This window comes from Flavobacterium sp., from assembly GCF_047602195.1.
Classification (GTDB): Bacteria; Bacteroidota; Bacteroidia; order Flavobacteriales; family Flavobacteriaceae; genus Flavobacterium.
Genome location: NZ_JASGHW010000004.1, coordinates 346,028 through 1,268,773, shown reverse-complemented (window position 1 = coordinate 1,268,773; position 922,746 = coordinate 346,028). Strand labels below are relative to the sequence as shown.

Genomic DNA, 922,746 nt, shown 5'->3' with positions numbered 1-922,746 from the left:
TTATCTTTAGCTTTATCATCTTGCAAATAATTAAAGCACTTCTGGTGCTAATGATACAATTTTCATGAATTGCTTTTCACGCAATTCTCTCGCTACCGGACCAAAAACACGTGTTCCTCTCATCTCGCCAGCCGCGTTCAAAAGAACACAAGCATTGTCGTCGAAACGGATGTAAGAACCATCGGCTCTTCTCACTTCTTTCTTGGTACGTACAACAACTGCAGTAGATACCGCTCCTTTTTTTACGTTTCCGTTTGGAGTGGCGTCTTTGATTGATACTACAATTTTATCTCCGACAGAGGCGTAACGACGTTTCGTTCCACCCAAAACACGGATTGTAAGGACTTCCTTCGCTCCAGTGTTGTCTGCTACTTTTAATCTTGATTCCTGTTGTACCATAATTATTTAGCTCTTTCAATGATTTCAACTAATCTCCAACATTTGGTCTTTGACAATGGACGTGTCTCAGAGATACGAACGGTGTCACCGATGTTGCAGTCATTTTTCTCGTCGTGTGCGTGATACTTTTTAGTTTTCAACACGAACTTACCGTATAATGGGTGTTTTACTTTTGTAGTTTGCGCCACCACGATAGACTTGTCCATCTTGTTTGACGTCACAACACCAATTCTTTCTTTTCTTAAATTTCTTTTATCTTCCATTTTGCAGAATACAATTATTGGAGTTCTCTTTTGCTCAGTTCGGTTGCCAATCTTGCAACAGTTCTGCGGACAGTTCTGATTTGCAAAGGATTTTCGATCGGAGAAATCGCGTGGGCCATTTTCAGGTCGCTGTACGTTTTCTTAGTCTGGCTCAATTTTTCCTGCAATTCTGCAACGGAAAGATCTTTAATTTCTTTTTGTTTCATAATGCTTGATATTATGCTTCGAAATCTCTAGCGATGACAAATTTAGTTTTCACTGGGAGCTTTTGTGCAGCAAGACGCAACGCCTCTTTTGCAACGGCCAATGGCACGCCACCCACTTCAAACATAATTTTTCCAGGTTTAACAACAGCTGCCCAATATTCAACAGCACCTTTACCTTTACCCATACGTACCTCAAGAGGCTTCTTGGTGATTGGCTTGTCCGGGAAAATTTTGATCCAAAGTTGTCCTTCACGTTTCATGTAACGGGTTGCAGCGATACGCGCAGCCTCGATTTGGCGTGAAGTCAGGAACATTCCATCTTCGTGTACAGATTTGATTCCGAACATTCCGTTTGAAAGTTCGTGCCCTCTTTGGGAATTTCCTTTCATTCTACCTTTCTGTACCTTGCGGTATTTTGTTCTTTTAGGCTGTAACATTTTCTTTTCTTTTTAAAAAATTACTTTCTTTTACGGTCTCCGCCTTTGCGGTCTTTGTTGAAACCACCTTTACGCTCTCCGCGTGGCGCATCATTTTTACCTCCGGTAGCCGACTTTTGTTTGTCCATACCTACCAGTGGAGAAAGATCTCTTTTTCCGTAAACTTCACCTTTCATGATCCAAACTTTGATACCCATACGACCATAAGTAGTATGCGCTTCAGCCAAAGCGTAATCGATATCGGCTCTGAAAGTTGACAAAGGAATACGTCCTTCTTTGAAACCTTCTGAACGCGCCATCTCAGCCCCGTTCAAACGACCAGAGATCAAGACTTTGATACCTTCAGCGTTCATACGCATAGAGGCAGCGATAGCCATTTTGATTGCTCTTCTGTAAGAAATACGGCTTTCGATCTGACGGGCGATGCTTGATGCAACTAAAAAAGCATCGAGTTCAGGTCTTTTGATTTCGAAGATGTTGATTTGAACTTCTTTGTCGGTAATCTTCTTCAATTCCTCTTTCAACTTGTCTACCTCCTGGCCGCCTTTCCCGATAATGATACCCGGACGTGCAGTGGTGATAGTAACGGTTACAAGTTTCAAAGTTCTTTCGATGATTACTTTTGATACACTCGCTTTAGACAAACGGGCGTGGATGTACTTTCTGATTTTGTAGTCCTCAGCGATTTTGTCGCCGTAGTCATTACCACCAAACCAGTTAGAGTCCCATCCTCTGATGATCCCAAGTCTGTTTCCGATTGGATTTGTCTTTTGTCCCATTTCTCTTAGTTGCTTTGTGTGTTATCTAATTGTCCCAATACGATGGTTACGTGATTAGAACGTTTTCTAATTCTGTGTGCTCTTCCTTGCGGCGCAGGACGAAGTCTTTTCAACATCATTCCTCCGTCAACGCGGATTTCTTTCACGATCAAGCCTGCTTCCGCTACGTTTCCGTCTGCGTTTTTCTGCTCCCAGTTATTGATTGCAGACAACAACAGCTTCTCCAATTTGCGTGAAGCTTCTTTAGTGCTGAATCTCAAGATATTCAGCGCTCTTTCTACCTTCTGACCTCTTACCAAGTCCGCTACCAAGCGCATTTTTCTAGGTGAAGTAGGGCAGTTATTCAACTTTGCGAAAGCAACTTGCTTGTTAGCTTCTTTGATGCCTTCGGCTCTTTCTCTTTTACGAACTCCCATTGCTTCTTATTTTTTACCTTTATTTTTAGCTCCAGCGTGACCACGGAATGATCTTGTTGGTGAAAACTCTCCTAATTTATGTCCTACCATGTTCTCAGTTACATAAACTGGAACGAACTGGCGGCCATTGTGAACTGCGATCGTCTGTCCAACAAAGTCAGGGGTAATCATTGACGCGCGTGACCAAGTCTTTACGACGCCCTTGTTTCCACCTTCGATGTTGTCGAGAACTTTCTTCTCTAATTTATAATGAACGTAAGGTCCTTTTTTTAATGAACGTGCCATGTCTTATTATTTCTTTCTGCGTTCTACAATATACTTATTGCTCGGATTTTGTTTTGCACGGGTTCTGTAACCTTTAGCCGGCAATCCTTTTCTCGAACGTGGATGACCTCCTGATGAACGTCCTTCACCACCACCCATTGGGTGATCGACAGGGTTCATAGCAACTGGTCTTGTTCTTGGTCTTCTGCCCAACCATCTTGTTCTACCAGCCTTACCTGATACGATCAACTGATGGTCAGAGTTAGAAACCGCACCGATCGTCGCTGAACAAGTCAACAAGATCAAACGGGTTTCGCCTGAAGGCATTTTGATTGTAGCGTATTTACCGTCACGCGCCATAAGCTGCGCGAAAGTACCAGCCGAACGAGCGATAACCGCTCCTTGTCCTGGACGCAATTCGATACAAGAAATAACAGTACCCAATGGAATTTTGCTCAGCGGCAAAGTGTTTCCGATTTCCGGTTGCGCGTCTTCGCCAGAAACGATTTTCTGACCTACTTGCAATCCGTTTTGGGCAATGATGTACGTTTTCTCACCATCGGCATAAGCCAACAAAGCGATGAACGCCGTTCTGTTTGGATCGTACTCGATTGATTTTACCGTAGCAGGGATTCCGGCTTTGGTTCTTTTGAAATCGATTACACGATACCTTTGTTTGTGACCACCGCCTGTGTAACGCATGGTCATCTTTCCTTGACTATTTCTACCTCCAGAGTTTTTTATCGGCGCTAACAATGAGCGTTCCGGCTTGTCAGTCGTGATAGTGTCAAAGCTATTCACAACTCTAAATCGCTGACCCGGGGTAATAGGTTTTAATTTTCTAACTGACATGATGCTGCCTTATTTTAGATATTGTTATAAAAATCTATTGTTTCTCCTTCTTGTACTTGAACGATCGCTTTCTTGAAGCTGTTCGTCTTTCCACTGATCAAACCACTTTTAGTGTATTTCGTTGAACGGTCCGGACGTACATTCATAGTGTTCACGGCAACGATCGTTACGCCATAAGCAGCCTCAACAGCTTTCTTAATCTGTACTTTGTTTGCTTTCTTGTCTACTACGAATCCGAAACGGTTGGAAACTTCACTTTCCTTGGTTACTTTTTCAGTTACTATAGGCTTAATTATGATACTCATGTCCTATTTATTTGCTTAAGTTTTCTACAATTCCTTCTAAAGAACCTTCCAAAAGCACTACATTATTTGCATTTAAAATTGCATAAGTGCTTAATTCTGAACTAGTTACGACATTAGAAGCTTTCAAATTGCGCGAGGACAAATATACATTTTTATTTGTATCGCCCAACACTACCAAAGATTTTTTGTTTTCTAACCCTAAAGCTTTCAAAACATTAATGAAATTCTTGGTGCTTGGCGCTTCGAAATTGAAGTCTTCGATCACTACGAGGTTTGACTCTTTGGCTTTGATTGAGAAAGCCGACTTACGGGCCAAACGCTTCAAGTTTTTGTTCAATTTGAAAGAGTAGCTTCTTGGACGTGGTCCGAAAACTGTACCTCCACCTTTGAACAATGGCGACTTCACAGATCCCGCACGTGCTGTACCTGTACCTTTTTGTTTCTTCACTTTACGTGTAGAACCGGTTACTTCGGCACGCTCTTTCGATTTGTGCGTTCCTTGTCTTTGGTTGGCCAAATACTGCTTTACATCTAAGTAAACCGCGTGGTTGTTTGGCTCGATCCCAAAAATATCGTCAGAAAGCTGTACTGTTCTTCCAGTTTCCTTACCGCTGATATTTAAAACTTTTACTTCCATTACTTCTGAATGATTACATAAGAGTTATTGTGTCCAGGAACCGCCCCTTTAACCAAAATAAGGTTTTTGTCGGCGATTACTTTCAACACTCTCAAGTTTTGAACTTTTACATTTTCTCCACCCATTCTTCCAGCCATACGCATTCCTTTGAATACACGTGACGGATAAGAGGATGCTCCTACTGAACCCGGTGCTCTCAAACGGTTGTGCTGACCGTGAGTAGACTGTCCAACACCACCAAAACCGTGACGTTTAACAACACCCTGGAAACCTTTACCTTTGCTAACGCCTTGAACGTCCACAAATTCTCCTTCTTCAAAAACGGTCACATCAAGGATGTCTCCCAATTTTTGTTCTGTTGCGAAATCCTGGAATTCAACGACTTTCTTCTTAGCAACAGTTCCCGCTTTCTTAAAGTGACCCAAAGCCGCTTTTGTGGAATGTTTCTCGTTCTTGTCATCGAAACCAAGTTGCAACGCTTCATACCCGTCAACCTCTTTGGTTCTGACTTGGGTAACGACACATGGTCCAGCTTCGATTACCGTACAAGGAATGTTTTTCCCGTTCTCGTCGAAGATGCTGGTCATGCCGATTTTTCTACCAATTAACCCAGACATAATTATTAATTATTGATTATTAAAAAATTCTTTATTGTTACTTTTAGACATAAGTATAAAGCATCGGAACTCAAAATCCCGATACTTTATACCAAATCTTAAGCGTTTACTTACACTTTGATTTCTACTTCAACTCCACTAGGCAATTCCAGTTTCATCAAAGCATCGATCGTTTTTGAAGACGATGAGTAGATGTCGATCAATCTCTTGTAAGACATCACTTCGAACTGCTCTCTTGCCTTCTTGTTTACGTGCGGCGAACGCAATACGGTAAACAATTTCTTGTGTGTTGGCAAAGGAATTGGGCCAGTTACCACCGCTCCAGTGCTCTTTACTGTTTTTACGATCTTCTCAGACGACTTGTCTACGAGCATGTGATCGTAAGATTTCAATTTTATTCTGATTTTTTGACTCATCTTTTAAAATATTAAGCGGTTACTCCTTTTGCCTTTTTGATTACGGCTTCCGAAATGTTCGAAGGCGTTTCTTCGTAGTGTGAAAACTCCATGGTTGAAGTGGCACGTCCTGAAGACAAAGTTCTCAATGTGGTTACATAACCGAACATTTCCGACAATGGCACGTTGGCCTTGATCGTTTTTGCACCGTTACGGTCACCCATGTCGTTTACTTGTCCACGACGACGGTTCAAGTCACCTACGATATCACCCATGTTTTCTTCTGGAGTGATGACTTCAATTTTCATGATCGGCTCAAGGATGATGGCTCCGGCAGCTTTCGCTACTTCTTTGTAACCCATCTTGGCCGCCAATTCGAAAGAAAGCGCATCCGAATCCACCGCGTGGTACGATCCGTCGAGCAAAGTTACTTTCAAGCTGTCCACCGCATAACCTGCTAAAGGACCTGTTTTCATTGATTCGCGGAAACCTTTTTCAACAGCAGGAATGAATTCCTTAGGAACGTTACCACCTTTTACTTCATTGACGAACTGCAAGCCCATTGGCACTTTTCCGTCAACTTCATCGGCTGGCTCCAAACGGAACACGATGTCACCAAATTTACCACGTCCACCCGATTGTTTCTTGTAAACCTCACGGTGTTGTGCAGACTTAGTGAATGCTTCCTTGTACTCTACCTGAGGCTCACCTTGGTTTACCTCTACTTTGAATTCGCGTTTCATACGGTCTACCAAGATATCGAGGTGAAGCTCACCCATACCCGAGATGATCGTTTGACCTGAAGCCTCATCAGTTCTAACAGTAAACGTTGGATCTTCTTCAGCCAATTTAGCCAAAGCCATACCCATCTTGTCTACGTCAGCCTTCGTTTTAGGCTCGATCGCGATACCGATTACCGGATCAGGGAATTTCATCGATTCGAGGATGATTGGGTGTTTCTCGTCGCACAAGGTATCACCGGTTTTGATGTCCTTGAAACCTACTGCCGCACCAATATCACCTGCCTCGATGTATTCGATTGGGTTTTGCTTGTTGGCGTGCATCTGGTAGATACGAGAGATACGCTCCTTGTTTCCTGAACGCGTGTTCAAGATGTAAGAACCTGCATCCAAACGACCTGAATACGCACGGAAGAACGCCAAACGACCTACGAATGGGTCAGTTGCAATCTTAAATGCCAAAGCCGCGAACGGTTCTTTTACGTCTGGACGACGCAAGATTTTGGTTTGGTCTTCTTCGAGCAAATCAGCATCATCCGGATCGATTCCTTCGATACCTTCTTTGTCCAATGGAGAAGGCAAATATTTACATACGGCGTCCAACATGAATTGAACCCCTTTGTTCTTGAACGATGAACCAGCAATCATCGGGATGATCGCCATGTCGATGGTCGCTGCACGCAAAGCATTGTTGATCTCATCCTCAGTGATTGAATCTGGATCTTCCATGTATTTGTCGAGCAAGCTGTCATCGTAATCAGCTACAGCCTCGATGAGGATGTCTCTGTATTGCTTCACTTCGTCTACCATATCAGCAGGGATGTCAACGATATCGAAAGTAGCGCCTTGTGTTTCATCATGCCATACGATGGCTTGGTTTTTCACGAGGTCAACTACCCCTTTAAAGTCGATTTCATCACCGATAGGCAAAGTGATCGCTACTGCGTTTGATTTCAACATGTCGCGAACTTGTTGACAAACACCCAAGAAGTTCGAACCTTGACGGTCCATCTTGTTTACGAAACCCATACGTGGCACGCGGTATTGATCCGCCAAACGCCAGTTGGTTTCTGATTGTGGCTCCACGCCGTCAACCGCAGAAAACAAGAACACCAATCCGTCGAGTACACGCAATGAACGGTTTACCTCTACGGTAAAATCCACGTGTCCCGGGGTATCGATGATGTTGAAGTGGTAAGCTTTTGAATCAGAAGTCGGTTTGCCTTGATTCGTTGGGAAATTCCACTCACAAGTCGTCGCAGCAGAAGTAATGGTAATACCACGCTCTTGCTCCTGCGCCATCCAGTCCATCGTAGCTGCACCATCGTGCACCTCACCGATTTTGTGTGATTTTCCAGTATAAAAAAGGATACGCTCAGTGGTGGTAGTTTTACCAGCATCAATGTGAGCCGCAATTCCAATGTTTCTAGTGTATTTTAAATCTCTTGCCATTTCTGATTAGAATCTAAAGTGAGAGAATGCTTTGTTTGCTTCAGCCATTTTGTGAGTATCCATACGCTTTTTCACTGCAGCACCTTCTTCTTTGGCAGCAGCCAAAACTTCAGAAGCGAGTTTTTGAGCCATAGACTTCTCATTTCTTCTACGGGCGTAAAGGATCATCCATTTCATCGCCATAGAGATTTTACGGTCTGGTCTGATTTGCATTGGGATTTGGAAGGTAGCTCCACCCACACGACGCGAACGCACTTCTACGTGCGGCATGACGTTGGTCAAGGCATCTTTCCAGATTTCCAATGACGATTTTTCTGCATCTTGCTTTTTGTTCTCTACGATATCCAATGCATCGTAGAATACTTTAAAAGCAGTTGATTTTTTACCGTCCCACATCAAGTTGTTCACGAAACGTGTTACCAATTGGTCGTTAAACCTTGGATCCGGCAAAAGAGGTCTTTTCTTTGCTTGTCTTTTTCTCATGTCTTTTCCTTAAAAGTTTTTAATTACTTTTTCGCTTCTTTAGGGCGTTTTGCACCGTATTTAGATCTTCTTTGCGTTCTTCCAGCAACACCTGACGTATCAAGCGCACCACGAACGATGTGGTATCTAACTCCCGGCAAATCTTTTACCCTTCCACCCCTAACTAATACTATCGAGTGCTCTTGGAGGTTGTGTCCTTCACCTGGAATGTAAGCGTTCACCTCATTACCGTTGGTCAAACGTACACGCGCTACTTTACGCATCGCTGAGTTTGGCTTTTTAGGTGTAGTGGTGTAAACACGCGTACAAACGCCACGTCTTTGCGGACATGAATCCAAAGCAACCGATTTACTCTTCTTAGTTATCTGGGTTCTTCCAGTTCTTACTAATTGTTGAATTGTTGGCATAATGAATACTAAAAATATATTATGTTATAAAAATCCCGCTTTTTACGGGGTTGCAAATGTAGTGATTATTTTGAACGAAACAAATCTTAAAACATTAATTTTCATAACAATTAAATATTTGACCTTCAACCATGTTCAGCAACAACAATTAGGACGGTTTCGACAGGGCCAAAAAACCGCTTTTCAATCCCTTTTATTCCGACAGATTTTTTACCCAGATATGAAACCGGCATTTTTTGCGTTACTTTTATCGAAATTTTAAATGCGAATTGAAAAAGTTTTTTGCGCTTGTTGCCTTTTTTGGGATCGGACATTTTGTTTCGGCCCAAAACCTGTATCTGGGCATTTCGGGAGAAAATGAACGCGAAACCGCCGTTATCGATTCGATCGGATACAACAAACAGCACGAGAACGCCAAATCGATCACCGACGAAACCCAATCGCTTGCCCAAAAGCTATCCCGGCTCGGCTACATCGAAAGCAGGATCGAAGGCCGCGAAAAAACAAACGACTCGACATTTGCCTTCCTGTTCCGGCTTGGCCCCAAAACCAACAGCATCCGCATCTCCATCGGCCGCAGCCCCGATTTGAAAGAATTGGTCGGCGACACCAAAGACAAAGACACGCTCATCATGCCTTATCCTGAAGTCGAATCGTTCATGAACGGCACTTTGGCCAAACTCGAGAAAAAAGGATTCGCGCTGGCCAAACTGCAACTCGTCGACATCAAGAACTCGGGAAATCATTTGGAAGCCCGGCTCCATTTGACACTGAACAAGCAACGCCATCTCAACGACATTGTCATCAACGGTTACGACAAATTTCCCGAAGGACACAAAAAACAGATCAAACGAATGTACCGCAACAAGACCTTCAACCAGGAAAACCTCAAGAAGGTGCACGACGATTTTGAAAAGTTCCGGTTTGTCAAACAGACGAAATATCCCGAAATTCTTTTTCGAGCAGGATTCGACCAAGATTTATGTTTACCTCGAAAAAGCAAAAGCCAATACCTTTGACGGCTTTATCGGATTCTCGAATGGAGAAGACAAAAAAATAAAGCTCAACGGCTATGTCGATTTGGTCCTGAACAACATCCTGAACACGGGCGAGACGTTTACCGTGTATTGGAAAAGCGACGGCAACGACCAGAAAACGTTCAACGCCGCGATCGAACTGCCGTACATTTTCAAAAGTCCGTTCGGGCTCAAGGCGCAACTCAATATCTTCAAACAGGACAGCACTTTTCAGAACACAAAGACCGCGGTCGACCTGGGCTATTTCTTCAATTACAACACGCGTTTGTATTTGGGCTACCAATCGACCGAGTCGAGCGACATCCAAAACCTCAATGCCGCCAACCTGAACGATTTCAAAAACAAGTTTTTTACCGCGAATTTCGAATTCATGGATTTCAAGTCGGATGATTTCCTTTTTCCCGAAAAAACCAAAGCTTTTGTTAAAGCCGGGGTCGGATCGCGCGAATCAAAATTTAACACCAACGACCAGTTTTTCCTTAACGTGGAGTTAAAACACAATGTGTATTTGAATGAAAAAAATATCGTGAATCTCAAAACACAAAATTATTACCTGAGCAGCGACACTTATATTGTCAATGAGCTGTACCGTTTTGGCGGCATCAATTCGATCCGTGGATTCAGCGAAAACAGCCTGCAGGCCAACCTATTTTCTTCAATACTAACCGAGTACCGCTACATCCTGACCCCAGGCATTTACGCACACACCATCATCGACTATGGGTATTTCCAAGACAAAACTTCGGACAACAGTGGAAGCCTGCTCGGACTGGGCTTTGGATTTGGACTACTGACCAAAACCGGACTTTTCAACATCGTCTATGCAAACGGCAGCACCAAAGACCAAGCGATCAAATTGTCGAACTCAATCGTCCATATTAGTTTCAAAACCAATTTTTAAGGATTTTTTTTAAAAATTTTGTAAAAAAAAGTCCGCCTAAGATTAGGAAACTTAACAATAAATTTGGACTTTTGGGGTAACTAATTCAAAATAATTAAAAATGAAACTAAAGTTCAATGGATTTTTAGCACTGCTTCTAGTGCTAATAACGCAAGTCACATTTGCGCAGGACATGAAGGTATCAGGTGTCGTTCAAGACCAGGCCGGATTACCGCTTCCTGGCGTAAATGTTCTCGTTAAAGGGACCACCAACGGTGTTCAGACTGATTTTGATGGAAAATTCCAAATCAATGCAGCACAAGGACAAGTGCTTGTTTTCAGTTTCCTCGGAATGAAAACACAAGAGCGTCCGGCAGCGGCCAACATGACCATCAAATTGGTCGATGATTCGGTACAGCTCGAAGGTGTTGTGATTACTGCTTTGGGTATTTCGAGAGACAAGAAGTCACTCGGATATGCTTCGCAGAAAGTGGATGGTTCTGCAGTCAACACTGTACCAACCAACAACTTCATCAACAACCTTTCTGGAAAAGTGGCTGGTTTGGAAATTCGCAACAACTCTAACTTTGGCGGATCGACCAACATCGTTTTGAGGGGTTCAAAAAGTATCACTGGTAACAACCAGGCTTTGATGGTTGTAGACGGTGTACCTGTCAGCAACACCAACCTCAACAAGTTGGAAGCGGCCAATTCAAGGGTAGGTTTTGACTTTGGTAACTCTACAACGGATATCGACCCGAACAACATTGAATCCATCACCGTACTCAAAGGTGCTGCCGCTACTGCTTTATATGGTAGCCAAGCTGCCAACGGTGCGATTATGATTACTACTAAAAAAGGAAAATTGAATACCGGACTCGGGATTACTTTCAGCTCTACCACTTCAATCGGTAGATACGACAAAAAGACGTTCCCTAAATACCAACACGCTTATGGCGCAAATGGTTACAGCGGTGCAGATGACAGTTTCTACCCTGCTGACGTAGATGGTGATGGCGTTGACGATTTGATCGTAGACATGACTGCCGACTCGTCTTACGGTAATGCTTTTGACCCAAATCTTTCTGTTTACCAATGGAATGCATCAGTTCCAGGCAACCCGAACTACGGCAAAGCAACACCATGGGTTGCTGCCAAAAACGACCCAGGATCATTCTTCCAGGATTCATTTGGAACGGTAAACAACATCAATTTCAACGGAGGTGATGAAAAGAGCACTTACAACTTCAGTTACACCAACAACAACGAAACTGGTATCTTGCCAAACAGCCGACTCAACAAGAACAGCATCAACGGTAACTTCTCAAGAAACCTTGCTGACAACTTGAGAATTACAGCTTTCTCTACTTTTACTGACCAATCAACTGTTGGTAGAAACAGTGTGGGTTATGGAGACAACATCATGGGCGGTTTCAGACAATGGTGGCAAATGAACGTAGACATCAAAGAATTGAAAGATGCCTACATGAGAACCGGCCAAAACTGGACATGGAATATGAATGACCCTTATGGCTTAAATACCGATACAACTGATGATTTCAAGCCTGCTTACTGGAACAACCCCTACTGGGACAGATATGAAAACTACCAATCAGATGACCACACCAGATTAATTACCGGTGGTAACTTGAGCTGGGATGTTACCAAAAACTTGAACTTGTTGGGCAGGGTTACTGTTGAAACTTCTGACGACAGACAAGAATACAGAAAAAATGTAGGCAGCCATGCCGAAGAATTTGGTTTGCAACGTTTGGATGAAACTTCCGGTTACAGATTGTACACCAGACATTTCTTGCAATCGACTTATGATTTCATCGCCACGTACGACTTTACTGCTGGTAAATTCGGCGGTAAGGCTTTGTTGGGTACGACTTTCATCAAGTCTAAAATTGATTCATTCGACGGATCAACAACTGGAGGCCTGATTGTTCCGAGACTTTACACTTTGGCTAACTCTGTCTCTTTCGTTGCGCCAGTAGAATCTGAAATCAGCTTTGAAAAACAAGGTTTCTACGGTCAATTGTCACTCGATTGGGACAAAACGATTTTTGTAGAAGGATCTTACAGAAATGACATCTCTACAGCGTTGCCAACCAACAACAACTCTTACGATTACTACTCTATCGGGGGTAGCTTAATTGTATCCGAGTTGATCAAACAAGATTGGTTGTCTAACTTAAAATTGAGAGCCAATTATGCGGTAGTGGGTAACGACCCTGCTGCTGGATTATTGGGTGCACGTGTCAACAATAGTATCTTGAACGGCAACCTCTTGTTTGGAAACAGTGTTACTTATGTAGATTTCCCTAAATTGAAACCAGAGGAGCAAAAATCAACTGAATTTGGTATTGAAGGTTCCTTGTTCCAAAACAGAGTAACTTTCGATGTTTCCCTCTACAAGAGCAACACCGAAAACCAAATCTTTGAAGTACCGCAATCTACTTCTACCGGATACGGCTTCTCGCTAATCAACGCGGGTGAAATCCAAAACAAAGGGGTCGAAGTTGCTGTGACTCTTACACCAATCAAAACCAACAACTTCAAATGGGACCTCAACCTGAACTGGTCGAAAAACAAAAACGAAGTAGTGTCATTGGATGCAGGACGTAAAAACCTCCAATTGGCTACATTCCAAGGCGGTATGTCATTGAATGCTACAGTAGGTGAACCTTACGGTACTTTCCGTAGTACTGACTATGTGTACGACGCAAGCGGAAACAGAGTGGTTGACGAGGACGGTTACTATTTGACCGATGACGATAAAGTAATCGGTAACATCCAGGCTGATTGGGTTGGAGGTATCTACAACAAATTGACTTACAAAGATTTGTCATTCGGTTTCTTGATCGACATCAAAAAAGGTGGAGATGTTTACTCCCTTGACCAGGCTTTCGGTCAGTACACCGGTTTGTACCAAAGTACGGCAGGACTCAACGACCTTGGTCTTCCTGTCAGAAATTCACTGGATAATGGTGGTGGTATCGTCCTTCCAGGTGTTCACGAAGACGGAACACCAAACACGACCCGTATCGAAGCCAACTACGTTGGTGCTGCTTACGGATACGACATCAACCCGAACAAAGCGTTCATCTATGATGCTTCTTACGTAAAATTGAGAGAAGTAAGTCTGACTTATGCTTTGCCATCTAAGTATTTCGAAGGTGCATTGTTGAAGAGTTTGTCTTTAAGCTTGCTCGGAAACAACCTTTGGATCATCGACAAAAACTTGCCTGATGCAGATCCTGAAGCAGGAGCTTCTTCTGGAAACATACAAGGCTATCAATCAGGGGTAATGCCTACAACAAAGGTTTACTCATTTAATATTAAAGCAAGCTTCTAAAAAAATGAAAAAGATAAAATATACCCTTGCAGCATTGTCACTATTTGTGGCTATGGGCTGTGTTAGCGATGACGAGACCTTTAACGAAAATAAGGACCGTTCATATGAAGTGACGCCGGAAACGCTTATTGCCAATGCGCAAAGAGAATTGTCCGACCAAATGACAACCCCAGAGGTCAACCTGAACCCTTTCAGGTATTTTGACCAATATTGGGCTGCCACACAATATCCGACCGAGTCACGTTACAACCTCACCCAACGTACCGTTCCAGACAACTTGTGGAACAACTTGTTCAGGGATGTTTTGGGTAACCTTGAATCTGCCAAAGGATATGTAAATGCAGAAGCGGCCAGTGATGTAAAGAACAACAGATTGGCCATCATCGAAATCATGCAAGTGTATACTTTCCAAATCCTTGTAGATACTTTCGGTGACATTCCTTACACTGACGCTTTACAGCCAACTCTAGTATTGCCAAGATACGACGACGATGCTGACATCTATCCGAAATTGATTACGCGCCTCGACGCAGCCATCGACAACCTCAACGATGCAGAAGATTCGTTTACTTCCGGAGATATTGTTTACGGTGGCGATGTAGCGAGCTGGAGATTATTTGCCAACTCACTTAAAGTGAAATTGGGCCTTAACATCGCAGATGTAAACGACGGATTGGCAAGAACCACCATCGAAAGCGCGGTTGCTGACGGGGTAATCCTGACCAACGACCAAAATGCTTACTTCGCCTACAGCGGAAATGCTCCTTTCTATAACCCAATCTATGCCCAATTGGTTGCCAGTGACCGTAACGACTTTGTGGCTTCAAAGACGATTGTAGATGCCATGAATACATTGAGCGACCCACGTAGACCAATCTATTTCGGTTTCAAGCCAGGTACTACCGACTATGTCGGAGGCATCAATGGCGCGGCAAACCTCTACCCTAACTTCTCTCCAATGAGCGATCTCATCAAGAGCAACAATTTACCAGGTGTGCTTTTCGAAGCGACCGAACTCAACTTCTACTTGGCCGAAGCTGCCGAAAGAGGTTATGCAGTAGGTGGTACAGCAGAGTCTTACTACAACGCTGCCATCAATGCGTCTTTCGAATACTGGGGAATTGCGGGTGCTGCGGCTGGTTACTTGGCTGACCCTGCTGTAGCCTACGCTACTGCTGCAGGAACTTGGCAAGAGAAAATCGGAAAACAGGCTTGGATTGCTTTCTTCAACAGACCGTTTGAAGGATGGAACAACTACAGAAGATTGGATGTTCCTACTTTGATCGCTCCACCAAACGCAGTGGCTGCCGCTGAAGGCAAAGTGCCAATCCGTTTCACTTACCCAATCAATGAGGCTACTGTAAACGAAGACAATTTACAAGCTGCCATCACTGCCATGGGCGGAAACAAATTGCAAACACGCGTTTTCTGGGATGTTGACTAATTCCTGAAAAAACATAATTCCAAAACCACCAGTTTCCACTGGTGGTTTTTTTATATCTTTGCGCCATGGAAAAAGAACACCAAATTTTCGGCATACGGGCCATCATCGAAGCCATCCAGTCGGGTGCAGCCATCGACAAAGTTTTCATTCAAAAGGACGCTGCAGGCGAACTCATGAAAGACTTGATGAAAGTCATGAAGCGCGCCAATGTCAATTTTTCCTATGTTCCGGTTGAAAAACTCAACCGCCTCACGCCCAACAACCACCAGGGCGCCGTGGCCAGCATTTCCCCTATTCCATTTTACGATCTCGAGACCTTGGTCACAACCGTCTCCGATTCCGGCAAAACACCGCTGTTTTTAATCCTCGACCAATTGTCTGACGCGCGCAATTTCGGGGCCATCATCCGAACAGCCGAATGCACCGGTGTCGATGGCATCATCGTCCAGAAAGCCGGATCCGCACCTGTCAATGGCGACACGGTCAAAACTTCGGCAGGTGCCGTATTTAATGTCCCGATCTGTAAAGTAGAACACATCAAGGATGCGATCTTTTACCTGCAAGGCTCGGGCATCAAAACCGTAGCCGCGACCGAAAAAACCGAGAGTAGCCTCTACGACCTCAACTTCAACGAACCCGTTGCCATCATCATGGGCAGCGAAGACCGCGGCATCAATCCTTCGGTACTCAAAATTGTGGATGAAAAAGCCAAACTCCCGATGTTTGGAACCATCGGCTCACTCAACGTCTCTGTGGCCTGCGGTGCCTTTTTGTACGAAGCCGTACGTCAGCGCAGTTGATTTAAGAAGCATTTTCCCGCTATTCGTTCCAATCTTTATTGCCCATTAGTTTTTGTCATTTCGACCAAAGGAAGACTCGAGCGTCAACGAACTGAGCGAAGCTAAATCTCAAGCGAAGCGACAAGATTACCATATGGCAATAAAAAGGATTTACTACCATCGGGGCTAGGCTTTCTCGTCCGATTCAGGTTTAGGATTCGGAATATAGATGTAGGTAATCTGTACCGGGTTTTGTTCCTCCAGCATTTCAGTTTCGGGTTCAGGTGGTGGCGGAAGATTCACAAAGTTTCCATTCTCGTCAAACCGTTCGAGAAATTTATCGCCCGTCGGGTCAAAATCAGGACGTTCCCAATCGTACTTGATCGGCCGTTGGTACTCAACCGTTTTCATGGTGACGGCAAAAGCGAATCCCGCGATGAGTCCGCCCAAATGGCCTTCCCATGAAATGTTTTTCTCAATATCGGGAAACACATACCAAATCGTACTGCCGTAGACCAACACCACCGCGAGTGACAATGCCACCAGACGGTAATGCTTGGTTCGGATGCCTTTGAAGAAAATAAAGCTCGTGAGCACATAAATCAAACCGCTCGCACCAATGTGGTACGATTCGCGTCCGATGATCCACGTAATCAAGCCCGAAATCAAAATCCCGTAACCAATCACTGACAAGGACTGCTCGCGATAGAAAAACCGCAAAGCCGCCATCAGAATAAAAATCGGGATCGTATTGTTGAACAGGTGTTCCATATTGCCATGGATAAACGGACTGAGCACTACACCGCGCAATCCTTTCGAATGTGCGTGGGTAAATCCCCCACTCGCCCATATCGAGGTTGAAACGCATATCGGCCCAAAAGGCAAGCCACATCGCAAGCACGAAGGCAAACGGCAATAAGATAACGGAAGCGGAAAATTTAAACTGGTTGTCGTTCATGATGGTGCTGGTTGGTTGGCAGCCCGCCATCAAATATACAACCAAATGGTTTTTAATGCTATTTTGTCAGTTGGGTTGTCTGCCCTGGCCCGGATAGAAATGAAAATCCTTTTTATGACCAACGGGAATAAAAAGATTGCAATGAATAGCCGGACACGAGCTCCTAAAAGAGCGAACTGGCAAAGCAATAGCTCCTTAAAATAAACACAAACCCATTTTCAAAATCCAAAAAACCCGTATTTTTACCAAATGGAAGCACCTTTAGCAGAGCGGATCCGCCCGCAGCATCTCGAAGAATACATCAGCCAATTGCACCTCGTCGGGCCACAGGGTTCGCTGACGCAGCAGATCAGCCGTGGCATTGTGCCTTCGCTTATTTTTTGGGGACCGCCCGGCACGGGAAAGACGACTCTGGCGCAGATCATCGCGCAGGAATCGAAACGGCCGTTTTATATTTTGAGTGCGATCAATTCGGGGGTCAAAGACATCCGCGAGGTGATCGACAAGGCCAAGCAGACCGGCGGTTTGTTTACTTCCAAAAACCCCATTTTATTCATCGACGAGATCCACCGTTTCAGCAAATCGCAACAGGATTCACTGCTAGCTGCCGTAGAAAAAGGCTGGGTCACTTTAATTGGCGCGACGACCGAAAATCCGAGTTTTGAGGTGATTCCCGCTTTACTGTCGCGTTGTCAGGTCTACATCCTCAACGCATTTTCGAAGGAAGATCTCGAAGCCCTGCTCGACCGCGCGATGAAAACCGATGTCATTTTGCGCGACAAAAAAATCAAATTAAAGGAAACCGAGGCGTTGCTGCGACTTTCGGGCGGCGATGGACGCAAACTATTGAATATTTTCGAACTCGTCGTAAACGCGTCCGGTGAAGGCCAAATCTTGATCACGAATGAAAAAGTGCTCGGTATCGTACAACAAAATACGGTATTGTATGACAAAACAGGCGAACAACATTACGATATTGTGTCGGCATTCATCAAATCGATGCGCGGCAGCGACCCCAACGGTGCGGTCTATTGGCTCGCCCGAATGATCGAAGGGGGCGAAGACGTCAAGTTCATTGCACGCCGCATGCTGATCCTGGCCAGCGAAGACATCGGCAACGCCAACCCGACGGCACTGATCATGGCCAACAATACCTTCCAGGCGGTTTCGACGATTGGTTATCCCGAAAGCCGGATTATTTTGAGCCAATGTGCCGTTTATCTCGCGACTTCACCCAAAAGCAATTCAACTTACGAGGCCATCGGCAAGGCGCAGCAGCTCGTCAAGCAAACCGGTGATTTACCCGTGCCGCTGCATTTGCGCAACGCACCGACCAAACTGATGAAGGAATTGGGCTATGGCGACGAATACAAATACGCGCACAGCTACGACAACAACTTTGCCGAACAGGAATTCCTGCCCGATGCGATTGCCCATACGCCTTTGTATGTTCCCGGGAACAATTCGAGGGAAAATGGGACGCGCGAGTTTTTAAAAAACCGCTGGAAGAACAAATACGGTTATTAGAATTTGACCGAGACCGGTTCGGAAATGAGTTTTCCTGCTGCGTAATACTCAAACAACCATTTTGCACCGTCTTTGCGCAGCACCCCTTTGGAGGTGTCTTTTTCGGCCAGGAACAAATCCTTTGAGCCGGTGATGTAAATCGTCATGATTTTTTTGGGCGTACTGTCTATGAGTTGGTAACCGTTGAGAATCGGCTGGGCATACAATACCGTTGTCTCCTTTGTCAAATCTGGAGAAGCTACTGGGACAATTTCTGTAGTGACCGACGTGCCGTTATTGGTCGTCTTGACGATTTCACGCTGGACTTCCATCCCCGAACCATTGTATTTGTAACCCAATTCATCAAAGGATTTACCGGCATCACGCAGTGCCAAATTGTACCCCAATTTCCAATCTTTCTCCCTGCTTTTTCCTTCAGCCGAGGTAAACAGGATATTGTTCTTGCAGTCCTTCAAGACAATGGTGAGCTTGATGGTGGTGAAATTGTTGTTCTCAATCACATCGGCGTAAAGCTTGTTGCAATTGTAATTCCGGACCTCATCGGGCATATCGTCCGTATCGAGATAAGTGACGAAACCGTATTTCTGAAGCAATGATTTGGTCAATTCATTCAGGCCGAATTTATTCTGTTCCTTGGCGAAACTGAATTTCGATGGCACGATAACATACTTGTAATCATTCACACTTTGGGCAAATGAAAGTCCCGAAATCAGGAACACCAATAAGAAGGCTAATTTTTTCATGCTACAGATAATTTTTAAGTTGGGATAAATGGCTGACCTGCTTGATGTCCTGTGCCGCCTCGAACGCCTGCTCGCTGAACAAGATCGCATCAAGACCATAATTGAGCGCCCCGCGTACATCGGCTTCGATGCAATCGCCAATCATGATGCTCGATTCCTTTTTGGCGTTGGCCAACTGGAGCGCGTATTCAAAAATAAGCGGATTGGGTTTCTTGACGCCGGCCATTTCTGAATTGGTCACCGTGTCGAAATAATGCCCAATGTTTGAATTGGCGATTTTGCGCTTCTGGATTTCCGAGAAACCATTGGTGATGATGTGCAACCGGTATTTCGGACGCAGGTAGTCGAGCAATTCGATCGTCCCCTCGAACAAATGGTTGTTTTGCGGCAAATAATGGATGTACTCGTCGGCAAGCAAATCGATGAAGGTTTCCGTAGCCTCAAACCCGATCAGGTCAAAAGATTCCTTGAAACGGCCGTGGCGCAATTCGTGGTGCGAAATCTTGTCCATGCGATACCATTCCCAATATTTGTGGTTGATGGGCACATAATGCTTGAGGAATTCGTCAAGGTCGGCGTTGATCTGGTGTTTCTCGAAGATGATTGCAAACGCGAGGGCCGAATTTTTCTCAAAATCCCAAAGCGTATGGTCGAGGTCAAAAAACACATCTGAAATGGCTGCTTTCATGCCGCAAAAATACGGTTTTGAATGTTACGCTCCTCATAAATTTTCGGTCAAATCATGCCTTCGTCGGCAAAGCTGAACCAAGCCGATTCGGTCACGATGACATGGTCAAGGATCTTGATGTCGAGGTTCTCGCCGGCCGTTTTGAGCTTGCGTGTGATATGTCTGTCGGCATCGCTGGGCTTCAAGGCCCCCGACGGATGGTTGTGGCACAGGATAATGGCCGTAGCTCCCATTTCCAAGGCAGTCTTGAACACCAGCCGCACATCGACCAAGGTACCGGTGATGCCACCTTTGCTGAGCTGTGTTTTCGAAATTACTTTGTTGGCATTGTTCAAATAAATGATCCAGAATTCTTCATGCGGCAACTCACCGATGAGCGGCTGCATCATTTCGAAAATACTCCTGCTGGAGCTGATTCGCGGTCGTTCAGGAACTTCTTCGGAGCGCCGACGACGGCTGAGTTCCATCGCGGCCATGATCGCAATTGCCTTGGCTTCCCCGATTCCCTTGAAACTCGTGAGCTGGGCAATCGACAATTTGCCGAGCGCATTGAGGTTGTAATTGACCGACGACAGGATGCGTTGGCCCAATCCGACGGCCGTTTCGTTGCGGCTGCCCGAGCCGATCAGGATGGCAATGAGTTCGGCGTCGCTGAGTGCGGTTTTACCTTTGAGCATGAGCTTTTCTCGTGGGCGGTCGTCTTCGGACCAATGGCGGATGGGAAATGAAGTGTGTTCGGACATGGCGTTTACTTTTTTACGGCTTATAATTTTTGGATGATCGGTTGCGTTATGCATTGACAACCAAACGCTAAGTTATGAAACCAGCCATTATCTTATTGGCATTTTTTCTGTACTTTTTTACGCCCGAGAAAGATTTTTATGCGAAGCTTTCGGATGTGGCCATTGGATTGACCAAACACAAAGTCGAATACGATCCCAAGTATTTTCCGATTTCGTATCCCAATGGCGATGTGCCTGCGAATAAAGGCGTGTGCACCGATGTGGTCATACGAGCCTACCGAAAACTGGGTGTCGATCTGCAAAAGGAAGTGCACCAAGACATGAAGCACCATTTCCGATTGTATCCCAAAATCTGGGGATTGAAGAAAACCGACACCAACATCGACCACCGGCGCGTGCCCAATCTTCAGGTATTTTTTACGCGAAAAGGCAAAAGCCTCGGCGTTTCTGAAACTGCAACCGATTACCAAACCGGAGACCTGGTGACTTGGATGATTGGCGGCAAATTACCTCACATCGGGATTGTGACCGCGCGCAAAACCGCCGATGGCAAACGCCCCCTGATTGTACACAATGTGGGCGCGGGGCAGGTTTTGGAAGATTGTTTGTTTAAGTATGCCATTACCGGACATTACCGGTACGATGGTAAAAACTGATTTATTTTCGCGTGTCAGTGGCTTGATGACCCTTGGCCTGAGAAGAAAAAACAAGCAAAGGCTCCCCTTCTACTTCAATGGCATGGTCATAATACAAACCGAGTTTTTCCAATAGTTTGATCGAACTGCCGTTTTCGGCTTTTGTGGTCGCCAAAACAGTAGGTTTTTCTTTGCCCTGACTTAGTTCGTTGAGAATGGCCCTGGACGCCTCATAAGCATAGCCGCTTTTGGAAAACTCCGGTAAAAATGCAAATCCGATGTCGTGGTGCGCCAGGTAATCGCGTTTGATGTAGGTTATGATTCCTATTTTAGCGTCATCTTCCAAACGCTTGACGACCCAATAGGTAACATTGGGATTTTGCAGGATCCGCTGCAGGTAATTTTTGGCATCTTCCAGATTGTGCACGTTGCGGTCGCCGATGAAAGTGAGCCATCCTTTGGTATTGACCAATTCAAAGATGAATTCGGCATCTGCAGTATCCAATGGTTGTAAACCCAACCGGTCTGTTTTGACAAAGTATCCCTTCATTTTTTTACGCTTTTGAGATTGAACCGATTCCGTGTATTTCAGTTCGGGTTTGCATTAGGGATTGCAGCGGCATCCTTTTGTGTAGTCCCGACACTTTGGGACTACACAAAAGATAAAGCGGAAAGCCCGGCCGCAGGCAACGCCCCAAAAAACTAGGCCGAACGGAGCGAAGCTAAATCAACGTCTTGATTTCATCGAAATTCAGTCCACCGTAGTTGCCCGAACTCATTAAAAGCAACGCAATCTGCTCGGTATCGAACTTGAGGTGGAACAAATATTCCTTGAACGCCGCCGGGTTGGTGTAAATGATCAAATCCTCGCGGTTGAACGCCTTGCCGATTTGCTCGGCGGTGATTTCGTCGAGTTTCTTGATCTTGACGGCATCGGGCGAATAAAATACCACAGCCACATCGGCATGGTCGAGCGCGCCTTCGTATTCCTTGAGAAATTCTGGATTAAGGCTCGAATAGGTATGCAGTTCGAGACAGGCGATGAGTTTCCTGTCGGGGTATTGTTCCTTGACGGCTTTGGTCGTGGCGGCCACTTTACTCGGGGAATGTGCAAAATCCTTATAAGCGACGTTGTTTTGATTCTCGGCGATTTTCTCGAGACGTTTCGATGCGCCCTTGAACGTGGCGATGGCTTCATAGAAATCGGCTTCGTCGACGCCCATCGCCTGGCAGATCCATTTGGCGCCGGCGAGATTATTTAAATTGTGTGCGCCGAAGACTTCGATTGGCATATCGCCTTCGGGGGTTTCGAGCAAGGTCACGCCATTTTTAACCGAATAATTGGGCGTGCTGTATGGAATCTTGCGGATCGGGTTGGTCGCGGCTTCGGCCACACGTTTAACCTCGGGGTCGTTTTCGTTGTAGACGAGCATGCCGCCGTTGGTGATCAATTTGATGAAGGTTTCGAATTGTTCGACATAATTCTCATAGGTCGGAAACACATTGATGTGGTCCCAGGCAATTCCCGAAATGAGTGCGATATTGGGTTGGTACAGATGGAATTTCGGTCGTCGGTCGGTCGGTGACGACAAATATTCGTCGCCTTCAAGCACGATAAAATCGTTGTCTTCGGTTAAATGAACCATCGTATCGAATCCTTTCGAGCTGTGCGCCTACCATATAATCGACTGCGATATTGTGGAAATGCATCACATGTAAAATCATCGAGGTAATCGTCGTTTTGCCGTGCGAACCGCCGATGACGACACGTGTCTTGTTTTTGGATTGTTCGTATAAGAATTCAGGGTACGAATAAATCTTGAGTCCGAGTTCCTGTGCCTTGAGCAATTCGGGGTTGTCGGCCTTGGCGTGCATGCCCAGAATGACCGCTTCGATATCGGAAGTGATTTTTTCGGCAAACCAGCCCATTTCGGCCGGTAACAGACCTTGTTTTTCGAGTCGGGTCTTGGAGGGTTCGAAAATCGCGTCATCGCTTCCGGTGACCTGATAACCTTTGTGGTGCAACGCCAGGGCGAGGTTGTGCATGGCGCTTCCGCCGATGGCTATAAAATGTGTACGCATTTATTGTTTAACTGTTTAATCGTTCAATTGTTTAACCGAATTAACTTTTGGTTTTGTTGTAATCGGCCCAGACGGCTTTGGCTTTCTCGGGCTGGTTCATTTTGTTTTGGTAAAGGTCGGCTAATTTTTGATAGGTTGTTTTGGAATGTCCGATTTCGATGGCTTTCCGGTAGCAGCTTTCAGCCACGGCATAACGCTCGAAATATTCGGCGATGCGTCCTTTGGACAGACAGCCGTCCACCGGGGACAACGCTGCCAGTTCATTGGCATAGCGCGTCGCTTTGGATTCGCTGCCGCCGAAAATACCGGGCAGTTGCAGATACAATTCGACCAAGGCCCAGCGCGCTTCGAGGTGTTTGGGATTGAGTTTGATTGCGCTCAGGAAAGCCGTTTCTATTTCATCAATCATCGTGAGCGCACGCAACCTATTGGCATCATTGGCCATCATGGCTAGGGCGCCGCCGAATTTGTACTGGTAATCTGCGTTTTGGGGGTTGGCCGTTTTCAATTTCCGGTAGCACGAAACCGCCGCATCCCATTTTTTCGTATGGCTATAGATATCCCCGATGTACTCTATTGACTGTAAATGATTTGGATGCGCCTTGAGGTCGTTTTCAAAAAGCGGTTTGGCCTGAAGAAATTTTTGCGCGGCGAACAATTTTTCGGCTTTCTCAAAGTCAGTTTGCGAAAGGACAGAAAATGGCAAAAGCAAAAAGGTCAGAAAAATGAATTTCATATCCGGGATTGAATTCCAAAAATAGCGAATTAAGATTGGATTTTTGAAAAACTGCTCGCGATTTGCTTGAAAAACCTCGTTGAAACGCATTAAAAATCGACGAAAACCATAGGAAAAATCGCTCGCGAAGCCTTATAAATAAAGACTTTATCGTTTTTCTAACACTTTTTGAACAAAAAACTGCAATTAATCGATTATTGGTGTTCGTTGTCTGAAAAATTAGAGTTCCGCAACGATACAAAATAACTTTGTTCCATGATTAATGCAAAAGACCTATGCTTATGAAAAAGAATTACTTACTCTTCGAAAAAACATCAATCATCAATATTAATCACTTAATTTTCAATCTAATGTCGACATTTAAATTTCGTCTGACCTTACTTTTTTCATGCCTTTTTCTTTTGGCAGCCACTTCCAAGGTTTCTGCCGCGGTTGGACTCAGGGGAAGTTCCTCTGCAACGACCAACGGCAACTCGCTCGTCATCAACAAACCAGCCGGTGTCATCACGGGCGACATCATGTTCTTGACGATTTCGCAAAGAGGTTCCAATACCTTGAATGTGCCGGCCCCGGCAGGATGGACACTGATTTCATCCCAGGATTTGGGCGGAGGCACTGACCGAAGGGGAACCATACTTTACCGCATAGCCACGGCTGCTGAAGCAGCAAATTACACCATTGCGCTCGACAATGATTCCAACGGAACGGTCGGCGCAATTGTCGCGTTTTCTGGCGTAAATACCGCTACGCCTTTTGATGTCGCCAATACCGCGATTTCTGTACAAGGCAGTCAAGTTGGTGTAGTTGCTCCTGGCAAAACAACGGTGACGGCCAACGCGGCTGTCGTGATGTTCGGGATGGCCGTAGACAGCTCGCCTACCTTTACTACCGCAGGATGGAACACCACCAATCCCGGTAACTTAACCGAAATATATGATGTACAGAATGCCGGCAGAGCAACCGCTGGGGCCGCTTGGGCAATCAAACCAGCCATCGGCGCAACCGGAAACGGAACCGTTAATATGTCTGGCGCCGAACGCAACGGCGGACTCATAGTCATCTTGCGTCCTGCACTGACTCCCCCAACAGTAACCGGATTATCTCCTAATAATGGATGTGCTGGTACCACACCTACTACAGTAGTCATTACCGGAACCAATTTTACCGGGGCAACCTCCGTAAGTTTCAACGGCACGGCCGCCACGCCATTTACGGTAAACAGCGCCACACAAATCACAACGACTTTACCCGTCGGTGCCACCACCGGAACTGTAAGCGTCACAACGCCTTCGGGCACCGGGACCAGTTCAATCACATTTACCGTAAATCCGGTACCTACTGTGGCCCCGATTACCGGAACATTAACCGTTTGTCCAACGGCCACCACCCCGCTTTCCAGTGCGACCGCCGGCGGTGTTTGGACCAGTGGAAATACAGGAATTGCAACCGTAAACAGCAGTACCGGTTTGGTTACCGGTGTCAGCCCCGGAAATGCCGTAATTACTTATACCGTTACCGGTAACGGATGCAGCAATGCCACTACGGCCACGGTCACTGTGTATTCACCGACAGCGGTTTCCGGTCCATCTTCGGTTTGTATCGGAAGTACGATCCAGATGTTGCCTTCTTCAGGCGGAACATGGGTCAGTAACAATGGCACAGCCGCTTCGATCGACACCAATACCGGAATTGTTACCGGTTTGGCAGGAGGAACCGTCACTTTTACCTTTACCGACAGCACTACCGGATGTTCTTCTACAACAGGAAACGTAACGGTTCTTATCGCTCCAAATGTCACTGCACATCCAAACCCGCAATCGGTTTGTTCAGGAAGTCCGGCGACTTTCAGCATTAGCGCCACAGGTTCCAATCTTACTTACCAATGGTACAAAGGCGCGACACCTTTGGTCAACGGCGGTACGATTTCTGGCGCCTTGACCAATACCCTGCAAATTTCATCTGCCCAATTGTCTGACATCGCCGCCGACTATTATTGTGTGGTGAGTGGCAGTTGTTCGCCTGCGGCCACTTCAAACATCGCCGCGTTGAACGTGACCGAAAGAGTGGTCATCACGGCCCAGCCAGCGGTGAGCCAATCGTTGTGTTCAGGAAATACCGCTACATTCTCAGTGAGCGCCACCGGGGCCGGCCTGACCTATCAATGGTACAATGGCGCAACGCTTTTGGTCAATGGCGGCAACATTTCGGGAGCGACAAGTTCGTCCCTTTCGATCAGCAACCTGACTTCGGGTGATGCTTCGGCCAACTACCACTGTGTCGTTAGCGGCATCAGCCCATGCAACCCTGTCACTTCGAACAACAGCGCACTGATTGTCAATGACGGTCCAATCGTGACCGTACAACCTGCGGTATTGCAAACCGTCTGTGCCGGATCTTCGGTGAGTTTTTCGATTACCGCTACCGGCGGAAGCTTGACCTACCAATGGTACATCGGCGCAACGCCTTTGGCCAATGGCGGCAGCATCAGCGGCGCCACCACACCGACACTGACGATCAATCCGACTGTCCCTTCAGATTCGGCCAACAATTACCGTTGCGTAGTGACCAATGGGTGTGTGTTGCCTGCCAACTCGAACAATGCAGAATTAGTGGTCAATGAACGTCCTTATATTTTCTCTTATACCGCAACAACCTGTAGCGGTGTTGCTTTTGCGATTGCCCCAACGAATGGGGTACCAACCGCTGCAACCATCGTCCCTTCGGCAACCACTTACTCCTGGCCAGCACCTACTGTAACGGGGGGTATGACCGGTGGCAGCGCCGAAAGCGGACAACACGGCATCAGCCAGACGCTCATCAACCCGACCAATACGGCCCAAACCGCCACTTATACGGTGACGCCAACCTCCGGAACTTCAGGAAATTGTGTCGGCACACCTTTTACCATAAGTGTCACTGTAAACCCAACTCCATTTATCGTCAACATGACACGCCAGACTTGTAGCGGCGTCACGTTGACCATTACCCCGGTCAATGGCGGCGGCAACATCGTCCCTGCCGGCACCACTTATTCTTGGAGTGCTCCATCGGTGACTGGCGGTATGACCGGCGGTGCCAGTGGAACCAACCAAGCTTCGATCAGCTTGAACTTGACCAATCCGACCAACACGATGCAGACCGCCACTTATAACGTGACGGCGACTTCGGGGGCTTGTACAGGAAGTACTTTTACCATTGCCGTAAACATCAATCCGAAACCGGATGTCGCGGCAGACCTGGCCACACAAACGATTTGTTCGGGAACGGCCATTTCGGCCATTACCATGAGCAATCCCAATGGTGTTGCCGGAACGATCGATTACAACTGGACCCGTAACAACACGGCCAACGTGACTGGAATGCCTGCTGCTGGAAACGGCGCGGTCATTACGGGCAATTTGACCAATACCACGAATGTACCGCAAACCACAACATTCACACTTACGGCCACTTCAGATGAAGGCTGTATTTCGGATGTGATAACCGTGAGCGTTACCGTTACGCCGATACCTACTGTATCTGCGGCGCCTTCAACGCAAACCGTTTGCTCGGGCAATGCGATTGCAACAATCAATTTCAGCAACCCGAACAATGTTCCCGGAACCACTTACTCGTGGACACGTGACAATGTGGTCAACCTGACCGGAATTGCGGCCAGCGGCACCGGAACCAACATCACTGGAAATTTAACCAACAATACCACTGTACCGCAAACTACAGTGTTTACCATCACGGCAAGTTCCGGAGGTTGCGGCAACAATACGACTACCGTTTCGGTCATCGTCAATCCGAGACCGGACGTAGCGGCCTCTCCTGCCACGCAAACTGTTTGCGGTGGTATCGCGATGACACCAATCCTGATCACCAACCCAAATGCAGTTCCTGGAACGACTTTCAGTTGGACACGCAACAATGCGGCAAACGTGACTGGAATTTTTGCATCGGGAACAGGCACTACCATTACAGGCACGCCAAACAACATCACCAATGTAGACCAAACCGTTACATTCACGATTACTGCGACCCGTGCCGGATGTCCATCGACTGCGGTAACCGTCGACCTCATTGTTCGGCCTAGCCCATTGGCCGTAGCGACTCCTGCCACACTGGGCGTTTGTACCGGCTCTACTGCCAATATCAATTTCAGCACCAGCAACAATGTGGCTGGAACCACTTTCGACTGGACCCGCGACAATGTCGCCAACATCGGTGGCTTACCGGCCAGCGGCAGCGGCAACATCAGCGCCGTGGTGACCAATGCCACCGCAGTAAACCAAGTAACCACATTCACGATTGTTGCCACGGCTCCTAATGGATGCCAACGCACCATCACGGCAACATTGACGGTATATCCGGTCTTGGTGGCTCCAGGAATTGAAGATTCACAGGTGGTTTGTTCGGGATCAAGACCGACGACTTTCTTTATGACGACACCGGTTTCCGGCGGAAATCCATCGGCTTATACTTACCAATGGTACAGCAGTACGACCAGTGCTACCGGACCTTGGACACCAATTGGCGGCGCGACTGGCGCAACTTACCAGCCGCCAACAACCAATGGCGCTACACCAAACACCTGGTACCAGATTGTGGTGACCAGTTGTGCCACTTCGGTGACCAGTAATGCGGTTTCGGTAGTGGTGGCCAACAACAACAACTTCAATTTCTCGATTGATTTTGGAGGTGGAACGGTTTGTTCGGGTGCCAATTTTAATCCGCGTATTTTCTCTTTGCACGGAACCGGCGCTTACATCCGATATACCTGGATTGCAGATCCGGCATACATCAGCCCTACAACAGGCGGACCAATCGGCGATACCGGTTGTCTGTTTGGCCTTTGCTTATCGGATGCCACTTTACCACTGGTGGTGACCAACAATACCAACGCCAACGTAACGACGACCATTTCGATTACGCCTCAGATTTATGATGCAGATACGAATGCATTTATTTGTTCCCTGTCTCCACAAACGACCAACGTAACCATCCGTCCAAGACCGACCGCTACGGCTACGGCTCCAAATTCTTTGATTTGCAGCGGAACCAGCGCCGGTATTTCGGTGACTTCAAATATGACACCAACTTCAGCGATGACATACAGTTGGACCAGAAGTGCCAATGCGAGCGTGACCAGTTCACAGGCAACAGGAACTTCACCAACGGTCGCTACCGGAAACAGTTACACAATCCCGGATGTGTTGACCAACACCAGCGCGGTGAACCAAAACGTAACTTACACCATCACACCTAGCTTATCTCCTAGCGGATGCGCAGGCACACCAACGACAATCACCATTACCGTTTCCCCGCAATTGTTGCCGGGTACCGTTGCAGCCAACCAAACATTGTGCAACGGCGGCGATCCGGTAGCCTTTACACAAACCGTAGCAGCTACAGGCGGCGGAACATTGACTTACCAATGGCAAATGAGCACCACCAGTGCAACTGGTCCGTGGACAGATATTCCAGGTGCGACCGGCTTGACTTACGATTCGGGTGTTATCACACAAACGACTTGGTTTACCCGTGTGGTGACTTCTACCATCAGTGGCATCACTTGCTCCATCGGAAACACCACACCGATCCAGGTATCGCTCAACAATATCGTTCCTGGCGTCATTGCAGGCGACCAAACAATCTGTAACGGCGGCAACCCGAATGCGTTTACCGTACCAACGCCTGCCAGCGGAAGCGGCGCCATTACCTACCAATGGCAAAGCAATACGACCGGATGCGGTGGCACGTTTACCAATATTGGCGTAACTACGGCTACCTATGACGTACCTGCCGGATTATTGGTGACCACTTACTACAGAAGGGCGGCCATCTCTACATTGAACGGCGTGCCTTGTACCGATTACAGCAACTGTGTTACCGTGTATGTAAACAACCTGACCGGCGGAACTGTCGGTTCAGATGAAACACTCTGTGGCAACAACCCTGCAGCGTTTACGGTTATCACACCATCGACCGGATTGGGCACCTTGACGTACCAATGGCAAAGCAACACCACCGGATGCGGCGGAACCTTTACCAATATTCCGAGCGCAACCTCGGCGACCTATGACCCGCCAGCCGGAGTGACCGTCACTACTTATTACAGAAGGATAACCACCTCAACTTTCAACGGTGTCTCTTGTTCAGCCAACAGCAACTGTATTACCGTAACGGCAAACAGTGTCACTGCAGGCTCAATCGGGAACAACCAATCGGTTTGCGGCGGTGGCGATCCGGCAGCCTTTGTCGAATTGTCTCCGGCCAGCGGCACGGCACTCACTTACCAATGGCAGATCAGTACAGCCGGCGGTGCAGGCCCATGGACCGATATTCCTTCGGCTACGGCGGCGACTTATGATCCACCTGGACCATTGACCGTAATCACTTATTACAGACGTCTGGCGATTGCCACCGTCAACAGCTCTAGCTGCTCGGCTCCGTCGAATTTCGTGACCGTGTTCATCAACAACGTAACGCCATCGACCGTTGCAGGCGATCAAACCTTCTGCGGATCGGGCAACCCGGTTGCGTTTACCGTGACGACTCCGGCTACTTTCAACGGCGTTCCGTCTTACCAATGGCAATCGAGTACCGTTGGATGCAGTGGACCGTGGACCAACATCGTCGGCGCCAACAGTGCCACTTATGATGCGCCCGTCATTTCGCAGACCACCTATTACCATGTGATCGCGACATCGACCCTGAACGGTACGCCATGTTCGGCAACGAGCAACTGCATTACGGTAACCAGCAACGGCAAAACGTGGAATGGTTCGGTAAACACCGATTGGAATACGCCAGCCAACTGGACACCGGCAGGTGTTCCGACAGCAATCAACTGCGTAACAATCCCGAATACATTCAACAAGCCTTATGTGCTTGGCGCCAATTTTGTTGCCTATGCTTACTCTTTAAACATTTTGAGCGGCGGAGCCCTCGAAGTGACTTCGTCCAACAGCATTACTGTAACCGATGCAGTTAATGTACAGCCAAGTGGTGGTTTTACCATCCTAAACAACGCAAGTCTGGTACAGATCAACAATGTAGCCAATATCGGAAACATCAATATGGCACGCACTACGCAACCGATGTACCGCTACGATTATACCTATTGGGGTTCTCCGGTAACCTCGGCTTCAGGTTATACTTTGGGAATGCTTTCGCCTCAGACTTTGGCCGACAAATATTTCAGTTGGAATCCGACCAATGCCGGCGGCAATGGCAACTGGGTACCGGAAAGCACCGCAACGGTCATGAATCCGGTTAAAGGATATATTGTCCGTGCGCCGCAAACTTATTCGACAAACCCTACGACAACTCAAGCGTATACCGCTAATTTTGTAGGGGTGCCGAACAACGGTAACATTTCGGTTCCGATTGCCATCGGTACCATGGCCCCAGGTTTGTTCAACGACAAATTGAACCTGCTCGGTAACCCATATCCGTCTGCGGTAGATGCCAATCTGTTCCTGAACCACAGTACCAATGCTTCGTTGATTGATGGTACGATTTATTTCTGGACACACCATTCACCGCCGAGCGCTGCCTATGCGAATCCGTTCTACGGCAATTTCACGTACAATTATACCGCGGGCGACTATGCAACTTATACTTCGCTGGGTGGAACCAATACAGTCCCTGCAGGTTATGGTGGACCAACCCCTAACGGTTACATCGCCGCAGGTCAGGCATTCTTTGTCAAAGGTTTGGCCAACGGAAATGCGATCTTCACCAATGCGATGCGTGTGAGCGGAAACAATGGCGCGTTCTTCAGATCGGCCCAAACCGACAAGCAACGCGTATGGCTCAACCTGGCCAATGCACAGGGTGGATTCAGCCAGACGCTCGTGGGTTATGCCGATGGTGCGACTACCGGTTATGACAGAAGTTTTGACGGCAGTTCATTCAGTGGTAATTTCGTTTCGTTCTACTCGATCTTGGAAGACGAACAGAAACTCACCATCCAGGGACGTCCATTGCCGTTTGAAGTGAACGACCAAGTACCATTGGGTTACAATGCCACTGTAGCCAATACGTACACGATTGGAATCGATCATTTCGACGCCCCATTCGAAGCACAGAACATCTATCTTGAAGATAAGTTGCTCAACGTTATTCATGACCTGAAAGTGGCCCCTTATAGTTTCACCTCTGAGGCCGGAACTTTCAACACCCGTTTCGTATTGCGCTACACCACTACTACATTGGGTGTAACCAACCCTGATGCGGCTGTCGGTCTGATTGCCATCATCGCCAACGAGAAATTGATGGTACAGGCTTCGGAGAACATCAAGCATATAGAAATCTACGATATTTCTGGCAAATTGATCAAGACGTATGATCCGAAATCGACTGCCAAAAAATTCGAATCTGAATTCCATTATGCCGAGGGTATTTACATTGCCAAAATCAGATTGGAAAACGATGCGATTGAAACACGCAAACTCATAAACAGCAAATAGTTATAAACCTATTTTCTTGTTAAAAAAGCCACGCTTCGTCCATTGGAGCGTGGCTTTTTGCATTTCATCGATATTTTTTTCAACAATTGTTTTTTTTGCAATAAATATTCCTATTTTGCGAGTCACTATTTACTTTTTTTAACGTAAATTTGAATATACCACAGAAAATATCCAAAAATGCTAGAATATGAACAACTACTACAAATTCATCAGATTCAGCCTACCTTTATTTTTCCTTTTGCTGTTGGGAAATACCGCTTTTGCACAAACGGTACTCACGTATAACACTGCAAGTCCAGGCGCAGGAACTTGGGTCTGTCCAGCCGGTGTAACCTCCGTTCAGGTAGAAACCTGGGGTGGCGGTGGCGGTGGCGGATATGCCAAGAACACCAATGGCTATGGCGGCGGTGGCGGTGGTGGCGGTGGCTACACTTCGACCAGCGTCTCGGTAGTTCCGGGCACCACCTATTATTACACAATCGCTGCAGGAGGAGCTGGAGGTTTGGCTGCAACCAATACAGCCGCAACCCCTGGAGGCTCAAGCTGTTTTGGAACAGGTGCTGCCTGTACCGGAATATTGAGTTCTGCAGGTGGCGGTACACAAGGAAGCAACGCTATTGTTCCAGCAAGTGCCAATGGTCCTGGCGGGGCAGGAGGTGTCGGTGGAACTTTTAACGGCGGAAATGGCGGAAATGGTGTAAACGCAACCAATGCGACCGGCGGCGGTGGCGGTGGCGGTGGCGGTGCCAGTACAACCGGATTGGGTGGCAACGGTGCCGGAAAAACAGGCGGAACCGGTGCGGCCGTAGGTGGCGGAAATGGTGCCTCAGGCACACAAGGAAGCCCCGGAGCGACCGGAAATGATATTGGCGGCGGTGGATCTGGCGGACACAGGACTGCCGGAAACAACCAAAATGGTGGTGCAGGAGCCGGAGGACAAGTCCGTTTGACCTATACTCTTCCGGGCTGTAGTGCCCCAAGCCAAGCTACCGCATTTGTTTTGGGAACCCCTACCTCAACGACACTTCCAGTCAGTTTCTCGGGTACTGGAAGTGGCTACCTGGTTATTAGTTCTTTGGCCAATACCCCTCCTTCACAACCTGTAAATGGCACAACATATTCTGCGGCCAATATTGCGACTTTGGGCGCCGGGTTCACTTTTGTCCAAAGCGGGGCTTCGACAACCATCGCTTCAAGTGGGCTTAATGGAAATACCCGTTACTATTATTTCATCTATGCCTTCAACGATGCGTCGTGTTCAGGCGGACCTGCTTACAACGCTTCCGGTCCTTTGACCGGGAACGGGGTTACCTGCCCTGCCGTACCGAATACCGTGGGCACAAGCGCAGTGACATCGAGCGGTTTTACGGTCAACTGGACAGCACCTACCGGTGGCTCTGCGGCAACGATTACGTACACCTTGCAAATCACGAGCGATGCGGGTTATTCACTCAACGTGGGCGCCTCGCCTTATACCTTGGGCGCTGCGGCTGTCTCACAAGCCATTGCCGGCCTTGCACCGGGAACCACTTACTATTACAGGATCTTGGCCAATAACGGTTGTTCGAGCACTTATGTTTTGGGTAGCGTAACTACAACTGGCGGCTATTGTTCTTCGACCACATCGACTGGCACGACAAGATACATCAATAACTTTTCGACCTCGGGTGGTATCTCCAACGTCAACAATTCTACTGCATTTTCTACTGGCGGTTATGGAGACTATACCGTATTTTCGGCCTCACAGCTAGCCGGGCAAGCGATCAACTTCTCCGCAAGTTATACGGGCGGAACGTTCGGGTTTGGGATTTGGATCGACTGGAACAGCGACGGTGATTTCTTGGATGCATCCGAAGCCGTTTTTAATTCTGGCGCCTACAATGCTTCCAACACCGGTACTTTTACCGTACCGGCCTGGGCTACCGCGGGAAGCAAAAGGATGCGCGTGAGGGCCGACTGGCTCGCCACTAGTCCGGCTGCCTGCGGAACAATTACTGACGGAGAAACCGAAGATTATACGTTTATCGTGGCCACACCGTTGCCATGCAACACTTTCCCAACTTCTTTCAGCACCAGCAATTTAACCGCGACGACTGTAACCTTGAACTGGGGAGCCCCTTCGCCTGCGCCAAGCAACGGATACGAATACTACCTCTCTACCAGCCCAAGCTCGCCTACCGCAGGAACTACGCCTACGGGAAGCACCGCGGCCGGGGTCACTTCGGTCAACGTTACCGGACTGACCGCCAACACTACTTATTATTGGTGGGTTCGTTCGAACTGCAACGGAACCGACAAAGGATTCTGGGTCGGCCCGGCTTCATTCTATACAGCCTATTGTTCTTCTACTTCTGTGAACACTGGGTATTACATCAGTAATTTTACCATCACCGGCGGAATCACCAATTTCAACAATTCTACAGGTCTTTCCGCTGGCGGTTATGGCAACCATACCGGAATTTCAGCGAGCCAACAGCCGTACAGTTCGGTCAACTTTTCCTCGACTTATTCGGGCGGAACTTTTGGTTTCAACATTTGGATCGACTGGAATGATGATTTGGATTTCAACGATACGGGAGAAAAAGTGTACGGCTCTGGAAGCTACAATGCCTCCAATACTGGAACTTTTGCGGTTCCTGGATCGGCAACCGTTGGTTCGCACCGTATGAGAATCCGTGCCGATTTCAACCAAACCAATCCCGTGGTTTGCGGCCCGATCAACAGTGGGGAAACCGAAGATTATACTTTTACCGTCGTAGCGATGGCTTGCAGCGGAAATCCTTCCAACCTTCCGGCCACCGGTATCGGATTGACTACCGCGACCATCAACTGGACAGCGGGTTCACCGGCTCCAGCCAGCGGTTACCAATACTACTATTCAACCTCGGCTTCTGTCCCGGCTTATTCGACCACGCCTTCGGGGGCGGTAAGCGCCGGAGTATTGACTGCAAATCTTACCGGATTGGCTTCCGGAACGTTGTACCATGTGTGGGTAAGAGCCAATTGCGGCGCCAACCAAGGCGTTTGGGTCGGTCCGTTGACATTCACCACCAATGTGGCCCCTCCGATCACGACAAGCGCGAGCATTTGCCAAGGGGCTGCCAGCAGTGCCGTCAGCGGAACAGCTTCTTGTACGACATTCACCAATTTGGGCAACACCATTAACGGATCCTGGGATGCCACTTCGGATCCAAGAGCGGTTCGTCCATTGATTTTCATTTCCAATTCACCGATTTGTCAATTCGACACGGGTGGGTTGACGGCGAATTATACCGCGCTGAATTTCACCGTCACCGTCACCGGAAGCTATACGTTTACGATGCCTAACACCACCGCCTATGATGCGATGGGTTACATCGTTATCCCACCATTCACGCCAGGGGATTGCTCCAGCGGAACCTGGATTGTAGGCGACGACGACAGCGGCGCGACCACCTTTGAACCTTTAATGACGGCCACCTTGACCGCGGGTACGAGCTATGTGTTGTACACCACTTTGTACTCTGGTTCCGACATCGCCTTGACCAACAATTACACTTGGAATGTTACCGGACCGGGAAGCATCTCTGCACTGGCTTCTGGTGCGTTGCAATGGTACACTGCTCCATCGGGCGGAACACCAATTGCAACCGGTTCCAACTTTAACCCAGTCGGTATTCCTGGTTCAGGGGTAACGAACACCAACACACCGGGCACAACCGTATTCTATGCGGCTTGTTCGGGTTCTCCGGGCATCAGGACTGCTACCAATTACACCATTACCGGACCGACATCGGTGCTTTCTGGCGATGGACCGGTTTGTTCGCCAACAGGAACCTTGATGACCGTTAATTTTACCGGTACCGCGCCTTGGACATTCACTTATTCAGATGGCGTTACACCGGTTACCGTGACCACATCGACCAACCCATACACTTTTACAGTATCGCCTGCAGCGGCTTCCACCTATACCATCACGGCTTTGAGCGATGCCAGTTGTACCGCGATCGCGGCCAACAGAACAGGAAACGGTTATGTGCGTTCGAAAACATGGAACGGAAGCGCAGGAACCGATTGGAACAATACGGCCAACTGGACACCAGGCGGCGTTCCGACCTCGTCGGATTGCGTCGTCATTCCGAATGTGACCAACGACCCGATTGTCAATACCGGGAATGCCTGGGCCTACAACCTTACCGTCCTCAATGGCGGCGTGCTCAACATTGCCAGTAATTATGCCATTACCGTAACCGATGTGGTCAACGTGAATGCAGGCGGAACTTTTGAACTGGCCAATGCCTCGAGCTTGATACAGGTCAACAATGTAGCCAATACCGGAATCATCCGCATGACACGAAATTCCCAGCCGATGTACCGTTACGACTATACTTATTGGGGCTCACCGGTGACACAGGCTTCGAATTACACCTTGGGCATGTTGTCCCCGAACACATTGGCAGACAAGTATTTCAGTTGGATTCCTTATCAAGGCAGCAGTTTTGGAACTTGGTTACACGAAACCTCCGCCTCAGTGATGGATCCGCGCAAAGGATACATCGTCAGGGCACCGCAAACTTTTTCGATGGATCCGGGAACGAAGGCCATTTACCCGGCGTTGTTCATTGGAACGCCAAACAACGGAACCATCAATTGTCCAATCTTGTTCGGAACAATGGGCGCCGGAACCAATAACGACAAGTACAATCTTTTGGGCAATCCGTACCCGTCATCGGTGAGTGCGGCCGCTTTCTTGAACTTGGCCAACAATGCCAATGTAATTGACGGAACCATTTATTTCTGGACACACAATTCGGCCATCAGCGTGGTGTATCCGGATCCATTCTACAATGACTTTGTCTACAACTACACCGGTTCAGATTATGCTTCATGGAACAAACTCGGAGGCGTGGGAACTGCGGCATCTACAGGCGGACCGGCTCCAAATGGCTACATCGGTGCCGGGCAGTCGTTCTTTGTCCGAAGTTTGACTTTCCCTGGCGGAAATGCGATTTTCAACAACAGCATGCGTTCGGCGGCCTACAGCAATACGCAATTCTTCCGTCAGGCGGAAGGAGTCAATCCGCAAACGGCCAATAACGAGGAAGACTTCGAGAAACACAGGCTGTGGCTCAATTTTACCACTGCTTCTACCTTCAGCCAAATCCTGGTAGGCTATGCCGAAGGGGCCACTTATGGCTGGGACCGCGGTTATGATGGTGTTCGCTTTGATTACGAAAACAGCAACTCGCTGTACTCGCTCGTCAATGGGGAACCGCAGGTCATCCAAGGAAGGCCGTTGCCGTTCAATGAATACGACGAAGTACCGCTCGGCTACATCTCGTTGGCCAACAACAGTGAATTTACGGTCCGCATCGACCACTATGACGGGGCTTTTGAAAACCAGAGCATTTACATCGAGGACAAATTGCTCAACGTAATCCACGACCTCAGGCAAAGTGGCTATACGTTTACGACAGCCCAGGGTCGTTTTGACGATCGTTTGGTATTGCGTTACACCAATGCGACATTGAGCAACAACAGTTTTGAGGTGGACGGTGTTTCTGCCTTCATCCACAACCGTACGCTTCATGTTGCCGCTACCGAAAACATTGCCGACATCACTGTGTATGAACTCAACGGAAAACTCGTTAAAACCTACCAAGGTTCGGAAACCAAAGTTTTTGAGGACGATTTCGTATTCGCTACCGGAATTTATTTCGCCAAAATCAAATTGGCCAGCGGGCGCATCGTCAACCAAAAGCTCATGAACAAATAAACCGTTTAAACACCGTTTCCAAAATCCGTTTCGAAAATGAAACGGATTTTTTTTGCCCTGACAGAAATGATTCTTTTAAAAAAGACTTTTTTTTACAACCTTTAGGTGTTCTAAATGCTCTTCGAAAGAAACCCCGTTGGTATGAAAAAAATATTATTTGTCCTCTTATTGAACGCTTCTGCCCTATTCGCACAGCACAACCGCCAGGAATGGGAAAAAGTGACCGCTTTTGAAAACGAAGGAAAAATCCAATCGGCCAATGAAGTCGTGTTGAAAATACACGCCGAAGCGGTCGCCAGCCAAGAGGAGACGCAAATCATCAAGTGTTTTTTTCACCTGGCAAAATACATGAGCTTACGCGAAGAACGCTCGGAAGAACAGATCCTGGACCTGCTCAAAAACGACTTGGCGAATGTTTCAATTCCATCCAAGGCCATCCTGCAACTCATCTATGCCAAGTGTCTGATCAATTATAAAAATGAAAATTGGGGCGAAATCCGCAGCCGGACAGCAATCGATTCGACTGCCTCGAAAGATTTCCTGACCTGGACAATCCAAGATTTTGAAGCGGAAATCAACAGCAGCTACCACAAAATACTAGAAAATGAAACGGTCTTAAAAAAGACATCGCTAACGGCCTACGAACCCTTGTTCAATTATTTTACCGTTGAAAAATTTAAGACGGAAACGTTGTACGAGTTTCTGCTCAAAGAAATGATTGCGAGTAAAGGGCCTGACATCAATTGGTATGATCCGCAAAATGTATCGCCAAGCACGCGCCAACTTTTTGCCAACACCACACAATTCCTGTCACTGCAACCCGATTCCCTGCCCCAGAAAAACCAACCGGTCCTGAAATTATTGCAACTGCTCGAAAAACAGGCGCCAACACCCGAGAACCAATTCCTGCGACTGCTTGCCTGCTACCAAAAAATAACACCAGCCGCGCCCGAATTGATCAAGGCATTGGAACGATTGCAAAAAACGACCACCGATCGGTTCCTGTTGCAAAAAATCCGGTATGAAAAAGTGGTGCTTTACGCCAATCGGGTTTCGAAAAATGAATTTCCCAATGGAAATATCGAGATGGTCAAAATCCTTGACAGCATCATCGCCGAAGACAACCATACCAATGCCTACAAACTCGCCATGGCCAAACGTGGCGAAATCACTTCGAAAAAAATCGCATTCAAGCTCGAGCGTTTCCTTTACAACAACCAACAGTCTCGGGCATTGATCACTTATAAAAACGTCGACAGCATTCGGATTTCTTATTTTAAGATTGACCACAAGACAATGAATCGGCTCGAATCCGATCAAAAGCCCGGCAGTATTTTGGAATCGATTGTCAAAAACAACTTACCGATACGGCGTTTTTCAAAGGCACTGGTCAACAAAAAAGACTATTACGAATATACCACCGAAGCAATCCTGCCACCTGTCGGGACCGGGGTGTACCTGGTTTATTTTGAATGCGATTCAGACAATCAAACGACCAAACCGTTCACTTATGACCTGATCACCGTAACCGATTTGGCCGCATTTGGACTCAGGGAAGCCGATCGGGAAATCTATCAGGTCGTCGACCGGAAAACCGGCAAACCTGTAGCAGATGCCTGGATACAAAACGGCCAACAAAAGGCCAAAACCGACAAAGCCGGGAAGGCCGTTTTTAAAATCAGTCCGAACGACCATCGGGGAACCCCGATCCTTTTTGCAAAAGCAGGTGACACGCTTCGAAATGCGAAGCCCTACATCGGCTATTTCGGCAAGCAAGACGACGAGGAGGAGGAAGAAAAGGTATCGGCCAAAGTTTCTATGTTCACCGATCGCGGCATCTACCGTCCGGGACAAACCGTCCATTTCAAGGGCATTGCGATCCAACAGAAGAAGCACAAAATGAGTACAATTGCGCAACTCAAACTCAAGCTGACCCTCAGCGACCCGCACTACAAGGACCTCAAGACACTCGAGGTCACAACCAATGAATTTGGTTCTTTCTGGGGCGAATTCACCTTGCCCAAAAATGCGGAAACCGGCGGTTACCAGATCGGCCCTGAAGAACCCGATGGTGTCGAAGACGATCCCAAATACAACAAAAGAAAAGACGAACATCCGTTTTGGGATCATGTCGATTTTGACACCGAGGATGCTTTTTTTAATGTGGAAGAATACAAACGTCCGAAGTTTGAGGTCGATTTCGAGACCATCAAAGAAAACCTAATGGTTGGCCAAAAAGCAAGCGTCACAGGAATAGCCAAGGCTTTTGCCGGAAGTATGGTGACCGATGCCGAAGTCCAGTACAGCGTGGTCCGCGACACTTATTATTCTGAAAAGCGATTCTATGGCACAAGAGAGACGGTCGCCACAGGCCAACTCAAGACGGATGCTTCCGGAAAATTCCACATCGATTTTATGGCTACGGCACCTGCGGGTTCCGACAAAAAAAATCGGCCGGTTTATCACTATACTGTCCAGGCGTCGGTAACCGATATCAATGGCGAAACGCACGATGGAAAATTGACTGCAAAGGCCGGCTACCATGCCTTGGAGTTGGGAATCGGCATGGCTGAAAAAGTACGCGCGAACGAAAAAAATACCCTCAAACTCTCCAGCACCAACCTCAACGGCCAACCCATTGCGACCAAAGGGACTATCACGATTTTTTTCCTCCATGCCCCGTCGGCGAAATTCAAGCAACGGATTTGGGAAAGACCCGAATTGGAAGGCATCCCGGATCCAGAATTCGAAAAATTATTTCCTTACGAGCACAACGAAAAGGCAACCGATGCCGTTGGGACATTGCGCCATACCATCAATGTGGATACCGAAAAAGAAAAACTGCTCGCGCTCGATTTTATGGCCAACTACGATTCGGGCGTGTACCGCGCAGAATTTACGGCCAAAGATGCCTGGGGCAACGAAATTACGACAAGCAAGAAATTCATCCTCCAGCAACCGAACGAATGGTTCGACGCCAACGCGATCGTCAGCCTCACCGCCATCAACCCATCTCCAGGCACCGACGGTTTTGTCGAATTGCAAATTACTTCGGTCATCCCTACGCTCTACCTTCACCTCGTGGGGGCGCACAACAACAATAATTTCTTTACCAAGGAAGTCGAACTGCGCGACCACAAAGCCATGGTCAGGATTCCGTTGCCGAAGGATTTTTACGGAAGCGTCAAGATTGGCTGTGAAACCTTTTTTGAAAACGACAGTTATTTCCCGAACCTGGAAGTAAAGGTCCGCCAAAAGAACCAAACATTGACCTTGGAAGCCGAAAGCTTTCGCAATAAAATTGAACCCGGAGCGGTTGAAAAATGGTCGTTCCAATTATCCGGCGACCCAAAATATGCCGCAGAAGTATTGGCCTCGATGTACGACAGCTCGCTCGATCAATTCAGCAGCAGCTATTGGAATCCAATCGAATTCGATGACCGCCATTACAATCCGTTCCTCCAACGCACCGTTTTAGGGATCCAAAAGTTGACGGCCAGAATCCACCAGAACAAGGCAAATCCGGCCGGATACAAGCTTCACAATGAAAGCATCCGGCTCAACTGGTTCGGGTTTCATTTCACACCCGACCCTTTCCAAATCGAGCCAAGCGATGCGTCTATCACCCGAAAATCACCCCAGCCCAGCAACCCCAAACTGGTTTATGGAACCGTCACCGACGTGTTTTCCCCATTGCCTTCGGTAGTGGTCAAGGTCAGGGGAACCGATCGCGCTACCCAAACCGATTTTGACGGTTATTACGAAATTGAAGCCTCACCGGGCGAAGTATTGGTTTTCTCCTTTTTGGGTTTCAGCGACGAATACATGATATTGGGCAGCTCAAAACTGGTCGACATGGACATGCAATCAGATGCCATTGCCGTCGGCGAAGTAGTCGTAACGGCCCAAGGCATCAGCAAGGAGAAAAAAGCGCTGGGCTATGCGGTCGCCGAAACCGATGAACGGACCTACGAAGGAAACGACAATTTGCTGAAAACCTTTACAGGCCGGGTAGCCGGGGTCGCCATTATCGAGGAAGACGATGCTTTGGCAGGGGCGGCTAAAAAAATAATTATCCGCGGCTACAGCACTTCGTCAGGTTCAACCGGAGCGCTCATCGTGATCGACGGGGTCGTTTCGGAAGTAACCGATATGGCGGGAATTATCGATGCCAATGTTGCCTCGATTACCATTCTAAAAGATTTTCAAGCCACCGCTTTGTATGGTTCCAGGGGTGCCAATGGCGTAATACTGGTGACCACCAAAACCGCCGTCAACGAATTGACCCAAGTCAAAGCGCGTACAAACCTTGCTGAAATGGCATTCTTTTATCCCGATTTGCAAACCGACAAGAAAGGACGGTTTTCTTTTAGTTTTACCGCCCCGGAGGCATTGACCGAATGGAAATTCCGCCTGCTTGCCCACAATAAAAAGGCGGAATCCGGATACTTCCAACAGTCGGTTCTCACACAGAAAGACATCATGGTATTGCCGAATTTCCCGAGGTTTTTGCGCGAAAAGGACACCCTAACGCTGACGGTCAAAGTTTCGAATGTAACAGACCAGCCCAAATCGGGCAACGCGCTGCTGCAACTTTTTGATGCCTCGACCATGCGGGCCATCGATGGGCAAACAGCCAACGGCGACAACCTGCGCAATTTCACCATCGTCCCATTCGGCAATACCACCGTCAGTTGGAAAATTGTCGTTCCCGAAGGCGTCCAGGGCATCCAATACAAAGTGCTCGCAAAAGCGGGTCGTTTTTCTGACGGGGAAGAAAACATCCTGCCGGTTCTGAGCAACAGGATGCTGGTCACCGAATCCATCCCGATTTGGGTCAAGGGAAATTCGAAAAAGGAATATGTTTTCGACCACCTCAAAAACAACACTTCGGCCACCCTCCGGAACCAACTGTTCACTTTGGAGTACACCGCCAATCCTATCTGGCTGGCGATCCAATCATTGCCTTACCTGATGGAATATGAGCACGAATGTGCCGAGCAGACCTTTGCGCGTTTTTATGCCAATGCATTGGCTTCGGACATCATCGGCAACCATCCGAAATTGGCTGCGGTATTGGATACTTGGCGCAAAGACGGCCAGTTGGTTTCTGCACTCCAGCGCAACGAAAAGCTACAGTCGATCGTACTTTCAGAAACGCCTTGGCTCAACGATGCACAATCGGAAGAAGAAAAGAAAAAAAGGCTCGCCCTGCTTTTCGATCTCGAAAAAATGAAACAATCCCAACAGGCCACGTTTGATCAACTCAAAAAGAAACAGCTTGCTTCAGGCGCGTTTGCGTGGTTTGCCGGCGGAGGCGAAAGCGAATTCATCACGAGGCACATTTTAGCCGGTCTGGGGCATCTGCAAAAACTCAATACCAAAGGGCTCCCGGCAGAAAAAATAACCGAAATCACCCAAACCGCACTGCCATTTCTCGACGGTAAATTCAATGCTGCGGTTGCATCGCAAAACCAAGCCAAACTGGCCCTTCCGAGAAACCGTTACAGCGAATTGCATTACCTGTACACGAGAAGCTTTTATCTTGCGAAATATCCCGTCAATGAAGGTACCCAAAAGAACATTGACCGGGAACTGCGGGCACTCCAATCGGGTTGGCTCGGTTTATCGTTGTATGAAAAAGGCATGGCAGCCTTGGTGCTGTACCGTTTCGGGGAGGCGCAGACTGCCCACAAAATACTGGCCCACCTCAAGGAAACCGCTTCGACCCATACCGATTGGGGCATGTATTGGAAAGGCAATGATACCGGACACCATTGGTACCAAGCGCCCATTGAGACGCAGGCATTGCTGATCGAAGCCTTTTCCGAAATCAGTCGCGACAACCAAGCGATAGACGAAATGAAAGTCTGGCTCATCAAATCGAAGCAAAACAGGAATTGGCCGACGACGAAATCGACCACCGAAGCCATTTACGCCCTGTTGCTTCAAGGCAGCGATTGGCTCAGCGTAAAGGGCAATACCGAATTCAAGATAGGAAATGAAAAAATCCTGACGCAAAAATTGGCCGACAATGCCGCCGAAGCCGAAACGGGTTACCTCAAACTGAACTGGCAACCCGAAGATATCAAGCCTGAAATGGCGCAATTTTCGATTCAAAACAAATCAACGGTGCCCGGTTACGGCGGAGCGTATTGGCAGTATTTTGAAGATTTGGACCAAATCAAATCGGATGGGAAAAGCGTACTTTCGGTCAAGAAGGAATTGTATATAAAGTCGAATACCAACCAGCATTTGCAACCCATCGGCCAACAGAATCTGCCCAAAATCGGCAGCCTGGTCACGGTCCGCCTGGTCATCACCGCCACGGAAAACATGGAATACGTGCACCTCAAAGACCTGCGCGCTTCCTGCTTTGAACCGGTCGATGTATTGTCTGCTTACCATTGGAACAGCGGCCTGGGCTATTACCAGAGTACACGCGATGCAGCCACGCATTTCTTTTTCGATGCGATTGCCAAAGGAACCTATGTCATCGAATACGACATCCGTGTCAACAATACGGGGAATTTTTCGAATGGCATCAGCACCATCCAAAGCATGTATGCGCCTGAATTTTCGAGCCACACCCAAGGCATCCGCATCCACGTGCCCGAATAGATCAAGAGTATAATCCACAAAAAAAATCCGGCTCAGTTTCCCATGCCGGATTTTTTTTTATGCTAAGTTTCTATCAGATTATTTCGCAATCGTCATCTCGTCTACGATGTGCTTGGCACTCGAGAATTTGTCGATGACCCAAAGCACATAACGGATGTCCACGTTGATGGTTCTTTGCAGATCCTTGTCGAAGATCACGTCGCCGGCCATGGCCTCGATGTTGCCGTCGAAAGCCAAACCGATGAGTTCGCCCTTGCCGTTCAATACCGGTGAACCTGAGTTACCGCCGGTGATGTCGTTGTCGGTCAGGAAGTTCACGTGCATCGAACCGTCTTTGTCCACATAACGGCCAAAATCTTTGGTCTTGTTCATGTCGAGCATTTTGGTCGGCAAATCGAATTCGGCATCGCCTTTTTTGTATTTCTTCACCAGACCGTCCATGGTCGTGTAGTTGTTTACTTTGGCATCGTTGCGTTTATCGGCCGGCAAAGCGCGTACTTTCCCGTAAGTCAGACGCAAGGTCGAGTTCGCATCCGGATACTGGATCGTGTTCAATTTCGATTCCCTCAAACCTTCCACGAGGTTGCGGAACGCCTTGGCGAAATCATTTTCCAACTGCGCCTGCTCGTCCGATTTCTTGCGGAAATGCGTCACAATATCATTCGACATCTGGTACAACGGATCGTTGGCTACCGTTTCTGCATTCGGATTTTTCAAGAACGCCTCAACCGATTGTTTCGAAGCAAACATACTTTTCGCAGTCGCATCGTTGACCCAAGCCGTGAAGTTTCCGCCGTTGGTCGCTTTTTCCTTGGCCACCATCGGAGCCAATCCGTACTCGGCACCTTTGGCCGCATACAAATTCAATTGCGCCGTAAAGATGTCTTTCTCTGCAGGAGCGTAGAATTCGGTGTAGAACGCTTCGAGTTGCTCGTTGATTTTTGGCAACATCTCGGCTCTCTTGGCTTCGTTTTCCTTGCTGTAAGCCATCAAAGCGTTACCCAAGGTCTGTGGCATCAAACCGTAAGCCGAGGTACGGATCATTTGCGTCACGTAGTTGTCGTGGCGCGACTTGATGTTGGTCTTGTCGTAGAAATTGTTGATGGTCGAAACGACGTTGCCGTATTTCTCCTTGTTCTCGGCCTTGTTCGCCCAAGTGTTGAATTTGGCTTCCTGCGCCGCTTTGGTCTTCGCGGTTCCGTGCTTGGTCAGCGCGTCGATCATTCCCTGACGGTTTTTCCAGTAGTTGGCCGTCTGTGCATATTTAGAAGCATACATGAGGTTGACTTTCTCATCCTTGTCCATGTACTTTTTCATGTTGTCCATTCCCGTTTTGGCCCCTTCTACCCAAGCAGGATAAGCATATTTTACGTTCTGCTCGATCCCGTTTGCCGGCATCCAACGGTTGGTTCTTCCCGGATAACCCAAAATCATCGCGAAGTCGTTCTCCTTTACGCCTTTCATGCTCACTGGCAAGTGGTGTTTCGGGTGCAAAGGCACGTTGTTTTCTGAATATTCGGCTGGATTTCCGTCTTTGTCGGCGTAGACGCGGAACATCGAGAAATCGCCGGTGTGGCGTGGCCATTCCCAGTTGTCGGTGTCGCCACCGTATTTTCCGATGCTTTCCGGCGGCGTACCGACCAAACGCACATCTTTGAAATCCTGGTAAACAAAATAGTAATATTCATTGCCTTGGAAGAACGGACGCACCGATACGGTGTATTTTCCGCCTTCGCTGTTTTCTTTTTCAATCGAAGCGATTTCCTGTTGGATCGCCTTGTTTCTTTCGGCCTCGGTCATTTTGTCGTTGACTTTCGACAAGATTCTTTTGGACACATCGTCCATTCTGACGAAGAAACGAACGAACAGCGATTTCGGCTTCATCTCGGCTTTTCTGTTGGCCGCCCAGAAACCATTCTTGAGGTAGTTGTTTTGTTCAGAAGACAACTCGGCAATCGCGTCGTAACCGCAGTGGTGGTTGGTCAGGATCAATCCGTCTTTCGAAATGATTTCCGCGGTACAGCCCCCGTTGAACTGCACGATCGCATCTTTGAGACTGTGGTTGTTGATGCTGTAGATTTCCTCGGCAGTCAACTGTAAGCCCATTTTCTGCATGTCCCTGTGGTTGAGCCTTTCGATAAACATCAGGAACCACATCCCTTCGTCGGCCTTCACGCTCATCGGCAACAGCATGACTGCGGCGATCAGGGAAAAAATAAATTTCTTCATATTGTTTAAGTTGTAAATTAGTTAATACGCGTTAGTAGTCTGCCCAAAATTGATTTTGTTACATTTCGTTGAAAACTAAAGCGCTTTTTCGGATGCGCGAATATAGTTCATTTTGGCGATTGTCAAGAGGAATCGGATAAAAAACGATAACGTTGTAGTTCTTTTTTAACTTTTGTTTTGTTAGCTCCAACGAAGTTATTTCTTTTGATTTATTTTTTACATTTGGAGCAAAACCAAACGATGAGAAAACCATACGCCTTAGTAATTTCGCTTACTTTCGCGAGCCTTGCCACAGCTCAAAATCCGGTGGACCGAGACCCTTCGTTCAACGTGATGGCGATGCCCGAAAACCATTACTTTATCGAAAACCACATCACCGATATCGACCGCCAAACCGACGGCAGACTACTCGTGATTGACTACAAAGTCAACAAATCGCGGTTCGTGCGTTTGGACAACAATGTGCTCGACACCAATTTCAGCACCCATTTTACCGGCGGCGACATCGAACATTTCGTATTGCAGCCCGACGGTAAGATCATCGTTTCAGGCGGACACACTCAATTCACCCAATACGATGGCGTGGATTGCAACAAAATTGTCCGGCTCAACAACGACGGCACACTCGACAATACTTTCGATGTATCCGAACTTCAGGCGTATGCCTATGGCGCCATCAATGACCTGATTTTGCAACCCGATGGCAAGCTCTTGTGCCTGGGGTCTTTCTCGAATAATTTTTCGGATTACCATTACGCGATGCGCCTCAATGCCGACGGAAGTATCGATTCCCCATTAGAAGCCGGACGCGAATTCATGCGCAATACCTTTGCCCCAGACGGCAAGATGGTATGTGTATCCAAAACGGGGGACGATCCGTTTGCGATTGTCCGGTACAATACCGACGGGACACTTGATTCTGGTTTTACACCTTACCCAATCATCGATGCCACATTTGTGGTACAAGCCGATGGCAAAGTGGTGGTCGCCAATTTCGAACCCATCCCATTCAGCAATGCCGTTGCACTCACGGTACGGCGATTGCTCACCAACGGTTCGATTGATCCTTCCTTCCAAACCAGGACTTTTGCGCATTACTACGCTACTTCCTTTAATGGTGTTGCCATCAGGGACATCAAGTTGCAAACCGATGGAAAAATCCTGATCACTGGAAACTTTACCCATTGCGATGGCGCGTACCATTCCGGGGTCATCCGACTCAATACCGACGGCAGCATCGACAATACTTTCCAAACCTTACACGGCCTTGAACCTGGCTTTTCCAATTCGGGAACCGAAAACGCCCACATGGTATTGCAGCCCGACGGCAAGTTAATCATCGCAAGTGATTTCGGTTTGTTCAACAAAGAAACGGTCAACAATATCGTGCGCCTCAACCCTGACGGCAGCCGCGACCAGACACTGCACAATTTCGTCAAGGGATTCAACCAGACAGTCACCCGATCGGTCGTTCAAGCCGATGGCAAGATCATCGCCTCTGGCTATTTTACCGATTACAATGGCCATACCGCCAACCAACTCGCGCGCCTGAATCCTGACGGCAGCTTCGATTCTTCTTTCAATTGCGGATACGGGCCGCGAAAAAACGGAAACCCGACGCATTGGGGCGACTGGCTCACGATACTGCCGCTCTCCGATGGCAAAATCGTCATCGCTGGTTTCCAGATGCTGCATTATGACACAACACCCGTACCCAGGATTGCAAGACTCCATCCGGACGGCAGCCTTGACACGACATTCAATACCGGAACCGGATTCGACATGGAGGTGCATTGTGGTGTTTTACAAGCCGACGGGAAAATGATTTTTGGCGGGTATTTTGAAAATTACAACGGGATCCCTAAACGATTCCTGTTGCGCTTGAATGCTGACGGCTCCCTGGACAATACGTTCAACGTAACCGACTTGTCACTGCCATTTGCGCCGGTCAAAATGCTCCTGCAAACCGACGGAAAGATTGTGGTGCAACTCAGTTCTACCAACCAATTGTTCCGATTCAATACCGATGGTTCGCGCGACACCGGGTTTGTTGCGCCGAGTGGATTTGGGATGTCACACAAACTCAAATGCCTGCAGCCCGACGGCAAACTGATTGTGGCCAACACCAATACCAATGTCGGGGTGACACGGCTCAATCAAAACGGTTCGATAGATACCGGCTTTTCCACTTTTGGTGTATTCCCATTGGAAGTTTCGGATGCGGCTGTAGATTCGGACGGGAAAATAGTGATCTGGGCTTCGGAAAAAATGTTCAGGCTCAACCCCGACGGAACGCCCGACGCCACTTTCGCTACCCCGATCGGGTTCGACCGCGGCGGATTGTACACCCAGTTGCACATCCAGCCCGACGGAAAAATATTGTGTCTTGGGGAATTCCGCACCTTTGAAGGCGAATCGCACAACCGCATCCTACGGTTGATGGGTAATTCGGTTTTGGCCACCACCGATTTCACGGTTTCTGAAACTGCGGGTCTGTATCCGAATCCTGCTTCGAATGTACTGCACATCGCCAAGCCGAAGGACAGCAGCCTTTTGTCGGTCGCCATCCATAATTTACTCGGCCAGCGCGTTATTTTTAAACAAACAGATTTGGAAAATATCGACGTGTCGTCTATGGCAAAAGGCCATTACATTGTCAGGCTGGCCACCGATCGCGGCATGCAAAACCTTAGGTTCATCAAGAACTAAAACAAAAAAGCCTCCCAGTTGCGGAGGCTTTTTTTATGCGTTGAGCAACGTCCAAAGTTTGTCTTTGAGTTCGGTCAAGCCCTGCTGGGCGACAGAAGAAATAAATTGGTACGACATGCCTTTAAAGTCTTTGTCGAGTTGCTTTTTCATCTCGGCCTTGAGTTCCTCGTCGAGCATGTCGCTTTTGGAGATCACGATCATGCGCTCCTTATCGAGAATCTCCGGATTGTAACGACGCAATTCATCAATCAGGATGTCGTATTCTTTCTTGATGTCGGTTGCATCGGCCGGAATCAGGAACAGCAAAATCGAATTGCGCTCGATGTGTCGCAGGAAATAATGCCCAAGCCCCTTTCCTTCGGCCGCGCCTTCAATGATTCCCGGAATATCGGCAATCACAAACGACTGGAAGTCGCGGTAGGCCACAATTCCGAGATTCGGTTTCAAGGTCGTAAACGGATAATCGGCAATCTTGGGCTTGGCTGAAGTAAGCACCGACAACAAGGTCGATTTTCCCGCATTCGGGAAACCCACCAATCCTACATCGGCCAACAATTTGAGTTCAAGCACAATGTCTTTTTCTTCAGGCGGCATGCCAGGCTGCGAATAACGCGGCGTCTGGTTGGTCGAACTGCGGAAATGCCAGTTGCCGAGACCGCCTTTGCCCCCTTGGGCGACGATCCTTTTTTCGCCGTCTTCGGTGATTTCAAACAGGATTTCGTTGGTGTCTTTGTCACGGACGACCGTTCCAAGCGGCACCTCGATGTATTTGTCTTCGCCGTCGGCTCCAGTGGAACGCGCGCTTCCGCCATCTCCACCGTGACCGGCCTTGACGTGCTTGGCGAACTTGAGGTGGAACAACGTCCACAACCCTTTGTTGCCCACAAGATAGACGTGACCGCCCCGGCCGCCGTCACCGCCGTCAGGACCACCTTTTTCGATGAATTTCTCGCGGTGCAGGTGCGTGGAGCCCTTGCCTCCTTTTCCTGAGGAGACGTATATTTTTACGTAGTCTACGAAATTGCCTTCGGTCATTCTTTCTGTTCTTTATTCAAAATTTATCATTCCCCATTCGATTTGAGCGCTAACAAATCAGCGAAACAAATCTTCAATTTTATTCTTTCAACGATCGTACAATCACCTTGTCTATTTTCACTCCGTCCATATCGATTACTTCGAGTTCGAAGTTTTGCCACTGCAATTTCTCGCCTTCTTTCGGGATGTGCGAGAGCTCGGTCATGATGAGCCCGCTGACGGTATTGACCTCATAATCGTTGGTGAGTTCGTCGAGTTCGAAATAGGTCAGGAAATCGTGCAGCGAATAATGGCCGTCGACAATCCAACTGCCGTCTTCGCGTTGCACCAGTTGGAAATCGTCCTTGTAAAATTCGGCCGCATCACCTACGAGTGCCTCGAGAATGTCGTTGAGCGTAATCACCCCTTGAAACACCCCATATTCATCAGAAACAAAAGCGTAATGGATGCCGCTTTTCTTGAAATTCTCAAGCGCCTTGTAAGCTGTCGTGTGTTCGATGATGAACGGCGCATCGGTCATGATCTGCGCAAGGTTGAAATTCTCCTCGCCGAAATGCGCGAATATATTTTTAAGGTTGACCACACCCACAATATCGTCATGGTTGTCTTTGTAGACCGGATAAATCGAGTGCAGTTCCTTGAGCATCAAATCGCGGACGGATTCCTTGTCGGCTTCGAGCGGCAGGAACACGACAGATTTCCTGTGCGTCATTAAAGAGTTGACTTTGCGGTCGCCGATGTGGAACACGCGCTCCACAATGTCCTGCTCGATTTCCTGGATCTCGCCGCCTTCGGTGCCTTCCTTGATGATGGCCTTGATTTCTTCCTCGGTGACTTTGCCGTCGGCTGAGGGCTTGATCATGAGGACTTTCAAGAGCGCCTCGGTAGAAACGGTCAAGAGCCAGATGAACGGCGCGGTGATGATCGAAATCCATTTCATTGGGATCGCAACCGATTTGGCGATTTTCTCCGGATAATTCAAACCGATTCGTTTAGGCAACAGTTCCCCGAGAACGAGTGAGAAAAACGTCAAAACGACAACAACGACACCTACCGCGATGGATTCCGCATAGGGTTTCAACGAAGCGAAACCTTCTACAAAAGTCTGCACGTCGGTCGTGATCTTGTCGCCCGAGAAAATACCCGTCAAGATCCCGATCAAGGTAATTCCGATTTGTACGGTCGACAGGAATTTGTTGGGCGAATTGGCCAGATCGAGTGCGGTCTTGGCGCTCGCGCTGCCTTTCTTGGCGGCATTTTCGAGACGGTTTTTACGCGCCGATATGAGCGCGATTTCGGACATCGAAAACACGCCGTTTAATATGATCAGAAATAATATAATTAGTATCTCCATAGTTCTTTTTTCATCGGAACCCTAGCCCCGATAGTAGTGAAAATCCTTTTTTGCCGTGAGACTTCTCCCTTCGGTCGACACGAGCGTCAGCGAACTGGCGCCAGCAAATGACAACCTGCAAAAAAGATTGCAACGGATAGCGGGAAAATGCTCCTATAAATTGTCAATCACACTGCTCAAACGCTCGGTAATCTCTGCGATCGACCCGATGCCGTTGACGGCGTGAAATTTACCCTGCTTGGTGTAATATTCCATGAGCGGGGCGGTTTTTTCGTTGTATTCCTGGTAACGGTTGCGGATCTTTTCCTCGTCCTGATCGTCGGCACGGCCGCTGGTTTTGCCGCGTTCGAGCAAACGCGCGACGAGGATTTCATCGTCGGCTTCGAGTGCGATGGTGGCGGTATTTTCGCAGCCTTTATCGGCTAAAATTTGGTCCAATGCTTCGGCTTGCGAAATCGTTCTTGGGTAACCGTCGAATAAAAACCCGTTGGCGTCTGGGTTGCAATCTACAGCATCTTTGAGCATTTTGGTCGTGATTTCATCTGGAACCAAATCGCCGCGGTCGATGATTGCCTTGGCCATTTTGCCAAGCTCGGTGCCGTTCTTGATGTTGTGGCGGAAAATATCGCCGGTCGACAAATGCACCAAATTGTATTTTTCTTTTAAGAATTCTGCCTGCGTTCCTTTACCCGCGCCCGGTTTTCCGAATAAAACGATGTTGATCATTTTGAATTATGAATTATTAAAATATGAATTTGACCCGAGGCGCAGCCGAATTGTATGGTGCGCAACGGAATAAGTTAGTCTGCGAGTTGGTAAACTTCCGGCAAGTTCCTGCCGAGACCGTCGTAATCGAGTCCGTAGCCGACGATGAATTTGTTCGGGATGCGGATGCCGATGTAGTCGATCTTGATGTCCTTTTTGTAGGCTTCGGGTTTGAAGAACAGGGTCGCAATCTTGAAATGCTTGACGTTTTGTTGCTTGAACAACGCCTTGAGTTCTTCGATGGTGTTGCCGGTATCGATGATGTCTTCGATGATGACGACGCTCCTGCCGGTTAAATCCTGGTTGAGCCCGATGAGTTGCTTGACTTCGTTGGTGGATTGCGTTCCTTCATAGGAGGCCATTTTGATGAAGCTCACTTCGCACGCATGGCTGTAATGTTTCATGAAATCGGAGACGACCATGAACGCGCCGTTGAGGATTCCGACAAAAATCGGGACTTCATCGGCAAAATCGGCTTCTACCTGGTGCGCCATTTCGGCAATCGCAAAATCGATTTCCTTGGCAGAGATGAACGGAACAAACTGTTTATCGTGTAGTTGTATCACTAGTTTTCAGTTAGAAATAAGTTGCAAATATAAGTTTTAAATGGCGTTGCAGCCAAAGATAAATGTAGTTATTGGTATTTTTTAATTGTGTTAAAAGTGTTTTAATATTCGGGATGCGATTCGAGTGGGTATTTTTATCGTATTTTGCCAAGATCCGCAATCAAAACGCTTCCCTTTTGTACACTTTGTGAAAATCATTAACATTATTTAATGACAATAACGAATTTTAAAACCTATCTTTACAAGATACCAACCCAAAATCTAAAGAGATGAAGACAGCCGATTTAACCATTTTTTACGCAGACGACGATCTCGAGGATTTGGAATTTTTCACCGAAGTGACCAACGCGATCGACCGCGAAATTACCGTCGTAACGCACCAATGCGGGGACGAATTGATTGACGCTTTGCACAATCCGCCGCCATCGCCACACATTATTTTTCTCGACCTCAACATGCCCGGCAGGAATGGCTTCGATGTGCTCGAGGAGCTCAAAACCAGCGAACACCTCAAGGAAATTCCGGTCGTGGTTTTTTCGACTTCAAACGATGAAAAGAACATTGCCAAAAGCCGCGAGCTCGGGGCCAATTATTACCTGCCCAAACTCGGGTCTTATGAGAGTTTCAAGAAATCGATCGAAGACACGTTGAACATTAACTGGAACACTTTCGAACCCACAGCACATAACTTTTTATACAGCGCCTAGCTTTTAACTGATGACAAACGACGCAACGACCAGCACTTTTTTAGACCATTTAAGAACCCGCACAAATACTTCGCATCAAAAACTGGAAAGCCTTCCGGTTTCGGCTTCGATCCTTTCGGAAACGATAACCGTAGCAGATTATGCCCGCTATTTACAATTGATGCATGACGTGGTGCAGCAAACCGAAACCTTGATTTTTCCGATCCTTTCGGATGTGGTTCCCGATTTGGATGCCCGCAGAAAAACACAATTGCTGGAAAATGATTTGGCGTTTATCGGCGCAACGATCCAACCGATGAACCGCGTTTTCGATGCGACCGATTTTTCATTGCCCTTTGCGCTCGGTATCATGTATACGGTAGAAGGTTCGTCGCTGGGCGGCCGTTTCATCCTCAAGAACATCCAGTCGGTTTTGGGGTTTGATGAAAACAATGGCGCCAAATATTTTGCCGGATATGGTAACAAAACGGGCAGCCATTGGAAAAATTTCCTGCACGTCTTGACCGAATATGAGCAACAACACGGCGATTCCGAAGCAATCATCGCGGGCGCGCAATTCGCCTTCGATGCCATACACGATCACTTCTTAACCGCGGGCAGGCATGAAAATTAAGGACATCGTCAACCGCGACATCGTCAACCTGACCAACTGCGACCATGAACCGATTCATATTCCGGGAAGCATCCAGCCACATGGTTTCTTGCTTGGCATTCATCCGGAAAGCCGCAACATTGCTTTTTGCAGCGGCAATGTCGAAACCTATTTGGGGGTTGCGTACCTGCAATTGCTCGACAAAAATTTCGATGCGGTTTTTGGCCCCGAAAGTGCGCAACTCCTGACCCATTACATCCACAACAACCTCATGCTTTCGGCGGCACCGCTCAAGATGGTACTCAACGGAACCACTTTTCAATGCGGATTGCACCACAATGGGAAATTGTACATCCTCGAGGCCGAACCGGTCAGCGACCATAAAAACCTGACCGATGTATACAGCCAAACAGTGCAGTTTGTCTCTTACATGAACAACACGCATACGCTCAAGGACCTCTGCGACCTCGTGGCCAAAGGAACGCGTGAAATTACCGGTTACGACCGTGTGATGGTGTACCGTTTCGACAAGGAATACAACGGGGAAGTTTTTGCCGAAAGTTGCCGCAACGACCTCGAACCGTTTCTCGGATTGCATTACCCGCACACCGATATTCCGCCACAGGCCAGGGAATTGTACCTCAAGAACCTGTTGCGCATTATCGTTGACATCAATTACACACCGGTCCCGATCTACACAATCGACGATACGCCCGGGAAAAACCTCGACATGAGCCTGTCGGTGTTGCGCAGCACCTCGCCGATCCATGTCGAATATTTGCAGAACATGGGCGTTGGCGCGACGCTGACCATTTCGTTGATCCACCGCGGCAAGTTGTGGGGACTCATTGCGTGCCACCATTATTCGCCCAAAAACATTTCACCCGAAATCCGTTTGGCCGCACAGTTGCAGGGACAATTCATTACCTCGCAAATAGAAGTCAGGCAGTCGAATGAGGAATACGAAATTTCGAGAAGGATCAACATTTCACTCGAAAAAATCAACAGCCTGAACCTTCCGCCGATCCACGAATCGTTCAAGATCATCAGCATCAACCCTGATCTGCTCAGGCTTTGCAACGCTGCCGGGGTTTCGCTTTTGATCGGCAATAAATTGTACACCAATGGCCTGACACCTACCGAAACCGAGATCAAGACGCTTTCGGCCTGGCTTTCGGCCCAGGCGCACAACGCGAGTTTCTCGACCGACAAGTTGATCCATTTTTTGCCCGACATGCGGCAGTTGTGCGAAACGGTATCGGGAATCGTCTACCATTCGCTCGGCAACGACAACAACATCATTTGGTACCGGCCTGAAAATTTGACGGAAGTCAACTGGGGCGGCGATCCGAACAAGGCGATCATCAAGGACGAGAAAGGACTGCATCCGCGCAATTCCTTCAATTTATGGAAGCAGATCGTCAAGAACCGCAGCAAGGATTGGTTGCAACCCGAACTCAACGCGGCCGCCAATTTCGCGCACACGTTGCAGAAACAGATCGGTTTGCTGTTGCTCAGCGAGGAAGAAGAAAAGTCGCGCAACCTCAACAACATCCTCAAGGCGACCAATGCCGAACTTGAGAACATCAACTGGATCAGTACGCATGACCTACAGGAACCGCTGCGCAAAATCCAATTGATTTCTTCGCGTTTGCTGACCAAGGAAGACGAGCATTTTTCGGACAGTGCACTCGATGCCTTGCAGCGCATCAACAATTCGGCCAACCGCATGCAGACCTTGCTCATCGACATCCTCAAATACACACGCATCAAGTACACCCAGGACGCTTTTGAACCGACCGATCTCAATGCCGTTCTCGAAGATGTTTTGGCCGATTTCAAGGAAGTCATCCGCGAGAAAAATGCCGAGATTACTTTCGACAGGCTTCCGGTCATCGATGGGATTCCGTTTTTGCTCAAACAGCTTTTTTCGAACATCATCCTCAATTCGCTCAAATATGCCGCGGCGGAAAGGCATCCGGTCATCCGGATTGCGGTCTCAGACAAATTAGAGACGCACCCAGAGGTGAGCCATCCTTGCCATGTCATCCGTTTTGCGGACAACGGCATCGGTTTCAATCCCAAGTACGCCGACAACATCTTCAACATTTTCTCGCGTCTGCACAGCATTGCGGAATATGCCGGTTCGGGCGTGGGCTTGGCGTTGTGCCGCAAAATCATGCAGACCCATGAAGGAGGCATTTGGGCCACCGGTGTGGAAAACGAAGGGGCAACCTTTACTTTACTATTTCCTTGCAAATCAAAAAATTAACTTTTATTTCAAGAATACACGGTATTTTTTAAACTTAATTTAGCATTTGCTTGGTTTGACTAAAAATTCTATAACAATTCAAGAAATTCTTATAACATCGCTCTTGGGCATCGGCAATAGATTTGTGAAATAACTTAATCAAAAATAATTGCCATGAAAAAGATCAAATTAATTCTATGTGTAGTTGCCGCTACAAGTCTCGGATTTGTATCGTGTAACAATGACGACGATTCGGATGCGCCGGTGGTCGTAAATCCGGTTGCGATTGCCGGTACGTATAACCTGACGGCGGCCAACACCGGAAATCCAACCGATTTCAACGAAGACGGCACCGAAAACACCAACCAACTCCTCGAAAGTACCTGTTACGCCGGGAACAAAATGGTATTCAATGCCGACGGTTCTTTTGCCTGGCAGATGAACAACATCCTGGTAGACAGCGGAACCGGTAACTCGGCCTGCGATGACTACCTCGCTTTGGGAACCTGGACACTTGAGAGCGGCACCGGAACCAGCGCGGTAATCAATGTGACTTATGAAGCCGAAAACGGTGAAGATGTCGACATCACGCTCAACAAAACCGGTACAGAATTGCAATGGTATTCCTTGTTGGGTCCTTACCCGGACAAAAATGACGACGGCGGTGCCTTCAACCAGATCGGTGAGTTCGAGTTGTTGTTCACCAAACAGTAAACGCGTTTATTTTTAATAGTGAGGCCCGGATTTTGTCCGGGCTTTTTTATATTTATCATCCCAATCCAATTCTATGGCAGTCAATAAAATGTTGTACCAAAGCATCGCCAACAGCACGGCGCATCGCCCCATTCGCGATTACAACGCCGGTCTTATTTTTGAAAATCCCGAACTTTTGAAGGATTTGATCGCGGTGGCTTTGGACGTATCGGACAAACACCACCACAAAGCCTGCTGGATTTTGGAATTGGTATTGGAACGACACATCGGCTGGCTTTCACCGCATCTCGATGATTTCTGTGCCAAACTGCCCTTGCTCAAACACGATGGAGCGATGCGTTCGATGGCTAAAATTTGCCAATTTGCCGCAGAAAGACATCTTGAGCGCAGGGATTTCCTGAATGAATCGCATCTGAAAAGCATTGCCGAAACCTGTTTTGACTGGTTGATTGGCCAAGCGAAAGTGGCCACGAAAGCCTATGCCATGCGCGCGCTTTACCAAATCGGGAAGTTGCAGGACTGGGTTTATCCCGAACTTCAAAGCATCCTCGAGATGGGTTATCCGGACCACAGCGCGGCCTACAAAGCCGCATCCAAGGACATCTTGCGTCGAATCCGGTAATTTTTAATTTGTTAAAAGTGAATGGGCTTCGATAGTTTTTACGATATTTGGCCAAAATTATACCTATGAAAACATTGAAAAAAATTGGTGCGCTGCTTTTGCTCAGCTTGTCTGTTTCACTTGTTTCGTGCAACAGCGACGACGATGACAACAAACCGATCATTCCAGGCCCTCCAACAGGAACCGACATCCGTTATGAAGTGGAGACTTCGGCCAATATCATTAAAAAAATCCGTTATAAAAAAGGAAACGACCAATTTGCTTTCGGATACAGCACACCCGACTCGCCCAACTCCTGGTTCATGACCATTATCGTTGATTTTGTCGATCAACCCATGACGGCAGAAGCAGAAGTAACCATGAAAAACGATACCGGTTTTGAGCAGAGCTACACTTTCCAGATTTTCGAAGACAATGAGGTCGTAGCGACCGTTTCGGGGGTACTTGAATCTTCGAACGCAGAGATCATCAAGAACATCACCCACGAGGTAGATTATAATCCATAAAAAAAGCCGCTTTTGCGGCTTTTTTTTGTGCCCTAGACTGGACTCGAACCAGCACACCCGGGGGCGCTGCGACCTGAACACAGTGCGTCTACCAATTTCGCCACTAGGGCATTCAGGGAGCACAAAAGTACTACTATTTTCGAGAAAACAAATAGCCTTGGCCAATTTTAGCACAAATAGGTTCGATTCTTAGGTTTATTCCTTTTCGAGTACATTTTTTAGGTTGGACAAACTGGTCTCCATGTCTTTCCCGAGCATCTTCTCGAAATCCATGAAAAGCAACATGATGTTCATCGGGTATTTCATGCCGCTGCTGAAACCCCATACCACCACAGTCGTACCGTTGCCGTCTTCCTTGGTTTCCATCCAGGCATCGGCTTTGCCCTCGAAGGGTTTGATGAACCTAATTTCGTGTTCGATGCGTTGCCCTTCGACCATCGATTTGATTTCCTGTTCGCCTTTGCCGACCTGTTTGTTGTCGCTGTCCCAGGCATAGACAAACCCGACAGTACCGTCGGTGCCGCGCAATTCCTTGCGATGGTTGGGATCGGTCATGAACCATTTGTTGTAGCGCATGGCATTCTGTGTGTGTTTGACAAAATCAAAGACTTCCTGTCTGGATTTGTTGATTGCAATTTGTCGCTGCAACGAATAATTCTTCTTGACAAACATCGCGACGATGAGCACCAACGCGATGAGTCCGCCGACGGTTCCGAGTATGTAAATTACGATTTCCATCTTCGACACTTATTTGGCCGCAAAAACTGCAGTGTAATGGCTTCTGTAAGCGTAAATCAGGAACAAGTTGGCGACCAAAACACCTATGGCTATTGGCAATCCTTCGGGCGCCACCATCGCATGTGTCATAAAAATATTGACCGAAATCGGCAAAATCACCAAATTGGCCAACGGCACGAAACGGCCGATGACAAAGGACAGTCCGCAAATCAACTCAAGCGATTTGACAAGGTTCATCAAATAACCCGAAGCCATCAGACCTTCGGTAAAAGTCTTCAACGAACCGTCAGGCGGTGTTGGCGGCGGCGGGCCGAAAAAATAAAAGCACGAAGCAAAAAGGAACATCAATCCCAGAAGGACGCGAACAATAATCGTTGCAATTCTCATAATTTAAAGGTTTGGTTAGTAATTGTTGTTGGTTTTATTTTAAACGGAAATCGACAATTCTTCAATCTTTTCGAGTGCTTTGTCCCAGGCGACCGACATCATGTCCATCCACTGCTGGTCCATATCGACTTCCACTTTGAGCGTCGTAACGCCATCGCTTTCCGAAAGATAATAATTTTCCCGCGCCCCTTTCATGGCTTTTCCCATTTCGCTGTCTAAATCGTCCTCGCCATTCTTGACCTCGCCGTCGTATTCCATTTCTATCGCCTCGTAAGGTTGTTTGGTCAGGATCCGCCCGACAATTCCGTTGTCGTTGTTGTCGAGAAAGCGCACCTTGTGTCCGACGATCCAGTCGGTTTTGGCATGCGAGCCTTCCATGAATTCGGCCATCCAGATGCGGTTGTAGGCATCCTTCGAGCAATACATTCCACACCTTTTCTTTGGGTGCGGCAATCTCTTTGGTTTTTTCTATCTTTTTCATAATCTGTGTTGTTTATTCGTCGTATTTCATTGCGGGATAACCCAATAATCTTCTCCAAAGCACGAGCTGACCAATAATGTTGGCTTCGCGATAGGTGTCGAACGAAAGCAATTCGAAATGCGTCATCTTCATGCCTTCCATTTCAAAAATACTGTCGACTTTATCCGCGGTTAAATCCAAAAGAATTTCCCGGAGCACCGGCGAAATGCGTTTCCAGTCCTGCACAAAATCGGCCAACGGCGGATAAGATTTACCGTCCTTGATTCCTTGGTGGCCGCGGAACAATTCATGGTGCGTCTGCTCCATTTTGGTTCCAAACCAACCCGCCAACTCAAAGCGTTCCTGCAACATGCTTCCGGCGAGCCACGCCATGTGGTTGGCCTGGGTATCAAGCCTACTTTGCGCCGCATCGTCCGAAATCCCGGCCAGTACTTTCGGATAAAAATCGGTGTGCATATCGTACAAAGCCACCAGTCCATACAGGCGACTGTCTTTTACATGGATTGTTTTCATATGTTGTTTTTAGTGATTTCAATTTCCGACTAAAAAAGAAAATAGCTGTTTTTAAAGTCGAAGATAAAATTACATAATTAGCATCCGCGCAGTAGTGTGTGAAACAGTCATTTATGGAGGTGGATTGCGACAGGTTTTTTGAGGAGCTGTTTCCCGCTTTACACTACAATCTTTTGCGTTCGTTCCTCACGCAAAAGGATTTCCGTTTCAATCGGGGCTATGCTGCCGCAGGCTTTCTTTTGCCTCGCCGCAAAAGAAACAAAAAGGCGGAGCGCCCAAATTACAATCTCAAAAACTACCTCAGGAAACACTCCGCGTACCAAGCCGTTCGCCCTGCGGGCTCAACTCCAGGTACGCTGCCGCTTATTCCTTTCGTTGTTTTTTACGATTCTCATTTAACGGCGCACCAGTTAGGAATTTCATATTTTATTTTTGGCTTTTGCAAAGCGCCAAAAAACCTTCTAAGAACTTCTTTCGAATTGAACGATTTCCCGTTTCAAGCGGACTGGATTTTTCAGTTACCAAATAAACGTTCTTCGTGAGGCCGCGCCATAGATTGCGCAGACGGGCACCTGCTGTTTGAAGATGGCTTAAAAATCAAAAGCTGTTTGAGCCGCAGGCGAGTTCTTTTGATTTAGCCATCAAGAACTAGCAGGTCGCCGAGCAATCAGGCGCCACGCATTTTTGCTTCTTTTGGTGCGAGACAAAAGAAGGCCCTCGCGGCAGCGAAAACCTAACCGAGTGGCCATGCTCGAATTTTTACCTCTTTTATTTCAAGACAAAAGAAGAAGGATTATCTTTGTCCCAACAACACAACACCATGAACTATTTCTCCTCCGATTTCAAACTCGGCATTCTCGGTGGCGGACAGCTTGGCAAAATGCTGCTTTCCGAAACCCGCAAATTCGACATCCAGACCTATGTGCTCGACCCGAGCGAGGAGGCGCCGTGCAAGATTGGCAGCAATGTCTTTGTCAAGGGCAGCCTGACCGATTTCGATACGGTCTATAACTTTGGTCAAATGGTCGATGTGCTGACTTTTGAAATCGAACTCGTCAATGTCGATGCGCTCGAAAAACTCGAAGCCGAAGGCAAAAAAGTCTATCCGTCGCCGCAAACCTTGAGACAAATCCAGAACAAGGGCAAGCAAAAGGATTTTTATGTAGACCACGACATCCCAACCGCGCCGCACGAACGCTTTTTTGACCTCGATGATTTGCAGAAGAAAATCGAGGAAGAAGAAGTCGGTTTGCCGTTTGTCTGGAAAAGCGCCGAATTCGGCTATGATGGCAACGGCGTCAAGGTCGTACGCACCGCAATGGACCTCAGAAACCTGCCGAATGTGGAATGCATCGCCGAGGAAATGGTCCCGTTCAAAAATGAACTCGCCGTGATTGTGGCGCGCAATGTTTCGGGAGAAATCAAGACTTATCCGGTCGTCGAAATGGAATTCCATCCCGAGGCCAACCAGGTCGAATATGTGATATGTCCGGCAAGAATTGACGACAAAGTCGCCGAAAAAGCACGTGCCGTCGCACTCGAAGTCTCTGAAAAATTCAACCATGTCGGATTATTGGCCGTTGAAATGTTCCAGACCGAGAACGATGAGATTCTCGTCAACGAAGTCGCACCGCGCCCGCACAATTCCGGTCACCATACGATTGAAGCCAGCTACACCTCGCAATTCGAAAACCATTTGCGCGCGATATTGGATTTGCCATTGGGCAACACCGACAGCAAAGTCGCCGGCATCATGGTCAATCTTGTTGGAGCAGAAGGATTTTCAGGCCAAGTCGTGTATGAAAACATCGAGAAAATCATGGCCATCGAAGGCGTCACGCCGCACATCTATGGCAAACGCGAGACGCGTCCGTTCCGCAAAATGGGCCATGTCACGATCGTGAACGAAGATATGGCCAAGGCGCGTGAAATTGCAGAAAACGTCAAGAATACGATTAGGGTTATTAGCAAATAAATAATGAGCCGATTAGAAAATTCCCCAAACACCAACAATTTTCAAATTATCTAATTCAAAAATATGAAAGTAGCCATCATCATGGGAAGCATTTCGGACATGCCCGTCATGAAAGACGCCGTCGAGATCCTGCAGCAATTCGGCATCGAGACCGAAGTCGACATTGTTTCGGCACACCGAACTCCTGAAAAATTATTCGATTTCAGCCAAAATGCACATAAACGCGGCATTTCGGTGATCATCGCCGGAGCCGGTGGCGCGGCGCATTTGCCGGGCATGGTCGCGTCGATGTCGCCGTTGCCGGTCATTGGCGTACCGGTCAAGTCGAGCAATTCGATCGACGGATGGGACAGCGTGCTGTCGATCTTGCAGATGCCGGGCGGTGTTCCGGTCGCGACGGTCGCGTTGAACGGTGCGAAAAATGCGGGAATTTTGGCGGCGCAAATCATTGGAAGTCATGACAAAACCGTGCTCGATAAAATCATCGCGTATAAAGAAGGTTTGAAAAATGCGGTCAATGAGGCTTCTGAAAACCTGAAGCGGCCATAATTCTTTTTGTTGAAGTAATTTACAGTTTTTCTGTAGTGGAGATTTGTAGAAAAATTTTATTTTCGCTTCATGGGAAGGGGGCAATGAAGGTTATTCCCAACGGAATAATCCTTATTCTTGCAAACAGATTATCTGTACTTTTTGTTAAAGTTTGATCCCATCATTGAATTTAATTTTTTTACATTTCATTGGGAGCAAATTCCTGCTGTCCGCTGTATCTTTATTGCCATAAAAATGTCAATAAAGGATGCCGCTACCATCAGGGCTAGGCACCGCACCTCATAAATTATGAATCCACTACTTTCAAAATTCAGCACCAAACACGACACCGCGCCATTTTCCAAAATCAAGAACGAAGATTTTCTTCCCGCTTTCTCCGAAAGCATCGCGCGCGCCAAAACAGAAATCGACCAGATTGCCCACAACCCCGAACCGCCCACGTTTGAAAACACGATTGAGGCATTGTCGTTTGCGGGCGATACTTTAGACCGCGTGTCGAATATTTTCTTCAACCTGCATTCGGCCGAAACCAACGACGAGATCCAGAAAATTGCGCAGGAAGTGTCTCCGATGCTCAGTGAATTCAGCAACGACATCCGTTTGAACCCCGAGTTGTTCGCACGCGTCAAGGCGGTTTACGACAACAGATCCAATTTAGATTTATCCCCAGAGCAAACGACTTTGCTCGACAAAAAATACAAAGGTTTTGCCCGAAACGGCGCCAATTTACCCGACGATAAAAAAGAAAAATTGCGCGAAATTGACAAGGAATTGTCAAAATTAAGCCTTGAATTCGGCGAAAACGTTTTGGAAGAAACGCACGATTTCGAACTCCATATTACCGACGCCAACGATTTGGCGGGACTGCCCGAAGGCATTGTTGAAGCGGCCAAGGAAGAAGCCAAGTCACGCGAAAAGGACGGTTGGGTTTTCACTTTGGATTACCCAAGTTACATCCCGTTTGTGACCTATGCCGACAATCGGGAATTGCGTAAAAGAATGGCGATTGCCAATGGCGCGAAAGCTTTCCGCGGCAATCCGCGCGACAACCGTGAAATTGTTTTGAAAATCGCGAAATTGAGACACGAGCGTGCACAATTGCTCGGCTACGACACCCACGCCCATTTTGTGCTCGAGGAACGCATGGCCGAAAGTCCGGCGAAAGTAAAGGCATTTTTACAAGACTTGCTCGAAAAGGCCAAACCTGCCGCCGAACGCGAATTTGCCGAACTCGAGCAATTCGCCAAAGACCTCGATGGCATCGACCGATTGGAAAAATGGGATGGCGCGTATTATTCGGAAAAATTGAAACAGGAACGTTTCAATCTCGATGATGAAAAGCTCAAACCGTATTTCAAACTCGAGAATGTTTTGGAAGGTGCATTTACGGTCGCGAATAAATTATTCGGGTTGACATTCCATGAAACCAACGACATCGACAAATACCACGAAGACGTGATGACTTATGAGGTCAAGGATCTGACCGGTAAACTCGTGGCGGTTTTCTACGCCGATTTCTTTCCGCGCAAAGGCAAGCGCAACGGCGCGTGGATGACGTCATTCAAATCGCAATACATCATTGGCGGCAGCAATGAACGCCCACATGTGTCGATCGTGTGCAATTTCACCAAACCGACCGAAACCAAACCTTCGCTTTTGACTTTCAATGAAGTGACGACTTTGTTCCATGAATTCGGGCATGCTTTGCACGGAATGCTCGCCGACACGACCTACCCTAACCTTTCGGGAACAAGCGTGTATTGGGACTTTGTCGAATTGCCGAGCCAGATTTTCGAGAACTGGTGCTACGAGCCCGAAGCGCTGGCTTTGTTCGCCAAACATTACCAAACGGGCGAAATCATCCCAACCGAATACATTACCAAAATCAAGGAAAGTGCAAGCTTCCAGGAAGGCATGGCTACCTTGCGACAGCTCAGTTTTGGCTTGCTCGACATGGGCTGGCATGGGCAAGATCCGACGGCGATTGCCGACCTCAAGGCGTTCGAGGACGAACAATTCGCTCCAACGAAATTGTATCCCGATGTAGCTGAAAATGCAATGAGCACGGCCTTTTCGCACATCTTCCAAGGCGGTTATTCATCGGGCTATTACAGCTACAAATGGGCCGAGGTACTCGATGCCGATGCCTTTGAATATTTCCAGCAGAACGGCATTTTCAACAGCGAGGTCGCCACCAAATTCAAGGAAAACATTTTATCGAAAGGCGGAACCGAACATCCGATGGTGTTGTACAAACGTTTCCGTGGCAAGGAACCAAAACCGGATGCGTTGTTGAGACGCGCGGGGCTTTTGTAGACACGACTGCGCCTTTAGATTATCGGACACGCTTCGCTTCGGATTTTCAGACAGTCTGATAAATCCGAAGCGAAGCGTTTCTGTAGCGAAGCGTTTCTGTAGCGAAGCGTTTCTGTAGCGAAGCGTTTCTGTAGCGAAGCGTTTCTGTAGCGAAGCGTTTCTGTAGCGAAGCGTTTCTGTAGCGAAGCGTTTCTGTAGCGAAGCGTTTCTGTAGCGAAGCGTTTCTGTAGCGAAGCGTGCCCGCGTTAGCGATTGCAGTGGAAATCCTTTTGCAATCGTAGCAAAGCGAAGATTGTAAAAGATTGGAACGGAAAGCGCGACGGCGGCGCAGCTAGCCGGAACGCCCAAAAAATTACTTCAACCAAATAAACTTTCATTTTTTTTTGAAACTTTAAAAACTTTATATATCTTTGACCCATGCAATTCAATGAAGCCAAAAATAAATTCATCCAGACCTGGGGCGCACTCGGCTCCCAATGGGGCATCAACAAGACGATGGCGCAAATCCATGCGCTGCTGATGGTGTCGCCCGAAGCGGTTTCGATGGAGGAAATCATGGAGGAACTGCACATTTCACGCGGCAATGCGAGTATGAATTTACGCGCACTGATGGATTGGGGCATTGTCTACAAAGAGTTCAAGCAAGGTGAAAGACGCGAGTTTTTTACAGCCGAGAAAGACCTCGATGAACTCGCCGTCAAGATTGCCAAGGAGCGCAGCAAGCGCGAAATCAAACCCGCGCTCAAGGTTTTGAAGGAAGTTTCTTCGATAGCGGGCGACGCTTCTGCCGAGCAAAAACATTTTACCGAACAGACCACCAAACTGTACGATTTCGTGCTCAAGGCCGACAATATGCTCGAAAAAGCCACCGAGATGAACGACAATTGGCTTGGGCGTTTGGTGATTAAAATCATGAAGTAAATAAAAAAATTTAATATAATGTTTCATTTTTTTCTGAAAGTTTAAAATATACAAATATGAAAACACTGGCCAACCAAACCCTGATCTACGATGAAGATTGCCCGCTGTGCCAAGCCTACACTGGGGCATTTGTCAAAACAGGCATGCTCGATCAAAACGGCAGGGCCTCTTTTTGCACGCTGGCACAAAACAAAATCGATTTTGTCGATGTGGAACGTGCGGCAAACGAGATCGCGCTCGTCGACCACGCCAACAAAACGGTTACTTATGGCATCGACAGTTTGTTGAAAGTGATCGGCAATTCGTTTCCGGTGGTGCAGCAAATCGGGAAATTGAAGCCCGTGCATTTGGTGTTGCGCAAACTCTATGCGTTCATTTCGTACAACCGCAAAGTCATTATTCCGGGCAAGCCCAATGACGGCAAGTCTTTGCAATGCACGCCCGATTTCAATTACCGCTACCGCATCGCCTACCTCCTTTTTTCCGTGCTGGTGACCGCTTGGGTTTTGAATGCATATGCGGCCAAAATTGAACTGATCCCGAATGGTGGTCTGGGACGCGAACTGCTGCTGGCTTTCGGACAAATCCTTTTTCAGGCGGTTTTCCTTTTTGAAAAAGACAACAGGGACAAATTGGTTTACGCCGGAAATTTGATGACGGTCTCTTTGATGGGCAGCCTTTTGCTGCTTCCCATTTTAATATTGAATATATGGATTGCATTGCCACAAACGGTCATGCTTTGTTGGTTTGGCTTGACCGTTTTGGCGATGTTTTTCGAGCACTGGCGCCGCGTCCGATTGTTGCAATTGCCCACATTGCTTTGCTTTACTTGGGTTTTGTACCGACTCACCGCCTTGGCATTCCTTTTAAATCTATAAGTCATGAAAAAGATTGTTATCGCCGCCGGAACAGGTTTTTTGGGACAAGTTTTGATCAATTATTTCAAAGGCAAAACCGATGAAATTGTCGTTTTGACCCGCGGTCAATCGGCTTATAAAAACGGTGTCAAATATGTGAACTGGAACGCGACGACTTTCACGGGTTGGGAAAGCGAACTCGAAAATGCCGATGTGTTGATCAACCTCGCCGGGAAATCGGTCGATTGCCGGTACAATGACGCCAACAAAAAAGCCATCCTTGAATCACGTACGGGCAGCACTTCGGTGTTGAACCTGGCCGTGAAAATGTGCCAAAATCCGCCGAAGCATTGGCTCAATTCTTCGACGGCCACGATTTACAGGCATTCAACCGATAAGCAGATGGATGAAACCACCGGCGAAATCGGCGATGACTTTTCGATGAATGTCGCCCAAGCCTGGGAAAAGACTTTTTTCGAAATCGATACGCCGCATACGCTCAAAACGGCCTTGCGTACTTCGATTGTGCTCGGGAAAAAAGGCGGTGCCTTCCTGCCCCTCAAAAATTTAATCCAAATGGGATTCGGCGGCAAACAGGGCAATGGCAGGCAATTCGTAAGCTGGATCCACGAACTCGATTTTGCGCGTGCGGTGGAATTTGTCATCGAGAAACAAATCACCGGCCTGATCAACATCGTCTCCCCGCAACCGATCAGCAATGCCGAATTCATGAAGAAACTGCGCAAAGCTTTACAGGTTCCTGTCGGTTTGGCCATCAGCACAAAAATGCTAGAATTCGGCGCCAAAATCATCGGGACCGAAACCGAACTCGTGCTCAAAAGCCGCAACGTGATTCCCAAACGTTTGCTCGAAAACGGCTTTGTGTTTACTTTTGGCCAAGCCGAAACCGCTTTTAAAGATTTAGCCCAATGACCAAAATCCGTTTGACCACTCGTTTTCATGCGCCGATGGAAAAAGTTTTCGATCGATCTCGCAATATTGACATTCACATGGAATCGGCAATGAAGTCCAAGGAAAAAGCGATTGCAGGCGTAACTTCGGGCATGATCAGCGCCAATGAAACAGTGACTTGGCGCGGCAAACATTTCGGGATGTATTTCACGCACCAAAGCCGCATCACCGAATTCGACCGTCCGCATTATTTTGTGGATGAAATGGAGAAAGGGATGTTCAAATCGTTTCGGCATGAACATCATTTTGAAGAATCGGAAGGCATCACGACAATGACCGATATTTTGACCTATGAAACACCGTACGGCATTTTCGGGAAATTATTCGATCGGTGGTTGCTCAAAAAGCACCTGACGCAATTCCTGATCGGCAGAAACGAATTCATTCAAAAATGTGCTTCAATCTAAAAATACCTTATTTGCTCAAAGCGTTTTGGGTGGCACTCTTGGCCTGCCATTTAAACTTGCTGTACCAAAGCGCAGCTCAGGGTTCGCTGGGAGTTTGGTACGGCGGTGTGTTGTTTTTTCATACGCCGATTTGGTATGTCAGCCTCATGATTACCGATGCTTTCATTCCGGTAAAATGGAACAATCGATGGATTTTAATTGGTTTTGGACTCGGAATTCTTGCTTCCTTTTTTGCAATATGGATTGAAAAAACACAAGCCGATTTTGATTATTTAAAAACGATTTTCCCTGTGGTGGATTTTATATGCTGTGTTTCCATTTTGTCTTTTTGGAGGAACAAACCATTTAACAATTGCAACTGATGTACAAGAAAGTGTTGGCCATCCTTAAAAACAAAATTCCTTTGTTGTTGAAGTTGATAACAATTGCATTCCAATTATCGGTCGCGATGAGTTTGCTGTTGCTATTGTTCGCGGTATTTACGGTTGTCGTATACCATAGTATTGTACATGCCCCTGAACTTTTTTTATCCCTGTATTGGGTTGTCGCTTATGGCACTTTTTACATCATTATTTTTGCCACTATTCCGGGATTTTTTATCGTAGTATCGGGTTATTTTCTGTCGAAATGGAAATGGCAAAAGTCCATCGAAATCAAACCTTATTTGAAGTTATTTCTTTTGAACCTCGTTATTTTATTGGCTGTATTTCTGGTTGCTTGTTTGAATTATTCCAATAGTCTGAATCCGTAAATTCTTTCAAAAAATCCGTTGAAAAACCAACCCGACGAGCCACATCACAATCGGGATACTCTCTGCCCAAAAAGTCGAATAATAGCGGGAACGTTTTTCATGGGCAAAATAAAGAAAGCCGCTCGTGGTAAAGATCACGACAATGTTTCCCACAAACCGCGGAATACTTTCGGTGAGCTGGAACAATTCGAGCAGCAGAAAAATCACCAATAGAAACACGCCTAATTTCTTGGTGTTCTTGACCCCTATTTGCTGCGGAACGGTCTTGAGGTGCGGATCGTCCCAAGCCAAATCAATGATTTCGAAGATAAACAACAGCACGACCACGAGAATGAACCGTTTGGCCGAAACCAACAGGAAATCGGTTGTCCAGTCGATGCCCGCATCGAGCACCGGAAGCGCAACGGTCACCCCGACCCAACACAGCGAAACGATGTAAATCTTGAGCCCCGACCAACTGCGTGCATTGCGTTTGTTCGGAAAAAAGGGCAAGGTGTAGAAAGCGGTCACGAGCAGGCACAGTCCCGAAACAATTTGCGTGAGTGGTTTGAGGTGAAAGAAACAATAGGCCGCACCCCAAAAAGCCACAAAACTGACCGCGATAAAAAGCTTGAGCCGCGTACTCATTTTGGGCCTTCCCGACCGGGCCAAGGCATCGTACTTGACAAAATTGTACCCGACAATCGTCCCGAAAAAACCAAAGCCCGCGGTATACGGATTCGGCAACAGATAAAACAGGAATTCGGTCACGCGGATGAACGCAAAAACAGCCAACGCCACATGGATGCTGCTTTGGATGTAGAAATCTAAAATGCGTTTTAAAACCCCCATTCCGTAAAATTAACCAATCTGTTAATAAGAACGGATTTCTGTTTACAAATTCACAAAAAATGCTGTTAAAAACAGCATCGGATTTGAGATTAATATCTAATTTTACGCCACTTAAAAAACACAACTTTTTATTTGATGAAAACAGACGCTTTTGCCTTAAGACACATCGGTCCGCGTGAAGAAGATTTGCAGCACATGCTCAAAACCATTGGGACGGAAACGATCGATCAACTCATTTACGAAACCCTTCCAGATGATATCCGCCTCAAGGCACCGCTCAATCTCGATCCCGCGCTGACCGAATACGAGTATTTGAACCATATTGCGCAATTGGGCAACAAGAATAAAGTGTTCCAAACTTACATCGGATTGGGTTACCACCAGGCGATTGTTCCTGCGGTCATCCAGAGAAATGTTTTGGAAAATCCGGGATGGTACACGGCTTATACGCCTTACCAAGCAGAGATTGCGCAAGGTCGTCTCGAAGCGATTTTGAACTTCCAAACGATGGTCATCGAACTTACCGGAATGGAAATCGCCAACGCCTCTTTGCTCGATGAAGGCACCGCTGCCGCAGAAGCGATGGCGCTCTTGTTCGACGTGAGAAGCCGCGACCAAAAGAAAAACAACATCAATAAATTCTTCGTTTCGGAAGAAATCCTGCCGCAGACTTTATCGGTGCTCGAAACGCGTGCCACACCAATCGGCGTGGAACTTGTAGTAGGCAACCATGAAAATTTTGATTTTTCGACCGAATTCTTCGGGGCGATGCTGCAATATCCGGGCAAATATGGACAGGTGTACGATTATGCCGGTTTCATCGCTAAAGCGAAATCGAACGAAATCAAAACCGCAGTCGGAGCCGACATCCTGAGCTTGGTGAAATTGACTTCACCGGGTGAAATGGGCGCCGATGTGGTGTTCGGAACCACCCAACGTTTCGGAATTCCACTCGGTTACGGTGGCCCGCACGCAGCCTATTTTGCGACCAAAGACGAATACAAGCGCTCGATGCCGGGCCGTATCATCGGTGTGACGATCGACACCAACGGCAACCGTGCCTTGCGTATGGCGTTGCAGACACGCGAACAGCACATCAAACGCGACAAGGCGACTTCGAATATTTGTACGGCCCAAGTACTTTTGGCGGTTATGGCCGGAATGTATGTCGTTTACCATGGCCCGAAAGGTTTGCAATACATCGCGGGTAAAGTCCACGCTTCGGCAGCGACTTTGGCCAATGCCTTGGAAAAACTCGGATTGTATCAAACCAACACGGCCTATTTCGACACGATTACAGTGAAGGCCGATGCGGTGAAAGTAAAAGCGATTGCCGAAAAGAACGAAATCAATTTCTATTACATCGACAACGAAACGGTTTCGATCGCTTTGAACGAAACGGTATCGATCGCTGACTTGAATAAAATCGCCAACATTTTTGCAGAAGCAACTGGAAAAACGGCGACAAAAATTGAAAACCTGGTCGAAGGCAATTACTTCCCGCAAAGCCTCGAAAGAAACTCGAAATTCCTGCAGGAAGACGTGTTCAACAAATACCATTCGGAAACGGCCTTGATGCGTTACATCAAAATGCTTGAAAGAAAGGATTTGGCGCTCAACCACTCGATGATTTCATTGGGTTCTTGTACGATGAAACTCAACGCTGCGGCCGAAATGCTGCCTTTGAGTATGGCGAATTGGAACAACATTCACCCGTTTGCACCACTCGATCAAGCGCAGGGTTATCAGGAAATGCTTAAGAAATTGGAACACCAACTCAACGTGGTGACCGGTTTTGCCGGAACATCTTTGCAACCGAATTCTGGAGCGCAAGGCGAATACGCCGGTTTGATGGCCATTCGCGCTTACCACCAATCGCGTGGCGACCACCACAGAAACATCGCCTTGATTCCGGCTTCGGCCCACGGAACCAACCCGGCTTCGGCAGCGATGGCAGGCATGGACATCATCGTGACCAAGACTTTGGAAAACGGTAACATCGACGTAGAAGATTTGCGTCAAAAGGCCATCGAACACAAAGACAATCTGTCTTGCTTGATGGTGACTTATCCATCGACACACGGCGTTTACGAAGCCTCGATCATCGAAGTAACCCAAATCATCCACGACAACGGCGGACAGGTTTATATGGACGGTGCAAACATGAACGCACAAGTCGGACTCACCAACCCAGCTACGATCGGCGCCGACGTTTGCCACCTGAACCTGCACAAAACATTTGCGATTCCGCATGGCGGCGGCGGACCTGGCGTGGGCCCAATCTGTGTGGCTCCGCATTTGGTGCCGTTCCTGCCAAGCAACCCGGTGATTCCAACCGGAGGCAGCAGCGCCATCACTGCGATTTCTGCTGCTCCTTGGGGATCGGCTTTGGTTTGTTTGATCTCCTACGGTTACATCACCATGCTCGGCGCAGAAGGCTTGACCAATGTGACCAAAATGGCCATCCTCAATGCGAACTACATGAAGGAAAGATTGTCCGGCCATTACGATACTTTGTACACCGGAGAAATGGGTCGCGCGGCACACGAAATGATCATCGAATGCCGTCCGTTCAAGCAAAAAGGCATCGAAGTAACCGACATCGCCAAACGTCTGATGGACTACGGTTTCCACGCACCGACCGTTTCTTTCCCGGTAGCCGGAACCCTGATGATCGAACCGACCGAAAGCGAAAACCTCGAAGAACTCGACCGTTTCTGCGACGCGATGATCTCGATCAGAAAAGAAATCGAGGCCGCGAACATCGACGACAAAAACAACGTGCTCAAAAATTCACCGCATACTTTGGCGATGGTGACTGCCGATACTTGGGATTTCCCATACACCAGAGAACAAGCGGCTTTCCCATTGGAATACATCGCCGAGAACAAATTCTGGCCAAGCGTCAGACGTGCCGACGATGCCTACGGCGACCGCAACCTGGTTTGCAGTTGTGCACCGATTGAAGCCTATATGGAAAACTAAATACCAATGTCCCGCCCGAAAAGCGGGACATTTTTTTATCATGACAGACATCCAAAACCGTTCAGACCTCGAATTGCTCATGGCCGCTTTTTACGACAAACTGCTCGCTGACGATTCCATCAATTACATTTTTACCGACGTGGCAAAAATCGACCTGCCCGAGCATTTGCCGCACATTGTCGATTTCTGGGAACTCAGCATTTTGCACACGGGCAACTACAAGAAAAATGTCATGCAAGTGCATTTGGACCTGAACCACCAAGAACCATTGACCAGGGCCCATTTCGAAACCTGGCTCGGGCATTTCCACGATGCGGTCGATGAACATTTCTCGGGCCAGAACGCCGAATTGATCAAGACCCGCGCGCTGTCGGTAGCGACCGTAATGCAGATTAAAATGCAACATTCTAACTGAAAAATTCCGATATCTGTTTTTTTGGGTTGCGCTTTTTCCCAATTCCGCAATTTTATATGCATGCATAATTTTTACGCGTTTTCTACGCTATTAATGAGTAACTTAGCACAACTCCTTAAATCTCCACCATGTCAGTTAAAATCACCGGAATCGGCAGTTATATCCCAGAAGTCGTGGTCACCAACATCGACTTCGCCAAACACGTGTTCCTCAACGACGACGGGACGCCTTTCCCGATTCCGAACGAAGAAATCGCAGCCAAATTCAAGAACATTACCGGCATCGAAGAACGCCGTTATGTGACCGAAAACCTGCTTACCTCCGACATCGGCTTTCTCGCTTCACAAAAAGCGATTGCCCACGCCGGCATCGATCCCGAAAAAATAGACTACATCATTTTTGCACACAATTTCGGCGATGTGCGCCACGGTGCGATCCAAACCGATATTTTGCCGAGTCTGGCCACACGCGTCAAACACCAACTCCAAATCAAAAACCCGAAATGTGTCGCCTATGATATTTTGTTCGGTTGCCCGGGCTGGGTCGAAGGTGTGATCCAGGCGCAGGCGTTCATCAAGGCGGGCATGGCCAAATGCTGCCTCGTCATCGGGGCCGAGACTTTGTCGCGCGTGGTCGACATGCACGACCGCGACAGCATGATTTATTCGGATGGTGCGGGGGCATCGATTGTGGAATATTCAGATGAAGACGGCGAAGGCATCCTGGCCCACGCTTCTGCGACTTACGCCTACGACGAAGCCTATTACCTCAATTTCGGCAATTCGTTCAACAAGGAACACGACCCCGATGTGCGCTACATCAAAATGCAGGGCCGAAAAATCTATGAATTCGCGTTGAGCCAAGTTCCCAAAGCGATGAAAGACTGTCTCGACGAAAGCGGCATCGGCATCAGCCAGATCAAGAAGGTGCTGATCCACCAGGCCAACGAAAAAATGGACGAGGCCATCATCCAACGTTTCTACAAACTCTACGGCCAGACGCCGCCCGAGAACATCATGCCGATGAGCATCCACCGCCTGGGCAACAGCAGCGTCGCAACCGTACCAACACTTTTCGATTTACTCGTACACAATGAAATCGAAGGCCACAAAATCGAAAAAGGCGATATTATTTTGCTCGCTTCGGTGGGTTCGGGGATGAATATTAATGCAATCGTTTACAAGTATTGATTTTTTTACAGGAGCTGTTTCCTGCTCTTGCCTTTATCTCTCCGCTGCGCTTCGAGGATACCGGCGCGATCAGGGCTAGCGAATCGGGTGCATCCAAATACTTTGTTATCTTTGCGCAAACCTTTGCCGCTTTGCGGTGAAAAAACTTTTGCGGTAAAACAAAACCATGTACGAAAAAACATTCCCGAACAAACGCTTCAAGCACACGCTTGAATTCTTGCAAAGACACGTTTCAAAATCAGAAACCATACTCGATTTGGGTGTCGAAAATCCGTTTTCGGACATCCTGAAACGCGAAGGCTATTCGGTGCAAAACACGAGCGGCGAAGATTTGGACGTCAACCAGGACGCAATCAAGAACGCCAAAGCCGAAGTCGTGACCGCGTTTGAAATTTTCGAACACCTGCTCAATCCGTACACGGTTCTGGAATCGGTCCAAGCCAATAAATTATTGATTTCTATCCCGATGCGTTTGTGGTTTTCGCCCGCTTACCGCAGCAAAACTGACCCTTGGGACCGCCACTACCACGAATTCGAGGATTGGCAACTCGATTGGCTTTTGGAAAAAACGGGATGGACAATCATCGCGCGTGAAAAATGGACGAATCCGGTCAAGAAAATCGGTTGGCGACCGTTGCTGCGTTATTTCACGAACCGCTATTACATCGTTTACGCAGAAAAAGTAAAATAATGAACTACTGCATCGTCATGCCCGCGCACAACGAATCGGCTTTTCTCAAGCTGACGCTCGATTCGTTGGCCGACCAGACGCTCTTGCCCAAACAAGTGGTAGTTGTCAACGACAACTCGACCGACAATACTGCGGCAATCGCAACCGAATTTGCCGAACAACATCCGTGGGTTTCGCTCGTGAACCAAGCGTCGAAGGCGATTCATTTGCCCGGCAGCAAGGTGATCCTGGCATTCCAGAAAGGACTCGAAACCTTGGACGATTACGACATCATCGTCAAGCTCGACGCCGATTTGGTCTTGCCCGAAGATTATTTCGAAACCGTATTGACTGTTTTTATGGACGACCCGAAAGTCGGAATGGCGGGCGGGTTCGCTTACATCGAGAAAAATGGCGATTGGATTCTTGAAAACCTGACCGACAAAGACCACATCCGCGGGGCGTTCAAGGCGTATCGCAAAGCCTGTTTTGAACAAATCGGCGGACTCAAACCCGCCATGGGCTGGGACACGGTCGATGAATTGCTTGCGAAATTCTACGGTTGGAAAGTCGTCACGGTCCCCGAACTCAAGGTCAAACACCTCAAACCGACGGGCGCCAATTACAACAAGGCCGCGCGTTACAAACAAGGCGAGGCGTTTTATGCGCTCGGATACGGATTTTGGATCACAGTGATTGCCTCGGCCAAACTCGCGATGATGAAGAAAAAACCGTTGTTGTTTTTGGATTATATGAATGGGTTTTGGAAAGCCAAAATGGGGAAATCGGCCATGCTCGTGACCGAAGAACAGGCAAAATTCATCCGCGGGTACCGTTGGAAAAAAATGAAAGGAAAACTATTGGGTTAGCAGGGATGCATTTTTAACTATGTTTATCTAATGATTAATTTATCCGTCTTTATCCGTTCGGCCCTGCTCGATTTAGAAATACCGATTGAATCGTACGATGAATCAAGCGACGTTATTTCTCCTTTTGAATTCCTGGCAGACTTGATGAATGATTTCGTGGACACTTCAAGAATTGACCGCTTAACTAAAATTTGTTCCTTGGTCAATGAAATTTATAGCAATCGTGAAAATTTCAACACCGACATTGAGAACGAAATTCAAATATTGCTCTTTTACAATTTAGAACAAACTACGCTGGAAACGGTGAAGCCCTTGCTGCTGAATGATATTGTTGAATTAGGGAAAGAATATTTGAAAAATGTACAGGGTGACAATTTTGAAGATTTCTGATTGTGCTGCTGACAGCGCATTTACTTAATCACTGGTTTTCAATGGCAGGAAGCTTTATTTCACGATTTATTTCTATCTTCGGTAGCAACAACGCGAAACGTTGAGCGAAATAAATTGGGCTATGAACAGGACTGTCTTCCTTTTTTTTATTGCCATCCTTCTCACCTGCTGTAGAGAAAAGAAAACCGATGCGGTCGTTTCGCAAGACCTAGCAACGACTTCCCTCGATACCATTTCGGGATTTTACAAAACCGAAAAAGACAGCCTCGAAACCGAAGAATGTCCGTTCTCGATCAGGATATACAAAGAAAAGGGTTCGTACCGATACCATCTGCTGACCAATTTGCGCAACCTGAGTGGCAAAGTAAGCTTCGACCGCGGGGAATCGAACGAGGTTTATTTGGTTTTTGAAGGCGTCGAATGGGACGAATACGAAGGCGATATAACCAATGAAACCGACGAAGATGAATCGAACGACGACGAAACCAAGGAAGAATTGGTGTTGCCCACCGAAGTGGAAGCCTTCCTGGGCAAAGACACCTTGACGATCCAAAATACCGGAAACGCAATGAACTATTATGTCAAGATTGGGGAATGCGGCCGAAAATTCATCCACCTGATCAAACAAAAAACAGGCAAACCGACCCCGTCAAACCAACGATAAAACCCAAGTGTATGCATCCAGACACCCAAGCCTATAATGACAAGCAAACCGCCGAAGACCAATCCATCTGCAACGCGTTGGCGCAAATCATCAACCAAAACTTACCCGAAGCCGAAAACAAAATCTGGCATGCGCATCCGGTTTGGTTCTTGGACGGCAACCCGATTGTGGGTTACAGCAAACTCAAGCATTGCGTGCGTTTGTTGTTTTGGAGCGGACAATCGTTCGACGAAGCAGGTTTGCAGAATGAAGGTTCTTTCAAGGCCGCCGAAGCGCGTTATACTTCAGCAGACCAAATTAACGAAACCGATTTGGCACGCTGGCTCGAAAAATCCAAAACGATCCAGTGGGATTATAAGAATATCGTTAAGCGCAAAGGTGTTTTGGAGCGTTTGTAATTCGTTATTCGACATTCAGCGTTCGATATTCGGTATTTTTGAATTTCGAATGTCGATTAACGAATGTTGAATTCTGAAGTTCCGACCGCGTGAGCGATGGCAGCGGCATCCTTTTGCGATCCCGACACTTCGGGATCGCAAAAGATAAAGCGAACAGCGCAACCCGCAGGGGCACGCCCAACAAAAAACTAAAAAACTCCCACCCCAAAACCATAAACTGCAAACTAATCCCTATTTTAGCGTTTATTTTTAAAACATGATGCTCATTCGATATTTATCGCAGATTGGAAGGTATTTTTTGATGTGGAAAGAGATTTTCAACAAACCGACCAAATGGTCTGTGATGAAAGGTCTGATCTTGAAAGAAATCGACGACCTCATTATTGGGTCGCTCGGGATTGTGGCGTTCATTTCGTTCTTTGTGGGCGGGGTTGTGGCCATTCAGACAGCACTCAATTTAACCAATCCTTTGATTCCTAAGTATTTGATCGGTTTTGCGACGCGTCAATCGGTGATCCTCGAATTTGCCCCGACGTTTATCTCGATCGTCATGGCCGGAAAAATGGGCTCGTTCATTACGTCAAGCATTGGAACGATGCGCGTGACCGAACAGATCGACGCGCTCGAAGTCATGGGCGTCAATTCCTTGAATTACCTTGTATTTCCTAAATTGATGGCGCTGCTGCTCTACCCATTTGTCATCGGGATTTCGATGTTCCTCGGGATTTTGGGCGGCTGGATCGCGGCGGTCTACGGCGGATTCGGTTCGAGTGACCAGTTCATCGGCGGGTTGCAGCAGGAATTCATTCCGTTTCATATTGCTTACGCATTCATCAAGACCTTTGTTTTTGCGCTCATTTTGGCCACCGTCCCGTCCTTCCACGGTTATTATATGAAAGGCGGCGCGCTCGAGGTAGGAAAAGCCAGTACGGTCTCGTTTGTGTGGACTTCGGTGACCATCATTTTGATGAATTACATATTAACCCAATTGTTGCTCGCATGATAGAAGTCAAAAACGTCAAGAAATCGTTCAACGGCGTCGAAGTGCTCAAAGGCATCTCGACCGTGTTCGAAACGGGAAAAACCAACCTCATCATCGGCCAATCGGGTTCGGGCAAGACCGTTTTGCTCAAGTCGTTGCTCGGCATCCATACACCCGATTCGGGCCAGATCATTTTCGACGGCCGCGTCTACGCCGATCTCGACAAAGATGAAAAACGCGAATTGCGCACCGAAATCGGTATGGTCTTCCAAGGCTCGGCTTTGTTCGATTCGATGACCGTGGCGCAAAACGTAGGCTTTCCGCTCAAGATGTTCTCGAACAAATCGAAATCGGAGATGGACGACCGCGTCGACTTCGTACTCAAACGCGTCAACCTCATCGATGCGCACCACAAACTGCCTTCGGAAATTTCGGGCGGGATGCAGAAACGCGTCGCCATTGCGCGTGCGATTGTCAACAACCCGAAATATTTGTTTTGCGACGAACCCAACTCGGGGCTCGATCCAAACACTTCGATCCTCATCGACAACCTCATCAAGGAAATCACCGAGGAATACAACATCACCACTGTCATCAACACCCACGACATGAACTCGGTCATGGAAATCGGCGAAAACATCATTTTCCTCAAAAATGGAATCCTCGAATGGCAGGGCACCAAAGACGAAATTTTCCGCGCCGACAACCAAGCGGTCATCGACTTCGTGTATTCGTCGAACCTGTTCAAGAAGGTACGCGAGGCTATGCTCAAAGGATAAAGCCAACGCTGGTTTCAAACAGTCTTGTTTCTTGCAGCGAAGCGGTCTTGGCTCTTGCAACGAAGTGATCTTTTGGGGCGTGCCGGCGAATCAAATTCGCGTTGCAATCAAAATCTTGTGGCCGCCGTCAGGCTGTCCGCTTTAGTCCTCGCTGCGCTGTGGGCTGCCGCTTCCATCCTTCACGCGAGATTCCGCTAAAATTAATACTGAAGGTATTCGAGCACTTTGCCGATCAGGTAGCGTTTTTCTTCTTCACTACCCGAATCGCCCATGTTGTTGTGCGGTACTTTGGAAAAATCGACCCGGATGGCAAATTCACGGCGTTCGGCCTCATTGGGCAATACGCCTTCATCGGCCGGAAAATCGACCGAGCGTATCGTGTAAATCTTGGGTTGCTTGGTCCTTGGCAGCGCCATCCTGCGGTTGTCCAAGGAAATAATCTTGTCGGCCAATTCGGGAAACTTCTGCCCGAGCAGCATGCTGGTGTCGCCGCCGTTCGAATGCCCGATCAAGACCAGTTGGGGAAAATGCAATTCGGGATACCTGATTTTCATCTCTCCCACGACAAAACTGATGTTCTGCACGCCGCGCTCCCAAAACGGCAAACGCACTTCCTGTGGTTTCCCCGAGGTAGGCATCAATTCATCGGTCGGCAATTCATGCTGGATGCTGATTACGAAATAACCCCTGGCCGCCAAAGTCTCGGCGATATAGGAATACTTGAGGTAGTCGCCTCCTTTGTTTTTGCCATAGCCGTGGTTCAGGATGACCGGGATTTTGTTCTGGACATTTTTAGCATTGGAATGGTAAATCGCTATCGGGATTTTGCGGTTGCGCTGCTGGTCGAACAGGGTCAGCGTATCCTGCAGAAGGCTTTTTTGGAAGGGTTCGCGGTCGGGCGTGCAAGAAAAACAGGTCTTGCCCATCAAACCCAAAATCAGAAATAAAAATAAACGCTTGCTCATGCCGTGCAAGTTAAGCGATTTTGGGCATGCCGGATACAGGGACCGCTGTTAAAAAAAGATTATTTTTTACCTCCCTTTATACTTATCGGCCGATCTTGTAGCGAAGCGGCCTTGCAACGAAATGGTCTTGGCTCTTGCGGCCCGGCGGTCTATTGCGTCACATACACCCAACCCGTCTTCTCCTCGCCTGTCTTGAGCTTGATGTAATAATAATAGGTCGCGTCGGGCAACTGGCGGTCGTTTTTGTCCTGCCCGTGCCATTGGTTGGTGTAGTCGTTCTGCTCATAGACGATGTTGCCATAGCGGCTGAAAATCTTGAATTTCAACACGTCGAAACCACTCAGGTCAAACCGTTCGTTTTTGCCGTCGCCGTTCGGGGAAATGCCCGTGGCAATTGAGCAGGCGGTCGTGGCGATGTCGATGGCGTGTGTTGCAGTACAACCCTCGTCGGTAGTGACGGTAAGCACATAATTCCCTTTTTCGGTAATCACCGCGGGGTTGGTTGTGCTTGTAAAATTGTTCGGGCCGTTCCACACAAACGAATCCGATGCGTCAAAGGCTCCCGAAACCGGCACCGCCCTAATCGAATATTGGTTCCCGTTGCACCCTTTTATAAAAGTAAATTCAGGCAACTCCAGCACTTCGACCGTTACACTGGCCGTCGGTGACTGGCAATTACCGATACTGGCTTTGACCGAATAGGTGCCGCTGGCTGCCGTAGTGGCATTGGCGACAACCGGATTTTGCTCGGTAGAGGAAAAATTATTGGGGCCTGTCCACACATAAGTCGCGCCCGGAATCTCCGCCACCGACAACTGGATTGTTTCGGAACTGCACGCCAACGCCGGAATGGCGGCAATGACCGGCATACTTGGCAGCGGATTGAAATGGATCGTGACCTCGGCACTGTCGCTTACGCCACACAAACCATCCACGGTATAACGGAAACGATAGGTTCCGTACGGGATCCCGACCGGCAACCAACTGTGCCCAATCTGCATGCCGCTCGAAGTAATTTCTTCCCAATAACCGCCCGTGGTATAATTTCCGGTCAGTAACGAGAACAGGTCGACGGTTCCCGAACTGCCGCAAATATCGGTCGTCGCATCATTGCCCGCAAACGGGTTGCTGCCCGAAACCGGAATGACATACGAAATGATCTGGTCGGTACACAAACCCGGTTGGGCGGAATAAATCCGCACATAATAAGTCCCCGAATTGGCACTTGTATTAAAAGGCGAAAAATTGAGTTGGCTCGTCGTGCTCAGGATATTGCCGGGATTGTTGCCATTCCACCACTGGTAATTGAGGAAGTCGAATCCCTGCACCGACAATTGCCCATTCTGCCCGTCGCACAACACGCTTTGTGAAATGTGCGGCGGCGGAATCGAATTGTAATCGAACAACCGGTTCACGATGTTCTGGCAAAGGTCACGCACCTGGAAATTGTAGATGCCCGGGGTCAATCCGGTAAAAATGTTCGAGTTGCCGTTGTCCACGAAAAACGGCGCGCCATCCTTGCTCGTGATGTAATAATGCAACGGGGCCAAGCCTTGGGCCACAACTACCACCTGCCCCGGATTGGACACGCAAGGCAGGATTGCCGCATCGATGATGCGCGGCCTTCCCGTGAAGTCAAATTCTTTGATGGGCGTGATGCAAAAAATCATGCTGGCATCGCCGTTGGCAAAATAGCGGTGTGCGCGAATGACCCTGAATTTCCCCACCGAAGCGATGTTCAGGTTGTTGGTGTAATTGGTCAACGGCAGCGCATTGTTGCTGTCGGGTTCGGCGCCGTCTACATAAGACAAGCCCGTAATCGGGTGTTCCCAATGGCCCGAAACGGTATTGTAACGTTGCAGCCAATAGGTGTGCAGCGCAGTTTCATTTGGCGTATAGTTCAGGTCCACATTAAAAGAGCCACAGTTTTCCTGCACCGAGATGTCATCGAGCGTTACCTGGTAACCCGGGATTTCAATGGTTATGGTGCGCTGCCCTTCGCAATTGTCCTGGAGATAAAAAGTATAGATGCCCTGCGGCAAGGAATTCATGTACAATTTCCCTTCGTCATCGATGTTGAAACTGATGTCATACGGCAGCGTTTGCGTAAATCCTGCCGGGGCGGCCATGATTCGGGCCACCGTCAACTCGGCATTTTGGATGGCCAATCGGATCGATCCAAAACCAATCTCGCATCCGCGGATGTAACTGGTCAACACCGGCTGTTGGCCCGACGGCGGAATCGTAATCGTATACTCATACGTATCGAGACACAGGCTCACCACGGTAAAGACGTACGTACCTGCAGGCAAACCCGGCATCACGAAATGACCTTCATTGATATTGAATGAAACATTGTGCGGCAACGGATGATCGTAGGCTGCAGGCGCCGAGGTAATGATCACTTGTGCCACCGGCGAACCATTCTGCCCCGGCATGCTCACCTGCCCAAAACCACAGCTTTGCGGAAGCACCGAATAATTGGGCTCGACATTTTCCTCGATCTCGATCGAACTCACCGACGTCCTGCCGCACCCATCGGTAAGCTGGACCATGTAAACGCCAACGGGAAGACTGTTGTTGTTTGATGACGTATACCTAATCGGCAGATCGGCGTAAGGTCCCGGGTGCGCGGTATTGAACAGCGACGGGTTGAATCCGGCCGGAGTCGAAATAAAACTAACCGAGAACGGCGGTACGTAATTGCATGCCTCGATCTTGATGTTGCGGTCGCAAAGCGACACATCGGTTTGCAGGATCAGGTCGAGGTGTTCATTGATGACGCTGCCGTTGAGCACTTCCACATGGCCACAGGCATCGGTTACCTGAACATCTACCGTATAAGACAGATTGTGGTAAAACGGGATATCGACCAGGAACTCGTCGGGAACCGAAGGGTAATTTTGGCTCAGGACAATATTGGGACCCGATGGCGGATGTATCGTATACTGTATGTTGATCGGAAAAGTGATCGAGCCACCCGGTATCGGGGCGATTGTGGTTTCGAGCGCAATGAGGTCGCAACTGACCAGTTTGCAATCGGGGGTGTTGACCCCGGCGATGTCGAACCCCACATTCGGATTGGATAAGGTATACGCCTGTACCAATGCATCCCCGCAGGCATCGGTCACGCGGATGACATACATTCCCATTGGCAAATCGGCAAAAACATTCGAAGGTTGTGGCGGAACGGTCACGGGGCCCGAAAGGATTTCGTACTGCACCGGATTTCCTTCGGATACATTGACGGTAATCACGCCGTCATTGCAGTTGATGTTCCCCGAAAGTTGGTAGGCCAATTCTTCGATCGTGGTCGTAATCGTCGCGTCCTGCTGCTCAAAATTGGAATCGTTGCCCAAGGTTTGCGTAGCGACGATGCGGTAATTGCCCGCCGACAATCCGTTGACGGTCAAGGCCGAGGTCGACACCACGGGCGTGGTCGTATTGGGAAGCAGGTACACCGCAAAAAGCATATTGGCACCAGGTGTGGTATTGCCTACCGAAAAAGTCAGGGTTCCGTTTCCGGTACAGCTTTCATCGGTAGCGGTCACCTGTAGGGTAAAATCGGTCAATTGGGCAAAAACCGATTGGAACGATAAAAAAAGAACCAACAAAAACCATTTTGGGGAATGCAATCTAATCATATTGTGTTATTTGGTGACGTAAACCCAGCCAGTTCTTTCTTCCCCGGACCGCAGTTTAATGTAATAGTAATAAGTCGCATCCGGAAGTTCGCGTCCTTTAAAATCCTGCCCGTGCCATTGGTTGGTGTAACCGTCCTGTTCGAAAACCATGCGCCCGTAGCGGTTGAAAATCTTGAACTTAAGGATATCGAATCCGGTCAAATCGAACACATCATTGTCGCCGTCATTGTTCGGTGAAATCCCGGTCGGGATCGTGCACCGCGTCGTATTGACCTGAATGGATTGTGACGTTGAACAGCCATCGGTACCTGTAACCGTGAGTTCATAAGTGCCATTCTGCATTCCGGTAATCACGGTCGGATTATCGGTGCTGACGAAATTCTGCGGACCGCTCCAACTGTAAGTCACCACATCGGGATCGAAGTCGTTGCCGACCGGATCAGCCTTGAGCGTATACGCCCCATTTTGGCAAAACTGTGCAATGATAAATTCAGGCGAAGGCGTGACGAGTACATTTGTAGTCGCGCTGGCGGTGCATTCATTGACGGTAATCGTAAGGGTGTATGCGCCGCTGTGCAAGGCCGTGCTGTTTTCGATGACAGGGTTTTGCACATCCGATGTAAAATTGGCCGGTCCTACCCAATGATAGGTTGCCTCCGGAATCGTACTGGCCGTAAACGCAATCGGACCGCCGCTGCACTGCTGCTGATCGACGGTAATGGTCGGTACGGGAGCAAATCCCCTGAAATCGATAGTCAGGGTCGCCTCGTCGAAATCGGTACAGAATCCATCCACGTGGTAACGGAATACATAGGTGCCGTGCGGCAGATTCATCGGAAGCCACATGTGCCCGTTGAGCATGCCGCTGCCCGAGATTTCCTGCCAATAACCGGTTTGGTCAAAAGTGCCGCCGAGTAAGGTAAACAAATCGATCGCTCTGTTGCTGCCGCACAAGGTAATGGTCGCGTCTTGTCCTGCATTGGGGGTGTAAACCGGTGGAATCGTATAAGAAATCGTCGTATCGATGCAAGACAAAGAAGAAGTCGAATAGATCCGTACAAAATAAGTGCCCGGCGTGGTCGTGGCCGAAAACGGGCTGAAATACAATTTGCTCGTCGTACTCAAAATGGTACCCGGGTCGTTGGCATTCCACCATTGGTAACTCAGATAGGAAATGGCCTGTACCGAAAGGTAGCCGTTTTGTCCTTCGCAAAGGTTGAAAGCGGAGATTGCCGGTTCGGAAAGCGAAACGATGTCAAACAGTCGGTTGGCGATATTGCCGCACTGGTCTTCGACCTGGAAATTGTAGATTCCCGGTTCGAGTCCAGAAAACACATTCGAATTGCCATTGTCGACAAAAAAAGGCTGTCCGTCCTTTTCGGTAATGCGGTACTCGAGCGGAAAAGTATCGCCGGCAATGATGAATACCTGCGACACGCCATTGCTGCAAGGAATGCTGTACGCCGATTGGATGCGCAGTTGTCCTGTAAATTCGAATTCCTTGATGACTTCGCTGCAAATCGTCCACAGGTTGCTGCCCGTGGTGTAGACCATATTGGTGCGGATGATCCTGAACTGGCCCAAAACGGCGATGTTGTAATTGACCGCATCGTTCAACAACAGAATCGAATTGATTGCACTAGCCGTTCCCTCGTAATCGACTCCCGTTATCGGGTGTTCCCATACATTGTCTGTGGCATTGTAGCGTTGCAACCAAAATGCCTGTCCATAAGGATTGTTCGGGCTGTAACGCAAATCCAGGTCGAAAGAGCCGCAATTCCCGCGTACGGTAACATCGTTGGCTACAATATGGAAACCGGTAAACGACTGTGTAAAGGTTTGTTCAACGCCACAAGCGTCCCTGGTGTAGAAGGTATAAGTGCCTTCGGGCAAATTGCTCAATGCAAAGGCCCCGTTGCTGTTGATCCCAGAAGTAACATCATGCGGCAATGGGGACGGATAACCTGCCGGTGCCGCCAAAACCATGACTTGGACAAAAGCCCCGTTCAAGGTCGACATCGCAATGGCGCCATATCCGACGCCACAACCCGGCAGCGATGCAAATACCGGCAGCCCTTGGTAAACCATCACCGGAACATTGACATTGACGGGGTATACATTGCCGCAGAAATCGGTCACCGAAAGCACATAATCTCCTGCGATCAATCCCGTGATGTCGCATTGCTTGGGATCGGCGGTGATGAAGGAAGAAGCGTCGAAAGGCAAGTTTCCATTAAAACCGGCCGGCGCGCTGGTAATGACGACCGACGACAAAAACAAACCATCGACCAATTTTATTTTGATCGAACCCGAATTGTTGCGGCATCCGTATTCGTTAAGCCCTTCGGCCTCGATATGCGGTTCCAGTATCTGGATCAGGAAACGGTAATCGGTCTGACAGGTGGTCAGCCCTTCTATGGCGTATTCCCCAGGAGGCAAATCAATCGACAAATTCCCGAACGAATCAATATACGATGCCAAGTTGAACGGCAACGGAAATGGAAATTCAGGGGGTGCCGATGCAATCCAACCCGTCATCAATGGTGTCCCGCCTGTATCAGGCGATGTGACCCTGCCGTGTTTCGGGCAAACCGGATCAACCCTGTAACTGGTCGGACAAATCACGATGCCACAATGGCCCGGAACCGCATTGCCGCACGAATCGGTGACAATCACCTCATAATCGCCCTCCGGCATCTCGTGTTCGGGGGTAGACATGTAAACAATCGGCAGCGTGGTGAACGGACCGGGATGGTTCGGGTTGTGGTTGGCGGGATTGAATCCGGCCGGCGTATCGCCAAAGGTTACGGTATACGGCGGCACGCCTTGGCACACATCGATCGTGATCCCGTTGGGCGGCCCGATGATCGGATCGACCGAGGTCGTCATTCCGCCCAGCATGTCGTTGCCGCTCATCGTAAAAGTATGTCCGCAACTGTCTGCAACCGTGATGTCGCAAGTGTATTCCCCTTCAAAATAAGGGATTTCGCCCGTAACGGTAATTTCGTGGTTGTCGCCCGAAGCGATCATTTGTGTCGCAGTGACCGGCGTACCGCCACCAGGCGGATAGACCGTGTAGGTAATAAAAAGCGGGTAAACGATTTCCATTTCGGGCAGGTTCACATCGCTGTTGATGATAAAACTCGCCAATGTGGTATCGCAGTCGAGCATTTCGCACTGCATCTCAAAACCCGACAAGGTAAGATAGGTAGCGCCAATCAAGGTGTAGGTCTGGACATAAGCATCCCCACAGGTATCGGTCACCCTGATGTTGTAGGTTCCGGCCGAAAGTCCGGTCATCACATTGGAAGTTTGCGGCGGCACAATCACAGGCCCCGAAATGGTTTCATAGGTCGCCACATTGCCCTGCGCCGTCACGGTAATCGTACCATTGGCGCAACTCTCTGGGGTTCCCGTCACCTGAAAGGTCAGCGGGGTGATCTGGTTTAAGATCGTTACATTCTGCTGCTGCGAATTGGTCAGGTTTCCGAGCGTTTGCGTGGCCACGACCAGGTAATCGCCCGACGTCAATCCGGTGAAAGAGGTATCCGATAAGACCGCGATCGGCGTTACGGTATCGGGCAAAAGATAGACCGAATACAGCATCGTTGCACCCGGCGTGGTCCCGGTGGTCTCAAAATTCAGCGCCCCGTTACCGGTACAGGTTTCCTGCGTGACGGCCACGTTCAAGGTGAAATCCGTCAATTGTGCACTAGACCATTGGCCACAGAAAAACAGGATCAAGGCGAGCAGCAAGTTGTTTTTATAAAGTATTTTTTTTGTCATGGGGTATTTCTTTGACGTTCACAATGTAAGAATTTTTCTTGTATAATCTATCGGGTGACATAAACCCAACCCGTTTTTTCTTCGCCTGTCTTTTGGCTGATGTAATAAAAATAGGTCGCATCGGGCAATTCACGGCCGTTCAGGTCTTGTCCATGCCACTGATTGGTATAGTTGTCTTGTTCGAAAACCATGCGCCCGTAACGGTTGAAAACTTTAAATTGGAGCACTTCCATACCGGTTAAATCCAGGACGTCATTTTTATGGTCGCCATTGGGGGAAATTCCGGGCGGGACACTGCAAAAAGTACTGCTGATGTTGACCGATGCTGTAGCGGAACATCCTTCGGCCGTAATGACCGTCACTTGGTAATTTCCGGACGTAGCCCGGGTGATATCGATTGGGTTTTCGGAGGCCGTAAACTGGTTCGGTCCTGTCCAATCGTAGGTCACCGTCGACGGATCGAATGAATTTTCCCGCGGTACGGCGCGCAACTTAAACCGGTTGTTTTCGCAACCGCTTTCAAGTGTCAATTGCGGTAAGGTTCCGACGGTAATTTCGACCGATGAGGATTCCGATTGGCAACCGTTATGGGCCGATTTAACCGTATAAATACCGTTATGGATGGCCGACAAATGTTCAATGACCGGATTTTGTTCATGGGATTCAAAACCGTTGGGACCTGCCCATTGGTAAGTACCAAACGAAATATCGCTGGCCAAAAGCTGCAACGTACCTGCATCGCAAACCGGTGCTTCAAATGATGCCAACGGTGCGTCGGGTTGTGGCTTGATGGTAATATTAACTGTACTCTGGTCAAAGACACCACAGGCACCATTAACGGTATATTGAAATTGGTAACTGCCCACCGCCACCGCCGAACTATCCCACAGATGGCCTTCGAGTGCACCGCTGGCAGTGGTTTCAATCCAGGTTCCCGTGGTGTCGAATCCGCCCGATAATAATTCGAAAAGATCAATGGTTCCTTGGTTGCCGCAATACGATTGGTTTTGTCCCTGCCCCGCGTTGGGAATGGTCGGATTAACATTAATCGCATAATCCTGTGTAAAATCGATACACGAATTGGGATTGCCTTCGTAATAAATCCGGACTTGGTAATTTCCGTTGGAAATGGCCGGGTTGAAATTGGGGAAATTGAGGTGATTTTGCGTGCTTAAAATAACCGACGGATTGTTGCTGTTCCACCATTGGTAACTCAGAAACGGAAACACAGGAACCGTGAGCGAGGCATTTTGTTCCGGGCAGAATCCTGCCGCCGTGACATCCAGGACAGAAGGATTCGAAATATCGAACAAGCTGTTGAGGATGTTGCCACAACCGTCCTCAATCTGGAAATTGTAAATGGCAGGCTGTAATCCGAGGAAAACACTTGACGCACCATTGTTTACAAAAAAGGGCTGCCCGTTTTTGGAAGTGATGCGGTACGTAAGCGGTGCATACCCCTGGGCGATGACCACCGCATCATAGGTACCATTTTCGCAAACGAAAGAATAGACATCTGTGATTTTGGGTCCTACACTGTATTCGAAGGTATAGATCACAAACGGACATTTGAGCGGGGTCTGGCTTCCGGTGACATAAGGCTGGAGCACTTTGACCACCCTGAATGTTCCACTGTATTCTACATTCAGGTTGGAATAATTGTAAAATCCGATGCCGTTGTTGTAATCGAAAACATTCGGCACACCTGGATTGCCGGTAGCCGGATGTCCCCATTGGTTGGTCTGCGGAAACCACTTCTGTAAATAATATTGAAAATCGGATTGACCGTAATTGGTGATGTGCTCCAGGTGAAAAGTAAAAGAAGAACAATTTTCCGTGATGGTTGCCGTCGTTGCCCCGACCATGTAACCGATAACCGGAATGGTGGTAAATACCTCAACACCGCAACCGTCTATGGTTTTAAAAACATAATTGCCAGCCGGAACCGAACCGAAATAAAAGTAATGGCCTGTCATCTGACTGGTGTAATCATGCGGCAAAGCCACTGTGGTGAATGCCGCAGGCGCCGAAACCAACACAATATTGGTAATGGTGTCTTGCCCATAAATTAGCAGCGAACCATAACCGATTTGGCAGCCTGGCCTGTTCCAATAGGTAATATCGCCAGGTGCAGGTGGCGTATGTGAAATGGTAAAAGTTGTACTGTCGGTATGGCCACACGAATCGGTAGCCGTAACCGTATAACTGCCGTTTGGCAAAGGCACATTGGGATTGTAAAACGTGACCGCATTCGGATAATTGGGGTTAAACATAAGCGGATTGAATCCAGCCGGTGCATTGGTAAAGGTATAGGTAACTGCGCCAACCATATCATCGGTACTCAGCACGAGTCGCAATCCGCTGCAACCTACCTGTTGCAACCCCCAGTTGACTTGTGGATTGAGCGGCGATCCGACAATGGGAATGTTGTTGCGCACATAGGTTTCGCCGCAAGCATTGGTAATTGAAATATTATAAGTGTAAGGCTGCGTATAAATCGCGGGGATAGTCGGCCAATTTAAAGACGGAAAGGTCAATGGCGGCCCGGTTGGTGGAAATACTGTAATTGTTCCTGTCATCGGGTAAGCCAACGTATTTCCCGATGGGGCGTAATAAGTTGGATGGAGTATAAAATTATTGCATCCGCTATGCTCTACATATCCATTGCCGATTGTTATTTGAGAACCATAGGAGTTAAGGGTAAAGTTTTGGGCCACACCTTCCCCACAATCATCAAATACACGCAACATATAGCTTCCGCCAGGGAGATTATCAAACACATTCGAAGTTTGCAGCGGACGCGTTACCGGTCCCGAAAAAATCTCATACGAAACAGGATTACCTTCTGTCACATGGATGAATATACGGCCATCATTACCGCAAACTTCAGCTTGTCCCGTCGCATAATAGTCCAATGGATCGATCGTATTGGTAACCACCGCATCCTGTTGTTGCGTATTGCTCAAATTGCCCAACGACTGGGTGGCAATGGTGCGGTAATTTCCGGCGACCAGCCCTGTAAAACTACTCAGTGGCGTTACAGCAATAGGCGTGGTCACATCGGGCAAATGGTATACCCGGTAAAGTATGGTCGCACCCGGCGTGGTGTTGCTTACTTCAAAATTCAGGGTTCCATTGGCTGTACAACTTTCCGTTACAGGCGTGACCTGCAATGTAAAAGGATCCAATTGCGCCCAGCCCGAACCACCCCAAAAAAGAAACCCAATAACCATAACCTTCAGCAGTAGTGTTCTTATCATATCTACCCATTCAAATTTAACTTGTTCTCTCGTGATAAAACAGTGCAAACTATTATAACCCTACTCCCACTTATTATTTGACGCGCATAAAAAAAGGCGGAATCACTTCCGCCTTCTAAACTTATTTCTTCCTTGCCTTACGATTGCTGCGCGAGCGAGGTAATGCGTTTGATGTCCTGTTCTTTGGACTTCGGATAAATGAGCAGCACATCCTGGTTGTCGACGATGATGAAATCGTCCAATCCGTCGATCACGATCAGTTTCTGCGCATCGGTGCGGATGATGTTGTTGCTCGCGTTTTCCAGAATCACTTTGGCATTGACCACGGCATTGTTCTGTTCGTCCTTGTCGAGTTTTTCGTGCAGCGACCCCCAGGTTCCGAGGTCGTTCCAGTCGAAAGTCGCGGGCAAGACGTACACGTTCGTTGCCTTTTCCATCACGGCGTAATCGATCGAGATGTTCTCGGCCGAAGCGTAATTTTGGTTGATGAAATCGACTTCACCTGGCGTATTGTAACGGTCCATTCCTTGCTGGAACAAGGCGTTCATCTGCGGTTGGAATTTCTCGAAAGCCTCGGTGATTGTTTGGGCGCTCCAGATGAAAATTCCGCCGTTCCAAAGAAAATTGCCGCTGGCCAGGAAACTTTTGGCCGTCTCATAATCGGGTTTTTCACGAAACTGGTTCACCTTCTTGATGCGGTTGGCATCGGTCTTGTCGAATTCGATGTAACCAAAACCGGTGTTCGGGAACGTCGGTTGGATGCCCAAAGTCATGAGCGCGTTTTCATTCGAACAGTAATCGAAACACGCCTGCAGGTTTTCGGCAAATGCCTTTTCGTCTTCGATCCAGTGGTCGCTTGGCGCGACGACCATCACGGCATCCGGGTTTTCCTTCTGGATTTTTAAAGACGCGTACAAAATACACGGCGCCGTGTTGCGCATGGCCGGTTCGAGCAAAACCTGTTCAGGTTTGACCATCGGCAACTGGTCGAGCACGATCTGGTTGTATTTTTCGTTGGTCAGGATCAGGATGTTCTCGGCCGGGATCAATTGCGACAAACGGCTGAAGGTTTTCTGGATCAACGTTTGTCCCGATCCGAGCATGTCGTGAAACTGTTTCGGGAAATCGGCGGTACTCACTGGCCAGAACCTCGAGCCTACGCCGCCTGCCATTAGAATGGCGTAATAATTCTTATTCATGTCTTGTTATTTCTGATTCGGTAAAACTTCCACTTCGGCATTGGGGTTGAACAGGTACATGCGCCCGGAACTGATCTCGACACACTCGTAACGCTTGGTCCTGAGCGCGCCCTTCCTGAAAATCTTGCCGTTGTGGATCCTGAACACACTGCCGTAAGGGAGTTCAAAGATATAATTTTTATCGTTGTGTTGGTCGAACTGTTTGAGCGCAAGCGACAAAGTCGCATCGGTGTCGCTGCTGGCCGCCGGATTCTTGAAATGCCGCGCGAGCAAAGGCAACAGTTGCGACGGAAAAATCTCAGGGCGTATGAAGGGCACCATCAACCGTTGGAAGGTATATTTCCACTCTTGCCCATGCGGTTTGATGTGCCTGCCGAATTTTTCAAATGCCACCAGATGCGAGATTTCATGAACGAGCGTAATCAGGAAACGGTATTTGTTCAAACTCGCATTGACCGTGATCTCATGCTTGCCGCTGGGTCCTTTGCGGTAATCGCCGTGGCGCGTGACGCGTTCGTTGACGATCTTGAGGTGCACCTCGTTGGCGACAATCAAATCGAAAACGGGTTTTACGGCGTGTTCGGGTAAATATTTGAGCAGCGTTTCGTTCAAATTTATGGTGTGGTTGAGGAAACCTGCAGCACTTTGCCGTTGTAATATTTGTTTCCGTTTAACGTAAAATCGAAAATATAATGGGCCATTTCAGCAGGTTGGATGGGTGCCTGGTAACCCGGAAACGCCTCGGCGAGCATTTCGGTCTGTACCGAACCCAGCGCCAAAACATTGAACGCAATGCCTTGTTCTCGGTATTCTTCTGCCAGCAATTCTGAAAGCGTGATGACCGCGCCCTTGCTCGAACTGTACGCTGCCAATCCGGCAAATTTCATACTGCCCTGAATGCCGCCCATCGAACTGATCGTCACCACATGGCTGCCCTTGCCCAGATACGGCAGACAAATTCTGGTAAGACTGGCCACGGCAAAAACGTTGACTTTATAAACATTCTCAAAATCTTCCACCGAGGTATTTTCGAACGGTTTGAGCAACAGACTTCCGGCGTTGTGCACGATGGCGTCGATGCGTTTCCATGAAGCCGAAAGGAAATTTTCGACCTGTGCCAAATCTTCGGACTTTGACAAATCGACCGAAAGGCAACTGATGTTGGGATGCTGCAGTAAATCGGGCGTGGTTTTACGCGAAAGGGCCAGGACCTGATGCCCGGCATCGCCCAATTGCAGGGCCAGTGCATGGCCTATTCCACGGCTGGTTCCTGTAACAATGATGTTTTTCATGCTGATGTATTGAGCCGTAAAAATACATATAAAACAAAAAGCACCCCGGTCTTGGGATGCTTTTTCACCAAAAATTACAAAAAAACTATTACCTTAACTATAACATCCAATAAAGCATGAATCCAAGGAATAGATAGACGAAAAAGAAAATGATCTCTATCCGATACATTGTTATAAAAGTTCGCATCATACCCATTCAAGCTAAATTTTCTGTCCAAATAATTTAGTGGTAAAAAAAATTAATTTTGGCGGACGGTACCTAAAAATTATATAACTGCAACATTTGACTTATTAAGTGCTGCGTTTGGGTTTTGAAATACCGGATTTGAAGCGGGTATCTGATTCATTTTTAAACCTTCATATTGATTTTTAAGTTTACTTTTACCAATATTAACCACCACCTGTGAAGAAAATCATCGGACTGTTTTTGTTTCTTTTCGTCGTTTCGGCTTGGGCCCAGACGCCGCACGCGATCAATTACAGCATCGAGGAAGGTTTGCCGTCGTCGAACGTGTATTACGTTTTCCAGGACAGCAAGAGCTACATCTGGTTTGCCACCGATGTGGGCGTGGTCAAATACAACGGCCGTGATTTCATCCATTACAATACCGATGACGGTCTGGCCGACAACGAAGTCTTCCAGATCCACGAAGACCAAAAGGGCCGGCTCTGGTTCCTGACGCTCAACGGCAAGCTCGGTTTTTATGCCAACGGAAAATTCCACAACGAAAAAAACACGCCTTACCTCAAGTCGAAAATGCTCAGCGGGATGCTACAGACGTTTCTTTGCGACTCCAAAGGCACCATCCACATTACCGACCGTATGAGCAATGTGTACCGGCTCGATGCGCAGAACCGCGTATCCGAAACGACGCAATTTGCCTATGCGCCGGGCGGGCTGGTTCCCAATTACCGTGTCATCATGTGCCACCTCGAATCCAAATCGGGCGACATTCGCATGTTCATGAATACCGGGATCAACAACTCCAAAGGCCAATTGCTGCTTTCCTCGGGCAAGGTGGTCCCCGATTTGGTCCGGTCGCGGGTGAGCCAAAACGGCGCAACGGTTTATTTCAATTTCGAGAACCACATTTACCGCATCGACGAGCACCGCATTACCTGGCTTTTTTCGTTGCCCAAGACCAGCGCCGTGATCATTTCGGTCGATGTGGATCCGGTGGGCAATCTGTGGATCGGCACACGAAAGGGCGTTTATTTTTGCCAGATCAAGGACAAGCGTTGGCAATTGCGTCATCTGTTCCCCTCGCTTTCAATCAGCAAAGTGATGCGCGACCGGAACTGCAATTACTGGCTCAGCTCGCTCGAGGCCGGTGCGCTGATGATTCCGGACATGGGCGTCTACAGCAAGGATGCGTTGGCCAATACCAAAATTTCGGTGCTCGATACCGACCTCCAAAAAGACTTGTGGGCCGGCGGTTATGAAGGCAATTATTACCATTTGACGCGCGACAGTGTCCGCGCATACAACATTGGTGCAGGCGACAAGAACATCATCAAGGATTTGCTGTTTACCCCCGAAGGATTTTACGTGACCGGCAACCAATACAGCCTGATACACGTAAAGAATTTCAAGCAAGCCGTCCAGATGGCGGGCAACAGCGTATATGACGACGGGTTGGGCAACGTCTGGTTTGGTACCGTCATTGTACTCAAATGCCCGAAAAAGGTTTTGCATTCCGACCAATGGCAGTCGTTGATTTCCAAGAATTACACCGAATTCCTCAAACTCAACAAACGCACGAATGTGATCGCCGCGGGTGAAAAAAACGATTTATGGCTCGGGACCAATTTTGGGCTCTACAAATACAATCCAACCGATTCGATCATCAATTACACGCAAAACGGCGAAGGGCTCAATGCCAACATCGAAGACCTGTATTTCGACAAACAGCACCGCACGTTGTTGATCGCGAGCAATTCGCAGGGCGTGCTGATCCTAAAAGACGGACACATCATCAGCCATTTTACACGCCGCAACAACCTGAGCAACAACAACGCGCGCGCCATCGCCAAGGCCGGGGCCAACAGTTATTGGATCGGGACCAATACCGGAATCGACAAGCTGTATTTGGCCGATGGAAAATACCACATCCGCAATTTCAATCCTGTGCTGGCCATCGACGACCAAAAAATCAACGACATTGAGGTCATCAACGATACGGTCTATGTCGCGACCGACAACGGGATTCTGTATTTCAACCAGTACAAGGATTTCGAAAACAAGGCCCGTCCCGACATCCACCTGACCGAATTCAGGGTCAACGGCCAACCGAGGCCGTGGGACAAAAAAATCAGCCTGCCGTACAACCAGAACGAATTGACGATTGCCTTCGACGGCATCAGTTTCCTCAACACCCAGCAGTTGCAATACCATTACAAACTCGAGGGCGCCGATGAAATCTGGTTCACGACCACCAATTCGCAGATCAATTACAAGGCGCTCGCTCCCGGCCATTACACGTTTAAGGTCTATGTGACCGATGCGCGCAACAACAAAAGCAAAACGAGCATCATCCGGTTTTCGATCGACACGCCCTGGTGGAAAACCTTGCCTTTTGTGGCGCTTTTCCTGTTGGTCAGTATCGCCATTTTATTGTTCATCTGGCGCATGAGATTGCAAAAGCTCGAACACAAATTCAATTTCGAACGCAAGGCCATCCAGGCCGAACGCGACAAGGCCACGCTCGAGAAGCAGATGATCGAACTCGAACAGAAGGCGCTGCGTTTGCAGATGAATCCGCATTTTATCTTCAATGCCTTGAATACGATCAAAGGCTATTATGCCGAAGGGAACGATGTCAAGGCCAGCGATTACATCTCGAAATTCTCGAAGTTATTGCGCATGCTGCTCGAGAACACCGAACAATTGATCCCGCTCTCGAAGGAAGTCGAAATGTTGCAACTGTACATCGCGCTGACGCAAATCCGCTACAAGGGCAAATTCGATTATGCCATTTCGGTCGATCCCAACCTCAACCCTGACGATACCGCAATTCCGGCCTTGCTGTTGCAACCGATGGTCGAAAATGCCATCATCCACGGATTGGCCCCGAAGAAGGAAAAAGGTTTATTGCAAATCCGGTTTGAGAAAAAAGACCGACAGTTGATTTGTACGGTCACCGACAATGGCATCGGACGATCGGCTTCACAGAAAACCCACAAGGAATACATTTCGAAGGCCACCGAGATCACTTCGGAACGGATCGAATTGCTCGCGACCCGGGAAACCGCCTCGGCCCTATCCATCTTTGACCTCTCCGACAAGGACGGCAACCCGGCGGGCACCGAAGTCTTTATAGCCATTCCACTAACAACAATCTGGTAAATGAAAACACTGATTATCGAAGACGAAGAACAGGCCATTTCGGCCCTGATGGCGGAAATCCAATACCATTGCCCCGAGCTTGAAATCGTGGGCATCGCGCAATCGGTCAAGGACGGCGCCGAGAAAATCCGGATGCTCGAACCCGAACTGGTGTTCCTCGACATCCAGCTTTCGGACGGTCTGGGTTTCGATCTGCTCAACCTGGTCAAGGACAAGCATTTCCATCTGATTTTTACGACGGCTTACAGCCAATATGCGATCAAGGCGATCAAGTTCAGCGCAATCGATTACCTGCTCAAACCGATCGACGGCAACGAATTGCGTGAGGCCGTAAAACGCGCGATCCAAAGCAGCCAGCAGGATTACAAGAAAAAACTCGAGACGTTTTTGCAAAACCAGCTCAATTTCGGGCGCAAGAAAATTGCATTGCCGACCTCGGACGGAATTTCGATTTTCGAACTCGAATCGATCATCCGTTGCTCATCGGAAGGCAACTATACCTGCGTGTATTTTGTGGGCGGCAAGAAAATGCTGTTTGCCAAGACGCTCAAGGAATTTGAGGAAATGCTCGGGCAGTCGGGCTTTGAGCGCGTCCACCATTCGCACATCATCAACCTCGACCATCTGACGAGCTACACGAACAAAGACGGTGGTTATGTGATTTTATCGGACAAAAGCACCGTGCCGGTTTCACAGCGCAAGAAGGCGCAATTGCTCGCGATTTTGAACAATTTCAACGGCTAGCCAAATGACTTCCGAAGCATCCGGAAAACCTACCCCAACACTCCAAAAAGTGTGTATCCTCTTGGGCGGAATCTGTTTTACCCTGCCCTGTATTTTCGTGAGTTTCCACCTCCATTTTTACGAGGCATCGGCGGCCGTTTACCACGAGCAAGTCCACACTGCATTTTTAACCGCCTGGGAACTTTGGGGTTTGAATGCGGCACTCGGAATCGTTGGCGGCGCACTCATGGATTACAGACATCCATGGGTTTCGGCTTTTTCGGGTTTGGTCACGGCTTTGGCAATGACGGGATTCGCCTTCCTGTACCTGTTTTGGCGCGATTCGATTTACAATTATGAAATCGTGTTGATGATTATTTTGGGCAGTATTCCCGGTATTGTTTTGAACGCTTTTCTGCGGGACAAATACGTGTACCATCGGTAAATCATCCGTTTGGGGCCCAATGGTATTTGCGGACGTACAGCACGATTTGGTACAACGCGATCAATAAAAACACCAGCGGAAAAAGATACGGCATAAGGTGTTGCGACAGGAAAGCGCTGCTTCGGCCCACATAATCCAATCCAATCGAAATGCCCGCGATTCCCGCAAACGAACCCATCAACGTTCCCAGTACGTAAAACAATTTGCGGTTGCCGAAAGTCGCCACGTAATTTTGGTTGACGACATACAGATTCCAAGCCGTCCAAAACGGCAATTGCATAAAATTGAGGCTGCTCAATATCAAACCGATGACCAGCGGCGAATGGTCGAAATATCTGCGGAAGAAAACATCCTGCCCGCGTTCATTGCCATTGAGAAAAAACACCACGGCCAACGTCAACATAAATACAATCGAAAAAACCTCGATACCGCGGATTAATTTCTTTTCCGAAGCCAAACGATCGGCAAACAACAAAGTCGCATAAATCACGACCGCCTCGACCGCAATCACGCCCAAGACATACGGCAGCAAAGCATCCCAACCGCGTCGCGCAAAAATCTCATAACCCGCAATATTGAGGTAACCCAATGGCACCGAACCCGCAAAGCTCACCAAAAAACCCACGCCGATGTTCTTGAGCCGTCCCATCAGAAATCGAAAATTTTGTCGCATTGCGCCTGGTGCAAACGGTATTCGGCCATGCCGGTTTTGTGCGACAGGTAAGGCGCGCCGTTCTTGTGGTTCATCACGCTGATTTCATACATGTAACGGATGTGGCGCGAGAGTTCCTTCCATGCGAAAAAAATCGAATGCTTCGGATCGTAGATGTGCGTCGGTTCGCTCGCCGCGCCGTTGAGTTCTACGATCGAAAAATTGTTCCCTTGTTCCAAATCTTGCCAATTGTCGTACATCAAATCCAACCGCCCGAAATAAAAATCGGGTACCTGCAGACAAATTTGATTGATGACGTTTTCCAAAGCGGGGGAATTCCAATGCGAGCCGTCGGTGAATTTCGCCCCGCGCGCGTGGTTGCCATACGGAACGAGATTGACCTTCTCGCCTATTTTCGGAATCTCATCGAGGCGGTTGCCGTATTCGCGTTGCAACGCCTGGAATTGGATTTCGTAGCGCGGGTCTTTGCGGATCAAATCTTCCAAGGTCGATTGCCCGTCGCCGGTCACGATCAGGAATTCCTTGGCGACGATTCCTGTGATTTTGCCTTTGGGCTGGTTCGGGTAACGCACATAAAAAATACCTACTTCGTTCGCATATGGAATCAAATCCTGCAACAGGTAATCGAAATCGGCTTTACGATGATAGGTTTTAAGCTGGGTTTCATTGTTGATTTTCTTGACCGCCGAACCGCGCAAACCGATGTCAGGCTTGACGATGAACGGATATTGGATTTTAGCGATTCCGATTGTTTGCAACACCGCATCGATCGAATCGCCCCAACGCACGAGTTCGGTTTTGGGGTAATGTTCGGGCGGCATCAAGTCGTAAATCTTCTTCTTCGACTCATTAATGAAACCACCGTTTTTGATCGACGGGTTGCAGGCGTTGAAAAAGAAAATCGAACCCGAGCGCAACGCATAAAACGCCCACTGGAAATAAATCGGAACATAGACCAGCTTGAACGGCCAGTATTCCCAATGCGTCAGTTTGTGGAAGAACAGCCTCAAAACTACAGGATTAGAAACGAATGCGCGAATTCCTGTTGGCCGAGCAGATCGTGGTGCAGGAAACTGACCTTGTTGTCCTCGATAACCGTCTGCGTGATGCTGAGCGTCTTGAGGAAACTGCGGTCGATGACGAGTCCGCTTTCGTTGTTGCCTTCCTCGGTGTAGCGGTGGAAATTGAACATTTCGGCTTCGTTGACATCGGGCCTGGTGTCGAGGAATTGTTCGAACCATTGCGCGCGGTTGTCGCGGATGTTCTTCGGATAGAGCGTCGTCGACGACCAGATGTAATTCTTTGCCGGATCAAGCGGTTTCGATTCCTTTTCGGTGCCGTTCCAACGCAGTTGATACAGTTTCTCCTTTTCGTACAACACAATCGTAAACGGTTCGATGTGATCCAAATCAATGCCGTCCCATTCCGCGATGGGCGAATCGGCACTGACGAGATCGAGCACAATCAAGCCGCGGCTTTTGCGGTAAGGCGGTTTCCATTCGTGTCTTTCGGATGCGCCGTTGAGCAAGACGATCGCGTTGGCGTTTTCGGCCACGGCAAACCAGGTTCCGCCCGCTCTTGGATCCTTCGGGAAATACACATTTTTGTTGCCGACCGCATAACATTTGGGTTCGAGCGACGGCCGCACGACTTCCTCATCGCGGTTCGAGGTCAGGATGATTTTATTTTGGGAACGGACGAAACTTACGGTGCACATTGTTTTCTGTATTCGATGGTGGAACGCGCGACCCCAAAGTTTTCATCGACCGAAATTTGCGTGCATTTCAAAAGCGCGACCTTGATCAGCGCCTGGTGGTGGATGCAATGTTCGAGGTTGTACAACAATTCGCGGAAATAATTGCTTTCGATGTCGATTTCGGTTCCGTCGAGCGATTGCTGCAACTGGATGCTCTTGTTCGGGCGGTCGAGCTTGGTCTTGATTTCGTTGATTTTGAGGGCGGCAAATTCGGTACTGCTTTGGATCAGGATGTTGCGCTGCCGCAGGTCGTAATTGACGACTTCGGTGTCGTAATTGTTTTGCAGGCATTGGAACATTTCGATGATGTGCCGCGTGTGTTCGCCTATGGTCGCGTGTCCCAGTTCGTCGCACGGACAGGCATATTCCTTGTCGGAAAGCCGCCCGAGCAAATCGCTGAGTTCGTCGAGGCTGTTTTGGATGGCCGTTATAAGCATGGTCAGATGATTTTGGTTAACGCGCGCACCGTAAATTTAAGCATAAAAACGGTGCGCGACAGGTTTTGATTGACATTTCAAAGTACGGCGATTCAAGCCAATCGGTTTTTATATTTAAAAAGAATCGATTGCAAGATTACCCTGTCGCGGTAGATCAAAATCGCGCAACACAAAAACACGGCCACGGCCAGTATAAAAAGCAAACCGCCGTCGTTCTTGACCGCAATGCCGAGTACGAAAAGGTGCGATACAATGGCGCCCGCAATAATTCCCAATCCCATCAAGGCGCCGTAAACGGTTGTCCTCGGAATCAAAATCAAAACCGAAGCGATCAATTCGCCCACGCCCGAAGCGATCCGTCCGAAAGGTTCCATGCCCAAAGTCGAAAAAATATACACCGATTCTTCGCTTGCGGTGAATTTGAAGAACAAGGTCTGCAACAGGATTACGGCTGCGGCGATTCTTAGCATCCAATCGAATAGTGACTTTTTCATCTCAGTTGATGGTTTTTTTCCAGGTCGCATCGGCTTTCCTTTTGAGGTTCGTCTCGTCCTTGTTCCAATCCTTCAAGGTGTTGTTGAAGAATTTGTTGTAGAACAGGTACAGTTTGCCGTCGGTGATCTTGAAGGTCTCGGGATTGATTTCGACCTTGTCGCCATAGCTGCCCATCGCGTAAGCACACCAGCCACCATATTGTGGTTCGTAGGCCGTCGGGTTTTTGACAAAAAGGTCTTTATCGGCGGTTGAAGCGAAATAGTAGGTTACGCCCTCATACGATGCGGCCATTTCCTTTTTGCCCTTGACGGCCTTGTTCTGTTTGAAATAAGCCACCGGATCATACCCTTGGATGGCGACCTTGTTTTCAAGATTGAAATGTGTCTTGCGTTGCGCCGCCGTTTGTGCAAAAGCCGTGAGGTTGATCAACAATACGGCTACCATAAATAAAATACGTTTGTTCATGATTTTAAATTTTAAATTCCTGAAACAAAAGTAAATCGGGGCTGGAAAGGCTTTTGTCGGCTACCCGACAGATCGTGTAAAAAAGTTAAAAAGCGGCAATATTCGGAATGAAAATTTCCTTGCGCTGGTATTGCAAAAGACCGTCCTGTTCCATCTCGTTGAGCAGTTGCACGGCGGTTTGGCGCGACGTACAGATGATTTGCGCGATGTCGGCCTGCGTCAAATAATTGTCGAGTGTCACCGAATCGCCTTCTTTCTTGCCTTCGCGTTCGGCCCAGTCTTTCAGGAATTGGGACAGCCGTGTTTTGGCATCTTTGGAAACGAGGTTCGCGTAATTGTTCCGCACGCGCTTCATTTTAAGTCCGACGAATTTGGTATACGAGAGCGCGAGATTCGGGTTGCGCAACAATAGATCCTCGAAATCAGACATCAGGAAACTGCAGATCGAAACTTCATCGGTCAATGCCTTGGCGTATTCGTTCGAACCTTTGTCGGGAGCCAAATCGAGTTCACCGAACAAATCGCCTTTCTGGATGATGTCCTTGATGGTTTCGTTTCCGTCTTCATCGACCGAAACGATCTTGATGTTGCCTTTCTTCAACAGGAAAATACGCGGCACATCCGAAGCCGAAAAATACAGGATCTCGCCTTTGCTGGCTTTCTTGAAACCCGTGATGATGCACAATTGCTTGATCTGGCTAAAGCTCAACACGCGGAACAGTTTGTGGTCGCGCAGGTACCAATATTTGAGTTCGTCGTACATTTCGGTTTTCAAATTCCACCTAAAATTAGTCAAAAACTGTTTCGGTTTCTACAGTTTGAGGTGAATTTCCACACAATTCCACAGTTTTTGTTGCAGTTTCAAAAAAGCGCCATTCCTTCTTATCTGCTATAAAACAAGCCATTACAACAAGATTTGGTGTTCTTTTGACTCTTGGCACATTTCTTTCAAATAGACTTACCATCAATGCACAACGAAAAAATGAAAAAGATGAAAAAGTTATTTTTAATACCAGCCCTATTTTTAGGATTCACTTTTGCAGCGAACGCTCAGGAAGTGAAAACAGAAACCAAAACCAAAACTGTCGAAACTACGGTCGTCAAAGACCAAAAAGACTATAAAGAAATCGACCCGGTTTCCGTCAACAACGACGCCTTGAAAACGGTTCTTTCAAAATACAAAGGCCACCAGATCCAGGAAGCCTTCCGCGCTGAAGACGGCGATTACAAATTGGTCTTGAGTAAAGACAATGCCAAAAAAACCGTCTACATTTCGAAAGCCGGTAAAGTCATTAAAGAAGCATAGTTAAGTTAAATTGGGTAATGGAGATTTCTATCTTCAGCATCAAAGGAGGCCATCAGGTCTCCTTTTTTGTTTTCAGATTATAACATTTTTTTACATCTTTACTCAATGTAATGCTTTAAATTTGTTGCTTACCAATTTTACAAACCGCTGATGAGTTCCAAAATCCTGGTCATCGATGACGATACTTCTTTCTGCATCATGCTCAAGACCTTTTTGCAGAAAAAGGGTTACGACGTGACCAATGTATTCAATGCCAACGAGGCGCGTGAAGCCATCAAGAATCAAATTTTTGATGTGGTTTTGACCGACATTCGCCTGCCCGACAGCGACGGCATCGAAATTCTCAAGGCGGTCAAGGAAACCTCATTCGCGACGCAAGTCATCCTGATGACAGGCTACACCGATATCAAAACGGCGGTCAATGCGATGAAAATCGGGGCCTACGATTATGTCGGCAAACCAATCAATCCCGATGAAATCCTGCACACGATCGAGCAGGCACTCAAGAAAACCGACCAGCAAAAGCAAACGCCTTCGGATAAAAAACCTGCGCCGAAACCCGCGGCCAACTCCATTTCCTTCGTCAAAGGCATCAGCTCGCACTCGGACCAATTGCACGAATACATCAGCCTCGTGGCACCAACGAACATGTCGGTTTTAATCATCGGCGACAGCGGCACGGGCAAGGAATACATCGCGCATTCGATCCACAAACAAAGCAAAAGAGCAGCGAGTCCATTCATTGCGGTTGATTGCGGCGCGATCCCGAAAGATTTAGCCTCTAGTGAATTCTTCGGGCACCTCAAAGGTTCGTTCACGGGCGCGGTCAACGACAAGACCGGACATTTCGAAGCGGCCAATGGCGGAACGATTTTCCTCGATGAAGTCGGAAACTTGTCGTATGAAGTCCAAATCCAATTGCTCAGGGCGTTACAGGAAAGAAAAGTAAAACCCGTGGGCAGCAACAACGAAATCAAGGTAGACATCCGTGTCATTGCGGCGACCAACGAAGATTTATCCGAAGCGGTCAAACGCGGCGATTTCCGTGAGGATTTGTACCACCGCCTCAACGAATTCTCGATCATGGTGCCCAAGTTGTCCGAGCGCAAGCACGACATCATGATTTTTGCGAACCACTTTCTGGAATCGGCCAACGATGATCTCGAGAAAAACATCACGGGTTTCAGCAAGGAAGTCACCGATTTGTTCCTGAGCTACGAATGGCCCGGCAATTTGCGCGAGATGAAAAACATCATCAAACGCTCGGTATTGCTGACCAAATCGGATAGGGTTTCGATCGAGGTGTTGCCGCCTGAAATGTTGGCCGAGCCAAAATCCGATCCCGGACTGAATTACACCAAGGGCAACGAAGAAGACGCGATCCGCAACGCACTCGAAAAAGCGAATTTCAACAAAAGCAAGGCCGCCAAATTGCTCGACATCGACCGCAAGACCTTGTACAACAAACTCAAGTTGTACAATATCGATTTGTAATTTACTGCACCTCCAGTTTTAACTTGACCGATAAATTTTCGATGCGTTCGCAAATGTCATCGGCATAATGTTGCATCTGTTCCTTATCAAAATCAAGCGTCCGGTCCTCGATCGGTTCGAGCAATTCCGAAATCGACCAGACTTCCATCTGGCGGAACATCGGAATCATCTTGTGCGCGATATCGGCCATTTGATCCGCATCCATTTCGGCTACGGCCACTTTTAAAATCTGGCAATTCTGCTTCGCGCTGTCGATGAAATTGTCGATGATCATGCGCAAAGCGTTCGGGTCGTTTTGCGTGAACTGGTTCAGGCTCGTCAAATCGAACAGCTTGCCGCCAGATTTGTGTTTGGCGCGCTGGCGGAATTCGGGTTTTTCGTTGCGAAAAATGGCCTTCATCTGCAACAGCAATTCCTCGAGTTGCAACGGTTTGGGGTGGAAAGTCGTAAAACCTTTGCTCAAAAAATCCTCAGGATTCAAATCGCGTTTGCCCGACAAGGCAATGACCGGAATGTGCGCAATCTCTGGATTGTTGTTGTTGCGGATGATGCGCACGAGCTCGAATCCATCGATTTTGGGCATCTGGATGTCGCTCAATATCAAATCGAATGGGGCGCTTTCGAGCAAATCCTTGACTTTCGACGCATCGTTCAAGAGCGTGACTTCGGGCGGATAATTGGCGAACACTTCCTTCATCAACGACAGTTGCATCGCATCGTCGTCGACAATCAGGATTTTTTTGTTTTCGAGAAAACCGGTATCGACCGAAGGCATCGGCTGGTCATTTTTATAACTGCTTTCGGATTTCACGGCTGGAAGCACCACCGTAAAAATCGACCCTTGCCCTTCCTCGCTCTCGAGCGAAATCGTCCCACCGAGCAATTGCAGCATGCGCTGGGCAATCGTGAGCCCAAGTCCGGTACCGCCGAATTTCTTCTCGATCCCGGCATGCGCCTGCGTGAATTCCTTGAACACCGCGTCCTGCTCATTCTTGGCAATCCCGATTCCGGTGTCGATGACCGAGATGACGATGTCGTTGCGGACGATTTTGGCGACGACCTCGACCGAACCTTCCTGCGTAAATTTGATCGCGTTCGAAACCAGGTTCGTCAAAATCTGCTTGATGCGGTACGGATCCGAAATGAAATTGGCGTTGAGTTCTTCCTCTACGTCGCAACGCAGTTCGATGTTTTTGCCCGTCGCATTTTGCTCCAAAGGCTTGCAGATGTTTTCGATCAGGTCCTTGAAATTGAAGCTGACTTTCTCGATCGCGATCTTGTTGTTTTCGAGTTTGGAAAAGTCGAGCAGATCGTTGACCAGTTTGAGAATGTAATGCGACGAATGTTTGATGCTGTCGATGTATTGCTCCTGCTTGCTCGAAATCTCGGTTTTCTTGAGCAGGTCCGAAAAACCGATTACGCTGCCGAGCGGCGTTTGCAGATCGTGCGTGACCGTCGCAAGTAACATTGTTTTGCTGCGCAGCAAATCTTCTTTCTCGTCATTGAGCGTTTCGAGCTGTTGGCGGTATTGCTGGTTTCGGGTCAGGTCGCGCAGGATAATCGCCGCGAATACGATCAGCAATAAAAATGTAGCCGCGCCGATCCAGGCAATCGTTTCGATCGTGTTGTTGATTGCGGTTTTGGATTTGTTGATCTTGGCGTAGGATTTCTGCAGGATTTCCTTTTCGAGTGAAGACAATACGACGCGCAACTGGTCTGAGATGATGCGGTTCTCGTCCTGCAGTTTTTGTTCTTTCTTGAACAATTCGTACTTCATCCTATTGTCGCGGATGATGACCTGCGTGAGCATTTTCTCGATGGCCGAAGTCAATTGTTCGTTTGACACGGGCAATTTACTGAGTGAATCCATCTGGCGTTTGGTGAGTACCGCATTGAGGAATTGCCGCATTTGCGTATTGTTCTTGAACTGGATTGGTTTGACGCGGCGGTTCAGGGAATCCTTGACTTTGGTAATCTGGCCGACGGCGCGGTCGAAGGTATTTTTTTCGTTGTAATAATTGCGGAACAGGATGATCTCGTTGATCGAATGGCGTTTGCGCCTGAGCAGGTCCTGGATCGTATCGAGTTTGCCGAGCTGGGCCGCGTCGCTTTGTTTCTTGATGGCCTCGATCTGTAGGTTGACGCTGTCGAGGATTTTGTTGTAGGCGTCGAAATCCTTGGAAGAACCGGTCAGGATCGAATTGCGGCCCACGGTTTCGGCGGCATACAGATTGGCAATCGCGTTGCTGACCTGTAGGATTTTCTTGTTCTCGGCATTGATGTCTTTCTCGGGCAATGCAATCTTGAGGATTTCGGAGTAGACAAACCAAACCGACACCGCGGCGATGACGAAAAGAAGTAAATAACCGAGAATGACTTTGCCTTTGGTGGAACGTGGTTGCCTCATGTTTTAAAGGTAAGATTTTTTTTGATATGCTTCATGCTGGAATAAGGCGAACTGTTTTAAAAAATGTCCAGTTTTTCTGTAACAGAAGTATATAAAAAAAGAATATTTTTGTTCCATGGGAAGGGGGCAATGAAGGTTATCCCAACAAAATAATTTGGACACCTGACGGCAGAAAATCTGTACTTTTTGTTAAAAAAAATCCCGACTGAAACAATCGGGATTTAAGTTCATTATTTCGAAATTATTCGCTCAAGATGCTTCTCGAAATCACAATCTTTTGGATCTCGGAAGTACCTTCGTAAATCTGTGTGATCTTCGCGTCGCGCATCATTCGTTCCACATGGTATTCGGCCACGTAACCGTTACCACCGTGGATTTGTACTGCTTCGATGGTCGTGTCCATTGCCACTTGCGAGGCATACAATTTGGCCATCGCGCCCGATTGCGAGATGTCTTTTCCAGCGTCTTTTTCAGAAGCGGCCTTGAGGCACAGCATTCTGGCGGCAGTGATGTGCGTCGCCATATCGGCCAATTTGAATGCGATGGCTTGGTGCTTGGAAATTTCCTTGCCAAATGCTTTTCTTTCCTTTGAATATTTGAGCGCCAATTCGTAAGCGCCGGTTGCAATTCCGAGTGCTTGCGACGCGATACCGATTCGACCGCCGTTGAGCACGCTCATCGCGAAATTGAATCCGAAACCTTCGGCACCGATGCGGTTTTCCTTGGGCACTTTTACATCGGTGAACATGAGTGAATGGGTATCGCTGCCACGGATGCCCATTTTCTTTTCTTTGGGCCCGATGTCGAAACCAGCCCAGCCTTTCTCGACGATAAACGCGTTGATGCCTTTGTGGCCTTTTTCGATATCGGTTTGTGCGATGACGATATAGGTCGATGCGGTTGCGCCATTGGTGATCCAGTTTTTGGTTCCGTTGAGTAAATAATGGTCGCCTTTGTCGATCGCGGTGGTTTTTTGTGAAGTCGCATCGGAACCCGCTTCAGGCTCCGACAAACAGAACGCGCCGATGACTTCGCCTTTGGCCAATGGCACGAGGTACTTCATCTTTTGTTCTTCGTTGCAGTATTTTTCGAGCCCGGCGCACACGAGCGAATTGTTGACCGACATCACGACCGCAGCCGAAGCGTCGATCTTGGCAATTTCGGTCATCGCCAGTACATACGAAACGCTGTCGAGTCCCGAACCGCCGTATTTTGGATCCACCATCATGCCTAAAAAGCCCAGTTCGGCCATCATCTTTATTTGCTCTGTCGGAAACTTCGAGTGTTCGTCTCTTTCAATGACGCCCGGAAGCAATTCTGCCTGTGCGAAATCGCGCGCCGCCTGTTGAATCATCAAATGCTCTTCGGTAAGGTTAAAATCCATAATGCTAAAATGAGTGTTATTTTTGTTTGAAAATGTGGGCAAATATAATTTTTTAATTGCGAAATTTTGAATTTTGATGCTTAATTTTGGACGATGTTGAAAGAAAACTATAACGTTATCGGAGTGATGTCGGGTACTTCGCTCGACGGGGTTGACTTGGCCCACATCCGCTTCACCGTTTCCGATGGACAATGGTCGTTTGAAATTCTTGAGAATGAAACGGTTCCGTATTCAGAAGATTGGGTTTCGACTTTAAAAACGGCGGTCGGATTTTCATCGGACGGGCTCCAAAAACTCAATTTTGATTACACCGAATTGCTCGGGAAAATCATTTCCGATTTCATCACCAAAAACCAAGTCGAAAACCTGGACGCGGTTTGTTCGCACGGCCATACGATTTTACACCAACCGCACAACGGTTTGACACTGCAAATCGGCAACTTGCCAGAGATTGCTGAGATTTTAAAACAGAAAGTCGTCTGCGATTTCCGCGTGCAGGATGTGGCTTTGGGCGGTCAGGGCGCGCCTTTGGTGCCAATCGGCGACCGCATTTTGTTTGCCGGTTATGATTACTGCCTCAACCTCGGCGGCTTTTCGAATGTGTCTTTTGAAGCCGACGGCCAGCGCATTGCGTTTGACATTTCGGCCGTCAATACGGTACTCAATTTTTATGCAAACCGGCTGGGCTTGGCCTATGACGACAAAGGAACCATTGCCCGATCAGGAAAATTAAATCCTGAATTGCTGGGCGAATTGAACACGCTCGGTTTCTATCAAAAACCTTATCCCAAATCGCTCGGTTTCGAATACGTCAAGGAAACGATTTTGCCCTTGATGGAACGTTTTGAGATTCCCACCGCAGACCAAATGCATACATTTGTCGAGCACATCACCATCCAAATTGCAGCGGCTTTGCCCCAGAAAAAAGGGAAATTATTGGTCACCGGCGGCGGTGCCTACAACATTTTTTTAGTCGAACGCATGCGGTTTCATTTGCCCGACATGCCAATCATCATCCCCGATGCGAAAATTTTGGAATTCAAGGAAGCGCTGATTTTTGCACTGCTCGGCGTGTTGAAACTTCGGAATGAAATCAATGTGCTCGCTTCGGTTACAGGCGCGAAACACGACCACAGCTCGGGAAAAATTTACAGTTAGTTGACCGGTTTGGTTTCTGCTTCTTCGGCGTTGATGCCCACTGTTGCGATTTGGCTGACCGGAATCACACGCTTGCCCCCAACGATTCTGGATTTCAAGCCAAAAATAGTATCATTCTGCCAATAAACGGTATCAAAATACATCGTTTGCTTTTTACCGTCGAGCGTCGTGACTTTGAAGTTGATGTTTTTTCCACCGTAGAGCCAAACCTCCTGGCCCGATTGATTGACGCATCTGATCTTTTCAAGGCCATTGGAATCGTAACCCGTCCCGATTGAAGCCACATTGTGTGTGCGTTGTACCATCTGATTCTCTTTGAGTTGGCTTACAAAACTCTCTTTCGAAAAGCGTATAACTCGAGCAAGCGGTCAATAATAAAGTCATGGCCAATACGGCCCCTATTTTTTTCATATTTCAATTTTATTCAAAAATACGCATTTCGTCAAAAGAAAAACAAGCTAAAAATCGGGAATTATTAGTTTAAACCGAAGAATCTGCAATTTCTATTTTTTATATTTGCCGAACCAAACCCGAGGCGCGCCGTCCCGAATAGTCGGGAGTATGGAGCGCAGCGAAATAAAATATCAATCAACACAACAATGAAAGCACTCTTACAACAATTCGAAAATAAAGCACCCGAAATCATCTTCAACTGGAAAGATTCTGAAACCGATGCCGAAGGCTGGACGGTCATCAACTCGCTTCGCGGCGGTGCGGCTGGCGGCGGAACACGCATGCGCAAAGGGCTTGATATGAACGAGGTCCTTTCACTGGCCAAAACGATGGAAGTCAAATTCTCGGTTTCGGGCCCGGCGATTGGCGGTGCCAAATCGGGAATCAATTTCGACCCGAACGACCCGCGCAAGGAAGGCGTTCTCAAACGCTGGTACAAAGCCGTGTCTCCTTTGCTCAAAAGCTATTACGGTACCGGCGGCGATTTGAACGTCGATGAAATCCACGAAGTGATCCCGATGACCGAAGAATGCGGCGTCTGGCATCCACAGGAAGGCGTGTTTAACGGCCATTTTCGACCGACCGAAGCCGACAAGATCAACCGCATCGGGCAATTGCGCCAAGGCGTGGTCAAAGTAATCGAAAATCCGGGCTTCTCTCCCGATGTGGCACGCAAATACACTGTGGCCGACATGATCACCGGTTATGGCGTGGCCGAAGCCGTTCGTCATTATTACGACATTTATGGCGGTTCGGTCAAAGGCAAGAAAGCCATCGTACAGGGATTTGGAAATGTCGGTTCGGCAGCGGCATTTTATTTGGCCGAAATGGGCGCGAAAGTAGTCGGAATCATCGACCGCAATGGCGGACTCATCAATGAGAACGGTTTTACTTTTGAAGAAATCCGCACGTTGTTCCTCAATAAAAACGGCAACCAGCTCGTGGCCGACCGCATGATTCCGTTTGAGGAAATCAATGAGAAAATCTGGACCATCGGTGCGGAAATTTTCACCCCTTGTGCCGCTTCGAGATTGGTCACGCAAGATCAGGCCAACAAAATGATCGCTTCGGGGCTCGAAGTGATTTCGTGTGGCGCGAATGTGCCGTTTGCCGACAAGGAAATTTTCTTCGGCCCGACCATGGAAGACATCGACCACAAGGTAAGCCTGATTCCGGATTTCATTTCGAACTGCGGCATGGCGCGTGTGTTTGCCTATTTCATGGAAAAGAAAGTACAGATGACCGACGAGGCGATTTTCTCGGATACGTCTGAAACCATCAAAAACGCGATCGTCAAGGCACACGCGAAAAACCAATCGAAAACCAACATCAGTGCGACCGCTTTTGAAATTGCGCTCAAACAATTGGTGTAGAACAATTTATTTTACTTATTTTCGTTATAGGAACAGGTTAAAATTGCACCCATGACATTCACCCAAATCGAAAACAGGAAACAATCACTGGCGGCCACTTCGGCCATTTTCCTGGTATTGTTTCTATTGCTGTATTTTCTCAAATCGACCAACACCATTGATCTGTCCATGCTCGAAGGCGGTGGCGGCGGTGGCGATGTGGCTGTCAATTTTGGCGACAGCGACTTCGGGTCGGGCGATAATTACACTTCGATGGAAAGTGTCAAATCGGTTCCCAAGCAAACCCAACCGCAAAAATCTTCCGAAAAGGAAATCATCGTCAGCGAAAACGACGATGCGCCGGTGATTGCCAATGTCAAGAAACCGACCGAGAAACCCAAGAAAGAAGAAGATCCGAAACCGGTTGAAAAACCCACACCGAAACCTTCCAAATCAACCACCGATGCTTTGTCGAACCTGCTCAACGGGACCAGTACCGGCGGTGACGGCAACGACAAACAGCCCGGAAACAAAGGAAAATCAAGCGGCGATGCGAACGCTACCGGTTACAACGGCGGTGGCGGATCGGGTACCGGAAGCGGCGGCGGCAATGGATCGGGCCAAGGCATCGGCACCGGAAGCGGCTATGGCTCGGGTTCGGGTGGCGGCTCTGGAAACGGAAACGGCAATTACCAACTCGGCAACCGCAAACCGCTGAGCAAACCCAAACCGAATTACGTTTGTGATGAAGAAGGGATTGTGGTCGTACAGATTTCTGTTGACAAATCGGGTCGTGTGATCAGCGCCAATCCGGGCATCCGTGGAACGACCAACGCGGCCAAGTGTTTGCTTGACCAAGCCAAGATCGCAGCCATGGATACCAAATGGCAATCGGATGATAGCGCACCCGACAAACAGGTCGGTAAAATCATCTACAGCTTCAAGCTCACCGGGAACTAATTCCAGATTACACGATGACTTATACCGAAACGGTCAACTGGATGTTCGCGCAACTTCCGATGTACCAACAACAAGGCGCGTCGGCTTATAAAAAAGATTTGACGAACACCTTGTTGCTCTCGCAACATTTGGGGCATCCTGAGCAAAACCTAAAATTGATCCATGTGGCGGGCACCAACGGCAAAGGCTCGACTTCGCACATGCTCGCTTCCATCCTGCAAGAAGCCGGATACAAAACCGGATTGTACACCTCGCCGCACCTCAAGGATTTTCGCGAACGCATCAAGATCGATGGAAAAGAAATTTCAGAGGATTTCGTCGTTGGTTTTATTGCGCGTAACCAATCCTTTTTTGAGGCTAATGCCCTGAGTTTTTTTGAGATGAGCGTCGGTTTGGCATTCGATTATTTCAGCAAGGAAAAAGTGGATGTTGCCATTATCGAAGTGGGTTTGGGCGGAAGACTCGATTCGACGAACATCATTACACCATTGGTTTCGGTCATTACCAATATCGGTTACGACCATGTTCAATTCCTGGGCAACACCTTAGAATTGATTGCCGCAGAAAAAGCTGGCATCATCAAACCCGGCATTCCTGTTGTGATTGGAGAATACACTTCGGAAACCAAGCCTGTTTTTGAGCAAAAAGCCCAAGCCTGTCATTCGGATATTTATTTTGCTTCCGATTTGGTTCGGGAAGATTATCCGTCGGACATGAAAGGCAATTACCAATTCCACAATAAAAAAACCGTGGTCCAGACCCTTCGCGTTTTACAGGCAAAAAACCAGTTGGCCGTTTCGGAAGAACAAATAAAAAACGGTTTGCAAAATGTGATTCGCCACACCGGCTTGTTGGGCCGTTGGCAACAATTGCAGGACCATCCCAAAGTCATTGCCGATACCGCGCACAACAAAGCCGGACTGGAAATGACGCTTCGTCAGATCCAGGAAAATGAATTCGACCAACTCCACATCGTTTTGGGGGTCGTCAACGACAAGGATTTGGACGAGATTTTACCATTGTTCCCCAAAAATGCGGTGTATTATTTTTGCAGACCCGATATTCCGCGTGGACTCGACGCCCAGCATTTGGCCAGTAAAGCCAGCGGATTTGGTTTAACCGGACAGATATACCATTCGGTTCCAGAAGCTTACCAAAGTGCCTTGCAGCATGCGGCTCCATCGGATTTCATTTACATCGGCGGCAGTACTTTTGTCGTCGCAGAAATTTTATAAAAAAACAATGATTTGTTTGCAATTCCCAAAAACTGCCTTATATTTGCACTCGCATTAAGCAATCAGGGCGATTAGCTCAGTTGGTTCAGAGCATCTGGTTTACACCCAGAGGGTCGGGGGTTCGAATCCCTCATCGCCCACAAGTTTAAAAACAAATGGTTTCAAAAGCCGATAAATCTTATGATTTATCGGCTTTTTGCTTTTAGGCATACTTCAAATTATTCATTCAATCTTATTTCTTAGGAGATAAAATCGAGACCCGAACAGATCAAAAAATAAGGGTCTCGCTAAAATCGCTTAAGCCTTGCAAACACTGGTATTGTCGAACCTATTCACTTACCCGTTTAAAATTTGAACATCTTGTTTGCAATTACTCAGAACAATAAATTGATTAGTAATTAAAAAGGTTACCGCCATGAAAACAAAAATCACTTTGCATTTCTATGCAAAAAAAACCAAAGCTAATGTTGCCGGACTTCTGCCAATTTATATCCGGTTAACTGTCGATGGAGAACGTCTCGAATTTAGTTCCAAAAAGTTTATCGAAAAATCAAAATGGTCTGATGAACTGTCGAAAATGAAAGGCACTTCAGAGGAAGCCCGTTCAATTAATAACTATCTCGATTCTGTAAAATCACAGATAATTGATATTCAAATGACACTCACCCATAAAAGAGAAGCTTTAAATATTGAAAACTTCCGGAAGCGTCTGTTCGATGAAACAGATTCTCAACGAATGCTTTTACCAATTTACAGAGACCACAACAACCGGATTGAAGGATTGCTCGGAAACGGTTACGCGCCTGGCACATTAGAACGATTTAAAATTTCATTGAAACATCTTGAAGAATTCCTATTGTGGAAATTGAATGTAAAAGATATCGCGATTGATAAAATTGATTTCGCATTGATCACTGATTTCGAATTTTATTTGAGGAGCGAAAAAAACTGCAGCAATAATACCGCAGTGAAATACGTCCGCAATTTTAGAAAGATTATTAAAATTTGCCTGAGCAATGATTGGCTTGAAAAAGACCCATTTGTTAAGTATGACGGCAAAATGAAAGAAGTTGAAACGGAATTTCTAACCGAAGAAGAAATCCAAAGCATTTATTCCAAGAAGTTTCGCACACCAAGACTTGAACTGGTACGGGATATTTTTATCTTTTGCTGTTTTACCGGCTTAGCTTACGTTGATGTAAAAGGATTAAAACAAGACCATATTGGAATTGGCATCGACGGCCAAAAGTGGATATTTAAAAATCGACAAAAAACAGATACCAAATCAAAGATACCTTTGCTACCAATTCCCGAAGAATTGATTAAAAAATATGCCTCTCATCCTAAGTGTCTGAATGAAGATCGGGTTTTACCAGTTCTCAGCAATCAAAAAATGAACGGCTATTTAAAAGAGATTGGCGATTTGTGTGAAATTACCAAAGAAATCACTTTTCACATGGCTAGGCATACATTTGCCACCTCAGTAACTTTGACAAATGGAGTTCCAATCGAAAGCGTCAGTAAAATGCTAGGCCATAAAAATATTCAGACTACTCAGCATTACGCTAGAGTTCTGGATAAGAAGGTAAGTGAGGACATGCAAAATTTACGCACAAGATATCAAGGCGGCGGCGTTCTGAAAGCAAGTAGCTAATCTTTTGATGATTATGCTAACAGTATTATGCAGCCATTCCATTGATAAACGTCTCGACAAAGTCAACTATTTTTTTCAATATCTTATCCCCAAGTGTTTTGCGTTGTAACAAACTTGGCTTTTCACCTTGAATTAACTCTAGAACCTCATCCCGCAAAGGTTGGCGTTCAGCGAACAAATAATTTTCAATCAGCCGTTCAGTTTTCTCTGCAGACAAATTCTCTTCATAAACCAAATCATCAAATGCCTTTTGTTGTTGTTCCGACCAGTATTTGTCGAACTCCTCTTGGATATTATCTGTATCTTCAATAATCGGCAAATTCTCTAATATGAATCGTTCGATCAATTCACGCTTACTTCTCAATGTTGTTTCGGTATTCAACAAGTTGAAAATTTCCTGCTCGGTTTTGGCAGTATCGTTCTTCGTTTGGGATTTCAACTTTATCAATAGTTGAATTATATAAGTAACATTTATCTCGTCCCGATGAATCAATTCAAGTTCAAAATCGACATCCTCAAGAATTGAGACCTTTTCCTTCTGATGCTCGTTTTTTACTTTATCGTGTAAATCAAGATACTTGCTTTTAAAATCTTCAAATTGTTGCTCATCCATTTTCAGGTCTTCCCACTGAAAATCGGAAAATGCAGCGAGAATATTTTTAACGCGCATTAAATCCCTGAAGGCTTTGATAAACTCTAACTCGTCTTCTTCAGTTACCAGGTCATCTACACTATCTATAGTTAGAGCCAATGACAGAAGATGTTCAAAGGCATCATCAAATTTTGCAATGTAGTCCTCATAGGGTTTCATAATGATCACCTCGATAGCTTCTTTATTACTAAAAAGCGTAATTGCTTCATCCGTTCGATTTTTGAGATTCCTAAACGTTACTATATTGCCTTGACTTTTTTGCTCGTTAATGATACGATTAGTCCGGCTGTATGCTTGTATCAATCCATGATACTTTAGGTTTTTATCCACGTACAATGTATTGAGCGTCGGACTATCGAATCCTGTAAGAAACATATTCACTACAATCAGGATATCAATTTTTCGCTCTTTTACTTTTTTCGAAATATCATTATAATAGTTATAAAAGCTTTGGCTGTCTCGCGTTGTAAAATTGTCACCAAACATTCTGTTATAATCGCCTATAAATTCCTCAAGCTTTTCACGACTATGTACATTAACTTTGTAATTTGCGTTGGGTTCAGCTGCAACACTCATCTGATCGCCATCGAAATTATCATCAAAGGTGTAAAGCCCATTTGCATCGGCATCTTCTTCATTGCTGCCGTAACTGAAGATAGTCGCGATATTTAGATCATGGAGCCCGGCTTCTTTCTTTTGCTTAAATAAATCAACGTATTTGATCAGCGTATCTACATTGTTCGTGCAGAACATAGCGGTAAAATCCCGATTATGGGTTTTGCGGCCGTGATGAGCAATAATATAATCCGTGATTTTATTTAAGCGCCTGGAATCTTCCATCAATTCCCTGGTATCTATATCTTCAACTTCGATATCAATATTAGTCTCCCTGCCATCTTTGTGTTTATAACGGCCAACGTACTCGACAGAAAATTTCAAAACATTTTCATCTTTAATGGCATCTGTGATAACGTATTTGTGTAAGCAATCTTCAAACAAATCCCTGGTTGTTCTTTTTCCATGTTCGTTTTTCGCAGCATTGTCTGCAAAAATTGGAGTTCCGGTAAATCCAAACATTTGGCTATTGGAAAAAAAAGCCTTGATTCGCTTATGAGTATCGCCGAATTGACTACGATGGCATTCGTCGAAAATGAATACTACGCGCTTGTCTTTTATATCGGCCATTTTTCTTTCGTATTTCAATTTGCTGATGGCAGTATTCAATTTCTGGATAGTCGTAACTATCAGCTTTGAATCTTTCGCTTCGCCTTTTTTATCAACATAAGAACCAATAAATTGTTTGACGAGATTACTGGTATTATCAGTTCCGTCTATGCATCCTTCCTGAAAACTATTAAACTCTTTTGTGGTTTGGTAGTCAAGATCTTTTCGATCGACAACGAATATAACTTTGTGGACTTGTGGCAGCGCCATTAAAATTTGGCTGGCTTTGAAGCTGGTTAAAGTTTTTCCTGAACCTGTCGTATGCCATATATAACCATTCTTTGTCGAATTCTTAACACGTTCAATTAGTGCTTCGACAGCATAATATTGATATGGACGCAGTACCATCGGGATTTTGTATGCCTCATTCAAAACTATGTACTTACAAATCATCTTGCTGATATGACATGGTTCCAAAAACGCATCGGTAAACCCATTGAGAATATTCGAAAGCCTTTTGTTTTCGATATCTGTCCAGTAATAAGTTTGCTTGAATCCTTGTTTGGGGTTATTGGCATAGTATTTTGTATTCACCCCATTGCTTATGACAAAAATCTGTACATATTGAAAGAGTGCAGCGTTCGCTCCAAATGAATGTCGTTGATAGCGGTTAATTTGGTTAAATGCTTCTTTCAACTCAAGTCCCCTGCGCTTCAGTTCTATTTGCACCAAAGGCAATCCGTTGATTAAAATGGTGACGTCGTAACGATTCTTATATTTTCCTTCTTGGCTAATCTGATTAGTGACTTGGTATTGGTTTTGGCACCAATGCTCTATATTGAGAAATTCATAGTAGAGATTTTGACCATTGTCTCGTATAAGATGTTGCTGATGTCGAAGGGTTTTAGATTTTTCGAATACTGAGCCTTTACTTAACGTGTTCAAAACTTTCTCAAATTCGGTATCTGTAAATTTCAGGTTGCCGGTTTTGACCAATGCATTCGAATTGTGTTTTTCCAATTGATGCTTAAGGTTAAGTAGTAAATCTTTTTCATTTTGAAGCAAGAGAAATTGATAACCCAATTTTTGTAATTGTGTTATCAACTTCTCTTCTAGTATTTGCTCAGATTGTTTTGCCATATTTTATTTTATCAACGAGCAGTAAATATAACAGTTTTAACAGTTATTTCAATCCTCGAAACATTTGTTCTATGGCCCTCTTCTTTTGCTCATGGTTTGGATGAACATATAAATTCAGGGTAGTGCTTATATTTGAATGTCCCAATAAAACACTCACTGTTTTATAATCGCATTTACTCTCGATACATCTTGTGGCGAAACTATGTCTAAGTCCATGGAATTTAAGATCTGGAATGTCAAGATTAAATATCAAATTCTTATAGTATGTTCTATAAGTTCTGGGTTCAGTAGGCTTTATATCATTTGTAAGAACAAAAAATGTACTATTTACAACCTTTCTAATTGGCTTCAACATTTTAATCAAGTCTCGACTCATCGGAATTTCGCGAATAGAATTCTTTGTTTTAGGTGTATCTAATATTACTTCCGTCTTGCGAGTATTGCCATCGATCGTGTAGATACGCTGAATCGTTCGCCTGACTCGTATTACACCATTTTCGGTATCGACATCGTCCCAAGTTAAAGCACAGATTTCACCAATTCGCAAACCCGAACTTAAGCAGATGAACACCCCCAAATTCCTGAATGTAAAATGCTTTTCTAGATGCAGCATCAATTTTCTTTGATTAGATCGGCTCAATACTTCAATGTTGTTTGACTCCCGTTTCGTAGGAAATTGTATATCAAGAGCCTTGTGTTCCATCCACTTGTTCTTGATCGCAAATTTCAATATCATCTTTAAGACGATAAGAATATCCTTTACCGTTTTTTGACTCAATCCTTGGTCAATTTTCTTAAACACGAATTTCTGAACCTCTTTTTCGTCAAACGTAAATTTGTCTCCGAATGCAGGCAAAAGATGATTTTCTGTTAAAAGCACATACGCTGAAAAACTAGACTTTTTTACATACATTTTTTTATCTGCTTTCCACAGATGGGTAATTTCTGAAATTGTTTTGTTGTTGTTCATATTTTCTTTTAAGGGTTACTAACCTCAAAGAAAATAAAAGTTGTTTGCAACTTTAGGGAAATTGGATCTTAAAGGTTCCTAATTTGAGATTTCCTGAATTTAGTGATGAATGGAAAACTAAGAAATTGGGGGAAATTGCTACATTTTCAAAAGGAAAAGGAATTTCTAAAAGTGATGTTGAAGAACCCGGAATTACCGAATGTATTAGATACGGCGAACTTTATACACATTACGGTGCAATTATCGACGAAGTCAAATCAAAAACTAATGTTGATATATCAGACCTTGTATTAAGTGAATCGAATGATGTTATTATTCCTGCATCTGGAGAAACAACAATCGATATTGCAACAGCCTCTTGTGTTTTAAAGTCTGGGATTGCATTAGGAAGTGACTTGAATATTATCAAAACTGAGAACAATGGAGTCTTTTTATCTTATTATCTGAACAGCAAGAAGAAAATGGAAATAGCCAATTTAGCCCAAGGAATTTCCGTTGTACATTTGTATTCAAGTCAATTAGCTTCCCTTTCTTTGAGTTTACCAAAGTTTGGTGAACAAAACAAAATTTCTTCCTTTTTGTCTTTACTTGACAAAAGAATTCAAACCCAAAACAAAATAATTAAGGAATTAAGTGTAGTTAAAATTACACTTGCTAAAAACATATTTTCACAACGGCTTAGGTTTAAAGATCAAAACAATAATCAGTTTTCAAATTGGGAGAAAAAAAAACTTGGAGAACTTGGAGAAATTATTAACGGACTCACTTATAGCCCAAAAGATATTAACTCAAAAGGTATTTTAGTACTAAGATCTTCAAATATTCAAAATAGAAGTCTTGCCTTCAACGATAACGTCTATGTAAATACTAAAAAATATAATCCGGTTAAGGAAAATGATATCTTGATTTGTGTTAGAAACGGAAGTAAAAATCTTATCGGAAAGAACGCTTTGATCTGTAAGGATAACGAAGGACTCGCATTCGGGGCATTTATGTCCGTTTACAGAAGTCCATACAATAAATTTATATTTCAATGGTTCGATACTGACGAATATAGAGAGATAGTTAACAGGAATCTAGGCGCTACTATCAATTCGATAAACGGTAGTGACTTAAAGAAAATTTTAATTCATTTTCCAAGTCTGCACGAGCAAACTAAAATTGCAGATTTCCTAGAGGCTGTCGGCTCGAAAATTGAAATTGAAATCCAACTTTTGCGAGAATTAGAAAAGCAGAAAAAGTTTTTATTACATAACATGTTTATATAGAAAACTAGACAAATATTTGTCGTAATAGGTGTTTCTTTTGCTTTTTAAATTGCGCTGAAATGTCTTTTTCAACTTGGATTTTTTGGTCTATTGCAGAAAGAAATTTTGAAATTACATCCTGTTCCTCTAAAAAAGGGACTTGAACTTTTATTTTTTCAATGGTTGTTTTTGACAGACTTGGAACCCCTGATGCCTCATTATACTCCAGCCAATTGATCGTTTGGAAAAGGTAAAAAATGAATTTAGGAATACACGATTGAAAAGAATGCGTATAAAATAAAGTGTCTACAGTCCACATTTTTCCATTGTAGTACATCGGCTTATTTATTGTGCCTTTTCTTCCAATACATACCGTCTCACCATCGTATAAATATTCATTAACAAATGTCATATAACCTCCCGTTCCATAGACGGGGATGGTACCCTCTTTTAAATGCTTATAATCTTTCCCGTTTCCAATTTTCAAAATATCACCGATTTTTGATTCTGACCATTCTGAAAAGTCATTTCCGTTACCGTCCTTGAACCTCAATTGCTGAGAAAATACTTTATTCATTAACGTGGACTTTAATGTTTCTAAACCCTCAATTATTTTGTTTTGGGTTTTGATCCGTTCATCGATAAGTGACAAAAGTGTTCCAATTTTTTCTTGTTCATTTCTGTGAGGAAGAGATAGTTTGAGTCCCCTAATACTCTCAAAATTCAATCCTTCTCGACCACTCCCAGTTTGTAAACTCTTAAAAATGGTTTGGCCTTTATATGAGGAAAATATTGACTGAACAAATCTTGGATAGTATTGTTGTTTTAATCTTATGATACAGACATGTTGATTGACGTTTCCCATTTTGAAATCCTCAGGAACAACGCAACTTCTTCCTAACGATGCCCCTGTAATGTTAAGAAGTATGTCATTAGACCTAACAATACTATTTTTCATTTGGTTATTTACAGATTCTGGAATAAAAACAGAATTGTCTAATTCTAACCGGTCGTTGTTTACATTTTGACTTCGTATAAAAAGTACACCGTCCTTTGTATAAACAGCTTCACCCCCTAGCGGTGTCTTCCCGCTATTGACTTTATTAGCAATTTCCTCCAATTTCTTAGTTTCCCACTCTCCCTCAAATCCAGGAAATCTCAAATTAGGAACCTTTGTAACTTTTTTACCCTGTTCTTCCATTAAATTTTATTAAAATGATTGCTGCCTAGAAAACCAATCCCAGTTCTTTAAAATAAACGTCAATCTCCTTATCCAACCCTGCGCGCTTGGCTTCCAGCTCTTTTATTTCACGCATTACCGCAAAAATATCAATCGGTTCTTCTTCTTCGTAGGTGTTAACATAACGAGGAATGTTAAGATTATAATCATTATCCGCAATATCCTTTAACGATGCCAGATAACTGTACTTTGGTATTACTTTTCTATTTCGGAAGGTATCAACTATCTTGTCGATATGTTCATCACGCAATATATTTTGGGTTTTAACCTTGTCAAACTCTTTGCTCGCATCAATAAATAAAATATCATCCGGATTTTCGCGGCACTTCTTAAATACCAAAATACACGTTGGTATGCTTGTACCATAAAAAACATTCTGTGGTAAGCCAATGACGGCATCTAAATAATTTTTATTTTCAATCAAGTACTTACGAATATGTTGTTCAGCGGCACCCCTGAATAACACCCCATGGGGCAGGACAACTGCCATTATCCCATTTTCCGCCAAATGATAAATCATATGCTGTACGAACGCAAAGTCCGCTTTGCTGGCTGGGGCAAGTTTCCCATATTGGCTAAAACGATCATCCGAAGTAAAAATTGGATTTGCACTCCAATTAGCCGAGAAAGGCGGATTTGCGACAATTGCCTCAAATGGGAGATCGTCTAAATGTTGCGGATGCTCTAAAGTATCTTCCTGTTTTATATCAAATTTTCGATAATGAATGCCGTGCAAAATCATGTTCATCCTTGCAAGGTTGTAGGTCGTGCGATTCATCTCCTGACCGTAAAACATAGCAACATCTTTAACCTCTCTGGCCACCCGCAGAAGTAAAGATCCTGAGCCGCATGTTGGGTCATATACCGATTTCAATTTATGTTTTCCGCTAGTGACAATTTTTGCAAGAATTTTCGAAACCTCTTGTGGAGTGTAAAATTCTCCAGCCTTTTTTCCGGCGCCGCTTGCAAATTGCCCAATTAAATACTCGTATGCATCACCTAAAATATCTAGTTGAGTATGCTCCAGTTTAAAATCAATTTTGTCTAAATGCGATAGTACCTTTGCAATAATTGCATTTCTGGCCTCTGGAGTTTTGCCAAGTTTAGAACTATTCAAATCCATGTCTTCAAAAAGATTTTCGTAGTCTTCCTCGCTATCGGTTCCCATAGTACTCAGTTGAATATTGATGAGAACATTTTGCAAATCTTGCAAAATGAAATTGGTTTTTCGTTCATCGAATTTTTCAACATCCTCATCATTTTCTCCTCTGCCTCGCTTAGTCATTTCAGAGAACAATTCGTCTGGCCTCAAAAAATACCCTAACTTTTCTAAGGCCTCTTCTTTAATAGCTTCAATGAATTCTTCGCTATTTGATTTACCTGGCACAATATCCCTGAATCGAATACCATCCTGTTTAAGTATCTCGTTGGCGAAAATGTCCATCTTTTCGCTGAGATATTTGTAAAAGATAAATCCCAAAATATAGTCGCGAAATTCATCCGCATTCATTTTGCCCCGCAAAGTATTAGCGATATTCCAAAGTTGGGTTTCCAGTACTCTTTTTTGATCCTCACTCATTCAGAATATTTTTTATGGTTTCGTGGCTAAATTACGATTTAAGATTTGGTTATTTTAAAAAGTTGAACTGAAACTATTTCTTCATTTATTGAAAATAAATTTCAATATTTTATTCATCAACCTCATCCATCCTCCTAACCAAAGTATCTCTCAAGGAATTTAAAAATTTAGTCCTCTCCGACTTCCGCGCTCGCATTTCGAAAAACGTCCTGTGAAACTGCCCCAAATCAATATCAAACGTTTCCTCAAAGAACTTTGCAGTTTCTTTTAAGTCTGTGTTGCCATTGTTGAAAACGCCCTCAGCGTGCAACGCATAAATCAATTCGATCAAAGCGACTTTCGAGCCCGTCCATTTTTGAACCTGCCTGTCAGGAATCGAAAACGGCATTGACTTTGTCTCCAGTTTAGACAATTCAGTTTCCAGATAAACCTGCAACATATCATTGGCTAAGATTTTTGCAACCTTGAAATCGTGTGAGGTCGTAAAGCGATTGTCTGCCTGAAAATAAGAACTATCCAACGTCAGCTTTACATCGTATCTGCCACGAACGAAATATTTCTTATCTAAGTGGACACTTCCAGTCCGGAAATATTTATAAAACTCAATATTTTCATTGAAATAGCATTTTAGTTTGGCTAGCTCCGAATTAAAGTATTTGCGCAAATACTTGTTTCCGCCAAATGGTTTATTAGTTTGGATATTATATACGTCATTAAAAAATATCAGCTTGCAGACGAATTGCGGTTTCACGTCTTTAAAGAAATGGATTTCTTCTACCTTGCTATCAAATGCATACTTCAAAAAATAAGTTTTAAGCTGCTCTAAAACCAAAATAGTTGCTTTGATGGAATCTTCGGCAGCCTTAATAGAATCCTTTTCAAGTTCTATAGTCTTCAGCTGCGCAGCTAACCCTTCCAAAAGCCGAGTCGCAAAATCGTTCATAGGGAAAACTGGTAATGTTTGTTCGAACCAAATCTAAAATCAGAAGTTCTGATTTCCAATTCCTCTATCTATCCATTCAGAAATATATTATTGGTCAAAAATAAAGCATTAATTAATCCTGCTATATTCCAAAAGCAACAACGCCTTATCTTTCAAGCAGTTATAATTATCGGTTGTTAGTGAGTTTCAAAGCAGAGGTTTATCTATTGTCGTTGCGATTTTAAAGTATTAATTTCAAACCCGATTTACACGCCGAAGCAGTTTTACACGCCGATCATCCCAACCAGACAATCTATTGACGTGATAAAATTTCTTCGTTTCATCTTTTTCATATTGCTTTTGCCTGCGCAGTTTCTTATCGCGCAGCATAAAGGTTTTAAAATTCCTGACACTCTTAAAACTAAAACCGTTGATTATGTTATTGATCGGCTCGACGAGAATGAAGATGATGAAATTCTTGATTCGCTCTATGCAAATGCGTTCTTATATAAAGCGAAGAGGGCTGGCAACCTAGACAATTTAATTCGCGCATATAATGTGATGATGCACAAGTCCCCGAAGGAATCTTGGCTGAGATACTGCGACAGCATGCTCTCCGTAGCTGCACGTTCTAAACAAGATAAATTAATCGGGACCGCTTACCTCACACGCGGAATAGTTTACAATTCCTTGAAGCAGCAGACAAAGGCGCTTGATGATTATTTGCTCGCAGATAAATTTATCGCTAAGACTGAAGACCTGTATTTAAGACACAAAGCTAAATTTTCAATTGCTCTCGTAAAATATAACTTGGGGTACTACCACGAAGCGATTGCACTACTCCGTGAATGCGAAGCTTATTTCAAGATAAATGAACCCGGACTTCCGCATTTAAGGACATTGCACGCACTTAGCCTTTGTTATATCAAAACTAAAGAATATGCTCTGGTTACCAATATGATTGATATAGGATATCGGGAATCCATAGATATGGAAGAACTGAAAACAATCCCATATTTTAAAAATGCCGAAGGCCGCAATGAGTTTTTCAAGGAGAACTACGTCGTTGCAATCGAGAAGCTGCAACAATCACTACCGCAGATAATAAAGTTTGAAGATTTCATTACGGTATCATCAACATATTATTTTATTGGACGTAGTTACTGGGCGTTAGGTGAAAAAGAGAAAGCCGTTCCATTTTTCAAAAAGGTAGACGAACTATTCCGGCAGGAAAAATTCATTAAAGATGAAGTACTGGAAGCCTATGACCTGTTGGCCCAATATTACGAGGACAAAGGCAATACAGCGGAACAATTAAAATACCTGACCGGCTTGCTAAAAGCCGAAACATTCGTCAGCAAAAATTTCCGCTACCTTTCCGAGAATATGCATCGCGAATACGACTTGAAAAAAATTAAGGACTCGACGGAAGAACTAAAAAGACATCTATTCTTTCGGGACAAACTAGACTTGATATTCGGAATCATCTTTTTACTAGTTTGTATTGTTTTGGGCTTTATAATATGCAAGCAATACCAGCGCCGCAAACTAAGAAGGCAAAAGTTTAAAGGTGTGATTTCACACAAAGACCGCACAGCGTTGCCAATCGTCAGTAAAGACAAAATCGTGGATGGAGACCAGATTATAAAACCTGAAATCATCGAAGCCGTCTCAAAGAAATTGGAAAAGTTTGAGGAAGGCGACGCATTTCTCGACCAGGACTTTAATCTCAATAAAATGGCCGCTATAGTCGATTGCAATACGCGATACACCTCACGGATAATTTGCGAGACCCGCAAGAAAAAATACATCGAATACATAGATGATCTAAGAATTGACTACATAGTCAACCGATTAAAGACCGACAGCAAATACCGCAACTACACAATCAAGGCGCTCACCGAAGAAGCGGGCTTCAAGTCGCCGCAGAAGTTCAAAGAAGCTTTCAAGAAAAATACTGAACTCAATCCGGTTTACTTCATCCGCGAACTCAAAAAGCAAAGTCAGACTAAGAATTGAAATATTTTGCGATAAATCGTACAGAACTTCGGATTTGCTTCTGAAATAAAACAATTCAATCGCAACAAATTTGCGCCATAACAACTTAAATCTAATGTTATGGCAGTCGAAATCATCACACGGGAAGACCTAAACGAATTCCGCACATTACTCCTCAAAGACCTAAAGGAAATCCTTCAAGCGAAACCGCAACAAGCCAAGCAGTGGTTAAAATCAACAGAGGTCAGAAAACTACTGAATATTTCCCCCGGAACGCTCCAGACATTGCGCATAAATAAGACACTGTCTTACACCAAAATCGGCGGCATCATCTACTACGCCCATCAGGATATCGAAAAGCTTCTCGAACTTAACAAAGTAAGTTCAGAACGTACGCTTTTTAATACTAAGTAATTCCCCATGAACTACATTAAGCACCTGACCGGCTTTTTCGATAAAGTCGCCAAAGATAAGCTGTTGAACCCAACACACGTCAGCTTATATATAGCACTGTTCCAATTTTGGAATGTCAATCGTTTCCGCAATCCAATCAGCATTTCCAGGCACGAGATCATGAGGATAAGCAAAATCAGTTCGTTGGCCACCTATCACCGTTGCCTGAAACTTTTGGACTCGCATGGGTATATTAAGTACGAGCCGTCATTCAATCCCTATAGAGGCAGTCATGTGTACTTATTCAATTTTTCAGACGAACTCAAGCCCATTCCACGAAACGAACGTACAGCTACTTCAAATTTTGAACTTCTCGCAGAACAAGTAGCGAACAAGCTTGAAACAACTGACGATACAAGTAATGAACAGGTTAGTGAACAAGCATTAGTACCTTCTATAAACAATACAAACAATACAAACAATACAAACCTTTTAAACGATTCAAACGGCTCAAACTTGGGCGAGTACGCAAAAAAAATTGAAGATGATATTCCAGGTTTTTTAAAAAGCGATACTCAAGAAAAAGAAAAAAGTTCCGCGAAAAAAGAAAAAGAAGAAAGTGCATCGATTTCCCCGCATGAACAGGAAAGCGTCGAGCATGTCCGAAGCCTGTTCTTAGATCAGGCTGAAAAACCGCCCGAACTTATCCCCGATAAACTACAGCGAAGCCCCACGATTGAAGAAGTGCTTATCTACTTCCGTGAACAAAATTATCCGGAACTCGAAGCCAGCAAGTTCTTCAATTACTTCACAAGCATTGGTTGGTTAGTAGGCGGCAAAACGCCTATGGCCGACTGGCCGGCAGCTGCGCGTAACTGGATGATAAACGCTCCAAAATTTACTACCAATGAACGAACAGACAGGACAAAATCCCTCGACACATCAGCAGACAAGGACTATTCAGAGCCACTATAACTATAACGAAGTGTGCTCCTGGATTGAAAGAAAAGGTATTGAATTATACGGTAAGCGCTTTCGGATAATTGAAAATGATTTTCCGGTAGTTTATAAACTCATAGCTTATTTTCTAAAAGATGAACAAGCGGCATTTCAATATAATATTGATTTTGACAAAGGCATTCTGTTAACTGGTCCGGTCGGCTGCGGTAAAACGTCATTGCTGAACATTATGAAATTTCTCGCGCCGGTCGAAAGTAAATTCTCCGTAAAGCCATGTCGCGATATCAGCTTTGAATTCATAAATGACGGTTATGAAATAATCCATCGATATAGCAAAGGAAAACTATATCAATCCGAACCGAAAATTTATTGCTTCGACGATTTGGGCGCCGAGAATAACCTGAAGTATTTCGGGAATGAATGTAACGTGATGGCAGAGATTGTCCTAAGCCGATATGACATTTTCATAAGTAAAAGAATTCCGACACACATAACATCAAACCTGTCTGCTTCCGAAATAGAAACACATTACGGTCTGCGCGTACGAAGTCGTCTGCGCGAAATGGTAAACCTAATTTCTTATGATAAAACAACTAAAGACAAACGATAAAAAAATAAACTCATGAAATCAATAATATTATTTTGGGACTGGATCCGCTATAATGAACACACCCTTAGAAATCTTAGGAATGAAAAACCTGGTGTACAAAAAATGTTTATCTACTGGCTTGATAAGCACTTACACAATTATTGCGAAAATCTGGAAAGCATACTAATGTTTCCGGCAAATGAAAATGAACCGACGCGACTTGTAATTTCGGCGAGCGGTAATCCGGAATATTTCGACCAGGTTACTACTTTGGTCGAGCGCGCACCAATGTTACGAAACTGGAAATTTGTTGCCTTTATTCAACCTTCACAAAGTATTGAGGAAATGGAAGCAGGATTGGATAAGCCTTATGTGTTTAAGGATATAGAATTGAAAGCAAGCGAGCTTAAATTCATGCCTTTTCAATACGACGATTTAAAAAAAATCGATATGATAGTCTATCTAAAGAATTTCACGGTGCATTGCACTAATAAAAATCTTTTGCATGTGGTTTTTATAATTTTACAGGATTTGCTTGGAGAAAAGTCATTGTTTGAAAATCTTAATTTTGTTGAACTTGCTCAACTGCCCGAACAAGAAGATAATGAACTAATTTATTTATATGAATTACAAGCTTTCTTAGATAATTTGATTTCGTTTAAATCGAAAAAAAGGTACTGATTCTTATTAATTGATCTTAATACATTAAGTTATTGGAGCAATTCGATTTCTTCGAGGAATTAATTACTCATTTTGTATATTAGCAATTAATTAAAAGCATTATGACCAATAACCGGCCCTACTTGATCGAAAATAGATTATCTGATATCTTAGCTCTTATTCAAGTTTTGGGACTAGATAAAAGAGGGCATCGTGGAGAAAGTGGTTTGCAGGAGGAATTACAAGGACCTCCAAAATCTGCATTGACATGGACAGAACTTGCAATTGAACACCCCGAATTTTTTAGGGCTGACAAGACGAAAGAACATGGAATTTCTTTAATAGCAAGACACGTAACTGAGCCAAACGAAAATGGTATTCGTGAGTTGTCTTTCGATTTAATTAAAAAGTTGATTGAAATTGCCATTGAGCTTCATGATAGGCAAAAAGAAATGGCTGACAAATGGAAGATATGGCTCCCTATCATTGCAGTAGTTGTTGCAGGATTTGTAAATGTCATTGTTACATTATCGACAAACTCAAGTCATGATCAACCAAATACCAAACAAAATGTTGGGCATAAATCTTGCAATTCTATTGATAAAAAATTTTGTTGCGAGAAAAAGGTTGAAAAAGAATTTTCTATAGCTGAGTAACTCTAAAACTACAAAATTGAATCAAAGGTGAAGTTTTTAATTGTAACAATTTCCACCCCAGAAACTTCAATATTTGTCGGGATAACCTTATTGTTTAAAAAAGCTTCTGCCAAACTTATTAAAGATTTGTAATTCATGCTATACATTATTCCACGTGCGCCATCATATTGACAATTTATACCTCCAAGTATTTGTCCGACAGATAATGCTTTCTCAACATCTTCACGACTTGAAGAATTAAAAGATTGTACCCCATTATATCCTAATTGATTTATTATTCCTGCCGTACACCAATCACCAGCACCGGCACTATCAATTACGTTAGTAACGGCAAAAGAAGGAATCGTCTTCCAATCTTGATTTTCCGCATTCTTCAAACGATATTGCAATCCACCTTTTCCCAACGTTTCGATCTCTAGCTTCGCTTTTGGAGTTGGAAATAATTCTGTATAATTGCTTATTCTATCATGTGAATATTTTATTATATCTGCCAATTCTAGACATTCTGAAAATTGGCTACTGTCATTAATGGAAGATGGCTCAAAAACAATTAAAGAGCCTAAATTTTTATAATATTTTGCCAAATCAATCGAGGATCGAGAAACCCTGTCAAAATAATAAACATCACTAACTTTCTGTTTGAAAACTATTTCACTTACGCTAGAAGATAAAACTGGTTTGTATGAAGGAAGCCAAGTATTAGTATCAGGAATTCTAAATTCGAATTTATGTTTTGGATTACCATTCTTATCCTTTAAGATTCTATGAATTATTATTGGTGTTTTTCCATCTGCTGTATTTGTAATAAGAGAAGTGTTAATATCAAACTTCGACAAATCAAAAAGTAAGTTATCTGTTGCCTTATTATCTGATAAACGAGCTACAGGATATGCATTCCACCCTAAAAATGCCAGTATAGAAAGTACGTTACCGCATGAACCGCCAGCACATAACTTGGCAGGGGTCGTAGGACTGCCATTGAGTATTACGTCTAATGCAACCAGTCCAGAACCAACACAAATCGAGTCTTTATTAGTTATTTTTTTTATCTTAATCATTGTATGGATCTCCGGTCAGCCAAATTACAAAAAGTTCAGATTCCGTTTTCAAATTTCGGACCTTATTTTTATCAATAATATTATATCCTTGAGAGTCAACATTTAGAACACCTATATTATCGCGATCTTCATATGCTGCGAGCAATGTACCTAATGATAATAGCTTGCTAGAGAAAGTGGAAAGTGCTGCCTTACATCCATTAATAACCTGTAGAGAAGTTTTATAATTTTGAACAGCGTTACTTAATTGGATGTATGCTTCAAATGGATTTCTTTCAGAGACATACATTATATTTTGTGGCTCGATAGCCAACTCGTCAAACAACAATTCGTGATATTCAATTAAAATTTCATCTGAACGTCTTGGATTTCTCGAAGGGAATGGGAAGGTTGGGCATATTTCAAATATTCTACTTTTTGCTTCTGTAATTTTACCAAAAGCCTTTCTAACGTGGGAAATTTTATTTTCACCCAAAATTGGAAACCATATTAAAGGCTTATCCAATTCCCCAGTTAATTCAATTTCTCCACCAAATCCGTGCAAGTAGTTGATATCTTCATCTGTTGCACTTTCTTGAATTTGATTATCTATTTCTGCGTGTTCTGCAACGCTCACAAGCAAATTTATTGACCCATTTGCAAATTTGTCAATAAGAGATAGTAATTTTCCAATTAAGGAAAAATAAACCCCACGAGGAAGAGCGCTAATATCAACAATAATATCAGTGTAGCTAGAAATTTCAGAATATTCCGAAATTAAATTTGCTGCCTCTCTGTCGCCAATCCTTCTCTTTTTTTTTCCTTTACTACTCCAAAGCTTTATCTCCTTTGTCACAATCCTTTTACCACTAAGTAGTTCAGATAATTCTTCAATATTTTCGTCAATCAGATCTTGATAGACATGTGAAGCAGAATCTTTTCCCTCATCATATTTAATTAACCAAAATTCGATATTAAGATTCGGACAAATCGATATTAAGTTTTTTAGTGCTAAATTCATTCGCACATCAAAACCCTGACCAAATACGAACAAAATTTTTCGTTGTATATCGCTAAAATGCGTTGACCACATTTCATCGACGGATTGATTTTGCAAGAGAACATAAGGATTCCATCTTTGATTACTCATTTTTTAAGCCATTTGATTAAGTCGTTAGGAGTTTTATGTCGCCAACCACCATAAGTTAATGGTAGTCCGAAATAAATGCAAAGCCAACGGTTTAGGTAGTAAACATGCCAGATTTGACCTTTTTTACCTTGGTTTGTTGTCACAATTTCCAAAAGATTATATGCTACACAAGCGGACAAAACGTTTACCAATGGTAGGTAAATTTCATTCTCAGTCCAAATTGCTTCCGGAATTAGCCTTGCATCATTTACAGGCTTAATCGCAAAGCCATTGACTCCAGGCGAATAAGGAGCGTTTTGCTTAAATGTTTCTTTTTTAGCAAATTCCCCGAGAGCATTTAGAAAGTTTATGGTTTGATCCGCAAATGGAATCAATCTACGCAATTCTTTCCATTTTTGTTGAACAATATTATGTAGAATTTTTTGTTGCTCGGAATCATCAATAGAAACATTTTCGCCAGAGATTTTCTTTGATAGCATTTCCTCGAAAAGTGTTCCTGAAAATGACAGAAACTGCTCGATATTGGAAGATGACGCTTTTACCAAATTGGAAAAGCCAAAATAATATGGCATATTAATCTCTTTTGACAGAAAAAGTAAAGCGGCGGCGGTCACGTCGGAACTAACCTTAACACTGAATTCTTCGACTGCAAGTGGGAACTCAAAAGTCAATTGTTGCTTTCCAAGATTTCTATGGACTATAATCTCAATTTCACTAAGAAGTAAAGCTTTTTGGTACTCCGTCCCTGAAAAATTGCGAGCATATTCAAACCAATCATCAAACTTATTCGTGTATTGCGCTATATCGGCAAACGATGCTAATTTGTTATCAATATACTTAGTTAAACTTTCAGTATATTTTTCTTCATTGAGATTATTATTCAGGTAACTTTGAAAGGAGGAAATATCTTCGGTAGAGATACTAGCCCTTTTATCGGAAATACTACGCAAAATTCTATCAAATTTCCCTGGATGTTTTCTCCAAAAATTTTCCAAATCGATTTCATTGTAGTCCCTTTCTAAATATGATCCTATATTCTCCAATGCATCTAATGCCTCAAGACGTTCAGATATCCAAATGCTGAAATTACCTCGCTTCTCGGCTAGATACTGCTTAAGATGCTTACGTTGGCTCGATGATAACTTATGAGCATCATCTAACATAAATAAAAATCTTGTGCAGATTTGATTTCCGGAAAGCGTGATATTTTCTGGCGTCAAAGCTATTAAGGAAAAAAGTTCATCATGCCCCTCAATTTCATTGTCCTCTAGTGGAAGAAAACTATCAATAGCTTTATATATGTTTCTCTCAATCTTTGATGCCCAGTCATAAAGTAATTTTCCGTTCGTCGGTAAATCGTCTTTAAAATAATTTTCTGAATTATTATATGAAAATTCAATTTCATGTAATTCATCGGGAAATTTTTTATTAGTGAAAGTGCAAATATTACGCAATGTGCTTAACGTAAATCTTGAATTTAATAATGAGAAAAAAAGGCGGTTTTTTTGCCGATCGTTAATATTTAATTCTTCGAGAATCTCATAACTTCTTGTGCAGGGTATTGTTACGCCCAAAACCTCTATTTTATGATTTGTTATTGCATCAATTTTTTTTAAAAAGGTGAACAATTCAATTAAATCTGGAGCAGATTTACTATTTAGTAAGATTTTTAAGCAAGACGGTTCGAAAATCCTTATCAATGAAGATTTTCCCGCCCCAGGAGAACTGTGTATATATAACACATCGTTCCATAACTTCCCAGATAGAAATTTTTCGTTGAGAGACTCTAGCACTAATGGGCTGAAAAGTCTTATAAATCCATCGTCAGAATCAATTTTTTCCGATGCTCGAATTTTAAACGGATTTCTTAATTTGCTGCTCATTACTTGTGTCGTGTTATTCTTGGAAATAATCCCGTAAAACTATTTTTTGGTGAAATATACCACAATAACGGCATTGAGTTGTTTGGACAATTATGTACCAAAACCAGAGGAAGAGCGCATTCATTGTAGCCAAGAAAATAATTTCCATGTTTTGCTTTTTCCCAATGCTCATCAACAATTTCTTTCTCAATATATTTTTTCGACAATTCTATAAAATCTTTATCTTCTACCTCACCAATTTTCACATTATCCTCAATTGTTTGAACAACCTCAATGTTGAAGTTAAATTTATGATTGCTTTGAATTTTCCATTCGGTTATTGCTGTCCGCAATTTATCTACTGATTCATGAGTAGCTATATAGAAAATTATATTAACGTCAATCGTTTCACCCATTTCAACTAAGGAATTTAATGGGGCTTCATTGTCGAAAATATCTTTAATAGTTTTATAGATTTTACCTTTCCGCTCATCGCCTTCCATACGAAAGTAACTTGTTCCGCTGGCAGTAAAATCATCTATTAAGAATATAGTATTATATTTATCCGATACACCGCTTTTTTTAAGATTAGCTATCATATCGTTAACTTTATCACTATTAATTTGATATGTAGGAATAACCTGTTCATTATCTAAATTACTATATCTACGCAATTGGTCGATTCGCGAGCCGTCACTCAACCCAATGAATAAACTGCGCCTAAGAACTTTTGTATAACTTACACTTTTAGTGATTTTATTAATCAGGTAAGGATTTGTTTGCGTTTCAGAAGCAGTTTTTTTAATCAAAAATGGATTTATTCTATCGCTAAAAGTTATGTTAACCAAATGCAGCATTTGATCGTTAGATATAAAAATCAGTCGACGTTTAAAAAAGTCATATGCAACATTTCGCTCGTCGAGTGTTGCAAATTGGCTTAACCATTTTACAAGACTTTCAATAAACCTAGTTCCAATAGAAAACTGTTGGTATTCATTATATTTTAAATTTGATAGTGCTTGTAAAAGTGGGCGTTCCTTACTTAACTCGGTGGAATTCCACATCATAATTTTGGCAAGTAATTTTTCGGCTAACGCAGGTCTCATAATTGAAGTTTAAAATGTTTATCTGCAATCTTTATAGCATCAAAATACTCAATGGTACTTTCGACACCACTGATGCCGATTGACGACAAATTCCAACATGAGTTGGGATCATTGGAAACCTGATCAACACTTAATGAATATTCATTTGAAAGTAACTGATAATCATTCCCAGGAAATTTTCCCATATCTCCTATGCATAAAAACTTTTGACTCATATTTTGTGGCTGCAGGTGCTCTTTACAATAGTCGATAATACTGCTTTTTGAAGTCGACGAAGAAATAATGTCAACCGAATGACTGGATTCTAAAATTTGTATTTGAAATCCGTAACGATTCTTTAAGTAGTCTATCAGAATACTTTTAATAATTTGCGAAACATTTTTATCATTTATGAAAATGGTTATTTGACCATTTCGCAATTCAATATTGGTGAATTTGGAAATTATTGGTTGATTTTTCAGGCATTGCTCTATTTCATCAAAGAGATTGTCCAAATTTTGGGCAATTGGAATTTCAATGTTATCGAGTGAGCCGATTTGTGCACCATTGTAATATCCAATTATAAATTTGTTCCAGTGTTTTTCATTAATAATGTTCTGTAAAACATTTCGAACAGATTGGCCACGACCAGTAACTACGCCAACGACGATACCATGTTCCAAAAAGTAATTTAATTTTTCGGAAATTGCTTCTCGTGGGAAAGTCAAACGTTCAGCTGACGAACATAACGTCCCATCGTAATCTAGCAAAATTCCCTTAAAATTGGCGGCATTCATTTTTTTTATAAAAGCATGGTAAGCGTCTACAAAAAGTGGAACGGCGGTATTGTTTTCATAGTCGGATATCGGCCCGAATTTTCTAGAAATAGCTAACCTGACTTTTTCTGAAAGACTTGAATTGTCACGATAAAATTTTGAATATTTTAGATGATAGAGTTTACTTCCATAATCGGGAACCCCCGGCCTTCCTGGATCAATTTTTTTAACTTGTCCAACAGATTCTACGATAAAAAATGATTTCGCTAACAAATCAATACTTGAATCTGAACCGTTGTATTCCGAAAAAACTTTTAAAACTGGAATCGACGCAGGTAAAAGCGCTAAAGTTCTCTCCGCTATCTCAGTTTCTTTTGGTGTTATGAGTGAAATAACAGCGGACTGGTATGGCTTTTTATCAAACCAATTATGTCTCCCATGGCCAAAGTTTCGGTAATCTGCAATTAAGATATTTCCCAAACCTGCCTCGGAAAACTTTGATTCTAAATCGAGAGCTACGGGTTTACTCCAGCCTGCATATAAGACGATGATTGTAAAATCGCTATATAGCTGACCAGCGAAGTGGGACACATCAGTAATGAACTTTTTGTCGGGTAAAAGAGATTTTATTGATAGTGTTTTACCATAGATTCTTGAAATTATCGTGAAATATGCAATTAATGAATTAGTAGCAAGAAATCCGTCTTTACCTGCGGGGTTATCGAACTCAACAATTTCGGCAATTGAAAAATTCTCGCCTTTTTTCTTTAAAGGTGAATTCAATTTCAAGCACAAACTGATAATCTTCTGTGGTTCAAGTTTTAAAACAGTTTCAAATGCTAGAAGAATGTCAGTGTTTCTACCACCCGCACTGATAAACACAACAGCAATATTTTTATTAATTACAGGCTTTCGATATTGTAATTCTAAAGGCGTTATTTCATCAGCAATTAGTCCTCTATTATTATGGTGTAAAGCGAGGTAACTGCACGCAGAGGACGAACCTCCAGAACCAACAACAAGAATATGATGATTTTTTAGCGCTTGTAAGCTGCCTTCAAAATTTTCTAAAGATATATTTGCTGCCCACGTATATGTTTCTTGAATTCTCTGTAATTCTTGTTTGAACGGTTTTCCCAATGCTATAATTTTCTTTTTGTAAATATATTGTACAAAATGAAATAATAGATCAAGACAGATATTTAATTCTCAACAGAAATTTGTTTGCAATAATAAGACGGCAGCTCTGCATGTTGAAAAATTGAATAGTTATGTTCTAAATTACTCAACGACAAGAAGATTATTGCTAGAAAAAATCATGGAAAAGATACGGGCAATCAATCGGTCTCTCTCCTCATTCACCTTAGTTCCGCCACGCTGCTCCAGTCAGTCGTGCCTCCTTCCGTTCCGCAGTACACTCAAAAAGGCAAATGCAAAAAGCTTTTAAAAAGAAGCACTTTGCATTTGCCTTTTTTCGTCGTGGTCTTCACACGGCTCATTTCGTCGTTCGTCGCGGCTCTGCATCCATAACACCACAACTTCCGCAGGCTACAGTTGCCGTGTTTATGTCTGCCGCCGCTTGTTAATTGGGCGGTTGCCGCCTTGCCCGCGCCATCGGGGTTGGCTCCGCTGCGCTTTGCCCTAAATCAAGGTTAGGCCACGCTGTGGCCAGTCGTTAATTTTTTCCCCGCCGTTTCACGCTCGCAGTACTTCTCTCCACTTCGCAAGCTCCGTTGCGTTCCCGTCCTGCGGTGGCGGGTCAATTGCCGCAACACCGCCGGGCGCTCCTCAAAAAATAAATTCCGCAGGCTACATTTATTTTTCTGCGGTGCTTCGGGGTGTTAGATTGCCCCAGAAACATCGTCGTCACCGGAACGTAATCGGAGCATTCCAAAAAACAAATAAAAGAAAGCGAAGATAAGCTGCGATTTCAAAACATTCGGTTCAAGCCCTACGGGTTAAAATAAAAATCTCCACCCTACAATTTCGCACACGCACAAACAATCTCAAAGTTTAACGTCGTTTTCCGCTTACAGCCATCCCCTAAATAAACCGGGTAGTATTTTGATTTTAAAACCGCTCTTATTTGAAATCTCCGCCTTGATGGATGCCTTTCTTTTTTTCATTTTTTTCTTTTGAAAAAGTCAAATTTAAACATCAAAGCCATGCAGAAAATCAACATCAAGACACACAATCCGAAAAACAATTACGAAAAACCGCATTTCTTTATTCTATCAAAAGGTTATAATAGCGGTAAGCCGTTAGTGCAATCGTGCCCGAATTGCTTTGTATTGGAATTTACAAGCGAACAAGAAAAAGAAAATAACTACTGGCTTGCATACAGCCTTTGGCAGTCAAAGTTTTGGCGTTATTATTTGGTAGGTTCCGTAGTCTTGTTTTTAAGGCTTCACGAGTTTAAGCCTCAATTCATAGCAAAAGGCGAAGCATTACAAAATAGTTACGCCCAGCACATAAAGAATGTCCAGGCGTTAAATCTGTTAGAGGAAAAAGAAATAGAGTTTTCAAAAAATATTGCGCTAATAAAAGAAATGCGCGCTGCAATTTTACACACATACACCAGGATTTAGTCCTGCTGTTGTTCGGATTCCTCTTCTGGAAGCATCGCACGGATTTTATCCAAGAGGTCCATTTCTTCCAATGGAATAATCTCAATTATTTTTTCCAGAACACCGCTAACAGCGCACGGGATATTACGCACATTCCCAACACCTTCGCTGTCCGCTTCTAAAGCGGCAACTGACACTTTAAGGACATCGATTATATACCAACTCAGTTCAGCATAGCTATTTATCGGAATACTCACCTTTCCGTTTCCTTTGCGATGCTTTGATGGCTTTACCACAACAAACGAATTTGCTGCAACGTCCTTTAATTCTTCAATAGTTTTTATTTTCTCTTCCATCAGTCAATCATTTTGATCATTATTTACTTTAACCGGTTCAAGCCTTTCAAGTTCTGCGACCGCTAGCTTATCAGCCCGTTCGACAAATTCATAATATCGATTATTCAAGACTTCATAGTCGTGGTAGGAAACATCATCAATACAGCCGTAGCGAAGCGACGTTGTGCGCCCTGACAAAATCCTTAAAAGCTCCTTGTCTTTATCAGTAGTTCGCGGAAAAATCTCAGCCGTTAGTGGCGTAAAATATTCACAAAGTTCAAAAAGGTAAGGCAGTGTAAAATGATTCGGCATGTAACCGAGGAAAATTCGGATCAGACCGAGACAGGTCTGCTCAATCACAAGACTCATTAAGTAAACATGAATCTTTGTAGCACCGCCGCCGTCGAGTGCCTCGGCTTCCATCAGAAATGTTTTGGTTTTATCACGTTGTGCCCAGTAAATACTTGCCGATGGAATATTTCTAACCGGAATTTCTTCAAATGGCAAAAATGGCGGCTTCAAAGTTTCCTGGAATAACAGCTGACCACGTTGCATGATCTGATAGAAAAAATGTTGTTGGTCGCCTTTTTGCTGCATCAGTGATTTCTTAGATTGCATGATTACCGTTGCCGTGCATCGTCCATCGGTCTGGGATTTAATCTTAAACGAAATATTTCCGGGAACATGGGACTGGAAATCTTTGACAATCAAGAAAAGGTAATAGTGGGTGTTTTGAAAATCAACGGCATTGGTTTCCAAAAGAACGTTTGCAGCCGACCGGCTGACATTGCGCTGACCGATACAATAAAGCGCGGAAATGGCAACAGATTCCGCAACGATTTGCGTAATGAGTTTTAGCGGTTCAGCTTGGTCAATCGTAATAAGCGGACTTTTGGTGCGTGAAAATTCATATTGGCAACGACAAATACATTCTTTGAAAAGCCTACTGACTTCAAAATTTACCCAATCCTTCTTGGCTTCGGCAGCGTCGATAATTTCTTTTGTAAGTTCCGGCATATCGTGGCCATTTTGCACACAGCAGCAGGCTTCGTTAAGCAGTTCCAGCAACTTTATTTCCTTTTCATTTTGATCGTCGAACGTCTTGGCCAATGCTTTAGAAAATTTGCCAACATGATTTTGATGCACTTTTAAATCGTGCTCGACAAGATATTCGCCGGTAAGAAAGTTTGAAGCCGCAATTAACAGCCATCGGATATTTTGGTGAATGTTATACGCCGCCTGTAAATGGTCTTCCTGCCTTTGGTAATATTTGAGGTTTAGTCCAAGAATAAAAGCCGAATTATCTTCTTTGTCAAATTCACTTTTTGCTTTCTTTAAAAACCGTCTCGGCTTTAATTTCTCGACGTAACTAAATTCGTTGGTTTCCGCAGTGCTGTAAACCAAACTGTTTTTAGTGCAGTGCACAGCAAAGAACGGATTGCCGTCTTTCAATTCACCCTTAACCCATTGGGCACTGAAAATCCGGAAAGAAAATTGCGGGAAATCTTCAAACACTTTCCAATAATTTTCATTGAGGTCGTCCCAGGCGTGCGGACTATCCTCACCGATTATGATTAAGATGATACCGGCGTTGAGATCTTCCTCGACGTGTGGCGAAAAATAAATGGTACGAACGGCAGAAAACGCCATTATCAGTTCAATAGCTTTTTCAAGTTCCGCTTGTTGCGGATGATTCTTTGAAATTAAATAGTTGTGGTACATAATTCTTAATTTTGACGTGAAACATATCTGAAAAATTGTATTTTTGTTAAATCACTGCAAGTAAGAAAGACCGTTTTCTGTACCGTATCATTTTGTTCTGTATGCTACACGTATCTTACATTTACAGCGTTCCAAAAACATTTATTACTTTTGAATTATGACACCAACAAAAAACCACATAGGACGAAAAATCAGCCGTATCCGCGAACTACGTGATATGAAACAGGAAGCGCTCGCCCAGGCAATGGGTACAAATCAGCAGGCAATTTCTTTGATGGAAAATAGCGAGACAATTGATGAGGATAAATTGGTTGAGGTGGCGAAGGCACTTGGGGTTAGTCCAGATGCAATTAAGAATTTTTCAGAAGAAAATGTAATTACTTATTTTAATAGCTTCCACGATCACAGCAGTGGGTTCAACACAAACTGTACTTTCAACCCTTTAGATAAGCTTATAGAAGCCTATGAAGAAAATAAAAAGCTTTATGAAAGATTACTAGACGCTGAAAAACGTAGTAAGTAGTCAAAATTGATAAACTTATTTGGCCGAATTTCGGCCTTTTTTTATCTGTATTTTAAATAAAATAACATGGAGGTTAAAAGACTTTGGAAACATATCGAGTTTACAGACAACTGGAAAAATTCCGACACGTCCTTATTAGATGACATAGCACCATCTTGGTTTGCTAGGAGAGAAGTGCTACAAGCTAACTCGAAAGAGTATGATGAATTTCTTAGTAAATTAAAGAGACGTCACGCAATTGAGACTGGTGTTGTCGAACGAATGTATGATATTGACAAGGGAGTGACAGAAACGTTAATTAACGAAGGATTTATTTCGTCACTGGTAAGTCACAATGACACTAACATTCCAAAACAAACTCTTCTAAATCATCTTCAGGATCATCTAGACGCAGTTGACCTTGTTTTTGACATTGTAAGAGAGAATCGACCATTAACAATTAGCTTTATCTGCGAATTACATCAATTGGTAACTCGTCATCAGGAATATGTAGAGGCATTTGATCAATTTGGAAATAAGGTTAACACTCCACTTTTAAAAGGCAGATTCAAACAACTCGAAAACAATCCCGAAAGAGATGGTGTCAAATATTTATATTGTTCTCCAGAACATGTTGGTGCCGAAATGGATAATTTAATAGCCATTTACAATAAACTAAATGATGAAAATGTCAACCCATTAATTATTGCAACTTGGGTTCATCATGCTTTTACTACAATTCATCCATTTCAAGATGGAAATGGCAGAGTTGTAAGGCTTATTGCTAGTCTTATATTTATAAAGAATAATCTTTTCCCGATTACAGTACTACGGGAAGAGGCAAAAGTTAGGTATATACAAGCCTTAGAAGAAGCTGATTTAGATGAGCCTCAAAAATTGATAACATATTTTGCTGAGATACAAAAAAGAAATATAGAAGAAGCTTTGAACATAAAAGAAGTAGATAGCACTTCACTTGATCACGTAACATCCATACTGAAGCAAAAAATAGTTACAAAGCAAAAAGAAAAGGAACAACAACATCAAGAGTTATTAGCAACGAATCGAATGCAGATATTTGACTATTGTTCAACTTTTTTAAATGAATATAAGCATCGTTTGGAATTGGACTTTGATGATGAAATATCGCTATATATTGGTAGTGGAAGACCAGATGATACCACAAAGCAACACTACTACTATGAGCAAATTGTTGGTTACGCAAAAAAACATGACTATTATTTTAACCGAATTTTGCCAAAAGCATATTTTAAATTTGGAATCGAATTTGACAGTAAACGATATGAGTTAGGCATCACTTTACATCACTTTGGCTATGATGACAGTGTAATGGCAATTGGCGCTTTTTTAGAGTTTAAAGGAATCTTGTCTGATGAAGATCGGGACACTACAATACCGTTAGACATTAAACCTCATGTTATCTCTATTAAAGACGATATTCCGTCGAAAGAGAAGAACATTAGAGCACATTTAGAAAATATTTTGACAGTAACTATTGCCCAAATAGCTAGTGAAATATAAAATTAAAAGCCCGATTCTTAATGAATCGGGCTTTGTCACATTTTTAAAACTAGCTGGGTTTACAATGTTGTTTCGTCAAAATTAAAAGTGTATACAACTGATCCACTTTCATTCCGACTGAACTTTCCAACACCAATTAGTTCTGGAAAGTTGGATGTCCAAAAAGGAACTGAGATAGTTTCCTGATTAGAAATTGTAATAGTTTTTGATAGTTTATCTGCTTCTTCCCGACACAATTTCTGCAATTTCTCGAAACTGTCCGTGGTTTTACCACAGCTAATAGAGATATTTGTGCGATCACTTTCTTTTTCCATAATTTGAGATTCATCATTATCTTCTTGCTCGATTTCCCTAATAATCTGCCTAACATCGTCCGTTATAAGATAGCAATCTATTTCCATGTCAAAAATATAGTCTTCAATAACGACTTGTTTAAATATTTCTACTTGAGTTTCTGCGTCGAGTTCTTCTTCATTCATAGCTTGACAGTCGGCAATGTAAAAATCCCAGGCAATTGAATCAATTTTATCTTGATGCTCAAATAGTAATTTCGCAAGTTCCAATTCTGATGCCTCAGTTTTTATGAGGGTAGTCCATTTGTCAAAGCCCGCTATTTTAGCAATAACGTGCTGTGCATTCATAAGAGTGAAATTGTCTTCATCGATACCGAAGTCCGAAATGATATCATAAATTTGAAAGTACGTCCGCGAATAGTCGTACTTAAAACCGCCTTTCGATTTGTCAGCGACAGGGGTTTGGGTCTTAAAATCTCTGTAAAGATTTTTTGCTTGAAGTTTGAAGTAGTCAATAGAATTCATAATATAATCCTTTAATTCAAAGATTATTATCCTGGGATTTTGCGTTCGTATACTTTGGTAGGATAATAAGCTTCGAAGGTTATATTATCTCTAATTATTGGTTGATAAAATCTTTGCACGAACGAGCAGGCACACCAAAAACACCTCGTGAAACAAATGTATGCAATTCAAAATAATTTTCTTTTTTCATCTTCAAATATTTTTCAACAAAAAAGCCTGCATCTCACAGGCTTTGATAATCCGAAAATTACGGTTTAGTAACTAAATTCTTAACTTAACATAAAATTGCTTTTACTTACCTCGTAAACACGCCAATCTATATCTAAAACTTTTGCAATCATTTTTTTCAAACCTTCAAAAGAGTTGCATTTCACGCAATAACCCGATGCACCTGCCGTAAAGGCAGTTTCCATATCTAAATAGCTATTGCTTGTAGTCAACATAACAATTACCAGATTTTGTAAATGATTGTGTCGCCGAATTGCCGATAGGCACTCTAACCCAGTCTGCTTAGGCATATTGATATCTAAAAATATGATATCGGGTAATGGAAACGGGGGAACATATAGAGCATCCATCAATTGAAGACCATCTTCAGAAGTAAATAATTTAGTAGCCGAATTGACTATAGAAAGAGCTTCAGAAAACATTTGCCTGTCATCCGGATCGTCATCAGCTAAATATATGTGTCTTAAATTTATCGACTGCTGGTTGTCCATCGCTATAAAATTTATATGTCAAAAACATAAAGGCAAGAATTTAAAAATCTGCAATGTTTATATAAATAATATAAGCTTTGTAAATCGATAAACGATTGTTTTACATCCCTGAGAGGGTTAATAATTTTGTAAAGATAGTTTAAATTAGATTACGTATCTGAATATTAATGCTTTTTGTTCCAAATAATTAAAAAACCCGCCAATGGCGGGCTTAATAAATCCAGTAAAGGTTACCAATCAAATCCGGATTATTTCTTTCTCACTTTCGTGAGCATCTTCAAAATTAGTGTAGCCGTAAAACTTACAATCGCACCAATTACCGCTAACACGACCGTTTTCAAAATATCTTCCGAATGTAAATTGGGAATGACACTGAGCAGCGTTCCGGCTGCGGTTCCGGTCTTGAGTGAAATGTTAGCTTCCATCGCGTGCATTGTTTTCGACTTCAGGCAAATTCTTGGCAGTGTCCTCAACGGTAATTTGGCTTACTGCTGATAAAACGCCACCGGCTACCGCCGTGTAACCTGCAACAGTTACGATCACCGCTGGCAAAGCCACCGGCGCAGTAAGCAATGCGCCGCTAACGGCGAGCATCGCAAGCCCGATGGTGCGAAGCAACTTAAAAAATTTTGGCGTAGGCGCTTGCGCCCTTTCTGTGATTTTCATGATGATCAATTTAAGATTGAATGATTAAAACTACTTTCTCATTATTTTCTAAACCTTTGTAAACTAAAGCTTTCACGGTCGTACAGGCTTTGCGTGACATCAGCCCTAAACCGGCTCCCGAAATTTTTGTCACCGGTGCAATGCAACCGTTCAATTCCTTCATGGCGTTGTTGGCCGGATGAAATAGTATGCTGCTTCTGCCTTTCACGTTCAAAACCTCGATGTGCCACTGGTACTTCTTCGAGTACCGCTTCCTTAAAAAATATTTCCCTTCGGGAACGCAGGAAACTCTTCGCTCATTCATTTTCCACGGCAGCTCGATCGTGTTACAGATCAGCTTGCCTTCGCATTCGAGTTTTCCGTTTGTTCCGTCCGGGAAATAGTTCCTTTTCAGGATAAGCACCATTTTACAAGCCGCTTACGGTTACCAAAGCGAGCGGGTTAAATGCACCGTTTTTCAACGGGTACATTGCGCCATTCACTTCTTGATAGAACTCAATCCCAAGTGCTAAAAACAGCGGCTTGGTACTCGCGGCCGTAACTTGGTTCGTGTGGCTCACCGCTACGGTCGGTGTAGCATCCCAAGGCAAAATTGCCGTTTCAGATGTGGCCACCGTGAAAACCTCATTCTCAAAATCAATCTCGGCACCGCCGGAGATAATTTTGTAGTGTGTCGTTCCCGATGGCGCAACAATCATGTTTGCCGGGACAAACGGCGCAAGGTCAACCGTAATTTCACCACTTACCCTGTCGATCGCGCCAACAAATGGTGCATACAAGGTAGTTCCAAGTTTTCCGCGCAGGTTGAACTCAAAACCCAAAAGCAATTCGGCTTCGCCGTCAATCACGTTTCGCAGTCCTCTTTCGTTCACCAAATCCGCTTGGATTACTTTTACCATTTTCTGCGTCAGCCTGCTTACCATTCTGCTGTCCGCAGAATTAATTAGCAAGGCTCGCAGCGCCGTTCTGAGCATCTTGCCAGCCTTTCCGGCTCGCCCGAACTCCGCGCCGTTCTCGCGCGTTCTCTGAAATGCAGGATCACTCTCGATTCTGCTTTTCTCAATTCCGCCTTTCTCGCGCACCAGGTGCCCGTCTGCGGAAGTCTTGTAAAAGGTCATACCACCAATGGTTCCCTTCAGCTTGATTATGCCAGTCTGTCTAGCCATAATTTCTACATTTTACGATTAATACTCATTTTCATTCTCGCTCCTCATTTCGATTATCGTTGCAACATAACTTCGACTGATTCGAGAACAAAACTTGCACTAATACGCAACATAAAAAAGCTACCCATGTACCAGAATTACCAAACCGACAAAATTGGCAGCATTCAGCAAAATTGGCGCGTCAATTGTCAAATAAATATTTGCAATTACCTATAAGAAATTTGTTCGCAGAGAAATAGTAGCTACTAACATTTGTGTTAAAAATTTGCGCAAGTATATGCTTGCTTATATATTTGCAAGCATATACTTGCATTTTATGGAAACCAGAAGAGATGTTTATCAGGCAATAGCCGACCCAACGAGGAGAGAAATTATAGGAATTATAGCGCAGCAGCCGATTACTGTTAATGCCATAGCTGAGAAGTTTGATGTTACCCGACAGGCCATTTCATTACATCTAAAAATTCTTTCGGAGTGTGGCTTATTGAGCATAAAGCAATCTGGTCGCGAACGTTTATGCGAAGCGAAACTTGAAAAGTTAAATGAAGTCCACGAATGGGTTCAACAATATCAGAAAATTTGGGCAGGAAAACTGAAAGCGTTGAAGACATTAGTTGAGGAGCAGGATGTAAAATCAGAAAAGAATTTACGATAACAAATGATTAATTTAAAAAAATAAGTAATGGAAAATCAGAGAAATATCAATGAGGTATTTATAGAAGAAACTTTTAACGCAAGAATCGAAAAAGTTTTTCAAGCTTGGACGGATCCTGAAAAGCTAATGAAATGGTACGCACCCGAAGGTTGCGCAATTTCCTTTAATCATATTGAAGTGAAGACTGGAGGAAAATTTCATTCGTGTATTTCAAATCCACAATATGGAGATTGTTGGTGCATTGGGGAATATATAGAGGTGATTCCAAATTCAAAATTGGTTTTTACGATGGTCAATGCTGATGAAATTGGTAATCCGATAAATCCGGTTGATATTGGAATGGATAGCGAATGGCCGGGCGCAACACTAGTAACTGTGACGCTTACGGAAGTTGATGGAAAAACTAAACTTCAGCTTCATCAAACTGTCTCACAGGAATTAGCTAAAAAAACTGGAGCATATCCAAGTTGGCTACAAATGCTGGACAATCTGAATTCGATACTTAATTAATAGCAAACAACAATGAAAAAGATAATTATCTCCTTGACATTAGCAGCATTAATTTTCACATCGTGCAATAATCCTATAACAAAAAGTAACGAAATGAGTGAGCAAAAACAAATTGTAGAAAAATACATGGATGGCTTTCGTGCAACAGACCATCAAAAAATATTATCGTGTTTAACGGATGATGTGATTTGGGAACTACCGGGCTATTATCTTCACCATGGCAAGGCTGCGTTCGATAAAGAGATCGAAAATCCTAATGCTGAAGGCCATCCAGACATTAAAATAATTAGGCTTGTTGAGGAAGGTAATATTGTAATTGCCGAAGGGACAGTAAAAGCTAAGTTTAAAGACGGCAACAAACTTGATGCAGTTTTTTGTGATGTATTTCATTTCACCAACGGCAAAATAAGTAAGCTGACTTCTTATTTAATGTTTAAAAAATAATCATAAGAAATAGTTCTCGACGCGATCTTAACTAATCAGATTAAAATAAGAAGAATGGGATAGTGGTTATAATCAAAGGTAAGCAATCCTAAATTTACCATTGCCGAACTAACTACAATTTTTCTTATTTTTGACCAGTTCTTAGAAATGGAAACTAGTACTTTGAAGAAACTCAAAGCCTAGTCAAAGGTATGGTTAAAGTATGAAAACTATGGGAAGGCGTATATGCATCACCACAAACGACGTAGAACTCGTTACGGGTCAAAGCTATCGCCAAAGTCTTAGACTGTTGCATGAGATCGCAGAGAACCTAAATAAAGCCGTAAAGTTTGTCACTATACGCGAATTCTGTGAATACACGGGATTAAATATTGAACAGGTTGAGAAGACTATATTTGGGTAATTCCGATAAATGCCAAAAGCGGAGAAAATATGCGTCTCCTGAATCCTTGAACACTTCGGAAACCCATTCATTTTTTAGTGTAGTTCTTACCAATTCATTTGGATAATGCGTTACTAATCAGTAAATTTACACCATAAGATTTAGTGATGTTTGCTGCCTGCCGAGGTGCAAAATCGAGACCCTGAGACTTTAAACTTTAGAAAGTATTGATATAAGCGGGTTTAGCCGTTAGGTTCGAATCCCTCATCGCCCACGAAAGTCGAAAACGCAAGTTTTCGACTTTTTTATTTCCAATAAGTATGTCGAAAGTGAACTTTCGTAAACACGTTTGGAAATAAAAAAAGCAAAATCGCCCCAGCGATTTTGGCTTTCGTGCAAGGCAACTCCAAACGGGAACAGCGCAGCTAATCCCTCCTAAAATACTTCCAAAATTGTAATCGCCCCCAGTAATTTTGGCTTTCACGCAAATCCTCTCCAAATGGAACAGCGCAGCTAATGCCTCCCAAAATACTTCCAAATTGTAATCGTCCAATAATTTTGGCTTTTGTACAAGGCAACCCCAAACGAGAACAGCGCAGCCAATCCCTCCCAAAATCAACCCATCCCCTTTTCCAAGTTTCCGAAAATCAAAAAACTGGACTTTTAAACAAAGTAAAATCGGACTTTTAAACAAAGTCCTGCACCTATGGCCTGCCTAATTTTGTCTGCATAAAACAATTAATTTTTTTAATTATGAGACCAGACAATTTTCAAGGGGAACAACAACACCCCATCCATTCAGGATTCAACGCCAATTCTACCGCAAGCGAAGTCATCAACGGGATCGATCTTACGGGAAAAATCGCAATCGTAACCGGCGGCAATTCGGGTATCGGCTTGGAAACGACCAAAGTGCTGGCCCATGCCGGAGCTACAGTAGTCGTTCCAGCCAGGGACATCGAAAAGGCAAGAAAAAACTTGAACGGCCTGGCCAATGTCGAATTGGAATTCATGGATTTAATGGATTTGCAATCCATCGATGCATTCGCGCAGAAATTTATCGCATCCGGAAGGCCGTTGCATTTGCTCATCAACAATGCCGGCATCATGTGGGTGCCGCTGCGCAGGGACAGCCGCGGTATCGAATCCCAATTGGCGACCAACCATTTGGCGCACTTCCAATTGACCGCAAGGCTTTGGCCCGCACTCAAGAAAGCAAAAGGCGCCAGGGTGGTCAATGTATCCTCGCAGGGACACCAGTTCGCCCCGTTCGATTTCGAGGACCCGCATTTCCTGCACCGTGACTATGAAACCCTGAGCGGATACGGTCAATCCAAAACAGCGATGAATTTATTTACTGTCGCGCTCGATGCCAAGGCCAAGCAACACCAAGTGAATGTTTATGCGCTCAATCCGGGGTCGATCGGCGGTACGGAACTGGCCAGGGAAGCTTCACTGGAATTGTTCCAACAGATGGGTTTCTGTGATACCGATGGCCAATTGCTTCCCGAGGTGGCCGCTTCGCTCAAGACCATCCCGCAAGGTGCGGCAACAACTGTTTGGTGCGCGACGAGTCCGTTGCTCGACTCCATTGGCGGTGTGTATTGCGAAGATTCGAATATTGCTGCATTGGCCAACGGTCCCGAGGTAACGCCGGGCGTGAGACCTGATTCCTTGGACCAAGCCCATGCGATGAAACTGTGGTCATTGAGCGAGCACTGGACTGGAATCACCTTCGACGCAGACTGACCGACGACAGCGAATTGTTTCATTCAATTTTTTATTTTTGCATGACAAGTCCATCCAAACCAGATATGGAATACCAGGCCAAATACATCACCGATGACATCAAGCTGTCCTGCTACGACGATAAATTCTTCAAGTCGGACATCATGTTTGAGCACCACATGCTGGTATGGTTCCTCTCGGGCCAAACCAAGATTGTGCAGGCAGACGCTACGTACCTTTTCAAAAAAGGGGATATTTTCCTGATTCCGAGGAACCAACTGGCGACCATCATCAATTACCCTGAGAACGGGGAGCCGCACCAAACGGTGGTCATGCATCTTACCTCCGCAAGGCTCCGGGATTTTTATGCCAAGGTCACAACGGCTTCCAATCCGGTCGGCGTACAGAAAATTTACCGTTACAGCAACCATCCGTTGCTCGAGAGTTTCCTGTCCTCGGTGGTGCCTTATTTCGACCTGCAGTCGCTCCCCGAAAACATCGCTTCGTTAAAGATAACCGAAGCCATCAGCATCCTGCGCAGCATCGATCCCGGAATCGATAACGTACTGGCCAATTTTGAAGAACCCGGAAAAGTAGATTTGGCCCGCTTTATGGACCAGCATTTCATGTTCAACCTTCCTTTGGAAAAATTCAGTTACCTCACGGGCCGCAGCCTGACCACATTCAAAAGGGACTTCAACAAAATATTCCGTACAACTCCGCAACGTTGGCTTACACAAAAACGACTCGAACTGGCGCATTACCAATTTGTCGAAAAGAACAAAAAACCAATCGATGTTTGCTACGAAGTGGGCTTTGAAAACCTATCGCATTTTTCGTTTGCGTTCAAAAAACATTTTGGCTACAGCCCGACGCAGTTGATTGGGAATCTTGCGCGTTAGGGATTACCTCCGGTCAGTTCGGCCACGGGCCTCGGGTGCAGCGGCATCCTTTTGCAACTCCGCTGCGCTTCTTTGCAAAAGATAGAGCGAAAAGCCCGGCGCGACCGCAGGAAGCGCAACGCCCAGAAAACTACAAAAATTCTAGAATCCGTTCCAAGGCCATGCCCCGCGAACCTTTGATCAGAATCGTTTTGTTTTCAAAAGCCGTTTGTTTTAGATGTGCCGCCAGTTCGTCGAAGGTTTCAAAGAAATGGAAATTCGGCTGATCGGTCTTATTGGCATAAAAATCCTTCCCGATAAAATAACAGTTCGCCTGTCCCTGATGGGAAAGCAAACCGACAATGTTTTTGTGCTCGTGCAGGCTTTCCTGTCCGAGCTCAAACATGTCGCCCAGAAACAGCACTTTCTGGTCCTTGCCGAGCTGGAGGAAATTTTCAATCGCCACGGCCATACTGCTTGGGTTGGCGTTGTAGGCATCAAGGATGATTTCGTTGCTGCCTTTGGTGAGCAATTGCGAGCGGTTGTTTTCGGGGATGTAGTTTTCAATCCCGTTTTGGATGGCCTGATCGGTCACGCCAAAATATTTCCCGATGGCTATCGCCGCGTTGATGTTGTTGGCGTTGTACAATCCGATCAAATGCGATTGGATGGAAGTCGTTTCGTAATGGATTTGTACAAATGGATTGGCGCTGATGGAAGTAATACTGACATCGGCATTTGACTTTTGCAAACCAAACGTGAACTTTTTCATGTTGGCCGTTTTCTCTACTTGAATTGCATCTTCGAGATTGACGAACGCCATTTTATCATTGACCGATAAATACGTATACATTTCGCTTTTGCCTTTGATGACGCCTTCGACACCTCCGAAACCTTCGAGATGCGCCTTGCCGAAATTGGTGATGTAACCAAAATCGGGCTGGGCGATTCCGCACAGGAATTCGATTTCTTTTTGGTGGTTGGCGCCCATTTCGACGATGCCGATCTCGGTTTGTGCATTGAAAGACAACAAAGTCAACGGCACACCGATGTGGTTGTTCAGGTTGCCGACCGTGGCTTTGGTTTGGAACTTTTGGGACAGCACGGCGTTGATCAATTCCTTGGTCGTGGTTTTTCCGTTGCTGCCGGTCAGTGCAACGATTGGCAGTTTCAAATAAGTACGATGGAATTGGGCAAGTTCCTGCAAGGCCGTCAAGCTGTCGGAAACCAAAATGGTGCGTGCATCAATCTGGTAATCTGCGTTGTCGATGACCACGTAGGACGCGCCTTTCTCGAGCGCTTCTTGGGCAAAAGTATTGGCGTCGAAGCGTTCGCCTTTGATGGCCACAAATAAGGAATTCGGTTCTATCTTACGTGTATCGATCGATACGGAAGTGCATTGCAGGAATAAGCGGTGCAGGTGTTGGATATCCATCAGGAACGGGTTTAAAAAATAAAAGCCCTAATGAAAGGGCTTTTATGAATATCGTGAAAAATTAGTTTCTCGGTCTTTTCTTTTTGTCGGCTTTAGGACCTACCCTCGACATCGCGCAACGGAAACCGATGTAGTCGGTGGCCATATCCTGCGGGAAGTATCTTCTTTGTGCAGGGTCGAGCCAGTAAGCGCGGTCTCTCCAAGAACCTCCTTTGTAAACACGAACGTTGTCGTTGACCAAAGTGGTTCTTTTCGAAGACTTGTCATACTTTCTAACCATTCCGCCCAAACTGTCTGTTGACACGTTGTGAACCGGTGAATCGTACATTCTGTGCGCTTCTTTGGTTTTAGGGTTGTCTTCTTCCTCGGCTCCACCGAATTTGAAATAACGCGTAGACTGCTTGTCACCATCGCGGTAGTTTCTGTTGTCTGATTTGTCGAAGTTTTGACGCAAGTAAGTTTCTTTTTCATCAACCGGAACCTGAGCGATTTCGCCCGGGAAGTTTCTAGCGATGATTCTACCGTTTGACAAAGTATCGAACACTTGGGTTTCAGCCGTTACGATTTCGGCTTTACCATCTTCACCAATTTTGTTTTTGGTGTAGACGTTACCCCTGTAGTAGTTGAAGTCACTTGCCTCGTCGTCAACGATTGGACGATAGACGTCGGCAACCCATTCTGCTACGTTACCAGCCATGTCATACAATCCGAAGTCGTTTGGCGGATACGATTTTACTTTGTTGGTGATGTCGGCACCGTCGTCAGACCAACCTGCGATTCCACCGTAATCTCCTTTTCCTTGCTTGAAGTTAGCCAATTGGTCACCACGTACCTGACGTTTTCCTGAACGGGTGTAGCTACCAGACCAAGGGTATTTCTTTTGACCTTTGTAGATGTTGTATTCACGTTGTCCTACGTCGGCAGCGGCGGCATATTCCCACTCTGCTTCGGTTGGGAGGCGGTATTCCGGCAAAATCAAACCAGATGAACGCTGTGCGTATACATTTTTAGCTTCTTTAACGTTTCCGTCTTTATCGGCTTTGCCTGGTTTGGCTTTTGAATTTCTTCTTCCTTTGAGTACGATTTCCTCGTCACCACCCATGGTTTTGGTTGGTGCAGCCAAATAGGTTTCGGTGCTGAATGTTTTGTCAGCACTCACCTGGGTTACTTTGGCGTCTTTCTTCAAGTAGCCTTGTTGTTCGAGTGTGTTTTCGTTGACACGATCTGTTCTCCATTTGCTGAATTCAACAGCCTGGATCCAGTTGACACCAACCACCGGATAGCTTGCGTATGCTGGGTGACGCAAGTAGTTGTTGGTCATCGTCTCGTTGTAACCCAAACGGTTTCTCCAAACGAGTGTATCTGGCGAAGCACCTTCGTAGATGTTTTTATAGTTTTCTTGATCTGGCGGGAATACTCTTTTGAGCCAATCCAAATATTCCATGTACATGAGGTTGGTCACCTCTGTCTCATCCATGTAGAAAGACTGTACGTGTTGCTGGTTTGGCGAGTTGTTCCAGTCGTGCATCACGTCATCCTGAACCTTACCCATAGTAAATGTACCGCCTTCTACCATAACCAAACCGGGTCCGGTAGCTTGCTTCTTGAAATTAGAAGCGTATTGGAAACCCCCTTTTTTGTCGTTGATTTTCCAACCTGTAGCAGTTGATGAATTTTTTGAGCTGGATCCTTTACTGCAGCTTGTTACAGTTAAACCAAACACAATTACCAGTGATAGTAAGAGTTTGCCAGCCATAATCTTGTTTACTTTCATACGTTTAGTAGGTAATAAATTTCGTGGCGCAATATAATAATTAACCTTTACATTGCAACACCTTTTTTAAAATAATATTAAATCAGCCTGCTGTTATTAATGAATTCTTTGAGCAACAACGCAAAATTAAAACAAATATTATATAGAATTACATGAAATAATTTATTTTTACTCCCCCGTAATATTTCGTTTTAAACGGCGTTACTTATATCTGATGAAAAAAACATTAACATTCTTTTTGGTCCTTTTTTCCTGGTTTTCTTTTGCACAACAAAGGGGAAATATTGCCATTAACTGGACCGAAAACAGAATCGAAATCATTGGCGAATCCAAAGTCACCCTCCCCCATTTTAACCCTGAAAATTACGCCTATGATGCGGCCGCCAAAGCCCTTTCCTTCAGGATTAAGATTCCACAAACCGCCAAAATAGACGAAAAATCGCTGCAAATCACCGATGTGGTTTACGAAACCCTCACCGCAGCCCAACTCGGCAACCTGTCGACATCCGCCATCCCTACCAAAATCAACGCAACGCTGGTCAACCTGCAGGCACGCGAGAAATTGTCGGTTTTGATTACGCTCTCCCCTATAATTAAGGACGGATCAGGTTTCAAAAAAATAAAATCGTTCACCTATAGTTTCAACCCAAGCCCCGCGCGTGCGATGGCCCCGAGCAATGTCAGCGCCATTTCCAATTCGGTGTTGGCCACCGGCGAATGGTTCCGATTTTATGTCGTGAAGTCGGGCGTCTACCTGATCAACAAATCGTTCCTGCAACAATTGGGCATGAACCCGAACATCATCGATCCGCGGAAAATCAAGATTTATGGCAATGGCGGACGCATGGTTCCACTCAGGAACAATGTGCCCTACCCATTCGACCTGGCCGAAAACGCCATCCAGGTTTCGGGTGAAACCGATGGTTTTTTCAACGACAACGACTTCATCCTGTTCTATGCCGAAGGCGTCGACAACTGGAATGAAGACAGCAAAACCACCAACAACCTTTACACCGACAAGTCCTATTATTATATTACCGTACAGGGCGGCGACGGCAAACGCATCCAGCCCATGCCGCAACCCCCGACCGCCACAGTACCGGTCACCACGTTTGACAATTACCAATACCACGAAGTAGATTTGTACAACCTGGGCCGATTGGGCCGCCGTTGGTTTGGCGAAGAATTCAGTGTCGACAACACGCAGGATTTTGTTTTCAACATTCCCAACGTCGTTACATCCGAACCCGCCACAATCAATGTCTTTACCGGGGCGGTCGCCTTGGCTGCCACTTCGTTCAAGGTAGATGTCAACGGCCAGCAGGTCGGCACCATGGTAGTCGACGGGCTCACCGACAACACCGTGGCCAAAGTAAAAGAACTGACGACCACTTTCCCTGCCACAGAAAACGTCTTGGTCAAACTGACCTACAACAATAATGGTGTACCGAATTCGAAAGCGTACCTCGATTACATCATGATCAAGTCCAAACGCAACCTTCGCGGTTATGGCAAGCAATTCCGTTTCCAATACGACGCATCTGCCACCAGCGATCAATTTGGCGAATACCAATTGACCAATGCCGGCGGCATTAGCCAGGTTTGGGACATCACCAACATCTATGACGTAACCAAAGTCGAGAACAACGGACAAGGCACTTTTGCCTTCAAGGCCGAATTCGGCGAACTGCGCAAATACCTCGCCGTCGACCTGGCCGATGTCTATCTACCGCTTGCCGATGCACAGCCGCGCGTGATCAACCAGAACCTCAAGGGCAGCATCTTCCTCAATTCGCAAGGACAATTGCAGGATGTGGATTATGTCATCGTTGCGCCTTACGCCTTTACGCCACAAGCCGAAAAACTGGCCAACTTTCACCGCAATTATTCCGGAATGAAGGTCAAAGTCGTGGCACTCGAGGCCATTTACCAAGAATTCTCATCGGGAAAACAAGACATCGGCGCCATCCGGAACTTCATGCGCTATGTGTATTTCAACGCCCCGAACGGCAACAAGGTCAAATACCTGAACCTGTTTGGCGATGCTTCGTATGATTTCAAGAACCGCATTTCGGTGTTTTCGAATTTTGTCCCGATTTACCATGCGCTCGACAGCTACACGACCCTGGAAAGCTCTTTCTGTTCGGATGATTTCTTTACGCTCATGGATGACAACGAAGGCTATGTCGACTCTTTTGAAGGCACCGCCGATATTGCCGTGGGACGCATGATCGCAAGTTCCAATTTGCAGGCCGAACAACTCGTGCAAAAGGTCATCGACTACCACGACATCAAATCGTATGGAAGCTGGAGAAACAATTACGTTTCGATTGCCGACGACCCGAGCGCCGATTCTTCGGGCGACGCGCAGTTGCAGCAATACCAAAATGTCCTGGCCGACCGCATCGTTGCCGAAAAGCCATTCATCAATGCCAACAAGATTTTCCTCGACGCTTACGTACAGGAAACATCTTCGGGCGGCGACCGTTACCCAAAAGCCAGACAGGATTTGTTCAATGCCTTTGAACGCGGCGGTTTGGTATTCAATTACCTCGGACACGGCGGCGAAGATGGTTTATCGCAGGAGCGCATCTATGAAAAGTCAGACGGACAGAACCTGTTCAACCGTTACCGTTATCCTTTGTTCATCACGATCACTTGCGAGTTCTCGAGGTTCGACAATCCGATGCGACCGACTGCCGGCGAATACACTTACCTGAACCCGACCGGCGGCGCGATATCGATGATCACGACGGTTCGTGCGATTGCCCAACCTACCGGACAGTCTTTCAACGACAAGCTGGCCCAATACCTGTTTTCGTATGGATCGAATGAATACGTCTCGATTGCCGAAGCGCTTCGTCTGGCCAAAAACGATTTTGCAGGACCGACGCGAATCGTGTTCTACCTTGGCGATCCGGCCTTGATGCTCGCGGTCCCCAAACCAAAAATCAGGCTGACCAAAGTCAACGGCATGCCCATCACCGGACCGATCGACGATTTGAAAGCACTGTCTTTCGTGACGCTTTCGGGCGAAGTGGTCGACGAGGCCGACAACCCGATGCCCAACTATAATGGCGAATTGGCCGTACAGATTTTCGACAAGCAACTCAACCGACAAACACTGCGCAACGACGGCGCCGATGCCGTGGGCGGACCATTCATGCCATTCACCGCCTTGGGCGAAACCATTTTCAAGGGCAATGCGAGCGTGGCCAACGGCCAGTTCGAATTTGGGTTTGTGGTACCAAGAGACATCACGATTCCTGTCGGAAACGGACGTGTGAGTTTTTACGGCAAACGCAACCAGATCCTGCTCGACAAAACCGGTTTCGATACGACGATCAAAGTGGGCGGCATCAACGAGAATGCACCACCGGACAACATCGGGCCGACGGTCAAATTGTACATGAACGACACCAATTTCGTTTCGGGCGGCATCACCAACCAGTCGCCTTTGTTCCTGGCATTCCTTGAAGACGAAAACGGCATCAACACGGCCAGCGGAATCGGGCACGACATCGTGGCGATTTTGGACGGCGATGAAAGCAATCCGTACAAGCTCAACGATTATTACGAAACCGAACTCGACAATTACAAGAAAGGCAAACTCAAGTATCCGTTCCGCAATTTGGCGCTGGGACTACACACCATTACATTCAAGGCATGGGACGTCTACAACAATTTGGTCACGGCCGAAATCCAGTTTATCGTGGTCGGCGATGATAAAATCACGATCAGCAATGTATTGAATTACCCGAATCCGTTTGTCAATTACACCCAATTCTGGTTTACGCACAACAAACCGTTCGAACCGCTCGAAGTGCAGGTGCAGGTATTGACCATCACCGGAAAAGTGGTCTGGACAAAAAACCAGACCGTTGTGACCGAAGGTTTCCTTTCACGCGAAATCAGTTGGGATGGCAAGGATGATTTTGGCGATAAAATCGGGAAAGGCGTCTACATTTATAAACTGACGGTACGGTCGATGCTCACCAACAGCAAGACACATAAATACGAGAAACTTGTAATCCTTTAAGAAAATACTATATTTGTCCAATTATTTAAAATTCTAGAATGAAAAAAATTGCTTTATTATTAATTTGTTTTACAGCAGCGCAGTTCGCCAAGGCACAGGAAGCCGACAGGGTAATCACCACCGGGGTTCCTTTCTTATTGGTTGCCGCAGACGCCCGATCGGCGAGTATGGGCGACCAGGGTGTTGCTACTTCACCGGACGCTTTTTCACAACAATACAACCCTGCAAAATACGCTTTTGCTTCGGAGAAATTCGGAGGTTCTGTGAGCTACACGCCTTACCTGACCGATATCGTCAACGACATTTCCCTGGCGCAAATGACCTTCTACAACCGATTCAACGAAAGAAACGCATTTGCAGCGAGCTTGCGTTATTTTGGTTTGGGCGAAATCGAATTGCGTAAAACCTATGAAGAACAACCCCGCGTCGTAAAGCCGAATGAATTGGCATTCGACGTGTCGTACTCTTTGAAATTGAGCGATCATTTCTCGATGGGTGTGGCTGGGCGTTACATTCGTTCTGCACTCAAAATTCCGGATGAAAATGGCGGGGATGCCAAACCAGCCAGTTCATTTGCGGTTGACATCGCGGGTTATTACCAATCGGAAGAAATTGCCTTCAGCGAATTCAACGGAAAATACAAACTCGGTTTCAACTTCCAGAACCTCGGTCCGAAGATCAGCTACGACACCGATGAGAACGACGACAACTCGAACTTCCTCCCGGCCAACATGAGACTCGGTGGTGCGTTCGATTTCATTCTCGACGATTACAACAAAGTGGCATTGAACCTTGAGGTAACCAAATTGTTGGTGCCGACCCCGCAGGAAATCGATTACAACCAAGATTACAACGGCGATGGCGTGATCGACGACGACGACCGACCATTGGCCCGTCAGAAAAACATCGAAGACTACGAAAGCATCGGCTGGACCTCGGGCATCTTCAAATCCTTTGGCGACGCGCCGGACGGTTTCAGCGAAGAACTCAAAGAATTCACCTATGCGGTAGGCGCCGAATACATGTACCAGGATTCGTTTGCGTTCCGTCTGGGTTACTTCAACGAAAGCCCGGAGAAAGGAGCCAGAAGATTCTTCTCGCTCGGTGCCGGTTTCAAATACAACATCGTAAAAGTAGACGTATCGTACCTGTTCTCTGCTTCTAAAGTGAAAAACCCATTGGAAAACACCTTGCGCTTCTCGCTCAGTTTTGCCTTCGGGGACAAATATGACGAATATTAGAATTTGACAAATACTAACTAAAGAATCCAAATTTCAACCATGAGATTTGGATTTTTTTTCCCTTGTAACGAAATGAACGAAATCACGATCAAAACCACCTTTTCAGTCTTTGAAAACCTAGGCGAGTTACCAACCGACATCCAAGATTTGATGGCGAAAGCTGTTGAAATCCGCAAAAAAGCCTATGCACCCTATTCGCAATTCCGCGTGGGTGCCGCCTTGCTGTTGGACAACGGAACAGTCGTACTGGGTTCGAACCAGGAGAATGCCGCCTATCCATCGGGTCTTTGCGCCGAACGAACGGCGATTTTCCACGCGGGTTCGAATTACCCCGAAGCCAAGATTGTCAAAATGGCGATTTCCGCAGCCTCGGACAACAATCCAACAACCGCTCCCATTCCACCCTGCGGCGCCTGCAGACAATCGATCGCCGAATACGAATTCAAGCAGGATTACCCGATCGAGATTTATTTCATGGGCGAAACGGGCAACATTTACAAATCGGATTCGCTCAAAAATTTACTGCCGCTGACCTTCGACAAGAATTTCCTTTAAATTGGCGAACTGGTCTTGACTTTTTTGATTGCGCGAAAAATAGAAATTTTTGTTTCAGATTTTAGCTTTTTGCACTGCATAGCAGCGCTACGGAGTAAGGAAAAGCTGAAAAAATGAAACACAAAGAGCATTTTACAGCCAATTGAAAAAAGTCAAGACAAGTTCTACAAATTTCTATTTTATTTCCGCACAGGATTCCCTACTTTTGCTTGTCGCAAATTTGTGTGAGGAAACTCTTTTGCGTTGTATAAAAACATAATCTTTAGCTGAAAAAAATCACAAGACGAAATGAAAGAAGTAACAAAAGACGTTTATTTGAAATGGTATGAAGACATGCTGTTTTGGAGAAAATTTGAAGACAAGTTAGCAGCGCTTTACATACAACAAAAAGTAAGAGGATTTCTTCACTTATACAACGGACAGGAAGCCGTTTTGGCCGGTGCCTTGCACGCGATGGATTTATCGAAAGACAAAATGATCACGGCTTACCGGAACCACGTCCAACCGATTGGTATGGGCGTTGACCCGAAAGCGGTCATGGCCGAATTGCTCGGAAAAGTCACCGGAACGTCCAAAGGAATGGGCGGATCGATGCACATCTTCTCTAAAGAACACGGATTTTATGGCGGACACGGAATCGTCGGGGCACAAATCCCGGTGGGTGCCGGAATCGCTTTCGCCGATAAATATTTCGGACGCGATGGCGTGACGTTGACCTACTTCGGGGACGGAGCCGCGCGTCAAGGTTCGTTGCACGAAGCCTTCAACATGGCGATGCTGTGGAAATTGCCGGTCGTATTCATCGTAGAAAACAATGGTTATGCGATGGGAACATCGGTAGAAAGAACCGCCAACCACACCGACATCTGGAAACTGGGTCTGGGTTATGAAATGCCATGCGGTCCGGTAGACGGAATGAACCCGGTCAAAGTAGCCGAAGCGATGGACGAGGCGATTGAACGCGCACGTCGTGGCGACGGACCGACTTTCCTCGAAATGAAAACATACCGTTACCGCGGACACTCGATGTCGGATGCACAATTGTACCGTACCAAAGAGGAAGTCGAAGAATACAAAAAAATCGACCCGATTACCCAAGTGCTCGACATCATCAAGGAAAACAAATATGCCACCGATGCCGAAATCGAGGCCATCGATGAGCGCGTGAAAAACCTGGTCGAGGAATGCGAAAAATTCGCCGAAGACTCACCGTTCCCAGAAGCGCAGCAATTGTACGACGTGGTTTACGAACAAGAAAACTATCCTTTTTTACCTCATAAATTATAATCGATTATGGCAACAGTAGTAACCATGCCGCGCCTGAGCGATACCATGACGGAAGGAACGGTAGCGACCTGGCTTAAAAAAGTAGGCGACAAAATAAACGAAGGCGACATCCTCGCCGAAATCGAAACCGACAAGGCGACGATGGAATTCGAATCGTTCAATTCCGGGACGCTTTTGCACATCGGGATCCAGGAAGGCGAAACCGCCAATGTCGATTCGTTGTTGGCCATCATCGGAAACGAAGGCGAAGACATTTCTGAATTGATCAAGAATGGCGGAGCCGGTGCAGCCAAAACCGAAACCAAAACAGAGGATAAGGCGGAAGCGCCAAAAGCCGAAGCTTCAAAAGAAGAACCCAAAACCGAAGCGCCAGCTTCATCGGGTTTGCCTTCGGGTGTGGTTGTTGTGACCATGCCGCGACTCAGCGACACCATGACCGACGGTACCGTCGCAAAATGGCTCAAGAAAGTAGGCGATAAAATATCCGAAGGCGATATTCTCGCTGAAATCGAAACCGACAAGGCGACGATGGAATTCGAATCGTTCAATTCTGGAACGCTTTTGAAAATCGGCATCAACGAAGGCGAAACCGCTCCGGTGGACAGTTTGCTTGCCATCATCGGCCCGGAAGGAACTGATGTTTCTGGTGTAACCGCAGATGCTAAAGCACCAACCGCTGCCAAATCGGAAGCAAAAGCTGAAGAAGCAAAAGCTTCGGAACCAGCTAAAGAAGAAGAAACCATCAACGTCGTATCTGACGGCAAACGCATTTTCATTTCGCCATTGGCCAAGAAAATTGCCGAGGAAAAAGGCATCAACATTTCACAGGTCAAAGGTTCGGGTGAAAACGGCCGTATCGTCAAAGCCGATATCGAAAACTTCACACCGTCTGCCGCACCAGCACAAGCTGCTCCTGCCGCAACCGCGCAAGCGCCAAGAACCGAAACGCCTGCCGCCCCGGTGAGACCGTTTGTCCCTGCCGGCGAAGAATCGCATGAAGAACACAAGAACTCGCAAATGCGCAAAACGATTGCACGTCGTTTGTCGGAGTCTAAATTTACCGCGCCCGAATACTATCTGACCATCGAAGTAGCAATGGACGACGCGATGAAATCCCGTGCGGTCATCAACACGGTCCCGGATACCAAAGTATCGTTCAACGACATGGTCATCAAGGCTTGTGCGATGGCGTTGCGCAAACACCCGCAAGTCAATTCGCAATGGAAAGACGATGTAACGGTCATCAACCACCACATCCACATCGGTGTAGCGGTAGCGGTAGACGAAGGTTTGCTCGTTCCGGTACTCAAATTCGCCGACCAGATGGGCTTGTCGCAGATTGGCAATACAGTCAAGGATTTGGCTGGAAAAGCAAGAAACAAGAAAATCACGCCGGCCGAAATGGAAGGCTCGACCTTTACGATTTCGAACCTCGGTATGTTTGGGATTTCGGAGTTCACTTCGATCATCAACCAGCCGAACTCTGCGATTTTATCCGTAGGGGCGATTGTCGAAAAACCAGTGGTCAGAAACGGACAAATCGTGGTGGGCAATACCATGAAAGTGACCCTGGCCTGCGACCACAGAACGGTCGATGGAGCCACAGGCGCGCAATTCCTGCAAACGCTCAGGACGTATCTCGAAAATCCGGTGACGATGCTCGCTTAATTTCGAGAATAATCTATAAAACAATCCCGCTTCGTTGTAAAACCTGGCGGGATTTTCTTTTTAACTTGATTTCTATAATTCAATATCGCAGATCATGTCCACAAAAATCCATACCACCGCCTTTCTCGAAGAATTGCGCCGCGAAATTCCATCGACCCGCAAATGCCTCGAAAACCTGACCGACGAAACATTCGATTTCAAACCACACCCAAGTTCGATGGAAATGCGCTACATGGCATTGCTTGTCGCTGAGATTCCGCAATGGATTTACTATATGATCAAGGACGGCGAACTCGATTTTGCGACTTATCCGCAGTTTCAATTTGAAACGACGAAAGAGTTGCTCGCCCACTTTGATGATTGCATCCAAAAAGCCGAATCTGCACTTCAAAACGCTGACGATTCCCTACTTGAAAATAAATTTACGCTCAAACGCGATGGTGTCGAATTGTATTCGTCCCCGCTCAAAATCGACATCCCGACGACGCTCAACCATTGGGTACACCACCGCGGGCAACTCACGGTTTACATGCGCATGAATGAAATCAAGGTACCGTCGATTTACGGGCCATCGGGCGACGATAAGGATTTTAATACTTAATAGTATTGGGGGCGTTGCGCTTCCGGCGGTCGCGCCGGGCTGTTCGTTGCAATCTTTTGTTCCGCTTTGCTTCACAAAAGGATTTTCACTGCCATCCCTAACGTAAACGTTAAATAAACCAATCGCATTTTCGGGACGGATTTTTCTTTTTTATCTTCGTCAGCAAATCCATTTTCATGAGAAAGATAATATTGCTGGTTTTTGCCATCGCGGTAACCGCTTGCCAGAAAAAAGAAACCGCTGTTGAAACGGCCGCTACAAAAACGACCGCCGTAAAAGACACACACACGTTTGCCGAACCCGACAAAGCCGTCGTCAAGCATTTGGACCTCGACATCAAAGTCGATTTTGAGACGCAGACCATTTCAGGAAAAGCATCCTGGACCATCGACAACAAAAGCAAAGGCAATGCAATCATCTTCGATGAAAACACTTTGGAAATCGAAAAAGTGACCTTGGGCGACGAAGAAAAAGAAACGCGATTTTCTTTGGGCAACGAGGTAGAATTCCACGGGAAGCCGCTCCAAATCACCATCGAACCCGGCACGACCAAAGTCAACATCTACTACAAAACCACCAAAGATGCCGTCGCATTGCAATGGCTCACCCCGGTCCAAACCGCCGACAAGAAACACCCTTTCCTATTTTCGCAAGGCGAAAGCGTGTGGTCAAGGACATGGATTCCGTGCCAGGATTCCCCGGCCATCCGTTTTACGTATAACGCCAAAGTGGCCGTTCCCAAAGACTTGATGGCGGTCATGAGTGCGACCAATCCGCAACAGAAAAACAATACCGGAATTTATACCTTCAAACAAGACAAGGCGATTCCATCTTATCTGATGGCGATTGCCGTGGGCGATCTGGCGTTCAAATCCATAGACGAAAGAACCGGCGTTTATGCCGAACCTTCGGTCGTAGACAAAGCCGCCTGGGAATTTGCCGAACTCGGAAAAATGGTGCACGCCGCCGAAAAACTATTCGGTCCGTACCGTTGGGGCCGATACGACGTTTTGGTCTTGCCTCCGAGTTTCCCTTACGGAGGAATGGAAAACCCGAACCTGACTTTCCTTACTCCGGGCGTGATTGCGGGCGACCGTTCACTCACGAGTCTGCTCGCGCACGAACTCGGCCACAGTTGGAGCGGCAACCTGGTCACGAATGCGACTTGGGATGATGTTTGGCTCAACGAAGGTTTTACGACTTATGTCGAGCACCGCATCGGCGAGGCACTTTTTGGCAAGAAAGAAGCCTTGATGCAGGATGTTTTGAGCCGAAAAGTTTTGTCCGATAACATGCAGGATTACGGCCCTAAAAATCCATCGACCCAATTGAAAGTGAATGTGACCGGAAAAAACCCTGATGAATCCTTGAGCGACATTCCATACGAAAAAGGGTATGCCTTTTTGCAAACCGTGGAAAATGCCATCGGTCGTGAAAAGTTTGACGCATTCATCACCGAATATTTCAACAGCCACGCATTCCAATCGATTACCACCGAAGATTTCCTCAAATATTTCAACGAACATTTGATCAAAGGCGATCAAACATTGGCTGATCAAATCAAGGCCGAAGAATGGATTTACCAATCGGATATTCCATCGAACATCACCCAACCGGTCTCGGAAGATTTCAACGCCATCGACCAGATCCAAAAGAACTGGAGAAAAACCGGCGTCAAAGGTTTGTCGGCCAAAATCAAATCGACCAACGAGAAGCAACACTTCATCGATTACCTTCCTGCCGATTTGACCGTGGCCGAAATGACGGCCATCGACAACGAATTCAATTTCACCAAAGGCGGCAATTTTGTCATCAAACGCCAATGGTTTGTGCAGGCCATCCGTCACCAATACCAACCTGCTTATCCGGCCATCGAACAATTTATGGTTGCGACGAGCCGCACAGGTTCGCTACAGACTTTGTACAAGGAAATGGTGAAAACCCCGGAAGGAAAAACCTGGGCGAAGCAAATCTTTGAGAAGGCCAAACCGGGTTATCATTTGACAACTGTCCAGGATTTGCAGAACACTTTGAAGTAGAGGGAAAATTGTCCACCACAAAGCGAAAATACTCCATTTTGGGAGAAAGGTATTCGTCGCAACTTTGTACTGTCAATAAGACGTAACTTAAAAACAGTAAAAAAATGACACGTTTACAACCCATCAACCCAGAAACAGCAACAGGAAAAACCAAAGAATTGTTCAACGCCGTACAAGGAAAATTGGGCGCCGTACCCAATATGATGCGCACCATGGCCAATTCAGATGCCGTACTCGAAGGTTACCTTAATTTAAGCGGCGCTTTGTCCAAAGGAAAAATCAGCAGCAGAACCGGTGAATTGATTGCGCTTGCGGTTTCAGAAAGCAACAATTGTGATTATTGTTTGGCCGCCCACACCTTCATCGGTGAGAAATTGTTGAAAACCGACGCCGCCGTTTTGGAAGCTGCGCGTGCAGGCGAATCATCCGATGCCAAAACCCAAGCGATCTTGAAATTGGCCAAAACATTGGTAAGCAAAGGCGGACTCGTCAATGACGAAGACGTCAACGCCGCCAAAACAGCCGGTGTAACCGATGCCGAAATTGCAGAAACCGTAGCACACGTCGCACTCAATGTGTTGACCAATTACTTCAACAACACCGCCAATACCGAAGTGGATTTTCCAGCAGTCGCTGCGTTGTAATCCAACAAAAAGCTACATCAGGCAGTCGGGTTTCCTGGCTGCCTTTTGCATTTAAACCAACCGATAAAACCTTATATTTGTATATGACGACGACTGCACAAAATGCCTTTACGCTGACCAATCCGCAAAATGGGAACCTCGCTTTCAAGATTTTCAACTTTGAGGACAACAACCATTTCGACCATTTGCAACGCAACAATTATTATTCGCTGATTTGGGTGCGCAAAGGAAAAGGAAAAGTCAAGGCCGATTTTTCGGAGCACCAATTTGAGGAAAATTCGCTGCTCGCGTTTTCGCCTTACCAGCCGTTTATGATTTGCACTTCGGAGAAAATAGAAGGCGTCGCCATTCATTTCCACCCCGATTTTTATTGCATCCACATGCATCAGAAGGAAGTCTCGTGCAACGGCGTCTTGTTCAATAACATCTATCAACCGCCGTATACGAATATCGATGCCGCAGCAGAAGCCACTTTCCAGATGATCACCGACCAGATCAAGACCGAGATGCAACGCTCCGAACTCGCACAATATGACTTATTGATTTCGTATCTCAAAATCATTTTGATCACGGCCTCGCGCCTCAAAACCGAACAATTGCAGCAGCAAACCTCACCAATTCCCGATGCCAAGGAACCTTTTATCCTGCAGAATCTGAAAGACGCGATCGAACACAACTTCAAGACCAAGCATTCGCCGAGCCATTACGCCGACCACCTCAATATTTCAGCAAAAGCACTGGCCAAACTTACCAAAAGCCATTTCAACAAAACATTGACCGATATGATTGCCGAGCGCATCATCATCGAAGCCAAACGCGAATTGTACCTGACCAACAAGGCTGTCAAGGAAATCGCCTATGAATTGGGCTATGAGGACGAGCACTACTTCAGCCGTTTCTTCAAGACCAACGCCGATGTGTCGCCGCAGATGTACCGCGAAACGGTGGGGTTTGCGAAAGGCTCTCCTGATATGATTATTTGATTTTCTTTGGGCGTGCCGGCGCCGTGGCACTACCCGACAAAGATAGAACAGATGAAAACGGCGCCGTCGGGCTTTCCATCCCGAAGCATCGGGACGCGGCACCTTGCTTCCATCCCTCACGCGGGCATCGCTGAAAACACCTGAAAACCAACGGGTTTCCTCCTCTTAATCTCAAATCTCATGCAAACGGCAGCTCATCATTACCCCTGAACAAAAAACAAAAAAGCCTGTCTTTTCAGACAGGCTTCTCAAAAGAAAGGCGGCGACCCGAGGGCGTAGCCCGAATCGCGCCGCACCTATAAAAAAATAAAGCCCAGCTAAAAAGCTGGGCTTCACAAAAGAAAGGCGGCGACATACTCTCCCACAGGATTGCAGTACCATCTGCGCAGGCGGGCTTAACTTCTCTGTTCGGGATGGGAAGAGGTGAGCCCCGCCGCAATAACCACCTTAGGCCGTTACGCGATCGGATTTCGATCACATTATATTGTTGACACACTGGGATAAAGAATATACTTTGGTTTTAGAAAGTTTGCCCCGGGCCTTGCGGCCCGGGTGCGCGTACATAAGCTTACGGGTTATTAGTACTACTCGGCTATGACATTACTGCCTTTACACCTGTAGCCTATCGACGTGGTCATCTCCCACGACCCTTAAAAGAAATCTCATCTTGTGGTGGGTTTCGCGCTTATATGCTTTCAGCGCTTATCCCTTCCCGACGTAGCTACTCTGCGGTGCCCCTGGCGGGACAACAGATACACCAGCGGTCGGTCCAATTCGGTCCTCTCGTACTAGAATCAGATCCACTCAAATTTCTAACGCCCGCAGTAGATAGAGACCGAACTGTCTCACGACGTTCTGAACCCAGCTCGCGTGCCACTTTAATGGGCGAACAGCCCAACCCTTGGGACCTTCTCCAGCCCCAGGATGTGACGAGCCGACATCGAGGTGCCAAACCCCCCCGTCGATATGAGCTCTTGGGGGAGATCAGCCTGTTATCCCCGGCGTACCTTTTATCCTTTGAGCGATGGCCCTTCCATGCGGAACCACCGGATCACTATGCTCTACTTTCGTACCTGATCGACCTGTATGTCTCTCAGTCAAGCTCCCTTATGCCATTGCACTCTACGCACGGTTACCAAGCGTGCTGAGGGAACCTTTAGAAGCCTCCGTTACTCTTTTGGAGGCGACCACCCCAGTCAAACTACCCACCAAGCAATGTCCCCCGCAGTACGGGGTTAGGCTTCAGATAAGCAAAGGGTGGTATTTCAACAATGACTAACCGACGCCTGGCGACGCCGGATCGAAGTCTCCCACCTATCCTACACATCACTTATCCAAAGTCAATACTAAGCTATAGTAAAGGTGCACAGGGTCTTTTCGTCCCACTGCGGGTAAACGGCATCTTCACCGTTACTACAATTTCACCGAGCTCATGGCTGAGACAGTGTCCAGATCGTTACACCATTCGTGCAGGTCGGAACTTACCCGACAAGGAATTTCGCTACCTTAGGACCGTTATAGTTACGGCCGCCGTTTACTGGGGCTTCAATTCAATGCTTCTCCGAAGATAACATCTCCTCTTAACCTTCCAGCACCGGGCAGGTGTCAGGCCCTATACTTCATCTTACGATTTTGCAGAGCCCTGTGTTTTTGATAAACAGTCGCCTGGACCTCTTCACTGCGGCCAGCTTGCGCTGGCGACCTTTCTCCCGAAGTTACAGGTCTATTTTGCCTAATTCCTTAGCCATGAATCTCTCGAGCACCTTAGGATTCTCTCCTCGACTACCTGTGTCGGTTTACGGTACGGGTTGTATCAATCTAAGTTTAGAGGTTTTTCTTGGAAGCCCTTAGGTACACTATCACTTTGTCCGAAGACTCCGTGTACTATCGCATTTCACCATTCCCTACGGATTTGCCTATAAGGAATATAGCTAGGTGCTTCAACGAACTATTCCGTCAGTTCGCGGTACTTTCATCACTCCGTCACCCCATCACAACTGATACAAGTACGGGAATATTAACCCGTTGGCCATCGACTTCCCCTTTCGGGTGCGCCTTAGGACCCGACTAACCCTCAGCTGATTAGCATAGCTGAGGAAACCTTAGTCTTTCGGTGTGCGGGTTTCTCGCCCGCATTATCGTTACTTATGCCTACATTTTCTTTTCCAGAAGGTCCAGCATGGCTCACGCCACACCTTCAGCCCCGCTGGAATGCTCCCCTACCACAGAATAAATTCTATCCATAGCTTCGGTACTACACTTATGCCCGATTATTATCCATGCTCGTCCGCTCGACTAGTGAGCTGTTACGCACTCTTTAAATGAATGGCTGCTTCCAAGCCAACATCCTAGCTGTCTGGGCAGACAAACCTCGTTCTTTCAACTTAGTGTAGATTTTGGGACCTTAGCTGATGGTCTGGGTTCTTTCCCTCTCGGACTTGGACCTTAGCACCCAAGCCCTCACTGCTGGTAATCATTATATAGCATTCGGAGTTTGTCAGGAATTGGTAGGCGGTGAAGCCCCCGCATCCAATCAGTAGCTCTACCTCTATATAACTGTATCCAGCGCTGCACCTAAATGCATTTCGGGGAGTACGAGCTATTTCCGAGTTTGATTGGCCTTTCACCCCTACCCACAGGTCATCCGAAGACTTTTCAACGTCAACCGGTTCGGACCTCCACTGTGTGTTACCACAGCTTCATCCTGCCCATGGGTAGATCACACGGTTTCGCGTCTAACACTACCGACTAAAGCGCCCTATTCAGACTCGCTTTCGCTACGGATCCACATCTTAAATGCTTATCCTTGCCGGCAACGTTAACTCGTAGGCTCATTATGCAAAAGGCACGCCGTCACCCCACGAAAGGGCTCCGACCGCTTGTAGGCGTATGGTTTCAGGATCTGTTTCACTCCGTTATTCACGGTTCTTTTCACCTTTCCCTCACGGTACTGGTTCACTATCGGTCTCTTGCGAGTATTTAGCCTTGGCGGATGGTCCCGCCGGATTCAGACAGGGTTTCACGTGCCCCGCCCTACTCAGGATACCACTATCCATAACATCGCTTACCCATACGGGGCTATCACCCTCTATGGCGAACCTTTCCAGGTCCTTCCGGTTCACTTTGCATGAAATATCGTGGTCCTACAACCCCAGACATGCCGTAACATTTCTGGTTTGGGCTAATCCGCTTTCGCTCGCCACTACTCACGGAATCACTTTTGTTTTCTTCTCCTGCGCCTACTTAGATGTTTCAGTTCAGCGCGTTCGCCCCCTATCGGGTAATGCATCTTCAATGCATTGGGTTGCCCCATTCGGAAATCCCCGGATCAACGCGTGTGTGCCGCTCCCCGAAGCTTATCGCAGCTTATCACGTCCTTCTTCGCCTGCAAGAGCCTAGGCATCCCCCATACGCCCTTATTTTGCTTATTGTACTTTTCGTTGATGGCATCACTGCCACAACTGTGTTCTTTCTACTTTTTGTATTTTCTTATCCCAATATGTCAATGAACTTCTGTCCGTTTGTTTAACCGTTTAGTCGTCGAACCGGTCAACCGATCAAACGATGCCCCGATTAAACAGGACCAGTGGAGAATATCGGAGTCGAACCGATGACCTCCTGCGTGCAAGGCAGGCGCTCTAGCCAGCTGAGCTAATCCCCCATTTCAGATTCCTTCGCAAGAATCCCAAACGATGGAACCCAACCTCCAGAATTTCCTTAACTTAAGTATCAGTAGTCCCGGGCAGACTCGAACTGCCGACCCCTACATTATCAGTGTAGTACTCTAACCAGCTGAGCTACGAGACTCTGTTTTACTTAAATTGTATTTTGAACCAACAGCGAGAGTAAGCAAAAAACGTCTTCATCCAGACAATCAAGGCGTCGTTTCTCTAGAAAGGAGGTGTTCCAGCCGCACCTTCCGGTACGGCTACCTTGTTACGACTTAGCCCTAGTTACCAGTTTTACCCTAGGCAGCTCCTTGCGGTCACCGACTTCAGGCACCCCCAGCTTCCATGGCTTGACGGGCGGTGTGTACAAGGCCCGGGAACGTATTCACCGGATCATGGCTGATATCCGATTACTAGCGATTCCAGCTTCACGGAGTCGAGTTGCAGACTCCGATCCGAACTGTGACCGGCTTTGTAGATTCGCTCCCCCTCGCGGGGTGGCTGCTCTCTGTACCGGCCATTGTAGCACGTGTGTAGCCCAGGGCGTAAGGGCCGTGATGATTTGACGTCATCCCCACCTTCCTCACAGTTTGCACTGGCAGTCTTGCTAGAGTTCCCGACTTGACTCGCTGGCAACTAGCAACAGGGGTTGCGCTCGTTATAGGACTTAACCTGACACCTCACGGCACGAGCTGACGACAACCATGCAGCACCTTGAAAGACGTCCGAAGAAGGGCATGTTTCCACGCCTGTCGTCTCTCATTTAAGCCCTGGTAAGGTTCCTCGCGTATCATCGAATTAAACCACATGCTCCACCGCTTGTGCGGGCCCCCGTCAATTCCTTTGAGTTTCAGGCTTGCGCCCGTACTCCCCAGGTGGGATACTTATCACTTTCGCTTAGCCACTGAAGTTGCCCCCAACAGCTAGTATCCATCGTTTACGGCGTGGACTACCAGGGTATCTAATCCTGTTCGCTACCCACGCTTTCGTCCATCAGCGTCAATCCACTGGTAGTAACCTGCCTTCGCAATTGGTATTCCATGTAATCTCTAAGCATTTCACCGCTACACTACATATTCTAGTTACTTCCCAGTAATTCAAGCCCTGCAGTATCAATGGCAATTTCCCGGTTGAGCCGGGAGATTTCACCACTGACTTACAGGGCCGCCTACGGACCCTTTAAACCCAATGATTCCGGATAACGCTTGGATCCTCCGTATTACCGCGGCTGCTGGCACGGAGTTAGCCGATCCTTATTCTTACGGTACCGTCAAGCCGGTTCACGAACCGGTGTTTCTTCCCGTACAAAAGCAGTTTACAATCCATAGGACCGTCATCCTGCACGCGGCATGGCTGGTTCAGGCTTGCGCCCATTGACCAATATTCCTCACTGCTGCCTCCCGTAGGAGTCTGGTCCGTGTCTCAGTACCAGTGTGGGGGATCTCCCTCTCAGGACCCCTACCCATCATCGTCTTGGTAAGCCGTTACCTTACCAACTAACTAATGGGACGCATGCCCATCTTGAACCGTTGTGACTTTAATAATAATATGATGCCATACTATAATACTATGGGGTATTAATCCAAATTTCTCTGGGCTATCCCCCTGTTCAAGGTAGGTTGCATACGCGTTACGCACCCGTGCGCCGGTCTCAATGGAGCAAGCTCCATCTACCCCTCGACTTGCATGTGTTAAGCCTGCCGCTAGCGTTCATCCTGAGCCAGGATCAAACTCTTCATCGTATATTTTTATATTATTTACGACGTGATTCCTTGACTTAGTCCGATATTCTAACGTATCTTTCTTACTCTCTTTATTTGTTTCAACATCTCTGTTGAAACGGCTGTCAATCCAATATGTCTATGAACGTGTCATTCTTTTTAATCTCGCCATCCTTTCGTTTGGCGGGTGCAAAAGTACAACTTATTTTTTATCAGGCAAGCTTTTTGAAAATATTTTTGAAATTTATTTTCTCCGACCTCAATTCCCGAAAATCAATGAACGTTTTTCTCTTCTGCGGGGTGCAAAGGTAACACTGATTTTTGCTTTTGCAAATTTTTCAGAGCAGAAATCCCCTAAAATTTTCTTAAAAAAACATAACCCTCTGGCGATAAGTTTTTTGGAAGACAAAGTTTTTTCAGATTTGTTGGTTTGCGTGAAGGATCGAGGCAGGCACCGCGTGCAGCCGAGAGCCTGACGGCGCGAAAAAGCTTGAATAAAAAAAGAAATGTGATGCGCCGGCACGCCCAAAAAAACTATTCGAAACGAATCGCCCTAACCGGCGAAATCCTCGTAATAATATAAGACGGGATCAACAGCACCAGCAAACAAACGAGCACCGTGCCGAAGTTAAGCGCCAACACGTAAAACCAATTGAGGTATACGGGCGCCTCGTTAACGTAGTAATTTTCAGGATTGAGCTGGATGAGACCGGTGTATTGCTGGATCAGGATAAGGCCGATGCCGATGAAGTTGCCCCAGAACAGTCCGCGTAAAATCAAATAGAGCGCATTGTACAGAAATACTTTGCGCACGCTCCAGTTGTTGGCGCCGATGGATTTGAGGATGCCGATCATTTGCGTGCGCTCCAATATCAACACCAAAAGCGCGACAACCATGTTGATCGTGGCCACGGCGATCATGACGATCAGAATGACGAGAATGTTGAAATCGAACAACTGCAGCCATTCGAAAATATAATAGTATTTCTCGACAATGGTTTGCGTATCGAGCGTGGAGCCGGTATGCTCGTAAACCTCCTCGCCTTTTTCCTTGATCTTGTTGAAGTTGTCCACAAAAACCTCGAACGCCCCGACTTGATCGGGTTGCCATTTGTTGATGCGTTGCACGTGGCGGATGTCGCCCAATACATAGGCCGCGTCGAATTCCTGGAAACCTGAATTGTAAATGCCCGAAATCCGGAAGACACGCAAATTGGGCAGTTTTGTGTTGTCTTCCTTCATAAAGAAGGTATTGAAACGGTCGCCGGTTTTGAGTTGGAGCCGATCGGCGAGGTATTTCGAAATGATCACGTCGGAGGAAATCTTACCATTTAGATCCGGCAAACGGCCATCGATGATGTACTCTTTGATATTGTCCCATTGGTAATCTTTGCCGACACCTTTGAAGATGATGCCTTCGAAAGCGTTTTCCGTCCTAATAATCCCGGCCTTGCTCGCAACGGCCTGAATGTGACTGATGCCTTTGACCGATGTGAATTTGGGATAAAAATCCTGCCGCGTCGATATCGGTTTGACACTGACCTGCGATTGGTTGTCGTCGTAATTGGCAATAATGATGTGCCCGTTGAAGGCCGACACTTTTTGCCGGATCTTCTGTTGCAGCCCGATTCCCGTCGCCACAGAAACGATCATCATGACCATGCCGATGGCGATGGCAGCAATCGCAATTTTTATAATTGGCGCAGAAATACTACTTTTACGGCCTTTAGCAGTAATCAGTCTCTTGGCGATAAAGTATTCGGGATTCAATTTGCTTTGTCTGTTTGTGTCAAAAATACGGCTTTTCGCCCTGTTCCAAACTGATTTTTGCAGAATTTAATATTAGGGAAAAGCGATTTATGGATTCGGGCACTATTTCACACACTTACATTGCGGCAGCATTCAGGAAAAAAATTTTATGGGCGGTTCTCGTCGTTTCCTTATTGGCCGTATCCTGTAAGACCCCGCAGGTCGCTGCCGGAAGTTCGACCTATTCGGTTCCCGCACTGACGATGGTCAAAAGCAAAGTCAAATCGACCAAGTTCATGACTGGTGCCGATAATATGACCAGCTATTTCGGATTGCTCAAGAACAAAAAAGTCGGCATACTGACCAACCAGTCCGGCCAGATTACCTACGACGCACACTACCTGATCAAGGATTCGGTTTCGCAGAAAGAAGGAATGAAAGCCGTGACGATGCACATAGTCGATTTCATCGTAAGCAATACCGACCTCAACCTGGTCAAAATCTACGCCCCCGAACATGGTTTCCGCGGCGAAGGTGCCGATGGCGAACTCATCGTCGACGGCAAAGACGTCAAGACCGGCCTGCCGATCATTTCACTGTATGGCAACAGTAAAAAACCATCGCCCCAGCAACTCGAAGGCATCGATGTTTTGCTGTTTGATTTGCAGGATGTGGGCACGCGTTTCTACACCTATATATCGTCTTTGCATTATGTGATGGAAGCCTGTGCCGAGAACAACATCGAGCTCATCATATTGGACAGGCCCAATCCAAACGGCAACCTGATCGACGGCCCGATTCTCGAAAAAGAATACAGCAGTTTTGTCGGGATGCACCCGATTCCCGCCGTCCATGGCATGACAATCGGCGAATACGCGCTCATGATCAACGGCGAGAAATGGCTCAAGGATGGCATCCAATGCAAACTGCGCATCGTGCCTTGCGAGAATTACCGACGCGAAATGCCATACAGTTTGCCGGTTCGTCCCTCACCGAATTTGCCCAACGACCAGGCCATCAACCTGTATCCGAGCCTGTGCTTTTTTGAAGGGACGAATGTCAGTATCGGTCGCGGCACCGACAAGCAGTTCCAGATTTACGGCTCGCCTTACCTGACGACCTATTACGAATTCAGTTTTATCCCGGCGCCCAATGCCGGCTCAAAAGAACCGCCGCAAAATGGAAAAATTTGCTGCGGGGAAGATTTGTCGCAGCATCCAAGGATCAACCGTATCGAACTCAAATGGCTTCTGGAAGCGTACCACGAAACCGAACAGCCCGAAAAATTCTTCAATTCCTACTTTACCAAATTGGCTGGAACCAAAATCTTGCAGCAGCAAATTGAAAGCGGGATGACCGAGGAGCAAATCCGCGCAAGCTGGAAACCCGGTCTCGACGCATTCAAGGAAATGCGCAAAAAGTATTTGATTTATCCGGACAGTTTCTTGGTGAGCAGCGAATGATTACAGCGGCAGTCGCTTTTTCATTTCTTCTACAATGTTGTAAGCCGCGGGGCAAATCGCCACATTTTTTAAAGTCAGATTTGAGATTTGCTGGAATTTCTTGCGGTCGGTGTGCGGAAATTCACGACAGGCTTTCGGACGCACTTCATAAATCATACAATAATTTTCGGCATCGAGAAACGTACACGGCACCGATTGCAGCACATAATCGTTGTCTTCATCGATGCGCAAATACTGGTCAATGAACTGCTGCGGTTTTTGCCGGAAGTGTTTGGCAATCCTTTCGATATCGGCGGCGGTAAAAAGCGGCCCGGTGGTTTTGCAGCAATTGGCGCATTGGAGGCAATCGGTGCGCTTGAATTCAGCCTCGTGCAATTCCTGCATCACATAATCGAGATTCTTGGGCGTTTTCTTTTTGAGCTTATCGAAATACTTTTTGTTTTCGTTATGCTTATCTTTGGCCAACTTCGGCAATATGTGGAGTGCTGGTTTCACCCGGCAAAATTACGATTTGAATTTCGAATGTCGATGAACGAATACCAAATTTTGAAACCATTAAGATGAAAGACCTTTTCGGACAAGCGATTCTCGACTATCAAACCAACAACGATCCGCAGGATTTGGTGACCGAAACCAATATTTCGGAAGCCGATGAAATGTCGGTCGCCTATCTGTTCCGGTCTTTTGCCGAAATGCCCAAGATCGAACAAAAAGCGCTGCAATTGTCCAAAGGGAAAGTCCTCGACGTAGGTTGCGGCGCGGGGAGCCACAGCTTGTATTTGCAGGACGAGCGCCAACTGGATGTGGCTGCGATCGACATTTCTGCCAAGGCCGTCGAAGCCTGCCGTCTGCGCGGATTGAACAATGTGCAGCATACAAACCTGATGGATTTCGACGGAACATTCGACACCATTTTGCTGCTGATGAACGGCACGGGAATTTTCGGCAAACTCAAAAACACATCCGCTTACCTGCAAAAACTCAAATCATTGCTCGCTCAAAACGGCCAAATCCTGGTGGACAGCTCAGACATCGTTTACATGTTCGACGAAGACGAAGACGGCGGAAGATGGATTGCTACCGATCGCGATTATTACGGCGAACTCGTTTTTACGGTCACTTACAAAGGCGAAACCGACCCGCCTTTCGATTGGCTCTACCTCGATTTCAATACTTTGCAAAATGCCGCGCATGCCAATGGTTTGCAATGTGAGCTTATAGCCGAAGGCGAACATTATGACTACTTAGCCAAACTTTACGTATGACCCAAACCGAACTCGAAAAACTACAATACCCGATCGGGAAATTTGTAAAACCCGAAGCCATCACTTCGGAAATCCTCGAAAAATGCATCGCCGAAATCGCCGCGTTTCCACAAAAATTGCGTGACGAAACCGAACAACTCGACGAATCGCAACTCGAAACGCCGTACCGTCCGGACGGTTGGACAATCAGACAGCTCATCCACCATTGCGCCGACAGCCACATGAATTGCCTGATCCGCATCAAATGGGCTTTGACCGAAGACCAGCCCACGATCAAATTCTATCACGAAGACCTTTGGGGAAACGGGATCGACAACCGCAGCATGCCGATTGAACCGACCTTGCAGTTACTCGACGGTTTGCATCACCGTCTTGCTTTCATCATGAGCCATCTTTCGGAAACCGAATTGGGTAAATCTTTCGTACATCCTGAACACGGGAAAGTATTTGAACTGCGCGAAATCATCTGCACATATGCCTGGCATGGCAACCATCATTTGGCGCATATCACTTCACTCAAAAGCGCCAAAGGCTGGAACTGACGTGGTAATTATGTAATTTTTTGATTTTTATTAAGAAAACCATTCGGTTAATTTTACCCTATCATTTAACTTAACTCCTACAAACATGAAACAGATTAGACTTTTGGCCTTGGCAGCGATGGTGTTTTTCTTCGGTTGTTCTTCCGATGATGACAAGACCGTAGTCAATGGCGTGGACCGTTCCCCCAATTTGAAAGCAACGGGAAGCAGCGCGAATGATTTTCTATCGGCTGCCAAATACAACACTTTGATCATCGAGGTTTTTTATGTGGAAAATTTCCGCCCGCAGGCCGCAACTTTGGTCAACCTCAAGAATTTTATGGAAAACCGGCTCAACAAACCGGGCGGCATTACCATTATCGAGAAGCAGGTGCCAAGCCTGGGCAATGCGCCTTACGATCTCGACGAAATCGCACAGATCGAAAGTTTGTACCGCACCAAATACAATTACGGCAACATCCTGACCATGTACATGTTCTTTGCCGATGGCGGTGCCACTACCGATACCGATTCTTCGTTTACACTTGGAACCGCTTACCGCAACACCTCTTTTGTGATGTATGAAAGCACGATCAAGAATTTGAGCGACGGCGTGGGTGAACCCAACCGTGTCGATTTGGAAACCACGGTGATCCAACACGAACTCGGGCATTTGCTCGGACTCACAAATTTAGGTTCGCCTATGGTTACCGCACACGAAGACCTTTCGCATCCGAAGCACTGCAGCAACGAAGACTGCCTGATGTATTGGCAAGCCGATGGCAGCAGCCTGCTCGGGATGATGGTGGGCGGTAATTTCCCCGTACTCGACGCGAATTGCCTGGCCGATCTTCAGGCCAATGGTGGAAAATAAAAACAAAAATCCCGGATAAAAACTCCGGGATTTTTTTATTGGATCAAATCGGTGGTGGATTTGATTTCGGTGAGTGCTTGTCGCAGTTTATCGAGATCTTGTTCGGTATTGTAGCCGTTGAGCGAAATACGGATGAAGGTATGCGCGCCGATTTTCATGATCGGGATTTCAATTCTGTACTTTTCGAAAAGGTGTTCCTTGAGTTCGAGCGGCTTTTCGGTACGAATCGGGATGCTGCACATCTGACCCAAAAATTCCGAAGTCACCGGACAAATCGGCTGGGTGCCGAGCAAATCGCAGAAACTTTTGTAATGGTCCAGGATCATTTTCTTGCAACGCTGGGTTTGCGATTTCCAATCGTTGTCCTGCAAGAACTGCAACGCAGCCGGAACAGTCAGGTAAGCCGAGATGTCGCGTGTACCTTGCTGTTCGTGGTAATCGAGAAATTGGCTTTCGCTTGGATTGTCGCTTTCATAACCCCAACTCACCACAAGCGGGTCAAGCATCGGCTGGAACTCCTTTTTGACATACAGGAAGGAGGAGCCCTTGGGCGTCAAAATCCATTTGTGCGCGGTACCGGTGTAAAAGTCCGGGTTGAGATCAGTGAGGTCCAAATCGATATGGCCCGGGACGTGCGCTCCGTCGACAATCGTAATCAGGCCCAATGCTTTGGCCTTGTCGCAAATTTCCTTGACTGGGAAGATCAGCGCCGTCGCACTCGAAATTTGGTTGAGGAAAATCACTTTGGTCTTCGGCGAATAATGGCTCCAGAATTCTTCGAAGGATTTGTTCCTTGGAAACAATCGGCAGCGAAATATTGGCACGGACGTATTTGGCTCCGGTTTTCTTGGAATAGAAATTCCACGTCCGGTCCATGGCACCATATTCGTGGTCGGTGGCCAGGATTTCATCGCCGGGCTTGAGGTCGAGGCTGCGCATGACGGCATTGATGGCGAAGGTCGGGTTGGGCGTAAAGAAAAAATCTGGCGCTGCACAACCGACCATTTGGGCCAGCGCTTCTTTGGATTGTTTGAGATAGCGCGCCGAATTCTTGGTGATGAACTGCACGGGTTCCGATTCGAGTTCACGTTGCCATTGCTGGTAATTTTCAAAAACAGGTTTCGGGCAGGCGCCAAATGATCCGTGGTTGAGATACGTAATCTCGGGATCGAGTAAAAAGTGTGATTTCATTTTTTTTTGATTGAATTGATTTGTGCCAAAAATAAAAAATCCCAAATGATTGTGGTTTTGGGATTTGCTATTCTTCTGTTAAAATTGCGATGGGCAGCGTTTGGAAAACCCTGACGCGTTTGCCGTCTTTGTCTCCTGGAATCCATTTCGGGCCTTCTTCGAGAATTTTGACGGCTTGTTCTCCGGTTCCGAAACCGGCATCGTGGATAATTCTGATATCGGAAAGCGTTCCATCTTTTTCAACAACAAACGACAGAACAACTTTGTCTACGAGAGCGGGTACTTTGGGTTTGGTAATTTTCCCGTTGAAATATTTGTAGCAATTGTCGATGCCTCCGGGAAATTCGGGTTTGGTATCGACGAGTGAATCTTTGTAGATGGTTTCTTCAATGGGGAGTTCGGCGTCTTGGGCAAAAACAATTGCCGCAAACAAATGGAATACTATTAAAAGTGTTTTTTTCATCTATTCTTTTCCAAATTTAATAGGCATTTTAAAAAGCGAACGTACATTTTTTCCGTTCTTTTTGGCTGGAATCCACTTTTCGGATAGACGCAGGACACGTATTATTTCCTGGCCGCTTCCATAGCCCAAATCATTTATAATCTTTATGTCGCCGATACTTCCATCGGTTTCTACAACAAAACTAAAAAGCAATTTGCCTGATAATTTATCGAAATCGGGAATGTCAAAATTTTTGGCAACCATCATTCTGAAAGCATTTCTGCCGCCTGGATAATCCGGTAATTCATCGATTTCTTTGTCATCATAAATATGATCATCAACATCAAGCGCCGGATCATACGCCGGAAGCGTCAACGGAAAAGCATACCGTACTTTTACCTTTTTCATGTTTTGTTTTCCGGGAATCCACTTTTCAGACAACGGCAAAATGCGCTTGGCTTCGTCTGCGGCGCCAAAACCGATGTCGCGCAGGATCCTTACATCGGATACCGCACCTGTGGTATCGATGACAAAATCGACGAGTAGTTTGCCGCCTTTGAAGTCGGTGTGCTTGGCTATCTTGAAATTCTCTGCGATGTATTGATTGAAGAAAGTCATGCCGCCAGGATAAGACGATTTGATTTCGACGGCTTGATAAGTATAAATACTGTCTTTGGGTGGCTGTGCATACAACCCCATCGCTACAAAAATGAATACAAACTGCAGCCGTTTGATCATGATTATCTTTGGGGTGTTATGTTTATAGGCAACGAATACAAACACTTGACTTTTCTGCCGTTTTGTTCCCCGGGACTCCACTGGGGAGATTCGGACAATATGCGTACGGCTTCTTTACCGGTTCCGTGGCCAACATCCCTAAGCACCTTGATGTCTTTGATGTACCCATCGATGTCTACGATGAAACTGACGAATACTTTACCGCTCAGCCCTTTGACATTAGGAACCCTGTAGCTTTTGCCGATGTAATTGTAGAATTCCTGCATTCCGCCCGGAAATTCAGGCTTTACATCTACCCCGGCGAGATTATAGACCTCCCCTTCGCTTGCCGGCCCAATATCCTGCCCGTACATGGTACTCAAAGAAAAACAAAAAAGCAGGCAGAGATAAAGGTGTTTCATCAAATTAAGGAATATTGAGGTACTTATGCGTCTGTAAAGATACACGCCATTTCGGATTATTCATCACATAATCAACAATTAATGGGGTCATTTGTTCTTTTTTGCTCCACTCGGGTTGGAGGAACAGAATCGCATTGGGGTTGACTTTTTCGGCTTGCTCCTCGGCAAAAATGAAATCGTGTTTGTTGTAGATGATGACCTTGAGTTCGTCGGCCTTATCATAAACGGTTTGTGTGGGCAATTTGTTTTTCTTGGGCGACAGACAAATCCAGTCCCAAATCCCGCTCAATGGATAGGCTCCCGAAGTTTCAATGTGAATTCTCCTGTTTTTTTCCTTGAGTTTCTGGGTCAGCAATGACATGTCCCATGTGAGGGGTTCCCCACCTGTCACGACCACAGTGTCGGCGTATTTGGTCGCATTTTCCACAATCATTTCCACACTGGTGGGTGGATGCAGATCGGCGTTCCAGCTTTCCTTGACGTCGCACCAATGGCAGCCTACGTCGCAGCCGCCGATGCGGATGAAATAGGCAGCGGTTCCGGTGTGGAATCCTTCCCCTTGAATAGTGTAGAATTCCTCCATTAAAGGAAGCATGGCCCCTTTTTCCACTGCCGATTGTATTTCTTTTGGTAACATTTCTTGTAATTAAAGTGCAAAGATAGTGAATTGATTTGGCAAACGTAATTGTTGAGACGATTGCCCTAGCCCTGATGGCAGCGGCATCCTTTTGTGGAGTCCCGACGCTTCGGGACGAAACAAAAGATACAGCGGACAGCAGGATAAAGCTCCACCCGAGCGAAGCGAACAGTACGAGGTAAAATAAAAAAACCGATAGCGAACTACCGGTTTTTAAATATGATCAATGCTTTTTATCTTTTGCCGCCTAATGACTTCAAAGATTCGGTCGCGTAGGCATTGGTTGGGTCGAGTGCCAAGGTCTTGTTGAAATATTCGTTGGCTTTGGCTTTGTCAGTGTTGGCGTAGCTTGCCGCGATGTTGTTGTAAGACTCGATGACTTTCGTTTTGTTCTTGTCAAATTCTTCTTTGCCTTTTTCATTGACCACTTTCAAATATTCTTCATAATACTTGATGATGTTTTCTTCGTTCTCGAGCAAACGGTTGGTTCTTGCACGGAAGATGTAGGCATCCTGTGTAGTTGGCGAAGCTTCGATTACTTTTCCGAAAGCGGCATCGGCTTTTTGCAAAGCGACTGGATCTGGTTTGACGACATCTTTTCTGGTGTTGTCGTAATAGATCGAGTTACCAAGGTAGAAATTGTCGAGCAGGTAATTCTTAGAATTCACATTGGTCACCGCAATTTCATAAATCGCCGCTGCTTCCTTGAACAATTTTTGCTCGTAGAATTTCTTGCCTACTTCGCTCAAGTCGCCGGTCATGGTAATTTCCATTTCAACTGATTTCTTGATGTCGGCTACACCGGCATTGAACATTGTTGCATCGACGGTCTTGGTTTCGGCATTGTTGGCTTTTTTCAATTTGGCCAAACCGAGGTACAAATAATCCCTGGCGATGATTTTGTTCGATGGGTTGGCGATAAAGTCCTGAAGTGATTTCAAGGCCACATCGATGTTGCCATTTTCGTAGGCAGAATAACCTAAGTAACGCAAGATTCTTGGGTTGACTTTGTCGATTTGCTTCATCTTTTCGGCTTCCACTTCCAAAGCTTTGTAGTCTTTGGCCAAGATCAGGAAGTCGGCGTGACGCATACGTGACGTTAATGAATAATCGGTCAAAGTCATGTATTTTTCGTAATACGTCAACGCCTGTTTGATGTATTCGTTGTATTTTTTAGGTTCGTTGTTACCCCAGTAGTAGTAGGTTTCCGCGAGCTCTCTGTAGACCGGACCATAGTTCGGGTTGGTCGCAATAACGTCGTTGTAGGCTTTTACGGCTTCGGTATACGCTTTTGCCCCTTTGAGCAAAACACCCAATTGCATTTTGGCGCGGATCAAGGTATTGTCGGCCTGGAACGCGTTGCGGTAAGCAGCGTATGCTTCGTTTTGGTTTTTATCGCCGTAGTAAGCATCACCCAATGCCAATTGCACTTGTGCATCTGCCGGGTTGGCCAATTTGGCTTTGTTCAAAATTTCGATGGCTTTTTTGTAATCGGGCTTATCGGCGCTCATGTAGGCCCTGGCCACATAAACGTACTCCTCGGTGTCTTTCTTCTTGACATCTTTCAAAGCCTGGTCAAAATTGGTTTGTGCACCGGCGGCATTTTTATTGTCGAGTTCGATTTGGCCGAGCCCGATGTAATTCAATTTGGCTCCTTCGGTGGCAGCCATTCCTTTTTGAAAATAGATTTTCGCAGAATCGGCTATGTTTTGCGTCAGATAAACATTCCCCAAAAGAAAAGCGGCACGGCCATTTGAAGGTTTGGCCTGAACAATTGATTTGAGCATTGCTTTTGCTTTTTCATACTGTTCTGCATCGATTGCTTTTTTGGCCTGTTCCAAATCCTGTGCGTGCGTTATTCCTGCCGTGGCTAATAAAGCAAAACTTAAAATCTTTAATCTGTTCATCTTATTCTTATTTATTTTTATTTTTTTCAATTTCCTTTCTGATAAGGATTTTCCTTGAAGGTGTTTTGGCGGGCACCAACCCCGATTTGAGTATGATTCGTTGTCCGATTTCTCCGGCGATGAATGAAGCAAAACCCATCCCCAGCCCGGCATAACCCTGACAATTGACGATGTACAAATCACGTGCCAAAGGGTATTTGCCTTCTGCTATGTCATTTTGGCTTGGAAAAACATAATCCCCCGTTTTACCTTTCACGCTGAGTATGTTTACCTTATCGACAATCGGTTGCATTTTTGGCGCCGGATTCGACAACCAGTTGAGCCCGACTACCCCAATCATTCCATCGTTTTCTGCTACATAGCGGATGGTTTCTTCGTTGGTCTTGAAAGAGAATACTCCTTCGGCTGGAAAAGTCTCAATTCCGGCCAACGCATTCATAAAGCCCGCGGTGCTCGAATTGGGATTGTCAAAAACCAATCCTTTGATGCCCGGTTGCGGTTTCCCATGCAAGACATCCAGCACACTTTGCAAAGTAATGATGGTGTCTTTTACCCCTTTATTGGCAATTAATGCAATGGCATCGGTTGCAAATTTGGTGGTTTTTGGCGTTATTTTCCTTGCTTTGATGGCGTTCTCTTCCTGTGTCGTCAGTTTCCTGGCCAGGATCGCGACACGTGCACTGTCGTTGGCCAACGTTTGGATGACTTCGGCCTCCGATTTTGCCTCGATGGTTATTTTAGCATCGTATTGGCTTTCGAAAACTTCAATCTGTTCTTCAATAATGGGAACCAACGTTTCGTCCACCAGCAGGGTCATCTCGCCTTTGAGAATCGTTTCCTGTTTTGCCTGTTTGTCATTGCAGGTGATTACGCACAATGCAAGCAAAACAAGACCAAATATTTTTGTGGAAATTTTCATGCTATTGTTCACTATTCGACTGGAAAAAACGCAAAAACCTTAGGAACGAATACCCGATCAGCAACACGCCAAAAGCAATTCTGTAGCCTGGCTGCATGTTGAGCGGGAATTTTTTCCAAAAAATGACAATCAACCCTAAAACAAGGTAGACCAAGAAAAACAGAATACCTATAACGAGAAGAAATCGCTCTTTGGGCGATTTCTTCCTGAAATTCTTTTCGGTCTTTTGTAACATTAATTGCTGGCCGTTACGATGTTGATCGGAAGGGAGAAAAGCATCCTAACTTTTTTTCCGTTCTGCTCTCCTGGGTTCCATTTGATCGGGCAAGACTTGATTACTCTTACCGCCTCTTTACCCGTACCGTATCCGATGTCTCTCAATACTTTGATGTCTGTGAGCGACCCATCTTTTTCAACGACGAACGAAACAAACACTTTACCATTGAGTCCTTCCTCGTCAGGCAATTGATAGTTCTTACTGATGTAAGCCCTAAACTTATCAACTCCTCCAGGGAAATCGGCTTTCACCTCAATACCTGCCGCGTTGTAGATGGTGTTGTCTTCTTCGACTACATCTTTAGGTCCGTTTCCAACCGGTTCTACTGTCAATTCTGCATCGGGATCTCCTTTGATGGTTTCTGCACCCAACTTTTTATCGACAATTTCTTTGATTTTCGGCGGTTCTTCAACTACCTCCTCCGCTTTAGCAACCACCGGCTTCACGAATTTCACTTGGTCCACTTTTGGTGGCGGTGGCGGTGGCGGCGGAAGGTTTTCTTTCGGTTTTTCCTTTGGCGGGATTTTAACCGTTACGATTTTCTTATCTAAAGCAGCATCGTCATCGGAAGAGCTGAAATCAATCAGGTCGGCCCACATTGGAATACTAACCAAGAAGGCAAAAACGACGGCACCGATTCCGAACGCTTTCCATGTTACCTTAGGATTGGTCATACGCAATTCGTAGGCGCCGTAACTTTTGTTACGACCTTCGAATACGATGTCCGTCCATGTTCTTTTTAATAAATCTAATTTCATCTTATTTTACTTTTAATTAGATTACTGTGCTGGTGCCGCTTCGGCTGCAGGCGCTTCTGGAGTTGCGGATGACCCGCTTGAAGCACCGGCGTTGTCAACACCAATCAGTTTACTTTCTTCAGGAGCATAATCATTAACGATTGCATAAGTCGGAACATCTACAATCGCCATCTCGTCGAGAATGTCGACCAAATTGCGGTAGGTCGATTTTTTGCTCGGTTTAATAATAACGATGAGTCCTTTGTCTTTATTACCCGTGTACTGAATAACCGCTTCCTTCTGTTTGAGCAATTCCTTGCGGATGCCTTCTTTTCCATAAGCGATTTCTTTCGGGGCCAATTTTGGCGTGGCCAACAATCCCATGTACATTTTCATTTGATTGTTGTCACCCAACAAAATCGTCATCGTACGGTTTTCGTCAACCTTTACGTCTTTGTTTTTGGTAGGATCATCATCTTTGTCCGGCAAACCCAAATCCATGGATTGCGGTTTTGACAGTGAGGTCGTCAACATAAAGAACGTAATGAGCAAGAAAGCCAAATCCACCATCGCGGTCAAATCGACCTTTGAGTTTTGTTTTTTACTTCTTACCTTCTTACTGCCTTTCTTGCCGCCGCCACTGTCGCCGGTATTTAATTCAGCCATTTCTGTATACTTTTATTTAATTAAAAATCTTTTCCTCTTAAACCAGTAACCAAATTGAAGCTATTGATTTTTTGATCCTGTAAAATATCCATAATTTTTCTGATCTGCGGATATTCTTCTTTTGCATCTCCTTTGATAGCGATCTGCAATTCGTTGTCATTCACTTCAATGTTTGCAATCCTGGAATTGTAAATCCATTCTTTGAGCTGGTTGTCCAAAGAGTCTTTTGGAATCCCCGGCTGCAAGCCTAACTTATTTCTTTCAGAACTGGTCATTGCGATGATTTGCTTCAAGTTTTGGACGGGTACACCAAAACCTTCCATCAAGGCAAAACGATTTGCTTCATCTTCAGTAAACGTGATTCCGTATTTTTGCCCCATCAATTCGAGTGCTTTCTTGCGAACTTCTCTCCCTTTGAGGTCATAAAATACTTTTCCTTTACCTACCGTAATCGTAGCCAAATCGCTTTCAGGCAATTTGGTCTGTACAGTAGAGGCCGGCGTATCGACTGGCAATGGTTCTTGTTGCTTTGCTGTGGCGGTCAAAATAAAGAACGTCAACAACAAGAAGGCAACATCACACATCGCGGTCATATCAATAGACGCGGCTTTTTTGGACATTTTTACGTTAGCCATATTTATCTTTTTTATACTTTGCAGAAACTTCGGTCATACCTTAATTATACAACCTCGTGCTTTGCGCGATATTTTAAATTAAATTAGTTCTTCAAAGAACCTCTGAAGTGTCTGTAAGTATTTACGATAGTCGAACCAGCTTCATCGATTGAGTAAGTCAATGTATCGATTTTAGAAGTAAAGAAGTTGTAAACGATAATCGCCAAAGCAGAAGTTGCAATACCTGTAGCGGTGTTGATCAACGCTTCAGAGATACCGTTTGCCAACATCGCCTGGTCAGGAGTACCTGAAGTAGCCAAAGCACCGAACGCCTTGATCATACCTGTTACTGTTCCCAAGAGACCTGCCAATGTACCCAAAGATACCAAGGTAGACAAGATCGTCAAGTTTTTCTCCAACATTGGCATTTCCAATGAAGTAGCTTCTTCGATTTCTTTGTGGATCGTCTCAGCAGCTTCTTCGCTGTTCAAACCTTCTTTTTTAACTTCTTGGTATTTGATCAAAGCAGCTTTGATCGCATTGGCAACAGAACCTTGTTGCTTGTCGCAGTTTGCAATAGCACCGTCAATATCGCCATTCTTAATATTTCCTTGTACATTTTTCATAAACTGGTCCAAGTTTCCTTTTCCAGCCGCCTTGGTGATCACCATGTAGCGCTCAAAAGAGAAAACAATAACCATCAAAAGTAATCCCATCAAAACCGGTACGATTGGTCCTCCTTTGTAAACCATCGCAAGGTAATTTCCTGGTAGCGGGTGCCCTGTGTTTACGCCTCCTTCAAAGTTCGAGCCTGCACCCATGATGAATTGCCAAATAATCCAACCCACAAAAACGCATGCCACAATCACAATTCCAGAGAACATGCTACCTCCTTTTGAACTACTTTCTTTTTTAACGTTTGCCATTTTTTTAATTTTTAATAGTTTTAAATAATTTAAGTAAATTTTAGTTGTAAAAATTTTTGAATAGCAGCAAATTTAATTTTTTAGTTTAAATAAAAAAACTTTTTTTAATTTTATTATGATTAATTTAATCCCTTATTACGTCAGCAATGGCAAGGGTTTCACGATTATTTGAAAAATGTTAAATAAAAGCATAGTTTTATAAACGTTTAAATAATTTTTACAAAAATATGATGGTAATATTTCAATGCAAATCCTTCAAAAATCTTGAACTATTTTTCTTACGGCTAATCATTTTTTAAAATTAAAATAACACTAATTTAACTGCCAAAAATTTGATATTTAAAATTCAATTCTTATCCATTCCCAAACATGAGCAAACAAGATCAATTTACCCAATTAATTACTGACGGTTATGCCTCAAAAGGCGAAAGCATCATCCTGGGCAGTGCCATTCTCGATGGCGAAGCCTTGCCCAATGCACACGTCAAAATCCCACTCAAAACGCTCAACCGGCATGGGCTCATCGCTGGCGCCACTGGAACCGGCAAAACCAAAACCATCCAGGTACTTTCAGAACAACTGTCTTCGTTCGGCATTCCCGTGCTCATGATGGACATCAAGGGTGATTTCAGCGGCATCGCCCAACCTGGAACCGAATTGCCTTTTATCACAGAACGCCATACTAAGATTAATATTCCGTACGAAAGGTTGGGATTCCCTGTCGAATTAATGACCCTGTCCGAACAAAACGGTGTCCGCCTGCGCGCCACGGTTTCCGAATTCGGGCCGGTGCTGTTCTCGCGCATCTTGGGCTTGAACGATGTCCAATCGGGCGTCGTCGCAGTGATTTTCAAATATTGCGACGACAACAAGATGCCGCTCTTGGATTTGAAAGACATCAAAAAAGTCATCAATTACATCACCGAGGAAGGCAAGGACGAAATCGAAGAACACTACGGAAAAATCTCTACCTCGACCACCGGAACCATCCTGCGCAAGATCATCGAACTCGAACAACAGGGCGGCGATCTGTTCTTCGGCGAAATGTCGTTCGACATCAACGACCTGATGCGCATCGATGAAAACGGACGCGGTTATGTCAACATCATCCGACTGACCGACATCCAGGACAAACCCAAATTGTTTTCGACTTTTATGCTGAGCCTTCTGGCCGAGATCTACCAGCAGATGCCCGAACAAGGCGATTCAGGCCAACCCGAACTCGTCATCTTTATCGACGAGGCACACCTCATTTTCAACGAAGCCAGCAAAGCATTATTGGAACAGATCGAAAGCATTGTCAAGCTGATCCGCTCCAAAGGCATCGGGATTTTCTTCGTGACACAGAATCCGATGGATGTGCCGAGTGCCGTCCTGGCCCAGCTCGGACTCAAGGTACAGCACGCGCTTCGAGCTTTTACCGCCAACGACCGAAAAGCCATTAAGATGACCGCCGAAAATTACCCGATCTCGGACTATTATAAAACCGATGAAACGCTTACCAATCTCGGAATCGGCGAAGCGTTGGTCACCGCCTTGAGCGAAAAAGGCACACCGACTCCGCTCGCCGCTACGATGATGCGCGCCCCGATGAGCCGCATGGATGTACTCACCCAGGGCGAAATCGACCAAATCAACGCCCAATCGAAACTGGTCAAGAAATACAGCGAAGTCATCGACCGCGAAAGCGCCTACGAGATGCTCAACAAAAAAATCGAATCGGTCGAACAAGAAGCCGCCGAGCAACAACAGCAACAGGCCGAAGCCAAGGAAGAACGCAAAGCAGCCAACGAACCGATGAGCCAAACGACCAAATCGGTGATTAAAGTTTTGACCAGCGCCACTTTCATTCGCGGGGCTTTCGGAATATTGACCAAATTATTCAAGAAATAATGAAAAGCATCCTCACTATTGGCCTGTTGGTTTTGTCGAACGTGTTCATGACGCTCGCTTGGTACGGCCACCTCAAATTCAAGGAGCTCAAATGGTTTGAAAATGCTGGGCTCATTGCAATCATTTTGATCAGTTGGGGATTGGCTTTATTCGAATATTGTTTTCAGGTACCGGCCAATAAAATCGGGTACCAAGGCAATGGCGGTCCATTTTCCTTGATGCAACTCAAGGTAATCCAAGAAGTCATTACGCTCGTGGTTTTTGTGATTTTCTCGTTGTTGTTTTTCAAGAATGAGACTTTCCGCTGGAACCACGCGATTGGTTTTTGCTTTTTGATCCTCGCGGTTTACTTCATCTTCAAGAAGTAGCTTGATCCGAAAAGTAGGGATTTGCAATGGATAAATGTTGTCTTTTGAAGACAACGCCGATCGAGAATTTGGATGCCTTATTCCGCAATTGTAACTAGCAAAATCAAGAAACATGAGACCTTTTGATGGAACGGTTGATTCTATCGGAACACAAAAACCAGCAAACCCTACAACTGGACCTGTCGAAAAAAGCTTCGGGGATCTACTTCCTGACCATCCAAACCGAGAAAGGAAACCGAACCGAAAAAATCATCAAGCAGTAAAAAAGTCTTGTAAATCCCTATCATTCGGTAGGGATTTTTAATTTTGGGCTGTTATGCATACAATCCAAAACAAATGGTTATGAAACAACTTTACGCTTTTATTTTTTTCACCTTATGCCTTTTTTCCGCGCAAGCGCAAATCGTTACGATCCCAGACATCAAATTCAAAAACGCCTTGATCGATCGTGGAGTGGACACCAACAACGACAACCAAATCCAATTGTCGGAAGCATTGGCCGTCACCAATCTGGACATTACTAATTTTGGTGGGCTGTCAGCCGCGATTACTGACATGACCGGAATCCGTTCGTTTGCCAATCTGCAAGTGCTTGACTGTAGTGCGCACAATTTCACGACGCTCGATGTCAGCGGCATGTCGAATCTGACCTCGCTTAGTTTTGGACAATGTGGTGTCACCAGTGTCAACCTGACCGGCTTGACCAATCTGCAACAAATCGATTTGGTGATGAACCCGATTACTGCTTTGGATTTGAGTGCGCTGACCAACCTTAAATTCGTCCATGCCTATGCCTGCTTCCTGACTTCGCTCAATGTAAACAACCTGAGCCAACTCGAATACCTCAACTGCAGCAGTTGCGATTTGACGGCGTTGGACGTGACAGATTTGGTGAACCTCGTGGATTTGCAATGTGCATGGAATACCATCAGCCATTTAGATTTGACCCACCTGACCAAGCTCAATTCGCTCGATGCCCAAGGCAACCTGTTTTCCACCCTCGATTTGAGCAATGTAACCACACAGGGATCTAATTTTATGGTAGGCGACAATCCCAACCTGACTTCTTTGAATGTAAAAAACGGACGTTTCAATTACCTGAACTGGAGCAATTCGACCAACTGCCCCAACCTGCAATACATCTGTGTCGATGAATCGGAACAACAAAGCGTATTGACCAATTTGCTGCTGGCCGGCGAAACCAACGTAGCCGTCAACACTTATTGCAGCTTCGGGCTCGGCGGCAACCACAACGCCATTGCGGGTACGGTTCGTTATGATTTGTTTGCCGATGGTTGCGATGCGACAGACACGGCGATGCCCAACATCCGGCTCAATGTTTCGGACGGTAGCCAAAGCGGGGCAATTTTCACTAGGAGTGATGGAAGTTACGATCTGTCAGTCAACACCGGAAATTTTACCCTGACGCCCGTACTAGACAATACCAATTTTACGGTGACGCCAACATCGGCCACGGTGAGTTTTAATGTCAGCAACAATCTTACGCAAACGCGCAATTTCTGTCTCACCCCCATCGGTATTGTCTATGAGCCCGAAATTACCTTGCTGCCTTTGAGACCGGCGCGGCCTGGTTTTGACGCGCAATACCGCATCATCTATAAAAACAAAGGCAACCAAATCCTGAGCGGACAGGTCAACCTCAATTTTGATGACAATGTACTTGATTTTCTTATGGCCACAACGACTGCCAACAGCCAATCGGCCCATAACCTGACATGGAATTTCCAAAACCTGTTGCCGTTTGAAACACGCGTCATCGACCTCACGTTCAACCTCAACTCGCCTATGGAAACCCCGCCGGTCAACAACAATGACCTGTTGGTTTTTACCGCAATGATCCAGGTCAACGGACAGGACTCGGCACCGGTAACCGATACTTTTGTGTTTATGCAAACGGTGGTGGGTTCCTACGACCCGAACGACAAAACCTGTCTCGAAGGAACGACCATCAACCCTACAATGATTGGCGATTACCTGAATTATGTCATCCGTTTCCAGAATTCGGGGACATTTGAAGCCGAAAATGTGGTCGTCAAAGATGTAATAGACACGGCTAAATTCGACATCAGTTCGCTGCAACTCACCGGCAGTTCGCATCCGCAGATGACGCGCATCAACGGCAACACGGTCGAGTTCATTTTCGAAGGCATCCATTTGCCGGCCGAACAGGACAACGAACCAGGCAGCCACGGATTTGTCGCGTTTAAAATCAAAACCAAGAACAATTTGACCGTCGGCAGTTCGGTGTCGAACAAGGCCGATATCTTCTTCGACTACAATTTCCCGATCACGACCGAACCGGCGACGAGTGTTTTCAATATCCTGGCACGCGATCAATTTGAAGACCGTTCGGTTACCGTCGCGCCGAATCCGGTCAAGGACCAATTGACCATTAGGGCGAAAGACCAGATCACTTCGATACAACTGTATGACATTCAAGGAAGATTGATCGAAACGGCGATGCAAAATGATAAAATCGTTATCTTTGGTATGCACAAAAATGCTGCGGGCATTTATTTCGTGAAGGTCACGACCGAAAATGGCAGCAGCACTGAAAAGATTATCAAGCAATGACGCTTAAAACTACAACCGCCTTGTTGGCCCTTGGTATGGCTTTGGCCGCTTTTCTTCCGCAAGTACAGCACAGCGCGGTCGATACCAAGGACCAGATCGCCAATGCCGAAAAGGCTTTCAACGAACTCGTGAAAACCAAGGGGATTGCAGAAGGATTCTACCAATTCGCTGCTCCCGAGGCCGTCATCAAACGCGAAAACGACACGCTCATCAAGGGCCGCGACAACATCAGGAAATATTACAGCAATCCGAAACTCAAAAATGCATCGGTGGTCTGGAAACCCGATTTCATCGATGTCTCGAAAGACGGCACGATGGGTTACACTTACGGAAAATACGTTTGGACCATCAAGGACTCGACTGGCAAAGCGACCGATTACAAAGGCGTGTTCCATACGGTCTGGAAAAAACAAACAGACGGATCCTGGAAATACGTCTGGGACTAAACTAAACCAAAGGCCACATGTTACGGATCATTCTTTCACTGCTCGTATTCCAAACCGGATTGGCCCAAACGACCAAGCATGTCCTTTTTCTCGGCAACAGCTATACCGGGGTAAATAATTTGCCGCAATTGTGTGCAGACATGGCCGCTTCGACCGGCAATATGCTCATTCATGACAATTTTACGCCTGGTGGTTATACGTTCGAAGACCATTGGACCGCCACGGTCACTACAACCAAAATCCAACAGGGCAATTGGGATTTTGTCGTACTCCAGGAGCAAAGCCAACGGCCCGCGCTTCCCGATTTCAGTTTGTCGTACATGGTTTACGAGTATGCAACATTGCTCAACAACAAAATCTTGCAATACAATCCGTGCGCGGAAACCGTTTTTTACATGACTTGGGGAAGGAAAAACGGCGACAGCGAATATTGCCCTTATTATACGCCCATGTGTACCTACGAAGGCATGGACGACCGTATTTACAACTGCTACATGACCATGACGCAGGACAATACCGCAGTGGTTTCTCCTGTGGGGGCGGTATGGCGCTACATCCGGACCCATCATCCCGAACTCGAGTTGTATGCCGATGACGGAAGCCATCCTTCGCTGTTGGGTTCCTATGCCGCGGCCTGTACTTTTTACACGGCTTTGTTCCGAAATGACCCGAGCTTGATCACTTATGAAGCCGGACTTGCGCCCGAACAGACCTCCCTGGTCAAGAATGTCGTGAAAATGTTGGTTTACGAGCATTTGTCCGATTGGAAAATCGGGAGTCATGATGCGAAAGCCGATTACACTTTTGCCAGTACGGACGGGATTACTTTTGAATTTGCCAATGCTTCAATCAATGCCCAGGCATACTTATGGGATTTTGGCGACGGACAAACTTCAGAGGCAATCAATCCGGCACATACTTTTGAAAGTCCCGGAAACTACACCGTTATTTTAAACGCAACGAATTGCGGCCAAACCGACATCCGGCAACAAACCATTACGGTGATGATGCAGCGCGATGATTGGACGAACAAAGCCACCAAAATGTATCCGAATCCGGTTTCCGATGCATTGTTCTTTGAAACCCAAAGCAATTTCCTCTCGGTCCAATTGTATGATGTGACCGGAAAAATAATAATCGAAGCGAACAACCTAAAGGACAAACAGTCGATTGATGTCAGCGCGTTGGCAAAAGGCTGTTACCTGATCAGAATCAAAACCGACACGGATCAATTTACCCAAAAACTCATCAAACAATAATGGCCAAGAAATATTTCATCCAGAAAACCCCTTTTGTCGTCCCCACCGATGATGGCAAACTCATCGAAGAACACCACGGCAATGCCACGACGAACAACCGAGAAATCTCGATCGCACACATGGTCGCACCGCCCCATTGGAGCGAACCGTTCCAAACCCCGACGTTTGATGAATACACCTACATCATCAAAGGCAAGAAGCAATTCATCATCGAAGGCGAAACCGTCGTGCTCGAGGCCGGACAATCGATCAAGATCGAAAAAAACGCACGCGTACAATATTCCAATCCGTTTGACCAGCCTTGCGAATACCTGGCCATTTGCCTGCCCGCTTTTTCTATAGAAAACGTTAATAGAGAGCAGTAAACCGCTTTTGCGCCGTACCTTTGTGTTACCAACATTAACACTATGGAAGCCCGTAAACGCATTATTATTGTGGGCGCCGGATTCGCTGGATTACGTCTTGCTCAGCATCTCGAAAACACCCAATACGACGTCCTACTCCTCGACAAAAACAATTTCCACCAATTTCAGCCTTTGATGTACCAGGTCGCCACGGCGCGACTCGAACCGGCCAGTATTTCATTCCCTTTGCGGAAAGTGTTCCAGCACTCCAAAAACGTGCGCATCCGGATTGCCGAAGTGCTTTCGGTCGATATGCAAAACAAAACCTTGCGCACCAATATCGATACCTTTACCTATGATTACCTCGTGATTGCCTTTGGCGCGACGACCAATTATTTTGGAAACGAGCAAATCGAAAAGTTCTCGTTCCCGATGAAATCGGTACCCGAAGCGATCCAATTGCGCAACCGCATTTTGCAGACTTTCGAAGATGCACTCATCATCGATCACAAGGATTTGCAACCGCTCATGAATTTTGTGATCGTCGGCGGTGGCCCCACCGGTGTCGAACTCGCGGGCGCCTTGGCCGAAATGAAAAAGAATGTATTGCCAAAAGATTATCCCGATAAAGATTTCTCCAAACTGACGATTTATTTACTCGAAGGTACGCCGTTCACATTGAACCCGATGAGCGACGACTCGCGCAAATGGTCGCAAAAATACCTCGAGGATTTGGGCGTCATTGTCAAAACCAGTACGATCGTGAGTAATTACGACGGCAAAACCGTCCAACTCCAGAACGGCGAAAGCATCGACAGCCTGAACCTGATCTGGGCGGCCGGTGTGGTGGGCAATACGCTCGATGGTATGCCCAAGGAAAGCCTTACGCGCGGCAATCGCTTCATTGTGGATCGACACAACGAAGTCCAGAATGTACCCGATGTGTATGCAATCGGCGATATTTCGTGGATGACGACGCCAAAATATGTCAACGGCCATCCGCAACTCGCAGCCGTAGCCAACGAACAGGCCGACATCTTGGCCAAGAATTTCAAGGCCAAACTCAAGAATAAATCATTAACTGAATTCGAATACCACGACAAAGGCTCGATGGCGACCGTCGGGAAAAGAAAAGCGGTGGTCGATTTGCCCAAGTTTCATTTCCACGGCGTGTTTGCGTGGCTGACCTGGATGTTCGTGCATTTGATGCTGATCCTGAACCTCAAGAACAAATTGCTCATTTTCATCCAATGGGCGTTCAGTTATTTCAGCAACGACAGTACGCTCAGGATTTTGCTCAAACCCGGTACGAAGAAAGTGGATAATATTCCGGTGGAACGAAAGCTGTAATCTTCGACATTCATTGTTCGTTAATCGGCATTCTGCGGTTCAAGAAATGTCGAATATCGATTAACGAACATCGAATGTTGAAGTTAGCCGGATGCTCTAGCCCGGATGGCAGCGGCATCCTTTTGCGGAGTTTACGAAGCAAAAGATAGAGCGGACAGCCGGAAATGGCTCCTAACGCAACAATTCTAAAATCTTGTTTTCAACCTGTGCACTGTCCCAAATCGTTTCAATATCGGGCAGCAGCATCACCTCATCCATGATCGCTTTTTGCTTGTCGCCAATGGCAAGCGCCTCGGTGTATGGACGGTGGCTGAAGGTTACGCGACTGTAGAGCGGCAACCATTTGTCGGGGTGTTTTTCGGAGAAACGCTTTTCGATGCGTTTGGCCAACAGGAATTTCTCGTCGGCGGTCTTCGAACTCATTTCCATGAAATTGCGGTAGGACAGTTCGGCAATCGCATCGGCGTTGGGCTTACGGCTGTCCTGGTATTTTTCGAAAATGGCCTTCCAGTCGTCGCCGTATTGCTCGATGAATTCCTGCAAGATCGTAATGTCTTCAAAACCGGCATTCATGCCTTGCCCATAAAACGGCACAATCGCGTGACAGGCATCACCAATCAAGGCAACCTTGTCCTCATACGTCCACGGATAGCATTTCATCGTGACCAATGTACTGGTCGGGTTCTTGAAGAAATCTTCGGCCAATTTCGGGATCACGTCGATTGAATCGGGGAAATTCTTTTCAAAAAATGCCTCGACTTTCTGGCGGTCGTTGAGCTGGGCAAACGAATTCTCGCCTTCGAACGGCATGAACAACGTGCAGGTAAAACTGCCGTCCAAATTCGGAAGCGCAATGAGCATGTACTCGCCGCGCGGCCAGATGTGAAATGAATATTTATCAAGTTTGTGCGAACCGTCTGGATTTGCGGGAATATTGAGTTCTTTGTATCCGGTGTTCAAAAATTCCTGTGAATAGTTGAACATGCTTTGGCGCTGCATGCGGTGGCGGATTCTCGAGAACGCACCGTCGGCACCGAAAACCATATCGTATTTGACGTCTTTCCATTCGCCGCGTTCGCTTTCACCGATGTGCAAAGTCGCCTCGGCCAACGAAACATCCCAGATTTTCTGTTCGAAGAAAAATTCCGCACCGGCGGCTTCGGCCAAATCGATCATCTTGCGGTTCAATGTGCCACGCGAAATCGAATAGATGCTTTCACCTTCCTTGCCGTAATGCTGGAAATTGAGTTTGTCCTTGAGGTGGATGGCGCGTTTGTCCATCGGGATCGCAATGCTCCTGACTTCATCGCCCACACCGACACCGTCGAGTGCTTTCCAGCCACGGTCCGACATCGCCAAATTAATCGAACGACCCGAAAACTGGATGGTTCGAATGTCTGGGCTTCGGTCGTAAATGTGTACGGTGTGCCCGCCTTTTCTGAGGTAAATCCCCAAAAGTGACCCGACTAATCCGGATCCGACGATGGCAATGCGAAGGGGTTTTTGCATGAAGCGGTGTTGTGGTTTGCGTGGCAAAATTACGCATTAATCCCTAGAAACGGGAAAATTATGGTTTTTTTTAAGATTTGTCCGAATGTGATTTTTTTACTTCGTACAGTTCGCTTCGCTCGGGTGGGCGTGCCCCTGCGGGTCGCGCTGTCCGTTGCAAGTCCTCGTCCCGAAGTGTCGGGACTGCGGGCTTTCCACTTCCATCGCTCACGCGGGCATCGGTTTCCAAAATAAAAAAGACGGTACATGGCGACCGTCTTTTATAATCTTTTGTATAAAATCAGAAACTTTGAACGTTTCCTTGGGGATGCCCCAAGCCCACCCCGAGGTTCAAGTTAGTTAAAAAGCCGCAAACTCCACGGCAGATACTCTGTAATAAATTGAAAATTATTTTCTATTGAACTGAAGCTTATTCCCCACCGGCAAGCCATTGTTCTTGGCCAAAACGCCACACATGTGGAACAGCATCCGCGCCCCGACGTTTCCGTCCCAGTCGTCTTCGCCTGGCGCGACTTCAACCAAATCAAACCCAATGATTTCCTTTCCGCTTGCAGCCAGTTTACTCAAAAGGTACGCCGCCTGTTCAAACGAAAAACCACCCGGAACCGGCGTTCCCGTATTCGGGCAATACCACGGATACATTCCGTCGATGTCAAAACTGATCGTGACTTTCTGCGGTAACGCAGCGATGATGTTGTCGCATTGCTGGTCCCAGTTCATTCCGGTAAAGGTTTCGGCTTTAAGGTCCCTATCGGTATGCACGACGACGCGGTCTTTGACGGCGATTTCGGCTTCCTGTTCGCAAAAATCGCGGATGCCCACCTGAACGACTTTCGAAATCTGCGGAATCTTCAAGGCGTTGTACATGATCGACGCATGCGAATATTCGAAACCTTCATAAGCGATACGCAAATCCATGTGGGCGTCGAGATGCAAAATTCCGAAGTGGTCATGTTTAGTTGCCAAGGCTTCGTAATAACCCAATGGCGTAGAATGGTCGCCGCCCAACAGCGCAACTTTTTTGCCTTGCGACATCCAATACAACGTACGCTCACGCACCTGATCGTGCAGGTTTCGACACACTTCGTTGATTTTATCCAAATCCGATTGCAATGCAGGGTTTTCAGCCACGACCTGTCCGCCTTCGAGTGCTTCGATGATCGGCTGGGCAAGTTCCTTGTATTTGGCGCTGTCTTCGGCCCATTGGTCGGTTTGTTCGTTAAGGTCGAGGTACATCCCGAGTTTCCACAATTCGGGAAATTCCTGGTGGTGCAAATCGACCTGGAACGAGGCGTCGAGAATGGCTTCGGGTCCTTCGGACGCGCCAGCCCCGTAGCTTACAGTCACTTCCCAAGGTACGGGAATGATGACGATTTCACTTTCATCGGCGGTAAACGGCAAACCAAAAATACTTTGGTCGGCCAAACCCGGTTGCGACGGGTCGAATGCATTTATTTTTTCCTGTTTTGAAGTGTCAAACATGGCGTTTTTTATTTTTTGAATGGAACGCAAAATTAAAAATTATTATCGGGAACTACCGTCAAAATGGGAATTTATTGGGATTAAATAATTCTGTTAAAGATGTTAAAAAAAAGATTATTTTTATGCGGCTGGAACATTTCAGCACAACGCAACTTTTTAAAAATCACTAACCTAAACCAAACTTACAATGAGAAAATTTTTACTCTTTGCAGGCGCTTTTGCTTTTGCACACACGGCATTTGCGCAGGATTACCGCACTTTACAAATCACTTCGGGTTATTCAACCGATGTCATTGCCAATGGCGTCGGGTCGGCATTGCTGTCCACAACCGATTCTTTCGACCTTTCCGAATTTGTGCTCATGAGCGCCGATTACCAATTGCTCAGCACCGATCCCGTCAATAGTTTCGCTTTGCCTGTTTCTGGTTTGATCGACAACCTCGCCACTCCTGGTTTGTCGTACCAACTCGCCCCTTATACGGGAGACAACTCTTTACGTCTGTTGGGGCAATTTGATTCAGGCACTATGAACATCAGCAACGCCGTGCCGTCTACCGCCGTGTATGTCTTGGCGGCCTGCGGCAATGGTTCTGCTACCTTGGGTGGTACGATCCATTTTTCAGACAACACCACACAGGAAATCGCAACCGGGGTTATTCCGGATTGGTTTTTCAGCAACGCTTTGCCGGTTGTGGCTACTGGCTTTGGGCGTGTCGGTCGTATGTCGGACATCGTAGAGAATCCGGCCGGCGACCCGAGATTGTACCAGTTTCAAATCAACATCCTTGCAGAGAACCAAACCAAAACCATCACCAGTATTGACTTCAACAAACAGTCTTTCGAAGAAGGCGTCATCAACATTTTGGCACTCAGCGCACAGGATTTGGGCACTTGTCCGGCGCCAACGCAACTGAATGCTTCGGCAATCACCAACAACACCGCCGCCATTTCGTGGACCGCACCGGTGATTCTTCCAGGCATGGGCTATCAGTATTATCTTTCTGCCAACAGCGTACCGCCGACGGCTTCAACCACACCAACCGACGATACCGACCTGACTTTATTGAACCTTAGCAGTTTGATTACCGGTCAATCTTATTGTGTGTGGGTGCGCTCGCGTTGCGGGGAAACCGATTTCGGGCCTTGGAGCGATTCCATCTGCTTTACCACTGGCCAAACTTCGGGGGTTTACAACGGCGGCGACATCTCGACCACTTATGTCGATTTTGTCGACGTAACCACGACAACAAATTGCCCGGGCGTATTTACGGTAACCGTTCCAGATGGATATGTCGTGACTTCGGTGGCGACTTCGTATGACATGCAAACGGCACTCAACGGCTGGATGTCGGAACAACGTTCCCTATTGGTTTGCAACACCACTGGAGTGACCGAAACCGAAGTAACTTCTGGCGTGGGCGGAACCACCGGAACTTACAGCTATGAACGCAGCGGGCTCGACATTGCCGACGGCGCTACCGGAACTGTAGAATTCGAATTGCGCGCCTGGCGTACTTATGGTGCCGGAGAATGTGATGTCGTCTACAATCGTGTCGTCAATGGCACTTGGACGGTAACCGTCACTTACACGAACCAGCTCATCAAGACCAAAGAATTCGGCGCCGATTCTTTCGCGATTTACCCCAACCCGGCGCATGATGTGGTAAATATTACGGCCAAAGAAAATATTTCAGAAGTGGGCGTTTACAATTTACTCGGCCAACAGGTTTTGCAGAAAAACAATGTAAACAATAACGAAATCCAATTGTCAACAGCAGGCTTGCCCAGTGGAAAGTATCTTGTGAAAATCACTTCCGAAAATGGCGTAACGACCAAATCCATTCTGAAGAATTAAGAAACAAACATCCAAATAATGAAAAAGTCCGTTTTGCAACGGACTTTTTTATGTTTAATGGGAAAGAATGCCTTGTTTGAGGATCTGCCCGAAATCGTACATGTCTTCATACGAACAATACAACGGCACCGGCGCAAGTCGGATGACGTTAGGCTCGCGCCAATCGGTGATGACGCCATTCTTCATCAGGTAGTCGAACAAAGCACGACCTTCACCGTGTAGAAATACCGAGAGTTGCGAGGCGCGTTCTTCGGGATTTGTTGGCGTGATGACTTCAAACGTACTGTCGACTTCCTTGTCGATTTCGTGCAGGATGAATTCGAGGTAGGCCGTAATGTTATTGCGTTTTTCGATCAGCGCGTCCATACCGACTTCGGCAAACATTTCGACCGAAGCGAGATACGGAGCGAGCGACAAAATCGGCAAATTCGAAACCTGCCAGCCGTCGGCACCGTTGACGGGGTCAAAATCGGGTTCCATCTTGAATCGGCGCTCCTTGTTGTGGCCCCACCAACCCGCAAAACGAACCAAGTCTTTGTTGCCGTGGTGCTTTTCGTGGACGAAGCAACCCGAGGCATTTCCGGGCCCCGAGTTCATGTATTTGTAACTGCACCAGGCTGCGAAATCGACGTTCCACTCGTGCAATTCGAGTTTGATGTTTCCGGCGGCGTGTGCGAGATCCCATCCGACTTTCGCTCCGACCTCATGGCCTGCCTTGGTGATTTTTTCGATGTCGAAAACCTGGCCCGTATAATAATTGACGCCGCCAATCAAAACAAGCGCAAGCCCGTCGCCGACTTCATTGATTTTGGCAATGATGTCTTCGTGGCGGATGTTGTGTTCGCCTTCCCGACGCTGAATCTCGACGATCGCATCCTTTGGGTCATAGCCGTGGTGGCGTACCTGCGACTGGATCATGTATTGGTCGCTCGGGAAAGCCTTGGCTTCGCAAAGGATTTTATAGCGCTTGCCCTGTGGCTGGTAAAAAGAAACCATGAGCAAATGCAGGTTGATCGTGAGCGTGTTCATTACGGTCACCTCAGAAGGTTTGGCCCCGACGATTTTACTGAGCGGATTCGCAAATCGTTCGTGGTAATCCCACCACGGTTTCTCGGCATAAAAGTGGCCTTCGACGGCGAGGTTGGCCCAGTCGTCCATCACTTCATCGACAAATGCTTTGGTGCGTTTGGGTTGCAAGCCGAGCGAATTTCCGGTGAAATAAATGACGTTTTTGCCGCCCACTTTGGGAAAGATGAATTCGTTTCTGTATTTCGAGAGCGCGTCCTGTGCATCGAGGCTTCTCGCAAATTCTTTGGTATTTTGGAAGGTCATGTTGTGATTTGTTGTTTGCTCTGCGAATGTAGTTTTTTAAACGCAAAGACGCAAAGATTTGGTTGGGTTGAAAGTACAAACGTCGAATGATTCTCGGGCTCGCGTTAGGGATAGAAGCGGAAAGCCCACAGCGAGGAGGTACGACGAAGCGAGGACTTGCAGCGGATAGCCCGGCCGCAGGCAACGCACAAAAAACAATAAATCAACCGTTTAAACACCGATTTAATCAAAGATTAAAACAAGAATTAGCCGAAAAAATTTCCGGATTCAAAATAATCTTCGTTAACTTTATCCTGCCCTACACTACGCTTTCCAAAAGAGCCCCGAACTTTTGAGGAAGTTTCACATGCATTTACTTAACCAATTTTTATGTTATGAAACATCCCGTTTTCAAAGCCGCCCTATTGCTATGGGGCGCAATCCTGAGTTCCCAATCGCTTTTTTCGCAACCGACTTCGTTCACTTCACGTGGCGTAGGCGGTGGTGGCGCCATGTTCTCGATGGCGATCAATCCGGCCAACGACAACGAGTATTTTGCTTCGTGCGACATGGGCGAATTGTTCCACACCACCGATTTCGGGGCCAATTACACCCAGGTCGACCACCGGCAGATTTGGGGCGGCCATGCGTCTAAGGTGTGTTTTACCTCGACCCCGGGCCTGATGTACACCATCAGTTATGCAGCCGACATGCAACGGCCGATGAAAAGCACCGACGGCGGAACGACCTGGACTGCATTGCCCGGAAACCCAAATAATTACGAAGAATTGTACAGCATCGATGCCGATTTCGACAACCCGAACCGCATCGTTATTTCGTGGTACAACCGCATTTATTTCTCGAGTAACGGTGGGACGAGTTTTACCAGCATCCATACCGCGGCGACCGGCAACGGCATTGTTGTGGGCGGGGTGTTCTTTGACGACAACAACATTTACATCGGGACCAACAACGGCGTTTTGGTGTCGACTAATGGCGGTGCGAATTGGAGCATCGCGGCCTTGACCGGGATTCCGGCTTCGGACCGGATTTGGTCGTTTGCGGGCGCGAAAGTCGGCGGCGTAACCCGTTTCTTTTGCATCACGGGTGCCAATAGTGATATTTATGCCGGCATGCCGGGTTCCGATTATTGGGGATTTCCTACGGGTGTGTATTCGTTGGATTACGGCTCCGGAAATTGGACGCCGAAGATGACCGGAATAAATGTAGCGACCGATTTTCCGATGTTCGTAGGCATGGCCAAGAACGACATCAATACGGTGTATCTCTGTGGAAGCAATTCCAATTCGCGACCGACGGTTTTCAAAACCACGAATGCCGGAACCAATTGGAGCAACACTTTTCTGACGACCAACAACCAAAACATCACCACCGGATGGAGCGGCCATGGCGGCGACCGTCCGTGGAGTTACGGCGAATGTCCGTTTGGCATGGCGGTTTCACCGAACAATGCCAATAAGGTCATTTTTGGCGATTACGGTTTCATCCATAAAACATCGAACGGCGGCACGTCTTGGCAGCAAGCGTATGTGGCCACGCCAACGCAGAATCCGGCAGGTGTGGCAACGCCGCAATTCCATGCGTACCAAAGCAACGGGCTCGAAAATACAACGAGTTGGCAAATGCATTGGACGAGTGCCAATAAAATCTGGTCGTGTTTTTCGGATATCAAAGGCATCAAAAGCGACGACGGCGGTTTGTCGTGGTCGTTCAATTATACGGGGCACAACGCCAATACGAGTTACCGCATCGTCGAACATCCAACGAATGGCAATTTGTTCATGGCGACTTCAAGCATCCACGACATGTACCAAAGTACGCGTTTGGCCGATGAAATCCTGGACCAAAACGACAGCGAAGGCAAAATCGTGTATTCGACGAACCAAGGACAGACTTGGCAGAATTTGCACGTATTCGGGCATCCGGTGTTTTGGATCGCCCTTGATCCGAACAACCCGAACATCGCTTATGCGAGCGTCATCCATTACAACGGCGGTTCGGGCGTAGGCGGCATTTACAAAACGACGAATTTGAATTTGCTCGCGTCCTCGACCTGGACTTTGTTGCCGAATCCACCGCGTACGCAGAAACACCCGGCCTGCATCAATGTGCTCAACGACGGAACGGTCGTCGCTTCCTTTTCGGGGCGCCGCACGGATGACGGCTTCCAGAACAGTTCGGGTGTGTTTGTGTACAACGGCAGTTCGTGGACCGATGTCTCGCATCCGGGCATGCACTATTGGACGAAAGACGTCGTGATTGATCCGAACGATACGGCACAAAACACTTGGTACGTTTGTGTCTTCAGCGGTTGGGGCGGTGCACCGAACGGACTTGGCGGTTTATACAAAACCACGAACCGCGGCACGAGCTGGACCAAACTGACCGGAACGACGATCGACCGTGTGGCTTCGATTACGTTCAACCCGGCCAATGCCAACCAGATTTATTTGACCACCGAAGGACAGGGCTTGTGGATGTGCTCGAACCTCAACAACACAACCCCGACCTTTTCACAAGTGGATTCGTATCCGTTCCAGCAACCCGAGCGTGTGTTCTTCAACCCGTACAACAGCAATGAACTTTGGGTCACGAGCTTTGGCAACGGCATGAAAGTGGGCAGTCTCGCGCCGCTTTCCACAAACGAGAACAAACCCCAAGACAACCGCATTGCGCTTTACCCGAATCCGGCCAGTGGATGGGTCAAAGTGACCACCGGTGCGGAAGTTTTGGTCAACATCAAAATCTACAATTTGGCCGGTTTGCTCGTGGGGGAATTTTCGGAGGCGGAATTTTCGGTAGAAAATCTTTCTTCGGGGATTTATTTGGTGGCGGTCAAAACCGACCACGGCATTTACAATAGGAAATTGATTATGGAATAATTTTTTAGCCACGACCCGACCGCAGCGAACTGGCGAAGCAATTCACGAATTTTCAGAGAATAATTTGAACTAAATTCGTGTATTCGTGACCAATACCCTATTTGTTTGATTAGCGTCTGCGTTAGCGATTGGAGCGACATCCTTTTGCGGAGTTTACGAAGCAAAAGATATAGCGGAAAGCGCGGCCGCAGGCAACGCCCACCCGAGCGAAGCGAACTGTACGAAGTAAAAAAGCAAAGCCACGAATTCACAAATTGTTAATTTAATTCGTGAATTCGTGGCTTATTATTTTAAACCGATGCTTACAAAATCAACATCGCGTCGCCGTAAGAATAAAAACGGTATTGTTCCTTGATCGCTTCCTCGTAGGCTTTTTTCATGAGGTCGTGGCCGATAAAGGCGGAAACCATCATGAGCAAGGTCGATTTTGGCGTGTGGAAATTCGTGATCATGCAATTCGCTACACTGAAATCGTGCGGCGGGAAGATGAACTTGTTCGTCCAACCTTCGTACGGATTGAGCGTCTTGGCCGAAGAAACCGAACTTTCGATCGCACGCATCGAAGTCGTTCCTACCGCGCACACTTTTTTGCGTTTGGCCTTGGCGGCGTTGACGATGTCGCAGGCTTCCTGGGTGATGACGAGTTCCTCAGAATCCATTTTGTGTTTGGACAAATCCTCTACCTCGACCGGGTTGAAGGTTCCGAGACCGACATGCAACGTGATTTCGGCAAAGTTCACGCCTTTGATCTCGAGTCTTTTCAAAAGGTGTTTCGAGAAGTGCAAACCGGCAGTCGGTGCGGCAACAGCGCCTTCTTCCTTGGCGTAGATCGTTTGGTAACGCTCGGCGTCATCTTCGTTGACTTCGCGGTTGATGTATTTGGGAATCGGGGTTTCACCGAGTTCGGTCAATTTGTTGCGGAATTCTTCGTAAGAACCGTCGTAGAGGAAACGCAACGTCCTGCCGCGTGAAGTGGTGTTGTCGATGACTTCTGCCACGAGCGAATCATCGTCGCCGAAATACAATTTGTTTCCGATACGGATTTTACGCGCCGGATCGACGAGTACATCCCAAAGGCGTTGCTCGGAGTTGAGTTCGCGCAACAGGAATACCTCGATTCTGGCTCCGGTTTTTTCCTTGTTTCCGTACAGACGCGCCGGGAACACCTTGGTATTGTTGAGCACCAGGACATCGCCGTCCTCGAAATAATCGATCAGGTCTTTGAACATGCGGTGTTCGATTTTCTTGGTGTCGCGGTGGATGACCATCAGGCGTGATTCGTCACGATTTTCGGCTGGGAATTCTGCGAGAAGTTCTTTGGGTAGGTTAAAGTTGAAGTGTGATAATTTCATAAAACTTTTTTGATGGCTGCAAATATACGATTGTCGACAAGGCGTTGTCAAGTGTTTTTTGAGTTATTTAGTGTCTGAGTACCTGAGTGCCTGAGTTTACTCGCCTTGGGAGATTTTAAAGCCGATGGATTCAAGGTCGTTCCAAAAGTTCGGGTAGGATTTGGAAACGACTTCGGCATATTGGATGACAATCGGGACTTTCAATGCCAGCGGGGCGAAAGCCATGGCCATGCGGTGGTCGTTATAGGTTTCGATTTTGACATCGGGACGGATGGCCGTTGAAGCTTCCAATGTCAGGCGATCGCGGGTGACGGAAACAGTTGCACCCAGTTTGGTCAATTCGTTTTGCAAGGCCGTAAGCCGGTCGGTTTCCTTGATTTTGAGCGTGTGCAATCCGGTGAGTTCACAGCCGATGCCCAATCCGAAACAAGTCACGGCGATGGTTTGGGCGATATCGGGGGTTTCATTGAGATCCAACAGCAAATGCCCCGATACCGGATGCGCCGTTTTTTGGAGCATGATTTTGTTGGAATCGAAAGTCGTCCCTACACCAAAATTCTGGTAGATCTCGGCCAAAGCACGGTCGCCTTGCAGGCTGTTTTCCCCGAAATGGGAAAGCGCAATTGTCGTCCCTATTTCCGACAAGGCAACGATGGAATAAAAGTAAGAAGCCGACGACCAATCCGATTCGACGGCGAGCGCAACGGGTGCCAATACAGAACGATTCGGAACGGTAATGGTGTTTCCCACGAATTCGGTTTGCACCCCAATCTGTCGCAACAATCCCAACGTCATCAAGATGTACGGCATCGAAGTAATCCGGCCGTTTAAAGTCAATTGCAGGCCGTTCCCGAGTTTCGGTGCGATGAGCAGCAAAGCCGTAATGAATTGGCTGCTCACATCGGCCGCAAGCGAAATGTTTCCGCCCAAGAGTTTGCTGCCTTTGATGCGCAGCGGTGGAAATCCTTCCTTTTCGGCATATTCGATAGCCGCACCCAAATGGCGCAACGCATCGACAAGGATTTGGATCGGGCGCTCTTTCATGCGGTCGGAACCGGTCAAGACCACTTCGCGGTTGGGTTGCATCGCAAAATAGGCCGTCAGGAACCGCATGGCTGTTCCGGCGTGGTGGATGTCGATCAGGGAATCGTTTCCTTGAATCGCTTGGCGCATCACTTCGGAATCATCGGCCTCCGAAGTATTTTCGAGGCCGATTTCAGGATACAGCGCCTGCAACAACAGCAAACGGTTCGTTTCCGATTTGGATCCGCCGATTTTTATTTCGGATGCACTGTTGACCCGTGATGCTGCCAGATGCAAGTCCATTATCAATTCTAATTTACTTGAGCTTTTCGTTGTTGTGGTGGCGGTCGTGGTCACGCTGGGTCTTGAGGTCCATTTTTTTGTCGAAAGCCGCCTGCAAGTCGACGCCGGTCTGGTTGGCCAGACAGAGCACCACAAAGACCACATCGGCCAGTTCTTCGCCCAGGTCTTTGTTCTTGTCGCTTTCCTTTTCGGATTGTTCGCCATAGCGACGCGCAATGATGCGCGCCACCTCGCCCACTTCTTCGGTGAGTTGGGCCATATTGGTGAGTTCGTTGAAATAGCGGACGCCGTGGTTCTTGATCCAGCGGTCTACCTCGAGTTGGGCATTTTTGATATCCATTTTTGATGCTTTTTTAGGGACACGGTTCGTTACAAAGATAAGCGTTTCCCCCATCCGAAGCACCGGACCATCCCTTTTTCAAATGCCCGATTCCTTATGCTTTGACCAATACAATCTTTTGGCCTTGGTTCTCAATCATCTTTTGGTAAAACTCCTTGATCACCTCATAATATTCAGCCGGTACGATGGCCGTATTGATATCGGTCGAAATCGTAATCTGGATCTTGTTCCCGGTGTTGGCGATCAGGTATTTGAACAGGCCAATCTCATCGCCGGTCGAAAGATTGATAGCCTTGGGCAGCGATTCCACGGTATAGCCCTCGGGAATTTCGATCGAGATGTTGTATTTCTTTTGCACCGGGTAACCAAAATCGATTGGGTATTCGCGCTTTTCCTGGCGGAAAGGGTTTTCATTTTGTGCCAGGAAAAGCAACGGATCGATATACATTTTGTTGCCGATGATTTCGGTGCTTTTGTTGTCCTTGAATGAATAGCTTTCGACGATTGGTTTGCTCAGTTCATAATCGTTCTCGCGCGTGTAATCAATGATTTCGATGTTGTTGTGGTCATTTTCGAGCGACTCGAGGTAAGCATCCTTTTCCATGCTGCAGTTCTTTTGGCGAAAATCGAGTGCCTTGTGGTCGGTAAGCTGGCAGCGGTATTTGCCTTCGGCATGGCCATCGCCTTTGACGCTGTAGTTCATAAAAACGACATTGCGCGAAACATTTTTGGGCGTCAATTCGATTTCCTGCGAAGTCCCGTCTTTACGGATCAAACGCCCAAACCAGTTCAGGTCGCGCAACGGCAACACATTCGGGACCGCGTATTTCTCGGTGGCGTCGAGCAACAGCATGCCGTCTGGAAATTGGACTGCACAGATGACATAATTATAGGCCGTCAAGTTCGGAAACAATGCAATCCCATTGGAACGCGTACTGACCAGCACCGGGTTGGCATTGAGTCCGGCAAAACGCATCATCGCCGTCAGCATCAGGTTGATTTCACCCACATTTCCCGTTTTGTTTTTGTAGGCCGATTTGACTCCTTCGTCACAGTAATAACTGTAATAACCGTTCCACTTCACGTTGTCCTTGACATGTTTGTAAATGAGGTTGACGCTTTCCTCCTGCGATTTGCCCGCGATGAGTGCCGAGATCTGGTCTTCAAAATAACCCGTTTTCGACAACTCCGGCCCGAAATCTTCGGCCTTGTAGATCGTATTGGTTACCGTCTGCCAATCGGTAGAATAAGTCTTCAACGGCGTATTGGGAAACCGCGTCATCGACAATTCGAAGCCCACGCTGCACGTGTAATTGTTGATGTTATTTACATACATCTCATCTTTCATTGCCGGCAAGTCCTTGGTGGTGTAAATGTTCTGCGTGACATAATAGTCGATCTTGTCCGAATTGAAATTGGTCGTTACCGTACGTCCGTTGTAAAGTCTTTCCTTGCTGTTCAGGACGATGGATTTGTTGATTTTTTCGGAAGTGGTGACCGGTGTCACAAATCCTTTGTAGCTGGGCTGGTAGACAAAATATTCCGGAGTGCTGACTTTGTATTCGGAAAAATCTACCGGGATGGTCGTCTGGAAATTCCAGTCCGCTATTTTCTGGTAATTGGGCGATTTGATGCGGTAAGAAAACTCAATGACCGAGCCTTCCTTGATGGCCGGCATCGTGATTTTCTTTTTGCCCCAATATTTGTTGACTTGTTCCTCGAATTCCCCTTCGCTCTTGAGTTTGGTCTTTACAATTTCACCATTGACCAGGTTGTAGGTCACCGCATCGTCAAAACTGACGCTTTCCCGGTTGTTGCTCGGCAGGTAAAACCGGACTTCCTTGGTCGCCCATTCATAGCCTTCTTTTTTGTAAATCTTGATGCGCGTTTTGACTTCGGTAAACATGATAAAACCTTCGTTTTGGGAATACTCAAAATCGACTTTGCCTTTCTCGAACAAGATGGCGGCTACGGCCGAAGGGTCTTTGGGGTGCTCGGTTTGCTTGAGTTCTTCAAGACTGACTTTACCCAATTCGAACTTTTGGGCGGTCAAGGCGCTGCAAAATACAAGCAGCAAGAGGCAGAAGGTGTTTTTTGAGGTCATGTTATGGGTTTTTCAGTAATACAATTTTTGCGTTGTCTTGTCTGGAGACTTGTTCCATGAAGGACCTGAAGTCTTCGTATTCGGTTTTGGGGTATTGGCCTTCTTTGACAAACAATGTTCTCTTGTAGGTCAAATGCGTGGGGTCTTTTTGGATGATCTCGGTTTTGTATTCGCCAAATTTTCCGGTCAATGCCACTGCCTGCGGAAGTGCCTCAATCGAAAAACCTTGCGGCAATTCTACCGAAATGACATCCTCGTCATAACTGCCGCGGCTGATTTCAAAACCCGTTTTGCGGTTGCGCATTTTTTTGATGCTGTAGCCGTATTGGTTGAACACGTTGATCGGGAACATCATGCGGTTGTTGGAAAGATTGCCGTAATTTTCGGCTTCCATTTCGATCTGCTCGGTAAAACGGACATTCTGCTTGTCATTCTTGAATGCCGGTTTGCTGATCTTGAGGTTGGCGATGTAGTGCCAATAATCTTTGTAATGCGACTCCATTTCGGTAGGCAAATCGTTCTCCAAACCATATTTGTCCACATATTGCGCGCCTTCCGACGCAATGCTCACTTTGCCAAACAACTTGCCGGTCTGCGAAACCGCATAGCTGCCCTCGCTGATTTGCGAATTGATTTTGGCGTTGTACACTTTGGTGCGCACAATTTCACCCCCTTCCGGCTTCACGACGAGCACATCGCGGTCGTCGGTAAATTTGGCCTGACAACCAAACGGGATAACCTGGCTGGTACATTCCAACCAAACGTATTCCTTGCCATTGGGAACCGCGAGCATGGCATGGTTGCCCTGCATCGATACAAAATCGGCCTCGATGTTCTTCTTGTCGGTGTCGCCATAAACAATCGTATAATAAGACGGCACATCCACGGCCTGCAACAGGGCGCGGGTATAATTGGTGAGCGCTTTGCAATCGCCATAGCCCAAACGGTCGACATCCGATGCCGGCATCGGTTTCCAGCCGCCAATCCCTACCTGGATACCGACGTACCTCGATTTTTGCTGGACATAATCGTAAACGATTTGGGCTTTTTTGAGCGGATCGGTTTCGTTGCCTACCAGCGTTTTCATTTTCTGTTTGGTTTCTGCGGGCAATTCGGCCGTTCCGGTCAGGATCTTGTCGGCATACCAAAGCCCGAAATCCTTCCAGCTCGTGGCCGTTCCATCGACGCCCTCGAGGTGAAAATGATTGAGCCCGAACAGGACTTTCGGAAAAATCACATGCGGGGAAAGACTGTAATCCTCGTGTTTCTGTGCAGCGATATGGGTGGCCGTATAACTGATTTCGGTAGCCGAATCATGGGTCTTGGCAATATTGTAAGTCGAAAAATTGGACTCCTTTTTCCGCATGCCGACGTTTTCGGGAAAACGGATCGTAAAAATGCTTTTCTCTACCGAGGCGTGGAAACAATCGATCGGGGTCCAGGACGGTATGAACGCGGTATTGGAAGTCTGGGACTCGCATTCGAAAACAACCGTAAACGGATACTGCACCGGGGTATAATTGAGATAAACCACGCGGAAATCAGAATAAAACGTGCCACCGCCGTTGGGGCTCACATCGATAAAATCCTTTTGTCTGATTTTCTTGAGCTCATTTCCGATCGCGTCATAAATGGTCGCACTGATGTTGCGGATGCTGGTACTCTTGTTGTAATACGAATGCGCCTGGACGGCTTCCATCCCTTTTTCATTGAAGACGGTCACGATGCGTTTTTCCGAGATCCGCATGCTGCGTTGGGATTCGATCGTGATCAAATTTTCAGACAACCTGACCACGGCATTGGCATTTTGCTTCAAGCTGTCCGGGAAAAGCAACGCGGTCAGTTGCCCTTTTTGCGCAAAAAGCCCGTGTCCCATCAGGAAGAAGGCGACGAGGAGTTTGAGGTTCATTTGTTTGTTTTGGTTTGTCCAAAAATAGATTTTTTTTAGAAAACCTTAACGTTTTTTATTCTTTATTTTTGGAATCGATTACAATCGTCACCGGGCCGTCATTGAGCAGTGAAACCTTCATGTCTGCGCCGAAAATCCCGGTATGGATTTTCTTTCCCAAGGCCATTTCCAAAGACGCGTTGAAACGATTGTACATCGGGATCGCATGATCGGGTTTCGACGCCTTGATGTAAGACGGACGGTTGCCTTTCTTGGTAGAAGCGTGTAACGTGAACTGGCTTACCACGAGGATTTCCCCATCGGTATCCTTGACCGAAAGGTTCATCACGCCATCGGCATCGCCAAAAATACGCAGGTTCACCATTTTGTTAACGAGCCAATCGATGTCGGTTTGATCATCGGCATCCTCAATCCCAAGCAAAACCAACAAACCGTTGGCAATCGCCCCGGTGGTTTGTCCGTCTACCGTTACGGAGGCTTGCGCGACGCGTTGCAGCACTACCCTCATTCTGATTTTCGTGTTTGGTCGCTCGCGATGCGGTCGTCGTTGTAGATATCGGTGCGGTAATGTTCGTCGTCCCCTTCGAGGATCTGCAAGTAGCTTTTGTAGCGCGACCATGCAATCTGGTCTTGCTCGAGGGCTTTCTTGATCGCACAATGCGGCTCCTCCTTGTGCAGGCAGTTGTTGAATTTGCATTGGTCCTGCAAACGGAAAAACTCGGGAAAATACCCGCTGATTTCTTCCTTTTCCATATCGACGATACCAAACCCCTTGATGCCCGGCGTGTCGATGATGCGCGCGTCAAATGACAAATCGTACATCTCGGCAAAAGTCGTCGTGTGCTGACCCTGTTTACTCTGTTCCGAAATCACGGTCGTCTTGAGGTCAAGCCCCGGCTCGAGCGCATTGACCAAGGTCGACTTGCCCACACCCGAATGCCCCGAAAACATATTAACGTTCCCGATCATCATTTCCTTGAGTTGGTCCAGCCCTTTCTTCTCGGTCGAGGAAACGCGCAAACACGTATAACCAATCTCTTGGTAAATGTGCTGCAAATACAATTGCTCATCGAGTGTATTTTCATTCAAGGTATCAATCTTGTTGAACACCAAAACCGCCTCGATGCCATAGGCTTCGGCTGTTACGAGAAAACGGTCGATGAAACTCGTCGTCGTGGGCGGATTATCGATCGTGACCAACAGGAACACGCGGTCAATATTAGACGCAATGATGTGGATCTGTTTCGACAGGTTGACCGACTTGCGCACGATGTAATTCTTGCGTTCGTGGATGTGGTGGATCATCCCGGTCGCCGCCTCGGCACTTTCCATCTCAAAATCGACGAGGTCGCCCACCGCAATCGGGTTCGTGCTCTTGATGCCTTTCATGCGGAATTTGCCCTTCATGCGGCATTCGATAAACGCGCCATGCTCGGTCTTTACGGTATACCAACTTCCGGTCGATTTGTAAACGGTTCCTGTCATTGATGGATTTTAGATTTCAGATTGCTGATTTTAGATTTCAGATTGGCTACAAAGATAAAGGTTGTTTCTGAACCAAACTGACTAAATCTGAAATCTAAATTCTTAAATCTAAAATTAGTTACGAATTCATGATCTTGCGCTGGTGGCTGATGCTTTCCTCATGGATGGCCTTAAAAATCCGCAGGATGAATTCTTCGTTCAACCCTTTTTGTTCGCCTTCCAAAATCATTTTTTCGAGTACTTCGTTCCAGCGCTTATTTTGTAAAACCGCAATGTTGTTGGCTTTCTTGAGTGCGCCAATCTGTTCCGCAATTTTCATCCGATGCCCTAAAATCTCCAGCAGTTTGCTGTCGTCAATATCAATGTTCGCACGCAGTTTGAGCATTTCGCTGTTGAAATCTCCAGCCTCGGTCGACAATTGGCGTACGCGCAAATCCTTCAGAATTTGTTTCAAAACCGTTGGCGTTACCTGTTGTTTGGCGTCGCTCCAGGCTTCATCGGGATTGATGTGGGTTTCGATCATGAGTCCGTCATAATTCAAATCGAGCGCCTGCTGTGACACTTCCTGGATCATGTCCCGCCTTCCCGAAATGTGCGATGGGTCACAAATGAGTGGCAAATCGGGAAAACGGCTTTGCAGGTCGATGGCGATCTGCCATTCGGGTGTATTCCTGTATTTGGTTTTCTCATAAGTCGAAAACCCGCGGTGCACCACGCCCAGTTTTTTGATTCCTGCGTTGTACAAACGCTCCACGCCGCCAAGCCACAGCCCTAAATCGGGATTCACGGGGTTCTTGACGAGTACAATTTTATCGGTGTTCGCGAGTGCATCGGCAATCTCCTGCACCGCAAATGGATTGACCGTCGTTCGCGCACCAATCCACAACACATCGATGTCGTGTTCGAGCGCGAGCTTGACATGCGTAGCATTGGCGACCTCAACGGCCATCAATAATCCGGTTTCGGCCTTGGCTTTCTGCAACCATTGGAGCCCGATGGCGCCCACGCCTTCGAATCCGCCCGGGCGGGTGCGCGGTTTCCAGATGCCCGCGCGGTAAATCGTCGCATCAGAATTTTTAAGTTCACGCGCAATCTGCAAAACCTGTTCTTCGGTCTCGGCGCTGCACGGCCCGGCAATTACGAGCGGATGCGGCAGGCTGAAATCATCGAGCCATTTCCGCATTTGTTTGTCGTCCTTCATAGTGTTTGAATCGAACACAAAATTAACGCAAAAAAAAATCCCGGCGGCATCGGGAAATGATAATATTGGCATAAAAAAAGCGCCCCGTCTGGAGCGCTTTTGTATGGAATCGGAAACGATTAGAAATTCTTAGAAATTCCGATGTTTACTGTTCTACCAAAGTTGAAGCCGAAATTAGTACTATCGCCTCCATTGTTGTCATAGCTGATGGAATCAAAGCCTAAACCTCCGAAACTTACATTTAAACCAAAGTTTTTCTTCACATTGATGAAGATTGCTGGTGTAATTTGCGCGTAAAAACCGTTTCCTTTGTTTTCAGTCTCTACAGAGAACGGCGTACCTGGATCTGTAGTGCTTTTCACAGACTGGTAACCTGCATCGAGGTCAGCAAAGAAACCGAAGATTTCCGAAATGTTTCTTGAATAACGGACAAACGGGCCTACTGCAAAATTAGTGTCTTTTGTCTCAGAAGTCACTCTTGTCAAACCGGCATCGGTAGTGGTTTCTGTTTTGTCCATTCCAACATTTCCGGATAAACCAAGTGTCCAGTTGTCTGTGAATTGGTAACCCACTTTTGGCGTGAAGTTAAATTCATTTGTCTTTGTCTCGGATGTTCCTACTTCGTCCTTGTCGGTCGAAAACCCGATGTTGCCTGCAACCAAAATGGTTCCTTTTTGTGCGCTTGCAAAGCTAAACATAGCCAATGCAGCCATTACGAATACTTTTTTCATTTGTTTTGTTTTTAAGTTATTGAATTACTAATACAAAGTTTTAACAAATCCAATTAGGAAAATAAGCCGCGAAAAATAGCTTTTTAACATAGTTATCAACAGTTTTTAACAGATTGTTTATAAGTATGGATTTGCGAAAAACTAATTTTTTGCCAAGAAAAGCGTTTCCAACCAACAGCAAAATGGATTTCTGTTTACATTTGCGGTAAATCTCGGTTTATGTCTATTGAAGTCAGCAACATTTCTAAGCATTACGGCGCACAGAAGGCGCTCGATTCGGTTTCGTTTTCGGTAAAAAAAGGAGAAATTGTCGGTTTTTTGGGTCCGAATGGTGCCGGAAAATCGACGCTGATGAAAATCCTGACGACCTACCTCAGTGCCGATCAGGGCACGGCAACCGTCAACGGAAATGACGTGAATGCGAATCCGAAAGCGGTCCAATTGTCGATCGGCTATCTTCCCGAACACAACCCGTTGTACCTCGATTTGTACGTACGCGAGTATTTGGGTTTCAATGCCGACGTCTATAAAGTGTCCCAATCACGCATCGATGAAGTCATCGAACTGACCGGATTGAAACCCGAAAGCCACAAGAAGATCGGCCAACTCTCGAAAGGTTACCGCCAGCGGGTCGGATTGGCCAATGCGTTGTTGCACAACCCAGAGGTGCTGATCCTCGACGAACCGACCACCGGGCTCGATCCGAACCAATTGGTCGAAATCCGCAACGTGATCAAGAATGCCGGAAAGGACAAAACCGTATTCCTGTCGACGCACATCATGCAGGAAGTCGAGGCGATTTGCGACCGCGTGATCATCATCAACCAGGGCAAAATCGTCAAGGACGAAAAGATCGAACACATCACCAAAGGCCAGGAACAGGTGGTCGAAGTCGAATTTGATTTCCGCATCGAAGAACAGGCCATCGCCAAAATCCCGAACCTTACTTCTTATAAAAATACGCACGACATGGTTTGGGAACTCGCTTTCGAATCGGATGTGGACATGCGACCGGCCGTATTTGATTTTGCGCAGGCCAATGGGTTGAAAATCTTGCAGCTCAATTTGCGCAATAAGAATTTGGAGGCGGTGTTCCGTGAAGTGACTAAGAAATAGATTATCCGATCTTCAGATTGCCGGATGATCGAATGTCAATCTTGGATTAGAAAACCGCTCTGTAGCGAAGCGTTTCTGAAAATCTGATGGTCCGACAATCCTAAAGAAAAATCAACCTCCCTCGGTAATGCTCCACCACATTGACACTCGGCGGATGCGTGACCGAATATACATTGCCCAAACTGTAAATGTCGCCAGTCAAACTTTGCTGCGGATACACATACATCTCGTTGCTGCCGCGGTGGTACAAGTGAATATTTTCGGTCTCGAGTTGCTGCGCATACAGAATCCCGCCCGAAGCGTAGAAAGACACGTCCAAATTCTGGGCTTGGCCCGAAAGATAAAAACGCGACACACTGTTGCAACCCACCGATACATTTCCACCGCCAATGTTCAAGTAAAAATCGCTCGTACCGGTCCCGGAATAAGAATCGTTCGAATCCATCGCATACAAATGCAGGTCGGGATAAGATAAGGTTCCGGCAGAAATGATGGGCTGCTCGGTTTTCGAATACACATCGGTGAGGTTCGGCGCGGTGATGTAGACGACGGTTTGTCCGTAATCGCGCACCCAATTGCAAGTGGTGTTGTCCTCGAGCGAGAGCATGTCGCCGATCAATTTGACTTCGATGTCGCCGATCAGGTTTTCGCCCGAGCGCACTTCGACTTTGTATTCGTCGCCCTGCGCGATGACGAGACCGATGCCTTTGCGCACGATGATTTTGGTAAACACCAAACCGTCGTAGGTTTTGGAAGCCATCTTTCCGGTCGACTTCACGCAATCGCCGGGTTTGTCGCACGAGGCGAGCACCACACAGCACAGTAGTATTTGCAGTAACTTTCTCATAATCGCACGCCCAATCCAAATTCCAAAGCCTCGGCCATAAATCCATGCGTTTTGACGGATAAGGCCGCGAAGATTTTCTTCGACACATAATATTTCATCCCGACGCGGTCATAGACTTCGATGTCGAGTTCCGCCGGATCGTAAATGTAATAGCCGACCTGCGCCTCGATCGAAATGCGGTTGATGAACAATTCGTGTCCGATGAACAAGCCGATGCGTTTGTAGTCGGTGTCGGGATCGATCGGTTCTTCGGGGTACGAAATCGCGCGGTATTCGATGTAGTCTTTGTCGGAAGTCGTCAGGAACAATTCGGCCCCGAGCTGGAACGCGCTCTTGCGCCCGATGCGTTTGTCGGCATAGGCGCTGATGTGGTAAAACGGTTTCTGCCCGCTGCCGATGACCGGGCTTTCATTGACGCCGCCGCGGAACACCATATTGTATTTGATCGGTTCGACGAATTTAACCTTGGCCAAAGTCGTATCGATCTTGCGGTATTGCACTTCGCGGAAATTGTAATTGATGCCCAGGTTGAGCCCAATCGTATTGATGCCCGTGTTCGGCGATTTCATACGCCCGACCGAAAAATGCGTAAAGGTCAATCCGGCCTGGAACCCGAAATTGTCGATCAGGTTTTCTTTGCGGTAATTGATCACGAGCGCGGTATTGGCCATGAACTTCGATCCGAACGCGGTATTCTTGGGATTGGTCACTTTGTCGTACGGATTGGTCACCATCGCCACACCCTGCCCGATCTTGACGCTCAATTGGCGTTGCAGGAAATAAAAATTGTAATGCCCACCAACCGCATAAGCCTTGCCCAGCATCGGATTGCGGAAATCCTGGAACAAGAAGTAACCGCCATAATCGGGGTAATTGTAGACCGCTTCCCATTCCTGGCTGCCGTTGGTCTTGATCGAGACACTCGCCAGAAATCCTTCGGGATGCCCGGTAATCAGGTGTGCCAATTCGGGGGAATGCAACAGGACGTTGCTGCGCAGGTAATTGATGTCAATGGCCGGATATTCGGTCGTGTCCTGGGCAGACAACACACCGAAAAACATTAACAATAAGCCACATACGAATGTTTTCATAATTCCGAATGCGGCAAATATATTCTTTTTCGGTTAATCGTTGATTTTATTTTATACCGTTCGGCCATTCGGCCTCGGGTGTTTAATCGTTTAATCGGAACTTCAATAGAACAATCGGTTAAACGATTAAACGATTTACCGATTAAACAGATGAATGATTGAACCTAAAACACCTCTTGCGCAATCGCCTTAATGTTCTCAGCCTTTCCCATCGAATAATAATGCAATACCGGAATCCCCGCCTTGACGAGTTCCTTACTCTGGGCAATGCACCACTCAATCCCGATTTGGCGTACCGCATCATTGTCTTTGGCCTTGACGACCGACATGATCAAATCGTCGGGCATGTCTACCTTAAAACGGTGCGGAATCAGGTTGAGCTGTTTCTTGGTCGCAATCGGTTTGAGGCCCGGAATGATCGGTACAGTGATGCCCGCCGCGCGAACCTTGGCCACATAATCAAAATATTTCTGGTTGTCGAAAAACATCTGCGTGATAATGTAATTCGCGCCGTTCTTGATCTTCTGCTTGAGGAAATAAATGTCCGAATCCATGCTCGGCGCTTCCATGTGCTTTTCCGGGTAACCCGCTACGCCGATGCAGAAATCGGTCTTGCTCGTGTTCTGCAAATCCGAGTCGAGGTAAATCCCGTTGTTCAGGTTCGAAATCTGCGACACCAATTCGGTCGCATAATGATGCCCTTCCTTCTCGGGCTTGAAATAAATCTCGCTCTTGATCGCATCGCCGCGCAACGCCACCACGTTCTGGATGCCCAAAAAGTCAATATCGATCAGGAAATTCTCGGTGTCTTCCTTCGTAAACCCGCCGCACAAAATATGCGGGATCGCATCGACCTCATATTTGTTCTGGATCGCCGCGCAAATCCCGACCGTCCCGGGACGTTTCTTGACCACTTTCTTCTCGAGCAAACCATTCGGCAATTCCTTGAACTCGATTTCCTCGCGGTGATACGTCACGTCAATAAACGGTGGGTTGAATTCCATAAGCGGATCGATGCTGTCAAAAATCGATTGGATATTCTGCCCTTTCATCGGCGGCAAAATCTCGAAGGAAAATAGGGACTTGCCTTGGGCTTTTTCGATGTGTTCGGTTACTTTCATATTGTTTTTTTGGCCACGAATGCACGAATTTTTTAAATATCTTATGCTGAGAAATTTGTGAATTCGTGGCTATTTTTTTTATTGGGCGTGCCACCGGCGCGCCATGTTTGTTCTTCTATTTTTAATTTATCATGCGCCGCTGTCGCGCTTTCCGCTTTATCTTTTTCGTTTATGCTTCGCGAAAAAGGATGCCGCTTCAATCGCTCACGCAAACCCTCTTTCAACGAAGCGGTCTTTGCTCTTTGTTCTAGCAGCGCAGCGGTCTAATCCGCAATATTCGGCCCTAGCCACCGCGTTGCTTCCTCCACCGAAATTCCGCGGCGCTTCGCATAATCGGCTACCTGATCTTCCTTGATTTTCCCAAGCCCGAAATACTTGCTCTCCGGATTCCCGAAATAATAACCCGATACCGAAGCCGCGGGCCACATCGCCATGCTCTCGGTGAGCGTCACGCCGATGTTTTCTTCCACGTTGAGCAATTGCCAAATCGTCGGTTTCTCGAGATGATCGGGACAGGCCGGATAACCCGGTGCGGGACGAATCCCTTTGTATTCTTCCTCGATCAAATCCTGGTTGCTCAAATTTTCGTCCGAGGCATAACCCCAGATTTCCTTCCTGACTTTCTCGTGCAAATATTCGGCAAAAGCCTCAGCCAAACGGTCGGCCAGCGCCTTGACCATAATCGAGTTGTAGTCGTCGAGGTTTTGTTCAAACTCGGCTGCCCACTGGTCAACGCCAAAACCGGTCGTCACGCAAAATGCGCCCATGTAATCGGTTTTGCCCGAAGACTGGGGCGCCACGAAATCGGCCAGGGCCAAATTCGAAGCGCCTTTGGTCTTCTGTGATTGCTGACGCAAGGTCAAAAAAGTAGTTGGTTGTTGGTTATTGGTTGTTTGTATTTCGATGTCGTCGTCATTTATCGTATTGGCTGGAAAAATGCCATAAATGCCTTTGGCCGTGAATCTTTTCTCGGTCAAAATCTGCGACAACATTTGCTGCGCGTCCTTGAAAACCGAGGTCGCCTGCTCGCCCACCACCTCATCCTGCAAAATCGCGGGATACTTGCCATACAATTCCCAGGTACGGAAAAACGGCGTCCAGTCGATGTAAGGAACGAGCGTTTCCAAATCGACTTCGATGGTTTGCGCGCCAATGACCTTTGGCTTTACGGGATGGTAATTGTCCCAATCGAGCCGCAGTTTGTTGGCCCTTGCCTGTTCGATGGTCAGGAAATTCTTGTCGCGCGAACGGTTCAGGTAGCCTTCGCGCAATTCGTCGTATTCGGTGCGCAAATTTTTGGCATAATCGATTTTGGTATCGGTGTTGAGCAAGTTGCCCGCCACGGTTACCGCGCGCGACGCATCGTTGACATGCACCACGGTTTCGCGGTATTCGGGCGCAATCTTGACGGCGGTATGTGCACGCGAAGTGGTGGCACCGCCAATCATGATCGGAATATTGATGTTGAGTTTGTCGAGTTCCTTGGCGAGATACACCATTTCGTCGAGCGATGGCGTAATGAGTCCGCTGAGTCCGATGATGTCCACATTTTCCTTGATGGCCGCGTCGATGATTTTTTCGGGCGGTACCATCACACCCAAGTCGATGATTTCGTAATTGTTGCAACCCAGTACAACCGAAACGATGTTTTTCCCGATGTCGTGTACATCGCCTTTGACGGTTGCCATGAGGACTTTTCCGGCCGAAGAAGATTTACCGTCTTTTTCGGCTTCGATAAACGGCAACAGATAAGCCACGGCTTTTTTCATCACACGCGCCGATTTGACCACCTGCGGCAGGAACATTTTCCCGCTGCCGAACAAATCGCCCACGACGTTCATGCCATTCATGAGATGGTTTTCGATGACTTCAATTGGGCGGGTCACCGATTGGCGCGCTTCTTCGACATCGGTTTCAATAAACTCGTCGATGCCTTTGACGAGCGCATGCGTCAGTCTTTCCTGCAACGAATGCGAACGCCATTCCTGTGTGACTTTTTCATTGGTTTTGGTTTCGCCCTTGAGCGTTTCGGCGAATTCGAGCAAACGTTCGGTCGCGTCGTCGCGTCGGTTGAGCAAAACGTCTTCGACAAACCTGAGCAAATCCTTTGGGATTTCGTCGTACACTTCGAGCATTTCGGGATTCACGATGCCCATCGTCATGCCGTGGTTGATCGCATGGAACAAGAACGCCGAATGCATCGCCTCACGTACCTTGTCATTGCCGCGGAACGAAAACGACACATTGCTTACGCCTCCAGAAATGTGGGCGTGCGGTAAATTTTCACGGATCCATTTGGTCGCGTTGAAAAAGTCGAGTGCATTGAGTTTGTGCTCATCCATTCCGGTGGCAACCGGGAAAATATTGGGGTCAAAAATGATGTCTTCGGCTGGGAAACCCACTTCATCGACGAGGATGTCATACGATCTTTTGCAGATTTCGATGCGGCGCTCGTAATTGTCGGCCTGGCCCACTTCATCGAAGGCCATTACGATGACGGCCGCGCCATAACGTTTGATCAGTTTCGCGTGGTGGACAAATGCTTCTTTGCCCTCTTTTAAGGAAATCGAATTGACAACACTTTTGCCTTGCACGACCTTGAGTCCGGCTTCGATGATGTCCCATTTCGAGCTGTCGATCATGATCGGGACACGTGCGATATCGGGTTCGGACGCGATCAGGTTGAGAAAAGTCGTCATCGCCTGCACGCCGTCGAGCATGCCTTCGTCCATGTTGATGTCGATGATCTGGGCGCCGCCTTCGACCTGGTTGCGCGCAATGTCGAGCGCTTCTTCGTAGCGTTCTTCTTTGATTAAACGCAAAAATTTTCGCGAGCCGGTCACGTTGGTGCGTTCGCCAACATTGACGAAATTCGTTTCGGGTGTGATGATGAGCGGCTCGAGGCCGGAAAGTTTTAGGTATTTTCTACAGTCTGCGTCTGGCATTTTATTTTTTGTTGGCCACGAATGCACGAATTATTTTAGCGTAAAGCCTTTAAAAATTCGTGCATTCGTGGCTCTTTTTTAAACTTGGTTTTCTAAAATTTTTCGTGGCTCAAATTCGGCAGCGACTTCGGCAATCAATCGGATGTGGTCTGGCGTGGTACCGCAACAACCGCCGATGATGTTGATCAGGTTGTCCTGCAAATACTCGCGGATGAGTTGCTGCATTTCCTCGGGGGTTTGGTCGTATTGCCCAAAAGCGTTAGGAAGCCCGGCGTTGGGATGCGCCGAAATATTCATCGCAGTGTTGCGCGACAATCTTTTGAGATACGGCTTAAGCTGGTCGGCGCCCAGCGCACAATTGAAGCCCACGCTGAGCAAATCAATGTGTTCGATTGAAATCAAAAATGCTTCGACGGTTTGACCGGACAAGGTTCTTCCCGAGGCGTCGGTAATTGTTCCTGAGACCATTACGGGAATATCGAGATTTCTTTCTTCTTTGACTTCCTCAATCGCGAACAAAGCCGCTTTGGCGTTGAGCGTGTCAAATATCGTTTCGACGAGCAACACATCGCAACCGCCGTCGATGAGTGCTTCGACTTGTTCTTTGTAGGCAATCCGCAATTCGTCGAAAGTGATGGCGCGGAAACCCGGATCGTTGACATCGGGTGACATCGAGGCGGTCCGGTTGGTCGGTCCGATCGAGCCGGCAACAAATCGCGGTTTGCTGGGATTTTTGGCTGTGAATGCATCGGCGACTTCGCGTGCGATTTTGGCCGATTCATAGTTGAGTTCGTAAACCAAATCCTCGAGGTGGTAATCGGCCATACCGATGGTCGTCCCCGAAAACGTATTGGTTTCGACGATGTCGGCGCCGGCTTCGAAATATTGGGCGTGGACTTCCCGAATCGCATGCGGTTGGGTAATGGACAGCAAATCGTTGTTGCCCTTGAGCGGGTGTGGAAAATCCTTGAAACGCTCGCCGCGGAAATCTTCCTCGGAGAAGTTGTAGCGTTGCAGCATGGTGCCCATCGCGCCGTCTAGCACGAGGATTCTTTGTTGTATGGCTTTTTCTACTGGTGACATAAATGATGCTTTTGATGTTTAGCCCCGATAGAGCCCAGTATCCTTTTTGCAAAAAAGATACAGGCGAAAGCGGGACAAGACGTGATTGCATGAACAATCGTCTGCTCCTAAATCATAAAAAAGCTATCAAAAAAGTGAGGGAAATCTCGTGGTTATCTGTCTTCGCGGGCGAAGTAGAATGTAGCACCTTCTTTAGGTAAAGGGTTGCTAAGGCTTCAACGGGTCTAGTCCCTCGGCCTTTCGTGATAACAGTCAGTATGTTTATGAACGGGACAAAGTACGGCATTCAATTTTGATTTTACAATAGTAGGGTGCGAAAAATCTGCGATATCGTTATCGTTGTGATTTTTTTTGTATCGCGACTTGTAACATTTTGCAAAACGGCACACCAACCGTTTAAGTTATCCCTTTAAAAATCAAGCTTATGAAAAATTCAAAACTTACTTTGAAATGGCCGCACCTCATTTTCCCGTTTATGGCAGTTTTGGGTGCCATCTACATTGCCAAACGCGGTTTTCAGTTTGGCCAATGGTTGTATGAGGTGTTGCATTAAACTTTGAGCGACACCGACTCCTGTCGTTTGATGTTTTCGGAAATCCGCAAAATGTCCGATAGCACGCCGCGCGCCGTGACCGCTTTTCCGGCTCCTGCCCCTTGAATGACGATGGGATGTTCGCCATAAGACTGCGTATAAATCTCGATCAGGTTGTCGGCGCCCTTGATCTGGCCGAGCGCGGTATGCCGGGGTTCGGAAACCAATTTGACCTCGAGTGTTTTTTCTTTGAGATCGAGCTCGCCGATGTAGCGCAAAACGTGTTCTTCGGGTTGCGTTAACTTGGCGATGCGGTAAGGTTTGTCGAGCAATTCCTTGCTGATGGCATATTGGGCCTTGGTGTTTTTCTCATTGAGGTTGGGGAGCAAAAGGGTGGTGATTTTGATGTCGGGGAATTCGGCATTGAAACCGACTTCGCGTGCCAGGATCAATAGTTTTCTGGCCACATCGTTTCCGGACAGGTCTTCGCGCGAATCGGGCTCGGTCAGGCCCGCTTTTTCTGCTTCTTTCAAAATGGCGGAAAAAGTCAAATCCTCTTGACCAAAGCGGTTGAAAATATAACTCAGCGAGCCCGAGAAAACCCCTCTGATTTTGGTGATATTTTCCCCTGCGGCATGCAAATCGGAAATGGTATTGATGACGGGCAATCCGGCGCCCACATTGGTTTCGTATAAAAACTGCTTGTCAAATTTCTTGAGGTTCCGGCGCAGTTCGGCGTAAAAATCGCCGTGCAAAGTGTTGGCAATCTTATTGGCCGCGACGATGTGGAAACCATTCTGGATCAAAGGAATGTAGGACTGCACGAGTTCCTTGCTCGCCGTGGCATCGACCGCAATCAAGTTGTCGAGTTCTTGGTTTTGGACGTATTCGATGATGTCCTCGATGCGGAACGGAATGGCCGATTGCGCAAAATTGGCTTCCCATTGGTTCTTGACGCCGTCTTTCTCGAAAAACGCCAGGGTCGAATTGGTGATGATTGGGAACCGCAATTCGATGTTGCTGCGTTCGAGGAACAATTGTTGGCTTTCGAGCAGTTGTGAGATGAGCGTACTGCCTACGTTTCCGATTCCGAAAAGGACGATGTTAATTCTGTGTGACATGTTGTGTAGTATTGATGCTGGTGAAAATGGGTGAAATGATTTGGGACAATTGTTCGTATTCGATCAGGAAAGCGTCGTGGCCGTGGACCGATTGGATCTCGTGGTAAAACACATTCGACTTGATCAATTGGAGTACTTCGTAGGTCTGGCGCGTTTCCGATGGGATGAAAAACAAATCGCTATCGACTGCAACCAAATGGATGTCCGATTCAATGCGGGCAGCGGTTTCCAGGAATTTTTCTTTCGCGTGGACGATATTGATCGTGCGCAGCAAATGATTCATGAGTTTGTAAGATGCCAGCCGGAAACGGTTCTGCAATTTGACGCCGTGGTGGATGAGCCAGTCTTCGATATCGAAATGCTGTCCGCTTTTGTTGCGGTTGAATTTACGCCCGAGCGACTGTGGTGTGCGGTATAGCAGCATCGCATGCGCCCGCGCATCGGCTACAGGATTGTCAGAATTGTTGAGGATTTGGTCCTGTACAAACACATTGGCGATGACCCAATCGGTCGCTTTCCAATCGGTCGCGATGGGAATCAGGTGGGCGATACCCGTGGGTTTGAGCGCCGCCATTTCCCAGGCGATGCCGCCGCCAAGACTTCCGCCAATCACGGCAAAAAGGCTTTCCACTTCTAAAATTTGGAGACCTTTCCAAAAAATAGACGCGATGTCCTTGGCCGTAAAATCGCTGTAACCGGCAATCAGGTTGTCGCGGTCGCCATCGTATCCGTTACCCGGAATATTGAACGCCAGGACGGTAAAAACTTTGGTGTCGATGGCTTTACTTTTTCCAATCAGTTCACGCCACCAACCCAGTTTTCCTGAAACATTCGAATTTCCCGTCAGTGCATGGTTGACCAACACGACAGGGGCCGTTCCGATTGGCCTTCCGAAAACCTGGAAAAACAAGGAGATGTCGTGGACTTTTCCATTTTTCAATTCCCAATCGGGAAGCGTTATTTTTTGCAATTCTTTACTCATGTGCTTAATTTTTTTTAACTGCCCCGGCCAAAGAGAACCAGCCGGGACAGTTCCAAACAAACAAAAACAAATATTTTAGGCAGCAATGACTGCTTCCGGGGTCGTGGCTATCGTCACGGAAACCGGCGTTGGATTAATAAGATTGTCCTGTACAGGACATCGGTATTCGACTTGCCGCAACCAATCTTGCAGCTTTTCGGGTGAGGCATCCGATGTGGGTTTGACGACCACGCCGATGTGGTTGAAACCTGCGCGGTTGTGGGTTGGAATCCCATTGTACTTGTCGGTGTCGAGGTCGGCAGAAATCTCCACCTGCAATGACTGCAGGTCGATGTCGAGTTCCTTGGCGACGAGTTTGCCGACTGCGTTGATGCATCCGGCAAATCCGGCGAGGATGTACTCGATCGGGCTCGGGCCTTCGAGGTCGGAGACTTTTGGGTTTTTGCTGATCCTGATGTCGAGGTTTCTGGCCTTGACGATGAATTGTTCATTATTGGTGGCATAGCCCAGGACGTTTACGGTTTTTGTGCTCATGATTTTAGGCGAGTTGAGGGTTCTTAATGTTATGGAATACGGCTTTGAGGTCGGCTTTGAGGTCTTCGATGTCTTCGAGACCGACCGACAGGCGGATCAAGTCCTTGGTCACGCCGGTGGCGATTTGCTGTTCTTCGGACAATTGCTGGTGCGTCGTGCTCGTCGGATGGATGATCAGCGATTTGGTGTCGCCGATGTTGGCGAGCAATGAAAATACCTTGGTTTGGTCGGCTACCTTGCGCGCCGCATCGAAACCGCCTTTGAGCCCGAAGGTCACGATACCGCTTTGTCCTTTGGGCAAATACTGTTGGGCCAGCTCATGGTATCGGCTCGACGGCAAGCCTGGATAATTGACCCAGGCGACTTCTTCCTGTGCTTCGAGCCACTCAGCCAATGCCAACGCATTTTCGGAATGCTTCTGGATTCGCAAGGGCAAAGTTTCCAATCCTTGGATAATCTGAAACGCATTGAACGGACTCAGTGCGCCGCCGAAATCGCGCAACCCTTCGATGCGTACTTTGGCAATAAAGGCCGCATTGCCAAGCGCTTCGTGGTAAACCAATCCGTGGTAGCCTGCCGATGGCGTGGTGAATTCGGGAAATTTTCCGTTGCCCCAATCAAAAGTTCCCGCATCGATAATGGCGCCGCCGAGTGAGGTTCCGTTTCCAGAAATGTATTTCGTCAACGAATGGATGACGATGTTCGCGCCGTGTTCGATTGGATTGAGCAAAAAGGGAGAAGGCACGGTATTGTCTACGATAAATGGCACCTTGAACGCTTGGGCTTCATGGGCAATTGCTTTGAGGTCGAGTACATCGAGCTTGGGGTTTCCGAGCGCTTCGGCAAAAAATACGCGGGTATTTTCCTGCGCAGCCTTCGTGAAATTCGACGGATTCGACGGATCGACAAAGGTGGTCGTGATGCCCAACCGGGGCAACGTCACATTCAAGAGGTTGTAGGTTCCGCCATAGAGGCTGTTCGAGGCGACGATGTGGTCGCCCGATTGCAGCAAAACGAGCAAGGCCGTAGCCAAAGCCGAAGTTCCCGAAGCGGTGACTACTGCGGCGATTCCACCTTCGAGCGCAGCCAGGCGCTGTTCGAGGACATCGTTGGTTGGATTGTTGAGCCGGGTGTAGATGAAACCGGGTTCGGCGAGCCCAAAGAGATTGGCCGCGTGCTGGGCATCGTTGAACACATACGAAGTGGTTTGGTAAATCGGCACGGCGCGTGTTCCTGCATTTTTGGTGACATCGTGTCCGGCATGTAAGGCATTGGTGGCAAATTTTTGTGTACTCATGATTTCTGGATTTTAAAGATTTGTGTTGATTTGAATTCGTGTGAAAAAAAAAGCCCTTTTGGAGGTTTACCAAAAGGGCTTGCAGTTTTGAACTATAACTGGAGATTTAACTCGTTGACCTTTGGCAATAGCGGGTTGGACGCATACACATCATAAAATATTTTTTCATCATTTTGGTTGCTATTGACTTCATTTGGATTTTAGGTTTTCTGATTTGTTTAGGGTTGATTGAAATAAAAAAGCCTCCCGGTTGGCGGAAGGCTTTTGCGATATATTTTTAAATTTAAAAATTATGCAATAGTGCGCTCCGCGGAAAGTTTCCACATCTTACGACACATATAGCACATTGTAAATTTCATTTTTTCTCTGTTTTTGGAGTGACAAACTTCTGAACTATTTTTGGATTTTTCGCAACCCAAAATCAACTTTAACACTTTTTCAAAAATCGGAAAATACAAAAAAGCCCGCCATTGCTGGCGAGCTCATTTTTTGCTTTTTATAAAATTTTAATTTTTAACAATTTTGGCGGTTCCCGAACCTTGATCGGAAATCACTTTGACGCAATAAACCCCCGATGCCAAATCGGCGATGTTGATTTGCATTTCCGAAACTTTGTTTGAAAACTGTTTGATGGTGCGTCCGTTGACATCGGTAACCAAAACCGAGTTGAAGACGGTATTGTCGTTGTTTTTAATGGTCAGTACCTCATTCGCCGGGTTGGGGAAAATTGTAAAATGCCGCTTGAAGAAATCTTCTGTTCCCAACGTACGCTCGATCGAAAACAAATCGACCCCAACAATATTACTGTTGGTTCCTTGCGTTCCGCCATTGGTTACAAAATAGCGCAGCGCAATCTTGCAATCGGTCGGGGCACTCAATCCGCTAATGGTATATTCGTATAACGTCCAGCTTGTCGGGTAACCTGTGGTGGTAAGCGCCTCGTTGATGGTGAGGCAAAGCGTGGTAAAATCACCAACAGAATTGGCCCCCGAAGGCAAAGCGGTGGCAACCCCATTGGTACTGATGCGCATTTCGAGACGGTCCGGAAAAGTTACCGCAACCTGTCCCACCGGCAAACCTACCCGTGAAAAAAACCGAATAACATCGCCGTTTTCCAACGAAATGTTTGGAGAAATCAGCCAATTGCTGATGGTTCCGTTTCCTTGCGCGCTGGCACTGTTGACCATCGCGAAGGACGTTGGATCGCCATTGAAAGCACCGGCATCGAATTGCGTCGTGACCCCTTGCCTCCAGGTACCTATTCCGACCGGTTCGCTTTGATTGGTACGTGTCCAGCCGATACCGGGAACCGTATCAAAGTTTTCGATCAGGATGTATTGTGCATGGGCGGCAACAAAGGAAAACGATAAAGAAAGTACGAGTAATAGTTTTTTCATACGTATGAGGTTTATATTCAGGATGTAAATAAAGCAAATTTTATCCAAAAAACAACAATTCACAAAAAAAGCCTGCCTCATTTTCAAGAGACAGGCTTTCCGATTCGTTTGGAAACGATATTATTTTTTGATGATTTTTGCCGTTCCGGTTCCTTCCGAAGAAGTTACTTTGAGGAAATACATTCCAGCGTTCAAATCACCGATGTTCAATTGTGTATTGGCTACGCCAGCAACATTCATGTTTTTCACCACTCTTCCGTTGATGTCGGTCAATTCCACATGGTTCAAAGTCATGTTGGTTTTTGAGTTCACGTTCAACACATTGTCTGCCGGGTTAGGGAAAACTTGGAAATTAGTAGTAAAGAATTTGTCTGTGCTCAAAGGAGATACCGTTACAGAAACGTTATCGATTTCCATAGTGAACTGATCTGTTACGCCCCAATGTCTGAAGCAAACATACATTTGTCCGCCAAGGAAATCTGACACATCAAGCGTTCTTGTGGTCAAAGTATTTACCCCCGCCAATGACGCTTCGTGGTGTGTAGTGCTTGAAGCCAACATCGTAGCCACATCCGGAGCCGTTCCAATATAGCAAGTATATTGTTCCAAATCCCAAGACGCATCGATGGCCATTACCTGCCAAGACAATTCCACAGTAGCCGTACCAGGGAAGAATCCGCTCAGGTCGATGGCCGGTGAAAATACATAGTTGTTAGGTGTCAAAGGCACCGCTTGCCATGAAGCAGAGCGCAATACTGGTGTTCCTACTGGATTACCGTCGTTGTCCTGGATTTGAACCACACTCCAGTTTCTTCCGTCACCGTCGGCATCCGTTACAGTCCACGGAGTAATGTCTCCGTCATCAAAGTTATCGCTAAACACTACCGTTTGCGCATTTGCGTTAACCAAAGAAGCAAGCATTAAACCTGCGATAAGTAAAGTTTTTTTCATATTTTCTATTTTTGATTAATTTAAGAGCAAATCTAAACAAAAATATCAGAAATAAAAACAAAGCAACCTTTTTTAACGGCTAACCTTGTTAATTTAAGTATTTTACTGTTGCATTCTGAATATTTTTCCCAACACCCCTTGTTCTTATCGAGGGCTTCCAAAAATTAAATCCCGAATTATTTTTTCAATTCGAAAATGGTTTCATACATTTGCCAACGAAAAAATCAAGAGGAAAGATTTGAACTGATTGCAACCTCAGGCACAGCAAGTGTTGTGTCATAAAAATGCTAAAGCAGACCCTTCTCTTTAGCGCATTTGGCGATTCACTTCTTTCCGTTAATTTATAAAAATTCAATTTATTATGGCTTATTTATTTACGTCGGAATCCGTTAGTGAAGGACATCCAGACAAAATTGCCGACCAGATTTCGGATGCTTTAATCGATAACTTTCTCGCTTTTGACGCTACTTCAAAAGTGGCCTGCGAAACTTTGGTAACGACAGGGCAGGTAATTTTGGCCGGCGAAGTAAAATCCAAGACTTACCTCGATGTGCAGCACATTGCGCGCGAAGTGATCCAAAAAATCGGATACACCAAAAGCGAGTACATGTTCGAAGCCAATTCATGTGGTGTGCTTTCGGCCATCCACGAACAATCGGGTGACATCAACCAAGGGGTAGAGCGCGCCAATCCTGAAGACCAGGGTGCAGGCGACCAAGGAATGATGTTCGGTTACGCCACCAATGAAACCGAAGACTACATGCCATTGGCACTCGACCTTTCGCACAAATTGTTGCAGGAGCTCGCGGCTTTGCGTCGTGAGAACAACGAAATCAAATATTTGCGCCCCGATGCCAAGTCGCAGGTGACTTTGGAGTACGACAACAACAACAAACCGACACGCATCGACGCGATCGTGATCTCTACGCAACACGACGATTTCGACGAAGAAGCGACGATGTTGGCCAAAATCAAGAACGACCTGATTTCGATCTTGATCCCGCGCATCATTGCCAAATACCCGCAATATGCCCACTTGTTCAATGACAAGATCCAATACCACATCAACCCGACCGGAAAGTTCGTCATCGGCGGACCACATGGTGACACGGGATTGACCGGAAGAAAAATCATCGTAGACACTTACGGCGGAAAAGGTGCCCACGGCGGCGGCGCTTTCTCAGGAAAAGACCCGAGCAAGGTAGACCGTTCGGCGGCTTACGCAACACGTCACATCGCCAAAAACCTCGTGGCTGCCGGTGTAGCCGATGAAATCCTCGTTCAGGTTTCTTACGCGATCGGCGTAGCCAAACCAATGGGTATTTTCGTCGAGACTTACGGTACTTCGAAAGTAAATTTGACCAACGGTGAAATCGCGAAGAAAGTCGAGAGCATCTTCGACATGCGTCCGTACTTCATCGAGCAACGCCTCAAACTCAGAAACCCAATCTACAGCGAAACGGCTGCATACGGACACATGGGTCGCAAACCCGAAATCGTAACCAAAACCTTTACTTCACCGGGCGGCAACAGCAAAACGGTGGAAGTGGAATTGTTTACTTGGGAGAAGCTGGACTTCGTCGATAAAGTAAAAGCTGAATTTGGATTGTAATAGATTCTAAATCGCATTTGATATTCGAAAGCCTGCATTTAGCGGGCTTTTTTATTTACTTCGTACAGTTTTCGCTTCGCTCGAGTGGGAGCTATTTCCCGCTTTCCGTTGCAATCTTTTACGCTCGTTCCTCGCGCAAAAGGATTTTCACTGCAATCGGGGCTAGTTCTCAACTTTTGCCTCGCCGCAAAAGTTGCAAAAAGGCGGAGCGGCACGCCATCTTCGCTAAAAATCAAATTCGTTTGCTAAGCCAGCCAAACTCGGCTGCGCCTCAAACAGCGGCCGGCTCTTGACGCGCTCTCATTTGATTTTCTTGACGCTCATCTGACGAATGCCGCACCAGTCAGGAATTGTATATTTTATTTTTGGCTTTTTACAAAGCGCCAAAAATCTGCCCAAGAACCTTTACCGTCCAATTGACGACCGACGTCACCTTGACGTTCAAAGCGGAAATTTGATTCGATTTTTACAACTATCGTTCTTCGTGAGGTTGCGCGCTTTGATTGTGGCAGGCGGGCACCTGCCGTTTGAAGATGGCGTAAAAATCAAAAGCTGTCTGAGCGAAGCGAGTTCTTTTGATTTAGCCATCGAAAACGAGCTGGTCGCCGAACGATTGCGCGCCAGGCATTTTTGCTTCTTTTGTTGCCAGACAAAAGAAGGCCCTCGCGGCAGCGATAGCCCCGATTGAAACGGAAATCCTTTTGCATTTGATAGTAAGAGGAGGACTGCCAGCGGCAGTCAGGTAAATCTTGAAATGCAAAAGATTGAAGTGGAAAGCGGGAAACAGCTACAAATTATACTTCAAAGAAAAAATCAAATACCGCGGCTGCACCACATACTGCGACGTGCGCGTCGCAAACTGCGTAAAACTGTCGTCGTTGAGCGAAGTCGTGTTGAGCAAATTCGTCGCCGAAATCTTGTATTCCCACGGGCTGCCTTTCTTTTGGTAGATCAGGCTCGCGCTCAGGAAATCGTATTCGTTCTGGATCGAATCGTCGGAGTTGTTGTAGTGGTAGAATTCGTATTCCGAAACGAGCGAAAACGCCTCAAGGAAATAGTAATCGAGCTTGGCCGATGGGCGTTGCGTGTAAAAAGTCGCCTGCTGGTAATCGTTGACCGTGAGGTTGTATCCGATTTCAAGATTCGGCCAATGCTTGTAATTGGTAGAAAACTTGGCCGTGTAGCCTTGCGTGAACGATTCGGTGGTTTCGGGGATTTCGATCCCGCCAAACGGCACGCGGATGTTGTTGAATTTTGACCAGTTGAGCGCCACATTGACCGATGCTTTGTACTTCCCGAACGAACGTCCGTAATTGGCCACACCGGTCAGCATCCCGTCGGCGAAATAAGCGTTGTAAGGCGTCGAGAATTGGTTGATGTCATCAAAACTCGCACGCGTCTTGACGGCGTCCATGCGACGGCTGTAATTGACGAATCCGAAAATATTCGTGAAGTTGAACATATTGTACTTGAAATACCGCAACGAATGCGTCTGCACCAAGGCGTTTTCGAGCAATCGGTTGCCACGGAACAACGAATTGTAACTGCCGAGCACATAGCCTTCGGCAAGTTTGGATACATCGGTAAATTCGGTCGTCATGGCGTAATTGTAGGTCAGCGATTCCGATTTCTTGATCTGGTAAATCGCATAGACATCGGGCAATACACGAAAGAAATCATCCTTGGTTTTTCCGACCGGGAATTGGGTGTTGTCGGTGCGGTACTGGTGCAGGCTCAAACCGGGATTGAACGTAAACTTGCCCATGATCCATTTGAAATGCAGCCCGAGGAAAACATCGTTGAAACTGTAATCGACGTGGTTTTGCGAGTCATTTCCCTGCGCCGTCGTTTGGTCTTCCAACCGTTGAAACAGATTCGAATCGAAATCCTGCCGCGACCAGGTATCGCCGAGCGTAATATTGAGGTTGCTCTTTGGCGTGAGCATGTAATAATAATCGAACTTGGCATCAATCTTATTGGTCTTGACCAAACGGTCCTGATTGAGGTCGTAACGCGATTGCACCACCGGAAACAATCCTGATTCGGGAAACGGGTTCAAACCCAGATTCGCTTCATAAAACGGATCTTCTTCCTGGTACAAATGCTGCGCCTCGATGGCAAAAACGTGTTTCTCGTTTTTGGTGTAATACAGGTTGAAATTCTGGTTGAACGAAACCGGGTCCTGTTTTTTGGTCGTGTGGATGTATTGGTTGTCGAGGTTGCTCTGCGAAAACAAATCGGTGAATTCATCCTGTTTGGATTTCTTGAGCAAACCGTCATAATCGATCTGCAGCGCGGTGCTTGGCTTGTAACTCGAACTGAGTTTGAACAATCCGAGGTTGCTTTTCTGGTGCGTCGCATCTTGGGTATTTTGCACCGTGACCGCATCGGACTGTTCCAAAAGCGGGAAATTGCGGCGTTCCATCCGTGTCTTGGTTTCGAGTTCGGTCGTGGTCGAGGAAACGATGGCAAACCCGCTCAAACTCCATGCTTTGGTTGGATTGTACGAGAAATTGGTCGCGCCGAATTGCGTCTCGATCTCCTTGGCGCGGTTGTTCCTGAGCAAGGTCAAACCCAAATCGTTCGAACCGATGTTGAACGATGTCCCGCCCTTGCGCATGAGGTTCTTGAAACCGCCCGTAAACTTGAAATAATCCTGCGGCGTAAACGGCAATTCGCCGATGTTGTTGAAGTTGCCGATCAGGTTGATGCTGTATTCGGGGCTGTAATAAAACAATTTGGGATTGATGATGTAGCGGCTCTCGTCGTGCCCCACGCCTATTCCGGCATTCAAATCCCCGAACCAGAAATTCTTCTTGCCTTCCTTAAGCTTGATGTTCATCGCGACGCTTTCCTCATTGTTCTCGAGTCCTTTGAGCGCGCCGATTTCGTTGTAGTTGCGCAACACCTGCACTTTATCGATCGCATCGGCCGGGATGTTCTTGACGCCGAGTTTGGTATCGCCGTCGAAAAAATCCTTGCCTTCGACCATGAGTTTCTGCACCTTTTTGCCTTCAACTTCGACCTGGCCATCGGCATTGACTTCGACCCCAGGCAATTTTTTGAGTACGTCTTCGAGTTTGCGTTCGGTGCCCGATTTGAACGAATCGGCGTTGTAGACAATCGTATCGCCTTTGATCGAAACGGGCATTTCGCGTACGATTTCGACGCCCTGCAATTCCTGGTTTCCGGCTTCGAGCGTGATGTTTTGGGAGAGATTTTCGGATTTCGTCGAAACCGTAATTTCCTTGGTTTGCATCCCGAGGTAACTCACGCGAACCGTATAAGTCGAATGGACTTTGAGCGTAAGCTGGAAACGGCCTTTGTCGTTCGTGATCGCATAGGAATCCATTTCCTTGGTCACCGAATGGACCGCCATCACATTGGCCATCTCAAGCGGCTTGCCGGAATTGTCAAGAATAAATCCGTCGAGTTTGATGTTCTGTGCAAACGAAATTCCCGAAAAGAGGAACAGGAAAAACAACAGCGCTTTTTTCATGACCGCAATTGAAGATTTATTGTCCGATTCGCAATTGCATCCCGCCATTGCGCCCTTGCATTTCGCGCAGTTCTTCCATTTTCTTGAGTACGATTTCGTCGTATTCGGCCTGGGTCACGATCTTGCCGCCCGTTGGTGCCTTGATGACCGCTTTGTCTTTGGGATTGAGTACGATTTTGGAACACAGGATGATGGTTTTTCCGTCATTGGCTTCGAGGATCAGACCCGGCAAGCCCCAATAATTTTCGGGTCCTTGGTTGACCGGAATTTCAGGCGTGTACCAAGCCGTGACGGTCACATTATCGGGAATTTCGATTTCTTCCATGATGCTCGTGGTTTTCTGTTTCCCATCGGTTTGGTTGGTGGTCTTGGAATCTTCTTTCTTGGCGTCTTTCGGACGGAAATTGCGGATGTCCGATTTGCTCGCCGGACGCACCGCCGTGGCCTTGAAACAGGTATAGCCTCCAATTTGTTTGGTCTCCGATTCCATTTTCCATTTGAGCGTCGTGAGCGTGTCTTTTACGAGAAACTCCTTGCCCATGAATTCCTTGTCGACCACATAACTTTTGTCCTTGACATTTTTATAATACGTTCCGCCGCCTCCGGTCATCGAGGTAATCATCTTGAATCCGGGTTGGCCTTGGCCGGGCGCGTCGAGTTTTTCTTCTTCTTTGTAGATCGAACTCGTTTTGTCAAAGTTGAGTATGAAGGTTTTCTCGAACATCTGCTTCATCGCATTTTCGGCCATCGCACGCATTTCGGGCGTGATGTCTTTGTTGCCTTCGAGCCGGGTCTTGAATTCGGAGGTGCTGGTTTTGGATTCGTAGACCGCCATTCCTTGAAAATCCTGCGCCTGGAGGTTCAAAAAAGCAAGTATCGAAAAAGCTAAAAGAAAGAATTGTTTCATGACAAAATCGTTTTTACAAGGCAAATATGACGAATGCGATTGGGTTATGTTACCAAGTTTTTGTTAAAAGATTTGGCTGATTGTTTGGTTTCGAAACGATTCGGCTGTATTTTAGCGAATATGAAAATCCGTTTGTTCCTGTTGCTTTTCTTTGGCGCGCTGGCGACACATGCCCAGCAAAAAATCACCCTGACCGCTTCGGGAACCGAAATGTTGCAGGCCGATGCTTTTGTCGGTTACGACAATTTCGGCGCGTCCTATTTCATCAAGGACAATGTGTTCTGCAAAAAAAACGCTAACAGAATCCTCGAATACAAAAACCTCGCGTTCGGCAAGATCAAGTTGGCCGACATCAAGAATCCGTTGCAGATGGTACTGTTCTACGAGAATTTCAACACGGCGGTTTTGCTCGACAACCAACTCAACGAAACGCAGAAAATCAATTTTTCACAAAACACCGTACCGATTGTCGCACTGACGACCGGAATGGCATCGCAAAATCGTTTGTGGATCTACAACAGCCTGTCGCAGAAAGTGGGTTTGTACGATTATCTCAGGAACGATTACCGCGAAATCACCGTGCCGTTGAGTGTCAAGCCAATCCATTTCAAAACCGATTTCAACTATTTTTATTGGATCGACGAAAAAGGCCAGCGTTATGCCTGCGACATTTACGGCAAGATCACTGCTTACGGAACATTCACCGCGTTTGACGATTTTGCCATCGCCAATGACCGGTGGATTTTGTACACCCGAGCCGACAAACTATATGCTTTCGAGGCCAAAACCGACAAAACATATCCGCTCGACATTGCTGAAAAAACGTTCAAAAGTTTTCAGTACCAAGCCCAAATTTTATCTATTTTTACAACAGAAGGAATTAGCAATTATAAAATCACATTACCGTAATGCACATAGCAGTAGCAGGAAACATTGGCGCAGGAAAAACAACACTCACACGATTACTGGCGAAACAATTCAAATGGGAACCGCATTTTGAAGATGTGGTAGACAATCCGTATCTCGATGACTTTTACCACCAGATGGAGCGCTGGTCGTTCAACCTCCAGATTTACTTCCTCAACAGCCGTTTCAGGCAGATTCTGCAGATCCGTGAAAGCGGCAAGAAAATCATCCAGGACCGGACGATTTACGAAGATGCCCACATTTTCGCGCCCAACCTGCATGCGATGGGACTCATGACCAACCGCGATTTCCAGAACTATTCGTCTTTGTTCGAATTGATGGAATCGCTCGTCGAAGCACCCGATATGCTGATTTACCTCAGAAGCTCAATTCCAAATCTCGTGGCGCAAATCCACAAACGCGGCCGCGATTACGAAAACTCGATTTCGATTGATTATTTGAGCCGCCTCAACGAACGGTACGAGGCTTGGATTCAAACCTACAACAAAGGCAAACTGCTCATCATCGACGTGGACAACATCGATTTTGTGAACAATCCAGAAGATTTGGGAATGATCATGAACAAGATCAACGCGGAATTGAACGGCTTGTTTTGATGAAATACGACCAAATAAAACAATTCCTCACAAAAACCGAAGACCAAACCGACAGCAATGTCCGGAAAATACTCAATGCGCAACAAGCGGATGAATTGCAACAATCGTTTCCCAATCTCCCTTCCGAATACATCGATTATTTAAAAGGAATTGGCGCGGGCAGTTTTTTGCAGAATCGGTTTATGGTGTATGAAAGCCCATTGGACCTGAGCGCTATTGGCCTGAACGAAATTTACCCCTCAGCCTCCCATATTCATTTCTTTGGGGACAATTTCGCAGGGGACTTTGCCGGATTCGATCTGTCCCAAAAAGACAGTTTGGTCATCGAGCTTTGGCACGACACGGGAGAGCTCAACTATACCAACAAAAAATTCCAGTCCTACATCAAGGAACAAATGCAAGACGACGAAAAGGAAACCGCAGTAAAGCCTTGGTGGAAATTTTGGTAATCCAATAATAAAAAAGAAAAGCCCCAGTTTCCTGAGGCTTTTTTATTTGAAGCAATTAGAGTTTTTATTCAATCACAATTTTCCGCACTTCTTTGTGGTCGCCGCTTTGAACAGTCACCAGATAAATTCCGGCTTGTGCGTTATGCATTTGAATACGCTCATTGAAAAGACCGGTGTTTTTATACGATTGCCCAAAGATTTGTCTGCCGCGGATGTCATGCACCGCCACTTTTACTTCCTCGGTTGAATGGTTCTTGAATTCGATGTTGAAATCGCCATTGTTCGGGTTCGGGTACAACGCAAATTCGGTGAATTGGTTTTCGGCCACACCCAATGGCGCCGTGCTGCACACATTGAGACTCCAGTTCAAGATGGCGCCACCGTCTTGGTTGGCGTTGTCTATGACGCGTAAAGTCCAGGTTCCTTCGGTATTTTGTCCGTTGAAAGCCGACAACGCTTCGAATGGAATGATTGTCCCGCCAACAGCCGGATTGTTCGCGCACGCCAAAACCGTTCCCGCATCGTCGAATGTTGCAATCACGTCATTGAGCGCCACATTGCCACATGGGCGGTCCACCAATTTCACTTGTGTTCCTGACGGACTGATCAAAATCACGGTCAGGTCGCGCACCCAAGTATGGTCGATATCAACCGTTACATTGAGGTCCGAAACCACCACGCCGCTTCCCGCAGGAACCACCAAAGTCGAGTTGACCGTTGGCGTACCGGTCGCCGTAATCGCCACAGGCACATTTGTAGAAGGCGTCGTGTTGCAGGCAATCAAACCGGTCTCGAAAGAGAAAGCCGCACTGTAGTCGCCGCTGCATGATGGATTCTTAGGCAAGATTCTCCAATAATAGGTCGTGGCCGCAGCCAAACCTGAAACCTCATAGCTATTGGTGTCCACTGTTTCGGTCATTAAGCCTGTGGTAAACGCCGCATCGGTGGCGATTTGTACCTCGTAAGAAGCCGCATTCGGGTTGGCATCCCAAGCCAAGGTCAACGTCGTTGGTTGCGTAATTGCACCATCGGCTGGAGCCGTCAACACAGATACCGGAAAAGTCTCAGCATACAAGTCATAGTACAATGTCAACGTTTTCACTTCTGAGCCCGCAGTTCCGGTTACCGTCATTTCATAATGCCCTGGTGTTGCACCCGCTGTATTGGCTACGTTAAAAGTAACCTGGCCAGGGCTCACGATCGGGTTCGGCGTAAAGGTCACGCTGGTTCCTGCCGGTTGCCCTGCTACCGTAAAGGTCGTTGGGTTGTTGAATCCGTTCAAGGTATCGTAACCAAAATTGTAGGCCACTTCGGTTCCCTGACAAGCGCTTTGCGTATCGGTTCCACCCACGGCTGAAATCACGAAAGTCGAAGCCGCAGTTGTAATGGTAAAGTTGGCATTGGAGATGTCGTAGAAAATGTGGTTGTGTCCTTTGACCATCACGCGGTTGCTTGTTCCCGGGACATCAGGAAAAACCACGGCTTGCAATCCGTCGTTTGGCACATTGTTGGCCAGTTCGATTGGATAGGTCAAACCGCCATCGGTGGAGAGGAAAATGTCTACGGTCGCTGCATTGACGCCATTGGCTGTCGTGCCGGCCACATTCCAGGTCACATCATAGTTGGTCCCCGCCATAATCGAGAAAGCGGTGTTTGGGGTATTCACTACAAACGGACCAGCCGCAGCCACCGTCGTTACTTTCATGAAATCGGATGAAGTCTGGCCGACTTGCAAATCACGGTCGCGGACGGTCAACACGAAATTGCATTCCCGTGCCACCGAACTGATCGCCTCCGAAGTAATTCCGCTAAAAACTGTAGTGAGCTGGTTGTTGAGTACACGTGCCAAAGGCGGCATGTAACGGCTTGGTGATGGCGTCGGGTCGTAAGACCTCCAGTTAGGACCGCCTGTTTTGGTTGGCGAAGCCTGACTGGCACCTCCGGTTTGTGTCGTGGCCGAATCGTTTTGTTCCCAGCAATACAACAACGCATCGCCATCGGCATCGGTAGCCGATCCGGTCAGGATGTACGGCGTGCTGATCGGGATGATGTAATCGCTTCCGGCATCAACCACCGGCGGTGTATTGGCCAGCGGCGTACGCACCGGGCAACTCTTGCCGACCATATTGTCCTGTACCTGCTTGATGCTCGCATAGACAAAATACGCATCCGAATGGTTGGCGATGTCCTGTGCCGTGATCCCGGCGTAACCCATAATCGTTGAACCCGAACCCGGCTCGACGTTTACGCCCGAACCTTCTACATTGTTCGAAAAGGTGTGGTTTCCACCGAACTGGTGACCCAACTCGTGCGCCACGTAATCGATGTCGAAATTGTCTCCCATCGGGATGCCATCGGCTGGTGAAGTGATGCCGCGTCCTTTTTGGTTGTTGACGCAAACGCAACCGATACAGCCTGCGTTACCGCCACCGCCAGTCGCCCCGAACATGTGTCCGACATCGTAATTGGCTTCACCGATATTGGCCGTCAGGGTTGCCTGCAACTGGTTGTTCCATTGTCCCATCGAAGTATAAGGATCGGTCGCCGCATTGGTATAGATGACCGAAGTGTTGTCGACCATCGTCATGTGGATCGCGAAATCCATCTCAAAAACGCCGTTGACACGGGTCATCGTGGCGTTCATCGCATCGAGCGCATCGGCCACTTCGCCTCCGAAATAGGCTGTATATTCTGCATTGCAGGACAGCGCCAAACGGAACGTCAGCAACTCCTGTGTATTCGAACGGTTCGTTTCACCGTGCACATCGATCGATTTGGCAATCGAAATGTCTTCGGTGGAACAGGTAAATGGCAGACTGCCTTTGTTTCTCGAAGCATTGTAAATGGCATATACGCTGCCGTCTTCCGAATAGGCTTCGATGAACTCGTTGCGCTTTTCGGTACGGAAGACCATCGCCTGGATGCCTTTCGGGCTTACACTCATGCGCACCACCGCTGTTCTATCGTCGATTCCTTTTCCTGCATAAGCGCGGATGTTTGGGAATTGTGCCTGCAGTTCTGGCGTAAAGTTGGAGGCTTTCGAGCATTTCGAAACGCTCGAGTTTGCCTTCGATATTTGGAAGTGAAATAATGACTCCGTTTTGGCGGATCGAAACATTGCGCGCAGGCGCATTTTGCAAAGTCTGCATCAAACCCTGCGGCTCGAGCCGCATGAGTTGGAATTCGGTCGGGAAAGACAGTCTTTCCGTATGTTTGGATGCCTTTAGGTTTCGGTTGGTCACACCCGTCCAGGCTTTATCCGTCTGGGAAAAACCGACCGCCGTGCAAAGCGAAAAGGCAAAGAGTAAAAAGGTTTTCTTCATGGTTGTTATGTTACATTAGTGTTAAGAAACCCAAATGTATCAATTTTTTAACTGCTTTTGGAACCGCCGCGTGTTAAATAAAAAAACCCCGCGAATAGCGGGGCTTTTCCAAATATTATCGAAAGATTATTCTTATTTTATCGAATCGATTTTGGCTTGAACTTCAGCCTCGGTTCCTTTCGAAAGTGAATTTCTCTTCTTTACCGTTGGTATTGATCGAAACGTTTGCCTTCACTTTTCCATCTACATTGGTTTTGTCGACCATGATGCTTTTGGAAACTTCTTCTTTTACGACAGCAGTAGCGGCAGCCATGTGTTCGCAAGTTGGGTTGGTGCAACCTTTGGCCACACACTCTTCTTTGGTCATTGACGTACATTTGCCTTCGGCTGAACAACAAGTAGCCATCGCGTGACCGTCTTTTACAGTGTGGCTTCCGTTACCCAAGATTGGTGCGATAACGAGTCCGATCAAACAAGACAATTTGATCAAGATGTTCATCGACGGACCTGAAGTATCTTTGAATGGATCTCCAACGGTATCTCCGGTTACAGCCGCTTTGTGCGCATCCGAACCTTTGTAAGTCATTTCGCCGTTGATCATGACACCTGCCTCGAAAGATTTCTTGGCGTTGTCCCAAGATCCACCCGCGTTGTTTTGGAACACCGCCCAAAGTACACCAGAAACGGTAACACCGGCCATGTAACCCCCGAGCATTTCAGCAATCAACAAATTGTCGTATCCGAGCAACATCGGCAACAAAACGATAGCAATCGGGAAACCGATGGTGAGTACACCCGGCAACATCATTTCGCGCAAAGCCGCTTTGGTTGAAATCTCTACACATTTTCCGTATTCCGGACGACCTGTTCCTTCCATGATACCTGGAATTTCCTTGAACTGGCGACGTACTTCGTACACCATGTCCATCGCAGCCTTACCAACCGAGTTCATGGCCAAAGCCGAGAACACCACCGGAATCATACCTCCTACGAACAACATCGCCAAAACCGGAGCCTTGAAAATGTTGATTCCGTCGATGCCTGTAAACGTTACGTAAGCCGCGAACAATGCCAATGAAGTCAACGCTGCAGAAGCAATCGCGAAACCTTTTCCGGTTGCAGCGGTTGTGTTACCCACTGAATCCAAGATGTCGGTTCTTGTACGAACTTCTTTTGGCAATTCGCTCATTTCAGCGATACCACCTGCGTTATCCGAAATTGGTCCGAATGCATCGATCGCCAACTGCATCGCAGTAGTTGCCATCATCGCAGAAGCCGCCAAAGCCACACCGTAGAAACCGGCGAAAGCGTAAGACGCCCAGATCGCACCGGCGAACAACAATACCGTTGGGAAAGTCGAGATCATACCTGTAGCCAAACCAGCAATTACGTTGGTTCCGGCACCAGTTGAAGATTTTTGTACAATCGCCAAGACCGGCTTCGTACCCAAACCTGTATAATATTCCGTAACCGATGAAATGACACCGCCTACGACTAAACCTACGATGGTCGCATAGAATACGCGCATCGAAGAAATGTCTTGCAAACCTTCACCGAAGAATTCCATCTTCATCGTTTCAGGCAACATGTATTTAACGAGAACAAAACAAGAAATCGCAGTCAATACGATAGAAACCCAGTTTCCAACGTTGAGTGCACCTTGTACTTGTTTTTCTTTGGCGTCGTTAGAGGAGATTTTCACGAGCATCGTTCCGATGATCGAAAATAAAATTCCGAAACCGGCGATTGCCATCGGCAACAAGATTGGACCGATTCCACCGAAGATGTCGTCGATTTTTCCACCCATATCTTTAATAACATAATTTCCGAGAACCATCGCAGCCAAAACCGTAGCCACATAAGATCCGAACAAATCGGCACCCATACCGGCCACGTCACCTACGTTATCCCCAACGTTATCGGCGATTGTAGCAGGGTTACGCGGATCATCCTCTGGAATACCCGCTTCTACTTTACCTACGAGGTCAGCACCAACGTCGGCCGCTTTGGTATAAATACCACCGCCTACACGCGCAAACAAAGCGATCGATTCCGCTCCGAGAGAGAAACCAGCCAATGTTTCGAGTACGACGGTCATGTCTTCGCCGTTGGTCCAAACACCGCCCATAAAGAAGTTGAAGAAGAAAATGAAGAAAGCGGTCAAGCCCAAAACGGCCAAACCGGCAACACCCAATCCCATTACGGTTCCACCGCCGAAAGAAACTTTCAACGCCTGTGGCAAGCTCGTACGGGCCGCTTGGGTTGTTCTAACATTCGTTTTGGTCGCGATTTTCATCCCCATATTCCCTGCCAAAGCCGAGAAAATGGCACCGAAAATAAACGCGATCACAATCAATAAATGGGTCTTGACGCCCGGCACGAAAGTAATTCCGGCCAACACCACGCTCGCCAATACGACGAAAATGGCCAATAAACGATATTCTGCTTTGAGGAAGGCCAATGCACCTTCGTAGATGTAATCTGAAATTTCTTTCATCTTACCGTCGCCGGCGTCTTGTTTCAAAACCCAGGCTCTTTTGGCTGCCATAAAGAGCAAACCTATTAATGCCATTACTATCGGCACGTAAATCATCATTGATCCCATAAAAGTAATTTTTGTTCTTATTTTAATCGCCTGCAAAAGTAACAAAACATTAACAAAAAACAACTATTGAAAGTGAAATTGTTTGCGCCTGATTTTAAAGCGAATAATCAATTTTGCGGTTGCGCTTGTTCAGGTAATGATGCCACAAAAGATAAGTGGCCATCGAGCGGTAGGGTGCCCAGTTTTGCGCCAGGGTTTCCATGTCTTCCCTGGTATGGATGTCGAGCAATTCCTTGATCGTATTGACCACCGCAATATCGCCGAGCGGAATGATATCGGGCGATTGCAGACAAAACATCAAGTAAATATCAATGGTCCAGTTGCCGATGCCTTTGAGTTGGATCAATTCTTCACGGACGACTTCGGCGGGTTTGTGCGGTAGGCTTTCCAAATCGATGGTTTTGTCGATAACCGCCTGGGCCAGACCCGAAATATAATTCGCTTTCTGACGGCTCACACCGAGTGCACGAAAATCTTCTACCGAAACGCCTGCCAATTGTTCGGGCAGCATTTCAGGAAATTGCATCTTGATTTTATTGAAGGTCGCCTTGGCCGAATCAATCGAAACCTGTTGCTCCAAAATAAGCAATACTAAGGTCTGGAAACCTTGAGGGCGCGACGGAATGTTCGGCACACCGAATGTTTCGATGATGGTTTGGAAGATTTTTTCCTTTTCCGAAAGGAAATCGATTGCTTCTTTCATATTTGTTTTTAGGAGCTATTCCCGCTTTCGCCTTTATCTTTTGCTTCGTAAACTCTGCAAAAGGATACCGGCTCTATCGGGGCTATCGCTGCCGCGAGGGCCTACTTTTGTCTGGCAACAAAAGTAACAAAAATGCCTTGCGCGCAATCGTTCGGCGACCTGCTAATTTTTAAGGCCGAAATTAAAAGAACTCGCTGCGCTCAAACAGCTTTTAATTTTTACGGCCATTTCAAATTGCAGGTACCCGCCTGCCACAATTAAATCGCGCAGCCTCACAAAGAACCTTTGTTGGTAATTGAAAATTTATAGTTCGCTTGAAAACGACACACGAGCGAAGCAAAAAGCTCCTTAGAAATAAAACCCAAACGAACCCTTCACCGCAAATTTCTGCGCATCAGGCATGTTCAAATAACTGCCACGCCAAGAGAAATCGATGCGAAACACCTTGAAAATGTTGCCGATTCCGGCGCTGTATTCCCAATAACCATCTCTTGGCGTCCGGTAAACCAAGCCCGAAGCATTGATGTCCTTGTTCGCTTGGGAGACATCGCCAAAAACACCACGGATACCAATAATCTCCCGCCAATTGAGCTTGCGCAGACCCGGTACGCGCGCGAAAATTTTGCCGTGGAAATTGTGCTCCCATTGAAAAGTAGCGTACTCGTCGGCGACAAATTCGTAGAAATTGAGGTTGCTGAACGTGTTCTCGATCGTAAAATAGGTTTGGTTTCCAGGCACGATGCTCATGAGTCCGAGCGGCACGGTACCAAAGGTTTTCCCGAGTTCGACAATGAAATTACTTCTTCCGATCGGCCCGATCAACCACGGCTGTTTGTAGTACAATTGCACTTTCTGGTAATCGAAATCACTGTCGGCGATGCCTTTGTAACCCGCGGCATAATTGACAAAAATGCGCGTATACGGATTGTCGACTTCGCTGCGCTCCACACCATAACCGACTGTTTTCCTGCCCGGTGTGTAATCGAGTTGGACGGCAGCCTCGAATTGCTTGACGTCGGGGCGTGTGGTCGTATGGGTGTCGTCGGTGTAATAATCGAGACGGAACGTAGGTGAAGCCGATTCGAGCGTGCGGTAGGAAAACTGCGTCCCGAAAACCAAATTCTTCCACGGCTCGATCTCAATCCCGAAAGTCGAGAGGTTGATGTTGGTGAGTTTGCCGTTGCTGCCCGAAGAAAACAACGAGGAGGAAGCGAAACTTCTGCCCAAAACATCATTCGTCGTAGTCAAGCTCGCGCCAATCTGTTCGATGTCGCGCCGATTGCCGCCCGAAATAATCAGTCGCGATTTTTTATCGATCATCCATTTTCCGGAAATGCCGTATTTGAATTTGTTGTCGTCAAAACCATAAGCCGTATAGCCTTGCAGACGCCACGAATCGTTCGGCCCGAAATAGGTCCGCCCGCCCGCGCGGATGCGGTAGCCTTCGACTTCATTGTACCCGAAAGTCGAAAATATCGGCCCGTAATCGAGCTTGAGCGATGGGATTTCGACATAGCCGCTGCCCAAAATCGACACATAATTGTACAGGCGCTGGAATTTCCTGACCGTCTTGAGCGTATCGAGCATCTTGTAGACGCCGGCTTCGTCCTTACTCAGTTTCTCGAAACGATTCTGTTCCCAGAATTCATCCGATTTGAGGTAAGCCGATTCATCGACATAATTGACTTCGGGTTTGTAAAAGTCCTCGGGTTTTTGCCGGTTGAACTTGTGGTTGCGGTAAAAGGTGGTTCGTTTGCCATAAACGCCTTTCGACTTTTCGCGTTTGTTGAGCGCGAAATCACTCATCATGTAATCTTTCGTGAGCAGGAACACCGAATCGTTCAAAACCTCAAATTCCTGTTCGATGTAAATGTCCTTGACCCAATTGATGTTGGCGCTTTTGGTCACCGCCATATTGATGCGCTTGATCGCAAAGGTCGTGTCATTGACCCAAAAATCGCCCTTGAAAGTGAGTTCGTTCTTGCGCCTCGGATAGAACACGATGTTGTAGCACCATTTGTTGTCAATGTAGGCCGTATCGGTCAACACGTAATTGTAGACGTCAATTCCGGTACGCGAGAGCGGGCTCGTAAAACCTTTGTCGAAAAACGTCAGGTAATTGTTGTAGATGTCATAATCGGAATACAAATCCTTGATGAACGCGATGATCTGTTGGTTTTGGCTGAAACCCGAATTCTTGTTGGCCTTGAGGATTTCCTTGACTTTTTTGAGTACGTTGTCGCCGTATACATTCGAGAGCGCTTCGTTGATGAAAATCGGCAGGTAGGTTTTCCCCGTCACATCGGAAGTATCGACCTGGTTGAAGATGAATTCCATGCCCTTGAAAATCCTGTTTTTCATAAAGGCCGAGTCGATCGAGTTCATGTCGAATTCCACCTTCTCGTATTTCTCCATCTGGTACTGGTTGAACATGTACAACCCATTTTTGCGTTTGCGCGCCCAGATTTTGCGCAGGATTTCGAGCGCCGGATTGTCCTTTTTCGACGTTTTCCCGGCATAGACCACGACTTCCTTGAGCTTTTGCCCGCCGCCGAGCTTGACGGTAAAATCGTAGTTGACCGCTTTCGGCAACGGCACTTCCTTGGTTTCAAACCCAACGAACGAAACGATCAAAGCGGTATAGGTTTTATCGGATTCGATATAAAAACGACCATCCTCATTGGTCACGATACCCTGATTCGACCCTTTGAACACCACGTTGGCATACGGCACCGGAAGATTGGTGTCGTCGAGCACGATCCCGCTGACCTTGGTTTGCGACCAGGCAGCAACGGCAAACGCAAAGAAAAAAAGCAGCGCTAACGGCAATCGGTTATTCATAGAGACAAAAAAACTTCACCATTTTTGTGATGAAGTTTCAAATATAGTTATTTCGGTAATTAGAAAATTAGAAAATGTGACAATTAGAAGATTAAAAAATCAAACAATTGGCAAATTCTCTAATTGCTTCATTTTCTAATTATTTTTTATACATCACTTTCTTCACCGCCTTAATCACATCCTGCGCATTCGGCAACCATTCTTTGAGCAAGGTCGGAGAATACGGCGCCGGTGTATCGGCAGTGGTGATGCGTTGGATCGGTGCATCGAGGTAGTCGAAGGCGCGCTCCTGCACCATATAGGTGATTTCCGAAGCGACACTTGCAAACGGCCAAGCTTCTTTCGAGCACCACCAATCGGTTGGTTTTCTTGACCGAGTTGATGATCGCATCGTAATCCATCGGACGCACGGTGCGCAAATCGATCACTTCGACCGAAATATTTTCCTTGGCCAATTCCTCGGCAGCGATTAACGCTTCCTTGATGATTTTTCCGAATGAAACAACGGTTACGTCTTTTCCTTCGTGCTTGATATCGGCGACACCGAGTGGCAACGTGTATTCGCCATCAGGCACCTCACCCTTGTCGCCATACATCTGCTCCGACTCCATAAAGATTACCGGATCGTTGTCACGGATAGCCGACTTCAACAAGCCTTTTGCATCATACGGTGTAGACGGAACAACCACTTTGAGTCCCGGCGTGTTCGCATACCAGTTCTCAAACGCCTGCGAGTGCGTCGCACCCAATTGTCCGGCAGAAGCCGTCGGGCCGCGGAACACCATCGGCATCGGGAATTGTCCGGCCGACATCTGGCGCATTTTCGCCGCGTTGTTGATGATCTGGTCGATACCTACCAAGGAGAAGTTGAACGTCATGAACTCCACAATCGGGCGGTTGCCATTCATGGCCGAACCTACGGCGATTCCCGCAAATCCAAGTTCCGCGATCGGCGTATCGATGACGCGTTTCGGACCGAATTCGTCAAGCATTCCCTTCGAAGCCTTGTACGCCCCGTTGTATTCAGCGACTTCCTCGCCCATTAAATAAACCGATTCGTCGCGGCGCATTTCTTCGCTCATCGCCTCGGCAATCGCTTCCCTGAATTGTATCGTTCTCATATCTGTATCAAATTTTGAAACGCAAAAATAGGAATTAAAAAAGAAATTATAGTCGTGATTTTATCTTTTTTAAGGAGCTGAATCCCGCTTTTCACTGCAATCTTTTCGCTCCGTCCCGACGCTTCGGGACTACGCAAAAAGGATTTCCGTTTCAATCGGGGCTAAAAACCACGCACGAAATCGATTGAAATGGTTAAAATATTATGCATGCATAATACTTTTATTCAAAATTATTTCATACTTTCGCGCCTGAAAACTCTTTTTTAAATCCTAAAAAATGAAAATATTAGTTTGCATCAGCCATGTGCCTGATACTACTTCCAAAATCAATTTTACCAACGGCGACTCCGAATTCGACACCAACGGCGTGCAATTCGTGATCAACCCGAACGACGAATTCGGTTTGACCAGAGCCATCTGGTTCCAAGAGCAACAAGGCGCACACGTCACCGTAGTAAATGTGGGCGGCCCTGATACCGAACCGACCTTGAGAAAAGCACTCGCCATCGGTGCGAACGAAGCGATCCGTGTCAACGCGAACCCAACCGACGGTTTTGCCGTAGCCAAACAATTGGCCGACGTGGTCAAGAACGGCGGTTACGACCTGGTCATCGCCGGAAAAGAATCACTCGACTACAACGGCGGTATGGTTCCGGGCATGATTGCCGGAATCCTGGGCTGTAACTTCGTCAACGGCTGCATCGGCTTGACGGTGGAAGGCACAAGCGCCAAGGCGGTACGTGAAATCGACGGTGGAAAAGAAACCGTGACGACTTCGTTGCCTCTGATCATCGGTGGACAGAAAGGTTTGGTCGAGGAGAAAGATTTGCGCATCCCGAACATGCGTGGCATCATGACCGCAAGAACCAAAGCACTCAACATCGTGGAGCCGGCTGCAACGAACGCCGAAACCAAAGCGGTGAAATTCGAGAAACCGGCCCCGAAATCGGCGGTGAAATTGTTCAGCGCAGACGACATCGACGGATTGGTGAATGCGTTGCACAACGAAGCGAAAGTTATCTAAATTTGGACGATGCCCGCGTTAGGGATTGCAGTGGAAATCCTTTTGCGGCCGCAGCGCAGCGAAGGCCGTAAAAGATTGCAACGAAAAGCCCGACCCGAAGGGACACGAGGCTGATAAGCCGACTGCCCGAAGGGAAACGCCCAAAACATCGATTAAACGATTAAACAATAAACGATTAAACAGAAAAAATATGTCTATCTTAATATATGCAGAATCGGCCGAAGGAAAATTCAAGAAAGTGGCGTTTGAACTCGCCGCCTACGGAAAAAAAGTAGCCGAATCGATGGGAACGACCGTAACGGCGGTAACCATCAATGCCGGAGATGTTTCCGAACTCGGAAAATACGGCGTGGATAAAGTATTGAAAGTGTCCAGCGACAAATTGAACGGATTTACCGCAAAGGCTTATGCCGATGTGATCAAACAAGCCGCAGAGAAAGAAGGCACCAAACTCGTTTTGTTGTCATCGACGACCGACAGTTTGTACCTCGCGCCACTCGTGGCCGTTGGCTTGAACGCCGGTTTCGCTTCGAACGTGGTCGGATTGCCGGTGAGCACATCGCCTTTCCAGGTCAAAAGAAACGCGTTTTCGAACAAGGCGTTCAACATTACGGAGATCAACACCGAGGTAAAAGTCATCGCGCTTGCGAAAAACTCTTACGGTGTTTTTGAAAACAACGGTGCTGCGGCTGCGGAAGATTTTGCTCCAAGCTTGAACGATGCCGATTTTGGCGTGAAGACCGAATCGGTTGACAAAACCACCGGAAAAGTAACCATCGCCGATGCAGAAGTGGTCGTTTCTGGCGGACGCGGCATGAAAGGCCCGGAGAACTGGGGCATGCTCGAGGAATTGGCGGGTGTTTTGGGCGCGGCTACGGCCTGCTCGAAACCGGTATCCGATTTGGGTTGGAGACCGCACAGCGAACACGTTGGACAGACTGGAAAACCAGTAGCGACGAATTTGTACATCGCCGTGGGTATTTCAGGAGCGATCCAGCACATTGCCGGGATCAACTCGTCGAAGGTAAAAGTAGTCATCAACAGCGATGCCGACGCGCCTTTCTTTAAGGTAGCCGATTACGGGATCGTAGGCGATGCTTTCGACATTGTTCCTAAGCTCACGCAAAAATTAAAAGAATTTAAGGCAAACAATTAATATTTTTTTGTAATATTTGCCTTAAGGGCTATCTGGATGGAAAGTTCGGATAGCCTTTTTTGTTTTTTGGGGTTTTGGGATTGGGCAATGTTTCGGGTGAAGGCAAAATCGGCAGTTTTTCTGTAATTGGTATACTGCAAATAATGTTAGCTTCGCTTTAGGGAAGGGGGCAATGAAGTTATACCCCTACAAAACAAAAGCTACAGTTAGTTATAGAAAATCTGTACTTTTTGTTAAAGTTGAATTTCAACAACCATTGTCATCCAACATCAATCCGAAAACTTAATTTTTAGACAAAACATTTTACTTTCAATTAGAGATTGTATTTTTGCAGTATGAGTTTAGTAAAATTAACGATCAAAGGCATTTCGTACAGCCAGACCCAGAACGGGGCGTATGCCTTAATTTTGAATGAAGTCGACGGGGAACGCAAACTCCCGATCGTCATCGGTGCTTTCGAGGCCCAATCCATAGCGATTGCACTCGAAAAGGAAATCAAGCCACCGCGTCCGCTCACGCACGATTTGTTCAAGAATTTCGCCGACCGTTTCGACATTGTCGTCAAGCAGGTCATCATCCATAAATTGGTCGACGGGGTGTTTTATTCGAGCATCATCTGCGAACGCGACAAGATTGAGGAAATCATCGACGCGCGTACTTCCGATGCGATTGCGCTCGCGTTGCGTTTTGCGGCTCCTATTTTCACTTACAAGAACATCCTCGACAAGGCCGGGATTTACCTCAAGGCCAATCCTACCGATACCGACAAGAACCCCGAGGCGATGGACGACGTATTGTCGAATCCCGAAACTTTCGGCATGGAAGAAAGCAACCAAGCCGGCGAAACCTACACCAAACACAGTTTGTCGGAATTGCACGAATTATTGGAAGGCGCCGTCAACGACGAGGATTACGAGAAGGCCGCGAAAATCCGCGATGAAATTTCGAAGCGCGAAGCATAACAAAGTTTAATCGTGGAATCGGTTAATCGTTTAACCGGTATCCGCCAAAATAATTCGATTAAACGATTCAACAATAAAAACAGTTAAACATTTTGGGGCGTGCCACCGCCTGCGCAGGCTCCGGCGCTGTCAGGCTGTTCGCGGTGCACGGCACCTTGCTTCCATCCTTCACGCATCCGCTCCCCATTCCAATTGTTGAAAAACGATGGAAATCTGCATTCCCAAAATCGCTTTTTTAACAAACAAATTAAATACATTCGCATCTGTATTACGATTCAACGATTCAACGATTCAACGATTCAACGATTCAACGATTCAACGATTCAACGATTCAACGATTCAACGATTCAACGATTCAACGATTCAACGATTCAACGATTCAACGATTCAACGATTCAACGATTCAACAAATAAACGATTAACCCAAATGAAACAATACCTCGATCTAGTAAAGCACGTCCTCGAAACCGGAACCCAGAAAGGCGACCGTACCGGCACCGGAACCAAAAGCGTTTTCGGTTACCAGATGCGTTTCGATTTGTCCGAAGGTTTTCCGATGGTCACGACCAAGAAGCTCCATTTGAAATCGATCATCTATGAATTGTTGTGGTTTTTGAAAGGCGACACCAACATCGGCTACCTCAACGAGAACGGCGTCAAGATCTGGGACGAATGGGCCAACGAAAATGGCGAACTCGGTCCGGTGTACGGCCACCAATGGCGCAACTGGAATTCGGAGGAAATCGACCAGATCACTGAAATCATCGAGACGCTCAAGACCAACCCGAACAGCCGACGCATGCTCGTTTCGGCCTGGAATCCTTCGGTTTTGCCCGACACTTCGAAATCGTTCGCCGAGAACGTGGCCAACGGTAAAGTCGCGCTTCCGCCCTGCCATGCGTTCTTCCAATTCTATGTCGCCGACGGTAAATTGTCGTGCCAGTTGTACCAACGCAGCGCCGACATCTTTTTGGGCGTACCGTTCAACATCGCTTCATATGCGCTACTCACGATGATGATCGCACAGGTTTGCGGTTTGCAGCCGGGCGATTTCATCCACACTTTTGGCGATGCGCACATTTACAACAACCACATCGAGCAACTCGAATTGCAGTTGTCGCGCGATCCGCGTCCGTTGCCCAAAATGATTTTGAATCCGGAAATCAAGACTATTTTCGATTTTACTTTTGAAGATTTCACTTTGGTCGATTACGATCCGCATCCCCATATTAAGGGCGCCGTGGCGGTTTAATTTGCTATGAAAAAAATTGTCTTCTTTTTGCTACTTGCTTGGAGCGTTTCGGCACAAAATACCAGTGACCGGAAAATTTACCTCGACTCTACATTTGCAGAAACCACCGAAGACCGTCACCATTTTTATCGCATCGTAACCGACTACCACAAAAAACAATTGACCTACCACATGGTCGATTATTACAAATCGGGAAACATTTACTCCCAATGTTATTCCACCAGCAACAACAAGCAATCCCCGGTTGGCCAGTTGACCAAGTATTACGAAAACGGCAATAAAAAATCGATTTCCAGTTATGAAGACGGCGCCCTTACCGGTGCCTACACGACCTGGCACCAAAACGGCAATCCCGAAATGGAAGGCGAATATATTCCAATCGAAAGCGAAGGGATAAAACGTTCGGTCAAGGAGTCGATGCTCAAAATCAACCAGTTTTGGGACAGCAACAACCAGATCAAAGTAAAGGATGGCCACGGTTATTGCGTGATCGTCCACGACAAAGGCTGCGACGAGGGCAGCGTCAAAAATGGTGTCAAAGACAGCTTGTGGGCGGGCAGCGAGAATTTCAAGTATACGTATGTCGAAAAATACAAGGACGGCAAACTGGTATCCGGTACCAGCGTCGACCAAGACGGACAATATTTTTACACCTCCATCGAAGAACAAGCAGAATATCCTGGTGGCATCATCGCCTTTCCCAAATACGTCCAAAAGAATTTCCGCATTCCCGAGGTGCGCGGACTCAATGGCAAATTGGTCATTAGCTTTGTGATCGAGAAAGATGGTTCGGTTGGCGACATCCGAATCGTCAAAAGCATGGGCGAAGCGGCCGACAATGAAGCTACGCGCGTGGTGTCGGAAAGCCTGGCATGGAAACCGGGCAAAGTCAGGGGACGGAAAATGCGCATACTGTATTCGATTCCCATCAATATTGTAACCCCCGATTAACTTCGATCGGCTCAAGCAAAATGGGCCCGGCGTTCCTAAATCGCATTGACATGGTAAAATTTTTGTTGCTCCATTTCGGCTATTTTGCACTGTATTGCCTGCTGATTCCCAACACAGCAAAGGCACAGGAAGAAAACGACTATGTAATGTACCTCGATACGGTGGGACGTCTGGCGAGTGAAGAACACTATGACTACACCCGCGTGCTCAAAAACTTTTTCAGCCAAGGAAAAGCCTGTGTGGTATTCGACTACTACAAATCGGGACAACGAAAATTAGTGGGCACCTTCTCGGACAAATACCAGATGGTCAAAACGGGCGTCTTCATGACCTATTACGAGAATGGCAAACTGGAGTCGCAAATCAGCTACGAAGACGACCAGCCCGTCGGGAAATGCTATTTTTGGTATGAAAACGGAAGCAAAAAAGCACAATGTGAATTTGTCCAATTAAAAAGCAAAGAATATCCCGTACTTAAAGTGGAGCAATTTTGGTCGCGTATTGCCATTCAACGCGTGGTAGACGGCAAAGGACATTTTCAGGACGAAGACGAAACCTCAGCTTCGGAAGGCGAACTCTACAATGGCTTCAAGCACGGCGAATGGTGGGGCACCGATTACAAAGACGCCTTTACTTTTACCGAGATTTACAACAACGGGGAACTCGTTTCGGGCGTCTCAACCGATTCGATCGGGCAAAAACACCCTTATAAAAAAATCTACATTCCTGCACATCCGGTCAACGGGCTCGATGGACTTTACAACCATCTCGAAACCAAAATGAGGCACCACCAAAAAGGCAAAATGGACCAATTCTTCAGCGCGGTTCCTGTAGGCATCGTCATTGAACCTTCGGGAAAACCCAAGAACATTACCGTGTTGCAACACGTCAACAGCAACCTCAAAAGACAGATCATCAGTTTCATTGCCAGTTATGGCAACTGGGAGCCGGCGGTTTCGCGCGGCATAAAATCGGAAGTTTCGATGATCATCCCCATCTATGTAAGGCTCCAATAAAAAAATCCGCCCAAGGAGCGGATTCTTTATGAGGATGCTAAAGTACTTTTTACAAAGCCAGCACGCTGTTTTCGGCACCGGCAAAATCATTCCATTGGAACGAATCGGCCTCGGGCTCGTTGACGAAAGTACCATCGATGATGTATCTGAATTCGTAAGAGGCTTCTTTGTCGATGTCAAACGTCCCTTTGAAAGTTCCGTTTTTCAATTTTCCCAATTCGCCCGCTTTGGGATCCCAGTTGTTGAAATCGCCCACTACGGCCGCTGCGTTTGCTTCTTTTGCCTCCACGCTAAAAGTTACTTTGCAAACCGGTTTTGTCTTTACAAATTGTTTCTTGATCGCCATAACTATTTCATTGTTAGATTTATGCAGCAAAGTACGTCATTTCAAACCAAAGAAATTAGGCCGCTTTGTAGAATTAGAAAAATAACACTAAGGCTGTTATATTTTTTTTATATCATTAATTTTAAGCAATTTATATTTCGATATTGGAAAAGGAAATCGTTGCCGGAGTAAATTATCCGCAACTGCCCATAGGCTATTTTCAAAATAAATTTTATCTTTAAAACGCAAATTTGTCGCTTATGGAACTCGAACAACACGAACAATACGAATACGCACGCAAAAGGATCTTACAGAAAAAATACCTGTATTATCATTTTGTGGTTTTGGTTCTGGGCAGCCTCGCGATGTTTGCCGCGAATCATTTCATGCACATCGGCGAGCCACACCAATGGTACAAATTGGGCATCAGCGCTTGGGTTTTTATCTTCATTTTGCATTTCATCAACGTCTACATCACCAACCGTTTCATGAACAAGAATTGGGAACGGCAACAAATCGAACGGCTCATCGCACGACAGCAGAACCGCATCAAGGCACTCGAAAACAAACTGGAAGACGACCTCAAAAAATAACACATGATCATCCTCATAGCAGCGGTAGCGCTCAACAACGGACTCGGAAAAGACAACCGAATGATATGGCATTTGCCCGACGATTTCAAACGATTCAAGCGGCTGACGACCGGACACCATATTATTATGGGCCGCAAAACCTTTGAAAGCCTACCCGGTATGCTGCCCAACCGCACACACATCATTGTGACACGCCAAAAGGATTACCATCCCGAAAATACGATTGTGGTGCATTCGATCGAGGAAGCCATCGAATTGATTCCCGAAGGCGAAGACGGTTTTGTCATTGGCGGCGGCGAAATCTACCAACTCGCCTTGCCGCTGGCCGACCAACTCGAAATCACGCGCGTCTATGCGAGCTTTGAAGCCGATGCCTTTTTTCCTGAGATTACAGACCAATGGAAACTCGTCCGGGAAGAACCGCACGCGATCGACGACAAACACGCCTGGGCTTTTACTTTCGAAACCTACCGCCGTAAATAAAAAACATCCGCAGGACGCGGATGTTCTAAACTAAACTTGTAATGTTATCAAAAGCAGCCGGCTCTTTAAAACAGTATCTGGTAAGTTAAAATAAAAATGGCAACCGTCATGATGACTCCAGTGATGAAGATGATGAAGTTGGCCGTTTTTTGAGAATACATCTCAAAAAAACCTTTAATACCAAATACCACAAAGGTACTAAAGATAAAAAAAACTAAAATTTCCATAAACAAATTTAACCCAAAGAAGGTTTGTTTAACCACGCCACTAGTCTCACTTGAAAAGATCGTACTATTGACACTGCTTACAAGAATTAGTGAAATCACAAATGCCAGTATGATCCACTTGACTTCGGCTGCTACGATTCTTGATAACATCTTACAAAAATTTAGTGATTGATTGATGAGTGTAAAATTACATTGGTGGTTCAAGCTGCACAATACCCACTTTTTGGTATATTTTTTTCCTCACTAAATTTGGTTAGCGGCTCACTAAATTTGGTTAGTGGCATTTTGCGAGTGCCTGTCAAACCACTTGAAAACAAAGGATTTTCAAAAAACATAAAGTCGTTTCCTATTCCTTTTCTTTGTACTATATTTGTCGAAAATCCAAAATGTCAAAAAACGTCACTCCATATAAAACGTCGTCACTGAGCAAAAAAGAGCAAGTCGCCCAAATGTTTGACACCATTTCGGGCAATTACGACGGACTCAATCGCGTCATTTCTTTTGGTGTGGATGTCAAGTGGCGCAAGAAGGTTTTGAAGCTCGTTTCGGATAAAAATCCCAAAACCATCCTCGACATTGCCACCGGAACCGGAGACCTCGCGATTTTGATGGCGCAGACCTCGGCCCAAAAAATCATCGGACTCGACATTTCTGCGGGCATGCTCGAGGTGGGCCGCAAAAAAATCGAGGAAAAAAAATTGTCCCACAAAATCGAACTGCTACTCGCCGACTCCGAAAACATGCCCTTCGAAGACAATACCTTCGATGCCATTACTGTGGCATTCGGTGTCCGCAATTTTGAACACCTTGAAGTCGGGCTCGCCGAAATCCTGCGCGTTTTGAAACCGGGCGGTATTTTTGTGATTTTGGAAACGTCCAACCCAACGAAATTTCCATTCAAGCAAGGCTACGTTTTTTACACCAAATTCATCCTGCCGCTGATCGGTAAACTGTTTTCGAAAGACCAGTCGGCTTATGGTTACCTGTCGGAATCGGCATCGGTTTTTCCTTTTGGCGAGGCGTTGAACAATATTTTACGAAAAATTGGGTTTATAGACGTGGTTGCCATGCCGCAGACTTTTGGCGTGGCCACGATTTATGCTGCCTCGAAGAAATAATATGAAGAATATACTCCTTTTAATGGGCTTGTGCCTCGCCCTGACCGTCCACGCACAGCGCAACAACCCGATGCGCATTTTCAGCAAGGACCCGTTGATCAACCTCGAGAATTTCGACAAGCAACGTGTGCATTGGGGTTATTTCCTCGGATTCAATTTTTACGATTACAAATTCGATTACAAAACCGTCGCCCCAGACATCCTGGTCGACCGCACTACCGGATTCAACGTCGGTCTCATCGGCGATTTGCGTTTGCAGGAATACGTGCATTTGCGTTTTGAACCCGGATTGTATTATACCCAGCGCAACCTGACTTTTGCCGGTTTCAGCCGCCAGGCCGATGCCCAGCGCGAAGTCGGGGCGACTTACATCCATTTCCCGTTGTTGCTCAAGTTTTCGGCCTTGCGCACCGGAAACGTGCGTCCCTACTTGACGGGCGGCGTTTCCACGACACTCAACTTATCGAGCAACTCCAAATCGCTCGACGACAACAAACAAGGCCGTTTCCGCGTACAGCAATGGACCAAGAACTATGAACTCGGTTTTGGGGTAGATCTGTATTTGGAGTACTTCAAGTTTTCACCGTCGATCCGCGGCGTTTTTGGCCTGGGCAACGAATTGATCCCGGACAACGACCCGAACAGTCCGTGGACCGGCAACGTCAAGTCGATGAAGACGCGTGCGGTGTTGATCAACTTCGCGTTCCACTAATAAAGTAAGTAAGCCACGAATTTTTAAAATGTAATATTTTAATTCGTGAATTCGTGGCTTATTTTTAGGATCTCCGGAATTCGCTGAGCACAATCGCCGTCGCTGTCGCCACATTCAAGCTTTCTGTTTGCTGTAACTTCCCAAAACGCGGAATGGCGATCCTATTCTTGACGGTTTGTTCAATTTCATACGAAATCCCGTTGGCTTCGTTGCCAAAGATGACAATGCCTTCAGGGGGCAATTTTTCGGAATAGATGTTTTTCCCATCCATGAATGTTCCAAAAACAGGCAGCTTGGTGTTTTCGAGAATCGGTTTCAAATCTATGTAATGGATCGAAACCCGCGCGATCGAGCCCATTGTCGCCTGCACGACCTTGGGGTTGAAAATATCGACGGTCTCGGGCGAACACACCAATTGTTCCACCCCGAACCAATCGCACAAACGCAAAATCGTCCCTAAATTGCCGGGATCGCGGATGTCGTCGAGCGCCACGATGAGTCCTTTTTCTACCAATGGTTTTTGCTTTGGAATCTTGAAAACCGCCAGGCAGTTGTTGGCCGTACTGAGCGCGCTGATTTTGTTGAGTTCGCTTTCGCTGATGCGCGACTTTATGGAAGCCGATACTTCGGGAAACACATCGGCAGTTTCATACAAATGGTACAATTCAAAATCGGATTGCAGCAACTCGCCGATGACTTTCGCGCCTTCGGCAAAAAACAATTCGTTTGCCTGCCGGAACTTTTTTTGCTGCAAAGCCGTTATTAGCTTTATTTGGTTTTTACTAACCATAGAAATAATGTACTTTTGAATTAAATTTTGCGCGTCACTTGAGAAACACGGTTACAAAAATAGCTTTATTTATCCTAACCGGGGTAATTATATCGGCCTGCGATTCCGTGAAAAGGGTTCCCGACGGCAAAAAATTGCTGACCAAAAACCAGATTCTCGTCAACGGCAAAAAGGAAAACGCCGAGAACATCAACAACCTGTTGTACCAAAAACCCAACGGCACCATCCTGGGCTATCGTTTAAGGCTCAATATGTACAACCTCGCGAATCTCAAACACGATTCGACCTATCAGGCCAAATTCACGAGCAACCCGAACAAATACCGCCGCATGTCCAAATTCCTGTCGGCCAAGCAGGTCAATCGTTTGGGACAGTCGTTCTGGTATGCGGGCATCCACAATTTCCTGCGCGACACGGGCGAACCGCCGGTCATCATCGATACCAGCAGCACGCGCAAATCGGTCAAGCGTTTGAAATCGTGGTATTTCAACAACGGTTATTTCAACGCAAAAGCCGGCTTCAAGATCGACACCCTGGCGCCCAAAAAAGCGCGCATCAATTATTTGGTGACCACGGGCAATGCCTTTTTCCTCGATACGATCCGCACCTCGATCCAAACCCCGGCGCTCGATTCGATGTACCAGTCGCGCAAAACCGCTTCGTTCCTTAAGACGGGCAAACAGTACAAGACCGAGGATTTCGAAAGCGAAAGGGGCCGCGTGACGACACATTTCCGCAACAACGGCGTGTACAATTTCCAACAGAACTACATCAACTTCGACATCGATACCCTCAATGGGAATTTCAAGGCGAATGTCGATATGAAAATCAACAATTACACCTATCGCGAAGGCGATTCGGCCAAGACCGAACCGTTTAAGATTTACAAGATCAGCGAAGTCAACATCTTTACCGACTATGACCCGAAAAAAGGCAAGGAAATCACCGCCGACACGCTCAAACGCGTCTACAAGGATTTCAACCTGATCAGCCACAGCAAACTCAAATACCGCCCGAAGGCAATCACAGATGCGGTGTTCATCAACAAAGGCAACCTGTTCGCCGATTTCCGTACGACGCTCACCACGCGCTATTTGAGCAACCTGCGCATCTTCAATTACCCGACGATCCAATACGAAGTCGACAAGCGCGACACGATCAGCAATTCACTGATCGCCAACATTTACCTGACCCCGCGTGACAAATACAGTTTCGGGTACTCGCTCGATTTTACGCATTCGAACATCCAGGATTTCGGGATATCGGGGACGACCTCGTTCTCGATCCGCAATGTATTCAACGGCGCGGAAACCTTCGACATTTCGGCGCGTGGCAACATCGGTTCGTCGCGCGACTTGGCCAATCCCGATGACACCTTTTTCAACGTCTTGGAATATGGGGTCGACATGAAGCTCAATTTCCCGCGCATCTATTTCCCGCTCGGCTTCCTGTTTGACACCGACAAGGTCATCCCCAAAAACATGATCCCTTCCACGACGGTCAGTTTCGGTTTTGCCAAGCAGGAAAATATCGGTCTGGACAAGGAAAATTTTACGGGCGCGATGACCTACAACTGGACCCCGAAGCGGAATTCGAGCGCACGTTTCGATTTGTTCAACATCCAATACGTCAAGAACATCAATGTGGCCAATTATTTCAAGGTCTACAAATCTTCGTACAAAACGCTGAGCACGCTGGCCAATGTCTACAATGCAGATGCATCTTATTTTGAGCCCGGCACCAACGACCTCAAGATCGACGAAGGGACCGACGGTTTCATCAATGACGTGCTTGCGGGCAACATCGCCATGGACGCCTCCGATTTGAAAACGGTCAACAACATCAGCCAAAGACGCGCCCGATTGACCGAGAACAACCTCATTTTTGCCTCGAGTTTTACGTTCAGCAAAACCACCAAGAGCGACATCAACGACGAAAGTTTTTATGCGTTCAAGACCAAGGTCGAGGCGGCCGGAAATACTTTGTCTTTGATTGCTTCGGCTTCGAAAACGCTCGAAAACCAGAACGGGAACAACACCATTTTTGAGGTCGAATATTCCCAATACGCCAAAGGCGAGATCGAATACATCAAGCATTGGGATTTGCGCCGCAAGAAAGTCTTGGCATTTAGAAGTTTTGTGGGGATTGCGATTCCGTATGGCAATTCGAACAGCATTCCGTTTTCGCGCAGTTATTTCGCCGGCGGCTCGAACGACAACCGCGCCTGGCAGGCGTATTCGCTTGGACCGGGAAGCGTGGCCTCGCTCAATGACTTTAATGAAGCCAACCTGAAAATCGCCGTCAGCACCGAATTCCGGTTCAATATTTTTGGGCAATTCAACGGCGCGCTGTTTGCCGATGCGGGCAACATCTGGAACGTGCTCGACAACATCGAGGACGAAAAAGCGGTGTTCAGCGGCATCCAATCCTTGGAAGATACAGCGCTCGGAACCGGTTTTGGTTTCCGCTACGATTTCAACTTTTTTGTGATCCGACTCGATTTCGGATTCAAGACCTATAATCCGGCCGATACCGGTAACAAGAAATGGTTACGCGATTACAATTTCGGGAATTCGGTCGTAAACATTGGGATAAATTATCCTTTCTAGAATCGATTAAATTAGTATTTTTGTAATCCCGAATAGTCGGGATAATTTAAAACCCAACACAATGGCCCACAATATAAAACCCGGTGTCGCGACAGGCGATCAGGTTCAGGAAATCTTCCAATACGCCAAGGAAAAAGGCTTTGCGCTTCCAGCGGTTAACGTAGTCGGATCGAGCACCATCAACGGTGTTTTGGAAACGGCAGCCAAATTAAAATCTCCCGTAATCATCCAATTCTCGAACGGCGGCGCGGCATTCAATGCCGGAAAAGGCTTGTCGAATGAAGGCGAAAGAGCGGCTATCGCAGGTGGAATCGCAGGCGCGAAACACATCCACACTTTGGCCGAAGCTTATGGGGCGACCGTAATCTTGCACACCGACCACTGCGCGAAAAAATTATTGCCTTGGCTCGACGGATTGCTCGACGCCAGTGAAAAGCACTTCGCCGAAACCGGAAAACCATTGTTCAGTTCGCACATGATCGACTTGTCTGAGGAACCGATCGAAGAAAACATCGAAATCTGTAAAAAATACCTCGAAAGAATGAGCAAAATGGGCATGACGCTCGAAATCGAACTCGGGATTACCGGTGGCGAGGAAGACGGCGTGGACAACTCCGATGTGGACAGTTCTAAATTGTACACCCAGCCAGAGGAAGTGGCGTATGCTTACGAAGAATTGATGAAAGTGAGCCCGCGTTTTACGATTGCTGCGGCTTTCGGAAACGTGCACGGCGTGTACAAACCGGGCAACGTCAAGTTGACACCGAAAATCCTCAAAAATTCACAGGATTACGTACAAAACAAATTCAACACAGGAGGCAATCCGGTGGATTTCGTATTCCATGGCGGATCGGGTTCTACCTTGGAGGAAATCCGTGAAGCGATCAGCTATGGCGTGATCAAGATGAACATCGATACCGATTTGCAATTCGCCTACACCGAAGGCATCCGCGACTATATGGTCAACAACATCGACTACCTCAGGACACAAATCGGAAACCCGACCGGAGCCGATGCACCGAACAAGAAAAATTATGACCCAAGAAAATGGGTACGCGAAGGCGAAATGACATTCAACAAACGATTGGAACAAGCATTTGCCGATTTGAATAACGTAAACACCTTATAATTTCAGATTTTTGATTTTAGATTTCAGATTGTTCCACACTGAAATCTAAATTCTGAAATCGCAAATCTAAAATCCAAAACATGGCTTGGTTTAAAAGAACGCAAAAAGGAATCACCACCGCAACCGAAGATAAAAAAGACGTCCCGAAAGGACTTTGGTACAAATCACCTACCGGAAAAATCATAGATGCCGACGAACTTGCGCGCAATCTGTATGTAAGCCCGGAAGACGGTTTCCACGTAAGGATCGGCAGTAAGGAGTATTTCGAAATCTTGTTCGACAACAACGAATTCGAGGAACTCGACAAAAACATGACGGCCAAAGACCCGCTGCATTTTGTGGACACGAAAAAATATTCCGATCGCTTGAAAGAAGCGCAGGAAAAAACCAAACTCAAGGACGCCGTACGCACGGCCGTGGGCAAGTCGAAAGGCAGAGACCTCGTGGTGTGCTGTATGGATTTTGCTTTTATCGGCGGATCGATGGGTGCCGTCGTGGGTGAAAAAATCGCGCGTGGCATCGATTATTCGATCAAGAACAAAGTGCCGTTTGTGATGATTTCCAAATCGGGCGGGGCGCGTATGATGGAAGCCGCTTATTCACTGATGCAGTTGGCCAAGACTTCGGCTAAGTTGGCGCAATTGGCCGAGGCCAAAATCCCGTACATCTCATTGTGTACCGATCCGACGACCGGCGGAACCACGGCTTCGTATGCGATGCTCGGCGATGTCAACATTTCGGAACCGGGTGCTTTGATCGGGTTTGCCGGACCGCGTGTGGTCAAAGACACCACCGGACGCGAATTGCCCGAAGGTTTCCAAACCGCAGAGTTCGTACTCGAGCACGGTTTCCTCGATTTCATTACGCCGAGGAAAGAACTCAAAGACAAGATCAACCTGTACCTCGATTTGATTTTGAATCAGGACATTCGATAAATAAAAATCCCGCCTTTTGAGCGGGATTTTTTTTGACCATTATTTGCGATCAATAATGGATATCGACCTTGATGTCGCCATTGCTTTGCGGCAACCAATCGGCATAGACCGTAGGGCCGATTCCTGAAAAAGTGCCGCTTGCACTGTATCCGAGACTGGTTCGACCGATGTCTTGGCCGCTAGTCGGCGTATAACCGTTAACGTAAAGCTGGGTTCCTACCCAATAAGCAAACCGGGCACTGGGTGCGGCATTCGGATCGGTAATCCCATAAGCTGCAAGTATGTTGGCCCCCGTGTCGGTAACCGATGTCACGCCATTGTCCATATGCCAAGTCGGCACGGCATAGGTACTCGGTGTGGCGCTCGCATAGGAATTATAGGTAATGGTCGTGCCCGAAATGGCCGGTATCAAAACCGAAGACGAATATCCTTTGAACGAAATAAAGTTGTTGGAATTGGGCAAGGCCGAACCTTGTCGTCCATAAATATCCCTAATGTAAACGGCATTCGATGTGTTGTTCTCAAAAATCAATTTATATGATTTAGGTCCAGCATTGGTCACAGGTCCGCCAACGTTACTTTTTTTGCCTGTCTCAGAAATACCTTTCTTGAGCTGCATCTGCCCATTTTCGGGTTCATCTGGCGTACTACAAGAAGTAAAAGAAATAAGGACACAACCGATGGTTACACCAATAATCAATCGGAATAAATGCGTGAATTTTTTCATAATAAAATTTAATTAAATTATACAATAGTGCAGCAAAATCCCGCCTTTTAAGCGGGATTTTTGGGTTTCAATAGTGGTGTTATTTGATCATGACCTGATGGGTTTCGACCACACCATCGATATTGATCTTGACGACGTAGATGCCTTGGTACAACCGCGACACATCCATCACCGCTTGACCGTCAATGATGTCTACACGGCCTTTGGATTGTCCAAGCATATCGTACAATTCGGCGGAAATTCTTGTGCTGTCGTGCAATTCCGGATCGACAAGCGCAATGTTGATGGCGTCATCGGCCGGGTTAGGGAAAATCGCATACCGTTTGCTACTGGCTGTCGGTCCTGATTCGGCAACACCCCTCGGATACTGATAAGTAAATGTTCCGCACAGCTTCACGTCTTGCTCGGTGTAGGATTGCGAGGATCCGCAGGAGTTTGTTACCGTGGCAAGCAATTCGAAATAGCCTACATAATTTTGCGGCAACCTGAAACGGAAATGGTTGTTGCCCATTGCGGTATACGTGATGCCTGGTGGTGTCACAAAACTATAGGTGTAACCTGTAGTTGGGGTCGTGGTGTCAAAATTGACGATTTCAATATAGAGGTAATGCCACGAACCCTCGCAATATTCGACGTTGTCGCGCACCACGTTGAAAGATGGCTTGCCTACAAAAACCGACTTTGTAATGATTGTCCCGCCTACATTGGCCGTAATGGTGGCCATCCCGCTGGTAGTGGACGTGGCGCCCTGGACCGTTACCGTCGTAGCGGTTGAACTTACGATTTGCAGATTTGAGGTAACCGACCAAGTAACTGTCGAACCGGGAATGTGATTTTGCAACGTATACGTTTTGGTTCCGGTAGCGCAAAGCCTGTTATCGCCTACAATAACCGAACAGGAATTGCTCATCAAACTCTGGTAATTGCACTCGATGGTATTGCGCATGCGAACGCCCTGACCAGCCGTAAATGCAGTTTGCGGAGGAATATAAGTACTGTACATGATGTTGCTGGAATTGGACGCAAATGTATCGCAAATTAAATCCAAACAACTTTGGCAATTCGAACTGTTTTCCCCGCCACTGCAGGCATTGCCTTGATTGACGTGACCCAATCCAAATACGTGTCCAATTTCATGCGCCGATACCGTCGTTGCCGCATAGGCGTTTTCGACAAAAACGTTCCCGGCTTGTGCATATCCAATCACAGAGCCCGAAATTTGATTGACCAGATAAAAATCCAACTGGCCAGAGGCACTATTGATGGCTCCCAAACCAGAAAGTTCGGTGTCCTCGAGCGGCGAATTGTATGTGGTACTATTGATGTAGTCATACCCCAAACTCGTTACCGTAATTCCTTGCAAACCAAGTGAATTGTTGATCGCCGTGACCACGCCAGGAAGTTGCAAATAGTCAAATCCGTTGGTTTGGTTATCGTCGCGCACAATGTGGAACTTGACTTTGATGCAATAGGTATTGGTATTGGCCGCATACAAATTGCACAACGGACCACGGCCGGAACCACTAAGGTCTTCCACATAACCGCATGTTTGCCCGTAAGAATAAAAAGACAGGCACATCAACAAAAGCAAAAAAACTTTTTTCATAATAATTGATTTAAAGGTTAAAGAATAGATAATATCAGCCCTGCCCTGTCCCTCCGAAACAGCATTTCGGAGCAACAAAGAAAACATCAGAAAAGCCAAAGGGCAGATCCAATTGCTGAAATAAAAAATGTGGTATTTGAAAAAAGTGCGGAATTCCTGATTTCTGGCAAAACCTTTTCGAATATACTAAAAAAAGTTAAGAAAAATCGTATGTTGAAAAGTTTTCAAACCGATAGGTATTTGATAATGTAAAACTTACACCATTACATCCCCGTGCGGATGGCTTCCACCGGATCCAGTTGCGAGGCCGAAATCGCGGGCAGAATCCCCGACACCAACCCGATGAACGCCGCCAGCGAAGTCCCCAGAACGATGTTGCCCATACTCAACACAAAATTAAAATCGAACGCCTGGGTCAATACCAACGCGATGATCCAAACCAGGAAAATGCCAATGATACCGCCCAATAGCGATAAAATCACGGCTTCAAACAAAAACTGGAACAGGATGAATTTGTTCTTGGCCCCGAGTGATTTTTGGATCCCAATCAAATTCGTACGTTCCTTGACCGACACAAACATGATGTTGGCGATCCCGAATCCGCCCACGAGCAGCGAAAATCCGCTGATGATCCAGCCCACAATGTTGAGTTGGCCCACAATATTGTCTATAAAATCGGTCAATCCCGATAACACATTGACGAAAAAATTGTCCTGATCTTCAGACTTCATGCCGCGCTTGCTCCTCAATTTCTGCGCAATATCGCCCTTGAGCGCCGCCATATCGGTACCCTTCTGGGGCTTGATAATGATCACAGGCAAAGTCGCCTCGTTGTTGTCGCCATACAATTTGCGCAGGAAATTGACGGGAATGAAAGCCGACTGGTCGTCGCCGCCTTCATCGAGTCCGCCGCCGCCCTTTTTCTTCAAGGCCCCAATAACCGTAAAACGCTGCCCATACAAACGCACCGTCTTGCCGATCGGGTCGTAACCATCGAACAGTCCTTTGGCGATTTCATAGCCCAGGATCGTCACGGGCAATCCTGAATTCGATTCGGATTCATTGAAAAAACGGCCATCGGCCAATTCCATGCGCTGGATGTCGACGAATTCGAAAGTGACCGGAACCACATTGACATCGCTGACAGTACGGTCTTCGTATTTGACCGATTCGCGGTTGAAGGCAATCATCTGGAAACTGAGGTAATCGGCGTGGTTGAGTGCCGATTTGAGGTATTGGTATTCCTCATAATTGACTTTGGGAAACTGTTCGTATTTCCATTGCGGCACTTCGGTCGGGCCAAAGGAAACACTGGTCAGGTAAATCGTGTTCTTGTCGAGGCTGCTCAAATCGTCCTTGATTTTCTTGTCGAGCGAATCGACTGCCGCCAGTACGGCGATGATCGAAAAAATCCCAATCGTGACGCCCAGCAACGATAGTGCCGTACGCAATTTATTGGTCCGCAGCGCGTTCATCGCGAAGCTGAAACTTTCCTTGAGCAGGCGGAGGTAGACGAGCATAACTTGGATTTTGCAGACCAAATTTAAGGTTTTAATCGGCAAAAAATGGCTTTGTCCCTACTTCTTTTCGCGTATTTGTGCCGGACCATGGTGATGACCAAAGTCGAATCCGATGCGAAGCGCACCCATCAGCAACACACAAACAATCGAATCATTTGATTCAACAGCCGTCGCCCTGGTTGATTTCGCGCAGGATGTTGGTGAAGGTTTGCCCATCGAACTGGAACGCGCCGCCCGAAGTACCGATCCAAAACCGCCCATCGCGATCTTCCATCAGGCTTTGCACATGCCGGTTGGGCAGCCCTTGTTCGATTGAATAGTTTTGAAACGTCTTCCCATTGTACTGGGTCAAACCACCGCCCGCATGCCCGATCCACAGGTTACCTGTTTTGTCGTGATGGAATGTCCAAATGAAATTGTTGCCCAACCCATCCTTGTCGGTAAAATTCGCAAATGATTTTCCGTCGTATCGCGACAATCCGCCGAAACGCGTCCCGAACCAAAGATTCCCTTGGCGGTCCTGTGTGATGCATTGCACGAAATTATCGCACAGCCCATTTTGCTTTGATAAATTGGCCAATTTCTTGCCGTCGTATCGGTACACGCCATTTCCGTTGGTCCCGAACCAGATGTTTCCGGCTTTGTCTTGAAACAGGCAGTTGACCAGTTTCGGCGCGGGATACGCCATCGGAAAACCCTTGAGGTTGGCTTCGGGCAACGCAAAATGGGTGAACTTTTTTCCGTCGTAACGCGAAACACCGCCTTCGGTCCCGAACCACAAATTGCCCAACCGGTCCTTTAAAATGCCCCACACTTGGTTGTGCGGCAGGCCGTCGTTGGTCGTAAAATTTTGGAATTTTTGGCCGTCGTAACGCGAAACACCATTGTTGGTGGCAAACCACAGGTTGTCGTGGTCATCGGCTACAATGCCGCGAACGGCTTCACCGCCAAATCCGCTGTGCATATCATTCGGATTGTAATAGGTGTAGGTTTTTCCATCGAAACGGCACACCCCATCGCCATTGGTACCAAACCAAATATTCCCGGCTTTGTCTTGAAACATACGCCTGATGTATTGGCTGATTTGGACTTTCTTGATCGGATTGGGCATCGGGCCAATGAAGGGCTTGGTTCCGACAAATACAGAGTCCGATTTTTGGGCAGCGATAGGATCGGTTGCTTGACTTGCTTTTTGTCCGTTGCAAGAAAATACACTCGACAAAACAAACGACAGGCTAACCAAAAATTGCGATTGTTTGAAGATTGAAATGACCATGATTTTTTGATTTAATGATGAAACAAATTCGAATACCGGGAAATCCCATCACAAACCTACAAGCCACCTCGCATTATAACGGCAATTGTGCTGTAAAAAGAAATGTAAATTTTGTAAATTTCACGCATCCCCACACGTACTGATCCAAAAAAGCCTGAATTTTGAACCATGAAACCCAGACACCTTTTCCTGCTCTCGTTGTTGCTTGTGGCCATTTTTGGATTGTTGGCCGTCGACATCAAACGCGACAAACGGTATGATTTGGCCAAACGCGAAATCCTGCTGCGGCAAATCGGGCACCGGATTTTGCTGCATTCGGGCGACAGCATTTCTCGCGTGTTGCCCGTCACCAAACTCCCGGACGAAAAATACCAACTGGTATTCGACAGGCCGTTTACTTTTGAAACCGACACCTTGGTGGACATCGTCCGAAAAACGCTGACTGCTTCGGGCGAGACATCGGGTTATCTGGTCAAGGTGATGGATTGTCCGCAATCGAAAGTGGTCTATGGTTATTCGGTTTCCCAAAACCGACAAGAGGATGTCATTCCGTGCAGCGGCCGCAAACAACAAACCGGTTGCTACGTGATCGCGATTGAATTCCAGGGCCAGCCCTTTGGCGTAAAAACGTATGCCGCCGGACTATCGGCCATCGCCGCGCTGTTGTTGTTCCCGCTGGCAGTGGCACGCTACCGCAAACAAAAATCGGAACCGAAGCCGATGGTTGGCCCCAAAAACCAACACCTTGCGATCGGCCGTCTGTTTTTTGACCCGGATCGAAAGCAATTGCATACCGCAAACCAGGTCATCAACCTCACCTCGAAAGAAAGCAAAATCCTGTACATTTTTGCCCAGCATCCGAACCAGGTCATCGACCGGACCAGGCTTCAAAAAGAAATCTGGGAAGACGACGGCGTCATCGTGGGAAGAAGCCTCGATGTGTTCATCTCCAAACTGCGCAAAAAACTCGAATCGGATCCCAATGTGCAACTGTCCAATATCCATGGAAAAGGCTATAAATTGCAAATTGGCACGACCGAAAAGGGAGATGTAATTTTTTGAAAATATTGTGTCTTGATTGCGTGGTTTTTCCGTGTTAAAAAACTACTTTTGCGCCTTTAATCGCAACAACACAATGAACACGACAAAAACCATCAAATCAGCACTCATTTCGGTCTTCTCGAAAGACGGTCTCGAACCCATCGTCCGCAAATTGCACGAGCAAAACGTCACTTTTTATTCGACGGGCGGCACCGAGGAATTCATCCAAAATATGGGCATTCCGGTTGTTCCGGTCGAAGATGTCACTTCTTACCCATCGATTTTGGGCGGACGCGTCAAGACCCTGCATCCGAAAATCTTCGGCGGCATCCTGAACCGCCAGGATCACGAAGGCGATGTCGCACAGATGACCGAATACGACATTCCGCAGATTGATTTGGTGATTGTCGATTTGTATCCATTCGAAAAGACCGTAGCTTCGGGCGCATCGGAAGCCGATATTATTGAAAAAATCGACATTGGCGGAATTTCATTGATCCGCGCCGCGGCGAAGAATTTCAAGGACACGGTGATCGTGGCATCGGTCGACCAATATGCCGAATTCCTCGGTTTGATTTCTGAACAAAACGGCACGACGACTTTGGAAAACCGCAAATTGTTTGCTACCAAAGCGTTCCACGTTTCGTCGAATTACGATACGGCGATTTTCAATTATTTCAACACCGACGACACTTACTATAAAGCCAGTGTAGCGGGCGGACAGACGTTGCGTTATGGCGAAAACCCGCACCAGAAAGGCTTTTTCTTTGGCGATTTCGAGGCGATGTTCACCAAATTGCACGGCAAGGAATTGTCGTACAACAACCTTCTGGATGTAGATGCAGCAGTCAATTTGATCCTCGAATTCAAAGGCGAAGACCCGACATTTGCGATCTTGAAACACAACAACGCTTGCGGACTCGCACAGCGCAAAACGATGAAGGATGCCTATTTGGACGCTTTGGCTGGCGACCCGACCTCGGCTTTTGGCGGCGTATTGATTGCCAATGGAACAATCGATGCCGCTACCGCGCACGAAATCAACCAATTGTTTTGCGAGGTGGTCATCGCTCCATCTTATGACGACGAGGCGGTCCAAATTCTTGAGGAAAAGAAAAACAGAATTATTTTGGTGCAGCACGAAGTCGAATTGCCTCAACGTCAAGTGAGAACCGCGCTCAATGGTTTGCTGATTCAAGACCGAAACAACGCCACGGACAATAAAGCACAACTAAAAACCGTTACCGTAACGGCCCCAACCAACCAGGAAATCGACGACCTGCTATTCGCCTCGAAAATTTGCAAGAATACCAAATCGAACACGATCGTATTGGCAAAGAACGGGCAACTGATTGCTTCCGGAACCGGACAAACGTCTCGTGTAGACGCGTTGAGACAAGCGATCGAAAAAGCCAAATCATTCGATTTTTCACTGGAAGGCGCCGTGATGGCGAGCGATGCCTTTTTCCCGTTCCCGGATTGCGTAGAGATTGCGCATCATGCCGGAATTACTGCGGTAATCCAACCCGGCGGATCGATCAAGGACGAGCTCAGCATCAATTATTGCAACGAAAACAAAGTGGCGATGGTCTTTACCGGAACGCGTCATTTCAAACATTAAAAAAAGTGATGGTTTCGGACAAAATAAAAGCTGTAAAATCTTTTGCCAGCCTAGAAAAAAGTTTAAATTAGGAGCAACAAATTGTTTAACTTTGTCCGAGATTTTTTTATAAATATTTAAACCCTTAAAAGACTTATGGGATTTTTTGATTTCATGACCGAGGATATCGCGATTGACCTTGGTACCGCAAACACGCTCATCATCCACAACGACAAGGTGGTCATCGACAGTCCGTCGATTGTTGCCCGCGATCGAATCTCGGGAAAAATCATCGCCGTCGGGAAAGAAGCGAACATGATGCAAGGGAAAACGCATGAAAACATCAAAACCATCAGACCTTTGAAAGACGGGGTTATCGCCGATTTCGACGCATCAGAGAAAATGATCTCGATGTTCATCAAGTCGATTCCGGCCTTGAAGAAAAGAATGTTCACGCCGGCACTCCGTATGGTCGTTTGCATTCCATCGGGCATCACCGAAGTGGAAATGCGTGCGGTAAAAGAATCTTGTGAACGCGTGAACGGAAAAGAAGTCTACCTGATCCACGAACCGATGGCTGCGGCAATCGGTATCGGCATCGACATCATGCAACCGAAAGGAAACATGATCGTGGATATCGGCGGGGGTACGACTGAAATCGCGGTCATCGCTTTGGGCGGAATCGTGTGCGACAAATCGGTTAAGATCGCGGGTGACGTGTTTACGAATGACATCGTGTACTACATGAGAACGCAGCACAACTTGTTCGTCGGGGAAAGTACTGCAGAGAAAATCAAGATTACCATCGGTGCGGCTTTGGAAGAACTCGAAACCCCACCAGACGATATGTCGGTTCAAGGTCGTGACTTGCTCACGGGTAAACCGAAACAGGTGGACGTTTCTTACCGCGAAATTGCCAAGGCTTTGGACAAATCGATCCAGCGTATCGAAGATGCGGTCATGGAAACCTTGTCGCAAACGCCGCCGGAACTCGCGGCCGACATCTACAACACGGGGATTTACCTCGCCGGTGGTGGTTCGATGTTGCGCGGACTCGACAAACGTATTTCGCAAAAAACCGACTTGCCGGTGTACATCGCCGAAGATCCATTGCGTGCCGTAGTTCGCGGAACCGGAATGGCGCTTAAAAACATCCCGAAATTCAGAAGCATCCTGATCAAATAAATTGCCGCTTCCCAATTAAACTGAAATGCACGAACCGGATATTGAAGACTGACTCTGAACACTTAAAAAATGCAGCAAATATTTAATTTTATATTTAAAAACAGCTATCGATTGCTGTTTTTGCTGCTTTTGGGCACTTCGTTAGTGCTTACGATCCAGGCGCATTCGTACCACCGGAGCAAGGTGATTTCATCGGCCAATTTCTTGACCGGCGGCGTGTACGAACAAATCAATTCGATCAACGAATATTTCGGCCTCCAAAAGAAAAACGACGAGTTGGCACGTGAAAATGCGCGGCTCAAAAGTTTGCTGTACAATATCAAGGATTCGACGGCCATACAAAGAATTGACAGCATCAAGGGCATCAATAAAATTAACCTGATCACGTCGAAAGTCATCCACAACTCCTACAATACGCACGAAAATTACCTGACGATCAACAGCGGTTCAGCCATGGGCGTCAAACCCGACATGGGCGTAATCAACAGCGCAGGAATTGTGGGAATCGTCGACAAGACGTCGAAAAATTACGCGACAGTGATTTCGATTTTGAACGTCAAGTCGCAGATCAATGCCAAGATCAAGAAATCGAACCACTTCGGGTCTTTGATCTGGAACGGAAAGAATGCCGGTTTTGTCCAATTGATCGACGTGCCGCGTCTGGCTTCGGTGCGCAAAGGCGACACGATCGTGACAGGCGGCCAATCGGTGATTTTCCCGGAGAACATCGGCATCGGAACCATCAGTAAAGTCTATATCGACAACGAAACGAATTACTATACGCTCGACATCCGATTGTTCAATGACATGACCAATCTGGGCCATGTCTACATCATCAAGAGCAAGGACCGCGAAGAAATCATCAACCTCGAAAAACAATCCAAGGCAACCGATGAATAGTGCATTATTGGTCAATATCGCCCGTTTCATTTTGCTGCTCGCGGCGCAGATTCTCATTTTCAACAATGTGAATTTCCTCGGGTACATCAACCCGTATCCGTACATGCTGTTCATCATTTTGTATCCGGTCAACGGCAACAAATACGGATTGCTCGCTTCGAGTTTCTTCCTTGGGATCATCATGGACATGTTCTGCAATTCGGGCGGGGTGCACGCGGCTTCTTGTGTGGCTTTGGCTTATTACCGACCGTATATTTTCAAGTTTTCGTTCGGGCTCAGCTATGAATACCAGACCGTCAAGATCAACGATGTGCTTACGCCGGAACGTTTTTCGTTCATCCTGATTGCCGTGGTCATCCACCACTTTGCGCTGTTTTTGCTCGAAGTATTCCACCTGACTTTCCTTTGGGAAATCCTGCTCAAGACGGTCTTGAGTACGATTTTTACGATATTGATCTGCATCATCATCATTTATCTGATTAAACCGAATAAACGATGAAAAAAACAGTCCCTTTATTTATCCTGATTGGAATTGCAGCATTCGGATTATTCTATTTTTCGAAGGACAATGGTTATGATTTGGGCCAATCGGGCGGCAGCTCCGTCAAAGGCAGCTTTGTTCCCGAACCGCATACCGACTACATTTTCACGACGACTTCTACGCAAACAACCGGTTTCTACATCGTAATTATTGCAGTGGCGTTGACCCTCCTTTTTATTTTCCGCAATAACCTCAAAAGAACATTCCGATGAGAAAAGTATTGCTCCCAACGGTCATCATCATTGGAAGTATCTTTTTGGTGCTGCGGCTTTTTTATTTGCAGATCATCAACGACACCTTCAAGCTCAAGTCGGAGAACAACGCGATCAAGATCCAATACGACTATCCCGAACGCGGCTACATCTATGACCGACACGGTAAATTGCTTGTGGCCAACCAGCCGTCGTATGACATTATGGTGATTCCGCGCGACATCAAGAAAGACATCGACATCAATGAATTTTGCCAGTTGCTCAACATCACACGCAAGGATTACGACCGTATTTTGGACAAAGCCAAAGTGTTCAGTCCACGTCTTCCATCGGTTTTCCTGCCGCAGTTGAACAAGGCCGAATATGCGGCGTTTCAGGAGAAAATCCGCAAGTTTCCGGGGTTCTACATCCAAAAACGCTCACTGCGCGATTACCAGGTCAAATTCGGCGCGAACATTTTTGGTTTCATCACCCAGGCCAGCGAGAAAACAATCAAGAAAAACCCGTATTACAACAGCGGGGATTTGCTTGGGAAACAAGGTGTAGAGGAAAGTTACGAAACGACTTTGCGCGGGATCAAAGGGGTAAAATACATCCAGAAAGACAAGTTCAACCGCGAAATCGGTTCATACAAAGGCGGCGAATTCGATACGATTGCCGTGCAGGGCGAAGACATTACGCTCTCGATCGATGCGACCTTGCAGGAATACGGCGAGCAATTGATGGTGAACAAACGCGGTGGAATTGTTGCGATTGAACCCAAATCGGGCGAAATCCTGGCTTTGGTGACCGCACCGTCCTATGATCCTGCGATTTTGGTCGGCCGACAACGTTCGAGAAATTATACCGCGTTATACAACGATTCGATAGCCAAACCATTGTACGACCGTGGACTTCTGGCCGAATATCCGCCGGGATCGCCATTTAAGATCCTGACCGCCCTGATCGGTTTGCAGGAAGGCGTCATCGACGAGCAGACTTCATTTGTGTGCCACCACGGTTTCAGCTATGCGCGCGGGCGTTTTATGCGTTGCCACTGCCACGGCGGCGTACAGCAGTTGCACCGTGGGATTTATGAATCGTGCAACACTTATTTTGCGAGCACCTACATGAAAACCATCAACAAATATGTGCGCCCCGCAGACGGCGTGGACGTGTGGAGCAAGCACTTGCGCAGCTTTGGTCTCGGGGAATTCATGGGCTACGATTTACCGACGGGCCGACGCGGAAAGGCACCGACTTCCAAAACCTACAAACGCATTTACCCGAATGGCGGCTGGCGTTCGACGGCTATCGTATCCAATGGTATTGGCCAGGGTGAAGTGCTCATGACGCCAATCCAACTCGCCAATATGATGGCGGCCATTGCGAACCGCGGCTATTATTATACGCCCCACATCATCAAGAAAATCGAGGGCGAAAAAATCGACAAGAAGTTTACGACCAAACACCATACGACCGTCGATAAAAAATATTTTGAACCCGTCGTTTCCGGATTGTTTGACGTGTACAACCTCGGGACCGCCCATGCTTTGCGTGTGGAAGGCATCGACATTTGTGGAAAAACCGGAACCGCCGAAAATTACGCCAAGATCAACGGCAAACGGGTCAAATTGCAGGACCACTCGATTTTCGTGGCTTTTGCTCCAAAAGACAACCCCAAGATTGCGCTGGCCGTATTCGTCGAAAATGGTTATTGGGGCGCGCGTTGGGCAGGTCCGATCGCGAGTTTGATGATCGAGAAATACCTGCGTGGGAAAATTACGCGTACCGATCTGGAAAAACGCATGTTCGAAGGCAGCCTGCAATCGGAATACGACAAATATACGGGCCGCAAGGAAACCGATACCCTGTTGCTGACCAAACCGGCCGCACCTAAAGTAATCGACAGCAGCGAAATCGAAAACTAATTGAGATGAAAAACCAAAGCGTAACAAATTACTTGGATTGGATGAGCGTGATCATCTACATCATCATGGTGGTTATGGGTTGGCTCAACATTTATTCGTCCTCGCTTTCTACGGTCGAAGACAGCGTCGTTTTTGACCTCAGTACTTATTACGGCAAACAGCTCATGTACATCGTGCTGACGGTGCCGCTCATTTTCATCATCCTGGCTGTCGACGGAAAATTCTACGAAAAATTCTCGAGCATCATCTTTGGTATCGCCTTGCTTTCGTTGGCGGGATTGTTTGTCTTTGGAAAAACGGTCAAGGGCCAGGCCAACTGGTATTCGTTCGGATCTTTCGGGATCCAGCCTGCCGAGTTTGCCAAAGCCGCTACCGCACTGGCATTGGCAAAATACCTGAGCGACGTGCAGGTCAATCTCAAGGACGTCAACCGTCAGATACAAGCGCTCGGAATTGTCTTTTTACCCGTCGCGTTGATCGCACCGCATGACCCCGGAAGTGCCTTGATTTACAGCATGTTTGTCTTGGTGTTGTACCGCGAAGGTTTGCCGCCTTGGTATTTGTGGACCGGTTTCGTCGCCGTCATCTTGTTCATGTTCTCGCTCATTTTTGAGCCATGGGCCGTGATTTTGATGGCACTCGGCGTGATTGTTTTTGTGTATCTGAAAACCCGTCTCGTGGACCGCAACATCATTGCCAGCGCGATTGTACTGGTACTGGTTTCGGGCTTTGTGTTCTCGGTCGATTATGTGTTCGACAATGTGTTCAAGCAGCACCACCGCGACCGTTTCAATATCTTATTGGGCAAGGAAGTCGACATGAAAGGCATCGGTTACAATACCAACCAGTCGGAAATTGCCATTGGATCGGGCGGTTGGTTTGGCAAGGGTTTCCTCGAAGGCACGCAAACCAAAGGCGGTTTCGTTCCCGAACAGCACACCGATTACATCTTTACGACCGTGGGCGAAGAATGGGGCTTCTTGGGAAGTATGGTCGTGATCGCTTTATTTCTTGGGCTCATTTTCCGTATCATTTATTTGGCCGAACGACAGAAAACCAAATTCAGCCGCGTGTATGGTTATTGTGTCGCGGCAATCCTGTTCATGCACTTTTTCGTCAATATTGCGATGGTCGTGGGCATTTTTCCTACGATTGGGGTTCCGTTGCCGTTCTTCTCGTATGGCGGTTCCGGACTTTGGGGCTTCACGATTTTGCTGTTCATCTTTCTCAAGATGGATGCGAACAAGGTCAATGAGTGGTAATCAGAAACTCCACGCTTTGTAATCTGCGTTTTTCTCGAGTTCATTTTCGATGGCATCCGGCAAGTCGCGGCAAAAATCGATTCCCGTTTTCTTCTCGATCCAATCTACCGGAACCACAAACTCATACAACGGCCGATCGCTGGGCTGGTGCGGTACCAAAAACGCAATCAACTTGGTTTTCCCTTTCGAATCATCGCGGATGATTTTGTAGAAATACGCCGGTACGGCCACTTTTTCGTTGCCGATCGTGGGCAAATGCTCGTTCAGCACGCCGCCCGTAATCACGATTAATTTCCCATTCTTCTGCGCCCAATAACGGGTTTTCTGTTCCAAACGGTTCCAAATCCCATCATTGAATCCATGGCGTTGCGGCGAAATATTGGAAGTGTAAAACGTTTCCTCGAATGCCTTCTTCGAATACTTGCGGTCGCCTGCCGGACACAAATGCCCTTTGTCGAATCCCGATTTCTTGTAGTTGCGCCAATCGGCGGAACCCGTTTTTACTTTGGGGTCCTGAACGAAAAATGGCCGCTTGAAATTGGTTTTTTGGTCGAAATCGGCTGCTTTCAACTCATAGGCCACCCATTCTGCCTGTTCGTATTTCTCGTTGTACGACAACACATAGGAATCGTGTACAATCAATTGGTTGGTCGTCGTCGACTGTAATAGACTGGGCGGTATTGGCGGTTCCGGACGGCTGGCGAGCCCTTGGGAAACCGGTTCCCTATCCTGCTTTTGCTGACAATTCAACAACACACCAAACAAAATCAAAAAACCAATATTTCTCATGGGCTCAAAATAAAAAGCCCCGAAACGATATGGATTCGGGGCCTAATCTTTAGATATTTATTACGGTTTGACCGTATTTTCCTTCTTGAGTGCGACCGTGTTCTTTTTGTTCAGGCTTTTGGCCGGCTGCAAATCGTCGAGTACATTGATGGCTTCTTCCACATAAATGTCTTTTCGAAAGGCTTTCGTGCCATCTGTCGCGTTTTTCCTTGAGCGCCGCGTCGTTCTTCATCGCATCGACTTCATAAGGCAAAGACGAGAATTTGAGCGAATTCTGGTAATCGGTGATCGATTTGTATTTCTTGGCTTTTTCCTCAATGGCCGCCTGTTCTTTCTTGAACTGGTCGATGTTCAGGCTGTAGACATTTTCCTTGTCGCGTTCATTGATCCATTTGGCATTCTCGTCGATGAGCTTGAACTGCGGATTCTCGGCGATGCGCTTGTTGCTGTTGTCGATGGCCTGGTCGAAATTGCCCTGCTTGTTCCAAAATTCGAAAACGGCCGGGTCGATTTTGTCAAACGGCATCGCATTGTCGATGTCGCGCTCGCCCATTTTGAGGTAAGCATATTTGTCCGGCATGACCACATCACTGCTGACGCCTTCGAGTTGGGTCGAACCACCGTTGATTCTATAGAATTTTTGGGTCGTCGTTTTCAACGCACCAAGATCGCCCATCGTGCTGCCGCGAACAAATTGGTTCAGGTCGATCACGTTTTGCACGGTTCCTTTGCCATAGGTTTGCTTGCTGCCGATGATGATGCCACGGCGGTAATCCTGGATCGCTGCCGCCAAAATCTCCGAAGCCGAAGCCGAGAATTCATTGGTCATGATCACCAGTGGACCGTCCCATTGTACACGTTTATCACGGTCGTACAAGACTTCTTTCTTGCGTCCAGCCGATTTGATTTGTACGATCGGGCCTTCCTCGATAAACAAGCCGGCAATATCGACCACGGTCTTGAGCGAACCGCCGCCGTTGTCACGTACGTCCATGATGATGCCCTGTACATTTTCCTTTTTGAGGCGCTCGACTTCGAGTGCGATGTCTTTTCCGGCATCACGCGCGTCGTTGTTCTCAAAATCGATGTAGAATTTCGGCAGGTAGATGATGCCGTACTTGATGCCGTTTTTCTCCACGACACTTGACTTGGCATACGTTTCTTCGATTTCCACGATGTCGCGGATGATGGTATAGATTTTCATCGTCCCGTCTACTTTCTTGACCGTCAAACGCACTTCGGTTCCTTTCGGGCCCTTGATTTTCTTGACCACATCGTCGAGGTGCATCCCGACCACATCGATCGCTTCGCTATTGCCTTGTGCCACTTTGAGAATGATGTCGCCCGATTCGAGTTCTTTGCCTCTCCAAGCCGGACCACCCGAAATCACTTCGGAAATCTCGGTGTAGTCGCCTTTCTTTTGCAGACGTGCCCCGATGCCTTCGAGTTTGCCGCTGATGCTCACGTCGAAGCGCTCTTTTTCATCCGGAGCGAAATAATTCGTATGCGGGTCGAAGCGCGAAGCGATGGCATTGACGAACACCGAGAACCAGTCGTTCTGGTCGAGGTCGTTGATGAAATCGTAGTATTCGTTGAGCGATTTGAGCGAGCTTTCGCGGGTTTCCTTTTCGAGTTCCTCAAAAGATTTCGATTCTACTTTGGCCGCTTCTTTCTCGAAAGCCGCTTCGGATTTTTTCAGTTCGGAGGCAGTTTTGTTGCCTTTCTTGGCCTCGGGCTTGATGCCTTTTTTGAGGTCATCTTGCATCTTGAGCTTGTCGGTCAATGAAGACAGCGTCGACAACTTGATTTGCTTGCGCCATTTTTCCTTGAGTTCAGGGGTCGTTTTGGCAAACGGCAGTTTCTCATAATCGGTGTTGAAATCTTCCTGGATGCTATAATCGAAAGGCTTGTCGAGGATTTCCTTGTAAAAATCCTTGCTTTCGGCGATGCGTTTCATCAATCTTTCATAAGTCAGGTTGAAGAACGTCAGGTCCTTGTTCTTGATCTGGTCGTCGATCTGGGTTTCGTACTTGGCGAATTCATCGATGTCCGACTGCAAGAAGAAACGCTTCGAAGGGTCGAGCGCCTCGATGTAATCTTTGTACACGCCTTTGGAGAATTTGTCGTCCATCGCGGCGGGTTCGTAATGCCCACGCTCGATGACGAAGGTCAACAATTCGAGCAACAATTTGTCTTTCTCCGGGTCGTTTTTCTCTTTGGGGATGAAGCTCCACAATGCCACTGATAATGCGGCCACCACCAACAATAACTTATAATTCCTTTTCATATATGTGAGAATAGCGTTCATTAATTTTCGTCCTAAATGTACACAAAATTACATGCGAAGCATTTGCCTTGCGCCCAATTTTTTGTTAAAGGTACTAAAATAGCAAGTTCGGTGTAAAATTGTTTATTTTTGCGTAACTATTTATAACGGCAGTTTCTTGGATTTAGTCTGAATTTCTTGCCCAACGTTACACCGGGCCGAGCGTTAAAAAACAGTCCTGAGGACTGTTTTAGCGAAGGAGCCAGGCGGCGCGCGGGCTTTTTTAAAAAAATCGCAATTAGAATAACTATACCCTAGCCCCGATAGCAGCGAAAATCCTTTTAAAATTTGCGAAGCGCAGCGGAGAAAATTTTAAAAGATTGTAGCGAATAGCGGGAAAAAGCTTCAAATAAAAATGGCTAAAAAACCTTTCATCTTAGTGACCAACGACGACGGCATCACCGCACCCGGAATCCGCGCGTTGATTGATGTGATGTCACAAATCGGCGACGTTTTGGTCGTTGCACCCGACAGTCCGCAGAGCGCGACGGGACACGCGATTACGATCAACAATACGCTCCACCTCAATAAAATTTCGGAAGAAGGCGCAAAAGTTACCGAATACAGTTGTTCGGGTACGCCGGTCGACTGCGTCAAGTTTGCCGTGGCCGAAATCCTCAAACACAAACCCGATTTGTGCGTTTCGGGGATCAATCACGGGTCGAATTCGTCGATCAATGTGATCTATTCGGGCACGATGAGCGCGGCGGTCGAAGGCGGGATCGAGGGCATTCCGTCAATCGGGTTTTCATTGCTCGACTACGACTGGAACGCCGATTTCGAACAGGTCAAAACCTTTGTCAAGAAAATCGCGCTCGAGGTGTTGGAAAAAGGTTTGCCGCAAGGCACGGTGCTCAACGTAAATTTCCCCAAACTCAAGGAAAAAGAAATCAAGGGCATCAAAATCTGCCGCCAGGCCAAAGCGATCTGGCAGGAGAAATTCGACAAACGCACGACGCCGCAGGGCAAGAATTATTATTGGCTCACGGGTGAGTTCATCAACCTCGAACATGGCGAGGACACCGACGAATGGGCGCTCCAAAACGGTTATGTGTCGGTGGTACCGGTGCAGTTCGACCTGACGGCGCACCATGCGATTCCGCAACTAAACACTTGGAATTTATGAGAAAAATGGATTTGCTGTATGGCGTAATCATCGGTATTGCCTGCTGCTTTTTGGGCAGTTTCCTGTTTATTGTCTTGTTTATGGGAACGGGCCTTAGGGAAGGTTTTTACGCACTCAAGTACCAGGACAACCTTGGCAAACTGATCACACTCGGGGCCGTGTTGAACCTGATCGTATTTTTTGTGTTGCTCAAATACAATAAAGATTTGATGGCACGCGGGGTGATTTTGTCGCTCATTTTGCTGTCGATTTTTACATTGCTGATTTAAATTAGCCACGAATTCACGAATGAAATACGAATACTGTTCTAAAAAATTCGTGCATTTGGGGCCAATAACTTTTTAAGATGAAATACTACATCATAGCAGGCGAAGCCTCGGGCGATTTGCACGGCGCAAACCTTATGAAGTCTTTGTACCAGGAAGACCCGAACGCCGACATCCGGTTCTGGGGCGGCGATTTGATGCAACAGGCCGGCGGCACCTTGGTCAAGCATTACCGCGATTTGGCTTTTATGGGATTTGTCGAAGTGCTGTTCAATTTGCGTACGATCCTGAACAACATCGAAGTCTGCAAGAAAGACATCGAGCAGTTCCAACCCGATGTAATCATTTTCATCGATTATCCGGGCTTCAACATGCGCATTGCCAAATGGGCCAAGGAAAAAGGCATCCCGACGCATTATTACATTTCGCCGCAGATTTGGGCGTGGAAGGAAAACCGCATCAAGGCCATTAAGCGCGATGTGGACAAACTCTATGTAATCCTTCCGTTCGAGAAAGATTTTTACGAGAAAAAACACGGATTTCCGGTGGAATTTGTCGGGCATCCTTTGATTGATGCGATCCATGCACGCACCGAAATTTCTCAGGAGCAATTTATTTCCGAAAATAAACTCGAAGACAAACCGATCATCGCCATTTTGCCCGGAAGCCGCAAACAGGAAATCACCAAGATGTTGTCGGTGATGCTCAGCGTAACCGGCGATTTTCCCGATTACCAATTTGTGATTGCGGGTGCGCCGAGCCAGGAATATGCGTTTTACGAACAATTCTTATCGAACAAAAGCGTGCATTTCATTTCGAACAAAACCTACGATTTATTGAGTCATTCCACCGCAGCGTTGGTGACCTCGGGAACAGCGACTTTGGAAACGGCTTTGTTCAAAGTGCCCGAAGTGGTGTGTTACAAAGGAAGCTGGGCGTCGTACCAGATTGCCAAAAGAATCATCACCTTGAAGTACATTTCGCTCGTCAATTTGATCATGGACAAGGAAGTCGTCAAGGAATTGATCCAGGACGATTGCAACACCAAAAACATCCGGAACGAACTGAAAAAATTGCTCGAACCGCAGTCGCGCCAAAAAATACTGACTGATTACGAGCAACTTGAACAAAAATTAGGCGGTACGGGCGCGAGTGAAAAAACGGCAAAGTTGATCATACGAAACCTGTAATTTTTCCGTTCTAAAATATTTTATTTATTTTTGTCCAAATCTTAAACGTTTTGAAGCAGCTAACCTACTTATTCTTTTTATGTACTCTTTTGGTGAGTTGTAAGCCCACAAGCAACATCATCACTTCCAAGTCGGAAGCCGAAAAGAGAGGCATTTACAGAGCGCCGCAAAACAAAAAAGCGGTAGCCCGAACGAGCACGAGCACTCCGGTGCGCAACGAAAACACACCAGCCACGACACGCAAATCGGTTGCGGCTGCGACGCCCAAAAAATCCACCACCAAAACTGTCCTGAACGAGAAAAATGCCGACGATTACGAAACCGAAGGCGACAATTCGAGCTATGTGGTCAAGCAACTCATCAACACCGCCGAGGCCAATCTGGGCGCAGGTTACCATACCGGCGGCACGAGTCCCGACACCGGATTTGACTGCTCGGGGTTGATGTTCAGCACTTTCAAGAAATTCGACATCACCTTGCCGCGTTCCTCGAACGACATGGCCAAGATTGGCCGCAAGCTCGACCAGGATGAAATCCAGAAAGGCGATTTGATTTTCTTCCGCACCAATGGCCGCAGCGTGATCAACCACGTCGGTATGGTCACCGAAGTATCGGATGACGAAATCAAGTTCATCCATTCGTCCACGCAAAAAGGCGTCATCATCTCCTCTACCAAGGAACCGTATTACGGACGTACTTATGCGCAATGCAATAGAATTATAGTAAATCTGTAATAGCCAAAGATTTAAGTTCGGTACTTTTAGGAAATGAAAGTACTGCAATTTCCATTGGCCAAAATAACAATCTGGTTTGTTGCCGGAATGGCATTCGCGTTTTATGCAGCGCCGAATGCCATTCCGGTTTTTGCTTGTTTGGCGATAGCCTTTGCAGGTTTCGGCATCGCTTTTTACCTTTCAAAAAGGTCTCTTGTCCAACAAATTTACTTTGGAACAGCCACTTATATTTTGGCCTTCAGCATCGGTACCGCCACACTTCTGTTGCATTCCGGCAATCTGGATTCCGACAATTACATTCATCACATCCGAGACAATCAAAGGCAGACACTCGAAGTGGTGTTGCGTGAACGGCCAAAAAGTACAATTTACCGGACTCGCTATGTCGCATTGGTCGAACGGATCGATGGAAAGTCGGTTACGGGAAAAATTCTGGTGAATTTGAATTCTGTCGATTTCAAACAAAATCTGCCAACGGGAACACCTCTCAAGATTGCCGCCAACATCATCAGGCACCAAAAACCAAAGAATCCATCGCAATTCGATTATGGGAAATATTTGGAAAACAAATCGATACTCGCACAGGTTTATGCTGATGCAAACCAAGTTCAAATTGGAAGCCCGCCGACCAAAGATGCGTTTTATCATGCCGACAAAATTCGCAACCGAATCCTACGAAATCTCGAAAAAAGCGGATTGCCGCAAACCGAATTGGCGGTGATTGCCGCGCTGGTTTTGGGCCAGCAGCAAGACATTTCGCCCGAAATCATTCGTGATTATCAATTTGCGGGCGCCGTACATATTCTTTCTGTTTCAGGCTTGCATGTCGGACTGATCCTGATGTTCCTGAATTTCTTGTTGGATTTTTTGCCTAATAACAAAGGAAAATCTTTTCTCAAACTTGCAGTCATAGTACTTTCACTTTGGGGATTTGCAATTTTGGCTGGGCTGTCGCCTTCGGTGGTCCGTTCGGTGACGATGTTTTCGTTTGTAGCGGTTGGGCAACACCTCAAGCGCAAGACCAATGTTTTTCACACTTTATTGGTCTCGATGCTGTTGATTTTGGTATTTGAACCTTCGTTTCTGTTCGATATCGGGTTTCAATTGAGCTATCTCGCCTTGTTCTTTATCCTTTGGCTGCAACCGATGTTGTCTGCCTGGTGGCGGCCCAAATACAAGATCGTGAATTATTTCTGGCAAATCCTGACGGTTTCGTTCGCCGCGCAAATCGGGACATTGCCCTTGAGCATTTATTACTTTCATCAGTTTCCGGGTTTGTTTTTTGTGACCAACCTGGTCGTGATTCCATTACTGAGTGTAGTCATGTTTCTGGGAATCGCTGCAATGATTCCGGCCTGTTTCGCAATAGTCCCGCAATTATTGATCAAATCTTTGGAATGGACTGTCAATTTGTTGAACCAAATAATCCATCGGGTGGCGTCGTTTGAAGATTTCGTCATCCAAGACATTGCCTTGAACCGGTGGATGATGCTCGCTTTATACTTGTTGCTTATCAGTATCATTATTTGGTTGCACCAACCCAATTTCAGGAAGGCGGTTTTACTCTTGGCAAGCCTGTCGATTTTTCAGGCCATTTCAATCGGAACCCATCGGCAGGAAGAAAAGCAGCAGGAATGGACTGTTTTCAATGCACGGAAATCATCTTTGATTGTAGAAAAGAAAGGCCGGAATATCGGTGTTTTTGAAAGTGGGAAAACCAATGAAAAAATCATCCGCGCTTATGCGACAGCCCATTTCACACAGTTCATCCAAAAGAAAAAATTACATCAGGTCGATTATTTCAACGGCCATAAAATCTTGATTGTGGACAGCTTGTCGTTGTATCCAAAAGGAATCAATCCGGATGTGGTCCTGCTTCGACAATCGCCCAAAATCAACCTGGACCGTTTACTGCAAACCATTCATCCCAAAATCATCGTAGCCGATGCGAGCAATTACCGATCGTATGTCAAACGATGGAAAGCGAGCTGCCACAAATACAAAATCCCATTCCATGCAACCGATGAAATGGGATATTTTAAACTTTGAATCGCGTATTTAGCTCTTTTTGGCCGCGGCAGATGGTCCGTTGGTTGCAGCCGCACTGGCCGTAGAGTTGGCCAAAATCTGGTTCGCGCCTTCGAGCCATTTTGATGGACCGCCGGCCACATAGCCTGTGCTTCCAAGTTTGCCCAAATTGGTTTTGCCATCCTTTTTGCTAGGCGTCACGAGCCATACGGTCGGATAACCCCTGACCTCGAACATCTGTTGCAATTGTGCATTCTGTTGTTGGATTTCAGGCTGTTGCGCGGTCCTTCTTGGAAAATCGAGTTCGACCAAGACGACATTTTTCTGTGCCCATTCGGCAAATTCCGGTGTCTTCAACACTTCTTTCTGCAATCGGATGCACCAGCCGCACCAATCGCTTCCGGTAAAGAAAAGCAACAACGGTTTCTTTTCCTTGATGGCTTTATCGGCAGCCGTATTGAGGTTGGTTTCCCAGTAAATGTCTTGTGCCTGGGCAGAAAATGACCCTGCGATGAGCAATAATGCGATAAATATCTTTTTCATAATGCTGAATTTTAGTTGCGCCGTTTAGCAAATATAATACCTAAGGCGATTTATTTGACGCCTTGCATGAGTTTTTTAACGAATGGTGAAATGGCGATCAGTAAAACCCCCGCAACCAGTGCATACAATGCCAATTGGTAATACCCATCGGCATATACGTTGAGCTTCTCGAGGTTGGATGCATTTTCGGAGGCTTCGGCAATGTTCGCACCCAGCAATCCGGCAAAATACTGTCCGTAGGCGCTGGCCAGAAACCACATGCCCATCATGACGGCCTGCAATTTCAACGGCGACAATTTGGTCATGGCCGACATCCCGATTGGCGACAAACACAATTCCCCGAATGTAATGACAAACCAACCGAAAGTAAACAACCCGAGCGAGGTAATGCCTTGTTCGTTGGCGAAAAATTTGGTGTAATAGAAAACGTAAAAACCGCCTGCAAGGAACAAAAAGCCCAAACCGAACTTGACCACCGTATCGGGTTCGATTTTCCGTTTGGCCATCCAAAGCCAGACGAGTCCTACCAAGGTCGCAAAACCAATCACAAACAAAGAGTTCGCCGAGTTGTTGACGCCGTTGGGACTGAGCGTGATCCCCAAAACCTGGTTGTTCAGGTTATTCGCCGCGAACAAACTCAACGAGCCGCCGCTTTGTTCGAAGAAAGCCCAGAAGAAAATCGAAAAGATGATAAAAATCAACGCGGCAAACAATTTCTTGTTTTCGGTCGATGAGAAGTTTTTCATTTCATAAAACAGGTACAAAATCGACGCAGGCCCAATCGTCATCATGAAATAATCGGTGTATTCGGTATTGGCAACCATGATGATGATGACCGGAACAATCACGAGCGAACCGACATAAGTGGCGATTTCCCATATCCTACGTTTTGACTTTTCGAGATTCGGCAGTGGCGTAAGTCCGATTGGTCCGAGGCTTTTTTGCGTTTGCGTAAAGGTCAACAAACTGATGATCATCACTACCGCGGCGAATCCGAAACCTACATTCCAGCGCAAATGTTCCGGGACAATCGATTGCCAAAGCGACCCTTCGGCCACGGCGATACAGATGTACCCGCCGATCAAAGCCCCAAGGTTGACGCCCATGTAAAAGAACGAAAATCCGGCATCGCGACGCGGGTCACCTTCTTTGTAGAGTTGGCCCACCATCGATGAAATATTGGGCTTGAAAAAACCGGTACCCACAATGGTAAAACCAAGACCGGTAAAAAAGAAATTCTTGGGATCGAGCGACAGGATGATGCTGCCGATGATCATGAGCATGCCGCCCCAGAAAAGAGATTTGCGCAACCCGAGGATCTTGTCGGCAAACAAGCCGCCAATAAAGGTAAAGGCATACACCCAAGCTTGGGTTGCGCCGTACTGCAGGTTTGCGATTTTCTCATTCATCCCCAAATGGCTGACCATGAAAACCACGAGCATGCCACGCATCCCGTAGAAACAAAAGCGCTCCCACATTTCGCTGAAAAACAGGTACCACAATTGTTTGGGGTACTTTCCTTTAAAATCCTGAATTTGTTCTAAACCGGTAACGGGTACTTGTTCCATAATTATTTGATGCCTTTCTCGGCCATGACTTTATTGAGTTGTTTGAGCAGCGCGAACATGAGCAAGGTCGCAAACAGGAGCAAACCGAAGTTGACCCAGAAGAAATGGCTCTTGTCTTCATAGGTATCCCACATACTGGCCAATACACCGCTGAGTTTGTTCCCGATTGAAGTCGACAGGAACCAGCCGCCCATCATGAGCGAGGTGATGTTGGTCGGGCTCAGTTTGGACACGACCGACAAGCCCATCGGACTCAGGAACAATTCCCCGATCGTGATGACCCCGTAATTGGCGACGAGCCACCACACGCTGACTTTTTCCGAACCGTTGCCACCGGCCTTGACCGCAGCGACCATAACCAAAACCGAAAGCGCGGAAATCAACAATCCGAATGCAATTTTGGTAGGAGTTGTCGGTTCTTTGTGTCGGCTTCTGAGGTAAGTGAAAAAGGCGACCACGAGCGGCGTCAATAGAATGACCCAGCCCGGATTGATCGACTGGCTCAAATTGGCCGACCAGGTATAAATGGAACTGCCTTCTTCGGGCAACTTTTCTTTATGCACATTGCGGAAATACAACGGATAATCGACGGTCTTGACGACTTTGCCATTTTCCTTTTGGATGCGGAACGCTTCATCGTACAAAGCGACGGAATCTTTTTTATACGCCAAGGTATCGACCAAAACCAACTTCGAACCAATCGTCTGCGAAGTGCCTTCGAGCTGGCGGTCGGTGTATTTGTCGCCCCAGTTGTTGAGCGCCGAACCATTGAGTTTGAATACGGCCCAGAACAAAATGACCACCCCAAAAATGGCGAGTAATGCACCAATCGGGCGTTTGTCTTCGGACTTGGCCTTGAAATATAGACTTGTGTAAAAGAAAATCACCGGAATACAGGCAAAGATAAACGCATCGGTGCTGTCGGATCCGAAGATGTAACTGTCGGGATTCGCATCCGAAGCCACGCCCTTGAGCAACCAACCGATTACGCCAAAAATCACCGAAGGCAACAGGATGAACAATACGATTTTATAAAACGGCATATCGCCGGGCTGTACGCCTTTCTTCTCGGTCTTGTCGCCGTAGTGCTTGGTCCCGAGCAGGAACACGATCACGCCGATGAACATGCCGACACCGGCTGCCATGAATGCATATTTCCATCCGAAAAGGATTTTGAACGCTGCGCCAAAGAAATTGCAGATGAACGCGCCCACATTGATTCCCATGTAGAAAATGTTGTAGCCTTCGTCTTTCTTTTCCTTGTATTGCTCGTCGTTGTAGAAATTGCCGAGCAGCGTCGAGATGTTGGGTTTGAAAAATCCGTTGCCGACAATGACGAGGATCATCGCCGTGTACAGCATCGTATAACTGTGGATGCCCATCATCATGTAGCCCACGCCCATCATGAGCCCGCCGAGCACAATCGATTTTTTATAGCCGAGGTAACGGTCGGCGACCAATCCGCCAATGAATGGCGTTAAAAACACGAGTGCGATGAAGGTGCCGTACAAATCGGAGGATTCTTTTTCGGTCATCGCGAAACCGGCCTCGACGTCTTTGAGATAAAGCGTGAAGATTCCGATCATTAAATAATATCCGAAACGTTCCCACATTTCGGATAAAAATAAATACGGTAAGGCTTTAGGATGCTTGTTCCACATAGGCTTTGATTTAGCGGACGCCGTGCATCATTTTCTTCAAAACCGGCGTGAGCAGGAACAAAATGACCGAAGCGATTCCACACAATACGACGAACACCATAAAGAATTCGTACAGGTTGTGGATTTCAAATCCGGCGAACACAGGATTGGCCGCACTGATCTGGTTTTCCTCGAGCAATTTGAGTTGTTCGGCCGTAGGGGTTACGGCCTTGTCGAGAATCGGTTGCAATTCTATGCCGAGTGATTTGGCTTTTTCGAATTTATCACCTGTAGCCGGCAAAATCGAACCCAAAGTTCCCGACAAGGCATAACCCGCCGCATTCGAAATGAAGAACACGCCATAAGCCAATGAAGCGAAACGTTTTGGTGACAATTTACCCACAAGCGACAAACCAATTGGCGACAAACACAATTCGCCGAATGTCTGGATCAAATACAACAATACCAACCAATAGATGGCGAGCAATCCGGTACTGCCCAAATCTTTAACATTGTGTGCAATGATGAAATAACTCAAGGCGATGAGTGCCAATCCGAAAGACTGTTTCATCGTAGAAATCGGCTCCTTGCCTTTGGCGCGCAGCTTGTCCCAAAGGATTGAGAACGGAACGGCAAACATTACGACAAACAATCCGTTGAAGATTTGCACCATCGAAGCGGGCATGTTCCATCCGAAGAAATTACGGTCGGTTTGGTTATCGGCGATGAACGTCAAAGAAGATCCCGCCTGTTCGAAAGCCGCCCAGAAGAAAATGATAAAGAACGACATGATGTAGATCACCCAAATCCTTTGTGTCTCGACTTTGGTCAAGGTTTTATCAGACAAAATGAGTCCGGCCAAGGTGAGTCCGCTGGCATAAATCATCGGATAGATAATTGTCTTAACCACGTTGTCGCCATCGGTGAAATAACGGATGGCAAAGAACAGTGCAACAAATGCCACTACAGCGCCTACCAATGAAGCGGTTGTAAAATGTGCCTTTTGCGCTTCTCCTTCTTCGTAATCTTCGGCTTCGTTTTTAGATGGCAAACCACCGATTGGTCGACCTTCAGGTGTTACAACATATTTGTTTTTGAGCACATAGAACGTTACGGTTCCGATCATCATCGCAATCGATGCCGCCAAAAAGCCCCATTTAAAAGCGTGGATGTCACGAACACCGCCTGCATCCTTCACGTCGCCCAAAATTGGACAGATGAACTGGCCGAGGAACGCGCCGATGTTGATTCCCATGTAGAAAATCGTAAAGGCCGTATCTAGTTTGGTTTTTTCCTGTTTCGGATACAAACTGCCCACCATCGAGGAAATGTTCGGCTTAAAAAATCCGTTTCCAAAAATGATGATGAAAAGTGCCGTCCACATCAAAGTAGTGGCCAAGCCGATATTGCCTTCGAATACGCTGCCGCTCGCAAAAAGCAACAACTGCCCGATGGCCATCATGGTACCGCCTAATAAAATACAGTTGCGGTTACCGAAAAAACGGTCGGAAATAAAACCGCCCAACAACGGCGTCAGGTAACACAGCCCGAGGAAGCCACCGTAAATCAATGAGGCGTCGGCCTCTTTCATCAACAGGGCGTTGACCATGAATAATGTCAATAAGGCCCGCATTCCGTAGAAGTTGAACCTTTCCCACATTTCGGTACCGAAAAGTACCCAAAGTCCTTTAGGATGTGCTGTTTTTACCTGAGTTTCTGTCATTGTAATTAGTTTTATTTGGTTGGGTTAATCGTTATTATAAATTCTCTTTGATGAAATTCGTCATTTTATTGAACAGTTGGATGCGCGTCTTTCCGCCATAAATTCCGTGGTTTTTATCGGGATAGATTTGCGAATCGAATTGCTTGTTGGCCTGGATCAGCGCCTCCATCATCTGCATCGAATTCTGTACATGCACGTTGTCGTCGCCCGAACCGTGGATCAACAGCAATTTGCCCTTGAGTTTATCCACATGATTGATCGGCGAATTGTCGTCATAACCCGATGGGTTTTCCTGCGGCGTCTGCATGTATCTTTCGGTATAGACCGAATCATAGAAACGCCAGTTCGTCACCGGGGCCACCGCAATGGCCATCTTGAATACGTCGTTGCCTTTGAACAGACAGTTCGACGACATGAATCCGCCGTAAGACCAGCCGAAAATCCCAATGCGCGATTGGTCTACGTATGGATAATTGCCGATTACTTTGGCCGCATCAATCTGGTCTTCGACTTCGTATTTTCCGAGTTGTTTCTGTGTCACTTTTTTGAAAGCCGCGCCTTTGTAACCCGTACCGCGTCCGTCTACGCAAGCCACGAGATAACCTTGTTGGGCGAGCATCTGGAACCAATAATCGTCAGAATTGTTCCAATCGTTGTTCACTTGCTGTGAACCCGGGCCGGAATATTGGTACATGAAAACGGGGTATTTTTTGTTCGGGTCGAAATCCTTTGGTTTGAGGATCCAGGCGTTGAGTTCGTTGCCTTTTTCGGTCTTGAGCACAAAAAACTCCTTCGTCCCCAAATTGTAGTTTTTGAGTTTGGCGGCCAATTCGTCGTTGCCGACGATCGACTGTACCATTTTGCCGTCCTTGGCATTGTTGAGCGTATACGTTGGCGGGATGGTCGCGCTCGAGAATTTGTTGATGTACACATCAAAGCTTGGGCTAAAAGTCGCGTCGTTCGTACCGGTTTGCGATGACAGACGCGTCTTGTTTTTGCCGTCGAGGCCGATGCGGTAAAGGTCGCGATTGATTGATCCGTTTTCGACCGATTGGTAGAAAATCACCTTGTTCTTCTCATCAAAACCATAATAATTGGTCACTTCCCAGTTGCCTTTGGTGACCTGATTCTTGAGTTTTCCGGTTTTGTCGTACACGTAAATATGGTTGAAACCGTCTTTCTCACTCGTCCAGATAAAACTGTTGTCTTTCAAGAAGGTCAGGTTGTCGGTGATGTCTACGTAAGCTTTGTCTTTTTCGTTGAGTACGACTTTGGCCGAACCCGAATTCCCGTCGACGAAAATCAAATCGAGGTTGTCCTGGTGGCGGTTGAGCACTTGAACGCTCAACACATTGGCGTCGTTGGTCCACTTGATTCTCGGAATGTAAAAATCATTGTAGTTGCCCAGGTTGATGTTCTTGGTCGTATTGGTTTTCACATCGTACATCTTTAACGAAACCACCGAGTTCTTTTCGCCCGCTTTCGGATACTTGAACGTTTCCATTTTTGGATACAAATCCTTGTGGAACATACTCATCGAAAATTCGGGCACATCGGTTTCGTCGAATCGGATGAAGGCTATCTTGCTGCCGTCGGCACTCCAATCGAACGCGCGCACAAAAGCGAATTCTTCCTCGTAAACCCAATCGGTGATTCCATTGATGATGCGATTTTTATGTCCATCGGTTGTGATCTCGGTTGTTTTTTTGGACGTGATGTCATAGACGTACAAATTGTTGTCCTTGGCAAAGGCTATCTTCTTTCCGTCAGGCGAAAAAGTCGGTTCTTGAATCGCATAGTCTGCTAATTCGGTCAACTTTTTCGAAGCGATGTCGTACAGAAAATAATTCGCGGTATACGAATGGCGGAAAATCGGTGATGAACCATTGCCGATCAACATCGTTTTTTCATCCGGGCTGAACGAAAAAACATCGATCCCATCGGCGAGTTCCGTGTGGTTTTTCGAATCGATCAGGGTTTCGACTTTCTTGAGCGACGAAAAACTGTACAGATCGACCTGCATGGTCCGCGAACTGCGGTCAAAATTCAATACACAATATTGGTTGGTGTTTTTCATGGACTGCAATTCGTCCATCCCTTTGGCGCGGAACGCACCGGTGTAAATGTCTTCGACCGTAATCTTTTGCTGTGCCAGTACCGATACACACAAAAAGCAAAACAAAGCGGCAATTCTGTTTGGAGTCATAAATTGTTTCATAAGCTAAAAACTGTCAATTTTAGTGAAAATTTTGGATATAACGGCACTTTTATGTGTTAAATGCACGGGCGCCGCAAACATTGCTGTTTGACGCTCGTTTTTGGTTTTGTTACCGTTGCCGACTATTTTTAACCGAACAGGCTGAGTTGCCCGCCTTTATACTGTTCGTACAGCGAAGTGTTGAGTGCCGGAAGCGATTTTCCGGCGAAAAATTTCTTTCTCGCCAGTTGGATTTGCGAGCGTATCATTTGTGCGAATTCGCCTTCACCACGCATGCGGTCGCCCCATCGGCTATCGTTGAGCGTGCCGCCGTGGCATTCCGCGATTTGATGGAGCACTTTGTCCGCGCGGTCGGGCATCGCCTTGCGGATCCAATCGGAGAAGATTTCGCCGATCGCGCCGTTCAAACGCACGACCGTGTAGGCAATCGACGATGCCCCGGCCTCCGAAACGGCTTTGGCCAAAGGCAGAATCTCGTGGCTGTTGATTCCGGGAATAATCGGCGCGAGCATCACATTGACCGGGATACCGTTCTGCGACAAAATCCTGACGGTTTCGAGCCGTTTTTGGATCGTGGTCGTACGCGGTTCAAGCAATTGCCTTGTCTTTTCATTGAGCGAGGTAATCGAGACACTCACGCCTATGAGATTGTCCTTGGCCAATTCGGTCAGGAGATCGAGATCGCGCGTGATCAGTGCATTTTTGGTGATGATTGCGACCGGATGCCGGTATTTGTGGAAGACTTCGAGGCATTGGCGCGTAATCCGGAATTGGCGTTCGGCGGGCTGGTAACAATCGGTGTTGCCCGACATCACGATGGTTTGCGCCTTCCAGTTCTTGCTTTTGAGTTTGTCCTCGAGCAGAATCGGTGCATTTTTCTTGACGAGGATTTTGCGCTCGAAATCAAGCCCCGCGCTGTACCCCCAATATTCATGCGAATTGCGCGCGAAGCAATAAATGCAACCGTGTTCGCAACCTTGGTAAATGTTCATCGAATATTCCATGCCCACATCGGGGCTGTCGACCTTGTTGACGATGGTTTTGGGAAAGACTTCGAGGAAATGCGTGCGGTTGTCATCGGGTTGGTCGCCTTCGACCGCACAATAGTTCAGGAAGTCGTCGAGCATCTCCTGCGCTTCGGCAAAAAACCGGTTCTGCACATTGATTTGCGCACCTCTTCCTTTGATATAGGGGCTTTCTTCTTTCATAAGTGGGTTTTGAAAGTTAGAATTTCGGCGCGTCAAAAAGAAAAATCCGGTGTTAAAAATTGGCCGCTGTTGATAATTTTTTTAAGCCACGAATGCACTAATTTTTATCGAATTGATTCTTAAAAAATTCGTGAATTCGTGGCCAACATAAGTCACTGTATACAATGCAAAAAGTTATCTTTGCAATACAATAATTACCCTTTCAAAAATGAACGACGCTGTTGCCGGATTTTCCAAATGGTCCAAAGAACAAAAAATCGACTGGATTGCCCAAACCTATTTTTCGAATCCCGATGAAGCGGTTTCGCTGATCAAGAATTACTGGAATTCGGATGAAAACCTGCAAAAGCTGCACGATGAATTCATCGAAAATACGATCACCAATTTCTATCTGCCGCTCGGCATCGCGCCCAATTTCCTGATCAACGCGAAATACTACACGGTACCGATGGCGATCGAGGAAAGTTCAGTGGTGGCGGCCGCAGCCAAATCGGCGAAGTTTTGGGCCACACGTGGCGGTTTCAAGACGACGATCATCGGTACCGAAAAAATCGGGCAGGTGCATTTTACATTCAATGGTGAAATCCACAAACTCGAGAAATTCTTTGCCGAAACCAAACCCAAATTCTTTAGCAATACCGAGGAATTGACCAAGAACATGCGCCAACGCGGCGGCGGTATTTCGGATATCGAATTGCGCAACAAAACCGCTTTGATGCCGGGCTATTTCCAACTCCACGCGACGTTCGAAACCAAGGATTCGATGGGCGCCAACTTCATCAATTCGTGTCTCGAGCAATTTGCCAAGACACTGACCGAGGAAGCCGAAAACCACGAGGCATTCTCGAAAGAGGAAAAAAACATCCGCATCGTCATGAGCATTTTGTCGAATTATGTCCCGAATTGTGTGGTGCGCGCCGAAGTCTCGTGCCCGGTTGAAGATTTGGCCGACAAGAGCATCGACAACCCAAAATATTTTGCCGAGAAATTCATCCAGGCCGTTCGCATTGCCGAAGTCGAACCGTTTCGCGCCGTGACGCACAACAAAGGCATCATGAACGGCATCGACGCGGTCGTTTTGGCCACAGGCAACGACTTTCGCGCCATTGAGGCCGGCGTCCATGCGTATGCTTCGAAATCCGGACAGTATTCCAGTTTGTCGCATGCCCAGATCGAGGATGGCATCTTTACATTTTGGCTCGAAGTCCCTTTGGCTTTGGGTACCGTGGGCGGATTGACGTCTTTGCACCCACTCGTAAAAATGGCGTTGCAGATGCTCGAAAAACCATCGGCGGCCGATTTGATGCAGGTCATCGCCTCGGTTGGGTTGGCACAGAATTTTGCGGCTTTGCGTTCGCTGACGACAACCGGAATCCAGGAAGGCCACATGAAAATGCACCTGAACAATATCTTGAACCAATTTGGCGCGACCGAAGACGAGCGCGTGCAAATCAAGAAGCATTTCAAGACGCATGCGGTATCGCATTCGGCGGTGGTGAATTTTATTGAAAGTCTGAGAAAATAGAATGTATTTTCTTTTAACCGAAAAGCCCTAGCCCTGATTGAAGCGGAAATCCTTTTGGGTGTAGCGCAGCGACTCGAGCGAAGCGAACAGGCGCAAGCAAACCCAAAAGATTGCAGCGGAAAGCAGGAATAGCTTCAAAAAAACATGAAACAAACCTTTTACAGCAACGGCAAACTCTTTATCACGGGCGAATATCTCGTACTAGACGGCGCGAAGGCGTTTGCGTTGCCGACGAAATTCGGGCAGGACCTGGTCGTGGAAAACGGCAGTGGAAAAACGATCTGTTGGAAAAGTTTTGACGTCGATGGGAGTCTTTGGTTTGAAGCCGAGCTTCCGCTGGATGCAATCGCCGCCAATCTGAAAACCGACGACGCGGTAAAAAACACGCTGATTGAAATCCTGCATACAGCCGACCGGATGAACCCCGATTTGCTGCAGGCCGAAGGTTATTCGGTGACCACACGCCTGACGTTTCCAAAATTCTGGGGATTGGGCACTTCTTCGACCCTGATCAACAATGTGGCACAATGGTTCGGGATCGATGCTTACCAATTGCTCTGGAGCAGTTTTGGCGGCAGCGGTTACGACATCGCCTGTGCGCAAAATGACGGGGCGCTGGTCTACACCGTTAACAACCGAAACCCAAAAGTCGAATTGGTCGATTTCGAGCCGACATTTGCCAAACAGTTGTATTTCGTTTACCTGAACCAGAAGCAGGACAGCAAATCGGCGATTGCGGCCTACAACGCAAAAAAAGGCAACCTCCAGAATGAAATTGCGCAGGTCGATGCCCTCACCGATCAAATCCTGCGAACCCAAGACCTGCAAACTTTCTGTTCTTTACTGGAACAGCACGAAAATATTCTCAGCGGCATCCTCGAAATGCAAACAATCAAACAACGGTTGTTTCCTGATTTCGTCGGAACCGTCAAAAGCCTGGGTGCCTGGGGCGGCGATTTTGTATTGGCCGTTTCCGAGACCGACCCTACCGGTTATTTTAAGGACAAAGGGTACGACACTGTCATCCGCTATTCCGACATGATTTTATAACAAAAAAAATCCCGAACGAATCGGGATTTTTTTATACGGGTAAAGATGGCTTAGTATTGGAACTCGGCCCTGTTGTCTTTGATTTCTGCTTCTTCTTTGAGCGCAGGGATGACACGGCCTGAATAACCATTTACCTGTGCTTTTACTTTAGCGATGTAATCTTTGTGGTCTTTCAAGGCAGGCGCTTTGGTGATTGCGGTTGGCTTGACCACGAACACACCAGAGTTGCCTTCGATTGGTGCAGACAATTTGTTGGTTCCTGTAGCAAAGGCGGCACCGACTACTTTACGCTCAGGGCCTGCTCCTGGAAGGTTCGCATTCTCGACGGTCATGTCAACGACTTGCTGTACGGTTGAACCTGAGGCTTGCGCGATCGCTTCGAGTGAAGATCCTTTCATTTTGGCCTTGATTTTTTCGGCTTTTTTCTTGTTCTTCAAGATCGGCTCGATCATCGGACGGGCATCGCTAACGGCGGTCAGCCCTTCTTCATTGATTTGCTTCAATTTGGCGATTACGTTCCCTACGTTTGCGATTTCGAAACGTTTCACATCACCTACTTTGGTATCTTTTTCAAAAGCCCATCTTACGATTTGGCGTTGTGCGCCGACGGCTCCGAACATTTCGTCCATGGCTTTTACCTTTACCGATGGATTGACGGTCAAACCGGCTGCCTTGGCTGTTTTTTCGAAATCGCCTTTGGCTGCGTCCATTTCGAATTTCACCGATTGGGTGTATAATTTATCGGTTGTAGCCTCTGAAGGCTCGATCTTTTGCGCGATGGTCGCCAAACGGACCGCATCTTGTTTGTCGGTTACATTGATGATGTGGAAACCAAAATCAGTCTCTACCAAACCAATCGTTCCGATTGGGTTGTTGAACACGAAATCGTTGAATGGTTTGACCATCTGCCCTTGGCTGAAGTAACCGAGGTCACCGCCTTGCTGTGCAGACGAGTCATCTGAATTGGTCAAGGCCAACATGAGGAAAGTCCCTGGATTGGCTTTGACATCGGCCAATAATTTCTCGGCTTTGGCTTTGGCTTCTTCCTTGGTTCTTTTTTCTTTCTTGTTCGGAACCTGTGTACCTTCGTAGCTGATCAAGATGTGGCTGGCTTTGGCTTGTGCCCCGGCCTTTCTGCCCATCGATTTCGAGATGCAGTAGTAGTCGCCACGCATGTAAGGCCCGTACAATTCGCCTGCCGGCAAGTTGAACAACGCTTCTGCATGCTCCGCTGGCAAGGATTGTTTGGTTACGTAAGTGGAATCGTAAGGAATATCGGAATTCTCGTTTACGAAATCAATCGTATTCGGAGCACCTTTGAAACCTGGCAACGTATCATTTTTACCAGTCTCTTTGTTGTATACGACTCTTGAACTGAGCAAACCATTGATCTTGGCCTTGATTTCGTTTTCGTCTTCCGGCGACGGCTTATCCTGGATCAAAACGTATTCTACATCGCGGTTTTCATCGGCTTTGTAGCGCTTCTCGTTTTTCTTCATGTAATCTACGATTTCGGCATCGGTTACCTTGACATCGCTGTCTTTGATGGTCGAGTACAAAACGCCCACATAGTCAAAATTGACTTTGTTCATTTCCATCTCATACTTGAGTTTACCTTCGATTTCAGTGGTAAACATACCGCCTCTGACGAGGTTGTTGTAGATCATGTATTTTGAATTGAGCTCGGCGTCTTTTTCAAGATCCTTCTTGTATTGCTCCTGTTCTGGATTCGATTTGAAATATTCCTTGTATTTGGCTACGTCGAACTGGCCAGCCTCATTTTGGAACATCGGGTTTTGTCCAATGTTGGGATTGTTCTTGAGGGTTTCCAAAAGATGCGCTTCACCGGCACGGATGCCCAATTTTTCAAACTCGGCAGTCAGCAAAGCAATCGAAATCTCTTGGTTCCAGACTTGGTTCACGGCCTGCGTCGGCGTCATGCCTTGTTGTCCGCTTTTTTCAAGGTTGCTTACTTTTACTCGGAATTCGTCAAAAGAAATGTCTTTTCCGTTCACGCTTCCCACGTCTTTGGACATTCTGTTGAACTGCCCGCTCTGGAATAAATCACCAATGATGAATGCTAATAAACAGAATCCGATGACCAATATAAGGAGTAGCGAACGCTGTCTGATTTTTGATAAAACTGCCATTTTTATTATTGTTATTTTTTATTTTCAGTTTGCGAAAATACAATTATCTATTTAATAATAATAACAGTAGCGTTTTATTTTGCAAGAAAAGTGAAATTTTTAAAAAAAATCAACCAGGCAGCGTCATTTTGACCAATTCGATCTTTTTATTGGTGGCTTCCTCGATTGTAAAATGGTAGTCGTCGATGCGGAATTCTTCGCCTTTCTGCGGGATCTCTTTGGTGTGGTTGACGATGTATCCGCCCAAGGTTCCATAAGAGTCGCTTTCAGGAATTTGGAGCTTGTAGGTCTCGTTCAAATATTCGACATCGAGCCGTGTCGAGAACAGCCAGGTGTTTTCGCCCAACTCTTTTTCCATGAGTTCTTCTTCTACCGAATCGTGCTCGTCCTCGATTTCGCCGAACAATTCCTCTACGATGTCTTCGATGGTAATCATGCCCGAGGTGCCGCCGTATTCATCGAGTACGATCGCGACACTTTTGCGTTTCTTGGTGAGCAATTCCATCGCATCCTTGATCAGGATCGTTTCGGGCACGAACTCGACCGAAATCATTGCCGACTTGATCGTGCGCGGTTTCTTGAACAGATCGAACGAATGCACATAGCCCAAAATATCATCGAGCGAATTCTGGTAGACCAGTATTTTGGAATAGCCCGTTTCAATGAACAGCTCGCGCAGTTCGGCCACCGAATCGTAAATCTCCACGGCCGAAATCTCGGTACGCGGCGTCATGATGTCGCGCGCCTTGACGCTAGAGAATTCGAGCGCGTTCTGGAAAATCTGGATCTCTGAATCCATGTCGTCGTGGTCCTCGACGGTGCTCATCTGCTCGGTGATGTAATTGCCCAGTTCGGCTTTGCTGAAAAACAACGGGATTTTGTCGCCTTCGGTCTTGAAGAAAATACGCAAAAGGAAGTTCGAAATCCAAAGGCTAAACGCCGAAATGTAGTAAAACAACAGGTAAAAAAGATAGGCCGGCAGCGCGAAAAACTTGATCAGGCTGTTGGCGTAAATCTGGAAAAACACTTTGGGAATGAACTCAGAAGTGAGCAGCACGATCGCCGAGGAGATCAAAATCTGCACCAGGACCAGCGACACGTCGGTCAATTGCCAACCCAAATTGCCGAGCCAACGCAGTACAATCCCGCCCATGAAAAACCCATAGACGACGAGCGCAATCGTATTGCCGATCAGCATCGAGACGATGAATTGCGACGGATTGGCCGTGAGCTTGGTCAGGATTTGCGAAAGGAAACTGTCCTGTTTCTTTTCGATCTCGAGGTAAATTTTGTTGGAGGAAATGAACGCGATTTCCATTCCCGAAAAAAAGGCGGCTAGTATTAAACACGTGATGATAATACTAATCTCCATCGGTTACTTCTTGTTGCGCTCCTCAAATTTCCTGGCAAATCGCCTGCGGAAGAAAAACATCAAAATGGCCACGACACCAAAGGCAAAAAATACAATCGGGTCCTGTCCGTTGCGCCAATCGTTGATTGCAATGCCGATGAAAACGAATCCGGCAACCAGGTAAACGTATTGGGTCAGTTTTAGGTAATTCATAAGTAGTGTTTATTCGGCTTCGTCGATGCTGCCTTTGATGCGCTGCGAATTCACAATCTTGAAATCTTTGCTAAAATCGATGCCTTCGCCAAACGAAACGCCTTTCGGGTCTGTAAATTTAAACTTTTTTTCGGTAAAAAACCATTCGTTCTTCTGATCGAAGTACAACTGGTCGGTTTCGAGCAACTGCCCGGTTTCATTGGTAATCCTGACATTGCGCTGCAAATCGATGATATCGGTTCCCTTAAAGGTCACGGCATAATCGGCCTTGATGAAGGTTTTCTTGCCCTTGGTATCGAACATCGTCACGTCGACGCCATCGGGAAACTCGGTAAACGGAAACTCGACGGTTGCATAGTCGAGCATCTTCGGGCTCACGAGGATCGATTTGATGCGCCCCGAATCGGTGTACTTGAGGTTGAAGTTGATGGCCTCACCGCTGGGCATGAATTCGGAATAGTTGATTTTCTGGACTTCCTTGAAATTGCTTTCACACGACAGAAGTCCTACGGCCAAAAGGGCCAACAGGATAAAACCGCTGCGAAACCTAAGCAAATTCATGTGCAAATTGTTGTGGCCCAAAGCCCTGCATTAATCGTATTTCCTTCTGATGAACCATTGGTCGTTGAGCGACAAGCTGATGAAAACATTGGTGTAGTTTTCCTCCACGAGATTGGCCTTGGCCGTTCCCCTGCGTCCGTATTCCACTCCAATATTGAGGTTCGAGAATGTTCCGCCCAACGGGAATCCAAAACCACCCGTAAAAGCATAATCCTTGATTTTTTCATCGTTTACGACCAGACCGGTATTCTCATAACGGAATCCGGCGCGGTAGACGACACGGCTGAAATAACTCGAAAACGACATATAATTCGGGATGTAATAACCGCCGAAGCTATACTTGACGCCATTTTCGTAAGACGCATTGGCGATATCGTTGAAGCGGTTGCCGAAGTTGCTGCTTTGCTGCAAAACCACTTCGGTACCGATGAGCCATTTTTTGTCCTGCCCAAAACCGGCGCCTGCCGAAAACTTCGATGGCATCTTGATGGTATTGGTGCTTGTCCTTACGTCGAGAAATTCATTGAAAGGCGGGTCGTAATTTTCGATGTAGTAAATGGTCCCGAAATACCGTTCGTTGTTGAGCTTGAGGTTGCTTTGCGGCGTATAGGCCAGGCTTCCGTAAAAATCGTACTTGTTCTTGATCTTGCGCTTGTACATGGCGCCGAGATTGAAACTAAAACCCGAGAGATCCGATTTATTGATTTCCTGGGTGCCGTATTCCAAGCCCGGAAGATAATTCATACCGATGGTCCGGATTTCGCCGAAATTGTAGGCCGCATCCAAACCAACACTTAAATTGGGTGTGAACTTGTAAGCCGCGCCGAGGAATACTTTGTTGAGTCCGCCCGAACCGCTGTATTTTAAAATCGCGCCTTCCTCGCTTTGCGTCCTGACGCGGTAGCCCACCGAAGAATAAGGCAAAAGTCCAAAAACGGCCCCGAGCTTTTTATTGATCGGCACACCGACGGCCAGGTAATCGAGCGTGGTCCGCTGTGCTTTTTCTTCCCCTTGATAGGTGGTATATTTTCCCGAACTGAAACTGCTTCCGACCGTAAAAGTCGTCAACTTAAGGCTGGAATAAGAGGCCGGATTCTGTAGGTTGATGTGGATGCTATCGGGAAAAACCGACACCCCGCCCATCAGCCTGTTTTCAACTACCCCTTTGAATTTTACATCCCCGATTCCGTAGAAAGAATAAGGCGACGCGGTTCCCTGTTGGGCTGAAGTTGCTAGTGAAAAAAGTACAAATAGGGGTAAGAAAAATCTTTTAATCATTTTTGATTTGATATTGAAAAGTTTGGTTCAGACTTTCAAGCAGAAAATTTGAATGGGCAAATATGGTATTTTTTAATCGTTTAGCCAAAAAATCGGCGTCACCGCCAGTTAAAATTATGATAAAGTTTGGATAGCGTTCCTTGTATTGATTGATGAAACCGTCGATTTCATGCAACATTCCCTGCACGACACCCGAATGGATCGACTCGGCCGTCGAATCCCCGACAAAGTCCTTGGGCGCCGTCTTTTCGAGCAACGGCAAACGCGCCGTAAAATTGTGCAGCGCCTCATACCGCAATCGGATTCCGGGTGAAATGGCCCCGCCGAGATACTGATTTGCCGCATCGACGAAATCATACGTGATGCAAGTACCCGCATCAATCACGAGTCGGGCCTGATCGGGGAAACGCAACACCGCGCCAGCAGCCAAGACCATACGATCGATGCCCAAAGTGGCTGGCGTGGCATACCGGTTCACAAACGGGAAACGGTTTTGGTGCGAGATGAAATGGATGCGTATGTTTTCGAACGACAAAAAAGCGTCCTTTCCTACACTTCCCACCGAAGCGACCGCCAAATCGGTTATTGCCGCATAGGTTTTTAAAATTTTTTCGACATGGGATTGCAATGTTTCTTTTTCAAAAAAAGCAGCCTCGACCAAGGTATCCTGTTCAAAGACAGCATACTTGATTCTGGTGTTTCCGACATCGATCGCTAAAAGCATACACAACGGGTTCAGGCCGCGAAGTTACGAATTGATTTTTTTTAAAATTTGTTTTGGATAAATTAAAAATCGTTCTATATTTGCAGCCGCTAACAACAAGCACGGTACCTTAGCTCAGATGGTAGAGCAATGGACTGAAAATCCATGTGTCCCTGGTTCGATCCCTGGAGGTACCACTGAAACCCGAAACAATTGTTTCGGGTTTTTTGTTTTTACCTATGCATTACTTATATATACTTTACTCGATATCGGCCGATAAGTTCTATGTTGGCGAAACTTATAATGTTTCAGAAAGAATTGCCAAACACAATGAACATCAATACGCCAATTCATTTACAAAAATTGCAAATGACTGGAAACTTGTACTCTCATTTGAATGCCAAAATGAACAAGAAGCGAACTATCTAGAGAAGTTCATCAAGAGAATGAAAAGCAAAACATTTATTCAAAAAATAATTGACAAGCCCGAAATTTTAACCGACATCTTATCCCAAAGATAATATGTGTCCCTGGTTCTCCCGACGCTTCGGGACTGGAGGTACCACTGAAACCCGAAACAATTGTTTCGGGTTTTTTGTTTTTACCTATGCATTACTTATATATACTTTACTCGATATCGGCCGATAAGTTTTATGTTGGCGAAACTTATAATGTTTCAGAAAGAATTGCCAAACACAATGAACATCAATACGCCAATTCATTTACAAAAATTGCAAATGACTGGAAACTTGTACTCTCATTTGAATGCCAAAATGAACAAGAAGCGAACTATCTAGAGAAGTTCATCAAGAGAATGAAAAGCAAAACATTTATTCAAAAAATAATTGACAAGCCCGAAATTTTAACCGACATCTTATCCCAAAGATAATATGTGTCCCTGGTTCTCCCGACGCTTCGGGACTGGAGGTACCACTGAAACCCGAAACAATTGTTTCGGGTTTTTTGTTTTTACCTATGCATTACTTATATATACTTTACTCGATATCGGCCGATAAGTTTTATGTTGGCGAAACTTATAATGTTTCAGAAAGAATTGCCAAACACAATGAACATCAATACGCCAATTCATTTACAAAAATTGCAAATGACTGGAAACTTGTACTCTCATTTGAATGCCAAAATGAACAAGAAGCGAACTATCTAGAGAAGTTCATCAAGAGAATGAAAAGCAAAACATTTATTCAAAAAATAATTGACAAGCCTGAAATTTTAACCGACATCTTATCCCAAAGATAATATGTGTCCCTGGTTCTCCCGACGCTTCGGGACTGGAGGTACCACTGAAACCCGAAACAATTGTTTCGGGTTTTTTGTTTTGCTCTTTTCCCATTTCTTTATTTGGGCGTTGCCACAGGCCCGCGCTTTACTCTGCAATCTTTTACGCTTCACTGCGTTGCGCTGTAAAAGGATTTCCGTTGCAATCGCTAACGCAGGCACCGTCAATCCAATTAATTATTTGATTCTGAAATCGAACCTCAAACTTAAAATAATGTTAAAGCAAATTATCCAGTTAGGATTCCTTACTAATTTTACATCGTAATTTAAAAAACATCCATTATGAAAGTAGCAGTATGGGATACTTATGTAACCAAAACCGACGGCAAGATCATGCATTTCGACATCCTCGCCCCTGACCACCTCAATGACAAAGAACAGATTTACGCCTACGGCAAACAATACCTCGCGACCAAAGGACAGCAAAACAGCACCCTGACCGCGAAGGAATGCCGTTTCTGCCACATCGACCAGGCGCCGGCAGAAATCGAGGCGGCCATCGAAGCCAACGGCTATTACATCATCGAAATGGAAGGTTGCCAGAATTAATGGAACCGATCCGGATTCATGTGCTGCAGCACGTCGCCTTTGAAGAACCCGGCTGCATCCAAACCTGGGCCGATCAGAACCGGCATCCGCTTTCGGTGACGCGGCTGTTCGAAGACCATACCTTGCCCAAACCCGACGATTTCGATTGGCTCATCGTCCTCGGCGGCCCGATGAGTGTCAATGAAACCGATGTTTATCCGTGGCTTGATCCCGAAAAAAGACTGCTCAAAAAAACCATCGATTCGGGAAAAACGGTCATCGGCATCTGTCTTGGCGCCCAGTTGATCGCCTCAGCGCTCGGTTATGCGGTCTACCGCAACAAGGAAACCGAAATTGGATGGTTCCCGATCCAGGCCGAAAGCGACAGCCTGTTGTTCAATGGCACCAAATCGTTCACCGCTTTCCATTGGCACGGCGAGACGTTCGACCTTCCGGCTTCGGCGCAATGGCTGGCCTCGAGCGACGCGTGTACGAATCAGGCTTTTGCGATGGATCGCGTTCTGGGTTTGCAATTTCATCTCGAAGCCACCGTGGATACTGTCTCAAAAATGGTTACTTTTGGACAGCATGAATTGGTTCCCGGGAACTACATCCAATCGGCTGCGGAAATTCTGGAAAAAACCGAATTGCTCGAGGCCAACAACGAGCGGATGTACCGCATCCTCGATCATTTAGCCACAGGAAAACATGTCCATTTTTAACCTCCATACGCAAAACCACGACCTCGAGCACAAGATTGCCGCGGGTTTGGAACGCCTGTCCCAGGTATTCAAAACCTTGTTGTGGGAAAAGGCGAAAACGTATGGGCTCAGTCCAATCCAGATCCAGTTGCTCATTTTCATCCGGTACCACAGTCCCGAAAAGACGACCGTGAGTTACCTGGCCAAGGAATGCAATGTGACCAAATCAACGGTCAGCGATGCGATCAAGGTACTCGAACAAAAAGGACTGATTGCCAAGACAGCCGATGCTTCCGATTCGAGAAGCTACACGATGGCACTGACCGGGACCGGACAGCAGATCGTTTCCGAAACCGAGGACTTTGCCGACCCGATTGCCGCAGCGTTGTCTAAAACCGATGCTTCGGAAAAGGAAATCATCTGGAAAAACCTCTCGGGTTTGATTGCAAGCCTGAACCGGGCGGGCGTGATCAGTGTGCAGCGCAATTGCCAAAGCTGCGTCCATTATGCCGAAAATGGAAACAGGGCGTTCTGCAAGCTCTTGCAACTGCCGCTCGAAACCAAGGACCTGCGCATCGACTGCCCAGAGTTTGAACAAGCCGTGTAAACGTTCACGGTATTTCATCAAAAAATATCGCTTTCGCGGTATTTGAAAATTTTCATTTACATTAATTTATATCAATTATTTGATTTACAATAGGTTAAATCAAAGGCATGTCTATTGTCTTTTCGCAACAACATTCATTAATCCTAAAACACAACACACATGAAAAAAGCATTTTTTTCCCTGAGCCTCTTTTTATTGGCCTATGCGAGCTCGTTTGCCTGCGACAAATGCAAAAACTACGACAACCACAACTTCAAGATCAAATCGGCGTCGGTCAGGCACGATGCCAGCCTCGGCGTGACGATTTGGGAAATCAAGGTCGAAGGCCAGGCCGGGGCCACAACACCCAAACCCGCAGGAAGCCTGAACGGCGCCCCAGTTTTGGGTTATGTTTTTCCGACCACACTACATCCGAGCGATGTGGGTTTCAACAAAACCGACGGTATTCTCGCGCTTGCACTCACTTCGCATCCCGATTTCGACGACAGCCCGCTTTGGGATGAAAGTGCCGACGGCAATTACGACAACGATGGCATCGTCTGGCATCCGCACTGGGTGGTTCTGGTCGAGGACAAACGCGTCGGCGGCGGTTATTCGGTCAAGGAATTCAAGAAAGACGACAAGAGTGTCGTGCTGCCCAAAATCAATCCGGGCATGCCGATGTACATGGACAGCCCGGGTTACAACGTCGTGACGCAAAACAACGCAATCCGCGTGATTGTTCCCGATTACCGCATCAACAACAAAACCGATTTCAAGTTTGACGCGCTGAGCTGCTATATGGAAGTCAGCACAGGCGAAGGCGGCAGCCACGAAGGCGCCGGACCTAAACCGATGCTGGGCGTCTACAAGGTGTACCACATCGCCAGCGGCAACCTGTCGCTTCCGTATTCGGTTAAAAAATAATCTCTCTTTTTGGGTACGGCCGGGCGCGCAACTTCCTTCCATATCTAGCCCGGCCGTTTTAAAAAAATCATAATTCGGCTGCTTTCCCGACGCAAATCGCTAACTTTAGTTCTCTAATCCAATGGAATGAAGAACTACAGGAAGATTGTCATCGGCGTGCTTATTGTCATCACAGCTCTATTTTTATTGGGCATTGGCGTTAATTGCTGGATCAAATACCAATTGCCCGAAATGCTCGCGCAAAAAAACAAATCGCCGTACGCCATTACCTATAAAGACCTCCATTATTCGCTCATCGACGGTTACATCAAGGCCAAAGAAATTACCGTCGCACCCAAAGCGGCGATCAAAGAAAACCAGACCAAGAAAGGCATTTACGCTTCGGTCCATTCGGTCGAAATCAAGGATTTTTCGATTTGGAGCGTGTTGTTGGGCGACCACATCAGCGCACGCAGCATCACGGTGACGAGTCCCGAAATCATCCTGTACAAATCGAATGAAAAGGTCAACCCCAAAAATATCCGACACGAGGTGGTGGCGCCTTTTGAAAAAGTCATTTCGGTTTCGGATGTGTTCCTGTACAACGGGGACGTCAAAATCATCTACACCAAAACCGACAAGGCCATCCTCAATGCGGCCAACATCAACATCCAATTGGAAGGCATTGCCGTAAACGACCAGACGCTCGAAAAGAAAATCCCGTTCTCGTTTGAAAAATACAGCTTCCGTTGCGACAGCCTGTATTACCGCGCCAATCCGTTTTACCATTTTACGACCAAGCAGATTGCGGCGACGCATACCGATCTCAAAATCCACAACTTCAAGATGATTCCCGAATATTCGCGTCGCGAGTTCGTGCGCAAAATCGAGAAGGAAAAAGATTTGTTTGTGGTTTCGGCCCAAGACATCCACCTCAAAAACCTCGATTGGGGATTTGAAAAGGAAGTGTTGTTTGCCAACGTCGGTTCGGTCAACATCGACCAGGCTTCGGCTGATATTTACCGCAATAAACTGCCCGAGGACGACCTCACGAAAAAGCCTTTGTACAACAAATTGTTGCGCGATCTCGATTTCAACCTCAAGGTCGATACGCTCAACGTCCGGAATTCATTGCTCGCCTACGAAGAAGAAAAATCATTCGACAAAGGTTCAGGAAAACTCATCTTCAGTCAGTTTAATTTGACGGCGACCAACATCCGCAGCGGTTTCCGACAAAAGAAAATGGAAGATTTGAAGATCTCGGTCGATTGTAAATTCATGGATGCCTCGCCGATGCACGTCGACTGGCGCCTCAACGTACTCGACAAAACCGACGGTTTCCACATCAAAGGCACCATTGCCAATGTCGATGCCGAACGCGTCAATGCCTTTTCGAAACCGTACATCAACGCGACGACCGAAGGCAAACTCAACAAAGTCCTGTTCAATTTTACCGGAAATGACGAGCGTTCGTATGGCGAATTCGCACTGCAATACGACAACTTCAAGCTTGTGGTGTACCAGAAAAACGACCGCAAGAAGAAAAACAAATTCCTGACGGCAGTGGGTAATTTATTCGTGAAAAACGATTCCAAAGGCGAAATCAAGGGCACCAAGGTCGAGGTCGAACGCATCCCCGAAAAGTCATTCTACAATTTCTTCTGGCGCAACATTGCCGAAGGTCTGCTCAAGATTCTTACCTAGGAATTTTCGGTTCGGGTACGTTGGTCGTATCGGTTGCGGGATCGATCGGTTCGGGCAAAGGCTGTACTTTGGGTTGTGCCTGCGGTTGGTATTGGGTTTCTTCCAAATCTTCCGATTTCCTGCCCAATTTGACTTTCGGATCATCCTTGGTCCCAGTAATGGTCATCGGGATACCGATGATGCCCAGTGGCGGCAATCCCAAACGCATCTTGAGGTTGAGCGCGCCATCGAAACTGGTCTGGCCTTCGATTCTTGGACGGAAACCGGCGACCTTGAACTTGAACCGCTCAATCGTAATGAGGTTGTTTTTGATCGTCGTCTTGATGTCGACTTTCGAAACATCGGGATTCTTGATCGCCTCATTGTTGGTTTCCTTGCTCACGGCGCCAAACATTTTGAAACCCATCATTTTGACTTTGCTGACCGACAATGTTCCGCCGCCAATCAGTGACGGATAAATCGGCTGCATATTGCCGTCGAGTTTTCCGGCCACTTGGTAATCGAGTGAAATGATGCCTTCGGCATTCTCGGCCGCCGAGGCCATTTCGCGGAACAATTTGACTTCGTTGTAGGCGCGTTTGATGTCGAAATCCTTGGCGGCTATCTTGAAATCGAAATCTGCGGTCGCCGCCGATTCGGGTTGGTAGCGTGCATCGAATTTGACGTTGGTGCCAATCAGGTTGAAACCGGTTTCCTTTAAAGCGAGCTGGCCGTTTTGGACCGTCAGGTTTCCTTTGGCCTGTTCCATGGCGAGCCCGTCGAAGTTGACTTTCTGTACATTTGCCGTAAACTGGATGTCTAAATTTTTGGGGATTTGGATGATGCCATTGTTGCCGTTTTTGGCCACAGCCGTACTGTCGGAAGCCGATGGCTTATGCTGTTCAGTGGCCTGCGTCATGAATTCATCGACGTCGATGTAATTCGCCTCGAGCGCAAATTTCCCCTTGAGGATTTCCTTTTCCGAAAGCACATAATTGATCACGTTCTGCATCTGTCCGTTCATCTTGAAATCGGATTGGCCGTAAACCGCGGTGAAATCCCGGAAATCCATTTTGTCCTGGTTAAAGACAAACAAACCTTGCTTGATCACAAAAGGCTTGGGAAAATATTCCGAAGTCGTGCGGATATTCTGGAGCGCCAACGTGCCTTTGTTGTTGAGTTTTTCATATCGCCCATTTGTCGCATCGCTTTGCTTTCCTTTGAACGCGACATCGGCTTTGATGTATCCTTGCAGGTCGAGTCCTTTTTTCGAGAAAACCTTATAGACTTTTGCGACATCGATTTCACCCTTGGCCTTGATGTCGTAGGCCACGTCTTCAAAGTTTTCGAAACTTGCGTTGAGTGCGAACGGCTTGCCTTCAAAATTGAATGAGGCCGGACGGATCACGAGTTTGGTGTCTTTCAAAGCGCCGCTGCCATTGGTCAATGCCGCGACAACATTAATATCTTTGATCGGTGTCGGATAATAAATCGATTGTACCGAGCCGTTTTGCAGCGAAAAATTCCCTTTGGTCACCGGGAAAATATTTTGCGTCTTGTTGTATTTTCCCTTCGAAACGATGTCGGCCTTGAGCAAACCTTTCAAATCCATGTTCTCGATACCGAACGCCTGATCCATCTTCTGCAAATCCATCGAAGCCTGGATGCGCGCATCAACCTGCGGGGTTTGCAATCCCGCCGATTTGACAATGGCCTTGAAATAATCCTTGCCCACATCGAAATAGATCGAATCGAGGTTGACCTGCAGTTTTTCGGTGTCGAGCGACGGCAACTTCGTGTCGAAATTGAGGTAGATGTTCGAAACCGGGAACGGCGCGTTGGTGTATTCGATTTCGCCTTCGCGGATTTTCATGTTGAAGGCCAGATTGGGCTTGCGGTTTTCCGAAGCGATGTATTTGCCCGAAAGCGAAAGCGCGATATCGGTACGCCCCTTGACCTTGGTTTTCTCGAGCCAAGTCACATATTGCGGTGGCAAGGCGGTAAAGAAATCGCTGAGTTTGCTGTCTTTCGAAGCGATGCGGAAATCGAGATCGTAACCGTTTTTGAGGAAATCGAACTTGCCCGTAAACTCGACCGGAAGTTTATTGATTTTTAAATTGTTGTGCTGGAACACAAACGCCAGCGAGTTCGTATTGATTTTGGTGATGAGTTCTGCCTTGACTTTTTTATTCTTGAGGTAATTTTCGCCGCCGAACGCAAAGTCGAGCGAGTCGATTTCGGCTTCGGTCTCAATGTCGAAAATCGCCTGATCTAGGTTTCCCTTTCCCAAATAATTGAATCCTTTGGCATCGATGAGCATTTTGGCCGATTGGTCGTTGTAAACCAAGTGGCTATGGCGGATGTCGATCTTCTCGAGCTTTAGCGAGGTTTCCGAATTGTCGCTGCTTTCCGATTTCGAATCGGAAACATACACGTTGTAATTGGCTTCGCCGCGCTCGTTGACCTTGACGTTCATGAGCGCATTTTCGAGAAAGATCTTGTCGATGTGGATCTTGCTGTCAAACACCAATGACTTGAGGTTGATCCCGAACGCGATTTCATTCGCCGACACCAGCGTTTCATTCGCATACGGTTTCGAGCCCTTGAGCTTGAAATCCTTCAAGGTCAAGGTCAGCGATGGGAAATGGCTGAAAAAAGACAGGTTGGTTTCACTGAAACTGAGCTCGCCGTCGAGCCGCTCGTTGGCAAAATCCTTGACGCTTTGCGCGATTTGTCCCGGAAACAAAATCGGCAGCAAAAACAACAGCAACAGCAATCCGCAGCTAACGATTGCTATTCGTTTTAAGACTTTGACCACCGTGGCTTTAACTGACTTTTTCATGGCGCGAAATTAACAATATCAACGGTTCTAACAAAAGAAACGATACAAAAAGAAAAAAGCCCTTCCGGTTGTGGAAAGGCTTTTTAGAAATAAAATTCAACTAACTCAAAATTTTATTGCTTGATCAGTTTGATGGTTTGGCTGCGGTCGGTCGCATCGGTGAGTTTCACCAAATAGACGCCGCTGGTCAAATCGCTCACATTGTATTCGTACTGGTCGGATTGCGGACCGAAGGTTTTCACCAATTGGCCGGCTACCGAATAAATCTCCAATTTGTTGACGTTGGTATTGACCGTAAAATGGGAAGCCGACGGATTCGGATACAGGCTGATGTTCTTCCTGGTTTCGAACTGGTCGGTGTTCAAGGTCACCGGTTTGTTGCCATACACCAAAAATTGGCCCGGCTGGATGCTGATCGTTGCCGACGTACTGGTCACGGTCAATGGCGTATTGTCCATGAGGTTGTACCAAGTTCCCGTATACGGAAAATCGGGCGTCACACTTTGTACGGCTACCGAATAATTCGACAACACGACCACATTCTTCAATTGCGTGCTCGGCAAAGCATCGTCGTAAATGTAGATGCGTTGTCTGACGTTGTTGCCGTTCGGGCTGATGGCGTAATTGCCCTCGAAAACCGGCTCCTGGATTTTGATCGCGATCAACTTGGCCCAATCATTATAAACCTTGGCGCGGTTCACGTTGGCGAGCCAATTCTCGCTCCATTGCGGCTGCGGCTTGGTGTCGAGTTTGCAATCGCCCGGCGTCGGATCCGATTCGGTGTTGACCGATCCGTTGTTGCAGGTGTAGATCGAAAGCTGCATCCCGAGATCGGCAAAATGCCAGATCATTTTCGGGCCCGGAACCAATAATGAAGTGGCTCCCACAGTCGACATCCTTGTCAACGAATTGTTCAGGTTGTTGAACGGTGGCGCGGCTCCTGCAGCATTGCCATAAGTCATGGCGCTGTACATGATTCTTTCCTTGTCGTGGCTTTCCGGATAGCCCATCACCCTTTTGCCATTGAAACCGGCATGGGCAGTGTGCCCGATCCTGGTGATGTCGCCACCCACGGCATAACCGCCCGCGAGTTGGCTGTAGGCATAGGTCATTTCGGCCCACATCATGACCCCTTTGCTTGGGTTTTCGGTCAAACGGTAATTGGCCCATTCCTTTTCCTCATTGTCCGCGCCCAAGTGTTCGAAAATCACATAGTGGTTCGGGTCGAGGCTCCACGAATAATCGGCGTATTCTTTGAGGACATCGACACGGTCCTGCTGGTAAGAACCCGTACAACCCTCATCGCCACTGGTACAATTCTGGGTAAATCCTTTGGTCAAATCCCAACGAAATCCATCGATGTGGAAATCCTCAACCCAATGCTTGACGACGCGTTTCACATAGTTTTTGGTTCTGGCCTGCTGGTGGTTGAAGTCGTTCCCAACACCATACGCATGCGTGGCGGTTTGGTTGAAATAAGGGTTTTCCGAACTTGGTCCGCCCCAGCCGTCGCCATCGGGATCGTTCATCCACATGCGGTTCATCGGATTGCGGCCGAAAGCATGGTTGAGCGCCACGTCGAGGATCACGGCGATGCCGTTCTGGTGACAGAGGTCGATGAATTCCCTGAATTTGTTTTCGGTACCGTAGAACTTGTCGAGTGCCATGTGGAAAGCGGTGTTGTAGCCCCAGCTTTCGTTGCCTTCGAATTCCATGACCGGCATCAGTTCAATCGCATTGATCTTGAGGTTCTTGAAATAATCGATGCGGTTGATCAAATCCTGGAAATTTCTATTCACGTCAAAATCGCGGATGAGCACTTCATAAACGACGAGGTCTTCTTTTTTGGGTTTGACGAAATTGGTCACCTGCCAATTGTAAGGCGTCTGCCCGGTCTGCAAAACAGTCACTTCGCGTTCCTGTCCGGCCGGATAAGCCGGCAGGTTTGGATAACTCGACGCCGGGATGTATTGGTCGTCAAAAGGGGACAACACCAAAGTCGAATAAGGATCGGCGGTTTTGACCAAGGCCGGGGAATTGGCAATCGGCGTGGCATCGACCACCCAATATTGGTAATGGTAAATCTGCCCCGGGGTTAATCCGGTCAGTTCGAGCCAGAATTTGGTCGACGATGGGTCTTTCTTCATCGCGTAGCTCGTATTCGGCTGGTAATTGTTGAAACTACCGGCGACATAGACGAAATCCTTATTCGGCGCATCGAGCACCAGGGTTGCCTTGGTCGCATCGCCCGAATTGTAATTGATGCCATCGAGTAAAGATGCTGACGGCAATGCCTGCGAAATCGTACCCGGATTGATCATCACGGCAAATCTTCTGGTGAAAGACGTCGCGCCCTGCGTGATTTGCAGTTCATAGGACTTGTTGGTCGTGATGTTCGTATCGGTGAAATTGTACGATGAACCACTGGCCGTATTGATGCTGACGCCATTGGCCAACAGGTTGTAATTGGCACTGCCATTGGTATTGCTCGCCGAAATATTGAGATTTTGTCCCGAATTGATGATTGTGGTGCTGTTGAGCGCGGGTGCATTGAGCGTCGCCTGGAAAGCCCCTACGTTGAGGAAAAAATCGGAGGTCTGTTGCGCGCCATCGGCCGATCGGAACACCACACAGATTTGTGTAATTACGGCCGAGGTCGAAACCCCGAAATAAGTATACAAATCTGGCGAGATGGTCAGCGATTGGCTGTTGCCCGAACCACTCAAGGCCGGTTGCAAGGTATTGTTCCCCCAGTTTCCGATGACATTCTGCCACAGGTTTCCGTTGACGGTCAACCCGATGTGGGCATAAACCGTACCGTTGTAAGTAGCCAGACCAGTACCGGATTTATTGAAATTGATGGTAACCGCCTGGTTGGCTTCAGGAATCGTAGGCACGGTGGTAACCTGTGCAAATCCGCTGATGGCAAACAGCACAAACAAAACGGTCAGGATGGTAATTTTTTTCATTATGGTATTTTTTGATAAAAAAGGGCTGTAAAGAAACAGCCCTTTTTAAAAGTTTAATGCATTTTATTGCGGTGTAAGCGTGTAAGTGTACTCTCTTGGGTTGCTCAAATCAAGCACGATCAAGTAAGTTCCCGCTGTGGTTCCAATGTTTTGGCCGCCGTATTCGAGCGATCCATCTGCGCCACTGTCACCAAAATTGATATCCCATGCGCCGTTGGCCTTGAATTTCAAACCATTGTCCGGTGCCGCCTGGGTAGTCAATGTGGCCACGATAGACCAAGTTTTGGCTACTGGATCGTAAGTCATTGGAAGCATGCCATCCCATCCGTTTGTCGTAGCATTACCTGCGATTCCCCAAACAGTTGGTGTTGCAGAATAAGTCAACGCATCGGTGTCGGCTTTCACATAATAGTACCCGGCTGCTGTAGTACAGTTTACTTCGCCATCAGCTACCAAAGTGTTGGTGAATGTTCCGTCGTCACCCCAGTCCAAAGTACCCCAGTCAAAAGTTCCATCCGGTTTTGGCGAAAGGAATTTGTATTCGCCATCGAGCCACATATAGCCTTCGTAATCGGTTTCGCCGAATCCTGAAGAAGCGAGCAATGGTGCAGTTGGCGGAGACCATCCTTGGTGGTTACCCGGTACGGCAATCGTTGGATTTTCTGTGGTGTAAGGCGTAATGGTAACCGTTACCACGTTTGAATAACCCACTACCGCGTTGATTGACGTTCCCAAAGTCGATTTTACCCTGATGTCTACGTCTGCTTCGGTATACGGTGCAAAATTCGCTGCAATCAATTTCCCGTTGAGTTCAGCTACAGTCAGCGACAAGAAACGGTTGTTGGTAACGCCTGCTTCGATGATGTTTTCGAAGTCGGTTCCAGCCGCTGCCATTTCTACTGTGTAAGATGCTACCGATGGAACACCGTTGTTGACTTGATCCCAAACCAAAGACATTGCGAGATTGTCTTGATTTTGTGGGGTCAATACGAAATCTGAATCTGGTGCCGGGCTTTGCAGATTAAAGCTGGTTCCCGGTGTGATGTTCGGATCGGTATCGTTTTCACAAGCGCCCAATGCGACCAGCATAAAGGCAAAAATTGAGGTTCTTAATATATTTTTCATTTTTAATTAAGTTTAATGTTAGTAACCAGGATTTTGTGTCAAGTTAGGATTGGCCTGTAAAGCCGACAATGGAATAGGGAACAAATTGTAAGTGCTCGAAATGGAAACGCCGTCTTTTACGCCGCCTTTCCACGGCCAGAGGTAAGATCCTCCGGTGAATTTGCCGAAACGGATCAAATCGGTTCTTCGGTGTCCTTCGAAAAGTGAGCTCACGCGCTCTTTCGTCGAGGATGAAATCGAGCGTCAGTTGCGCTTCAGTAATCGCACCGGCGTGTGATCTGTTTCTCACGTCATTGACATAGCCAAGCGCTTCGCTCATGCTGCCGCCCCCGCCTCTCAAAATAGCTTCGGCGCACATCAAATAAGTGTCTGCCAAACGGTACAATGGGAAATCAGTTCCCGAGAAAACCGTAGCGATTGAAGGTGATGCAAAATTGGTGTTTCTGAATTTTACACTTGGATAACCATCGGCCCAAGCTTTGTAATCGGTCATTTCGTAGCTGTGCCCTGATGTCCAGAACAAATGCGCGCGATCGTCCGGAGAAGCTGCAAGTTCTGCGGCATTGGCTCCGAATTTACCGTACCAGGCTTTAGTAGCGCGGTGTCCTTGCCATGCATTGGCACCGCCTCCCGGGTTTCCAAAATCGGTTGGTGTCATGGTCACATCGCTCATACTTCCGTTGACCAAATAAGTCGTGTTGCCATAACTTTGGCTCACCAATGCGTCAGCGATCAATGGATAGATGATTTCGTTTTTGGCATCGGTTACATTGTTGTCTGCAGAAAACACGCTTACGATGTTAGGAGCCAAACTGTAACCCCCTTCGTCAATGACTTTTTTGGTGTACGTGTAAGCGTCATTCCATCTTGCCGTTCCAGTATACACCTGTGCATTCAGGTACAACTTGGCGAGCAACATTCTCACCACCGCTTTGTTGGCGCGGCCGTAACCAATGGTTTGTGGAATAGTGTTCTCGATCGCGAGCAATTCAGACTCGACGTAGTTGAACATTTCCGTACGTGAAGCTTGTGGTTTTGGCACCCCGCTTCCCAAATCTTCTTCGGTTACAAGTACGCCTTTTCCGAAACAATCGATCATGTAGAAATAAGCCAAGGAACGCAGGAAGCGCAATTCGCTTACATATTGTTCTTCATTGTCGACATCCACACGACTCAAGACCGCCAAAATGTTGTTGCACTGTGGCACGGTGTAGTAAACCCTATTGTAGAGGTATCTGAAGAACTTGTTGTTCTCATCCCAACCTGAAGTCGTGGTCAACTGGTCGAGTCCGTTATCGCCCCAACGGTTTTTCATCCCGTCTGCAGAAAACTCCTGCAGGTTGATGATGCCGCGCAGAAATGGCGATTCTCCCGGGTCGTCAGAAATGTCGGAGCTTCCCGGCCCTGTAGGTCCCGAAAGTGCAAATGCGCCGTACATTTTGGACATCAGTCCGTTGATGGCATTTGGGTCCTGCGCCAAAAGTTGGTCCAACGTCAACTCTACTTTTGGTTCCGTATCGAGGTCGCTCGTACAACTGCTTAATAGTAATAAGGATAATCCAAGCCCTATTATATTAATTTTAAATTTTTTCATGGTGTATTTTTTTTAATTAAAAGTCAAGGTTTACACCAAAAGTGTAGACTCTTGGCCTAGGATAAAAGTTGTTGTCCATTCCGTTGAAGTTCTCCGGATCCTGTCCTGAATAATCGGTGATGATGAACAGGTTGCTTGCCGAAGCATAAAGCCTCAAGGTTGATTTTCCAACAAACTTATTGAATTTATAACCCAACGTTACATTTTCGCAACGCAGGAAAGAAGCGTCTTCCAACATGTAATCAGAGAATTGGGTCACCCCATCGTTGAAGTTGGTAATGATCGGGCCATTGTCGCTGTTGTTGATGTCGATGATGTTGTTGAGTGAACCTGCCGTTCCTGCATCTGCCCTGTCGGTGAAACCGGCCACCAATTTCTTGGTGTTGTAGGTTTGGCCGCCCACTTGGCCCCTGAAGCTGCTGGACAAATCGAAGTTCAGGTAATTCATGTTAAATCCGAAACCATAGGTCCAGTTTGGACGCAATGCTTTGTAATAACGGTCTTCGTTGTTGATTTTCCCGTCTCCGTTCAAATCGGATACCGCCCCGATGATGGCTTTCCCGTTGCCATCATACACTTGTTGGAAAACCCAAGCAGAAAAAGGCTGGAAACCAACACCGTGGTAAGCCAAAGTTACGTTGGTTCCGGTAGGCAAATTACCGTCTTTGGCGGCGATTCTGGAGATGCCTTTCAAATCGGTCACTTCGGCATAATTGTACGCCACGTTACCGTTGAACGACAAGTTAAAGTTGTCTTTTTGGATGGCGTTGATATCCAACGCGAGTTCGAAACCTTTGCTTTCGATTTCACCCACATTGCTTACAAAAGTATCCGACAAACCTTGACCCGGAGGCAAAGTATATCTCGACAAAAGGTCTTTGGTGAAGCGCTTGTAAATATCGAAGCTACCGGTGAGGATGTTTCTTTTGAAGAAACCAAAATCAAGTCCGGCATTCAATGTTTCTGAGGTTTCCCAAGTTACGTTTGGATCGTAGTTCTTGGCACTGTAGAGGTTTACGCCTGGGAAATATTGGCTGGTACCGCTTCCCACTTCAAACAATGGACTCGATGGGAAATAGCCCACTTCGCCGCTAATGTCTGAGTTACCCGTTTTACCCCAACCGATTCTCACTTTGAGGTCTTGTACCAAATCGACATTTTTGAGGAATGATTCTTCTTTTACTTTCCACGCCAAGGCTGCCGACGGGAAATAACCCCATTGGTTTTCACTGCCACGGAACAATGAGGAAGCATCAGTCCTGAAAGTACCGGTCAACAGGTATTTGCCAAACAAGTCCATATTTACTCTTGCAAAATAAGACTCGAGCACCAATGGATTGTAGTAACGGTCGTTCGCACTGTACACGCGTTCGCGGATTCCTGTAGCATCCGGGTAACGGTATACTTCTTTGTTTCCGTCATTGACGAAACTTTGATACGAATAACCGGCAGTCACATCTAATTTTTGAAGAATCTCTCCGAACGATTTGTTGTAGTTCAAATAAGAATCCCATGTTTTGTTAGAGAAAGTTTGGTTCTCCAAGTAATTTTTTCCCGGATTAAACACAAAATCGGTCGCACTGTTCAAAGTACGATAAGTCGCGATCGCATTGTCGTAATAAGTTTCACGAATTCTTGATTCGGAAGCATCAAGACCAAGGTTGAGGACCGCGCGCAGTTCAGGCAGGAAATGGAATTTGTAATCAAATTCGATATTCCCCAAGAAACGCAATACGCGTTCCGGTCTTCTGCGTTGCTCCAACACCGCAACCGGGTTCCATGCCCCGTCGATCGTATTGGAATTGGTCAGGTTGGTCGGCTGGTAATAGCCGCCAAATTTTTGGTCGATGGTATAAATTGGCTTGGTCGGATCCATATTGACTACCCCGCCGAGCGAACCATCATTGTCGATGGCATTCTTGTCTGAATAAGAACCTTTGGCATTGACATCGATTTTCAAATGATTGTCGAAGAACGTAGGTGTCATTTTCAACGCGTAGCTGAAGCGCTCATAATCACTTGTCTTTATCAAACCTTGTGTATTGTTGTAACCCAACGAAAAACGGAAAGGAATTTTACCATAAAGATTAGCCCTTGCACTGAAGTTATGGTCAGACGATATCGCCGTACGGAAAACCGCATCCTGCCAATCGGTGTTGTACAAGATACGTCCTTCAATGGCCTCTGTCGCGGGATTATCAATTGTTCCCGTGCCGTCAGGAATACCCAACTCATCGAGGTGGTCCGGATGATAGGTCCGGATGAAGTTCGTGTATTGCTCCCCATCCATCATGTCGAGCTTTCTGCCCACTTTGCTCATCGAAACATTGGAGGAATAATTGAATTGTGGCGTTCCTGAAGTTCCCTTTTTAGTGGTGATAATGAGCACCCCATTCGAAGCCCTCACCCCGTAAATGGCCGTAGCCGATGCATCTTTCAAAACAGAAACACTTTCCACATCGTTCGGGTTGATCAATGTTAACGGGTTGCTGATCCCGGCCGGATTGTCGGCACTGATTGGCACACCATCGATGACAACCAACGGCTTGTTGCTGGCCCCCAAAGAGCCTCCGCCACGAATCCTGATGTTTGGATCGGCATCCGGGGAACCGCCCGAATTGGTAATTCTTACGCCCGCCGCCTTACCAGTCAATAACTGATCGACCGATACGATGGCGCCTTTGTTGAAATCCTTTTCCGTAATCAAGGCCACCGATCCGGTCGCATCCTTTTTACGGACAGACCCGTATCCGACCTGAACCACTACTTCGCCCAACACATTAGCTTCTTCTTCGAGGCTAACTGAAAGGTTTTTTTGTGCGTCATAGGTAACGGTGAAACTCTTGTAGCCGAGATAAGAAAAAACTACCACATCACCCTTTTTTACAGGCAATGAATACTTTCCATCAAAATCGGTTTGGGTACCCGAAGCCGAGCCCTGAATTACCACATTTACCCCCGGAATGGGTTGTTTTGAATTTTTATCGACTACCGTACCGCTTAAAGTGTTCTGAGCCAGCACACTAAAAGGAAGCAGCAGTAATAAAAATAACAACTTTTTGTAAATTGTTTTCATACATTTTGTTTAAGTTAGAATTAGTTTTTTGAGCTTATACTTTATACTTCGAATGTTAAAAATAGTTAAAAAACTGTCCCTTTTTCGTTAACGTTTTCGAAACCCCTACCGAAAACGTTTTCGTGTTGAAAACTTTCCTGAATATACATATTTTTAAGGGAAAAATTTCGATTCATGGAAATAAAATTTACCTTTATTTCGAAAATAATAGTTATCTTTTTCGAATGAAAAGAAAAGTCACCCTCAAACAAATTGCAAAAGAATTAGATGTATCAATTTCAACGGTTTCCAAATCGTTGCGCGACAGCCCCGAAATCAGTGAAGATACACGCCAAAAAGTCCAGGCTTTTGCCAAGCTCTACAACTACAAACCGAACCTGATCGCCTTAAGCCTCAAGAACCGGAAAACCAAGACCATCGGCATCATCATTCCCGAAATCGTGCACCACTTTTTCGCGACCGTCATCAGCGGCATCGAACACGTGGCCAACGAGCACGGCTACAACGTCATGGTCTGCCTTTCGGATGAGTCGTTTGACAAGGAAGTCATCAACATGGAAATGCTCGCCAACGGCAGTATCGACGGCTTTATCCTATCGCTGTCCAAAGAAACCCAGCACAAAAAGGATTTTCACCACATCACCGAGGTCATCAACCAGGGCATGCCCGTGGTCATGTTCGACCGCGTGACCAACGACATCCTGTGCGACAAGGTCATCATCGACGACAACCTCGCGGCCTTCAACGCCGTACAGCAGCTCATCAATAAGGACTTCAAGAAAATAGCGCTGATTACGACCGTCGATTATGTCAGCGTCGGGAAATTGCGTACCGACGGCTACATCAAGGCGCTCAAAAACAACGACCGCAAAGTCGACGACAACCTGATCCTCAAAATAGAAGACATCGAGCATTGCGACGAACCGATCGAGGCACTGTTGGCCAATCATGATCTCGATGCTGTGTTTGCCGTCAACGAATTGTTCGCAGTGACCGCGATCAAGGCCGCCAAAAAACTCGGAAAAAAAGTGCCCGAAGACCTTTCGGTGATCGGTTTTACCGACGGCATCATCTCGAAATATTCGTCCCCGAGCATCACGACGGTTTCGCAAAACGGGATCAAGATGGGCGGAAAAGCGGCCCAGATGCTCATCGACCGACTCGAATCTGAAGACGAGGAAGAAGAACATTACAAGACCGAAGTCATCGAAACGCATCTGGTCCTGCGGGAATCTACGCCAACGTTGTAGTTTGTCGTAACTGTTTTATTTTCAAAAGACAAGATGCTCCAATTTTCGCGTTTCGCAAATGTTAAAATCGCATTCCCGGCTTTTCAAAACGAAAAAGCTATTATATTTACATCCGATTATCAGGGCTTATACTTTACTTCGAAAAAAAAAATAAGTTTTGATAAGCATCGCGCTTATCGTAGATAATTTTAAATTACGATAATGGAAAAGCGTAAATTAGGTTTCTGGGAAATCTGGAACATGAGTTTCGGTTTCTTGGGAATCCAAATGGGTTTTGCCCTTCAGAATGCCAACGCCAGCAGAATACTTCAAACGTTTGGCGCCGATGTCCACGAATTGTCCTGGTTTTGGATCATTGCCCCGCTCATGGGATTGATCGTCCAACCCATCATTGGGCATTACAGCGACAATACTTGGGGCCGTTTCGGTCGAAGAAAACCGTTCTTTTTGGCTGGTGCGTTGCTCGCTTCCGTCGGGCTCATCCTCATGCCGCAAGCCGATATTTTCACCGCCTTTTTACCCGCACTTTGGGTAGGCGCCGGAATGCTCATGATCATGGATGCTTCGTTCAACGTCGCGATGGAACCGTTCCGCGCGCTCGTGGGCGACAACCTCAGAAACGACCAGGCTACCCAAGGTTTTAGCGTACAGACCGCTTTGATCGGATTTGGGGCCGTCATCGGTTCGTGGTTGCCGTATGCGTTGCACAACTGGTGGGGCGTTTCCAATGAAGATCCGGCCGGTGGCGTTCCACAGCATTTGATTTATTCTTTCATTATTGGCGCGGTTTGTCTGGTCATTTCCATATTGGTAACTGTACTGACTACCAAGGAATATTCGCCCGAAGAATTGGCCAAATTTGCAGATGAAAAAGCCAGTGCCGAAGCCATCGCCGCCGAACATGCCGCCGATCCCGAGCCGCATCGCGAAGCCAAACTCATCGACATTTTCGACGACTTCCGCAAAATGCCCACGACGATGCGTCAACTGAGCTGGGTACAGTTTTTCTCCTGGTTCGGACTGTTTGGCATGTGGGTTTTTACGACGCCTGCCATCGCACACCACATTTACGGTTTGCCGGTAGACGACGTCAAAAGCGCCACCTACCAGAAAGCCGGCGACTGGGTCGGGATCCTGTTTGGCATCTACAACGGCGTATCGGCGATTTTTGCCTTCGCGTTGCCTGTAATCGCCAAAAAAATCGGGCGCAAACTCACGCATTCGCTTTCGCTGATCATCGGCGGGATCGGATTGCTTTCGATGTATGTCATGCCCAATGAAAACTGGCTCATCCTTTCCATGTGCTGCATCGGGATTGCCTGGGCGAGCATCCTGGCGATGCCTTACGCGATCTTGGCCGGAGCCATTTCACCCAAGAAAATGGGCGTCTACATGGGGATTTTCAATTTCTTTATCGTAATCCCGCAAATTATCAACGCATTGATCGGCGGCCCGCTGGTCAAATACCTATACCATGACAATGCCATTTTTGCGTTGGTCACCAGCGGCGTGAGCTTTATCATCGCCGCAATATTGGTTGCCAAAGTAAAAGACACAGATGACGTAAAAACAAATTAATGAACAAGAAAGCATTCATATTTGACCTCGACGGCGTGATCGTCGATACGGCCAAATACCATTTTTTGGCGTGGCAGAAAATCGCTGCCGAACTCGGGATTGAATTCACCCCCGAACACAACGAAGAACTCAAGGGCGTGAGCCGCGTGCGCTCGCTCGATTTGATCCTCGAACTCGGCCGCATGACCGCTTCGCAGCAAGACAAGGACCGTTGGCTCAAACAGAAAAACGAGGATTATTTGTCCTATTTGGTGCACATGGACCAAAGCGAAATCCTGCCGGGCGTGTTGCACATTTTGCAATTCCTCAAGGAACACCACCAACCGATTGCACTCGGCTCTGCGAGTAAAAATGCGCGTCCGATCCTCGAAAAAACAGGCATCATCCATTATTTCGATGCGATCGTTGACGGCAACGACGTAACCAATGCCAAACCCGATCCAGAGGTATTCCTCCAAGCAGCCCGACAAATCGGTGCGACGAACCAAAACGCGATCGTGTTTGAAGATTCGGTAGCCGGAATCCAGGCCGCAAACATCGCGGGCATGATCAGCATCGGCATCGGCGAGGCGGGAATCTTGAAAGAAGCCCAGTACAATTTCCCTGATTTCGTACACATCGACACGAGCTTTATCGAATACATCATCAAAAAATAACAATCAGTCAAGACGAAAGTCATAAAGTCGAAAGAACCTTAATCCGGTCAGGAAATACAATAAAATCTTTCCTCTTTCTTCTTTTCTCTTTCCTCTTAAAAAAATTAAAGACATGAACCAGGATTATATCAAACCCGACAATTGGTCGGTTATCGAAGAAGGATTTGATGCAGAACGAGTGAAATCATCCGAAAGCCTGTTTTCCATCGGCAACGGCGCCATGGGACAGCGCGCCAATTTTGAAGAAACCTATTCCGGCGAAACCTTCCAGGGCAGCTACATCGCAGGCATCTATTACCCCGACAAAACCAAAGTGGGCTGGTGGAAAAACGGTTATCCCGAATATTTCGCCAAAGTATTGAACGCCCCGAACTGGATCGGCATCGACATCGAAATCAATGGGGAAAACCTCGATTTGGCCCAATGCCAATCGGTCAGGAATTTCCGCCGCGAACTCAACATGAAACAGGGCTGGTACAACCGCTCGTTTGAGGCGACTTTGCAGAACGGCACCGAGATTTCGGTCAACGTGAACCGCTTCCTGTCGCTCGATCTCGACGAAGTGGGCGTCATCAATTATGAAATCACACCGTTGAACCAGGACGCCAAAATCGTCTTCAAACCGTACCTCGATGCAGGCGTACACAACGAAGACGCTAACTGGGAAGAAAAATTCTGGGAACCACTTGACGTGAAACACAACGGCAATGAGGCGTTTGTAACAGCGCGTACGTTCAAGACGCATTTTACCGTGACGACGTTTATGCAGAATACGTTGCTCAAAAATGGCGAACCGATCGTTGTCTCTCCTGAAAATGTCAACACCAATACAGAAAGAATCGGATTTTCGTACACGGTCAACGCCGCAAAAGGCGAAGTGGCTTCGATCCATAAAATGGGCGGCTACACCGTTTCGATGAACCACGAAGACACCTATGCCGCTGCGCAGCAAGTGATCCAAAAAGCCATCGACAAAGGCTACGAACAATTGTTCGACAACCAAACCTACGCCTGGGCGAAAATCTGGGAGATGAGCGACATCACGATCGAGGGCGATACCAAGGCGCAGCAAGGCATCCGCTTCAATATTTTCCAATTGAACCAGACATACCTGGGCAAGGATTCACGACTCAACATCGGACCGAAAGGGTTTACGGGCGAGAAATACGGCGGCTCGACCTATTGGGACACCGAAGCCTATTGCATCCCGTTTTACATGGCAACCAAAGACCAGAACGTCGCGCGCAGTTTGCTGACGTACCGCTACAATCATCTCGAAAAGGCGATTGAAAATGCGGCCAAGCTCGGTTTTACCAATGGCGCTGCGCTTTATCCGATGGTGACCATGAACGGCGAGGAATGCCACAACGAATGGGAAATCACGTTCGAGGAAATCCACCGCAACGGTGCGATCGCGTTTGCGATTTTCAACTACCACCGCTACACCGGCGATTACAGCTACATCCCTGAAAAAGGTTTGGAAGTCCTGATTGGGATTGCCCGCTTCTGGCACCAACGCGCATCCTATTCAACACACAAAAACCAGTACATGATTCTTGGTGTCACGGGCCCGAACGAATACGAAAACAACGTCAACAACAACTGGTATACGAATTACCTCGCCAAGTGGTGCATCGATTATGCCATCGCGCAGATCGAAAAAGTCAAAGCCGAATACGCCACCGATTACACCAGAATAATGGCCAAGGTCAAACTCGACGATGTAGAAATTTCGCATTGGAAAAAAGTCGCCGACAAAATGTATTTCCCGTATTCCGAAACGCACGACGTGTATTTGCAACAGGACGGCTTCCTCGACAAAGATCTGGTCAAGGTATCCGATCTCGACCGTTCGCAACGTCCGATCAACCAAAAATGGTCGTGGGACAGGATCCTGCGTTCGCCTTACATCAAACAAGCTGATGTTTTACAAGGATTTTATTTCTTCGAAGACCATTTCAGCAAGGAGCAACTCGAGAAACATTTCAATTTCTACGAGCCGTTTACCGTACACGAAAGTTCGCTTTCCCCTTGCGTACACTCGATCCAAGCCGCGGTTTTGGGCAAAATGGACATGGCCTACACATTCTACCTGCGCACTTCCCGACTCGACCTCGACGATTACAACAAGGAAGTCGAGGAAGGACTGCACATCACCTCGATGGCCGGTACCTGGATGAGCATCGTCGAAGGTTTCGGCGGCATGCGCGTCAAGGACGACCAATTGCATTTCGAGCCGCGCATCCCTGAGCAATGGCAAGGCTATTCGTTCAAGATCAATTTCCGCAACCAGATTTTGAAGGTTTCGGTGCACGCGAGCGAAACGAAATTTGAACTCGAAGGCGGTGAAGCGATTGCCGTTTTCGTCAATGGAAAAGCAATAAATGTCGAACCGAATAGTTTGGTGACTGTATAAAAGTTGAAGGGCGCCACGGGCGGGCTGTACGCTTTATCTTTTACGTCCTCCGTCCCGAAGTGTCGGGACTGCGGCCGCAAAAGGATGCCGCTTCCATCCCTGGCGCAATTTTTCGTTCCAATTAACGAATGAATTTTTAATGATGTTCTTCTCACCTTTTGCCTCGCCGCAAAAGTTGCAAAAAGGCGGAGCGCGCAATCGTTCGGCGACCTGCTAATTCTCGATTCGGAAATGAAATGAACTCGCCTTCGGCTCAAACAGTATTTCATTTCTGAGAATCTTTGAAAAAGCAGGTGCCCGCCTGCCACGATTAAAGCGCGCGGTCTCACGAAGAACGCTCGTTGACAATTGAAAAACATTCTTCGCTTGGAACGGCAAATCGTCAATTCCAAAAAACGTTCTTAGAAGGATTTTTGCCGCTGTGCAACAAGGCAAAAATAAAAATATGAGATTCCGCTTAGTTGCGACGTCAAAATAGAATCGTAGAAAACAACGAGAAAGCGCCTGCGAGCGTACGTGGAGTTGAGCCCACAGGGCGAACGGCTTGGTACGCGCAGCCAGCTTCGAGGTAGTTTTCGAGATTGTAATTTGGTCGCTAGGCATTTTTGCTTCTTTTGTCTGGCAACAAAAGAAGAAATAAAACACAACAACATGAAAAAACTACTTCTCCTCCTCGTAACAACCGTTACAATAAACGCTGCAGCGCAGCTCCAAAAAACAGAACCGCCGTTCTGGTATTCCGGTATGCAAAACCCAATTTTGCAAGTGATGTTCTACGGCAAAAACATTTCCCAATACGACGTCTCCGTATCGAACAACATCGTCATCACGAACGTCCAGAAAACCGAAAATCCGAACTATGTTTTCGTCACGATCGACACCAAAAATGTCCCGGCCTCCGATTTCGTGTTCTCGTTCAAGAACAAAAATAAAATAGCGTTCACGCAGAAATATTCGCTCAAAGCACGCAAGAAAGATTCCGCCTTGCGCCAAGGTTTCGATTCTTCCGACATGATTTACCTGATCATGCCCGACCGTTTCGCCAACGGCAACCCGAACAACGACTCGACGCACGACACCGCCGAAAAAGCCGACCGTTCCCAACCGGGTTCGCGCCACGGCGGCGACATCGCAGGCATCGTCAAAAACCTCGATTACCTCAAGGAACTCGGTGCGACCGCTTTGTGGAGCACGCCACTTTGCGAGGACAACGACGCGCGCGGTTCGTACCACGGCTATGGCCAATCGGATGTGTACAAGATCGATCCACGCTACGGCACGAATGACGATTATCTCAAATTGTCTTCCGAATTGCACAAGCGCGACATGAAACTGATCCTCGATTATGTCACGAACCACTGGGGCGACCATTGGATGGTCAAGGATTTGCCGACTTACGACTGGCTGCACCAATTCCCGGGCTACGAACAATCGAATTACCGCATGACGACGCAATTCGACCCGAACACTTCGGCGATCGACCAGAAATATTGCGTCGACGGTTGGTTTGTCAAATCGATGCCCGATTTGAATCAGGCGAATCCGCTCGTGTTGAATTACCTGATCCAAAACGCCATTTGGTGGATCGAATACGCCGACCTCGACGGTTTCCGCGTGGACACCTACAGCTATTGCGACAAGGCCGGCATCGCGAAATGGACCAAAGCGATTACCGACGAATATCCGCATTTCAACATCGCAGGCGAGGTCTGGATGCACGACCAGGCGCAGATGGCCTATTGGCAAAAGGATTCCCAAATCGGGGCAATCCAGCATTACAATTCGCATCTGCCGACCGTGATGGATTTCACGCTGCACGACGCCATTTCATCGGTGTTCAACGAAGACAAAGCCGAATGGGACAAAGGCATGGTCAAGATCTACGAGAATTTCACCAACGACTTTCTGTATCCCGACATCAACAACATCCTGGTTTTTGCCGAAAACCACGACACGAACCGTTTCAACCAGATTTATAAAAATGATTTCAAAAAGTACCAAATGGCGATGACACTCATTGCCACGGTACGCGGCATCCCACAACTGTACTACGGTTCCGAAATCGGGATGGCGGGCGACAAAGGCAAAGGCGATCCCGACATCCGCCACGATTTTCCGGGCGGCTGGGCCGGTGATGCGAACAACGCCTTTACCCGATCTGGTCGAACCCAAGAACAGCAACAATTCTTCGACTTCACCGCGAAACTGTTCAACTGGCGCAAAAACGCGACGGTCATCCACCACGGGAAAACCACGCAGTATTTACCGCAGGACAATGTGTACGTCTATTTCCGTCACAACGAGCAGCAATCGGTCATGGTCGTGTTGAACAATTCGACCGAAACGCGTACCATCAAAACCAATCGTTTTGCTGAAAACATTCGGGATTCCCAATCGGGCAAGGAGGTGATTTCGGGCAAAACGATCGATTTGAAAAGTGACATTTCCATCGAGCCCAAATCGGTTTACATTTTAGAATTGAATTAATTTTTAGGAGCTTTTTCCCGCTGTTCGCCTCTATCTTTTGTCCGCTAAAGAGGCGGAACAAAAGGATGCCGGCTGCCATCGGGGCTAAACGAAGTCTACTGAACGCCTATGAAAATAGATGCTCAGTGAATTAAAAAAACAATCATGCATAAACACTTTTTATTCCTATTCCTTTTTGTCGCCACAACAACGTGGAGCCAAAACGCTCCCGAAGTGTCGGGACGAAAATTCATCGGCCTCAAGCAAAATAAAGGCACGTTCGAAATTGTGGTTTCCGATGGCAAATACCTCATCAAGCCCTATTCGGAAAACATCATAGAAACGACTTTCCTGCCGACCGGGGAAGTGTTCAATCCGGAGTCGCACGCGGTGGTTTTGGCTCCAAAATCAAGTATCGGCAAAACCAAGGAATCGGGCAATCAAATTACCTTGACCACCGCGGGAATCAACGTGGTCATCCAAAAATCCCCATTCCAAATCGCTTACGATTACAAAGGCAAAAACCTGTTTTCCGAGAAAAATGGCTATGTCAAAAAAGATTCCACCGAAACCCTCAATTTCAACATCGATCCATCGGAAGCCTTGTATGGCGGCGGCGCACGTGCGCTCGGGCTCAACCGTCGGGGCAACAAACTCAAGTTGCGCAACCAGGCGCATTACGGTTATGGGGATCGTTCCGAACTGCTCAATTTTACGATGCCGCTCGTGCTTTCGTCTAAGATTTATGCGGTGCATTTCGACAATCCGGCCTTGGGCGAACTCGACCTCGACAGCCAGAAAAACAACACCATCGCTTATGAAACGGTTTCAGGCCGTAAAACCTACCAGGTCATCGCCGCCGACAATTGGACCGACTTGATTTCGAACTATACCCAACTCACCGGAACGCAACCGTTGTTGCCGCGTTGGGCGCTCGGCAATTTCTCGAGCCGTTTTGGCTATCATTCGCAGGAGGAAGTCGAAAAAACGATCAAGAAATTCGAATCCGACCAAATTCCCGTCGATGCGATCATCCTCGATTTGTATTGGTTCGGCAAAAAAATCCAAGGGACTTTGGGCAATCTTGAGTGGGACCGCGAAACCTTCCCGAACCCCGAAAAAATGATGGCCGACCTCAACGCCAAAAACATCAAAACGATCTTGATCACCGAACCGTTCATCCTGACGACTTCCTCGAAATGGCAAGAAGCCGACACCCAAAAAGTCCTCGCGACCGATAAAACCGGCAAATCGGCCGAATTCGATTTCTATTTCGGGCACGGCGGCATCGTCGATGTCTTCAAACCCGAAGGCAGGACCTGGTTTTGGAACATTTACAAGAACCTCGCAAGTCAAGGCGTCGGCGGTTGGTGGGGCGATCTGGGCGAACCCGAAGCATTCCCTTCCAAAGTAATTACAACCAAAGGAAAAGCCAGCTCGGTGCACAATATTTACGGACACCACTGGGCCAAAATGGTGTTCGAAGGTTACCAAAAAGATTTCCCCAATGTGCGGCCATTCATTTTGATGCGTGCCGGTTATTCGGGATCGCAGCGTTACGGTATGGTGCCTTGGAGCGGCGACGTGTCGAGAAGCTGGGGCGGTTTGCAATCGCAACCTGAAATCGCGCTCGAAATGGGGATGCAGGGCATCGGTTTTATGCATTCGGATTTGGGTGGATTTGCGGGCGATTATTTCGACAATGAATTGTATTTGCGCTGGCTGCAATATGGCGTATTCCAACCGATTTTCCGTCCGCATGCGCACGAAGAAGTTGCACCGGAGCCGGTTTACAAAGATGTGGCGACCAAGGCCAAGGCCAAGAAACAGGTCGAATTGCGTTACCAATTGCTGCCGTACAATTATACGCTGGCCTATGAAAACTCGGTTTCGGGAAAACCCTTGATGCGTCCGTTGTTTTTTGAGGAACCGAATAATCCCGCACTTTACAATACTTCCGATTCTTACTTTTGGGGCGATGCGTTTCTCATACATCCGATCACCAAAGCAGGCGTCACCACCGAAACCATCTATTTCCCGAAAGGCAGCAACTGGTTTGACTTTTACACCGGAAACTTTTTTGGCGGCGGCAGGACGGAATCGGTAAAGGTCGCCGAAGACCACATTCCGGTTTACGTGCGCAGCAATGCGTTTGTGCCGATGATCAAGACCATCCGGAACACCTCGGCTTATTCGCTGCAAAACTTCGAGGTACATTTTTATTGGGACCCGATGAAGCCGACGCGTGATTATACGCTCTACAACGACGATGGCCAAACACCGGAAGCCGCAAGCAAAAAACAATCGGAAACGGTTACTTTTTCGTGTCATCCGAAAGACAACATTGTTGCGATTGCCATTGCGAATACCGTCCAAAAGCAATTCAGGGCGACCGACAAAAACATCCTGTTGATTGTCCACAACTTATCGGGGGCCAAAAAAGTGACCGTTAACGGAAAAATCGTTACTTTTAAAGCCGACAACAACCACTTGGAAATTCCAATCACTTTAGAAAAAGGAACCACAAAAGACATCAAAATCGAATTGTAATGAACAAACTCAACGCGCTGTTCCTGCTATTTGCAGCCTGTATAGCCTTGCCGATGAAAGCCCAGAACAACATCCCCGTCCAATCGAACAACCCGTTTGTCTGGGAAGGCGCCAACCTGTATTTCCTGATGACCGACCGATTTGCCAACGGCGACAAGACCAACGACGTCAATTTCGGGCGCAACAAAAAAACGGGCAAATTGCGCGGATTTGAAGGCGGCGATTTGCGCGGCATCATCCAGAAAATCGACGAAGGATATTTCGACAAATTGGGTGTCAATGCGATCTGGTTCACCCCAATCGTCGAACAGATCCACGACGGTGTCGACGAAGGCACCGGGATGACCTATGGTTTCCACGGTTATTGGACGCGCGACTGGACCAACCTCGACCCTAATTTCGGCACCAAAGCCGATTTGAAAGAACTGGTCGAAAAAGCGCACGCGCACGGCATCCGCATCTTGCTCGACGGCGTAATCAACCACACCGGACCGGTCACCGACATCGACACGGTCTGGCCATCGGATTGGGTACGCACCGGACCGCAATGCGATTACAAAACCTTCGAAAACGACCACCGCCTGCACGCTCGTCAAGAATCTGCCCGATGTATTGACCGAAAGCAACGCCAATGTGGCATTGCCCCCATTCCTGGTTGAAAAATGGAAAAAAGAAGGCCGATACGAACAAGAAATGGCTTCGCTCGATGCGTTTTTCCAAAGAACCGGTTATCCGCGTGCACCCAAATACTACATCATCAAATGGCTGACCGATTATATTACTGAATTCGGGATCGACGGTTACCGCGCCGATACGGTCAAGCACACCGATGAAACGGTTTGGGCCGATTTCAAAACACAATGCGAGTACGCGTTTGCCGAATGGAAGAAAAACAATCCGTCGAAAGTGCTCGACAACAATAAATTCTATACGATTGCCGAAGTCTACAACTACGGAATTTCCGCAGGAAAAAACTTCGATTTCGGCGACCGCAAGGTCAATTATTTTGCGCACGGTTTCAACTCGATGATCAACTTCGAATTCAAATGGGACGCACAGCGCGAATACGAATACATCTTTTCGAAATATTCGTCGAAACTCAACATCGAGCTCGACGGCTTCAGCGTCTTGAACTATTTGTCTTCGCATGACGACGGTTCGCCTTTCGACGCCAAACGCGAAAAAAGCACCGAAAGCGCGACCAAACTGCTGTTGTCGCCCGGTGTTTCGCAAATTTATTACGGGGATGAAACCGGTCGTTCACTCGAGATTCCTGGTACCGAAGGTGACGCCACTTTGCGTTCGTTCATGAACTGGGACGAACTGGCCAAAAGCCCAGAAAAACAAAAAGTACTCGCGCATTGGCAGAAATTGGGACAATTCCGCAGAAAGCATCCGTGCATCGGGGCAGGCGTACACCGCCAGATTTCGGCTTCGCCTTACATCTTCAGCCGTGGTTTTGTCAAGGACGATTACCTCGACCGCGCGATCATCGGGCTCGACATGGTCTTGGGCCGCAAGATCATCACGGTTTCCTCGGTCTACAAAGACGGGACGAAATTGCGCGATGCCTATTCCGGAAAGCAATTCACGGTAGACAAAGGCCGCGTGGTTTTCGATTCGGATTTTTCGACGGTATTGCTCGAAAGAAATCAAATAAATTTTCAAGAACGTCTTCCAACCCGAAGGCGTTTTTTATTTTTACAGCATGAAAATCCTCAATATCGGACACCGCGGCGCCAAAGGGCATTTGCCCGAAAACACGCTGGCCAGTTTCCAGAAGGCCATCGACTTGGGCGTGGACGGCATCGAGCTCGATGTGCATTTGAGCAGCGATGGTCAAATCATCGTGATCCACGACGAAACGATCGACCGCACTACGAATGGAAAAGGCGTGGTGAAAGACCTCACTTTGGACGTGCTCAAAACGCATCAGATCGATTTCCAGTTCGAGATTCCGACCTTGGCCGAAGTGTTCGATTTGGTGGGCCGAAAATGCCTGATTAATGTAGAACTCAAAGCCGGCGAAACGGCTGGGCCTGTCGTCGATTTGATTGAAAAATACGTCCTTGAAAAGGGCTGGGATTATTCGGATTTTTTGGTTTCGTCTTTCGATTGGGTGGCCTTGGAAAAGACTCGTGCCTTACACAAAGAGATTCCGATCGGGGTTTTGACGAGCACCGATTTGGATTTGGCCGTCAGCTTTTCCAAAGTAATCCAGGCCGAAACCATCCATCCGTATTTTCATTTGCTGACCGCCGAAAAGGTAAAAGCGATGCAAAGCCAAAACCTCAGGGTATTGGTATGGACCGTCAATGAATTTGCCGATTTGCAACAAATCAAATCGTTTGGTGTGGATGGCATTATTACGGATTTTCCGGATCGGATGTGATCATTTAACCATCAACCTGATGGTTTTTAAAACCTTTGTCCCGGATGCGATTTTAACCCAATAAATCCCGGTCGACAATTGTCCGCTATAATCGAATTGCTGATGGATCTTTAGGCTGCTTGCATGAATTTCATCGGTCGCCATTTCCCGTCCGAGGTTGTCGTAGATTTTCATTTGCATTTGCTGTACATCTGCCGGTACATTTCCACTCAGCACAAAAACGCCGTTGCCTGGATTGGGATACAATGCCCAATCGGCTGTATCGAAAGTTGCTACGCCGAGGGCAATCGTCTTGAACTTGGCGAGATAAAGGTTTTCTGCATTCGGGACCTCAATACCGCCAGTGTTGAGCAGCGGTTGGTGGCTGCCTGCCGTCGCAATCCCATCGGGACTGAAAGTCGAACCGAAAAGGTAGAATTCATCATCTGTCGCTTGAAGACAGCCATGCACCAACTCGACTTCGCTACCGCCATAATAGGAGGTCGAAATGCGGTTGCCATCTGAATCAAAGCGCGCAAAAAAACTGTCTTGGGTACCGCCCGAATAGTTGGTTTTAAAAGCATTTGCCGTGGCCAAGCCTGCAGAACTGTTGGTATTTCCTGACAAGATAATGGAATTTCCCCTGACGCTGAGCCGGCTGAACGAACCGATAAAATCTTCACCGTTACCTCCGAATAATCTACCCCAAACCCGCGTACCGTCGTTTGTGAATTTTTGCAGGAAAATATCTGAAACGCCCGAAATGGTCGTTTGAGGCGCACCCGACGTAGTCAACAAACCGCTGTGATTTTCCAATGAATACCCGGTCATGTAAAAATAATCTCCTTCTACGGCGAGGCTAAACGTGTAAGTCGCTTTTTCATATTCGCCATGCGAAACCGACGCAAAGTAAGTACTCCAGACACGGTTGCCGTTGCTGTCGAATTTGGAGATGAAATTGTCTGAACGTTCGGATTGGTGCGGATTTTCGGTCGCAAAAAAATGCCCATCCTCCACTGGTTCATAGGCCAAACCGGCCACATATAAATTATTGTCGGCGTCCACGTCAATGCCCAAGGGGTTGGCGCCGCCGTAATACGTGCTCCAGATGCGCGCACCATTTTTATTGAATTTGGCGAGGTAACCGTTTTTGGCCAAAATCGAGGTAAACGGCAACGGAAAAGACAGGAAGTTTTCCTGATAAGCGCCTGCCGATGTCACACCGCTTTGGCGTTCGGTCTGTCCGGCAAAATACAGATTGTCCTCATGATCGCAGACAATATCGGTAATCCAACCCGGAAAATAGGTACTCCACAACCTTTGCCCATCGCTGGCGAATTTGACGATGAACCCGATTTGCTCCTCGCCTGGCTGGTCATGCCCAATCATGAAGGCACCCGTAGTGGCCAAATCATTGCTCTCGGTGGTCCCGGCGATGTAGACAGAATCGGTAGAATCTATTGCAATGCCATAGGCGTATTCGAGAAAATCGCCGCCAAAAAAAGTGCTCCACAATACTTCCCCGTCGGAATCGAACTTGACGAGAAACGCATCGCACATTCCTCCCCAGAATTGCGGCTGCAAGGCATCTGCAGAGGCAAATTGACTCAAATAATTGTTCCCGAGTGCACTGCCATAAACGATTCCCAAAACATAAACATTGCCTTGGCTGTCGATGGCAGAATCGGAAGCTTCGAAAATCCTGCCTCCGAAATAGGTGCCCCAAAGCCGCTCCACATCCTGGGCTTGCAGCGAAATCGAACATAGTGCGGCCAAGATTAAAAAGGTAATTTTTTGCATAGCAGTGTTGTTTGGCTTAAAAGTACACAAATATCCACTCATCGTCAACACTTTAACGCATGCCGCATTTCCCAAAAGAATTCGGATATTTGCGCCATGGTTCATCATTACGACATCATCATTGTAGGCGGCGGCGCGGCGGGCTTCTTTACGGCGATCAATATTGCCGAGAAACATCCGAAGTTAAAGATTGCCATTCTCGAACGCGGCAAAGAAGTGCTCGAGAAAGTGCGCATTTCGGGCGGCGGACGTTGCAATGTGACCCACGCCTGTTTCCTCCCGAATGAACTCGCGAAGTTTTACCCGCGCGGTGAAAAGGAATTGCGCGGACCATTCCACCAGTTTGCCTCGGGCGATACGATCGAATGGTTTGACAAACACGGCGTCGAACTCAAGATTGAGGAAGACGGCCGCATGTTTCCGGTGACCGATTCGTCACAGACCATCATCGATTGTTTTCTCAATGCCACCAAAAAACTCGGGATCGAAGTCCACAAAAGCCAAAGCGTCCAGTCGATTTTCAAAAGCGAAAAAGCTTGGAAAATTGATACACAACACGACAATTACAGTTGCGACAAACTGGTCCTGGCCACAGGCAGCAACCCAAAAATGTGGGATTTGCTGCAAAACTTTGGGCATGCGATTGTGTCTCCGGTGCCGTCGTTGTTCACCTTCAACATCAAGGATCCGCGCATCGAGGATTTGCCGGGCGTCTCGGCTTTGGTGACCGTCAAAGTAAAAGACAGCAAACTCAAGACAACCGGGCCGTTATTGGTCACGCATTGGGGCATGAGCGGACCGGCGATCCTCAAATTGTCGGCTTGGGGCGCACGCGAATTGTTCGACCGCAAATACCAGTTTTCGATTGTCGTGAATTGGCTCAACGATTACAACGCGACCGAGGTCGAGGAACAATTGCGTGAAATCAAACGCGAACAGCCCAAAAAAACAGTCCCGAAGAAATCCCCATTCGAACTGCCCAACCGTTTGTGGGAAAGCCTGACGTCCGCTGCGGGCATCGGCAGCGAAACCAAATGGGCCGATTTGTCGAAAGCGCAACTGCAAAAGCTTGCGCTCGAATTGACCCAGGCCACGTTTCAGGTCAACGGCAAAAGCACGTTCAAGGAGGAGTTTGTCACCGCCGGCGGCATCGATTTGAAAGAAATCAACTTCAAGACGATGGAAAGCAAACTGCATCCAAACTTGTATTTTGCAGGCGAAATCGTTAATATTGATGCGATTACGGGCGGGTTCAATTTCCAGAATGCGTGGACGAGCAGCTATTTGTTGGCGCAATCGATCGTTGATGCGGTAGGGTAATTTGGGGCTGGATTGTTTGGTTTTGGTAACCGATTTTCTATGAAAAAATTCCTCGTTTTATTTTCGATATGTTGTTTGGGTACATTGGCACAGGCACAATGTGCTCCCGAACAAAGTGGTTGTGATTATATTTTTAAATTGAGGGATGCTTTCGGCGACGGTTGGAACGGCAATACGATGACGGTTTCGCAGAATTCCGTGCCGGTGGCTGCGCTAAACCTAATTGGCTCTAATATGTTTGATCAAACCGTTACTTTGTGCGACGACACGCCGTTTGAATTGTTTTGGAATGCGGGCGGAAATTTCCCGAGTGAGGTATACATTTCCATCGTGAATCCCGATGGCCAGGTCATTTACAACAAGCCCCGGGGGTATGGCGCGCAAAATTCGCTTTTGTATTCGGGTTTCAACAACTGCGACAATGTGGTGCTGACGGCCTTCCTGGATCAGGACCAAGATGGCATGATGGACCAAGGCGAACCCTTGTTCCCGTATGGCGGATTTACGTACCGCATCAACAATACCGGCAGCTACCATTACATCGACAGTTCGACTGGCACTTACACCTATCAGAACCCGAACGCGTCCAATACCTACGATTTCAGTTTCAGCATCAATCCCGAATTTGCGATGTATTATGCCGCACCACCGGTTTTGTACAATGACTATAGCATTCCAGACGGAAGCGGTATCCACCACCTTTATTTTCCGGTCATGCAAATCCAGGCCAACGCCAATGTGTCGGTTGAAATCGCGACAATTAAGCCCCCGGTTCCGGGCCATGCTTTTAAGCTGGAAATCATCTATACCAATTACGGTTCGCTTCCTACATCGGGAACATTGGACTTTACGCGCGATCCATCGGTGGACTCACCGGGCGCTGTCGGCGGCGTCACCCCTACGCCAACCGGTTTCACTTACAACTATTCGCTTTTGCCATTTGAGACCAAAAGGTTAGATTACTATTTAAACATTCCGCCTATCCCGTATGTGAATTTGGGCGATCTTGTGCACAACTCGATTGTCATCTCTGCAGTGGACGATACCGATGCGACCGACAACACCGACGACCATTACGAAACTGTCGTGGGCTCATGGGATCCGAATGACAAAATAGAAGCGCACGGGCCACAAATTCCGTTCGGGACTTTTGATGCAGCGGAACCGCTGGATTACACGATCCGTTTCCAGAATACCGGAACCGCTTTTGCCTCGAAGGTCAGGATCGAGGACTTGCTCGATGACCAACTCGACCCGGAAAGCGTACGGACCATCAGCGCGAGCCACGATTACATTCTCGAGAGGGTCGACAATAAACTGAGCTGGACGTTTGACCCGATCGAATTGCCGCCGCTGTCAGCCAATGAAGCGCAAAGCCAAGGATTTGTCCATTTCAGCGTTAAATTGAAACCCGGGTTTTCAGCCGGTGACGTGATCCCGAACAGCGCCGCTATTTTTTTCGATACCAATCCGGCCATTACGACCAATGTGTTTGAAACGACTTTTACGCAGACTTTTGGGTTGGATACTTTTGGGGCACAAACCGTTTTGGTGTACCCGAATCCGGCGCACGATGCCTTTGAGGTCAGGCTTTCCAATTCGGGAGAAAGGATTGCATCGGTAAAATTGATGGATGTTTTGGGGAAATCGGTGCGTACTTTTGAAAACGCAGATTCCAATTCATTGAAAGTCGATGTTTCACAACTGTCCAAAGGCGTTTACTTGCTCGAAATCAATACTTCCGATCAGAAAAAGTGGATAAAAAAACTGTTGGTCCAATAGCAATCGCTTTCTTTTTTTCATAACTTTAAATATTGTAATTCAAACACTTAAAGCGATGAAATCGAAAATTACACTTTTGATGCTTGCCCTGATCATTGCATGGGGTTGCACCGAAGAAGACAGCCCGATGACAGACAACAGCAATGTGCCAAATACCGGCAAGCCCGTACGCAATATTCCACAGCAAAATGTCGTGCCCAACAAAGCCTTATTGCTCAAAGTGGATTACCTGACCCAAAGTTTCGAGGGCGGAAAAGAGTTGGTTTTTCCGAACAACCCCAACTTCAATTTGACTTGGGCATACAACCCGCCCATCGATTTTGGCAGCGTCACGCTCGTGTATGCCGATGAAGGCCAACCCATTTTTGAAGGAACCATCGTCTGGATGGGATTGGGCGCGATGTCATATCCGCAGAGCTTGGTGCCGGCTTCCTCGTTTGCCATCGGCGGTGCCTTGCCGATGCCCAACAACAATGCTTTCCTGTTCCTGGATTATTCGCAAACCAATTTCACGGTTCCGTATGCCGCGATTTGGGACGCCATCAAAAACCTGCAGATCGTCGCACAATACCGCGTGAGCAACCCAAACGCGCCGATTCGGATTTTTGTGTATACGCCAAGTGTAGGCGTTGGTAATCCGGCCGATTGGGATTATTTCGTCCTGCTCAAAAATTAACGGTTGAGCCACCACAGCGCGGCATTGAGTATTGTCGCAAAACCGACCCAGGCCAAATAGGGAATGAACAACAGTCCGGCAATTTTGTCGATTTTCTTGAATTGGAGATAGGTTTCGTAAATCAGCAGCAGCAGCAAAATGATTTCGATCAAAGCCAACAGCGGGTTTTTCATCGCAAAAAACAACACCGACCACAACGCATTGAGCGCGAGCTGGACCCAAAAGAACAGCAGCGCTTTTTTGACGTTCTCGCGTTCGAAATCGATGCGGTCCCAAACACGCCCCGCGCCAACACCCATCAAAACATAGAGGAAACTCCACACCGGCGCAAACACCCAATTGGGCGGATTGAACGATGGTTTTTCCAAAGTCGGGAACCAAGTATGGACACCCGATTGTGTGGCATAGCTTGAGATGAAACCCACGCCAAGGCAAGTGGCCACGAAAATGAGTATTTTGAGGTAACGGTTCATGTTTTTGCTGTCAAAGGTACACAAATCTATGCTCGACCTTGTACAAATAAACCATCAAAGGTTTCAACCAAAAAAGTATCTTTGCGTAAAATTTGCAACATGGTCCAAACCCAAGATTTTATTCCGTCGAGCTATTCCCAAACTTCCGATTCCGGACAATTTACCTGGAGCGCGCCGAGCAATATCGCGCTGGTCAAATACTGGGGCAAGAAAGCCAACCAGATTCCGGCCAATCCGTCGGTGAGTTTTACGTTGAGCCATTGCAAAACGATTACGACTTTGGCTTTTGAAAAAAAACAAAACGACGGCAATTTCTCCTTCGATTTGCTTTTCGAAGGAAAACCCAAGGAAGATTTCAAGCCTAAAATTCAAAAATTTCTCGAGCGTGTCGAACCCTACCTCCCCTTTTTGAAGGATTACCATTTTACGATCGATACGCAGAATACGTTTCCGCACAGTTCGGGAATCGCCTCGTCGGCTTCGGGAATGGCGGCATTGGCAGTAAATTTTATGAGTCTGGAAAGATTGCTGAATCCTGAAATGACCGAGGAATATTTTTGTCAGAAAGCGTCTTTCTTGGCAAGATTAGGTTCGGGAAGCGCGTGCCGGAGCGTCAAAGGAAAAGTCGTGGTTTGGGGGGCGCATGCGAATACCGAAACCAGTTCGGATTTGTTCGGGGTCGAATTCCCGAAGGACATCCACCCCAATTTCAACAACTACCAAGACACCATCCTGCTCGTCGACAAAGGCGAAAAACAAGTGTCGAGTACGGTAGGACACGATTTGATGCACGACCATCCGTTTGCCGAAAAGCGATTCGCGCAGGCACATCAAAACCTCGATAAAATCTCCGAAGTGCTGCATAACGGAAACCTCGAAGAATTTGTCAAAATTGTCGAAAGCGAAGCATTGACGTTGCATGCGATGATGATGACCTCGATGCCGTATTTCATCTTGATGAAACCCAACACACTTGAAATCATCAACAAAATCTGGAAGTTCCGAAGCGAAACCAAAATCCCGGTTTGCTTTACGCTCGACGCGGGTGCGAACGTGCATGTGTTGTATCCCGAACAAACCAAAGAACAGGTTTTGGCGTTTATCGAATCGGAATTGGCGATGCATTGCCAGAACAATCAGTATATTGTTGACCAAATGGGATTTGGCGCCGAATTAATTGCGCATTAAAATCAAATTTGTTGTATCTTTACCCAATAAATTAACGCTTCAAACGTTAACACTTTCAACAACCAAAACAAAATGAAAGGACCACTATTCTACTCCAAGATTCTCTTGTTCGGAGAGTACGGAATTATCAAGGATTCCAAAGGTTTATCCATTCCCTATAATTTTTACAACGGCGCGCTCAAGACTTCCGAAAACCCTTCGGAGGAAGCGGTCAAATCGAATGCGAGCTTGAGCCGTTTTGTGCTTTACCTCGAAAACCTGCAAAAGGAACAACCCGAATTGGTCACTTTCGATCTCGAGGCGCTGCACAAAGACGTTGCCTGCGGTATGTATTTCGATTCGAGCATTCCGCAAGGTTATGGCGTAGGTTCGAGTGGTGCGTTGGTCGCGGCGATTTACGACAAATACGCCAAGCATAAAATCACCGTTTTGGAGAATCTGACGCGTGAGAAGTTGCTCCAACTCAAAAATATCTTTGCCCAGATGGAATCGTTTTTCCACGGCAAAAGCTCCGGTCTCGATCCGCTCAACAGTTACCTGAGCATCCCGATTTTGATCAACTCCAAAGACAACATCGAAGCGACCGGCATCCCGACGCAACACGCCACGGGCAAAGGCGCCGTGTTCCTTCTGGATTCTGGCATCGTGGGCGAAACCGCACCGATGGTCAACATTTTTATGGAAAACCTCAAGGACAAAGGATTCCGGGCGATGCTCAAGAACCAATTCGTCAAATATACCGATGCCTGCGTCGAGAATTTCCTGCACGGCGACATGAAATCATTGTTCTCCAATACGAAGAAACTCTCGAAAGTCGTGCTCAACAATTTCAAGCCGATGATTCCCGAAGCCTTCCACGGCGTTTGGCAGCACGGCATCGACACCAATGATTATTACCTCAAATTGTGCGGCTCCGGTGGTGGCGGCTACATCCTCGGATTCGCCGAGGATTTCGACAAGGCCAAAAAGGCTTTGAAAGATTACAAACTCGAAGTCGTTTACCAATTTTAATTAATTAACAATGAATAATGAACAATTAATAATGATGACAGAGCGTCAAAATGTCGACTCAATTATTAATTGTTAATTATTAATTATTCATTAAAAATATGCTGAGCAGAAAGAACAAATTGCTGTTACGAAAAATCGTCAGCCTGTTCTCGGTCGTGCGCGGCTACAACATTCCCGTCATTGTCATTGCGCAGTACCTGTCGGCGATTTTTATCCTGTCGCCCAAAGACACGGGCGCGATGCAGATTCTGCTCGATGCCAATGTATTCATCCTTGTACTTGCTTCTAGTTTGTCGATCGCATCGGGTTACATCATCAACAATTTTTACGATTCCGAAAAGGATTTGATCAACCGCCCACGCAAATCGATGCTCGACCGATTGGTAAGCCAACGCACGAAATTGTATGTGTATTTCTCGCTCAACTTCTTCGTCGCGCTCATTGCATTTTTCATTTCTTGGCGCGTGCTGCTGTTCTTTTCGGTCTATATTTTCCTGATCTGGTTCTATTCGCACAAGCTCAAAAAGTACCCGATTATTGGCAACCTGACCGCATCTTTCCTCGCCGTTTTTCCTTTCTTCGGCATCCTGATTTACTTCTACAAAAAAGAGTTATACCATCCGTATGAAATCGAAACGGGGATTATTTTTGCGCATGCCGCTTTCCTGTATTTGCTGCTGTTGATCCGCGAAATCATCAAGGACCTCGAAAACATCGTCGGCGATTTGGCCAACAATTACCAGACAATTCCCGTGGTGTACGGCGAACGCATTTCCAAGCGCGTCATTACGGTGTTGTGCGCGCTCACTGTTTTTCCGGTGTATGTGTTGACCGACATTTACGACGTCGGCTACATGGACATTTATTTCTACTGCTGCCTCGCCTCGCTCATTTTTTTTGTCATTTACCTGTGGAAATCGAACTCGCGCGACCAATTCCTGCAATTGCACAACCTGCTCAAATTGCTGATTGTGGCGGGCGTTTTTAGCATCATGCTCATTGAGCCGTCGGTGCTCGCGCATGGACAGAAGTATTTGTCGGTGATTCGTTTTTAGGAGCTGGTTCCTGCTGTCCGCTGTATCTTTTATTGCGCTGCGCTCCATAAAAGGATGCCGCTTCCATCAGGGCTAGGGTTCTGATTTACACGACGCGTTTTAGCCCTGATGGAAGCGGCATCCTTTAGTTGCTTTCTTTAAGCAACTAAAGATACAGCGGACAGCAGGAACAAGCTCCCGAAAAAAAACTATCTTTGCACCCTAATTTACGCATTATGAACAAAAAGGACGGCAACAAGAAACCTGGAACCGCGCGTACGAGCGGCCGACCGAATTCGAACAAACCCAAGCCAGCGCTGCCCAAACGCGCACAAGGTCCGAAGAAAGACAAACCTACAACCGAAGGCAGGCCAGCCGCCAGAGGCGCAGCAAAACCTGTAAAGAAAGCCACCGCACCCAAGCAGTCCAAAAACCCGGACGAAATTCGTCTCAATAAATACATCGCCAATTCGGGCGCATGCTCGCGACGCGATGCCGATATTTACATCCAATCCGGGGCCGTCAAAGTCAACGGCGTGCCCGTGACCGAAATGGGCTACAAGGTCAAACCCGGCGATGTGGTCAACTTCGACGGCGCGACGATTACCCCCGAAAGAAAAGAATACATCTTGCTCAACAAGCCCAAGAATTTCACGACCGCTGGCGAAGACGATGCCGAGATGCGCAACGTGCTCGACCTCGTGCGTATGGCGACCACCGTCAAACTCAAGCCGGTTGGGCGCATGGACAAGAACACGACCGGATTGTTATTGTTCACCAACGACAACGACCTGATCACCAAATTTGCCGCAGCCAACCAGAAATCGCACAAGATTTACCAGGTGTCGCTCGACAAAAACCTCAAGTTCGAGGACCTGGAAAAGATTTCCAACGGTGTGACCTTGGACGAGCACCGTTTGTATGTGGATGAAATCAGCTACATCGAAGGCCAGGCCAAAACCGAGATCGGAATCAAGCTGCGCACGGCCAACGTCAAAGTCGTACGCGCCATTTTCGAGGCATTCAAATACAACGTGCTCAAGGTAGACCGCGTCGCGTTTGCCGGACTCACCAAAAAGAACCTGCCGCGCGGCAACTGGCGATTTTTGACCGAACAGGAGGTAATCAACCTCAGAAATATGTAATTTAGCCCAGCCTTTGGGCCACCCAATACGAATCAATCCCAAATCTTTTGGGATTTTTTTATCCGATAAAACTATGACACCACAAGACCTGCAATCGATTGCCATGCGCTGGTTTGAAGCCTTCAACGCACACAACCTCGAAAAACTGTTGTCGCTGTACGATGATGAGGCCCAACACTTCAGTCCGAAACTCAAAATCCGCCAACCCGAAACAGGCGGCCTCGTGATCGGGAAAGATGCGATGCGCCAATGGTGGCAGGATTCATTCGACCGCTTGCCAACCCTGCATTACCAGGTGACTTCACTTACGGCGAGTTCCGACCGCGTATTTATGGAATATGTACGCTCGGTGGCCGGGGAGGAAAAGATGCTCGTGGCCGAAGTATTAGATGTCAAGGACGGAAAAATCATCGCCTCGCGCGTTTACCACGGATAGATTGCATTTTATTGCGTACCTTTAGTTTATCCGCAATGATCCAACAATGATCCATCCGATTCTATTTACCGGACACATGATCGACCGCGCCGATCGCAAGGAGCCGCGTTTTCCGGCCGACAAGGAAATGGGCGTGCGTCGTGCCATATTTACAACGTTGGCCAAGGAACAATTATCCAGTCCTGCGTTGAAAGGAATTGCGGGCGGTGCTTGCGGCGGCGACATGCTGTTTCACGAAGTTTGCCTTGAATTGGGCATTCCATCGGAAATCTACCTTGCTTTTGAACCCGAAGAATTCAAGAAACATTCGGTTTCATTTGCCGGCCCCGATTGGGAAGAACGTTTTGACCGGCTCATCGACCGCCTGCCTTTTCATGTCCTACCAACGCGAAATTCGCAAGACAATGTTTGGGCGGCGACCAATCGTTGGATGCTCGACACCGCGTTAGACATCGGTTCGCAACAAACCACGCTGATGGCGCTGTGGGATGAAAAAAAAGCCGATGGCCCAGGCGGCACCCAAGACATGATCGACACTGCCAAAAACAAAGGAGCCAAAACCTTGGTGCTGCGCATACAGGACATTTGAGATGAAAACAATCGCCTTTTTCTTTTTGATCGCAGGACTGCTGGGATGCCAATCCAAATCAGACCAAGCGCCCATGGCAACCAAAGAATCGGTTGTTCCCGAGAATTACATCTTCTTTCTGCACAATAAATTCCTCGAAACGCACGAGCTCGATCAGGCCGATCCGCAATTCGGGAAGGTGGAATACCTCAAAATCATCGGCGGTTTTAAAAAAGACGGATTCATCGTGCTATCTGAGAAACGAAAACCCCAAACCGATGTCAAATCTTACGCAAAGAAAGTCGTTTCCCAAATCGACAGTTTATTTGAACTGGGCGTAAACCCGAAGCACATTACGGTAATCGGCACTTCAAAAGGCGGTTATATTGCCCAATACGTTTCGACCTATTTGGCCCATCCCAATGTCAATTATGTACTCATCGGTGCGTTCCAGGACAACGACATCACCGAAATCCCCGACATTCAATTGTGTGGAAACATCCTCAATATCTATGAAAAGACTGATTCCTATGGCGTTTCGATGAAGAAAAAAATAGCCCGCGCGCCATTAAAAGTGAAACATTTCGAAGAAATTGAACTTCACACCGGTTTGAGGCATGGTTTTCTCTATCGCGCGATGGACCAATGGATGGTACCGTGCAAAAGATGGGCGCGGCAAGATTACGCTTTGGCAAAATAAAAAAAGCCCTTCTCTCGAAAAGCCTTTTCTGTGCGGATAATAGCCCCGAAGCGTCGGGGGAACCTACACGCCTTTTATAATATAAATAAAAAAGCCCCTTCTTTCCAAGAGGCTTTTCTGTGCGGATAATAGCCCCGAAGCGTCGGGGGAACCTACATGCCTTTTATAATATAAAATAAAAAAGCCCCTTCTTTCCAAGAGGCTTTTCTGTGCGGATAATAGCCCCGAAGTGTCGGGGGAACCTACACGCCTTTTATAATATAAATAAAAAAGCCCCTTCTTTCCAAGAGGCTTTTCTGTGCGGATAATAGCCCCGAAGCGTCGGGGGAACCTACACGCCTTTTATAATATAAATAAAAAAGCCCCTTCTTTCCAAGAGGCTTTTCTGTGCGGATAATAGGACTCGAACCTACACGCCTTGCGGCACCAGATCCTAAGTCTGGCATGTCTACCAATTTCACCATATCCGCGTGAGTGGCTGCAAATATAAGTATAACTTCCAACTTTCAAAGCAAATAATTCAAATTTTGTTTGGGCGGTTTTTTGTACATTTGGTTTTCAGATTAAAATTCAAAAACCACAATGGACAACATTAAATCATACGTTCAGCAGCACAAAGACCGGTTCATCGGCGAGTTGGTTGAACTTTTAAAAATTCCTTCCGTAAGTGCCGACCCAGCCTATTCCCAAGACGTTATCGATACCGCGAATGCCGTCAAAGCCAGCCTTGAAAAAGCGGGCTGCGAGCTCGTCGAAATTTGCGACACGCCGGGCTACCCGATCGTTTACGGCGAGAAAATCATCGATCCAAATTTACCCACGGTTTTGGTGTACGGACATTACGACGTGCAACCGCCAGACCCGATGGATTTGTGGGATTCCCCACCATTCGAACCCGTAATCAAGAAAACCGATATCCATCCCGAAGGGGCCATTTTCGCACGCGGCGCCTGCGACGACAAAGGCCAGATGTACATGCACGTCAAGGCATTGGAATACATGGTGCAATCGAACACTTTGCCTTGCAACGTCAAGTTCATGATCGAGGGCGAGGAAGAAGTCGGCTCGAAAAGTTTGGGCTGGTTCGTAGAGCGCAACCACGACAAGCTCAAAAATGATGTGATCTTGATCTCCGATACGGGCATGATCTCGAACCAGCAACCATCGATTACGACCGGATTGCGCGGCTTGAGTTATGTGGAAGTGGAAGTTACCGGCCCGAACCGCGACCTGCATTCCGGATTGTACGGCGGTGCAGTGGCCAACCCGATCAACATCCTCGCGAAAATGATCGCCTCGATGCACGACGAAAACAACCACATCACGATTCCCGGATTCTACGACAAGGTACAGGAACTCTCTGCCGAAGAAAGAGCCGAAATGGCCAAGGCGCCGTTCGACCTCGACAAATACAAAAAGGCACTCGACCTTAATGACATCTACGGTGAAAAAGGCTATTTGACCAACGAAAGAAATTCGATTCGCCCTACGTTAGACGTTAACGGCATTTGGGGCGGCTATACCGGTGAAGGCGCGAAAACCGTCATCGCCTCCAAAGCCTACGCGAAGATTTCGATGCGTCTGGTTCCGAACCAGGACTGGGAAGAAATCACCGAACTGTTTACCAAACATTTTGAAAATATTGCACCGAGCGGTGTCACGGTCAAAGTCAAGCCACACCATGGCGGACAGGGTTATGTGACGCCAACAGACAGCATCGGTTACCAAGCCGCAGCCAAAGCCTACCAGGATAGTTTTGGCGTCAAGCCGATTCCGGTGCGTTCGGGCGGTTCGATCCCGATTGTGGCCTTGTTCGAGAAAGAACTCAAGAGCAAAACCATCATGATGGGATTCGGGCTAGACAGCGACGCGATCCATTCGCCGAACGAGCATTTCGGGATTTTCAATTATTTGAAAGGCATCGAGACGATTCCGTTGTTTTACAAATATTTTGTGGAACTGAACAAATAAGTACCTCGATTTTTCGCCACGAATGTTCGAATTTAAAATTAATTATTCGCGCATTCGTGGCTTTTATATTTTGCGTTAGGGATGGCAGCGGTATCCTTTTGCAGACATAGCGTAGCGAAGGCGGCAAAAGATAAAGCGTACAGCCCGGCCGCAACAAACAAAAGCCTCATTTTAGACAGAAAGTTTCTGTTGCGGCAACGCCCTACTTGTTCTTTTCCTCAATCCACTTGCCCATATACTTGGTGCTCGCCAGACTGTGGTGGTGCAACATTGCCCCGATGAAATTGCTTTGCCGGTGCTCCGACAGATTGTCTTGCAACCCCAAAATGCGGGCAATAAATGGCTCAGCGAACTTTTCTTTCGCATAACGTTCCTTCACGATTGTTATCCCGTATTGCTGTGATTGTTTCCACAGGTTTTGATCTTGATACAGTTCGACCGCGGCATTTGCGATTTCAGTTACTCCGTCGGCAATCACCCCATTCCATGGTAAATTTCCCGCCATCGATTCTGCTCCAATTGTAGTGGTGATGCTTGGGGTGCCGCATTGCATTGCCTCGAGCAACTTGCCTTTCGCTCCTGCCCCAAAACGGATCGGGGCCAAGACGATTTTGGCATTCCTGACCACTTCGGCTGCATTTTCTGCGCGGCCCATGATGTGGAAATTTTCGGAAGGTTTGTGCAGTTGCAGTACTTTTTGCGACGGATAAGCCCCGAAAATTCTAAGCGAAACATTCGGTAATAATTCGCGAATTCGTGGCCAAATCTCGGCTTTTAAATATTGCACCGTATGCCAATTGGGTTCGTGCAAAAAATTACCGATGAAAATAAAATCTTTCCGGGCTTCGAATTGGGGCCAATCGGCTGGATCAGCAGCTTCGACCAAAAAAGGCAAATAATACAACAACGACGCGTCGACCTTGAAGAAATTTTGGAGCAATTCGATTTCGGTTTCAGAAATCATCAATGACAAATCGCAGCGGAAAATACTCGCGATTTCCCTTTTGGCTACATCCGAAAACAGATCTGCATTCGAAAAGTCGCGGTTTTCCTTGGCGGCCATTTGTCTTGCCTGACGTAAACTGTGCAAGTCTTCGGTATCCAAAATCCGTATGGCATCCGGGCAATTTTGGGCCACGCGCCAGCCGAATTGCTCCTCGGTCATGAAGCGGTCGAACAGCACCATCGTTGGATTGCGTTCTTTTACGAAGGAATCAAAAGAAGCATCGTTGAGTAGAATCGACACTTTTTCGACACCGATGGAAGTTACGTCAAACGCAAATTCACTGTCGGCCGCGGCAGAGGCAAATGTCACTTTCCAACCTTGGCCAAGAAACAATTCGATGAGTTGCAGCATGCGGCTTCCGGCCGCCGATGAATTGGGTTCGGGCCAGACAAAGCCAATGATGAGTACGTTTTGCATGTTGCAAATTAACGAAAAGTTTATTGGGATACAGATACCTAGCCCTGATTGCAGCGAAAATCCTTTTTAAGGATTTTCGGGAGCTTGCGACGGAAATCCTTAAAAAGATTGTAGCGAAAAGCAGGTTCCCGGCTCCTAGAAAACAACTTACTGAATCTAAAACATTTAACACCAGATTGCAACATCCGAAACTTTTTGGCGTTACTTTTGTAAAGTCGACGCCCGATGATTTTCAGGCAGAAGCTCATCAATCACTTTAATCACAAAATCACATGCTCAAACAATTCTTCATCCTGTGTTCCGGGGCCGATAAAAACCTGCTCGAAGGTTGCTCCGAAGGCGAACAGACCAAGTTCGCAGGTATTGGCGCCACCGTTTTCTTTACGGCCGTCATGGCATTCATCGCAAGCGCTTACGCTTTGTTTACGGTTTTCGACAGCATTTATCCGGCCATCGCCTTTGGTTTTGTTTGGGGTTTGCTCATTTTCAATCTTGACCGATTCATCGTTTCGACCATCCGCAAACGCGACAGTTTTTCGGCCGAGTTTTTACAGGCCACGCCACGGATTGCCTTGGCGATCATCATTGCGATCGTGATTTCCAAACCGCTAGAGATCAAGATTTTTGAAAAGGAAATCGATACGGTACTACTTAAGGAGAAAAATGCGATGGCGCTCGCCAACAAAAAACAGGTGTCCTCTTATTTCCAAACCGATCTCGACAAGAACAAGGCCGAAACCGACAGCCTCAAATCGGAAATCGCGAAAAAAGAGAAGGAAGTCAACACGCTTTACGAAACCTACATCGCCGAAGCCGAAGGCACCAAAGGCACGATGAAACTCGGCAAAGGGCCCGTATTCAAGGAGAAAATCGCCAAGCACGATTTGGCCAAATCCGAATTGGATGCACTGCGTAAAACCAACCTGGCCAAAATCGCCGAAAATGAAAAGAAAGGCAAAATGCTTCAGGCCGATCTCGATAAAAAAGTCACCGACACCCAACCCATTATTGATGGTTTCGATGGGCTCATGGCGCGCATCAACGCACTCAACAAACTGCCATGGCTGCCGTCTTTTTTCATCATGCTGTTGTTCCTTGCGATTGAAACTTCGCCGATCATCGCCAAATTGCTGTCCCCGAAAGGCGAATACGATTTCAAGCTCGAGGACATTGAAACGGCCTTAAAAGCGACGATCACACAAGACAAATACCAACGCGACCTGCTTGTCAAAACCAGCGCCCAGATGCACGACCGCGTCTACGCAGACATCGCCGAAGACAAGGAACTCTACAACCTGCAACGCAGTAAGGCCAAGGAATTGCTCGAGTTGCAAGCCAATGGTTTTGTCGAGAAGCAAAAACGGACCTTGTAAAAAGACCATAGAAATTGAATCCGGATCTCGAAAGTCCGGATTTATTTTTTTAATTTTAGGTGACCAAACCACCATTCGATTATGCTGACCCGAAACTTCCTCCGTCTGGCCCTGGCCCTTTTCTTTTGTTTCCAACTCCGCGCACAGGATACGCTTGTCGCTGTCGATACGCTCCAGATGACGCGTTGGGAAATGCTCAAATACGATGGCGTAAGTGTTTGGGGCGGCCTCAAACATGCGTATTCGGCTCCATTTCATTGGAAAAAAGGCAATTGGATCGCTTTTGGTGGCGTCGTGGCCGGTACCGGACTGTTGTGGTTGGCCGATGAAGAAGGCAGCGAATATTTCATGAGACACAGCAACGACATCCCCGAAACCGTGAAAGATGCCGGTTTTTATTTCGGCAAACCGCTGTACAATTATGGGATTACGGGCGGCATCTATGTGGTTGGGATTTTAACCAAAAATCCAAAAATCAGGAAAACGGGCGTATTGCTCATTTCCTCGGCGACGGCCGGCGGATTGATCCAAAGCGTACTCAAAAATGCGACGGGTCGCGCCAGACCGGGTGCGGGCTTGGGCTCGGCTACCTTCGAGCCTTTTTCGAAGGAAGAACGATACCATTCGTTTCCATCGGGCCATACGATTTTGGCCTTTACGACCGCTTATGCGATTTCCAAACAATTTGACAGTTATTGGGTCAAATCGGGTATCTGGGCGCTCGGCATGGTCACGCCGGTTTCGCGTTTGTGGGCCGGTGCGCATTGGCTGTCGGATGTGGGCGTCGGATTGGCCCTCAGTGTGGCCACGGTCGAAAGCATTGACAAATACCTGAACCGCCAACGCAATTACGATCCGGTGATGTCCAAAAAGAAAATCTCGTGGAACATGCAGTTCACTTCCAAAACGATCGGGATCGTGGGCACCTTCTAAATAAAAAATCCAGCGCTTAGGCTGGATCTGTTTTTTCTATTTTCACTTACATGTAGTTCAGGATTTCCTTTTTGAGCGAATCGTATTCGCCTTGCAGGATGAGTCCGTTGTCAAGTAGTTTCTTGTAGTTCTGCAATTTCTCGAACAATTCCTCGCTCGACAATTCGGCCAGGGACTTTTCTTTTTCTGTGGTCACCGCCGGCGACGGATCGGGATGTTGTTTTTCATCGCGGTAGCCCGAAACCGGGATGATTTCGGCGAAGTTGGTCACTTCTTCGGCTTCGATTTCTTCAACCGCCGGTTCTTCCATAAAAGCTATTGGCGTAGGCTGGACCGTTTCTTCTGCAACGGTTCCCGTTTTGATTGTGGCAGCAGCGCCGTTTTTCAAAACCTCCAATTGTTCCTTGGCAAACGTATAAATCTTGCGCGCCTGGATTTTGGGAATGTAATCAATCGATACCTGGATGTCGGTTTGGGTCGAGAATGAAAATTCCGATCCCAAAATATTTTCTTTTACAAAAGTCCCGGCGATGTCTTCCCAAGCGTAATCGGTGAAGTCCATCGACAAGCCAAGGTTTTTGGGCTTGCACATAATAATGCGCTTGTTCGTCAAAACGATGCTGTCTGGAAATACCGTAATCGCCGGCTTTTTCTGTACGCCGATGTAGCCGATTTCCTCGCCTTTCATGAGCAGGTCGTTGAGCTTGGCCGTGATTTTCTCGATCGCTTTCGGGTCCTGTTCTTCGTTGAGGAATTTCTTGAATTGTTCTTTCATTTCCATACTGTCCGATTTTGGTTTAACATTCGGGATAGCTACAAAAGTAAGGCTATTTCTCTAATGCGCCGAGTTCTGCCTGTGCTTTTTTGGTTAAACTTTTCACAACCAAGTTGTAAGAGTCGTCGATCCAACCGCAGATGGTTTTGTCCGATGCGTCGCCGTTGAAAGCGACCGTATTCCAATGCACCTTGCTCATGTGGTAGCCGGGTTGGACCGCATCGTAATCGGCGCGCAATTGCTCGGCTTTTTCGGGATCGCATTTTAAATTGACCGACGGCGACCCGCTTTCCCATTCTTTCATCGAAGACAAGGCAAACATTTTGCCGCCGACTTTGAACACGAGCGTATCCTCATCGAACGGAAAGTGTTCGGTGACGCCTTTTTTGGAAAGGCAATAGTCGAAGTATTGTTGGATGTTCATTTTTTTAATTTATTTGTTTTTTGGGCGTTGCCTGCGGCCCGGGCTTTCCGCTTTTATCTTTTTGTTTGCAACAAAAAGGATAACCGCTGCAATCCCTAACGCACACGTATTCGTTTTCACAGACGTCCGCGTTAGGGATTGAAGCGAAAAGCCCACAGCGAGGAACGAGCGAGGACTTGCAGCGGAAAGCCCGGCCGCAGGCAACGCCCAAATTATCAATTATTTAATCACTTTTTCCATCATTTTCTCGGGATGCGCGAGCGGCGTAAACCCGAATTTCTCGTATAAAAACTGTGCATCGGTCGTGGCCAATCGCCAGATCTTGACCTGCTGCAATGCCGGTTCTTCCATCATGGCTTTGATGAGCAACGACGAATAGCCTTTGCCGCGCTGGCTGGGTGTGACGAACACATCCATGAGGTAGGCAAAAACTACATAATCGGTGACCACACGCGCAAAACCGACCTGCTGGCCATCAACATAAATCCCGAAACAGAACGAAGCGTCGATCGTGGTTTGCACTTCCTCGATCGTGCGGCCGGCCGCCCAGTAAATGTCCTTTAAAAAATCCTGGATGAACGGGACGTCCAATCGCGATTTGTCGGTGGAAACTTCAATCATAAATGTCTTTTTAGAGCCTAGAATCAAGAACCAGGAACCAAGACAGCGAAAAGTCTTGGTTCTTGACCCTGGAAGCGCAGCGGTCTATTGTCTTGAATCGATTGTATACAATACGGGTTTGCTCGGTGTGGCGTCGTTCTCGAAGGACGCGATTTGCAGGTTCAGCATGTAAGCGCCGTCGGGAACCGCATCGGGCACGAAAATCATTTCGGTGATCGTGGCGTCGTGGCGTGCATCGGGGTTGAGTTGGTTCACATCGGTGACGTTCCAGAACGCTTTGTGTGCGAGCAGTTTTCCCTCGTCGCGTTCCTTGTCGACGCTCGGCAGATCGACGAGTAAATGCCGGATCCCGATCTTGCGCATGTAACGCGCCGCTTCCTCGTCGAGGTACGGCGGATTGGTATTCGAATACTTGCGGTGCCGTTTTTCGGTTTCGTTCGGCAGCGTACGCAAGACAAGCGCTTCTGGCGATTTGCCTTCGAGCGCGGCCATGATCTGTATTTTCGTAATTACTTGGTCTTCGTCGTGTTTGTAAGGCCGCAACGTGATGAGTTCGGCCGTAAAGAAGAATGTCTTGAGTGCCTGGTTGATGCTGTAAAAATCGCGTGTAATGTGGCCCAGGCATTCGGTGTGTGTACCGTGTCCGTGCGGGTTGAACTGGATGTTGTTGAAATTGGTCGACGAGCTGCCTTCGGAAACCTTGCCGACCCAGTCGCCGAAACGCACGGGTTCAATGACAGGTTTGTCGATGTACCACGCAATCGGGTTGTCGTCGGTATGGGTCAGCGGAATGGAAATGTCGATCGGTTGCGACAAATCGATGGTATACGTTTGGTGGTTCTGTGTGATTGTTGCTTTCAAAAGAGCGGTTTTGGATGACCAAATTACGCAAATTTCCGATAGTCCTTCTTAAAAAAATCTTATCTTTATTCCTCTAAAATGATGCGTTATGAAAAAATTGATTTTCATTTTGATGCTGGGTTGCGGCGGTTTCGCAAGTGCACAGGACCACCTTTTTTCGCCCGCCAACCGATTCCGCGGCTCCGATTTTCCGGTGACTTTTTCGTTGGGGTTTAAAAGCTATGAATCGCTCGGAAGTTCTTTGTCGGTGTACAGCCCGACTTCGATGCGCACCGAACAATACGTGCCTTACGGAAATGGTTATTCAAAAGTCAACGCTGCACCATTGCCCATGACGCTCAACGGCATCACGACTGATTCGTTCAACCCCAATGGCACGACCGATATGAAATCGGCTTTGGGCATGGGCCTGATCCGTACGATTTTCAAGTTGTAGTTTCAGACGAAAAACAAATCCGAGGCAAGCCCGTCGGCGAGGAATTTTCCTTTGGGCGTGGTGCGTAAAACCCCATTTTCAATCGAAAGCAATCCGTCGGCGACAAACCGTTGGCTTTGCTCAAGCAGATAAGCCAAATATTCTTCCCCGAATTCCTTTTCGAGGCGCTGCAATGAAATTCCCCAAATGGTGCGCAATCCGGTCATGACGGTTTCGTTGTAGCGGTCGGCCACGGTTAGGATTTCGGTTTCGTTCGGCAACTTGTTTTCGGCCAAAGATTTAAGGTACATCGAATTGTTGGCCATGTTCCAACTCCGTGAAACCCCGTCATAACTGTGCGCAGACGGCCCAATCCCGAGGTATTTCTTCCCGAGCCAATAGGCCGAATTGTTGCGCGAGAAAAAACCTTCCTTCCCGAAATTCGACAGTTCATAATGCACAAATCCGTTGGTTTGCAACGTATCGACAAGAATCTGGAAATGCGATTGCGCGACCTCGTCTTTGGGCGCAGCAATTTTTCCGGTCTGGATTAGTTTTTTCAAGGCCGTTTTGGGTTCGACCGTGAGCGCATAACTTGAAATATGTGGGATGTTGTAGGACAATGCCGTTTCGATGTTTTGCCTCCAACGTTCATCGCTCATGCCCGGGATGCCGTAAATCAAATCGATCGAGATGTTGTCGAAATGCCGCGTCGCTTCGGCCAGTGATTGTTGCGCTTCAATTGAATGGTGTGCCCGGTTCATCATGTTCAAATCGTCATCGAAAAACGATTGGATACCGATGCTCAGACGGTTGATTGGTGTATTGGTCAATTCGAGTATTTGACTGGAAGAAAGGTCGTCCGGGTTTGCTTCAAGCGTGATTTCGGGATTTTCGGATACGCTGAAAGTTCGGTAGACGCTTTCGATCAGGAAATTGATTTCACCCACCGACAAAATACTTGGCGTGCCACCGCCGAAGTAGATGGTTTCTATGGTTTCACCGCCCAATTCGTTTTGGCGCAATTGCATTTCATGGGCCAAAGCCGAAACCATCGCTTCCTTGTGCTTCATCGAAGTCGAGAAATGGAAATCGCAATAATGGCAAGCTTGTTTGCAAAAAGGAATATGAATGTAAATCCCAGCCAATTAAGTTTTGCTTGTTATTCGAAATAAACCCAGACAAATTTGAAATTCCCATCGGTTACTTGGATAACATCTGATGGATCATTGGGATTGACAGCGGTAAATTGATACGTGCCGCCGAAAATGCTTTCGACCTTAAGGTTGATGTTGAGCGTTCCCGTACAAACATAATCCGTATACGTCAGAGTGGAAGGATTGAATTTGGAAAGTGTCACCTTATTGGTTGCATCTGTACTGTTAAAGTTATAGGTACCTACCGGAGAGTTGTTTGGTTGGTAATGAATGGCAATTTTATACCCATCGTCGCTGTATCCGTTTCGGGTGACATTGCCGTAAGCAGGACCCGTACCCCTGGTGCTGTTGTAGTTTGTCTGCAGCCATTCGGCCCCATTGATTTTGGCAGAATTCCCAAGGCCAGTAATGGACGGGATGAGATCTTCGTAAGCCATGTCAATAGTGCCATTTACAAATTTGGATTCCGCGGTTATGTCGCCATTGCGGTACACATATCCCGAAAAATAGCCCTTGAACCGTTTTGTCACGTCATTATGTGAAACGATATGGAATTCAAAATAATTGGAACTGAAGTTTGCAAAAGAACTATATGTTTTCTGAAAACTAGGCTGTCCATCCAAGATTCTCATCGTATAATAACCAAAACGTCCCGATTCATGGACGGTGATTTGCCCATAGCCGAACTGAAAGATAAAAAAGCCCTCTGACTTGTATGCTCTTGACCAGGTAGAGAGTGCCTCTCCGTTGATATTCACATTCATTACGGAAGGCTCCGGCGTCACTTCGGCTGCCGGGACATCAATGACAATCACTTCATTTTCATCATCCGACGAACAGGAGAGCAACATGACAAGTGGAAGAATCCAAAATAAAACCCTTGCTTTTTTCATAACGAATGGATTTAAAACTTTTGATAGGACCTGAAAGTTCCATCGGTCACCTGAATGACATCGGATGGATTATTCGGATTGACGGCCGTAAAATTAAATGTTCCTATGTAAGAATAACTTGCCGCCCCGTGGAATTCGCGATAACTGTGCGCGATCGTACCAGTCACATTATAATAATCATAGGTTAGGGTAGCCGTATTGAATTTTGAAAAACGCACATAGTTCCCCGAGCTTTCATTAATAGCATAACTTCCCGGAGTAGTCGTAACGGCAAAATGGGTTTCTATCCTGTAGGCATCCGTCGAAGTGAAAATACTATTTTGTGGTTCGGTCCAAGCCTTCCAGTCAACAGTGTTGAATTTGGCATTGCAGTATTGCGGAACCCCATTGAGCGAAAATTCAGAATTACCTTCGCTTTGACTGTAAACCATCTCCAAGTCCCCGCTGATCGATGTCTTGGCGGAATCGAAAGAAATCGGCAGGGAGCCATTTTGCATATACAAATCCCCTTTCGAAAGTGAGTTTTATTTTCTTGTTGACCTCATCAACCGATACAATTGAAATGTTGAAATAATTGGATGGGAAATTTTTATAATTCCTGTAATAATAAATGCGTGTTACCTGATCTGCAAGGCGTACTGATTTCTGTGTAGCCGAAACCAATTTGCCGTTCAGATCGAAACGCAAAGAAATCTCAGTAGACTCTGGAGAATCCCCAATACCACATTTGGCAAAAATAGCATACGAGTCCGAATTTCTGCTAATAGAGCCAAACCTCATATCGTTCATGTTCAGGTTGTTCAAATCAACCTGGGTGCCATTTACGGTCAAATGAAAGTGCTCGTCGGGTTGTACCGGGGGAAGCGTATTGAAAATGATTGTCGGCTCATTGTCATCGGATGAACAACCGCTAAACAGCAAAGCCAAGGCCATGACAGTAAATATCTTTCTCATCAGCAACAATTTTTAGTAAATATACAATTATTTCTTAACGCGTTCTTCATTTTGCCTAACAAATGCGTCCCAACCCGAATAGCTTTTGCCTGCAGTGATTTTTCCCGAATTGAAGAAATGGCAGACCGCCGCGGCCAAACCATCAGTACTGTCGAGGTTTTTGGGCAATTCCTTGAGGCCGAGCAGTTGCTGGAGCATCTTGGCGACCTGTTCCTTGCTCGCGTTTCCGTTGCCGGTGATGGCCATCTTGATTTTCTTGGGTTCGTATTCGGTAATCGGGATTTGTCTGGACAATCCGGCCGCCATCGCCACCCCTTGGGCACGTCCGAGTTTGAGCATCGATTGGACGTTCTTGCCGAAAAACGGTGCCTCGATCGCAATCTCGTCGGGATGGTGCGTCTCGATGAGTTCGATCGTACGTTCGAAAATAACCTTGAGTTTGGTGTAATGGTCGTCGTATTTGGACAAGATCAGTTCGTTGAGCTGGATGAATTCCATCTTCTTGCTGACGACTTTGATCAGCCCAAAACCCATGATGGTCGTTCCGGGATCGATGCCGAGTATGATGCGTTCTGTTGCCATTTTATTTTACCGCGTTACCGCTTTTCTACCGCAAAGATGCGCAAAGATTTTCGCAAAGTTTAAAAAGTCTTTGCATTCCTTTGCGTTTCTTTGCGGTAAAATCGAATCATGATTGCGATTCCAGACAAAGCTAAACAATTCCTCGTTTCGGCGGCCAAACTTTTGATCGTGGGCGGCGCTTTTTATTTCATCTACGACCAGCTTGCGCACAACGACAAACTCGAATGGGACAAGTTTGTCGCACTTTTCAAGAAAAATTGGAGCCTTGGTGGAATTTTGTTCCTTCTATTGCTCAGTTTCATCAACCGATTTTTGGAGATTTTGAAGTGGCAGAACCTCGTCGGGAGTTTCAAAAAGATTTCGGTGGGCGAAGCCTCGAAACAGGTTTTGGCTGCCTTGACCGCCTCGATTTTTACGCCGAACGGCATCGGTGAATATGCCGGAAAAGCATTGTATTTCGACAAAACCGAAACCAAGAAAATCTTGTTCCTGAACCTGATCAACAACGGCATCCAGATGATTTTGAGTGTCATTTTCGGGGTTTTCGGGTTGTTGTATTTCAATGCCCGTTTTGGCATCATCACGACACGGACGGTAGGGATTATTTTTGGTGTTTTTTGCGTTTTGATTGCGGCTTCGTTCTTCTTCAAGTCGTTTGCGATCAAAGGGTATTCGCTCGAGAAAATCGTCCACAAAATCAACGCGTTGCCCAAAGCCATTCACCGTAAAAACATCCTTTTGGGGATTTCGCGTTACCTTGTGTTCTCGCACCAGTATTATTTTTTGTTCCTCGCCTTCGATGTCGATTTGCCCTATTGGATGCTACTGTCGGTCATCGCGAGCGTCTATTTCCTGGCGTCTTCGCTGCCGACCTTCCAGTTTTTCGACTTCGCGGTCAAAGGTTCGGTCGCGGTTTATTTCTTCTCCTTGTTGGGTGTAAACGAATGGATTGTTATATTTATCAGCACATTGATGTGGCTGCTCAATGTCGTGTTGCCGGTGGTCATCGGCAGTTATTATGTGATGCAATTTAAAACCCGACGCGCATGATCGTTTTTTTTCTCGTTGTTATTTTGGTGTATGCCGTTACGATGGCGCAATTGATTTACGGATTCGGGAAAATCAAGACCTACGTGCCCAAAACCAAAAATCCGCAAACCTATTTCTCGATTGTCGTTCCTTTTAGAAACGAAGCGCAGAATTTACCCGATCTGCTCGACAGTTTCAAAAAATTGGATTACCCGATTGATTTGTTCGAACTGATTCTCGTCGATGATTTCTCCGAAGACAACTCCCAACGCATCGTCTACAATTGGCGCATGGAAAACGGCGCATTCGAATTTACGCTGCTCGAAAACATCAAGATAACAGGCTCACCCAAAAAAGATGCGATTGCGCGCGCGATCCACATCGTCAAGCAGCAATGGGTCGTGACCACCGATGCCGATTGTACTTTCCCGGCCCACTGGCTGCGCACGCTCGACAGTTACATCCAGGAAAACCAAGCTGAAATGCTGATCGGTTCGGTCCAATATACCGACGGCAATTCCTTGATCCGCAACTTCCAGCAACTCGACCTCACCAGTTTACAGGGCGCGACGATGGGCAGTTTCGGGCTCGGGCTCGGATTCATGTGCAACGGCGCGAATTTCGCCTACACCAAGAGTCTGTTCCACGAACTCGGCGGTTTTGCCGGCAACAGCGACAAGGCCACGGGCGACGATGTATTCCTGGTACAAAAAGCCGCGGCCAAACATCCCGAAAAAGTACACTACCTCAAATCGGAAGGCAATATCGTCGTGACCAAACCGCTCAAGAACTGGGGCGCCGTATTCCAGCAACACTCGCGTTGGGCGTCAAAGGCAGGTGCGTACCAAAGCGTGTTTGGGAAAGATTTGGCAGTGATTGTCTTCTTGGGTAATTTGTGTGCTTTGGCAGCGCTCGTTTTTGCGGTTTTGAAACAAATTTCCTGGATTGATTTTGCGATTGTGTTCGGGATCAAATTCTTGATTGATACGATTTTGTTGTACAAAACCAATCAATTCCTGAACAGGAAATGGATGAAGTGGTTGCTGGTAAGCAGCTTGATTTATCCATTTTTTAGTGTTTTGGTGGCGGCGTATGCGGTCTGTTTTGGGTATCGCTGGAAAGGACGTAAGTTTAAATCTTGATCTTTCAACTTTTGCCTCGCCGCAAAAGTTGCAAAAAGGCGTAGCGGCACACCATTTTCGCTAAAAATCAAATTCGTTTGCTAAGCCAGCCAAACTCGGCTGTGCCTCAAACAAAGCCTGGCTTTTAACGCGCACTCATTTGATTTTTTAACGCTCATCTGACGAATGCCGCGCCAAGCAGGAAAGTTCTATTTTATTTTTGGCTTGCCCGCTGCACCAAAAATCCTACTAAGAAACCTTATCGTCCAATTGACGACTGACGCCACCGAAACATCCAAAGCGGAAAATAAACTTTCAATTTAAATAAGAAGTTCTTCGTGAGGTTGCGCGCTTTGATTGCGCAGGCGGGCACCTGCCGTTTGCAGATGGCGTTAAAGCAAATGTTGTTTGAGGCGCAGCCGAGTTTATTTGCTTTAGCCATCAAAAACTGGCAGGTCGCCGAGTAATCGCGCGACACGCCTTTTTGTTTCTTTTGCGGCGAGGCAAAAGAAAGCCTGCGGCAGCATAGCCCCGATAGAGCCGGTATCCTTTTGTGGAGTTTACGGAACAAAAGATAAAGGCGATAGCGGGACCCGAGCTCCAAATAAAAAATATTTGGAGTGAACTGGCGAAGCAAAAAGCTCCTAATGAAAAAATTACCTTCGCTTATTTTTCTTCACCACGTCTAGCGCGACCGGTAAAATAAACTGCGTCTTGACCGGAATGCCGCGCTTGAGTGCCGGATTGATTTCAGGAAAATCGACCAGCCGTGCCTTGATGATGCTGTCGATGGCGGCGTAGTTGTAGGACAGCGAATCGTTGTGCTGCATCTCGAAGGTCATCGTCGCATTGGGCAGAACCGTCACCTTGACGTCGATGGTGTCGAGTTGCGGGTAAACGACCGCGGGCGTATCGACGCTGAGTTTGATTTGGATGAGTTCGGTCAGGTATTGGAAAAAGCATTGTTTTTTTTGTTCCTTGTCGGAGACCGAATCGCACGAAGCCACCGATGGGAATTCATCGACCTGGCTCCAATTGATCGACTGCAGTTCTTTCTCTAGCAGTTCCTTTTCGTCGGGAACCTGTTTGTTGATGTATTGGCAGGCGCCAAAAAACAGCGGAAAAAGTAGCAGTATCGGGATTATTTTTCTCATATTCGTGTCAGGAACAAATGCTGTTTGAGCGGCCTAAAAATACAATTTTAATTTTCAAAAATACTAAAAAATGGATATTGCTTTGTTGCTCATTGGTTTTACCTGCATGATTGTGGGGATTTTTGGCAGTTTCCTGCCCGTGATTCCAGGACCTGGATTGAGTTGGCTCGGGATTTTGTTGTTGTATTTGACCCATGCCGTCCCGATGAATTATTGGATTTTGGGCCTCACGCTGGCCGTTACCGTAGTGGTTTCGGTACTCGATTATTTGATTCCGGCCAAGGGCACGAAAAAATTCGGCGGCAGCAAATATGGGATTTGGGGTACGAACATCGGGCTCATTGTCGGCATTTTTGCACCGATTCCGTTCGGGTTTATCGTCGGGCCTTTTGTGGGTGCTTTCGTGGGCGAACTCATTTACGATTCCAAAGACCACGGTCGTGCGCTCAAGGCGGCGACGGGTTCGTTCATCGGGTTCCTGGCCTCGAGCTTTATGAAATTTGTGATTTGCATGATTTTCCTCGGATTGTTTATCGGCGTGGCGTGGCAGCACCGCGCTTTTTTCTGATCCCGGCCAAACTTTAAGATTTCCTTTACACTAAATCGGGCGTTTTTGTTGTTTGATAGAACCAACCTTAAAACCGGCCGTTATGGGAAAGTCCTTTTTCGACACTTTTTTCTTCCGATTGATTTTGTGCCTTTTGTTCATCCTGATGGTGAGTTATTCGATCAAGGCACAACCACACGAGCACGACGAAGCGTTCCTTTGCAGCTATTACGGCGAATCGATCAACCCGAAAATCACGCTCGCGCCTGCCGAGGCCGGAGCCGAAAAAGTCATCGAAAAAATCCTGGCCGTCGTGGGCCTGCGTCCCAATTTTGAAGTGCGCGCGGCCAATGTCCCGAACGCCGCAGCGGTCATCCTGAAAAACAAGCGCTACATTCTGTACAATCCGAAATTCATTGCGAAAATCAATTATGCCGCCGACAACGATTGGGCAGGCATCAGCATCATCGCGCATGAAATCGGGCACCACCTCAACGGCCATACGTTGCAGTCCGGTGGCAGCCGTCCCAATCTCGAACTCGAAGCCGATGAATTTTCAGGTTTCGTGCTCAACAAGCTCGGCGCCAACAAAGCCGATGCGCAGGCGGCGATGAATGTGGCCGCTTCGCAGAAATCGTCGCATACGCATCCGGCGCGCAAAGACCGTTTGATGGCCATTTCGGATGGTTGGAACAATGCCAGCGGCCAAACCCAGCCGGTTGCCGTCCATAAAACCGCACCCATTTCAAAACCCGCGATGGTGCAAATTCCTGCTCCGGCTTCGCGAAACGACACGGCGCTCGATGAAAGCCATATCGCTTTCGATGTGTTTTTTGACGGCGATGAGAGCGGACAATATTTCATTACGACCCAAGGCAATTTGGTGACCGTCGAAGACGATTCGGTGTATACGATCGGAAGGCTTTCGGAGTCGAACCGACGGGGTTATAAGTTGATGCTGTCGGACAAGCACTACAATTATTTGTACATCGCGCAGAAAGGCGAAATCGTGAACCGCAATGGCCAAAGCGTGGGCTATATCGACACGCATGATTGAAAACATTACCTCTCTTTGACATCAGCCGCAGGTTCCGGATAGGGATTTTGCGGCTTATTTGTTTTTCATCTGCTCGATTTGGTTTCAATCCAAGGATTTTTCCAAGCCCAAGTTGCAGATTATCAGTCGAATTGAACTTGATTGGAATCTTTTTTATAACTTGTAGGCAATAACTTATAAATCCAAACACACTATGAAATTGAAACTGACCCTTGCGGCAGCACTACTCAGTACTGCCCTTTTCGCACAACAACATTATTATGACAATGGAAAAAAAATACCCCTTACCGTCGATCGAAAATTATTGAACATCTGTGTTGATCAGGATTTCGATGTCCAATCGCTTGAGGGCTTGGCTTTTTTAAAGACCACGGTCAATGCAGACCGCAGTGAGTTCCATCAAGATTGGATTGCGGTACAGTTGGCCAAAGAACCCACGCTGCAAGATTATTCGGCACTCGTAGCGCGGCTTCGTAAAATTGCAGGCGTACGTGCGGTAAGTCCTTATTTTTATGACAGCCCGACAATTTCAATCGGAACTTCCAACCTGTTTCACGTCAAGCTCAAAAATGCCGGAGACAGTGCATTATTGGAAAAAGTGGCGCAAAAGCACCATGCATCGGTGCTGGCGCAAAACAAATACATGCCGGAATGGTTTACTTTGCAGGTTGACAAAAAAGCCGATTCGAATGCCGTGGAAATGACCAACGCTTTTTATGAAACCGGGCTTTTTGCTGCGGTCGATCCGGGTTTCATGTTCGATTTCAACACCGCAAAAAATGATCCCGTAGCAGCACCCGGCAACCCAGGCCCGCAAGATCCTCCTTGTACAAATGACCCTGAATATGGCAACCAATGGGGGCTCCGCAATGCCACCAACCTCAGCATAGACATCAATGCGTGCCAAGCCTGGACCGTTTCGGTGGGCACAGGAATCAAGGTGGCCGTAATCGATACGGGAATCAAAACCAATCATGCCGATATTGATGCCAATATCGTGTCGACGCAAAACTTTTCGGGCAACCCGACTGTACCAATCTCCTTACACGGAACCCATGTGGCGGGCATTGTCGGTGCCGAAAAAGGAAACAGTCTTCGGATTGCCGGTGTTGCACCCAATGCCGGTTTAATGAACATCATCAGACCTGACGACCTTACCGCATCCCCTTCGTTGCAATTGGCCAATTGCATTAACTGGGCCTGGCAGAACGGTGCCGATGTCATCAACAATTCATGGGGTGCCTCGGGCAGTTCCCTGAGCAGCCCCCAACTAAACGATGCGCTTGCCGCCGCGTTGGCCTCGGGTAGGGCTGGCAAAGGATGTGTAGTGGTCTTTGCTGCAGGCAACCATGGATCGATTGACTATCCGGGGAATTCCAATGCGAAATTTTTGGTTGTTGGGGCCATTGACAAGAGTGCCAACAGAATGGTTATTGATGCCCCCAACTCTGACGACCTTGGGAACAATCGATCGAATTTGGCGGTTTTCATGAGTTCTGCCATTGGACCGCAACTCGATGTAGTAGGGCCTGGAAGGGCGGTTTTATCACTGGGTATTTCAACCGATAGCAACAACCCCAATAACACCACGACCATGTCTGGCACATCGATGGCCGCACCGCATGTTGCCGGTGTTGCGGCATTGGTATTGGCAGCCAATCCGTGTCTTACCTACCAACAGGTCAATTACGTTATCGAATACACGGCCCAGAAAGTGGGCAATTTTAACTATTTGCCTACCAGCGGCAGACCTTATGGCATTTGGAATAATGAAGCTGGATACGGTTTAGTTGATGCCTATGCCGCAATTTTGCTCGGTCAACAATTAACCTGCGGCTTCATGTACAGACAAGGAGACGAAACGGGTATGGACAGCAAAGAAAACACCAAAGCAGACCGAATTAAAGTTTACCCGAACCCGGTACAATCCATTGTCAACTTTGAAGGCGACGATTTGTCGAAGTACAGCATCAGCATTTACGATCAGAACGGCAATCCGGTCATGGCCAAAGATACGCTGGAAGATTCCATCAATATGGGACAACAGGAAAAAGGCATGTACATTTACATCATCAGCGGAGCCAACGATTACAGGCAAGTCGGAAAGCTTTTAAAAGAATAACCAAGAGTTCGAAACAAATTTAAAACAACCTTCGGGTTGTTTTTTTGTTTCAAGTGAATCATAGCCGCAGCACAGAATACCTATAAAGCAAAAAAGCTATCCACAAAAGTGGAAAGCTTTTCATTGGTCTAACTACTAAACCTGAGGCTTTCGCCTCGAAACAACACAACTATTTTGAATGCTTTTCTTCTTTAAAGTCAGAAACGCATCTGAGGTACTTTTCTTTTTGGAAAGATAATCAATTTAAATGAGACTACCCCCCTTTTTTAGGCAAAAAAAGCACTCTGTTTCCAAAGTGCTTTTCGCTTTTACATTTTTTGCGGTCTGGACGGGACTCGAACCCGCGACCTCCGCCGTGACAGGGCGGCATTCTAACCAACTGAACTACCAAACCTCGCTGTAATGCGGATGCAAATATAGGACAGATTTTTAGATTCGCAAGCGTTTCCGAAAAAAAAATTTTACTTTTTTTAAGGACTTCAGCCAAAGGATTGCTTCTCAACCAAGTAAGTCGTCAAGATTTTTTCGAAATTCGCGCCCACACTGACCGGGACATATTTGATTTTGTTCTGCGCACAGGTCTGCGCGAGCTTTTTGAAGTAGTCCTGTACCTGTTTTTCGTAGGCCGACTTGACGTTATCGGCAAAAATATTGACTTCTTCGCCCGATTCCATGTCGATGAATTTGCGCGGCGCATTGTCAAAATCAAAACTGATTTCGGTTTTTTCATCGATCACATGGAACAACACGACCTTGTGTTTGTCGTGCTTGAGATGCTGCAGCGCGCTGAACAATTTGGCGTCTGCGGCCGCATCGGCGTTCTGGAACATGTCGGTAAACAGGATGATCATCGAACGGCGGTGCATTTTTTCGGCGATTTGGTGCAGGAACGTCACCGTGTCGGTATTCTTGGCCGTTTTCGGACTTTCGAGCAAGGCTTCCAGCTTATTGAGCAGCATGCGGTGGTGGCGGTCGCTGCCCTTTTCGGGTGCATAATACTCGTAATTGTCCGAGTAAACGCTGAGCCCAACCGCATCGCGCTGTTTCTTCAAAAGATTCATCAATACCGCCGAGGCCAGCACCGAAAACCCAATCTTGCTGTAAAAAAAAGGTTCTCCGTTTTCGAGTTTCGGGTAATGCATCGAAGACGAATTGTCGATAATCAAATGGCAACGCAAATTGGTTTCCTCCTCGAAACGCTTGGTGTACAAACGATCGGTCTTGGCAAACAATTTCCAGTCGATGTGTTTGGTGCTCTCGCCCGAATTGTAGGTCTTGTGCTCGGCAAATTCAGCCGAAAATCCGTGAAACGGACTCTTGTGCATGCCCGAAATAAACCCTTCGACGACCTGGTTGGCGAGCAGTTCCAGATGCTGGAAACTCGAAATCTTTTCTATTTGCGATTCAATCTTCATCTGGTAAATGTATTGAAAGATTGAAAGATTAAAAAATTAAAAGATTGCCAAATAAAAAAACAGCCCGAAGACTGTTTAGTTGAGGTCGATTGCTCAACCTCGTTCAATTTGCTTATGATTTATTGTTGGGCGTTGCCGCGGCTTGACAAAAATGCAATCAATCAACATTCGAATAGCCGCGGCCAGGCTTTCCGCTTTATCTTTGGCTCATACTTCGCCAAAGGATGCCGCTGCAATCCTTAACGCAACCCAACTATTTTAAAATTTACCCCTCGATACTAACGGCATTCTTACTTTCAACCAGTTCTTCCAAATCAGTCGAACACCGCCCAACAGTACCAATCCAATTGTTACCATCATTTAATGATTCAAATTGTCAATTAAAATTACTCCTCATACGTTACCAAAATCCTGAACGGTTTCGACAAAATATTCCCCGAATTCCCCGATTTGGTCCAAACCACCACGCTCGTACCATTCACAAAATAATCGTACTCATACCCCGCAGAACCTCCATAGCTGGGTGGCACGCTTGCACTCGCAGTATAATCCACCAGCACGCTTACGCTTAGTATTTTAGAGCTTGTAAGTCCGTGCGCTACTGCGGTTTGAACCCCTTGTGAGGCATTGGTCGTCCCGGTCAGTTTCAAGATCTTGATGGCCGGTGCCGTAGATCCCAATTTGGTAAAGCCGTTCACTTCCAAATCGGCCGTCGGGTTGGTCGTCTTTACGCCCACTTTGGCTGTTGCCGAACCCATGCCCGTCCCATAAATCGTATTGCCAATCGAGAGCTGGTCACTGCCCGTAAGCGATGGCACATTTGCGCCCTTCCCAATGGCGATGTTGTTGCTTCCCGAAGTTTGGTTGTTCATCGCCTCCATCCCGAGCGCGACGTTGTTGCTGCCGGTTTGGTGCCAGTACATGGCCCCGGTTCCGAGTACGGTGTTGCAATTGCCCGATTCATTGGTGAAATACGAATTGACTCCTACCGATACGTTGTAATCGCCTTCGAGGTTGGCATGCAAGGCATCATATCCTACAGCGGTATTCTCCTGGCCGCCGATGTTGAAGAACATCGCACCGTTACCCATCGCGGTATTCCAACTTCCGGTTTTGTTCTTTTGCAATACATTAAAACCAAAGCCCGCATTTTGTTGCCCATCAGAATTCGACGAGATCGAATTGACACCATAAGCCGTATTGTACCAACCCGTATTGTCATAAAGCGAATTGTAACCCGTAGCAGTGTTGTAAGCCCCGGTGACGTTGGTACGCAATGCGTTGGTCCCGATGGCGGTGTTGTACTGTCCGGTCGTATTGTTTTCGAGCGAACTGATCCCTACCCCCACACTGCCTGGAAAAGTATTCTTGAACAATGAATAAGAGCCTACCGCCGTACTGTAATTGCCCGGATTCGCCGCGCTCAGCGCATTGTTTCCAACAGCCACGTTGTGTGTTCCCGTACTGTTGCCCACGAGCGCATCTACGCCCAAGGCCGTATTCAGGGTGCCGATTTGTCCGGCGCGTACATTGTTGCGCTTCAAGATCAAATCCTTGTCGTCGGTCGTTCCAATGAAATGGGTTCCCGGTGTAGTGCCCGCGTTTCCGCTCATGCTCCAGCCCGAGTTGGCCCCGACGCCTTTCCAGGTGGCAGCCGTATTGTCCCAGTAGTAAAAACCCGGTAGTTTAGTGCCCGCGGCTGAAATCAGGTAAACCATCATCCCTTCGTGCTGCGAATTCGGATTAACCGCCGGAAACGCATACACCCTTGGGATGATAATTCCGTCGTTGTTGGCCGGCGTCGCACTATTCGATGCACCAATATGCATTCTGGCAATCGGTATCAAATTTCCTACCCCAACGTTGCCGGTCCCTGAAATGGACAACCGGGTGACATTGCCTCCGGTGCGGAAAATCAGACCATCAGGCATTGGTGGATTGTTGAACACGATGGCACCGTTAGTAGAATTGGCATTGGCACCGAAAATTATACCGGTTTCCTGCGCCGACAATAAACTCAAATAACTATTTTGGTCGTCTTCGAGTGTCAAAGTCGATGCCGGGTTAGGCAACATACCCGAAGCGCCGTTGTAAACATGCAGTTTCGATTGCGGATTCGAAGCCCCGATACCCACATTTCCCGTTCCCTTGATGCGCATGTTTTCAAAAAACGCGGCACTGTGCCCATAACCAAAGGCAATATCGTCGCCCGAGCCACCTGTGTAGAGTTGGAACAAGTAATCCTGTATTCCAATGCCATAATGGTTGCCCGAACTCGCGCCCCACAAACCGATCTTATCGCCAAGCGTATTGCCAAACTGCAACGGATAACCCGGATTAAAATTCCCCAATCCCAAATTGCCTGTCGGCCCAAGCACCATGCGTGTGGTGTTGCCATTGTTACGGAATGCCATACTGTTGGCCGTCAGTGCAGGACTGTTGTAAATTAAGCCGCCGTTGGCTCCATTGCCACTGCTGCCGAACAAAACGCCGGTTTCTGCGGTCGATAAAATGTCGAGATACGAACTCACGTCGCCCTCAAGGGTAGCTGTGGCAAACGCATTGGGCGTCATGCCCGAAGCCCCGGTATAGACATGCAGTTTGGATTGCGGCGTAGCTGTGCCCATCCCGGTTCTTCCCGTGTTGGTAATGCGCATCTGTTCGGTGTTGTTGGTGCGGAAAGCCAACGGTTGGTTGTCGGAAGTCCCGACGAAATCGTTCGTCGGCGTCGTCCCGGAATTACCGGTTACTTCCCATCCTTTGTTCCCCGAAACAGGTGTCCAGATCGCGCCGCTGTTGTCCCAATAATAGAAGCCCGGACGTTTTCCGGCTATCGAGGTGGTCAAATAAACCATCATACCTTGTTGTGCCGCTGTTGGATTGACGGCAGGAAAGGCGTCCACTTTCGGGATAATCAAGCCATCGGTATTGGAAGGCGCGGCCTGATTGCTCGATTTCACTTCCAACTGTGCGGCAGGAGAAGTGGTGTTGATTCCGACTTGGGGGAAGGCACACCAGCTCACGAGAACCAGTGTGATCGTTGCGATAATCTTTTGCATGTGTGTCATTTCAAATTATATTTTGTTGATTGATGGCGCAAAATAAAGGCAACACTTTTTACGAAAAACACGTCGATACACAAACGACATTTTTAAAGTACACACTACTGCTTTTGCATCATTTTTTTGATAAATTTGTTTCATAATTAGTCTTTTATGAAATGGAAGTGTGTCATTGCCGACGATACCGAAATCGATAACCTGACCGTAGTTTCCTACGCCAAACGGTTTCCGTTTTTTGAAATAGTCGGGGCGTTCCAGTCTTCGCAACAAGCCCTCGCCTGCATCGAGAAGAATCCGATTGACGTGATTTTTCTTGACATCGACATGCCCAACCTCAGCGGCATCGAACTGCGCAAAAAAGTCTCGGAAATTCCGGCCTGCGTCTTTATCACTTCACACACCGAGTACGCGATTGAAGGTTTTGAACTCGACGCACTCGATTACATCGTCAAGCCGCTCACTTTCGATCGTTTCCAAAAAACCGTCAAACGCATCGAGGAATTCATGGACATCCGCCAAAAAGCGTCGCTGTTTGATGCATCCATCGGTGGCGATGCGATTTTCATCAAGGAAGGCCATGCCGAAACCAAGGTCAAGATGACCGACATCATCTACCTGGAGGCGCTCAAAAATTACACGTTGATCGTAACTTCCGAGAAAAAACACCGCGTACTGCTCAACATCGGCACCTTGCTCAAGGATGATAATTTCCAGTCGTTCATCAGGGTTCACCGTGGTTTTGCGGTACAGAAACACCTGATCAAGACCATCCGCGCCAACGAAATAGAACTCGAATACACCATCACGATCCCTCTCGGACGTGGCTATAAGGAGAATTTAAACAAGTTGTTATGAGAAAATGGGTAACCCTCCTGCTCCTGTTTTCCCTATCGTTGTCGGCACAACAAAAAAACACCATTGATTCATTGCTCCACGTTTTGCCCAAATTGCGTGAAGATTCAACCAAAGTCGAGGCGTTCAACAGGTTGTCGCTGGCCTATTTCAAGCGCGATTCGGTCAAGGGATTTTCGTATGCGCGAAAAGCTTTGGCCCTGTCCGAGAAAATACAGTGGCAAGACGGCATCGCCCAATCAAATTTTACAATCGGCAAAAACTACGACGCCAATTTCAAGTACGACAAGGCGCTCGATTTCCTAAACAAAGCGGCCCAGCAAACCCGTAACAAAAGGCTGTTGAGCAAAATCCACACGTCCATTGGCGGCGTTCATTTCAATCAGGCCGAATATTCCCATGCACTGGCTGCTTACCATCGGGCACTTAAAATCGACGAGTCGCTCAACGACAAGATGGGCGTAGCCGAAATCTCAATGAACATCGCCAGCATCTACTACAGTATCAAGAATTACCAAAAAGCGGTCTTGTACATCAACAAATCGCTCCGCCAAAAAGTTGATGACCAAGCATTCCTGGCCATGCTCAACCGCAACATTGCGGTGATTTACAACAATATGGGACAACCGCTGAAAGCGCTCGATTATTTCGAGAAAAGCCTTTCGTTTTACCAAAGCGTGCGGGACAATTCGGCTACAGCGAGCGTGCTGTCGGACATTGCGCTGACTTATTATGATCTTGAAGATTATGAAAAAGCAATTGATTACAGCAAACGGTCTTTGCAGGTACCAGTCATTGGTGTACCCGACAAGGTCAACATTTCATTCAGTTATGGCATCATCGGGGATTCGTATACACAAAAGGCGCGTGGACAAAAAAACAACCGTCCGCTTTTGGACAGTGCCGTGGATTACCTGAACAAGGCCATCAAACTCCATCAAGAACTTGACAACATCCGCGGGTTGTATGACGATTACACGAGCCTAACCGAAGCACAACAACTGCAGGGCGACTTCAAAAAAGCGCTTGAAACCTACCAAACTTCGATTACCTTCAAGGATTCAATCTTCAATACCGAGAACAAGGAAACCATTCGCGCCATCGAGGACAAACGCGCCATCGAATTGCGCGACAAGGAACTCAAGATCAACGACCTGCAACTCGAGGCCAACCAACGGCAAAAATGGGCGCTGAGTCTTGGAATCGTATTTCTGGGCGTTATCGGGGGATTGCTGTATTACCAAAGCGCGAGCCGCAAGGAAACCAACCGCCACCTGCATTCGATGAATGCCGACCTCGACCGCGCGAACCACATCAAGACGCGGCTGCTGAGCATCCTGAACCACGATTTGCGCAGCCCGGTCAACAGTTTCATCCACTACATCCAATTCCGTAAGGAATCGCCCGAGTTGCTCGACGAGGCCGCCAAGATCCGCATAGAGAACGCGACTTTGGAATCGGCCAAGAATTTATTGCATTCGATGGAAGACATGCTGCTGTGGTCGAAGGACCAGATGAAGAATTTTGAACCGCAGCCGCAGAAATTCCGTATCCGTACGGTTTTCGAATCGATCGAAAAACACTTCTCGGCCGTGACCGATACGCCGATCCGTTTTGAATCTGACACCGATTTGGAGATCGATACCGACGAGAATTACCTCAAGACCATCATCCGGAACCTGACGGCCAATGCGCTCAATGCGACACGCGAACGGGCCGAACCCCAAATCGTTTGGCGCGCCTGGCAAACCAATGGCCAAACTTTCTTGTCACTCAGCGACAACGGTCCGGGCATGAGCCAGGAAAAGGTTAAGGTGTTGTTTGACCAGGATGAAATCAGCGGGGTCAAGTCGGGGCTGGGCTTGCATTTGGTGCGCGATCTGGCCAAGGCGATCCATTGTAAAATTTCGGTGGAAAGCGGTGGTTCGGGGACGATTTTTACTTTGTCGATGGCGTGAATTGTGGCCTTTGCCTTTGGGAAATCGGTTGCGTTTTTTAATAAGTTAGGACAAGCCTAAACAACTACAGTGATTCAAACAATCAAAAATGAAATCAAAATTTGAGGTTGCCAAATTTGTATGCATAGTAATTTTAGCAATTACCTTCACAAGTTGTGGAACACAAAATAGTTTTATTGTAAAAAAGGATTGTGATACTTTCCAAGATTCAGTTACTGTAAACTATTTTTTAAAACAAGATAGCAATTATTTAAAAAAAAGTTTCTTTTATGTCACTTACACCAAAGAAAATGACAGAATGAAATTATTGAATGTTGAAACAAATAAAATCATAGTGGATTCAATTTTAAAGAACTCGAAAGGAAATCTAATTCCTTTGGCGTTTCTAGAAGAACTGGATATAAATAAAGATTATCTCATATCAATAAATGGTGAAAAGCATAGGCTATTTTCAAGAGATCTTAAAAAATTTAAATTTATTTCATTTGAATATTTATATGACAAGAAGAAATATCTTGTTACTTATACAAACGACCCTAAAAAATATATGTAAACGGCCAGCCACTAACCGGTAATAACCAAATCACATAAAAATGAAACGATCAAAAATTTTTCTAACATTACTTTTAGCAATCGGTTTTTTTAAAACGCATGCCCAATCTACTCACTCAGAAATAGCGCAAATCACAGAGACATTAATGAATTACATTGACGGAACAGCCAATGGCGAACCTGAGAAATTGGTAAAAGCCTTTCATCCGGAATTCAATTTGTACACGGTTGATAAAGATTCGCTTAGAATTAGATCGGGAGAAAAATATATTGCGGGCGTAAAAAAAGGAGAAAAAACAAACAGAATCGGCAGAATTGTTTCGATTGATTTTGAGAAGGACGCCGCCACTGCAAAAGCTGAAATCATCATTCCAGGATGGAGGGTTTTCACAGACTACTTTTTATTGCTCAAATACCAGGGTTCGTGGAAGATTGTCCAAAAGAGTTATACTTGGAGAGAATATCCCAAATCAGAGGAAAAAAAGAAATAGAATGCCATTTTTAAGACTTCAATCTTGAATTTTGCATCGTATTTATAAATTAAAAAAGTCCGGCTTTTCACCGGACTTTCAGCGACTGATTGCATAAAAATATACCACCATTTTCAAAAAAATCAGTTCGCTGTTCGGAGTTTTTGTTCGAGCTCGAGTATTCGTTTTTCGAGTGACTTCATTTGTTCTTTCGAGCCGGCTGTTTTTTTCCTTTTCGGATGCGATGATTTGTTGTTGTTCCTGCATCGCCTTGACCAAAATCGGTACGATGCCGATGTAGTCGATGGCTTTGGTTTGCATGGCATCTTCGCCTGTGGAGACAATTTCGGGGATCACTTTTTCGACTTCCTGCGCGAGCAATCCCAGGTGTGGTTTTTTGGCCGAATCGGCGATGAAATTGTAGCGGAAGGTTTTGAGTTTGCCGATGGTCTCCAATCCATAAGGCAAGGATTTGATGTTTTCCTTGAGGCGTTGGTCCGAGACGTTAAAGAAATTATCGGCATACATGTCGTTGAATGCGACGGCGGCCGTTCCCAAATCATAGATCAGGTTGGCCTGCGGCAGAATATTGCCGAACATCTGCACATCGCCTACGACCCGCACATCGCCACCAAAAAAACCCGAATAACTGCCCGCCTTGTTGACATTGGAGTAAATACCGTAGTGCGTGCCGCCGACTGTCGTCGGAATAGTGACATAATAGCCATATTTGGCACCCGTCCCTGTTGCACTGGCCAGATAACTCGTGTAATTGCCATACATCAAGCCGTTGCCGCTGGTCTCGATCTGGTTCCTGAAACCGTATATCGCGCCCGTGCCCGTTCCCGAAAATTCATTGTACACGCCTTGGTGCACACCGGTTCCGGTATTGGTGATTTCGGTGCGCATGCCATATTGTGCGCCATTTCCGGTTCCTTCGAGTAGTGAATTGACCGCGTAATGCACTCCGTTCCCGTTACCGCTGAGCGTATTGTCTACCGCATAATGTACGGTATCGCTGGTATTGATAATCTGGTTGACCGTTCCGGCCTGAACACCGGTTCCGCCACCGCCGATAAAGTTGTACACCCCTGTGTGGTAACCCGTTCCCGATCCGAGGATGCTGTTGTACATTCCGGAATGGAAACCATTGCTGGTATTGGCAACAAACGTCTCTACGCCAAATTGTGTCCCGGTTCCCGCACCCTGCAACAGCGCGCTGTATCCCATGTGTGAGCCGGTGCCTGCCCCATTCAAAAACACTTGCGAACCCCGATGGTCGTTGTTTCCCGAATTGGTGATTTGCGCCAACAATCCGTATTGTGTTCCTGTCCCTGCGCCGGACATCAGGGTTGAAAAACCGTAGTGTGCGCCGGATCCTGCACCGTCCAATTCGGTACGCGAACCATAATGGATGCCGTTTCCGGTACCGTTCATTTCGGCAAAAAGACCGTAATGGGTACCGTTGGAAGTATTGTTGATGTCGGAATAATGTCCAAATTGCGGACCCGATCCGGTACCATCCATCACACTGACCGAGCCATAATGGATGCCGGTTCCCGAACCCGACAATTCATTGCGTGTGCCGTAATGGTTTTCGTTTCCGGTATTGGTAATAATGTTGAATACCCCATATTGACGGCCCGTACCGGCACCACCCAAGTCGTTCCAAGTCCCGTAATGGTAGCCCACACCCGATCCGCTCAATTCGTTCATTATCCCATAATGGAATCCCGATCCCGTATTGTTGATCATGTTGCGCGTCCCCTGTTGGATACCCGTCCCGGCACCCGTTAAATCGTTGAAAGCCCCATAATGTGCCCCTGTCCCTGCGCTGCTGAGCAGGTTGTAGGATCCGAAATGGGTTCCATTGGCTGTATTTTCGACATGCGAATAATTGCCGTACTGCGGCCCGGTTCCGGCACCATTCATGACGTTGACCGTGCCGTAATGGACGTTGGTTCCCGAACCCGACATTTCATTGCGCGTACCATAATGCACTTCATTGCCCGTATTGCTGACGACATTGTACACGCCGTATTGACGCCCCGTTCCTGCACCCGCCACTTCATTGTAGATTCCAAAATGCAGGCCGCTGCCCAGTCCATTGACCCGGTTGTATGCCCCGAAGTGCCAAGCGTTGCCTGTCCTGCTGATCTCGTTGAACATTCCATATTGTGTTCCCGCAGCCGAACCGAACATTTGCGTCAAGGTGCCATAATGAAAACCCGCGCCAGTACCGTCAAAATAATTGTGCGATCCGATGTGGCTTCCGGCACCACTGGTCGAAAGGTAATTGACCGTCCCGGTTTGCGTTCCTGTCCCAGCTCCAAAAAGTTCGTTGTCCACGCCAATGTGGTTGGCGCTTCCGGTATTGGTAATCATGTTCCTGACGCCGTATTGAATGCCGTTTCCGGTACCCGCGAGGTCGTGGTAACTGCCGTAATGGGCACCGCCTCCCGGGCTCGAATTGGCGATATACGTGCCGTAATGTGTGCCGGTTCCGGTGACGCTCGAATTGATCCAGGTGTAATTCGATGCCAAAATTCCGTTGCCCGCCGCAAAATAATTGTTGAACAAACCGATGTGGTTGCCACCACCCGTGCTTGAAAACTCATTGGCTAGGCCGGTCAAATGCCCGGTACCCGATAGAAATCGGTTTTGCATTCCAGCCTGGCCGCCACTGCCGGTTCCCGAAAGCGTATTGTCAACGCCAAACAGAGTATCCGAAGTGTTGCCCGAAACCAAATTCTGCAACGCCATCTTATTGGCCGCATCACTGGTATTCGACACATAGTCGTTCTTGATGCCCGCGTTGAAGGCCGTAGTCTGCACCTCGAGCGGAAAATCGGCGGTGTTCTTGCCGATGGCTACGTTTCCGGTATGGAACATATCGTCGGTGATCGCATCGGGCGGAACCACCGTCGCTTCCTCATACCAAGCCTTGTCGTTGCCCGAGGTCGTAAACCCGATCCAGTTCAAACTCGGGAAATCCCAATAATAAAAACCGGGTTGTTTGGCCCCGACCGCCGTGGCCAGGTACACCATCATGCCTTGCTGCGTGGCCGTCGGGTTGATGGCGGGAAAGGTATCGACTTTTGGGATGAGCATCCCGTCGGTATTGATTGGTGCGGCCGGATTGCTCGCCCTGACTTCCAATTGCGCGGCCGGTGTGGTGGTGTTGATCCCGACTTGCGCGAAACCAACTGCTGTAAAAAGCATCAATCCCCAATAAGTAATTGCCTTTTTCATGATCTTCGGATTTAATGACCCTCAAAATTCCGCCAATAAACCGCACCGTTACGGCAATTTATACGAACGACATTTATATTATACCAATGACCGTTTACGATTGACGAATATTTGTTATTTTTGGGTAACAAAGCCTCCCAAATGAACCCTTGGAAATGCATCATCGTGGATGACGAAGACGTGGACCGCCTCATGGTGGTATCGTTCGTCAAACGTTTCCCTTCGATAGAAATTGCCGGTATTTATAAATCGGCGGCCGAGGCTTTGGCGGCTTTGCAGAAAGAAAAAATAGACGTGCTGTTCCTCGACATCGACATGCCGGGCGGCAGCGGGCTCGAATTGCGCCAAAAAGCAACCCAGGTTCCGGCCTGTGTTTTCATCACCGGGCACGCGGAGTATGCCGTGGAAAGTTTCGAACTCGACACGCTCGATTTCATCGTCAAGCCACTGCGGTTTGAACGTTTCGAAAAGGCGATGCAGCGCGTCTTGCAATTTCTCGAAATCAAGGAAAAGGCAACGCTGTTCGAGCTCAGTTTTGGCGGCGACCTGATCACAATCAAGGAAGGAAACGAACAATTCAAGGTCAAGCTTTCGGATATTTTGTACCTCGAGGCGCTCAAAGATTACACGCTGTTGGTCACGCCGCAGAAGAAGCATTGCGTATGGTCGAACATCGGGACGCTGCTCAAAAAAGAACCGTTCGATTCGTTCGTGCGCGTGCACAAAAGTTTTGCGGTACAGAAACAATTCGTGGTCAAGACCTCGGCACACGAGATTACGTTGGCCAACCAATCGCAAATCCCGATCGGCCGCAGCTACAAAGAAAACCTAAGCGCTATTTTATGAAAAACTTATTCCTGATTCTCGCCTTGTTGCATTTTGCCCATCTCTTTGGACAACAACGGGCTGACCAGGAATTTGAATCCAGAAGGAACCAGGTCGAGCAACTCGCCTATTCAGACGCCGATGCCGCCTTTGCCAAGGCCAATTCGATTTTAAAAGAGGCCAAGCAATCGCGCTCGGCGGCGAAAATTGCCAAGGCCGAATCGACGATGGCACTCGTCAAGATTTACCTGACCGAACTCGACGACGCCAAAAAACGCAACGAAAAATCACTCCAATACCATCTCAAGAACAACGATGTGGCCGAACTCGCCAACAATTATTTCAATGCGGCCTTGCTTTCGGAACGCCAATCCGATTACGTCCATTCGATCCAGTTTTTCCACAAGGCGATTGCGAATGCCGAAAAAAGCAAGGATTATGTGCTGATCCAAAAAAGTTGCCGCGGGCTGGCGATGTCGTACCTGGACCAGCACAATTTCGACAAGGCGATGGAATATGCGAATAAATCGCTCGCTTACCAAAAATTCCACAAAGACGAGATACAGCGGGCTTTTGCATTGGCTGCCATCGGTGAAGTGTACCGGCTCAAGGGCGATTTACCGAGGGCCAACCGTTATTTTAAATCGGCTTTTGTCAGTTTTGGCGCCATCGGCAATGAATACGGACAGGCTTGGGTACAGACCAATTGGGCACTTTGTTACGCGGACGACCTGATCCGCTTGACGGAAACCTCGATGGAGGCGCAAAAAATCTGGGACCGCACCGCACCCGAAAATACGATGTCGATCATGAATCTGGGCAACATCGGATACAATCTGTGGTACATTTCGCATTACGATACGATCTACAAGCCCAGCAAAAGCCTACTGATTCCCAAAACCCGAAAAGGACTGCTCGACCTGGGAAAGATTTACCTCGAACGCAGTGTGGCGATTGCCCAAAAGAAAAAGAACCGCAATGCGTTGGTCCACCACGGGACGAACCTGGCCGCCGTCTATTATTCGAGCGATGAATACCAAGTAGCCTACCAGCAATTGCACAAAAGTTGGTTACTGGCCGACTCGCTGTATTCGCAGGAAAACAAAAACAAGATTGCCGACCTCGAAAGCGAAAAGGACATCCTGATCCGCGACGAAAAAATCAAGCGCGACAAAATCACGCTCGCCAACAAGGAAAAGCAGAAATGGTACCTGATTGGCGGACTCGCACTATTGGCCGTGATTGGGGTTTTGCTATTCAACCAAAGCCGCAACCGTCAAAAAACCAACGAACAGTTGCGGTCGCTCAACAACGACCTCGACCAGAAAAACGCGGCGCTCGACCAGGCGAACAAAACCAATGCGCGTTTCTTCAGCATCCTGAACCACGATTTGCGCAGCCCGGTCTACAACCTGATCCATTATTTGCATTTGCAGAAAGACAGCCCGGAATTGCTCGATGCCGAAATGAAGCAAAACATCGAGGCCAAGAACATCGCCTCGGCCGAAAACCTGTTGCAGTCGATGGAAGATTTATTGGCGTGGAGCAAAAGCCAAATGGAGAATTTCAGCCCACAGTTTAAGGAGGTCGCCGTTGCCGATTTGTTTTCGGACACCCAAAAGCATTTCTCCAGTTTTGAGAAAGTAACATTGGCCTTCGAAAACCCACAGGATTTGCACCTGAACACCGACGACAATTACCTCAAGACGATTTTACGCAACCTGACCGGAAACGCGATCAAGGCGCTGCGCGAAACCGAAAACCCGACAATCATCTGGAAAGCCTGGCAACAAAATGGACAAACCTTTTTATCGATTTCCGACAACGGCCCTGGCATCAACGACGAACAACTGCGTGCCTTGTACGACGACACCGAAGTGGTCGGCATCCAATCAGGGTTGGGTTTGCATGTAATCCGCGATTTGGCCAAGGTCATCCATTGCACCATTTCGGTCGAATCGAAACCCGGAGCCGGGACCACGTTTGCCTTAACATTTGGCTAATGGCCGAGCCGCTTTTCTAGGGCTTGCAGCCGTGCCTCGAGCCGCTCGATGTGCTTTTGGTACGCCTCGATTATTTGTTGCTGTTCCTGTACGGCCTTGACCAACGGCACGACGAATGAGGCATATTGCACACTGTACAAACCTTTGCCATTTGCAGGCGCCTTGATCCCGTTGAAATCATAACCGATGGATTGCGCCGCCTGTTCGACCTCCTGCGCGATGAAACCCGTTTGTCGAACTTTCTCCAGATCGTACTTGCCTTCCCAATCTTCGAGCGGCTCACCGTACACCAGTTGGTTCTGTTTGTGGATGTCGAGGAAATAAGTCACCGGACGCAATTTTTGGATGAACGCCAATCCCGGAATATCGGCCTTGACGTCTCGTTTGATGCGGCCGTCCGAATAGTTGAAGAAACCCGATTGCCCGCCGATCCAACCCACGCTCGTATTGCCGAGTTCGATGGAATTGCTGCCGCTGCCGACGTGTCCGGCATAATACCCGAACGCGCTGAAATTCGATGGATTGTATCCCATCAAACTGCCCGATTGCCGACCCACCGATGTGTTGTTGCTCCCGAACGCATTGAATTGGCCCGCGAAAATTCCCACCGCGGTATTGCCCTCGCCCGTCATGTTGAGCTCTGCGGCGGCCACCCCGATGGCGGTATTGCGCGCGCCGTTGTTGGTCATGAGTGCATTTCTGCCCACAGCGGTATTCTCGCTGGCCGTCGTATTCACTTGCAAAGCAAAAGTCCCGACGGCCGTGTTCCAACCCGCGGTCGTGTTGCTGTACAACGCCTGGTTGCCGACGGCCGTGTTGTCGTTGCCCGTCGTATTGGAACGCATGCTGCGGTAACCGATTGCCGCGTTGCCGATGCCGCTGGTATTGCCCAACATCGATTCGAAACCCACCGCGGCATTGGCCCAACCATTGGTATTGGCCTGCATGCTGCCCACACCCACGCTCGCATTCTGGTAACCCGATGTATTGGTGTAGAGCGCATTGTCGCCGATGGCCACATTGTGATTCCCGCTGGTGTTGCTGCGCATCGCATACACGCCCAGGGCCACATTGCCGCTGCCTACGGTATTGTTTTGCATCACCTGGAATCCCATGCAAGTGTTGTAGCCGCCAGAGGTATTCGAACGCAACGCATGCGATCCGACGGCGGTATTGTAACTGCCCGTGGTATTCGAATACAGGGCATTGTTGCCGATGGCCGTCACATCGAAACCCGACGTATGGCTGAACAGCGACTCGAAACCGACCGCGGTCAAGTAACCGCCGAATGTATTCGAATACATCGACCGCGATCCGATGGCCACATTGCTTTCGCCGACCGCATTGGTAAACAACGCCTGCCGACCGATGGCTACGTTGTTGCCGCCTGTACTGGTATTGCGCAACGCGCTCGTCCCTATTGCCACATTGAAACTGGCCGTCGTTGCGTTCTGCAAAGCATACGCCCCAATCGAACTGTTCTCGTTGCCTGTGGTGTTGAAATTAAGTGCATAGATGCCGACAGCGGTGTTGTAATTGCCCGCCGTGTTCGCATACAACGAAAGCGTCCCGACGGCGGTATTCTCGACTCCCGTCGTATTCGAAAACAACGACCGATAGCCCAATCCGACCAAAAACGAGCCGCCCGTATTGGCTTGCAAAGATTCGAATCCATAGGCCGAATTGAACCCGCCCGTCGTCGTGTGTTGCAAGGCCGAATAGCCCGAAGCGGTATTGCACATACCCGTCAAATTGTCGTACAACGTATGGCTGCCGAGCGCTGTGTTGCCACTCCCTGTGGTGTTTTTGCGCAACGTATTGGTCCCGAACGCAGAGTTCCCGAAACCATCGGTATTGGCCATCATCGAAAAAGTCCCGAATGCCGCGTTTTGCGAACCTGTTGTATTTGCCGCCATCACGCTGTTGCCAAAAGCGAGGTTAAACGCGCCTGCCGTCGTAGGCGAAAGGGCATCGACGCCAAACGATAGGTTGTTGGCTCCGATACGCGCCGCCTGCAAATTGTCGCGCTTGAAAATGAGATCGTTGTCGTCGGTGGTGCCGATGAAATTCGTCGCCGGATTGGTTCCCGCATCACCCGAAAGTCCCCAGCCTTTTTCACCGCCGATGGTTTTCCAGCTCGCCGTTGGGTTGTCCCAATAGTAAAATCCGGGAGGGTTTGTGCCCGAAGCGGTAGTCAAATACACCAGTAAACTTTGCTGCGCCGCGCTGGGATTGATGGCCGGAAACGCATCGATTTTGGGGATCAAAATCCCGTCGGTCTGGGTGGGACTGGCCTGGTTGGACGAACGGATGTCGAGCTGCGCTTCGGGCGAAGTGGTGTTGATGCCGACCTGTGCGGCCAAAGATTGCGCGGTCAAAATCCAAACAATCGATAGTATTTTTTTGGTGTCCATGGGACAAATCTTAAATGGTTTGATCCAACAAAGTTCTGTATTGCCCCTAGCTGTGATGAAAAAAATAGACGAACAAGCCGATTAATCGACGAATGCGGTCGCGTTAATTTGCTATATTTGGGTAACCAAAAGCTATGGAATACAATTGCCTCATCATTGACGACGACGAAGTAGCGCGGCTCAAAGTGCTGTCGCTGGCGCGGAATTACCCGATGCTTCACATCCTTGGCCATTTCTCGTCGGTACAGGCCGCGATGCCAGTTGTGGAAAAGAACCGCATCGATATTCTGTTCCTCGATATCGACATGCCCAAAACCAGCGGACTCGATTTCCGCAAGACGATGATGGACACGCCGGTCTGCATTTTCATCACCTCGCATCCCGAACATGCCGTGGAAAGTTTCGAACTCGAGGCGCTCGATTTTATCGTCAAGCCGCTTCGGCCGGAGCGTTTCGGACAAACCATGCAGCGCATTACGGAATTTCTGTCCATTAAAAAGAAAGCCGATTTGTACGAATCGAGTTTTGGCGACGACACCATTGTGATCAAGGAAGGCTATGAACAGACGCGCGTCAAGCTGCACGACATCTTGTACCTCGAAGCCCTGAAAGATTACACCCTGCTCGTTACACCGACCAAAAGGCATTGCGTATTCTCGGGCATCGGGAACCTGCTCAAGGAAGATGCCTTCCAGTGGTTTATTCGCGTGCACCGCAGTTATGCCGTGCAGAAACAGTTCGTGCACAAAATCGGGACGCAACAGTTGACGCTGCACAATGGGGTTTCGATTCCGATCGGGCTCAGTTACAAAGACAATTTAATCGGGATTTTATGAGGGGATGGTTTTGTCTTTTGCTGGTTGGAATGGTTTCGGCGCAAAATCCGCAAACGAAAGTCGACTCGCTTTTAAACATCATTGCAAAGACGCAAAACGATACGGTCAAGGCACGCAGCTACCTGCTGATTTTATCCGAATTGCGTTCATCGAATCCGAACAAAGGCTTGCAATATGCCAACGAAGGGTTGAAGATTGTCCAAAAACTTCATTGGGACAAAGGATTTGCGGCCTATTACAACGACATTGGCAATACGTATCACGACCGCGGCAACCATTTGCTCGCGCTCGATTACTACCTCAAATCGATTGCCCATTCCGAAAAATACACCTATCTCAACGCGACGGCCCTGCAAAATGCGGCGGTCATTTACCAAAAGGAACACAATTTCCCGATGGCGATCCGGTACACGAACCACGCGCTCAAAATTGCGGTGGCCAACCGGCACGACGACATCAAGGCCAATTGCTGGACGACTTTCGGACTCATTTACAGCGAGGCCAAGCAACCCAACAAGGCGGCGTTCTATTTCAAGAAAGCGCTCGCGGTCTGGAATGCGCAGCACAACGACCAGAAAAAAGCCGAAACGTTGATGGATCTGGGCGATGTGTCCAAAAACCTGCTTGCCAGGAAAAATTATTATTTGCAGTCCAAAGCGCTTTGGGATTCGATCGATCCGGGTTATCTGCTCGCGGTCTCGAATTTGATGGGTTTGGCCGAAATCAACATCAACCTGGCTTCGAAAGAAAACCTGCGGCTCAAATACACCCCGCAAATTTCGCGGGATACGTTGTTGGCCCAGGCCGAAAAATACCTCAACGAGTCGATTGCCTATTCCAAGCAGTCGAATGTGCGGCAGAACCTGATGTTTGCCTATGGTAAAATGTCCGAAGTCAAATCGCTGCAAAAAGACTTTGAGACGGCACTGCGCTACAACAAACGCAACTACGAAATCTACACCGAAATTTTCTCGCAGGACAACAAGAACAAGATTGCCGAGCTTGAAATCAGGCAAAAACTGCGGCAAAAAGACAGCGAAATCGAGCTCAACCAATTGATCATCGAAACCAACGAACGCCAGAAATGGTATTTGTACATCGGGCTCGGATTGCTTGGCACCATTGGGATTTTGCTGTTTTACCAAAGTTACAGCCGCAAAAAGCTGAACGAGCATCTGCACCAACTCAACGATGAACTCGACGAAGCCAACCAAATCAAGGCGCGGTTTTTTGGCATCCTGAACCACGACCTGCGCAGTCCGGTGGCCAACCTGATCGATTTTTTGCATTTGCAGAAAGACAGCCCGGACCTGCTCGACACCGAATCGAAACAACGCATCGAGCATTCGACCATCAATGCCGCCGAAAACCTGCTCGGTTCGATGGAGGATATTTTGTTGTGGAGCAAAGGCCAGATGGAACATTTCAGCCCGCAGTTTGACGAAGTCCACGCGATGGACTTGTTTGTTTACCTCCAAAATCATTTTGCCGGTTTTGAAACGGTGGAAATGCATTTCGAGGATTTGCAGAACGTTAAAATCCACACCGACGAACATTACCTCAAGACCATCCTGCGCAACCTGACCGGCAATGCGATCAAGGCTCTGGAAGGAACCGAAAATCCGAAAATCGATTGGAAAGCTTGGCGCGACAAAAAGCAGGTTTTCCTATCGGTTACCGACAACGGGCCGGGCGCTTCTGATGCGCAATTCAAGGCGTTGTATGACGATTCCGAAGTGGGCGGCATCCAATCGGGGCTCGGCTTGCATTTGATCCGCGATTTGGCGAAAATCATCCATTGCGAGATCTCGGTCGAATCGAAACCCGGAACCGGCACTACTTTTACCTTGGTTTTCGAATAAAAAAAGGCCCGATACCACTCGAGCCTTTTGCACAAAAAATTGCGTTTCCAAAAAAACTAACTATAAAACTATTTGAGGATTTCTTTCTTCGAAGGGTTTTGCGGTTGCGCCAACTGTCCAAAATGGATGCGGCTTCCCTGCGTCCAAACGCCCTTGCCATTTTGTTGCGTATTGTTTTCGTTGAACATCGCGTCGTTCAGGTTGGCATCGAAATCTTTGTCGAGTACGTCTTTCTGCACGTTTGCCGAAGCGTCGATGCGATCCCCGACGGCAATCCACGAAACCGAAACATTGCTGGTTCCGTTGCCGAGTTCCTTGACGGTGAATCCGTTTTTGTCGACCGATTCGATGTACAATCCGTTGCATTGGCCCATCGGGGAAACCGTCACGACGGGAACATCGCCGAGTAAATTTCTGTAATTCACATCGAAATCAATCCGGGCCGAGCCATTCTGCAAAGTGATTTTCCCTTTTTTGTAGATGACGCTTTCGGTTGAAGTGACGGTATAAGCCGCTGTCTTGGCATTGCCCGTATCGACGAGTTCGATTTGCTTGCCGGCCGTGTATTCGTCGCCGCTGTTGTACGATGCAAACAAATTGCCCGAGCTGATTTGCCCGATGGCGTTGCCTTTGCTCCACGAACCGATTGCACCGCCATAGAATCCGCCGCCGATGGATGATTCCGTATTTTGCTGCGCCATTCTTCCTGTTCCGGTCGTTGTCGATGTCCCATAAACGCCATAAAAATTACCCGAACTGGCACGGTAACCAAGACTCGCCCAATAGACGCCGCCGCTGTGTCCACCTAAAATTCCGCCGCTTCGGTTGAAATCGTTGTCACAATGCCCGGTCGTGCCAAAAGTATAGGCATCACCAAAAAAATTGTAGCCGCCGATGGCACGGTTCGATGTGCTTAGTCCGTAACCTGATCCATCATTTTGCGTATCGCGGGTCCGGTATCCGAAAACGGTTTGCTGGCCGTCACCATTGGCGGTAAGCTGCTGATTGTACACATACAATTTGGTCGTCCCCGGATTGTTGACACCGATGGCCGTATTGCCCGTATGATACATCGAATCGCTGTTCAGGTCGGGTGGTGTGGTCGTTGCCGTTTCATACCAGGCCGCGTCCGCTGATCCCGAATTTTGCCAGGTCGCATTTCCGGTGGCATCCGAAACCAACACGCGTCCTGCCGCTGCACCATTGGTCACTTGTAAGTTGGTCGTTCTGGTTTTTCCGTTGACATCGAGTTTTTCTGTCGGCACCATACCGATTCCGATTTTGGCAGTGGCGGCATTGTTGATATCGGTACCATAAATCGAGTTGCCGATGTTGAGTTGGTTGCTGCCCGTAAGCACCACCGTATTAACGTTTCTTCCGATGGCGATGTTTCCGCTGCCGGCCGTTTGGCCGTACATCGACCAAGCGCCGATTGCAGTGTTGTTGATTCCAGTTTCGATATTGTACAGCGATTGGTATCCAATACCGGTATTATCGTTGCCCGATTGAATTTTGTAGAGTGTGTTTAAGCCCAATGCTGTATTGAAATACCCATCCACATTGTTGTAAAGTGCGGAATATCCGACGGCGGTGTTGTTGTAACCGATGGTGTTTTCGTAAAGTGTGGCACCTCCGACGCATACATTCCAAGTACCTGTTGTATTTTTATACATACTGGAAAAACCAACGGAAACATTAGAATGCCCGGTCGTGTTTTGCAATAAGGTATAATTTCCCATTGCCACATTCCAGCTTCCGCCCGCAGGCGTACCATCATTGTTTTTGTTCAATGCCCCATAGCCCACTGCCGTATTGTGCGAGGCTTCCTTGCTGTTTTGCATCGCATAGGTCCCGAGGGCCGTATTGAACAGACCCGTCGTATTCGCACTCAAGGCACGGTTCCCTACCGCAAGCATGTCCGGCGATTTGTTGTTGTACAAGGCATTGACGCCTATTGCCGTACTGTTGTAACCCACATCGTTGAGGCGCAAGGCACTGGTTCCCACCGCGACGTTCTCTGCCCCGGTATTCATCAAGAGCGCGCTTCCGCCGATGGCCACGTTGTAATTCGAAGCGGTATTGGTTGCCAGTGCATTTTCGCCGAAAGCCGTATTGGCTGTTCCTGTAGCATTGTTGCGCAAAGCACGGTAACCCGAGGCAGTGTTGAGCGTGCCGCTGTTGTTGAGAAAAAGCGATTCTACACCCGAAGCGGTGTTGTAATTTCCGGTCGTATTGGTGAACAGTGCATTGACACCCGTTGCAGTATTGAAATCGGATTTGTTGTGGATGAGCGCATTGAAACCGGTTGCGGTATTGTAACTCCCGATTTGATTGTCCAATAACGAATAGGTTCCGATGGCCGTATTGTACTGCCCGGTCGTATTGCCCGCAGCCGCCTGATGGCCAACGCCGACATTCCCCCAAGCAGTGTTGTAATACAACGCGTTGTTTCCGATGGCGACGTTGCGGTAACCCGTTTGGTTCGTGTAACCCGCATTGACGCCAACGCCCACATTCTCGTAACCCACCGTGTTGTTGACCAAACTGTTGACACCAAATCCCGAATTGAAGTGGCCTGTATTTTTACGCAATGAAAAATTGCCGTATGCACTGTTGTAAGTCCCATCGGCGTTGAGCTCGAGCGTCTGGGTCCCAAAAGCCGAATTGTAAAAACCGCCCGTATTGCCGTACAACGCATTCGATCCGATCGCCGAATTATAATAACCCGTCGTGTTGATCTGCAAAGCACCGTCTCCCATCGCGGTGTTTTGCGTTCCCGTCGTGTTGGCCGTCAAGGTCAGTGTACCGAAAGCAGTATTGAAAATCCCCGTATTGAGCGGGTTGAGCGTGTTGACCCCGAAAGCCGTATTCTGTACCGAAAGTTGTCCGGCGCGCACATTGAAGCGTTTGAAAATGATGTCCTTATCATCGGTCGTGCCCATGAAATTGGTGAGCGGATTGGTGCCTGAATTTCCGGTCAGTTCCCAGCCTTTGGCATCGGCGCCGATTCCAATCCACGAATTGGTCGGGTTGTCCCAATAGTAAAATCCTTTGGGCTTGGACGGCAGGTCGTTGGTCAAAAATACCATCATGCCGTTTTGGTCTGCGGTTGGATTGACGGCTGGAAACGCATCGATCCTGGGCACAAGGATTCCGTCGGTATTGGCCGGGGCGGCCGTATTGGTTGCGGGAATATCGAGTACCGCTTTGGGCGCGGTGGTCCCGATTCCGACTTGTGCCAAGGTGTTGGCTCCAGCAAACAACAGCATCGGGAGCAGTAAACGTGTCTTCATGATATTTTGGTTTAGTTGTGTGACTTTTGATTGTCGGACAAAGGTCTGCCGCATCTGGCTGGAAAAAAACCACCAATAGACAAGCGACATTTTAAATAGACGAATGCAAAAAAGGCCCGGCTTTCACCGGACCCCAGAAACTAAACCAAACCTTCTGTTTCTTGAATTGATTTTAGATTTTAGATTGAAATTGGTATCCACCGATTATACAATTCTGAAATCTGAAATCTGAAATTACTTGACCAAATACCCAAAACCGTGTTTGAGAAAACCACTTCGGGTGACCGATGTCGGGTGACCGAGCACGTCGTATTCGAATGGAATTTCTGCCGTATACGTAACCACATTACTGGTGTTTCGGTTGGTTTGCGTCACCGCATTGTTGGCATTGTAGAACGGTTCAGGCATTTGCGAATAAGGCGCCAACTGCTCGAGTCCAATTTTGTTGTCGTAAAGGAATTCCTTGCTGCCGATGGGTTCACCTGTCCCATAGAAGTTTTCAATCTTTATAATGTTTTTCTTGTCGGCCGTGTAATAATAGGCATTGCGGTAAATGTATTCGCCGTCGCTGTTGAATTGCTTTTCTTCATAACGGTCCGCGAAATAGGTGTATTCGTAGCGTACCTCAACCCAACTGGTCGCCGGATGGTTGCGCTGCTCGCCCGTCAAGGCACCGTTGCTGTTGTACGTGTAGATGGTTTCGCGCATGGCCGAACCGGAGCCGCTGGTCATTTTGACGATTTTTCCGTTGGCGCCCCAAGTAAAAGTTTTGGATTCTGTGCCGCTCATCAGCGAAACCAAGCGGTTGTTGGCGTCGTAGCTAAATTCGGTTTCTTGAAGCACCATCCCGTCGTTCATGTCTGTGATTGTTTCATTGTTCACGAGAAATGTTTGCGTGGGCGCGATTGTTTCTTTGTCGTCGTCGCTGCCGCACGAAATCATCAGTGCGCAGAACAATATTGCGGGTAAAAATTGGATTGTTTTCATAAGATAAGATTTAGTTTTTATACAAAGTGATTTTGCCCGAAGCGGTACCGACGTGGTTGAATTCGCCTTTGTTGTACATCGCGCTCGGCTGTAATTTGATGTTGTTGAATTCGCATTGGATTTCATTGCCGTTGACGTCGAATTTCAAGGTTCCCGACGCATCGTCTGAACTCCAGTCCATTTGATTTTTTTGCGTCACTTCCGAAAATCCGATGTACACGTCGGTGTCGGGTTTTTTGCCTTCGCTCATGAAATCGCTTTTCTTGATCGTGTAGGTTTTGCCTGCCTTCGGATAGTCCTTGGTGTTGAATGAGATCGTGAAAACCTTGGCCGCAACGGTTTGGTCCTGCACCGCGATGATCATCTCGCCGGTGTTGGTCACCCCGCCGCATTTGCCTTCGACGACCAGCGTTTGCGAACCGACCTTGAGTTCGATTTTGCCGTGGCCTTCTTTGGCCGGGACAGATTCGGCCGCTACCGTTTCGGGGGAATCGGCTGTCATCGCCGTACTTTCTTGTTCTTTGCAGGCAGAAAACAAAGCCATGATTGCCAATGCTACGAATAACTTTTTCATTATTTGTAGAATTTAAGCGTTCCTGAAAGCGTTCCGTTTTGGTTCAAAGGCGCCGCGTTGGCCGCATCGGCTTCGAGTAAAATTCCGGACAAATCGGCCGTCACTTCATTGCCGCTCACGACCAAAGTCAATTCGCCCGAGCCTACATAACCATCAAAAGAAGTATAAGTGCCGTTGCTGTTCATCTTGGTAAAATGCATCGTGATTTTTGTCGGATCCTCATCGGTGGCATCGTCGGTGATCGTGTAAGTGGTCGTCGAGGCAGGCAAGGCCGTCAGGTTGGTATCGACCGAAAAGGTCTTGAGCACATCACCTTCCTGGTTCGCCCCCACATAGCCGACGCCGGCCGCATACGCCCAACCGCACGGACCATTGAGTTTGAATTCCGTTCCGCCGGTGGTCGTTAAAGTCACATTGGCCACACCGGTTGGCGCTTGGTAAAAGGGCACATCGTTGTTGTTGTCATCGTCTTTGCTGCAGGCGGTAAACATCCCGATTAGCGCCGCACATAAAATTAGTTTCCGCATCTTTTTTGGTTTTTAAGTTTCTTGAGGCAAAGTTGTGGCAGAAGTCGGTGCGAAAAAATGACCAATAGACCAACAGCATTTTAAATAGACGGGCGACGCGATTCTGTTTATTTTTTTTATACATTTGATAAAGCCTCATCCCAATCATGGCCATTTACAACTGTATCATCATCGACGACGACGAAATTGACCGGCTTACGGTGGTTTCGTTTGCCAAGAAATTTCCCGAACTCAATATCATTGGGGTTTACGACAATGCCGAAGCCGCGCTGCCGATGCTCGACCGAGACGACCTGCACATCTTGTTCCTCGACATCGACATGCCCGAACTCAGCGGCATCGAATTCCGCAAAAAAGCCACACACATTCCGGCCTGTATTTTCATTACCGCGCATCCTGAACACGCCGTGGAAAGTTTCGAGCTCGACACGCTCGATTTTATCGTCAAGCCGCTCAAGCTCGATCGTTTTTCGCAGACCGTGGCGCGCATCCAGGACTATCTCGAACTCAAGCACAAGGCACAGTTGTTTGAGGCCAGCATCGGTGGCGACACGATTTACATCAAGGAAGGCCACGAACAGACCAAGGTGAAACTGCACGATATTTTATACCTCGAAGCACTCAAGGATTACACGAAAATCGTCACGCCGCAGAAACGGCATTGCGTATTGTCGAGCATCGGGGTGCTGCTCAAGGAGAGCAATTTCAATTCGTTCATCCGCGTGCACCGCAGTTATGCCGTGCAGAAACAATACATCAAGAAAATCCTGACCAATGAGGTCTTGCTCAACAACGACGTGTTGATTCCGGTGGGCCGAAGCTACAAGAGCAACCTCAACAACCTGCTTTAATCCTACGAATAATGCGCCAACTGTACCTCCTGTTTTTTTGCTTCTTTGCGACGGGCATTCTGGCACAGGTTCCGAAATCGAAGGATTCGCTGCGCGTTTATTTGAAGACCAAACCACAGGATACGCTGTATGTGCAGGCGCTCAACGAATGGGCATTCCTGATGGTCAAGGACGGCAATTATGATGAGGCGCACCGCTATGTGAAAAAGATCGATGCCTTGTCGCGCAAACTACAGTACGGTTCGGGTTATTACAAGACGATGAACATGCTGGGCATCATCGAATATTCGAAGCAGAACCAGCAAAAGGCGATGGACTATTTTCTCAAGGCCAACGACCTGATCACCAAATACAAGCTCCCGAGAAAGATTTACCAGAATTCACTCAACAACATCGGTATCATTTACAACGATTTGGGCGACCGTGAAAACGCGACGAAATATGCGATGCGGCTGATCAATTACCAGGAAAAGCATCAACTCAAACCGCTCAAATCCTGGCCTTACGAGCAACTCGCCAACAACCTCAAACTCTACAAGAAATTCGACGAGGCATTACAGTATTACAACAAAGCGATGGCGATTGAAAAAGAGGAAAACGATTTCTCGGGCATGGCCATGATCGAGAACGATATCGGAAACCTTTATGACGACCTGGACAAGCAGCCCGAAGCCGCCAAACACTACGAAAGAGGCTTGGCGTTTGCCCGAAAAGACGATTATAAATTGCTCCAGACTGATTTGCTGATCAACCTCGGACGCGTCTTCAAAAAAACAAAACAATACACAAAGGCCGAGCAATATTACCGCGAAGCCGAGCGCATCCTCAAGGAACTCGAAGTGACCATTCCGCTCAAAACCGTTTACCAGAACCTCGGCGATATGTATGTGGTCCAGAAAAAATATGTTCAGGCCAAAGAAGTTTATCTTCAGGCGATTGCAGCTTCCGCAGCCATCGAAGATCCGCAATCATTATTCACCCTTAACGAGGCGCTTGCCGAACTCAGCGAACAAACCGGAAATTACCAAGACGCCTACAAATACAAGGTTGCCGCGGCAGTTTACAACGATTCGATCTTTAAAATCGAAACCTTAAAGAACAGCGAAGAACTGTTGCGCAAATACGAAACCGAAAAGAAAGAACAGGAAATCAAGGCGCTTTCGGCCAAGGACAAAATCAACCGGCTCGAGATCGAGAACGGCAACCGCCAGCGGATTTTCTTCATCATCGGTTTGATCCTGTCGCTGGTGACAGTGGCTTCGCTGATGGTCATCTACCGCAACAAACGCAAAAGCGCACAAATCCTCGAACACAAAAACCAGCAGATGAAGTCGCTCAACGAATGCCTCGAAAAGGCCAATACGACCAAGGCGAAATTGTTCAGCATCATCGGGCACGATCTGCGCAGCCCGATCAGCCAGCTTACGCAGTTCCTCGATTTGCAGCAATCCGAACCCGAACTGTTCAGCCAGGCCGACAAGCAACGGCACAACGAACGCATCAGCGCAGCGGCCGGATCGGTACTCGAAACAATGGAAGATTTGTTGATCTGGTCGAAATCGCAGATGCAGCAGTTTACGGTTTCGAGCGAAAAGTTTGATCTGCCGGAATGCATTCAGAACATCGTCGGGCTCATGCAGGCCGAAATCGACCGGAAATCGATCGTCATCAACACCCAAATCCCCACACATCTGACGTTGCAGTCCGACCGGAACATCCTGACGATCATCATCCGGAACCTGTTGCAGAATGCCGTCAAATATTCGCCCCAGGGCAGCCACATTTCGATCACTGCCACCCAAATGGGCGACAAAACCAACATCAGTATTGCCGACGAAGGCAGCGGCTTGCCCGAACAACTCAAAAATGCGTTTAACCATACGACCGCCATCGACAGCGGCAAATCGGGCCTCGGTTTGACACTCGTCAAGGAAATGGCCGAATTGCTCAATGCCCGCATTGCGATAGAATCGGGGCAAACCCGCGGGACGGTATTTATTATTTCACTCTCAAACTGAACGAAATAACCGGATTTTTGTATATTCACTTTGTCAAATTGCTACCTATGGCCTTTCGAAAAATCCTTCCGTTAATGCTGTGCTGCTTTGTTTTGGCCGCGACCGCACAAAATCTCAAACAGCGCAACATCGATTCACTGATCCAGACGCTTCCCAAAATGAAGGAAGACAAGGAAAAAATCCTGCGGCTCAATACGATTGCGTACCGTTACCAATCGATCGACGCCCAGGCCGGAATGAAATATGCCAAGCAAGCGTTGGCCCTGGCCGAGAAACTCAACGACAACAACGGCAAGGCCGAGGCTTTGCGTATGATCGGTTGGAACTATTCGGTCGATTCGAATGAAAAAGCACTCGCCTATTACCAAAAGGCGCTGACCTTTACCAAAGACAAAGACATCCTGGCGAATCTCTACATGGGCATGGGTTTGATTTACACCTACCAAAGCGATTACAAAAATGCGATGAAATATGACCTGATGGCGCTCAAACTGGCCGAAGAAATCAAGGACGAAAAGCAGATCATCAGCATGAGTTCGAACATCGGGATCATCTATTATGATTTGGGAAATTTCCCGAAGGCGCTCGAATACTACAACAAGGCGCTCGCGGGCAACATCAAGCTCGGCCGAAAAACCGGAATTGCTTACAGCTACGGCAACATCGGTAACGTCTATTCGTCGATGGGTGAAAACGACAAGGCCATCGGCTATTACGAAAAAGCGGCCGCCATCAGCATCGAACTCGGGGATTTGATGAGCAAATCGATGAGTTACAGCGCGATGGGCGACATTTATTTCCAGCAGAAAAAATACGACAAGGCGATGCAGTACGTCAACGAATCGCTCGAGATCAGCCGCAAGATGCAAGACAGCCGCAACATCGCTTACGGTTCGGCCGTCCTTGGTGACATCCAGCTCGAAATGGCCAAATTGCCGCAGTATGCCGCCAAGAAAAAAGAATTGCTGCAAAATGCGATTGCCAACTTCAACGAATCGAGCGCGTTGCAAAAAGAGCAGCAAAGCCTCAAGGATATTTTCACGAATTATGAGCAGATGGCTTTGGCTTACCAGTTATTGGGCAATTACCAGAAGGCGTTCGAATTGAGCCAGCTTTCGATCAAATACAAGGATTCGATCTACAACCAGGACACCAAGGAAACGATCAAGAACCTCGAGGACAAACGCGCGATCGAACTGCGCGACAAGCAAATCCAACTCAACAAGGCCAAACTGCAAAGCAAGGAACGTGAGAAATGGCTGTACATTTCGGGGATTGGATTTTTGCTCGTCATTGCCGGATTGGTTTTTATGCAGAGCCGCAACCGCAAAAAGAACAACGAAAAATTGCTCCAGCTCAACACCGAACTCGATCAGGCCAACAAAGTCAAGGCGCGTTTCTTCAGCATCCTGAACCATGATTTGCGCAGCCCGGTTTCGAGCCTAATCAACTTTTTGCATCTGCAAAAGGAAAGTCCGGATTTACTCGACGCCGATGCCAAAAAACGCATGGAAACCCAAACGATCACCTCGGCCGAGAACCTGCTCGATTCGATGGAGGATTTGCTGTTGTGGAGCAAAGGCCAGATGGAAAATTTCAAGCCGCAACCTACGAATATTGCCGTCCGTTCTATTTTTGACGATTTGCAGAAACACTTTTCGTCGGTCGAAAATGTCAAGATCATTTTTGAAAATCCAGAAAACATCAAAGTGTTCACCGACGAAAATTACCTCAAGACCATTTTGCGCAACCTGACCGGAAACGCCATCAAGGCCCTGGAAAAAACACCAAATGGAACCATCGTCCTCAACGCATTCCAATCCGAAGGCAAAGTCAGGATTGCGGTTTCGGACAACGGACCGGGCGGCACGATGGAGAAATTCCGCGCGCTCTATGACGAGAATCAAGTCGTGGGCATCAAGACGGGATTGGGGTTGCATTTGATCCGTGATTTGGCCAAGGCAATCCATTGTGATATCGTTGTGGATACCAAAGTGGATTCGGGAACAACGTTTACGCTTTCTTTTTAATGATGGACAGAATATCGGCTAAAGCTCACATTCAGGAAACCTGCGGCGAAGGTTGGCTCAACCTTGTCGACATCGCCTTTGACAACCTCCCCGAAGGCATTCAAATCACCGAAGTCTTCCAAAAATGGGCCGGACTGAAAATTGAATTTGAAGGCGAAAACGAATTGTTCGAGGAACTCACCGACCAGATTTATTACATCAGTCAAAAGATGTGTGAGGTTTGTGGCAAAAGTGCAGGTTATACGATTGTTGATGGTTGGGAAACGACTTTGTGCGATATGCATTTTTTGACTATTGAGGCGAAGGAGAAACACCGAAGTTAGCGACAAATTATCTTTACTTTTTTCCTTGATGAAAAAAGTAAACAAAAAAATCAAGGCTGGTTTTCAATTTTTGGCAATTTCTAAAACCACGCTGCGGCCACAGCGAGCCAAGCCGTTCGCCTTGCAGGCTCAACTCCAGGCTCGCCTTCCTTTCGCCCAAGCAGCGTCGTTTTGAAATTGCTGAAAAAATTGAAAAAGGCCACCCTAAATAAGAAGTATTTATTTTCATTTTCGGCTTTTTGCAAAGCGCCAAAAATCCTACTAACAACGTCTTTCGAAGTTTGGACGATTTGTTTCGCCAGTTCGCTACGCTCGTGTTTTGCTCCGAGCGAAACATAAATTTTCAATTACTAGCAAAGGTTCTTCGTGAGGCCGCGCGCTTTAATCGTGGAAGGCGGGCACCTGCAGTTTGAAGATGTCGTAACCCGAGCCGAAGGCGAACTGGCGGAGCAAATCGAAAGCTGTTTGAGCCGAAGGCGAGTTCTTTCGATTTAGACATCGAAAACTAGCAGGTCGCCGAACGATTGCGCGCTACGCATTTTTGTTTCTTTTGTTGCGAGACAAAAGAAAGCCCTCGCGGCAGCATAGCCCCGATTGAAGTGGAAATCCTTTTTGCGTAGTTTACGGAGCAAAAAGATTGAAACGGAAAGCGGGAACTAGCTCCAAAAAAAAAAGCCCAACTTCCGTCGGGCCTTATAAAAATGCAATCTAAATTTCGATTACAACAATGCGTCCAATGAATCTGCATAGGTTTGTTTCGGAGCAACGCCCACTTGTCTGCCTACGACTTCGCCGTTTTTGAAAACCAAAACGGTCGGGATGTTTCTGACCCCATATTTGGCAGCGAATTCCTGGTTGGCGTCTACGTCGACTTTACCGATTACTGCCTTGCCTGCGTATTCTTCGCTGATTTGGTCGATGATCGGACCCACCATACGACAAGGTCCACACCATGCTGCCCAAAAATCAACCATTACAGGCTTATCTGATTTCAATACCACTTCCTCGAAAGTAGCATCTGTTATTGCTTGTGCCATAATTTTATTCTTACTTAAAGTTTGAGCAACAAAATTAGGCATTTAATTTAGAAATTCTGTTATAGAAAAATCAGTTTTGATTATACGATCATAAAAAAATCCAGTCTTTGTATTTTTTTACGGATTGTTGAAAATGACCGCATCCGATTTAAACTTCTGGTCGCCATGGTCAACGACTTCTACAAAATATTCATAGATGTTTCCGGCCTCGGAAGTTTCATCAGTGGAAACCGACGCGCTGTATTGGAACGGCAACATCCGGAAGCCCGAATCGCCGTCCTTGCGAAACAATTTGACGCGCTGCACCTCAGCCGGTTCGATGCCGACGATTTCTATTTGTACTTTTTTGGTCCTCGCATCCTGGCTCAACATCAGTTGGACGCCGCTGGTTTTGGATGCGCTCGTGTTGATGTACACGCTGTTCGACGGTTTCGATTCGAGGCTGGCCGAATCGATTGCCTGCACATAATATTGGTACAACCCTTTTCGCGTGGCGGTTTTGTCGATAAAATTCCCGACGGTGACTTTGGCCGGAGTGACCTTGGCTTTCTGTCCGTCGAAAATGCGGTACACGTCATAACCTGCAATTGCATCAGTTACGACCAAATCCCAGTTGAGTGTAATTTCGGTTCCATTGAGAATCGGTTCTTGCAAGACCGGCGCATCGGGTGCGACGATATCGGGCAATTGCACCCAAGCCGAGGCTTTCGGGCTTTCGTTGAATGCCTTGTCGATCGCGGTGACTTTGTAGATGAATTTGGTTTTGGCTTTCTTCGGAAACGTATCGATAAAAGTAGTTGCGGTTTGTGGCTTGACGTTGAGCAATAACATGCTGTTTTCATCGTCGTCCTTAAGCCCGCGGTAAATGCGGTAGCCTGCCAGATCTTTTTCCGAATTGGCCGCCCATGACATCGTGATCTTGCCGCTTTCGGAACGACTGGTTAACGATTTCGGCATTTCGGGTGCCTCGTGGTCGGGCACAAAAATGCTCGTTTTGACCGATGGCGTTTTGTTGCCCGCCTGGTCTTCGGCTTCGATGTAATATTGCAAAGTCCCGAAGTTGGCCGAAATTTTCTCGCTGTATTGTGTCGTTTTTGCATCCAACAATTGGGCATTGATTTTTTGGAACGTTTTGCCTTTGTCGTCGCTTCTCAAAATGCTGTAGCCTTTGAGGTCTTTGTCGGCCGAAGCGGTCCATTGCATCGCGATTTCGTTTTCCTTTCTTTCGACCTTGAACCCTTTGACGGCAGCCGGCGGCGTTTGGTCTTTGATTTCGACGGTAATTTCCGCGGATTTGCTTTCGGTATTGAGATACGTCACGCCTTTGAGCGCATATTTGTAATTGCCCGGTTTGGGATTTTCTTCGGAATAGGAAACCACATACGCCTTGCCTTCGAGGTTGGCCAAAATCGGTTCGCTGTTGATTTTCGTCCCATTGCGGTACAAATTGTAGCTGATGAATTCCTCGGATGCCTTCCAATCGAAACGTACTTTTTGTTGGTCCTGCTTGACTTTGAAATTGGTCGGTGCCGAAGACAAATCACCCAGAGCAATCTCTGCCGAAACTGCAATTTCCTTTTGCACCTGCATCAGTTTGTATTGGTATTTCTTACCGGTTTCGACGGTTTTGTCCTCAAAGAAAATGCCCATGTGCGCCGCCAATTTATTGTCGAAAACCGCCGCCATCGTGAGCGTGTAATCGGCATAAGCCTGCTTGTTCGGCGTGGTTTCCTTGCTCGTTTTGTATTCGACGTACATCGCGTAGGCGCTGTCTTTGGGGAACGGATTTTTCGACGAATTGAGTTCCGATTTGGCAATGACGGGCGAAGCGACAATCGGTTGGTTGTTGATTTGCTCCCAGTTTCCGCCATTGGCCCTGCGCATCAAATCATACGACGCATTCGGTTCGATTTTTTTCGACAGCCATTTGACACGGATGCTTTTGTCGGCCGAAGCCGTAAACAGTTGAACCTGCTGCGCTTTTGCCGAAAACGCGAACAACACCAATAATATAAGGTTGAATTTGAGTTTCATGGGATCATTTTTTAAAGTGAAATACTGAAGCCGCCGTCCGAAGACCAACGCGCATGCAAGGTAAAATCGGGAATCCATCGGCTCACGTCGCAACGCACCGAGCCTTCGAAAATCACCGGATCGGGCAACGAAACGGTCAGGTTGGCCGCCGCGCCACAGCTTCCGCCGATGCAACCTAAATATTTGACGCAGCCCCTGCCATAGGCGCGACCGTTGAAATAAGCCGTGCCCGTCGCCTGGAACGGTGAATAATGCACATTGATGTCCGCGCCCATCGACGAGGTCAAACGACCTGCCGCCGAAGCCACGCCAAGGTTGAGTCCTTTCCAGCCCGAATCGTAATCTTTCTTGAATCCGAAGCCCAAATCGGTTTTGCTGAAATTGAACCATACGCCGGTCGTGAAACCGCTGCCGCACATGATTTCGGCGGTTATCGGCACTTCGGCCGAACCGACATTGATGTAGAAATCATCGGCCCCGAAATGGAAATTGATGCTGTCTTCATTGGCCTGTCCTTCGTTGAGACAGACGATTTTTTCGACACCGCCCCAAATCTGGCCATGGCCATCGATGAATTTGTCGGCCCAGTTGAGCGATCCGTTGAGGCGTGCCTGCAATAAACCATCGCTGTTGCTGCTTTTGGCCAAGGCCGAGCCCGTCACATAGTAATCGATTTTGTCGAGGCTCCAACCATAAAACTGCGTTTTGACCGTCGCCTTTCCGTGTATTAAAATGCCGCTGTCGAAAGAAGTTCTGAAATCGGCCGTAGCGGCAATCCCGAGCGAATACGCATCGTTGGGCAACATATTGCTGATCTCACCCACATTGTTGAAATCGACCTGCATATGGTACCAGGTTTTGCCGCCGAAACCGTGTGCCTCCACAATTCCCGGAATAATCGGAATCGCAGCGAATCCTTTCTGGTAAAAGGAAAAGAACCAATACGAATACGGTTTGGCCGTTTTTTTCTTGCCCAAAATCATTTTGGCTTCGAGCTGTTTGGCATCGGGTTCCTTGGCTTCGTAGAAACCGCTGAGTTCGAAATAATCGCCCCAGGTTGAATCGCCGGTAACGACCTTGAATCCGCCGCCGAACTTTTGTCCGCCGTCTTCATAAGCACCCTGAACCGCTTTTTTGTCGTCGGTCCATTCGACAGAATTTTCAACGACTGCCGTAGCTACGTCGTAATTGTCATCTTCATTTTCAAAAGCCGGCCCGAAGATGTTTTTAGGCACTTTGGGTGGCCCGGTCGGTGTTGGCGTATTGTTGTAATTGTAGTCGCCCATCGCCGGATTATTGCCTGAACTTTCTGGTTTCGGCTCCTTGCCGTGGTACAGAAATCCAGATTCCTTTTTGCTCGTCGTGCTGATGCCGGGTGCGAGCACGAGATCGCCCGAGAACATAAACTGCACATCGGTCTTGACGTTGCTGCGCTTGATTTTCATCTTGTCGATGCCGAAATCGAAGTTGAAATACTTGGCCCATTGCTTCGTGCCCTCGCAAACCGATTCGGTGTTGGGCGCGAACGAATTGTTGTAGGAAACCGCGCCTTCGGGGTTGATGTACATCTCGCACATATGCAGCGATTTCGATTCGACGCCCTCGTTCTTGTTGCTGCTGATGACCATTGTCGGCGAAATCACGATGGCACTGTTTTCGAGCCTTCCCGAAGACAACGTAATATAAGTTTCTCCTCCGCTTTTATTGAGGAAATATTTCTTGTCGTAATCAAAATCGACATAAATGTTCTGGATTTTCTCACTGTCGATGTCGAGCCCGACCGGCGACCAGTCGTTGATGAACGGCACATAAATGTTGCCCTGCACATACAAGAACACGAGCTTGTTTTTGTTGAGCAGAAAATCCGACTTCTTGAGTTTGGCCGAAAAGCCCGCGATTTCGACCGCATCCTTGACATCAACTTCGCCTTTCTTGTTGTTCGTGTAACCCTTGCCGTTGTTGTAGACATTGTTGAACGCGAAATTGATTGATTTCTCGGTGGTCGAACCCGGTTTTTTGGGCAGATTGATGGTCATGTTGAACTTGTCGAAATTGAGTCCGTCGGGATAATTCTTGAACTTCGCGTCTTCCTCACCCGTGGATGAAAGATGTACATACAATTCGGAAATATTCGCCCAAACCGACGCATCTTTATTCAGTTGCCATTTGACCGGCTGATCCAATTTCGCTGGAAAATTCAAATTTTTCTTGTTCTTGAACGGAAACTGCAAGTTCGTGAAACCACTTCCTGCGCTAGAGGTCGGCGCGGCATTCGGCACCGAAACCGTTCCCGATATATCGAGTTCTCCCGTGAGTCCTTTGATCTTGAGTTTCATGTCGTTAGCACCACAATCGACACTGATGCTGCCATTGCCCATTTCCTCAAATTTTTGTGGTTTGAGCGTGACCGTGCCATCGAATTTGTCGGCAAAAGTCATCTTGATTGGCGTTTCGTTCGATTCGATTTCGTACAGATTCGTCTCTGGCGTTTGCTGCGCTTTGGGTTTGAAGAAATTCGTAAACCATTTGCCGATGACCATTCCTTCGGCGTGGCTCGCATCTTTGGTGATTTTGAACAGTCCGTTCAATTCTATTGTACCTTCGACTTGGGCCGTGATTTTCATCGTGTTGAGTTTGGCCTGGAACGTCCCATCGCAACCCGCGGCGGTTTCTAACATGAACCGGCTCGCGCCGTATAATTTCTTGTAGACTTCCACATCCATCTGGCCTTCGATCGCAACCCATTGTTTTTGTTGGGTTTTGGCGATAATCGCAAAAGGGCGCACTTTCAAATCCTTGAAATACACCTCGATCGGTTTGCCGCCTTCCCAGAGCGTGATTGTCCCCGAACCCGACAATTTGTTCTCGTCTTTGGTCGAAATCGTTTTGACGGCAACATAATAACCGCCCATCATGAATCCTTTGAGTTTGGCCATTTCGCTCGTGTCCTCGATGATTTCATACGACTCGACTTTGCTGCTGTCGACGACAAATCCGTACGAAATCCCGACGACGCGCCAGGCGATTTTGCCGACGCCGTTGGTCCAGGACGGACTCAATTCCATGTACAAATTCTTGGTCTTGCTCGACAAGTAATTGGCTTTTTTCTTGTTGAACAAATTGTCGGGCAGGCTGTTCCAATTGGTGATCGGTTTGCCTTTTTCGTACTCGTTCGTGAATTGGAATTCGTATTCGTGCACGCTCGATTTCTTCGACGATTCCCATTCCAATTTGAGTCCGTAACCCTGTACGATTTTTTTTCCTTGAATGGGCGTAACCAATTTAATGCGGTCGGCAATCGGGGCGTCGACGATTTCATAAATTTCGATACGGCTGCTGTCGACGCTCTTTTTATTGGCATCATAACCGCGGATCCTCCACGCGATTTTGCCTTTGCCGTTCGTCCAGCTTCCGGGCAATTGTTCGCTGAGCTTTTTGCCCAACTCTTTGCGCGCCATGAACGCATCTTTGACCGAAAACAGATTTTCGGGGATTGCATTCCAGTTGGTGATTTTCTGGTCTTGCGTGTAACGGTCGGTAAATTGGAGTTCGTAACCCGCCAAATTGGCCTTGTTTGAGGCACTCCATTGGAATTCCAACCCGTAACCGCTGCTGATTTTCTCGCCCTTGATCGGCTTGATCAGGTTGATGCCGTAAGAAGCCGGGCCGTTTTGCGCGACCGTTGCTTTCTGATAGACAAAACTGCACACTTCACTGTGTCCGTTGTTCTGGAAATTGCTCTTGGCCGAAACCGAAGTCCCGATCGGACTCATCGCCGTGACGCGCCAGGCGTATTTTTTTCCGTCCTTGAATGCCGGTTGCGCCGGTCCGTAGAAAAACGAATAGGCCGTCGTCGTCGTTTCGAAAAAAGCTGGCGTGGTCGCGCTGTTCATCGCCTCATTCGCATTTCTCGTATTCGGAATGAGCTCGACAATCTTGAGCCTGTATTGCGTCCCGACCGGAACACCCGGTGCCGGAAGCCAGGTAAAAATCATGTTCTGCGGCATATTGGCCGTAATCGAAGCCTCGCAACTCGGCGACACCAAAGTCGGTGGATTGATTTGCATGATGTTGATCGGATTGCTGCAACCCGTCGGGGCCGGCTGGCTCAGCGGTTCGTTGCTGCGGTAATCGAGCACTTGAAGGCAAAAAGTATAAGATCCTTCGGGCAATCCATTGCCGCGGTACAAACTGTTTTTGTCGATGCCCGAAACGGTGACGGTGTTCACATCCAAATACGCTTTGAGGTTCGTGCCATTCATCATCTTGACTTGATTGGCCACCAAATGAATCGGTGCCGCCGCCGATCCCGTAGCCGAAGTCGCGACCGTAATGCCGTTGTCACCGGTAATCGTCGCCTTGATCTTCACATCGCGCGTCTGTGTAGACAACAACGTAAAAACAATCTTGCTCGGATTGTTCAGATAATCGGGCAGGTAGGTCGAATAGGGCGGCAAAACCTGCACGTTGACAATCACCTCCTGTGCTGCGACTTTCTGGAACAGCAAGAAGATGCCTAAAATTAAAAGTCTGGTTAGTTTCATAATGATTGATTTTAAAAAGTATAAGTATATCCTAGGTCGATGTTGTATTCGGTGAAAGATTCCGAACTGGGAATCTTGCCCTTGTTGCTCAGGAAATTGAACAGCAAAGTCAGGCCGTGGTGGCTCGTCAGGTTGTAATTGTGCTGCGAAGTGATGTTGAGAATGTCCGCGAACGGATCCGAATTGAGTTCGTGCATCGTATACGAAGCCGACACGCCCGAGTTCAATTTGTTCTGGAAAAACGATTTGTTGGCGCCCAATGAAAATCCGTTGAGGCGGTTCGAATTGAGGCTCGCGTCAAAAACGGTCAGCAAATACGAACCCGTGAGCGTCAACGCGCTTTGATTGAAAATCAGCGAACCCGTGTAATTGAGATTGTCGACCTGGTATTCGGTTTGGGCGGCGGTGTTGCGGTTGCGGTCTTCCATCCATTGACGGTTCGCGATCAGAATGTGCATGTGCGACATCTTTTCCTTGATGAATGTGAGCCGTGGCGACAGCATCGCATTTTGGGAAACATAGGTTTGCTTGAGCTGCTCGTTCGGAATCTTGAGTCCACGCGACTGGTCGGATGAATAATTCGAATACAGTGCATTGATACCGAAAACCGTCCCGGCCGTCCAATCGACGTTGATGTTGCCGATCAGGCGTTTGCTCGTGAACGATTTCTGGTCGAGCAGATTGTCGCGCTGCTGGCCGATGCTGCTGTTGATGCGCAGCGTCGATTTGAATAAATTGAACGATGGTTCGAGCGTGATGTTCTCGACATCGGTCTGGAAATAATACGCGCCCATGCTTTGGTAATCGGGTTCGATGCGTTTGTATTTGACCTTGACCTTGACGTATTTTCCGGCATACCCGAATTCGGTTTGCAGCGCGGTGTAGAAATTACTCGACGTATTCACATTCAATATCGAACTGAACGATTCGGTAAAACCTGGATCATCGCCCGAAAATTGCTCCGAACGCGTATCTCTTGTGACCACGCTTCCGGCCACATCGACATCCCAAAACAAGGTTTCGGTCAATTTGAGTTTGGTCGAAATGCCAAAAACCGCATTTTCCATCGGCAGCACCACGGTTTCCTTCGGGATCGAATCGAGCGAGCTCAAATGGTCGTGTCCTTTGAGGAAAATCAAATCGACGTGGCTCGTCTCGGTACCATATCCGATGCGAGCCGAGTAGCCCGTCCGCTTGAATGCCGGTGTCACGGGTTCGATCGAAGTCACGTCTTCCTCGACGGCGCGGTTCAATCGGCCATACAAAAACCCGAAACGGAATTTCCCCGGATTGAGTTCGATGCCCGCGCCCAAAGCCGTCTGTCCGGCCCAAGTGAAGGGCGACCAGGTGATGTTGGTGTAACCCAAATGCAACTTGACCCATTTGTAACTCGGCGTCACCGAAAACTGGTTGAACGGCTGACGAAATGAACGTTCCTGCTCGCTCACGGTAAACGTAAACGGAATATCGATCCCGTAGATCCTGAAATTCGGGTTTCCGGTCAAATACCACGAAAAATCCTTGCGCCGCGGCGTGATGCCGTCTACATGGTAATTCGAACCGTAAAGCGTAAATGCGCCTGAAAAAACAAAGGGTTTTTCCTGGGCAATGTTCTCGATGTCTTGGGCATTCAACCCGTAAAAAGCGCCAAGCAGAAAAAGCAAAAGGTATTTTTTCATACTGCACAAGATTTAGTTTCTGGTGCAAAGTAGGCGCATAATTGCAAGGTGTAAAACCGCGAATAGACGAGCGGCATTTTAAATAGACGGACGACAGAGGTGATTTTAGATTTGCGATTTCAGATTTTAGATTGGGCGTTCCGTGGCCTCCGTCCCGAAGTGTAGGGACTGCGGCCGCGGCGCGTTTTACGTTACAATCTTTTGAACCTGCTCTGCGTTCCGGCTCAAAAGGATTTTCACTGCAACCGCTAACGCAACCTACAACAAATCAAACATTTTTTGAAAAAAATTATATTTTTATTGTTTATCAATAAATTTTTATTACTATTGCACTGTAATTCTAAATTCTGAAATCATGGAAATTAAAATCAGTTCCAAGCGAATGCTTACTATTTTACATGTAATTTCGTGGATCATCTTCCTCGGATTGTGTGTCGAGGCAGGCAGTTATTTGTTCAATGCGGGTTATGTCTTTTTTGTCACTACAAGCGCGGCCAGCTATTTTGGATTGGCCGGCCTTTACGATTATGACTGGGGTTGGTATTTGGTCATTATTTTCCTGATGACCCTTGTAGGTGTGCTCAAAGCCCTGATGTTCTATTTGACCGTCAGGTTATTCTACCACAATAACCTGGACCTCTCGAATCCTTTTACGGCAACCCTCGGCCGTTTGATTTCAAACTGGGCATATCTGGCTTTTGGAATCGGGTTGTTTTCGAACTTCGGTTTCAATTATTCCGAATGGCTCAACGGACAAGGCGCCCAAATCACCAAAATTCATGAGCATTTCGGTGGCGGCGATGTATGGCTGTTCATGGGGGTCATTTTGTTGGTGATCGCCAATATCTTCAAAAGAGGCATCGAAATCCAATCCGAAAACGAACTAACGATCTAAGCCATGCCTATAGTAGTAAACCTCGACGTGATGATGGCCAAGCGCAAGATGTCGCTCAACGAACTCTCTGAAAAAGTCGATTTGACTTTGTCGAATCTTTCGATATTGAAAACCGGAAAAGCCAAGGCCATCCGTTTTTCAACACTCGAAGCCATCTGTAAAGTATTGGATTGCCAACCCGCTGACATTCTGGAATATGTAGAAAAATAGTCCAAAGGCGCTGCGTGTCTAAAATCAATTGAGCTTGAAGTTGATCTGCAGTTTCTCCAACTCGATCAACAGCTCATTCGAAATGCGGATCTTGAGCTTGCGGCTCGGCATCGACAAACGCGTGATCACTTTGGTTTCCTCGACCTCGGTGGTCACGGTCGTTTCTTCGGTTTCCATATCAACGTCCATGGGCTCCTCGCCTTCTTCGGGTTCGGGAACCGTGGCGGCCACCTCGACCATCTTCTTGATCTTTTCGAGCTCGAGTACCTCGAACGTCACTTGGTGTTCGCCTTTGTTGAGTTGGAACAATTCCGAAAGCCTTGTGATGGTTTCCGTATGTAAATCCTTGATGTTGAAATGGATAATTAGTTTTTTGGCAAAGGCGCCGAGTACATCCTGCAACTGTTTGGCTTCGAGGAACTGGATGCGCGGATCCGATTTCTTGCCCGTTTCACGGTTGACCCAGCCTTCCTTGATCGTCAAGCGCAAGAACACAAAACCATTGGGAGTCAGGAAATGGCGGAACTTGAGGTATTCCTCGTCGAAAATCCTGAACTCGTAACTTTCGTCGTATCCTTTGAGCATGAATGACGCCCAGCCCTTGTTGGTCTTGGTCGTACGGTGCTGGATGTTGGTCACGATACCGCCCACGGTAAGCGTCTTCCCCACGTAAGGTTCCAGATTCTTGAGCGTTTCGAGCTTGGCGTTACAGAAATATTTCATCTCAAACCTGAAATCGTCGAGCGGATGCCCCGAGATGTAAATCCCGACGACTTCTTTCTCGCGCCCAAGTTTCTCCATCGTGCTCCAGTCTTCGCACGGCGGCACGACCGGTTCGGCGATCTGCACCTCGCTGGCCTCGCCAAATAACGAAACCTGCGACGAATTCTCATTTTCCTGGTACTTCGATCCGTAACGCATCGCCTTTTCGAGGAACGTGATGCCGTCGCCTTCGTCATGGAAATATTGCGCACGGTGCGTGTTGTCGAACGTGTCGAAACCACCGGCCAAGGCGAGGTTTTCAAACGCTTTCTTGTTCGCCGCCCGCAAATCGATGCGTTTGGCCAAATCGAAAATCGAACGGTATTTGCCGTCTTTTCGCGAATCGACAATCGTTTGTACCGCGCCGCCGCCCACGCCTTTGATCGCGCCCATTCCGAAACGCACTGCGTAATTTTCGTTTACGGTGAATTTATAATAGGATTCATTCACGCAAGGCCCCAACACTTCGAGTCCCATACGTTTGCATTCTTCCATAAAGAACGACACCTGCTTGATGTCGCTCATGTTGTTCGACAGTACGGCCGCCATGTATTCGGCCGGATAATTCGCTTTCAAGTAAGCCGTTTGGTAAGCGACCCAAGCGTAACAAGTCGAGTGTGATTTATTGAACGCGTACTCGGCGAAGGCTTCCCAGTCTTTCCAGATTTTTTCGAGCACGACGGGATCGTGGCCGTTTTGTTCCGAGGCTTGCCCGATAAACTTCGGTTTCATCTTGTCGAGTACGTCCTTTTGCTTCTTTCCCATCGCCTTACGCAAGACATCGGCGTCGCCTTTGGAAAAGTTGGCGAGTTTCTGCGACAAAAGCATGACCTGCTCTTGGTATACGGTAATCCCGTAGGTTTCCTTGAGCAAATCTTCGCAGGCTTCAAGATCGTAGGTGATTTCTTCCTCGCCGTTCTTGCGTCGGATGAATCCCGGAATGTAAGCAATCGGACCCGGACGGTACAGCGCGTTCATCGCAATCAAATCGGCAAACACCGTCGGACGCAATTCCTTCATGTATTTCTGCATGCCGGGCGATTCGTATTGGAAAATCCCGACCGTTTCACCACGTTGGAACAATTCGTACGTCTTGACATCGTCAAGCGGAAAATTGTCCGGATCGAGCGTTTCGCCTGTCCGGTATTTGACGAGTTTGACCGTGTCTTTGATCAGCGTCAACGTCTTGAGTCCTAGGAAGTCCATCTTCAAAAGACCCGCCGATTCAGCCACCGCGTTGTCGAACTGCGTCACGTACAAATCCGAATCCTTGGCCGTCGTGACGGGAACGAAATTCGTGATGTCATCGGGCGTAATGATGACGCCGCAGGCATGGATTCCGGTGTTTCGGAGCGAGCCTTCGAGTACTTTCGCCTGCTGGATGGTTTCGGCGGCCAACGAATCGTCCTTGGCCATCTCGATCAATTCCTTGACGCGGTCGAATTCTTCCGAACGCAATACCTTCTTGACTTCACCTTCGCTTTCAGAGAGGAAACGGGCCAAATTCCATTTGCCGGGCATCATACCCGGAATCAATTTGGCAATCCTATCGGCTTCGAACAACGGCAAATCGAGTACGCGCGCGGTATCGCGGATCGCCGATTTGGTCGCCATCTTACCATAGGTGATGATTTGCGCGACCTGGTTCGAACCATATTTCTTGATCACATAATCCATGACCGAACCACGTCCCTCGTCATCAAAGTCGATATCGATATCGGGCATCGACACACGATCGGGATTCAGGAAACGCTCAAAGAGTAGGTCGTATTGGATCGGATCGATGTTCGTAATCCCGAGGCAATACGCCACGGCAGAACCCGCCGCCGATCCACGGCCCGGACCCACCGAAACGCCCATTTCGCGTGCCGCAGCGATGAAATCCTGTACGATCAGGAAGTAACCCGGATAACCCGTTTTTTCAATCGTCGCGAGCTCAAAATCGAGGCGTTCGCGTACTTCGGGTGTGAGTCCTTTCGAGCGTGTATCTTTTTTCGGCACCGACATAGGTCAGGTGTTTCAAATATTTGTTTTCGCCGCGTTTGCCGCCGTCTTCGTTGTCCTCGGCAAATTGGAATTCCGCAGGAATGTCGAATTTGGGAAGCAAGACGTCGCGGTAGAGCGAATAGGTTTCAATTTTGTCGACAATTTCACCGATGCTCAGGATCGCTTCGGGCACATTGGCAAACAGTTTTTTCATGTCGGCGGCCGACTTGAAATAGTATTCCTGGTTCGGCAAACCGTAACGATAGCCTCGTCCACGACCGATTGGCGTCGATTGTTTCTCACCGTCCTTGACGCACAGCAAAATGTCGTGCGCATTCGCATCGGGTTGGGCGGCGTAATACGTATTGTTGGTCGCGACCAATTTGACGCCGTGTTTGCGGCCGAGCTCGATCAGCGTTTGGTTGACGCGGTTTTCGTCTTCCTGGTTGTGGCGCATGAGTTCGAGGTAGAAATCTTCGCCGAATTGGGTTTTCCACCAAACGAGTGCTTCCTCGGCCTGGACTTCGCCGATATTGAGGATCTTGCTTGGGATTTCTCCGTAAAGATTGCCCGAAAGCACGATCAAATCTTCCTTGTATTGGGTGATGACATTTTTGTCGATACGCGGCACGTAATAGAATCCATCGGTATACGCAATCGACGACAGTTTCGCAAGGTTGTGGTAGCCTTTCTTGTTCTTGGCCAAAAACACGACCTGGTAGCCGTTGTCCTTGCGCGTGCGGTCTTTGTGGTCCTCGCAGATGTAGAATTCGCAGCCGACTATGGGTTTCATTTCGACACCATCAGGGATTTCGCCTTTTTCTTCGGCTTCCTTGTTCTTGGCGGCGACCGCTTTGTTGTGGTTCATGACCGCGCTCACGAATTGGAACGCGCCCATCATATTGCCGACATCGGTCATCGCGACGGCCGGCATTTTTTCCTTGGCCGCTACCGACACGAGCGCCGGAACCGAAATCGTCGATTGCAAAACCGAAAACTGCGTATGGTTGTGCAAATGCGCAAACACCGCCGATTCTAAATCAACCGATACCGCAGGCCCAGTCGTTTCGACCGTAGGCTGGGTTTGCTGGAAGCTTTCGCGGATTTTGTCCGAAGCCGCCTTGAGGTTGATGTGCCTTAACCCGATGAGTTGGATTTCGTGCGAATTGGCCCGTTGAAATTCTTCAAGGTAACCTGCCGGCACATCGAGTTCTTCCTTGGTGAAGACGCCACGACGGATCAGTTCGAGGAAACAACGTGTAGTCGCCTCGACGTCGGCAGTCGCGTTGTGTGCTTCGGCAAACGGCTTGTTGAATAAATATTGGTGCAATTCGGTCAGCGTCGGCAATTTGAATTTACCGCCACGACCGCCTGGGATCTGTAAAATGTTCGCCGTGACTTCGGTACAGGTGTCGAGCACGGGCTTGACCGCCATGTTCGATTCGACGCCCATGCGGTAGAATTCGCAGCCCATGATGTTGACGTCGAAACCGACGTTCTGTCCGACAATGAATTTGGCCTTTGATAACGCAATGTTGAATTTTTCGAGCACTTCGGCCAGCGGAATGCCATCGGCCTGTGCCAATTCGGTGGAAATCCCGTGGATGCGCTCGGCATCGTATGGAATGTTGAATCCGTCGGGTTGGATCAGGTAATCCTGATGCTCGACGAGTCGGCCCATTTCGTCATGCAACTGCCATGCGATTTGGATCGCACGCGGCCAGTTGGACGTATCGCTAATCGGCGCATCCCAACGCTTGGGCAAACCCGTTGTTTCGGTATCAAAGATTAAATACATAGTTGATTTTGAGGAAGTTGCAATTGAAAAAAATCACAAACTGCAATTGTCAAAAATAACGATTTTAGCGTAGCAAAAAGCATAAGTTATCAACAAAAAACCATTCAGAAACAAGAAATCAATCCCTGCCCTGAATGGTTGTTTCCGAAAAGATTCCGGATCAATTGTATGACTAGTAGCCGCCTCTGCCGCCGCGGTCATATCCGCCGCCGCCACGGTTATTTCCATAACCCCCGCGATCGCCGCGGTTGTTGAAACTTTTTCTCTGGCCCTCTGGTTTCGGTTCCGATTTGTTGACCACGATGGCGCGATTGGAGATCATCGAACCATTGAGTTCTTGGATCGCCTGTTCGGCTTCTTCATCGTTCGGCATTTCGACAAAGCCAAAGCCTTTGCTTCTTCCGGTAAATTTGTCATTGATGATCTTAACGGAATCAACGGTACCGTAGGCCTCAAAAGACGCTCTTAAATCTGCTTCCTCAAGACTGAACGGAAGGCTTCCAACAAAAATATTCATATGTGTAATTTATAGTGTTGAAACAAATATACTTTTAATTATCCCAATGCCGACATCCGTAATGTTAATTCTAAGATAATACTTTGCCGAACCGCAGCAAACCTTGTTTTCATTGGCCTGCCGGTAGAAATAAAAAACCACCCGGCAACCGAGTGGTTCTTGTAGTATTTTAGTCTATTTTATGGTGTCTGGACAACCGGAACTTTATAAAACACGCCGCTTTGAACGTTGACCGTTTCTGGCGCTTCCGATTCGGAATCCTCATTGATCGCATTGAAGCGGAATGTTCCCGAAACATTGACCCCGTCGTATTCGGTAATCACAACTTCGCCATCCCCAATACCGATTGCGGTGCGGTAAATGTATTCACCGCCATCCAAGTTCAAAACATAATGCGCGGTACGGTCAAGACTGGTTCCCAATGCGTAGGTGACATAGGTCGCGTCGTTCTTTGGATTGACAAAAGTAGCCGGCAACGGCACATCGAGCGTCATGGTCTCGATCAGCGTAGTGGAGCTGACCGTCAACGTTTCTGCCCCTATGCTTACTACCGCTTTGGCATCGGTGCCTTTCCAAAAAAGATTGTCTTTAACTCCTTGAAAAACAGCTTGGTTGTTGAATTTAATGTCTTCACTACACGAACCCAGGGCAAAGGCCAGCACAATGAAAGCGACGATTTTTTTCATGTTAAGTAATTTTGAGAGCAACAAAAATAGTTTTTTATGTGACATTTGCTAAATAAAAAGTCATAAAATGACATCGCAAATGTTAATCTTTTGTTTTTAAACTATTTATTTGAACAGCATTAGCATTTTTAAAATTTAATTGTATCTTTGCGCCCTTAATTAACCGGGGTCGAGCACCCCAAATTTAATCACACGATTATGTCTGTAAAAATTAGATTACAAAGACACGGTAAAAAAGGAAAACCTTTTTACTGGGTTGTAGCGGCAGATGCCCGCTCAAAAAGAGATGGTAAATACTTGGAGAAAATCGGTACTTACAATCCAAACACCAATCCTGCCACAATCGACTTGAACCTCGATGCTGCCGTACAATGGTTGCACAATGGGGCCCAACCGACTGACACGGCCAGAGCAATCTTGTCTTACAAAGGAGCTTTGCTGAAACACCACCTCGACGGAGGCGTTCGCAAAGGCGCTTTGACACAAGAGCAAGCCGATGCCAAATTGGCGCAATGGCTCGACGAGAAAGCAGGTAAAGTAGATTCTAAGAAAGAAGGTTTGTCAAAAGCGAAAGCCGATGAAAAAGCCAAAGCTTTGAAAGCCGAAAAAGAAGTGAACGCCAAGCGTGTTGCTGCTGCCGAGGCTGCTGCCAAAGTAGAAGAAGAAGCTGCTGTAGAAGAAGCTCCGGCTGAAGAAGTAGCTGAAGTAGAAACTGCTGCTGAAACTACCGAAGAAGTAGTTGCTGAAGCTACCGAAGAAGCACCTGCTGCCGAAGAAGCTACCGAAGAAAATAACGAAGAAAAAGAAGCTTAATTCCCAAGCGATCCAATGCGTAAAGACGATTGTTTCTATTTGGGCAAGATCGCGAAAAAATTCAGTTTCAAAGGCGAAGTCCTGGTCTATCTAGACACCGACGAGCCCGAGTTATACGAAAATATGGAATCAGTTTTTGTTGAGTTCAACAAAAATCTGGTTCCATTTTTTATTGAACAAAGCAACCTGCACAAAGGCGAATTGTTGCGCGTCAAGTTCGAGGATGTAGATTCCGAAGCAGACGCCGACGAAATCATCGGTTGCGCGGTTTACCTGCCGCTCAAAATGCTGCCCAAACTCGAGGGCAACAAATTTTACTTCCACGAAGTCATCGGTTTTGCCATCGAGGACCAGCGCCTTGGCATAGTCGGTACGATCGAATCGGTCAACGACAGCACCGCCCAACCCTTGTTCGAGGTACGCCGCGATGGCAAAGAATTGCTGATCCCGATGATCGACCACTTTATCGTGGAAGTCGACCGCAAAAACAAGGTCATTAAGATGGATTTGCCGGAAGGATTGGTGGAGATGTATCTTTAATGTTTAATCGGTTAATCGTTAATTTGTTTAACCGTTTTTAGAAGCTTTTTACTTCGTCAGTTCGCTCCAAATATTTTTTATTTGAAGCTGGGTCCTGCTGTCCGCTGTATCTTTTATTTCGCTGCGCTCCCTAAAAGGATGCCGCTTCCATCAGGGCTAGGCACCCGAATCCAAAAGAACAATCTCATTATTAATTATGTTTAAGTTCAAACAATTCTCCATCCAACAAAACCAAACGGCCATGAAAGTCGGCACCGACGGCGTACTGCTCGGCGCCTGGGCAACTATTGACCACGACCCATTTGCGATTCTCGACATCGGCGCCGGAACCGGATTGATTGCCTTGATGCTCGCCCAACGCACCGACGCGGAACAGATTGAAGCTTTGGAAATCGACGCCGACGCGCACGAACAATGTGTGGAAAACTTTGAAAATTCGCCTTGGAACGACCGTTTGTTCTGCTTTCATTCGTCGCTCGACGATTTCATGGACGAACTCGAGGATGAAGCATATGATCTGATTGTCTCTAATCCGCCGTATCATGTCGAGGATTATTTTTCGGGCGACGACAAACGCGATACCGCGAGATTCACGGCGTCCTTGCCCTTTGAAGATTTGTGCGAGGCCGCATCGGTATTGCTTTCGGAAGACGGTATTTTTTGCGTAATCATTCCATTTTCAGCCGAGGAAAATTTCATTTCACTCGCCGCCCAAAACGATTTGTTCCCGATCAAAATCACACGCGTCAAAGGCACGCCAACGACCGAAACCAAAAGGAGCCTGCTCGCGTTTGCAAGAATTTCCATCGAGAATATCCCGACCGACGAACTTGTCATCGAAACCGCACGCCATCAATACACGCCAGAATACATCGCACTCACGAAGGATTTTTACCTCAAGATGTAATCAATTGACATTTCCGATTTCAATCTGCGCATTCGGATCGGTCACAATCGAAGTCAGACCGCTGCCATCCATATTGGCCTTGTAGATAAAGGTTTGGTAGGATGCGTTGGCCGCGAGGAAAAAAATGGTTTGCCCATCGGGTGAAATGCGCGGTGTGGCGTGTTGCGAAGCCCCGTCAAAAATCTTGATTCCGGCCGGCAGCACGATTGGGATTTCGGTTTCGCCCGAGCCATCGTAATTGCAGGTGTAAATCTTGATCGTACTCATGTTGTTCTTGGTGTAAATCACTTTTCCCGTTGCCGCCGGATTGAGCAATTGCTGCTGCGGCGCATCGTCTGAATTCGAACAACTGATCTGGAACAAGATTCCGGCTGCGGCGAAAACCACCAGATAAAGGCTGCTTTGTAGAAAATTTTTCATGGTGCTTTGACGTAATGAATTAATAAATAATTACTTATAAATATAACAACAATTTTAAATTCAAAAACCCGACGTTGATTTGTGTGCGTTAGGGATTGAAGCGTAAATCCTTTTGCGACGTGCAACGGAGTAAAAGATTGCAGCGCAAAGCCCGGCCAGGGCCGAGTGTTAAGAAACAGTCCAGTGGACTGTTTTAGCGAGGAGCCAGCAGGTGCGCTAGCCGGTGTGAAAGGCAACGCCCAAAATTCACCATTCATTATTCATCAAAATTCAATCGTTTTCGTTGGGTAGTTTATATGGTTTACTTACTTTTGCGACGCTTAACAAATGATAATATGAAACCAGATTTATTCCAGGCGCCTGATTACTACAATCTTGACGAATTACTGACAGAGGAACATAAATTGGTACGCGATTCAGCGCGTGCGTGGGTGAAACGCGAGGTATCGCCGATCATCGAAGAATATGCACAAAAGGCGGAATTCCCGAAACAGATCATCAAAGGTCTCGGTGAAATTGGCGGATTCGGGCCATACATCCCGGTAGAATACGGCGGTGCAGGTCTTGACCAGATTTCGTACGGACTCATCATGCAGGAAATTGAAAGAGGCGATTCGGGCGTGCGTTCGACATCGTCTGTGCAATCGTCACTCGTGATGTACCCGATCTGGAAATACGGAAATGAAGAACAAAGAATGAAATATTTGCCCAAGCTCGCTACAGGTGAATGGATCGGCTGCTTCGGCTTGACCGAACCGGACCACGGATCGAACCCGGGCGGCATGACCACCAACTTCAAGGACAAGGGCGACCATTATTTACTCAACGGCGCCAAGATGTGGATCTCGAATGCACCATTCGCAGACATCGCGGTCGTTTGGGCCAAGAATGAAGAAGGCCGCATCCACGGACTCATCGTAGAGCGTGGCATGGAAGGATTCACTACACCAGAGACGCACAACAAATGGTCGTTGCGCGCCTCGGCTACGGGTGAACTTATTTTCGACAACGTGAAAGTGCCGAAAGAAAACTTGTTGCCAAACAAATCAGGATTGGGTGCGCCGCTGGGCTGTCTTGATTCTGCCCGTTATGGAATCGCTTGGGGTGCCATCGGTGCCGCGATGGATTGTTATGACACGGCTTTGCGTTACGCCAAAGAGCGCGTACAGTTCGACAAACCGATTGCCGCTACGCAATTGCAACAAAAGAAACTCGCCGAAATGATCACCGAAATCACCAAAGCACAATTGTTGACCTGGAGACTCGGTGTCCTCAGAAACGAAGGAAAAGCGACATCGGCACAAATCTCGATGGCCAAGAGAAACAACGTGAACATGGCGATCGAAATCGCACGCGAAGCACGCCAGATCTTGGGCGGAATGGGAATTACCGGCGAATATTCGATCATGCGCCACATGATGAACTTAGAGTCGGTGATTACCTACGAAGGCACACACGACATCCATTTGCTCATCACGGGCATGGACATTACAGGTCACGCCGCATTCAAATAAAATATTTAACGGTTAAATTTTATAAAAAAAGCTTCCTTTTCGGGAAGCTTTTTTACTTTTACACCGGAGACCTTTTGGTCGAACCGTATAAAGTAAAAAATTCGAATTGCTATGAACCCCGAATCCATCCACCGCAGCATTGCAGCGCACAAACAGGCGTTGCTGCAACATCCGCTTTATGCCAAAATCCTCACGATCGAGGACCTCAACTGTTTCCTCGAAAACCATGTGTTTGCCGTTTGGGATTTTATGTCGCTGCTCAAGGCGCTGCAGCAGAAATTGACGTGTACGACCACGCCTTGGTTTGCCACCAAGGATTCCGAGACCCGTTACCTGATCAACGAAATTGTCCTGGCCGAAGAATCAGATTTGGCTTTGGACGGCAGGCGTTTGAGCCATTTCGAGATGTACCTCGAGGCGATGAAAGATTCGGGGGCCGATACCGCGATCATCGAAAACTTTATTGCCGAAGTATTTTCTTTGCAGAATATTTTCGTGGCGATCCGCAAAAGCAACCTGCATCCCGACGTGAAGGCATTTCTCGATTTCACCTTCCGCGTGATCGAAGAAGGCAAGCCGCACCAGATTGCCGCAGCCTTTACCTTTGGACGCGAAGACCTGATTCCGGCGATGTTTACCGAAATCCTGCAGAATTTCCAGCACAATTTCCCCGAAACCGATTTGTCGAAACTGATCTATTATTTCGAGCGGCACATTGCACTCGATGCAGATGAACACGGACCAATGGCGATGCAGATGATCGAAAAATTGTGCGGCACAGACGAGAAGAAATGGCGCGAGGTCGAAGCCGTGGCCGTCGAAGCCCTGCAAAAACGCATCTGGCTCTGGAATGCCATCGAGGAGCAAATCCTCATGAAAACCGCGCTGGTGTAAAACCCAGACGGATTTTTCATCGTATACCTTCCAAAGGACAAACCGTACATCCGATGAAAAATGCAATTTGCTTCCTGTTGCTGAGCTTGTTCCTGAATGCGTGTTCGGGTCAGGATGACTATGCGCCATCCTACCAGCAACCACTTCCGGGCCAACCCGAATCCTATGATTACCATTATTTGGCGCTCGGCGACAGTTATACGATTGGGCAAAACGTGTGCGACACTTGTCGCTTTCCGGCGCAGCTTGCCCAACGGCTCGAGGTCGGACTGGGCGTTGCGATCCGGACCGACATCATCGCGCAAACGGGCTGGACGACGACCAATTTGATTTCGAACATCGGCACCCAAAACCCATCGGCCGATTGCGATTTGGTGACATTGCTTATTGGCGTCAATAACCAGTACCAGCACAAACCATTTGCTTTGTACCAACAGGAATTTCCCGAATTGGTCGATACCGCAATCGCTTTGGCCAAAGGCGAAAAATCCCGCGTCATCGTGGTTTCGATTCCCGATTATGCGTACACCCCGTTTGGGCAGGGCAGTTCAAATCCTGAAACGATTTCGGCTGAAATCGACCAATACAATGCGTTTGCTCAAAATTATTGCGCGGCGCAGAATATCGTGTTCGTAAACATCACCGACATCACGCGAAACGGGCTCGAGAACCCGGCACTTGTGGCCTCGGACGGGCTTCATCCTTCAACATTGGCTTATGCACAATTCGTCGAACGGATTTTCCCCAAAGCCATTGTCGCCTTGGGCCAATAAAAAGGGCCACTTTAAAAAGCAGCCCCTTTCCCCCAAAAATATATAAATAAAAATCTTACTGGATGATGAGCTTTTTGCTCTGGGTTCCGATGCGGACCAGGTAAACCCCTTTGGAGAGGTGACCGGTATTGATTGGCGTCTGTTCGGACAATGTGGTCTCGGACACTTTCTGGCCAAGCGCATTGAACAATTCGGCTTTTTGGCCCACGAAATCGCTGTTCACTGCAATCGTCACCACGTCGGATGCCGGGTTCGGATAAACCGCAAAAGTGTCCGATTTGACAAACGAAGTTGTCGCCAATGCGTCTTCGTTGTTCGCATTGAACGTACTGGCCTGGATCACAAAATCGCCCGTCCCGTTTGGAATTCGCGCGTAACCCATATCGACTTGCTGCGCCCCGAAAATGACCTGGTCGACCACATTCATCGCTGCATCGGAAAGCGTCACCGACTCCCCGCTGACCGAAATTTTCCAGGCCGCGTGCAACGGTCCTTCGGCGGCTTCGTTGTCGGCCCATACGATCATGTAGCCGTTGGCCGGAATAACCGAACCGGCCGGGAATTGCCATTTGTCCAGATCGGTGACATCATCCGAAAGATAGAATCCGCTCAGATCGACTTCGATGTCGTTGTTGTTGTACAGTTCGACCCAGTCTTCGTGGTCGCCGGCCTCGTCGATCGCATCGGCGGTGTTGCTCGACAGGATTTCGTTGATCACGACGCCATTGGTCGCAATAGTTTCCTGTACGGTGTAGACGAAAATGTCATGCTCCGCTCCTACTGGCAAATAAGCCGCAGAAAGCGTCGCGTTGTTTGCAATCGCCTCCACATAATAACGCACCAAAGTGTTGGCGGCATAACCCGGAATCTGTGCGCCGTAAACACCATCGGCTGCAGCACCGTCGTTGTGTGCGCCGTCGTCGAACATTTGCGCAACGGTGAAATTGCCCAGCAATCCGGTCGCATAATACAAGTTCACTTTATTAAGTCCGCTGGCATGCGAAACGGTCGTTTGGATGTTGGCCACTTCATTGGCCGTCGGAATCGTGTATTGCGCCATCGCGCTGTTGTAATACGGCGCCGAAGCAATGACCGGCGCCACTTGTGCCACTTCGGTGTTGTTCATGAGGTAATTGCGGCGGTTGGCCACAATCGTTTTCAAGGCCGGGACACCGCTGGTGTATTGGGCAGTCGTGTAAAGTTTCTTTGGGTCGGCGGCAACGAGCGCGCTGATTTGTGTGTTGATTTCGTCGATGATCGCATTGGCGTTGGCCGTCGTGAACGTTTCGTTCAAAATGGTGCGGTAATGCGCGAGATAGCGTTGGCGCAATTCAGGAATCGTCAATAATTTATTGAGCAACGGATAATTGGCATTCGTGACATTTTTGAAAGGCGTCCAACTCGTCGCGGCAGCACTTTCGAAAAGTAGAGTTTCCGTCGTATTCGAGCGGGGTCGTGCGTCCGGTTTCGGGTTCGTAATACACATAATAATCCATCTTGCCTTTCATGACATAGCTGTCGTCATCGGTGAAAATATTTTCGGCAGCCAGGAACCACAACGCGCGGTCGATGTCGATTTTGGTCTTGGTGTTGGTCGTCCAGTTGGCTGCGGTTGTCGTATTGAGCGCCTGGCAGGCATCGACGAGTTTCTGCCACGGATACGAAATATCACTTGACTTCAATGAATAGTAGTTTTTATACGCCAACGTATCGGCGCTGATGTAGTTGAGTCCGGCCGTACCGTCGCCCCAGCCACCGCCAGGTCCGCCACCGGTTTCTTCATTGGTCGCCCGGAAACGTGCGCCGTCGTTGCTTTGGAACCACTGCTCCAGATAGGTTTTGTCCAAGGACTGGATGTTCGGATAGATGCCCCAATCCTGGTTGTTCAGGTACAGATGGATGTAATTGGCCTTGGCGATCGGGATGTATTTGCGCGCCATACGGCAGTACAACACCTCGCGCATGAACGTAGCATCCTGGTGCGCGTTGTTGAATTTGAAGTTCTTGTACCCCATCACGTTTTGGTCCTCGGTCGTGAATTCGGTATCGACTGCAAATGATTTTTTTTGGGAATTCCCGATGGTCGTATAAGAAGTATTGCCACGGAAGCGCACGCCCACATTCGGGTAAGCCGTTCCATCGACGATCATCTCGGCCGGTATTTCGGTTTCACTCTCGTAATTGGCCGTCAACAATGCCCAATAATTGGCCTGGGCAAAATTGAGGTACACATCGCGTACGACGGTGCGGTCGTACATTCCGGTCGGCGCCTGTCCGCCGGTAAACAAGGTGCGCCCGTCTTCGGAATAATAGAGCTCCGACGGAAGCGATTGTGCCGATGACATTGCTGCAACCAACACCGTGATCATAAAATAAATTTGCTTCATTTTGACTATTAGTTAGGCGTCAAAACTATTAAGCCGATTTGGGTTGGCGAAAAAAAATAGGTGAATGCGGCAATTTCTGCGGTAAAATTTTTTGTGTGAATTGTTGATTTTCAGCACCTAACAGATTCACCTCGGAAAAGCGGCCATTTGTCGCAATTTTTTCCTTACTTAGGCATTAATCGATAGTTTTGTCGCAGCACAATCGTTATGTCGAACACTACACGCAACTACACGCTTCACATCCTCTGGATCACGGTTTTCCTGAGCATCCCGATTTTTACCTCGCCTGATTTGGGCCAGCACATGTTTGAGGTCACCGGATTCAAGCGCAATTTTTTGAGCTATTTCCTGCTCGTGGTTTTCTTCTACCTCAATTACTACATCTTCATTCCGAAATATTATTTCCCGAAACGGTATTTCCTATACGGCGCCTTCGTATTTTTCTGTTATGCGATGATTGTGGCGATTCCCGATTTTTTCTTCCCGATGAAATTCATGGGACCGCCGCCATTTGGACCCGGTCATTTCCCCGGAGACCATCCCCCGATGGGGCCACCGCCCGACAGCATTTTCGGCAAACCCGAAGGCGGCTCGATTTTCCAATTTTTATTGGTGTTGATTTTGTCGATCATGTTGCGCACGCGAAACCAACTGCGCATGCTCAACAGCGAAAAACTCAAGGCCGAGGTGTCGTATTTGAAAGCGCAGATCAATCCGCATTTCTTGTTCAACACCTTGAACAGCTTGTATGCGCTCACGATCCAGAAATCGGATGCCGCGCCCGATGCCGTCTTGAAATTGTCGAACATGATGCGTTATGTCGTGACCGAAAGTTCGAACGAACTCGTGCCTTTGGAAAAAGAAATGAATTATATTTCGGATTACATCGACATGCAGAAGCTGCGCATTTCAGAGGAAGACAATCTCGATTATACCATTGCCGGAAGTCCGAAAGGCCATAAGATTGCGCCGCTGGTTGTGATCCCATTCATCGAAAACGCGTTCAAATACGGCGTCAATTCGGAAGAAGACTGGCACATTTCGATTGCGATTGAAATTCGCGAAAAGGAGTTTATCTTAGTGGTCAAAAACAACAAGGTGCGCGTGAACATTTCGGATGCCGAGGCGACTGAACAGGGCATTTACAACACCCAGCAAAGACTCGAGATCATTTATCCCGGGCAACACGAACTGACGATCAAAGACGAACCAAAAACGTTCGACGTTCACCTCAAAATCAACCTGTCATGATTCGAGCGATAGCCTTAGACGACGAGCCGCTGGCCCTTAAAGTGATTGAAAGTTTCTGCGAACGCGTGGGCTACATCCACCTCGAGAAGACCTTTACCAAGACGGCCGAGGCACACAAGTATCTGCGCAAGCAACCCGTCGATTTGATTTTCCTCGACATCCAGATGCCGACGCAGAACGGGATGGAATTCTATGCCGACATCGAACAGAATGTCCAGGTGATTTTTACGACCGCCTTTAGCGAATATGCCGTCGAGGGGTTCAACGTCAACGCAACCGATTACCTGCTCAAGCCTTTTTCATTTGACCGTTTCGTTCAGGCGACCGGCAAAGTCAAGCACATCCATGACTCCAGAAACCAAGGGCAAACTGCCGAACAATACCTGTTCATCCGCGCCGATTACAGCCTCAATAAGATCCTGATTTCGGATATTTCGTTTATCGAAGGGCTCGACGATTACCTCAAGATCCACATTTCGGGTCAGAAAACCATTGTCGCGCGCATGACGATGAAAACGATCCTCGAAAAACTTCCGGCGACCGAATTTGTGCGTGTACACCGTTCATTCATCGTCCCGATTTCCAAAATCGACAAGGTGCGCAACAAGATCATCTACATCGGCGAGGAAGAAATTCCGCTCAGCGCGAGTTATGAAGCGGCCTTTTTGGGGATGATCGGGAAGTAGATTTTGATTGCCGATTTTTCCAGGTTCCTTCTTTTTATCGAACAACTAAAAGTTTAACAATATCTACAGATTTTCTACTTTGAGATACCAATATTATTCCATTGGGATATACTTTCATTGCCCCCTTCCCTAGAAGCGAAGCTATTTATTTTGCACATCAGTCCATTACAGACCCGAGCCCAAAGGGCGAACTGTACGAAGTAAAAAACTGTAATTTCACGAACGCATATGCATTTCCCTTTTCGTGATTCGATTTTTTTTTTTACAAACATTTAAGAAAACGCCCGCTTTTACCGCACAAAATTCCGCATTGGCCTCATAAATTTTTCCGCCTGATCCCCCCTTTATACTTTTATCCCGAACTTAAAATTGACCTGCCATGGAACGGAAAGATTTTTTAAAAGGATTGGGATTGATTGGCCTCGGGACTGCTGCCCTGCCGATCATCAATGCGTGCAACAGCGACGACGACAACAACGACAACAACGTGCCCAACGGCATGGGCAGCGAAACCTGTGACAGTGCGACGACGCCATCGGAAACCGAAGGCCCTTACCCGACGCATTCGCCAAATTCACTCGTCATCAGCGACATCCGCAGCGACCGCCAAGGCATCGACCTGACCGTCCACATCGATGTGGCCAATACTTCCGGAACCGCCGTGGCCGGTGCGCTGGTCGACATCTGGCATTGCGACAAGGATGGCAATTATTCGGAATACAGCGGTTTTACTTCTGCGCATTTCCTACGCGGACGCCAAGCCACCGGCAACAACGGAAGGGCAACCTTCCTGACCAAATTCCCGGGTTGGTACAACGGACGTTCGACACACATCCATGTTCACATTTACAACGCTTCGGGGCAATCGTTGCTCGTGACACAGATCGCTTATCCCGAAGGGGCCGAAAGTGTCGTGGCCACCGTCAATGCCTCACCCGAAAATGGCTACACCAAAGGCATGACCGGCTACACTTACAATGCCGCCGATGGGGTGTTCAGCAATTCGTACCAATGCGAAACCTGTACGATTTCCGGCAGCATCGCCGAAGGATATGTCCAGCAAAGCACCATTATCGTCAACGCCTAAACCCATGACAACGATGCAGCAGCAGATCCAGATTTACAAAGCCGATCTTCGCGGATGTACCGAATCGGAAGTATTCAGAAGGCACGCGACCCTTAATTTTGGGGATTACAAGGAATCGTCGCGCGAGCCTTTTGGCCTGCTGTTGGCATTGAACGACGAAACGCTCGGGGCCGGCAATACCATTTTCCGCCACATCGAAGAAGACACCGATATTTTGATCCTGCCTTTGGTGGGCGGGCTCATTTTCCGCGACAGCTTTGGCAATGAAGAAACCATCGGCACCGAACAGCTCGCGCTATTTTCGGGTGAAAAAGGCAATGCCTACCAATTGACCAATCCGTATAAAAAAGAGTTGGTCAATTATTTGCAGATTTGGATCAAGGGCAGCGCTGCTGATTTCAAGCCGGGTTCTTCTTTGTATGATTTTGATTTTGCCAAACGCAATACATTGGTTCCGATTTTTGGAAACCCCGCAGCGCTGCAACCGCATTCGCAGGCATCGGGATCCATCGGCCTTTTTGACGGAAGAAAAGAAGGTTCGTACACTTTGCGCCAACCCGACCACGGTTTGTTTGTATTTGTGCTCAACGGTGCGTTCGAATGCGACAACCGGCTCATCGAAAGCCGCGACGCGCTTGCCATCGTCAATTCGCAAACGATTGACTTCAAAGCCTTGTCCGAAAATGCGATGCTGCTCGTGATGGAAATGCCATTGCATGCGTAAAACATTGGCATTCACCTCATAAAACACCGTTTTAGCCTCTTATTTTTTTTCAACCCGATTCAACTTTCTAGTTTTGAATCGATTAACCTGACTATTTATGGAACGAAAAGTATTTTTAAGAAACAGCCTCGGATTCCTGGGCATGGCAGTCGCCGCACCTTCATTGTTGCGCGCCAAACCGGCCAATGAACCAAATAACGAAGAAGCACTGGTGTGCAGCGTGACCAATTCGGAAACCGCCGGGCCATTCCCGACGCATACGCCGTCTTCATTGGTAACCGCCGATATCCGCAGCGACCGTACGGGCGTTCTGTTCAACATCGGCATTACGGTCCTCAATACGAACAATGCCTGCAATCCTTTGGCCGGTGCGCTGGTCGACATCTGGCATTGCGACAAGGACGGCAATTATTCGGAATATGGCGGAACGGGCATGCAGCCCACCAACTACACCAATTACCATTTCCTGCGGGGCAGACAGACGACCGATGCCAATGGGCAGGTCAACTTTATTTCTATTTTCCCGGGTTGGTATACCGGACGGGCGACACACATACACGTCCACATTTACAATGCCTCGGGGCAATCCTTGCTCGTCACGCAGATTGCTTTCCCGGAAGGAACCGGAAGTGCCGTGAGTCTTGTCAATGCTTCGACCGAAAATGGCTACACCAAAGGGATGACCGGCTATACCTACAACGCTTCCGACAATGTATTTTCGGACGGTGTGACCAATGAAATGTCGGCGATTACGGGAAGTGTGGCTGCGGGTTATTCGTTGACCCACACGATCAATGTCGCCGGACCTACGCTTGGTTTGGACGATTTGACGGCAGGCAAAAATTCGGTCGGGCAAAATTACCCGAATCCGTTTACCGACCAAACGACCATTCCGCTGGGTCTTTCATCGGCCTCGACCGTCAGCATCCAAATTTTTGACCTCAACGGCAGAGCAATCGGAAACACCATTACCAATGAACTGGCCGCGGGAAACCAAGCCATCACGCTTGACCGGGCGCGTCTTAGACTGAGCAGCGGCTACTACATTTACAAAGTAAAAATCGAAAATGCGGATGGTGTTTTTAACCTCAACAGAAAAATGATCGTGGGCTAAGTCCTTGAAAATTCACCTCTTAAAATTTCCCTTTTACCTCAATTTTTTTTTCGGCCCAATCAAATCGGCTAGTTTTACACCGTTGTGTTTTTGTCATCAACTATTTTTGTTGGAAAAATTTTTGATTGATTGATTATTTTTAGTTGGTTGTTTAAAAAGAGGGAAATTGATTTCCCTCTTTTTTATTTATCTTTATTGTTATGCAAAATGCAAAAATCAGACTGGCTTACCGAATTGTTATCGACGCAAACTCCTCCCTGCTTTGGGACCAATATGTGTTCGAGGATACCTACCACGAATACCTGATGCAACACCAATTGTACAATTCGAAGGAACTTCCCAAACCCACTTTCCGCGAATTGCTGCACGAGAACGAGAAAGCCGATAAATTGCACTACCTCGTGGGCATTGCCGCCCATGGTTACATCCAACAGCTTCAGGGCAAACTGCACCGGGTACCGGACAAACTGGGCAGGAACTTTTTCCCTTTCGAAAATTACCAGCTTGACATTGTCAATACCGACATCAAGGACCGCAGCAAGCACAAAATCGGGCTGACGTTCTTTTCGCCCGTACTGGCATTGATCGATACGGTTGACGATTGTTATTTGGTATCGCAAAGCCTGGAAACCGGCGTGGGGATTGAAACGACGATGTTTGCCTTCCAGCCCAACCTGGCCGTTTGTTATTACGAAAAATAACACATTCACCGCAAAAATTTCGACTTTGGCCTCATTTAACTCTTATTGCTGTTGTATTTGACAGAAAATCAATTATATTCGCAGGCTAAATTTTCAAATCCATACCTGATGAAAATCAACTTTACCCAAAAAGCAACCTTGCTTTTACTCCTGCTGGGCACGGCTTCATTCGCGCAGAACGGCAGAAAAGTTTTCGGAAAAAATGTAGAGAGCATTAACCCTGTCAATGGGAAAATCCGTTGTGTGTCTTCCGAATACGAAAAATCTTTACAGGAAAAATACCCGCAAAGGGCCAGCTCCCAAGAATTCGAAAACTGGATTGCGCCCAAAGTGGCCCAGGTCAAACAGCAAATGGCCAGCGCACGTGGCATTGATGCCGTAGTCACCATTCCGGTGGTCGTCCACGTGATCCACAACGGTGACGCCGTGGGCAGCAACGAGAACATTTCGGATGTCCGCGTACAATCACAGATTACGGTACTGAACCAGGATTTCCGCAAAATGCTCGGCACGCCGGGTTACAACACCAATGCTGTAGGAGCCGATGTGGAAATACAGTTTTGTCTGGCGCAAAGAAAACCGGACGGAACCGCTACCAACGGGATCAACCGTGTACAACGCACACCCGCAAGCTATGCTTCTGAAAGCAGCGTAGAAACGATGAAGGCGGCAACCCAATGGGACCCGACACAATACTTCAACATCTGGGTGGTCTATTTCAGCGATAGCTCAAGTGCCGAAATGTATGGCGTTTTGGGGTATGCCCAATTCCCAAGCAATTCTGGCCTTGGCGGCATGGCACCCAATGGCGGTTCTGCCAATACCGATGGGGTCGTGATCGATTACCGTTGTTTCGGAACGTCTACACTGGCGCCATCTTCGAACTATTTCGACGACTACGACAAAGGACGTACGGCTACGCATGAAATCGGGCATTGCTTCGGACTCATCCACATTTGGGGAGACAACGGCTCTTGTACGGTGAACGCTACCGACAGCGCCAAAGATTTTTGCCCGGATACCCCGGCACAGGCTGAAGAACACTACGATTGTACATCGACCTACAACACTTGTCCATCTGCCCCAGGCAATGACATGACGGCCAACTACATGGATTACACCAACGATACCTGCATGAATATTTTCACGCTCGACCAGAAAGCGAGAATCCTTGCCGTGTTGCAAAATTCACCAAGACGTTCAACGCTTCCGGCCTCTTTGGGTTGTCAGCCGCCTTCATTGGGCACTTCTTCGTTCGAGTTGCTCGAAAGGCATGAACCTGTCTCCGAATCCGGCCAACCAATTCGTAACACTGAACATGCCAACCGGAAACGATTTGCCTGAAGCTTACACAATTTACAACAGTTTGGGTCAGACTGTGGCTTCACAAAAAGTACAAAGCACTTCCAATTTGACGATCAATACCTCGTCATTTGCTAACGGAGTGTACTTCATCCGTGTGACCAAAGAAAACGCATCAAAGACTTTACAGTTCATCAGGAACTAATTTGCGAGCAGACAAACGATAAAAGCGGGATTAATTTCCCGCTTTTTTTATGTCCGTAGGATTCGATTTCCAGATGAATCCGTCGAGCAGGTAATGGGTGAATTGCGGTACCGTGAGCAAAGGCACGAGCAAAAATTGCCATTCGAACAATTGCAGATCGGCCAATGAAAATTGTTCTTTCCAGACCAAAATTTCCCAAAGATATTCCTCAAAAAAAGCGATACCGAGTAAAATCGCGATGTAAAAAACCAAGCCTTTCCATTGCTTGAAATGGTACAACGGGCCGATTTCCTGCGACGATTTTCCATCAATTTCCTTGAGATAGATGAGTGCCATGTACGGAATGCCGTGCGAAACCACATTGAGCAGGGTAAACACCAGATCGTTGTTGAAATGGACGATGCCAAAATACCACGAAAGCGCCGTACCGACGATGATGGCATTTTTGGGGATGTTGAAGTAATGCAATCGGATGGATTGGTACATGGTCCGGATTGCGTAAAAAACCATCACGCCGCAATACACCCAACCCAAAACCGTAAGCAGTTGCCGGTTTTCGAGGCGCCAAAATTCATTGGGCACAAACCAGTTGAACGCACGTGGCGATGATAAAAACCAATACAGCATCGGATAGCCCGTCGCCGAATAAATTACGATATTGTCGATCCAGATGTTGGCCTTCGTTTTGGGTTCCTTGCGCGCATACAGTCGCATGAATCCGTATTGCTGGCGGATGAAATGAAATACCGCCACATAAGCCAAAACCGACCAAAAGACCTGGCTTCCGAAACCAAACAACACCATCCCGACAACCAGGCAAACAATCGGCAATGCAATCAGCAATTTCCGCCTTTTTTGGAATTCGGCCGGCACGAGATAGGTCTTGAACAAAGTCGCGTACACATGCGCCACATCCACAAACACGATCAGGAACAACCAAGTGTAGAACGAATAATCGTTTTCGATTTCGCGCAACCAGCCCTGAAAAACAAACACGATCGCCACGACCAAAAATGACGGCGACAAAATAAACAGGCTGTCGGTTTTGGCCTTATGAATCCAGGGTTGTGTCATGCAAAATGTGGTTTACGACGGCTATGCCTTGGTGGAACGCCTCCTCAAAAATAGAAATCCCCGACAAATCGGAATGTGCAAAATAAATACAACCGTCAATGGGTTGGGCGGCCAACTGTCTTGCCTGTCCAAATAAAAATCCCGGAACCGCACTGATCATGCCATGTCCGAGCAGATGCAGCTCGATCGATTCGGTTAATTTTTCGATATCGGGATGTGCACGCCTTAAATCGTCGAATACGAAGCGCTTCCAATAATCGGCTTTCTTGAGGTACAGGTTCCGCCTGCTTTTGGGAATATCGCCCGTGGAAAAACTCGCGTAATAGGTAATCACCTTCCTGGGCTGCAATTGCGCAAGCGACTGGTGCTGGTCATAGATGTATCCCAATCCCTTGGCGCCATAGATCACATTGTCCCAACACAACGGATAGCTGTAATTGTCGGGCAGATCAGAAACGGTCAACGTCGCGAGCAACCAAGGCGCGTAGTGGAACTGCCGGGCGATGGTCTTGCGGTTTTGCAAAAGGTATTGGTTGACAAACTGCGGCGTGGCCAGGATCACCTTGTCGGCGAGGATTTCCACCGATTGTTTGCGGACATCGTCGAACGCTTTGACGATGGCTTTTCGGTTATCCGAACGCACTTCATACACCAAATGGTTTTGCAGGGTTTTGCCATGGGTGTATTTCTTCAGGTGCGACGCGAGCCGGGCATTGCCTTCGGGCCAGGTCAGTACATTGTCGTTGGCATGCGCCGCCGAATTGTGTTTCCTGCCCGCAAAATAATGGATGCCCGCCCAGGCCGAAATATAATCGATGCCCAAACCGAAATCGTCGCGGCAGCAATAATCGACATAATCGAGCAAAGGTTGGACGGTGAATTGGTTCTGGTCGAGCCACTGCTTCATCGTCCATCGATCGAAACGGCGAATGTCGGCATCCGATGAAGATTGGTCCAACGGAATATCGAACCAGTATTTGCCGTCTGGCCCCCTGCCCTTTTGGTAAAAATCCATCTGGGCAAAGAACCGTTTGAACGCATCATTTTCGGCAACCGAATGGCCAAATTTGGGTTCGAGTCCTTCCTGCCAACTGTTTTTGTAAAACAACCGCTCGTGTGGCGAAAAGGTCAGTTGCTGTTCGTCGAAAACAAGGAAGCCGTCCTGGTAGCCCGTGATGATTTTTTCCTCCTCAAGAAATCGGAGCAATTCGGCATCCTCGCGGTTCGGCAATGGCAAATAATGCGCGCCGAGCGGATATTTGGAATATTGGTTTTCTCCACTGGACGAATTGCCGCCGACATGGTCTTCGAGTTCGAGCAACAGAAAATCGGAAATGCCTTTTTTGGTGAGTTGACGCGCCGCACTGAGTCCCGAAATACCACCGCCTACAATCAGGTACGGAATGCGGATTTGCGAAACGGGCTTGGGGAAATCGGGCGAGCGCAAACGGTGCCCGAGCAAATGATTGGTCCCGGTAAGTTTGATGAGCAAGGTCACGACCTTTTCCTTGCACGCCTGAACCAGTGGTGCCAACAAAATCGCCGCTGCTATGCCCTTGAAGAACGTCCGGCGTGAATTATAGTTTTCCCCATTCTTCATCGAAATAGCGCACTAAAATCTGGTTGTCGAGCCGGTTGACCTCGATGTCTTTCGAGACCATGTCCTTGGAAAAATAGTTCAGTTTCCCGAAATCGTAATTGTAGAAACGCAGTCCGTCTACTTTGCGGTGAACCGTATGGAAATCGGTGGCCGGGTTGTTCGAGGCAATCGTAAAACCCCATTCGCCGAACGACGGCACATAGGCGTGGTAGGCATCGACTTGGGGGAAAATCTGTTTCATCGTCTGGTTGATGCACCAAAAGGATTTGGGTGCGAAATAAGGCGAGGTCGTTTGTACGACCACTATCGCATCGGGTTTGAGCAAATGCTGCAACGTATGGTAAAAATTGACCGAGTACAATTTGCCGAGGCTGTAATTCGACGGATCGGGAAAATCGACCACGACCACATCGTATTGTTCCTTCGCTTCGCGCGCCCAGATGTAGGCATCGCTGTTGCGCACCGTCACTTTGGGGTTGTTGAGCGCGTTGTGGTTGAATCCGGTCAGGATCGTGTTGGTTTCGAACAGTTTGGTCATTCCTGCATCGAGATCGACAAGCGTCACTTTTTTGACGCTCGGGTATTTGAGGATTTCGCGTACCGCCAATCCGTCTCCGCCGCCCATCACGAGTATGTTTTCGGCCTGCCTGGCCATCGACATCGCGGGATGCACGAGCGCCTCGTGGTAGCGGTATTCGTCGGCCGAACTGAATTGCAGGTTGTTATTGAGGTACAAACGGTAATCGCTTTTGTTGTGCGTCAACACGATGCGTTGGTACGGTGTCGTATGCGAATAGATGATGTTCTCGCCATAGAGCTTGCCCTCGGAATATTCCAAAATGGCAGGCGAGAAAATGAAAACGCCCAACAGCAGTACAAAAGAAGTGATGGCCTTGACCTTCAAGACCCAAGGTTTGCGCAGTTCATTTTCGAGCAGGAAACACAACACGATCGCGATACTGATGTTGACCATCCCGAAAAACAATGAGGTGCGCATCACGCCAAGGTACGGCACCAAAACGAGCGGAAACAAAATCGAGGCGAGCAAGGCCCCAATGTAATCGAACGTGAATACATTCGACACCAGATCGCGGAAAGCGACCCTGTCCTTGAGGATGTTCATGAGCAGCGGGATTTCGAGCCCGACGAGGCAACCCGTCACGAACACCAAAAAATAGAGAATGAACTGGAAATAACTGACGCTCTCGAACAGCAAAAATAGCACGACCGAACTCAATCCGCCGACCAGTCCTACCAAAATCTCAATCTCGACAAACGTATTGAGCATGTGGCGTTTGAGGAACTTGGCAAAATAGGAACCGACGCCCATCGAAAACAGATACACGCCGATGATGAAAGAAAACTGCTTGACCGAATCGCCCAAAAGATAACTCGCCAAAGTCCCCGCGACGAGTTCATAAACGAGCCCGCAGGTGGCGATCGTAAAGACGGCCAGCAGCAAAAGGAATTCGAACCTTAGGATTTTCCTACCCATGAATGGCGGCGCTGATGATCATCGAAAGCCCAATGATAAAGGCCCCGAGCACCACAGCCAAGGCTACGTTGTTCTTGTCTACGATTTCTTTCCATGTATTTTCGGGTGTGATCTTTTCTATGATCAGATAGCCGATGAGCAAAATCATGATGCCCAGGAAAGCAAACAATAACGAATTGACGATGGGTTTTAAGGAGAGCATGTCCATAATAGCTGATTTAAATTATTTGTGATAAAAGCGGTTGACCGAGGTACGGCCATGTGGATTGGGGTTGTAATTCTCGGTCTTCTCGCAGTCGCACATGCGGTTGCCCGTGTAGGTGAACACCAGAAATGTGGCATAAAAAGCCAATCCGACGACAATAAGCCACACATTTTGCTTGATGAAACTGATGATATCTTCCATTTATTCTTCGTAAGGTGAATAATCGCTTTCCGACCAGCGTTTCTTTTCAAAATTCAAATTGAGCAGGTACAGGATCAATAAGGTTACCCCCATTATAATGATCGGGAACCAGGCGTTCCACATCGACGGGTTGTTCCAGATGGCCTTGACCTGCATGTAATTGTTCGAGCCGTTTTCGGGCGCCCACATTGGCGTGACGATCAGGTGGTATTTTCCGGCCGTGACCCCACACAGTTGCAGGGTTTCCGATTTATCGCCTTCGCTCCAGCTTTCGCCGCCTTCGTAACCGTGGTAATATTCGACATCCTTGTTGGCGTAGACTTCCTCGTTGGTCAGTTCATTGACAAGCGCCACATCTACGTTGAGCCATGAATTGTCGATGTCCGAATCGACAACGACCGTGAGCGGGGCCGAACCGCCCTGCAACGTAAACGGATTGCTCACAAATTGCCTGTTGTTCGAATCAGTAATCGTGAAAGTGGTTTGCATGACCGTTTCTGCCCTGCGTCCACTGTAAACAAACATATGGGTCACGAAAATCAAAATGGCCACCGAACAAAGTATGATGGCCGCGCTGCGCAAATTGACCAAAAACGGCTGCACGATTCCTGTGCCTACTTTCATGTGCATCGGTCTTCCCAAACCGAAAGCCTTCATGACTTCCCTACGGCTGATGTGTTCCCCAAAGAAAGTCACTTCTTCCTTGCCCATGCGTTCGATCGAAACAATAAAAGGCGGGTTGATGTATTCGATCACGAACACGCCGCCGTCCAACGCCAATTCGACATCAAAGAAACCTTTCGCGCCTACAATATCCACTTTGGTGTGGTGGTAGAGCCGCATGCGAATGTCATCGTGCGTGAGCAATCGCGGCCGGTTCCCGACTTCGTATTTTTCGGGTACTTCCTCGAGAAAAATCCAATGCTCCTCGCTGTCGGACAAATAACGAAAATTCCCCGAAGCGTCCTGGAGCGTGTATTCGGTCCAATAAAAACTGCCATAGGCTTTCTTGACGATGATGCCGACGACGGTATATTCGGTGCCTTTCAAAGTACCTTTTTGGCCCACCTCGAGTCCTTTGGAAAAACTCGTCTGGTGCTGCAGTTTCTTGCCCGCATACACCAGCAACCCATTTTGGTTGGTCCTGAAGACCGACTGGCAATTCGGGCAAACAAAGTGCTTGACCTCGAAAGCGACGTCCAATTTGGTAACGGTATGGCAATGGGAACAAGGTACTTCCATCAGCGTTCAATTTCAAAATCCTTGAGGACGGTGGCTTCAAAATAATCGATGTACGAAGCCATCACCGATCTCACTTTTTCCGAATTGTCCTGCAAGTAATTGCACAGGTACACATCCAAAGTCAACTGCCCAAACTCAGGCCAGGTATGGATGCAAATGTGCGATTCCTTGAGGCAAACCGCAATCGTAAAGCTGCGGTTGTCGAAATCGTGCACGACAAGCCCCACCTGCTCCAAACCGAATCGCTCGAGCACTTTTTGCGTAAATTCCACAAAAGCCTGGCTGTCGGTCAACTTCGCGGCATCGTCTACCTGAAGCGTAACCAATTGGTGCAAACCGGGTGAATAAGGGGTTGGGTTCATGGGGTTGGTCCTTCGAATAGGAAGCGAATGTAAGTATAATTGCGCGATAAAAAAAGAGAACCGCTTATCCTGCCGACAATTTAATATTCGGGCGCGAGCTCAATCTCCAAACCTTCAAGGTTCTCGGTAATCTGGATCTGGCAACCCAGACGGCTGTTCGGTTTGACGTTAAACGCCTCCGACAGCATCGCTTCTTCGTCATCGCCTTTTTCGGGCAATTCGACGTCGTTCAAAATATAGCATTGGCAAGACGCACACATGGCCATGCCGCCGCACACACCAATCGTTCCTTCGGGCGCAATTTCATAGGCTTTGCACAATTCCATGAGGTTCATCGCCATATCGGTCGGCGCTTGTACTTCGTGAAGGTTTCCTTCGCGGTCGGTGATTTTGATTGTTACGTCCATGATGCAAAAGTAATTTTTTAGGAGCTATTTCCCGCTTTCCGTTGCAATCTTTTTGGCTCATACTTCGCCAAAAAGGATTTTCACTGCAATCGGGGCTATGCTGCCGCAAGCTTTCTTTTGTCTGGCAACAAAAGAAACAAAAATGCCCGGCGCTCGATTGCTCGACGACCTGCCAGTTTTTGATGGCTAAAGCAAATGAACTCGGCTGCGCCTCAAACAGCATTTGCTTTAACGCCATCTACAAACGGCAGGTGCCCGCCTGCGCAATCAAAGCGCGCAACCTCACGAAGAACGTTTGTGTAGAATTGAAATTCTCTTTCCGCTTTGTACCGAAAATCGTCCTATTTCCGAAAGAAATTCTTAGGAGGATTTTTGGCGCTTTGCAAAAAGCCAAAAATAAAATATGAAATTACCGACTGGTGCGACTTCGAATTAGAATCGTAAAAAACAACGAACGGAATAAGCGGCAGCGTACCTGGAGTTGAGCCCAAAGGGCGAACGGCTTGGTACGCGGAGCGTTTCCTGAGGTAGTTTTTGAGATTCTAATTTGGGAGCCTCGCCTTTTTGCAATCCCGACGCTTCGGGACGGCGAGGCAAAAGTTGAGAAGCCCACCGCAGCGAAAACAAAAAAGTCCGGTGCAAACCGGACTTTAACAAATATAAAAAAGAAGATTAATCTATAGATTTCACCACCGCTTTCTCCGCTTCTTTCCGCGTCCCATCAAACCCATCAACCCCCGAAACCGTCGTGTATTTCATCACGTACTTTTTCCCTGGGTTCATGCGCTGGTACACGCTCTGGCACATCAAGGTCGCTTCGTGGAAACCGCACAAAATCAGTTTGAGTTTACCCGGATAGGTGTTCACGTCGCCGATGGCGTAGATACCCGGAACGTTGGTTTGGTAATCGAGCGAATTGTCGACCTTGATCGCGTTTTTCTCGATTTCGAGTCCCCAATTGGCGATTGGGCCCAGTTTGGGCGTGAGTCCGAACAACGGGATCAGGTAATCGGTTTCGATTTTCTGGTGCGCGCCTTCGATGTCGATGTCGATCGATTCGAGGTGTTCGGCGCCGTTGAGACCGACGACTTCGGCCGGCGTAACGAGTTTGATCTTTCCTGCGTGCTTGAGTTCCTGTACTTTCTCGACCGAATCGAGCGCGCCGCGGAATTCATTTCTTCTATGGATCAAAGTCACTTCGGAAGCCACGTTCGACAGGAAAATGCTCCAGTCGAGTGCCGAGTCGCCACCACCTGCAATCACGATACGCTTGTTGCGGAACTGCTCGGGGTTTTTGACGAAATACTCGACGCCTTTGTCTTCATAGAATTCGATGTCCTCGATGATCGGTTTACGCGGTTCGAAACTGCCCAATCCGCCTGCAATCGCTACCGAATTGCAATGGATTTTCGTGCCTTTGTCCGAAGTGACGATGAAGGTTCCATCCTCTTGCTTGTCGATGGTTTCGGCGCGTTCGCCCAAAGTGAATCCGGGTTGGAACTGTTTGATCTGTTCCATGAGGTTGTGGACGAGATCGCCGGCCAGGACTTCGGGAAATCCGGGAATGTCGAAAATCGGCTTTTTGGGATAGAGTTCGGCCAACTGTCCGCCCGGCTGCGGCAACGCATCGATGATGTGGCATTTGAGTTTGAGTAATCCGGCTTCGAATACGGCGAACAATCCGGTTGGGCCGGCGCCGATGATGAGTATATCGGTGGTAATCATTTATATTTTGGAATTTCGAAGTTCGAGATTCGTTAATCGGCTTTCGACATTTTGAATGACGAATATTAAACAACGAATGTCGAATATTGAACGGACGGTCGCGTTAGGGATTGCAGCGATTATCCTTTTTGTTCGAAACAAAAAGATAAAAGCGCAAAGCCCGGCCGCAGGCAACGCCCAAATGAGTTATGCAATATTGACAACGGTTTCGATCTGCGGCGCGAACTTCTTGATGGTCGTTTCTACGCCCGCCTTGAGTGTCATTTGATTGACGCTGCACGCGATGCACGCGCCTTCGAGGCGAACGGTGACATGCTTGTCGTCTTCGATCGAGATCAGCGTGATGTCGCCGCCGTCGGATTTGAGGAACGGGCGGATTTCTTCGAGCGCTTTTTCTACGTTGGTGGTTAATTCTTGTGTATTCATGTTTATGAATTTAAAGATTTAAAAATTGAAAGATTAAAAGATTTTGGAACCGATACGATTTTTCAATCTTTTAATCCTTTAATCTTTTAATTATTTCTTCTTCACAGCCGAACAGCCCGCCATTGTCGTGATCTTGATGGCTTCGGTTGGCGGTAGGTTTTCGTTTCTATCGACGACTTCCTGTACGATATTGCGCGTGAGTTCCTCGAATACCGATTCGATGACCGAGGCGGTTTGCAGCGCGGCCGGACGTCCGTAATCGCCGGCTTCGCGGATCGATTGTACGATTGGCACTTCGCCCAGGAATGGCACGTTTAGGTCATCGGCGAGGTTCTTGGCCCCTTCTTTTCCGAAGATGTAATATTTGTTGTTCGGCAATTCTTCGGGCGTGAAATAGGCCATGTTTTCGATGATTCCCAATACGGGAACGTTGATCGCATCTGACATAAACATCGCGACGCCTTTCTTGGCATCGGCCAAGGCCACGGCCTGCGGCGTACTCACGACTACGGCTCCGGTAATCGGCAATGCCTGCATGATCGACAAATGGATGTCGCCCGTGCCTGGTGGCAAATCGATGAGCATGAAGTCAAGCTGGCCCCAATCGGCGTCGAAAATCATTTGATTCAAAGCCTTCGAAGCCATCGGTCCGCGCCAAATCACGGCTTGACTCGGTGCGGTAAAGAACCCGATGGAAAGCATCTTGACTTCGTAGCTTTCGATCGGTTTCATTTTGGAACGGCCGTCGACGGTCGTTGAATTCGGTTTTTCGTTTTCGACGTCGAACATGATCGGCATCGATGGGCCGTAAATATCGGCATCGAGTACGCCCACGTTGAAGCCCATTTTGGCCAAGGTGACGGCTAAATTTGCGGTAACGGTAGATTTACCGACGCCGCCTTTTCCGGAGGCTACGGCAATGATGTTCTTGATTCCGGGAATGGCCTTGCCTTTGATTTGGTTCGGGTTTTCCTTTTCGGGTACTTCGACCTTGATGTTGACCTTGACCTTGATCTCGGGCGAATAGGTTTCGTGGATGAGTTTGCGGATGTCGTCTTCCGCGCGTTTCTTGATGTGCATGGCAGGGGTTGCAATCGTTAAATCCACCACTACCTCATCTCCGAAAGTCAGTACGTTGGTCACGGCGCCGCTCTCGATCATATTTTTTCCTTCGCCAGCAATGGTAATGGTTTCCAGTGCCTTGAGGATTTCTTTTCTGTCTAATTTCATAACTTTTTTTCTGTCTTTATTAAGACTGATTTCAGATTACAAATATAGGGTGAAAAGTTCACAAACAAATGCTAATGGATTGAATTTATTGATGGTTGAATTTTGCTGCTCAAACATCCCAAAACAAAATCAGCAGGCCGAAAACAACCTGCTGATTGACCCAATATAAACTAATAAACTAAACTCCTTATTCGTATTTGAGGTATTTGAGCACATCGATGCGCGTGGCCTGGTACGCCTTGCTCAATACGATGACGATCGTGAGCACACACAGCACGACGAATCCGATCAGGAACGGGACAGCCGTGATTTCGATGCGGTAGGCAAAATCCTCGAGCCATTTCTGCAGGATCATGAACGTGGGCACGAAAGCGACCAAGAATCCGATGATGCAGAACACCAGGTATTGTTTCGACAATTCCTTGAGCAACGATGCGGTTTCGGCGCCGAGTGTTTTGCGGATCGCGATTTCCTTCATGCGTCTTTCGATCGAATAGGACGCTAGCGCAAACAATCCGAACAACGCAATCAGGATCACGACGATGTTGAGCAGCGAGAACAGATTTTTCTGCTTGACGAATTGCTCAAAGGTGCGTGCAAAGGTCTTGTCGACGAAATCGTAGCTGAACGGGTATTCGGTATCGACCTTGCTGCCCCAGAATTTTTCGATCGAAGCGATGGTCTGGTCCATGTTTTCGGGATCGACCTTGACAAAAATATGATTCATGTTGCCCTGCATCCACGAGATGGTTTTGTAGTGGAAAAACATCATCGGTTGGATTTCCTGCTGCGGACCATTGATGTGGAAATCATCGACGATACCAACAATCTTGAGCTTTTTGTCGTTCCATTCGATTTCCTTGCCGAGCGGATTTTTCTCGCCCATCATCGCAAGCGCAGTTTTATTGACCATGATACTGTTGATCGTATCCGAGGCGATCTGCGGCGAAAACGCGCGGCCTTCGACGAGCTTGATCTTCATCATGTCGAGCATGTTGTAATCCATCGCGATGTTCTTGGCCTGGATGTTCGGGCCTTTTTTGTAACTGAATCCCGAGGACGAACTCGCGCCCCAGCCAAAATTGAACGCCCCGGCCGAAACATCCTGTACGCCCTTGATCTTGAGCAATTCTTGCTTGATCGTGGTATAACGTGTAAAATCTTCCTCATTCGGTTTGAACCTAAAATTGACATCGACCACCTGGGCGCCCCTGAAGCCCAAATCTTTGTTCGACATGAATTCGACCTGTTTGTAGACGATGTACGAACCGATGATGAAAAACGCCGCAATCGAAAACTGCAAAATCAGCATGCCGTTGCGCAGCCAAACGCCGCTTTTGCTTCGGCCGAAATTGCCCTTGAGCACTTTGAGCGACTCGAAATTGGCCACATAAATGGCAGGAAAAATCCCAGCCGTAACCAAAACGACGACAAAAATCCCAATCAGTTGCAGGTAAAACTGCGCGCCGACCATCGTCATTTGCTTGTTCAGGAATTCATTGTAATACGGCAGCGACAATTCGACCATCGCCAAGGCGAGCAAAATGGCAAACAACGTCATGAAGGTCGTCTCAAACAAAAATTGCCTGATGATGTTGCCCTTGCTGGCCCCGATGATTTTGCGTACGCCGACTTCCTTGGCGCGTTTGATTGCATTGGCCGTGGCCAGGTTGACATAATTGACAATCGAGAGCACCAAGATCAGCACCGACAGGCCGGCCATGATCACGAGAAACTGGTAATTGCCCACGCCTTCTGGAAATGCATTGTCGACCCTCGAGTGCAGACGCACCTGGGACAACGGCTCGAGATAGGAACGCAGACGGCCATATTTCTTGACGAAAGCCTCGGGCGTCATGCCTTCCTCCTTGGCATATTTGACCGTGCGGTTGAGATAGAAGGCATCCTCGATCCTTTTGGCGATCTTGTCGGCGTCGGCGGGATTTTTGACCTTGACCATCATCCCGAAGTTGAAATTGCCCCATTGGTCCAGGTTTCGCTTGAGGTTGTCCTCCATCAAGGTCACCACGGCTTGCGGCGCCACCGAAGATTTTCCAGGAATACGGTAGATGCCGGTTACGATGTGCGTCCAGTTGCCGCCGTATTGCACCGATTTGCCCATCGGGTCTTCGTCCCCGAAAATACGCTTGGCCGTTTCTTCCGAAAGCACGATGCCGTTTCCACCTTTCAAGGCCGTTTTAGGGTTGCCCTTGAGGAATTCGAACGGGAAATAATCAAAGAAGGTTTCCTGTGTATCGAATACCTTGTCGAGCATTTCCTTCTTGCCTTTGTAGGTGATCATCTCGCTGTAGTAGTTGGCCTGGTAGTAGCACAGGCTTTCCATTTCGGTGGCCGTACTTTTGAGTACCGGCCCGATCGGCGCGACGGTCATCGGCCACAACATGTTGTCACCCACGTCATTGACCACGATGAATACCTTGTCTTTTTCAGGGTTCCATTCATTATAGGAATGTTCCTCGTTCCAGAGCAGGATGGCGAAAATGATCCCGCCGATCCCGATGCTCAACCCCAGTATGTTCAGAATTGAGAACAGCATGTTCTGCCTCAATTGGTACACGAATATTTTGATCCAGTTGAAAATCATGACGGCAGTTGTTTTTTGTTGGGAACCAGTACGGTCCGTATCTCTTTCTTCATGCTACGCGACAAGGTATCCGCAACCGGTGTTGTCTTTTCGGTCTTGATTTCGGTGACCGTTTGCGCACCATCCCCATAAATTTGTCCGAACATCGTAGCCGCGGCGGCGGTAATGGTATAAATGACTTTTCCCATGGCTTAGTTTTTAGCGTCGATGAATACGTCTACGTTGCGTTGGTTTTTCTTCTCCGAAAAGACCACGCCGTCCTTCATATGGATCGTGCGTTGCGAAAACGAAGCGTCGTAATCCGAGTGCGTCACCATCAAGATCGTTGCGCCCTTGGCGTGCAGGTCGGTCAGCAGTTCCATGACCTCGTTGCCGTTTTTGCTGTCGAGGTTTCCGGTCGGCTCATCGGCGAGGATGATTTTGGGATCGGTCACCAAGGCGCGCGCGACGGCCACCCTTTGCTGCTGTCCACCCGAGAGTTGCTGCGGGAAATGTTTGAGCCGGTGCGCGATACCGAGTTTTTCGGCAATCGCCTCGACACGTTGTTTTCTTTCGGACGCCTTGACGTTGTTGTAGATCAGCGGCAATTCGATGTTGTCGAAAACCGACAGCTCGTCGATCAGGTTGAAGTTCTGGAAGATGAACCCGATGTTTTCCTTGCGCACGGCGGCACGGCCCTGTTCCTTGAGCCCGATCATTTCGTTGCCGAGCAAGTGGTAACTTCCGCCCGAGGCGCTGTCGAGCAATCCGATAATATTGAGCAGGGTCGATTTGCCGCAACCCGACGGCCCCATGATCGAAAGGAAATCGCCTTGGTTGATTTGCAGGCTGATGCCGTTGAGCGCCGAGGTTTCTACTTCTTCGGTGCGGAAAACTTTGGTGAGGTTGGAAATGGTGATCATATCGATTGATTGTTTTTTATTGCTGTCATTTATTGTTGGGTCCAGGTACAAGTATACGCGCCGACGGCCTGATTTCCTATAAAACGTACTTTGTATTCTTCGTACACATCGAGGGTCAGCGTGGTTTCTACCGATCCGCTTTTGGCAAAAGTCTTGGTGTACACCACTTCATCTTGGCTGTTGACGACGACCATCTTGATTGCGCCTTCGCCGATGGCGGTTTTGAAATCGAGTTTGATGTCGGTCTGCTTGTCGTACGCGATCAAGGTAACGAAGGTCTCGCCGTCGAATTCGCCAAAGGCTGCCTTGACCGAATTTTGCGCATTGACATTGGCCCAGGAATCCGAAGGCGGTGTCGCGAAATAGGTACCCGAAGCGTGGACTGCCCCGTGGAAATTGTCGTTTGGCCCGCCAATGGCGAAGGCATTTGTAGTCATTGCTAATAAAGCGATTGCGAAGGTTTTGATTGTTGATTTCATGATAATTGATTTTTTAATGTGATTGATTTTGACTGATTAGGTCTTGATGATTGATGTTGGTTGATTAGACCGTTTTGATTGATTTGATTGATGATTGAAACTTACTACTGATATTGATTGTGATTGATTGTGATTGATTGTGATTGATTTGATTGATAATGATTAATTGATTATGACTGATTAATTGAACTCCAAAATTTCCACGTCCTTGAAATCGGCATACGAAGAAGTGACGACTTTGTCCCCGGCTTTCAAACCGTCGAGCACTTCATAGTAATCGGGGTTTTCGCGTCCGGTTTTGATGGTCCTGCGCTCGGCCTTGTTGCCGTTGACCACAAAAATCCATTGGCCGCTGGTTTCGCTGTAAAATTGTCCCCTTGGGATCACGAGCACGGTTTCCTTTTCCGAAAGCGTCAGCTTGACCCCGAAACTCAAACCTTGCTGCAACGTCAATTGTTCTTTGCCGCTAAAGTTGAGTTCGACCTGGAAACGGCCGTTCTTGACTTCCGATACGACTTTGACAACCGACACCTCAAGCATTTGGCCTTTGTAGTCGACCTGTCCTTTTTGCCCGACGGCGATTTTCTGCAAGTAGAATTCATCGACATCGGCGACGAGTTTGTAGCCCGTCATCACATCGATCTTGCCGATGCTTTCGCCCGATTGGTAGGTTTTCCCGAGGATCGGCTCGAACGAGGTCAGGTTGCCCGAAGCCGGCGCCGTGATCAGGAAATTCTTTTTGTTGCTTCTCAAGATTTCGAGGCTTTTCTCCATCGTGGCGATCGAACGGTTGATTTGTCCGATTTGTACTTTATTCGATTGTTTTTCACGTTGGATGCTGAGCTGGATGTTGTTTTTGCGTTGTTCCTGGAACCGCAGGCTTTCCTGGATTGCGTTCCATTCGTTTTTCGAAATCACGCCTTTTTCGAATAACTTTTGATTCAAGTCATGGATTCGCTTCGCGTCGTTGTAATCGTGTTCGATACTGAGCAACTGCTGCGTCAATTGCAATTCCTGGTTGCGGATGTTGAGCTTGCCGGTGTTCAAGTTGTTCATCTGTTCGATGATGGCCGTTTCCTGCGTCATGTAATTGAGTTCGGAATTCGGGTTGTACATCTTGGCCAATGCCTGCCCTTTTTCGACACGGGTGCCGTTCTCGGCAAAAATTTCCTGAACCGATCCGCCTTCGACGATGTTCACGAGCATGGCGTTGAGCGGTTCTACGCGGGCCTGGAACACGGTAAAATCCTCAAAATTTTCCTTGGTGACCGTTTTCACAAGCAGTTCATTTGGGTTGACGTTGAGGCTTTTCTTTTTGGTGATCGAAAAATAAGCCGTGGTCGCAAAGGCCAAAAAAACAACCGCCGCTAGGGTAGCGTATTTAATTTTTTTACTTTTACTTTTGATTACGGTGTCCATGATTCTTAATTATTTTCGAATGCACCTTTAGCAATAGCGTGCCAGAAAAATATAAATTTTTAATTAGCTGATTTTCACTTATTTAAAAATAAATCCAAAATGGAGCAGTGTCCGATAATGAACAGTTTTTGTCCGGTAGTGGACAGTTGTAACCCATGAGAAAAAAACAAGCGTGTATTGTAGTGTGCGACGACCAGGAAGAAATCCAGTTCTCGGCCAAACTCATACTCAAAAAACACTTCGAAACCATACTGACCACGAGCCATCCCAAGCAGCTCTACCAATTCCTTTCCGAGCAAACCGTAGACGTGGTCATGCTCGACATGAACTACCGCATCGGCTTTGAGGACGGACGCGAAGGCATCCATTGGCTCAAGGAAATTGTCACGCATTCGCCGCACACCTGCATCATCTTGATGACCGCCTTCGGCAAAATCGAAACCGCGGTCGAAGGCATCAAGGTCGGCGCATTCGATTATGTGCTCAAACCTTGGGAAAACGAAAAGCTGCTGCAAACCGTAGAAAATGCGTTGGCCGAAAGCCGCCGCAGACAAAAAAAACCAGTTGATTTCGCTTCCGAAAAAGAATATTTCATCGGCACTTCGCCCAAAATCAAGCAGGCTTATTCGGTGGCCGAAAAAGTCGCCAAGACCGATGCCAACGTGTTGCTGCTCGGCGAAAACGGTACCGGAAAATTTGTGTTCGCCTCGCACATCCACCAGCATTCGACACGCAAGGACAAACCGTTCGTCCACGTCGATTTGGGCTCGCTGAGCGAAAATTTGTTCGAAAGCGAACTGTTCGGTTATGCGCGCGGTGCATTTACCGACGCGAAGGTCGACACGGCCGGACGTTTCGAAACCGCTTCGGGCGGCACGATATTTCTGGACGAGATCGGCAACATTCCGCTGCACCTGCAATCGAAATTATTGTCGGTGCTGCAGACCAAAACCGTTACGCGACTCGGCGAAAGCAAACCGCGGCCACTCGATGTGCGCATCATTACCGCAACCAACATCGATATCCACGGTGAGGTGCGCAAGAAACATTTCCGCGAAGATTTGCTGTACCGCATCAATACGATGGAAATCGTGATTCCGCCGTTGCGCGAACGCCAGGGCGACATCCGCTCGATGGCCGAATTCCTCTTGAGACAGACAGGCGAAAAATACAACAACGCCAACCTGACATTCGATGCGCACAACATCGAATGGCTCGACCGTTATCCGTGGCCGGGCAACATCCGCGAGATGGAAAACAAGATCGAACGCGCGGTGATTTTGTCGGACGGCAACCAGATTTCGGTATCGCAGCTCGACATTTTCGATTACCAGCCCGAACCGGACAACGACGAAAACGCTTTGTCGGATTTGGAGAAAACCGCGATCGAAAAATCGCTCGCCAAATATGCCGGAAACATCAGCAAAACTGCTGAAGAACTGGGTTTGTCACGTGCGGCTTTGTACCGCAGAATGGAAAAATACAACTTAAAATAAAGGCCACGAATTCACGATTATAATTTTAAAAATTCGTGAATTCGTGGCGAAACAAATAAATGAAATTCCACAACGCACTATTTGCCCGGGTTTTTTGGCTGCTGTTGCTTATCGCGACCGGCATTTTGCTGCTCGTGCAATCGTATCCGTACAGCGCAATTTTTATTTTGGTGGTTCTTTCGGCATTTTGCGCCGAATTGTATTTCTTTATCCGCAACCGCATGTTGTTTTACGACAAGACGATCCTGTCGATTTTGCACGACGATTTCTCCTCGAATTTCCCGGAAAATTTGCGCAAGGGCAATTACGAAAGCTTGTTCCAGTTGTACGAGACCCTCAAGAAAAAACAATACGAACAAATCTCGCGTGAGCAGGTTTTCACCTCGATCCTGAACAACGTAGACACCGCGATCCTGATCCTTAAAAAAGAAGGCGATGAATGGGATATTTTCCTGATGAACGCCTATTTTTCGACGCTGTTCGGCGTGCCCAAATACCGGCATTGGAAGTATTTGCGCGACAAATTGCCGTCGTTCTGCAACGAAATCGAACACAGTGGTTTTGAGGAAATGAAGACTTCGGTCGACATCAGGATCGACGAGCAGGAATTGCAGACGTTTTCGATCCAGACCTCGAAAACGCAATCGTTCGGGCAGGATTATTATGTGGTTTTGCTCGACAGCATCCAGAAAGTCATCGAGAAAAAAGAGAAACTCGCGTGGATCAACCTGATGAAGGTCATTTCGCATGAATTGATGAATTCGCTCACGCCGATCCGGTCGTTGTCGCAAAGCCTGCAGGATATTTTGCAACAGGAGCATCTCGAACCCGAAGATAGGGAAGACATCCGCCAGAGCCTTTCGACGATCGTCAACCGCAGCAACCATTTGCAGTTTTTCGTCGAGAATTACCGCAAGCTCACGATGTTGCCGACACCCGAAAAACAACCGACCGACCTCAACCAGCTTATCGCCGAATGCATACTCGTGATGAAACCGATGCTCAAACAGGACGGCATTTCGGTCAGCAACGAAATCGACATTCCAGGCTTTGTCCCGGTCGATAAAAAACAGATCGAACAAGTCGTCATCAACTTGCTCACCAACAGTATTTTCGCGGTAAAGGAAAAAGAGGACCGCCAAATTTACCTGTCTTCCAAGATGGAAAACAACCGCATTTTCCTGACGATTTCCGACACCGGAAAAGGCATCGAAAAGGAAATCCGCGACAAGATTTTCCTGCCATTTTTCACCACCAGAAAAGACGGGGCCGGCATCGGATTGACGTTATCCAAAAACATCATCGAAGCACATGGCGGGTATTTGAGTTTTACTTCGGAGGGAGAGAAAACGGAGTTTGTGATTTGTTTGCTGAACTGATCTAGAATTCCAACAGCATATATTTTCGAAGCTCGTTGAAATCCGATTCGATAAAAAAGTCCCTTTGTTTCAAAAATTCCTTGACAATATTTTGGTCGAATTGAGACCTGTTGATGCTTCCTGGGATTTCATTCGAATAGTATATTTTGTCCTGGGAACGAATTTTCACACGTATTTTGGTTTTGAAATCTCCCGCATACTTTAAGATGGCCGCCGCCAAATAATGCTTGGGTAAAATCAAAAAATCGGCATGGCCGGTTCCGCAGGCATAGGGTTCATACAAGAATTCTATCGGTTTCCATATCCCGTCGCTGTCCAACGCTTCTTGGATCATTTCAAGACCGTTATCGGTGAGCCGTTTTTTAACGAGTTGAATGGTATCCGACGCATTGTAAACCAAAACGGGATACGCATTGACCGGTGTCGCCTTTAAAGAATCAATCGTTTTAAAATACGCTTTCATTTTGGGAAATCGGTACAAATCGTAACCAGCTTTCTCAAGCGAATCGAAATCGGGCAAATGCGGCAATTTCAAATTCCGGAACACAAACCCCTTGCTTTGGAAAGCATAAGTCGTGTCGATGAAAATTCTAAAATTGCCTTTGGATGCGGGGTCCTGCCCAAAGTAATTGAAATGCTTTTCGGGTATACTGTATTCATCCTGCATGACAAGTGTATCGCCCGTAAAATTAACCGCCAAAATGGGCGAAGCGCTCTGCAGCATTTCTATAGTACGGATGGTCGTGGCTACAGCAGCACGTTTATCAATAAGACGGGGCCACACGGCCGTGCGTTTTGTCGAACAGCAAACCAGAAACATTCCGGCCATCAGCATTGAAACAAGCCTTCTCATTCCGCAAACCCCGGATTCCAAAAATGCTTCTCAAAATCAACGACCTGGTTGTTTTTTACTTTAACGCCTTCGCTCTCCAGTAATTGTTGCATGAGGTTCGTACCGTCGAAATGGTGCTTGCCCGTGAGCATCCCGATGCGGTTCACGACGCGGTGTGCGGGCACATCTTCGCGCTCGCCCGTGGCATTCATCGCCCAGCCGACCATACGCGCCGAGCGGGCACTGCCGAGCACTTTGGCAATCGCACCATAAGACGTGACTTTGCCGTACGGAATCTGCCGTGCGATGTCGTACACGCGTTCGAAAGAAATGGTCGTTGTCGGGATTCTTAGCCAAAATAATATTCGAGGATGTTGATTAAAGTCAAAACCGAAACCAGCCCGGTGACCGAGCCGATGATGTAATTCATGTTGTACAGGATAAACTGCGTGCGCGATTCCATTTTCTTGAAAAAGGCGATGTAGCAATAAAACGCAAAATAAGCCCCGAAACCCGCCCCGATCACAAAGGTGTAAATGAACCATTTTTCGAACGAAAACAGGTTGTAAGAAGCCAATGTAATGCTGATGAATACATAAAACGGAATCGGGAAAAAGTTGAGTGCCGACAGCAGCATACCCATAAAAAAGCGGCTTTTCTTGCTGTGCAGCTTGATTTCCTTCTTTTCGGGTTTGATCTTGCGCCCGGCCACGAAAAAATAAATCGTGAGTGCGGCAAAAATGGCGAGCCCGACTTCGCGCAGCATGATCACGATTTCGGGATGCTTGTCGATGAAGCGCGCAAACAGCACCGCGATATAGGTTTGGACCAAAACCACCACCGAAGCACCGGCGGCAAACACCAAAGCTTGCGTACGCCCTTCCTTCAGGCTGACTTTGGCGGCCGTCATGTTGATGAGTCCCGGAGGCGTGATTCCAACCGAGGAAGTCAGGAATCCCAAGAACAGCGGCAGCGCGTATCCCATGTTATTTTATTTTGAATCGAATATACGTAATTGCTTTGTTAATTTCCAAATATTGGCTTTCGTAAAACGTCTGGATGCCAGTCACTTCCGCAGGAGCACCTTCATTTTTGTAAATGTTGTGGTTCGCATACAATACTTGGTGGCCTTCGCCGTGCAACAATCCGAGCGTGTAACCATGCATGAATTCGCTGTCGGTCTTGAGGTTCACGACGCCGTCGGACTTCAGGATTTTCTTGTACATCTGCAAAAATTCCGAATTGGTCATGCGGTGTTTGGTGCGTTTGTACTTGATTTGCGGATCGGGGAAGGTAATCCAGATTTCGTCGACTTCGCCCTGGCCGAACAAATGGTCGATGAGTTCGATCTGCGAACGCAGGAAGGCGACGTTTTTCATCCCGGCTTCTTCGGCGGTTTTTGCCCCACGCCAGAAACGCGCGCCTTTGACATCGATGCCGATGAAATTTTTGTTCGGAAATTGCTGTGCGAGCGCGACCGAATATTCACCTTTGCCACAGCCCAGTTCCAAGACGAGCGGATTCTCGTTCTTGAAGAAATCGGCGTTCCATTTGCCTTTGAGCGCAAATTCGCCCGAGGTCACTTCGTCGCGCTTGGGTTGGATCACATTGGAAAACGTCTCGTTCTCCTTAAATCTTTTTAGTTTATTTTTACTTCCCACGATGTAATTTAATATTTTGGCAAAATTAGGGAAATATATAAGACGCGAAATGTTTTTATCTTGCCGATACATTTTTACCACCGATGACCGCTGATCAATCCGACAACAACATTCTGGTCGCCCCGCTCAATTGGGGTTTGGGCCACGCGACGCGCTGCATTCCTATTATTGTGGCCTTGGAAGAAAATGGCTTTACGCCGATTCTGGCTTCCGATGGCGTGGCACTCGCGATGCTGCGCAAGGAATTGCCGCACTTGCAAACCTTGGAATTACCTTCGTATGAAATCGAATACGCCAAGAACGGCGCGAATTTCAAATGGAAAATGCTCAAGAACACACCCAAGATGATCGAGGCTATTTTGAAGGAAAAGAAAATGGTCAAGAAATGGGTCAAGCAATACAACCTGATCGGAATCATTTCGGACAACCGTTTGGGCGTTTTCAGCAAGAAAATCCCGTCGGTGTTCATCACGCACCAGCTCAACGTACTGACCGGAAACACGACCTGGATCTCGAGCAAAATGCACCGTTTCATCATCAAGAAATACACCGAATGCTGGGTGCCCGACCAGGCCGAAAAACCCAACCTGACCGGAAAGCTCGGCCACCTCAAGAACCCCGACGACAGGATCCGTTACCTCGGGCCGCTGAGTCGTTTGCGCAAATTGAACCTCCCGATAAAATACGATTTGATGGTGATCCTTTCGGGGCCCGAACCACAACGCGGCATGCTCGAGGGCCAATTGCGTGAAGATTTGCAACGCTATTCGGGCAACGTCATTTTCATCAGCGGAAAGGTCGAGGCCAAACAGCGCAAGGAAGAAATCGGGAACATCACGCATTACAATTTCATGACAACCGAACAGCTCGAAATCGCGTTCAACGAAAGCGCCAAAGTGCTCTGCCGTTCGGGTTATACGACCGTGATGGATTTGGCCAAACTGGGCAAGAAAGCGTTTTTTATCCCGACGCCGGGGCAATACGAACAGGAATATTTGGCCAAAAAGCTAAAGAAAGATGGATTGGTTCCTTTCGCCAAACAGGAAAATTTTCGCATCGAGAATTTACTCGAAATCGACATTTTCAAAGGATTGCCCGAGATGGAAACCCCGATCCACTGGAAACAATTGTTTGGATTGTTCGAAAAAGAATAGCCTCACAGGCTGTACCGCTGCGGTGCCTTTTCGAGCGTAAACGAAAATTCGGAACCGGTCCCGAACTGGCTTTCCACATAAATCTTCTCGTGGTGCGCCTCGATGATGTGCTTGACGATCGCCAGGCCCAGACCCGAACCGCCCGCATCGCGCGAACCGCTTTTGTCGACGCGGTAAAAACGTTCGAACAGTCGCGAAATATGCTGTTTTTCGATGCCCTCGCCATTGTCGTTGATGCGCACGATCACTTTGTCGTCGGTGATGCTTTCGACGCTGACCTCGGTCGAACCTTTGTCTTTGCCGTATTTGATCGAGTTGACAATGAGATTGATGATGACCTGTTCGATTTTTTCCTGGTCGGCGCGCACCATGATCGGTTTGTTGTAGCGCATGTCGAACAGCAGCAAAATGTCTTTTTTACTCGCTTCCATTTCGAGCAAATCGAACACTTCCTGAATCAGTTTGATGATGTCGAAATCGGTCATCTCGAGATTGAGGTCACCGACTTCGAGCTTCGTGATCATGTCGAGGTCCTGTACGATGTGAATCAATCTTTCGACGCCTTTCTCGGCGCGTTCGAGGTATTTCTTGCGTACGGTTTTGTCGCTCATCGCCCCGTCGAGCAAGGTTGACAGATAACCTTGTACGGTAAATAATGGTGTTTTGAGTTCGTGCGATACATTGCCCAGAAATTCACGCCGGTATTCTTCGCGCACCTTGAGCATCTCGATTTCGAGTTTCTTGTCGGAGGCGAATTTTTTGACCTCGCGCATCAGCGTGGCCATATCGGTCGTCACGGGCTGGTTTCGAAAAGTGGAAGATTCGAGCAAAGAAACGTCGTCGTAGATTTTCTTGACGCGGCGGTAGATGAAATGCTCGACCCGGTATTGGATGACAAAAAAGGAAAATGCGGCGATGGAAACCGCAAAATACAGCACAAATTCCCAAGAAAACGTCAGGAAAAAGTACAATAAAAGAGAAACCAAGCCCGTGGAAAAAAGCGTGATGTAAAGCGAGGACTTTACGGCAAAACGGTAGGTTTTCTTAAAGGTTACATTCATTAAACTTCAAACTTATAGCCGACGCCCTTGATGGTCTTGAAGAAATCGTCACCAATCTTTTCGCGCAGTTTGCGGATGTGGACGTCGATTGTCCTGCCGCCCACGATGACTTCGTTGCCCCAGACTTTGTCGAGGATTTCATCGCGCTTGAAGACTTTTCCGGGCTTTGAGGCCAACAGGTAAAACAATTCGAATTCCTTGCGCGGCAAGACGATTTCGGTGTTTTCCTTGATGATTTTGTATTCTTCGCGGTTGATTTCGATACCGCCGACATTGAGTGTTTCTGAACTTTTTCCGTCGTCGTCTTTTAATCTCCTGAGCAATGCCTTGACTTTGCTGACGAGCAATTTGGGTTTGATCGGCTTGGTGATGTAATCATCGGCACCGGCATCGAAACCGGCCACCTGCGAATAATCTTCGCTTCGGGCGGTCAAAAAGGTAATGATGACGTCTTTGAGTTCGGGCATTTTGCGGATCGCTTCGGTGGCTTCCATACCGTCCATTTCGGGCATCATCACATCCATGATGATCAGTTGCGGATGTTCTTTTTTGGCTTTGGCAATCGCATCCTTGCCATTCTCGGCGGTAACAATCTGGTAACCTTCCTGCGACAAGTTGTAGCCGACGATTTCGAGGATATCCGGTTCGTCGTCTACGAGTAAAATCTTGATGTCTTTTTTCTTCATAATGAGCAGACGTTGGTGTTTGTGGTGCTGGTTTTTTTACGCAGCTTTCATTTTGCGATTGTAAATGTAAATATAAAACAATCTGATAAAAAAACGGTCTTATTGCTGTTAACCGTAATTTAATATGTTAACCATTTGGTAATAATTCCCAAACCAAATAGTAACCCGTGTCTAACACGAACTTTACAACGCGCCCCTTACTTTGCCCCAAAATTAATCTAATCCAGATAATGAAATTCAGACTCTTATTTATTGCATTTTTTATTACTACGCTGACATTTGCCCAAAGCAAAGGTACAATAACGGGGACAATAACAGACAAAGAAGCAAACAATGCGACATTACCATTTGCCAATGCTGTTATTAAAGGGACAACGATCGGTACGTCTACGGATGAAAATGGAAAATACACCCTATCGGTTGATGCAGGTACTTACACCATCGTTTTTAGTTTTTTAGGATATGAAAACGTTGAAGTTCCCGTAACGGTTGTAGCCGGCGAAACTGTAACCATCAATAAAACACTCGGTTCAGGAAGCTACAAGATTGAAGACGTTGTGGTGAAATCGGTTGGTGGACGTGAAAAAGAAACCGCTATTTTATTGGACCAAAAGAAAGCCGTTGAAATCAAACAAAGTATCGGCGCCCAGGAAATGTCGCGCAAAGGGGTTAGCGATGTGGAAGAAGGTCTTACCAAAATTACCGGAATTACCAAAGTAGGTTCGCGCGGATTGTTTGTGCGCGGATTGGAAGACCGTTACAACACCTTATTGATCAACGATTTGGCTTCGCCTACGAATGACCCTTTTAAAAAGACCATTCCACTCAATATCTTTCCGACCGATCTGGTTTCGGTGATTGAAGTGTTCAAAACGTTTAATCCCGATATTTCGGGTGATTTTGCCGGAGGTACTTTTAATATCGTCACTTCTTTGAGTGGTAAAAGCACGACGAAAATCAACATTGGCGCAGGTTACAGAACCAACAACAATCTTAAAAAGTTCCTGACTTCAGAAAACGCAGACAATACCAAAGGGTTTTTCGGACTCAACGGAAAAGACCGTGAATTGCCTGGGATTTTTGGTGACAGACCAACCAATCCGACTTTGACCGCCGCACAATCGAACAATACGTTTAACGATGGCTGGAATGTAAACGAGACGAAAAGTCCGCTCAATACGAGCATTGGCTTTTTGCATTCGGAGAAGTTTGATACCGTAGGCGACAGTCAATTGTCTTACATTTTCTCGCTTAATTTCGACAATGATTACAGAATCAGAAAGGGACTCAACAATGCGATTGATCCGAACGGTGAATATTTGAATAAACTCGATGCTACAGAAAACAGTTATGAAACTTCTGTTTCGTCATTGGTTGGACTCAACTTCAAGACCAATCGCCTAAACCTTTCTTTCAATACGATGTATTTGCGTACGACTGAAAGTACGATTTTGGACCAACGCGGTTTTACGGCAAACAATACGACATCCAACAGTTTTATCCGTACCAATGAATTCAGTTCATCGGATTACATCAACGGACAATTGTTCGGCGAATATGCGCTCACAGAAAACAAAAACCACACGCTAAAGGCAGGCGGATCTTATGCCATAACCAACTACCAATTGCCTGACCGCAAATTTTACAGCGGTAACCTTCAGGACGACGGCAGTGTTTATATTAACTATGGCGCCAACAGTTTCCTCAGACAGTTCTTGGATATTGACGGCAAATCATACTATTCGGACATGCTCGAATACAACTGGAAGTTTGGCCAAAGTGAAGAAAAGAACAATAAGTTGACCATTGGCTACAACGGCAACGCCAATAAGGCGGAAACGTCTTACCGTTTTGTGTACTTGATTCAGCCTGGCGATCTCTTCAAACCTTCCTTCTTGCTGGACCAGGAAAACCTCGACACGCATATTTATGACGACATCGCTGATGGTTATGCCACTTACCGCGAAGGATCGAACGGTTCCTACCAAACCAAGCTAGAGGAATCGACACATGCCGGATATGCGAATTTGTTCCTCAAATTCAACAAGCTCGAAGTAACCGGAGGTATTCGTTTGGAAAACTACAGCCGTGAAATTAAATACAAGTTCAATGACTCCTTTGCAAGGCCGATGAGAGAAAAGAAAATTGAGGAAATGTACCTGTTGCCATCGTTGAACTTAAAGTATGCGATGAATGACGACTCCAACTTGCGCTTTGCGGCTTCGAAAACATACACCAAACCGGTCATCATGGAAGTACTTCCTATTTCGATTGTGAATGCAGACAAGACGAGCCAGCAAGGGAACGAATCGCTTGTGAACAGTGACAATTACAATGTTGACCTCAAATATGAAATCTTCCCGACGGCTAAAGAAATGTTTGCGGTGGGCGTTTTTGGAAAATACCTCGACAACCCGATCGAAAGAACCTTCCGTTCAGAAGCCGGTGGTAGCCAAATTACTTATTTCCTGAATTCAGACAAAGCGGTTTTGTATGGTGCCGAGTTTGAAATGTTGCTCGAATTGGAAAGAATCAGCAAAGGACTTTCAGGATTTTCATTGGGCTTCAACACTTCAATCATGCAAACGAATGTAAAAGTTCCTGAACAAACCTACGACCCGACACAGCAAAAAGTCAGCGAGTCAATCGAAACCCACCGCGACCGTGATTTGCAGGGTGCTTCGAAATGGATCATCAATTCTGATTTGAAATACCAGTTTGATTTCAGCAAAAATTGGAAAAATACGGTTTCTGTTGTTTACTCGTTGTTCGGCAAAAGGATTTACAGCGTTGGAACCGGAGGATTGGACCACATCTACGAGTTGCCGGTAAGTAAACTCGACTTGGTTTGGGGTCATAAACTGGGCGAGCATTTCGACCTCAAGATCGCAATTGACAACATTCTTAATCCAAAGGAGAAATTCGAAATGGGCAACAAATCGGTTGACCGTACCATTATCGTAGACCGATTGCTGCGCAATTACAGCAGCGGGACCAATTTCTCTGTCGGATTAAACTATACTTTTTAATTATTAACTATTAAATATCAACACTTAAATTTAAACTTATGAAACTCAAATTTTTAGCAATGGCTGCTTTTGCAAGTATCTTTTTTGCCTCTTGCTCTGACGACGACAGTACTGATTCGGGAACGCCTATCGTACCGGTTGAAGGAACTATTTCCGGAACTTACACCAGCAACCAAACTTTCGCTTATGGAAACTACAGCCTCGAAGGTGTTGTTAAAGTAAACCCTGGTGTTACTTTGACATTTGACGCAGGTTCTACGATTACTGCCGATGCTACCACAGGCGACAATGCTTTGGTGGTTTTGAAAGGCGGTAAATTGATCATCAACGGTACTGCGGATGCGCCGGTTGTATTTACAGAAGCTTCTAAAATCCCTGGCTCTTGGGCAGGTATCATCATGTATGGTGACGCACCGATCAATGCTTTGGGTGGTGTCTCTACGGCCTTGTCTGAAGATGGAAATTCAATCACTTACGGTGGTTCGGATGCAAGCCACAGCAGCGGTGCTTTGCACTATGTTCGCGTGGAGTATGCTGGTGCAAAATTGGGCGATGGAACCAAAGAAAACAACGCTTTTACTTTTTACGCTGTAGGTTCAGGAACAGTCTTGGATCACTTGGTGGCTTACAAAGGCGCTGATGATGGATATGAATTCTTCGGCGGAACTGTAAGCGCTACTGACCTTGTTGCTTACGGAAACTATGACGATTCTTTCGACTGGCAAGATGGATGGCAAGGCCAAAACAACTCGAACTGGTATGCTTACCAAACGGGTAAAGGCAACTTCGGTATGGAAATCGAAGCTTCAAACAACAACAATTCTTACGGTCCAAAAGTCAACAACATTACTTTGAAAAAAGCGGCCGGAACGGTTACTGAATCTGACGCTGACGTTCAGGTTGACGCTTTCCAATTCAAAAAAGAAGGAAACGGAACTTACAACAACATCATCATCGATGGTTACGGAAACTACACTGTAGGGGCTACGACTTACCAAGGTGCTGCCGTTAAAATTCAAGATGCCAACACCAATACCAACCAAGTAAACAGTGGTAAATTGAAATTGACCAATGTAAAAGTGACCAACACTACCCAGATGTCTCCGGTTGGTGCTACACCAGCCATCATCGTTAACTTCCCTGCTGAAAACTGGACCACTACTTCAGGTGCTACAGGCGCTACAATCACTGGCGGTGCTTGGACAACCGTTAACGGTACAAACCTTTTGCAATAGTTTTTATTGTTGTTTCGATATCAAAGGAGCTTCCCATTGGAGAAGCTCCTTTTTTTTATTGGATATCGCTACCGGATTTGAATCCTAAAAGCATAATATTTTTAAACATAACGGTTTAAATTGCCAATCGTCGTATTTTGGCTTAATATTTGAATTTTATTTTATACTTTTACCAAATCAAATAGTACCATGACAAAAAACTACCTTTATATTGCAGCTTTATTGCTCTGCTTATTCTCTGTGCCTGCTTTGGCGCAGGATGGCAAGCAACCGATAGAAGGTTTGAACTTCTATCCGAACCCTGTGAGCAATGGTAAGATCTACATCACTTCGAAGTCGGCCCTCGACAAGGAAGTTACTATTTTTGATGTGTTGGGAAAAAAAGTCCTCCAGGCGACACTCAATGCCAAGGAACTGAACATTTCCACACTTTCTCCAGGCGTTTACATCATCAAAATCCGGGAAGGCGAAGCAGCCACTACCAGAAAGCTGATTGTCAAGTAATTCCTTTCGGCATTTTCCTGTTAATTAATATTTTTTTTACATCCTATATTTTTTCACTCCGAAAAATAGTTTCTATCTTTGTCACATAATTTAAACATCTAAAAAATGAAAAAACTTTACACTTTATCTTTTACATTCTTGGCAATGGCTGCGTCTTTTGCGCAAACCACTGAGTTCTTTACAGGAACTGGTGCATTATCTGCTAACGGATGGGTTCACCACAGTGGAACCATCAACGACCAGTTGGTTATCCTTACTACACCTGGAGATAGCGGAAACAGCTTGTCATATGCAGGTTTGGCTGCCTCTACAGGTAACCGCACCACTATCGTAGCCGGAAACACCGAAGACATGAACAAAGCTTTGACCGCTCCGATCACGACTACTGCTTACTATTCTGCCTTGATCAAAGTATCTGACAACGTTGGTTTGTTTGACAACACGGTTGCTGGTGATTATTTCTTGTCATTGGGTGGTGCCGTTGGCGCTACAGTAACCACTTTGCCTGCAAGGGTTTATGTACACTTGGGTGGTGCTGATGGAACTGTTAATTTTGGTGTCTTGAACAACTCAGGAGGTACAGCTACACCGTCATTCGCTTCGGCTGACTACAACATCGGAACTACTTATTTCGTAGTTGTAAAGTATGATTTGACTTCTAACACCGCCAGTTTGTTTGTAAACCCAACTCCTGGTGCTGCTGAGCCTGCTGCTACTGCAACCAACGCCACTGGAACAAGTGCTGCTCCTGCTTCTATCTTGAGTATGGTCATCCGTCAAGGTGGTACTGCAACAACTGGAACTGGTAACGTTCAGATCGACGAAATCAGAGTAGCCGACAACTGGGCTGCCGTAACTCCAGCTTCATTGGGCGTTAATGAATACCAAATCGCTGGTTTGAAAGTATATCCAAACCCTGTAAAAGATGGTAACCTGTACATTACTTCAGACAGCAACGATACCAAATCGGTTGTAATCTTTGACGTATTGGGTAAACAAGTGGCAAACACTACCGTTAACAGCCAAGCCATCAATGTATCTCACCTCAACGCTGGTGTTTACATGGTAAAAATCACTGAAGCGGGTAAAACTGCTACTAAGAAATTGGTAATCGAGTAATCGATTCCTACATAAAATCAAGAGCCCCGATTTGCGTCGGGGCTTTTTTATTTTGCGTATTTTTGCAAAAAAAAGTTTGCTCACGCACCACGATATTTTTTCCATTTCCAACCAGAAGCAGTTCGATAAGATTGCGCTCAAGGTCTTTCGTTTCCAATACGAAAACAACCGGGTGTACCGGGAATTCTGCGAGCTGCTCAAAGTAGACAAGCAACAAGTCAAGTCGCTGCAGCAGATTCCGTTCCTGCCCATCCAGTTTTTCAAAAGCCACGAGGTCGTATCGAATAACGATCCCGCCCAAGAAATCTTCACCAGCAGCGGCACAACCGGCACAACCAACAGCCGGCATTTGGTAACCGATGTAAGCTGGTATGAAGAAAGCTACCGCCAAGGTTTTTCAACCTTCTACGGCAATATCGAAGATTATGTCGTGTTGGCCTTGCTGCCGTCCTATCTCGAAAGAAAAGGCTCCTCGCTGATCTATATGGTCGAGGATTTGATCCAAAGAACCAACAACGCCGACAGCGGTTTCTACCTGCACAACCACGATGAATTGATCGAAAAACTTACCGCGCTCGACAAGGCCGGCCAAAATGTGATCCTGATTGGCGTGACCTATGCCCTGCTCGATTTGATCGAGAAACAACCCTTCCAACTCAACCACACCATCATCATGGAAACCGGCGGCATGAAAGGCAAGCGAAAGGAAATGATCCGCGAAGAATTACACGAACAACTTTGCAAAGGCTTTGGCGTGTCGGCCATCCATTCCGAATACGGCATGACCGAACTGTTGTCGCAGGCTTATTCATTGGGCGACGGAATTTTCGAATGCCCGAATTGGATGCAAATCCTCGTCCGCGATACCGAAGATGCGCTGAGCTACGTCGACAATGGCAAAACCGGCGGCATCAATGTGATCGATTTGGCCAACATCCATTCGTGTTCGTTCATCGCCACGCAAGATTTGGGAAAAAAATACGCCGACAATTCGTTTGAAGTATTGGGACGCTTTGACCATTCCGATATACGGGGTTGCAATTTGATGGTACTATGAGAAATTTCGTCTGGACGTTTTGCCTGTTGTCGCTTGCGTTTTCCACCTCCGCACAATCGACGCTCAAAGTCAGCATCGACTCCATCACTACCGATGATTCGCATTCGCTGCGTCGCAAATACAACATCCATTACCACATCGAGAACCGCACCGACAAACCGTTGTCGTTTTTCCTGCATCCGCACACGCTGATTGCCAATGCAGCCAGTTCGATGACCTTGTTCGCAGTATACAAAATCTACCAGAACGACGAATTCCAGGACATGGACGGGCCGTTTTTCCCCAACGTTCCCGAAGCCGCGCAACTCGATAATTTCCCGAACCATAACACGCCAGAAGCACGCGAGTTCATCAAGAAAACCAACGAAAAATACAAGGCCGAATACGACGCGATGATTGCCAATTACCATCAAAACGGCGGCAAAAGTACCGATGAGAAATGGATTATCCGCAACCAGAAATTGCTGCGTTCCAAGATGACCCTGCAGCCGCACCAGAAACAACCATTCGTCATCCTTACCACCTGGGACCGCATCCGCGTGGTCAACAACGGCGACCTCGAATATTACCTCAACGAGAAAGACGCCTTTGAAATCGAAATCGTGCTCGACCTCAAAAAAACATTATTCAAAACCGATTTGTCCGAGACGGAATTTGCGAAAATCAAAAACGACGCGACTTTTATCGAAGGGATTTTTACCTCCAACAAAATGAGGATCAATTTCGGGGAATAAAATAGGCCACGAATTCTCGAATCTTATAAATAATTCGAGAATTCGTGGCCTTCAAATATTTTCTAAGCATTACGCCACGCGTAGCACGAAATAATTTTTCTTCCCGCGCTGCAGCAACACGAATTGGTTGTTGATCAAATCTTTTTCCGTCAACGAAAATCCTTCGGCCACTTTTTCCTTGTTGACCGAAATCGAATTTTCCGCGAGTGCGCGTCTGGCCTCACCGTTCGACTTCAAGAATCCCGATTTTTCGTTGAGCACATCCACGATATCGATTCCTGCCTGAACATCAGCCATTGCAATTTCCGCCTGCGGCACCCCGTCGAAAATCTCCAAAAAAGTCTGGCTGTCGAGCGTCTTGAGTTCTTCCGAAGTCGAATTACCAAACAAAATATTCGATGCCTTGATCGCCTTGTCGAGTTCTTCCTGACCGTGTACGAAAATCGTAATTTCTTCGGCCAATTTGCGTTGCAAGGCACGCAAATGCGCCGCTTCGCGGTGCTGTGAAATCAACACATTGATGACCGATTGGTCGAGGAACGTAAAAATCTTGATGTATTTCTCGGCATCTTCATCCGAAGTGTTGAGCCAGAACTGGTAAAATTTATACACCGAAGTCTTATCGGCATCGAGCCAAATGTTTCCGCCTTCCGATTTTCCGAATTTAGAACCATCCGATTTAGTAATGAGTGGCGTAGTCAGTGCGAACGCCTTGACCTCGGTATTGAGATTCATACGACGCACCAATTCGGTTCCCGTCGTGATGTTGCCCCATTGGTCCGAGCCGCCCATCTGCAGCACACAATTGTAGTGTTTGTGCAAATGGTAGAAATCATACCCTTGGATGAGCTGGTAGGTGAATTCGGTAAACGACATGCCGTCGCCGGCTTCACCGGAAAGTCTTTTCTTGACCGAATCCTTGGCCATCATGTAATTGACGGTAATCCTTTTCCCGACTTCACGCGCAAAATCGATGAACGTGAAATCCTTCATCCAGTCGTAGTTGTTGACCATGATCGGTGCGTTGGCTTCGGTCGAATTGAAATCGAGGAAACGCGACAACACATTTTTGATGCCGGCCACGTTCTTGGCGAGTTGCTCCTCGTTGAGCAAATTGCGCTCATCCGATTTACCCGAAGGATCACCGATCATCCCCGTCGCACCGCCTACCAATGCAATCGGCTGGTGCCCGAAATTCTTCAAATGCGTGAGCAAAATGATCTGCACCATGCTCCCGATATGCAACGAATCGGCCGTCGGATCAAAACCGATATACGCGGTCGTGGCTTCCTTGAGCAGTTGTTCTTCGGTTCCGGGCATGCTGTCGTGGTACAGGCCACGCCATTTGAGTTCTTCGACTAGGTTTTTCATTTTCGTGAATTTGCAGGCAAAGATAACGGAAAGCTTGAAAGTAGAAAAGTTGCAGAGATTCAAAGTTGGAAAGTTTTTTAGGAGCCGGTCCCGACACTTCGGGATGCTGTCCGCTGTATCTTTTACGGCCTCGCTATCGCCCGGCCGCAAAAGGATGCCGCTTCCATCAGGGCTAGGGTTGCGAACTTCGATATTCGTTAATCTGCGGTTTTTCGGTTCAAAAAAATTGAATGATGAATATAGAACAACGAATATTGAACTTTGAAGTTATAACGTTTGCCACTATCTTTACGCTATGATTTTAGTCACAGGCGCCACCGGTTTAGTCGGATCACACCTCACGCTGCATCTGCTGGAAAACAACCGGCAGGTCTGCGCGATTTACCGCAGCAACCATTCGATCCAGAAAACCAGGGCCATATTTGCGCTCTATGGCAAGGAACAGTTGTTCGACCAGATCGATTGGATCGAAGCCGACATCACCGACGTTCCATCACTCGAATTCGCCTTTCGAAATATCGAATACGTTTATCATTGCGCCGCCTGCATCTCATTCGATCCCGCCGACGAGGAACTGTTGCGCAAGGTCAATATCGAAGGTACGGCCAATGTGGTCAATTTCTGTCTCGAATACGGCATCAAGAAATTGTGCCATGTGAGTTCGATTGCCGCGCTCGGCGACCCCAAGGAACACGAAACAATCATCACCGAAGAAACCGAATGGAACCCCGAAAAACCCCATTCCGATTACGCCATCTCTAAATATGGTGCCGAAATGGAAATCTGGCGTGGGCAACAGGAAGGCTTGGAAGTTGTCGTCGTGAATCCGGGCGTCATCCTCGGGCCTTTGTTCTGGGAGAACGGCAGCGGGGAAATCTTTACACGGGTTGCCAACGGTTTACCGTTCTACACCAAAGGAACGACAGGTTTTACTACCGTGAAAGATGTGGTGGCCATCATGGCGAAATTGATGGAAAGCGACATCAACGGCGAACGTTTCACCATTGTATCCAAAAACCTGTCTTTTGAAGAAATGCTGCAGTGGGTCGCCAGCAGTCTCGGTGTCAAACCGCCTTCAATTTATGGCCAGCCGTGGACGACCTCGATCAGTTGGCGTCTGGATTGGCTGTTGTCGCTGCTGGGCAAGAAACGCAAACTGAGCCGGTCGATGGCCCAATCGCTGCACAGCCACAACCACTTCTCGAACGAGCGCATCGGGTTTGCGTTGCATTATACTTTTACCGATCTCAAGCCTTACATCGGGTGGCTCGCGGGTCTGTATCCCAAAAAATAATTATTGGATTTGCGGCGTATTGCCAGCGGAAGCACTCGAAGGCGCCGCGGTTTCGCCATTTTTCCTGGCCAGCGAATCGGCCACTTTACGCTCATTTTCGAGTCTTTCGTTGACCTTGTCGTAAATCTTCTTGTACTTGGCTATTTCGGCAGCATAGTATTGGTTGTTCTGTACGAATTGCAAACTGTCGATGCCGTATTTTTTATAGACGTACTGTGGTGTCGAATTGCCTGTCAGGCCCTGGTCTCTTGACTTCATGGCCTCAATCACCGCAAGGTCGTACAATACGTTGGCCATCGTTCCTTCGTCGAGCAACTTCTCCGGTTTCTCCACTACCTGGTCTTTGCAACTGGCCAGCAATACCATCAGACCCAGTAAAAATGCAACTCTTTTCATAGTTTCAATTATCGGTCAAACAAAAGTCGTTTTCCGCAACGGATGTCCTTTACCTTGAAATTGTTGTAGACCAGTTCTCCGTTGACAAAGGTATGTGTAATTCTCGATTTAAAGTTGACGCCTTCAAAAGGAGACCAACCGCATTTGTACAGGATGTTTTCTTTCTTGACGTTCCAAGGCAATCCTGGATTGACAATCGCCAAGTCGGCATAATAGCCTTCCCGGATAAAGCCGCGCTTCTCGATCTTGAAAATCTTGGCCGGGTTGTGCGCCATTTTCTCGACGATTTTCTCGACCGAAATCTTACCCTGGTGGTGTGCCTCAAACATTGCGACCACCGAATGTTGCACGAGCGGTCCGCCCGACGGCGCCTGGAGGTATTTCTGCTTTTTTTCTTCCAAGGTATGCGGCGCGTGGTCGGTTGCAATGACGTCGATGCGGTCGTCGAGCAAAGCTTCCCACAAGACTTTGCGGTCGTTGGCCGTTTTGACCGCAGGATTCCATTTGATGAAATTGCCCTTGGTCGCATAATCGTCGTTGGTAAACCACAAATGGTGTACGCAAACTTCGGCGGTGATTTTCTTTTCCTCGAGCGGGATTTTATTGGTGAACAATTCCATTTCTTTCGCGGTCGAAAGATGGAAAATATGCAATCTTGCCCCAGTTTTCTTGGCCAATGCAATCGCTTTGGAAGACGACAAATAACACGCTTCCTCACTGCGGATCAAATGGTGCGCAGTCACGGGAATATCTTCGCCGTATTCGGCCTTGAACTTTTCGAGGTTGTCCTTGATCGTTTGCTCGTCCTCGCAATGTACGGCAATCAGCATTTGGGTGCTCGAGAAAATCTTCTCCAAAACCGCTTCATTGTCAACGAGCATATTTCCGGTAGAGGAACCCAGGAAAATCTTGATTCCGGCCACGTTCTTCGGATTGGTTTTGAGGACTTCTTCCAAATTATCATTGGTCGCGCCCATCATGAACGAATAGTTCGCAAATGAGGTTTGCTCGGCAATGTCGTATTTCTGTTGCAGGATTTCCTGTGTCACGGCATTGGGTACCGTGTTGGGCTGCTCGATGAACGAGGTCACGCCACCGGCCACTGCGGCACGCGATTCAGAAGCGATGTCGCCCTTGTGCGTGAGACCGGGTTCGCGAAAATGCACCTGGTCGTCGATCGCGCCCGGAATGAGGTAACTGCCTTCGGCGTCGATGATTTTGGTGGCAGACGATTTGACGCTGATCTTTTCGGCGATTTCTGCGATGAATTCATCCTCGATCAGCACATCGCCTTCGAAAATGGTTCCCTCGTTGACAATCTTGGCATTCTTTATTAAAACCCTGTTCATTATTTGTGGTGCTTTATAATCTTTTGAATAAATGGCTGATGCGCAGTGAAATGACACCAAAAACCGCTTCGGTGATGATGGCGTTGCTCATCTTGGATTGGCCTTTGGTGCGGTCGGTAAAAATAATCGGCACCTCGGTGATCTTAAATTTGTTGACAAAGGCGCGGTATTTCATCTCGATCTGGAACGCATAGCCGATGAATTTGATTTTGTCGAGGTTCATGCTGCGCAGCACTTCGCTTTTGTAACACACGAAACCCGCGGTCGCATCGTGGATTTTCATCCCGGTGATCAATTTGACATAGACCGAGGCGAAATAGGACATCAACACCCGGCTCAATGGCCAGTTGACCACGTTCACACCCGTGACATAACGCGACCCGATCGCCACATCGGCGTTGCCGAAATGACAAGCATCGTATAACTTTTCGAGGTCATTGGGATTGTGCGAGAAATCGGCGTCCATCTCAAAAATGAGCTGGTAATTTCTATCGAGCGCCCATTTGAATCCGTGCACATAAGCGGTCCCGAGCCCGGATTTTTTGGCGCGTTGTTCGAGAAACAGCCGATCGGGAAATTCCCGCTGCAGCAGTTTCACTTTATCGGCGGTATGGTCGGGTGAATTGTCATCTATTATGAGCAAATCGAACGGCTTGTGCAACGAAAGTACCGCACGAACAATACTTTCTATGTTCTCGATTTCGTTATACGTTGGAATAATGACCAGGCTGTCGCTCATTGATGCGCTAAATTTAGGGCAAAAATAAACTTTTTATGGGAGCGGCATCATAATAAAATGATAATAAAGTGCGATTTATTTTTTCGAAAGAATCGGCTACAAGCCACCGTCGGAGAACATAAAAATCACTATTTTTGGCGCATGATGGACCACGTACTTCACCCGCGAACATTGGAGCCCCGAGACTGGGCAACCATCTTATTTATCGTGGCGTTTATCCTCGTGGCTATCGCCAAATCATTTTTCGAGACGCGCTTCAATGAATACCTGCGGCTCATCGTTTCGGACAAATATGTAAAGGTGTATCGCGACAGTTCGAACCTCATGAGCGGGTTTACGATCGTACTTTTTGTGGTGCAATTGCTTTCGCTGGCCTTTTTTGTCCAATTGATCCTGAGCTACTTCGGGTATGTACAGAAAACCGACTGGATCGTGTTCACCCAGATCTTGACTTTTTTGATGGTTTTCGTGCTGTCCAAATTCCTGATTGAGAAGATTATAGCCACCGCTTTCAGCATAGAGGAATTCACCGAACAGTTCAATTTGCAGAAAGTCAGTTACAGAACCTACATCGGCTTGCTTTTGCTACCGATTGACATCATTCTGTTTTATAACGATAATCCATCAAAAATCATTATTTTGCTCATTATTGTTATTGTTTTGACAATAAACATGCTGACTTATCTGGTTTCCCTGAAGAATTATCAAAACTTCTTACTCGGCAAGTTATTTTATTTTATTTTATATCTTTGCGCACTTGAAATAGCGCCCTATTATTTCATGTATTATTGGTTTACGAAAAGTTAGCTATAAGAGAAAATGTCAAATATGAAAGTGAAAACTATTTTGGTGTCACAGCCAGAGCCTAAAGTTGAAAACTCACCATACTTTGAGCTGCAACAAAAGCATAAAGTGAAAGTCGATTTCAGGCCTTTTATCCACGTAGAAGGCGTCAGCGCGAAAGATGTTAGATTGCAGAAAATTGACCTCAATAATTATACTGCCATCATTTTAACGAGCAAGAATTCTGTTGACCATTTTTTCAGGGTCGCCGAAGAAATGCGTTACAAAGTACCTGAAGGGTTGAAATACTTCTGCCAATCGGAAGCCGTTGCGTTTTACCTGCAAAAATATGTGGTTTACAGAAAGCGCAAGATTTATGTCGGCCAGAAAGATTTCGCCGATATGGCGCCACTGATCAAGAAATACAAAGACGAGAAGTTCCTGTTGCCGGCTTCGGACCAGCTCAATGCAGATGTTCCGCCCGTATTGGACAACCTCAAAGTCGATTGGACCGTGGGTACGTTCTACAAAACCGTGATGAGCGATTTGTCGGATTTGGCCGATGTGTATTACGACGTTTTGGCTTTCTTCAGCCCGACCGGGATCAAGTCGCTGTTCAAGAACTTCCCCGATTTCGAACAAAACAATACGCGTATCGCCGTTTTTGGCAGCACGACGCAAAAAGAAGCACTCGAACACGGCCTGCGTATCGATATCCTCGCCCCGACGCCCGAAACACCTTCGATGACGATGGCACTCGAAAAATACATCGCAGAAGCCAACAAAGGAAAATAATGAAGTGAAAATACTTTTATACCGAAAGCCTCAACAATGTTGGGGCTTTTTTATGCTATCCGTAAAAATAATCCGCATAAAAAAAGCGCCATCCTTTCGAACGGCGCTTGGTATGAATCAATAATAACTATTACAATTGCGGCCCGGCTTTCACAAGGCTTTGTCCTTCTTCATTATCGGTGTATTGCGCGAAGTTCTTGATGAACCTGCCGGCAAGATCGGTGGCTTTTTCGGTCCACTCGTTTTCGTTGGCATAGGTTTTTCTTGGATCCAAAATACCTGTATCAACCCCTTCGAGTGAAGTCGGTACCCGGAAATTAAAGACTGGCACCATACTCATTTCTGAGTTTTCAATCGATCCGTCCAAAATGCGGTCGATGATCGCACGCGTATCTTTGATCGAGATTCGCTTTCCGGTTCCGTTCCAACCCGTATTGACCATATAAGCCTGGGCGTTGTGCTCCTCCATTTTCTTGACCAATTCCTTGCCGTATTGTGTCGGATGCAACGACAGGAACGCCTTTCCGAAACAAGCCGAGAAAGTCGGTTGCGGCTCGGTTACCCCGCGCTCGGTTCCGGCCAATTTGGCGGTAAATCCAGAAAGGAAATAGTATTTGGTTTGTTCCGGCGTGAGTTTAGAAACCGGCGGCATAACACCAAAGGCATCGGCCGTAAGGAAGATGACTTTGTTGGCGTGTCCGGCTTTGGAAACCGGCTTCACGATGTTTTCGATGTGGTAGATCGGGTAAGAAACACGCGTGTTTTGCGTAACCGAACCGTCCTTGAAATCGATTTTGCCGTTGGCATCGAGCGTGACGTTTTCGAGCAAAGCGTCTTTCTTGATCGCATTGTAGATGTCCGGTTCATTTTCTTTGCTCAAATCGATGGTTTTGGCGTAGCAACCGCCTTCAAAATTGAAGACCCCGTCGTTGTCCCAACCGTGCTCGTCGTCCCCGATGAGTTCGCGCTTCGGATCGGTAGACAAAGTGGTTTTCCCGGTTCCAGACAATCCGAAGAACACGGCCACGTCACCATTCTTGCCTTTGTTGGCCGAACAGTGCATCGAAGCGATTCCTTGCAACGGCAAGTAGTAGTTCATCATCGAGAACAATCCTTTTTTCATCTCGCCGCCGTACCAGGTTCCGCCGATCAATTGGATTTTCTCGGTCAGGTTAAAGGCGATGTAGGTTTCCGAATTCATGCCATGTGCGGCGAAATCCTTGAAGCCTTTTTTGGAAGCGTTCATCACGACGAAATCAGGCTCGCCATAGGTTTCGAGTTCGGCTTCGGTCGGGCGGATGAACATATTTTTGACGAAATGCGCCTGCCAAGCCACCTCAACGATGAAACGCACTTTCAATCTTGTATTTTCATTGGCACCACAAAAAGTATCGACTACGAACAATCTTTTGCCGGACAATTGGCTTACGGTATTTTCCTTTAGCGCATTCCAGGTCGTTTGTGAAATGGGTTTGTTGTCATTGGGTGCTTTTTCAGACGGCCACCAAAGGGTGTTTTCGGTAACGGCGTCTTTGACGATATATTTATCTTTTGGGGAACGGCCGGTAAAGTCCCCGGTCATTACATTCACTGCTCCAAGCTCGGACAATTGCCCTCGTTCAAAACCAACCAGATTTGGATTCAGTTCTTCTTCATAGAGCAAATCGTATGACGGGTTGTATACGATTTCTTCAACATTTTTAATTCCATACTTTTCTAACGAAATCGATTTCGTAGTTTGAGTGTAATTATCCATAAATTTGAGTTTGTGTTGACACTTATTAAGGGGACAAAAGTAGAAATTAAAATTCGAGTTACATCGATTTCGTTAGAAATTTATGATTTTTTGCGTATCAAATCGATAAAAAGCCAAAACCATGCGACAATCAGTAACAATCCGCCAATTGGGGTGATAATTCCGATGGATTTGAAGTCGATTCCCGATAAATTTTTAGTGGACAATAAATAGATCGAGCCTGAGAAAAAAACCACGCCAACCACTGTCAACCCATAGATTGTTTTCTTGGCTTTTTCAGACACCAATCCGTTCCATCCGACAAGCAACAGAAACAAGGCATGGTACATTTGATACTTGACACCGGTTTCAAAAGCGACGAGTTGTTCGGGTTCAAGCACTTTTTTTAACGCATGCGCGCCAAAGGCTCCGAGGATGATGGCCAGCAATCCTAAAATCGCGGCGGTGGCGGTCATTTTTCTTTCCATGTTGATTGGGTTTTGGATGACAAAGTTACATTTCTATGGTTAACTGACACTGATAAAACTTCGAAATTCATTATTTGTTAATCGATATTCGAAATTCAATTTTTTGAACCGAAGAACCGCGGATTAACGAATAATCAATGTTGAACGATCATGCCTAGCCCGGATCGCAGCGGCATCCTTTTGCTGCTTTCTTTAAGCAGTAAAAGATAAAGCGAAGAGCCGGAAATTGCTCCTAACAAAAAAATAGTACATTTGCACTTTAAAATCAATCAAATGAGAAAACTGCTATTGGCATTTGGCTTGTTGATCGCTAGCCAAGTTTCGGCCCAAGCCGTCAAATCGGGGGAAACTTTTACCTATTCCGCCTCCTATAACATGAGTGGATTGCTGACACCGCTGGCCCAGGTCAAGATGTCAACCGAAACCGTCAAGACTTCCAAAAACACTTTGTTGCACCTGAGCTGCGAGGCGACGACCTTCAGCAAATGGGATTCGTTTTTCAAGATCCGTGACATTTATGAGTCGTATGTGAATCCGGCCAATTTCAAGCCAAGCCTGTACAAGCGCGACATCTTCGAAGGCAAATACACCAAGAAAGAGAAATACCTGTTCAAAGGCAACACGATTTCGAGCACCGTCAAAAAGAAAGGCGCGGCTGAAACCACCAAAAATTTCAGCATTGGCGACAACACCGCCGATGTAGTGACGGTATTGTACAAATTGCGCAATGTCGATTTCAGCAAATTCAAGGTCGGGCAAACCCAGACTTTCACGATCGTATTCGACGAAAAACAAATGACCGTTTCGGCCAAATACATGGGCAAGGAAACCGTCAAAGCCGGCAATTTGGGCAGCAAGGAATGCTACAAGATTTCGATTGCCGCCAAGACCGACAAGCTCAAAGGCGTCGACAAAAACCTGATCTGGCTCACCGCCGATGCGCGTAAAGTGCCGGCACTGATCAAATTCTCGATTCCTGTCGGAACCGGACAATTATCATTAACCAACGCTACCGGAATATAACCATGAGAAAAGTATACAATGTTTTAGCCGTCCTATTTATTGTCATCAGTATTGTATGCGCCATTTTGCCGATGGGCCAAATCGCGTACATTCCCGTTGGATTGGCGCTTATTTTTAGCGGATTGGCCATGTTCATTTCGGAAGGCGCTGCGAAGAAATTCCCAAGAATTTTATTGATTGTATCTGCGATTCTTCTTGTTGTAGTGGTTGCCAGAGCGATGATGCCCGATGAAGTGGCACAAGACACCGAATTCGACCAAAAGAAAATCGAATCCAAAAATGAAGATTTAAAAGACCTCGAGCAGCTCGAAGGTTTAGAATAAAAAGTTAACCGCGAATGCACAAATGATCGTTTAAATTCGTGTATTCGTGGCCATCAAAAATTATGAGAAACATCCTGATTATCGGCGCGGGCCGTTCGGCTTCGTCCCTGATCCAATACCTTTTGAACAAATCGGCTGCAGAAAACCTGCACCTGACCATCGGCGATCTGTCGCTCGAACTCGCGCAGCGCAAAACCAAAAACCATCCGAATGCGACGGCCATTGCGCTCGACATCCACAACGTCGAACAACGCCAGTCTGAAATCCAGAAAGCCGACATCGTCATTTCGATGCTCCCGGCACACATGCACATTGAGGTCGCCAAGGATTGTATCACCTATAAAAAACACATGGTCACGGCCTCTTACATCAGCGATGCGATGCAAAGTCTCGATGCGGCGGCCAAAGAGAACAACCTCGTGTTCATGAACGAAATCGGGCTCGACCCCGGCATCGACCACATGAGCGCAATGAAAATCATCGATGAGATCCGCGACAAGGGCGGCAAGATGATTTTGTTCGAATCGTTCTGCGGTGGGCTCGTCGCCCCGGAATCCGACAACAACCTTTGGAATTACAAGTTCACCTGGGCGCCGCGCAATGTGGTGCTCGCGGGTCAGGGCGGCGCGGCTAAATTCCTACAGGAAGGCACCTATAAATACATTCCGTACCATAAATTGTTCCGGAGAACCGAGTTCCTCGAAGTCGAAGGATACGGCAAATTCGAAGGGTACGCCAACCGCGATTCACTCAAATACCGCAGTGTGTACGGACTCGACGACATCCTGACTTTGTACCGTGGCACGATCCGTCGTGTGGGTTATTCGCGCGCGTGGAATACGTTCGTGCAACTCGGCATGACCGACGATACTTATGTCATCGACGATTCGAAAAACATCAGCTATAGGGAATTCACCAATCTGTTCCTGCCGTACCATCCGAGCGATTCGGTCGAAATCAAGTTGCGTTTACAGCTCGGTATCGAACAGGACGATGTGCTGTGGGACAAATTGCTCGAACTCGATTTGTTCAACCCGCACAAGAAAGTCGGTTTGCCCAATGCGACGCCGGCGCAAATCCTCGAAAAGATATTATCGGATGCCTGGACATTGCAGCCAGACGACAAAGACATGATCGTGATGTACCACAAATTCGGCTACGAATTGAATGGTGTCAAAAAACAAATCGATTCCAAAATGGTGTGCATCGGCGACGACCAAACCTATACCGCCATGGCCAAAACGGTCGGGCTTCCGGTGGCGATGGCGACTTTGCAAATCCTCAACGGCAACATTACCACGCCCGGTGTGCAACTGCCAATCAACCGCGAAGTCTATTTGCCGATCCTGAAAGAACTCGAAACATTCGGTGTCGTGTTTATCGAAAAAGAAGTCCCTTATTTGGGCTACAATCCAGGGCAATTGTAAAACCATGAAAAAACTGTTTCTCTTTTTGGGCCTGATGGCGGCTGCGGCCAATTTTGCCCAGAACAATGACTCGATGGTATCGCTCGACAGCATCTACCGCACGAATTTCCTCGATGGCGTTTTCGAAACCAAAGAAGATTTCGTAAAAGGACGCCGCAAGAACTACGAAATATACCCCAAGGCATTCCGAAAAGACGAACGCTACAAAGACGGCCCGGTCGCCGACCCTGGCAATACGGTCGTTTTTCGCTATAAAAGCAACGACAAGATTGTGCACGACGTATTTGCGGTTTCGTACAACGGGTTCCTGTATTTCGAGGCCGGTTCAATCGTCGTGGACCTGAACCGCAAGGACCGTTTCCAAGGAGGCGGGCGGAATTTTGATTTCGTCAGGGCGTTGATCGGCGGGCAAAACTACATCTATGCCGAATCTGATTTTGCCGATACTTTTGAAATGGCCGGCGTCATGCAAGCGGGCGGTACCCACACCAGCCTACTCCGGAACAAAGGATTTGTATGGGATTTCTGGAAACACGAGTTCAATATTTTCAGGCAGTGCAAGGATTTCAATGCTTTTATTTCTGAGAAAAATCCCGAGGGTGTCCAAAATTGCGAGCAACGCTTGGATCTCTTGTCGGTGCGGAGAGCGATCGAAAAGATCAAATAACAATACCCGACTGTTCTATTTTGTTTCAGATTAAAATCAAATCACTACATTTGATTCCAATCCGAAACCAAGACCGAATGAAAATCAATCCCCTTCAAATCGAAATTGACGATTTGATATTAAGAGGAAATGATATATAGAGGAGAATGTCTAGCAGACATTCGGCTTTAGCCCGGTGGGCTTGAGGTACACAAGCTTTAGCTTGGCTTAAAGTTTTAAAGACCATGAAAGTAAACCAACTTCAAATTGAAATTGACGGCATCGACAAAGAAATCCTGCGTGCCTTGATGGAAGATGCGCGAAAACCCATCCTGCAAATTGCCAATAAAATTGGGATTTCGGGCGCCGCGATCCACCAACGGTTGCGCAAACTCGAACAGGCAGGCGTGATCTCGGGTTCGAAATTTACGGTCAATAACAAGGTACTGGGGTACAGCACGATGGCGTTCGTCGGAATCTATCTCGACAAGGCCGCCAAGAACCTCGAGGCCGTACGCGAGCTAAGGAAAGTCCCCGAAGTGTTGGAATGCCATTACACGACCGGAAATTGGTCGATCCTGATCAAGATCATCTGCCGCGACAACGAACACCTGATGCACCTGCTCAACACCAAAATCCAAGCAATTGAGGGCGTTTCGCGAACCGAGACCTTCATTTCGCTCGATCAGCAGATCGAGAGACAAATCCAATTGTAATGGACACGCAAAAGCCATTCATCGGGAAAACCATTTCGATCCTTTGGTTTTATACCGCCTATGCGGGCGTTATTTATCTGTCAAATATAGTGGCGCCAAAAATTGCCCCGTTGCTGATCCTGTTATTGGTTCCGGTGGGTATTCTCTATTTTGGAATCCACCTGCTGCGCCTTTTTAAAGGGAATCCGTTTTACCTCGAATGCCTCGGCGTCCATTTGCTCTGCTGGATTGCGATGGCCCTTTTGATCAAATTGGAGGTTTTGGTTTTTATGATCCCGATGCATTGAACTCGCCATAAAAAAATCCGCGACTTTCGAGGCGGATTCTTACTTTTTGAATGAGGTTGCTTTAGAAGGCCGAGGCAAATTGCTTGGCAAAATCCTCCAACTTCACTTTCCCCTGTGGTTTTGCACCCGAGGCAAAATAATCTTCCTGCACGATGCCCGAAGCGATGCCTTGCCCCATTTCGAGGTAACCGTCGGCAATCGTTTGTTGCAAACCTGCACCGAGCATGCCGTTCATCGCATCAGCATCCGGGAATTGGATCCAGGACAGTTCAGGTTTCCCTATGGCATTCCCAATCGCCTGGCCGATTTCTGCAAAAGTGCGGACATCGCTCGAAACGTATTCGTGGGACTGGCCCTTGAAATCGAGCGCGAGTAAATGTTGGGCCACAACCGCTGCAATATCCGATGGATGGACGAGCACGAACCTTTCGTCGGCCTGACCGAAATTCGAGCCCATGATGCCTGCATTCTTGATCAAATCGACCATCGAGAAAAGATTCGTGTAGAAATACGACGGACGCAAATGAATGACATCAATATTTAATTGGTCGAGTTGCTTTTCAAGGTATGCCAATCCATTGATCGGACCCGCGCCATACCCCAGATGCGCACCGATACTACTCAATTGAACTACTTTTGGGACACCGCTGTCTTGAATCGCTTGGGTGTAATTGTCGGCGATTTGCCGCATGAACGCCGGCCAGTCCTCGGGTGTCCAGATTGGCGGGATCATGAGATAGACCGCATCGGCACCTTTGAAAGTTTGGGTTAAAAACGCTACGTCATTGACATCTCCAATCGCGGCTTTCGCACCGAGATTTTCGATGGTTTTTTGCTTATTCGCATCACTGCTGATGACAATCACTTCGTGTCCGGCAGCGGTTAAAGCTTGGGCTACCGGCTTGCTGATATTTCCGGTTGAACCGGTCAAAACATATTTCATACTATTTTATTTTAAAATGGTTGTACAAAGTTAAAATTGTACTTACTTTTGTACAAGTACCTACTAAAAAGTATGTGATATGCGAGACATCAAAGAAGCTTCGACCAACAACGACAATAGAAAGCAAATCATCGTGGCCTGCCCCGTCAGTTTTACGCTGGATAAAGTGGGCGGCCGATGGAAACCGTTAATATTGTGGAACCTGCGCTTCGGACAAAAACGCTACAGCGACCTGCGCAAAGCCATCCCGCCGATTACCGAAAAAATGCTCATTCAACATTTAAAACAACTCGAAGCCGACCAACTCGTTACAAGGACAGTCGTTGAAATCATGCCGCCGCATGTGGAATACAAACTCACCGATGCTGCACAGGAATTGCTTCCCGCGCTCGATACTTTGGCGAATTGGGGCTTGAAATACAATCGGGCCGAGCGTTAAGAAAATGTCCTGTGGACATTTTTAGCGAAGGAGCCAGGCGGCGCGGTGGCGATGTTCAAACAAAATCTAATGGATTAGGATAAGCACTAGCCTCGAGTGTAGCAAGTATTCTCGCAGAGATACTGCGGAAAGCAGGAAACAGCTCCAAATAAAAAATCCGCTACAAGAGCGGATTTCTATTTTCAAACGGAAAAAGTTAATCGCGTCTTCCCATATAAATCATGACATAATACAGCAAGGTTCCGAGTGAACCAATCGCCGCTACCACATAAGTCCTGGCGGCCCATTTGAGTGCGTCCTGCGCGCCCGCATGTTCTTCACGGGTGAGCATTCGCTTGTTGTCGAGCCACGCCAAGGCGCGGTTACTCGCGTCGTATTCCACTGGAAGCGTAATGAACGCAAACAAGGTCGTGAGCGCGAACAACACAATTCCAATCAGCAATAATGACGGAAAAGTATTTACAAGCAAAACGCCCGCGAGCAACACCCATTGAATGATGTTGGACGTAAACGATACTACCGGAACGAGTTTCGAACGCATTTCCAACCAACTGTAAGCCGCGGCATGTTGTACCGCGTGCCCGACTTCGTGCGCCGCTACAGCCGCAGCCGCAGCATTTCGTTGATTATAAACCGCTTCACTAAGGTTGACCGTTTTATCGGCCGGGTTGTAGTGATCGGTCAATCGGCCTGGGGTCGAAATCACGCGTACGTCACGGATGCCGTGGTCGGCGAGCATTTTCTCGGCGATTTCCGCACCGCTCATATTGTTCTGCAAATGCAGTTTCGAATAATGGTCAAATTTACTTTGCAATCTTTGGGACACCAGCCAGCTCGCCAGCATGATCGCGCCCATGATAATCCATCCTAAATACATAGTTTTAATTTTTAAGGTTTTAGCTCCGCTCTCCCGACGGTTCGGGACGCCTTTGGCTCGAGTGGTCGTGCGCTTGCCACAAAAGTTGCGCCACGGGTCGTTAATGTCAGGTTAAATGAAATTTTGGCAGTTTTGGTTTTTTTGGGCGTTGCCTAAAGGCCCGCGCTTTTCGTTGCAATCTTTTGTTTCGTAAAACTACACAAAAGGATTTCCACTGCAATCGCTAACGCGGACGTCTGCTTACAAATCCGCCCAGATTCTTATGAGTTGGACCACGAACAAAACAGGCATCACATATTTCAAAATCACGAGCCCCACACCATTTACAAAGTCTCTCCACCAATTGATAATCGCGAGCCCTTTTTGTTTGCGCATTTGAGTAATCACTAAAATCATCAAGCGTGAAGCGCCAAATACAAGGAGTACGAGAAGGCTTTGGATAACTTTTTCCCTAAACTCCACTACCCGACCAAATTGATGATTTTCCCTGGAACGATAATAACTTTATTCGGCGTACGACCTTCAAGCTGCTTGATCGTGCGTTCGTCTTTCATCACAATTTCTTCAATTTCCGCAGCGGTCAGGCTCAAAGGCAAATCAATAGTGAAGCGCATTTTTCCATTGAACGAGACCGGATATTCCTTGTTGCTTTCGACCAAATATTCAGGGTTGAATTTCGGGAACGGTGCACGTGAAATACTTTCCTGGTGCCCCAATTGTTTCCACAATTCCTCAGCGATGTGCGGCGCATAAGGCGACACCAAAACTGCCAACGGTTCGAGAATCGTACGTTCGTGGCAGTTCGTCGCGGTCAGTTCGTTGACGCAAATCATGAACTGCGAAACCGACGTATTGAACGAAAATCCTTCGATGTCTTCCTGTACTTTCTTGATCGTTTTGTGCAACGTTTTTAACGCGTCTTTGCTCGTCGGATTCGAAGTAACGATCAAACCTTTGTCGTCGAAATACAATTTCCACAGCTTTTTAAGGAACCCGAAAACACCCGAAATTCCGGCGGTATTCCATGGCTTGTATTGTTCGAGCGGGCCGAGAAACATTTCGTATAATCTTAGAGTGTCGGCGCCGTATTCGTTGCAAATATCGTCAGGTGTTACGACATTGTATTTGGATTTGGACATTTTTTCGACTTCGCGGGAAACAATGAATTTGCCGTTGTCTTCGGTGATGAATTCGGCATTCTTGAAATCTTCACGCCAATTGGCAAATGCAGCAGTATCGAGTTCATCTGAGGAATTGACCATCGAAACATCAGCATGGATCGGTTGCGTACGACGACCATCGATTTTGCCTTTCGAGACAAAAGTATTCGTGCCTTCGAGTCGGTGCGCAAAAGCCGAAGTCCCCAAAATCATCCCCTGATTGATCAATTTCTTAAACGGTTCTTGCTGATGAATGAATCCACGATCAAACAAGAACTTATTCCAAAAACGGCTGTACAGCAAATGCCCCGTCGCGTGCTCGCTGCCACCGATGTACAAATCGACATTCTGCCAATATTGCTCATCTTCCTTCGAAACGAATTCTTCGGTATTGTGCGGATCCATGTAACGCAGCCAATACCACGAGGATCCCGCCCAGCCCGGCATCGTATTGAGTTCGAGCGGAAAAACGGTTTGGTTATCAATCAAATCATTAGAAACGACTTTATTTTCAGATGTGCTCCACGCCCATTCCTTGGAGTTTCCGAGTGGCGGCTGTCCGTCTTCGGTCGGTAAATATTTTTCGACTTCAGGCAACACGATCGGCAAATGTTTCGCGTCGATCATTTGCGGCAACCCGTTCACGTAGTAAACGGGAAACGGTTCGCCCCAGTAGCGTTGACGGGAAAACACCGCATCGCGCAAACGGTAATTGGTTTTGCCTTTTCCGAGTTGGAGTTTTTCGAGTTCTTCGATCGCTTTCTTCGTCGCATCTTTATAATTCAATCCATTCAGGAAATCTGAATTGGCAATCTTGACGTTGTCTTTCGAGCCATAGGCTTCCTTCGAAATATCGACGCCGTCAAAAATATTCTTGATGGCACCCATGCCGTTCTTGCCCTTGAAGAAATTTGCAAACGCATAATCGCGTTCGTCTCCGCAAGGGACAGCCATCACCGCGCCGGTTCCGTAACCCGCCAAAACATAATCGCCCACCCAAACCGGAATCGGTTCCTTGGTAAACGGATGCTCGGCATAAGCGCCGGTAAATACGCCCGAAATCGTCTTGACATCAGCCATTCTTTCACGCTCGGAACGCTTGGCAGTCGCTTCTACATATTGCTCGACCGACTGTTTCCATTCGGGTGTGGTGATTTTTGAAACAAGTTCATGTTCGGGCGCCAACGTCATAAACGTCACACCGAAAATGGTATCGGGACGCGTTGTAAAGACTTGGATTTCGTGGCCCGAATGTTCGTTGCCGGACAGGAAATGGTCGACTTCGCTTTTATTTTCTTCCGAATCCAAAACTTTGAAAGTCACGAGCGCACCGACCGATTTTCCGATCCAGTTTTCCTGCGCGTCTTTCAAGGATTGTGTCCAATCAATATCTTTCAAGCCATCAAGCAAACGTTGGGCATAAGCCGAAATACGCATGCTCCATTGCGTCATCTTTTTACGGATGACGGGAAAGCCGCCGCGTTCGGAAACGCCGTTGACGATTTCGTCGTTGGCCAAAACGGTTCCGAGACCCGGACACCAGTTGACTTCGGTTTCGGCCAAATAAGTCAGCCTATATTGGAGTAAAATCTGTTCTTGCTTTTCTTTTGAATATGCATTCCATTCATCGGCTGAAAAAATGTCGATATTGTCATCGGAAACCGCATTCACATTGGCGTTGCCGTCTTTTTGGAATTGCTCGATCAAGGTGCAGATGCTTTCGGCCTTATCGGAAGTTTTGTTGTACCACGAATTGAACAATTGGATAAAAATCCACTGTGTCCATTTGTAATAATCGGGCGAGGAAGTGCGCACTTCGCGGTCCCAATCGAATGAAAACCCAATCTTGTCGAGCTGTTCGCGGTAACGCGCGATGTTCTCGCGTGTCGTCTTCTCAGGATGCTGTCCGGTTTGGATCGCATACTGTTCGGCTGGCAATCCAAAACTGTCGTAGCCCTGCGGATGCAATACGTTGAATCCTTTGTGGCGTTTGTAGCGCGCATAAATATCCGAGGCGATGTACCCCAACGGATGCCCGACGTGCAAGCCCGCGCCCGACGGGTACGGAAACATGTCGAGGACGTAATATTTCGGTTTGTCGGAATGGTTGTCGGCGGCGAAGGTTTGGTTTTCGGCCCAGTATTTTTGCCAGTCGGCTTCGATTTCGTTTGGATTGTATTTCATTTTGGATTGTAGATTATAGATTTCTGATTTCTGATTTAGGGTTCAATCTAAAATCTGAAATCTAAAATCTAAAATTGCTGTAACACATTATATTTAGTCGAGTCTCTTAACCCGGCGCGCAAATTTACGCTTTACAGACGAAAATTAAAACTTTGTCCGTTATAAACCGAAATGTTTATTATTTTTACCGCATAATTTCACCTATATGAAACCTTCTTTCGAAAAGTTCCAGAAGCGCAGGCTCATTTCATCTTATTTTTCGGTTGTTTTAAGTATTTTCCTCGTGTTGTTTTTGCTTGGGATTTTGGGATTGTTCGTGATCAACTCGAAACGATTGTCCGACAATTTCAAGGAAGAAATCGCGATGACGGTTTTCTTTAAAAATGAAGCCAACGACAGCGTCATCAGCGCGTTCAAGACGCAACTCGAAGCCGAAAAATTCGTCAAATCGAGCGTGTATGTGAGCAAGGAAGAAGCGGCCAAAAACCACAAGGACATCATCGGCGAAGATTTCATGGAATTCCTCGGGATGAACCCGCTCCAGAACTCGTTCGACATTTACCTCAACTCCGAATACATCAACCCGGAAGGCATCCGCAAAATCGAAAGCACGTTCCGCATGAACGAGATGGTTTCGGATGTGGTCTACGACAAACAGCTCGTGACGCTCGTCAACGACAACATCCAGAAAGTCTCGATGTGGATCCTGATCGTGTGCGGCATCTTCGGACTCATCGCCGTTTTGCTCATCAACAGTTCGATGCGACTGTCGATTTACTCGAACCGTTTCATCATCAAGACGATGCAGATGGTCGGGGCGACCAAATCGTTCATCCGCAAACCGTTTATCTGGCGCAGCATCCGTTTGGGAATCTTGGGTTCTATCCTCGCTATCGCAGCATTGGCGGGCGTTTTGTATTACCTCGACACCAATTATCCCGACCTCGAAATCATGGCCGAACCGGTTTTGGTGGCAGCCGTTTTGGGCGGCGTGTTGCTCGTAGGCATCCTGATTACGTGGATCAGTACGTTTTTTGCGACGACGCGTTTCCTCAACCTCAGGACCGACGACCTGTATTAAAATGATTGTTTAATCGGTTGATCGCTTATTTGTTCAACCGTTCAAAAAATAAATGTGATGGAAAATCAAGAAAACCAACCCGGCTTTTTGTTCGACAAAGCCAACTACAAAATCCTGTTGATTGGGATTGCGGTAATTATCCTCGGTTTCATCCTCATGGCCGGTGGCGGAAGCGACAACCCAGAAGTCTGGAATGATGCCGTTTTTGATTTCCGCAGGATCCGTTTGTCGCCTACTTTGGTGCTGATCGGTTTTGGCATTACGGCCTATTCGATCCTGAAAAACCCGAAAAAATCCGACCATTAGTCAATGAGAAAATGAGATAATTTATTTTCATGGCCATTTTCTAATTTCCTAATTTTCTAATTGACTCATTAATGACCACACTCCAAGCCATCGTTCTGGCCATCATCGAAGGACTGACCGAATTTTTGCCGGTTTCATCGACCGGACACATGATCATCGCCAGTTCTTTTTTCGGGATTGCACAGGACGACTTCACCAAATTGTTTACAATTGTCATCCAACTCGGCGCGATCCTTTCGGTGATTGTGTTGTATTTCAAGCGCTTTTTCCAGACGATGGATTTCTATTTCAAACTCCTGGTCGGATTTATCCCTGCCGTTATTCTCGGTTTATTGCTCAGCGATTTTATCGATGGATTATTGGAAAACCCCGTAACGGTTGCCGTTTCGCTTGTACTCGGCGGATTGGTATTGCTCAAGGTCGACGGCTGGTTCACCGATTCAGAGGAGAAACAATCGACCAATGAAATCAGTTATGCGACCGCTTTTAAAATCGGTTTGTTCCAATGTTTGGCGATGATTCCGGGTGTTTCCAGATCGGGCGCGAGCATTGTGGGCGGTATGGCGCAGAAATTATCGCGTACGACCGCGGCCGAATTTTCCTTTTTTCTTGCGGTTCCGACCATGTTCGGCGCAACGGCCAAAAAGTGTTACGATTACTACAAACATGGGTTGGTTTTGAGCGACGACCAGGTCAATTTACTCATTATCGGGAACGTCGTCGGATTCATTGTCGCGATGCTCGCCATCAAGACATTCATCGGATTCCTGAGCAAAAACGGCTTTAAGGTATTTGGTTACTACCGCATCGTGGCCGGACTCGCGATTCTTGTGATCCATTTCTTTTTCTACAAACTCACGATCATTTAATGACTGCCGAAGATTTTCTCGCCGGGCAAATTTTGCTGATCGACAAACCCTTGCATTGGACCTCTTTCCAGGCGGTCAACAAAATGAAATGGGCGCTCAAGAGCAAGCTTGGCCTCAAGAAAATCAAGATCGGGCATGCCGGAACTTTGGACCCATTGGCTTCGGGATTGCTACTGGTCTGCACCGGAAAAGCCACCAAACAAATTTCCGAACTACAAGGCCAGACCAAAGAATACACCGGTACTTTCTACATCGGCGCCACGACGCCATCCTATGACCTCGAAACCGAAATCAACGAGACTTTCCCGACCGAGCACATCGATGAAAATCTGATCCAGCAAACCATTCAAAAATTCCTGGGCGAAATCGACCAGAAACCACCGATCTTTTCGGCGATCAAGAAAGACGGCAAACGTTTGTATGAACACGCGCGCGCCGGCGAGGAAATCGAAATCGCTTCCCGCAAAACCACTATTTACGAATTCGAGATCACACGCATTGCCTTGCCTGAAATCGATTTTCGCGTGCAATGCAGCAAAGGCACTTACATCCGCTCGCTCGCTTACGACTTTGGAAAAGCATTGGGATCAGGCGCGCATTTGACGGTGTTGCGCCGTACGAAAATTGGGGATTTCGATGTGGAAAATGCAATGGATGTTTTGGCGTTTGTCGACTCGATTGGGTCGGATGCGAACGAACACTAATGCTTTGATTGGAATTAGGTCGCGATTGCCTATGACACTTAAATTTTAACAAAAAGCACAGAAAATCTGTAGCGCAAAATCATCAAAATTTGCTAGGGATAAACCTACTACTTTGCCCCCTACCCTAGAGCCAAAATACACCTTTTTCAAACATACCCCTTACAGAAAAACTGTATTTTCAAGCCACTATCTTTTACAATAAATCAACCGTTCCAATTCCACTATCAAATCGGCGACCTCATTTTGGGTACTGATGCCTTTGTCGCGCAAATACCACAATTGAATTTCGGTCTTGGCGGTTTCATCGATCGTGCCGTATTGGCGTTTGTAGCTCGTGATCAGATCGGTGGCGCCTTTGGGACGCGGACCCCAACTGCCGAGAACATTGTGGGTTTGGTCGAGAATAATGAGTTTGGGAATCGAACGGCTGCCGTTGGTCAGGAATTGGTTCATGAGCGCGTTGTTTTCGTCACGGAACACAATCTTGAGGTCGATGTGGTTTCCAATCAAAGCCATTTGGTTTAAAATCGGCAGGATTTGCGCCGCATCGCCGCACCAGCCTTCAGAAATCACCAGCCACAAATATTTCTTTTTGAGCGACAACAGTTTCTTGATGTTGTCTTCGGAGATGACCGTTTTCTTGTCGAGCCGGTTCATGCGTGCCTCGTTGAGTTCGGTGTAATGCAACAGCGCTTCCGATTGCTGGTCCCCGGAAGATTTTCCTTCCTTGAACAGCTTCGTAACAATGGTCCTGTATTTCGTATAGGAATGGCTCTTGAGCAGGCTTTCGGCAATTGCAATCTTCATCTTCGCTGGCATTTGGTCCTCTTACAAATTTACTACAAAATGCATAAAAACGGTACGCTTTGAGACCGACTTAACATTTTTTAAAATCCTGTTCCCGAAAAACAGAATATCATTATATTTGCACACACATTTGAAAAAGAACAAAACGCCAGATGAAATACAAAAGAATCCTCCTGAAATTAAGCGGCGAAGCATTAATGGGCGACCGTCAATACGGCATCGACCCGGCGCGCTTGGCCGAATATGCCGAAGAAATCAAACAAATCCACGACAAGGGCGTACAGATTGCCATCGTCATCGGAGGCGGAAACATCTTTCGCGGCGTAGCCGGTGCAGCCAACGGCATGGACCGTGTTCAGGGCGATTACATGGGCATGCTCGCGACCGTCATCAACGGGATGGCATTGCAGGGCGCGCTCGAGGACAAAGGCATGCTGACGCGTTTGCAGACGGCCCTCAAAATCGAGGCGATTGCCGAGCCGTACATTAAACGCCGTGCGGTGCGCCACCTCGAAAAAGGACGCATCGTGATTTTTGGTGCTGGAACCGGAAACCCGTATTTCACGACCGATACCGCTGCGGTATTGCGCGGGGTCGAAATCCACGCCGATGTGATTTTGAAAGGCACACGCGTCGATGGCATTTACACCGCCGACCCAGAGAAAGACGCTTCGGCGACGAAGTTCGATTACATCTCGTTTGAGGATGTGATCAAAAAAGGACTCAACGTCATGGACACGACCGCCTTTACGCTGAGCCAGGAAAACCAATTGCCGATCCTCGTGTTCGACATGAACAAGAAAGGCAACCTGACCAAAATTTGCGAAGGCGAAAATATTGGGACGGTCGTCAACGTTTAATGAATTTTCGGGAGCTTTTTCCTGCTGTCCGCTGTATCTTTTTTTTCGAAGAGATCTCGAGGAAACGAGAGAAATCTTAGTTAGAAAAAAAGGATGCCGCTCCCATCAGGGCTAGGGCTTCCCACAGCTAACAACATTCGCCGCAAATCCGAAGTTCGGGAACGCCGAATAGAAATACAAATTTGAATTGTCGCGGCTCGCGCGTGAGGGATTGAGGCAAGGTACCGCGTACCGCCGAAAGCCCGACCCGCAGGGGGCACGCCCAAATAAATAATCCAGAAACAATGGAAGAAATTGATTTTATACTCGACAGCACCGAAGAATCGATGAACGGTTCGCTCGCGCACCTCGAAAAAGAATTTACCAACATCCGTGCAGGAAAAGCCAGCCCGGCGATGATCGGTGGCGTATTCGTGGACTATTACGGATCGGCAACCCCGATTGCACAGGTGGCCAACGTCAATGTGCCCGATGCACGTACGATCACGATCGCGCCTTGGGAAAAGAACATGCTGCATGCGATCGAGAAAGCGATCATGGTGGCCAACATCGGTTTCAACCCGATGAACAACGGCGACCAGATCATCATCAACGTGCCGCCGCTGACCGAGGAACGCCGCCGCGACCTTGTGAAACAAGCCAAATCGGAAGCCGAGGATGCCAAAATCGGGATCCGCAACGCACGCCAGGAAGCCAACAAAGAAATCAAGAAATTGGAGAAAGACGGGCTCTCGGAAGATGTGTGCAAAAACGCCGAGGACGACGTGCAGACCTTGACCAACACCTACATCAAAAAAATTGACGATTTGCTTTCGCTCAAGGAAGCCGAGATTATGAAGGTTTAACTTTCTTTGATAAGAATTAAAAAGGACGCTTTTTCAGCGTCCTTTTTTTTGCGCTGCGCAACCTTCTCAACTTTTGCATCGCCGTCCCGAAGCGTCGGGATTGCAAAAAGGCGAAGCGCCGTCAGGAATCTCTATTTTATTTTTGGCTTTTTTCAAAGCGCCAAAAATTCTCCTAAGAACTTCTTTCGTAGTTCGAACGATTTCCCGTTCCAAGCGAACAACAGATTTTCAATTACCATAAAAGTTCTTCGTGAGACAGCGCGATTCAATCGTGGCAGGCGGGCACCTGCAATTTGAAAAGGTCGTAAAATTGAAAGCTGTTTGAGCGCAGCGAGTTCTTTCAATTTCGGCCTTGAAAATTAGCAGGTCGCCGAACGATAGCGCGCCAGGCATTTTTGCTTCTTTTGTCTGGCAACAAAAGAAGGCCCTCGCGGCAGCGATAGCCCCCGATTGAAGTGGGAATCCTTTTGCGCGAGGAACGAGCGTAAAAGATTGAAACGGAAAGCGGGACACGAGCGAAGCAAACTGGCGAAGCAAAAAGCTCCCAAAAATCCATTTTGTTAAAACCCAAACAGATTTTTTTCATTTTGGCTATCTTTAAACCCAAATTCCCATTTTGCTTTTCTACGAAATCATTTAGATGAGATACGCGTTCCTGTTGTGCTTCTTTTTTACGCTTGCTGCCCAGGCGCAATTGGGCGTAAACGGCATCGTAAAGGACGCCTCGACCAAGAAACCGTTGCCGTTTGCCTCGGTCGCCACCGATTCGGGAATCTACACCATCGCCGATGTGGACGGAAAGTTTACGCTCAACGCCCTGAGCGAAATCCGATCGCTTACCGTATCGTACGTCGGATTTACCTCGGTGCAACTTACGCTTGTACCGACCAAAAAATTCTATACGGTGTACCTGCAACCGCAGGCCAATGAAATCAATGCCGTTTCGGTCTCGAATGACAACCGTGCACTCAACATCATCCGACGTGTGGTGCGCGACCGCAACACCAACAATCCGCAGAAAAAACTCAGCAGTTTTGAACTCAAGGCGTACAACAAATTGGTCATAACGGCCAACCCGGATTCGATCGACGGCCGCATCGATACGGTTTTCACCAAGAAAGCGGGCAAGCCGAAATTTGTCAAGGTCGATTCTTCTGACTACAAATTCAAGAAGGTCATCAAGCAGCAGCATTTGTTCCAGACCGAAAAGGTTTCGGTCTACCAATTCAGCAACCACGCGCTCAAGGAAACAGTTTTGGCCACGAAGATGTCGGGGTTCAAGCGCCCGATTTATGAAATCCTCGCGTTCAATTTGCAGTCGTTTTCGATTTACGATGAGCGCTACGAATTGTTCGAGACCAAATACAACAGCCCGATTTCGGGAGATTCTTTTTTCGATTACAACTTCAAGCTGCTCGACAGCACCCAGATCGAGGGCCGCAAAACCTACATGATCTATTTCAAGAACAAGAAAAAACGAAAGGCCGCCGGTCTCGAGGGTATGCTCTACATCGACAGTGAAAATTATGCCGTCGCCAAGGCCATCATGCGCATCCGGGGCGTGATCGATGTGACCGGTACGCACGAATTCACTTACCTGCCCGAACAACGGTTGTGGTTCCCGGTCCGCAAAAATTTCAGGATCGTCAAGGGCAAAAACGACGACGACATCCGCGTATTGGGCGAAACCCTCAAATTCGATTCGGATGAAAATGCGGCCGAGAACGGCTCGCGTCCCAAAGTCGCTTCCGATTTCACTTATGTGCTGTCGGAAACCAATTATTTCGACATGGAATACAACGTGCCGGTGGTCATGCGCAACCCGTCGATTTACATCGAGGTCAAGGACGACGCCGAGAACAAACCCGAAGTTTTTTGGAACCAATACCGCAAGGACAGCCTCGATTTGCGCAGCCGCAAAACTTATATCGCGCTCGACAGCATCGTCGAAACCGAACGCATTGAAAAACGCTTGCTGCAAGGACGCAAAATCCTCAACGGTTATGTGCCTTTCGGCCCGGTCGATATGGATTTGCGTTACCTGTTGAGCTACAACAATTACGAAGGTTTTCGCGTGGGACTCGGCGGACGGACCAATGAAAAATTCTCGCGCAAGTACCGCATCGATGGTTATACGGCCTATGGCATCAAGGACGGCATGTTCAAGTACAGCCTGGGTTTCAGCGGACGCATCGGGAAATTTTCGAGTTCGTGGATTGGGCTTTCGTATACCGATGACGTACGCGAGATCGGTAGCACTTCTTTTGCGATTGACAAACGGGTGTTCAAATTGTACGATCCGCGCCCGATCAACGTCAGTACTTTTTACCAGCACAAAACCTGGCGTGCCTATCTCGAGACCAAGATCATCCCCAAAACCGAAAGCATCTGGCAGCTCACCTACAGCAACATCGAACCCAAGTTTTTTTACGCCTATACGGTCGATGACAAACTGTACGAACGCTTCACGATGACCACGGCACAGGTCGCGATCCAATGGAATCCGTTCAGCGATTACATGCAGACGCCGCACGGGCGCATCGAAGTCGAAAAACGCTTCCCAAAATTCACCTTCCAATACACACGCGCCTTGCCGCACATTTTGGGCAATGATTTCAATTTCGCCAAAATCGATTTCCGTACCGAATACGAACAGAAATACCTCAACGGACAAAAAACCACCTTGCTGCTCGAGGCCGGCTATGCCTATGGCGATGTCCCGATGACGCACCTCTACAACACCTCGCCGAACAACCTGACCAAGGATCGGCTTATCCAAAGGATTACGATTGCGGGTAAAAATGCCTTCGAGACGATGTATTTCAATGAATTCTTTTCGAGCAAATACGCGATGTTCCAATTCAAGCACAGCTCAAAGCGCCTCACATTTTTGAAGAAAGTGCGGCCGTCATTTGTACTGGTGTCGCGTCTGGCCTATGGCGATCTCGACAAACCCGAACAGCACGTGGGCATCGATTACAAGACGTTGCAGGATGGTTATTTCGAATCCGGACTCGAGATCAACCAGATTTACAGCGGTTTCGGACTCGCGGGCTTCTACCGTTACGGTCCGAACCAGTTGCCGCGATTGGAAGACAACATCGCGGTGAAACTGTCTTTTATCTTAAACCTCGGGTTTTAGCCATTCGGCGACAATCGCAGGATGGTCTGAGATTTTTCGGTCCATCTTGATCATTTGCTGATTAATGGCCCTGCCGCTTACCATCGATTGGCTCACGACGATATGAAGGACCGAATTTTCATTTTTGCCCGTAAGATTGACCAGCGCATTCGAATCGAAAAACGCATTCATCTCCGCGATGGTATTTTTGCTCGGGTAAGGAAATCCCGAAAATGAAATATTGAAATCGCCCGAATAAATGAGGTTGTTGCCCGGGGCCCACTTTTCGATGTCCCTTTTTTGGAATTGCAAATCCTTTTCAAAAAAAGCGCCCCTGCCCCCGAAGCTTCCAATGATGCTTCCATAAAGGACCAAATGACCTAACGGGGTATCGATTTCGCAGCAGATTGCCGTATACGGATCATAGGTTGGCAGTTGTTTTACGATTGGGAATTTACTCCATACCGAAACCCTGTTTTCTCCATCGCGGTACGCTTGGCCGTCGTGAATCGCAGGCAAGGCGGCACTTTGGCAGCAATGGTACTTTTCAAAACGGATGGCGGAATTGGTCTCGGTCAAAAAAACAATATCCGGTTTTATTTTTCCGATCCAATCAATGATGAAAATGTTCTTGGGAGAAACAGGATTGTTTTTGGGTCTTTCGACATTCCAACTCAGGATTTTCATAGGTTCACCAAAATAACCAATGCCAATAAAACAACCGAATGGATGAGGACCGAACCCAGATGATCCCGATTCAGGCACAGCCTGACCAGATTGACCACCGTCAAAATCCCAACCACAAACGGAAGCAACAACATCGGAATGGCGTTGACGCCGGGGCCACAACTAGGGCCGCCCGGAAACAGCCAAAAAAATAAAAAACACACCAAAAAATAACACAGGTAGAAGATTCCCGTCAGGGCGGTATTCCTATTGGCTGGGCTGAGATTTTTAAAAAATGAGTTCACACGCAATAATACCAGTTTTACCGCAAAGTTCCAAAGTTTCACGCAAAGAACGCAAAGCTTTGAAACTTTGCGCAAACTTAGTGTTCTTTGTGGTTAAAAAAACCGATACCCCAAACCGAACGTCCAAATCTGTTCGTCCTTGCTGTCGTAACCGTAATACGGCGCAATGAGCATCACGTTGCGGTATTCGACAATCGGGGAAACCGCGAGCCGCGGCATGGCCTTTTGATCCTGCACGATCAGCGATGGAAATGCGCCTACGCCAATCTTGAATTTGTTGACACGAAATTTAAGGCTCGGCCCACCGACATTAATCCCCAAGGTCTCGCTGCCGTAAGAGACACCGAGCATACCGTCGAAACCAATATCGATTTGCTTTTTCTTTTCAACAGGGGTTTCAGCAGTCGTCTGCGAAAAGGCAAAAGGAGTGACCGATACTGCGGCGAGCAGTACCCAAGTTTTAAAATTAATCATGTTCTTTGAGTTTTAAGGTTTGATAATCAAGACCGATGGCGTATGGTTGAGCCAAATGCTGTGCGAATCGACGAGTTTCTTCCAGCTTTCCAGGCTGATGATCATGAGGTCTTGTTCGTCGAGAAATTCCTTCCTTACGGTTTTGTCGTTCATCACCATGATGTGATTCGGTGCGGTCTGTTCAATCGAACGGATGTTTTCCTTGATCGCCGAATTGTTCTTGATTTCACCCAAAGCATCGAGCACCGTGACTTGCGAACCGTTGTTGTGGATCAATTTCTGTGCGTATTCCATCAGGAACACATCGTCGTTGCCAAACATTGGAAGAAAAATACGGTTGATGTCCTGAAGCTCTTTATCGAGCAAAATCCCAACAGGCATTTTACTTTTGGTCACGATCTGTCGTGTGCGTTCATCGAAAGGCGAATTTTCGAACAGTCCTTCCTTACCCGTAAATTTATCGATAAGTCGGTCGGGATTGATGATGCGCGTCGTAAAACCGAGCACTTTCCCGAGCAACGTCCCTTCGAAAATCGATTGCCCAAGCCCGATGAGCAACAAATCATATTCGCCTTGGTTGGCCGTTTCGACGATGTCGGTATTGATGTCATTCGACGCCTTGAACAAGGTCGTGATTTTCTGGTCGAGATGGTCCGATTCGGCCAAGACGGAACGGAACGTCTTGTTTTCGTATTCCTTGAGATCGAACGTATGCAATTCGGTGCTCAGCGACAGATGCATCGCGGTGATTTGCGTATTGCTCGATTGTTTTTTGACCAGACTGTGCGCCATGCGCAGCAAGGTTTTTCCGCTGTCTGAAGAAGCAAACGAAATCAGGATGCGGTACTTGCTTTTGTTGCTGATCGTCTCAGGCACAATCGATGGTTTATCGCGCCAAATGTAGTTGATCAAATCGAGCGCCGGCCCGGTCATGAACGTCGTCACGAGTGCCATGATGACCATCATCGTAAAGACTTCGGTCGACAACACGCCGAGGTCGTAACCGATGTTGAGCACGACCAGTTCCATGAGTCCACGCGTATTCATGAGTGCGCCGATCGAGAGGCTGTCTTTCCAACTCTGGCCGACGAACTTGGCCGCGAGCATGCTACCGACAAATTTTCCGGTGACCGCAATACCAATAATAATGAGCGTCATTTGCCACAAGGCCGGGTCGCTGATGAGCCCGATTTGCGTGCGCAATCCCGTAAACACGAAGAACAACGGCAACAATAAAATCACCGCCGTATCTTCGACCTTATCGATGATGATGCTGCGGAATTTGCCGCTTTCGGGCATGATCGCCCCAGCCATGAATGCGCCGAACAACGCATGGATTCCGATGATTTCGGACACATAAGCCGAAATAATCAGGGTCAACAGGAAAATCGCCACGACCGGTTTGCTCAAACTTTCGCGTGTCGATTTGAGATCGCCTACGCGTTTCAAGAACGGACGTACCACTTTGAGCATCAAAAACACATACACTATGGCCATCGCGATGATGTACAGCGAACTCGCAAACGAACCCGCCTTGACGATTGCGATGACGGCAGCCAAAATGCACCAGGCCGTGATGTCGTCGGCAGCCGCACAAGTAATGACGACCGCCCCGAGTTTGGTTTTGTGGATGCCGCGTTCCTGCACGATTCTGGCCAAAACCGGAAAGGCCGTAATGCTCATCGCGATTCCCATAAAAAGCGCAAACGAAGCAAACTCGATGGTGGCCGGTGCAAATTGCTCGTAGGTAAAATAGGCAAATCCCACACCGAGTGCAAACGGGATGATGATACTCGCATGGCTGATGACCACCGCATCATGCGCTTTGTTGCGCAGCGCCTTGAGGTCGAGTTCCATCCCGATGACGAACATGAACAAGATCAATCCGATTTGGCTCAAGAACTGTAAATTCCCGAGCGATTCCTTTGGGAACAGCAAAGCCGAAAATTCCGGCCAGTGCATGCCCACGAAAGACGGCCCGAGCAAAATCCCCGCAATCATTTCGCCCACCACAGACGGCTGTCCGATCTTGCGGCATACCCAACCAAAGAACCGCGCCACGAAAATAATCGTCACGATCTGCGCCAATAAAATAGCCAATGGATGCGTCAAATTGTGCTGCATCGACGCAATGAAATCCTGCCAATGCCCACTTTCAAAAGGTTTGTCGGCAATGGTGCGGCCCATTTCGAGCTGCTTGCCTTGCGTCATGATCCAGTACATCAGTGCAGAGAATCCGCCGATGATCGCGATATAAAAAATGGAGTTCTTGAATTTTCCCATGTTTGTTTGGAATGAAAGATTCTTTTCGTGCTGCAAATATGGGCGGTGTTTTGGTGGCGGAAAAACATTTTCAACGCTAATTTCCACTTCGTGTAACAAGCGGGAAAAATATTGTAACAAAGCCTAGCCGTTGACCTTTTCGAGAAAGTCCGGGCGGTATTTTTCACTCAAACCCACCGTAATCGGTTTGCCATTTTTATCGGTGGCCTGCAGCGTGATTTCGTCGTGTGAAAAAAACCGGATTGCAGACAGTGCCAAGATTTCCTTTTTGTTCACGCGGCAAAATCCGTTGGGCGGCAAAACTTCGGACAAGGCATCAAAACTGATGTTCTTGAGCAGCATCACTTGGCCGTCCTGCAGCAAAACCTCTTTGTCACGGCTATCCTGGACGGCGGTTCTAACCAAAATGATTCTGTTGAAATACAGCAACGCCTTGCCCTTATCGGTATTGAACGGAGCAAAACGGTTCACGGCAGGTTTGCGGAACTGCTCGACCGCCTTGCCGACCGCTTTCTGCAACCGCTCCAATTTGACCGGTTTGGTGATGTAATCGACGGCTTTCGAGCTCGAACGCATCGACAGCGTATTCCTTGTAGGCCGTGGTAAAGATCACCAATTTGCCTTGCAGTTTCTGGGCCACGGTCAATCCATCGATGCCGGGCATTTCAATATCGGAAATGAGCAGGTCGAAATCGAGCGCGTCCATTTCGGCAAGCAGTTTTTCAGGGTCGTTGAACGCCTTGATGACTTCGAGTTCGGGCAACTGCTCACACAACATTTTGAGATAAGCCAAGCCTGGCAGCTCATCATCCAGCAGCAAACACTTCAGTTTTGTATCCAAGCAAATTGATTTTTAAATGGGCCGTAAAAATGTCGTTTTCGGTAAACCGTTCGAGTTTGAAATCGTCTTTGTATATGATCTTGAGGCGTTGTTCCAACGTTGTCGATCCGATGCCGCTGTTTTCCTTTTTGAGCGCTTTCTTGTCGGAAATCTTGTTCGAGACCGTCAGCGAAAAAGTGTTGTCGCGGTATTCGAAAACAATCGAGATGAACGCATCGGCGCTTTGCAGGTCGGCGTGTTTGAACGCATTCTCAATGAGGTCGATCGAAATAAGCGGTGCCAACAACGATTGGTCGTACAACGGTTCGTTTTCGTTGATCTTGGTCTTGACCTTGAGTTCGAAAAGCGGACTGACCTTGATCTTGTTGATTTCGATCAGGTTCAATGCAAATTCGATTTCCTCCTTGGGCGAGACAAGTTTTTTCTGGCTTTCGTACAAAATGTAATCGAGCACATTGGCCAGTTTGTCCAACGCAAAATAGGTTTGGTAGGCATGCGACTGGATCGAATTGAGGATGTTCTTGAACAGGTGCGGGTTGAGCCGCGACTCGAGCGTTTCGAGCTGCAGGTCGCCCACTTTCATCTCGAGATTGTAGAACTTCTCGGCGATGGCGTTTTTTTTCTTCTCGGATTCGCGCAAACGAAAAGCCAGCCAACCGACAACGGCCAACAGTCCAATCAAGGCAATAATCAATAACGTTTGGCTTTCCATAAAATTAATGACTGGATACGAATTTGAGCCCGATGATCGACGCGATCAAGGTAGACAAAAAGAAAATACGCCAAAAAGTCGCGGGTTCCTTAAATACAAATACCCCGACCAAAACGGTTCCCACGGCCCCGATTCCCGTCCACACCGCATAAGCCGTCCCGATCGGCAGGGTTTGGGTGGCCTTGTACAATAAAAACATGCTGATCGAAAGGCAAACGAAAAAGCCAACCATCCACAGCGTGGCGGTCGTGCCCGAAGTTTCCTTGGCCTTGCCGAGACAGGAAGCAAAGCCCACTTCGAAGAAACCGGCGATGATGAGTAAGATCCAATTCATGGTTTATGGTTTTAGGATGAGTACCGATGGTATGTTGCTGAGCCAGATGCTTTGCGAGTCGACGAGTTTTTTCCAGCTCTCAAGACTCACAATCATGATGTCCTGTTTGGAAAGGAAGTCCTTTTTCATCGTGCGTTCTTCCATCATCGTGATGTTGATCGGCATTTCTTCCTCCAACGCGAGAATGCTTTCGCCGATTTCGGGATGTTCCTTGACTGCATTGTTCGGATCGACAAAAGTCACATGCGAATTGTTGTTGAAGATGAGTTTCTTGGCAAAATCGACCAGGAACGCATCGCCTTCGGTGAAAATCGGGACAAAAACTTCATCGAGGTTTTCGAGGTTCTTGTCCACGAGTATGCCGACCGGCATTTTGGTTTTGGCTACGATCTGGCGCGTTCTTTCATCGAAAGGCGAATTTTCGAACAAGCCTTCCTTTCCGGTGAATTTATCGATGAGGCGGTCCGGGTTGATGATGCGCGTGGTATAGCCCAGCAATCGGCCGAGCAAGGTGCCCTCGAAAATCGATTGCCCCAATCCGACGAGCAACAAATCGTATTCGCCGTGGTTCGCAATCTCAATGATATCGGCATCGATGTCATTCGACGCCTTGAACAATTTAACGATCGGCTGGTTCAGGTTTTCCGATTCCTGGATCACCGGATTGAAACTCTTGCGTTCGTGTTCCTCGAGGTCGAAGGTGTGCAATTCGTTGCTCAAGGTCAGGTGCATTGCGGTAACGGCAGCCTGGCTGTTTTCTTTTTTGATCAGGCTATTGGCCAAACGCAGCAACGACTTGCCGCGATCGGAATTCCCGAATGATATCAGGACTTTGTACTGGCTTTGTGTCTTGACTTCGGCCGGAATGAATTCGTCCCTGGTCTTGAAAATATAATTGATCAGGTCCAGGGCCGGGCCGGTCATAAAAGTCGTGACAAGCGCCATGATGACCATCATCGTAAACACTTCGGTGGTCAATACGCCAAGGTCGTAACCGATGTTGAGCACGACGAGTTCCATGAGTCCGCGCGTGTTCATGAGCGCCCCGATCGTCAAACTGTCGCGCCAACTCTGGCCCACAAATTTGGCGGCGAGCGCACTTCCGACAAATTTCCCGATGACGGCCACGAGAATGATCAGCGCCGTGACCTTCAACAGGTAAGGATCGCCGATGAGCCCGATTTGCGTACGCAGACCCGTAAAGACAAAGAACAGCGGCAGCAATAAAATGACCGATACGTCTTCGACTTTCTCGATGAAAATGTTGCGGAATTTGGTGTTGTCGGGCATAATCGCACCGGCCATGAATGCCCCGAAAAGCGCGTGGATGCCAATGACCTCGGTGGCGTAGGCCGAAATGATCAACGTTAAAAGGAAGATGGCCACGACCGGTTTGCTCAAACTCGAACGCGAATTCTTGAGCGCGCCGACCCTTTCCAAAAACGGACGCACGACCTTGAGCATGATCAGCACATAACCGATCGACATCGCGATGATGTACAACGAACTCACAAAAGAACCGGCCTTGACAATCGCAATGACGGCGGCCAAGATGCACCAGGCGGTAATGTCGTCGGCGGCGGCGCAGGTGATGACAATGGTGCCGAGCCTGGTTTTATGGATGCCGCGTTCCTGCACGATCCGCGCGAGAACAGGGAAAGCCGTGATGCTCATCGCAATGCCGAGGAACAATCCGAAAGATGCGAATTCGACCCCATCGGGTGCGTATTTGTGGTAGATGAAATAGGCCAGCGCAATCCCTAAAGTAAACGGAAAAATGATACTGGCATGACTGATTACGACCGCGTCGTTGGCTTTGTTTTTCAGGGCTTTGAGATCGAGTTCCATCCCGATGACAAACATGAATAAAATCAATCCGATCTGGCTCAGGAACTGCAAATTGCCGAGCGATTCCTTTGGAAACAACAAGGCCGAATATTCCGGAAAATACATCCCGACAAGCGATGGGCCGAGTACGATTCCGGCGACCATTTCACCAATGACGGTGGGCTGTCCGATTTTTCGGAACATCCAGCCAAAGAAACGCGCCACGAGAATAATCGTGATGATCTGCGCGAGCAAAATGGCCAACGGGTGACCGAGGTTGTGCTGCATCGACGCGAGGAATTCGGACCATTGGTCTTTGCCGTCGGGAACCGTGACATGTCTGCCGTGTTCGAGTATTTTGCCCTTAGAAAGAATCCAGTAAATCAACAGCGAAAAACCACCGGTGATGACAACGTAAAAAATGGAATTCTTGAAATTCTTCATGCAAAAATAAATGAATATGGCTTGGCATCCCGACCGCTCGGGAGCGAAACCAAATATATAAATTATACGGACACAAAAAACCCGTCCGCCAATTTAATGTCCCTTAAAAATCAAGGCGTTTTTTGTAGAAATCTGTAGCCCAAAACTTTTCCTTTTTCTGGTGTTTTGTTTACCTTTGCAACCATTTTTAAAATTATGAAAAAGAGATTCAAGGTCGGTTTTTGGGAAGGCGTTGCCCGAATCATCCTCAAGAACCGCATCACCATACTCACTGCGATTGTCCTGTTGACCGTTGTGCTGGCGCTGCAATGGAAAAACCTCGGCATGACTTACACCGAGGCCAACCTGTTGCCCAAGAAACACATCGCCAACCAACAGTACCAGGAATTCCTCGACCGTTTTGGCGAAGAAGGCAACCTGGTCGTGATCGGCGTCCAGGACGACCGTTTGTTTACCCCGAAAGCGTACGCGGCCTGGAACGAAATGATGGCCTCGCTCAAGAAAAACAAGGAAGTCGACCTCATTATTTCGCTCAAGGACCTCAAGAAATTGCAGAAAGATACCGTGGCCGAGAAGTTCGACCTTGTCCCGCTCATCGATGCAGCCCAGGCCGGCGATGCGTCGTATCTGCAAAAAATCAAGCACGAGCTGTTCCAACGGTTGCCGTTTTACGAAGGTTTGCTCTACAACAAGGAATCGGGCAGTTTCCGTTCGGCGGTCTACATGAACAAGAAAATTGTCAACACGGCGGCACGAAAGGATTTCATCATCCAGAAGCTCGTCCCTGCCGTGAACAAATTTGAGAAAGACACCGGAATCGATCTGCGTGTTTCGGGTATGCCGTACATCCGGACGATCAATGCCGAAGACATGAAAGGCGAAATCGGATTGTTTATCGGTTCGGCCCTGTTCATCGTTTCGCTCATTTTCTTCCTGTTTTTCCGTTCGCACCGCGCGACGTTGATTTCGACAACGATTTTGGTTTTTGGCGTAATGTGGTCGTTCGGCACGCTCGGTTTGTTGCATTACAAGATTACGATTCTGACGGCGATTATTCCACCGCTGATTATCGTCATTGGGATTACCAACTGCATCTTTTTGATCAACAAATACCAGCAGGAAATCAAATTGCACAACAACCAGGCGAAGGCGTTGCAGCGCGTGATTTCGAAAATTGGGGTATCGACCCTGATGACGAATTTGACCGCCGCGACGGGTTTTGCGACATTTATGATTACAGGCAATGAGTTGTTGTTTGAATTCGGTTTGGTGACCTCGATCAACATCATGGGCGTCTATTTGCTCACGCTTTTGATCGTCCCGATCATGTACAGTTTCATGTCGGTTCCAAAGGAAAAGCACCTGTACCACTTGAGCCGTACCTATCTGACTACGCTCACCGACCAGATCGAGTCGATTGTCAAGTACCGACGCAATTACATTTATACCGTTTATGCCATTTTGCTCGTCGTGAGTCTTTTCGGTTTGTCGCGCATGAAAGTGTCGGGCAGTTTGATTGGCGAGATGCCGAAAACCGCCTCGTTCTTTAAGGACATCGTTTTTTATGAAAAGGAATTCCATGGCGTGATGCCGCTCGAGATCATGATCGACACCAAGCGCAAGAAAGGCGTGATGAAACTCTCGACGCTCAAGAAAATGGACGAATTGCAGAAAACCATCGAAGAAATCCCCGAATTGTCCAAACCGGTTTCGATCGTGAACCTCGTCAAATATGCCAAACAGGCTTATTACAACGGCAACCCTGAATATTATGACCTGCCGACCGCACAGGAACAGGCGTTCATTTTGAGCTATGCCAAGAACGCGACCAAGAATTCGAAGGACAACATCATGAAAGCCTATGTCGATTCGACCGGGCAATACACACGCATCACGACTTTTATGCGCGACATCGGTACCGAAGAAATGGCACGTGTCGAAGGCCAACTCCAAAAGAAAATCGACGAGATTTTCCCGAAGGAACGCTTCGAAAGTCACGCTGACCGGAAAGGCACTCGTATTCCAGAAAGGAACGGCCTACCTCGTCGACAACCTCATCGAATCGATCATTTTTGCGATTTTGATGATCGTCGTTTTGATGGCCTATATGTTCCGATCGGTCAAGATGATTGCCGTTTCGCTCATTACGAATATTTTGCCGTTGTGCATCACCTCGGGCATTATGGGCTATATGGGCATTCCGCTCAAACCGTCGACGATTTTGGTGTTCAGTATTGCGTTCGGAATTTCGGTCGACAACGCGATCCAGTTCATGGCCAAATACCGACACGATTTGATTTTGAACAACGGAAAAGTCAAGAAATCGGTCATGAGCGCAATTAGGGAAACCGGAATCAGTACGTTCTACACCTCGATTGTACTCATCTGCGGATTTGCAACCTTTACGTTGTCGAGCTTCAGCGGGACGATTGCACTGGGCGGACTCATCTCGTGTACGCTCACGTTTGCGATGTTTGCCAATTTGATCGTGTTGCCGGCCTTGGTGTTGACCTTTGAGAAAAAACGTCTGCGCAAGGAAGAATTGGTCGACGACGGAATTATTGAGGATTGATACTTCGACATTCGTTGTTTGCTAATCGACATTCCTTTTTCTGAACCGAAGAACCGCAGATTAACGAATAATGAATTTTGAAATATTCACCCTAGCCCGGATAGAAGCGGAAATCCTTTTTTAGGATTGACGAAGCGCAGCGAAGAAAATCCTAAAAAAGATTGGAGCGGATAGCCGGAAATAGCTCCTAAAATAAAATTACAATTATATTTGCACTCTGATTTTCAATCTGAAGGTCTGAAGGTCTGAAGGTCTGAAGGTCTGAAGGTCTGAAGGTCTGAAGGTCTGAAGGTCTGAAGGTCTGAAGGTCTGAAGGTCTGAAGGTCTGAAGGTCTGAAGGTCTGAAGGTCTGAAAATCTGACAATCTGACAATCCTAAAAAAATGAAACATACCAAAGTAAAAGACCTCCTCAGCAGCAGCAAAACCCTGCAGGAAGTGACCGCCAAAGGCTGGGTCCGTACGTTCAGAAACAACCAATTCATCGCGCTCAACGACGGGTCGACGATCCATAATATCCAGTGTGTGGTTGATTTTGAAAATACACCCGAGGAAACTTTGAAACGCATCACGACCGGAGCCGCGGTTTCGGTGTTTGGCGATTTGGTGGAAAGCCAGGGCGCCGGACAGAAATACGAAATCCAGGTCAAGAAGCTCGAAATCCTGGGCGACTCGGATGCCGAGAAATTCCCGATGCAACCCAAGAAACACTCGCTCGAATTCCTACGCGAAAATGCGCATTTGCGTGTCAGAACCAATGCATTCGGCGCAATCATGCGCGTGCGTTCGGTGTTGGCGGCGGCCGTGCACCAATATTTCCAGGAAAAAGGATTTGTGTATGTGAACACGCCGGTCATCACCGGTGCCGATGCAGAAGGCGCGGGCGAAATGTTCCAGGTGACTTCGTTGCCATTGGACAAACTGCCTAAAAATGACGACGGCAGCATCAACTATAAAGAAGACTTCTTCGGGACACATACCAATTTGACCGTTTCGGGACAATTGGAAGGCGAAGCCTATGCGATGGCTTTGGGCCAGATTTACACCTTTGGACCGACATTCCGTGCCGAGAATTCGAATACTTCGCGTCACCTCGCCGAATTCTGGATGATCGAACCCGAAGTCGCGTTCAACGACCTCGACGACAACATGGACCTGGCCGAAGATTTCATCCAGTACGTGATCAAATACGCGATGGACCGTTGCGCCGACGACCTCAAATTCCTCGAAGGCCGCTTGATCGACGAAGAAAAATCGAAACCGCAGGCCGATCGCAGCGAAATGACCTTGCTCGAAAAATTGAACTTCGTATTGGACAACAATTTCAAACGCGTGTCGTATACCGAAGCGATCGACATCCTCAAAGATTCGACCCCGAACAAAAAGAAAAAATTCCAATACCTGATCACCGAATGGGGCGCCGATTTACAAAGTGAACACGAGCGTTATCTGGTCGAGAAACACTTCAAATCACCGGTCATCTTGTTTGATTATCCGGCCAACATCAAGTCGTTCTACATGCGCATGAACGAAGATGGCAAAACCGTGGCCGCGATGGACATCCTGTTCCCGGGCATCGGTGAAATCGTCGGTGGTTCGCAGCGTGAGGAGCGTTACGACGTACTGATCGAAAAGATGCAGAAAATCGGTATCGATGAGAAGCAATTGTGGTGGTACCTCGACACGCGCCGTTTTGGAACCGCGGTCCACTCGGGTTTCGGACTTGGTTTCGAAAGGCTCGTGCTTTTCGTAACAGGCATGACGAACATCCGCGACGTGATTCCGTTTCCGAGAACGCCGGGTAATGCGGAGTTTTAAAACTGCGTTTTGTATCCTTATAATATTCAAAGCCTGACGTTTCGTTGGGCTTTTTTGTTGGGAGCTGTTCCCGCTTTCGCCTTTATCTTTTGCTTCGTAAACTACGCAAAAGGATACCGGCTCTATCGGGGCTATGCTGCCGCAAGCTTTCTTTTGTCTGGCAACAAAAGAAACAAAAATGCCTGGCGCGCGATTGTTCGGCGACCAGCTCGTTTTCGATGGCTAAATCGAAAGAACTCGCTTCGCTCAAACAGCTTTCGATTTTTACGCCATCTTCAAACGGCTGGTACCCGCCTGCCACAATCAAAGCGCGCAACCTCACGAAGAACGTCTGTTCGTAATTTGAAGATTATTCTTCGCTTGGAGCGGTAAATTGTAAAATTCCCGAAAAAACTTTCTTAGAGTGTTTTCGCCTTTTTGCAATCCCGACGCTTCGGGACGGCGAGGCAAAAGTTGAGAAACTAGCCCCGATTGAAGTGGAAATCCTTTTAAAATTTGCGTAACGCAGTGGAGAAAATTTTAAAAGATTGCAGCGAATAGCGGGAACAGCTCCTAAAAAAAATTTTAGTAAATTTGACCATTCAAACGCCACAAAGAAAAAATCATGCTCAAGCAATTCCTCAACCTCAAACTTTCGCAAAAACTCTCGCCGCAGCAAATCCAGCTCATGAAGCTGATCCAACTGCCGACGCAGGCTTTCGAGCAACGGCTCAAGGAGGAAATGAACGAGAATCCGGCTTTGGAGGCGGGCAAAGAGGAAGACGAGGAATACGAAAAGGACGAGTTCGACAACGAGGACGAATACGATGATTTCGACGACAACGAAACGATCGAGGCCGACGAGATCAACATCGACGAATATTTGAGCAACGACGAGACGCCCGATTACAAATTATCGGCGAACAACTACTCGGCCGATGACGAGCAACGCGAATCGCCACTGGCGGCCGGCGTGAGTTTCCACCAGGATCTGCTCAACCAACTCAACACTTTTATCCTGACCGACGAGGAGCGCGAGATTGCGGAATTCCTCGTGGGCAGCATCGACGATATGGGGTACATCCGCCGTTCGATTCCCGACATCGTAGACGACATGGCGTTTACGCAAGGCATTTACACCGATGAGAAAACGGTCGAGCGGATTTTGCATGTGATCCACGAATTGGAACCTTCGGGGGTGGGCGCGCGCGATTTGCAGGAATGCCTGTTGTTGCAGCTCAAACACAAAACCCCGACCGAATCGATTGGTTTGGCTACCGACATCATCGAGCACCAATTCGATGCCTTTTCGAAAAAACACTACGACAAACTCCAACAGAAATATTCGGTTTCGCAGGAACAGCTCAAGAATGCGATCAGCGAAATCGAGAAACTGAACCCCAAACCGGGTGGTGTTTTCGCGGGCAGTACGCGGCTCATCGAACACGTGGTACCCGATTTTACGATCCGTATCGTCGACGGCGAACTCGAACTGACACTCAACGGCAGAAACGCACCGACCTTGCACGTTTCGCGTGATTACCAAGAAATGCTGCAAACCTATAAGGCTTCGCGCGACAAATCGCAGCAACAGAAAGACGCGGTGCAATTCATCAAGCAGAAACTCGATTCGGCCAAATGGTTCATCGACGCGATCCGCCAACGCCAGGAAACCTTGTTCGTGACGATGAACGCGATCATGCATTACCAACAGGAATATTTCCTCGACGGCGATGAAACCAAATTGCGCCCGATGATCTTGAAGGACATCGCCGACATGGTTGGGCTCGATATTTCGACGATTTCGCGTGTGGCCAACAGTAAATATGTCGAAACGCCGTACGGCACGAAACTGATCAAGGAATTCTTCTCGGAGGCGATGAAAAACGACCAAGGCGAAGACGTGTCGACAATTGAAATCAAGAAAATCCTGCAAAACGTCATCGAGGAAGAAGACAAGCGCAAACCGTTGCCCGATGACCAATTGGCCGATATCCTAAAAGAAAAAGGCTACCCGATTGCACGCCGTACGATTGCCAAATACCGTGAACAACTCGAGATTCCGGTGGCGCGGATGCGCAAGAAGATTTAAAGGGTAATTATCGTTTCAATGTAAAATGCCCCTTGAATTCCTTGCCGCTTTGGCGTTTGACCGTAAACCAATAATCGGAGGATGGGAGTTCTTTTCCGTTCAGGGTTCCATCCCAACCTGCACTTTTACCCAAGAAACCGGTGATGATTTTTCCGTAGCGGTCGTAGATTTCAATTTCCATATCAGGTTCGGTCGAACTTAGGATAATGTTCCAGGTATCGTGGTAACCGTCGCCATTGGGCGTGAAATATTTCGGATACATGAGCAGGAATACGTCCTTGAGCGATTTGCTGCAATTGTCTTTGTCGCGCACATGCAACTCGTATTCGCCCATCGGCAAACCGCCAAAATAGGGACTGTCCTGGTAACGGATTCCATCGAGTGAATATTCGTAATTGCCCGTGGCCACGACTTCGATGGCATTGTTGTCGTAGGACCAATCCTCGGTAACTACTGCATATTGTACCGGGAAATTGTTGTTTTCGGCCAATGCCTTGACCCAAAAACTGCCGGTCTCGAAAACAGCCGCTGTAGGTGTTTTCGATGCGTACAAAAATCTCTTTTACACCGCTGGTCATCGGATAGGGAACTGCGAGTGGATTGGCGTCATTTTCCGCATCATTCATACTGTGGTGGAAAGTGATTTCGATGTCTTCGGAATCCTGTCCGTTCAAGATTTGCGGGATTTGACTGTCTAATTGTACCGAACCGGTATGGGCCGTACAAATAATCATGTCCTTGGGTTGGTTGAAATCGGGTTTGGGCGCGACTTGCAGTGCAAACTGAAATACCGAAAAGCAACCGGTCACCGTATTGGTCAACCGCACGCCAACATTGGTATTGCTGCTGGTCGTGTACCAATCGGGAATCGGGCCTGTATTGTTTTGGGCATGCATCAGACTGGAATGGTAACTCAACTGTACATTGGGCTGTAGGCCGATGATTGCCGTCCTGAGCGCACCCAAGTCGAATTGGTTCGCGTTCGGGTCATTTTCGCAATGCACGATTTGCACCGGATCGTTGTAGCCCGGAGCCGCATTGATGACCAGTTGCACCGGAATGGTGACGATCTGGTTGTTGACCAGATTGCGGATGACCACGTAAACGGTTTGTCCGAAAGGAACGGTATTGGTCCATTGCGACGGCAACGGATTGGTATTGTCGTGTGCATTTTGCGCGGTCTCGAAAACCTTGATCTCGAAATCGACCGCCTCATTTTTCCCCGCAGCGCCATACCAATCGTCAGATGCATTTGGGTTGTTCAAGACGGCGGTAAAGGCCATCGGCTGCTGGGTATCGATCTTGTAGAGTTGGAAAGGCGTCACCCCATAAAGCTTCCCGAGTTCGCTGGCCAAGCCAAACGTATTGTCGGGCAGGCTCCCCAAATCGACATGCGAAATGTAGTTGGTATTGCTGTCGACCGTGACTTCATACAACCGGCAACCGCCGTTGATTTTCCAGGCGATGTACATTTTGTCGCGGCACATCACAAAGTCACCCGCCGCCGCTCCTTGTCCGAAATCATGCCACGGATTCATCGTGCCATAGGAGCCATTGGGCATGCGGTAGACCTTGGCATCGAATCCGCCGAGGTAAATATTGTGGTTGCGGTCAAAGGAAAGCGAGGTGATCGCATTGCCGTTGAGTCCCAAATCGATGGTGTTCTGGACCGCACAGCTCGTAGGGTTGAGTTTGTAGATCTTGTCGGTGGCCGCCACATACATATCACCTTCCTGGTTGATGGCGATGTCGAGCATGCCATAACCGCCCAGTCCGGCGCTTCCGTTGCAAATAAATTGGCACTGCGGCGTGTTGTCCATATTGGTGACCAAATGCACCTTGGCCAGGCGCGTGCTGATGTAGATGCCTTCTTGCGTCCCAAACTGGTTGACGTTTTCGTCGAGCACTTGGCTTTGGATCGATTCGAGGTTGATCGAAAGCAACCCATCGCTATCGGTGTCGCAGAATTGAAAAGTATTGGTGGTCGATCTCGCCGTGTTTCTGGGTTCCCCAAGGAGATGATTCGCTGCGCTGCGCTGTCCGGGCATTTGGGCCCACGCCAAAACCGGTAAAAACAGTAGGAATATCTTGAAGGTCAATTTCATTGGGGATGAATTTCGTAACAAATATAATGGCAGTTTTGCGTGGCCGTTCAAATCGGCCGAACTATTAGATAAACTTCACAAAACCACCGACGAACAGCACGCCCGAAAATTATTTTTGAGTAGTTTTGCTAAAAATTGTCCCTCGCCTTGAAAAAGATCCTGCCACTATTCTCTTACCTGTTCCACCCGATTTTCATGCCGCTTTTGGCCGTGTCCTTTTACCTGTTCGCCATCGATAATTATTTCGTGCTTGAACAGAAGCTATTGGTCCTGGTCCAGGTATCGATCATCATGGTGTTCATCCCGCTTTGTTTCTTCTTCCTGCTCAAGACTTTGGGCAAGGTCAACTCGATCATGCTTTCTGATGCCTCGCAACGGCGCATCCCTTTGTTTATCCAAGCATTGCTCATCATCACCCTGATCACCAAAAGCCTGACGCAGGAGGTCGTCCCCGAATTGTTTTATTTCTTTTTGGGTGCCTTGGCCAGTACGGTTGCGGCTTTTGCGCTGTTGTTCGCGGGAATCAAGGCGAGCCTGCACATGGTCGGCATCAGCGCATTGACCGTTTTTGTGATCGGGCTCAACATGCACTACCAATACAATGCGATTGGTCCGATTGCATTTCTGATCCTGATGAACGGAACCGTAGCGGCCTCGCGTCTCGAAATGCAGGCACACACGACAAAAGAACTGCTCATCGGATTCCTCGCAGGCGTGCTGCCGCAGTTGGGATGTTTATATTTTTGGCTATAGGATGTAGAACATCAAACCCAGGTGCAACGGGTTGAGCCCGACCGAACCATTGTTGACCTTCGCCGACGATTGGTAAAACGACGTCAGCCCATAATAGCCGTAGAAATTCCACGTATTGTAGCCCCAGGTCAGGTAAGCGCCCACTTGAAACTTATTGAGGTCGTTGTTGTTGGTCACGGTGATGTCATAATTGGCATCGACATATTTGGCACGTCCCATGGCGAGGTAACTCAACTTTACCCCGGTGTAAATCCGCCAGAATTTGTGGCTTTCGGGCGTCGAGGTGCGCCAGCGGAATTCAATCGGCACATCCACCGTCAATTGTTCGTATTTGTTTTTCTCGTAGGGCGTACCGGTGGCGATGAAATTGTACTGCGCCACATCGTCTGCCTTCGAAACGACCAGGTTCTGGAAATATTTGTTGTAGGAAACACCGAGCCCGACGGCAATAGCGTACGTACGGCGTTTGTTGATCGGCATGTCGCGCAAAAATCCGCCCGTAAAACCCGAGGAAAATTTGTTCTCCGAAACCCCGGCCGGTTTGTTGAGCAGGCGGTTGTAGGTCGCCGCCACGTAAAATTGGTCCTCGCGATAGAGCGAATCGACAGCAATCATGGGCGGTGGCAAGGTGACCGCTGGTTTGTCCTGTGCGAACGTCTTCAATGCCAAAAGAAGAAATAAAACCGGTAGTGGGAAACGCATGTTGATTGTTTTGCGGTCTAAAGTTACGAAAGATTCGCTCATGAACGGCAATTGAATTAAAACACTACCTCAATGGTGGTTCCGTTATCGGGGGTCGAAATGATGCGCAGTTCGCCCTGGAGCGCTTCGGTCCGCGTCTTGATGTTGCGCAGCCCGATGCCGTCCTTGGCCTTGTCCACCTGGAAGCCCACGCCGTTGTCCCAAACCCGGATCGTGATTTTGTCGCCGGTCTTGAGCAGCATGATCAGGCATTTGGCGGCTTTCGAATATTTGTTGACATTTTGGATGGCTTCCTGGATGATGCGGTACACATGGATTTTATCGGCGCCCGAAACCACCGACCAATCGATGTACCGGTCGACCGAAAGATCGAATTCGGTGTTGAAATCATTTTGCTGTGCGTTGACCAGGTTACCCAGGATTTCGGGCAGGTTCTTGTCTTCAAAAAACAGGCTTTGCTGCAAATCATGCGAAACTTTGCGGATTTCCTGTTCGGTTTTTTCGAGTTCACGCACGAGTTCGTTTTTCTTTTCGGTTGAACCCGATTCGAGTTGCATCAAATTGAAGCGCGTCGTAAACACACTGTTGACGATGCCGTCGTGCAGTTCCATCGCAATGCGGTTGCGTTCTTCGTTGCGCGCCGCCTCGGTTTCGTATTGCTGGTTGAGCATGAGCTCGTAGATTTTCTCGTTGGCTTCCTGCTGCTCCTTGACGTAACGCAATTCCTTGTTCTTGGCGCGCAACCTCAGGATCACGAATCCGGTGATGGTCGTCAGCAAAACGAAAAGCGAAACGATGATGATGATCTTGTTGCGGCGCGACAGCAATTGGTTCTGCTCCTCGATCTGGTCGGTTTCGTAAGCGATCCGGGCAAATTTGTTCTGCGTGGCGCGTTCCACATTTTGCACGCTGTCGCTGATCTTGAAATACAGGTCGGAATAATAATCCTTGTTCTTCGAATCGTTCTCGGTCAGCAGCTTGAGCGTTTGGAGCATTTCGGCGCTGACCTTGATTTTGCGCGCCAACTCAAAACCTTCCCTGAAATTCTGCAACGCCCGGGCCGTGTCTTTGCGCAGCAAATAATACTCGCCGATTTTGGTCTTCGAAGAAATAATCCCAGGCAAAACCTCAAGGCTGTCCCTGATGCGCAACGAACGCAACAACAGGCTTTCGATCCTACCATTGTCCCCCGATTTCATTTGGGCATAAGCCAGGTTGCTGAGCAATGCGGCATACAATTCGGGCCATCGCTCGTAGAGGTTTTCGATCTGCAATCCTTGGTTGTAATACCCGATGGCCTTGCCGTATTCTTGCAGGCGTTCATAGATCGTTCCCATATTGTTGTAATGGATGGCACGGTAATAACGCGCATGCTCCACCGGAAAATTGGGTGTCTTTTCGAGTTTCTCGAGTTCGGCAAACGAGCGGTTGAAATACTCGAGCGCCTTTGCATAATCCTGAACCTCCTTGAGGCTCAACGCAATTTTGACGTAACTGTTGTAAATGAGGTACTGGTCGTTGGTGTGCTTGAGCACCTTGAGCGCGCGGATGGCCTGGTTGATGCCTTCGGGAAAATTGCCCGAGTGGTAGAGCACCGTCGACTTGTTCAGGATCGCACGGCCGTAATTGACCGAATCCTTGACCAACCGGTACATCTTTTCGGATTGCAGATAGTACTTGAAAGCACTGTCGGTTTGCATCTCGTTCTGGTAATAATCCCCGATCCACGAAGATGCCTGTGCCCAATCGACCGTATCGTTTTGCTTTTTGGCTTTGGCATAGACCAGTTTGCAGACGTCGAGGTATTTTTGCCTTGCGCCCAATTCTTCGTACCGCGCGGCCACATTGAACAGCAGCGAGCGCCTGAGCGTATCATTGTCGGAGGTGCGCAGCTTGGCAAAAGCCGAATCGATGATCCTTTCCCTGTCTGCTCCCGCTGCCACTGAATCGGCTTTCCTGAACAATTGCTTGACCTCGCGTTGGATCATTACCGGGCTTTCTTCACGGCCGCGACAGCCAATCAGCAGCAAAAGCATACAGCCCGAAAAATATGTGAGGATTTTTGAATTCAATTCGCGAAGGCTAGGGTTAATCAAAAATACATTTTTTATCGACTGTATGTAAAAAAAAGAGCGACCAAAATGATCGCCCTTCAGATAGTGGTATTCGGATTAACCTTTCGGTTTAGTTGGATCGGTTGGTGGTGGCGGATTGTCACCGATTTCTGACGTTGTCAATTTTGGTTTTTGTACTGTAGATGCAAAGGTTGGTGTGGCAATGGCAAAGCAAATAACAATTAATAGCGTTTTCATACGTAAATATTTTAAAAATTAGCAATAGGCATTTTGTAAGCTGCTCCGTGCAGGTTACAGATCGAACTTTCGGGAAGTGTTAGTCCGGGCGAGAATGACACAGGAATGATTTCCTGATTTTCCCCATTCTCAAATTGCGAGTTTTATGGTATTATTTTTCGGTCAACTCACAAGGCAAATTAACAGCGAAAAAACCGTTAAAGCAGCAAAAATGAATGCCGTTGTTGTGAACGACTGTAAGACAGTAGGAAAATGCAAAATCTAAAGGGTGAAATACCTGTTTTGAAAAGCCTTGATTTTAAAGGGATTTCTTAATCAATAGTTAATATTCCGCACAATTGCGTCAATATTTTCCCTGTAGCTAATTGAGAACGGGAGAATTTCATTGTAATTCAGGTAACATTTCGACTTGCTGAAGTGTATTCGCGAAACGTGATTAATGTTGACGATGTAACTTTTGTGGATGCGCAGGAAATAAAAAGGCAAACTGTTCTCAAAATGCTTGAGCGTCTTGTAGGCATTGACCGTCTTGCCGTTGATGAGCCGAATGTCGGTGGTATTGTTGTCGGCCTTAAGGTAAATGATGTCCTGCAAAGCCACGAACTGGTAGTCGCTGTACGATTTGATGCAGATCGTGGAAGCCGTCGTCGGGCTGCACTTCTTCTCAAACTTGAACAGGCATTTCCCGAGCTGGTGCAACTGCAAAGGCTTGAGGATGTAATCGGAAAAACCCGACTGGATTGCCTCGAAAGCATGGTCGGGGGTTTTGGACAGCGCGATCAAATAGGGCATGCTGTCCATATATTGATGCATTTCGGATAGCGCAGCAAAAGATAAACTCTTATCTTTGGGGTCGAATGGAACGCCCATGACCACCAATTGCGGTTTGAGTTTGAAGATTTGGTCCACGGCAATTTCCTCATTCTTGAAAATCCCGGCACAGAAATAATTCGGGAAATTTTCGAACAGTTTGAGCGTCTCATCGATAGCGGCGCTGTTGTTGTCGATAATGAGAAAAGAAAACCGCATACTTGTGTGAAAAATAGTGCAATCTAGCCAAGAACTATTTTTTTTTGGTGCACAAAAACAGCACATTTTGTTAAATTTTGTTTAAGAAATTTTTATGCACGTACTTTTAGCAGACGATCACCCGATGACCATCGAAGGCTATTGCGACGCCCTGCGCAACGAACCGTTCTCGACCTTCCACCCTATTTTTACCAAAGTCTACAACTTCGAAGATGCCTACCATGCGGTCGACAAGAACCCATTCGAACTGGCCATCATCGACAACAGCATGCCCGGTTATGCCGAGGCATCGATCCTTTCGGGGATGGACCTCGCGCTGTTCATCCGCCAAAAGCTACCGAACTGCAAAGTGATCATCATCACCGCGCACACCGAAGTCATCATCGTTTACGATCTGGCCAAGAAAGCGCGTCCCGACGGACTCATCATCAAGAACGATGTCACGCCCGAAAAGCTGCAATTCGCCGTCATGGAAGTACTCAAGGGGAATACCTACCAGAGCCCGCTGGTCAAGAATTGCATCAGCGAAATCTGGAAAAAAGAACTGATGGTCGAAGACTACAACCGCCAGATTTTGTTTTACCTGTCAAAAGGATTCAAGATCAAAGACCTCGAACAAACCATTTACCTGACTTCGAGCGCCATCCAGAAACGCATCAGCCGCATGAAGAAGGCTTTCGACGTTTCCGATGACACGAGCCTGGTCAAGGAAGCCATCCGCCAGGGATTTATTTGATTTTTTGTTATTGTTATTTAGCTTCGCTCAGTTTGGCGTTGCCTCGGGTGGGCGTTGCCTTCGGCCGCGCTTTCCGCTCTATCTTTTTTGCTGTCCCGACATTTCGGGACAGCAAAAAGGATGCCGCTGCAATCGCTAACGCAAACGACCCTAGCACGACCAAAACCTTCAAAAAACCAAAGTTTTAGCTTAAAATTTTAACACTTTTTACGCATTTACAACCTACTTCGTTAAAGGTTGGGCCGCGCGTATACGAGTCCCGATTTTTGTTAGTATTTTTATCACAGTTAAGACAGTTTCTCCCTACGAACTGCTTGATTTTAGCAGATAATTTACCCAATTGCTGCATAAAAATATTGCTGGTGACAGTTATAAACTGTATCGGGAACGTTCAGCTTACGGAAGTGGTACCGGAAGCGCAACCCGAAACAGCCAAAGAAAAAACAGGAAGCAATTCTGGCGAAAGCTCCTGTCTACTTCAGCGGATTGCCGCCACCGGTATAGATTACTCAACTTAGAAGCTCCCAATCGGGAGCTTTCTTTTTTTACTGCTTGACGACTTTGATCGTGGCGCTCCCGTTGTCCCCGAACACTTTGACCGTGTAGACGCCGGCGGCCAGTGAGCCGGTTTTGATTTTGGCATTGCGCCCTTGCGTTTGCTCGACCATCACCTCCTGCCCCATCAGGTTGTAAAGCCGCACTTCGTTGATGTGCTGTTCAGCCGAAAGCAACAGTGTTTCCCGCATCGGATTCGGCCAGGCCTTGAGTGCGAATGCCGCCTCGAAATCTTGTGTAGAAAGGCTTTCGTTGTTGGCCCCGAAAGTAGGCGGTTGGTTGACAAAATTCCCGGTACCGTTCGGAATACGGGCATAGGCCACATTTTCGGTCTGGGCCCCAAAAGTCACCTGATCGATGATCGTCCCGTTCGGATACGACAGGATCACACTTTCCCCGCTCGCCGAGAGTTTGAAATCGGCATGCAGCCCACTTTCGGCCAAATCCTCATCGGCCCAAACCGTCAAATAACCGTGCGGTTCGATGGTGAGTCCGGCTGGGAATTGCCACTTCTGCAAATTGTTCGCATTGTCGGTTAGGTACAGGTTGTCGAGGCTGACCGTGTTGTCGGTGTTGTTGTAGAGTTCGATCCAATCCTCGAATTGTCCGGCCGGATCGGTCGTCCCTGTTGTATTCTGTGCCATGATTTCATTGACCGCCAACTCACCCGCATTGATCGTCGGGTAGGTCGCGTCGAGGCTGTGGAATTCATATTCGGCGCGTTCAGGCGAAAAAGCGCCAATGGAATTGTTTTCGGCATAAATGTAATACTGCAAATAGGCATTGGTCACCGTCACCGAGGCACCGTAGACATTGTCCCCGGCCGCACCGTCGTTGTGTGCGCCATCGTCGAACATCGCCACTTTGGTAAAAACCGATTTGTAGTTGTTCCTAAAACCGAGGAAAACCGCATTGGCATTGGTATTGGCAACCTGCGCCGCAATTGCAATGGTACTGCCTACGGTCGGTGTGGCCACCGAAGGTTGCACATTGGTGATGATCGGTTTCGGTGCCGTGAAATCAGGCAAAGCGTTCAGGAAATTCTTGCGCTGGTTTACTAAATTGGTAATGCCTGGCGCGACCAGGCTGTTGTTGGTCACGATGTCGTTGTCGAGATTGGTCTGGAACGCCCCATAACTGTTGAGCTTGTTCGGATCGGCCTGTACGGCCCCGTCGATCAAAGTCCGCAATGCCTGTGCCTTCGGCAGATAGGAGTTGTTGACGAAATTCTCCTGCAATATCGTATTGAAATGCGCGAGGTACATTCGGCGGTAACGTGTATTGACGAGCAATTTGTTGACGAGTGGGAAAGTGTTGTCGTTCAAGTGCTGGAACGGCGACAACTGCGCCTTGGCGGTCGTATTCTGCAACACGGACGAACCCAAATCGGCGAACACGCCAAACGACATGTTCAAGTCCCACAGTACCGGGTTGAAGCGGCCATTCTCATCTTGGTACAAATAATAATTCTGGTTGAAAATCCCAATATAGCTGTCGATGTTGACCATGATGTTGTTGAAGGCAAGCATCCACAACGTACGGTCGATGTCGAGCTGCGATTCGATGTTCGACACATTGTTGTTGAGCGTATTGGTCAACCCGATGAGTTCGTTCCAGCCCGTATCCGACTTCATGCGGTAAGCCAGGTTGTAATTATTGACATTGTTGCCCCAATGGATCAGAGCCGGCAATTCCTGCAGGCTGTTGACATTGTTCGCACCATTGACGGGCGAGCAGTCAAAAAACGGATGATCGTTCGAATAAAAATGTTTCTGCACGAATTTCTTCGACACCGATTCGACGTTCACATACAGCCCGATCAACACGTCATTGACATACACATTGGCATAATTGCACTGCGGGGCGGCCATGTACTGGCTCAGGATCGAATAGGAAAGCGTTTCGCGCACGAAGGTCGGGTCGAAGATGACATTGCTCAACTTGATGTCGGTGTAACCTTGGTAATCCTGCTCCTGGAATGCATCGAGCTCGATGTGGAACGGGTTTTTCGGAAAGAACGGGATGTACGAGCTGTTGCCCTTGTACTTGACACCGACGTTCTCGAAAGCCGTCCCGTTGATCACGACCGATTCTGCCGGGATGTAATTCTGTGTCGTTTGCTGTTGGACGTTGAGTTGCTGCTCCCAATCGGTTTGGGCAAAGTACAATCGGATTTCCTGGATGCTGTTGGTGTCGTAAAACGACTGTGCCTGTGCGGCGAACATTAAAATCAAAAATGGAAGAACGAGTAATGTTTTTTTCATAGCGGTTTTTTGTTGGTTAACGCTATGTAGAGCATTTATTTTCAATTGGGTTGCGTGAGAATTTCATTTGGCGGATAAAACTTGAAAGACCAATACAACAACATTCATTCGCGAACGCTCGTTTGACGGCCGATCGAAATGATTTCGAGACAAGAGGCAACCAAATCGAAAATTCGCATCCTAAAAAGTAACATTTCGGTTTTGAAACCGACTTAACAGCGAATCATCGTCATCAATCATCATCATCAACAGTCACCAATCATGACAAAAGTATCCTTTATCCAGAAAACAATCCTTATTCTTTTATTGCTGTTCCAATGCACCGTCCACGCGCAATGCTGGAAATCGGTCAGCCCCGGCGCCGACTTTTGCATCGCCATCAAAGAAGACGGCACGCTTTGGTCCTGGGGCAACAACAACAGCGGCCAGCTCGGACTCGGCCACTTTGACAACAAAACCATCCCTACCCGCGTCGGATCGGAAACCGACTGGGAAACCGTTTCCTCGGGCTACGGATTTGTGCTGGCCTTGAAAACCAACGGGACCATCTGGGTATGGGGCCGCAATGATTTTGGGCTCGGGGGCAATCCCGGAAGTCCGACCAATGCACCTTCGCAGGTCGGCAGCGATTCCGACTGGAAATCCATCCACGCCGGTGGCGCCCATTCGTTCGCGATCAAAAACAACGGTACGCTTTGGGGTTGGGGCCGCAACGATTTCGGGCAATTGGGCATCGGTACGTTTGGCCACACCAACATTCCTACCCAAGTGGGAACGCAAACCGATTGGGAAACGGTAGCCGCAGGTACTTTCCATACGCTCGCCGTCAAGACCGACCAGACGCTTTGGTCGTGGGGCTACAATTTCTCGGGACAATTGGGTCAGGGCACGGCCGGTTTCGGCACCGAACTCAACGTCCCAACGCTCATCGCCGCATTGCCGGCCAACGCCTGGAGGTGCATCGCAGCCGGTGGCCGCCACAGCATGGCCATCACCGAAACGGGCAGCCTGTGGATCTGGGGCAACAACAACAATTTTGCGTTGGGGCTCAATGACGGATCATTTTACAAATCCGTGCCGACCCGTTTAGGCAATACCAATAACTGGAAATTCGCGGCCGGCGGCATTGACCATACCTTGGCGATCAAAGAAGACCAAACCTTGTGGGGCTGGGGTGAAAACACCGACGGGCAATTGGGCGATCATTCGACCATCGACCGACCGGCACCTGTACAGGTCGGCGGTATCGGCAATTGGACGCTCGCCGATGGCGGGTTGCAACATTCGTTATTTGTGAAGGACGGAGAAATTTTCACCTCGGGCGGAAACGCTTATGGCGAATTGGGCATCGGCTCGCTCGTGGGCCACAACAACCCGCAACCGGTGGATTGTCCGCAGACTTTGGGCACCAACAGTTACACCCAGTCATACTTTACGGTTTATCCGAATCCGGTCAGGGAAATCCTTACTTTGCATGCACTTGAAGATTTCAAGATCGACCAGATCCAGATCATCGATGTGGCCGGGAAAGTGATTTTGGAGCCCATCGTAACCGAAAAATCCATCGATGTGCAACCGCTCCAAAGTGGTTTCTATTGGCTGATGGTTTTTGCAGAAGGAAAAAAAATCCCGGTAAAATTCATCAAGATTTAATCCTGCCCATAACCGTTCTGACGCAGGGCCAACAAAGCCGCATCGGCCAAAGGCTTGAGCATCGGGACGCTTTTTTCATGGCCTTTGTGCGGTAAGGTTTCGGTCAAAAAATCGAGGTAACGGCAGCCGCATTGGTACAACGCGGGCAGCAATCTTTTTCGGTCGAGAAAAATGGGATCGCCTTTGACGTAATGCCGCGTAACTTCGTCAAGCACATCGGGAAGGATTTCAATCAGGTTGTCTTTGGGCGTATACATCGTGGTTTTCCCATTCATAAAGCCGATGTATTCGAAAGGTTTACCCTCGGCCAATTGCTTCACACCCAAAAAACACAAGATGTGTACGGCATGCGCGATCGAATCCTTGAACGCATAGTGTTGTCCGCCTTCGCCCATGTAAAAACGCCCGACGTGTCTGTTCGTGGGTTCGGAAAGTTCCTCGATCAGGTATTTTTCGGGATGGCTGCGCAATTCGGACTCGAGCACAAAAACAATGTCTTTTTTCCAATCGTAAGGCAACGCCATCAATCCGAATTCCACTTTCATACGTCAAATCTTAAGGCCACCATTGTTTTTCGGCTGCGCCATTTCTGACCGAAAATACCGCCAGATTTTCAATGTCAACTTCATGTTGCTTCAAAGTATCGACTATTGTTTGTACCGCAATTTCAGGGTCATAAACAAAAGGCATTTCATTGAAAAAAGCTTCATCGCAGAAACCGTAATCGCAAAAACCGTTGCCCGATTGTTGCAAGGCAGTGTTCAAGACAGGCTCGATAACTTCAAACCTGAAATGACCCACATCCGAAACCTGCGACAGCGGAAAACGCAACAGCAATTGCCCGCATTTGTCGTTGAAATCGAACACAAAACCATTCTGCCGCGCGATGCGGATCGCCTCATGGTACAACGCTTCCGATTGCGGCCCGATCACATAAAACGAATCGCGGTACTGGCCCAACGGACCATTGAGCGCGACGATTTCGCCGAGGTCTTCGACGATCCAGATGAACTCGGTCGTGCCGTTTTCGAGCGTTTTGTATCCGAAGGCATCCATTTATTCGAACGAGATTTTGCCTTCGTTGAAGTCTTCCGTCTCGTCGACGAAAGCATTGTAGGAACCCCAAACCCATTGGCCGCTCCTAAAAATAAACGACAGGAATCGATAGCTTTTGCTTCTCGGATTGTACAGATAAAGATTGTCGCCTTCTGACGGAATGTAGTCGAAATCGAAACATTGGCGTTGGTTCAATTCTGCTGTAAAATAAGCTTCGGTGAGTTCGGGCGACAGTTCGAAGTCGGGTTCGATGAGCATGCCATCCATGGTAGACAAAGTTTGCCCGACATATCTTTTTAATGTCCATCTGTAATCGTCCGATGTCAGCGGTTTTCCGTGACACGTACACAATTTAAAATGTTGGCCGTTTTGACACATATTAGGAATTGGTTTTAACCGGGAATTTGCGTGCCAGAAAGTTATACAATACGAGTCCGGGAATGATGCCGATGCCGAGCATAATGATCGTTTCGACCAGCTCATAAGAATCGCGCCAACCGATGTACAACATCGTAAAACCGACAATGCTCAAACCGCCGACCAGTCCCGAAATCCCTGCAATCACAAACCGCCTGTATTCCATCATGATGCCGCTGACCATACCGATGATGCCGCTCAAAAGCCAAAATTCCATCGGGCTGAAGCGTAGGAGCGGATTTTCATAGACGTCGGGGGAATTGCCCATCTTTTCAAGTTCAAATCCCATGTTGATCGTGGCGGCGATGTGCAGCAGCAGGAAAATCAAGCATCCGAGAAGGGCTGCTATTCCTTCTATTTTCGAGGGCCTTTTATAGTCGGTTTCTGCGCTCATTGGTGCAAGGTATTTTTTAAAATGTTGGTGTAGACTTGGCGGATCCTGGTCTTGTTTTCTTCGGTTTTGCTTTCTATGGAAACCTTTCCGTCATCCGCGAGCAATAAATTCCCGATGTGGTTGCTGCCGTCGTAGAAATAAATCCGGCCTGCCTTGCCGGTTGTGATTTTGATGCCTTGCTGCATGATCGAATGATACGTGAGGTAAATCGGTTTATCCAACCTTGACGAGCCGTTCACCTTTTCGACCTTTCCCGTTTGGCGGATGTGGTTGCGCAATTGGACGAAATAAGATGCCTGGTAATAATCGGTTGCCTCCAAAACCGGACAGGCATGACTTTGCATTTTCGCGGAACCGATGCCGTTCATCGAAAAGCAAAACAACAGTAAAAATAAATATCGAATCTGCATCAAATCAAGAATTTCCACTATTCCAACCGGCTAAAAATAAAAAAAATTGCACCGGCCGAAAAAAATAAATTATAACTGCAGGCTTTCGGTTTTTATTTGCCGATAATCTCCGTAAATTTATTCGATAAAACTCTCATCTGATTATGCAAGCTTCCGAAAAATTCTCGATCGATACGCTTTTCAAGAACGAAAGCGAGATTCCCCAAAATTTCCAAATCGAAGAAATCCACCAGCGCGAATATTTGTGCGACGGCGAAATGGTTCCATGGCACGGCCCCGTCAGCGAAGTGTATTCGCCCGTGTGCCTACCGACGCCGGACGGCCCGAAACGCAAACTCGTCGGCACTTATCCTTTGGCCACCGAAAAAGAAGCCGAGGCTGCGTTGAATGCGGCCGTCAAAGCCTACGACAACGGCGCGGGCGAATGGCCAACGATGAGCATCGAAGGACGCATCAACTGCATGCACAAATTCGTCTATGGCATGATCGAGCAGCGCGAAATCGTCATTAAATTATTGATGTGGGAAATCGGGAAATCCTACAACGACTCGGCCAAGGAATTTGACCGTACGGTAGAATACATCGTCGCGACCATCGAAGCGTTAAAGGACCTCGACAGACAATCGTCTCGTTTCCAGATCGCCGAAGGCATCATCGGGCAGGTACGCCGATCGCCGCTCGGTGTAGTGCTCAGCATGGGGCCGTTCAATTATCCGCTCAACGAAGTCTTCACGACTTTGATTCCGGCCTTGATCATGGGCAACACGATTTTGTTCAAAGTACCCAAACACGGCATTTTGCTGCATTATCCGTTGCTCAAGGCATTCAAGGAAGCCTTCCCGAAAGGCGTCGTCAATACCATTTATGGACGTGGCGCGGTCGTTACGCCGGGCATCATGCAAAGCGGCAAGATTGACGTTTTGGCATTCATCGGGTCGAGTACGGTGGCCAACAGCCTCAAACGGCACCATCCAAAAAGCAGCCGACTGCGTTCAATTTTGAGCCTCGAGGCCAAGAATGCCGCGATTGTCACCAAAAACGCCGATCTCAAGATTGCCGTCGAGGAATGCATCACCGGCACGCTTTCGTTCAACGGCCAACGCTGTACGGCGCTCAAGATCATTTTCGTACACCGCGACATCGCAGAGCAGTTCATCGAGAAATTCAGCCAAGCGGTTTCTGCGCTCAAGGCCGGATTGCCTTGGGAACCGGGCGTTCAGGTCACGCCTTTGCCCGAGCCCGACAAACCCAATTATCTCAGGCAGTGCATTGAAGATGCGATCGCGCACGGGGCTTCGGTCCGCAATGAAAATGGCGGTGATACGCTCGAATCGTTTGTGTTTCCGGCGGTCGTTTATCCGGTCAACGAGAAGATGAAATTGTACCACGAGGAACAGTTCGGGCCCGTGATCCCGATTGTTCCGTTCGAATCGATCGAGGAGCCGATCCAATACCAGATCCAATCGCCTTACGGTATGCAGGTCAGTATTTTCAGCAACGACGCTCCCGAAATCTCGAGCCTGATCGATCCGTTCGTGAATCTCGTGAGTCGCGTCAACATCAATTGCCAGTCGCAACGCGGCCCTGATGTGTTTCCGTTCACCGGAAGAAAGGACAGCGCCGAAGGCACCTTGTCGGTTTCCGATGCGCTGCGTTCGTTCTCGATCCGTTCGCTCGTGACGACCAAGGCGACCGAGACCAACAAACAACTCATCAACCAGATCGTGCACGACCACAATTCGAATTTCCTGAGTACCGATTACATCTTATAAACCATAAAAACAAAAAGCCCGACTTCGCAGCCGGGCTTTCTTCATCTAAAAAACCATTGTTATTCGATAACAATTTTTCGGTCAGAAACCATTTCGGCCGATTTCACTTTCAAAAGGTAAATGCCTTTCGGTGCGTTTCCTAGATCGATCATTTCGTCTCCCAAAACGGTTTTGCTCAAAATGAGGTTGCCCGAGAAATTGTAGACTTCAACCGCTCTTTTCTCGTTGCCTGGCCAATCGAGTTGGAATTGGCCGTGGCTAGGATTCGGGTATACCTTGAAATCGGCAGTGGTCGTTGGCGCCATTTTCCCGGTTCCGGCATAGCAGTTCCAAGAAATGTCATCGACGATGATTCTGTTGACGCTGTTGCGGATTTCAACCGTTACGTTTCCAGTTACGTTGATGGCCTGTGAGAACAAGGTTGTCGTGTCGGCCGATACCGTGATGTCGCCACCGTATTGTATGCCGTTGACGAATACCTTCATTGTCGAGTTTCCGGTAAACACGCGTTTGTAGTTGAACGTCAAGGTTCCGATTCCGCCTGAAACCACAGTCGTGTTGGTGATCGTTCCGGTTCTTACGGCAATCGCATCGCCGGTCAAATCCTGGTCTGTTCTGGCATCGGTAGCCGACCATGACACCCCGTTGTCGCCCGTCCAAGTGCGGGTAGCGTATGAGCTGGCATTGCTGCCCAGATTAGAGAAGGTTTCGCCTCCGCCGATGCATGGGGCTTCTTCGGTAGTCACTTCGGTTTCCAGCGCCCCTTCCACATAAGCCGGTCCACCGATACAAGCCGTGTTGTTGTAAGCGTATACATTTACGGCATAATTCGTAGCCGAAGTCAATCCTGAAAGCGTGAAAGTAGCCGCCGCACCTACATAAGCCACCGTTCCTGCACCCAAGGTATCGCCCACGAGGTAAACCGTTCCGTTGACCGGAGCCGTTGATGAACCCGTTGAACTGATGACCGCAATATAGCCATCGGCAGTAGCGCCCGTGATTGCTACATCGGCTGAAGTAGCGGTGATGTTATCGGTCGTGATGCTGGCCAATGACATATCCGGGGCCACGCAAGCTTCCAAAGCCGTAGCAGTAAAGTTGATCACACAAGAAGCCTCGTCGGCGTCGTTGCTTTCGATCGTCAAAGTCGATGGCGTATTTCCGGCAGTTGCGCTGTTGAAACGAACCGTTACCACTTGCGTAGACAAAGCCGTTACGGTAAACGGGGCTGTTGGAGAAACAATCGTGTAATTGACCGCATCGCTCAAAGTCAGCGCGCTGATTTCGAGGTCTTCGGTTCCTTTGTTTTCGATCGTGAAAGTCGAATCCACATCCGTATTCACAGCCACTTCACCCAAGGCAATCGTGAAATTGCCACAGGCTTTCAAAGCCGAAGTGTTGTCGAGCAATTGGATTTCCGGACGCTCCGGTGTTTGGTAGCAATCCCAAGCCAGGTCGTCGATGATGACGCGGTTGCCGCTGTTGCGCAATTCCACGGTTACGGGACCAGAAACATCGATGGTTTGGGTGTGGGCCGTTGTCAGGTCAGAAGTTACGGTGATGTCGCTTCCGTATTGGATGCCGTTGACGAATACTTTCAAAGTAGAGTCGCCCGTGAAAACGCGTTTGTAGTTGAAATGCAACGTGCCGATACCGCCCGATACCGCCGTCGTGTTTTTCAAGATTCCCGTACGCAACGCAATCGCGTCGCCGGTCAAATCCTGGTCGGTTCTGGCATCGGTGGCCGACCAAGCGATGCTGTTGTCGCCGGTCCAAGTTCTGGTCGCATACGTGCTTGAATTGCTGCCCAGGTTAGAGAAAGTCTCGCTTCCGCCAAGGCATGGCGCCACTGGGGTCGCAAAATCGGTGCCGATGGAAGTTTCGGTGTAATACAGAGGACCTTCGGTGCAATCTACCGAATTGTATGGGAAAATGTAAACCGCGTAGTCGGTACTTTCGGTCAATCCGCTCAAGGAGAAACTGGCCGCCAATCCGTTGTAAACGACCATTCCACCGCCCAGGGTCATTCCAACTGTATAATTTACGCCATTGGTTGGGTTGGCCGACAAAGCCGCACCGTTGGTCAAGACCGCCAGGTATCGGTCGGCAGTTGCGCCTGTGATGGCAACGTCTGCCGAAGTTGCAAGAATGTTGGTGATTGCCAATTCGGCTGCGTCTACCGTCGGAACCACACAAGGTGCCAAAGCCGTTCCTTCGAGGTTGACGGTACAAGAAGCCTCATTCGAATCGTTGTTGGCAATGGTCAACACCGAAGTCTTGTGGCCAGAACCCGCGCTGTTGAAACGCACCAAGACGATCTGCGAACCCGAAGCCGCAACCGAAAACGGCGCGCTTGGCGACACCACGGTAAAATCGATGGCGTTGCTCAAATTGAGCGCGGAAACATTCAATGCCGAAGTCCCGGTGTTTTTGATGGTAAAGACCGCATCGGTATTGGTCAACATCGGTTGCGCGCCAAAATTGATGTTCAAGGCGCCGCAAGCCTGGTTCACGTTCGAGGCATCGGCCAATTGCAATTCGGGTCCGGAAACCGGTGTTTCGTAGCAAGTCCAGGTTACATCATCCACAATCGTACGGTTCAGGCTGTTCTTGATTTCGATCACGACGTTGCCCGCCACGTTGACTACTTGCGAAAATGGCGTGGTCGTGTCGGCCGAAACCGTGATGTCGCCGCCATACTGGACTCCGTTGACATACACTTTCAAGGTCGAGTTGCCGGTGAAAACCCTTTTGTAGTTGAACGAAAGCGTACCCACGCCGCCTGTTACGGTAGAAGTGTTTTTAAGCGTACTGGTTCTGAGTGCGATGGCATCGCCGGTCAAATCCTGGTCTGTTCGGGCATCGGTAGCCGACCAGGCCACACCGTTGTTTCCGGTCCAGGTCCTGGTGGCATACGAACTCGAGCTGCTGCCCAAGTTGGAAAAAGTTTCGGAACCGCCGCCGATACATTGCGCCGCAACATTCGAACTCATCAGCCCCATGATGGCCGAGAAAGCCACAGCTAAGAAAAATCGTTTTGTAAGCATGATTAATAATTTTTAGGTTGTTGTAATTAATTGGGTTAAGGGATTACCTGCAGGGTTGGATCACTAACAAACCAAAAGTAGCTTTACAATGTTGACAAAATGCGAATTCTACAACAAGGTTTCTTTATCAAATTGAAATAACAAACTAATTATCAATCATTTATATTAACGATTTCATAATCCAATCTTAGCCAAACAAAAAGGCTTCCTTAACAGAAAGCCTTTATCTTATAACAACTGGGGATATTTATCTTTTGAGGGCAAAGTGCGCCTTGAATCTCTTTGGCTCGCCGCTCCTGTTCTGATAAAACAACTCAAACCAATAATCGGTGGACGGCAACGGCCGACCATTGTAGGTGCCATCCCAGCCCGAGGTGTCCGAAGGCTTTAAGGATTTGATCAATTTGCCATAACGGTCAAAGACATAAATTTTAGAATCGCGCTGGTCACCCAATCCGCCGATGTTCCAAAAATCGTTGAATCCATCGCCATTCGGGGTAAAGAAACGCGGGTAATCGAGCAGGAAAACGTCGAACGAATAGTCCGCGCAGCCGTTCAAATCGCGTACCGTTACGGTATGTTCGCCCGCAGCCACGTTGAAGAATTGATTGTTCTGCTGTGTCAATGCTCCGTCGAGTTCGTATTCGAAATGCCCCGAGCCGCCAGTTGCAATCACTGTAATCGTCCCGTCATTGTCGAAATCAACGCCCGTAATCGCTTGGGCCGTGAAACCTTGCAACATGCTTACATTCGCCTGCGCAGCAGCCGTACAGCCTGTCGTTTGGTTGGTTACAAGCACTTCGTAAAGTCCGGGTTGCGTTGCCAAATGCGTATGGGTTGTCGTCGGCAATGGATTTCCGTTCCAGGTCCAGGCAAAAGTATAACCGCTGTTTGGAATGTTGCAATACAGATTGGCCGGATTGATGACATTCCCTGACTGGTCGACGCAAATAAACGCATCCTGCAAAACCGGCTGTGGCAAAGCATCGATGGTAATGGTAAGCGTTGCCGTGGTGGCGCATTGTCCGGCCGTTGGTGAAAAGACATAATTTCCCGAAACCGTATTGCTGACCACAGATGGAGACCACGTTCCAGAAACTCCGTTGGGCGAAACCGCATTCAAAACCGGTGCAACACTTCCTGTACAAAAACGCAGTGCTGTTGGGAAATTGGGAACAGTAGCCGCATTGACCGTCACCGACAAAGTTACCGCACTGGCGCATTGTCCGGCATTGGGCGTAAATGTATAATTCGCCGAAACCGTATTGCTGATGACCGATGGGGTCCAAATTCCCACAATCCCATTCGGAGAAACATTGGCCAAGGCGGGCACTGCACCACCGCTGCAAATCAAGAGTGAGGTCGTAAAATCAGGAACAATTGCATTTTGCACATTTACGTTTAAGGTTGTGCTGTTGGCGCATTGTCCCGCATTGGGCGTAAACACATAATTTCCCGAAACCGTATTGTTGACCACAGATGGAGACCACGTTCCAGAAATTCCATTCGGCGAAATTGCATTTAAAACCGGCGCAACGCTTCCGCTGCAGAGGGTCATTGATGTTGGAAAATCGGGCGTGACCAAATTATTGATCGTGACCACTAGAGTCCGGTTTGTGGCGCATTGCCCGGCATTCGGCGTAAAGACATAACTTCCAGAAACCGAATTGTTGATGACCGATGGATTCCAGGTTCCAGAAATCCCATTGGGTGAAATGGCATCCAAGACCGGTGCTACAGTTCCACTGCACAGTTGGAGTGTCGTTGCAAAATTGGGGGAAATCACCGGATTGACCGTAACATTTAAAATGACGTTGGTGGCACATTGTCCCGCATCGGGCGTAAAGGCATAATGTCCAGAAACCGTGTTGTCGATCACCGAAGGACTCCAGCTTCCGGTAATTCCGTTGGGGGAAATCGGGGACAACACGGGCGCAGTTGTCCCGGCACACAGGGTCAGGTTCGGTGCAAAATCCGGAACCAAACCAGTGGTTACCGTGACTGTTAAGGCAGTCGTATCGGCGCATTGCCCCGGGTTCGGGGTAAATGTATAAGTCCCGTTGGCCGTATTGCTGATGGTAGCCGGACTCCAGGTACCCGAAATCCCATTGGGCGAAACCGAGTTCAGCATCGGCGCAATCGTTCCTTGACACATCACGAGCGTGGTCGCAAAATCGGGTACGGTCAATGGGTTTACCGTCACATTTAAAATCGCCTGGGTTGCACACTGTCCAGCATTGGGCGTAAACGTATAAATGCCATTCGCGGTATTATTGATCGATGACGGAGACCAAGTTCCTGAAATCCCATTGGGCGAAACCAAATTCAAGACCGGTACGGCATCGCCTTGGCACAGTACCAATGTGGTCGCAAAATCTGGGGTTACTGGCAGATTTACCGTCACATTCAACGTGGCATTGGTCGCACACTGGCCTGCGCTGGGTGTAAAAACATACATTCCAGAAACCATATTGCTGATGGCCGGTGGACTCCAGGTTCCCGAAATCCCATTGGGCGACACCGCGTTCAGCATCGGTACGGCATCACCTTGGCACAAAGTCAATACCGAAGTAAAATCTGGGACAATCGGCGGATTCACGGTAACGTTTAAGGTTGTGCCTGTGGCGCATTGACCCGCATTCGGTGTGAAAACATAAATACCCGAAACCGTATTGCTGATGGTCGATGGACTCCAAGTCCCCGAAATCCCATTGGGCGAAACCGCATTCAGGACCGGCACCGCATCGCCTTGGCACAATACAAGTGTTGTCGGAAAATCAGGAATTATTTGTGGATTGACCGTTACATTCAATGTCGTGGGTGTCGCACATTGTCCCATATTCGGCGTAAAAACATACGTCCCAGAAACCGTATTGTTGATGATCGATGGCGACCAACTCCCAGAAATCCCATTCGGAGAAACCGCATTCAAAACCGGGGCCGTGCTTCCGTGGCAAATCTGCAGCGTCGGGGCAAAATCAGGAACCAATGACGCGGTTACCGTAACATTGAGCGTCATCGGATCGGCGCACTGGCCCGCATTGGGTGTAAAAATATAGGCCCCGCTGACGGTGTTGCTGATGCCGGGCGAACTCCAAGTTCCCGAAATGCCGTTCGGGGAAACAGGGTTCAAGGCAGGCGCGGTTTCGCCTTGACACAACGTTAAGGTTGTCGGAAAATTGGGGATAAGACGGGTGTTGACCGTCACCGACAACACCACAATATCGGCGCATTGTCCCGCATTTGGGGTAAACGTATAATTGCCGGTTGCCGTATTGTCGATTGCCGCCGGCGACCAGCTTCCAGCAATCCCGTTGGGGGAAATCGGGTTCAGGGTCGGTGCCGTTTCACCATGGCACAAGGCAATCATCGTGGTAAAATCGGGGGTAATCGGTGTGTTGATGGTTACGGCCAAAGTCACATTGGCGGCACATTGGCCCGGATTGGGCGTAAACTGGTAACTGCCGTTGGCCGTATTGTCGATGGTTGCCGGACTCCAGGTTCCCGAAATTCCATTCGGTGAAGTCGTATTCAAAACGGGCGCCGTTTCCCCATAACAAAGCGAAAGCGCGGTCGCAAAATCAGGGATGATGATGGTGTCCACTTCAAGCTGCGCGGCATTGCTGAGCGCATTGGTGCTCGAAAGAAGTAATCTGGCAATAATACTGGCTGTCATCCAAAGCCGGATTGACCGGATTCACCATAAGCGTTGGCGTATTGGCCCCACTGAAAGGCGCGGCATTGCCCACATTGACCCAAACACCCGAAGCATTGAGCGTTTTCCATTGGTAAGTATAGCTGCCCGGATTGGCCAACGAGACCGAAAATACCGTCGAATTGGTGTCGCAAATCACCGTGCTGTTCGGGCTCACGATGGCCGGTGGATTGTTGGTCGGGACATTGTGCACACCAATGTTGGCGCAGTTTTCCGTAGTCGAAGTGTTCCAGTCGGCCGCATTGAAAACGGGTTTGGGCGCCGTGGCATTGGGGTTCCGGATGACCGAATAACCGACGTTGACCGGCGCGTGTACATTGTCGATCAGCGTGCCGTTGTTGTATAATTCAAATTCGTCGTTCGAATTGAAACCGGTACCATAATGCTGGTTTTCGACAATGGCGCAAGGCGTGGTTCCCGTCCCGATCCCGATCAGGAAAATTCCGCCCGGTGGAATAATCCCGGTCAGGTTGATCGTGTAAAAAGTGCCGCCGCCGATGTCGCCGTAACGCCGGATGGTATAGCCCGAAAGGTTGACGGGGTTGGGCGTTCCGTTGTAAATTTCAATCACGCCGCCATCGCCGGCCTGCGCATCGTAAATCTCTGAAATGTAGATGTCGGAAGAATAATTGGGGGTGGCCAAGGAAACCAGTTTGGTAAAACCGATGCCCGTAAAAGTCTCGCAGGAATTGGTCGTCACGGTGATTTCGCCGGTCGCATTTCCGGCAGGAATATAGGCTTTGATCACGTTGTCGGAAACCACATTGAAACTGGTCGCCGGAATGCCATTGAATTTTACCGCAGAGGTTCCGCTACCCGACAGGAATCCACTACCGTTGATGGTCACCAAAGTATTTTGCGGCCCCGTAATCGGCACCACCGAAGTCACCGTCGAGCCCGTGCAAGATGATGTCACGGTACCATTCAGGGTAAAATCATCTAGCCTGAAAGTCCCGTTTCCGGTATTTCCAGTCAACGAAAGCACCACGGTAACCGTGCCCGTGAGTCCTGTAACCGGGTTGGCCACCGCCGTATTGCCGATCGCCGCTCCTACTGTAGGAACCGTTCCGCCGCCCACATTGGTGCCGTTGATGGTCATGCTCCAGTTTTGTGCACCGAGGTTGCTGCGCATGCGCCAAAAATCGAACGAGGTGACACTGAGCTCAAAATTGGCCGCCACATTGAAGGTCAACGTAATCGTCGCGTTGGCCGCATGGGTCAACCGAATGGCTTCCCCGGCCGAACCCGCCGCACTGGTCCAAGTGCCTGCACTGTTGCTCCAAGAGGAGTTGGACAAATGCGAATTGAAGACGGCTGGCGCCACGGTATAAGGATGCGCCGAAATGGCGGTCGTGCCAAAATTGTGCGAATAGATTTGCGCACTCATTTGTACAGTCGAAAATAGGCACAGAAAAACCGAAAGAAAGAATTTACACAACCCTACTCTGGCTGTTGCGATGGGGTAATTTTTATTGAGCATTCCAGTTTGTTTTAACTCGACAAAATTACGCCATCGGCCTCATCCTGAATTTTTTAAGCGTTTATCAAATGGTTACTAAACAGTCACTTAAAGTTTATTTTAATGTTAAATCGGCTTTAGGAATTTGGTCATTCGGTTGGTATTTACCGGTTCAAATATACCCAGCCCGTCTGGGTTTGGCCATCCGACAATTCGATGGCGTAATAATAGGTGCCGTCGGGCAATTCTTTTCCGTTGCCGGACTGTCCGCTCCACTGATTGGAATAATTCTGTTTGGTGTAGACTTCGGTCCCGTATCGGTTGAAAATGCGCAACTGCACCACACCCATTCCGCCCAAATCGAACCAATCGTTTTTGCCATCGCCATTCGGCGAGATGCCTTTTGGAATCGTACACATCGTGCTGTATACCGTTACGTTGCGCGAGGTTCCACAAGCATCCGGAACAAAGACATGGACCATGAAATTGGTCGGGTAAACCGTTTCCGGATCGACCCAATCAGACACATTGAGCATCGTTTCGTCGCCCAGAAATTGGCCATTGCTGTCCTCCCATCGGTATTGCGCCGTGGCTGGCATTTGGGCATCGGGAACCACTTCGAGGTAGTATTTTCCCTCTTTGCAATATTGCTCGATCTCAAATTTCACGACAGGAACGGTCACTGCCAAAACCACTGCCGAAGCACATTGCCCGTCAAAAGGCGTAAAAATATAATCCGCGCTTTGTTCATTACTGATCATCGGTGGATTCCAGCTTCCGGTGATACCATTCGGTGAAGTAGTATTCAAAATCGGCGCGGTCGCCCCCGCACACAAAGTCAAGGTCGTCTCAAAATTCGGGACGATGCCGCCCGAAACCGTCACCTGCAAAGTAACCGGGCCCGCGCATTGGTTCGGGTTCGGGGTGAAAACATAACTGCCGCTGGTCGTGTTACTGATCGCTGATGGAGTCCAGGTTCCTGTGATGCCGTTGGGTGAAGTCGGGTTCAAAACCGGCGCGGTCGCTCCTGTACACAAAGTCATGCTCGTCGCAAAATTCGGGACGATGCTGTTCGAAACGGTGACCTGCAAAGTAACCAGGCCCGCACATTGGTTCGCATTCGGGGTAAAAATATAACTGCCGCTGGCTGTGTTGCTGATCGTAGATGGGTTCCAAGTTCCTGTGATGCCGTTGGGCGAAGCAGAGTTCAAAACCGGCGCGGTCGCTCCCGTGCACAAGCTCAGGTTCGTAGCAAAATTCGGGACGATGCTGTTCGAAATAGTGACCTGTAAAGTCACCGAAGTCGCACATTGGTTCGGGTTCGGCGTGAAAACATAACTGCCGCTGGCCGTGTTGCTGATTGTTGATGGATTCCAGGTTCCTGTGATGCCGTTGGGCGAAGTCGGGTTTAACACAGGTGCGGTCGTTCCAGTACACAAAGTGAGTGTTGTGGCAAAATTCGGTACGATGCTGTTCGAAATAGTGACCTGTAAAGTCACCGAAGTCGCACATTGGTTCGGGTTCGGGGTGAAAACATAACTGCCGCTGGCTGTGTTGCTGATTGTTGATGGATTCCAGGTTCCCGTGATGCCGTTGGGCGAAATCGGGTTCAGAACCGGTGCGGTCGTTCCTGTACACAAAGTGAGTGTTGTGGCAAAATTTGGGACGATGCCGTTTCCTACAATAATGACGATCTGATCGGTTGTTGTGGCACCGCAACTGTTGGTCGCCGTCAAAGTCAACGTTAGGTTACCACTGTTATTCGGAACGGTGAAATTGGTATTGAGCGCATTCGGGTTGGAAAAAGTGCCGCTAGTTGATGTCCATGAAACCGATTGCTGCCCTTGCGCCGTGCCTGTCAACGAAAGGGTCGCACCTGCGCAGGCATTGAGGGCTGCAGGACCGGCATCGACTGTAAAGGGCGGAACCGGAGCCGAGCATCCGTTGTTGATGTAAGTCGGATTTCCGGCAGGATTGAACAACACGATTGCCCCATCGGCGGCAACGGTGGTACCATTGGGGTCGACGAGCAGGGCGCGGTCATAGCTTACCGTATCGGAACAACTGCCAAAAGCCATCGACAACGTACGCACACCCGTTCCCGAATTGGCGAAATGCCCCGAAGCGGTGGTCGGATTGTTTTGGAACAATATATAATAGGTCTCGGTCAACGCGTCAAAAGAATTGAGCGCGGTATCGAAGTTGAAACTCGTCACGAGAATCACGGTCGCATTGGCCGGAAGTATGCCGTTTGTCGGTTCTACCAATTGTCCACAACCGCCCGCATCGAGAATATCGGCATTGAGTACCGCCACTTTGGAGGCCGTCGTGGCATTCTGCACCAGACCTTGCCATGGGTTGTTGGGCCAATCCACACTGAGGTTGGCTGTATTGAGCGGCGCGTTGCCCACCTTCAACCGCACCATTTCATTGAGTCCTTCCTGGACGCCGCAGGCATCGACAAGGATGCTTTCGATTTGGAAACATTGGGCCAATGCCGAATGCGAAAACAGCAAAAAACAACTTACAAAGAACAACCGACAGCGCGTATTTATACCTTTCATTTTACAGAATTTAAAATCGGCGAAAGGTAGAGCGACGAGTTGAATTGAACCGCAGCCTTAAATTATCAAAAGGTTATTTTTGATTGGCTGTTTCAAAACGGCTTTGCCAATCTAGGGCATTTTCTGTCCAATTTGAGCCTTGTCTTTTCAAAGGCCAATCGACCAAAAACCAATAACATCGGTCAAATACCTGTTTACAATTCGTTAACCATCTGTTAATTCAACTACCTCATTTTCATAACATTGGTGCTCTAGCTTTGCCCAGACCAAAACAATGACTATGAAATTCTTATTCAAATCTTTATGCTTGGCAGGCTTGCTTTTTTCAGGCTTCCAATCGCACGCCCAAATTGCCGTTTGGAATTACGAACCGCAACAAGGCGCACTGGCCACGCCCACGCCGAATACCGGAACCGGAAGCTCGGCCATCATCAACGGCGGCGGCGGTACGATCACCCCAATGGTGCGCACCGGAATGGCAGGTTCGGGTTGTGGCAACCAAAATGGCGTGAACGCTTGGGCATTCGAACCTTTCGACCCGGGATCGCTCAATGAAAGAAACGGCGCGCAGTTCAGTACGAGCACCGCCAATTACCAAAACATCTTTTTTACTTGGGACCAACGTTGGTCAAACACCGCGCCCAACACGGCAAGGTTACAGTATACGACCAACGGCTCGACCTGGACCAATTTTACGATGACGGCGGCCAACACCAGCTATTGCAACGGTTCGATCAATGCCAACGGTTGCTTCGAAACCAATTCCTCGGGCGACCAGTACCGACGCATCAGCGTGAACCTGTCGGCGATTACGGGCCTCAACAACAACCCCAATTTCGGCGTGCGGATTTTGGCCGCGCATTACCAATCGACCGGGCAATTCCGCCAATGCGCGGCTCCGGGTTCGATTGCGGGAACCGCCGGAACTTGGCGTTTCGACAACGTCACGGTCACCGGAACCTTGATGCCGGGGCCGAATCCTTCGGTAATGTCCGGGACAACTTCGACTTGCGTCGGCACAGCAGTCAATATTCGCGTGACCATTACGGGCGGCACGAGTCCGTATACGGTGGTGTACAATGACGGCACTTCGAATTTTACGGTCAACAATTATACGAGCGCGGCCAACATTTCGGTCAATCCTGCATCGACGCGCACCTATACGATTGTTTCGGTTACCGATGCGAACGGACTCACGGGAACAGGCAATTCAGGATCGGCAGTCATTACGGTCAATCCACTGCCGACAGTCACGGCTTCAAACATCACGACCTGTGCGGTCGGCGCGGTTACCTTGACCGGTGGAAGCCCGGCCGGCGGAACGTACAGCATCCCAAATCCGTATTCGGGTGGCACCACCACATTTACGTATACCTATACTAATGCCAACAATTGCACAAAAACCAGTGCGACCTATACCTTTACGAGAAACGTCGCTCCGGCAATCACCGTCCAACCTTCCACGGCGACGCAAACGGTTTGTCAGGGTGAACCCTTTACACCGGTTTCGATTACGGCTACAGGATCGGCTACCTTGACCTACCAATGGTACAGCAACACAACCGCATCGACGACAGGTGGAACGCCTTTGACTACCGCGGCCCAAATCGCCAACGGTTCCAAGACCGCGAGCTACCTTCCTTTGTCAACGACCATTGGAACGCTGTATTATTATGTGGTCGTGACCAACAGTTGCACGAGCATCAAAAGCGCGAATGCCACTGGGGCTTTTACCGTAGTACCGGGAACGGTGGCCGGAACGGTCTCCTCGGACCAGGTCATTTGCGCCGGAAATATTCCGTCCGATTTGACTTTGGGCGGAAATTCGGGAACCGTTGTCAAATGGCAGAAAGCCACCGATGTTGGTTTCACGACAGGAGTACAAGACATCGCCGACACCTCATCTACATTGGCTGGAACGGCAATTGGACCGATTGTACAAACGACTTACATCAGGGCATTGGTGCAGAATGGCAGTTGTTCGGTATTGGCGACCGTGCCGATCCAGATCGAGATCAAATCGACCACCTGGACCGGAACCTGGAGCAATGGCGTGCCCGATTCATCGGTGACGGCCATTTTCGCCGCCGATTACAGCTCGACGGGTGATCTTGCGGCTTGTTCGGCATCGGTGACTTCCGGAAATGTCGTGTTCAATCCGGGGCATACATTGACCTTGCAAAATGCGCTGGCGGTTTCGGGCGGAACATTGACTTTTGAAGACAATGCGAGCCTCGTGCAAATCAACAATACGACGAATTCGGGAAACATCACCTACAAAAGAAACAGCACACCGATGTTGCGTTACGATTTCACTTATTGGTCATCGCCGGTCAACGCCCAGATTTTGGCCAATCTGTCCCCGCAAACTTTGTCCGACAAATACTTCTGGTGGAACACCAGCATCTACAACTGGAGCGCCGTCACCGCACCGGGCATCACGCCGATGGACATCGGGAAAGGTTACATCATCCGGGCACCGCAAACTTTCGACCCGGCATCAACCGCGGTTTTCGAAGGCATTTTCATCGGCAGGCCGAACAATGGCGATTACACTGTCCCAATTGCCGTTTCGGGGGCGAACAACCTCAACCTGCTTGGCAATCCGTATCCGAGTGCCCTGAGCGCCGATGCCTTTATGTCGGATCCGGCCAACGCTGCGGCCATCGGAACCGGAACTTCGATCTATCTGTGGACGCACAATTCGCCGGTATTGAATTACGAATATGCGGCCAACGATTATGCGACCTACAATTTCAGCGGTGGAACCGGAACCGCGGCCGCCATTGCTCCCGGTCTCAACACGAACATCCCGAATGGTTTTATCGCGGCGGGCCAATCGTTTATGATCAAAGGCTTGGCCAACGGAACGGCCACTTTTAAGAACAGCATGCGTGACGGGGCGAACAACAACCAGTTTTTTAGGATGGCGCAAAACCAGAAAGACCGCGTTTGGCTCGAACTCAAAAATGCAAACGGCGCGTACAAGCAAATTCTGGTCGGTTACATCGAAAATGCGACCGATGGTTTGGACCGTGGTTATGATGCCGAGATCATGGAGGCCGGCAACCCGGTTTCGTTTTATTCGACACTCGACAATACCCGATTGACCATTCAAGGCAAGGCACTTCCGTTTGACCCAAACGACCGGATCGCGTTGGGTTACCGTACGAACATCGCCGGGAATTTTGAAATCGATTTGTCGAATTTCGATGATGGCTTCGCCAATCAAAATGTGTATGTGGAAGACCAATTGCTCAACCTGGTCCACAATCTAAAAGACGGTCCGTATGCTTTTGCCACGGCAACCGGCATCTTCGACGATCGATTCGTGCTTCGCTTTACCGATGCGAATCTGGGAACGCAAAATCCCGAAGCGGTTGCCAACGGCATTGTTATCTATAAAAACCAACAGCAGATCGCAATCCATTCTGGTACGGTGCAAATGCAATCGGTCAAAATTTTCGACCTCGCCGGACGCCAATTGCTCGAAAGAAACGACATCCGTTCGAACCAAGTCACTTTGGACGCCATCGCATCGGAACAAGTGCTGTTGGTTCAAATCAAGACCATCGACCAACAAATCATCCATCGAAAAATCATCAATTGAGCTTACTGTACTTTACCTTCATCTCCTCCGAAAGCGACCATTTCCCCGGTCGCTTTTTTAATTTAACCCATTGATAACGTTTTCTTTCCGTTGTTAACCTACTGATAACCTTTTGTTTCCCGGCAGGACAAACGAAGCCGATACTTTTATAGCTCAAAACAATTTAATTATTAAACTATGAAATCAATTTTACGAATGCCCGGCGGCGGTCTCCGATCAAAGACCAATACCGGTAAAAGAAAGATTTCGGCGCGTACCCTGCTGCTGATCCTTTTCTGCTTCATGGGAATGGCGGAGACCGCACACGCCCAAACGCCTTTGGTAGCCGGAGACGCTGCCATTATTGGGTTCAACGCCCAAACCACCGACCGTTTCTCGATCGTGCTTCTCAAAGACATCGCGGCCAACACGGTCATCAACGTGACCGACAACGGCATCCTTTCGGGTGACCTCGGCCGTACGAACGAAGGATTTGTGACCTATACCGCGCCATCGGCCCAAACCAAGGGAACGGTGCTGACCTGGTTCAACGGCATGACGATTGCCGGAACCGGTTGGAGCAGCAACAACCCGACAAACTTTGCGATCAACGGCTCGGGCGACCAGTTGTTTTTGTTCCAGGGATCGACTTCTAACTGGGGCACGCAATCGGGAATCACATTGATTTATGGCGCGAATTTCGGGGTGCCTTTGTCGGCTACTTCGGCCTCGGCCAACACTTTGCAGCCGTCTTCGTTGCCGGCGCCTTACTTTTTGAACGTTCCGACTTCGACCTACTACAACTGTTATTTTGCCAATTCGTCTTCGAGCGCGACCACCGTAACGGTTTCGGGAACACCGGCGCAATTGCTGGCCTTGTTCTCCGACGGTACCAAATGGTTCGGCGGCGGCGGTTCGCAACTCACCTTCCCGACCTGGAACATCACGGTCAACGGCTCCTCGCCTACGATTTCGACGACAGGAGCTTTATCGGCGGTCAGCACGACTTATGGAACCGCTTCGAGCTTTACCTCTTTCTCGGTTTCGGGTTCCAACCTGACCAACAACATCACGATCAACGCACCGACCGGATTCGAGATTTCGAAAACGGTGGGCGGCGCCAGCGGATATGCCACTTCACAAACGCTCAACCAATCCAGCGGAGCCGTTGCGGCAACAACGATTTACGTGCGATTGGCAGCGACCACGCCTTTTGGCTCTTATTCAGGCAACATAACGTTAGCCGCTTCACCGGCTTCGGCCAACGTGGCGACGGTTTCGAGTTCGGTGGCCAAAAAGGGCCTGACCGTAACCGGTGCAACCGGTGTGCATAAAACCTACGACCGAACCAATGCGGCTGCCATCAGCGGCGGAACATTGGTCGGACTCGTCAACAGCGATGTGATCACGCTTTCGGGCGGCGGCACTTTCGCGAGCATTAATGTGGCAACAGGCATTGCGATTACCCCAGCCTTGACCCTCAGCGGTACACGCGCCACAAGCTATAGTTTGACGCAACCCAACGGAATCAGCGCCAACATTACGGCCAAAGATTTGACGATCGCATCGGCTTCGGTCAACAACAAAGTCTACGACGGCAATACCGATGCGACACTTTCGGGGACCTTAACCGGCGTGGTTTCGCCAGATGATGTGGTTTTAAATCCAGTCGTGAGTTTCGACAGCCCGTTTGTAGGGACTGCGATTCCCGTGACTTCTTTTTCCTCGCTTATCGGTGCCGATGTGGACAATTACAATTTGATCCAACCGACCAATCTTTCCGCAAATATTACGGCCAAGGAATTGACAATCTTAAATGCCACGGCACAAAATAAAGTGTTCGATGGCAATACAGACGCCATCATCACCGGAACTTTGTCGGGCATAATCGCTCCCGATGACGTGACGCTCGTAGGAACCGGAACTTTCGCTTCACCGAACGTGGGATTGAACATTCCAGTAACGGCCAATTGCGACATTATAGGCGACATTGCCAATTATACTTTGGTACAACCGACCGGACTCTCGGCCAACATTTCGGCCGGTGCGCTTTTGCCGCAAACCATCACTTTCGATCCTCTGACCGAGGTGGTTTATGGTAGCGCCGATTTCAACCTGACGGCTACGGCCAGCTCCACCTTGACGGTAAGCTACAACAGTTCAGACGAAAATGTGGCGACGGTTTCCGGAACTACCGTAACAATTGTAGGCGTCGGGACAACGACGATTACCGCGACCCAATCGGGCGATCTGACCTATGACGCCGCCGAACCGGTAGCGCAAATTTTGACCGTAACGCCAAAAGAATTGACGATCGCTTCTGCTGTTGCCAATGATAAAATTTACGACGGCAACGATTCTGCGACGGTTTCAGGAACACTTTTCGGAATCGTTGGCACGGATGACGTTTCGTTCATCGGAGCGGCCAACTTTGCAACTGCTTCGGCTGGAACCGACATTGCAGTGATGGCCAATGCGACACTGACAGGAACCGATATCGCCAATTACACCTTGGCGCAACCTTCAGGATTGACCGCTGACATTACGCCAAAAACCTTGACAGTTACTGGCGCAATCGCTTCGGATAAAATATACGACGGCAACGACAACGCCATCCTCAACGGCGCCATCCTCAATGGAATTGTAGGTTCGGATGAGGTGACGGTTTCCGGAAACGGAACCTTCGCTTCTGCGGCCGTGGCCAACAATATCGCAGTAACTGCCGCTTTGGTTTTGGCTGGAAACGATGCCGCCAATTACACCTTGACACAACCAAACGGGTTGACTGCCGATATCACAGCGGCGTCTTTGACCCTGTCGGGCTTGACCGCTGAAAATAAAATCTACGATGCCAATACTTCAGCTACGATTTCAGGAACAGCCGAATTGTCGGGCATCATCGGAGGCGACGACGTGACCGTTTCTGGAACTGCTGTCGGAACGTTCAACAATGAAAATGTAGCCACTGCAAAACCGGTTACCATTTCAGGTTTGACGCTTTCTGGAAACGACGCGGGCAATTATACTTTGTCGGCCACTTCAGGAATTACTGCCGATATCACGGTAAAATCAATCACGATCGCCTCTGCCGTGGCACAGAACAAAGCCTTCGATGGAACAACCGCTGCGACCATTACCGGAACGCTTTCGGGTGTCATCAGTCCAGATGTCGTAACATTGGTCGGAACGGGGACTTTTGCTTCATCGGCTGTGGGTAGCAACATCGCCGTGACATCCACATCGACTTTGGCCGGTATTGATGCACCGAATTATACCATCAACCCACAACCAACCGGTTTGACCGCTAACATTTTAGCCGCACCAACCGTTTTGGCGCAATGGACTTATGAAACTTTGAACGGCGTAATCACCGCACCGACGCCTAACATCGGGACGGGAACTTCTTCACTCGTCGGATCGATGTCGGGATTGAGCTTGGCCACGGGAATGAACACGGCTTCGGGTTGCGGCGCGCAGACTTCAGGAACCAGTGCCTGGGCGGTTGCGACGGCAGCACCGGGAACCAATGAAACCAGCGGCGCACGTTTCAGCACGAGCACCGTGGGTTACCAAAATGTAAAAGTGAGCTGGGAACAACGTTGGTCGAACACCTCTGCCAACACCCTGCGTTTGCAATACACCACCAACGGAACGAACTGGACCAATTTCACGATGACCGATTCGAACACGACCTATTGCCTCGGCAGTCTCAACAACGGCCGTTTCGAAACCAACAGCACGGGCGACCAATACCGCAGGATTTCGGTGGACCTTTCAGCGATTACCGGCGTGAACGACAATGCCAATTTTGGGGTACGAATCGTGGCCGCGACCTATCAAAGCACCGGACAATTCAGACAGGTGCAAACCCCTTCGAGCGTGGCCACCGGCGGAACCTGGCGTTTCGACAACGTCAAGTTTGAAGCGATGCAAATTCCATTGACACCACCGACGGCTTCGGTTTTGAGCGGATCGGCTACCATCTGTGCGGGCAGTGTCACTAATTTATCGGTCGCCATTACCGATGGAACCGCACCTTATGTAATCACTTATACCGACGGTACGAACCAGTTTATCGTTGACGAATACCTGAGCGGCAACCCGATCAGCGTAGAACCGACGCAAACCACGACTTATACACTTGTTGCTGTGGTCGATGCCAATGCGCTCGTGGGAACGGGCAACAGCGGCTCTGCCGTCGTTACGGTCAACCAACAATATCCTTTCTACACCGATGCCGACGGCGATGGTTATGGCGCAGGAACGGCCACCAATATTTGTGCGGTCAATGCCAATACGCCTCCAACGGGGTTTGCGGTATTGAATGGCGATTGCGACGATACAGTGGCCGCCGTCCATCCGAATGCAGTGGAGATTCCATACAACGGCGTCGATGACGACTGCGACGGATCGATCGATGAAACCGGAACGGTGACGACAACTTTACTGGCATCTTCTTGTGGAACGACCCTGGCTTCGATCGGGACTTTGATCGGCATCCAGACCGTGGCCGGACACAACATTACGGGCTACCGGATCCGTGTGACCAATGGCGCACAGGTGCAGGTCATCGAGAAAAATGTACCGCATTTCACGATGCCACAATTCCCGGTATATGCCTATGCAACGACGTATACGGTAGAAATCCAATTGCAACGCGCGGGCATCTGGCAGGCAAGCTGGGGAACGCCGTGTTTCGTCTCTACCCCGGCCATTTTGGAAGAAGGCGGGGCCGCGGCGGTTTCTCCTTCGCAATGTGGCATCGTGTTGCCAAAAATCAACACGCTGATTGCCACGTCCAGCATCCAGGGCGTGACCGGATACCGTTTCCGTGTGACGAACCTGACCGATGTTTCGGGACCAAACGCGGTACAGACCATCGACCGTACGCAAAACTGGTTCAACCTGCAAATGCTTACCCGCTACAACTACGGAACGCTTTACCGCATCGAAGTGGCCGTCAAGACATCGGGCGCTTTCAGCGGATTCGGCTCGCCTTGCGAAGTGACTTCTCCGGCGGCTCCATCATTGGTTAACTGTGGCGGATCGATCGTTTCGGGCACTTCTTATGTGTCGGCCACGAGCGTTTCGGGTGCGACCCAATACCGTTTCCAGATCACCAGACAATCGGATAATGCGGGTGCGACCATCGACCGCGGCACGAACTACTTTATCTTCAATTCGCTTCCGACTTCGGCCTTTACGGCGGGTGCTTTGTATACCATTCGCGTAGCAGTGATGACTTCGGGAACCTGGTCACCGTTTGGCGATGCCTGCGAGATTACGGCTCCGGGCGGAACGGCCAAGGCAATGGCACCGACTTCATCTGTAGCCCAAAATGCATCCGATGTAAAAATCACGGCTTATCCGAACCCGTTCTCTTATGAATTCGGGATTGAGATTACGGCTGCAGATCAAATCGATGCGCAAGTGAAAGTCTATGACATGCTCGGAAGGTTGGTCGAAGCGAACGAAATCAAAACCGCCGATGGCTTAAAATTGGGCAACAATTACCCATCGGGTGTTTACAATGTGATCGTCAGCCAAGGCGAAACCATCCAGACACTGCGCATGGTCAAGAGATAATTGATTTCATCAATTTGTTTTTGTTTAAGACGGGAAAAGGGACAGGTGACTGTCCCTTTTTTATTTGGAATGTTTATTATCTTTAGCATTGGCAACATTCCACTCTTAAAGCGAGAATTCGGTTATTGGTAATTTAAATGAGAACAGATGAATAGTGATTTACCGTTAAATAAAAGAGCAGACGACAAGTTAGGAAGATTTTCATTCGCGACTGAAGTAGCATCAGGTTTGGTCAATTCTTTTAGCGACAATAATGAAAGCATTGTTATAGGAATAAATGGGAATTGGGGTTCGGGAAAATCGACTATAATTAATTTCATCATTAATGAAGTTGAGCGAATTTCTGTCGAGAATGGAAATGAAATCATTGTTATCCGATTCAATCCGTGGATGTTTACAGGTCAAAAAGAACTGCAGAATATTTTTTTGAAAGAAATGCTTTTAAAACTCGAAAGCAACAAAGAGAAATTCAAAGGTATTTCTCAAAAAATAGCAGACTTCTTAAGTCATCTCAACTGGTTGAAATACATACACCAAGGTGCGGGTGAAGCTGTTGCTGATGCAAAGGAATTTCTAGACGGTATAAGCAAGTCTAAAGATGTAGAACAATTGAAAAAAGATATTGATCAAATTCTGATTAATTCCAAAGTTAAATTGTATATAACGATTGATGATATAGACCGGTTGACGCCTTCTGAAATAACCGATATTTTCCAGTTGGTCAAGCTCAACGGAAATTTTGCAAATACTATTTTTCTACTGGCTTATGACCAAGGGGTGGTATTGTCCGCGCTCAAACGCCAATTCGGCGATAATGGAAAAAAGTATATTGAAAAAATTGTTCAAATCGATTATACGTTACCGCCAATATCTAGGCAAAATATTACCCGAATCTTTATTGATAGTTTTAATGATTTGTTTCCACAAGGCGAGTTGCGCGATTTGATTTACAATTTGACTGAAACGATAAAAGACAAGCCGTTCATGCGTTATTTTAAATCACTGCGGGATATTTATCGGTTTAACAATAGTATAAAACTTCGGCTGCCGAGTATTTATTCTGAATTAAACTTAACCGATTTTCTACTGGTTGAAGCGTTAAGAATTTTTGATTACGAAAGTTATGAATTCATTATCGAAAACAAGGATTCTCTTGTTTTTCGTGACAGTGAAACAATTTATGCGGCTTCACCAACACCCAAAACTTCAACAAAAGATTTTATCAATCAAACCCAATTCAACAATACAACGAAAGAAATAATAAACAACCTTTTCTCTACCGGGATCATGAGTTTCTTCGATTCAATCGATTCTAAAGCCCTGATCCGCGACCGCAGGGCAGCCAATCCCAATTATTTTGATCGGTATTTCAATCTTCAACTGAGTTCCTTGGATATTCCGGAACAGGTATTCGATAAGTTTATTAATGAAAGCGACCTAACGGAACAGACTGACATACTCAAAAAAATAACCTCCGAGAAAAAACTATTCGATTTTCTAAATTGGCTAGAGATAAAAAGCCTGAATCAAGAAACTGCCAAAATTGAAAACATGATATTGGCTTGTTTGGGTTTTACCGATTCATTAAAGTATGAAAAGGAATCGTTTTGGGGACTCGACATCAATTTTATGACTTTAATCCGGTTTGCCTCTAAAATGTTAGACCATGAAAAAATTGACAAACGCCGCGATATATTGTTAAAGCACATTTCAAACACCAACAAAGATTACAGCTTCTCGGCATTTTTTATAGCCGACAATTTGCTCTATTCAAAATCCCAATTTGACCAAGACAAATTATCACACAACAACCTTTGGTTTAACATCCTGAACGATGGACTTATTCCGATAGATAAAATTATAGAAAACGAATTTTTTGATCAGGTTAAACGGCATCACGGCAATGCTGCCAAATTTTTATTTGACAAAGTTTTAAAAGATCCAGAGTACCTCAATGATGATGAATTGACCTCAATATTAAGCGTTGTAAAATACAACCACAGCGACTACTATGACGCTAATTTCCCTTCGCTGATTAAAGACAATAAAAACCTCATCAGATTTATTCACATGGTAATGAAACGCAATTCGATGTCTTCGGGAGACCAGATAGGATACCAAGTCGCCAAGTATCAATTTTTTGCCGGGATGGATCTCGAAAACATTAAGGCCCGAATCGAAAACTTCAATTTAGCAGAATACACCGACGATGAGAAAATCATAATAAAAATGTTCCTAAAAGCCTACAAAGATGGATTTCTTGAAAAAAAGTATTACAGCACGACCAACTTAGAATCAATGGAATATTAAACGGTACGCATAAAAAAAGCCCATCCCTAAAGACAGGCTTTCGCGCAAGAACTATATTATAACCCAATTTTATTCAATAATTACTTTGCGGCTTATGCCGTTTGCCGTTTGCAGCAGGTAGATTCCTTTGGAAATGCCGCCCACATTGAGGAACGACGCGTTGTTTTTCTCGGCCACCTTTCGGCCTGAAATATCGTACAATACCACATCGGCCGGACGGCTCAGGTACAGCATTCCGTTATTTGCGGGGTTTGGATACACTTTAAAGTCGCTTTGCGCCTGCATTGGTTCCAAGCCCAACAAGTCGTTGTTGATTTGGTAAACGCTGATCGTCGCGCTGACTTCATTGGCCATCACGATCAATCCTTTGTCAAGCGGGCTGTTTTCGGGTTTGATGTAGATGATGCCCTCCGGCCCCAAATCGCCCTGCATGGCCGTACGATGGTTTTTATAGGAGACAAAAACCGGATGCACCGGATCGGTCACGTCATAGACCATGACCCCGCCGATGCGCTCGAGTGTGATCAACGCATAGGTCGCGCCGTTGATATGGGCGACGGTAATGCCTTCGGGTTCCGGGCCTTTGTTGTCGCTGCGGTTCTTCTTGTTGCTGTTGTCGTTGCTCGCATTGAACAGCACGCCGAATTCGGGATCGGCAGCGGTAATCCGTTCAAAATCATCACCCGAATCGTAGACCAATTCGCCTGTATTTCCATTCCAGATGCTGAACGAACGTGTCCCAAACGCATGGATTTCATCGAAATCGCCATCGCCGTCGAGGTCGCCATCTTGGTTGGTGACGGCCAATCGTCCGAGGTTGTTGTTTTTCTTGAGCAAGGCCGCGTTCGGGAACACGGTCTGATCCAAAACATACGAACCGCTGCCCACTTTTACTTCTTCTTCCAAGGCATCGTATTCGCGTACGTCCCCTTCATTGGCCGTGACCAAATACGGCACGCCATTGACCGTGTAATTCGCAACCGCATCGGGCATGTACATGCCTTTGACGGGCCAGGTCGAAAAGAAAATCTCGGGCGACTGGTCTGAAAAATCAATCGAATTCTGGGCAAGGCTAAAATCTTTGAGCCCAAGCGGATGGATGGCCGTGACCTGGTTCGTGGCCAAATCGATTGTAGCAATCGCGTTGTTTTCCTGCAACGTCACCCAGGCCGTCTGTCCGTTTTCTGAAACCGTGATGTATTCGGGTTCGAAATCCTGTGAAACGGTTGCATTGGGGCCAAAGATGCGCACACCTTGTTGCTTCAGGTTTTCTTTCTGTGCATCGAACGCGTGGAAATCGATCGTCGTGACATTGGCTTGACCGATATTGCCCAGACCGCCGCTCACGTCAATGACCGAAACGCTGCCCTCGGGATCGATCGAATAGTCCGATTTGGGCTGGCCTTCATTGGCCGTCAACACTTTCATGCCATCCGGGGAAAAAGTTACCATATCGGGCAACACGCCGGCTTCGACCACGTGGATGTTGTTTCCGTCGACGTCCATGAACACGACTTTTCCGTTGCCAAAATCGGCCCCTTCGACCGTTGCGGCCACAATGCCATTTTTACAGGCCACGCTCGTCGCACCGATGCCGTAGGCCGACATATCGATGGTCTGCACCGGCGTGATGTTCGATGGGTTGGAAAAATCGAGGATGTGCACTTTGGTCGCCGTCGAATTGAGTACGAACAATCTTTTCGAAACCGGATCGAAAGCCACAATCTCGGCAGAGCCAGAGCCATCGACCGCATAACTGTTCACAAAATCGATGTCGAGTGCGTTGGTCGCCGTCGGGGTATGGTTGTCGTCGTCGAGGATGTAGATTGTTTTATAGGACATGCCCAAAGTCGCGCCATTGGCATCGGTCAATCGGAGTACAAAAAACTTGTCGATGTTGCCATAGGCATTGTCTGTAAGCGACACGGCAATGTTGACCGGTTCGGTGGAATTGGCCGGGAAAACAATCGTTTGGGGCGAAAAGGTGAAATCGGTACCGGCAACGGCATTGCCTATTGCGGGCAAAACCGAAATTTGCGCGGTCACTGCTACGGGCGAGCTGGCCGACAAAGCCACGGCAACCGAAACCGTGCCCGCATTTTCAGCAACAAAATTAAACTCGGAACTGAACGCCAACGACGGCTGTAGGTTGCCGCCTCCGTTGATCGCGAATGGCGTTGCGTTAAACGGCAAATCAGGCGAAATACTGTTGCTGGAATTGTCTCCCGTCGCATTCTCGACTTGCCATTGCGCAGGATTGTTGAGTTGGGCAAGGTAACTGGTTTGGTTCAAACCCGTGCGCGGTCCGCCATAATTGGCGATGTCGGCTCCTTCGGGCAAAACGATGGCAGAAGTACCGGCGGTCAATCCCGTTCCGCTCAAGGTTCCAAAAGCATTGGCGTTGTTGGCAATCGCGGCGAGCAGGGTCGTGGGTATCCTTGGGCCGGTTCCGAGAAAGGCAAACATCGCTTCCTCGTCATTGGACAGACCCCCTGCGTTGTTTTGTGAAATGGTTCCCAATGAAGCGGTCATCCCCGAGCTCACGCTGTTCAAACTGATGACGGTGCCGGCGGGAATGATAGAAGTTCCGGACGACCAGGTAAAATCGCCTTCGTCGGTCCCGAAGGCCGATCCGTTCCATTCGGAGTCGCAGAAATAAATGTTGGTGTTGGCCGGGATGTCCTTGAAGGTGACAAAGGCGAGGTCGTCGTTTCCATCGGCATTGAAGCCTACGAAGGCAAGGTCTCCGGGTGCGGTCAATTGGGCGTAACCCAAACTGGTAAAGCCCATCAATAGGCAGCAGGTAATTTTTAATTTCATGTGTGGTGGTTTAGGAAATTGTGCACACGAAATTAACCAGCCCATCAACAGGACAGATTAGAAGAACTTTATGTTTGGATTAACAAAACAAGACGGGAAGTTTAAGCCAATGTTGGGTTTGTAAGCTTACATTTAAGAACGCAAAGCCAATGTTAGCAAATAAAAAACCTCCGATGCAATCGTACACCGGAGGCTTTTATTTATTCGTTGAAGATTATCGCTTGATGACACGTAGCGTTCTGACTTTCGTCCCTTGGCTCACGATTACACTGTAAACGCCCGACGGATAATTCGCCCCGATTTTCTCGACGCTTACTTCTTCCGATTCCACCGTCCTCGACTCGATCAATCGGCCAAGCATGTCGTATACTTTCCAATCGACCGCTCCGTTGCCCGAGCTGCTCAATTCGATATTGAAATCAGCGGTGAAAGGATTCGGCATCGCCTGCGCCTTGAACCAATCGGTTGTTTCCGATTCGGTTGCAGTCGCAGCCATTGCTTTGGCCGTGCCTCCCGGAGCCGTAATTTCACAGGCATCACCATAAGGCGACCAGGTTCCCGTAGTCATGACGGCCACGCGGACACTGTACAAAGCGCCCGCCGTAAAGGCCGAAGACGGAACCGAATTGAAGATGAAATAATTGGCGTTGCGGTCGATGGTCGTGCTCGCATTGTCCGATTGTCTGGTAATCTGGAAACGGTATTGTGTCGCCCCAGAAACACTGGTTGCGGCTATGGTTTGCGTTCCGGTAAGTGCCACCCCGCCACAGTTCACGAGTGATGGAACCGGTGGCGAAGAAACTTCACACGGTGCGCCGAATCCGCCGTAATTCCCAGTGGTCTTGACGGCCACTTCGATGCGGTAGAGCGTACCATAGTTGTATCGCGTGAGCATTTGGAGGCTGAACCAGTTTTGCGTGCGTTCGATTACTTGGACCGCATTCACTCCAGACGGATCGGTCAGGTTGGTCACGCGATAGCGGTATCCGGTCACGCCAAAAATACTCGTCGTGGCAATGAGGGTATTGATTTTAGGCAACGTAATTCCACATTGCGAAGGCGATACCGAAGCAGCTCCTCCGCTTTCCAAAATCGCAGGCGTCGATAGGAAACAAGGTGTACCCCAACTGGCCTGCCACAATCCGGCACGCTGCAATTGGATCTCGACCATATAAGTCGTCGCATATTCATAGGATTGAAAAGCCATCATGGTAAAATGCGGAACCGTTCTTTCAATGATCTGCACTTGAGACCCATGGGTCAAACGGATTCGGTAACCCGTAATCAACGGGACAGGCAAGGTTTCAATCCCGATAAGCGAACCCATGGCGGCCAACGTACTGCCACAGGAAGAAGGCAATAAGGTGGTGGTAACGGTTCCGTTTTCATCAATCAATCCGTTGCAATTGTCGTCCATACCGTTGAATGGAATCTCAGCCGCATTGGGATGGATGGCCGCAATGGCGTCATTGCAATCGATGGCCGTTAATGCCGACACGTAACCTGAAGGAATCGAATTGCCGTAGCAAACCATTTCGCTGACCCCATTGGTATAGGTATCATTATCGGCATCCACATACAGCAGGGCGGTTTGCCAAGCCGTGTTGTCACCATCGTCGCAGTCGGTATTGTTGGTCACATAACCTGTTGGAACCACACCGGTACAATTGGTTTGCGAAACCGCAGCGTTACCATAACCATCCCCGTCGGCATCGGCATAATAGGTGATGTTTGGCATCACGGTTACCGTTACCGGAGCGATTCCGTTCACATCTGCCGATAGACTGCCATCGATTACCGAAACCAGCGTGTACTGGGTGGTCACGGTTGGTGTTACGTTAATGTTGCCGCCCGAGTGGTAATTGTTGACGGTGTACTGGAGATTCCCATCGGAGTACACGACAGTAAAAGGTCCCGTACTGCCCGTAATCGATACCTGAAGTGCCGTACTTTGTCCCGAACAGATAACCGCCGAACCCGTAAACGCAGCAGTCAGTTCTGCTGCAGTAATGTTGGCCGAAAGCCCACTGGGTTGCATCAATATATAATTGCCCATAGCAGCGCCACCCAAAGTCATCTGTGCCGTGACAGGAATATTATTCCCCACATTGGGCGAACTGAACACGCCTGCATTCGAGGCAATGAACACGTCATCGGGTGAAATCACGCCAAACAAGCTGCCGCTGATCGTAGCTGCCGTCGTACCGTCGTAGATTTTATTGTTGGCGGCCGCACCTGCAATAGTCAAGATTTTCCTGTTGATGTTGGCCGATAATCCGGTAGGTTGTTGCAAAACATAATTGACAGCCGATTCGCCGATCAATGAGATTTGTGCCGTCACCGAAATGTTGTTGCCCACGTTGGGTGAATTAAAGGTTCCTACACCAGGCCCGGAATTGACATCATCCGTACCGAGGACACCATCCAAAATACCGGTAATGATGGTCGCTGCCGTGGTGCCATTGTAAGCTCTACTCAGGGCGAAAGCACCAGACATAGTTAAGGTTCTAGGAATGACGGTAAGCGTCTGAACCACCGGAGTGGCCGGCAGATAGGTTCCGTTTCCTTCTTGGGTCGCAGTGATTTCGACCGTACCGACACCATAAGCGTACACCACGCCATTGTAGACCTCGGCCACGCTTGGATTCGAGCTCGAATAGGATACGCCAAGTCCGGCAGTTGTGGTGGCTGTGAGGTTAAATTGATTACCATAAATGATATCGGCCAATGGATTAAAAATGATTGACTGTGTCTGTGTCGGATTGCTGCTCACCCAGTTGCTCGAATTGCCCAATAACGCAAAATTGTGCAATGTTCCATGGAAATTCCCCGGAATGTTGCTATCGGGTAAGATTGTCAGGCCAGCATTATTGCCGCCCGGAACGCCCACGTTGAAATTGTAGTGGGCCAGCAACCCAGAAGTGGCGTAATTGCCTTCCATATTCGAAACGACTTGCGCTGGATTCAAGGCTGTATTGTACAAACGGATGTTGTCCATCGTTCCCTGAAAATAGGTATTTTCCGATGCGCTTTTCCCGATGGTCATGAAGCGCGCACCTCCATAGAGTATCGCTGAACCTGTAAATGAACCGATGCCAACCAAATTCCCGTTGGCATAAACCCTATAATTATCTGGGGTAACGGTATAAACGATGTGCAGCCATTCGTCAATCGTATAATTGAAATTCGCATCGGCCGTCGTGGTCAACCAGCTTGTCCCATTGCCGATGTCCGCATGAATGGTATTGCCATCCCTGAGCTGGATATCGAAACCGAATTCGCCGCCATTTCGAGTGCTCAACACATGCATCCTTTTAGTCGCGTGCGTCGGCTTGACCCAAGCCTCTACAGTGAAATTGCCTGTCACCGCAGCGGTTTGTACCGGAATGGAAACATAATCGTCAGTGCCGTCGAAATCGAGTACATTGTTGCCCGCCGATGGTTGCGGCAAAACGGTTACTGTGATTGTCCGTGTATTGCCACTACAGGTAGCCGGGGTTACAGTGTAGGTAGTCGTTTCTGTTGGCGTAGCAATGACCGTTGGTCCCGAGGTCGTATCGAGTCCCGTGGCCGGACTCCAGGTGTAACCTGTACTGCCCGAAGCGGTCAAGGTCGTGCTTCCGCCCGGTGCAATAAACAGTTGCGAAGCCGATAGCGTAATGGCCGGAATGACCGTCACCGTGACCTGTTTGGTGGCAATGCAACCGCTGGCCATTTGTCCCGTCACGGTATAAGTCGTGGTTTGTGTCGGATTGGCTGTTACCGACGGCCCGGCGGTGGCATTAAGTCCGGTTGGCGGACTCCAACTGTAACTGACCGCGCCACTGGCCGAAAGTACTGTTGAACTTCCGACACATATTGTAGCAGCCGTGGTGGCCGAAATGCTTTGTACCGTTACGGTAGTTGGCGCGTTGGTTCCCGTACAGCCGTTGGCATCGGTTACGGTTACGGAATAATTGCCCGCCGTGTTGACCGTGATGCTCGGTGTTGTGGCCCCATTCGACCACAGGTAAGTGTTGTAATTGGAAGTCGTAGACCTGTTCGTCCAACTGGCGCCGTTGGGCAAAGCAGAGGTTTGGCCCGTAGCGGTATTCGTCACATTTGAACCGCCGTTTTCATTGAGCGTGAAATTATTGTTCAGTCCGATTGTGCCCGGTGGATAACTGTGGCTCATGCCCGAGCGGATTTGGTTTTGCGTACGCACATAAGGCCACACGCGCAGGTCATCGATGGCACCGTTGAAGAAATTGCCGCCGTTCTGTTTGCCACCGACCCTAAGGTTTGGCGTTGCGATACCTGCGTTCATAGCCGTGCCGCCCGACGCATCGAGATTACCGTTGATGTAGATCCGCAATTGTCCCGAAGTCGATCGCGTCACGGCCACGTGGATCCATTGCCCGGTATTGATGACCGTGTTGGAGATGATGGTGCTCGAAAAATAAGAGCTAAAGATATAATTCCCTACCCCGAACGCCAATCGGTTGCCCACGAGCGAAGTACCAAAATCATTGACCGTACTCGAGGTCGCATCGACGATGCCCTGGCCGTTGTACCAGTTGCTGCCCGAATTTCCGGTTTGCGTCGTCCGGACCCAATATTCAATCGTGAAGTCGCCCAAAAACTGGCGTGGGAAATCAAAATACTGGTTGCCGCCATTGAACTGAATCGCCGGCCCATTGTAATTCGTAGACAAGGTCACCGAACCGTTCTGGCAGATGTTCGTCGTTCCGCTGGCACTGATGACCGGCAACGGCGGAATGTTGGTCGAAAGAACTGCAACAGCCGACACCACGCGGCAGGCATCGGCCGTACCCATGATTTCCACATCATAGCTTCCGGTCACAAGCGAGGCATTACTGATGTTGAGCGTCGGCGTGTTCGTCCCAGAAAAGGTACTGTCGTCTCCAATCCCCGAACCGTTCCTGCGCCACTGGTACGTCACCGCATTTGTGGCCGCCACGCTAAAAGATACTGGAGTACCCGGGCAAACGGTTAACGAATTGGGCTGTTGGGTAATCGTCGGCGGTGTATAGATATTGATGGTTGTCGGATGCGTGACCGTGCCGACCGGATACGTCAATTGTAAAGTCCCCGATAACGCGACACTTCCGGTTTCAATCGTAAGTGAAGTATCGCTGATGCTCGAAATGGTCATGACCGTACTGCCAATTTTGGCTTCGGTGACCGTAGACAATCCCGTACCCGTGACATTGAAATACCAATCGGTACAGACATTCGTCGCGCTTACGGCATCGATGACCAAATTCTCGATTTTGATGAAATTCCCCGCATCGGCCCCGATATCGACCGGTGTCAGTCCCGAGCGTGTCTGGTTGTCAAAATCTGCCGATGGGTGAAAACCACCATCGGTATAACCGCGCGCCTCGACCAAAGTCGGTATGGCCGGATTGATGTGCAGGTTCGGCGGGGTGGCCGTTGGTGCGATAAAATTCGGATCGGCAAACAGGTTCGCTTTTAAATCGCGGTAATTCGTATAGGCCGGGTTGTAATAAATGTCGTAACGTGCTGCCGTGCTGCTGCCCGAAAGGGTTCTGCTGTTGACGAAAACATTGTTGTAGATTTTGTGCATGATCATGGTGGTGCCCGTCATGTAAAAAGCACTTGAAGGGGCATTGCCTACACTTTGCGTTCCACCGATGTAGACACTATTGTTTTCAAAATGTCCCTGGGTGAAAGATGCAGTGCTGTAGTTCGATTTGATTCCCGTGACTTGCGCCGCAGCCGTGTCGCCCGTGAGCGCAATCATATTGTTGAGTACCCTGCTTGGCAAGTGAATCATATCGATACCGGTGACCTGTGCCGATGCGTTCGAAGAAGCCGAAGTCAAGCCATAGATGAAATTGCGTTCGATTTCATTGGAGTCGGTCTGCACCGAAATGTCCTGTTTGACGCCAATAGTCTCGCCCGCAGCGCTTGCATTGCCATTGTGCAGGTTGTAGATTGTGTTGCCCGATATCGGTTTGGCACCATTCGCGCCCACGAAAAGAATCCGCTCGATCCCGACTACACCATTCGTAAGGCCATAACCACTCAGGTTTTGGATCGTATTCGAACTGATGGGTCCGAATTGGTTCGTGGTAGAAATTCCAATAACGGAACTGGCGGCATGCTGCGAATCGTTCCTGAACGACAAAGGCACATCGGCACCGATATAGTTATTGGTACAGGTCATCTGCTGGTTGTTTCCTACTTCCTCCCCGGCATAGCCCACATTGATGCCGTACATAGTGATCGGAATACTCGTTGCGGGCGTATAAGCCTCAAATCCTCCGATGAAATTACTGGTGATGGTAAATTTTCCAGTACGGACGGTCTTGATTCCAAAGATCGTAGTCGCGCCGGTATTGTTGCTGTTGACCTTAATCTTACCTGTACTGATGACGCTTCCGATGGTATTGTTGGTGATGGTCGCCGAGCCCGCAATGATATTGATCCCGGTGAAGTCATGATCGGTGGAAGTCTCCCAGTCGATGCCTTCTACGGTAATGTCCGAGATGATATTTTCATCAATCTTAACCACAAAGGCCGAAGGTCCAGAATACCTGATGGCGTTGTAGACAAGGCATCTTTCATTCGTAATGGGAAATATACCACTACTGGCTTGGCCTCCGATCACATTGTTGGAAATCTCGCTTGCACTACCCACATTATTATTCATGTCAGCCAAATAAATCGGATAAATTAACCTTGACGGATGCGCAAACGATTGGTACATCAGGTTTCCCTTGATTTTGAAAGAACCGGCCATGGTTAACGAAATCGCACCCGAAGTGGTATTGACCGAACCGGGACTATGGCCATAATCGGAAATCAGGTTGTTTTCGATGGTAATATTATTGGGACTTCCGTTTGGGCCGCCTCCCTGAACCTCAATACCCATCTCCGGTAAGTAGAGGTAATTGACACTGCCGATGCGACATCCTGTAATCTGGCAATTTTCGCTGGCACCTCCAACATACACCATCCCGCCGTTACTGTGGCCGGCAATCCAGACAATCCTTTACGATTACATCATCGGTGTTGTAGAATTGGATGGCCCGATAACCGTTATGGTTTACAATACTAAGTTGTTTGTTGTTTCCATCAATCGTGATGTCGTGTGCGTCCCTGAATACGATAGATTCTGCAACTCCGGAGGGAAAGGTAATCGTCCTGGTGCCCGTTCCTGAAGGACGAATCGTAATGGATTGATAGGACGGCGTGTTAAATGTGATTTCGCTCTTTTGGCTTTCCGTAGTATTGCCGGTAATCTCAATAACGATGTTTTGGCCCACATAATGCCCGGCATTGATGCCATTGAAGGCTTCGCGCAAATTGGGATAATTGGTGCTGTTGATCCTGACCTGCGCCGTCAAGGCATTCGAAAAAGCAATAAGGAAAAGTAAAAAGCCTAGTTTTTTGATTAAAGACAATCGTGTAAAGTACTCCATGATGTGTTGTTTGGTTAGTTGAACATGGAGGTTAAGCCGATAAGTGGTTCTGGGGATTGTCCTAAAGCAGGTCATTTTTCAAGACGAAGCCAAACTTAGAACTTTTAAATGATTTTAACAAATATTTGAGAAATCAATAACGAATTTTTAATGGATTCGATTGGGTCCATCGCTCGTCATTTCCCGCCTCTGACCTTCCTTCTCAACGATACAAAAAACAACAACCTTTTTGATTTGTAGGTTTAATTTTATGGAAGCGATTCATCAAGACACCAACAAAAAAGGGTTTTCTGCCTGATGATTTTGTTGTACCGCTGGCACCCGTAACAAATTGGAAAAAATCACAAATCAGCACGAATTCAAGCGATTTTGACCCAAACACACCATTTGAAATCGTTTTCGTTAACATTACATTACCACAACAAAACGCTTTTTTGGGGGTATTTTTGCGCACAACACCTCACTTCACACGGCAATGATGTCCACTACAAATTCAGCACAGGGGTCAATTAAGAATAAAATTAGGAATTGTATAGTTTTTATCACAGTTAAATGTAAAAAACGAAAAAACATTAGGGCTATTTTTATGATTGACGAATTTAGCGTCCTTTTCAACCTAATTGTTCTGTTTTCAAATAAGTTTTATCCCTTTGACTGGTCAATTTGAACGAATAGGTATCGACGCAAAAAACCTATTGATTAATTGATGAGCCAAACCAAAACAAAATTTGCATTTTTGCTTCTACTGTTGTCGCTGGGCGGTTATGCCCAATTGGGATTTTGCCCCGGCAGTAAAGGGGATCCCCTTTTTAGCGAAAATTTTGGAAACGGAACCACTTATGGACCGGCCCTGCCCGCCGGAATCACCACTTACCCATTTGTGACCGGCGCGCCCAACGACGGATTTTACACCTTATATTATCATTCGAGCCTTTACAGCACCTGGCACTATTCATTGGACCATACGCCCGACGCGACCAACGGCCCCAATGGAAAAATGCTGATTGTCAATGCCAATGCCGCCACTTCGGGGGATTTTTACAAGAAGACCGTGACCGGATTGTGCGTCAATACGACTTTCGAATTTTCGGCCTGGCTCATGAATGTGTACAATCCGAATTCCAATTTCTGCGGAGCGGGCCAAATCCCGATCAATGTGCGCTTTGAAATATGGAATGCCACCGAAACAATCCTGTTGGGCTCGGGCAATACAGGAAACATTATGGGCAGCAATGCCCCGCTCTGGCAACAATTCGCACTGGTATTTACAACGGTGAGCGAAACATCGGTGGTTTTGAAAATGAAGAACAACGGTTTGGGCGGTTGTGGAAACGATTTGGCCATCGACGACATTTCGTTCAGCGCCTGCGGCGATTTGACCACGGTTTCGAGTCCATCGGTGGCAGGAACCACTTATACGACCTGTACCAATCCCGTATCGATCCAACTCGACGCCACCACCACAAGCGCCGTACCTTATTTCTACCAATGGCAAACCAGCCCCGACGGCACCACCTGGACCGATATTGCGGGAGCCACCAATGCGACCTATACGACACCCAACTTGAGCACAAAGACCTATTTCAGGGTCAGGGCCGCACAGGATGCCGCCAACCTGAGCAATCTATTTTGCTCGACCGCGTCGAATGTGTTTACCGTAGATGTATTGCCCTCGCCCAGTCCGGCCACGAGCAATGGCAACCAGGTGATTTGCAGCGACCAACCCGTCCCTGCCTTATCGGTAGGGCCGCAACCCGGCGTGGGCGTCAATTGGTACAATGCGGCTACGGGCGGCACGTTGGTACAGGCCAACAGTTTGTCGTATACACCGACCGCAGCAGGTATCTATTATGCGGAAACCTACGACACGACCAGCAATTGCATCGGCAGCCCGAGAACACCGGTTTCGCTCACGATTGTACCCCAGCCCGATGTGAACATTTCGGGAAGCACCACCATGTGTGGCGGAAATACAGCGGTGATCAGCTTCAACGGTACGCCAAACGCCATCGTCACCTATAACAATGGAACCGCAAACCAGACCATCACCTTAAACGCAGCCGGTGTCGCTACACTGACTACGCCCGTATTGACTGCTACGACGACTTATACCTTGGTCAGTGTGGAATCGCCTGTGCTGAATACCTGCATCCGACTCAAGAACAATTCGGTTACCATTACGGTCAACAATACCTCGACAGCCGCAGTTTCAATCGGTTCACCGGTTTGCCAGGGCGGTTCGGCCACACTTACTTTTGTGGGAACGCCCAACGCAACGGTCACCTATTCGGCGGGAAGTACCAACCAGACGGTCACCTTGGACGCCACTGGAAATGCATCGGTAGCCATCCCGAGCGCGACCGCTACTACGGTTTACACCTTAATCAGCGTGACGGTAGGCGGCGTCTGTACGCAAGCCCTTACCCAATCGGTTACGCTGACCGTTGTCCCTTTGCCAACGGCAGCCATTAGTGCCAGCCCCACCACAATCTGTTCAAGCCAAACCAGCACGATCAATTTCACGGGAACGCCGAATGCCGTTGTCACCTATAAAGTAGGCACCGGACCCAACCAGACCATTACGCTGAATGCAACAGGTTCGGCCAGCCTTACCACGCCAGCCCTGACTTCGAATAGCACGTACACCTTGGTCAGTGTCACATCGCCTACGCTGAATACTTGTAGCAGCCCACTCAGCAGCGCAACGACCATCACGGTAAACGCACTACCGACGGCTTCGATTTCGAGCAATGCCCCGGTTTGCAGCGGATCTTCGGCCACGGTTACTTTTAACGGAACGCCGAATGCGACCGTCAATTATTCGGCGGGAAGCGCAGGCCAGACGATTACGTTGAATGCCTCGGGAAATGCTTCGGTAGTGGTGCCCAATGTCACTTCTACTACAAATTATACCTTGATCGATGTCACTTCGCCCGGACCAAACGCTTGTACACGGACGCTTTCGCAATCGATTCCGGTATCGGCGACCACCTTGCCTACGGTTTCAATCAGCGCCAATCCGTTGACGGTTTGCTCAAACCAAACCAGCATGATCCATTTCAGCGGAACCCCTAATGCCGTGGTGACTTATTCCAATGGCAGCGGCAACCAAACGATAACGCTCAATGCCTCGGGCAATGCCTCGACCAGCACCGGACCTTTGTCGACCAATACCACTTACCAGTTGGTAGGCGTGGCATTGGCGGGATGCAACCGCGCGCTCTCGAACTCGGTGACGGTTTCGATCAATCCAACACCCAATGCAACCTACAGCGGAAACCTTGCTTATTGCGACGGCGAACCGATTGCGGTTACTTTGGCTTCGGCCGTAGCCGGAACGATTTTCAATTGGACGGTCACCCAAAACGGGACCAGCGGTGCGGCATCGGGCAGCGGCAACCAGATTAACCAAACCTTGACGTTGACGGGCAGTGCAACAGGAACAGCCACCTATACCGTAACCCCGTCGCTGAGCGGCTGTACGGGAACCCCGATCACCATTACGGTCACGGTACATCCGTTGCCAGTACCACAGATTGTGGACGGCGTGATCTGTACAACCGGTTCGGGCCATAATTCGTATGTGTTGGATACGAACCTGAATCCAGCCAACCACAGTTTCGAATGGTTCTTCGGCGGCAATCCGATTCCGGGCGCCGTGGGAAGCACCTACGCGGCCGACCAAACCGGAATTTATACCGTGATTGCCACCAGCAGCGCGGGTTGTATTTCTGATCCGGTCAATGCGACAGTAGGCGAAATGCCGCAAGGCGAAAGTTTGGTGATCCAGCCTTCGGCAGCTTTCAGCGACGATCCGATGATTCGTGTGACGGTCATTGGCGGTGGCGGACCGTTTTCGTATCAATTGGATGAGGGCGCGTTTCAACCGTCGAATGTATTTTACCAGGTTTCAGCGGGCACCCATACCATTACCGTTATCGATGAATTTTGTACCAATCTCACGGCGACCGTTACGATTTTGGATTATCCCAAATATTTTACCCCAAATGCCGATGGCTATCATGACACTTGGAACATCAAAGGAATCAAGGATGCCGTCATTCGGATTTTTGACCGCTATGGCAAACTGCTCAAGCAGATCAGTCCGGAAGGTTTGGGTTGGGACGGAACCTACAACGGGCGTGTTTTACCATCGACCGATTATTGGTTCACGATTGATTACAATGAGAATGGAGCAAGGAAAACTTTCAAGGCACATTTTGCCATGAAAAGATAATTTTGGCTTAACCGCAAAGTCGGCGTTTTTTTGGACGTTTTGCCGCTGTTGAGCAACCAAATGAAAACGTTGTAGTTTCAACGAAAAGAGAAAAAAACTATACAACAACCATACACAATTGTCGACACACGGTTTCACATTACCGCTTATCGATTTATTTTGAAGGTTTTACGGCAAAAACGGGCATTTTTTAATTTTTTTGGTTGTATAGTTTATATATGTATAATTGCGAATTGTTTAGACATCTTATTTTTTATTTTAGCTTTTGACAAATTTAACTCTAAAAAAATATCATATGAGAAAAATTACTTTACTATCATTATTAACTGTGTTGTTCAATACCACTTTGAGTTATGCACAGCCCACAACTGCAGCTCCAGTTCCCACACGTGCCGCTGCGGATGTGATTTCCATTTACAGCGACTCCTATACCAACGTCGCAACCAATTATGACCCGAACTGGGGCCAATCGGGACACGCACAAGTCAACCCGACCTTCGACCCCGGAAATGGGAATTTTATTTTGGCTTACCCCAACTTTAATTATCAGGGAACAGAGTTGACCACCCAAAATGCGTCGGGAATGGAATTTTTACACATCGACATCTGGACGTCAACGGCTACTGTCGTAAAAGTTTCTCCTATTAATAATGGAACCGGTGTTTCGGAAATTTTGGCCGATGTCACCTTGGTACAAGGCGGATGGAGCAGCGTTGACATCCCGAAAAGCGCTTTCCCGGGAATGACCTGGGATTCGGTTTTCCAAATCAAGTTCGACGGCCAGCAAGGCGTTGTGCCATCGACCATTTACCTCGACAACATTTATTTCTGGAAAACGGCAGCCGCTCCGGGCTCTGATGCTTCTTTGAGCGACTTGAAGGTCAATGGCAACACTTTGCCAGGATTCAATTCTTCGGTAACACAGTACAATTATGAGTTGATTGTAGGTACGACTGCGGTTCCGCAGATTACCTCGGCTACGACTGCCGATGCAGGCGCCACCGTGACCACAATTACACAAGCTTCGGCTATTCCTGGGACTGCGACAGTATTGGTGACTTCACAAAATGGAAACGTGACCAAAACCTACACGATTAATTTCATGGCTACGATTCCGACGCCTTCACCGACACCAACCACACCGAACAACCAAGTGTTGAACATTTACAGCGACACGGGCGGCTTCACCAACAACTGGATCCGCGACTATGCTTTCGGTGGTTACAGTGCCAAAGTAGACCTCGACACCAATGATGCCGTCAATGAGGCAATCAAGATGAATTTTGCCGTGGCCGGCTATGGCGAAGGAACCAACCTGGTGACCAATATTTCTGCCTACAACTGGTTGCACTTTGATTATTTCGCCGATGCGAACTCGAATGAAATCCGATTCATCATCATCGGTAACAACGGTGGGGTAAATGAATATGTATACGAATTGAGAACCGAAGGCAGCAACGGGGTTTTGGTACAAGGATCTTGGCAGAGTGTGAACGTTCCGCTGAGCTTCTTTCGAAGGATTGGGCTTCAACAAGACGACGTTCTTCCAATTCAAATTAGGCACTTCTTCTGATTTGGTCTCTGACATCGTTTATTTCGACAACATCTATTTCTCTGGGGTAGAGCCGACCATGGGCACCACCGATTTCGACAAAGTGGCCTTCAGCACTTATCCGAACCCTACGCAGAACAAATGGAACATCACGGCCACACAAAACATCACTTCGGTAGTATTGTTTGACCTGACCGGAAAACAAATCCAAACTGTACAGCCAAATGACCTGACTGCTGCCATCGATGCATCAGCATTGTCAAGCGGCATCTATTTCGCCAAAGTGTCCACCGAAAGCGGAAACAAAACCGTTAAGCTCGTTAAGAATTAATTCATACTTTTTTTGGAAACAGGCCATTTTGCCAGAATGGCCTGTTTTCTTCTTTTCAATTACAATACTGATCGGCAATTTTCCTACTAAACTATTGCCGATTTAAAATGCCACAGTTATAAAGTTAGCCCCCAAGGTTTACCAAATTGTTTAACCACATCCGTGGATTTTTTTAGATTTTTTACGAAAACGATATAGCATTTTTATGCCGTAACGGAACAGTAAAAGCCTCTTTGTGGTTTCGGCCGCCAAGACAATTAATGAAAAAAATAAACCTAAAAAAACGGGTGCCAGTAAGACCCGTGATTAACTAAAACCACAATGAAAACCAAACAATTATGGAAACATTAAAAAAATTATTTTTGCTCTTTTTCCTGATGAGTATCTCATCGGGATATGCGATCCAGTATTGCGATCATCCGATGACTTCCTCAAACGGGCGTTCGATTACGATCAGTTTTGAACAGCCCAGCACCAACAATTACAAGATCACCGTCAAGTCTGCTGTCAACATGACCGGCATACACGATGGTTGGTTCATGACCATCAATGGCAGCAACAATGTCCAGGTGAAGAACTATGCGGTTTTGAGCGGCGACAGTAAGACGATCACGATCAACTTTACGTCTACTTCAACGCCTGTTCTGTACACGCAGATCCACGTTTTGTTTCCCCCAACGACAGGGGCCGACCTGGCATTGTATCCCGTTCCTTTCAAGCATTACTTGGGGAACTTGTGTGGTGAGCGGCGACCCACCTCCAACTTTCGGCTCATTTACCATTCCTACCAAAGTGCTTGGGGATGCGACTTTTACCATTCCTACGGTAACAACCAACAGTAATGGTGCGATCACTTACACCAGCGGTACCACATCGGTGGCTACCATCGTCAATGGCAACCAAATCCAAATCAATGGAGTTGGTACGTCCATCATCACTTTGAATCAGGCAGCCGATCCCAGCACCTCACACTCTGCCGGAAGCACCACTGCTACACTTACTGTAAACGCTGCTCCACCAAGCACGGCTGCTCCGACTCCACCTGCCAGAAATGCTTGGGATGTGATGTCATTGTACAGCGACGCCTACACGCCAATTTCAGGTGTGTCACACCAACACGGAACCCAGGTTACCATTGCCGGAAACCCGACACGCTACATCGCCAATATGTTGTTGTCGCGAATCGCTTTTCCTACGACCAATTTCTCTCAAATGACCACTTTGCACGTCGATGTGTATTGCGGTACGATCGGCACCATTTGGTTGCAATTTCAAGGCAGCAGCGTGACCAGAACGGTTGCGGCAACAGGCTGGGTAAGCCTTGACGTTCCATTGTCTCAATTCACTGGCTCCTCTATGGCCAGCATCAACTTTTTTGATTTGAACAACCCTACAGGAGCAAACGCCCCTGAAGATAATGTATGGGTAGACAACATCTATTTCTACCGAGCAGCAACCACGCAAGGACCTACATTGGGCGCGTTCACCGTTCCTGCAAAAGTAGTGGGCGATGCCGATTTTACCATCACTCCGCCAACCTCCAACAGCAACGGCGCTTGGTCTTATGCCAGCAGCAATACTGGAGTGGCGACTATCGTTAACGGCAACATGATCCATATCGTAAGCGGCGGAACATCAACCATCACTGCCACTCAAGCGGCAGACGGTCCTTACGGACAAGGGGTGGCTACGGCTACGTTCACCGTGACATTCCCGCCATTGACTACACCAGCGCCAACACCACCGGCCAGGGTAAGCACCGATGTGATTTCGATTTACAGCAACGCGTATACGCCTGCTCCGGGAACCAGAAATTACAACCCGAATTGGGGACAAGCAACAACTGTTACCAATGAAGTCATCTCAGGAGACAATTTGCTGAAATACACCAATTTGAATTACCAAGGAACCGACTTCGGCAGCAACATCGACGCATCTGGAATGTCATTCATCCACATCGATGTGTACAGCCAGAATGAAACTTCGCTCAATTTCTTCCTCATTTCTACCGTAACTGGGGAAAGATCGGTGGCATTGACGCCTATTACACAAAATGGTTGGAACAGTTACGACATCCCATTGACGAGCTACACCTCTCAAGGAGGATTCAGCGCTTCAAGCCTCTACCAATTCAAAATGGTCGGTTCGGGCGGCAAAACCATCTATGTAGACAATATGTATTTCTGGAAACCCGCAGCGGAATTGATCAACCCAACCATTACATTGGGCGACATCAACGCCATGGTAGGCGATGCCGATTTCACCATCAATGCTACTTCTGACAGCCCAGGCGCAATCACATATGGTTCTAACAACAGTGCTGTGGCTACCATCAGCGGAAATACCGTACACATCGTAGGCGCAGGAACAGCAACCATCACCGCCAACCAAGCCGCATCTGGATTGTACAACCCCGGATCAACGACGGCTACCTTGACGGTCACTTATCCGCCATTGACGACTGCCGCACCAACACCTCCGGCCAGAAATGCCTGGGATGTGATTTCTTTGTACAGCAATGCCTACACGCCGCACTCGGAGTTGACTTGGCAAAACCAATCCTCGCTTTCTGATGTACAGTTGGAAGGCAACGATACCAAAAAGATGGAAAATTTCAGCATCGAGATTTTCACGTTTACCCCTGCCAACCTGACCCAGATGCAAACCTTGCACATGGATGTTTATTCGAACGATTGCTCGGCCATGAACATCTGGTTGCTCAACAACGGCGACAGAAACGCGATGATTACGTTGTTGCCTGGCCAATGGAACAGCATCAACATCCCAATGACGACGTATACCAACCAATCATTGAACCCGAACGGTGTGTTCTTCCTCAAATTCGAAAGTTTGAACGGCGCTGGAAAAACCGTTTATGTAGACAACATCTATTTCTTCAGACCGGCCACAGAATTGCCGCCGACGTTGTCCAACTTCAGCATCCCTACCAAAGCTTACAATGATGCTGATTTCGCAATCACGCCGCCTACTTCAGATAGCCCAGGGGCATTCTCTTACACAAGCAGCAACCCATCGGTGGCGACCATCGTCAATGGCAATATGATCCATATTGTTGGCGGCGGAACTTCTACCATCACCGCCAATCAGGCAGCCGACGGTGGCTACGGCGCAGGAAGCATCGCAGCCCAATTCACTGTAACATTCGCGCCTCCTGCCGCTTCACCGGTTCCACCGGCCAGAACGCCAGACAGGGTAATCTCTTTGTTCACAGGAACACCAGCGGTTTACACCAACGCAATCACTCCGGTAAGTGCCGCTTGGTCTGCCGCGACAATGACTGAAATTCCGAATGGAACCAACACCGCTTTGCAGTTGGACAACTTCGGATACTTGGGCTTGACCGATGTGGCCGAGGCACGTGTCAACGTTTCGGGCATGAGCCATTTGCACATCGATTTCTATTTGAATGAGCCTTTGAACGCCAACCCAGCCTTGTCAAGAGTCAATGTATTCTTGTTGGCCAATGGCGATTACCTGTTCCCGGTTTCTAATTTGGCGACAGGATGGAACTCGATCAGCATCCCGATGAGCAATTTCTCGGCCGCCGATTTGACGCAAGCCTGGGGATTGAAACTCGAAAGCATCAACGCTGCGACGCAAATCTACATCGACAACGTGTATTTCAGCAACGAATGCTACACGTACTATGAAGATGCCGACCACGACGGTTACGGAAATCCTGCCGTAACGCAAAACATCTGCGACGGTTCTACGCCTACCGGATGGGTAATGGACAATACCGATTGCAACGATTCAGTGGCATCGATCCACCCGAATGCAGTTGAAATCCCTTACAACGGCGTAGACGACGATTGCGACGGCGCCATCGACGAAACCGGAACCGTAACGACTACTTTGTTGCCTTCTTCTTGCGGAACGACTTTGACTTCTATCGGATCATTGATCGGTATCCAGACCGTAGGCGGACATCAGATCACCGGGTACAGAATCCGTGTGACCAATGGTGCACAAATACAGGTCATCGAGAAAAATGTACCGCATTTCACCATGCCGCAATTCCCATCGTATGCGTATGCGACGACTTACACCGTGGAGATCCAATTGCAACGCGCCGGTCTTTGGCAGGCAAGCTGGGGCGCACCGTGCTTCGTATCGACTCCGGCCATCTTGGAAGAAGGCGGAGCCGCTTCGGTTTCTCCATCACAATGCGGACTCACGATTCCTAAGATCAACACGTTGATCGCCACTACCAGCATCGCCGGTGTTACCGGATACCGTTTCCGCATCACCAATTTGACCGATACTTCCGGCCCGAACCAGGTACAGACCATCGACCGTGTTCAAAACTGGTTCAGCCTGCAAATGCTGACCCGTTACAACTACGGAACGACTTACCGTATCGAGGTGGCCGTTAAGACCACAGGAACTTACGGTGGTTTTGGTGCTCCATGCGAAATCATGTCGCCGCCCGTACCGTCACTGATCAACTGTGGCGGCGTGGCTACTTCTGGAACACAAACCATTGCCGTGGCCAGCGTTTCTGGTGCTACACAATACCGTTTCCAGATCACGAGACAGTCTGACAATGCATCGTCTACCATGGACAGAAGCACAAATTACTTCATCTTCAACTCGTTGCCTACCACCACTTTCACCGCTGGCGCTTTGTACAACGTAAGAGTGGCTGTAATGACTTCGGGTACTTGGTCTCCATTCGGGGATGCTTGTGAAATCACTGCTCCTGGAGGGGTCAGCAGAGGGGTCGCTTCGGATGAAGCTACGACTGCCGAGGCATTCAAATCGAAAGCCTACCCTAACCCGTTCACGACCGATTTCAGCATCGATATCGCAACGCCAAGCCAAGAGAAAGTACAGGTGAGCATCTATGACATGCTCGGCAGATTGATGGAAACTACACAAATGGATGCCGCCGACTTGAGCATGATGAAAGTGGGCGCACAATATCCATCGGGTGTTTATAATGTAATTGTTACACAAGGCTCTTTCGTAAAAACACAAAGAGTCGTTAAAAGATAAATTGGGTTATTAATTAACACACCGCCCAATCAAGGGCGGTGTGCTTAATTTCTTAAAAAAAACGAATACTATGAAAAACTCAAGAAATAAATTAGCAACACTGTTTTTTCTATTTTCAATGGCCGCAATGGCCCAAGTAGGTGTTGGAACCATCACTCCTGCAGCGACGCTTGACGTTACGGCTGCAAACTTGGTAGGAACGACGGTGGATGGGCTTTTAATTCCAAGAGTTTCGAGGTTGCGGGCGCAAACCATGACGGGCACGCCCACTTCAACCATGATTTATGTAAACGACATTACCAACGGAACAGCCGCCGGAACAACGGTCAATGTAACGGCCGTGGGCTTCTATTTCTTCAACGGTACCGTTTGGGAAAGACTGGGCTCGGGTGCGACCAACGCTTGGAATGTCACCGGGAATTCCGGATTATCGGGAACGACCAATTTCTTGGGAACGACCGACAATGTTGACCTGGCTTTCAGGAGAAACAATGCCGCCGCGGGTAAAATCGGCGCGACCAGCACCGGATTTGGTGTCAATGCACTGTCCGCCGGAGTGGCCACCAACAATGCCGCTTTTGGTACAAACGCTTTGGCCCTGAGCACAGGTACTGATAACGTAGCCTTTGGAAATGGTACGCTATCAGCAGTTGTGGGAGGAATCCAAAACACAGGTGTGGGTAATGCCGCTTTGGCCATCAATACCGGAAGTGCCAATACCGCAGTCGGTAATCAGGCGTTGACCTCGAATGGGGCGACCAACAACAACACTGCCGTGGGCTTTCAAGCATTGCGTTTGAATGCCGCCAACAACAATACCGCAGTTGGTTTTCAGGCGTTGACCGCCAATACATCGGCTACCCAAAATACGGCGCTTGGTTTCCAGGCCGCCGCCGCCTTGCAGAATGGTGCCCGCAATACCGCTATCGGCAGCCAGGCGTTGCAGATGAACATCGGCGGGAACGACAATACGGCCATCGGTAATTATGCGCTCGGACGCAACACCGGTTCGAGCAACACGGTCATCGGCCACGAAGCAGAGTTTGGTTCGGGTCTGGCTTTTAACAACACTACCGCCATCGGGTGGCATGCCTTGTTCCAGAATTCAGGGAGCGGCAACACTGCTTTGGGGTACAATGCACTTCAAGGAAACCTTACCGCTATCGGAAATACCGCCATCGGTTCGGGTGCCCTGAACAATGAAACAGGCGCCAACAACACCGCCCTGGGTACCTCCGCCGGATTCGAAAACCAAACAGGGACCAACAACACCTATATCGGATTTGAAGCCGGAAGGTACAATACGTTTGCGACCAACAACAATACATTTCTCGGTTACCAGGCCGGACTCTTTTCAACGGGTTCGTTCAACGTAGCACTCGGTTCGAATACTTTAAAAGCCAATTCCGCTACGGCCAATAACGTCGCCATCGGATACAATGCGCTGACCAGCAATACCGGAACCGGAAACGTCGCGATTGGATACAGTGCGGCTTCTGCCGAAACCGGCTCGAACAAACTCTACATCGAAAACACTTCGGCCAATGCCGACGGCGCCTTGATTTACGGTGAATTCGACAACAACATCGTACGTGTAAACGGAACGATTCAAGTGGGCAACCCTACTGTGGCCGGATATGCTTTCCCTACTGTAAGGGGAACCAACGGACAGGTTTTGCAAACCAACGGCGCCGGTGCCACTTCATGGGTTACCCCGGCTACCGTGACCGAAACCGATCCGCAGGTTTCTTCGACCACGGTCAATTATGTGCCGAGATGGAATGGGACTACGCTTGTTGACGGTGTGATCCGGGACGACAACGCCAACGTGGGTATCGGAACGGTTCCATTGGCGGGCATCCGACTCGATGTGAACGGAAAAACCAGAACCACGAATTTCCAAATGACCAACGGGGCCGCCAACGGTTACATCCTGCAAAGCGATGGTGCCGGCAATGGCGCTTGGGTACAAAACCCACTCAATACGTTGTCGATGGCCAGGGTCAGTTTGGCTGGGCCGCAAACCCTGACGACAGGAGGTTGGCAAAAATTGAATTTCAGCACTGAGGCTTTCGACACCGGTGGTGAATTTGCCGCGGGTCGTTTTACGGCCACCAAGGCTGGTTTTTACCGCGTAAACGCTGCCATGCACACCAACATCCAGAACAACAACAACGGCTATTCGATTGGCATTTATGTCAACAATGCTTTGTACCAGCAAACCGCCGCCGACCATTTCGGGATCGGTACGGTGGAGCGTTCGGTTACTTGCCTGGTGCAATTGGCCGTGGGCGATTACATCGAGGTATTCGCAGAAAACTTTGTCAGTGGCGTAGACGTGGACGGCTATAGCGGAAAGACCATCTTTGAAATTGAACAGATTCGATAATACCAAACAATTCTCAACCAACATTTTTTTTGCTTCTGCATGGAGCTGGATACCGGCTCCATCGGAGGCCCCTTCGGGGGCTTTTTTCCAAAAAAAGAGACCTACTGACAAGGCAATTAGTATAATAAGTCAACCTCTTTAATTATATTGCGCCAAAAACTTTTGGCATGCTCCACACCTACTCGCATTATTTCAACAACTGCAACAGAAACTCATTTGTAAAAATGAAAATCAAATTCGCGTTTATTTGGTTATTGCTCCTCCCTGTTTTGCTGTCCGGGCAGGAATTGGCCCCCATCGTAAAATATGCTCCTGCCAACTACAATGCCGGGAACCAAAACTGGATGATTTCGCAGGATTCGCAACGGTTCCTCTATTTTGCCAACAACGAAGGTTTGCTCGAGTTCAACGGTTCGGCCTGGACACTTTATCCTTCGCCCAATGAAACGATCATCCGATCGGTAAAAGTAGTCGGCGACCGCGTGTACACAGGATGTTACATGGAGTTCGGCTATTGGACGCGCGATGTCAACAACCACCTCAAATACCATTCACTGAGCAGCAAAATCAAAAGCAAGGTGCTGGACGACGAGCAAATCTGGAATATTTTCTCCTACGAACAATGGATGATCTTCCAATCGCTGAACCAGATCCACATCTACGATACCAAGACGGGACAGTTTTCGGTCATTGCGCCAAAAAATGGCGTGCTCAAATCGTTCCAGGCCAACAATTCGATTTATTACCAGGTGGCCAACGAAGGTTTGTATGAGATTGAAAACGGCAAACCCAAGCTGGTCTCGAACCACCCGATTGCGGTTCAGCACAAGATCGTCTCGATCTTTTCGGCCGATGACGGTTTGCTGCTCCAGACCCAGCACAACGGTTTCTTTACCTTGATCAACGGAAACTTCGCGCCTTTCTTTTCGGATGTCGACGAGCAGATCATCAACAGCAGCGTGTACAGTTGCCAGCAATTGTCCGACAAGGGATTTGCCATCGGTACGGTATCCAACGGGGTGTTTATCCTTTCGGCCAATGGGAAATTGCGCTACCACATCACCCAGGACAAAGGGCTCAGCAACAATACCGTTTTGTCGGTCTTTGAAGATGTCGACCAAAACCTGTGGATTGGGCTCGACAACGGCATCAACTGCATCAACCTGCAATCGCCGATCAGGAGCTTTTCGGACAATACAGGGTCTTTGGGAACAGTCTACGCTTCATTGCTCAACAACGGAAAATTGTACATCGGAACCAATCAGGGATTGTTCTACAAAACCTACAACTCCAACGAATCCTTTAAATTCATCGCGGGCACCAAGGGACAGGTCTGGTCGCTGTTTGAATACCAGGGCACCGTATTTTGTGGACACGACTCGGGGACTTTTATCGTTTCGGGTATCAACGCCATCCCTATCTTTGGGGCATCGGGAACCTGGGGATTTGTCAAAATTCCGGGCAAAAATGACCTGTTGCTCCAAGGCAATTATTATGGCATTTCGGTGTTGCAGAAAGTGGGCAACCTGTGGAAGTTCAGGAACAAGATTTCAAAGTTCGATTATTCGTCCAAGCATTTTGAGGTTTCCAGTGCGCGGGATGTCTACATCAGCCACGAATACAAAGGCGTATTCCGCTTCCATCTCGATGAAAATTTCACGAGCTGTTCCGGGCTCACCATGCTCAAGACGCCCAAGAAAGGAAAAAATGCCAGTCTGATCAAGTTCGACAAGAACATCTATTACGCCAGCAAGGAAGGGATTTACGTATTGGATCCCGCCCAAAAAACCTTCCGCAAGGACCAAACCCTGAGCGCCGTTTTCGAAAAGGACGAATACACCTCGGGGAAATTGATTGCCGACAGCTCCAACAAGTTGTGGTTGTTCTCGAAGAATTACATCCATTATTTTACCGTGAGCAAAATCGGCAACCAACTCAAGAAGAACACGATTCCGATCCCGATGTCGCTGACCGGCTCGATGTTGGGCTACGAAAACGTGACGCGGCTCTCGAACTCGATTTTCCTGATCGGCACCACCGATGGCTATTACACGATCAACCTCAATGACCTGCGGTTCAAGAGCAACAGCGTTTCGATTACGAATGTTTCGATCAACAAATTGGACGAAAAGCTCATCAGCCGACCGGTCAAGAGCAATGGCGAATTTGCCTACGATGAAAACAGCATCATCTTGAATTATACCGTTCCGGAATACAACAAATACATCTACACCGAGTACCAATACATCCTCGAAGGCTTGCAGAAAGAATGGAGCGACTGGTCGGCCAAGACATCGGCCAATTTCAAGAACCTGCCGCCCGGGGATTATGTGTTCAAGGTAAGGGCCAAGATTGCCAATTCGAATCCCAAGAACATGGCTTCCTACAGTTTTACGATTCTCAAACCTTGGTATGCGACCACCCTGGCTTTGATCATTTACCTGATTTTGGGTGTGTTGTTGGCGCTTTACATCCACAAAGCCTACAAGGAATTTTACCGCAAGAAGGAACAAAAGCTCATCGAGGAAAACAACCTGTTGCTCGAAATCAAGGAACTCGAAAACGAACAGCGCCTCATGAAACTCAAGAACGAGCAACTCTCGAGCGACGTGGACAGCAAAAACCGCGAACTCGCCGTATCGACGATGAGCTTGATGAAGAAAAACGAATTGCTCGCACTGATCAAGGACGACTTGAAACGGACCAGTACCGAACACGACGACAAGAGCATCAAATCGGTCATCAATACGATCAACGAAAGCATTTCGGAGGACAATTCTTGGACGATTTTCAAAGAAGCGTTCAACAGCGCCGATAATGATTTCTTGAAAAACATCAAACAATTCCATCCTTCGTTGACGCCAAACGATTTAAGGCTTTGTGCCTATTTGAGGCTCAACTTATCCTCGAAGGAAATCGCCCCATTGCTCAATATTTCGGTGCGTAGCGTTGAAGTAAAAAGATATCGTTTGCGTAAAAAAATGGATTTGCCGCACGAAACCAGTGTCGTAGAGTATATTCTATCGATATAGTTGACCCATACGGCTGTAGTTTTAACTATACATTAACTATACAGATCGAAAATTTTGCCCGTAAAACGGTGCTGATTTACCGCTATGGAAGTGGTAGAAACAGTACTGGACAAAGGCTATTGCAAAAATTTGAATCAAAAGTCGTTTTGTATAGTTTCTTTAGACAAACCAATTGATTTGTAGAATTATAAAAAATGTAGTTTTAGCAAATCATTAGTATTTAATTGCAGATTTTATCAAAATCAAAAAAAAACACCCGAGACATTGCCAAATTGTATGCAAGCGATCGGAATGACCCAATCACTAACTCACACCAAACCAAATAAACTTTAAAATGAGAAAACTTTATTTATTACTAACCATTCTTATTTTTTCACCTTCCCTTTTTTCACAAGACGGCAAAGTTGTCGTGGTGAATGGCAGCCAAGGTTCTAAATTGGTCGTCAACGGAAATGATTTTATCGTAAACGGGATGAACTGGGACTACTATCCCATCGGGACCAACTATACATATAGTTTGTGGAACCAATCCGACGATTTCATCAAGCAAGCCCTCGATGAAGAAATGTCGTTGCTCAAGAACATGGGCGTCAACACCATCAGGGTGTATGCAGGCATGCCCAAGAAGTGGATCGAATACATCTATGTGACCCACGGCATTTACACCATGCTCAACCATTCGTTCGGCCGTTACGGTCTGGACATTAACGGCGCATGGAGACCCAACACCGAATATTCGGATCCTGCCGTGCGCGAATTGTTACTCAAGGAAGTCAACCAATTGGCCACCGAATACAAAGACACCAAAGGTTTGCTCCTTTTCTTGTTAGGAAACGAAAACAACTACGGTTTGTTCTGGGACGGTGCCGAAACACAAAACATCCCGATGCCGGAAAGGGTTTCGACCAAACGCGCCGTGGCGATGTACAAATTGTTCAACGAAGCGGCCAAATCGATGAAAAGCATCGACGGTTCGCATCCGATTGCGTTCTGTAACGGAGATTTGATGTACCTCGACATCATCAACCAGGAATGCCAGGATTTTGACATTTTCGCGACCAACGTGTACCGCGGACAAACTTTCGGGGACCTGTTCGAGCGTGTCAAAAGAGAATATGGCAAACCGGTATTGTTCGCCGAATTTGGTGCCGATGCCTTCAACGCCATCACCAACCAGGAAGACCAAACTTCGCAAGCATATTATGTATTGAACCAATGGAAAGAAATCTACCAAAATGCCGCAGGTGTGGGTAAAACCCAAAACGCGCTCGGTGGTTTTACGTTCCAGTTCAGCGACGGCTGGTGGAAATACGGACAAACTTCGGGGCTCGACGTTCACGATTCAAACGCTTCGTGGTCCAATGGTGGTTACATGCGCGATTTCGAGCAAGGCCAGAACAACATGAACGAAGAATGGTTCGGAATCTGTGCCAAAGGCGCCACGAACGCCAAAGGTTTCTATGAATTGTATCCGCGTTCGGCTTATTACGTACTCAAGGAAGCACACAAATTCAACCCCTTCGCGGCAGGCACTTCAGTGTTCACCGTAGACAATTACTTCAACAGCATCCAGATCATGGACGCAACCTTAAGGGCCCGTGGCGACAAAGCGGCCCTGGATGCCCAAAAAGGCAGCAAGATCCGTTTCAGCAAACTCAGGGCTGAATTCACGACCTTCAACACCGGCGGATCATTGATCGACACGCCAGACGAACCCAACCCGAACGTAAACCAATACCCGAACCAATTGGGCTTCGACCACATGCAATCGTTCTATGTGGGCGTAGAGGGCAATCCGGCGCCGAATATGAAGGCCAATGTCGAATTCAACATCTTGGGCAACGTAGCCTTGAACCCGATCGACCAGATTTTCTATGAAAACCGCGGCCGTCCGGTAACGGTGGAAAACAACAACCAGGACATCCGTCTGGATTCGAACAACCGTGTACAGGTGTACAGCGCAAGCTATAGCTGGAACCACAATTTATTCAACCTCAACGGATTCTACAGAACCGGCCACTACCACTGGGGCTACGAAGGCGATTTCTTCGGATTGTACCCAGAGGCGAACTACGGCCCAGCCATCGACACCTACAACGGTATTGCGCCGCTCGGCTTCGAGATGGAAGGCAAGAAATGGTTCAACGGCTTCAAGCTCGCTTTCGGACCACAGCTTTGGTGGGGTGCCAACCCGGCAATTTTGCTCAAGTACTCGAAAAATATCGGGAAATTTGGGGTAACGGGTGTATTCCACGAAGATTTGGAACAAAAAGGCTCGACCGAAAGTTCATTTGCGATTCCGCAGCCTAAAACCAGACGCTTGACCTTGGCCGTGAACCGCAATTTCGGAAAATTCGGAGTCAATGTGGGCGGTATCTGGGCAGGGCAGCCTTTGAACGGCCGCGAATACCAAGTGGTGAGAGGTCCAGAAGACAACCAACAGGTTTACCAATACGAAATTGAAAACAAAGACAACTGGGGTGGAAAAGTAAAATTCACCTATACCGGCGGCAAATTCAACTGGTACGGCCAGGCAGCCGCAATGGGCTTGGTCGCCAACGGTGGCGCCGACTTGACCCAAACCTTTACCGGATGGAGACTCAAGGACAGCGGCAGCGGCAACCAATACAACTTCTTGAGTGGTTTGACCTATACCGTTGGAAAATTGCAGATTGCGCCGAACTTCCTGTGGCAAAAACCGCTTGAAGGCCCGATTGATGCCAACAACGTTCCTGCTCCGGGCAGACCGAGAAACATCCTCGACGATCCATTTGTGGTACGTGCCAACCGCGAACAAGTGGCCGGCGAGCTCTTGCTGACCTACGACCCGACACCGGGCACCTGGATGTACGACTGGGACAGCGACCGTTCGGAAGATTCAAAATTTGCCGTAAGCGCCGGGGTGGTATTCCGCCACTTGCCGACTACACAGGATGCGGCCATCGGTATCTTGCCTGATGGAAGAACCACTTTCGCCTTTGACGGTGCGGCTCCTGCCAAGGATTTGTATGAAGTCAACGCGCGTTTGGTCTCCAAATGGAACAAAAACCTCGGATTCATCATGAACGCCTACACAGGCGACGCCCAAGCCAACGGCAGCGACCCTAGAACAATCCACCGTTATGGCGTGGACTTGCGTATGATCTACAACCAAATCAAATTGAGCACCTTCGTAAAAATCAACGACTGGGGACCATACGATTACCACCGCGATTACAACCTGACTTTCCCGCTCCAATTGATGGCAGATTTGTCGACCGAAATCGGCAAACCGGATTGGTTCGTCCTGCCGGGAACCAGAATCGGTATCCGTGGCACCTGGCGTTCACTCGACCAATATTCGCCAAGATACAACCCAACCCAAATCTTGGGCCCGACTGGAACATGGGAACCAGATCCAACGGCCATCGGCTTCTCTAAAGGAGACGAATGGGAAATCAGAACTTACATTCACATTAACATTGGTAATTAAAAAAATTGAAATATGAAATCAAATTTTAAAACGCATTTGGCTTATCAACTGTCCTTGTGGATTGCTGTATTTGCTGTGATTGGCTGTGAAAACGATGAGGAGGATTTTAAGGAAGCGACCTTTTCCAAAAATCCAGAAGTATTCATCGATACCTTCACGCCCGGATTGATTTATTCGGCCTATGGTGGCGCCGTACCCGATGCTTTCCAGGTCGATTACGAAGTTACCTATAACAACTCTGCGGCTTCGATGCGTTTCGATGTACCGAGTGTCAACGACCCCAAAGGTGCATACGCCGGTGGTTCGTTTTACACCAGCGTAGGGCGCGATTTGACGGGTTATGATGCGCTCACCTTCTGGGCCAAAAGTGACAAGGCCGCTACGATCGATGTGGTCGGTTTCGGGAATGACTTTGGCGCCAACAAATACCAGGCATCGATTTCGGGCATGCCAATCGGCACCGCCTGGAGAAAATACATCATCCCGATTCCTGATGCCGCCAAACTGACGCAGGAAAAAGGCATGTTCTTTATTTCTGAAGGCCCTGAAAACGGAGAAGGTTATACCTTTTATATCGATGAAGTCCGGTTTGAAAGACTCGGTACCATCACACCGCAACAACCGCTCATCTTGAACGGACAGGATGTCGAACAGACTTCCTACGTAGGCGTGACCAACACCATCGACGGATTGGTGACCACGTTTAACATGCCCAACGGCATCAACCAACAGGTCAACGTGACCCCAGCCTATTTTACGTTTGCTTCTTCCAATGCAGGAGTGGCAACGGTCAGTGAAACGGGAATCGTCACCACGGTTGGCCCAGGAACGGCCGAAATTACCGCTACCGTAGGCGGTGTCGAAGCGTTGGGTTCCTTGACCATCAATTCGAATGGAACCTATGAGCATGCGCCTGAGCCTATGGCCGATCCGGCAGATGTCATTTCTGTATTCACCGAAAAGTACCCGAACGTTCCAGTAGACTATTACAATGGTTATTGGGCGCCGTACCAAACCACGCAATCGGCCGACTTTACTGTAGGAACCGATAACGTACTGAATTACACCAACTTCAATTTCGTCGGTATCCAATTTGCCAACCCAACAATCGACGCTTCTGGCATGTCGCATTTGCACGTCAATTTGTTCATTCCGGGCACACTGGCTGCGGGAGCGAATTTCAAGGTCCAATTGGTTGATTTTGGGGCAGACGGTGCCTTTGGCGGCGGAAACGACTCGAATTTTACACTCACCTTTACCGCACCGGTCCTGGTGTCGCAAGATTGGATTACCTTGAACATTCCGTTGGCGAATTTTGCCGGATTGGCAAGCCGTGCCCACCTCGGACAGATCATTTTTGAAGGAGGTAACATCACCAACTTCTACGCAGACAACATCTATTTCCACAACGACGGAAGCGTGATCCCACCGGTACCGACAACCGCAGCACCAACGCCTACTTATCCGGCAGCCGATGTAACCTCGGTTTTCAGCGATGCCTATACCAACATTCCTGGATCTGATTTGAACCCGAACTGGGGACAAGTGACCGTGACTACACAAGTCCCGATTGCCGGGAACAATACGCTCAGATACGGCAACTTGAACTACCAAGGATTGCAACTCGGCGCCAGTACGAATGTATCGGGCAGGAATTTCTTGCACCTCGATTTCTATTCGGCCAACTCGAACGCTTTGAACGTGTACCTGATCAGCCCTGGACCTGTGGAAAGACTGGTTTCGCTTACGGTACCGACCACAGGCGGATGGAACAGCATCGATATTCCGTTGTCGTCATTCGCACCGGTCAACCTCAACGACATAATCCAATTGAAATTTGATGGAAACGGGGACATTTATGTAGACAATATTTTATTCCGAAACTAAAATTCTGCTTCGATTATACAAAACCCCATCGCTGCCTCGGTGACCCTACATCGGGGCGGCTATTCCAAAAGTCTAAAAATTTAAAAAATATCAAATGACCTATTTTTCAAAAAGAACGATTTACAGCAAGCCTTTGGCATTGGGCCTTTTGGCTGCGCTCTCCCTATCCCTGTCGGGTTGCAACGAAGACGACAAACAAGATGTCCCAAAACGCAATTGGCAACTGGTTTGGAGCGACGATTTCAATGGTTCGGCTGGTTCCTTGCCCGATGATTCCAAATGGGGCTACGACCTCGGGAACAACGGCGGCTGGGGTAACCAGGAACTCCAAAGTTACACCAACGATCCGCAGAACGTCTCCCTCGACGGAAAAGGAAATCTTGTCATCACTGCCATCAAGAACGGCAACGCGTTTACCTCTGCCCGCGTCAAGACCCAAAACAAATTCACCAAGGCTTACGGAAGATTCGAAGCCCGTCTCAAAACGCCTTACGGTCCGGGAGTTTGGCCGGCGTTCTGGATGCTGGGTGCCAATGTAAACGAACCGAATGTAGGTTGGCCCAACTGTGGCGAAATCGACATCATGGAAATGCGGGGCCAAGCGCCCAACGTAATCCTCGGAACCATCCATGGACCGGGTTATTCGGCAGGCAACGCGATTTCGGGTTCCTATGCGCTCAAGAACAGCCGTTTCGACCAGGATTACCACGTTTTTGCGGTGGAATGGAGCGAAGGCCAACTCGACTTTTTCTGCGACGGTTTCCTGTACAACCGCATCGAAAAGAAAGATGTACCAGGCCCATGGGTCTACGACCATCCTTTTTACTTGATGCTCAACATCGCCGTGGGCGGTACATTTGCCGGTTTCCCAACCGCGCAGACGCCGTTCCCGCAAAAAATGACCATCGACTACGTAAGGGTATACCAATAATAAGCTGATAATTTAAAAAACTGATAAGTTCCGGAATGCAATGCCCCTGTGTTTGGGTTCGTCATAAATCGAATCGCTAAATGAAAAACTATTATCTATCGATACCGTTCCTTTTACTTTCTTTTTCGGGGATTTCGCAGCAAAAAAGCATTGACCAGCGCGTAAACGAGCTGTTGCAGAAAATGACCATCGAGGAAAAGGTAGGCCAGCTCAACCAATATTCGGGCGACAATACCGTCACCGGACCGCTGACCATCAACCCGAACAAGGAACAGGAAATCAAAGCCGGAAAAATAGGCTCTATGCTCAATATCTTGGGCGCACAGTACACGCGGCAGTACCAGGACTTGGCCATGCAGTCACGACTCAAAATTCCTTTGCTCTTTGGTCTGGATGTCATCCATGGCTACAAAACCACGTTCCCGATCCCTCTGGCCGAAGCGGCTTCGTGGGATTTGGCAGCCATCGAGCTTTCGGCACGTGTCGCGGCACGTGAAGCGGCCTCGAGCGGCATCCATTGGACCTTTGCGCCCATGGTCGACATCTCGCGCGACCCGCGTTGGGGACGTGTCATGGAAGGCGCCGGCGAAGACACTTATCTGGGATCCAAAATCGCCTATGCACGTGTCAAAGGGTTTCAAGGCAGCCAATTGGGCGATGTGACCTCGATCATGGCCTGTGCCAAACACTTTGCGGCTTATGGTGCGGCCATCGGCGGACGCGACTACAATTCGGTCGATATGAGCGAAAGGGCTTTGTGGGAAACCTATCTGCCTCCATTCAAGGCGGCACTCGATGCGGGTGCGGCCACTTTCATGAACTCCTTCAACGACATCAATGGGATTCCGGCCACGGGCAACCAATACATCCAGCGCGACATCCTCAAAGGCAAATGGAATTTCAAGGGCTTTGTCGTTTCCGACTGGAATTCGATCGGCGAAATGATTGCCCACGGTTACAGCAAGGATTCGAAAGAGGCGGCACAGGCGGCCATTACCGCAGGAAGCGACATGGACATGGAGAGCAACGCCTACCGTTTCAACCTCGCGCAACTCGTCAAGGAAGGCAAGGTAGCCGAATCGCTGGTGGATGACGCCGTGAGAAGGGTGCTGCGCAAGAAATTCGAATTGGGATTGTTCGACGATCCTTACCGTTACAGCGATGCCAAACGCCAACAAAAAGAACTCACCAATCCTGAAAACACCAAGGCAGCGCGTGAAATGGCGGCCAAAAGTATTGTTTTGCTCAAAAACGAAAACAAGGTTTTGCCGCTTTCAAAAGAAGCCAAAACCATCGCTTTCATTGGGCCTATGGTCAAGCTCAAACGCGCCAATCACGGTTTTTGGGCGGTAGACCTCAAGGATGTCGACTCCACTTACATCGTTTCGCAATGGGAAGGATTGCAAAGAAAAGTCGGTAAAAACACCAAGTTGCTTTACGCCAAAGGCTGCGGCATCACCGACACCAACAAAGCCGGTTTTAAGGAAGCCATCGATGTGGCCAATCAGGCCGATGTGGTCATCCTGAGCGTGGGCGAAAGACACGACATGAGCGGCGAGGCCAAAAGCCGAAGCACGATCAATCTACCGGGCGTACAGGAAGACCTGATCAAGGAACTGCAAAAGACGGGCAAGCCTATTGTCGTGCTCATCAATGCCGGACGTCCGTTGGTATTCAACTGGACCGCCGACAACATGCCGACGATTGTTTACTCGTGGTGGCTCGGATCGGAAGCGGGCAACGCGATTGCCGATGTGCTTTTTGGCGACTACAACCCATCGGGTAAACTGCCGATGACGTTCCCGCGCAACGAAGGACAAATCCCGATCTATTACAACCATTTGAACACCGGAAGACCGGCCAAGGACGAAAACGATCACATCTATGTTTCGGCCTATACCGACATCAAGAACAGCCCGAAATTTGAGTTCGGTTACGGATTGAGTTACACGACCTTTGCGTATTCCGACCTCAAACTGTCGAAAACCACGGTCCGCAAAAACGAAAACCTAGAGGTGGCCGTCACGGTAACCAACACCGGAAAAATCGCGGGCGAGGAAGTCGTACAATTGTATTTGAAAGACAAAGTGGCTTCGATCGTACGTCCGGTCAAGGAACTCAAAGGATTCCAAAAAATAAAATTAGAAGCCGGTGAAAGCAAAACCGTCCGCTTTACCGTCGACAATGAAAAATTATCTTTCTACCACAACGACCTCGAACTCAGGTCGGAAGCCGGCGAATTCGAACTCATGGTGGGTTCGTCTTCCGAAGACATCCGCCAGAAAAGCAGCTTCGAACTCGTTGAAAACCCGGTAGGAAGCAAGGACGAGAGTAGTTTGGGCTTACCTAAGCCGTAGTTGTATTTTTGAATTAGGAAGTCCCTCTATCGAGGGACTTTTGCTTTACAGTGACCTCATAAAAACAATCCCATGATAAAAATGACCCGTTTTTCCTTATTGCTGCTATTGTTGAGCCTGCCTTGTTTTGCGCAGGTGGATGTGGTGTACAACGACCTGGTCTGGTCGGACGAATTCGACACCAATGGACCGGTCAATGCGGCCAACTGGCACCACCAGACCCAATTGATCAGCGGGGACAGTTGGGCCAATGGCGAACAGCAGCATTACACGAACCTGACGGGAAATTCTTTTGTGGACAACGGTCTGCTCCACATCGTGGCCAAAAGGGAAAACTACACCGACCAGGGCGTGACCAAACAATTCACTTCGGCGCGGCTCAATGCTAAATTTGCGTTCAAGTATGGGCGCGTCGATGTGCGTGCGAAATTGCCGATCAACCAAGGTACTTGGCCAGGCATCTGGATGTTGGGCAAAAATGTCAACGAAGACGGGGCCTATTTCGATGCCCAATACGGTACCGTAAGCTGGCCGGCCTGCGGTGAGATCGACATCATGGAACACGGGATTTTTCCGTCCGAACCCATCAATTATGTACAAAGCACTTTGCATACGCCTTCGTCGCATGGCAATTCGATCAACCACGGCGGTACCATCGCCTCCGATTTGCAGAACAGCTACCATGTCTATTCGATGAATTGGTCGCCCAACCAGATTACCTTTCTTTTGGACGGCGTGGCCTATTACACCTACAACCCGACGGTCAAAAATGCGAGCACCTGGCCTTTCGACGCCGAGCAATACCTGTTGCTCAATGTAGCGATGGGCGGGATTGCAGGCAACATCCCGGGCAATTTCACTCAAGCCTCGATGCAGGTCGATTATGTGCGGGTTTACCAAAATACCGCTCCCGATACGCAGGCACCGACCAATTTCACGGCTGGGCTTGGAACGGTCGGCAGTTCATCGGTACAATTACAACTCAATGCCAACGACAACTCGGGAACAGTGGTTTACACCGTGAACTATGGATCGACGACGCTGACGTTTACCTATCCGGCTGGTACGCCACAAACCGTGACCATTCCGAATCTGGTTCCCAATACCGACTATACTTTTACGGTAACGGCGACCGATCTGGCGGGCAATGCCTTTGCCAATAATCCGATTGTGCTCAACACTACGACAGCCTTCGATTTGAGCTGCTCCGGAACCGACACCGAAGCACAGCAGGGCACGTTCAATACCGGCTACACCTATCAATTTGAAACCATCGGTACCGATGTCAAGATCACCTTCGAGATGCTCGATACCAATCACGTGGGCGTCGTGGGCATCCTGTGGCGACAGAATCCTTTTGCCGAATTCGCGATGGATCACGTTTCGGGGAATAGGTTCACCAAAACCATCACCGGACAAACCCTCGGTTCGACGATCAACTATGCGGTAAAATTTGCCTACGCGGGCGGCTTGGCCGTGACCCAATACTTTTCGTATGTGGTGGGCAACGATTGCATGCTGGGTGTAGAAAAAACCAATGCATTGGCGGGGTTCACGTTTCAAAATCCCGCGCACGGAATGCTGCGTGTGTATTCGGAAAGCCCGATCGATTCGATAGCAATATACAACCTGTTGGGCGCATTGGTCACTTCCAGCACACATTCCAACGAGATTGGACTGCATCATTTGTCCAAAGGAGTGTATTGGATCACCGTGTATTCGGGTACCCAAAAAAGCAGCAAAAAATTGATTGTGGACTAAGCCCCTGCGACAGCAGCAGGAATTACAAATCCTCCATCCGAACCAGGTTGTGCTTGAGCGCATACAAGACCACACCAATGAAGTTTTTGGATTCGGTCTTCTCCATGATTTTTTTTCGGTGGGTCTCGACCGTCCTTACGTTGATGAACAATTTCTCGGCGATTTCCAGGCTGCTGTATTCCTTGCAGGCCATCTGGATCACTTCTATCTCGCGTTTGGTCAGGGCCGCTTCCTGCTTGACCGATTGGTTTTTGTTTTTCTTTTCCCACAGGATCGCCTCGCGGATCACCGCGCCCAATTCCTGCCCGAAATAAAAATCCTTGTCCCGGATGCTAAAGACGGCTTCCTGAAGCTGGTCGGGATTGGAATCTTTTGAAAAATAACCGTGCACCCCGATTTGCATGATCTGGTAAATGGCTTCTTTGGTCGTGAGTTGGGAAACTACGAGGATTTTGACCTCGGGATACAGTTGCCGGACGGTCTTGCAGGTTTCAAAGCCATCCATTTGCGGCATCTGCAGGTCGGTGATCAACAGGTCTATGGGAATGGACTCCATCGATTCGAGAAGTTTCAGCCCGTTTTCGGCCTCGAGCACGACCGATACATTTTCAAAACTATTGAGCAGCCCGGCCAGGCCCTTTCGGAACAGTCGGTGGTCATCTGCAATGGCGATCCTGAGCATCCCTTACATTTTTAGTGTGATGGTAAATTCGTTCCCGTTTGGCACCGGTATTTGTTGCAAGCTGGCGCCTATCGTTTCGAGCCTTGATTTGATGTTTTGCAGTCCGAGACCTTGCGAATTTTTGAGACACTGGGCAAAGTCATAGGGCTTGCCATCATCGGCAATCGTGAGCAACAGCACTCCCGATTCGTCGCGGAGCACAACGCGGCACGTTTTGGCCCCGCTGTATTTGACAATGTTGTTAGCGAATTCCTGGACGACCCGGTACAGCGCATACCACCGCAACGGATCGATGGTCAGTTCAGGTGAAGACGACACCTGGAATGCGATACGTGTTTTTACGGATAACCGCTGGAAATGCTCCTCGAGCGCGGCGGTGAAACCTTGGCTCTCGAGCAATGGCGGCATCAGGTTGTGTGAAATCAAACGGGTATTTTCGAGGGCCTGCACGATGGCTTCGTCCAATTCCTGGAACAAATCGCTGCTGCCGTATTCTTTCTTCAAAATGGAAAGGTAAACCCGCATGGCGCCCAAATCACCGAGCACACTGTCGTGCAAATCGGCCGCGACGCGTTTCCTTTCTTTCATTTCGCTGACGAATGCGGTTTCGAGCATCAGTGCCGCTTCTTTCTTCTTGATCTTAAATAAATGACGCTGATAGGCCAAAACCACAGCGATCAAGCCCAAAGCGAACAACAGCATGATGCAGGTGCCGAGCCAAAAGACAACGTTTATATTTTGCGATCCTTCCAAATCCCTATGATGATTAAAATCCTGAACAGGAAACTAAACCCTACATTCAAAAGCCAAAAATATTGGAAATCACTTCGGCTTTTCAAATAAATCACATGCCCCATCAGGAACAGGAACAAGGTTCCCGTCAAATACAGAAGCATTCCGCCAATGTAATAAAAAAGCGGATTCCCGCCCAAGCTTTTTTCAGTCGGCTGCTGGACGATCTTTAAAAGCCACATGATGCTGTAGACCAGCATACAGACCAATGTAAAAGCCGACAAATATCCGTCGAGCACCAGTTCATTGTGGTCATTGCGGAAAAAGTACAAGGCGGCAAACAAAACCAAATAAGCCGTGGAAAAAATCGTCCACAGGATTTTATGGCCCAACAACTTGAGAAAAAAATAAGAGAGCGTGTAGAATTCAAGCAGCAGGTAAAACGAAAACCAGAAGTTTACATTTCGCTGGAGCAACAGCGTAAAGACCAACTCATAAACCGTCGATAGGGCCAGCAGCAGTATAAACGGAAAAAAATAAAACGTTTCCATACTTTGCCTTTTCCTGTTTGTCGTGAAGACCACCAGCGGAACCATTCCAAGTGCTAGCGTGAAGTGGGTAAAGTATTGAAACATAGCGAATTTAATCCATTAAGCCGCCCGGTGGACAATAAGGCGGACAGGTGTAGAGCCTTTCGATGATGATGCCCTTGTCCATGTCCTGTTGCTGTGCATTGACACCGACGAGTACCTGGTTCATTTTTGACTCTTTATCATTATACCCGTTGTAAATACGGATTCCGATGCATTCCGCTTGGTTGAGGATCAATTCTACATTGACCGATCCTACAAAAAAAGCCGTCACTTCCTGTGGATATTTGGCCTTGAAGGCGTTGATGTACGTCTGGGCTTCTGCTTTACTGATGATGGATCCCGAATTTTGATCTGCTGACATAGTTGATTTATTTGGTTAATAAGCCGAAAGCTACATCAGTTTAAGGCATCAAAAAATACCTGTAAATACGTATTTATCTAGGTATTTATACTGAGAATCCTGACAAATGTACGTATTATGAACACTATTGCTGCTCAGAACGCGAAGTATTTTCTGGCTTTTGTACATTTTGCTTTCCCGACAGTCCCGTTTCATTTGATTGTTATCCAATGGTTTCCAAAATGTTCCCAAGCCACAGCATTGTTCTTGGTATTTACACGTAGGCCGCAACCGCCTGTAAAATCAGTATATCCCGGTACAGTCGAAAAACGACCAACGGCTATATTTGTCTATCACTTCTACACCACTGTTATTCAAGCATTTAATCGCCAGTTAATTTGTAACTAACGGAGTTTGGTTGCCTTCGCCAATTGTCAAAAAGGGTTCTGCAATGGCAAAGTCAACTGGATGGTTTTATTAACCCGAGGAACCCTGCGGCTATCCGATTTTCTATGACTAAGTAACAAGCCATCATGGCGATTTAATTGAACCTTAAAATTTAACCAGTATGAAAAACATTAAAACACACTTTGAGATCAAACTGGCCTTGGCCATTACCCTGCTTTTTGCCACCATTGGCGTGGCACAGCCGGTTATACAAGTACCGGCAACCTGTAATGTAGTCGTGGCGGGTACCGGAGCCGGAGCCGTAACGGGCTTGGGCGGCAGGGTCGGCAACGGCGGAATCGTCACCATGACCGATCCTTTCGATAACAGCGGAGCAAGCGGAAATTTCACGTATGTTCCCAACAGCACTACATTATTAGGATGGACCTTATGGGGTGACATTTCGGTACAGACGGCCAATGTACCACCGGCAGCGGGTGTTTACAGCGCAGGTGCCACTTCTCCGCTTAACATTGAATCTTACAACAGAAGATTGAGGGCTGCGGAAGGACCTACCCCATTATTGCCCACTTCCAACACCAAATGGGGACGCAGCAAAGGCCGTGTTACGGTAACTTACAGTGCCCCGCCGTGCAACAATTCAATCACATTTGAGATTTTCAAGGTTTATACAACGGTTTCGCCAAGTGTAGTTCCGCCCATCATCGGACCTGATTGCGTGGAGCCCAATAAAACCTATACTTATTCGGTTGACCAGATTGCGAGCGACAATGCCGATGATGCAATTGGCTTTGACAAATACTATTGGAGCGGAATTCCTGCCGGGGCATTCGACATCTACAACTCGGCCGATAAAAGTTCGATTACCTTTACTACCGGTGCTACCGTTACGCCGTTTACGCTAACCTGCTGCTACGGACGCGCCAATGTATGGGACGGAGATGCAGGGGGCAGTCACACCACCTGTTCAAACAAAAACATCCGGATTGTCCCTGTGGCACCGACGATAACGCCAACCTTGACACAGGTACCTGCATCCAACTGCGTCGCAACAGGTCTAGCAAGTACTTCCTATTCTTTTCCAGTAGTAGCCGGTGAAACTTATCAGTGGACCTCGACCAATGGTGCATGGATACTGAGCCAATCATTGGTAGGATCGAATTGGGTTTTGAACATCAACTTCAATACCGACAACAACCCGGGTAAACTCACTTTAAAAATCACAAGTGCTTGTAATCCTATTGAATTCAATTACCAAATCAACCGTACGCTTGTGCCAAGTCTGGGCATAGTGGGAACACCTGCTAACGCCTGTCTTACGGCTGCCGCGAATTATTCGTTGCCAACCAGCGCCATCGGAAATTACACCACTTGGACCATCAGCCCGATAGTGGCCAACGGCCCAACGGTAACCAACGGTGTAGCGCCAAACTCATCCACTACCGTAACGCCGGGTACGGCATCGGGCGCTTTCTCGCTTGTCGCCACTTCGCACAGTTCAACGTCTTGTACCTCGAACAACACCAGCATCGCGTTCAATATTCCACCGGCGGCTCCTGTTTTTACAGGGACTTCACCTACTTGCGTGCCTAAGTCGACCGCCGGAATCACTTCGATTTCGGTGACCCCGGTAGCTGCAACGGGCTATGTTTGGGATTTGTCATTGGCTCCGGGATGGTCGATCACGGCCAACCCGAATTCTTCCAACCCGACTTTTACTAGCGGTTCGGCCGGCGCTTCGGTAACCTTGAAGGTGAAGCGTACAGGAACCGGCGGATGCGACAGCGCGCAGGCCAGCTTACTCATCACCTATCTGGTGGTGAATACTTTCCCATCAGCAGGTGGTTTCGACCAATACATTTTAAGCTGCGGAACGGCCTCCTCATGGACCATCAACGGTGCGGCAGCAGTACCTTCAGCTAACGTGATCATTGCCGGCAATGTATTGTTGATCGGCGGTCCTGGCCCGGCTCCTACTTCGGTATGTGCCCTTACGACTTTCAATGGTTCTCCATTGACGATGTGCGCGACCAGTTTCGGTACGCATGGCCTCAGACAGGCCAATCCGAACCAATCGGGCAATACGAAAGACGTGATCAACGGGGTGAAAATATTCCCGAACCCGAACGACGGCAATTTTATGATCCAGGTGGATGCCATCAGGGACAACGCTTCGGCCACGCTCGTCGACCAGAATGGAAAAGAAATCGCCCATTACAGCTTGCATGAAGGGGAAAACAACATCCAACATGCCGGTTTGGCCAAAGGCAGTTATTTCGTAATCCTCAAAGTGGACGGCCAACAGGAAGCCCGACAGATGATGGTAAAATAAGCGCTTTTTTAAGTTGCAGAAAGTTTTGGCCCTTCGCGGTCAAAACTTTCTTATTTTTACCAATCCTAAATCTAATGTTGCCGCTATGAGAAAAAAAATAATTTTATTAACCCTGACGTTATCTGTCTCATTTTCTGCTTTTTCACAGAAAGAACTGTGGTGGCTGTATACCGGTTATAACTCCGATATTCCGGGCTTCCCAGCAAATCATGGAAGCATCCGAAAAGTTGATTTTGACGGGCAAAACGAAACCATCGTACATACGTTCGATTCAATCAACGGAAAACTGCCGTACGAACTTGAAAAGTTGTTTCTCGCTTCCAATGGTAAATTGTATGGCACAGCCTCTAGAGGCGGATTTTCCATACCCAATTCCAGTCTCCATGATGGTGCCGGAGTGTTATTTGAGTATGATTTAATCCTGAATACGTTCAATGTCCTAACCTTTTTTGGAACCGAACCGCTTCCTACGGCAACGGTGCCAAAAGCAGGCGTTATAGAAAATGCGGGAGTCCTTTATGGAACCACTTCGGGATATGGATCCATTTATAAATACAACTTGGTTACAGAAGCCACATCGTTTGGCGCGCAAATACCCAATTTCAATAACCATCAGAACGAAATAACCGGCGAACTTATGAAAGCGACAAACGGGATGATTTATGGCACCACCCGTCGTTTATCGTCATGTCCTGATTCAAGTCCGTTTCTCGGGGCCATTGCAAGATTTAATCCTGCAAACAACTCCTTCACTATTTTACATCCGTTTTACTGCGTACCAACCGAAGAAGGCTGGGCGCCAACAGGGGGCCTCGTCGAAGGCGTAGCCGGAAAACTTTACGGCACGACCGCTTTGGGCGGCATCCATTATGGGGCAACGGCCAATGCCCCTTATGGCAGCGGTATTTTGTTTGAATACAATATTGCCACAAATATGTATACCAAAAAGATAGATTTCGATATAGACACCAATGGCTATTTGCCGGGTCCACTGACCCTTGGCGCCAACGGTAAGTTGTATGGCCTTTTATCAGGATATTACAACGCCCAGACCCCCGAAGGATCGATCATGGGTTCCTTATATGAATACGACATTCCTACCGGCACCATGACGGTACTGCACGATTTCACTTGGGACGAAGCCGGCGGGGCGATGCAAGGTACCTTGCTCAAAGGATCAGACGGCAACCTCTATGGCAGCCACAAACGCGGGATCTTCAGGTTCAATCCGACGACCAATCAGAGCGTTAACATCCTGGAATCTCCCCAGGTCCAGAACCTGATCGAGGTCTGCCGCAAACCCTCGTATCATTTTTTCGAAACCGACACGTTTGAGCCTTGCGTCGACACGCCTTTTTCGTTTGATGTCCAAAACACCAACGCGACTTCGTACGTCTGGAAAAAGAACGACCAAATTGTCCCTTCGCAAACAACCGCCATTTTGAATTTCCCGAGCATCACGGCAGCCGATTCGGGCGATTATGTCTGCGAGATGACCAACGAATGCGGCACGACCGTTACAATGGCACTGCACATCGAGGTGGGTTGTCTCGGCATCGAGGAAATGGCCGCCTACCAAAATAAAATTACGCTGTATCCGAATCCGGCCAAAGACGTTCTCCATGTCAAGTTGCCCCCAAACCATTCGATCAAAGTCGTCCGATGTGCCATCTTCAACATGCTCGGGCAACGGGTTTATGACGATTCCAGCTATGCGTCGATCAACACTTCTTCGTTCAATTCCGGGATTTACCAAGTGGTCTTGAAAACGGACAAAGGCAATTGGGTCGGAAAATTTGTAAAGGAATAACGGGGTTATCCATTGGGCGTGCGCGTCTGCTGGCACGAACAGAGGCAAAGATTTTATCCCAGCAATAACTTTAGGAAGCCATTTAAAACCCCAATTCGTTCCATAGGTATTTGAACGGATTGGGGTTTGTTTCGATCCGACCGCATCGGCCTTATTCCCGAATGGACGAAGGATCCTGCAGTGTCATGCGCGCAATTTCATCCTTGCGTTTGAACGACACGCCTTGGTGTTTCTTGATGTAATCCAAAAGATCGGAGGTCATTTTTACCATCTGCGGAGTTCCGCCAATACGGTCGTGGAAACTGATCGATAGTTGGCGGCGGCTGAATTCACCTTCGAGGTACAATTGATCGAATTCGGCCTTGACCTGGTGGAAGAACTGGTCGGCAGAGAAGTTTTTTCCCTCGATAAGTACAATGTCGTTGCATCGCAAGGTGTAAGGCACCACGGTAAAGTCTTTTGCATTCACCTTGATCAGGAACGGTTCGTCCCGGCTCAAATCGTCGATGTGGTAGGTAAAACCCAATTCCTGTAAGATCTTCAACGTATTTTCGCCGCGCCGGAGCCAATTGGCATTGTAGCCGACGGGGGTAAATCCGGTCACTTTCTTGACGGCTTCGACACCGTCTGCGATGAATTTCTTTTCTTGCTCATACGGCAGGGCATATTGGGAACTCCAACTCATGCCATGCGCCGCGGCTTCGTGCCCTCTTTGCACAATTTCCTTGGCCAGTGCAGGATTCTTGAGCACGGCGGTTCCGACCATGTGCGAGGTCACTTGTACACCGTGCTTGTCCCAATTGTCCAGCATTCTCGGAATACCTTCCTTGTAGCCGTATTGGTACCAGGTCGCCGAAGGCAAATCGACATACCCCTTTTGCATATTTTGCGGGAACGGGCTTTCGGCGTTGTCGGGCTGTCCGCCGGCCTCAAATTGCATCGAGATCGAAACGACCAACCTGGATCCATCCAGCCATTTGCTTTTGGGAGCAGCATGGTCTTTTGCCATTGGGTTATGGGATGAAAGTGCAGAGAGTTGGCTGGTCGCCATTCCCGCGGCGGCAAGGCCAGTTGTCTTGATAAAATCACGTCTTGTGCTCATGATAACTATTGGTTTTAGGGTTTGGTTTTGACAGTACAACTATCGTCATTGCTTGTAGGCTTTTTCCAAAACCGTTGTCTGCTCGTAGAGGTAAAATTTTTTGATCAACCCTTTTTCGACAACGAAATGCAGGGCGACCAACATGCTAAAGTCTTTTCCGCTGTTTTTGAAACGCCGGCCCAATTGGGCAAATACCGCAGCCTGATCGCCATCGACGAGAAAATCCTGAAGCTCAAATTTTTCGTGCCCATCGACAAAATAGGAAAACAGCGTTTCAAAAACCTTGGGGATTTCTGACCGTTGGGTTCGTCTACCGGTCCATGGAAATTGGGTCGATTCGAAAATATACCAGTCGACCTGTTCCGAGAAGCACTGTGCAATCTGATCCGGATTCTTGCTCCCAAACTGTACAAAGAAGTTCTCCACGGCCCTTTTTGTCTCGGTTTCCTGCAAAGCGGTTGGGGTGCCCTGGGCATGGGTCCAATGAAATGCCCAGAGCATCAACCAAATGAATAGCCTCTTTTTCATGTCTTAATGCTTGAGCATTTCGCGCGCATATTGGATCCCGATGCCATACGATCCGCCGTATTGCTGCATCAAATCGTTGACGGGTTTGTAGGTTTCCTGTCTGGCCCAATCGCGTTGCAGTTCAAGGATGTACTGCATCGAGGTCATCGGCCTGGCTCCGGCCTGGATCATGCGCTGTATGGCCATTTCGTGGGCTTCCTCCGAGACATCGCCACAGGCATCGGTGATGATGTACACTTCATACCCTTCGGAAAGCGCCGACAAAACCGGGCCTACGATGCAGACGCTTGTCCAGAGTCCGGCCATGACGATGCGCTTCTTCCCTTTTCCGGTAATGGCCTTGTAGGCATTGAGGTCTTCCCAGGTATTCATGGTTGTGCGGTCGATATAGGTCGACACATCGGGGTAAAATTGCAGTACTTCGGGGAATACCGGACCACTGAACGATTTCTCGGCCACCGTAGTGACCACGGTCGGGACCTTGAAAATTTTGGAGGCGCCCGAAATGATCGCCACATTGGTGCGCAAATGGTCCATCGGGATGTTGTGGGTGGCAAAGGCCATCTGGCCTTCGAAATCGATGAGCAGCAACGAATGGTTCGTTGGATTCAAAAGTGCCGGAGACGGTTTTTGTGCCGAGACCGACAAGGTAGCCAAAGCTACGACTGCAGATAAGATAATTTTTTTCATGATGTAGTTTTTTAAAGTGGTTGAATGTTACATTTAAAATCGAAGTTGCGCGGTCGCTCCCGCAAAAAAGATGTTCTTTCCCGCACCCGAAGCCTGCAGGTAATCGCCGGCTTCAAACCAGGTCGCCTCGACACGGAAATACAGGTATGGATTGGGTTGCCAGATGATTTCGGTTTCGAGCTGCCGCCCGATTTCCTTGCTCGTCGTTGTATCGCCGGGATAAATCAGCGACACATTGGGCGCATAGATTCCATCGTTTGAACTGTACCTCCAGAACAGGTCGTAATCGATGATCCAGTCTATGGTTTTGCTCAGTTCGAAATTGACCGACGGATGCGCATCGACCAAATTCGACGGCCCGATCACCGCAGCCAAGCCGAAATAAGCCCCACGCGGAAAAAGCGGATTGAATGTCCCGAGGGTCTGGTCGCCGGCATTCTTGTCCCCGCTGATGGCTTCGCCCTTGAGCCCGATTTCGGGATGCAGCCATAACTGCTCAAAACGATAGCCCGCATTGAGCGAGGCTGTCCATGCCTTGATGTTTTGGGTTCCGAAACCGCCAAACTGGTAGACCGCCTCGCCGTCATAGCGCCAGTTGCCCGACTTTCCCCACAGCCGCAATCCGACGGAATGGCGCAGTTCCTTGCCCGAACCGTCATTGAACGTGGCATGTGCCCTTTGGTAACCGAGGTAATACAGATCGGCATTTTTAAACAACGGGAACTGGTTGATGACCAGGTAACCGCCCCAAAACTGCTTTTGATCATTAGAGGTGTCGTCGAAAATCCCGTCTTCGGCCAGCACATAATGGCTGTAGAACAGATCGGCAGTATACCGTCCTTTGCTTCCCGACAATTTGATGGCGTCAAAAGACTGGCGGTTGTTTGGCCCTTCCCTGACCGCGATGAGCCTTTGCGAGCCATAGGCCAGTTCCTGTCTTCCGATGCGCAAAAGCAATCGGTTTTGGTCTGCCCCAAATGCCAGATCGGCAAATGCCTGGTGCAACTCGAGCGGATTTTGGTCCACCGGGCTCGGGTTGTTGCGGCCATCGGCATTGCTGCTCTGGAGTTGCACAAAAGCGCGGAAATGGCTTCCGGCGTGAAAATCGGCATGCAACAGGTAACGCGACAAGACATACCCATCGGCATCCTTGGGTTCATCGCCCCAGTTTTCATTCTTGGCGTAGAAATACTGGAACCGGATGTCGCCGCCAAAACTCAGGTAGGTTTTCCGCGTGGCCGACAACGATACAAACTTCATCGTCTTGTACCAATCGTTGTGGACCGTATCGTTTTGAAGCACCGCATAATTCTCATCGTAGCGCAACGGCTTGAAGTTCGGGTACTGTTGCGCCACGGCCAAAGTGGCCATCAACAGCAACGGGAACAGTATCATTTTTTTCATCGGATGTGCATTTTTGTGGTGTTGATTTACCGCTGGTAACCGCCAAAATATTTGACCGGAGACCAGGTTGGGATGACTTCCTCGGCGACGGGCGAAAGCGCCTTGAAATCTTGGGCGGCATACACGACTTTTCCATTGACGATCGTAAGCTCCGATTCGATGTTTCGGATGTCGTCCGGCTGGAGCGAAAAGTAATCGGCAGAAAGTACCGCCAGATCGGCATACATCCCTTTGGCCAGTTTCCCTTTGAGTTGTTCTTCTCCCGAGAACCAGGCGCTGCCCGAGGTATACAACGCGAGCGCGGCAAACTTATCGAGCTGCTGTCCTTTGGGCCAGAACTGCATGCCGCCGAGTGTCTTGCCCGTCAGCAACCAATGCAACGCCATCCACGGATTGTAGGTCGAAATGCGTGTCGCGTCAGTTCCCATGCCTACCGGGATGCCGCTGTCGAGCATTTGGTTGATCGGTGGGATTTGTGTCTTTGGCGTACCGTACAGCTTTTGGTACAATTCCCCCTGGAAATACATCCGGAACTGCACCGCGATACCGCCACCGAGTTTCTTGACGCGTTCGAGTTCAGATGGCGTAATGGTCTCGGCATGGTCGAACAGCCAACGCAGTCCGTTGAACGGCGTGTCCCGGTTGACTTTCTCGAACACGTTGAGCATGCGGTCGATCGATTCGCCATAGGTCGCGTGCAAACGGAACGGCCAACGGTTTTTGACGAGCAAACGGATGATCGGTTCCAAATCGGCTTCCATCTGCTCGGACAGTTCAATGCGCGGTTCGAGGAAATTCTCGAAATCGGCAGCCGAAGCGACGAGGTTTTCCCCTGCACCTTCCTCGGAATAACCGTTGGCCATGAACAGGTTGTCGTTCTTGTTGAGCAGGGTTTCGGATACCCATTTCTCGTAATCCTGCAATTCCTTGCCCTTTTGCTGGGCAAACAAATAGTAGGAAATGCGCAGCGTGAGTTTGCCCTGTTTGGCCAATTCGAGCGAGGTGGCGTAATCGGCCGGGAAATTCTGTCCGCCGCCGGCCGCATCGATCGCGCTGGTGAGCCCAAAACGGTTGAGTTCGCGGTTGAAGTTGATCGAACTGTTGCGCCGTTCTTCCGCATTCAATTTGGTCGTCAAGCCGAGTGTCGTGTAAATGGCCTTGGGCGTTTCCTTGGCAAACATCAAACCGGTCAGCTTGCCGTTGGCATCCAGTTCCAACACGCTGCCCTCATAATGGGTGTCTTTCGTATAACCGAGCGTCTCGATTCCTTTCTGGTTCAGGAATGCCTTGCCGTACAGGTAGGTGATGAAAACCGGTTTGTCCGGGACGGCTTCGTTGATCTCGGCCATCGTGGGTTGTCTTTTTTCGGCGAATTGGAATTCGTTCCAGCCGCCAACGACTTTGATCCATACGCCCGGCGGGGTTCGTGCCGCCTGCTCCTTGAGCATTTCCATCGCGCGTTTGAGCGTTTTTACGCCATCCCACCGCAATTCTGCGTTGTAATTGAGCCCTTCTCGGATGACGTGGATGTGGCTGTCATTGAGTCCCGGGATGATGGTCTTGCCTTGGGCGTCGATGGTTTGGGTCGACGCGCTTTTATAAGTCGCCAACAGGTATTTGGATGTACCGGTCTCGAGGACAAGCCCGTCCTTGATCGCGATGGCTTCCTTGAAATCATTCGGCTGGAGCATCGTCGCGATTTTGGCGTTGTACACGATCAAATCGGCTTTGGGCTGCGCGTATGAAAACAGGGTGAAAAGGACCAGGGTTAAAAATAAATTCTTCATGATTTCCAGGTATTGAAGCAAAACAAGTCAAGGTTATGGGGCTGTAAAAAAGGCAAGCAAATCCTTTTGCACCTGCTCGGTATTTTCCTGTACGATCCAGTGTCCGGCTCCCGCGATTTTCGATTCGCTGACGTTTTCGGCCACCAGTTTGGAATGGTCTTTCAGGAATGCCGCCGCAAAATATTCGCCGCCCATGGCCAGCAGTGGCATTTTGAGCTTGGTCTTCATGAGTTCGACATTGTCTTTTCCATCCTGCGGGAAAGCGCCAAACCAATGGAAAGCACCGGTGGTTGCTCCTTTGACCGAATAGGCCCTGATGAATTCGGCGGTTTCCGCTGCCGTAAACGGATCTTTGACATGCCCTACCATCGGCCAGAAATTGGTCAGGAATTCGGCTTGCTTGCCGTTGACGATTTCGCCCGAGGCCGGCCAAGAGAAGAACCCAAACCACCAGGCCGAGGCCGAAACTTGCGACCATACCGGTTCCACACCGGGCAACAAAGCATCCATGAGCGCCAGTTTTTTGACTTCGGGACCGTATTGCGCCGCATAGGCATAGGCCACCATGAGACCGATGTCGTGCCCGGCCAGGTTGATTTTGTTATAACCGAGGCTTTTGACAAGTTCGTGGATGTCGGAAGCCATCGTCTTTTTGTCGTAGCCCGATTCGGGTTTGTCCGATTCGCCCACACCTCTCAAATCGGGGGCGATGACGGTAAAATGTTTGGAGAGTTCGGGCAGCAGTCGGTTCCACATGTACCAATTTTGGCCAAATCCGTGGACCAATACCAACGGTTCGCCTTTGCCGCCGATGACATAATGGAGTTTGATGCCGTTGACCGATGCGGTCTGGTGCTTGAAATTCGCAGGCGGATCGGCGGGTTGGACCGCTTTGGTTTCAATCGCGGTCGTTTCTTTGGCGTCGGTTGGCGCATGGTCTTTCTTGGTGCAGGCGTTCAGGACCAATAAAGCGGCCAGGATCAGGATTGCAGTAAATCTGCGCATCGGTTGGGAAAATTTTGTTTTCATAATGTGTGGTTTTTGTAATTATAAATTAGGATTGGATTGTCGATTCAATGTTGGGCAAACTGGAGCAATTCGTTGTTGAATTTTTCCATTTCTTCAAGAAACAACGCGTGTCCGCTGTTTTCAAAAACAACGATTTTGGATTTTTTGATGCCTTGGTGGAGTACCTCGGCCAGCTCAAAAGGCACGATCTTGTCCTTCTTGCCGTAAAACAGCGCGGTAGGCACCTTGATCTTGGCCATGTCGGGACGCAAGTCGGCATCGCGCAGCAACAGCAGACATTGTTCGGCCGCATAGGACGAGGCCTGCAGGTTGATGTTGTTGAGCCAGCCACCGATTCCTGCGGGCAGCGCATTCTCGGTCGCCCCGAAAATTCCGCCAAAGACCCCGAGTAATTCCGGGCGGTTGCTGTTGTTGAGCGCCACCATGCCGTTGATGTTTTCGGGCGGCGTGCCATACGGATAATCTGGTCGGCGTGCCCAGGATGGCGCCGCGGCGGCAAACAAAACGAGCTTGCCCACATGGGCGTTGTTGTATTTGGCGGTGTAATGCAGTACGGTTGCGCCACCCATCGAAAATCCACCGAGAACGGCATTCTGGATGTTGAGTTTGTCGAGCACGACCTTGATGTCATCGGCAAACACATCGTAATCGTATTTGCCATAAGGTTTGTCCGAATGCCCGAAACCGCGCAAGGTAATCCCGATCACGCGGAAGCCTTTCTTGACCAGGAACTGGTATTGGTATTCGTACATTTCGTCGCTGAGCGGCCAGCCGTGGATCAATACGATGGGTTGGCCCTGTCCGAGGTCGGTGACGTGGAGCCTGACATTTTTCTCGACCTCGATGTATTCTTCGCGGCCCAAAGCTGCGGGCAATCTGCCGGTGGATTTCTTGTTTTGCGCATCGACCTGAGCCGACTGCATGGCTAAAATCACCACCAGCAATACCATTTTAAAAGAAGTAATTGTTTTCATAAGAATTGGATTGGAGGATTAATAAATCGTTTTTCTGTTGTTCTTCTGCAACCATTGATCGATGTACAGGGCGATTTCCTGCCATCCGGGCTGCCCAAGCACAAAATGGTTGCGTTCGAACTCGGCATAATCGCGTACAGAATCGGCATGGGTGTATTTGGTATAGTTGCTCTTGTTGAGCGAGGCCGGAATTGTGTGATCGGTGCTTCCGGCCACAAACAACATCGGGCGGTGGGGTTTGCCAAAATCGACCTTGGCCGCCGAGGTGGTCGTATCGCGAACGATCCGTTTGGATTCCGGTATTGCGAATTGCTCATATCCTTTTTCCTGCCATTCGAGCGGCATCCCATTGGTAAAGGCATATTGCCATTGCCTGAAATTCATCAGGAAGGTCTTTTGGGCAGAAGTGAAAAGACCGAGCGGCCCCCAGCCCGCGATCAGGAAAGAAAGTTTGAACGTAAAGATTCCTTGTGGCGGAACCGAATGGATGGCCACCACGGCACTGGCCAGACCCCGGTTGTTTAAGATCTGTGCGACCAAGCCGCCTATGGAATGCCCGATAATGATGGGTTTTTCCGGAAGACTGATGGCGACATTCTTGAAGTGTTCGACCAATTGGGCGAGTCGCATCGAGGCCACTTCGGGATCAGGGTGTCGGCTGCGCAATATTTCGGCACAGGCATCTTTGTAGGGCCATGACGGGGCAAGCGTCGTATAGCCTTTGCTTTCAAAAAAGATTTTCCATTCGTCCCAAATGGTGTGGCTCACAAAGGCGCCGGTGATGAAAAGGATGGTTCTTGAATTTTCGGTAGGCATGTTCTTGCTATTTAGAGATTTGCCAAGACCATTAACAACAATGTGCCAAAATTCAATACCTATTGAAAATCAACACGTTAGCTTTATAAATCGTTTTTAAGACGACTCTATGTCGTCGGAAAACGAAATGCAGGCAACGATATATCGTTGGATTGGTCCAATCTTGCCCATTTCAACCGCGGGCTATTGCTGGCCAGTGTATTAAATTGTAAATTGGCTTAGATTTTAGCACAAATGAATACGTTGGCTCCCAGAAACAATTCGGTTTTTTTGTTGGTCCTCTTTATACTGTTGGCATCCGGTTGCCGGCAGTCGGACAAAGCACAGGACTTACAAACCATCACCACCTCCCAAAACCACAGCAGCGATTTGAGCCGCGTCGACTCGCTGTTGGCCCTGAGCAAATCGGCCTTCAAGCCCCAACAACCCTCCACCCCAGCCGCGCTTGACAAATCACATCATCTGGCCCTGCAGGCTTTGGCTTTGAGCAAAAAACTCGGCTACCAAAAAGGCATCGCGCAAAGCCAACTGCAATTGGCCGTGGTCTTGCAGGAAAAGAAAAATTACCAACTGGGCAAAGTGTATGCGGCTTTGGCGGTGAACTCATTCCAGAAAATAGCCGATCCCGACCAATTGGGCGAAGCGTGGGTCATGTATTGGTCGACCAATGTGCTCACGGGCATGCCACTCGACCAAAGACCGCCGTTGCTGCAAAAGGCCGCCGATGCGTTCCACCAATCGGCGAACAAAAAACGTGAAGGCGACTGCTATCGCGAAATGGGTGACATTTACCACATCACAGGAGATGCGGCCAAAGGGATGGATGTATTGAAAAAGGCTTTGCAATTGTACCGTGAGGCGCATTATGAAAGGCTTGCCTATGTATATGATCTGATCGGTTCCACTTATTGCTACCTGGGCGATTACAAGGAAGGCATCGAGTATTATTTCTTGGCCGAAAAGAATGCCATCGCCTTTGGGGAAGATGAATTCCTGTGTACGGTGTACAACCGCATCGGTATAGCCTACATCGAGATGGCCGACATAGACAACTGCCTGCTTTATTATAAAAAATCGCTCGACGTGGCCATCCGTTTCCAGAATATGGAGAACATCGGTATGCTGGTAGAAAATTATGCCGGGGCCTTGGTCAAAAGAAACCGCACGCGTGAGGCATTGGCCTTTGTCAATACCTATGTCGAAAAATACCCGGCCCTACTCGAGTCGACTTCGATGGCCTGGGACGGGATCATGGTCAAGATATACCATTCTTTGGGCAAGCCCGAATTGGCCAAGCGTTACCTGCCTTCGATCGAGAAAAGACTGCAGACCGCGCAAGGCTACGACGAATTGCTGTTGGGCTATCACCTATTGCAGGAAGCCTCGCTTGCCAATCGCGATTTCAAGCGTTTCGAAAAATACCACACCCTTTTCGGGGAATTCTGCCAAAAGCTCGACAAGAAAGTCTTTACGGCCGAGTATTACCATTTCGGATACCTCAGAGATTCGATACAGGGCAATTGTGATTCGGCCTTGAAGAACTTCCACAAATACGTCATCCTGCGGCGCCAGAATTTCAACAGCGCCAAGGCCCACGAAATCAACCAGCTCAACATCCTGTACGAAACCGAGAAAAAGAACAAAGACATCTCGTTGCTCAAAAACGAGGCGGTCAACCAAAAGATCAAGCTCGAAAAGGCCGCCCTGACGCGGAACATCATGTACGGTACCGTATTTTTTCTGGCCGTCATCATTTTCCTGTTGTACAAAGGCTTTCGCATCAAGAAGCGGTCAAACCAGGCGCTCCAGGTCAAGCAGGAGGAGATTACTTCCAAGAACCAATCGCTCGAGAAAGTCATCAAGGAAAAAGAATGGCTGCTGCGCGAAATCCACCACCGCGTCAAGAACAACCTGCACATGGTCGTGGGATTGCTCGCGAGCCAGACCGAATTCCTAAAAGGCAAGGAAGCCGTCGATGCCATTGCGGAAAGCCAACGCCGTGTCGAGGCCATGGCCATGATCCATCAGAAACTCTACCAGTCAGAAAATTTATCGATGATCGATATGCCTTCGTACATCGTGGAACTGACTTCCTACCTCAAGAGTTCGATCAACAACGAAAACATCCGCTTTGCGCTCGATGTCGAAAAAATCCAATTCCCGATATCGCATTCGATTCCCATCGGGTTGATCCTCAACGAAGCCATCACCAATGCGCTCAAATATGCCTTTCCGGACAACCAACCGGGAATCATCCGAATTGTACTCAAAAAACTGCAGGACGATGCTTTCTCGCTGACCATCTCGGACAACGGGATCGGGCTGCCCGAGGATTTCGACCTCCAACAGACCCATACGCTCGGGCTCCAGCTCATCCAAGGGCTCAGCGACGACATCCAGGCGGAACTCAAGATTACTTCTGCCCAAGGAACAAAAATCGAAATGCATTTTTCCATTCCCGACCCAGACATTGCCAACCCTATTTTAAATTGACCCATGGATACCAATACCAAAGTCCTGATCGTTGAAGACCATTTTGTAGAAGCCAATCACCTGCGGATCATGCTCAAAAATGCAGGCTATTCGGTTTCGGGGATTGCGCGCAGTACCGCCGATGCGCGAAAATTGATTGCCGCCGAACGTCCGGGGCTGGTGCTGCTTGATATTTTCCTTTCGGGAAGGGAAACGGGTATCGATCTGGCCAAGGAACTCAAGCAGCAGGGCATCGGGTTCATTTACCTGTCGGCCAACTCGAACGAGGAAATCCTTAACGCGGCCAAAGCCACACACCCCTATGGTTTCCTGGTCAAGCCTTTTAGGGAAAAAGACCTGTTGGTCATGATGCAGATTGCGGGCTACCACCTCGAGCACGGTATAGAGTCGAGCATCAGGAAGGAGCAGTTGTTCCAAAACCAACTCAGGGACATCGCAGGCATCAAGAACGACTGGGAACAGCGGTTGCTCAAAGTGAGCCAGTCGTTGCAGCCGTTGATTCCATTCGACCTGCTGTTGACCGTTTACCGTACGCATGAAAGCCAGGAAGACACCGTGCTGGGTTACCTGCGCACCGGATTCAACGAGTACCGCAAAATAACCATCGATGACCTTCAGGGCCTGTCCAACCTCAAGTCGCACGAGATCAAATTGCTCCAGGAACATTCGGTGCTCGACAATGCCATCACGCTGTATTCGGGCTACTCGTTCCGCAAGGCCACCCAGGAACCCACCATGAAAAGGCTCATTGCCGAACACCTGGGCATGCGGTGCAACCTGACCTTGCCCGTTCCGTTGGCCATCCATGAAAAGGACAAATTCTACATTTCGTTTTTCAGCCGCAAACCCGATGCGCTCGACGAGTCGCATGCCACGATGTGCAGACGGTTGCAGGAGCCTTTGATCTACATGGTCGAGAGCATCCTCGCACAAGACAACAAGGGATTTTCGGGACGCCAAGCCAGCCCGTCGCCCGTCGCCTTTGCATTCGAATCGGGGTTTGAAGGCATCGTGGGGAAAAACCCATTGCTGCTCGAAGTTTTTGACCACATTGCCCAAGTCGCCCCGGCCGACACCACCATCCTGATTACGGGCGAAAGCGGTACGGGCAAGGAACGCATCGCCAGCAGCATCCACCAATTGTCGCCGAGGGCCAAAAAACCATTGGTCAAGATCAATTGTGCGGCCTTGCCGGCCACCTTGATCGAGAGTGAACTTTTCGGGCATGAAAAGGGAGCCTTTACCGGTGCCACCGAACGGCGTGTGGGGAAATTCGAACAGGCACACCAAGGCACCTTGTTCCTTGACGAAATTGGCGAATTGCCGCTTGAAATGCAGGTCAAGCTGCTGCGCGTGCTCCAGGAAAAAGAACTGGAACGACTGGGCGGAAGCGCCTCCATCAAAGTGGACGTACGCATTGTGGCGGCGACCAACCGCAACCTGGAAAAGGAAGTCGCCGAGGGCCGTTTCAGGCTGGATCTGTATTACCGGCTCAATGTCTTCCCGATCCGGTTGCCTGCATTGCGGGAGCGCAAAGACGACATCCCGTTGTTGGCCCATCATTTTGCGTCGATTTACAGCAAGAAAAATGGCAAGACGATCGATCAACTTTCTGATCTTGCGCTTAAAAGCATGCTCTCGTACGATTGGCCCGGCAACATCCGCGAGCTCGAAAACCTGATGGAACGGTCGGTATTGCTCGCCAAGGGAACCGCTATCGAAAGCCTGCCGCTGCCCGAGAATCCGTCACAACCCTACAGCCCCGAAAAAGAGTGGCAGCAGCGTACCATCGAGGAAAACGAACGCCACCACATTATTGCCGCGCTCAATAAATGCAACGGCCGGATACGTGGGGAAAACGGCGCCGCGGCGATTCTTGGGGTTCCGCCTACGACTTTGGCTTCGAAAATGTTGAAATTGGGGATTAAGCGGGGTGGGTATTGATGTTTGGGCGTGCCCCTGCGGGTCGGGCTGTACGCTATATCTTTTGCAATTTCACTGCGTTTTATTGCAAAAGGATGCCGCTGCCATCCCTCACGCGGGGGTACAGATGACGTCGATTGGTTGATTGTACGCCTCCCGTTGCATGGACCTTATATAAAATATCCATGACGAACTCAACTCCGTTACTTTTACCATTTTGTGTTGGTTGTCCTTTTCCTTCTACCTTGATGTGAGAGAAGTGCCTCTGTTTAATAATACATCTATTTTTGTTTTTTTTACCTCAAAGGCTACTTGAATTTTGCCAAATTTGGAGCCATATATTTATAGAATATGGAACTAGAAGATAAACTCACAAAATTTCAATATCTGGATCGTGACATAAGTTGGCTCTCATTCAATGGCAAAGTATTAGATGAAGCTGCTAATTCAAACACCCCTCTTCTCGAACGAATCAAATTCATGTCTATTTTTTCTTCTAATCTTGACGAATTTTACCGCGTTAGAATTCCTGCCCTCAACGCCCTTAAAAAAGTCGGCAAAAACACAAAAAATAACAGTAATGATATTTTGTCTAAAGCGTCCGACATCGTCAATCGTCAACAATCTTACTTCGGTAACATTTTAAGAGAACAAATTCTACCATCACTCGAAAAGGAAAATGTTATACTTTTATATAACGCTATTATTCCAGACAGCCTATTAGATTCTGCTTCAAGATACTTTTTCAATAAACTTTTAGCCTACCTAAAATATACTGAAGTCTTAGAAAATTGCGATTTCTTTCCAGAGAACAACAAGCTCTATTTCATTGCTAAATATTCCTCTGAAAAAAAGCATGGTCATATTTTGATCAATATCCCTTCAGACAAAACAAATCGATTCACATGCCTTTCGGAAAAAGGCATTCACTATATATTGTTCATTGATGACCTCATAAAGTGTTTCATCAAGAATTTATTTCCCGATACTGATATCAAATCAATCCACTCATTCAAGATTACCCGGGATGCAGTATTAGAATTTGACGATGACTACACAGGTGATCTTGCCAAAAAAATGGAAAGAAAGCTAGCAAAACGGGATTACGGTATCGCTACTCGACTACTTTACGACGAAGCAATGCCTGATGAAGTATTTCAACACTTGATACATTCATTAAACTTAAGTAATGCCATAAAGGTTAAGGGTGGTAGTTATCACAATTTAAAAGATTTGGCTCAATTCCCGTACAAAAAACCTAGCTTGGAATATCCTGATTGGCCGTCCAACAAATTGAACAAATATGGCGGTCTTTTACTCGATAACATTAGAAGGAAAGACCTTTTAATCAATCCTCCTTACGATTCTTATGAGACAGTCTTGCGTTTTTTTAACGAGGCGGCAATTCACCCTGATGTTGAATCTCTGTACGTAACACTTTATCGTGTGGCCACTGATTCCATTATTGCCAATTCTTTGATCAGTGCAGCAGCAAATGGTAAGAAAGTTACCGTTATAATAGAACTAAAAGCTAGATTTGACGAAAACAATAATATTAAATGGACAAAACGTTTCCGCGAAGCAGGCATAAAAATAGTTCACAGCCGACCCTCACTTAAGGTACATGCTAAATGTTCATTGATTAAATTTAAAAGGCGCTGTAATCAAAAGCCACTCGCACTCTTGGCCACTGGTAATCTCAATGAAGATACAGCTCGTTTCTACACCGACCATATTTTGCTCACTTCAAACACTCGCCTAACAAAAGAACTTGATTCAGTTTTCAAGTTGCTTCGTAAACAACGACAGGAAACACACAATAGCTTTTCTGGATTTAAAGAACTTTTGGTCGCAAAATCAAATCTACTCGAAAGCTTTATCGCGCTTATTGATAATGAAATTGAGTTTGCCAAATCTGGTTTCGCAGCGTCGATAACCGTTAAATTAAATAATCTCGAAGAAAAGACGTTAATCGACAAACTATACGAAGCATCTCTGGCTGGCGTGAGAATAACACTCATAGTGCGGGGAATATGTGCTTTAGTTCCCGGCATCGATGATTTGAGTCAAAATATTAAAGTTATCCGTATTGTCGGGCGATACCTAGAGCATGGCCGCATTTTTGTCTTCGGCAATAATGGCAATCCAAAAGTATACCTTGGCTCAGCCGACTGGATGAGGCGTAACATTCATCGCCGTATTGAAATATGTTTCCCAATCTATGATCCAGAAATAAAAAGCAGATTGCTACATCTCGTCTCGTTACAATCCAATGCAACAAATTCAATCGAGCAACATCCGCAAGAAGCTATTTATAATTATCTAAAGTAGATTCTTTTGGAAACGTCATATTAATAAAAAGGACAAGTATTAAAGCCATTTGACAATTGCAATACCTTATCTGGGGCGATAGCTTTGCGGAAACGCAATAATCCGCTTCACATGGTCTCAAATGCGAAATACTTTTTCTTTTTATTTTTCCTTCTGTCCAATCTATCTTCAGGACAAGGAATGCAAGTTACTTTAACAGACATAATCACCGCAGCCCTCAAAAAAGATTACAACCTCGCCAATCGCCAACTCGATGTGGAGATGACAATTCTCGACAGGAAAAAGTTAGGAGAAGCCTTTTTACCAAAAGTAGAATTCGGTGCCAAGGATGCTTACCTCCTAAGTTCCTATTTCATTGACTCCCCTGGGCTTTCAATCCCAAGCCTTAATGTAGAGATTGCAGAAGGGAATAATAAATTCACAACCCGTTCCAATTTGCTCGAAGCCGAGCTAGGGATTTCAGCCCTACTCTTTTCTGGTGGCAAAATAACGCACTTAAGACGTGTCTTGACGGAAAAACAAAAAGCCCTTAGTTTTCTTCTCGAAAAAGACCGTCAAGAGCTTATCTCCGAAATTATCTCTGCCTATGATCAATTGGCTTTACTCCGTCAAATACAAATTGTACTCGAGGAGAGCGAGAAACGCTTGGCAACTGATATGAGGACTGCCGATAAAGCTTTAGGATATGGTCTGATTACCAAATATGAGCATCAGAAAATAGAGGTGGCCCAAGCCCAACTAAAAGCACGTCAACTAGATTACCGCGGTAAACTCGAAATCGTCCTTGAATATTTATGGTTAATGACAGATATCGATAAAGCAAAACTTTCCGCAATAACCCCTGAACTATCCCCGGTTAATACACAAACAAACGACCTTTCTGTTTCAAACCGTCCCGAATTACAAGCTTCAGAGGCCGTCGTCGCCGCTTCAGACCATAAAATAAAAGCTGAGAAAACGTGGATTGTGCCAAAACTTCAAGCTGTAACATCACTTAAATATCTTGGCATTTCAAATGGCCATATCAAAAGTCGTGATGCAGTAATTGAAGGTGGAGAACCATTGGATCGCAGCATGCCGGGGTTCGACGTTTTCCCAATGTTCAGTGCAGGTATCGGGCTCAAATGGGACATTTTTGATGCAAATGAAGGCCGCCGGGAAGTCCAAAGAGCACAGATGGAAAAAAACAAAGTACAAAATGATAAAAATGAATTGACAGATAAACTCGAGCTAAACCTCGTTCGTAAACAATCCGATTATCAAGTTGCTTTAAGCAGTATGGAGGTAGGAAAATCCCGCAGGCAAACGGCTTTTAATGCCCTGACACAAGCAACTTCGGAATACAAAACAGGACTAATAAAATCATCCCAATTGATAGAAGCCGAAGAAGACTTTCAAGCCTCCGCCTTAGCTTACATCCAGTCGATTTTCAACCAACGACGTGCCGCAATTGCCTTGCTTCAGGCAACAGGAAAACTTAGTGCCGATTCAATAACCGAATAATAACGATTTATGAAATACCTCTACTTTATCACCGCATCTTTATTCATCTTGCTTGTAGGATGTCATAAAAAAGACTCTTCATTGCATGGCAAAATCAAACGCGAAACCATAGCTTTCTCACCAAAGGTGACCGGAAGGATTTTAAAACTGTACGTGAGCGAGGGTGACTTGGTGAAACCTGGTGATACTTTGGCCATGCTAGATGTTCCGGAAGTAAGCGCAAAGATTGCCCAAGCCAAAGGTGCTGTAAAAGCAACATCCGCACAACACCTTTTGGCCGATAACGGTGTCACAAAAAACCAGATGAAACAACTCCGTGCTAAGTTTGCATCATCCCATGAGCAATATGAATTCGCCCGCAAATCCTATCAGCGCGCGAACAATATGTTTGCTGACAGTTTGATGTCCCCTCAGGCTCACGATGAATATTATGCCAAATATCAAAGCGCCAAAGCCCAATTTGACGCAACGGCCGCAGAACTCAATGAAGCCGAAACAGGCACGCGATTCGAAACGAAAATTGCTACACAAGGCCAGCAAGAGCAAGCCGGAGGTGTTTTGGAAGAAATAGAAGTAGCCTATTCCGAACGTTACGTTATCGCCACAAATTATATGTCTGTCGAAACAATCAGCTTAAGGGAAGGTGAATTGGCTGCCGCTGGTTTCCCTTTATTTAACGGTTACATTCCAAACAGCACATGGTTTCGGTTTACCATCCCCGAAAGCCAGATAAAATCATTTGCAAAAGGTCAGGAAAAAAGTGTAAGAATCCCTTATAATGAACAATCATTCGAAGGCAAAATTGCTGTCATACGGCAAATGCCTCGCTACGCTGATATCACCACTGCTTACCCCGACTATGAAATGGACGATGCGATTTACGAAATTAAAGTCGTGCCCAATGACGTGTTAAAAGCACAATTACTTCTTTATAACGCTACGGTTACCCTAGATAAGCCATAACTATGAAAAATTTTGGCCTTCTTTTCAAGCGAGAGTTCGCAATCTTCCGAAACAACAAGATTTTCCTTATTGCCTTTTTAGGGCTGCCGTTGTTATTGTCACTCACAAACGCTTTCGTGTACCGAAAGGCCAAAATCCGTAATCAACCAATTGTCATTGTTGACAAAGATGACTCGCCATCCAGCCGACAATTTGTACAAATGCTCGCCGATCACAACATCCTTAATCCAGTTTCCGAAGTCCCGGAAACAATCGATTTAAACCAAACCTTGATTAAACACAAGGCGGTGGCAATCGTCGTAATTCCCGATTACTTCGAGGCCAATTTATTGCAGCAACGCAAACCTGAAGTAAATTGCTATCTCAACATGGCCAATACCATATCCTCTGGTGCAGTAAGTGGTGCTGTCAGTATGTGCACAGCAGCAATGAATGCTTCCTTAATAAGCAAAAGCTTACAGAAGAAAGGAATTCCTAGCACAGTTTCAGCAAATTATATGGCAATTAAATCAAATACCTTTTTCGAGTTCAACCGGGGAAGCAATTATTTATATTTTTTATGGCCTGGATTAATTTTCGCTACCCTTCACCAACTATTATTGTTGGCTTTGGCCATCAGCTTTTCAGGTGAAATGGAGGCGGGAACATTCAATTATTCCGGGCTCTTATCTGTTACAGATAAACCATTGCTCCTCATTTTGGTTAAACTTCTTCCCTACTTCTTGATGTCACTTTTTACAATTGGGCTTTATTTTATATTGAGTTTCATTTTTCGTGTACCACTTCCAAAACATCCTGAACTATTATTGTTCTCACAGCTTTTATTGGTCATAGGCGCAACCCTATTGGGAATTTTGTACAGCATACTATTTCCAATACCACTTAAGGCTTCACAGACTTTGATGTCTATTGCAACTCCAGCATTTACTTTATCGGGATTCACATGGCCGGTACATCAAGACCCTTGGATTTTGGCCGCTTTTGGTAAAATAGTCCCACTTACACCCTATCTACGATTGCTTCGGATGACGTTGATACAGGATGCTGACTGGGCAGAATGTCTCCCGCAACTAAAACACCAGACAATATTGATTGTAGTATACTTAATCCTTTCTTGGTGGTTACTTGCTTCCAAAATTAAAAAAGCAAAGAAACAATTGCCTACCAATATTAATCCAACGACCTAATGAATCGGCTTTTAAGATTGCTGAAGCGAGAAGCTCGCCTTTTTTTCTCAAATAAAATCATGGTCGTTTTATATTTAGGCGGTCCAATTTTATATGGAGGGATGTTTGGCTTGGTATATACCAAAGGAAAGTTCGATAATCTGCCAATAGTCATTGTAGACCAAGATTGTTCACCTTCTAGCCGTCAGTTGACCGACATGCTCAAAGATTCCGACCTCTTGCACGTTAATATTCTCAAGCATGATGTTTATGACTTGCGCCGGACCTTTATTGCCGACAGCAACTATGCCGCAGTAATAATACCCTATCAATTTGAGGCCGATTTGCTTCAGGGCCGCCAACCTGAAATCAATGTTTACATCAACAACACCAACTTGATGCCCGCAGGGCACACCAACCGTGGACTTACGGCGGTACTGTCGACATTCAACGCCATGAAGACAGCCAGCGCAGGAAAAAAAACCGAGGCTTTTCATTTGAATACTTTTAGGCTGTTTAATCCATCTTCTAATTATTTTCTTTACATCTGGCCATCTTACTTGGGCATTATCCTGCAATCGGTAGCGATGGTTGTAATGGCGCTCAGTATTTCTGTTGAATTTGAAAAACGTTCGTTTAGACGTTCAGTGCGGGCAGCCAGAAAATCCATAGCCCTGTTTGGATTGACCAAAATAGTATTTTACTTTTTGCTATCAGGTATCAGCCTCTGCGTATATACAATATACTTTTCCCTTTTCAGACAACCTTACCCCGAACATTCCTTACAAGTTGTACTGATCGCAGTTCCATTTGTCTTGACAGCACTTTTAATTGGAATGATTTCAGGGTTGCTATTTCGCTCGCAACTCAAATCACTTCAGTTCCTTATGGTACTTTCAATGCCTGTTTTCATTGCGTCAGGTTACAGTTGGCCGAGTGATCAAAGCAGCGCATTTGCTATTGGTTTTGCCAATCTGTTCCCATATACCCCTTTTGTAAGTGGGTTCCGGATTCTATTGACCGAACACGGTTCGCTACCAGATATATGGCAATACATTCTAATCCAAATCATGCAGCTTTTCATTTATACCATCCTTGCATTTTTGCTCCTCAGGAAAAGAATTGTTGGAAGTACTTACTCCTTACCTAAAAGCAACCCATATAAAAACCTTCTGCCATGAATGAAATTGAGAAGCCCAAAAAGAACAAAAAGCCAAAATTAGAACGAGGGGTAGAGACGCTATTTCGATCTGCTTTGAGCAATCATTCCCAACTGAGTCAAATTGCCGACAATAAAGCCAATATTCTCCTTTCGGTAAATGCCATCATTATTTCCGTGGCGCTTTCATCCTTGGTCCCAAAGCTAAACAATCCAGGTAAAGAGCATTTTTTATTGCCTACGTTCATACTTATTTTTTCCAGTGTTGTTTCAATCATTTTCGCTATCCTATCGACTCGTCCGAAGGTTAGCCACATGCATTTTTCGACAAACGATTTAAACCAACGCAAAGTAAATCTCCTCTTCTTTGGGAATTTCACACACATGCATCTTGAAGATTTCCAGCAAAGACTTCATGAAATGATATATGATCGCGACTACCTTTACGATTCACTCGCCCAAGACCTATTCTTACTGGGAAAAGTACTTCAACACAAATACAGGTTGCTGCGCATGACATATCATGTTTTTATGTTTGGCATAGTGATTTCAGTACTCTCTTTCTTACTGCCTTTCAGCAATCTTTAAAATCCGGACACGATGATTTTGACAACTTAAACAAGCATTCCTCCATTGAATCGTGATTTGAAAAAAAGGAATTTTACAATGGTTAAATCAATCGTTATGTCACAACACAGTCAATACACACATGCCAACGAGATTGTCGAGAAGATCAATCTGATATTGGGCAAATTCGAAGGCTATCGGAGTCTTCATGCCGACGGCCGACTTTATAAAGGTATATTTCGTGCAAATGAGAACGCTTCAAAATATTCTAGGGCGGTACATTTTTCGGGGAATGAAATCCCAGTAAGTATTAGATTTTCAAAGGGCGGCGGCGACCCATATGCACACTTCAATGCAACCGTTGGGATGGCCGTACGTTTCTATCTGCCTGACGGACGCGTAACCAACCTTGTTATGTTGAGCCAAAAACTCTTCATCGCCAACACGGTAGAACAATTCAGGGAATTGCTTGACGCCGGACTCCCGACAGAACCAGGAGGAAAGCCGAACCTTGAGGGGCTCAAAGCATTTCTTGCAAAAAACCCCAACTCCGCAAAGGTATTCCAAATGCGGGCCGAAAGCCCAGCTCCCATCAGCTTTGCAAATACAGAGTTCAATTCTATCCACGCTTTCCTGCTTTCGAACAACAAAAAAGCAGTCACGCCGGTCCGCTTTCATTGGGAACCAACCGATGGAATAAAAGGGCAACCGGTAGAGAACTTATCTGATAAAGATATTCACATCCTTTATGATGAACTTGAAGAGCGTTTGGGTCAACAGCCCGTAACTTTCAATCTTGTTGTAGAATTGGCCGAGTCTGGAGACCCATTAAATGACGCCACAGCACTCTGGCCTGAACAGCGTAAACGTGTCATAATTGGGACGCTCTCCGTAATACATGCGGCTTCAGAAAAAGAATTCGGGGATACTGTCATGAACCACGACCCCACTGCACTAACAGACGGCATAGATGTCACCGACGATCCCATCATCCAAATCCGCCGAGGCGTTTACGAAGTTTCCGCAGCCCAACGCAGCGGCGGATGGCATAACCAATGCCCGTTCGGTTTCGGGCGTGGGTCTAACTAAAAAAAATAAACATGAAATCCATACTTACAAAAGACATAGTTTTTATAACAGGGGCCTTTGTTTCTCACCTTGGTTGGAAAGAGTGGCAGGAATATTTTGAAGCCCATGGCTATAAAACAGCAGCACCGCCATGGCCCTTCAAAGAAGAATCACCACAGGAACTCCGAAAGAAATTCGACAATACCGCCTTAGCGCGGCTAACACTGGATCAATTGGTCAACCATTATGCAAACATTGTCAAGCGTTATCCTCAAAAACCCATCCTGGTTGGACATTCCTTGGGCGGATTGATTGTCCAGATTCTAGTTAACCGTGGGTATGCGGCGGCAGGTGTCGCAATTCACCCAGTTCCTCCAAAAGGCATTGTCCCTTATGAGTTTTCCTTTCTCAAAGGAGCTTGGAAATCACTGGGATTGTTTACGTCCCTTGACAAACCCTACCTCATGTCTTTCAAGGATTTCCAATATGCGTTCGTAAACGGGATGGACTTGAACGACCAAAAAACTGCCTATGAGGAAAATGTCATACCTGAGTCAAAACGTGTTTCACGAGGCGGCCTTACAGATGCAGCTAAGGTTGATTTCAAAAAACAACACGCCCCTTTACTTATAACTGCCGGCTCCGAGGACAATATTATTCCCGCACATTTGAATTATCGCAATTTCAAGCAATATAAGCAAAACGGATCAGTGGTAAACTACAAAGAATTCCCGGGACGAAATCATTTCGTGTTAGGACAACCAACATGGAAAGAAGATGCAGATTTCATACTAGAATGGTTAAACAATTAAAATAAAAATCACATGGAAACAAATGGAATTATCCAAAACGAGCGCACAGCCGAAGAAATCAAGATTTCAAGCCAACCCGACGGGCCAGGTCTGAGGATGGGCAAAAGAGGTGAGTTAACAATGATTGGTAATCTTACCCCAGGTGGTGCCGAACTATTCCGCAAACGATTACCTCAATTCCAAGCAGAATCTAACTATTGGGAAACAAGAGTGGGAACAGTCCAAAATTTCCGGATTGTCATTTTCGATAACGATACTCGTTACATCCTAACAGTAGTATATGACGGCGATTTCGAGCCTTACGTTCGGGATATCGGACAATTTGCAGGACCATGGCTAGACGCAGTTGCGACCGGGGTATTAGAAGACTATCCGGGATCCACTAACCCCGGGATGATCAAATTTGTCAAAGACAGGTTATTACCGGCGGAATTCTTTTGGGCAGCAAATTCAGAGGTAACAGTACGCGACATTATCAAGATGCAAAAACTACATAAATCTTTCGGTGAGGTTTTAGATGCTATGAGTTAATATAGAATGGATATGCCACTAGAACTGGAAAATATTCAAGGAACCGTGCTCCGCAATAGGCCAATGCCGTATTTTGGTTCTTACTTGGTGTTCAGCATCGAAGATCCAAAATCGGCTTATGCCTTGATCGAACGCCTAATCCCACACATCACTTCAGCAGCCGACTGGAATGCGCCGGCCGAAAACGCCTGGATCAACATTGTATTCACCCATGAAGGTCTCAAAAGGTTATGCTTACCCAAAGAAATTCTTGATGGTTTTCCTATTGAATTTAAGCAAGGCATGGCTGCCCGCAAAAGCTTCTTGGGGGACCTAGGTCCTAGCGATCCTGAAAACTGGAATCTACCTCACGGCGGTACCGGATTTCATATCGGCTTGTTCGTGATGGCGGGAACTGAAGTTTTACGTGAAGAAAAAATAAGGATTGGCCAAAAGGCGATCGCTGAACTACCCGGGGTAAAAACCATTTGCCGACTTGAAGTGGGCGTACCGCCAACCCTTCGCGAACATTTCGGATATACCGATGGACTGTCCCGCCCGTTTATTGAAGGAGAGGGTGGAAGTCCACTACCCGGCCAAGAAAAACCATACAAAGCCGGAGAGTTTTTACTGGGTTACATTGATGAAACTGGAAATCTTGCGACTGGACCCGGGCCAGAAGAATTCTGGAAAAACGGAACCTATATATCCATCCGAAAAATTTACCAAAAAGTTCATCTTTTTCGTGAATTCCTAAAGCAGCATGGCCAAACACGGGACGAACAGGAATTCGTCGCCGCTAAAATGATGGGGCGTTGGAGAAGCGGTTGCCCGCTATCTCTTTCTCCCGAGAAAGACAATTTCGAACTGGCACGGGACCCCATGCGTAACAACGATTTCAATTACCTGCATGACGATCCCGATGGAAAGAAAACGCCTTTGGGAAGCCATATCCGCCGTGTAAATCCACGCGACGGCCTCGAAGGCACAAGCACAAACTCAAGAATCCACAAGCTATTAAGGCGTGGCGCGGCCTATGGACCATTGCTCCCTGAGAATGCCACAGAAGACGACGGAGTAGACAGAGGAATTGTTGTGGCTTTCGTCAATGCAAATCCCGGCAGACAATTTGAATTTGTACAGTCTCAATGGGTCAATGACGGTGATTTTATTTCGCAAGGACAAAAAACAGACCCAATAATAGGAAGGCGCGATTTATCAAACGATTACACTTATCCGGCAAAACCAATCCGCAAGCATATTATGGGACTTCCAGATTTCACGGTCACAAAAGGAGGGGAACATGTGTTTCTTCCGGGGATAAATGGTCTTAAGTGGCTGGTTTCCCAATCTAAAGACTTATTCAACAATTAAAATAATATTATGGAATTACAAGGAAAAATAGCAGTGATTACAGGCGGTGCCAGTGGAATTGGGCTCGCACTGGCCGAGCGCTTCATTAAGGAAGGTGCCACTGTGGTCATTTCAGATATCAATGAGAAAGCCTTAAATGAAAAGGCCGCAGAAATAAAAGCCACGCCCATCCCCGCAAATGTAGCCATTGAAGAAGATGTACGCAATCTGGTTGAAAAAACCACCAATCGCTTTGGACGCATTGACATCTTTGTTTCAAATGCCGGGATTGCAAAATTTGGAGGCATCGAGAGTTCAAAAGCTGATTGGGATTTTACCATGGGCGTAAATCTCATGTCGCAAATCTATGCCGCCAAACATGTTCTGCCACAAATGGTTGAAAGAGGAAGCGGTTATTTAGTCAATACGGCTTCGGCAGCGGGCTTGTTGGTCGAATTTCATTCTGTGCTGTACAGCACGAGCAAGCATGCCTGTATCGGATTGGCCGAGTGGCTTGCAGCGACCTACAGTGAGGCCGGAGTCAAGGTCACCGTGGTTTGCCCGGGGCCGGTACGTACACCAATGTCGGTAGGAGTGGCTGCTATGCAAGAAGATGCTATCGAACCCGAAGAATTGGTCAACCAGATCATCGAAGCGATAGAAAAAGAAAAATTCATGGTATCATCACATGAGAAGATTTGGAAATTGTATCAAACAAAAGCGCAGGATTATGACCATTATATCGACTTGTTGACTCAGAGAAGGGCTTATAAACTAGGGCTAGACAAGTAGTAAAATGTAAAAATCTCTTTTGGATATCCTCCAAAAAGAATCAGGATGAGATATTGCTAAAAAGCGGTCTCCCAAACCTTTCTTTTCGGAGGATATTATTATTAAACCTAAACAATTTTATTACTTTTAACTACCAATCCAATCCCTATGGAAAAGCGTAACAAAATCTCTCAACCTTCCGAAACCTCAACCTTCCGTAACAAGGCTGAGAGAGAACTTTTGCTTACGCTAAGCAGACATATGGCTTCGGTCAATCGAAAAGAAGAATTGCTTACACTTTTGAATACACAGGTCCGGAAGGTATTTCCGTACAAGCATTCGAATATTGTACAATTGAATCCCGGCAAAGAAACGTTTTCTGCCTTTTTGACCGATCCCGATTCGGCATCACAAACGCATTCCAGTTATCAAAAATTATTGGTCAACCGCTTTCCTGTTGACGATTGTCTTCTAAAAAAAGTACTCCAACAAGATATGCCCGTTGTGTTGAATCTTTCCGAGGCCAAAAAAAGCAATTGCCTACCCGTATACTTAATACCTGCACAGGAATCGGGTCTTGTCGAAATCGTATCGGTACGATTACAGGTAGATGGGGAAATATTCGGGGTTTTAAGTTTCTTTTCCGATTCAGTCGGACAGTTTGACAATTTCTTGGATACGATTATGGGAATCGCCAGTCAAGTTTCGGTAGCAGTGGCCAATATTGTCGCCTACCAAATCATCCGTAAAAAAGAATCCGAACAACAAACCCTACTCGATTTGAGCCAGAAAATGGCAAAGATTAGGGACAAATCTGAGCTTTTGTCAACGATAAATTCAGAGCTAAAAAAGATTTTTTACTTTGCCTTTAGTACGGTAACCATAATAAACAAAGACAGGGAATCCTTTCGAATGTACCTTTTTGACCCGGACTCACCCTCGAAACAGCATCCTGACTACCAGTCACACATACAAACCCACTACAAGATAAAAGATGGTGTTTATGACCGATTGATTAAATCAGAAGAACCCACCATAACACTTTACGACCAGGTGATCAATATGCCAACTCCGCCTGGCTACGCTAAAATTCACTTTGAATCCGGCGTAAGGGAAGCCATTTCAGTTCCGCTTTTCAACGAGGAACAAGTCTGGGCAGTACTGCATTTCTTTTCAGAATATCCCGGAGGTTTTATCGAGCATCTACCAATTATCAAAGCCATCGGAAGCCAAATTTCAATTGCCGCATACAATGCCATCGCAAACGAGGAAATCTCCGAGCGCGAGCGAGAAAAAGAAATGCTGCTTTCGCTCAGCTATGAAATGGCAAGGATTCGCGACAAAGACAAACTGCTTGCCGTTATCAATACCAAGCTTCGGGATATACTCTATTTTACACACACAAGTGTGCAAGTCATTGATTGGAAAACCGAAACTTTTACCGTTTTCTTCACCGATCCTAATTCCCGTTCGCGCCGTCATCCCGGATTTGATGAAATGGTCACCACACCTTTTCCAATCCATGACGGGGTATTTGACACCTTGATCCAATCCGCAGAAGTAACGATTTCTGATGTAGAGGAAATCAATACCCGTCCAAACGCTCCATCCTATGCGAAAATCCATTTGGCCGTTGGCCTGAAACAGGCCGCATCCATCGCCCTTTTCGGTGAACATGAGGAAATTTTCGGGGTACTGACCTTTTATTCCGATCGTAAAAACGTCTTCACACCCGAGTACAAAAAAATAGTCAAAAGCATTGCAGACCAGATTTCCATAGCGGTATCGAACATAGTGGCACATCAGGATGTCCGCCAACGGGAAAGAGAAAAAGAAAGCCTATTGTCCATCAGCAACGAAATGTCGGCAATTCGGGGAGTTAAGGACCTGAAAAAGGCACTGCCTGCAAAACTTCGGGAAATATTTGGCTTCGAGGATTTGCTGATCACACTTTACGACTCCGAACGTAGTCTGACTGTCCCATTTTTGGTCGATTTTTCAAAACAGCACTCGCTTGGGGAGGCTTTTTTCAATTTAAATAAGTCCGATGCAAATGCAATCGAGATTATCATAAGCGGCGCAGGAAACCCCATATTGAACTTGGAGCAATACCAAGGCAAGAACAATTTTTTTGTACGCTTGAAATCAGCCAATTACAAACAGTTAATCTTTGCCCGTCTACAATCAGGAGGACGTACGATTGGGTTTATATGTTTGCTTTCCATAGACAGCCATAACTTCTCCGAAAACCACCTTTCAATGGTACGGGGAATAGCAGACCAGATTGCGATTGCCATAACCAATATCCTGGCCAATGAACGTATTGTGAGACAACTGGAGGAAATCAATTCATACAAACAACAACTGGAGCAGGAAAACCTTTACCTGCAACAGGAAATAGATACCGTCTACAATTACTCCGAGATTATTGGAAGCGGTCCGGAAATGCAAAAAGTTTATCGGCTGGTTTCACAGGTGGCAGCCACAAACAGTACAGTATTGATTACCGGCGAAACAGGAACAGGAAAAGAACTGGTCGCACGTGCCATACATGATTCCTCGCCGCGAAAAGGAAAATTGATGATTAAAGTCAATTGTGCCGCTTTACCGCCGCAACTTATCGAAAGTGAACTTTTCGGTCATGAACGTGGAAGTTTTACAGGAGCAACCGAACGGCGAATTGGCAAGTTCGAGCTGGCCAATAAGAGTACACTATTTCTTGACGAGATTGGAGAATTACCCCTTGAATTGCAAGTAAAACTGTTACGTGCCCTTCAGGAAAAAGAAATCGAACGTGTAGGCGGACAAAACACAATTCCAGTTGATGTAAGGATTATTGCAGCCACAAACCGCGATTTGCAAAAAGAAGTCTTGGACGGCAAATTCCGCAGCGACCTTTTTTATCGCCTCAATGTGTTCCCTATTGCGCTCCCGCCCCTACGAGAAAGAAAGGAAGACATCCCGTCTTTGGTAACGTTTTTCATTAAGAGATTCTCCAGGAATGGCAAACATCCAGTAACAGGTGTGACACAATCCGTACTCAACTTAATGACAAACTACTCATGGCCGGGCAATGTACGCGAATTGGAGCACCTGATTGAACGCAGCGTACTGTTAGCAGATACCAACCTAATAAAGTCAGTAATTCTTCCTGGAAAGAGGATAAACGGCGACATGCTCCTCCCTGGCAATGAACATTTCGTTATGAAAACAATGCAGCAAATGGAAAGGGACTACCTGCTCCAAGTGCTGCAATATTGCAAAGGAAAAATTCAGGGGCCGGGAGGTGCAGCAGAATTATTGGATATGCCTGGAACAACCTTACACTCACGCTTGAAAAAACTCGGTATCCAAAAAAAGCACTATTCTGAATACTCTTAATTCAATTCCAAGCATTTAAATTTAGCAAAATTTTTACCCGTGGCTTTTTTAAAGAACTTACTGAAATACGCCACATCCTCATACCCCAAATGATAGGCAATTTGCTTCAACCCCATCCCTTCATTCCTTGCCTTGCCTATAGCCTCTTCAAGGATAGCATTATGGATATGATAACTAGCAGTAAAGCCAGATATTCTTTTAATCTTGATATTTAAATAATTAGGAGAGATATGAAGGAGATCCGCATACTCGGAAACCCTTTTAAGTGTCATGAAATTTTTTTTGACAAGATCGATGAATCGGTTTACCAATCGTATGTCCTCGAGTGAGTAAGGGAGAGATACATCATCTATCTCACAATCCCGCGCCATTTGTAAAAGTAAAAGCCTCATCAACCCAGTCATCATTTCGTTGCGGCATATATCTTTTTCAGATTCATATTCCCTCAAAAGTGAACCTAACAAAAGTTGAATCTCGGGGGTTACCGTTGTACATAATTTCTCAGGAACAAGAAAATTGAAAACCCCTAGGCCATCTCCGGTCATAATCATTTCCGTCTGGAGTCTGGCCAAAAATTCCACAGGAAAGTTAAAGATATACCCTCCAGAAACCGTCTTCAAGGCATCTTGAAGTTCTTCAGAACGCAAACAGGTCAGAGTGTTTTGGTTGATCAGGTTTATTGATCCATTGCGTACCGTTTGGATTTCACCGTTTTGTAACCAAAGCAACGAGTAATGGGAGCCTACCTTTGGCAAACAAGAAGGATAATGGGTCGTAACCGATTTGACAGAAAAAGTAAATTTTTGCATGATAGTGTTGTGTTTCAATTGAGAATCCAAACACAATGCCTCTTTTCAAAATATTGAAAATCAAATACTTAAAACCTTTCGCCATTTCAAAATCTACTAAATATCGTAGAAATACGAATATAGCTACGTTATTTCGGATTAAAATTCAATCTTTAACCCTGCACTCACTCTGCCCCCATCCTCAGAGCTAAAAAAAGAAGCGTTTGCAGTGGTAAAGCCCGCAAGGTTAAAAAAGAGCCCACCACCCGGTGTAATATGCCACTTTCTTGAATAATCGTCTTCCAGCCATACCCGTCCATAATCTAAACCTCCAAAGAAGCCCCACTTCACCGGTATAATTCCAGTCCGTAACCGTCCAAGCGAAACCCTTATGTCCGTATTATGGTACAATGCGGTTTTACCGCTAAAGCGTTGCTGCCTCAATCCACGAAGGCCATCACCATCTCCTATAACAGCAGCCTGATAAAACTCATAATTGTCATTGAAAATATGTTTCCCCTTGATTTTCGTTGCAAAGACAACAATTCCACGGCGATCAAGCCTTGTCGTCAGTCTCAACTCGGGATTCAGATATACAAAATTCTTGTTGTCTTCAAAACTTGTCGTGTACCCCACGGTCAATCCGCCGCCAAGCCCATTCCTTGGAAACGACGCATTGTCAAAGTTGTCATATTGGTACGACGCCTCGGCCGAATAAAAGCGCTGATCCTTGAAAATCCTGTCAGGAAAAGAAAAAGAATTTATAAGGCGTCCATCGGTATCCTCGACCTCAATATCCTCAAAACGTAGTCCGAAGCGCAATGAACTACCTCCATAACTCCTGTAAATCAACGAAGGCGCAATATGGATGGTTTGGAGGCGAACCCTGTAATAATCCATATCCCGGTCCCGGTCAAAAACAGTCTCGTTCCCGAACCCGAAAAAATTGTTAGTGTACAAAGGCGAAGTATATCCTGCCGAAACAGCCAGGTTCACATTTTGGAAAACATGGGCAAACTCTCCCTTGTAATTTACTTTTATCCCATTCGTGGCCGTAAAAAAGGACGCTTGCGCCTTGTGCTGCGATGTAAACGGATTGCGTCTTATGTCGTTCACGGTCAAGCTACCGGAAACCCCAATCCCAAAACCATCGTCCGGGTTATAAGCCAGCAATGGCAGATACGAAGGAATCACCTTGCGTCCGGCCATATAATTATACTGGTTCAATTCATAATCATGGTTTAATGTCTTATGTGCCCCGGTCTCGAATACATCATTGTCAGACTTCTGGTCATATATCCTTACCTTTCTTTTATTGGACAGTCGGTATATATCTTGTTTCTTTCCCCCAACAATCTTGATGCAAATCTTTGCCCGCTCTTGCCCCTGCACTTCAAATACATCATTCCCGTCAAGGCCATACAGCCAGATTTCCTTCGTGACTCGTTCATCATAATCAACATCCATGAAGACCGTCTCCCCTTTTTCTTTATCAACCCTATATCCCTTTATGTTTGTCCTGGCATCCGCCAATCGCGTAATTACAAAATGATCATCCTTGTCGGTCCCGGTAATCATCTGGAACGACTTTAGGTTGCGGTACATGTCACCTGCATGTGTCTCAATCTTGTCAATCCGCGCAAGGAATGCATCGCGGATCTGCTTCTGCCGTTTCTTGTCAATTTCCTCAGGAAAATTCAGGAAAGCCCGGTCAACAACTTCGGGGGTCAAGTGCGCCTTAATGTACCGTGCCTCACGTATCCAGTCTTCCTCCGTGTCTTTAACAAGGACAAGCCGGTCCACATCGTCCCCAGCATCATTGAACCAGCGGGTACTCTGGTAGTGACTTTTATACCGTTGCAAAAAGCGAAGCATCGGGTTGAAGGTAGTCAACAATCTCGCAACAAAACCGTCCGTATCACAGAAAGCCTGGTCACGGTCACGAGGAACCGGACTATAAACCGAAGTCCCATCATCCCGTTTGTCTTCAGTCCAACGCCATTGATCGCGGTGGCGGTCAAAATCACCGATAGCGTTGTCAAATAGCCTCGTTCTGATAAAAAGCGATTCGTTTATTTCGTTTTTATCACGCCTTCTCAATTTCTCCAGCAAGTCCTCCGTGCCAATAATTTTGTCATGGAAACCAAAATTAGGCGCATCTCCAAATCCGCTGCCCGCCTGTTCCTCAATAAAATAAACCCCCTCGGCATATTCTTCATTGTATATCCCAAGTGCCTTCTGGCGTGGCAGATAGAACAATTTCGGATTGGGATGGTACAGCCCAATGGCATCCGACAATTCCGGAACGGTCAACGGTGCATAAGGATTGGCGGTAGTCCAACTGTCCCGCAAGACACGGATGAAATAAGTGTTGTTCATGTCCGGCGTGAGATAAAAAGTCTTGAAAAGAAAATATTGCATGAATCGCAAGGCATCTTTCCTCGAATTTCGCAAAGTATATTCCTTGCCGTTCCTGTCGGTCAGCCTAAGCGAGTTGGTTTGATGCCCGCCACCCTTCCGTACCGGTGTCAAACCACCGTACAATGTATCCAGCAGCACCGTCTTGATTTTTACCGGAGTAAGGTAATCCTTCCTGAAATGGTTCCCCCAAAGTAACCTATAGGCTGCCGAGTGATGGAGTTCTTCTTCCGTATAAATGGACTTATATACATACTGCGGGTTTTCCTTTTCATGGTAATCAACCTCAGAAAGGGCTTTATCGGCAGGGAATATTTCTTTCGAAAACACAGCCTTGCTAAAATGGTTCGACGATCCGAACATTTCCAGGAACGAAGAGCCATCAGCATACAGCGATATTTTCGCATAACCTTCCTCGCCCGACCCAAAAACAAGGCTTCCTCCTTTCGGTTTACAAGCCGGCTCGCCTATGCCACTTATCACAACAGGAATATCGTTCTTGACAATATACTGCAAATCCGGCTCCCCTCCCGAGACAAAAATAACGTTGCTGAAACGTCTGGACAAGGTCATGACCCTGTCACTAAAATTCTCATAGTAGTTGTTATTGACCTGGTTGGGGTCAAACCCCAACGAATAGGGATTGCCAAATTTACCCCGGTTAACCGGAGCATGGTACATGGCCACAAAAACGGTTTTCCCTTGGCTTTTCACAATCTCCTGCTCCAGTTTGGTGTAAAACGCATCCTTACTTCGAATATCGCAATCGGCATTAAAGTCCAACAGCCCATCCCAGTCCATCATCGCCCATCGAGAATCCACACAAATCAGGTCCGCCAGCTCATTCAGCTTAGTCTTTTCTATGCCGCAACCGTTTCCAGGCAACCATTTCACACTCTTGATATGATTTGCCGCCTCCTGCTTTTTATAAATCACCGAACCCTCCTCCCAGTCCAGCGGACCCGGCAGCACATATATCTTCGACGGCTCAAATTTCAAGCCGGCCAAACCCGAAAACAAGTTCCCTCCCTCGTTTCCCCCGCTTCCGGTAATCACGACACTGCTAGGTTCTCCTGTCCCCAAGGAGCTACTTATGGCTTGCAGAACGGCACTGCCGTCAACACCACGCGATGAAATTCCGGTAACATACAAAACATGTTGCGGTTTTTTCTCTGCCTCTTGGGCAGCGGCGCAAAAACACGCCAGGATGGCAATACAATATACAATCGCTTTCATCTTCTCCTTTATTAAGTTAATTCCAAAATTTATCATCATAATCAGTCCAGGCATCAATCCCATACAGTATCGCATTGGTCGCATTGATTGAAAGCGCAACAGATACCGAATTCATCTTCGGCCATAAAACCAATGTCTCAAACCGAAAATGGAGCATCAGCTCTTCCTCAAGGAGACTTAAGGATTTCAGCGGATTGGAGCTGTTCGTTGCCAAGCGCAGCAGCCTGCGGTGTCCCGCCAGTGCACGTTTCATGCTTTTATCATTACCGTCCAGAATAGGATACAAATGCATCTCCTCAAGCGCAAACAACTGCCTCAAATGGTTCTCCACAAACCAATCAGAATAAGCCTTGAGCCGTCTGATTTCCACTCCATTCAACAATCCCTTGCGAAGCCGTTGGCAAAACACCACCCCTTCGCTATGGTTCTCCGCCAACGAAATTACGGGCGCAGAAATGATTTCTGGTTTTGGTTTTGTCTTCATTTCGAATTGTATCTATTAAGCAAATACATGTAAGGCTCATATAGATGGTGCCTGAAAAGGCCGCCGGTTGAATCAAACTTATTATGGTATTCCCCATCGGGCACCAAAACAACCGGAACGCCCGCCGGCACATAATTGAAGCTTTTCGCATAGGTCGGTTCCACAAAATCGGGCAACACCCTACACACTTGCCCATACACTTCATTGCCGTAAAATCGAAGGCCAGAATTTGCCGCCGTCGCGTTGTCCGAAACGGTCTGCAAAAAAACCTTGTTGTTAGGGAGCTCAGTAAGGAAAGAGCCGTCAGGCTTAGACGGGGCAGTCATTGGGTTAACCTGATTCAAATCATGCCAGGTCTGCATCCCCATCAGCATTTCAGGAACCCAATCAGAAGTATTCACCACACGGAACGCCTCACCAGAAAAAATATGGTCAAAATCATAGGCATAGTACAAGTTCCCGGGTTTTGGTGCTGCACTCGCATACACCTTCATCCTCAAATCGGGATACTTGCTCTTATAACGATAGTAAAGCAAGGAAGCATTTAGGAACGACAACGCCCCTCCCTGGCTATGTCCAGAGACAACTAGGCGCTCAATTCCTTGAGACAACAGCGATTTAATCACGGGCTCATATTCCCTTACAAGGAAAGCCGTTCCAAGCAGCCAGCCCGCGTGTACAGAAGCATTCTCAAGCTCGGCCAACTTATAATCGAACCAATAGGAATGATCTATTTTCAGTTTGCCCTTTGCCGGCAGCATCGCACCGTAAAAATTCTCCAGCCAACTGTCCTGGTGGTCAATCGTCGCCCTGAGATTAAGAACCGCTGTTTTGTCATCCACCAAATAAACCTCGCAAAGATTCTTGAGCCCCACTTCCTTCGACCTGAAAATTCGCCTGTAAGAACCCTTACGCAATGCGAAATTGTTCTTCTGCGCCATACTGTCCTGTATTCCTATGAAGGAAAGCCAAAGCATATCGGCATACTCGTCCTTGTCAAATCCCAATTTTATATCGGCTGCTTGCGTCTTCTGCTGTCCGAAACTGCAAATGCAAAAGAGAAGGAAAATAAGATAAATATGTTTCATAATTTTCATTTATATACCATGATTATCGTTTAGGGTTCCCTATGATCATCCGCAGCGATTGGTCCTTGGTCACATAAGCCACCACCCAATTGTAAAGCGTCGTGATTTTATTCCTTGTCCTTTGCAGCGAGACCAAATGCACGAAAAGCCACATTGCCCATGCAAAAAAACCACTGAAATGCATGCCCTTTGGCAAATCAACTACGGCCTTGTTCCTGCCAATGATCGCCATACTGCCTTTATCCTTATAAGCGAACACATTCAGCAACCCCCTCCCGTTAAAAATAACACTGAGATTTTTGGCAAGGTTCATCCCTTGCTGCAAAGCCACCTGGGCCACCTGGGGATGCCCATTGGGATATGAGGGGTCGTGGGCCTGTATGCTGGTGTCGCCTATGGCAAATAAATTGGGGAATCCTTCTACTTTATGGAAAGCATCGGCAATCAGTCTCTTGCCCCTTCCATAACATTCGGCCGGTATGCCTTCAATCATGGCACCGCTAACACCCGCCGCCCAAATAAGGGTATTCGTCTCTATTTCAGATCCGTCCCCAAAAACAACCTTACCGTTTTGGTAATCCTTTACCGTCGTGCCCAGCACAATTTTTACCCCAAGCCGCTCAAGTGCCAAGTAGGATGACTTATGTGTTTTTTCGCTCATCGGTTTCAAGACCGAGTCCCCACCATCTACAAGGTAGACCTCAAGCGATACTTTCTGCCTTGCCAGTTCAGGATAATCCTTCGGCAATACGAAACGTTTCATGTCCGAAAGCATTCCTGAAATCTCCACCCCGGTAGGTCCTGCGCCGGCCACCACTACGTTCAGTTGCTTCGGGCAGTCTCCCTCGCCCAATCGTATCGACACACTTTCCATCTGCCTGAACAAATGGTTCTTGAGTGCCAGGGCATCATTTACAGTCTTCATCGGCAATGCATTGGCCTTTATGTTTTCCATTCCGAAATAATTGGTCTCGACACCCGTGGCCAGTACCAAGCAGTCATATTCCAACTTCCCTGTGCTAAGCACGACTGTTTTATTCTTCGGCTCTATCCTCAAGACCTCGCCCATGTGGTAGGTAACATTTTTCCATCCCTGCAACTGCTTGCGGTAAGGATAGCATATGTTCGAGGTTTCAAGATAACCGGTGGCAAGCTGGTACAGCAAGGGCGGAAAAAAATTATAGTTTTCCCTGTCTACAAGGGTTATCCTCACCTTCTTTTCCTTCCTTAGGTTCTTTACGAAGTTCAGCCCCGCAAATCCGCCGCCTATAACTACTATGTGTCTCATCGTTGCCCATTTGAGTCCGCGGAACATCCCGGGACTATACATTACCTACAAATGTACCCCGGCCATGAAGCCACCTCAATTGTCAATTGGCGATAAAAGATGTATTAATTATAAATCCTTGCCGCTTCCTACAAATAAAAAGCCCCGCGATATGCGGGGCTTTTTATTTCAATCGGTGGTCGATCCTTTTCCTAAACGGTGTTCATGCAAAATATCCAGCAACTCAATTTCTTCCAACGGCATCAGTTGTATCGCGAGATCAATCAAACTTGCCGCATTAGAATTTGGGTCGCGCAAATCAGTCCGTGGCAGTTCGTCGCTTTCAAGCACCAGCAAGGACGCTTTCAATATATCCATGACCAGGTATACAAGGCCACAATAGCTGCCTACGTTTATTTTTGCAATTTTGTGTTCGTTGTTCTCTCCTTCCGCTGCGAGCTGTGAGAAGATGTTTGGGAAACGGGTAACATCTTGAAGGAGTTGGAGGTCCCTTTCGGTGGGTTGGGTGGTTGTCGTCATGATACATGGCTTTAAATTTAACTTAGGCTTATAATTTCCAAAGTTTAAAATACAATCTCTTGTAGATAACCATGGCAAGTTGTAACTCACGCAATGGTCATTGTTTTTTACACCCAGCAGAAATTATAAGCCAAAAAATATATCATATGCTATAATCGCGCTAAATTGCAGGTACAAACAAGCTCGCGCCATTTTATCAAACAATACCGCAAACCCGATTGACAAAAATCAAATGAAGAAACAACTAATACTTTTTATCATGCTTGCAACTTGCTCAGCATCCGCACAAGTTGATAAAAATTCCGACCTCTATAAAACCATTCTTGCAAAAGACAGTTTATTATTCGACGTCGGTTTCAATACTTGCGACATCAAGCAGTTTGAAATATTATTGAGCGACAACCTCAAATTCTATCACGACAAAGACGGCATTTCCGATAAAGCCAAATTCCTGACCGATTTAAAGAACGGAATTTGCAACAACCAGGCAAACCGTCAAGCCAAGCGGTTTCTGGTCAAAGAAAGCACAGAAATCTTTCCGCTGTACAAAAATGGCGTCCTCTATGCAGCAGTCCAAAATGGGGAACATCTGTTTTCCGAAAAGCGCGAAACCCAGACAGGAATCGCCAAGTTCACCAACGTTTGGCAAATCGAAAATGGCCAATGGAGACTGGCAGCTTCATTCAGTTTCGACCATCAGGCATATGAAAACAAGAAAATTGAAAATCCGATTTTTGACAATGACACTGCAATCGAAAATTGGCTGAAGGAAAATAAGGTTCCCACATTGGGCATCGGGGTCATTGAAAACGGCAAGCTGCAACAAGTAAAAGTTTTCGGCGAAATTACCCCCGGAACTGCTGCGCCTTATAACACGATTTTCAATGTGGCTTCCTTGACCAAACCCGTGACGGCAATGGTTGCACTAAAACTCATTAGTCTGGGCAAATGGAATCTAGACGAACCGCTTTACAAATATTGGACTGACCCAGATATTGCCAACGACTCCCGAAACAAAAAACTGACCACAAGGTTAATTTTAAGCCACCAGACAGGCTTCCCAAATTGGCGCTGGATGAACGAAAACAAAAAGCTCGACTTCCAATTTGAACCCGGAACAAAATACCAATATTCGGGCGAGGGAATGGAATATTTGCGGAAAGCCTTGGAAAAGAAGTTTAATAAATCACTGCAACAGTTGGCCGACGAACTTATTTTCCTACCATTAAAAATGACCGACACCAAATACGTCTGGGACAAAAATGTCGACACTTCAAGATTGGCGACTGGTTACGATCAAAATGGAAAATCTTATGAAACAGTAAAAAACAAGACGCCAAATGCCGCGGACGACTTACTGACCACCATCGAAGATTACGGAAAGTTTCTGGTAAATGTCATCAATGGCGGCGGGTTGACAAAAAACGTATTCGATGAGATGACCGCAAACCAAGTGGAGACGATAAAAGGAAAGCACTTCGGACTGGGTTTCGAAATCTATGATCTGGGCAACGGAGAAATAGCATTGTCGCACGGCGGTTCCGACCGTGGCGTCCAAACGATTGTATTCATCTTACCGAAAACAAAACAAGGGCTTTTAATCTTTACGAATTCTGATACTGGTGGAAATGTTTATGAAGCCTTAATCAAACATTATTTGGGGGAGAAGGGTAGAAAAATAGTTGATATTGAAATGAAATAAAGACAGGAGTTGACTGCCGGCAAACCGAAACATTATATGCCATTTGGAAGAATCTCCGTACTTTAGAAGAAAAAATGTTCCGACACAAAGGCAAAACAAGAACGCTAAAGCACAATTTAAGGATTGCATCGCTCTTATCCTTTGTCGCTGGAATTGTAAACGTCGCCGGTTTTTTGGCCGTCCAGCGTTTAACGACCAATGTGACAGGACATTTCGCGTATCTCATAGATGAAGTATTCAGGTTAGAAATATGGAAAGGAATTATTTATTTCCTCTACATCTTTTTCTTTTTCTTGGGTTCCTTTACCTCCAATTTTCTTATAGAATGGGTTTCAAGAAAAAACAAAACGTCAAGCTTTACGGTTCCTATTTTTCTCGAAAGCTTAATTTTGTTTTTTGCCTCATTTACAGGTAATTTTCTAATATCTGAAAATCCTGATTTACTTGCTTTCAGTTTGCTTTTCGCAATGGGATTACAAAACTCATTAGTCACAACAATTTCTAATTCTACTGTAAGGACAACCCATTTAACCGGTTTGTTTACAGATTTGGGGATCGAATTGTCGCAACTATTTTTTTATTCTCAGAAAGAGCAGAAACAAAAACTAAATGCATCCATTAGATTAAGACTGACCATCATTAGCTTCTTTTTCTTTGGAGGAATAATTGGAGGCATTTTTTATTCAAGCATGAACCTTTATGTGCTGTCAATCGCCGGGGCAACTTTATTGGTGGCCGTTTTTTATGATACGCTGAAACTAAAAGCAATCCTTTTGAAGAGAAAGGCGAGAAAAAACAGAAATGGCATATAGAGAGGCCAGGTTTGTTTTTAAGTTGTTGAAAGTTGTTTATTTGAAATTTATTATTACCTTAGTTTCAAATATTTAGCTGATTATAAAACAACCCCAAATCTTCCCAAATCAGCAATAAAATCACTAATTTTTGAAAAAGTAGTCTGTTTTCTATGCTGATTGTTGTATAGAGACCACAGTAATAAGCTATAAAATAACCCTAAAACAATTATTATGACTCTTCTCGTAATTTCAATTGCTATCACTGCTATAGCTACTCTGGTTCAGGCTTTTTGGAAAATGGAAACATGGAAACCGCGAGTAATATTTACCGCTATTATTTTATTAGGAACCGTAATTACTTACTTTATAGCAAAGGACGATGCTACCAAAAATGATAAACTCCAAGCCGATGTAGAAAGATCAAATTTATTGTTGCAATCTGCCGATGATCAAATAAAAAGTCAATCGAAAACCATCAGTGCTGGCTTTTCTACCCTTACCTCCCAAATTTCAAGGGAATGCAATAATAAGGCGGTATTAAACAGTGTAAAAAATTTAGAGGCAAACGTACAGCGACTTACCAATAATTCTGAAAATCTTATTTCAGAAGCTTTAGGATTAAATGACAGACAAGGATTCCCTGGAAAAAATAGGGACTTTTATATTGAATTAGGTAATAAAAACGCTGTTGTAATAGATACTAAAAATCAGCTTGCCGTATCTAGTGCTGCACCCGATGAAAATAATAAGGTTACAATAATTATTAATGGCTGGAAACGGGGTTTGGCACCAGGAGAGCAGCTTCATTTCGCAGACGACCAAGGAAATCGAGCCTATTTAGTTTATAAAGGTTTGTATGATAAGAAAATGGTTTTCTTCGTGAAGAACCATTAACAATCATAGAGATAAAGCCAGCCGCTAAATAGAGATTGCCTAGATTTCAGAAGCCAGACGTTTCGATTTCACGAAGAAACATTATCATCGTCAGAACTGAACTCGCTTTGATTGGCCACCGCTCAACGGCCAAACGTCATGAACCATATTAATGCAATATTATGAAGAACATTTCATTTGAATGGACATCTGTTAAAATAACATTTGTACTCGCACTAAATGTATTAATTAGTATAATGTATTGGTTTGCTGTGGTAAAATACAAAGAGACAGCGGATGAAATTGCGAATTCATATCATAGCCGTGATATGATATTGATTAATGCCATTAAAACAACAGATTCAAATGTTCCTGAAATTAAAATCCTCAAATACCAATTTGATTACATACAAAAGGTAAAGAAAACAAACTTGCTCTTAGCACATAGATTTTCCTCATATGGATATGCATTTACAGTGTTCTTGTGCATCGCATCCGTAGTTGGTGGAATCTTGGGATTTTTGTTGCTTAAGAGCGGTTGGGAAAATTCAAAAAACTTTTATTTGAAAGCTTCCTTTTTAATTGCATTTGCATGCTCAACTTTATGTGGCATTTTTCCGAGCGTTTTATCTACCAAGGAGAATGCGGCTAGCAATCTAAGCAAATACAATATATACAATGGTATTCAGGTAGATATTTACAACATTGTTACTGATATGGAAGGGTATTTAAAAAGAAATACTAAGGGTTCACTCGATTCACTTCATATAAAAATATTTAACGTCTCGAAAGCCATTAAAGAAAATCAAGGTGTAGATTATAATTTTGATTTAACAAAAATACCAAAGGAAATAAAACCGCTAAATTAGGGTATCGCTTATCCCCCCTGTTAATATCTCCAACTCAAAAAGTCCCAAATCCACATATCACAAACAAAATAAATCACTATTTTTATCAAATAAATCAACCGTAATAAGTTCAAAACAGTTATAAGCACATAAAATTTTCAATCATGGAAACACAAAAACCAAAACACATTGGAAGGAATATAAGCCGTATTCGTGAATTAAGAGGCATTAAGCAGGAAGCTTTGGCTATTGCTATTGGGGTGAGTCAGCAGACGATCTCTAAGATTGAGCAGAGTGAGAATGTTGAGGAGGAGGTTTTGTTGAAGATTGCGGGGGAGTTGGGGGTTAGTGCGGAGGCGATTAGGAATTTTAGTGAGGAAGCCGTTTTCAATAATATCCAAAACAATCACGAAGGCGCAATCATTAATGACGGGCCAACTGTAAACTACAACTGTACGTTTAATCCTTTGGACAAAGTTGTTGAATTGTACGAACGATTAGTACAAACTGAAAAAGATAAGATAGGGTATTTAGAAAAGTTACTGAATAAGTAAATATCTGTTTATAAATTTATTACGCCTCCAAGTGGAGGTTTTTTTATTTATATTTGACTTCCTTTTCGCTTATCTCGACATAATTGTATAATAATGTCAATCTATTTCAGGGATAAATAAGTTGGGCGATATTTAATCAAAATCATCATACACATGGAATTTCCAAAATCAACAGAATCTATTCCGATAGTTATCGATGAAAATCTTAAGAAGCGAATAACAGAATGGGAAAAGAAAGGTATTTTTTATGGGGCGTTTCCTGTTGTAGGAGATAGTATGACATGCGCGGAATCAGAAAAGTCAATACCAAATGGTTCGAATGTTTTAGCCTATGATTTACAAATTGATTTTAAATCTATTTCAAATAAATGGTTCGATATCCCAATCAATAAGCCGCTAATTATTGCAGGCAAAACATCATTAGGCAAAGATTTCTGCCTATGCAAAACAATAAACTTCTTAGACTTGGTTAATAATAAAGTCTCACTTAGATCATACAATCCAAAATATTATGATCAAATTATCCCAATAACATTTATTACATCTTTATTAAAAATTGAATTAGTTATCAAATAAACATCGCCCAACCCTCGCTAACCAAAATGGCTGGTTTTCTGTGGCTTGAACGTTTGTCCAAACCAAGAAAATATTATCTTAGCGGAGAGAACTCTGCTCCTATTTCCGCCACTTCGGTTAGCGAGCTAACGTTGGTGGCAATGGTAACAACACACATTGGATATGTCCGAAAGAGATTTAAAAGAATACATTGTAAAATTAAATGACCGAAATATTCAGAGACAGCGTGAATCCGGATTTACATTATATGCAGTAGGTGCTGCTATAATATATTGCATGATTTATCTTGTTGAGAATATTACTCTTTTCTATAAAATATTCATTACCGAAAATTTACTTAATGTAGTAATTTTTACAGCAAACATTTTCCAAATATTTATATATATTTTTATTGCATATCAAATATCCACTAGAATAGTTAGGACTACTAAAATATTTCCTTTTCAGAAGCCACTTCGTGTAGATTTCAGTGACTTCTTACTTTTCTTTGCTTTTTTAGTTTTCTTCATTTTGAATTTATTAGGACTACAGCAATATCAAAACATTTCGCACATAATATTTTTGAGTTCTTTTCTAACTATTTCATTGGCTAATATTTTATTTCCTTGGATTATTAAGTTAATACAAGAGTTAGGCTTAATTAAGAAGAAGAAAAAAGGAGAAACAATTGAAGTAATTGACTTTACATATTTTAATTCAGAAGCAACGGAGATGATGAAAAAATCTCTACTCATTTATAGCTCTATATTAATAATTGTAACATCTTTAGCTTGGATAAATTTTAACTTCAAAATTGACTTCAAAGAAATTCCTCCAATTGTAAAATTCACTTTGCATTTTTTTACATTGCTATTACTTTTAAAAATAGGAAGTTCGATTAAAGAGAAACAAGATCATAATATTCTTTTGGAAGATTTTGAGAAAGAGATTTTTTTTGAAAATCTAACAAATGAAAAAATCATGGAAAAATATGAAAATGATTTTGATGGTCTATCTGCTATAAGATGGATCGAAATTAAAGAAAAAGAGGTTTTTGAATTCTTTGAAATTAGAAGAAAAGAGTTTTTAGCCGAAAATTTACGTATTACTGCTATGAGCAATATGGAAAATCTTAACTCAAGTGAATTTAATAGTCGTTTCTATGATGTTATAACCAATCAGTCATCCAGCATAAATTTGACAAAAGATTTTGTGAAAAATTTCAATAACTCTTTTAAGAGTTTGAGAATATTTAGTTCACTAAATGATTATGAAACTGAACGTCTTAACTATTTGCAATCATTATTGAATCAAAAAATATTAAATTACAATCATCAGTACAATAATATTGACAAAAGGCTATCACGATTATCATAGCACACCACTGCCACCAACCGCCGTTTTGCAGCAATTGCTGGGTTTTGTGGTTGCAGGACGTTTTTCTTTACGAAAAAACTTTATCTTCGGCAGAAAGAACTCAGTTCGCTTTGATCAGCAACTGCGCAAAGCGGCCTAACGTTAGTTGTCATTAAACCCAAAAATGACCGGAAATTAAACTTAAACAAAAATATAAATGGAGGAACTATTAACTGAATTGTTCGATGAGTGTGCAGATATTTTTTTAGAAGATGAAGTCGAAAATATTTTGGATGATGTAGCTGAACGAAATCTTTGTGGACGATTAGCAATTCACATGACACCAAAAATCGCTGAATATGGTATTAAAGGCTATTATGCCGATCCTGAATATAATCGTAAACAAGGCGGTCAAGTAAAGACAATTTTAGATGATGAAATGAATATAATAAATATTCAATGCGACCTTATAGTTCATAGTCGAGGTAAAATTATAGGGCAAGATAATTTAATCGCAATTGAAATGAAAAAATCGACAAGACCTGAAGCAGAAAAAGTTGATGATCGAAAAAGACTAAGAGCTATGACGAAAGACCCTAGTGATGATATTTATTCATATGATGGACAGACTCATCCTGAGCATGTATGCGGTTATATAATTGGTGTTTATATGATATTAAATCTCGCACAAAGAACTTGCACTTTCGAGTATTATCAACATGGTAATAAAGTTGCCGAAAGAGTGCAAAAATTTTAGAAATTGGAGACTTGATTTATAAACGGCAGCTAACAGCCTGTAAGCTAATTGCGTTCATTTTTGGTCACAGGAAGTTGTTTCTTCACGAAGAAACTTTTATCTTCGGCAGAAAGAACTCAATCCGCTTGGCCGCGAATTCGCTTACAAGCGAAACGTTATGAGCCATTCATCACGACCTAACTAAATATCACAATGAAAATTTACGACATCTCGATAAGAAATTTTAGAGGAATCCATATTTTAAATAATTTGAAGGTGGGTGATATAAATTCCTTTGTCGGAAAAAATGATGCTGGCAAATCCAATATTTTAAAGGCGCTCGATGCCTTTTTTAATGATAAATTTACTTCTAATTGTGTCTTCAAAGGAATTGCAGAGGGCGAAAAAACTGAAATAACAATTCGATTCGAAACTGCAGAAGTTATCAACCCGTTAGCTTTAGATTCTGAAGGAAAAATTAGTTTGAAAAAAGTGTTTTCATTTTCAGGTGCAGGAAAATTAGTCAAAGATGTGTTTTATAAGTGTAATGACATAAATAGCGATCAATATTCTAATTGTTGGGGAATAAAAGAGGCCGGGATTAATGCTTTTTTGACTTCCTTGAATGTTGAACATTCCCGTTCAGGACGTGGGGTTACAAATATTTCAAAAATTGAGCTTATTGACGAAAGTACTCAAGATTTAGGTCGAATTGAAAAAATACATTCGGCGGAAGAATTTATCGGGAACTTAAAAAAACAGTATGACTTTTTTGAATTACCGGAATATTCACTATTCGACGCAGAACAGGATTTAAATGTCGGCTCTACAAGTTTTCAAGGGCAATTTAAACCAATCGCGACACTTTCATTGCAAAATAATTCAGCACTGACTTCTCAAATAGAAACAAATGTTCAAGATGACTTAGAAACCGAGTTTGGGATAATTACAGGATTAATGCAAAGAAATGTTCCGGAGCTAGAGCGAATAAAACCATCTGTATCTTGCAATTGGTCAGGCTTAGTAAAATTTGATTTATCACTTAAATTTTCAAATGATACATTTGAAATCCCAATTTCCAATAAAGGAACTGGATTCAAGCGCCTTTTAATGGTCGCTTATTTTGAATACCTCGCACAAAAAACAACAAAGAAATATCAAATTTTCGGAATTGAAGAACCGGAAACCTTTTTACATCCAGAATTGCAAAATGACTTGTTAGAATCAATAATTTCATTAGCCGAAAATAGTCAGTTTTTTATAACTACTCATTCTCCAGTTTTTGCTGGCGCGACGAAGAGTTCAAATATTGTAGTTGTAAAAAAAGAGAATGAAATATCTAACTACTTTAATTATGAAAACGAAGATGATATTTTAGATGTAGTAATCAAAGAATTAGGAATTCGGCCAAACTATAATTTGCTGAATGACAATTATAGAAAAGCCGTTTTTGTTGAAGGCAGTGGCGATGTAAAATTTTGGGAAAGAGCATTTACAAAAATTCACGGCGAATTACCTGATGATATATTGATTATTCCTTGTGGTGGTGATCAAGTGGAATTTTTTGTAAATGCTGAACTTTGTAGAAAAATCAATCGAAAATTCATTTTCATTTTGGATTCCGATAGAGGTGCGACAGATTATGCATCTAAATTAGCTAACAAGGCGTTGCTAATTGAAAAAGTAGAGGAACTAGGTGGCGAATTTGAAATCTTAAGAAAAAGAGAGATAGAAAATTACTATTCAAGAGCGGCGATTCAACGAATATTGGGTGATACTTTTATTTTACCTGAAGCATTTGAAATCAATGATTATTCTGATATCAAGGAGGAAATTAAAGTGCATATTCTTGAACCTTCAGGTTTAAATTTTAAAGCCAAGAACAACTTCGCTATTTTTGACGAAATGACAAAAGAGGAATGGTTAGAGTCTGGTGAAATAATCGATGAAAGTACGGATTTAGAAATCATCATTAATAAGATTTTACAAGATTAAACGGCTTATCACCACGGCTAGCAAGATATTAGAAAAAAACAAAACCCCGAAGGAGACTTCGGGGTCACCACAAAAATACATTGTTTTATAGCCCTTACAAAACAACAATGTTTCCCATAAATAAACTGTTCGATGCCTTCTTATGGTCGGCGCTCATGAATACAAGCCAGCACTGCAAACTTTTTCAGCATATAAATAACTTTTCCCCAAGAAAGTTTTATCTTCGATATGACAGGTCCTGTACCTCGACGCTGCAACAAAGGTTAATCACTAATTTTTTACCACAAGTTTCCGAAACTTTCCTGCACCTTAAATTAAAAAATGAAAAAGCCCGGCAAAATAACAGACATCCCAATCGTAACCCTCGACGAAGTCAAGAAATTCGGCGTGCAGGTCGTCAGGTACGATACCGTAGACGAAAGCCATTTTGTCAAGTCGCCGCACAGGGACAAGGATTACCTGTTCGTCTTTGTAAACGAGGGGCACCTTGAATTGTTGGTAGACTTCAAGAGGATATTCATCCCGAGAAAATCCGTCTATTTCATACTACCCGGCCAGATTCACCAGCACATAGGCTCCAGCGTCGATGTCTTTGTAGTCGCCGTCGATTCGCCCCTGGTCAAGAACACCTTTAAGTCGGTATTGCAGGACAGTTGTTTCACGCAAACCCCAACCGAAGTAGACGAACCAAAAGCAAGGCATCTGGAGACTTGCGCCGCACTGCTGTTGGAAATCGTCAAGACGCTCGAAGGCACAAAGCACAGGCAGATCATCAAGCAAGGCATCATCGATGCCATCATCGGCCAGATATCCGAGGAATATGCCCACAAGGGCGCATTGGGCGATGCCAAGGATTCAAGGAATGTCTCGATTACCAAGGATTTCAGGACACTGCTGTTCCGCAAGTACAAGAAAATCAAGAAGCCTTCCGCCTATGCCGATGCCCTGAACATATCCACCGCCTACCTCAACGAGGCCGTCAAGGCAACCTCGGGCTTCACCGTGTCCTACTGGATACAATACATGATAATCGGCGAGGCCAAGCGCCTGCTGTTCTACACCGACAAAAGTGTCAAGCAGATTGCAAGCGAGCTCGGCTTCGACGACTACAACTACTTCAGCCGCATGTTCTCCAAGAATGAGAATATGTCCCCAAACGAATTCCGGAAGAAATACCTCTAATTGTCCATGTTTTCCTGTTTTTAATGCATTGCATCAGGCCGGTGCCGTGACGTCCTTTGCACTATCATTAACTAACATTTAAATCTGATGAAAAGTACAACGATCAAACAGAGCATGAAAAAAGGTGTTTATGCAATCACGCTGGTAATCTCGACGATGACCGGGGGCATAAACGACGCAAATTCCCAAAACGTCAAGAATGTGGTACTCGTCCACGGCGCGTTCGCAGACGGTTCCGGCTACAAGGGAATGTATGAGGAATTAACCAAAAAAGGGTACAACGTAACCATCGTGCAAAACCCACTCACATCATTGGCCGATGATGTCGCGGCGGTCAAGCTCGCACTCGACAAACAGGACGGTCCGGCAATCTTGGCGGGACATTCATGGGGCGGGGCCGTCATAACGCAGGCCGGGAATCATCCTAAAGTGGCCGGTCTCGTCTACATCGCGGCATTCCAGCCCGACAACGGCGAATCTGCCCTGTATTGGTTCCAGACCTTGCCCCCGGCACCCGAAAACGGCGTCCTTCCTCCAGACCAAAACGGCATCGTCTATTATGACAAGGCAAAATACCATTCAGGGTTTTGCGGCGACCTCACAAAAGCAGAATCGGAATTCCTATACGCATCACAGGGTGCATTTTTCGGGGAATGCTTCGCCACAAACATCACCGATGCCGCATGGAGAAGCAAGCCAAGTTTCGGTATCGTAGCTACTGAGGACAAAAGCATCCAGCCCGACATCCAACGCAATATGTACAAGAGGTCAAAAACAAAGGTCACTGAGATTAAGGGAAGCCATGCCGTCTATATCTCCCAGCCTGCTAAAGTCGCAGCCGTGATTATCGAGGCAGCGAAAAGCGTCTCTGCGAAAAAATAACCGCTAAGCAATCTTTACGTCCTGGCCATCTTAAATTGCATGCATGTCAACTTATCTAACTTTAAAGGTCAGGCAGCAAAAAACCCCGAAGTCTCCTTCGGGGTTACCACAAAAAATACATTGTTGCTAGCCCTTACACAACAACAATGTTTCCCATAAATAAACTGTTCGATGCCTTCTTATGGTCGGCACTCACAAACGCCAACCGACAATTTAATTATGGCTATAGAGAATCATAAAGGCGTTAAACGTCGTGATTGAATAAATCTAAAAATGGAATTGCTTGTTCACAGGAAATTTCTTGGCATAAAAAAACCGGAATACTATTCCGGTTATATATTAAAGTGCTGAAATAATTACCCTCTGTACAAAATCGTTTGTGTTGAGGAAAGCTACTTTTTTCTTAAAAATTTCGTCGTTTACGTGCTGACGCAATTTACTGAAACATTCATCTGCAAAAGAATTGGTCACAATATCGACACCTTCGAAATCAAGGTAAACCTTATCGTTCGTCTCGATTTTATCAATAATGGATACACGGACTTCAGCCCCCAAATCTCGCGTACCGAGACTAGAGCCTATCTTTCCGAAGAAGACAGTTGTATCCATGATTATCGACTTTTTGTTTTAAAAACTTACGCAAAGGTATAGCGAATATAGCTAAAAAGCAACACCCCACATATTAAAGTTGTGTTATTCTCGCGCTCCGGCTTCAAACATATCCTCGAACAATTGCTTCTTGTAGTCATAATTTCGGCTCGTAAATTCGGTATAATCGACCGTGACATTGGTATTGATCCTTACGTAAACACTGGTTCCCGGCCAATAGTCGATATCTTTGACCACGGTCTCTTTCTCGCTAACGTTAAGCGACTTGTTGCCCGAAATTATGGTAAGCCAACCTTTATTGAGCTTAACGAAGGTCGAGGTCGCATACAGTCCATGCCCCTGCCCTTTTCCATTGGTCACCCCTTCCTCAATACATTTAAGCATGGCCTCTTCTTCCGAAAAGTTATGCTTTTCATTCAAAGACTGGTGTATCCCAATTCCTGAATCGGAAATGATCAACCGCACTGAGTTAATCGATTCGAAATATTGCGCGGCGACCCACCCCTCCTTTTCCGCCGAATGGTTCAATACATTGTCCAGTATTTCATTGAAGCAATAATCAAGTCCTGTGAATACATTATCATCCATAGAACTTTTTTCCTTTAATACGTTAAGGATATTCTTGAGTACGTCTAACTGGGTCTCTTTTGTATACTTTTGGATTAGGACTGAATTCTTTTCGTCAGCTTGGTCTACATGGAAAGGCAATTGAACTTTGAGGTTCTCAAAAAAATTCATGCTCGCGAGATATTTTACGGGAACAGACTTCTGGTTCGCCAATATTTCGCCCCCAACAGTAAACCCTAATTTTTCCAAATATTTGATGGTGCATAAAAACAACAATGCATAATCCGGATAGATAAAGTCACAATCACCAAAGTCTAAAATAATTTTGGTGTCAGGATGCGCTTTGTATTGGTCAACCAGCGCTTTGCAGGCTGAAACCGTTTTTCTGTGCGATTGGGCTAAATCCTTTGCTGAAATTTTATACTCCATTGCACAAAAACAACAATAATCTTTACTGGCTTTGTGAAGCGTGTTAAATAGTGTTAAAATAAGTGCTTTTGGTTGTAAATTTTGGTGTGGCAATACTCCGTAGATACTTCCTAGATAAGCCGTAGATAAGCCGACCTAAAGCCGACTTTGATTATGTAAAATAGAAAATATTTTTTGGAATGGTTTAGGGATTACCTTCGGTGTTCCCGTTAAAGGGGACTGTCCTGCAAAATGCGCCGTTTGCAACGGCTCCATTTTTTATGGCTTCGCCCTTAAGAAAAGCCTTTGGCCTTTCTACGGCCGTCCCCATAAAAAATGCGCTCCCTAACCGGGAGCGCATTTTACAGCAGAGAGGAAGGGATTCGAACCCTCGATGCCCTTTTGGAGCATACACACTTTCCAGGCGTGCGCCTTCGACCACTCGGCCACCTCTCTAAATCGAGGATGCAAATAACATAAAAAAAGTTCAGTTGGCGAAATTTTGGAAGCCAAATTTTTAAGACAATTCCCCGCGGATCGAGGTTTCGTAAATCGTCTTGAAAACCGCTGGCGCGACTTGTTGCCCGAGCAGGTACATGAGTTTGGTGATGGCGGCTTCGGTGGTGGAATCCTTGCCCGAAATGACGCCAATTTTCTTGAGTGCGGTACTGGTCTCGTATTGCCCCATGCTCACACTGCCACCCGAACATTGGGTCACATTGATCACGTGCAGTCCGTTCTTGATCGCTTTTTTCAAGGCCGAAATGAGCCATTCATCGGTAGGGGCATTGCCCGATCCGTAGGTTTCGAGTACCATGCCCTTGAGGTTCGGCAGGTTGATGATGGCCGACAATACCGCCTCGTTGATACCCGGAAACATCTTGACGATCACGACATTGTCGTCGAGTTCCTTGCGCACGGTAAACGGTTTACCGTTGGCTTTGGCTAAAAACGATTCGTGGTTGATTTTCAAATGCACACCCGATTCGGCTAGTGGCGCATAATTGGGCGAGGCAAATGCATTGAAATGTTCGGCATTGATTTTCGTCGTGCGGTTGCCACGGTAGAGTTTGTATTCGAAGTAGAGGCAGACTTCATTGATCACGGGCTTCCCCTTGTGCTGCAATGACGCAATCTGGATGGCCGTTATGAGATTTTCCTTCGCATCGGTACGCAAGTCGCCGATCGGCAATTGCGAGCCGGTGAACACAACGGGCTTGCCCAGATTTTCGAGCATGAAACTCAAGGCCGAAGCCGAATACGACATCGTATCGGAACCGTGCAGCACCACAAATCCGTCGAACTTTTGGTAATTGTCCTCGATGATCGTCGCGATCTTGACCCATTCCTTTGGGTTCATGTTCGACGAATCGATCGGGTTTTCGAATGAGATCGTCTCGATGTTGCAGTCGAGTTGCTTGAGCTCGGGAATTTTATTGAGGAGTTTGGAAAAGTTGAACGCCTTGAGCGCGCCCGTCTCGAAATCCTTCATCATACCAATGGTTCCGCCGGTATACAGAAGCAGAATGTTGGGCTTAGACTGCATTTTCGTACTTCATTTTATTGATGACCGGATTGGCATACATGGCCAGGAATCCTTGCAACGCGACCGGATTGTCCTCGTCGATGCGCATCTCCAATCGGCGTTCGAAAACCGATTTCTCGTTTTCGGTATAACGGTCGGCAAATTTGTTGGTATTGTGCAGCAAATCGTAGGCGATGTAATTGGTCGGCCACAACTGGTAACTCGACAAAATCGAATCGTCGATGAGCTGCGACAGGGCCTGGATCTGTTTGTTGCTGTTGTCGAATTCTTTTTGGATGCTGTCGATTTCGGTATCGAGGATGTCGCAAACGTGGATGTGGATGCGCTTCTTCTGCCCCATGATTCCGCTGAGCAACGTCATGAAATCCTCGTTCTTTTCCTTGATGTATTTTTCGTTGTTCGCCTCGGCCAGCAGTCGCGGCATCTTTAGCGCATCGGTCGGGTCGTATTCGTACGAAATCGAAACCGGAACGATCTTGAGCTTGCGAAAGTAATCCATCAGGTCGGCCTCATCCGAACCCATCCCAATCATCTTGAGCACGCCCTGCTGGGTCATGTCGTTGCCATCCTTGGTGCGGCCTTCGCGCTGCGCAATCCACACCGAACGGTTTTCGCGCAACAGCAATTGCCCGATGTATTCGCTCATCAACTTGGAACTCGCGAGCAATTCGCGTGGGGACAAACTTCTTTGCACCAGAAAATTGCGGTTCAATTTGGACAACATGAGCAGGAAATTCTTCTTGACCAGGTTGTCGCCGATGGCCGAAGCCGTCATGACCAAACCGTGTTCAAACAGCGAACAGTTGAGCAACGAGGTATCGAGGATGATGTCGCGGTGGTTCGAAATGAACAGATAGGACGTATTGGGCTCGAGCTTTTCAAAACCCGAGGTCGTGAGCCCGTCGGAGCTGCGTTCGAGCACTTTCTGGACCGACCTGTAAATGAAGTTGCACTGGAAATCGCGGATGGAATGCGTACGCTTGAGCTGCTCGGCCCACTGCTCGTCGGGCACGTCGGGAAAAGTAAAATCCATCAGCGCTTTCATCATCGGATGATGGACAATCTTGTGGATCGCGTCGTTTACCTCGGCATCGTAATAAGGACGAATCGCATCGAATCTCTGCATTTCAGGTCTTTTTGGTATGGTATCGACAAAATAACGAAAAGTTATTGAATCTTTTGTTATAAAATTGCAAATACGCAATGCAAAATCACGGTTTTTACAAAAGCCTAAATCCCAAAAACCTGTTTGGAATTTTCGGTCGTCAGCCGCGCGATTTCGGTGACCGGGAGTTGGTAAATCTCCGACAGTTTCTGCGCCACATTGACCACATAGCCGCTTTCGTTGCGCTTGCCGCGGAACGGGACCGGCGCCAGGTAAGGCGCATCGGTCTCAAGCACGAGGTGTTTTAAGTCGATCTGGTGCAAAAACTGGTCGATCTTGCCGTTCTTGAACGTGACCACGCCACCGATGCCGAGTTTCATGCCCAGCGAAATGGCCTGCAATGCCTGCTCATGGGTTCCGGTGAAGCAGTGGAAAATCCCGAACAGTTCGGGCGAACGTTCCGTTTCGAGCACCTCGAAAATCTCATCGAACGCGTCGCGGCAATGGATGTTAATCGGCAATTGGTATTTCTTGGCAAGCTGGATCTGGCGCTTGAAGGCAATTTTCTGGATGTCGAGTGTGGTTTTGTCCCAATACAGATCGATCCCGATTTCGCCCACGGCGTAGAATTTCCGTTTGGCGAGTTCGGTTTCCACGTGCCGCAATTCGGCCTCGAAGGTGTCGGGCTTGACATAGGTGGGATGCAACCCCATCATCAGGAAAATGTTCTCCGGAAATTGCTTTTCCAAATCGTACATCGCATCGGTATAGCCCGAATCGATCGCGGGAATAAAAAAGCGCTTGACGCTTTGGTCGATGGCGCGCAGGATCATCTCGTTTCGGTCATCGGCGAATTCTTCGCTATACAAATGCGTATGGGTGTCGGTCAGGATCATGGGTTTTGGCTTGAGCGGCAAAGGTACGTCTTATTGGCAGAAAAGAAAACCGGCCGCGTAGGGTTTTTAAGCGCCAGACTGTTTACTTTTGTAAGAAAGTAAATCGGACAACCAACCCATTAAACCACAACAGTATGAAACAACGCTACCTTTTCTTTTTATTGTTGATCGGACAACTCGCCCTGGCACAAGACCTGCGATTGTACGAAAACACTTGGTACCTGAGCCAACTGACCCAAAACGGCGCGGACTATTTTCCACCCAGCAACGAAGAAGTCCAGAATGTGCCGTTGTATTTTACCCAAAACATCGAGGGAACGGCCATGGCCTCCAACGTCTGCAATACGGTATTTGGCGTGGCCGAATTCGACGATGCCGAAAGCCTTTGGTATCGGGACTACGCCGTGACGCTGATGATGTGCAACTCGATGAACAACAACAGTTTTGAGGCACAGTACTTTCATTTCTTTACCGGCAATTACCCGAACGATACCTTTACCTACACCATCACCGAAGCCAACCAGGTCCTATCGTTGGTACTGACTTCGCAAAACGGCGACCAGGCTTTTTATTCGAACCAGTTGCTGGCGACCAGGCAATTTGCCCAAAGCAATTTCAGCATCCAGCCGAATCCGGCCAGCGATTACATTGAACTGAAATCGGACAATACCGCCTACAACAACGCGACGGTTGAAGTTTACAATGCACTGGGCGCCAAATGCAAAAGCGAAAAACTTCGGTCGGCCTTGCACCACATGAATGTAGCAGACTTGAGCGCCGGATGGTACGTCATCACTGTAAAATCGGAAACGGAAACCTTTACCGGGAAGTTTCTCAAAAAATAGGCAGGCAGTCCCAACTTTCAGTCGAAATAAATCATACATTCGCAGTAATCGCGCTGTCGGACCAGTGATTTTCTGAAGGCGCGAAACGTTTACTAGCAGTTTCGCATGACATGAAAGACCTTCACGAGATCCTCAAGAAAGAAAAATACCGAAAGATCAAATTCAGGATTACCAAAACGCAGCATTTGCTCATCAGGGCCGAGATCAACGGTGTCAAGGGCAATTTTATCCTCGATACGGGCGCCTCGAACAGTTGCGTCGATTTTTCGGGCGTCGAATTGTTCCACCTCACGGCCGGGCATTCCAAAACCAAGGCGGCGGGCGCCGGTGCCACCGGGATGTTTACGCAACTGGCCAAGGCCAACAAGCTCAAGATCGGGACTTGGAAAGACCATGACTTCAATTTGGTCATTTTCGACCTGTCGCATGTCAACCAGGCCCTGCGCGAATACAAGACCAAGGCGGTACAGGGCATCATTGGCGCCGATGTGCTGCTCAACGGAAGGGCCATCATTGATTATTACAACCATTGTTTGTATTTGAAATAAACCAACATTGCATACTATGAAAAGAAACTACTTTTATTTTTTCATACTGACTTTTTTCTTGCTGTCTCCGCTGCCCATACAGGCACAATGGATGCCTTCTTTTAAATCTGTGAAACAGGATTATTACGCAAGCCGAAGCCTTCCGAAAATGGGAAGGCTTTTTTGTTGGCTTGCAGTAGGGAATCTGAGCGTTGGGCTGTTTTGTAATAAAACCGCTTATGAGAAAAATTTACTTCTTTTTGTTTCTGGCACTCTGCTTTACCCATTTGGCAAATGCCCAGATGGTCGCCGCCTTGGATTACATCTATACATCCACTCCCATCAGTGCCAACGCGATTATAGGCAATGTGTTGTCGAATGATTATTTCAACAATGCGCCCGTTGATGCGTCGCAGGTGATCGTCACGGAAATCGGATCGAATCCCGATGTGCAATTGCTGCCCGACGGTTCGGTCAAAGCACTGCACGACTTTACGCTCGAATCAGGGGCTACCTTTTATTATGAAGTATGCGACATGGCCAATCCGAACAACTGCTCGACCAGTTATTTTGACCTTTGGGTTGTATCGCCGGCGCCGCCATTTGGTCCTGCGCCAACCCTTACGGTGTTAGAGCCGCCTACCTGCAACCATCCGTTTGCGACAATCCAATTGTCTAATTTCCCTTATCCCGCAATCACCACATGGATCGTCTGGCTGGGCAATCAACAAGCCGGATTTGAATATGATGGCTACCAGGAAAACAGTGAAGATGTCATCATTGAAAATGTTCCTGTGGGATTGCTGACCCTATCCGTAGAAGACATTATCGATGGGATTCGCTCCTCGGTGACGCAATTTTACTTGCCCCATCCTTCGTGCGAGCTCAACCTGACTTTCAATGGCACGCTCGTCGACACCAATGCGAACAGCATTACCGATGCGGGCGATGCCATCGACTACCAGTTCACGGTGACCAATGACGGCAGCGTTCCATTGACCAATGTCTATATCGATTCCCCTACACTTACGGTACAGGGCACGGCAATTCCCTTGATGGCTGTAGGTGCCACCGACACAACCTCTTTTACCGCTACCCATGTGCTCACGCAGGATGAAATCCACGCCAATACGGTTGAACACATCGCCACGGTCTATGGCACCGACGGCTCGGTGACCCGAAGCGATTCGTACAACGTCACCACCGCCCTGCAAATTCCTGATGGTTTCAAGATGGTGGTTTTTTTCGATTACAACATGAATGGAATCATGGACAACAATGAACAAGCCCATTCTTCCTATTTCAACATTGGCACTTTTGATTATGAAGTCAACAACGATGGGCAGCTTCACCACATCAGCACTTCAAATACCTCTTTTACGTTTTACGAAACCAACCCCTTGAATACTTATCATTTGTCGTTGAATCTCACCCCGGACTATGCGGCCTATTACCAATCCACAACCGAGTACAACATCACCGTAGCGGCAGGTTCGGGAATCACGACCTATTACTTTCCCGTCTCTTTGATTCCGCATACCGATCTCAAGATTTGGTTGGACGCGCCTTCGTTGGTCCGGCCAGGATTTCCGACAACCCATAAAATACGATACGTCAATATTGGCAATGTCCCCGTTTCTGGCACCATCTCGTATACGCCCGATTCGCGGATGACCATCACCAATACGTCGGTTCCGGTCACTGCGATTCCGGGAGGTTTTACTTTTGCGGTCAACAATTTGTATCCCAACGACACGCAGGAGGTTACCGTTGCTTTGCAGGTTCTGCCGTCTCCTGCCGTCAATATCGGGGATTCGCTTACGTCTACGGCCACCTCGCTCAACCCAAATGCGAGTGCCGTTCAACCGACCCATACCGCGACCAAAGTTCAAGCAGTAAACAGCTCTTACGACCCGAACGACATTACCGAAGCGCGCGGACCGCAAATCCTGCATTCGTCTTTTTCCTCGGCCGATTACCTGACCTACACCATCCGTTTCGAGAATACCGGTAACGCTGAGGCGATCAACATTGAGGTCGACCACCTGCTCGACGGGCTACTCGATGAGAATACTATCCGGGTGCTCGATGCGAGCCACAATTATGTGATGGAACGCGTCGGCAATAATTTGACCTGGACGTTTGGCGGCATCAACCTCGACCCATCGGTGGAAGGCACCGACATCGGGAAAGGTTATATTGTCTTTGAAGTCAAACCCAAGCCGGGTTATGCCGTGGGCGACATCATCCCGGCCAGTGCGAGCATTTATTTCGATTTCAACCCGGCGATTGTCACCGAAACTTTCCACACCGAATTTGTTTCGGCCCTGGCCACCAAGACATTCGAAACCGACGCGGTGAAAGTCTATCCAAATCCTACAAAAAACACACTCCACATTACCCGTAAAAACACCAACATCCAAACCGTGACGGTCACCGACATGCTGGGCAAAACCGTTTTGTCGGCAACGGCAAACCGTCCCGATGTCGCCATTGACTTGGGCGCATTGGCCAAAGGCATGTATCTTGTGAAAATCCGCAGTGGAAACAGCATGCAGACCTTTAAGGTGATCCGTGAGTAATTTAGAATTTGTCCAAAGTGAAGTCACTTATTTTAACTGTCGAAATTATACATATATTTGAGTGTCACCACAAACAAAACCAACAGCACTTTATGAAGAATTTCAACCCTCAACTATTTCTAATAGTCCTTTTTACGGCATGCCTATCGTCCTTAAGCGCCAAAGCCCAAGCATTGGATGCCATCAACGATTATGCGCACCGCACTTTGGGCGATGCCAACGGGATTGTCTACAGCAACGTCCTGTCCAACGACTTCAACGGAACGACCTCACCCGTAGCGCCCAATTTGGTCACGATCACGGTCCTTTCGCAATCGAGTCCGTACGTGAATCTCGTCAACCGAAATGTGGTCACTTCATTTCCCGGCGGGATATTGCAGGCCGGGACTTACACCATCCAGTACCAAATTTGCCGCGTCAACAACCCGTCGATCTGTGACACGGCCATCGCGACCTTGTTCATCAACGATTGTCAGACGACACCCGCACCGCAAATCGCTCTGGTCCCGAATAGTCCTTGTTTGAGCCAAGCCTTCTCTGCAACCGGGCTCCCCGCAGCGGGCTGGATCGCCAAAATCAAGCAAAACGGAAACGCCTACCGCACCCAAACCGGCAGCGGTACCAGTGCAACGCTGAGCACTTTGCCGAGCGGTTCTTATATCGAAGTGGCCGTTGTCGATTTGGCCACGGGTTGCCAATCGCCTTATGTCGGGTTGGAAACACCCAATTATGATTGTGGCATCACCACGGTGATGACCGGCACATTCCAGGATTTCAACAACGATGGCATCGTCAGCCCGGGCGACAAATTCAATTATACCATCCTGCTCACCAACAATATTGGACCAGGCTGGGGCATCGATGATGCGCAACTGACCGGGGGCTTGCCGGCTTCGATTACCTATACGACGACCTTATCGGGCCCTATTCCTCCGGGCGGATCCTATTCGGGTTTTTCCGCGAGTTATACCATCAACCAGGCCGACATCAACCGCGGCTATGTTCATGCCGAATTGGGCATTTATACCTCACACGGCATCCACGATTATTTTGGCAATGCCTCGACCAATACCTGGTTTCCGGTGCTGACACCGACTTCCGCTGTACTTTCGGGCGGCGCTACGATTTGCAATGGGGACAGCGCCAACCTTAGCGTAGCGATCACGGGGGGAACGCCTCCGTTTACGGTCGTGTACAGCGATGGTTCCTCAAATGCAACCGTCTCGAATTACAGCAGCGGCAACCCGATTGCAGTCAACCCTACGGCAAATACCACCTACACCTTGGTATCGGTAACCAGTACCAATGCGACGCCGATTGCCAATCTTTCAGGCACAGCCAACATTAATGTCCAGCAATTGTATCCTTTCTTCGCAGATGCCGATGGCGACGGCTATGGAACCGGCAGTGCTGTCAACCTCTGCGCAGCCGATGCGAATGCCGTTCCGGCAGGGTATTCCCTGATTGGCGGCGATTGTGACGACGACGACAACGACATCAATCCAGAGGCTACCGAAATTTTATACAACGGCATCGATGACAATTGCAGCGGTCAAATGGATGAAGGCCACCAAATTACGACCTCGCTGTTGCCGTCGTTTTGCAACACGACCGTCGCCTCGATGAATACACTGATCGGAATCACGACTTTGGCCCCTGCCGCCGCTTACAATGGCTGGCGGATTAGGTTGACCAATGGAGCCCAGGTGCAAATCATCGAGCGCAATGTCCCGAACTTTTCGCTGGGCCATTTCCCGACTTACAGTTTTGCGACGACTTATACCGTAGAAATTGAACTCAGACGCAACGGCGTTTGGCTCGGCTATTATGGCCCGGCCTGCCAGATTACTTCCCCGGCGGTGGTTTCCAATGGACCCATCGCGCAGATATCGCCTTCGCAATGCGGCATCACCTTGGCGCAAATCAACACTTTGATTGCCACGACCAGTATTGCCGGCGTGACGGGTTACCGTTTCCGCGTGACCAATTTGACCGACACCAGCGGACCGAATGCCGTGCAGACCATTGACCGTACCCAGAATTGGTTCAGCCTTCCGATGCTTACGCGTTACAATTATGGTACGACTTACCGCATCGAGGTGGCACTCAAAATCGGTTCGGGTGTTTTTGGAAATTACGGGACGGCCTGCGAAGTCTCCTCGCCTGCGGTGCCGCAACTCACCAACTGCAATGCAACGGTATCGAACGGGACAAGTTATGTATCGACCAATAGTCTGGGCGGTGTGACGCAATACCGTTTCGAAGTCAAGCGCGCTTCGGACAACGCCACGACCCTGCTCGATAGGAATACTCCTTATTTCATCTTCAATGCGGTGCCAGCGGTTGCCTTTACGGCCGGCGCGCAGTACCATGTCAGGATTGCGGTCATGACCACCGGAACCTGGTCGCCTTATGGGGACGTTTGTACGATTACGGCTCCTGGCTCGGCCGCAAGGCATACAACCGAAGCACAAAACACGATCGCGGCCAAAGCGCATCCGAACCCGTTCAACTCCGGATTCTCATTGGTCACCGATTTGCCGTCCACCGAAAAAGTACAGCTTAAAATTTATGACATGCTGGGCCGTCTCATGGAAACCCAAGAAATCGAAGCTTCAGATTTGCAGTATGCCGTTATAGGCGAACAATATCCGAGCGGGGTGTATAATGTGATCGTCTCGCAAAAAGAGGTGGTCAAGACCATTCGGGTCGTGAAACGATAATTTTAAATAACAGACATAAAAAAATCCCGCTTTTCACGAGCGGGATTTTTTATTTTATATCGATCGGAAATTACAATTCCAATGCTTTCTTCGGATTGTTGTCCATCAACAATTCTGCAGGATTTTCGAGTCCTTCCTTGACGGCTACCAGGAAACCAACCGATTCGCGCCCGTCGATGATGCGGTGGTCGTACGACAACGCAACATACATCATCGGGTGGATTTCTACTTGACCATTGACCGCAATTGGACGCTCGATGATGTTGTGCATCCCGAGGATTCCCGACTGTGGCGGGTTGATGATTGGCGTCGACAACATCGATCCGAAAACACCACCGTTGGAAATGGTAAAGGTTCCGCCGGTCATATCGTCCACGGTGATCTGTCCGTCGCGTGCGCGGATCGCGAGACGCTTGATTTCGGCTTCGATGCCACGGAAAGACAAGCTTTCAGCATTTCTCACGACCGGAACCATCAAGCCTTTCGGTCCTGATACCGCTACGGAAATGTCGCAGAAATCATACGACACTTTCTGGTCACCGTCGATCATCGAATTCACATCCGGGAACAGTTGCAACGCACGTGTTACCGCTTTGGTGAAAAACGACATATAACCGAGTCCGAGTCCGCCGTGCTTGGCTTTGAACGCGTCTTTGTATTCGTTTCTGATTTTGTTGATCGGCGTCATGTTGACTTCGTTGAATGTGGTCAACATCGCCGTTTCGTTTTTCGCAGCGACGAGTCTTTCGGCTACTTTTCTTCTGAGCATCGACAATTTCGTACGCTCTGAACCACGGTTGCCGCCTGTTGGCGTTCCCATCGAGGCCGGTGCATTGACCGCATCGTCTTTGGTGATGCGTCCGCCTTTTCCGGTACCTGAAATGGTTGCCGGATCGACGTTTTTCTCGTCGAGTATTTTTCTGGCTGCCGGCGATGGCGTTCCTGTGGCGTAAGTTGCCGCTGGAGCCGGAGCCGCTTTGGGTTCTTCTTTTTTAGGCTCGGCTTTGGTTGCTTCTGCCTTTGGTTCTTCTTTCTTCGCTTCGGCGGCTGGTGCAGCGCCCGATGGCTTGGCGGCATCGGTGTCGATGAGGCAAACGACCTGGCCTACTTTGACCGCGTCGCCTTCCTCGGCCTTGAGCGTGATGATTCCGGCAGCTTCGGCTGGGAGTTCGAGCGTGGCTTTGTCTGAATCGACTTCGGCGATGGCCTGGTCTTTTTCTACATAATCGCCGTCCTTAACGAGCCATGTTGCGATTTCTACTTCTGTGATTGATTCGCCCGGCGAGGGCACTTTCATTTCGAGAATCATAGATTTTAGTTTTATTGTTCTTGGTTATTCAACGGCCTAGCCCTGATGGAAGCGGCATCCTTTGCGTAGTTTACGAAGCAAAGATACAGCGGAGCAGGTTCCCGGCTCCTAAAGTTAATTAAATAAATTCTTATCAAATACCATCGCAATCGCGGCAGCGTGGCGTTTTTTCGAACGCGCGTAACTTCCGGCCGCCGGTGCGCTGTAAGCCTTGAGGGCCGCGAGACGCAACTTGACTTCGGTGAAATTCATGAGCATGTAACTGTACGCGCCCATGTTGCGCGGCTCTTCCTGCGCCCAAACGTAATCGTCGGCGTTCGGGTAAGACGCGATGATTTCCTTGAGTTGTTCGGTCGGCAATGGGAACAATTGTTCGATGCGAACCAATGCAACGTCGGTGCGTCCGTTGGCTTCGCGTTCGGCCAATAAATCGTAATAGAATTTACCGGTACAGAACACGAGGGTTTTGACCTTTTTCTTGTCGACAGTCGTATCGTCGATCGTTTCCTGGAATTTTCCTTTTGCGAACTCATCGGCGGTGGACACCACGAGCGGATGACGCAGCAAACTTTTCGGCGTGAACACGATGAGCGGTTTGCGGAAGGTCGTTTTCATCTGGCGGCGCAACAAGTGATAGAAGTTGGCCGGGGTCGTACAATTGGCGACGTACATGTTTTCGTTCGCACACATTTGCAGGTAACGCTCCATTCTGGCAGACGAGTGTTCGGCACCTTGGCCTTCGTAACCGTGCGGAAGCAACATCACGAGTCCGTTTTGGTTGTTCCATTTGTCCTCGGCAGCCGAAATATACTGGTCGAGCATGATTTGCGCGCCGTTCGAGAAATCCCCGAACTGGGCTTCCCAGATCGTGAGCGTTTTAGGTGAAGCGAGTGCATAGCCATAATCGAAACCGACTACGCCGTATTCTGACAATAAAGAGTTGTAGATGTGGAATTTGCCTTTGGCTTTCGGAAGCTGTTGGAGCAAAATCACTTCTTCTTCTGAATCTTCGACCTTAACGACGGCGTGACGGTGCGAGAACGTACCGCGTTCTACGTCTTGTCCAGAAATACGCACATCGTAACCTTCGGTCAAGAGTGAGCCGTACGCGAGCAATTCGGCCATGGCCCAGTCGAGTTTGTCGGTATCGAAATACATCGTCTTTCTGTCCGCGATGAGCTTCGTGATTTTGCTGATGAATTTTTTATCCGATGGCAATTCGGTGATGACTTTTGCGATTTCGGTCAGTGCCGCCTTGTCGAAAGTCGTGTCGGTGTGCAGCAACATTTCGGCTTGGTCGGCCTGGTGGAAACCTTGCCATTCGTTTTGCATGAACGGCGTGATGATCGTCAGGTCTTTCTTGCGCGAGGCCTCGAGGTTTTCCTCAAGCACCGCTTTGTATTTGTCTTCCAAACCTTTGACGAAGTTGCCGTCGATGATGCCATCGGCGAGCAATTTTTCGGCGTAAAGGTCGCGTGGATTTTTGTGTTTCGAGATGATCTTGTACAGTTTCGGTTGGGTGAAACGCGGCTCGTCGCCTTCGTTGTGGCCGTATTTACGGTAGCCCAACAGGTCGATGAATACGTCGCTACCGAATTGCATTCTATAGTCCAAAGCAAACAACATTGCGTGAACGACCGCTTCGGTATCGTCGGCGTTGACGTGCAATACCGGTGACAGCGTGACTTTGGCGATGTCGGTACAATAGGTCGATGAACGTGCATCGAGGTAATTGGTCGTAAAACCTACCTGGTTGTTGATCACGATGTGGATCGTTCCGCCCGTTTTGTAACCGTCGAGTTGCGCCATTTGGATGATTTCGTAAACGATTCCCTGACCTGCAACGGCGGCGTCTCCGTGGAGCGCAATCGGCAATACTTTAGAGGCGTCTTCCGGGAAATAACGGTCTTGCTTGGCGCGGGTAATCCCTTCGATCACGGCACCAACGGTTTCGAGGTGCGATGGGTTTGGCGCGAGGTTGATGTTGATCGATTTGCCCGACTTCGTCTTTCTATCCGACGTTAATCCGAGGTGATACTTTACGTCGCCATCGAACAACGCATCGTCGTCATAATCTTTCCCATCGAATTCCGAGAAAATATCCTGGGTATTTTTGCCGAAGATGTTCGCCAGAACGTTGAGACGGCCACGGTGTGCCATTCCCATGACGAATTGTTCTACGCCTTTTTCAGCCGCGGCTTCAATCAAGGCATCGAGTCCCGGAATCAATGATTCGCCGCCTTCGAGCGAGAAACGCTTCTGGCCGACGTATTTGGTGTGGAGGAAATTTTCGAACGAAACCGCCTCGTTGAGTTTTTCTAAAATCTGTTTCTTTTGGTCGTTGTCGAACTTAGGCTGGTTGTCGTTGTACCCGATTTTGTCCTGGATCCATTGGATGACTTCAGGTTTACGGATGTACATGTATTCGACCCCGATCGACTCGCAATAGATTTTATTGAGGTGCCCGAGGATGTCCTTGAGCGTGGTCGGTTCGAGTTTCATGGCTCTTGCCGCGTCGAAAACCGTGTTCAGGTCGGCATCGGACAAACCGTAATTGGCCAAATCCAAAGTAGGCGACCAAATCCTTCTTTCACGCACCGGATTTGTTTTGGTAAACAAGTGGCCACGCGTACGATACGCATCGATCAATTTGAGTACGTTGAATTCCTTTTGCAATTTCTCTGAAATCTGGCTTACATCGGCAGACGAAGCACTGGCGGCCATTTGTTGTGCCGGTGTGCCTACGGGGTATTCGTCGTTGTAAGTGGTGATTCCGAAATCGAAGCCCTGGAGGAAACTTCTCCAGCTCGGCTCGATGCTATCGGGATTCTCTAGATACTGGTGGTATAAATCTTCAAAAAATTCGGTGTGCGCTGCGTTTAAAAAGGAAAACCTGTCCATGATTTAGTTAAAAGTCCTAATGGGTTGAAAAATAGTCCCGCAAAAGTACGACAATTGTGCCACAATTTTAAGTATTTTTAGCATAGATTTATGGTTTAAACTTCAAACTTGCCGCAATGTTTACAAAAGCCTCTTTTTTTGGTTCCTTCAAAACGATTGTCCCTGCATTTTTGCTGCTTTGGAGTTCGGCGGTTTTTTCACAAACCCAGCCAGATTCGATCCGGGCCAAAAGTGATTTTTGGCAGCGGGTACAATTCGGCGGCGGAATCGGCTTGAGCATCGGTTCGGGCTATACCGATATTGCGCTGGCGCCGGGCGCGATCTACAATTTCAACCCCTATGTCGCAGCAGGCGTCGGACTTCAGGGCAGTTACGTGCGCGTCAAGAATGAATACGAATCTTACATTTATGGCGGCAGCTTGATCGGGTTGTTCCGCCCGGTCGAATACGTTCAGCTTTCGTTGGAGCTCGAACAATTGCGCGTCAACACCAGTTTCAGCAATTTTTTCAACCCCGATCCCGCCAACCGCTATCCGGATGACAACTTCTGGAACACGGCCTTGTACATCGGCGCAGGTTATGCGGTCGAAAATGTGACGATCGGCATCCGATACAACCTGTTGTTCGACAGGGACAAGAGCGTGTACAGTGAACCGGTAATGCCTTTCATCCGCGTGTATTTTTGACCATCTGCCCCTTTACTTTTAAATCGTTGTTTTTACAGTAAATTTTTCCACAACCCTTTTGGATTAAGCCAATAAACGTTATATTAGTGCTGGAAAACACATTGATATACAACAACATAAAAGCAATTGCATTCGATTGGCAATCGCATATTCCCATCGCTTATGATCACTCATGCCCTCCAAAGCCAGGTTACTTCAAGGTTTGCCAAGCCGCTAAACATAGGCAGGACATCGTTTCACCTGACAGACAACCGCCCGGAAGCCGTTGCACAGCGAAAATTACAGGACGACATCACCAATACCCGACTTGAAAAAAGTGTCATCCAACGCCGTATTGTCAGCACGCCTATTGCTGCCGGCCCACAAATTTTCATCCGTCGCGGGCGTTCGGGTCCACACAATACGGCTGCAAACAGAATTGCTTTGGCCGCCTTGCGAAACCAACGACTACTCGCGCCAAATCACATAGCGAGAAATGTGAACAATGAATATGAAAACGCCATAGGCGGCGGATTACCGATACCGGCTTGGGTCGCTCCACCCTTGCACATGTCGCATCATATTTCCGACCATACGGTTCAGGATACCGTCGCTACAGCAGCCAACAACGTCAATCTCGGCATGGGAGCCGCCGCATGGGGACCGGTAAACAACATGATTGCCGGCATCGATCCGGCACTTGCCCCGGTTGCGCCTCCTCTTTTATTTATGACTGCTGCCAACCCCGCCCATGCCAATGCCCTCGCAATAGTGGCCGCTTTGGGCGCAGGCCCGATTCCGCACAACCCAGCTTCCCGAGCCACACTTACCAATCTGGCGAGTTCGATTGCCAACAGCCCGATGAACCTTCACCACGGACTGGGCTCGGCCAATATGAGCATCGGCGGCCACGGCGACCCAAACAGCCATGTCAATCCGGTGGCACCTGCGCTGGCCGGGATGCCGGCACTCAACCGGCGACTTTCCTGGCGTTCGAACCAGATGATAAACAACGTTGGTGCAGCGGCGCTCAATTACCGGAGCCACGCAATGGCCATGGCAATGCCTGGCACGGTTGCGAACGCCCAGGCCGGCATGATTCCACCTCCTCCTGCGGGCGCACCCGTTCTGGTGCACAGTTCGGGTTCCAATGCGCATTTCACGACACTTTTGTAGAGCCGCGAACCAAAACGCCATTGTTTGACGGGATAAATCCGGACGCGAAAATTGGTTTTGGGATTCAACCGATAAGAACCTTCGCCGTCTTGGTTCTTTTTGGTCATGAAATGTCTTTGCAAAAGACCTTACCCGGTATCTTTTCAAACAATTTAAGCTCATTTTTTGTGCTTTTGCATTGCTCAAATATGGAAATTATGTAACTTTACATTGAAATCATATAAATTGATGCCGCCCCAATTCGAGACTTTTATTAACAATTTTTTAAGAATCGGCTTATGGAGCAGAAAATTACAATCTTGTATGCAGATGACGATGCCGAGGACTTGATTTTGTTCAAGGAAATTACCGACAAACTCGATTTTGTCGACGTGCATTTGTACCCGAACGGCCAGCAATTATTGGACGCCGCCCAACACGTCACCGACTGTCAACGGCTTATTTTCCTTGACCTCAATATGCCTGTAAAAAACGGATTCGACGTGTTGCAGGAACTCAAAAGACAACCCCAGTGCGCCGGCATCCCGACAATCATCTTGTCGACTTCGAGCGACAGTCGCAACATTTCCCAATCGATGGCACTTGGGGCGAGCATGTACATCACCAAACCGACCGCGTTCAAAACACTCCAGCAAAGCATTGAGTTTGCGATATTCAACGACTGGAAAACGTTTATTCCCTCGGCCAAAAATTTTGTATTGCACCTGGCCTAGTAGTATTTTTCCTTGATGATCTTGAGTTCTTGGTTGACGCTTTTGAGGATTTCCTCGGGCGAAGGTTCTTTGCGGTATTTGACCGAAATACAGAGTTCCGATTCGTCGTTGGACAAGCTGTGCTTGGTCATTACGCCATAGGTGTTCGAGGCAATATTGGTCACGATCGAACCCACCTCGACCAAAACGTTGGTCAAATCCGGAATCCTCGTGCGCAGATCTTCCTCACTCCTTTTGATGATATTGTACAAATCGTTGTGATAATCTTTACTGTTGGCTGCTGCGGTATTAATTGTCACTTTCATGATTTATCCTAAAGTTTTATATCGGTTAAAGTAGGATAAAGTTACTTTCGTGAAAGCCCAGCCGCGTTATCGTTTTAACATTTTTGTTTTTAAAATTTACACCCTGCCGTAACGTTTAGTTTTAAACCGATTGCTTAACTTGCACCATAATCACTGATGCAACAAATTGTGGCTGAACGGCTTTCAGCGTCTAATTAAAAACGGATGAGATGAAAATGACCACCCAAAAAATGGCAACGATATCATTTGTTGCGTTCCTTATCGTTCTTTTGAAATACCTATTGATCAATGAATTGGGGTTCATTCCACCTTACAGCCTCACGCACCGGGCCATCAGTTGGTTTGTAATCCTACCTGTGCTGATAATCGGTTGCAGTTGCTCGGTCGTGGTACTCATTCGCGGCATGCAATCCATCCAAACCCATAGAACGGCGATCTTGCTTTCCATTCCCTTATTGGCATTGACCGTTTATTATCTGTCCTGAGCCATGCGCATCCATTTCCCAAACCACCCGGACAACACGGTCTTTGTGTACCGGCAAGACGAATTATTCTTAAAAATGGAAAGACGGTTCCTGATCGGTTCCAAAAAAACAGGAAAGATCTATACGGGCGATGAGCTGTTGGCCGAAGTATCCGACTTTTTGCTTTCAATCAAAATCCGTCACCAAGCATTGGATACGACCATCAAAATAATATCGAGCAGTCTTTTCCAGACCCGGTTTTCGATTGATGGCGGTTCGATCGTCAAAATAAAGGACAACCCATTTTATTTCGTCAACAAAAAGTACTTTTCAAAAATGTATTGGGACAACAACCTCGTGGCGACCGTCTCGCTGGACAAAGTGTTGGATCCGGACGGCGTGTCGTTGGAAGTAGCGTTTTCAGGAGACATCGAAGAAAAACACCAGCGCTGCCTCATGGTCTGCTACCTGGCCACGGCATTGAATGTAAACATTTGATTGGCCAATCGACCCGCGCGAGGGTTAAAACTTATTGCGGAACCACACTTTCATCCATTCCCTTTTGAGCACGAGGAAAGCGACCTGCTCGGAAAGCGCGACCAAATCGGAGCCGTCGAGTTTCTTGATCTGGTCCTCGGGCACATCGATCACATACAACAGATTGAGGTATTCGGCAAAGCGGTATTGGATCAGGCGGTAAATCTTCTCATGCAACTGCACCTTGAGTTCCTCTGGTTTGGTACTGAGTGGAAAATCGATGGCCTCATTGGCGAGGTTGAAATCCTTGTTGATCTGCTCGATGAGCTTGAGGTACAGGTTTTCGGTCTCGGCTTCGGCCAACAGCGATTCGGTAGTGGAAGGTGCTACAAACATACGGTTGAAATTCTGTTATACTTTGCGGTCCATCAGGTTTTCGCCGAAGGTACGCAACGCCTGCTTCTTGTCCTCTGAAATCTGCATGCGGTTTAGGGTGTCGAAAGCCTTGAGCGTGTATTGTTTGATGGCTTCGCGTGTGGCTTCTGAAGCGCCGGTGGCATTGAAAACAGTCGCCACCGATTGGATCTTCTCGGTGTTGTCGGCCGGTTGGATGGAGTACAAATGCTGCAGTTGTTCGGCCTCGGGTTTTTCGGCAAAAGCCATCGCCTTGAGGTAAAGGTAGGTTTTCTTGTTCTCGATGATGTCGCCACCAATCTGTTTGCCGAAGGTTTCCGGATCACCAAACACATCGAGGTAATCGTCCTGCAATTGGAACGCAATGCCGAGGTACAAACCGAAATCATAAATCAATCGTTTGTTCTCCTCGGAAGTCTCGGCGATGATTGCACCCATCTGCATTGCCGCCCCGACGAGTACGGCGGTTTTGTATTCGATCATCTTGAGGTATTCGGCTATGGTCACGTCCTCGCGGTTTTCGAAATCGACATCCCACTGCTGGCCTTCGCAGACTTCGAGTGCGGTCTTGCTGAACAATTTGGCCAGGTCGCGGAAAATCTCGGGACGGTATTGCTCGAAATATTGGTAGGCCAAAATGAGCATCGCATCACCCGAGAGGATGCCTGTGTTCAAATTCCATTTCTCATGTACGGTTTCCTTGCCGCGGCGCAGCGGCGCATCGTCCATGATGTCGTCGTGTACGAGCGAAAAATTGTGGAATACCTCGACGGCCATCGCAGCCGGGAGCGCTTGTTGGTAATCGCAATCGAATACCTCGGCGGCCATCAGGGTCAAGACCGGACGCATCCTTTTGCCGCCCAATCCCAAAATATAATCGATGGGTTCGTACAGGTTTTGGGGTTGCCTCAGGATGTGCTGCTCCTTGAGATAGGCGATAAAGGCGTCCTGGTATTGCGTAATGGCGAGCATGGAAATAAATTTCGGCTAATTTACAGCATTCGGATTGGATGGCAAACACGGTTCTGGATTCAAATGTTAAAAAATTGTGAATACTTTGGAAACTATTTTGGTATTCAAAGTTTCCAATCTACATTTGCCCCGGAAATTTTAATATTTCCCTAACTGCGAAATGGAAGAAAAAATTATAACCAAAGCCACTGAAATGTTCCTCAAACTGGGATTCAAAAGCGTCACCATGGACGATATTGCGGGTCAGATGGGCATTTCAAAAAAAACGATATATAAATATTTCATTAACAAAGAAGTGCTCATTGAAGAGGCTACGGAAACGATGCACAAGCAATTGCATGTGAAAATCGAAACCATCATGTCTCAGAATCACAATCCGATCCGCGAGAATTTCGAAATCCGCAAGATGTTCAAGAGTATGTTCCAAACCGCCGACACTTCGCCGCTGTACCAACTCAAAAAACACTATCCGCAAATCCATGAAAAAACCATGTGCCGGGAACTCGAGGATTGCTTTTTGTTCCTACGCCAGAACATTGACCGCGGTATCTACCTTGGTTTGTACCGCAAAGACCTCGACATTGAAAACGCCATTAAATTTTATTACATGCTCATTTTTCAGGTCAACGAAAATACCATTTCGGAAAAAGAGACACAGGAACTCGAACTCGCCATTCTAGAATACCACACCCGCGCCATCGCCACCCAAAAGGGCGTCGAAGAATTAGAACGCAACTTAGCCAATTTATAGACAATCCAACAACTTTAATACAATCCATCATCAATGAAATCAACCAGAAGAATAGCACTAATCATGACACTGTGTGTGACGCTGCTGGCCAAGGCACAGGACAAGCCCAAGCAGAGCTACACGTTCAGCCTAGACCAGGCCATTGCGCACGCCATCGAACACAATTATTCGGCAATCAACGCCCAGCGCGACATCACCAAGGCGCAGAAAAAGAAATGGGAAACCACCGCCGCCGGTTTGCCACAGATCAGTGGAAAGCTCGATGTGCAGCATTATTTCGAGTTGCCGATCAGCGTGGCCGACATCAACGGGGACGGCATCAACGAGGAATTCGTCTTCGGAACGCGCAACAGCGCCAATGCCGTGGCCACCTTGAACCAGCTCATTTTCGACGGTTCGTATATCGTGGCCTTGCAGGCTTCGAAGACCTATCTTAAATATTACGAGAATGCCAAGCAGAAATCGAATGTCGATGTACGCGAGATGGTCATCAATGCCTATGGCAACGTTTTGCTGGCCGAGGAAAGCATCGCGATCCTGAACCGCAACAAGACCACGCTCGAGAAAACGCTCAATGACACGCGCGAGACCTTCAAGAATGGCTTGATCGAGGAAGAAAACGTCGAACAGCTCGAAATTACATTGGCCTCGGTCAACTCGAGCCTCAACAATACGACGCGTTTGCTCGACATCGCCTACAAGAACCTCAAGATTACTTTGGGAATCGACCTCAACGACCAACTGACCTTGACCGACAAGCTCGAAAACCTCACGACCAGCAATGTTGACATGGCCTTGGCCAAAGGCGATTTCAATGTGAACAACAACATCGATTATCAGATGGCGCTCAATTTCCAACAGCAACGCCAATTGGAATACAAGCTCGAGCGCAGCAAGGCCCTGCCTTCGCTCAGTGCGTTTGTCAACTATGGTTCTAACGCGTATTCGGCCAAGTTCCCGTTGTTTGATTCCGACCAAAGGTGGTACAATTCGTCCTTGCTCGGCGTGTCGCTCAATGTCCCGATTTTCAGCAGCCTCGCCCGTACGGCGCGTACCCAACAGGCCAAGATTGCGTTCGAGCAGGCATCGACCCAACTCATCGAATCGGAGCAGCGCATCAAATTGCAGTACGAGCAGGCCAAGAGCCAATACGAGTTCAGCATCGAGGAATACGCCACGCAGAAAAACAACCTGCGCCTGGCCGAACGCATCGAAAGGAAACAGCAGGTCAAATTCACCGAAGGGCTTTCGTCGAGCTTTGATTTCAGCGAGGCGCAACGCCAATTGTACACCGCACAGCAAAGCTACCTGCAGTCGATGGTTGACATCATCAACACCAAGGCCGCCTTGGAAAAAGTAACGAACAATTCCAAATAAATCCAACATCAATCACACATAACACATGAGAAAAATAGTTTTATTTACCGCCTTATCCCTACTGCTTGCCGCTTGTTCGAAACAGGACAATGGCAGTGTTGACGCGCTGATCCAGTCGAACAACCTCGAAGGGCTCAAAGCCAAAAGGGCCGCACTTCAGGCCGACATTACCAAGATCGACGAGAAACTCGGCACCTTGGAAAAGAAATCCGACGAAGCACTCGTGAGCGTCCTCAAATTATCGGACACGATTTTCAACCACTTCCTTGAAATCCAAGGAAATGTCGATACCAAGGAAAACCTTGTGATTTACCCGCAGTATTCGGGAACTCTGGTGAGCCTCAATGTCGTAGCCGGACAAAAAGTAACCAAAGGACAGGTCCTGGGCAGGATCGATGACGGCGGTCTGGGCCAACAGGTCGCGCAACTCGAAGCGCAATTGGCTTTGGCCAAAACCACGTACGAAAGACAAAAACGCCTGTGGGACCAAAAGATCGGTTCCGAAATCCAGTACCTACAAGCGCAGACCACGATGGTGAGCCAACAGAAAGCGGTCGCACAAATCAAGGCGCAGTACGCCAAGACGGTCGTTACGGCCCCAATTTCGGGTACGGTCGATGAGATCATCACCGACAAGGGCGAAGTCGTTTCGCCTACACAGGGCATCGTGCGTATCGTCAATTTGTCGAACATGTACATCTCGACTTCGGTTCCGGAATCGTACATCGGCAAACTCAATGTGGGTACGCCGGTGGACATCGAATTGACTTCTTTGGGTAAAAACTATGTGGGCAAGGTGCGCCAGGTGGCCAACAACATCAACCCGAACAACCGTACGTTTGGTATCGAGGTTTCGGTCCCGAACACCGATAAATTGTTGCGTCCGAACCAAGTCGCCAAGCTCAAGGTCATCGACTACACCAATAAAAATACGATCGTCGTTCCGACCAACGTGATCCAACAGGATGCCGAAAACAACAAATTCGTTTTCGTAGCCAACAACATCAACGGCAAAACCGCCACGGCGAAAAAAGCATTGATCAAAGTGGGCCAATCGGCGGGCAACGTCACCGAAATCCTCAGCGGACTCAATGACAACGATGTGATTGTCGTGGAAGGCGCCAACGCGATTTCTGAAGGAATGAAGCTCAATTTCTAAAATAAAGATTGCCGGCCGTTTCCGGATAAATACTCGGGAAACGACCGGCCATCAACCAAAAACCAACAACAATGAGTCACAATAAACACGAATTTGGCATCTCGAGCTGGGCGGTAGACAATCGCGTCACCGTGTACATCTTCACGCTGCTCATCGTCATCACGGGGGTAATTGCCTACATCACGATGCCGCGCGAGGATTTCCCCGAAGTCATCGAAAATAAAATTTACATTTCCTCGGTTTTCCCGGGCAACTCGGCCGAAGACGTCGAGAAACTGATCGTCAAGCCGCTCGAAAAAGAAATCAAGAACATCACCGGCGTCTACAAAATTACCTCGAGCTCGTTCCAGGATTACGGGATGATCGTCGTGGAATTCGACGACGACGTCACGATCGAACAGGCCAAGGAGAAAACAAAAGACAAAGTCGACATCGTCAAGGCCGATACCGATTGGCCGAACCTCGACAACGGCGGAAAAGTGGAACCGAGCGTTTTCGAGCTCAACATTTCGGAAGAAGTGCCGATCTTGAACATCAACCTGCAAGGAAACTACACCACGCAACAGCTCAAGGATTACGGGAAATTGATCCAGGACGATCTCGAAGAAATCGCCGAGGTCAAGAAGGTCGACATCCTCGGGGTGGATGACAAAGAGGTAGAAATCGCCGTCGACATCTTCAAGATGCAGGCCGCGCAGGTTTCGTTCGACGACATCCAGAATGCGGTCAAATACGAAAACATGACGCTTTCGGGCGGTAATTTGATTTCGCAGGGTTCGCGCAACAACATCCGAATCATAGGGGAAATCAAGGATCCGAAGGAACTCGAAGACGTGATTGTCAAATCATACGGTGGAACCGTTTACTTGAAGGACATCGCCACGATCAGTTTCAAGGAAAAGGAAAAAACGACCTATGCGCGCGAAATGGGCAAGGAAGTCGTGATGCTCAACGTCAAGAAACGTTCGAACACCAACATGATTTCGGCCATCGAGCAGGTCAAAGAAAGACTTGAGAAAGCCGAAAGCACCTACCTGCCAAAGGATTTGCAGATCAAACTCACGAGCGACCAATCCTCGCGTGTCGAGCACCAGGTGGATGAATTGTCGAACCACATCATCTTTGGTATCATCCTCGTGATGATCGTGCTCATGTTTACCATGGGACTTCGTAACTCGTTGTTCGTTGGCGCGGCGATTCCGCTCTCGATGCTCATTGCGTTCAGCATTCTGTCGGCTTCTGGACTCACGCTCAACACGATGGTATTATTCGGGCTCGTCATGGGTCTGGGGATGCTCGTGGACGACGGTATTGTGGTCGTCGACAACGTGTTTGCGAATATGAAAAAGGGCATGGACCGATACCACGCCTCGAAGATCGGTATCGGGGAAATCGCCTGGCCGGTTATTTCATCGACGGCGACGACCTTGATGGCGTTCCTGCCGTTCTTGCTTTGGCCTGGAACGATGGGTAAATTCATGAAATATTTCCCGATTACATTGACCGTGACCCTGACCGCATCATTGTTCGTTGCGATGGTCATCAACGCGGCCATGACAGGCGGTTCGATGGACATTGAGGACAAGAACGTCACCAAAAAATCGGCGAAAAGGTACTCGATCATTTTTACTGTTCTCGCCGTCATCTTCGTGATCCTGGGTAACGTATACGACTCGAAAGGCATGCGTGCCATCGGGCATTTGTCGATCATCGCCTTTGTTTTGATGTGGCTGTACCGCATCAAGATTTACCAATGGACACAGGATTTCCAACACGGGTTTTTCCCGAGGATGGAAGAACGTTACAAGCGTTTCCTCAATCGCATCCTGACCGGCGCCACGGCTTGGTGGGCTTTGGTCATCATCATCGGGATGTTGGTTTTGTCTGTAATTTTGGTGGGCGTGTTCCCGAGAAAAGTATTGTTTTTCCCGGACAACATCCCGAACCAGGTCATCGCCTACATCGAATATCCGCAGGGAACCGATATCGAGAAAACCAACAAGGCGACCTTGTTCGTCGAAAAACAATTCATCCAGATCCTCAAGAAATATGTCGACCCGAAAACCGACGAGAATTTCCTCGCCGAATCGATCGTATCGCAGGTCGGTATGGGTGCCGGTAACCCGAACGTCGACGCGGGTTCGCAATCGGAAACACCGTATAAAGGAAAAGTATATGTCAATTTCCGTGAGTTCAAATTCAGACGCGGTTTCAGTACCGCCGATGTACTCGAGGAAATCCGCGCCAAGGTCAAAGGCATTCCGGGCGCTTCGGTTACGGTAGAAAAAGATGCTGCCGGTCCGCCAGCGGGTTACCCGATCAGTATCGAGCTGACCGGTATGGATTATGACGACATGCTCAAGGAAGCGAGCAAGATGATCGCGTTCATCAACTCGAAAAACATTCCAGGGATTGAACGCCTCAATGTAGACGTGAACCGCGACAGTCCGGAGCTTGAAGTCAAGGTGGATCGTGTGAACGCAGGAAGTTTGGGCGTTTCGACAGGCCAACTCGGATTCAACCTGCGCCGTTCGTTGTATGGCCAGGAAATCTCGACCTATAAGGAAGGCGACGACGATTACAACATCGTCATGCGTATGCAGGAAGACCAGCGCAAGAACGAAAGCGTGTTGTTCAACCAATCGCTGACCTTCCGCAACCAGAACAACGGCCAGATTGTACAGGTGCCGATTTCAGGGGTTTCGACCACCGAAAAAACCAATACGTACAGTCAGATCAAACGCAAGAACCAAAAGCGTATCCTGACGATTTACTCGAACGTACTGACCGGTTACAACGGGGACGAGATCACCAAACAGATTGCCACCGATTTGACCAACTATAAAATGCCAAACGGCATCACCTATGGCTTCTCGGGCGTTCAGGAAGAACAGGGCAAAAACCAAAGTTTCTTGATGTATGCCTTGTTCCTCGCACTGGCGGGCATCATGATCATCATCGTGTTGCAGTTCAACTCGGTGTCGAAAACCGTCGTGATCTTGTTTACGGTATTGCTCAGTTTCTCGGGGGTTTTCTACGGCTATGTCATCGCGAACATGGACTTCGTGATCCTGATGACGATGATGGGAATCATCTCGCTCGCGGGGATTGTCGTCAAGAACGGTATCGTATTGATGGACTTCTTCGTACTCTTGCTCGATGCGAAAGTGCATGAAAAAGATGTCAAGTCGCACGATGATTTGACGCTGGACGAGATCAAGGAAGTCATCATCGAATCGGGGAAATCGCGTTTGCGTCCGGTATTGCTCACGGCACTCACTGCGGTTCTCGGACTCATTCCGCTCGCGATCGGACTCAACTTCGACTTCTTCTCGCTGATCACCGATTTGAACCCACACGTATTCATCGGTGGGGACAACGTGATCTTCTGGGGACCATTGGCCTGGACGATCATCTTTGGACTCACCTATGCGACCGTACTCACGCTCGTGATGGTTCCAGTGATGTTTTTCCTCGTCAAACGCACCAAATACTGGTTGCGCGGTGACCGCCACACGTCTAAAGACACCGAAGTCATTTCGGAATAATACAGTTTAACTTCTTCAAACCCGTTCCAAAAGAGCGGGTTTTTTTATGCACTTTCTTACCATAAAATTTCAGGGCTGTGCTTTTTTGGCGTTAAAAAATTGCCGAATCCGCAGCTAAACGATTCGAATATGTTTTTATTTAGAATAATTAAAAATAGACTTGCACGGCTTATATTCAGGGGGTAATTTTGCAGCGAATAAAAACCAAATCTCATTTTTATGCACAAGAATATCCTTGCCGTCCTGATGACCTTGTTTTTCAGCGTCGGTGCATTTGCCCAGCAAACCGCTACGATCAAAGGAAAAATTACCTTGCCTTCCAATGAACACGCCGACAATGTTTCGGTGGCCCTCAAAGGCAGCTCGATTGGAACCGTAACCGACGCCTCTGGCGATTACGAAATCAAAAACCTCAAACCCGGAAATTACCTCTTGCGGGTTTCGCTTGTGGGTTATGAAACCAAAGAAAAAAACCTCACGCTCAAAGCCGGAGAGGAATTAATTGCCAATTTCACGCTCACTGCCAACGCCGAGCAAATCGGGGAAGTCAACGTCAATGGCAAGAATACCTTTGCACGCAAGGAAAGTCGCAGCGTTTCGAAAATGCCGCTCAAGAATATTGAAAACCCCCAAGTCTACACCACCATCAGCAACGAATTGCTCAAGGAGCAGGTCATCACCAATTTCGACGATGCGCTCAAGAATGCGCCCGGCATCACCCAATTGTGGGAATCAACCGGACGCGGTGGCGACGGCGCAGGGTATTTCTCGTTGCGCGGTTTTGCGGTACAGCCGACGATGATCAATGGTTTGCCAGGTTTGACCAACGGCGCACCGGATCCGGCCAACATCGAGCGCATCGAAGTCATCAAAGGGCCATCGGGGACCTTGTATGGCAGCAGCCTGATTTCGTATGGCGGGCTCATCAACATCACGACCAAGAAACCCTACAGTACTTTGGGCGGTGAACTTTCTTACACGACCGGAAGTTACGGACTCAACCGTGTGACGGCCGACATCAATACGCCGCTGAGCAAAGAGGAGAAAATCAATTTCCGACTCAATACGGCTTACCATACGCAAAACAGTTTCCAGGATGCCGGTTTCAGGAAATCGTTCTTCTTCGCGCCTTCGTTGTCTTATGAAGTCAACGACCGCTTGTCATTTCTCGTAAACACTGAGTTCATGCAATCCGAAGGAACAAATCCGACCATGTTGTTCTTCGATAGAAATGCGCCACTGCGTGTACACAATTTCAAGGAATTTGCCTACGATTACAAGCGATCATACACGAGCAACGACATCACGATTGAAACACCGACTTTCAACTTGCAGGCACAGATGAACTACAAATTGTCGGACAACTGGACTTCGCAGACCGCGGTTTCAAGAGGCTCTGCCCAATCGAAAGGATTGTATTCGTATTTGTATGAAAGCAGCCAATACTACCCAGGTTTGACCGAAGGCGTGGTCATGGGCCGCTACATGAGCCACCAAAACGTAACCACTTTGACGACCGATATCCAACAGAATTTTATCGGGGATTTCAAGATCGGCTCGTTGCGCAACCGGATGGTCGTGGGTGTGGATTATTTCACCCGAAATGTCACTGACAACAGCACCGGTTACAGCGGAAACGGTTCGATCTACATCGGAAGCGCTACCGTGGAGAACGTCAACAATTCGGTTTTCGGCATCACCGATCCGGCCTTGTACATCACCACGGGCGACAGCGGCATCTTGTCGGAAACCGCCACCGAAACGATTTTGGCCACTTCACCGGTCAACAATTACAAAACCAAGGAAGAAGTCTACAGCGCCTATGTTTCGGATGTGATCAATTTTACGCCTTCGCTCTCGGCCATGGCGAGTTTGCGCATCGACCGTTTTATCAACAGCGGCGACATCTCTACCGAATCGGACGATTACAACCAGACGGCTTTTTCACCGAAATTCGGTTTGGTCTACCAGCCGATCCTCGACAAGGTATCGGTTTTTGCCAACTACATGAACGGTTTTGTGAACGTAGCCCCGGGCAGCGACCGCATCAACGGCATCCAAGTTCCGAGAACCTACAATCCTGAAAAAGCCAACCAGTTTGAGTTCGGGACTAAGCTCAATTTGCTCAACGATAAATTGACCGCGAGTATCAGTTATTATGACACCAAAGTAGACAACACGGTCTATTCGATCCAATTGCCTTACGTTCCGACCGATGAAAACCCAACACCACCGGCCGGTTATGTCCCGGATGAAGTGTCGTTCCAAAGCGGGGCGCAGCACAACAAAGGTTTCGAGACCGAAATCGTCGCCAACCCGATCAACGGCCTCAACATCGTGGCCGGATACAGCTACAGCAACAGCCGATTGACCGAAGGCGATCCTGATTTCGTAGGGAAAAGACCTGAAAGTGCTGGACCGCGAAACCTCGCCAACCTTTGGGTGAGCTACAAATTCACCGTTGGAAAACTCAACGGACTCGGACTCGGATTCGGTGGGAACTATGCGAGCGAAAACAAGATCATGAACCGCAACTTGGCCGGAGCCTTCACGATCCCAGATTACACGGTCATCAACGCGACGGCGTTCTACGGCATCCGCAACTATTTGCTGTCGTTCAAGCTCGACAATATTGCGAACCGCGAATACTACAACGGCTGGTCTACGGTTACGCCGCAGCAAGCCCGGACCTTCGCGGCCAGTTTTACCTATAAGTTCTAATGACGTTTAAAAAAATCATCAGGGATTTGCACAAATGGCTCGGACTCACCTCCGGGCTTATTGTGTTTATCGTGAGTATCACCGGTTGCCTTTTCTGTTTCCACGACGAGATCAAGGACATCACGCGCAAGGAAATCCGTTTTGTCGAAAACACCGGCAAACCATATTTGCCGCCTTCGGTCTTGCGCGAGAAAGCGCTCAAGGTGATTCCAAACGGGAAATCGGGGCTCGTATTTTATGTAAGTCCGAACCGTTCCGCTGTAGTCTACACCTACAACGACAAAGGCAATTTCTATGTGTTCCTGAATCCGTACACGGGTAAAATCTTGTTCATCGAAGACCCGACGACCGATTTCTTCATCATCGTCGAATACATCCATTTGTATCTGCTGCTGCCGGATTACATCGGCAAACACATCGTTGGGGTATCGACCTTGATTTTCATCTTCATGATGATTTCGGGCATCATCCAATGGTGGCCCAAGAAACGTTCCGATTTGAAGAAAAGGCTCGCCGTGAAATGGTCGGCCAAATGGCGCCGTGTCAATTATGACTGGCACAACATTTCGGGTTTTTATATTGCCATAGTCGCAACGATTATCGCCATTACTGGATTGACGTTTACGTATGACTGGGTGGGCGAAGGGCTTTATTATTCGTTCAATTTGGGCCAAGGCGACAAGACGAAAGAGACCCAGCATCCGGTCATCGACACGACAGCTTTTGCCGCCAACAAAGTGACCGCAGCGGATAAGGCTTTTTTATTCACGCAGAAAAAACACCCCAAACACGAGATGTTCTACGCGGTATTCCCCGAACATAAAAAAGACCCGGTAGAAACGGGCGCTTATCCGTATGCGCTGCGTTTCGACCACCAGAGCAATTACCATTTTCATCCCGAAACCGGAAAACTGCTCACCGCCGAACCGTACGAACACAAAACGCTCGGTTTGAAAGTCAATGAGATGAGCTATGGCATCCACACCGGGCAAATCCTTGACCTGCCAGGCAAGATCATCGCGTTCATCGCGAGTTTGATTGCGGCGGCTTTGCCGGTGACCGGATTTGTGATTTGGTACGGAAGACGCAACAAGAAGAAACCGTCACAAAAAACATTGAAAGTGAAGGCTAAATAAAAAATCGCCACGAATGCACGAATTATTAGTAAGAATTCGTGCATTCGTGGCCAAAAAAAAGCCCGCTCCAAAGGGCGGGCTTTCCTATTTAAAATGCTTTGTTTACTTAATTGCGGTTCGCCAAAGCTTCCTGTTTCCAGTTCTTCACCGATTCGATTTTGTTGTTGCTGTAATTCACTTCGGCCAGGTTGCTCTCGCTAAAGAAAATCCATTTGCCGGTTTTCTCGCCGTTGCTGTACTCACCTACCGATTTTTTATTGCCTTTGGCGTCATAGGCTACCCATTGTCCTTCGAGTTTACCATCTTTGAAAAAACCAGTTTGTTGCACCTGCCCATTTTCAAAATAATACGTCGCTTTGACGAGGTTGCCGTAGGCTTCCAATTTTGGTTCTGATGTTATATTTTGAGCCGAAATCATTCCTGAAACCAGCATCGCTCCAATGATCATGTACTTTTTCATAATGTCGTAGGTTTTAATTGTTTAATAATTCCATAACAAATGTAGCGATGAATTTACAATTAAAAAACTTTTGCTTAACAATTTGGTAACATAGCATGAAAACTTAACATTGGAAATTTAAAAAAACGTCGGTAAGCCTTAGCTGTCGGGCGTTGCCGCGTTTGGAACGAAAATCGTTAAAATCAGGTTTTTGCAACGCGGCCGGGTCGTTCGCTGTAGTTTTTGCCTGAAAAACGGTAAAAGGCTGCCCCGAAACTTCGGAGGCTACCGCTAATGCAGCAACGTATCGAGTTGCTTTTGCAATTCAGGATTGGAAGGGCGATTGGCATGGGTTTCAACAATAATACCGTTGGGGTCAATCAACACATAACGCGGCAACGTCAAAAGACCATAAGCTTTCATAAAATCAGATTGTTCCGCTTGATCGGCGATAAGATGAACTCCACTAAGTTTTTTGTCAGAAACCATTCGTTCCCATTTTTGAATATCGCTTTCTTTATCGACTGAAATACGCAAGAAGACAATGTTGTTATCCCGATATTTTTCTTCCAACGTTTCTAAATAGGTAAATTCCTTTATACACCAACTGCACCAAGTGGCCCAAATGTCAATGTAAACATACTTGCCGGTAAAATCCTCCAGTTTCGTTATACCGCCATTATGATTTCTGTAAGCAAACAAAGGCGATTTTTCTCCTTTGACTGTTGTGGTATTTTTAATCGGTTCATAAATTTTATCCAGATTTTCAAGTACTCTTTTTTCTAATTGATCAATATAGTCCAGCAAAACATCATCAAAGATTTCTTGGCTTAGTTTGGTTTGAATTTTTGTTGCGTGCTCCTCACGCATTTTTAAAAAACCCTTGTAATCTCCCGTGGGCTGAAATCGTGCCTGTTCGATATTGAAAGTCTCATTCTCTAAAATTTGCCATACCAAAAAATTGTTTTCCTTCTCCCCTTTTCCCGTATATTTTAACGTCTTTATAAAGTGTTTGCCATCAATCATCAGTGACAAATCGAATCCTTTTGCAAAATAAATTTCGATCCAATCAGAACCGTCTTCCAAATAATAAATTCCGGGGATCAAATCGAATTTTGCTTTGTAATTGCCATCTTTTGACCGAAGCACTTTACGGAACGATTTATTCATATTGGAAATTTCAATCGAATCACTGTTCGGATTTTCGATATGGACTTTCAATTTCACGGAAACTGTTTGCGCCGAAACGGCAAAGGACAAAAGGAAAAGCAACAGTATTTTCTGCATTTGACGATTGATTGGTTGCGTAAATATAACCGTAATTTAGAAACGAATAACGCCAAGCGGAATCGGGTTGCGCTAGCGATGGAAGCGGCATCCTTTTGCGAAGCCTGCGGAGTAAAAGATAGAGCGGACAGCGCGGGCTGAAAGCAGCGCCATAAAAACAAAACCAATCCCTAGATTATTCACAATTATCAATTAAATTTGCACCCATAAATTTTTCACGATGTACAGAAGTCACCATTGCGGCCAACTCACCGCCGCGCATATCAATCAGGAAGTTACCCTCGCCGGCTGGGTACAAAAATCACGCGACAAAGGTTTCATGAACTGGGTCGATTTGCGCGACCGTTATGGCATCACGCAATTGGTTTTTGACGAAAGCCGTACCGACAAGGCCGTGTTTGAAAAGGCCAAGACGCTCGGGCGCGAATTCGTGATCCAGGCCAAAGGCATCGTGATTGAACGCGAATCCAAGAACCCAAATATGCCGACGGGCGAAATCGAGCTTTTGGTGACCGAACTCAACATCCTCAACGCCGCGCTCACACCGCCGTTTACAATTGAGGACGACACCGATGGCGGCGAGGAAACGCGTATGAAATTCCGTTACCTCGATATTAGAAGGAATCCGGTCAAGAATGCCTTGTTGTGGCGTCATAAAGTGGCGATGGAAGTGCGTAATTATTTGTCGAAACAGGATTTCTGTGAGGTAGAAACGCCTTACCTGATCAAATCGACACCCGAAGGCGCACGCGATTTTATCGTGCCGAGTCGCATGAACCAAGGCCAATTTTACGCCTTGCCGCAATCGCCGCAAACCTTCAAGCAATTGCTCATGGTGGGCGGAATGGACAAATATTTCCAGATCGTGAAATGTTTCCGCGATGAGGATTTGCGCGCCGACCGTCAGCCTGAATTCACGCAGATCGACTGCGAGATGGCGTTCATCGAACAGGAAGACATCCTCGAAATGTTTGAAGGTTTGACGCGTCATTTGCTCAAAGAACTCAAAGGCATCGAGGTTGAGAAATTCCCAAGAATGACCTATGACCATGCGATGAAAACCTATGGAAACGACAAGCCGGACATCCGTTTTGGGATGGAATTCGGCGAACTCAATACGGTGGCCCAGCACAAAGATTTCGGTGTGTTCAATTCGGCCGAACTCGTTGTGGGCATCGCCGCACCGAAATGTGGCGAGATGACGCGCAAGGAAATCGATGCGCTGATCGAATGGGTCAAGCGTCCGCAGATCGGCGCCAGCGGAATGGTGTATGTGAAATGCAACGAAGACGGTACGTATAAATCGTCGGTCGATAAATTCTACGACCAGGACGATCTCAAAAAATGGGCGGAAGCCACAGGCGCGAAAGCCGGAGACATGATTTTCGTGCTTTCGGGTCCGGAGCACAAAACCAGAACACAGCTTTCGGCTTTGCGTATGGAACTTGCGACGCGTCTCGGCCTGAGAAACCCAGACGAATTCGCTCCGCTTTGGGTAGTGGATTTTCCATTGCTCGAACTCGACGAGGAAAGCGGCAGATGGCATGCGATGCACCATCCGTTTACTTCGCCTAAACCGGAAGACATGGACTTGTTGGCCACCGACCCGGGGAAAGTACGCGCCAATGCGTATGACATGGTCTTGAATGGCAACGAAATCGGCGGTGGATCGATCCGTATCCACGACAAGGCGACGCAGCAATTGATGTTCAAATATTTGGGCTTTTCGGAAGAAGAAGCCAAGAACCAGTTCGGCTTCCTGATGGATGCGTTCCAATACGGTGCGCCGCCGCACGGTGGTTTGGCCTTCGGACTCGACCGATTGGTGGCGATTTTGGGCGGACAGGAAACGATTCGTGACTTTATTGCGTTCCCGAAAAACAATTCGGGGCGTGATGTGATGATTGACGCGCCTTCGGCCATTGATGAAAATCAATTAAAAGAATTGAGCATCAAGCTGAATCTGTGATAATTTTTTGCAGGAAATGTGATAAAAAAACGGGAAATTAATAATTTTTAGATTTTTTTAACAACCGCGCATTGTCATGTCAGTTTAAAGTTTACATTTGTAGCATTATAAATTATTATTACAATTACAATGCGTACAGGTACAGTAAAATTTTTCAATGAATCTAAAGGCTACGGATTCATTACAGACGAAGAAACAGGAAAAGACATCTTCGTTCACGCTTCAGGAATCAAAGTGGAGGAAATCCGCGAAGGAGACCGTGTAAGCTATGAAGAGGAAGAAGGAAGAAAAGGAAAAGTGGCTGCTCAGGTGGTCATCCTTGAAAACTAAAATATAGACTTATTTTTGTTGCCTGGAAAAAGCAAGGCGCTCCGCAAAACGGGGCGCTTTTTTTTGCACTAAATTTTGCGATTGTGCTGTTCTGCTGAAAATTATCCAACAGATTTCGGGTTTGTTAAAAAATACCACCGCAAAACCATCTTATTTATAATCAATAAAAATTAGGAATTTACAACGTTGTAGTGCCCATGAAATTATAAAATTTCGTTGCTATTTAATTCTGTAAACTTATCTTTGTGGTTCAAATTTAATCCAGATTTACCACGATATGCAAACGAATCAATTAGATTACCTACCGATTGTCATGCAAATGGGACTCGCGGTCGGATTTGTGGTCATGACCATCATTGTTTCTTCCTTCCTCGGACCCAAAAGAAACTCCAAAAACAAAGACAAATCGTTTGAGTGCGGGATCGAATCGGTCGGTAACGCGCGTATTCCGTTTTCGGTCAAATACTTCCTCGTCGCCATCCTGTTCGTGTTGTTTGACGTAGAGGTGATTTTCATGTATCCATGGGCGGTCAATTTCCGCGAAATGGGCATCGAAGGCTTACTCAAAATGGGCATATTTATCATTTTGCTGCTCGTCGGTTTCTTCTATGTGATGAAGAAAAAAGGACTCGAGTGGGAATAAAATTCTAAGAAATGAGCGACTCTAAAATAAATACCAACGCACCCGCTCCGGAAGGCTATTCCGGTGAAGGTTTTTTTGCAACGAAATTAAGCGATGTAGTCGGACTCGCACGTGCCAATTCGCTTTGGCCGTTGCCGTTTGCGACTTCTTGCTGCGGAATTGAATTCATGGCCACGATGGCTTCGCATTACGATGTGGCGCGTTTCGGATCGGAGCGTATGAGTTTCTCGCCGCGCCAGGCCGACATGCTTTTGGTCATGGGAACGATTGCCAAGAAAATGGCGCCGATCCTGCGCCAGGTTTACGAACAGATGGCCGAACCGCGCTGGGTAATCTCGGTGGGGGCCTGCGCCTGTTCGGGCGGCATCTTCGACACCTATTCGGTTTTGCAGGGCATCGACAAGGTCATTCCGGTAGACGTTTACGTACCGGGCTGCCCGCCAAGACCCGAGCAGATCCTCGACGGCATCATGCGTTTGCAGGACATGGTCAAATCGGAATCGGTTCGCCGTAGAAGCTCGCCAGAATACACAGAATTGTTGGCATCCTATAACATCAAGTAAATCACATGGCTTTAGAAAATTCGGTTATACAGCACACGCTTACAGACCAATTCGGTTCTGCGGTCAGCGATTTCCAACAGATACACGACATCCTTACTTTTGAGGTGGAATCGACTTCCATTTCAGAAGTAATGCTTTTTTTACGCGACAACGCCACGCTGCGTTTCAACTTTCTCACGACGCTTTGCGGCATGCATTTTCCCGATGCGGAAAAGGACCGCCAATTCGCCGTGGTGTACCACATGCACAATTGGATCGACAATGTACGCATCCGCATCAAGTGCTACCTGTCGGCGCCCGAACCCGAAATCGATTCGGTAACCGATTTGTTCCGCAGCGCCAACTGGCAGGAACGCGAAACCTATGATTTCTTCGGAATCGTTTTCAAGGGCCATCCGCAATTGAAACGCATTTTGAACATGGACGAAATGGTGTCGTTCCCGCTGCGCAAGGAATTCCCGCTCGAAGACGGCGGACGCACCGACAAAGACGACCGTTTCTTCGGCCGTACCACAGATAATTGCTAATGAAGTCAACAATATAGAGTATGTCAGACTTATTATTACCACCGGAACTGCGCTACGCAGGCATCATCGAAGCCAGGAAAAATGAGGATGGAAGCGAACTTTCAATCCTGAACCTTGGCCCGACGCACCCGGCCACACACGGGATTTTCCAGAACATCCTCTTGATGGACGGCGAACGCATCCTGGACGGCGAAGGTACCGTGGGTTACATCCACCGCGCCTTTGAAAAAATTGCAGAAAACAGGCCATTCTACCAAATCACCCCACTCACCGACCGCATGAATTACTGCTCGGCGCCCATCAACAATATGGGTTGGTGGATGACCGTGGAAAAAGCCTTGGGCATAGAAGTCCCGAAAAGGGCACAATACTTACGTGTAATCGTGATGGAATTGGCGCGTATCGCCGACCACATCATCTGTAACTCGGTTTTGGCGGTCGATACGGGCGCCTTGACCGGATTCCTTTACGTATTCCAGTACCGCGAGAAGATTTACGAGATCTATGAGGAAATCTGTGGTGCGCGTTTGACGACAAACATGGGAAGATTGGGCGGTTTCGAAAGAGAATGGAGCCCACTCGCCTTCGAGAAACTCAACAAATTGCTTGAGGAATTCCCGCCGATCTGGAAGGATTTCGAAAGCCTGCTCACGAGAAACCGTATTTTCATGGACCGTACGATTAACGTCGGGCCAATCTCAGCCGAGAAAGCGATCAGCTACGGATTTACGGGTCCGAACCTGCGCGCGGCCGGCATCGATTATGACATCCGCATCATGCAGCCGTATTCTTCTTATGAAGATTTCGAGTTTGAAGTACCCGTTGGAAAATCGGGCGATACCTACGACCGTTTCTGCGTACGCAACGAAGAAGTTTGGCAAAGCCTGAGCATCATCCGCCAAGCACTCGCCAAATTGCCCGAAGGGCCGTACCACGCTGATGTGCCGGATTATTATTTGCCACCCAAAGAAGACGTGTACCACAACATGGAAGCGCTCATCTACCACTTTAAGATCATCATGGGAGAAGTCCCGGTTCCGGTCACCGAAGTCTACCACGCGGTAGAAGGCGGCAACGGCGAACTCGGATTTTACTTGACAACCGACGGAAGCCGTACGCCTTACCGCTTGCATTTCCGCCGCCCGTGCTTTATTTATTACCAGGCGTTCAACGACATGGTCAAGGGCCAGATGCTTTCCGATGCGATCGCGACCCTTTCGAGCCTCAACGTGATCGCCGGCGAATTAGACGCTTAAATTATTTATGATTTTAGATTTTAGATTGATGAATTTAAAGAACGACCGCTCCTAAAACATTCAAAATCTGAAATCTGCAATCTAAAATTTGAAATTAAAATGAAACAGTCACACGATATCAAACAAACCATCAACATGACGCCCGAACTGATGGCGCGCATCGAGGAATTGCTGAGCCACTATCCGGCCGACAAGCGCAAATCGGCGTTGTTGCCCATTTTGCACGACGTTCAGGATGCGCACGACAACTGGCTTTCGATTGAGTTGATGGACAAGGTGGCCGAGATCATCGGCATCCAACCGATCGAAGTGTATGAAGTGGTTACTTTCTATACGATGTACAACCAACGCCCAATCGGCAAATACATGTTCGAATTCTGCCAGACTTCGTGCTGTGCGACACGCGGCGTCGAAGATTTGATGGATTACACCTGCAACAAGCTCGGTGTAAAAGTCGGCGAACCCACTCCGGACGGCATGTTCGAAGTACGCGGCGTGGAATGCCTCGGTGCCTGCGGTTACGCCCCGATGATGCAATTGGGTGACGAATTCAAGGAGCACCTGACCAAGGAAAAGATCGACCAGTTGATCCAGGACTGCAAAGACGGAAAAATAAACTTACACTATAAAGTCAATGGGTAAGCAACTATTATTAGAAAAAATCAACGTTCCAGGCATCAAGACCTATGAAGTGTACCGCAAAGAAGGCGGTTATGCTTCGGTGGAGAAAGCCTTAAAAACGATGACGCCCGACGAAGTCGTGAGCCAAGTCAAGGATTCACAGCTCAAAGGCCGTGGCGGCGCGGGTTTCCCGATGGGAATGAAATGGAGTTTCATCGACAAGAAATCGGGCAAGCCGAGACATTTGGTGTGCAACGCCGATGAATCGGAGCCAGGCACGTTCAAGGACCGTTATTTAATGGAATACATTCCGCATCTACTCATCGAAGGAATGATTACGGCGAGCTACGCTCTGGAGGCGAACCTGTCGTACATCTACATCCGCGGTGAATACATGTGGGTTTTCAAGATATTGGAACACGCCATCAAGGAAGCGTATGCTGCGGGCTGGCTCGGAAAAAACATCCTCGGGACCGGTTATGATTTGGACTTGTACGTTCACGTCGGTGCGGGCGCTTACATCTGCGGCGAAGAAACCGCACTGATCGAATCGCTCGAAGGCAAACGCGGCAATCCAAGGATCAAACCGCCATTCCCGGCAATCTCCGGTTTGTGGCAAAATCCAACCGTGGTCAACAATGTCGAATCGATTTCGGCTGTGCCATGGATTGTGATGAATTCGGGTGCCGAATATGCCAAGATCGGAACCGAAAAATCAACCGGAACCAAATTGATCTCGGCTTCGGGACACATTAAAAAACCGGGGGTTTACGAAATCGAGCTCGGGATTTCGGTGTATGATTTCATCAACTCCGATGAATATTGCGGCGGGATGATCGACGACCGACCGCTCAAAGGACTCGTTCCCGGAGGTTCATCGGTACCGATTTTACCCGCACACTTAATTTACAAAACCGCGAACGGCGAAGACCGTTTGATGTCATATGAATCGATGTCCGACGGCGGATTTGCTTCGGGCTCGATGATCGGATCCGGTGGATTCATCGTCTACAACGACACGACCTGTATCGTTCGCAACACCTGGAATTTCTCACGCTTTTACCACCACGAAAGCTGCGGACAATGTTCGCCTTGCCGCGAAGGAACGGGCTGGCTCGAGAAAATTTTGCATAGAATCGAAAACGGTCACGGCCGCGAAGAAGACATCGAATTGCTTTGGGACATCCAACGCAAGATCGAAGGGAACACGATTTGTCCGCTCGGTGATGCTGCGGCATGGCCAGTGGCTGCGGCAATCCGCCATTTCCGTGACGAGTTCGAATACCACGTGCGTTTCCCGGAAAAAATCAAAAACAGAGACCATTTTGTACATGAGCCATTCGAAAAGGTAAAACACCTTGTGGCCAAACAAACCGTATAATTATGAAAGTTACCATAGACGGACAAAGCATAGATGTCGAACCAGGAACTACCATCCTGCAGGCGGCGCGTATGATCGGTGGGGAATCCGTTCCACCGGCGATGTGCTATTATTCCAAACTCAAGGGAAGCGGCGGAAAATGCCGTTGCTGCCTCGTTGAAGTTTCCAAGGGAAGCGACGCCGACCCAAGACCGATGCCCAAACTCGTAGCCTCTTGCGTGACGGGTTGCATGGACGGGATGGAAGTCAACAGCACTGCCTCGGACCGTGTTCAGGAAGCCAGAAAATCGGTGACCGAATTCCTGCTCATCAACCACCCACTCGATTGCCCGGTGTGCGACCAGGCCGGCGAATGCGATTTGCAGAACTTGAGCTTCAAGCACGGAAAATCGCAGACGCGTTTTATCGAAGAAAAAAGGACATTCGAACCCGAAGACATCGGCCCGAACATCCAATTGCATATGAACCGTTGCATCTTGTGCTACCGTTGCGTGATGGTGGCCGACCAACTCACCGACGGACGTGTACACGGCGTCATGGACCGTGGCGACCACTCGAACATTTCGACCTGTATTTCGAAAGCGATCACCAATGAATTCTCCGGAAACATGATCGATGTGTGCCCCGTGGGTGCCTTGACCGACAAGACGTTTAGATTCAAATCGCGTGTTTGGTTCAACAAACCGTTCAACGCGCACCGCGAATGCAAAACGCCTGGCTGTTGCGGCAAAACCACCGTTTGGATGTTCGGTAATGAAATCCAACGTGTGACGGGCAGAAAAGACGAATACCACGAAGTCGAGGAATTCATCTGCAACGAATGTCGTTTCGACAAAAAGGACGTCAAGGATTGGGTCATCGAAGGGCCGCGTAAATTCGAGAAAGATTCGGTGATCAACCAGAACAACTACACGAGAAAACTCGACACCGTGGTCATCGAAACCGAAACCGGTATTTTGAAAGGCCGCGAACAAGACAGAAAGAAAATCAGTATGCGTGAAATTCCTTTGAAAAACGAGGAACAACGCGCCTTTAACGAAGGAAACGTATAATGGATTCAGCGATTATCATAGAAAAAAGCATCTTCATCTTCGCGATTTTCGCGCTGACGATGCTCATGGCGATGTATGCGACGCTTGCCGAACGCAAAGTGGCAGCCTGGCTGCAAGACCGAATCGGGCCGAACCGCGCCGGAAAAGGCGGGATTTTGCAACCGCTGGCCGACGGTCTCAAACTGTTTTCGAAGGAAGAATTTTTACCCGATACACCCAACAAGTTCCTATTCGTTGTAGGCCCGGCCATTTCAATGAGCGTGGCACTGATGACCTCGGCGGTGATTCCGTGGGGCGATAAATTGGAAATTGCGGGACGTACCGTAATCATGCAGGCGACCGATATTGACGTGGCGATGCTGTACGTATTTGGCGTATTGTCGGTTGGGGTGTATGGAATCATGATTGGCGGATGGGCATCGAACAATAAATTCTCTTTGATGAGTGCGATGCGTGCGTCTTCGCAGATGATTTCGTATGAGGTCGCGATGGGCTTGTCGTTGATCGCGTTGATCATGATGACCGGAACACTCAGTTTGCGCGAGATTTCTGCGCAACAGGCCGGCATGAACTGGAACGTATTTTACCAACCCGTTGGTTTTATCATATTCCTGGTGTGTTCGTTTGCCGAGTGCAACCGTACGCCGTTTGACCTGGCCGAATGCGAGGCCGAGCTCATTGGCGGTTACCACACCGAATATTCCTCGATGCGTATGGGATTCTATTTGTTTGCCGAATACGCGAGCATGTTCATCTCGTCGACGATTTTGTCGGTGCTGTATTTCGGCGGTTACAATTACCCGGGCATGGATTGGGCGATTGAACACTGGGGCGTCAATGCCGCGAACCTGATCGGGTTCGGGGTGTTATTCTTCAAGATTTGTTTCTTCATCTTCTTCTACATGTGGGTAAGGTGGACAATCCCGAGGTTCCGTTATGATCAACTCATGCGTTTGGGTTGGAAGATGTTGATTCCGCTGGCGATTGCGAATATTTTCGTGACAGCGATTGTGATTTTGCTCGCGGACGGAAAGTTTTAAATCGTCGAAAGAAACGAGGACTTGTAAATTAGCCCCGATTGCAGCAAGTATCCTTTGAGGTGTAACCGAAAAGATACTGCGGAAAGCGGGACCAAAAGTGAAAAGAAGGGCAATAGTTGTGCTCCTGAAATAAAAAATAATAGCCGGTTTAAGATTCTGAAATCTGAATTCTTAAATCTAAAATCTGAAAAAAATGGCAATAGAAACGATGTCTTTGTCAGGCAGAAAAAAAGAGGTTTCCAACAAAAAGATGACTTTTTTGGAAAGCCTGTACCTGTGGACAATCTTTAAGGGAATGATGATCACCGTGAGCCACTTGTTCAAGCGCAAGGTGACGATCAAGTATCCGGAACAGGTGCGCGAACGCTCGAAAGTGTACCGCGGACAGCATTTGCTCAAGCGCGACGAACAGGGCCGCGAAAACTGTACGGCTTGTGGATTGTGCGCATTGTCGTGTCCGGCCGAGGCCATCACGATGAAAGCCGAGGAGCGCAAACCCAACGAAAAGCATTTGTACCGCGAGGAAAAATATGCGTCGATCTATGAAATCAACATGCTGCGTTGCATTTTCTGCGGATTGTGTGAGGAAGCCTGTCCGAAAGACGCGATTTACCTGACCGAATCGAAAGTGCTCGTGCCGTCGCAATACGACCGTGAGGATTTCATTTTCGGCAAGGACAAATTGGTAATGCCTTTGACCGAGGCGATGAAAAACGCCCAACTTAAAAACGCGAACTAATGTCGGTTATTACTATCTTATTCATCTTACTTTCGGCCGTGGCGGTGGCTTCGGCGTTTATGACGATTTTTTCGAAGAACCCGATCCACAGTGCAATTTACCTCGTGATCTGTTTCTTTTCGATTGCGGGACATTATTTGTTGCTCAATGCGCAGTTTTTGGCGCTCGTACACATCATCGTGTATTCGGGGGCAATCATGATTTTGTTCCTGTTTACGGTCATGCTCATGAACCTCAACAAGGAAGACGAAGTACACAAACCGCGTTTGCAACGCTGGGCGGCAGTGCTGTTCTTTTTCCTGTTGTGCTGTGTGATGATTGCGATTTTCTTCGAATCGAAACCGATTGTCGGTCTATACGATTACACGGGCGTCGATTACCAATCGATCAAGGTATTGGGCCAGGTGCTTTTGGATTCGGAGAACGGATTCATGGTGCCATTCGAATTTGCATCGGTATTGTTGCTTGTGGCGATGATCGGTGCGGTGTTATTGTCTAAAAAAGAAAAATCATAATCATGGGTAATGTATTGAACCAGATTGGTATTGAGAACTATATTTTCCTTTCGGTCATCCTGTTCTGTATCGGGGTGTTCGGGGTGTTGTACCGCAGAAACGCGATCATCGTGTTCATGTCGATTGAGATCATGCTCAACGCGGTGAACCTGTTGTTCGTGGCGTTTTCGACGTATCACCAGGACGCGCAGGGACAGGTTTTCGTATTTTTCTCGATGGCGGTTGCGGCGGCGGAAGTAGCGGTCGGACTCGCGATTTTGGTTTCGATATTCCGAAACCTCGGTTCGATTGATATCGATAATTTAAAAAACTTAAAAGGATAATCTTTCATGGATACCAATTTAGCTTTACTCTTATTACTGGCGCCTTTTGCAGGTTTTTTAATCAATGTGTTCCTTGGGAAGAAACTCGGGCACAACGGTGCGGGCTATCTCGGAACCGCTGCTGTCGTGGTATCTTTCATCGTGACATTGGTTTTTTTCATGAATATCAATGGTACCGGAAAAGCAGTCGAACTCAAATTGTTCGATTGGATTTCGATTAAAAATTTCAAGATAGAATTCGGATTCTTATTGGATCAATTGTCGGTTTTGTGGCTGATGTTCGTCACCGGAATCGGCTCGCTGATCCACCTCTACTCGATCTCGTACATGCATGACGATGAAAACATGCATAAGTTTTTCGCTTATCTGAACCTGTTCGTGTTCTTTATGATTTCGCTCGTGATGGGCAGCAACCTTTTGGTGATGTTCATCGGATGGGAAGGCGTAGGATTGTGTTCGTATTTATTGATCGGATTCTGGTACAAAAACCAGGATTACAACGACGCGGCCAAGAAAGCTTTTATCATGAACCGCATCGGGGATTTGGGATTACTGATTGGAATTTTCATCCTGGCAAGTTTATTCTCTACACTCAATTTCGCCGAAATGAAGGCCATGATCCTGGGCGGAACGCAAAGCGGCAATACGGTTTGGCTCGCTGCGGCAGCATTGGCGTTGTTCATCGGTGCCTGCGGAAAATCGGCACAGATCCCACTCTACACCTGGTTGCCTGATGCGATGGCGGGACCGACACCGGTTTCGGCACTCATCCACGCTGCGACGATGGTGACCGCGGGAATCTTTATGGTGACACGTCTGCATTTCTTGTTTGACTTGGCACCCGTTGTCCAAGATGTGATTGCCGTGGTCGGAGCGTTTACTGCATTGCTTGCAGCAACAATCGGATTGGTTCAAAACGATATTAAAAAAGTACTCGCCTATTCGACCGTTTCACAATTGGGACTCATGTTCCTCGCACTCGGTATGGGCGCGTATGAAGTGGCCGTTTTCCACGTCATCACACATGCTTTCTTTAAAGCTTGTTTGTTCTTGGGCTCAGGTTCGGTCATCCACGCATTGCATGGCGAACAGGACATGAGAAACATGGGCGGTTTGCGCAAGGCGATGCCGATTACATTTATCACCATGTTGGTTTCTTCGCTTGCGATTTCGGGGATTTTTCCATTGGCCGGTTTCTGGTCGAAAGATGAAATTTTGATGGTCGCTTTCCACGGCAACATTTCGCTTTGGGTCATCGGTTCGATCGCGTCGATCATGACGGCATTTTACATGTTCCGATTGATGTACCTGACGTTTTTCAACGATTTCCGCGGAACCGACGAACAAAAACACCATTTGCACGAAAGTCCGGGGTTGATTACATTCCCATTGATCGTACTCGGCATTTTGGCAGCCATCGGCGGATTGATTTCGTTGCCGGGCAACAGTTGGCTCAACCATTATTTGGCACCATTGTTTGCTGAAAAGCAGCACGAAGCGCACCACCTCGGCTCGACCGAATACATGCTCATGGCAGTCGCTACTATCGGCGCGTTGATCGGAATTGGTTATGCTTACGCCAAATACATCAAACAAAGACAATTGCCGGAAACGGATGAAAATATTTCAGGATTCAACAAAGTCCTGTACAACAAATACTATGTCGATGAAGCTTACGAATTGTTGTTCGTCAAACCGATCAACGTCTTGTCGCGCTTTTTCCGCGATTATGTCGAAGCGGCGGTTTCGGGCTTTGTCTTCGGATTGGCCAAAGTGACCAGCGAAGTCGGCTACCAAGGGAAAAAACTCCAGAACGGAAACGTCGGATTTTACCTGTTTGCCTTCGTACTGGGCGTTTGCGCGATTATTTCTTATGTGTTTTTAGCAAAATAATTTTTAAATAATGGATGTATCTTACTTATTGATTATTCTTTTAATTGGTGCACTGGCCACTTATTTTTCGGGTGACAAGCTCGCGGGAAAAGTCGCATTGTTGTTCTCTGTCGCAGCATTTGCCGGTTCACTTTACATACTGAATTTATTTAATGCCGGGCAAAACGTCGATTTCTTCTCGCCGTGGATTTCCCAGCCCAAAATTGCTTTTGCCTTAAAAGCCGACGGATTATCGCTCGCGATGTTGTTGCTCACGACTGCACTGACGCCGTTGATTGTATTTTCCGCATTCGGAAACGACCACAAAAATGCCAAGTCATTCTATGCGCTGATTTTGTTCATGGCCTTTGCGATGGTGGGAACATTTCTCGCCTCCGACGGTTTGCTGTACTACATTTTCTGGGAACTCGCTTTGATTCCAATCTATTTCATCGCGCTGATTTGGGGCAATGGTGACGCCGAGGAACGCAAACGCGCCGTCGTCAAATTCTTCATCTATACTTTTGCCGGTTCGTTGTTCATGCTCACGGCATTCATCTACATGTACCAGCGCGCGGGCAGTTTTATGATTGACGATTTGTACAACATGCGTTTAACCGTCAAAGAACAATTTTGGATTTTCCTAGCGTTTTTCTTGGCCTATGCGATCAAAATCCCGATTATTCCATTCCATACCTGGCAGGCGAAAGTGTACCAAAAAGCGCCGACTGTGGGAACGATGTTGCTTTCGGGAATCATGCTCAAGATGGGACTGTATTCGGTGTTGCGTTGGCAGTTGCCGATCGGTCGCTTTGCTGCGATCAACTTCATGTATATTTTCATCGGACTCAGCATTGCCGGTGTAATTTACGGATCGATTGTCGCGCTGCGTCAAAAAGACCTCAAAAAATTATTGGCCTATTCGTCACTCGCGCACGTCGGACTCATTGCCGCCGGAGCCTACACGCTCACGCTCGACGGACTCCAAGGTGCCGTATTGCAAATGATCGCGCACGGTTTTGTCGTGGTCGGTTTGTTCTTCGCCGCCGAAATCATCTACAGACGATTTGAAACGCGTACCATTGCCGATATGGGCGGCATCCGTTCACAATCTCCGAAATTTACCTCGATGTTTATGATTCTGGTACTCGCTTCGGTTGCGTTGCCGACGACCTTTAACTTCATCGGGGAATTTACCGTATTGTTCAGCCTGTCGCAAATCAATTTGTGGTTTGCCATTATTGGTGGAACGACGATCATCCTCGGTGCGTATTATATGCTCAAGATGTTCCAGAACGTGATGCTGGGTGAAACCAACGCGCGCACCTTTACCGATGTGACTTTTAACGAAGGTGCGGTGCTTGTGATTATCATCGGTGTTTTGTTTTTCTTCGGAATCTATCCGAAACCGATCACCGATCTGATCACGCCAAGCCTCGAAAACATATTAACTTTTGTATACCGAACCAACTAAAAGATGAATACATTAATAGCTATTACAGGATTAGGTGTTGTATGCCTTTTGTTTGAAATCCTAAACTGGAGGAAAGCGATGATCCCGTTTACGATTGCCGGATTGCTGGTGATCCTTGGGCTGTTGGTCGGTGTGCCTGAGTTTGAAAAACCGGGGCATTACTACGGCAACATGATTATGGTCGACCATTTTTCGACCGCGTTCTCTGCCTTGTTCATCGTCCTGACGATTTTCTTGGTGGCCATGAGCCACAATTTCTACAAGAACCACCAGGCCAAGATTTCCGATTTTATTGCGATTAAGATTTTCCTGCTCGCGGGCGCCGTTTCGATGGTGGCCTTTGGCAACCTCGCGATGTTTTTCCTTGGGATTGAAATCCTGTCGATTGCGTTGTACGTCCTTGCCGCCAGCAACCGTTTAAACTTGCGCAGCAACGAAGCCGGGATGAAATACTTCCTGATGGGTTCATTTGCCTCGGGCATCATCCTGTTCGGCATCTGCTTGATTTATGGCGGAATGGGAACCTTTGACGTGGTCGAGATTTCAGAATTGTCACGTTCGGCCGAATTGCCGATCTGGTTCCCGATCGGAATCGTTTTGGTGACCATTGGCATGTTGTTCAAGATTGCCGCCGTACCATTCCATTTCTGGGCGCCCGATGTATACGAAGGATCGCCTGCTTTGACGACGGCTACGATGAGTACGCTCGCCAAAGTAACGGCGATGGCTACCTTATACAAATTGCTTTGCGCGATGAATGCCGATGTCGATACGACCTTCCAAATTGTCATCGTTGCCGTTTCGATCGCCTCGATGACGCTCGGAAACATCATGGCTTTGCGCCAAACGAATGTCAAAAGGATGCTTGCGTTTTCGGGAATTTCACATGCCGGTTTTATGTTGATGGCCTTGCTGAGCCTCAACAATTCTGGCGGTACTTTATTGTATTATGCCGCTGCCTATGCGTTGGCCGGTATTGCCGCGTTCGCCGTGATTTTGTATGTGTGCCGCGACAAGGAAAACGAAGACATGACCTATTTCCACGGTTTGGGCAAGACCAATCCACTCATGGCCGCAATCTTGACCTGTGCGATGTTGTCGATGGCCGGAATTCCCATTTTTTCAGGTTTTTTTGCCAAGTTGGGCTTGTTCAGCCTCACGATCAATTCGGGTTATTTGTACCTCGTAATCATTGCCGTCGTCAGTTCAATCATCAGCGTGGGTTATTATTTCAAGTTGATTTTGGCCATGTACACCAAAGAATCGAACGAGACCCGCACCGCAACGCCTGTTATTTATTATGGTGTCGCGATTACGGCCATTGCATTGAATATATTGCTCGGTTTGTTCCCATCGCTCGTGATGGATGCCATCGGATAAATAATCGAAAAAAGAAAAAGAAAACCACCGCAATGACGGTGGTTTTTTTATGCTTGAATCTTACTCGCTTTTTTTACAGCAACCATCTAGTTTTTCATAGGCCAAGGCGTCGGCCTTGAAATCATCGGCGTCGAAACCGAGTTGGGAAATTCCTGTTTTGATGGTTTCGAGGTTGGTTTTCTTCGGGTCGTAATAAACGGTAATCGTCATCGCCTTTTCATCGAGCTCGTACATCTTGACGCCCTTGATCTTGAGCATGTTCTTTTGGAACAATTGCCCGCAGGTTTCACAGGCTTTGCAATGGTCGCAATACAAGGCCGTTTGGATGACGGCTTTCTCGGTCTTCTTTTGGGCAAAAGCGTTTGCTGCAGTAAGCACCAACAAAAGCATCAATATCGTTCTGACGTTTTTCATGACAATGATTTTGAGCAAATATAGCAAAACCATCGCATAAAAAAACCCGATCGCAATCGGGTTTCAAGTTCAAAAATTTATACAAAACTAATGCCGTAACTTTGGCAAATGTCGCTGACTTTTTCGAGGTCGGGCTGGCCAGGTGGCAATTCGCTTAAGGCTTCGAACATTTCCTCGATACCCGATGGGATAATGGTTACCGAGGCGCGTGCCTTTTGCGTACCGACCACACGGAACGCATGCGGGATTCTTCTCGGCAGGAAAATCATGTCGCCCGCTTTGAGGATTGACGTTTCACCTTGGGTTTCGAATTCCATTTCGCCTTCGAGGATGAAGAAAATTTCGTCCTCGTTGTCGTGCACGTGCATCGGGATGCCCACGCCCGGATCGTTGTAATTTTCTACGATCGTGAAAAGTCCACCGGTGTCTTTTCCTGATAATTTGATGGTTTGGTTGTCGCCGAGAACATTGAGTTTTTGGCCTTCGCCGGCGAGTTGGATTTTGGGATTGGTCTCTACGGAGGCCGCATCGGAAGTGATGTTGTGATTCATGATTGATTGATGATGATTAATGATTGATTACCCGTAAGACGCACGAATTGGTTTTTGTTACAGATTGGAGAAAATTTATGATTTTCGGATGCGTCTTTGAAACGATTCGCCCTAGCCCTGATTGCAGCGGCATCCTTTTGCGGCGTTTACGAAGCAAAAGATACAGCGGAAAGCATCCCGACGCTTCGGGACCGGCTCCCAAAAATTCAATAACATTAACTTTTCCCAAACCGCATAATCCGTAAATTTACCGCATGTACGCACTGGTCGACTGCAATAATTTCTATGCTTCGTGTGAGCGGCTGTTTCGGCCGGACCTCAACGGAAAACCCGTGGCCATTTTGTCGAACAACGACGGCTGTATTATTTCACGCAGCGACGAGGCAAAAGCTTTGGGAATCGATATGGCTGCCCCTGAATTCAAGGTGCGTGACGAATTGCGCGAAAAAGGCGTCACGGTTTTCTCCTCGAATTATCCGTTGTATGGCGATTTGAGCGAACGCGTGATGGAAATCCTGCGGCAGTTTACCCCTTATGTCGAAGTGTACAGCATCGACGAGGCATTCCTCGATTTTGACGGCGTGATCGTTCCCAATGGCGATTTTGATGCGTATGGACTGCAGATGAAAAAACGCATCGCCAAATGGGTCGGCATCCCGGTCTGCGTGGGCGTCGCCCCGACCAAAGCGCTGTCGAAGGTCGCCAACAAGATTGCACGCAAATTCCCCGAAAAGACCGGCGGCGTGTACGTCATCGATACCGAGGAGAAAAGGATCAAGGCGCTCAAATGGACTGCCATCGGCGCGGTTTGGGGTATCGGGCACCGCATGAAAAAGAAAATGGACACGCGGCAAATCAAGACTGCCTACGACTTTATCCAACCACAGCACGAAACCTGGATCAAAAGCATGATGGGCGTGACGGGATTGCGTCTACAGAAAGAACTGCGCGGCGAGCCCGTACTCGAACTGGAGGTTCCGGCCGACAAGAAATGCATCGCCACGACCCGTAGTTTTCCCAAACGCGTCACCGATTTCGATGCGCTGCGCGAACGGGTCTCGACTTTTGCTTCGGTCTGCGCCGAGAAATTGCGTGCGCAAAAATCGTGTTGCCATACCGTGATGGTTTATCTGGGTGTAATGGAAACCGACGAGAAACACTACCGCTCGCATTTCCAGGACATGATCACCTTGCCGTTTGCGACCCAATCGACGTTGACGATTGCCGAAGCGGCCATCAAAATTTTGGCCCAATTGTACCAAAAACACCAGGGTTTGCGTTTTTACAAAGCCGGTGTGGTCGTGACACAATTGATTCCCGAAAACCAAAAGCAGTTTCATTTGTTCGAGGACGAAAACCCGAAGCATCTGGCCTTGATGAAAGCAATTGACCATGTGAATAAAAAAACCGGTGAGCGCAAAATCCGGCTTGGATCGCAGGATGAAAAGACGTGGAACATGAAACAGGAAAAACTCTCGCAGAGCTACACGACAAGATTCGACCAAATCCTTACCGTAAAATGCTGAACAAGAAAGACAACCTGACTTTTTTCAAGCCCGATCTCGAGAGCGGCAACAGCGTCACGAACACCAATCAGGGCGTGTCGGCTGGATTTCCGTCGCCGGCGCTCGATTTTATGCAGGAACGCATCGACCTCAACAAGGCGCTCAGCGAAAATCCATTGGCCACTTTTTTTGTCAAAGTCGATGGCCATTCGATGGTGGATGCGGGCATCAACGACAAAGATGTTTTGGTCGTCGACCGCAGTCTTTCGGCTCAGGACCATTCGATTGCGGTGTGTTTCATCGACGGTGAATTTACGGTCAAACGCATCAAACTCGAAAAAGATGGATTGTGGCTCCTACCCGAAAACACGAACTACAAACCGATTAAAGTCGACGAAAACAACCAGTTCCAAATTTGGGGCATCGTCACTTATGTCATCAAAAAAATATAAAAAAACCTCCCATTGCTGAGAGGTTTTCACCCGAGTAAATACCACTTTACTTGTGTTCGGGCAATCTATCCAAAATATCCTGCAGCTTCTTCTCGTGCTCTTCAAGTTGCTGCTGCAGTTTGCGGTTGGTCTCTAGGAGTTGTTCGTTTTGTTGTTGGAGTGTTTTGATGGCGTTGACCGAGGCGACAAGAATCGGATGCATGTTGAAATTGAGGTAGCCGTCAGCATCCACTCCTACCGCTTCCGGGAAAACCTTTTGCACTTCCTGAGCCGAAAATCCGGCGTATTCTTTCCCAAGTACTTCAGGTTCGAAAATTCTTTCCCCAACATTTTTATAGTTGTAGACAATGGGTTGCAGTTTGCTTATTTCTTCCAATCCTTTGGCGTAGGCACCGTGGATTGTTTTGAGCCGCTCGTCGGAAACCGTGGTCCAGGTTCCCGTCGCGGGTTTGCGGCCTTCGTCGAGCGTAAGCTGTAATTGTCCGCCGGGTGCGATCGTCCCGATACCCAAATCTCCATTGGCCGTGAGCGTCATGCGCGTCACATTTCCACCGACGCGAAATTGAAATCCGCTGGCCACGTTGACATTATTGAAAACCATCCCGCCGCGTATCGAACCGGCGCTTGTCCCGAACAACAATCCGCTTTCGTTGGCGGCCGGCGTCAGGAAATGCTGGTAGGCCGCATCGTCGTCCTCAATCACGAATCGGGAATTGATATTGGGAACTGTTCCGCTTTCACCGGCAAAAAGATGCAGCATCGCTTCGGGTGCAGAAATACCGAACCCGATGTTTCCTTCATGCGTGATGCGCATGCGTTCGTGCAGCGTACCATTCAAATTCGTCTTGAACATCAGGTAACCGTCGCTGCTGTTGGCCACGGCGTCGGTTTTTCTTCCTTCCACCGATCCAAATACGCGGAATGTCGAGGCTGCCGGGTCACGATAGCCGCCCAGTGTAATCGCGCCACCTACGTCGATTGCGCCTGGGCTGCTGGTCATGACATTGAGGTTGCCGCGTCCCGTACCCGAAGTAACGACATTTTCATCGGCGACTTCAAGCGCGGCCAATGGCGTTGTGGTACCGATACCTACATTGACGCTGGCTGTGGCACCATTGATTCCATCAACACTACCGAGTACCAAAGCATTGTTCCCGGTCGCCAATGCACGATAACCGATGGCCGTCGTGTTGGTTCCATTACCGGTACTGGCATAGGAGCCTATAGCTGTATTGCCCGTTCCACCGCTGGAAGGCATGCTCAAAAAACCCAAGGCCGTGTTGTCGTTACCGGTATTGGTGGGCATTGCTAGAAAACCGACCGCAGTATTGTTGTCGCCATGTGCGACGTCCATCGCAAAAGCGCCGACTGCCGTATTTTGGAAACCGTCGTTGCTTTCGCGCAAAGCCGAACGGCCCAGTGCGGTATTGTGGTAAGCCGTGGTCGGAGCATTCATCGTTTCAAAGCCCAAGGCTGTATTGCCGAATGCGCCTCCACTTAAATTGGCCATGGCTATGCTGCCTATTGCCGTATTGGCGAAACCGACGGCGGGCATCGCACCAGCACCAAATGCCGTATAGGAATTTCCCAATCGACCGCCCGGTTGGTTGGCGCGTTTGAATACCACATCGACGTTGTCAGTCGTTCCGATGAAATTTGTCGCTGCGTTGGTTCCTGTATTTCCAGTCAAGCCCCATTTGTTTTTGGCTTCGTCAGCGTCGATGCGCAGCCACCTGGTGCCGTTCCAATAGTAAAATCCCGGACTCACATTATCGGGCGCAGTTCCTGTGGTGGAGACGTTGTAGACCAAGGTCGATTCGGGCAAAGCGCCCCCTTGCGGATTGACTACGGGCAGTTGGATGTTGGTGGCGGTAAGCGAAACCCTTGGAATAAGAATCCCGTTGGTGGTCGAACTGACCTCGAGCATGCCCCGCGGTGCAATGGTATTGATTCCGATGTTTTTGCCCGCACCGATGTTGCCATAAATCGTATTCCCGATATTGAGCTTATTGGTTGAACTCGGCGTCGAATCGGCATTGGCCCCGATCATGATGTTGCCGCTGCCGGCAAGGATGCTGCTGCCCGCATTGGCTCCTACCGCGACATTATTGTTGTTGGCGGTACTGCCCGTAATATTAGACAATGCGTTAAGACCGATAGCCGTGTTGTCATTTCCAGCCTGTAGTGACGAAAGCGTCGATGAACCAAGCCCCACATTGCCGTCGCCCGTGGATTGATACAAGGATTGGTATCCGATTGCAGTACTGTGGATTCCGCCCATGAACTGCCCTGCCATCAAACCAAAAGCGGCGCTACCATAGGCGGTGGCGTTGCTCAACGAAGCCAAGCCAAAGGAGGTGATGATCCCAGACAAAGTACCTGCCCTGACATTGTTGCGTTTGAAAACGACATTTTGGTTGTCGGTGGTACCAATGAAATGCGTCGCCGCATTGGTGCCTGCATTGCCGTTCACGCCCCATTTGTTCTTGGCTTCGTCGGCGTCGATGCGCAGCCATTTGCTGCCGTTCCAATAATGGAATCCGGGGGTGACATTATCGGGGGCGGTTCCAGCCGTTGCGGTATTGTAAACCAACGTAGATTCTACCAGCGGCACCCCCTGCGGATTGATTACAGGTGCAGCCGCAACCGCAGTGGTAAGCGCCACCCGCGGAATCAGCATGCCTTGGTTGGTCGCCGACACATCGAGCATCGCCTGCGGAAAAACGCTGTTGATTCCTATGTTTTTATTTCCCGCGAGGCTTCCGTAAATCGTGTTGCCGATGTTGAGTTGCGAAATGCCATTGGTATTGAAAAGCGTATTGGCACCAATGGCAATATTGTTGGATCCGGTTGTGATGTTCATTCCCGAATTGTATCCCAGACCGATGTTGTTGTCGCCTTGCGTCAAGTCGGGCAAAGCAAATTGGCCGATACCCGTATTCTGTGAGCCGAACGTATTGTTTTCCATCGAACGCACGCCAACGCCCGTATTGGAAACGCCCGAACCATTGCCTTGCAACGAAAAGGCACCGATGGCAGTGTTGCTGCCGCCCGTCGTTGTCGTCAGTGTACGGTGTCCGAAAGCCGAATTGTTGGCCGCGCTCGAAAGCGTAGACATGGTTCCGAATCCTGTGACCGTACCGCCGAGGCGTCCGCCATGGACATTGTTGCGCCTAAAGATGATGTCTTGGTTGTCGGTCGTGCCGATGAAGTGTGTGCCGAATACGGTTCCGGCATTTCCCGTCAAACCCCATTTGGTGTTGTCGTTGCCGATGCCCTTCCAGCTCGTCGTGGCCTGTTCCCAATAATAAAAACCGGGTGCGTTTGTCCCGACGGTCGTGGTCAGGAAAACGAGCATGCCGTTTTGATCTACGGTTGGATTGATGGCGGGAAAGGTGTCTATTTTCGGGATCAGTAATCCATCCTGATTGGTCGGCGCTGTTGGGTTGGCTGAGCGGATGTCGAGCTGTGCTTTGGGATCGGTCGTATTGATGCCAACCTGTGCGTGGAGCATTCCGGTGCAGAGGAAGAAAAGCAGTGGTATCATTTTTTTCATCTCTTTCGCTTTTGATAATGGGATTGGACTCGATTGATTTATCAAAAGTGGCTTATTTTCAAGCACGGCACAATACGTATTTGGGAGTACAGGAACAGCGGTTGATTGTGATGTTTTTATTTTAGGAAAGAGTTGATGGTTCCCGACGGTCGCGTTAGGGATTGCTTCGCCAGTTCGCTTCGCTCGTGTGAAGCAGTGCCGTGCACCGCGGAAAGCCCGGCCGCAGGCAACGCCCAAAAAAACATCAAAAAATGACGGTTGGAAAAAACTGTATTTTTGGTTAAAGTAAACCTACGCCAAAGCGCGTACGTCGTTTTCCTACAAAAAGAATCATGGGAAATTTAGCGGTTGGAAAGCGGTACTTTTACGGTGATTTTTAAACCGTTGCCGCTGTCGAAATTAACGTTTCCGTTCAAGGATTCGATGCGTTTTTTGATGTTGCGGAAACCGTTGCCGAACGTATTTTCGCTTTGGATTCCGATGCCGTCGTCGGCGATTACAATCTGCAGTTCTTTTTCATTGGCGGCAATCGACAGACCGATTTGCTTGGCCGAAGCGTGCTTGACCGAGTTGTTGAGCGCTTCCTTGATCACAAAAAACAGGTTCTTGCGGAAATAGCCGTTGAGCGGTTTGTCTTCTACCGAGACAACATTGTCGGTGTATTCGAATGTGATTTGCGTGCCTTTCGAGCAATTGCGACGCGTAGTGTTTGATGTATTCGCTGAAGCTTCTGATGCTATTGTTTTCGGTGCTCAGCGACCAGATGAATGCGTTGAGGCGTTGGGAAATTTCGGTGCTGGTGTCGCTGATTTTGGCAATGAGTGTCTTTTGATTTTCATTGGTGTCGGAATGATGGAGCAGCAAATTGGCGTTGATCAGAATACTGCTCAGTTCACTGCCGATGTCGTCGTGCAAATCCTTGCTGATTTCGTTCTTCTGGTCGAGCAACGACTGTTGCAATTTGTTTTTGCGCCGGAAGAAAAGCGCCACGAAAAGCAAGACCAAGAATCCGCACACGGCCGCTACCAGTTGCAAAATGGCGATGTTGCGCTGTTGGTCCAATTCATTGATTCGGGAAACGAGCAGTTTGTTCTCATTTTGCATGTACTGCTCGGTGATGTTCTGGATGTAATAATTGGCGCGGTTGCTGGTGTCTTTGTTGACATCGATTACCTTTTGCTGCAACGCCATAATCTGCTTTTGGTCGCCGAGTTTTCGAAACACCTCAAGCGCAATCGAATAGAAATAACGCTCATACGAATTGTTCACCTCATGATGGGCGATGATGCCAAGTCCTTTTTGGTACAGTTCATTGACCTTTTCTGGGTTTTCCAAATGGGTTTGCATCAGGTAGGCACAATTGAGCGTGGCCACATCCTGGAGGGCATATTGTTCGGCCGAGGTGATGCTTTTCGAAAGGTAAAAACGCGCGCTGTCCTGGTTTTTCTTTTCGGCATAAATGAGCCCGAAGGTTTGCTCGCCATTGACAATTCCCCTTAAATTTTGGTGTTGTCTCGCAAGCCCATATGCTTTGGTGTTGTAATCAATCGCCGAATCGAGTTGCTTGACCCTTAGCTTGACCTGCCCGATGTTGTTGTAGATGTAGGCTTTGGCGATGAGCGTCCGCAAATGCTTTTTGACCCGTAACGGATAATATTTTTGCGCCTTCCACAGCGATTGCTGCGCGGCACCGATCTGGTTCATCTCGATTTCGTTGATGCCTTTGAAGAAATAGGCGTCCGACAGATAGGCGCTGTCCTTGAGGATCTTGGCACGTTCGATGCCTTTTTCGGCCTCGTGCAAGCCAAACTGGTACAGCTCCATATAATAAAAAGCCTCCGATTGCAAACTGTTGATGAAGAACGAAATGCTGTCTTTGGGCTGGAACTGGTTGAGCTTTTTGGAATAGTTGAGCCATTCCTGCGCCTTGTCCATGTGGTCGGTCTCGACGTAATATTCAGCAATCCGGATGGCTTCCGAAAGCTGGCACTCAACGGTCGGGCACGAATTGAAAACGGCAATCCTTTTCTGTGCGCCCGCATCCTGCGCATAACCGCAAGCAGACCACATCGCAAAAAGGAAGACGAACCTCTTTTTCATCGGCAATTTATCGTTTGAGGTACAGGTTAACTGCCTCGACCCTAGTATTGACGTGCAGTTTCTCGTAAATGTTCTGGATGTGTTTGCGTACGGTTCCGGTACTGATCTCGAGATCGGCGGCGACTTCCTTGTTCATTTTTCCCTTGGCCAGCCATTCGAGGATTTCCTTCTCGCGTAAAGTCAAGGATTGTATCGCAGCATTCTTGGTCTCGAATTTGGAAAAACTCGCGACCACCTTGCGCGCAATGTTGCTGCTCATCGGGCTACCGCCATCGAAAAGGTCGTCGAGCGCACCGATGATTTTGGTCGGCCCATCGGTCTTGAGGATGTAGCCGCTGGCGCCCACTTCGAGGCTTTTGAAAATCTTGTCGTCGTCCTCGTACGAGGTGCACATCAAAAATAAAATCTCGGGATTGTTCCTTTTGAGGACAGACACGCATTCAATGCCACTGAAACCGGGCAGGTTGATGTCCATGAGCATCGCATCGGGTTTGGATTGGGGCACCGATTCGATTGCGATTTCGGCATTCTCATAGCTGCCGGCCAATTCGAAATGCTCCGTGAACTGGATCATCATCGCCAATGCTTCGCGCAAATCCCTGTTGTCTTCGACAATTCCGATTCTTTTTTTCATAAACCAACCCTTTGCTTTGCAAGTTAAAAATACGAAATCGAATCGGAAATACGCAATTAGGCGTAGAAGTCTTTACCGCCAAGAATCGGCGGTTCTGCAAAGTGAAGAAGTCAAAACTTTGTGCGTTTTACTGCGTCAGTTCGCTTGGCTTGTGTGGTAAATGATTATCGTGAAAAACCAAGATTGTCTTATTCCACTTTCTTTTCGAGTTCCAAAAGGCGTTTCTGCAACGACTCGAGCAGTTTTTGCTGTTTCTGCGCGACTGCACGCAATTCGGCGTTTTCGGTTTTGGTCTGCGCAATTTCGGTTTGCTGCTGTTCGATCTGGGCCTGTTGTTCCTGCATCGCCTTGACCATCGGCACCACAAACTGGCTGTAGGCCACGCTGTAATTGTCGGTTGGATTGGTCGCATCAGGCACGTGCAGTCCGTCAAAATCATAACCGATCGATTGCGCGGCTTTCTCGATGTCCTGCGCAAGGAATCCGGTATGCAAAATCGAAGACGATTGCGTATAATCGCGATTCCTGAAGGTGTTTTTCAAACTGTCTGGCATTTGTTGCATCAGGTGCTCGTCGAATTTCTTGGTGTCGAAATGATAGGTCACCGGTTTGAGCTTGAGGATGAAATCCAATCCCGGCACATTGGCCTTCACATTATTCTTGAAACGCGCATCCGACGGATTCGAATACGGCACCTGGCCTTCAATGACCGTCACACTGGTAGCGCCCAAACGCACTTTGTTCGAGGTATTGACCGTGGCCTGGTTGCCAATGGCTGTGGCGTTGGCCAACGCGGTTTGCGAAACATTGGCCTGGTTGCCCACGGCCGTGTTGTTGTTCCCCGTCCAATTGACCGATAAAGCCGAATTTCCGACCGCCGTGTTGTTGTTGCCCGACACATTGCCCAAAAGCGCCGTTACACCGACCGCCGTGTTGTTGCTGCCATCGACATTGAAATAAAGCGAAGAAGCGCCTTGGGCGGTATTGTTGCCCCCGGTCGCGTTGGTCATCATTGCGGTAAAACCCGAAACGGTGTTCGAACTTCCGGTGGTATTCGAAGAAAGCGAATTGGTTCCTGAGGTGGTGTTGTTGCTTCCGCTGCCATTTTTGAGCAACGCATTGCGGCCCGAGGCCGTGTTGTTACCCCCAGAAGTATTGTCGCGCAAGGCATATGCCCCCGAGGCGGTATTGCTGTTGCCCGTGTTGCTCAGCAGAGCGGACACGCCGAGCGCCGTGTTGTTGTTCCCGGCCACATTCGTATACAAGGCCGAGGTACCCAAGGCGGTATTGCCATAGCCCGAAACATTGCTCATCATGGCCGTATAGCCTGTAGCGGTATTGAAGTATCCGTCGTTGTTGTTGAGCAACGTACTACCGCCGATACCAGTATTGCCATAACCGGTGGTGTTGCCGTGCATCGCATGATCGCCTACACCGGTGTTGTTGTCGCCGACGGTATTGCGCAACGCATTGTGGCCGATGGCCGTGTTGCGGATGCTGCTCGAATTGGCGTAAAGCGCATTGGCGCCAAAAGCCGTATTGTACGTTCCGATGGTGTTCGAAGCCAAGGCATTGAAACCCGAAGCCGTATTGTTGGTTCCGGTCGTATTGGCCTGTAGCGCGCCCGACCCGAATGCCGAATTGTACACCCCGGTGGTATTGCTGCGGAAAGCCTGGTATCCCAATGCCGAATTGTTGAATCCGCCGCTGTTGGACATGCCGCTTTGGTAACCCACAAATACATTGTAATTGTTGGTCAGGTCATCTGCCGCTCCGGCCTGTTCACCGATAAAAACCGATTTTCCGGTATTGACGATCTCGATCTGTCCGCGTTGGGTAAGCCGCATCTTGATTTGGTTGTTGGTGCGGAAATCGACGTCCTGTGCATTGGTCGTCCCGATGAAGTTGGTTCCGCTTACCGCCGAGGAATTCCCCGAAACATCCCAGCTTTTATTGTCGCTGTTGAGTCCGACCCACGCCAAGGCGGGCTGGCTCCAATAATAAAATCCAGGGAGTTTGGTTCCTGCCGTGGTGGTCAGGAAAATGAGCATTCCGTTTTGCGTTGCTGCGGGATTTATTGCCGGAAAACTATCCACCCTGGGAATCAGGATTCCATCGATGGGCGCTGGTGCGGCTTGGTTCGATGCCGAAATATCCAGCTGCGCTTTCGGCGACGCGTTTCCTATTCCAACCTGCGCGAAGGCAAACTGAAAGGAAATTGTTAGTAGGGATAACAATACTCGCTTCATAACTTCAGTATATGGGGGCTAAAAAATTGGTTTGTTTGGTAGGACAAATGCCAACTTCAAATGTGGAAATGTTAAAACATTATCCGTAACAAATGTAAATCTTTTTATAAGATTCTGATTAACAAACCCTTTTATTCGTTGAAAACTTATGTTTTATCGTTGAAAACGTTAAAATATTACAGTTTAGCTTTGTTAAAACCGAAAAAAAACCTTCCCAAAACAGGGAAGGTTGGTGCTTTTGACAATCAAAAATGCAGTATTTCCTTACTTAACAATCAATTTCCTGCTCAACCCTGAAGCCGTTTTGACAAAATAGGTTCCCGATTGCCATGCCGCAGCATCAATCGAAGTGGCCGCTTTCTTTTGCAGGATCAGTTTGCCGAGCGCATCATACACCTCAATGTCCTCCGCCTTATTGAAATAAACCATGCCTTTCGAAGTCGGGTTCGGCGAAATCACAAAGCTATTGTCAGGTGCCGAAAAGTTGGTCGTATGCAGCGAAACCGCACTGGTCACGGTGACCATGTCAAAACGTACATTGCCTCCCGCGTAGGTAGAAGTCGAACGTGCCGCCAAATAATCGCCCGTGTTCGGATCAAAGGCACTCACGACACGGAACGCCACATTCGGGTTGTTGTCGAGTTCGGTCACAGCCAAAAGATTGATCGTACGGTCGTTGTACCACGTATCCCCAGTTCCGGTGGCTGCCGGCGTAAAAGTGAATGTCTGGGCATCGACCCAAACCGGTGAGGGCGCGGTGCGGTCGGTGGTGTATTGCACTACATAGGTGTTGTTGGCCGTGTTGCTGAGCCTTTGCTCGCAATGGAAAGTGATCCCGGCCTCGCCCACAGTGCTGACATTGACTTGGATGCCGCGCAGTTTGTTGTCGGTTCCCAAGGGCGCATAATTGGTCGTTTGCCAACCGTAGTTGGGTGGGCTGGTCGTTTCGGTTTCGAGTGTTCCCGCAGTGGTATTCCCGGAAGAATAGGTAGCCGTGGTACCACCGATCAAGGCGACCGTTCCGGCACCCACGACTGGGGTTGGCGAATCATTGCCTCCCGGGACTTCGGTGGCCGAGGGGCCGTTGAAATTCCATTGGGCAATCGTGGCTTGGCTCCAGGCGCTGATCGAGAAAAGCACCGTGGCGGCCAATGTCAAAAAGGAGTAGTTTGTTTTCATAAAATCGGGATTAAATTTTGGGCTAAGTTATTGATTTAAATCATATTGCAATTTTTTGCCTACTTTAAGAAATCATTAATTTATTGGTCTGAATGTGTTAAATTTTCGATGCTTTTGTTGATAAATATTTCGCCGATGCTTTGAAATTTACGATAACTTGCAGATTGGCTTGCTGTTAGCCTATCCGCGCCAGATTTGTTTTGGAACGGCTGACCAAAGCAGTTAACTTTACAACGTCAAAAACAAAACAAATTTTAAATGGAACCAACACTACGATTCCGGGAAATACTATTTCCCCAGAAAAAATCCGTGAATTTCAGAAAATCGGTTTGGCTGTTCAGCCTGATCGGTTTGGTGTCTTTCTTCGGAGTGAATGAAGCGCAGGCACAGCTTTATTCTAACGTTTTCACAGGCGCCTCCACCTGTCCCACTCCGGGCAACGTGCCCACTTTTCCAGCCAATGTAACCGGCTCGCCATTGACCCGTCAAGGAGCGACCTGTACGGTGACTGCCAATGTGTTCAACAGCACGACACTCAACAACACCGCCACATTATCGGAAACCAATTACATCGAATTTTCGCTGACGGCCAATACCGGCTACAAAATGGGGATCCAATCGCTTTCGTTTTTCCGACAAGGCAGTGGAACCGCACCGAACAGGCTCGAAGTGCGTTACAGCACGGACAATTTCGCAACGTTTACCGCTTGGGGTGCGGCACCAAACACACCCACGTCGGGATCGGCCATCACTTGGAATTTCCCTGATTTTCTGGTACGACATGGCGGATCGGTTAAATTCCGTTTCTATCCTTACGGTACACAACGTGCCGATTTGGCTGCGGGAACTGCAGCAACCACCGGAACTTTCCGTCTCGATGACGTCACGGTAACCGGCGGGGTAGCGATGGACCCTGAATATACCATCACGGGACCGTTTCCTACACAGACCACGACTTATGGTACGGCTGCAACGCCTACCGCATTTACCCTTTCCGGCCAATATTTGTCCAATACCGTAACCATTTTTCCGGCCACGGGATATGAAATCTCATTGGCTGAAAACAGCGGCTATTCGACGAATTGGGTCGAAATCACGCCGAGCGTCTTTGCCATCCCCACGACTACGCTTTACATCCGATTGGCTGCCAATACGGCTCCCGGAGATTATCCTTTGTCCATATCGACGGCCGTTTTCCCTGACGGACCTGAATTCCATGATTTGAGTTCGACCGGAACTGTCTTGATCAAAAACCTGACGCTTGCCGGGGCCGCCGCACAAAACAAGATTTATGACCGCAATACGGCTGCTGCGATTACCGGGACTTTGACCGGCGTCGAAAATGGTGATGTGCTCACTTTGGTCGGCGGGGGTACTTTTGCCGATTTCAATGTGGATGACGACATTGCCGTGACTTCCAACTTGACTTTAAACGGAGCCAACGCAGCGTACTATTCGTTTACGCAACCGACCGGCCTTTCGGCAGACATCACCGCCAAAGACCTGACGGTTGTTGATGCCGAGGCCGAAGACAAATTGTTTGACGGCAATACCGATGCGGTGATTACGGGAACTTTATCCGGAGTCATTTCGCCCGATGTCGTGAATTTCGTAGGAACAGGAACCTTTGCTTCGTCTGCCGTTGGGGAAAACATTCCGGTGACTTCAACCTCAACCATCACAGGCGACAGCTCAAATTACAATCTGGTACAGCCAACGGGATTGACCGCCAACATCTATGAAGAAGCACTGCAACCGCAGACCATCACTTTCGATCCGTTGGCCAATGTGACCTATGGCGATGCCAACTTCAACCTGACCGCAACGGCATCTTCGCTGCTTACCGTAACTTATATGAGTTCGAATACCGATGTGGCTACTGTTTCAGGCAATGTCGTGACGATTGTAGGCGCAGGAACCACAACCATCACCGCCGAACAGGACGGCAACGGCACATATGAAGAAGCAACACCGGTAGACCAAACGCTGACTGTCGATCCGAAAGCGATTACCGCGACTGCGACAGGCAATGACAAAACCTACGACGGCAATAATTCCGCTACGCTTTCGGGCACTTTGAACGGCGTGATCAATTCGGATGATGTGACGTTTATCGGAACTGGAACTTTTGCGTCGGTAGATGTGGCCGACGGAATTTTGATCACATCGACCTCGACATTGGGCGGTGCCGATGCTGGAAATTACACACTGACCCAACCGACTGGTTTATCAGCCGACATCACTGTCAAAACATTAACCGCCAACAGCGCGACAGCCAACAACAAAGTCTACGATGGCAATACCGACGCAGCGATCAGCAACCTGACCTTGACCGGCGCAATCAATGGCGATGACGTCACGGCCATCGGAGGTGGTACTTTTGCTTCCGAGGATGTAAACAACAACATCCCGGTTACCGCCGCCCTGACCTTGACCGGAGCCGATGCGGGCAATTATACGTTGACACAACCGATTGGACTTTCCGCCAACATTACCGCTTTGGGCTTAACCCTTACCGGACTGAGCGGGGTCAACAAGGTTTACGACAGAACCAATACGGCTTCTTTAAGCGGAACGGCGGTTTTGGGTGGTTTTGTGCTTTCGGATGACGTGTTCGCGATTGGAACGCCAACTGCCACTTTCAACAACCAATTCGTAGGCAGCAACAAACCGATTACCGTAAGCGGCTATTCGCTCTCTGGCAGCGATGCCGGAAATTACACCTTGGCACAACCGACCGGGATTACGGCCAACATCACCCAGGCTTTCGTGACCATTTCGGGGGCAGTGGCCCAAAACAAACCGTTTGACGGCAACACCAATGCGGTCATTACCGGAACGCTTTCGGGCGTGATTTCACCCGACGTAGTGACTTTAATCGGGACAGGAACATTTGCTTCTTCGGCAGTCGGGAATGGCATTGCCGTAACCTCAACATCTACCTTGGGCGGTACACACGGCAGCAACTACGCCATCAATCCGCAACCGACGGGATTGACGGCCAACATCACGCCCGGGCCGACCGTCCTGAACGTGGGTGACTTGTCGATCATCGGGTTCAACGTCAACACGCCTGATAATTTTGCATTCGTGTGCTGGGTGGACATCGCCAACGGAACCTATATTAAATTTACCGACAATGCTTTCCTCGCGGCCACTTCGGCCAATGCCACCAACAATGCGCGTGGCGGCGAGCAATTTGTGATCTGGAGGAACAACGGGGCGACCATTCCTGCCGGAACCGTGATTACGATCCAGGACAATACGTCATCGGCAGGTACCAACCACGGTACGATTGTTTCGGGCAACCTCAACGGATTGGCCAGCGGCGGTGACAACATTTTTGCTTACCAAGGCGCGGCGACTTCGGGCAGCACTCCTGATTTTGCCTCGAACAGCAATCCAACGACCTTCAACGGAACACTGCTTTTCGGATTGCAATTGCAAGGCTCCGGCGGCACGAGCACGGCAACTTGGTTGAGCTCGGGAACCGCCAATACCAACAATTCATATTTACCGACCCAACTTAATGTACCCAATGCCACTGTCGTGCTGGCCAGTGCGGCCTCTCGCGGCCAGTATACCGGTCCACGCGACAACCAGTTGAGCATGGCGGGCTACAAAGCCCAGGTGACCAACTCTGGGTATTGGACAACCGGCGCAGCGGCGGGCGTCATTACTTTGAACACCGCAAGCTTTACCTTGGCAACCGGACCGACGGCTGCGGTCCTTTCGGGATCCGCCACCATTTGTGCAGGTGATTCGGCGAGCCTGACCGTTGACATTACCGGAGGAAGTGCGCCTTACGTGGTGACCCTCTCCGATGGAACGGACCAGTTTTCGGTCGATGAATACGTCTCCGGAAACAGCATCGGTCTTGCCCCGACTGCAACGGCGACTTACACCTTGGTTTCTGTAGTCGACAGCAATGCACTGGCCAGTACCAACAACAGTGGTTCTGCCACAATTACCGTCAACAACGAATACCCATTCTATGTGGACGCTGATGGTGATGGCTATGGAACAGGCTCGGCGGTCAATCTTTGCGCCGCAGATGCCAATACCCCACCGGCGGGATATGCCGTGTCTGGCTTCGATTGCAATGACAGTGTGGCTTCTATCCATCCGTTTGCCATTGAGATTCCCTACAATGGTGTAGACGACGATTGCGACGGCGCGACAGACGAAACAGGAACGGTAACCACCACATTATTGCCTTCTTCGTGCGGAACGACCTTGGCTTCAATCGGTTCATTGATCGGCATCCAGACCGTGGGCGGCCATCCGATAACCGGATACAGGATCCGTGTGACCAATGGCGCGCAGGTGCAGGTCATCGAGAAAAACGTGCCGCACTTTACCATGCCGCAATTCCCGATTTATGCCTATGCGACGACCTATACCGTAGAAATCCAATTGCAGCGGGCCGGAATCTGGCAGGCCAGTTGGGGCGCAGCCTGTTTCGTGTCGACACCGGCCATCCTCGAAGAAGGCGGAGCGGCATCCGTTTCGCCATCCCAATGCGGCATTACCTTGCCCAAGATCAATACGCTTATTGCCACGACCAGCATCGCAGGTGTTACCGGATACCGTTTCCGCGTGACGAACCTGACCGATGTTTCGGGTCCGAATGCCGTACAGACGATTGACCGTACCCAAAATTGGTTCAGCCTGCAAATGCTCACGCGTTACAACTATGGCACGACTTACCGGATTGAAGTGGCCGTAAAAACGACGGGCGATTTCAGCGGTTTTGGTGCACCATGCCAGGTGTCATCCCCGGCCGTTCCATCATTGGTCAATTGTGGCGGAACCGTGGCTTCGGGAACGACAACCGTAGCCGCGACAAGCGTTTCGGGCGCCACACAATACCGTTTCCAGATCACCAGACAATCGGACAATGCCAGTACGACCATCGACCGAAATTCCAATTATTTCATCTTCAATTCGGTTCCGACTTCGGCTTTCACGGCGGGTGCCTTGTATTCGGTCAGGGTAGCGGTATTGACTTCGGGCGCGTGGTCGCCATTCGGTGATGCCTGCGAGATTACCGCTCCGGGCGGTACCGCAAAAGGTGCCATCAATTCGACCCAGGCTATTGCCCTCGAAAGCACATCCAAAGTTTCGGCTTACCCGAATCCTTTTAGTTCGGCATTCCACATCGATGCGACCGGGAATCAAAATGTCTCGGTCAAAGTCTATGACATGCTGGGCAGAATGATCGAATCGAAAACCATCGCCGTTTCGGAATTGGCGGTGCAAAGTTTGGGAATCGATTATCCATCGGGGGTTTACAACGTGATTGTCAATCAGGATGGCATGGTCAAAACGCTGCGTGTGGTCAAACGCTGATTTTGAAACAACCTTTAAAAAACCCCTTCAGCAACGGAGGGGTTTTTATATTTTTGGTCAAAAAGAAAGCCCCATCAAACGATGAGGCTTCCCGATCAAACACTATTTTTTCTTCTTTTTAGAATTGGATTTCTTTTTTGCCTTGGCTCTGAGTTTGGCTTTCTTGGCCTTGTCTTTTTCTTTTTCTTTTGCTTTTGCTTTTTTCTTTTTGGCCTTGTCTTTTTCCTTTTGCTTGGCCTTGTCCTTTTTGGCTTTGGCTCTTTCCTTGTCCTTTTTCTTCTTTTTGTCGGACTTGGCTTTGTCTTTCTCAGGATCGTTTCCGGAAGCCATTTTCAGACTCGGGGTTTTCAATGCCGGTTTAACAATAGACTTGGCGATGGTTTCCGATGCGGTTTCCGTCACTGCTGCTTTGGTTTCCACTTGGGCATCAGCCGTTTTCTTTGCCGCGGTTGCTGTCGTTTTGGGTTTTACCGTACGGGTTGTGGCTGCTCTTTTAGGAGCTGTTGCCGATGCGCTTCGGGTATTGGCCTTTGCCACAGGGCTTGCCGTTGTTTTGGGCGAAGCTGCCCGGGTAGCTCTTGGTTTGGGTGTTGCCGGTTTTGGCGTGGTCGGTTTTTTGGCCACTGGCTTGCGGGGCGTTGCGGTTTTTGGCGTTGCGGCGGGTGTCGCTTCGGGCTTTGGACCGTTGGTGTTTGGGTCGGTTTCCATCATGATTTTCTGGCGTTAGGGCGGTATTTGCTATAAAAATAAGTCACCGCAAGTTTTGTACAAACAAATGTAGGATTTAAATGCTTTGGTTAATGTTAAGTTTTTCACATCAAAAAACGCGATTAATTTGCGAAAATTCGTGCTTTTTTATTGATAAAACTGTTAACAAGTCTGAAAAACAGAAACATTGCAGTTTTTATAAAAATTCTATCTTTCAACTGTTTATGGATTTTAATTTTAAATTACCACACTATGAAAAAAATTACACTATTACTCCTATGCCTGTTATCGCTGGAGGCCATCGCGCAGATGGGAACCATCGATGCCAATTTTAACACAGGCGGCGCAGGGCCAGACGCTGCTGCCTATACGACAATCAACCAGTCCGATGGAAAAATTCTCATTGCCGGTGTTTTCGACAATTACAACGGCGTGGCCCGAAGCGGTATCGCCCGCATCAATGCCGACGGTTCGCTCGATACGGGGTTCAATCCCGGAACCGGTTTGGCGCTGTCGACCGATAACATCTACTGCATGGCCTTGCAATCGGACGGGAAGATATTGATCGGTGGGAAGTTTGCCAATTTCAATGGCACTCCGCGCAACAACATCGCGCGCTTGAATGCCGATGGCTCGGTAGATCCCAGCTTCAATCCCGGAACCGGGGCCAACAGTGATGTCATTACCATCTCGATCCAATCTACGGGAAAAATCATCATCGGCGGGTTGTTTACCCAATTCAATGCTACGGCAGGCCGTTTGTTCCGACTCGAATCCAACGGGACGATCGACACGAGTTTCAATGCAGGTGGCGTAGGCCCGAACTCCTATGTGTGGACTTCGAGTGTTTTGCCTGACGACCGCATCTATATCGGCGGCGGATGGTCCAATTACAATGGGACGCCCGCAAACAGCTTGCTGCGCCTGAATGCCGACGGTACACGCGATGTTACTTATACCAATTTACGCATCATCAACAATGCAGTATTGTGCCACGCCGTGCAGCCCGATGGCAAAATCATCATCGGGGGTTATTTTACAAGCTACGGACAAACCCCGGTCGTGACCAACCGCCTGGTGCGCATCAACAGCGATGGTACACGCGACAATACGTTCAATATCGGAACCGGTCTTGACAATTATCCGCTAAGTCTTACGCTGCAGCCCAATGGAAAAGTGCTCGTTGGCGGGGCTTTCCTCAATTACAATGGAACTTTGGTCAACCGCATGGTCCGCCTCAACACGGACGGTTCGGTCGATACCGGTTTTGTGGCGGGCACCAGCATGAGCGGCATTGTCTACAAATCGACTTTCCAGCCCGACGGAAAATTGCTCGTGGCCAGTGAAGCCCTCAGTTATAATGGCAACACTACCCAGCCGAACCTGACCAAAATTAGCGCCTATGCGCCAAATGCCATTGCCATAGTCTCATTGGGCGCTACTTCTCCTTATTGTACCGAACAGACATTCGATGTCAATTATACCGCCGATGGGTATTTTGCCGCCGGGAATGTATTTACCGCACAATTGTCGGATGCCTCGGGCAGTTTTACCGCTCCGGTTTCGATTGGCAGCATCAACGCGACGGGCAGCGGGACCATTTCGGTGACCATTCCGTTGATTACCCCTGCCGGTTCGGGTTACCGCATCCGCGTGGTGGGCAGCAATTTGGCAACGACGGGAAGCGACAACGGCAGCAACCTGGCCATTTCCGGCATCAATACCTATTATGAAGACGCCGACAATGACGGTTTCGGGAATCCCAATGTATCGGTGGTCGGCTGTGGCGCTGGCCCAATCGGCTATGTCTTGAACAGCAACGATTGCAACGACAACGAGCCGTTGGCGCATACGGGTATGGCCGAAGTGCTTTACGACGGTGTGGACAACAATTGCGATGGCAACCTCGACGAAGGCAACCAACTCATGACTTCGTTGCTTCCGGCTTCTTGCGGCGCAACTTTGGCCTCGATCCAATCGCTGATTGGCATCCAAACCATTGGCGGTCCCATTACGGGATACCGCATCCGTCTTACGCAGGGTGCCGAAGTACAGGTTATTGAAAAGAACGTTCCGCACTTCATGATCACGCAATTCCCTTCTTATGCGTATGGTACCGCTTATACGGCTGAAATCATGTTGCAGCGCAATGGCGTGTGGCTCGGGTATTATGGCCCGGCCTGTAACATCACCACTCCGGGCATCTTGGCCGAAGGCGGCGCGTCTTCGATCATTGCGGCACAATGCGGGGCAGTCTTACCCAAAATCAATACGCTGATTGCCACCACGAGCTTGGCCGGCGTGACGGGCTATCGTTTCCGCGTAAGCAATTTGACCGATCCATCGGGACCAAATGCGGTTCAGACCATCGACCGGGTGCAAAACTGGTTCAGCCTCCAAATGTTGACGCGTTACAATTATGGCACGGTTTACCAGATTGAAGTGGCCGTCAAGACTACGGGTGATTATTTGGGATACGGCGCGGCCTGCAATGTGACTTCGCCTGCGGTTCCTACACTGACCAATTGCAATGCGGTCATCGCTTCAGGGACGGCCAATATTGCGACTGCCAGTGTGACTGGTGCGACGCAATACCGTTTTGAAATCACACGCGATTCGGACAATGCATCGACCGTCATTACCAAACCGACCAATTATTTCATTTTCAATTCGGTGCCGCCGGCGTTTTCGAGTCCGGGCGCGCTGTACCATGTGCGTGTGGCGGTGATGACTTCTGGAACCTGGTCTCCTTATGGAAACAGTTGCGACATTACTTCGCCGGGTGCTTTGGCCAAAGGCGCACCGTCTGCTGAAACTGTTGCGATGGAACAAACGTTCCGCACATCGGCTTATCCGAATCCGTTTACGGCCGACTTTACGATCGAATTGCTGACATCGGCCAAGGAAAATGCACAGTTGAAAGTATACGACATGCTGGGCCGATTGCTCGAGACCGTTGAGATGAAAGACGCGGATTCGTTCAGTGCGAAAATCGGAAGCGGTTATCCATCGGGGGTTTACAATGTCATTGTGAACCAAAATGGAACGATGGAAACTTTGCGCGTCGTAAAACGATGATAATTTTCACGATTTAACAAAAGCCTCTTTGGAAACGAAGGGGCTTTTTATTTCATTTCATTGGGCAACTGCCGGTAGAAATGAAAAAAGCCCCCGAAAAATCGGAGGCTTTTGTATCCGGAGCCGCCAAACAAAAAATGTTTGACTCGCTCCTAAATGAAAAAAGCCCCTCATTAGAGGAGCTTTTTGTACCCGGAGCCGCCCAAACAGAAAAGTTTGACTCGCTCCTAAATGAAAAAAGCCCCTCATTCGAGGAGCTTTTTGTACCCGGAGCCGGAGTCGAACCGGCACGGTTTCCCACAGGTGTTTGAGACCAGCGCGTCTACCAATTCCGCCATCCGGGCTTGACAGACAAAACCAACAACAGTTGGTTTATCGCGTTAAACGCACAACGAAAAACGTTGCTTGTTTTTAAACACGGTGCAAATGTAGAAAAATATATTGCAATCCAAAAAAAAAATTGTCAAAAATATCCTTTCAGAGTTGATTTTTATTTCTAAATTTGCACCTCGTTAAAACGACGCACAACTAACTAACTACACAACAATGTCTTACAACGAACCAGAAGCAAAGATTTTTGCCTGTTCACAAAGCACTTATTTAGCGGAAAAAATCGCCGAACAATACGGCATTCCGCTCGGTAAGGTTACGTTCTCTAAATATAGTGATGGCGAATTCCAGCCTTCTTTCGAAGGAGTCGATTCGCGGAATCCGCGTGTTCATCGTGTGTTCGACTTTTCCAAGTTCGGACAATTTGATGGAGCTGTTGCTCATGATCGATGCAGCCAAACGTGCTTCGGCACGCCACATCACGCCCGTGATTCCTTATTTCGGATGGGCGCGTCAGGACCGCAAGGACAAACCGCGCGTTCCGATTGGGGCCAAGCTCGTAGCCAAATTGTTGGAAACGGCCGGCGCGACCCGAATCATGACGATGGATTTGCACGCCGACCAAATCCAAGGGTTTTTCGAAAAACCGGTGGACCACCTTTTTGCATCGACAATCTTTTTGCCGTATGTGAGAAGCCTGAGCCTCGACAACCTGACGATTGCGTCACCCGATATGGGCGGTTCGAAAAGGGCGTATGCGTATTCGAAATTCTTGGAGTCGGATGTCGTAATCTGCTACAAGCAAAGGAAAGCGGCCAACGTGATCGACACGATGGAACTGATTGGAGAAGTGAAAGGCCGGAATGTAATCTTGGTGGACGACATGATCGACACCGGGGGAACGCTCGCCAAAGCCGCCGACCTCATGATCGAAAAAGGCGCTTTGAGTGTCAGGGCAATCTGCACGCACGCGATTTTGTCTGGGGAGGCGTATGAAAAGATTGAAAAATCGCAATTGAGCGAATTGATTGTGACGGATTCGATTCCGCTCAAGAAACAATCGCCAAAAATAAAAGTAGTGAGCTGCGCGCCATTGTTCGCCGATGTGATGAAGATGGTACAGAACAACAGTTCGATCAGCGGGAAGTTCCTGATGTAGTTCACGACCGCGTTAGCGATAGAAGCGGAAATCCTTTTTTAAAAGGATTCGCCGGAGCTTAGCGGAGGCAAATCTCTTTTAAAAAAGATTGCAGCGGAAAGCGCGGCGCGATCCCGACGCTTCGGGAGAGCGCAACGCCCAACAAAAAAAGAATAAATATTTATTAACTATAATTTTTTACAATGAAATCGATTACGATTAAAGGATCAGAAAGAGAAAGCGTAGGCAAAAAAGCTACTAAAGCCTTACGTGATGCTGGACAGGTACCTTGCGTGTTATACGGAGGAGACAAGCCAGTGCATTTTGCAGCAGAAGAGAAAGCCTTCAAAAGCTTGGTTTACACCCCGAACGCACACACAGTGGTGATCGAGGCCGGTAAAAACTCTTACAACGCAATTTTGCAAGACATCCAGGTACACCCGGTATCTGACAAAATCTTGCACATCGACTTTTTCCAATTGAACGATGCCAAGGAAATCACCATGGAAGTTCCGGTGAAAGTAACAGGTACTTCTCCAGGGGTTTTGAACGGTGGTGTGTTGCGTCTCAACCAACGCAAACTCAAAGTAAAGGCTTTGCCTAAAAACTTGCCTGATTTCGTGGAGGCCAACATCTCTGAAATGGAAATGGGTAACAAAATGTATGTGACGAAACTCGTTTCGGACAGCTACAAATTGATGCACCCGGACAACACTGTTGTCGCTCAAGTGAGAATTTCACGTGCGGCGATGAAAGCGGCCCAAGAAGCAGCGAAAGCAGCAAAAGGAGCTCCGGCAAAAGGAAAGAAAAAGTAATTTACTTAGTCCTTATAAAGAAAGCCTCGTTGAAAGACGGGGCTTTTTTGTTTTTTGGTTTTACCGCAAAGCTTGGCGAACTTTGCGGGAGCTTTGAGTCTTTGCGGTTGATTATTTGGGCGTTGCCTTCGGCCGGGCTGTACGCGGTGCACGGCACCTTGCTTCCATCCCTAACGCGGGCGTCCCGTTGTCATTCCGACCGCAGGGAGACCCGAGGTTTAAAAAACCGAACTGAACGTAGCTAAATCTCAGGCGAAGCCGAACTAATCCCGAGATTTCTCCTACGGTCGACTCGAGCAAAGCGAACTGGCGTAGCAAATGACAAAACAAACATTATCTTTGCTCCCATGAACTGGTTCACCCAACTATTTTCCAAACCGGAACAAAAAGAACACATCGATCCATGAAATCGAAGATTATTTCATCCGTTCGCCTTTGCTTCGCCCGTTCGCTATCGCTCGGGTCAGGCTCGGGTCACGAACACCAAAAAAACAATATCAATTGTGAGTAATAAATTCTTAATCGTCGGTCTCGGCAACATCGGCGCCGAATATGCCAACACCCGCCACAACATCGGATTCAAGATCCTCGACTTTTTCGCGCGCAAGGAATCGCTCGACTGGCAAACGGTCAAGCTCGGGCAACTCACCGAATACAAGTTCAAGGGCCGAACGTTCTTCCTTTTAAAGCCCAATACGTACATGAACCTGTCGGGCAAAGCTGTCCAATATTGGATGGACAAGGAAAACATCCCGCTCGAAAACATCCTGGTCATCACGGACGATCTGAACCTGCCGTTCGGCACGATCCGCATCAAACCCAAAGGCAGTGACGGCGGCCACAACGGGCTCAAGAACATCAACCTCGTGCTCAACACACAAAACTATGTGCGTTTCCGTTTCGGCATCAGCGACGAATTCAAGAAAGGCCAGCAGGTCAATTACGTGCTCGGCCAGTGGAACGAGGAAGAAAATGCCAAATTACCGGAACGTCTCGAATTGTCTGGCGACATCATCCGATCCTTCGGTACGGCCGGACTCGAACACACCATGAGTGGTTTTAACGGGAAATAAGATGAAACCGATTGTTCCTTTTTTATTCGCAATCCTGTTGTTTGGCTGTAGCAGCAAAAAGGATTTCAACCCGACGGCGGTTTCATTGGCACAACCCTGCGACAAAAATGCTACTTGCACGATAACGGTCATGCCCAACAAAGGGTTATTCATACAAGCCGACAATAGTGCCAAAGGCAGTAGCCTTCTATACATCATCGAAGACAATCCGAATAAAAATGTGATTCGCTACAAATTCAGCAGAACGTCCAAAGACAATACGCAGGATGCCAATTACAATGAAGAAGTCGTTTTCGAGCTCGATAAAAAGGTGACGGCCATCCATCTCTCCAACGAGCAATTGCAAAGCACGAAAATGATTTTCGGCAGGTTTTGTTTCTGCGATAAAGCACAAATCGGACTTTTCAAAGTCCAACAAGGAACTTTGTCTATCGATGCCCAGCACAACGGCGAACTCCACTTCACTATTCCCGAAGTGCCTCAAGTCACGCAACAGATCCGATTTTCGCTAAAATAAAAAGAGCCCGTTTCCGGACTCTTTTCTGTTTTATTCTATGACAATTCGCTTGACGATCTTGTGGTCGCCATCGGCAATCGAGACCAGGTAAACCCCGGCCTGCGCATTGTTGAGTTTAATGGTTTGATCGAACAATGCCGAATGATCGTAGGATTGGTCGAAAATCATCCTGCCGCGCATGTCGTGAACCGCAATGTTAATTTTGCTTGTGGAATTCGAACGGAACTTTACATTGAAGTCGCCATTGTTTGGGTTCGGGAACAATGCAAAATCCTGGAACTGGAATTGTTTGTCCGAAAGGAAAATAATGCCTTCGTTACAAATCTCCACCGAAAACGAATTAACCGTCCCGGCATTTCCTGCCACCAAATCCCTGAAGCCGAACTGCCAGGTTCCTTGTTGGCTGAAACCGTTCATCGCGGCCAGCGTCCCCGTCGGCAAAGCCATGGTGCCATTCAAGGTGCCCGATCCGCAAGCAAATGCCGGCGCCTCGCTGTCAAACGTCACCTCCACATTGGCTCCACTCGCACATTGCTGGTTGTACAAAGGCGTCAATAGACCTCCCGGGCGAATGACGGCCAGATTGAGGTTTTGGATGTTCGGGTGCGTAATGTCGTAATGTACATTTACATCGATTATCGTTCCAGTGCCAGCCGGTACGGCAATCGTTTTGACGGTATACGAAGCTGACCCGTCATTGAGCGCAAACGGCGTGTCAAACGTATAGGTGTTGCAAGTGTTGACCACTTCATATCCAATCGCGAATGCCTTGCTGTTGACCGCATAGAAAACATTGCCGACCGCTTCGACCATGACACGGCAATTGGTGGAAACCAAATCGGGAGCGGTAATGGTTTCCGATCCGTCGTTCGGGGTGTTTTCTGCCAACAGGTAAGGCCAGGTCAGTCCGCCGTCAGCCGACATCCTGATGTTGACCAAGGCCGTATTGATGCCATTTTCGGTGGTTCCGGCCACATCCCAAGCGATTACTTGCGAGCTGTTCTGTACCCAGGCTTCCAATGCCGATTGTGAAAGCACTTTGAAAGGTCCCGTATTGGCAAAGTTGAGCGTCATCGTTTCCCTTTCGGTTTGGCCACCCATCGGCGCCCCGTTGTCCCTGACGGTCAACGAAAAAATCATTTGGCGCATCACGTTGGGAACCACTTCCCAGGTTGGGGTAAGGTTATTGGCCAACACGTCCGAAAATTTCGGGAAATATCGCGTAGGTGATGGCGACGGAAGCAACGAACGGAAATTGGGGCCCGTCACATTGGTCGGCAATGGCGGTTGTACAGAAACCTGCGGATTGTATTGTTCCCAGCAGTAGGTCAAGGCATCGCCATCTGGATCCGTAGCCGAACCGGTCAATACAAACGCAGTCCCATAAGGAATCGTATGATTCGAAAGCGGTTCTACGGTTGGCGGTGTATTCCCATTCGGAACGGCCTCGGCACAATTGCCTGTCCCGTTGATGAATGTCGCGGCCTGCAACAAACTGCGTGCATGGAAATAAGGATCGGAAAAAACCGTGATGTTCTGGCTTTCGCACAAACCGGTATAGCCCATGATGGTAGATCCGCTACCGGGCTCAAATGAGGAAGTATTGCTCCTGTTGCCGTTGCAGGCACCCAGATCACCGTTGAAGGTATGGTGACAGCCAAACTGGTGTCCCATCTCATGGCATACGTAATCGACATCATACGGATCGCCAACCGGTGAAGGTAGCCCCGTCAATCCACGGGCCTTGCTTGCCGTACAAGGCGATTGCAAATTGGCCACACCTCCGCCACCTGTACTCACGGTATGTCCGATGTCGTAATTGGCCGAGCCGATGGCCGCGTCGATGACGGTTTGGCTTTGGGTCAGCAAAATGTTGTTGGTGTTGGCATTGTCGAATTCATCCGAAGTGATGAAAATGATGTCGAGGTTGTTGGGCACAATCACCATGGTCAAGGAAAATTCATTTTCGTAAATCCCGTTGACACGCGTCATCGTCACGTTCATGGCCGCCAATACCGCGTCCTTTTTCTGTGCGATCGTACCGCCATTCAAACCCGCCGCATTGACGTGGAACGCGGCATATTCGATCGTGCACGCCATGGCCAGACGGTAGGTCTTGAAAAGACTGTTGTTGGCGCGCATCTGTACCACTTCTCCCGAAAGTTCTTCGACAAGTCCTTGTGCTTCTTCGGTCACGCCACACTGGAAAGTCCTGTTGCTGGTCAGCGAAGACCTTGAATACACGATGTAGTTTTTCAGATCTTTGGTATAGGTGTCGATGTAGGTGGTTCCGCTTTTGGCCGAAAAAGTCATCGTATGCAACCCGAACAAGGTCACACTGAAACGGATCGTGGCCGTCGGATCATCGATGCCTTTGCCTACATAGGATTTGATGCCCGGATGTTCGGCGCCCAGTTCGGCAGCCAATACCGGGGCTTCAAAAATGCGGAATTTACCCATCTGTCCATCGGCGTTCGGAAAGCTGACGATGACATTCGATTGCTGGCCTTGGCCTCTTTTCGGGGCCTGAGCAAGTTGGCTTTTCAAGGCGTCGAGATCGAGCGCAAACAGTTTGAATTCCCTTGGATGCGAATTCCGGTCCATTTTATTCGGGAAATTTGCCTCGTTGTTTATGCTTCTCCACAATCCTTGGGACTGCGCCTGGACGAAAGAACAAACGAGTGCAATGAGTAGTATCAATTTCTTCATAGCTTATTATTTTGGTGGGTTGAAGATCCAAATATACTGCTTTTAAATAAAAAAGCGCCCCGTTTGGAGCGCTTTCGTTTGATTGGAGTTGTCGTTTATTCTACGATAATCCTTTTGGTGATTTTGTTGTCGCCGTCGGCAATCGAAACCAGGTAAACCCCGGCCTGTTTGCTCTTGAGGCTGATGGTCTCGTTGAACAATCCCGAATTGTGATAGGTCTGGTCGAAAATCTTACGGCCCCTCATGTCGTGCACGGCAATGTTGATCTTATTGCCTGAAGCCGAGTTGAAACGAACGGTAAAATCACCGTTGTTCGGATTCGGGAACAAGGCGAATTGATCAAAATCATACGTTTGCGTACCCAATACGAGTTGTAATGTACAAATTTCAAGTTCAATCGAATTAATCGTTCCGGTATTTCCTGCCACCAAATCCCTGAAACCAAACTGCCAGTTGCCGTTCGGGCTGAAACCGTTGAACGTATTGAGGTTGAAACCCGTTGGTGGCGCATAAGTTCCCGTAGTTGGGCTTGCACAGGTAAAGGCAGAACCTTGGGCGTCGAACACTACATCCATATTGGCATTGCCAGAACATTGCTGGTTGAACAATTGTTGCATGGTTCCGCCCGGTCTGATGACCGCCATCTGGAGGTTTTGCAGGTTCGGGTGCGTCGCATTGATTCTGATGTTCACATCACTTATCGTGTTGGTATTGGCTACCGCGATTTGCTTGACATTGTAAACCGTACTGTTGTCGGTCAACGCAAAAGGTGTGTTGAAAGTATAGGTATCGCAGACCGTCTGGATTTGGTATCCGACAGGGAATTCCCTTGAATTCAAAGCATAGAATACATTGCCGACGGCTTCAACCATAATCCTACAATGGGTAGAAACCGCATCCGGTGCCGTTACGGTTTCACTGCCGTCATTTGGCGTGTTTTCTGCCAACAGGTACGGGAAAGTCAATCCACCGTCAATAGACATACGGATGTTGACCAACGCTGTATTGATTCCATTTGCGGTTGTTCCGGCCACATCCCAGGTCACGTCGTGCGTGGTATTTTGCAACCAGGCTTCGGTATTGGTGCTCTGTGAAGTCACTTTAAATGGACCTGCATTGGCATAAGTCAAGGTCATCGTCGCTCTTTCTGTCTGTCCGCCCAATGGTCCGCCGTTGTCACGAACGACCAAGGAGAACACCATCTGGCGCGCCACGTTTGGAACTACTTCCCAAGTTGGTGTCAGGTTGTTGGCCAACACACTTGAAAAGACCGGGAAATATCTTGTCGCCGAAGCAGAAGGCTCGAAAGACCTGAAGTTCGGTCCAGAAACACTCGTAGCCGCCGGTGGCTGTGTCGAAATCTGTTGGTTGTACTGCTCCCAGCAATAGGTCAGCGCAGTCGCCTCGGCGTCGGTAGCAATACCGGTGAGCCTGAAAGCAGTTCCAAAAGGAATGGTATAATTGTCCCCAGCGCTTACGGTTGGCGGTGTATTGCCATTGGGAACCGTCGCAGCACAATTCCCGGAAGTATTGAGTACGTTCTGGATTTCGATCAGGCTTCGCGCGTGGAAATAAGCATCGGAATGCGGCTGCACATCGTGTGGTGCGCAAATTCCGGCATATCCCATGATCGTGGTTCCGCTGCCCGGTTCGTAAGAAGAAGTCGTCATACGGTTCGGCGGAGCACAGTTGCCCTGGTCGCTGTTGAAAGTATGCGACCCCCCGAATTGGTGGCCCATTTCGTGTGCCACGAAATCAATGTCGTATTCGTCCCCTACAGGCGATGGCAATCCGGTGAGTCCCCTGGCTTTTCCGGTTGGGTTACAAACCGATGGCCTTTGGGCCACACCACCTCCACCAGTACTCACGGTATGTCCAATGTCGTAATTGGCCGTGCCGATGGCCGCATCGATAGCGGTCTGGCTTTGGTCGAGCAGGATGTTGTTGGTGTTGTTGTTGTCAAAATTATCCGAGGTGATGAAGATAATGTCTTCGTTGTTGGGTACCAATTCCAAGGTAACCGACAAATCGCGTTCGTAGACACTATTGATGCGGTTTACCGTTACATTCATCGCGGCGAGTACGGCCGCTTTTTTCTGCGCAATGGTACCGCCACCCAAACCGGCTGCATTGACATGGAATGCCGCATATTCGATCGTACAGGCCATGGCCAGTCGGTAGGTCATGAAGACGCTGGTGTTGGAACGCAATACATTTTGGTCCGACGGAATTTCAGGAATCAGGCCCTCATCGGTATCGGTTACATCGCAACGGAATGTTTTGTTGGTCGTCAATTCGGCCCTTGAAAAAACCATGTAGTTTTTCAAATCCTTGGTGTAAGGATCGATGTACGTGGTTCCGGTTTTACCCGATTGGGTCATCGTGTGCAAACCGAACAAGGTCAGGCTGAAGCGGATGGTTGCCGTCGGGTCGTCGATGCCTTTTCCTACATAGGACTGGATTTCAGGATGTCTTGCCGCCAAATCGGGGTGCATCACCGAGGCTTCATAGATTCTGTATTTCTGCAATTCGCCACTAGGGGTAGGAAAATCTACAATCACATTGGATTGTTGTCCAGACATTCTGGACGGCGCATTGACCAGCGTGGCTTTGAGCGCATCAAGGTCGAGTGCATACAGTTGGTAAGTCCTTGGGTGCGAATCACGGCTCAGTCTTTCGCCCGCAATAGCCGCATCGTTGGTACTTCGCCACAATTGCTGCCCGTAGCTGTCGGTAAAAGCCAGTACAGCCAAAGATACAAAAAATAGTAATTTCTTCATCATGGATTGTTGTAAAGTTAATAGCCTCAAATATAAATATTTTTTCATAAAAAAAGCGCCCTGGATCAGGGCGCTTTACTATTGCGTTTTTAGGAATTATTCTACAACAATTCGCTTGACCATCTTCTTGTCGCCATCGGCAATCGAAACCAGGTAAACACCCGCTTGGGCATTGGTCAACTGGATTTCCTGAGAAAACAATCCGGTGCTGTCGTAGGCTTTGTTGAAAATGCGTCTTCCACTGATGTCATGCACCTGGATGCTCACTTTGCTCGATGCATTGAATTCTACTTTAAAGCTTCCGTTGTTCGGGTTTGGATACAATGCGAAGTTCGCGAAGTCAAACTCCTGTGCTTTAAGCGGCACCAAGGCAGTCGAACAAATCTCCAACCAGAATGAATCGATCGTACCGACATTGCCGGCAGCCAAATCCCTAAAGCCAAACTGCCAGTTGCCCATTTGCGAGAAACCGTTCATTGCGGCCAGCGTTCCGGTAGGCAACGCCATGGTTCCGCTCAGCGGGCTTCCGCAGGCAAAAGCAGCGGCTTCGCTGTCGAAAGTCACATTCATATTGGCGTTACCGGCGCATTGTTGGTTGAACAAAGGCATCATCGATCCTCCCGGTCTGATGACCGCAATATTGAGGTTCTGGATGTTCGGGTGCGTCGCATTGATGTGGATGTTCACGTCGCTGATCGTACCGGCTGTAGGTACATTGATTTGCTTGACGTTATAGGATGTCGAGTTGTCGTTCAAGGTAAACGGCGTATCGTAATTGTAGGTTGTACAAGTCGTCACCAATTCATATCCGATCGCGAATGCATTTGAATTGACCGCATAGTAAACATTTCCGGTCGGTTCGATCAAAATTCTGCAATTGGTTGAAGTCACGGCTGGAACTGTGATTACTTCATTTCCGTCATTTGGCGTATCGGCTACCAAAGTAATTGGCCAGGTCAGTCCGCCATCTGTTGACAATTTGATATTGATGTTGGCCGATCCAGGCAAAGACGTCGTGTTGTTCACGTCCCAAGTAACCGTTTGGTTGGTTCCTGGCGCTCCCCACAAAACACCGGTTGTGTTCTGTGAAGTGACTTGGAATGGTCCAACACCACCGATCCCGTTGTAAGGAGCCGCAGAAGTAATGATTACCTCATCGGTATTGGTTTGCCATCCACCGACGTGGTTGTCCCTTACCGTCAAGGTAAACCTCAAACTTCTTTGTACCGATGAAACCGATTCCCATGTAGTGCTCAGTTGACCTGCCAATACTTTGCTGTATTCCGGCAAATAACGGTCTGGAACAGTCTTGGGGTTGAAGGAACGATAGTTCGGCCCACCTGTTTTGGTTGGATAACAAATACTCTGCGCTTGGTCAAATGCCGAAGAAGCGTTGTTGTTCTGTTCCCAGCAGTAGCTCAAGGTATCGCCTTCTGCATCTGTTACCACGCCTTTGAGGATGTAAGCAGTTCCCGAAGGCACGGTGAAATCAGCCGGAGCCGTAACCGTTGGCGGGGTATTGCTGGTGATGGCCGTGCTCACCGGACAGGTCTTAGTTGCCATGTTGTCCTGGATCTGTTGGATGCTTCGGTACGTGAAGTACGGATCTGAATGTTGCTGTACGTCATAATCGACTGTAATTCCCGCGTACGCCATAATGGTAGAACCACTGCCCGGCTCAATATTTACACTGGCACCTTCCACGTTGTGCGAAAAGGTATGGTTGGCCCCCATTTGGTGTCCCATTTCATGGATTACGTAATCGATATCGAAACTATCCCCTGCAGGAATATTGTTGGAAGGCGAAGTGTAGCCGCTTCCTTTGTTCTTGTCCATGTTGGTCCCGGTATCGTCATCCCTGCACACGCATCCGATGCAGCCCGCGTTACCGCCGCCGCCCGAAGCGCCAAAAAGGTGTCCGATATCATACGCCCCGTTCCCCAGTTGTGCGGTCAGCGCGTTTTGCAATTGGAGGTTCCATCCATTCAGATTGTCGGCATTGGCCGCCGCCGTACCTACTGCTGCAGTCGAATAAGGATCGGTCGCCGCATTGGTATAGATCACCAAGTTGTTGTTGGCGATAATATTGAGGTGGATGGCCAGGTCGATTTCCATCACCCCATTCACGCGGGTCATCGTATTGTTCATTCCGGCGAGCGCTCCGGCTACCGTACCGCCAAAATAGGTCGTGTATTCTCCTGTACAGGACAAGGCCAAACGCATCGTCTTGTAGGAAAGGTTACTCGATCTTGCGGTTATTCCGTCAACAACGTCGTTGTTCAGGGCTACGTCTTCGGTGGCACAGTTGAAAGGCAACCTTCCTCTTTCTCTTGTTTGGGAATCAAACAATACGTAAGTAGCGTGGTCCTTGGTGTAAGGCTCGATGAACTCCGCCGTCCTGTCCGGTCTTAAAAGCATGGTTTGGATGCCCAAAGGCGAAACGCTGAAATGGATCGTGGAACCATCGGTCATGTTTTTGCCGATGTAAGCCCTGATTTCTGGATATTGCGCTTGCAATTCTGGCGCAAAATTGGAGTTTTCCCAAACCTGAAATTTTTCCATTTGGCCATCAATATTGGGAAATTCAACCACAACACCTGGCGCTGTCGAAAGCTTGTCTGATGCCTGTGCCAAAGTCTGCTTGATGGCATTTACGTTGACCTGGAAAAGCTGTTTCCTTTCAGAATAGGAATCTTCCTTGATTCTCTGGAGCTGGTCCACGCTTTCGAGGCTCACTTTCCTCCAGGCATTTTTTTGTGCTGACAATTGTACGGACGAAAGTACAACCATCGAGAAGAGTAGTAATTTTTTCATTTTTTTGATAGTTATAATAGCAAACAAAGCTAAGCTATTTTTTTAATTCCCACGGCCTCCTTGCTCAATTTAACAATATCCGGGGCCAACAAAAAAGGCTGCCAACAATTTGACAGCCTTTGGGTTATTCCTAAAATACAGTTGCTTATTTTTTGATCATGAGCTTTTTGACGACTTTGGTTCGCTGGCCCGAAACTTCTACAAAAATAATTCCATCGGGTAGCGAGTTCGGCAATTCTATTTTGAGCGATTGCTTGCCTTTTTGGAGTTCGGTCTTGCGTTCGGCCAAGAGCTTGCCGTCCATTCCGGTCATCCGCACCAGCAATGGCCCGTCGGTAAGCATTTCGACATCTACATTGATCTCTGTACTGGCGGGGTTGGGATGGATTTTTACGATCTCATCGAAGTTTTGCGTCTCATCTCCCCCGACCTGCATGTGTCTGTCCCGGGTACTGCCGCCCGAACCAGGATAGGTCGTAAAGGTTTTCGTGTTGTTGCACAACGACTCGTCATGGATGCCGATAATCCTTGTGGTCACGGTTACCGTATACGTGGCCGAAGTTGCATAAGTGTGGGATGTCGAAGAAGAAAAAGAACTGAAACTGCTTCCGTCCCCAAAATCCCAAACATATTTTACGTTGGCCGTTCCGCTGCAATTCGGATTGGTATTGTAAGCAGTGAAGCTCGATGTATTTCCAGAAACCGTTTGGTTGTAGGCAATCGTCGAAAGGCAATTGCAGGCACATTGGTCAATGATTACTTTCTCGAAATTGAAGACACAACCACTAGGGCTGGTGAGTTGCAGGTTGATGTAACCCGGCAGATCGGTCCAGTTGATGTTGACCGAAGATTGGTTATTGGCCCCCACAATCGTCCCTTCGCCTTGGATAATGCTCCAAAGCGCCGTGTAACCGGCAGGAATCGTAAAGCTATTGGTCGTACTGTTGCTCCCGGAGGTCTCACAGGCCGTAGTGCTTCCGCCGATGCTTCCACTTTGCAAATCCACCCGAATGTAATCGGTTACGGTTACCGGACAGCCTTGGTAAGAGTAGTTGTAGACAATTGCATGATTGCCCATTCCGGCAGCAACCGGCGAAAACGAGTACATCCCGCCCGAAAAAGTTACCCCGTTTCCTGTAAAATACCCCCCGGGTTGTGCGGCGCTCAGGTATCCTGCCAGGTTCGTAATCCCGCCCGGACTGCACATCAATGCAGGCAGACTCAAGGTTGGTACACCCGAAGGAATCGGTTGAAGGTTAACATTGTCAATGTAGTAATAGGAATTCTCTGGCGCGGTCGATGCCGGGTTCGGGCAAGGATTCGACAACGCCGTTTGCACCTGGAACTGTACATTGTTGATTCCGCCCAGATACAAGTATTTCTGTCCGGCCACACTTCCCGTAGTGAATGTAAACGTAATCCTTTCCCAACCATTGGCTGTAGCGGCGCTAGATGCAGTCGAAAAAGTCGGATTTTGCAGCAATATATAATTCGGGGTGAATTGCGATGTCGGTATGATTCCGCCGGTGAGCAATCCGACTTCGGCATCCATCAACAAGGCTTGAAACTTGATCGCTTTCTGGCTTTGTCCTTCGGCAAGCGAAACATCAAAACTCAACTGATAGGCCGTATTGGCCGACAGAGGCGTGGCCAATTGCGTTTTGATTGTTTCACTGTAGGTCGACTGGTAGGCATTGACCCTTGGATTGGTAATGTACATGCCCGCATAGCCATGGTTTCCGGAAACATTGTCGTTTTGGTGTCCGTTGAAATTGCACGGAATCGAAACCGACGGACTCGAATCGGTAGAATTGAAATAATCCGGCGTACTAAAATAAGAAGCCCCTTCCCAACCGCAAGCCCTGTTGAGTTGGCTCGCCGTAGGATACATCGTCGTGGCGTATTGCTCGAAATTGCCATTCTTGACCAGGTTACAGGTATTCTGTGCCGTACAAGTATTCTTCACATTCACATACACATAAGTAATATTGCCGCGCTGGTTGGTCGTCACATCATAAGGCACGTAGCGCAGCAAATGGACTCCCGGCACGTTGCTGGTCAGGAATACATTCGTCGAAAGGCTTCCATTGTCTACGGTAAACGTCGCGTTGGCGTCGTAGATGTCCTGGAGTTTTTCAAAACGGATGTTGGCAACCCCGTTGATTGAATAGTCATTGGACAAAATACTCGTCACGCCCGAACCGTTGATTTTAATTGCGGCACCGGTATTTCCGGTGTAAACAAAACTACTGGTCGAAGTCAGGCCGTCGCTGACACCCGCCACGATGATGCCGCTGCAAGCCGATGTATTGTAATTGTAGTAAATCTGTTGGGATGCTTGCGAAGCCACGCCATAAACCCCATTCACACTGTATCCGAGGTCACACAAAACCTTGCGCTCTTCGTCTTTTAAATAACGCTTCGACACACCCAACGGGGTCTGGTTGCTCATCACAAAATAAGCGTCGTTGCCTTGTGTACATTCGTCTTCAAAATGACTCAGGCTGCTTCCCATCTCAAAACAAGGCGGTGTGTAAACCAGCGAATTCACCGCTCCGCTCACATACTTCATGGCCACGTTCCCGGTACATTGTGTGTGGTTGTACGAACCGTTGAAAAGATGGTCCGTAGCGGTACAGCCCGGCCACAAATTCCCTTGTGGAATGTTTAACGAATAAGCATACATCTGCCCGCTGGTCGTCGGGTTATTGATAATGGCAGCGGTGTTCGCGCCGTTTTTCAACTGCTTGTCATAACGGCTGAACACATTACCCCCTGGATTGGTAAAATAGATTGACGTCCCGTATTGGTTCATCAGCGTCGCAAATCCCAATGCATGGGTCAATTCGTGCAACATCACGGTATACAAATCTACCTTGCCGCTCATTCCGGTAGCCGCGTTGTAGGCGTTCAAGTCTGTATTCCAAACCCGTGAAGGATTGTTGAAGTTGATGGAAACCATGCCGTGGTAAAAAATCCCAGTAGAATTGGTTCCCGAATTGGTGGTAACGACAGGAAACAGCAATCCGTTGTAAGGATCGACTCCGGTGTGGATCATTTGCCAGATCTGGTTGTCTACGATTCCGCCCGAAGTCCATGCCGAATAAGTCGAAAGATTGAAGAAAGAAGTGGCCAATCCGCCAACACCACTCGTAGAGGACGGCAATTGGTTCGCGGGCAATACCTGATTGATGTCGCGAACCCAAATGCGGATTTTGTTGTAGTTTCCGGGATTCTTCAAAGGCGAATTGATGAAGTTGGAAACATCTTGGAAAACTTGGCAAATCACGTTGCGTCTCGCATCTTCGACCGGATTGCCCACGTTCGACATGCCACTGTTGGATTCAAAATACAATTCGAACATTCCGGAGCTACACAACAACTGCGTGGTCGAAGTGGAACCATTTTTTAATGTTGAAACCGATTGGGTTTGGATCTCTGAAAGCGTATAACTATTGCCATAGTTATCAAAAACGGTATCAAAAGCGCCATTGGGACTCAAATCTGATTGGGAATAGGCCCAAACAGACATCAGGAGGCAAAATGCCCCTACAATTTTTTTCATATTGTGTTGTTTGAAGGTTAACGCCCTAAACCTACAAATTTTTTTGAAATAAATTTCGTACAAAGCTTAATTTGTCAGAAAAATTACAATTTATTTAAAGTATTCCCCATTACTGCATTTTGGCATTTTTATATTTTCTTCTGGCCATTTGACCATAATTGGATTCGTTGCTTTAACTTTGCGTCGAACATCTCAAGTGCATTTTGAAAATTTTCCATTCAATAACCGATTTTAGTTCCGCCAGGAAAACCATCGTCACCCTGGGCACTTTCAATGGTGTGCACATCGGTCACAAAAAAATCATCGAGAAATTATTGCAAAGCGCTGCCGAAACCGGGAGCGAAAGCCTGATCCTGACCTTTTTCCCGCATCCGCGCATGGTACTCCAGGAAAGTTCCGAGATCCAGTTGCTCAACACGCTCGAGGAAAAAATCAAGCTGCTCGAAAACAGCGGGCTCGACAACCTGATCATCCATCCGTTCGACGAGGCTTTTTCGAGATTGACCGCCGAGGAATTCGTATCGAAAATCCTGGTCGAAAAATTCAACATCCGCAAAATCATCATCGGCCACGACCACCGTTTTGGCAGAAACCGCACGGCCAACATCGACGATTTGATCGTATTTGGCCAAACCTATGGTTTTGAAGTCGAACAAATCTCGGCCCAGGAAATCGATGCCGTTTCGGTGAGTTCGACCAAAATCCGCAACGCGCTTTTGGAAGGCAATATCTCGTTGGCCAACGAATACCTTGGCTATCCGTATTTGCTTACGGGCACGGTCGTCAAGGGCAAGCAACTCGGACGCACGATCGGTTTCCCGACGGCCAACCTGCACATCGCCGAAAACTATAAGCTGATCCCCAAAATTGGGGTCTATGTGGTCCAGAGCGTACTCGAAGGAAAAATCGTCTACGGCATGATGAGCATCGGCACCAATCCGACCGTTGGCGGCGATTCGCTGACGATTGAAGTCTATTTCTTCGATTTCGGCGCCGATTTGTACGGCCAAAAAATCGAAATCTCGATCCTCGATTACATCCGCGACGAGGAAAAATTCGCCTCGGTCGACCTCTTGAAGGAAAAACTATACCAGGACATGGATTATTCGCTTTCCTGGATCAAAAGCAACGGCTGATGAAAAAGTGGTTCGAACCCATAGACAATGCGCCTCTTGTGATCTTCAGGATGCTTTTTGGGTTCCTGCTTTTTGCCGAAAGCATCGGCGCCATTTGTACCGGCTGGGTTTACCGCGTGTTCCTCCAACCCGAATTCACGTTTTCGCACATCGGGCTCGACTGGCTGCAACCGCTGCCGGGTTTTGGCATGTATGTCTATTTTGTCGTCATGGGACTGTTTGGACTCATGATCATGCTGGGCTACCGCTACCGGCTGGGGCTGGGGCTGTTTACTTTGATGTGGGCTGGCGTGTATTTCATGCAGAAGGAATCCTACAACAACCATTATTATCTGCTGCTGCTGGTTTGCGTGATCATGTGGTTCCAACCGGCCAACCGATATGCCTCGCTCGACGCCAAACGAAATCCTGCAATCAAAACCAACCGCATGCCGCGTTGGTGCTCGCTTGTGATGATTTTCCAGATCAGCATTGTGTATGTTTTTGCGGTGCTGTCCAAATTGTACCCGCAATGGCTCAACGGCGAATACATCAAACTGTTGCTCATGACCAATGAAACGGGCGTTTTTGTCAAAGGGCTTTTCGACCAGCATTGGTTCCATTTGTTCATTTCGTGGTCGGGTTTGGCGTTTGATTTACTGATTATTCCGGCCTTGTTGTGGAAGCGCAGCCGTACGATTGCTTTTGTCGGCGCATTGTTTTTCCACCTGTTCAATGCGATTGTGTTGCAGATTGGCATCTTTCCGTTTTTTGCATTGGCTTTCGTATTGTTCTTTTATCCGCCCGAAAAAGTCAGGCATCTTTTCTTCCGGAATAAAAACAACAGTCCGGAAGTTTTCCCGCAAGAAACCTACAGCCGAAGCATCCTTTATTTTTTCATCCCGTACTTCATCCTTCAACTCGGTTTGCCGTTGCGCCACCACTTGATCAAAGGCGACGTGCTCTGGACCGAGGAAGGCCATCGCTTGAGCTGGCGCATGATGCTGCGCCAAAAAGGCGGCTATGTGGTGTACCGGATTGTCGACCAAAAAACAGGTGAAACTTCTTTTTACGACCTGGCCAAACGCCTCACCACCAAACAGCAGGGATTTGCCGCGACCAAACCCGATGGCATCTGGCAGTTGTCGCAACGCATCAAGAAAGAATACGCGGCAAAGGGCCAACAGGTTTCGGTTTATGTCCAAGCCCTGGTCTCGGTCAATGGCGGACCGTTGCGTTCCCTGATCGACCCAAAAATCGATATGGCTGCCGCAGAATGGGACTATTTCGGACACAACGATTGGATCTTGCTGTACGAATAGTCCTCTGTAATCTTGTAACATTTTTTATTTAAAATCATACCGCTGTCTGCTTTTTAATGCCTAAATTTAAACTTACCAAAAGATTGTCTAACCAATCATTTAGCGTAAAACCTTAATGACATTTCAAAAAACAGCTATTATGAAATTTACAAGAGAATTAATCAACGGTATTATCATCTACTTGGGAATCGGTGTTTATTTTTTGATTCTTGAGTTCGCCGGGCTTTCGGATGTGGTTTATTTGCGTATCATCAACCTGCTCATCGTGGCTTACGGCGTCAACCGTACCATCAAGGCCAACCAGGCCGACGGGGTTCGCGGTTACAACACCAATTTGCTTTCGGCCATCATCACCTCGATGATCGGGGCATTTTTGAGCATCGGTTCGCTGTTGGCCTACATTTCCTACAACGGCGGGGAAGCTTACTTGAAAAGATTGTCCGAAAACTTCATTTTTGGCGGCGGCGAATTGACGATAAACCATTATTGCATCGGTTTGTTGTTTGAATCTACGGCCGCTTCGCTGATCGTTTCGTTCTGCCTGATGCAGTACTGGAAAGACAAAGTAGAAGTCATCAATAAAGTGGATTAACACCAATCCGCCCAGCAGAATGAGGTTTATATTCGCAATAGTATAAACCTCATTTGTATTGAATCTATATTGCGGTACCGGCCAAACTTTAAGCAGCGAAACTTTTTACTTCAAATGGAATTCTTTACTTTTGACCGAATATAAAATTCCACCAATGAGCATCACCAAACACAATTGGACCAAAGAAGAAATCATCGCCATCTATAACAAACCCATGATGGACCTGCTTTTCGAAGCGGCGACCATCCACCGCCAGCACCACGATCCCAATGTGGTTCAGGTTTCCACCTTACTTTCCATCAAAACCGGCGGCTGTCCCGAAGATTGCGGTTATTGCCCGCAGGCAGCGCGATACCATACCGAAATCGAGGGCAACGACCTCATGACCGTGAGCCATGTCAAGGCGCAGGCATTGCGGGCCAAAGCCAGTGGTTCGTCGCGTGTGTGTATGGGTGCGGCTTGGCGAAACGTCAAGGACGGACCAGAATTCGACCAGGTGCTCGAAATGGTGCGTACGATCAACAAACTCGACATGGAAGTGTGCTGCACGCTCGGGATGTTGACCGAAAACCAGGCGCAGCGTTTGGCCGAAGCCGGTTTGTACGCCTACAACCACAACATCGATACCTCAGAAGAATATTACAAAGAAGTCATTTCGACCCGCGGTTTTCAAAGACCGTTTGCAAACGATAGAAAACGTCCGCAAAACCAATGTTACGGTGTGCAGCGGCGGGATCATCGGCATGGGCGAAACCGTCGAGGACCGTGCAGGAATGCTTGTGGCTTTGGCGACACTCGATCCACAACCCGAATCGGTGCCGATCAACGCACTCGTCGCGGTAGAAGGTACGCCGATGGAAGACGAAAAACCGGTTGAAATCTGGGAAATGATTCGTATGGTCGCGACCACGAGAATCGTCATGCCAGAAACCCAAGTGCGTCTTTCTGCCGGACGCATGAACATGAGCCGCGAAGGCCAGGCAATGTGTTTCTTTGCCGGGGCCAATTCGATTTTCGCAGGTGACAAATTGTTGACCACGCCCAACCCGGACGTCAACGAAGACATGAAAATGTTCGAGATGCTCGGACTCATTCCGCAGAAACCGTTCGTCAAACACGCACAGCCGGAAACCGTCGAAGCCGAAAACTCACAATTCGAATCTTTGGGCGAAAAACCGAAATGGACCAGACCCGGACATACGATCGAGCGCAACCTCGAAGCTTCGGTCAAAGGAAAACAAACCCAAGATGTAGAATAATAAAAAAATCCGCTTCGATTGAAAGCGGATTTTTTGTTTTATGGATGGGCGTATTTGACAAAGGTCTCGGCCTGCGCTCCCGTATCATTGTGCAGACTCAGGTGATAGGTTCCCGATGCATACGGGAATGGAAAACTGTAACTGCGTTTCCCGGCCGCGGCAATCCTTTCATTCTTGAGCTCCTTGACGAGTTTGCCGTTGTTGTCAAAAACCTTCAGGATAATGTGGTCGGCCGATTTGAAGTTGACGGTAAATTCGAGTTGGCTGCCGACCGGATTCGGCGCAATCTTGACCTCCAATTTTTCCCTGCCGCTGTTTTTGGTGAAATCATTCGTGCCCAGGTTTTGATCCGAAAATTTGTAGATGCCCGCTCCCGAACAATAGGCCAGGTTTTGGTCAAAGAATTGGATGCGGTTCAAGTTGGCGCCGAAGCCCGTATTGGTCCAGGTCGTTCCAGCATCAAAGGTTTCGAGGAAACCGGTGTGGTGTCCGCCCATCCAACCATGGTTTTCGGTGATAAACCCCACGGCTTGAATATCGGTATCAGGGACTTCTTTCGAAACCCAGTTTGCACCGCCATTGACCGATTTGAGCAATTTTCCGTTCAACGGCGCCACTGATTCCACCGAAGCAAACATCACATTGGTATTCGAGAAAAGCCGTTGCAATTTCCAGACGTATTCACCCGGGATGCCCGTATCGTGAATCGGTGTCCAGGTCGTACCGCCATTGGTCGTTTTCAAAATCACGCCACCAGTGGCACTCCCGCCTGAGGCAAAGCCAACATTGGCGTCAACAAATAAAACCTCGACCAAGGTTTCGGCATAGGCGCTCATGTCGATGTATTGCCAGGTTGCGCCGCCATTGGTCGATTTAATCACATAAGCCGGGCCGAAATAAGCGCCGCAGCCGTAAATCGTATTGGCATCGACGGCATCGAGACCGCAAATCGCCGCCGGAAAATTGGGGGCCGTGAAAACGTCTGGGGCAATGTCGATCCATGTCGCACCGCCGTCCGTAGTGCGATAGAACCCGTAGTCGAGTAATCCGAGGAAACCATTGTTGGCATCCATGAATTCGATGTTCCTGATGTAGGTTTCTGGGAAGTATCCGGAATCGCTCCAAGTGACACCGCCATTGGTCGTTTTGTAAACGTAACCGCCATTGCCTGCGGCCCAACCCAAATTGGGATTGAGGAAAAACACGTCGTCGAAACGACCCGAATCGGGCGGCGGCAACACTTCGTGCCATTCGGCCTGCCCATATCCGAAGACTGTTGTCAATGAGAGCATTGCGGTAAGTAAAATTCTTTTCATAGCGTTGTTTTTTAAAATAATTGTTTTCTGATTCAATCAAATGTAGCAAAAAAACCACCGCGATAATCTGCATTTTTTGCCTATTTTTACTGTTCCGATTTCGGGAAGAAAACCAAACCAATGTTCGACCACAAAAGCCATCATTTTCTCTTTCGCTGTCTTGTTGCCTGTTGCTTTTTAATGGGCTTGTGCAGCCACGCGCAACCGATGCAGTCCTGCGACTCGCTGATCAAGGTGGGCGTAGAGGCGATGCAACGCAACCAGTACATCCAATCGCTCGAACTGCTGACGCAGGCGCGCAACATGGCGGCCAAAAACCATTGGCACAAACAGGAATTTTTGGCCATCAACAACATCGGGGCCAACTATTATTCGATGCTCGAATACGGCGAGGCGCTCAATTATTACCTCGAAGCCTATACCATCGCGCTCAAGGAGCTCGACCCGACGCAGGAAATGGTTGTGCTCAACAACATCGCGATCCTGTATTCGAAAGAGAAAAAATACGACAAGGCCAACGAGTATTTCTTCAAGGCTTATCAAACGGCCAGGGAAAATAAGGACAACATCAAGGTAGGATTGTATGCGATGAACCTGGGCAATGTCGCCAACGAACAGGGCGACACCAAAAAGGCACGCGCCTATTTCACCGAAGCCTTGCCATTGCTCGCCAACCAACCGATGTTTGTGGTGTTGGCCAAAATCGGGATTGCCGAATGCGACCTCCAGGAAGGCCATCCCGAAATCGCGCGCAAAAACGCCGAGGAATTGCTGCGCACGACCAAGGATCTGGATTTCAACGATATTGGAATTTCACTGTCGATCATCATCGCCAAATCGTACCTCAAGGAAGGCAATACCGCGATGGCGCTGGTGTATGCCCATAAGGTTTTTGACCGAAAACCCAACCTCGAGACCAAGATTGCGGTGTTTGAACTGCTGTCGGAAGTGCATTTCAAGAACAAATCATTCGCCCAGGCGATGGCGTTCAAGGATTCGATCCTCAAGGCCAATGCCGAACTCAACGAGATCAAGAACGGCAAGCTTTTCGAGAGCAGCAAAATCAAATTCGAAATCCAGAATTACCGCAACGAGATTGCACTCAACGAAACCAAATTGGCCAACGAACGCAAAATCTTTTATTCGGTTTTGGCTGTGATTCTGGTCGTGGTCGCCTTTATCGTGGTCACCTTGCGCAACCGTTCGCTCAAGCACAAGCAAAATAAACTGATTGCCGAACGCAGCGAACAGATCCTCGCACTCGAACTCGAGAAGGAAAAGAGCGACTACCTGCTGTTGGAAAAACAAGTCATCGAAAAGGAAACCCAGGCGTTGCTCGAACAGGAACGGCTCAAGAACGAACTCGAATTGCGCAACCGTAAACTTTCGGCCAAAGCGTTGTATCTGTCGGGCAGGAACCAGATGATCGAGGAAGTATTGTCGGATTTGTCGCATTTGCCCGAATTGTCAAAAGACGCTTCGGTCGTCAACCACATCAAGACGCTCAAGGACCACCTCAAAACCGATGCAGAATGGGACAGTTTCATCACGCATTTTGAAGAAGTCAACCAAACATTCCTCAACACGCTCAAGTCGAAACATCCGGGATTGACCGCGAATGACATCCGTTTCATCTCTTACATTTACATGAATTTGAGCACCAAGGAAATCGCCTCGATGCTCAACGTGACCGCCGAAGCCTGCCGCAAAAGAAAGGAACGCATCTCTGCCAAAATGGATTTGCCCGAAAACGTAAACCTCTATGATTACTTGGCTTCGCTGTAGCCATCACGGTTTGTCCGCCCGGATGTCACACTTTGTCACGCCAATATTTTTGATAACCGTTTGATTTTTTTGAACATTTAGGGAACTAAAAACCTAATCAAAAAATGAAAAAGATTACACTTCTGGCCTTATTGCTTATGGCCGGTATTTCCGCCAATGCCCAGGTGACTTTTGAGGCGTCGCGCGATTATGCCAAAATGCAGGACATTACCTATGATCCTGTCGTCCCCAACAAAATGTATGCGCTGACCAATGGCAACCATATTGTGGTTTCAACCGACAATGGTGCAAATTGGAATTTGTTGTATTCGTATCCTTCGACCGATTTTCTCAGCGATTTGAAATTAAGCCCAGACAACAGCGCGCTTTCGTTTGCGACACGCGATGCGATTTTTATCCTGGACTTGGCCTCTAATATGATCATCGGCAGTTTCTGGATTCCGCAGAGCGGCGTGGAAGGTGCCGGACCAAGCTGGCTCAATTCTTATGATTTGTACAACACCTCGGGAACGACGATGGTCGTAGACACCGGATTTTCTGTCGGTTTCAGCAGCTTCAGCAAAGTGTTTTACACCAAGGATTCGGGTGAGCACTGGTCTGAAATCTATTATACAGTCGACCACGACAACGTATTTGTCAATGACGTGGCGATCAGCCCGAACAATTCCGACAAGGTATTTTTGGCGCGTGGAAACGGCGATACCGATATCGACGGTGGTCTGTGGGTTTCTATCAACGATGGACAGGATTGGACTTCGGTTGCCTCTTTGGAAGGCGTGACGCTTGATGCCATTGCGTTCAACCCGGCCAATGCCAACGAAATGTACATCGGTTCGAGCATCGGTTTTGGCATCCATCCGGAAAACCTGTACCGTTCGGCCGACAATGGCACGACTTGGAATACCGTGCCGGTTTCGTGGACCGACGAGACGCTCAACAACATCACCAAGATTGTCTACAACCCAGGCAACACCAACCAAATCATTGTACTCGAGGAAAACGAGATCGTACGCAGCAACGATGGCGGAAACACCTGGGAAAGTATCGTGTATCCGGTAGGGATTTCGATGGATTACTATTACGGGCTCAATGCGTCGTTCAATCCGTCGGACAGCAACCAGATTGTCATCACGACCGATTTGTACCCGCAATTCTTCGACAACACCCAGGAAACCTTGACCCAAATCGAAGCGCCTTTCTTTAATGTCTTGTGGCCTTCGGTTGCCCAATATTCAGGCGTTACCCATTTGTACTACGGCGGACAGGGCGGGCGCCAGCACAAGAACATGAGCACCGGCGTGATTTCGGTGTATGATGCCGAGGCGCCGGATTCCTTCAACCCGAAAAGAAATTACATGTTTGCCGATCCAGCGGTTCCCGGGCGCGTATTTACGTATGCCTCGATGGGATTCTTTGGCGGATGGGTCAACATGAGTACCGACTACGGAGCAACCACAACCAACATATTGCAGGCTTTCGCCGACGACATGCAGGAACTGACTATTGACCCGAACAACACAAACATCATTTATGTTTCGATGCGTTCAGGCGAAGGCGGCAATATGGTTAAGATTGACCTGACCGATCTCAACAACATCGTAACGACCGACATCGTCACGCCCGAAATCAACGAATTCGGCGAAGGCGTCATTACGGGAATTGTAGTGGATCCAACCGACTCAAATACGATCTACATCGCCAAAAGACACCGAATCTTCAAGACCACCGACGGCGGGCAAAACTGGAACGGCATTGGAACCGGCTTGGAAGCCATCACCGAGGCCGACATCATTTGGGACATGCAAGGCAACCCGCTCAACCCGGCGCAATTGACGTTGGGAAGCAACATCGGCGTGTACACTTCAACCGATTCAGGGGCCACATGGACCGCCATTCTGGAAGGCACCGATGCCAAACGGATCAAGCACTCGCCGCTCAATGACGGCGTCATCATGGTGACGGTTTTCAGCACCGAAAACGCAATGGCCTCAATCGCTTACACCGCAGACAATGGCCAAAACTGGAACCATGTCTTGCCGGAGCAAATCCACTATGCGCAATCGTACGGCATGGATTATATTTTCGAAGGAAACAGTGTGGACGCCTACATCGCGACTACTGATTTGGGCATCATCAAATACCACATCGCGAACGTTACTTTGTCGACCAGCCACCCTATTGCTTCAAGCAATCCGGTTGGTTTGTATCCGAACCCGGCTTCGTCTGTTGTGAACGTTTTTGCCAATGGCGCGGAAATACAATCGGCACAGGTGTACAGCATCACCGGCCAAAAAGTATTGGAATCGCAATCAAAATCACTCGATGTTTCGGGATTGAGCAACGGAATCTATATGGTAAAAGTCTCGACCACTTCGGGAAAAACCTACACGCAAAAATTGGTTAAGGAATAATTTGGGATGATTCTTCTTTAATGCAAAAAGCGGCTTCAATTGGAGCCGCTTTTTTATTGGAATTTGTTTTGACTTCTCTTTTAGAGGACTACTTTTCGGGTAACCACTTTTCCGTTTTCGAGCACAATCTTGACGATCAATGCTTGTTGGTTGGATACCGCATTCGGGATTGAATACGTCTTGGCATTGACTTTATCGTTGTCATGGACATTTCTTCCGAGGATGTCGTAGACGGTAACGCTTTTCATCGCTTCTTCCTGCGACAGGATGTCGATTTGCTTGCGGTTGGTCGTCAGGATGATGTCGTTTCCAACCGAATCGAATGGATTGGTGCCCAAAGTCGAATTATTGTAACGCAACTCAAAACGATCATTGACTGTTCCGGTCGCCGTTTCAAAGCTGTAAGGCGCCGCCTTGAGGTTGTGAATGATGCCCAGCAGTTTGTCTTCGAGGTAAATGTCCTGCTCCATCAAGAGTCCATCGACATTATCAATGCTGATTTGGAACAATCCGCCCATGGTAGTGCTGTAACCCAAGATTACTTTGTCTTCGGGGTCAAACGGCAATGCCCTTCCTTGGATGGCCATGTTTTTGCCTTCATTGATCGAATACAGGTTGACATAGGTGTTGCCGTTGAAGATTTCACCGTCAAAACCGCGGTCGATACCATTGGTCGCCCCTTCAATATAACCGACGAGCGTTTGCTTGAATGCATCTTCTGAATTCGAGAGGTTGAGCCAAACACGGTTTTTCTCAATGCCTACCATTGATGATGGTGTTGCAGTTGAACTAGGTTGAGCCGTCCTGAAAAAACTCAGGTTATTGCCGGTGAGTCTCATGCTGTTGTTGAAGGTCGCCTGTCCATTGGCCAATCCCTTGATGAAGAATCCTTGACCCGAAGCAATATTGCCGGTTGGAACAAATGGATTGACTCCCGGTGTCAAAGCCGCCCTGGTCGCTACGCTTCCCGAGAAATTGTAAACCGCATAATCATTCGAATTGTATACGCCCGATGTGATGACCGTGTTGTGCGTCCACAGATAGATGGTTCCTTCAACCGTACCGACATTGGCCGAATTCGAAAGGAATGCATCGGCACTGATCGCTGACGGATACGGATTCCCGATCAGGTTCATGTTGCTCGCGCCAATCACTATCGGGGTTTGGATAAAACCATTGTTCGGCACGCCGACGAATTCTGCTCCGGTATACGGTTGCGGCGTCGTCGTGAATCCTTGCGGGGCGCGAATGATGTAGCCTTTACCCGGCAGCATCACATCGGTTCCGTTCGGGATGACCGCCCACAATCCTGTGGTGGGGTTGAAGCTGAAATACTTATCCGCCAATGTCAACGGGGACAAATTGAACAGCGTTTGCCCGATGACCGGCGAAGACCAATACGTATAGTCGAAACTTCTCATGGCCGTCGTGGTTCTTTTTACCCTGATCGCACCGATATTGGTCGCCAGATCATTGCGTTGCACCAAGCTTCCACCATTTTCTATGATCAACGTTCCCGCATTGTCGACATCGCTTTGGATGTCGAAATAATTGTTCGAATTGATCGTGACGGTCCTTCCGGTTTTGATTTCACATTTGCAACTGCTGATGTTGCCATTGGCACTGGTGCTGTAATTGCCGTCGATGATCGCCTTGATTGTATTGGTAGGCACTCCGGCCGACCATCCTGACCCGTTCCATGTCGATGAAAGTTCCTTTCTTCCGAACAAGGTTACATTGTCAATGGCCCAGATTTCGTTCGCACTGTTGTTGGTCACTGTTACGCGAATCACCAGACCGGTTACTTTTGGAAGTCCAGAAATCGAAAGCGTACTGTACCCATTGGTGGTCAAGTAACCGCCCGATCCCGGGTTAAAAGTCGTCAAGACGTTGTTGTTATCAAACGCGGCGGTGGCAATCCCTGTTCCCGAGGTAAAACTCCATTTGGCATCGGTATTTCCGACCACCTCGATTTCATTCGACCAGGTCGCCCCACCATTGCTGCTCACGGAAACCATTACCCGATCGGCTGCATCAGCGCCCTCGCCTGTAGTTACCGCCAACGAAGCCAATCTCAAATTGAGTTCAATGTCGTTGTATTGTGTCGTATTGATGTTGGCCATCGTGATATTGGCCGTACCATTGATTACCTGCAAACTTCTGGCACCAAGGTACCGCGTAGATCCTCCTCCATCACCTGAAAGGCCAAAGGCTGTACCGCCCGCCAAGGTAGATGTCCCAGTGGTTGAATACGTCCAGGTAGGTGTGGCCGGTACGGCTTCAAAATCCTGGGTTGCAATGGTTTCAATGGCGCCGAAAGCGCACGGAATGTAATCGAGTCCGAAACCACTGATGGCAAACGTATAAGGGTTTTCGTTCGGGTCGTTGTTGACGATGTTGACCGTCGCCACGCGCAAACCTACCGCAGATGGATCAAAACGGATGACAAAAGTCGTGCTTGCTCCCGCAGCCAAAGTCGCCGGCGGAGCGGTGATTATACTGAAATCAGTGGCGTTGGCCCCAGTCAGGGTAAGCGTTCCAATCGTTAGGGTTACTGTTCCGCTGTTGGTAATGGTAAAGGTACGGTCTAATGTTCCGGTATTGATGTTGAGGTAATCGAAAAACGTATGGTTGACGAAAGAAGTCGTCGTGCTTCCGCTGACAATCGGTTGCAAATTGCCCGTTACATCCATCTCTGGAGCAACACCGGTTCCCTGAACGAGGAAAGTATACGGATTTTCATCGGGATCATCGCTGGCCACAGAGACAATCGCATTTCGGATTCCGGTTGCCGTCGGGGCAAATTTGATCGAAAACTGTCTCTTGAATCCCGGATTGATGCTGTTGCCGGTTGGGATGGTCACCAAGGTAAAGTCCGTTGGGTGATTCCCCGCAATAGTAACATATGGGCTTGGTCCAGTCAGGATCAGCGGCGCATTTTGCGGGCAGTCGTTCCTGATTTCAAAACCTTTGGTCTCGCCGGCTCCGCCCACGGCCTGGTTAGAATACAACGTATTATTGTTGATGTTCGGGATCATGCTGCCATTGGTCACGATGCTCAAGCCTCCCGTCGGGCCACCGTTGATCCGGATATCGGGAATGGGCACCACCCCATAACCCTGGATGTCGAACCAATACGGATTCTCATTGCTGTCATCGTTAAAAATGTTGACCCTTGCCGTCCGCAAACCGGACGCGCTGGGGTCAAAAATAACCACAAACTGTTTGTTGCTGATCGTAGCCGAAGCGGCCGGGATGCTTCCCGTCGGCATGGCGCCCGTGATCGAGAAATCGGAAGCGTTGGCCCCGGTGATCGTTACGTTGGTGATATTGAGCGGCAATCCGCCAAGGTTTTGAATGTAGTAAGTGATCTGCAAAGTAGTCAACAAAGTCGACATCGGGGCGTAACTCGGTGCAAAATCGGTTCCTTCCCCTACGGTCGGCGTCGTATCGCCCGACAGCAAAGTATTTCCGTAACAAGTCACGTTGATTTCGGGGGCCGGTGAACCATAGGTTCCTGTAATGTGGATGTCATCGAGACCAAACTCGTCGCTATCGCCCGTTCCAGTGACCAAAGCGCTCGACCATCTGATGTAATAAACACCGCCCGGAGGAATGTTAAGTCCCGAAATAATACAGGTTCTTGAGGGCGCAGTACCTACGCTGACCCATTGAAAGGCGTCCAATACATCGGGTGAAATATAATCCAAAACCGATTCCTGAACGTATACGATATTGTCCGCCGAATGCGAGAAATTGAACGAACTCGAAGTATTTTCGTCATTGCGAACAAAAAGATTGTAATCGACTGAAAGTTGTGTAAGATTGGCCGTACCGTCGTTCCTGATCTTGAGTGCAACGGTTCCGGGAGCAAAATCACCCACACCGGGCTGGATCATCAAGGCCGGGTTGGCCGCGGTGGCCGGAAAGTCGGTAAAGGCATACATCCCCGGGGTCACTACCCCAACGGCAACAGCGCCGCGTCCGAAATCATCCACGGTTTGTGTACCGCCAAAAAGCAAATCACCAAAACTCCATCCCTTGACTTCCCAGGCATTGGAATTGAGTCGTCCTGCCACAGTCGGATTTGGCGAAAATCCCGCACCGGTGTAAGCCGTACTCGGGTTGGTTCCGACGGAAGTCTGCATGGTATTCGAAAAGTTTACTGTCGCTGTTGGGGCAGCATTTGTAATAGAAACCTGGCTGTAACTATTTCCGAAGAAAAACAGCATTGCCATAGTGGTAATAAGCAATTTTATTTTCATAAAAGTAGGATTTTTAACTGTCACATTTGGCGAATCCAAACCGCGAACTAACAAACATACAAATAAAAGATTTACAGCATATTAGGCCAAGAGATTAATCGACTATACGCAAAAATAATCGACGAAATGCATTTTATCCTCCAACAAAAAAGCCTTATCTAAGATAAGGCTTACTAAAATTTTTCAGGTTTTTTAAATCGGCTAGAAAATGATTTTTCTGGTGAGTTTTTGCCCATTCTGTAAGGAAATCCTAACAATCAACGTTTGCTGATTTGAAGGCACGGTATCGATTTTCAATTCGTTGGCGTGCACCTGCGACTGATCGAAAATTTTCCTTCCGAGCAAATCGAAAATAGTCACCGATGCGATTGGTTCCAAATAAGATTTCACGGCGATGTTTTTGTTGGTCGCCACTACCACATTATTGGCGTTGACATCGAATTCAGGATTACCCAAAGTCGTGTTGGTGTAACGCAGTACGAACCTCGTGTCGAGCGTACCCGCTTCGGCAGTAAAATCATAAGGAGCGAGCCTCAAATTGTGCAGGATCCCTAAGGTCTTGTCTTCCAAAAAGAGATTCGTTTCCTCGCCCTGGAACAAACCATCGGTCGCCGCAATGGCAATTTTGTAATTTCCTGCGGAAGCCAAATGCAATCCAAGCGGCACCAAATCGCTTGGGTCAAAAGGCACGGGCCTGCCTTGGATGGTCATGGCCTCATCATTAATCAATGTGTAGAAATTTTGGTTTTCATCCAATTTTCCGTAAGCGTCGTACATCCTGTCTTTGGCCAATGTCGCGCCTTCTACATAGCCTACCAGCGTGCGGCTCACATTCCCAGCGGCAGACACCAAATCGATCCAGAGGCGTCCTTGATCGGTTTCACCCTCATTTTCCAGGCCCTTTACATTTTGGTTCTGGTGGGCGCTTCTGTAAAAATTGGCATTGGTGTAAGTCTTGTTGCGCATGGCGTTGTTGAAAGTGACGGTTTGCGTGGACGCCACGCCATCGTTCATTTGAATGAAAAAACCTTGGCCCGAAGCAATGTAGCCGCTAAAGCCTGCCGGACCGCTTACCGTACCGGTTCCGTTGTGGACGATATAGTCATTGGAATTGTAGTTGTACAGGAAATTCCCGTAGAACGGATCCGTGACCGCCGAACTCGGTTGCGAACCATGCGTCCAAATCCTTACGGCGCCTTCGATGTTGGTGTTGGCCAAAAGGAAATCACGTGCATAAATCGAACTTGGGTAAGGATTGCCGACCAAATTCCAATTGTCGTCCTTATTCGTTACGATAACTCCGTTTGCATTGGGATAATTGGGTCCGGTGTACGATCCGCGTTGGATGGTCGCATTGACCACACCATTATTCGGTACTCCCGTAAAAGCCGCCGAAAAAGCCGTTGGCGTTGTCGGGAAAGCCGTCGGCCCCCTAACGATGTACCCTTTGCCCGCCACCATATTCTCATTGGCGTTGACCCAAATGCCGTAGCTTCCGGCCTGTGTCGGGTTCCATTTGTAGATGAAATTCGTTGCCGTCCCGGTGGAAACACTTGTCACCGGGAATGCCGCTACAGGCGAAGACCAATAGACATAATCGTATTTGCCCAGGTTGACATTGCGGTTCGAAGTGATGCTTCCAGTATTGACACCGGCATCGCTGATCTGAACCAGACTGCCATCATCCTGGACAGTCAACGTGCCATTGACGGTCAAATCGTTTTGGATGGCCACAAACTGCGAAGGCGTAATGTTTAATGTAAAAGTAGCATTGACCACTACGCTGCAAGCCTCAAAACTGCCATGGGTCGTGGTGTCGTAGTTGAAGTTGATGATGGCCCTTTTGGTCAACGATGGCACCCCATTGGACCAAGTTCCGGGTGAATTCCAGGTGGTGAAATAAATATCCTTGATGATCGTCGCATTCGAAGCTTTGTAACAAGTGGCCGAATTTTCGCGGATCTGGCAATAGTATTGGTAATTGTTGAAGGACGAAGGCGGTGTAATGGTCAATGCCGGTCCCGTCGCCCCGCTGTAATTGACGTTATTGGTCACGATGGTCCAAACGTTGGTCGCCGGCGCGAGGTAATACCATTGGTAAGCCAGTGCATTTCCACCCACATGCCCTTCGGTACCTGCGGCATTCAACGTCACCGAGGTAGTGGTGCAGGACAAGGAAACCGACGGGCTCACCGTAAGGTTTGGTGCCAACTTGGTAATCGGTGGGAAATAACCCAAATCGGAACAATCCGGCGTGGTAGATATCGACCAATCGGCAGCGTTGTAGGTTGCAGTCGGTCCAACGGCAGTGGTATTTCTCAAAACACTGTAGCCTGCAATCGAAGCACCATAGGCCACATCGATTACCGTAGTCCCGTTTTTGCGAAGCTCGAAACGGTCATTTTCATTGTAGCCCGTGCCCAAAGTCGCCTGATAGGTCAACCCGCCGCACGAAGGCAACGGACTGGCCACCGCCGTAATCAAGATCGTTCCACCTGACGGAATCGAGATGCTGCCAAAATCCAACTCGGTAAAAGTAGGCCCGTTGTCGGCATAACGGCGCAGCCTGTAGTCGTTGGTGGTCAAATTGATCGCCGCCGCCGTGGGGTTGAACAATTCGATTCCTCCCCCAGAACCTGTGGCTTCGTCAAAGATTTCCGAAATGATGATGTCTGTAAACGAAGAATTGCCCTCGCAACTGGTGATGTCTTGGTTGATAACGGTAAATGGCACCGGTGTACTGGCACACAAACTCGCGTCTTTGACCACGAGGTTGCCCGTACTCGCTCCGGCTGGAACCGTGACCACCAATTGGGTCGCAGTCGTGCTGACAATGGTCGCCGCAATACCACTAAAAGTAACCGTTGCACCGGTCAAACCGCCCGCGGCCTGGATCGTTACTTCGGTCCCTACCGGCCCGCTGGTCGGCAATACCGAAGTAAGCGTTACCGAAGGACAGGTCGAGTTGACACTTCCGTTAAACGTAAAATCGTTGACACTGTAGGTTCCCGATGCGCCACCCGCACTCCAGGCATACAACCGGAACGAGATTGCCCCCGTGATGTTCTGGAAAGTACCGGCCGTCAAGGAAATGGTGGTTCCCGATGCCGTAGCCGCACCAATATTGGCCGCATACGAGTCCACGCTCAAACGCAGCGAGAAAACCGTTGGCCCGGTTCCCGATGCTTGCCCGGTGTACACAAGGCTCGAAAAGTCAATGCGGTACCCTGCATTGGGCGTCAGCGTGAATTCAAAATAGTCATTGGCGACGATGCCACCGGTAGACCAGCCATTGGCATTGTATCGGTTGTTGGCCACATTGCCCGTCAATCCTCCGCCCCTGGTAATTCCGGAAACCGTGATGTTGGCATCCCGCACATCTCCCGTCGTGTATGGGCTGGTGAGCCCCGGATTGGTTCCGGTAATCGGGTTGGTCCAAATGGATTGTCCAAAAGACGGCGTCGCAACAACTGCCATTAATATGGCCATAAAGAGAGTTTTCAATTTCATTCCGAATGTGGTATTTTGCTTCGACTTTAAGGAAGTCATTTCCAGCATTTTGTTTTTTATTTTTATCAATTCCGAACCTGCAAATTTAATCGTAATTTCCTATTTTTCAAGCTTTTTGACCAAATTAATTGTTAACAAAAGATTAATTGTTGCAACGGGCGAAATCGATTTATTTTTCCAACGTAATTTTAAATGCTTTATTTTTGAAACCTGCTAACTTTGATTATGTCTACCGCTACGCCCACACCGCTTGAAGCCCGAAAAAAACTGGAGCACTACTGCGCCTACCAGGAGCGTTGCCACAAAGAAGTTTCGGAAAAACTCTACAGCCTGGGCGTGGCTTCGGCCGCCGCCGACGAAATCATCGTGTACCTTATCAACAACAATTTCCTCAATGAAGAACGGTTTGCCCAAAGTTTTGCGCGCGGCAAGCACCGCATCAAACATTGGGGAAAAATCAGGATCGTCAACGAGCTCAAGTTTCGCAACATTTCGCAATACAACATCAACACGGCGCTCAAGGAAATTGACCCGGACGAATACCTTGAAACCTTCAACCTCATCGCTACGCAATGCTGGAACAGCCTGAATGGCAGCAGCCTACAAGCCAAGAAAAAGAAATGTTTCGACTTCCTTTACCGCAAGGGTTATGAAACCCAACTGATCTACGAAAAACTGGACGAATTAAACTAGCACAAAAAACTTCACAGTCTGCGAGTATTAATTTATAAAAATGTAAGATTAATTTTATTTTAAAAGTTAAAATATGCATTTTGTCGATTTTATTTGCTTTTATTCGATATAATATGACTTTTTGTCTACTTTTGCCCCATCCACTTTCGCCAATATATTAGAAATCCCTAAATCCTAATACATTGAACAAATCTACCATTTTGACTTCAAAAGGCGTGGCCCTTGCGATTTCAGCGTTATTTCTTGTGTCGCCCGTGGTGGCGAATGCACACAACCATCCCATTAAAAAGACTATTTCTCGGGAAAAAACCATTGTCAAAACTGCCGTGAACATGATCCCAACGATCACTTCGGGCGGAACCACCTTTTTCTGCAGCGGCGGAAGCTTGCTGCTGACCTGCTCGGTGGCCGATACTTACCAATGGTACAAAGACAACGTACTCATATCGGGCGCGACCGGACAAACCTACAATGTGACCTCGAATGGCGTCTACAAAGTATCGGTTTCCTATGGCGAGGGCTCGAGCGGTACTTCGGCCGGATTACTCGTACGCCAGTCCAATACCTGGACCGGAGCTGCCGAAGACGACAACTGGAACAACCCGGCCAACTGGAGCTGCGGAGTTACGCCTTTGGCTTCGGACCACATCGTCATCAATGAAACAACCGATACGGCTCCCGTGATTTCAGACGAGTCGCTGATGCAGGTCTACAGCCTGACCTTGACCGAAGACGCCTCGCTCACCGTGGAAAGCGGCAGCACGCTTTTGGTCACCGATGTCATCAACGTGGCGACCTCGGCCAACCTGACGTTACAGGACCAGGCCAGTCTTGTTCAGGTCAATGACGTCAACAACGTAGGCAACATTACTGCCGAAAGGACAACGACCCCAATGAAGCGTTACGACTTTACCTATTGGTCTTCACCCGTTAGCGGACAAACGCTGTACAACCTTTCGCCGAATACCTTGGCCGATAAATATTACAGCTACAGCCCTGCGATCGGAAATTGGGTAACGCACCTCAACGGCGCCCAGGTCATGGAAGAAGGCAAAGGCTATATCGTTCGCGCCCCGCAGGCGTTCAGCACATCGGCTTCAGATATTTATAACGCCGATTTCGTCGGAAATCCGAATAATGGATTGGTCCAGACACCGATCGCGATTGGCAACAGCGACATGAACCTGATCGGGAATCCGTATCCGTCGGCCATCGATATGGACCTTTTCCTGTCGGATCCGAACAACGCGGCCATCACCGACGGCACCATCTACCTGTGGACACACAACACCCCGGTGAGTTCGTTGGCTTACACTTCTAATGACTATGCAGCATACAACCTGTTGGGCGGAACCGCTACTTCCACCTCCGGGAACAATGAAGTTCCCACCGGTAAAGTGGCTTCGGGACAAAGCTTCTTTATCAAAGGACTCGCCAATGGACAGGCGGTTTTCTCCAACAGCATGCGCGTGAATTTCGAGAACGACCAGTTTTTCAGAAGCAACAATACGGCAACGAGTCCCGAAAAACACCGCATCTGGCTCAACCTTACCAATACGTTGGGCGCTTTCAAGCAAACGCTTTTGGGCTATGCCGATGGCGCGACCGATGGCGTAGACCGCAATTTCGACGGGGTCGATTTCAATGCGAACACCTTCGTCGATTTCTATACGATTTCCGCGGACAAGCGCTTTTCGATTCAGGCGCGCGCGCTTCCGTTTGACGCGAGCACTTCGATCCCTTTGGGTTACAATGCCCTGATGGCGGGAGCTTACACCATCAGCCTGGCCCAATTCGACGGCTTGTTCGAAGGACAGAACATCTTTATCTACGACAACGAGACCGGCATCACCGCCGACCTGAAAATGTATCCTTACACGTTCAACACCACAACCGGTACTTTCAACAACCGCTTCGAGCTGCGCTTCACCGAAGGAATGCTCCAGACCGAAACGTTCACCGCAGACCACATTATGGTAGCGGCCAACGAGGCGCAATTGAGCATCCGCTCGGCAGTGGCCTTGGACACCGTTACGGTTGCCGACCTGAGCGGCAGGGTGCTTTACACACAGGCGAACATCGACAGCAACGAAATCAACATCACTAACTTGAGTCCGAACGCCACAACCGTATTATTGGTTAAAATAAAATTGGGTAATGGCAATTCATTTGCTAAAAAAGTAATCATGAATTAATACGATCTTGTTTTGGATTCTGAGCCGCCGGAGTTTGTAGTAGTACTTCGGCGGCTTTTTAATGGCTTGCCCCGAGCGGCTTTACAATTTAACCGTAATATTTGTCTTACATTTTTAAATTTCTTGTTCTTTTTTCTAAAATTTTTTTCTTACAAACCAAATCCGCGCATCACCTTTAAAAACAGCCGCTTAGGTGTATTTGAAAATTACGAAAACGTTTGCGTTAACTTTGTAGGAAAAAAAATACTTTCAAAATAAATTTGTGCATTTCATCGATGTTTTTATACATTTGGTCGATAATTTGAAAAAACTACCACCAAACAAAACATTAAAAACTCATGGAATTATTTACTTATTTAAAAGTGAAATTCAAGAATGCCGATTTTGTCACCAACTTTATTGTAATCCTGATGCTGCTGCTGGTTGGCCTGCAAAGTCTCTCGGCACAGTGCCCTACCCCGCCAGGAAATCCGACCGTTTACGGCAATGATGCTTGGATTGGTTATGTCTATTCGGGACTTGACACCAACAATCCACCGCAGAATACCTTTACCACTACGGTTTACCGCGGTTACCTGACGCAGCCCGAACAGTTCAACATGAACCTAGACAACGCTGCCGTTTCGGGACCCAACATCTGCGGCTCTTACGCCGATTCATTTTCGTTGCGTTTCCGCATGCGTAAAAATTTTACGCCGGGTTATTATACGTTTACCATCGGGGGTGACGACGGCTATCGCTTGAGTTTTGATGGCGGCGCCAATTGGGCGATGACCGATTGGAATTACCATTCTTACCAAACCTCCACCGCTACTTTTTTCTTGAGCGGTGACACCTATTTGGTTTTGGAAAATTACGACCAGGGTGGACAATCGCGCATTTCATTTGCCTATACGTATTGCGGTGGTTATTCGACCGCGCCGACTGCCATCAGCGGCACCAACAACATCTGCAACGGATCTTCCACGACCCTCACCGCTACCGGGGCCACTTTGGTTTCGGGTGCCGTGTACCAATGGGGAACGGGAGCGACCGTTGGCAACAATGTCATCAACGGCCAAACTGCGGCTTCCATCACCGTAAGCCCGGCGAACAATACGACCTATTGGGTACGTGTCATCGATCCTGCGCCTTGCAACGGACAAACTACGGGCATTACCCAAACGGTAACGGTAACCACCGGATCAACCGCACCGACAACTGTTTCAGGAACCACCACCTTGTGCCAGGGAACCACCACTACATTGACTGCCTCGGGCGGAACGATGGTAGCCGGATCAGAATACGAATGGGGAACCGGAACTGTAGGCTTGAACATCCTATCGGGTCAAACAACTGCCTCGATTACGGTAACCCCAAATGCAACGACAACTTACTGGGTCAGAAGAACCAATGCCGCACCTTGTATGGCTACGGCCGCAGCTACTGCAACCGTAACAGTGAACACGGTTGCCGGCGACCAAACTTCTTATGGAATCAATTCGTGGATCGGTTATGTCTACGCTACCATCGGTACGGCCAACCCACCGACTGATGCCTTTACGGTTCCTTACAAAGGTTATGTGACCGAACCCGAAACATTTTACCAGGATTGGGGAACCGGTTCTCCAGCCGGGCCAAACATTTGTGGCACGTATACCGATCGTTTTTCGGTGCGTTTCAAAATGCAGAAGAACTTCACGCCAGGTTATTATACGTTCACTGTTGGAGGCGATGACGGCTATCGTTTGAGTTTGGATGGTGGATCGACCTATGTCATCAACAATTGGAACGATCATGGTTATGGAACTTCAAATTCAACCACTTATTACTTAAGCGGAAACACCAACCTCGTTCTTGACTATTACGAACAAGGTGGATCGGCAGTGGTTTCTTTCAGCTATGTCGCCTGTACCGATTTTTCAACGCCTCCGACAGCCATCACCGGAAACACTTCGGTTTGCAACAACGGCTCGACGACATTGACGGCGACAGGCGGTTATGCGGCGGCCAGTTCCTACTACCAATGGGGAACGGGAACAACCGTAGGCAACAACATCATCGGTGGCCAAACTGCGGCTTCGATTACGGTAAATCCAGGAACCAATTCTACGACTTATTGGGTACGAAGAATCGATCCCGCCCCATGCAACATGACCACCACGGGCGTCACGCAATTGGTAACCGTAGTGGCTCCTTCGACCAACCCGAACAACATCACCGGAACCAATTCGATCTGCAACGGCTCGAGCACAACACTCACCGCGAATGGCGGAACGCATGGAACTGGTGCGGTATACCAATGGGGAACCGGTTCAGTCGGCAACAACATCATTGCTGGGGAAACCAATGCTTCGATCACGGTAAGCCCATCTACAACGACTACGTATTGGGTGCGCCGCTTGGATGCCGCACCGTGCAACACCGTAACTTCTGGACCTACTTACAATGTGACGGTGGCGCAATTGGCCACGGCACCGACTTCGATTTCGAATGCAGCTTCGGTTTGCAGCCCGAACGGCGGGGTGACCTTGAACGCGATTGGCGGAACTTCGGGTACCAACACCACTTACCAATGGGGAACCGGAACGACTGTCGGCTCGAACGTGGTAGCCGGAAACACCAACAGTTTGTATGTGAATCCAACAGCCGTGACCACTTATTGGGTCAGAAAATATGACGCGAATCCATGTAATGCTTATACCGCTGGCGTATTCGTGACCGTTTATCCGGCTTCGACTGCGCCGACAACCATTACTGGGACGAATTCCATCTGTAACGGCGGAAACACGGTGCTGACTGCTTCGGGTGGAACCCATGCAGTGAACGCGGTTTACCAATGGGGAACCGGTTCGATCGGCAACAACATCATTGCAGGCGAAAGCAACGCTTCGATCACGGTAAGCCCAACAACGACGACCACTTATTGGGTACGTAGATTGGATGCATCGCCTTGTACGACGATTACTTCGGGACCAACTTATAATGTAACGGTAGCGCAATTGGCCACGGCACCGACTTCGATTTCGAATGCGGCTTCGGTTTGCAGCCCGAATGGTGGGGTGACCTTGAACGCAATCGGCGGAACATCAGGAACTACAACCACTTACCAATGGGGAACCGGAAACACGCCTGGTTCAAATGTAGTGGCCGGCAACACCAACAGTTTGTACGTCAACCCAACGGCAGTAACTACTTATTGGGTCAGAAAATACGACGCCAATCCGTGCAACACTTATACCGCTGCGGTATTCGTAACGGTTTATCCGGCTTCGACCGCACCGACTACGATCAATGGCACGAGCAACCTAACTTGTTCGGGAGCCAGCGTAACCTTGACCGCCTCGGGTGGAACACATGCCGTAAATGGCAGCTACCAATGGGGAACGGGTACAGCCGGTTCGAATATCATTGCGGGTGAAACTTCGGCAACCTTGACCGTCGCACCGACCGCAACAACGACTTACTGGGTCAGGAGAACCGACAGTTCGCCTTGTACAACGGTAACGGGATCGACTGCCTATACGGTAACGGTCAACCAACGATCGGTAGCGCCGACTTCTATTTCAGGTCCTGCTTCGTTGTGTTATTCTGCCGGTGGTGGAAACTTGACCGCCGTAGGTGGCACACCAGGGACCAATGCAACTTACCAATGGGGTATCGGCGCTGTGGGATCGAACATTCAGGGCAGTACCGTCAGTACGATGTACATCAACCCGTCGGTAACGACGACCTACTGGGTGCGTTTGATCGACCCGGCACCGTGCAACAATACTTCGGCAGCCGTGACTTTCACGGTCAACGTAACGACAACTTCTACCAATGTCACCGGTATTTCCGGAACGACCACCATCTGTAACGGCGGCAGCACGACCTTAACGGCTACCGGCGGAACACTGGGCGTGGGCGCGGCTTACCAATGGGGAACCGGAACGACTTTGGGGTCGAACGTGATCTCCGGACAAACCGGGGTCTCGATTACCGTCAACCCAACGGCCACGACTTCGTATTGGGTTCGCCGTGTAGACGGTTCACCTTGTACAACGACCACTTGGGGACCATCAACTACGGTTACCGTCAACAGCGTTTCCACAGCACCAACGTCCATTTCGGGCGGAACCAACGTGTGTCCGGGAACCAGCGTTACGCTCACCGCAACGGGCGGAAGCGGATCGACTACCTTCCAATGGGGAACCGGATCTACCGCAGGTTCCAACATCATTGCCGGACAAACCGGCGCCTCGATTACGGTAAGCCCAATCGCAACGACGACCTATTGGGTCAGACGTGCCGACGCCGCGCCATGTTCTTCTTACACGGCAGTCGCCACGACAACCGTTAACATGACCATGTCTGGCGACCCGACGCTATTTGGTTCCAGCCAATGGAACGTCTACGGTTATTCGACCGGGGACATCACTTTGGCTACAGCCGCCTATGCCGGATACTATACGCAAACCACACTGGGCTTTGACACACAGACCAGTTGGAACCTCAACAATTCGCCATCGAGCGCCTCGAACTGGTTGGGCTGTACGGTACCGAACGACAACTTTACTTTCGTACACAAACGCCGCGGTTTCCCTTGCGGAACCTATACGGTTGCCCTTTCCAACTGGGATGATGAAACTGAAGTTTACATCAACGGCAGCTTGGTGTGGAGCTGCGCTTCATGGAACGGTGGCGGTGCGTGCAACGGCAACATCGGGACCTATAGTTTGAGCAGTACTTCTACCATTGAAGTGCGTACGCAGGAACACGGTGGTGGCGCCAATGCCGCATTGGTACTGACCAACACGACCGTAGCTTCTACAGCCCCCACTGCCATTTCTGGAACCACATCGATTTGTACCGGCAGCAGCACTACCTTGACCGCTTCGGGCGGAACCAGTGGATCGAATGGGGTTTTCCAATGGGGAACAGGAACCGTCGGGTTCAACATCCTCTCCGGCGAAACCGGCGCTTCGATTACGGTAAGCCCTTCGGCAACGACAACGTACTGGGTGCGTCGCATCAACAGCGTTTGTGGATTCAGCACGGCGGGCATCAGCCAACAGGTTACCGTAGGTTCATTCGCCGTAGCGGGAAGCCTGAGCTGTGAAAAAACCGTGATCTGTAGAAATACTACGCCAAGCAGCATCGCACTGACCGGTTACAGCGGAACAATCGTCAAATGGCAATATGCCAACAACATGGCCTTTACGAGCGGGGTGACCGACATCAACGTCACGACACCGATGTTGTCGGCGAGCAATATGGGCACATTTGCCACAACCCGTTATTTCCGTGCCGTAGTACAAGGCTGCAACACCGTGTATACAACCCCGATTGAGATTACGGTTCCCATTGCCATTACCTACACCAATGGTAACTGGAGTGGCACCCCGAATGAAACCACCCCCGTGGTCATCAACAGCAACCTGACTTTGAATTCGAATTTGAAAGTATGCTCGTGCCAGGTCAAGAACGGCGTGACGATGACAATCAACCCGAACGCGAACCTGATTGTCGAAACGATTTTGGAAGTTGAGCCTACGGCCAATTTCATCATCGAGGACAAAGGCAGTTTGGTTCAGGTAGAGGACAACTCGACCGATATCGGAAACATCAAAATGAAAAGAAAATCCCAACCGATGAAAACCTACGACTATACCTATTGGTCTTCACCGGTCCAAAACAATACCTTGTTCCAATTGTCTCCATTGACCTTGGCCGACAAATACTACCGCTTCGACCCGATGATCAACAACTGGGTGTCGATTGCTGGCGGCAACCAGGTCATGGAAGCCGGACGCGGTTACATCGTACGTGCGCCGCAAGGTTGGAGCACGACCAACGCTTCGTCTGGAGTGTATGCCGCAGAATTCAACGGCGTTCCAAACAATGGTGTGGTTTCGGCTACCATCCAAAAAGGAACAGGAATCTCGAACCTGATCGGAAACCCTTATCCATCTGCAATTGATATCGATTTGTTCCTGACCGATCCGGCCAACGCCAACATCACGACCGGAACCATCTACCTATGGACGCACAACACGGCCATCAGCAGCACCATTCCGGGCAACAACCTGTACAATTACACGGCTGATGATTATGCCAAATACAACCTCACCGGAGGGGTACGTTCGGCCAATCCGGCGATTACCGGAGGAACCATTCCTGACGGAAAAGTTGCGGCTGGGCAAGCGTTCTTTATCGAAGCCAATGCAGCACTGCCGAATGGGACGCACCACGCCACGTTCAAAAACAGCATGCGTATCGCCGGACACAACGATCAGTTCTACAGAAGCGGGACCCCGCAACCGGTCGCCACGGCATCGAAAAACCGCCTCTGGGTCAACATCACCAACACGACCGGGGCTTACAACGAAGCGCTGATCGGTTATGTGAGCGGGGCGACCAATGCCTTTGACAATTTGTACGACGGGAAGATTTTCCCTGCCGGAAACGTCCTGTCGCTGTACTCGATTTCGGGGACCGACAACTATTCGATTCAGGGAAGGGCCTTGCCATTCGACGCCAACGACGTGATCCCGATGGGCTACAAAACCACCATCGCCGGAAGCTTCACGATTGCCTTGCCGAATGTCGACGGTTTCTTCACCAGTCAAAATGTGTATCTCGTGGACCATTTGACGGGCGTGACGCACGATTTGAAAGCAACCGATTACAGCTTTACCTCGGCCATCGGTACGTTCAATGACCGTTTCGAGATCAAGTTCGTCAACACCACTTTGGGTACCGAAACCGTTACCTTCAATGAAAATGGTGTGTTGATCGTGGCCAACGACAAACAAGTCGGCGTTCGTTCCTCGCTGTCCATCGAAGAAGTGATCGTGTTCGATTTACTCGGCCGGAAAATCTACAGCGCCAAGGACATCCACACGATGAACTTCCGCACGCCAAACCTCACTTCAGCCGAACAGGTCTTGATCGTCAAAGTCATTCTCGACGGTGGTTACGAAGTAACCCGAAAAGTAATAATGGAATAAATTTTTTGAATTAGTTAGATTGCATTTTTAACCCCGAAAAACCCGCTGCCTGGGATGGTAAGCGGGTTTTTTATGCTTTGGACAAAAGCACGCTGACCGCATTGCCGCCAAAACCGACGGCATTAATCAGTACTTTTTTGATGGATTTGGACTGGGTTGGCACTTGCGTGAATGGGACGCCGATAAACGTATCGTGCCGCATCATCAAGATGGCGAGTTCGATCCCGAGCATGCCCGAAGCGCCAAACGTATGCCCGATTTTCCATTTGTTGGTCGTGAGCAACGGCAAGTTTTCGCCGAATATTTTTTGGATTGCACGCAGTTCGGTGATGTCGCCGGTTTTGGTCCCGGGCGCATGCATGACAATTACATCGACTTCGGATAAGGGCGTATGCTGCAACGCCATTTTCATCGATTTCTGGAAGCAGTCCGCTTCGGCTGAGATCGAGACGTTGTGTTCGAGGACTTCGGTCGCATAACCGATGCCTTCCACATAGGCCAGCGCGTTTGGTTCTTCGCCCGATTCAAGGCAGCAGATTGCGGCGCCTTCGCCCAAGATCATCGTATTTTGCTTCTTGTCGAAATCCATCGCTCGGCATGGAAACGGTTGGTTTTCCTTGGCGTAGATCTTCATCGCGCGCATTTGGGCGATCGTAAAGGGCGTGAGCGGCGCTTCGCTTCCACCGACCATAAATTTGTCGGCCATGCCCGAACGTAGCCAGGCCACGCCATTGACCAGCGCATGCAAGGCCGTCGAACACGTAATCGAGTGCGAAATATCGGGGCCGTCGTTCTGCAAATCCTGTGCGACCCAGGAGGCGATGTTGCCGAGCGTGGTCGTGGGCGAACTGAGTGTAGATGTTTTACCGGTTTCGAGGTAATCGCGGAAATATTTTTCGAACAAACCCGTGGCTCCGCGAGACGAACCCAGGTTGATCCCGAAATGGTCGCCCTTTTTCCAGCCGGCATTTTGCATGGCCCTGCGTGCGGCCGTAATCGCAAACAATACCGAATCGTCCAGCGATTTGTATTTGGTATCGGATTGGCGCAAAGCCTCGATTGTTTGTCGGGCATCGGCTGCGAGAAAAGCACCGAGCGCGGTTTGTCCATCGAAGGTGGTTTCGGTGAAACAAGGCGTGGGATTCAGGTAATTTTCCCAAATTTTTGAAGTCTCGTTTCCCAAAGGAGAAACCGAAGCGATCGAAGTTATGGCAATTTTGGTCTGCAAGGCAATCGTGTTTGGATGCAAAGGTCGCAAAGTTTTCTTAGAATCGCTCGCATCTTGGGCCAATAATGCGGACCTAGAATTAAAAGGGATAAAAGTGGGGCCGGAACTAAATTTTATTATATTTAACCCATTAAAAACAAATCACTTACCCCAAATTTTGCTGACCTGCGCTTTTAACCAAACATCAAAATCCATTCGCTATGAAAAATTGGTTTCTCTTATTTGGCTTGGTACTGAACAGTGCTGCTGCGCAAAATTCCAAACTCCTTTCCCCGGCCGACGTCAGTTGCGCCAATCCACCCAACTGCATCGAAAACTCCGGTCTTGACAATATGGATCCGCCCTCGGCCGACGAATACCTTTACATGAAATCTTCGTGGTATACCTCGCATGGTTCGCCCACTCCGGGCGCGAGCAGTGTTTGGTTGTGGTCGTATGGCGGTGGCGGCGAAGGCATTTATACCTGCTTCAATTTTGAAAGCGGCAAGCAATACAAATTGTGCATCCGGATCCGCACCGAAAATCCGCCGGGATCATTGGGTTATGAAAATCCCGACGCGCTTTTTTACATCCAGGCGACCAACGGCCAATTCTTTATTCCGGAGAATCCCGTCAATCAGGTCATCGCCGCCTGGCATGCGGTCGATCAGGTCGAAACCGATTACACCTTTACGTTTACGGCCAACAACAATTACAACAAGGTTTGGGTTTTTCCGTACATGCTCGTGCATGCGCCGACGCCGGTAGACCAATACAGCATGAATACGTTTACCCTTAAAGTGGAAGAAGTACGTCCTGCGCCCACCTTAACTGTGGCCGGAAATACCATCACGGTCGCCAATACACCTCCGGGCGGACATTGGGAGTGGACGCCGTCGAATCTCGTGGCCAATGCCAACCCGAACGGTTCTGTGGTTACAGTAACGCAATCTTGTTCGCCTGCCCAAATCATAGGGAATTTTGTAGCCGATTGCTCGGTTTGCACCCATTACATGCTCGAGGCCAACATCGGTGCGCAAGCCCCAGATTTAACGATAGAAGGAAACACCGCGGTTTGTGAAGGAGAAACCATTGGCTTGTCGGTTACCGATCCAAATACGGCGACCTACAACTACCAATGGATGCAAATGGTCAACACGCAACCGGTCGCTTTGGCCAACAACAGTATTTTTTCGGGAACCAATACGCCAACCTTGCACATCAATACTTCCGAGAATATGGACAGTGGTTCGTTTTATTGCGTGGCGCAGACCATCAATGGAAATTGCTCTTTTAACTCCAATACAATCCCGATTGTCGTTTTCCAAAATCCCCCGACACCGATCGTTACCGTGGCCAACCCAACTACCATCGGCGGCAGCAACGGATCAATCACGATCAATGCTCCCATTTCAAACACCATCATCTACCAACTCGACGAAGGCGAATTCGTATTCCTGCCCCATTTTGAAAACCTCCCCGCCGGGACTTATGCGGTGTCGGCCATCAACGGCAGCGGTTGTAAAAGCACTATAATGGTCACGTTGACCGATCCTACTGTGCCCGTGGCCCCGAACGGCATGATTCCGCGTGGCATTTCTCCCAATGGCGACGGCAGCAACGACAGTTTCGACCTGACGGGCATCGGCAGCATCAGCCAGGTCAAGATTTTCAACCGCTATGGGGTCAATGTGTATTCGAAGGCGCATTACCTCAACGAATGGAAAGGCCAGACCGACAAAGGCAAATCATTGCCGACGGCGACCTATTATTACGTCATCTTCTTTGAGAATGGCGAATCGAAAACGGGCTGGGTGTATCTGCAGCGCGAAATCTAGACGATCTCTAACGCCCTTTCGACGGTTTCGTAAACTTTTTGCAATTGTGCATCGGTCATGACATAAGGCGGCAGAATGTAAACGATATTGCCCACGGGACGCAGGATTACACCATTCTCGATGAAGAAATTGTAGAGTTTCGTACGGATCGAGCCATAATAACTCGAGTCGTCTCCGGTTTCGATTTCGAGCGCGAAAATCACGCCGAGCGTCCGTGCCGTCTTGACTTTCGGATGTTGTCCGATGCGCTTTTGGAATCCCAAATGACTTTGGTTGATGCGCTGAATGTGCTGTTGCATCGCCTCGGTTTGCAGCAGTTCGATACTGGCCAAAGCCGCCGCACAACCGGTCGGGTTGGCCGTAAACGTATGCCCGTGGAACAACGCCTTGTTGATGTCGTCGCTGTAAAAACCGTCGAACAATTCCTGTGTAAACGTCGTGATGGCCATCGGGATCGTGCCGCCCGTGAGCGCTTTGGACAAACACATCATATCGGGTTGGGTGTGCAGATAATCGCACGCAAATGTTTTTCCCGTTTTGCCGAAACCCGTCATGACTTCATCGGCAATCGTGAGCACGCCGTTGGATTGGCAAATTTGGATGAGCTTGTCTAAACTTTCGGGTGCATACATGACCATTCCGGCCGCGCCTTGCACGAGCGGTTCGAAGATAAAGGCGGCGCAGTTGTAATTGTTGATCACGAGTTCAAGTGCATCGAAACTGATCTGCTCCTGTCCTCTTATTGGCACCGGAATCCGGACCACATCGATGAACATGCCCTTGAACGCCATCGTATAAAACGAAATTCCGCTCGCGGCCATCGCGGCAAACGTATCACCGTGGAAAGCATTTTCAAAAGCGATGATCGTCTTGCGCTTTTCGCCTTGGTTGAAAAAATACTGCAGGGCAACCTTGATCGCGACTTCGACCGCGGTCGAACCATTGTCGGAAAAGAAAATTTTCTGCTGGTTGGACGGTAAGATTTCCATCAGTTTTTCGGCGACTTGAACGGCCGGTTCGTGCGTAAATCCGCCAAAAAGCACATGCTCTAAAGACGTGAGTTGTTTGTAAATCGCATCGGCGATGAACCGATTGGAATGCCCAAACGGATTGACCCACCAGGACGCGATCGCATCGAGGTATTCCTTGCCGTTTTCATCCCACAACAAGGCGTCTTCGCCTTTGGTAATTGCGATCGGCGGCGCTGCGGTTTTGTGTTGGGTGTACGGATGCCACAGGTATTGCTGGTCTTTTTCTATTAAGTTCATATTTTTAGACTAGTAGAGCCAAGAACCAAGACCTCTTAGGAGCGCGGTCTTGGCTCTTGGTTCTTGGTTCTTTAAATCTCCAACAATTTTTCCCGAAACAAATCGGCATATTCGGCGATGACATTTTGGTCGAAATACGGTTCTTCTTCGATTCGTCCAATCATTTTTACTTGGGTTTTGTCGAGGATGATTTTTTCGGTAGACGCATTTTCATTGCCGCTGAAGATGATTCCCGCGATGTTGACCTTTCGATTTTGCAACGCTTCAATCGTGAGCAATGTATGGTTGATGCTGCCCAGGTAATGCCGCGAAACGACCACGATCTGGTAATCGGGCCGGATCAAATCGGCGATGGTTTGTTCGTTGTTGATCGGGACAAAAATACCGCCCGCGCCTTCGATGACGAGGTGGTTTATGGTTTTCGGTTCCTTGATGTTTTCCAGTTCGATGACAATCCCATCGATTTCCGCTGCGAGATGCGGACTCGCGGGCGTGTGCAACGCATAGCTATTTTCGAAGATCTGCGTTTTGGAATTGGAGATGAGTTTTTGGATTTTATGGCTGTCGGAATGTTGCAAATCCCCGGCCTGGATCGGTTTCCAGTAATCGGCCTCGAGCGCCTGGGTCAGGATGGCCGCGGCGATGGTCTTGCCGACATCGGTGGAAATTCCGGTGACAAATAATTTCATGGGTATTCAATTGTGGAATACAAAAATACCGAATTCGAATCGTTTTCTGTCTTAAAAACTATTCTTCCTTGAGCTGGTCGATCACTTTTCGGATTTCCTTGGCGTATTTTCCGTAGAATGAATGCGTCCAGAGTTCGGTGACAAACCCAATGGTCAGCATCGCCACAATAAACCCAAACGCGAACTGGTAGCCGACGCTTTTGGGGAAATCGCCCGTTTCGATCATCTGCTCAAAGGCGCCTTGGTTCAAGCTCAGGACAAACATCCCAAAGAAAATCAGCACAAACGGCATCAGCGAATAGGTAAAAGTCTTGTAGAGTTCGATGCTGAGCCGGATGTCGTAATAGGTCTCGTAAAGCGCATCCTTGGTGCTCAGGTCCTGGTTGTTGATGCGCTTGTAGAACAAATAGAGCTTGACCAGGAAGTAGCCCGAGATCGACACGAACATGGTGTAGAAAATATAGAACCAGAAGTCGAGCGCGGCAATGAATTTAGGATACATCGGCAAGAAACCGATCCAGACAATGGCGATGATCTGGTAGAAAAATTCGTTGCGCAGATTCTTCCGAACCTTGTCGAGCGGCAGGTTGGCCGACTTGATTTTGGCTATGCTATCCGGAATCGGGCCGCCTTTTCCGCTGTCATTTTTCCAGGCTGATTGTAGGTCGTCAAAATTCATATCCTTGTTTTTCTATGATTTCTTTTAATTTGTTCTTGGCGCGGTTGAGTTTCACTCGGGCATTGCCTTCCGAAATCCCGAGGTTTTCCCCGATTTCCTTGTGCGAATAACCTTCCAGATGGTAAAAAACCAATGCTTTTTCAATCTTTTCGAGTTTGTGCAGCGCCTCGTAAAAATGCCGGAGCTGCAATTCCTTCAGGGCCGATTCGTCGTCGGGTTCACGGATGTTCTCGGTCGTGATGGCGTAGCGGTCGGGTTTTTTCTTTTCCTGCTTGAAAAATGCGATTGCCGTGTTGACCGCCACGCGGTACATCCAGGTCGAGAACTGGCTTTCGCCGCGGAATGTGCCATAACTTTTCCACAATTGGCAAATGATTTCCTGGAACAAATCTTCCTGATCGTCACGGTGGTCCATGTACATCTTCGAGATTTTGTACAGAATGCCTTGGTGGGCTTTGATCCTGGCTAGAAATTCCTGTTCTTGTTCCAATGGGGTTGGTTTGGTGGCTAAAGATACGCTTTCGGTGGATTATTTTTGGGCATATACCCTTCTGCAGATTCCGGCGATGACCGCTACGCCGGCACAGATCAAAATAATCGAACTGTTTTCAAAAGCCGCCACTTTGTAACTCTTGACCAGTGCGTAGCCGATACCGAAAGTGGCCAGGAACAGCAGGCACATTTGGGTAGAAGAAAATTGAACTGTTTCGTTTTTTGAGGGATGGATGGGTTTCATGATTTTGATTTTTTGGTTACGGCTTGTCAGTAAAACAAATCGCGAAACGTTACAATGATTTTTATTTTTGTTGTAAAACACCATGCAGTGGAATGGGCTACATTTGAAAAAGCTTTGAAAATCAAACACATGACCTTAACCAACGTTCCATCCTACATCAAGGCGGTCTACATTTCGCTGCTGATCATCATCATCGTATTCTTCATGATCATGGCCAAGCCGATCTTGGTACCGCTGATGGTATCGGGCTACATCGCGATGCTCATGACGGCGTTTTGCAATAAACTCGAAGGCTGGAAAATCCCGCGTTCGCTCGCCGCTTTTATCGCGTTGCTGCTCATCACGGTTTGCATTGCGGCTTTTCTGTATTTCGTGGTCACCCAATTGCAAAACTTTACGCAGGATTTCGAGTCGGATGTGGAAGACAATTTGAATAAACTCGTCATCAGCATCAACCAGTCGGTCCTCGATTTTTGCGGAATCGATCTGGGGATGCGGTTTGGCTTGGACATGAAAAAAATCATCGCCTTCATTAATTCGGGCAATACCAATCTCCGCGAATTGGTCATGATGACGCTCGGGACTCTACCGAACATGTTGTTGTTGCCGGTTTTTATTTTTTTCCTGCTCATCTACCGCGACCATTTTGCCGTTTTCGTGACCAAGGTTTTCGAAAAACAGCGCAATAAAATCCTGCTCGAACACATCGCCTCAATCCGCAAAGTCGTGTATTCTTATATCATCGGGGCCGGAAAAGTCATGCTCATTTTGGGTGTCGTCAATACGGCCGTCTTGTTTGCGCTCGGCATCAAGCACGCCATTTTCTTTGGGATGTTGGCCGGCATGCTCAACATCATTCCATATGTCGGCCCTTTTATGGGCGCACTTTTGCCGTTCTTTTTCGCGTTGATTACCAAAGACAATTTGTTTTATCCGTTTGCCGTCGTGATTGCTTTTACGCTGATCCAGTTCATGGAAAGCAGTTGGCTCACGCCGAGGATTACCGGCGCCAATGTCAACCTCAATGCGTTCATCACTTTTCTCGGGCTATTGATCGGCGGGGCCATTTGGGGCATCGTGGGCATGATCTTGATCATCCCGACGATTGCGATTTTGAAAAAACTGTTCGAATTGAGCCCGGACCTGGAGCCATATGCGTATTTATTCGGCGAAGAAAACCAAAAGTGGTTCAGTAAGAAAACTTAACCGGTTTACAAGAGCTCCAATTCCTTCAATATGGAAATTGCTCCAAAAAAAATCATCCCTATTGCCAACAAATAAACCGTAAACCGTGACTCCATTTTTAATTGGTGCTCTCTCATTGTATAGGGCGAATCATCTTTGGCTACGGCGGTTTGTTGCTTGTGGATTTGGTACACCAACAATGCAATGCCAATTACAATCGCAGCAATGGATGTCATCCAGTCAAAATCTTTCGTCATTTAAAAAATCAATTGGGCTAGCGTTTGCAGTAAACCCGAAATTTCACTTTCGGTATTGTAACTGTGCAAGCAAATGCGCAGTCGTTCCTGACCTTCGGGAACGGTGGGCGAAAGAATAGCCTTGACATCAAACCCGCTTTCACGCAATTGATTCGCTACTTTTTTCACCTTTTCATTCCCGGGGATGATTGCGCATTGGATTGCCGATTTGCTGTGGACGAACATCGGTTTGAGGCCCAGCAAATTTTTCTGCTGGTTGAAATGGATGATGTTGTTGCGCAAGGATTCGAGCGCTTCCGGATTCGATTCCAGGTGTTGGTAAGCCGTTAAAATATTGGCGACCGCATGCGGTGAAAGCCCGGTCGTGTAGATAAAACTGCGTGCAAAATTGATGAGATACGATTGCAATTCGGTCGAACACAAAACCGCCGCCCCATGGCAACCGAGCCCTTTCCCGAACGTTACGATCGTGGCAAAAACTTTCGATTGCAACCGGTGTTCGGCAACCAACCCGCGGCCCTGGTTTCCGAAAACACCCAATGCGTGCGCCTCGTCGATGACCAGATGCGCGTGGTATTTTTCGCAAAGCTGCGCCAGTTCCTCGAGGTTCGGGCAATCGCCGTCCATCGAGAACACCGATTCGGTAGCGACATAGATTGCGGCATTTCCGCCAACACATTTCCCGATCAATCGCTGCAAATCCTCGAAATCGTTGTGGATGAATTTATAGGATTTGGCGTTGCTCATCTTGATGCCGTCGCGGATCGAGGCATGGCACAATTCATCGTACAAAATAAAATCGCCCTTTTGCGGCACCGAGCTGAAAAAACCCACATTGGCATCGTAACCCGAATTGAAAATGAGCGCGGTTTCACTGCCGTGGAATCGGGCGACGTGGTTTTCGGTTTCGGCATACAGCGGATGGTTTCCTGAAATCAGTCTCGATCCGGTCGCGCCGTTGGTCTTGATATTGCGGTCGAGCAGCAATTGGTGGGTTTGGTCGAAAATCGCTTCGCGGCGCGAAAATCCAAGGTAATCGTTGGAGGCAAAATCGACCAGGGAGTTGGCGACAGGGAGTTGGCGCAAGGCCGCTTCCTGCGTCCGTTTATTCAATTTGTCCTGAAGTGCCGTCGGTAATTTTGCCATGGTACAAATGTAGAAAATCGTGGGCTATGATTTGCGAATCGTTGGAATTTGTATCTTGCAGTACACCAGTAGACTAACCAAACCAACGACATCACCCAATCTTATGGAAGCGATTTGTAAAAACTGCGACACTTCTTATTCGGAACGTTATAACTATTGTCCGAATTGCAGCCAGAAAACCCAACTGCACCGGCTGTCCTTTCACGACATCGTGCACGAGGCGGTTCATTATTTCACGCACGCCGACAAAGGGTTGTTGCAACTGATCCGCGACTTGTTTACCAAACGCGGTTTGGTGGCCTATGAATACGTCAACGGCAGACGCAAGAAGTATTTCCCGCCGCTTAATTTTTTCCTGATCATCGCCGCGGTGTTTGTTTTTGTCTCGATGCAGGGCACGCCACAGGAAAAGGCCGATGTCATCCAGCAGCATCCCGAAATCAACAAAATTGAGGATCCCGTGAAACGCCAGCACACCATTGCGGTATACCAGCGCGACGATAAGGCGGCGCGGTTTACGAGCAAGTATTCGAACTTGATGGCGATGTGTTCGCTTCCCTTGACAGCGCTCATCTTTTGGCTGTTCTACAGAAAAAACAAATACAATTACATCGAACATTTGGTGGCGGGAATTTACATGACCGGCATTTGCCTTTTGGTGTATGCGTTGGTGATCATGCCGCTTTCGTTTGCGTTTGGTTTTAAGGGCGAGCCGGCCATTGGGCTGTTCTTTTTGTTGCAATTGATTTATTTCGCCGTGTTTTATTATGGCTTTCTGCAAAAGACGAACAAGTGGCAGTTTGCCAAGGCATTGGGCGTGAGTTTTTTGAATTTAGTGATTTGGGCCGTCGTATCGGGTTCACTGGTTCGGTTCTACATCACCTCGGGTTTTGGCGGATTGTTAAATTAAGTGCTTATGGAAAATTGTAAAAACTGTACCGTCGCATTGCAGCCCGATTACGATTATTGCCCCAAATGCAGCCAGAAAACGCATTTGCACCGGCTCTCGATGCACGAGGTCGTGCATGAAGGCATCCATTATTTTACGCATGCCGACAAGGGATTTTTCCAGCTCATCCGCGATTTGGTAATTAAAGGCGGTACGATTGCGCGCGAATACGTCGAGGGCAAACGCAAGAAATATTTTCCGCCGCTCAATTTCTTCCTGATCGTAGCCGCATTGAATTTATTCGCGATCAACGTCGATGAAACCAGCGACCGCCCCGATATGGCGCGCGAGCAAGCCATGAAAGCGTACCGCATCCAGACGCCCGAGCAAAAGGAAGCCTTCCTTAAGGTGTACAACCGCCAAGTCGAGGCGATCGATTTCATCAAGCACAATTCGAATAAGACCGTACTGGTGATGTTGCCCATCATGGCGTTCATCTTTTGGTTGTTCTACCGCAGGCAGCCGTACAATTTCACCGAACACCTGATTGCAGGGATGTTCATGTACGGGTTCTGCACGCTGGTCTTTGTGGTAATCTCACTTGTAAACCTGATTTTCAAATGGGATGTGAACTACATTTATTGGCTCACTTTGCTGCTGCAGTTGTTCTATTTCTCTTGGTTCTATTACCGCTTTATGGGCAACCGCATGCGCATGCGGGCTTATGTGGCGAGTTTTTCGGCGATTGCCTCGGTATTTATTTTTGTGGGACTTATCGTGATGTTTTATATGTTCGGGGCATTTTAGACAGGCTCCCTTTCCACCCACTTGGAATTGCCGCTTTCGGTGGCGTCGAGAATATCGAGCTTGAGTTTGTCGGACACCATTTCTGCGAATCCGAAGGCGGGCTTCTTGTCGCCGAAGACGCACATCTTGTAATGCTTGTTGCGGTAGTACCAAAGGTTGACCTCGTAAAGGTCCTTGGAATTCTTGAACACCGAAACGTAATCGAGTTGCGGTACTTTGGTGATGATGTTCTTGGTAAACGGCCCGATGGCAAACCTCGAAATCAATTGGTCCTGGTCGGTGTCGATCAACACGGTTTTGGTCATCGAAAAGTAAACGCCGCCCGAGAGGAAAATCCCGATCAGTTCGAGGTAACCGGCCAGAAACTTTGGATTGAGCAGGATGGCTTGGTTTTGCCAGCACAACGAGACGATTTCATACAGCAAATACAGCACGGCGGTAAACATCCCGGCGGCCAAGATGGTTTTGCCCAACGGCCGGTCGCCTGATGACACGACGAGTTCGTATTGCTGTTCTTCCATGCTCCAAAAATAGCAAAACCAATGGAATGGCCGTCTTTATAAATGATTTAGATTTTGAACACAGAGCCGCGTTAGCGGTTGCAGTGGAAATCCTTTTTGGATTACCCGTAGCGCAGCGAAGGGAAATCTTCACGTAGCGCTAGCGTAGTGCAAAAAGATTGCAACGGAAAACGCGACGGCGGAGCTTGCGAAGCCGGAACGCCCATAAAAAAAGCCCGACTCTCGTCAGGCTTTATCTTATCATTTGATTGGTCTTAGTCGACCAAAACAATCACTTTGTTGTCATTCATTTCAATCGTTCCCGAATGGATCGCGAGCGTGTAATTCTTCTCGTCTACCTTCGTGAATTTCGGTGCGGCTTCTTTGCTGAATGTAAAGCTGTCGGCCCCGATTTTAATCACACCGGCTTTGAGGATTGAAACGATGGGCGCGTGGTGGTTCAAAATCTGGAAACTTCCGTCGACTCCGGGCAAGGTCACTGAGTTGACTTGTCCTGAGAACAACGAGGTTTCCGGTGATACGATTTCTAAAGTCATATTTTTGAATTATTAAGCTTCCGCCAACATTTTTTGTCCTGCCTCGATCGCGTCTTCAATGGTTCCTTTCAAGTTGAAAGCCGCCTCTGGCAAGTGATCGAGTTCACCGTCGATGATCATGTTGAATCCTTTGATGGTGTCTTTGATGTCTACCAAAACCCCTGGGATACCGGTAAACTGCTCGGCTACGTGGAACGGTTGTGACAAGAAACGTTGTACACGACGCGCACGGGCTACGGCGAGTTTGTCGTCTTCTGACAATTCTTCCATACCGAGGATCGCGATGATGTCTTGCAATTGCTTGTATTTTTGGAGGATCTCTTTTACGCGTTGCGCACAGTTGTAGTGCTCGTCGCCCAAGATGTGCGGGGTCAAGATACGTGAAGTTGAATCGAGTGGATCTACCGCCGGGTAGATACCAAGCTCGGCAATCTTACGTGACAATACGGTTGTAGCATCGAGGTGGGCAAAGGTTGTTGCCGGTGCCGGGTCGGTCAAGTCATCCGCAGGTACGTAAACCGCCTGTACCGATGTGATCGAACCTTTGTTGGTAGAAGTAATACGCTCTTGCATCGCACCCATTTCTGTTGCCAATGTCGGTTGGTAACCTACCGCAGATGGCATACGACCCAAGAGTGCCGATACCTCAGAACCTGCCTGTGTAAAACGGAAGATGTTGTCCACGAAGAACAAAACGTCTTTTCCTTGGTCTGAACCTGCTCCGTCACGGAAATATTCTGCGATTGACAAACCTGACAAAGCCACACGTGCACGTGCTCCAGGTGGTTCGTTCATCTGTCCGAATACGAAAGTCGCTTTGGAATCGCGCATACCAGCTTTGTCCACTTTAGACAAATCCCAGCCGCCTGCTTCCATCGAGTGCATAAAGGCTTCACCGTATTTGATAATGCCTGATTCCAACATCTCGCGCAACAAGTCGTTTCCTTCACGGGTTCTCTCGCCTACTCCTGCGAATACCGAAAGACCACCGTGGCCTTTTGCAATATTGTTGATCAACTCCTGGATCAATACCGTCTTACCTACACCGGCACCACCAAAGAGACCGATTTTTCCTCCTTTGGCGTAAGGCTCGATCAAGTCGATTACTTTGATACCTGTAAACAAGACTTCTGTTGAAGTTGATAATTCTTCGAATTTAGGAGCCGGACGGTGGATAGAGATCCCGTCGTTTCCTGATTTTGGCAAATCGCCCAAACCGTCGATAGCGTCACCGATTACGTTGAACAGACGTCCGTAAACATCCGGGCCGATTGGCATTTGGATGGGCGCACCGGTTCCGACTACTTCGGCACCACGGCTGAGTCCGTCGGTGGAATCCATCGAGATGGTACGTACGGCGTTTTCACCGATGTGCGATTGTACTTCAAGTACCAACAAGGTACCGTCTTTTTTAGTGATTTCTAATGAATCATAAATTTTTGGAAGCTCAACATCCCCGCTGAACACCACGTCAACTACCGGACCGATAATCTGCGCAACTTTTCCTATTACTTTCGACATTGCTTATGTATTTATTAAATAGCTATTTAGGTTTGGGAAAAAAGCAGCCGATTGACCCACTTTTTTCCGAGTGCAAAGATAATTTTTTAAAATATAAAATCAATAATTTTTTGATAAAAAAATATTGGCTTTTTGCAGTATTGTCTGATATCCTAAAATAATGCTTAGGAAACTATTGCAAACGCCTTAAAATAAAAAAGGCCATCGCAATGCAACGGCCTTTTAAATATTCGCTTTTCTGTTATTCTAAAGATTTCGGGTACAGGATACGGAAATCGCGCATGTTCTTCATCGGAAGGTTCGACCCGTATTTCGCATTGATGGCTTCGGCAAACAGGTTTGCGATCAATGCATAACCGCGCGGACTCGGGTGGATGCCGTCCAATGAGAAGGCGCCGCCGGTCACGTAATCGGAATTGAGCGTGTAACCATCCTTGACGATGCCTTCGGTCATGAGCTGTTCCATGATGGCTTTGGTATCTACAAAAGCCAATCCTTTGGCCGTGGCAACCGATTGGATTGTCGTGTTGTACGCATCGGTCGCTTCCTTGACTTCGGCAATCTCTTCTTTTGACAATACCCAGTTGTCGGCCAATGGAACCGAAACCCCATTGACAAGCATTGGATTACCGCCTACCATGGTTCCGATAAAGGTTCTCGCCGGCAACACGATCAAATCCTCGTCGGTAGCCTGACGGTAAGAAGGCAGTCCGAGACCACTCAAATTGGTCAGGTAACTGTCCTCAATGACCACCCTGTTTCCAGGACCGGCCGTGAAGGAGATTTTTCTGCGGTCTCTTTCCGCAACCGAGATCAATCCAAAACTTTGCGCTTGGTCAAGCCCTGCATTGTAAGGCCCGTAAGCCGCCGGTCCCAACAACAAACCAACTGTCGTCGCATCTAGCGGAAGCGGGTTGTGCGGTACGGTCGTAAAGAAAGGCAAAGCGTTGATGTACGGCAAATTGGCCACCACACCTTTGGCCCCATTCGAGGTAAGCCCGTTGACCAAGCCCGAATAAGTAGCCGCAAATACACCCGGATCGGTGATGTCGTTTGGCCCATAGGTAGACGGATCGATGTTCCCTTCCTGGTAAACTCCCGTACCGCCCGACATGGCATAGCTCAATACATCGTTGCCGCCAATCCACAGTGAGAAGAAAGTAGCATCCTGCGCCATGGCATCGGCGATGACGGTTGCAGAAGCAGAAGACGCAAATCTTCCAAAATATGGATTCAAAGTCGCATAACCCGGCGCGGCCAAATGGAAACTTTTGGCCCCCGGAATCCCCATGTTGTTGAATGGTCCCGAAAGATGATCGGTCAGCTCTGTCGTTGAAGCTCCAGGAACACTCATCGGCGCTCCTGCATCGGCATTGAAATACAAGCGCACCGGAAACTGTGGAACCTGCATGCCGCCCGAAGCAAATCCGCCGTAATTATCGGCCATAAACGGCGTGGTAAATTCACCGCCACCGGCCAAGGCAAACTGCTGCGCCAAAAGGTTCGGGTAAGCGTTTTGCTGACCGGCCGCGAAAAGCGCACCGTCGCTGTATCCTGCCGCGAACGAATCGCCCAGGGCGACATAATTCGCAAAGTTGGCCGAGCCCGAAGTGATGACCACCGGTGCTACCGTTTCATCATCGTCGCTGTTACATGCCGCGAAGGTCAACGAAACCAACAACAGCCATTTGAAATTCTTTATCATGATGCTAGATATTTTATATTAAACTGATATGGATTAGGGATTGATGGTCAAAGAGGCAAACCACTGTTGGCCAATTTTACCCGCACCGATTACTTGGAGGTAATCTTCGCCGAACAAATTGTTCGCACCTACCTTGATCAACGATTTGAGTTTTGGCAAACCGAAAGTAAGCTGCGCATCGACTACCGTATTTTCAGGAACGATACCATCGGCGAAAGAAGATTGCCACAGGTATTCGTCGCTCCATCTCACGTTGGTGTTGAAACCGAAAACGAACGAGCCCGTTTTCACCACGCTGTCATTGCCCAACATCGCTTTCACGCGGTGTTTTGGGGTGTTGAAGCCCGGGATGAAATCTGGGTCTTTGTCTTCGTCGTATTCAAATTGTGCGTGGTTGTAGCTCACGCCCAATTCGAAATTCCGGTATACTTTTTTAGACAATCCGATACCGAAACCAACCGAAGTTACTTGTGTCTTTGAATTCGAGTACACCTGGAAGGTTCTCAAATCGCCGTTGTTCACCGCATCGACAGAGGTCAAGATCGTACCGCCCGAAGTTCTTTCGCCAACGGTTCCATACAATGGCGTGTACACGCGTGATTGGTTCAGGAAGTCGTTGTAAATATTGTAATAACCATTGATGTCAACCGACAAATCGTTGTTGACCACCGAACGGTATCCGAGTTCGAAAGCCTGCACGCGCTCTGGCTCCACCAAATTGATGCTCGCTTTTTGGAGCAACAGGGCTGCATCGGTGTTTCCTGCCGCCACTGCCGCGCGATAAGCCTGAACCGACTGGATCGTGAACGAATCGTTGTAGGCGTCTTCCCCGGTCAATCTCGCTTGTGTACCAATAGAAGCCTGCTGGTCTTGGGCAGCCTGGCTGATTGGACGGAATTCCTCATAACGGCTCAAGTTGTCCGGTGCCGAACCGATCAAGGCGTATGGCCCCAAATCCAATCCGATGTACTGGTCTTGTGTAGTTGGGTTTCTGAAACCGGTTTGGTAAGACAAACGGAAGTTGTGGATTTTCGAAGCGCCCGCAGAATACACCAACGCAATTCTTGGAGAGAAGAACCCATCGAAATTCTGGCTCTTGTCGTAACGCACCGAAGCGGTCAATTTCAAACGATCCTCGGCGAGGAATTTTTTGACGAGTTGCGCATAGGCACCGTATTCGTCGTATTTGATCGGGCCGTCGAAATCGGTGAAGATGGTTCCTTCTGAATCCATCACGTATTTGCGGTAAGATCCGCCCACCTGAACTTCGGCGAACTTGATCTCATTCTTGAAGTTGTAGTTTCCATCGGCATGCCAAAGCTGGGAATGGTCGATGAACTTGGCACCGGTTTGCAAATTCGGGTCGTCGATTACCGTGGCCAAAGCCGACTTGAAATCAGCCGAACCCGGCAAGAATCTTCCCGTATCGGCTACCGATCTAGCGATCGCATGCGAAGCGGCCGGTGTTTGTCCGTTCAATGTCGCCTGGATGTAAGCTCCGGCATATTCCCCGAACCAGTTGTTGTTGGGTTTCCATTTGTTGTTGACGGCCAAGGCAGCAAAACGCATGTCATAAGAATCCCCGGCATCTTCGTTGGTCATGTACGCACGTACAAAAAAGCGGTCGTTCTTGACCTCAATCTTGTTCTGGTTCATGTAGAAGTTTTTGAGGTAGTATCTGTTGGCTCCTTGGTAGATGGTATTTCCTGTCCCGATTTTGCTCTGGAGGATGATTTCGAAATCATTGGCCCATGGCTTGAAATGCAACGAGAAATCGGCCTTTACGTTCTTGATCTTGTTGTCGCTCATGTCCATTTCGCGGTAGCCGGTACGGCTGACGTTGGTATCGGGCAAAAGGTTCACGAGGTCCGGATTGGGCAACAATCCCATTTCGGCCAAAGCACGGCCTACGCCTTTGATGTTCGTTGAAGCCTCGTCTCCGTATACGTTCAACCCGTCGTAATTGAGGTTGGCAGTATGTCCGATTGCGTTCGGGTTTTCAAGAATGCCCGCATCCTGTACGTTGCGGTTGTCATCGGCGATCCATTCGGTCGCCTTGAGGAAAGTGAAGTTGGCCTTGGCCGCGAAATGCTTGGTAAACGCATGTGCCGCACGGATGCCCACATCCCAATAATCATTGGTTCCGGCTACATCCTGTGTGGTTTGGCCGTATTTGATGTAAGTGCTGATGCCTTGGTTCAAGAACGGGCTCTTGCTGTTCATGAACAAAATTCCGTTGAAGGCGTTCGCACCGTACAAAGCCGATGAGGCGCCCGGAAGGATTTCGACATTGGCCACATCAAGCTCGGAGATACCGATCAGGTTGCCCAACACAAAATTCAAGGCTGGCGAAGAGTTGTCCATTCCGTCAACGAGTTGCATGAAACGCGTGTTGGCCACGGTCGAGAAACCGCGGGTATTGATCGACTTGAACGACAAGCTGCTCGTGTTGAAATGTACTTCTTTGAGGTTTTCGAGTCCGTCATAATACGAAGCCGAAGTCGTGGTCTTGATTTGCTGTTGGCTCATGCGCTCAATGGTGACCGGGGATTCGATGACCCTTTCCGGCGTTCTTGAGGCAGAAACCACGATTTCATCAAGCTTGTTTTCCTGGTCGCTCAGCACAACGCTCACCTTTTGGTTATTGGATTGCACCTGCACCGTTTTGGATCCGTATCCAAGGCTGGACACTTCGACCGTGAAAGGCGGATTTTGCGACACCGTCAGCGTGAAGTTTCCGTCGTTGTCGGTAATCGTACCGGCATTGTCGCCGACCACTTTTACGTTCGCTCCCGGAACCGGCTGACTCTTAGCGTCTGTAACCGACCCTGTTACTGTAGTCTGTGCATAAGTAAAGCCACAGAAAAACAATGACAAAATAAATAAGTACATTTTCATGGGTTAGAATTTTGTTGGTTTATGATAAGCCAAAATACAAATATTTTTAATATTTATAAAAAACAGTTAAAAAAACTTCGGATTTGTTAAAAAATTTAATCGTTTGTTAATTATTTGATATTAAATAAATTTTAAATTTTTTCTAACGTTTTGATTCTAAACCTGTAAAAAATACTATGCATACATATTAAATGCTGCAAAAATTATATTAATGACAAAAATCACAGACTGCGAAAAGCATAAAAAAAGCGGGAACAAATCCCGCTTTCTTTATTATTGAATCTAAATTTTTATTCTACTGTCACCGATTTGGCCAAGTTCCTAGGCTGATCGACGTTGCATCCGCGCATCACCGCAATATGGTAAGACAGCAATTGCAACGGAATCGTCGTCAACAACGGGGACAAAGCATCCGAAGTATCCGGAATTTCCACCACATAGTCGGCCAATTCGCGTACCTGGGTATCGCCTTTGGTCACTACGGCGATGATCTTACCGCTGCGTGACTTGATTTCCTGGATGTTGCTGACCACTTTGTCGTAATGCCCTTGTTTCGGGGCGATGACAATGACCGGCATCGATTCGTCGATCAAGGCAATCGGGCCGTGTTTCATCTCGGCAGCCGGATAACCTTCGGCGTGGATGTACGAAATCTCTTTTAATTTGAGCGCGCCTTCCAAAGCCACCGGGAAGTTGTAGCCCCTTCCGAGGTACAGACAGTTCGGCGAATCCTTGAATTTGGCCGCGATATTTTTGGTTACATCATTGGTCAACAAAGCTTCGGCGACTTTCTCCGGAATGATTTCGAGTTCCTGCAAATAACGGTGGAAATCAGAGTTTGACAACGTCCCTTTGGCTTTGGCCAAACGAAGTGCAATCATCGTCAACACGGTAATTTGTGTGGTAAATGCCTTGGTCGATGCCACCCCGATTTCTGGTCCGGCGTGGGTATAAGCCCCGGCATGTGTTTCTCTAGAAATCGACGAACCGACCACGTTGCAAACCCCAAACACGAAGGCGCCTTTTTCCTTGGCGAGTTTGATCGCAGCCAGAGTATCGGCGGTTTCCCCTGATTGTGAAATCGGGATGACCACATCGCCTGGGTTGATGATCGGGTTTCTGTAACGGAATTCCGAAGCGTACTCCACTTCTACCGGAATTCTCGTGAATTCTTCAAAAATGTATTCCGCTACGAGTCCGGCGTGCCATGAAGTTCCGCAAGCCACGATCAGGATACGGTCTGCGTTGAGGAATTTCTCGAGGTTGTCTTCTACGCCCGCCATTTGGATGATGCCTTCGTTGGCATGCAGACGACCGCGGTAGGTATCTTTAATAACATTCGGCTGCTCGTAGATTTCCTTGAGCATGAAGTGGTCGTAACCGCCTTTTTCGATCTGCTCGAGGTTCATCTGGAGTTCCTGGATGTATGGGTCGACGATAGAGTCGTCCTTGATTTTTCTGATTTTGAGCGGCTTGTTCAAACGAACGATGGCCATTTCCTCATCCTCGAGGTAAATTGCATTGGCCGTGTATTCGATGAAAGGCGAAGCATCCGAAGCGACGAAAAACTCGTCTTTTCCCACACCGATCGCCAATGGGCTTCCCAAACGGGCCGCCACGATTTCATCTGGTTTTTGCTTGTCGAATACGCAAATCGCGTAAGCGCCCACCACTTGGTTCAAGGCCACTTGTACGGCCTTACCGAGTTTGAGGTTTTCTTTTTTCTGGACTTCCTCAATGAGGTTGACCAGCACTTCGGTATCGGTATCCGAATGGAACACATAGCCACGCTTGATCAATTCCTTCTTGAGCGGCTCGTAGTTCTCGATGATCCCGTTGTGGATGATCACGAGGTTTCCTGAATTGGAAACGTGCGGATGCGAGTTCACATCGTTTGGCACGCCATGCGTCGCCCAACGGGTATGACCGATCCCGATGGTTCCACCGGTGGTGATTTCTTTTAATGATTTTTCTTCGAGATCAGAAACCTTCCCTTTGGTTTTGGACAGTTTGAGATCGGTGCCGTCATATACCATGACGCCGGCACTGTCATAGCCTCTGTATTCGAGTCTTTTTAAACCTTTGATTACGATAGGATACGCTTCCCTATATCCGATATATCCAACAATTCCACACATAGTCTAAATTATTAATTGGGTTTTGTAAAATGGATTGTGAGTCTCAGTCGTTTGTCGTAATTGGCACTGCCCGGGCTGATATTGGTTCCATACAACACCGTTCCGAACGGATGCGCGGCAGACATGGCCGGTACTACATCAATCTTTTGCTCTTCTGTGGGGCCAAATATATCATTATCAATTAAATCTTTAGGCACAAACAAGCTTTTATTCGATGTAGTGTTAATATTCTCGGTGACTACCAATCCAAGCCTTACGGTTTTGGCCGTTTCGCCCTCATCCAATGTCTGGGCAATCAACGTACGGATGTGGTTGGTGATGCGGATGCGGTACAGGGTTCCAAGCTGGCTCGAAACACGATCGATGATTCCGCCGAAAGACGACTTGTTGTATTTATTGCTGGTGGATTGCGTCTGGTCTATCGTATAATCGAGCAACACCTTTTTATTATTGAGGTCGTACAGGTACAATCGTTTGGGCGCATTGTTGCCGAGTAACGCATTGGTATTTTCCTCTACAAAAAAGTTGAGGCTGGCATCGTTGATGAGCCATTTGCCTTTGGTCGCCCTGAGTGCATTGATTTCATCCACGTTTTTGAAAAGCTCGATGACCGCCATCGATCCGGCGCCGCCCTTGATGTAGAGTTTCTCATCGCCATCGGCTTGATTCGGCGTGGCATCGAGTACATTCTGGTATTCGGGGCTGTATTGGTATTCGAACAGGTTCACCGATTTGCCGAGCTTAAACACCAATGTTTTGTCTTGGACCTCCGCATCGGGCTCATCCTCCAGTTTCTGTTTGTATTTCACGGTAATGGTGCCGCCGGCAAAATTGAGCATGGCAAATCTGGGATCAGCAGCGCCCGAACGGCCAAGCTTGAACTGCAATCCGCGGAAGTAATTGGTAAATATACTGTTGTTGACAAATTTACCCGCCGCCTGGGGACCAAACATCATGTTTTGGAAAGCGGTCTTGTCGAGTTGGATCTTCATTTTAGGCCCCACTTTCACCTGGTTGCCCAAACCGTCTGTCGTGGTTTCGATCGATCCGGCATTGTCAAATACGAAAGCGGTATTCTGCTTGACATCTAAGGCATTGTTGAGCATCGGCCCCACTGTCGTAAAATCGGCCAGTTGGTTGGAATAGTATTTCTCGAGCCCGCCGTTGGTCAGCACATCATTTTCAAGATCGGGTCTCAAATACACATCCGATTGGTAAATCTGGAGGTCCAGCTTTCCCGTTTCCGGGCCCCAAATCGAATCGAGCGCATAGGTATCGGGCACATCTGTTGCATTGGTTTGCGTTACATGGCTGAAATACGGAATGGCCATCTCTACGCTTTGTACCTCGGGTGAAAACTTGAACTCCGGATTGATCGTGGCCAATGTGACCTGCACCACCGTATGCGCAGTGGTCGTTCCGAATACCGGGTCATCGTAAATCCCAAATTGCTGAACGCCCAAAGCCGAAGTCTGTACCGCACCGATTGGCTGGGTATAGGCTGTAACTTCATAAGTATCGCCCTCGAGCAGGAAGTTGTCGTTGCCTACGATATTGGCGCCCATCTCATTGAAATCGTTGTCGCAGGAGACCAATGAAGCTGCAGTGAAAATAAAAAGAAAAAACTTGAAAAAGGAATGGGTGTTCATGCGTAAAATAAATTGTTTATAAAACCGTGCTCTTGTAAAAAGCCGTGTAAGCCTCGGCGAATTTGTCTTTGGAGGCGAAAGGTAAAAAAGGTTTTCCCGAGCTTTCTATAAATTTTGTTAAACTTGCCGGGAGTGCTTCCGAGGCAACAATCACTGCATCAGAGTGGTTGATGGCCGTCTTGAGAATGTTCTCGTAATTCGGGGTTTCGAGGAACGAGATGGCTTCTTCGGGCACGCCGTCGAATTTGACCTTGTTGATCATTTCCATATCGAGCGTCCCTTCAAATGAAGGCGTATACACCGAAGTCACGATCTTGGTATCGGCAAAAAGCGCCTCATCCTTATAATAGTGCTTCATATAAATAGGAAGCAACGAAGCGAGCCAGCCATGGACGTGGATGATGTCCGGAACCCAATTGAGTTTCTTGACCGTTTCCACTACGCCTTTGGCAAAGAAGATCGCGCGTTCGTCGTTGTCCGGATACAATTGGCCTTCCTCATCGGTAAACGTGGCCTTGCGCTTGAAATATTCGTCGTTGTCGATGAAATAAACCTGGATGCGCTCCTTTGGAATCGAAGCCACCTTGATGATGAGCGGCATGTCGAGGTCGTTGACGACCAAATTCATTCCCGACAAACGAATCACCTCGTGCAACTGGTGTCTTCTCTCATTAATATTACCGTACCTCGGCATGAAAATCCTGATCTGCCCGCCCTGATCGTTGATCATTTTTGGCACATCATACGACATTAAAGAAACCTCATTTTCAGCCAGATAAGGTACAACCTCCGATGATACGTACAATATCCTCTTATCCTCCATATCCAATTTTTACTTTACTTATTATCAACAAAAAACAGGCAAAATTACAAAAAATTACGCAGTTAATTACTAAAATCTTAAGTTTGCACCTTATTTAAATAATTTCTGCATGCGCATTTTCGACAGGCAAGTGGAATTGTCCGCCCATCTGAAATCGGTTTCTTCCGCCAACACCACAATCGGCTTTGTGCCAACCATGGGCGCACTGCACCAAGGACATTTGTCACTGCTCAAGGAATCGCTTCAAAACAACGATTTTACGGTCATCAGTATTTTTGTCAACCCGACCCAATTCAACAATCCCGAAGACCTCGCCAAGTATCCGCGCACGCTCGAAAGCGATGTGGCTAAAATCGAAAAACTCAATCCAAATATTATCGTATTCGCGCCCAGCGTAGATGACATTTACGAAGGCAAAACCGTTTCCCAGCACTTCGATTTCGACGGGCTCGAAAACCAAATGGAAGGCAAATTCCGCCCAGGACATTTTGACGGGGTCGGCACGATTGTCAAAAGACTGTTTGAAATTGTACAACCTGCGAATGCCTACTTCGGGGAGAAAGATTTCCAGCAATTGCAGATTGTCAAGAAGATGGTCGAGAAGGCGCAAATGCCCGTCAAGGTCATCGGTTGCCCGATTTTCCGCGAAGCCAACGGACTCGCAATGAGTTCGAGAAATGAAAGACTCACGGCCCAGGAGCGCGCCGATGCGGCTGTCATCTACCGTACGTTGCAGGCTGCCAAAATGCGCTTTGGCACGGAAAATGCCAAACGGGTTGCCGATTATGTAACTGATGTTTTCGACAATGTCCCGGGATTTGAGCTCGAGTATTTTGAAATCGCCGATGAAGCGACTTTGGAGCCGATAACCGAAAAAATCGAAGGCCGTCAATACCGCGCATTTATCGCCGTATTTGTTAACAAAATCAGATTGATTGATACCATTTCACTAAATTAATTTACCTTTGCCCCATGTTAGTTCACGTAGTAAAATCTAAAATCCACCGCGTTACCGTAACCGGCGCCGATTTGAATTATATCGGAAGCATCACCATTGATGAAGCGCTCATGGAAGCCGCCAACCTGATCGAAGGCGAAAAAGTCTCCATCGTCAACGTCAACAACGGCGAACGTCTGGAAACTTACGTCATCAAGGGAAACCGAAACAGTGGCGAAATTACGCTCAACGGTCCGGCCGCCCGAAAGGTACACCAAGGCGATATCATCATCATCATCGCTTACGGAATGTTGCCGATCGATGAGGCCAAAAACTTCAGGCCAAGCCTCATTTTCCCGAATGAGAAAAACAATTCCCTGACCTAATCCTGGATTGTTGTGCAGGAAAATCCCCAACCCGAAGACCTCGGCACCGACGAATTGACCCAACCGACTGGCAATAGTTTCAAAAGCCAGGCCAGCAAATGGTTGTCGATCCTGCTGCCAATCCTTTTGGGCGTTTACCTGATCATTTATACGTACCAGTCGTTTACGCCCGAACAGATCGAGAGCATCAAGGGCTATTTCAAAAACGCCGATTACCTGTACATTGTCATCGCGGCCATCATCGCCATATTCGGAAATGCCCTGCGCGCCTACCGTTGGAAATATGCGCTCGAGCACATGGGATACACTTCGACGTTTCCGAACAACTTCATGGCCGTCAACATTGGTTATTTGCTCAATTTGACCGTCCCGAAATCGGGGGAAATCTCACGTGCGGTCATCGTCAAGAAATACAACGGCATCCCATTCGACAAGGGATTTGGCAGCATCGTCGCCGAACGCATCGTGGACATGATTATTTTGTCGCTATTCATGCTGTTGGCCTTTTTCCTGCAATTCGATATCGTCAAGGCTTTCATTCTTGATAAAATCCCGGTCAACAAACTCGTCATTTTGGCCATCTCAGGGGTGTTTGGTTTTACCGCACTTTTGCTGGTTTATATGTATTCGAAATCGCCTTTGATCTTGAAGCTCAAGAAACAGGTTTCTGGTCTCAAGGAAGGTTTTTTCAGCCTGATCCACATGAAGGACAAATGGAAATATTTCTTCCAGACGGTACTCATCTGGGGTTCCTACATCCTGACTTTCTATGTGACCATTTTTACCCTCACCGAAACCACGCACCTTTCAATAGACGCCGTCATCACTTCTTTTGTCGTCGGAAGCATCGCGATTGCTTTTACCAACAGCGGCTTTGGGTCTTATCCGTTCCTGATTACGCAAATCCTTTCGTTTTATGCCATCTCTAAAGAAGTCGGCACGGCTTTCGGCTGGATCGTATGGACCTCCCAAATGCTCGTGGTACTGGTCATGGGCGTACTTTCATTTTTATTATTGCCCGTATTCAACCGAAGAAAATAATTCATACCTTGCTGGTTTATTTTATTAACCAATAAAAATAACCAACAAAACTTTTCAATGAAAAACCTGTTTTTATTCATCGCATTATTATGCTTAATCCCTGTTGAAGCCCAAAAAACAGTAGAAATCTTAACCTCGAAAAAACTAAACGGCGATCGCGAAATAACCATCGGTTTACCGCCTTCCTACGCCGAAAACAAAACCAAGAAATACCCGTTGCTCGTCCTGCTCGACGGCGATTACCTGTTTGACCCGTTCCAGGGTGCGCTCAACTACGGCGCTTATTGGGACGATTTGCCCGAAGTGATCATCGTCGGGATCAGCCAGAACAAGAAAGAAGAGCGCTACACCGACTGTGCCGTCGATGAAACCACCGGCCTTCCAGCCGAAAGCGGTGAGGCATTTTTCGAATTCATCGGCCAGGAACTCGTCCCGGCCATCGAAAAGAATTACCGCGTAGCCCCGTTCAAGATCATCGCCGGACACGACACCACAGCCGGGTTCATGAATTTTTACCTGTACAAAGACCAACCGCTTTTCGACGCCTACATCTGTATGAGCCCCGAATTGCCCAAAGGCATGGAGGAACAACTGCCCGAAAGGTTCCAGCTCATCCAGAAACCGATTTATTTCTACCAATCGACCGCCGATGGCGATGTCAAGAAAATGCAGCAGCGCATCCTGAAACTCGATGCCGAGGCCAAGAAAATCCAAAAGCCGACTTTCAATTATTCGTTCGACGAATTCAAGGGCGCCTCGCATTATTCGCTCGTTTTGCATTCGATTCCGAACGCCTTGTACCAATTTTTTCAAGTGTACCAACCGATATCCACGGCCGAATTCGACCAGAAAATCGTCGTACTGCCTTCGGGTTACACCGAATATTTGGTCAAGAAATATGACGTGATCGAAAAATCGCTGAGCATGAAACTGCCGATCCGCCTCAACGATTTCAAGGCGATTGAAGCGGCCATCCTTAAAAACAAAGCCTATGGCGAATTCGAACAACTCGCCGCGTTGGCCAAGAAGAATTACCCAAGATCGATGCTGTCGGACTACCACATGGGCATAATGTATGAAAAAACAGGCGACCTCAAGAAAGCGGTCAAAGCGTACCAAAGTGCTTTCCAGAAAGAGGAAATCGGCGACCTGACCAAAGACATGATGCTCAACAAGGCCGACGAACTCAAGAACATGTAAACCCTTTATGTCTAAAATTAAGACTGCCTTTTTTTGCCAGAATTGCGGAACCCAATATGCCAAATGGCAAGGCCAATGCAACGCCTGCAAAGAATGGAACACCATTGTCGAGGAACTCATCCAGAAGGAGGAAAAACAATCCTGGAAAACCACGACTTCGAATGAATCCAAACGAGTGGTCAAGCCACTTAAAATAAACGAAATCGATTCGGCACAGGAAATCCGGATGGATTCGTACGACAACGAACTCAATCGCGTGCTCGGTGGCGGCATCGTCCCGGGTTCGCTCATTTTGCTCGGCGGCGAACCCGGTATCGGGAAAAGTACGCTGTTGTTGCAGATTTCACTCAAATTGCCGTACAAAACTTTGTATGTTTCGGGCGAGGAAAGCCAGAAGCAGATCAAGATGCGCGCCGAACGGATCACGCCGAACGGTGACAATTGCTACATCCTGACCGAAACCAAGACGCAAAACATTTTCCGCCAGATCACCGAAATCGAACCCGATATTTTAATCATCGATTCGATCCAAACGCTGCACACCGATTACATCGAATCGTCTCCGGGCAGCATTTCGCAAATCCGCGAATGCACCGCCGAACTGATCAAATTCGCCAAGGAAACCAATGTTCCCGTGATCCTGATCGGGCACATCACCAAGGACGGCACGATCGCCGGACCCAAAATCCTCGAACACATGGTCGATACGGTGTTGCAATTCGAAGGTGACCGCAACCACGTCTACCGTATTTTGCGCTCGCTCAAAAACCGTTTCGGTTCGACCGCCGAACTCGGGATCTACGAAATGCAAGGTTCGGGTTTGCGCGAAGTCTCGAATCCATCGGAGATTTTGATTTCGCACAAAGGCGAGGAATTGTCGGGCACCGCTATCGCGTGTACGCTCGAAGGCATGCGTCCGCTCATGATCGAAATCCAGGCTTTGGTCAGCACCGCCGTTTACGGTACGCCGCAGCGTTCGACGACGGGCTACAACGCCAAAAGACTCAACATGATTTTAGCCGTTTTGGAAAAACGTGCCGGTTTTCGTTTGGGCACCAAAGACGTGTTCCTCAACATCACCGGCGGCATCACCGTTGATGATCCGGCGATTGATTTGGCCGTGGTTGCGGCGATTTTATCCTCCAACGAAGACATCCCGATCGGCGAAGGCTATTGCTTTGCGGGCGAGGTCGGACTCTCGGGCGAAATTCGTCCCGTGAACCGCGTCGACCAACGCATCCAGGAAGCCGAAAAACTCGGATTTACGACCATTTTCGTTTCCAAATTCAACAAAATTTCTCTTAAAAACACCGGAATCAAAGTGCGCCTGGTCTCGAAAATCGAAGACGTCGCCAGCGAATTGTTCGGATAATTCACTACCTTTAAAGTTGCCATGAAAACCAGAAAAAGAACTACGAAACAGAAATGGATACTCGCCGCAAAAATTTTCGGGGCATGCTTTGTTTTGTTGGTGGCCCTGGCGCTGATCTTCCGAGAAAGCATTCTGCAAAAGGCGCTCGTCGAGGTTTCCGAAAAAATGGACCGCGATTACCACTGTAAATTCTCGGTCAAGGAAGCCAAATTCGACGGACTCACAAGCGTCGCGCTCCAAGACATTCTGCTCGTTCCGCACCAAGCCGACACCTTATTCCGCATACAAACCGTGAGGACGCAGGTCAATTTCTGGCACCTGCTCACCGGAAGCATCCAACTCAGCAGCCTTGAAGCCAAGAACGGGTTCGTGCAATTGGTCAAGACTGAAAAGGGCAAAAACTTCGATGCTTTTCTCCCGAAGAAAAAGAAAACTGAATCCGATTCCAACAAAAAAACCAATTACGCCGAACTCGCCTACAAGATTTTAACCCAGGCGCTCAACCTGATTCCGACCGACATGAAGCTCGAAAACCTGTCGCTGCGCATGGACGACATGGGCAAGAAAGCGACGTTGAGCCTGATCAAGATGGCGCTCGAGGACAAACAGCTCGAAAGCGCGATCCAGGTACAGACCAATACGTTTACACAGCGTTGGCGCATTGCCGGTATGGCCGATCCGCGCAACAAAAAAACCGATTTGCGTTTTTTCAACATCGATACCGGGAAAATCAAGGTGCCGTATTTTGACGAACGCTACAATTTGAAAGCGGCTTTCGATTCGATCCGGCTCAAGGTCGACAACATCGATATGGACGGCGATGAATTGCACATCGACGGTTTTTCCTCGATTGCGAATCTGCAGGTCAACCACGAGAAAATTGCGAGCAAGGACGTCATCATCAAGGACGCAAAATTCGACTACCATTTCCTGTTCGGCGAAAATTTCATAGCGATCGACAGTTCGTCTACGGCGCAGCTCAACAAGATGAAATTCCATCCGTATGTGGAATACAACAACGAAAAGGACAAAATCTACCGACTCAAGGTCGCGATCCCCAAAATGAAGGCGCAGGATTTCATCGAATCGCTGCCCGAAGGGTTGTTTACGCATTTCGAAGGCATGGTGGCCGAAGGCACTTTCGATTACCACCTCAATTTCGAATACAACAAGGACAAACCAAGCGGCATTGTTTTCGACAGCAACCTGCACAAGGAAAACCTCGAGATCATCAAATACGGCGAGGCCGACCTGGCCAAACTCAATGGCCCGTTCACCTACCGCGCGATCATCAACGATGTGCCGCAACGACCGATTTATGTGGGCAGTTCAAATCCGAATTACGCGCCCTTAAGTTCAATTACACCCTATTTGCGCAAGGCCGTTTTGACGACCGAAGACCCGTCGTTCTTTTCGCACAAAGGATTCATCAACGAAGCGTTCAAGCAATCGATTGTCAAGAACATCAAGACCAAGAAATTTGCGCGCGGCGCGAGTACGATTTCAATGCAATTGATTAAGAATGTTTTCCTGACACGCGAAAAAACTTTGTCCAGAAAACTCGAGGAAATCCTGCTCGTGTACATCCTCGAAAACAACCGTATTGTGAGCAAGGAACGCATGCTCGAAGTGTATTTCAACATCATCGAATGGGGCCCGAATGTCTATGGCATCGGCGAGGCTTCGCATTTTTATTTCGAAAAATCGCCTTCGCAATTGTCGCTCAACGAATGTTTGTTTCTGGCCAACATCATCCCGAGCCCGCGCAAATTCATGTACCAGTTCAACAGCGATGCGAACCTCAAGCCGTATGCCAGAAGCCGCGACCGCCAGGTGCGCAACCTCATGCTGCGCCGCGGGGTCATTACACCGATTGACACGATTTATGAACTTCCGATCATGGTGACCGGGCCGGCGCGTTCGTTTGTGCGTACCAAACAACAACTCGTACAGGAAATCGATTCGACTTCGATAGAAGAATTCGACTTTTGATTGAAATTCTGTAAGTTATTCATCTCCAACCTATAACCGATTGGACAAATATTGTTTACATTTATTCTTTCTAATCAAATACCGCAATCCTATGAAAACTAAAATTACGCTATTGCTTTTAGCATTATCGGCCAGTTGCTTTGCGCAGACCATCGCATTACAGCAATTTGCCACCGGGCTTTCGGCTCCCGTGGAAATCGTCCACGCCGGGGATGCCCGATTGTTCATCGTCCAGCAAGGCGGTGCGATTCGCATTGCCAATCCCGACGGAACGCTCAAGCCCAACAATTTCCTCACACTGACCACCGCGACCATTTCGACCGGCGGCGAACGCGGCCTGCTTGGTTTGGCATTCCATCCCGAATATGCGACCAATGGATACTTTTATGTGAATTACACCCGCACCGGTGACGGGGCCACAGTCGTCGCGCGCTATTCCGTAGACCCGAACAATCCCGATATTGCCTTGACTACCGGCCTGCCATTGATTACCATTGCACAACCCTTTACCAACCACAACGGCGGGACTTTGCGTTTCGGCCCTGACGGTTACCTGTACATCGGGATGGGCGATGGCGGAAGCGGCGGCGATCCAGGCAACCGCGCACAGAACATCAACGAAAATCTCGGAAAAATGCTGCGCATCGATGTCAATACTGTTTCGGGGATTTTGAATTACGGCATTCCGCCCGACAATCCGTTTGCCAATGCAGACGGAAATGATGAGATCTGGGCCGTCGGGTTGCGCAATCCGTGGAAATTCTCGTTCGACAGTGGCAACGGCGATCTGTGGGTAGCCGATGTGGGCCAAAATGCCGTCGAAGAAATCAACCATGTCAGCGGCAATCCCGCCGGATTGAACTATGGCTGGAAGTGCTATGAAGGCAACAACACTTACACGGCCGGTTGTGCCCAGCCCAATGTGACCTATACCTTTCCCGTGGCGACTTATCCACATTCGGGCGGCGCGCCTTGCTACTCGATCACCGGGGGTTATGTGTACCGCGGGACGCAGTATCCGAACATGCTCGGCAAGTATTATTTCGCCGATTATTGCATCAACCGCATCGGGATGGTCAATACCACTACGAACGCGATTACCTATTCTTCGAACTTTCCCAACATCAGTGGCTATACCAGTTTTGGACAAGATCTTGGCGGTGAATTGTATGTGGCCGCCGCCGATCAGGGCAGAATTTACCGCATCGTCGACAGTTCGCTGGGTGTAAATGAATTTGACAAAATGGCCTTTTCGATTTCGCCGAATCCGGCCAGCGCCGAGTTCTTTGTCAAGATGACCAATGGCCAATATCCGGCAACGGTCAGCGTGGTCGACATCACCGGAAAAACATTGCTGAGCCAGTCGCTCGATTCAGAAACCAATGCCATCAGCACCGGATTGTTCCAAAGCGGGGTTTATGTAGTCAATGTAAAAGACAACAACGGCGCGGTTTCGAGCTCGAAACTCGTCCTCACCAAATAATAACAAAAAAACCGAGTTAAGGTGCGGGATCGGGAAACCGGTTTTGCACCTTTTCTATTTCCCGTACAATCGAATCGGACAATTCCATATTTTGCGAACCGATGTTTTCCTCGAGCTGCGCCATACTGGTCGCCCCAATGATCGTTGACGTTACAAACGATTGCTGCTGTACAAAAGCCAATGCCATTTGCGTCACAGATAAACCATGATCCGAAGCAATTTGCTGGTACATTTTCGATGCTTCGCGTGTGGATTGCGAATTGTATCGGGCGAAATTGGGAAACAAATTGAGTCGCGCGTTCGGATCTTGGGTTTCGACATTGTATTTGCCCGACAACAAACCAAAAGCCAATGGCGAATATGCCAAAAGCCCGACTTTTTCACGATAGGCAATTTCATGCAACGTCATTTCAAAAGTGCGGTTGACCAAGGAATATGGATTCTGTATGGTTGTAATTTTGGGCAAATCGTGCTTCTTGCTTTCCTCAAGAAAACGCATCACGCCCCAAGGCGTTTCATTCGACAGGCCAATCGTACGGATTTTTCCCTCTCGAATCAGTCCCGATAATGCTTCCAAAACCGATTGGATGTTGTCTTCCCACGCATCATCTTCGGCCTTAAACGCGCGCTGCCCAAAAAAATTGACCTTTCGCTCGGGCCAATGCAATTGATATAAGTCGATATAATCGGTTTGCAAACGCGACAAACTTTTGTCCAACGATTCGCGTATCGTTTGCGCATTGAAACCCAAATCTTCACGGATGAAAGCCAATCCGCGGTTCGCGCCCGCAATCTTCGAAGCCAACACGATTTCTGAACGCTTGCCCGTTTTCTTGAGCCAATTCCCGATAATGATTTCGGTATGGCCGTAAGTGGGTTCGTGTGCCGGCACCGGGTACATTTCGGCCGTGTCGATAAAGTTGATGCCTTGGTCCAGCGCATAATCGATTTGCGCATGGCCTTCGGTTTCAGTATTCTGTCGCCCGAAAGTCATCGTGCCAAGGCAGATTTTGGAAACCTCGATTTGGGTATTGGGGAGTTGGGTGTATTTCATTAGGTAGTGCCTGAGTAGCTGAGTGCCTGAGTAGCTGAGTGCCTGAGTAGCTGAGAAAAAACTCAGGTACTCAGGCACTTTTAAACTCAGGAGCTTTTTTACAATTCGTTGAGCATTTTCGAAATCTCATCCAATTTTGGCGTCAGGATGATTTCGATGCGACGGTTTTTGGCCTTGCCTTCGGCCGTCGTGTTCGGCATGATCGGCGCGTATTCGCTACGGCCCGCCGCGGTCAGGTTTGATTTGTTGACCTTTTTGTTTTCGCCCAGGATGTTGACGATGGCGGTCGCTCTTTTGGTCGACAAATCCCAGTTGTCGGCAATCGCGCCCGATCCGGCGTACGCCACGTCGTCGGTGTGGCCTTCGATCAGGACGGAAATGTCGGGGTTGTCGCCGAGTACTTTACCGACTTCGACCACGGCCCGTTTTCCTTCGGCGCCGACGGCCCAGCTTCCAGAGGAGAACAACAATTTGTTTTCCATCGAGACGTAGACCTTGCCGTTTTTCATCTGTACGGTCAAGCCTTTGCCTTCAAAGCTGTTGAGCGCTTTCGACAGGGTTTCCTTGAGTTTTTTCATCGCGGCGTCCTTGTTGGCCATCATGTTTTCGAGTTCGGCCAAACGGCGCGACGAATCGTCGAGGTCGTTGCGGAGTTTGTCCAGACGCGATTGCTCAGCGGCGAGCGCCTTTTCCTTGGCTTCGAGTTGTGCCAACAGGTCGCGGTTTTTGTTCATGTTGGCGGCCAAAGCGTCGTCGCTGTTTTTAGACAAAGCATCGTAAGACGATTGCAAGGCCGCCAAATTATTGGTCGCCGACTTGAGATCGTTAGAGAGTTTGTCGCGCTCGGTCCTGGTTTTGGCGAGTTCCGATTGCAAAGAAGCGTAATCGGTTTCGAGTTTGTTCTTGGCTTTTTCGCAATCCTTGCCTTCGTCCTGCAATTTGCGGTTTTCCTTGCGCAGGTTGGCGTAGCGTTCTTCGAGTTCGTTGTAGACTTTTTTGGAAACGCAGGAAGTGGCCAGGGCCAATGTGACTGCGAATAGAGAGACTTTTTTAATCATTTTCTGTACTTTATGGTTTTACTTTATGCTCTTTTGGATGCGGATGCACTAGCCCGGATAGTAGCGGAAATCCTTTTGAACGAAGTCCCGACGCTTCGGGACGGAGTTTCAAAAGATTGCAGCGGATAGCCGGAAACAGCTCCTAAACAATCTCGGCCAATACCGGGCAATGGTCCGAATGGTTCGCTTCCGACAAAATCACGGCACGTGTGAGTCGGTTTTCAATAGCACGGCTCACGAGAATATAATCGAGACGCCAACCCTTGTTGTTGCCACGCGCACCGGCACGGTAGCTCCACCAGGTGTAATTGTGCGGATCCTTGTTGAAATGGCGGAAGCTGTCGATGAAACCGTTGTTGATGAACACGTCGAGCCACGCGCGTTCCTCGGGCAAAAAGCCGGAAACGTTTTTGTTGCGAATCGGGTCGTGGATGTCGATCGGTTGGTGACAGATATTGTAATCGCCACAGATGACCAGGTTCGGGATTTGCTCGCGCAGGTTGTGGATGTACTGGTGGAAATCGTCCATGTACATGAACTTGTGGTCGAGCCGCGCGAGATTGGTTCCCGAGGGCAGGTACAAGCTCATGATCGACACATCGCCAAAATCGACGCGCAAATTGCGTCCCTCGAAATCCATGTGCCCGATGCCGGTGCCGAAAACCACATTATCGGGTTTGGTCTTGCACAAAACCGCGACGCCACTGTAGCCTTTCTTTTGCGCCGGATACCAATATTGGTACGGATAGCCGGCCGCTGCGATATCGGCGGTCGGGATCTGGTCTTCCATTGCTTTGATTTCCTGCAGGCAGATCACATCGGGGTTTGCCTGTTGGAGCCAATCGATAAATCCTTTGGATATGGCCGCACGGATTCCGTTGACATTATAGGAAATGATCTTCATTTTAATGTAAAAATTTGGTTTTCAAAAGTAGTAAAATTTGCAAAGTATAATTCACAAAAGCGTCAGAAAGTGGACTTTTTTGCTATCTTTGTTTCCGGCTCAAAAAACAAACAGTACATGGGTTTAGTCACCGCTAAAGAAGTTGCAAAAGCGATCAATGCTGAAAAATACGGGGTTTTGGGAACTTTTTCAGGGTGGCTTCTGATGAAGGTTCTTAAGATTTCGACCCTCAATAAAATCTACGACCGAACCAAGCACCACAAGGACCTTGATTTTCTCAATACGATCATCGATGAGTTCCAGATCAAGTTTGAGATTCCCGAAGAAGATTTCAAAAGACTTCCGAAAGAAGGACCGTACATTACCATTTCGAACCACCCGCTCGGTGGCGTCGACGGGATTTTGTTGCTCAAATTGATGCTCGAGCGCGAACCCAATTTTAAGATCATCGCCAATTTTTTACTCCATAGAATTGAACCTTTGAAACCGTTCATCATGCCCGTCAATCCTTTCGAGAATCTCAAAGGAACCAAATCGAGCGTGATCGGATTGAAAGAAACCTTGCGCCATTTGAGCGACGGCAAACCATTGGGAATGTTCCCGGCCGGCGAAGTGTCGACCTACAAAGACGGCAAGCTCATGGTCGATAAGGAATGGGAAGAAGGCGCGATCAAAGTGATTCGAAAAGCGCAGGTTCCTGTGGTTCCGATTTATTTCCACGCCAAGAACAGCGGTTTGTTTTACATGCTGTCGAAAATCAGCGACACCTTGCGCACGGCCAAATTGCCGTCGGAATTGCTGACGCAGAAAGACCGCGTGATCAAGGTGCGCATCGGGAAACCGATTTCGGTGGCCGAACAGAATGAGCACGAAACGATCGAAGCCTATTCGGATTTCTTGCGCAAGAAAACCTATATGCTCGCCAATGCGTTTGAAAAGGAAGCACCGTTTTTGACGACGCCGAATCTCAAACTGCCAAAGAACCCGAAAAAAATTGTCGCCCCGGCCAACAAGGAAAAAATGCAGGCCGAGGTCGAGATGCTGCGCAAGAATGACTGCCGTCTGACCCACAGCAAAAACTACGAGGTCTTTTTGACCGAAGCCGGAAAAATCCCGAACATCCTGCACGAAATCGGGCGTTTGCGCGAAATCACTTTCCGTGAAGTCGGCGAAGGCACGAACGAATCGTTGGATTTGGACAAATACGACAAATATTACCACCATATGTTTTTGTGGGACGACGACGCGAAGGAAATCGCGGGCGCGTACCGTATGGGCATGGGCTTGGAAATTTTCAAGAAATACGGAATCGACGGATTTTATCTGCAGGAATTGTTCCGCTTCGAACCCGAATTGTTCGACATGATGAGCAAGTCGATTGAGATGGGCCGTGCGTTCATCGTAGGCGAATACCAGCAAAAACCGATGCCGTTGTTCCTGCTTTGGAAAGGCATCGTACACTGCACTTTGCGTTATCCCGAGCACAAATATTTGATTGGTGGCGTGAGCATTTCGAACCAGTTTTCGGATTTCTCCAAATCGCTCATGATCGAGTTCATGAAGTCGCATTATTACGATCCGTACGTCGCACAATATGTCTATCCGAAAAAGGAATTCAAGGTCAAACTCAAGGACGCCGACAAGGATTTCGTATTCAACGAAGCCGAAGCCGATCTCAACAAATTCGACAAGATCATCGACGAGATCGAACCGGGGAATTTGAGACTTCCGGTGCTCATTAAGAAATACATCAAGCAGAATGCGCGCGTGATTGCGTTCAATGTCGATCCACTGTTCAACAATGCCGTCGACGGACTCATGTACATCCGCATCGCCGATTTGCCCGAAAGTACCGTCAAACCCGTGATGGAAGAATTCCAGGCGGAATTGGAGCGCAAGCTGTCGGAAAAAGGAGAATTGTCGGGGGACAATATTTAATTAGAAAATGAGTCAATTAGAAAATGCATCGCTGCATAATTATCTAATTGACTCATTTTCTAATTGACCAATTTATAAATTGTTTTGGAGGGCTTCCCATTCCTTTTGCGTCAAAATCGGTTTTTTCTCAAACTTTTCGCCTTCAATATAACGCACAATCGCTTCGGCGCGTTCCTTCGATTCGGGATGTGTGCTGACCCAGTAAAATTGTTCGGGCAAATATTGTTCGGTTGATAGTTTGTACAGGAAATCGGCGAGTTTGGACGGATCGAGATTCGCTTTCATCATGTAATCGACGCCGGTCAAATCGGCCTCCGATTCGAGTTCGCGGTCATAGGCCGAGGACGACAACATCTTGGCCGCTTCCTTGATCATTTCGGGGCTTCTGCCGCCGGTCGTGATCGAAATCAGCATCGTGAGTCCGATTTCCTTGACGAGTTTTTTCATCACATGATTCTTTTCTATGTGCGCCATTTCGTGGCACAACACTCCGGCGAGTTCGCTTTCGTTGTCGCAATTTTCGATGAGTCCGCTGTAAATCAAGAGGTAACGGTTGGGCATCGCAAAGGCGTTGATTTCGTCCTTTTCGATGACGTGTACCTTGATTGTCTTGCGGTCGATACCATTTTTCTCGGCAATACGCGTAACGAGTTTATCGACCAGTTTATTGACCGAATCATTGGTGACGACGGTTTCCGAGCGTTTGATGGTTTCCCAAAACAGATCGCCGAGCTTCTCCTCGGTGCTGCTTGTCGCTTCCTTGATGTTGAATGCCTTGAGGTAATCAATCTGCGAAAGCGCAAAAAAAGTCCCCGCAAAACAGGCGATTAAAATGATGGCTTGTACAAATGGATTCCTCATGGCTTACAGGTGGCGTTGGTTAGGTTTCCGAAAAAGAAGAATTCGACGTGGATGCCTTTGCGCGTCTGGATGGCGCCATACATGGTCGAGATGAATTCGATCAGGTTGAAAATGATGACAGTGAACAAATACGCAAAATATTGATTGGTCGGTTTTTCGTCCTGGAACAAGATCGAAAACGTCCACCAAAAACTGATGCTGTTCACGGGCAACAAAGCCAATTGCGAATAAAAAGCCTGCAGGCAATGCCAGCGGACGAAATAAGTTCCTTTGCGGTTGGCCACATAAAAAAACAAACTGGCCAGCATGTTGACAATCGGAAACGGCAATCCGGCGACGACGGCAACGAGCGACATCAGGTAGCTGTTCGATGCTTTTTCGGCTTCGTGTTCGCTCGGAACATAAGGAAAAGTGGTAGTCATAGGTTTTTGTTTATATTCCAAATCCAGTTCAGGATAACGAGAATCACTAATACAACAGCAATCCATTTGGTGGTTACGATTTTTTCGGTTTTGCGGTAGGCGTCAAATAAGATTTGCTTTTTCGACAGCACATCATAGAGCAATCCAATGGGGATCAAAACCATCAGCATTCCTACAATAATGCCGATCGGATTCATCATCAAGGCACCAAGCCAATCGCCTTCAAACAACAGCAATTTCACCGAACGCGTTGTGCCACAGGACGGACAGGGATAACCGGTTACGGTCTTTAGAATGCACGGATGTACTTCGGCGCCCTTAAAGATTTCATCGGTGTAGAACGACAAACCGAGGTATACAAAACCAAAAAAACAAGCTATAGCCAATAGTGTATATAACTTGTTTTTGGTCATATTTTAGGGTAATCTTAGTGTGCCAGTTGCTGGAAAGTCTGCATGTTTTTCTCGCGTGTCGCGCCCATGATCAGGAACCAGTCTACGATGGCCCAGATGCCAAATCCGCCACAGGTAAGCAATTTACCGATACCCATTCCGGTATCGCCGATCATGAAACGGTCGATGCCCAAACTTCCGGCCAACAAAGACACGATGATGCTCGTCGTTGGGTCTTTGAATTGTGCGGTTTGCAACATCGACCATTTGTTGTCGTCCATTTGCAAAAGGGTTTCGCGAATTGAATTGAGGTGGTGTGCTTCAAAGAACTTGCTGTTCGACATCAAGAACATGTCTACTTTTTGTGAATCCATAATTTTGGTTTGTTTAGTGATTATTGGTTAAAAATATAAAATTTATTGAAATGCGCGGTCGTTTGGCTGCCAAAGTTCAATTTTATTTCCTTCGGGATCAACAATCCAGGCAAACTTGCCATAGTCGTAGCTTTCGGGTGTCCCGACCACGGTCACGCCTTCTGCCCTAAGGTTTTCGAGCAAAAGGTCGAGGTTTGCGACGCGGAAATTCTGCATGAACGGCTTCTCGCTCGGTTGGAAATATTTCGTATCCTCTGCAAACGGCGACCATTGCGTTGAGCAGTCGTTTCCGTTGGTATCTTTCCACCAAAAAGTCGAACCGTATGGATCGGTTTGCAACCCCAAATGTTTGCCGTACCAGGCCACGAGTTCCTTTGGGTTTTTCGATTTGAAGAACACCCCCCCGATTCCGGTCACCCGTTTCTGGACTTGATCCGATTCGGGTGTGCCAAAATATTGCTGCTTGATTTTATCGACAATCACTTGCGCCAACCTTTCGTGGCTTTCAAACGTCCAGCCCGCGATGTGCGGCGACAGGATGACTTTGTCCGAGCGCAGCAAATAATTGAAAGCCTCGGGGATTTCACGGTCGTGGAACAAATGTTCGAACGACAATTTCTCGTATTCGAGCACGTCGAGCCCGGCGCCGAGCACTTTGCCCGATTCCAGGGCCGCAGCCAAATCTGCCGTCACGACATTTTTGCCGCGCGAGGTGTTGATCAGCCAAAACGGTTTGGCAAAGGCGTCGATGAAACTGGTGTTGACCATTTTATCGGTTTCGGCCGTCCACGGAATGTGCAGGCTCAGCACATCGGATTGTTGTTGCAATTCGGCCAAAGAAACCTGTTTGGCATTCGCATCGCCCACATTGTCGAGGATGTCGTAGCACAAGACGTTGACTTCAAAACCGCGCAGCTTCTTGGCGAACGATTTTCCCATGTTGCCATAACCGATGATGCCGATCGTTTTGCCGTCGAGTTCGTGTCCGCGGTTGGACTCGCGGTTCCAATGCCCCGCGCGGATTTGCGCATCGGCGGTATTGATTTTATTGAACAAGGCCAGCAACATCGCCAACGCATGTTCGCCTACCGCATTGCGGTTGCCTTCGGGAGCGGCAATCAGCGTGACCTTTTTTTCGGCAGCATAGGCTTCATCAATACTTTCGAGCCCGGCCCCGACTCGTGCGATGAATTGCAAATTCGTTGCTTTATCGAGAAAAGTTTGGTCGATCTTGAAACGGCTGCGGATCACGATGCCGTGGTAGTCTTGTATTTTGGCCTCGATTTGTTCCTTGGTCGAAGTGTAGTCTTCGTCGTTGGAGAATCCGGCTTGTTGCAGTTGTGCGATCAACAGCGGATGGTTGCTGTCGAGGTGGAGGATTTTGGTGTTTTCGGGTTTCAAGCTTTTGGTTTTAGTTTACGGCGCCGGTTCGTTGCGCTCGAATTTCAAAGTTAAAAAACCATTTCCACAAAGCATCGGATTTATTTAAAATACATATATTTGAAATTCAACAATTTAAACCCAATTTATGGCCGACACTCCCAAAAGCACTTTTGAAAATACGATTGAATTATTAAAGACCCTATTGTGGCCCGTCATTATTTTGTTCTTTTTCTTTGGCTACAAAACCGAAATCGACCAGATGATTGCGGTACTGCCCCAAAAATTTGAAAATTCATCGAAGTTCTCCGTCGGGTCATTCTCATTCGAAATCGAGCAGAAGGCCAAAAAGTCGGGCAATGAGGAATTGGGAGAAATCATCAAAGGGTTGTCCAGCCCGGCCATCCGGAAAATGATTACGATGGGACAAGGAGGCCAAAGCATCGTTAACCATACATCCGACAACAGCGAGTTCGCCTTGTCGAGTGATTTTGATGCCTTATTGGAACTTGAAGCGTCAGGTTTGGTTCAATCGGATGTGCCGCTCAAAGAATTTCGTTCTTATTTCGAGCAACTCAAACCCCAAGAGCGGGACATTCAATCCAAAACAGCCGATGGGCAGCCTATCCGCAAAACAAGACGCTTCGTATACGCCAATAAACTAAAACCGGAACAGCTCCAATACCTAAGCGGTGTGAGGGTTGCGCTGTCGGAAAAAGGCAAAAAAGCATTTGCCATCGTCCTCCAGGTCATCGGAGAACAAATCAAACAATAGCAAGTCAAAATGACCAAAGCAAAAGCCATTTTTTTATCGGGATTTACCGCCGGGACGCTCGATATACTCGCCGCTTTTTTGGTGTATTCCGTCCTAATGCAGGTGGCCGATGCCCCACAAATCCTGCGGTCGATTGCAAGCGGCGTTTTTGGCAAACAAGCTTATGTCGATTCGACTATGATGCCGCTCATCGGGTTGTTTTTGCACTACTGCATCGCGTTTGCGTTTGCGGTTTTTTACTTTTGGGTCTATCCGTTGGTGAAATTGCTCCATCAAAACAGAATCGTTTAGGGACTGCTGTATGGCATTTTTGTTTGGATGGTGATGAATTTGATTGTGCTCGAAATTGTATTTCCAAACCGCGTTTTTCCCAGTTTACAGGACAATTTGATTGGAATGATGATTTTGATGGTTGCCGTTGGATTGCCGATTTCGATGGTTACCAATAAACATTATTCGGGGGTGCGTTAGCGATGGAAGCGGCATCCTTTTGCGGCGAGCACAGCGAGCCGTAAAAGATAAAGCGGACAGCGCGACGGCGGCGCAGCAAGCCGGAACGCCCACAAAATCTAAATTCCCAAAATCACTTTAGCAATACTAAAGTACAGCAAAATCCCAAAAACGTCGTTGGTCGTCGTGATGAACGGTCCTGTGGCGAGTGCGGGGTCGACCTTGTAGCGGTTGAGCAACATCGGGATCAAAGTCCCAAGTACACCGGCGAAAATAATGACGACAATCAGTGAAATACCGATGGCGAGTCCGGCCATGTATTCGCCATAAATCATCGAGTGGAAACCGAAAACGGTCAGCGCAATGATCGCTCCCGAGATCATCGCCACGCGCAATTCCTTGGCGAGATAGCCTTTGCTGAACGACGTAAACGTACCGTTGGCCAAGCCTTGTACGACGAGCGCCGAAGCCTGTGCGCCGATGTTTCCAGCCGTAGCCGAAAGCAGTGGTACGAAAATAATCAAGGTTTGGTAGGTATGAAACGCCTCCTCGTTGCCTTTGAGAATGAACGAGGCGAAGAATTCGATGAACATACCCATGAGCAGCCACGGCAAACGCGCCTTGGTGAGTTCGAGCACGGTATCGCCCGCCTCGACGTCTTGCGTGATACCGGCCGCCAACTGGTAATCTTTGTCGGCTTCCTCCTTGATCACGTCTACGATGTCGTCGATGGTGATTCTTCCGACGAGCCTGCCCATTTCATCGGTAACCGGAATCGCTTCCAAATCGTATTTCTGCATGATCCGCGCGACTTCGACATCTTCGGTATCGACATTGACCGAGTTGAGTTTGCGGATGTACACATCGTTGATGGGTTTTTTGGTCGAGCTGACGAGCAAATCCTTGAGCGACAAACGGCCTTTGAGGCGGTCTTCGTCATCGACGACATAAATGGAATGTACGCGTGAGATGTTTTCGGCCTGTATGCGCATTTCCTTGACGCAATGCAAAACCGTCCAGTTTTCGTTGACTTTCACGAGTTCCTTGTGCATGAGTCCACCGGCGGTGTTTTCCTTGTAGCGCAAGAGTTCAACGATGTCCTTGGCGTGCTCGACGTCTTCGAGCTCCTGGATGACTTCTTCTTTTTTCTCCTGCGACAACTCGGCGATGATGTCGGCCGCGTCGTTGGTTTCGAGCTCGTCGAGTTCTTCGGCGATTTCTTTTGGGGAAAGGCGTTTGAGGATTTTCTCGCGCAAATCGTCTTCCATTTCCAGAAGGATTTCCGCGGTCTTTTCGCTTTCGAGGACCTTAAAAATATAAGTCGCATCGTCGATATCGAGCTCGTCGAGGATTTCGGCGATGTCGGCAAAGTGCAAATCAGCGAGCAGCACTTCGAGTTCGGTGCTGTTGTTGCTGCGGATCAAATCCTGCAGTTGCGTGATGAGTTCTTTGCTGATTTTAAACTCCATCGGCTTCTATCTTTTGCGTAAGTGCGATAAACTCCTCGACCGAGAGCTGTTCCGGTCGCTGGTCAAAGATACTATCTTCTCGCAAATTATCCGACAAATTTAAAGTTTTTAAACTGTTACGAATCGTCTTGCGGCGCTGCCCGAAAGCCGTTTTTACCACGTTGAAAAACAACTTCTCGCTGCACGGCAAACTGAAGTTTTCCTTACGGCGCAAACGCAAAACCCCCGATTTGACTTTGGGCGGCGGGTTAAAAACGTCCTCGCTGACGGTAAACAAATACTCGGCCTCGTAAAATGCCTGTACCAGTACCGACAGGATGCCGTAGGTTTTCGAGCCTTTCTTTTCGCAGATGCGTTCGGCGACTTCCTTTTGGAACATGCCCGAGAATTCGGGAATTTGTGCGCGCATATCGAGCATGCGAAACACAATCTGCGACGATATGTTGTACGGGAAATTGCCGATGATCGCGAGCGGCTCGCCCTTGAAAACCTCGTTGATGTCATACCTGAGGAAGTCCTTCGACAAGATGTGCCCGTGCAGTTTCGGGTAATGTCCATTGAGGTAATCGACCGATTCGGTGTCGATCTCAATCACATAGACATTGACGGGTTTGTCGAGCAAATATTTGGTCAGTACGCCCATGCCCGGCCCGATTTCGAGTACATATTCGTAGCCTTCCAGACTCAAGGTGTCGGCGATTCTTTTGGCTACCGATTCGTCCTTGAGGAAATGCTGGCCGAGGTGTTTTTTGGCTTTTACCTTATCCATTGGGGATTGTAGATTGTAGATTTTAGATTTCAGATTTTGGAATTCCGTTTTTAGAATTCCGAAAGCACTTCGAGTTCCGTACGGAAATACAAGGCTTGGTCGCCCCATAGTTGCAAACCTTCCTGGCGCAGCCTGGGTGCATCTTCTGTGTAATATTTTTCGAGCGTGGCTTTGTCTTTGGCCACGTATTGGGCGGCAAAAACGATTCCTTCCATCGGCTGGTCGACGTGCACGCGTACGAGTTTGGCCGAAAGGAATTTACCCGTTGCCATGACCTCGGGCATGTGCACATCGTTCATCCACAACAGCCATTGGTCGTGGATTTCTTCTTGCAGGTTGATGGTGACGTTATAGATGATCATAATTTAGATAATTAGGAAATTAGATAATTAGATAATGAGGATTAGCGTTTCAAATTTTCTAATTGCTTCGCCAGTTCGGCTAAAGCCTTGTGCGACTCATTTTCTAATTGTCCAATTAAAGATTCGTATCGCCGCGCAATTGCCTGAATTTCTTTCGCGCATCGACAAAATAAATGCTGTCTTGGTGCCCGAATAGAATTTTCTCATACAACGGTTTGGCTTTCTCGGGATCTTTGAGTTGTTTGTTGTAAATCTCGGCCGAAAAATACAGCGCTTCGTCAATGTAAATGCTTTCGGCGTGTTGGTCGATGATGGCTTGGTACTGAATCAACGCGGCGTTGTAATCGCCCATTTTCTCATAGGTTTTCCCAATCCGAAGCAAGGTCACGGCTTCGATTTCCTGTCCTTTGAAATCCTTTAAAATGGTTTGGAATTGGGCCAATGCGTCTTGGTTTTTATTCTGGTACAACAAATAATCGGCGCGCGCGAATTTCTTGAGCGCGGTTTGGGTCGAATCGGCGGCGGTGTTGTCGGCCAAAAGCAGGAAATATTCGAGCGCATCGTTGGCGATCAGTTGGGTCGACGCCGACTTGAGCGCCTTGAATTGCTGTTGCGCCCACTGGAAATCGGCCTTGAAATAACTCGTCCGCGCCGATTTGAGGCTCGCTTCGTGCCCCACGACATCGTTCTTGAGATCTTCCTCGATCTGCGAATAATAAATGAGTGCCTGGTTGAATTTTTCCTCGAACAGCAAAATGTCGGCGAGTTCCATCTTGACATCGGCGATTTGGTATTTGCTCAATGGCAATTCGAGCGCGCTCTTGAGAATCGTTTTACCTTCCTCGGGCTTCTTGAGGTTGAACGTCAGGAAATGCGCGTCGAGGATTTGCAGCGACAGCGAATACGGACTGATGCCGAATTGCTTGAGCAACAGCGCCAAATCTGCGGCAATCGCCTCGTAATCCTTGGGTTGCGCGGCGTTGATGCGCATTTCTGTCAGGTAATAATTCGCCTGGATCTGCAATTCGATGTCGCGGGTGTTTTCGAGGATGAAGTTGAAAATTTCCTTCGCGGTTTCGGTTTCGCCTTCCTCGATCGACAGTTGCGCGAGGTTGACGATGTTCGAGAACGTCTCTGGATCGCGTTTGTAGATCGCTTTTTCCTGGATGAACGCCTTGCCGTATTCTTTCTGCTGTACATAAAACCAACTCAAATACTGGTTCCAGAAAATGTCCTGGTTTTTCTGTGCGCGCACGAGCAACGCCTTGCGCAGCGATTCGTTGAAACTCGCCTCGCCGTCCTCGGTCATGAAACGTGTCAATTGGTTTTGGATCATGATCGAATTCTGCGGATTGGCGAAAGCCTCGGTCAGGAACATGTCGATCATCTTCTCGGTATCGCCCGATTGGCCGTACAGCAAGGCCATCTGGAAGTTGAAGTTGAATTTGGGTTCGAGCGAAACCGCCAATTGATACGCCTGCAGCGCATAATCGATCAGCACTTTTTTCTCAAAAGTCGCGGCAATCCCGTAGACTTCGTTTGGATTTTTCCTGATTTTGTCGATGGCTTCCTGGTAGTATTTCTTGGCCTTGGACTCATCTTTCTTGAGTTGGAAATTGTAGCCCAATTCGACGAGCAAACTGCCCATCGGATACCGCGCCATACGGTCCTGGATCGCTTTTTCGGCTACATCGAATTGTAGCAATTGCTGGTAGGATTCGACCAGCCGTTGGAAATAAAAACTGTTGCCGGGTTGCGATTTGATCAATTCCTCATAGCTGAGTTTGGCCTTCTCGAAATCGCCTTTGTCGAAATAATTCTGCGCCAATTGTTCATTCTGCGCGAAAGCACAAAACGAGACGAGCAAACAGCAGTAAAGGAAAAATCGCTTCTTCATTGGGCAATAAACAACAATGTACTAAAGTAACACATTTCGTGTCAAATTAGTACATCGTTAGAAAAGATTAACGTCTAGTTGATGATGTCGAATCCGGTGTACGGACGCAGCACTTCTGGAATCACGATGCCTTCAGGCGTCTGGTAGTTTTCGATGATGCCCGCCAAGACACGCGGTAACGCCAACGAACTGCCGTTGAGCGTGTGCGCGAGTTGGTTCTTGCCGTCCTTGTCGCGGAAACGCAACTTGAGTCGGTTGGCCTGGAACGTCTCAAAATTCGACACCGAAGAAATTTCGAGCCAACGGTCCTGCGCGGTCGAGAACACTTCAAAATCATAAGTCAACGCAGAGGCAAAACTCATGTCGCCGCCACACAAACGCAAGATTCTATACGGCAATTTCAATTCTTTCAAGATGTTTTTGACGTGTTCAACCATGCCGTCGAGCGCCGCATAGGAATTTTCGGGCTTCTCGATGCGTACGATTTCGACCTTGTCGAATTGGTGCAAACGGTTGAGCCCACGCACGTGCGCGCCATAAGAGCCCGCTTCGCGACGGAAGCAAGGCGTATATCCGGTCGCCATTACAGGCAATTCGTTTTCGCTCAGGATGACATCGCGGTACAGATTCGTCACAGGCACTTCGGCGGTCGGGATCAGGTACAAATCATCGATGCCCACATGGTACATCTGTCCTTCCTTATCGGGCAATTGTCCGGTTCCGTAACCCGATGCTTCGTTGACCAGGTGCGGCACCTGGAATTCGTTGTAGCCCGCTTCGGTATTCTTGTCGAGGAAATAGCTGATCAGCGCGCGCTGCAATTTGGCGCCTTTGCCTTTGTATACGGGAAATCCGGCACCGGTAATTTTGGTCCCGAGCTCGAAATCGATGATGTCGTATTTCTTGACAAGTTCCCAATGCGGCTGTGCGCCTTCGTGCAATTTCGGGATGTCGCCTTCCTGGAATACATTGAGGTTTTCCTCGGGCGTTTTGCCTTCTGGGACAATATCGGCCGGAAGGTTGGGCAACAAATATAATTTCTGGCTCAACTCATGGGCGAAAGCTTCGGCCTTTTCAGACAGTTCTTTGCTTTGCTCCTTGAGTGTCGTGGTTTTTTCTTTGAGTATCGTTGCTTTGGCTTTTTCGCCGCTGCGCATCAAATCGCCGATGTCCTTGGACAACCTGTTGGATTCGGATAAAACGTTGTCGAGTTCTACCTGTGTGGCACGGCGTTTTTCATCGAGCTGCACCACTTCTTCCACCAAGGTCTTGGCGTCCATGTGTTTTTTTGCCAGGGCGCGGATGACTTTCTCCTGGTTGTCCCTGATAAATGCGATCTGTAACATACTGTGATTTTTAACGGCCGGATTCCTTTCCGGACGAGGCGCAAATTTAATAAATGTTTTTAGAAAAAAAGAACGCTCCGCTTAAAGAAGAAAGACCGTTTCACTGAAAGGGCAAAGACTGTTTTGCCGCAAGAAGTCGAAATGTGTTCAAAAAAGCGAGCAACCAAAAGATAAATTGCACATCCTAAAAAGAAAATTAGCAATAAAAAAGCATTTTCAGTGATATTAACATGATTTGATTTGGTTATTCATTAGATTTGCGAAAAATTTTTGAAAAAAATGAAAAATCTATACCTGCTTATCGTATTGATTTCGGTTTCTGCCCTGGCACAGACCAACCGCCAAACGTTGGAAAACATCATTGAGGCCGAGAAAAAATCGGCGGCCAAGGTGATGAACCTGGCCATCAATCCCGACACCTATAATTATGACGTGACCTATTCCAAATTGGAATTCACGGTCAACCCGGCCGTGTACGGCATTACCGGAAAGGTAACGACGACTTACAAAGCCTTGGCCGATATGACCACCGTGATCTTCGACCTGGCCAAAATTACCGACGGGGACGATCCCAATTTCGACAACCAGATCGAGGTGACTTCGGTCAAGCAAAACAACGTCAATTTATCGTTTACGCGCAACGACGAGGAAATCATCATCACGCTTCCGGCGCTCCAACCGACGGGCGCTTCGGCTACGGTCGAAATCTCCTACAACGGTTCGCCTGCAGGAAGCGGATTCGGTTCTTTCATTATGGACGAGCACAACGGCACGCCCGTGATGTGGACGCTGTCCGAACCGTTCGGCGCACGCGACTGGTGGCCTTGCAAACAGGACCTCAACGACAAGATCGACGACGGTATCGATGTGTACATCACCGCACCCACGCAATACACCGCCGTGGCCAACGGTTTGCAGCAATCGGTGACCAACAACGGCAACGGCACCGAGACGACCCATTTCAAGCACAATTACCCGATCCCTGCCTATCTCGTCGCGATTGCGGTGACCAACTATACGATTTACACCCAGCAGGCCGGTTTGGGAACGGCCGAGAGTCCGTTTTTCCCGATCGTCAATTACAGCTATCCCGAAAATGCGACGGCCATCCAGAACAGCGTTGCCGTGACACCGGGCATCATGAATTTTTATGAGGAGAAATTTGGCCCTTATCCGTTCCGCAATGAAAAATACGGCCACTGCCAGTTTGCCTGGGGCGGCGGTATGGAACACACGACGGTTTCGTTCATGACCGCCGGAAACAATGGGTATTCGCGCAGCCTGATCGCACACGAATTGGGCCACCAATGGTTTGGCGACAAAGTGACCTGCGGCTCTTGGCGCGACATCTGGCTCAATGAAGGTTTTGCGACTTACCTCGCGGCCATGGTCATCGAGGAATTTGACGGGGACGATGCGTTTACGGATGAAAAAGCCGAAATGATCGATTACATCACGAGTTCAGCGGGCGGTGCGGTGTATCTGACCGCGAACGAAGCCAACGATGTCAACCGCATTTTCAGTGGAAGATTGACCTATAACAAAGGTGGAATGGTGCTCAACATGCTGCGTTTTAAAATTGGGGACACCGCTTTCTTCCAAGGATTACAGAATTATTTGACCGATCCGGACCACGCTTACGCCTATGCCTTGACGCCCGATTTGGAAGCACACATGGAAGCCGCTTCCGGTATGGACCTGACCGAGTTCTTCAACGACTGGGTCTACAAACAAGGTTATCCGATTTACGACATTACGGCGCACAATACGACTCCCGGACACGCCACGATCACCATCGTGCAAAACCAATCGCACAGTTCGGTGTCCTTTTTCGAGATGCCGGTACCGATTCGTTTGTATGGCAGCGGCGGACAACAACAAGACATCATTTTGCAGAACACCACCGACAACCAGGTGTTCAACATCGATGTGCCTTTTGTCATTACCGGGGTCGATTTCAATATCAAGAACGACATCATTACCCGCAACAGCGAAGCGGTATTGGGCACGGGAAGTTTCGATTTGATGACGGCCGTTTCACTGTATCCAAACCCGACGGCTGCGCAGTTGACGCTCGACTTGCCGGCAGGCGTTTCGGTTGAGAAAACCACTTTCTACAACACGCTCGGGCAAAAAGCCAAAGAATCAAAAGGCGAAACGAATTGGGATGTCTCAGGACTGGCATCAGGGGTTTATTTCCTCCAGGTAGAAACCAGTGCAGGAAGCAAACAAATGAAATTCATCAAGAAATAAAAGCAGCAAACAATACTAAAATCCCTGAGCAATCGGGGATTTTTTATTTTAGGTAGTTTCGGAAATGGCCGAAATCCGCGACACCAGAAAGGCAATCAGCAAACCGAATACGCCGATGAATGCAAATGAAACGCGCAAACTCGACAGCTCGGCGATGTAGCCAATAACCGGCGGCCCGAGCAGAAATCCGAGAAAGCTCACGCTCGACACAATCGTGAGCGCCTCACCCGCAGGCACGTTGGGGCTCTTTCCGGCGACGCTGTAAATCGTCGGAACAATGGTCGAGACGCCCAATCCGACGAGCATAAAAGAAACGGTCGATACGATGATATTCGGAAACAAAACGGCGGTAAACAGCCCGGCCGAAATCAACACCCCGCTGATCTGCAACACTTTCTTCCTGCCGAATGTTTGGATGATGCCATCGCCGACAAACCGCCCTGTGGCCATCATGATCATGAACGAGGTATAACCGACAATGACCAATGCACCCGGCGCCTTGATGATTTCCTTGAAATACACCCCGCTCCAGTCAAACATGACGCCTTCGCTGGCCATCACGCAAAAACCAATCACGCCCAAGGAAAGCAAAGTCGCGTCGGGTTTGGAAAAGAATTTCTGTTTTTCCTTGCGGATTTTTTCCTTGGCCACAATCAGGTACCGTTTGGCATAGAGCACAATAGCGGCCACCAAGACGCTGATGATCGCGAAATGTTCGATCGGGCTCAATTCGAGTGCGAGCATGCCCAAACCGATGATGGCGCCTGTAAATCCGGCCAAACTCCACACGCCATGAAACGAAGACATGATGGGCTTTTGAAACAATGCTTCCACATCGACGCCCTGGGTGTTGACCGCGATATTCGACAGGTTCCCGCTCATCCCGAAAAAGAACAGCGAGACCGACAATTGCCAGATTGCCGTCGACAATCCGAGCGCAACCAGACTCAATACATACAACACCATCGCACCGAGCAGGATGTTTTTACTGCCATAGCGTGTGACCATTTTGCCCGACACCGGCATGATCGCCAACTGCCCGACCGGAACGGCAAACAACAGGCTGCCGAGTGCGGCTTCACTGAGCTGCAGCGCGGTCTTGACATCGGGGATGCGGCTGGCCCAGCTCGCGAAACACAAGCCCATCGCAAAATAAAACAAGGCCACGGCAAAGCGGATGCGGTTCAAATAAGACGCTTTGGCATTGCGGTAGGCATTGTCGAATTTGGGTTTGAACTTGAATCGGTTGATGAAAAACTCGAACACGGTGAATGGTTTATTTGTTTAAGAATGCCAACAGCGGCGCGATGAACCGCCCATAGGCTTCGATGTGCGGCAAATGCCCGACATTGTCGAGCGTTACAAGTTCCGAATCCAGGATTTTTTTCGCAGTCATTTTGCCGAGTGCCGGGTAATTGCCGAGCGTTTGCTGAACTTCCTTCGGAGCCTTGGCCTTGCCTAGCGCGGTACGGTCGCGTTGGCCGATCAGGAGTAGCGTCGGTGCCTTGATGTTCTCTAATTCATAGACCACCGGCTGCGTAAAAATCATGTCGTAGGCGAGTGCCGAACTTTTGGCGATGATCGGATAATCCTTGTGCAACGTCCAACCCGCCGGGGCCGCGAGCCATTTCTCGTATTCGGGCTTCCAGTCGCCGCCGTAATAGAATTCCTTTTGGTAGGCTTTCATCTTGTCGTAATTCTGCTGCAATTCGGAGGCATACCAATCATCGACCGACTGATACGGTACGACGGTTTTCCAATCTTCCAAACCGATCGGGTTTTCGAGGATGAGCTTTTCGGTCATCTCGGGATACATCAACGCAAAACGCGTCGCAAGCATGCCGCCCATCGAATGTCCGAGCACCGAAACTTTGGTGATTTTGAGTTCATCCAACACTTTCTTGGTATTTTGTGCCAACAGTTGGAAGCTGTATTGGATGTTCGTCGGCTTGGAGGATTTCCCAAAACCGATCTGGTCGGGCATGATGACCCGAAAACCGGCCTGGGCCAAATCGCCCGCGGTCTGTTCCCAATAAATGGCCGAGAAATTCTTGCCGTGGAGCAGCAACACCGTTTTGCCGTTCGGCTTTTGGGGCTGTAAATCCATATAGGCCATCTTCAGATCCTGTCCTTGGATTTGGAGCGGCAATTCCTTGACCGGAAACGGATATTTGATGTTTTCCATGTTGATGTCGGTCACCGCCAATTTCTTTTCCTGTGCGTTTCCAAAAAACACCACCAATATTCCGCACATAAAACTCAAGTATTTTTTCATGACTATTTCTTTTGGCCACGAATGCACGAATAAGCTTTTAGATTCGTGTATTCGTGGCGCTCTTTTCATTAATAAGCGCTGGCAGAATTGAGGATTTGCATCGCATTCGTATCGAGATTGAGTTGCGGTGCTTCGATGATGCTTTGCAATTGGCTATTACTTGTCGCACTCACAATCGGTGCGGTGACCGACGGACGATGGATCAGCCACGCCAAAGCCACGGCCGCCGGAGTCGTCGTGTATTCTTCGGCCACTTCATCGAGTGCAACCAAAATGCGGAAACCGCGTTCGTTGAAATAATTTTCCATCTTGCCGCCGCGCGGACTTTTGATGATGTCGCTGTGCTTTCGGTATTTGCCCGACAGGAATCCGCTTTCGAGCGCGTAATAAACGATTACGCCCAAATGGTTCTGCTGCGCGATCGGCTCATAATTTCTTTCGTACGATTCGCGGGTATACAGGTTGTAATGCGGCTGCAAGGTCTGGTATTTGGGCAAGCCTTTTTCGCGGTGGGCATGAATCGATTCGTTGATGCGGGCCGGCGACATGTTCGAGGTACCGATCCAGCGCACCTTTCCTTCCTTGATCAACTGCTGGTAGGCTTTCGAGCATTTCTTCGACCGGCGTCGATTCTTCATCGAAATGCGTCTGGTACAAATCGATGTAATCGGTCTGCAATCTTCGCAGGGAATCTTCGGCTGCTTTTAAAATGTAGGCTTTGCGCAATCCTTTTTTGCCGTCGCCCATGTCGCTGCCGACTTTGGTACCGATGACCAGATCGTGGCGGTTTTTCTTTTCCTTCATCCATTTGCCGATGATGGCTTCCGATTCGCCGCCCAAATTTCCGGGTGCCCAGCGCGAATACACATCGGCGGTATCGATGCTGTTGAAACCCGCTTCTGCAAAACCGTTGAGGATGTCGAACGATTGTTTTTCATCGATGGTCCAGCCAAAAACATTACCGCCCAAAACGACTGGGTAAATCTGCAGGTCTGTATTTCCGAGGGTTCTTTTTTCCATAGTCTAAAATTTGAAGATTTGTTGTTGTGCGCTGCTTTGTTGGGCCGCCTCGATGATGCGCATCACGTTGAGGCCATCGGTGGCGGTCACGGGTTCGGGAAGGTTTTTGCGGATGGATTGGTACAAGGCGTCGAAAAATCCGTAGTAATTGCCGTGCAGCGTCGGGATGTTTTCGCGTACCGTGCTGCCCTCGATCTCTGTGTGCAGCACGCCCGATTTGTAGAGCGGTTCGATGCCCCAATCGGTGACCATCGGTTTTTTGCCGAGCTTGAGTTCGTCTTCCTGTACATCGCCGCGGCTTTTGAGGAACGAGCCTTTTGTACCGTGGAGAATGTAGGACGGCAAAGGCTCGCGGATGAAAAAACTGGCCTTGACGCGTACGCGAAAATTCGGATAAAATAAGGTGATGTCGAACCAATCGTCGACCAATGTATGGTCGCGCGTTCTTCGGATATCGGCGAATAAACTGTCTGGAAAGCCGAACAGGTTCAAAGCCTGGTCAATGATGTGCGGTCCCAGGTCCAATAGAATTCCCGCCCCTGGATTGGCGGTTTCCTTGTGCGATTTCGGACTCAAGTTCGGGCTGTAACGGTCGAAATGGATTTCGGCTTCGACGATTTCCCCCAGAATGTCCTTGTCGAAAATATCGCGAACGGTCTTGAAATCGCTGTCCCAACGCCGGTTCTGGAACACGGCGAGCTTGACCTTTTGCTCTTGGGCCAGTTCGCGCAGTTCTTCGGCCTCTGCCACGGTGGTCGTAAAGGCTTTTTCAACAAGCACGTGCTTTTTGGCAAGCAATGCCTGCTTGGCGTATTCGAAATGTGTCGCGACCGGTGTATTAACGATGACCAGGTCGATGTCGTCCTTCAACAGGGCTTCGAATGTGGGGTAACTTTTGACGAGCGGAAAATCTTCGTGGATCAGTTTTTTGGATCTTTCCCAAGCACCGGTCAGTTCAAAACCGGGATGGAGTTCGAGAAACGGGGCGTGGAAAACTTTGCCCGACATGCCGTAGGAAAGCAGCGCTGTTTTGATTTTTTGCATGGCGTCTGGAATTGGATAGTAAAGTTACCCGTCTGGAATTGAACACCGAAATGTGGCGGGAATTATTAACAAACTTTTAATTGTGGAAATCCGCGCATCGCTGCAATTAGTAAACAGAAAACACTATTTTTGTGCGCATTATCAAATAGACACATGGAAATCGCAATCAAGCTTTCACAATTTTTACTGAGCTTATCTTTACTCATCATATTGCACGAACTCGGGCACTTCATTCCGGCGAAATTATTCAAGACGCGCGTGGAGAAGTTTTACCTGTTTTTCGACATCAAATATTCATTGTTCAAGAAGAAAATCGGCGAAACGGTTTATGGAATCGGCTGGCTGCCGCTGGGCGGTTACGTCAAGATTTCGGGCATGATCGACGAAAGCATGGACACCGAACAGATGAACCAGGAGCCGCAACCGTGGGAATTCCGTTCCAAACCGGCCTGGCAGCGACTCATCATCATGCTCGGCGGGGTGACAGTCAATTTTATTTTGGCGTTCCTGATTTACATCGGGATGACCTATGCCTATGGCGAAATGTTCCTGACCAACGACCAGGTCAAGGACGGAATCTGGGTGACCAACCCCGTATTGGAAAAAGCGGGCATCCATACCGGCGACCGCATCGTCGCGATCGATGGGGAAAAGGTCAATCGCTTTGAGGCTTCGATCGGGGCCAAAATCATGATGGGGAAAGAAGTGGTCGTCAACCGCAACGGTGCCGAACAAACGGTAAACCTGCCGCACAACCTCATCGGCCAATTTGTGGATGCCGAGAAGAAAGTACTCGTGGCCTTGCGCGTGCCGTTTGTCGTGGGTGGTTTTGCCAAGGGCTCGCCCAATGAAAAAACCTTCAAACAAAAGGACATCATCACGAGCATTAATGGCCAACCGATCAAATACATCGACGAGGTTTTGGCCTTTACCGAAAACAACAAGGGGAAAACCTTCCCTGCCACGGTGCTGCGCGACAACAAGCAGACCAATGTGACCATGTACATCAATGCCAAAGGCAAACTGGGGATTGAGATCGGTTCGATGACCGACAAGAACCTCGAGCAATTGGGCATCTACAAATTCAGCCGTAAAACCTATTCTTTTGCCGAATCGATCCCGGTCGGTTTGCAAAAAGGAAAGGACGAACTCGTGGGTTACGGCAAGCAACTCAAGAAAATTTTTACCCCGAGCACCGGCGCTTACAAAGGCGTGGGCGGTTTCTTCGCCATTTTCAACATCTTCCCGGACCAATGGAGCTGGGAGGCGTTTTGGGGCATCACGGCCATTCTGTCTATCATGCTGGGCGTAATGAATTTATTGCCGATTCCGGCACTCGACGGCGGACACGTGATGTTTTTGCTGTATGAAATGATCACGCGCCGCAAACCGAGCGACAAATTCATGGAACAAGCCCAAATGGTTGGTTTCTTTTTACTTATCGGTTTGTTGTTGTTTGCCAACGGCAACGACCTGTACAAGGCCGTACTCGGTAAATAATTTTTTTTGAAAAAATTCCCGATTTTGTTTGCGGAAAATAAAAATCGCTTTATATTTGCACCGCTTTAAAAGGTAACACACCTTCCTCCTTAGCTCAGTTGGTTAGAGCATCTGACTGTTAATCAGAGGGTCCTTGGTTCGAGCCCAAGAGGGGGAGCATCTAAAGAAAAGACTTCATAGAGATATGAGGTCTTTTTTTATATACTCACACTACTGTTGGCTTTGCTGCTTTAGGTTGGTAAACAACGCCGTCTTGAAATGTAAAGTTTAGGGTTATAAACATCTGATTGGTATGAAATGAATTGATTAAAATTGTCACCCGCAGGGCCGAATGATTATTAAGACTGTAACAATTTCAAAGCGCTTTGGGCCAAAAACTCTGCGCCAAGCCGAATGCATTCCTCATTAAAAACTACTTTTGGATGATGAACAAAAAAGGCTTCACCATCGTGTGATTTTGCTCCTAGAAAATAAAACACAGACGGTACTCTTTGGGAATAGAAAGCAAAATCTTCGCCTCCTAATAACGGTTTAATCTCAACCAATCCTTTTTCTTCAAAAATTTTTTCAGCTACTGGAATCAATTTATTGTGTATAATTGAATTGTTAACCAAACTTGGATAAAACAAATTTACTTTTAAGTCAATTTTTGCTTCAAATGTCTTCGCTATACCATCAATTATGGTTGAAATCCGACTCATGATGTGCTCATAATTTTTTATATTGAGCGATCTTACTGTCCCTTCAATAGTTACCCAATCTGCAACGATATTTGGTGCTGTACCTCCATTGATTTTTGTGAGAGATAAAACCCCTGCGAGCATTGGATCAATATTCCTGGAAACTATAGTATTCAGTACGCTTATGAGGTGGCTAGAAATTAGAATCGCATCGATGGCTAAATGAGGCGCAGCTCCTGCATGTCCGGACTTTCCATAGATGTTAATAGTAAAAAAATTGGTGCAAGCCAATGCCTCATTTGGTGTATACGCAAGGATTCCTACATCCAGTAATGGATGAACATGCAACCCCATAGCATAGTCAACATCATCTAACACGTTTGATTCTGCAATACGTTGTCCGCCTGACTTATTTTCTTCATCTTCATAAACACCTTCTTCAGATGGTTGGAAAATAAATTTAATTTTGCCTTCAAACGATGTGTTTTTAAGTATTCTGCAAGCACCTAAAAGCATTGTCGTATGAACATCATGTCCGCATGCATGCATTAATCCTGCCTTTTGTGATGAGAATTCGAGATTGGTATCTTCGGTTATGGGCAATGCATCCATATCTGCGCGCAATGCAATACATTTGCCGTTTCCATTCCCTAGTTGCGCAATGATTCCTGTCTTGGCTATTCCTCTTTCGTACGGAATTTTAAGGGAGTCCAAATTTCTGCAAACCAAATTTGCTGTTTCAAATTCGGCATATCCTAATTCTGGGTTTCGATGTATTGCGCGCCTAATCTGGATGAGCTCTTCAATATCTTTATTGGTCAACATTTGATAATCCTTTATTAAATCAAAAAATAAATTTTTCGTGTGTCTTACTACAGAATAGTTACACCAACCCATTAAATTTATCCAAATAATAAATAACAAATAGGGAGATTTCGACAAACTGTTAAAATATCAGTTTAAACAATTAACTGTTAGCCATTTGTAAGTTTTATTTTTAATTTAATTAAACTATTTAGTGTCTGTAATACATCAAATCTTTAGGCTATCCGGAATTACAAGTATTCATGCCTTTCTAAACTTTCCATTTATTTTGTTGCATCCGAAATCATTGAATGATATTAATGATTAGTAATCAAATGATCGGGTTTTTCTATTTTAACGATTTATGATTCAGTTGGGTTGTTGCCTTATATTTGCGCTGCGAGAATAACCAGAGCGAAAATGATTCCGCTTGTATCACTTCCGGAAAGTACAGGCATTTTGTAGCTTGTGTGCACTCCAAAAAAAACCACCAATTTTCATTGATGGTTTTCAAAGTTAGCCCGCTGTTATTGCTTCGCTTTTGTATTATTTCGCAAAGGTCATCGTAGCCTTTTTATCCCCTTGTTTTGCAGTAAACACCAATTTGTCGGTGGTCAATTCGTCTACTGCCAGCGTATCTGTTTTTTTGGTTTTATCACTGTAAGTGATCAGTTTACCATCAGCATAGGTGTAGGTTCCTGTTGCTTCCTTCACCAGATGATTGGTCAGGCTCATTTTTCCGTCTTCCTTAAACGTATAGACAGTGGCATCAATCATTTTCTTTTTCATTTCTTCTATGGCTTTTTCCTGGCCTTTCGGAATTTCCATATCGATGTCAAATGCGGTCATTTTCCATACTCCGACGATCGAAGCTTCTTCTTTTGGCTCTACAGCTTGCTCAGTGGTTTCGGTGGTCGCACTTTCTGTTTTTTCATAATTTTGCTTGCACGAGGAAAGCATTACAGTAGCTGCAACGGCAACCATTAAAATTGTTTTTTTCATAATTATAGTTTGTTTATTACACTGTTTAATAAGCCTTTTTTCTTTTTGGTCTTTTCCTGATTTTCAGCTTCTGCTTTTGCTTGTTGCGCTTTTTTATCATTTTCGGCTTTTCTGGCTTCGTCCGCAATCTTGTCTTGTTCTTTTTCTTTTTGCCCTTCGGTGAAGAAAAGCGTGTTGTCTATGGTATAGGTCTGCGGTTTGATCAAATAGATGATGTCCCCATATTTTTCGTAACCTGTTTTATCATTATAGGTTAAGGATATCCTTATTTTAACTGTTTTTGAGTCGAAATTTTTTCCAAAGAATTTTAATTTAGTGGCAATATTCCTATCCGAATGTGTTCGAAAAGGCGATCACGTCGTTTTTTGCATCTGTATTTGTAGCCATCTGGTAAAAGACATTGGTGTCTTCCAAGAAAACTTTAATGGCATTCGTACCATCTTTTCTTATACCGTATTCTTCTTTTAGGTTTCCTTTCTCATCAAGATACTCAATATACAGGAATAATCTTCCTAAACCGTAATAATCCAATTTCTTGTACTTATCAAAAGCAACTTCTATTTTACTGATATCTTCAGCTTTTATTACTGAGGTTTCGGTCACCAGATTACCGTTAATTTTTAGTTTGATTTGCGCTTGTGCCTGACAAGCAAAAAGAGCCATAATCACCAGTATCGACTTTCTCATTTTTATTCTATTTTAAAGTTTGTAAACCAAAATTAGAGATAAAAAAAGAGTGCAAATCGGCAAATGAATATGCGCGGGAGTTGTACGAAAATTAGCGAACGTTGAATGAAAATTTGCTTTATTTAAAGCATTTCGATAATCGCCAGAAATTCTTCTTTTTTTCGGGTGGATAATGGAATCGCCGATTTATTCTTCATAATGATGGTATTGCCACCATCTGATTTTATAAAATGATCGAAATAGAGCAGGTTGATCAAATGCGACTGATGGCTCCGAAAAAAGTTAAAGGGCTTGAGAAGTGTTTCATATTCCTTTAAGGTTACAGAAACCAGCAATTTAGGCGCATTGATAAAGTGAAATGTCGTATAGTTTTTATCTGCTTCACAACTGACAATATCCTGTATGTTGACCGAGTATATTTTTTCTGACGTCTTGAGCACGATCTTTTGCAAATCCCTGGGACGCTCTAAATTAGAAAACAACGTATTCATTTTGAGTTCGAAAGCTTCTTTGTGAAGTGATTCTTCTGCTTTATTAACCGCCTCGATCAGTTCGGCAGGGTCAAGCGGTTTGAGCAAATAATCGATTGCACTGAACCGAAACGCCCTAATCGCGAAGTCCTCATAACCGGTTATAAAAATGACTTTGAACTGTATTGGTTTTAACTTTTGAAGCAAATCAAATCCATTGCCGCCCGGCATTTCTATATCTAAGAAAACAATATCCGGAACAATTTGCCTGATCAGATTCACGCCACTTTCTACACTATTGGCCTGGCCGATTACCGCTATATTTGGACAATTCGATTTGATAATATGGATGTTCTTTTTACGGATTTCGTCTATATCGTCAATAACAACTGCTCGTAACATACTAAGGTGTAATTTTAGTAAATATAGGGAATTTCAAAAGAAACTTTTGCCCCGATTGTATTTCCATTGGCATCCAAAAGGTTCTCTGCCCGAACCTCGAAATTGGTTTTACCAATTAAATTAACCAATCGTTCTTTGGTGATTTTCATTGCCAGCGATTTTGTTCCTTTTGTTTGATCTATGGCAGGAAATCCAACGCCATTGTCCGTTATCTCGAAATAGAGGTGCTTTTCTTTAAGATAAAAACGTATCGCCAATAATCCATTTTCGGTTACATCCCTCAAACCATGCTTGATCGCGTTTTCAAGAAAAGGCTGGGTAAGCATCGGCGGAAGCTGGATTGTTTCGACATCAATGGCTTCTTCCACTTCTATTTTAAAGTCAAACTTGTTATTGTACAAGAGTTGCTGAATAGATAGGTAATTTTCCATCATCAGCAATTCTTCGGCTAACGAAATGTAATTTTCATTGGAGTTTTCCAATATTTGACGGGTCAATCTGGAGAACTTGGTCAAGTAATTTACGGCTTCCTTTTCTCGTTTGTTGTAGATCAGGCTCTGGATGTTATCGATTGAATTAAAGATAAAATGCGGATTCATTTGGGTCAACAACAATTTCTGATTGAGTTCGTTTTTTTCAAAGGTACTGATGGCCTGCTTTTGACGGTAACTCCTGTACAGGAAATAAGACCCGACCAGCAATAAAAGCAATGCCGAACAAAGCCCGATCAGCAGATTGTTTTTGGCTGCGGTTTTGCGTTGGGAATCCAATTTATATTTGAGTTCTTTCTTTTCGTAATCGTATTTGAGTTCTTGTCGCTTGAGTTCGTTTTTGGTTTCTTCCACTTTTGCAGAATCTTTAATCGTGTTATACGACTCGAGCATTTCGACACTTTCTTTATAATTTCCCTTTGCCTTATAGACTTTATAAAGTAAATGATAAGCCAGTTCCTTTAAATCGTTATTCTTGATTCCTTTACTGATTTGCAGTCCTTTTTTAAGATTGTTTTCGGCCTTCTCATACGCTCCTTTTTCAAAATAAACGTTTCCCAGGTTCACCAATGTAATGGCTTTGGAGTGTTCTGTATCGGCAATGGCAATGGCTTTTAGCAATTTTTCTTCGGCTGCGTCGATTCTTTTGAAATGCAAATCAATAACGCCCAATTTAACCAAAGCAAAACTTTTGAAGGCATTATGATTGTGTTTCCCCGATAATTCTAATGATGTATTTAAATTGTCGACCGCCTTATCATAGTCTTTCAGCAGAATATACTTCGCGCCGATATTGTAATAAAAAGTGGCTTTTCGAAGTTCGTCTTCTACCGTAGTTTTTTCCACTTTCTTATCAATATAAAAAATGGCCTTTTTTAAATAATTGATGGCAATTTTATCTTGTCCCTGTTCGCCGTATATCACGCCTATATTAGAATACACATAAGAAATATCTTCCGCGTTTTTTTGTGGGTTTTGTTCAAAATATTTTAGTGCTTGGTAGTAACAATCTATGGCTTCCTTGTAGCGCTTTCTCCTCGAAAGCAACAACCCTTTGCTTACTGTTGAAGAATAGACTTCGTCATTGTCCCCAACCGATTTGTATAATGCTATAGACTTGTTTAAATAATCCAAAGACCTCGCATCTGCCTTGTCTTCCAACAGAATGCTAATATTATTGTAATACGCCGCCAGGTAAATTGTGTACGCTCTATGAAGCGTTGGGTCGTTCTTACGGGAAAGATTTTTTTGGGCAATTTGCCCCATCAGTCTGGTATAGGGGTAAGTATCTTTGCTTTCATAAAGGTTATCCAAAAGCAAGGAGATGTTGGCCAATCGTGTCGTATCATGTACTTTGGTATTGGCCACGATTGTTTTCAAGGAATCTATATTGTATTGCGCATGCAATTGGGACATGCAAAAAAAAGCCATGACCAGAATGAATACTCTTTTTTTTAGAAACACGCGCATGGATTCGCTTTTAGATTTGGTTTTTAGCTATAAAATGGCAATTCCATTCTACAAAAATAACCTTTTTGAGAATTGATTTTAGAATGTCTGAAATTTAGAAATAAGAAAATCGCCCATTTTCGCTGATGGTTTTTGTCAGTAGGGGAAACACAAAACCCGATCAGAGATGGTCGGGTTTTTTCTATCTTAGCGGTTTATGACTCTGTTGGGTTTTGCCTTATATTTGCGCTGCGACCAACATACCCCCAACCTACCCCAATCTTATTCGCCAGACCCGATGAACTGTGGCTTTAACCATTGGCCCATGCAATACAGATTACTAGTTTTGTTTTTATTGATATGCAACTTCGGCAGCGGCCAAACCGTCAGCCTTTACGATCAATTCTACGGATTTTACGACTACACCATCATCGGAAATACCCTCAACACCTTCGAGAATGGCGCGTTCATGCCGTGCTCCATCCTTACCGGTGCGTCGGCAACACTCAACCTGCCCGCGGGCACAACCGTTGAAAAAGCCTATCTGTATTGGGCCGGAAGCGGTTCTGGGGACTTCGACGTCACGCTCAACGGCACCGACATCAGCGCGCAACGCACTTTCTCGGTGGTGCAGACCTCATCGCAACTGCCCTACTTTAGCGCCTTCTATGACGCGACCGACATTGTCCTGGCACAGGGCAACGGCCTCTACCAATTGTCGAACCTGGACCTGACTGCGGTCATTGCGCCGTATTGTCCGCTCGGTGGCAATTTTGCGGGATGGGCCCTGGTCGTGGTCTATGCCGATACAGCCGCGCCCTCGAACCAAATCAATATTTATGACGGATTACAGGCGATGCCTTCGCAAATCGATTTTACGCTGACCAATTTCGATTTGGACATCATCAACAACGACAACGCTTCGATTGCATTTGTCGCTTGGGAAGGTGACCAACAGCTCCACAACAATGAAAGTGTACGGATCAACGGCCAGCTCGTGGGAAATCCGCCGCTGAATCCTGTCAGCAATGCCTTCAACGGCACCAATTCCTTTACCAACGCGACCAACTTTTACAACATGGACATCGACGCCTACAGTTTGGCCAACTTTGTCAGTATAGGCGATACTTCTGCAGACATACAACTCACGTCGGACCAGGATTTTGTCATGATCAGCACCGTCGTGACGCGGTTCAACAGCCGGTACATCGATGCCACCATTGCGCTCGATCCGGTGCAGCAAGCCTGTGATTCGCGTGTGGTCTCGGTCAATTATACCGTAACCAATGCCAGCCCTACCGACGTTTTGCCGATGGGAACCAGCATAGCGATTTACATCAATGACATCCTGTTTGGCACCACCCTTACAACCGCTGCGATTGTACCGCTTGGCGAGGCCGTCCAAACCGTCGGGATCGATTTTTCAGCAATGGCCGGGCAGGATTTCAGCATTCGCTTTGTCGTGGATGACAACGGGCTGGGCCAAGGCACCGTCGAGGAGACCATCGAAACAAACAACGAGGCCATTGTAAATGTAAGTCTTGGGGTCACGCCCGAATTCAATGCGCTGGCCAACATGAGCCAATGTTTGCAAGCCAATGCGCAGGCGGTGTTTGATTTGTCCGCCCATGCCGCCGATGTCGTTGTAAACCCCGGCGACGTGGTCTCGTTTTACACCAATATGGCGGATGCGCAAAACGGTGAAAATCCGATTTCGAATACCCAAAATTTTGCGACGACAGTTGGGATGCACCCTGTTTTTGTGCGGATTGCCAACCAACACTGCGCAGCCATCACTTCATTTGAAGTCGAGGCGCGGGTTTGTATCCCGGTAGTGCCAAATGTGATTTCGCCCAACAACGACCAGCTCAACGAGACACTCTTGATTGCTGGGCTCCGGGAATCGTTTCCCAATTTCAAGCTCGAAATCTACAACCGCTGGGGGCGCCAGGTTTGGAGTGGCGACAAAAATGCGGAAGATTGGTCGGGGCAGACCAATGTCGGTGCTGTACTTTACGGCGATACATTGCCCGCAGGCACTTATTTTTATTGGCTCGATTTGAACGATCCAACTTATCCTCGGCCGCTTAATGGCTGGGTTTACCTGATGCGATAGGGGCTGTAAAATATATTTTCGCAGGCTGTAATCTTTTGCCTTACAGCACTCGATTTTTTACTAGCTTGCAGGTCGAATGTGCAAATCCGCAAATATGAAAAGTTTCTTTCCGGCCTTCCTGTTTTTATGTTCGACGCTTCTCATCGCCCAGAATACCGTAAAAAAAGGAACCGACTTGTCGTATTATGAGATCCAAAACCAGTATTTCGACAATGAGAAAGACACCCTCAAAACGACGCAATTTGCGCGGTTGTACATCGAGAAAGCCCAGAAGGAAAAGAGCAACATCAATATCGCAAGGGGATATTACCTGCTGGCGATTAAATATTACGCGACCGATTACCCTAAAGCAATCGACTATCTCGACCAGGTCATCCATTATTCCAACGGAACGGGCGACCTTTATTTTCCCGTGGCGGCATATTGCGAGAAAGCCGATTTGTTGTCGAAGCTGTTCAAAAATACCGAAGCCCTTGAAAATTTCCTGACCGCCGAAAAATATGCCCAGGACCATAAAAATACCGATAGTTATTATGAAGTCCGGTACAAGATCGGGGTGTTTAAGTCGGAGAAAATCGGCGAGGTACAGGAAGCGGTCGGCTTGTATAAGGAATGTTTCGAACACATCAAGTCGAAGGATTTGAAAGATCCCTATTATGCCTCCCAATACAACAACATCGTCTTTGCATTGGCCGATGGTTACAGCGCGCTCGAAAAATATGACCTGGCTTCACAATACAATGCGATCGGCTACCGTGCCTCGGTAAAAAGCAAGGACGAAAAAATGCAGTATTTGTTCATGCTCAACGAAGGTGCGGTCCAGGCTTCCAAGGAAAATTATACCGCGGCGCTGGACAGCATCCATAAAGCGCAGCCCAAACTAAAAACGATGACCAACATCGGGCTCAATCTGTTGGCCAGTTACCATTACCTGGGCAAAATCTACGAGAAAACGCACCAGGATGAGTTGGCCGAAAAGAATTACCTCGTGGTCGATTCGCTGTACAACATCGACAAAAACATCACCCCCGAATTTGTCGGCGGTTACCGGTTCCTGATCGATTATTACAAACAGAAAAAAGACAAGGACAAGCAACTCAAGTATTTGAGTACGTTTATCGAAATCGACGGAAATTTCCGGAAAAGCTATGTCCAATGGAACCAACTGCTCAAATACAAATACGACATCCCGCATTTGATCCAGGAAAAAGAATCGATCATCAGCAGGCTCAAGACCGACAAAGCCAAAAGCCGGTGGTTTTTTGCGCTCATGGCCGTGACCATCGTGCTGATTTTAGCGTATACGTTCCGTTTGAAACGACAGCAAAAGAACGAGCGCATCAAGTTTGAAGAACTGATTGCCGGGCTGTCACGCGAAGAAAACCAATCGGGGATTTCTACCGAGCCTTTGGTCAAGAAAAATGAGGAAGACATTGGAATCAGCAAGGAGATCGTCGACAAGATCATCGAAAAATTCAAGGCTTTCGAACAGGACAAATTGTACCTCAAAAACGACGTCAGCCTCATTACCCTGTCGCAGAGTTTTGAAACCAACAGCAAGTACATTTCGAAGGTCATCAACTATTACAGTAAGAAATCGCTGACCAATTATTTGAACGATTTGCGCATCGATTACATCGTACAGGAACTGCAACACAACAAGTCGTTGCGCAAATACACGATCAACGCGATTTCTGAAGAAATAGGCTTCAACAATGCCGAGTCGTTCTCTAAGGCTTTTTATAAGAAAACAGGTATAAAACCATCGTTTTTCATCAAGGAGCTCGAAAAAAAGAAAAAACAAACTGTTGATTTACAGTGATTTAAGTTTTTGCCACTCGAAATTCTAGAATTTCGACCAATTGGGTGTTTTTCGAACTGAAAAATTAAATACATTGCCGAAACAACATTTAAAACTTTGACCATGAAACCTAAAAAACAAAACCAAAAATTCAATTTGGAAAAATTTGAAATCGCTAAACTGACCAATGCCAAATCTGTTGCGGGCGGTTTCGGAGAACCGATGTCTTCGCAAATCTGTACGACCGATGCGGCCAACATCTCATCGAGAAAATGTACCTTCCCGGCTCCAAAACCTGGCGATATCGGTTTTACGGTTACACCATAATGCTTATCTTTCCGGAAGCTATTGCAGATCCTCCAAAAGGGCGTAACTAAAGAAATTCATGCGAAAATACTTTTACCTCTTGACGGCTATACTTACAATAACGGTCGGTTGTAATTCGTTAAAACGCACGCAACAAGGGCAGAGTCCAAACAAAACCAATCCTGAAACGCTTCAATTTTGGTACGCCAAGGATCCTGTCACCGATGGCATTCCCGGAATATCATTAGAAAAACTGTACCAGAAAAAAAAAGTGCCTAAGACCGCCAACACCATCATTGTGGCGGTTTTAGACACTCCTATCGATCTCAACCACGAAGACCTGCAGGGCCAGCTCTGGGTCAATACAAAAGAAATACCCGACAACCAGCTCGATGATGACCACAACGGCTACACCGACGATGTCAACGGCTGGAACTTCACCGGAAAAAAGCAGGGCGGCAGTGTCGGCTGGGGCAATTTGGAATATGTGCGCCTGGTCAGGAAGTGGGAACCTTATTTCAAGGACAGGGACACGACCCAACTTTCACAGCAAGACCGCTACCATTTCAAGGAATACCAACGCGCCAACGCATCCCTAAATTATTATCGGAAATTTTACCAAAACTGGGGCAAATCGTTGCAATTCAGCATCGACATCTTCCCGAGCTGCAAAGATTCGCTCCGCAAAATTTTCCCTGACGAAAATTACACCTTAAAAGACCTCGACAGCGTCTATGCGCTTTACAAGACCAACGACAAAACCTACTGGCAAAGACGCGACGACAAGGATCGCGACCGGGGCGCGATGATCGATTACATGCGCGATTTCGTCGAAAGCGGTGAAAAAAATGTAGCCGAAATCATCCGGAAAAAAGCCGAAATCGATTCCATTCTGCAAAAGAATACCAACCTGGCTTACAACGAACGCGATTTAATCGGGGACAATCCCAACATCTTGGAAAAAGGATACGGCAACAACCAAGTGTCGGCTGGGCAAAACCAAAAACACGGTACCGAAGTGGCGGGCATCATTGCCGCCAACCGAAGCAACAACAGCGGGATCAAAGGATTTTCGAACCAGATCAGGATCATGCCCTTGGCGCTTTTGATCTCGGGTGACGAATACGACAAGGACATCGCGATGGCCATTTACTATGCCGTCGACCATGGGGCCAAAATCATCAATATGTCGTTTGGCAAAGAGTTCTCGCTCGAACAGCAATGGGTCACCGAGGCCATCCAATATGCCCAGCAAAAGAATGTGCTGATTGTGCATGTGGCGGGAAACACGCGAATGGATATCGATAAAAATCCCTATTTCCCGAGCGATTACTCGTACCAAACCCATACCGAAGTGGCTTCCAATTTCATCACCGTCGGCGCCAGCACACACACACCAGATGTTGCGCTGGTACATGCCACATCGGGTTATGGGCAAAACAATGTCGATTTGTTTGCACCCGGCGCCCAAATCTTCACGACGGTGCCGGGCAACCAGTACCAATCGGACTCGGGCACTTCGCTTGCCGCGCCCATGGTTTCGGGAGCCGCCGCATTGATCTGGCTGCATTATCCCGGGCTCACCGTACAACAAGTCAAGCAAATCCTGCTCGATTCGGGCACTGCCTATGACCTTGAGGTGTGGATTCCGGGTGGTGAAAACCAAAAAGTCCCGTTCCGGAATTTGTCGAAATCGGGAAAAATACTCAACGTTTATCGGGCCATGGAAATGGCCAAAACCATCAGCGAAAAAAAATAATGCCGACCCTACATCCCTTTTCGAATTTCATTTTGCGGAATCCCGCTTTCCCGATCCGCTTGTATTTGGATTTGCTCAAGAATTACAGCGACGAAAAACTTTTGGGGCTTTACCAAAACCGCTACTTCAAGGAAGCCATCGGTATCGCTTCGCCCGATTTAATGACAGCGCTGGACCATTGGACGCAACATTCCAAGGAAAAAAAGCAAACCGTTGCACTTTCTTTTTTGAAATACACCGCCAGGATCTGCAGCCGTTGCACGCCATTTGGGCTGTTTGCGGGCTGTTCCGTGGGCGCCCTTTCGGATCAGTCGCGGATTGTTTTGTCCGCTGAAGAACATTTTACGAGACACACCCAATTCGACATGCATTATTGGATTGCGCTGTTGCAGCATTTTGCCAAACGCAAGGATGTCGTGCCTTACCTGCTGTTCTACCCCAACAGTTCGCTTTATGCCCAAGGGGATTTCTACCGCTACATCGAATACAAATATCTGGAAACCAACCGGGAACACCATATTGCTGCGGTACCCCAAACCGAAATGCTGGCCGATCTTCTGAGGCGCGCGCAAACGGGAATGACTGTTTCCCAAATGGTGGCCTTGTTGGCCGAGGATACGTCGGAACAGGAAGAAGCACTCGAATACATCCACCAATTGATCGATTTTCAATTGCTCGTGAGTGAACTCGACGCACCGGTTACCGGTAATGACGAATGGCAGCGCGTTTTTGGTATCCTATCCAAAATTCCGGCCTTGGGCCGGGAGTTGGACCTGCTCCAACAAACCAAGGTACAGCTCGATTGGCTCGACCAGGGAATCGTTCCCGAATCCAGCCAATATACCGCCCTTAAAAAGTTGGTGGCCGAAATCGATTGTCCCTACGACGAGAAATACCTTTTCCAAACCGATTTGAATACGGCTACGGTGCATCATGCGCTCGACCAAAAAATCGCAACGCAAGTCAAACAGGCATTGCATTTCCTGAACGGCATCCAGCAAAAACAGCCGTTGCCCAACCAACAACAATTTATCAAAGCCTTTTCGCAACGTTACGAAACACGCGAAATGCCGCTCGCCACGGTTTTGGACACCGAGACCGGCATCGGTTACCTGCAACAGTCGGGCATGAATGACATGCATCCGCTGCTCGACCCTCTATCTTTCAAGACAAATGGCAAACCTTCGCAAAGCCAAAATTGGTCGCCCAACGACTTGATCCTGGAACAGAAATTACAACAGGCCATCGCCAAGGACCAACCCGAAATCCTATTGACCGAAAAAGATTTCCCCGATTTCGACAGCCATTGGGAGCACAGCCCGGCCACACTTTCGGTCATGCTCGAGCTGGTATCCACCGCCGATGGTCGGCAAATCGCGCTCGAATCGGTTGCGGGAATCAGCGCCGCCAAATTATTGGGCCGCTTTTGCCATGGAAATCCCGGCATCCACCGATTGACCTTAGAAATTATCGAGAAGGAAACGGCCCAATTCCCGGACAAGATCCTGGCCGAAATTGCCCACATTCCGCAATCGAGAACCGGCAATATTCTCAGGAGACCTGTTTTGCGGGAGTTTGAAATTCCGTATCTGTCCCCCAGCGGCGTAGCACGGGATTTCCAGATTCCGGTTTCGGACCTGATGGTTTCGGTCAAGGACAATGCCATCGTGCTGCGGTCGAAAAAACACAATAAGGAAGTCATTCCATGTCTGTCCAACGCCCACAATTACAGCCACCAGGCTTTGCCCATTTACCAATTCCTGTGCGATTTGCAGGCGCAACGCCTCAAGCCGGTTTATGGTTTCGACTGGGGCATTTTGCAGCAGCATTATGTTTTCTTTCCGAGGGTGGTTTACAAAGAGGTCATCTTGGCCAAGGCCAAATGGAGAGTCGCCGACCAAGAAATCGCGGCCTTTCATCCATTGGCCGGATCCGATTTGGCGACGGCATTCGAAACCTGGAAACAGCACAGAAAAATCCCGAGATGGGTCAACTGGGTCAATGGCGACAATACCCTCTTATTGGATTTAGACACCGTGATGGGCATCCAATTGTTCCTGCGATCGGTGAAAAATTATACCCAGGTCACTTTGGAGGAATTCCTTTTCGATGCCGACACCGTGGTTAAAAACACCAACGGCGACAGCTATACCAACCAAATCATCTTGTCCTTCTTTAAACAATAAGCCATGAAGCGAAACTTTTGCCTGGGCAGCGAATGGCTGTACTATAAAATCTACACGGGCGTCAAGACGGCCGACCTTGTTTTGTCGCAAAAATTGCATCCCGTCATCTCCGATTTGAAGCAGCAAGGCGCCATCGATCAATGGTTTTTCATCCGATACAAAGACCCCGAGGAACACCTGCGGTTGCGGTTGCATTGCGCCACGCCAGAAAAAACGGCGCTGGTCATCCAAACCTTGTACCCCATTTTCGACGAATTGCTCCAAAACGATTTGGTCTGGAAACTCCAAACCGACACCTACAACCGTGAAATCGAACGGTATGGCACCGCCACGATGGAGGTTTCCGAGAGTCTTTTTTATTGGGACAGTGAAATGGTGGTGCAGTACACGGCCTTGAAACCTTATTTTGGGAATCCCGAGACCGAATTGTTTTTCAGCCTGTTTTCGATTGACGCTTTTTTGGAGGGATTTTCGTTGACTGTTGCTGAAAAATGCGCACTAGCCGATGAATTGCAGCTCGCTTTCAAGAAAGAATTCAACGCCGACAAGGTTTTAAAGAAGGAATTCGATAAAAATTTCCGCGGGTTGGCACCAAAAATAGACGCTTTTGGCCATGTTGGGGATGAACTGCAGGCCGAATTGGTACAATTGGTCGCCCAAAAACAACAGCAACTTCAGCCTTTGATTTTGTTTATAAAAGAAAACTTACAAGTTGCGCTGTTCGACTTCCTCCAAAGCCACATTCACATGATGGTCAACCGCCAATTTACCTCCAAACAACGCCAATATGAATGCCTGATTTACGATCACCTGCACCGGCATTACAAGAAAAAGACTTTTTTCAAATCGCAACCGCTCGAGCCCCGATAGTCCAGACGCCATCGGGGCTCTTTTTTGGAGAAAAATTCAGTTGTTTTCATTTATGTAAATTATTGTTTTACAGTTATTTAAATAACTAAAAACCCGAAATTCTGGAATGTCGTGTGGCATTCAAAAAAAAGCTATTGCCGGTTCAACCGAATCTCTAATTTTGAGAAAAGCAATCGGCAAAACGGTTGGGTTAAAGTTTACAAAACATGAAAAAATTGGGATTATTTCTGTTCATTATGGCGCTGATCGTTTCGTGTTCAGCGCGTCAAAATGCAACAGCGGTTTCCAATCCAAAACAGGCGAATTACATCCCTTATTACCTCAAAGTGGAACAGGCCAAAAAGCTGTACACCCAAAAGGAAAACCAAAAATGTTTTGAACTGCTCGACAGCCTGTTCAACCAATTCAAGCCCATCAATACGCTGTTTGTGGATGAACTGGAAATCTACGCCGAATTGGCGCTCGAACGCGGCAAAAAAGACAAACTCGACGCAATCGTTGAGATCCTGATCTCCGATTACGGCTATGATGTGGCCGATTACGAAGGGGAATTATGGGAAAACCTGCGCAAACAAAGCCAATGGTCGCACGGAGAATTGAAAAATAAATACCTGGTTTTCCGGAAAAACCTCAATGTGGGTTTGCGCGATTCGATCATTGAAATTTTCAAGAAAGACCAAAGCATCCGCAGGATGACCAAGGACGAAAAAAAGATCGATTCGGTCGACCGAATCAACGAGCCCTACATCGTCCATTTCATCAAGCGGTACGGTTATCCCGATTTCAGGCTTGTTGGGGGCAATGGCAACAATGAGACCATTTCGCCGGCTTACCTGAGCGTACTGCTCAAGCACCTGAGCTTGCCCGGCGCGATGGAACTCGAACCGATTCTGCTCGATGAAGTAAAAAAAGGCAAATGCCCGCGGGATATTTATGCCGGCATGCTCGATGTACACACCGCCGTGCTCAAGCAAGAAACGCCTTATACCTATCTCGGGACCTATAAAGATTACAAACCAACCGACAAGGCAGCCACCAACAGGGCCAGAGAAAAAATCGGGCTGCCCGCGATTCCATTTTGAGTATTAATTTTAAATATAGTTAAACATGAGAGCATTAAAAAACCTCGCAGATTTTCAAAACGAAAATCAAAACGTAATCACTGAATTGCAAATGGCAGAAGTAGTAGGCGGTAAAGGACAAGCCGACTGTATCTGCAAAGAAGACTGGCCAACTGTCGGAAACGACAACGACCACTGGGAGTATCTCGATACAAGCAACGGTAAAAAATTCCTGAGCCACAACGGATCAATCGAGCCGTAATCAAAAGAAAAATTTAGAGGGCTTTTACGGGCCCTCTAAACATTTAAACGTTTTACTATGACCATACTCATTTCAAGCTCCTGCATGGATTCGACGACCGATCACGTGATGGACTGGATTTACAGCATCGAAAAAGACGCCAAGATCATCCGCATCAATGACGACCAGGATTACAGCCTTTCGTTCGAATACAACGACATTGCCATTACCTATGGCGACAACCAGAAAGTGTTCCTGAACCAAATCGACTCGTTTTGGTACCGCAGGGGTCGCATCCGTTACCATTTCGATGGCAACACTTCGTTTGCCGATTTGAGGGAAGAAGAAACAAAGGTACTCGAAGAATATGTGCATTACAAGCTCGCGCAGAAAAGAACCATCAATGACTATTTCCATTCGAATGTCAACAAACTCATTGTTTTGGAAGAAGCGCAAAAGGCCGGGCTGGCCATTCCCGAAACCTATCTTCTGGAAAACAAAAAAGACGTCACCAAAGCATTGGCCTCGAGCGCGCTGATCACCAAAAACTATCTGGCCGCGGCAGGTTTCGACTTCGACGATTGCAGCGGGGTCATTTTTACCGTGGCCGTACAAGAGGACGATATGGCACACGACACTTTTTCGCCTTCCTTATTCCAACACAACATCGAGAAAAAAATAGAAATCCGTTCGTTTTATTTCCGTGGGAAAATCTGGTCGATGGCCATTTTTTCGCAAGATACCGAAGAAACCAAAACCGATTTCAGGATCTACAACAAAGTCAACCCCAACAAAAATATCCCGTTCCAATTGCCGACCGACATCGCGCAGAAAGTAGACCGGCTCATGAAGAAAATCAACCTCGATTGCGGTTCGATCGACTTCATCCTGACCAAGAACAACGAATATGTTTTCCTCGAGGTCAACCCAGTGGGGCAATTCGGGATGGTTTCCTCGCCCTGCAACTACAACATCGAAAAAGAAATCGCCAAATATTTGTGTTATGAAGATTGAGGATTTTAAGAAAGAAAGCCAAGGCATGCAGCTTTGCTTCAAAAAAATCGAGCCCCAGGAACCTGCTTTCATGGTGCTCACCTATGCCGAAAATAAATTCTTTCAAACCAGCAAAAAAAAGGTACTGCCTTTTTCTAAAAAAGCCCTGAGGTTCAAATGATATGGAACACTTCAAACTATTTTCAAACTGCAAGATCGTAAAAGGCGCCAGCCGGGCATTGATGATGGATTTGCAAAAAGAGAAATCTACCTTGATCCCGCTCGACCTGGCCGAGATTGTCGAAAGACTCGAAAGCGGCAGCACCATCGACGCGCTCAAGCAGATGTATGGCGCCGCGGAAGCCATCGGGCAATACCTCAATTTTTTAGTGTCGGGGAATTATGGATTCCTTTGCACGCGTGCGGATTTCGATTTGTTCCCGCCCATCGATTTCAAATTCGAAATCCCCAACCAGATCAGCAACGCCATCATCGAACTCAACACGGTCGATGCGGTCTTCAAGGATACCATTGGGCAATTGCACGGACTCGGCTGCATCTATGTGTCGATCGTCAAATATGCGCCGCTGAGTTTGGCCGAAATCAATGAAATCAACGAAATCATGCGCCCGATCCGCATGGTTTCCTATGAAATCCACGGGAAATACGATGCGGCCTTGACCCCCGAACTCATCGCGGGCATGACCGAGGTCTACCATACCAAAATCGTCTCGCTGCACCTGCACAACAGCCCATTCGCCAAAAAACTCGAGGTGGGCGACATTGGCAGTTTCGACGTGCACTACATCGAAAGCGACATTACCAGTTTCAAGCAATGCGGCGTGGTCAACCTCAAGAATTTCTACACCAACATCGACAACCTGGCTGAATCACTGAATCACAATAGCTGTCTCCACAAAAAACTGTCGATCGACCAGTTCGGCAACATCAAGAACTGTCCGGCCACGACCCAAAGTTTTGGCAACATCAGGGACACTACGCTCGCGGACGCGCTCAGGCAGCCCGATTTCAAAAAATACTGGAATATCACCAAAGATGAGATTGATGTTTGTAAAGATTGTGAATTTCGCCATATTTGTACTGATTGCCGCGCTTTCACCGAACAGCCCGAAAATCCGTATTCCAAACCATTGAAATGCGGCTACAGCCCGTATACCAACCAGTGGGAGGAGTGGAGCACCAATCCGTTGAAACAAAGCGCCATTGCTTTTTATGATATGCAGGAATTAATCAAAAAAGATGTTCAAATTTCCAAATTATAGGCAAGCCGAAACCAAAGACTGTGGACCGACCTGCATAAAAATCATTGCCAAATACTATGGCAAGGTCTTGAAAATACAGACGCTGCGGCAATTGTCCGAAACCAACCGCGAGGGCAGCAATTTGTTGTTCCTGAGCGATGCGGCCGAACAGATCGGTTTTCGGACCCTGGGCGTCAAGCTGAGCCTGAACAAGCTGTCGGAGGCGCCGCTGCCCTGCATCCTGCATTGGAACAAGGACCATTATGTGGTGCTGTACAAAATCAAGAAAAATACTTTTTACATTTCGGATCCCGCCGTCGGCCTGATCGAATACAGCAAGGAAGATTTCCTCAAATACTGGATCGGGAACAATGCCGATGAACATACCGAGGACGGCATCGCGCTTTTGATGGAGCCCACACCCAAATTCCACGAATCGGAATTCGACAAGGAAGACCAAAAGGCTTTTGGCTTCGGTTTGCTGCTGCGGTATATTTTTCCGTACAAATCGTTCGTGATCCAATTGACGATCGGGTTGCTCGCGGGCAGTCTGCTCCAGCTCGTGTTTCCCTTTTTGACGCAGAGCGTGGTCGATGTGGGCATCCACAACCAGAACATCCATTTCATCTACATGATTTTATTCGCGCAGTTGTTTTTGTTCTTGGGCAAAACGGCGCTCGAATTCATCCGTAGCTGGATTTTGCTGCACCTGTCCACGAGGATCAACATCTCGTTGATCTCTGACTTTTTCATCAAGCTCATGAACCTGCCCATCTCGTTTTTCGATGTGCGCATGACGGGTGACATCCTGCAACGCATCAGTGACCACAACCGCATCGAGCGCATCCTGACCACTTCGTCGCTGAGTGTTTTGTTCTCGTTTTTCAACATGCTCGTCATGGGCGCGGTCCTGGCCTATTACAACCTGAGCATTTTCGTGGTCTTTTTTCTGGGCAGTTTTTGCTATTTCCTTTGGGTGGTGCTTTTCCTCAAACGCAGGGAAACCCTCGACTACAAGCGTTTTGCCGAAATCAGCCAGGAACAAAGCAAGGTCATCGAACTCATCAACGGCATGCAGGAAATCAAGCTCCACAATGCCGAGAAGCAGAAACGCTGGGGCTGGGAATACATACAGGCGCGTTTGTTCCGCGTTTCGATGAAAAGCCTCGTACTCGAACAGACCCAGAACATCGGTTCGAATTTCATCAATGAACTCAAGAACATCCTGATCGTGTTCCTGTCGGCCAAACTGGTCATCGACGGACAGATTACACTTGGGATGATGATGGCCATCAGCAGCATCGTGGGCAGTTTGAACGGCCCGATCATCCAGTTGATCAGTTTCATCCGCGAGGCGCAGGACGCCAAGATATCGCTGGCGCGTTTGTCCGAAATCCACGACAAGGAAGACGAGGCGCAGGAAGACGACCAAAAAACGCACGAGATTCCCGAAGATGCCGACATCGTCATCAAGGATCTGGGATTCCGTTATGCCGGTTCCGATGTCAACGTGCTCGAAAACCTCAACCTGACGATTCCCGCGCGCAAGATTACGGCCATCGTGGGCAGCAGTGGCAGCGGCAAGACGACGCTGATGAAATTGTTGCTCAAGTTTTACGAACCCAGTTCGGGCAACATTTCGGTCCACAAAACCCCGTTGGAAAAAATCGCACAGAAAACCTGGCGCTACCATGTGGGCGTGGTCATGCAGGAAGGCTATATTTTTAATGATACGATTGCCAATAATATTGCCATCGGTGTGGATACCATCAACAAGGAGCGGTTGGTCTATGCCTCCGATGTGGCCAACATCCGCGAATTCATCCAGGACCATCCGTTGGGTTACAACACCAAGATCGGTATGGAAGGCATGGGCATGAGCACGGGGCAGAAACAGCGTTTGCTGATTGCGCGCGCGGTGTACAAAAATCCGGAAATGTTGTTTTTCGACGAGGCCACCTCAGCGCTCGATGCCAACAACGAAAAGGAAATCATGCAAAAACTCAACCTGTTCTTCAAGGACAAAACGGTCGTGGTCATCGCGCACCGCCTCAGTACGGTCATGAATGCCGACCAGATCGTGGTGCTCGAAAAAGGCAAGGTCGTCGAAATCGGGAACCACCAGGAATTGGTCAACCTCAAGGGAAGTTATTTCCAACTGGTCAAAAATCAACTGCAATTAGGGACGTAAATTATGGAAGATCACAACACCTCTTTTGAATTGCGAAGCGAAGAAGTACAGGAAATCCTCACGCGGGTGCCGCATTGGATCATCCGCTGGGGTTCGGTCGTGATCCTGACGATCATGGCCATGCTCTTTTTTGTGTCCTGGCTCGTCAAATACCCCGACATCATCCCGGCTGAAATCATCATCACCACCAATGTCCCACCCCAAAAACTCAAGGCCAAGACATCGGGGAAAATCGAAACCATATTGGTCCGCGACAAAGCGGTCATTTCGAAAAATACGGCCATGGCCATCATCGAAAACACGGCCAATTACAAAGATGTCTTCCTGCTCAAGAGCATTGTCGATACCATCGACATCGACAAGAGCAGCTTTCCTTTCGAGAAGCTCAAGGCGTTGCAGCTCGGCGACATTGAAAGCAGTTTTGCCGTGTTCGAAGAAAGAATACGTTGCCGAAGCCTTGAACCAAAAACTCCAGCCTTATAAGGTGGAAGGCGCTTCCCAAAGTTATGAGGGCACACAGCTCAAGGAACGCTTGAATTTACTGGAATCCCAAAGAACCCTCAACGAAAATGAATTGGCTTTGCAGAAAAGCGACCTGGATCGCTATGAAACCTTGCACAAAAAAGGGATCATCGCCCAACAGGAAATCGAAAAACAACGTTTGCTTTACCTGCAGGCACAGAAAAATTACAAAAGCCTGCTCAGTACGATTTCGCAACTCAAGTCTTCACTCAACGAGCTCGATCGCAGCAGCAAGACCACCAAAATCAACGAGAACAAGGAAACGGTCAATCTCGAGCGCAATGCCATCCAGGCGTTTTACCAGCTCAAAAAAGCAATCAAGGACTGGGAACTCAATTATGTGCTGCGGTCGGCCATCGATGGGAAAGTTTCCTATCTGCAGCTTTGGGCCGAGAACCAAACGGTCGATATCGGTGAGAATGTATTCACGGTCATCCCAACCAACGAACACGGTTTCATCGGGAAGGCCAAGGCCAAGGCGCTCAATTCGGGCAAGATCCGGATCGGACAGATCGTCAACATCCGTTTGGCCAATTATCCCGATACCGAGTTTGGAACTGTCCGTGGCACTGTAAAGGCCATATCGCTTACCCCTGACAAGGACGGCAACCTGCTCATCGATGTAGCGCTGCCCCAGGGCCTGGAAACCTCTTATGAAAAGAAAATCGTCTTCCACCAGGAAATGGCCGGTACCGCCGACATCATCACCGAAGATTTGCGGTTGATTGAACGGTTGCTGTACCAGTTCCGCGACATTTTTAAACGCTAGCCTATTTTTCCACCGCGACGATCTTGTTCTTGATCGCATACAACACCAACCCGATGCGCGTCTTGATCTCGAGTTTCTGGAACAGGCTTTCGCGGTAGCCGTCGATGGTTTTGGGACTCAGGCACATGCCCGAGGCAATCTCCTTGTAGGTTTTCTCGGTACAGGCGAGCTTGATGAATTCGACCTCGCGTTCCTTGAGTGTGACCTTGTTGCCGTGGTTGCCCAATTGGTTGACGAGCAGCCCCGAGACCATCTCCGAATAATAAAATCCCTTGTTGTGGGTTTCGAGCAACGCCTCATACAACGTCTTGGGGTGCGTGTCCTTGAGCAAATAACCCTTGGCCCCGTTGGTGATCATGCGGATGATGGTGTCTTCGTCATCGTTGACCGACAGCGCGATGACCTTGAGTTCGGGCCGGTTGGCCTTGAGCCATTTCATCGTTTCCACGCCATCCATGATGGGCATGTTGACGTCGAGCAATACAATGTCGGGCATTGGGTCGGCTGTGGCCAATGCCTGGATGAATTCCTTGCCGTTGCCGTAATTGCCGACGACAGCAAACTCCTTGAAACTGCCGATCAGGAACGACAGCGACTGCGAGAACAGCAGGTGATCGTCTACAATCGTGATTTTGATCTGGTCCATAATCAATGGTATTCTTCGGTGTGAATGGGATAATCTATCTGTATTTCGGCGCCTTTTCCAGAAGCCGACTCGATCTGGAAACGCGCCCCGATGACCTGCGCGCGCGTCTCTATATTGGACAGCCCATTGCCTTTGGCGACGGTTTTGGCATCGAATCCTTTCCCCGAATCGGCAATCCGGATGTTGCAACGATGGTCGTCAAAATGTACATCGATGGCAATGGTTTCGCTGTGCGAATGCTTGAGAATGTTCGAAATCGACTCCTGCAAAATGCGGTAAATGATCGTTTCGTGCTCGCGGTTGATGGGCTGCACCGGACCGCTGACCTGCAAACTGCATTGTATTTTCTTGAGCTGCTCGATGCGTTGCAGATCGTCGGAGACCGCATCGATAAAACTCGACTTGATCACGACATCGCCGTTCATCAGTTTGGACAACACGCGGATTTCATCGAGCGATTTGTTGACGAGGTACCTTAGGTTGACCAAGCTTTCCTTGGTGCATTGGCTTTCGTCTTCGATCAGGATGTTCATCTGCATGAGTGCCACTGCGAGTACCTGTCCGATGTTGTCGTGCAATTCGCGGCTCACCGTGGTCAGCGTTTGTTCCTTGATTTCGATTTTGGATTTGATCAGCTCCGACTGGAACAACAGGTCGTCTTCCATCTTTTCGACCAAGAAACGCGATTTCTTTTTCTGGAAAAAATAAAAAAGCGTAAACAACGTGAGCAGTAAAGTAAACAATACGATACTTGAGGAAATGATCAATAGTTGTATTTCTTCTCGCTGCATAGGAATCCCACTATAAAACAAAAATTCATTAGTAAATTTAAGAAAAATAGTATTAATCCGTAAACAGAAGGACTATAATCGATTAAAAACCAACGCAATGACAACATAAAGGGCAAAAACGGGACATGAAAGATCAAAATCCCGAGTACAAACCAAAAGAAAATCGATTTGCTGTAATTGAGCACGAGGTTCGAACTGAACAATTCGAGCAGGTACAAAAAACCCAATACCACAATGCACAAAACCCCCAACACATAACTATTGGTCAGGATTTGCCCGAAATCGCGTTGCAGGAACAGATAGTTGATGCCAAAAAATAGCCAAAACAAAAACAGCAATACCAACGACAGGCTCTTGTAGGCGGCTTTTTTGAGCAACATCTGGAGGATTACGATATACAGGCTGAAAATCGCCAGGATGTATACATTGTACACCCCATAATTGAGCAATCCGGTCCACTTGGTAAAATGCGTCCCGATGGTTTCGGTAAGTACAGAAAACCCGATCGACATTACAATCAATTTTGCTTTGCGGTTGGGCAATTTGTTCCAGGAAATCAATCCGCAGATGCCCGACAGCAAAGCCAAATAAACAATAAAGAATCTCAGGTTTTCAAACATAAATCAGGCTCCGTATTCAAATTTGGGAGGGTTGCCCATCGAGCCGAAATTCATCGCCTCGATGTCCAGGATGTCCCTTGAAAAAGGTTCCTGGGTATCGTCGCCCGCTTTCTTGCCCGTGGGTGCCAAAAACAGCGTCGTGTATCCGGCGTGCCCATTGGGCGCCGTGTCCGGATAAACACCCATATAGAAACGGATGCCCTCGACGGCATATCCTTTTTTCGCCCCCTCTTCTTTAATATAATTGATGTATTCTTCCAATTCCGCCAGTGAATACCACACGGCATTGGAATCGTCTTTGCCCAGCACCGATTTGTGCAGTTCGGCCCTGGTCTTGTTGTAATTGGCGCTCAGTTCCCTGGCGGTTTCTACATTGATTGCTTTTTCCGGTTTCATAATGATTTGTTTTGTGGTTCTCCACAAATCTAGTCCTAACCCAATAGCAGCGCAAGGGGAAAAACCCCTTTTTTGTACTCAAATCAGGCTAAAATGCCGTTCTTCCTTGTCGTATTCGCTTTTGATTCCGAGCAACAGGTTCTCCTTCGAAAAGAAAATCAACCTTTTCCTCGAGCGCCAACAAAGAGGCATGCATAATGGCCGAGACAATCTGGGCACCGGTCAACTCATATTCTATCGCCAACTGTCCGATCAATTCTCGGTTGGCGCCGATCTTTTTCGGGATGGCGTTGGCCCACAATTTCAGGCGCTGCTCAATGGTCGGCTTGGCAAACTTGACGATCGAATTGAACCGTCGCAAAAACGCATCGTCGATGTTGTTCTTGAAATTCGAAGTCAGGATGACCAACCCGTTGAACCGCTCGATGCGTTGCAGCAAATAGCTCACTTCCTGGTTGGCATAACGGTCGTTCGACGATTTGGCGCTCGTGCGTTTGCCAAACAACGCATCGGCTTCGTCAAACAATAAAATCCAGTTTTTGTGTTCGGCCTGGCGGAAAATCTTTTCGAGGTTCTTTTCGGTTTCGCCTATGTATTTCGATACCACCTGCGACAAATCGATGCGGTAGACCGGTCGGCCGAATTGTTTGCCGAGCAAGGTTGCCGTTAGCGTTTTTCCCGTCCCGGATGGACCGTAGAACAAAGTTCGGAATCCAGGCAGGAGGTGTTTGCCCATGCCCCAGTCGGTCATCAGGGTTTGGTGGTGGCTGATCCAGAGCTTAATCTGGTTGATTTGTGCCGCAACGGTTTCGTTGACCACGAGGTCGTCCCAGTCCATCGGCGTACTGACTTCCTGTGCCGGAAAATCAGACCCGAACTTGGGTTTGAGTTTTTCGCCATACGACAGCAAATGCACCACCGCCTTGGGCAAAATGAGTTTGCCGCTCATCATCGGCTGGCCTTCGCTTACTTGCTCCAACAGCAAAATATTTTCTTTGGCAAACCAATGTTCGGGCGAAAAAAGCCGCTGGATTTCGAGCCGAGAATCGATGGCTTCCCCGGCCAATACACAAAGTACGGTTTCGCCCGTGGGCATCATGCCGCGGTGATTGCCTTCCCGGACACCCCCGAATTCAGGGAAATCGCCACCGTCCGGATGCAGTTCGCGTACAATCTCGTCAAAAAAATCGGGATGGACATGCGGAGCCAACGCCATCAGCAAAATGACCGCTTCCTCATGCGTGGTGGGCCGTTCGAGCGCCTCGGCAAATGAATTTTCGAAATCGAACGACTGGCCGTCTTCGGCTGTTGAAAACTGCGCGAGCAGGAATTGTTTTAAAGCTTTGAATGGCATAATCTGTCTATTAAATGAAACTTATTCTGAGTAGGTACCTTCTTTGTAATCCGAAGTATTGTCGAAGAAATCCTTCGTGAAAGCGGTCGGCTCTTTTTCGGTGGTTTTCCAGGATTTGTAAAGGTAGTTGACCTTGATCGGGGTTTTTTCTTCCACATCGACGATCGCTTTCCTTTTGTTGGTCAGACCTGCCGGACAATTCTTGACCTTTTTGCCACTGTAATCCGGCTCTACGGTATAGTGGATGACCTTGCCCGCGTTGAGGTCGGCCTTGACCGTTTCCTCGATATCGACGTTGTGGTCCTTGTTGCCCTTTCTGGTGAGCGGGGTTAGGTTCCTGAAATCGTTGCCGCTACCGCCGAGGTTGTGGTTGAGCAAATGCCCGAGGATGTAATAGGTCGAATTGCCGTTGCGCTTTTTCTTGAGCGTGTCATAGCCGTCGTTGGTCACGCCTGGTACCGAACCGATAGGCGGTTTGGTCGACTTGTGCAGGTTTTTGACTTCCATCTTCTTGGCAAACCCATGCGGGGTCAGTCCGCCGAAATTGAGCTCGAATTTGCCCACGCCGTCAATGTCAAACAAAGGCGGCATGTAATTGCTCAGTGTCGTGACATGCCCGGTGACTTTTTCATATTTCTTGACCTGTTCGGTTTGGTAATCGGCGTTGTTGCCTCCGAGGTTCCTTTTACCGAGCTCGGCCTGCAAGGCATCGAATTCGGCCTCGGCGGCATCCTTGGCTTGTTTCTTATTGCCTTTGACCGTCCCAATTCCCTTGAGGAAATCCTTGAACGTTTTGGGATTACTGGCCACCATGAGTGTCATGTTGCTTTCGCTACCGTTGAAATAAAGCGTATGCGATTCGCCGTCCTCGGTCTTGAATTTCTTTTTGATGCCGAGGAATTTCAAGATTTTCTCCCCGTATTTGACTGCGGTTTCCTTGGCTTTTTCCTTTTTTTCCTCGGCCCAGGCTTTGCCTTTCTCGACGACCTTCATCGATTTGTCGATGATTTTGTCCAACCCGATCTTACTGACGATTTGTTTGATCGAGAGCGCAATTTTCTTGAGGATCATGTCGATTTTCGGCTTGATTTTCTGCTGGATGAATTTCTGCACCTTGCCCACGATGCCGTCCAAACCGAGAACGGCGGCAAGAAAGCTGATCGCCAGGCTCAAAAACGAACTGAACACGCTTTCGACTTTTTCGGCGGCACCGCCAATGTCCTTGCGCAAAATGTTCCCGAACGAGTCGATGATGCCCTCAATAATCTTGAGGATTTGCGCGGCCTTCTTGAACAACGTGATCACGAATTTGATCAGCAATTGCGCCGCACGGATAAAACCTGCCCCCGGGATCAACAGCGACAACAGGATTTCAATCGCCTTGCGCGTGATGGTTTCCACGACAAAGGTCTTGACGTTTTCGATCAGCATTTCCTTGAGGTCCGAGAATTCTTCCTTGATGAATTCCCAGAGTCCGGCGAGTCCTTTTTCGTTGAGGATCTTGAAGATGTTGAGCAGGTTGTTTCCGGCTTCCATGCCCATCTCGACGCCTTTTTCGATGAACTCAAAACGCTGCGGCCCGATCGCTTCCTTGACCATCGCCTTGATTTTCTGGATCGTAATGCCCAAGATCTGTAGTACCAAACTCGTAATGCCCTCGAGATTGAGTTCTTTGGGCAAGACAATGTCTGAGCCCATAGAACCGGTGAGCCATTCCAGGACGCCTTTGACCAAATGCTTGTCAATATTGTTTTTGAAATTCGTAAATCCCTGACCCACCCCGTCGCAAAGGTTGTCGAAGAACTCGATCGGGTCGTCGAGGATTTCGCTCGCGTATTTGGCCGCTTTTCGCGCGATGGCCACAAGCGCGTTCTTGAGCTCGATGATGGTATTGATGACGGCCTTGACCGCATCGATGGCCCGGTCGAGCCAGCTTTTGTTTTCTTCCTTGGCCTTCTCGAAACGCGCGTCGAGGTCTTCGAGGGCGGCCGCGAATTTTTCGGTGACCGTATCGATGATCGCGCCTTCCTTGCTTTCGACGGCACTTTCGAGTTCCGCAAATTTGGTCACCGATTCGTTGTAGACCGAATCGGCTATCCTTCTGGTTTCGGTCGATTGCTCGTTCCAAAACCGGTCGGCTGCGATTTTTCCGTCTTCGATCGTCTTGACGGCTAGGCTCAGGTTCGAATCCACGATGCGTACCAAATCATCGATCGGGCTTTGCATGTGCTGGATGAATTCCTTCTTGGCGATGTCGAATATCTCAATCTCGCTGAGCCGGTCATTGCCTGTGATTTTGGAACCCACCCAACTGAAAAAACCGGTGTTGTCGTCGAGCAGGCTGGCCACACGCGATGAAAATCGTTGCAGATTTTGGGTAATCTGCAGACTGAACACCCATTCGATATAAGTATCAATGCGGGCAAAACACGCCAACACTTCGCTGTTGGAATGGGCGAAAATGTCATCGAACCCTTTGCTTACCCGTTCCCTGATGGCATTTTCCTCTTGGCTCTTGGCGCTTTGCTGGGTGAACCGCCCATTGTTGACCGTGTTGTTTTCGGAGCGCATGCCGTTGTACTTGGCATTGATCGCGCGCGCATTGCCCTGTTGGGTGGCCGCGATGGTCTTGCGTTCCTGTTCGCGGTATTGGCTCGTGAGCTGCTGGGCTTTCTGTTGGGAGGTTTGTTTTTGGTTGTCGGCGTTGATGAATTTGGGTTCGTTGCTGTTTTGCAGCTTTTCTGCCGAAAGATTGTTCTGGGCGTATTGGTCGTCGAGTTTTTTGGTTCTCGAGCTCAGGTCGGTTTCGGCATCCGGTTTTTTGGACGGCGCCAAATCTGCCCGATGCCGTGTGGTTGTCGCCGTTTGGGGGGCTTCTGCCACAAGGGCTACCGGATTCTCGGAAGTCACTTCACGCTCGGGTGTCCGAAGGGTTGAAGGCGGTGCGGTACTGGCTTCCACCTGTCCGCCCGCATTGGTTTTTTCGGCGCCGACCGTTTCATTGATTTGTTCGGTCACTTCGGGTTTTACACCGCCGTTGCGCTTGATCTCGTTGGCTTCGTCCTTGCTTTTGATGGTGGCGTTGATTTGTTCGCGCAGTTTTTCCCTGAAATTCTCGGCATCGAATTTTTTGGAAGGTTGTTCGGCCATGGTATCTACCTGATTTCGGTTGGCCGAAGATTGGTTGGTGCGTTGCGCCGGTAGGATTGCCGATTGCTGCATTTCGCTTTGGACCACATCGGGTTTCTTGTGCTTTTGGTATTTTTTGGAAGTCGACTTGATTTCCTTGACCGGTTTTTTCAAGGTCGCAATCGCGGTGGCTTTTCCATCGGGTTTGGGTTGGACAGCCTTTTCAGCCGTTTTCGTGGCAGCAGGCGCCATGACCCGTTCCTTGGCTTCGTTGAGCTTGACGTTAAGTTTTTTCTTGGCCTTGAAAAAAGGTTTCTTGGCCTTGGGCGCCGGGACCGGACTGGATAAAAGGGCTTCTGCTTTCATGTGTCGCATTTAATCGGTTAATCCCAGTAACAATTCATGTAGTCGAGCATCCATGGCGTTTTGAAAAGACCGATGCCCCAAGGCAGTTGTTCGAGCAGGATGTCGACCCCTTTTTCTGCTACCCACAATTCGAAGAAAGGATCGTTCGACGCATCGATTTTTCCTTCCCTTTGCAGGAATGTTTCCCTCAGTGCCACAATCGAGGAACCGTTCATGGCCTTCCAATGTTCGTTGACCGCCTCAAGCAATTGATGGCATTTCTGCTTCTCGTCATCGCTGAGCTGCAGTTGGGTGTTGATGACACTTTCGACGGGCAATCCACACAGGATTTTATTGAGCGCCAATTCATTTTCAAAAAAAACCGTTTCTCCCGAAACCAAATATTGGGTAAGCAGTACCGCTTTGTGCTGGCTGGGTTCGCTCGTCCAATGGTTGTCCTGACACAGTCCTGTTTGTTCAAACAACGTCGGCAGGAAAGGGTGCAGGATCACCAACCCGGCGTTTTCGACGTACAGGAATTCCTGTGCTGGCGAAGTCAATTCAGTCGTTTCCTCCATCGTTTCCCGGAACTCGAGCACCTGCAATTGGGCCGCGTTTTGTTCGAGAAAAAACTGGATTTCATCCGGAAGTGCATTCCGATGCGTTGCTGTGGATTGGTTGTTGGCGTAGGCAAAAACCGCCCGCATTTCGGTGGCAGAAATTTGCATGTGCTGCTGTGAAATCTGGAGAAAAGCCTCCAACAATTTCATGGCTGACGGTGTCTGCCGATGCAACAGGTAAAACCATTGCAACAGTTCCAGCCATGCCGGATCGAGGATTTTTGAAGCCGAAATAAAAGCGACCGGCTGGCCCTCGAAAAGCTTTTGGAAGAACAGCGGTAATGCTTTGGGCTGCGCTACAAACGACCAGACCTTTTGTTTGAATTCTGGCGGAATGGCAAAAACCCAACGGATCCAAACGCTTTCCAGCAACGTCATTTCGGTCATCAACCGCTGTACAAAAGCCGCATCTACGACCAACAAGGCCAGAATTTCTACCAGTTTTCGGGAAAGTGAATTCTCCGGCAGTAATCCCGTTTTCAAGAAATCGAAGAACAGTTTTTCGGCCTGTTGCGTGTCGGAAATCCATCCCAATTCGGCTTCGTATCCTTTTTTTTGTTTTGGAAAAACAGGTGCATGCGTTTGAAGGTAACACTCGATTTGCTGCAACGCGGCATCCACCAATTCCTGTTTCCAGTTCCGCGGACTGACCGGCGGCAATTCAACCGTGAGCGCATCAATGTTCCAAGTGTGATGCGCAACGGCGTACCGATCGAGCAATTGCTGCAGTTTGGGATAAAAATCACCCTCGAGCACCTGACCCAATTGCGATTGTATTTCCTTCCCAAGATTTTGGGAGGAACAGTCGACGTCGAGGATATGCTGGCGAATCAGGTGCATGCTTTCGGTTTAAATTCCTTCAGGACAATGCAAGGCGATGGAGGTAAGAATCGTATCCCCGCTGATGATTTTGTCGCCTTGATGCGGCTCGATCATAATCTGTATTTCTTCTTTGGTGATGTTCAGGTTCAAGTTGGCAATCCCAAAACCCAATACTTGTCCGCGGACAGGCTTCCGCGTAAGTTTCACCAGAAAATTGAGTTGGTCTTTGGGATTTTGCTGTAAGATCGCCTTGAAAACCTCAAACAATTCCGGTTTTTCATGCTTGAATGCAAAATTTCCCGCGTTGCTTTCCTTGATGCCTAAATGCAAGGTCACATTGGCAAATGAGGAAACGATTCCCTTGATCGAATAATTGAGGATGCCACCGCGATTGTCGGTGAGATTTGCCCCTTTAATGTCGAAAAGTGCCACATTGCTTTGCCCTTTGTCGTTGAGTTCGATGCAGTCCAGGATTTCTTTTAAGATCATATTGGTCTCTTTCGCCCTGATATTGCCATTCGTGACAATCACTTGGTCGATGATTTGAGCGATTGCTCCTTTAGTTTTTGCTGCCATAATTGCTTATTTTTTAGTTATCTGTATTGAAATCTTTGTAGTGGAAATCTTCCGAATTGAAGTCCCCAACCCTTCTCACGGTCAGTGCTTGTGCACTTTCGCAAACCGTATTGCGTTGTTTGATTGTTACGGTGTATTGTGTCTTGGCCTCGAAATCGAAGGGATGTGTAGCCGTTTTCTGCGTCGTGATGAGCACATTGGAATCGTCCCCAAAATCAATTTCGTATTCGCGGGTCTCGGTCAGTGAATTGGTAAAAACGAAGGTGTCCGGATCGTCTGCTGAACGTTCCTGCGACCATTCTACCGTATTTGGGGCGAACACTTCGAACTCGATGGTGTTGCTCGATTCTCCCTCCTTCTCATACTGCAGCGTATAAATGCCGGCGGGCATATCTGCCTTGAGCTGCAGGAAATGCTGGTTGCCGTCCGGGGTCACCAAACCGGCACCACTGCCTTTGAAAGTGCCACCTTCACTGCCATTGACGGTTACTTCGTGTTTGCCGTTATCGGTCCGGCAGAACCGCAATGGTTCGAGTGCGATCTTGATTTGCTTGTTTTCAAATTTGAGCTCGATGGACGGGCCGTCGCTGCAGCAAATGTACGGCAGGAAAAAATCGGCGATGATGAGCCGTTGGAACGGTTCGTTTGCACCTCCTTTGCCAAATCCCGTTGCCAATGCGCCTTTGAGGCTTTCGAGCAGGAAACTGCTGACTTCGGGATCGTGCGCCGCTTCAAAATTGAACTTGGCCATTTCGAGGACCTCGTCGGCGATCGCGTCCGATTCGTCCTGCCACTTTTTGATGACTTCGGTCTTGGGCTTGGCCTTGACCTGCGATTTGTAGCCGGTGAGCTGTAGGTTCTTCTCGAGTTTTTTCTTGGTGGCCGGGTCAATCCCGATGCTGTTTTTGTGTTCGGTGATCTGCAACAGCAAATCCTTGTTGACCTTCGGTTTGGGAATTCCTTTGAATACCGAAGTGTCTACATAAACCAGTACAAAAGTGCCGCCTTTGGTCACGCCCGCCTTGTGCTCAAGCCCCGGATGTTTTTTGGCGAAAGTCGAAAAGAACAGCTCGGTGTAGATTTTTTCCCAACGCAATTGCGCCTCTTCGAAAATTACGGTAAACGGATCGTCGAGGAACAGTTCGTTGATGTCGTCGAGTCGGTCAATGAGGTCTTCGACCAAAATCGTAAGCTTTTCTTTGTTGAATTGCAGGCAAAAGCGATGCAATACAAAAACCCGGTTGAGTTCCCTGAACACTTCCTGGAATTCGTCGTGGTTGGGCAAATAACCCTTGAGGTTTTCGGTCAGCAATTTTTTCATCTGCTGCAGAATGCTGTTGAAATTGTTGATGCTCACGGTGCTGAAAAAGGTTTCCTCAATCAATTTTTCCTTGTTCGTATTCATCCAGTTGATCACAAATTCGGTGATGTTGTAGACCCGCTTGCGCGCCAGGTCGTAATCGGTTTCAAGGTCGTCCCAGCGGCCTTCGAATTTGGAAATGTCCATCTCCCTATTGGCAAAAGACACCGCATTGAGCGCCGTAATGCGGAACGGCAGGTTGTAGCTGTTCTTGATGACCGTGAGTTCCTTGATCGCCTCCTTGTAATCCATACCTGCATGGCCTTCGATCCGGAAGAAATTGTACGGCTCGAGGTCGTAGCGTAGCGGCCGCCTGACTGCATCGCGGTTGGTGTAACCCGGCAGGTCCGAATGATACGACAAAATGGTATCATTGCGCCCTTTTGCCGTAAGCCCCGGATGCCATTTGCGGTTGAGCTGCAAAATGTCGTCGTAATAGAACGGAATGGCTTTCCCCGATAAAGGAACAGGACCATAAACCGATGGGGTTACCTTGATGCGTTTGTTTTTCTCGAGCTTGAATCCGGTCAGCAGATGTTCGAGCCTTTCGAAAAGCAGTCGCAGTTTTTGCATTTTCGCTTGTTGTTTGTGGGCCGCATGCAAGGTTGGGATGAAAGGCGTACGCAACGCATGGCTGTTGGCCGTATGGCTGCCCAACACTACATGGAACGGAAACAGCGCCTCGTCGATGCAGCAAAGCGCCGGATGGATTTCAACAAATGCGATGATTTCATGGTACGCCTGGACCAAATCGGAGATCCAGTCCCACAGGTATTGTACGCCCGAACCTTGTCGGTAGGCATTTACCTGTGCATCGATGGCCGCTTTGCCATTGGCCAATACCGGGAAAGGATTCCCGCCGCTCATCGTTTGGTAATGGGCATACACCAGTTGTATGGCACTCGAAATCTGGTTCAGGTATTCATCGTCATAGGCTTTGCGGAAACCGTCGAGCACCTGTTCTGCCGAGGTCAGGTTTTTGTACAGGACGTTGTAACGCAGCAACCCAAGCGAGGCAAAGTGAGGCGTGATGGGCTGCTGGCGCACCAAATCGTTGATCGGAATCAGCAAAGGCCGCAGCTTGAATTCGATGCGTTTGCCCTTGTCGTCGCAATTGGTCGTCACGCAATTCTTTTGGTCGATCAGTGCTGTTTCGAGCAGCAGGATGATGACCTTATCATCGAAAAAACCATCAGGAATGTCCTGTTTGTCCTCGGCAGCGGAAGCCGATTCGAGCAATTCGATGCAATTCCGGATCGGTTCGTATTGGCTACGGTACCTGAAAATCCCATCGAGGTAAGGCTCGTCGAGGTAATCCGGATTCAGGAATTGTTCCGAAAGTTCGATCTCGTGGTAAGCCGAAAGCGTCTTCTCTTTCCAGTTGATCTGGAAACCCAGGGATGTCACGGCCGTCCCGCATGAAATGGCCACCGAGTGTGTATTGGGAAAAGTCAGTTCGGCTCCACATACGATCCCGATTCCCGTGAGTTGCTTTCGGGTAATCCGGTCTTGCTCCTCTAAATGGCTGATGGCCTGGTTGAGTTCCTTTTGACTTAAGACCTGATCGGCTTCAAAAACCGGATAAGCAGGTGTATGATATGGTTCCATGATACTGTATTATAAAGTTCCTAATGATGTATTTCCGAGAATGATAGGGTTGTTCGATTCGCTCAGTCGGCAGTCGTACAGGTTGCCTTCTGGGTAAATGGTATGCAGTTCCTTGAGCGCGGCGACCAATTGTTCGAGCGTCGCGGCATAATCCGATGGGTCGCTGTCGGTTAAGGTATTGGCGCAAAATTTCAGGCGGTAACCGCGATAGGCTTCGAGCCAATTCCTGTAGGTTTCCTGAAAATCCAGCAAGTCCTTTGTATTGACCCAACAGATTTTGAGCAGCACGTGTGCCGGGGCTTCCTGCCTGAAAATCTTCTCGGCATATTTCCTAAAGGTCAGGTTCTGGAATCGCGACAGATAACCCGGCAAAACCACCGTCGCCTTGAACGAATACGGATCGTTGTTCGCTTCATCGTCGCAATCGTCGTTGAGGCAAACCGACAGCAGCGCCTCGTCCGAAAAATGGTCGTTGTCAAACGGACGCAATAAAATATGCTCGAGGCAATAGAAATTTTCGTGGTAAAGGTTGATTTCCTTTATCAGGTGTGCCAGATAGGCAACGGCCTCATTTTTATTGGGAAACGATTGGACGAAACGCGCTATTTTCTGTTCGTCTTTGTACAGGTACAGGTAGAAGTTCCCCGCATACTTTTCGGCGCGATACAAGGTTTGCAACGTAAAATGCTGTTGCGCCCAATACCATTTCTCCTCGAGATTGGTATCGGGATCGATGATCTTGAACAGATACGACTCGGCTTCGGTCTCCACCGTCCATTGGGTTTGCACCGTTTTCTCGGTCACAATGTCGCGCAAGTTGCTGTTGTTGATGCCGAGCAATTTGGCCACGCGTTTTTCGTAGCCGCCGCGATGGCCCGAATTCCAAAACGCATCCAATTGCAAAGCCGGATCCGGCGGGACGATCCGCGCATGCAGATAATCCATCCCTAGGCCCCTGTTGCGGCTGATTTCGGGATAGGCGTTGATAAAATTTTGCTTGTCGGCAATCAGGTCGGCATGGTCGAATGCCAACGCACCGCGTCCCGAAGTATCGTGCGAAATGCGGTACATCATCAACACATAGTCGTTGAAACTTTCGGCAAACCGCGCCATCAGGTGGTCCAAAATCCGGTTCCTGCGGTCGTAGAATTGGGTATTGGTTTCATAGAGCGAGGTTTCGTCCTCGGGAAACTGGCCCTGCATCAAAGTGCTTTCCAATTGGTCGGTGTACAAAAACGCCGAATAAAAATCGGTTCCCGAATCGGGGTCTTTCTCAATAAAGGCCGGAAAATAGGTACGGTCGATATCGCCCGTGTCGAACAGCGTCTTGGCGTGGTACAACTGGTTGAAAAAATCGGCGAGGATTTGCTCATAGAAATACAGGTAACCTTGCAGTTGTTTGACCTGTGCCTTCCGCTCGGGGCTTGCCTTATCGGAAAGGTCATTTTTGCCCAAGCCGTAATTGGCCGGGAATTCGTCCTGGATGCTGTAGTAGTTTTGCAGCGCATAATGACTGCCCGTACCGATTTCGAAATCCTGTTGGATTGCCTGTAATTTTCTTTGGCTGAACTGCATCTGGTGCATCATTACTTTTTGCGCCACGAGCATTTGCTGGGTTTCCGTGAGCAGGAACGGGATGTTTTTCTGGAACAACAGCAACTTGGAGCGGTCGGCATCGAAAACCGGCTTGACCTCACCCGAAAGCGGCAAAACCCAACTCTGATTGATGGCTCCGGTCAGCGGTTGGCCCAGATAATTGTAGGCGGTCATGAGCAGGTTTTTGACCGATTTGACTCCCGGGATTTCCATCAGGGCCGCGATGATGTCGGAGGCATGGATGGCCGACGGAAGTGTTGCTTTTTCGATTTCCCCGTCCTTGAGGAATCCGTTTTGCAATCGGGGTCCGGTAAAAATTTGATCGGAAGCAATTCCCTCGGCCACGAGTTGCGAAAGCGTATAAAAATTGATTTTCGGGCTGATGGTATTGTCGATCGTGATTTGAATCTGCGCCATCACCTCCACGACATCAAAACCAGTTTCGATCTCAATGTCGGCACAGACGGCCACGCGTACTTTTTCGATGACTTCCACGCACAGGTAATCTTCGGTCAGGTTGCGGTTCTGCTGCAGCGCAATCGACACGGCAGAGAACGTTTGCTCGATTTTGTCCTTTTTCTTTTCAAAGGCCGAAATCACTTCGCAAACCCTCTGCTCGTTGTCGAGATAAGCCAAGGCAATGTCGAGTTCGGCCGGATGGTCGCCGTAAATACGGAAACGCAACGAATCCTCGGGATGGCCATAGCGATTCACGACCAAATAAATAATGCCCGCCGTTTTCTGGATGCTTTCGATGGTAATTTCGGATGGGGTGTTCATTTTCTTGAAAAGTCCCGCATCGGGATGGTTCCAATTGGTGAACTGCGGCGCAATCCGGAGGTTGATCCAATGGTCCTGGTGCCAGAAAGGGAATTCGAGCAAAAGGGTATTGAGGTCGCCCAAAACCGGATCTTCCTCGAGTTCGATTTTTACCTTGGCCAATCCACGGATGCCCAACGGGTCGAGGATCTTGCCATTGCGGTCGGTATTGTCGAGGCTCAGTTTGTCTTCGAGTTTGTTGATGTAAAGCGTTGCTTCGCTCGGGTGCGGCAACAGATAGCCATCGGCATCGGTGGTTTTTTGGGTCGGCAGCAGCCACGCATTGGCCACACCGTTGCAGTCGATGAGCAGTTTCCTGTAATCGGTCACGGTGAGCGCCGCATTGGGGAAGATTTCCGCCGCGGTAAAAAAAGTGCGGTTGCGGATGGCATTTCCCTCATCGGCCAACAAATCCTTGATGTCAAAATCCGAACGATAACCCAGCTCGGTAATCGCATAGCACAACACCTCGAGGATCGTAATGCCCGGATCGTGCGCGTTGTAATCGGTCCAAAATTTCCGGCCGAGCTGTTCGATGTATTTCAGCCCTCGCTGCTGCAGGAAAGTGAAGTCCTGTGACGGCGGGAGCTTTCGGTCTCTGGGTATGAATAAGGCAGTTTGCATGGGTTTCGATTTATAATTCTTCTATGCGGTGCGAGGCGTCGGGGATGAACAGGGTGAAATCGGTCTGCGGGCTGATGCGGTCCAGGTTTTGGATCGCGCCGCCCACGATTTGGTTGTTCTCGTCCAAAAGAAACTGTTCGATCTTAAAATCGGTCAGGTAATCCACAAAACTTTGGTTGTCGATGAGCCTGATGATCGAGGAGAATTCAATTTCGTTGGCAAAATCGATTGCATTTTCCTCGTAAGCCCACGGACTCAAATAAGTGTTGATGAGCTCGATGAGCCTGAGCGTGTGCAATCTTTTGTCCATGCCGGGCTGCTCGTGGTATTTCACCTTGAAATGCACCCGCACGAGCTCGGGTTTGGGCGGCTTGACACAAATGCGTGCCTGCGGCGAGGCCACTTTGTGCAAATATTGCTTGATGCGCAGCATTTTGTCCAAACTCAACAAAGGCCGCCAACTGATGTTCGCCGCTTTCGAGGATTTCGCCACGGGAATCAACGTGACATATCCGGCCGCAACATTCGAAATCGTATGGTCGTAACGGTAATGGTTCAACGTCTTGACGCGGTAGACTTCGGGGAATTCCTCGAGGATCAGGTGTTCGTAGTCCCAGCTCGTGATTGCCCGGCTTTTGTGCCGCAACCTTTCGCTGGTCCGGCGGTACAGCAGCGCGTCCTGCTCAGCCTTTCGTCCATCGAATGAAGCGTACGGTTGCAGGAATTTCTTGACCCCGTCGATGGTCCTGTCGGATTTGCTGATGGTTTCCTTGGGCGTATTTTCGAGGAATTGGCCACCCGAATCGCGGTAATCGGTCAAAACGGCCTTGAGTGCCTGCACATGGATGCCCAGCAAACGGCTCAACGCCTGGACATTGGAAACCGAAATGCGCAACCAAAACAAGCCTGCAGGCAATTTGGTATTTTGGAAATTGAACTCTGGAACCGAAAGACTGACCAATCCCGAACGCGTAAGCGAAGCGGTTTCATCGCCCAGGGCAGAATGCTCCAACGCCTCCCAATTGTTGTTGCTCAGGTAGTGCCAGGAAACATTTGCCGGTTCCATCTGCGGGTTGGCCGTGCCTTCTTCGAGTTGGATCAGGAAACTGAGTCCGTCTTTGGGCATCGCCTTTTCAAAACCCAGGTAAATTGATCCGCGTTGGGATTGGTTGGGTGAAAAACGCAACAGGCCATTCAACTTGAAAAAGCCAAAAGCAAGTGCGTGGTACAAATCGACGCGGTTGTCTGTTTTGGGATCGGACAGGTCAATGGTCTCGCGTACCGAATAATCAAAAGAAAACGCATTGGCCCTGGGTTTATAGGGCAGAACTGGCGAGGGTTTGCCGCTCTGGATAATATAGTTTTGGAGATAGGTTTCGCCTTCATAGCGCGGACTGTCCAATACAATCCGGAAGCTTCCATTGGGCAGGCCGTCCTTTTTGGCCGTCTCCTCGAACGCATACCCGTCAAGCGGATAGGCATTGGGAACCTTCGGGAGGTCATTGGCAAAATGTTTCCATTGGCCGTTTTCCAGACGCGCGACTTTGACGCGAGAATTGATCCAGCCCGCACTTTTCCCCGAACTCGGCTCAGGCGGCAAGGCCAAGGTGGCCACCGCATTTTTTTTCATGAAAAACTCGTTCGAATGCAACGTGAGCCCATTGCCGTTTTTGGGAAGCTCGCCAAACGGATAAAAAGGCTTGTCGAAATCGATGCTGCCAAAATCAGACTCGAGTACAAAGGATTTGAACTGCGTCACTTCGATGATAAGGTCCAAGTGTGCAATGGACGGGATGGATTGATTCGGGACAATCTTGAGCACCGGGAAACGGGTTTGCACCAAAAACTCCGGATGCAATTTCGGATCGAAAGGAATGATTTTTTTCTGCTTGGCCGGAACCGTCAATTCGATAAATTTTTTGCCTTCGACCGTAACGTCTTCTTTTTGGGTGACCCGGAGTATTTTTTCTTCTCCGGTCAGGTAAAACTCAAAATCCTTGGCTTGGTGGTTGGTTTCATTGATGCGGAGCTTGATGGTCCTTTTTCCGCTTTGCAGATACAGCAGCGGACTGGCAACCATCAGCGCTTCCTTATAGCTTGCCTTATCCGATGCAAAAGCATCGAAGCCCTTGCCTTTGGCGTTGAGCGGCAGCAAATCGGTTTTGTAGCGCTGCCCCGAGGAATGAACGCTCAGCAACGATGCAAGCTGGATGCCATTGATGGTCTGGTCGGCGGTCGAGGCATAAAATTTGTCCCGCCCATCGGTATTTTTTCCTGCCGGAAATACCGTCCCTTTTGGGACCAGCAAAGGCTTTGCGCCAAAGGGCTCGACGACCAAATGCACAAAATCGGGCCGCGCCTTTTGGTTTTGCATCCGCAGCACATCTTTGTAGTAAAAATCGAGGTGCTTTTTGGTGAATCCGTTGAAGCTGTCCTTGGCGTGCCGCAGCAATTTGAGGAAAGTCAAAAACAACGTATAATGTGGGCCATGTGCCGCATATTGGTTGAGCTGATAATCGACTGCGCATTGCGAAAAATTCTTCCACGACAGCAACAAGCCCAACAATTGCTGGAACAACCGACCAAATTCGGGACTTTTCAAAAAGGCTTCCATATCGGTTACCGAATCGATCATCTCGAATATTCTCTGGAGCCGTTCCCCAATCAGGTAGGCAGTAGCGCGCAGGTTTTCTTTTTGTGAAATCGCGTCGTCCAATTGGTTGGTCTTCCCGAGCAGGCGGTTGAATTCCCGATGGATTTTTTGGAAATAATCCAATAGTGCTTCCTTTTGGACGGCCAAGTCGGCATAGGTCAGGATCACAAGTTTTTGCCTTTCGAAATCCTGCTGCATCAGCTCGACATTCCAGCCGGTGATGGCAATCAGGATGGCGGTCGATTCCTTGCCAAAAAACTCGGCCCAGTCGCCTTCGACGATATCCGACGGGTTGTAGAATTTTACCTGCGCGGCAAGTTTCTGCACAAACCGGATGAAATCCTGCTCGTTTCTTTCGTCCAAAAGGAAGAAGTCGGGTTGCAGCGCCTGGACATTCCTGTCGCCTTGCGCGGTTCCCATTCCTTCGTGTACCGATAATGTGCCGTTGCAGTTCGCCATGGTCTTATTGTTTTACAAATGTGCCTTCCTCGAGGTAATACGGGAATACAAAATTCTTTCTCGAATTGGTGGTCCTGATCCGATAGGTGATCTCGATGTTGATGAGCCCGTCGAGTGTATTTTCGGTATGGAATTCCACGTTGAGTAAATCGATGCGCGGCTCATACAGCAAAATCGCATGCTCGATGAGCCCTTTGATTTTGGTCAAAAAGGTCGTCGTGATGTTTTCGTAAAGCATCGCCGAGAGGTCGCAGCCAAAATCGGAACGCAGTATCCTTTCCTTGGGCAGGGTCGAAAACAAAATGTGCAGGCTTTGGTGCACGTCTTCTTCACCCGAAACCGTCCTGACCCCGGCCGACTGGCTGCTGAATGCGGGCGGAAAAGCCCAACCCGTCCCTAAAAATGAAGGTTCTTCTTTCATGTCTTTTGATTGTTAACCGCCAATGTTTACCGTCGGAAACCCCGCAACTACGCTGCCACCGTGGGCAGTCGTATCGCCCATCCTGACAGCCGGTTGGCCACCGATCATCACCGAGGCCGAACCTTTGATCAGGGCATCGGGCGGGCCCACACAGACGCAACTGTTGCCCACGGTCGCCGCAGGCAAGCTGCCGATGAACACCGAAGTGTTGCCTCCGGGCAGGATCGGACCGCCGCCGTGCGGTTTCGGATCGCTGAGCGGACAACTGTGCATGTCGGTAATTCTGGCTGCTGCTCCCATTTTAATTGAGGTTGATCATGGCGCCTTTGAAATCCATCTTCGTGTCTGAGGTCATGGCCACTTGCCTGCCTTTGATGTTGACATTTCCAATGGCGTTCAAATTCAAATCCTTGTTGGTTTCTATGGTGATTCCCTGGTCGTTCAGGATGATTTTATTGCTGTTTTCGTCTTCGATCGTGATGCCTTTGAGTTCGTCGCTGATGGTGAGTTTGTTGCCTTTTTTGGTGCTCATTTCGATGCTTTTCTTTTCGTCGTCCATGACCAGACGCGTACCCTGTTTGGTCACGAACCCCTTGAGGTAATTTTCTTTCTGGATCGGAAACGGCATCGGTTGCGCGCTGCTGTAGAGACTGCCCAGGACGACCGGTGTGTCGGGATTGTTGCCGATGCAGCCCAGGATCACCTCATCGCCCACATCGGGAATGAAATAACTGCCCATCTCTTTGGAGGCATTGACGTTGGCCAACCTGGCCCAGACGCCTTCCCCGCTTTCGCTGAGCGAAGTGATCTTGACCCGGATGCGGAAATGGTGGTCGGGATCTTCCTCGATTTGGAGCACCTTGCCGATCTGCAACCCGTTGACGGTATTCGATTGCCCAATCTGCGCCTGGCTGTTGTTTTGTCCCGCCGCGGTCTGTTCGGTAAATGACTTCTCGCTTTCGAGCCCATAGGCGTATTCGGTTTTCCAGCAGCCATTTTCGATGGTGTGCACTTCTTGGGTAATCAGCAAAACCTTTCCGTCGATCTCGGGATTGACTTTGGCAAAACTGAGGTAATGCCCGACCTGGGTCTCGAGGTTGCCAAAAGTCATTACTTTGCCATATACGGCGGCGATGTTGCTCTTGGTCAGGACGGCCTGGGCGATGCGGTCGAGGGTCGATTTTTGCAACCTGGTCTGTCCAACGCGGATGGTTTCCGGGTTCTCATCGGTGGCTTGCTCGGCAGAGGTACGGCTCACGGCTTGTGCCTCGATGTCCCAACTTTCGATGACCACCGAGGATTTCTGTTTCTGGGCGTCTACTTTCCCTGAAAACGAAAAAACATTGATGCCGTTTTCGGCGAGGTAGGAAACCGGTTTGTCGCCGTCTGGAACCAAAATATCGATGCCCGTAAATTCGCCATTTCGCAAGGCAACCGGCATCCCGATTGAATCCAGAAATCCTACGAGGTAATCCCACGGAACGGTCGCGTTGTTGTGCGTGATTTTTTCCTTGCCCCAGTCTTTGCCTTTGAGGCTGTCGCTGACTTTTAATTTATCCTGTACAAAGGCATTCATTCGTCCTTCAAAATCGAGGGTGTTGTTTTCGGGTTCGTTGGACGGCTGGGTCAGCTTGAACGCGGCATCCTTGCATTCGATTTTTACGGTGATCTGCGTCGCATCGGTTTGTTTTTCAAACGATTTGACGATGCCTTTGAAAAGTGTCCTGGTTTCTTGGCCTAAATCTACCTGTACTTCGATAGCAATGGGTTTGTCCTGTGGCTTGCGGTTCAGGACATCGAGCGGCAATTGGCCCGGATTGTCGGTGGTTTCATTGGCCGCAATAAAAGTGAACTTGGCAAAAGCGATCTTGTTGAGTTCGAACTGGACGACCGCCTCCTTGAGCAGACTGTCCAAACCAGTAGCATTCCCCCCAACCAGGAACTGAAGCTTGAGCAGCGTCTGTGACGGATAGTAAGGTTGTACGGCCATGGTTTTCTATTTTATGGGTTGGAATTGCAGCGAATCCCCGGTATTTAATTTCCGAAAAGTCAACAGCTTGTTGTTCTTGGCCACATCGATGTAGTAACCGTTGCTTTGGTAAATCGATTCGGCCATCAGCGGCAGTTTATCGTTCATTTCCACGACACGCTGGTGCGTCAAATCGGGTGAGCTTTTGTTTTCGCGGGCCACCATGACTTTGTAGTCGACGGTGCCCTTGAACAGGCATTTCACCTTCGCGCGCACCGGACGGCCATCCTTGCGGAAAAGCGTGTATTCGATGTCCATGCTCTTGAGCCGGCACGACAAACTGTACCCGCCCCAAAGCAAGCGCAAAAAAGCCGTTTGGTGCGTGTCGCCGTTGTAGCCCATGAGCAGGTTCTTGAACGCCTCGACTTCTTTCTCTACCGTGGCCGCTTCGCCGAATGGATCGACAATCGCGGGCTGGAGCGCATTGACCACATCGCCCTTGAGGTCCTCGAATGTGGGCGTGCCCTTACCGCTTTTGATTTTTCCTGGCGCCACAACACCGGAACTGTCAAACAAGAAATCGAAAGTAACTTCCTCGCCTTCGATCTTGTTGAATTTGAGGTCGCTTCCCGTGGTGCCCATCGCTTGTCCCTCGCAAAAAACCACGTTGTGCTTCATCGTGTATTTCTCGGGATTGAGCTGGACGAAAATGGTTTGCTGTGGCGGCTCGACATAATCTTTGGTCGGGAAGACCTCGATGCGCATTTTGTCGATGATGCCCAATAGTCCTTTGATCATCTTTCGGCTTTTTCTTTGATTTTTTCCAATACTTTCTGCAGGCATTCGCGTACGATTTCCGACTTGAATTCCTGTATCTTGGCCGCATTGGCCTTTTGGATCGGGTGCGACTGGTCGCCAGGTGTTTCGGCAATGTTGACCTTGATGCGCAGTTCTTTGATTTCGATGGCCATACTATTAGAAGCTTGGGATTGGAATTTCCTTGAAGAAATTGTACTTGAGCGTTATGGTTTCGATGACCATCTTGCTTTCCTCTGCATTGAAATCGCTGCATTCGTAACTGAGCGGGATGGCGTGTGAAACATACCAGGCTTTGACCGGATTTCCGTTTTCGTTGAGCAACGACACCACGAGGTTGGCCGGATGGAACACAAAGTTTTCCAATGCCTGGGCACACCACATCGACAGGCTCGACAGATCGGTGGTCAGTCCCCTTTTGAGCACCAGATCCTGGTAGCCCGACCGAACCGGAAAAGAATGCTTGAACCGGTTTTGTCCGCCTTCGGCATAGGTCTCCATTTCCATCGTCGCCTTGAGTCCGCTGACGCTTTGAAACCGGGTATCCACCAGGGAAAGCTGCGGCATTAGTTCAAAGACGACCGAAAAATGGAAGCCGACCATCGGATTCGTCGCCATGGTTTACGATTTGTATTCGAGCGTAAATCCGTGGTTGGCCACTTCGACCGTATCGATGGCCGCCTCGTTGGCATCGGCCTTGAGATCGGTACACTTGAGCGATACGATGAAACAATCCTTTACGGTCCACACTACTCGTGGTTCCTGGTTTTCATCGAGCAGCGAAATGGTGATGGTTCTTTTGGTGACGGTATTTTGCGCCACGGTGTTGTACCATTCGTAGAACTCATTGTCGCCCAGGAAAACACCCCTTTTCAAAGTAATGTTGTTGAGTTTTTGCAGGCCGGGCATGCGTTCCTTGAAGAAGGACGGGCTGGAACCGACGCGGTGTTCGATCACATCCATCTCTTTGTTGAGCCCGGATACTTCCGTAAAGGCTATTTTGCTTCCGCCCCAGTCAACGCTGAAGTGGAACTTCGGTAGTGGAAAATCAATATTTGGCATGTCTTTATCTTTTAAGGTTTAATGAATAAGGGTTAGGATCTTTGCTGGGTTTGCTTGAATTCGAGGATGATGAACTCCGCCGGACGCGATGGCGCATAACCAATTTTGACGATCATTTTTCCGTCGAGAACATCCTGCGAACTCATCGTTTCGTTGAGCCCGACCTGCACAAAAAAGGCGTGTTCGGGTTTGCTTCCGGCCAAGGCGCCGCTGTTCCAGAGCGTGGTCAGGAAATTGTCGATCATGCCTTTGACACTGATCCAGGTTTGGGACACATTCGGCTCGAAAACATATTGCATACAGGCTTTTTTAGTCGATTCCTCGATCATGTTGGCCAATCTTCTTACGTTGACGTAACGCCAGTCGGTACTGTTGCCGGCCAACGTACGGCCACCCCAAACCATGAAACCCTTTCCTGCGAATTTGCGCAGCGCATTGATCGATTTTCCCGTGTCGCTCACATTCATGTCTTCCTGGTCGCTGTCGTTGATGTCGGCGGTGAGCCCGATGATGCCGATGATGCCTTTGTTGGCCGGCGAAATCCAAACCCCACGCGTATTGTCGGTTTGTGCATAAATGCCCGCCATGGCTCCCGAAGGCGGCAATGTATTCATGGTCTGTGACAACTTGGCCACGATGGCTTCGTAAAGCGGCATGCGTGATATGAGGTTGCTTTCCTCGAACAGCATCAAATCGTTGAGCGCATTGACCGCGCCATCCATCGCATTGATGACCGAGGCGTGCAGTTTTTGGACCGCCAATTGGATCTTGCTGAAATCGGGCACCTGGTAAGGAACTCCCGGAGCATCGGGTGTAATGATACTACTGATGTTGTCGGTATAGGGATTGGGCACCGATTCAACATAAGTGGAAAGTGTGCCCCAGGTCGCCGTGAACAAGTTGTCTGCCGGTAAATCGTTGAGCGGATCCACCACATCAGAATCATCGCCCTTGCGGAGTATCTCATACGCTTTTTTGAAATCGACGAGCGACTGTGCGTATTTCTTGAGTACGTTTGAAACCAATTCTTTCGAATAATCGGAAAATCGGACGCTGTTGAAGGCATCCGGCTTGCCCAACACCTTGAGCAAAGTCCAATGCTTGTCGATGGCGGCTTTGAGTTTGTTGTGCGTGTCGATCGGCACCGCGATGGTCTTCGCCGAAGCGGCTCCATCCCAGGCATCGGCCAGTGTTTTGTTGTTGGCCGCCACTTTTTCGAAATCCTCGATGGCCGTTTTCAAAGGAATGTCGGTCGCATAAATCGCCTTGAAATTGACCTTCCCGGCCGCGGTGCCGTTGATGTCGCTGAAGCGGAATTGGTACGGAAAACTGCTCTGCAGGTACGGATAATAAGCCGCACCGTATTTGAGGTTCATGTTGCTCACCTTATCGCGGAACGAGGCACTGTCGTCAAAAATACTGCCTTCCTGCTTGACATCGAGGATCGCAAAACGGTCCATGAGGTCGCCGCACTGCTTGAGCGCATCTTGCTGTACCAGGCCCAGCAGGTTGGCCGGCAGGTTGATTGCGTCGGGGAAAAGCAGCAAAGTGGGTTCGTCAAATTTGCGCAGCTTGGTCAAACCGGCGAGGAAGGGTCCTTGGTCGTCGATACTGCCGCCGTAGTTCCCGATGGAAACAATGTAGCAAATCCCGCCGCCGTTGGCATAAAAAAGCCGCATGCTGTTGTAGAGCTTGAACTGGCTTTCACCCACACTGCTCGTATCGAGCGGCATGTTGTTCCCATCGAGGTTTACCGTAATGGAAGCAGGAGCGGGCGCGCCGCCAAAAACCTGTTCAAACTGCAGAAACGAAGTGATTCGCGTAGGCACATCGGGGCCTTTCTGGGTGAAGCCCACAAATGCGGGTATGGCTGTCGCGACTGGCGCCACTGAGGGAGGAAATGCATCAATCTCATTGATATATACCCCGGGTGTTTTTAGAGAACTTACATTCATGACATTTTCTATTTATTGTTGATACTGTTTTATGATTCGTTGGCTTCAAACTCCTGCGTTTCAATAATCCCGACCGGATCGTTGGGATTGTTTTCCCACAACTTGATCGTGCCTTTGCGGATGATTTTCTCGGCCACGGTAACATTGCCCTGAACCAGATACAACCGCATCTTGTAAAGCATTGACGGCATGTAACGCGATCCCAAACAGGACCACATCTGGTTGAGCTGGTCCATACCGAGGCTGACCGGCTCGATCGTGATCCTCGAATAGTGTTGCTGCTGCGCCTCGGTTTTGGCCAAGAAGGCAGGATATTCGATAAGCTCGCTGTTGTTGTCTTTGTAGTAAAAGGAATTGTTTTGTTGGAAGTAACCGATGATGCTCTTGAGTTTTTCCAAGCCTTCCAGGTATTTCGATAAATCCTTGTTGTAGGAACTGAACAGCAGCGAAATGATCAAATGCTGCGTCGGATGCCGGTGCCGCATGATCTCGGTCTCGGTGCGCGTTTCCCTGAGGTAAACCGATTGGTTCTTGAGCGTGCGGTCTTCCTCGATATTGACCACCGACATCACGATGGCCGTTTTAGACTCCACAAACTCATCCCCATCATTGAGCATCGCAATATTGGCGATGTTGATCAGGTTATTGGCCGGGTCGGCCAATTGGGCCAGTTTTTCGATAAGGATCTTGAGGTTCATGTTCGGCTGGTTTTAAGGCAGGGAATCGCAAACCCAAAGCAACTAAAACAAAACCAGTATTTTACAAGGCAATACCCCTGTTTTGAAAGGGCGAATTTCCGGTTTCGGAAAGGGGAAAAATCCCGTTTCGCCACGCAGATTTGCGCTGTCGCAGATTTGCGCTATATTTGCAGCCGAAAGGTCCCGTAGTTCAACGGATAGAATAGAAGTTTCCTAAACTTTAGATCCAAGTTCGATTCTTGGCGGGACTACAAAGCTGTCGTTGGACAGCTTTTTTTATTACTAAACTTTAAATCCAAGTTCTCCCGAAGCGTCGGTCCCGAAATGTCGGGAGGCGGGACTACAAAAGCTGTCATCGGGCAGCTTTATTTTTTATTATTGGTTTGGGCGTGTCGGCGGATTTACATTTATCCTACCAATGAAATCCTGTGCCGCCGTCAGGCTGTCCGCTAAATCTTTTGTTCCGCAAGCGCCACAAAAGGATACCGCTTCCATCCTTCACGCAAGTCCATTCACCATTCATAATTAATTGTTGATCTTCTCGGTCAAATATTTCCAGTACCGTTTCGGCACATGGCGGATGTGCAGCTTCATGTTCTTTCGCGCCGGGATGTTGGTGCTCTTGAAATAATCGTTCCACAACAGGCCGTACAATTGTTCCTTGTCGTGCAGCAAATCCTGTGGCAAATAGGTATTGGTTTTGAGTTCGGGGGCCTGCTCGAGCGTAATTTCCTCGACCTTGTCCAAATCGTAATACAAACCGTACCGCCGTTTGACATCATAGATGATCCAACGCTGGTCGGCGTAGCGGTCCTTGAAGAATTGGGCAATGAGCGGCAGCACGTTGAAATCGGGCTCGATCGGCGCGTAGAAAATCCCGTCTGCGGTTTCTTGGAAACGGATAAAGGCTTTCATGCGGTGGCGTTCGCGGCTTACGCTGCGTTCCATCTGCGTCACGGCAATCACGGCCGGGTGCCCGAAATTCTGTTCGGCGCCTTGGGGATGGTCGAAAATATAGCACGCAAAATCGAACAACTGCTGGAACGTTTGGGCGTCTTCCGATAAAAAAGCCTTGTAGAACCGCAGCAGCCAGTCGTTTCCGATTTTCTTCTTCAAACCTTCCCAGACGCGTTTGGCTTTGGTTTCGTCGCTGACGATTTCCAAGACTTCGTCGATCAGCACCGGTTCGAAATGTTGCTGCGCGACGAGTTTGACCACTTTCGGTTTGCGTTCATAAAACTCAAACACCGCTGTCAATAAACCTTCTAACGAGTTGTCGAACACATAAATCACCATCAGAAAAGCGTCAACTGGTTTTGTGGAATTTTCAAATATTTGGAATTCGTTTCAGAAAGGATCAAACCCTTGACGTGCATCGCATCGGGTGCATTGAGTTGGTAGATACTGTCGGCACACCGGATAAAATGTTTGGCGCGGTTGTACGCAATCCCGATTTGCCTGAGTTGGTCCGAACGCAAGCGGCCAAACTTTCTGGCCATCACAATTTTCTTGGCCGAGCCCACGCCAATGCCCGGCACGCGCAAGATCATGCGGTAATCGGCGGTGTTGATGTCGATCGGGAACTGGTCCATGTGGCGCAACGCCCAAGACAACTTGGGATCGATATCGACATCAAGGTGCGGGTTTTGTGCATTGAGGATCTCGTGCACCTCGAAGCCGTAGAAGCGCATGAGCCAATCGGTCTGGTACAAACGGTTTTCGCGCAACAGCGGCGGCTGGCTGCCGATGATGGGCATGCGGTCGTCATACGAAATCGGGATGTAACCCGAATAATAGACGCGTTTGAGGTCGTAATCTTTGTAATATTGATTGGCGCTGTACATGATTTCCATGTCGGTTTCGGGCGTGGCCCCGACGACCATCTGCGTACTCTGGCCGGCCGGAACGAATTTGGGAACGTGCTTGATGATTTTCTTCTCATCGGCCAATGCCGTAATACTGTCCTTGATGAAACCCAATGGCTTCTTGACTTCTTCGTGCGACTTGTCGGGGGCGAGCAATTTGAGCCCGGCTTCGGTCGGCATTTCGAGGTTGATGCTCATGCGGTCGGCATACAGACCCGCTTCGGTGAGCAGCTCCTGGCTCGCGCCCGGAATCGTCTTGAGGTGGATGTAACCGTTGAAGCGGTGGTCGATTCGCAATTTCTTGACGATGCGTACGAGCCGTTCCATCGTGTAATCGGCGTCCTTGAAAATCCCCGAGCTCAGGAACAATCCTTCGATGTAATTGCGGCGGTAGAAATTCATCGTGAGTTCGACGACTTCATCGACGGTAAAGGCCGCGCGTTTGACATCGTTGCTTTTGCGCGAGACACAAAACGCACAATCGAAAATACAGTGGTTGGTGAGCAAAATTTTGAGCAAGGATACACAGCGTCCATCCTCGGTATAGGTGTGGCAAATCCCCGAGCCGTTGGCGTCGCCCAAACCCTTGTTGGTGTTTTTGCGGTTGGAGCCGCTCGAGGAGCACGAAACATCATATTTGGCGGCGTCTGCAAGGATTTGCAGTTTTTCGCGGATTCTGTCAGACATGGGGAAAATGGATTTTAACCGTGGATTTTAAAGGTAGGCAATCGGTGATGGAAAGCGGTTTGAACAGTCGTTAAAGTTCTTTCAAAAATTGTGAAAGATTCAAATCAAGATGCTATTTAAAATTTGGCACGTGCGCAGCAAACTGGCGCAGCAATCTTTGTCGCATTGAGTCTTTGCAACATTAAATAACTATATTTGAAACCTGTAACATTTTTCTAACCCAAAAGACAAATTCCTCAAACTTAAATTATGACAATAAACCGCAAACCGTTGCAAATTTCTCTGCTTGCAGCGTCAGTCCTTTTGCTGCATTCTTGCAACAAATCGGAACAAAACCAAGAGCCGCTCGTATCGGGCATCATCAAGAAAAACATGGACACGCTCGTCAAACCGGGTGATAATTTCGAAGCCTACGTCAACGGAACCTGGCTCAAGAACACCAAAATCCCAGCCGACAAATCTTCTTACGGCGCCTTCGATTTCATCTACGACAAATCGCAGGAAGACGTAAAAGCCATCATCGAGGCCGCCGCGAAAAGTAAAGCCGCAGAAGGTTCGAACGAGCAAAAAATCGGGGATTTCTACGATTCGTACATGAACCAGAAAGACCGCGATGCTAAAGGAGTTTCGCCTTTGCAGCCCACTTTCAAGGCCATCGATGCCATTGCCAATTACAGCGATTTGGCGGCGTTCTTCGGACAGGCCAACCGCGAGGGCAATATGTCGCCTTTCGGGGTCAGCGTGCAGCAGGATTTCAAGACACCGACCCAGTCGATCCTGATGACCTGGCAAGGCGGTATCGGGCTTCCTGAGAAAGAATATTATACTTTGCAGGATGCCAAGTCGAAAGAAATCCGTGATTTGTATGTGAAGCACATCCAGAACATGCTGACCTTGGGCGGTATTGCCGATCCGGCCGGAAGTGCGGCCAAAATCATGGCACTCGAAACACAGATGGCAAGCGCGCACATGAAAAAAGAAGACACGCGCAACACCGCGGCTTTGTACAACAAATACGCCACGGCCGATCTCAAGCAACTCATGCCCGATTTCGATTGGACCGCCTACATGACCAAGGCCGGAATCCAAAACGAGAAAAACATCGTGGTATCGCAGATTGCGTACACCAAGGCACTCAACAACATCATCAAGAACACGCCGCTCGAGGTGTGGAAAACCTACCTCAAATGGAGCGCGATCCACGGGTCGGCGACTTCATTGACGAGCGCAATCGACAAGGAAAATTTTGCCTTCTTCGGCAAAACGATCTATGGCACCCAGGAACAACGTCCGCAATGGCGTCGTGCGGTGGAAGTGGTCAACAGCAACCTCGGCGAGATCGTCGGCAAGGAATATGTCGCCAAGCATTTCCCGCCGGAAGCCAAGGAGCGCATGACCCAAATGGTTAAAAATTTACTCAAAGCCTACGAGGAAAGCATCAAGACTTTGGACTGGATGAGCCCGGAAACCAAAAAACAGGCGCTTGAAAAAATCAAGAAATTCAACCCGAAGATCGGTTACCCGAACAAATGGCGCGATTATTCTTCGCTCAAGATCGCCAAGAACGATCTGTACGGCAACATGGAACGCGCGACCGAATTCGAATACCAGCGCAACCTCAACAAACTGGGCAAGCCCGTCGACAAGGACGAATGGGGCATGAACCCACAGACGGTCAATGCATATTACAACTCCAGCCTGAACGAGATTGTATTCCCGGCCGCGATCCTGCAACCACCTTTCTTTGACCTCAAGGCAGACGACGCGGTGAATTATGGTGGAATCGGTGCGGTGATCGGGCACGAAATCGGGCACGGCTTCGACGACCAGGGTGCGACTTTCGACGGCGACGGCGTAATGCGCGACTGGTGGACGCCGAAAGATTTGGAGACCTTCAAACAACGTACGGCCGCTTTGGTCGAGCAGTACAACAGCTTCAAGGTGTTTCCCGATTTGAATGTCAACGGACAGTTTACCTTGGGTGAAAACATCGGCGATTTGGGCGGACTCAGCATCGCGATGAAAGCCTACAAGATGAGCCTGGGTGGAAAGAAATCGAATGTGATGGACGGCTTTACCGGGGAACAACGCGTGTTGCTCGGCTGGGCACAGGTTTGGCTCAACAAGGACCGCGAGGAATCTTTGCGCAACCAGGTCGCTTCGGATCCGCATTCGCCATCGAAATTCCGCATCAACGGTACCATCCGCAACGTGCCGGAATTCTACGAAGTCTTTAACGTCAAACCTGGTGATTCGTTGTACCTCGCACCGGACAAGCGCGTGAAGATTTGGTAAAATTGTTTAATCGGTGAAGCGTTTAACCGTTTAATCGATTCTGTATAGGCCGCGAATTCACGAATGAAATCAATTCGTGAATTCGCGGCTTTTTTTATCCGTAATACTGGATGAAATTGATCGTAGTCAGGATGGTGTTGACGACGATGCTGACGATCAACATATTGAAAATCGTTTTGGGTTTCTGTTGTGACAACACTGATCCGTTGAAGGTCATCGCGCTGCCCACGACGAGGAACAATTGGAACATCTGTCCCAGGCTGGTTCCGTTTTGCAGTACGGCCATCGCCGCAATGCCTCCCAAACAACTAGAAGCCAATATCCCGAGGGTGATGCTTCCGAAAAATCCGTGTTCAAATCGACTGTAAATTCTGCTGTAAGTGCTCATGACGTTGTTGTTTTAAGTTGCTCTTTTAATCTGAAGTAAAATTACAACCGTCAGCAGTGGTCAATTTATGACTTGAATCATAAGGTTAGGGATTTTCAGATCAACCGATTTTCAGACGCGCTGCGCTTTCGGATTTTGAGATGGCAATTCCATCCGAAAATCTGAAGATCCGACAATCTAATCTATCTGTAAATTTTATGGTGGTCGATGGTCAGGCAACCTTTTTTTTCGAGGGCCTTGATGGTACGGATGACCGTTTCGACGCGCAATCCGGTCAAATCGGCGAGTTGTTGGCGCGTGAGCGTGACTTCGTATTTTTGATCGGCTTTGCATTTGCCGACTTCCACTTTCAAGAAATCGATCAAGGCCAACAAGCGGTGCTCGGGGTCTTGCGAAGCGATTTCGGAAGCGATGATTGCCTTGTAATACAAGCGGTCGGCCATGCGCTGGCACAATGCAATTGCGGTTTCGGGATGTTGGTGGAGCATGTCGAAAAATGCCGTCTTGGGCAAAACGTAAACCGTCGCGTCGGTCATGGTTTCTGCCGAAGCCGGGTAGCTGCGGTGGTTGAGCAGCGTCGATTCGCCAAAACTGTCGCCCTGGGTGAACATGCCCTGGATGAATTCCTTGCCTTCGTCGTTGAAGTTATTGGTCTTGACCTCGCCGCTTTCGACCTGGAAATAATAACGCGCGGACTGGCCTTCGCTGAAAAGCACGGTTCCTTTTTTATACGTTTTGAGTTGGGCGCCAAACTGCAACAATATTTCGGTCGCGATCATCTTGAGGGCTTTTGAATCCTTCCAAAAATAACAAATCGGTTCGATAAAGCTGTAAACTTTAAGCCATTATCTATAAACGCGATTTCGTAAATTAGTCCATCGAAAGCAATACCAGGACGATGACCGATATTTTCAAAACCATAGTCGATGCCTTAGTGCGCGAAGGTTTCCACAACCTGACCGAAAAGAAGGAGCAGCAGGGCCGGCCGCTCGACTTCAGCATTACGCCTTATTCGCTCAACAGCAAGCTCAGTTTCAAGTTTGACAACCTCGAGCATTTCATCGGCTTTCTGCAAATGCACCAAATCGCAGGACTTGACGACAAGACTGCCGCGTTGCAGGCCACGCTCAACGAACTCAACCTCGACCCAAACCAGTTTTTCTATGTGAACTTCTTCGAAAAGGGCAAAGAACTCGAGATGTAAACCGAATAAAACCGTATCTTTCGGGTTTACTTCTGGACCATGAAAAAGTTATTGTACCTGTTCGTTGCGTTATTTTTGCTGGCTTGCAGCGATGACGACCGGCAGCCCGCGACCGGTGAAACTCCTTCCGAAACAGCACAGGAATTGCCCGTGATCACACTCGAATTCCCTTTGGCCGAATGGAACAAACTGCTCGCCAATTACGACCTCAACCCCAAGAATGAGAAGAAGGTCGTCTCGCATTTCACCTATACCTTCCAGGAACAAACGGTACAACTCGACAGCATCGGGCTTAAATTAAAGGGCAATACCAGCCGCAGGCGTCCCGAAACGTATGTCTCCGGCCCCACGCACCAAACCCCGAATACCCAGTGGAACCATTGCCATTTCAACCTCGATTTCTCAAAGAACCGCGACGACCAGCGTTTTGAGGGCGTCAACAAATTGAGCCTCAAATGGTGCAAGGACGACCCGACCTATGTACGCGAAATGTATTGTTATGATTTGTTCGAACGTTATGGCGTATGGACCGCCCCAAAAGCGCGGTATTGCCGGCTTAAGATCCATGTGGCGGGTGATCCGGAGCCTGCCTATTACGGCGTCTACCTGATGATCGAAAGCGTCGATGAGGATTTCATCGCCAAGCGCCAGGCCAACTGGACGGGCAGCCAAGGTTTCCTGTGGAAGGGCGGCTATGGTTCAGATGGGCTCAACGCCAATTTGGTACAGACCACGAGCATGGGTGTCGAGGACGTGACGCTGAGTGCGGCCACCTCGACCTATTATGCCTACGATTTGAAGACACGCGAGGACGAACTCGCATCGGCCAAGACCGAACTCATGCAATTCATCACCGACCTCAACACCAAAACGGGCGACGATTTCAAGACCTGGATTGCCCAGAAAATGGATATCCAGTTGTTTCTTAAAACCTATGCGGTCAATGTGGTCGTGGGCATGTGGGATGATTATTGGGTCAACGCCAACAACTTCTATTTTTACTTTGCCGGAAACGGGAAAGCCTATTTTATCCCGTACGACTACGACAATACGCTCGGCACTTCTTCGTTGCTGGCCAATTCGGGGACGCAGAATCCTTTGGTCTGGGGACCGTCTGGCAACCGTCCGCTCATGACCAAGATCCTTGCAATCCCGGAATACCGCGACCTGTATAAAAGTTACATTTCAGCACTCTTGGCCAGCGACAACTTGTTTGCTTTCAACGGAAGTTACGCCAGGATTCGCGCGTGGCAGCAGCTCTTGAAACCGTACGTCGACAACGATACCGGCGAGGACTACATGATCTACGACCAGCCTGCCGAATGGGGCAACCAATCCAACTACCGCTTGCTGAGCGGGGACAACGCAGGCGGAACCAATGGACCGGCGAATTGGTTCAAGACGCGCGCGAACAACATCCCGTGGTAACAGGCTACGGTTCAACCCCTGAAAAAGCACTTCCAAACAGCAATTCCTGGCTTTCATCGCATTTAAGATTTCAAGGAAAGGTCCGCCTTTTATATTTGCGCAAAAGATTCGAAAAATGAAAACCGTAACCAAACGACTGATCCTGATTCCCTGCGGTACCGAAATCCTGCAGAAAGCCATTGCGGGCGATGGGCCATTATCTGAAGAACTGGGTGTTGCGATCGCCGACCAGTGGACCCAGTTCGGCGTCCCGGCTTTGCAATATTCGCTCGATAAATTGTCAGGGGGCGAAACAGAACAGGATTGGTGGACGTATTTCCCGATCCACAAAAACGACCAGACCCTGATCGGCAGCGGGGGCTACAAAGGCAAACCCGTCGACGGAATGGTTGAAATCGGCTATGAGATCGCCCCGGATTATCGCGACAAGGGACTGGCTACCGAAATGGCCAAGGGGTTGATCCAAAATGCCTTTGCGCATCCCGAGGTGACCAAGGTAATCGCGCATACGTTGGGCCAAGAAAACGCCTCGACAAAAGTGCTGTCCAAATGTGGCTTCAAAAAAACACAGGAATTCGAAGATCCCGATGACGGATTGATCTGGAGGTGGGAATTGTACAAGTGACGGGCATTCGGCCGCATAGCCTACAGAAAAGAAATTGAAGCTTGCTTAAAATCGATGAAATGTAGGAAAAATTAACAATCACCCAATTCGCATTTTGTAGGTTTAGTCGTATCTTTGGGCTGCCCTCTGGATTAAGTCTACCACCATGAACACAACGCAACTACTGCTGGCCTTACTAGTTTCCAGCACCAAATCGACATCGGAACTTACACCCTCAATACCTGCGCAATGCCGGAACTCAGCGCCGCCACTTGCGAAGTCCATCCCGCCGCTATAAATCCCGGAATGTACGACAACGACGGCGCACCCTCGATTCGCATTACGACCCAATTGCCCAGCACCGCACCCGTGCTTTTCAAGCCGTCCTATCTGGCTACCACTATATTTGTCCCCCTCGGACAATAGTTTTTTTAATTTAAGTTTTAGGGGTGAGAACCGTCTTCTGTAATGGGAGGCGGTTTTCTTTTAGTTGCCTTTTCGGATGAAAAAAACTTTCTATTTTACATAATTAAAGTCGGCTTTAGGTGGGCTTATGTACGGCTTATCTAGGGAGTATCTATAGCGTAAATAGAGCTCGCCTATTTACAAAAATTAGCGCGGATTTTTTAAAAGCCCGACCCGAACAAGACCCGAAGGAGACTCGAACAAAACCCCTTAAAAAATGGAAGATGCGATCAAAACCAGTCAATATACATCAAAACCGTTCAAAACCCGTCAGGATCGGCTAACCGCTTTTGAATTTGAACAATAGTCTTTAACTTGCAATGGAAGTGGCAGCCATTTAGGATTTCGATGAATCATTTTTAAGGCAACTTTGGTGCAAGATATCCAAGAGTTCCGCTTCTTCGTACGGAATCATGTTCAGGACCAATGAAAGTACCCCTGCGATGTTGGTATTGGGGTCTTTGATTTCCTTGAAATTGCCTGAATCGGCGGTTTCGAGCGCGAGCATGCAGACCTTGACCAGGTCGGCGACGGTGTGCATCATTTCCTGATACCCGCCGAGCCAAAGCTCGCATTTAAAGTGTTCATTCTTAACGCTAAGCGGTTCGAGTAAAACAAAATGGGGCTTGAGCAGGTCGGACTGCTCCTGCGTGACTGTGAAATTCTTTGTGTTCATGGCGTTTTAAGGTTGGTTTTTGTTTTTAGATGATGCTCGTACAAGATATCGAGCAGTTCGAGTTCCTGTAACGGCAATAACTGGATGGCCAAATCAATGAGACTGGCAATATCAGTATTCGGGTCGCGGGCGTTTGAGGATTTGGGTAAATCGGATTCGAGAGCCAACAGTGAAACTTTTAAAATGTCCAATATCAGGAACATAAGGCCGGAGTAGCCAGCGACCGTAATCTTAGCGGTTAGGCGTTCGTTGTTGTCGCCTTCGGCGGTGAGTTGGGAGAAGATGTTGGGGAAGTGGGAGAGGTCTTGGAGGAGTTTTTGATTTTGTGTTTCCATGGCTTCGATTTAAATTGATGAATAAGTAAGCTGATATAATCAGCAATAAATATTCAACAAATATATAAATAATATTCCATATTGGAATATTCCAATATGGAATATCAACAATAAATCTGGAATATTGTTATTTGGAATATTAAAGTTTTTTTCGAATGACCGAAAAACAAGTTAACAGATTGGTTTCTAATCAATTGGTAAAAGCAAGAGAATTAGCTGGTCTAACACAAAAAAATGTACAGGAAGCAAATATCATTGTTCAAAGCGAACTTTCTAAAATAGAGAATGGTGTAAAAAACATTAGTGCTGCAAAACTGTTCCTTCTTGCAAATCATTATAATCAACCAATCGAATTTTTTTTTAAGAACAAATAATAATGGCGATCCCTATCATTGACATCTTTGCAGGCCCAGGAGGTTTGGCGGAAGGATTTTCGTCTTTAATAGACGAACATGGCGAACGTGAGTTTGAAGTTGCCTTATCTATTGAAAAAGATCCAGTTGCACACCAGACATTAAAACTCAGGAGCTTTTACAGACAATTCCCTATTAACCAAGCCCCTACTGATTATTATAGATTTGTTAGAGGCGAAATTGAACTACAAGAATTATACGACAATTACCCTATTGAAGCACAAGCCGCTAGTCAAGAGGCATGGTGCGCCACATTAGGTGACCCTGACTCTGATGATAATAATGGTGTTTCTAACGATGAAGTCGACCAAAGAATTACTATTGCGCTTGAGGGAGAACAAAACTGGGTCTTAACAGGTGGACCGCCGTGCCAAGCCTATTCCTTGGTTGGACGATCACGCAGACAAGAATTAGTTCTCAATGGTGAAACAGATAAAAGAGTAGAACTATATAAAGAATATCTACGAATAATTGCTGTTCACTCTCCGGCAGTTTTTGTGATGGAGAATGTAAAAGGCTTATTGTCAGCAAGAGTCGAGAGCGCATATATATTTAACAACATCTTGCGCGATTTGAAGGATCCAGTTGCTGCTTGTTTATCGGAAGGAGCAATACCTGACATTAACCAACCACACATAAACTACCGAATTTACTCTTTAACCGCTCAACCTCTAGGATTTGACAACGAAAATCCAATATTTAATCCTCGTGATTACATTATTAAAGCTGAGGACTATGGAGTTCCACAGAAAAGGCATCGAGTAATTTTACTTGGAATTCGTGAGGACATAAATCCGCCTCAAGAAATCTTGATTAGGAACGCACCTGTAAGCCTTGAATCGATCATTGGAAACCTTCCTTCTATCAGAAGTGGCATTACACGTTCGTTTACACATAGTGAATTAGTTTTCGACGAAAATGGCAAACCTAAAAAGAAAAGATTCTATCAACGAATAAATGATAATTATTTAAGTTGGCAAAATTATATAAGAGCGTTTAATGGAGATATTAATGGTTATTTGCCTCCATTGCATCAACAAGATTTACCTAGCTCCTTGGGTGATAATTTCACTCCTTCAAATCAATTTGATGTTGCAGACGAAAATCCTTTAGCTAATTGGTATCGAGATGAACGGCTTGGTGGAATATTACACCATGTTTCACGAAAACATCTTTTACAAGACATAAAACGTTATCTATTTGCCTCAAGATATGCCATTGAAAATGGTACTTTTCCCCGTTTAGCTGATTATAGACAAGCAGAGCTAGACTTAATGCCTGACCACGAAAACTCGGAATCGGGAAAGTTCACGGATCGATTTAGGGTGCAGTTGCCCGACATCCCTGCAACAACGATAACATCTCATATTTCAAAAGACGGTCATTATTTCATTCATTATGACCCTAAACAATCAAGAAGTTTTACTGTTCGGGAAGCTGCAAGAGTGCAAACATTTCCCGATAATTATTATTTCTGCGGTGAGCGCACAAATCAGTTTCATCAAGTGGGAAATGCAGTTCCGCCTTATTTGGCTTATCAGATTGCAGAAGTTGTTTTAGGGATTTTTGATATACAAAATGCAATACCTGAAAATATAAATGAGGAAATAAATGGATAAGGGACACAAATTAGCTCACATTGTTGCTTACTATTTATCACGATTTGACAAAGAAGCGTTAACTAATCTCGGTTATAAAAATGACAAAGAAGCGTGGGCAAGAATTGGCGAAGCTTTAGATATAAAACCTAATTACATAAAATTTAGGCGGGATGAATTTGATGTTGTACATCCTTTCCGTGTGGGCTGGAACAAAAGAAGTATGCCACTAAGAATTATTAGAACTATTGATGCTTATGAAAACTTCGATGAACTGACGCTACGAGGTTTGATTCAAGACATTCTTGAAAACGCTCATAATACTGAATTTGATGTTGAGATGGAGGTATTGTCAAGTGTTTTACCTTCCGAAAAAGAGAAGCAAAAAAGAAAAATTGGCGCCTATACAACAAGAGGCATTACCGGTAAAAAAGCCGAAGCTGAATTCGAGTGGCAGGTAACCACTGGTCAATTGAAATTTTCTGAAGAAGTAAAAATAAAAAATGTAACCAATGAAGGCTGCGGATATGATTTTAAGTTAACGGGGAAAACGCAGACATACTATGTTGAAGTAAAAGGAATGTCCACTGTCAGTGGCGGAATCGTCTTTACAGATAAAGAATGGAGAACAGCAAGACAAAAAGGAGAAAAATATTATCTCGCGATAGTTAGCAATATTGAGAAAAAACCTAAAATTGATTTGATTAAAAACCCTGCTTTATCAACAAAACCTCAAAAGAATGTTTTTACAGTAGTTCAGGTAAATTGGAGTATTAGTGAAAAGGAATTAAAAACAATATGTAATGTCTAGAGACAAAGAGATCTTAAATTCCGGGTTATATCATATTAAACCCGCAGCGAATCATATCTTGACTGTTGGTAAAGGTATAATCAAAGATTCTTATACAGCGATCCTAGAGCTTGTGAAAAATGCTTATGATGCTGATGCTGAAAATGTGTGGATAAAACTATTCTTAAATAATGGTGATTCCAAGATAATTATAGAAGACGACGGGCACGGTATGGATTTTCAAATAGTAACAGAAAAATGGATGGTCCCCTCAACCCAAGATAAATTAAAATTAAAGCGTAGTCGATATAAAAAAAGACCTTTACAGGGGCGTAAAGGTATCGGCAGATATGCAGCATCTATTTTAGGAAGGAATTTATTGTTGACTACGACAGATGTAGAAACTTATACAACAACTGAATTACTTCTTGACTGGGATGAATTTGCTGCAGATTCTAAATATTTAGAAGATGTAAGTATTTTAATTGAAAATTATACTGCTTTTGAAAAAAAATCTGGAACTTCTCTAGATATATCAACAGACCAAAATTGGACAGATGCTGATGTAACCGAATTGATTACAAATCTTAAAACACTTTTGTCTCCATTCGACGAGATTGATACCGACTTTCGAATATTTCTAGAAGTAAATAAAACAGACAGTAAAATTTATTCATCTTTCAATGAACAAATACGTCCACTACCTGTTTTGGAATCTTACCACTACAGAGTTTTTGGCTCTGTTAGCATCCAAGGTCATGATAAAAAAGGCAAGGAGGTTCTATTAGCTAAGTTATTTTTGGAAAACAGGCGGTCGTCCAATCCAAACCCACAAGCAATTGAGAAAGAATTTACTCTTGATGATATTAGCAAATATTGTGGCCACATTGAACTTGATATTAGGGCATTCGACTTAGATGATTTTGCTATTGACGGACTATCTACTGCGGAATCAAAGAAACAAATGCGTGAAATTCCTGGAATAGCTGTAATCCGAGAAGGATTTAGAGTGAGGCCCTACGGAGAAAAAGGTGTCGATTGGCTTAATTTGGATTCGAGGAGATATAATAATCCAACAATGCGATTAAGTGGTAATCAAGTGGCTGGATATGTAACTGTTCTTCAAGAAGACGAATCGCATCTCGAAGAAAAAGCAACCAGAGAAGGATTTAAAGAAGACAAATATTACGAGGGACTTAAAACCATTATTCTTTTTTGTTTGGGCGAATTGGAACCTATTCGATATAAATTTAGGAAAGAAAATAATAAAGGTGGGCGAAAACCTAAATCATTTGATGAAAAATTAAACAGTGCAACTAGTTTTGAGAATCTTAATACGAAAATTGATGAAATATTGACCACAGCCGATGTTTCTCCGGAAGTCACATCGAAAGTTAAACAAGCAATTGACGAAGAAGCCAAAGAAAAAGAAAGTCAAATTGAAGATATTAAAAATACAATAGCAAAATATCAAGGTCAAGTTACTCTTGGAAAAGTAATGAATGTTGTTTTTCACGAAGGGCGAAAACCGTTAAACGCTCTTAAACAGCATCCAAAATTTATAACAGAATGGAGCAAGGAATTTATAACAGAGTTTCGAGAAATTTCTAATCAAACCCGTTCTTTAAGAATGTTGTTCGATAAAATTATCGATCGTTTGAATGACAATAAAGAACAAGCTGAAATTTTCATCAAAATATTTAAAAAACTTGAGCCTTTGGCAAATAGTAAGAGATCAAGCCCTAAAGAGTTCCTTTTGTTAAAGCCTATAGAAGATGCTTTTAAAATATTTGATCATGATTTAATTGACAAAAATATTCTTTTCCGAATTGAAGGAGATACAAATTGTGTGCATAAAGGATGGGAAATCGACTTTCAAATTGTTTTCACAAATCTTATAGAAAATAGTATTCACTGGCTAGAAAATTCAGATGAAAAACATATAAACATTTTCATTCATGAAGATGATAAAAAGATTACTATCGATTATAATGACACAGGCGAAGGAATTGAAGAATCTAATATTGAAAATCAGGATATTTTTGATGTAGGGTTTTCTACCAAAGACGAGGGTACAGGCTTAGGTTTAGCAATTTCAGGCGAGGCGCTAGAAAGAAATAAGGGCACAATTAAAGCAATAAGCAAAACTAACGGAGCAAATTTTATAATTGAACTAACAAAATAAGTATGAAAATATTAGTTGTTGATGACGATAAACGGCAAAACAAAGATCTTCTTGATGAAATTGAGCTATACAACAAGAAGAATGAAAAAAACATTATCTTAGATGTTGCCGAGGATTTGAAAACAGGTTTGGACAAACTACGCTCTAACACCTATAATGGAGCAATTGTCGATTTACGCTTGAAGCAAAATGATCATGATGGGGAAGGAAATCAGATACTTGCAGAAATCCGCGAAACACTTAGATTTCCAGTAAGAATAATATCTGGAAATCTTGGAGATTTAGACCCTGAATTTCAAGCCGATAGCTATTTATTTAAAAAGAGTGCCCGAGGTGAAGTGGACTATGATGAAATGTTGGATGAGTTTTGTGATATATATTCTACTGGAATTACTGATATTTTAAATAACAGGGGATTAATAGAATCTAATATCAATTTGATTTTTTGGAAACACTTGTCTGAAATACTACCTGAATTTGTAAAAAATAAAAAGTCTGTACCTAGTTGGGACTGTGAAAAAGTTCTCTTAAGATATATTTCTGCACATATTCAGGAATATCTAGAAATCAATATTGAGAACAACTTAGAACCTGTTTATAGTATAGAATTTTACATTAAACCTCCGGTGAAAGAAAAAATATTTACTGGTGATGTTATCAAGTTCAAAGGGACAAATAATTTTGGAGTTATACTAACACCTGCATGCGATTTGGCCACTGATGAATTCAGGGTGAAACCAAAGGCTAAGTTTGTAACAGTAGCTTGCATTTATAGTTACAGTGAAGTAATTCATGGCCGTAAAGAAGAGGATATTGTGCTGCTAAAGCGAAACAACTTAGACTTAAAATATCATTACTTGCCCGAAACAATATTATTTAACGGTGGTTTCATAAATTTCCAACACTTGATTAGTATTCCAATCAAGGATCTAAATGACAAAGAAAAATTCGAGGTAGAATGTGTAATTACAGGACCTTTTAGAAAAGATGTAATCTCTCGATTTGCAAATTATTTTTCAAGACAAGGACAACCATCATTTAATTAAAACAACAAACATGATAGAAATCGAAAAAATTGTTAACGCAACAAGCGATGACATTCTAAATATGTTAATACATGTAGAACAACCTTTCAAAGTTTGCATTTATAAATCTACTCAACTGTTTTTTAGTGATACAGGTGATATCGCAAGAGATTTTGGATCACTGGCATTTGCGGGTCAACAACTTAAAGAAGTATCAAAAAACTTTGATTATAACACTACTAATAACTGTGTAACTTTTGAAATTGAGGTAATAGACATAGTTAGCTTAGCAGAAACATTATTGTTGCTTTCATATGGATATTCTAATGGTGACGATGACGATCAAGAAATGGAATATTTTGACGAAATGTATGATTTCCTAGACAAAGCAGAAAAGGCAGAAATTGAAATTGCATGTCCGGATTTAATGGAGGCTTATTTAGATGCTAAAATGGAGGATGAAAATAATGCTGAAGATGATGATGACTAAGTTACTATATGAATACCCCAACACTAAATCAACGCTCCAAAAACATGCAAGCCATCAAATCTACCGGTACCAAAACCGAAGTGATGCTTGCCAAATCCCTATACCACAAAGGCTATCGCTACCGCAAAAACGATAAAACTGTTTTTGGCAAACCCGACCTCACCTTCAAAAAACTCAAACTCGCCCTTTTCATCGACTCCGAATTCTTCCACGGCAAAGACTTGGAAACCAAAAAGAAACCCGTCAACAACGCCGAATTCTGGGAAAAGAAAATCAAACGCAACATCGAACGCGACCAACAAGTCAACGAATACCTAACTTCCCACGGCTGGACTGTTCTAAGATTCTGGTCCGAAGACATCAAAAAAAATCTTCACACCGTAGTGCGCACCATTGAAGAAACCATCGAAGAAAAGAAAAACCTGATCCACTACAAAACCCAACCCATCAAACTTCCCTCCGGCAACTACCTCCAACACGAAGATTTGCCAAAAGCCGCCGAACCACCCCAAGATTACAACGAATAGTCCAAGCGAACAATAAACATTCTATTCCCGACAAACGTTCTTCGTACGGCCTTCGGCCTATTTTAAATTTCCGTAGCTTTTCCATTCGTTGCTACACTGGCAGAAGGAAGGCCAACCCTGGAGTCGAGCACGCAGTGCGAGCGGCTTGGGTTGCCGCGGCCGAAGCATGGATTGTGAAAATTAGCGAAAGGGAAATCGCGCCTTGAATTTTTGTTACTTTTGTTTCAAGACAAAAGTAAAAGCCCCATGCACCACTCCCCAACCGGCCAATTCTACGGACAAACCAACAAAACCCTCCACCTGGGCGGCCTCACCCTGACCGATACCGAATACACCCTCCCGAAAGTCGACTGGCACTACCATGAAAACGCCTACTTCACTTTTTTAATCGAGGGCCGGGTCATCGAGGGCAACAAAAAAGAGGTGTACGATTGCCCGGCCGGTACGCTTTTGTTCCACCATTGGCAGGATCCGCATTACAACATCAAGCCCGAGGGATATACACGCGGTTTCCATGTGGAGATGGACAAACAATGGTTTGACCGGTTTTTTCCCGATGCCCATCGGTTGCAGGGCAGCCTCAACATCAAGCATCCCGATTTGAAATTGCTGATGTACCGGATTTTCCGGGAATCCAAAAGGCAAGACCGTACGAGCAATCTCTCGATTGAAAGCTTGTTGACAGAGACCTTGTCCAAGTTGCAGCAGATTGAAACCAAATCGGCCAGCAAAAAACCGCAATGGGTACCGGTGATCGATGAGATTCTGCACGAGCAATTGACCGACGATTTTTCTTTGGAGCAATTGGCCAAGCTGTGCCAGATCCATCCCGTGCATCTGTCGAAAGACTTTCCGAAATATTTTGGCTGCAACCTGGGCGCGTACATTCGGAAGTTGCGCGTACAGAAAGCACTCGAATTGATGCCTTCCCAAAACAGTTCGCTGACAGAAATCGCCCACCAATGTGGGTTTTACGACCAAAGCCATTTCATCCGAAGCTTTAAAAGTTTCAACGGAAACAATCCTGCCGACTACCGAAAAGTGTTGTTGCAAAGATCAAAACGCTAATCCTGTACAATTTTGGATTGCGGTTGTTGGCTATTTTTGCGGTAATCATCACCCGAGGCATTTGATATCAAGAGGAGAATGTCCAGTGGACATTCGGTAAACCAAATCACATTGCCGCGGAAAAATCAAAAAACGTTATGAAACGACTTTTCCTTTTGCTCACCTCTTGTGTTTGGAGCATGACTTCTTTTGCACAAACCGGCAACCTGTACGCACCCGATGCGTTTGCCAATAATCTCCACAAAGAAAATGTGGGCCGAATCACTTTCATGAAAGGCAACATCCCGTTGGAGCAATATCAAAAATCCGATTTCGAGAAAACATTTGTCATGGAACCGCGTTCCGATTTGAACATCCGCGTGTTCATGGACAATTCGGTCGCCAATTACCTGCACCGGCTGGCCCCGGAGATTCCTGCTGAACAATTGCTCCTAATCGGCAACCTCCGATTCACTTTCTACGTCGACGGCCAATCGATTTATTCCGAGAACATCCACCACGGATGCAGTTTCGGTTCGGCGGGCAACAAAAACACTTCGACCACGTTCCGCGTCCCGCTCACAAGCACCAAGGGCGAAGACTGGTGGTCGATGTACCTGTGGGAGCGTTTCAAGCGCAACGGGGGCGAACAGGCACTCACCGATGGTAAACACCTGCTCAGGCTTGAAATCAGGCCGTATGTCAAAACCGACGAGACGGTAAAAGTGGGCGAACTGATTGCCCAAGGCCAGGTGCAACTTTTGATCCGACCGCCAAAAATTACACGCGAACAAATTCAAGTACAACCCATTCAACCCGGTAGCGGCTGGACGGTTTCCGATGCGGCGTTGGACCAGCAATTGATCGAGAAGCTCAACACCGAAATCGCGGCCTACCGCCTCAAGGACATTACGAGCGTCGTCGTGATCAAGGAAGGAAAACTGCTGCTCGAGGAATATTTCAACGGGGCCGACCGCAATACGTTGCACGACACGCGTTCGGCGGGAAAATCGTTTGCCTCGACGCTGATGGGAATCGCCATCCATGACGGATACATTAAGGATGAAAACGAGACATTGGATCATTTTTACAACCTCAAAGATTTCGCGAATGACGACCCGAAAAAAGACAAGGTCCGGTTGAAGGATCTGCTCTCGATGAGCTCGGCGTTCCAAGGTTCGGATTCCGATGGCGATTCTCCGGGCAATGAAGAAAACATGTACCCGACCGACAACTGGGTCAAATTTGCGCTCGATTTGCCGATGGACCAGAACAAAACCAATGGCGGCCAATGGGATTATTTCACGGCGGGTGTCGTGCTGCTGGGCGACATCCTCGATAAAAACGTTCCTGGCGGGCTTGAGAAATACGCCGAGGAAAAGCTGTTCCATCCGCTCGGAATCACAAAATACCAGTGGCAGTTCACGCCGCAGAAAGTCCCCAACACCGCGGGCAGCCTGCAAATGTCTTCGCTCGATTATGCCAAATACGCCCAATTGTACCAAAACAAGGGAAGTTGGAACGGCCAGCCCATCTTATCTACAGAATGGACCGAAAAGACATTTACCAAACAGTTTCCGGTTCCTGAAAGAAAGGCGGAATATTACGGCTACTTGTTTTGGAACAAGACCTTCGTCCACCACGAGGCGTTCTATTGCGCAGGCAATGGCGGAAACGTTTTTCTTATTTTCAAAGATTTGCCGTTGACAATCATCATCACCTCGAAAGCCTACAACAAACCCTACGGCCATCCGCAGGCACAGACCATCGTCGAGGACTATTTGTTGCCGGCAATCCTCAATCAAAATTAGAACAAAGAAAAAGCGGCCCTTTCGGAACCGCCTTCTTCACAAAACTAAACTAAAAAAAACCGGCTCCCCTAAGAGCCGGCAATCAAAATCAACGAACTTAATCTACCATCCCATCCGTCAATTTCTTAGTATTTGGTCGAGATCCCCTACTACAAAGATCTTACGTCCAATTCTTGTTATCTTGCTCAGTGCAGCACCGTCGGGGTGTGCATAGAGGACTTCCCAGTTCTTTCCACCATCGGCCGACTTGAGCAATTGTCCGCTGTAGTTGGTCACGAAAATCTGTTGGTCGCTCACATACAATAAAGAGGATGGAGCGCCGCCCGATTCGGCCTCAGGGATATCGCCTATTTTGGTCCAGTGCAATCCGCCGTCAGTGGTCTTGCTGAACTCGTGGGCAAAGTTGATCGCATACCCCGTCTGGGCATCGGTGAATTGCAAGTCCAGAATTTCTGAGGTCATGATAGTAATGTCGGTCCAGGTATTTCCGCCGTCCACAGTTTTCGACAGTACGCCACCGGATGCCCCGTCGTGTGTGGTGCCGCCGTAAGCGTAGGCGACTTGGGGCGTCGCGAAAAAAAGATGCTTGAGGTAATTGGCACTGTGGCTCACGGCCCAAGTGTTTCCGCCGTCGGTGGTCTTGAGGACCTCGTTGGCTTTTACGGCAAATCCGGTAGTGGCATTCTGGAAATGCAGGTTGCGGATCGAACCTGTATAATAACCCAAATCGCCAATGGTGTCCATTTCGTTGCCCGGATTCATCTTATAGAAAGCAACGCGTCCGGCAAAAATCGTTTGGGTATCGTACATGAATACGCTCGAGTAGGACACCATCGGGCCGGTTACGGGAACCCAGGATGCACCACCATCCTCTGTACGTAACATCACACCCGATGCTGCACCCAGCACCCCGTGGTTTTCATCAAAAAACGAGGCGTCGGTAAAATTGGCGTGTCCTGCTATTCTAAGTCTTTCAAAATTTTCGCTCAAAGGCGGCTCGGGTTGTTGTACATCCACCGATGCCTCCTTGTCATCATCGCTGCAGGCCGCTGTTAAAGCCAGTACAGCCATTAATATCATTCTTTTCATGGTCGTTGTGTTGTTGTTTCGGTGGCAAACCTAAAACCGTTTGGGGCGATTTGATTTGTCGATTGTCATGAGCGCGCCAACCGATGTTATGAGCGTGCAGCGCCTTCAAAACGTTCATGACATAAATTCGCGCTTTCATGACAATGACAGCAGGTTTCCCTTTGGCTGACTGTAGCTTTGAACTGCCAACCCAAAGTCCCGTAACCTACTGAACATGAATTACAGCAATGAAATTCGATTGAATACCACTGGCCGAAAACAACCTTGTTTCGACCGGTTTTGCCTTGTAACAAAAACAACCAAACGAATACCACAACAAAGGCCGATGCGGGAATTTTCCTGTTTCGGCCTTTTTTTAAAATCGGCAACAGTCATCCCCGAAACCCATTAGGGCTCTGGCCGTTACTCCCCAAACCCATAAATACTAAAACCCTATAAACTATGAACACAATTACCCCAAACCAACGAAGGCCTTTTCGCCTTTACCTCAGATTTCTTTTTCGGCGCCTGTTTTTCCCTATGGTACTGCTGCTTTTGTCCAATGCCACCTTGCACGCCCAATGTACCGTAACAGCCCCTACAGCCATCACCGGACCTTCCTCGCTCTGCTTCGGTACGGGCGGCACCATGCTCAATGCCGTGGGCGGTTCCGAGGGCGGCGGCTGCCAATACCAATGGGGCACCGGAAGCGTCATCGGTTCAAACATTATTACCGGAGCGGTCAGCTCGCTTTACGTCAACCCAAGCGTAACCACAACGTATTGGGTCAGACGTCAAGGATGGTGGCCATGTACCGCTCCTACCGGCGGCGTCACGTTTACCATTACGGTCGGTTCGGTATCAACACCACCGACTTCCATCTCAAATGCCTCGACCTTGTGCCACAATACCACCAGCACCACGCTGACGGCCATCGGCGGTACGGCAGGAAGCGGTTCTTATTACCAATGGGGAACCGGCTATTCGGTTGGTGACAATATTATCGGGGGCGCAAATGGCCCGTCGATTACGGTCAACCCGAGCGTAGGAACTGCCTATTGGGTACGACGTGTCGATCCTGCCCCGTGCAACCGCACCACGGGCGGACCGACCATTACCTTATCGGTTCCTTCGACGGCACCGACCTCGATCACTGGACCGGCCACGCTTTGCTATACCGAAGGCGGTGCGTTCCTGTATGCGCACGGTGGCATCGAAGGCACCAATTCGCAATACGAATGGGGAACGGGAACGGTCATCGGTTCGAATGTCATTACGACTTCCACAATCAACAGTTTGTACATCAACCCGATGGCACCGACCGATTACTGGGTACGTAGAATCGACCCGGCTCCTTGCGGCGGCATCACGGCAGGGGTCACTTTCCATGTCGATGCCTTTACTTTTTCTTCGTCTCCTACGGCCATCAGCGGAATCACGACCATTTGCAAAGGCACCAGCACCACTTTGACCGCGACGGGCGGCGCCGAAGGGTCGAATGCCTATTACGAATGGGGAACGGGCTGGTCCGTCGGCGACAACATCATCCCGGGTGAAAACAACGTTTCGATTGTGGTGAGCCCGGCGGTGACGACCATTTACTGGGTACGCCGCATTGACCGCGCGCCTTGTGCCCGCACTTCCTATGGCCCAACGGTAACGGTGACGGTGCCTTTGCCCGTGACTTGGTCGGGGTCGGCCTGGAGTTCGCCTCCTACGCCTACCACCCCCATCATCGTAGCCGGTAACCTTGATTTGACGAGCAACCTTCGTGTGTGTTCCTGTGATGTCATCAATACCGCGATGTTCAAAATCCATCCATCGGCGACCTTGACCGTGACCCGAAACGTCAGCGTAGTACCTGCAGCCACCTTGATGGTCGAAAGCAGCGGCAGTCTGGTCCAGGTGGATGATGTGGGCACCTTTACGGGTTCGATGACGATCAAACGCGATTCGGCACCAATGAAAGCCTATGATTATACTTACTGGTCGGCACCGGTCTGGTCTTGGCGTTTGAGCCAATTGTCACCGCTCACGCTCAACGACAAATACTACAGTTGGGATCCGGCGATCAACAACTGGTCGCTGATCATGAACGGCAATGCGGCGATGCAACGCGGCAAAGGGTACATCGTTCGTGCGCCGCAGGGATGGTCGTTGACCAATGCGACCTCGGGCGTCTACACCGGTATGTTTACCGGGAATGCCAATACGGGAACCATTCCGGTTGTATTGCAGAAAGCTACTTCGGGCTTGAACCTGATCGGCAATCCGTATCCGTCGGCCATCGATATGGAACAATTCCTGCGCGACCCCGTCAACAGTGGACTGGTCAATGGAACCGTGTACCTTTGGACGCACAACACCGCCATCAGCAGCCTGATTCCGGGCAATTGGATGTACAATTACACCGCCGACGATTATGCGAAATTCAACCTGACCGGAGGCGTTCGTTCGGCTGCGACGGCCATCACCGGAGGCGCACTTCCCGATGGCAAGATTGCATCGGGGCAGGCATTCTTTATCGAAACCAATACGGCTTTGGCCAATGGAAATTACACGGTCTACTTCCGCAACAACATGCGTGTGGAAGGCAACAACGGCGCTTTTTACCGCACGGCAGCGCACAATCCGACGACGGGTTCTGTCGCTACGGGATTGGCACAGACATCCGACAAGAATCGTCTTTGGCTGAGCCTTTCGAATGCCAACGGTGCGTTCAGCCAAGTCCTTTTGGGTTATGTGGCCGGCGCTACCAACGGCTTCGACAACCTGTACGACGGCAAGACTTTCGCGGGCAGCAATCCGGTGATGTTCTATACCGTTTCGGGAACCGATACCTATTCGATCGAAGGACGCGGGTTGCCATTCAATCCGAACGATGTGGTACCGATGGGCTACAAATCGACCATCGCCGGTTCGTTCTCGATTGCCATTGACGATACCGACGGGTTTTTCCCGGGCCAGGTGGTTTACCTGATCGACAAATTGACCAATGTACAGCACAGCCTCAAAACTTCGGCTTACCATTTCACCACTGCTGCGGGTACCTTCAACAACCGTTTCGAACTGCGTTTCTCGAATGCGAGCGATGCCAAACCGGAGGGAGAAACCGCAGCCGGATCCAAACCCGAAACCATGGTGTTCAGTGCAGATGGCGCGCTTCAGGTATTGGCCTCGACCGAAATCGTATCGGTGATCGTCTATGACCTCAACGGCAGGAAAATTGCCGCGCTCAACGATTTGCATACTTCGGATTACCGCACCGTGAATCCGTCGGCCATCGGCACGATCGTCTTGGTCAAAACCACGCTCAAGGACGGCAGCGTCAACGCCTCTAAAGTCATCCTTAAATAAATGGCGTCATGGAAAAAATACAGAAAATGGGACGGTATTACACCGCCATGCTCAAGACCATTTGCGGCACCGATTACGACAAGATCAAGGCTGCCTCGTTGGCTGCTTCTGTCGAACAGGATCAATATGACCCCGAATGTTTGGGTAGCTTTTGCGAAAACAAGCCGCCTTTAAAGAAACAAACCGAAAACCACTAACTCAATTTTGTCTCTCAGACCGCCTTTCGGGGCGGTTTGTTTTTTAACGGTCGAGCCATTTCCGGAATTCGGCAGTGTTGTCGATGCTCGAGACCACTTCGACTTCGGCCGGCGGCGACAATTCGATCTTGATGCGGCTGCGCGACCAGGCGATCATGTGCACGATGGCATCAAAGCCCACGATCATCTGGCGGTTGATCCTGAAAAACAATTTCGGGTCGACACGGTTGATGATGTTCTCGAGCGAATGGTCGATCAGGTACTTTTCATTGGTCTTGGTCACGAGCTGGGTGTAGCGTCCTTGCGTCATGAAATAGGCCACCTGCTGCACCGGGATGCTTTTCATTTTCTTGCCGCTCACAGCCAGGAAACGTTCCTGGAAACCTTTCTTTTGTTGCAGGTTGTCGAGCCGGCCGCCCACATCGATGCCGCGCATGGGGTTCGAACGGAATTTACCGATCGCGCGACCGAGCTCCTCACCCGAGAACGGTTTGAGCAGGTAGTCGATGCTGTTGAAGCGGAACGCACGTACGGCATGGTGGCTGCAGGTCGTGGTAAAGATCACCGGCGTGTGCAGTCCCATTTGCTCAAAAAGAGAAAATACGTTCTCGTCGTCGGTTTTGATGTCGAGGAAAATAAGGTCGGCCTCATTGCCGGAAAACCATTCGGCGGCATGCGCCATGTTGTCTGTTTTGTGGATTACCCGCAGGTCGGGCGCCACTTCTGCCAGCGTACTTTCGAGGTATTGGGAAGCGCCGGCTTCATCTTCGATTATAACCACCCGTATCATGCCATTGTGTATTTTAATGGGTGGGATGAGGGTTTGGTTTCTGTCCAATGCGGATCAGGAAGCGATGGGCTTCCCGTGGTAAAAAAGTCTGATTGCATGTTTGATTGATTGATGATTGATTTTTTGATTGTGGTAATTGTGATGATTGTATGTCGATTCTATGATGATGCGTCATTCTTATAAAGGTTGCAACCCCTTATTTTAAAAAAGTGTGTAAACCTACTTCAAATCTGAAAGTTGTCTGCCCACATTTGTCATGAAAGTGTGTATTAGTGTCGCGAAAGTAAGCAATGTTACAACTAAACCACGGTACAGGCAATGGTCCTTTTGGCTCAAAAACGGATTGTAAGACGTTTTGCCCAAAATCAGGCTTTTGAAATATGATATTTTAAAAATACTGGTTGCCAAACCTTTATCCGTTCATCGCCTACAGCTTTGCTATCTTTGTACGGAACGCCATCTACAACCTGCTTCCTTATGGGCCAATCCGCCGGCATATTGCTCTACAAAAAGACACCCGAACTGATGGTGTTGCTCGCGCATCCTGGCGGGCCGTTCTGGAAAAACAAGGATCGGGAAAGCTGGTCGATTCCCAAAGGCGAATTCACCGATGATGAAGATCCGCTCGATGCCGCCATCCGCGAATTCGAGGAAGAAACCGGTACCAGACCCGACGGCCATTTTATCGCATTGCAATCCGTTACACTCCAATCGGGCAAGACCGTGATGGCCTGGGCTCTCGAGGGCGACCTCAACGCAGAAACCCTCGTGAGCAATACCTTTGAGATCGAATGGCCGCCCCAGTCGGGCATCAGGCAAAGTTTTCTTGAAATTGATAAAGCCGAATGGTTTTCGGTTGAAACGGCACTTCAAAAAATCAATCCCGCACAACAAAGCTTCATATTGGAACTGGTCTCCAAATTGAACTGATTACTCGTTGTACATTTCCATCGTGAGCCGCGTTTCCTCGAGGTCGAGCTCGCGTTCGATCTTGCGCAGCACTTCTTCGTTGTTGCCTTCCAGGTGCAGTTGCTCGAGCTTCTGCCTTTCGACCTGGATCAAATCGATCTGGAGTTTGGTGAACTGGTTGAAGATGTCGGTGCCCAGGGTTTCGCCCTTGCCGAAATAATTGGCCGGCAGTTCGGTTTTTTGCAGACGGTTGTATTTGACCTCGTATTTGCTCTTGATGTTGTGCAGCAATTCGTCCTGCAACAGCGAAAGATTGTCCTCGATGTGCGTGATGGTTTGCGAGACGACCAGGTTGCGCACCTCATATTCTTCCGCATAGGCCGAATAGGGTTCGATCTTGAGTTTGCGGATCAGCCACGGCAACGTCAAACCAAGCAATACCAAAGTCGAAACGATGACGCAAAAAGTAAAATAAATAATCAGGTTGCGGTGTGGGAATGCCGTGCCATCGGCCAGGGTCAGCGGTAAGGCCAAGGCCGCCGCCATCGATACCACCCCGCGCATGCCAGCCCATCCGAACACGACCATGTTGCGCGGATCGAACGGCTCTTTGGTGCGGATTTTTTTGCTCAACATCCGCGGGACCAGCGTGGCCGGAACTACCCAGATGAAACGCACGGCAATCACAATGAAACTGATCAAAAGCCCCCAGATGACCAAGGAAGTGGTTGAATATTCTGAAATCCCTGCCATCACGCCGCGCAATTGCAGACCGATCAACACGAAAATCAATCCGTTGAGGATAAACACCACGACATCCCATACGCTCATCGCCATCATGCGGCTTTGGTGCGTGAATATTTTGGACGAACGAAACGACAAGTACAATCCCGTCGCAACGACAGCCAGTACGCCCGAAAAGTGAAAATGTTCCGCCAATAAATAAGCGGCGAACGGCGTCAGGAACGTCAAAGTCACTTCGATAATCGGATCGCAAACAAAGTATTTGTGGATCAGGTACATCGCATAACCGAGCGCCAACCCGATCGCAATTCCGGCCGTGGCCATGATCAGGAAACTCACGCTGGCTTGCCAGAAAAAGAAATTGCCGGCCGTAATGGCGGTAAGCGCATAGCGGTAGGCAATCAGGCCGCTGGCATCGTTGAGCAGACTTTCGCCTTCGAGTATGGTGATGAGCCGCGGTTGCAATCCGAGTCCTTTGGTGATCGAAGTCGCGGCAACCGCATCGGGTGGCGAAACGATGGCGCCGATCAAAAAGGCCAATGGCCAACTCATGTCGGCAATCAGGTAATGCGCGGCCACGGCGACGGCGGTTGTCGTAAAGAGCACCAAACCGATAGCCGCCAACGTTATGGGACGGATCGCTGCCTTGAAATCATGCCAGCTCGTATACCAGGCACCGTAATACAACAGCGGCGGCAGAAAGATGATGAAGACGATTTCGGGATCGAGCGCGATGACTGGAAGGCCAGGAATAATGCTGATCAGGACGCCGCTCAGGACGAGGACAATCGGGAAAGGGAAATTGAATCGTTTGCTGAGCAATCCCATAAAGGCGATGCCGAAAAGCAGCATCAAGATGACGGTAATGTTTTCCATGCCCGAATATACGAAGCTTTTTAATTTTTGGGAAACGTCGATTGGTAAGAAATCGATAAAAAAGTATGGGATAAAATCTAAAAAATTAAATTTTATTTCGATTATTTAAATTTAACCCTAATTCTTTAGGGGCTGTTTAAAAGTTATTATCCATTTTTATACTTTTAACCTGTAATTTTTTAGGGTTAATATTAAAATAAAACACATAATGAAGAAGCGCTGGGTCATTTCTTTTGGATTAATTACGGTGATTGCCTTGGCTGGATTGTGCTGGCCTGCACCTACCCAAACACCACAAATCGCCTTGCAATTCGGCAGCACCGATGCCATCGTCCCCGCCGATGTGGCCTGGCTGTTGACGGCTTCCTCACTCGTACTGCTCATGACACCGGGACTGTCGTTCTTTTATGGCGGCATGGTCGGCAAGAAAAATGTGATTTCGACGATGCTGCAGAGTTTCATCTGTCTGGGCGTGGTGAGTTTGTTGTGGGTCGTCGTGGGGTTCAGCCTTTCATTTGGCGAGCCGCTTGGTTTTGAGATCGACGGGCAATTTTACAGCCTGGTCGGCAATCCATCCACCTTTGCGTTTCTGGACCATGTGGGCGTTTTGCCGCACAAGACCATGGCCGCGACCCTTCCGTTTATGTTATTCGCCTTGTTCCAGATGAAATTCGCGATCATTACCCCGGCCATCATCACGGGTTCGTTCGCCGAACGTGTGCGGTTCATCTCGTTCCTGCTTTTTATCTGTTTGTTCACCTTGCTCATCTATGCGCCGCTGTGCCATTCGGTATGGTACCCGACAGGCATCCTCGGCACCTATTTCGGGGTCAAGGATTTCGCGGGCGGAACCGTCGTGCATATGAGCGCCGGATTTGCCGCGCTTGCTGGCGCGATGGTACTCGGCAAACGCAAAAATAGCCACCACATACCCACCAATATCCCGTTTGTGTTGCTCGGCACTGGCATGCTCTGGTTTGGCTGGTTCGGTTTCAATGCCGGATCAGCACTGGCTGCCAATGCCACCGCAGCGATGGCTTTCGCCACGACCACCACGGCTTCGGCTTCGGCCATGCTTACGTGGATTTTCTTTGAAAGACTCAACGGCCGCAAGGTCTCCGCTTTGGGCGCGTGCATAGGTGCCGTCGTAGGTTTAGTTGCCATTACTCCTGCGGCGGGCTATGTCACGGTCCCGCAAAGTTTGTTCTTCGGATTCATCACGGCCATCGTTTCGAACAAAGTATTGTCGTCTAAGGCGATGCAGAAAGTCGATGACACGCTCGATGTCTTTGCCTGCCATGGTGTGGGCGGTATCATGGGCATGCTGCTCACGGCCATTTTCGCACAGGGTGAAAATGCGAGCCTGCTGCACGGCGGTTGGAATGTCTTTGCCCACCACATGATGGCTTTGGTATTGGTATCGGTGTTTACTTTTTTCGGTTCGCTGTTGCTGTTTCGCATCACCGACTGGATCATCCCGCTGCGCGTCTCTGAAGCGGCCGAACACCAAGGACTTGATTTGTCGCAGCACGACGAAAGCCTCGAACACGGCAAACCCGTCCCGATGGGAATCATCGACTTGATGCGGTAGCTGTCATATTTTTGCGTACTTTCGGGAAAACAATCCACCGACATGAAACAGCTTTTCTCTTTGTTCGCCTTGCTGGCGTTCAGCCTTGTTTCCGCACAGACGGAAGCAGTCAACCAAACACTCGACGCTTGGCACAAAGCCGCCGCCGAGGCCCAATTCGACACTTATTTTTCGTTCATGACCGACGATGGCATTTTCATCGGCACCGATGCGACCGAAAACTGGAACCTCAAACAATTCAAGGATTTTTCCAAACCGTATTTCGACAAGGGCAAGGCGTGGAGTTTTACGGCCATCCAGCGTCACGTTTTCTTTAATGCTGCCAAAGACATGGCCTGGTTCGACGAATTGCTCGACACCCAAATGAAATTGTGCCGCGGTTCGGGCGTGATGCGCAAAGAAAACGGAAAGTGGAAAATCGTACACTATGTCCTTTCGATGACCGTTCCGAACGACAATATCGAGGCGGTCGTCAAACTCAAATCGGCTTTCGACGACAATTACGCCAAAAGCCTCAAAACCAAATAAATTCCGATAGGAAAACCATTCAGCACCATTTGCCGTATGTAAAGAGTTGAAAAACGTAAACGTGTTCAGCCTGGCTGAATGTATTTATTTCCTACCCAATTTTAAACGAAAATGCCGCTTATGAGGAGCGGCATTTTTATTTAGTGTTGTTTGTCCTTGAGGTGTTCGAGCATGTCAACGGTCATGTTCTCGAGACCGAATTCGTGTTTCCAGCCCCAATCCTCGCGCGCACGGCTGTCATCGATACTGGCCGGCCAACTGTCGGCGATTTTCTGACGGAAGTCGGGATTGTAGGAAATGGTGAATTCCGGAATGTGTTTTTGGATTTCGGCGGCGATTTGGGTTGGCGTAAAACTCATCGCGGCCAGGTTGTAGGACGAACGGATTTTGATGCTTTCCTCGGGCGCCTGCATGATGCTGATGGTCGCGCGGATCGCATCGTCCATGTACATCATCGGCATTTTGGTTTCGGAAGACAGAAAACATTCATACTTTTTGTCGGCCAAAGCCTTGTAATAAATATCGACTGCATAATCGGTGGTTCCCCCGCCCGGCGGTGTCGACCAACTGATGAGCCCCGGATAACGGATGCTGCGCACATCGACCCCAAAAATATTGTGGTAGTATTCGCACCATCTTTCGCCGGCCTGTTTGCTGATGCCATAAACGGTTGAAGGTTCCATCGTCGTGAATTGCGGGGTTTGTTCCTTTGGTGTAGTCGGCCCGAACACCGCGATGCTCGACGGCCAGAAGATTTTCTTGATCTTTTTGGCTTTGGCCAGGTTCAATACGTGGAACAGCGAGTTCATGTTCAAATCCCACGCAAAGGCCGGATTTTTCTCGGCGGTGGCCGAAAGCAGCGCCGCCATGAGGTAAACTTCATCAATCTGGTATTGTTCGATAATGTGTTCAATCTGGTTGAAGTCGAGCGCATTGACGACCTCGAACGGGCCGGAATTGACGACCTCGTTGTTGAGTTTGCGGATGTCGGAAGCGATGACATTTTCGGTACCGTAAATCGCACGGAGTTTGTGTGTGAGCTCGGTACCGATTTGGCCGCACGCACCAATAATCAAAATTTTTGTACTCATGAGTTGGTTGTTATAAGGGCGTAAAGATAACGTTTTCGCCAATTATTTTTTGGCCTTTCGGTGCGGATTATTTTAACAAAATTATAATTTCGATGCGGCTTTCGCGGGCCAACTTTCATTTTACCTTTGTAACTTTGCCGTTCAATCGAGATGCTTATGAAAACCAGGATATTCTGTTTGTTTTTTTCGCTGATGCTGCTTTTTTCGTGCCGCGATGAAGATGCCCAGCGCCAGGCTGCTTTAAAAGATGCCCAGAAAAAGGAACAGATTTTTACCAACATCAACAATGGGTGGAATTTTACCCCGCCTTCGCTCAACCCGCAAACGCAGGGCATGCTCAACAATTGGAGCGAACTGCGGCTGTTTTTGCAGGCACTCACACAGAAACCCAAGAGTTCGATTGGTGCGTTCCAGAAAAAATCAAAGGAATTGTCCACCAAGGCCAAGGATCTCAACAATAACATCCCGCAGGCGTTCAACAAACCCGAGGTCAAAAGCCGCATTTCGGTGCTGACGACCAAGATCAATTCGATCAACCTGTACATCAACCTACAGGAAATCCCCGACCAAAAGGTGGTGGGTTTGGTACGCGATGTCAATGAGGAATTGTTGGCCTTGTACCGCCAGATGGACGAAATCGTCCGCAAAAGCAACATCCCGAAAGAAGAAGGCGAATCGGATATGCTGCGCATGCTCGACACGGCGCGCGCCATCCCGAACACCAAGCCGATGGTACCGACAGGAATCCCGAACGCCGCTAAAACCCATAAACCTTGAGTAAAACCAACCTGTTCCACATTTACGACGATTCGGCTAAAGTCAAGCAAATTGGCGATAGTCTCCAACAGCCCGGCCGCAAAATCCATTTGAACGGATTGATCGGTTCCTCGTTGTCGTTTGTCGTGCAGGCGCTGTTCAAGAAATCGGACAATCCGTTCCTGCTTGTGCTCGACGACAAGGAAGAAGCGGCCTACCACCTTAACGACCTCGAACAGATGATCGGCGAGAACGACGTGTTGTTTTATCCGGGCTCGTACCGTCGTCCGTATCAAATCGAGGACACCGACAATGCCAACGTCTTGTTGCGCGCCGAAGTTTTGAACCGCATCAATTCACGCAAGAAACCCGCGCTCATCGTCACGTATCCCGAGGCAATTTTCGAGAAAGTCGTCACGCGCAAAGACCTCGAAAAGAACACGCTCAAAGTGGCCGTGGGCGACCAGATTTCGATCGATTTCATCAACGAAGTACTGTTCGAATACGAATTCAAACGCGTCGATTTTATTTCGGAACCGGGCGAATTTTCGGTGCGCGGCGGCATCATCGACGTGTTTTCGTTTTCGAATGACCATCCGTACCGCATCGAGTTTTTTGGCAACGAGGTCGACAGCATCCGGAGTTTTGATGTCGAGACGCAATTGTCGATCGAAAAACAAAAGAAAATCACGATCATCCCGAATGTCGAGAACAAATTCTTTCAGGAAAACCGCGAAAGTTTCCTCGACTACATCCCCGAAAATACGACACTGATCCTCCAGAACACCGAATTGCTGTTGGCCAAGCTGACGAAATTGTTCGAGAAATCGCAGGAGATTTTCGACAACCTCCATTCGACCGTCAACCACGTCGCGCCCGAACAATTGTTCCTGAATCGCGAGGCGTTTGCAAAGAAAGCGAGCGATTTTACCGTCGTCGAATTGGCCAAACCTTATTTCCAATCCGAAAAGGGTTTTGATTTCCACATCCAGCCGCAACCGTCGTTCAACAAGCAGTTCGATTTGCTTTTGAACAACCTCAGCGAGAACCAATTCAACGGCTACAAGAATTATTTGTTCTGTTCGAATGAGGCGCAGGCCAAGCGTTTTGATGATATTTTCGAATCTTTGGATGAAGCCAACCACGAGAACATCCGCAAGCAATACCACACGATTGTTTTCCCGTTGTACCAAGGGTTTATCGACGACGAAAACCAGATCGTGTGCTACACCGACCACCAGATTTTCGAGCGCTACCACAAGTTCAACATCAAGAACGGTTATTCGAAAAAGCAGACGATCACGCTCAAGGAATTGACTTCGTTATCGGTGGGCGATTATGTGACGCACATCGACCACGGCATCGGCAAGTTCGGCGGATTGCAGAAAATCCAGGTCGAGGGCAAAACGCAGGAAGCCATTAAATTGGTGTATGCCGACAACGACATCGTGTACGTGAGCATCCACTCGCTGCATAAAATCTCCAAATACAACGGCAAGGACGGCGCACCGCCCAAGATTTACAAGCTCGGTTCGAACGCCTGGAAAACGCTCAAGCAGAAAACCAAGGCGCGTGTCAAGCACATCGCGTTCAACCTGATCCAACTCTACGCCAAGCGCCGTTTGGAAAAAGGGTTCCAATATGCGCCCGACAGTTACCTGCAGAATGAGCTCGAGAGTTCGTTCATCTACGAAGACACACCCGACCAGATCAAGGCCACGGCCGAGGTCAAAGCCGACATGGAAAGCGACCGCCCGATGGACCGACTCGTCTGCGGCGACGTGGGTTTTGGCAAAACCGAAGTCGCGATCCGTGCCGCGTTCAAGGCCGTCGACAACGGAAAACAGGTTGCCGTTCTCGTTCCGACGACGATTTTGGCCTACCAACATTTCCGTACGTTTTCGGAGCGTTTGAAGGAAATGCCGGTGTCGATCGGTTATTTGAACCGTTTCCGTACGGCCAAACAAAAGACCGAAACCTTGAAACAATTGGAAGAAGGACGGCTCGATATCTTGATCGGGACGCACCAATTGGTCAATAAAAATGTCAAGTTCAAGAACCTCGGTTTGCTCATTGTGGACGAGGAACAGAAGTTTGGCGTCAACGTCAAGGACAAACTCAAGACGATTGCCGCCAATGTCGATACACTCACATTGACCGCCACGCCGATTCCAAGAACGTTGCAGTTTTCACTGATGGCCGCGCGCGATTTGTCGGTGATCACGACACCACCACCGAACCGTTACCCAATCGAGACGCAGGTCGTGAGTTTTAATGAAGAACTGATCCGCGACGCGATTTCGTATGAAATCCAACGCAACGGCCAGGTGTTTTTCATCAACAACAGAATCGAGAACATCAAGGAAATTGCGGGGATGATCCAACGTTTGGTGCCCGACGCGAAAGTCGGGATCGGACACGGACAGATGGAAGGCCACAAGCTCGAGGAACTCATGCTCGGTTTTATGAATGGGGATTTCGACGTGTTGGTTTCCACAACGATTATCGAAAGCGGACTCGACGTACCGAACGCTAATACGATTTTCATCAACAACGCCAACAATTTCGGACTGTCCGATCTGCACCAGATGCGCGGCCGTGTGGGCCGAAGCAACAAGAAGGCGTTCTGTTATTTCATCACGCCGGCCTACCACATGATGACCGACGATGCCCGAAAACGCATCCACGCCTTGCAGCAATTCAGCGAACTCGGCAGCGGGTTCAACATTGCGATGAAGGATTTGGAAATCCGCGGGGCAGGCGATTTATTGGGCGGCGAACAAAGTGGTTTCATCAACGAAATCGGTTTTGAAACCTACCAGAAAATCATGAACGAGGCGATTGAGGAACTCAAGGAAAATGAGTTCAAGGAATTGTACGAAACCGAAAACGACATCGAAACCAAGACCTATGTCAAGGAATTGCAATACGACACCGATTTCGAATTGTTGTTCCCGGACGACTACATCAACAACATTTCGGAGCGACTCATTTTGTACAACGAACTGAGTCTGGTCAAGAACGAAGAAGAATTGTCGGCTTACGAAAGCAAGCTCATCGACCGTTTTGGATTGCTTCCGAAACCGGCTTCGGCTTTGCTCAATTCGATCCGCATCAAGTGGATTGCATTGCAGTTCGGCATCGAGAAAATTGTGATGAAACAGGGCAAGATGATCGCCTATTTCGTATCGGACCAACAATCGGATTATTACCAATCCAACCGATTCCACAAGGTCTTGCAGTTCGTGCAGAAATACCCGGCGCTGTGCAAGATGAAGGAAAAACAAACACCGAACGGATTGCGTTTGCTGTTGACTTTTGAAAACGTGAAGTCGATCAGCAAGGCGCTGGAATTGATGGAACTGCTCGAAAATACATAAACCAACCTCATGGAAAACACCACCGATTTAATCCGAAAAGCATACGCTGCATTCAACGCGCGCGACATCGATGCGGCGCTTTCCACCTTTCATCCCGAAGTGGAATGGCCGCGTGCCTTTGTCGGAGGCTATGTAAGCGGACACGACGCCATCCGCGATTATTGGACCCAACAATGGACCGAGATCAATCCAACTGTAGCCCCCGTCGGATTTGCACCAAGACCCGATGGGACAATGGAAGTTTCTGTCCACCAAACGGTCAAAGATCCGCAGGGCAACCTCCTGTTTGATGGCATGGTCAAGCACATCTACACCGTACAGGACGATTTGTTGCGCCGAATGGACATCGAAACGGAATAACTCCAAACCGCATCAAACAAAAAACCACTCCTTTTGAGAGTGGTTTTTTCATTTATATAAAATTGGTTTAGTTCATCTTGACGATCTTGAAATTGGCTTCCTTGTCGTTGAACTTGAGCTTAAAGAAATAAGTTCCCGTCGCAAACGAAGCGATATCGACCTTGGTGTCCATCGCATTAATCTTTTTGTTGTAGAGCAATTGCCCAGCCACGTTGTATACCGAAACCGCGTCGATTGGCGTTTTGGATTGGATGGTTACCTGTCCACTAGTCGGGTTTGGATAATACAGGAAATCGATGTTCGGCTGGAAGCTTTCGGTTCCCAATACATTGAGGCAAGACACATTGGCCACATAACCTTCCTCGGTTACCCCGCCGTCGGCATAGAAACGAACGGTCAATGAGCCGTCGGCAGCCGTCGAGGTGAATGGGCCAGGAATATCGGTTCCGGTGAATCCGCCGCTGCTCAAGTCAGGTGCCGATGTGGAATTTCCGTCGTACACATACAGGTAGTCGTAATCGACTTCGAGGTCGAATTCGGTAAAGGTCAATTGGATTTTCTTGTTGGCCACATTCGGGATGATGACCCTTACATAGCTTTCATTGTTGGTGTATTCGTTGTTCGTGCCGCCCGTATCGGTAATTTGGATGTTGCTGCACCAGGCCGCCCCGGTCACGAAAACCTTACGGTCATTGGGCGCGGTGAGTCCGGCGCCGCAAATCGGGCGTACCCAAAACTTATAGAAGGTATTCGGGTTCAAACCAGAAGTCGAATAGGTCGTCGCTCCCACGGTCGTCCAAGTCGGGTTGTTGCTGGCGAATGGTGTCACGGCGACTTGCCATGAAGTCGCATCGCCGAGTTCGGTCCAGGTCACGGTTGCATCGGTTCCCACGACAGCCACGTTGACATCGGCTACCGCATTGATGCAGGTACTGATGCAATCGGTGCTGAGGCAGTTCGCGCCAGCAATTGCTGAAAGGATCTGGTTTCTCGGCTGGATTCCGAAACCGTTGTTGAAATTGATTCCGGCATCGGTCAAGTGGCAGTAGCTCATGATGGTGCCGCCTTCGGCTTGCGATGGGATGATCGGTGCATTGAAATCGGTGCATTCGGCGCCTTCCCAATCCTCGCCCAACGCATACGGACCACAGTTGTCGATGGCCGTATTGTTGCCGTTCCAGACACAGGCGTGTGTGTGCGGCGAACCGATCAGGTGGCCGAATTCATGCGTGATGACCATAATCGTCCACGAATAGGTCGGTACTTCCTGGTAACTGAAATTGACATCCGAATAGCTGAAGTTGTTCTGTGCGCACAATCCGTCGATGGTTACGGCCACACCGCCCAATCCGCCCGGATCGATGCCGACCAATTGCCCGAGGTCGCCGTCAAAAGCCGGACGCAAATCGTTGAATTGGTACAAATAATCCGAAGAACTTTCGCCTTCATACGGATCGTCGGTCGTCCAAACGTAAGTCGACTTGAGCGATACGGTAATGAGGTCGTTTTCATACAAGGTCTGGACTTCGTTGAACACAAGCGTCGCCCAGTTGTTGGTATTGGTCACGCTGCTGCCGTTGGCTTGGTAGAGGTTGTAATCCATTTCCATGTACATGGTCACGCATTTGGGTGCGACACCTTCTGGGTTGCGGTTGGAAATGGTTTGTCCTTCCTGCAGCACATCTTTGGTTTGGCAAGAAAAATGGTTGAGCAATTTGAGGTCGCGGTCCGAGTAGACGATGTAATCCGAGGTGTTGTTGGCCTTGTCCAATTTCCCGATGACGAGGTTTTGGAGGTTCTTGCCCGAGATAAATCCACCGAATTCCCCTTTAAAGAAACTGAATGACACCACCGAGTTCTGGTCGCCCTTGATGATGCCGCGGTAGTAAATTCCGGGTTCGTAGGTTACATTTTTGGCCTGGTCGGTATCGGCGTGGAAGCCGTTGGCAAATGGATTGACCTTGTACAATTGGGTCTTGATCGTCTGGCCCAGATACGGGATCTCGAGTTCGATGTATTCGTGTTTGGCCGCCATCAGGTGGGTCAATTCCTGGGTGTTGAGTTTGGCATAGGTCGCTTTTTCAACAGCGGTGCGGTTCTGGTCGTTGGCAATGCCATCGGAAACGGTCAGCATCGAAACGCGTTTGAAGTCTGCATTTTGTGAGACCAGTTGGCCCACTTTGGTAGCCACGGCTTTCTGCGCGAAGCTGGCCACCGATGCAAACAACAGCATCATAGTAATTATTTTTTTCATAGTTTTTTAGATTAAGTAAAAGCCATCAAATGTAAACAATATTTCAAGCGGGACAACAGTTTCATCCATATTTTTCACCGCTAGAAATAAAAGAAAGCATCGGCTAAGTGTTCTATTTTGAATTGGTTACCGTCTTTGGCAATGGCCATAATGTCGAAACGCACGTTCACCTCCAAATTATGCGCATTCACATACTGGTTTACGGCTTTGACGAGCAATTGGATTTTTTGGGGCTTGACAAAATCCTGCGGCAACCCAAAGTCAATGGACGAGCGTGTCTTGACTTCGACGACCGCCAAAACATTTCCTTTTTGCGCAAGGATGTCGATTTCGGCTTTTTGGAACACCCAATTGGTCTCGAGGATTTCATAACCCTCCTGCCGAAGAAATTCGGCGGCCATTGCTTCGCCGAGTTTGCCGAGTTCGTTGTGCTGGGCCATTTTTAGATCGTCAGATTATTGGATTTTCAGATTTTCAGAAATGGGGTGAGTTTTTGTTCGATTTCAGATTCGTCGTTGATTTCGAGCACCTGCCAAGGAATCGGGGCGGTTGATTGTTGCAGATCGAAAATGGCTTTTTTTCGCTCGGCATATTGTGCCCTGCCTCTTTCCAGAAATGCTTCAACACCGTCGTATTTCTCCATCGATGCTTTCATGTCCGGCTTTTGCAGGTATTGCTCCAGAAAATGATCGATTTTGTTGTGACTGACATACCAGATGGATTCTATTTCCCATCCATTTTCCACGAGTTGGTCTTTCATCGCAACGAATTGCTCCTGCGTTTTGGGATAACCGTACAGCAGCACCTTTTGTCCTTTGTGCCTGTCGAGTTCAACCAACACCAATCTTTGCAGCAAAACATCCGGGATGATTTCCGCTTGACCCAAATAGGATTGGATTGCTGTGCCGAGCTCCGATTCTTGCCTGAATTCTTTGCGGACCATTTCGCCCAAATTCAAAACAGCCGCATCCCATTTCTGGCTAAAAACTGCTGCCGTTTTGCCGAAGGAAATCGGGTGGTCCAAAAAAAGAAGGTGAAATGTTCCCATTTTAACCCTTATTCAAATTTGACCGTCGAACCCGCATCGGTGACTTCAATAGATACGGTCTTGCCAAAAATCATCGCGCGGTTGTCTTTGATGTGCCCCGCCGGGAAATTGTAGATGATTGGGAATTTGTAGTCTTTGAGAACGTCCTGTACGATTTGCAGCGCGTCCTTGCCCCACGGGATGTCGTTGTCGTTCATTTCGGTCATGCCGCCGATGACGACCGCCTTGAGTCCATCGAAATAGCCATTGCGTTTGAGGTTCATCATCATGCGGTCGATGTGGTACAGATATTCGTCGAGGTCTTCGATGAACAGGATTTTGCCTTTGTAATCGATTTCCGATTTCGAACCCATGACGCTGTACAGCACCGATAAATTTCCGCCGACGAGTTCGCCTTTGGCCTTGCCATTTTTATTGAACGGCGCATCGGGAAGTTTATACGACAACGATTCGCCGAACAATGCTTTTCGGAATGATTCGATTGCTTCAGGCGTTGCAGTCTTGGCGCTCACGGCCATCAAGCTGTGGATTGTTTCGATGCCCATGTTGTTGAGATGACTGTGCAACACGGTCACGTCGCTGAAGCCACAGATCCATTTGGGCTTTTTCTTGAACGCCGTAAAGTCGATGCGGTCGATAATCCTGACCGTTCCGTAACCGCCCTTGGCTGCCCAAATCGCCTTGATCTTAGGGTTGTCGATCATTTCCTGGAAATCGGTGGCGCGTTGCCAATCGGGGCCGGCGAGCTGGTGGTCTTCCTTGCCGATGGTTTTGCCGAGTACGACGTTCAGTCCCCAGCTTTCCAAAAGTTTAACGGCAGGTTGTAGCGTTGCGGCGTCTATTTTTCGGGCCGTGGCGACAATGGCCACGGTATCGCCTTTTTGTAAAAATTCGGGTGTGATCATTTTTCTTTGTGCTAGTGTGGTTTGGATGAAAAGTCCGAGGAAGATTAGGGAAAGGATTTTTGGATTTTTCATGGTGGTTTCAGTTGTGACAAATATATTAATTTGTTGTTGTGTCATTTCGACCGCAGGGAGAAATCTCAAATTATTAGCCTGCGGCATGAATTTCTCCCTGCGGTCGACTCGAGCTTGCGACTGGCGAAGCAAATAGCTCCTCATAAAAACTTTGCAACCCTGCATCTTTGCGACTTTATAACTTTCTAGCTTTAAAGCTGTAAATTCCTTATTTTTGCAGTCGCTCGAGGGAAATTCTTCCCGAACAGACGAAGTAATTTTTACACTATGTTACAAAATCCTAAAAGATATACCATTACGGCGGCGCTGCCTTACACGAACGGACCGATCCACATCGGGCATTTGGCGGGCGTTTACGTACCCTCCGATATTTATTCGCGTTACCTGAGACTGCAAGGCAAGGATGTGGCGTTCATCTGCGGCAGCGACGAGCACGGCGTGGCCATTTCGATGAAAGCCAAGAAAGAAGGCATCACGCCGCAGCAGGTGATTGACAAATACGACGCGATCATCCGAAAATCGTTTGTGGATTTCGGGATTTCGTTCGACAATTATTCGCGTACGTCTTCGCAAATCCATCATGATACGGCTTCGGCATTTTTCCGCAAACTGTACGACGAAGGCAAATTCATCGAGGAAGTCACCGAACAGTTGTATGATGAGAAAGCGGGGCAGTTTTTGGCCGACCGTTTTGTGATCGGGACTTGTCCGAAATGTGGCAATCCGGAAGCTTATGGCGACCAATGTGAAAACTGCGGCTCGTCATTGAACGCGACCGATTTGATCAATCCGAAGTCGACTATTACAGGCGAAACACCCGTGACCAAATCGACCAAGCACTGGTTTTTGCCGCTCGACCAATACGATGCGTTTTTGCGCGAATGGATTCTCGTCGGACACAAGAACGACTGGAAACCGAACGTTTACGGACAAGTCAAGTCGTGGCTCGATGAAGCCGGTGGTTTGAAACCACGTGCCGTGACGCGCGACCTCGATTGGGGCATCGACGTTCCGGTGGAAGGCGCGACGGGCAAGAAATTGTATGTGTGGTTTGACGCACCAATCGGTTATATTTCTTCGACCAAGGAATGGGCCCAGCGCGAAGGCAAAGATTGGGAACCGTATTGGAAATCGGACGACACCAAGCTCGTGCACTTCATTGGCAAGGACAATATCGTGTTCCACTGTGTGATTTTTCCAGCGATGCTCAAGGCCGAAGGTTCGTATATTTTGCCCGACAATGTGCCGGCGAATGAATTTTTGAACCTCGAAGGCAATAAATTATCGACCTCTAAAAATTGGGCGGTTTGGCTGCACGAATATTTGGAAGAATTTCCGAACCAGCAGGATGTTTTGCGTTACGCACTGACTTCGAATGCACCCGAAACCAAGGACAACGATTTTACTTGGAAAGATTTTCAGGCCAGAAACAACAACGAACTCGTCGCGGTTTTTGGAAACTTCGTGAACCGCGTGGTCGTGTTGACGCATAAATATTACGACGGCATTGTCCCGACGCCGAACGAACTCAATGACATCGACACCAAGACCTTGGCCGAAATGCGTGCGTATCCGGCGGTGATTGCGAGTTCGATCGAACGTTACCGTTTCCGCGAAGCCTTGAACGAACTCATGAATTTGGCGCGTCTGGGCAACAAATACCTGGCCGACGAAGAACCGTGGAAACTGGTCAAGGAAAATCCGGAGCGTGTGAAAACACAAATGTGGGTGGCTTTGCAGATTGCAACTGCGCTCAGTGTTTTGAGCGAACCGTTTTTACCGTTCACATCTGAAAAATTGAAGCGCATTTTGGGCGTGCATCCAAGTCCTGCTGAGGTGATTGATTGGGATGAAGTGGCCAAAGCCGAAACGATTTTGTCCCCTGGAACCCAAATCGGTCAGGCCGAATTGCTGTTTACCAAAATCGAAGACGAACAAATCCAGAAACAAATCGACAAATTAGAAGCGACCAAAACCGCGAATAAAAATCAAAATAAAACGGTGGAGCCCCAAAAAGATTTGATTCAATACGACGATTTCGCCAAGATGGACCTGCGCGTCGGGACGATTCTCGAAGCCGAGAAAATGCCGAAGGCGAACAAATTGTTGATTCTTAAAGTCGACACCGGGATTGATGTACGTACGATTGTTTCGGGTATTGCTGAAAGTTTTTCACCCGAAGAAGTCATCGGTAAAAAAGTAACCGTTTTGGTCAACCTCGCACCGAGAAATCTGCGTGGCACCGAAAGTCAGGGCATGATTTTGATGACCAACAACGCCGAGGGCAAATTGGTTTTTGTCAATCCGGATGCGGAGGTTTCGAACGGGGAAACCATTAATTAAAAAATAGCCACAAATGCACGAATTATTTATTAGCATACAAAAAATTCGTGTATTCGTGGCGAGAAAAAAATTATGAAAATCAAAGTCATCGCTTTCGACGCCGACGACACCTTATGGGTCAACGAGCCGTATTTCCAGGAAACCGAAGAAAAATTCTGTGACCTGCTCGCGCCGTATTTGTCCAAGCATACGTTGTCGCAGGAATTGTTCAAGACCGAAATCGGGAATTTGCGGCTGTACGGTTATGGCATCAAGGGGTATATCCTTTCGATGATCGAGGCCGCGCTACAGATTTCGAACCATACCATCAGCAATGAGGTCATCGCCAAGATTATCCAATATGGCAAAGAACTTTTGGAGCACCCGATCGAATTGCTCGATGGCGTGGAGCAAACGCTGCAAACGCTCAAGCAAGACTATAAACTCGTGGTTGCGACCAAAGGCGATTTGCTCGACCAACGCCGCAAACTGCACAACTCAGGGCTCGGCAAATATTTCCACCACATCGAGGTCATGAGCGACAAGCAGGAAAAGGATTATTCCGATCTCGTGACGCGTCTCGACATCCATCCTTCTGAATTTTTGATGATCGGCAACTCGCTCAAATCGGATGTGTTGCCCGTGCTTGGCATTGGCGGACACGCGATCCACATCCCGTTCCATACGACCTGGGCGCATGAAAAAATTGACCACAAGGTGGAACACCCGAACTTCAAAGACTTTGAAAAAATCACCGACGTACTGACGTTATTCCAATAATGAACACTTTTTTAGACCTTGACCATTGGCCGCGTAAGGAACATTTTCATTTCTTCCGCCAATTCGAAGAACCGTTTTTCGGTGCAGTCGTTGAAATCGATTGTACCAAAGCGTATGACAAAGCCAAAGCGTCGGGCGTTTCCTTTTTCCTGTATTACCTGCACAAAACGCTTGTGGCGGTCAACGCTGTCGAAGCATTTCGCTACCGCATTTTGGAAGACCAAATCGTCATCCATGACCGCATCGATGGCTCGGCTACGATCAGCCGCGAAGACGGATCGTTTGGGTTTTCGCTTATCGAATTCCATCCTGATTTTGAAACTTTTTCCCAAAAAGCACTGCTCGAAATCGAGCGCGTCAAAAACACGCCCGGTTTGTTTACGCGCAGTTTTGACCAGGACAACCTGATCCATTTTTCTTCGATTCCGTGGGTCAATTTTACTTCATTGTCGCATGCGCGCAGTTTCCGTTTTCCGGACAGTTGCCCAAAAATCTCGTTTGGGAAAATGATAGTCTCCGAAAGCGGCAAACGAACGATGAACATGTCCGTACACGTGCACCACGCACTGGCCGATGGTTTGCATGTAGGCCAATTCGTCGATGGGTTCCAGGAAGAAATGAACCGCTAGGCTATTTGCCGAGCAGCAACAGGTCGTTGATTACTACTTCGGTGATGTACCGCTTTTCGCCATTCTTATCGTCGTAGCTGCGGTGTACAAGCTTGCCTTCGATGGCAATTTCTTTTCCTTTGGTGACGTACTTTTCGAGGATTTCTGCGGTCTTGCCCCAGGCCACTACTTTGTGCCATTGGGTTTCCTCTACCTTTTCGCCTTGGTCGTTTTTGTAGACCTCATTGGTGGCAAGGGTCAGTTGGGCCAGTTTTTTTCCGCTGTCGAAGTTTTTGATTTCGGGGTCGTTCCCGAGGTGTCCAATCAATTGGACTCTGTTTCTGAGTGCATTCATGGCGTATAAAATTTTAAATGGTTTTGAAATTTGTTCCTGGTAAAAGTAAGATTCCTTTTGGCAACGGCACTACAGATTTTCTGTAATTATTCGGCATATAGTCCCGCAAGGTTAATCACCGAAAGTTGGAAGTCAGAATTTATTGCTATATTTGATTGACTTTTAGCCCCCCAAACCAACCAAAAACTGTTCGAAACCCCAATAAAAATGGGTGTTTCCGTAAAAGCAAAAAAGGACCAACCCCAAATTGTATGAAAAAAATAGACCATTCTTTTCTTTCGGCACTTTTCCTTCTGCTTGTCATTATTTTCCTTCATTTCACCCTGATGCCGCGTTGGGATTTCCGTACCGCCGAAGGCCCGCTTTCTGAATTCTCAGCCAACAGGGCGATGGCCCAAATCAAGGAAATGACCAAGGCGCCCCATTATGTAGGCTCTGAAAACCACAAAACCGTTGCCGCTTATCTTGAAAAAGAAATGCGTCAAATGGGGCTCGAAACCCAGACCGAAGAAGGCACCACGCTTTCCGACTGGGGCAATCTCGTGAAATCGAAAAACATCCTGGCGCGCATCAAAGGCTCCGGAAACGGCAAGGCTTTGTTGTTGCTTTCGCATTACGACAGCGCGCCGCATTCGGCTTCGAAAGGGGCCAGCGACGATGCTTCGGGTGTGGCCACGATCCTTGAGGGCATCCGCGCTTTTTTGCACAACAAGACCCCGCACAAGAACGACATCATCATTTTGTTTACCGATGCCGAAGAACTCGGGCTCAACGGTGCCGCACAATTCGTCACCCAAAATAAATGGGCCAAAGACATCGGGCTCGCGCTCAACTTTGAAGCGCGCGGAACCTCCGGGCCAGGTTACATGCTCATGGAAGTCAACAACGGAAATGCCGAAATGGTCAACGCTTTTGCTACAGCCGATGCCGAATATCCGGTCAGCAATTCGCTCATGTACAGCATTTACAAGATGCTGCCGAACGACACCGATTTGACCGTGTTCCGCGAGCAGGGAAAAATCCAAGGATTCAACTTCGCGTTTATCGACAGCCATTTCAATTACCATACGGCCCAGGACGATTATGCACATCTGGACCAAACCACACTGATGCACCAGGGCAGTTACCTGATGCCGTTGTTGGCGCATTTCTCGAATGCCGATTTGGCGCATCTGGACAGCGCCGATGATCAAGTGTATTTCAACGCGCCTTTTGTTTTTGTGCACTATCCATTCGGTTGGAATTTCCCATTGCTGATCGTGGCCAGCCTGTTGTTTGTGCTGCTGGTCTTTATCGGATTGGGCAAACGGACACTCAACATGGCTGAAATCGGGAAAGGGTTTGTGCCTTTGCTCGGGGCCATTTTGCTGGCCGGGGCGATTGCGTTCTTCGGATGGAAATTGCTGCTGGCGATCTATCCGCAATACAACGACATCCTGCAAGGGTTTACCTATAACGGCCATGCCTATATCGCGGCGTTTGTGCTGTTGGGCTTGTCTGTCGCTTTCCTGTTTTATGGGCGGATCAAATCGGATATGCAGGTTTCGAATTATTCGATTGCGCCTTTGCTGCTGTGGATCATCGTCAATTTTGCCGTGGCATTCCAATTGCCGGGCGCCGGATTTTTTATCATCCCGGTGTTCTGCAGTTTGCTGATGCTGGCCTTTTACGTGGTCACGCAAAAAACCAACGCGTTTTTGAATTTGCTGCTGAGCATTCCGTCGATGGTCATCATCGCGCCTTTTATCGTGATGTTCCCGATTGGCCTCGGTTTGAAAATCCTTTACGGAAGCGTCATCCTGACGGTGTTGGTTTTCGCCCTGCTGCTCCCGGTATTTGGCAGTTTTTCGCGCAAATGGTTGTGGTCGTTTATCTTCTTTGCCGTTTCGATTGGATTCTTTGTCAAGGCACACCTCAATTCCGGTTACGAACTGGGCAAAGCCAAACCGAACAGCCTGCTTTATGTGTACAATGCCGATAAAGACCGTGCCGACTGGGCGACTTACGACCAGAACCTCGACGAATGGACAAAAATTTATTTGGGCGACAACCCACAACCGGCCACGCATTTGAACAGCCTGCCGTTGTTCAGCAAATACGATTCGAAATTTACCTATGCCTACAATGCCCTCGTCCGCGACATTCCGGAACCGACGATTGCTTTTGTCAAGGATTCGGTCATCGGGAAATACCGTTACCTCAAGATCAAGATCAGCCCGAACCGAAAAGTCAACCGCTATGATATTTTTGCCAACGAGAATATGGTATTCCACCACCTCAAGGCCAACGGCGCAACGGCTTTGGAGCAAAAAGGCTCGCTTTACCAGCGCAACGGCAAGAAAATCATCAGTTATTATGTAGTGGACAATCAGCCGCTCGAACTCCAATTCGCCATCCCGAAAGCGACTGCGCTCGACATGCAATTGATGGAATCCTCATTTGATTTGATGAACAACCCGACTTTTGCGATGGAGAAACGCAAAAATACCATGATGCCGACGCCGTTTGTGCTCAACGACGCAGTGGTCGTGATCAAAAAAATAAAACCAACGCCAAAAGTGGCGGTCGCCGTTCCGGTGCAAAAGAACTTTTCGTACCACACCAATACCACGCGCGACACGATTCCCGATCCGGAAATCAACAACCCAGAAGTAGAAAATTGACACCTTAGCCATGAAAACCATCAGCATTCTCGGCTGCGGCTGGCTCGGCATTCCGCTAGCAGAGACCTTGATCGACAAAGGATTTTTGGTCAAAGGCTCGACGACTTCTCAGGCCAAAATCAAGCCGCTTGAAACAAAAGGCATCCAAATGTTTCAGGTTTCGCTTGAAGCCGATGCGGTCGAGGGCGACATCGACAATTTCCTCAAAGGTTCGGAAGTATTGATTATCGATATTCCGCCGCGCTTCCATTTTTCACAAAAAATCGCGACGCTGGTCCCTTTTATCCAGTCGTCCGGGATTCAAAAAGTATTGCTGGTCAATTCGATTTCGATCTACGCCGATAGCGACACGGTAATCACCGAGGACCAGATTCCGAATCCAAAAACCGACAAAAGCCACCAATTGTTCGCCGCCGAAAATACGCTTCAAAACCAAACCGGTTTCCAAACCACGGTGTTGCGGTTCGCCGGTTTGGTCGACGAAAAACGCCATCCGGTAAAATACCTCGCCGGGGAACAAAACCTTGAAAATCCCGATGCGCCTGTCAACCTGATCCACAAACAGGATTGCATCGGCATCATTTTGAAAATCATCGAAACGGGAACCTGGGGCGAGGTTTTCAATGCCGCGGCGCCATTCCATCCTACGAGGGAAAAGTATTACACCCAAAAAGCGCAGCAGTTTCATTTGGCTGCGCCCCAATTCGATCATTCGAAAAAGTCCAGTGGCAAAACCATCGATTCTTCGAAATTGCAACGAATGCTCCATTACGAGTTCCAATTCCGCGAATTATAACCTAACTTTACCTTTCGGAATTCAATCGTATGAGCAACAAGGAAAAGGCCATCAGCACCACCTACCTGAGCATTTTGGGCAATATAGCGCTCGCGTTGTGCAAGGGCATCGCGGGTTATTTCGGGAATTCCTATGCGTTGATTGCCGATGCGATCGAATCGACCACCGATGTTTTTGCTTCGGTGCTCGTGTTGTTTGGGCTCAAGTATTCTTCGCGTCCCGCCGACGAGAACCATCCGTACGGCCATGGAAAAGCCGAGGCGCTCGTGACCTTTGCCGTCGTCGGATTTCTCGTGATTTCGGCCACGGTCATTGCTTATGAAAGTATCGGGCACATCCGCACACCGCATAAGGTTCCTGAAAAATTTACGCTGTTTGTCCTGGGCGGCATCGTCATCATCAAGGAAATTTTCTACCGCATCGTATCGAAGAAAAGCGACGAGACCAACAGTTCCTCGCTCAAGGCCGATGCGTGGCACCACCGTTCGGATGCGATTACCTCGGCGCTCGCCTTTATCGGGATTTCGATTGCGATTTTTATGGGTCCGGGTTATGAAACTGCCGACGATTGGGCCGCTTTGCTCGCCTCGGGCATCATTGTGTACAATTCGTGGCTCATTTTCCGACCGGCCTTGGGCGAAATCCTCGACGAGCATTTTTACGACGACCTGATTGTCAAAATCCGTGACATTTCGCTGACCATTGAAGGTGTGATCGATACCGAAAAATGCCATGTGCGCAAAACCGGGATGACTTATTTTGTGGATTTGCACCTGACCGTCAATGGCCAGATTTCTGTTTCCGAAGGACACGAAATTGCGCATCGGCTCAAGGATACTTTGCAACAGCATCTCCCCGAAATCGCCGATGTGTTGATCCATGTCGAACCTGATGATTTGGTTTAATTTCTATAACACTCCCTAAATACTACCAAAATGAACCCAAAAGACTTGACCGAATTGACCAACGAAGAATTGTTGCACGAAGCCAAAAAAATGAAATCGACCAAGATTTACGATGCCGTGATCATCGGTTTCTTGGTGGGCGTGGCCGTTTACAGCGCCGTTAGAAATGGTTTTGGATTGTTGACTTTCTTGCCGCTGGTCTACCTGCCGATTGCCGCCAGGAACAAGACCCGCAATGAAGCGGTGGAAAAACTATTGAAACAGCGCGATTTGAAATAAACAAGCGCCGGAAATCAAAAAAAGCGTTCGGTTTCCCGAACGCTTTGTCTATTATAAATTTCTTTCTTTTATACTTGCCTTGATTTCGGCAATCCTTTTCCGGGTCAATTCTTCCATACAATTGGCGTGGATCAGCGGTTGGATGCTGCCGCCTTCATATTGTGAGGCGTCAAACTTGCAATGGGAATCCCGGAATTTGACCCAATCTTTTTCGGCTTGGATGAGCAATACTTTTTCGTCCTTGTCCAGAAGCGCCATGAGCTGTTTGTAGGCTTTGTTGAGTGCTGCGTCCGCTTTTTTGTATTTCGCCTGCGCGTCGGCATTCATTTCTGATTGGGTTTGGGCCAATGAAATGCCGGTCATGCCCAAGAACAGCGCGATAAAAAAATACCTCTTTTTCATATCTGTAAAGTGTTGTCTATTGTTACCAAATCTTCACGCGCTTCGACGGTTCCACGTAAATCGCATCGCCCGGCTTGATCGGGAAGGCTTCGTAAAACGCATCGACATTCTGCAACGGCACATAGGCGCGGAACATGCCCGGCGAATGCGGATCGGTCTTGACTTGGGTCTTGAGTGCCTCGTCGCGCATTTTGGTACGCCACATCGTCGCCCAGGAAATAAAGAATCTTTGCTCGGGCGTATATCCATCGATCAATCCCGGGTTGCCTTTTTCCTTGAGGTACAACTGCAAACCATCGTAAGCCACATTGACGCCGCCCAAATCGCCGATGTTTTCGCCCATCGTAAACTTGCCGTCGACAAAAGTGCCCGGCAACGGTTGCAGCGCGCCGTATTGCTCGCCCAGGGCGCCGGTCAGGGCCGCAAACTGTTTGGCATCTTCGGCCGTCCACCAATCGACGAGATTGCCGTCGGCATTGTAGCGCGAGCCCGAATCGTCGAACCCGTGCGAAATCTCATGCCCGATCACCCCACCGATGGCACCAAAATTAACGGCCTCATCCGCCTGGTAATTGTAATACGGCGCCTGTAAAATGGCTGCCGGGAACACAATCTCGTTGAACACCGGGCTGTAATAAGCGTTGACGGTCTGCGGCGACATATTCCAGCGCGTCTTGTCGACCGGTTTGCCGAGATCGACCAAATCTTCATCGAAACGCCATTTCCTGATGTTGCGCATGTTGTCGTAGAAACTGCCCTTGTCGGTTCCGGCAATCTGGAGCGCAGAATAGTCTTTCCATTTGTCCGGATAACCGATCTTGACGTTGACTTTCTTGAGTTTGATGATCGCGCTTTTCTTGGTTTCGGCCGACATCCAGCTCAGGTTGTTGATGCGGTTTTCATAGGCGCGCATGATGTAATCGATCATCGCTTTGGCTTTGGCTTTGGCCTCGGCAGGGAATTTTTTCTCGACATACAATTTGCCGAGCGCTTCACCCACAGTTGTATTGACGGTTTGCAAGGCGCGTTCATCGCGCGCACGTTGCTTGACTGCCCCGTTCAAGGTCTTGCCATAGAAATCCCAATTCGCATCTTCGATCGCCGTCGACAGATAAGCCGCATTGCCGTTGAGTACGGTCCATTTGAGATAGGCCTTCCACGCATCGATCTGGTTTTCCTTCAAGATTGTTTCGAATTGTGCCAGGTATTTGGGTTGCGATACATTGACCGAATCGAGTTTGGGGTAACCCAATTTGAGGAAATAGTCATTCCATTGGAACGACGGCACCATTTTCTGCAAATCATCGATGGCCGTCGGATTGTAGGTCTTACGGCTGTCGCGGCGTTCGACACGGGTCAGCATCGCGGTGGCCATTTGGGTTTTCGAGCACGAGGATTTTATCGGCATCGGTTTTGGCCTTTGCGGGTTTTTCCCCGATCAGTTCGAGCATTTTGGCCACATGCAATACATATTTGTCGCGTTTTTCTTTGGAATCTTTTTCTTCGGAAACATAGTAATCGCGGTCGGGCAAACCGAGTCTTCCGACACCGATCGCTACGACATTACGGTTGCTGTTCTTGCGGTCGGGACCGACGCCCGAGCCAAAAAATCCGAGTCCGCCGTAAGGTTCGTTCTCGGTGATGAGTTTTTGCAAGTCCTTGGCGTTTTTGATTGCATCAATCTTGGCCAACAATGGTTTGATCGGTTGATAACCCGCCTTGTTGCGCGCGACAGTATCCATAATCGTGCGGTACAAATTGAGTGCCTTGCCCTGGTCGGTGTTGGCTTGGTAGGCCGGATTTTTCGAGGCTTCTTTTAAGATGGCCAAGACATCGACATCGGTCTTCTGGCGCAATTCGTCCATGCCGCCCCAACGCGTGCGGTCGGCCGGGATTTCGGTTTTATCGAGCCATTTGCCGTTGACGAATCGGAAGAAATCGGTGCCGGGTTTGGTACTCAGGTCCATGTTCGACAGATCGAGTCCGGGTTGGGTTTGCGCTTGCATTTGCGAGAATCCGAAAACAGCCGGAAATACCAATAATAATGCGGTGTTGCGTAGTTTGTTCATTTTTTTCGGTTGAGTTATATCCACAAAAATATCAAATCTGATGGATTCTCGTGTTAAATTCCGCTAGCATAATAGGATGTTAATGGGATTGGAAACCCGTCGTGTTTTCGTACTTTTGCCTTCAAATTGTACCACATTGAATTTCCTTAGAAAATACCGCATCTGGATTGCCGCGATGACGTTGGTTTCGGCGGTTTCGATTTTTCTTTTTTACCGGGTTTTGAACCGGAAGACTTTGCCAATTTTCGATCCGTCGGATGTGAACCCCGAAATGGTCGACAGCACGATCCAATACAAAAGCCGTTTCCATACGATTGCCGATTTCTCGTTCACGAACCAAAACGGCAAGACCATCACACAGAAAGACTACGAAGGCAAGATTTATGTGGCCGATTTTTTCTTTACGACCTGCGGTTCCATCTGCCCAAAGATGACCTCGAACCTGGCCGAAGTACAAAAAGCCATCCTGCACAATCCTAAAGTACTATTGCTTTCGCATACCGTCACGCCCGAAATCGACAGCGTTCCGGTTTTGAAAGCCTATGCCGAGAGAAACGGCGTGGTCGATTCGAAATGGAATTTGGTGACCGGCGACAAAAAGGCCATCTATACCATGGCGCGCAAATCCTATCTCGCGGTAAAATTGGGCAAACCCGACGAACTGTACGATATGGTGCACACCGAAAATTTTGTACTGGTCGACACCAAGCGCCGCGTGCGCGGTTTTTACGACGGCACGAATCCCGACGACATCAAACGCCTGATTGCCGACATCAATTGGCTTTCCGAACAAAAAGACTAATCCCATTTTCGATGCAAAACTTCGGTAGATTATGCCTATTTTTGCTTCGTTAATTCAATCTAAATAAGATTTGCGAACCACCATCCATTCCCTCCAGAAAGGCCAGCGCGCGGTCATCCGTGATTTCGACCTTGCGCTCATACCGCTCAAATTGCTCGAGATGGGCTGTCTTCCCGGGAATGAAGTGCAATTGTTGCAGGTGGCGCCACTGGGCGATCCGCTTTATCTTGAAATCAACGGTTCGCACCTGGCCATCCGCGTGGAAACGGCCAAGGAAATCGAAGTCGACCTTATCCCCGCCGCCGAATGAGTAATGAAAACATCAATGTCGCGCTGATCGGCAACCCGAATGTGGGCAAGACTTCGGTGTTCAACCATTTGACGGGATTGAACCAGCAGGTGGGCAATTATCCCGGCATTACCGTCGAGAAGAAAATCGGGTTCTGCAAACTGCCGCACAACGCCAAGGCGAACATCCTTGACTTGCCCGGTACGTATAGCTTGAACGCGAGCTCGATGGACGAGAATGTCGTGGTCGAATTGCTGCTCAACAAGAACGACAAATTGTATCCCGATGTGGCGTTGGTGGTCACCGATGTCGAAAACCTCAAACGCAACCTGTTGCTGTTTACCCAAATCAAGGACCTCGAAATCCCGACGATTTTGGTCATCAACATGGCCGATCGTATGACTTACAAAGGCATTTCGCTCGACATTCCGTATTTGGAGCAAAAGTTCCAGACCAAGATCGCACTCGTGAGTTCGCGCAAGGGAACCGGCATAGAGGAGCTTAAAAATTTAATCGCCAATTACAAGTCGCTCAACGCCGAACCGTGCTTGAATGCGTCCACAATCGACCCGGACTATTTTGGCCAATTGCGCCATGCCTTTCCCGACCAGTTGTTGTACAAACTGTGGCTGGTCATCTGCCAGGATGTCAATTTCGGGCACCTCGAACGACATGAAATCCCGAATTCGTTTACCAAATCGCATTCGGATTTGAAACGTTTGCAGCAAAAGGAAACGATCAAACGCTACCAGTTCATCAACGATGTGCTCAAAGTCGGACAAAAAATCGATGCTTCCGTCGCCAAGGATTTCCGCAGTAAACTCGACCGCATCCTTACGCACAAGGTTTGGGGTTATCTGATTTTCTTCGCGATTTTGTTCCTGATCTTCCAATCGATTTTCGACTGGTCGAGCTACCCGATGGATTTCATCGACGAGAGTTTTGCCTCGTTGAGCGCTTATGCTTCCGAGCATTTACCGGCCGGCATGCTCACCGATTTGCTGTCGCAGGGCATCATTCCGGGTATTGGCGGCATCGTCATTTTTATTCCGCAGATTGCCTTTTTGTTCCTGTTCATTTCGATATTGGAAGAAAGCGGTTACATGAGCCGCGTCGTGTTTTTGATGGACAAAATCATGCGGCGTTTCGGGCTCAGTGGCAAAAGCGTCGTGCCGCTCATTTCGGGAACGGCTTGTGCAATTCCAGCCATTATGGCCACGCGCAATATCGAAAACTGGAAGGAACGTTTGATTACGATCCTGGTCACGCCGTTTACGACCTGTTCGGCCAGGCTTCCGGTATATGCCATCATCATTGCGTTGGTCATCCCAAATACACGCGTTTTCGGATTTATCAATCTGCAGGGTTTGACATTGATGCTGTTGTACATGGCCGGATTTGCGATGGCGATTTTGGCCGCCTATATTTTGAATAAAGTCATGAAAATTTCGGGCAAGACGTTTTTTGTCGTCGAAATGCCTAACTACAAAATGCCGCTGTTCAAGAATGTCGCGATCAACGTACTCGAAAAAACCAAAGCGTTTGTCTACGGTGCCGGTAAAATCATCCTGGCGATTTCGATTATTCTTTGGTTCCTGGCTTCTTATGGCCCGGGCAAGAATTTTACCGAAGCCGAAGCGATCGTGATTGAAAAAGCCCAGCATCAAAATTACACCGAAGAAGAACTCGAAAGCGCCGTCGCCTCGCACAAACTCGAAAACTCCTACATCGGGCTCATGGGCCACGCGATCGAACCCGTCATCGCTCCGCTGGGTTACGACTGGAAAATCGGGATTGCGATCATCAGCTCGTTTGCCGCGCGCGAAGTCTTCGTCGGAACCTTGGCCACGATTTACAGCGTCGGCGACACCGACAACGAAGAACCGATCAAGAACAAGATGGCCGCCGAGATCCATCCCGAAACCGGACAAAAAGTGTTCAACTTCGCCACCGGGATTTCGTTGTTGTTGTTCTACGCCTTCGCGATGCAATGCGCGAGTACCTTGGCCATCACCAAAAAAGAAACAAATTCGTGGAAATGGCCGATGGCGCAATTGGTAACGATGAGTGTCATTGCTTATCTCTCTGCGTTTTTGGCGTACCAGTTCTTGAAATAATGAAGAAAATTAGCTTTCTTCTGGCCCTATTGTTTGCCGTTGCGGTTTCCGGACAAGGAAAAGTCGATGACCCCAAAAAAGATTTCGAGAAACCACAACCCGAACCCGTTAAAATTCCCAAAGAGAAGGCCAAAAACCGTCCCGCCGACGATACCGATAAAACGTTGAGCGAAGAAATCTGGGATTTGACCCTCGGACTCGGCATCAAAGCTTTTTTCGGCAATTACCAAACCGAATACCATCTCGATCATCCCATCACGCCTTATCCGTTCTACAACAAAGAATCGGGCAATTACGAAGGTTACGAATACGACCCAACCAAGAAAGTCGGTTTCCGTTTCGACCTAGAGGACAAATTCCTGTACAGCGATGAAGATTTAATTGGCAACCATTTAACGCTAAAAGTGCGGCCGTTCCAGTACTTTTACGTGCAGGTCGATTACCACCAATTGCACGAGAAAACCAGCGATGAAGATTTGTCGTTGTTTTATTTCAACTTGGCGTATGACCGTTTACGGTTCGAAAAATTCAATCTGGGTTGGAGCCTCGGTGCTGTTTACATGGCCAACGACGTCAACAAAGGCGGACTGGCAGCGGGTTTGTCCGCCGAATGGTTTTTTGCCCAGCATTTCAGTTTACAGGCGGCCGCCAAAGCCGGTGCCATCGAAGCGATCCCGGTCAACACCTTTGAGGTTTCAGGCAGGTACCATTACAAAAGGGCTTTTGTTACGGTGGGATACGAAAAACTCAAGATCGGGACGCCGAAATACAATTTTGCCGCCATAGGAGGCGGATTTTATTTTTAAGATGATACAAGAAATTATTGCCTTTGCTTTACTCGCCGTCGCCGTGGTTTTCCTGGCCAGGAAATTCCTTTTCAAAAAGAAACGAAAAGGAAAAGATTGCGGCAATGATTGCGGCTGTTAAACCAATTTCACAAACAAATTCCCCGCGATCTTATTCGAAATCGTGAGTTCCTTTTCACCGGCTTTAATCCGTAAAGATTGATCGAAAGTCTCCTTGGAAAGCACGCTGATTTTGGTTCCCAGTGCGATTTCCTGTTTGTCCAAATACTGCAAAAACTCAGACGACGTATCTTTGACGCCCACGCAAATCCCACTTTGGCCTTCCGTCAAATCCGACAACAATTGTTTTTCCACTTTAATAATTCTTCCGTGTACATCGGGAATCGGGTCGCCGTGCGGATCTTCGGTCGGGTTGCCCAGAAAATCATCGAGCTTGTTGATGAGCTTGTCCGATTGGATGTGTTCCAATTGTTCGGCGATGTCGTGCACCTCATCCCACGAAAAATCAAGTTTTTCTACAAGGAACACTTCCCACAAACGGTGTTTGCGCACGATCATCTTTGCGGCATGAACGCCATTCTGCGTGAGCGAAACGCCTTGGTATTTTTTGTAATGGATCAGGTCTTTTTCGGCCAATTTCTTGAGCATATCGGTCACCGACGACGCTTTGGTGTCCATTTTTTCGGCAATCGCGTTGGTGCTCACTTCCGAGTCGAGTAGCGTCGTGAGGTGGTAGATCGTTTTGAGGTAATTTTCTTCTGAGAATGTCATTTTTTTATTTTTTGGGGCGTTGCCTGCGGCCGGGCTATTCACTGCAATCTTTTTTGCCGGGTTGTTATTTGTAAAAATTAAAATACGGTTTTGGCAAAAAAGGATTTTCGTTGCTATCCCTAACGCATATTCCTATTACATTCGACATCATTTCTTTAATCGACGTTATTCATACCTGAAGCCCACCGGGCTTCCTCCTCTTAATATCACTCGAGGCAGAAGCCGAACTGAGCGAAGCTAAATCTAACGCGGACTTGTACAAAAAATCAACTTTATTTCTCATGATCGCGAGTCGCAAATTGTATTCGTTGGCCCTAGCCCGGATAGCAGTGGAAATCCTTTTTGTGACGCACAGCAGAACAAAAAGATTGCAACGGATAGCCGGAAAAGCTCCTACTGCTTCACAATAAACAAAGGTATGCTAATTTTATGACGCACCTTGTCTACGGTTGTCCCGAAAATCAAATCCTTGAAACCGGTGTGGCCGTGCGTACCCATCACGAGTACATCGAACTGCCCTTCGTTGATGATCCTTGGCAACGTCTTGCCCGGTTCGCCAAAGCCCAATTTGGTGTCGACTTTATAGCCTTTGTCGCTCAGCATTTCGAAATAGTCGTGCAGCAATTTTTCGTCGAGTGTGGTTTCGTGGTCGACGATGTTGCTGCCGTACATCATGGCACCGACGGTTTCCACGATATGAATGAGTGTGTAATTCGCATCCATACCGCCAAGTGCAAAGGCGTTGTTGAGTGCGGCTTCATCGGCGGCGGAAAAATCGACCGAAACGGCGATGTTCTTCTTGTCGAACGTGCCTTGGCGTGTCCATTTGAGTGATAAATTGTGGGGCGAGTGGTTTTCCATTTTGGGCTTGACCTTGCTGAAGAACGGATTAAAAACGATGTACAACAGCAAAATCAGGAAGCCGAAAGCCAACGGCACAACGGTGAGCCAAAGTACAATCGGGTTTTCAGAAGCTTCGAGCCAACCGACGATTTCATTGAACACCAATTTGGCGTTGAGCGAAACGATGACCAAGGCAATAATCCAGGCGGCGATTTTCGTCCATCTCCCAATATGAAAACCTTCCATTTTGTTCTTGTCGCTGACGTAATGAATCAATGGAATAATCGCAAAACCGAGTTGCAAACTCAAAACCACTTGGCTAAAAATGAGCATTTTTCCGGTAACGCCTTCGCCAAAAACCGAAATGACAATCACGGCTGGAACAATCGCAATGAGTCGTGTAATAATTCTTCGAATCCACGGCTGGATGCGCAGGTTGATGTAACCTTCCATGATAATTTGACCCGCCAAGGTTCCCGTAATCGTCGAACTTTGTCCGGCGGCGATCAACGCGACTGCAAAAAGAATCGGCGCCCATTTCGTACCCAGCATCGGTTCGAGGAAACGGTGCGCATCCTGGATTTCGGCAATGTGGAACATCCCGCTTTTGTAAAAAGTAGCGGCAGCCAAAATCAAAATCGCAGCGTTGACGAAAAAAGCCATATTGAGCGCAATCGTCGAATCGATTAAATTGTACTTGATGGCCTGCTTGATTCCTTCTTTGCTGCGGTCGAATTTTCGGGTTTGCACGAGCGACGAATGCAGGTATAGATTGTGCGGCATCACGGTCGCGCCGATGATCCCGATGGCAATGTATAAGGCCGTTTCGTTCGGGATCGACGGAATCAATCCTGCGAAAACCTTGGGCAATTCGGGTTGGGCGAAAATCATTTCAAACACAAACGAAACCCCGATAATTGCTACGAGTGCGATGATGAACGCTTCCATTTTGCGCATGCCTTTGTTGATCAGGAACAACAAAAGAAAGGTATCGAGAACCGTGATGAGCACGCCGTTGATCAATGAAATGTCGAACAATAAATTAAGTCCGATCGCCATCCCGAGCACTTCGGCCAAATCACAGGCAGCTATCGCAATTTCGGCCAGACCGTATAGAATGTAATTGATGAACTTCGGATAGGTTTCGCGCGAAGCCTGCGCCAAATCGAGACGCGTGACGATTCCGAGACGTGCGCTGAGACTCTGCAGCAACAGCGCCATGATGTTGCTCATGAGCAAAACCCACAACAACGCATAACCGAACTGGCTGCCTCCGGCGAGATCGGTCGCCCAGTTTCCGGGATCCATATAACCGACACTGATCAGGTAGGCGGGGCCGAAAAACGCGAGGATTTTCCTAAAAACGGTGGTCTTGTTTTGCGTCGAAATCGATTCGTTGACTTCTTTCGAGCGATTTTCCTTTCATACCAAAGATTTAATAACAAGGCAAATATAAATATTTTTGTTTGTAAAATAAAATTTTTAGTTTTGCCTAAATTTTTATTGAATACAAATCTAAAATGAAAAATTTCTTTTTGATCGGTTGTCTTTTGGGTTCGGTTTTGACTTTTGCACAAGTAAAAATCAGCGGCAAAGTAACCGATTCGGGCAAACCACTTTCGAATGCGCAAGTCCAACTCGCCGCGCAAAAAACCACAACCGATTCGATCGGCGCCTTCCAATTTTCTGACATCGTGCCAGGCAATCATGAAATCCGCGTGTCGTTTCCGGGTTATACTTCACTCCGAAAAAAGATCAAAGTCGGCACCGAACCGATCGAAGTGGATTTCGAGTTCAAAGAAAATACCATCGATGAAGTCGTCATCACCGGAACGATGAAAGTCGTCAACCGCATCGAAAGTCCCGTCCCCGTTGAAATCTACAAACCCACTTTTTTCAAGAAAAACCCGACCGCCAATATTTTCGAAGCCTTGCAGAACGTCAACGGCGTGCGTCCGCAGCTCAACTGCAACGTCTGCAACACAGGCGACATTCACATCAACGGACTCGAAGGCCCGTATACCTTGGTCTTGATCGACGGCATGCCCATCGTGAGCGGATTGTCTACGGTGTACGGATTGTCGGGCATTCCGAATTCGTTGCTGGATAGAATCGAAATCGTCAAGGGGCCGGCGTCTTCCTTGTATGGCAGCGAAGCCGTCGGCGGACTCATCAACATCATCACCAAGAATCCCAAGAATGCGCCGGCTTTTTCGGCCGATGTGTATTCGACGAGTTGGGGCGAGGCCAATGTCGATTTGGGTTTCAAGACCAACGTCGGCAAAAAAGCGACTCTTTTATTGGGAACAAATTATTTCAATTACACCAATCCGATCGATGACAACGGCGATAATTTCACCGATGTGACTTTGCAGAATCGAATCTCGATTTTCCAAAAATGGAATTTTGCACGCGCCAACGACAAATTGTTTTCGCTCGCCGGACGTTATTTCTACGAAGACCGTTGGGGCGGCGAAATGCAATGGAAGAAAAAATACCGTGGCGGTGATGAAGTCTATGGCGAAAGCATTTACACGAGCCGTTGGGAACTGCTCGGGTCGTATGCGTTGCCGGTTTCGGAGAAAATGTTGCTGTCGTTTTCGTATACGGACCACGACCAGAATTCGGTGTATGGTAAAATCCCGTACCTCGCGCAGCAGAAAATCGGCTTTGGACAGTTGACGTGGGACAAAAACCTCGGGCGCCACGATTTGCTGTTCGGTACGGCTTTGCGTTACCAATTCTACAACGACAATACGACTGCAACCACCAAAGCCGACCAAACCTGGATTCCCGGAGTTTTCGCCCAGGATGAAATTGCATTGTCCGAAAAACACAAATTGTTGCTCGGTGCACGCTACGATTATAACAACAACCACGGTTCGATTTTTACGCCGCGGCTCGCTTACAAATGGAATCCGAACGCGAACAATATTTTCCGTTTCAACGCCGGTACGGGTTTCCGTATCGTCAATTTGTTTACCGAAGAACATGCGGCCTTGACCGGTTCGCGCGACGTGATTGTTTTGGAAGACTTGAAACCCGAACGTTCGTACAACGCCAACCTCAATTACCTCAGGAAAATCCGTTTGGAAGACGGCAGTTTCATCGGGCTCGAAACCACGGCTTGGTACACGTATTTTACGAATTCGATTATTCCTGATTACGATACGAATCCGAACCAGATCATTTACAAAAACCTCGACGGTTATTCGGAAAGCAAAGGGGTCAGCCTCAATGCCGATTTGATTTTCGGCGCGCTCAAAGTCATCGTTGGCGCAACCTATATGGATGTTTCCAAAACCGAAAACAACGTCACGACCCGCCAAATGCTGACCGAAAAACTCTCGGGCACCTGGGCCATTTCGTATTCGTTCCCCAAAGCCTTCCTCGACATCGATTACACCGGCAATATTTATGGCCCAATGCGGTTGCCGACACTGGGTCCGCTCGATCCGCGAAAAGACCATTCGGACGCGTACAGCATCCAGAACATCCAACTCACATTCAAGAAACTGCGCAATTTCGAAATCTACGCCGGGGTCAAAAACCTGCTCAACTGGACACCGGCCAAGGGCAATCCGTTCATCATCGCGCGTGCCAACGACCCGTTCGACAAAAATGTACAGTTCGACCCAAACGGCAACGTCATCGCCACGCCCGACAATCCTTATGCGCTGACCTTCGACCCGGGTTATGTGTACGGCCCAAACCAAGGCATCCGCACTTTTATGGGCATCCGCTACACGCTGCGCTGACCGATTAAACTATAACAAATCTTTATCGTTTCGTTAAAATCAAAAGTCCAAAATGTTCGTACCTTTGGGGCGAAACTTTAACCTTTAATTAAAAGATTATGTATCCAGAAGAAATGGTAAGCCCAATGCGCGCCGAATTGGCACAGGCGGGTTTCGAAGAATTATATAGCGCGGGTGCCGTAGAAAATGCACTCTCTAAGCCGGGAACCACTTTGGTGGTCGTGAATTCTGTTTGCGGATGCGCGGCCAGAAATGCGCGTCCGGGTGTAACCCAAAGCATCGCCGGTGCCAAAAAACCAGACCATTTGGTGACGGTTTTCGCCGGTGTCGACAAAGAAGCGGTCGATGCGGCGCGTGAGAAAATGTTTCCGTTCCCGCCATCGTCTCCAAGCATCGCCTTGTTCAAGGACGGTGAGTTGGTACACATGCTCGAGCGTCACCACATCGAGGGACGTCCTGCCGAAATCATCGCAGAAAACCTCAAGGACGCGTACAGCGAGTACTGCTAAGATTTAAACGTACACAGTTGAGACCACGCTTCGGCGTGGTTTTTTTTGTTTTAGGAGCTGGTTCCTGCTCTTGCCTTTATCTTGCTTCCGTAAACTACAGCAAGGATACCGGCTCGATCAGGGCTAGGGCATTCTGCTCCCAATCACGTCTAGGAAACTTTGTGACTTTGCATCTTTGCTTCTTTGAAACTTTCCCTTAAATTTGCACCACGAAAATACTCTCAACTTAATCTGTTTATAGCATGCAACTGTACAACACTTTAAGCGCAGAAGAAAGAGCCCGTCTCATCGACGACGCCGGAAAGCAACGCCTCACGCTGTCTTTCTATGCTTATGCGCGAATCGAAAATCCCACCCAATTTAGAAATGAATTATTCTTAGCCTGGAATCCTTTAGAGGTTCTCGGGAGAATTTATGTTGCACACGAAGGCATCAACGCCCAGTTGAGTTTGCCGGCCGACCATTTCTACGCATTCAAGGATACGATCGAAGCCTACGATTTCATGAAAGGCATCCGGCTCAATGTGGCGGTCGAACACGACGACCATTCATTCCTCAAACTCACAATCAAAGTACGCGATAAGATTGTCGCCGACGGACTCGAAGACGATTCATTCGACCCGACCAACATCGGCGTGCACCTCAAAGCCAAGGAATTCAACGATTTGCTCGAAGATCCGAACACGATTGTTGTCGATATGCGCAACCACTACGAAAGCGAAATCGGGCATTTTACGGGTGCGATTAAACCCGATGTCGATACGTTCCGCGAAAGCTTGCCGATCATCGAAGAACAACTGGCCGAACACAAACAAGACAAAAAACTGTTGATGTACTGCACCGGCGGTATCCGTTGCGAAAAAGCCTCCGCTTATTTCAAGCACAAAGGTTTTGAAAACGTCTACCAACTCGAGGGCGGCATCATCGAATATACCAGACAAGTCAAGGCCGAAGGGTTGCAAAGCAAGTTCATCGGGAAGAATTTCGTGTTCGACCACCGACTCGGCGAACGCATTACCGACGACATCGTCTCGAACTGCCACCAATGCGGCAAACCGTGTGACAACCATACGAACTGCGCGAACGAAGCCTGTCATTTGCTGTTCATCCAATGCGACGAATGCGCGGCCAATATGGAAGGCTGTTGCTCGACCGAATGTGTCGACGTGATCCACTTGCCCGAGGAAGAACAAAAAGCGTTGCGCCGCGGGATCAAGAACGGCAACATGATTTTCAAGAAAGGGAAGTCGGAGGTATTGAAGTATAAAGATTCGGCTTCTGGGATTACGGGAACCGCGGCGACGACTTTGGAAAAAAGAACCAAGGATTTAAGAGCCAAGAGCCAAGAACCAAGACTAAAGAAAACACTCATCGGCAAAGGCATCCATTATTTCCCGAAAGCCGAGATTGGGCAATTTTATCTCGAAAATGGCCAAATCCAATCGGGTGATAAAATCCTGATTTCAGGCCCAACGACAGGCGAACAGCAATTGACTGTGGGTGAAATTTTTGTCAATGACGCACCGGCTGATTTGGCTATTGTTGGAAATACGGTTTCGTTTAAGGTTCCGTTCCGCATTCGTTTATCTGATAAATTGTATTTGATAGACTAAGCCCTAGCCCCGATTACAGCAAGTATCCTTTTGCGAGCGCAGCGTAGCAAAAGATACTGCGGAAAGCGGGATCAAGCTCCTAAAAAACCAAACCGGTTTCATCAACTTGAAGCTGGTTTTTTTGTGTCAAAAACTCACAAAAAATACTATCTTTACGCACGAATATTTACGAACTTAAGCTGCGCAAGCGGCACTGCATATATATCATGGCATGTACAAGTTGCTCAACCTCGACCGGCGGTGCGCCGAAAGGTTGTAAGAACAATGGCACCTGCGGCACCGATAGCTGCAACAAACTCACTGTTTTCGACTGGCTCGCGAACATGAGCCTGCCCAACGGCGAAGCGCCTTTTGACTGTGTCGAAGTGCGTTTCAAGAACGGCCGCAAGGAATTTTACCGCAATACCGAAAAACTGACCCTGAGCATCGGCGACATCGTGGCGACCGAGGCTTCGCCGGGACACGACATCGGGATCGTCACTTTGACGGGTGAACTCGTCAAGATCCAGATGAAGAAAAAAGGCGTCAACTACAACGGCGCCGATGTGTCGAAAGTGTACCGCAAGGCGTCGCAGAAAGACATCGACATCTGGTCGAATGCACGCGACAAGGAAGAACCGATGAAGGTGCGCGCACGCGAACTCGCGATTTTGCAGAATTTGCAGATGAAGATTTCGGATATCGAATTCCAGGGCGACGGCTCGAAGGCGACGTTTTATTACACGGCCGAGGACCGCATCGATTTCCGACAGCTCATCAAGGATTTCGCGAAGGAATTTTCGACGCGAATCGAGATGAAGCAAGTGGGTTTCCGTCAGGAAGCCTCGCGTTTGGGCGGCATCGGATCGTGCGGACGCGAATTGTGCTGTTCGACTTGGCTGACCGATTTCCGCAGCGTGAATACTTCGGCGGCGCGTTACCAGCAGTTGTCCTTGAATCCGCAGAAATTGGCCGGACAATGCGGTAAACTCAAGTGCTGCCTCAACTACGAACTCGATACCTACATGGACGCTTTGCAGGATTTTCCTGATTTCGACGTCAAACTCCAAACCGAAAAAGGAACGGCCGTCTGCCAGAAACAGGACATCTTCAAAGGGCTGATGTGGTTTGCCTATACCGACAATTATGCGAACTGGCACATGCTCAAAATTGAACAGGTCAAAGAAATAATTGCCGAGAACAAACAGAAAAACAAAGTTTCTTCGTTAGAAGATTTTGCAGTGGAAGTCGTGGCCGAACCGACACAAACGTTCAGCAACGCGATGGGCCAGGAAAGCCTCACGCGTTTCGACCAGCCCAAGAAAAAGAAAAGCCGCAACAAGAACCGCAACAAGCAAACCGCCGAAGCGCGTACCGAAGGGGGGCCAAAACAAGGCGGCGGCAGAAATGACAGAAACCGCGGCGACCGCAATGAGAACAGACAGAAATCGGCTGAAGGCAGACCGCAAAGAGCAGAACAATCCGAAGCCAAGTCGAATGCACCAAAGCCAAACCGCCAAGAAAACAATAGAGGCAAGGCCGAACAAGGCGAAGCCAAACCCCGCCCAGAAGGCGAACGCGGTCCAAAACCCGAAGGTCAGGCCGGCGAAGCGCGTCAAAACAAGAACAGAAACAAAAACCGTAGAAAAGGCAACAACTCGAACAAGAACAATGATCCGAAAAGCTAGTATTCTTTTATTGGTGTTCCTTTCGCTGGTTTCGTGCGACAAGAAAAGGGTTTTTGACGAATACCATTCGGTCGGAAAGGCTTGGCACAAAGACAGCATCGTGAGTTTTGATTTGCCCAAAATGGACACCTCTAAATATTACAACTTGTTCCTGAACATCCGCGACAACGACAATTATCCGTTCAACAATCTGTTTGTGATTGTCTCGATGGAAGAACCGGGCGGCGTGACCAAGGTCGATACGCTCGAGTACCAGATGGCCAATCCCGACGGGACCTTAATGGGCGATGGCTTCACCGATGTCAAGGAAAACAAACTGGTTTACAAACAACGGCAGCAATTCAAGCCCGGCGCTTATAAAGTACACATCCGCCAAGCGGCGCGCCAAACCGGAAAAGTCACCGGCGTACAAAAGCTCGAAGGCATTACCGAAGTCGGTTTTAGAATTGAAAAAATGAATTAATTATGGCAGCGATCAAAAAGAACCACCATCCCAACAAAGACATCGCTTATTACAAAAGACAATTCTGGAAAATCTTCGGCTATGGATTTGCCGGTATCATCCTGTTTTTCATCCTGGCGTCTTGGGGCGTTTTCGGCGCGATGCCATCGTTTGAGGATTTGGAGAATCCAGATTCGAATTTGGCCACCGAAATCATTTCCTCAGATGGCGTAACGATTGGGAAATTCTACAATGAAAACCGTACGATGGTCAAGTATTCTGACCTCCCAAAACATTTGGTCGATGCGCTCATCGCCACCGAAGACGAGCGTTTCTACGAGCACTCGGGCATCGACGGCCGCGGAACCATGCGTGCCGCACTGAGCCTCGGAACCAGCGGTGGTGCCAGTACACTGACACAACAATTGGCCAAATTGTTGTTCCATGGTGAAGGTTCGAAATTCATCCTGTTCCGTCTCGTACAGAAAGCCAAGGAATGGATCATCGCGATCCGTCTAGAGCGCCAATACACCAAGAATGAAATCATCGCGATGTACCTCAACAAAGCCGATTTTGTCAATACCGCGGTCGGCATCCGATCGGCGGCCAAGGTTTATTTCAACAAGGAACCACGCGATTTGACCATTGAGGAAAGTGCCGTATTGGTGGGCATGCTCAAGAATCCGTCATTGTACAACCCGACGAAAGAAAAAAGGAAACAACTCGTATTCGACCGAAGAAATACGGTTCTGGGACAAATGGTCAAGAATGGTTTCCTCGAAGAATCGGCCAAGCAAGCCTTGTCGAAAAAACCAATCGTACTCGACTTCCACCCCGAAAGCCACAAAGACGGACTCGCGACTTACTTTCGCGAATACCTGCGCGATTTCATGGGCAAATGGGTCAAGGACAACAAAAAATCAGACGGCTCGGAATACGACATCTACAAGGACGGACTCAAGATTTACGTGACACTCGATTCGCGCATGCAGCAATACGCCGAAGAAGCGGTTTCACAGCACTTGGCCAACCTGCAACAGGAATTCGACAGCGAGCAGAAGAACAACAAGAACCGTCCGTTCCTGCGCCTGAACGATCAGGAAACACAGAAGCTCATGATGAAGGCGATGAAGAATTCGGACCGCTGGAAAAAGATGGACGACCAGGGCAAAAGCGAATCCGAAATCATCAAATCGTTTGGCGTAGCCACCAAAATGAAAGTCTTTACCTGGAAAGGCGAAAAAGACACGACGATGACGCCAACCGATTCGATCCGCTACTACAAAGGATTTTTGCAGTCGGGTGTGATGGCAATGGAACCTTCGACCGGACACGTCAAGGTTTGGGTCGGCGGCAACAATTACAAATATTTCCAATACGACCACGTCGGCCAAGGTGCGCGCCAGGTCGGCTCGACATTCAAGCCATTCGTGTATGCGACGGCCATCGAACAATTGAACATGTCGCCTTGCGATTCAATCATCGACTCGCCGTTTACGATCCCGAAAGGCCGTCACAACGTAACCGAAACCTGGACGCCGCAAAACTCGAACGGCGAATACCGCGGCATGGTGACCTTGAAAAAAGCATTGGCTTTGTCGATCAATACCGTTTCGGCTAAACTGATCGATAAAACCGGACCGGAACCTGTCGTGGAATTGACCCATAAACTGGGTGTAAAATCAGATATTCCGGCACAACCGTCGATAGCGCTCGGTGCGGTCGAAATCACGGTACAGGACATGGTCGCGGCCTACAGTACCTTTGCCAACGAAGGCGTCTACATCAAACCGCAGTTCATCACAAGAATCGAGGATAAAAACGGCGTCATCATTTATGAGCCGGTAGCCGAATCGCACGACGTACTCAACAAAGACATTGCTTTCGCGGTGATCAAATTGCTCGAAGGCGTAACCGAAAGCGGCTCGGGAGCACGTTTGCGTACCCAAGGCGGCGGCAACGGCTACAACCGCGTGACGGGTTATCCGTACGTGTTCACGAACCCGATTGCGGGTAAAACCGGAACGACACAAAACCAATCCGATGGTTGGTTTGTGGGCATGGTACCGAATTTGGCGACCGGCGTTTGGGTGGGCTGCGAAGACCGTTCGGCACGATTCAAGGGAATTACTTACGGACAAGGTGCCACGGCTGCGTTGCCGATTTGGGGTATTTTCATGAAGAAATGCTACAAAGACACGACACTCACCGTTTCCAAAAAAGATTTCGAACGACCGAAAAACCTCTCGATCAAAGTGGATTGTTGGGTGCCTGTCAAGGACACGACCGATACCGAATTTGAGCAGGATACGGATGAGTTTGAATTGTAATTAGGAGCTATTTGCTTCGCCAGTTCGCGCCAAATATTATTTATTTGGAGCTCAGGTTCGGCTGTCCGCTATATCTTTTACGGCCTCCGTTGTCCCGAAGGGTCGGGACGGCCGCAAAAGGATGCCGCTGCCATCCGGGCTAAAATTAGCCACGAATTCACAAATGTTATAAGTGATTAGTTCCGGGCTTTGCACATTTGAACCGCGTTAGATTTGAAATTAAAAGGAGGAAGCCCAGTGGGCTTCAGGTATAAAAACCAGAATCAATAAAATAGCGTTTCGTGCTACATTCGAGAGTCCGCGTTAGCGATTGCAGTGGAAATCCTTTTCTAAAAGGATTCGCCGAAGCGATAGCGAAGGCAAATCTCTTTTAGAAAAGATTGAAACGAAAAGCGCGACGCGAGGAACGAAGCGGAACGCCCAACAAAAAATTATGATCAACAAAAAAGTACACTCAGTTTCAGAAGCGCTGCAAGGAATCGCAGACGGGCAAACCATTATGCTTGGCGGTTTCGGACTTTGCGGCATCCCTGAGAACGCCATCGCCGAGCTCGTGCGCATGGATGTCAAAAATTTAACCTGCATTTCGAACAACGCCGGGGTCGACGATTTCGGGCTTGGATTGCTGCTGCAGAAACGCCAGATCAAGAAAATGATTTCGTCTTATGTGGGCGAAAATGCCGAATTCGAACGCCAGATGCTTTCGGGCGAACTCGAGGTTGAACTCACGCCGCAGGGCACGCTCGCCGAAAAATGCCGCGCCGCACAAGCCGGAATTCCTGCATTCTTCACGCCCGCCGGTTACGGAACCGAAGTGGCCGAAGGAAAAGAATCACGCGAATTCAACGGCAAGATGCACATCCTCGAACATGCGTACAAAGCCGAATTTTCAATCGTAAAAGCGTGGAAAGGCGACGAAGCCGGCAACCTCATCTTTAAGGGAACCGCAAGAAACTTCAACGCGCCGATGGCCGGAGCCGGGAAAATCACGATTGCCGAAGTCGAGGAATTGTTGCCTGTAGGCAGTTTGGATCCGAACGAAATCCACATTCCGGGGATTTTGGTGCAACGGATTTTCAAGGGCGAAAAATTTGAGAAACGCATCGAGCAACGAACTGTTCGTAAAAAATAATGTGACAATTGGACAATGAGCCAATTAGAAAATGTTACCATTAGATAAAGCCCTAATTGACTAATTTTCTAATTGACTAATTGACTAATTGACTAATTTTCTAATTATATGTTAGGTAAAGAAGAAATTGCAAAACGCATCGCCAAAGAAGTCAAGGACGGTTATTACGTAAACCTTGGCATTGGCATCCCGACACTGGTGGCGAATTATGTACGCACCGATATATCCGTAGAATTCCAAAGCGAAAACGGCGTGCTCGGTATGGGCCCGTTTCCATACGAAGGCGAAGAAGACGCCGATGTAATCAACGCCGGAAAACAAACCATCACGACTTTGCCCGGCGCGAGTTTCTTTGATTCGGCCTTTAGCTTTGGGATGATCCGCAGCCAGCACGTCGACTTGACGATTTTGGGTGCGATGGAAGTGGCCGAAAACGGTGACATCGCCAACTGGAAAATTCCGGGAAAAATGGTCAAAGGCATGGGCGGTGCGATGGATTTGGTCGCTTCGGCCGAGAACATCATCGTGGCCATGATGCACGTGAACAAAGCAGGCGAATCAAAAATATTGAAAAGATGTACGCTTCCATTGACCGGTGTGGGCTGTGTCAAGAAAGTCGTGACCGAACTCGCCGTGATGGAAATCACGCCCAACGGTTTCAAGTTATTGGAACGCGCACCGGGCGTTTCGGTGGAGCACATCATCGCTTCGACGGAAGCCGAATTGATTATTGAAGGTGAGATTCCCGAAATGGTTATCGATTAAAATACAACGTTTAAACAATAAAAATCCGCAGCTTTCTTTCTCGAAATCTGCGGATTATTTTTTGTAGGATATTTACATTTATTGGCTATTCGCAAAATGCGTTTCAACGTTTTTCCCCGCTTGTTGCCGAAAAAAGGAGGACGCTGGTCTGAATCTCCCTAACATTGTAATGGAATTTAAACCGGACCGCCATGAAAACAAAGTTGCTTTTCCCCATCCTTTTATTGTTTTCTGTTTGCCAACAAGCCTTTTCGCAGGAATACCATCCGCTGCTCAACAACACCTCTTGGGTGGTGAGTGATTGGGTTTCGTGCTGCCGTCCGCCCATATTCGAGATTATCGCCGAAGGTACCGATGAAGTCATCGGCATCCATACTTATAAAAAATTTATCGACCCGTTTCCGAGCTATGACCCGGTAACCGGGGACAACGCAGACATCGTTTACATCCGCGAAGAAGTCGGCGCGCAAAAAGTGTATCGCATGGTCAGCGGCGTGGAAGAATTGATCTACGATTTCAGCCTCGAAAATGGCGACCAGATTACGCTCGAAGGCGTGACTTTTACGGCTGCGATCGAGGACATGGCCGTCAATACCGGTGTCCGCAAAAAAATTACGCTGGAATCCGTCGAACTTTTCAACGGCCAGCATGTGTACCAAACCTGGATTGAAGGTGTCGGATCGATTGCCCATCCTTTTTATCCCGATTTTTACATGTATGCGAGCGTGTTCTCGAGTGGCGGCGGTTACCGTGTGTTCACACGTTGCATGTACCAGGACGGCGAACATGTATTCGGCAATCCGCCGTTGTGTGCCTCGCAACAGATGGGTGTCTCTGAGCATGCAATCCAACAACCGCAAATCACTTTTTCACCGAACCCGTTTGCTTCCGAAATGACCATCGATGCCGAAAAGCCACTTGCCAACGCGACCTTCAAATTGTACAATGTGCAAGGGCAATTGGTGATGGAAATCCACAATCTCAAGGGCAAAAAAGCATCGATTAGCCGCGCGAACCTGAGCAGTGGGCTGTATTTCGCCCAACTGTCCGAAAACAACCAATTGGTCAAATCCCAAAAAGTAACGGTACACTAATTCGGGTTACACCCCAAACTGCCGCAAATGGTGGTCGAGGTGCTTGAATTGCAGCACGCCCCATTCGTCGTCGGTCATGGTGCCGAAAAACGGATGCTTCTTGTTGACGATGACCTTGGGTCCCATCGCCGCGAATTTCTTGACCAGTTCGACCAATACTTCTTTTTCCTTTTCGAATTCGGGCGAGGTCTGGATCTTGAACTCCGGAGCCGTAGGAAGGTTCTTTTGGAATTCCTCGCTCTTGAGGAAACTTTTCTTGGCCATTTTGCCAAACAAAAAACCGACGAGGCTTCTGGGCAGGATGAGCTTGCCATCGGCGACATCGAGCGGTTTTTGGCAGTGCAGCAGCATTTGCGAGGCATTCATTTTTCCCCACAAAGGCGTCGTTTCTGAAGTAAGATTTTGCAATCTCGATTGTAATTTGAGGTTGTCTTCCTGATTGAAAATGTTCATGATTTTGATTGAATTGATTTTGATTATTTGTTTAGTGTTTCCAAACGCCAATCTGTTACACTATTTTTCGGGTTTGTAAAATGCGTCGAATAATTTGTTTTCCTTGCGATAAATTTTGCCTTGCGGCGTAAGATTTCTGCCCCTCCATTTTCCTGTCTCAAAATGATAGACCGCCGAATCCGAATAGGAGATTTCGAGCGCATCAGTGGCATCGCTCACCGCTTCATCATCGGCCACCTCCACTTTCCTGCTGCTGAATGAAACCGCCTTACCATCAGAAAATTGCGGGATGATATCGGTCCAATAGCCAAAACCGCCGTCGCTGGCCGAGCTCCAACGCGAGACCAATTGCACTTTGCCCGAATCGAGAAAAAACAAAAACTCCGCATGGTCATACCCGCAGGCCGGTACGCCGTAACTGCAATGCAGGAACCGCGCATCGGTTTGCTTGCCGTTGGACATCAAATCGGTATTGACACTCCACTCGCCCACTTCTCGACCCGTTTGGGTATGGGCGGTGTACGTACCAAACTGTCGCCCTTTGCTGAAAAACCGGATCTCATAATGGTGCTGGTCTTCCGACGGCGAATCCAACGGGACAATCTGGATTGCATCAATCGCGTTGTTGTCCGAAATGTCAAATGAAAGCGAATCCTTGTCACTGGAAATGGCAGTGTTTTCTTCGGGAGTCGTGTTTTCGATTGGGATTGCTGTCGGTGCATTTGTGGTTTGCTCCTTATTGGCGCAACCCATTAAAAGCAACGCAGAAAAAAACCAATGGTTCATCTTTTCGAAATTAGTTCATCGGAAAAAACCAGCTCGCCACAAATATCGCCGCAATCACGCAAATCAAGTCGACGAGCAACATGGTGCTCAAAGTATACCGCGTGTTCTTGATCTTGACCGAGCCGAAATAGACTGCAATCACATAAAACGTGGTCTCGGCGCTGCACTGGAAAATACAGACGAGCCTTCCGGCAAACGAATCCGGCCCGAAAGTCTGCATCGCGTCGATCATGAATCCGCGCGAGCCACCCGAACTGAACGGTCGTAGCATGGCCACGGGAAGCGAATCGGTAATCGGTTTGGCCACGCCCAAATTCGAGAACAGGATCGAAATCCAATTGCTGATGATCTCAAACAACCCGCTGTTGCGGAACAACGAAATCGCGACGAGCATTCCCAAAACATAAGGAAAAATCGTGATCCCGGTCTTGAGCCCGTTGTTGGCGCCCGAGACAAAAGTGTCGAAAATGGTCGTATCGGCCGCCACGAAACGCTTTTCGCGCAGGAATGAAAACACCAGGGTGAATCCGATGATGCCGATCAGCATCAGGCCCGAAAGGTTCGAGGTGAAAAAATTCTTGCCGATCAAATCGAGTCGGTTGATGTAAAACAGCAAACCGGCAATCCCCGCAATAAGCGACATGATCCCGATCACGAGCGAGGCACTCTTGAAATTGATCCTTTGGCGGATACCGACAATCAGGAAAGCCGCGAGCGTACCGAGGAACGAGGTGATGATACACGGCAGCATCACATCGGCGGGATTGCTTGCATTTTGCGCCGCGCGGTACCCGATGATCGAGGTCGGAATCAACGTGAGCCCCGCCGCATGCAGGCACATGAACATGATCTGTGCATCGCTGGCCTTGTCCTTATCGGGATTCAGGGTCTGCAGGCTTTCCATGGCCTTGAGCCCGAACGGTGTCGCCGCCGAATCGAGTCCGAGGAAATTGGCCGCGAAGTTGAGCGTCATGTACGAAATCGATTCGTGGTTTTTGGGTACCGCAGGGAAAATCTTGACGAATACCGGACTGAGCACCTTGGCCAGTTTTTCGGCCGCGCCCGATAAGATCAGCAGTTCCATGAGGCCGCAGAAAAAGGCGAGGTACGCAATGAGCGGGATGATCAAATCGATGATGGTGTTTTTGCAGGTGGGCAGCAATCCGTCCGATTTTTGGATGCCGCTGTAGATTTTGACCGTTTGGTTTTTGTAGACATAGGTCGTGTCGGGATTGCTTTCGACTTTGTTGATGACAATCGTCTGCTCAGGTGCTTTTTCGATGCTGTCGGAAACAAAAGCCGGGATCTGGTGCAGGTATTTTTCTGAAATCAAAATCGGTTCGTCTTTTTTCCCGTTGAGGATGAAATCGATCGTGTAATGGTTTCCGACAAACAAACCGCAGAGTACAAATACAATCGACGAGATAAAAATGACGAGCCAAAACCTACTGAGAACCATATCTGCTTTTTTTCGTAAATGTAGTATTTATCGAAACAATTCCGATGATTTATTTTGTCGGTTTATCAGATTCAACACACAAAATCGCGCAACCAAACGTTAATTTTCCATCCAAAAGGGTATTAAATAACTGTGTGAACAACAATTGCTTATATTTGGAAAATTTTTTAAAAACTCAAATCTTATTTCGTGAAAAATACCACCACTTTTTTTCTTAAACTAATTGTCCCTCTGACAATTACCCTCGCTGCCAACACGGCCTTTTCGCAAGATGCCAAACAGCGGCAGCAAATCACCAAAGATTATGATTTTGAAAAAATCGACCAACTCAAGGCCGAATTCGCGGCCCAGGCCAAGATAGACAAGGAGAAAGCCCTGGCAGCCGCCCAAGCCAACGGATGGGAAGTGTACCGCAGAAACAGCGATGGCACTTACGACGAGCTCATGGCACTTACCGAAGACGGCCAACCGATTTATTATTCACTCGACAACGTCAATGCAGCCAAATCGACACGCGCCAACCATTTGCACAGCGGCGGAACTTTGGGGCTCAACCTCAACGGCCAAGGCATGTCGGCTGGCGTCTGGGACGGTGCGCCTACAAGACTTACACACCAAGAATTTGGTGGCAGGATGACGGTGGGCGATGGCGTTTCGTTTACCGATGCCTCCAACAGCTACCATGCAACACACGTTACCGGAACCGTAGGTGCGGCTGGCGTTCAGGCCAATGCCAAAGGGATGGCGCCGCAAGCTACCGTCAAGACTTTTGAATGGAACAACGACCTGGCCGAGGTTTTGGCCGAAGCCGAAAACGGTTTGTTGCTGTCGAACCATTCTTACGGGATTCCGCTCGACAACATCACCGGGAACTGGTATGCCGGCGCTTATAGTGGCGTGGCGCGTCTTTGGGACCAATTGGCTTATTCAGTTCCTTATTACCTCATGGTGGCTTCGGCCGGAAATGATGGCAACCAGGACAATCCGGCGCCGATGACCAACAACTACGACAAACTCACCGGCAACAAAACCTGCAAGAACAACCTGGTCGTGGCCAATTGCCAGGATGCCAACGTGAATGCGCAGGGAGACCTTGTCAGCGTAGGGATCAACTCGAGCAGCAGCCAAGGGCCTACGGACGACCGCAGGATCAAACCGGACATCACCGGTAACGGATCTGGGTTGACTTCTTCGGGATCGACTGATGACCAAGACTACGGCTCGCTTTCGGGGACTTCGATGGCCTCGCCCAATGTAATGGGCACCTTGATCTTATTGCAGCAACATTACAACAACGTCAACAACCGCTTCATGCGGGCGGCCACACTCAAAGGGCTGGCCTGCCACACCGCCGACGACAAAGGCAAAGTCGGCCCTGACCCGGTTTGGGGCTGGGGATTGCTCAACGCCAAGAAAGCCGCGCAGGCCATTAGCCAAAATGGATTGCAGTCGTGGATTTCGGAGGAAACTTTGGCGCAGGGCGAAACCTTTACCTTCACCGTGCAATCGGATGGGGTAAACCCATTGCTGGCCTCGATTTGCTGGACCGATGTGCCCGGGACTGCCGTCAATGGCGTTCTCAACGGACTTACCCCCGCCCTGGTCAACGATCTGGACATTCGCGTAACCAAAGGTGCGAACACCTATTACCCTTGGAAACTGCAAACGGCCTCGGCCAACCTTCCGGCGATTGCCACCGAAGACAATGCGGTGGACAATGTGGAACGCGTCAACGTAGCCGGCGCCTCGGGAACCTATACCATTACCGTGACGCACAAAGGAACGCTCCAGGGCGGCCCGCAGCATTTTGCGTTTATCGTCACCGGGCTTTCGTCTGGTTTCAGCATGGCCTCGACCAGCGAGGACCAAACGGTTTGCCTCGACGGCAATGCGAATTACAATTTTAACTTTACCAATTCGGGCACTACCGCGACCACGTTTTCTGCGACTGGATTGCCCAATGGCGCAGTGGCCAACTTTACACCTGCTTCACGTACCACTTCGGGGCCGTTTGCGATGAACATCTCGAATTTGCAGAATGCGGTTCCGGGGATTTACCCGATTTCGGTCATCGGGGACAATGGCACCGAAACCGAAACCCGTGTAGTGGTGCTCAAAATTTCGAGCACCGATTTCGGCAATGTGGTGCAAAGCCTTCCGGCCGATGCGCAAACCGGCGTTTCAACCGATTTGACCTTGACCTGGAACCCGATTGAAAATGCCGATGGCTTTCACGTACAGGCAGCAACCGACGCCGCGTTCAACAACATCATTGCAGAAGGCAACAGCAGCACTACTTCTTATCACCTGACCGGCTTGCAAGAAGCGACTTATTATTACTGGAGGGTTTTCCCGCTCAACAATTGCGGCGAAGGTACCACGGCGAATGTCTCGAGTTTCCAGACGGGACAACTGGTGTGCAACCACCATTTCGAGGCAACCGATTACAGCAACGGACTGATCAACGATCAAGGTTCTGGTCTGGCCATCATCCAGATTCCGGTGACGGGCGGCATGAGCATCGGCGACCTCAATGTGTC

734 protein-coding genes, 11 tRNA genes, 3 rRNA genes, 14 pseudogenes and 1 riboswitch (2 of these 763 only partly in view) are annotated in these 922,746 nt (G+C 47.7%); of the genes and pseudogenes, 386 read left to right on the top strand and 376 right to left on the bottom strand.

From position 1 onward, the window contains the following. The 16 genes from rplX to rpsL form a co-directional block, all read right to left on the bottom strand. A protein-coding gene (gene rplX, locus QM717_RS11725) for a 50S ribosomal protein L24 (RefSeq protein WP_415037651.1) crosses the window boundary here: on the bottom strand, window positions 1–19 show its 5' end (the start). The gene continues 266 nt to the left of window position 1, outside the view; 19 of the gene's 285 nt are visible here — the first part of the coding sequence; it begins with the start codon at window positions 17–19; the stop codon falls past the left edge of the window. An 11-nt stretch (window positions 20–30) separates the two neighbouring features. Continuing rightward, window positions 31–399: a 50S ribosomal protein L14 gene (gene rplN, locus QM717_RS11720; RefSeq protein ID WP_007803649.1), complete on the bottom strand. Its 369-nt coding sequence runs from the start codon at window positions 397–399 to the stop codon at window positions 31–33. Window positions 400–401: 2 nt separating this feature from the next. Next, complete coding sequence (rpsQ, locus tag QM717_RS11715) at window positions 402–662, bottom strand: 30S ribosomal protein S17 (RefSeq protein ID WP_415037650.1); 261 nt, start codon at window positions 660–662, stop codon at window positions 402–404. A gap of 14 nt (window positions 663–676) precedes the next feature. Continuing rightward, window positions 677–868 carry a 50S ribosomal protein L29 gene (gene rpmC / locus QM717_RS11710; protein WP_415037649.1) on the bottom strand — a complete coding sequence of 64 codons (192 nt, stop codon included), beginning with the start codon at window positions 866–868 and terminating at the stop codon, window positions 677–679. Window positions 869–879: 11 nt separating this feature from the next. Next, window positions 880–1,305 carry a 50S ribosomal protein L16 gene (gene rplP / locus QM717_RS11705; RefSeq protein WP_415037648.1) on the bottom strand — a complete coding sequence of 142 codons (426 nt, stop codon included), beginning with the start codon at window positions 1,303–1,305 and terminating at the stop codon, window positions 880–882. A gap of 20 nt (window positions 1,306–1,325) precedes the next feature. Beyond that, window positions 1,326–2,084, bottom strand: a complete 759-nt coding sequence (gene rpsC / locus QM717_RS11700) for a 30S ribosomal protein S3 (RefSeq protein ID WP_415037647.1) — start codon at window positions 2,082–2,084, stop codon at window positions 1,326–1,328. Window positions 2,085–2,089: 5 nt separating this feature from the next. After that, window positions 2,090–2,500: a 50S ribosomal protein L22 gene (rplV, locus tag QM717_RS11695; protein ID WP_415037646.1), complete on the bottom strand. Its 411-nt coding sequence runs from the start codon at window positions 2,498–2,500 to the stop codon at window positions 2,090–2,092. A 6-nt stretch (window positions 2,501–2,506) separates the two neighbouring features. Further along, a complete protein-coding gene (gene rpsS / locus QM717_RS11690) occupies window positions 2,507–2,785 on the bottom strand; it encodes a 30S ribosomal protein S19 (protein ID WP_091141411.1) in 279 nt (92 codons plus the stop codon). A gap of 6 nt (window positions 2,786–2,791) precedes the next feature. Further along, window positions 2,792–3,616 (bottom strand): 50S ribosomal protein L2, encoded by an 825-nt coding sequence (rplB, locus tag QM717_RS11685; RefSeq protein WP_415037645.1) that lies wholly within the window; start codon window positions 3,614–3,616, stop codon window positions 2,792–2,794. A 14-nt stretch (window positions 3,617–3,630) separates the two neighbouring features. Continuing rightward, on the bottom strand, window positions 3,631–3,921 hold the full coding sequence (rplW, locus tag QM717_RS11680; protein WP_415037644.1) for a 50S ribosomal protein L23: 291 nt from the start codon (window positions 3,919–3,921) through the stop codon (window positions 3,631–3,633). A 7-nt stretch (window positions 3,922–3,928) separates the two neighbouring features. Then, window positions 3,929–4,558, bottom strand: coding sequence for a 50S ribosomal protein L4 (rplD, locus tag QM717_RS11675; protein WP_415037643.1), 630 nt, complete (start codon window positions 4,556–4,558; stop codon window positions 3,929–3,931). Next, window positions 4,558–5,175, bottom strand: coding sequence for a 50S ribosomal protein L3 (gene rplC / locus QM717_RS11670; protein WP_415037642.1), 618 nt, complete (start codon window positions 5,173–5,175; stop codon window positions 4,558–4,560). The genes rplD and rplC overlap by 1 nt, the downstream gene beginning before the upstream one ends. Before the next feature lie 110 nt (window positions 5,176–5,285). Next, entirely contained in the window at window positions 5,286–5,591 is a 306-nt protein-coding gene (gene rpsJ, locus QM717_RS11665; RefSeq protein WP_091141407.1) for a 30S ribosomal protein S10, read from the bottom strand. A gap of 11 nt (window positions 5,592–5,602) precedes the next feature. Continuing rightward, window positions 5,603–7,762 (bottom strand): elongation factor G, encoded by a 2,160-nt coding sequence (fusA, locus tag QM717_RS11660; RefSeq protein WP_415037641.1) that lies wholly within the window; start codon window positions 7,760–7,762, stop codon window positions 5,603–5,605. Window positions 7,763–7,768: 6 nt separating this feature from the next. Further along, entirely contained in the window at window positions 7,769–8,245 is a 477-nt protein-coding gene (gene rpsG, locus QM717_RS11655) for a 30S ribosomal protein S7 (protein ID WP_415037640.1), read from the bottom strand. Window positions 8,246–8,268: 23 nt separating this feature from the next. After that, window positions 8,269–8,652, bottom strand: coding sequence for a 30S ribosomal protein S12 (rpsL, locus tag QM717_RS11650; RefSeq protein ID WP_007136570.1), 384 nt, complete (start codon window positions 8,650–8,652; stop codon window positions 8,269–8,271). 269 nt (window positions 8,653–8,921) lie between these two features. Between rpsL and QM717_RS11645 the strand changes: the two genes are divergently transcribed. The 5 genes from QM717_RS11645 to rlmB all read left to right on the top strand — a co-directional run bounded on the left by QM717_RS11645 (window position 8,922) and on the right by rlmB (window position 16,174). Continuing rightward, the gene (locus tag QM717_RS11645; protein WP_415037639.1) at window positions 8,922–9,671 is read left to right on the top strand and encodes a hypothetical protein; all 750 of its coding nucleotides are present in this window, start codon (window positions 8,922–8,924) and stop codon (window positions 9,669–9,671) included. Continuing rightward, on the top strand, window positions 9,577–10,590 hold the full coding sequence (locus QM717_RS11640; RefSeq protein WP_415037638.1) for a hypothetical protein: 1,014 nt from the start codon (window positions 9,577–9,579) through the stop codon (window positions 10,588–10,590). Before QM717_RS11645 ends, QM717_RS11640 begins: the two co-directional genes overlap by 95 nt. Before the next feature lie 172 nt (window positions 10,591–10,762). Next, complete coding sequence (locus tag QM717_RS11635) at window positions 10,763–13,930, top strand: SusC/RagA family TonB-linked outer membrane protein (protein ID WP_415037637.1); 3,168 nt, start codon at window positions 10,763–10,765, stop codon at window positions 13,928–13,930. A gap of 4 nt (window positions 13,931–13,934) precedes the next feature. Beyond that, window positions 13,935–15,374, top strand: a complete 1,440-nt coding sequence (locus tag QM717_RS11630; RefSeq protein ID WP_415037636.1) for a SusD/RagB family nutrient-binding outer membrane lipoprotein — start codon at window positions 13,935–13,937, stop codon at window positions 15,372–15,374. A 65-nt stretch (window positions 15,375–15,439) separates the two neighbouring features. Beyond that, window positions 15,440–16,174 carry a 23S rRNA (guanosine(2251)-2'-O)-methyltransferase RlmB gene (rlmB, locus tag QM717_RS11625; protein ID WP_415037635.1) on the top strand — a complete coding sequence of 245 codons (735 nt, stop codon included), beginning with the start codon at window positions 15,440–15,442 and terminating at the stop codon, window positions 16,172–16,174. A 165-nt stretch (window positions 16,175–16,339) separates the two neighbouring features. Here the strand turns inward: rlmB and QM717_RS11620 are convergent, their stop codons facing one another. Next, window positions 16,340–16,924, bottom strand: a complete 585-nt coding sequence (locus QM717_RS11620; RefSeq protein WP_415037634.1) for a rhomboid family intramembrane serine protease — start codon at window positions 16,922–16,924, stop codon at window positions 16,340–16,342. Window positions 16,925–17,360: 436 nt separating this feature from the next. Here QM717_RS11620 and QM717_RS11615 point away from each other — a divergent pair, with 436 nt between their 5' ends. After that, window positions 17,361–18,638 (top strand): replication-associated recombination protein A, encoded by a 1,278-nt coding sequence (locus QM717_RS11615; RefSeq protein WP_415037633.1) that lies wholly within the window; start codon window positions 17,361–17,363, stop codon window positions 18,636–18,638. Here QM717_RS11615 and QM717_RS11610 read toward each other — a convergent pair. Genes QM717_RS11610 through radC form a run of 3 tightly spaced genes read right to left on the bottom strand, consistent with a single transcriptional unit; the run spans window position 18,635 to window position 20,812 of the window. After that, window positions 18,635–19,381, bottom strand: coding sequence for a hypothetical protein (locus QM717_RS11610; protein ID WP_415037632.1), 747 nt, complete (start codon window positions 19,379–19,381; stop codon window positions 18,635–18,637). The two genes, QM717_RS11615 and QM717_RS11610, sit on opposite strands and share 4 nt — an antisense overlap. A 1-nt stretch (window position 19,382) precedes the next feature. Beyond that, entirely contained in the window at window positions 19,383–20,069 is a 687-nt protein-coding gene (locus QM717_RS11605; protein ID WP_415037631.1) for a YjjG family noncanonical pyrimidine nucleotidase, read from the bottom strand. Window positions 20,070–20,116: 47 nt separating this feature from the next. Continuing rightward, window positions 20,117–20,812, bottom strand: a complete 696-nt coding sequence (gene radC / locus QM717_RS11600; protein ID WP_415037630.1) for a RadC family protein — start codon at window positions 20,810–20,812, stop codon at window positions 20,117–20,119. A 74-nt stretch (window positions 20,813–20,886) separates the two neighbouring features. Between radC and QM717_RS11595 the strand changes: the two genes are divergently transcribed. After that, entirely contained in the window at window positions 20,887–21,468 is a 582-nt protein-coding gene (locus QM717_RS11595; RefSeq protein WP_415037629.1) for a DUF1287 domain-containing protein, read from the top strand. A gap of 1 nt (window position 21,469) precedes the next feature. On the opposite strand, the gene QM717_RS11590 is transcribed toward QM717_RS11595, so the two are convergent. The 3 genes and pseudogenes from QM717_RS11590 to QM717_RS11580 form a co-directional block, all read right to left on the bottom strand. Beyond that, window positions 21,470–21,997: a GNAT family N-acetyltransferase gene (locus QM717_RS11590; protein ID WP_415037628.1), complete on the bottom strand. Its 528-nt coding sequence runs from the start codon at window positions 21,995–21,997 to the stop codon at window positions 21,470–21,472. Window positions 21,998–22,169: 172 nt separating this feature from the next. Beyond that, window positions 22,170–23,529, bottom strand: a pseudogene (locus QM717_RS11585) (UDP-N-acetylmuramate--L-alanine ligase). Window positions 23,530–23,569: 40 nt separating this feature from the next. Beyond that, window positions 23,570–24,265, bottom strand: a complete 696-nt coding sequence (locus QM717_RS11580; protein ID WP_415037627.1) for a tetratricopeptide repeat protein — start codon at window positions 24,263–24,265, stop codon at window positions 23,570–23,572. A gap of 350 nt (window positions 24,266–24,615) precedes the next feature. Between QM717_RS11580 and QM717_RS11575 the strand changes: the two genes are divergently transcribed. The 3 genes from QM717_RS11575 to QM717_RS11565 all read left to right on the top strand — a co-directional run bounded on the left by QM717_RS11575 (window position 24,616) and on the right by QM717_RS11565 (window position 45,100). After that, window positions 24,616–32,724, top strand: coding sequence for a PKD-like domain-containing protein (locus tag QM717_RS11575; protein ID WP_415037626.1), 8,109 nt, complete (start codon window positions 24,616–24,618; stop codon window positions 32,722–32,724). A 187-nt stretch (window positions 32,725–32,911) separates the two neighbouring features. After that, a complete protein-coding gene (locus QM717_RS11570) occupies window positions 32,912–38,479 on the top strand; it encodes a GEVED domain-containing protein (RefSeq protein ID WP_415037625.1) in 5,568 nt (1,855 codons plus the stop codon). A 141-nt stretch (window positions 38,480–38,620) separates the two neighbouring features. Next, complete coding sequence (locus tag QM717_RS11565) at window positions 38,621–45,100, top strand: MG2 domain-containing protein (RefSeq protein ID WP_415037624.1); 6,480 nt, start codon at window positions 38,621–38,623, stop codon at window positions 45,098–45,100. A 78-nt stretch (window positions 45,101–45,178) separates the two neighbouring features. Here the strand turns inward: QM717_RS11565 and QM717_RS11560 are convergent, their stop codons facing one another. Next, on the bottom strand, window positions 45,179–47,329 hold the full coding sequence (locus QM717_RS11560) for a S46 family peptidase (RefSeq protein WP_415037623.1): 2,151 nt from the start codon (window positions 47,327–47,329) through the stop codon (window positions 45,179–45,181). Between the two features lie 240 nt (window positions 47,330–47,569). On the opposite strand from QM717_RS11560, the gene QM717_RS11555 reads away from it, so the two are divergent. Next, window positions 47,570–50,038: a T9SS type A sorting domain-containing protein gene (locus tag QM717_RS11555; RefSeq protein ID WP_415037622.1), complete on the top strand. Its 2,469-nt coding sequence runs from the start codon at window positions 47,570–47,572 to the stop codon at window positions 50,036–50,038. A gap of 33 nt (window positions 50,039–50,071) precedes the next feature. Here the strand turns inward: QM717_RS11555 and obgE are convergent, their stop codons facing one another. The 4 genes from obgE to hpt form a co-directional block, all read right to left on the bottom strand. After that, complete coding sequence (gene obgE, locus QM717_RS11550; RefSeq protein ID WP_415037621.1) at window positions 50,072–51,073, bottom strand: GTPase ObgE; 1,002 nt, start codon at window positions 51,071–51,073, stop codon at window positions 50,072–50,074. A 79-nt stretch (window positions 51,074–51,152) separates the two neighbouring features. Further along, window positions 51,153–52,427: a hemolysin family protein gene (locus QM717_RS11545; RefSeq protein WP_415037620.1), complete on the bottom strand. Its 1,275-nt coding sequence runs from the start codon at window positions 52,425–52,427 to the stop codon at window positions 51,153–51,155. A gap of 153 nt (window positions 52,428–52,580) precedes the next feature. Continuing rightward, window positions 52,581–53,153 (bottom strand): adenylate kinase, encoded by a 573-nt coding sequence (locus QM717_RS11540; protein ID WP_415037619.1) that lies wholly within the window; start codon window positions 53,151–53,153, stop codon window positions 52,581–52,583. Window positions 53,154–53,227: 74 nt separating this feature from the next. Further along, window positions 53,228–53,758, bottom strand: coding sequence for a hypoxanthine phosphoribosyltransferase (gene hpt, locus QM717_RS11535; RefSeq protein WP_415037618.1), 531 nt, complete (start codon window positions 53,756–53,758; stop codon window positions 53,228–53,230). Between the two features lie 269 nt (window positions 53,759–54,027). On the opposite strand from hpt, the gene QM717_RS11530 reads away from it, so the two are divergent. From QM717_RS11530 to QM717_RS11505, 6 genes are all read left to right on the top strand, one after another. Further along, the gene (locus QM717_RS11530) at window positions 54,028–54,465 is read left to right on the top strand and encodes a response regulator (RefSeq protein WP_415037617.1); all 438 of its coding nucleotides are present in this window, start codon (window positions 54,028–54,030) and stop codon (window positions 54,463–54,465) included. Between the two features lie 10 nt (window positions 54,466–54,475). After that, the gene (locus QM717_RS11525; protein ID WP_415037616.1) at window positions 54,476–55,078 is read left to right on the top strand and encodes a biliverdin-producing heme oxygenase; all 603 of its coding nucleotides are present in this window, start codon (window positions 54,476–54,478) and stop codon (window positions 55,076–55,078) included. Further along, entirely contained in the window at window positions 55,068–57,329 is a 2,262-nt protein-coding gene (locus tag QM717_RS11520; protein ID WP_415037615.1) for an ATP-binding protein, read from the top strand. Before QM717_RS11525 ends, QM717_RS11520 begins: the two co-directional genes overlap by 11 nt. A 153-nt stretch (window positions 57,330–57,482) precedes the next feature. After that, on the top strand, window positions 57,483–58,022 hold the full coding sequence (locus tag QM717_RS11515) for a hypothetical protein (RefSeq protein ID WP_415037614.1): 540 nt from the start codon (window positions 57,483–57,485) through the stop codon (window positions 58,020–58,022). Between the two features lie 73 nt (window positions 58,023–58,095). Beyond that, on the top strand, window positions 58,096–58,644 hold the full coding sequence (locus QM717_RS11510; RefSeq protein WP_415037613.1) for a hypothetical protein: 549 nt from the start codon (window positions 58,096–58,098) through the stop codon (window positions 58,642–58,644). A 65-nt stretch (window positions 58,645–58,709) separates the two neighbouring features. Next, window positions 58,710–59,150 carry a hypothetical protein gene (locus QM717_RS11505; protein ID WP_415037612.1) on the top strand — a complete coding sequence of 147 codons (441 nt, stop codon included), beginning with the start codon at window positions 58,710–58,712 and terminating at the stop codon, window positions 59,148–59,150. 28 nt (window positions 59,151–59,178) lie between these two features. Here QM717_RS11505 and QM717_RS11500 read toward each other — a convergent pair. The 5 genes from QM717_RS11500 to QM717_RS11480 form a co-directional block, all read right to left on the bottom strand. Beyond that, window positions 59,179–59,260, bottom strand: a tRNA-Leu gene (locus tag QM717_RS11500). Window positions 59,261–59,345: 85 nt separating this feature from the next. Further along, window positions 59,346–59,888, bottom strand: coding sequence for an SRPBCC family protein (locus tag QM717_RS11495; RefSeq protein WP_415037611.1), 543 nt, complete (start codon window positions 59,886–59,888; stop codon window positions 59,346–59,348). A 9-nt stretch (window positions 59,889–59,897) separates the two neighbouring features. After that, window positions 59,898–60,275 (bottom strand): DoxX family membrane protein, encoded by a 378-nt coding sequence (locus QM717_RS11490; RefSeq protein ID WP_415037610.1) that lies wholly within the window; start codon window positions 60,273–60,275, stop codon window positions 59,898–59,900. 39 nt (window positions 60,276–60,314) lie between these two features. Beyond that, on the bottom strand, window positions 60,315–60,701 hold the full coding sequence (locus QM717_RS11485) for a hypothetical protein (RefSeq protein ID WP_415037609.1): 387 nt from the start codon (window positions 60,699–60,701) through the stop codon (window positions 60,315–60,317). Window positions 60,702–60,768: 67 nt separating this feature from the next. Then, on the bottom strand, window positions 60,769–61,269 hold the full coding sequence (locus QM717_RS11480; RefSeq protein WP_415037608.1) for a hypothetical protein: 501 nt from the start codon (window positions 61,267–61,269) through the stop codon (window positions 60,769–60,771). Between the two features lie 113 nt (window positions 61,270–61,382). On the opposite strand from QM717_RS11480, the gene QM717_RS11475 reads away from it, so the two are divergent. From QM717_RS11475 to QM717_RS11430, 10 genes are all read left to right on the top strand, one after another. Continuing rightward, complete coding sequence (locus QM717_RS11475) at window positions 61,383–61,811, top strand: hypothetical protein (RefSeq protein WP_415037607.1); 429 nt, start codon at window positions 61,383–61,385, stop codon at window positions 61,809–61,811. A 278-nt stretch (window positions 61,812–62,089) separates the two neighbouring features. Next, the gene (locus tag QM717_RS11470; RefSeq protein ID WP_415037606.1) at window positions 62,090–63,244 is read left to right on the top strand and encodes a 5-(carboxyamino)imidazole ribonucleotide synthase; all 1,155 of its coding nucleotides are present in this window, start codon (window positions 62,090–62,092) and stop codon (window positions 63,242–63,244) included. 63 nt (window positions 63,245–63,307) lie between these two features. Next, complete coding sequence (gene purE / locus QM717_RS11465) at window positions 63,308–63,793, top strand: 5-(carboxyamino)imidazole ribonucleotide mutase (protein WP_415037605.1); 486 nt, start codon at window positions 63,308–63,310, stop codon at window positions 63,791–63,793. Between the two features lie 288 nt (window positions 63,794–64,081). Beyond that, on the top strand, window positions 64,082–66,109 hold the full coding sequence (locus tag QM717_RS11460) for a M3 family metallopeptidase (RefSeq protein WP_415037604.1): 2,028 nt from the start codon (window positions 64,082–64,084) through the stop codon (window positions 66,107–66,109). Window positions 66,110–66,526: 417 nt separating this feature from the next. Then, a complete protein-coding gene (locus tag QM717_RS11455) occupies window positions 66,527–67,030 on the top strand; it encodes a GbsR/MarR family transcriptional regulator (protein WP_415037603.1) in 504 nt (167 codons plus the stop codon). 56 nt (window positions 67,031–67,086) lie between these two features. Further along, a complete protein-coding gene (locus tag QM717_RS11450; protein WP_415037602.1) occupies window positions 67,087–67,908 on the top strand; it encodes a DCC1-like thiol-disulfide oxidoreductase family protein in 822 nt (273 codons plus the stop codon). A 3-nt stretch (window positions 67,909–67,911) separates the two neighbouring features. Next, the gene (locus QM717_RS11445) at window positions 67,912–68,820 is read left to right on the top strand and encodes a TIGR01777 family oxidoreductase (RefSeq protein ID WP_415037601.1); all 909 of its coding nucleotides are present in this window, start codon (window positions 67,912–67,914) and stop codon (window positions 68,818–68,820) included. Between the two features lie 77 nt (window positions 68,821–68,897). Continuing rightward, the gene (locus QM717_RS11440; RefSeq protein ID WP_415037600.1) at window positions 68,898–69,266 is read left to right on the top strand and encodes an SRPBCC family protein; all 369 of its coding nucleotides are present in this window, start codon (window positions 68,898–68,900) and stop codon (window positions 69,264–69,266) included. Window positions 69,267–69,277: 11 nt separating this feature from the next. Continuing rightward, entirely contained in the window at window positions 69,278–69,628 is a 351-nt protein-coding gene (locus QM717_RS11435) for a hypothetical protein (protein WP_415037599.1), read from the top strand. After that, entirely contained in the window at window positions 69,628–70,017 is a 390-nt protein-coding gene (locus QM717_RS11430) for a hypothetical protein (RefSeq protein ID WP_415037598.1), read from the top strand. Before QM717_RS11435 ends, QM717_RS11430 begins: the two co-directional genes overlap by 1 nt. Before the next feature lie 6 nt (window positions 70,018–70,023). On the opposite strand, the gene QM717_RS11425 is transcribed toward QM717_RS11430, so the two are convergent. Beyond that, window positions 70,024–70,848, bottom strand: a complete 825-nt coding sequence (locus QM717_RS11425; protein ID WP_415037597.1) for a hypothetical protein — start codon at window positions 70,846–70,848, stop codon at window positions 70,024–70,026. Between the two features lie 135 nt (window positions 70,849–70,983). On the opposite strand from QM717_RS11425, the gene gcvP reads away from it, so the two are divergent. The 10 genes from gcvP to QM717_RS11375 all read left to right on the top strand — a co-directional run bounded on the left by gcvP (window position 70,984) and on the right by QM717_RS11375 (window position 80,190). Beyond that, the gene (gene gcvP, locus QM717_RS11420) at window positions 70,984–73,833 is read left to right on the top strand and encodes an aminomethyl-transferring glycine dehydrogenase (protein WP_415037596.1); all 2,850 of its coding nucleotides are present in this window, start codon (window positions 70,984–70,986) and stop codon (window positions 73,831–73,833) included. Window positions 73,834–73,873: 40 nt separating this feature from the next. Next, on the top strand, window positions 73,874–74,248 hold the full coding sequence (locus QM717_RS11415; RefSeq protein ID WP_415037595.1) for a group III truncated hemoglobin: 375 nt from the start codon (window positions 73,874–73,876) through the stop codon (window positions 74,246–74,248). A gap of 128 nt (window positions 74,249–74,376) precedes the next feature. Further along, a complete protein-coding gene (locus tag QM717_RS11410) occupies window positions 74,377–75,438 on the top strand; it encodes a 3-oxoacyl-ACP synthase III family protein (RefSeq protein WP_415037594.1) in 1,062 nt (353 codons plus the stop codon). Between the two features lie 166 nt (window positions 75,439–75,604). Beyond that, window positions 75,605–76,129, top strand: coding sequence for a methyltransferase (locus tag QM717_RS11405; protein WP_415037593.1), 525 nt, complete (start codon window positions 75,605–75,607; stop codon window positions 76,127–76,129). After that, window positions 76,129–76,977: a glycosyltransferase gene (locus QM717_RS11400; protein ID WP_415037592.1), complete on the top strand. Its 849-nt coding sequence runs from the start codon at window positions 76,129–76,131 to the stop codon at window positions 76,975–76,977. Before QM717_RS11405 ends, QM717_RS11400 begins: the two co-directional genes overlap by 1 nt. 30 nt (window positions 76,978–77,007) lie before the next feature. Next, on the top strand, window positions 77,008–77,367 hold the full coding sequence (locus QM717_RS11395) for a hypothetical protein (RefSeq protein ID WP_415037591.1): 360 nt from the start codon (window positions 77,008–77,010) through the stop codon (window positions 77,365–77,367). Window positions 77,368–77,488: 121 nt separating this feature from the next. Continuing rightward, window positions 77,489–78,031 (top strand): hypothetical protein, encoded by a 543-nt coding sequence (locus tag QM717_RS11390; RefSeq protein WP_415037590.1) that lies wholly within the window; start codon window positions 77,489–77,491, stop codon window positions 78,029–78,031. Between the two features lie 11 nt (window positions 78,032–78,042). Next, window positions 78,043–78,429, top strand: coding sequence for a DUF1801 domain-containing protein (locus QM717_RS11385; RefSeq protein WP_415037589.1), 387 nt, complete (start codon window positions 78,043–78,045; stop codon window positions 78,427–78,429). A gap of 256 nt (window positions 78,430–78,685) precedes the next feature. Then, window positions 78,686–79,432: an MlaE family ABC transporter permease gene (locus tag QM717_RS11380; RefSeq protein ID WP_415037588.1), complete on the top strand. Its 747-nt coding sequence runs from the start codon at window positions 78,686–78,688 to the stop codon at window positions 79,430–79,432. Beyond that, window positions 79,429–80,190 carry an ABC transporter ATP-binding protein gene (locus QM717_RS11375; protein ID WP_415037587.1) on the top strand — a complete coding sequence of 254 codons (762 nt, stop codon included), beginning with the start codon at window positions 79,429–79,431 and terminating at the stop codon, window positions 80,188–80,190. Before QM717_RS11380 ends, QM717_RS11375 begins: the two co-directional genes overlap by 4 nt. Before the next feature lie 200 nt (window positions 80,191–80,390). Here QM717_RS11375 and QM717_RS11370 read toward each other — a convergent pair whose 3' ends face one another. The 7 genes from QM717_RS11370 to QM717_RS11340 all read right to left on the bottom strand — a co-directional run bounded on the left by QM717_RS11370 (window position 80,391) and on the right by QM717_RS11340 (window position 94,336). Continuing rightward, on the bottom strand, window positions 80,391–81,155 hold the full coding sequence (locus QM717_RS11370) for an alpha/beta hydrolase family protein (RefSeq protein ID WP_415037586.1): 765 nt from the start codon (window positions 81,153–81,155) through the stop codon (window positions 80,391–80,393). Window positions 81,156–81,304: 149 nt separating this feature from the next. Continuing rightward, entirely contained in the window at window positions 81,305–84,766 is a 3,462-nt protein-coding gene (locus QM717_RS11365) for a gliding motility-associated C-terminal domain-containing protein (protein WP_415037585.1), read from the bottom strand. A gap of 39 nt (window positions 84,767–84,805) precedes the next feature. Beyond that, complete coding sequence (locus QM717_RS11360; RefSeq protein WP_415037584.1) at window positions 84,806–88,585, bottom strand: gliding motility-associated C-terminal domain-containing protein; 3,780 nt, start codon at window positions 88,583–88,585, stop codon at window positions 84,806–84,808. Window positions 88,586–88,632: 47 nt separating this feature from the next. Continuing rightward, a complete protein-coding gene (locus tag QM717_RS11355) occupies window positions 88,633–91,845 on the bottom strand; it encodes a gliding motility-associated C-terminal domain-containing protein (protein ID WP_415037583.1) in 3,213 nt (1,070 codons plus the stop codon). 137 nt (window positions 91,846–91,982) lie between these two features. After that, window positions 91,983–93,044 carry a mannose-1-phosphate guanylyltransferase gene (locus tag QM717_RS11350; RefSeq protein ID WP_415037582.1) on the bottom strand — a complete coding sequence of 354 codons (1,062 nt, stop codon included), beginning with the start codon at window positions 93,042–93,044 and terminating at the stop codon, window positions 91,983–91,985. 6 nt (window positions 93,045–93,050) lie between these two features. Further along, window positions 93,051–93,656: a SprT-like domain-containing protein gene (locus QM717_RS11345; protein ID WP_415037581.1), complete on the bottom strand. Its 606-nt coding sequence runs from the start codon at window positions 93,654–93,656 to the stop codon at window positions 93,051–93,053. A 2-nt stretch (window positions 93,657–93,658) separates the two neighbouring features. After that, a complete protein-coding gene (locus tag QM717_RS11340; protein ID WP_415037580.1) occupies window positions 93,659–94,336 on the bottom strand; it encodes an SDR family NAD(P)-dependent oxidoreductase in 678 nt (225 codons plus the stop codon). Between the two features lie 403 nt (window positions 94,337–94,739). Here QM717_RS11340 and QM717_RS11335 point away from each other — a divergent pair, with 403 nt between their 5' ends. From QM717_RS11335 to QM717_RS11325, 3 genes are read left to right on the top strand one after another with little or no spacing between them, the layout of a single operon-like run. After that, entirely contained in the window at window positions 94,740–97,682 is a 2,943-nt protein-coding gene (locus tag QM717_RS11335; RefSeq protein ID WP_415037579.1) for a histidine kinase, read from the top strand. Then, window positions 97,683–98,426 carry a LytR/AlgR family response regulator transcription factor gene (locus QM717_RS11330; RefSeq protein WP_415037578.1) on the top strand — a complete coding sequence of 248 codons (744 nt, stop codon included), beginning with the start codon at window positions 97,683–97,685 and terminating at the stop codon, window positions 98,424–98,426. 4 nt (window positions 98,427–98,430) lie between these two features. Beyond that, window positions 98,431–98,850, top strand: coding sequence for a hypothetical protein (locus tag QM717_RS11325; RefSeq protein ID WP_415037577.1), 420 nt, complete (start codon window positions 98,431–98,433; stop codon window positions 98,848–98,850). Between the two features lies 1 nt (window position 98,851). On the opposite strand, the gene QM717_RS11320 is transcribed toward QM717_RS11325, so the two are convergent. The 7 genes from QM717_RS11320 to QM717_RS11290 all read right to left on the bottom strand — a co-directional run bounded on the left by QM717_RS11320 (window position 98,852) and on the right by QM717_RS11290 (window position 103,451). Continuing rightward, the gene (locus QM717_RS11320; RefSeq protein WP_415037576.1) at window positions 98,852–99,499 is read right to left on the bottom strand and encodes a hypothetical protein; all 648 of its coding nucleotides are present in this window, start codon (window positions 99,497–99,499) and stop codon (window positions 98,852–98,854) included. Then, window positions 99,499–100,533 carry a D-alanine--D-alanine ligase gene (locus QM717_RS11315; RefSeq protein WP_415037575.1) on the bottom strand — a complete coding sequence of 345 codons (1,035 nt, stop codon included), beginning with the start codon at window positions 100,531–100,533 and terminating at the stop codon, window positions 99,499–99,501. The genes QM717_RS11320 and QM717_RS11315 overlap by 1 nt, the downstream gene beginning before the upstream one ends. 2 nt (window positions 100,534–100,535) lie before the next feature. Further along, window positions 100,536–101,240 carry an NRDE family protein gene (locus QM717_RS11310; RefSeq protein ID WP_415037574.1) on the bottom strand — a complete coding sequence of 235 codons (705 nt, stop codon included), beginning with the start codon at window positions 101,238–101,240 and terminating at the stop codon, window positions 100,536–100,538. After that, on the bottom strand, window positions 101,228–101,716 hold the full coding sequence (locus QM717_RS11305) for a DinB family protein (protein WP_415037573.1): 489 nt from the start codon (window positions 101,714–101,716) through the stop codon (window positions 101,228–101,230). Before QM717_RS11305 ends, QM717_RS11310 begins: the two co-directional genes overlap by 13 nt. Window positions 101,717–101,808: 92 nt before the next feature. Beyond that, window positions 101,809–102,210, bottom strand: a complete 402-nt coding sequence (locus QM717_RS11300; protein ID WP_415037572.1) for a DoxX family membrane protein — start codon at window positions 102,208–102,210, stop codon at window positions 101,809–101,811. Window position 102,211: 1 nt separating this feature from the next. Further along, a complete protein-coding gene (locus QM717_RS11295) occupies window positions 102,212–102,676 on the bottom strand; it encodes a YHS domain-containing (seleno)protein (protein ID WP_415037571.1) in 465 nt (154 codons plus the stop codon). An 85-nt stretch (window positions 102,677–102,761) separates the two neighbouring features. Beyond that, window positions 102,762–103,451, bottom strand: a complete 690-nt coding sequence (locus QM717_RS11290) for a Crp/Fnr family transcriptional regulator (RefSeq protein ID WP_415037570.1) — start codon at window positions 103,449–103,451, stop codon at window positions 102,762–102,764. Window positions 103,452–103,667: 216 nt separating this feature from the next. On the opposite strand from QM717_RS11290, the gene QM717_RS11285 reads away from it, so the two are divergent. Further along, entirely contained in the window at window positions 103,668–103,982 is a 315-nt protein-coding gene (locus QM717_RS11285; RefSeq protein WP_415037569.1) for a hypothetical protein, read from the top strand. A gap of 150 nt (window positions 103,983–104,132) precedes the next feature. Further along, window positions 104,133–105,476 carry a sigma-54-dependent transcriptional regulator gene (locus QM717_RS11280; RefSeq protein ID WP_415037568.1) on the top strand — a complete coding sequence of 448 codons (1,344 nt, stop codon included), beginning with the start codon at window positions 104,133–104,135 and terminating at the stop codon, window positions 105,474–105,476. Window position 105,477: 1 nt separating this feature from the next. Here QM717_RS11280 and QM717_RS11275 read toward each other — a convergent pair whose 3' ends face one another. Both QM717_RS11275 and QM717_RS11270 read right to left on the bottom strand, forming a co-directional pair. Beyond that, a complete protein-coding gene (locus tag QM717_RS11275) occupies window positions 105,478–107,883 on the bottom strand; it encodes an ATP-binding protein (RefSeq protein WP_415037567.1) in 2,406 nt (801 codons plus the stop codon). 241 nt (window positions 107,884–108,124) lie between these two features. Continuing rightward, window positions 108,125–109,267 (bottom strand): acyl-CoA dehydrogenase, encoded by a 1,143-nt coding sequence (locus tag QM717_RS11270; protein WP_415037566.1) that lies wholly within the window; start codon window positions 109,265–109,267, stop codon window positions 108,125–108,127. Between the two features lie 93 nt (window positions 109,268–109,360). Between QM717_RS11270 and QM717_RS11265 the strand changes: the two genes are divergently transcribed. Beyond that, the gene (locus tag QM717_RS11265; protein ID WP_415037565.1) at window positions 109,361–110,425 is read left to right on the top strand and encodes an anhydro-N-acetylmuramic acid kinase; all 1,065 of its coding nucleotides are present in this window, start codon (window positions 109,361–109,363) and stop codon (window positions 110,423–110,425) included. On the opposite strand, the gene QM717_RS11260 is transcribed toward QM717_RS11265, so the two are convergent. Beyond that, window positions 110,422–110,730: a hypothetical protein gene (locus tag QM717_RS11260; protein WP_415037564.1), complete on the bottom strand. Its 309-nt coding sequence runs from the start codon at window positions 110,728–110,730 to the stop codon at window positions 110,422–110,424. The two genes, QM717_RS11265 and QM717_RS11260, sit on opposite strands and share 4 nt — an antisense overlap. Before the next feature lie 294 nt (window positions 110,731–111,024). Between QM717_RS11260 and QM717_RS11255 the strand changes: the two genes are divergently transcribed. The 5 genes from QM717_RS11255 (at window position 111,025) to QM717_RS11235 (ending at window position 116,079) form a co-directional block, all read left to right on the top strand. Continuing rightward, window positions 111,025–112,251: a Glu/Leu/Phe/Val dehydrogenase dimerization domain-containing protein gene (locus QM717_RS11255; protein WP_415037563.1), complete on the top strand. Its 1,227-nt coding sequence runs from the start codon at window positions 111,025–111,027 to the stop codon at window positions 112,249–112,251. A gap of 51 nt (window positions 112,252–112,302) precedes the next feature. Continuing rightward, a complete protein-coding gene (locus QM717_RS11250; RefSeq protein WP_415037562.1) occupies window positions 112,303–113,190 on the top strand; it encodes an energy transducer TonB in 888 nt (295 codons plus the stop codon). A gap of 14 nt (window positions 113,191–113,204) precedes the next feature. Beyond that, the gene (locus QM717_RS11245; RefSeq protein WP_415037561.1) at window positions 113,205–114,425 is read left to right on the top strand and encodes a bifunctional folylpolyglutamate synthase/dihydrofolate synthase; all 1,221 of its coding nucleotides are present in this window, start codon (window positions 113,205–113,207) and stop codon (window positions 114,423–114,425) included. Between the two features lie 65 nt (window positions 114,426–114,490). Further along, window positions 114,491–114,565 (top strand) — tRNA-Val (locus QM717_RS11240). Window positions 114,566–114,840: 275 nt separating this feature from the next. Beyond that, window positions 114,841–116,079: a site-specific integrase gene (locus QM717_RS11235; RefSeq protein ID WP_415037560.1), complete on the top strand. Its 1,239-nt coding sequence runs from the start codon at window positions 114,841–114,843 to the stop codon at window positions 116,077–116,079. 25 nt (window positions 116,080–116,104) lie between these two features. On the opposite strand, the gene QM717_RS11230 is transcribed toward QM717_RS11235, so the two are convergent. Further along, window positions 116,105–119,035: a type I restriction endonuclease subunit R gene (locus tag QM717_RS11230; RefSeq protein WP_415037559.1), complete on the bottom strand. Its 2,931-nt coding sequence runs from the start codon at window positions 119,033–119,035 to the stop codon at window positions 116,105–116,107. A 43-nt stretch (window positions 119,036–119,078) separates the two neighbouring features. Then, window positions 119,079–120,005: a tyrosine-type recombinase/integrase gene (locus tag QM717_RS11225; RefSeq protein ID WP_415037558.1), complete on the bottom strand. Its 927-nt coding sequence runs from the start codon at window positions 120,003–120,005 to the stop codon at window positions 119,079–119,081. 83 nt (window positions 120,006–120,088) lie between these two features. Between QM717_RS11225 and QM717_RS11220 the strand changes: the two genes are divergently transcribed. Beyond that, the gene (locus QM717_RS11220) at window positions 120,089–121,273 is read left to right on the top strand and encodes a restriction endonuclease subunit S (RefSeq protein WP_415037557.1); all 1,185 of its coding nucleotides are present in this window, start codon (window positions 120,089–120,091) and stop codon (window positions 121,271–121,273) included. A gap of 4 nt (window positions 121,274–121,277) precedes the next feature. Here the strand turns inward: QM717_RS11220 and QM717_RS11215 are convergent, their stop codons facing one another. The 3 genes from QM717_RS11215 to QM717_RS11205 all read right to left on the bottom strand — a co-directional run bounded on the left by QM717_RS11215 (window position 121,278) and on the right by QM717_RS11205 (window position 125,014). Next, a complete protein-coding gene (locus QM717_RS11215; protein ID WP_415037556.1) occupies window positions 121,278–122,453 on the bottom strand; it encodes a restriction endonuclease subunit S in 1,176 nt (391 codons plus the stop codon). Between the two features lie 25 nt (window positions 122,454–122,478). Then, on the bottom strand, window positions 122,479–124,071 hold the full coding sequence (locus QM717_RS11210) for a type I restriction-modification system subunit M (protein ID WP_415037555.1): 1,593 nt from the start codon (window positions 124,069–124,071) through the stop codon (window positions 122,479–122,481). Between the two features lie 109 nt (window positions 124,072–124,180). Further along, window positions 124,181–125,014 carry an RteC domain-containing protein gene (locus QM717_RS11205; protein WP_415037554.1) on the bottom strand — a complete coding sequence of 278 codons (834 nt, stop codon included), beginning with the start codon at window positions 125,012–125,014 and terminating at the stop codon, window positions 124,181–124,183. A gap of 300 nt (window positions 125,015–125,314) precedes the next feature. Between QM717_RS11205 and QM717_RS11200 the strand changes: the two genes are divergently transcribed. The 6 genes from QM717_RS11200 (at window position 125,315) to QM717_RS11175 (ending at window position 130,249) form a co-directional block, all read left to right on the top strand. Then, a complete protein-coding gene (locus QM717_RS11200; RefSeq protein ID WP_415037553.1) occupies window positions 125,315–127,012 on the top strand; it encodes a hypothetical protein in 1,698 nt (565 codons plus the stop codon). A gap of 99 nt (window positions 127,013–127,111) precedes the next feature. Further along, on the top strand, window positions 127,112–127,405 hold the full coding sequence (locus QM717_RS11195) for a helix-turn-helix domain-containing protein (protein WP_415037552.1): 294 nt from the start codon (window positions 127,112–127,114) through the stop codon (window positions 127,403–127,405). Between the two features lie 6 nt (window positions 127,406–127,411). Next, the gene (locus QM717_RS11190; RefSeq protein WP_415037551.1) at window positions 127,412–128,359 is read left to right on the top strand and encodes a transcriptional regulator; all 948 of its coding nucleotides are present in this window, start codon (window positions 127,412–127,414) and stop codon (window positions 128,357–128,359) included. Beyond that, window positions 128,292–128,954: an ATPase gene (locus tag QM717_RS11185; RefSeq protein WP_415037550.1), complete on the top strand. Its 663-nt coding sequence runs from the start codon at window positions 128,292–128,294 to the stop codon at window positions 128,952–128,954. The genes QM717_RS11190 and QM717_RS11185 overlap by 68 nt, the downstream gene beginning before the upstream one ends. 12 nt (window positions 128,955–128,966) lie before the next feature. Then, a complete protein-coding gene (locus QM717_RS11180) occupies window positions 128,967–129,614 on the top strand; it encodes a hypothetical protein (protein WP_415037549.1) in 648 nt (215 codons plus the stop codon). Between the two features lie 101 nt (window positions 129,615–129,715). Further along, window positions 129,716–130,249, top strand: a complete 534-nt coding sequence (locus tag QM717_RS11175) for a hypothetical protein (RefSeq protein WP_415037548.1) — start codon at window positions 129,716–129,718, stop codon at window positions 130,247–130,249. An 8-nt stretch (window positions 130,250–130,257) separates the two neighbouring features. On the opposite strand, the gene QM717_RS11170 is transcribed toward QM717_RS11175, so the two are convergent. Genes QM717_RS11170 through QM717_RS11150 form a run of 5 tightly spaced genes read right to left on the bottom strand, consistent with a single transcriptional unit; the run spans window position 130,258 to window position 137,299 of the window. Beyond that, window positions 130,258–131,307 carry a PfkB family carbohydrate kinase gene (locus QM717_RS11170; RefSeq protein WP_415037547.1) on the bottom strand — a complete coding sequence of 350 codons (1,050 nt, stop codon included), beginning with the start codon at window positions 131,305–131,307 and terminating at the stop codon, window positions 130,258–130,260. Further along, window positions 131,300–132,436, bottom strand: coding sequence for a hypothetical protein (locus tag QM717_RS11165; RefSeq protein ID WP_415037546.1), 1,137 nt, complete (start codon window positions 132,434–132,436; stop codon window positions 131,300–131,302). Before QM717_RS11165 ends, QM717_RS11170 begins: the two co-directional genes overlap by 8 nt. Beyond that, window positions 132,433–134,319 carry a hypothetical protein gene (locus tag QM717_RS11160; RefSeq protein WP_415037545.1) on the bottom strand — a complete coding sequence of 629 codons (1,887 nt, stop codon included), beginning with the start codon at window positions 134,317–134,319 and terminating at the stop codon, window positions 132,433–132,435. The genes QM717_RS11165 and QM717_RS11160 overlap by 4 nt, the downstream gene beginning before the upstream one ends. Further along, complete coding sequence (locus tag QM717_RS11155) at window positions 134,319–135,404, bottom strand: hypothetical protein (protein ID WP_415037544.1); 1,086 nt, start codon at window positions 135,402–135,404, stop codon at window positions 134,319–134,321. The genes QM717_RS11160 and QM717_RS11155 overlap by 1 nt, the downstream gene beginning before the upstream one ends. Continuing rightward, complete coding sequence (locus QM717_RS11150) at window positions 135,401–137,299, bottom strand: SIS domain-containing protein (RefSeq protein ID WP_415037543.1); 1,899 nt, start codon at window positions 137,297–137,299, stop codon at window positions 135,401–135,403. Before QM717_RS11150 ends, QM717_RS11155 begins: the two co-directional genes overlap by 4 nt. 290 nt (window positions 137,300–137,589) lie before the next feature. Between QM717_RS11150 and QM717_RS11145 the strand changes: the two genes are divergently transcribed. Together QM717_RS11145 and QM717_RS11140 are read left to right on the top strand one after the other, a co-directional pair. Further along, complete coding sequence (locus tag QM717_RS11145) at window positions 137,590–137,745, top strand: hypothetical protein (RefSeq protein WP_415037542.1); 156 nt, start codon at window positions 137,590–137,592, stop codon at window positions 137,743–137,745. A gap of 579 nt (window positions 137,746–138,324) precedes the next feature. Further along, entirely contained in the window at window positions 138,325–138,747 is a 423-nt protein-coding gene (locus tag QM717_RS11140; protein ID WP_415037541.1) for a DUF6943 family protein, read from the top strand. On the opposite strand, the gene QM717_RS11135 is transcribed toward QM717_RS11140, so the two are convergent. Beyond that, window positions 138,744–139,082, bottom strand: a complete 339-nt coding sequence (locus QM717_RS11135) for a hypothetical protein (protein WP_415037540.1) — start codon at window positions 139,080–139,082, stop codon at window positions 138,744–138,746. The genes QM717_RS11140 and QM717_RS11135 overlap by 4 nt on opposite strands. Before the next feature lie 3 nt (window positions 139,083–139,085). Then, a complete protein-coding gene (locus QM717_RS11130; RefSeq protein ID WP_415037539.1) occupies window positions 139,086–140,783 on the bottom strand; it encodes a hypothetical protein in 1,698 nt (565 codons plus the stop codon). Between the two features lie 154 nt (window positions 140,784–140,937). Between QM717_RS11130 and QM717_RS11125 the strand changes: the two genes are divergently transcribed. Next, window positions 140,938–141,306, top strand: coding sequence for a helix-turn-helix domain-containing protein (locus tag QM717_RS11125; protein WP_415040115.1), 369 nt, complete (start codon window positions 140,938–140,940; stop codon window positions 141,304–141,306). A 66-nt stretch (window positions 141,307–141,372) separates the two neighbouring features. Further along, window positions 141,373–142,827: a Fic family protein gene (locus QM717_RS11120; RefSeq protein ID WP_415037538.1), complete on the top strand. Its 1,455-nt coding sequence runs from the start codon at window positions 141,373–141,375 to the stop codon at window positions 142,825–142,827. Between the two features lie 59 nt (window positions 142,828–142,886). Here QM717_RS11120 and QM717_RS11115 read toward each other — a convergent pair whose 3' ends face one another. The 6 genes from QM717_RS11115 to QM717_RS11090 all read right to left on the bottom strand — a co-directional run bounded on the left by QM717_RS11115 (window position 142,887) and on the right by QM717_RS11090 (window position 146,196). Then, window positions 142,887–143,645, bottom strand: coding sequence for a hypothetical protein (locus QM717_RS11115; RefSeq protein ID WP_415037537.1), 759 nt, complete (start codon window positions 143,643–143,645; stop codon window positions 142,887–142,889). A gap of 269 nt (window positions 143,646–143,914) precedes the next feature. Next, window positions 143,915–144,364, bottom strand: a complete 450-nt coding sequence (locus QM717_RS11110; protein WP_415037536.1) for a response regulator — start codon at window positions 144,362–144,364, stop codon at window positions 143,915–143,917. Window positions 144,365–144,612: 248 nt separating this feature from the next. After that, window positions 144,613–144,789 carry a hypothetical protein gene (locus QM717_RS11105; RefSeq protein ID WP_415037535.1) on the bottom strand — a complete coding sequence of 59 codons (177 nt, stop codon included), beginning with the start codon at window positions 144,787–144,789 and terminating at the stop codon, window positions 144,613–144,615. Continuing rightward, window positions 144,779–145,030, bottom strand: coding sequence for a hypothetical protein (locus QM717_RS11100; RefSeq protein ID WP_415037534.1), 252 nt, complete (start codon window positions 145,028–145,030; stop codon window positions 144,779–144,781). The genes QM717_RS11105 and QM717_RS11100 overlap by 11 nt, the downstream gene beginning before the upstream one ends. Before the next feature lie 10 nt (window positions 145,031–145,040). Further along, a complete protein-coding gene (locus QM717_RS11095) occupies window positions 145,041–145,436 on the bottom strand; it encodes a DUF5675 family protein (protein ID WP_415037533.1) in 396 nt (131 codons plus the stop codon). A gap of 1 nt (window position 145,437) precedes the next feature. Further along, window positions 145,438–146,196: a hypothetical protein gene (locus QM717_RS11090; RefSeq protein ID WP_415037532.1), complete on the bottom strand. Its 759-nt coding sequence runs from the start codon at window positions 146,194–146,196 to the stop codon at window positions 145,438–145,440. Window positions 146,197–146,512: 316 nt separating this feature from the next. On the opposite strand from QM717_RS11090, the gene QM717_RS11085 reads away from it, so the two are divergent. From QM717_RS11085 to QM717_RS11065, 5 genes are all read left to right on the top strand, one after another. Continuing rightward, window positions 146,513–146,851 (top strand): ArsR/SmtB family transcription factor, encoded by a 339-nt coding sequence (locus QM717_RS11085; protein ID WP_415037531.1) that lies wholly within the window; start codon window positions 146,513–146,515, stop codon window positions 146,849–146,851. A gap of 27 nt (window positions 146,852–146,878) precedes the next feature. Beyond that, complete coding sequence (locus tag QM717_RS11080) at window positions 146,879–147,361, top strand: SRPBCC family protein (RefSeq protein WP_415037530.1); 483 nt, start codon at window positions 146,879–146,881, stop codon at window positions 147,359–147,361. Between the two features lie 12 nt (window positions 147,362–147,373). After that, window positions 147,374–147,805: a nuclear transport factor 2 family protein gene (locus tag QM717_RS11075; RefSeq protein WP_415037529.1), complete on the top strand. Its 432-nt coding sequence runs from the start codon at window positions 147,374–147,376 to the stop codon at window positions 147,803–147,805. 1,135 nt (window positions 147,806–148,940) lie between these two features. Continuing rightward, the gene (locus QM717_RS11070) at window positions 148,941–149,936 is read left to right on the top strand and encodes an SDR family NAD(P)-dependent oxidoreductase (protein WP_415037528.1); all 996 of its coding nucleotides are present in this window, start codon (window positions 148,941–148,943) and stop codon (window positions 149,934–149,936) included. A gap of 65 nt (window positions 149,937–150,001) precedes the next feature. After that, window positions 150,002–150,817: a helix-turn-helix domain-containing protein gene (locus QM717_RS11065; RefSeq protein WP_415040113.1), complete on the top strand. Its 816-nt coding sequence runs from the start codon at window positions 150,002–150,004 to the stop codon at window positions 150,815–150,817. Window positions 150,818–150,947: 130 nt separating this feature from the next. Here QM717_RS11065 and QM717_RS11060 read toward each other — a convergent pair whose 3' ends face one another. Both QM717_RS11060 and gldJ read right to left on the bottom strand, forming a co-directional pair. Then, window positions 150,948–152,231, bottom strand: coding sequence for a UDP-N-acetylmuramoyl-tripeptide--D-alanyl-D-alanine ligase (locus tag QM717_RS11060; RefSeq protein ID WP_415037527.1), 1,284 nt, complete (start codon window positions 152,229–152,231; stop codon window positions 150,948–150,950). 61 nt (window positions 152,232–152,292) lie between these two features. Next, window positions 152,293–154,005 (bottom strand): gliding motility lipoprotein GldJ, encoded by a 1,713-nt coding sequence (gene gldJ / locus QM717_RS11055; protein ID WP_415037526.1) that lies wholly within the window; start codon window positions 154,003–154,005, stop codon window positions 152,293–152,295. A gap of 214 nt (window positions 154,006–154,219) precedes the next feature. On the opposite strand from gldJ, the gene porU reads away from it, so the two are divergent. From porU to QM717_RS11010, 9 genes are all read left to right on the top strand, one after another. After that, window positions 154,220–158,044 (top strand): type IX secretion system sortase PorU, encoded by a 3,825-nt coding sequence (gene porU, locus QM717_RS11050; RefSeq protein WP_415037525.1) that lies wholly within the window; start codon window positions 154,220–154,222, stop codon window positions 158,042–158,044. Between the two features lie 38 nt (window positions 158,045–158,082). Beyond that, on the top strand, window positions 158,083–159,285 hold the full coding sequence (porV, locus tag QM717_RS11045; protein ID WP_415037524.1) for a type IX secretion system outer membrane channel protein PorV: 1,203 nt from the start codon (window positions 158,083–158,085) through the stop codon (window positions 159,283–159,285). A gap of 72 nt (window positions 159,286–159,357) precedes the next feature. After that, window positions 159,358–159,840, top strand: coding sequence for a cytidine deaminase (gene cdd / locus QM717_RS11040; RefSeq protein ID WP_415040111.1), 483 nt, complete (start codon window positions 159,358–159,360; stop codon window positions 159,838–159,840). Window positions 159,841–160,128: 288 nt separating this feature from the next. Beyond that, a complete protein-coding gene (gene pdhA, locus QM717_RS11035) occupies window positions 160,129–161,127 on the top strand; it encodes a pyruvate dehydrogenase (acetyl-transferring) E1 component subunit alpha (protein ID WP_415037523.1) in 999 nt (332 codons plus the stop codon). A 6-nt stretch (window positions 161,128–161,133) separates the two neighbouring features. Then, on the top strand, window positions 161,134–162,795 hold the full coding sequence (locus QM717_RS11030; RefSeq protein WP_415037522.1) for a pyruvate dehydrogenase complex dihydrolipoamide acetyltransferase: 1,662 nt from the start codon (window positions 161,134–161,136) through the stop codon (window positions 162,793–162,795). 94 nt (window positions 162,796–162,889) lie between these two features. Continuing rightward, complete coding sequence (locus QM717_RS11025) at window positions 162,890–163,396, top strand: DinB family protein (RefSeq protein ID WP_415037521.1); 507 nt, start codon at window positions 162,890–162,892, stop codon at window positions 163,394–163,396. Window positions 163,397–163,572: 176 nt separating this feature from the next. After that, a complete protein-coding gene (locus QM717_RS11020; protein ID WP_415037520.1) occupies window positions 163,573–165,435 on the top strand; it encodes a leukotriene A4 hydrolase C-terminal domain-containing protein in 1,863 nt (620 codons plus the stop codon). 104 nt (window positions 165,436–165,539) lie between these two features. Next, window positions 165,540–166,079 (top strand): carboxymuconolactone decarboxylase family protein, encoded by a 540-nt coding sequence (locus tag QM717_RS11015; protein WP_415037519.1) that lies wholly within the window; start codon window positions 165,540–165,542, stop codon window positions 166,077–166,079. A gap of 83 nt (window positions 166,080–166,162) precedes the next feature. Next, complete coding sequence (locus tag QM717_RS11010; RefSeq protein ID WP_415037518.1) at window positions 166,163–167,062, top strand: helix-turn-helix domain-containing protein; 900 nt, start codon at window positions 166,163–166,165, stop codon at window positions 167,060–167,062. A gap of 340 nt (window positions 167,063–167,402) precedes the next feature. Here the strand turns inward: QM717_RS11010 and rrf are convergent. The 5 genes from rrf to QM717_RS10985 form a co-directional block, all read right to left on the bottom strand. Continuing rightward, window positions 167,403–167,512 (bottom strand): 5S ribosomal RNA (gene rrf, locus QM717_RS11005). 108 nt (window positions 167,513–167,620) lie between these two features. Beyond that, a 23S ribosomal RNA gene (locus QM717_RS11000) occupies window positions 167,621–170,493 on the bottom strand. 156 nt (window positions 170,494–170,649) lie between these two features. Further along, window positions 170,650–170,723, bottom strand: a tRNA-Ala gene (locus tag QM717_RS10995). A 72-nt stretch (window positions 170,724–170,795) separates the two neighbouring features. Then, window positions 170,796–170,869, bottom strand: a tRNA-Ile gene (locus QM717_RS10990). Window positions 170,870–170,956: 87 nt separating this feature from the next. Then, a 16S ribosomal RNA gene (locus tag QM717_RS10985) occupies window positions 170,957–172,472 on the bottom strand. Together the 16S, 23S and 5S rRNA genes with 2 tRNA genes alongside form the textbook arrangement of a ribosomal RNA operon. Window positions 172,473–172,564: 92 nt before the next feature. On the opposite strand from QM717_RS10985, the gene QM717_RS10980 reads away from it, so the two are divergent. Continuing rightward, window positions 172,565–172,927: a hypothetical protein gene (locus tag QM717_RS10980; RefSeq protein ID WP_415037517.1), complete on the top strand. Its 363-nt coding sequence runs from the start codon at window positions 172,565–172,567 to the stop codon at window positions 172,925–172,927. 58 nt (window positions 172,928–172,985) lie between these two features. On the opposite strand, the gene QM717_RS10975 is transcribed toward QM717_RS10980, so the two are convergent. Next, a complete protein-coding gene (locus QM717_RS10975; RefSeq protein ID WP_415037516.1) occupies window positions 172,986–174,221 on the bottom strand; it encodes an ABC transporter permease in 1,236 nt (411 codons plus the stop codon). A 242-nt stretch (window positions 174,222–174,463) separates the two neighbouring features. Between QM717_RS10975 and QM717_RS10970 the strand changes: the two genes are divergently transcribed. Continuing rightward, window positions 174,464–175,663 (top strand): exo-beta-N-acetylmuramidase NamZ domain-containing protein, encoded by a 1,200-nt coding sequence (locus QM717_RS10970; protein ID WP_415040109.1) that lies wholly within the window; start codon window positions 174,464–174,466, stop codon window positions 175,661–175,663. On the opposite strand, the gene QM717_RS10965 is transcribed toward QM717_RS10970, so the two are convergent. After that, on the bottom strand, window positions 175,664–176,158 hold the full coding sequence (locus tag QM717_RS10965) for a YkgJ family cysteine cluster protein (protein ID WP_415037515.1): 495 nt from the start codon (window positions 176,156–176,158) through the stop codon (window positions 175,664–175,666). It abuts the gene before it with no gap. A 65-nt stretch (window positions 176,159–176,223) separates the two neighbouring features. Between QM717_RS10965 and QM717_RS10960 the strand changes: the two genes are divergently transcribed. The 3 genes from QM717_RS10960 (at window position 176,224) to QM717_RS10950 (ending at window position 178,323) form a co-directional block, all read left to right on the top strand. Further along, window positions 176,224–176,928 carry a class I SAM-dependent methyltransferase gene (locus QM717_RS10960; RefSeq protein WP_415037514.1) on the top strand — a complete coding sequence of 235 codons (705 nt, stop codon included), beginning with the start codon at window positions 176,224–176,226 and terminating at the stop codon, window positions 176,926–176,928. Continuing rightward, a complete protein-coding gene (locus QM717_RS10955; RefSeq protein ID WP_415037513.1) occupies window positions 176,925–177,470 on the top strand; it encodes a YfiT family bacillithiol transferase in 546 nt (181 codons plus the stop codon). Before QM717_RS10960 ends, QM717_RS10955 begins: the two co-directional genes overlap by 4 nt. Window positions 177,471–177,555: 85 nt before the next feature. Next, window positions 177,556–178,323 carry a membrane metalloprotease gene (locus tag QM717_RS10950; RefSeq protein WP_415037512.1) on the top strand — a complete coding sequence of 256 codons (768 nt, stop codon included), beginning with the start codon at window positions 177,556–177,558 and terminating at the stop codon, window positions 178,321–178,323. A gap of 35 nt (window positions 178,324–178,358) precedes the next feature. Here the strand turns inward: QM717_RS10950 and QM717_RS10945 are convergent, their stop codons facing one another. From QM717_RS10945 to QM717_RS10890, 12 genes and pseudogenes are all read right to left on the bottom strand, one after another. Then, the gene (locus QM717_RS10945) at window positions 178,359–179,066 is read right to left on the bottom strand and encodes an aminotransferase class V-fold PLP-dependent enzyme (protein WP_415037511.1); all 708 of its coding nucleotides are present in this window, start codon (window positions 179,064–179,066) and stop codon (window positions 178,359–178,361) included. A 136-nt stretch (window positions 179,067–179,202) separates the two neighbouring features. Then, window positions 179,203–179,514, bottom strand: a pseudogene (locus QM717_RS10940) (aminotransferase class V-fold PLP-dependent enzyme); the annotation flags it as partial. A gap of 67 nt (window positions 179,515–179,581) precedes the next feature. Beyond that, the gene (locus QM717_RS10935; protein WP_415037510.1) at window positions 179,582–179,977 is read right to left on the bottom strand and encodes an energy transducer TonB; all 396 of its coding nucleotides are present in this window, start codon (window positions 179,975–179,977) and stop codon (window positions 179,582–179,584) included. Continuing rightward, window positions 179,978–180,694: an energy transducer TonB gene (locus QM717_RS10930; RefSeq protein WP_415037509.1), complete on the bottom strand. Its 717-nt coding sequence runs from the start codon at window positions 180,692–180,694 to the stop codon at window positions 179,978–179,980. Window positions 180,695–180,696: 2 nt separating this feature from the next. Further along, the gene (locus QM717_RS10925) at window positions 180,697–181,095 is read right to left on the bottom strand and encodes an energy transducer TonB (RefSeq protein WP_415037508.1); all 399 of its coding nucleotides are present in this window, start codon (window positions 181,093–181,095) and stop codon (window positions 180,697–180,699) included. Between the two features lie 4 nt (window positions 181,096–181,099). Beyond that, a complete protein-coding gene (locus QM717_RS10920; protein WP_415037507.1) occupies window positions 181,100–181,732 on the bottom strand; it encodes a 7-carboxy-7-deazaguanine synthase QueE in 633 nt (210 codons plus the stop codon). A gap of 233 nt (window positions 181,733–181,965) precedes the next feature. Further along, the gene (locus QM717_RS10915) at window positions 181,966–183,639 is read right to left on the bottom strand and encodes a tetratricopeptide repeat protein (protein WP_415037506.1); all 1,674 of its coding nucleotides are present in this window, start codon (window positions 183,637–183,639) and stop codon (window positions 181,966–181,968) included. A 7-nt stretch (window positions 183,640–183,646) separates the two neighbouring features. After that, entirely contained in the window at window positions 183,647–184,525 is an 879-nt protein-coding gene (locus QM717_RS10910) for a PstS family phosphate ABC transporter substrate-binding protein (RefSeq protein ID WP_415037505.1), read from the bottom strand. Between the two features lie 267 nt (window positions 184,526–184,792). Further along, window positions 184,793–185,593 carry an energy transducer TonB gene (locus QM717_RS10905; protein WP_415037504.1) on the bottom strand — a complete coding sequence of 267 codons (801 nt, stop codon included), beginning with the start codon at window positions 185,591–185,593 and terminating at the stop codon, window positions 184,793–184,795. Window positions 185,594–185,614: 21 nt separating this feature from the next. Further along, window positions 185,615–186,238 carry an ExbD/TolR family protein gene (locus QM717_RS10900; protein ID WP_415037503.1) on the bottom strand — a complete coding sequence of 208 codons (624 nt, stop codon included), beginning with the start codon at window positions 186,236–186,238 and terminating at the stop codon, window positions 185,615–185,617. Between the two features lie 20 nt (window positions 186,239–186,258). After that, complete coding sequence (locus QM717_RS10895; RefSeq protein WP_415037502.1) at window positions 186,259–186,873, bottom strand: ExbD/TolR family protein; 615 nt, start codon at window positions 186,871–186,873, stop codon at window positions 186,259–186,261. Between the two features lie 83 nt (window positions 186,874–186,956). Then, a complete protein-coding gene (locus QM717_RS10890) occupies window positions 186,957–187,778 on the bottom strand; it encodes a MotA/TolQ/ExbB proton channel family protein (RefSeq protein WP_415037501.1) in 822 nt (273 codons plus the stop codon). 369 nt (window positions 187,779–188,147) lie between these two features. Between QM717_RS10890 and QM717_RS10885 the strand changes: the two genes are divergently transcribed. The 8 genes from QM717_RS10885 to QM717_RS10850 all read left to right on the top strand — a co-directional run bounded on the left by QM717_RS10885 (window position 188,148) and on the right by QM717_RS10850 (window position 196,033). Beyond that, window positions 188,148–189,671, top strand: a complete 1,524-nt coding sequence (locus tag QM717_RS10885; protein WP_415037500.1) for a helicase HerA-like domain-containing protein — start codon at window positions 188,148–188,150, stop codon at window positions 189,669–189,671. Beyond that, window positions 189,671–190,039 carry a DMT family protein gene (locus QM717_RS10880; RefSeq protein ID WP_415037499.1) on the top strand — a complete coding sequence of 123 codons (369 nt, stop codon included), beginning with the start codon at window positions 189,671–189,673 and terminating at the stop codon, window positions 190,037–190,039. The genes QM717_RS10885 and QM717_RS10880 overlap by 1 nt, the downstream gene beginning before the upstream one ends. A 125-nt stretch (window positions 190,040–190,164) precedes the next feature. After that, window positions 190,165–190,302: a T9SS type A sorting domain-containing protein gene (locus tag QM717_RS10875; protein ID WP_415037498.1), complete on the top strand. Its 138-nt coding sequence runs from the start codon at window positions 190,165–190,167 to the stop codon at window positions 190,300–190,302. A gap of 79 nt (window positions 190,303–190,381) precedes the next feature. Then, window positions 190,382–192,634 (top strand): T9SS type A sorting domain-containing protein, encoded by a 2,253-nt coding sequence (locus QM717_RS10870; protein WP_415037497.1) that lies wholly within the window; start codon window positions 190,382–190,384, stop codon window positions 192,632–192,634. Further along, entirely contained in the window at window positions 192,631–193,080 is a 450-nt protein-coding gene (locus QM717_RS10865; protein ID WP_415037496.1) for a YybH family protein, read from the top strand. The genes QM717_RS10870 and QM717_RS10865 overlap by 4 nt, the downstream gene beginning before the upstream one ends. Before the next feature lie 17 nt (window positions 193,081–193,097). Further along, complete coding sequence (locus QM717_RS10860) at window positions 193,098–194,339, top strand: T9SS type A sorting domain-containing protein (RefSeq protein ID WP_415037495.1); 1,242 nt, start codon at window positions 193,098–193,100, stop codon at window positions 194,337–194,339. Further along, window positions 194,339–194,704, top strand: coding sequence for a cupin domain-containing protein (locus QM717_RS10855; RefSeq protein ID WP_415037494.1), 366 nt, complete (start codon window positions 194,339–194,341; stop codon window positions 194,702–194,704). Before QM717_RS10860 ends, QM717_RS10855 begins: the two co-directional genes overlap by 1 nt. 42 nt (window positions 194,705–194,746) lie before the next feature. Continuing rightward, window positions 194,747–196,033, top strand: a complete 1,287-nt coding sequence (locus tag QM717_RS10850; RefSeq protein WP_415037493.1) for an NAD(P)/FAD-dependent oxidoreductase — start codon at window positions 194,747–194,749, stop codon at window positions 196,031–196,033. 171 nt (window positions 196,034–196,204) lie between these two features. Here the strand turns inward: QM717_RS10850 and QM717_RS10845 are convergent, their stop codons facing one another. Beyond that, a complete protein-coding gene (locus QM717_RS10845) occupies window positions 196,205–197,542 on the bottom strand; it encodes an FAD-dependent oxidoreductase (protein ID WP_415037492.1) in 1,338 nt (445 codons plus the stop codon). A 387-nt stretch (window positions 197,543–197,929) separates the two neighbouring features. Then, window positions 197,930–199,024, bottom strand: coding sequence for an agmatinase family protein (locus QM717_RS10840; protein WP_415037491.1), 1,095 nt, complete (start codon window positions 199,022–199,024; stop codon window positions 197,930–197,932). A gap of 187 nt (window positions 199,025–199,211) precedes the next feature. Here QM717_RS10840 and QM717_RS10835 point away from each other — a divergent pair, with 187 nt between their 5' ends. Next, window positions 199,212–200,879, top strand: coding sequence for a T9SS type A sorting domain-containing protein (locus QM717_RS10835; protein ID WP_415037490.1), 1,668 nt, complete (start codon window positions 199,212–199,214; stop codon window positions 200,877–200,879). Window positions 200,880–200,933: 54 nt separating this feature from the next. Here the strand turns inward: QM717_RS10835 and kynU are convergent, their stop codons facing one another. Beyond that, window positions 200,934–202,211, bottom strand: a complete 1,278-nt coding sequence (gene kynU / locus QM717_RS10830) for a kynureninase (RefSeq protein WP_415037489.1) — start codon at window positions 202,209–202,211, stop codon at window positions 200,934–200,936. 374 nt (window positions 202,212–202,585) lie between these two features. On the opposite strand from kynU, the gene QM717_RS10825 reads away from it, so the two are divergent. Further along, window positions 202,586–205,093, top strand: coding sequence for a T9SS type A sorting domain-containing protein (locus QM717_RS10825; RefSeq protein ID WP_415037488.1), 2,508 nt, complete (start codon window positions 202,586–202,588; stop codon window positions 205,091–205,093). A 302-nt stretch (window positions 205,094–205,395) separates the two neighbouring features. Here QM717_RS10825 and queA read toward each other — a convergent pair whose 3' ends face one another. The 9 genes from queA to QM717_RS10780 all read right to left on the bottom strand — a co-directional run bounded on the left by queA (window position 205,396) and on the right by QM717_RS10780 (window position 215,541). After that, window positions 205,396–206,445 carry a tRNA preQ1(34) S-adenosylmethionine ribosyltransferase-isomerase QueA gene (gene queA, locus QM717_RS10820; RefSeq protein WP_415037487.1) on the bottom strand — a complete coding sequence of 350 codons (1,050 nt, stop codon included), beginning with the start codon at window positions 206,443–206,445 and terminating at the stop codon, window positions 205,396–205,398. Window positions 206,446–206,541: 96 nt separating this feature from the next. Continuing rightward, on the bottom strand, window positions 206,542–207,771 hold the full coding sequence (locus QM717_RS10815; protein ID WP_415037486.1) for a 3-phosphoshikimate 1-carboxyvinyltransferase: 1,230 nt from the start codon (window positions 207,769–207,771) through the stop codon (window positions 206,542–206,544). Between the two features lie 13 nt (window positions 207,772–207,784). Further along, window positions 207,785–208,111: a nucleotide pyrophosphohydrolase gene (locus QM717_RS10810; RefSeq protein WP_415037485.1), complete on the bottom strand. Its 327-nt coding sequence runs from the start codon at window positions 208,109–208,111 to the stop codon at window positions 207,785–207,787. Window positions 208,112–208,205: 94 nt separating this feature from the next. Then, complete coding sequence (locus QM717_RS10805; RefSeq protein ID WP_415037484.1) at window positions 208,206–210,215, bottom strand: DUF3857 domain-containing protein; 2,010 nt, start codon at window positions 210,213–210,215, stop codon at window positions 208,206–208,208. 1 nt (window position 210,216) lies between these two features. Next, window positions 210,217–212,124 carry a DUF3857 domain-containing protein gene (locus QM717_RS10800; RefSeq protein WP_415037483.1) on the bottom strand — a complete coding sequence of 636 codons (1,908 nt, stop codon included), beginning with the start codon at window positions 212,122–212,124 and terminating at the stop codon, window positions 210,217–210,219. A gap of 55 nt (window positions 212,125–212,179) precedes the next feature. Continuing rightward, window positions 212,180–212,632 (bottom strand): D-aminoacyl-tRNA deacylase, encoded by a 453-nt coding sequence (gene dtd / locus QM717_RS10795; protein ID WP_415037482.1) that lies wholly within the window; start codon window positions 212,630–212,632, stop codon window positions 212,180–212,182. After that, window positions 212,629–213,609 (bottom strand): ribosome small subunit-dependent GTPase A, encoded by a 981-nt coding sequence (gene rsgA / locus QM717_RS10790; protein ID WP_415037481.1) that lies wholly within the window; start codon window positions 213,607–213,609, stop codon window positions 212,629–212,631. The genes dtd and rsgA overlap by 4 nt, the downstream gene beginning before the upstream one ends. Window positions 213,610–213,727: 118 nt before the next feature. After that, window positions 213,728–214,810 (bottom strand): chorismate mutase, encoded by a 1,083-nt coding sequence (locus QM717_RS10785; protein WP_415037480.1) that lies wholly within the window; start codon window positions 214,808–214,810, stop codon window positions 213,728–213,730. A gap of 119 nt (window positions 214,811–214,929) precedes the next feature. Next, window positions 214,930–215,541 (bottom strand): outer membrane beta-barrel protein, encoded by a 612-nt coding sequence (locus tag QM717_RS10780; protein ID WP_415037479.1) that lies wholly within the window; start codon window positions 215,539–215,541, stop codon window positions 214,930–214,932. Window positions 215,542–215,760: 219 nt separating this feature from the next. Between QM717_RS10780 and gldA the strand changes: the two genes are divergently transcribed. After that, window positions 215,761–216,657 (top strand): gliding motility-associated ABC transporter ATP-binding subunit GldA, encoded by an 897-nt coding sequence (gene gldA, locus QM717_RS10775; protein ID WP_415037478.1) that lies wholly within the window; start codon window positions 215,761–215,763, stop codon window positions 216,655–216,657. Between the two features lie 100 nt (window positions 216,658–216,757). Here gldA and QM717_RS10770 read toward each other — a convergent pair whose 3' ends face one another. The 6 genes from QM717_RS10770 to QM717_RS10745 form a co-directional block, all read right to left on the bottom strand. Then, window positions 216,758–217,504: a head GIN domain-containing protein gene (locus QM717_RS10770; protein ID WP_415037477.1), complete on the bottom strand. Its 747-nt coding sequence runs from the start codon at window positions 217,502–217,504 to the stop codon at window positions 216,758–216,760. Then, on the bottom strand, window positions 217,501–218,595 hold the full coding sequence (locus QM717_RS10765; RefSeq protein WP_415037476.1) for an acyloxyacyl hydrolase: 1,095 nt from the start codon (window positions 218,593–218,595) through the stop codon (window positions 217,501–217,503). The genes QM717_RS10770 and QM717_RS10765 overlap by 4 nt, the downstream gene beginning before the upstream one ends. Window positions 218,596–218,759: 164 nt before the next feature. Further along, window positions 218,760–219,716 (bottom strand): methylenetetrahydrofolate reductase [NAD(P)H], encoded by a 957-nt coding sequence (gene metF, locus QM717_RS10760; RefSeq protein ID WP_415037475.1) that lies wholly within the window; start codon window positions 219,714–219,716, stop codon window positions 218,760–218,762. A gap of 41 nt (window positions 219,717–219,757) precedes the next feature. After that, the gene (locus QM717_RS10755) at window positions 219,758–219,940 is read right to left on the bottom strand and encodes a hypothetical protein (protein WP_415037474.1); all 183 of its coding nucleotides are present in this window, start codon (window positions 219,938–219,940) and stop codon (window positions 219,758–219,760) included. A gap of 39 nt (window positions 219,941–219,979) precedes the next feature. Next, window positions 219,980–222,661, bottom strand: coding sequence for a methionine synthase (gene metH / locus QM717_RS10750; RefSeq protein ID WP_415037473.1), 2,682 nt, complete (start codon window positions 222,659–222,661; stop codon window positions 219,980–219,982). A 78-nt stretch (window positions 222,662–222,739) separates the two neighbouring features. Next, window positions 222,740–223,744 carry a homocysteine S-methyltransferase family protein gene (locus QM717_RS10745; RefSeq protein ID WP_415037472.1) on the bottom strand — a complete coding sequence of 335 codons (1,005 nt, stop codon included), beginning with the start codon at window positions 223,742–223,744 and terminating at the stop codon, window positions 222,740–222,742. A gap of 149 nt (window positions 223,745–223,893) precedes the next feature. After that, a riboswitch (SAM riboswitch) is annotated at window positions 223,894–223,996 on the bottom strand. Between the two features lie 172 nt (window positions 223,997–224,168). Between QM717_RS10745 and QM717_RS10740 the strand changes: the two genes are divergently transcribed. Then, window positions 224,169–224,297: a hypothetical protein gene (locus QM717_RS10740; protein WP_415037471.1), complete on the top strand. Its 129-nt coding sequence runs from the start codon at window positions 224,169–224,171 to the stop codon at window positions 224,295–224,297. Here QM717_RS10740 and QM717_RS10735 read toward each other — a convergent pair. From QM717_RS10735 to QM717_RS10710, 6 genes are all read right to left on the bottom strand, one after another. Beyond that, entirely contained in the window at window positions 224,294–225,397 is a 1,104-nt protein-coding gene (locus QM717_RS10735) for an aspartate kinase (RefSeq protein WP_415037470.1), read from the bottom strand. The two genes, QM717_RS10740 and QM717_RS10735, sit on opposite strands and share 4 nt — an antisense overlap. Further along, window positions 225,381–226,379, bottom strand: a complete 999-nt coding sequence (locus QM717_RS10730) for an alpha/beta fold hydrolase (RefSeq protein ID WP_415037469.1) — start codon at window positions 226,377–226,379, stop codon at window positions 225,381–225,383. The genes QM717_RS10735 and QM717_RS10730 overlap by 17 nt, the downstream gene beginning before the upstream one ends. 75 nt (window positions 226,380–226,454) lie before the next feature. Next, window positions 226,455–226,913, bottom strand: a complete 459-nt coding sequence (locus QM717_RS10725; protein ID WP_415037468.1) for an OsmC family protein — start codon at window positions 226,911–226,913, stop codon at window positions 226,455–226,457. A gap of 4 nt (window positions 226,914–226,917) precedes the next feature. Then, window positions 226,918–228,210 (bottom strand): O-acetylhomoserine aminocarboxypropyltransferase/cysteine synthase family protein, encoded by a 1,293-nt coding sequence (locus QM717_RS10720; protein WP_415037467.1) that lies wholly within the window; start codon window positions 228,208–228,210, stop codon window positions 226,918–226,920. A 506-nt stretch (window positions 228,211–228,716) separates the two neighbouring features. Next, on the bottom strand, window positions 228,717–229,607 hold the full coding sequence (locus QM717_RS10715) for a choice-of-anchor J domain-containing protein (protein WP_415037466.1): 891 nt from the start codon (window positions 229,605–229,607) through the stop codon (window positions 228,717–228,719). A gap of 120 nt (window positions 229,608–229,727) precedes the next feature. Beyond that, the gene (locus QM717_RS10710) at window positions 229,728–230,558 is read right to left on the bottom strand and encodes a T9SS type A sorting domain-containing protein (RefSeq protein WP_415037465.1); all 831 of its coding nucleotides are present in this window, start codon (window positions 230,556–230,558) and stop codon (window positions 229,728–229,730) included. Between the two features lie 361 nt (window positions 230,559–230,919). Here QM717_RS10710 and metK point away from each other — a divergent pair, with 361 nt between their 5' ends. Further along, a complete protein-coding gene (metK, locus tag QM717_RS10705; RefSeq protein WP_415037464.1) occupies window positions 230,920–232,170 on the top strand; it encodes a methionine adenosyltransferase in 1,251 nt (416 codons plus the stop codon). 331 nt (window positions 232,171–232,501) lie between these two features. Then, window positions 232,502–232,858, top strand: a complete 357-nt coding sequence (locus QM717_RS10700; protein ID WP_415037463.1) for a hypothetical protein — start codon at window positions 232,502–232,504, stop codon at window positions 232,856–232,858. Between the two features lie 99 nt (window positions 232,859–232,957). On the opposite strand, the gene QM717_RS10695 is transcribed toward QM717_RS10700, so the two are convergent. Together QM717_RS10695 and QM717_RS10690 are read right to left on the bottom strand one after the other, a co-directional pair. After that, the gene (locus tag QM717_RS10695) at window positions 232,958–235,669 is read right to left on the bottom strand and encodes a carboxypeptidase regulatory-like domain-containing protein (RefSeq protein WP_415037462.1); all 2,712 of its coding nucleotides are present in this window, start codon (window positions 235,667–235,669) and stop codon (window positions 232,958–232,960) included. 16 nt (window positions 235,670–235,685) lie between these two features. Continuing rightward, entirely contained in the window at window positions 235,686–236,576 is an 891-nt protein-coding gene (locus tag QM717_RS10690) for a GLPGLI family protein (RefSeq protein ID WP_415037461.1), read from the bottom strand. Window positions 236,577–236,696: 120 nt separating this feature from the next. On the opposite strand from QM717_RS10690, the gene QM717_RS10685 reads away from it, so the two are divergent. From QM717_RS10685 to QM717_RS10675, 3 genes are read left to right on the top strand one after another with little or no spacing between them, the layout of a single operon-like run. After that, window positions 236,697–237,485: a hypothetical protein gene (locus QM717_RS10685; RefSeq protein WP_415037460.1), complete on the top strand. Its 789-nt coding sequence runs from the start codon at window positions 236,697–236,699 to the stop codon at window positions 237,483–237,485. After that, complete coding sequence (locus tag QM717_RS10680; RefSeq protein ID WP_415037459.1) at window positions 237,485–238,099, top strand: deoxynucleoside kinase; 615 nt, start codon at window positions 237,485–237,487, stop codon at window positions 238,097–238,099. The genes QM717_RS10685 and QM717_RS10680 overlap by 1 nt, the downstream gene beginning before the upstream one ends. Then, window positions 238,099–238,548 carry a hypothetical protein gene (locus QM717_RS10675; protein WP_415037458.1) on the top strand — a complete coding sequence of 150 codons (450 nt, stop codon included), beginning with the start codon at window positions 238,099–238,101 and terminating at the stop codon, window positions 238,546–238,548. Before QM717_RS10680 ends, QM717_RS10675 begins: the two co-directional genes overlap by 1 nt. 64 nt (window positions 238,549–238,612) lie before the next feature. Here the strand turns inward: QM717_RS10675 and QM717_RS10670 are convergent, their stop codons facing one another. From QM717_RS10670 to QM717_RS10645, 6 genes and pseudogenes are all read right to left on the bottom strand, one after another. Further along, window positions 238,613–241,492, bottom strand: a complete 2,880-nt coding sequence (locus QM717_RS10670; protein WP_415037457.1) for a reprolysin-like metallopeptidase — start codon at window positions 241,490–241,492, stop codon at window positions 238,613–238,615. 16 nt (window positions 241,493–241,508) lie between these two features. Then, window positions 241,509–241,871, bottom strand: coding sequence for a hypothetical protein (locus QM717_RS10665; RefSeq protein WP_415037456.1), 363 nt, complete (start codon window positions 241,869–241,871; stop codon window positions 241,509–241,511). Between the two features lie 163 nt (window positions 241,872–242,034). Then, window positions 242,035–244,476 (bottom strand): sodium-translocating pyrophosphatase, encoded by a 2,442-nt coding sequence (locus tag QM717_RS10660; protein ID WP_415037455.1) that lies wholly within the window; start codon window positions 244,474–244,476, stop codon window positions 242,035–242,037. 94 nt (window positions 244,477–244,570) lie between these two features. Beyond that, window positions 244,571–245,179: a DNA-3-methyladenine glycosylase family protein gene (locus tag QM717_RS10655; RefSeq protein WP_415037454.1), complete on the bottom strand. Its 609-nt coding sequence runs from the start codon at window positions 245,177–245,179 to the stop codon at window positions 244,571–244,573. A gap of 348 nt (window positions 245,180–245,527) precedes the next feature. Next, a complete protein-coding gene (locus tag QM717_RS10650) occupies window positions 245,528–248,020 on the bottom strand; it encodes a DUF5686 family protein (RefSeq protein WP_415037453.1) in 2,493 nt (830 codons plus the stop codon). Between the two features lie 139 nt (window positions 248,021–248,159). Continuing rightward, a pseudogene (locus QM717_RS10645) lies at window positions 248,160–249,141 on the bottom strand (pyruvate dehydrogenase complex E1 component subunit beta). 277 nt (window positions 249,142–249,418) lie between these two features. Here QM717_RS10645 and QM717_RS10640 point away from each other — a divergent pair. From QM717_RS10640 to QM717_RS10615, 6 genes are all read left to right on the top strand, one after another. Beyond that, complete coding sequence (locus tag QM717_RS10640) at window positions 249,419–250,165, top strand: electron transfer flavoprotein subunit beta/FixA family protein (RefSeq protein ID WP_415037452.1); 747 nt, start codon at window positions 249,419–249,421, stop codon at window positions 250,163–250,165. A gap of 190 nt (window positions 250,166–250,355) precedes the next feature. Next, on the top strand, window positions 250,356–251,321 hold the full coding sequence (locus QM717_RS10635) for an electron transfer flavoprotein subunit alpha/FixB family protein (protein WP_415037451.1): 966 nt from the start codon (window positions 250,356–250,358) through the stop codon (window positions 251,319–251,321). A gap of 335 nt (window positions 251,322–251,656) precedes the next feature. Continuing rightward, the gene (locus QM717_RS10630) at window positions 251,657–252,283 is read left to right on the top strand and encodes a bifunctional nuclease domain-containing protein (protein WP_415037450.1); all 627 of its coding nucleotides are present in this window, start codon (window positions 251,657–251,659) and stop codon (window positions 252,281–252,283) included. Between the two features lie 427 nt (window positions 252,284–252,710). Continuing rightward, entirely contained in the window at window positions 252,711–253,535 is an 825-nt protein-coding gene (locus tag QM717_RS10625) for a thymidylate synthase (RefSeq protein WP_415037449.1), read from the top strand. Window positions 253,536–253,541: 6 nt separating this feature from the next. Then, on the top strand, window positions 253,542–254,486 hold the full coding sequence (locus QM717_RS10620; protein ID WP_415037448.1) for an energy transducer TonB: 945 nt from the start codon (window positions 253,542–253,544) through the stop codon (window positions 254,484–254,486). 50 nt (window positions 254,487–254,536) lie between these two features. After that, the gene (locus QM717_RS10615; protein WP_415037447.1) at window positions 254,537–255,502 is read left to right on the top strand and encodes a toxin-antitoxin system YwqK family antitoxin; all 966 of its coding nucleotides are present in this window, start codon (window positions 254,537–254,539) and stop codon (window positions 255,500–255,502) included. A 49-nt stretch (window positions 255,503–255,551) separates the two neighbouring features. Here QM717_RS10615 and QM717_RS10610 read toward each other — a convergent pair whose 3' ends face one another. Beyond that, entirely contained in the window at window positions 255,552–255,848 is a 297-nt protein-coding gene (locus tag QM717_RS10610) for an isoamylase early set domain-containing protein (protein WP_415037446.1), read from the bottom strand. Window positions 255,849–256,087: 239 nt separating this feature from the next. Between QM717_RS10610 and QM717_RS10605 the strand changes: the two genes are divergently transcribed. Further along, entirely contained in the window at window positions 256,088–256,420 is a 333-nt protein-coding gene (locus QM717_RS10605; protein ID WP_415037445.1) for a 2TM domain-containing protein, read from the top strand. A gap of 3 nt (window positions 256,421–256,423) precedes the next feature. Further along, window positions 256,424–256,903, top strand: coding sequence for a dihydrofolate reductase (locus QM717_RS10600; protein WP_415037444.1), 480 nt, complete (start codon window positions 256,424–256,426; stop codon window positions 256,901–256,903). Window positions 256,904–256,968: 65 nt separating this feature from the next. Here the strand turns inward: QM717_RS10600 and QM717_RS10595 are convergent, their stop codons facing one another. Beyond that, window positions 256,969–257,280, bottom strand: coding sequence for a hypothetical protein (locus QM717_RS10595; protein WP_415037443.1), 312 nt, complete (start codon window positions 257,278–257,280; stop codon window positions 256,969–256,971). Between the two features lie 236 nt (window positions 257,281–257,516). Here QM717_RS10595 and ubiE point away from each other — a divergent pair, with 236 nt between their 5' ends. Both ubiE and QM717_RS10585 read left to right on the top strand, forming a co-directional pair. Beyond that, window positions 257,517–258,248, top strand: a complete 732-nt coding sequence (gene ubiE / locus QM717_RS10590) for a bifunctional demethylmenaquinone methyltransferase/2-methoxy-6-polyprenyl-1,4-benzoquinol methylase UbiE (protein ID WP_415037442.1) — start codon at window positions 257,517–257,519, stop codon at window positions 258,246–258,248. 1 nt (window position 258,249) lies between these two features. Then, window positions 258,250–258,960 (top strand): porin family protein, encoded by a 711-nt coding sequence (locus QM717_RS10585; protein WP_415037441.1) that lies wholly within the window; start codon window positions 258,250–258,252, stop codon window positions 258,958–258,960. A gap of 64 nt (window positions 258,961–259,024) precedes the next feature. On the opposite strand, the gene QM717_RS10580 is transcribed toward QM717_RS10585, so the two are convergent. Next, on the bottom strand, window positions 259,025–259,750 hold the full coding sequence (locus QM717_RS10580) for an RNA methyltransferase (protein ID WP_415037440.1): 726 nt from the start codon (window positions 259,748–259,750) through the stop codon (window positions 259,025–259,027). 107 nt (window positions 259,751–259,857) lie between these two features. Between QM717_RS10580 and QM717_RS10575 the strand changes: the two genes are divergently transcribed. The 3 genes from QM717_RS10575 to accD all read left to right on the top strand — a co-directional run bounded on the left by QM717_RS10575 (window position 259,858) and on the right by accD (window position 264,423). After that, window positions 259,858–262,359, top strand: a complete 2,502-nt coding sequence (locus QM717_RS10575; protein ID WP_415037439.1) for a BamA/TamA family outer membrane protein — start codon at window positions 259,858–259,860, stop codon at window positions 262,357–262,359. Between the two features lie 61 nt (window positions 262,360–262,420). Then, the gene (gene fbaA, locus QM717_RS10570) at window positions 262,421–263,488 is read left to right on the top strand and encodes a class II fructose-bisphosphate aldolase (protein WP_415037438.1); all 1,068 of its coding nucleotides are present in this window, start codon (window positions 262,421–262,423) and stop codon (window positions 263,486–263,488) included. Window positions 263,489–263,568: 80 nt separating this feature from the next. Continuing rightward, window positions 263,569–264,423: an acetyl-CoA carboxylase, carboxyltransferase subunit beta gene (gene accD / locus QM717_RS10565; RefSeq protein WP_415037437.1), complete on the top strand. Its 855-nt coding sequence runs from the start codon at window positions 263,569–263,571 to the stop codon at window positions 264,421–264,423. 49 nt (window positions 264,424–264,472) lie between these two features. Here the strand turns inward: accD and QM717_RS10560 are convergent, their stop codons facing one another. The 4 genes from QM717_RS10560 to QM717_RS10545 form a co-directional block, all read right to left on the bottom strand. Further along, window positions 264,473–265,150: a hypothetical protein gene (locus QM717_RS10560; protein WP_415037436.1), complete on the bottom strand. Its 678-nt coding sequence runs from the start codon at window positions 265,148–265,150 to the stop codon at window positions 264,473–264,475. A gap of 79 nt (window positions 265,151–265,229) precedes the next feature. After that, entirely contained in the window at window positions 265,230–266,756 is a 1,527-nt protein-coding gene (locus QM717_RS10555) for a T9SS type A sorting domain-containing protein (RefSeq protein ID WP_415037435.1), read from the bottom strand. 263 nt (window positions 266,757–267,019) lie between these two features. Beyond that, window positions 267,020–268,276, bottom strand: coding sequence for an ABC transporter permease (locus tag QM717_RS10550; protein ID WP_415037434.1), 1,257 nt, complete (start codon window positions 268,274–268,276; stop codon window positions 267,020–267,022). Between the two features lie 160 nt (window positions 268,277–268,436). Then, a complete protein-coding gene (locus tag QM717_RS10545; RefSeq protein WP_415037433.1) occupies window positions 268,437–269,552 on the bottom strand; it encodes a ligand-binding sensor domain-containing protein in 1,116 nt (371 codons plus the stop codon). Window positions 269,553–269,720: 168 nt separating this feature from the next. Between QM717_RS10545 and QM717_RS10540 the strand changes: the two genes are divergently transcribed. The 8 genes from QM717_RS10540 to rodA all read left to right on the top strand — a co-directional run bounded on the left by QM717_RS10540 (window position 269,721) and on the right by rodA (window position 278,203). Further along, a complete protein-coding gene (locus tag QM717_RS10540) occupies window positions 269,721–270,614 on the top strand; it encodes a winged helix-turn-helix domain-containing protein (RefSeq protein WP_415037432.1) in 894 nt (297 codons plus the stop codon). 73 nt (window positions 270,615–270,687) lie between these two features. Next, a complete protein-coding gene (gene purH, locus QM717_RS10535; protein ID WP_415037431.1) occupies window positions 270,688–272,214 on the top strand; it encodes a bifunctional phosphoribosylaminoimidazolecarboxamide formyltransferase/IMP cyclohydrolase in 1,527 nt (508 codons plus the stop codon). 135 nt (window positions 272,215–272,349) lie between these two features. Further along, complete coding sequence (locus QM717_RS10530) at window positions 272,350–273,378, top strand: rod shape-determining protein (RefSeq protein WP_091141774.1); 1,029 nt, start codon at window positions 272,350–272,352, stop codon at window positions 273,376–273,378. A 69-nt stretch (window positions 273,379–273,447) separates the two neighbouring features. Next, a complete protein-coding gene (gene mreC, locus QM717_RS10525; RefSeq protein ID WP_415037430.1) occupies window positions 273,448–274,278 on the top strand; it encodes a rod shape-determining protein MreC in 831 nt (276 codons plus the stop codon). Further along, on the top strand, window positions 274,271–274,777 hold the full coding sequence (locus tag QM717_RS10520) for a rod shape-determining protein MreD (RefSeq protein ID WP_415037429.1): 507 nt from the start codon (window positions 274,271–274,273) through the stop codon (window positions 274,775–274,777). The genes mreC and QM717_RS10520 overlap by 8 nt, the downstream gene beginning before the upstream one ends. Further along, window positions 274,774–275,031 (top strand): hypothetical protein, encoded by a 258-nt coding sequence (locus QM717_RS10515; protein WP_415037428.1) that lies wholly within the window; start codon window positions 274,774–274,776, stop codon window positions 275,029–275,031. Before QM717_RS10520 ends, QM717_RS10515 begins: the two co-directional genes overlap by 4 nt. After that, window positions 275,028–276,941: a penicillin-binding protein 2 gene (mrdA, locus tag QM717_RS10510; protein WP_415037427.1), complete on the top strand. Its 1,914-nt coding sequence runs from the start codon at window positions 275,028–275,030 to the stop codon at window positions 276,939–276,941. The genes QM717_RS10515 and mrdA overlap by 4 nt, the downstream gene beginning before the upstream one ends. 5 nt (window positions 276,942–276,946) lie before the next feature. After that, the gene (gene rodA / locus QM717_RS10505) at window positions 276,947–278,203 is read left to right on the top strand and encodes a rod shape-determining protein RodA (protein ID WP_415037426.1); all 1,257 of its coding nucleotides are present in this window, start codon (window positions 276,947–276,949) and stop codon (window positions 278,201–278,203) included. Here the strand turns inward: rodA and QM717_RS10500 are convergent, their stop codons facing one another. Next, window positions 278,204–278,992 (bottom strand): DNA/RNA non-specific endonuclease, encoded by a 789-nt coding sequence (locus QM717_RS10500; RefSeq protein WP_415037425.1) that lies wholly within the window; start codon window positions 278,990–278,992, stop codon window positions 278,204–278,206. Window positions 278,993–279,052: 60 nt separating this feature from the next. Beyond that, window positions 279,053–281,300 (bottom strand): annotated as a pseudogene (locus QM717_RS10495) (carboxy terminal-processing peptidase). A gap of 373 nt (window positions 281,301–281,673) precedes the next feature. Here QM717_RS10495 and surE point away from each other — a divergent pair. The 5 genes from surE to QM717_RS10470 all read left to right on the top strand — a co-directional run bounded on the left by surE (window position 281,674) and on the right by QM717_RS10470 (window position 286,683). Beyond that, window positions 281,674–282,444 (top strand): 5'/3'-nucleotidase SurE, encoded by a 771-nt coding sequence (gene surE / locus QM717_RS10490; protein WP_415037424.1) that lies wholly within the window; start codon window positions 281,674–281,676, stop codon window positions 282,442–282,444. Further along, complete coding sequence (locus tag QM717_RS10485) at window positions 282,441–282,713, top strand: hypothetical protein (RefSeq protein ID WP_415037423.1); 273 nt, start codon at window positions 282,441–282,443, stop codon at window positions 282,711–282,713. Before surE ends, QM717_RS10485 begins: the two co-directional genes overlap by 4 nt. Window positions 282,714–282,790: 77 nt before the next feature. Beyond that, entirely contained in the window at window positions 282,791–283,900 is a 1,110-nt protein-coding gene (lpxB, locus tag QM717_RS10480) for a lipid-A-disaccharide synthase (RefSeq protein ID WP_415037422.1), read from the top strand. Window positions 283,901–283,950: 50 nt separating this feature from the next. Continuing rightward, complete coding sequence (locus QM717_RS10475; protein WP_415037421.1) at window positions 283,951–284,634, top strand: C40 family peptidase; 684 nt, start codon at window positions 283,951–283,953, stop codon at window positions 284,632–284,634. A 33-nt stretch (window positions 284,635–284,667) separates the two neighbouring features. Beyond that, on the top strand, window positions 284,668–286,683 hold the full coding sequence (locus QM717_RS10470; RefSeq protein WP_415037420.1) for a ComEC/Rec2 family competence protein: 2,016 nt from the start codon (window positions 284,668–284,670) through the stop codon (window positions 286,681–286,683). Window positions 286,684–286,692: 9 nt separating this feature from the next. Here QM717_RS10470 and QM717_RS10465 read toward each other — a convergent pair whose 3' ends face one another. The 6 genes from QM717_RS10465 to QM717_RS10440 form a co-directional block, all read right to left on the bottom strand. Then, window positions 286,693–287,205 carry a thioredoxin family protein gene (locus QM717_RS10465; RefSeq protein WP_415037419.1) on the bottom strand — a complete coding sequence of 171 codons (513 nt, stop codon included), beginning with the start codon at window positions 287,203–287,205 and terminating at the stop codon, window positions 286,693–286,695. A 50-nt stretch (window positions 287,206–287,255) separates the two neighbouring features. Further along, window positions 287,256–288,773 (bottom strand): peptide MFS transporter, encoded by a 1,518-nt coding sequence (locus QM717_RS10460; RefSeq protein ID WP_415037418.1) that lies wholly within the window; start codon window positions 288,771–288,773, stop codon window positions 287,256–287,258. Between the two features lie 2 nt (window positions 288,774–288,775). Then, window positions 288,776–290,434 carry a peptide MFS transporter gene (locus tag QM717_RS10455; protein ID WP_415037417.1) on the bottom strand — a complete coding sequence of 553 codons (1,659 nt, stop codon included), beginning with the start codon at window positions 290,432–290,434 and terminating at the stop codon, window positions 288,776–288,778. A 10-nt stretch (window positions 290,435–290,444) separates the two neighbouring features. Next, window positions 290,445–292,136, bottom strand: a complete 1,692-nt coding sequence (locus QM717_RS10450; protein ID WP_415037416.1) for a peptide MFS transporter — start codon at window positions 292,134–292,136, stop codon at window positions 290,445–290,447. A 34-nt stretch (window positions 292,137–292,170) separates the two neighbouring features. Then, on the bottom strand, window positions 292,171–294,342 hold the full coding sequence (locus tag QM717_RS10445) for a S9 family peptidase (protein WP_415037415.1): 2,172 nt from the start codon (window positions 294,340–294,342) through the stop codon (window positions 292,171–292,173). Between the two features lie 140 nt (window positions 294,343–294,482). Beyond that, a complete protein-coding gene (locus QM717_RS10440; RefSeq protein ID WP_415037414.1) occupies window positions 294,483–295,562 on the bottom strand; it encodes a PA0069 family radical SAM protein in 1,080 nt (359 codons plus the stop codon). 208 nt (window positions 295,563–295,770) lie between these two features. Here QM717_RS10440 and QM717_RS10435 point away from each other — a divergent pair, with 208 nt between their 5' ends. Together QM717_RS10435 and QM717_RS10430 are read left to right on the top strand one after the other, a co-directional pair. Continuing rightward, window positions 295,771–297,087: a hydroxymethylglutaryl-CoA reductase, degradative gene (locus QM717_RS10435; protein WP_415037413.1), complete on the top strand. Its 1,317-nt coding sequence runs from the start codon at window positions 295,771–295,773 to the stop codon at window positions 297,085–297,087. Window positions 297,088–297,231: 144 nt separating this feature from the next. Next, window positions 297,232–298,137 (top strand): GYDIA family GHMP kinase, encoded by a 906-nt coding sequence (locus tag QM717_RS10430; protein WP_415037412.1) that lies wholly within the window; start codon window positions 297,232–297,234, stop codon window positions 298,135–298,137. Between the two features lie 50 nt (window positions 298,138–298,187). On the opposite strand, the gene QM717_RS10425 is transcribed toward QM717_RS10430, so the two are convergent. The 6 genes from QM717_RS10425 to QM717_RS10400 form a co-directional block, all read right to left on the bottom strand. Further along, window positions 298,188–300,287 carry a peptidylprolyl isomerase gene (locus tag QM717_RS10425; protein WP_415037411.1) on the bottom strand — a complete coding sequence of 700 codons (2,100 nt, stop codon included), beginning with the start codon at window positions 300,285–300,287 and terminating at the stop codon, window positions 298,188–298,190. Window positions 300,288–300,396: 109 nt separating this feature from the next. Continuing rightward, the gene (locus tag QM717_RS10420; protein ID WP_415037410.1) at window positions 300,397–301,659 is read right to left on the bottom strand and encodes a hemolysin family protein; all 1,263 of its coding nucleotides are present in this window, start codon (window positions 301,657–301,659) and stop codon (window positions 300,397–300,399) included. A gap of 3 nt (window positions 301,660–301,662) precedes the next feature. Continuing rightward, a complete protein-coding gene (locus tag QM717_RS10415; protein WP_415037409.1) occupies window positions 301,663–301,851 on the bottom strand; it encodes a hypothetical protein in 189 nt (62 codons plus the stop codon). A 9-nt stretch (window positions 301,852–301,860) separates the two neighbouring features. Then, a complete protein-coding gene (gene lptC, locus QM717_RS10410) occupies window positions 301,861–302,412 on the bottom strand; it encodes an LPS export ABC transporter periplasmic protein LptC (protein ID WP_415037408.1) in 552 nt (183 codons plus the stop codon). A 30-nt stretch (window positions 302,413–302,442) separates the two neighbouring features. After that, complete coding sequence (locus QM717_RS10405; protein ID WP_415037407.1) at window positions 302,443–303,690, bottom strand: hypothetical protein; 1,248 nt, start codon at window positions 303,688–303,690, stop codon at window positions 302,443–302,445. Beyond that, a complete protein-coding gene (locus QM717_RS10400) occupies window positions 303,683–304,414 on the bottom strand; it encodes a type III pantothenate kinase (RefSeq protein ID WP_415037406.1) in 732 nt (243 codons plus the stop codon). The genes QM717_RS10405 and QM717_RS10400 overlap by 8 nt, the downstream gene beginning before the upstream one ends. A gap of 103 nt (window positions 304,415–304,517) precedes the next feature. On the opposite strand from QM717_RS10400, the gene QM717_RS10395 reads away from it, so the two are divergent. The 9 genes from QM717_RS10395 (at window position 304,518) to QM717_RS10355 (ending at window position 310,114) form a co-directional block, all read left to right on the top strand. Then, window positions 304,518–304,590: transfer RNA gene (locus QM717_RS10395), tRNA-Phe, on the top strand. A 42-nt stretch (window positions 304,591–304,632) separates the two neighbouring features. Then, the gene (locus QM717_RS10390; RefSeq protein WP_415037405.1) at window positions 304,633–304,914 is read left to right on the top strand and encodes a GIY-YIG nuclease family protein; all 282 of its coding nucleotides are present in this window, start codon (window positions 304,633–304,635) and stop codon (window positions 304,912–304,914) included. An 86-nt stretch (window positions 304,915–305,000) separates the two neighbouring features. Further along, a complete protein-coding gene (locus tag QM717_RS10385; RefSeq protein WP_415037405.1) occupies window positions 305,001–305,282 on the top strand; it encodes a GIY-YIG nuclease family protein in 282 nt (93 codons plus the stop codon). 86 nt (window positions 305,283–305,368) lie between these two features. Further along, entirely contained in the window at window positions 305,369–305,650 is a 282-nt protein-coding gene (locus tag QM717_RS10380; protein ID WP_415037405.1) for a GIY-YIG nuclease family protein, read from the top strand. A 321-nt stretch (window positions 305,651–305,971) separates the two neighbouring features. Then, complete coding sequence (locus QM717_RS10375; protein WP_415037404.1) at window positions 305,972–306,238, top strand: DUF2024 family protein; 267 nt, start codon at window positions 305,972–305,974, stop codon at window positions 306,236–306,238. After that, window positions 306,238–306,939 carry a type 1 glutamine amidotransferase gene (locus QM717_RS10370; RefSeq protein WP_415037403.1) on the top strand — a complete coding sequence of 234 codons (702 nt, stop codon included), beginning with the start codon at window positions 306,238–306,240 and terminating at the stop codon, window positions 306,937–306,939. The genes QM717_RS10375 and QM717_RS10370 overlap by 1 nt, the downstream gene beginning before the upstream one ends. Next, entirely contained in the window at window positions 306,926–307,525 is a 600-nt protein-coding gene (locus QM717_RS10365) for a MarR family winged helix-turn-helix transcriptional regulator (protein ID WP_415037402.1), read from the top strand. Before QM717_RS10370 ends, QM717_RS10365 begins: the two co-directional genes overlap by 14 nt. 159 nt (window positions 307,526–307,684) lie before the next feature. Beyond that, complete coding sequence (locus tag QM717_RS10360; protein WP_415037401.1) at window positions 307,685–308,431, top strand: hypothetical protein; 747 nt, start codon at window positions 307,685–307,687, stop codon at window positions 308,429–308,431. A 126-nt stretch (window positions 308,432–308,557) separates the two neighbouring features. Continuing rightward, complete coding sequence (locus QM717_RS10355; protein WP_415037400.1) at window positions 308,558–310,114, top strand: hypothetical protein; 1,557 nt, start codon at window positions 308,558–308,560, stop codon at window positions 310,112–310,114. On the opposite strand, the gene QM717_RS10350 is transcribed toward QM717_RS10355, so the two are convergent. The 6 genes and pseudogenes from QM717_RS10350 to QM717_RS10325 all read right to left on the bottom strand — a co-directional run bounded on the left by QM717_RS10350 (window position 310,107) and on the right by QM717_RS10325 (window position 321,699). Next, window positions 310,107–312,935, bottom strand: a complete 2,829-nt coding sequence (locus tag QM717_RS10350) for an AsmA family protein (protein ID WP_415037399.1) — start codon at window positions 312,933–312,935, stop codon at window positions 310,107–310,109. The genes QM717_RS10355 and QM717_RS10350 overlap by 8 nt on opposite strands. 113 nt (window positions 312,936–313,048) lie before the next feature. Beyond that, window positions 313,049–315,904: an alpha-amylase family glycosyl hydrolase gene (locus QM717_RS10345; RefSeq protein ID WP_415037398.1), complete on the bottom strand. Its 2,856-nt coding sequence runs from the start codon at window positions 315,902–315,904 to the stop codon at window positions 313,049–313,051. 63 nt (window positions 315,905–315,967) lie between these two features. Continuing rightward, a complete protein-coding gene (locus QM717_RS10340) occupies window positions 315,968–317,029 on the bottom strand; it encodes a SusE domain-containing protein (protein WP_415037397.1) in 1,062 nt (353 codons plus the stop codon). An 18-nt stretch (window positions 317,030–317,047) separates the two neighbouring features. Next, a complete protein-coding gene (locus tag QM717_RS10335; protein ID WP_415037396.1) occupies window positions 317,048–317,242 on the bottom strand; it encodes a RagB/SusD family nutrient uptake outer membrane protein in 195 nt (64 codons plus the stop codon). 52 nt (window positions 317,243–317,294) lie between these two features. Next, a pseudogene (locus tag QM717_RS10330) lies at window positions 317,295–318,344 on the bottom strand (RagB/SusD family nutrient uptake outer membrane protein); the annotation flags it as partial. Window positions 318,345–318,639: 295 nt separating this feature from the next. Beyond that, the gene (locus QM717_RS10325; protein ID WP_415037395.1) at window positions 318,640–321,699 is read right to left on the bottom strand and encodes a SusC/RagA family TonB-linked outer membrane protein; all 3,060 of its coding nucleotides are present in this window, start codon (window positions 321,697–321,699) and stop codon (window positions 318,640–318,642) included. Window positions 321,700–321,923: 224 nt separating this feature from the next. Between QM717_RS10325 and QM717_RS10320 the strand changes: the two genes are divergently transcribed. The 8 genes and pseudogenes from QM717_RS10320 to QM717_RS10285 all read left to right on the top strand — a co-directional run bounded on the left by QM717_RS10320 (window position 321,924) and on the right by QM717_RS10285 (window position 335,007). Continuing rightward, on the top strand, window positions 321,924–322,949 hold the full coding sequence (locus QM717_RS10320) for a LacI family DNA-binding transcriptional regulator (RefSeq protein ID WP_415037394.1): 1,026 nt from the start codon (window positions 321,924–321,926) through the stop codon (window positions 322,947–322,949). 201 nt (window positions 322,950–323,150) lie between these two features. Next, window positions 323,151–324,527 carry an MFS transporter gene (locus tag QM717_RS10315; RefSeq protein WP_415037393.1) on the top strand — a complete coding sequence of 459 codons (1,377 nt, stop codon included), beginning with the start codon at window positions 323,151–323,153 and terminating at the stop codon, window positions 324,525–324,527. Continuing rightward, entirely contained in the window at window positions 324,527–325,183 is a 657-nt protein-coding gene (gene pgmB, locus QM717_RS10310; RefSeq protein ID WP_415037392.1) for a beta-phosphoglucomutase, read from the top strand. Before QM717_RS10315 ends, pgmB begins: the two co-directional genes overlap by 1 nt. Window positions 325,184–325,295: 112 nt before the next feature. Further along, window positions 325,296–327,599 (top strand): glycoside hydrolase family 65 protein, encoded by a 2,304-nt coding sequence (locus QM717_RS10305; RefSeq protein ID WP_415037391.1) that lies wholly within the window; start codon window positions 325,296–325,298, stop codon window positions 327,597–327,599. Window positions 327,600–328,250: 651 nt separating this feature from the next. After that, entirely contained in the window at window positions 328,251–330,086 is a 1,836-nt protein-coding gene (locus QM717_RS10300; RefSeq protein ID WP_415037390.1) for a glycoside hydrolase family 13 protein, read from the top strand. A gap of 144 nt (window positions 330,087–330,230) precedes the next feature. Next, complete coding sequence (locus tag QM717_RS10295) at window positions 330,231–332,615, top strand: TIM-barrel domain-containing protein (RefSeq protein ID WP_415037389.1); 2,385 nt, start codon at window positions 330,231–330,233, stop codon at window positions 332,613–332,615. Further along, window positions 332,615–334,265: pseudogene (locus tag QM717_RS10290) on the top strand (alpha-amylase family glycosyl hydrolase); the annotation flags it as partial. The gene QM717_RS10295 and the pseudogene QM717_RS10290, both read left to right, overlap by 1 nt. Window positions 334,266–334,323: 58 nt before the next feature. Next, on the top strand, window positions 334,324–335,007 hold the full coding sequence (locus QM717_RS10285; RefSeq protein WP_415037388.1) for a glycerophosphodiester phosphodiesterase: 684 nt from the start codon (window positions 334,324–334,326) through the stop codon (window positions 335,005–335,007). Here QM717_RS10285 and QM717_RS10280 read toward each other — a convergent pair whose 3' ends face one another. After that, window positions 335,008–336,786 (bottom strand): T9SS type A sorting domain-containing protein, encoded by a 1,779-nt coding sequence (locus QM717_RS10280; RefSeq protein ID WP_415037387.1) that lies wholly within the window; start codon window positions 336,784–336,786, stop codon window positions 335,008–335,010. It lies immediately after the preceding gene. 96 nt (window positions 336,787–336,882) lie between these two features. Between QM717_RS10280 and QM717_RS10275 the strand changes: the two genes are divergently transcribed. The 3 genes from QM717_RS10275 to QM717_RS10265 are packed head-to-tail and all read left to right on the top strand — an operon-like array spanning window position 336,883 to window position 340,564. Then, entirely contained in the window at window positions 336,883–338,106 is a 1,224-nt protein-coding gene (locus QM717_RS10275) for an NAD(P)/FAD-dependent oxidoreductase (RefSeq protein ID WP_415037386.1), read from the top strand. Window positions 338,107–338,145: 39 nt separating this feature from the next. Further along, complete coding sequence (locus QM717_RS10270) at window positions 338,146–339,888, top strand: T9SS type A sorting domain-containing protein (protein WP_415037385.1); 1,743 nt, start codon at window positions 338,146–338,148, stop codon at window positions 339,886–339,888. A gap of 55 nt (window positions 339,889–339,943) precedes the next feature. Further along, a complete protein-coding gene (locus QM717_RS10265; RefSeq protein WP_415037384.1) occupies window positions 339,944–340,564 on the top strand; it encodes a hypothetical protein in 621 nt (206 codons plus the stop codon). Here the strand turns inward: QM717_RS10265 and QM717_RS10260 are convergent. Further along, window positions 340,561–341,037 carry a TspO/MBR family protein gene (locus QM717_RS10260; RefSeq protein ID WP_415037383.1) on the bottom strand — a complete coding sequence of 159 codons (477 nt, stop codon included), beginning with the start codon at window positions 341,035–341,037 and terminating at the stop codon, window positions 340,561–340,563. The genes QM717_RS10265 and QM717_RS10260 overlap by 4 nt on opposite strands. Before the next feature lie 99 nt (window positions 341,038–341,136). On the opposite strand from QM717_RS10260, the gene QM717_RS10255 reads away from it, so the two are divergent. The 7 genes from QM717_RS10255 (at window position 341,137) to QM717_RS10225 (ending at window position 347,119) form a co-directional block, all read left to right on the top strand. After that, the gene (locus QM717_RS10255; RefSeq protein WP_415037382.1) at window positions 341,137–342,225 is read left to right on the top strand and encodes a diphosphomevalonate/mevalonate 3,5-bisphosphate decarboxylase family protein; all 1,089 of its coding nucleotides are present in this window, start codon (window positions 341,137–341,139) and stop codon (window positions 342,223–342,225) included. Window positions 342,226–342,297: 72 nt separating this feature from the next. Then, the gene (locus tag QM717_RS10250; protein WP_415037381.1) at window positions 342,298–343,236 is read left to right on the top strand and encodes a mevalonate kinase; all 939 of its coding nucleotides are present in this window, start codon (window positions 342,298–342,300) and stop codon (window positions 343,234–343,236) included. 98 nt (window positions 343,237–343,334) lie between these two features. Then, on the top strand, window positions 343,335–344,291 hold the full coding sequence (locus QM717_RS10245) for a geranylgeranylglycerol-phosphate geranylgeranyltransferase (protein WP_415037380.1): 957 nt from the start codon (window positions 343,335–343,337) through the stop codon (window positions 344,289–344,291). A 215-nt stretch (window positions 344,292–344,506) separates the two neighbouring features. Continuing rightward, window positions 344,507–345,415, top strand: coding sequence for a pseudouridine synthase (locus QM717_RS10240; protein WP_415037379.1), 909 nt, complete (start codon window positions 344,507–344,509; stop codon window positions 345,413–345,415). A 73-nt stretch (window positions 345,416–345,488) separates the two neighbouring features. Beyond that, complete coding sequence (locus QM717_RS10235; RefSeq protein WP_415037378.1) at window positions 345,489–345,851, top strand: nuclear transport factor 2 family protein; 363 nt, start codon at window positions 345,489–345,491, stop codon at window positions 345,849–345,851. Window positions 345,852–345,897: 46 nt separating this feature from the next. Continuing rightward, complete coding sequence (locus tag QM717_RS10230; protein ID WP_415037377.1) at window positions 345,898–346,440, top strand: hypothetical protein; 543 nt, start codon at window positions 345,898–345,900, stop codon at window positions 346,438–346,440. 73 nt (window positions 346,441–346,513) lie between these two features. After that, window positions 346,514–347,119 carry an alpha/beta hydrolase gene (locus QM717_RS10225; protein WP_415037376.1) on the top strand — a complete coding sequence of 202 codons (606 nt, stop codon included), beginning with the start codon at window positions 346,514–346,516 and terminating at the stop codon, window positions 347,117–347,119. 388 nt (window positions 347,120–347,507) lie between these two features. Here the strand turns inward: QM717_RS10225 and QM717_RS10220 are convergent. After that, window positions 347,508–347,589: transfer RNA gene (locus QM717_RS10220), tRNA-Leu, on the bottom strand. A 112-nt stretch (window positions 347,590–347,701) separates the two neighbouring features. On the opposite strand from QM717_RS10220, the gene QM717_RS10215 reads away from it, so the two are divergent. After that, on the top strand, window positions 347,702–349,090 hold the full coding sequence (locus QM717_RS10215) for a dipeptidase (RefSeq protein WP_415037375.1): 1,389 nt from the start codon (window positions 347,702–347,704) through the stop codon (window positions 349,088–349,090). A gap of 202 nt (window positions 349,091–349,292) precedes the next feature. On the opposite strand, the gene QM717_RS10210 is transcribed toward QM717_RS10215, so the two are convergent. Continuing rightward, window positions 349,293–350,513, bottom strand: a complete 1,221-nt coding sequence (locus QM717_RS10210) for a glycosyltransferase (protein ID WP_415037374.1) — start codon at window positions 350,511–350,513, stop codon at window positions 349,293–349,295. Between the two features lie 272 nt (window positions 350,514–350,785). Between QM717_RS10210 and QM717_RS10205 the strand changes: the two genes are divergently transcribed. After that, a complete protein-coding gene (locus QM717_RS10205; RefSeq protein ID WP_415037373.1) occupies window positions 350,786–351,886 on the top strand; it encodes a DUF4407 domain-containing protein in 1,101 nt (366 codons plus the stop codon). A gap of 81 nt (window positions 351,887–351,967) precedes the next feature. Continuing rightward, window positions 351,968–352,819, top strand: a complete 852-nt coding sequence (locus QM717_RS10200) for a phosphatase PAP2 family protein (RefSeq protein WP_415037372.1) — start codon at window positions 351,968–351,970, stop codon at window positions 352,817–352,819. 46 nt (window positions 352,820–352,865) lie between these two features. Here the strand turns inward: QM717_RS10200 and QM717_RS10195 are convergent, their stop codons facing one another. The 4 genes from QM717_RS10195 to QM717_RS10180 form a co-directional block, all read right to left on the bottom strand. Then, the gene (locus QM717_RS10195; protein ID WP_415040107.1) at window positions 352,866–353,594 is read right to left on the bottom strand and encodes a PH domain-containing protein; all 729 of its coding nucleotides are present in this window, start codon (window positions 353,592–353,594) and stop codon (window positions 352,866–352,868) included. Window positions 353,595–353,646: 52 nt separating this feature from the next. After that, complete coding sequence (locus tag QM717_RS10190) at window positions 353,647–354,018, bottom strand: MmcQ/YjbR family DNA-binding protein (protein WP_415037371.1); 372 nt, start codon at window positions 354,016–354,018, stop codon at window positions 353,647–353,649. A 219-nt stretch (window positions 354,019–354,237) separates the two neighbouring features. After that, window positions 354,238–354,639 (bottom strand): GNAT family N-acetyltransferase, encoded by a 402-nt coding sequence (locus tag QM717_RS10185; protein ID WP_415037370.1) that lies wholly within the window; start codon window positions 354,637–354,639, stop codon window positions 354,238–354,240. An 84-nt stretch (window positions 354,640–354,723) separates the two neighbouring features. Beyond that, on the bottom strand, window positions 354,724–355,500 hold the full coding sequence (locus QM717_RS10180; protein WP_415037369.1) for a cyclase family protein: 777 nt from the start codon (window positions 355,498–355,500) through the stop codon (window positions 354,724–354,726). An 88-nt stretch (window positions 355,501–355,588) separates the two neighbouring features. Here QM717_RS10180 and QM717_RS10175 point away from each other — a divergent pair, with 88 nt between their 5' ends. Then, window positions 355,589–355,936 carry a hypothetical protein gene (locus tag QM717_RS10175; protein WP_415037368.1) on the top strand — a complete coding sequence of 116 codons (348 nt, stop codon included), beginning with the start codon at window positions 355,589–355,591 and terminating at the stop codon, window positions 355,934–355,936. Between the two features lie 2 nt (window positions 355,937–355,938). On the opposite strand, the gene hemW is transcribed toward QM717_RS10175, so the two are convergent. The 5 genes from hemW to ruvC are packed head-to-tail and all read right to left on the bottom strand — an operon-like array spanning window position 355,939 to window position 359,501. Further along, window positions 355,939–357,063, bottom strand: a complete 1,125-nt coding sequence (gene hemW, locus QM717_RS10170) for a radical SAM family heme chaperone HemW (protein WP_415037367.1) — start codon at window positions 357,061–357,063, stop codon at window positions 355,939–355,941. Window positions 357,064–357,077: 14 nt separating this feature from the next. After that, on the bottom strand, window positions 357,078–357,965 hold the full coding sequence (locus tag QM717_RS10165) for a hypothetical protein (protein WP_415037366.1): 888 nt from the start codon (window positions 357,963–357,965) through the stop codon (window positions 357,078–357,080). An 11-nt stretch (window positions 357,966–357,976) separates the two neighbouring features. After that, on the bottom strand, window positions 357,977–358,402 hold the full coding sequence (locus tag QM717_RS10160; RefSeq protein WP_415037365.1) for a hypothetical protein: 426 nt from the start codon (window positions 358,400–358,402) through the stop codon (window positions 357,977–357,979). Then, window positions 358,371–358,919, bottom strand: coding sequence for a hypothetical protein (locus QM717_RS10155; RefSeq protein ID WP_415037364.1), 549 nt, complete (start codon window positions 358,917–358,919; stop codon window positions 358,371–358,373). The genes QM717_RS10160 and QM717_RS10155 overlap by 32 nt, the downstream gene beginning before the upstream one ends. 27 nt (window positions 358,920–358,946) lie before the next feature. Continuing rightward, window positions 358,947–359,501 (bottom strand): crossover junction endodeoxyribonuclease RuvC, encoded by a 555-nt coding sequence (ruvC, locus tag QM717_RS10150; RefSeq protein WP_415037363.1) that lies wholly within the window; start codon window positions 359,499–359,501, stop codon window positions 358,947–358,949. A gap of 108 nt (window positions 359,502–359,609) precedes the next feature. Here ruvC and QM717_RS10145 point away from each other — a divergent pair, with 108 nt between their 5' ends. Both QM717_RS10145 and QM717_RS10140 read left to right on the top strand, forming a co-directional pair. After that, window positions 359,610–360,551 (top strand): hypothetical protein, encoded by a 942-nt coding sequence (locus tag QM717_RS10145; protein WP_415037362.1) that lies wholly within the window; start codon window positions 359,610–359,612, stop codon window positions 360,549–360,551. Further along, complete coding sequence (locus tag QM717_RS10140) at window positions 360,548–361,672, top strand: glycosyltransferase (protein ID WP_415037361.1); 1,125 nt, start codon at window positions 360,548–360,550, stop codon at window positions 361,670–361,672. Before QM717_RS10145 ends, QM717_RS10140 begins: the two co-directional genes overlap by 4 nt. Window positions 361,673–362,307: 635 nt before the next feature. Here QM717_RS10140 and QM717_RS10135 read toward each other — a convergent pair. Beyond that, window positions 362,308–362,805 (bottom strand): hypothetical protein, encoded by a 498-nt coding sequence (locus QM717_RS10135; protein WP_415037360.1) that lies wholly within the window; start codon window positions 362,803–362,805, stop codon window positions 362,308–362,310. Between the two features lie 70 nt (window positions 362,806–362,875). Here QM717_RS10135 and QM717_RS10130 point away from each other — a divergent pair, with 70 nt between their 5' ends. From QM717_RS10130 to QM717_RS10120, 3 genes are all read left to right on the top strand, one after another. Then, the gene (locus QM717_RS10130) at window positions 362,876–363,373 is read left to right on the top strand and encodes a DUF456 domain-containing protein (protein ID WP_415037359.1); all 498 of its coding nucleotides are present in this window, start codon (window positions 362,876–362,878) and stop codon (window positions 363,371–363,373) included. 82 nt (window positions 363,374–363,455) lie between these two features. Beyond that, window positions 363,456–364,409 (top strand): hypothetical protein, encoded by a 954-nt coding sequence (locus QM717_RS10125; protein ID WP_415037358.1) that lies wholly within the window; start codon window positions 363,456–363,458, stop codon window positions 364,407–364,409. 193 nt (window positions 364,410–364,602) lie between these two features. Next, window positions 364,603–366,531, top strand: coding sequence for a S8 family serine peptidase (locus QM717_RS10120; RefSeq protein ID WP_415037357.1), 1,929 nt, complete (start codon window positions 364,603–364,605; stop codon window positions 366,529–366,531). A gap of 320 nt (window positions 366,532–366,851) precedes the next feature. Here QM717_RS10120 and QM717_RS10115 read toward each other — a convergent pair. The 3 genes from QM717_RS10115 to QM717_RS10105 form a co-directional block, all read right to left on the bottom strand. Beyond that, window positions 366,852–366,925: transfer RNA gene (locus QM717_RS10115), tRNA-Asp, on the bottom strand. A gap of 85 nt (window positions 366,926–367,010) precedes the next feature. After that, entirely contained in the window at window positions 367,011–367,946 is a 936-nt protein-coding gene (locus QM717_RS10110; RefSeq protein ID WP_415037356.1) for a DUF58 domain-containing protein, read from the bottom strand. Window positions 367,947–368,332: 386 nt separating this feature from the next. Beyond that, entirely contained in the window at window positions 368,333–371,005 is a 2,673-nt protein-coding gene (locus QM717_RS10105) for a hypothetical protein (RefSeq protein WP_415037355.1), read from the bottom strand. A 156-nt stretch (window positions 371,006–371,161) separates the two neighbouring features. Between QM717_RS10105 and QM717_RS10100 the strand changes: the two genes are divergently transcribed. The 4 genes from QM717_RS10100 to QM717_RS10085 all read left to right on the top strand — a co-directional run bounded on the left by QM717_RS10100 (window position 371,162) and on the right by QM717_RS10085 (window position 374,861). Continuing rightward, entirely contained in the window at window positions 371,162–371,863 is a 702-nt protein-coding gene (locus tag QM717_RS10100) for a LytR/AlgR family response regulator transcription factor (RefSeq protein WP_415037354.1), read from the top strand. After that, window positions 371,860–373,818, top strand: a complete 1,959-nt coding sequence (locus QM717_RS10095; RefSeq protein ID WP_415037353.1) for a tetratricopeptide repeat protein — start codon at window positions 371,860–371,862, stop codon at window positions 373,816–373,818. Before QM717_RS10100 ends, QM717_RS10095 begins: the two co-directional genes overlap by 4 nt. An 88-nt stretch (window positions 373,819–373,906) precedes the next feature. Next, on the top strand, window positions 373,907–374,371 hold the full coding sequence (locus tag QM717_RS10090; protein WP_415037352.1) for a hypothetical protein: 465 nt from the start codon (window positions 373,907–373,909) through the stop codon (window positions 374,369–374,371). A 40-nt stretch (window positions 374,372–374,411) separates the two neighbouring features. Next, complete coding sequence (locus tag QM717_RS10085; protein ID WP_415037351.1) at window positions 374,412–374,861, top strand: nuclear transport factor 2 family protein; 450 nt, start codon at window positions 374,412–374,414, stop codon at window positions 374,859–374,861. 78 nt (window positions 374,862–374,939) lie between these two features. Here QM717_RS10085 and QM717_RS10080 read toward each other — a convergent pair whose 3' ends face one another. Further along, window positions 374,940–378,092 carry a tail fiber domain-containing protein gene (locus QM717_RS10080; RefSeq protein WP_415037350.1) on the bottom strand — a complete coding sequence of 1,051 codons (3,153 nt, stop codon included), beginning with the start codon at window positions 378,090–378,092 and terminating at the stop codon, window positions 374,940–374,942. A gap of 141 nt (window positions 378,093–378,233) precedes the next feature. Between QM717_RS10080 and QM717_RS10075 the strand changes: the two genes are divergently transcribed. Then, on the top strand, window positions 378,234–378,938 hold the full coding sequence (locus QM717_RS10075) for a LytR/AlgR family response regulator transcription factor (RefSeq protein WP_415037349.1): 705 nt from the start codon (window positions 378,234–378,236) through the stop codon (window positions 378,936–378,938). Further along, the gene (locus tag QM717_RS10070; RefSeq protein ID WP_415037348.1) at window positions 378,935–380,920 is read left to right on the top strand and encodes an ATP-binding protein; all 1,986 of its coding nucleotides are present in this window, start codon (window positions 378,935–378,937) and stop codon (window positions 380,918–380,920) included. Before QM717_RS10075 ends, QM717_RS10070 begins: the two co-directional genes overlap by 4 nt. Here QM717_RS10070 and QM717_RS10065 read toward each other — a convergent pair. Then, window positions 380,917–383,334, bottom strand: a complete 2,418-nt coding sequence (locus QM717_RS10065) for a tail fiber domain-containing protein (protein ID WP_415037347.1) — start codon at window positions 383,332–383,334, stop codon at window positions 380,917–380,919. The genes QM717_RS10070 and QM717_RS10065 overlap by 4 nt on opposite strands. Before the next feature lie 134 nt (window positions 383,335–383,468). Here QM717_RS10065 and QM717_RS10060 point away from each other — a divergent pair, with 134 nt between their 5' ends. Then, the gene (locus QM717_RS10060; protein WP_415037346.1) at window positions 383,469–384,170 is read left to right on the top strand and encodes a LytR/AlgR family response regulator transcription factor; all 702 of its coding nucleotides are present in this window, start codon (window positions 383,469–383,471) and stop codon (window positions 384,168–384,170) included. Further along, window positions 384,167–386,032 (top strand): tetratricopeptide repeat protein, encoded by a 1,866-nt coding sequence (locus QM717_RS10055; protein WP_415037345.1) that lies wholly within the window; start codon window positions 384,167–384,169, stop codon window positions 386,030–386,032. The genes QM717_RS10060 and QM717_RS10055 overlap by 4 nt, the downstream gene beginning before the upstream one ends. Window positions 386,033–386,100: 68 nt before the next feature. Here the strand turns inward: QM717_RS10055 and QM717_RS10050 are convergent, their stop codons facing one another. The 4 genes from QM717_RS10050 to QM717_RS10035 all read right to left on the bottom strand — a co-directional run bounded on the left by QM717_RS10050 (window position 386,101) and on the right by QM717_RS10035 (window position 391,413). Next, entirely contained in the window at window positions 386,101–389,325 is a 3,225-nt protein-coding gene (locus QM717_RS10050) for a beta strand repeat-containing protein (RefSeq protein ID WP_415037344.1), read from the bottom strand. A gap of 234 nt (window positions 389,326–389,559) precedes the next feature. Beyond that, the gene (locus tag QM717_RS10045; RefSeq protein WP_415037343.1) at window positions 389,560–390,312 is read right to left on the bottom strand and encodes a hypothetical protein; all 753 of its coding nucleotides are present in this window, start codon (window positions 390,310–390,312) and stop codon (window positions 389,560–389,562) included. Between the two features lie 10 nt (window positions 390,313–390,322). Then, entirely contained in the window at window positions 390,323–390,886 is a 564-nt protein-coding gene (locus tag QM717_RS10040) for a hypothetical protein (RefSeq protein ID WP_415037342.1), read from the bottom strand. Beyond that, window positions 390,886–391,413 carry a hypothetical protein gene (locus QM717_RS10035; protein WP_415037341.1) on the bottom strand — a complete coding sequence of 176 codons (528 nt, stop codon included), beginning with the start codon at window positions 391,411–391,413 and terminating at the stop codon, window positions 390,886–390,888. The genes QM717_RS10040 and QM717_RS10035 overlap by 1 nt, the downstream gene beginning before the upstream one ends. A gap of 146 nt (window positions 391,414–391,559) precedes the next feature. Between QM717_RS10035 and QM717_RS10030 the strand changes: the two genes are divergently transcribed. Genes QM717_RS10030 through QM717_RS10015 form a run of 4 tightly spaced genes read left to right on the top strand, consistent with a single transcriptional unit; the run spans window position 391,560 to window position 396,635 of the window. Continuing rightward, a complete protein-coding gene (locus QM717_RS10030; RefSeq protein WP_415037340.1) occupies window positions 391,560–392,264 on the top strand; it encodes a LytR/AlgR family response regulator transcription factor in 705 nt (234 codons plus the stop codon). Window positions 392,265–392,275: 11 nt separating this feature from the next. After that, window positions 392,276–394,282, top strand: a complete 2,007-nt coding sequence (locus QM717_RS10025) for a tetratricopeptide repeat protein (protein WP_415037339.1) — start codon at window positions 392,276–392,278, stop codon at window positions 394,280–394,282. Between the two features lie 47 nt (window positions 394,283–394,329). Then, on the top strand, window positions 394,330–396,312 hold the full coding sequence (locus tag QM717_RS10020) for a tetratricopeptide repeat protein (RefSeq protein WP_415037338.1): 1,983 nt from the start codon (window positions 394,330–394,332) through the stop codon (window positions 396,310–396,312). Continuing rightward, window positions 396,312–396,635, top strand: coding sequence for a hypothetical protein (locus QM717_RS10015; protein WP_415037337.1), 324 nt, complete (start codon window positions 396,312–396,314; stop codon window positions 396,633–396,635). Before QM717_RS10020 ends, QM717_RS10015 begins: the two co-directional genes overlap by 1 nt. Window positions 396,636–396,648: 13 nt before the next feature. Here QM717_RS10015 and QM717_RS10010 read toward each other — a convergent pair whose 3' ends face one another. The 5 genes from QM717_RS10010 to QM717_RS09990 form a co-directional block, all read right to left on the bottom strand. Next, on the bottom strand, window positions 396,649–396,864 hold the full coding sequence (locus QM717_RS10010) for a hypothetical protein (protein WP_415037336.1): 216 nt from the start codon (window positions 396,862–396,864) through the stop codon (window positions 396,649–396,651). Between the two features lie 490 nt (window positions 396,865–397,354). After that, window positions 397,355–397,672 (bottom strand): thioredoxin, encoded by a 318-nt coding sequence (gene trxA / locus QM717_RS10005; protein WP_415037335.1) that lies wholly within the window; start codon window positions 397,670–397,672, stop codon window positions 397,355–397,357. A 117-nt stretch (window positions 397,673–397,789) separates the two neighbouring features. Beyond that, complete coding sequence (locus tag QM717_RS10000) at window positions 397,790–399,706, bottom strand: fibronectin type III domain-containing protein (RefSeq protein ID WP_415037334.1); 1,917 nt, start codon at window positions 399,704–399,706, stop codon at window positions 397,790–397,792. An 11-nt stretch (window positions 399,707–399,717) separates the two neighbouring features. Further along, the gene (locus tag QM717_RS09995) at window positions 399,718–404,250 is read right to left on the bottom strand and encodes a hypothetical protein (RefSeq protein WP_415037333.1); all 4,533 of its coding nucleotides are present in this window, start codon (window positions 404,248–404,250) and stop codon (window positions 399,718–399,720) included. Window positions 404,251–404,261: 11 nt separating this feature from the next. Next, window positions 404,262–405,929 carry a hypothetical protein gene (locus tag QM717_RS09990; protein ID WP_415037332.1) on the bottom strand — a complete coding sequence of 556 codons (1,668 nt, stop codon included), beginning with the start codon at window positions 405,927–405,929 and terminating at the stop codon, window positions 404,262–404,264. Between the two features lie 382 nt (window positions 405,930–406,311). Between QM717_RS09990 and QM717_RS09985 the strand changes: the two genes are divergently transcribed. Beyond that, window positions 406,312–406,824, top strand: a complete 513-nt coding sequence (locus QM717_RS09985) for a DUF2975 domain-containing protein (protein ID WP_415037331.1) — start codon at window positions 406,312–406,314, stop codon at window positions 406,822–406,824. A 3-nt stretch (window positions 406,825–406,827) separates the two neighbouring features. Next, a complete protein-coding gene (locus QM717_RS09980; protein ID WP_415037330.1) occupies window positions 406,828–407,034 on the top strand; it encodes a helix-turn-helix domain-containing protein in 207 nt (68 codons plus the stop codon). Window positions 407,035–407,058: 24 nt separating this feature from the next. On the opposite strand, the gene QM717_RS09975 is transcribed toward QM717_RS09980, so the two are convergent. From QM717_RS09975 to QM717_RS09955, 5 genes and pseudogenes are all read right to left on the bottom strand, one after another. Next, a complete protein-coding gene (locus QM717_RS09975; RefSeq protein WP_415037329.1) occupies window positions 407,059–409,803 on the bottom strand; it encodes a DNA polymerase III subunit alpha in 2,745 nt (914 codons plus the stop codon). After that, window positions 409,733–410,740 (bottom strand): annotated as a pseudogene (locus QM717_RS09970) (PHP domain-containing protein); the annotation flags it as partial. The pseudogene QM717_RS09970 and the gene QM717_RS09975, both read right to left, overlap by 71 nt. A gap of 134 nt (window positions 410,741–410,874) precedes the next feature. Further along, window positions 410,875–411,580, bottom strand: a pseudogene (locus QM717_RS09965) (exonuclease domain-containing protein); the annotation flags it as partial. Window positions 411,581–411,752: 172 nt separating this feature from the next. After that, complete coding sequence (locus tag QM717_RS09960; RefSeq protein WP_415037328.1) at window positions 411,753–412,097, bottom strand: RNA recognition motif domain-containing protein; 345 nt, start codon at window positions 412,095–412,097, stop codon at window positions 411,753–411,755. Window positions 412,098–412,276: 179 nt separating this feature from the next. Continuing rightward, entirely contained in the window at window positions 412,277–412,783 is a 507-nt protein-coding gene (locus tag QM717_RS09955; protein ID WP_415037327.1) for a DUF6252 family protein, read from the bottom strand. A 198-nt stretch (window positions 412,784–412,981) separates the two neighbouring features. Between QM717_RS09955 and QM717_RS09950 the strand changes: the two genes are divergently transcribed. The 3 genes from QM717_RS09950 to QM717_RS09940 all read left to right on the top strand — a co-directional run bounded on the left by QM717_RS09950 (window position 412,982) and on the right by QM717_RS09940 (window position 415,043). Then, window positions 412,982–413,596 carry a 30S ribosomal protein S16 gene (locus QM717_RS09950; RefSeq protein WP_415037326.1) on the top strand — a complete coding sequence of 205 codons (615 nt, stop codon included), beginning with the start codon at window positions 412,982–412,984 and terminating at the stop codon, window positions 413,594–413,596. Window positions 413,597–413,611: 15 nt separating this feature from the next. Next, window positions 413,612–414,136, top strand: coding sequence for a ribosome maturation factor RimM (gene rimM, locus QM717_RS09945; protein WP_415037325.1), 525 nt, complete (start codon window positions 413,612–413,614; stop codon window positions 414,134–414,136). A gap of 196 nt (window positions 414,137–414,332) precedes the next feature. Beyond that, window positions 414,333–415,043, top strand: coding sequence for a tRNA1(Val) (adenine(37)-N6)-methyltransferase (locus QM717_RS09940; RefSeq protein ID WP_415037324.1), 711 nt, complete (start codon window positions 414,333–414,335; stop codon window positions 415,041–415,043). Here QM717_RS09940 and QM717_RS09935 read toward each other — a convergent pair whose 3' ends face one another. After that, a complete protein-coding gene (locus QM717_RS09935) occupies window positions 415,044–415,463 on the bottom strand; it encodes a hypothetical protein (protein WP_415037323.1) in 420 nt (139 codons plus the stop codon). It lies immediately after the preceding gene. A 335-nt stretch (window positions 415,464–415,798) separates the two neighbouring features. Between QM717_RS09935 and QM717_RS09930 the strand changes: the two genes are divergently transcribed. From QM717_RS09930 to QM717_RS09920, 3 genes are all read left to right on the top strand, one after another. Continuing rightward, on the top strand, window positions 415,799–416,977 hold the full coding sequence (locus QM717_RS09930) for an acyl-CoA dehydrogenase family protein (protein WP_415037322.1): 1,179 nt from the start codon (window positions 415,799–415,801) through the stop codon (window positions 416,975–416,977). A 111-nt stretch (window positions 416,978–417,088) separates the two neighbouring features. Then, a complete protein-coding gene (locus QM717_RS09925) occupies window positions 417,089–417,871 on the top strand; it encodes a DUF3050 domain-containing protein (RefSeq protein ID WP_415037321.1) in 783 nt (260 codons plus the stop codon). Window positions 417,872–417,924: 53 nt separating this feature from the next. Further along, window positions 417,925–418,644, top strand: coding sequence for an SGNH/GDSL hydrolase family protein (locus QM717_RS09920; protein ID WP_415037320.1), 720 nt, complete (start codon window positions 417,925–417,927; stop codon window positions 418,642–418,644). Between the two features lie 55 nt (window positions 418,645–418,699). On the opposite strand, the gene QM717_RS09915 is transcribed toward QM717_RS09920, so the two are convergent. Further along, complete coding sequence (locus tag QM717_RS09915; protein ID WP_415040105.1) at window positions 418,700–419,974, bottom strand: lamin tail domain-containing protein; 1,275 nt, start codon at window positions 419,972–419,974, stop codon at window positions 418,700–418,702. Between the two features lie 19 nt (window positions 419,975–419,993). Next, a complete protein-coding gene (locus tag QM717_RS09910) occupies window positions 419,994–421,031 on the bottom strand; it encodes a CotH kinase family protein (RefSeq protein ID WP_415037319.1) in 1,038 nt (345 codons plus the stop codon). 207 nt (window positions 421,032–421,238) lie between these two features. On the opposite strand from QM717_RS09910, the gene QM717_RS09905 reads away from it, so the two are divergent. From QM717_RS09905 to QM717_RS09870, 8 genes are all read left to right on the top strand, one after another. Then, entirely contained in the window at window positions 421,239–422,282 is a 1,044-nt protein-coding gene (locus QM717_RS09905) for a sensor histidine kinase (RefSeq protein WP_415037318.1), read from the top strand. After that, on the top strand, window positions 422,279–422,968 hold the full coding sequence (locus tag QM717_RS09900; protein ID WP_415037317.1) for a LytR/AlgR family response regulator transcription factor: 690 nt from the start codon (window positions 422,279–422,281) through the stop codon (window positions 422,966–422,968). The genes QM717_RS09905 and QM717_RS09900 overlap by 4 nt, the downstream gene beginning before the upstream one ends. Window positions 422,969–423,347: 379 nt before the next feature. Further along, window positions 423,348–424,055, top strand: a complete 708-nt coding sequence (locus QM717_RS09895; RefSeq protein ID WP_415037316.1) for an intradiol ring-cleavage dioxygenase — start codon at window positions 423,348–423,350, stop codon at window positions 424,053–424,055. Window positions 424,056–424,059: 4 nt separating this feature from the next. Next, complete coding sequence (locus tag QM717_RS09890) at window positions 424,060–424,779, top strand: hypothetical protein (protein ID WP_415037315.1); 720 nt, start codon at window positions 424,060–424,062, stop codon at window positions 424,777–424,779. 97 nt (window positions 424,780–424,876) lie between these two features. Then, window positions 424,877–425,893 carry a T9SS type A sorting domain-containing protein gene (locus QM717_RS09885; protein WP_415037314.1) on the top strand — a complete coding sequence of 339 codons (1,017 nt, stop codon included), beginning with the start codon at window positions 424,877–424,879 and terminating at the stop codon, window positions 425,891–425,893. Between the two features lie 200 nt (window positions 425,894–426,093). Beyond that, on the top strand, window positions 426,094–426,594 hold the full coding sequence (locus QM717_RS09880; RefSeq protein ID WP_415037313.1) for a hypothetical protein: 501 nt from the start codon (window positions 426,094–426,096) through the stop codon (window positions 426,592–426,594). 108 nt (window positions 426,595–426,702) lie between these two features. Next, window positions 426,703–427,938 (top strand): zinc metalloprotease, encoded by a 1,236-nt coding sequence (locus QM717_RS09875; RefSeq protein ID WP_415037312.1) that lies wholly within the window; start codon window positions 426,703–426,705, stop codon window positions 427,936–427,938. After that, the gene (locus QM717_RS09870) at window positions 427,931–428,101 is read left to right on the top strand and encodes a T9SS type A sorting domain-containing protein (protein WP_415037311.1); all 171 of its coding nucleotides are present in this window, start codon (window positions 427,931–427,933) and stop codon (window positions 428,099–428,101) included. Before QM717_RS09875 ends, QM717_RS09870 begins: the two co-directional genes overlap by 8 nt. Window positions 428,102–428,131: 30 nt before the next feature. Here QM717_RS09870 and QM717_RS09865 read toward each other — a convergent pair whose 3' ends face one another. The 16 genes from QM717_RS09865 to QM717_RS09790 all read right to left on the bottom strand — a co-directional run bounded on the left by QM717_RS09865 (window position 428,132) and on the right by QM717_RS09790 (window position 443,473). Next, window positions 428,132–429,175: a hypothetical protein gene (locus QM717_RS09865; RefSeq protein ID WP_415037310.1), complete on the bottom strand. Its 1,044-nt coding sequence runs from the start codon at window positions 429,173–429,175 to the stop codon at window positions 428,132–428,134. Continuing rightward, complete coding sequence (locus QM717_RS09860; RefSeq protein ID WP_415037309.1) at window positions 429,153–430,775, bottom strand: FAD-dependent oxidoreductase; 1,623 nt, start codon at window positions 430,773–430,775, stop codon at window positions 429,153–429,155. Before QM717_RS09860 ends, QM717_RS09865 begins: the two co-directional genes overlap by 23 nt. Beyond that, entirely contained in the window at window positions 430,753–432,270 is a 1,518-nt protein-coding gene (locus tag QM717_RS09855; RefSeq protein WP_415037308.1) for a polyamine aminopropyltransferase, read from the bottom strand. Before QM717_RS09855 ends, QM717_RS09860 begins: the two co-directional genes overlap by 23 nt. Beyond that, entirely contained in the window at window positions 432,263–432,478 is a 216-nt protein-coding gene (locus QM717_RS09850; RefSeq protein WP_415037307.1) for a DUF350 domain-containing protein, read from the bottom strand. The genes QM717_RS09855 and QM717_RS09850 overlap by 8 nt, the downstream gene beginning before the upstream one ends. A gap of 15 nt (window positions 432,479–432,493) precedes the next feature. Continuing rightward, the gene (locus QM717_RS09845) at window positions 432,494–432,676 is read right to left on the bottom strand and encodes a hypothetical protein (protein WP_415037306.1); all 183 of its coding nucleotides are present in this window, start codon (window positions 432,674–432,676) and stop codon (window positions 432,494–432,496) included. Continuing rightward, a complete protein-coding gene (locus QM717_RS09840) occupies window positions 432,677–433,918 on the bottom strand; it encodes a DUF4178 domain-containing protein (RefSeq protein WP_415037305.1) in 1,242 nt (413 codons plus the stop codon). Beyond that, entirely contained in the window at window positions 433,918–434,280 is a 363-nt protein-coding gene (locus QM717_RS09835; protein ID WP_415037304.1) for an S-adenosylmethionine decarboxylase family protein, read from the bottom strand. Before QM717_RS09835 ends, QM717_RS09840 begins: the two co-directional genes overlap by 1 nt. A gap of 80 nt (window positions 434,281–434,360) precedes the next feature. After that, on the bottom strand, window positions 434,361–434,687 hold the full coding sequence (locus QM717_RS09830; protein WP_415037303.1) for a ferredoxin: 327 nt from the start codon (window positions 434,685–434,687) through the stop codon (window positions 434,361–434,363). Between the two features lie 672 nt (window positions 434,688–435,359). Then, window positions 435,360–436,412, bottom strand: coding sequence for an NAD(P)/FAD-dependent oxidoreductase (locus QM717_RS09825; RefSeq protein WP_415037302.1), 1,053 nt, complete (start codon window positions 436,410–436,412; stop codon window positions 435,360–435,362). A 186-nt stretch (window positions 436,413–436,598) separates the two neighbouring features. Then, entirely contained in the window at window positions 436,599–436,838 is a 240-nt protein-coding gene (locus QM717_RS09820; RefSeq protein WP_415037301.1) for a NifU family protein, read from the bottom strand. Between the two features lie 90 nt (window positions 436,839–436,928). Further along, window positions 436,929–438,068, bottom strand: coding sequence for a P-loop NTPase (locus QM717_RS09815; RefSeq protein ID WP_415037300.1), 1,140 nt, complete (start codon window positions 438,066–438,068; stop codon window positions 436,929–436,931). Between the two features lie 187 nt (window positions 438,069–438,255). Further along, window positions 438,256–440,673 carry an ABC transporter permease gene (locus QM717_RS09810; protein ID WP_415037299.1) on the bottom strand — a complete coding sequence of 806 codons (2,418 nt, stop codon included), beginning with the start codon at window positions 440,671–440,673 and terminating at the stop codon, window positions 438,256–438,258. Continuing rightward, window positions 440,670–440,861, bottom strand: a complete 192-nt coding sequence (locus QM717_RS09805) for a hypothetical protein (RefSeq protein ID WP_415037298.1) — start codon at window positions 440,859–440,861, stop codon at window positions 440,670–440,672. Before QM717_RS09805 ends, QM717_RS09810 begins: the two co-directional genes overlap by 4 nt. Window positions 440,862–440,864: 3 nt before the next feature. Continuing rightward, window positions 440,865–441,575, bottom strand: coding sequence for an ABC transporter ATP-binding protein (locus QM717_RS09800; RefSeq protein ID WP_415037297.1), 711 nt, complete (start codon window positions 441,573–441,575; stop codon window positions 440,865–440,867). A gap of 29 nt (window positions 441,576–441,604) precedes the next feature. Continuing rightward, window positions 441,605–442,054, bottom strand: a complete 450-nt coding sequence (locus QM717_RS09795; protein ID WP_415037296.1) for a hypothetical protein — start codon at window positions 442,052–442,054, stop codon at window positions 441,605–441,607. Between the two features lie 180 nt (window positions 442,055–442,234). Next, a complete protein-coding gene (locus tag QM717_RS09790) occupies window positions 442,235–443,473 on the bottom strand; it encodes an efflux RND transporter periplasmic adaptor subunit (protein WP_415037295.1) in 1,239 nt (412 codons plus the stop codon). A gap of 155 nt (window positions 443,474–443,628) precedes the next feature. On the opposite strand from QM717_RS09790, the gene QM717_RS09785 reads away from it, so the two are divergent. Beyond that, window positions 443,629–444,969, top strand: coding sequence for a sigma-54-dependent transcriptional regulator (locus QM717_RS09785; RefSeq protein ID WP_415037294.1), 1,341 nt, complete (start codon window positions 443,629–443,631; stop codon window positions 444,967–444,969). 59 nt (window positions 444,970–445,028) lie between these two features. Next, complete coding sequence (locus QM717_RS09780; RefSeq protein WP_415037293.1) at window positions 445,029–446,348, top strand: sensor histidine kinase; 1,320 nt, start codon at window positions 445,029–445,031, stop codon at window positions 446,346–446,348. A 1-nt stretch (window position 446,349) separates the two neighbouring features. On the opposite strand, the gene QM717_RS09775 is transcribed toward QM717_RS09780, so the two are convergent. The 4 genes from QM717_RS09775 to trmB all read right to left on the bottom strand — a co-directional run bounded on the left by QM717_RS09775 (window position 446,350) and on the right by trmB (window position 448,841). Beyond that, a complete protein-coding gene (locus tag QM717_RS09775; RefSeq protein ID WP_415037292.1) occupies window positions 446,350–447,132 on the bottom strand; it encodes a hypothetical protein in 783 nt (260 codons plus the stop codon). A 65-nt stretch (window positions 447,133–447,197) separates the two neighbouring features. After that, window positions 447,198–447,497 carry an MGMT family protein gene (locus QM717_RS09770; RefSeq protein WP_415037290.1) on the bottom strand — a complete coding sequence of 100 codons (300 nt, stop codon included), beginning with the start codon at window positions 447,495–447,497 and terminating at the stop codon, window positions 447,198–447,200. A gap of 32 nt (window positions 447,498–447,529) precedes the next feature. Further along, window positions 447,530–448,165, bottom strand: a complete 636-nt coding sequence (locus tag QM717_RS09765) for a LysE family transporter (protein WP_415037288.1) — start codon at window positions 448,163–448,165, stop codon at window positions 447,530–447,532. Between the two features lies 1 nt (window position 448,166). Then, a complete protein-coding gene (gene trmB, locus QM717_RS09760; RefSeq protein WP_415037286.1) occupies window positions 448,167–448,841 on the bottom strand; it encodes a tRNA (guanosine(46)-N7)-methyltransferase TrmB in 675 nt (224 codons plus the stop codon). Between the two features lie 83 nt (window positions 448,842–448,924). Between trmB and QM717_RS09755 the strand changes: the two genes are divergently transcribed. Continuing rightward, on the top strand, window positions 448,925–449,995 hold the full coding sequence (locus QM717_RS09755; protein ID WP_415037284.1) for a glycosyltransferase: 1,071 nt from the start codon (window positions 448,925–448,927) through the stop codon (window positions 449,993–449,995). A gap of 2 nt (window positions 449,996–449,997) precedes the next feature. On the opposite strand, the gene QM717_RS09750 is transcribed toward QM717_RS09755, so the two are convergent. Next, window positions 449,998–451,056, bottom strand: coding sequence for a sensor histidine kinase (locus QM717_RS09750; protein WP_415037282.1), 1,059 nt, complete (start codon window positions 451,054–451,056; stop codon window positions 449,998–450,000). After that, window positions 451,056–451,742: a response regulator transcription factor gene (locus QM717_RS09745; RefSeq protein ID WP_415037280.1), complete on the bottom strand. Its 687-nt coding sequence runs from the start codon at window positions 451,740–451,742 to the stop codon at window positions 451,056–451,058. The genes QM717_RS09750 and QM717_RS09745 overlap by 1 nt, the downstream gene beginning before the upstream one ends. A gap of 230 nt (window positions 451,743–451,972) precedes the next feature. Between QM717_RS09745 and QM717_RS09740 the strand changes: the two genes are divergently transcribed. The 6 genes from QM717_RS09740 (at window position 451,973) to QM717_RS09715 (ending at window position 459,420) form a co-directional block, all read left to right on the top strand. After that, the gene (locus QM717_RS09740; protein ID WP_415037278.1) at window positions 451,973–454,771 is read left to right on the top strand and encodes a TonB-dependent receptor domain-containing protein; all 2,799 of its coding nucleotides are present in this window, start codon (window positions 451,973–451,975) and stop codon (window positions 454,769–454,771) included. 38 nt (window positions 454,772–454,809) lie between these two features. Continuing rightward, entirely contained in the window at window positions 454,810–456,006 is a 1,197-nt protein-coding gene (locus QM717_RS09735) for a hypothetical protein (protein ID WP_415037276.1), read from the top strand. Window positions 456,007–456,195: 189 nt separating this feature from the next. Further along, complete coding sequence (locus QM717_RS09730) at window positions 456,196–456,510, top strand: T9SS type A sorting domain-containing protein (protein WP_415037274.1); 315 nt, start codon at window positions 456,196–456,198, stop codon at window positions 456,508–456,510. 105 nt (window positions 456,511–456,615) lie between these two features. Further along, window positions 456,616–457,629: a T9SS type A sorting domain-containing protein gene (locus QM717_RS09725; RefSeq protein ID WP_415037272.1), complete on the top strand. Its 1,014-nt coding sequence runs from the start codon at window positions 456,616–456,618 to the stop codon at window positions 457,627–457,629. A gap of 76 nt (window positions 457,630–457,705) precedes the next feature. After that, the gene (locus QM717_RS09720; RefSeq protein WP_415037271.1) at window positions 457,706–458,686 is read left to right on the top strand and encodes an acyl transferase; all 981 of its coding nucleotides are present in this window, start codon (window positions 457,706–457,708) and stop codon (window positions 458,684–458,686) included. Then, entirely contained in the window at window positions 458,683–459,420 is a 738-nt protein-coding gene (locus QM717_RS09715) for a hypothetical protein (RefSeq protein WP_415037269.1), read from the top strand. The genes QM717_RS09720 and QM717_RS09715 overlap by 4 nt, the downstream gene beginning before the upstream one ends. A gap of 69 nt (window positions 459,421–459,489) precedes the next feature. Here the strand turns inward: QM717_RS09715 and tyrS are convergent, their stop codons facing one another. Beyond that, window positions 459,490–460,791, bottom strand: coding sequence for a tyrosine--tRNA ligase (gene tyrS, locus QM717_RS09710; protein ID WP_415037267.1), 1,302 nt, complete (start codon window positions 460,789–460,791; stop codon window positions 459,490–459,492). A gap of 295 nt (window positions 460,792–461,086) precedes the next feature. Here tyrS and QM717_RS09705 point away from each other — a divergent pair, with 295 nt between their 5' ends. Beyond that, window positions 461,087–462,085, top strand: a complete 999-nt coding sequence (locus QM717_RS09705) for an NAD-dependent epimerase/dehydratase family protein (RefSeq protein ID WP_415037265.1) — start codon at window positions 461,087–461,089, stop codon at window positions 462,083–462,085. Here QM717_RS09705 and QM717_RS09700 read toward each other — a convergent pair whose 3' ends face one another. From QM717_RS09700 to QM717_RS09690, 3 genes are read right to left on the bottom strand one after another with little or no spacing between them, the layout of a single operon-like run. Beyond that, window positions 462,086–462,481 carry a DUF4296 domain-containing protein gene (locus QM717_RS09700; protein WP_415037263.1) on the bottom strand — a complete coding sequence of 132 codons (396 nt, stop codon included), beginning with the start codon at window positions 462,479–462,481 and terminating at the stop codon, window positions 462,086–462,088. Between the two features lie 8 nt (window positions 462,482–462,489). Beyond that, entirely contained in the window at window positions 462,490–463,830 is a 1,341-nt protein-coding gene (locus QM717_RS09695) for a dihydroorotase (protein ID WP_415037261.1), read from the bottom strand. A 13-nt stretch (window positions 463,831–463,843) separates the two neighbouring features. Beyond that, window positions 463,844–464,569, bottom strand: coding sequence for a polyprenol monophosphomannose synthase (locus QM717_RS09690; RefSeq protein ID WP_415037259.1), 726 nt, complete (start codon window positions 464,567–464,569; stop codon window positions 463,844–463,846). 141 nt (window positions 464,570–464,710) lie between these two features. Here QM717_RS09690 and QM717_RS09685 point away from each other — a divergent pair, with 141 nt between their 5' ends. Together QM717_RS09685 and QM717_RS09680 are read left to right on the top strand one after the other, a co-directional pair. After that, complete coding sequence (locus tag QM717_RS09685; RefSeq protein ID WP_415037257.1) at window positions 464,711–465,376, top strand: DUF4271 domain-containing protein; 666 nt, start codon at window positions 464,711–464,713, stop codon at window positions 465,374–465,376. 21 nt (window positions 465,377–465,397) lie between these two features. Next, the gene (locus tag QM717_RS09680) at window positions 465,398–466,147 is read left to right on the top strand and encodes a uroporphyrinogen-III synthase (protein WP_415037255.1); all 750 of its coding nucleotides are present in this window, start codon (window positions 465,398–465,400) and stop codon (window positions 466,145–466,147) included. Between the two features lie 130 nt (window positions 466,148–466,277). On the opposite strand, the gene pckA is transcribed toward QM717_RS09680, so the two are convergent. Further along, window positions 466,278–467,903: a phosphoenolpyruvate carboxykinase (ATP) gene (pckA, locus tag QM717_RS09675; RefSeq protein ID WP_415037253.1), complete on the bottom strand. Its 1,626-nt coding sequence runs from the start codon at window positions 467,901–467,903 to the stop codon at window positions 466,278–466,280. An 80-nt stretch (window positions 467,904–467,983) separates the two neighbouring features. Further along, on the bottom strand, window positions 467,984–468,370 hold the full coding sequence (locus QM717_RS09670) for a DUF423 domain-containing protein (protein WP_415037251.1): 387 nt from the start codon (window positions 468,368–468,370) through the stop codon (window positions 467,984–467,986). Between the two features lie 273 nt (window positions 468,371–468,643). Between QM717_RS09670 and QM717_RS09665 the strand changes: the two genes are divergently transcribed. The 6 genes from QM717_RS09665 to QM717_RS09640 all read left to right on the top strand — a co-directional run bounded on the left by QM717_RS09665 (window position 468,644) and on the right by QM717_RS09640 (window position 472,792). After that, window positions 468,644–469,393: a DUF3108 domain-containing protein gene (locus QM717_RS09665; protein ID WP_415037249.1), complete on the top strand. Its 750-nt coding sequence runs from the start codon at window positions 468,644–468,646 to the stop codon at window positions 469,391–469,393. A gap of 2 nt (window positions 469,394–469,395) precedes the next feature. Continuing rightward, the gene (locus tag QM717_RS09660) at window positions 469,396–469,716 is read left to right on the top strand and encodes a hypothetical protein (protein ID WP_415037247.1); all 321 of its coding nucleotides are present in this window, start codon (window positions 469,396–469,398) and stop codon (window positions 469,714–469,716) included. Between the two features lie 62 nt (window positions 469,717–469,778). After that, window positions 469,779–471,143 carry a saccharopine dehydrogenase family protein gene (locus QM717_RS09655; protein WP_415037245.1) on the top strand — a complete coding sequence of 455 codons (1,365 nt, stop codon included), beginning with the start codon at window positions 469,779–469,781 and terminating at the stop codon, window positions 471,141–471,143. 4 nt (window positions 471,144–471,147) lie between these two features. Continuing rightward, a complete protein-coding gene (locus tag QM717_RS09650) occupies window positions 471,148–471,810 on the top strand; it encodes a hypothetical protein (protein WP_415037243.1) in 663 nt (220 codons plus the stop codon). Window positions 471,811–472,034: 224 nt separating this feature from the next. After that, the gene (locus QM717_RS09645; RefSeq protein WP_415037241.1) at window positions 472,035–472,505 is read left to right on the top strand and encodes an Lrp/AsnC ligand binding domain-containing protein; all 471 of its coding nucleotides are present in this window, start codon (window positions 472,035–472,037) and stop codon (window positions 472,503–472,505) included. Beyond that, entirely contained in the window at window positions 472,505–472,792 is a 288-nt protein-coding gene (locus QM717_RS09640; protein ID WP_415037239.1) for a hypothetical protein, read from the top strand. The genes QM717_RS09645 and QM717_RS09640 overlap by 1 nt, the downstream gene beginning before the upstream one ends. 61 nt (window positions 472,793–472,853) lie before the next feature. Here the strand turns inward: QM717_RS09640 and QM717_RS09635 are convergent, their stop codons facing one another. Then, window positions 472,854–473,735, bottom strand: coding sequence for an NAD(P)H-binding protein (locus tag QM717_RS09635; RefSeq protein ID WP_415037237.1), 882 nt, complete (start codon window positions 473,733–473,735; stop codon window positions 472,854–472,856). 79 nt (window positions 473,736–473,814) lie between these two features. On the opposite strand from QM717_RS09635, the gene QM717_RS09630 reads away from it, so the two are divergent. Further along, window positions 473,815–474,174: a winged helix-turn-helix transcriptional regulator gene (locus QM717_RS09630; protein ID WP_415037235.1), complete on the top strand. Its 360-nt coding sequence runs from the start codon at window positions 473,815–473,817 to the stop codon at window positions 474,172–474,174. Window positions 474,175–474,370: 196 nt separating this feature from the next. Here QM717_RS09630 and QM717_RS09625 read toward each other — a convergent pair whose 3' ends face one another. Both QM717_RS09625 and leuS read right to left on the bottom strand, forming a co-directional pair. After that, window positions 474,371–475,051 (bottom strand): zinc metallopeptidase, encoded by a 681-nt coding sequence (locus QM717_RS09625; protein ID WP_415037233.1) that lies wholly within the window; start codon window positions 475,049–475,051, stop codon window positions 474,371–474,373. Between the two features lie 461 nt (window positions 475,052–475,512). Further along, a complete protein-coding gene (leuS, locus tag QM717_RS09620) occupies window positions 475,513–478,395 on the bottom strand; it encodes a leucine--tRNA ligase (protein WP_415037231.1) in 2,883 nt (960 codons plus the stop codon). Between the two features lie 205 nt (window positions 478,396–478,600). Here leuS and QM717_RS09615 point away from each other — a divergent pair, with 205 nt between their 5' ends. The 4 genes from QM717_RS09615 (at window position 478,601) to truB (ending at window position 481,355) form a co-directional block, all read left to right on the top strand. Continuing rightward, the gene (locus tag QM717_RS09615; RefSeq protein WP_415037229.1) at window positions 478,601–479,476 is read left to right on the top strand and encodes a cell division protein FtsX; all 876 of its coding nucleotides are present in this window, start codon (window positions 478,601–478,603) and stop codon (window positions 479,474–479,476) included. 57 nt (window positions 479,477–479,533) lie between these two features. Further along, window positions 479,534–479,782 carry a DUF3098 domain-containing protein gene (locus tag QM717_RS09610; protein WP_415037227.1) on the top strand — a complete coding sequence of 83 codons (249 nt, stop codon included), beginning with the start codon at window positions 479,534–479,536 and terminating at the stop codon, window positions 479,780–479,782. 71 nt (window positions 479,783–479,853) lie between these two features. Then, a complete protein-coding gene (locus QM717_RS09605; RefSeq protein WP_415037225.1) occupies window positions 479,854–480,651 on the top strand; it encodes an undecaprenyl-diphosphate phosphatase in 798 nt (265 codons plus the stop codon). Then, a complete protein-coding gene (gene truB / locus QM717_RS09600; protein ID WP_415037223.1) occupies window positions 480,651–481,355 on the top strand; it encodes a tRNA pseudouridine(55) synthase TruB in 705 nt (234 codons plus the stop codon). The genes QM717_RS09605 and truB overlap by 1 nt, the downstream gene beginning before the upstream one ends. A gap of 186 nt (window positions 481,356–481,541) precedes the next feature. Here truB and QM717_RS09595 read toward each other — a convergent pair whose 3' ends face one another. Next, complete coding sequence (locus tag QM717_RS09595) at window positions 481,542–482,162, bottom strand: thioredoxin family protein (RefSeq protein WP_415037221.1); 621 nt, start codon at window positions 482,160–482,162, stop codon at window positions 481,542–481,544. 152 nt (window positions 482,163–482,314) lie between these two features. On the opposite strand from QM717_RS09595, the gene pyrH reads away from it, so the two are divergent. The 3 genes from pyrH to QM717_RS09580 all read left to right on the top strand — a co-directional run bounded on the left by pyrH (window position 482,315) and on the right by QM717_RS09580 (window position 487,009). Continuing rightward, window positions 482,315–483,022: a UMP kinase gene (gene pyrH, locus QM717_RS09590; protein ID WP_415037220.1), complete on the top strand. Its 708-nt coding sequence runs from the start codon at window positions 482,315–482,317 to the stop codon at window positions 483,020–483,022. Between the two features lie 284 nt (window positions 483,023–483,306). Further along, the gene (gene frr / locus QM717_RS09585) at window positions 483,307–483,867 is read left to right on the top strand and encodes a ribosome recycling factor (RefSeq protein ID WP_415037219.1); all 561 of its coding nucleotides are present in this window, start codon (window positions 483,307–483,309) and stop codon (window positions 483,865–483,867) included. 640 nt (window positions 483,868–484,507) lie between these two features. Beyond that, complete coding sequence (locus QM717_RS09580) at window positions 484,508–487,009, top strand: DUF5686 family protein (RefSeq protein ID WP_415037217.1); 2,502 nt, start codon at window positions 484,508–484,510, stop codon at window positions 487,007–487,009. On the opposite strand, the gene QM717_RS09575 is transcribed toward QM717_RS09580, so the two are convergent. The 9 genes from QM717_RS09575 to QM717_RS09535 all read right to left on the bottom strand — a co-directional run bounded on the left by QM717_RS09575 (window position 486,992) and on the right by QM717_RS09535 (window position 494,874). After that, entirely contained in the window at window positions 486,992–487,675 is a 684-nt protein-coding gene (locus QM717_RS09575) for an endonuclease/exonuclease/phosphatase family protein (protein ID WP_415037215.1), read from the bottom strand. The two genes, QM717_RS09580 and QM717_RS09575, sit on opposite strands and share 18 nt — an antisense overlap. Beyond that, entirely contained in the window at window positions 487,672–487,959 is a 288-nt protein-coding gene (locus tag QM717_RS09570) for a hypothetical protein (RefSeq protein ID WP_415037213.1), read from the bottom strand. Before QM717_RS09570 ends, QM717_RS09575 begins: the two co-directional genes overlap by 4 nt. A gap of 93 nt (window positions 487,960–488,052) precedes the next feature. After that, on the bottom strand, window positions 488,053–488,433 hold the full coding sequence (locus tag QM717_RS09565) for a hypothetical protein (RefSeq protein ID WP_415037211.1): 381 nt from the start codon (window positions 488,431–488,433) through the stop codon (window positions 488,053–488,055). 12 nt (window positions 488,434–488,445) lie between these two features. Further along, on the bottom strand, window positions 488,446–490,716 hold the full coding sequence (locus QM717_RS09560; RefSeq protein ID WP_415037209.1) for a cation:proton antiporter: 2,271 nt from the start codon (window positions 490,714–490,716) through the stop codon (window positions 488,446–488,448). Between the two features lie 123 nt (window positions 490,717–490,839). Continuing rightward, the gene (locus QM717_RS09555; protein ID WP_415037207.1) at window positions 490,840–491,244 is read right to left on the bottom strand and encodes a hypothetical protein; all 405 of its coding nucleotides are present in this window, start codon (window positions 491,242–491,244) and stop codon (window positions 490,840–490,842) included. Further along, window positions 491,156–491,557, bottom strand: a complete 402-nt coding sequence (locus tag QM717_RS09550; RefSeq protein WP_415037205.1) for a LytR/AlgR family response regulator transcription factor — start codon at window positions 491,555–491,557, stop codon at window positions 491,156–491,158. The genes QM717_RS09555 and QM717_RS09550 overlap by 89 nt, the downstream gene beginning before the upstream one ends. Continuing rightward, window positions 491,523–492,269 (bottom strand): sensor histidine kinase, encoded by a 747-nt coding sequence (locus QM717_RS09545; RefSeq protein WP_415037203.1) that lies wholly within the window; start codon window positions 492,267–492,269, stop codon window positions 491,523–491,525. Before QM717_RS09545 ends, QM717_RS09550 begins: the two co-directional genes overlap by 35 nt. A gap of 4 nt (window positions 492,270–492,273) precedes the next feature. Next, entirely contained in the window at window positions 492,274–492,603 is a 330-nt protein-coding gene (locus QM717_RS09540) for a DMT family transporter (RefSeq protein ID WP_415037201.1), read from the bottom strand. Between the two features lie 3 nt (window positions 492,604–492,606). Beyond that, entirely contained in the window at window positions 492,607–494,874 is a 2,268-nt protein-coding gene (locus QM717_RS09535) for a cation:proton antiporter (protein WP_415037199.1), read from the bottom strand. A 195-nt stretch (window positions 494,875–495,069) separates the two neighbouring features. Between QM717_RS09535 and QM717_RS09530 the strand changes: the two are divergent. The 4 genes and pseudogenes from QM717_RS09530 to rpoN all read left to right on the top strand — a co-directional run bounded on the left by QM717_RS09530 (window position 495,070) and on the right by rpoN (window position 501,333). Further along, a pseudogene (locus tag QM717_RS09530) lies at window positions 495,070–497,446 on the top strand (efflux RND transporter permease subunit). A 382-nt stretch (window positions 497,447–497,828) separates the two neighbouring features. Beyond that, entirely contained in the window at window positions 497,829–499,262 is a 1,434-nt protein-coding gene (gene asnS / locus QM717_RS09525) for an asparagine--tRNA ligase (protein ID WP_415037197.1), read from the top strand. A gap of 218 nt (window positions 499,263–499,480) precedes the next feature. Beyond that, window positions 499,481–499,603, top strand: coding sequence for a hypothetical protein (locus tag QM717_RS09520; RefSeq protein WP_415037195.1), 123 nt, complete (start codon window positions 499,481–499,483; stop codon window positions 499,601–499,603). Between the two features lie 263 nt (window positions 499,604–499,866). Continuing rightward, a complete protein-coding gene (gene rpoN, locus QM717_RS09515; protein WP_415037193.1) occupies window positions 499,867–501,333 on the top strand; it encodes an RNA polymerase factor sigma-54 in 1,467 nt (488 codons plus the stop codon). Window positions 501,334–501,340: 7 nt separating this feature from the next. On the opposite strand, the gene QM717_RS09510 is transcribed toward rpoN, so the two are convergent. Then, window positions 501,341–501,595: a T9SS type B sorting domain-containing protein gene (locus QM717_RS09510; RefSeq protein ID WP_415037191.1), complete on the bottom strand. Its 255-nt coding sequence runs from the start codon at window positions 501,593–501,595 to the stop codon at window positions 501,341–501,343. Beyond that, the gene (locus tag QM717_RS09505) at window positions 501,516–503,438 is read right to left on the bottom strand and encodes a hypothetical protein (RefSeq protein WP_415037189.1); all 1,923 of its coding nucleotides are present in this window, start codon (window positions 503,436–503,438) and stop codon (window positions 501,516–501,518) included. The genes QM717_RS09510 and QM717_RS09505 overlap by 80 nt, the downstream gene beginning before the upstream one ends. A 147-nt stretch (window positions 503,439–503,585) precedes the next feature. Here QM717_RS09505 and QM717_RS09500 point away from each other — a divergent pair, with 147 nt between their 5' ends. After that, window positions 503,586–504,191, top strand: coding sequence for a hypothetical protein (locus QM717_RS09500; RefSeq protein ID WP_415037187.1), 606 nt, complete (start codon window positions 503,586–503,588; stop codon window positions 504,189–504,191). Here QM717_RS09500 and QM717_RS09495 read toward each other — a convergent pair. The 4 genes from QM717_RS09495 to QM717_RS09480 all read right to left on the bottom strand — a co-directional run bounded on the left by QM717_RS09495 (window position 504,186) and on the right by QM717_RS09480 (window position 508,234). After that, window positions 504,186–504,935, bottom strand: coding sequence for a porin family protein (locus QM717_RS09495; RefSeq protein WP_415037185.1), 750 nt, complete (start codon window positions 504,933–504,935; stop codon window positions 504,186–504,188). The genes QM717_RS09500 and QM717_RS09495 overlap by 6 nt on opposite strands. Before the next feature lie 14 nt (window positions 504,936–504,949). Beyond that, window positions 504,950–506,929 carry an ATP-binding protein gene (locus tag QM717_RS09490; RefSeq protein WP_415037183.1) on the bottom strand — a complete coding sequence of 660 codons (1,980 nt, stop codon included), beginning with the start codon at window positions 506,927–506,929 and terminating at the stop codon, window positions 504,950–504,952. Window positions 506,930–507,064: 135 nt separating this feature from the next. Further along, the gene (locus QM717_RS09485; protein WP_415037181.1) at window positions 507,065–507,205 is read right to left on the bottom strand and encodes a hypothetical protein; all 141 of its coding nucleotides are present in this window, start codon (window positions 507,203–507,205) and stop codon (window positions 507,065–507,067) included. A 315-nt stretch (window positions 507,206–507,520) separates the two neighbouring features. After that, complete coding sequence (locus QM717_RS09480; RefSeq protein WP_415037179.1) at window positions 507,521–508,234, bottom strand: LytR/AlgR family response regulator transcription factor; 714 nt, start codon at window positions 508,232–508,234, stop codon at window positions 507,521–507,523. 94 nt (window positions 508,235–508,328) lie between these two features. Between QM717_RS09480 and QM717_RS09475 the strand changes: the two genes are divergently transcribed. Next, window positions 508,329–508,970, top strand: coding sequence for a response regulator transcription factor (locus QM717_RS09475; RefSeq protein ID WP_415037177.1), 642 nt, complete (start codon window positions 508,329–508,331; stop codon window positions 508,968–508,970). 545 nt (window positions 508,971–509,515) lie between these two features. Here QM717_RS09475 and QM717_RS09470 read toward each other — a convergent pair. Further along, the gene (locus QM717_RS09470) at window positions 509,516–511,789 is read right to left on the bottom strand and encodes a CotH kinase family protein (RefSeq protein WP_415037175.1); all 2,274 of its coding nucleotides are present in this window, start codon (window positions 511,787–511,789) and stop codon (window positions 509,516–509,518) included. 261 nt (window positions 511,790–512,050) lie between these two features. On the opposite strand from QM717_RS09470, the gene QM717_RS09465 reads away from it, so the two are divergent. Then, window positions 512,051–513,442: a T9SS type A sorting domain-containing protein gene (locus QM717_RS09465; protein WP_415037173.1), complete on the top strand. Its 1,392-nt coding sequence runs from the start codon at window positions 512,051–512,053 to the stop codon at window positions 513,440–513,442. Here QM717_RS09465 and QM717_RS09460 read toward each other — a convergent pair. Genes QM717_RS09460 through QM717_RS09440 form a run of 5 tightly spaced genes read right to left on the bottom strand, consistent with a single transcriptional unit; the run spans window position 513,439 to window position 515,719 of the window. Continuing rightward, the gene (locus QM717_RS09460; RefSeq protein ID WP_415037171.1) at window positions 513,439–513,987 is read right to left on the bottom strand and encodes a hypothetical protein; all 549 of its coding nucleotides are present in this window, start codon (window positions 513,985–513,987) and stop codon (window positions 513,439–513,441) included. The genes QM717_RS09465 and QM717_RS09460 overlap by 4 nt on opposite strands. 10 nt (window positions 513,988–513,997) lie before the next feature. Beyond that, entirely contained in the window at window positions 513,998–514,498 is a 501-nt protein-coding gene (locus QM717_RS09455) for a hypothetical protein (protein ID WP_415037169.1), read from the bottom strand. After that, the gene (locus tag QM717_RS09450) at window positions 514,499–514,876 is read right to left on the bottom strand and encodes a hypothetical protein (RefSeq protein ID WP_415037167.1); all 378 of its coding nucleotides are present in this window, start codon (window positions 514,874–514,876) and stop codon (window positions 514,499–514,501) included. Between the two features lies 1 nt (window position 514,877). Then, window positions 514,878–515,309, bottom strand: coding sequence for a hypothetical protein (locus tag QM717_RS09445; RefSeq protein ID WP_415037165.1), 432 nt, complete (start codon window positions 515,307–515,309; stop codon window positions 514,878–514,880). Beyond that, complete coding sequence (locus tag QM717_RS09440; RefSeq protein ID WP_415037164.1) at window positions 515,306–515,719, bottom strand: hypothetical protein; 414 nt, start codon at window positions 515,717–515,719, stop codon at window positions 515,306–515,308. The genes QM717_RS09445 and QM717_RS09440 overlap by 4 nt, the downstream gene beginning before the upstream one ends. 143 nt (window positions 515,720–515,862) lie before the next feature. Between QM717_RS09440 and QM717_RS09435 the strand changes: the two genes are divergently transcribed. Beyond that, entirely contained in the window at window positions 515,863–517,491 is a 1,629-nt protein-coding gene (locus QM717_RS09435; protein WP_415037162.1) for an NADP-dependent glyceraldehyde-3-phosphate dehydrogenase, read from the top strand. A gap of 59 nt (window positions 517,492–517,550) precedes the next feature. Here QM717_RS09435 and QM717_RS09430 read toward each other — a convergent pair whose 3' ends face one another. The 4 genes from QM717_RS09430 to QM717_RS09415 all read right to left on the bottom strand — a co-directional run bounded on the left by QM717_RS09430 (window position 517,551) and on the right by QM717_RS09415 (window position 528,276). Continuing rightward, a complete protein-coding gene (locus QM717_RS09430; RefSeq protein WP_415037160.1) occupies window positions 517,551–520,538 on the bottom strand; it encodes a choice-of-anchor D domain-containing protein in 2,988 nt (995 codons plus the stop codon). Between the two features lie 247 nt (window positions 520,539–520,785). Beyond that, window positions 520,786–524,214, bottom strand: coding sequence for a T9SS type B sorting domain-containing protein (locus tag QM717_RS09425; RefSeq protein WP_415037158.1), 3,429 nt, complete (start codon window positions 524,212–524,214; stop codon window positions 520,786–520,788). Then, window positions 524,144–525,733, bottom strand: a complete 1,590-nt coding sequence (locus QM717_RS09420; protein WP_415037156.1) for a lamin tail domain-containing protein — start codon at window positions 525,731–525,733, stop codon at window positions 524,144–524,146. Before QM717_RS09420 ends, QM717_RS09425 begins: the two co-directional genes overlap by 71 nt. Before the next feature lie 143 nt (window positions 525,734–525,876). Beyond that, the gene (locus tag QM717_RS09415) at window positions 525,877–528,276 is read right to left on the bottom strand and encodes a gliding motility-associated C-terminal domain-containing protein (protein WP_415037153.1); all 2,400 of its coding nucleotides are present in this window, start codon (window positions 528,274–528,276) and stop codon (window positions 525,877–525,879) included. A gap of 280 nt (window positions 528,277–528,556) precedes the next feature. Here QM717_RS09415 and QM717_RS09410 point away from each other — a divergent pair, with 280 nt between their 5' ends. From QM717_RS09410 to QM717_RS09400, 3 genes are all read left to right on the top strand, one after another. Beyond that, a complete protein-coding gene (locus QM717_RS09410) occupies window positions 528,557–531,886 on the top strand; it encodes a T9SS sorting signal type C domain-containing protein (RefSeq protein WP_415037151.1) in 3,330 nt (1,109 codons plus the stop codon). Window positions 531,887–532,063: 177 nt separating this feature from the next. Further along, on the top strand, window positions 532,064–537,451 hold the full coding sequence (locus QM717_RS09405) for a YDG domain-containing protein (protein WP_415037149.1): 5,388 nt from the start codon (window positions 532,064–532,066) through the stop codon (window positions 537,449–537,451). A 147-nt stretch (window positions 537,452–537,598) separates the two neighbouring features. Further along, the gene (locus QM717_RS09400) at window positions 537,599–539,761 is read left to right on the top strand and encodes a P-loop NTPase fold protein (protein ID WP_415037147.1); all 2,163 of its coding nucleotides are present in this window, start codon (window positions 537,599–537,601) and stop codon (window positions 539,759–539,761) included. 69 nt (window positions 539,762–539,830) lie between these two features. Here QM717_RS09400 and QM717_RS09395 read toward each other — a convergent pair whose 3' ends face one another. From QM717_RS09395 to QM717_RS09385, 3 genes are all read right to left on the bottom strand, one after another. Beyond that, window positions 539,831–542,581 (bottom strand): choice-of-anchor I family protein, encoded by a 2,751-nt coding sequence (locus tag QM717_RS09395; protein ID WP_415037145.1) that lies wholly within the window; start codon window positions 542,579–542,581, stop codon window positions 539,831–539,833. Window positions 542,582–542,795: 214 nt separating this feature from the next. Next, window positions 542,796–549,566, bottom strand: coding sequence for a LamG-like jellyroll fold domain-containing protein (locus QM717_RS09390; RefSeq protein WP_415037143.1), 6,771 nt, complete (start codon window positions 549,564–549,566; stop codon window positions 542,796–542,798). Between the two features lie 7 nt (window positions 549,567–549,573). After that, complete coding sequence (locus QM717_RS09385; RefSeq protein ID WP_415037141.1) at window positions 549,574–550,032, bottom strand: hypothetical protein; 459 nt, start codon at window positions 550,030–550,032, stop codon at window positions 549,574–549,576. Window positions 550,033–550,768: 736 nt separating this feature from the next. Here QM717_RS09385 and QM717_RS09380 point away from each other — a divergent pair. The 12 genes from QM717_RS09380 (at window position 550,769) to QM717_RS09325 (ending at window position 577,000) form a co-directional block, all read left to right on the top strand. Further along, window positions 550,769–554,269 carry a T9SS type B sorting domain-containing protein gene (locus QM717_RS09380; protein ID WP_415037139.1) on the top strand — a complete coding sequence of 1,167 codons (3,501 nt, stop codon included), beginning with the start codon at window positions 550,769–550,771 and terminating at the stop codon, window positions 554,267–554,269. A gap of 295 nt (window positions 554,270–554,564) precedes the next feature. After that, complete coding sequence (locus tag QM717_RS09375; RefSeq protein WP_415037137.1) at window positions 554,565–555,842, top strand: hypothetical protein; 1,278 nt, start codon at window positions 554,565–554,567, stop codon at window positions 555,840–555,842. Continuing rightward, entirely contained in the window at window positions 555,790–556,152 is a 363-nt protein-coding gene (locus QM717_RS09370; RefSeq protein WP_415037135.1) for a T9SS type A sorting domain-containing protein, read from the top strand. Before QM717_RS09375 ends, QM717_RS09370 begins: the two co-directional genes overlap by 53 nt. Before the next feature lie 338 nt (window positions 556,153–556,490). Beyond that, complete coding sequence (locus QM717_RS09365) at window positions 556,491–556,994, top strand: hypothetical protein (protein WP_415037133.1); 504 nt, start codon at window positions 556,491–556,493, stop codon at window positions 556,992–556,994. Further along, on the top strand, window positions 556,945–561,171 hold the full coding sequence (locus QM717_RS09360; protein WP_415037131.1) for a T9SS type A sorting domain-containing protein: 4,227 nt from the start codon (window positions 556,945–556,947) through the stop codon (window positions 561,169–561,171). Before QM717_RS09365 ends, QM717_RS09360 begins: the two co-directional genes overlap by 50 nt. Window positions 561,172–561,241: 70 nt before the next feature. Next, window positions 561,242–563,560, top strand: coding sequence for a beta strand repeat-containing protein (locus tag QM717_RS09355; protein WP_415037129.1), 2,319 nt, complete (start codon window positions 561,242–561,244; stop codon window positions 563,558–563,560). Window positions 563,561–563,727: 167 nt separating this feature from the next. Further along, window positions 563,728–566,592 carry a triple tyrosine motif-containing protein gene (locus tag QM717_RS09350; RefSeq protein WP_415037127.1) on the top strand — a complete coding sequence of 955 codons (2,865 nt, stop codon included), beginning with the start codon at window positions 563,728–563,730 and terminating at the stop codon, window positions 566,590–566,592. A gap of 334 nt (window positions 566,593–566,926) precedes the next feature. Beyond that, window positions 566,927–570,064: a glycosidase gene (locus QM717_RS09345; protein ID WP_415037125.1), complete on the top strand. Its 3,138-nt coding sequence runs from the start codon at window positions 566,927–566,929 to the stop codon at window positions 570,062–570,064. A 12-nt stretch (window positions 570,065–570,076) separates the two neighbouring features. Further along, window positions 570,077–571,951 carry an Ig-like domain-containing protein gene (locus QM717_RS09340; RefSeq protein ID WP_415037123.1) on the top strand — a complete coding sequence of 625 codons (1,875 nt, stop codon included), beginning with the start codon at window positions 570,077–570,079 and terminating at the stop codon, window positions 571,949–571,951. Window positions 571,952–572,045: 94 nt separating this feature from the next. Continuing rightward, window positions 572,046–572,882 carry a family 16 glycosylhydrolase gene (locus QM717_RS09335; protein ID WP_415037121.1) on the top strand — a complete coding sequence of 279 codons (837 nt, stop codon included), beginning with the start codon at window positions 572,046–572,048 and terminating at the stop codon, window positions 572,880–572,882. An 80-nt stretch (window positions 572,883–572,962) separates the two neighbouring features. Further along, entirely contained in the window at window positions 572,963–575,239 is a 2,277-nt protein-coding gene (bglX, locus tag QM717_RS09330; RefSeq protein WP_415037119.1) for a beta-glucosidase BglX, read from the top strand. Window positions 575,240–575,311: 72 nt separating this feature from the next. Continuing rightward, window positions 575,312–577,000 carry a family 16 glycosylhydrolase gene (locus QM717_RS09325; RefSeq protein ID WP_415037117.1) on the top strand — a complete coding sequence of 563 codons (1,689 nt, stop codon included), beginning with the start codon at window positions 575,312–575,314 and terminating at the stop codon, window positions 576,998–577,000. A 22-nt stretch (window positions 577,001–577,022) separates the two neighbouring features. Here QM717_RS09325 and QM717_RS09320 read toward each other — a convergent pair whose 3' ends face one another. The 4 genes from QM717_RS09320 to QM717_RS09305 all read right to left on the bottom strand — a co-directional run bounded on the left by QM717_RS09320 (window position 577,023) and on the right by QM717_RS09305 (window position 579,368). Then, the gene (locus QM717_RS09320; RefSeq protein ID WP_415037115.1) at window positions 577,023–577,682 is read right to left on the bottom strand and encodes a response regulator; all 660 of its coding nucleotides are present in this window, start codon (window positions 577,680–577,682) and stop codon (window positions 577,023–577,025) included. Window positions 577,683–577,685: 3 nt separating this feature from the next. Next, window positions 577,686–578,435: a sensor histidine kinase gene (locus QM717_RS09315; RefSeq protein ID WP_415037113.1), complete on the bottom strand. Its 750-nt coding sequence runs from the start codon at window positions 578,433–578,435 to the stop codon at window positions 577,686–577,688. Continuing rightward, a complete protein-coding gene (locus QM717_RS09310; RefSeq protein ID WP_415037111.1) occupies window positions 578,414–578,965 on the bottom strand; it encodes a hypothetical protein in 552 nt (183 codons plus the stop codon). Before QM717_RS09310 ends, QM717_RS09315 begins: the two co-directional genes overlap by 22 nt. Window positions 578,966–579,056: 91 nt before the next feature. After that, on the bottom strand, window positions 579,057–579,368 hold the full coding sequence (locus QM717_RS09305) for a hypothetical protein (protein ID WP_415037109.1): 312 nt from the start codon (window positions 579,366–579,368) through the stop codon (window positions 579,057–579,059). 547 nt (window positions 579,369–579,915) lie between these two features. Here QM717_RS09305 and QM717_RS09300 point away from each other — a divergent pair. Together QM717_RS09300 and QM717_RS09295 are read left to right on the top strand one after the other, a co-directional pair. Beyond that, window positions 579,916–582,087: a T9SS type A sorting domain-containing protein gene (locus QM717_RS09300; RefSeq protein WP_415037107.1), complete on the top strand. Its 2,172-nt coding sequence runs from the start codon at window positions 579,916–579,918 to the stop codon at window positions 582,085–582,087. 85 nt (window positions 582,088–582,172) lie between these two features. Beyond that, window positions 582,173–583,897: a T9SS type A sorting domain-containing protein gene (locus QM717_RS09295; RefSeq protein ID WP_415037105.1), complete on the top strand. Its 1,725-nt coding sequence runs from the start codon at window positions 582,173–582,175 to the stop codon at window positions 583,895–583,897. A 151-nt stretch (window positions 583,898–584,048) separates the two neighbouring features. Here the strand turns inward: QM717_RS09295 and QM717_RS09290 are convergent, their stop codons facing one another. From QM717_RS09290 to QM717_RS09255, 8 genes are read right to left on the bottom strand one after another with little or no spacing between them, the layout of a single operon-like run. Beyond that, window positions 584,049–584,999 (bottom strand): polysaccharide deacetylase family protein, encoded by a 951-nt coding sequence (locus QM717_RS09290; RefSeq protein WP_415037103.1) that lies wholly within the window; start codon window positions 584,997–584,999, stop codon window positions 584,049–584,051. A 45-nt stretch (window positions 585,000–585,044) separates the two neighbouring features. Continuing rightward, entirely contained in the window at window positions 585,045–585,527 is a 483-nt protein-coding gene (locus QM717_RS09285; protein ID WP_415037101.1) for a nuclear transport factor 2 family protein, read from the bottom strand. Between the two features lie 3 nt (window positions 585,528–585,530). After that, window positions 585,531–586,217 (bottom strand): hydrolase, encoded by a 687-nt coding sequence (locus tag QM717_RS09280; RefSeq protein WP_415037099.1) that lies wholly within the window; start codon window positions 586,215–586,217, stop codon window positions 585,531–585,533. 33 nt (window positions 586,218–586,250) lie between these two features. Further along, window positions 586,251–587,621 (bottom strand): alginate export family protein, encoded by a 1,371-nt coding sequence (locus QM717_RS09275; RefSeq protein WP_415037097.1) that lies wholly within the window; start codon window positions 587,619–587,621, stop codon window positions 586,251–586,253. A gap of 26 nt (window positions 587,622–587,647) precedes the next feature. Next, complete coding sequence (locus QM717_RS09270) at window positions 587,648–589,408, bottom strand: amidohydrolase (RefSeq protein WP_415037095.1); 1,761 nt, start codon at window positions 589,406–589,408, stop codon at window positions 587,648–587,650. A gap of 33 nt (window positions 589,409–589,441) precedes the next feature. After that, complete coding sequence (locus QM717_RS09265) at window positions 589,442–590,437, bottom strand: alpha/beta fold hydrolase (RefSeq protein ID WP_415037093.1); 996 nt, start codon at window positions 590,435–590,437, stop codon at window positions 589,442–589,444. A gap of 44 nt (window positions 590,438–590,481) precedes the next feature. Continuing rightward, window positions 590,482–591,411, bottom strand: coding sequence for an alpha/beta fold hydrolase (locus QM717_RS09260; RefSeq protein ID WP_415037091.1), 930 nt, complete (start codon window positions 591,409–591,411; stop codon window positions 590,482–590,484). 18 nt (window positions 591,412–591,429) lie between these two features. Then, complete coding sequence (locus tag QM717_RS09255; protein ID WP_415037089.1) at window positions 591,430–592,227, bottom strand: alpha/beta hydrolase; 798 nt, start codon at window positions 592,225–592,227, stop codon at window positions 591,430–591,432. 270 nt (window positions 592,228–592,497) lie between these two features. On the opposite strand from QM717_RS09255, the gene QM717_RS09250 reads away from it, so the two are divergent. From QM717_RS09250 to QM717_RS09185, 14 genes are all read left to right on the top strand, one after another. Further along, window positions 592,498–594,720 (top strand): histidine kinase dimerization/phosphoacceptor domain -containing protein, encoded by a 2,223-nt coding sequence (locus QM717_RS09250; protein WP_415037087.1) that lies wholly within the window; start codon window positions 592,498–592,500, stop codon window positions 594,718–594,720. Window positions 594,721–594,723: 3 nt separating this feature from the next. Further along, window positions 594,724–596,664, top strand: coding sequence for a sigma 54-interacting transcriptional regulator (locus QM717_RS09245; RefSeq protein ID WP_415037085.1), 1,941 nt, complete (start codon window positions 594,724–594,726; stop codon window positions 596,662–596,664). A 330-nt stretch (window positions 596,665–596,994) separates the two neighbouring features. Next, window positions 596,995–598,974 (top strand): polyphosphate kinase 1, encoded by a 1,980-nt coding sequence (gene ppk1, locus QM717_RS09240; protein ID WP_415037083.1) that lies wholly within the window; start codon window positions 596,995–596,997, stop codon window positions 598,972–598,974. A gap of 111 nt (window positions 598,975–599,085) precedes the next feature. Beyond that, window positions 599,086–600,477, top strand: a complete 1,392-nt coding sequence (locus QM717_RS09235; RefSeq protein WP_415037081.1) for a TolC family protein — start codon at window positions 599,086–599,088, stop codon at window positions 600,475–600,477. A gap of 9 nt (window positions 600,478–600,486) precedes the next feature. Then, a complete protein-coding gene (locus QM717_RS09230) occupies window positions 600,487–601,440 on the top strand; it encodes an HlyD family secretion protein (RefSeq protein WP_415037079.1) in 954 nt (317 codons plus the stop codon). Between the two features lie 2 nt (window positions 601,441–601,442). Next, entirely contained in the window at window positions 601,443–602,627 is a 1,185-nt protein-coding gene (locus QM717_RS09225) for an ABC transporter permease (RefSeq protein ID WP_415037077.1), read from the top strand. Continuing rightward, window positions 602,627–603,787: an ABC transporter permease gene (locus QM717_RS09220; RefSeq protein WP_415037075.1), complete on the top strand. Its 1,161-nt coding sequence runs from the start codon at window positions 602,627–602,629 to the stop codon at window positions 603,785–603,787. The genes QM717_RS09225 and QM717_RS09220 overlap by 1 nt, the downstream gene beginning before the upstream one ends. Continuing rightward, complete coding sequence (locus QM717_RS09215) at window positions 603,784–604,353, top strand: Pycsar system effector family protein (protein ID WP_415037073.1); 570 nt, start codon at window positions 603,784–603,786, stop codon at window positions 604,351–604,353. The genes QM717_RS09220 and QM717_RS09215 overlap by 4 nt, the downstream gene beginning before the upstream one ends. Window positions 604,354–604,449: 96 nt before the next feature. Then, a complete protein-coding gene (locus tag QM717_RS09210; RefSeq protein WP_415037071.1) occupies window positions 604,450–605,421 on the top strand; it encodes a catalase family peroxidase in 972 nt (323 codons plus the stop codon). Between the two features lie 11 nt (window positions 605,422–605,432). Next, window positions 605,433–606,212 (top strand): alpha/beta hydrolase, encoded by a 780-nt coding sequence (locus QM717_RS09205; protein ID WP_415037069.1) that lies wholly within the window; start codon window positions 605,433–605,435, stop codon window positions 606,210–606,212. Window positions 606,213–606,224: 12 nt separating this feature from the next. After that, the gene (locus tag QM717_RS09200; RefSeq protein WP_415037067.1) at window positions 606,225–606,743 is read left to right on the top strand and encodes a hypothetical protein; all 519 of its coding nucleotides are present in this window, start codon (window positions 606,225–606,227) and stop codon (window positions 606,741–606,743) included. A 12-nt stretch (window positions 606,744–606,755) separates the two neighbouring features. After that, on the top strand, window positions 606,756–608,096 hold the full coding sequence (locus QM717_RS09195; RefSeq protein WP_415037065.1) for a Dyp-type peroxidase: 1,341 nt from the start codon (window positions 606,756–606,758) through the stop codon (window positions 608,094–608,096). Between the two features lie 9 nt (window positions 608,097–608,105). Then, on the top strand, window positions 608,106–608,867 hold the full coding sequence (locus QM717_RS09190) for an SDR family NAD(P)-dependent oxidoreductase (RefSeq protein WP_415037063.1): 762 nt from the start codon (window positions 608,106–608,108) through the stop codon (window positions 608,865–608,867). A 147-nt stretch (window positions 608,868–609,014) separates the two neighbouring features. Next, the gene (locus QM717_RS09185; protein WP_415037061.1) at window positions 609,015–612,227 is read left to right on the top strand and encodes a sigma 54-interacting transcriptional regulator; all 3,213 of its coding nucleotides are present in this window, start codon (window positions 609,015–609,017) and stop codon (window positions 612,225–612,227) included. Here the strand turns inward: QM717_RS09185 and QM717_RS09180 are convergent. From QM717_RS09180 to QM717_RS09155, 6 genes are all read right to left on the bottom strand, one after another. Next, window positions 612,224–613,036, bottom strand: a complete 813-nt coding sequence (locus QM717_RS09180; protein ID WP_415037059.1) for a helix-turn-helix domain-containing protein — start codon at window positions 613,034–613,036, stop codon at window positions 612,224–612,226. The two genes, QM717_RS09185 and QM717_RS09180, sit on opposite strands and share 4 nt — an antisense overlap. A 138-nt stretch (window positions 613,037–613,174) precedes the next feature. Continuing rightward, window positions 613,175–616,669: a phosphoesterase gene (locus QM717_RS09175; RefSeq protein ID WP_415037057.1), complete on the bottom strand. Its 3,495-nt coding sequence runs from the start codon at window positions 616,667–616,669 to the stop codon at window positions 613,175–613,177. Window positions 616,670–616,685: 16 nt separating this feature from the next. Continuing rightward, window positions 616,686–617,153, bottom strand: a complete 468-nt coding sequence (locus QM717_RS09170) for a hemerythrin domain-containing protein (RefSeq protein WP_415037055.1) — start codon at window positions 617,151–617,153, stop codon at window positions 616,686–616,688. Then, on the bottom strand, window positions 617,150–618,241 hold the full coding sequence (locus tag QM717_RS09165; RefSeq protein ID WP_415037053.1) for a lipase family protein: 1,092 nt from the start codon (window positions 618,239–618,241) through the stop codon (window positions 617,150–617,152). The genes QM717_RS09170 and QM717_RS09165 overlap by 4 nt, the downstream gene beginning before the upstream one ends. A gap of 22 nt (window positions 618,242–618,263) precedes the next feature. Then, window positions 618,264–619,529: an NAD(P)/FAD-dependent oxidoreductase gene (locus tag QM717_RS09160; RefSeq protein WP_415037051.1), complete on the bottom strand. Its 1,266-nt coding sequence runs from the start codon at window positions 619,527–619,529 to the stop codon at window positions 618,264–618,266. A 168-nt stretch (window positions 619,530–619,697) separates the two neighbouring features. Continuing rightward, window positions 619,698–620,048 (bottom strand): hypothetical protein, encoded by a 351-nt coding sequence (locus QM717_RS09155; protein ID WP_415037049.1) that lies wholly within the window; start codon window positions 620,046–620,048, stop codon window positions 619,698–619,700. Window positions 620,049–620,307: 259 nt separating this feature from the next. Here QM717_RS09155 and QM717_RS09150 point away from each other — a divergent pair, with 259 nt between their 5' ends. From QM717_RS09150 to QM717_RS09100, 11 genes are all read left to right on the top strand, one after another. After that, window positions 620,308–621,750, top strand: coding sequence for a serine hydrolase (locus tag QM717_RS09150; RefSeq protein ID WP_415037047.1), 1,443 nt, complete (start codon window positions 620,308–620,310; stop codon window positions 621,748–621,750). 74 nt (window positions 621,751–621,824) lie between these two features. Then, entirely contained in the window at window positions 621,825–622,562 is a 738-nt protein-coding gene (locus tag QM717_RS09145) for a YoaK family protein (protein WP_415037045.1), read from the top strand. 213 nt (window positions 622,563–622,775) lie between these two features. Next, window positions 622,776–623,438, top strand: a complete 663-nt coding sequence (locus QM717_RS09140) for a hypothetical protein (protein ID WP_415037043.1) — start codon at window positions 622,776–622,778, stop codon at window positions 623,436–623,438. Between the two features lie 161 nt (window positions 623,439–623,599). Then, window positions 623,600–624,286 carry a hypothetical protein gene (locus QM717_RS09135; protein ID WP_415037041.1) on the top strand — a complete coding sequence of 229 codons (687 nt, stop codon included), beginning with the start codon at window positions 623,600–623,602 and terminating at the stop codon, window positions 624,284–624,286. Window positions 624,287–624,429: 143 nt separating this feature from the next. After that, entirely contained in the window at window positions 624,430–624,819 is a 390-nt protein-coding gene (locus tag QM717_RS09130) for a helix-turn-helix domain-containing protein (RefSeq protein WP_415037039.1), read from the top strand. Between the two features lie 153 nt (window positions 624,820–624,972). After that, window positions 624,973–625,395, top strand: coding sequence for a hypothetical protein (locus tag QM717_RS09125; protein ID WP_415037037.1), 423 nt, complete (start codon window positions 624,973–624,975; stop codon window positions 625,393–625,395). Window positions 625,396–625,557: 162 nt separating this feature from the next. Continuing rightward, window positions 625,558–626,751, top strand: coding sequence for a hypothetical protein (locus tag QM717_RS09120; protein WP_415037035.1), 1,194 nt, complete (start codon window positions 625,558–625,560; stop codon window positions 626,749–626,751). Between the two features lie 196 nt (window positions 626,752–626,947). Continuing rightward, window positions 626,948–627,487: a hypothetical protein gene (locus tag QM717_RS09115; protein ID WP_415037033.1), complete on the top strand. Its 540-nt coding sequence runs from the start codon at window positions 626,948–626,950 to the stop codon at window positions 627,485–627,487. A gap of 192 nt (window positions 627,488–627,679) precedes the next feature. After that, the gene (locus QM717_RS09110; RefSeq protein WP_415037031.1) at window positions 627,680–629,461 is read left to right on the top strand and encodes an ATP-dependent nuclease; all 1,782 of its coding nucleotides are present in this window, start codon (window positions 627,680–627,682) and stop codon (window positions 629,459–629,461) included. 321 nt (window positions 629,462–629,782) lie between these two features. Then, window positions 629,783–630,643: a helix-turn-helix domain-containing protein gene (locus QM717_RS09105; RefSeq protein ID WP_415037029.1), complete on the top strand. Its 861-nt coding sequence runs from the start codon at window positions 629,783–629,785 to the stop codon at window positions 630,641–630,643. An 87-nt stretch (window positions 630,644–630,730) separates the two neighbouring features. Then, window positions 630,731–631,525 (top strand): alpha/beta hydrolase, encoded by a 795-nt coding sequence (locus tag QM717_RS09100; protein WP_415037027.1) that lies wholly within the window; start codon window positions 630,731–630,733, stop codon window positions 631,523–631,525. A gap of 339 nt (window positions 631,526–631,864) precedes the next feature. On the opposite strand, the gene QM717_RS09095 is transcribed toward QM717_RS09100, so the two are convergent. The 6 genes from QM717_RS09095 to QM717_RS09070 all read right to left on the bottom strand — a co-directional run bounded on the left by QM717_RS09095 (window position 631,865) and on the right by QM717_RS09070 (window position 636,656). Beyond that, complete coding sequence (locus QM717_RS09095; RefSeq protein WP_415037025.1) at window positions 631,865–632,134, bottom strand: STAS-like domain-containing protein; 270 nt, start codon at window positions 632,132–632,134, stop codon at window positions 631,865–631,867. 84 nt (window positions 632,135–632,218) lie between these two features. Beyond that, window positions 632,219–633,130 (bottom strand): ATP-binding protein, encoded by a 912-nt coding sequence (locus QM717_RS09090; RefSeq protein WP_415037023.1) that lies wholly within the window; start codon window positions 633,128–633,130, stop codon window positions 632,219–632,221. Window positions 633,131–633,477: 347 nt separating this feature from the next. Next, a tRNA-Ser gene (locus tag QM717_RS09085) sits at window positions 633,478–633,565 on the bottom strand. Window positions 633,566–633,626: 61 nt separating this feature from the next. After that, window positions 633,627–634,655, bottom strand: coding sequence for an asparaginase (locus tag QM717_RS09080; protein WP_415037021.1), 1,029 nt, complete (start codon window positions 634,653–634,655; stop codon window positions 633,627–633,629). Beyond that, window positions 634,645–635,781, bottom strand: coding sequence for a 1-acyl-sn-glycerol-3-phosphate acyltransferase (locus QM717_RS09075; protein WP_415037019.1), 1,137 nt, complete (start codon window positions 635,779–635,781; stop codon window positions 634,645–634,647). Before QM717_RS09075 ends, QM717_RS09080 begins: the two co-directional genes overlap by 11 nt. 104 nt (window positions 635,782–635,885) lie before the next feature. Continuing rightward, window positions 635,886–636,656 (bottom strand): TatD family hydrolase, encoded by a 771-nt coding sequence (locus QM717_RS09070; RefSeq protein WP_415037017.1) that lies wholly within the window; start codon window positions 636,654–636,656, stop codon window positions 635,886–635,888. Window positions 636,657–636,790: 134 nt separating this feature from the next. Between QM717_RS09070 and QM717_RS09065 the strand changes: the two genes are divergently transcribed. The 4 genes from QM717_RS09065 (at window position 636,791) to QM717_RS09050 (ending at window position 643,333) form a co-directional block, all read left to right on the top strand. Continuing rightward, complete coding sequence (locus QM717_RS09065) at window positions 636,791–637,501, top strand: T9SS type A sorting domain-containing protein (protein WP_415037015.1); 711 nt, start codon at window positions 636,791–636,793, stop codon at window positions 637,499–637,501. Between the two features lie 110 nt (window positions 637,502–637,611). Then, the gene (locus QM717_RS09060) at window positions 637,612–638,049 is read left to right on the top strand and encodes a retropepsin-like aspartic protease (RefSeq protein WP_415037013.1); all 438 of its coding nucleotides are present in this window, start codon (window positions 637,612–637,614) and stop codon (window positions 638,047–638,049) included. Between the two features lie 218 nt (window positions 638,050–638,267). Continuing rightward, window positions 638,268–640,610: a T9SS type A sorting domain-containing protein gene (locus QM717_RS09055; RefSeq protein WP_415037011.1), complete on the top strand. Its 2,343-nt coding sequence runs from the start codon at window positions 638,268–638,270 to the stop codon at window positions 640,608–640,610. Window positions 640,611–640,702: 92 nt separating this feature from the next. Then, on the top strand, window positions 640,703–643,333 hold the full coding sequence (locus QM717_RS09050) for a T9SS type A sorting domain-containing protein (protein ID WP_415037009.1): 2,631 nt from the start codon (window positions 640,703–640,705) through the stop codon (window positions 643,331–643,333). A gap of 70 nt (window positions 643,334–643,403) precedes the next feature. Here the strand turns inward: QM717_RS09050 and odhB are convergent, their stop codons facing one another. Together odhB and QM717_RS09040 are read right to left on the bottom strand one after the other, a co-directional pair. Continuing rightward, entirely contained in the window at window positions 643,404–644,642 is a 1,239-nt protein-coding gene (gene odhB / locus QM717_RS09045; RefSeq protein WP_415037007.1) for a 2-oxoglutarate dehydrogenase complex dihydrolipoyllysine-residue succinyltransferase, read from the bottom strand. A gap of 114 nt (window positions 644,643–644,756) precedes the next feature. Further along, the gene (locus QM717_RS09040; RefSeq protein ID WP_415037005.1) at window positions 644,757–647,543 is read right to left on the bottom strand and encodes a 2-oxoglutarate dehydrogenase E1 component; all 2,787 of its coding nucleotides are present in this window, start codon (window positions 647,541–647,543) and stop codon (window positions 644,757–644,759) included. A gap of 116 nt (window positions 647,544–647,659) precedes the next feature. Between QM717_RS09040 and QM717_RS09035 the strand changes: the two genes are divergently transcribed. From QM717_RS09035 to QM717_RS09025, 3 genes are all read left to right on the top strand, one after another. After that, window positions 647,660–648,229, top strand: coding sequence for a hypothetical protein (locus QM717_RS09035; RefSeq protein WP_415037003.1), 570 nt, complete (start codon window positions 647,660–647,662; stop codon window positions 648,227–648,229). 162 nt (window positions 648,230–648,391) lie between these two features. Further along, window positions 648,392–649,384: a hypothetical protein gene (locus tag QM717_RS09030; protein WP_415037001.1), complete on the top strand. Its 993-nt coding sequence runs from the start codon at window positions 648,392–648,394 to the stop codon at window positions 649,382–649,384. 278 nt (window positions 649,385–649,662) lie between these two features. Beyond that, a complete protein-coding gene (locus tag QM717_RS09025; protein WP_415036999.1) occupies window positions 649,663–650,097 on the top strand; it encodes a response regulator in 435 nt (144 codons plus the stop codon). On the opposite strand, the gene QM717_RS09020 is transcribed toward QM717_RS09025, so the two are convergent. Further along, window positions 650,094–650,402, bottom strand: a complete 309-nt coding sequence (locus tag QM717_RS09020) for a hypothetical protein (RefSeq protein ID WP_415036997.1) — start codon at window positions 650,400–650,402, stop codon at window positions 650,094–650,096. The genes QM717_RS09025 and QM717_RS09020 overlap by 4 nt on opposite strands. Window positions 650,403–650,611: 209 nt before the next feature. On the opposite strand from QM717_RS09020, the gene QM717_RS09015 reads away from it, so the two are divergent. Beyond that, on the top strand, window positions 650,612–650,887 hold the full coding sequence (locus tag QM717_RS09015; protein WP_415036995.1) for a hypothetical protein: 276 nt from the start codon (window positions 650,612–650,614) through the stop codon (window positions 650,885–650,887). Window positions 650,888–650,962: 75 nt separating this feature from the next. Beyond that, window positions 650,963–651,364 carry a hypothetical protein gene (locus QM717_RS09010; protein WP_415036993.1) on the top strand — a complete coding sequence of 134 codons (402 nt, stop codon included), beginning with the start codon at window positions 650,963–650,965 and terminating at the stop codon, window positions 651,362–651,364. Between the two features lie 24 nt (window positions 651,365–651,388). On the opposite strand, the gene QM717_RS09005 is transcribed toward QM717_RS09010, so the two are convergent. Next, complete coding sequence (locus QM717_RS09005) at window positions 651,389–651,739, bottom strand: hypothetical protein (RefSeq protein ID WP_415036991.1); 351 nt, start codon at window positions 651,737–651,739, stop codon at window positions 651,389–651,391. Between the two features lie 15 nt (window positions 651,740–651,754). Further along, window positions 651,755–652,729 (bottom strand): polyprenyl synthetase family protein, encoded by a 975-nt coding sequence (locus QM717_RS09000; protein ID WP_415036989.1) that lies wholly within the window; start codon window positions 652,727–652,729, stop codon window positions 651,755–651,757. Between the two features lie 160 nt (window positions 652,730–652,889). Here QM717_RS09000 and QM717_RS08995 point away from each other — a divergent pair, with 160 nt between their 5' ends. The 6 genes from QM717_RS08995 to QM717_RS08970 all read left to right on the top strand — a co-directional run bounded on the left by QM717_RS08995 (window position 652,890) and on the right by QM717_RS08970 (window position 663,421). After that, window positions 652,890–653,480 carry a TetR/AcrR family transcriptional regulator gene (locus tag QM717_RS08995; protein WP_415036987.1) on the top strand — a complete coding sequence of 197 codons (591 nt, stop codon included), beginning with the start codon at window positions 652,890–652,892 and terminating at the stop codon, window positions 653,478–653,480. Between the two features lie 33 nt (window positions 653,481–653,513). After that, window positions 653,514–654,857, top strand: a complete 1,344-nt coding sequence (locus QM717_RS08990; RefSeq protein WP_415036985.1) for a TolC family protein — start codon at window positions 653,514–653,516, stop codon at window positions 654,855–654,857. Window positions 654,858–654,882: 25 nt separating this feature from the next. Further along, window positions 654,883–656,016, top strand: coding sequence for an efflux RND transporter periplasmic adaptor subunit (locus tag QM717_RS08985; protein ID WP_415036983.1), 1,134 nt, complete (start codon window positions 654,883–654,885; stop codon window positions 656,014–656,016). A 71-nt stretch (window positions 656,017–656,087) separates the two neighbouring features. Then, the gene (locus QM717_RS08980; protein ID WP_415036981.1) at window positions 656,088–659,564 is read left to right on the top strand and encodes an efflux RND transporter permease subunit; all 3,477 of its coding nucleotides are present in this window, start codon (window positions 656,088–656,090) and stop codon (window positions 659,562–659,564) included. A gap of 219 nt (window positions 659,565–659,783) precedes the next feature. Beyond that, window positions 659,784–662,285 carry a TonB-dependent siderophore receptor gene (locus QM717_RS08975; RefSeq protein ID WP_415036979.1) on the top strand — a complete coding sequence of 834 codons (2,502 nt, stop codon included), beginning with the start codon at window positions 659,784–659,786 and terminating at the stop codon, window positions 662,283–662,285. Further along, entirely contained in the window at window positions 662,285–663,421 is a 1,137-nt protein-coding gene (locus QM717_RS08970) for a PepSY-associated TM helix domain-containing protein (RefSeq protein ID WP_415036977.1), read from the top strand. The genes QM717_RS08975 and QM717_RS08970 overlap by 1 nt, the downstream gene beginning before the upstream one ends. A 106-nt stretch (window positions 663,422–663,527) precedes the next feature. Here the strand turns inward: QM717_RS08970 and QM717_RS08965 are convergent, their stop codons facing one another. Both QM717_RS08965 and QM717_RS08960 read right to left on the bottom strand, forming a co-directional pair. Further along, window positions 663,528–663,881 (bottom strand): toxin-antitoxin system YwqK family antitoxin, encoded by a 354-nt coding sequence (locus QM717_RS08965; RefSeq protein ID WP_415036975.1) that lies wholly within the window; start codon window positions 663,879–663,881, stop codon window positions 663,528–663,530. A 270-nt stretch (window positions 663,882–664,151) separates the two neighbouring features. Next, window positions 664,152–665,147, bottom strand: coding sequence for a TlpA family protein disulfide reductase (locus QM717_RS08960; RefSeq protein ID WP_415036973.1), 996 nt, complete (start codon window positions 665,145–665,147; stop codon window positions 664,152–664,154). Between the two features lie 220 nt (window positions 665,148–665,367). Here QM717_RS08960 and aspS point away from each other — a divergent pair, with 220 nt between their 5' ends. The 16 genes from aspS (at window position 665,368) to QM717_RS08880 (ending at window position 680,832) form a co-directional block, all read left to right on the top strand. Then, window positions 665,368–667,116, top strand: a complete 1,749-nt coding sequence (gene aspS / locus QM717_RS08955; protein ID WP_415036971.1) for an aspartate--tRNA ligase — start codon at window positions 665,368–665,370, stop codon at window positions 667,114–667,116. 129 nt (window positions 667,117–667,245) lie between these two features. Beyond that, the gene (locus QM717_RS08950) at window positions 667,246–667,446 is read left to right on the top strand and encodes a cold-shock protein (RefSeq protein WP_415036969.1); all 201 of its coding nucleotides are present in this window, start codon (window positions 667,246–667,248) and stop codon (window positions 667,444–667,446) included. 277 nt (window positions 667,447–667,723) lie between these two features. Continuing rightward, window positions 667,724–668,089: an NADH-quinone oxidoreductase subunit A gene (locus QM717_RS08945; RefSeq protein WP_415036967.1), complete on the top strand. Its 366-nt coding sequence runs from the start codon at window positions 667,724–667,726 to the stop codon at window positions 668,087–668,089. Between the two features lie 11 nt (window positions 668,090–668,100). Beyond that, the gene (locus QM717_RS08940; RefSeq protein ID WP_415036965.1) at window positions 668,101–668,652 is read left to right on the top strand and encodes an NADH-quinone oxidoreductase subunit B; all 552 of its coding nucleotides are present in this window, start codon (window positions 668,101–668,103) and stop codon (window positions 668,650–668,652) included. A 5-nt stretch (window positions 668,653–668,657) separates the two neighbouring features. Then, on the top strand, window positions 668,658–669,179 hold the full coding sequence (locus tag QM717_RS08935; RefSeq protein WP_415036963.1) for an NADH-quinone oxidoreductase subunit C: 522 nt from the start codon (window positions 668,658–668,660) through the stop codon (window positions 669,177–669,179). A gap of 20 nt (window positions 669,180–669,199) precedes the next feature. After that, a complete protein-coding gene (locus tag QM717_RS08930) occupies window positions 669,200–670,435 on the top strand; it encodes an NADH-quinone oxidoreductase subunit D (protein WP_415036961.1) in 1,236 nt (411 codons plus the stop codon). Window positions 670,436–670,534: 99 nt separating this feature from the next. Continuing rightward, window positions 670,535–671,077 carry an NADH-quinone oxidoreductase subunit NuoE gene (gene nuoE, locus QM717_RS08925; protein ID WP_415036959.1) on the top strand — a complete coding sequence of 181 codons (543 nt, stop codon included), beginning with the start codon at window positions 670,535–670,537 and terminating at the stop codon, window positions 671,075–671,077. Continuing rightward, window positions 671,070–672,437, top strand: a complete 1,368-nt coding sequence (gene nuoF / locus QM717_RS08920; protein WP_415036957.1) for an NADH-quinone oxidoreductase subunit NuoF — start codon at window positions 671,070–671,072, stop codon at window positions 672,435–672,437. The genes nuoE and nuoF overlap by 8 nt, the downstream gene beginning before the upstream one ends. A 2-nt stretch (window positions 672,438–672,439) precedes the next feature. After that, the gene (locus tag QM717_RS08915) at window positions 672,440–673,489 is read left to right on the top strand and encodes a 2Fe-2S iron-sulfur cluster-binding protein (protein ID WP_415036955.1); all 1,050 of its coding nucleotides are present in this window, start codon (window positions 672,440–672,442) and stop codon (window positions 673,487–673,489) included. Continuing rightward, window positions 673,489–674,529 (top strand): NADH-quinone oxidoreductase subunit NuoH, encoded by a 1,041-nt coding sequence (gene nuoH / locus QM717_RS08910; protein ID WP_415036953.1) that lies wholly within the window; start codon window positions 673,489–673,491, stop codon window positions 674,527–674,529. Before QM717_RS08915 ends, nuoH begins: the two co-directional genes overlap by 1 nt. A 193-nt stretch (window positions 674,530–674,722) precedes the next feature. Then, window positions 674,723–675,268: a NuoI/complex I 23 kDa subunit family protein gene (locus QM717_RS08905; protein WP_415036951.1), complete on the top strand. Its 546-nt coding sequence runs from the start codon at window positions 674,723–674,725 to the stop codon at window positions 675,266–675,268. Then, the gene (locus QM717_RS08900; protein WP_415036949.1) at window positions 675,268–675,783 is read left to right on the top strand and encodes an NADH-quinone oxidoreductase subunit J; all 516 of its coding nucleotides are present in this window, start codon (window positions 675,268–675,270) and stop codon (window positions 675,781–675,783) included. Before QM717_RS08905 ends, QM717_RS08900 begins: the two co-directional genes overlap by 1 nt. 2 nt (window positions 675,784–675,785) lie before the next feature. Then, window positions 675,786–676,106 (top strand): NADH-quinone oxidoreductase subunit NuoK, encoded by a 321-nt coding sequence (gene nuoK / locus QM717_RS08895; RefSeq protein WP_415036947.1) that lies wholly within the window; start codon window positions 675,786–675,788, stop codon window positions 676,104–676,106. A gap of 6 nt (window positions 676,107–676,112) precedes the next feature. Next, window positions 676,113–677,999 (top strand): NADH-quinone oxidoreductase subunit L, encoded by a 1,887-nt coding sequence (gene nuoL, locus QM717_RS08890; RefSeq protein ID WP_415036945.1) that lies wholly within the window; start codon window positions 676,113–676,115, stop codon window positions 677,997–677,999. Between the two features lie 10 nt (window positions 678,000–678,009). Continuing rightward, window positions 678,010–679,452: a complex I subunit 4 family protein gene (locus QM717_RS08885; RefSeq protein ID WP_415036943.1), complete on the top strand. Its 1,443-nt coding sequence runs from the start codon at window positions 678,010–678,012 to the stop codon at window positions 679,450–679,452. Between the two features lie 3 nt (window positions 679,453–679,455). Beyond that, window positions 679,456–680,832, top strand: coding sequence for an NADH-quinone oxidoreductase subunit N (locus tag QM717_RS08880; protein ID WP_415036941.1), 1,377 nt, complete (start codon window positions 679,456–679,458; stop codon window positions 680,830–680,832). Between the two features lie 60 nt (window positions 680,833–680,892). Here QM717_RS08880 and QM717_RS08875 read toward each other — a convergent pair whose 3' ends face one another. Both QM717_RS08875 and QM717_RS08870 read right to left on the bottom strand, forming a co-directional pair. Beyond that, entirely contained in the window at window positions 680,893–681,246 is a 354-nt protein-coding gene (locus QM717_RS08875) for a cation transporter (protein ID WP_415036939.1), read from the bottom strand. A 77-nt stretch (window positions 681,247–681,323) separates the two neighbouring features. After that, window positions 681,324–681,797, bottom strand: coding sequence for a cupin domain-containing protein (locus QM717_RS08870; RefSeq protein ID WP_415036937.1), 474 nt, complete (start codon window positions 681,795–681,797; stop codon window positions 681,324–681,326). Window positions 681,798–682,051: 254 nt separating this feature from the next. Here QM717_RS08870 and QM717_RS08865 point away from each other — a divergent pair, with 254 nt between their 5' ends. After that, window positions 682,052–683,323, top strand: coding sequence for a Y-family DNA polymerase (locus QM717_RS08865; protein WP_415036935.1), 1,272 nt, complete (start codon window positions 682,052–682,054; stop codon window positions 683,321–683,323). Further along, a complete protein-coding gene (locus QM717_RS08860; RefSeq protein WP_415036933.1) occupies window positions 683,317–683,754 on the top strand; it encodes a LexA family protein in 438 nt (145 codons plus the stop codon). The genes QM717_RS08865 and QM717_RS08860 overlap by 7 nt, the downstream gene beginning before the upstream one ends. Before the next feature lie 46 nt (window positions 683,755–683,800). On the opposite strand, the gene QM717_RS08855 is transcribed toward QM717_RS08860, so the two are convergent. From QM717_RS08855 to QM717_RS08830, 6 genes are all read right to left on the bottom strand, one after another. Further along, window positions 683,801–687,310: a tail fiber domain-containing protein gene (locus tag QM717_RS08855; RefSeq protein WP_415036931.1), complete on the bottom strand. Its 3,510-nt coding sequence runs from the start codon at window positions 687,308–687,310 to the stop codon at window positions 683,801–683,803. 341 nt (window positions 687,311–687,651) lie between these two features. Beyond that, the gene (locus QM717_RS08850) at window positions 687,652–687,903 is read right to left on the bottom strand and encodes a sensor histidine kinase (protein ID WP_415036929.1); all 252 of its coding nucleotides are present in this window, start codon (window positions 687,901–687,903) and stop codon (window positions 687,652–687,654) included. Next, window positions 687,827–689,410: a histidine kinase gene (locus tag QM717_RS08845; protein ID WP_415036927.1), complete on the bottom strand. Its 1,584-nt coding sequence runs from the start codon at window positions 689,408–689,410 to the stop codon at window positions 687,827–687,829. Before QM717_RS08845 ends, QM717_RS08850 begins: the two co-directional genes overlap by 77 nt. Before the next feature lie 7 nt (window positions 689,411–689,417). Continuing rightward, complete coding sequence (locus QM717_RS08840) at window positions 689,418–690,044, bottom strand: response regulator (RefSeq protein ID WP_415036925.1); 627 nt, start codon at window positions 690,042–690,044, stop codon at window positions 689,418–689,420. Window positions 690,045–690,232: 188 nt separating this feature from the next. Further along, on the bottom strand, window positions 690,233–692,095 hold the full coding sequence (locus tag QM717_RS08835; RefSeq protein ID WP_415036923.1) for a tail fiber domain-containing protein: 1,863 nt from the start codon (window positions 692,093–692,095) through the stop codon (window positions 690,233–690,235). 462 nt (window positions 692,096–692,557) lie between these two features. Continuing rightward, window positions 692,558–693,472 carry a T9SS type A sorting domain-containing protein gene (locus tag QM717_RS08830; RefSeq protein ID WP_415036921.1) on the bottom strand — a complete coding sequence of 305 codons (915 nt, stop codon included), beginning with the start codon at window positions 693,470–693,472 and terminating at the stop codon, window positions 692,558–692,560. A gap of 309 nt (window positions 693,473–693,781) precedes the next feature. Between QM717_RS08830 and QM717_RS08825 the strand changes: the two genes are divergently transcribed. After that, complete coding sequence (locus QM717_RS08825) at window positions 693,782–698,824, top strand: YDG domain-containing protein (RefSeq protein WP_415036919.1); 5,043 nt, start codon at window positions 693,782–693,784, stop codon at window positions 698,822–698,824. 102 nt (window positions 698,825–698,926) lie between these two features. On the opposite strand, the gene QM717_RS08820 is transcribed toward QM717_RS08825, so the two are convergent. After that, on the bottom strand, window positions 698,927–699,535 hold the full coding sequence (locus QM717_RS08820; RefSeq protein ID WP_415036917.1) for a hypothetical protein: 609 nt from the start codon (window positions 699,533–699,535) through the stop codon (window positions 698,927–698,929). 249 nt (window positions 699,536–699,784) lie between these two features. Between QM717_RS08820 and QM717_RS08815 the strand changes: the two genes are divergently transcribed. Beyond that, the gene (locus QM717_RS08815; protein ID WP_415036915.1) at window positions 699,785–702,610 is read left to right on the top strand and encodes a T9SS type A sorting domain-containing protein; all 2,826 of its coding nucleotides are present in this window, start codon (window positions 699,785–699,787) and stop codon (window positions 702,608–702,610) included. 264 nt (window positions 702,611–702,874) lie between these two features. On the opposite strand, the gene QM717_RS08810 is transcribed toward QM717_RS08815, so the two are convergent. Then, window positions 702,875–702,954 (bottom strand) — tRNA-Leu (locus QM717_RS08810). A 202-nt stretch (window positions 702,955–703,156) separates the two neighbouring features. Between QM717_RS08810 and QM717_RS08805 the strand changes: the two are divergent. The 4 genes and pseudogenes from QM717_RS08805 to QM717_RS08790 all read left to right on the top strand — a co-directional run bounded on the left by QM717_RS08805 (window position 703,157) and on the right by QM717_RS08790 (window position 706,483). Next, a pseudogene (locus QM717_RS08805) lies at window positions 703,157–704,099 on the top strand (ribose-phosphate pyrophosphokinase). Window positions 704,100–704,281: 182 nt separating this feature from the next. Further along, window positions 704,282–704,893, top strand: coding sequence for a 50S ribosomal protein L25/general stress protein Ctc (locus QM717_RS08800; protein ID WP_415036913.1), 612 nt, complete (start codon window positions 704,282–704,284; stop codon window positions 704,891–704,893). Window positions 704,894–705,396: 503 nt separating this feature from the next. Next, window positions 705,397–705,966: an aminoacyl-tRNA hydrolase gene (gene pth / locus QM717_RS08795; protein WP_415036911.1), complete on the top strand. Its 570-nt coding sequence runs from the start codon at window positions 705,397–705,399 to the stop codon at window positions 705,964–705,966. 1 nt (window position 705,967) lies between these two features. Continuing rightward, window positions 705,968–706,483 carry a hypothetical protein gene (locus QM717_RS08790; protein ID WP_415036909.1) on the top strand — a complete coding sequence of 172 codons (516 nt, stop codon included), beginning with the start codon at window positions 705,968–705,970 and terminating at the stop codon, window positions 706,481–706,483. Window positions 706,484–706,513: 30 nt separating this feature from the next. On the opposite strand, the gene QM717_RS08785 is transcribed toward QM717_RS08790, so the two are convergent. The 4 genes from QM717_RS08785 to QM717_RS08770 all read right to left on the bottom strand — a co-directional run bounded on the left by QM717_RS08785 (window position 706,514) and on the right by QM717_RS08770 (window position 718,351). Then, on the bottom strand, window positions 706,514–709,192 hold the full coding sequence (locus QM717_RS08785) for a reprolysin-like metallopeptidase (protein WP_415036907.1): 2,679 nt from the start codon (window positions 709,190–709,192) through the stop codon (window positions 706,514–706,516). 95 nt (window positions 709,193–709,287) lie between these two features. After that, on the bottom strand, window positions 709,288–711,972 hold the full coding sequence (locus QM717_RS08780) for a reprolysin-like metallopeptidase (protein ID WP_415036905.1): 2,685 nt from the start codon (window positions 711,970–711,972) through the stop codon (window positions 709,288–709,290). 96 nt (window positions 711,973–712,068) lie between these two features. After that, window positions 712,069–714,786, bottom strand: coding sequence for a reprolysin-like metallopeptidase (locus QM717_RS08775; protein ID WP_415036903.1), 2,718 nt, complete (start codon window positions 714,784–714,786; stop codon window positions 712,069–712,071). A 145-nt stretch (window positions 714,787–714,931) separates the two neighbouring features. Beyond that, window positions 714,932–718,351, bottom strand: a complete 3,420-nt coding sequence (locus tag QM717_RS08770) for a PKD domain-containing protein (protein WP_415036901.1) — start codon at window positions 718,349–718,351, stop codon at window positions 714,932–714,934. A gap of 203 nt (window positions 718,352–718,554) precedes the next feature. Between QM717_RS08770 and QM717_RS08765 the strand changes: the two genes are divergently transcribed. The 4 genes and pseudogenes from QM717_RS08765 (at window position 718,555) to bioB (ending at window position 722,639) form a co-directional block, all read left to right on the top strand. Further along, a complete protein-coding gene (locus tag QM717_RS08765) occupies window positions 718,555–719,487 on the top strand; it encodes a bifunctional riboflavin kinase/FAD synthetase (RefSeq protein ID WP_415036899.1) in 933 nt (310 codons plus the stop codon). Next, on the top strand, window positions 719,487–720,788 hold the full coding sequence (locus QM717_RS08760; protein ID WP_415036897.1) for an HTTM domain-containing protein: 1,302 nt from the start codon (window positions 719,487–719,489) through the stop codon (window positions 720,786–720,788). Before QM717_RS08765 ends, QM717_RS08760 begins: the two co-directional genes overlap by 1 nt. 139 nt (window positions 720,789–720,927) lie before the next feature. Beyond that, complete coding sequence (locus tag QM717_RS08755; protein ID WP_415036895.1) at window positions 720,928–721,380, top strand: hypothetical protein; 453 nt, start codon at window positions 720,928–720,930, stop codon at window positions 721,378–721,380. A gap of 154 nt (window positions 721,381–721,534) precedes the next feature. After that, window positions 721,535–722,639, top strand: a pseudogene (gene bioB, locus QM717_RS08750) (biotin synthase BioB). A 38-nt stretch (window positions 722,640–722,677) separates the two neighbouring features. On the opposite strand, the gene QM717_RS08745 reads toward bioB, so the two are convergent. Continuing rightward, window positions 722,678–723,955: a T9SS type A sorting domain-containing protein gene (locus QM717_RS08745; protein WP_415036893.1), complete on the bottom strand. Its 1,278-nt coding sequence runs from the start codon at window positions 723,953–723,955 to the stop codon at window positions 722,678–722,680. Window positions 723,956–724,075: 120 nt separating this feature from the next. On the opposite strand from QM717_RS08745, the gene QM717_RS08740 reads away from it, so the two are divergent. Beyond that, window positions 724,076–725,740: a tetratricopeptide repeat protein gene (locus tag QM717_RS08740; RefSeq protein ID WP_415036891.1), complete on the top strand. Its 1,665-nt coding sequence runs from the start codon at window positions 724,076–724,078 to the stop codon at window positions 725,738–725,740. A gap of 104 nt (window positions 725,741–725,844) precedes the next feature. Continuing rightward, a complete protein-coding gene (locus QM717_RS08735; RefSeq protein WP_415036889.1) occupies window positions 725,845–728,151 on the top strand; it encodes a VPS10 domain-containing protein in 2,307 nt (768 codons plus the stop codon). Window positions 728,152–728,231: 80 nt separating this feature from the next. On the opposite strand, the gene QM717_RS08730 is transcribed toward QM717_RS08735, so the two are convergent. Continuing rightward, complete coding sequence (locus QM717_RS08730) at window positions 728,232–732,299, bottom strand: choice-of-anchor D domain-containing protein (RefSeq protein ID WP_415036887.1); 4,068 nt, start codon at window positions 732,297–732,299, stop codon at window positions 728,232–728,234. Between the two features lie 318 nt (window positions 732,300–732,617). Next, window positions 732,618–735,905 carry a T9SS sorting signal type C domain-containing protein gene (locus tag QM717_RS08725; protein WP_415036885.1) on the bottom strand — a complete coding sequence of 1,096 codons (3,288 nt, stop codon included), beginning with the start codon at window positions 735,903–735,905 and terminating at the stop codon, window positions 732,618–732,620. A gap of 246 nt (window positions 735,906–736,151) precedes the next feature. Here QM717_RS08725 and QM717_RS08720 point away from each other — a divergent pair, with 246 nt between their 5' ends. The 3 genes from QM717_RS08720 to QM717_RS08710 all read left to right on the top strand — a co-directional run bounded on the left by QM717_RS08720 (window position 736,152) and on the right by QM717_RS08710 (window position 745,785). Beyond that, entirely contained in the window at window positions 736,152–736,619 is a 468-nt protein-coding gene (locus tag QM717_RS08720; protein WP_415036883.1) for a regulatory protein RecX, read from the top strand. Between the two features lie 182 nt (window positions 736,620–736,801). Next, window positions 736,802–738,814 carry a T9SS sorting signal type C domain-containing protein gene (locus QM717_RS08715; protein ID WP_415036881.1) on the top strand — a complete coding sequence of 671 codons (2,013 nt, stop codon included), beginning with the start codon at window positions 736,802–736,804 and terminating at the stop codon, window positions 738,812–738,814. Window positions 738,815–739,152: 338 nt separating this feature from the next. Further along, entirely contained in the window at window positions 739,153–745,785 is a 6,633-nt protein-coding gene (locus QM717_RS08710; protein ID WP_415036879.1) for a T9SS sorting signal type C domain-containing protein, read from the top strand. A gap of 70 nt (window positions 745,786–745,855) precedes the next feature. On the opposite strand, the gene QM717_RS08705 is transcribed toward QM717_RS08710, so the two are convergent. Continuing rightward, window positions 745,856–747,013, bottom strand: a complete 1,158-nt coding sequence (locus tag QM717_RS08705; RefSeq protein WP_415036877.1) for a beta-ketoacyl synthase N-terminal-like domain-containing protein — start codon at window positions 747,011–747,013, stop codon at window positions 745,856–745,858. Between the two features lie 200 nt (window positions 747,014–747,213). Here QM717_RS08705 and QM717_RS08700 point away from each other — a divergent pair, with 200 nt between their 5' ends. Then, a complete protein-coding gene (locus QM717_RS08700; RefSeq protein WP_415036875.1) occupies window positions 747,214–748,830 on the top strand; it encodes a gliding motility-associated C-terminal domain-containing protein in 1,617 nt (538 codons plus the stop codon). Here QM717_RS08700 and bioA read toward each other — a convergent pair. The 5 genes from bioA to QM717_RS08675 all read right to left on the bottom strand — a co-directional run bounded on the left by bioA (window position 748,827) and on the right by QM717_RS08675 (window position 752,202). After that, window positions 748,827–750,098, bottom strand: a complete 1,272-nt coding sequence (gene bioA, locus QM717_RS08695) for an adenosylmethionine--8-amino-7-oxononanoate transaminase (RefSeq protein WP_415036873.1) — start codon at window positions 750,096–750,098, stop codon at window positions 748,827–748,829. The genes QM717_RS08700 and bioA overlap by 4 nt on opposite strands. Window positions 750,099–750,169: 71 nt before the next feature. Then, window positions 750,170–750,787 carry a dethiobiotin synthase gene (bioD, locus tag QM717_RS08690; protein WP_415036871.1) on the bottom strand — a complete coding sequence of 206 codons (618 nt, stop codon included), beginning with the start codon at window positions 750,785–750,787 and terminating at the stop codon, window positions 750,170–750,172. Window positions 750,788–750,845: 58 nt separating this feature from the next. After that, entirely contained in the window at window positions 750,846–751,466 is a 621-nt protein-coding gene (locus tag QM717_RS08685) for a hypothetical protein (RefSeq protein ID WP_415036869.1), read from the bottom strand. Then, window positions 751,456–751,956, bottom strand: coding sequence for an RNA polymerase sigma factor (locus QM717_RS08680; protein WP_415036867.1), 501 nt, complete (start codon window positions 751,954–751,956; stop codon window positions 751,456–751,458). Before QM717_RS08680 ends, QM717_RS08685 begins: the two co-directional genes overlap by 11 nt. Window positions 751,957–751,995: 39 nt before the next feature. Next, complete coding sequence (locus QM717_RS08675; RefSeq protein ID WP_415036865.1) at window positions 751,996–752,202, bottom strand: hypothetical protein; 207 nt, start codon at window positions 752,200–752,202, stop codon at window positions 751,996–751,998. 129 nt (window positions 752,203–752,331) lie between these two features. On the opposite strand from QM717_RS08675, the gene QM717_RS08670 reads away from it, so the two are divergent. Further along, the gene (locus QM717_RS08670; RefSeq protein ID WP_415036863.1) at window positions 752,332–753,408 is read left to right on the top strand and encodes an AI-2E family transporter; all 1,077 of its coding nucleotides are present in this window, start codon (window positions 752,332–752,334) and stop codon (window positions 753,406–753,408) included. Window positions 753,409–753,413: 5 nt separating this feature from the next. On the opposite strand, the gene QM717_RS08665 is transcribed toward QM717_RS08670, so the two are convergent. Then, window positions 753,414–753,644 (bottom strand): hypothetical protein, encoded by a 231-nt coding sequence (locus QM717_RS08665; protein ID WP_415036861.1) that lies wholly within the window; start codon window positions 753,642–753,644, stop codon window positions 753,414–753,416. Further along, a complete protein-coding gene (locus QM717_RS08660) occupies window positions 753,645–754,790 on the bottom strand; it encodes an aminotransferase class I/II-fold pyridoxal phosphate-dependent enzyme (RefSeq protein WP_415036859.1) in 1,146 nt (381 codons plus the stop codon). 103 nt (window positions 754,791–754,893) lie between these two features. On the opposite strand from QM717_RS08660, the gene QM717_RS08655 reads away from it, so the two are divergent. Together QM717_RS08655 and QM717_RS08650 are read left to right on the top strand one after the other, a co-directional pair. After that, window positions 754,894–755,700, top strand: a complete 807-nt coding sequence (locus tag QM717_RS08655) for a DUF3667 domain-containing protein (RefSeq protein ID WP_415036857.1) — start codon at window positions 754,894–754,896, stop codon at window positions 755,698–755,700. A gap of 6 nt (window positions 755,701–755,706) precedes the next feature. After that, entirely contained in the window at window positions 755,707–756,486 is a 780-nt protein-coding gene (locus QM717_RS08650) for a DUF3667 domain-containing protein (protein ID WP_415036855.1), read from the top strand. Here QM717_RS08650 and QM717_RS08645 read toward each other — a convergent pair. From QM717_RS08645 to QM717_RS08610, 8 genes are all read right to left on the bottom strand, one after another. Further along, entirely contained in the window at window positions 756,483–757,007 is a 525-nt protein-coding gene (locus tag QM717_RS08645) for a hypothetical protein (protein WP_415036853.1), read from the bottom strand. The two genes, QM717_RS08650 and QM717_RS08645, sit on opposite strands and share 4 nt — an antisense overlap. 254 nt (window positions 757,008–757,261) lie before the next feature. Beyond that, the gene (locus tag QM717_RS08640) at window positions 757,262–757,543 is read right to left on the bottom strand and encodes a F0F1 ATP synthase subunit epsilon (protein WP_415036851.1); all 282 of its coding nucleotides are present in this window, start codon (window positions 757,541–757,543) and stop codon (window positions 757,262–757,264) included. Between the two features lie 12 nt (window positions 757,544–757,555). Then, window positions 757,556–759,064 (bottom strand): F0F1 ATP synthase subunit beta, encoded by a 1,509-nt coding sequence (gene atpD / locus QM717_RS08635; RefSeq protein ID WP_415036849.1) that lies wholly within the window; start codon window positions 759,062–759,064, stop codon window positions 757,556–757,558. A gap of 241 nt (window positions 759,065–759,305) precedes the next feature. Continuing rightward, the gene (locus QM717_RS08630; RefSeq protein ID WP_415036847.1) at window positions 759,306–760,769 is read right to left on the bottom strand and encodes a G-D-S-L family lipolytic protein; all 1,464 of its coding nucleotides are present in this window, start codon (window positions 760,767–760,769) and stop codon (window positions 759,306–759,308) included. Window positions 760,770–760,802: 33 nt separating this feature from the next. Next, window positions 760,803–763,667, bottom strand: a complete 2,865-nt coding sequence (locus tag QM717_RS08625) for a carboxypeptidase-like regulatory domain-containing protein (protein WP_415036845.1) — start codon at window positions 763,665–763,667, stop codon at window positions 760,803–760,805. 290 nt (window positions 763,668–763,957) lie between these two features. Beyond that, window positions 763,958–765,805 carry a glutamine--fructose-6-phosphate transaminase (isomerizing) gene (gene glmS, locus QM717_RS08620; RefSeq protein ID WP_415036843.1) on the bottom strand — a complete coding sequence of 616 codons (1,848 nt, stop codon included), beginning with the start codon at window positions 765,803–765,805 and terminating at the stop codon, window positions 763,958–763,960. 11 nt (window positions 765,806–765,816) lie between these two features. Further along, window positions 765,817–767,454 carry a DUF4270 domain-containing protein gene (locus QM717_RS08615; protein WP_415036841.1) on the bottom strand — a complete coding sequence of 546 codons (1,638 nt, stop codon included), beginning with the start codon at window positions 767,452–767,454 and terminating at the stop codon, window positions 765,817–765,819. Between the two features lie 16 nt (window positions 767,455–767,470). Further along, window positions 767,471–768,277 carry a glycogen/starch synthase gene (locus tag QM717_RS08610; protein ID WP_415036839.1) on the bottom strand — a complete coding sequence of 269 codons (807 nt, stop codon included), beginning with the start codon at window positions 768,275–768,277 and terminating at the stop codon, window positions 767,471–767,473. A 109-nt stretch (window positions 768,278–768,386) separates the two neighbouring features. Between QM717_RS08610 and panC the strand changes: the two genes are divergently transcribed. The 7 genes from panC (at window position 768,387) to QM717_RS08575 (ending at window position 776,688) form a co-directional block, all read left to right on the top strand. Then, window positions 768,387–769,235, top strand: a complete 849-nt coding sequence (gene panC / locus QM717_RS08605; protein WP_415036837.1) for a pantoate--beta-alanine ligase — start codon at window positions 768,387–768,389, stop codon at window positions 769,233–769,235. 14 nt (window positions 769,236–769,249) lie between these two features. Continuing rightward, complete coding sequence (gene panD / locus QM717_RS08600) at window positions 769,250–769,600, top strand: aspartate 1-decarboxylase (protein WP_415036835.1); 351 nt, start codon at window positions 769,250–769,252, stop codon at window positions 769,598–769,600. A gap of 12 nt (window positions 769,601–769,612) precedes the next feature. Continuing rightward, on the top strand, window positions 769,613–770,641 hold the full coding sequence (locus QM717_RS08595) for a lysylphosphatidylglycerol synthase transmembrane domain-containing protein (RefSeq protein WP_415036833.1): 1,029 nt from the start codon (window positions 769,613–769,615) through the stop codon (window positions 770,639–770,641). 57 nt (window positions 770,642–770,698) lie between these two features. After that, entirely contained in the window at window positions 770,699–771,841 is a 1,143-nt protein-coding gene (locus QM717_RS08590; protein WP_415036831.1) for an alpha/beta hydrolase, read from the top strand. A 7-nt stretch (window positions 771,842–771,848) separates the two neighbouring features. Next, window positions 771,849–773,213, top strand: coding sequence for a DNA repair protein RadA (gene radA, locus QM717_RS08585; RefSeq protein WP_415036829.1), 1,365 nt, complete (start codon window positions 771,849–771,851; stop codon window positions 773,211–773,213). Between the two features lie 21 nt (window positions 773,214–773,234). Beyond that, the gene (locus QM717_RS08580; protein WP_415036827.1) at window positions 773,235–775,205 is read left to right on the top strand and encodes a transglycosylase domain-containing protein; all 1,971 of its coding nucleotides are present in this window, start codon (window positions 773,235–773,237) and stop codon (window positions 775,203–775,205) included. 91 nt (window positions 775,206–775,296) lie between these two features. Continuing rightward, a complete protein-coding gene (locus QM717_RS08575) occupies window positions 775,297–776,688 on the top strand; it encodes a PQQ-dependent sugar dehydrogenase (RefSeq protein WP_415036825.1) in 1,392 nt (463 codons plus the stop codon). Window positions 776,689–776,704: 16 nt separating this feature from the next. Here the strand turns inward: QM717_RS08575 and QM717_RS08570 are convergent, their stop codons facing one another. The 3 genes from QM717_RS08570 to QM717_RS08560 all read right to left on the bottom strand — a co-directional run bounded on the left by QM717_RS08570 (window position 776,705) and on the right by QM717_RS08560 (window position 779,704). Beyond that, on the bottom strand, window positions 776,705–777,742 hold the full coding sequence (locus tag QM717_RS08570; RefSeq protein WP_415036823.1) for an NADP(H)-dependent aldo-keto reductase: 1,038 nt from the start codon (window positions 777,740–777,742) through the stop codon (window positions 776,705–776,707). Window positions 777,743–777,840: 98 nt separating this feature from the next. Further along, complete coding sequence (locus tag QM717_RS08565) at window positions 777,841–778,800, bottom strand: OmpA family protein (RefSeq protein ID WP_415036821.1); 960 nt, start codon at window positions 778,798–778,800, stop codon at window positions 777,841–777,843. 142 nt (window positions 778,801–778,942) lie between these two features. Further along, window positions 778,943–779,704, bottom strand: a complete 762-nt coding sequence (locus QM717_RS08560; protein WP_415036819.1) for an exodeoxyribonuclease III — start codon at window positions 779,702–779,704, stop codon at window positions 778,943–778,945. A 117-nt stretch (window positions 779,705–779,821) separates the two neighbouring features. Here QM717_RS08560 and QM717_RS08555 point away from each other — a divergent pair, with 117 nt between their 5' ends. Then, window positions 779,822–781,642, top strand: a complete 1,821-nt coding sequence (locus tag QM717_RS08555) for a GNAT family N-acyltransferase (RefSeq protein ID WP_415036817.1) — start codon at window positions 779,822–779,824, stop codon at window positions 781,640–781,642. Window positions 781,643–781,714: 72 nt separating this feature from the next. Here the strand turns inward: QM717_RS08555 and QM717_RS08550 are convergent, their stop codons facing one another. The 6 genes and pseudogenes from QM717_RS08550 to QM717_RS08525 form a co-directional block, all read right to left on the bottom strand. Then, window positions 781,715–782,503 carry a M48 family metallopeptidase gene (locus tag QM717_RS08550; protein ID WP_415036815.1) on the bottom strand — a complete coding sequence of 263 codons (789 nt, stop codon included), beginning with the start codon at window positions 782,501–782,503 and terminating at the stop codon, window positions 781,715–781,717. After that, window positions 782,500–782,925 carry a hypothetical protein gene (locus tag QM717_RS08545; RefSeq protein WP_415036813.1) on the bottom strand — a complete coding sequence of 142 codons (426 nt, stop codon included), beginning with the start codon at window positions 782,923–782,925 and terminating at the stop codon, window positions 782,500–782,502. Before QM717_RS08545 ends, QM717_RS08550 begins: the two co-directional genes overlap by 4 nt. Further along, the gene (locus tag QM717_RS08540; RefSeq protein WP_415036811.1) at window positions 782,922–783,338 is read right to left on the bottom strand and encodes a DUF2752 domain-containing protein; all 417 of its coding nucleotides are present in this window, start codon (window positions 783,336–783,338) and stop codon (window positions 782,922–782,924) included. The genes QM717_RS08545 and QM717_RS08540 overlap by 4 nt, the downstream gene beginning before the upstream one ends. A gap of 14 nt (window positions 783,339–783,352) precedes the next feature. Next, window positions 783,353–783,691, bottom strand: a complete 339-nt coding sequence (locus QM717_RS08535) for a TM2 domain-containing protein (protein ID WP_415036809.1) — start codon at window positions 783,689–783,691, stop codon at window positions 783,353–783,355. Between the two features lie 42 nt (window positions 783,692–783,733). Further along, window positions 783,734–784,090, bottom strand: a complete 357-nt coding sequence (locus QM717_RS08530) for a VOC family protein (protein WP_415040103.1) — start codon at window positions 784,088–784,090, stop codon at window positions 783,734–783,736. A 51-nt stretch (window positions 784,091–784,141) separates the two neighbouring features. Continuing rightward, window positions 784,142–785,092 (bottom strand): annotated as a pseudogene (locus QM717_RS08525) (2-hydroxyacid dehydrogenase); the annotation flags it as partial. 127 nt (window positions 785,093–785,219) lie between these two features. Between QM717_RS08525 and QM717_RS08520 the strand changes: the two are divergent. Together QM717_RS08520 and QM717_RS08515 are read left to right on the top strand one after the other, a co-directional pair. Beyond that, window positions 785,220–785,846, top strand: a complete 627-nt coding sequence (locus QM717_RS08520; RefSeq protein WP_415036807.1) for a hypothetical protein — start codon at window positions 785,220–785,222, stop codon at window positions 785,844–785,846. Between the two features lie 9 nt (window positions 785,847–785,855). Further along, window positions 785,856–786,137: a hypothetical protein gene (locus QM717_RS08515; RefSeq protein ID WP_415036805.1), complete on the top strand. Its 282-nt coding sequence runs from the start codon at window positions 785,856–785,858 to the stop codon at window positions 786,135–786,137. Between the two features lie 278 nt (window positions 786,138–786,415). Here the strand turns inward: QM717_RS08515 and mgtE are convergent, their stop codons facing one another. The 5 genes from mgtE to serS all read right to left on the bottom strand — a co-directional run bounded on the left by mgtE (window position 786,416) and on the right by serS (window position 792,139). After that, window positions 786,416–787,765: a magnesium transporter gene (mgtE, locus tag QM717_RS08510; protein WP_415036803.1), complete on the bottom strand. Its 1,350-nt coding sequence runs from the start codon at window positions 787,763–787,765 to the stop codon at window positions 786,416–786,418. Further along, window positions 787,755–788,534 carry a 16S rRNA (adenine(1518)-N(6)/adenine(1519)-N(6))-dimethyltransferase RsmA gene (rsmA, locus tag QM717_RS08505; protein ID WP_415036801.1) on the bottom strand — a complete coding sequence of 260 codons (780 nt, stop codon included), beginning with the start codon at window positions 788,532–788,534 and terminating at the stop codon, window positions 787,755–787,757. The genes mgtE and rsmA overlap by 11 nt, the downstream gene beginning before the upstream one ends. A gap of 50 nt (window positions 788,535–788,584) precedes the next feature. Then, on the bottom strand, window positions 788,585–788,896 hold the full coding sequence (locus QM717_RS08500) for a DUF4286 family protein (RefSeq protein WP_415036799.1): 312 nt from the start codon (window positions 788,894–788,896) through the stop codon (window positions 788,585–788,587). 115 nt (window positions 788,897–789,011) lie between these two features. Continuing rightward, entirely contained in the window at window positions 789,012–790,793 is a 1,782-nt protein-coding gene (locus tag QM717_RS08495) for a tetratricopeptide repeat protein (protein ID WP_415036797.1), read from the bottom strand. A gap of 74 nt (window positions 790,794–790,867) precedes the next feature. Continuing rightward, window positions 790,868–792,139, bottom strand: a complete 1,272-nt coding sequence (serS, locus tag QM717_RS08490; protein ID WP_415036795.1) for a serine--tRNA ligase — start codon at window positions 792,137–792,139, stop codon at window positions 790,868–790,870. Between the two features lie 279 nt (window positions 792,140–792,418). On the opposite strand from serS, the gene QM717_RS08485 reads away from it, so the two are divergent. Further along, window positions 792,419–794,392 (top strand): M1 family aminopeptidase, encoded by a 1,974-nt coding sequence (locus QM717_RS08485; RefSeq protein ID WP_415036793.1) that lies wholly within the window; start codon window positions 792,419–792,421, stop codon window positions 794,390–794,392. 48 nt (window positions 794,393–794,440) lie between these two features. Here QM717_RS08485 and QM717_RS08480 read toward each other — a convergent pair whose 3' ends face one another. From QM717_RS08480 to QM717_RS08460, 5 genes and pseudogenes are all read right to left on the bottom strand, one after another. After that, a complete protein-coding gene (locus QM717_RS08480; RefSeq protein WP_415036791.1) occupies window positions 794,441–795,658 on the bottom strand; it encodes an MFS transporter in 1,218 nt (405 codons plus the stop codon). A gap of 10 nt (window positions 795,659–795,668) precedes the next feature. Next, window positions 795,669–796,667, bottom strand: a complete 999-nt coding sequence (locus QM717_RS08475) for an alpha/beta fold hydrolase (RefSeq protein ID WP_415036789.1) — start codon at window positions 796,665–796,667, stop codon at window positions 795,669–795,671. Window positions 796,668–796,735: 68 nt separating this feature from the next. Then, window positions 796,736–797,215, bottom strand: coding sequence for an aldo/keto reductase (locus tag QM717_RS08470; RefSeq protein ID WP_415036787.1), 480 nt, complete (start codon window positions 797,213–797,215; stop codon window positions 796,736–796,738). Window positions 797,216–797,333: 118 nt separating this feature from the next. Next, a pseudogene (locus QM717_RS08465) lies at window positions 797,334–797,687 on the bottom strand (aldo/keto reductase); the annotation flags it as partial. 3 nt (window positions 797,688–797,690) lie between these two features. Beyond that, window positions 797,691–798,731: a Gfo/Idh/MocA family oxidoreductase gene (locus tag QM717_RS08460; RefSeq protein ID WP_415036785.1), complete on the bottom strand. Its 1,041-nt coding sequence runs from the start codon at window positions 798,729–798,731 to the stop codon at window positions 797,691–797,693. Window positions 798,732–798,884: 153 nt separating this feature from the next. Here QM717_RS08460 and rseP point away from each other — a divergent pair, with 153 nt between their 5' ends. Next, the gene (rseP, locus tag QM717_RS08455; protein ID WP_415036783.1) at window positions 798,885–800,231 is read left to right on the top strand and encodes an RIP metalloprotease RseP; all 1,347 of its coding nucleotides are present in this window, start codon (window positions 798,885–798,887) and stop codon (window positions 800,229–800,231) included. An 83-nt stretch (window positions 800,232–800,314) separates the two neighbouring features. Then, window positions 800,315–800,388: transfer RNA gene (locus QM717_RS08450), tRNA-Asn, on the top strand. Window positions 800,389–800,569: 181 nt separating this feature from the next. On the opposite strand, the gene QM717_RS08445 is transcribed toward QM717_RS08450, so the two are convergent. From QM717_RS08445 to QM717_RS08420, 6 genes are all read right to left on the bottom strand, one after another. Continuing rightward, window positions 800,570–801,736, bottom strand: coding sequence for a M20 metallopeptidase family protein (locus QM717_RS08445; RefSeq protein WP_415036781.1), 1,167 nt, complete (start codon window positions 801,734–801,736; stop codon window positions 800,570–800,572). Window positions 801,737–802,261: 525 nt separating this feature from the next. Further along, complete coding sequence (locus QM717_RS08440; RefSeq protein WP_415036779.1) at window positions 802,262–802,717, bottom strand: lipocalin family protein; 456 nt, start codon at window positions 802,715–802,717, stop codon at window positions 802,262–802,264. Between the two features lie 2 nt (window positions 802,718–802,719). Next, the gene (locus QM717_RS08435; RefSeq protein WP_415036777.1) at window positions 802,720–802,923 is read right to left on the bottom strand and encodes a hypothetical protein; all 204 of its coding nucleotides are present in this window, start codon (window positions 802,921–802,923) and stop codon (window positions 802,720–802,722) included. 121 nt (window positions 802,924–803,044) lie between these two features. Next, the gene (locus tag QM717_RS08430; RefSeq protein WP_415036776.1) at window positions 803,045–803,404 is read right to left on the bottom strand and encodes a hypothetical protein; all 360 of its coding nucleotides are present in this window, start codon (window positions 803,402–803,404) and stop codon (window positions 803,045–803,047) included. 122 nt (window positions 803,405–803,526) lie between these two features. After that, window positions 803,527–804,276: a LytR/AlgR family response regulator transcription factor gene (locus QM717_RS08425; protein ID WP_415036774.1), complete on the bottom strand. Its 750-nt coding sequence runs from the start codon at window positions 804,274–804,276 to the stop codon at window positions 803,527–803,529. Window positions 804,277–804,290: 14 nt separating this feature from the next. After that, window positions 804,291–806,147, bottom strand: coding sequence for a tetratricopeptide repeat protein (locus tag QM717_RS08420; RefSeq protein WP_415036772.1), 1,857 nt, complete (start codon window positions 806,145–806,147; stop codon window positions 804,291–804,293). Window positions 806,148–806,541: 394 nt separating this feature from the next. Here QM717_RS08420 and QM717_RS08415 point away from each other — a divergent pair, with 394 nt between their 5' ends. The 13 genes from QM717_RS08415 to QM717_RS08355 all read left to right on the top strand — a co-directional run bounded on the left by QM717_RS08415 (window position 806,542) and on the right by QM717_RS08355 (window position 822,293). Further along, entirely contained in the window at window positions 806,542–808,332 is a 1,791-nt protein-coding gene (locus tag QM717_RS08415; RefSeq protein WP_415036770.1) for a gliding motility-associated C-terminal domain-containing protein, read from the top strand. Window positions 808,333–808,426: 94 nt separating this feature from the next. Further along, a complete protein-coding gene (locus tag QM717_RS08410) occupies window positions 808,427–810,154 on the top strand; it encodes a helix-turn-helix domain-containing protein (protein WP_415036768.1) in 1,728 nt (575 codons plus the stop codon). Window positions 810,155–810,256: 102 nt separating this feature from the next. Then, window positions 810,257–810,460 (top strand): hypothetical protein, encoded by a 204-nt coding sequence (locus QM717_RS08405; protein WP_415036766.1) that lies wholly within the window; start codon window positions 810,257–810,259, stop codon window positions 810,458–810,460. A gap of 58 nt (window positions 810,461–810,518) precedes the next feature. Next, window positions 810,519–812,198: a S8 family serine peptidase gene (locus QM717_RS08400; RefSeq protein ID WP_415036764.1), complete on the top strand. Its 1,680-nt coding sequence runs from the start codon at window positions 810,519–810,521 to the stop codon at window positions 812,196–812,198. Then, on the top strand, window positions 812,198–814,384 hold the full coding sequence (locus QM717_RS08395) for a lantibiotic dehydratase family protein (protein WP_415036762.1): 2,187 nt from the start codon (window positions 812,198–812,200) through the stop codon (window positions 814,382–814,384). The genes QM717_RS08400 and QM717_RS08395 overlap by 1 nt, the downstream gene beginning before the upstream one ends. 3 nt (window positions 814,385–814,387) lie before the next feature. Continuing rightward, window positions 814,388–815,254: a thiopeptide-type bacteriocin biosynthesis protein gene (locus QM717_RS08390; protein ID WP_415036760.1), complete on the top strand. Its 867-nt coding sequence runs from the start codon at window positions 814,388–814,390 to the stop codon at window positions 815,252–815,254. A 206-nt stretch (window positions 815,255–815,460) separates the two neighbouring features. Then, a complete protein-coding gene (locus QM717_RS08385) occupies window positions 815,461–816,336 on the top strand; it encodes a hypothetical protein (RefSeq protein WP_415036758.1) in 876 nt (291 codons plus the stop codon). A gap of 25 nt (window positions 816,337–816,361) precedes the next feature. After that, a complete protein-coding gene (locus tag QM717_RS08380; RefSeq protein WP_415036756.1) occupies window positions 816,362–816,577 on the top strand; it encodes a hypothetical protein in 216 nt (71 codons plus the stop codon). Window positions 816,578–816,634: 57 nt separating this feature from the next. Further along, a complete protein-coding gene (gene gwsG, locus QM717_RS08375; RefSeq protein ID WP_415036754.1) occupies window positions 816,635–817,570 on the top strand; it encodes a grasp-with-spasm system ATP-grasp peptide maturase in 936 nt (311 codons plus the stop codon). Window positions 817,571–817,731: 161 nt separating this feature from the next. Further along, window positions 817,732–818,832, top strand: a complete 1,101-nt coding sequence (gwsS, locus tag QM717_RS08370) for a grasp-with-spasm system SPASM domain peptide maturase (RefSeq protein WP_415036752.1) — start codon at window positions 817,732–817,734, stop codon at window positions 818,830–818,832. Then, window positions 818,810–821,002 (top strand): peptidase domain-containing ABC transporter, encoded by a 2,193-nt coding sequence (locus QM717_RS08365; RefSeq protein WP_415036750.1) that lies wholly within the window; start codon window positions 818,810–818,812, stop codon window positions 821,000–821,002. The genes gwsS and QM717_RS08365 overlap by 23 nt, the downstream gene beginning before the upstream one ends. 3 nt (window positions 821,003–821,005) lie before the next feature. Beyond that, entirely contained in the window at window positions 821,006–821,485 is a 480-nt protein-coding gene (locus QM717_RS08360) for a hypothetical protein (RefSeq protein WP_415036748.1), read from the top strand. Beyond that, the gene (locus QM717_RS08355; RefSeq protein ID WP_415036746.1) at window positions 821,412–822,293 is read left to right on the top strand and encodes an HlyD family secretion protein; all 882 of its coding nucleotides are present in this window, start codon (window positions 821,412–821,414) and stop codon (window positions 822,291–822,293) included. The genes QM717_RS08360 and QM717_RS08355 overlap by 74 nt, the downstream gene beginning before the upstream one ends. Window position 822,294: 1 nt before the next feature. Here the strand turns inward: QM717_RS08355 and QM717_RS08350 are convergent, their stop codons facing one another. The 20 genes from QM717_RS08350 to QM717_RS08255 all read right to left on the bottom strand — a co-directional run bounded on the left by QM717_RS08350 (window position 822,295) and on the right by QM717_RS08255 (window position 847,632). Beyond that, the gene (locus tag QM717_RS08350; RefSeq protein WP_415036744.1) at window positions 822,295–822,939 is read right to left on the bottom strand and encodes a response regulator; all 645 of its coding nucleotides are present in this window, start codon (window positions 822,937–822,939) and stop codon (window positions 822,295–822,297) included. 2 nt (window positions 822,940–822,941) lie between these two features. Continuing rightward, on the bottom strand, window positions 822,942–823,730 hold the full coding sequence (locus QM717_RS08345; protein ID WP_415036742.1) for a sensor histidine kinase: 789 nt from the start codon (window positions 823,728–823,730) through the stop codon (window positions 822,942–822,944). Continuing rightward, window positions 823,703–824,350, bottom strand: a complete 648-nt coding sequence (locus QM717_RS08340) for a hypothetical protein (RefSeq protein ID WP_415036740.1) — start codon at window positions 824,348–824,350, stop codon at window positions 823,703–823,705. Before QM717_RS08340 ends, QM717_RS08345 begins: the two co-directional genes overlap by 28 nt. 3 nt (window positions 824,351–824,353) lie before the next feature. Continuing rightward, window positions 824,354–824,746 carry a hypothetical protein gene (locus tag QM717_RS08335; RefSeq protein ID WP_415036738.1) on the bottom strand — a complete coding sequence of 131 codons (393 nt, stop codon included), beginning with the start codon at window positions 824,744–824,746 and terminating at the stop codon, window positions 824,354–824,356. An 88-nt stretch (window positions 824,747–824,834) separates the two neighbouring features. Further along, complete coding sequence (locus QM717_RS08330) at window positions 824,835–826,100, bottom strand: ATP-binding protein (RefSeq protein WP_415036736.1); 1,266 nt, start codon at window positions 826,098–826,100, stop codon at window positions 824,835–824,837. Window positions 826,101–826,121: 21 nt separating this feature from the next. Then, complete coding sequence (locus QM717_RS08325; RefSeq protein WP_415036734.1) at window positions 826,122–829,595, bottom strand: hypothetical protein; 3,474 nt, start codon at window positions 829,593–829,595, stop codon at window positions 826,122–826,124. 17 nt (window positions 829,596–829,612) lie between these two features. Continuing rightward, on the bottom strand, window positions 829,613–831,034 hold the full coding sequence (locus tag QM717_RS08320; protein WP_415036732.1) for a contractile injection system tape measure protein: 1,422 nt from the start codon (window positions 831,032–831,034) through the stop codon (window positions 829,613–829,615). Window positions 831,035–831,043: 9 nt separating this feature from the next. Further along, a complete protein-coding gene (locus QM717_RS08315) occupies window positions 831,044–831,592 on the bottom strand; it encodes a hypothetical protein (protein ID WP_415036730.1) in 549 nt (182 codons plus the stop codon). Between the two features lie 13 nt (window positions 831,593–831,605). Then, a complete protein-coding gene (locus QM717_RS08310) occupies window positions 831,606–834,560 on the bottom strand; it encodes a hypothetical protein (protein WP_415036728.1) in 2,955 nt (984 codons plus the stop codon). 9 nt (window positions 834,561–834,569) lie between these two features. Further along, on the bottom strand, window positions 834,570–837,599 hold the full coding sequence (locus QM717_RS08305) for a hypothetical protein (protein ID WP_415036726.1): 3,030 nt from the start codon (window positions 837,597–837,599) through the stop codon (window positions 834,570–834,572). Window positions 837,600–837,609: 10 nt separating this feature from the next. Then, a complete protein-coding gene (locus QM717_RS08300; RefSeq protein ID WP_415036724.1) occupies window positions 837,610–840,711 on the bottom strand; it encodes a baseplate J/gp47 family protein in 3,102 nt (1,033 codons plus the stop codon). Window positions 840,712–840,715: 4 nt separating this feature from the next. Then, window positions 840,716–841,132 (bottom strand): GPW/gp25 family protein, encoded by a 417-nt coding sequence (locus QM717_RS08295; RefSeq protein WP_415036722.1) that lies wholly within the window; start codon window positions 841,130–841,132, stop codon window positions 840,716–840,718. Window positions 841,133–841,144: 12 nt separating this feature from the next. Continuing rightward, entirely contained in the window at window positions 841,145–841,432 is a 288-nt protein-coding gene (locus tag QM717_RS08290; protein WP_415036720.1) for a PAAR domain-containing protein, read from the bottom strand. Between the two features lies 1 nt (window position 841,433). Then, on the bottom strand, window positions 841,434–843,122 hold the full coding sequence (locus tag QM717_RS08285; protein ID WP_415036718.1) for a phage baseplate assembly protein V: 1,689 nt from the start codon (window positions 843,120–843,122) through the stop codon (window positions 841,434–841,436). Window positions 843,123–843,128: 6 nt separating this feature from the next. After that, on the bottom strand, window positions 843,129–843,899 hold the full coding sequence (locus tag QM717_RS08280) for a hypothetical protein (RefSeq protein ID WP_415036716.1): 771 nt from the start codon (window positions 843,897–843,899) through the stop codon (window positions 843,129–843,131). Continuing rightward, the gene (locus QM717_RS08275; RefSeq protein WP_415036714.1) at window positions 843,896–844,072 is read right to left on the bottom strand and encodes a DUF5908 family protein; all 177 of its coding nucleotides are present in this window, start codon (window positions 844,070–844,072) and stop codon (window positions 843,896–843,898) included. The genes QM717_RS08280 and QM717_RS08275 overlap by 4 nt, the downstream gene beginning before the upstream one ends. A gap of 4 nt (window positions 844,073–844,076) precedes the next feature. Next, the gene (locus QM717_RS08270) at window positions 844,077–844,535 is read right to left on the bottom strand and encodes a phage tail protein (RefSeq protein WP_415036712.1); all 459 of its coding nucleotides are present in this window, start codon (window positions 844,533–844,535) and stop codon (window positions 844,077–844,079) included. Window positions 844,536–844,538: 3 nt separating this feature from the next. Next, on the bottom strand, window positions 844,539–844,979 hold the full coding sequence (locus QM717_RS08265) for a phage tail protein (RefSeq protein ID WP_415036710.1): 441 nt from the start codon (window positions 844,977–844,979) through the stop codon (window positions 844,539–844,541). A 32-nt stretch (window positions 844,980–845,011) separates the two neighbouring features. After that, on the bottom strand, window positions 845,012–846,934 hold the full coding sequence (locus QM717_RS08260) for a phage tail sheath C-terminal domain-containing protein (RefSeq protein WP_415036708.1): 1,923 nt from the start codon (window positions 846,932–846,934) through the stop codon (window positions 845,012–845,014). Between the two features lie 29 nt (window positions 846,935–846,963). Beyond that, window positions 846,964–847,632 carry a Pvc16 family protein gene (locus QM717_RS08255; RefSeq protein WP_415036706.1) on the bottom strand — a complete coding sequence of 223 codons (669 nt, stop codon included), beginning with the start codon at window positions 847,630–847,632 and terminating at the stop codon, window positions 846,964–846,966. 179 nt (window positions 847,633–847,811) lie between these two features. On the opposite strand from QM717_RS08255, the gene QM717_RS08250 reads away from it, so the two are divergent. Beyond that, a tRNA-Arg gene (locus QM717_RS08250) sits at window positions 847,812–847,883 on the top strand. A 274-nt stretch (window positions 847,884–848,157) separates the two neighbouring features. Here QM717_RS08250 and QM717_RS08245 read toward each other — a convergent pair. Continuing rightward, window positions 848,158–848,928 carry a TIGR03915 family putative DNA repair protein gene (locus QM717_RS08245; protein ID WP_415036704.1) on the bottom strand — a complete coding sequence of 257 codons (771 nt, stop codon included), beginning with the start codon at window positions 848,926–848,928 and terminating at the stop codon, window positions 848,158–848,160. After that, window positions 848,928–850,184, bottom strand: coding sequence for a putative DNA modification/repair radical SAM protein (locus QM717_RS08240; RefSeq protein ID WP_415036702.1), 1,257 nt, complete (start codon window positions 850,182–850,184; stop codon window positions 848,928–848,930). Before QM717_RS08240 ends, QM717_RS08245 begins: the two co-directional genes overlap by 1 nt. Before the next feature lie 249 nt (window positions 850,185–850,433). Here QM717_RS08240 and QM717_RS08235 point away from each other — a divergent pair, with 249 nt between their 5' ends. After that, on the top strand, window positions 850,434–852,479 hold the full coding sequence (locus tag QM717_RS08235; protein ID WP_415036700.1) for a M13 family metallopeptidase: 2,046 nt from the start codon (window positions 850,434–850,436) through the stop codon (window positions 852,477–852,479). A 94-nt stretch (window positions 852,480–852,573) separates the two neighbouring features. Here QM717_RS08235 and QM717_RS08230 read toward each other — a convergent pair whose 3' ends face one another. Beyond that, window positions 852,574–852,867, bottom strand: a complete 294-nt coding sequence (locus QM717_RS08230) for a hypothetical protein (protein ID WP_415036698.1) — start codon at window positions 852,865–852,867, stop codon at window positions 852,574–852,576. A 182-nt stretch (window positions 852,868–853,049) separates the two neighbouring features. After that, window positions 853,050–853,646 (bottom strand): Crp/Fnr family transcriptional regulator, encoded by a 597-nt coding sequence (locus QM717_RS08225; RefSeq protein ID WP_415036696.1) that lies wholly within the window; start codon window positions 853,644–853,646, stop codon window positions 853,050–853,052. A gap of 119 nt (window positions 853,647–853,765) precedes the next feature. Here QM717_RS08225 and QM717_RS08220 point away from each other — a divergent pair, with 119 nt between their 5' ends. The 4 genes from QM717_RS08220 to QM717_RS08205 all read left to right on the top strand — a co-directional run bounded on the left by QM717_RS08220 (window position 853,766) and on the right by QM717_RS08205 (window position 856,529). Continuing rightward, on the top strand, window positions 853,766–854,071 hold the full coding sequence (locus tag QM717_RS08220; protein WP_415036694.1) for a hypothetical protein: 306 nt from the start codon (window positions 853,766–853,768) through the stop codon (window positions 854,069–854,071). Between the two features lie 39 nt (window positions 854,072–854,110). Beyond that, complete coding sequence (locus QM717_RS08215) at window positions 854,111–855,499, top strand: CotH kinase family protein (protein WP_415036692.1); 1,389 nt, start codon at window positions 854,111–854,113, stop codon at window positions 855,497–855,499. Window positions 855,500–855,614: 115 nt separating this feature from the next. Continuing rightward, window positions 855,615–856,124: a GNAT family N-acetyltransferase gene (locus tag QM717_RS08210; protein ID WP_415036690.1), complete on the top strand. Its 510-nt coding sequence runs from the start codon at window positions 855,615–855,617 to the stop codon at window positions 856,122–856,124. Between the two features lie 228 nt (window positions 856,125–856,352). Continuing rightward, a complete protein-coding gene (locus QM717_RS08205) occupies window positions 856,353–856,529 on the top strand; it encodes a hypothetical protein (RefSeq protein ID WP_415036688.1) in 177 nt (58 codons plus the stop codon). 376 nt (window positions 856,530–856,905) lie between these two features. Here the strand turns inward: QM717_RS08205 and QM717_RS08200 are convergent, their stop codons facing one another. Together QM717_RS08200 and QM717_RS08195 are read right to left on the bottom strand one after the other, a co-directional pair. Continuing rightward, entirely contained in the window at window positions 856,906–857,244 is a 339-nt protein-coding gene (locus QM717_RS08200; protein ID WP_415036686.1) for a hypothetical protein, read from the bottom strand. Then, on the bottom strand, window positions 857,241–857,579 hold the full coding sequence (locus QM717_RS08195) for a hypothetical protein (RefSeq protein ID WP_415036684.1): 339 nt from the start codon (window positions 857,577–857,579) through the stop codon (window positions 857,241–857,243). Before QM717_RS08195 ends, QM717_RS08200 begins: the two co-directional genes overlap by 4 nt. 155 nt (window positions 857,580–857,734) lie before the next feature. Between QM717_RS08195 and QM717_RS08190 the strand changes: the two genes are divergently transcribed. From QM717_RS08190 to QM717_RS08150, 9 genes are all read left to right on the top strand, one after another. Further along, window positions 857,735–857,953, top strand: coding sequence for a helix-turn-helix domain-containing protein (locus QM717_RS08190; RefSeq protein WP_415036682.1), 219 nt, complete (start codon window positions 857,735–857,737; stop codon window positions 857,951–857,953). A gap of 2 nt (window positions 857,954–857,955) precedes the next feature. Next, window positions 857,956–859,611, top strand: a complete 1,656-nt coding sequence (locus QM717_RS08185) for a DNA cytosine methyltransferase (RefSeq protein ID WP_415036680.1) — start codon at window positions 857,956–857,958, stop codon at window positions 859,609–859,611. Further along, window positions 859,604–860,401, top strand: a complete 798-nt coding sequence (locus tag QM717_RS08180; protein WP_415036678.1) for a DUF3883 domain-containing protein — start codon at window positions 859,604–859,606, stop codon at window positions 860,399–860,401. Before QM717_RS08185 ends, QM717_RS08180 begins: the two co-directional genes overlap by 8 nt. Beyond that, window positions 860,394–862,565 carry an ATP-binding protein gene (locus QM717_RS08175; RefSeq protein WP_415036676.1) on the top strand — a complete coding sequence of 724 codons (2,172 nt, stop codon included), beginning with the start codon at window positions 860,394–860,396 and terminating at the stop codon, window positions 862,563–862,565. Before QM717_RS08180 ends, QM717_RS08175 begins: the two co-directional genes overlap by 8 nt. A 2-nt stretch (window positions 862,566–862,567) precedes the next feature. Then, complete coding sequence (locus tag QM717_RS08170) at window positions 862,568–863,611, top strand: hypothetical protein (protein ID WP_415036674.1); 1,044 nt, start codon at window positions 862,568–862,570, stop codon at window positions 863,609–863,611. A 10-nt stretch (window positions 863,612–863,621) separates the two neighbouring features. Beyond that, window positions 863,622–864,080 (top strand): hypothetical protein, encoded by a 459-nt coding sequence (locus QM717_RS08165; protein ID WP_415036672.1) that lies wholly within the window; start codon window positions 863,622–863,624, stop codon window positions 864,078–864,080. 8 nt (window positions 864,081–864,088) lie between these two features. Then, window positions 864,089–864,607: a very short patch repair endonuclease gene (locus QM717_RS08160; RefSeq protein WP_415036670.1), complete on the top strand. Its 519-nt coding sequence runs from the start codon at window positions 864,089–864,091 to the stop codon at window positions 864,605–864,607. Window positions 864,608–864,853: 246 nt separating this feature from the next. After that, window positions 864,854–865,675, top strand: a complete 822-nt coding sequence (locus QM717_RS08155; RefSeq protein WP_415036668.1) for a helix-turn-helix domain-containing protein — start codon at window positions 864,854–864,856, stop codon at window positions 865,673–865,675. A gap of 137 nt (window positions 865,676–865,812) precedes the next feature. Next, window positions 865,813–867,465: a serine hydrolase domain-containing protein gene (locus tag QM717_RS08150; protein WP_415036666.1), complete on the top strand. Its 1,653-nt coding sequence runs from the start codon at window positions 865,813–865,815 to the stop codon at window positions 867,463–867,465. A 117-nt stretch (window positions 867,466–867,582) separates the two neighbouring features. Here QM717_RS08150 and QM717_RS08145 read toward each other — a convergent pair whose 3' ends face one another. After that, entirely contained in the window at window positions 867,583–868,554 is a 972-nt protein-coding gene (locus QM717_RS08145; RefSeq protein ID WP_415036664.1) for a WD40/YVTN/BNR-like repeat-containing protein, read from the bottom strand. A gap of 519 nt (window positions 868,555–869,073) precedes the next feature. On the opposite strand from QM717_RS08145, the gene QM717_RS08140 reads away from it, so the two are divergent. Both QM717_RS08140 and QM717_RS08135 read left to right on the top strand, forming a co-directional pair. After that, entirely contained in the window at window positions 869,074–871,890 is a 2,817-nt protein-coding gene (locus QM717_RS08140; protein ID WP_415040175.1) for a hypothetical protein, read from the top strand. Window positions 871,891–871,898: 8 nt separating this feature from the next. After that, window positions 871,899–872,087 (top strand): hypothetical protein, encoded by a 189-nt coding sequence (locus tag QM717_RS08135; protein WP_415036662.1) that lies wholly within the window; start codon window positions 871,899–871,901, stop codon window positions 872,085–872,087. Window positions 872,088–872,130: 43 nt separating this feature from the next. On the opposite strand, the gene QM717_RS08130 is transcribed toward QM717_RS08135, so the two are convergent. Beyond that, window positions 872,131–872,877, bottom strand: coding sequence for a LytR/AlgR family response regulator transcription factor (locus QM717_RS08130; RefSeq protein ID WP_415036660.1), 747 nt, complete (start codon window positions 872,875–872,877; stop codon window positions 872,131–872,133). A 477-nt stretch (window positions 872,878–873,354) separates the two neighbouring features. Here QM717_RS08130 and QM717_RS08125 point away from each other — a divergent pair, with 477 nt between their 5' ends. After that, entirely contained in the window at window positions 873,355–873,807 is a 453-nt protein-coding gene (locus tag QM717_RS08125; protein WP_415036658.1) for an NUDIX domain-containing protein, read from the top strand. On the opposite strand, the gene QM717_RS08120 is transcribed toward QM717_RS08125, so the two are convergent. Beyond that, on the bottom strand, window positions 873,808–875,406 hold the full coding sequence (locus QM717_RS08120; RefSeq protein WP_415036656.1) for a Na+/H+ antiporter: 1,599 nt from the start codon (window positions 875,404–875,406) through the stop codon (window positions 873,808–873,810). 208 nt (window positions 875,407–875,614) lie between these two features. Here QM717_RS08120 and QM717_RS08115 point away from each other — a divergent pair, with 208 nt between their 5' ends. Beyond that, window positions 875,615–876,997 carry an ammonium transporter gene (locus QM717_RS08115; protein ID WP_415036654.1) on the top strand — a complete coding sequence of 461 codons (1,383 nt, stop codon included), beginning with the start codon at window positions 875,615–875,617 and terminating at the stop codon, window positions 876,995–876,997. 42 nt (window positions 876,998–877,039) lie between these two features. Continuing rightward, window positions 877,040–877,525, top strand: coding sequence for a nuclear transport factor 2 family protein (locus QM717_RS08110; protein WP_415036652.1), 486 nt, complete (start codon window positions 877,040–877,042; stop codon window positions 877,523–877,525). A 140-nt stretch (window positions 877,526–877,665) separates the two neighbouring features. Here the strand turns inward: QM717_RS08110 and QM717_RS08105 are convergent, their stop codons facing one another. Next, on the bottom strand, window positions 877,666–878,616 hold the full coding sequence (locus QM717_RS08105; protein WP_415036650.1) for an L-threonine 3-dehydrogenase: 951 nt from the start codon (window positions 878,614–878,616) through the stop codon (window positions 877,666–877,668). A 156-nt stretch (window positions 878,617–878,772) separates the two neighbouring features. Between QM717_RS08105 and QM717_RS08100 the strand changes: the two genes are divergently transcribed. Genes QM717_RS08100 through QM717_RS08090 form a run of 3 tightly spaced genes read left to right on the top strand, consistent with a single transcriptional unit; the run spans window position 878,773 to window position 883,112 of the window. Next, window positions 878,773–879,393 (top strand): hypothetical protein, encoded by a 621-nt coding sequence (locus QM717_RS08100; RefSeq protein WP_415036648.1) that lies wholly within the window; start codon window positions 878,773–878,775, stop codon window positions 879,391–879,393. A 20-nt stretch (window positions 879,394–879,413) separates the two neighbouring features. Beyond that, window positions 879,414–882,752: a transcription-repair coupling factor gene (gene mfd, locus QM717_RS08095; protein ID WP_415040101.1), complete on the top strand. Its 3,339-nt coding sequence runs from the start codon at window positions 879,414–879,416 to the stop codon at window positions 882,750–882,752. Window positions 882,753–882,761: 9 nt separating this feature from the next. Beyond that, window positions 882,762–883,112, top strand: a complete 351-nt coding sequence (locus QM717_RS08090) for a nuclear transport factor 2 family protein (protein ID WP_415036646.1) — start codon at window positions 882,762–882,764, stop codon at window positions 883,110–883,112. Between the two features lie 67 nt (window positions 883,113–883,179). On the opposite strand, the gene QM717_RS08085 is transcribed toward QM717_RS08090, so the two are convergent. From QM717_RS08085 to QM717_RS08070, 4 genes are all read right to left on the bottom strand, one after another. Next, on the bottom strand, window positions 883,180–885,366 hold the full coding sequence (locus tag QM717_RS08085) for a M12 family metallo-peptidase (protein WP_415036644.1): 2,187 nt from the start codon (window positions 885,364–885,366) through the stop codon (window positions 883,180–883,182). 80 nt (window positions 885,367–885,446) lie between these two features. Continuing rightward, on the bottom strand, window positions 885,447–885,806 hold the full coding sequence (locus QM717_RS08080) for a YraN family protein (protein WP_415036642.1): 360 nt from the start codon (window positions 885,804–885,806) through the stop codon (window positions 885,447–885,449). 26 nt (window positions 885,807–885,832) lie between these two features. Continuing rightward, window positions 885,833–886,414, bottom strand: a complete 582-nt coding sequence (locus tag QM717_RS08075) for a nucleoside monophosphate kinase (protein WP_415036640.1) — start codon at window positions 886,412–886,414, stop codon at window positions 885,833–885,835. Window positions 886,415–886,422: 8 nt separating this feature from the next. Continuing rightward, window positions 886,423–887,391, bottom strand: a complete 969-nt coding sequence (locus QM717_RS08070; RefSeq protein WP_415036638.1) for a S66 peptidase family protein — start codon at window positions 887,389–887,391, stop codon at window positions 886,423–886,425. 267 nt (window positions 887,392–887,658) lie between these two features. On the opposite strand from QM717_RS08070, the gene metG reads away from it, so the two are divergent. The 3 genes from metG (at window position 887,659) to QM717_RS08055 (ending at window position 891,122) form a co-directional block, all read left to right on the top strand. Next, on the top strand, window positions 887,659–889,734 hold the full coding sequence (gene metG, locus QM717_RS08065) for a methionine--tRNA ligase (protein WP_415036636.1): 2,076 nt from the start codon (window positions 887,659–887,661) through the stop codon (window positions 889,732–889,734). 72 nt (window positions 889,735–889,806) lie between these two features. After that, window positions 889,807–890,493 (top strand): HAD family hydrolase, encoded by a 687-nt coding sequence (locus tag QM717_RS08060; RefSeq protein ID WP_415036634.1) that lies wholly within the window; start codon window positions 889,807–889,809, stop codon window positions 890,491–890,493. Beyond that, window positions 890,493–891,122: a CatA-like O-acetyltransferase gene (locus QM717_RS08055; protein ID WP_415036632.1), complete on the top strand. Its 630-nt coding sequence runs from the start codon at window positions 890,493–890,495 to the stop codon at window positions 891,120–891,122. Before QM717_RS08060 ends, QM717_RS08055 begins: the two co-directional genes overlap by 1 nt. Window position 891,123: 1 nt before the next feature. Here the strand turns inward: QM717_RS08055 and QM717_RS08050 are convergent, their stop codons facing one another. After that, window positions 891,124–891,456, bottom strand: coding sequence for a single-stranded DNA-binding protein (locus tag QM717_RS08050; RefSeq protein ID WP_415036630.1), 333 nt, complete (start codon window positions 891,454–891,456; stop codon window positions 891,124–891,126). Between the two features lie 251 nt (window positions 891,457–891,707). Between QM717_RS08050 and QM717_RS08045 the strand changes: the two genes are divergently transcribed. From QM717_RS08045 to QM717_RS08030, 4 genes are read left to right on the top strand one after another with little or no spacing between them, the layout of a single operon-like run. After that, window positions 891,708–894,119, top strand: a complete 2,412-nt coding sequence (locus QM717_RS08045) for a M20/M25/M40 family metallo-hydrolase (protein ID WP_415036628.1) — start codon at window positions 891,708–891,710, stop codon at window positions 894,117–894,119. Window positions 894,120–894,129: 10 nt separating this feature from the next. After that, a complete protein-coding gene (locus QM717_RS08040) occupies window positions 894,130–894,915 on the top strand; it encodes an NAD(P)H-binding protein (protein ID WP_415036626.1) in 786 nt (261 codons plus the stop codon). A 29-nt stretch (window positions 894,916–894,944) separates the two neighbouring features. After that, window positions 894,945–895,820, top strand: a complete 876-nt coding sequence (locus QM717_RS08035; RefSeq protein WP_415036624.1) for a cation diffusion facilitator family transporter — start codon at window positions 894,945–894,947, stop codon at window positions 895,818–895,820. A gap of 30 nt (window positions 895,821–895,850) precedes the next feature. Next, the gene (locus tag QM717_RS08030; RefSeq protein WP_415036622.1) at window positions 895,851–896,099 is read left to right on the top strand and encodes a hypothetical protein; all 249 of its coding nucleotides are present in this window, start codon (window positions 895,851–895,853) and stop codon (window positions 896,097–896,099) included. 51 nt (window positions 896,100–896,150) lie between these two features. Here QM717_RS08030 and QM717_RS08025 read toward each other — a convergent pair whose 3' ends face one another. Then, window positions 896,151–896,501 (bottom strand): lysozyme inhibitor LprI family protein, encoded by a 351-nt coding sequence (locus QM717_RS08025; protein WP_415036620.1) that lies wholly within the window; start codon window positions 896,499–896,501, stop codon window positions 896,151–896,153. 22 nt (window positions 896,502–896,523) lie between these two features. Further along, window positions 896,524–898,570: pseudogene (locus QM717_RS08020) on the bottom strand (M13 family metallopeptidase). Window positions 898,571–898,745: 175 nt separating this feature from the next. On the opposite strand from QM717_RS08020, the gene QM717_RS08015 reads away from it, so the two are divergent. The 5 genes from QM717_RS08015 (at window position 898,746) to QM717_RS07995 (ending at window position 902,705) form a co-directional block, all read left to right on the top strand. Continuing rightward, the gene (locus QM717_RS08015; RefSeq protein WP_415040099.1) at window positions 898,746–899,372 is read left to right on the top strand and encodes an SCO family protein; all 627 of its coding nucleotides are present in this window, start codon (window positions 898,746–898,748) and stop codon (window positions 899,370–899,372) included. Between the two features lie 70 nt (window positions 899,373–899,442). Beyond that, the gene (locus tag QM717_RS08010) at window positions 899,443–899,682 is read left to right on the top strand and encodes a FeoA family protein (protein ID WP_415036618.1); all 240 of its coding nucleotides are present in this window, start codon (window positions 899,443–899,445) and stop codon (window positions 899,680–899,682) included. Next, window positions 899,679–901,778: a ferrous iron transport protein B gene (gene feoB, locus QM717_RS08005; RefSeq protein ID WP_415036616.1), complete on the top strand. Its 2,100-nt coding sequence runs from the start codon at window positions 899,679–899,681 to the stop codon at window positions 901,776–901,778. Before QM717_RS08010 ends, feoB begins: the two co-directional genes overlap by 4 nt. Next, complete coding sequence (locus QM717_RS08000; protein WP_415036614.1) at window positions 901,778–902,584, top strand: hypothetical protein; 807 nt, start codon at window positions 901,778–901,780, stop codon at window positions 902,582–902,584. The genes feoB and QM717_RS08000 overlap by 1 nt, the downstream gene beginning before the upstream one ends. Before the next feature lies 1 nt (window position 902,585). Next, window positions 902,586–902,705 carry a FeoB-associated Cys-rich membrane protein gene (locus QM717_RS07995; RefSeq protein WP_415036612.1) on the top strand — a complete coding sequence of 40 codons (120 nt, stop codon included), beginning with the start codon at window positions 902,586–902,588 and terminating at the stop codon, window positions 902,703–902,705. Here the strand turns inward: QM717_RS07995 and QM717_RS07990 are convergent. After that, on the bottom strand, window positions 902,702–903,355 hold the full coding sequence (locus tag QM717_RS07990) for a metal-dependent transcriptional regulator (protein WP_415036610.1): 654 nt from the start codon (window positions 903,353–903,355) through the stop codon (window positions 902,702–902,704). The two genes, QM717_RS07995 and QM717_RS07990, sit on opposite strands and share 4 nt — an antisense overlap. 393 nt (window positions 903,356–903,748) lie before the next feature. After that, window positions 903,749–905,587: an Nramp family divalent metal transporter gene (locus QM717_RS07985; RefSeq protein WP_415040097.1), complete on the bottom strand. Its 1,839-nt coding sequence runs from the start codon at window positions 905,585–905,587 to the stop codon at window positions 903,749–903,751. A 131-nt stretch (window positions 905,588–905,718) separates the two neighbouring features. Here QM717_RS07985 and QM717_RS07980 point away from each other — a divergent pair, with 131 nt between their 5' ends. The 9 genes from QM717_RS07980 to QM717_RS07940 all read left to right on the top strand — a co-directional run bounded on the left by QM717_RS07980 (window position 905,719) and on the right by QM717_RS07940 (window position 917,508). After that, window positions 905,719–907,956, top strand: a complete 2,238-nt coding sequence (locus QM717_RS07980) for a TonB-dependent receptor (RefSeq protein WP_415036608.1) — start codon at window positions 905,719–905,721, stop codon at window positions 907,954–907,956. A 98-nt stretch (window positions 907,957–908,054) separates the two neighbouring features. Then, window positions 908,055–908,465, top strand: a complete 411-nt coding sequence (locus QM717_RS07975) for a BrxA/BrxB family bacilliredoxin (RefSeq protein ID WP_415036606.1) — start codon at window positions 908,055–908,057, stop codon at window positions 908,463–908,465. Window positions 908,466–908,707: 242 nt separating this feature from the next. Further along, complete coding sequence (locus QM717_RS07970) at window positions 908,708–910,078, top strand: rhodanese-related sulfurtransferase (RefSeq protein ID WP_415036604.1); 1,371 nt, start codon at window positions 908,708–908,710, stop codon at window positions 910,076–910,078. A 206-nt stretch (window positions 910,079–910,284) separates the two neighbouring features. Beyond that, window positions 910,285–911,745: a regulatory iron-sulfur-containing complex subunit RicT gene (ricT, locus tag QM717_RS07965; protein WP_415036602.1), complete on the top strand. Its 1,461-nt coding sequence runs from the start codon at window positions 910,285–910,287 to the stop codon at window positions 911,743–911,745. Continuing rightward, window positions 911,729–912,208, top strand: coding sequence for a gliding motility lipoprotein GldH (locus QM717_RS07960; RefSeq protein WP_415036600.1), 480 nt, complete (start codon window positions 911,729–911,731; stop codon window positions 912,206–912,208). Before ricT ends, QM717_RS07960 begins: the two co-directional genes overlap by 17 nt. A gap of 2 nt (window positions 912,209–912,210) precedes the next feature. Continuing rightward, window positions 912,211–914,517: a penicillin-binding protein 1A gene (locus QM717_RS07955; RefSeq protein ID WP_415036598.1), complete on the top strand. Its 2,307-nt coding sequence runs from the start codon at window positions 912,211–912,213 to the stop codon at window positions 914,515–914,517. A gap of 433 nt (window positions 914,518–914,950) precedes the next feature. Next, window positions 914,951–915,649, top strand: coding sequence for a CoA transferase subunit A (locus QM717_RS07950; RefSeq protein WP_415036596.1), 699 nt, complete (start codon window positions 914,951–914,953; stop codon window positions 915,647–915,649). A 108-nt stretch (window positions 915,650–915,757) separates the two neighbouring features. Then, window positions 915,758–916,414: a CoA transferase subunit B gene (locus tag QM717_RS07945; RefSeq protein WP_415036594.1), complete on the top strand. Its 657-nt coding sequence runs from the start codon at window positions 915,758–915,760 to the stop codon at window positions 916,412–916,414. Window positions 916,415–916,605: 191 nt separating this feature from the next. Beyond that, window positions 916,606–917,508 carry a T9SS type A sorting domain-containing protein gene (locus QM717_RS07940; RefSeq protein WP_415036592.1) on the top strand — a complete coding sequence of 301 codons (903 nt, stop codon included), beginning with the start codon at window positions 916,606–916,608 and terminating at the stop codon, window positions 917,506–917,508. A 6-nt stretch (window positions 917,509–917,514) separates the two neighbouring features. Here the strand turns inward: QM717_RS07940 and QM717_RS07935 are convergent, their stop codons facing one another. From QM717_RS07935 to QM717_RS07925, 3 genes are read right to left on the bottom strand one after another with little or no spacing between them, the layout of a single operon-like run. Beyond that, complete coding sequence (locus QM717_RS07935; protein ID WP_415036590.1) at window positions 917,515–917,961, bottom strand: DUF1569 domain-containing protein; 447 nt, start codon at window positions 917,959–917,961, stop codon at window positions 917,515–917,517. Between the two features lie 60 nt (window positions 917,962–918,021). Then, window positions 918,022–918,747 (bottom strand): hypothetical protein, encoded by a 726-nt coding sequence (locus QM717_RS07930; RefSeq protein ID WP_415036588.1) that lies wholly within the window; start codon window positions 918,745–918,747, stop codon window positions 918,022–918,024. A 10-nt stretch (window positions 918,748–918,757) separates the two neighbouring features. Further along, window positions 918,758–920,206, bottom strand: coding sequence for a nucleoside recognition domain-containing protein (locus tag QM717_RS07925; RefSeq protein ID WP_415036586.1), 1,449 nt, complete (start codon window positions 920,204–920,206; stop codon window positions 918,758–918,760). A 189-nt stretch (window positions 920,207–920,395) separates the two neighbouring features. Here QM717_RS07925 and QM717_RS07920 point away from each other — a divergent pair, with 189 nt between their 5' ends. Continuing rightward, a protein-coding gene (locus tag QM717_RS07920; protein WP_415036584.1) for a S8 family serine peptidase crosses the window boundary here: on the top strand, window positions 920,396–922,746 show its 5' portion. 595 nt of this gene lie beyond the right edge of the window; 2,351 of the gene's 2,946 nt are visible here — the first part of the coding sequence; its start codon is at window positions 920,396–920,398; the stop codon falls past the right edge of the window.

Coding starts and splice junctions, on each gene's coding strand:
- rplN (WP_007803649.1), bottom strand. CDS start 399: ATGGTACAACAGGAATCAAGATTAAAAGTAGCAGACAACACTGGAGCG.
- rpsQ (WP_415037650.1), bottom strand. CDS start 662: ATGGAAGATAAAAGAAATTTAAGAAAAGAAAGAATTGGTGTTGTGACG.
- rpmC (WP_415037649.1), bottom strand. CDS start 868: ATGAAACAAAAAGAAATTAAAGATCTTTCCGTTGCAGAATTGCAGGAA.
- rplP (WP_415037648.1), bottom strand. CDS start 1,305: ATGTTACAGCCTAAAAGAACAAAATACCGCAAGGTACAGAAAGGTAGA.
- rpsC (WP_415037647.1), bottom strand. CDS start 2,084: ATGGGACAAAAGACAAATCCAATCGGAAACAGACTTGGGATCATCAGA.
- rplV (WP_415037646.1), bottom strand. CDS start 2,500: ATGGGAGTTCGTAAAAGAGAAAGAGCCGAAGGCATCAAAGAAGCTAAC.
- rpsS (WP_091141411.1), bottom strand. CDS start 2,785: ATGGCACGTTCATTAAAAAAAGGACCTTACGTTCATTATAAATTAGAG.
- rplB (WP_415037645.1), bottom strand. CDS start 3,616: ATGTCAGTTAGAAAATTAAAACCTATTACCCCGGGTCAGCGATTTAGA.
- rplW (WP_415037644.1), bottom strand. CDS start 3,921: ATGAGTATCATAATTAAGCCTATAGTAACTGAAAAAGTAACCAAGGAA.
- rplD (WP_415037643.1), bottom strand. CDS start 4,558: ATGGAAGTAAAAGTTTTAAATATCAGCGGTAAGGAAACTGGAAGAACA.
- rplC (WP_415037642.1), bottom strand. CDS start 5,175: ATGTCTGGGTTAATTGGTAGAAAAATCGGCATGACCAGCATCTTCGAC.
- rpsJ (WP_091141407.1), bottom strand. CDS start 5,591: ATGAGTCAAAAAATCAGAATAAAATTGAAATCTTACGATCACATGCTC.
- fusA (WP_415037641.1), bottom strand. CDS start 7,762: ATGGCAAGAGATTTAAAATACACTAGAAACATTGGAATTGCGGCTCAC.
- rpsG (WP_415037640.1), bottom strand. CDS start 8,245: ATGAGAAAAAGACAAGCAAAGAAAAGACCTCTTTTGCCGGATCCAAGG.
- rpsL (WP_007136570.1), bottom strand. CDS start 8,652: ATGCCAACAATTCAACAATTAGTAAGAACTGGAAGAACCCAGATAACT.
- QM717_RS11635 (WP_415037637.1), top strand. CDS start 10,763: ATGAAGGTATCAGGTGTCGTTCAAGACCAGGCCGGATTACCGCTTCCT.
- QM717_RS11630 (WP_415037636.1), top strand. CDS start 13,935: ATGAAAAAGATAAAATATACCCTTGCAGCATTGTCACTATTTGTGGCT.
- rlmB (WP_415037635.1), top strand. CDS start 15,440: ATGGAAAAAGAACACCAAATTTTCGGCATACGGGCCATCATCGAAGCC.
- QM717_RS11620 (WP_415037634.1), bottom strand. CDS start 16,924: ATGGAACACCTGTTCAACAATACGATCCCGATTTTTATTCTGATGGCG.
- QM717_RS11615 (WP_415037633.1), top strand. CDS start 17,361: ATGGAAGCACCTTTAGCAGAGCGGATCCGCCCGCAGCATCTCGAAGAA.
- QM717_RS11610 (WP_415037632.1), bottom strand. CDS start 19,381: ATGAAAAAATTAGCCTTCTTATTGGTGTTCCTGATTTCGGGACTTTCA.
- QM717_RS11605 (WP_415037631.1), bottom strand. CDS start 20,069: ATGAAAGCAGCCATTTCAGATGTGTTTTTTGACCTCGACCATACGCTT.
- radC (WP_415037630.1), bottom strand. CDS start 20,812: ATGTCCGAACACACTTCATTTCCCATCCGCCATTGGTCCGAAGACGAC.
- QM717_RS11595 (WP_415037629.1), top strand. CDS start 20,887: ATGAAACCAGCCATTATCTTATTGGCATTTTTTCTGTACTTTTTTACG.
- QM717_RS11590 (WP_415037628.1), bottom strand. CDS start 21,997: ATGAAGGGATACTTTGTCAAAACAGACCGGTTGGGTTTACAACCATTG.
- QM717_RS11580 (WP_415037627.1), bottom strand. CDS start 24,265: ATGAAATTCATTTTTCTGACCTTTTTGCTTTTGCCATTTTCTGTCCTT.
- QM717_RS11575 (WP_415037626.1), top strand. CDS start 24,616: ATGTCGACATTTAAATTTCGTCTGACCTTACTTTTTTCATGCCTTTTT.
- QM717_RS11570 (WP_415037625.1), top strand. CDS start 32,912: ATGAACAACTACTACAAATTCATCAGATTCAGCCTACCTTTATTTTTC.
- QM717_RS11565 (WP_415037624.1), top strand. CDS start 38,621: ATGAAAAAAATATTATTTGTCCTCTTATTGAACGCTTCTGCCCTATTC.
- QM717_RS11560 (WP_415037623.1), bottom strand. CDS start 47,329: ATGAAGAAATTTATTTTTTCCCTGATCGCCGCAGTCATGCTGTTGCCG.
- QM717_RS11555 (WP_415037622.1), top strand. CDS start 47,570: ATGAGAAAACCATACGCCTTAGTAATTTCGCTTACTTTCGCGAGCCTT.
- obgE (WP_415037621.1), bottom strand. CDS start 51,073: ATGACCGAAGGCAATTTCGTAGACTACGTAAAAATATACGTCTCCTCA.
- QM717_RS11545 (WP_415037620.1), bottom strand. CDS start 52,427: ATGGAGATACTAATTATATTATTTCTGATCATATTAAACGGCGTGTTT.
- QM717_RS11540 (WP_415037619.1), bottom strand. CDS start 53,153: ATGATCAACATCGTTTTATTCGGAAAACCGGGCGCGGGTAAAGGAACG.
- QM717_RS11530 (WP_415037617.1), top strand. CDS start 54,028: ATGAAGACAGCCGATTTAACCATTTTTTACGCAGACGACGATCTCGAG.
- QM717_RS11525 (WP_415037616.1), top strand. CDS start 54,476: ATGACAAACGACGCAACGACCAGCACTTTTTTAGACCATTTAAGAACC.
- QM717_RS11520 (WP_415037615.1), top strand. CDS start 55,068: ATGAAAATTAAGGACATCGTCAACCGCGACATCGTCAACCTGACCAAC.
- QM717_RS11515 (WP_415037614.1), top strand. CDS start 57,483: ATGAAAAAGATCAAATTAATTCTATGTGTAGTTGCCGCTACAAGTCTC.
- QM717_RS11510 (WP_415037613.1), top strand. CDS start 58,096: ATGGCAGTCAATAAAATGTTGTACCAAAGCATCGCCAACAGCACGGCG.
- QM717_RS11505 (WP_415037612.1), top strand. CDS start 58,710: ATGAAAACATTGAAAAAAATTGGTGCGCTGCTTTTGCTCAGCTTGTCT.
- QM717_RS11495 (WP_415037611.1), bottom strand. CDS start 59,888: ATGGAAATCGTAATTTACATACTCGGAACCGTCGGCGGACTCATCGCG.
- QM717_RS11490 (WP_415037610.1), bottom strand. CDS start 60,275: ATGAGAATTGCAACGATTATTGTTCGCGTCCTTCTGGGATTGATGTTC.
- QM717_RS11485 (WP_415037609.1), bottom strand. CDS start 60,701: ATGTATTGCTCGAAGGATGCCTACAACCGCATCTGGATGGCCGAATTC.
- QM717_RS11480 (WP_415037608.1), bottom strand. CDS start 61,269: ATGAAAACAATCCATGTAAAAGACAGTCGCCTGTATGGACTGGTGGCT.
- QM717_RS11475 (WP_415037607.1), top strand. CDS start 61,383: ATGGAGGTGGATTGCGACAGGTTTTTTGAGGAGCTGTTTCCCGCTTTA.
- QM717_RS11470 (WP_415037606.1), top strand. CDS start 62,090: ATGAACTATTTCTCCTCCGATTTCAAACTCGGCATTCTCGGTGGCGGA.
- purE (WP_415037605.1), top strand. CDS start 63,308: ATGAAAGTAGCCATCATCATGGGAAGCATTTCGGACATGCCCGTCATG.
- QM717_RS11460 (WP_415037604.1), top strand. CDS start 64,082: ATGAATCCACTACTTTCAAAATTCAGCACCAAACACGACACCGCGCCA.
- QM717_RS11455 (WP_415037603.1), top strand. CDS start 66,527: ATGCAATTCAATGAAGCCAAAAATAAATTCATCCAGACCTGGGGCGCA.
- QM717_RS11450 (WP_415037602.1), top strand. CDS start 67,087: ATGAAAACACTGGCCAACCAAACCCTGATCTACGATGAAGATTGCCCG.
- QM717_RS11445 (WP_415037601.1), top strand. CDS start 67,912: ATGAAAAAGATTGTTATCGCCGCCGGAACAGGTTTTTTGGGACAAGTT.
- QM717_RS11440 (WP_415037600.1), top strand. CDS start 68,898: ATGGAATCGGCAATGAAGTCCAAGGAAAAAGCGATTGCAGGCGTAACT.
- QM717_RS11430 (WP_415037598.1), top strand. CDS start 69,628: ATGTACAAGAAAGTGTTGGCCATCCTTAAAAACAAAATTCCTTTGTTG.
- QM717_RS11425 (WP_415037597.1), bottom strand. CDS start 70,848: ATGGGGGTTTTAAAACGCATTTTAGATTTCTACATCCAAAGCAGCATC.
- gcvP (WP_415037596.1), top strand. CDS start 70,984: ATGAAAACAGACGCTTTTGCCTTAAGACACATCGGTCCGCGTGAAGAA.
- QM717_RS11415 (WP_415037595.1), top strand. CDS start 73,874: ATGACAGACATCCAAAACCGTTCAGACCTCGAATTGCTCATGGCCGCT.
- QM717_RS11410 (WP_415037594.1), top strand. CDS start 74,377: ATGTCAGTTAAAATCACCGGAATCGGCAGTTATATCCCAGAAGTCGTG.
- QM717_RS11405 (WP_415037593.1), top strand. CDS start 75,605: ATGTACGAAAAAACATTCCCGAACAAACGCTTCAAGCACACGCTTGAA.
- QM717_RS11400 (WP_415037592.1), top strand. CDS start 76,129: ATGAACTACTGCATCGTCATGCCCGCGCACAACGAATCGGCTTTTCTC.
- QM717_RS11395 (WP_415037591.1), top strand. CDS start 77,008: ATGATTAATTTATCCGTCTTTATCCGTTCGGCCCTGCTCGATTTAGAA.
- QM717_RS11390 (WP_415037590.1), top strand. CDS start 77,489: ATGAACAGGACTGTCTTCCTTTTTTTTATTGCCATCCTTCTCACCTGC.
- QM717_RS11385 (WP_415037589.1), top strand. CDS start 78,043: ATGCATCCAGACACCCAAGCCTATAATGACAAGCAAACCGCCGAAGAC.
- QM717_RS11380 (WP_415037588.1), top strand. CDS start 78,686: ATGATGCTCATTCGATATTTATCGCAGATTGGAAGGTATTTTTTGATG.
- QM717_RS11375 (WP_415037587.1), top strand. CDS start 79,429: ATGATAGAAGTCAAAAACGTCAAGAAATCGTTCAACGGCGTCGAAGTG.
- QM717_RS11370 (WP_415037586.1), bottom strand. CDS start 81,155: ATGAGCAAGCGTTTATTTTTATTTCTGATTTTGGGTTTGATGGGCAAG.
- QM717_RS11360 (WP_415037584.1), bottom strand. CDS start 88,585: ATGACAAAAAAAATACTTTATAAAAACAACTTGCTGCTCGCCTTGATC.
- QM717_RS11355 (WP_415037583.1), bottom strand. CDS start 91,845: ATGATAAGAACACTACTGCTGAAGGTTATGGTTATTGGGTTTCTTTTT.
- QM717_RS11350 (WP_415037582.1), bottom strand. CDS start 93,044: ATGAATAAGAATTATTACGCCATTCTAATGGCAGGCGGCGTAGGCTCG.
- QM717_RS11340 (WP_415037580.1), bottom strand. CDS start 94,336: ATGAAAAACATCATTGTTACAGGAACCAGCCGTGGAATAGGCCATGCA.
- QM717_RS11330 (WP_415037578.1), top strand. CDS start 97,683: ATGAAAACACTGATTATCGAAGACGAAGAACAGGCCATTTCGGCCCTG.
- QM717_RS11325 (WP_415037577.1), top strand. CDS start 98,431: ATGACTTCCGAAGCATCCGGAAAACCTACCCCAACACTCCAAAAAGTG.
- QM717_RS11320 (WP_415037576.1), bottom strand. CDS start 99,499: ATGGGACGGCTCAAGAACATCGGCGTGGGTTTTTTGGTGAGCTTTGCG.
- QM717_RS11310 (WP_415037574.1), bottom strand. CDS start 101,240: ATGTGCACCGTAAGTTTCGTCCGTTCCCAAAATAAAATCATCCTGACC.
- QM717_RS11305 (WP_415037573.1), bottom strand. CDS start 101,716: ATGCTTATAACGGCCATCCAAAACAGCCTCGACGAACTCAGCGATTTG.
- QM717_RS11300 (WP_415037572.1), bottom strand. CDS start 102,210: ATGAAAAAGTCACTATTCGATTGGATGCTAAGAATCGCCGCAGCCGTA.
- QM717_RS11295 (WP_415037571.1), bottom strand. CDS start 102,676: ATGAACAAACGTATTTTATTTATGGTAGCCGTATTGTTGATCAACCTC.
- QM717_RS11285 (WP_415037569.1), top strand. CDS start 103,668: ATGAAAAAGTTATTTTTAATACCAGCCCTATTTTTAGGATTCACTTTT.
- QM717_RS11280 (WP_415037568.1), top strand. CDS start 104,133: ATGAGTTCCAAAATCCTGGTCATCGATGACGATACTTCTTTCTGCATC.
- QM717_RS11275 (WP_415037567.1), bottom strand. CDS start 107,883: ATGAGGCAACCACGTTCCACCAAAGGCAAAGTCATTCTCGGTTATTTA.
- QM717_RS11270 (WP_415037566.1), bottom strand. CDS start 109,267: ATGGATTTTAACCTTACCGAAGAGCATTTGATGATTCAACAGGCGGCG.
- QM717_RS11265 (WP_415037565.1), top strand. CDS start 109,361: ATGTTGAAAGAAAACTATAACGTTATCGGAGTGATGTCGGGTACTTCG.
- QM717_RS11260 (WP_415037564.1), bottom strand. CDS start 110,730: ATGGTACAACGCACACACAATGTGGCTTCAATCGGGACGGGTTACGAT.
- QM717_RS11255 (WP_415037563.1), top strand. CDS start 111,025: ATGAAAGCACTCTTACAACAATTCGAAAATAAAGCACCCGAAATCATC.
- QM717_RS11250 (WP_415037562.1), top strand. CDS start 112,303: ATGACATTCACCCAAATCGAAAACAGGAAACAATCACTGGCGGCCACT.
- QM717_RS11245 (WP_415037561.1), top strand. CDS start 113,205: ATGACTTATACCGAAACGGTCAACTGGATGTTCGCGCAACTTCCGATG.
- QM717_RS11235 (WP_415037560.1), top strand. CDS start 114,841: ATGAAAACAAAAATCACTTTGCATTTCTATGCAAAAAAAACCAAAGCT.
- QM717_RS11230 (WP_415037559.1), bottom strand. CDS start 119,035: ATGGCAAAACAATCTGAGCAAATACTAGAAGAGAAGTTGATAACACAA.
- QM717_RS11225 (WP_415037558.1), bottom strand. CDS start 120,005: ATGAACAACAACAAAACAATTTCAGAAATTACCCATCTGTGGAAAGCA.
- QM717_RS11215 (WP_415037556.1), bottom strand. CDS start 122,453: ATGGAAGAACAGGGTAAAAAAGTTACAAAGGTTCCTAATTTGAGATTT.
- QM717_RS11210 (WP_415037555.1), bottom strand. CDS start 124,071: ATGAGTGAGGATCAAAAAAGAGTACTGGAAACCCAACTTTGGAATATC.
- QM717_RS11205 (WP_415037554.1), bottom strand. CDS start 125,014: ATGAACGATTTTGCGACTCGGCTTTTGGAAGGGTTAGCTGCGCAGCTG.
- QM717_RS11195 (WP_415037552.1), top strand. CDS start 127,112: ATGGCAGTCGAAATCATCACACGGGAAGACCTAAACGAATTCCGCACA.
- QM717_RS11190 (WP_415037551.1), top strand. CDS start 127,412: ATGAACTACATTAAGCACCTGACCGGCTTTTTCGATAAAGTCGCCAAA.
- QM717_RS11185 (WP_415037550.1), top strand. CDS start 128,292: ATGAACGAACAGACAGGACAAAATCCCTCGACACATCAGCAGACAAGG.
- QM717_RS11180 (WP_415037549.1), top strand. CDS start 128,967: ATGAAATCAATAATATTATTTTGGGACTGGATCCGCTATAATGAACAC.
- QM717_RS11175 (WP_415037548.1), top strand. CDS start 129,716: ATGACCAATAACCGGCCCTACTTGATCGAAAATAGATTATCTGATATC.
- QM717_RS11170 (WP_415037547.1), bottom strand. CDS start 131,307: ATGATTAAGATAAAAAAAATAACTAATAAAGACTCGATTTGTGTTGGT.
- QM717_RS11165 (WP_415037546.1), bottom strand. CDS start 132,436: ATGAGTAATCAAAGATGGAATCCTTATGTTCTCTTGCAAAATCAATCC.
- QM717_RS11160 (WP_415037545.1), bottom strand. CDS start 134,319: ATGAGCAGCAAATTAAGAAATCCGTTTAAAATTCGAGCATCGGAAAAA.
- QM717_RS11155 (WP_415037544.1), bottom strand. CDS start 135,404: ATGAGACCTGCGTTAGCCGAAAAATTACTTGCCAAAATTATGATGTGG.
- QM717_RS11145 (WP_415037542.1), top strand. CDS start 137,590: ATGCAAAAAGCTTTTAAAAAGAAGCACTTTGCATTTGCCTTTTTTCGT.
- QM717_RS11140 (WP_415037541.1), top strand. CDS start 138,325: ATGCAGAAAATCAACATCAAGACACACAATCCGAAAAACAATTACGAA.
- QM717_RS11135 (WP_415037540.1), bottom strand. CDS start 139,082: ATGGAAGAGAAAATAAAAACTATTGAAGAATTAAAGGACGTTGCAGCA.
- QM717_RS11130 (WP_415037539.1), bottom strand. CDS start 140,783: ATGTACCACAACTATTTAATTTCAAAGAATCATCCGCAACAAGCGGAA.
- QM717_RS11120 (WP_415037538.1), top strand. CDS start 141,373: ATGGAGGTTAAAAGACTTTGGAAACATATCGAGTTTACAGACAACTGG.
- QM717_RS11115 (WP_415037537.1), bottom strand. CDS start 143,645: ATGAATTCTATTGACTACTTCAAACTTCAAGCAAAAAATCTTTACAGA.
- QM717_RS11110 (WP_415037536.1), bottom strand. CDS start 144,364: ATGGACAACCAGCAGTCGATAAATTTAAGACACATATATTTAGCTGAT.
- QM717_RS11105 (WP_415037535.1), bottom strand. CDS start 144,789: ATGGAAGCTAACATTTCACTCAAGACCGGAACCGCAGCCGGAACGCTG.
- QM717_RS11100 (WP_415037534.1), bottom strand. CDS start 145,030: ATGAAAATCACAGAAAGGGCGCAAGCGCCTACGCCAAAATTTTTTAAG.
- QM717_RS11095 (WP_415037533.1), bottom strand. CDS start 145,436: ATGGTGCTTATCCTGAAAAGGAACTATTTCCCGGACGGAACAAACGGA.
- QM717_RS11090 (WP_415037532.1), bottom strand. CDS start 146,196: ATGGCTAGACAGACTGGCATAATCAAGCTGAAGGGAACCATTGGTGGT.
- QM717_RS11085 (WP_415037531.1), top strand. CDS start 146,513: ATGGAAACCAGAAGAGATGTTTATCAGGCAATAGCCGACCCAACGAGG.
- QM717_RS11080 (WP_415037530.1), top strand. CDS start 146,879: ATGGAAAATCAGAGAAATATCAATGAGGTATTTATAGAAGAAACTTTT.
- QM717_RS11075 (WP_415037529.1), top strand. CDS start 147,374: ATGAAAAAGATAATTATCTCCTTGACATTAGCAGCATTAATTTTCACA.
- QM717_RS11070 (WP_415037528.1), top strand. CDS start 148,941: ATGAGACCAGACAATTTTCAAGGGGAACAACAACACCCCATCCATTCA.
- QM717_RS11065 (WP_415040113.1), top strand. CDS start 150,002: ATGGAATACCAGGCCAAATACATCACCGATGACATCAAGCTGTCCTGC.
- QM717_RS11060 (WP_415037527.1), bottom strand. CDS start 152,231: ATGGATATCCAACACCTGCACCGCTTATTCCTGCAATGCACTTCCGTA.
- gldJ (WP_415037526.1), bottom strand. CDS start 154,005: ATGAAAGTAAACAAGATTATGGCTGGCAAACTCTTACTATCACTGGTA.
- porU (WP_415037525.1), top strand. CDS start 154,220: ATGAAAAAAACATTAACATTCTTTTTGGTCCTTTTTTCCTGGTTTTCT.
- porV (WP_415037524.1), top strand. CDS start 158,083: ATGAAAAAAATTGCTTTATTATTAATTTGTTTTACAGCAGCGCAGTTC.
- cdd (WP_415040111.1), top strand. CDS start 159,358: ATGAACGAAATCACGATCAAAACCACCTTTTCAGTCTTTGAAAACCTA.
- pdhA (WP_415037523.1), top strand. CDS start 160,129: ATGAAAGAAGTAACAAAAGACGTTTATTTGAAATGGTATGAAGACATG.
- QM717_RS11030 (WP_415037522.1), top strand. CDS start 161,134: ATGGCAACAGTAGTAACCATGCCGCGCCTGAGCGATACCATGACGGAA.
- QM717_RS11025 (WP_415037521.1), top strand. CDS start 162,890: ATGTCCACAAAAATCCATACCACCGCCTTTCTCGAAGAATTGCGCCGC.
- QM717_RS11020 (WP_415037520.1), top strand. CDS start 163,573: ATGAGAAAGATAATATTGCTGGTTTTTGCCATCGCGGTAACCGCTTGC.
- QM717_RS11015 (WP_415037519.1), top strand. CDS start 165,540: ATGACACGTTTACAACCCATCAACCCAGAAACAGCAACAGGAAAAACC.
- QM717_RS11010 (WP_415037518.1), top strand. CDS start 166,163: ATGACGACGACTGCACAAAATGCCTTTACGCTGACCAATCCGCAAAAT.
- QM717_RS10970 (WP_415040109.1), top strand. CDS start 174,464: ATGGTCAAAAGCAAAGTCAAATCGACCAAGTTCATGACTGGTGCCGAT.
- QM717_RS10960 (WP_415037514.1), top strand. CDS start 176,224: ATGAAAGACCTTTTCGGACAAGCGATTCTCGACTATCAAACCAACAAC.
- QM717_RS10955 (WP_415037513.1), top strand. CDS start 176,925: ATGACCCAAACCGAACTCGAAAAACTACAATACCCGATCGGGAAATTT.
- QM717_RS10950 (WP_415037512.1), top strand. CDS start 177,556: ATGAAACAGATTAGACTTTTGGCCTTGGCAGCGATGGTGTTTTTCTTC.
- QM717_RS10935 (WP_415037510.1), bottom strand. CDS start 179,977: ATGAAAAAAACACTTTTAATAGTATTCCATTTGTTTGCGGCAATTGTT.
- QM717_RS10930 (WP_415037509.1), bottom strand. CDS start 180,694: ATGATCAAACGGCTGCAGTTTGTATTCATTTTTGTAGCGATGGGGTTG.
- QM717_RS10925 (WP_415037508.1), bottom strand. CDS start 181,095: ATGAAACACCTTTATCTCTGCCTGCTTTTTTGTTTTTCTTTGAGTACC.
- QM717_RS10920 (WP_415037507.1), bottom strand. CDS start 181,732: ATGTTACCAAAAGAAATACAATCGGCAGTGGAAAAAGGGGCCATGCTT.
- QM717_RS10915 (WP_415037506.1), bottom strand. CDS start 183,639: ATGAACAGATTAAAGATTTTAAGTTTTGCTTTATTAGCCACGGCAGGA.
- QM717_RS10905 (WP_415037504.1), bottom strand. CDS start 185,593: ATGAAATTAGATTTATTAAAAAGAACATGGACGGACATCGTATTCGAA.
- QM717_RS10900 (WP_415037503.1), bottom strand. CDS start 186,238: ATGGCTGAATTAAATACCGGCGACAGTGGCGGCGGCAAGAAAGGCAGT.
- QM717_RS10895 (WP_415037502.1), bottom strand. CDS start 186,873: ATGGCTAACGTAAAAATGTCCAAAAAAGCCGCGTCTATTGATATGACC.
- QM717_RS10890 (WP_415037501.1), bottom strand. CDS start 187,778: ATGGCAAACGTTAAAAAAGAAAGTAGTTCAAAAGGAGGTAGCATGTTC.
- QM717_RS10885 (WP_415037500.1), top strand. CDS start 188,148: ATGAGCAAACAAGATCAATTTACCCAATTAATTACTGACGGTTATGCC.
- QM717_RS10880 (WP_415037499.1), top strand. CDS start 189,671: ATGAAAAGCATCCTCACTATTGGCCTGTTGGTTTTGTCGAACGTGTTC.
- QM717_RS10875 (WP_415037498.1), top strand. CDS start 190,165: ATGGAACGGTTGATTCTATCGGAACACAAAAACCAGCAAACCCTACAA.
- QM717_RS10870 (WP_415037497.1), top strand. CDS start 190,382: ATGAAACAACTTTACGCTTTTATTTTTTTCACCTTATGCCTTTTTTCC.
- QM717_RS10865 (WP_415037496.1), top strand. CDS start 192,631: ATGACGCTTAAAACTACAACCGCCTTGTTGGCCCTTGGTATGGCTTTG.
- QM717_RS10860 (WP_415037495.1), top strand. CDS start 193,098: ATGTTACGGATCATTCTTTCACTGCTCGTATTCCAAACCGGATTGGCC.
- QM717_RS10855 (WP_415037494.1), top strand. CDS start 194,339: ATGGCCAAGAAATATTTCATCCAGAAAACCCCTTTTGTCGTCCCCACC.
- QM717_RS10850 (WP_415037493.1), top strand. CDS start 194,747: ATGGAAGCCCGTAAACGCATTATTATTGTGGGCGCCGGATTCGCTGGA.
- QM717_RS10845 (WP_415037492.1), bottom strand. CDS start 197,542: ATGCAAAAACCCCTTCGCATTGCCATCGTCGGATCCGGATTAGTCGGG.
- QM717_RS10840 (WP_415037491.1), bottom strand. CDS start 199,024: ATGTTTGACACTTCAAAACAGGAAAAAATAAATGCATTCGACCCGTCG.
- QM717_RS10835 (WP_415037490.1), top strand. CDS start 199,212: ATGAGAAAATTTTTACTCTTTGCAGGCGCTTTTGCTTTTGCACACACG.
- kynU (WP_415037489.1), bottom strand. CDS start 202,211: ATGACCTTCCAAAATACCAAAGAATTTGCGAGAAGCCTCGATGCACAG.
- QM717_RS10825 (WP_415037488.1), top strand. CDS start 202,586: ATGAAACATCCCGTTTTCAAAGCCGCCCTATTGCTATGGGGCGCAATC.
- queA (WP_415037487.1), bottom strand. CDS start 206,445: ATGAAATTATCACACTTCAACTTTAACCTACCCAAAGAACTTCTCGCA.
- QM717_RS10815 (WP_415037486.1), bottom strand. CDS start 207,771: ATGGACTTGCATCTGGCAGCATCACGGGTCAACAGTGCATCCGAAATA.
- QM717_RS10810 (WP_415037485.1), bottom strand. CDS start 208,111: ATGGATATCAAAAATGCCCAACTCGAGGTAGACCGCTGGATCAAGAAC.
- QM717_RS10805 (WP_415037484.1), bottom strand. CDS start 210,215: ATGACCTCAAAAAACACCTTCTGCCTCTTGCTGCTTGTATTTTGCAGC.
- QM717_RS10800 (WP_415037483.1), bottom strand. CDS start 212,124: ATGAACCTCAAACTCCTCGTCGCCTTCTTCCTGATGGGACACGGGCTT.
- dtd (WP_415037482.1), bottom strand. CDS start 212,632: ATGAGGGTAGTGCTGCAACGCGTCGCGCAAGCCTCCGTAACGGTAGAC.
- rsgA (WP_415037481.1), bottom strand. CDS start 213,609: ATGACAGGAACCGTTTACAAATCGACCGGAAGTTGGTATACCGTAAAG.
- QM717_RS10785 (WP_415037480.1), bottom strand. CDS start 214,810: ATGAAGGACGACAAACAAATGCGGAAATGGCTCGATGATTTCAGCCTG.
- QM717_RS10780 (WP_415037479.1), bottom strand. CDS start 215,541: ATGAAAAAAGTATTCGTAATGGCTGCATTGGCTATGTTTAGCTTTGCA.
- gldA (WP_415037478.1), top strand. CDS start 215,761: ATGTCTATTGAAGTCAGCAACATTTCTAAGCATTACGGCGCACAGAAG.
- QM717_RS10770 (WP_415037477.1), bottom strand. CDS start 217,504: ATGAGAAAGTTACTGCAAATACTACTGTGCTGTGTGGTGCTCGCCTCG.
- QM717_RS10765 (WP_415037476.1), bottom strand. CDS start 218,595: ATGAAAACATTCGTATGTGGCTTATTGTTAATGTTTTTCGGTGTGTTG.
- metF (WP_415037475.1), bottom strand. CDS start 219,716: ATGAAAGTAACCGAACACATCGAAAAAGCCCAAGGCAAGTCCCTATTT.
- metH (WP_415037473.1), bottom strand. CDS start 222,661: ATGCCAGACGCAGACTGTAGAAAATACCTAAAACTTTCCGGCCTCGAG.
- QM717_RS10745 (WP_415037472.1), bottom strand. CDS start 223,744: ATGTCACCAGTAGAAAAAGCCATACAACAAAGAATCCTCGTGCTAGAC.
- QM717_RS10740 (WP_415037471.1), top strand. CDS start 224,169: ATGAAAAATTCAAAACTTACTTTGAAATGGCCGCACCTCATTTTCCCG.
- QM717_RS10735 (WP_415037470.1), bottom strand. CDS start 225,397: ATGTCACACAGAATTAACATCGTCCTTTTCGGAATCGGAAACGTAGGC.
- QM717_RS10730 (WP_415037469.1), bottom strand. CDS start 226,379: ATGAGTAAAGAATTGCAAAAAATAACGCTTCCCGATTGGGAATTGAAA.
- QM717_RS10725 (WP_415037468.1), bottom strand. CDS start 226,913: ATGAGCACAAAAACCGTAAACGTCCTGGGCTATGCCACCAATAATGAA.
- QM717_RS10720 (WP_415037467.1), bottom strand. CDS start 228,210: ATGAGTACACAAAAATTTGCCACCAATGCCTTACATGCCGGACACGAT.
- QM717_RS10715 (WP_415037466.1), bottom strand. CDS start 229,607: ATGAAAAAACTATTACTCGTACTTTCTTTATCGTTTTCCTTTGTTGCC.
- QM717_RS10710 (WP_415037465.1), bottom strand. CDS start 230,558: ATGAAAAAAACTTTACTTATCGCAGGTTTAATGCTTGCTTCTTTGGTT.
- metK (WP_415037464.1), top strand. CDS start 230,920: ATGGCTTATTTATTTACGTCGGAATCCGTTAGTGAAGGACATCCAGAC.
- QM717_RS10700 (WP_415037463.1), top strand. CDS start 232,502: ATGCCGCACCAGTCAGGAATTGTATATTTTATTTTTGGCTTTTTACAA.
- QM717_RS10695 (WP_415037462.1), bottom strand. CDS start 235,669: ATGAAAAAAGCGCTGTTGTTTTTCCTGTTCCTCTTTTCGGGAATTTCG.
- QM717_RS10690 (WP_415037461.1), bottom strand. CDS start 236,576: ATGAAACAATTCTTTCTTTTAGCTTTTTCGATACTTGCTTTTTTGAAC.
- QM717_RS10685 (WP_415037460.1), top strand. CDS start 236,697: ATGAAAATCCGTTTGTTCCTGTTGCTTTTCTTTGGCGCGCTGGCGACA.
- QM717_RS10680 (WP_415037459.1), top strand. CDS start 237,485: ATGCACATAGCAGTAGCAGGAAACATTGGCGCAGGAAAAACAACACTC.
- QM717_RS10675 (WP_415037458.1), top strand. CDS start 238,099: ATGAAATACGACCAAATAAAACAATTCCTCACAAAAACCGAAGACCAA.
- QM717_RS10670 (WP_415037457.1), bottom strand. CDS start 241,492: ATGAGTGTAAGCCCGAAAGGCATCCAGGCGATGGTCTTCCGTACCGAA.
- QM717_RS10665 (WP_415037456.1), bottom strand. CDS start 241,871: ATGAAGAAAACCTTTTTACTCTTTGCCTTTTCGCTTTGCACGGCGGTC.
- QM717_RS10660 (WP_415037455.1), bottom strand. CDS start 244,476: ATGGGATCAATGATGATTTACGTGCCGATAGTAATGGCATTAATAGGT.
- QM717_RS10655 (WP_415037454.1), bottom strand. CDS start 245,179: ATGAAAGAAGCAATCGATTTCCTTTCGGAAAAGGAAAAAATCTTCCAA.
- QM717_RS10650 (WP_415037453.1), bottom strand. CDS start 248,020: ATGAATAACCGATTGCCGTTAGCGCTGCTTTTTTTCTTTGCGTTTGCC.
- QM717_RS10640 (WP_415037452.1), top strand. CDS start 249,419: ATGAAAATATTAGTTTGCATCAGCCATGTGCCTGATACTACTTCCAAA.
- QM717_RS10635 (WP_415037451.1), top strand. CDS start 250,356: ATGTCTATCTTAATATATGCAGAATCGGCCGAAGGAAAATTCAAGAAA.
- QM717_RS10630 (WP_415037450.1), top strand. CDS start 251,657: ATGAGTTTAGTAAAATTAACGATCAAAGGCATTTCGTACAGCCAGACC.
- QM717_RS10625 (WP_415037449.1), top strand. CDS start 252,711: ATGAAACAATACCTCGATCTAGTAAAGCACGTCCTCGAAACCGGAACC.
- QM717_RS10620 (WP_415037448.1), top strand. CDS start 253,542: ATGAAAAAAATTGTCTTCTTTTTGCTACTTGCTTGGAGCGTTTCGGCA.
- QM717_RS10615 (WP_415037447.1), top strand. CDS start 254,537: ATGGTAAAATTTTTGTTGCTCCATTTCGGCTATTTTGCACTGTATTGC.
- QM717_RS10610 (WP_415037446.1), bottom strand. CDS start 255,848: ATGGCGATCAAGAAACAATTTGTAAAGACAAAACCGGTTTGCAAAGTA.
- QM717_RS10605 (WP_415037445.1), top strand. CDS start 256,088: ATGGAACTCGAACAACACGAACAATACGAATACGCACGCAAAAGGATC.
- QM717_RS10600 (WP_415037444.1), top strand. CDS start 256,424: ATGATCATCCTCATAGCAGCGGTAGCGCTCAACAACGGACTCGGAAAA.
- QM717_RS10595 (WP_415037443.1), bottom strand. CDS start 257,280: ATGTTATCAAGAATCGTAGCAGCCGAAGTCAAGTGGATCATACTGGCA.
- ubiE (WP_415037442.1), top strand. CDS start 257,517: ATGTCAAAAAACGTCACTCCATATAAAACGTCGTCACTGAGCAAAAAA.
- QM717_RS10585 (WP_415037441.1), top strand. CDS start 258,250: ATGAAGAATATACTCCTTTTAATGGGCTTGTGCCTCGCCCTGACCGTC.
- QM717_RS10580 (WP_415037440.1), bottom strand. CDS start 259,750: ATGGTTAGTAAAAACCAAATAAAGCTAATAACGGCTTTGCAGCAAAAA.
- fbaA (WP_415037438.1), top strand. CDS start 262,421: ATGGCCCACAATATAAAACCCGGTGTCGCGACAGGCGATCAGGTTCAG.
- accD (WP_415037437.1), top strand. CDS start 263,569: ATGGCTTGGTTTAAAAGAACGCAAAAAGGAATCACCACCGCAACCGAA.
- QM717_RS10560 (WP_415037436.1), bottom strand. CDS start 265,150: ATGAAAAAATTCACGCATTTATTCCGATTGATTATTGGTGTAACCATC.
- QM717_RS10555 (WP_415037435.1), bottom strand. CDS start 266,756: ATGAAAAAAGTTTTTTTGCTTTTGTTGATGTGCCTGTCTTTTTATTCT.
- QM717_RS10550 (WP_415037434.1), bottom strand. CDS start 268,276: ATGCTCGTCTACCTCCGCCTGCTCAAGGAAAGTTTCAGCTTCGCGATG.
- QM717_RS10545 (WP_415037433.1), bottom strand. CDS start 269,552: ATGGTCATTTCAATCTTCAAACAATCGCAATTTTTGGTTAGCCTGTCG.
- QM717_RS10540 (WP_415037432.1), top strand. CDS start 269,721: ATGAAACCCAGACACCTTTTCCTGCTCTCGTTGTTGCTTGTGGCCATT.
- purH (WP_415037431.1), top strand. CDS start 270,688: ATGAACACGACAAAAACCATCAAATCAGCACTCATTTCGGTCTTCTCG.
- QM717_RS10530 (WP_091141774.1), top strand. CDS start 272,350: ATGGGATTTTTTGATTTCATGACCGAGGATATCGCGATTGACCTTGGT.
- mreC (WP_415037430.1), top strand. CDS start 273,448: ATGCAGCAAATATTTAATTTTATATTTAAAAACAGCTATCGATTGCTG.
- QM717_RS10520 (WP_415037429.1), top strand. CDS start 274,271: ATGAATAGTGCATTATTGGTCAATATCGCCCGTTTCATTTTGCTGCTC.
- QM717_RS10515 (WP_415037428.1), top strand. CDS start 274,774: ATGAAAAAAACAGTCCCTTTATTTATCCTGATTGGAATTGCAGCATTC.
- mrdA (WP_415037427.1), top strand. CDS start 275,028: ATGAGAAAAGTATTGCTCCCAACGGTCATCATCATTGGAAGTATCTTT.
- rodA (WP_415037426.1), top strand. CDS start 276,947: ATGAAAAACCAAAGCGTAACAAATTACTTGGATTGGATGAGCGTGATC.
- QM717_RS10500 (WP_415037425.1), bottom strand. CDS start 278,992: ATGAGAAATATTGGTTTTTTGATTTTGTTTGGTGTGTTGTTGAATTGT.
- surE (WP_415037424.1), top strand. CDS start 281,674: ATGGCTAAAAAACCTTTCATCTTAGTGACCAACGACGACGGCATCACC.
- QM717_RS10485 (WP_415037423.1), top strand. CDS start 282,441: ATGAGAAAAATGGATTTGCTGTATGGCGTAATCATCGGTATTGCCTGC.
- lpxB (WP_415037422.1), top strand. CDS start 282,791: ATGAAATACTACATCATAGCAGGCGAAGCCTCGGGCGATTTGCACGGC.
- QM717_RS10470 (WP_415037420.1), top strand. CDS start 284,668: ATGAAAGTACTGCAATTTCCATTGGCCAAAATAACAATCTGGTTTGTT.
- QM717_RS10465 (WP_415037419.1), bottom strand. CDS start 287,205: ATGAAAAAGATATTTATCGCATTATTGCTCATCGCAGGGTCATTTTCT.
- QM717_RS10460 (WP_415037418.1), bottom strand. CDS start 288,773: ATGGAACAAGTACCCGTTACCGGTTTAGAACAAATTCAGGATTTTAAA.
- QM717_RS10455 (WP_415037417.1), bottom strand. CDS start 290,434: ATGTGGAACAAGCATCCTAAAGCCTTACCGTATTTATTTTTATCCGAA.
- QM717_RS10450 (WP_415037416.1), bottom strand. CDS start 292,136: ATGACAGAAACTCAGGTAAAAACAGCACATCCTAAAGGACTTTGGGTA.
- QM717_RS10445 (WP_415037415.1), bottom strand. CDS start 294,342: ATGACTCCAAACAGAATTGCCGCTTTGTTTTGCTTTTTGTGTGTATCG.
- QM717_RS10440 (WP_415037414.1), bottom strand. CDS start 295,562: ATGAAAGAAGAAAGCCCCTATATCAAAGGAAGAGGTGCGCAAATCAAT.
- QM717_RS10435 (WP_415037413.1), top strand. CDS start 295,771: ATGAACGACGCTGTTGCCGGATTTTCCAAATGGTCCAAAGAACAAAAA.
- QM717_RS10430 (WP_415037412.1), top strand. CDS start 297,232: ATGAAACAAACCTTTTACAGCAACGGCAAACTCTTTATCACGGGCGAA.
- QM717_RS10425 (WP_415037411.1), bottom strand. CDS start 300,287: ATGGCAGTTTTATCAAAAATCAGACAGCGTTCGCTACTCCTTATATTG.
- QM717_RS10420 (WP_415037410.1), bottom strand. CDS start 301,659: ATGGAGATTAGTATTATCATCACGTGTTTAATACTAGCCGCCTTTTTT.
- QM717_RS10415 (WP_415037409.1), bottom strand. CDS start 301,851: ATGAATTACCTAAAACTGACCCAATACGTTTACCTGGTTGCCGGATTC.
- lptC (WP_415037408.1), bottom strand. CDS start 302,412: ATGAATTTGCTTAGGTTTCGCAGCGGTTTTATCCTGTTGGCCCTTTTG.
- QM717_RS10405 (WP_415037407.1), bottom strand. CDS start 303,690: ATGATTAAAAGATTTTTCTTACCCCTATTTGTACTTTTTTCACTAGCA.
- QM717_RS10400 (WP_415037406.1), bottom strand. CDS start 304,414: ATGCTTTTAGCGATCGATGTCGGAAACACCAGAATCAAGTATGCTGTC.
- QM717_RS10390 (WP_415037405.1), top strand. CDS start 304,633: ATGCATTACTTATATATACTTTACTCGATATCGGCCGATAAGTTCTAT.
- QM717_RS10385 (WP_415037405.1), top strand. CDS start 305,001: ATGCATTACTTATATATACTTTACTCGATATCGGCCGATAAGTTTTAT.
- QM717_RS10380 (WP_415037405.1), top strand. CDS start 305,369: ATGCATTACTTATATATACTTTACTCGATATCGGCCGATAAGTTTTAT.
- QM717_RS10375 (WP_415037404.1), top strand. CDS start 305,972: ATGAAAGTAGCAGTATGGGATACTTATGTAACCAAAACCGACGGCAAG.
- QM717_RS10370 (WP_415037403.1), top strand. CDS start 306,238: ATGGAACCGATCCGGATTCATGTGCTGCAGCACGTCGCCTTTGAAGAA.
- QM717_RS10365 (WP_415037402.1), top strand. CDS start 306,926: ATGTCCATTTTTAACCTCCATACGCAAAACCACGACCTCGAGCACAAG.
- QM717_RS10360 (WP_415037401.1), top strand. CDS start 307,685: ATGAAAAAAGCATTTTTTTCCCTGAGCCTCTTTTTATTGGCCTATGCG.
- QM717_RS10355 (WP_415037400.1), top strand. CDS start 308,558: ATGAAGAACTACAGGAAGATTGTCATCGGCGTGCTTATTGTCATCACA.
- QM717_RS10350 (WP_415037399.1), bottom strand. CDS start 312,935: ATGAAAAAGTCAGTTAAAGCCACGGTGGTCAAAGTCTTAAAACGAATA.
- QM717_RS10345 (WP_415037398.1), bottom strand. CDS start 315,904: ATGAAAAAAATTACCATCCTGACCGTTTTGTTTGTGCTGTTTGCCATC.
- QM717_RS10340 (WP_415037397.1), bottom strand. CDS start 317,029: ATGAAAAATATATTAAGAACCTCAATTTTTGCCTTTATGCTGGTCGCA.
- QM717_RS10325 (WP_415037395.1), bottom strand. CDS start 321,699: ATGAAAACAATTTACAAAAAGTTGTTATTTTTATTACTGCTGCTTCCT.
- QM717_RS10320 (WP_415037394.1), top strand. CDS start 321,924: ATGAAAAGAAAAGTCACCCTCAAACAAATTGCAAAAGAATTAGATGTA.
- QM717_RS10315 (WP_415037393.1), top strand. CDS start 323,151: ATGGAAAAGCGTAAATTAGGTTTCTGGGAAATCTGGAACATGAGTTTC.
- pgmB (WP_415037392.1), top strand. CDS start 324,527: ATGAACAAGAAAGCATTCATATTTGACCTCGACGGCGTGATCGTCGAT.
- QM717_RS10305 (WP_415037391.1), top strand. CDS start 325,296: ATGAACCAGGATTATATCAAACCCGACAATTGGTCGGTTATCGAAGAA.
- QM717_RS10300 (WP_415037390.1), top strand. CDS start 328,251: ATGAAAAAACTACTTCTCCTCCTCGTAACAACCGTTACAATAAACGCT.
- QM717_RS10295 (WP_415037389.1), top strand. CDS start 330,231: ATGCATAAACACTTTTTATTCCTATTCCTTTTTGTCGCCACAACAACG.
- QM717_RS10285 (WP_415037388.1), top strand. CDS start 334,324: ATGAAAATCCTCAATATCGGACACCGCGGCGCCAAAGGGCATTTGCCC.
- QM717_RS10280 (WP_415037387.1), bottom strand. CDS start 336,786: ATGCAAAAAATTACCTTTTTAATCTTGGCCGCACTATGTTCGATTTCG.
- QM717_RS10275 (WP_415037386.1), top strand. CDS start 336,883: ATGGTTCATCATTACGACATCATCATTGTAGGCGGCGGCGCGGCGGGC.
- QM717_RS10270 (WP_415037385.1), top strand. CDS start 338,146: ATGAAAAAATTCCTCGTTTTATTTTCGATATGTTGTTTGGGTACATTG.
- QM717_RS10265 (WP_415037384.1), top strand. CDS start 339,944: ATGAAATCGAAAATTACACTTTTGATGCTTGCCCTGATCATTGCATGG.
- QM717_RS10260 (WP_415037383.1), bottom strand. CDS start 341,037: ATGAACCGTTACCTCAAAATACTCATTTTCGTGGCCACTTGCCTTGGC.
- QM717_RS10255 (WP_415037382.1), top strand. CDS start 341,137: ATGGTCCAAACCCAAGATTTTATTCCGTCGAGCTATTCCCAAACTTCC.
- QM717_RS10250 (WP_415037381.1), top strand. CDS start 342,298: ATGAAAGGACCACTATTCTACTCCAAGATTCTCTTGTTCGGAGAGTAC.
- QM717_RS10245 (WP_415037380.1), top strand. CDS start 343,335: ATGCTGAGCAGAAAGAACAAATTGCTGTTACGAAAAATCGTCAGCCTG.
- QM717_RS10240 (WP_415037379.1), top strand. CDS start 344,507: ATGAACAAAAAGGACGGCAACAAGAAACCTGGAACCGCGCGTACGAGC.
- QM717_RS10235 (WP_415037378.1), top strand. CDS start 345,489: ATGACACCACAAGACCTGCAATCGATTGCCATGCGCTGGTTTGAAGCC.
- QM717_RS10230 (WP_415037377.1), top strand. CDS start 345,898: ATGATCCATCCGATTCTATTTACCGGACACATGATCGACCGCGCCGAT.
- QM717_RS10225 (WP_415037376.1), top strand. CDS start 346,514: ATGGCAACCAAAGAATCGGTTGTTCCCGAGAATTACATCTTCTTTCTG.
- QM717_RS10215 (WP_415037375.1), top strand. CDS start 347,702: ATGGACAACATTAAATCATACGTTCAGCAGCACAAAGACCGGTTCATC.
- QM717_RS10210 (WP_415037374.1), bottom strand. CDS start 350,513: ATGCAAAACGTACTCATCATTGGCTTTGTCTGGCCCGAACCCAATTCA.
- QM717_RS10205 (WP_415037373.1), top strand. CDS start 350,786: ATGCTCAAACAATTCTTCATCCTGTGTTCCGGGGCCGATAAAAACCTG.
- QM717_RS10200 (WP_415037372.1), top strand. CDS start 351,968: ATGCTGACCCGAAACTTCCTCCGTCTGGCCCTGGCCCTTTTCTTTTGT.
- QM717_RS10195 (WP_415040107.1), bottom strand. CDS start 353,594: ATGAAAGAACAATTCAAGAAATTCCTCAACGAAGAACAGGACCCGAAA.
- QM717_RS10190 (WP_415037371.1), bottom strand. CDS start 354,018: ATGAACATCCAACAATACTTCGACTATTGCCTTTCCAAAAAAGGCGTC.
- QM717_RS10185 (WP_415037370.1), bottom strand. CDS start 354,639: ATGATTGAAGTTTCCACCGACAAATCGCGATTGGACGTCCCGTTCATC.
- QM717_RS10175 (WP_415037368.1), top strand. CDS start 355,589: ATGAAAAAATTGATTTTCATTTTGATGCTGGGTTGCGGCGGTTTCGCA.
- QM717_RS10165 (WP_415037366.1), bottom strand. CDS start 357,965: ATGAAAAAAGCAAGGGTTTTATTTTGGATTCTTCCACTTGTCATGTTG.
- QM717_RS10155 (WP_415037364.1), bottom strand. CDS start 358,919: ATGAGAAAGATATTTACTGTCATGGCCTTGGCTTTGCTGTTTAGCGGT.
- ruvC (WP_415037363.1), bottom strand. CDS start 359,501: ATGGCAACAGAACGCATCATACTCGGCATCGATCCCGGAACGACCATC.
- QM717_RS10145 (WP_415037362.1), top strand. CDS start 359,610: ATGATTGCGATTCCAGACAAAGCTAAACAATTCCTCGTTTCGGCGGCC.
- QM717_RS10140 (WP_415037361.1), top strand. CDS start 360,548: ATGATCGTTTTTTTTCTCGTTGTTATTTTGGTGTATGCCGTTACGATG.
- QM717_RS10135 (WP_415037360.1), bottom strand. CDS start 362,805: ATGAGAAAAATAATCCCGATACTGCTACTTTTTCCGCTGTTTTTTGGC.
- QM717_RS10130 (WP_415037359.1), top strand. CDS start 362,876: ATGGATATTGCTTTGTTGCTCATTGGTTTTACCTGCATGATTGTGGGG.
- QM717_RS10125 (WP_415037358.1), top strand. CDS start 363,456: ATGGGAAAGTCCTTTTTCGACACTTTTTTCTTCCGATTGATTTTGTGC.
- QM717_RS10120 (WP_415037357.1), top strand. CDS start 364,603: ATGAAATTGAAACTGACCCTTGCGGCAGCACTACTCAGTACTGCCCTT.
- QM717_RS10110 (WP_415037356.1), bottom strand. CDS start 367,946: ATGAAGATTGAATCGCAAATAGAAAAGATTTCGAGTTTCCAGCATCTG.
- QM717_RS10105 (WP_415037355.1), bottom strand. CDS start 371,005: ATGCAAAAGATTATCGCAACGATCACACTGGTTCTCGTGAGCTGGTGT.
- QM717_RS10100 (WP_415037354.1), top strand. CDS start 371,162: ATGAAATGGAAGTGTGTCATTGCCGACGATACCGAAATCGATAACCTG.
- QM717_RS10095 (WP_415037353.1), top strand. CDS start 371,860: ATGAGAAAATGGGTAACCCTCCTGCTCCTGTTTTCCCTATCGTTGTCG.
- QM717_RS10090 (WP_415037352.1), top strand. CDS start 373,907: ATGAAATCAAAATTTGAGGTTGCCAAATTTGTATGCATAGTAATTTTA.
- QM717_RS10085 (WP_415037351.1), top strand. CDS start 374,412: ATGAAACGATCAAAAATTTTTCTAACATTACTTTTAGCAATCGGTTTT.
- QM717_RS10080 (WP_415037350.1), bottom strand. CDS start 378,092: ATGAAAAAGGCAATTACTTATTGGGGATTGATGCTTTTTACAGCAGTT.
- QM717_RS10075 (WP_415037349.1), top strand. CDS start 378,234: ATGAACCCTTGGAAATGCATCATCGTGGATGACGAAGACGTGGACCGC.
- QM717_RS10070 (WP_415037348.1), top strand. CDS start 378,935: ATGAAAAACTTATTCCTGATTCTCGCCTTGTTGCATTTTGCCCATCTC.
- QM717_RS10065 (WP_415037347.1), bottom strand. CDS start 383,334: ATGGACACCAAAAAAATACTATCGATTGTTTGGATTTTGACCGCGCAA.
- QM717_RS10060 (WP_415037346.1), top strand. CDS start 383,469: ATGGAATACAATTGCCTCATCATTGACGACGACGAAGTAGCGCGGCTC.
- QM717_RS10055 (WP_415037345.1), top strand. CDS start 384,167: ATGAGGGGATGGTTTTGTCTTTTGCTGGTTGGAATGGTTTCGGCGCAA.
- QM717_RS10050 (WP_415037344.1), bottom strand. CDS start 389,325: ATGAAGACACGTTTACTGCTCCCGATGCTGTTGTTTGCTGGAGCCAAC.
- QM717_RS10045 (WP_415037343.1), bottom strand. CDS start 390,312: ATGAAAACAATCCAATTTTTACCCGCAATATTGTTCTGCGCACTGATG.
- QM717_RS10040 (WP_415037342.1), bottom strand. CDS start 390,886: ATGAAAAAGTTATTCGTAGCATTGGCAATCATGGCTTTGTTTTCTGCC.
- QM717_RS10035 (WP_415037341.1), bottom strand. CDS start 391,413: ATGCGGAAACTAATTTTATGTGCGGCGCTAATCGGGATGTTTACCGCC.
- QM717_RS10030 (WP_415037340.1), top strand. CDS start 391,560: ATGGCCATTTACAACTGTATCATCATCGACGACGACGAAATTGACCGG.
- QM717_RS10025 (WP_415037339.1), top strand. CDS start 392,276: ATGCGCCAACTGTACCTCCTGTTTTTTTGCTTCTTTGCGACGGGCATT.
- QM717_RS10020 (WP_415037338.1), top strand. CDS start 394,330: ATGGCCTTTCGAAAAATCCTTCCGTTAATGCTGTGCTGCTTTGTTTTG.
- QM717_RS10015 (WP_415037337.1), top strand. CDS start 396,312: ATGATGGACAGAATATCGGCTAAAGCTCACATTCAGGAAACCTGCGGC.
- QM717_RS10010 (WP_415037336.1), bottom strand. CDS start 396,864: ATGAAAATAAATACTTCTTATTTAGGGTGGCCTTTTTCAATTTTTTCA.
- trxA (WP_415037335.1), bottom strand. CDS start 397,672: ATGGCACAAGCAATAACAGATGCTACTTTCGAGGAAGTGGTATTGAAA.
- QM717_RS10000 (WP_415037334.1), bottom strand. CDS start 399,706: ATGAAACTCAAATTCAACCTTATATTATTGGTGTTGTTCGCGTTTTCG.
- QM717_RS09995 (WP_415037333.1), bottom strand. CDS start 404,250: ATGAAACTAACCAGACTTTTAATTTTAGGCATCTTCTTGCTGTTCCAG.
- QM717_RS09990 (WP_415037332.1), bottom strand. CDS start 405,929: ATGAAAAAATACCTTTTGCTTTTTCTGCTTGGCGCTTTTTACGGGTTG.
- QM717_RS09985 (WP_415037331.1), top strand. CDS start 406,312: ATGCTTACTATTTTACATGTAATTTCGTGGATCATCTTCCTCGGATTG.
- QM717_RS09980 (WP_415037330.1), top strand. CDS start 406,828: ATGCCTATAGTAGTAAACCTCGACGTGATGATGGCCAAGCGCAAGATG.
- QM717_RS09975 (WP_415037329.1), bottom strand. CDS start 409,803: ATGTCGGTGCCGAAAAAAGATACACGCTCGAAAGGACTCACACCCGAA.
- QM717_RS09960 (WP_415037328.1), bottom strand. CDS start 412,097: ATGAATATTTTTGTTGGAAGCCTTCCGTTCAGTCTTGAGGAAGCAGAT.
- QM717_RS09955 (WP_415037327.1), bottom strand. CDS start 412,783: ATGAAAAAAATCGTCGCTTTCATTGTGCTGGCCTTTGCCCTGGGTTCG.
- QM717_RS09950 (WP_415037326.1), top strand. CDS start 412,982: ATGTCTGTAAAAATTAGATTACAAAGACACGGTAAAAAAGGAAAACCT.
- rimM (WP_415037325.1), top strand. CDS start 413,612: ATGCGTAAAGACGATTGTTTCTATTTGGGCAAGATCGCGAAAAAATTC.
- QM717_RS09940 (WP_415037324.1), top strand. CDS start 414,333: ATGTTTAAGTTCAAACAATTCTCCATCCAACAAAACCAAACGGCCATG.
- QM717_RS09935 (WP_415037323.1), bottom strand. CDS start 415,463: ATGAAAAATTTTCTACAAAGCAGCCTTTATCTGGTGGTTTTCGCCGCA.
- QM717_RS09930 (WP_415037322.1), top strand. CDS start 415,799: ATGAAACCAGATTTATTCCAGGCGCCTGATTACTACAATCTTGACGAA.
- QM717_RS09925 (WP_415037321.1), top strand. CDS start 417,089: ATGAACCCCGAATCCATCCACCGCAGCATTGCAGCGCACAAACAGGCG.
- QM717_RS09920 (WP_415037320.1), top strand. CDS start 417,925: ATGAAAAATGCAATTTGCTTCCTGTTGCTGAGCTTGTTCCTGAATGCG.
- QM717_RS09910 (WP_415037319.1), bottom strand. CDS start 421,031: ATGAAGCAAATTTATTTTATGATCACGGTGTTGGTTGCAGCAATGTCA.
- QM717_RS09905 (WP_415037318.1), top strand. CDS start 421,239: ATGTCGAACACTACACGCAACTACACGCTTCACATCCTCTGGATCACG.
- QM717_RS09900 (WP_415037317.1), top strand. CDS start 422,279: ATGATTCGAGCGATAGCCTTAGACGACGAGCCGCTGGCCCTTAAAGTG.
- QM717_RS09895 (WP_415037316.1), top strand. CDS start 423,348: ATGGAACGGAAAGATTTTTTAAAAGGATTGGGATTGATTGGCCTCGGG.
- QM717_RS09890 (WP_415037315.1), top strand. CDS start 424,060: ATGACAACGATGCAGCAGCAGATCCAGATTTACAAAGCCGATCTTCGC.
- QM717_RS09885 (WP_415037314.1), top strand. CDS start 424,877: ATGGAACGAAAAGTATTTTTAAGAAACAGCCTCGGATTCCTGGGCATG.
- QM717_RS09880 (WP_415037313.1), top strand. CDS start 426,094: ATGCAAAATGCAAAAATCAGACTGGCTTACCGAATTGTTATCGACGCA.
- QM717_RS09875 (WP_415037312.1), top strand. CDS start 426,703: ATGAAAATCAACTTTACCCAAAAAGCAACCTTGCTTTTACTCCTGCTG.
- QM717_RS09865 (WP_415037310.1), bottom strand. CDS start 429,175: ATGACACAACCCTGGATTCATAAGGCCAAAACCGACAGCCTGTTTATT.
- QM717_RS09860 (WP_415037309.1), bottom strand. CDS start 430,775: ATGAAGAATGGGGAAAACTATAATTCACGCCGGACGTTCTTCAAGGGC.
- QM717_RS09855 (WP_415037308.1), bottom strand. CDS start 432,270: ATGGGTAGGAAAATCCTAAGGTTCGAATTCCTTTTGCTGCTGGCCGTC.
- QM717_RS09850 (WP_415037307.1), bottom strand. CDS start 432,478: ATGGACATGCTCTCCTTAAAACCCATCGTCAATTCGTTATTGTTTGCT.
- QM717_RS09845 (WP_415037306.1), bottom strand. CDS start 432,676: ATGGAAGATATCATCAGTTTCATCAAGCAAAATGTGTGGCTTATTGTC.
- QM717_RS09840 (WP_415037305.1), bottom strand. CDS start 433,918: ATGGAAGTACCTTGTTCCCATTGCCATACCGTTACCAAATTGGACGTC.
- QM717_RS09835 (WP_415037304.1), bottom strand. CDS start 434,280: ATGAACCCAACCCCTTATTCACCCGGTTTGCACCAATTGGTTACGCTT.
- QM717_RS09830 (WP_415037303.1), bottom strand. CDS start 434,687: ATGGACGTAACAATCAAAATCACCGACCGCGAAGGAAACCTTCACGAA.
- QM717_RS09825 (WP_415037302.1), bottom strand. CDS start 436,412: ATGATTACCACCGATATACTCATCATCGGCGCCGGCCCAACCGGATTG.
- QM717_RS09820 (WP_415037301.1), bottom strand. CDS start 436,838: ATGAATACACAAGAATTAACCACCAACGTAGAAAAAGCGCTCGAAGAA.
- QM717_RS09815 (WP_415037300.1), bottom strand. CDS start 438,068: ATGAAATTAGACAGAAAAGAAATCCTCAAGGCACTGGAAACCATTACC.
- QM717_RS09810 (WP_415037299.1), bottom strand. CDS start 440,673: ATGATTTTCAACTGGATCAAAATATTCGTGTACCAATTGAGGCAGAAC.
- QM717_RS09805 (WP_415037298.1), bottom strand. CDS start 440,861: ATGGGAAAAGTCATTTATACCATTACCGCCGCCGCGGCTACGATGTTC.
- QM717_RS09800 (WP_415037297.1), bottom strand. CDS start 441,575: ATGATCACCATTTCCAACCTCACCAAAGTTTTCCGCACCGAAGAAGTA.
- QM717_RS09795 (WP_415037296.1), bottom strand. CDS start 442,054: ATGAAATCAACAATCAAAACCTTCGCAATCGCTTTATTAGCAATGACT.
- QM717_RS09790 (WP_415037295.1), bottom strand. CDS start 443,473: ATGGACACCGTAATCAAAAGTAAAAGTAAAAAAATTAAATACGCTACC.
- QM717_RS09785 (WP_415037294.1), top strand. CDS start 443,629: ATGAGAAAAAAACAAGCGTGTATTGTAGTGTGCGACGACCAGGAAGAA.
- QM717_RS09780 (WP_415037293.1), top strand. CDS start 445,029: ATGAAATTCCACAACGCACTATTTGCCCGGGTTTTTTGGCTGCTGTTG.
- QM717_RS09765 (WP_415037288.1), bottom strand. CDS start 448,165: ATGGGATACGCGCTGCCGCTGTTCTTGGGATTCCTGACTTCCTCGGTT.
- QM717_RS09755 (WP_415037284.1), top strand. CDS start 448,925: ATGACCGCTGATCAATCCGACAACAACATTCTGGTCGCCCCGCTCAAT.
- QM717_RS09750 (WP_415037282.1), bottom strand. CDS start 451,056: ATGAATGTAACCTTTAAGAAAACCTACCGTTTTGCCGTAAAGTCCTCG.
- QM717_RS09745 (WP_415037280.1), bottom strand. CDS start 451,742: ATGAAGAAAAAAGACATCAAGATTTTACTCGTAGACGACGAACCGGAT.
- QM717_RS09740 (WP_415037278.1), top strand. CDS start 451,973: ATGAAATTCAGACTCTTATTTATTGCATTTTTTATTACTACGCTGACA.
- QM717_RS09735 (WP_415037276.1), top strand. CDS start 454,810: ATGAAACTCAAATTTTTAGCAATGGCTGCTTTTGCAAGTATCTTTTTT.
- QM717_RS09730 (WP_415037274.1), top strand. CDS start 456,196: ATGACAAAAAACTACCTTTATATTGCAGCTTTATTGCTCTGCTTATTC.
- QM717_RS09725 (WP_415037272.1), top strand. CDS start 456,616: ATGAAAAAACTTTACACTTTATCTTTTACATTCTTGGCAATGGCTGCG.
- QM717_RS09715 (WP_415037269.1), top strand. CDS start 458,683: ATGAGAAATTTCGTCTGGACGTTTTGCCTGTTGTCGCTTGCGTTTTCC.
- tyrS (WP_415037267.1), bottom strand. CDS start 460,791: ATGAAAAACCTAGTCGAAGAACTCAAATGGCGTGGCCTGTACCACGAC.
- QM717_RS09705 (WP_415037265.1), top strand. CDS start 461,087: ATGATTTTAGTCACAGGCGCCACCGGTTTAGTCGGATCACACCTCACG.
- QM717_RS09700 (WP_415037263.1), bottom strand. CDS start 462,481: ATGAAAAGAGTTGCATTTTTACTGGGTCTGATGGTATTGCTGGCCAGT.
- QM717_RS09695 (WP_415037261.1), bottom strand. CDS start 463,830: ATGAACAGGGTTTTAATAAAGAATGCCAAGATTGTCAACGAGGGAACC.
- QM717_RS09690 (WP_415037259.1), bottom strand. CDS start 464,569: ATGAGCGACAGCCTGGTCATTATTCCAACGTATAACGAAATCGAGAAC.
- QM717_RS09685 (WP_415037257.1), top strand. CDS start 464,711: ATGATGGACCACGTACTTCACCCGCGAACATTGGAGCCCCGAGACTGG.
- QM717_RS09680 (WP_415037255.1), top strand. CDS start 465,398: ATGAAAGTGAAAACTATTTTGGTGTCACAGCCAGAGCCTAAAGTTGAA.
- pckA (WP_415037253.1), bottom strand. CDS start 467,903: ATGGATAATTACACTCAAACTACGAAATCGATTTCGTTAGAAAAGTAT.
- QM717_RS09670 (WP_415037251.1), bottom strand. CDS start 468,370: ATGGAAAGAAAAATGACCGCCACCGCCGCGATTTTAGGATTGCTGGCC.
- QM717_RS09665 (WP_415037249.1), top strand. CDS start 468,644: ATGAGAAAACTGCTATTGGCATTTGGCTTGTTGATCGCTAGCCAAGTT.
- QM717_RS09660 (WP_415037247.1), top strand. CDS start 469,396: ATGAGAAAAGTATACAATGTTTTAGCCGTCCTATTTATTGTCATCAGT.
- QM717_RS09655 (WP_415037245.1), top strand. CDS start 469,779: ATGAGAAACATCCTGATTATCGGCGCGGGCCGTTCGGCTTCGTCCCTG.
- QM717_RS09650 (WP_415037243.1), top strand. CDS start 471,148: ATGAAAAAACTGTTTCTCTTTTTGGGCCTGATGGCGGCTGCGGCCAAT.
- QM717_RS09645 (WP_415037241.1), top strand. CDS start 472,035: ATGAAAGTAAACCAACTTCAAATTGAAATTGACGGCATCGACAAAGAA.
- QM717_RS09640 (WP_415037239.1), top strand. CDS start 472,505: ATGGACACGCAAAAGCCATTCATCGGGAAAACCATTTCGATCCTTTGG.
- QM717_RS09635 (WP_415037237.1), bottom strand. CDS start 473,735: ATGAAATATGTTTTGACCGGTTCAACCGGAAATATCAGCAAGCCGGTA.
- QM717_RS09630 (WP_415037235.1), top strand. CDS start 473,815: ATGCGAGACATCAAAGAAGCTTCGACCAACAACGACAATAGAAAGCAA.
- QM717_RS09625 (WP_415037233.1), bottom strand. CDS start 475,051: ATGTATTTAGGATGGATTATCATGGGCGCGATCATGCTGGCGAGCTGG.
- leuS (WP_415037231.1), bottom strand. CDS start 478,395: ATGAAATACAATCCAAACGAAATCGAAGCCGACTGGCAAAAATACTGG.
- QM717_RS09615 (WP_415037229.1), top strand. CDS start 478,601: ATGAAACCTTCTTTCGAAAAGTTCCAGAAGCGCAGGCTCATTTCATCT.
- QM717_RS09610 (WP_415037227.1), top strand. CDS start 479,534: ATGGAAAATCAAGAAAACCAACCCGGCTTTTTGTTCGACAAAGCCAAC.
- QM717_RS09605 (WP_415037225.1), top strand. CDS start 479,854: ATGACCACACTCCAAGCCATCGTTCTGGCCATCATCGAAGGACTGACC.
- truB (WP_415037223.1), top strand. CDS start 480,651: ATGACTGCCGAAGATTTTCTCGCCGGGCAAATTTTGCTGATCGACAAA.
- QM717_RS09595 (WP_415037221.1), bottom strand. CDS start 482,162: ATGAAGATTGCAATTGCCGAAAGCCTGCTCAAGAGCCATTCCTATACG.
- pyrH (WP_415037220.1), top strand. CDS start 482,315: ATGAAATACAAAAGAATCCTCCTGAAATTAAGCGGCGAAGCATTAATG.
- frr (WP_415037219.1), top strand. CDS start 483,307: ATGGAAGAAATTGATTTTATACTCGACAGCACCGAAGAATCGATGAAC.
- QM717_RS09580 (WP_415037217.1), top strand. CDS start 484,508: ATGAGATACGCGTTCCTGTTGTGCTTCTTTTTTACGCTTGCTGCCCAG.
- QM717_RS09575 (WP_415037215.1), bottom strand. CDS start 487,675: ATGAAAATCCTGAGTTGGAATGTCGAAAGACCCAAAAACAATCCTGTT.
- QM717_RS09565 (WP_415037211.1), bottom strand. CDS start 488,433: ATGATTAATTTTAAAACTTGGGTACTGCTCGCCGCAGTATCGGTCACT.
- QM717_RS09560 (WP_415037209.1), bottom strand. CDS start 490,716: ATGGGAAAATTCAAGAACTCCATTTTTTATATCGCGATCATCGGCGGA.
- QM717_RS09545 (WP_415037203.1), bottom strand. CDS start 492,269: ATGGAAAGCCAAACGTTATTGATTATTGCCTTGATTGGACTGTTGGCC.
- QM717_RS09540 (WP_415037201.1), bottom strand. CDS start 492,603: ATGAATTGGATCTTACTCATCATCGCCGGTTTCTTCGAAGTGGGCTTT.
- QM717_RS09535 (WP_415037199.1), bottom strand. CDS start 494,874: ATGAAGAATTTCAAGAATTCCATTTTTTACGTTGTCATCACCGGTGGT.
- asnS (WP_415037197.1), top strand. CDS start 497,829: ATGAAACATACCAAAGTAAAAGACCTCCTCAGCAGCAGCAAAACCCTG.
- QM717_RS09520 (WP_415037195.1), top strand. CDS start 499,481: ATGGCTAAATCGAAAGAACTCGCTTCGCTCAAACAGCTTTCGATTTTT.
- rpoN (WP_415037193.1), top strand. CDS start 499,867: ATGCTCAAGCAATTCCTCAACCTCAAACTTTCGCAAAAACTCTCGCCG.
- QM717_RS09510 (WP_415037191.1), bottom strand. CDS start 501,595: ATGTATCCGAAATATTTCACGCCCAATGGCGACGGTTACCACGATACC.
- QM717_RS09505 (WP_415037189.1), bottom strand. CDS start 503,438: ATGAAATTGACCTTCAAGATATTCCTACTGTTTTTACCGGTTTTGGCG.
- QM717_RS09495 (WP_415037185.1), bottom strand. CDS start 504,935: ATGAGCGAATCTTTCGTAACTTTAGACCGCAAAACAATCAACATGCGT.
- QM717_RS09490 (WP_415037183.1), bottom strand. CDS start 506,929: ATGCTTTTGCTGCTGATTGGCTGTCGCGGCCGTGAAGAAAGCCCGGTA.
- QM717_RS09485 (WP_415037181.1), bottom strand. CDS start 507,205: ATGAAAACGCTATTAATTGTTATTTGCTTTGCCATTGCCACACCAACC.
- QM717_RS09480 (WP_415037179.1), bottom strand. CDS start 508,234: ATGCGGTTTTCTTTTCTCATTATCGACAACAACAGCGCCGCTATCGAT.
- QM717_RS09475 (WP_415037177.1), top strand. CDS start 508,329: ATGCACGTACTTTTAGCAGACGATCACCCGATGACCATCGAAGGCTAT.
- QM717_RS09470 (WP_415037175.1), bottom strand. CDS start 511,789: ATGAAAAAAACATTACTCGTTCTTCCATTTTTGATTTTAATGTTCGCC.
- QM717_RS09465 (WP_415037173.1), top strand. CDS start 512,051: ATGACAAAAGTATCCTTTATCCAGAAAACAATCCTTATTCTTTTATTG.
- QM717_RS09460 (WP_415037171.1), bottom strand. CDS start 513,987: ATGAAAGTGGAATTCGGATTGATGGCGTTGCCTTACGATTGGAAAAAA.
- QM717_RS09455 (WP_415037169.1), bottom strand. CDS start 514,498: ATGGATGCCTTCGGATACAAAACGCTCGAAAACGGCACGACCGAGTTC.
- QM717_RS09450 (WP_415037167.1), bottom strand. CDS start 514,876: ATGTGTCAAAACGGCCAACATTTTAAATTGTGTACGTGTCACGGAAAA.
- QM717_RS09445 (WP_415037165.1), bottom strand. CDS start 515,309: ATGAGCGCAGAAACCGACTATAAAAGGCCCTCGAAAATAGAAGGAATA.
- QM717_RS09440 (WP_415037164.1), bottom strand. CDS start 515,719: ATGCAGATTCGATATTTATTTTTACTGTTGTTTTGCTTTTCGATGAAC.
- QM717_RS09435 (WP_415037162.1), top strand. CDS start 515,863: ATGCAAGCTTCCGAAAAATTCTCGATCGATACGCTTTTCAAGAACGAA.
- QM717_RS09430 (WP_415037160.1), bottom strand. CDS start 520,538: ATGCTTACAAAACGATTTTTCTTAGCTGTGGCTTTCTCGGCCATCATG.
- QM717_RS09425 (WP_415037158.1), bottom strand. CDS start 524,214: ATGACAGCCAGTATTATTGCCAGATTACTTCTTTCGAGCACCAATGCG.
- QM717_RS09420 (WP_415037156.1), bottom strand. CDS start 525,733: ATGCTCAATAAAAATTACCCCATCGCAACAGCCAGAGTAGGGTTGTGT.
- QM717_RS09415 (WP_415037153.1), bottom strand. CDS start 528,276: ATGAAAGGTATAAATACGCGCTGTCGGTTGTTCTTTGTAAGTTGTTTT.
- QM717_RS09410 (WP_415037151.1), top strand. CDS start 528,557: ATGAAATTCTTATTCAAATCTTTATGCTTGGCAGGCTTGCTTTTTTCA.
- QM717_RS09405 (WP_415037149.1), top strand. CDS start 532,064: ATGAAATCAATTTTACGAATGCCCGGCGGCGGTCTCCGATCAAAGACC.
- QM717_RS09400 (WP_415037147.1), top strand. CDS start 537,599: ATGAATAGTGATTTACCGTTAAATAAAAGAGCAGACGACAAGTTAGGA.
- QM717_RS09395 (WP_415037145.1), bottom strand. CDS start 542,581: ATGAAATTAAAAATTACCTGCTGCCTATTGATGGGCTTTACCAGTTTG.
- QM717_RS09390 (WP_415037143.1), bottom strand. CDS start 549,566: ATGGTGTATGTTGGAGGTGCCAGCGAAAATTGCCAGATTACAGGATGT.
- QM717_RS09385 (WP_415037141.1), bottom strand. CDS start 550,032: ATGGAGTACTTTACACGATTGTCTTTAATCAAAAAACTAGGCTTTTTA.
- QM717_RS09375 (WP_415037137.1), top strand. CDS start 554,565: ATGAGAAAAATTACTTTACTATCATTATTAACTGTGTTGTTCAATACC.
- QM717_RS09365 (WP_415037133.1), top strand. CDS start 556,491: ATGGAAACATTAAAAAAATTATTTTTGCTCTTTTTCCTGATGAGTATC.
- QM717_RS09355 (WP_415037129.1), top strand. CDS start 561,242: ATGAAAAACTCAAGAAATAAATTAGCAACACTGTTTTTTCTATTTTCA.
- QM717_RS09350 (WP_415037127.1), top strand. CDS start 563,728: ATGCTCCACACCTACTCGCATTATTTCAACAACTGCAACAGAAACTCA.
- QM717_RS09345 (WP_415037125.1), top strand. CDS start 566,927: ATGAGAAAACTTTATTTATTACTAACCATTCTTATTTTTTCACCTTCC.
- QM717_RS09340 (WP_415037123.1), top strand. CDS start 570,077: ATGAAATCAAATTTTAAAACGCATTTGGCTTATCAACTGTCCTTGTGG.
- QM717_RS09335 (WP_415037121.1), top strand. CDS start 572,046: ATGACCTATTTTTCAAAAAGAACGATTTACAGCAAGCCTTTGGCATTG.
- bglX (WP_415037119.1), top strand. CDS start 572,963: ATGAAAAACTATTATCTATCGATACCGTTCCTTTTACTTTCTTTTTCG.
- QM717_RS09325 (WP_415037117.1), top strand. CDS start 575,312: ATGATAAAAATGACCCGTTTTTCCTTATTGCTGCTATTGTTGAGCCTG.
- QM717_RS09320 (WP_415037115.1), bottom strand. CDS start 577,682: ATGCTCAGGATCGCCATTGCAGATGACCACCGACTGTTCCGAAAGGGC.
- QM717_RS09310 (WP_415037111.1), bottom strand. CDS start 578,965: ATGGAAACGTTTTATTTTTTTCCGTTTATACTGCTGCTGGCCCTATCG.
- QM717_RS09305 (WP_415037109.1), bottom strand. CDS start 579,368: ATGTCAGCAGATCAAAATTCGGGATCCATCATCAGTAAAGCAGAAGCC.
- QM717_RS09300 (WP_415037107.1), top strand. CDS start 579,916: ATGAAAAACATTAAAACACACTTTGAGATCAAACTGGCCTTGGCCATT.
- QM717_RS09295 (WP_415037105.1), top strand. CDS start 582,173: ATGAGAAAAAAAATAATTTTATTAACCCTGACGTTATCTGTCTCATTT.
- QM717_RS09290 (WP_415037103.1), bottom strand. CDS start 584,999: ATGAGCACAAGACGTGATTTTATCAAGACAACTGGCCTTGCCGCCGCG.
- QM717_RS09285 (WP_415037101.1), bottom strand. CDS start 585,527: ATGAAAAAGAGGCTATTCATTTGGTTGATGCTCTGGGCATTTCATTGG.
- QM717_RS09280 (WP_415037099.1), bottom strand. CDS start 586,217: ATGAAAAAAATTATCTTATCTGCAGTCGTAGCTTTGGCTACCTTGTCG.
- QM717_RS09275 (WP_415037097.1), bottom strand. CDS start 587,621: ATGAAAAAAATGATACTGTTCCCGTTGCTGTTGATGGCCACTTTGGCC.
- QM717_RS09270 (WP_415037095.1), bottom strand. CDS start 589,408: ATGAAGAATTTATTTTTAACCCTGGTCCTTTTCACCCTGTTTTCATAC.
- QM717_RS09265 (WP_415037093.1), bottom strand. CDS start 590,437: ATGAAAACAAAATTTTCCCAACCGATGCGCAGATTTACTGCAATCCTG.
- QM717_RS09260 (WP_415037091.1), bottom strand. CDS start 591,411: ATGAAAACAATTACTTCTTTTAAAATGGTATTGCTGGTGGTGATTTTA.
- QM717_RS09255 (WP_415037089.1), bottom strand. CDS start 592,227: ATGCCTACCGAAAATTCAAGAACCATCCTTTTCATCACCGGCGCCTTT.
- QM717_RS09245 (WP_415037085.1), top strand. CDS start 594,724: ATGGATACCAATACCAAAGTCCTGATCGTTGAAGACCATTTTGTAGAA.
- ppk1 (WP_415037083.1), top strand. CDS start 596,995: ATGGAACTAGAAGATAAACTCACAAAATTTCAATATCTGGATCGTGAC.
- QM717_RS09235 (WP_415037081.1), top strand. CDS start 599,086: ATGGTCTCAAATGCGAAATACTTTTTCTTTTTATTTTTCCTTCTGTCC.
- QM717_RS09230 (WP_415037079.1), top strand. CDS start 600,487: ATGAAATACCTCTACTTTATCACCGCATCTTTATTCATCTTGCTTGTA.
- QM717_RS09225 (WP_415037077.1), top strand. CDS start 601,443: ATGAAAAATTTTGGCCTTCTTTTCAAGCGAGAGTTCGCAATCTTCCGA.
- QM717_RS09220 (WP_415037075.1), top strand. CDS start 602,627: ATGAATCGGCTTTTAAGATTGCTGAAGCGAGAAGCTCGCCTTTTTTTC.
- QM717_RS09215 (WP_415037073.1), top strand. CDS start 603,784: ATGAATGAAATTGAGAAGCCCAAAAAGAACAAAAAGCCAAAATTAGAA.
- QM717_RS09210 (WP_415037071.1), top strand. CDS start 604,450: ATGTCACAACACAGTCAATACACACATGCCAACGAGATTGTCGAGAAG.
- QM717_RS09205 (WP_415037069.1), top strand. CDS start 605,433: ATGAAATCCATACTTACAAAAGACATAGTTTTTATAACAGGGGCCTTT.
- QM717_RS09200 (WP_415037067.1), top strand. CDS start 606,225: ATGGAAACAAATGGAATTATCCAAAACGAGCGCACAGCCGAAGAAATC.
- QM717_RS09195 (WP_415037065.1), top strand. CDS start 606,756: ATGCCACTAGAACTGGAAAATATTCAAGGAACCGTGCTCCGCAATAGG.
- QM717_RS09190 (WP_415037063.1), top strand. CDS start 608,106: ATGGAATTACAAGGAAAAATAGCAGTGATTACAGGCGGTGCCAGTGGA.
- QM717_RS09185 (WP_415037061.1), top strand. CDS start 609,015: ATGGAAAAGCGTAACAAAATCTCTCAACCTTCCGAAACCTCAACCTTC.
- QM717_RS09180 (WP_415037059.1), bottom strand. CDS start 613,036: ATGCAAAAATTTACTTTTTCTGTCAAATCGGTTACGACCCATTATCCT.
- QM717_RS09175 (WP_415037057.1), bottom strand. CDS start 616,669: ATGAAAGCGATTGTATATTGTATTGCCATCCTGGCGTGTTTTTGCGCC.
- QM717_RS09170 (WP_415037055.1), bottom strand. CDS start 617,153: ATGAAGACAAAACCAAAACCAGAAATCATTTCTGCGCCCGTAATTTCG.
- QM717_RS09165 (WP_415037053.1), bottom strand. CDS start 618,241: ATGAAACATATTTATCTTATTTTCCTTCTCTTTTGCATTTGCAGTTTC.
- QM717_RS09160 (WP_415037051.1), bottom strand. CDS start 619,529: ATGAGACACATAGTAGTTATAGGCGGCGGATTTGCGGGGCTGAACTTC.
- QM717_RS09155 (WP_415037049.1), bottom strand. CDS start 620,048: ATGACGACAACCACCCAACCCACCGAAAGGGACCTCCAACTCCTTCAA.
- QM717_RS09150 (WP_415037047.1), top strand. CDS start 620,308: ATGCTTGCAACTTGCTCAGCATCCGCACAAGTTGATAAAAATTCCGAC.
- QM717_RS09145 (WP_415037045.1), top strand. CDS start 621,825: ATGTTCCGACACAAAGGCAAAACAAGAACGCTAAAGCACAATTTAAGG.
- QM717_RS09140 (WP_415037043.1), top strand. CDS start 622,776: ATGACTCTTCTCGTAATTTCAATTGCTATCACTGCTATAGCTACTCTG.
- QM717_RS09135 (WP_415037041.1), top strand. CDS start 623,600: ATGAAGAACATTTCATTTGAATGGACATCTGTTAAAATAACATTTGTA.
- QM717_RS09130 (WP_415037039.1), top strand. CDS start 624,430: ATGGAAACACAAAAACCAAAACACATTGGAAGGAATATAAGCCGTATT.
- QM717_RS09125 (WP_415037037.1), top strand. CDS start 624,973: ATGGAATTTCCAAAATCAACAGAATCTATTCCGATAGTTATCGATGAA.
- QM717_RS09120 (WP_415037035.1), top strand. CDS start 625,558: ATGTCCGAAAGAGATTTAAAAGAATACATTGTAAAATTAAATGACCGA.
- QM717_RS09115 (WP_415037033.1), top strand. CDS start 626,948: ATGGAGGAACTATTAACTGAATTGTTCGATGAGTGTGCAGATATTTTT.
- QM717_RS09110 (WP_415037031.1), top strand. CDS start 627,680: ATGAAAATTTACGACATCTCGATAAGAAATTTTAGAGGAATCCATATT.
- QM717_RS09105 (WP_415037029.1), top strand. CDS start 629,783: ATGAAAAAGCCCGGCAAAATAACAGACATCCCAATCGTAACCCTCGAC.
- QM717_RS09100 (WP_415037027.1), top strand. CDS start 630,731: ATGAAAAGTACAACGATCAAACAGAGCATGAAAAAAGGTGTTTATGCA.
- QM717_RS09095 (WP_415037025.1), bottom strand. CDS start 632,134: ATGGATACAACTGTCTTCTTCGGAAAGATAGGCTCTAGTCTCGGTACG.
- QM717_RS09090 (WP_415037023.1), bottom strand. CDS start 633,130: ATGGAGTATAAAATTTCAGCAAAGGATTTAGCCCAATCGCACAGAAAA.
- QM717_RS09080 (WP_415037021.1), bottom strand. CDS start 634,655: ATGCAGTCTAAGCCCAACATTCTGCTTCTGTATACCGGCGGAACCATT.
- QM717_RS09075 (WP_415037019.1), bottom strand. CDS start 635,781: ATGCAGAGATTCGATGCGATTCGTCCTTATTACGATGCCGAGGTAAAC.
- QM717_RS09070 (WP_415037017.1), bottom strand. CDS start 636,656: ATGATCCTGACCGACACCCATACGCATTTGTATAGCGAAGAATTCGCC.
- QM717_RS09065 (WP_415037015.1), top strand. CDS start 636,791: ATGAAACAACGCTACCTTTTCTTTTTATTGTTGATCGGACAACTCGCC.
- QM717_RS09060 (WP_415037013.1), top strand. CDS start 637,612: ATGAAAGACCTTCACGAGATCCTCAAGAAAGAAAAATACCGAAAGATC.
- QM717_RS09055 (WP_415037011.1), top strand. CDS start 638,268: ATGAGAAAAATTTACTTCTTTTTGTTTCTGGCACTCTGCTTTACCCAT.
- QM717_RS09050 (WP_415037009.1), top strand. CDS start 640,703: ATGAAGAATTTCAACCCTCAACTATTTCTAATAGTCCTTTTTACGGCA.
- odhB (WP_415037007.1), bottom strand. CDS start 644,642: ATGATTCTCGAAATGAAAGTGCCCTCGCCGGGCGAATCAATCACAGAA.
- QM717_RS09040 (WP_415037005.1), bottom strand. CDS start 647,543: ATGGACAGGTTTTCCTTTTTAAACGCAGCGCACACCGAATTTTTTGAA.
- QM717_RS09035 (WP_415037003.1), top strand. CDS start 647,660: ATGTTTACAAAAGCCTCTTTTTTTGGTTCCTTCAAAACGATTGTCCCT.
- QM717_RS09030 (WP_415037001.1), top strand. CDS start 648,392: ATGATCACTCATGCCCTCCAAAGCCAGGTTACTTCAAGGTTTGCCAAG.
- QM717_RS09025 (WP_415036999.1), top strand. CDS start 649,663: ATGGAGCAGAAAATTACAATCTTGTATGCAGATGACGATGCCGAGGAC.
- QM717_RS09020 (WP_415036997.1), bottom strand. CDS start 650,402: ATGAAAGTGACAATTAATACCGCAGCAGCCAACAGTAAAGATTATCAC.
- QM717_RS09015 (WP_415036995.1), top strand. CDS start 650,612: ATGAAAATGACCACCCAAAAAATGGCAACGATATCATTTGTTGCGTTC.
- QM717_RS09010 (WP_415036993.1), top strand. CDS start 650,963: ATGGAAAGACGGTTCCTGATCGGTTCCAAAAAAACAGGAAAGATCTAT.
- QM717_RS09005 (WP_415036991.1), bottom strand. CDS start 651,739: ATGTTTGTAGCACCTTCCACTACCGAATCGCTGTTGGCCGAAGCCGAG.
- QM717_RS09000 (WP_415036989.1), bottom strand. CDS start 652,729: ATGCTCGCCATTACGCAATACCAGGACGCCTTTATCGCCTATCTCAAG.
- QM717_RS08995 (WP_415036987.1), top strand. CDS start 652,890: ATGGAAGAAAAAATTATAACCAAAGCCACTGAAATGTTCCTCAAACTG.
- QM717_RS08990 (WP_415036985.1), top strand. CDS start 653,514: ATGAAATCAACCAGAAGAATAGCACTAATCATGACACTGTGTGTGACG.
- QM717_RS08985 (WP_415036983.1), top strand. CDS start 654,883: ATGAGAAAAATAGTTTTATTTACCGCCTTATCCCTACTGCTTGCCGCT.
- QM717_RS08980 (WP_415036981.1), top strand. CDS start 656,088: ATGAGTCACAATAAACACGAATTTGGCATCTCGAGCTGGGCGGTAGAC.
- QM717_RS08975 (WP_415036979.1), top strand. CDS start 659,784: ATGCACAAGAATATCCTTGCCGTCCTGATGACCTTGTTTTTCAGCGTC.
- QM717_RS08970 (WP_415036977.1), top strand. CDS start 662,285: ATGACGTTTAAAAAAATCATCAGGGATTTGCACAAATGGCTCGGACTC.
- QM717_RS08965 (WP_415036975.1), bottom strand. CDS start 663,881: ATGAAAAAGTACATGATCATTGGAGCGATGCTGGTTTCAGGAATGATT.
- QM717_RS08960 (WP_415036973.1), bottom strand. CDS start 665,147: ATGCAGAAAATACTGTTGCTTTTCCTTTTGTCCTTTGCCGTTTCGGCG.
- aspS (WP_415036971.1), top strand. CDS start 665,368: ATGTACAGAAGTCACCATTGCGGCCAACTCACCGCCGCGCATATCAAT.
- QM717_RS08950 (WP_415036969.1), top strand. CDS start 667,246: ATGCGTACAGGTACAGTAAAATTTTTCAATGAATCTAAAGGCTACGGA.
- QM717_RS08945 (WP_415036967.1), top strand. CDS start 667,724: ATGCAAACGAATCAATTAGATTACCTACCGATTGTCATGCAAATGGGA.
- QM717_RS08940 (WP_415036965.1), top strand. CDS start 668,101: ATGAGCGACTCTAAAATAAATACCAACGCACCCGCTCCGGAAGGCTAT.
- QM717_RS08935 (WP_415036963.1), top strand. CDS start 668,658: ATGGCTTTAGAAAATTCGGTTATACAGCACACGCTTACAGACCAATTC.
- QM717_RS08930 (WP_415036961.1), top strand. CDS start 669,200: ATGTCAGACTTATTATTACCACCGGAACTGCGCTACGCAGGCATCATC.
- nuoE (WP_415036959.1), top strand. CDS start 670,535: ATGAAACAGTCACACGATATCAAACAAACCATCAACATGACGCCCGAA.
- nuoF (WP_415036957.1), top strand. CDS start 671,070: ATGGGTAAGCAACTATTATTAGAAAAAATCAACGTTCCAGGCATCAAG.
- QM717_RS08915 (WP_415036955.1), top strand. CDS start 672,440: ATGAAAGTTACCATAGACGGACAAAGCATAGATGTCGAACCAGGAACT.
- nuoH (WP_415036953.1), top strand. CDS start 673,489: ATGGATTCAGCGATTATCATAGAAAAAAGCATCTTCATCTTCGCGATT.
- QM717_RS08905 (WP_415036951.1), top strand. CDS start 674,723: ATGGCAATAGAAACGATGTCTTTGTCAGGCAGAAAAAAAGAGGTTTCC.
- QM717_RS08900 (WP_415036949.1), top strand. CDS start 675,268: ATGTCGGTTATTACTATCTTATTCATCTTACTTTCGGCCGTGGCGGTG.
- nuoK (WP_415036947.1), top strand. CDS start 675,786: ATGGGTAATGTATTGAACCAGATTGGTATTGAGAACTATATTTTCCTT.
- nuoL (WP_415036945.1), top strand. CDS start 676,113: ATGGATACCAATTTAGCTTTACTCTTATTACTGGCGCCTTTTGCAGGT.
- QM717_RS08885 (WP_415036943.1), top strand. CDS start 678,010: ATGGATGTATCTTACTTATTGATTATTCTTTTAATTGGTGCACTGGCC.
- QM717_RS08880 (WP_415036941.1), top strand. CDS start 679,456: ATGAATACATTAATAGCTATTACAGGATTAGGTGTTGTATGCCTTTTG.
- QM717_RS08875 (WP_415036939.1), bottom strand. CDS start 681,246: ATGAAAAACGTCAGAACGATATTGATGCTTTTGTTGGTGCTTACTGCA.
- QM717_RS08870 (WP_415036937.1), bottom strand. CDS start 681,797: ATGAATCACAACATCACTTCCGATGCGGCCTCCGTAGAGACCAATCCC.
- QM717_RS08865 (WP_415036935.1), top strand. CDS start 682,052: ATGTACGCACTGGTCGACTGCAATAATTTCTATGCTTCGTGTGAGCGG.
- QM717_RS08860 (WP_415036933.1), top strand. CDS start 683,317: ATGCTGAACAAGAAAGACAACCTGACTTTTTTCAAGCCCGATCTCGAG.
- QM717_RS08855 (WP_415036931.1), bottom strand. CDS start 687,310: ATGAAAAAAATGATACCACTGCTTTTCTTCCTCTGCACCGGAATGCTC.
- QM717_RS08845 (WP_415036927.1), bottom strand. CDS start 689,410: ATGAAAAAGAGGTTCGTCTTCCTTTTTGCGATGTGGTCTGCTTGCGGT.
- QM717_RS08840 (WP_415036925.1), bottom strand. CDS start 690,044: ATGAAAAAAAGAATCGGAATTGTCGAAGACAACAGGGATTTGCGCGAA.
- QM717_RS08835 (WP_415036923.1), bottom strand. CDS start 692,095: ATGCTCATTTTCCTGACCACCACGGCAGGAACCAAACTCCCTGGATTT.
- QM717_RS08830 (WP_415036921.1), bottom strand. CDS start 693,472: ATGAAAACAAACTACTCCTTTTTGACATTGGCCGCCACGGTGCTTTTC.
- QM717_RS08820 (WP_415036917.1), bottom strand. CDS start 699,535: ATGATGGAAACCGACCCAAACACCAACGGTCCAAAGCCCGAAGCGACA.
- QM717_RS08815 (WP_415036915.1), top strand. CDS start 699,785: ATGAAAAAAATTACACTATTACTCCTATGCCTGTTATCGCTGGAGGCC.
- QM717_RS08800 (WP_415036913.1), top strand. CDS start 704,282: ATGAAATCGATTACGATTAAAGGATCAGAAAGAGAAAGCGTAGGCAAA.
- QM717_RS08790 (WP_415036909.1), top strand. CDS start 705,968: ATGAAACCGATTGTTCCTTTTTTATTCGCAATCCTGTTGTTTGGCTGT.
- QM717_RS08785 (WP_415036907.1), bottom strand. CDS start 709,192: ATGAAGAAATTGATACTACTCATTGCACTCGTTTGTTCTTTCGTCCAG.
- QM717_RS08780 (WP_415036905.1), bottom strand. CDS start 711,972: ATGAAGAAATTACTATTTTTTGTATCTTTGGCTGTACTGGCTTTTACC.
- QM717_RS08775 (WP_415036903.1), bottom strand. CDS start 714,786: ATGAAAAAATTACTACTCTTCTCGATGGTTGTACTTTCGTCCGTACAA.
- QM717_RS08770 (WP_415036901.1), bottom strand. CDS start 718,351: ATGAAAAAAATTGTAGGGGCATTTTGCCTCCTGATGTCTGTTTGGGCC.
- QM717_RS08760 (WP_415036897.1), top strand. CDS start 719,487: ATGAAAAAGTGGTTCGAACCCATAGACAATGCGCCTCTTGTGATCTTC.
- QM717_RS08755 (WP_415036895.1), top strand. CDS start 720,928: ATGAAATTTACAAGAGAATTAATCAACGGTATTATCATCTACTTGGGA.
- QM717_RS08745 (WP_415036893.1), bottom strand. CDS start 723,955: ATGAAAAGAATTTTACTTACCGCAATGCTCTCATTGACAACAGTCTTC.
- QM717_RS08740 (WP_415036891.1), top strand. CDS start 724,076: ATGTTCGACCACAAAAGCCATCATTTTCTCTTTCGCTGTCTTGTTGCC.
- QM717_RS08735 (WP_415036889.1), top strand. CDS start 725,845: ATGAAAAAGATTACACTTCTGGCCTTATTGCTTATGGCCGGTATTTCC.
- QM717_RS08730 (WP_415036887.1), bottom strand. CDS start 732,299: ATGCAGACTTCCGTCGGAACCAACCCGAGTACGGCTTACACCGGTGCG.
- QM717_RS08725 (WP_415036885.1), bottom strand. CDS start 735,905: ATGGCCATATTAATGGCAGTTGTTGCGACGCCGTCTTTTGGACAATCC.
- QM717_RS08720 (WP_415036883.1), top strand. CDS start 736,152: ATGTCTACCGCTACGCCCACACCGCTTGAAGCCCGAAAAAAACTGGAG.
- QM717_RS08710 (WP_415036879.1), top strand. CDS start 739,153: ATGGAATTATTTACTTATTTAAAAGTGAAATTCAAGAATGCCGATTTT.
- QM717_RS08700 (WP_415036875.1), top strand. CDS start 747,214: ATGAAAAATTGGTTTCTCTTATTTGGCTTGGTACTGAACAGTGCTGCT.
- bioA (WP_415036873.1), bottom strand. CDS start 750,098: ATGAACTTAATAGAAAAAGACCAGCAATACCTGTGGCATCCGTACACC.
- bioD (WP_415036871.1), bottom strand. CDS start 750,787: ATGAAATTATTTGTCACCGGAATTTCCACCGATGTCGGCAAGACCATC.
- QM717_RS08685 (WP_415036869.1), bottom strand. CDS start 751,466: ATGAATTTTGACGACCTACAATCAGCCTGGAAAAATGACAGCGGAAAA.
- QM717_RS08675 (WP_415036865.1), bottom strand. CDS start 752,202: ATGAAACCCATCCATCCCTCAAAAAACGAAACAGTTCAATTTTCTTCT.
- QM717_RS08670 (WP_415036863.1), top strand. CDS start 752,332: ATGACCTTAACCAACGTTCCATCCTACATCAAGGCGGTCTACATTTCG.
- QM717_RS08665 (WP_415036861.1), bottom strand. CDS start 753,644: ATGACGAAAGATTTTGACTGGATGACATCCATTGCTGCGATTGTAATT.
- QM717_RS08660 (WP_415036859.1), bottom strand. CDS start 754,790: ATGGCAAAATTACCGACGGCACTTCAGGACAAATTGAATAAACGGACG.
- QM717_RS08655 (WP_415036857.1), top strand. CDS start 754,894: ATGGAAGCGATTTGTAAAAACTGCGACACTTCTTATTCGGAACGTTAT.
- QM717_RS08650 (WP_415036855.1), top strand. CDS start 755,707: ATGGAAAATTGTAAAAACTGTACCGTCGCATTGCAGCCCGATTACGAT.
- QM717_RS08645 (WP_415036853.1), bottom strand. CDS start 757,007: ATGGAAGAACAGCAATACGAACTCGTCGTGTCATCAGGCGACCGGCCG.
- QM717_RS08640 (WP_415036851.1), bottom strand. CDS start 757,543: ATGACTTTAGAAATCGTATCACCGGAAACCTCGTTGTTCTCAGGACAA.
- atpD (WP_415036849.1), bottom strand. CDS start 759,064: ATGTCGAAAGTAATAGGAAAAGTTGCGCAGATTATCGGTCCGGTAGTT.
- QM717_RS08630 (WP_415036847.1), bottom strand. CDS start 760,769: ATGATAAAGAATTTCAAATGGCTGTTGTTGGTTTCGTTGACCTTCGCG.
- QM717_RS08625 (WP_415036845.1), bottom strand. CDS start 763,667: ATGAAAATGTACTTATTTATTTTGTCATTGTTTTTCTGTGGCTTTACT.
- glmS (WP_415036843.1), bottom strand. CDS start 765,805: ATGTGTGGAATTGTTGGATATATCGGATATAGGGAAGCGTATCCTATC.
- QM717_RS08615 (WP_415036841.1), bottom strand. CDS start 767,454: ATGAACACCCATTCCTTTTTCAAGTTTTTTCTTTTTATTTTCACTGCA.
- QM717_RS08610 (WP_415036839.1), bottom strand. CDS start 768,277: ATGGAGGATAAGAGGATATTGTACGTATCATCGGAGGTTGTACCTTAT.
- panC (WP_415036837.1), top strand. CDS start 768,387: ATGCGCATTTTCGACAGGCAAGTGGAATTGTCCGCCCATCTGAAATCG.
- panD (WP_415036835.1), top strand. CDS start 769,250: ATGTTAGTTCACGTAGTAAAATCTAAAATCCACCGCGTTACCGTAACC.
- QM717_RS08590 (WP_415036831.1), top strand. CDS start 770,699: ATGAAAAACCTGTTTTTATTCATCGCATTATTATGCTTAATCCCTGTT.
- radA (WP_415036829.1), top strand. CDS start 771,849: ATGTCTAAAATTAAGACTGCCTTTTTTTGCCAGAATTGCGGAACCCAA.
- QM717_RS08580 (WP_415036827.1), top strand. CDS start 773,235: ATGAAAACCAGAAAAAGAACTACGAAACAGAAATGGATACTCGCCGCA.
- QM717_RS08575 (WP_415036825.1), top strand. CDS start 775,297: ATGAAAACTAAAATTACGCTATTGCTTTTAGCATTATCGGCCAGTTGC.
- QM717_RS08570 (WP_415036823.1), bottom strand. CDS start 777,742: ATGAAATACACCCAACTCCCCAATACCCAAATCGAGGTTTCCAAAATC.
- QM717_RS08565 (WP_415036821.1), bottom strand. CDS start 778,800: ATGATTAAAAAAGTCTCTCTATTCGCAGTCACATTGGCCCTGGCCACT.
- QM717_RS08560 (WP_415036819.1), bottom strand. CDS start 779,704: ATGAAGATCATTTCCTATAATGTCAACGGAATCCGTGCGGCCATATCC.
- QM717_RS08555 (WP_415036817.1), top strand. CDS start 779,822: ATGGGTTTAGTCACCGCTAAAGAAGTTGCAAAAGCGATCAATGCTGAA.
- QM717_RS08550 (WP_415036815.1), bottom strand. CDS start 782,503: ATGAGGAATCCATTTGTACAAGCCATCATTTTAATCGCCTGTTTTGCG.
- QM717_RS08545 (WP_415036813.1), bottom strand. CDS start 782,925: ATGACTACCACTTTTCCTTATGTTCCGAGCGAACACGAAGCCGAAAAA.
- QM717_RS08540 (WP_415036811.1), bottom strand. CDS start 783,338: ATGACCAAAAACAAGTTATATACACTATTGGCTATAGCTTGTTTTTTT.
- QM717_RS08535 (WP_415036809.1), bottom strand. CDS start 783,691: ATGGATTCACAAAAAGTAGACATGTTCTTGATGTCGAACAGCAAGTTC.
- QM717_RS08520 (WP_415036807.1), top strand. CDS start 785,220: ATGGCCGACACTCCCAAAAGCACTTTTGAAAATACGATTGAATTATTA.
- QM717_RS08515 (WP_415036805.1), top strand. CDS start 785,856: ATGACCAAAGCAAAAGCCATTTTTTTATCGGGATTTACCGCCGGGACG.
- mgtE (WP_415036803.1), bottom strand. CDS start 787,765: ATGGAGTTTAAAATCAGCAAAGAACTCATCACGCAACTGCAGGATTTG.
- rsmA (WP_415036801.1), bottom strand. CDS start 788,534: ATGGATAAGGTAAAAGCCAAAAAACACCTCGGCCAGCATTTCCTCAAG.
- QM717_RS08500 (WP_415036799.1), bottom strand. CDS start 788,896: ATGATCATCTATAACGTCACCATCAACCTGCAAGAAGAAATCCACGAC.
- QM717_RS08495 (WP_415036797.1), bottom strand. CDS start 790,793: ATGAAGAAGCGATTTTTCCTTTACTGCTGTTTGCTCGTCTCGTTTTGT.
- serS (WP_415036795.1), bottom strand. CDS start 792,139: ATGTTACAGATCGCATTTATCAGGGACAACCAGGAGAAAGTCATCCGC.
- QM717_RS08485 (WP_415036793.1), top strand. CDS start 792,419: ATGAAAAATCTATACCTGCTTATCGTATTGATTTCGGTTTCTGCCCTG.
- QM717_RS08475 (WP_415036789.1), bottom strand. CDS start 796,667: ATGAAAAAATACTTGAGTTTTATGTGCGGAATATTGGTGGTGTTTTTT.
- QM717_RS08470 (WP_415036787.1), bottom strand. CDS start 797,215: ATGTCGCCGGCCCGCATCAACGAATCGATTCATGCCCACCGCGAAAAA.
- QM717_RS08460 (WP_415036785.1), bottom strand. CDS start 798,731: ATGCAAAAAATCAAAACAGCGCTGCTTTCCTACGGCATGTCGGGCAAA.
- rseP (WP_415036783.1), top strand. CDS start 798,885: ATGGAAATCGCAATCAAGCTTTCACAATTTTTACTGAGCTTATCTTTA.
- QM717_RS08445 (WP_415036781.1), bottom strand. CDS start 801,736: ATGTTGACCAATAAAGATATTGAAGAGCTCATCCAGATTAGGCGCGCA.
- QM717_RS08440 (WP_415036779.1), bottom strand. CDS start 802,717: ATGAAAAAAACAATTTTAATGGTTGCCGTTGCAGCTACTGTAATGCTT.
- QM717_RS08430 (WP_415036776.1), bottom strand. CDS start 803,404: ATGAGAAAGTCGATACTGGTGATTATGGCTCTTTTTGCTTGTCAGGCA.
- QM717_RS08425 (WP_415036774.1), bottom strand. CDS start 804,276: ATGTTACGAGCAGTTGTTATTGACGATATAGACGAAATCCGTAAAAAG.
- QM717_RS08415 (WP_415036770.1), top strand. CDS start 806,542: ATGCAATACAGATTACTAGTTTTGTTTTTATTGATATGCAACTTCGGC.
- QM717_RS08410 (WP_415036768.1), top strand. CDS start 808,427: ATGAAAAGTTTCTTTCCGGCCTTCCTGTTTTTATGTTCGACGCTTCTC.
- QM717_RS08405 (WP_415036766.1), top strand. CDS start 810,257: ATGAAACCTAAAAAACAAAACCAAAAATTCAATTTGGAAAAATTTGAA.
- QM717_RS08400 (WP_415036764.1), top strand. CDS start 810,519: ATGCGAAAATACTTTTACCTCTTGACGGCTATACTTACAATAACGGTC.
- QM717_RS08395 (WP_415036762.1), top strand. CDS start 812,198: ATGCCGACCCTACATCCCTTTTCGAATTTCATTTTGCGGAATCCCGCT.
- QM717_RS08390 (WP_415036760.1), top strand. CDS start 814,388: ATGAAGCGAAACTTTTGCCTGGGCAGCGAATGGCTGTACTATAAAATC.
- QM717_RS08385 (WP_415036758.1), top strand. CDS start 815,461: ATGAAAAAATTGGGATTATTTCTGTTCATTATGGCGCTGATCGTTTCG.
- QM717_RS08380 (WP_415036756.1), top strand. CDS start 816,362: ATGAGAGCATTAAAAAACCTCGCAGATTTTCAAAACGAAAATCAAAAC.
- gwsG (WP_415036754.1), top strand. CDS start 816,635: ATGACCATACTCATTTCAAGCTCCTGCATGGATTCGACGACCGATCAC.
- gwsS (WP_415036752.1), top strand. CDS start 817,732: ATGGAACACTTCAAACTATTTTCAAACTGCAAGATCGTAAAAGGCGCC.
- QM717_RS08365 (WP_415036750.1), top strand. CDS start 818,810: ATGTTCAAATTTCCAAATTATAGGCAAGCCGAAACCAAAGACTGTGGA.
- QM717_RS08360 (WP_415036748.1), top strand. CDS start 821,006: ATGGAAGATCACAACACCTCTTTTGAATTGCGAAGCGAAGAAGTACAG.
- QM717_RS08350 (WP_415036744.1), bottom strand. CDS start 822,939: ATGGACCAGATCAAAATCACGATTGTAGACGATCACCTGCTGTTCTCG.
- QM717_RS08345 (WP_415036742.1), bottom strand. CDS start 823,730: ATGCAGCGAGAAGAAATACAACTATTGATCATTTCCTCAAGTATCGTA.
- QM717_RS08340 (WP_415036740.1), bottom strand. CDS start 824,350: ATGTTTGAAAACCTGAGATTCTTTATTGTTTATTTGGCTTTGCTGTCG.
- QM717_RS08335 (WP_415036738.1), bottom strand. CDS start 824,746: ATGAAACCGGAAAAAGCAATCAATGTAGAAACCGCCAGGGAACTGAGC.
- QM717_RS08330 (WP_415036736.1), bottom strand. CDS start 826,100: ATGCCATTCAAAGCTTTAAAACAATTCCTGCTCGCGCAGTTTTCAACA.
- QM717_RS08325 (WP_415036734.1), bottom strand. CDS start 829,595: ATGAAAGCAGAAGCCCTTTTATCCAGTCCGGTCCCGGCGCCCAAGGCC.
- QM717_RS08320 (WP_415036732.1), bottom strand. CDS start 831,034: ATGCACCTGATTCGCCAGCATATCCTCGACGTCGACTGTTCCTCCCAA.
- QM717_RS08315 (WP_415036730.1), bottom strand. CDS start 831,592: ATGGCAGCAAAAACTAAAGGAGCAATCGCTCAAATCATCGACCAAGTG.
- QM717_RS08310 (WP_415036728.1), bottom strand. CDS start 834,560: ATGGAACCATATCATACACCTGCTTATCCGGTTTTTGAAGCCGATCAG.
- QM717_RS08305 (WP_415036726.1), bottom strand. CDS start 837,599: ATGCAAACTGCCTTATTCATACCCAGAGACCGAAAGCTCCCGCCGTCA.
- QM717_RS08300 (WP_415036724.1), bottom strand. CDS start 840,711: ATGGCGAACTGCAACGGCACATTATCGGTACACGAAGGAATGGGAACC.
- QM717_RS08295 (WP_415036722.1), bottom strand. CDS start 841,132: ATGAAAGAAGAACCTTCATTTTTAGGGACGGGTTGGGCTTTTCCGCCC.
- QM717_RS08290 (WP_415036720.1), bottom strand. CDS start 841,432: ATGGGAGCAGCAGCCAGAATTACCGACATGCACAGTTGTCCGCTCAGC.
- QM717_RS08285 (WP_415036718.1), bottom strand. CDS start 843,122: ATGGCCGTACAACCTTACTATCCGTCACAGACGCTGCTCAAGCTTCAG.
- QM717_RS08280 (WP_415036716.1), bottom strand. CDS start 843,899: ATGATCAAAGGACTATTGGGCATCATCGACAAAATGCGCATCGAGGTC.
- QM717_RS08275 (WP_415036714.1), bottom strand. CDS start 844,072: ATGGCCATCGAAATCAAAGAACTGCGCATCAAGGTCAACATTGCCGAA.
- QM717_RS08270 (WP_415036712.1), bottom strand. CDS start 844,535: ATGGCGACGAATCCGATGGTCGGCTTCCATTTTTCGGTCGTCTTTGAA.
- QM717_RS08265 (WP_415036710.1), bottom strand. CDS start 844,979: ATGCCAAATATTGATTTTCCACTACCGAAGTTCCACTTCAGCGTTGAC.
- QM717_RS08260 (WP_415036708.1), bottom strand. CDS start 846,934: ATGAATGTAAGTTCTCTAAAAACACCCGGGGTATATATCAATGAGATT.
- QM717_RS08255 (WP_415036706.1), bottom strand. CDS start 847,632: ATGAACCTCAAGATCCTTATCGAAAAACTGGCCCAATTGGCCGACCCG.
- QM717_RS08245 (WP_415036704.1), bottom strand. CDS start 848,928: ATGGTGATTTATGTGTTCGACAACTCGTTAGAAGGTTTATTGACAGCG.
- QM717_RS08240 (WP_415036702.1), bottom strand. CDS start 850,184: ATGTCTGACAGAATCCGCGAAAAACTGCAAATCCTTGCAGACGCCGCC.
- QM717_RS08235 (WP_415036700.1), top strand. CDS start 850,434: ATGACAATAAACCGCAAACCGTTGCAAATTTCTCTGCTTGCAGCGTCA.
- QM717_RS08230 (WP_415036698.1), bottom strand. CDS start 852,867: ATGAGCACTTACAGCAGAATTTACAGTCGATTTGAACACGGATTTTTC.
- QM717_RS08225 (WP_415036696.1), bottom strand. CDS start 853,646: ATGATCGCGACCGAAATATTGTTGCAGTTTGGCGCCCAACTCAAAACG.
- QM717_RS08220 (WP_415036694.1), top strand. CDS start 853,766: ATGACCGATATTTTCAAAACCATAGTCGATGCCTTAGTGCGCGAAGGT.
- QM717_RS08215 (WP_415036692.1), top strand. CDS start 854,111: ATGAAAAAGTTATTGTACCTGTTCGTTGCGTTATTTTTGCTGGCTTGC.
- QM717_RS08210 (WP_415036690.1), top strand. CDS start 855,615: ATGAAAACCGTAACCAAACGACTGATCCTGATTCCCTGCGGTACCGAA.
- QM717_RS08205 (WP_415036688.1), top strand. CDS start 856,353: ATGCCGGAACTCAGCGCCGCCACTTGCGAAGTCCATCCCGCCGCTATA.
- QM717_RS08200 (WP_415036686.1), bottom strand. CDS start 857,244: ATGAACACAAAGAATTTCACAGTCACGCAGGAGCAGTCCGACCTGCTC.
- QM717_RS08195 (WP_415036684.1), bottom strand. CDS start 857,579: ATGGAAACACAAAATCAAAAACTCCTCCAAGACCTCTCCCACTTCCCC.
- QM717_RS08190 (WP_415036682.1), top strand. CDS start 857,735: ATGACCGAAAAACAAGTTAACAGATTGGTTTCTAATCAATTGGTAAAA.
- QM717_RS08185 (WP_415036680.1), top strand. CDS start 857,956: ATGGCGATCCCTATCATTGACATCTTTGCAGGCCCAGGAGGTTTGGCG.
- QM717_RS08180 (WP_415036678.1), top strand. CDS start 859,604: ATGGATAAGGGACACAAATTAGCTCACATTGTTGCTTACTATTTATCA.
- QM717_RS08175 (WP_415036676.1), top strand. CDS start 860,394: ATGTCTAGAGACAAAGAGATCTTAAATTCCGGGTTATATCATATTAAA.
- QM717_RS08170 (WP_415036674.1), top strand. CDS start 862,568: ATGAAAATATTAGTTGTTGATGACGATAAACGGCAAAACAAAGATCTT.
- QM717_RS08165 (WP_415036672.1), top strand. CDS start 863,622: ATGATAGAAATCGAAAAAATTGTTAACGCAACAAGCGATGACATTCTA.
- QM717_RS08160 (WP_415036670.1), top strand. CDS start 864,089: ATGAATACCCCAACACTAAATCAACGCTCCAAAAACATGCAAGCCATC.
- QM717_RS08155 (WP_415036668.1), top strand. CDS start 864,854: ATGCACCACTCCCCAACCGGCCAATTCTACGGACAAACCAACAAAACC.
- QM717_RS08150 (WP_415036666.1), top strand. CDS start 865,813: ATGAAACGACTTTTCCTTTTGCTCACCTCTTGTGTTTGGAGCATGACT.
- QM717_RS08145 (WP_415036664.1), bottom strand. CDS start 868,554: ATGAAAAGAATGATATTAATGGCTGTACTGGCTTTAACAGCGGCCTGC.
- QM717_RS08140 (WP_415040175.1), top strand. CDS start 869,074: ATGGTACTGCTGCTTTTGTCCAATGCCACCTTGCACGCCCAATGTACC.
- QM717_RS08135 (WP_415036662.1), top strand. CDS start 871,899: ATGGAAAAAATACAGAAAATGGGACGGTATTACACCGCCATGCTCAAG.
- QM717_RS08130 (WP_415036660.1), bottom strand. CDS start 872,877: ATGATACGGGTGGTTATAATCGAAGATGAAGCCGGCGCTTCCCAATAC.
- QM717_RS08125 (WP_415036658.1), top strand. CDS start 873,355: ATGGGCCAATCCGCCGGCATATTGCTCTACAAAAAGACACCCGAACTG.
- QM717_RS08120 (WP_415036656.1), bottom strand. CDS start 875,406: ATGGAAAACATTACCGTCATCTTGATGCTGCTTTTCGGCATCGCCTTT.
- QM717_RS08115 (WP_415036654.1), top strand. CDS start 875,615: ATGAAGAAGCGCTGGGTCATTTCTTTTGGATTAATTACGGTGATTGCC.
- QM717_RS08110 (WP_415036652.1), top strand. CDS start 877,040: ATGAAACAGCTTTTCTCTTTGTTCGCCTTGCTGGCGTTCAGCCTTGTT.
- QM717_RS08105 (WP_415036650.1), bottom strand. CDS start 878,616: ATGAGTACAAAAATTTTGATTATTGGTGCGTGCGGCCAAATCGGTACC.
- QM717_RS08100 (WP_415036648.1), top strand. CDS start 878,773: ATGAAAACCAGGATATTCTGTTTGTTTTTTTCGCTGATGCTGCTTTTT.
- QM717_RS08090 (WP_415036646.1), top strand. CDS start 882,762: ATGGAAAACACCACCGATTTAATCCGAAAAGCATACGCTGCATTCAAC.
- QM717_RS08085 (WP_415036644.1), bottom strand. CDS start 885,366: ATGAAAAAAATAATTACTATGATGCTGTTGTTTGCATCGGTGGCCAGC.
- QM717_RS08080 (WP_415036642.1), bottom strand. CDS start 885,806: ATGGCCCAGCACAACGAACTCGGCAAACTCGGCGAAGCAATGGCCGCC.
- QM717_RS08075 (WP_415036640.1), bottom strand. CDS start 886,414: ATGGGAACATTTCACCTTCTTTTTTTGGACCACCCGATTTCCTTCGGC.
- QM717_RS08070 (WP_415036638.1), bottom strand. CDS start 887,391: ATGAAAAATCCAAAAATCCTTTCCCTAATCTTCCTCGGACTTTTCATC.
- metG (WP_415036636.1), top strand. CDS start 887,659: ATGTTACAAAATCCTAAAAGATATACCATTACGGCGGCGCTGCCTTAC.
- QM717_RS08060 (WP_415036634.1), top strand. CDS start 889,807: ATGAAAATCAAAGTCATCGCTTTCGACGCCGACGACACCTTATGGGTC.
- QM717_RS08055 (WP_415036632.1), top strand. CDS start 890,493: ATGAACACTTTTTTAGACCTTGACCATTGGCCGCGTAAGGAACATTTT.
- QM717_RS08050 (WP_415036630.1), bottom strand. CDS start 891,456: ATGAATGCACTCAGAAACAGAGTCCAATTGATTGGACACCTCGGGAAC.
- QM717_RS08045 (WP_415036628.1), top strand. CDS start 891,708: ATGAAAAAAATAGACCATTCTTTTCTTTCGGCACTTTTCCTTCTGCTT.
- QM717_RS08040 (WP_415036626.1), top strand. CDS start 894,130: ATGAAAACCATCAGCATTCTCGGCTGCGGCTGGCTCGGCATTCCGCTA.
- QM717_RS08035 (WP_415036624.1), top strand. CDS start 894,945: ATGAGCAACAAGGAAAAGGCCATCAGCACCACCTACCTGAGCATTTTG.
- QM717_RS08030 (WP_415036622.1), top strand. CDS start 895,851: ATGAACCCAAAAGACTTGACCGAATTGACCAACGAAGAATTGTTGCAC.
- QM717_RS08025 (WP_415036620.1), bottom strand. CDS start 896,501: ATGAAAAAGAGGTATTTTTTTATCGCGCTGTTCTTGGGCATGACCGGC.
- QM717_RS08015 (WP_415040099.1), top strand. CDS start 898,746: ATGACGTTGGTTTCGGCGGTTTCGATTTTTCTTTTTTACCGGGTTTTG.
- feoB (WP_415036616.1), top strand. CDS start 899,679: ATGAGTAATGAAAACATCAATGTCGCGCTGATCGGCAACCCGAATGTG.
- QM717_RS08000 (WP_415036614.1), top strand. CDS start 901,778: ATGAAGAAAATTAGCTTTCTTCTGGCCCTATTGTTTGCCGTTGCGGTT.
- QM717_RS07995 (WP_415036612.1), top strand. CDS start 902,586: ATGATACAAGAAATTATTGCCTTTGCTTTACTCGCCGTCGCCGTGGTT.
- QM717_RS07990 (WP_415036610.1), bottom strand. CDS start 903,355: ATGACATTCTCAGAAGAAAATTACCTCAAAACGATCTACCACCTCACG.
- QM717_RS07980 (WP_415036608.1), top strand. CDS start 905,719: ATGAAAAATTTCTTTTTGATCGGTTGTCTTTTGGGTTCGGTTTTGACT.
- QM717_RS07975 (WP_415036606.1), top strand. CDS start 908,055: ATGTATCCAGAAGAAATGGTAAGCCCAATGCGCGCCGAATTGGCACAG.
- QM717_RS07970 (WP_415036604.1), top strand. CDS start 908,708: ATGCAACTGTACAACACTTTAAGCGCAGAAGAAAGAGCCCGTCTCATC.
- ricT (WP_415036602.1), top strand. CDS start 910,285: ATGGCATGTACAAGTTGCTCAACCTCGACCGGCGGTGCGCCGAAAGGT.
- QM717_RS07960 (WP_415036600.1), top strand. CDS start 911,729: ATGATCCGAAAAGCTAGTATTCTTTTATTGGTGTTCCTTTCGCTGGTT.
- QM717_RS07955 (WP_415036598.1), top strand. CDS start 912,211: ATGGCAGCGATCAAAAAGAACCACCATCCCAACAAAGACATCGCTTAT.
- QM717_RS07950 (WP_415036596.1), top strand. CDS start 914,951: ATGATCAACAAAAAAGTACACTCAGTTTCAGAAGCGCTGCAAGGAATC.
- QM717_RS07945 (WP_415036594.1), top strand. CDS start 915,758: ATGTTAGGTAAAGAAGAAATTGCAAAACGCATCGCCAAAGAAGTCAAG.
- QM717_RS07940 (WP_415036592.1), top strand. CDS start 916,606: ATGAAAACAAAGTTGCTTTTCCCCATCCTTTTATTGTTTTCTGTTTGC.
- QM717_RS07935 (WP_415036590.1), bottom strand. CDS start 917,961: ATGAACATTTTCAATCAGGAAGACAACCTCAAATTACAATCGAGATTG.
- QM717_RS07930 (WP_415036588.1), bottom strand. CDS start 918,747: ATGAACCATTGGTTTTTTTCTGCGTTGCTTTTAATGGGTTGCGCCAAT.
- QM717_RS07925 (WP_415036586.1), bottom strand. CDS start 920,206: ATGGTTCTCAGTAGGTTTTGGCTCGTCATTTTTATCTCGTCGATTGTA.